This window comes from Arthrobacter alpinus (assembly GCF_001294625.1).
Taxonomy (GTDB): Bacteria; Actinomycetota; Actinomycetes; order Actinomycetales; family Micrococcaceae; genus Specibacter; species Specibacter alpinus_A.
The window spans coordinates 1842885-2765630 of record NZ_CP012677.1; the positions used below are offsets into that span (position 1 = coordinate 1842885).

832 protein-coding genes, 11 tRNA genes, 2 other RNA genes, 29 pseudogenes and 5 riboswitches (1 of these 879 cut by a window edge) are annotated in these 922746 nt (G+C 62.5%); of the genes and pseudogenes, 344 read left to right on the top strand and 530 right to left on the bottom strand.

Annotation, left to right across the window (positions count from 1 at the left end):
- Positions 1 to 77: 77 nt before the first annotated feature.
- The 6 genes from AOC05_RS20410 to AOC05_RS08210 form a co-directional block, all read right to left on the bottom strand.
- Positions 78 to 212 carry a hypothetical protein gene (locus AOC05_RS20410; RefSeq protein ID WP_257720358.1) on the bottom strand — a complete coding sequence of 45 codons (135 nt, stop codon included), beginning with the start codon at positions 210 to 212 and terminating at the stop codon, positions 78 to 80.
- Positions 213 to 403: 191 nt separating this feature from the next.
- Positions 404 to 3208 carry a plasma-membrane proton-efflux P-type ATPase gene (locus AOC05_RS08190; RefSeq protein ID WP_082357849.1) on the bottom strand — a complete coding sequence of 935 codons (2805 nt, stop codon included), beginning with the start codon at positions 3206 to 3208 and terminating at the stop codon, positions 404 to 406.
- A complete protein-coding gene (locus AOC05_RS08195) occupies positions 3198 to 4280 on the bottom strand; it encodes a class I fructose-bisphosphate aldolase (RefSeq protein WP_082357850.1) in 1083 nt (360 codons plus the stop codon). The genes AOC05_RS08190 and AOC05_RS08195 overlap by 11 nt, the downstream gene beginning before the upstream one ends.
- The gene (locus tag AOC05_RS08200; protein ID WP_197277913.1) at positions 4270 to 6714 is read right to left on the bottom strand and encodes a phosphoketolase; all 2445 of its coding nucleotides are present in this window, start codon (positions 6712 to 6714) and stop codon (positions 4270 to 4272) included. Before AOC05_RS08200 ends, AOC05_RS08195 begins: the two co-directional genes overlap by 11 nt.
- 2 nt (positions 6715 to 6716) lie before the next feature.
- Positions 6717 to 7649: a carbamate kinase gene (locus AOC05_RS08205; RefSeq protein WP_062006805.1), complete on the bottom strand. Its 933-nt coding sequence runs from the start codon at positions 7647 to 7649 to the stop codon at positions 6717 to 6719.
- 1 nt (position 7650) lies between these two features.
- The gene (locus AOC05_RS08210; RefSeq protein WP_062006806.1) at positions 7651 to 7923 is read right to left on the bottom strand and encodes a hypothetical protein; all 273 of its coding nucleotides are present in this window, start codon (positions 7921 to 7923) and stop codon (positions 7651 to 7653) included.
- Positions 7924 to 8234: 311 nt separating this feature from the next.
- Between AOC05_RS08210 and AOC05_RS08215 the strand changes: the two genes are divergently transcribed.
- From AOC05_RS08215 to AOC05_RS08235, 4 genes and pseudogenes are all read left to right on the top strand, one after another.
- Positions 8235 to 9698, top strand: coding sequence for a sugar porter family MFS transporter (locus AOC05_RS08215; RefSeq protein ID WP_082357852.1), 1464 nt, complete (start codon positions 8235 to 8237; stop codon positions 9696 to 9698).
- Positions 9699 to 9730: 32 nt separating this feature from the next.
- Positions 9731 to 10277, top strand: a pseudogene (locus tag AOC05_RS20755) (IS982 family transposase); the annotation flags it as partial.
- 228 nt (positions 10278 to 10505) lie between these two features.
- Positions 10506 to 11716: pseudogene (locus tag AOC05_RS08230) on the top strand (permease).
- A gap of 289 nt (positions 11717 to 12005) precedes the next feature.
- On the top strand, positions 12006 to 12518 hold the full coding sequence (locus tag AOC05_RS08235) for a tetratricopeptide repeat protein (RefSeq protein ID WP_062006809.1): 513 nt from the start codon (positions 12006 to 12008) through the stop codon (positions 12516 to 12518).
- A gap of 69 nt (positions 12519 to 12587) precedes the next feature.
- On the opposite strand, the gene AOC05_RS08240 is transcribed toward AOC05_RS08235, so the two are convergent.
- The 3 genes and pseudogenes from AOC05_RS08240 to AOC05_RS08250 form a co-directional block, all read right to left on the bottom strand.
- Positions 12588 to 13154, bottom strand: a complete 567-nt coding sequence (locus AOC05_RS08240; RefSeq protein WP_062006810.1) for a GNAT family N-acetyltransferase — start codon at positions 13152 to 13154, stop codon at positions 12588 to 12590.
- A gap of 284 nt (positions 13155 to 13438) precedes the next feature.
- A pseudogene (locus AOC05_RS08245) lies at positions 13439 to 14488 on the bottom strand (IS110 family transposase).
- A 306-nt stretch (positions 14489 to 14794) separates the two neighbouring features.
- Positions 14795 to 15313, bottom strand: coding sequence for a GNAT family N-acetyltransferase (locus tag AOC05_RS08250; RefSeq protein WP_082357853.1), 519 nt, complete (start codon positions 15311 to 15313; stop codon positions 14795 to 14797).
- Between the two features lie 136 nt (positions 15314 to 15449).
- On the opposite strand from AOC05_RS08250, the gene AOC05_RS18835 reads away from it, so the two are divergent.
- The 4 genes from AOC05_RS18835 to AOC05_RS08270 all read left to right on the top strand — a co-directional run bounded on the left by AOC05_RS18835 (position 15450) and on the right by AOC05_RS08270 (position 18243).
- Complete coding sequence (locus tag AOC05_RS18835) at positions 15450 to 15851, top strand: NUDIX domain-containing protein (protein WP_082357854.1); 402 nt, start codon at positions 15450 to 15452, stop codon at positions 15849 to 15851.
- A gap of 443 nt (positions 15852 to 16294) precedes the next feature.
- A complete protein-coding gene (locus AOC05_RS08260; RefSeq protein ID WP_062006812.1) occupies positions 16295 to 16810 on the top strand; it encodes a TY-Chap domain-containing protein in 516 nt (171 codons plus the stop codon).
- Between the two features lie 72 nt (positions 16811 to 16882).
- A complete protein-coding gene (locus tag AOC05_RS08265; RefSeq protein WP_157374938.1) occupies positions 16883 to 17521 on the top strand; it encodes a DUF6226 family protein in 639 nt (212 codons plus the stop codon).
- 122 nt (positions 17522 to 17643) lie between these two features.
- Positions 17644 to 18243, top strand: a complete 600-nt coding sequence (locus tag AOC05_RS08270; protein ID WP_062006814.1) for a class I SAM-dependent methyltransferase — start codon at positions 17644 to 17646, stop codon at positions 18241 to 18243.
- Positions 18244 to 18360: 117 nt separating this feature from the next.
- Here the strand turns inward: AOC05_RS08270 and AOC05_RS08275 are convergent, their stop codons facing one another.
- Together AOC05_RS08275 and AOC05_RS08280 are read right to left on the bottom strand one after the other, a co-directional pair.
- Positions 18361 to 18906 carry a class I SAM-dependent methyltransferase gene (locus tag AOC05_RS08275; protein WP_157374940.1) on the bottom strand — a complete coding sequence of 182 codons (546 nt, stop codon included), beginning with the start codon at positions 18904 to 18906 and terminating at the stop codon, positions 18361 to 18363.
- A gap of 191 nt (positions 18907 to 19097) precedes the next feature.
- Positions 19098 to 19652, bottom strand: a complete 555-nt coding sequence (locus tag AOC05_RS08280; protein WP_062006816.1) for a hypothetical protein — start codon at positions 19650 to 19652, stop codon at positions 19098 to 19100.
- A 247-nt stretch (positions 19653 to 19899) separates the two neighbouring features.
- Between AOC05_RS08280 and AOC05_RS08285 the strand changes: the two genes are divergently transcribed.
- Together AOC05_RS08285 and AOC05_RS18840 are read left to right on the top strand one after the other, a co-directional pair.
- Positions 19900 to 20202 carry a putative quinol monooxygenase gene (locus AOC05_RS08285; protein ID WP_062006817.1) on the top strand — a complete coding sequence of 101 codons (303 nt, stop codon included), beginning with the start codon at positions 19900 to 19902 and terminating at the stop codon, positions 20200 to 20202.
- Between the two features lie 208 nt (positions 20203 to 20410).
- Positions 20411 to 21106, top strand: coding sequence for an Abi family protein (locus AOC05_RS18840; protein ID WP_197277916.1), 696 nt, complete (start codon positions 20411 to 20413; stop codon positions 21104 to 21106).
- A 678-nt stretch (positions 21107 to 21784) separates the two neighbouring features.
- On the opposite strand, the pseudogene AOC05_RS08295 reads toward AOC05_RS18840, so the two are convergent.
- The 4 genes and pseudogenes from AOC05_RS08295 to AOC05_RS20095 all read right to left on the bottom strand — a co-directional run bounded on the left by AOC05_RS08295 (position 21785) and on the right by AOC05_RS20095 (position 25850).
- A pseudogene (locus AOC05_RS08295) lies at positions 21785 to 23086 on the bottom strand (ISL3 family transposase).
- A 416-nt stretch (positions 23087 to 23502) separates the two neighbouring features.
- Entirely contained in the window at positions 23503 to 24045 is a 543-nt protein-coding gene (locus tag AOC05_RS08300; RefSeq protein WP_197277917.1) for a Type 1 glutamine amidotransferase-like domain-containing protein, read from the bottom strand.
- A 531-nt stretch (positions 24046 to 24576) separates the two neighbouring features.
- Positions 24577 to 24963 carry a TipAS antibiotic-recognition domain-containing protein gene (locus tag AOC05_RS08305; protein ID WP_062006820.1) on the bottom strand — a complete coding sequence of 129 codons (387 nt, stop codon included), beginning with the start codon at positions 24961 to 24963 and terminating at the stop codon, positions 24577 to 24579.
- A 479-nt stretch (positions 24964 to 25442) separates the two neighbouring features.
- The gene (locus AOC05_RS20095) at positions 25443 to 25850 is read right to left on the bottom strand and encodes a class IV adenylate cyclase (RefSeq protein ID WP_231687204.1); all 408 of its coding nucleotides are present in this window, start codon (positions 25848 to 25850) and stop codon (positions 25443 to 25445) included.
- 151 nt (positions 25851 to 26001) lie between these two features.
- Here AOC05_RS20095 and AOC05_RS18845 point away from each other — a divergent pair.
- Both AOC05_RS18845 and heR read left to right on the top strand, forming a co-directional pair.
- Positions 26002 to 26328 (top strand): annotated as a pseudogene (locus AOC05_RS18845) (DUF4158 domain-containing protein); the annotation flags it as partial.
- 229 nt (positions 26329 to 26557) lie between these two features.
- Positions 26558 to 27361, top strand: coding sequence for a heliorhodopsin HeR (gene heR, locus AOC05_RS08325; protein WP_062006823.1), 804 nt, complete (start codon positions 26558 to 26560; stop codon positions 27359 to 27361).
- Between the two features lie 220 nt (positions 27362 to 27581).
- On the opposite strand, the pseudogene AOC05_RS20100 reads toward heR, so the two are convergent.
- From AOC05_RS20100 to AOC05_RS08355, 6 genes and pseudogenes are all read right to left on the bottom strand, one after another.
- A pseudogene (locus AOC05_RS20100) lies at positions 27582 to 27869 on the bottom strand (transposase); the annotation flags it as partial.
- A 239-nt stretch (positions 27870 to 28108) separates the two neighbouring features.
- Positions 28109 to 28704 (bottom strand): annotated as a pseudogene (locus AOC05_RS08335) (recombinase family protein).
- 131 nt (positions 28705 to 28835) lie between these two features.
- A complete protein-coding gene (locus AOC05_RS08340) occupies positions 28836 to 29060 on the bottom strand; it encodes a hypothetical protein (RefSeq protein WP_062006825.1) in 225 nt (74 codons plus the stop codon).
- A 75-nt stretch (positions 29061 to 29135) separates the two neighbouring features.
- A complete protein-coding gene (locus AOC05_RS08345) occupies positions 29136 to 29756 on the bottom strand; it encodes an NADPH-dependent F420 reductase (RefSeq protein WP_062006826.1) in 621 nt (206 codons plus the stop codon).
- Positions 29753 to 30973: an FAD-dependent monooxygenase gene (locus AOC05_RS08350; protein ID WP_062006827.1), complete on the bottom strand. Its 1221-nt coding sequence runs from the start codon at positions 30971 to 30973 to the stop codon at positions 29753 to 29755. The genes AOC05_RS08345 and AOC05_RS08350 overlap by 4 nt, the downstream gene beginning before the upstream one ends.
- Positions 30974 to 31012: 39 nt before the next feature.
- Positions 31013 to 32392: an MFS transporter gene (locus AOC05_RS08355; RefSeq protein ID WP_062009547.1), complete on the bottom strand. Its 1380-nt coding sequence runs from the start codon at positions 32390 to 32392 to the stop codon at positions 31013 to 31015.
- Between the two features lie 139 nt (positions 32393 to 32531).
- On the opposite strand from AOC05_RS08355, the gene AOC05_RS08360 reads away from it, so the two are divergent.
- A complete protein-coding gene (locus AOC05_RS08360; RefSeq protein ID WP_062006828.1) occupies positions 32532 to 33476 on the top strand; it encodes a LysR substrate-binding domain-containing protein in 945 nt (314 codons plus the stop codon).
- Between the two features lie 1430 nt (positions 33477 to 34906).
- Here the strand turns inward: AOC05_RS08360 and AOC05_RS08365 are convergent.
- Positions 34907 to 35890 carry an NAD-dependent epimerase/dehydratase family protein gene (locus tag AOC05_RS08365; protein ID WP_062006829.1) on the bottom strand — a complete coding sequence of 328 codons (984 nt, stop codon included), beginning with the start codon at positions 35888 to 35890 and terminating at the stop codon, positions 34907 to 34909.
- A gap of 2071 nt (positions 35891 to 37961) precedes the next feature.
- On the opposite strand from AOC05_RS08365, the pseudogene AOC05_RS08370 reads away from it, so the two are divergent.
- Positions 37962 to 39012: pseudogene (locus tag AOC05_RS08370) on the top strand (IS110 family transposase).
- 972 nt (positions 39013 to 39984) lie between these two features.
- On the opposite strand, the gene AOC05_RS08380 reads toward AOC05_RS08370, so the two are convergent.
- Both AOC05_RS08380 and AOC05_RS08385 read right to left on the bottom strand, forming a co-directional pair.
- Entirely contained in the window at positions 39985 to 41460 is a 1476-nt protein-coding gene (locus tag AOC05_RS08380; protein ID WP_062006831.1) for an SDR family oxidoreductase, read from the bottom strand.
- A complete protein-coding gene (locus AOC05_RS08385; RefSeq protein ID WP_082357859.1) occupies positions 41457 to 42269 on the bottom strand; it encodes a tryptophan-rich sensory protein in 813 nt (270 codons plus the stop codon). The genes AOC05_RS08380 and AOC05_RS08385 overlap by 4 nt, the downstream gene beginning before the upstream one ends.
- 764 nt (positions 42270 to 43033) lie before the next feature.
- Between AOC05_RS08385 and AOC05_RS08390 the strand changes: the two genes are divergently transcribed.
- The 3 genes and pseudogenes from AOC05_RS08390 to AOC05_RS20555 all read left to right on the top strand — a co-directional run bounded on the left by AOC05_RS08390 (position 43034) and on the right by AOC05_RS20555 (position 44037).
- A complete protein-coding gene (locus AOC05_RS08390) occupies positions 43034 to 43234 on the top strand; it encodes a hypothetical protein (RefSeq protein WP_062006832.1) in 201 nt (66 codons plus the stop codon).
- On the top strand, positions 43227 to 43661 hold the full coding sequence (locus AOC05_RS20760; RefSeq protein WP_420480382.1) for a hypothetical protein: 435 nt from the start codon (positions 43227 to 43229) through the stop codon (positions 43659 to 43661). Before AOC05_RS08390 ends, AOC05_RS20760 begins: the two co-directional genes overlap by 8 nt.
- A pseudogene (locus tag AOC05_RS20555) lies at positions 43658 to 44037 on the top strand (FAD-binding domain-containing protein). The gene AOC05_RS20760 and the pseudogene AOC05_RS20555 overlap by 4 nt, the downstream one beginning before the upstream one ends.
- A gap of 29 nt (positions 44038 to 44066) precedes the next feature.
- Here the strand turns inward: AOC05_RS20555 and AOC05_RS20765 are convergent.
- Positions 44067 to 46066: pseudogene (locus tag AOC05_RS20765) on the bottom strand (MMPL family transporter).
- A gap of 107 nt (positions 46067 to 46173) precedes the next feature.
- Here AOC05_RS20765 and AOC05_RS08410 point away from each other — a divergent pair.
- The 4 genes from AOC05_RS08410 to AOC05_RS08420 all read left to right on the top strand — a co-directional run bounded on the left by AOC05_RS08410 (position 46174) and on the right by AOC05_RS08420 (position 48569).
- Positions 46174 to 46758 (top strand): MarR family winged helix-turn-helix transcriptional regulator, encoded by a 585-nt coding sequence (locus AOC05_RS08410; protein WP_062006835.1) that lies wholly within the window; start codon positions 46174 to 46176, stop codon positions 46756 to 46758.
- A gap of 199 nt (positions 46759 to 46957) precedes the next feature.
- Positions 46958 to 47092, top strand: a complete 135-nt coding sequence (locus tag AOC05_RS20415) for a hypothetical protein (protein WP_257720359.1) — start codon at positions 46958 to 46960, stop codon at positions 47090 to 47092.
- A complete protein-coding gene (locus tag AOC05_RS20770; protein ID WP_420480383.1) occupies positions 47028 to 47423 on the top strand; it encodes an FAD-dependent oxidoreductase in 396 nt (131 codons plus the stop codon). Before AOC05_RS20415 ends, AOC05_RS20770 begins: the two co-directional genes overlap by 65 nt.
- Positions 47424 to 47927: 504 nt before the next feature.
- The gene (locus tag AOC05_RS08420) at positions 47928 to 48569 is read left to right on the top strand and encodes a hypothetical protein (RefSeq protein ID WP_062006837.1); all 642 of its coding nucleotides are present in this window, start codon (positions 47928 to 47930) and stop codon (positions 48567 to 48569) included.
- Positions 48570 to 49130: 561 nt separating this feature from the next.
- Here the strand turns inward: AOC05_RS08420 and AOC05_RS08425 are convergent.
- Positions 49131 to 50000 carry a DUF1295 domain-containing protein gene (locus AOC05_RS08425; RefSeq protein ID WP_062006838.1) on the bottom strand — a complete coding sequence of 290 codons (870 nt, stop codon included), beginning with the start codon at positions 49998 to 50000 and terminating at the stop codon, positions 49131 to 49133.
- Positions 50001 to 50142: 142 nt separating this feature from the next.
- Between AOC05_RS08425 and AOC05_RS08430 the strand changes: the two genes are divergently transcribed.
- The 5 genes from AOC05_RS08430 to AOC05_RS08450 all read left to right on the top strand — a co-directional run bounded on the left by AOC05_RS08430 (position 50143) and on the right by AOC05_RS08450 (position 54864).
- The gene (locus AOC05_RS08430; RefSeq protein ID WP_062006839.1) at positions 50143 to 50604 is read left to right on the top strand and encodes a MarR family winged helix-turn-helix transcriptional regulator; all 462 of its coding nucleotides are present in this window, start codon (positions 50143 to 50145) and stop codon (positions 50602 to 50604) included.
- Entirely contained in the window at positions 50601 to 52469 is a 1869-nt protein-coding gene (locus AOC05_RS08435) for an AMP-dependent synthetase/ligase (protein WP_062006840.1), read from the top strand. The genes AOC05_RS08430 and AOC05_RS08435 overlap by 4 nt, the downstream gene beginning before the upstream one ends.
- Positions 52466 to 52906, top strand: a complete 441-nt coding sequence (locus tag AOC05_RS08440; RefSeq protein WP_062006841.1) for a DUF2177 family protein — start codon at positions 52466 to 52468, stop codon at positions 52904 to 52906. The genes AOC05_RS08435 and AOC05_RS08440 overlap by 4 nt, the downstream gene beginning before the upstream one ends.
- 309 nt (positions 52907 to 53215) lie before the next feature.
- Positions 53216 to 54085: an aldo/keto reductase gene (locus tag AOC05_RS08445; protein WP_062006842.1), complete on the top strand. Its 870-nt coding sequence runs from the start codon at positions 53216 to 53218 to the stop codon at positions 54083 to 54085.
- A gap of 77 nt (positions 54086 to 54162) precedes the next feature.
- Positions 54163 to 54864: a type 1 glutamine amidotransferase domain-containing protein gene (locus AOC05_RS08450; protein ID WP_062006843.1), complete on the top strand. Its 702-nt coding sequence runs from the start codon at positions 54163 to 54165 to the stop codon at positions 54862 to 54864.
- 197 nt (positions 54865 to 55061) lie between these two features.
- Here the strand turns inward: AOC05_RS08450 and AOC05_RS08455 are convergent, their stop codons facing one another.
- Positions 55062 to 55679 (bottom strand): SOUL family heme-binding protein, encoded by a 618-nt coding sequence (locus tag AOC05_RS08455; protein WP_062006844.1) that lies wholly within the window; start codon positions 55677 to 55679, stop codon positions 55062 to 55064.
- A gap of 303 nt (positions 55680 to 55982) precedes the next feature.
- Here AOC05_RS08455 and AOC05_RS08460 point away from each other — a divergent pair, with 303 nt between their 5' ends.
- Both AOC05_RS08460 and AOC05_RS08465 read left to right on the top strand, forming a co-directional pair.
- Positions 55983 to 57614 (top strand): FAD-dependent oxidoreductase, encoded by a 1632-nt coding sequence (locus AOC05_RS08460; protein WP_062006845.1) that lies wholly within the window; start codon positions 55983 to 55985, stop codon positions 57612 to 57614.
- 775 nt (positions 57615 to 58389) lie between these two features.
- A complete protein-coding gene (locus AOC05_RS08465) occupies positions 58390 to 59079 on the top strand; it encodes a transposase (protein ID WP_082357860.1) in 690 nt (229 codons plus the stop codon).
- 127 nt (positions 59080 to 59206) lie between these two features.
- Here AOC05_RS08465 and AOC05_RS08470 read toward each other — a convergent pair.
- Positions 59207 to 60238: pseudogene (locus AOC05_RS08470) on the bottom strand (ISAs1 family transposase); the annotation flags it as partial.
- A 567-nt stretch (positions 60239 to 60805) separates the two neighbouring features.
- On the opposite strand from AOC05_RS08470, the gene AOC05_RS08475 reads away from it, so the two are divergent.
- On the top strand, positions 60806 to 61177 hold the full coding sequence (locus AOC05_RS08475; RefSeq protein ID WP_082357862.1) for a hypothetical protein: 372 nt from the start codon (positions 60806 to 60808) through the stop codon (positions 61175 to 61177).
- A 21-nt stretch (positions 61178 to 61198) separates the two neighbouring features.
- Here the strand turns inward: AOC05_RS08475 and AOC05_RS19390 are convergent, their stop codons facing one another.
- Genes AOC05_RS19390 through AOC05_RS08485 form a run of 3 tightly spaced genes read right to left on the bottom strand, consistent with a single transcriptional unit; the run spans position 61199 to position 62216 of the window.
- On the bottom strand, positions 61199 to 61366 hold the full coding sequence (locus AOC05_RS19390; RefSeq protein WP_154605549.1) for a hypothetical protein: 168 nt from the start codon (positions 61364 to 61366) through the stop codon (positions 61199 to 61201).
- A gap of 17 nt (positions 61367 to 61383) precedes the next feature.
- Positions 61384 to 61929: a hypothetical protein gene (locus AOC05_RS08480; protein WP_231687205.1), complete on the bottom strand. Its 546-nt coding sequence runs from the start codon at positions 61927 to 61929 to the stop codon at positions 61384 to 61386.
- A gap of 32 nt (positions 61930 to 61961) precedes the next feature.
- On the bottom strand, positions 61962 to 62216 hold the full coding sequence (locus tag AOC05_RS08485; protein ID WP_062006850.1) for an SHOCT domain-containing protein: 255 nt from the start codon (positions 62214 to 62216) through the stop codon (positions 61962 to 61964).
- A gap of 518 nt (positions 62217 to 62734) precedes the next feature.
- Between AOC05_RS08485 and AOC05_RS20775 the strand changes: the two genes are divergently transcribed.
- The 3 genes from AOC05_RS20775 to AOC05_RS20420 all read left to right on the top strand — a co-directional run bounded on the left by AOC05_RS20775 (position 62735) and on the right by AOC05_RS20420 (position 63858).
- On the top strand, positions 62735 to 62986 hold the full coding sequence (locus tag AOC05_RS20775) for a permease (RefSeq protein WP_197277918.1): 252 nt from the start codon (positions 62735 to 62737) through the stop codon (positions 62984 to 62986).
- Positions 62987 to 63232: 246 nt separating this feature from the next.
- Positions 63233 to 63739, top strand: a complete 507-nt coding sequence (locus AOC05_RS19750) for a permease (RefSeq protein ID WP_231687206.1) — start codon at positions 63233 to 63235, stop codon at positions 63737 to 63739.
- Complete coding sequence (locus AOC05_RS20420; protein ID WP_257720360.1) at positions 63736 to 63858, top strand: hypothetical protein; 123 nt, start codon at positions 63736 to 63738, stop codon at positions 63856 to 63858. Before AOC05_RS19750 ends, AOC05_RS20420 begins: the two co-directional genes overlap by 4 nt.
- 93 nt (positions 63859 to 63951) lie before the next feature.
- On the opposite strand, the gene AOC05_RS19395 is transcribed toward AOC05_RS20420, so the two are convergent.
- Positions 63952 to 64206: a hypothetical protein gene (locus AOC05_RS19395; protein WP_157374944.1), complete on the bottom strand. Its 255-nt coding sequence runs from the start codon at positions 64204 to 64206 to the stop codon at positions 63952 to 63954.
- Between the two features lie 336 nt (positions 64207 to 64542).
- Between AOC05_RS19395 and AOC05_RS18860 the strand changes: the two genes are divergently transcribed.
- The 6 genes from AOC05_RS18860 (at position 64543) to AOC05_RS08510 (ending at position 70152) form a co-directional block, all read left to right on the top strand.
- Complete coding sequence (locus AOC05_RS18860) at positions 64543 to 64872, top strand: heavy-metal-associated domain-containing protein (protein WP_082357863.1); 330 nt, start codon at positions 64543 to 64545, stop codon at positions 64870 to 64872.
- Between the two features lie 41 nt (positions 64873 to 64913).
- Positions 64914 to 67049: a copper-translocating P-type ATPase gene (locus AOC05_RS08495; RefSeq protein ID WP_062006851.1), complete on the top strand. Its 2136-nt coding sequence runs from the start codon at positions 64914 to 64916 to the stop codon at positions 67047 to 67049.
- 84 nt (positions 67050 to 67133) lie between these two features.
- Positions 67134 to 67631, top strand: coding sequence for a hypothetical protein (locus AOC05_RS19400; protein WP_154605551.1), 498 nt, complete (start codon positions 67134 to 67136; stop codon positions 67629 to 67631).
- Positions 67632 to 67736: 105 nt separating this feature from the next.
- Positions 67737 to 68339 (top strand): DUF305 domain-containing protein, encoded by a 603-nt coding sequence (locus tag AOC05_RS08500; RefSeq protein ID WP_062006852.1) that lies wholly within the window; start codon positions 67737 to 67739, stop codon positions 68337 to 68339.
- 51 nt (positions 68340 to 68390) lie between these two features.
- Complete coding sequence (locus AOC05_RS08505; RefSeq protein ID WP_062006853.1) at positions 68391 to 69284, top strand: F510_1955 family glycosylhydrolase; 894 nt, start codon at positions 68391 to 68393, stop codon at positions 69282 to 69284.
- 688 nt (positions 69285 to 69972) lie between these two features.
- Complete coding sequence (locus tag AOC05_RS08510; RefSeq protein ID WP_062006854.1) at positions 69973 to 70152, top strand: STAS/SEC14 domain-containing protein; 180 nt, start codon at positions 69973 to 69975, stop codon at positions 70150 to 70152.
- Positions 70153 to 71666: 1514 nt separating this feature from the next.
- Here the strand turns inward: AOC05_RS08510 and AOC05_RS08520 are convergent.
- The 4 genes from AOC05_RS08520 to AOC05_RS08540 form a co-directional block, all read right to left on the bottom strand.
- On the bottom strand, positions 71667 to 71882 hold the full coding sequence (locus AOC05_RS08520; protein ID WP_062006856.1) for a hypothetical protein: 216 nt from the start codon (positions 71880 to 71882) through the stop codon (positions 71667 to 71669).
- 452 nt (positions 71883 to 72334) lie between these two features.
- The gene (locus tag AOC05_RS08525) at positions 72335 to 72520 is read right to left on the bottom strand and encodes a CsbD family protein (RefSeq protein ID WP_062006857.1); all 186 of its coding nucleotides are present in this window, start codon (positions 72518 to 72520) and stop codon (positions 72335 to 72337) included.
- A 781-nt stretch (positions 72521 to 73301) separates the two neighbouring features.
- Positions 73302 to 73772, bottom strand: coding sequence for a cyanase (gene cynS, locus AOC05_RS08535; protein ID WP_062006859.1), 471 nt, complete (start codon positions 73770 to 73772; stop codon positions 73302 to 73304).
- A 31-nt stretch (positions 73773 to 73803) separates the two neighbouring features.
- Positions 73804 to 74409, bottom strand: coding sequence for a carbonic anhydrase (locus tag AOC05_RS08540; protein ID WP_062006860.1), 606 nt, complete (start codon positions 74407 to 74409; stop codon positions 73804 to 73806).
- Between the two features lie 108 nt (positions 74410 to 74517).
- Between AOC05_RS08540 and AOC05_RS08545 the strand changes: the two genes are divergently transcribed.
- From AOC05_RS08545 to AOC05_RS08560, 4 genes are all read left to right on the top strand, one after another.
- A complete protein-coding gene (locus AOC05_RS08545) occupies positions 74518 to 75552 on the top strand; it encodes an IS30 family transposase (RefSeq protein WP_062006861.1) in 1035 nt (344 codons plus the stop codon).
- A gap of 62 nt (positions 75553 to 75614) precedes the next feature.
- On the top strand, positions 75615 to 76106 hold the full coding sequence (gene cynR, locus AOC05_RS20325; protein WP_197277920.1) for a transcriptional regulator CynR: 492 nt from the start codon (positions 75615 to 75617) through the stop codon (positions 76104 to 76106).
- Positions 76045 to 76494: a LysR substrate-binding domain-containing protein gene (locus tag AOC05_RS20330; protein WP_250636041.1), complete on the top strand. Its 450-nt coding sequence runs from the start codon at positions 76045 to 76047 to the stop codon at positions 76492 to 76494. The genes cynR and AOC05_RS20330 overlap by 62 nt, the downstream gene beginning before the upstream one ends.
- 540 nt (positions 76495 to 77034) lie before the next feature.
- Positions 77035 to 77733, top strand: coding sequence for a hypothetical protein (locus AOC05_RS08560; protein WP_062006863.1), 699 nt, complete (start codon positions 77035 to 77037; stop codon positions 77731 to 77733).
- 349 nt (positions 77734 to 78082) lie between these two features.
- Here AOC05_RS08560 and AOC05_RS08565 read toward each other — a convergent pair whose 3' ends face one another.
- The 3 genes from AOC05_RS08565 to AOC05_RS08575 form a co-directional block, all read right to left on the bottom strand.
- A complete protein-coding gene (locus AOC05_RS08565) occupies positions 78083 to 78286 on the bottom strand; it encodes a hypothetical protein (RefSeq protein WP_186759505.1) in 204 nt (67 codons plus the stop codon).
- A 132-nt stretch (positions 78287 to 78418) separates the two neighbouring features.
- Positions 78419 to 78667 (bottom strand): hypothetical protein, encoded by a 249-nt coding sequence (locus AOC05_RS08570; protein WP_062006865.1) that lies wholly within the window; start codon positions 78665 to 78667, stop codon positions 78419 to 78421.
- Between the two features lie 9 nt (positions 78668 to 78676).
- Complete coding sequence (locus AOC05_RS08575) at positions 78677 to 79033, bottom strand: VTT domain-containing protein (protein WP_062006866.1); 357 nt, start codon at positions 79031 to 79033, stop codon at positions 78677 to 78679.
- A 477-nt stretch (positions 79034 to 79510) separates the two neighbouring features.
- On the opposite strand from AOC05_RS08575, the gene AOC05_RS08580 reads away from it, so the two are divergent.
- The 3 genes and pseudogenes from AOC05_RS08580 (at position 79511) to AOC05_RS08590 (ending at position 81711) form a co-directional block, all read left to right on the top strand.
- Positions 79511 to 79840: a DUF427 domain-containing protein gene (locus AOC05_RS08580; protein WP_062006867.1), complete on the top strand. Its 330-nt coding sequence runs from the start codon at positions 79511 to 79513 to the stop codon at positions 79838 to 79840.
- 701 nt (positions 79841 to 80541) lie between these two features.
- A pseudogene (locus AOC05_RS20780) lies at positions 80542 to 81119 on the top strand (DUF6226 family protein).
- A gap of 223 nt (positions 81120 to 81342) precedes the next feature.
- On the top strand, positions 81343 to 81711 hold the full coding sequence (locus AOC05_RS08590; protein ID WP_154605557.1) for a hypothetical protein: 369 nt from the start codon (positions 81343 to 81345) through the stop codon (positions 81709 to 81711).
- A gap of 367 nt (positions 81712 to 82078) precedes the next feature.
- Here AOC05_RS08590 and AOC05_RS08595 read toward each other — a convergent pair whose 3' ends face one another.
- Positions 82079 to 82471, bottom strand: coding sequence for a VOC family protein (locus tag AOC05_RS08595; RefSeq protein WP_062006869.1), 393 nt, complete (start codon positions 82469 to 82471; stop codon positions 82079 to 82081).
- Positions 82472 to 82832: 361 nt separating this feature from the next.
- Between AOC05_RS08595 and AOC05_RS08600 the strand changes: the two genes are divergently transcribed.
- Positions 82833 to 84419, top strand: coding sequence for a stealth family protein (locus AOC05_RS08600; protein ID WP_082357864.1), 1587 nt, complete (start codon positions 82833 to 82835; stop codon positions 84417 to 84419).
- A 48-nt stretch (positions 84420 to 84467) separates the two neighbouring features.
- On the opposite strand, the gene AOC05_RS08605 is transcribed toward AOC05_RS08600, so the two are convergent.
- Positions 84468 to 85379 (bottom strand): phosphodiesterase, encoded by a 912-nt coding sequence (locus AOC05_RS08605; RefSeq protein WP_062006870.1) that lies wholly within the window; start codon positions 85377 to 85379, stop codon positions 84468 to 84470.
- Positions 85380 to 85758: 379 nt separating this feature from the next.
- On the opposite strand from AOC05_RS08605, the gene AOC05_RS08610 reads away from it, so the two are divergent.
- Together AOC05_RS08610 and AOC05_RS18870 are read left to right on the top strand one after the other, a co-directional pair.
- Complete coding sequence (locus AOC05_RS08610) at positions 85759 to 86214, top strand: dihydrofolate reductase family protein (RefSeq protein ID WP_062006871.1); 456 nt, start codon at positions 85759 to 85761, stop codon at positions 86212 to 86214.
- Between the two features lie 292 nt (positions 86215 to 86506).
- Positions 86507 to 87680: pseudogene (locus tag AOC05_RS18870) on the top strand (IS110 family transposase); the annotation flags it as partial.
- A gap of 885 nt (positions 87681 to 88565) precedes the next feature.
- Here AOC05_RS18870 and AOC05_RS08625 read toward each other — a convergent pair.
- On the bottom strand, positions 88566 to 89210 hold the full coding sequence (locus AOC05_RS08625; protein WP_062006874.1) for a LuxR C-terminal-related transcriptional regulator: 645 nt from the start codon (positions 89208 to 89210) through the stop codon (positions 88566 to 88568).
- An 881-nt stretch (positions 89211 to 90091) separates the two neighbouring features.
- Between AOC05_RS08625 and AOC05_RS08640 the strand changes: the two genes are divergently transcribed.
- Positions 90092 to 90784, top strand: coding sequence for a sigma-70 family RNA polymerase sigma factor (locus AOC05_RS08640; protein ID WP_062006877.1), 693 nt, complete (start codon positions 90092 to 90094; stop codon positions 90782 to 90784).
- Between the two features lie 180 nt (positions 90785 to 90964).
- Here AOC05_RS08640 and AOC05_RS08645 read toward each other — a convergent pair whose 3' ends face one another.
- Positions 90965 to 91225, bottom strand: coding sequence for a GlsB/YeaQ/YmgE family stress response membrane protein (locus AOC05_RS08645; protein WP_062006878.1), 261 nt, complete (start codon positions 91223 to 91225; stop codon positions 90965 to 90967).
- Positions 91226 to 91306: 81 nt separating this feature from the next.
- Positions 91307 to 91492, bottom strand: a complete 186-nt coding sequence (locus AOC05_RS08650; protein ID WP_062006879.1) for a CsbD family protein — start codon at positions 91490 to 91492, stop codon at positions 91307 to 91309.
- A 302-nt stretch (positions 91493 to 91794) separates the two neighbouring features.
- Here AOC05_RS08650 and AOC05_RS20110 point away from each other — a divergent pair.
- A pseudogene (locus AOC05_RS20110) lies at positions 91795 to 92099 on the top strand (IS481 family transposase); the annotation flags it as partial.
- Positions 92100 to 92419: 320 nt separating this feature from the next.
- On the opposite strand, the gene AOC05_RS08655 reads toward AOC05_RS20110, so the two are convergent.
- The gene (locus AOC05_RS08655) at positions 92420 to 93271 is read right to left on the bottom strand and encodes an SDR family oxidoreductase (protein WP_062006880.1); all 852 of its coding nucleotides are present in this window, start codon (positions 93269 to 93271) and stop codon (positions 92420 to 92422) included.
- 207 nt (positions 93272 to 93478) lie between these two features.
- On the opposite strand from AOC05_RS08655, the gene AOC05_RS18880 reads away from it, so the two are divergent.
- The 3 genes from AOC05_RS18880 (at position 93479) to AOC05_RS18890 (ending at position 95877) form a co-directional block, all read left to right on the top strand.
- Positions 93479 to 94135: a pyridoxine/pyridoxamine 5'-phosphate oxidase gene (locus AOC05_RS18880; protein ID WP_082357866.1), complete on the top strand. Its 657-nt coding sequence runs from the start codon at positions 93479 to 93481 to the stop codon at positions 94133 to 94135.
- 530 nt (positions 94136 to 94665) lie between these two features.
- Entirely contained in the window at positions 94666 to 94824 is a 159-nt protein-coding gene (locus AOC05_RS20115) for a hypothetical protein (protein ID WP_230085270.1), read from the top strand.
- A 126-nt stretch (positions 94825 to 94950) separates the two neighbouring features.
- Positions 94951 to 95877 carry a serine hydrolase domain-containing protein gene (locus AOC05_RS18890; RefSeq protein WP_157374946.1) on the top strand — a complete coding sequence of 309 codons (927 nt, stop codon included), beginning with the start codon at positions 94951 to 94953 and terminating at the stop codon, positions 95875 to 95877.
- Between the two features lie 456 nt (positions 95878 to 96333).
- Here AOC05_RS18890 and AOC05_RS08670 read toward each other — a convergent pair whose 3' ends face one another.
- On the bottom strand, positions 96334 to 97893 hold the full coding sequence (locus AOC05_RS08670) for a serine hydrolase domain-containing protein (RefSeq protein ID WP_082357868.1): 1560 nt from the start codon (positions 97891 to 97893) through the stop codon (positions 96334 to 96336).
- A 431-nt stretch (positions 97894 to 98324) separates the two neighbouring features.
- The gene (locus AOC05_RS08675) at positions 98325 to 99533 is read right to left on the bottom strand and encodes an amidohydrolase family protein (RefSeq protein ID WP_062006884.1); all 1209 of its coding nucleotides are present in this window, start codon (positions 99531 to 99533) and stop codon (positions 98325 to 98327) included.
- 778 nt (positions 99534 to 100311) lie between these two features.
- Here AOC05_RS08675 and AOC05_RS08680 point away from each other — a divergent pair.
- Positions 100312 to 101365 (top strand): annotated as a pseudogene (locus AOC05_RS08680) (transposase).
- A 562-nt stretch (positions 101366 to 101927) separates the two neighbouring features.
- The gene (locus AOC05_RS08685) at positions 101928 to 103097 is read left to right on the top strand and encodes a CaiB/BaiF CoA transferase family protein (protein WP_062006885.1); all 1170 of its coding nucleotides are present in this window, start codon (positions 101928 to 101930) and stop codon (positions 103095 to 103097) included.
- Between the two features lie 59 nt (positions 103098 to 103156).
- On the opposite strand, the gene AOC05_RS08690 is transcribed toward AOC05_RS08685, so the two are convergent.
- Positions 103157 to 104644 carry a PucR family transcriptional regulator gene (locus AOC05_RS08690; protein WP_062006886.1) on the bottom strand — a complete coding sequence of 496 codons (1488 nt, stop codon included), beginning with the start codon at positions 104642 to 104644 and terminating at the stop codon, positions 103157 to 103159.
- Between the two features lie 116 nt (positions 104645 to 104760).
- Between AOC05_RS08690 and AOC05_RS08695 the strand changes: the two genes are divergently transcribed.
- Genes AOC05_RS08695 through AOC05_RS08715 form a run of 5 tightly spaced genes read left to right on the top strand, consistent with a single transcriptional unit; the run spans position 104761 to position 110815 of the window.
- A complete protein-coding gene (locus AOC05_RS08695; protein WP_062009554.1) occupies positions 104761 to 106146 on the top strand; it encodes an aminotransferase class III-fold pyridoxal phosphate-dependent enzyme in 1386 nt (461 codons plus the stop codon).
- 34 nt (positions 106147 to 106180) lie between these two features.
- Positions 106181 to 107341, top strand: coding sequence for an acyl-CoA dehydrogenase family protein (locus AOC05_RS08700; RefSeq protein ID WP_062006887.1), 1161 nt, complete (start codon positions 106181 to 106183; stop codon positions 107339 to 107341).
- A gap of 10 nt (positions 107342 to 107351) precedes the next feature.
- Entirely contained in the window at positions 107352 to 108845 is a 1494-nt protein-coding gene (locus tag AOC05_RS08705; RefSeq protein ID WP_062006888.1) for an aldehyde dehydrogenase family protein, read from the top strand.
- Between the two features lie 7 nt (positions 108846 to 108852).
- On the top strand, positions 108853 to 109914 hold the full coding sequence (locus AOC05_RS08710; protein ID WP_082357869.1) for an isocitrate/isopropylmalate family dehydrogenase: 1062 nt from the start codon (positions 108853 to 108855) through the stop codon (positions 109912 to 109914).
- A gap of 28 nt (positions 109915 to 109942) precedes the next feature.
- On the top strand, positions 109943 to 110815 hold the full coding sequence (locus AOC05_RS08715; RefSeq protein WP_062006889.1) for a 3-hydroxyacyl-CoA dehydrogenase family protein: 873 nt from the start codon (positions 109943 to 109945) through the stop codon (positions 110813 to 110815).
- A gap of 74 nt (positions 110816 to 110889) precedes the next feature.
- Here AOC05_RS08715 and AOC05_RS08720 read toward each other — a convergent pair whose 3' ends face one another.
- The 7 genes from AOC05_RS08720 to AOC05_RS08750 all read right to left on the bottom strand — a co-directional run bounded on the left by AOC05_RS08720 (position 110890) and on the right by AOC05_RS08750 (position 119466).
- Positions 110890 to 112260: a flavin monoamine oxidase family protein gene (locus AOC05_RS08720; RefSeq protein WP_062006890.1), complete on the bottom strand. Its 1371-nt coding sequence runs from the start codon at positions 112258 to 112260 to the stop codon at positions 110890 to 110892.
- Positions 112261 to 112323: 63 nt separating this feature from the next.
- Positions 112324 to 113760, bottom strand: a complete 1437-nt coding sequence (locus AOC05_RS08725; protein ID WP_062006891.1) for an APC family permease — start codon at positions 113758 to 113760, stop codon at positions 112324 to 112326.
- A gap of 54 nt (positions 113761 to 113814) precedes the next feature.
- Positions 113815 to 115374 carry an APC family permease gene (locus tag AOC05_RS08730; RefSeq protein WP_062006892.1) on the bottom strand — a complete coding sequence of 520 codons (1560 nt, stop codon included), beginning with the start codon at positions 115372 to 115374 and terminating at the stop codon, positions 113815 to 113817.
- 95 nt (positions 115375 to 115469) lie between these two features.
- Complete coding sequence (locus tag AOC05_RS08735) at positions 115470 to 116903, bottom strand: aminobutyraldehyde dehydrogenase (RefSeq protein WP_062006893.1); 1434 nt, start codon at positions 116901 to 116903, stop codon at positions 115470 to 115472.
- Positions 116904 to 117023: 120 nt separating this feature from the next.
- Positions 117024 to 117761: a cache domain-containing protein gene (locus tag AOC05_RS08740; protein ID WP_062006894.1), complete on the bottom strand. Its 738-nt coding sequence runs from the start codon at positions 117759 to 117761 to the stop codon at positions 117024 to 117026.
- The gene (locus AOC05_RS08745) at positions 117745 to 118548 is read right to left on the bottom strand and encodes a FadR/GntR family transcriptional regulator (RefSeq protein WP_062006895.1); all 804 of its coding nucleotides are present in this window, start codon (positions 118546 to 118548) and stop codon (positions 117745 to 117747) included. The genes AOC05_RS08740 and AOC05_RS08745 overlap by 17 nt, the downstream gene beginning before the upstream one ends.
- A 732-nt stretch (positions 118549 to 119280) precedes the next feature.
- Complete coding sequence (locus tag AOC05_RS08750) at positions 119281 to 119466, bottom strand: hypothetical protein (protein ID WP_154605568.1); 186 nt, start codon at positions 119464 to 119466, stop codon at positions 119281 to 119283.
- A 1-nt stretch (position 119467) separates the two neighbouring features.
- Between AOC05_RS08750 and AOC05_RS20785 the strand changes: the two genes are divergently transcribed.
- On the top strand, positions 119468 to 119650 hold the full coding sequence (locus AOC05_RS20785) for a DUF6855 family protein (RefSeq protein WP_420480384.1): 183 nt from the start codon (positions 119468 to 119470) through the stop codon (positions 119648 to 119650).
- A 14-nt stretch (positions 119651 to 119664) separates the two neighbouring features.
- On the opposite strand, the gene AOC05_RS08755 is transcribed toward AOC05_RS20785, so the two are convergent.
- The 4 genes from AOC05_RS08755 to AOC05_RS08770 all read right to left on the bottom strand — a co-directional run bounded on the left by AOC05_RS08755 (position 119665) and on the right by AOC05_RS08770 (position 121738).
- Complete coding sequence (locus tag AOC05_RS08755; RefSeq protein ID WP_062006897.1) at positions 119665 to 120024, bottom strand: hypothetical protein; 360 nt, start codon at positions 120022 to 120024, stop codon at positions 119665 to 119667.
- A gap of 347 nt (positions 120025 to 120371) precedes the next feature.
- Entirely contained in the window at positions 120372 to 120773 is a 402-nt protein-coding gene (locus AOC05_RS08760; protein WP_062006898.1) for a hypothetical protein, read from the bottom strand.
- Positions 120774 to 120824: 51 nt separating this feature from the next.
- The gene (locus AOC05_RS08765; protein WP_062006899.1) at positions 120825 to 121247 is read right to left on the bottom strand and encodes an organic hydroperoxide resistance protein; all 423 of its coding nucleotides are present in this window, start codon (positions 121245 to 121247) and stop codon (positions 120825 to 120827) included.
- Positions 121244 to 121738: a MarR family winged helix-turn-helix transcriptional regulator gene (locus AOC05_RS08770; protein ID WP_230085271.1), complete on the bottom strand. Its 495-nt coding sequence runs from the start codon at positions 121736 to 121738 to the stop codon at positions 121244 to 121246. The genes AOC05_RS08765 and AOC05_RS08770 overlap by 4 nt, the downstream gene beginning before the upstream one ends.
- 256 nt (positions 121739 to 121994) lie before the next feature.
- Here AOC05_RS08770 and AOC05_RS08775 point away from each other — a divergent pair, with 256 nt between their 5' ends.
- The 8 genes from AOC05_RS08775 to AOC05_RS08805 all read left to right on the top strand — a co-directional run bounded on the left by AOC05_RS08775 (position 121995) and on the right by AOC05_RS08805 (position 134093).
- Positions 121995 to 122900, top strand: a complete 906-nt coding sequence (locus AOC05_RS08775; RefSeq protein WP_062009558.1) for a helix-turn-helix domain-containing protein — start codon at positions 121995 to 121997, stop codon at positions 122898 to 122900.
- Between the two features lie 72 nt (positions 122901 to 122972).
- Positions 122973 to 124013, top strand: coding sequence for an NAD(P)-dependent alcohol dehydrogenase (locus AOC05_RS08780; RefSeq protein WP_062006900.1), 1041 nt, complete (start codon positions 122973 to 122975; stop codon positions 124011 to 124013).
- A 90-nt stretch (positions 124014 to 124103) separates the two neighbouring features.
- On the top strand, positions 124104 to 124805 hold the full coding sequence (locus AOC05_RS08785) for a type 1 glutamine amidotransferase domain-containing protein (protein ID WP_062006901.1): 702 nt from the start codon (positions 124104 to 124106) through the stop codon (positions 124803 to 124805).
- A gap of 641 nt (positions 124806 to 125446) precedes the next feature.
- Positions 125447 to 125791, top strand: a complete 345-nt coding sequence (locus AOC05_RS08790) for a hypothetical protein (RefSeq protein WP_062006902.1) — start codon at positions 125447 to 125449, stop codon at positions 125789 to 125791.
- Positions 125788 to 126159 (top strand): ice-binding family protein, encoded by a 372-nt coding sequence (locus tag AOC05_RS08795; RefSeq protein WP_062006903.1) that lies wholly within the window; start codon positions 125788 to 125790, stop codon positions 126157 to 126159. The genes AOC05_RS08790 and AOC05_RS08795 overlap by 4 nt, the downstream gene beginning before the upstream one ends.
- Positions 126150 to 126269: a hypothetical protein gene (locus tag AOC05_RS20790; protein ID WP_082357871.1), complete on the top strand. Its 120-nt coding sequence runs from the start codon at positions 126150 to 126152 to the stop codon at positions 126267 to 126269. Before AOC05_RS08795 ends, AOC05_RS20790 begins: the two co-directional genes overlap by 10 nt.
- A gap of 468 nt (positions 126270 to 126737) precedes the next feature.
- Entirely contained in the window at positions 126738 to 132314 is a 5577-nt protein-coding gene (locus tag AOC05_RS08800) for an Ig-like domain-containing protein (RefSeq protein WP_157374947.1), read from the top strand.
- A gap of 102 nt (positions 132315 to 132416) precedes the next feature.
- Positions 132417 to 134093: a copper resistance protein CopC gene (locus tag AOC05_RS08805; protein WP_197277922.1), complete on the top strand. Its 1677-nt coding sequence runs from the start codon at positions 132417 to 132419 to the stop codon at positions 134091 to 134093.
- Between the two features lie 68 nt (positions 134094 to 134161).
- Here AOC05_RS08805 and AOC05_RS08810 read toward each other — a convergent pair whose 3' ends face one another.
- Both AOC05_RS08810 and AOC05_RS08815 read right to left on the bottom strand, forming a co-directional pair.
- On the bottom strand, positions 134162 to 135268 hold the full coding sequence (locus AOC05_RS08810; RefSeq protein WP_082357873.1) for a sensor histidine kinase: 1107 nt from the start codon (positions 135266 to 135268) through the stop codon (positions 134162 to 134164).
- Positions 135243 to 135908, bottom strand: a complete 666-nt coding sequence (locus AOC05_RS08815; RefSeq protein ID WP_082357874.1) for a response regulator transcription factor — start codon at positions 135906 to 135908, stop codon at positions 135243 to 135245. The genes AOC05_RS08810 and AOC05_RS08815 overlap by 26 nt, the downstream gene beginning before the upstream one ends.
- Before the next feature lie 804 nt (positions 135909 to 136712).
- Between AOC05_RS08815 and AOC05_RS08820 the strand changes: the two genes are divergently transcribed.
- The gene (locus AOC05_RS08820; protein ID WP_062006907.1) at positions 136713 to 137012 is read left to right on the top strand and encodes a hypothetical protein; all 300 of its coding nucleotides are present in this window, start codon (positions 136713 to 136715) and stop codon (positions 137010 to 137012) included.
- 240 nt (positions 137013 to 137252) lie between these two features.
- Here the strand turns inward: AOC05_RS08820 and AOC05_RS08825 are convergent, their stop codons facing one another.
- A complete protein-coding gene (locus AOC05_RS08825) occupies positions 137253 to 137510 on the bottom strand; it encodes a metal-sensitive transcriptional regulator (protein WP_062006908.1) in 258 nt (85 codons plus the stop codon).
- A gap of 192 nt (positions 137511 to 137702) precedes the next feature.
- Here AOC05_RS08825 and AOC05_RS08830 point away from each other — a divergent pair, with 192 nt between their 5' ends.
- The gene (locus tag AOC05_RS08830) at positions 137703 to 139157 is read left to right on the top strand and encodes an MBL fold metallo-hydrolase (RefSeq protein ID WP_062006909.1); all 1455 of its coding nucleotides are present in this window, start codon (positions 137703 to 137705) and stop codon (positions 139155 to 139157) included.
- Positions 139158 to 139876: 719 nt separating this feature from the next.
- Here AOC05_RS08830 and AOC05_RS08835 read toward each other — a convergent pair.
- Both AOC05_RS08835 and AOC05_RS08840 read right to left on the bottom strand, forming a co-directional pair.
- Positions 139877 to 140527, bottom strand: coding sequence for a sulfite exporter TauE/SafE family protein (locus AOC05_RS08835; RefSeq protein WP_082357875.1), 651 nt, complete (start codon positions 140525 to 140527; stop codon positions 139877 to 139879).
- Positions 140524 to 140931 (bottom strand): rhodanese-like domain-containing protein, encoded by a 408-nt coding sequence (locus AOC05_RS08840; protein WP_062006910.1) that lies wholly within the window; start codon positions 140929 to 140931, stop codon positions 140524 to 140526. The genes AOC05_RS08835 and AOC05_RS08840 overlap by 4 nt, the downstream gene beginning before the upstream one ends.
- A 530-nt stretch (positions 140932 to 141461) precedes the next feature.
- Between AOC05_RS08840 and trxA the strand changes: the two genes are divergently transcribed.
- Both trxA and AOC05_RS08850 read left to right on the top strand, forming a co-directional pair.
- Positions 141462 to 141827: a thioredoxin gene (gene trxA / locus AOC05_RS08845; RefSeq protein ID WP_062006911.1), complete on the top strand. Its 366-nt coding sequence runs from the start codon at positions 141462 to 141464 to the stop codon at positions 141825 to 141827.
- Between the two features lie 196 nt (positions 141828 to 142023).
- Entirely contained in the window at positions 142024 to 142620 is a 597-nt protein-coding gene (locus AOC05_RS08850; protein WP_062006912.1) for a hypothetical protein, read from the top strand.
- A gap of 105 nt (positions 142621 to 142725) precedes the next feature.
- Here the strand turns inward: AOC05_RS08850 and AOC05_RS08855 are convergent, their stop codons facing one another.
- Positions 142726 to 144249: a SulP family inorganic anion transporter gene (locus tag AOC05_RS08855; protein WP_062006913.1), complete on the bottom strand. Its 1524-nt coding sequence runs from the start codon at positions 144247 to 144249 to the stop codon at positions 142726 to 142728.
- 207 nt (positions 144250 to 144456) lie between these two features.
- On the opposite strand from AOC05_RS08855, the gene AOC05_RS08860 reads away from it, so the two are divergent.
- Positions 144457 to 144813 carry a MerR family transcriptional regulator gene (locus AOC05_RS08860; RefSeq protein ID WP_231687208.1) on the top strand — a complete coding sequence of 119 codons (357 nt, stop codon included), beginning with the start codon at positions 144457 to 144459 and terminating at the stop codon, positions 144811 to 144813.
- A 526-nt stretch (positions 144814 to 145339) separates the two neighbouring features.
- Here the strand turns inward: AOC05_RS08860 and AOC05_RS18900 are convergent.
- A complete protein-coding gene (locus tag AOC05_RS18900) occupies positions 145340 to 145747 on the bottom strand; it encodes an amino acid permease (RefSeq protein WP_062006915.1) in 408 nt (135 codons plus the stop codon).
- A 377-nt stretch (positions 145748 to 146124) separates the two neighbouring features.
- Between AOC05_RS18900 and AOC05_RS08870 the strand changes: the two genes are divergently transcribed.
- The gene (locus AOC05_RS08870) at positions 146125 to 146589 is read left to right on the top strand and encodes a universal stress protein (RefSeq protein ID WP_062006916.1); all 465 of its coding nucleotides are present in this window, start codon (positions 146125 to 146127) and stop codon (positions 146587 to 146589) included.
- Between the two features lie 113 nt (positions 146590 to 146702).
- Here the strand turns inward: AOC05_RS08870 and AOC05_RS08875 are convergent, their stop codons facing one another.
- A complete protein-coding gene (locus AOC05_RS08875; RefSeq protein WP_062006917.1) occupies positions 146703 to 147137 on the bottom strand; it encodes a universal stress protein in 435 nt (144 codons plus the stop codon).
- A 443-nt stretch (positions 147138 to 147580) separates the two neighbouring features.
- Here AOC05_RS08875 and AOC05_RS08880 point away from each other — a divergent pair, with 443 nt between their 5' ends.
- From AOC05_RS08880 to AOC05_RS08895, 4 genes are read left to right on the top strand one after another with little or no spacing between them, the layout of a single operon-like run.
- Entirely contained in the window at positions 147581 to 147910 is a 330-nt protein-coding gene (locus tag AOC05_RS08880; RefSeq protein ID WP_062006918.1) for a PadR family transcriptional regulator, read from the top strand.
- Between the two features lie 2 nt (positions 147911 to 147912).
- Positions 147913 to 148284, top strand: coding sequence for a DUF1048 domain-containing protein (locus AOC05_RS08885; protein ID WP_062006919.1), 372 nt, complete (start codon positions 147913 to 147915; stop codon positions 148282 to 148284).
- A gap of 18 nt (positions 148285 to 148302) precedes the next feature.
- The gene (locus AOC05_RS08890) at positions 148303 to 149115 is read left to right on the top strand and encodes an ABC transporter ATP-binding protein (protein WP_062006920.1); all 813 of its coding nucleotides are present in this window, start codon (positions 148303 to 148305) and stop codon (positions 149113 to 149115) included.
- A 9-nt stretch (positions 149116 to 149124) separates the two neighbouring features.
- The gene (locus AOC05_RS08895) at positions 149125 to 149886 is read left to right on the top strand and encodes an ABC transporter permease (RefSeq protein WP_062006921.1); all 762 of its coding nucleotides are present in this window, start codon (positions 149125 to 149127) and stop codon (positions 149884 to 149886) included.
- Positions 149887 to 149889: 3 nt separating this feature from the next.
- On the opposite strand, the gene mtnN is transcribed toward AOC05_RS08895, so the two are convergent.
- The 4 genes from mtnN to AOC05_RS08915 all read right to left on the bottom strand — a co-directional run bounded on the left by mtnN (position 149890) and on the right by AOC05_RS08915 (position 153024).
- Complete coding sequence (gene mtnN, locus AOC05_RS08900) at positions 149890 to 150648, bottom strand: 5'-methylthioadenosine/S-adenosylhomocysteine nucleosidase (protein WP_062006922.1); 759 nt, start codon at positions 150646 to 150648, stop codon at positions 149890 to 149892.
- Positions 150645 to 151112 (bottom strand): S-ribosylhomocysteine lyase, encoded by a 468-nt coding sequence (locus AOC05_RS08905; protein WP_062006923.1) that lies wholly within the window; start codon positions 151110 to 151112, stop codon positions 150645 to 150647. Before AOC05_RS08905 ends, mtnN begins: the two co-directional genes overlap by 4 nt.
- Positions 151113 to 152193: 1081 nt before the next feature.
- Entirely contained in the window at positions 152194 to 152625 is a 432-nt protein-coding gene (locus tag AOC05_RS08910) for a hypothetical protein (protein ID WP_157374948.1), read from the bottom strand.
- 198 nt (positions 152626 to 152823) lie between these two features.
- Entirely contained in the window at positions 152824 to 153024 is a 201-nt protein-coding gene (locus tag AOC05_RS08915) for a hypothetical protein (protein WP_157374949.1), read from the bottom strand.
- 128 nt (positions 153025 to 153152) lie between these two features.
- Between AOC05_RS08915 and AOC05_RS08920 the strand changes: the two genes are divergently transcribed.
- The 3 genes from AOC05_RS08920 (at position 153153) to AOC05_RS08930 (ending at position 155093) form a co-directional block, all read left to right on the top strand.
- Complete coding sequence (locus AOC05_RS08920; RefSeq protein WP_062006926.1) at positions 153153 to 153638, top strand: hypothetical protein; 486 nt, start codon at positions 153153 to 153155, stop codon at positions 153636 to 153638.
- The gene (locus tag AOC05_RS08925; RefSeq protein WP_062006927.1) at positions 153601 to 154203 is read left to right on the top strand and encodes a helix-turn-helix transcriptional regulator; all 603 of its coding nucleotides are present in this window, start codon (positions 153601 to 153603) and stop codon (positions 154201 to 154203) included. The genes AOC05_RS08920 and AOC05_RS08925 overlap by 38 nt, the downstream gene beginning before the upstream one ends.
- 185 nt (positions 154204 to 154388) lie before the next feature.
- On the top strand, positions 154389 to 155093 hold the full coding sequence (locus tag AOC05_RS08930; protein ID WP_157374950.1) for a PASTA domain-containing protein: 705 nt from the start codon (positions 154389 to 154391) through the stop codon (positions 155091 to 155093).
- Here the strand turns inward: AOC05_RS08930 and AOC05_RS08935 are convergent.
- The 4 genes and pseudogenes from AOC05_RS08935 to arsB form a co-directional block, all read right to left on the bottom strand.
- Positions 155090 to 156361, bottom strand: a complete 1272-nt coding sequence (locus AOC05_RS08935; protein WP_062006929.1) for an APC family permease — start codon at positions 156359 to 156361, stop codon at positions 155090 to 155092. The genes AOC05_RS08930 and AOC05_RS08935 overlap by 4 nt on opposite strands.
- Before the next feature lie 83 nt (positions 156362 to 156444).
- A pseudogene (locus AOC05_RS18905) lies at positions 156445 to 157726 on the bottom strand (FAD-dependent oxidoreductase).
- 12 nt (positions 157727 to 157738) lie between these two features.
- The gene (locus AOC05_RS08950) at positions 157739 to 158152 is read right to left on the bottom strand and encodes an arsenate reductase ArsC (protein ID WP_062006932.1); all 414 of its coding nucleotides are present in this window, start codon (positions 158150 to 158152) and stop codon (positions 157739 to 157741) included.
- A 4-nt stretch (positions 158153 to 158156) separates the two neighbouring features.
- Positions 158157 to 159149 (bottom strand): ACR3 family arsenite efflux transporter, encoded by a 993-nt coding sequence (arsB, locus tag AOC05_RS08955; RefSeq protein ID WP_230085679.1) that lies wholly within the window; start codon positions 159147 to 159149, stop codon positions 158157 to 158159.
- Between the two features lie 200 nt (positions 159150 to 159349).
- On the opposite strand from arsB, the gene AOC05_RS08960 reads away from it, so the two are divergent.
- The 3 genes from AOC05_RS08960 (at position 159350) to AOC05_RS08970 (ending at position 162520) form a co-directional block, all read left to right on the top strand.
- On the top strand, positions 159350 to 159700 hold the full coding sequence (locus tag AOC05_RS08960; protein WP_062006934.1) for an ArsR/SmtB family transcription factor: 351 nt from the start codon (positions 159350 to 159352) through the stop codon (positions 159698 to 159700).
- Between the two features lie 197 nt (positions 159701 to 159897).
- Complete coding sequence (locus tag AOC05_RS08965; RefSeq protein WP_082357877.1) at positions 159898 to 161262, top strand: reverse transcriptase family protein; 1365 nt, start codon at positions 159898 to 159900, stop codon at positions 161260 to 161262.
- Between the two features lie 163 nt (positions 161263 to 161425).
- Positions 161426 to 162520 (top strand): SDR family oxidoreductase, encoded by a 1095-nt coding sequence (locus AOC05_RS08970; RefSeq protein WP_157374951.1) that lies wholly within the window; start codon positions 161426 to 161428, stop codon positions 162518 to 162520.
- Here AOC05_RS08970 and AOC05_RS08975 read toward each other — a convergent pair.
- The 6 genes from AOC05_RS08975 to map form a co-directional block, all read right to left on the bottom strand.
- Positions 162517 to 162978 (bottom strand): DUF3817 domain-containing protein, encoded by a 462-nt coding sequence (locus AOC05_RS08975; RefSeq protein WP_062006936.1) that lies wholly within the window; start codon positions 162976 to 162978, stop codon positions 162517 to 162519. The genes AOC05_RS08970 and AOC05_RS08975 overlap by 4 nt on opposite strands.
- 41 nt (positions 162979 to 163019) lie before the next feature.
- The gene (locus AOC05_RS08980) at positions 163020 to 163943 is read right to left on the bottom strand and encodes an oxygenase MpaB family protein (RefSeq protein ID WP_062006937.1); all 924 of its coding nucleotides are present in this window, start codon (positions 163941 to 163943) and stop codon (positions 163020 to 163022) included.
- Between the two features lie 17 nt (positions 163944 to 163960).
- Positions 163961 to 164851, bottom strand: coding sequence for an SGNH/GDSL hydrolase family protein (locus AOC05_RS08985; protein WP_062006938.1), 891 nt, complete (start codon positions 164849 to 164851; stop codon positions 163961 to 163963).
- Positions 164852 to 164959: 108 nt separating this feature from the next.
- The gene (locus AOC05_RS08990; RefSeq protein ID WP_062006939.1) at positions 164960 to 166327 is read right to left on the bottom strand and encodes a glutamate decarboxylase; all 1368 of its coding nucleotides are present in this window, start codon (positions 166325 to 166327) and stop codon (positions 164960 to 164962) included.
- Positions 166328 to 166369: 42 nt separating this feature from the next.
- Positions 166370 to 167227 carry a putative protein N(5)-glutamine methyltransferase gene (locus tag AOC05_RS08995; RefSeq protein WP_062009561.1) on the bottom strand — a complete coding sequence of 286 codons (858 nt, stop codon included), beginning with the start codon at positions 167225 to 167227 and terminating at the stop codon, positions 166370 to 166372.
- Between the two features lie 175 nt (positions 167228 to 167402).
- The gene (gene map / locus AOC05_RS09000; protein ID WP_062006940.1) at positions 167403 to 168170 is read right to left on the bottom strand and encodes a type I methionyl aminopeptidase; all 768 of its coding nucleotides are present in this window, start codon (positions 168168 to 168170) and stop codon (positions 167403 to 167405) included.
- A gap of 62 nt (positions 168171 to 168232) precedes the next feature.
- Here map and AOC05_RS09005 point away from each other — a divergent pair, with 62 nt between their 5' ends.
- Positions 168233 to 168934, top strand: coding sequence for a DNA alkylation repair protein (locus tag AOC05_RS09005; protein WP_062009563.1), 702 nt, complete (start codon positions 168233 to 168235; stop codon positions 168932 to 168934).
- Positions 168935 to 168956: 22 nt separating this feature from the next.
- Here AOC05_RS09005 and mptB (AOC05_RS09010) read toward each other — a convergent pair whose 3' ends face one another.
- Positions 168957 to 170507, bottom strand: coding sequence for a polyprenol phosphomannose-dependent alpha 1,6 mannosyltransferase MptB (gene mptB, locus AOC05_RS09010; protein ID WP_062006941.1), 1551 nt, complete (start codon positions 170505 to 170507; stop codon positions 168957 to 168959).
- Between the two features lie 208 nt (positions 170508 to 170715).
- Here mptB (AOC05_RS09010) and AOC05_RS09015 point away from each other — a divergent pair, with 208 nt between their 5' ends.
- The 4 genes from AOC05_RS09015 (at position 170716) to AOC05_RS09030 (ending at position 174449) form a co-directional block, all read left to right on the top strand.
- On the top strand, positions 170716 to 172089 hold the full coding sequence (locus AOC05_RS09015; protein WP_082358159.1) for a glycosyltransferase 87 family protein: 1374 nt from the start codon (positions 170716 to 170718) through the stop codon (positions 172087 to 172089).
- A 43-nt stretch (positions 172090 to 172132) separates the two neighbouring features.
- Entirely contained in the window at positions 172133 to 173410 is a 1278-nt protein-coding gene (locus AOC05_RS09020) for a glycosyltransferase 87 family protein (RefSeq protein ID WP_062006942.1), read from the top strand.
- Positions 173411 to 173553: 143 nt separating this feature from the next.
- Positions 173554 to 173919: a type IV toxin-antitoxin system AbiEi family antitoxin domain-containing protein gene (locus AOC05_RS09025; protein WP_062006943.1), complete on the top strand. Its 366-nt coding sequence runs from the start codon at positions 173554 to 173556 to the stop codon at positions 173917 to 173919.
- Between the two features lie 158 nt (positions 173920 to 174077).
- A complete protein-coding gene (locus AOC05_RS09030) occupies positions 174078 to 174449 on the top strand; it encodes a hypothetical protein (RefSeq protein ID WP_154605602.1) in 372 nt (123 codons plus the stop codon).
- 191 nt (positions 174450 to 174640) lie between these two features.
- Here the strand turns inward: AOC05_RS09030 and mptB (AOC05_RS09035) are convergent, their stop codons facing one another.
- Positions 174641 to 176194: a polyprenol phosphomannose-dependent alpha 1,6 mannosyltransferase MptB gene (gene mptB / locus AOC05_RS09035; RefSeq protein WP_197277924.1), complete on the bottom strand. Its 1554-nt coding sequence runs from the start codon at positions 176192 to 176194 to the stop codon at positions 174641 to 174643.
- A gap of 130 nt (positions 176195 to 176324) precedes the next feature.
- Here mptB (AOC05_RS09035) and orn point away from each other — a divergent pair, with 130 nt between their 5' ends.
- From orn to AOC05_RS09065, 6 genes are all read left to right on the top strand, one after another.
- Positions 176325 to 176885 (top strand): oligoribonuclease, encoded by a 561-nt coding sequence (gene orn, locus AOC05_RS09040; RefSeq protein WP_062006946.1) that lies wholly within the window; start codon positions 176325 to 176327, stop codon positions 176883 to 176885.
- A gap of 168 nt (positions 176886 to 177053) precedes the next feature.
- Positions 177054 to 177129, top strand: a tRNA-His gene (locus AOC05_RS09045).
- A 98-nt stretch (positions 177130 to 177227) separates the two neighbouring features.
- Entirely contained in the window at positions 177228 to 177800 is a 573-nt protein-coding gene (gene def, locus AOC05_RS09050; protein ID WP_062006947.1) for a peptide deformylase, read from the top strand.
- 106 nt (positions 177801 to 177906) lie between these two features.
- Positions 177907 to 179355 carry a sugar porter family MFS transporter gene (locus AOC05_RS09055; RefSeq protein WP_062006948.1) on the top strand — a complete coding sequence of 483 codons (1449 nt, stop codon included), beginning with the start codon at positions 177907 to 177909 and terminating at the stop codon, positions 179353 to 179355.
- A 27-nt stretch (positions 179356 to 179382) separates the two neighbouring features.
- Entirely contained in the window at positions 179383 to 180243 is an 861-nt protein-coding gene (locus tag AOC05_RS09060; protein WP_062006949.1) for an acyltransferase domain-containing protein, read from the top strand.
- A 147-nt stretch (positions 180244 to 180390) separates the two neighbouring features.
- Positions 180391 to 181998 carry a peptide chain release factor 3 gene (locus AOC05_RS09065; protein ID WP_062006950.1) on the top strand — a complete coding sequence of 536 codons (1608 nt, stop codon included), beginning with the start codon at positions 180391 to 180393 and terminating at the stop codon, positions 181996 to 181998.
- 1 nt (position 181999) lies between these two features.
- Here AOC05_RS09065 and AOC05_RS09070 read toward each other — a convergent pair whose 3' ends face one another.
- The 5 genes and pseudogenes from AOC05_RS09070 to AOC05_RS09085 all read right to left on the bottom strand — a co-directional run bounded on the left by AOC05_RS09070 (position 182000) and on the right by AOC05_RS09085 (position 185679).
- The gene (locus tag AOC05_RS09070) at positions 182000 to 182815 is read right to left on the bottom strand and encodes an HNH endonuclease family protein (RefSeq protein WP_062006951.1); all 816 of its coding nucleotides are present in this window, start codon (positions 182813 to 182815) and stop codon (positions 182000 to 182002) included.
- 152 nt (positions 182816 to 182967) lie between these two features.
- Complete coding sequence (locus tag AOC05_RS09075) at positions 182968 to 183510, bottom strand: GNAT family N-acetyltransferase (protein ID WP_062009565.1); 543 nt, start codon at positions 183508 to 183510, stop codon at positions 182968 to 182970.
- A gap of 29 nt (positions 183511 to 183539) precedes the next feature.
- On the bottom strand, positions 183540 to 183710 hold the full coding sequence (locus AOC05_RS19415; protein ID WP_154605606.1) for a hypothetical protein: 171 nt from the start codon (positions 183708 to 183710) through the stop codon (positions 183540 to 183542).
- Positions 183711 to 183730: 20 nt separating this feature from the next.
- An RNA gene (gene rnpB / locus AOC05_RS09080) (RNase P RNA component class A) lies at positions 183731 to 184113 on the bottom strand.
- A 128-nt stretch (positions 184114 to 184241) separates the two neighbouring features.
- A pseudogene (locus AOC05_RS09085) lies at positions 184242 to 185679 on the bottom strand (glyceraldehyde-3-phosphate dehydrogenase).
- Between the two features lie 223 nt (positions 185680 to 185902).
- Here AOC05_RS09085 and AOC05_RS09090 point away from each other — a divergent pair.
- Positions 185903 to 186668: pseudogene (locus tag AOC05_RS09090) on the top strand (YaaA family protein).
- 34 nt (positions 186669 to 186702) lie between these two features.
- Here the strand turns inward: AOC05_RS09090 and AOC05_RS09095 are convergent.
- The 9 genes from AOC05_RS09095 to AOC05_RS09135 all read right to left on the bottom strand — a co-directional run bounded on the left by AOC05_RS09095 (position 186703) and on the right by AOC05_RS09135 (position 197099).
- Positions 186703 to 187971 carry a serine hydrolase domain-containing protein gene (locus tag AOC05_RS09095; protein WP_082357879.1) on the bottom strand — a complete coding sequence of 423 codons (1269 nt, stop codon included), beginning with the start codon at positions 187969 to 187971 and terminating at the stop codon, positions 186703 to 186705.
- A 150-nt stretch (positions 187972 to 188121) separates the two neighbouring features.
- Positions 188122 to 188772 carry a response regulator transcription factor gene (locus tag AOC05_RS09100; RefSeq protein WP_062006952.1) on the bottom strand — a complete coding sequence of 217 codons (651 nt, stop codon included), beginning with the start codon at positions 188770 to 188772 and terminating at the stop codon, positions 188122 to 188124.
- A complete protein-coding gene (locus AOC05_RS09105; RefSeq protein ID WP_062006953.1) occupies positions 188763 to 190514 on the bottom strand; it encodes a sensor histidine kinase in 1752 nt (583 codons plus the stop codon). The genes AOC05_RS09100 and AOC05_RS09105 overlap by 10 nt, the downstream gene beginning before the upstream one ends.
- Before the next feature lie 72 nt (positions 190515 to 190586).
- Positions 190587 to 191894, bottom strand: coding sequence for a serine hydrolase domain-containing protein (locus AOC05_RS09110; protein ID WP_082357880.1), 1308 nt, complete (start codon positions 191892 to 191894; stop codon positions 190587 to 190589).
- Positions 191895 to 192053: 159 nt separating this feature from the next.
- Positions 192054 to 193646: a hypothetical protein gene (locus AOC05_RS19420; RefSeq protein WP_157374952.1), complete on the bottom strand. Its 1593-nt coding sequence runs from the start codon at positions 193644 to 193646 to the stop codon at positions 192054 to 192056.
- A gap of 527 nt (positions 193647 to 194173) precedes the next feature.
- On the bottom strand, positions 194174 to 194965 hold the full coding sequence (locus AOC05_RS09120; protein ID WP_062006955.1) for a hypothetical protein: 792 nt from the start codon (positions 194963 to 194965) through the stop codon (positions 194174 to 194176).
- Between the two features lie 116 nt (positions 194966 to 195081).
- A complete protein-coding gene (locus AOC05_RS09125) occupies positions 195082 to 195480 on the bottom strand; it encodes a VOC family protein (protein WP_062006956.1) in 399 nt (132 codons plus the stop codon).
- Positions 195471 to 196208 (bottom strand): zinc ribbon domain-containing protein, encoded by a 738-nt coding sequence (locus AOC05_RS09130; RefSeq protein WP_062006957.1) that lies wholly within the window; start codon positions 196206 to 196208, stop codon positions 195471 to 195473. Before AOC05_RS09130 ends, AOC05_RS09125 begins: the two co-directional genes overlap by 10 nt.
- Before the next feature lie 60 nt (positions 196209 to 196268).
- The gene (locus AOC05_RS09135) at positions 196269 to 197099 is read right to left on the bottom strand and encodes a Nif3-like dinuclear metal center hexameric protein (RefSeq protein WP_230085681.1); all 831 of its coding nucleotides are present in this window, start codon (positions 197097 to 197099) and stop codon (positions 196269 to 196271) included.
- Positions 197100 to 197438: 339 nt separating this feature from the next.
- On the opposite strand from AOC05_RS09135, the gene msrA reads away from it, so the two are divergent.
- From msrA to epsC, 3 genes are all read left to right on the top strand, one after another.
- Entirely contained in the window at positions 197439 to 197963 is a 525-nt protein-coding gene (gene msrA / locus AOC05_RS09140; protein ID WP_062006958.1) for a peptide-methionine (S)-S-oxide reductase MsrA, read from the top strand.
- A 98-nt stretch (positions 197964 to 198061) separates the two neighbouring features.
- Positions 198062 to 198997 (top strand): cysteine synthase A, encoded by a 936-nt coding sequence (gene cysK / locus AOC05_RS09145; RefSeq protein ID WP_062006959.1) that lies wholly within the window; start codon positions 198062 to 198064, stop codon positions 198995 to 198997.
- A 36-nt stretch (positions 198998 to 199033) separates the two neighbouring features.
- Positions 199034 to 199621 carry a serine O-acetyltransferase EpsC gene (gene epsC / locus AOC05_RS09150; RefSeq protein ID WP_062006960.1) on the top strand — a complete coding sequence of 196 codons (588 nt, stop codon included), beginning with the start codon at positions 199034 to 199036 and terminating at the stop codon, positions 199619 to 199621.
- Positions 199622 to 199682: 61 nt separating this feature from the next.
- On the opposite strand, the gene gndA is transcribed toward epsC, so the two are convergent.
- Positions 199683 to 201134 (bottom strand): NADP-dependent phosphogluconate dehydrogenase, encoded by a 1452-nt coding sequence (gndA, locus tag AOC05_RS09155; protein ID WP_062006961.1) that lies wholly within the window; start codon positions 201132 to 201134, stop codon positions 199683 to 199685.
- Positions 201135 to 201984: 850 nt separating this feature from the next.
- Between gndA and AOC05_RS09165 the strand changes: the two genes are divergently transcribed.
- On the top strand, positions 201985 to 203049 hold the full coding sequence (locus AOC05_RS09165) for a D-2-hydroxyacid dehydrogenase (protein ID WP_062006963.1): 1065 nt from the start codon (positions 201985 to 201987) through the stop codon (positions 203047 to 203049).
- A 253-nt stretch (positions 203050 to 203302) separates the two neighbouring features.
- On the opposite strand, the pseudogene AOC05_RS20125 reads toward AOC05_RS09165, so the two are convergent.
- The 8 genes and pseudogenes from AOC05_RS20125 to AOC05_RS09200 form a co-directional block, all read right to left on the bottom strand.
- A pseudogene (locus AOC05_RS20125) lies at positions 203303 to 203437 on the bottom strand (MFS transporter); the annotation flags it as partial.
- 82 nt (positions 203438 to 203519) lie between these two features.
- Positions 203520 to 204314, bottom strand: coding sequence for an IclR family transcriptional regulator (locus AOC05_RS09170; protein ID WP_062009573.1), 795 nt, complete (start codon positions 204312 to 204314; stop codon positions 203520 to 203522).
- A 398-nt stretch (positions 204315 to 204712) separates the two neighbouring features.
- Positions 204713 to 205045 carry a hypothetical protein gene (locus AOC05_RS09175; protein WP_230085276.1) on the bottom strand — a complete coding sequence of 111 codons (333 nt, stop codon included), beginning with the start codon at positions 205043 to 205045 and terminating at the stop codon, positions 204713 to 204715.
- A 130-nt stretch (positions 205046 to 205175) separates the two neighbouring features.
- The gene (locus AOC05_RS09180; protein ID WP_062006965.1) at positions 205176 to 206084 is read right to left on the bottom strand and encodes an exonuclease domain-containing protein; all 909 of its coding nucleotides are present in this window, start codon (positions 206082 to 206084) and stop codon (positions 205176 to 205178) included.
- A 159-nt stretch (positions 206085 to 206243) separates the two neighbouring features.
- A tRNA-Val gene (locus AOC05_RS09185) sits at positions 206244 to 206319 on the bottom strand.
- Positions 206320 to 206397: 78 nt separating this feature from the next.
- Positions 206398 to 207357 (bottom strand): Sir2 family NAD-dependent protein deacetylase, encoded by a 960-nt coding sequence (locus AOC05_RS09190; RefSeq protein ID WP_062006966.1) that lies wholly within the window; start codon positions 207355 to 207357, stop codon positions 206398 to 206400.
- A gap of 2 nt (positions 207358 to 207359) precedes the next feature.
- Positions 207360 to 207854 carry a peroxiredoxin gene (locus tag AOC05_RS09195; protein ID WP_082357882.1) on the bottom strand — a complete coding sequence of 165 codons (495 nt, stop codon included), beginning with the start codon at positions 207852 to 207854 and terminating at the stop codon, positions 207360 to 207362.
- Positions 207854 to 208273, bottom strand: a complete 420-nt coding sequence (locus tag AOC05_RS09200; RefSeq protein WP_062006968.1) for a DUF3052 domain-containing protein — start codon at positions 208271 to 208273, stop codon at positions 207854 to 207856. The genes AOC05_RS09195 and AOC05_RS09200 overlap by 1 nt, the downstream gene beginning before the upstream one ends.
- 437 nt (positions 208274 to 208710) lie before the next feature.
- Here AOC05_RS09200 and aceE point away from each other — a divergent pair, with 437 nt between their 5' ends.
- The 6 genes from aceE (at position 208711) to fabF (ending at position 216814) form a co-directional block, all read left to right on the top strand.
- On the top strand, positions 208711 to 211452 hold the full coding sequence (gene aceE, locus AOC05_RS09205) for a pyruvate dehydrogenase (acetyl-transferring), homodimeric type (RefSeq protein ID WP_062006969.1): 2742 nt from the start codon (positions 208711 to 208713) through the stop codon (positions 211450 to 211452).
- A gap of 207 nt (positions 211453 to 211659) precedes the next feature.
- The gene (locus tag AOC05_RS09210; RefSeq protein WP_082357883.1) at positions 211660 to 212925 is read left to right on the top strand and encodes a PucR family transcriptional regulator; all 1266 of its coding nucleotides are present in this window, start codon (positions 211660 to 211662) and stop codon (positions 212923 to 212925) included.
- A gap of 151 nt (positions 212926 to 213076) precedes the next feature.
- The gene (locus AOC05_RS09215) at positions 213077 to 214015 is read left to right on the top strand and encodes an ACP S-malonyltransferase (RefSeq protein WP_062006970.1); all 939 of its coding nucleotides are present in this window, start codon (positions 213077 to 213079) and stop codon (positions 214013 to 214015) included.
- Entirely contained in the window at positions 214016 to 215077 is a 1062-nt protein-coding gene (locus AOC05_RS09220; RefSeq protein ID WP_062006971.1) for a beta-ketoacyl-ACP synthase III, read from the top strand. It begins immediately after the preceding gene.
- A gap of 100 nt (positions 215078 to 215177) precedes the next feature.
- A complete protein-coding gene (locus tag AOC05_RS09225; protein ID WP_062006972.1) occupies positions 215178 to 215423 on the top strand; it encodes an acyl carrier protein in 246 nt (81 codons plus the stop codon).
- Between the two features lie 131 nt (positions 215424 to 215554).
- Positions 215555 to 216814, top strand: coding sequence for a beta-ketoacyl-ACP synthase II (gene fabF, locus AOC05_RS09230; RefSeq protein WP_062006973.1), 1260 nt, complete (start codon positions 215555 to 215557; stop codon positions 216812 to 216814).
- Positions 216815 to 216939: 125 nt separating this feature from the next.
- Here fabF and AOC05_RS09235 read toward each other — a convergent pair whose 3' ends face one another.
- Positions 216940 to 217443 carry a DUF3145 domain-containing protein gene (locus AOC05_RS09235; RefSeq protein WP_062006974.1) on the bottom strand — a complete coding sequence of 168 codons (504 nt, stop codon included), beginning with the start codon at positions 217441 to 217443 and terminating at the stop codon, positions 216940 to 216942.
- Positions 217444 to 217670: 227 nt separating this feature from the next.
- A complete protein-coding gene (locus AOC05_RS09240) occupies positions 217671 to 218606 on the bottom strand; it encodes a tyrosine recombinase XerC (RefSeq protein ID WP_062006975.1) in 936 nt (311 codons plus the stop codon).
- Between the two features lie 211 nt (positions 218607 to 218817).
- Here AOC05_RS09240 and AOC05_RS09245 point away from each other — a divergent pair, with 211 nt between their 5' ends.
- From AOC05_RS09245 to AOC05_RS09255, 3 genes are read left to right on the top strand one after another with little or no spacing between them, the layout of a single operon-like run.
- A complete protein-coding gene (locus AOC05_RS09245; protein ID WP_062006976.1) occupies positions 218818 to 219183 on the top strand; it encodes an ArsR/SmtB family transcription factor in 366 nt (121 codons plus the stop codon).
- Positions 219180 to 220829 carry a SulP family inorganic anion transporter gene (locus tag AOC05_RS09250; RefSeq protein ID WP_082357885.1) on the top strand — a complete coding sequence of 550 codons (1650 nt, stop codon included), beginning with the start codon at positions 219180 to 219182 and terminating at the stop codon, positions 220827 to 220829. Before AOC05_RS09245 ends, AOC05_RS09250 begins: the two co-directional genes overlap by 4 nt.
- Positions 220826 to 222358 (top strand): multicopper oxidase family protein, encoded by a 1533-nt coding sequence (locus AOC05_RS09255; RefSeq protein WP_082357886.1) that lies wholly within the window; start codon positions 220826 to 220828, stop codon positions 222356 to 222358. The genes AOC05_RS09250 and AOC05_RS09255 overlap by 4 nt, the downstream gene beginning before the upstream one ends.
- A gap of 81 nt (positions 222359 to 222439) precedes the next feature.
- Here the strand turns inward: AOC05_RS09255 and AOC05_RS09260 are convergent, their stop codons facing one another.
- From AOC05_RS09260 to ffh, 17 genes are all read right to left on the bottom strand, one after another.
- A complete protein-coding gene (locus tag AOC05_RS09260; protein ID WP_062006978.1) occupies positions 222440 to 223696 on the bottom strand; it encodes a DNA-processing protein DprA in 1257 nt (418 codons plus the stop codon).
- Positions 223693 to 225258 (bottom strand): YifB family Mg chelatase-like AAA ATPase, encoded by a 1566-nt coding sequence (locus AOC05_RS09265; RefSeq protein ID WP_062006979.1) that lies wholly within the window; start codon positions 225256 to 225258, stop codon positions 223693 to 223695. The genes AOC05_RS09260 and AOC05_RS09265 overlap by 4 nt, the downstream gene beginning before the upstream one ends.
- A complete protein-coding gene (locus AOC05_RS09270; RefSeq protein ID WP_062006980.1) occupies positions 225258 to 225614 on the bottom strand; it encodes a YraN family protein in 357 nt (118 codons plus the stop codon). The genes AOC05_RS09265 and AOC05_RS09270 overlap by 1 nt, the downstream gene beginning before the upstream one ends.
- Positions 225615 to 225798: 184 nt before the next feature.
- The gene (locus AOC05_RS09275) at positions 225799 to 226131 is read right to left on the bottom strand and encodes a DUF2469 domain-containing protein (protein WP_044571173.1); all 333 of its coding nucleotides are present in this window, start codon (positions 226129 to 226131) and stop codon (positions 225799 to 225801) included.
- Between the two features lie 69 nt (positions 226132 to 226200).
- A complete protein-coding gene (locus tag AOC05_RS09280; RefSeq protein WP_062006981.1) occupies positions 226201 to 226881 on the bottom strand; it encodes a ribonuclease HII in 681 nt (226 codons plus the stop codon).
- Positions 226881 to 227783, bottom strand: a complete 903-nt coding sequence (gene lepB / locus AOC05_RS09285) for a signal peptidase I (protein WP_082357887.1) — start codon at positions 227781 to 227783, stop codon at positions 226881 to 226883. The genes AOC05_RS09280 and lepB (AOC05_RS09285) overlap by 1 nt, the downstream gene beginning before the upstream one ends.
- A 68-nt stretch (positions 227784 to 227851) precedes the next feature.
- Complete coding sequence (gene lepB, locus AOC05_RS09290) at positions 227852 to 228511, bottom strand: signal peptidase I (RefSeq protein WP_062006982.1); 660 nt, start codon at positions 228509 to 228511, stop codon at positions 227852 to 227854.
- A 12-nt stretch (positions 228512 to 228523) separates the two neighbouring features.
- Entirely contained in the window at positions 228524 to 228883 is a 360-nt protein-coding gene (rplS, locus tag AOC05_RS09295) for a 50S ribosomal protein L19 (RefSeq protein WP_062006983.1), read from the bottom strand.
- Between the two features lie 213 nt (positions 228884 to 229096).
- A complete protein-coding gene (gene trmD, locus AOC05_RS09300; RefSeq protein ID WP_062006984.1) occupies positions 229097 to 229897 on the bottom strand; it encodes a tRNA (guanosine(37)-N1)-methyltransferase TrmD in 801 nt (266 codons plus the stop codon).
- Positions 229897 to 230445 carry a ribosome maturation factor RimM gene (gene rimM, locus AOC05_RS09305; RefSeq protein ID WP_062006985.1) on the bottom strand — a complete coding sequence of 183 codons (549 nt, stop codon included), beginning with the start codon at positions 230443 to 230445 and terminating at the stop codon, positions 229897 to 229899. The genes trmD and rimM overlap by 1 nt, the downstream gene beginning before the upstream one ends.
- Positions 230446 to 230595: 150 nt before the next feature.
- Positions 230596 to 230835 carry an RNA-binding protein gene (locus AOC05_RS09310; protein WP_062006986.1) on the bottom strand — a complete coding sequence of 80 codons (240 nt, stop codon included), beginning with the start codon at positions 230833 to 230835 and terminating at the stop codon, positions 230596 to 230598.
- A 1-nt stretch (position 230836) separates the two neighbouring features.
- Complete coding sequence (rpsP, locus tag AOC05_RS09315) at positions 230837 to 231244, bottom strand: 30S ribosomal protein S16 (protein ID WP_062006987.1); 408 nt, start codon at positions 231242 to 231244, stop codon at positions 230837 to 230839.
- A 213-nt stretch (positions 231245 to 231457) separates the two neighbouring features.
- Complete coding sequence (locus AOC05_RS09320) at positions 231458 to 231910, bottom strand: hypothetical protein (RefSeq protein ID WP_062006988.1); 453 nt, start codon at positions 231908 to 231910, stop codon at positions 231458 to 231460.
- A 65-nt stretch (positions 231911 to 231975) separates the two neighbouring features.
- A complete protein-coding gene (locus tag AOC05_RS09325) occupies positions 231976 to 232866 on the bottom strand; it encodes a VOC family protein (RefSeq protein WP_062006989.1) in 891 nt (296 codons plus the stop codon).
- A gap of 28 nt (positions 232867 to 232894) precedes the next feature.
- On the bottom strand, positions 232895 to 233407 hold the full coding sequence (locus tag AOC05_RS09330) for a GNAT family N-acetyltransferase (protein ID WP_062006990.1): 513 nt from the start codon (positions 233405 to 233407) through the stop codon (positions 232895 to 232897).
- 42 nt (positions 233408 to 233449) lie between these two features.
- A complete protein-coding gene (locus AOC05_RS09335) occupies positions 233450 to 234238 on the bottom strand; it encodes an alpha/beta fold hydrolase (protein ID WP_062006991.1) in 789 nt (262 codons plus the stop codon).
- A 57-nt stretch (positions 234239 to 234295) separates the two neighbouring features.
- Entirely contained in the window at positions 234296 to 235870 is a 1575-nt protein-coding gene (gene ffh, locus AOC05_RS09340) for a signal recognition particle protein (RefSeq protein ID WP_062006992.1), read from the bottom strand.
- Positions 235871 to 236272: 402 nt separating this feature from the next.
- Between ffh and AOC05_RS09345 the strand changes: the two genes are divergently transcribed.
- On the top strand, positions 236273 to 237667 hold the full coding sequence (locus AOC05_RS09345) for a glucose-6-phosphate dehydrogenase (RefSeq protein WP_062009580.1): 1395 nt from the start codon (positions 236273 to 236275) through the stop codon (positions 237665 to 237667).
- Positions 237668 to 237776: 109 nt separating this feature from the next.
- Here the strand turns inward: AOC05_RS09345 and AOC05_RS09350 are convergent, their stop codons facing one another.
- The 4 genes from AOC05_RS09350 to ftsY form a co-directional block, all read right to left on the bottom strand.
- A complete protein-coding gene (locus tag AOC05_RS09350) occupies positions 237777 to 238613 on the bottom strand; it encodes a hypothetical protein (RefSeq protein WP_157374953.1) in 837 nt (278 codons plus the stop codon).
- Between the two features lie 256 nt (positions 238614 to 238869).
- The gene (locus tag AOC05_RS09355; RefSeq protein WP_062006994.1) at positions 238870 to 239208 is read right to left on the bottom strand and encodes a P-II family nitrogen regulator; all 339 of its coding nucleotides are present in this window, start codon (positions 239206 to 239208) and stop codon (positions 238870 to 238872) included.
- Positions 239205 to 240566, bottom strand: coding sequence for an ammonium transporter (locus AOC05_RS09360; protein ID WP_082357889.1), 1362 nt, complete (start codon positions 240564 to 240566; stop codon positions 239205 to 239207). The genes AOC05_RS09355 and AOC05_RS09360 overlap by 4 nt, the downstream gene beginning before the upstream one ends.
- Positions 240567 to 240765: 199 nt before the next feature.
- A complete protein-coding gene (ftsY, locus tag AOC05_RS09365; protein WP_062006995.1) occupies positions 240766 to 241953 on the bottom strand; it encodes a signal recognition particle-docking protein FtsY in 1188 nt (395 codons plus the stop codon).
- A gap of 66 nt (positions 241954 to 242019) precedes the next feature.
- On the opposite strand from ftsY, the gene AOC05_RS09370 reads away from it, so the two are divergent.
- Positions 242020 to 243282 carry an MFS transporter gene (locus AOC05_RS09370; protein WP_230085277.1) on the top strand — a complete coding sequence of 421 codons (1263 nt, stop codon included), beginning with the start codon at positions 242020 to 242022 and terminating at the stop codon, positions 243280 to 243282.
- A 27-nt stretch (positions 243283 to 243309) separates the two neighbouring features.
- On the opposite strand, the gene smc is transcribed toward AOC05_RS09370, so the two are convergent.
- Entirely contained in the window at positions 243310 to 246927 is a 3618-nt protein-coding gene (gene smc, locus AOC05_RS09375) for a chromosome segregation protein SMC (protein WP_195849295.1), read from the bottom strand.
- Positions 246928 to 247180: 253 nt separating this feature from the next.
- On the opposite strand from smc, the gene AOC05_RS09380 reads away from it, so the two are divergent.
- From AOC05_RS09380 to AOC05_RS09410, 7 genes are all read left to right on the top strand, one after another.
- Positions 247181 to 248206: a 3-oxoacyl-ACP synthase III gene (locus AOC05_RS09380; protein ID WP_062006996.1), complete on the top strand. Its 1026-nt coding sequence runs from the start codon at positions 247181 to 247183 to the stop codon at positions 248204 to 248206.
- Entirely contained in the window at positions 248200 to 250878 is a 2679-nt protein-coding gene (locus AOC05_RS09385; protein WP_062006997.1) for an alpha/beta fold hydrolase, read from the top strand. Before AOC05_RS09380 ends, AOC05_RS09385 begins: the two co-directional genes overlap by 7 nt.
- Positions 250879 to 250997: 119 nt before the next feature.
- A complete protein-coding gene (locus AOC05_RS09390) occupies positions 250998 to 251948 on the top strand; it encodes an NAD-dependent epimerase/dehydratase family protein (protein WP_062009584.1) in 951 nt (316 codons plus the stop codon).
- Positions 251949 to 252040: 92 nt separating this feature from the next.
- Entirely contained in the window at positions 252041 to 254659 is a 2619-nt protein-coding gene (locus AOC05_RS20470) for a helix-turn-helix transcriptional regulator (RefSeq protein ID WP_082357892.1), read from the top strand.
- Between the two features lie 187 nt (positions 254660 to 254846).
- Entirely contained in the window at positions 254847 to 255698 is an 852-nt protein-coding gene (locus AOC05_RS09400; protein WP_062006999.1) for an Ig-like domain repeat protein, read from the top strand.
- Positions 255695 to 256213, top strand: a complete 519-nt coding sequence (locus AOC05_RS09405; protein WP_197277811.1) for an LPXTG cell wall anchor domain-containing protein — start codon at positions 255695 to 255697, stop codon at positions 256211 to 256213. Before AOC05_RS09400 ends, AOC05_RS09405 begins: the two co-directional genes overlap by 4 nt.
- A 93-nt stretch (positions 256214 to 256306) precedes the next feature.
- The gene (locus AOC05_RS09410; RefSeq protein ID WP_062007001.1) at positions 256307 to 257155 is read left to right on the top strand and encodes an oxygenase MpaB family protein; all 849 of its coding nucleotides are present in this window, start codon (positions 256307 to 256309) and stop codon (positions 257153 to 257155) included.
- 121 nt (positions 257156 to 257276) lie between these two features.
- Here AOC05_RS09410 and mutM read toward each other — a convergent pair whose 3' ends face one another.
- The 5 genes from mutM to AOC05_RS09435 all read right to left on the bottom strand — a co-directional run bounded on the left by mutM (position 257277) and on the right by AOC05_RS09435 (position 261438).
- Positions 257277 to 258221, bottom strand: a complete 945-nt coding sequence (gene mutM / locus AOC05_RS09415; protein ID WP_062007002.1) for a bifunctional DNA-formamidopyrimidine glycosylase/DNA-(apurinic or apyrimidinic site) lyase — start codon at positions 258219 to 258221, stop codon at positions 257277 to 257279.
- A 2-nt stretch (positions 258222 to 258223) separates the two neighbouring features.
- Complete coding sequence (gene rnc, locus AOC05_RS09420) at positions 258224 to 259021, bottom strand: ribonuclease III (protein WP_082357893.1); 798 nt, start codon at positions 259019 to 259021, stop codon at positions 258224 to 258226.
- Positions 259022 to 259082: 61 nt separating this feature from the next.
- Entirely contained in the window at positions 259083 to 259286 is a 204-nt protein-coding gene (rpmF, locus tag AOC05_RS09425) for a 50S ribosomal protein L32 (RefSeq protein WP_062007003.1), read from the bottom strand.
- Between the two features lie 58 nt (positions 259287 to 259344).
- Entirely contained in the window at positions 259345 to 259824 is a 480-nt protein-coding gene (locus AOC05_RS18920; RefSeq protein WP_082358163.1) for a YceD family protein, read from the bottom strand.
- Between the two features lie 348 nt (positions 259825 to 260172).
- Positions 260173 to 261438 (bottom strand): S1C family serine protease, encoded by a 1266-nt coding sequence (locus AOC05_RS09435; protein WP_082357894.1) that lies wholly within the window; start codon positions 261436 to 261438, stop codon positions 260173 to 260175.
- 256 nt (positions 261439 to 261694) lie between these two features.
- Here AOC05_RS09435 and AOC05_RS09440 point away from each other — a divergent pair, with 256 nt between their 5' ends.
- Positions 261695 to 262375 carry a hypothetical protein gene (locus AOC05_RS09440; RefSeq protein ID WP_157374954.1) on the top strand — a complete coding sequence of 227 codons (681 nt, stop codon included), beginning with the start codon at positions 261695 to 261697 and terminating at the stop codon, positions 262373 to 262375.
- A gap of 18 nt (positions 262376 to 262393) precedes the next feature.
- On the opposite strand, the gene coaD is transcribed toward AOC05_RS09440, so the two are convergent.
- Entirely contained in the window at positions 262394 to 262909 is a 516-nt protein-coding gene (gene coaD / locus AOC05_RS09445; RefSeq protein ID WP_062007006.1) for a pantetheine-phosphate adenylyltransferase, read from the bottom strand.
- 106 nt (positions 262910 to 263015) lie between these two features.
- Between coaD and AOC05_RS09450 the strand changes: the two genes are divergently transcribed.
- The 3 genes from AOC05_RS09450 to AOC05_RS09460 are packed head-to-tail and all read left to right on the top strand — an operon-like array spanning position 263016 to position 265872.
- Positions 263016 to 263900, top strand: a complete 885-nt coding sequence (locus tag AOC05_RS09450) for an SDR family NAD(P)-dependent oxidoreductase (RefSeq protein ID WP_062007007.1) — start codon at positions 263016 to 263018, stop codon at positions 263898 to 263900.
- Positions 263901 to 263902: 2 nt separating this feature from the next.
- A complete protein-coding gene (locus AOC05_RS09455) occupies positions 263903 to 265099 on the top strand; it encodes an aminotransferase class I/II-fold pyridoxal phosphate-dependent enzyme (protein WP_062007008.1) in 1197 nt (398 codons plus the stop codon).
- A complete protein-coding gene (locus AOC05_RS09460) occupies positions 265099 to 265872 on the top strand; it encodes a spermidine synthase (RefSeq protein ID WP_195849297.1) in 774 nt (257 codons plus the stop codon). Before AOC05_RS09455 ends, AOC05_RS09460 begins: the two co-directional genes overlap by 1 nt.
- Positions 265873 to 266093: 221 nt before the next feature.
- Here AOC05_RS09460 and AOC05_RS09465 read toward each other — a convergent pair whose 3' ends face one another.
- From AOC05_RS09465 to thiL, 6 genes are all read right to left on the bottom strand, one after another.
- Positions 266094 to 266252: a hypothetical protein gene (locus AOC05_RS09465; RefSeq protein WP_231687084.1), complete on the bottom strand. Its 159-nt coding sequence runs from the start codon at positions 266250 to 266252 to the stop codon at positions 266094 to 266096.
- Positions 266253 to 266328: 76 nt separating this feature from the next.
- Complete coding sequence (locus AOC05_RS09470) at positions 266329 to 267732, bottom strand: flotillin family protein (RefSeq protein WP_062007009.1); 1404 nt, start codon at positions 267730 to 267732, stop codon at positions 266329 to 266331.
- Positions 267733 to 268020: 288 nt separating this feature from the next.
- On the bottom strand, positions 268021 to 268599 hold the full coding sequence (rsmD, locus tag AOC05_RS09475; protein WP_082357895.1) for a 16S rRNA (guanine(966)-N(2))-methyltransferase RsmD: 579 nt from the start codon (positions 268597 to 268599) through the stop codon (positions 268021 to 268023).
- Positions 268600 to 268626: 27 nt separating this feature from the next.
- Positions 268627 to 270840 carry an ATP-dependent DNA helicase RecG gene (locus tag AOC05_RS09480; protein WP_062007010.1) on the bottom strand — a complete coding sequence of 738 codons (2214 nt, stop codon included), beginning with the start codon at positions 270838 to 270840 and terminating at the stop codon, positions 268627 to 268629.
- Entirely contained in the window at positions 270827 to 271783 is a 957-nt protein-coding gene (locus AOC05_RS09485) for a DAK2 domain-containing protein (protein WP_062009598.1), read from the bottom strand. The genes AOC05_RS09480 and AOC05_RS09485 overlap by 14 nt, the downstream gene beginning before the upstream one ends.
- A 22-nt stretch (positions 271784 to 271805) precedes the next feature.
- Complete coding sequence (gene thiL / locus AOC05_RS09490) at positions 271806 to 272822, bottom strand: thiamine-phosphate kinase (RefSeq protein WP_062007011.1); 1017 nt, start codon at positions 272820 to 272822, stop codon at positions 271806 to 271808.
- Positions 272823 to 272942: 120 nt separating this feature from the next.
- Between thiL and AOC05_RS09495 the strand changes: the two genes are divergently transcribed.
- Positions 272943 to 273185, top strand: a complete 243-nt coding sequence (locus AOC05_RS09495; protein WP_062007012.1) for a DUF2630 family protein — start codon at positions 272943 to 272945, stop codon at positions 273183 to 273185.
- A 59-nt stretch (positions 273186 to 273244) separates the two neighbouring features.
- Positions 273245 to 274033: a GNAT family N-acetyltransferase gene (locus AOC05_RS09500; protein WP_062007013.1), complete on the top strand. Its 789-nt coding sequence runs from the start codon at positions 273245 to 273247 to the stop codon at positions 274031 to 274033.
- A gap of 119 nt (positions 274034 to 274152) precedes the next feature.
- On the opposite strand, the gene hutU is transcribed toward AOC05_RS09500, so the two are convergent.
- Entirely contained in the window at positions 274153 to 275832 is a 1680-nt protein-coding gene (gene hutU / locus AOC05_RS09505) for a urocanate hydratase (RefSeq protein ID WP_062007014.1), read from the bottom strand.
- Between the two features lie 161 nt (positions 275833 to 275993).
- A complete protein-coding gene (locus AOC05_RS09510) occupies positions 275994 to 277028 on the bottom strand; it encodes an LCP family protein (RefSeq protein WP_062007015.1) in 1035 nt (344 codons plus the stop codon).
- A 150-nt stretch (positions 277029 to 277178) separates the two neighbouring features.
- Between AOC05_RS09510 and AOC05_RS09515 the strand changes: the two genes are divergently transcribed.
- Positions 277179 to 277667, top strand: a complete 489-nt coding sequence (locus tag AOC05_RS09515) for a DUF3515 family protein (protein WP_062007016.1) — start codon at positions 277179 to 277181, stop codon at positions 277665 to 277667.
- A gap of 16 nt (positions 277668 to 277683) precedes the next feature.
- Here the strand turns inward: AOC05_RS09515 and AOC05_RS09520 are convergent, their stop codons facing one another.
- The 5 genes from AOC05_RS09520 to murA form a co-directional block, all read right to left on the bottom strand.
- On the bottom strand, positions 277684 to 278820 hold the full coding sequence (locus AOC05_RS09520; protein ID WP_062007017.1) for a methyltransferase: 1137 nt from the start codon (positions 278818 to 278820) through the stop codon (positions 277684 to 277686).
- Positions 278821 to 279043: 223 nt separating this feature from the next.
- Complete coding sequence (locus AOC05_RS09525; RefSeq protein WP_062007018.1) at positions 279044 to 280180, bottom strand: D-alanine--D-alanine ligase family protein; 1137 nt, start codon at positions 280178 to 280180, stop codon at positions 279044 to 279046.
- Between the two features lie 3 nt (positions 280181 to 280183).
- On the bottom strand, positions 280184 to 281221 hold the full coding sequence (locus AOC05_RS09530; protein ID WP_062007019.1) for an NAD(P)H-dependent glycerol-3-phosphate dehydrogenase: 1038 nt from the start codon (positions 281219 to 281221) through the stop codon (positions 280184 to 280186).
- Positions 281218 to 282021 (bottom strand): lysophospholipid acyltransferase family protein, encoded by an 804-nt coding sequence (locus AOC05_RS09535; RefSeq protein ID WP_062009600.1) that lies wholly within the window; start codon positions 282019 to 282021, stop codon positions 281218 to 281220. The genes AOC05_RS09530 and AOC05_RS09535 overlap by 4 nt, the downstream gene beginning before the upstream one ends.
- An 82-nt stretch (positions 282022 to 282103) precedes the next feature.
- Positions 282104 to 283441 carry a UDP-N-acetylglucosamine 1-carboxyvinyltransferase gene (gene murA / locus AOC05_RS09540; protein ID WP_062007020.1) on the bottom strand — a complete coding sequence of 446 codons (1338 nt, stop codon included), beginning with the start codon at positions 283439 to 283441 and terminating at the stop codon, positions 282104 to 282106.
- A gap of 457 nt (positions 283442 to 283898) precedes the next feature.
- Between murA and AOC05_RS09545 the strand changes: the two genes are divergently transcribed.
- Positions 283899 to 284864 carry a type IV toxin-antitoxin system AbiEi family antitoxin domain-containing protein gene (locus AOC05_RS09545; RefSeq protein WP_062007021.1) on the top strand — a complete coding sequence of 322 codons (966 nt, stop codon included), beginning with the start codon at positions 283899 to 283901 and terminating at the stop codon, positions 284862 to 284864.
- 237 nt (positions 284865 to 285101) lie between these two features.
- On the opposite strand, the gene leuD is transcribed toward AOC05_RS09545, so the two are convergent.
- Both leuD and leuC read right to left on the bottom strand, forming a co-directional pair.
- Positions 285102 to 285701 carry a 3-isopropylmalate dehydratase small subunit gene (gene leuD / locus AOC05_RS09550; protein ID WP_062004918.1) on the bottom strand — a complete coding sequence of 200 codons (600 nt, stop codon included), beginning with the start codon at positions 285699 to 285701 and terminating at the stop codon, positions 285102 to 285104.
- A gap of 12 nt (positions 285702 to 285713) precedes the next feature.
- On the bottom strand, positions 285714 to 287207 hold the full coding sequence (gene leuC / locus AOC05_RS09555) for a 3-isopropylmalate dehydratase large subunit (protein WP_062009602.1): 1494 nt from the start codon (positions 287205 to 287207) through the stop codon (positions 285714 to 285716).
- A gap of 195 nt (positions 287208 to 287402) precedes the next feature.
- On the opposite strand from leuC, the gene AOC05_RS09560 reads away from it, so the two are divergent.
- Both AOC05_RS09560 and AOC05_RS09565 read left to right on the top strand, forming a co-directional pair.
- Positions 287403 to 288122 carry an IclR family transcriptional regulator gene (locus AOC05_RS09560; RefSeq protein WP_062007022.1) on the top strand — a complete coding sequence of 240 codons (720 nt, stop codon included), beginning with the start codon at positions 287403 to 287405 and terminating at the stop codon, positions 288120 to 288122.
- A 39-nt stretch (positions 288123 to 288161) separates the two neighbouring features.
- Positions 288162 to 288692, top strand: coding sequence for a DUF1697 domain-containing protein (locus AOC05_RS09565; RefSeq protein ID WP_062007023.1), 531 nt, complete (start codon positions 288162 to 288164; stop codon positions 288690 to 288692).
- Here AOC05_RS09565 and AOC05_RS09570 read toward each other — a convergent pair.
- The 6 genes from AOC05_RS09570 to gltX form a co-directional block, all read right to left on the bottom strand.
- Positions 288689 to 290296 (bottom strand): GTPase, encoded by a 1608-nt coding sequence (locus tag AOC05_RS09570; protein ID WP_062007024.1) that lies wholly within the window; start codon positions 290294 to 290296, stop codon positions 288689 to 288691. The genes AOC05_RS09565 and AOC05_RS09570 overlap by 4 nt on opposite strands.
- Positions 290293 to 292077 (bottom strand): dynamin family protein, encoded by a 1785-nt coding sequence (locus AOC05_RS09575; RefSeq protein WP_231687085.1) that lies wholly within the window; start codon positions 292075 to 292077, stop codon positions 290293 to 290295. The genes AOC05_RS09570 and AOC05_RS09575 overlap by 4 nt, the downstream gene beginning before the upstream one ends.
- 107 nt (positions 292078 to 292184) lie before the next feature.
- A tRNA-Glu gene (locus AOC05_RS09580) sits at positions 292185 to 292257 on the bottom strand.
- Positions 292258 to 292346: 89 nt separating this feature from the next.
- A tRNA-Gln gene (locus tag AOC05_RS09585) sits at positions 292347 to 292418 on the bottom strand.
- A 129-nt stretch (positions 292419 to 292547) separates the two neighbouring features.
- Entirely contained in the window at positions 292548 to 293345 is a 798-nt protein-coding gene (locus tag AOC05_RS09590) for an HAD family hydrolase (RefSeq protein WP_082357896.1), read from the bottom strand.
- 5 nt (positions 293346 to 293350) lie between these two features.
- On the bottom strand, positions 293351 to 294850 hold the full coding sequence (gene gltX, locus AOC05_RS09595; RefSeq protein ID WP_062007025.1) for a glutamate--tRNA ligase: 1500 nt from the start codon (positions 294848 to 294850) through the stop codon (positions 293351 to 293353).
- 283 nt (positions 294851 to 295133) lie between these two features.
- Between gltX and AOC05_RS09600 the strand changes: the two genes are divergently transcribed.
- Positions 295134 to 297305, top strand: a complete 2172-nt coding sequence (locus AOC05_RS09600) for a hypothetical protein (protein WP_062007026.1) — start codon at positions 295134 to 295136, stop codon at positions 297303 to 297305.
- Positions 297306 to 297623: 318 nt separating this feature from the next.
- Here the strand turns inward: AOC05_RS09600 and AOC05_RS09610 are convergent, their stop codons facing one another.
- Together AOC05_RS09610 and AOC05_RS09615 are read right to left on the bottom strand one after the other, a co-directional pair.
- Positions 297624 to 298400 (bottom strand): fumarylacetoacetate hydrolase family protein, encoded by a 777-nt coding sequence (locus AOC05_RS09610; protein ID WP_062007028.1) that lies wholly within the window; start codon positions 298398 to 298400, stop codon positions 297624 to 297626.
- Between the two features lie 38 nt (positions 298401 to 298438).
- The gene (locus tag AOC05_RS09615; RefSeq protein WP_062007029.1) at positions 298439 to 299272 is read right to left on the bottom strand and encodes a formate/nitrite transporter family protein; all 834 of its coding nucleotides are present in this window, start codon (positions 299270 to 299272) and stop codon (positions 298439 to 298441) included.
- 185 nt (positions 299273 to 299457) lie between these two features.
- Here AOC05_RS09615 and AOC05_RS09620 point away from each other — a divergent pair, with 185 nt between their 5' ends.
- Positions 299458 to 300549, top strand: coding sequence for a mechanosensitive ion channel family protein (locus tag AOC05_RS09620; RefSeq protein ID WP_082357897.1), 1092 nt, complete (start codon positions 299458 to 299460; stop codon positions 300547 to 300549).
- A gap of 134 nt (positions 300550 to 300683) precedes the next feature.
- Here AOC05_RS09620 and AOC05_RS09625 read toward each other — a convergent pair whose 3' ends face one another.
- The 11 genes from AOC05_RS09625 to AOC05_RS09675 form a co-directional block, all read right to left on the bottom strand.
- Positions 300684 to 301088 (bottom strand): DUF4282 domain-containing protein, encoded by a 405-nt coding sequence (locus tag AOC05_RS09625; RefSeq protein WP_186760614.1) that lies wholly within the window; start codon positions 301086 to 301088, stop codon positions 300684 to 300686.
- Positions 301089 to 301360: 272 nt separating this feature from the next.
- A complete protein-coding gene (locus AOC05_RS09630; protein WP_062007031.1) occupies positions 301361 to 302473 on the bottom strand; it encodes a branched-chain amino acid aminotransferase in 1113 nt (370 codons plus the stop codon).
- 176 nt (positions 302474 to 302649) lie between these two features.
- Positions 302650 to 303702 carry a 3-isopropylmalate dehydrogenase gene (locus tag AOC05_RS09635; RefSeq protein ID WP_062007032.1) on the bottom strand — a complete coding sequence of 351 codons (1053 nt, stop codon included), beginning with the start codon at positions 303700 to 303702 and terminating at the stop codon, positions 302650 to 302652.
- 46 nt (positions 303703 to 303748) lie between these two features.
- Positions 303749 to 305140: a cryptochrome/photolyase family protein gene (locus AOC05_RS09640; RefSeq protein ID WP_062007033.1), complete on the bottom strand. Its 1392-nt coding sequence runs from the start codon at positions 305138 to 305140 to the stop codon at positions 303749 to 303751.
- Between the two features lie 22 nt (positions 305141 to 305162).
- Positions 305163 to 306011, bottom strand: coding sequence for a prenyltransferase (locus AOC05_RS09645; RefSeq protein ID WP_062007034.1), 849 nt, complete (start codon positions 306009 to 306011; stop codon positions 305163 to 305165).
- A complete protein-coding gene (locus AOC05_RS09650; RefSeq protein ID WP_062007035.1) occupies positions 306008 to 306325 on the bottom strand; it encodes a lycopene cyclase domain-containing protein in 318 nt (105 codons plus the stop codon). The genes AOC05_RS09645 and AOC05_RS09650 overlap by 4 nt, the downstream gene beginning before the upstream one ends.
- On the bottom strand, positions 306322 to 306660 hold the full coding sequence (locus AOC05_RS09655; protein WP_082357899.1) for a lycopene cyclase domain-containing protein: 339 nt from the start codon (positions 306658 to 306660) through the stop codon (positions 306322 to 306324). The genes AOC05_RS09650 and AOC05_RS09655 overlap by 4 nt, the downstream gene beginning before the upstream one ends.
- A complete protein-coding gene (crtI, locus tag AOC05_RS09660) occupies positions 306657 to 308405 on the bottom strand; it encodes a phytoene desaturase family protein (RefSeq protein ID WP_231687086.1) in 1749 nt (582 codons plus the stop codon). Before crtI ends, AOC05_RS09655 begins: the two co-directional genes overlap by 4 nt.
- Positions 308402 to 309370, bottom strand: coding sequence for a phytoene/squalene synthase family protein (locus AOC05_RS09665; protein ID WP_082357900.1), 969 nt, complete (start codon positions 309368 to 309370; stop codon positions 308402 to 308404). Before AOC05_RS09665 ends, crtI begins: the two co-directional genes overlap by 4 nt.
- A gap of 2 nt (positions 309371 to 309372) precedes the next feature.
- Positions 309373 to 310539, bottom strand: a complete 1167-nt coding sequence (locus tag AOC05_RS09670) for a polyprenyl synthetase family protein (protein ID WP_082357901.1) — start codon at positions 310537 to 310539, stop codon at positions 309373 to 309375.
- A 5-nt stretch (positions 310540 to 310544) separates the two neighbouring features.
- Positions 310545 to 310976, bottom strand: coding sequence for a MarR family winged helix-turn-helix transcriptional regulator (locus tag AOC05_RS09675; RefSeq protein WP_062007037.1), 432 nt, complete (start codon positions 310974 to 310976; stop codon positions 310545 to 310547).
- Positions 310977 to 311158: 182 nt separating this feature from the next.
- Here AOC05_RS09675 and AOC05_RS20575 point away from each other — a divergent pair, with 182 nt between their 5' ends.
- The 5 genes from AOC05_RS20575 (at position 311159) to AOC05_RS09690 (ending at position 314740) form a co-directional block, all read left to right on the top strand.
- On the top strand, positions 311159 to 311422 hold the full coding sequence (locus AOC05_RS20575) for an NAD-dependent epimerase/dehydratase family protein (protein WP_335337580.1): 264 nt from the start codon (positions 311159 to 311161) through the stop codon (positions 311420 to 311422).
- Positions 311423 to 311743: 321 nt separating this feature from the next.
- Positions 311744 to 312103: a hypothetical protein gene (locus AOC05_RS20580; RefSeq protein WP_315899867.1), complete on the top strand. Its 360-nt coding sequence runs from the start codon at positions 311744 to 311746 to the stop codon at positions 312101 to 312103.
- 15 nt (positions 312104 to 312118) lie between these two features.
- On the top strand, positions 312119 to 312646 hold the full coding sequence (locus tag AOC05_RS20585; RefSeq protein ID WP_315899868.1) for a DUF2867 domain-containing protein: 528 nt from the start codon (positions 312119 to 312121) through the stop codon (positions 312644 to 312646).
- Positions 312647 to 312777: 131 nt separating this feature from the next.
- Positions 312778 to 314034 carry a sensor histidine kinase gene (locus tag AOC05_RS09685; protein ID WP_062009606.1) on the top strand — a complete coding sequence of 419 codons (1257 nt, stop codon included), beginning with the start codon at positions 312778 to 312780 and terminating at the stop codon, positions 314032 to 314034.
- Between the two features lies 1 nt (position 314035).
- Positions 314036 to 314740 (top strand): response regulator, encoded by a 705-nt coding sequence (locus AOC05_RS09690; RefSeq protein WP_062007038.1) that lies wholly within the window; start codon positions 314036 to 314038, stop codon positions 314738 to 314740.
- Positions 314741 to 314750: 10 nt separating this feature from the next.
- Here the strand turns inward: AOC05_RS09690 and AOC05_RS09695 are convergent, their stop codons facing one another.
- The 4 genes from AOC05_RS09695 to AOC05_RS09710 all read right to left on the bottom strand — a co-directional run bounded on the left by AOC05_RS09695 (position 314751) and on the right by AOC05_RS09710 (position 319147).
- Complete coding sequence (locus AOC05_RS09695) at positions 314751 to 315587, bottom strand: carbohydrate ABC transporter permease (protein WP_062007039.1); 837 nt, start codon at positions 315585 to 315587, stop codon at positions 314751 to 314753.
- On the bottom strand, positions 315584 to 316555 hold the full coding sequence (locus AOC05_RS09700; protein WP_231687087.1) for a carbohydrate ABC transporter permease: 972 nt from the start codon (positions 316553 to 316555) through the stop codon (positions 315584 to 315586). The genes AOC05_RS09695 and AOC05_RS09700 overlap by 4 nt, the downstream gene beginning before the upstream one ends.
- A 6-nt stretch (positions 316556 to 316561) precedes the next feature.
- Positions 316562 to 317863 carry an ABC transporter substrate-binding protein gene (locus AOC05_RS09705; RefSeq protein ID WP_062007040.1) on the bottom strand — a complete coding sequence of 434 codons (1302 nt, stop codon included), beginning with the start codon at positions 317861 to 317863 and terminating at the stop codon, positions 316562 to 316564.
- 69 nt (positions 317864 to 317932) lie between these two features.
- Positions 317933 to 319147, bottom strand: coding sequence for an aminotransferase class V-fold PLP-dependent enzyme (locus tag AOC05_RS09710; protein WP_230085289.1), 1215 nt, complete (start codon positions 319145 to 319147; stop codon positions 317933 to 317935).
- 226 nt (positions 319148 to 319373) lie between these two features.
- On the opposite strand from AOC05_RS09710, the gene AOC05_RS09715 reads away from it, so the two are divergent.
- Positions 319374 to 320105: a FadR/GntR family transcriptional regulator gene (locus AOC05_RS09715; protein ID WP_062007041.1), complete on the top strand. Its 732-nt coding sequence runs from the start codon at positions 319374 to 319376 to the stop codon at positions 320103 to 320105.
- On the opposite strand, the gene AOC05_RS09720 is transcribed toward AOC05_RS09715, so the two are convergent.
- The gene (locus AOC05_RS09720; RefSeq protein ID WP_154605665.1) at positions 320102 to 320485 is read right to left on the bottom strand and encodes a GNAT family N-acetyltransferase; all 384 of its coding nucleotides are present in this window, start codon (positions 320483 to 320485) and stop codon (positions 320102 to 320104) included. The genes AOC05_RS09715 and AOC05_RS09720 overlap by 4 nt on opposite strands.
- 45 nt (positions 320486 to 320530) lie before the next feature.
- Here AOC05_RS09720 and AOC05_RS09725 point away from each other — a divergent pair, with 45 nt between their 5' ends.
- Both AOC05_RS09725 and AOC05_RS09730 read left to right on the top strand, forming a co-directional pair.
- Positions 320531 to 321283, top strand: a complete 753-nt coding sequence (locus AOC05_RS09725; protein WP_062007043.1) for an ABC transporter ATP-binding protein — start codon at positions 320531 to 320533, stop codon at positions 321281 to 321283.
- 3 nt (positions 321284 to 321286) lie between these two features.
- Positions 321287 to 323767: an ABC transporter permease gene (locus tag AOC05_RS09730; protein WP_062007044.1), complete on the top strand. Its 2481-nt coding sequence runs from the start codon at positions 321287 to 321289 to the stop codon at positions 323765 to 323767.
- 1066 nt (positions 323768 to 324833) lie between these two features.
- On the opposite strand, the gene metG is transcribed toward AOC05_RS09730, so the two are convergent.
- From metG to ilvD, 6 genes are all read right to left on the bottom strand, one after another.
- Positions 324834 to 326414 carry a methionine--tRNA ligase gene (metG, locus tag AOC05_RS09740; protein ID WP_062007046.1) on the bottom strand — a complete coding sequence of 527 codons (1581 nt, stop codon included), beginning with the start codon at positions 326412 to 326414 and terminating at the stop codon, positions 324834 to 324836.
- A gap of 116 nt (positions 326415 to 326530) precedes the next feature.
- Entirely contained in the window at positions 326531 to 328126 is a 1596-nt protein-coding gene (gene serA / locus AOC05_RS09745; protein ID WP_062007047.1) for a phosphoglycerate dehydrogenase, read from the bottom strand.
- A gap of 240 nt (positions 328127 to 328366) precedes the next feature.
- A complete protein-coding gene (ilvC, locus tag AOC05_RS09750; protein WP_062007048.1) occupies positions 328367 to 329392 on the bottom strand; it encodes a ketol-acid reductoisomerase in 1026 nt (341 codons plus the stop codon).
- A gap of 79 nt (positions 329393 to 329471) precedes the next feature.
- Complete coding sequence (ilvN, locus tag AOC05_RS09755; protein ID WP_062007049.1) at positions 329472 to 329984, bottom strand: acetolactate synthase small subunit; 513 nt, start codon at positions 329982 to 329984, stop codon at positions 329472 to 329474.
- A gap of 2 nt (positions 329985 to 329986) precedes the next feature.
- Positions 329987 to 331876, bottom strand: a complete 1890-nt coding sequence (locus AOC05_RS09760) for an acetolactate synthase large subunit (RefSeq protein WP_062007050.1) — start codon at positions 331874 to 331876, stop codon at positions 329987 to 329989.
- A 347-nt stretch (positions 331877 to 332223) separates the two neighbouring features.
- Positions 332224 to 333963 carry a dihydroxy-acid dehydratase gene (ilvD, locus tag AOC05_RS09765; protein WP_062007051.1) on the bottom strand — a complete coding sequence of 580 codons (1740 nt, stop codon included), beginning with the start codon at positions 333961 to 333963 and terminating at the stop codon, positions 332224 to 332226.
- Between the two features lie 261 nt (positions 333964 to 334224).
- On the opposite strand from ilvD, the gene AOC05_RS09770 reads away from it, so the two are divergent.
- The 3 genes from AOC05_RS09770 (at position 334225) to bcp (ending at position 335096) form a co-directional block, all read left to right on the top strand.
- A tRNA-Lys gene (locus AOC05_RS09770) sits at positions 334225 to 334297 on the top strand.
- A 70-nt stretch (positions 334298 to 334367) separates the two neighbouring features.
- A tRNA-Lys gene (locus AOC05_RS09775) sits at positions 334368 to 334440 on the top strand.
- A 179-nt stretch (positions 334441 to 334619) separates the two neighbouring features.
- Positions 334620 to 335096: a thioredoxin-dependent thiol peroxidase gene (gene bcp / locus AOC05_RS09780; protein ID WP_062007052.1), complete on the top strand. Its 477-nt coding sequence runs from the start codon at positions 334620 to 334622 to the stop codon at positions 335094 to 335096.
- A gap of 50 nt (positions 335097 to 335146) precedes the next feature.
- Here the strand turns inward: bcp and AOC05_RS09785 are convergent.
- Positions 335147 to 335231, bottom strand: a tRNA-Leu gene (locus AOC05_RS09785).
- Between the two features lie 143 nt (positions 335232 to 335374).
- Between AOC05_RS09785 and AOC05_RS09790 the strand changes: the two genes are divergently transcribed.
- The 5 genes and pseudogenes from AOC05_RS09790 to AOC05_RS20795 form a co-directional block, all read left to right on the top strand.
- Entirely contained in the window at positions 335375 to 337063 is a 1689-nt protein-coding gene (locus AOC05_RS09790; RefSeq protein ID WP_230085290.1) for an ABC transporter substrate-binding protein, read from the top strand.
- Between the two features lie 143 nt (positions 337064 to 337206).
- The gene (locus AOC05_RS09795) at positions 337207 to 338700 is read left to right on the top strand and encodes a malate:quinone oxidoreductase (RefSeq protein WP_062007053.1); all 1494 of its coding nucleotides are present in this window, start codon (positions 337207 to 337209) and stop codon (positions 338698 to 338700) included.
- A 63-nt stretch (positions 338701 to 338763) separates the two neighbouring features.
- Complete coding sequence (locus AOC05_RS09800; protein WP_062007054.1) at positions 338764 to 342078, top strand: efflux RND transporter permease subunit; 3315 nt, start codon at positions 338764 to 338766, stop codon at positions 342076 to 342078.
- A gap of 409 nt (positions 342079 to 342487) precedes the next feature.
- Positions 342488 to 342646, top strand: coding sequence for a hypothetical protein (locus AOC05_RS19430; protein ID WP_154605673.1), 159 nt, complete (start codon positions 342488 to 342490; stop codon positions 342644 to 342646).
- A 48-nt stretch (positions 342647 to 342694) separates the two neighbouring features.
- Positions 342695 to 342796 (top strand): annotated as a pseudogene (locus AOC05_RS20795) (hypothetical protein); the annotation flags it as partial.
- A gap of 174 nt (positions 342797 to 342970) precedes the next feature.
- Here the strand turns inward: AOC05_RS20795 and AOC05_RS09810 are convergent.
- Positions 342971 to 344434 (bottom strand): MFS transporter, encoded by a 1464-nt coding sequence (locus AOC05_RS09810; RefSeq protein WP_186760631.1) that lies wholly within the window; start codon positions 344432 to 344434, stop codon positions 342971 to 342973.
- Positions 344435 to 344633: 199 nt separating this feature from the next.
- On the opposite strand from AOC05_RS09810, the gene AOC05_RS09815 reads away from it, so the two are divergent.
- The gene (locus AOC05_RS09815) at positions 344634 to 345740 is read left to right on the top strand and encodes an LLM class flavin-dependent oxidoreductase (protein WP_062007056.1); all 1107 of its coding nucleotides are present in this window, start codon (positions 344634 to 344636) and stop codon (positions 345738 to 345740) included.
- Entirely contained in the window at positions 345737 to 346219 is a 483-nt protein-coding gene (locus AOC05_RS09820; protein WP_062007057.1) for a MarR family winged helix-turn-helix transcriptional regulator, read from the top strand. Before AOC05_RS09815 ends, AOC05_RS09820 begins: the two co-directional genes overlap by 4 nt.
- Here the strand turns inward: AOC05_RS09820 and AOC05_RS09825 are convergent.
- On the bottom strand, positions 346194 to 347009 hold the full coding sequence (locus AOC05_RS09825) for a hypothetical protein (protein WP_157374955.1): 816 nt from the start codon (positions 347007 to 347009) through the stop codon (positions 346194 to 346196). The genes AOC05_RS09820 and AOC05_RS09825 overlap by 26 nt on opposite strands.
- A gap of 190 nt (positions 347010 to 347199) precedes the next feature.
- Here AOC05_RS09825 and AOC05_RS09835 point away from each other — a divergent pair, with 190 nt between their 5' ends.
- The gene (locus AOC05_RS09835; protein ID WP_062007060.1) at positions 347200 to 347895 is read left to right on the top strand and encodes a DUF6318 family protein; all 696 of its coding nucleotides are present in this window, start codon (positions 347200 to 347202) and stop codon (positions 347893 to 347895) included.
- 2 nt (positions 347896 to 347897) lie between these two features.
- A complete protein-coding gene (locus AOC05_RS20135) occupies positions 347898 to 348788 on the top strand; it encodes a PKD domain-containing protein (RefSeq protein ID WP_231687088.1) in 891 nt (296 codons plus the stop codon).
- A gap of 28 nt (positions 348789 to 348816) precedes the next feature.
- Here the strand turns inward: AOC05_RS20135 and AOC05_RS09845 are convergent, their stop codons facing one another.
- Positions 348817 to 350316, bottom strand: coding sequence for a M20/M25/M40 family metallo-hydrolase (locus AOC05_RS09845; RefSeq protein WP_082357905.1), 1500 nt, complete (start codon positions 350314 to 350316; stop codon positions 348817 to 348819).
- A gap of 143 nt (positions 350317 to 350459) precedes the next feature.
- On the opposite strand from AOC05_RS09845, the gene AOC05_RS09850 reads away from it, so the two are divergent.
- The 11 genes from AOC05_RS09850 to AOC05_RS09900 all read left to right on the top strand — a co-directional run bounded on the left by AOC05_RS09850 (position 350460) and on the right by AOC05_RS09900 (position 358643).
- Complete coding sequence (locus AOC05_RS09850; protein ID WP_062007062.1) at positions 350460 to 351224, top strand: HAD family hydrolase; 765 nt, start codon at positions 350460 to 350462, stop codon at positions 351222 to 351224.
- On the top strand, positions 351221 to 352246 hold the full coding sequence (locus tag AOC05_RS09855; RefSeq protein WP_062007063.1) for a phosphate/phosphite/phosphonate ABC transporter substrate-binding protein: 1026 nt from the start codon (positions 351221 to 351223) through the stop codon (positions 352244 to 352246). The genes AOC05_RS09850 and AOC05_RS09855 overlap by 4 nt, the downstream gene beginning before the upstream one ends.
- Positions 352247 to 352309: 63 nt before the next feature.
- Positions 352310 to 353119, top strand: coding sequence for a phosphonate ABC transporter ATP-binding protein (gene phnC / locus AOC05_RS09860; RefSeq protein ID WP_062007064.1), 810 nt, complete (start codon positions 352310 to 352312; stop codon positions 353117 to 353119).
- Positions 353116 to 353949 carry a phosphonate ABC transporter, permease protein PhnE gene (phnE, locus tag AOC05_RS09865; protein WP_231687089.1) on the top strand — a complete coding sequence of 278 codons (834 nt, stop codon included), beginning with the start codon at positions 353116 to 353118 and terminating at the stop codon, positions 353947 to 353949. The genes phnC and phnE (AOC05_RS09865) overlap by 4 nt, the downstream gene beginning before the upstream one ends.
- Before the next feature lies 1 nt (position 353950).
- Positions 353951 to 354787, top strand: a complete 837-nt coding sequence (gene phnE / locus AOC05_RS09870; RefSeq protein WP_062007066.1) for a phosphonate ABC transporter, permease protein PhnE — start codon at positions 353951 to 353953, stop codon at positions 354785 to 354787.
- Complete coding sequence (locus AOC05_RS09875; protein WP_062007067.1) at positions 354784 to 355779, top strand: metallophosphoesterase; 996 nt, start codon at positions 354784 to 354786, stop codon at positions 355777 to 355779. Before phnE (AOC05_RS09870) ends, AOC05_RS09875 begins: the two co-directional genes overlap by 4 nt.
- A 3-nt stretch (positions 355780 to 355782) precedes the next feature.
- The gene (locus AOC05_RS09880) at positions 355783 to 356637 is read left to right on the top strand and encodes a MurR/RpiR family transcriptional regulator (protein ID WP_062007068.1); all 855 of its coding nucleotides are present in this window, start codon (positions 355783 to 355785) and stop codon (positions 356635 to 356637) included.
- 27 nt (positions 356638 to 356664) lie between these two features.
- The gene (locus AOC05_RS09885; protein WP_062007069.1) at positions 356665 to 357498 is read left to right on the top strand and encodes a fumarylacetoacetate hydrolase family protein; all 834 of its coding nucleotides are present in this window, start codon (positions 356665 to 356667) and stop codon (positions 357496 to 357498) included.
- A gap of 78 nt (positions 357499 to 357576) precedes the next feature.
- Positions 357577 to 358122: a GtrA family protein gene (locus tag AOC05_RS09890; RefSeq protein WP_082357907.1), complete on the top strand. Its 546-nt coding sequence runs from the start codon at positions 357577 to 357579 to the stop codon at positions 358120 to 358122.
- Between the two features lie 72 nt (positions 358123 to 358194).
- Complete coding sequence (locus AOC05_RS09895; RefSeq protein WP_062007071.1) at positions 358195 to 358455, top strand: hypothetical protein; 261 nt, start codon at positions 358195 to 358197, stop codon at positions 358453 to 358455.
- Positions 358446 to 358643, top strand: coding sequence for a hypothetical protein (locus tag AOC05_RS09900; RefSeq protein ID WP_062007072.1), 198 nt, complete (start codon positions 358446 to 358448; stop codon positions 358641 to 358643). The genes AOC05_RS09895 and AOC05_RS09900 overlap by 10 nt, the downstream gene beginning before the upstream one ends.
- A gap of 60 nt (positions 358644 to 358703) precedes the next feature.
- On the opposite strand, the gene AOC05_RS09905 is transcribed toward AOC05_RS09900, so the two are convergent.
- The 5 genes from AOC05_RS09905 to AOC05_RS09925 all read right to left on the bottom strand — a co-directional run bounded on the left by AOC05_RS09905 (position 358704) and on the right by AOC05_RS09925 (position 364865).
- Positions 358704 to 359975, bottom strand: coding sequence for a cysteine desulfurase family protein (locus tag AOC05_RS09905; protein ID WP_062007073.1), 1272 nt, complete (start codon positions 359973 to 359975; stop codon positions 358704 to 358706).
- Complete coding sequence (gene nadC, locus AOC05_RS09910; protein WP_062007074.1) at positions 359962 to 360903, bottom strand: carboxylating nicotinate-nucleotide diphosphorylase; 942 nt, start codon at positions 360901 to 360903, stop codon at positions 359962 to 359964. The genes AOC05_RS09905 and nadC overlap by 14 nt, the downstream gene beginning before the upstream one ends.
- Positions 360900 to 362720 carry an L-aspartate oxidase gene (locus AOC05_RS09915; RefSeq protein ID WP_082357908.1) on the bottom strand — a complete coding sequence of 607 codons (1821 nt, stop codon included), beginning with the start codon at positions 362718 to 362720 and terminating at the stop codon, positions 360900 to 360902. The genes nadC and AOC05_RS09915 overlap by 4 nt, the downstream gene beginning before the upstream one ends.
- A complete protein-coding gene (gene nadA / locus AOC05_RS09920; RefSeq protein ID WP_062007075.1) occupies positions 362720 to 364072 on the bottom strand; it encodes a quinolinate synthase NadA in 1353 nt (450 codons plus the stop codon). Before nadA ends, AOC05_RS09915 begins: the two co-directional genes overlap by 1 nt.
- A gap of 64 nt (positions 364073 to 364136) precedes the next feature.
- Positions 364137 to 364865 (bottom strand): NUDIX hydrolase, encoded by a 729-nt coding sequence (locus AOC05_RS09925; protein WP_062007076.1) that lies wholly within the window; start codon positions 364863 to 364865, stop codon positions 364137 to 364139.
- A 381-nt stretch (positions 364866 to 365246) separates the two neighbouring features.
- Here AOC05_RS09925 and AOC05_RS09930 point away from each other — a divergent pair, with 381 nt between their 5' ends.
- The 4 genes from AOC05_RS09930 to AOC05_RS09945 all read left to right on the top strand — a co-directional run bounded on the left by AOC05_RS09930 (position 365247) and on the right by AOC05_RS09945 (position 369086).
- Positions 365247 to 366641: an amino acid permease gene (locus tag AOC05_RS09930; protein WP_062007077.1), complete on the top strand. Its 1395-nt coding sequence runs from the start codon at positions 365247 to 365249 to the stop codon at positions 366639 to 366641.
- 82 nt (positions 366642 to 366723) lie between these two features.
- Positions 366724 to 367542, top strand: a complete 819-nt coding sequence (locus tag AOC05_RS09935; RefSeq protein WP_062007078.1) for an alpha/beta fold hydrolase — start codon at positions 366724 to 366726, stop codon at positions 367540 to 367542.
- 63 nt (positions 367543 to 367605) lie between these two features.
- The gene (locus tag AOC05_RS09940) at positions 367606 to 368313 is read left to right on the top strand and encodes a fumarylacetoacetate hydrolase family protein (protein ID WP_062007079.1); all 708 of its coding nucleotides are present in this window, start codon (positions 367606 to 367608) and stop codon (positions 368311 to 368313) included.
- A 68-nt stretch (positions 368314 to 368381) separates the two neighbouring features.
- Complete coding sequence (locus AOC05_RS09945) at positions 368382 to 369086, top strand: phosphoribosyltransferase (protein WP_062007080.1); 705 nt, start codon at positions 368382 to 368384, stop codon at positions 369084 to 369086.
- Positions 369087 to 369303: 217 nt separating this feature from the next.
- Here the strand turns inward: AOC05_RS09945 and AOC05_RS09950 are convergent, their stop codons facing one another.
- Entirely contained in the window at positions 369304 to 369549 is a 246-nt protein-coding gene (locus AOC05_RS09950; protein ID WP_157374956.1) for a hypothetical protein, read from the bottom strand.
- 886 nt (positions 369550 to 370435) lie between these two features.
- Between AOC05_RS09950 and AOC05_RS09955 the strand changes: the two genes are divergently transcribed.
- Positions 370436 to 371176, top strand: coding sequence for an IclR family transcriptional regulator (locus AOC05_RS09955; RefSeq protein WP_062007082.1), 741 nt, complete (start codon positions 370436 to 370438; stop codon positions 371174 to 371176).
- A 9-nt stretch (positions 371177 to 371185) separates the two neighbouring features.
- Here the strand turns inward: AOC05_RS09955 and AOC05_RS09960 are convergent, their stop codons facing one another.
- The 6 genes from AOC05_RS09960 to AOC05_RS09985 form a co-directional block, all read right to left on the bottom strand.
- Complete coding sequence (locus AOC05_RS09960; protein WP_062009616.1) at positions 371186 to 372544, bottom strand: MFS transporter; 1359 nt, start codon at positions 372542 to 372544, stop codon at positions 371186 to 371188.
- A 115-nt stretch (positions 372545 to 372659) separates the two neighbouring features.
- The gene (locus AOC05_RS09965; protein ID WP_062007083.1) at positions 372660 to 375866 is read right to left on the bottom strand and encodes an AAA family ATPase; all 3207 of its coding nucleotides are present in this window, start codon (positions 375864 to 375866) and stop codon (positions 372660 to 372662) included.
- Positions 375863 to 377029, bottom strand: a complete 1167-nt coding sequence (locus AOC05_RS09970) for an exonuclease SbcCD subunit D (RefSeq protein ID WP_062007084.1) — start codon at positions 377027 to 377029, stop codon at positions 375863 to 375865. The genes AOC05_RS09965 and AOC05_RS09970 overlap by 4 nt, the downstream gene beginning before the upstream one ends.
- A 55-nt stretch (positions 377030 to 377084) precedes the next feature.
- On the bottom strand, positions 377085 to 378023 hold the full coding sequence (locus AOC05_RS09975; RefSeq protein WP_062007085.1) for an aquaporin: 939 nt from the start codon (positions 378021 to 378023) through the stop codon (positions 377085 to 377087).
- Positions 378024 to 378093: 70 nt separating this feature from the next.
- The gene (locus AOC05_RS09980; RefSeq protein WP_082357909.1) at positions 378094 to 378501 is read right to left on the bottom strand and encodes a DUF202 domain-containing protein; all 408 of its coding nucleotides are present in this window, start codon (positions 378499 to 378501) and stop codon (positions 378094 to 378096) included.
- Positions 378502 to 378504: 3 nt separating this feature from the next.
- Positions 378505 to 378861, bottom strand: coding sequence for a YidH family protein (locus AOC05_RS09985; RefSeq protein ID WP_062007087.1), 357 nt, complete (start codon positions 378859 to 378861; stop codon positions 378505 to 378507).
- A 145-nt stretch (positions 378862 to 379006) separates the two neighbouring features.
- Between AOC05_RS09985 and AOC05_RS09990 the strand changes: the two genes are divergently transcribed.
- Positions 379007 to 380089, top strand: a complete 1083-nt coding sequence (locus AOC05_RS09990) for an ADP-ribosylglycohydrolase family protein (RefSeq protein WP_395939517.1) — start codon at positions 379007 to 379009, stop codon at positions 380087 to 380089.
- Positions 380090 to 380096: 7 nt separating this feature from the next.
- Here the strand turns inward: AOC05_RS09990 and AOC05_RS09995 are convergent, their stop codons facing one another.
- The 4 genes and pseudogenes from AOC05_RS09995 to AOC05_RS18925 all read right to left on the bottom strand — a co-directional run.
- Positions 380097 to 380642: a DUF4395 domain-containing protein gene (locus tag AOC05_RS09995; protein WP_082357910.1), complete on the bottom strand. Its 546-nt coding sequence runs from the start codon at positions 380640 to 380642 to the stop codon at positions 380097 to 380099.
- Positions 380643 to 380715: 73 nt separating this feature from the next.
- On the bottom strand, positions 380716 to 381714 hold the full coding sequence (locus AOC05_RS10000) for an exonuclease domain-containing protein (protein ID WP_062007089.1): 999 nt from the start codon (positions 381712 to 381714) through the stop codon (positions 380716 to 380718).
- Positions 381715 to 381815: 101 nt separating this feature from the next.
- Positions 381816 to 382139, bottom strand: coding sequence for a hypothetical protein (locus AOC05_RS10005; RefSeq protein ID WP_157374957.1), 324 nt, complete (start codon positions 382137 to 382139; stop codon positions 381816 to 381818).
- An 80-nt stretch (positions 382140 to 382219) separates the two neighbouring features.
- Positions 382220 to 382934 (bottom strand): annotated as a pseudogene (locus AOC05_RS18925) (ABC transporter ATP-binding protein); the annotation flags it as partial.
- Between the two features lie 222 nt (positions 382935 to 383156).
- On the opposite strand from AOC05_RS18925, the gene AOC05_RS10020 reads away from it, so the two are divergent.
- Entirely contained in the window at positions 383157 to 383855 is a 699-nt protein-coding gene (locus AOC05_RS10020) for a VTT domain-containing protein (RefSeq protein WP_230085295.1), read from the top strand.
- Between the two features lie 71 nt (positions 383856 to 383926).
- On the opposite strand, the gene rdgB is transcribed toward AOC05_RS10020, so the two are convergent.
- The 7 genes from rdgB to clpS all read right to left on the bottom strand — a co-directional run bounded on the left by rdgB (position 383927) and on the right by clpS (position 388833).
- Positions 383927 to 384547, bottom strand: coding sequence for an RdgB/HAM1 family non-canonical purine NTP pyrophosphatase (gene rdgB, locus AOC05_RS10025; protein ID WP_062007094.1), 621 nt, complete (start codon positions 384545 to 384547; stop codon positions 383927 to 383929).
- Positions 384547 to 385287, bottom strand: coding sequence for a ribonuclease PH (gene rph / locus AOC05_RS10030; protein WP_062007095.1), 741 nt, complete (start codon positions 385285 to 385287; stop codon positions 384547 to 384549). Before rph ends, rdgB begins: the two co-directional genes overlap by 1 nt.
- Positions 385288 to 385372: 85 nt before the next feature.
- Positions 385373 to 385909, bottom strand: coding sequence for a hypothetical protein (locus AOC05_RS10035; RefSeq protein ID WP_062007096.1), 537 nt, complete (start codon positions 385907 to 385909; stop codon positions 385373 to 385375).
- A 143-nt stretch (positions 385910 to 386052) separates the two neighbouring features.
- Positions 386053 to 386850: an MBL fold metallo-hydrolase gene (locus AOC05_RS10040; RefSeq protein ID WP_062007097.1), complete on the bottom strand. Its 798-nt coding sequence runs from the start codon at positions 386848 to 386850 to the stop codon at positions 386053 to 386055.
- Positions 386847 to 387821 (bottom strand): glutamate racemase, encoded by a 975-nt coding sequence (gene murI, locus AOC05_RS10045; protein ID WP_062009621.1) that lies wholly within the window; start codon positions 387819 to 387821, stop codon positions 386847 to 386849. The genes AOC05_RS10040 and murI overlap by 4 nt, the downstream gene beginning before the upstream one ends.
- A gap of 147 nt (positions 387822 to 387968) precedes the next feature.
- Complete coding sequence (locus tag AOC05_RS10050) at positions 387969 to 388535, bottom strand: DUF2017 domain-containing protein (protein WP_062007098.1); 567 nt, start codon at positions 388533 to 388535, stop codon at positions 387969 to 387971.
- Positions 388528 to 388833: an ATP-dependent Clp protease adapter ClpS gene (gene clpS, locus AOC05_RS10055; protein WP_062007099.1), complete on the bottom strand. Its 306-nt coding sequence runs from the start codon at positions 388831 to 388833 to the stop codon at positions 388528 to 388530. The genes AOC05_RS10050 and clpS overlap by 8 nt, the downstream gene beginning before the upstream one ends.
- A 103-nt stretch (positions 388834 to 388936) precedes the next feature.
- Here clpS and AOC05_RS10060 point away from each other — a divergent pair, with 103 nt between their 5' ends.
- On the top strand, positions 388937 to 390211 hold the full coding sequence (locus AOC05_RS10060; protein WP_420480394.1) for a nicotinate phosphoribosyltransferase: 1275 nt from the start codon (positions 388937 to 388939) through the stop codon (positions 390209 to 390211).
- Between the two features lie 11 nt (positions 390212 to 390222).
- Positions 390223 to 390840 (top strand): isochorismatase family protein, encoded by a 618-nt coding sequence (locus AOC05_RS10065; protein WP_062007101.1) that lies wholly within the window; start codon positions 390223 to 390225, stop codon positions 390838 to 390840.
- A 90-nt stretch (positions 390841 to 390930) separates the two neighbouring features.
- Here the strand turns inward: AOC05_RS10065 and AOC05_RS10070 are convergent, their stop codons facing one another.
- From AOC05_RS10070 to AOC05_RS10100, 7 genes are all read right to left on the bottom strand, one after another.
- Positions 390931 to 392709: a DEAD/DEAH box helicase gene (locus AOC05_RS10070; protein WP_062007102.1), complete on the bottom strand. Its 1779-nt coding sequence runs from the start codon at positions 392707 to 392709 to the stop codon at positions 390931 to 390933.
- A gap of 93 nt (positions 392710 to 392802) precedes the next feature.
- Positions 392803 to 393126, bottom strand: a complete 324-nt coding sequence (locus tag AOC05_RS10075; RefSeq protein WP_062007103.1) for a DUF3039 domain-containing protein — start codon at positions 393124 to 393126, stop codon at positions 392803 to 392805.
- Positions 393127 to 393275: 149 nt separating this feature from the next.
- Positions 393276 to 394058, bottom strand: coding sequence for a glucosamine-6-phosphate deaminase (nagB, locus tag AOC05_RS10080; protein ID WP_062007104.1), 783 nt, complete (start codon positions 394056 to 394058; stop codon positions 393276 to 393278).
- 166 nt (positions 394059 to 394224) lie between these two features.
- Positions 394225 to 395808 (bottom strand): hypothetical protein, encoded by a 1584-nt coding sequence (locus AOC05_RS10085; protein WP_062007105.1) that lies wholly within the window; start codon positions 395806 to 395808, stop codon positions 394225 to 394227.
- Positions 395790 to 396593: an ABC transporter ATP-binding protein gene (locus AOC05_RS10090; protein ID WP_062007106.1), complete on the bottom strand. Its 804-nt coding sequence runs from the start codon at positions 396591 to 396593 to the stop codon at positions 395790 to 395792. Before AOC05_RS10090 ends, AOC05_RS10085 begins: the two co-directional genes overlap by 19 nt.
- 73 nt (positions 396594 to 396666) lie before the next feature.
- Positions 396667 to 397608, bottom strand: a complete 942-nt coding sequence (locus AOC05_RS10095; protein WP_062007107.1) for a tetratricopeptide repeat protein — start codon at positions 397606 to 397608, stop codon at positions 396667 to 396669.
- A 72-nt stretch (positions 397609 to 397680) separates the two neighbouring features.
- Complete coding sequence (locus tag AOC05_RS10100; protein WP_157374958.1) at positions 397681 to 399930, bottom strand: hypothetical protein; 2250 nt, start codon at positions 399928 to 399930, stop codon at positions 397681 to 397683.
- A gap of 427 nt (positions 399931 to 400357) precedes the next feature.
- Between AOC05_RS10100 and AOC05_RS10105 the strand changes: the two genes are divergently transcribed.
- Positions 400358 to 401521, top strand: coding sequence for an AI-2E family transporter (locus AOC05_RS10105; protein ID WP_062007109.1), 1164 nt, complete (start codon positions 400358 to 400360; stop codon positions 401519 to 401521).
- On the opposite strand, the gene AOC05_RS10110 is transcribed toward AOC05_RS10105, so the two are convergent.
- Positions 401518 to 402309 (bottom strand): alpha/beta hydrolase, encoded by a 792-nt coding sequence (locus AOC05_RS10110; protein ID WP_062007110.1) that lies wholly within the window; start codon positions 402307 to 402309, stop codon positions 401518 to 401520. The two genes, AOC05_RS10105 and AOC05_RS10110, sit on opposite strands and share 4 nt — an antisense overlap.
- Positions 402310 to 402319: 10 nt before the next feature.
- Positions 402320 to 402646 (bottom strand): hypothetical protein, encoded by a 327-nt coding sequence (locus AOC05_RS10115; RefSeq protein WP_062007111.1) that lies wholly within the window; start codon positions 402644 to 402646, stop codon positions 402320 to 402322.
- A 105-nt stretch (positions 402647 to 402751) separates the two neighbouring features.
- Between AOC05_RS10115 and nucS the strand changes: the two genes are divergently transcribed.
- The gene (gene nucS / locus AOC05_RS10120; protein ID WP_062007112.1) at positions 402752 to 403447 is read left to right on the top strand and encodes an endonuclease NucS; all 696 of its coding nucleotides are present in this window, start codon (positions 402752 to 402754) and stop codon (positions 403445 to 403447) included.
- Between the two features lie 55 nt (positions 403448 to 403502).
- Positions 403503 to 404753: an N-acetylglucosamine-6-phosphate deacetylase gene (locus tag AOC05_RS10125; RefSeq protein WP_062007113.1), complete on the top strand. Its 1251-nt coding sequence runs from the start codon at positions 403503 to 403505 to the stop codon at positions 404751 to 404753.
- A 41-nt stretch (positions 404754 to 404794) separates the two neighbouring features.
- On the opposite strand, the gene AOC05_RS10130 is transcribed toward AOC05_RS10125, so the two are convergent.
- The 16 genes from AOC05_RS10130 to AOC05_RS10205 form a co-directional block, all read right to left on the bottom strand.
- Positions 404795 to 406822: an HNH endonuclease signature motif containing protein gene (locus AOC05_RS10130; protein ID WP_062007114.1), complete on the bottom strand. Its 2028-nt coding sequence runs from the start codon at positions 406820 to 406822 to the stop codon at positions 404795 to 404797.
- A 108-nt stretch (positions 406823 to 406930) separates the two neighbouring features.
- Positions 406931 to 409561: a phosphatidylglycerol lysyltransferase domain-containing protein gene (locus AOC05_RS10135; RefSeq protein WP_062007115.1), complete on the bottom strand. Its 2631-nt coding sequence runs from the start codon at positions 409559 to 409561 to the stop codon at positions 406931 to 406933.
- The gene (locus AOC05_RS10140) at positions 409558 to 410889 is read right to left on the bottom strand and encodes an alpha/beta hydrolase (protein WP_062007116.1); all 1332 of its coding nucleotides are present in this window, start codon (positions 410887 to 410889) and stop codon (positions 409558 to 409560) included. Before AOC05_RS10140 ends, AOC05_RS10135 begins: the two co-directional genes overlap by 4 nt.
- A gap of 97 nt (positions 410890 to 410986) precedes the next feature.
- A complete protein-coding gene (locus tag AOC05_RS10145) occupies positions 410987 to 411418 on the bottom strand; it encodes a DUF2550 domain-containing protein (protein WP_062007117.1) in 432 nt (143 codons plus the stop codon).
- 10 nt (positions 411419 to 411428) lie between these two features.
- On the bottom strand, positions 411429 to 411719 hold the full coding sequence (locus AOC05_RS10150; protein ID WP_062007118.1) for a F0F1 ATP synthase subunit epsilon: 291 nt from the start codon (positions 411717 to 411719) through the stop codon (positions 411429 to 411431).
- A 2-nt stretch (positions 411720 to 411721) separates the two neighbouring features.
- A complete protein-coding gene (atpD, locus tag AOC05_RS10155) occupies positions 411722 to 413179 on the bottom strand; it encodes a F0F1 ATP synthase subunit beta (protein ID WP_062007119.1) in 1458 nt (485 codons plus the stop codon).
- Positions 413180 to 413230: 51 nt separating this feature from the next.
- Entirely contained in the window at positions 413231 to 414124 is an 894-nt protein-coding gene (locus AOC05_RS10160) for a F0F1 ATP synthase subunit gamma (RefSeq protein WP_062007120.1), read from the bottom strand.
- 71 nt (positions 414125 to 414195) lie between these two features.
- Positions 414196 to 415833, bottom strand: coding sequence for a F0F1 ATP synthase subunit alpha (gene atpA, locus AOC05_RS10165; RefSeq protein WP_062007121.1), 1638 nt, complete (start codon positions 415831 to 415833; stop codon positions 414196 to 414198).
- A 114-nt stretch (positions 415834 to 415947) separates the two neighbouring features.
- The gene (locus AOC05_RS10170) at positions 415948 to 416763 is read right to left on the bottom strand and encodes a F0F1 ATP synthase subunit delta (RefSeq protein ID WP_062007122.1); all 816 of its coding nucleotides are present in this window, start codon (positions 416761 to 416763) and stop codon (positions 415948 to 415950) included.
- On the bottom strand, positions 416763 to 417317 hold the full coding sequence (locus AOC05_RS10175) for a F0F1 ATP synthase subunit B (RefSeq protein WP_062007123.1): 555 nt from the start codon (positions 417315 to 417317) through the stop codon (positions 416763 to 416765). The genes AOC05_RS10170 and AOC05_RS10175 overlap by 1 nt, the downstream gene beginning before the upstream one ends.
- 73 nt (positions 417318 to 417390) lie before the next feature.
- On the bottom strand, positions 417391 to 417600 hold the full coding sequence (locus AOC05_RS10180) for an ATP synthase subunit C (RefSeq protein WP_062007124.1): 210 nt from the start codon (positions 417598 to 417600) through the stop codon (positions 417391 to 417393).
- A gap of 95 nt (positions 417601 to 417695) precedes the next feature.
- Positions 417696 to 418508, bottom strand: coding sequence for a F0F1 ATP synthase subunit A (gene atpB / locus AOC05_RS10185; RefSeq protein ID WP_062007125.1), 813 nt, complete (start codon positions 418506 to 418508; stop codon positions 417696 to 417698).
- 91 nt (positions 418509 to 418599) lie between these two features.
- Positions 418600 to 418854: a hypothetical protein gene (locus tag AOC05_RS10190; protein WP_062007126.1), complete on the bottom strand. Its 255-nt coding sequence runs from the start codon at positions 418852 to 418854 to the stop codon at positions 418600 to 418602.
- On the bottom strand, positions 418844 to 419353 hold the full coding sequence (locus AOC05_RS10195; RefSeq protein ID WP_062007127.1) for a hypothetical protein: 510 nt from the start codon (positions 419351 to 419353) through the stop codon (positions 418844 to 418846). Before AOC05_RS10195 ends, AOC05_RS10190 begins: the two co-directional genes overlap by 11 nt.
- 120 nt (positions 419354 to 419473) lie before the next feature.
- Entirely contained in the window at positions 419474 to 420523 is a 1050-nt protein-coding gene (locus tag AOC05_RS10200; protein WP_231687090.1) for an MraY family glycosyltransferase, read from the bottom strand.
- Positions 420520 to 422403, bottom strand: a complete 1884-nt coding sequence (locus AOC05_RS10205; protein ID WP_082357914.1) for a polysaccharide biosynthesis protein — start codon at positions 422401 to 422403, stop codon at positions 420520 to 420522. The genes AOC05_RS10200 and AOC05_RS10205 overlap by 4 nt, the downstream gene beginning before the upstream one ends.
- A 186-nt stretch (positions 422404 to 422589) precedes the next feature.
- Here AOC05_RS10205 and AOC05_RS10210 point away from each other — a divergent pair, with 186 nt between their 5' ends.
- The 3 genes from AOC05_RS10210 to AOC05_RS10220 all read left to right on the top strand — a co-directional run bounded on the left by AOC05_RS10210 (position 422590) and on the right by AOC05_RS10220 (position 425451).
- On the top strand, positions 422590 to 423489 hold the full coding sequence (locus AOC05_RS10210) for a glycosyltransferase family 2 protein (protein ID WP_062007129.1): 900 nt from the start codon (positions 422590 to 422592) through the stop codon (positions 423487 to 423489).
- Entirely contained in the window at positions 423486 to 424457 is a 972-nt protein-coding gene (locus tag AOC05_RS10215; RefSeq protein ID WP_062007130.1) for a glycosyltransferase, read from the top strand. Before AOC05_RS10210 ends, AOC05_RS10215 begins: the two co-directional genes overlap by 4 nt.
- 82 nt (positions 424458 to 424539) lie before the next feature.
- Positions 424540 to 425451, top strand: a complete 912-nt coding sequence (locus AOC05_RS10220; RefSeq protein ID WP_062009625.1) for an NAD-dependent epimerase/dehydratase family protein — start codon at positions 424540 to 424542, stop codon at positions 425449 to 425451.
- Between the two features lie 3 nt (positions 425452 to 425454).
- Here the strand turns inward: AOC05_RS10220 and AOC05_RS10225 are convergent, their stop codons facing one another.
- From AOC05_RS10225 to AOC05_RS10270, 10 genes are all read right to left on the bottom strand, one after another.
- The gene (locus tag AOC05_RS10225) at positions 425455 to 426288 is read right to left on the bottom strand and encodes an L-threonylcarbamoyladenylate synthase (RefSeq protein WP_082357916.1); all 834 of its coding nucleotides are present in this window, start codon (positions 426286 to 426288) and stop codon (positions 425455 to 425457) included.
- A 72-nt stretch (positions 426289 to 426360) separates the two neighbouring features.
- The gene (gene prmC, locus AOC05_RS10230) at positions 426361 to 427242 is read right to left on the bottom strand and encodes a peptide chain release factor N(5)-glutamine methyltransferase (protein WP_062007131.1); all 882 of its coding nucleotides are present in this window, start codon (positions 427240 to 427242) and stop codon (positions 426361 to 426363) included.
- On the bottom strand, positions 427226 to 428299 hold the full coding sequence (prfA, locus tag AOC05_RS10235) for a peptide chain release factor 1 (RefSeq protein WP_062007132.1): 1074 nt from the start codon (positions 428297 to 428299) through the stop codon (positions 427226 to 427228). The genes prmC and prfA overlap by 17 nt, the downstream gene beginning before the upstream one ends.
- Positions 428300 to 428402: 103 nt before the next feature.
- Positions 428403 to 430676, bottom strand: a complete 2274-nt coding sequence (rho, locus tag AOC05_RS10240; RefSeq protein WP_186760711.1) for a transcription termination factor Rho — start codon at positions 430674 to 430676, stop codon at positions 428403 to 428405.
- Positions 430677 to 430872: 196 nt separating this feature from the next.
- Entirely contained in the window at positions 430873 to 431910 is a 1038-nt protein-coding gene (gene thrB, locus AOC05_RS10245; RefSeq protein WP_420480351.1) for a homoserine kinase, read from the bottom strand.
- A 14-nt stretch (positions 431911 to 431924) separates the two neighbouring features.
- Positions 431925 to 433028: a threonine synthase gene (thrC, locus tag AOC05_RS10250; protein WP_062007135.1), complete on the bottom strand. Its 1104-nt coding sequence runs from the start codon at positions 433026 to 433028 to the stop codon at positions 431925 to 431927.
- Positions 433028 to 434395, bottom strand: a complete 1368-nt coding sequence (locus AOC05_RS10255; protein ID WP_231687091.1) for a homoserine dehydrogenase — start codon at positions 434393 to 434395, stop codon at positions 433028 to 433030. The genes thrC and AOC05_RS10255 overlap by 1 nt, the downstream gene beginning before the upstream one ends.
- A gap of 7 nt (positions 434396 to 434402) precedes the next feature.
- Positions 434403 to 435863, bottom strand: a complete 1461-nt coding sequence (lysA, locus tag AOC05_RS10260) for a diaminopimelate decarboxylase (RefSeq protein ID WP_062007136.1) — start codon at positions 435861 to 435863, stop codon at positions 434403 to 434405.
- A gap of 3 nt (positions 435864 to 435866) precedes the next feature.
- A complete protein-coding gene (gene argS, locus AOC05_RS10265; protein ID WP_062007137.1) occupies positions 435867 to 437519 on the bottom strand; it encodes an arginine--tRNA ligase in 1653 nt (550 codons plus the stop codon).
- A 329-nt stretch (positions 437520 to 437848) separates the two neighbouring features.
- A complete protein-coding gene (locus AOC05_RS10270) occupies positions 437849 to 439138 on the bottom strand; it encodes a CynX/NimT family MFS transporter (RefSeq protein WP_062007138.1) in 1290 nt (429 codons plus the stop codon).
- A 94-nt stretch (positions 439139 to 439232) separates the two neighbouring features.
- On the opposite strand from AOC05_RS10270, the gene AOC05_RS10275 reads away from it, so the two are divergent.
- A tRNA-Arg gene (locus AOC05_RS10275) sits at positions 439233 to 439305 on the top strand.
- Between the two features lie 277 nt (positions 439306 to 439582).
- On the opposite strand, the gene AOC05_RS19440 is transcribed toward AOC05_RS10275, so the two are convergent.
- Positions 439583 to 439744 (bottom strand): hypothetical protein, encoded by a 162-nt coding sequence (locus AOC05_RS19440; protein WP_154605714.1) that lies wholly within the window; start codon positions 439742 to 439744, stop codon positions 439583 to 439585.
- Between the two features lie 389 nt (positions 439745 to 440133).
- Between AOC05_RS19440 and AOC05_RS10280 the strand changes: the two genes are divergently transcribed.
- Positions 440134 to 441516 carry a GH1 family beta-glucosidase gene (locus tag AOC05_RS10280; protein ID WP_062007139.1) on the top strand — a complete coding sequence of 461 codons (1383 nt, stop codon included), beginning with the start codon at positions 440134 to 440136 and terminating at the stop codon, positions 441514 to 441516.
- Here the strand turns inward: AOC05_RS10280 and AOC05_RS18930 are convergent.
- From AOC05_RS18930 to AOC05_RS10290, 4 genes and pseudogenes are all read right to left on the bottom strand, one after another.
- Complete coding sequence (locus AOC05_RS18930; RefSeq protein ID WP_082357917.1) at positions 441513 to 441728, bottom strand: hypothetical protein; 216 nt, start codon at positions 441726 to 441728, stop codon at positions 441513 to 441515. The genes AOC05_RS10280 and AOC05_RS18930 overlap by 4 nt on opposite strands.
- Positions 441725 to 442657: a sulfatase-like hydrolase/transferase gene (locus tag AOC05_RS20335; protein ID WP_197277813.1), complete on the bottom strand. Its 933-nt coding sequence runs from the start codon at positions 442655 to 442657 to the stop codon at positions 441725 to 441727. The genes AOC05_RS18930 and AOC05_RS20335 overlap by 4 nt, the downstream gene beginning before the upstream one ends.
- Positions 442658 to 442730: 73 nt before the next feature.
- Positions 442731 to 443303 (bottom strand): annotated as a pseudogene (locus tag AOC05_RS20340) (sulfatase-like hydrolase/transferase); the annotation flags it as partial.
- 64 nt (positions 443304 to 443367) lie between these two features.
- A complete protein-coding gene (locus tag AOC05_RS10290; RefSeq protein ID WP_062007140.1) occupies positions 443368 to 444450 on the bottom strand; it encodes an MFS transporter in 1083 nt (360 codons plus the stop codon).
- Between the two features lie 169 nt (positions 444451 to 444619).
- Between AOC05_RS10290 and AOC05_RS19780 the strand changes: the two genes are divergently transcribed.
- The 3 genes from AOC05_RS19780 to AOC05_RS10300 all read left to right on the top strand — a co-directional run bounded on the left by AOC05_RS19780 (position 444620) and on the right by AOC05_RS10300 (position 446072).
- Positions 444620 to 444745 carry a carboxymuconolactone decarboxylase family protein gene (locus tag AOC05_RS19780; RefSeq protein ID WP_230085299.1) on the top strand — a complete coding sequence of 42 codons (126 nt, stop codon included), beginning with the start codon at positions 444620 to 444622 and terminating at the stop codon, positions 444743 to 444745.
- Positions 444746 to 444926: 181 nt separating this feature from the next.
- The gene (locus tag AOC05_RS10295; protein ID WP_157374960.1) at positions 444927 to 445412 is read left to right on the top strand and encodes a hypothetical protein; all 486 of its coding nucleotides are present in this window, start codon (positions 444927 to 444929) and stop codon (positions 445410 to 445412) included.
- A 33-nt stretch (positions 445413 to 445445) separates the two neighbouring features.
- Entirely contained in the window at positions 445446 to 446072 is a 627-nt protein-coding gene (locus AOC05_RS10300; protein WP_062007142.1) for a class I SAM-dependent methyltransferase, read from the top strand.
- Positions 446073 to 446102: 30 nt separating this feature from the next.
- On the opposite strand, the gene AOC05_RS10305 is transcribed toward AOC05_RS10300, so the two are convergent.
- Positions 446103 to 447965, bottom strand: a complete 1863-nt coding sequence (locus AOC05_RS10305) for an HNH endonuclease (protein WP_062007143.1) — start codon at positions 447963 to 447965, stop codon at positions 446103 to 446105.
- 199 nt (positions 447966 to 448164) lie between these two features.
- Positions 448165 to 448653 carry a GNAT family N-acetyltransferase gene (locus AOC05_RS10310; protein ID WP_062007144.1) on the bottom strand — a complete coding sequence of 163 codons (489 nt, stop codon included), beginning with the start codon at positions 448651 to 448653 and terminating at the stop codon, positions 448165 to 448167.
- Positions 448654 to 448717: 64 nt separating this feature from the next.
- Between AOC05_RS10310 and AOC05_RS10315 the strand changes: the two genes are divergently transcribed.
- The 3 genes from AOC05_RS10315 (at position 448718) to AOC05_RS10325 (ending at position 453788) form a co-directional block, all read left to right on the top strand.
- Complete coding sequence (locus tag AOC05_RS10315; protein ID WP_062007145.1) at positions 448718 to 449527, top strand: hypothetical protein; 810 nt, start codon at positions 448718 to 448720, stop codon at positions 449525 to 449527.
- Positions 449528 to 449540: 13 nt separating this feature from the next.
- Positions 449541 to 453476, top strand: a complete 3936-nt coding sequence (gene hrpA / locus AOC05_RS10320; protein WP_062007146.1) for an ATP-dependent RNA helicase HrpA — start codon at positions 449541 to 449543, stop codon at positions 453474 to 453476.
- Between the two features lie 90 nt (positions 453477 to 453566).
- Positions 453567 to 453788, top strand: a complete 222-nt coding sequence (locus tag AOC05_RS10325; protein ID WP_062007147.1) for a type II toxin-antitoxin system Phd/YefM family antitoxin — start codon at positions 453567 to 453569, stop codon at positions 453786 to 453788.
- A 39-nt stretch (positions 453789 to 453827) separates the two neighbouring features.
- Here the strand turns inward: AOC05_RS10325 and AOC05_RS10330 are convergent, their stop codons facing one another.
- The 5 genes from AOC05_RS10330 to AOC05_RS10350 all read right to left on the bottom strand — a co-directional run bounded on the left by AOC05_RS10330 (position 453828) and on the right by AOC05_RS10350 (position 459798).
- Positions 453828 to 455591: a BCCT family transporter gene (locus tag AOC05_RS10330; protein WP_082357919.1), complete on the bottom strand. Its 1764-nt coding sequence runs from the start codon at positions 455589 to 455591 to the stop codon at positions 453828 to 453830.
- A gap of 93 nt (positions 455592 to 455684) precedes the next feature.
- Positions 455685 to 457418 carry a long-chain-fatty-acid--CoA ligase gene (locus AOC05_RS10335; protein WP_082357920.1) on the bottom strand — a complete coding sequence of 578 codons (1734 nt, stop codon included), beginning with the start codon at positions 457416 to 457418 and terminating at the stop codon, positions 455685 to 455687.
- Between the two features lie 48 nt (positions 457419 to 457466).
- Positions 457467 to 457895 (bottom strand): HIT family protein, encoded by a 429-nt coding sequence (locus tag AOC05_RS10340; RefSeq protein ID WP_062007148.1) that lies wholly within the window; start codon positions 457893 to 457895, stop codon positions 457467 to 457469.
- A gap of 11 nt (positions 457896 to 457906) precedes the next feature.
- Entirely contained in the window at positions 457907 to 458956 is a 1050-nt protein-coding gene (locus AOC05_RS10345; protein ID WP_062007149.1) for an NAD(P)-dependent alcohol dehydrogenase, read from the bottom strand.
- Entirely contained in the window at positions 458953 to 459798 is an 846-nt protein-coding gene (locus AOC05_RS10350) for a sulfurtransferase (protein ID WP_062007150.1), read from the bottom strand. Before AOC05_RS10350 ends, AOC05_RS10345 begins: the two co-directional genes overlap by 4 nt.
- Positions 459799 to 459864: 66 nt before the next feature.
- Between AOC05_RS10350 and AOC05_RS10355 the strand changes: the two genes are divergently transcribed.
- Entirely contained in the window at positions 459865 to 460944 is a 1080-nt protein-coding gene (locus AOC05_RS10355; RefSeq protein ID WP_062007151.1) for a PLP-dependent cysteine synthase family protein, read from the top strand.
- Here the strand turns inward: AOC05_RS10355 and AOC05_RS10360 are convergent.
- The gene (locus tag AOC05_RS10360) at positions 460941 to 461597 is read right to left on the bottom strand and encodes an MBL fold metallo-hydrolase (protein ID WP_062007152.1); all 657 of its coding nucleotides are present in this window, start codon (positions 461595 to 461597) and stop codon (positions 460941 to 460943) included. The two genes, AOC05_RS10355 and AOC05_RS10360, sit on opposite strands and share 4 nt — an antisense overlap.
- Before the next feature lie 125 nt (positions 461598 to 461722).
- Here AOC05_RS10360 and AOC05_RS10365 point away from each other — a divergent pair, with 125 nt between their 5' ends.
- Positions 461723 to 462133 carry a Fur family transcriptional regulator gene (locus AOC05_RS10365; protein ID WP_186760203.1) on the top strand — a complete coding sequence of 137 codons (411 nt, stop codon included), beginning with the start codon at positions 461723 to 461725 and terminating at the stop codon, positions 462131 to 462133.
- Between the two features lie 100 nt (positions 462134 to 462233).
- Here the strand turns inward: AOC05_RS10365 and AOC05_RS10370 are convergent, their stop codons facing one another.
- The 19 genes from AOC05_RS10370 to AOC05_RS10460 all read right to left on the bottom strand — a co-directional run bounded on the left by AOC05_RS10370 (position 462234) and on the right by AOC05_RS10460 (position 482665).
- A complete protein-coding gene (locus AOC05_RS10370; RefSeq protein ID WP_062007154.1) occupies positions 462234 to 463631 on the bottom strand; it encodes a lipase maturation factor family protein in 1398 nt (465 codons plus the stop codon).
- 122 nt (positions 463632 to 463753) lie between these two features.
- On the bottom strand, positions 463754 to 464632 hold the full coding sequence (locus AOC05_RS10375) for a metal ABC transporter permease (RefSeq protein WP_062007155.1): 879 nt from the start codon (positions 464630 to 464632) through the stop codon (positions 463754 to 463756).
- Complete coding sequence (locus tag AOC05_RS10380) at positions 464629 to 465447, bottom strand: metal ABC transporter ATP-binding protein (RefSeq protein WP_062007156.1); 819 nt, start codon at positions 465445 to 465447, stop codon at positions 464629 to 464631. The genes AOC05_RS10375 and AOC05_RS10380 overlap by 4 nt, the downstream gene beginning before the upstream one ends.
- Positions 465444 to 466361 carry a metal ABC transporter solute-binding protein, Zn/Mn family gene (locus AOC05_RS10385; RefSeq protein ID WP_062007157.1) on the bottom strand — a complete coding sequence of 306 codons (918 nt, stop codon included), beginning with the start codon at positions 466359 to 466361 and terminating at the stop codon, positions 465444 to 465446. Before AOC05_RS10385 ends, AOC05_RS10380 begins: the two co-directional genes overlap by 4 nt.
- A 74-nt stretch (positions 466362 to 466435) precedes the next feature.
- A complete protein-coding gene (locus AOC05_RS10390) occupies positions 466436 to 467494 on the bottom strand; it encodes a hemolysin family protein (RefSeq protein ID WP_062007158.1) in 1059 nt (352 codons plus the stop codon).
- The gene (locus AOC05_RS10395) at positions 467491 to 468867 is read right to left on the bottom strand and encodes a hemolysin family protein (protein WP_082357921.1); all 1377 of its coding nucleotides are present in this window, start codon (positions 468865 to 468867) and stop codon (positions 467491 to 467493) included. The genes AOC05_RS10390 and AOC05_RS10395 overlap by 4 nt, the downstream gene beginning before the upstream one ends.
- Positions 468868 to 469109: 242 nt before the next feature.
- The gene (locus tag AOC05_RS10400) at positions 469110 to 469649 is read right to left on the bottom strand and encodes a flavin reductase family protein (protein ID WP_062007159.1); all 540 of its coding nucleotides are present in this window, start codon (positions 469647 to 469649) and stop codon (positions 469110 to 469112) included.
- A gap of 110 nt (positions 469650 to 469759) precedes the next feature.
- Positions 469760 to 470272 (bottom strand): redox-sensitive transcriptional activator SoxR, encoded by a 513-nt coding sequence (gene soxR / locus AOC05_RS10405; RefSeq protein ID WP_062007160.1) that lies wholly within the window; start codon positions 470270 to 470272, stop codon positions 469760 to 469762.
- A 12-nt stretch (positions 470273 to 470284) separates the two neighbouring features.
- On the bottom strand, positions 470285 to 470824 hold the full coding sequence (locus AOC05_RS10410) for a gluconokinase (RefSeq protein WP_231687092.1): 540 nt from the start codon (positions 470822 to 470824) through the stop codon (positions 470285 to 470287).
- 101 nt (positions 470825 to 470925) lie between these two features.
- Positions 470926 to 471465 (bottom strand): gluconokinase, encoded by a 540-nt coding sequence (locus tag AOC05_RS10415; RefSeq protein WP_231687093.1) that lies wholly within the window; start codon positions 471463 to 471465, stop codon positions 470926 to 470928.
- Positions 471462 to 472691 (bottom strand): D-mannonate dehydratase ManD, encoded by a 1230-nt coding sequence (gene manD, locus AOC05_RS10420; protein WP_062007162.1) that lies wholly within the window; start codon positions 472689 to 472691, stop codon positions 471462 to 471464. Before manD ends, AOC05_RS10415 begins: the two co-directional genes overlap by 4 nt.
- An 81-nt stretch (positions 472692 to 472772) precedes the next feature.
- On the bottom strand, positions 472773 to 474227 hold the full coding sequence (locus AOC05_RS10425) for a mannitol dehydrogenase family protein (protein ID WP_082357922.1): 1455 nt from the start codon (positions 474225 to 474227) through the stop codon (positions 472773 to 472775).
- Positions 474224 to 475681 (bottom strand): glucuronate isomerase, encoded by a 1458-nt coding sequence (uxaC, locus tag AOC05_RS10430; RefSeq protein ID WP_082357923.1) that lies wholly within the window; start codon positions 475679 to 475681, stop codon positions 474224 to 474226. Before uxaC ends, AOC05_RS10425 begins: the two co-directional genes overlap by 4 nt.
- A gap of 433 nt (positions 475682 to 476114) precedes the next feature.
- A complete protein-coding gene (locus AOC05_RS10435; RefSeq protein WP_062007163.1) occupies positions 476115 to 477164 on the bottom strand; it encodes a LacI family DNA-binding transcriptional regulator in 1050 nt (349 codons plus the stop codon).
- A 263-nt stretch (positions 477165 to 477427) separates the two neighbouring features.
- Positions 477428 to 478576, bottom strand: coding sequence for a Gfo/Idh/MocA family protein (locus AOC05_RS10440; protein WP_231687094.1), 1149 nt, complete (start codon positions 478574 to 478576; stop codon positions 477428 to 477430).
- A 78-nt stretch (positions 478577 to 478654) separates the two neighbouring features.
- The gene (locus AOC05_RS10445) at positions 478655 to 479515 is read right to left on the bottom strand and encodes a sugar phosphate isomerase/epimerase family protein (protein WP_231687095.1); all 861 of its coding nucleotides are present in this window, start codon (positions 479513 to 479515) and stop codon (positions 478655 to 478657) included.
- Between the two features lie 92 nt (positions 479516 to 479607).
- Positions 479608 to 480615 (bottom strand): Gfo/Idh/MocA family protein, encoded by a 1008-nt coding sequence (locus tag AOC05_RS10450; protein WP_062007165.1) that lies wholly within the window; start codon positions 480613 to 480615, stop codon positions 479608 to 479610.
- A gap of 36 nt (positions 480616 to 480651) precedes the next feature.
- Complete coding sequence (locus AOC05_RS10455) at positions 480652 to 481500, bottom strand: sugar phosphate isomerase/epimerase family protein (protein WP_062007166.1); 849 nt, start codon at positions 481498 to 481500, stop codon at positions 480652 to 480654.
- A 151-nt stretch (positions 481501 to 481651) separates the two neighbouring features.
- Positions 481652 to 482665 carry a LacI family DNA-binding transcriptional regulator gene (locus tag AOC05_RS10460; RefSeq protein WP_062007167.1) on the bottom strand — a complete coding sequence of 338 codons (1014 nt, stop codon included), beginning with the start codon at positions 482663 to 482665 and terminating at the stop codon, positions 481652 to 481654.
- A gap of 222 nt (positions 482666 to 482887) precedes the next feature.
- On the opposite strand from AOC05_RS10460, the gene AOC05_RS10465 reads away from it, so the two are divergent.
- The 3 genes from AOC05_RS10465 to AOC05_RS10475 are packed head-to-tail and all read left to right on the top strand — an operon-like array spanning position 482888 to position 486155.
- Positions 482888 to 484249: an ABC transporter substrate-binding protein gene (locus AOC05_RS10465; protein WP_062007168.1), complete on the top strand. Its 1362-nt coding sequence runs from the start codon at positions 482888 to 482890 to the stop codon at positions 484247 to 484249.
- A 23-nt stretch (positions 484250 to 484272) separates the two neighbouring features.
- Entirely contained in the window at positions 484273 to 485250 is a 978-nt protein-coding gene (locus AOC05_RS10470) for a carbohydrate ABC transporter permease (RefSeq protein ID WP_062007169.1), read from the top strand.
- Complete coding sequence (locus tag AOC05_RS10475; RefSeq protein WP_062007170.1) at positions 485247 to 486155, top strand: carbohydrate ABC transporter permease; 909 nt, start codon at positions 485247 to 485249, stop codon at positions 486153 to 486155. Before AOC05_RS10470 ends, AOC05_RS10475 begins: the two co-directional genes overlap by 4 nt.
- 79 nt (positions 486156 to 486234) lie before the next feature.
- Here AOC05_RS10475 and AOC05_RS10480 read toward each other — a convergent pair whose 3' ends face one another.
- A complete protein-coding gene (locus AOC05_RS10480; protein ID WP_062009634.1) occupies positions 486235 to 487734 on the bottom strand; it encodes a GuaB1 family IMP dehydrogenase-related protein in 1500 nt (499 codons plus the stop codon).
- 310 nt (positions 487735 to 488044) lie between these two features.
- Here AOC05_RS10480 and AOC05_RS10485 point away from each other — a divergent pair, with 310 nt between their 5' ends.
- The 9 genes from AOC05_RS10485 (at position 488045) to AOC05_RS10515 (ending at position 495772) form a co-directional block, all read left to right on the top strand.
- Positions 488045 to 491848 (top strand): multifunctional oxoglutarate decarboxylase/oxoglutarate dehydrogenase thiamine pyrophosphate-binding subunit/dihydrolipoyllysine-residue succinyltransferase subunit, encoded by a 3804-nt coding sequence (locus AOC05_RS10485; RefSeq protein WP_062007171.1) that lies wholly within the window; start codon positions 488045 to 488047, stop codon positions 491846 to 491848.
- Positions 491849 to 491922: 74 nt separating this feature from the next.
- Positions 491923 to 492522, top strand: a complete 600-nt coding sequence (locus AOC05_RS10490; RefSeq protein ID WP_186760221.1) for a GDSL-type esterase/lipase family protein — start codon at positions 491923 to 491925, stop codon at positions 492520 to 492522.
- A gap of 342 nt (positions 492523 to 492864) precedes the next feature.
- A complete protein-coding gene (locus AOC05_RS10495; RefSeq protein WP_062007173.1) occupies positions 492865 to 493428 on the top strand; it encodes a cutinase family protein in 564 nt (187 codons plus the stop codon).
- Positions 493361 to 494101: a hypothetical protein gene (locus tag AOC05_RS10500; RefSeq protein ID WP_157374961.1), complete on the top strand. Its 741-nt coding sequence runs from the start codon at positions 493361 to 493363 to the stop codon at positions 494099 to 494101. Before AOC05_RS10495 ends, AOC05_RS10500 begins: the two co-directional genes overlap by 68 nt.
- Entirely contained in the window at positions 494016 to 494402 is a 387-nt protein-coding gene (locus AOC05_RS20800; RefSeq protein ID WP_420480395.1) for a hypothetical protein, read from the top strand. The genes AOC05_RS10500 and AOC05_RS20800 overlap by 86 nt, the downstream gene beginning before the upstream one ends.
- Positions 494403 to 494406: 4 nt before the next feature.
- Positions 494407 to 494517, top strand: a complete 111-nt coding sequence (locus AOC05_RS19790) for an LPXTG cell wall anchor domain-containing protein (protein WP_186760195.1) — start codon at positions 494407 to 494409, stop codon at positions 494515 to 494517.
- 89 nt (positions 494518 to 494606) lie between these two features.
- Positions 494607 to 494681 carry a 50S ribosomal protein bL37 gene (locus tag AOC05_RS20805; protein ID WP_154606549.1) on the top strand — a complete coding sequence of 25 codons (75 nt, stop codon included), beginning with the start codon at positions 494607 to 494609 and terminating at the stop codon, positions 494679 to 494681.
- A 102-nt stretch (positions 494682 to 494783) separates the two neighbouring features.
- A complete protein-coding gene (locus tag AOC05_RS10510; RefSeq protein ID WP_082357926.1) occupies positions 494784 to 495251 on the top strand; it encodes a hypothetical protein in 468 nt (155 codons plus the stop codon).
- A gap of 5 nt (positions 495252 to 495256) precedes the next feature.
- The gene (locus AOC05_RS10515) at positions 495257 to 495772 is read left to right on the top strand and encodes a group III truncated hemoglobin (RefSeq protein ID WP_197277816.1); all 516 of its coding nucleotides are present in this window, start codon (positions 495257 to 495259) and stop codon (positions 495770 to 495772) included.
- Positions 495773 to 495788: 16 nt separating this feature from the next.
- Here AOC05_RS10515 and rsrA read toward each other — a convergent pair whose 3' ends face one another.
- Positions 495789 to 496049, bottom strand: coding sequence for a mycothiol system anti-sigma-R factor (gene rsrA / locus AOC05_RS10520; protein WP_062007176.1), 261 nt, complete (start codon positions 496047 to 496049; stop codon positions 495789 to 495791).
- A 2-nt stretch (positions 496050 to 496051) separates the two neighbouring features.
- Positions 496052 to 496765, bottom strand: a complete 714-nt coding sequence (locus AOC05_RS10525) for a sigma-70 family RNA polymerase sigma factor (protein WP_230085306.1) — start codon at positions 496763 to 496765, stop codon at positions 496052 to 496054.
- A gap of 218 nt (positions 496766 to 496983) precedes the next feature.
- Here AOC05_RS10525 and AOC05_RS10530 point away from each other — a divergent pair, with 218 nt between their 5' ends.
- From AOC05_RS10530 to AOC05_RS10565, 8 genes are all read left to right on the top strand, one after another.
- Positions 496984 to 497499, top strand: a complete 516-nt coding sequence (locus AOC05_RS10530; RefSeq protein ID WP_062007177.1) for a DoxX family protein — start codon at positions 496984 to 496986, stop codon at positions 497497 to 497499.
- A 7-nt stretch (positions 497500 to 497506) separates the two neighbouring features.
- Positions 497507 to 498811, top strand: coding sequence for a 3-phosphoshikimate 1-carboxyvinyltransferase (aroA, locus tag AOC05_RS10535; protein ID WP_062007178.1), 1305 nt, complete (start codon positions 497507 to 497509; stop codon positions 498809 to 498811).
- A 4-nt stretch (positions 498812 to 498815) separates the two neighbouring features.
- Positions 498816 to 499946 (top strand): ribosome small subunit-dependent GTPase A, encoded by a 1131-nt coding sequence (locus AOC05_RS10540; RefSeq protein WP_062007179.1) that lies wholly within the window; start codon positions 498816 to 498818, stop codon positions 499944 to 499946.
- Positions 499947 to 500080: 134 nt separating this feature from the next.
- Positions 500081 to 500893, top strand: coding sequence for a histidinol-phosphatase (gene hisN / locus AOC05_RS10545; RefSeq protein WP_062007180.1), 813 nt, complete (start codon positions 500081 to 500083; stop codon positions 500891 to 500893).
- Positions 500894 to 501037: 144 nt separating this feature from the next.
- Positions 501038 to 501151: riboswitch (SAM riboswitch) on the top strand.
- A 64-nt stretch (positions 501152 to 501215) separates the two neighbouring features.
- Positions 501216 to 502610 carry an aminotransferase class V-fold PLP-dependent enzyme gene (locus AOC05_RS10550; protein ID WP_062007181.1) on the top strand — a complete coding sequence of 465 codons (1395 nt, stop codon included), beginning with the start codon at positions 501216 to 501218 and terminating at the stop codon, positions 502608 to 502610.
- Between the two features lie 75 nt (positions 502611 to 502685).
- Positions 502686 to 503447 (top strand): class I SAM-dependent methyltransferase, encoded by a 762-nt coding sequence (locus AOC05_RS10555; RefSeq protein ID WP_062007182.1) that lies wholly within the window; start codon positions 502686 to 502688, stop codon positions 503445 to 503447.
- Positions 503448 to 503533: 86 nt separating this feature from the next.
- Positions 503534 to 504796 (top strand): Nramp family divalent metal transporter, encoded by a 1263-nt coding sequence (locus AOC05_RS10560; RefSeq protein ID WP_062007183.1) that lies wholly within the window; start codon positions 503534 to 503536, stop codon positions 504794 to 504796.
- A 17-nt stretch (positions 504797 to 504813) separates the two neighbouring features.
- Complete coding sequence (locus AOC05_RS10565) at positions 504814 to 505629, top strand: metal-dependent transcriptional regulator (protein ID WP_062007184.1); 816 nt, start codon at positions 504814 to 504816, stop codon at positions 505627 to 505629.
- On the opposite strand, the gene AOC05_RS10570 is transcribed toward AOC05_RS10565, so the two are convergent.
- Genes AOC05_RS10570 through AOC05_RS10580 form a run of 3 tightly spaced genes read right to left on the bottom strand, consistent with a single transcriptional unit; the run spans position 505626 to position 506903 of the window.
- Positions 505626 to 506006 carry a YrdB family protein gene (locus AOC05_RS10570; protein WP_062007185.1) on the bottom strand — a complete coding sequence of 127 codons (381 nt, stop codon included), beginning with the start codon at positions 506004 to 506006 and terminating at the stop codon, positions 505626 to 505628. The two genes, AOC05_RS10565 and AOC05_RS10570, sit on opposite strands and share 4 nt — an antisense overlap.
- 1 nt (position 506007) lies before the next feature.
- Entirely contained in the window at positions 506008 to 506559 is a 552-nt protein-coding gene (locus AOC05_RS10575) for an AMP-binding protein (protein WP_062007186.1), read from the bottom strand.
- A 44-nt stretch (positions 506560 to 506603) separates the two neighbouring features.
- The gene (locus AOC05_RS10580; RefSeq protein WP_062007187.1) at positions 506604 to 506903 is read right to left on the bottom strand and encodes a DUF4193 domain-containing protein; all 300 of its coding nucleotides are present in this window, start codon (positions 506901 to 506903) and stop codon (positions 506604 to 506606) included.
- Between the two features lie 327 nt (positions 506904 to 507230).
- Here AOC05_RS10580 and AOC05_RS10585 point away from each other — a divergent pair, with 327 nt between their 5' ends.
- From AOC05_RS10585 to AOC05_RS10600, 4 genes and pseudogenes are all read left to right on the top strand, one after another.
- Positions 507231 to 507635, top strand: a complete 405-nt coding sequence (locus AOC05_RS10585) for a DUF5997 family protein (RefSeq protein WP_062007188.1) — start codon at positions 507231 to 507233, stop codon at positions 507633 to 507635.
- A 61-nt stretch (positions 507636 to 507696) separates the two neighbouring features.
- Positions 507697 to 508431, top strand: a complete 735-nt coding sequence (locus AOC05_RS10590; RefSeq protein ID WP_062007189.1) for a hypothetical protein — start codon at positions 507697 to 507699, stop codon at positions 508429 to 508431.
- Positions 508428 to 509123: a hypothetical protein gene (locus AOC05_RS10595; protein WP_154605743.1), complete on the top strand. Its 696-nt coding sequence runs from the start codon at positions 508428 to 508430 to the stop codon at positions 509121 to 509123. The genes AOC05_RS10590 and AOC05_RS10595 overlap by 4 nt, the downstream gene beginning before the upstream one ends.
- A 368-nt stretch (positions 509124 to 509491) precedes the next feature.
- Positions 509492 to 510442 (top strand): annotated as a pseudogene (locus tag AOC05_RS10600) (serine dehydratase beta chain); the annotation flags it as partial.
- 137 nt (positions 510443 to 510579) lie between these two features.
- Here AOC05_RS10600 and ssrA read toward each other — a convergent pair.
- From ssrA to smpB, 4 genes are all read right to left on the bottom strand, one after another.
- Positions 510580 to 510946: a transfer-messenger RNA gene (ssrA, locus tag AOC05_RS10605) on the bottom strand.
- Between the two features lie 84 nt (positions 510947 to 511030).
- Positions 511031 to 512314: a glycoside hydrolase family 3 N-terminal domain-containing protein gene (locus tag AOC05_RS10610; RefSeq protein ID WP_082357929.1), complete on the bottom strand. Its 1284-nt coding sequence runs from the start codon at positions 512312 to 512314 to the stop codon at positions 511031 to 511033.
- Positions 512315 to 512322: 8 nt separating this feature from the next.
- On the bottom strand, positions 512323 to 513204 hold the full coding sequence (locus tag AOC05_RS10620; protein WP_082357930.1) for a cytochrome c oxidase assembly protein: 882 nt from the start codon (positions 513202 to 513204) through the stop codon (positions 512323 to 512325).
- Between the two features lie 6 nt (positions 513205 to 513210).
- Complete coding sequence (gene smpB, locus AOC05_RS10625; RefSeq protein WP_062007193.1) at positions 513211 to 513681, bottom strand: SsrA-binding protein SmpB; 471 nt, start codon at positions 513679 to 513681, stop codon at positions 513211 to 513213.
- A 261-nt stretch (positions 513682 to 513942) separates the two neighbouring features.
- Here smpB and AOC05_RS10630 point away from each other — a divergent pair, with 261 nt between their 5' ends.
- Entirely contained in the window at positions 513943 to 514974 is a 1032-nt protein-coding gene (locus tag AOC05_RS10630) for an acyltransferase family protein (RefSeq protein ID WP_062007194.1), read from the top strand.
- A gap of 13 nt (positions 514975 to 514987) precedes the next feature.
- On the opposite strand, the gene AOC05_RS10635 is transcribed toward AOC05_RS10630, so the two are convergent.
- The 12 genes from AOC05_RS10635 to AOC05_RS10690 all read right to left on the bottom strand — a co-directional run bounded on the left by AOC05_RS10635 (position 514988) and on the right by AOC05_RS10690 (position 525500).
- Positions 514988 to 516403, bottom strand: coding sequence for a M23 family metallopeptidase (locus AOC05_RS10635; protein WP_082357932.1), 1416 nt, complete (start codon positions 516401 to 516403; stop codon positions 514988 to 514990).
- A gap of 12 nt (positions 516404 to 516415) precedes the next feature.
- Complete coding sequence (gene ftsX, locus AOC05_RS10640) at positions 516416 to 517330, bottom strand: permease-like cell division protein FtsX (protein ID WP_062007196.1); 915 nt, start codon at positions 517328 to 517330, stop codon at positions 516416 to 516418.
- Positions 517327 to 518211 (bottom strand): cell division ATP-binding protein FtsE, encoded by an 885-nt coding sequence (ftsE, locus tag AOC05_RS10645; protein ID WP_082357933.1) that lies wholly within the window; start codon positions 518209 to 518211, stop codon positions 517327 to 517329. The genes ftsX and ftsE overlap by 4 nt, the downstream gene beginning before the upstream one ends.
- Before the next feature lie 142 nt (positions 518212 to 518353).
- On the bottom strand, positions 518354 to 519469 hold the full coding sequence (gene prfB / locus AOC05_RS10650; protein WP_062007197.1) for a peptide chain release factor 2: 1116 nt from the start codon (positions 519467 to 519469) through the stop codon (positions 518354 to 518356).
- A gap of 54 nt (positions 519470 to 519523) precedes the next feature.
- Positions 519524 to 519982, bottom strand: coding sequence for a pilus assembly protein TadG-related protein (locus AOC05_RS10655; RefSeq protein WP_230085307.1), 459 nt, complete (start codon positions 519980 to 519982; stop codon positions 519524 to 519526).
- Positions 519979 to 520473: a hypothetical protein gene (locus AOC05_RS10660; RefSeq protein WP_062007198.1), complete on the bottom strand. Its 495-nt coding sequence runs from the start codon at positions 520471 to 520473 to the stop codon at positions 519979 to 519981. The genes AOC05_RS10655 and AOC05_RS10660 overlap by 4 nt, the downstream gene beginning before the upstream one ends.
- Positions 520454 to 520801 (bottom strand): TadE/TadG family type IV pilus assembly protein, encoded by a 348-nt coding sequence (locus AOC05_RS10665; RefSeq protein WP_082357934.1) that lies wholly within the window; start codon positions 520799 to 520801, stop codon positions 520454 to 520456. Before AOC05_RS10665 ends, AOC05_RS10660 begins: the two co-directional genes overlap by 20 nt.
- Positions 520802 to 520854: 53 nt before the next feature.
- Positions 520855 to 521049: a hypothetical protein gene (locus AOC05_RS10670; RefSeq protein ID WP_062009650.1), complete on the bottom strand. Its 195-nt coding sequence runs from the start codon at positions 521047 to 521049 to the stop codon at positions 520855 to 520857.
- Positions 521050 to 521193: 144 nt separating this feature from the next.
- Positions 521194 to 522120 carry a type II secretion system F family protein gene (locus tag AOC05_RS10675; RefSeq protein ID WP_231687096.1) on the bottom strand — a complete coding sequence of 309 codons (927 nt, stop codon included), beginning with the start codon at positions 522118 to 522120 and terminating at the stop codon, positions 521194 to 521196.
- Between the two features lie 8 nt (positions 522121 to 522128).
- Complete coding sequence (locus AOC05_RS10680; RefSeq protein ID WP_062007200.1) at positions 522129 to 522983, bottom strand: type II secretion system F family protein; 855 nt, start codon at positions 522981 to 522983, stop codon at positions 522129 to 522131.
- Complete coding sequence (locus AOC05_RS10685; RefSeq protein ID WP_062007201.1) at positions 522983 to 524206, bottom strand: CpaF family protein; 1224 nt, start codon at positions 524204 to 524206, stop codon at positions 522983 to 522985. Before AOC05_RS10685 ends, AOC05_RS10680 begins: the two co-directional genes overlap by 1 nt.
- A 130-nt stretch (positions 524207 to 524336) precedes the next feature.
- A complete protein-coding gene (locus tag AOC05_RS10690) occupies positions 524337 to 525500 on the bottom strand; it encodes a glycosyltransferase (RefSeq protein WP_062007202.1) in 1164 nt (387 codons plus the stop codon).
- Positions 525501 to 525605: 105 nt separating this feature from the next.
- On the opposite strand from AOC05_RS10690, the gene AOC05_RS10695 reads away from it, so the two are divergent.
- The 4 genes from AOC05_RS10695 (at position 525606) to AOC05_RS10710 (ending at position 529543) form a co-directional block, all read left to right on the top strand.
- On the top strand, positions 525606 to 527222 hold the full coding sequence (locus tag AOC05_RS10695; RefSeq protein ID WP_062007203.1) for a hypothetical protein: 1617 nt from the start codon (positions 525606 to 525608) through the stop codon (positions 527220 to 527222).
- A gap of 75 nt (positions 527223 to 527297) precedes the next feature.
- Positions 527298 to 528380, top strand: a complete 1083-nt coding sequence (wecB, locus tag AOC05_RS10700) for a non-hydrolyzing UDP-N-acetylglucosamine 2-epimerase (RefSeq protein WP_062007204.1) — start codon at positions 527298 to 527300, stop codon at positions 528378 to 528380.
- Positions 528381 to 528426: 46 nt separating this feature from the next.
- Positions 528427 to 529092, top strand: coding sequence for a glycosyltransferase family 2 protein (locus AOC05_RS10705; RefSeq protein WP_231687097.1), 666 nt, complete (start codon positions 528427 to 528429; stop codon positions 529090 to 529092).
- Between the two features lie 4 nt (positions 529093 to 529096).
- Positions 529097 to 529543, top strand: a complete 447-nt coding sequence (locus AOC05_RS10710; RefSeq protein WP_062007206.1) for a DUF2304 domain-containing protein — start codon at positions 529097 to 529099, stop codon at positions 529541 to 529543.
- On the opposite strand, the gene AOC05_RS10715 is transcribed toward AOC05_RS10710, so the two are convergent.
- The 9 genes from AOC05_RS10715 to AOC05_RS10755 form a co-directional block, all read right to left on the bottom strand.
- Complete coding sequence (locus AOC05_RS10715) at positions 529487 to 531043, bottom strand: DUF2029 domain-containing protein (protein ID WP_062007207.1); 1557 nt, start codon at positions 531041 to 531043, stop codon at positions 529487 to 529489. The two genes, AOC05_RS10710 and AOC05_RS10715, sit on opposite strands and share 57 nt — an antisense overlap.
- A gap of 23 nt (positions 531044 to 531066) precedes the next feature.
- Positions 531067 to 532164 carry a glycosyltransferase gene (locus AOC05_RS10720; RefSeq protein ID WP_062007208.1) on the bottom strand — a complete coding sequence of 366 codons (1098 nt, stop codon included), beginning with the start codon at positions 532162 to 532164 and terminating at the stop codon, positions 531067 to 531069.
- Positions 532165 to 532236: 72 nt separating this feature from the next.
- Entirely contained in the window at positions 532237 to 533541 is a 1305-nt protein-coding gene (locus AOC05_RS10725; protein WP_197277817.1) for a lipopolysaccharide biosynthesis protein, read from the bottom strand.
- Positions 533538 to 534755, bottom strand: a complete 1218-nt coding sequence (locus tag AOC05_RS10730; RefSeq protein ID WP_062007209.1) for a glycosyltransferase family 4 protein — start codon at positions 534753 to 534755, stop codon at positions 533538 to 533540. The genes AOC05_RS10725 and AOC05_RS10730 overlap by 4 nt, the downstream gene beginning before the upstream one ends.
- Positions 534755 to 535747: a Gfo/Idh/MocA family protein gene (locus tag AOC05_RS10735; protein ID WP_062007210.1), complete on the bottom strand. Its 993-nt coding sequence runs from the start codon at positions 535745 to 535747 to the stop codon at positions 534755 to 534757. The genes AOC05_RS10730 and AOC05_RS10735 overlap by 1 nt, the downstream gene beginning before the upstream one ends.
- 2 nt (positions 535748 to 535749) lie before the next feature.
- The gene (locus AOC05_RS10740) at positions 535750 to 536841 is read right to left on the bottom strand and encodes a DegT/DnrJ/EryC1/StrS family aminotransferase (protein ID WP_062007211.1); all 1092 of its coding nucleotides are present in this window, start codon (positions 536839 to 536841) and stop codon (positions 535750 to 535752) included.
- The gene (locus AOC05_RS10745; RefSeq protein WP_062007212.1) at positions 536838 to 537434 is read right to left on the bottom strand and encodes an acyltransferase; all 597 of its coding nucleotides are present in this window, start codon (positions 537432 to 537434) and stop codon (positions 536838 to 536840) included. Before AOC05_RS10745 ends, AOC05_RS10740 begins: the two co-directional genes overlap by 4 nt.
- Before the next feature lie 89 nt (positions 537435 to 537523).
- Entirely contained in the window at positions 537524 to 538621 is a 1098-nt protein-coding gene (locus tag AOC05_RS10750) for a glycosyltransferase family 4 protein (RefSeq protein ID WP_062007213.1), read from the bottom strand.
- Positions 538622 to 538628: 7 nt separating this feature from the next.
- A complete protein-coding gene (locus AOC05_RS10755) occupies positions 538629 to 539918 on the bottom strand; it encodes a nucleotide sugar dehydrogenase (RefSeq protein ID WP_062007214.1) in 1290 nt (429 codons plus the stop codon).
- A gap of 1162 nt (positions 539919 to 541080) precedes the next feature.
- On the opposite strand from AOC05_RS10755, the gene AOC05_RS10760 reads away from it, so the two are divergent.
- Positions 541081 to 541467: a hypothetical protein gene (locus tag AOC05_RS10760; RefSeq protein WP_062007215.1), complete on the top strand. Its 387-nt coding sequence runs from the start codon at positions 541081 to 541083 to the stop codon at positions 541465 to 541467.
- Here AOC05_RS10760 and galE read toward each other — a convergent pair.
- Positions 541419 to 542435, bottom strand: coding sequence for a UDP-glucose 4-epimerase GalE (gene galE, locus AOC05_RS10765; RefSeq protein WP_062007216.1), 1017 nt, complete (start codon positions 542433 to 542435; stop codon positions 541419 to 541421). The genes AOC05_RS10760 and galE overlap by 49 nt on opposite strands.
- 767 nt (positions 542436 to 543202) lie before the next feature.
- On the opposite strand from galE, the gene AOC05_RS10770 reads away from it, so the two are divergent.
- From AOC05_RS10770 to AOC05_RS20350, 4 genes are all read left to right on the top strand, one after another.
- A complete protein-coding gene (locus AOC05_RS10770) occupies positions 543203 to 546097 on the top strand; it encodes a GH25 family lysozyme (RefSeq protein ID WP_231687098.1) in 2895 nt (964 codons plus the stop codon).
- A 934-nt stretch (positions 546098 to 547031) separates the two neighbouring features.
- A complete protein-coding gene (gene istA / locus AOC05_RS10775; protein ID WP_062007218.1) occupies positions 547032 to 548624 on the top strand; it encodes an IS21 family transposase in 1593 nt (530 codons plus the stop codon).
- A gap of 134 nt (positions 548625 to 548758) precedes the next feature.
- Positions 548759 to 549121 carry an ATP-binding protein gene (locus AOC05_RS20345; RefSeq protein WP_250636037.1) on the top strand — a complete coding sequence of 121 codons (363 nt, stop codon included), beginning with the start codon at positions 548759 to 548761 and terminating at the stop codon, positions 549119 to 549121.
- A complete protein-coding gene (locus AOC05_RS20350) occupies positions 549051 to 549398 on the top strand; it encodes an ATP-binding protein (protein WP_250636038.1) in 348 nt (115 codons plus the stop codon). Before AOC05_RS20345 ends, AOC05_RS20350 begins: the two co-directional genes overlap by 71 nt.
- A gap of 805 nt (positions 549399 to 550203) precedes the next feature.
- Here the strand turns inward: AOC05_RS20350 and AOC05_RS10785 are convergent.
- From AOC05_RS10785 to glf, 16 genes are all read right to left on the bottom strand, one after another.
- A complete protein-coding gene (locus AOC05_RS10785) occupies positions 550204 to 550611 on the bottom strand; it encodes an ISAs1 family transposase (RefSeq protein ID WP_062007219.1) in 408 nt (135 codons plus the stop codon).
- 295 nt (positions 550612 to 550906) lie between these two features.
- Positions 550907 to 552094 (bottom strand): L-2-hydroxyglutarate oxidase, encoded by a 1188-nt coding sequence (lhgO, locus tag AOC05_RS10790; protein WP_062007220.1) that lies wholly within the window; start codon positions 552092 to 552094, stop codon positions 550907 to 550909.
- A gap of 68 nt (positions 552095 to 552162) precedes the next feature.
- A complete protein-coding gene (locus AOC05_RS10795; protein WP_062007221.1) occupies positions 552163 to 553218 on the bottom strand; it encodes a lysylphosphatidylglycerol synthase transmembrane domain-containing protein in 1056 nt (351 codons plus the stop codon).
- Positions 553218 to 553661 carry an acyltransferase gene (locus AOC05_RS10800; RefSeq protein ID WP_062007222.1) on the bottom strand — a complete coding sequence of 148 codons (444 nt, stop codon included), beginning with the start codon at positions 553659 to 553661 and terminating at the stop codon, positions 553218 to 553220. The genes AOC05_RS10795 and AOC05_RS10800 overlap by 1 nt, the downstream gene beginning before the upstream one ends.
- Positions 553661 to 554593: an NAD-dependent epimerase/dehydratase family protein gene (locus tag AOC05_RS10805; protein ID WP_062007223.1), complete on the bottom strand. Its 933-nt coding sequence runs from the start codon at positions 554591 to 554593 to the stop codon at positions 553661 to 553663. The genes AOC05_RS10800 and AOC05_RS10805 overlap by 1 nt, the downstream gene beginning before the upstream one ends.
- A 40-nt stretch (positions 554594 to 554633) precedes the next feature.
- The gene (locus AOC05_RS10810) at positions 554634 to 555776 is read right to left on the bottom strand and encodes a DegT/DnrJ/EryC1/StrS family aminotransferase (RefSeq protein ID WP_062007224.1); all 1143 of its coding nucleotides are present in this window, start codon (positions 555774 to 555776) and stop codon (positions 554634 to 554636) included.
- Positions 555777 to 556040: 264 nt separating this feature from the next.
- Positions 556041 to 557645 (bottom strand): hypothetical protein, encoded by a 1605-nt coding sequence (locus tag AOC05_RS10815; RefSeq protein WP_197277819.1) that lies wholly within the window; start codon positions 557643 to 557645, stop codon positions 556041 to 556043.
- Positions 557646 to 558824: 1179 nt separating this feature from the next.
- A complete protein-coding gene (locus AOC05_RS10820; RefSeq protein WP_062007226.1) occupies positions 558825 to 559808 on the bottom strand; it encodes a glycosyltransferase in 984 nt (327 codons plus the stop codon).
- Entirely contained in the window at positions 559805 to 562108 is a 2304-nt protein-coding gene (locus AOC05_RS10825; protein ID WP_157374963.1) for a hypothetical protein, read from the bottom strand. Before AOC05_RS10825 ends, AOC05_RS10820 begins: the two co-directional genes overlap by 4 nt.
- A gap of 439 nt (positions 562109 to 562547) precedes the next feature.
- Positions 562548 to 563534: a Gfo/Idh/MocA family protein gene (locus AOC05_RS10830; RefSeq protein ID WP_062007228.1), complete on the bottom strand. Its 987-nt coding sequence runs from the start codon at positions 563532 to 563534 to the stop codon at positions 562548 to 562550.
- The gene (locus AOC05_RS10835; protein ID WP_062007229.1) at positions 563535 to 564626 is read right to left on the bottom strand and encodes a DegT/DnrJ/EryC1/StrS family aminotransferase; all 1092 of its coding nucleotides are present in this window, start codon (positions 564624 to 564626) and stop codon (positions 563535 to 563537) included. It abuts the gene before it with no gap.
- A complete protein-coding gene (locus AOC05_RS10840) occupies positions 564623 to 565213 on the bottom strand; it encodes an acyltransferase (protein ID WP_082357937.1) in 591 nt (196 codons plus the stop codon). Before AOC05_RS10840 ends, AOC05_RS10835 begins: the two co-directional genes overlap by 4 nt.
- Before the next feature lie 114 nt (positions 565214 to 565327).
- Positions 565328 to 566056, bottom strand: coding sequence for an ABC transporter ATP-binding protein (locus AOC05_RS10845; RefSeq protein ID WP_062007231.1), 729 nt, complete (start codon positions 566054 to 566056; stop codon positions 565328 to 565330).
- A gap of 1 nt (position 566057) precedes the next feature.
- On the bottom strand, positions 566058 to 566936 hold the full coding sequence (locus AOC05_RS10850; RefSeq protein WP_062007232.1) for an ABC transporter permease: 879 nt from the start codon (positions 566934 to 566936) through the stop codon (positions 566058 to 566060).
- 6 nt (positions 566937 to 566942) lie between these two features.
- Positions 566943 to 568961: a glycosyltransferase gene (locus tag AOC05_RS10855; RefSeq protein ID WP_062007233.1), complete on the bottom strand. Its 2019-nt coding sequence runs from the start codon at positions 568959 to 568961 to the stop codon at positions 566943 to 566945.
- Complete coding sequence (gene glf / locus AOC05_RS10860; RefSeq protein WP_062007234.1) at positions 568958 to 570142, bottom strand: UDP-galactopyranose mutase; 1185 nt, start codon at positions 570140 to 570142, stop codon at positions 568958 to 568960. The genes AOC05_RS10855 and glf overlap by 4 nt, the downstream gene beginning before the upstream one ends.
- Before the next feature lie 264 nt (positions 570143 to 570406).
- Here glf and AOC05_RS10865 point away from each other — a divergent pair, with 264 nt between their 5' ends.
- Positions 570407 to 574486, top strand: a complete 4080-nt coding sequence (locus AOC05_RS10865) for an FtsK/SpoIIIE domain-containing protein (RefSeq protein ID WP_062007235.1) — start codon at positions 570407 to 570409, stop codon at positions 574484 to 574486.
- 22 nt (positions 574487 to 574508) lie between these two features.
- On the opposite strand, the gene AOC05_RS10870 is transcribed toward AOC05_RS10865, so the two are convergent.
- The gene (locus AOC05_RS10870) at positions 574509 to 574988 is read right to left on the bottom strand and encodes a hypothetical protein (RefSeq protein ID WP_231687099.1); all 480 of its coding nucleotides are present in this window, start codon (positions 574986 to 574988) and stop codon (positions 574509 to 574511) included.
- A 232-nt stretch (positions 574989 to 575220) separates the two neighbouring features.
- Between AOC05_RS10870 and AOC05_RS10875 the strand changes: the two genes are divergently transcribed.
- Complete coding sequence (locus tag AOC05_RS10875) at positions 575221 to 575469, top strand: WhiB family transcriptional regulator (protein ID WP_038469266.1); 249 nt, start codon at positions 575221 to 575223, stop codon at positions 575467 to 575469.
- Between the two features lie 57 nt (positions 575470 to 575526).
- Here the strand turns inward: AOC05_RS10875 and AOC05_RS10880 are convergent, their stop codons facing one another.
- From AOC05_RS10880 to AOC05_RS10895, 4 genes are all read right to left on the bottom strand, one after another.
- Positions 575527 to 577002 carry a sensor histidine kinase gene (locus AOC05_RS10880; RefSeq protein ID WP_062007237.1) on the bottom strand — a complete coding sequence of 492 codons (1476 nt, stop codon included), beginning with the start codon at positions 577000 to 577002 and terminating at the stop codon, positions 575527 to 575529.
- Positions 577003 to 577067: 65 nt separating this feature from the next.
- A complete protein-coding gene (locus AOC05_RS10885; RefSeq protein WP_231687228.1) occupies positions 577068 to 581861 on the bottom strand; it encodes an NAD-glutamate dehydrogenase in 4794 nt (1597 codons plus the stop codon).
- Between the two features lie 177 nt (positions 581862 to 582038).
- Positions 582039 to 583619, bottom strand: a complete 1581-nt coding sequence (locus AOC05_RS10890) for an AAA family ATPase (RefSeq protein WP_062007238.1) — start codon at positions 583617 to 583619, stop codon at positions 582039 to 582041.
- The gene (locus AOC05_RS10895) at positions 583616 to 584257 is read right to left on the bottom strand and encodes a hypothetical protein (RefSeq protein ID WP_062007239.1); all 642 of its coding nucleotides are present in this window, start codon (positions 584255 to 584257) and stop codon (positions 583616 to 583618) included. The genes AOC05_RS10890 and AOC05_RS10895 overlap by 4 nt, the downstream gene beginning before the upstream one ends.
- Before the next feature lie 260 nt (positions 584258 to 584517).
- Here AOC05_RS10895 and AOC05_RS10900 point away from each other — a divergent pair, with 260 nt between their 5' ends.
- Positions 584518 to 584739, top strand: a complete 222-nt coding sequence (locus tag AOC05_RS10900) for a helix-turn-helix domain-containing protein (RefSeq protein ID WP_062009658.1) — start codon at positions 584518 to 584520, stop codon at positions 584737 to 584739.
- Here AOC05_RS10900 and AOC05_RS10905 read toward each other — a convergent pair.
- Complete coding sequence (locus AOC05_RS10905) at positions 584736 to 585296, bottom strand: hypothetical protein (RefSeq protein ID WP_062007240.1); 561 nt, start codon at positions 585294 to 585296, stop codon at positions 584736 to 584738. The two genes, AOC05_RS10900 and AOC05_RS10905, sit on opposite strands and share 4 nt — an antisense overlap.
- A gap of 187 nt (positions 585297 to 585483) precedes the next feature.
- Between AOC05_RS10905 and AOC05_RS10910 the strand changes: the two genes are divergently transcribed.
- Both AOC05_RS10910 and AOC05_RS10915 read left to right on the top strand, forming a co-directional pair.
- Positions 585484 to 586269, top strand: coding sequence for a LysM peptidoglycan-binding domain-containing protein (locus AOC05_RS10910; RefSeq protein ID WP_157374964.1), 786 nt, complete (start codon positions 585484 to 585486; stop codon positions 586267 to 586269).
- 52 nt (positions 586270 to 586321) lie between these two features.
- Positions 586322 to 586954 carry an Rv3235 family protein gene (locus AOC05_RS10915; RefSeq protein WP_062007242.1) on the top strand — a complete coding sequence of 211 codons (633 nt, stop codon included), beginning with the start codon at positions 586322 to 586324 and terminating at the stop codon, positions 586952 to 586954.
- 84 nt (positions 586955 to 587038) lie between these two features.
- On the opposite strand, the gene secA is transcribed toward AOC05_RS10915, so the two are convergent.
- The 7 genes from secA to mtrA form a co-directional block, all read right to left on the bottom strand.
- On the bottom strand, positions 587039 to 589816 hold the full coding sequence (gene secA / locus AOC05_RS10920; protein ID WP_062007243.1) for a preprotein translocase subunit SecA: 2778 nt from the start codon (positions 589814 to 589816) through the stop codon (positions 587039 to 587041).
- A gap of 25 nt (positions 589817 to 589841) precedes the next feature.
- Positions 589842 to 591080, bottom strand: a complete 1239-nt coding sequence (locus tag AOC05_RS10925; protein WP_062007244.1) for a winged helix-turn-helix domain-containing protein — start codon at positions 591078 to 591080, stop codon at positions 589842 to 589844.
- A gap of 59 nt (positions 591081 to 591139) precedes the next feature.
- Positions 591140 to 591844, bottom strand: coding sequence for a ribosome hibernation-promoting factor, HPF/YfiA family (hpf, locus tag AOC05_RS10930; protein WP_062007245.1), 705 nt, complete (start codon positions 591842 to 591844; stop codon positions 591140 to 591142).
- Between the two features lie 144 nt (positions 591845 to 591988).
- Positions 591989 to 592744 (bottom strand): ComF family protein, encoded by a 756-nt coding sequence (locus AOC05_RS10935; RefSeq protein WP_197277820.1) that lies wholly within the window; start codon positions 592742 to 592744, stop codon positions 591989 to 591991.
- Between the two features lie 308 nt (positions 592745 to 593052).
- Complete coding sequence (locus AOC05_RS10940; RefSeq protein ID WP_062007247.1) at positions 593053 to 594843, bottom strand: LpqB family beta-propeller domain-containing protein; 1791 nt, start codon at positions 594841 to 594843, stop codon at positions 593053 to 593055.
- The gene (mtrB, locus tag AOC05_RS10945) at positions 594840 to 596696 is read right to left on the bottom strand and encodes an MtrAB system histidine kinase MtrB (RefSeq protein WP_062007248.1); all 1857 of its coding nucleotides are present in this window, start codon (positions 596694 to 596696) and stop codon (positions 594840 to 594842) included. Before mtrB ends, AOC05_RS10940 begins: the two co-directional genes overlap by 4 nt.
- Before the next feature lie 78 nt (positions 596697 to 596774).
- A complete protein-coding gene (mtrA, locus tag AOC05_RS10950; RefSeq protein WP_062007249.1) occupies positions 596775 to 597449 on the bottom strand; it encodes an MtrAB system response regulator MtrA in 675 nt (224 codons plus the stop codon).
- A gap of 326 nt (positions 597450 to 597775) precedes the next feature.
- Here mtrA and AOC05_RS10955 point away from each other — a divergent pair, with 326 nt between their 5' ends.
- The 5 genes from AOC05_RS10955 to AOC05_RS10975 are packed head-to-tail and all read left to right on the top strand — an operon-like array spanning position 597776 to position 603277.
- Positions 597776 to 599059: a hypothetical protein gene (locus AOC05_RS10955; protein ID WP_062007250.1), complete on the top strand. Its 1284-nt coding sequence runs from the start codon at positions 597776 to 597778 to the stop codon at positions 599057 to 599059.
- Positions 599060 to 599073: 14 nt separating this feature from the next.
- Positions 599074 to 599742, top strand: coding sequence for a DUF4129 domain-containing protein (locus AOC05_RS10960; protein ID WP_062007251.1), 669 nt, complete (start codon positions 599074 to 599076; stop codon positions 599740 to 599742).
- A complete protein-coding gene (locus tag AOC05_RS10965; protein WP_062007252.1) occupies positions 599739 to 600998 on the top strand; it encodes a DUF4350 domain-containing protein in 1260 nt (419 codons plus the stop codon). The genes AOC05_RS10960 and AOC05_RS10965 overlap by 4 nt, the downstream gene beginning before the upstream one ends.
- Positions 600995 to 601978 carry an AAA family ATPase gene (locus AOC05_RS10970; protein ID WP_062007253.1) on the top strand — a complete coding sequence of 328 codons (984 nt, stop codon included), beginning with the start codon at positions 600995 to 600997 and terminating at the stop codon, positions 601976 to 601978. Before AOC05_RS10965 ends, AOC05_RS10970 begins: the two co-directional genes overlap by 4 nt.
- Positions 601979 to 601984: 6 nt before the next feature.
- Positions 601985 to 603277, top strand: a complete 1293-nt coding sequence (locus AOC05_RS10975; RefSeq protein WP_062007254.1) for a DUF58 domain-containing protein — start codon at positions 601985 to 601987, stop codon at positions 603275 to 603277.
- 66 nt (positions 603278 to 603343) lie between these two features.
- Here the strand turns inward: AOC05_RS10975 and AOC05_RS19450 are convergent, their stop codons facing one another.
- From AOC05_RS19450 to AOC05_RS11035, 11 genes are all read right to left on the bottom strand, one after another.
- On the bottom strand, positions 603344 to 604279 hold the full coding sequence (locus AOC05_RS19450) for an endonuclease domain-containing protein (RefSeq protein ID WP_157374966.1): 936 nt from the start codon (positions 604277 to 604279) through the stop codon (positions 603344 to 603346).
- 96 nt (positions 604280 to 604375) lie between these two features.
- Entirely contained in the window at positions 604376 to 605509 is a 1134-nt protein-coding gene (locus AOC05_RS10990; RefSeq protein WP_062007257.1) for a hypothetical protein, read from the bottom strand.
- The gene (locus AOC05_RS10995; protein WP_082358171.1) at positions 605506 to 606000 is read right to left on the bottom strand and encodes a chorismate mutase; all 495 of its coding nucleotides are present in this window, start codon (positions 605998 to 606000) and stop codon (positions 605506 to 605508) included. The genes AOC05_RS10990 and AOC05_RS10995 overlap by 4 nt, the downstream gene beginning before the upstream one ends.
- A 67-nt stretch (positions 606001 to 606067) precedes the next feature.
- Positions 606068 to 607777 (bottom strand): dipeptide ABC transporter ATP-binding protein, encoded by a 1710-nt coding sequence (locus AOC05_RS11000; protein WP_062007258.1) that lies wholly within the window; start codon positions 607775 to 607777, stop codon positions 606068 to 606070.
- Complete coding sequence (locus AOC05_RS11005; RefSeq protein WP_062007259.1) at positions 607774 to 608724, bottom strand: ABC transporter permease; 951 nt, start codon at positions 608722 to 608724, stop codon at positions 607774 to 607776. Before AOC05_RS11005 ends, AOC05_RS11000 begins: the two co-directional genes overlap by 4 nt.
- Before the next feature lie 2 nt (positions 608725 to 608726).
- Positions 608727 to 609815: an ABC transporter permease gene (locus AOC05_RS11010; RefSeq protein ID WP_062007260.1), complete on the bottom strand. Its 1089-nt coding sequence runs from the start codon at positions 609813 to 609815 to the stop codon at positions 608727 to 608729.
- A 108-nt stretch (positions 609816 to 609923) separates the two neighbouring features.
- Positions 609924 to 611558 (bottom strand): ABC transporter substrate-binding protein, encoded by a 1635-nt coding sequence (locus AOC05_RS11015; RefSeq protein WP_062007261.1) that lies wholly within the window; start codon positions 611556 to 611558, stop codon positions 609924 to 609926.
- 153 nt (positions 611559 to 611711) lie between these two features.
- Entirely contained in the window at positions 611712 to 612329 is a 618-nt protein-coding gene (locus AOC05_RS11020; protein WP_062007262.1) for a TIGR03086 family metal-binding protein, read from the bottom strand.
- A 144-nt stretch (positions 612330 to 612473) separates the two neighbouring features.
- Complete coding sequence (mnmA, locus tag AOC05_RS11025; RefSeq protein WP_082357942.1) at positions 612474 to 613613, bottom strand: tRNA 2-thiouridine(34) synthase MnmA; 1140 nt, start codon at positions 613611 to 613613, stop codon at positions 612474 to 612476.
- Positions 613614 to 613664: 51 nt separating this feature from the next.
- A complete protein-coding gene (locus AOC05_RS11030; protein WP_062007264.1) occupies positions 613665 to 614894 on the bottom strand; it encodes a cysteine desulfurase family protein in 1230 nt (409 codons plus the stop codon).
- Between the two features lie 135 nt (positions 614895 to 615029).
- On the bottom strand, positions 615030 to 615803 hold the full coding sequence (locus tag AOC05_RS11035; RefSeq protein ID WP_230085314.1) for a helix-turn-helix transcriptional regulator: 774 nt from the start codon (positions 615801 to 615803) through the stop codon (positions 615030 to 615032).
- Between the two features lie 133 nt (positions 615804 to 615936).
- Between AOC05_RS11035 and folE the strand changes: the two genes are divergently transcribed.
- The 4 genes from folE (at position 615937) to AOC05_RS11055 (ending at position 619693) form a co-directional block, all read left to right on the top strand.
- A complete protein-coding gene (gene folE / locus AOC05_RS11040; RefSeq protein WP_231687100.1) occupies positions 615937 to 616542 on the top strand; it encodes a GTP cyclohydrolase I in 606 nt (201 codons plus the stop codon).
- A gap of 100 nt (positions 616543 to 616642) precedes the next feature.
- Positions 616643 to 617893: an NAD(P)/FAD-dependent oxidoreductase gene (locus AOC05_RS11045; RefSeq protein ID WP_230085316.1), complete on the top strand. Its 1251-nt coding sequence runs from the start codon at positions 616643 to 616645 to the stop codon at positions 617891 to 617893.
- Between the two features lie 8 nt (positions 617894 to 617901).
- Complete coding sequence (folP, locus tag AOC05_RS11050) at positions 617902 to 618822, top strand: dihydropteroate synthase (protein ID WP_197277821.1); 921 nt, start codon at positions 617902 to 617904, stop codon at positions 618820 to 618822.
- 61 nt (positions 618823 to 618883) lie between these two features.
- Positions 618884 to 619693: a pyrimidine reductase family protein gene (locus AOC05_RS11055; RefSeq protein ID WP_062007267.1), complete on the top strand. Its 810-nt coding sequence runs from the start codon at positions 618884 to 618886 to the stop codon at positions 619691 to 619693.
- 7 nt (positions 619694 to 619700) lie between these two features.
- On the opposite strand, the gene AOC05_RS11060 is transcribed toward AOC05_RS11055, so the two are convergent.
- From AOC05_RS11060 to AOC05_RS19795, 3 genes are all read right to left on the bottom strand, one after another.
- Complete coding sequence (locus AOC05_RS11060) at positions 619701 to 620411, bottom strand: hypothetical protein (RefSeq protein WP_062007268.1); 711 nt, start codon at positions 620409 to 620411, stop codon at positions 619701 to 619703.
- Between the two features lie 109 nt (positions 620412 to 620520).
- The gene (locus AOC05_RS11065; RefSeq protein ID WP_062007269.1) at positions 620521 to 621153 is read right to left on the bottom strand and encodes a diacylglycerol/lipid kinase family protein; all 633 of its coding nucleotides are present in this window, start codon (positions 621151 to 621153) and stop codon (positions 620521 to 620523) included.
- Positions 621153 to 621359, bottom strand: a complete 207-nt coding sequence (locus AOC05_RS19795; protein ID WP_062007270.1) for a hypothetical protein — start codon at positions 621357 to 621359, stop codon at positions 621153 to 621155. The genes AOC05_RS11065 and AOC05_RS19795 overlap by 1 nt, the downstream gene beginning before the upstream one ends.
- A 107-nt stretch (positions 621360 to 621466) precedes the next feature.
- Here AOC05_RS19795 and AOC05_RS11075 point away from each other — a divergent pair, with 107 nt between their 5' ends.
- From AOC05_RS11075 to AOC05_RS11085, 3 genes are all read left to right on the top strand, one after another.
- Entirely contained in the window at positions 621467 to 622402 is a 936-nt protein-coding gene (locus AOC05_RS11075) for a J domain-containing protein (protein ID WP_062007271.1), read from the top strand.
- A gap of 38 nt (positions 622403 to 622440) precedes the next feature.
- Positions 622441 to 622914, top strand: coding sequence for a tRNA (cytidine(34)-2'-O)-methyltransferase (locus AOC05_RS11080; RefSeq protein ID WP_062007272.1), 474 nt, complete (start codon positions 622441 to 622443; stop codon positions 622912 to 622914).
- 66 nt (positions 622915 to 622980) lie between these two features.
- On the top strand, positions 622981 to 623784 hold the full coding sequence (locus tag AOC05_RS11085; protein ID WP_062007273.1) for a class I SAM-dependent methyltransferase: 804 nt from the start codon (positions 622981 to 622983) through the stop codon (positions 623782 to 623784).
- Between the two features lie 118 nt (positions 623785 to 623902).
- On the opposite strand, the gene AOC05_RS11090 is transcribed toward AOC05_RS11085, so the two are convergent.
- The 3 genes from AOC05_RS11090 to AOC05_RS11100 form a co-directional block, all read right to left on the bottom strand.
- On the bottom strand, positions 623903 to 624871 hold the full coding sequence (locus AOC05_RS11090) for an electron transfer flavoprotein subunit alpha/FixB family protein (RefSeq protein ID WP_062007274.1): 969 nt from the start codon (positions 624869 to 624871) through the stop codon (positions 623903 to 623905).
- A gap of 10 nt (positions 624872 to 624881) precedes the next feature.
- Positions 624882 to 625673 (bottom strand): electron transfer flavoprotein subunit beta/FixA family protein, encoded by a 792-nt coding sequence (locus AOC05_RS11095; protein ID WP_062009665.1) that lies wholly within the window; start codon positions 625671 to 625673, stop codon positions 624882 to 624884.
- Positions 625674 to 625964: 291 nt separating this feature from the next.
- Positions 625965 to 627578: a S1C family serine protease gene (locus AOC05_RS11100; protein WP_062007275.1), complete on the bottom strand. Its 1614-nt coding sequence runs from the start codon at positions 627576 to 627578 to the stop codon at positions 625965 to 625967.
- A 300-nt stretch (positions 627579 to 627878) separates the two neighbouring features.
- Between AOC05_RS11100 and AOC05_RS11105 the strand changes: the two genes are divergently transcribed.
- Together AOC05_RS11105 and AOC05_RS11110 are read left to right on the top strand one after the other, a co-directional pair.
- Positions 627879 to 629978 carry a TPM domain-containing protein gene (locus AOC05_RS11105; RefSeq protein ID WP_062007276.1) on the top strand — a complete coding sequence of 700 codons (2100 nt, stop codon included), beginning with the start codon at positions 627879 to 627881 and terminating at the stop codon, positions 629976 to 629978.
- Between the two features lie 212 nt (positions 629979 to 630190).
- A complete protein-coding gene (locus AOC05_RS11110) occupies positions 630191 to 630967 on the top strand; it encodes a PspA/IM30 family protein (protein WP_062007277.1) in 777 nt (258 codons plus the stop codon).
- 92 nt (positions 630968 to 631059) lie between these two features.
- Here AOC05_RS11110 and AOC05_RS11115 read toward each other — a convergent pair whose 3' ends face one another.
- A complete protein-coding gene (locus AOC05_RS11115; RefSeq protein ID WP_062007278.1) occupies positions 631060 to 631911 on the bottom strand; it encodes an aldo/keto reductase in 852 nt (283 codons plus the stop codon).
- A 163-nt stretch (positions 631912 to 632074) separates the two neighbouring features.
- Between AOC05_RS11115 and AOC05_RS11120 the strand changes: the two genes are divergently transcribed.
- From AOC05_RS11120 to AOC05_RS20815, 8 genes and pseudogenes are all read left to right on the top strand, one after another.
- Entirely contained in the window at positions 632075 to 632950 is an 876-nt protein-coding gene (locus AOC05_RS11120) for a helix-turn-helix transcriptional regulator (RefSeq protein ID WP_062007279.1), read from the top strand.
- 2 nt (positions 632951 to 632952) lie between these two features.
- On the top strand, positions 632953 to 633927 hold the full coding sequence (locus AOC05_RS11125) for an aldo/keto reductase (protein ID WP_062007280.1): 975 nt from the start codon (positions 632953 to 632955) through the stop codon (positions 633925 to 633927).
- Between the two features lie 113 nt (positions 633928 to 634040).
- Positions 634041 to 635051 (top strand): NAD-dependent epimerase/dehydratase family protein, encoded by a 1011-nt coding sequence (locus AOC05_RS11130; RefSeq protein ID WP_062009667.1) that lies wholly within the window; start codon positions 634041 to 634043, stop codon positions 635049 to 635051.
- A gap of 375 nt (positions 635052 to 635426) precedes the next feature.
- The gene (locus tag AOC05_RS11135; RefSeq protein ID WP_062007281.1) at positions 635427 to 635837 is read left to right on the top strand and encodes a TOBE domain-containing protein; all 411 of its coding nucleotides are present in this window, start codon (positions 635427 to 635429) and stop codon (positions 635835 to 635837) included.
- A complete protein-coding gene (gene modA / locus AOC05_RS11140; RefSeq protein WP_062007282.1) occupies positions 635834 to 636637 on the top strand; it encodes a molybdate ABC transporter substrate-binding protein in 804 nt (267 codons plus the stop codon). Before AOC05_RS11135 ends, modA begins: the two co-directional genes overlap by 4 nt.
- Positions 636615 to 637553, top strand: coding sequence for an ABC transporter permease (locus AOC05_RS11145; protein WP_082357943.1), 939 nt, complete (start codon positions 636615 to 636617; stop codon positions 637551 to 637553). Before modA ends, AOC05_RS11145 begins: the two co-directional genes overlap by 23 nt.
- An 80-nt stretch (positions 637554 to 637633) precedes the next feature.
- Positions 637634 to 638048: pseudogene (locus AOC05_RS20810) on the top strand (ATP-binding cassette domain-containing protein); the annotation flags it as partial.
- A gap of 92 nt (positions 638049 to 638140) precedes the next feature.
- A complete protein-coding gene (locus tag AOC05_RS20815) occupies positions 638141 to 638617 on the top strand; it encodes a TOBE domain-containing protein (protein WP_420480396.1) in 477 nt (158 codons plus the stop codon).
- Between the two features lie 57 nt (positions 638618 to 638674).
- Here AOC05_RS20815 and AOC05_RS11155 read toward each other — a convergent pair whose 3' ends face one another.
- The 5 genes from AOC05_RS11155 to AOC05_RS11175 are packed head-to-tail and all read right to left on the bottom strand — an operon-like array spanning position 638675 to position 645116.
- Positions 638675 to 641092, bottom strand: coding sequence for a bifunctional salicylyl-CoA 5-hydroxylase/oxidoreductase (locus tag AOC05_RS11155; protein WP_062007284.1), 2418 nt, complete (start codon positions 641090 to 641092; stop codon positions 638675 to 638677).
- A gap of 10 nt (positions 641093 to 641102) precedes the next feature.
- Complete coding sequence (locus tag AOC05_RS11160; RefSeq protein ID WP_062007285.1) at positions 641103 to 642788, bottom strand: AMP-binding protein; 1686 nt, start codon at positions 642786 to 642788, stop codon at positions 641103 to 641105.
- Positions 642789 to 642840: 52 nt separating this feature from the next.
- On the bottom strand, positions 642841 to 643728 hold the full coding sequence (locus AOC05_RS11165; RefSeq protein WP_062007286.1) for an acyl-CoA thioesterase: 888 nt from the start codon (positions 643726 to 643728) through the stop codon (positions 642841 to 642843).
- Between the two features lie 4 nt (positions 643729 to 643732).
- Complete coding sequence (locus tag AOC05_RS11170; protein WP_062007287.1) at positions 643733 to 644212, bottom strand: cupin domain-containing protein; 480 nt, start codon at positions 644210 to 644212, stop codon at positions 643733 to 643735.
- Between the two features lie 31 nt (positions 644213 to 644243).
- Positions 644244 to 645116, bottom strand: coding sequence for a fumarylacetoacetate hydrolase family protein (locus AOC05_RS11175; protein ID WP_062007288.1), 873 nt, complete (start codon positions 645114 to 645116; stop codon positions 644244 to 644246).
- Between the two features lie 133 nt (positions 645117 to 645249).
- Here AOC05_RS11175 and AOC05_RS11180 point away from each other — a divergent pair, with 133 nt between their 5' ends.
- Positions 645250 to 645642, top strand: a complete 393-nt coding sequence (locus AOC05_RS11180) for a RidA family protein (protein ID WP_062007289.1) — start codon at positions 645250 to 645252, stop codon at positions 645640 to 645642.
- On the opposite strand, the gene AOC05_RS11185 is transcribed toward AOC05_RS11180, so the two are convergent.
- From AOC05_RS11185 to AOC05_RS20155, 4 genes are all read right to left on the bottom strand, one after another.
- Positions 645632 to 646522 carry a PaaX family transcriptional regulator C-terminal domain-containing protein gene (locus tag AOC05_RS11185; protein WP_062007290.1) on the bottom strand — a complete coding sequence of 297 codons (891 nt, stop codon included), beginning with the start codon at positions 646520 to 646522 and terminating at the stop codon, positions 645632 to 645634. The two genes, AOC05_RS11180 and AOC05_RS11185, sit on opposite strands and share 11 nt — an antisense overlap.
- Positions 646519 to 646977 (bottom strand): acyl-CoA thioesterase, encoded by a 459-nt coding sequence (locus AOC05_RS11190; protein ID WP_062007291.1) that lies wholly within the window; start codon positions 646975 to 646977, stop codon positions 646519 to 646521. Before AOC05_RS11190 ends, AOC05_RS11185 begins: the two co-directional genes overlap by 4 nt.
- Before the next feature lie 345 nt (positions 646978 to 647322).
- Positions 647323 to 647568 carry an Lrp/AsnC ligand binding domain-containing protein gene (locus AOC05_RS20150; protein ID WP_230085320.1) on the bottom strand — a complete coding sequence of 82 codons (246 nt, stop codon included), beginning with the start codon at positions 647566 to 647568 and terminating at the stop codon, positions 647323 to 647325.
- Positions 647495 to 647788, bottom strand: a complete 294-nt coding sequence (locus AOC05_RS20155; protein WP_231687101.1) for an Lrp/AsnC family transcriptional regulator — start codon at positions 647786 to 647788, stop codon at positions 647495 to 647497. The genes AOC05_RS20150 and AOC05_RS20155 overlap by 74 nt, the downstream gene beginning before the upstream one ends.
- A 123-nt stretch (positions 647789 to 647911) precedes the next feature.
- Here AOC05_RS20155 and AOC05_RS18950 point away from each other — a divergent pair, with 123 nt between their 5' ends.
- Both AOC05_RS18950 and AOC05_RS11210 read left to right on the top strand, forming a co-directional pair.
- Positions 647912 to 648766: a hypothetical protein gene (locus AOC05_RS18950; protein WP_197277822.1), complete on the top strand. Its 855-nt coding sequence runs from the start codon at positions 647912 to 647914 to the stop codon at positions 648764 to 648766.
- Positions 648732 to 649160 carry a hypothetical protein gene (locus AOC05_RS11210; RefSeq protein WP_157374969.1) on the top strand — a complete coding sequence of 143 codons (429 nt, stop codon included), beginning with the start codon at positions 648732 to 648734 and terminating at the stop codon, positions 649158 to 649160. The genes AOC05_RS18950 and AOC05_RS11210 overlap by 35 nt, the downstream gene beginning before the upstream one ends.
- A 166-nt stretch (positions 649161 to 649326) precedes the next feature.
- On the opposite strand, the gene AOC05_RS11215 is transcribed toward AOC05_RS11210, so the two are convergent.
- Positions 649327 to 650346 (bottom strand): AraC family transcriptional regulator, encoded by a 1020-nt coding sequence (locus AOC05_RS11215; RefSeq protein ID WP_062007295.1) that lies wholly within the window; start codon positions 650344 to 650346, stop codon positions 649327 to 649329.
- 176 nt (positions 650347 to 650522) lie between these two features.
- Between AOC05_RS11215 and AOC05_RS11220 the strand changes: the two genes are divergently transcribed.
- From AOC05_RS11220 to AOC05_RS11245, 6 genes are all read left to right on the top strand, one after another.
- A complete protein-coding gene (locus AOC05_RS11220; protein ID WP_062007296.1) occupies positions 650523 to 651320 on the top strand; it encodes an SDR family oxidoreductase in 798 nt (265 codons plus the stop codon).
- Between the two features lie 51 nt (positions 651321 to 651371).
- Positions 651372 to 652607, top strand: a complete 1236-nt coding sequence (locus tag AOC05_RS11225) for a styrene monooxygenase/indole monooxygenase family protein (protein ID WP_062007297.1) — start codon at positions 651372 to 651374, stop codon at positions 652605 to 652607.
- A 47-nt stretch (positions 652608 to 652654) separates the two neighbouring features.
- On the top strand, positions 652655 to 654412 hold the full coding sequence (locus AOC05_RS11230) for a flavin reductase (RefSeq protein ID WP_062007298.1): 1758 nt from the start codon (positions 652655 to 652657) through the stop codon (positions 654410 to 654412).
- A gap of 52 nt (positions 654413 to 654464) precedes the next feature.
- Complete coding sequence (locus AOC05_RS11235; RefSeq protein WP_062007299.1) at positions 654465 to 656087, top strand: phytoene desaturase family protein; 1623 nt, start codon at positions 654465 to 654467, stop codon at positions 656085 to 656087.
- A gap of 64 nt (positions 656088 to 656151) precedes the next feature.
- Positions 656152 to 656925, top strand: coding sequence for a cyclase family protein (locus AOC05_RS11240; protein ID WP_062007300.1), 774 nt, complete (start codon positions 656152 to 656154; stop codon positions 656923 to 656925).
- A 96-nt stretch (positions 656926 to 657021) separates the two neighbouring features.
- The gene (locus AOC05_RS11245) at positions 657022 to 658680 is read left to right on the top strand and encodes a thiamine pyrophosphate-binding protein (protein ID WP_062009669.1); all 1659 of its coding nucleotides are present in this window, start codon (positions 657022 to 657024) and stop codon (positions 658678 to 658680) included.
- Positions 658681 to 658898: 218 nt separating this feature from the next.
- Here AOC05_RS11245 and AOC05_RS11250 read toward each other — a convergent pair whose 3' ends face one another.
- The 9 genes from AOC05_RS11250 to AOC05_RS11290 all read right to left on the bottom strand — a co-directional run bounded on the left by AOC05_RS11250 (position 658899) and on the right by AOC05_RS11290 (position 666935).
- Entirely contained in the window at positions 658899 to 659477 is a 579-nt protein-coding gene (locus AOC05_RS11250; protein ID WP_062007301.1) for an SAP domain-containing protein, read from the bottom strand.
- A 120-nt stretch (positions 659478 to 659597) separates the two neighbouring features.
- Positions 659598 to 659671, bottom strand: a tRNA-Met gene (locus tag AOC05_RS11255).
- A gap of 246 nt (positions 659672 to 659917) precedes the next feature.
- A complete protein-coding gene (locus AOC05_RS11260) occupies positions 659918 to 660694 on the bottom strand; it encodes an enoyl-CoA hydratase (RefSeq protein WP_062007302.1) in 777 nt (258 codons plus the stop codon).
- Positions 660695 to 660770: 76 nt separating this feature from the next.
- Positions 660771 to 661706, bottom strand: a complete 936-nt coding sequence (gene mmsB, locus AOC05_RS11265; RefSeq protein WP_062007303.1) for a 3-hydroxyisobutyrate dehydrogenase — start codon at positions 661704 to 661706, stop codon at positions 660771 to 660773.
- Between the two features lie 11 nt (positions 661707 to 661717).
- A complete protein-coding gene (locus AOC05_RS11270) occupies positions 661718 to 662770 on the bottom strand; it encodes an enoyl-CoA hydratase/isomerase family protein (protein ID WP_062007304.1) in 1053 nt (350 codons plus the stop codon).
- A gap of 78 nt (positions 662771 to 662848) precedes the next feature.
- Positions 662849 to 663985, bottom strand: a complete 1137-nt coding sequence (locus AOC05_RS11275; RefSeq protein ID WP_062007305.1) for an acyl-CoA dehydrogenase family protein — start codon at positions 663983 to 663985, stop codon at positions 662849 to 662851.
- 83 nt (positions 663986 to 664068) lie between these two features.
- Entirely contained in the window at positions 664069 to 665022 is a 954-nt protein-coding gene (locus AOC05_RS11280) for a cytochrome b/b6 domain-containing protein (RefSeq protein ID WP_062007306.1), read from the bottom strand.
- Positions 665023 to 665180: 158 nt separating this feature from the next.
- Positions 665181 to 666155, bottom strand: coding sequence for an electron transfer flavoprotein subunit alpha/FixB family protein (locus AOC05_RS11285; protein WP_062007307.1), 975 nt, complete (start codon positions 666153 to 666155; stop codon positions 665181 to 665183).
- A gap of 12 nt (positions 666156 to 666167) precedes the next feature.
- A complete protein-coding gene (locus AOC05_RS11290) occupies positions 666168 to 666935 on the bottom strand; it encodes an electron transfer flavoprotein subunit beta/FixA family protein (RefSeq protein WP_062007308.1) in 768 nt (255 codons plus the stop codon).
- Between the two features lie 135 nt (positions 666936 to 667070).
- Between AOC05_RS11290 and AOC05_RS11295 the strand changes: the two genes are divergently transcribed.
- Positions 667071 to 667607 (top strand): MarR family winged helix-turn-helix transcriptional regulator, encoded by a 537-nt coding sequence (locus AOC05_RS11295; protein WP_062007309.1) that lies wholly within the window; start codon positions 667071 to 667073, stop codon positions 667605 to 667607.
- Between the two features lie 30 nt (positions 667608 to 667637).
- Here the strand turns inward: AOC05_RS11295 and AOC05_RS11300 are convergent, their stop codons facing one another.
- From AOC05_RS11300 to AOC05_RS11330, 7 genes are all read right to left on the bottom strand, one after another.
- Positions 667638 to 668681, bottom strand: coding sequence for an MBL fold metallo-hydrolase (locus AOC05_RS11300; protein WP_157374970.1), 1044 nt, complete (start codon positions 668679 to 668681; stop codon positions 667638 to 667640).
- Positions 668678 to 669763: a CaiB/BaiF CoA transferase family protein gene (locus AOC05_RS11305; RefSeq protein WP_062007311.1), complete on the bottom strand. Its 1086-nt coding sequence runs from the start codon at positions 669761 to 669763 to the stop codon at positions 668678 to 668680. Before AOC05_RS11305 ends, AOC05_RS11300 begins: the two co-directional genes overlap by 4 nt.
- A 24-nt stretch (positions 669764 to 669787) precedes the next feature.
- Complete coding sequence (locus AOC05_RS11310; protein ID WP_062007312.1) at positions 669788 to 671320, bottom strand: acyl-CoA synthetase; 1533 nt, start codon at positions 671318 to 671320, stop codon at positions 669788 to 669790.
- 72 nt (positions 671321 to 671392) lie between these two features.
- Complete coding sequence (locus AOC05_RS11315) at positions 671393 to 672313, bottom strand: crotonase/enoyl-CoA hydratase family protein (protein ID WP_082357944.1); 921 nt, start codon at positions 672311 to 672313, stop codon at positions 671393 to 671395.
- Positions 672313 to 674478 carry a 3-hydroxyacyl-CoA dehydrogenase NAD-binding domain-containing protein gene (locus AOC05_RS11320; RefSeq protein WP_062007313.1) on the bottom strand — a complete coding sequence of 722 codons (2166 nt, stop codon included), beginning with the start codon at positions 674476 to 674478 and terminating at the stop codon, positions 672313 to 672315. The genes AOC05_RS11315 and AOC05_RS11320 overlap by 1 nt, the downstream gene beginning before the upstream one ends.
- Before the next feature lie 4 nt (positions 674479 to 674482).
- Complete coding sequence (locus AOC05_RS11325) at positions 674483 to 675700, bottom strand: acetyl-CoA C-acetyltransferase (RefSeq protein WP_062007314.1); 1218 nt, start codon at positions 675698 to 675700, stop codon at positions 674483 to 674485.
- Between the two features lie 102 nt (positions 675701 to 675802).
- Positions 675803 to 676960: an acyl-CoA dehydrogenase family protein gene (locus AOC05_RS11330; protein WP_062007315.1), complete on the bottom strand. Its 1158-nt coding sequence runs from the start codon at positions 676958 to 676960 to the stop codon at positions 675803 to 675805.
- Positions 676961 to 677040: 80 nt separating this feature from the next.
- On the opposite strand from AOC05_RS11330, the gene AOC05_RS11335 reads away from it, so the two are divergent.
- Positions 677041 to 677904: an enoyl-CoA hydratase-related protein gene (locus AOC05_RS11335; protein WP_062007316.1), complete on the top strand. Its 864-nt coding sequence runs from the start codon at positions 677041 to 677043 to the stop codon at positions 677902 to 677904.
- Complete coding sequence (locus AOC05_RS11340) at positions 677901 to 678509, top strand: TetR/AcrR family transcriptional regulator (protein ID WP_062007317.1); 609 nt, start codon at positions 677901 to 677903, stop codon at positions 678507 to 678509. Before AOC05_RS11335 ends, AOC05_RS11340 begins: the two co-directional genes overlap by 4 nt.
- Before the next feature lie 95 nt (positions 678510 to 678604).
- Here AOC05_RS11340 and AOC05_RS11345 read toward each other — a convergent pair whose 3' ends face one another.
- From AOC05_RS11345 to AOC05_RS11380, 8 genes are all read right to left on the bottom strand, one after another.
- The gene (locus AOC05_RS11345) at positions 678605 to 679432 is read right to left on the bottom strand and encodes an SDR family oxidoreductase (protein WP_062007318.1); all 828 of its coding nucleotides are present in this window, start codon (positions 679430 to 679432) and stop codon (positions 678605 to 678607) included.
- Positions 679433 to 679505: 73 nt separating this feature from the next.
- Positions 679506 to 681122, bottom strand: coding sequence for an AMP-binding protein (locus tag AOC05_RS11350; protein ID WP_062007319.1), 1617 nt, complete (start codon positions 681120 to 681122; stop codon positions 679506 to 679508).
- 120 nt (positions 681123 to 681242) lie between these two features.
- A complete protein-coding gene (locus AOC05_RS11355) occupies positions 681243 to 682019 on the bottom strand; it encodes an enoyl-CoA hydratase family protein (protein WP_062007320.1) in 777 nt (258 codons plus the stop codon).
- 3 nt (positions 682020 to 682022) lie between these two features.
- The gene (locus tag AOC05_RS11360; RefSeq protein ID WP_230085322.1) at positions 682023 to 683210 is read right to left on the bottom strand and encodes an acyl-CoA dehydrogenase family protein; all 1188 of its coding nucleotides are present in this window, start codon (positions 683208 to 683210) and stop codon (positions 682023 to 682025) included.
- 10 nt (positions 683211 to 683220) lie between these two features.
- Complete coding sequence (locus tag AOC05_RS11365; protein ID WP_062007321.1) at positions 683221 to 685254, bottom strand: acetyl/propionyl/methylcrotonyl-CoA carboxylase subunit alpha; 2034 nt, start codon at positions 685252 to 685254, stop codon at positions 683221 to 683223.
- Between the two features lie 6 nt (positions 685255 to 685260).
- Positions 685261 to 686862, bottom strand: a complete 1602-nt coding sequence (locus AOC05_RS11370) for an acyl-CoA carboxylase subunit beta (protein ID WP_420480397.1) — start codon at positions 686860 to 686862, stop codon at positions 685261 to 685263.
- Positions 686853 to 688559 carry an acyclic terpene utilization AtuA family protein gene (locus AOC05_RS11375; protein WP_062007323.1) on the bottom strand — a complete coding sequence of 569 codons (1707 nt, stop codon included), beginning with the start codon at positions 688557 to 688559 and terminating at the stop codon, positions 686853 to 686855. Before AOC05_RS11375 ends, AOC05_RS11370 begins: the two co-directional genes overlap by 10 nt.
- Positions 688556 to 689374, bottom strand: coding sequence for a TIGR03084 family metal-binding protein (locus AOC05_RS11380; protein WP_062007324.1), 819 nt, complete (start codon positions 689372 to 689374; stop codon positions 688556 to 688558). Before AOC05_RS11380 ends, AOC05_RS11375 begins: the two co-directional genes overlap by 4 nt.
- A 109-nt stretch (positions 689375 to 689483) precedes the next feature.
- Here AOC05_RS11380 and AOC05_RS11385 point away from each other — a divergent pair, with 109 nt between their 5' ends.
- Positions 689484 to 690101, top strand: coding sequence for a TetR/AcrR family transcriptional regulator (locus AOC05_RS11385; protein WP_230085324.1), 618 nt, complete (start codon positions 689484 to 689486; stop codon positions 690099 to 690101).
- A 206-nt stretch (positions 690102 to 690307) separates the two neighbouring features.
- Complete coding sequence (locus AOC05_RS11390) at positions 690308 to 690832, top strand: hypothetical protein (RefSeq protein WP_062007325.1); 525 nt, start codon at positions 690308 to 690310, stop codon at positions 690830 to 690832.
- A gap of 18 nt (positions 690833 to 690850) precedes the next feature.
- Here AOC05_RS11390 and AOC05_RS11395 read toward each other — a convergent pair whose 3' ends face one another.
- The 6 genes from AOC05_RS11395 to AOC05_RS11415 all read right to left on the bottom strand — a co-directional run bounded on the left by AOC05_RS11395 (position 690851) and on the right by AOC05_RS11415 (position 697854).
- Positions 690851 to 691894 (bottom strand): phospholipase D-like domain-containing protein, encoded by a 1044-nt coding sequence (locus AOC05_RS11395; RefSeq protein WP_230085686.1) that lies wholly within the window; start codon positions 691892 to 691894, stop codon positions 690851 to 690853.
- Complete coding sequence (locus AOC05_RS20160) at positions 691798 to 692322, bottom strand: PLDc N-terminal domain-containing protein (RefSeq protein WP_230085325.1); 525 nt, start codon at positions 692320 to 692322, stop codon at positions 691798 to 691800. Before AOC05_RS20160 ends, AOC05_RS11395 begins: the two co-directional genes overlap by 97 nt.
- A gap of 168 nt (positions 692323 to 692490) precedes the next feature.
- Complete coding sequence (locus AOC05_RS11400) at positions 692491 to 693312, bottom strand: leucyl aminopeptidase family protein (RefSeq protein WP_062007326.1); 822 nt, start codon at positions 693310 to 693312, stop codon at positions 692491 to 692493.
- A 103-nt stretch (positions 693313 to 693415) separates the two neighbouring features.
- Positions 693416 to 693492 (bottom strand) — tRNA-Met (locus AOC05_RS11405).
- A 198-nt stretch (positions 693493 to 693690) separates the two neighbouring features.
- On the bottom strand, positions 693691 to 696669 hold the full coding sequence (locus tag AOC05_RS11410) for a UPF0182 family protein (protein WP_082357946.1): 2979 nt from the start codon (positions 696667 to 696669) through the stop codon (positions 693691 to 693693).
- A 90-nt stretch (positions 696670 to 696759) separates the two neighbouring features.
- A complete protein-coding gene (locus tag AOC05_RS11415; RefSeq protein ID WP_062007327.1) occupies positions 696760 to 697854 on the bottom strand; it encodes a PDZ domain-containing protein in 1095 nt (364 codons plus the stop codon).
- A gap of 237 nt (positions 697855 to 698091) precedes the next feature.
- Between AOC05_RS11415 and AOC05_RS11420 the strand changes: the two genes are divergently transcribed.
- The gene (locus AOC05_RS11420; protein ID WP_062007328.1) at positions 698092 to 699504 is read left to right on the top strand and encodes a zinc-dependent metalloprotease; all 1413 of its coding nucleotides are present in this window, start codon (positions 698092 to 698094) and stop codon (positions 699502 to 699504) included.
- A gap of 18 nt (positions 699505 to 699522) precedes the next feature.
- Here AOC05_RS11420 and AOC05_RS11425 read toward each other — a convergent pair whose 3' ends face one another.
- On the bottom strand, positions 699523 to 700218 hold the full coding sequence (locus AOC05_RS11425) for a M48 family metallopeptidase (protein WP_231687102.1): 696 nt from the start codon (positions 700216 to 700218) through the stop codon (positions 699523 to 699525).
- A 165-nt stretch (positions 700219 to 700383) separates the two neighbouring features.
- Here AOC05_RS11425 and AOC05_RS11430 point away from each other — a divergent pair, with 165 nt between their 5' ends.
- Positions 700384 to 701478, top strand: coding sequence for a TOMM precursor leader peptide-binding protein (locus tag AOC05_RS11430; RefSeq protein WP_062007329.1), 1095 nt, complete (start codon positions 700384 to 700386; stop codon positions 701476 to 701478).
- Here AOC05_RS11430 and AOC05_RS11435 read toward each other — a convergent pair.
- Both AOC05_RS11435 and nudC read right to left on the bottom strand, forming a co-directional pair.
- Positions 701439 to 703550 (bottom strand): ATP-dependent DNA helicase UvrD2, encoded by a 2112-nt coding sequence (locus tag AOC05_RS11435; RefSeq protein WP_062009681.1) that lies wholly within the window; start codon positions 703548 to 703550, stop codon positions 701439 to 701441. The genes AOC05_RS11430 and AOC05_RS11435 overlap by 40 nt on opposite strands.
- Positions 703551 to 703582: 32 nt before the next feature.
- Positions 703583 to 704548: an NAD(+) diphosphatase gene (gene nudC / locus AOC05_RS11440; protein WP_231687103.1), complete on the bottom strand. Its 966-nt coding sequence runs from the start codon at positions 704546 to 704548 to the stop codon at positions 703583 to 703585.
- Positions 704549 to 704715: 167 nt separating this feature from the next.
- On the opposite strand from nudC, the gene AOC05_RS11445 reads away from it, so the two are divergent.
- The 3 genes and pseudogenes from AOC05_RS11445 to AOC05_RS11455 form a co-directional block, all read left to right on the top strand.
- Entirely contained in the window at positions 704716 to 705858 is a 1143-nt protein-coding gene (locus tag AOC05_RS11445; RefSeq protein WP_062007331.1) for a macrolide 2'-phosphotransferase, read from the top strand.
- A 65-nt stretch (positions 705859 to 705923) separates the two neighbouring features.
- Positions 705924 to 706241, top strand: coding sequence for a hypothetical protein (locus tag AOC05_RS11450; protein WP_062007332.1), 318 nt, complete (start codon positions 705924 to 705926; stop codon positions 706239 to 706241).
- Positions 706242 to 706296: 55 nt separating this feature from the next.
- Positions 706297 to 707505 (top strand): annotated as a pseudogene (locus AOC05_RS11455) (ISAzo13 family transposase); the annotation flags it as partial.
- 89 nt (positions 707506 to 707594) lie between these two features.
- Here AOC05_RS11455 and AOC05_RS11460 read toward each other — a convergent pair.
- Together AOC05_RS11460 and AOC05_RS11465 are read right to left on the bottom strand one after the other, a co-directional pair.
- A complete protein-coding gene (locus AOC05_RS11460; protein WP_062007334.1) occupies positions 707595 to 710408 on the bottom strand; it encodes a cation-translocating P-type ATPase in 2814 nt (937 codons plus the stop codon).
- Between the two features lie 203 nt (positions 710409 to 710611).
- Positions 710612 to 710818: a hypothetical protein gene (locus AOC05_RS11465; protein ID WP_062007335.1), complete on the bottom strand. Its 207-nt coding sequence runs from the start codon at positions 710816 to 710818 to the stop codon at positions 710612 to 710614.
- 393 nt (positions 710819 to 711211) lie between these two features.
- On the opposite strand from AOC05_RS11465, the gene AOC05_RS11475 reads away from it, so the two are divergent.
- Positions 711212 to 711571, top strand: coding sequence for a hypothetical protein (locus tag AOC05_RS11475; protein WP_062007337.1), 360 nt, complete (start codon positions 711212 to 711214; stop codon positions 711569 to 711571).
- Between the two features lie 265 nt (positions 711572 to 711836).
- Here the strand turns inward: AOC05_RS11475 and AOC05_RS11480 are convergent, their stop codons facing one another.
- On the bottom strand, positions 711837 to 713015 hold the full coding sequence (locus AOC05_RS11480) for a polymer-forming cytoskeletal protein (RefSeq protein ID WP_062007338.1): 1179 nt from the start codon (positions 713013 to 713015) through the stop codon (positions 711837 to 711839).
- 538 nt (positions 713016 to 713553) lie between these two features.
- Between AOC05_RS11480 and AOC05_RS11485 the strand changes: the two genes are divergently transcribed.
- Positions 713554 to 713904 (top strand): hypothetical protein, encoded by a 351-nt coding sequence (locus AOC05_RS11485; RefSeq protein WP_157374971.1) that lies wholly within the window; start codon positions 713554 to 713556, stop codon positions 713902 to 713904.
- Here AOC05_RS11485 and AOC05_RS11490 read toward each other — a convergent pair.
- From AOC05_RS11490 to AOC05_RS11510, 5 genes and pseudogenes are all read right to left on the bottom strand, one after another.
- On the bottom strand, positions 713845 to 714267 hold the full coding sequence (locus tag AOC05_RS11490) for a hypothetical protein (protein ID WP_197277823.1): 423 nt from the start codon (positions 714265 to 714267) through the stop codon (positions 713845 to 713847). The genes AOC05_RS11485 and AOC05_RS11490 overlap by 60 nt on opposite strands.
- A 130-nt stretch (positions 714268 to 714397) precedes the next feature.
- Positions 714398 to 715606, bottom strand: a pseudogene (locus tag AOC05_RS11495) (ISAzo13 family transposase); the annotation flags it as partial.
- Positions 715607 to 715770: 164 nt separating this feature from the next.
- Positions 715771 to 719286 (bottom strand): ATP-dependent helicase, encoded by a 3516-nt coding sequence (locus AOC05_RS11500; protein ID WP_082357948.1) that lies wholly within the window; start codon positions 719284 to 719286, stop codon positions 715771 to 715773.
- A complete protein-coding gene (locus tag AOC05_RS11505) occupies positions 719283 to 722594 on the bottom strand; it encodes an ATP-dependent helicase (RefSeq protein ID WP_062007341.1) in 3312 nt (1103 codons plus the stop codon). Before AOC05_RS11505 ends, AOC05_RS11500 begins: the two co-directional genes overlap by 4 nt.
- The gene (locus AOC05_RS11510; RefSeq protein ID WP_082357949.1) at positions 722591 to 723040 is read right to left on the bottom strand and encodes an MGMT family protein; all 450 of its coding nucleotides are present in this window, start codon (positions 723038 to 723040) and stop codon (positions 722591 to 722593) included. The genes AOC05_RS11505 and AOC05_RS11510 overlap by 4 nt, the downstream gene beginning before the upstream one ends.
- A gap of 84 nt (positions 723041 to 723124) precedes the next feature.
- On the opposite strand from AOC05_RS11510, the gene AOC05_RS11515 reads away from it, so the two are divergent.
- From AOC05_RS11515 to AOC05_RS20165, 6 genes are all read left to right on the top strand, one after another.
- Positions 723125 to 723811, top strand: coding sequence for a 3'-5' exonuclease (locus tag AOC05_RS11515; RefSeq protein ID WP_062007342.1), 687 nt, complete (start codon positions 723125 to 723127; stop codon positions 723809 to 723811).
- A 359-nt stretch (positions 723812 to 724170) separates the two neighbouring features.
- Entirely contained in the window at positions 724171 to 725103 is a 933-nt protein-coding gene (locus AOC05_RS11520) for an ABC transporter substrate-binding protein (protein ID WP_062007343.1), read from the top strand.
- 59 nt (positions 725104 to 725162) lie between these two features.
- Positions 725163 to 725873 (top strand): amino acid ABC transporter permease, encoded by a 711-nt coding sequence (locus AOC05_RS11525; protein ID WP_062009685.1) that lies wholly within the window; start codon positions 725163 to 725165, stop codon positions 725871 to 725873.
- A gap of 3 nt (positions 725874 to 725876) precedes the next feature.
- Positions 725877 to 726614: an amino acid ABC transporter ATP-binding protein gene (locus tag AOC05_RS11530; protein ID WP_062007344.1), complete on the top strand. Its 738-nt coding sequence runs from the start codon at positions 725877 to 725879 to the stop codon at positions 726612 to 726614.
- 68 nt (positions 726615 to 726682) lie between these two features.
- Positions 726683 to 727126 (top strand): alpha/beta hydrolase fold domain-containing protein, encoded by a 444-nt coding sequence (locus AOC05_RS19455; RefSeq protein ID WP_231687104.1) that lies wholly within the window; start codon positions 726683 to 726685, stop codon positions 727124 to 727126.
- A complete protein-coding gene (locus AOC05_RS20165) occupies positions 727039 to 727296 on the top strand; it encodes an alpha/beta hydrolase (RefSeq protein ID WP_062007346.1) in 258 nt (85 codons plus the stop codon). The genes AOC05_RS19455 and AOC05_RS20165 overlap by 88 nt, the downstream gene beginning before the upstream one ends.
- A 56-nt stretch (positions 727297 to 727352) precedes the next feature.
- Here the strand turns inward: AOC05_RS20165 and AOC05_RS11545 are convergent, their stop codons facing one another.
- The 9 genes from AOC05_RS11545 to hemE form a co-directional block, all read right to left on the bottom strand.
- Complete coding sequence (locus AOC05_RS11545) at positions 727353 to 727643, bottom strand: hypothetical protein (protein WP_062007347.1); 291 nt, start codon at positions 727641 to 727643, stop codon at positions 727353 to 727355.
- A 102-nt stretch (positions 727644 to 727745) separates the two neighbouring features.
- The gene (gene hemL, locus AOC05_RS11550) at positions 727746 to 729065 is read right to left on the bottom strand and encodes a glutamate-1-semialdehyde 2,1-aminomutase (RefSeq protein ID WP_062007348.1); all 1320 of its coding nucleotides are present in this window, start codon (positions 729063 to 729065) and stop codon (positions 727746 to 727748) included.
- 45 nt (positions 729066 to 729110) lie between these two features.
- Entirely contained in the window at positions 729111 to 730091 is a 981-nt protein-coding gene (gene hemB / locus AOC05_RS11555; protein ID WP_062007349.1) for a porphobilinogen synthase, read from the bottom strand.
- A 16-nt stretch (positions 730092 to 730107) separates the two neighbouring features.
- Positions 730108 to 731031, bottom strand: coding sequence for a uroporphyrinogen-III synthase (locus tag AOC05_RS11560; RefSeq protein WP_231687105.1), 924 nt, complete (start codon positions 731029 to 731031; stop codon positions 730108 to 730110).
- Positions 731028 to 732017, bottom strand: coding sequence for a hydroxymethylbilane synthase (gene hemC, locus AOC05_RS11565; protein ID WP_062007350.1), 990 nt, complete (start codon positions 732015 to 732017; stop codon positions 731028 to 731030). Before hemC ends, AOC05_RS11560 begins: the two co-directional genes overlap by 4 nt.
- Positions 732018 to 732022: 5 nt before the next feature.
- Positions 732023 to 733198, bottom strand: a complete 1176-nt coding sequence (locus tag AOC05_RS11570; protein WP_062007351.1) for a ferrochelatase — start codon at positions 733196 to 733198, stop codon at positions 732023 to 732025.
- Positions 733195 to 733905, bottom strand: coding sequence for a hydrogen peroxide-dependent heme synthase (hemQ, locus tag AOC05_RS11575; RefSeq protein WP_062007352.1), 711 nt, complete (start codon positions 733903 to 733905; stop codon positions 733195 to 733197). The genes AOC05_RS11570 and hemQ overlap by 4 nt, the downstream gene beginning before the upstream one ends.
- A 73-nt stretch (positions 733906 to 733978) precedes the next feature.
- Positions 733979 to 735505: a protoporphyrinogen oxidase gene (gene hemG / locus AOC05_RS11580; protein ID WP_231687106.1), complete on the bottom strand. Its 1527-nt coding sequence runs from the start codon at positions 735503 to 735505 to the stop codon at positions 733979 to 733981.
- Between the two features lie 33 nt (positions 735506 to 735538).
- Entirely contained in the window at positions 735539 to 736600 is a 1062-nt protein-coding gene (hemE, locus tag AOC05_RS11585; RefSeq protein ID WP_062007353.1) for a uroporphyrinogen decarboxylase, read from the bottom strand.
- A 163-nt stretch (positions 736601 to 736763) separates the two neighbouring features.
- Here hemE and AOC05_RS11590 point away from each other — a divergent pair, with 163 nt between their 5' ends.
- A complete protein-coding gene (locus AOC05_RS11590) occupies positions 736764 to 738137 on the top strand; it encodes a glutamyl-tRNA reductase (protein WP_082358177.1) in 1374 nt (457 codons plus the stop codon).
- Between the two features lie 14 nt (positions 738138 to 738151).
- Here the strand turns inward: AOC05_RS11590 and AOC05_RS11595 are convergent, their stop codons facing one another.
- Both AOC05_RS11595 and moeB read right to left on the bottom strand, forming a co-directional pair.
- A complete protein-coding gene (locus AOC05_RS11595) occupies positions 738152 to 739138 on the bottom strand; it encodes an SDR family NAD(P)-dependent oxidoreductase (protein WP_062007354.1) in 987 nt (328 codons plus the stop codon).
- 983 nt (positions 739139 to 740121) lie between these two features.
- Complete coding sequence (gene moeB, locus AOC05_RS11600; RefSeq protein WP_062007355.1) at positions 740122 to 741306, bottom strand: molybdopterin-synthase adenylyltransferase MoeB; 1185 nt, start codon at positions 741304 to 741306, stop codon at positions 740122 to 740124.
- A gap of 109 nt (positions 741307 to 741415) precedes the next feature.
- On the opposite strand from moeB, the gene AOC05_RS11605 reads away from it, so the two are divergent.
- The 3 genes from AOC05_RS11605 (at position 741416) to AOC05_RS11615 (ending at position 742694) form a co-directional block, all read left to right on the top strand.
- Positions 741416 to 742054: a TetR/AcrR family transcriptional regulator gene (locus AOC05_RS11605; RefSeq protein ID WP_062009691.1), complete on the top strand. Its 639-nt coding sequence runs from the start codon at positions 741416 to 741418 to the stop codon at positions 742052 to 742054.
- A 64-nt stretch (positions 742055 to 742118) separates the two neighbouring features.
- The gene (locus AOC05_RS11610) at positions 742119 to 742343 is read left to right on the top strand and encodes a DUF3107 domain-containing protein (protein ID WP_062007356.1); all 225 of its coding nucleotides are present in this window, start codon (positions 742119 to 742121) and stop codon (positions 742341 to 742343) included.
- 45 nt (positions 742344 to 742388) lie between these two features.
- Positions 742389 to 742694 carry a hypothetical protein gene (locus tag AOC05_RS11615; protein WP_062007357.1) on the top strand — a complete coding sequence of 102 codons (306 nt, stop codon included), beginning with the start codon at positions 742389 to 742391 and terminating at the stop codon, positions 742692 to 742694.
- Positions 742695 to 742782: 88 nt separating this feature from the next.
- On the opposite strand, the gene AOC05_RS11620 is transcribed toward AOC05_RS11615, so the two are convergent.
- From AOC05_RS11620 to thiO, 4 genes are all read right to left on the bottom strand, one after another.
- Positions 742783 to 743436: a 4a-hydroxytetrahydrobiopterin dehydratase gene (locus AOC05_RS11620; RefSeq protein WP_062007358.1), complete on the bottom strand. Its 654-nt coding sequence runs from the start codon at positions 743434 to 743436 to the stop codon at positions 742783 to 742785.
- Between the two features lie 19 nt (positions 743437 to 743455).
- Positions 743456 to 744265 (bottom strand): thiazole synthase, encoded by an 810-nt coding sequence (locus AOC05_RS11625; protein WP_062009693.1) that lies wholly within the window; start codon positions 744263 to 744265, stop codon positions 743456 to 743458.
- Between the two features lie 37 nt (positions 744266 to 744302).
- Positions 744303 to 744542, bottom strand: a complete 240-nt coding sequence (thiS, locus tag AOC05_RS11630; RefSeq protein WP_062007359.1) for a sulfur carrier protein ThiS — start codon at positions 744540 to 744542, stop codon at positions 744303 to 744305.
- Positions 744539 to 745780, bottom strand: coding sequence for a glycine oxidase ThiO (gene thiO, locus AOC05_RS11635; RefSeq protein ID WP_062007360.1), 1242 nt, complete (start codon positions 745778 to 745780; stop codon positions 744539 to 744541). The genes thiS and thiO overlap by 4 nt, the downstream gene beginning before the upstream one ends.
- Positions 745775 to 745898, bottom strand: a riboswitch (TPP riboswitch). It overlaps the preceding gene by 6 nt.
- A 14-nt stretch (positions 745899 to 745912) precedes the next feature.
- Here thiO and thiE point away from each other — a divergent pair.
- Positions 745913 to 746617 carry a thiamine phosphate synthase gene (gene thiE / locus AOC05_RS11640; RefSeq protein ID WP_082357951.1) on the top strand — a complete coding sequence of 235 codons (705 nt, stop codon included), beginning with the start codon at positions 745913 to 745915 and terminating at the stop codon, positions 746615 to 746617.
- Between the two features lie 23 nt (positions 746618 to 746640).
- On the opposite strand, the gene AOC05_RS11645 is transcribed toward thiE, so the two are convergent.
- The 3 genes from AOC05_RS11645 to AOC05_RS20820 form a co-directional block, all read right to left on the bottom strand.
- The gene (locus tag AOC05_RS11645; RefSeq protein ID WP_315899835.1) at positions 746641 to 747135 is read right to left on the bottom strand and encodes a DinB family protein; all 495 of its coding nucleotides are present in this window, start codon (positions 747133 to 747135) and stop codon (positions 746641 to 746643) included.
- A 72-nt stretch (positions 747136 to 747207) separates the two neighbouring features.
- Positions 747208 to 747426, bottom strand: a complete 219-nt coding sequence (locus AOC05_RS20355) for a TetR-like C-terminal domain-containing protein (RefSeq protein ID WP_062007361.1) — start codon at positions 747424 to 747426, stop codon at positions 747208 to 747210.
- Positions 747323 to 747625, bottom strand: a complete 303-nt coding sequence (locus tag AOC05_RS20820; RefSeq protein WP_197277944.1) for a WHG domain-containing protein — start codon at positions 747623 to 747625, stop codon at positions 747323 to 747325. Before AOC05_RS20820 ends, AOC05_RS20355 begins: the two co-directional genes overlap by 104 nt.
- Positions 747626 to 747681: 56 nt before the next feature.
- On the opposite strand from AOC05_RS20820, the gene AOC05_RS11655 reads away from it, so the two are divergent.
- On the top strand, positions 747682 to 748236 hold the full coding sequence (locus tag AOC05_RS11655; RefSeq protein WP_062007362.1) for an FUSC family protein: 555 nt from the start codon (positions 747682 to 747684) through the stop codon (positions 748234 to 748236).
- Between the two features lie 260 nt (positions 748237 to 748496).
- On the opposite strand, the gene AOC05_RS11660 is transcribed toward AOC05_RS11655, so the two are convergent.
- Positions 748497 to 748925 (bottom strand): alkaline phosphatase family protein, encoded by a 429-nt coding sequence (locus AOC05_RS11660; protein WP_062007363.1) that lies wholly within the window; start codon positions 748923 to 748925, stop codon positions 748497 to 748499.
- 138 nt (positions 748926 to 749063) lie between these two features.
- Complete coding sequence (locus AOC05_RS11665) at positions 749064 to 749918, bottom strand: ABC transporter ATP-binding protein (RefSeq protein ID WP_062007364.1); 855 nt, start codon at positions 749916 to 749918, stop codon at positions 749064 to 749066.
- A gap of 207 nt (positions 749919 to 750125) precedes the next feature.
- Between AOC05_RS11665 and AOC05_RS20425 the strand changes: the two genes are divergently transcribed.
- On the top strand, positions 750126 to 750251 hold the full coding sequence (locus AOC05_RS20425) for a hypothetical protein (protein ID WP_257720345.1): 126 nt from the start codon (positions 750126 to 750128) through the stop codon (positions 750249 to 750251).
- 1 nt (position 750252) lies between these two features.
- Here AOC05_RS20425 and AOC05_RS11675 read toward each other — a convergent pair whose 3' ends face one another.
- From AOC05_RS11675 to AOC05_RS20430, 6 genes are all read right to left on the bottom strand, one after another.
- Positions 750253 to 751239 carry an LLM class flavin-dependent oxidoreductase gene (locus AOC05_RS11675; RefSeq protein WP_062007366.1) on the bottom strand — a complete coding sequence of 329 codons (987 nt, stop codon included), beginning with the start codon at positions 751237 to 751239 and terminating at the stop codon, positions 750253 to 750255.
- 96 nt (positions 751240 to 751335) lie between these two features.
- A complete protein-coding gene (locus AOC05_RS11680) occupies positions 751336 to 752418 on the bottom strand; it encodes an FAD-dependent oxidoreductase (protein WP_062007367.1) in 1083 nt (360 codons plus the stop codon).
- Positions 752419 to 752466: 48 nt separating this feature from the next.
- Positions 752467 to 752883 (bottom strand): DUF2809 domain-containing protein, encoded by a 417-nt coding sequence (locus tag AOC05_RS11685; RefSeq protein WP_062007368.1) that lies wholly within the window; start codon positions 752881 to 752883, stop codon positions 752467 to 752469.
- 26 nt (positions 752884 to 752909) lie between these two features.
- On the bottom strand, positions 752910 to 754190 hold the full coding sequence (locus AOC05_RS11690; RefSeq protein WP_062007369.1) for a Y-family DNA polymerase: 1281 nt from the start codon (positions 754188 to 754190) through the stop codon (positions 752910 to 752912).
- A gap of 299 nt (positions 754191 to 754489) precedes the next feature.
- The gene (locus tag AOC05_RS11695) at positions 754490 to 754918 is read right to left on the bottom strand and encodes a HipA domain-containing protein (protein WP_186760312.1); all 429 of its coding nucleotides are present in this window, start codon (positions 754916 to 754918) and stop codon (positions 754490 to 754492) included.
- Between the two features lie 90 nt (positions 754919 to 755008).
- Entirely contained in the window at positions 755009 to 755134 is a 126-nt protein-coding gene (locus tag AOC05_RS20430; protein ID WP_257720346.1) for a hypothetical protein, read from the bottom strand.
- Between the two features lie 672 nt (positions 755135 to 755806).
- On the opposite strand from AOC05_RS20430, the gene AOC05_RS11700 reads away from it, so the two are divergent.
- Complete coding sequence (locus AOC05_RS11700) at positions 755807 to 756223, top strand: hypothetical protein (protein WP_157374973.1); 417 nt, start codon at positions 755807 to 755809, stop codon at positions 756221 to 756223.
- A 46-nt stretch (positions 756224 to 756269) separates the two neighbouring features.
- Here the strand turns inward: AOC05_RS11700 and AOC05_RS11705 are convergent, their stop codons facing one another.
- A complete protein-coding gene (locus AOC05_RS11705; protein ID WP_230085332.1) occupies positions 756270 to 756812 on the bottom strand; it encodes a GNAT family N-acetyltransferase in 543 nt (180 codons plus the stop codon).
- Positions 756813 to 756965: 153 nt separating this feature from the next.
- On the opposite strand from AOC05_RS11705, the gene AOC05_RS19460 reads away from it, so the two are divergent.
- Positions 756966 to 757205 (top strand): ATP-binding cassette domain-containing protein, encoded by a 240-nt coding sequence (locus AOC05_RS19460; RefSeq protein WP_062007372.1) that lies wholly within the window; start codon positions 756966 to 756968, stop codon positions 757203 to 757205.
- 122 nt (positions 757206 to 757327) lie between these two features.
- Here the strand turns inward: AOC05_RS19460 and AOC05_RS20825 are convergent, their stop codons facing one another.
- The 3 genes from AOC05_RS20825 to AOC05_RS11715 form a co-directional block, all read right to left on the bottom strand.
- Complete coding sequence (locus tag AOC05_RS20825; protein WP_420480398.1) at positions 757328 to 757624, bottom strand: hypothetical protein; 297 nt, start codon at positions 757622 to 757624, stop codon at positions 757328 to 757330.
- A 152-nt stretch (positions 757625 to 757776) separates the two neighbouring features.
- Positions 757777 to 757917: a hypothetical protein gene (locus AOC05_RS19470; protein ID WP_157374976.1), complete on the bottom strand. Its 141-nt coding sequence runs from the start codon at positions 757915 to 757917 to the stop codon at positions 757777 to 757779.
- 100 nt (positions 757918 to 758017) lie between these two features.
- Positions 758018 to 758416, bottom strand: coding sequence for a LexA family protein (locus tag AOC05_RS11715; protein WP_062009699.1), 399 nt, complete (start codon positions 758414 to 758416; stop codon positions 758018 to 758020).
- 102 nt (positions 758417 to 758518) lie between these two features.
- Here AOC05_RS11715 and AOC05_RS11720 point away from each other — a divergent pair, with 102 nt between their 5' ends.
- Complete coding sequence (locus AOC05_RS11720; RefSeq protein ID WP_062007373.1) at positions 758519 to 759010, top strand: AAA family ATPase; 492 nt, start codon at positions 758519 to 758521, stop codon at positions 759008 to 759010.
- A gap of 41 nt (positions 759011 to 759051) precedes the next feature.
- Here AOC05_RS11720 and AOC05_RS11725 read toward each other — a convergent pair whose 3' ends face one another.
- A complete protein-coding gene (locus AOC05_RS11725) occupies positions 759052 to 759756 on the bottom strand; it encodes a ferritin-like fold-containing protein (protein ID WP_062007374.1) in 705 nt (234 codons plus the stop codon).
- A 65-nt stretch (positions 759757 to 759821) separates the two neighbouring features.
- On the opposite strand from AOC05_RS11725, the gene AOC05_RS11730 reads away from it, so the two are divergent.
- From AOC05_RS11730 to AOC05_RS11740, 3 genes are all read left to right on the top strand, one after another.
- Positions 759822 to 761312: an RNB domain-containing ribonuclease gene (locus AOC05_RS11730; RefSeq protein WP_062009702.1), complete on the top strand. Its 1491-nt coding sequence runs from the start codon at positions 759822 to 759824 to the stop codon at positions 761310 to 761312.
- A gap of 268 nt (positions 761313 to 761580) precedes the next feature.
- Complete coding sequence (locus AOC05_RS11735; protein ID WP_062009704.1) at positions 761581 to 763296, top strand: DEAD/DEAH box helicase; 1716 nt, start codon at positions 761581 to 761583, stop codon at positions 763294 to 763296.
- Positions 763297 to 763319: 23 nt separating this feature from the next.
- Positions 763320 to 764189, top strand: a complete 870-nt coding sequence (locus AOC05_RS11740) for a DNA-methyltransferase (RefSeq protein ID WP_395939493.1) — start codon at positions 763320 to 763322, stop codon at positions 764187 to 764189.
- Positions 764190 to 764282: 93 nt separating this feature from the next.
- On the opposite strand, the gene AOC05_RS11745 is transcribed toward AOC05_RS11740, so the two are convergent.
- Both AOC05_RS11745 and AOC05_RS11750 read right to left on the bottom strand, forming a co-directional pair.
- Positions 764283 to 766577, bottom strand: coding sequence for an acyltransferase family protein (locus tag AOC05_RS11745; RefSeq protein WP_062007376.1), 2295 nt, complete (start codon positions 766575 to 766577; stop codon positions 764283 to 764285).
- Positions 766578 to 766686: 109 nt separating this feature from the next.
- Positions 766687 to 767535, bottom strand: a complete 849-nt coding sequence (locus AOC05_RS11750; RefSeq protein ID WP_062007377.1) for a PHP domain-containing protein — start codon at positions 767533 to 767535, stop codon at positions 766687 to 766689.
- 92 nt (positions 767536 to 767627) lie between these two features.
- Between AOC05_RS11750 and AOC05_RS11755 the strand changes: the two genes are divergently transcribed.
- Complete coding sequence (locus tag AOC05_RS11755; RefSeq protein WP_230085335.1) at positions 767628 to 769199, top strand: aminopeptidase P family protein; 1572 nt, start codon at positions 767628 to 767630, stop codon at positions 769197 to 769199.
- Positions 769200 to 769449: 250 nt separating this feature from the next.
- Here the strand turns inward: AOC05_RS11755 and AOC05_RS11760 are convergent, their stop codons facing one another.
- Positions 769450 to 770241: a general stress protein gene (locus AOC05_RS11760; RefSeq protein WP_062007378.1), complete on the bottom strand. Its 792-nt coding sequence runs from the start codon at positions 770239 to 770241 to the stop codon at positions 769450 to 769452.
- A 177-nt stretch (positions 770242 to 770418) separates the two neighbouring features.
- Between AOC05_RS11760 and AOC05_RS11765 the strand changes: the two genes are divergently transcribed.
- Genes AOC05_RS11765 through AOC05_RS11775 form a run of 3 tightly spaced genes read left to right on the top strand, consistent with a single transcriptional unit; the run spans position 770419 to position 773434 of the window.
- Positions 770419 to 771702 (top strand): magnesium transporter MgtE N-terminal domain-containing protein, encoded by a 1284-nt coding sequence (locus AOC05_RS11765; protein ID WP_062007379.1) that lies wholly within the window; start codon positions 770419 to 770421, stop codon positions 771700 to 771702.
- 37 nt (positions 771703 to 771739) lie between these two features.
- Positions 771740 to 772294, top strand: a complete 555-nt coding sequence (locus tag AOC05_RS11770) for a DUF1003 domain-containing protein (RefSeq protein ID WP_082358181.1) — start codon at positions 771740 to 771742, stop codon at positions 772292 to 772294.
- 12 nt (positions 772295 to 772306) lie between these two features.
- Positions 772307 to 773434, top strand: coding sequence for an Mrp/NBP35 family ATP-binding protein (locus tag AOC05_RS11775; protein WP_062007381.1), 1128 nt, complete (start codon positions 772307 to 772309; stop codon positions 773432 to 773434).
- Positions 773435 to 773538: 104 nt separating this feature from the next.
- On the opposite strand, the gene AOC05_RS11780 is transcribed toward AOC05_RS11775, so the two are convergent.
- On the bottom strand, positions 773539 to 773964 hold the full coding sequence (locus AOC05_RS11780) for a preprotein translocase subunit TatA (protein ID WP_062007382.1): 426 nt from the start codon (positions 773962 to 773964) through the stop codon (positions 773539 to 773541).
- Between the two features lie 111 nt (positions 773965 to 774075).
- Entirely contained in the window at positions 774076 to 774717 is a 642-nt protein-coding gene (sigE, locus tag AOC05_RS11785; RefSeq protein ID WP_062007383.1) for an RNA polymerase sigma factor SigE, read from the bottom strand.
- Between the two features lie 187 nt (positions 774718 to 774904).
- On the opposite strand from sigE, the gene AOC05_RS11790 reads away from it, so the two are divergent.
- Complete coding sequence (locus tag AOC05_RS11790) at positions 774905 to 775537, top strand: O-methyltransferase (RefSeq protein ID WP_062007384.1); 633 nt, start codon at positions 774905 to 774907, stop codon at positions 775535 to 775537.
- Positions 775538 to 775606: 69 nt separating this feature from the next.
- Here AOC05_RS11790 and AOC05_RS18960 read toward each other — a convergent pair whose 3' ends face one another.
- The 5 genes from AOC05_RS18960 to AOC05_RS11810 all read right to left on the bottom strand — a co-directional run bounded on the left by AOC05_RS18960 (position 775607) and on the right by AOC05_RS11810 (position 778966).
- Positions 775607 to 775774, bottom strand: a complete 168-nt coding sequence (locus tag AOC05_RS18960; protein WP_082357953.1) for a DUF3117 domain-containing protein — start codon at positions 775772 to 775774, stop codon at positions 775607 to 775609.
- Positions 775775 to 775929: 155 nt separating this feature from the next.
- Positions 775930 to 777168 (bottom strand): hypothetical protein, encoded by a 1239-nt coding sequence (locus tag AOC05_RS11795; RefSeq protein WP_230085336.1) that lies wholly within the window; start codon positions 777166 to 777168, stop codon positions 775930 to 775932.
- The gene (locus AOC05_RS11800; RefSeq protein ID WP_062009710.1) at positions 777165 to 777770 is read right to left on the bottom strand and encodes a DNA-3-methyladenine glycosylase I; all 606 of its coding nucleotides are present in this window, start codon (positions 777768 to 777770) and stop codon (positions 777165 to 777167) included. The genes AOC05_RS11795 and AOC05_RS11800 overlap by 4 nt, the downstream gene beginning before the upstream one ends.
- A gap of 2 nt (positions 777771 to 777772) precedes the next feature.
- Positions 777773 to 778144 (bottom strand): DivIVA domain-containing protein, encoded by a 372-nt coding sequence (locus tag AOC05_RS11805; RefSeq protein ID WP_062007385.1) that lies wholly within the window; start codon positions 778142 to 778144, stop codon positions 777773 to 777775.
- Between the two features lie 51 nt (positions 778145 to 778195).
- A complete protein-coding gene (locus AOC05_RS11810) occupies positions 778196 to 778966 on the bottom strand; it encodes a TIGR00730 family Rossman fold protein (protein WP_062007386.1) in 771 nt (256 codons plus the stop codon).
- Between the two features lie 120 nt (positions 778967 to 779086).
- Here AOC05_RS11810 and AOC05_RS11815 point away from each other — a divergent pair, with 120 nt between their 5' ends.
- From AOC05_RS11815 to AOC05_RS11830, 4 genes are all read left to right on the top strand, one after another.
- A complete protein-coding gene (locus AOC05_RS11815) occupies positions 779087 to 779842 on the top strand; it encodes an amino acid ABC transporter ATP-binding protein (protein ID WP_062007387.1) in 756 nt (251 codons plus the stop codon).
- Positions 779843 to 779917: 75 nt separating this feature from the next.
- Positions 779918 to 780817, top strand: a complete 900-nt coding sequence (locus tag AOC05_RS11820; protein ID WP_062007388.1) for a glutamate ABC transporter substrate-binding protein — start codon at positions 779918 to 779920, stop codon at positions 780815 to 780817.
- An 85-nt stretch (positions 780818 to 780902) separates the two neighbouring features.
- Positions 780903 to 781553 carry an amino acid ABC transporter permease gene (locus AOC05_RS11825; RefSeq protein WP_062007389.1) on the top strand — a complete coding sequence of 217 codons (651 nt, stop codon included), beginning with the start codon at positions 780903 to 780905 and terminating at the stop codon, positions 781551 to 781553.
- Positions 781550 to 782392, top strand: coding sequence for an amino acid ABC transporter permease (locus AOC05_RS11830; RefSeq protein WP_062007390.1), 843 nt, complete (start codon positions 781550 to 781552; stop codon positions 782390 to 782392). Before AOC05_RS11825 ends, AOC05_RS11830 begins: the two co-directional genes overlap by 4 nt.
- Before the next feature lie 79 nt (positions 782393 to 782471).
- On the opposite strand, the gene dapE is transcribed toward AOC05_RS11830, so the two are convergent.
- Positions 782472 to 783581, bottom strand: coding sequence for a succinyl-diaminopimelate desuccinylase (dapE, locus tag AOC05_RS11835; RefSeq protein WP_062009717.1), 1110 nt, complete (start codon positions 783579 to 783581; stop codon positions 782472 to 782474).
- Between the two features lie 196 nt (positions 783582 to 783777).
- On the opposite strand from dapE, the gene AOC05_RS11840 reads away from it, so the two are divergent.
- From AOC05_RS11840 to AOC05_RS11865, 6 genes are all read left to right on the top strand, one after another.
- Positions 783778 to 784452, top strand: a complete 675-nt coding sequence (locus AOC05_RS11840) for a fasciclin domain-containing protein (RefSeq protein ID WP_062007391.1) — start codon at positions 783778 to 783780, stop codon at positions 784450 to 784452.
- A gap of 83 nt (positions 784453 to 784535) precedes the next feature.
- Complete coding sequence (sigK, locus tag AOC05_RS11845; RefSeq protein WP_062009719.1) at positions 784536 to 785117, top strand: ECF RNA polymerase sigma factor SigK; 582 nt, start codon at positions 784536 to 784538, stop codon at positions 785115 to 785117.
- Positions 785117 to 785899 carry an anti-sigma factor gene (locus tag AOC05_RS11850; protein ID WP_062007392.1) on the top strand — a complete coding sequence of 261 codons (783 nt, stop codon included), beginning with the start codon at positions 785117 to 785119 and terminating at the stop codon, positions 785897 to 785899. The genes sigK and AOC05_RS11850 overlap by 1 nt, the downstream gene beginning before the upstream one ends.
- A 157-nt stretch (positions 785900 to 786056) precedes the next feature.
- Positions 786057 to 787631 carry a molybdopterin-dependent oxidoreductase gene (locus AOC05_RS11855; RefSeq protein ID WP_082357954.1) on the top strand — a complete coding sequence of 525 codons (1575 nt, stop codon included), beginning with the start codon at positions 786057 to 786059 and terminating at the stop codon, positions 787629 to 787631.
- 91 nt (positions 787632 to 787722) lie between these two features.
- Positions 787723 to 788730 carry a 2,3,4,5-tetrahydropyridine-2,6-dicarboxylate N-succinyltransferase gene (gene dapD / locus AOC05_RS11860; protein WP_062007393.1) on the top strand — a complete coding sequence of 336 codons (1008 nt, stop codon included), beginning with the start codon at positions 787723 to 787725 and terminating at the stop codon, positions 788728 to 788730.
- 35 nt (positions 788731 to 788765) lie between these two features.
- Positions 788766 to 789650: a hypothetical protein gene (locus AOC05_RS11865; RefSeq protein ID WP_062007394.1), complete on the top strand. Its 885-nt coding sequence runs from the start codon at positions 788766 to 788768 to the stop codon at positions 789648 to 789650.
- On the opposite strand, the gene AOC05_RS11870 is transcribed toward AOC05_RS11865, so the two are convergent.
- The 9 genes from AOC05_RS11870 to fdxA form a co-directional block, all read right to left on the bottom strand.
- Positions 789647 to 790258: a hypothetical protein gene (locus tag AOC05_RS11870; RefSeq protein WP_062007395.1), complete on the bottom strand. Its 612-nt coding sequence runs from the start codon at positions 790256 to 790258 to the stop codon at positions 789647 to 789649. The genes AOC05_RS11865 and AOC05_RS11870 overlap by 4 nt on opposite strands.
- A 132-nt stretch (positions 790259 to 790390) precedes the next feature.
- Positions 790391 to 791347 (bottom strand): HNH endonuclease signature motif containing protein, encoded by a 957-nt coding sequence (locus tag AOC05_RS11875; RefSeq protein WP_197277824.1) that lies wholly within the window; start codon positions 791345 to 791347, stop codon positions 790391 to 790393.
- Between the two features lie 8 nt (positions 791348 to 791355).
- Positions 791356 to 791781: a hypothetical protein gene (locus tag AOC05_RS11880; RefSeq protein WP_154605888.1), complete on the bottom strand. Its 426-nt coding sequence runs from the start codon at positions 791779 to 791781 to the stop codon at positions 791356 to 791358.
- A gap of 209 nt (positions 791782 to 791990) precedes the next feature.
- Positions 791991 to 792326 carry a hypothetical protein gene (locus AOC05_RS11885; RefSeq protein WP_154605890.1) on the bottom strand — a complete coding sequence of 112 codons (336 nt, stop codon included), beginning with the start codon at positions 792324 to 792326 and terminating at the stop codon, positions 791991 to 791993.
- A 128-nt stretch (positions 792327 to 792454) separates the two neighbouring features.
- Positions 792455 to 793075, bottom strand: coding sequence for a TetR/AcrR family transcriptional regulator (locus AOC05_RS11890; RefSeq protein ID WP_082357955.1), 621 nt, complete (start codon positions 793073 to 793075; stop codon positions 792455 to 792457).
- Positions 793076 to 793138: 63 nt separating this feature from the next.
- Positions 793139 to 793327, bottom strand: coding sequence for a hypothetical protein (locus tag AOC05_RS11895; RefSeq protein ID WP_062007399.1), 189 nt, complete (start codon positions 793325 to 793327; stop codon positions 793139 to 793141).
- A 137-nt stretch (positions 793328 to 793464) separates the two neighbouring features.
- The gene (locus AOC05_RS11900; protein WP_062007400.1) at positions 793465 to 794748 is read right to left on the bottom strand and encodes a citrate synthase; all 1284 of its coding nucleotides are present in this window, start codon (positions 794746 to 794748) and stop codon (positions 793465 to 793467) included.
- A 234-nt stretch (positions 794749 to 794982) separates the two neighbouring features.
- Positions 794983 to 796137 (bottom strand): succinyldiaminopimelate transaminase, encoded by a 1155-nt coding sequence (dapC, locus tag AOC05_RS11905; RefSeq protein ID WP_062007401.1) that lies wholly within the window; start codon positions 796135 to 796137, stop codon positions 794983 to 794985.
- Between the two features lie 9 nt (positions 796138 to 796146).
- On the bottom strand, positions 796147 to 796470 hold the full coding sequence (fdxA, locus tag AOC05_RS11910) for a ferredoxin (protein ID WP_062007402.1): 324 nt from the start codon (positions 796468 to 796470) through the stop codon (positions 796147 to 796149).
- 112 nt (positions 796471 to 796582) lie between these two features.
- Here fdxA and AOC05_RS11915 point away from each other — a divergent pair, with 112 nt between their 5' ends.
- Entirely contained in the window at positions 796583 to 796816 is a 234-nt protein-coding gene (locus tag AOC05_RS11915) for a hypothetical protein (protein ID WP_062007403.1), read from the top strand.
- Between the two features lie 253 nt (positions 796817 to 797069).
- Entirely contained in the window at positions 797070 to 799541 is a 2472-nt protein-coding gene (locus AOC05_RS11920; protein ID WP_062007404.1) for an immunoglobulin-like domain-containing protein, read from the top strand.
- An 87-nt stretch (positions 799542 to 799628) separates the two neighbouring features.
- On the opposite strand, the gene AOC05_RS11925 is transcribed toward AOC05_RS11920, so the two are convergent.
- The 8 genes from AOC05_RS11925 to AOC05_RS11960 form a co-directional block, all read right to left on the bottom strand.
- The gene (locus AOC05_RS11925) at positions 799629 to 800045 is read right to left on the bottom strand and encodes a hypothetical protein (protein WP_157374977.1); all 417 of its coding nucleotides are present in this window, start codon (positions 800043 to 800045) and stop codon (positions 799629 to 799631) included.
- The gene (locus tag AOC05_RS11930) at positions 800042 to 800923 is read right to left on the bottom strand and encodes a PIG-L family deacetylase (RefSeq protein WP_062007406.1); all 882 of its coding nucleotides are present in this window, start codon (positions 800921 to 800923) and stop codon (positions 800042 to 800044) included. Before AOC05_RS11930 ends, AOC05_RS11925 begins: the two co-directional genes overlap by 4 nt.
- Positions 800924 to 801055: 132 nt before the next feature.
- Entirely contained in the window at positions 801056 to 802768 is a 1713-nt protein-coding gene (locus AOC05_RS11935) for an ABC transporter ATP-binding protein (RefSeq protein WP_062007407.1), read from the bottom strand.
- Between the two features lie 31 nt (positions 802769 to 802799).
- The gene (locus AOC05_RS11940) at positions 802800 to 803813 is read right to left on the bottom strand and encodes an ABC transporter permease (RefSeq protein ID WP_082357959.1); all 1014 of its coding nucleotides are present in this window, start codon (positions 803811 to 803813) and stop codon (positions 802800 to 802802) included.
- Complete coding sequence (locus AOC05_RS11945; RefSeq protein ID WP_062007408.1) at positions 803806 to 804732, bottom strand: ABC transporter permease; 927 nt, start codon at positions 804730 to 804732, stop codon at positions 803806 to 803808. The genes AOC05_RS11940 and AOC05_RS11945 overlap by 8 nt, the downstream gene beginning before the upstream one ends.
- A gap of 216 nt (positions 804733 to 804948) precedes the next feature.
- Entirely contained in the window at positions 804949 to 806583 is a 1635-nt protein-coding gene (locus tag AOC05_RS11950; RefSeq protein ID WP_062007409.1) for a peptide ABC transporter substrate-binding protein, read from the bottom strand.
- A 238-nt stretch (positions 806584 to 806821) separates the two neighbouring features.
- Positions 806822 to 808738 carry a translational GTPase TypA gene (typA, locus tag AOC05_RS11955; protein WP_062007410.1) on the bottom strand — a complete coding sequence of 639 codons (1917 nt, stop codon included), beginning with the start codon at positions 808736 to 808738 and terminating at the stop codon, positions 806822 to 806824.
- 319 nt (positions 808739 to 809057) lie between these two features.
- Positions 809058 to 810842, bottom strand: a complete 1785-nt coding sequence (locus AOC05_RS11960; protein WP_062007411.1) for an ABC transporter family substrate-binding protein — start codon at positions 810840 to 810842, stop codon at positions 809058 to 809060.
- Positions 810843 to 811132: 290 nt separating this feature from the next.
- On the opposite strand from AOC05_RS11960, the gene AOC05_RS11965 reads away from it, so the two are divergent.
- Positions 811133 to 811615, top strand: coding sequence for a DUF1877 family protein (locus tag AOC05_RS11965; RefSeq protein ID WP_062007412.1), 483 nt, complete (start codon positions 811133 to 811135; stop codon positions 811613 to 811615).
- 18 nt (positions 811616 to 811633) lie between these two features.
- Here AOC05_RS11965 and AOC05_RS11970 read toward each other — a convergent pair whose 3' ends face one another.
- Positions 811634 to 812122, bottom strand: coding sequence for a hypothetical protein (locus AOC05_RS11970; RefSeq protein WP_154605898.1), 489 nt, complete (start codon positions 812120 to 812122; stop codon positions 811634 to 811636).
- 619 nt (positions 812123 to 812741) lie between these two features.
- On the opposite strand from AOC05_RS11970, the gene AOC05_RS11975 reads away from it, so the two are divergent.
- The gene (locus AOC05_RS11975; protein ID WP_062007414.1) at positions 812742 to 813098 is read left to right on the top strand and encodes a hypothetical protein; all 357 of its coding nucleotides are present in this window, start codon (positions 812742 to 812744) and stop codon (positions 813096 to 813098) included.
- A 524-nt stretch (positions 813099 to 813622) separates the two neighbouring features.
- On the opposite strand, the gene AOC05_RS11980 is transcribed toward AOC05_RS11975, so the two are convergent.
- The 3 genes from AOC05_RS11980 to AOC05_RS11990 all read right to left on the bottom strand — a co-directional run bounded on the left by AOC05_RS11980 (position 813623) and on the right by AOC05_RS11990 (position 820954).
- Positions 813623 to 815683, bottom strand: a complete 2061-nt coding sequence (locus tag AOC05_RS11980; RefSeq protein ID WP_197277825.1) for an FAD-dependent oxidoreductase — start codon at positions 815681 to 815683, stop codon at positions 813623 to 813625.
- 155 nt (positions 815684 to 815838) lie between these two features.
- Positions 815839 to 816438, bottom strand: a complete 600-nt coding sequence (locus AOC05_RS18970; RefSeq protein WP_082357960.1) for a transposase — start codon at positions 816436 to 816438, stop codon at positions 815839 to 815841.
- A 1984-nt stretch (positions 816439 to 818422) separates the two neighbouring features.
- Positions 818423 to 820954, bottom strand: coding sequence for an excinuclease ABC subunit UvrA (locus AOC05_RS11990; RefSeq protein WP_062007417.1), 2532 nt, complete (start codon positions 820952 to 820954; stop codon positions 818423 to 818425).
- Between the two features lie 445 nt (positions 820955 to 821399).
- On the opposite strand from AOC05_RS11990, the gene AOC05_RS11995 reads away from it, so the two are divergent.
- Genes AOC05_RS11995 through AOC05_RS12005 form a run of 3 tightly spaced genes read left to right on the top strand, consistent with a single transcriptional unit; the run spans position 821400 to position 823438 of the window.
- Positions 821400 to 822092: a histidine phosphatase family protein gene (locus AOC05_RS11995; RefSeq protein WP_062007418.1), complete on the top strand. Its 693-nt coding sequence runs from the start codon at positions 821400 to 821402 to the stop codon at positions 822090 to 822092.
- A 24-nt stretch (positions 822093 to 822116) separates the two neighbouring features.
- Positions 822117 to 822671, top strand: a complete 555-nt coding sequence (locus AOC05_RS12000) for a DUF3090 domain-containing protein (protein ID WP_062007419.1) — start codon at positions 822117 to 822119, stop codon at positions 822669 to 822671.
- A complete protein-coding gene (locus tag AOC05_RS12005) occupies positions 822671 to 823438 on the top strand; it encodes an SCO1664 family protein (protein ID WP_062007420.1) in 768 nt (255 codons plus the stop codon). The genes AOC05_RS12000 and AOC05_RS12005 overlap by 1 nt, the downstream gene beginning before the upstream one ends.
- Before the next feature lie 169 nt (positions 823439 to 823607).
- Here the strand turns inward: AOC05_RS12005 and AOC05_RS12010 are convergent, their stop codons facing one another.
- From AOC05_RS12010 to ychF, 8 genes and pseudogenes are all read right to left on the bottom strand, one after another.
- The gene (locus AOC05_RS12010; protein ID WP_062007421.1) at positions 823608 to 824261 is read right to left on the bottom strand and encodes an SDR family NAD(P)-dependent oxidoreductase; all 654 of its coding nucleotides are present in this window, start codon (positions 824259 to 824261) and stop codon (positions 823608 to 823610) included.
- Positions 824262 to 825172: 911 nt separating this feature from the next.
- Positions 825173 to 825425 (bottom strand): annotated as a pseudogene (locus tag AOC05_RS12020) (HigA family addiction module antitoxin).
- A 40-nt stretch (positions 825426 to 825465) separates the two neighbouring features.
- Entirely contained in the window at positions 825466 to 825765 is a 300-nt protein-coding gene (locus AOC05_RS12025) for a type II toxin-antitoxin system RelE/ParE family toxin (RefSeq protein WP_154605906.1), read from the bottom strand.
- A gap of 476 nt (positions 825766 to 826241) precedes the next feature.
- Positions 826242 to 826385 (bottom strand): hypothetical protein, encoded by a 144-nt coding sequence (locus tag AOC05_RS19810; protein WP_197277826.1) that lies wholly within the window; start codon positions 826383 to 826385, stop codon positions 826242 to 826244.
- Positions 826382 to 827005, bottom strand: a complete 624-nt coding sequence (locus tag AOC05_RS12035; RefSeq protein ID WP_062007423.1) for a nucleotidyltransferase domain-containing protein — start codon at positions 827003 to 827005, stop codon at positions 826382 to 826384. Before AOC05_RS12035 ends, AOC05_RS19810 begins: the two co-directional genes overlap by 4 nt.
- Before the next feature lie 178 nt (positions 827006 to 827183).
- Positions 827184 to 827695, bottom strand: a pseudogene (locus AOC05_RS12040) (recombinase family protein).
- A gap of 524 nt (positions 827696 to 828219) precedes the next feature.
- The gene (locus AOC05_RS12045) at positions 828220 to 829581 is read right to left on the bottom strand and encodes a TrkH family potassium uptake protein (protein WP_062009727.1); all 1362 of its coding nucleotides are present in this window, start codon (positions 829579 to 829581) and stop codon (positions 828220 to 828222) included.
- 589 nt (positions 829582 to 830170) lie between these two features.
- The gene (ychF, locus tag AOC05_RS12050) at positions 830171 to 831256 is read right to left on the bottom strand and encodes a redox-regulated ATPase YchF (protein ID WP_062007424.1); all 1086 of its coding nucleotides are present in this window, start codon (positions 831254 to 831256) and stop codon (positions 830171 to 830173) included.
- Between the two features lie 117 nt (positions 831257 to 831373).
- Here ychF and rmuC point away from each other — a divergent pair, with 117 nt between their 5' ends.
- Positions 831374 to 832573 carry a DNA recombination protein RmuC gene (gene rmuC, locus AOC05_RS12055; protein WP_062007425.1) on the top strand — a complete coding sequence of 400 codons (1200 nt, stop codon included), beginning with the start codon at positions 831374 to 831376 and terminating at the stop codon, positions 832571 to 832573.
- 20 nt (positions 832574 to 832593) lie between these two features.
- On the opposite strand, the gene AOC05_RS12060 is transcribed toward rmuC, so the two are convergent.
- Both AOC05_RS12060 and AOC05_RS12065 read right to left on the bottom strand, forming a co-directional pair.
- Entirely contained in the window at positions 832594 to 833673 is a 1080-nt protein-coding gene (locus tag AOC05_RS12060) for a 4-hydroxy-3-methylbut-2-enyl diphosphate reductase (RefSeq protein WP_062007426.1), read from the bottom strand.
- Positions 833674 to 833682: 9 nt separating this feature from the next.
- A complete protein-coding gene (locus AOC05_RS12065) occupies positions 833683 to 834516 on the bottom strand; it encodes a hypothetical protein (RefSeq protein ID WP_157374978.1) in 834 nt (277 codons plus the stop codon).
- Between the two features lie 186 nt (positions 834517 to 834702).
- Here AOC05_RS12065 and xseA point away from each other — a divergent pair, with 186 nt between their 5' ends.
- Both xseA and AOC05_RS12075 read left to right on the top strand, forming a co-directional pair.
- Positions 834703 to 835959, top strand: coding sequence for an exodeoxyribonuclease VII large subunit (gene xseA, locus AOC05_RS12070; RefSeq protein WP_062009729.1), 1257 nt, complete (start codon positions 834703 to 834705; stop codon positions 835957 to 835959).
- Positions 835960 to 835967: 8 nt separating this feature from the next.
- On the top strand, positions 835968 to 836189 hold the full coding sequence (locus AOC05_RS12075; protein ID WP_062007428.1) for an exodeoxyribonuclease VII small subunit: 222 nt from the start codon (positions 835968 to 835970) through the stop codon (positions 836187 to 836189).
- Between the two features lie 97 nt (positions 836190 to 836286).
- On the opposite strand, the gene AOC05_RS12080 is transcribed toward AOC05_RS12075, so the two are convergent.
- The 4 genes from AOC05_RS12080 to AOC05_RS12095 form a co-directional block, all read right to left on the bottom strand.
- Positions 836287 to 837141 carry a PPK2 family polyphosphate kinase gene (locus AOC05_RS12080; RefSeq protein ID WP_062007429.1) on the bottom strand — a complete coding sequence of 285 codons (855 nt, stop codon included), beginning with the start codon at positions 837139 to 837141 and terminating at the stop codon, positions 836287 to 836289.
- Between the two features lie 14 nt (positions 837142 to 837155).
- Positions 837156 to 838373 (bottom strand): pyridoxal phosphate-dependent aminotransferase, encoded by a 1218-nt coding sequence (locus tag AOC05_RS12085; protein WP_062007430.1) that lies wholly within the window; start codon positions 838371 to 838373, stop codon positions 837156 to 837158.
- Between the two features lie 66 nt (positions 838374 to 838439).
- Positions 838440 to 839453: a glycine betaine ABC transporter substrate-binding protein gene (locus tag AOC05_RS12090; RefSeq protein ID WP_062007431.1), complete on the bottom strand. Its 1014-nt coding sequence runs from the start codon at positions 839451 to 839453 to the stop codon at positions 838440 to 838442.
- A gap of 122 nt (positions 839454 to 839575) precedes the next feature.
- Positions 839576 to 841465 carry a glycoside hydrolase family 35 protein gene (locus AOC05_RS12095; RefSeq protein ID WP_231687107.1) on the bottom strand — a complete coding sequence of 630 codons (1890 nt, stop codon included), beginning with the start codon at positions 841463 to 841465 and terminating at the stop codon, positions 839576 to 839578.
- Between the two features lie 148 nt (positions 841466 to 841613).
- Here AOC05_RS12095 and AOC05_RS12100 point away from each other — a divergent pair, with 148 nt between their 5' ends.
- Positions 841614 to 842699 carry a LacI family DNA-binding transcriptional regulator gene (locus AOC05_RS12100; RefSeq protein ID WP_231687108.1) on the top strand — a complete coding sequence of 362 codons (1086 nt, stop codon included), beginning with the start codon at positions 841614 to 841616 and terminating at the stop codon, positions 842697 to 842699.
- 21 nt (positions 842700 to 842720) lie between these two features.
- Here AOC05_RS12100 and AOC05_RS12105 read toward each other — a convergent pair whose 3' ends face one another.
- Positions 842721 to 843653, bottom strand: a complete 933-nt coding sequence (locus tag AOC05_RS12105; protein WP_062007432.1) for an N-acetylglucosamine kinase — start codon at positions 843651 to 843653, stop codon at positions 842721 to 842723.
- Positions 843654 to 843670: 17 nt separating this feature from the next.
- On the opposite strand from AOC05_RS12105, the gene AOC05_RS12110 reads away from it, so the two are divergent.
- Complete coding sequence (locus AOC05_RS12110; RefSeq protein ID WP_062007433.1) at positions 843671 to 844702, top strand: nitronate monooxygenase; 1032 nt, start codon at positions 843671 to 843673, stop codon at positions 844700 to 844702.
- 49 nt (positions 844703 to 844751) lie between these two features.
- Positions 844752 to 845990, top strand: a complete 1239-nt coding sequence (locus AOC05_RS12115; protein ID WP_062007434.1) for an MFS transporter — start codon at positions 844752 to 844754, stop codon at positions 845988 to 845990.
- A 56-nt stretch (positions 845991 to 846046) separates the two neighbouring features.
- Here the strand turns inward: AOC05_RS12115 and AOC05_RS12120 are convergent, their stop codons facing one another.
- Complete coding sequence (locus AOC05_RS12120) at positions 846047 to 847210, bottom strand: trans-sulfuration enzyme family protein (protein WP_062007435.1); 1164 nt, start codon at positions 847208 to 847210, stop codon at positions 846047 to 846049.
- A gap of 151 nt (positions 847211 to 847361) precedes the next feature.
- On the opposite strand from AOC05_RS12120, the gene AOC05_RS12125 reads away from it, so the two are divergent.
- A complete protein-coding gene (locus AOC05_RS12125; protein ID WP_062007436.1) occupies positions 847362 to 847877 on the top strand; it encodes an Lrp/AsnC family transcriptional regulator in 516 nt (171 codons plus the stop codon).
- A 25-nt stretch (positions 847878 to 847902) separates the two neighbouring features.
- Here AOC05_RS12125 and AOC05_RS12130 read toward each other — a convergent pair whose 3' ends face one another.
- On the bottom strand, positions 847903 to 849153 hold the full coding sequence (locus AOC05_RS12130) for an MFS transporter (protein ID WP_062007437.1): 1251 nt from the start codon (positions 849151 to 849153) through the stop codon (positions 847903 to 847905).
- Between the two features lie 163 nt (positions 849154 to 849316).
- On the opposite strand from AOC05_RS12130, the gene AOC05_RS12135 reads away from it, so the two are divergent.
- The 3 genes from AOC05_RS12135 (at position 849317) to AOC05_RS12145 (ending at position 851821) form a co-directional block, all read left to right on the top strand.
- The gene (locus AOC05_RS12135) at positions 849317 to 849787 is read left to right on the top strand and encodes an Lrp/AsnC family transcriptional regulator (protein WP_186760336.1); all 471 of its coding nucleotides are present in this window, start codon (positions 849317 to 849319) and stop codon (positions 849785 to 849787) included.
- Positions 849788 to 849893: 106 nt separating this feature from the next.
- Positions 849894 to 850889, top strand: a complete 996-nt coding sequence (gene corA, locus AOC05_RS12140; RefSeq protein WP_062007439.1) for a magnesium/cobalt transporter CorA — start codon at positions 849894 to 849896, stop codon at positions 850887 to 850889.
- A gap of 86 nt (positions 850890 to 850975) precedes the next feature.
- Positions 850976 to 851821 (top strand): aldo/keto reductase, encoded by an 846-nt coding sequence (locus AOC05_RS12145; protein ID WP_062007440.1) that lies wholly within the window; start codon positions 850976 to 850978, stop codon positions 851819 to 851821.
- Between the two features lie 15 nt (positions 851822 to 851836).
- Here AOC05_RS12145 and bioD read toward each other — a convergent pair whose 3' ends face one another.
- Genes bioD through bioB form a run of 5 tightly spaced genes read right to left on the bottom strand, consistent with a single transcriptional unit; the run spans position 851837 to position 857243 of the window.
- The gene (gene bioD, locus AOC05_RS12150; protein ID WP_062007441.1) at positions 851837 to 852526 is read right to left on the bottom strand and encodes a dethiobiotin synthase; all 690 of its coding nucleotides are present in this window, start codon (positions 852524 to 852526) and stop codon (positions 851837 to 851839) included.
- Positions 852523 to 853641 (bottom strand): cytochrome P450, encoded by a 1119-nt coding sequence (locus AOC05_RS12155; protein ID WP_062007442.1) that lies wholly within the window; start codon positions 853639 to 853641, stop codon positions 852523 to 852525. The genes bioD and AOC05_RS12155 overlap by 4 nt, the downstream gene beginning before the upstream one ends.
- Entirely contained in the window at positions 853638 to 854762 is a 1125-nt protein-coding gene (locus AOC05_RS12160) for an 8-amino-7-oxononanoate synthase (protein ID WP_062009735.1), read from the bottom strand. Before AOC05_RS12160 ends, AOC05_RS12155 begins: the two co-directional genes overlap by 4 nt.
- 14 nt (positions 854763 to 854776) lie before the next feature.
- Entirely contained in the window at positions 854777 to 856141 is a 1365-nt protein-coding gene (locus AOC05_RS12165) for an adenosylmethionine--8-amino-7-oxononanoate transaminase (RefSeq protein ID WP_062009737.1), read from the bottom strand.
- Between the two features lie 19 nt (positions 856142 to 856160).
- Positions 856161 to 857243: a biotin synthase BioB gene (bioB, locus tag AOC05_RS12170; RefSeq protein ID WP_062007443.1), complete on the bottom strand. Its 1083-nt coding sequence runs from the start codon at positions 857241 to 857243 to the stop codon at positions 856161 to 856163.
- 111 nt (positions 857244 to 857354) lie between these two features.
- Here bioB and AOC05_RS12175 point away from each other — a divergent pair, with 111 nt between their 5' ends.
- Positions 857355 to 857903, top strand: a complete 549-nt coding sequence (locus tag AOC05_RS12175; RefSeq protein WP_062007444.1) for a TetR family transcriptional regulator — start codon at positions 857355 to 857357, stop codon at positions 857901 to 857903.
- A gap of 49 nt (positions 857904 to 857952) precedes the next feature.
- Here the strand turns inward: AOC05_RS12175 and AOC05_RS19475 are convergent, their stop codons facing one another.
- The 4 genes from AOC05_RS19475 to AOC05_RS12190 form a co-directional block, all read right to left on the bottom strand.
- Positions 857953 to 858114, bottom strand: coding sequence for a hypothetical protein (locus tag AOC05_RS19475; protein WP_154605920.1), 162 nt, complete (start codon positions 858112 to 858114; stop codon positions 857953 to 857955).
- A gap of 136 nt (positions 858115 to 858250) precedes the next feature.
- On the bottom strand, positions 858251 to 859015 hold the full coding sequence (locus AOC05_RS12180; RefSeq protein ID WP_062007445.1) for a 3-oxoacyl-ACP reductase: 765 nt from the start codon (positions 859013 to 859015) through the stop codon (positions 858251 to 858253).
- Positions 859016 to 859081: 66 nt separating this feature from the next.
- Positions 859082 to 859175, bottom strand: a riboswitch (TPP riboswitch).
- Between the two features lie 49 nt (positions 859176 to 859224).
- On the bottom strand, positions 859225 to 860520 hold the full coding sequence (locus AOC05_RS12185) for an ATP-binding protein (RefSeq protein ID WP_062007446.1): 1296 nt from the start codon (positions 860518 to 860520) through the stop codon (positions 859225 to 859227).
- A 216-nt stretch (positions 860521 to 860736) separates the two neighbouring features.
- Complete coding sequence (locus tag AOC05_RS12190) at positions 860737 to 862146, bottom strand: MFS transporter (RefSeq protein ID WP_062007447.1); 1410 nt, start codon at positions 862144 to 862146, stop codon at positions 860737 to 860739.
- A gap of 121 nt (positions 862147 to 862267) precedes the next feature.
- Here AOC05_RS12190 and AOC05_RS12195 point away from each other — a divergent pair, with 121 nt between their 5' ends.
- Entirely contained in the window at positions 862268 to 862897 is a 630-nt protein-coding gene (locus AOC05_RS12195) for a malonic semialdehyde reductase (protein ID WP_230085343.1), read from the top strand.
- 573 nt (positions 862898 to 863470) lie between these two features.
- Here the strand turns inward: AOC05_RS12195 and AOC05_RS12205 are convergent.
- Positions 863471 to 863677 carry a hypothetical protein gene (locus tag AOC05_RS12205; protein WP_062007449.1) on the bottom strand — a complete coding sequence of 69 codons (207 nt, stop codon included), beginning with the start codon at positions 863675 to 863677 and terminating at the stop codon, positions 863471 to 863473.
- Positions 863678 to 863817: 140 nt separating this feature from the next.
- On the opposite strand from AOC05_RS12205, the gene AOC05_RS12210 reads away from it, so the two are divergent.
- Entirely contained in the window at positions 863818 to 864813 is a 996-nt protein-coding gene (locus AOC05_RS12210; RefSeq protein WP_062007450.1) for a malate dehydrogenase, read from the top strand.
- Between the two features lie 33 nt (positions 864814 to 864846).
- Here AOC05_RS12210 and AOC05_RS12215 read toward each other — a convergent pair whose 3' ends face one another.
- Together AOC05_RS12215 and AOC05_RS12220 are read right to left on the bottom strand one after the other, a co-directional pair.
- On the bottom strand, positions 864847 to 865065 hold the full coding sequence (locus AOC05_RS12215; protein WP_062007451.1) for a PLD nuclease N-terminal domain-containing protein: 219 nt from the start codon (positions 865063 to 865065) through the stop codon (positions 864847 to 864849).
- Positions 865066 to 865104: 39 nt separating this feature from the next.
- Complete coding sequence (locus AOC05_RS12220; RefSeq protein WP_062007452.1) at positions 865105 to 865830, bottom strand: NUDIX hydrolase; 726 nt, start codon at positions 865828 to 865830, stop codon at positions 865105 to 865107.
- A gap of 343 nt (positions 865831 to 866173) precedes the next feature.
- Between AOC05_RS12220 and AOC05_RS12225 the strand changes: the two genes are divergently transcribed.
- The 5 genes from AOC05_RS12225 to AOC05_RS12245 all read left to right on the top strand — a co-directional run bounded on the left by AOC05_RS12225 (position 866174) and on the right by AOC05_RS12245 (position 870838).
- Positions 866174 to 866848, top strand: coding sequence for a TetR/AcrR family transcriptional regulator (locus AOC05_RS12225; RefSeq protein WP_062007453.1), 675 nt, complete (start codon positions 866174 to 866176; stop codon positions 866846 to 866848).
- A gap of 9 nt (positions 866849 to 866857) precedes the next feature.
- Positions 866858 to 867811, top strand: coding sequence for an ABC transporter ATP-binding protein (locus AOC05_RS12230; RefSeq protein WP_062007454.1), 954 nt, complete (start codon positions 866858 to 866860; stop codon positions 867809 to 867811).
- Positions 867808 to 869448: an ABC transporter permease gene (locus AOC05_RS12235; RefSeq protein WP_062007455.1), complete on the top strand. Its 1641-nt coding sequence runs from the start codon at positions 867808 to 867810 to the stop codon at positions 869446 to 869448. Before AOC05_RS12230 ends, AOC05_RS12235 begins: the two co-directional genes overlap by 4 nt.
- Before the next feature lie 100 nt (positions 869449 to 869548).
- Positions 869549 to 870016, top strand: a complete 468-nt coding sequence (locus tag AOC05_RS12240; RefSeq protein WP_062007456.1) for a hemerythrin domain-containing protein — start codon at positions 869549 to 869551, stop codon at positions 870014 to 870016.
- A gap of 81 nt (positions 870017 to 870097) precedes the next feature.
- Positions 870098 to 870838, top strand: coding sequence for a dienelactone hydrolase family protein (locus tag AOC05_RS12245; protein ID WP_231687109.1), 741 nt, complete (start codon positions 870098 to 870100; stop codon positions 870836 to 870838).
- A 317-nt stretch (positions 870839 to 871155) separates the two neighbouring features.
- Here the strand turns inward: AOC05_RS12245 and AOC05_RS12250 are convergent, their stop codons facing one another.
- From AOC05_RS12250 to AOC05_RS12260, 3 genes are all read right to left on the bottom strand, one after another.
- Positions 871156 to 873144 carry a penicillin-binding transpeptidase domain-containing protein gene (locus AOC05_RS12250; protein WP_197277827.1) on the bottom strand — a complete coding sequence of 663 codons (1989 nt, stop codon included), beginning with the start codon at positions 873142 to 873144 and terminating at the stop codon, positions 871156 to 871158.
- Between the two features lie 130 nt (positions 873145 to 873274).
- On the bottom strand, positions 873275 to 873601 hold the full coding sequence (locus AOC05_RS12255; protein ID WP_197277828.1) for a DUF4234 domain-containing protein: 327 nt from the start codon (positions 873599 to 873601) through the stop codon (positions 873275 to 873277).
- Positions 873602 to 873708: 107 nt separating this feature from the next.
- Entirely contained in the window at positions 873709 to 875295 is a 1587-nt protein-coding gene (locus tag AOC05_RS12260; RefSeq protein ID WP_062007459.1) for an ABC-F family ATP-binding cassette domain-containing protein, read from the bottom strand.
- 224 nt (positions 875296 to 875519) lie between these two features.
- Between AOC05_RS12260 and AOC05_RS12265 the strand changes: the two genes are divergently transcribed.
- The 4 genes from AOC05_RS12265 (at position 875520) to AOC05_RS12280 (ending at position 880538) form a co-directional block, all read left to right on the top strand.
- The gene (locus tag AOC05_RS12265) at positions 875520 to 876506 is read left to right on the top strand and encodes a diaminopimelate dehydrogenase (protein WP_062007460.1); all 987 of its coding nucleotides are present in this window, start codon (positions 875520 to 875522) and stop codon (positions 876504 to 876506) included.
- Between the two features lie 119 nt (positions 876507 to 876625).
- On the top strand, positions 876626 to 878350 hold the full coding sequence (locus AOC05_RS12270) for a DUF4041 domain-containing protein (RefSeq protein WP_082357963.1): 1725 nt from the start codon (positions 876626 to 876628) through the stop codon (positions 878348 to 878350).
- Entirely contained in the window at positions 878350 to 879696 is a 1347-nt protein-coding gene (locus AOC05_RS12275) for a DUF2510 domain-containing protein (RefSeq protein ID WP_062007462.1), read from the top strand. The genes AOC05_RS12270 and AOC05_RS12275 overlap by 1 nt, the downstream gene beginning before the upstream one ends.
- A 248-nt stretch (positions 879697 to 879944) precedes the next feature.
- On the top strand, positions 879945 to 880538 hold the full coding sequence (locus AOC05_RS12280) for a hypothetical protein (protein ID WP_062007463.1): 594 nt from the start codon (positions 879945 to 879947) through the stop codon (positions 880536 to 880538).
- Positions 880539 to 880575: 37 nt separating this feature from the next.
- Here the strand turns inward: AOC05_RS12280 and AOC05_RS12285 are convergent, their stop codons facing one another.
- The 10 genes from AOC05_RS12285 to gcvP all read right to left on the bottom strand — a co-directional run bounded on the left by AOC05_RS12285 (position 880576) and on the right by gcvP (position 895205).
- Positions 880576 to 883608 (bottom strand): DEAD/DEAH box helicase, encoded by a 3033-nt coding sequence (locus AOC05_RS12285; RefSeq protein WP_062007464.1) that lies wholly within the window; start codon positions 883606 to 883608, stop codon positions 880576 to 880578.
- Positions 883609 to 883856: 248 nt separating this feature from the next.
- Positions 883857 to 884084, bottom strand: a complete 228-nt coding sequence (locus tag AOC05_RS12290; protein ID WP_062007465.1) for a hypothetical protein — start codon at positions 884082 to 884084, stop codon at positions 883857 to 883859.
- Between the two features lie 225 nt (positions 884085 to 884309).
- Positions 884310 to 885782 carry an NAD-dependent epimerase/dehydratase family protein gene (locus tag AOC05_RS12295; protein ID WP_062007466.1) on the bottom strand — a complete coding sequence of 491 codons (1473 nt, stop codon included), beginning with the start codon at positions 885780 to 885782 and terminating at the stop codon, positions 884310 to 884312.
- 74 nt (positions 885783 to 885856) lie between these two features.
- On the bottom strand, positions 885857 to 886627 hold the full coding sequence (locus tag AOC05_RS12300) for a methylenetetrahydrofolate reductase (RefSeq protein ID WP_062007467.1): 771 nt from the start codon (positions 886625 to 886627) through the stop codon (positions 885857 to 885859).
- A 27-nt stretch (positions 886628 to 886654) separates the two neighbouring features.
- Entirely contained in the window at positions 886655 to 887671 is a 1017-nt protein-coding gene (lipA, locus tag AOC05_RS12305) for a lipoyl synthase (RefSeq protein ID WP_062007468.1), read from the bottom strand.
- Positions 887672 to 887823: 152 nt separating this feature from the next.
- Positions 887824 to 889221: an L-serine ammonia-lyase gene (locus AOC05_RS12310; RefSeq protein WP_062007469.1), complete on the bottom strand. Its 1398-nt coding sequence runs from the start codon at positions 889219 to 889221 to the stop codon at positions 887824 to 887826.
- Positions 889222 to 889352: 131 nt separating this feature from the next.
- Positions 889353 to 890669, bottom strand: a complete 1317-nt coding sequence (gene glyA / locus AOC05_RS12315) for a serine hydroxymethyltransferase (RefSeq protein WP_062007470.1) — start codon at positions 890667 to 890669, stop codon at positions 889353 to 889355.
- Positions 890666 to 891049, bottom strand: a complete 384-nt coding sequence (gcvH, locus tag AOC05_RS12320; RefSeq protein ID WP_062007471.1) for a glycine cleavage system protein GcvH — start codon at positions 891047 to 891049, stop codon at positions 890666 to 890668. Before gcvH ends, glyA begins: the two co-directional genes overlap by 4 nt.
- A gap of 110 nt (positions 891050 to 891159) precedes the next feature.
- Positions 891160 to 892293 carry a glycine cleavage system aminomethyltransferase GcvT gene (gene gcvT, locus AOC05_RS12325; protein ID WP_062007472.1) on the bottom strand — a complete coding sequence of 378 codons (1134 nt, stop codon included), beginning with the start codon at positions 892291 to 892293 and terminating at the stop codon, positions 891160 to 891162.
- A 17-nt stretch (positions 892294 to 892310) separates the two neighbouring features.
- Positions 892311 to 895205 carry an aminomethyl-transferring glycine dehydrogenase gene (gene gcvP / locus AOC05_RS12330; RefSeq protein WP_062007473.1) on the bottom strand — a complete coding sequence of 965 codons (2895 nt, stop codon included), beginning with the start codon at positions 895203 to 895205 and terminating at the stop codon, positions 892311 to 892313.
- A gap of 164 nt (positions 895206 to 895369) precedes the next feature.
- A riboswitch (glycine riboswitch) is annotated at positions 895370 to 895466 on the bottom strand.
- Between the two features lie 212 nt (positions 895467 to 895678).
- Positions 895679 to 895776, top strand: a riboswitch (glycine riboswitch).
- A gap of 140 nt (positions 895777 to 895916) precedes the next feature.
- Here gcvP and cycA point away from each other — a divergent pair.
- Both cycA and purU read left to right on the top strand, forming a co-directional pair.
- Positions 895917 to 897407: a D-serine/D-alanine/glycine transporter gene (gene cycA / locus AOC05_RS12335; protein WP_062007474.1), complete on the top strand. Its 1491-nt coding sequence runs from the start codon at positions 895917 to 895919 to the stop codon at positions 897405 to 897407.
- A complete protein-coding gene (gene purU / locus AOC05_RS12340) occupies positions 897404 to 898318 on the top strand; it encodes a formyltetrahydrofolate deformylase (RefSeq protein WP_062007475.1) in 915 nt (304 codons plus the stop codon). Before cycA ends, purU begins: the two co-directional genes overlap by 4 nt.
- A gap of 15 nt (positions 898319 to 898333) precedes the next feature.
- On the opposite strand, the gene AOC05_RS12345 is transcribed toward purU, so the two are convergent.
- Entirely contained in the window at positions 898334 to 898555 is a 222-nt protein-coding gene (locus AOC05_RS12345; protein WP_062007476.1) for a hypothetical protein, read from the bottom strand.
- A gap of 351 nt (positions 898556 to 898906) precedes the next feature.
- Here AOC05_RS12345 and AOC05_RS12350 point away from each other — a divergent pair, with 351 nt between their 5' ends.
- From AOC05_RS12350 to AOC05_RS20490, 5 genes and pseudogenes are all read left to right on the top strand, one after another.
- Positions 898907 to 899401, top strand: a complete 495-nt coding sequence (locus AOC05_RS12350) for a hypothetical protein (protein WP_062007477.1) — start codon at positions 898907 to 898909, stop codon at positions 899399 to 899401.
- Positions 899402 to 899643: 242 nt separating this feature from the next.
- Positions 899644 to 899912, top strand: a pseudogene (locus AOC05_RS20475) (FAD-dependent monooxygenase).
- 12 nt (positions 899913 to 899924) lie between these two features.
- The gene (locus AOC05_RS20480; RefSeq protein WP_230085349.1) at positions 899925 to 900137 is read left to right on the top strand and encodes a hypothetical protein; all 213 of its coding nucleotides are present in this window, start codon (positions 899925 to 899927) and stop codon (positions 900135 to 900137) included.
- A 60-nt stretch (positions 900138 to 900197) separates the two neighbouring features.
- The gene (locus AOC05_RS20485; RefSeq protein ID WP_230085690.1) at positions 900198 to 900305 is read left to right on the top strand and encodes an FAD-dependent monooxygenase; all 108 of its coding nucleotides are present in this window, start codon (positions 900198 to 900200) and stop codon (positions 900303 to 900305) included.
- Positions 900272 to 900550 carry a hypothetical protein gene (locus tag AOC05_RS20490; protein WP_230085350.1) on the top strand — a complete coding sequence of 93 codons (279 nt, stop codon included), beginning with the start codon at positions 900272 to 900274 and terminating at the stop codon, positions 900548 to 900550. Before AOC05_RS20485 ends, AOC05_RS20490 begins: the two co-directional genes overlap by 34 nt.
- 144 nt (positions 900551 to 900694) lie before the next feature.
- On the opposite strand, the gene AOC05_RS12360 is transcribed toward AOC05_RS20490, so the two are convergent.
- Both AOC05_RS12360 and AOC05_RS12365 read right to left on the bottom strand, forming a co-directional pair.
- On the bottom strand, positions 900695 to 902404 hold the full coding sequence (locus AOC05_RS12360) for an ABC1 kinase family protein (protein ID WP_062007478.1): 1710 nt from the start codon (positions 902402 to 902404) through the stop codon (positions 900695 to 900697).
- Between the two features lie 5 nt (positions 902405 to 902409).
- Positions 902410 to 902952 carry a PadR family transcriptional regulator gene (locus AOC05_RS12365; protein WP_062007479.1) on the bottom strand — a complete coding sequence of 181 codons (543 nt, stop codon included), beginning with the start codon at positions 902950 to 902952 and terminating at the stop codon, positions 902410 to 902412.
- 186 nt (positions 902953 to 903138) lie between these two features.
- Here AOC05_RS12365 and AOC05_RS12370 point away from each other — a divergent pair, with 186 nt between their 5' ends.
- A complete protein-coding gene (locus AOC05_RS12370) occupies positions 903139 to 903924 on the top strand; it encodes an isocitrate lyase/PEP mutase family protein (RefSeq protein WP_062007480.1) in 786 nt (261 codons plus the stop codon).
- Between the two features lie 126 nt (positions 903925 to 904050).
- On the opposite strand, the gene AOC05_RS12375 is transcribed toward AOC05_RS12370, so the two are convergent.
- The 8 genes from AOC05_RS12375 to AOC05_RS12405 form a co-directional block, all read right to left on the bottom strand.
- Positions 904051 to 904311: a hypothetical protein gene (locus AOC05_RS12375; protein ID WP_062007481.1), complete on the bottom strand. Its 261-nt coding sequence runs from the start codon at positions 904309 to 904311 to the stop codon at positions 904051 to 904053.
- Between the two features lie 128 nt (positions 904312 to 904439).
- The gene (locus AOC05_RS12380) at positions 904440 to 904883 is read right to left on the bottom strand and encodes a Fur family transcriptional regulator (protein ID WP_062007482.1); all 444 of its coding nucleotides are present in this window, start codon (positions 904881 to 904883) and stop codon (positions 904440 to 904442) included.
- A gap of 266 nt (positions 904884 to 905149) precedes the next feature.
- Entirely contained in the window at positions 905150 to 905632 is a 483-nt protein-coding gene (locus AOC05_RS12385; protein ID WP_157374982.1) for a putative PEP-binding protein, read from the bottom strand.
- A gap of 21 nt (positions 905633 to 905653) precedes the next feature.
- Positions 905654 to 905935 (bottom strand): putative PEP-binding protein, encoded by a 282-nt coding sequence (locus tag AOC05_RS20830; RefSeq protein ID WP_186760569.1) that lies wholly within the window; start codon positions 905933 to 905935, stop codon positions 905654 to 905656.
- Positions 905829 to 906266, bottom strand: coding sequence for a hypothetical protein (locus tag AOC05_RS19815; RefSeq protein ID WP_062007484.1), 438 nt, complete (start codon positions 906264 to 906266; stop codon positions 905829 to 905831). Before AOC05_RS19815 ends, AOC05_RS20830 begins: the two co-directional genes overlap by 107 nt.
- 63 nt (positions 906267 to 906329) lie before the next feature.
- A complete protein-coding gene (locus AOC05_RS12395; protein WP_062007485.1) occupies positions 906330 to 907226 on the bottom strand; it encodes a PRD domain-containing protein in 897 nt (298 codons plus the stop codon).
- Positions 907227 to 907283: 57 nt separating this feature from the next.
- On the bottom strand, positions 907284 to 907757 hold the full coding sequence (locus tag AOC05_RS12400) for a PTS sugar transporter subunit IIA (protein ID WP_154605964.1): 474 nt from the start codon (positions 907755 to 907757) through the stop codon (positions 907284 to 907286).
- Positions 907758 to 907795: 38 nt separating this feature from the next.
- Positions 907796 to 909346, bottom strand: a complete 1551-nt coding sequence (locus AOC05_RS12405; RefSeq protein WP_062007486.1) for a PTS transporter subunit EIIC — start codon at positions 909344 to 909346, stop codon at positions 907796 to 907798.
- Between the two features lie 1118 nt (positions 909347 to 910464).
- Between AOC05_RS12405 and AOC05_RS12410 the strand changes: the two genes are divergently transcribed.
- Entirely contained in the window at positions 910465 to 911106 is a 642-nt protein-coding gene (locus AOC05_RS12410; RefSeq protein WP_231687230.1) for a phosphoribosylanthranilate isomerase, read from the top strand.
- Positions 911107 to 911472: 366 nt separating this feature from the next.
- Here the strand turns inward: AOC05_RS12410 and AOC05_RS12415 are convergent.
- The 6 genes from AOC05_RS12415 to galU form a co-directional block, all read right to left on the bottom strand.
- Positions 911473 to 911548, bottom strand: a tRNA-Ala gene (locus tag AOC05_RS12415).
- Between the two features lie 106 nt (positions 911549 to 911654).
- Positions 911655 to 911891: a hexameric tyrosine-coordinated heme protein gene (locus AOC05_RS12420; RefSeq protein ID WP_082357969.1), complete on the bottom strand. Its 237-nt coding sequence runs from the start codon at positions 911889 to 911891 to the stop codon at positions 911655 to 911657.
- A 176-nt stretch (positions 911892 to 912067) separates the two neighbouring features.
- Positions 912068 to 912871, bottom strand: a complete 804-nt coding sequence (locus tag AOC05_RS12425) for an SDR family oxidoreductase (RefSeq protein ID WP_062007489.1) — start codon at positions 912869 to 912871, stop codon at positions 912068 to 912070.
- An 85-nt stretch (positions 912872 to 912956) separates the two neighbouring features.
- Positions 912957 to 913760, bottom strand: coding sequence for a hypothetical protein (locus AOC05_RS12430; protein ID WP_062007490.1), 804 nt, complete (start codon positions 913758 to 913760; stop codon positions 912957 to 912959).
- A gap of 231 nt (positions 913761 to 913991) precedes the next feature.
- Positions 913992 to 914606, bottom strand: a complete 615-nt coding sequence (locus AOC05_RS12435; protein WP_062007491.1) for a GNAT family N-acetyltransferase — start codon at positions 914604 to 914606, stop codon at positions 913992 to 913994.
- A gap of 5 nt (positions 914607 to 914611) precedes the next feature.
- A complete protein-coding gene (gene galU, locus AOC05_RS12440) occupies positions 914612 to 915514 on the bottom strand; it encodes a UTP--glucose-1-phosphate uridylyltransferase GalU (RefSeq protein ID WP_062007492.1) in 903 nt (300 codons plus the stop codon).
- Positions 915515 to 915601: 87 nt separating this feature from the next.
- Between galU and AOC05_RS12445 the strand changes: the two genes are divergently transcribed.
- The 3 genes from AOC05_RS12445 (at position 915602) to AOC05_RS12455 (ending at position 917497) form a co-directional block, all read left to right on the top strand.
- A complete protein-coding gene (locus AOC05_RS12445; protein WP_062007493.1) occupies positions 915602 to 916222 on the top strand; it encodes a 5-formyltetrahydrofolate cyclo-ligase in 621 nt (206 codons plus the stop codon).
- A gap of 104 nt (positions 916223 to 916326) precedes the next feature.
- On the top strand, positions 916327 to 916668 hold the full coding sequence (locus AOC05_RS12450) for an FmdB family zinc ribbon protein (protein WP_062007494.1): 342 nt from the start codon (positions 916327 to 916329) through the stop codon (positions 916666 to 916668).
- Between the two features lie 229 nt (positions 916669 to 916897).
- The gene (locus AOC05_RS12455; protein WP_062007495.1) at positions 916898 to 917497 is read left to right on the top strand and encodes an RcpC/CpaB family pilus assembly protein; all 600 of its coding nucleotides are present in this window, start codon (positions 916898 to 916900) and stop codon (positions 917495 to 917497) included.
- A gap of 34 nt (positions 917498 to 917531) precedes the next feature.
- Here the strand turns inward: AOC05_RS12455 and AOC05_RS12460 are convergent, their stop codons facing one another.
- The 3 genes from AOC05_RS12460 to guaA form a co-directional block, all read right to left on the bottom strand.
- Positions 917532 to 918053 (bottom strand): hypothetical protein, encoded by a 522-nt coding sequence (locus AOC05_RS12460; RefSeq protein WP_186760565.1) that lies wholly within the window; start codon positions 918051 to 918053, stop codon positions 917532 to 917534.
- 14 nt (positions 918054 to 918067) lie between these two features.
- A complete protein-coding gene (locus tag AOC05_RS12465) occupies positions 918068 to 922216 on the bottom strand; it encodes a DUF4011 domain-containing protein (RefSeq protein WP_062007497.1) in 4149 nt (1382 codons plus the stop codon).
- A gap of 110 nt (positions 922217 to 922326) precedes the next feature.
- Positions 922327 to 922746: the 3' end of a glutamine-hydrolyzing GMP synthase gene (guaA, locus tag AOC05_RS12470; protein ID WP_062007498.1), read on the bottom strand. Its footprint extends 1170 nt past the window's final position; the window shows 420 of its 1590 coding nt (coding positions 1171–1590); its start codon lies off the right edge, out of view; its stop codon occupies positions 922327 to 922329.

A 922746-nucleotide genomic window follows, 5' to 3' on the forward strand; every position in this document is an offset into this window, starting at 1 on the left:
GGCTCGTGTTGCGGGCCGCGGCGGTCGAGTTCATCCCATATCAGGACCGGAGATCTGCGCTGGGACACTGGTGCGGCTCAGACGCCGTCGATGACGATGACGAGCACCGCCAGGACTTCCCTCACGGTCGCTGATCGGATGAGCCGGCTTGGCAGGGGCAGATTCCTTTGCACCTCGTAGCGGCTGCTGCGACCGTCTTTCTCCTTCACCACGTAAACGTCCTTGGCAAAGTCGTTGACGATGCTCGGTGACGCCGAGCGCCGTTCGCTATTAATTTCCAGTCCGGCAGGCTTCCGTTGGGGGTCAAGCCCTCGTTGTGGGTGTTGGTGGAGCGGACGGATAGGACCAGGCGCGCCGCGTGTTGAATCTGCTCGATCGGTTCAAGGGGCTGTGGTCGTGCTTGTCATGGTGAGTCCGGTTCTGCGACGTGCCCCTGGCCACCGTCGGCGGGCAGGGGTGTTTGGTCCGTGTGCGCTGGCTGGGCGGGTCGGTCGTGTTCGGCGCACCAGGTGCAGCGGCGTCGATCGTCGGTGCCCGGGTGGTCGTTGTGGTGGTTCTTGATCTCCTGCCCGTAGGGGCAGTTGTTGTTATCGTGATAGACGGGCTCGCCAGGGTCAGTGTCGGTGTAAAAAGCGGCGGGACTCGCCGCGGATGGGCCGTTGGTGGAGTCGGGCTCCTGTGCTGGCGTGCCCTCGACCAGACTCTTGTCGTCCGGGCTGGTGGTCGCCTTGGCGGGGTCCAGGATGCGGTAGGCGAGGAGTTTGATGCGGTCGCTGACCAACGCCCAGATGATGGCGTAGCCCCAGACGAATGCTGCCCATCCCCAGCCCAACGGGGTCATGAACAGTCCGTAGACGGCGATCAGGGTCGCTATTGCTTGGGTTCCGAGAACTGCCATCCAGAGGATGCGGGCCGGGGGGATGGACCAGAACGGGCCGCGGGTGCGGGTGAGGAAGATGGTGAGGTGTCCGGCGACTGAGAGCATCAGGTACATCATGGTCTGCAGTTGGGGACGGGGCACACCGAAAACCCGGTCACCGAGGTAGAACAGGCCAAAGGCGGCGATCGGTCCGACAACGCCCAGGACGGTGGCGATGCCCAACACCAGGCGCATGTTCCAGGCTTCGGGCTTCATCTTGTAGTGGACGTTGTCGTAGGCGATGGAGAGAATCGCCCCGTCGTTGAGCAGCGCCAGCATCACGATCATGATCGCTGTGACGGGGAAGAAGTTGAAGAACAGGATCGCCCCGGTCACGAACAACAGCACCCGCAGTGTTTCCGCGATGCGGTACATGGCGTAGGAGTTCATCCGCTGAAAGATCTTGCGGCTTTCCTTGATCGCGTCAATGATCACGGCCAGTCCCGGGGTGAGTAAGATGATGGCCGCCGCTGCCCGGGCCGCGTCGGTGGCGCCGGAAACAGCGATGCCGCAGTCTGCTTTCTTCAGGGCGGGGGCGTCGTTGACGCCGTCACCGGTCATGCCAACGATGTGGCCGCCCTTCTGCAGGACGTCAATAATGTGGTATTTGTGCTCGGGGAAGACTTGGGCGAACCCGTCGGCCGTCTCGATGGAGCGCACCCTCGCAGGGCTCTCTTCCTTCTTCACGTCGCCGAGACCGGCGGCATCGAGGATGTTGGTGCCGAGCCCGACCTTGTCTGCGGTCTCTTTGGCGATCGCGATCGCGTCACCGGTCACCATTTTCACGCTCACGCCCATCGCTTCGGCGGTGGCGATCGTGGCCTTGGCGTCCTTTCTGGGCGGATCAAACAGCGGAAGCACCCCAAGGAATTTCCACTGGTTTTCACCCTCGGCCCGGGCCACACCGAGCGAGCGGTAGCCTCGTGCGGCAAACTCGTTGACGGCTGCCTCCACGACAGGGGTGATCTTGGCACTGTCCCCTGCCAGGGCGAGGATGACCTGCGGGGCGCCCTTGCTGACCTTGAACGCCTTCCCGTCCGCACCGGTGACGCTGGCCTCGGTGCGTTTGTCGACGGGGTTGAACGGTTCGAAGTGGCCGACCGTGTAGGGATCCAGCGCTTTTTTGTCGTCCAGGGCACCGAGGACGGCGAGGTCGATGGGGTCTTCGTTGTCGGCACGGGAAGCCAGGGCGCCTGCCAGGATGACCTCGGCGGCGGTGACCGTGTCAATGCTGAAAGTCTCGCCCAGCGTCAGCGAGTTCTGGGTGAGGGTGCCGGTCTTGTCCGCGCACAGCATGTCGACGCCGGCAAGTTCTTCAATGGCGACCAGCCGGCTGACGATGGCCTTCTTCTTGGCCAGCAGCCGGGCACCAACGGCCATGGTCACCGACAGCACGGTGGGCATCGCGACCGGGATCGCCGCGACGGTCAGTACAAGGGCGAACTGCAGCGTGGTCAGCGCCGCGTCACCTCGAAGCAGGGAGACAAGGATGATCACAGCGACGAACACGGCTGCGAGGATGATGAGGTAATTGCCGATCTTCAGGACAGCTTTTTGGAAGTGGCTGACGGTGTGGGCGTCGGCGACCAGCTCGGCAGTCTTGCCGAAGTAGGTGTGGGCGCCGGTGGCGTAGACCAGCGCACCAATCTCGCCGCGGCGAATGATCGAGCCGGAGAACACCGCCTCGCCCGGGGCACGAGTGGCTGGCAGGGACTCCCCGGTGAGGGCGGACTGGTCAACCTCGATCGGATCGCCCTCCAGCAGGCGGGCGTCGGCGGGGACGATGTCACCGAGCCGAAGCCGTATCACGTCACCGGGCACCAATTCCCGTGCCGCGGGGGTGACCCATTCCCCGTCGCGCCGGGCACGGGCCGTGATCGCAAGTTTCGCACGCAACGCCTCGATGGCGTTGCCGGCCTGGCGTTCCTCGCTCCAGCCGACCAGGGCGTTGGCCAGCAGCAGCACCAAGATGATGAAGAAGTCAGGCCAGTGCCCTACTACGGCCGAGAGGATGACCGCGACTTCGATCATCCATGGGATCGGTCCCCAGAAGTAGGAAAGGAACTTCAACAGTGGATTGGTCTTGTGCTCGGGGATCTCGTTCGGCCCATACGTGCCCAACCGTTTCGCTGCCTCGGCCTGGGTCAGCCCCTGCGCTGAGGTGTCGAGCTGTTTGAGGACCTCCGCCATCGGCTGCGACTTCAAGTCATGCGTCGGCTCAGTCGTCGACGCCGCCGAGCCGGTCGGTGTGGATTCGGTCGGTGTGGATTTGCTGTCCTCAGTGCTCATGGTGTGCATCCGCCTGTTCGAATTCGGTGCCGGTGCCGCGACGGGCATTCCGATTGGCGGCAACCCGTTGCTGGAGGGCCTGCTGGGCGCGGACCATATCCGCGTCGTTCCCGTCCCAGATCGTCAAGGCGGGCTGCTGGATCGCACGGCCGAAGGAAAACCCCACCGGCCACGGCAGCGGTGTGCCGGTGTTGATGGCAGCCAGCCGGGCAGTGGCGAGATCTCCGGACTGGCCACCGGAGAGAAAGGCGATCCCGGCTACCGCTGCCGGCACGGTGCGCCGCAGACACGTCCGGGTGGCCTCGGCCACCACCTCCACCGGGTCCTGGACCAGGCAATCCAGCCCGGGAAGGACCATGTTGGGTTTCAGGAGCACGCCCTCGAGCACGACTCCTTGTTCCACGAGTTCTCTGAACACGACACGAAGGACGTCTTCGGTGACGTGGGCACACCGCGCAAGGGAGTGGGCGCCATCCATCAGCACTTCCGGTTCGACCACCGACACCAGGCCCGCTTCCTGACACAGTGCAGCGTAGCGGGCCAGCGCGTGCGCGTTGGCCACCATGCACGCCCGGCTGGGTGTGTGCGCACCGATGGTGAACACGGCCCGCCATTTCGCGAAGCTCGCGCCGAGCCCGCTGTATTCGGCCAGGCGGGCGCGCAGGCCATCGAGTCCCTCGGTGACCTTCTCCCCGGGGTGGCCGGCCAGCGGCGTCGTGCCGAGGTCGACCTTGATGCCCGCCTCGATCCCGGCTTCGCGCAAGACGCGCAGGAACGGCATCCCGTCAGCGGTGTGTTGACGGATCGTCTCATCACACAGGATGGCCCCACTGATGCTCTCCCCGAGCCTGGAGGTGGTGATGATCAATTCCCGGTAGGCGCGGCGGGCGGGTTCGGTCTGGGGAATCCCGAGCGTGGCGAAGCGCCGGTTGCAGGTCGGGATCGATTCATCGATCGCCAACAAACCCTTGTTCTCCGCGAGCAATGCCTGGGCGGTGCGCTGCAACGCCGTATCCACCAATGTGCTCACCCCCGCGCCCGGGTTGGCGACCGCCGGTGTCTCAGTGGCCATGGCCTGCTCCGGTGGGGTTCCAGGTCCAGTTGCGGATCTCCGGCAGGTCCGCACCGTGTTGATTGATGTAGAGGTTGTGTTCGATGAGCTTGTTGGCCATCTCCTGCTTGAGGTAATCCCCGGTGGCACCGAGCTGGGGCAGCCTGTCGATGACGTCCTGGACGAGGTGGTAGCGGTCGAGCCGGTTTTGCACGCGCATGTCAAAGGGCGTGGTGATGGTGCCTTCCTCGTTGTAGCCGCGCACGTGCAGGTTGGGGTTGGTTCGCCGGTAGGTCAGGCGGTGGATCAGGGTTGGATAGCCGTGGAAGGCGAAAACGATGTGCTTGTCGCGGGTGAACAAGGAGTCATAGTCCGCATCGGAGAGCCCGTGCGGGTGCTCACTGGCTGATTGGAGCTTCATCAAGTCCACGACGTTGACAACCCGGACCTTCAGCTCGGGCAGGTGCTCACGCAGAATCGAGGCCGCGGCAATAACCTCCAGGGTGGGGGTGTCCCCGCAGCAGGCAAGGACGACGTCGGGCTCGGCGCCGCGGTCGTTGCCGGCCCACTCCCAGATCCCGATTCCCTTGGTGCAGTGGATCTCGGCGTCGTCCATGGAGAGCCATTGGGGCATGTCGCGTTTGCCGGCGACAATGACGTTGACGTAGTGGCGGCTTCGCAGGCAATGGTCGGCGACGGTCAGCAGGGAGTTCGCATCCGGTGGGAGGTACACCCGGATGATGTCCGCCTTCTTGTTCACCACATGGTCAAGGAAGCCGGGATCCTGGTGCGTGAAACCGTTGTGGTCCTGCTGCCACACGTGGGAGGTGAGCAGGTAGTTCAGCGAGGAGAAGTCGCGGCGCCACGGCAGCGCCTTCGTGATTTTCAGCCATTTGGCATGCTGGTTGAACATTGAGTCAACAATATGGATGAACGCCTCATAGCAGTTGAACAGACCGTGGCGGCCCGTCAGCAGGTAGCCCTCCAGCCATCCTTGGCACTGGTGCTCGGAGAGCATCGAGTCCAGGACCAATCCGGACGGGGCCAAAAACTCATCGCCCTCGATCGTGCGGGCGTCCCATTGGCGGTCGGTGACCTCGAACACCGCCCCCAGCTGGTTGGAGAGCGTCTCATCCGGACCGAAGAGACGAAAGTTGCGCCGTTCCGCATTCAGCGCGATCACATCACGCAGGAAATCCCCCAGCACCAGCGTGTCCTTCGCCTCGACGGCACCAGGGACTGTCACGGAGACTGCGTAGCTCCGGAAGTCGGGCATCCGCAGATCGCGCAGCAGCAGCCCACCGTTGGTGTGCGGATTGGAACCCATCCGCCGTTCCCCGGACGGGGCCAGCTCCTCCAGTTCGGGCAGCAGCCGCCCGTCCGCATCGAACAGCTCCTCCGGCTTGTAGCTGCGCATCCACGCCTCCAACTGGCTGACGTGGCCTGGATGGCCCTCGTCCACCAGCAGCGGAACTTGGTGCGAGCGGAACGTGCCCTCGACCTTCAGGCCGTCAACCACCTTGGGCCCTGTCCACCCCTTGGGGGAACGCAACACGATCATCGGCCAGCGCGGCCTGGTGGTGCTGCCTCCGACGCGGGCGCCAGCTTGAATGGTGCGGATGTCCTCAATGGCCGAATCCATTACACCGGCCAACAGCTGGTGCATCGCCTCCGGATCGCTGCCTTCAACATAGCGCGGGTCCCACCCGCATCCACGCAAAAACGCATCCAGTTCCCCGTGCTCGATGCGGGCCAGCACGGTGGGGTTGCTGATCTTGTACCCGTTCAGATGCAGGATCGGCAGCACTGCCCCGTCGCTGGCAGGGTTGAGGAACTTCGTGGACTGCCACGACGTGGCCAACGGCCCTGTCTCGGCCTCGCCGTCGCCCACCACGCACGCGACCACCAAACCCGGATTGTCGAACACCGCCCCGAACGCATGGCTGAGCGAGTAGCCCAGCTCACCTCCCTCATGGATCGAGCCCGGGGTGGTCGGTGCCACATGGCTGGAAATACCACCCGGAAAGGAGAACTGCTTAAACAGGTTCTTCATCCCGGCCTCGTCCTGGCTGACGTCCGGGTAGATTTCCGAATAGCTTCCTTCAAGGTAGGTGTTGGCCACCAGTGCCGGTCCGCCGTGGCCGGGCCCGGAAACGTAGAACATGTCCAACCCGTACTTCACGATCACCCGGTTCAAGTGCACGTAGATGAAGTTCTGTCCCGGTGTGGTGCCCCAATGCCCCACCACCAGCGGCTTCACATCCGAGAGCGCCAAAGGGCGCTTGAGCAGGGCATTGTCGTAGAGATAGAGCTGCCCGACCGACAGATAGTTCGCAGCCCTCCAATACGCATCCATACGATGCAGCAGTTCCTCACTCAGTACTGGGCTCTTTTCAGGTTGCGGGCTCTCAGGGCCCGCCATCGTGGTCGTGTCGGACTCGGTGTGCTCGTTCATGTTCATGCTCCCTTGTGATTGGACGGCTTGGGGCCGGTGATTGTCGTACCTGCGGTTCCGGCCAAGATGTCCGCCGCGTCAGCGAGGGCGCCGATCGCGGAAGGGTGGCCGGTGGCGGTGGTGAACCAGGCGCCCGCGGCGATCTTCGGGCCCATCGATCCGGCCGGCAGATGCAGTCCAGCCAGTTCCTCGGTGCTGATGCGGTCGATGGCGTGCTCGCGAGGGGTGCCGAAGTCGCGCATGACAGCTGCGACGTCGGTGAGCAGCAGCAGCCTGTCCGCACCGACATCCAAGGCAATGCGGGTAGAGGTGTAGTCCTTGTCAACCACTGCCTCGATGCCGCGTAGCTGACCTGAGAGGTCCCGGGTGACGGGCGCCCCGCCGCCACCACCGCACACGACCACTGCTCCGATGTGAAGAAGATGCTCGATACAGTCCAATTCGACGATCCCCAAAGGCTGCGGCGAGGCCACCACCCTGCGCCAGGCGGAGCCGTCGCCGCGGACCTGCCACCCATGTCGGGCGGCCAGGTCCGCGGCTTCCGCATGGGTGTAGGTGGGCCCGATGAATTTTGACGGGGACGCGAACCCCGGGTCTGCTTCAGCGACAACGGTCTGCGTAATCACCGCCACCACAGGATGGCTGACACCGGCGTTGCGCAGCTCCTGTGTCAGCCAGTACCCGATCATCCCCTGCGTCTGCGCTCCGAGAGCGTCCAAGGGATAGGGGGCGCGCAGTGACGGATCGGCTTGGCTTTCCATGGCCAGCAGTCCGACTTGGGGCCCATTGCCGTGGCACACGATCAGTTGGTGCTCGTCAGTGAGCGGTGCCAGGGCAGCGGCAGCTTCGCGGATATGGCCGCGTTCAACATCGGCGTCGGGCCGGTCCTTGCGCTCGAGCAGTGCATTGCCGCCGAGCGCCACCACGATGCGCATCTCAAATGCCCAGCGCGGGAAACAAGACCGCCGGCTCATCACGACGCAACCACACACCGTGGGTAATCCTGCCCAGGTATTTTCCCGCAGAGGCGATTCCGAACGCCTGGTACTGGGAGGACAGGCGCCCTGCCAGCAACAGGACCGCGATGAGATCCGCGGCCGACCAGGACGATGTGGGGTGTCCGGAGACTGCGCTTGTGCTGCAACGGATGGAATCCACCCGCAACTGCCCATTCAGCCTCCGGTTGAGCTCGAGCTGATCTGCGTTCATGGTGGTACTCCTGCCAAGGGGTTTCTCGTAGAAATCATCCGCGGGTGTTAAAGTCAGGGGGCTGCGGGTCCGGGCGGCACCTTTAATCACGCTACACCTGCGGACACCGACCGGCCAGAGCACGGCCAAACAACCGCCTTCCGTCAGTGAGGGGGCCGTGGGCGTGGCCCACGGCCCCCTCTATTGCCCTACTCGGCGCAGGGGTAGATTTCCACACAAGGTTGCCGAGCCGCACGACAACTGACGGCCACAGCTCAAGTAAGGCCCGGTGCGCTGGTGACCACCCAAGAGGGCCAGGATCGCGGTGCACCATGAGCTCAAGTCCAGCAGAGCAGCCGAACTCAAATCCCGGGGCGGAGAAAACGCCCCATCTGGGAAAGATCATTATCATCACCATGGCGGCCGCTTTGGGTGGACTCCTGTTCGGCTTTGACACCTCAGTGATCAACGGGGCCGTCAATTCGATCCAGTCCGACTTCAACCTGGGCTCGGCTGCCGTGGTCATCACTGTGGCCATCACCTTGATCGGATGCGCCATCGGTGCGTGGTTCGCCGGCCAACTGGCCGATGTCTGGGGTCGCAAGCCAGTCATGGTGTTGGCGGCTCTTCTCTTTGTGGCCAGCTCGATCGGCTCGGCCTACGCTTTCGCCATTTGGGACCTGATGTCATGGCGGGTCATTGGCGGGCTAGCCATTGGCATCGCCTCGGTCATCGCTCCTGCCTACATCGGTGAGATGGCCCCTGCACGGCTGCGTGGGGCACTCAGCTCACTCCAGCAGTTGGCCATCACGCTGGGTATCTTTCTGGCGCTGCTTTCCGACGCCGGTCTGGCAAGGGCCGCTGGAGGTGCCGGCAATGAACTCTGGTGGGGCATGCCCGCCTGGCGGTGGATGCTGCTGGTAGGTGTCATTCCTGCCGTCGTCTACGGCCTCCTGTCCCTGACAATTCCCGAGTCCCCCCATTTCCTGATCCGCAAGAGCCGGAACAAGGATGCCCTTGCTGTCATCCGGCGCTTCACCAGCCCGGTCAACCCGGAACAGCGTCTGAAGGAAATCGAGGAGAGCCTGGAAAACGAACGGCGCTCCACCTACCGTGAATTACGCGGCCCCGCGCTCGGGCTGCAACCCATCCTGTGGATCGGCATTGGCATGGCCGCCTTTCAACAGCTGGTCGGCATCAACGCGATCTTTTACTACTCGACCACGTTGTGGCAGTCGGTGGGCTTCAGCCAGGAAGACTCCTTCACGACGTCCGTCATCACTTCCATCATCAATGTGGCCCTGACGTTTGTCGCCATCTTCTTCGTTGACAAAGTTGGGCGTAAGTTGCTGCTGCTGGTAGGTTCGGCGGGCATGTTCGTGGGGCTTGTCGCCGCCGCAGTCTCCTTCTCCCAAGCAACGGGTTCAGGGGACTCGCTCACCCTCGCAGCTCCCTGGGGACCCATCGCCCTGGTCGGTGCCAACCTGTTCGTCATATTCTTTGCCGCAACATGGGGGCCCGTGATGTGGGTGGTCCTCGGGGAGGTCTTCCCGAACAAGATTCGCGGCCTGGCCCTGGGCATCGCGACCGCCTTCAACTGGATCTTCAATTTCATCGTCACACTGCTCTTCCCGATCATGAGCGCCGCCGTCGGCCTTGGCTTCGTCTATGCCGGGTTCGCGTTCTTTGCCGTCCTGTCCTTCTGGTTCGTCAAGGCTTTGCTGCCAGAGGTCAGCGGACTGGAACTTGAGGACAAAAGCAAGTTGGTTCGGCACAAGAAGCCAACGACTGCCTAGCGGCCGGGAAGTAATTGACGGTGGTGAATCGCGTGGATGTTCTTGTCCTTGCCACAGCATTCTATGTCGCAGCGGACGATTTGTTGAAGGCCGATCCGGAGCGGGTCCCGTGCCGGCCCCGGATCGGGATCAGCCCCAAAATCTCCGACACTGAAGTGATGACCTTGGCGTTGATGCAGGCCCTACTCGGGTTCACCTCCGACGCGAGATGACTGCGCCACGCGAAGGAACACTACCAGGGCATGTTCCCGTATCTGCCGGGCCAGTCAGGTTATAACAAGCGTTTGCGTCGGCTCGGTGGCTGCATGAAGTGGCTCATTTGCGCGTTGAACGAGCGCAGTGATATCTGCTGTGATGATGCGTGGGTGGTTGATTCCACCTCGGTCGAATACGCCAGATCCAGGGAAACCGTCCGCCGCTCGGAGATCGCCCAGTGGGCCGAGTACGGGTACTGCGCCTCCCACTCACGCTACTTCTGGGGGCTGCGCCTGCACCTGGTCTGTACCCTCCACGGCCTCCAGATCGGTTGGGCACTGGCCGGGGCGAAGGGGCGATGAACGCCAAACCTGCATGGACATCCGGACAAGGCCTTATCGCGCGAGCTGACCCTCCCGGGGCGTACCGCAGTTCCAATTGCCCCCGTCCGGATGTCCAAGGGCCTGTCCATGCCTGGTTGCCTTGACTGGCGTTTAAAGATGTGTGTAACCACAACTGCCCCAGCAGGTGGACACTTTACATAGAACGTGAAGGAGGACGTGCATGTTCATCCTGGAAGCAGTCGGCCATGCTCTAGCCATCGCGGGCTCGATGGCTTGGCAGATCCTCTGGCCACTCGTGCTCGGATTCACCCTGTCAGGCGTGATTCAAGCGATTGTCCGCAAGGAACGAATCGTTGCTCTCATGCACGATGACTCCCCCCGCTCCCTATCGATCGCAGCTGGACTTGGCGCTGCGTCCTCGTCGTGTTCCTACGCAGCTGTCGCCCTCGCGCGAGCCTTGATTCGCAAGGGGCAAACTTCACTGCCGCCATGGCATTCGAGATCGCCTCCACGAACCTGGTGCTCGAGCTCGGGCTTATACTGGCGTTCGTGATGGGCTGGCAGTTCACCCTGGCTGAGTTCGTCGGCGGCCCGTTTATCATCGTGTTTGTCGCTTTCGGATTCCGGATGTGGATGCGTGGCAAGATCGTCGATGCCGCTCGCAACCAAGCCGACAAGGGCTTGGCCGGCTCAATGGAGGGTCATGCAGCGATGGACATGTCCGTCGCTGCAGAAGGCAGCTTTTGGAAGAGGCTGTTCTGCCGGGAGGGCATCACGTCGGTGTCGCGGTACTTCGTCATGGATTGGGCGGCCGTTCTCCGGGACATCCTGCTCGGGTTGCTCATCGCAGGAGCGTTTGCAGCGTGGGTTCCCAAACCCTGGCTGCAAACGATCTTTTTCGTCAATGACCCAACTCTGGCGTTCATTCTCGGTCCCCTGATCGGACCGCTCATCGCGGTCGTCAGTTTTGTCTGCTCGGTTGGAAACGTGCCCCTGGCCGCAGTCCTGTGGAATGGAGGCATCAGCTTCGGCGGGGTCATCAGCTTCATTTTCGCTGACCTGATTATCATCCCGATCATCCTTATCTACCGGAAGTACTACGGCACGAAGGCGGCACTGCGCATCACCGCGATATTCTATGCGGCGATGGTGCTCGCCGGTTACGTCGTCGAGCTGATCTTCACGCCCCTGCACCTAGTCCCCAGCAACCGAAACCTCTCGATCATCGACGCTGGCATCAGCTGGAACTACACCACCTGGCTCAACATCACTTTCATCCTCATCGGGTTGGCATTGCTCGGGGTGTTCTTCCGCAGCGACTCCGGCAACATGCTCAAAATGATGGGTGGCTCACCCGACCCTGGACACGATCACACCGGCAACGACCATTCCGGTGGCGACCACCCATTGGACAATCACCCGGGGAGCCAAGACCACACCGCCAGAAACCCCGACCAGCCGGACCACGATCAACAGTAGTGGGCACCCTGGCCAGTGGGCTGGAAGATGCCCGATCGTCTCCCGCCCCGCACCATCAATGCTGCAGCCCACACTCTCTGCCTACCACCAGGATGCACCGGTTCGACGTAGGACAACTCTGGACTCAGCAAACTCAGCAGTTGTGCAAACCGCCAGTCGAAACGGAGCGTTCGCAAGCGGTTCCCCTGTGGAACGCGACTGCAATAGCCACCACGACGGTGCTGACTTGGTTTCGATGCCCCAGGTGGCGACCGGTTTACTGGATACAGCCTATGGAAGACTGAGCGTCATGACTTTAGACGATGAACTTGACCGGATCTTTACCGCCAGAGACCGGAACAACATGCAGCCGACCATAGATGCAATGCTCCTTCTCTACGCATCCAATCCCGATAATGCACGCGTGCTATACGAGGTGGGAGGAGCGTACGACACCAGCGGCCAGGAAGAAGTAGCGCGGGGATTCTATGAACGTGCTCTCGCTTCTGGGCTGGAAGGCGACCTGCTCCGCCGTTGCTATGTCCAGTACGGTTCAACGTTGAGGAACGTGGGCGAATACAAGAAGTCACTCGACGTCTTCGCAACCGCTCGCAACACATTTCCAGAATCACCGGCTCTGGGTGCTTTTGAAGCAATTACCCTCCACGCCGCAGGCCAACCGGACGCGGCCGTTGCAGAATTGCTAGACCTGCTGGTGGACTTCGTTCGCACACCAGACATCGACAGGTACAAACCAGCGATCAGCGGGAACGCAGCACATATCCGTTCACTGGAAAGAAACGGATCAGACGTCTCTGCCTAATCCCGCAGAGGGTTCCCGACTGGGACGGTCCGTTCTATTCAAAACTCTAGGTGACCTCGGAGCTCGTGGTCAGTCGCGTAAGGCAGCGTAGACCGCATCCGATATCCACTCGCCCTTTTGGTAACTGCAGTCTCGATGTACACCTTCGAGCTGCATACCGAGTCGTTCACAAATGGCTGCAGAGGCACTGTTCCGGAGATCTAGCCGTGCCTCCAATCGACGGAACCCTAGCTCAGCGAATGCCATATTGAGAACCATCCGGGCTGCCTCGGTGGCGAACCCGGCGCCCTGCGCTTTTGGCGCGAGGGACCAGCCCAGTTCACCAACCCGCTGAGGGCCAGATTCAGCCGTCTCTGGCTTACCGCCAGCCCCCCATTTAAGGGAAATCTTGCCAATGAGACCGGCCATATCGCGACGTTCAACAGCGAAGCTCGCCCAATCGCCCTCCTGCTGGAAGGTCGAATCGATGTATATTTGCACCCGCCCAAGGCACTCCTGATAACTGCGAGGTTCACCGAACAAGTACCTAGCCGTTTCAGGAAGCTGCTGATACGCGAAGTAATCATCAATGTCTCTCGTTTCAAACCGGCGAAGAACCAGCCGTTCTGAGACCAATGGATAGGGAACTTGCAACATGGGCTAAGGCTATAGAACTCCGCCAATTCTGCAAAAAAGCCAGCGCACATCATCCTCCTGGAACTCGGAGGTCTAGAGAGGCGGACCCCACCGTGCCGGGCAACAGGGACTTCTCAAAATCCAAATCCATCACACAAGGCGGAAACAAAAGACTAGGCAGGACGACTGTCACAGACGACTCGCAACGGACTTCAAACCTGACCCCACTGCCTCACAGAGGGTTCCCGCTACGGGCGCGGCTCTGACACTTGTGCAGCCGGCTTCTGACCCTTCTATGCTTCGAGTCAAGCCATAAGCGTTTGTAATTTCCTGAATAGTTCTCGGGCAATAGATCGCTTGAGGCACCGACGGATCTCTCTGAGGGTCTTACCTTCAGCGGTGCGCCTTTGAACGTATTCCTTCGTTGCGGCGTCGAACTGCATGCGCGTCCGGGCGATCGTGTGCAGTGCCTTGTTCAGTTGCCGATCGCCTTGGCGATTGAGGCGGTGCCGGATGGTGTTGCCCGAAGAGGCTGGGATGGGGTTGACTCCGGCGATGGCCGCGAAGGCTGCCTCGGAATGAATCCTTCCGTGGTGGGAGTAGGCGACGAGCACGACGGCTGAACTGACCGGGCCCAGCCCCGGCAGGTCCATCAAGCCCGGCGCCATGTCCTGGACGATGTCAGATATGTGGGTCCTGTTGGTTTCCAGCTCGGTGGTAAAGGCAAGGACTGCTCTGGCCAACCGGCGTGCTTCCTCCCGCGCGACCTTGTCGGCCCTTATCGTCCCGGGACCGTGTCCGCCATGCAGCGATGGCACGGATTTGGGCATCTGTTAGTGCCTGGCGGCCATCAACACCCAGCGCGGTAGTGCGGATAATCGCTGTCAGTGCTAGCCGGTCAGCTGTGCGTTGGCATCCATGAGCCGTCGGGCATCCAGCAGGATCCGCAGGGCGTTCCTCTCACCGTCGGCGCGGGGCTCGAGCAGGGAAGCGACCTCGATGCCAAGGACGGACTGCGCTGCTGCCACTGCATCAATGGCATCGGACTTTCCCCGCCCCCTCCGGGAGGTCCTGCGTGGGGGCCGCACATCACAGACGCTCATCCCGGCCCCACGGAGCGCCCGTGTCAGGCCGGCACCGTAGGAGCTCGCACCCTCCACGGAAACCAGGAGCTGCCCTTCCCCGGCACGTCTGTTCATCCAGTCGGCGGTACGGGCGATACCTGGCGGGCTGGTCGGAAACGTTGCGGTGTCTTGGACTTGTCCGGTCGCCGAGGAAAGAATGGCGTAGGTGTGGGTTTTGGCATGGGTGTCCACGCCTACGACATGGGTGAATTGGTTGGCCACGATGGTCATCTCTGGCTCTCCCTTCGAGAGGGTATTGTTCATAACGCCGATCCGGGAAGAGTCACGCCGAGGCAGTTCTCTAACGAGTCACGGCCCCAACCTTTTGAAAGGGGAGGACAACCTTCTATGAAGCCATCGAAGTGGGCCAGAAAGGTGCAGCCCCGACCAGGCGGACAAGTCAGAAGTAGGACACTGCCGTGGCAGGTCAGAAAATGAGCGAGTCACACCTGGCCGGAGTAGCACCAGTCTGCCAGCCAGCCCCGGGCCAGCCAATATCCATTAGAGAAAATGACACCGGGCCAAGACAGCATGAATTTAGTGCGTGTTGATCCAGTAGCGGCGCTTACCGTTACGGCTGTCTTCATAGAGTCCACTATTCTTTTCGATAGTGGCCCGGGAACCGGCATTGTCCTCATCGCAGGTGACGAGAACCCGGGAAATCCCCAGCTCGCGGGCAACAGGCAACGCGTCATTCAACGCCTTGGAGGCGTGACCGCGTCGGCGCGCGGATGGCCGCACACTATATCCAATGTGCCCGCCTTCATTCAGCCCGAAATCATTGAGTTCGTGGCGGATGGCAAGAGAACCAAGGACCACATCCCCCTCAACGATCCACAGATAGGTGCACTTCACATAACCAGGCTTCCGTGGGCTTTCCGGTAGCGCAGCAGCAACAAGTTCGTCAACAAACCGGCCAAAGTCCAGCGGATCCCGGAGGTCTTCCAATGACCAATCCTCCCCTCCGCCACCATCCCTGTGGGCTCCACCAAATTCAACGGCAGCTTCTAGCCAGGAGGATTGAAAAAATACATTGGGGGTCAAGAGGGTAGCCATCAAAAGATCCTAGCCTGCTACTTTGCTCTTTCTGACACCGCTCAGGAGCGTCCCGTTCGAGGGCCCGAAAGCCTTCGCCTTCCAGATGCCGTCCCTCTCGCTCGCCCACCGGTGGACTCGCCCGTAAAATCGACCCATGGATGAATCCTTGGTGCATCAGGTTTCGTGCGGAATGCTTATCTGCGCGGGGCGGGTGCTTCTTGTACACCGGTCGTCGTCGAAGGCACGATATCCGAATGTTTGGGACTTCCCGGGAGGTCACCTTGAACGGGGCGAAAATAGTCGTCAAGCGCTTGTGCGGGAGCTTCGAGAAGAGTTGGGCGTAGAAATCACTCCGCCGACTGGGCACCCGCTGCTGACCCGCCGGGACGCTGAGATATTCCAAGAAATATGGAAGGTTGAAGCATGGGAAGGTGCGATCATCAATGCTGCACCCGATGAACACGACGCCATCGGATGGTTCAGGTTGGACGAGGCAATGTCCTTAGACCTAGCCGATGACGGCTACCCAGCACTCTTCAATCAGGTGCTGCCCTGATTTCTGACCGGAACAGGTTCCCCTGGGGCACATTGTCAATACCACCGACGGCTGCGGACATGAATTCTGTTAATCGCATGGTTCATGCGTGAACGATAGAATTTGCGGCCCCTACTTGGTAGCGTGACCGTAGCCATCGCTACTAGGGGGATAATTGGGCAACTTCGAAACATCGGTTTTTGCGTCAGGATCGTGGAAGACCGAAGAAGGAACGGACTGGCGACTGCGAATTTCTGTTCACGATAGTGACTTTGCCACCTTGGACTACAGGCCCGTTCCCGGCTCATCCGGTCGATTCTATTTAGGATTCCAACCCCGCGACTACTTTTGAGGACCCGGCAGCGAGTGCCCCTGTCGATCTGCAGGCAGAATAGTCCGGCTTTTCCCAATGGGCGTCAGCCGTCCTCGGTACCGATATCGCTGCAACAGAGTTGCTTGCCCTCATGGCACCAGAGGGCGTTGAAGACCCCATAGACGTTGTTGTAGAGGACACTTTGATTCGACTGCTCAATCTACTCGGCATGCCTATGCCCACGTGGTTGGCACCCGAGGGTCCGTTCGTAGAGACAGCACTGGCTGCGCAGGAACCTGGACGGGACTGGGCGGAAATAGCTCGGGAAATAGCTGGCAGCCTCGAGGAAATGACTAGTCTCGAGTACTTACTGGTTATCTACGACATCGGGCTTAGTGAATACTCTGTCTACGGTCAGTTCGCCATCAACGAGGGCAACTTTCAATGCGAGGTCGTCTCCGAGCAGTTCGTGCCAGCCGACGTTTGGCCAATTAATGACGGCTGCCTTCGCCACAGCGGTTGGTCTGCGCCAGAAAATGGAAATCCCAACTGGTCTATGCGGCAAGACAAACCCGAGCAAGCTGCCGATTCTGTGCTGACCGCCATGCGATCCGGCCTCGGATGCACCGACCCACAATTGATCAGTCTTACCGTAGGCCGTTTCTAGTCCGTAGAAGGTTCCCACTACGGTCTGCGGGATTGCTCGGCGGCGATGACTCCGGCGGCTAGTGTGGGAATCATGAGCGAGTACCGGCGACCCACAGCCTCCATGGAGGTTTACCATGATCAAGAGGGCCTTTCGATCGAATACGGCAGTCGCTGGGAAGGGGCGTCTCCGCCTGAAGATAGTTACTCCCGGGTCAGCAATCCGACGCGCTTCGCACCTCTGCACACCGTCGCCAACGCATTGATCGAATGGTTGCACGAAACCTTCGACGTGGTTGTCGAGCCAGACCCGGGGGCGGCTGCTGACCTTCTACTCCTGCCAAATGAAGTTGTCCAGGCCGTGAGGATAACACCACGAAACCCAGCATCGGCCCCGCTGACTTTCGTCCTGACGCCGTTCCCGGGCGTGTACCTTCATGCCGGCTCACTCCACGACTTTCACTTCCCCGTATGCGGCTGCGATGCCTGTGATGACAATGTCGCGAATCTGGTCCAAGAGCTCGAATGGACCGTTCGAACTGTCGTATCGGGGGGATATTCCGAGCGCTTAGATGCATGGCCGGCCCGCTGTGTCGAATACCGACTTGAAGAGCCGGGCGTCGGCATGAGCTCCGGGCGCCGCGGCACCGAGGAACTGCCCGCCGAACGGGTGAAGTTGGCACGAACTGTACTACCCGCTGATGGCCAGTGGCTCCCCTGGCAAGAGCTTTAGCAGGTCAACAATGATGGCGACGGCAGAGCGCCGAAAGACGTCCCGCAAGAGGTTCCCCTTTCGGTATGCCGTTGCAGTTTGGTGCGCGTTGATTCGCCACTATGACCCCATACACTCGTTGCATGACCGATATGCAAGTTTCCCAGTCGTATTCCGCCCGAGCGGCGGAGTACACCTCCATCCTTGGGTCAATCGATGACATGCGTCCACTGGACAAGACCCGCATCGAGCGGTGGAGCGAACAAATTACCGGCAGCGCACTCGATGCCGGTTGTGGTCCTGGCCATTGGACGGACCATCTTCACAAACGAGGAATCGAAATTTCAGGGATCGACCTCGTTCCTGAATTCATAGAGAGTGCCCGAAACCGCTTCCCTGAGGTCCCTTTTCGTGTGGCTTCACTGCGCGCTCTCGATGTAGCGGACAGCAGCCTAGGCGGAGTCCTGGCGTGGTATTCGCTGATTCATCTGGCGCCTGCAGAGTTACCTCAAATTCTCGCCGAGCTCGCGCGCGCCCTCAAATCAAACGGTCACCTGCTGATCGGTTTTTTCGACGGCGCATCCGCTGAGCCACTCAACCATGTGGTCACCACGGCTTATCACTGGTCGGTAGACGAGATGAGCCGCTTGCTGCATGACGCAGGGTTCGATGTGCTGGAGATTGAGACCCGCCAGGATCCGGGCAGTCGACCGCACGCAGCAGTTTCCGCGATCGCCCGGTAGCCGTTCCTTCTACGGGGCACCTTCCCCCCGTTACCCGTACAGAATAAACATTCCGTCCGGAACCTCAGTAGATTCTCGCAACCGGTTTGCTGAGAATACACTCACGGACCACGGCGACTAGGCGTGGAAAGGGCTGAGGTGCCAGTCCGAGAATCGATGGGTCAGGGTCATTGCTGATCCAGCCACTGCTTTGTCCTGGTCTACGGGGCCGCCTTGGATGGCTGTGGTGGTTCCGACGATAAAAACACCCCCGGCCTCTAGGAGTTTTCCCACCTGGTTAATGGTTGTGTGCAGGTCATTCGCGAAAAGAAAGGCCGGATCGTTTCCAGACATGAGCACGACGTCGTAGCCCTGGGGAAGACCCTTCATTGCCAGTCGCTCTGGTGTGGCCTCGGTGGCGGCCATTTGGCGAAACCACGACGGTTCATAGAGGTCCCCGGCAACTTCAAGCACCTCAAGTGTGGGATCGACTCCGTAGGCCGCGTGGCCACGGGCCCGTAGTCCGTTGACAGCATTTCCAATGCCACGTCCAATATCGAGGACCTTGGCCCGACGCCTGAACATCATGTCAATGAAACGCACGTCCACTTCCATGTATGTTCCGGCGTGTGCGTGGTGGCGCATTTTCGCTGCATACTTATCGTAGCCTCGACCCGGGCTCATGACCCCAGTCTCCCATTACACACGATGGGACTTAAGAAACCGGCGCATGGCGTCGGGTGCTACCTAAAGTCGTCGTGATCTTCAAAGGTTCCTCAAACGGCGGGGCAGCCATACTTCCTGATCCCACTACTTGTCTGGGTTTTTTGGGGCAAACGGCTTCTGCTGCTCTGGAGGGGAATCAGTGTTGCCAATCATGGACCAGCGTGAGCGGTGGCAGTAGTAGGTTCCTGCCACATTTTGATGTAACGCGGCAGACTCTTTCCTTGCTCAGATTCGGAGGACAGTACAGTTACCGGTGATGGCGATTCCTTCCAGAACTGAACCAAGTGCCGTTCCACTGAAGATTCCACGACCAAGTCAAAGGCTGCGTCGCGGCCCGTAGCGTGGAGCCTGACTCGGTAGCTGCCCTTCTCACCAGCCATGATCGTGCCGACGTCCTTCATATCCCAGTCAGTGGGCGTGTTGAAGTACGCTCGGCCCTCCGGGAGCCTCAGGGACACCTCGTGGATGTCTTCCCAGTCTGGAGAGATGGACTCCGGTCTAGCTCGAAGGACCTCAACAGTGAGGTCAATGGGTCCTGAATAGATTCCGGTGGAGATCAACGGAACCGCCAACAGAGTCTCCTGCATCTCCCCGCGCACGGCCGCCTGGAGGGCAGCTAAAGGGTCTACCGAAGGAAAGGGCTCCACGACGAAGTCCACGACATGACCCCACGCTTTGATCACGAAAGCTGCCGATTCGAGCACGGACTCTGCCTTTCAAACAATTTGGAATGAGACACACCTGCTTTTATCACTCGTATTGAATGTACAAGACACCGGCCAGCACAGAGCGTATTGGCGTGTGAATCGGCGCCAGAGAGCCGGATGGAACGGGTGATAACTTACATTTTTTGTATCGCCTCAGGCCAAGAGGCACTGGCAGGCGGGTCGTCCCGCAAAGCGTTCCGCTTGCGGGCGGGGCTGAATTCTCCGCTCGGAGTAGGGTTGTGCCATGACATTTGCAAACGTGGGAACACTGGGCGCTGTCCCCGGGAAGCGTGATGAACTGGTTGCCTATCTGACCAAGCGCAGTGACACCCTCAAACAGATCGGCTGCCTAGCGTATGAGGTGGGCATCAGCGACGATGACCTCGAGACGGTGTTTGTGATAGAACTCTGGGAGAGCGCCGAAGCGCATCAATCCTCCCTCGCCTTGCCGGAAGTCCAGGCAGCCATAGCGGCAGCACGGCCATTGCTGTCCGGCGCCTTTGGTGGATTTCACTTCAAAGTTGTCGGATCACCACTTCGCGACTAAACCGGGGGCTCCAACAGCGCACTAAACGATCCGCTGCCGGTAATCGTTAGAGGTCCCGTGGATGGCTTCCCACACGGAAGAACGACAGGAAAAGGAAAACTCCGGGTCCGCCGAGGCGAAATACCGGAGTTTCCAATTCTTGGCCCAAGTAACATGAAACAGCGGTCATCAAGGGCTTGCGAATCAATACTACCCCGAAAGGTGACCCATGGCGACGACAACTGGCAACGACGCGTGGATCGAGAACTGGTTGAGTGCCGGACGGTTTTCCACCTACCTCGAAGCAGCCGGAGGCTCTCGCAAACGCGCTCTTGATTTATACGAGTGGAATGCCAAGCTCAGTGCCGCTTTCCTTCATGATCTCAGCCACCTCGAAGTCGGTCTGCGAAACGCGTGCGACCGGCAACTTGCCGCTGCTGTACTCCCCGGTGACGCACACTGGACCGATCCAGCCACGCTACTTACCTTGTTCCCGTCCGTGATGCGACGAAACAGGCAGACCGGCCGACTCCATGACGTGAACAAGATCCCCAGGAACAACGTAGAACGTGCCCGAACAAGTGCAGCCACCAAACCAGGTGCGCCGCCGCTGCCAGGAAAAACAGTCGCTGAAATCATGTTCGGCTTCTGGACCTATCTCCTCGCAGACTCGCACGAAAAAACGATCTGGGTCCCCTACCTCCACAAGGCATTCCCACATGGAACAGACCGGAACCGAGTCAACGACTCACTGGCCTCACTGCGTGGATTTCGAAACCGTGTAGCCCACCATGAAAACATTCTCAACGGCTCCGAGAGTGAACGCCGCCGAATCGTATACCTTGTCCGCCTACTATCGACCGAAGCACTGACGCATCTCCAAACTAACAGCGATGTCGCCTCCATTCTTCAGAATCGACCTTAGGAGCTTCGTACCCACGAACGCCACGCACTGTCCCATGGACCGATACCCTATCGTGTACCGACCCCAGGGATCCCTACTGTGAACCGTCGTCCAATTCGACATCGACATACAACAAACGAAAGCCAATTCCGACTTACACCACCAGTTCCTCGACGTCAGCGTCGCTGACCATCTCTCATGAAACAGGCGTAAAATGGCCACCATGGACAGCAACCTCAAGGCGATCGGCCACCACATACTTGGTCCACACTGCCTAGAAGTTGCACCCGAATAGGGACAGCGCCGTCGGCTCATCCAGCGGCACCCCCCTTTTACTCCCCCTTTTCAACCAAAAGCAACCGCAATCTACGGCATGCCATCATCTTTGCAATCGCCCAAAAGTCCCTAAAAATCAATGTTTTTAAGAGCCAGCAACACACCCCAGCATCCAGAAGGTGAGATTCTCTTGGCCGCCGGTTCGAGTCCGGCCCGGGGCACAAAAGGGCCTCTGACCTGCGGTTTTAGCCTTTTGGCCGGGTGCTCCGCGGTGCCAGACCACAGTCTATTCACGTTATTGAACAAAAAGTTGATCATGTTTTTGACATTTTCGGGGCCTATTTCGAATCCACTTGAGGTCACGTTTTTCAATCGGCGTCCATAAAAGTGGCGGAAATCCGGCTCTTGTGACTCTTCCGTGGGTCATTTCCGTCCGGGAAGTACCGGTTTGTGGCCGCCGAGGCTGAGCATGGCCAGACTGATCAGGGCTTGCGGGGATTTGAATCCGAAGGCTACCCGGGTGATGAGTCGGATTTTGGTGTTCATGGATTCGATGCGCCCGTTGGAGAGTCCGTGCTCGATCGATGCCAGGATGGATTGACGGTGTTTGACGATGCTTTTCTGCAGCTTCACGAACGAGGGAATCCTGCAGCGTCTGGCCCACGACACCCATCTATCCAGTGCTTCGGCGGCTTCTTTCAGTGGCAGTTTGAAGACGGTGCGCAGGCCTTCTTTGAGGTAGTAGGCCCGGCCCAGCCTTGGGTCTGTCAGCACGATCCAGTCCAGCTTCACCTGCTGCTTCTCGGTCAGGTCCTCGGGGTTTTTCCAGAGCGCGTAGCGGGAGTTCTTAAGCTTCATTGCGTTCTCGCTGTCGGGCCGGGCGGGGGCGTCCTTGGGCGGGCGGCCCCGGCCTCGGGACGGCTCGTTTTCCTTGGCTAGTTTCCGTGCCCGGTTCCAGGCCGTACGGCGTTCCTCATCCAGTGCGTCGGTGGCCCACATGACCACATGGAAGGGGTCCGCGACCCGGACGGCCTGGGAGCATCGTTCGGCCACGACAGTGTCGATCCAGGTGGCGGCATCGGCGGATACATGCGTGATCTGGGCGGAGCGTTCTTCCCCGAGGGCGTCAAAGAATTTTCGTAGTGTGGCCTTGTCTCGGCCCGGGGAAGCCCACACCAGCCGGCCGGAGTCATGGTCCACGACGACGGTCAAATACTTGTGTCCGCGCTTGTAGGAGATCTCGTCAATGCCGATCCGTGTCAGGTTCGCGAACGGGTCAAACGTGGCGGCGGTGTCGTTCCAGAATCGGTTGATGATTGCTCCCACGGTGCGCCAGGCGATGCGCATCAACGCGGTGACGGCGCTCTTGGAGCATTGGGTGGCCAGTCAGGCGACGTGTTGGTCAAAGATCCTGGTGTGCCCGGCTTGGTGGCGGGCCCAGGGAACCGCGGCGACGGTGACCGCATGCACCGGGCATTTCACGCGCGGGGCCTCGGCGACAAGATAGGTTTCGGTGGTTCCCAGATCCAGGGTCCGCCAGCGCCTGGGCCCTTCACCACTGTCGTACCGCGGGGATCTTCTGGAACAGATCCCGCACCGGTTGCGCATGGATTTATGGGGCCTAACCCGGGCCAGTAAAACATGCTCGTACTCATCGAAATCCACGCCGATGATCGAAGTTTTTTCCACTCCGAGCATGGCAGACCATATGCTTGTTTTCTGCACGCCGTTTTCCTACCCTGATTTTTGTTCCTTAGACAGTCAAAAATCCTAGGCAGGAAGCGGCGTGTGGGCGTTAAGGCGCGCGGAAAACACCCACGGAAGAGTCACAAGAGCCGGAAATCCGAGGTTTTCCCAGGCACGAACGATCTACGACTATGACCGAGAATAATTGGCCCTCCGAGCGTCCTACTCACGATGCTGAAGTCAGTAAGTTAGCCAATGGCTTCCCCGAGACTGTCAGCTTCCCTTGCGCGGCAACTCCAATCAAACTACCCTCGCAATTGGGCCATGTACCGGTGACACGCCATCCCAAGTATGGGCGGAGCGGGTCCGTTCCTACTCGGTCATCTTCCAGTCGGCGTGATTCCCTGCCCGTCCCGTAAGGGGAACCTTGACCGAACAGTCAATCCGATGTTCTCTCAAAGCAGCTCAACGCTGCTGCCATCAACCACCAACGCCTGTCCGTCTCGAAGCGCCCAGTACTGTTTGCCATCGTGAGCGTAAGCGGCACCCACCTGAGTCAGGATCTCGCGTTCCGGGTGATCCGAGGTTCCGAGATGCGGCGCAAAGGGGCGGTCGAGAATATTGAGGCCCTCGTACTTGACTGCTCCATATTGCAGCAAAGCATCGTTCGTTGAATCGCACTCTTCGAGACCCAACAGGCTCGGGGCGAGGACGCAACCCCCAGCACTGAAACCGGCGTAGACCAAGGCATCGGCCCTGAGGCGGTCCACAATGATCGCGTCGACTCCTGACCGGGCCATCGCAGCCCGGAGCGTGAAGACGTTGCCACCCCGGACCCAGACAAGGTCCGGTTGTTCAAACTTCACGGAAAGGCTCTCGGCATCATACAACCGCAGGTCGAGCTCATGTGCAGTGAGTCCAATGCTCGCCAGATTCGTGCACTGGCGTTCAGTTTCTATTCGCCGCGTCTCAGGGGCAGCACCATCAAACGCGTTCATGATGATCCATCCGTTCCTTTTACCCCGAACCAGGCTCGTGAAAGCTTCGGGACGGTCACTAAGCTCGTATGAAGATAGATAGTGGCGCATGGTGCCATTGTCCATACTTATACGCAGAGAGTCATTTTCCAATGAACTGTGTACGTTCGCATCTGCCTGATGGGCACGGTTTGCGGGACGCTATTCGTTGCTGAGGATTGGGAGAATAGCCGTTTAACTCAGGTCCATGTCGAACGACCCCATCTGCTCCCCAGCAAGGACTAGACATGGGTCGGATTTCTGGTCATCTTCTCCCGCAGCAAAGTCGCCTGCTGATCCTATTTTGGTATTAGTGCGGTCGCTTGTGAATTCGGAGAATATTTAGCGGTGCGGAAGCGAATTCCGCGGGATTGCGGGCCTGCAGGCTCGGCTTTTGTTTAGATCATTCTGCAGTCCGCGCATCCAGCCACCGAACGAACGATTCTCCAGGCAAGGGTACGGGTGCAGGAACGGTCAGCGGTTTTGTCGCTGACCGTTCCTGCACCTAGTGGGCTAACGCAAGGAGGTCTGCGCGTAGATACTCATCGCGTCGGCGAGGAACGGCACCATGTCTGAGTGGTAGGCGTTGTGGAAGGCTGCCATGTCGGCGTCCTCCTGATAGTGGAGCGCCATGCCCACGTAGGCGCGAGCTGTTGGGACGTAGAATCTGCAAGCAATCTCATAATGCACGGCGATGAGGGTTTGTATCTGTTTGCTGCCGGGGTCTGCGCTGGCAACGAGAGGGCTCATCCGCTTATATAGTGCATCCCAGTCGGCGTGGACTAGTGGTCGGTCCACGTTTTCCCAGTGGTTGTTGGCGGCAAGGCTTTGTGTCTGTTCCTCGTTGAGGGCCTGTCGGCATTCGTTGAGATACGAGGAGCTGAGTGAATCGATGGTCATGGTTGTTCCTTATCAGTGGTGTGCGGTGATGAGCCACGAAGTCCATGTAAAAAGGGCAGCTAAATTAGCGCTCCGCCTGAACGTGTCCAGCGATGTCTAACCACAGGAATCTGTGATCGACTTTCGTCGGCTCAGGCGGGTTTAGACAAGGCCACCATGGTTTGTACTGATAATCATCCACTAACCATATCCTGCAATCCCATCGCTACCTCTCAGTTCAATCGAACCTCTGCTCACAACCAAGGGACATGGTTACAGGCCATGGACTGATGACGGGGCCGCTAGGTCAGGCTTGCGCGGTAACGGAACCCCTACTGGGACTAATGTGCCTAGGTCGGGGGATTCTCTCAGGCACCTCTTATGAGGGCTGGGTGGTGCTACTTTGAGCAGGTCGAGGTACGCACCTATCACGAGCGCGCTTCCCTCAATTCCGAATGCGGCAACGAGGCGATGTGCTTCCGAAGTTGCTGCCTCGGGCCCTATTTTTTATCTCTCACGGCCACTTCCAGGTCCAAGAACTCGCCGAGTTCTTCAACGCGGTCGAGGTGCACCCTGGCCTGACCGATTTGGAACACCATGCGGTGCTTCCGAACCCTTCCGGCCTCGCCGTAGGCATGAGCCAAGACTGAGCGCAATCCCTCTGGGTCGGCGGTTTCCGAATGGATGTAGAAGGAGGTTTTCGGGCCGAGCTGATCTGTCCTGCGGTAGAAGATCAGTACACCGTGTTCATCGTCAAGGACCCGGAGCTTGAGCCGGCCATTGGGGCACTCGAAAAAGGTATCGTCCTGGGCGACATGCTCTGGCCCTGTATCTGCCAAAGACGCGACCACTGGAATCAGGGTCTCGAGGCAGGCCACGCGGGCTTTGATTTCGATATTCGCCGGCATGACTCCACTTAACCACGTCGCTATTGCCGAGTGCCCATTCGGGACTGCCGTAAGTGGAAGGGCTTCTAAGCGAGGGCTGGGGGGTGAGTAGTAATGGAACAGGATTGCGCGTTTAGCGCTCGGTTACGTGGCTGTCGGTAGTCTGTAGCTTGTGCCAGTTGAATTTTTGAGTGATGCGCAGACCGCCGCGTTCTGCCGGTTCGTGGGAGAACCTTCGCAGAACGATCTGGAGCAGTTCTTCTACCTTGACGATGCCGATCAGGAGTTGATCCGCAGGCACAGGGGTGATCACAGCCGGATTGGGTTTGCCGTTCAGGTCGGGACCGCCCGGTTCTTGCGGGCGCTTCTTGCCGACCCGCTCGATGTGCCATAGGCTGTGGGCGATTACGTTGCGGCGCAACTCGGGATCGCGGATCCCTCAGTGGTCAAGCGATACACCGAGCGCGTGGAGACAGCCAAAGTCACCGCACGTGCCGTGCCTCACGGAACATACCGGACCCTGCCGGACCAGACCCACGAGGCATCTGCCGATGCGCTCGCGCCGCTGCTGATCGATTTTCTGATCACGACTTCGGAGTACTGACTGTCAGCCGGGTCAAGCCGTGCGCGCCGCTTCGACTCCTCCGCAATCCCACGCATGCAGAAGGGTGTCATCACCTGTGAGTCGATGTTAGCGTTGAACCCACATCAGACAGAGGAGTACGGTCATGGCGAAGAAGAAATACTCTGGCGAGCAGCAGATCGATCGGCTTCGCATCTACAACTTCGTCGCGGGTAGCCTGCACCTGTTGCAGGCCATCGCCTTCACGATCATTCTCACCATGCTGAGCACCCAGGTTCTGTTCCCCGTCACGGCGGATTACCTGGCCGGCCCACCCGGTGCCCCCATACCGCCGGAACGCGTGACGGTGTTCGAGATCAACATCGGTGTCGGGGTCGTCGTTTTCCTCGCACTCAGTGCCGTCTTCCACTTCCTCGTCTCGAGCCCGTGGTTCTTCGGCCGCTACAAGAACGGACTCAAGCAGAACCACAACTATTTCCGCTGGACCGAGTACGCGCTCAGCTCATCGATCATGATCTGGCTGATCCTGGCCATCAACGGGGTCACCGATATCGCAGCCTTGTTCGCAGTCTTCACAGTGAATGCCGCGATGATCCTCCTCGGCGCCCTGCAGGAGAAATACGAAAAACCTGGCTCCGGGGGGATGCTGCCCTTCATCTTCGGCTCGATGGTCGGGAGCGTGCCCTGGATCATTGTTCTGATCTATTTCCTGCGTCCCGGAAGCGAAAGCGACGTTGCCGCGCCCAGCTTCGTCGTGGGCATTGTGATTTCATTGTTCATCTTCTTCAACACCTTCGCCGTCAATCAGTGGCTGCAGTACAAGCAGGTCGGCAAATGGAAGAGTTACCTGCAGGGCGAGCGCACCTATATCACCCTGAGCCTGGTAGCCAAGTCGGCCCTCGCGTGGCAGGTGTTCTCAGGAGCCATCGTTCCCGCACTCACTGGCTGACTCGTCGGCCTGAATCGCCGACACCCTGTGCCGCCTCGTCCTTGTCGAGGTTTGGTCGATTTCAGGGCAACTGTCTTGGAACACCGACCGGAGAATCGAATACCAGCATTCACTTGAAACGGCAGTTCGCAGCGTCACGAACAGTCTCAGTCGGGTCGCGGGGGTCACGTCCCGCTGAGTGGTGGAGTTTCGCAACATCGTGCGGGTCAGTTGTTCTAGTTTAGGCGGCGCCGAGTTCGGGGAGGATCACCGCCTCATCGATGGCCTCGATGGCCTCGAGAGGGTCGTTCATGGTGTCCAGTTCGAGCATTGAAGCTTCTGAGAAGTAGCGGCGTTCGGCCGCTTCCCACTCGTCGTGCTGCTCGATCAGGACCGACCCGGCCAGGCGCAGCAAGGCTGCCGCGTTCGGGAACACCCCGACGACGACGGTGCGGCGCTTGATCTCCTTGTTCACCCGTTCCAACGGGTCGGTCGACCAGATCTGTCGCCAATGGCACCGCGGGAATCCTGAGGTGTGTCAAGGGAGGCTGAAGGCAGTAAAGAACTCGGGGATATTAATTACCGCAGTGCATCGGTGAGTCTCATGTGTCCCGTAAGCCGGGTCGGCTATCGAAGGCCAGATTCTCCATGGACGGACGCTTGAGGTTCCGCGTATGACCGCGCCGCAAACCGAACCTTCTGCGGGGCATGACAAATTGGCCCTATTTTCGGTTGGCGTTGACAGGCCCGGCATTCCTGAATGTGTCGTCAGCCGCCAAGTTTCTTTTGCTCGCCGGTATTGCGGATGTATTGGTAGCCGGTTTCGCGGCTGATGCCGCACTCGCGGGCCAGAGCCGCTGTCGATTCCCCAGTAGGGGCTCGCACGGTCAGTTCTGCCGCCTACTCGGTGGAGAGTGCTTTTTTGTACCCCCGGTTGACGCCTCTTTTTTGGCTAGGGCGATACCTTCGCGCTCGAATTCCGCGAACGCTCCCATCACGGAGAGCATGAGGTTTGCCAGGGGAGAGTTTTCGCCGGTGAAGACGAGGTTTTCCTTCAAGACTTCGATCCGCACACGCTTCAAGGAGAGCTTTTGCACCACGGCGCGCAAGTCGTCGAGGTTGCGAGACAACCGGTCCATGCTGTGTACGACCAGGGTGTCCCCATTGAGGGCAACCCTCTGAAGTTCCTCCAGCTGAGTCCGCTTCGTGTCCTTTCCCGATAACATCTTGGCGGCTAGGGTGTTTTCTAGTTCCCGCTGCGTGTTTTGGTCTAGACTGCTGGCCCGGATGTAGCCCGGATGCTGGCCGCTCTCAGTATCTCCACGATTGAAACTGTCAGGATGGAATCTGAGACTCTCGGCAATGTATGTCAACAAATTGAAGAGATAACCGCAACCTGACAGGTGAAATGGCGTCGTACCTGACGTCCGTTTGGGGAATACCCCAGCTGGACGTGGGATTGTCCCTGGCGACGCGCTCAGGAGTACTTGGCCCGTTACTTCCAAGACCCCTGGATGCGTTCGAGCCGACGGTCAGCCTCAGCGGTGCCTGCGTTGGGGAATTCGACGTTCATGGAAGCAACCAGGCACGCCAGCTCTACGAAGCCGCGGACTACGATTCCGCGGGCCAAGACTGCAAATGCCTGCTCGTGGGCAAAGCCCTCCAAGAGTAAACCAGCGTGGACCCTGTACCGGCCGGCTGCGGGCAAGGCGGCGCCCATCGTGTTCGACGGGCGCCGACCCGCCCGCAGGGGGCCCCGGTGGTCACCGGCAGCTATCCACTTTCACTGCCCTGCTCACTGCAGCAGAGTGAATCCTGACTCATTGCGTGTCTTCCCGAGGGCTGACAACACGATCTGGAGGAAACCCATGGCCTCGAGTTCCCTCGCCCGCGACAGTGGCCCAACGTCAACCGCACGCATTCCCGATGCCTCGATAAGGTCCGCAACTGCGATTTTCGCCTCTGCGTAGTCTCCAGCGAACAGGACGGTCGTGGTCGTAGTGCCGTTCGTGCCTGCGGTAAGGGTGTCGCCAAGATTGACGTTAAAGGCTTTCACTACTTCCGCGCCTTCGGGGAGCTGCTTGGCGAGCTCGGCGGCTGTGGAGGAGTCAGCCGGTGACTTCAACTCATCGTAGGTGGTGAAATCGATGGGGTTGCTGATGTCAACGACGACCTTGTCCCTGAGCCTCTCCCGGTAGAACTCGAGAATGCTCGGATAGGCGTTGTACGGTACCGCGAGCACTACGAGGTCTCCGGTCAGCTCATCTCCCAAAGCTCCGTACGTGACATTCGGACGATCCCCGGACGAGCTCGAAGTACTTCGTCTGATGATCTGGATACTCGCCCCGGCCCGTGTTGCAACTTCCGCAATCGCCGAGCTCATCTTGCCGCTTCCGATAATACTGATTGATGTCATGCGAACTGGACCTTCCTGAATCGTGTGAGCGCCTTCTCGGCGACTTTCTGCGCGTCGTAGTCGAATACCGCGCTTCGGCGGAAATCCCGACCAACACGTAGGTCGGCGTCGCGCTTCTTGAGGTCCGCGAATTCATATTGCGCGTCGAACATGGCTCCGGCTCGCCGGGAACCGTGCTGCAGGATTGCGGTGCGCTGCATGCGAACCGAGGTGTAGCGCCTGAAGGCTTCGGGGATATCCGCTGGGCTGTCTGCCGCTTTCAGGAAAATGGCAAGGGCCATGCTGTCTTCGATCGCCTGGTTCACTCCCTGCCCCTGGTGCGGCAGCATCGTGTGCGCTGCATCGCCGAGGAGCGTGATCGACCCGTGCGACCAATTGGTGAGGGGCTCGTGGTCGAACAGGCCCCACCAGAAGGTTTTCTCGATGGCCGAGATGAACCGTTGGAGCTTCGGGTCCCAGTTCTCCCCCGCGAACTCTGCCGCGAGTTCACTCACCCCCGCTGGTCCAGACCAGGGCCCATTCAGAGGCCGGTCGCTGGGGACGCCAGCGACGAAGTTGAAGAGCTTGCGGTTCTGCAGCGGATAGCACATGAAGTGCCTCTGATTGCCCATCCATACCTGGCTGATCATGCGCCAGTCGTCGGGAAGGAGGGACGCATCAACGACTCCGCGGTAGACGATGTATCCGGAGTAGACGGGATCCGGATACTGCATCACAGATTTACGCACCACAGAGTGGATACCGTCCGCGCCGACCACGGCATCGAAGTCTTCGTATGCTCCGTTCTCAAATGCTAGACGAACGCCGGATTCTAGCGTCTGAACCGACGCGATTCGATGGTCAAGGCGAATTGATTCGGGGTCGACTTCCTGAGCCAGAACATTGATGAGGTCTGGCCGATACATTCCGATGTTTTGATATTGCCGCCCCGAGTCTTCCCAGGCCGCGTCGGTGACAAGGTTGCCCATGGCGTCCTGGTAGACACCGTGTCCATCCGGGATCGCTCCCACACGTTTGACCTGCTCAAGCACGCCAAGCTTGTCGAGCACTCGCTGGGCATTGGGTGCTACTGTGACGCCTGCGCCCACTTCACCGAGCTTACTGGCCTGTTCGAACACGGTGACCTGGACGCCTGCGATCCGCGTCAGAGCGATTGCGGCCGTGAGTCCGCCCATCCCGCCGCCGATGACCGCGATTCTGGTGGTGTGACTAACCATTTATTTCTCCCTATCTGAACTGCGCAACATATGTTTTTTCTATCGCTTTCCGGAGAACTCCTGGGCGACTGCACGCGAGGTGAACATCGTGGCTCCGCTCGCCTGCTCGGCCTCGTTGTCGGCTTCCAGCGCAATTCCGGAGCGATCCCGTAGACACAAAGTCGCAACGCCCCCGAGGAGGGAAGCGGTGAGGAGGTATGTGGAGATTGCCGTTGTCGAGCCCGTGGTCTCGAGCAGCATCTGCGCGATCATGGGCGCGAAAGCCCCGCCGAGGATCGCTCCGATTGCATAGGTGATCGAAACTCCCGAGAAGCGGATCGACGCCGGGAAGATCTCGGCGTACCACGCGGCCAAGGGGCCGTAGGTCAGGCCAAGGCTGGTCGAAATGAGGACGAGCGCGAAGTAGAGGCCTGGAAGTCCGCCGTTGCCGACGAGCCAGAAGATTGGGAAGACGATGGCCGCCTGCAACGCGAAGCCGATCAAGAAGGTGTTTCTCCGCCCGATCACATCGGCCATGTAGCCGGCTGCCAGGGTCGAGAAGAACCACACCACCGCTCCCACTGATGCCGCCACGAGCACCGACGTGGTGGCGAGGTTCTGCACTGTGATCGCGTACCTGTTGAGGAACCCGCCAGTGGTCATGTAGCCCAGTGTGCCGTTGCCCGCGAACACGAGCGCGGCGAGGATTACCAGGTACCAGTGGCGCCTGAACAGTGTCACGACCGGGACATTCTTTTGTTTGCCTCGCCTGGCGAGCTCAGTGAACACCGGGCTCTCCTCGACCGTTCGGCGGATCACAAAGCCCACAATAATGAGCACGAAGCTCAGGAGGAACGGCACACGCCAACCCCACTCGAGGTAGGCGTCGCCCGGAGAAATTACGCCGGTCATGAGAGCCGTTATGCCTGATGCGAGGAGGAAACCAAGGGGGACTCCGAGCTGCGGCCAGGAACCAGCGCGGCCGCGGCGATTGGCGGGAGCGTGCTCGACGGCCATGAGTACTGCTCCGCCCCACTCGCCACCGGCGGAAAGGCCCTGGAGGATGCGAAGGAGTAGCAGGAGGACCGGCGCGGCGATACCGATCTGGGCATAAGTGGGCAGCAAGCCGATGAGCATCGTCGCAACCCCCATGAGCACGAGCGTGATGACGAGCATCGCGCGCCGACCGATGCGATCACCATAGTGCCCGGCGAGGAATGCTCCAAGCGGGCGGAAGAGGAAGGAGATTCCGACCGTGGCGAAGGACAGCAGCACGCCGATCTCCTCGCCGGCCGGCTTGAAGAAGAGGTGTGCGAACACGAGCCCTGCGCTCGTCGCATAGATGAAGAAGTCGTACCACTCGATGGTGGTGCCGATGATCGTGGCGAATGCTATTCGCCGCTGGGAAGTGGGGTTTCTGGTGATAGCAGAAGCGGTCATTCTCGTCCTTAACGTCATTGTCACCCTCCAGCGAGAGGGAACGGGATGCTGTCTCAAATAATGTTCTGATACTCGTCACTGCTTGTAAATCACAGTAATGTGGGAATATAGTTCGACTCAATCGAAGAAAGTGGTGGTCATGGCGGATGTGAGCCTGAGACAGCTTGAACTGTTCGCGGCACTGCCGAACTTCTCCACCCTCAGCGCAGCTGCAGCCCATCTGCACATCTCGGAGTCAGCGCTGTCCCACGCTGTCACAAGTCTTGAGAAAGCTGTGGGGGAGCAACTGTGCGTGCGCCGTAAGGCGCGGGGACTCACCCTGACTCCAGCCGGCCAGCAGTTCGCGAAGCAGGCCCGCAAGATCATTTCCGACACGCAGGAGCTCGTACTGGGTGCCCGCCAAGAAGAGGAACTGCGAGGTCCCGTAAAGCTCGGCTGTTACTCGAGTTTCGCCACAAATGTGGTCCCAGAACTCCTCGAAGGCTTCCCGAGGAGGCATCCTGGGGTGCAGATGGAGATCATGGTGGGCACAAACGAAGAACTGCTCTCCGCGCTTCAGGCAGGGAACCTTGACGTGGCCCTCGTGTACAACGTGTCTCTACCTCTTGGGTACCGGCGCCGCAAAATCTACGCTACTCAACTCGAGGTCCATCTGCATCCGAGCCATCCGCTCGCGTCGGCCAGCGCCGTCAACCTCAGGGATCTCGCCAGCGAGCCCTACATCCAATATGAGGCGACCCCCGGCACCGTTAACGTCACCGATGCATTCACCGCGCTCGGTCTTGAACCCAGGATCAAAGCCCGTGTCAGCCAGACGAACCTCGTCGAGGCGCTCGTGGGCCGCGGCGTGGGCTATGGCCTACTTATGTCACGACCCAATCGGCTTCCGACAAGCACCGAGGGCCGGCCTGTAGTCAGGCGGCCCCTCGACCCGCCCGTCACGGACTCACACGTGGTCGGAATCTGGCCTGAGGACATGAACCTCACGCCGCGCGCCGCGGCACTTCTTAACTTCGCGGTGGAAAAACTCGGCGGCTATGGCCGCGAACGTTTGTCGGGAGGCGCCGAAGAGGTCCAAGTCTGATCGTCCGTCGTCGGGAGTCACCAGCGGATGCCAGCGAACAATCTCCGGGACAGGATTAGTGCTTATGACGCCGGAATCGGCTGAGAGAATGACCCCTCGTAGACGGAGAATAGATCTTCTTTGCTATCAGTTGATGTAGTGATCGACGTCAGCCCGATCTGCCTTGCGACGTTCGGGGATGCTTTGTTGCCGGGGTAGATAACCGCAATAAGCGAATGGTGGCCGGCATGGGTACCCTATTCTCAGCAGGCTTTGGCTACTTCGATTGCATACCCAAGGCCTCGTTGTTTATGGAAAACGTGATATCCCACTTCAAGTTTGTTTAGCCGTCGACAACCCGAACACAACACACCGAATATATAAGTCATGGGCTAAATCCAGCTTGATCTTCCGACAAAAAATGGACCCTGCAACCGAGTGAGCGATCGCAAATTATTCTGCGCACCAACGTTTTACCTGTTCGCAGTTTGGTGCACGAAATAGATCCATTTTGGGGCTGCCTAGAACAGCCAATAGAGGACCACACGGGAACTGCTCCCCTCAGCATCACAGATGTTCATGGTCGTTTCTCCCATGAAAACATCACCGCCATGCAGATTTAGGGCCACGATGGGAAGGTTTGCTGCACCGCACGAATCGACACTCTGGACAATAATGATTGTTGGCACACAACGGCACGTACTCGAGCACCAGTGACATGCCGTCCACCGTGTTGAGGAACCTGCAAACGGCCCTCCAACAGCAGCTCCGGCGCTGCGTTACAAGGCCTCGTCACGTTTTACTCACGTTTTTGAACGAAAATCAACCGCAAATCATGACATATCAAAGGAGGCCACTTGGCTCGTACTCCCCCGGAAAATAGCGGTTTTTGACGGTCAACAGAGGCTGTTGGCATGATTGCCCTGAGATTCTCTTGGTCGTGGGTTCAATTCCCGCCCGGGGCACCAAAAAGGGCCTCTGAACTGCGGTTTTAGCCTTTTGGCCGGGTGCGTCGGCAGAGCCAATTCACGTTCTACTCACGTTTTTGAACGAAAAGTTGATCACGTTTTGACCTACTCAGGTCCAAATAACGCAGGCTTTCGTCACGTTTTTCAACCGGTGGGGCAGAAAGAACCGCGGGAATCCAGAGTTCTTTCACATCAGCGTTACTTCTGCCGGCGTCGCCTAACTATTGGGCCTCCGATCGGAGTACTCGCGGCACCGTAGTCAGTCAGGTAGCCAATAGCCTCCCCTGAGACTGACAACCCCTCAAGCGCGGCATCGCCAATCATCCAGCTCTCGCAATTCGCCCATGCGGCGGTGACGCACCGTCCCGAGCTTGGGCAGCGGCAGGTCCGCTTCAACTCGGTCGCCCTCCGGCGGACAAGGTTCCCTGCCCGCCCCGCATGGGGAACGTGTTGTGGGACCGTGGAGCTCCCGGATTTTTTTGCCTAGGACCTGAGCTCTTTTTCCCACCAGGAAAGTGTTGCCTTCAGCGCAGTATCCCAACTTGTCGCCTGATCTCCGAATGCAGAGCGATAGTCCTTCCAATCCATCAAAAACGGGTTGTCGAATTGATATGCGACCTCTGGCAGCTCAGCGGCCAGTGGGAAGATGAGCCCTGCAGCGCGCAGGAGCAGTCGCGGGATCTTACGGATTGAGGGGGGCTTCACCGCGGCGATGTCTGCAGCCTTGTTAAGCGCTTGCCGCAAGGTCACATCGGGCGGGGACGGTACATGCCACGCCCGGCCCCAAGCGGAAGATTCAGCTCCGAGCCGGACCAGCGCACGGGAGAAGTCGGGGGCGTAAGTGAATGTGTGGGTCGCATCAGGATCCCCAAGCCACCAAACGGACTTGCCCGTGACCAGGTTCGGCCACACTTGGGCGCCCAACTGCGACCGACGGACGCCGGGGCCAAAGAAGTCAGAGGCTCGACCTGATACCGCCCGTATTTCACTTGCGCGGTGCGCCCCGAAGAGCCTCGCGCTCATCTGCGCCCTGATGCTTCCTTTCTGGGAGTTGGGCTGAAGGGGATGTGTCTCATGAAGTGTTCCGGCAGTGCCGTACCCATAAAGGTTCTCCGCCACTACCAGGACAGCACCGGTTTCTGCTGCTGCTTGAATGGCCCCTTCCTGCATCGCAGGGAGCTCATCGGCCCACCTGTGATAAGGCGGTGCAGCCGCGAAATAGATGACCGCTGCGCCTTGGCAGGCTTTGGCTAGGACACGTGGATCTGAGGCATCGGCCTTTGCGGTGCGGACCGAAGCAGGAAGACCCCGGGTCTCCCCTGAGAGGGTGATGACGCGCACGGTGTTCTCGGATGCGGTGAGATGCTTCGCGATACCTAGGCCAATCGGGCCAGCGCCCACCACGACATGCACCCCATCGGATCCGATCCCGCCACTGCCATGGTCTTCTGCTTGGTGGTCTGTCATATGCACACCGTATATCCGTTTCAAAAAAACCGGGATCGAGGGCTATCTCCGTGTTCCTCGAATCCATCTTCCTTGTGCTTCCATCCCTGCAAGGAAATGATTCCACTACACGGCGAAACGTGCGATTCCAACCACGCTAGCGTTCGTGGAGACAGGCAATTTACCGATCGCAGCTTATTGACCGAAGCTTGCAAATCACAGCCCGCAGACGAACGCGCTGCGGGATGGGAGGAAACCAGGCAAGCAACCCAGTTATTGGCCGAAGCCGCCAGGGAAGACCAGAGCCGTCAGTGTGCCTAGGCCGTAGAAAATGACCGACCCGAAGCACGGCGGGATGAGGCTGGCCTCAAATACGACTCGGCCGAGCGCCGGGACGGGCTGGCTGTCTCTCTCGACGGCGGGGCCGACAACGAGGATGTGCAGCGCCATTGAGTGCCGACCAAGACCAGGGACGCCCCCCAGCGCGGTGGCCAGGCCTCCGGAAAGACACCCACGGCACGCTAGACGCGAGGGGCAACCGCGCCGACAAAGAACCTGCAAAAGAACGCCTGAGCAGCTTGCGGCCCAGACACGAGGCACGAGGAAGGCGCCAGCACCTACCGCTAAGGCAGACGACGTCGATCACGTACCGCTGCACCATTGCGCGTCACAAGGTAGGTCCCGAGCCAACCTCAAAAGGCGACCAAACTCCGACCGTGCAAAGCCGACTTGACGAGATTTCAAAGAGTGGTTATATTTTTTCTCGTAAGAAAAAGAGAACGGAAGTTCCCCCGCTGGTACTAGTTGGATTTGATTGTCTAGGGGGAAGCACCGTTGCAGTATCACCTGGTCGTTGGACAGCTTGAGACGGCCAGAGCAATACCAGCAGTACCGGACCGTCAAGTAGTAGGAGACGGTCACAGCAGTACCGCAGTAACTGGTCGTTGGACAGCTTGAGACGGCCAGAGCAATACCAGCAGTACCGGACCGTCAAGTAGTAGGAGACGGACACAGTAGTACCGCAGTAACTGGTCGTCGGACAGCTTGAGACGGCCAGCGCAACACCAGTAGTACCGGACCGTCAAGCAGTAGGAGACGGACACAGTAGTACCGCAGTAACTGGTCGTCGGACAGCTTGAGACGGCCAGCGCAACACCAGTAGTACCGGACCGTCAAGCAGTAGGAGACGGACACAGTAGTACCGCAGTAACTGGTCGTCGGACAGCTTGAGACGGCCAGCGCAACATCAATAACACCTGGTCGTCGGACAGCTTGAGACGGCCAGCGCAACACCAGTAGTACCGGACCGTCAAGCAGTAGGAGACGGACACCGCAGTACCTGGTCGTCGGACAGCTTGAGACGACCAGCGCAACACCAGTAGTACCGGACCGTCAAGCAGTAGGAGACGGACACCGCAGTACCTGGTCGTCGGACAGCTTGAGACGACCAGCGCAACACCAGCAACACCTGGTCGTCGGACAGCTTGAGACGACCAGCGCAACACCAGCAACACCTGGTCGTCGGACAGCTTGAGACGACCAGCGCAACACCAGTAACGCGGGGCGGGCAAGTTGAGAGCATCTTTATGCATTCCTTGCCCGCCCCTAACGTTCGGGTCTGCTGGCCGGCACAGATGGGGTAGCCGCAGAAAACGGCATAAGTCGTGCGGCAGGTTCAAGCGGTCAACGCAACACATTGTCAACTAAAGCTTGGGCAGACCCTTCCCTCGTTCAAAGTAGTTGTAGTTGGCTGTCGAGGGGAAGCACCCTTGCAGCAATATCTGGTCATCGACAGCTTGAGACGAACACAGCAATTCTCTAATGGATATTGGCTGGCCCGGGGCTGGCTGGCAGACTGGTGCTACTCCGGCCAGGTGTGACTCGCTCATTTTCTGACCTGCCACGGCAGTGTCCTACTTCTGACATGTCCGCCTGGTCGGGGCTGCACCTTTCTGGCCCACTTCGATGGCTTCATAGAAGGTTGTCCTCCCCCTTCAAAAGGTTGGGGCCGTGACTCGTTAGAGAACTGCCTCGGCGTGACTCTTCCCGGATCGGCGTTATGAACAATACCCTCTCGAAGGGAGAGCCAGAGATGACCATCGTGGCCAACCAATTCACCCATGTCGTAGGCGTGGACACCCATGCCAAAACCCACACCTACGCCATTCTTTCCTCGGCGACCGGACAAGTCCAAGACACCGCAACGTTTCCGACCAGCCCGCCAGGTATCGCCCGTGCCGCCGACTGGATGAACAGACGTGCCGGGGAAGGGCAGCTCCTGGTTTGCGTGGAGGGTGCGAGCTCCTACGGTGCCGGCCTGACACGGGCGCTCCGTGGGGCCGGGATGAGCGTCTGTGATGTGCGGCCCCCACGCAGGACCTCCCGGAGGGGGCGGGGAAAGTCCGATGCCATTGATGCAGTGGCAGCAGCGCAGTCCGTCCTTGGCATCGAGGTCGCTACCCTGCTCGAGCCCCGCGCCGACGGTGAGAGGAACGCCCTGCGGATCCTGCTGGATGCCCGACGGCTCATGGATCGCCAACGCACAGCTGACCGGCTAGCACTGACAGCGATTATCCGCACTACCGCGCTGGGTGTTGATGGCCGCCAGGCACTAACAGATGCCCAAATCCGTGCCATCGCTGCATGGCGGACACGGTCCCGGGACGATAAGGGCCGACAATGTCGCGCGGGAGGAAGCACGCCGGTTGGCCAGAGCAGTCCTTGCCTTTACCACCGAGCTGGAAACCAACAGGACCCACATATCTGACATCGTCCAGGACATGGCGCCGGGCTTGATGGACCTGCCGGGGCTGGGCCCGGTCAGTTCAGCCGTCGTGCTCGTCGCCTACTCCCACCACGGAAGGATTCATTCCGAGGCAGCCTTCGCGGCCATCGCCGGAGTCAACCCCATCCCAGCCTCTTCGGGCAACACCATCCGGCACCGCCTCAATCGCCAAGGCGATCGGCAACTGAACAAGGCACTGCACACGATCGCCCGGACGCGCATGCAGTTCGACGCCGCAACGAAGGAATACGTTCAAAGGCGCACCGCTGAAGATAAGACCCTCAGAGAGATCCGTCGGTGCCTCAAGCGATCTATTGCCCGAGAACTATTCAGGAAATTACAAACGCTTATGGCTTGACTCGAAGAATAGAAGGGTCACGCTATGGGGAGGGGAAGGCAAGTGCATCTGTATGTAATCCCTTGCCCGTGCCGCACCATTTTGGCGAAGGCCTCCGTGCCACCACGGTAGGAATCGGAGCTGACCCTATTGCGGTCTTGTACTGGTAGCGACCGCAATTCAAGTATTCCGTATTCGTCGCGTTTTTACTATCTGGCTTTGGTGGGTTGGTCGAGGTTTCTTGGTGCGTAGCCACACCAGGGTGATCCGGCTACTACTGCGATCATTGGAGTGCTGTCGTGGCGGCAGGCCGAGTCTCGCGGCGGTACTGGCCTGCCTTCGATGGTGGAGAACGCCAGGGCCCTTACCAACTGCTGGTTGCACCAGCCGTCCACCATGGATGTGAAGATCCGCTCGTTCAGCAACGGCAGACCGTCGATGAGATGCAGGATTCCGACGCCGGAGCCCCTCTTTTTCTGACCATCAAAAGCCACCCCACCGCCGCTTGCATCTGATGAATATATCCTTCAACAAATGCAATCTGATCGTAAGCGCGCAGGTCAGGAGCGTTTCCACCGCCGCTTGGACCCTGGGTCGACAGCTTCACGCGAGGACAATCCACGACCGCGTTGAGGTGCTGAACTGCGCCGATGGTCCCAGATCCGAAAATATTCAAACCAACCGCAGTAGTACACCAGAAGAAATTGCGGTCAGAAGCAATACTGGAACAGGATTGAACGCTAAGCCCTCGAAGTTCGCTCACGTGAGGCCACCGGGTGTCAAGAGGTACGAACCCGCATCGCAGTATCAACGTCTCATTTCAGTAGTACACCTCAGGGTAGGCAAGAGAAGTCCGCCTCCCCCTCCTAGCCTGTCGGCGCTGGCTTGTAGAAAAGACACACTGTCCATCACGACACGTCCTAACACTGGGCCTCTGAAGGACGAGCGCGTAGACCCGCTGCCACACCGCGAACCTCGCGCAAACTTTTTGCTTTATTGGCTTTGGGGCTCGTGATCGAGGTCCTCGGCTGCGTTGGTGATGCGTTTGGACATGGAGGAGAAGATCCGGCCGTGAAATGGCAGGATCGCCAGCCAGTAGAGGCGGCCAGCAATGCCGTGGGGGAAGAAGACGGCGCGCTGGGTGTAGCGGCTTCCCGAATCGGTGGGGGCCACGGAAAACTCGAGCCAAGCACGGCCTGGGGCGCGCATTTCTGCTTGCAGCCGCAGCAGTTGGCCGGGCACTATTTCCTCAACCCTCCACCAGTCGACGGCGTCTCCTAGAGCCAAGTTTTCCCGGCTGCGCCGGCCACGGCGCAGCCCTACCCCGCCCACGAGCTTGTCCACGAGGCCACGAAGCGCCCAGGCACCCGGCAATGAGTAGTAGCCGGTCTCCCCACCAATTCCTTGAATGACCTTGAAGACACTCTCGGGGCGGGCTTTGGTGTCCCGTTCACGCACATCGGTGAAGACGGTGTGTCCAGCCCATTGGGGGTCCGAGGGCAGTGGATCTGCCGGTGATTCCAGCGCGTGTGCTGTCACCCAGGTGGTTTCCACCGTGTCGTCGCTCATCTTAGCCAGTGCCAGTTCCACCGCACGCAGGTATCCTGTTAGCCCCTTGGTCGGACGGGCTATCACTGTGTCTATGTCATGGTTGCGCATCACGCAATCGTGTTGGAGGGATTCGACCAGGGGTACCGCCAAGGACCGCGGAATGGGGGTGACCAGGTTAACCCACTGGGCGGCCAGCCAGGGCGTCAACACCGGAAGGGGCAGGATAGTTGGCCGGCGAATTCCTGCAGCATCGGCGTAGAGCCGCATCAGTTCTGCATAGCTGTGAGCCCGCGGGCCGCCAATGTCGAAGCGGCCGGAAACCTCCGGCGGCAGCCCTGCGGCCTCACTGAGGTAGTGGAGGGCATCGCGTATGGCGATGGGCTGCACTTGGTTTAAGACCCAACGGGGGGCCGGCATCACCGGCAAGACATCTGTAAGGTGGCGGACCATTTCAAAACTGGCCGAACCGGAGCCAATGATCAAGCCAGCCTGCAACGTCAGGGTGGGGACGGTGCTGGATTCAAGGATCTCACCGACCTTGACCCTGGAAGTAAGGTGCATGCTCAGCTCCCCGTCGGGATGCAGTCCCGACAAATAAATCAGGCGCTGCAGTCCCGCGGCCTTGGCAGCAGCCGCCAGCACTTGCGCACACCGCTCCTCGACCGGCCCGAAGTCTTTGGTGCCACCCATCGAATGCGCCAAATAGTAGAGAACTTCCGCACCTGAGCAAAGTTCCTTAGCAGCCTCTGGATCTGCCAGGTCTCCGACGACAATATGGACGTCCATGCTCCACGGCACATCACGCAAGGCCTTTTTTCGCCGGGTAAGAACCCGCACCTCGTGACCTTGTTCCAAGAGGACGGGGACAAGGCGTCCGCCGATGTATCCAGTTGCTCCGGTGACGGCGATGACACTCATGAGGCATGCTCCAATTTGCGGTCGAACTTCTTCCGGTACGTGACGGCTGCCACGAGCGCGTACAGAATCACCAGGGCGGCGGCGCAGAAGGCCGCTACCGACACTGGCACAGATTCCAGCCCGCCATCACGGCGGCCCACACCGATCCACGCAATGCCCCACGCCATGGCAAGCGCGGCCGCTATGCGTCCTCCGGAGAAGTGCACCGTAGCGGCGGCAATAAGTGCTGCAACGATTACCAGGACTACCGCCAGCGGGGTCACCCATGCTGCGCCCTCTCCCACCCCGAGAGAGGACAACCATGCGGAAATGTTTGCCACGGTGGCAACACTGACCCAGCCCAGGTAAGGACCGAAGGTAAGGCCAGTAATCCAGCGCTCGGGCGCAGAATCCGTGCCGGGGATCATGAGCAGGAATATCCTGATCAGGACCGCCACCAAGAGCAAAATTACCAGTACACTGAGCCCCAGCAACCCGAGCTGGACCACCCCGATCCACAGCGCGTTAATGACGGCTGAGGCGGCAGCCCAGGGGCGAATCTTTCGCTGAGATTGGCTTTTGCCGGCTGTGGAGGTCAGCTGCCATACCGCGTAAACCAGCAACGAGGTATAGATAAAGCTCCAGATGGAAAAGGCTCCGGTGCCCGGTGCCAGCAGTGTTGAGTCAGCGCCGAGACGCCCACCTGCGGCGTCAGCAATGGGGGTGCCGCCCAACACTCCGCTGCCGTAGAAAGCTCCCAGGGTTGCCAGCAAGACCGCCCCGGCACACAATATCCGGGCAGTCAGTGACGCTGAGTATGCAGTTCGCATCGCCAATACTCTTTTCATTTGAAGCCAAACTTACAGAACTCAACCTATTCGACAAGCGTAAGTCCTATAACCCATAGTGTCTCTAGATAGGCGAGCAATCAACACCTCGAGGTAAAAATGACAGAACGCGCTCTCGACCAGACCAAAGACGGGCGGTCAGCAGCCCGGTTGTTGCAGGAGGTTCTGCTCTTCAACGACGCCCTCCAATATTCAATTTGCGCGAACTGCAGATCAACGAAACAGATTTCAATGCCCTGCAGAATCTGACTTTTGGAATAGCGTTGACCCCTAGTGAATTCGAGGCAAAGCTGGGCATCACCTCTGCTGCGTCCACTGCACTTGTTAACAGGTTGAGCGCACGGGGCTCGTTATGCGCATGCCGAACCCTTCGGACCACCGCAGGGTGTTGGATCACGACAGCCCAGAGACTGTGGAGCTGGAGGTGATGGCGTTGCGTCCACTCTTTAGAGATTCAAATGAGCCACTGAATAACACAGCACCGGAGGACCAACAAGCGGTTATGGAATTGTTGGAAGATGTGCTGCAATCGATCCATGCCGGGATCGATCCCCTACCTGCGACCACTGCCGTGAAACGGAGAGCGAGATCATGAGTTTGTCGACTTGGACAACCGCCCACCCAGCAGCGTCACTCAGCACTGGCGCCGCTGCAAGATTTGACGCATCAGTCCGCCATGAAATCGCTCAGCTTGCAGATGGCTACAGGAAGGATGCCGCAGCTTATTCACAAGCCACGGCAGTCTTGTGGGAACGCATTTATACCTCTTTTGTGGGCGGGCGCTTACCCGGCCTCGGCTGGTCAAGCTGGAATTCGACGCCTTCACACTCCAGCGCGGGGAGGAACGGGCGCAGGAGCAGACCGCCGAGAAGCTGATAGTCATTTTGGGCTGCGGCTTGGACTTCCCGCTAAGCGGCAGCGCACAAGCACCTCGCAGTAGTGCTTGAGGAGGTGTCCACCGACTACCAGCTTGGGCAGGACCGCCCCGGGACCAACGGCACCTCACGGCTGTCCCCTGCACTGCGGTGGGGGCATGTGAGCCCGGTGCAGATATGGGAGGCCCTGGGGAGACTGGCGGCTGAAAATCAGGGCGCCGCCGACGGCGCCCGGGCCATCATGCGCCAACTGGCCTGGCGGAACTTTTGCTGGAACCTGCGCCACCACCACCCTGATATGGGCACGGTGAACCTGCGCCCTGAATTCAACAATTTTGACTGTGCGCGGCCCACCGTGCTGCTCCCCACGCCCAACAGCATCGCCGGCGCGGCAAAGCCCCAACCCGGATCGGCTGCTCCTGAGCAGGCCGAGGTCGATGCCTTCAACAGAGCCTGGTGCCGCGGTGAGACCGGTTTTCGCTGGTCGATGCCTGCATGAGAGAACTGTGGGAAACCGGCTTGCTGCACAACCGGGTGCACATGGTCACCGCCAGCTTGCTGGTCAAGAATCTTGGCATTCCCGGCACGCCGGTGAAGCGTGGTTTTGGGACACCATTGTGGGCGCGGATGCTACTTCGAACCCGGCGAACTGGCAGTGGGTGGCAGGGTGCGGCGCTGACGCCGCGACCTATTTCAGGGTTTTCAATCCTGTCCTGCAAGCCAAAAAATTTGATGCCCACGGCGGCTACCAGGCACGGTTCGGGCCAACACCGAGCCAGCAGCCTGTGGTGGCCTTGAAAGAATCACGGACCGCCGCGCTGGCCGCTTTCGATCGCACGAGGGAAATCGCTCGAACAAGCGATGCCCAATCCTGAATGGCACCGCCTGTTCGATCGAGGAATCGCTAACTGCGGTGGTGCGCTGATGGCGTCACGTCGTCGCTTTCGGTATCCGCTACCTTGGACAAGATTGATGGCAACCAGATTGCCTCTCCAATGTCGTAACTGAATGCTGGAACCAGCAAAGAGCGCACTTACGGTGTCCAGCAAGACTCCGAAGGCCACGATGAAGGCGATTTGAGCCCGGAACAGGATCGGAATCGCCCCCAGTGCGCAGAAAGTGACAGCCAAGACCAGCCCGGCGGAGGTGACGACCCCGCCTGTGATCACCACTCCGCGGATGATCCCTTCTCGTGTGCCAAGTTTGACGGATTCTTCACGCGCACGGGTCATCAGGACGATGGTCTAGTCAACACGCAGAGCCACCGGGAAGATGAACTCGAACAGTGGAACGGCCGTGTCGGCGCCGGGGAAGTCGAAGACATGGTTAAAGAAGAAGGCCGCCCCCCAGCGCCGTGCCGAAGGAGAGCACTGTGTTCAATATCAGCAGGACCGGGGCCAGGACAGAACCCAACAGCATCATCAGGATCAGCAGAATCACCACGAGCACTCCGGGGATGATCAGATTGCGGTCATGGATCGAGGCGTCGTTGGTGTCAGTGGCCGTTGCCACGCCTCCGCCCACCGTGGTTTCGGGAACGGCAGCGCCGGCGGCGCCCCTCGCCTCAGTCCGGCAGTTGTCACCGTGGCGGCTCCGCCGGGTGCCCAGGCAGAGAGCACGGAAACGGATTCAATGCCGTCCAGTGCCAGCATCACATCGGCAGCCTTATGAAGTCCAGAGTTCGGGACCACCACCAGCACGGGGCTGCCGGTGCCTCCAGGGAAGTGTTCGCCAAGAACGGCTTGGCCATCACGTGCATCGGAGGCGCCCAACACCAAATCCGATTGCGGTACGCCGCTGGCATTGAGCGTGGCGGCACCAAAAGCTCCCACCAGCAGGACAGTCGTGGTGTCCATCCAAATCAGCCGCGGGCGGCGCTTGATGATCCTGGCGAGCTTGGCCCAGACGCCGGTGGCTTGTACTCCGTGTTCTGCGGCCACCACCTCCGGCTCGAATTTTGGCCGTCGCGGCCAGAAGGCGTTCCGACCGAAGGCGCACAACGGTGCCGGCAATAGGCACAGTACCGAGCGCATGGCGAAGACAATGCCGATCGCGGCAACGGATCCCAGCGAACTATTGGATTTCAAATCGCCGAGCAACAAACACAACAGACCGGCGATCGCGGTTCCATCGGAAGCTGCAATGGGTTCGGCGGATTTGCGGATGGCCGCCATGCTGGCAGCCCATTTGCCCGTGCTGACCCGCAGCTCTTCCCGGTACCGGGCCACATAGAGCAGCGAGTAGTCGGTGGCCGCACCGATAACCAGAATGAACAAGATGCCCTGGGTTTGCTCGCTCAAGATCAGGATTCCGGCTTTTGCCAGCCACCACACACTCAGCAGCGCTACGCACAAGGCGAAGAGGCTGGTGGCGAGCACGGCCACGGGCAGCAGCCGCGAGCGGTAGACAAGGACCTGTCAGGGGCGCCGCCTGCAGGGGCGTGCCAAAGGTGGTGGCTGCCTCACCGATGTCTGCATCGGCTTGGATCGGCACAAATGACTGCACCGCCTTGCCATCCTTTGAAGGAATGCCCGGGAAAACCTCTGCAGCAACCCCAGGGATGGAGATCAGGGCTGCGATCTCCTTGGAAATTGAGGCGAGCTGGGTCTCGTTCAGGGTTCTGTTGCTGGAGAAGACCACAACTGCGGGGATTTCATCGGAGTTACGGAACTCGCCTTGCAACTTTTGCACTTGAGTTGCATCAGCAGAAGAGGGAAAGTATGCGGTGGGGTCATTGGATGAAGCCTCGCTGACCTTGCCAAAATATGGTCCACCAATTGACCCGCCGGCTAGCCAGATGATGATGATCAGCGCTGGTAGCAGGTTCCTCAGCCTTTTCCTGGTGCTTATGGGCGCTTTGTCTTGGCGGGCTCCACCGCTGCTCAACTCCACGGCTCTATTCATGGGCTGATCTCCGGTAGCCGCATAATTTTAAGCTAGCCTAGCAAGCTAATAACCTAGCTTGCAAGATGTTTGGTTCTTTATATTAGTGGGAGGATAGAATTATCAACATGGTAGGTATCCAGGGCAACCCTCCACCATTGCCGTCCAACGTCTATGACTTCAACGACGCCGACCCGAAGAGTCAACTAATAGACCGCTCGGCGATGTCCACCGAAGACGTGGTGCACATCGGTGCGCTCATGGCTGCGCTGGGCAGGCTGCGCACCGCGGAGAAGCAGCTCTCGGATGCGTCGCTGAAATACATGAAGTTGAACCAGTCGGACATGCGGGCCCTGCACTACTTGATCGTCACGGCCAACACCGACGCAATTGCCACACCCGGAGCCATTGCCCGCCACCTGAAAATTTCGACGGCGTCCACCACCAAGCTGCTGGATAGGCTCGAACACGCAGGTCATATCACTCGCTCTGCCCACCCCAGCGATCGTCGCGCCTTAGCCATTACTATCACGGCCAAGACCCGCCAGTCGGCCATGGATACCGTGGGTCGCCAGCAGGCCAAGCGTTTCCATGCAGCAGCCCGGCTCAGCGCCGCAGAGCGCGATGTGGTCATCCGCTTCCTGGACGACATGACACAAGAAATCACGCTTACGGATGAAGCCTGGGCCCAGCCCGCAGCCTCATCCGAATAGCCTGCCGTCTCTGAAAGGACACGGAAAGCGGTGGCCCAGTCCTCGGGCCCATGGTAACTCGTTGCCGAGATTCTGGGAGATCCGAACCAATGAGGTGAGAGCTACCGGTCGCCCACGGACTGTCATTCGTGGATCGAGGATATGCTCGGGTAACGGCACGAAATACTCTGAGAATTCCTTACCGAAGAAGGAAAATACCTTGAACGTAATTGTGATTGTCGCGGGGCTGGCCGGGTTGCGGGACGCAGGGCTGGCCGCCGAACAAGGGCATGACGTCACGATCCGGGAAGCCTCCGCAAAGGGTTGGTGGCCGCGTCGACACGGAGCAGATTGACGGCCTTCGGTGCGACCGGGGATTTCAGCTGATTAATCCCTGCTACCCGGACGCTCGGCGGGCACTTGATTTGAATAATCTTGATCTACATGCGTCGGGACGCGGTGTCGCGGTTCGGAATGAGCGTGGCGTTCAGGTATTGGCGGATCCTTTTCCGCCATCCCTCATACATCAGAGGGCTGTTCGGCGGTACCGTGAAAATCACCGGCGTTCCTGCACTGCTACGCTGGCACGGCGTTGCCCGCGCCGAGTCGCTGACACTGCACCAAATCATCGAGGGCGCTGGTTTCTAGGGTCCTCTGCGCAAAGTCATCAAGCAGTTCTCCTCTAGTGTGGTGGCAGACCGGGATCTCAGAACCGTAGCCTCCTCGGCTCGAACATTGGCTTGGTATATCGCCAAGGGAATCCCATCCTTGCCGTCGCAAGGAATGTCGGCAGTGGCACATGAGTTGGCCGGACCCGTCTGGGACCACATCCGATTCTCAACGACCGCAAAATCCCGCATCAGCCAGAACGCCCAAGTGACAGTAGTCTGCGCCTTGGGCGAAGAGCTGACAGCTGACAGCGGACAGCGTGGTAGTGGCCGCCGGCCCACAAGTTAGCGCCCGCCTCACTGGGCAGCCAGAGCCAGCCATGAATTCCTTGACCACGTGGTGGTTCGATGCTCCCCATCGTCCCAGCGCCTTGCCTTTTCTCTACCTTGATGCCGGGGAAGATTCCCGGTTGATCCATACGTTGGTGATCTCCAATGTGTGCCCGTCCTACGCCCCCCATCGGACACCATCTGGTGCAAGCAACTGCGGTAGGTGCGCACGGATTAGATGATGGCGAAGCCATGGCCCAAGCAGCCTACATTATGGGCATTCATGACCCCACCTGGAGATTGTTGGTGCGCCACGACATTCCCGCTGCACTACCCGCCGTCGTGCCTGGGGGACGTCCGCTGACCCGTGGGATCGCCGGAGTGACAATAGCCGGTGACACTGCGGAATCTTCAATCCAGGGCGCATTGGCCATTGGTGTTGCAGCAGCGCACGCACTTGGTGACGCACCAGGAACGGCCATTGCGCGTGGGCCCCTGAGCGACACGTTCACCGTACAGATTCGCTGTGCCGGCAACGCTACGGACGTACGGGACAAGCTGACCGATCTGGATGGCCACACCAGAGCCATCCTCCTCACCATAGTGACGCCGGCGCGAAGCCGGATGCGCGATGGCCTGGAATTTGTCGGGCTCACGTCCTTGGGACCCATCAGATTCCCAGACCGCATGCTGGTCAGCCGCGCCGAAGTCCCCAGTGCAGGCAATCCGGGACTTCTAAGAGTGTCGAAATTTGGCCCGGTGTCAGGCGAGGTCGAGGCCAAGGTCGAGCAGCATGGCTCCGAGGTTTTGGTCCTCTGGCTCCAGAGCCTCCGGACGGCGGGGCTGCCACGCTGGCTCAGGCCCCTGGGAGCTGTTGTGGCACGGGCAGCCTAGGCATTGGACTACGCAACCTGCTGACTTGAGACTCGCTTTGTCGGGATCTATCGCGAGGGTGCCGGCATTGGCGCGGTTGGCAGAACAACCCACTGCAACCAGCCATCACGCCTGGATCCGCCGGTCAGCGCGGAGAATCTCCACTTTGCGCTGACTGGGATGAGGTTCTTCTGAGGTTGCCGACCTCCGGATCGGCGGCGCCAGCTAAGGCTCCTTCAACCTCATGACTCCCGCGTCCAGTATCCGGCGCCCGGTGGACCAGCTATCGCGCTTCTGCATAGCCCATGTGGGTGCCGGACAGCGAAGGTCGCAGCCATGGTGGCGGTTGTGGCTATTTTGTCCAACACGTCCAGCGCCAGACCATTGGGTGAGCTGGCGAGTAGACCCAAGATCGAGCCTGCCCGTAAGATTCGCCGGCACCAACAGTGTCTGAGACGACGAATCCCGCTGAGGGGACGGTCAACAGGGTTTCCGGTGCCGCGAACGGCGATCCCTGCTTGGGGTGCAGTCTTAGTGCTTGGAATCCGCGGTGCCGATGAGGGGCACCGTATGCCGTTTGGTCTAGAAGAGCTTCGGGAGCAGCACTGGAGTGTTCGCCTTGTAGGTCTCGTAGTCGGCTTGTCCGCCCCACTTGGATTCTGCCTTCTTTTCCAGCAATGGCACGCCACTGACCTTGGTCAGTAACAAGATGACAAAGACCGGTGAGATGAGCGCAACGTTCTGCCAGCCTTCCAGCGCTGGGAAGGCAATGATGGCCACTCCAATCCACAAGAGGATCTCGCCAAAATAGTTGGGGTGGCGGGAGAAGGACCACAGGCCTGTGGAAATGAATTTGCCCCTATTTGCCGGGTCGGCGTTGAAGCGTGATTTTTGCTGGTCAGCGATGACTTCCATGCCGAATCCCACCACCCACAGGACCAATCCGAGGACTGCGAAGCCATCAAGCGGTACCGATTTTCCTGAAGTCATGGCAACCCATGCCGCCGCTGCGGTGAAGGTGACCCACAGTCCTTGAATAGTCCAGACATTCAAGAACCGGACAAAAGAGGGCTTGAGTGCATCAAAGCGATCATCCTTACCGGCCTTGCTGATACGCCGGAACAAGAAGATGCCTAGCCGTAAGGTCCACGCCAAAACCAGGGCACCCAAAAGCAGGGATCGCGCGTCGAGCTTGGGGATTACCAGCAGGATCATCACGGTGATGGAAACATAGGTCAATGTTCCGGTGATGTCGTAAAACTTTTCGGTTTGCTTCATGAAAGAGGGAATGAAGACTATCCACTGGATCGTGATGGCTGCTGCTACGGCGAGCGTGAACGTGGGGATGGCTCCGACGAAACTACCGCCACTGCTGCCAGCCACTGCAAGTAGTGCCCCGATCAACAAGACCAGGGGAAAGATAACTAGCGCCTTACGGTCGGACTGTTTCATGGGAGGGGACCTCTCTTGACTGCAGGTTGTAAGTGCAGAAGCCATGGGTGTCTTAGTTCTCACTACACTCTAGCTTGCTCAAATTTGTTTGATGGTCAAAGGTAATTGAGTATACTTGAAACCTGAGAAGGTGAGGAAAGTTGTGAGCGAATCATCGCGCGAGCCCGTTGCTGGAACCCTGCGGGCACTGGTTGCTCTGGTCCGGGAAAGTGAGCGGGAGATGGCACTGAGGTTAGGGCTGAATCTCACGGATTACCGGGCCTTGTGTGCCCTATCGGAATTGGGGCCGCTCACCTCCGGGCGGCTGGCCGAGGAATTAGGCTATACCGCCGCCACCACCACAGCCATCACCAAACGCTTGGAATTACGTCGCTATGTGACCCGTCAGCGCAGCGAAACTGATAGGCGCTTGGTGACCTTGACGGCAAGCCCGGAAGCGTCCCAGCGCATCATGGACCTGACCTTGCCTTTGGTATCTGTCCTCTCCGAACAACTCCAAGCCCTCCCTCCGGATCAAATCAGCACGGTTGTTGCTTTTCTTGATGTAACACAAGACCTCATGCGCACACATCTGCAGATACTTTCTACCAAGGACGCCACATGAAAGAGATCACCACACCAGCTTTGTCCGGCGCCTGCGATTATCCCAATGCAACTGAACTGCTCATGCGGCGGTTCCACAACGCGCCAGATCACATCGCCTTTGAGGTTCGTGCCAGCCGTAGTTCCATCACAGATCCGTGGCGGAAGGTAAGCACCCATGAATTTGTCACCGAGGTCCGGGCCTTGGCTAAGGGATTGATGGCCGCTGGGTTGGAGCCCGGGGAAACCTTAGCCATCATGTCCCCCACCCGGTATGAGTGGGCACTGATGGATATGGCCGCTTGGTTTGCTTCTGCCGTGGTGGTACCCATTTATGAGACATCAGCACTTAACCAGGTTTCGGCTATCCTTCAAGACGCCTCCGTGCGTTTTGCCGTTGCAGGCACTGCCGAACAAGCCCAATTATTGGAGGAAGGATTTACGCAGTCTGGCGTGTCCGACTGGCAACTCTGGTCCATGGACCCTGGTACGGGGCCAACCCTGACAGATCTGACCCATGGTGGCGCGCATATCACCTTAGAAGCCCTGGAAGCCCGGCGCCTGATGGCCAGCCTAGATTCTGTGGCCACCATTGTATACACCTCCGGAACCACCGCCGCCCCCAAGGGCGCACTCATCACACACGGAAATTTTGTGGGCCAGGTGCTCAGTGTTGCAGGCGCTTACACCGAGGTGGTCAAGGAATCCGGGAACACCATCATTTTTCTCCCCATGGCGCATGTGCTGGCCCGCGGCCTGCAACTCATTTGCCTGGCCAACGGAATGCGCATTGCCCATCTCAGCGACACCACAGAAATAGTGCCGGCACTGGGGGTTCTGAAGCCGACATTTTTAGTTGTGGTGCCACGCGTACTGCAAAAGATCCAAGGCTCCGCTGCCGCTGCCGCCTCGAAGAAAAACCTTGGGGGCGTGTGGGCTCTGGCGCAGGCAACCGCCGTGGACTGGGGGCTTCTGGCGCAGGAGCGCGAGAGCGATCCCGGCCGCAAAGCTGGGCTCTCTCTCCGGGTCCGGCATGCACTCTTTGACCTTTTGTTCTACGCCCGCATCCGCAAGCTCGTGGGCGGGCGCCTAGAGTACCTTCTCTCCGGAGCAGCCGCGTTGGATGCCGAACTTTCACTGTTCTTCCGGGGGCTGGGCTTGCCTGTCATCGAGGGTTACGGACTGACAGAGACCACAGCACCGTTGACGGGAAACCTGCCGCACTCCATCAAGGCCGGATCCGTTGGCGTGCCAATGCCGGGAACCACCATACGCATCTCTGAAAACGGCGAGGTGCTGGCCCGTGGCGTGGGCGTTTTTGCCGGATACAACAACCCCGCCGATAACACGCACGCGTTCCAGGATGGTTTCTTTTGCACCGGCGATACCGGCGTCCTCGATGAGCAAGGACGACTCACACTCACCGGCCGCATCAAGGACGTCATTATCACCGCCGGAGGAAAGACCATATCGCCCACTATCTGGGAAGGCTATGTGGAAAGTGACCCCCTGATAGCGCACGCGGTCATGGTAGGCGAGGGCAAACCTTTTCTGGGCGGACTAGTTCTCTTGGATTCCGGCTCTGTCTCGGAGTGGGCGCAAAGCAAGGGTTTCACTGATCTCCAAAGCCTCAGAACCCCCGACGACGGCGGGTGCGTGGAAATCGACGACGCTCGCCTTCGCAAAGTCATCAACAAAGTGGTGAGTGCGGCCAACTCCAAGATTGCTCGCTCGGAACAGGTGCGCAAGATCGTGTTGCTAGTCGCCGACCTCAGTGAAGCCAACGGGCTAGTGACCCCCACCATGAAGCTCAAACGAAACATCTTTACCGACCGGTCACTGATTTTCATTGACAAAATTTACGCAGAGACAAGGTCCCAAGGATGACGTCGCGCAGCAAATCCTGGCTCCTGCACTATGTTCTAGCGGCAGTGATCTTCGCACTCATCGATGTGGTGTGGATTCTTTCGGTTGCACTGCCGCAGTACCAGCGGAACATCCCGGACCTGATGGCAGCGAAGCCTCAACTGGCCGGAGCTGGATTCTTTTACTTGATCTTCGTGGCAGGAATAGTGCACTACGGCGTCCGTCCACTCGAGCTGAAAGCCCCCCTGCGCCAACGCGTGGGCGCAGGAGCGCTCTTTGGTTTCTTCAGCTACACCACCTGGGCCATGACAGCATTTTCAATCCTGAAAGACTTTCCACTCAGTGTTGCAATCACCGATATCCTCTGGGGCACCGGCGCCTCCGCCGTGGTGGTCTGGCTAACGCTCATAGTGTCTACGGCGCTGCGAAAAAACCGCAAGCAAGAACCCCTGCTGTAACGAGGACCCACTGGGTGCGGTCCCCGGCATCAACCCACCGGCTCATTCAGGGCCCAATTGCAACAATAAGTGGCACTAAAAGCTCGCTACTTCGCCGTGATGAGAATCAGTTTTGTAGGAGGTGGTGGAAACTCCCACCTAACTGCGTCCCTGGCTTGCAACGGTTGATTTTACGCACGACGACGCCGCTAGTAAAACGTAGAACCGCGGCTCGATTTTCCAGGACGCGCAAGGAGCGGTTTCCTGCGGCAACCGTGCTGGTCAAGACGTAAAAGGAATACGCGGCACGCTGAGGCGGTTATCGCTCCTATGAACCATGACAACTCACAGAATCTGGAAGTATCAACCACCATCGATCTGAAGGATCTGGGCAGGGTCCATCGTCTAGGGTTCGGTGCTATGCGCATTGTCGGAGACGGCGTCTGGGGTGAGCCTACGGATCGGGGAGCCGCGATCGCCGTCGTCCGCCGTGCAGTGGAACTCGGGGTCGACTTCATTGACACCGCTGATTCCTATGGACCAAATATTAGCGAGGAGATCCTGGCCGAGGCGTTGCACCCGTACAAGGATGGCCTGAAAATTGCTACCAAGGTAGGGTTTACCCGCACCGGACCGGACGTGTGGGTTCCGGTGGGCCGAGCCGAATACCTCCGCCAGCAGACCGAGCTGAGCCTGCGCAAGCTCAAAGTGGATTCCCTAGATCTGCTCCAGCTGCACAGGATCGATCCCAAGGTGGATCCAGAAGAGCAATTCACTCTCCTGCGTGACCTGCAAAAAGAGGGCAAGGTCAAGGCGCTGGGCCTCTCGCAGGTGAGCGTGGCCCAGCTCGAAGAAGCCGGAAAGTACTTCACCGTCTCCACCGTGCAAAACCGCTACAACCTCACGGACCGCAGCTCCGAGGACGTCCTGAACTATGCCGAGCAGAACGGTATCGGCTTTATCCCTTGGGCGCCGATCTCCGCCGGTGAGCTGGCACAGCCCGGCGGACCACTAGATGAGGCCGCTAAACGGCTCGGTGCCACAACATCTCAGGTCGCCCTGGCATGGCTGTTGCGCCGGTCTCCGGTCATGATGCCAATTCCCGGCACCGGATCCGTGAAACACCTCGAAGAAAATCTGGGCGCCGCCGCCGTCGTACTCGACGACGACACTTACGCCGAACTCGAAGCGGCTCGCTAACCGCTTTCCACCGCCGACAACAACAACGCGAGAACCCACGCTTGCCCGGAAGGGCTGGCCGAACAGGAGCAAAAACTATGGCAAACATACTGATGATCGTTTCCGCCGCCGATTCCCTCTCCATGCGGGACGGCAGCGAACACCCCACCGGATATTGGGCAGAGGAGCTGGTCGTTTCGCACAAGACCCTGCTCGACGCCGGCCACACGGTTCACATCGCAACTCCCGGGGGCGTGAAGCCCACCGTGGACCAAGTGAGCCTGATGGATGAACCTGCAGGGGGCAAGGATAGGGCAGACGGTTTCCGTGATTACATCGCTTCCATGGACGCCGAGCTGACCGCCCCGCTGGTGCTGGCCGAAGTGAGCTCCGAGACCTACGACGTCGTCGTTATGCCCGGCGGGCACGGACCCATGACCGATCTGTACAAAGATGCGGATTTGGGCCGGCTGCTGATCGCCGCCAACACGGCCGGCAAAATAATTGCCCCCTTCTGCCACGGCCCGGCGGCTCTGCTGAGCGCCGTCGAGGCCGATGGCACGTTCGCCTTCGACGGTCGCCGACTGACAGTATTCACCAACGAGGAAGAACTCAACGGCGGAACCGGGCCCAACACTCCCTGGTTCGTCGAGGACGCACTGCAGGAAAAGGGCGCCATCATCGAAAACGCTGCCCCTTGGAGCTCCAATGTGGTCCGCGACGGCAACCTCATCACCGGACAAAACCCACAGTCCAGCGAGGACGTCGCCAAGGAAGTCATCAAGGCCATGCAGAAATAGCAGCAGCTGAGACGGGTCCGGCCGCACCGGGCCCGTCTCAGGCAAGGCAAGCCGCGGGCTAAGGTGTGCCTAGGTTGCCAAGACGGCTAACGGGCACACCTAACACTGATCCTGTACGTATTGCGAACTCGATTTGAACCACCGGGTTATGTACGACGACGACACAAGTAAAACGGCGGCATGATTCCCGGGACGGCTCAGCTCTGGGTGGAGCTGTAGCCTGCGCCATCTTGGTCGGACTCTGGAAGGTCAAGGACTATCTCATTGTGACGCAGCCACCATGGCTTGAATGGCGGATCAAATCTTGCGAAACGCGGTGCGCCAATCGACGCGAGACCGGCTTCTCTCAAAGCAGTTCTCAGCGATTGGAGATGCTGCTGATAGCGCACGTTACTCCAGCGCCCGTTGAAGCGGATAACTGCAGCAAGGCTCTCTGGAACTGTCCTTAGGTGCACCCTGGGATTGGTGGGCCAAGGTGCGCTCTCGATGGTGAACCCTTCCGGTAAGACAAAGGCGATCCGGAACTTTGGCGTCCCGCAGTCATCCCCTTGACCCTCAACTGCTTGCTGCAGGACGGGGGCGGTCATCGAGATCTTTTCTGGAGCAGCGTCCTGCACCACCGGGGCGGTCATCGGAACTTTCTGGTTTGCCTGGTTCTCTCCGTTGATATAGGCAAAAAGGTACCGGAATGCGAGGTTGCCAGCATCTTCAAAGGCTCCCTCGACAAGAACCTCGGCAAGGAGATGTTCGGAATAGCGGCGTACCTCGAAACCATCGTAGCTGCGCACTATTTGGAAAGGCTGTTGCTCAGTCATGTCATCACGGTACTCCTACCCCGTTGTATATCGAGGTGGAACCGACTGTCAAAAACTCCTTACGTAAATCCGCGCCCCGAATCCAGGAGTTATCGGCGCCGGAACAGACGGCGAGAAACTTACATCCGCGAAGTGCCCTTTGCTCTCGGAAAATTGTTCTACGGTAAGATCAATTTTCCTCGGGAAGGGCCATTTCATGGTGAAAAATACCGTCCGTTCACGGACTTTCATTGGTGGATCGAGGCTAAGCTCTGGTATGGCACGAAATAATACGATAATTCCTGACCGAAGAAGGAAACTACCGTGAAAGTGATTGTTATTGGTGCGGGACTAGCGGGGCTGCGTGCCGCAGGGCTGGCCTCCGAACAAGGGCACGACGTCACGATCCTAGAAGCCTCAAAAAGAGTTGGTGGCCGCGTCGATACCGAGCTGGTTGACGGATTTCGGTGCGACCGTGGGTTCCAGCTTATTAATCCTGGCTACCCGGACGCTCGGCGGGCACTGAACCTCAAGGACCTAGATCTGCATGCGTTTGGACACGGTGTCGCGGTTCGAGATGAGCATGGTGTTCAGATATTGGCGGATCCTTTTCGGCATCCCTCATACCTGAGAGGACTGTTCGGCGGTACGGTTAAGCTAAGCGACGTTTCTGCGTTACTCCGTTGGACCCGCCTTGCGCGCAGCGAATCTCTGACGCTGCACCAGGTCATCGACCAAGCTGGTTTCTCTACACCCTTACGCAAGGTCATCGAAAGATTCTTTTCGGGTGTGGTGGCGGACCGGGATCTAAAAACCGTGGCGTCCTCAGCTCGAATACTGGCCTGGTATTTCGCCCAGGGAATCCCGGCGTTGCCGTCGCAAGGAATGTCTGCCGTGGCACATCAGGTGGCTGCGCCGATCTTAGAGCACATCCGATTCTCAACGATCGTAGAGTCCCTCATCAGCCACAAGGGCCAAGTGAAAGTAGTCTGCGCCTCCGGCGAAGAGATGATAGCGGACCGGGTGGTGGTGTCCACCGGCCCCCGGGTTAGTGCCCGGCTCACTGGACAGCCGGAGCCCACCATGAATTCCCTGACCACGTGGTGGTTCGATGCTCCCCAGCGACCCAGTACATTGCCCTTCCTTTACTTGGATGTACGCGGAGAGTCCCGACTGACCCATACTTCGGTGATCTCCAATTCCTGCCCGTCATACGCCCCTGCTGGACGTCATCTGGTGCAAGCGACCGTCGTCGGTGCGCACGATTTAGATGACAGCGAAGCCATGACCCAAGCAGCCAGCGTCATGGGGGTTCATAATCCCGACTGGAGATTACTGGTGCGCCACGACATTCCCGATGCCTTGCCCACCATCGAACCCGGGCAACGTCCCCTGGATAGCGGGATCGCCGGAGTGATAATAGCCGGAGACTCGGCGGAATTCTCCATTCAGGGTGCATTAGCAAGTGGGGCTGCCGCGGCACACGCGCTGGGAAATACAAGGGGAATGGTCAATGCGCGTGAGCCTCTGAGCGATACGTTCGCCCTGCGGATCCGGTGTATCGGCGACGCCAGGGACATATGGGAAAAGTTGACCGATCTAGATGGCCACACCAGAGCCATTCCGCTCACCGTAGTGACGCCAGCACACAGCAGGATGCGCGATGGCCTCGAATTTGTCGCACTCACGTCACTGGGGCCAGTGAAAATAGCAGACCGCATGCTGGTACGGCGGGCTGAAGCACCTAGTGAGGGAATGCCGGGACGTCTAGTAGTATCAAAATTTGGCCCGGTTGCAGGCGAAGTGGAGGCTAGCATCGAACAACATGGCTCCGAGGTCCTAGTAGTTTGGCGCCAGAGCCTCCGGCCGGCGTGGCTGCCACGCTGGCTCAGGCCACTTGGAACTGTTGTCGCACGAGCAGGCTACGGCATGGGACTGCGTAAACTGCTGACCTGAAATGCGCCTTGTCGAGATCGCCCAGGAGGTAGCCGCCGTCCATGTTGATGACCTTGGCGCAGTTAAACACTGATTTGATTGGAAATCCGGTGTGGATACGATGACCGCTCAGCGACACCACTAAAATCTCCCTGAGCCGCTTTAGATGTTTCTACCAGCGGACACCAAGTGCCAATTGCGAAGCCCATATGGCTGCTAACTGGCCTCCATCCGTAGGGCCATTGTTACGCGTCGCAGTGGATGGCTATAAGTAGCCGCGTTGCTTGACGATGAGTCTTGATTTCTCCGGGTTCCCGGTTTAGCTCTTGACCTTCTGAGGTGTACTAATGATGTGAGACGTTGATACTGGTATTGGGTGTTTCGTCGGGTATGACCCCATATGGGGCTGACGGCTCCAGGCGGGGTTTGTCTTGAATCGGATCTGTCTGCTCGGCGGGCGCCTTTTATTAGGTGGCGGTCAAGCGGGCATGACCTTATAGGAGCCTGAGCACGGCCAGTGATCTCGTCAACGTCTTGTCTGCCAGCCTGATCGCCACCTTTCAATTGTAGGCAGATTGGAAGGATGGGAAACAGGCCATGGCTCAGATTATCGCGGGTGTAGATACACATAAAGACACCCATTACGCGGCAGTGATCAGTTTGCAGTGCGAGCACCTCAGCGCGGTGCAGTTCCCGGCAACGAAAGCGGGATATCAGGCACTGACAGCATTTATCACCTGCCAAGGAGAACTCCTGCGGGGTAGGAATCGAGGGGACCAACTCCTACGGGGCTGGATTGACCCGTCATCTTCAGGCCCGAAATATTGAAGTCGTGGAAGTGATCCGCCCGGCCAAAGTGGTGCGCCGTATGAAGGGTAAATCCGATGCCATTGACGCCTACACTGCAGCGCACACTGCCTTGACCCACCAAGACGTCGTCACTGCGAAGACCAGTGTCGGCACGGTAGAAGCCATCCGGGTCATCCATGCTGGGCGCAGATCAGCATTGAAGGCGCACGCTGAGGTTATTACCCAGATCAAGAGTCTTCTCGTCACGGCTCCAGAGAAGGTTCGTGCCCAGTATCGGAGCCTTTCCACCAAGAAGCTCGTGGGCCAACTTGCCGCTTCCCATACTCATGTAAGGGTTGACTGTGTGGAAACGGCAACGCGTTCAGCGCTGAAACGATTGGCAAAACGCTATATCTACCTGGATGAGGAAATCACTATCTGCGAGGGTGAACTTCAGGCTCTCGTAGAGCAGGTAAACGAGGCCCTGACCGCCGTAAGGGGAGTTTCCACAATCATTGCCAGCCAGCTACTCATTAAAGCCGGCGACAATCCTGAGCGGTTACAAAGCGAAGATGCTTTTGCCGCTCTCTGCGGGGTATCACCGTTGCCAGCATCCTCTAGACAAACGAACAGGTTTCGCCTGAACCGTGGCGGTGACAGGGCCAGGGCTAATGCAAAGTCGCTGGTAGTGGTCTGATTCTGGCGAGTTTGAGGGCGCGGTGGGCGCTTCTGGCGGTGTGTCTGGTGGCTTTGGCGATGTTGGCTATTCTTGCGATTCTGTAGAGGCTGATGGCCAGGTTCCTGAGGGAGGCCATGAGCCTGGGCGCGTTGCCGGTCCTTACCATTGATTTGTCCTCCAGGAAGACCACGTCCCGAACCCAGTGGAGGCGATTTTCTATGGTCCAGTGCCCACGGACCATGGTGTTCAGATCCGCTGCACTGGTAGTTTCTGCTGGCAGGGACGTGATGATGTAGACCGTTTCTACGCTCCACTTCGTGCCGTTGGTCCGGCGGGAGCGGCGGGTGATCTGCGCGGCCTGGGACGCATGGGGGAACAGGATGCCGGCGTCAATGGTGACGACCTTGATGGAGCGGGATCCTTTGCGGCCGTGTTTTTTGTAGGGCTGTTTGTTGCCGACGGGTACGTCTTTCCATGGCAGTTCCTTGAGTTGGCGCTGCAAGCTGCGCTGGTTTCCTTTCACGGTCATGATGTAGTGGGCACCACGTTTGATCAGGTATTCCGCGTGGGAGCGCTGGGTATGGAGTGCATCCATGGTGATGATCATGCCGAGGAGGTTCTTGATGGTGTCCAGCAGGTCCTCAAAGCGGGTGATCTCGTTGGTCTTGATGCCGATACTGACCTGCCCAAGGATGGTGCCGGTGGCGTGGTCAACGGCAGCCATCAAGTGCACCCGGTCCCCGCCACCGTTCTTGGCTCCCCGGACTTCTTTCCCGTCGATGGCAATGACCTTGGGCTTGACCTGGGCGATGACCCAGGCACCGAAAGCGGTATCGAAGACGTCCCCGTCGACCCTGGCCAAGACCCGCTGGATCGTGGTGACGTGGGGGACCTTGATTCCGGCCTTCGCCAAGGGTCCACGTCCGGTGTCGGCGGCCCATTCAGAAATTTCGGCGAAGGATTTGGCCCCGGTCAGCACCGCGCAGACCGCCAAGGCCAGGATCTCGGTCAGCCCGTGCCTGATGCCCCGTCGTTTTCGGGGGTCTGGGATCGAGTCCAGGACATCCCGCATCGTCCCGGGCGTCAACGAGGCCTTGGCCTGCTCGGGGACGGCCTCCAGTTGGCGGACAAGGGTCGTGATAGTGGAAGATGGCATGCGGGAACTCCTGTTGCACATGATTGGTCTGAACAATCACCATGTTTAACAGGGGTTCTCAATACTTAAAAGCTCGGCCCGGATCGTCTCACATTTTAAGACGCCAACGCCCCACTAACGACTTTGCATCAGCCCTGGTGACAGGGCAGCGAACTCTGCCTTGTATCAAATCGCTTTGGTACGTATGGCCAGTGATCCAATGACGAAAATCTAGGTTGCCAAGCGCACTGCCGACGGTAAGACGAAGAAGGAAATCCTGCGGTGCCTCAAACGTGCCATTGCCAGGGAAGTCTTTCACCTGCTCACCAACCCGCAACCGGTCATCCATGGCAAAGACCTCCGAGCCTTCCGCCTCGAAATTGGGCTCACTCTCACTGCCGCGGCGCAGTTCCTAGACAGCGATCTCAACCGCCTATCCAGACTCGAACGAGGTATCACCAAAGACCAGAAACGAGCCCTTGAATACCAAAAGTGGCTCACTGATTATTAGCAGCTGCAAACACTGAAAACACTCGCTTGACACCTAATACCAGCATCAACGCCGCACATCATTAGTACACCTCAAATGACGACCTCGAAGCACTGAGGATGCCCGGCAACGTAAATATGGATACCGAGTCGCCCTTCGCCCTATTGCTGATCGGCCAACCCACCTTGCGGCGACGATTAAATCTAGCGGTCATGGCCGCTCTGGACAAACGCATCGGCACACGGTTCACCATCGGCGGCATGAACGCCGATGACACCGGTGCATACATCAAGGGACACGTCGGCTTCGCCAGCCGATCTGATCCCATATTTTCCGAGGACACGATCACCGTCATCCATCTAGAATCCCGCGGCTATCCCCGCACCATCAACGACCTTGCCCTCGCCGCGCTCATGGCTACCCGCTCAACGAAAAGCGCGATCGTGGACCAGTCCGCAGCACAATCAGCGGTCAGTGAATTCAGCGAGTAACCTCTCCGGCAACACTGACGATCATGCAGCCACCATGGCCAGGAGCACCCCGCCAGGAAAATCCTGGCGGGGTGCTTTCATACCCAACTCGTCGTCAAACCCGGTGGCGGCCCCATCGTAAAATAGTGCGACGGTCAACACGTCCATGGTCTGATGCAGTCGTCTTTCTGCTGAAAGTATTCGATTCATGTCTCAGTGGTTCCTTATCAGGTGACGGTGAGCTGGGTGTACATGCCGGCGGCGTAATAGCCGGCGAGATTGCAGAACAACTCGTACTGCCCCGGCGCAAGGATAATGCTCACCAAGTCTGAGCCTCCGGGCACGATACCCTGGCCAGCGCCTTCTGCGCAGGTATTGGAGGCCTCCCCAAGACTGCCCGTTTCATCGATCTTCGCATTACCGCCGATCGGGCGTGCGCCCACAACTTGAGACTCGAGAAGGGGAAGAACGACCATTTCGTGGGTGATGCTACCCAGGTTCGTGACGAGAAAGGACACAGCCCCGTGTGCAACGGTAACCTGGTCTGCGTGCAAGCCCATGGCGCCACCGGTCATCGGTCCACCACCACCGCCCATCATGGGCCCGCCCATGTTCGTCAGGGCGACGTTCACTGTCATTCCAAAACGAATCGGCACCGTGCATGCCCGCTCTGGTGATCCCTGCCCGCCCGCGGTGAACTCGCCTCCCAGCGCGCCTATCGTCACCAGGGACCACCCGGCAAGAAGCAACGTTGCCAGAATCCCAAGGATCACCCATGCTCGGGACGACCACGCACTAACGGACATCATTCCGGTCGTCGAAGAGCGGCATGGCGGGCGAGGTATTCGCTTTCATCGATCTCCCCGCGGGCGAAACGCTCGTGCAGGATACGCTCGGCCTCGTAGTGTGAGGGGCGCATGTCGGGCGTTCCCTGGCCGGGGTGCGGGCGTCGAAGAAGAACCACGATGACGATCACCACCCCGCTCCAGAACAAAACCATCAGCACTGCCATCGCAATCCAGCCAGTCATTCCCCAGCTGTCGCCACCATATCCGTACATGGTCAAACCTCCGTTTACTTGAAAAGCTAGCGCGCCTCCCGCTCGGGAAATAGAGCCATAGGTCCTTTTCAAGCGAGCTGCCCCTCCGGTACGTGCCGCACTTCCAATGGGGCCCGTTCAGGTGCGCACAGGTCTGTCCATACCCGATCACCGTGGTTGATCTTTCAAAACGTTCCTCGCCACAAATGCCCCAGCAGGTGGACACGTGACATAGAACGTGAAGGAGGACGTGCGCGTTCATCCTGGAAGCACTCGGACATGCACTAGCCATCGCGGGCTCCATGGCATGGCAGATCCTCCGGCCACTCATGCTCGGATTCACCCTGCCAGGGGTGATCCAAGCAATCGTTCTCAAGGAACGAATCGTTGCCCTCATGCATGATGACTCCCCCGCTCCCTGACCATCGCAGCTGGCCTCGGCGCTGCGTCCTCGTCGTGCTCCCACGCGGCCTTCGCCCTCGCAAGGGCGTTGATTCGCACTGGCGTTGATTAGTACGGGCGCCAACTTCACTGCCGCGATGGCGTTCGAGATCGCCTCCACGAACCTGTTGCTCGAGCTCGGGCTCATTTTGACGTTCGTGATGGGCTGGCAGTTCACGCTGGCGGAGTTCGTCGGCGGCCCGCTCATCATCGTGTTCGTCGCCCTCGGATTCCGAGTGTGGATGCGTGGCAAGAATTGTGGAGACCGCCCGGACCCAAGCCGAGAAGGGCGTGGCTGGCTCCATAGAGGGCCACGCAGCGATGGACATGTCCATCACTGCAGAAGGTAGCTTCTGGAAGAGGCTGTTCTCCCGCGCTGGCATCACGTCAGTCTCGCGGTACTTCGTGATGGGTTGGGCGGCCATGCTCCGGGACATCCTGATCGGTTTGCTCATTGCAGGAGCATTCGCCGCCTGGTTGCCCAAACCCTGGCTGCAAGCGATCTTCTTCGTCCATGACCCAGCCCTGGCGTTCATCCTCGGGCCCCGATCGAACCGCTCATCGCGGTGGCCAGCTTTCTCTGCTCGGCAGGAAACGTGCCCCTTGCCGCGGTCCTGTGGAATGTCGGGATCAGCTTCGGTGGCGTCATCAGCTTCATTTTTGCTGACCTGATCATCATCCCGATCATCCTCTTCTACCGGAAGTACTGCGGGACGAAAGCGGCACTACACCTCACCGCGATCTTCTACGCGGCCATAGTGCTCGCCGGTTACGTCGTCGAGCTGATCTTCACGCCCCTGCACCTGGTCCCCCGCAACCGGCACCTCTCGATCATCGACGCTGGCATCAGCTGGGACTACACCACCTGGCTGAACATCGCTTTCATCCTCATTGGGCTGGCGTTGCTCGTAGTGTTCTTCCGCAGCAACTCAGACAGCTTGCTCACAATGATGGGTGGCTCACCCGACTCTGGACACGATCACACCGGAGAGGACCACTCCAACGACGGCCACCCCATGGACCACCACACCAGCCACCAAAACCACGCACCTCGAACCACGGACCTGCGCTGCCCAGCCCGGCCCGGCCCGGATCAATCGTGATCGCCACACTTTCGGGCGTGGTGGCCAGCCTTTTCGATGTCTCCAAGCTCTACACCATGCTCCTTGAGATGGGACAGGTTCCGAGGTTGCTGGGCTGGGAGTCGTCTTCTTCCTGGTAAGGGGCATCGGGATCCACTGGGGAATAATCCGGTATGTGCTCAGCGAGGTCCACGCCAAAAGATGGATCCCTTGGGTTGCGATCGCGCTCGACGTCACCGCACTGGTTCCCTTCCTCGTACTCTCAGAGCATGCTCGGATTCGTTCACCGTGGTCATCACCGCCGCGGCGGACACGATCAGCGTCGTCACGCGGCGCCTGTTTATGCGCCCCGTGACCATGCCAGCACCGACACTCCCCAGACTGCGGATCAACGACACCGCCATGAGATGGACGAGTGCAACTCCACCACCTCCCGGGTCGGAGCCACAGCATTTGCCAGCGATGAGTACTGAGAGGTTATTGGCCATGACCTATCCAAGACCTCAGCAGAACGGTAGGCCGAAAATTCGCCATCGTGCCGCACCAGAAGTCCCCGTACCCCGGCTCCTTGTGCAAAGTTCGCAAAGACTCTCCACCGTCAAACCCACGGACCGGCTGCCCTACTCTCATCCCTCCCCATTCCTGTCTGCATATGCAGGGGAGTCACACAAAAAGGCCTCCTATCACCTTGACCAATATACCCCCATGGGGTATATTGAGTTTGTTGTTAGTGAAGTAGTTTGTCTCGGCTGAGGAGCATTCCGGCCGCCACTGCCGTTCAACCCCAACACATCATTCATCCTCGTTCGAAGGAATTGGCTGACATGTGTGGAACTAATATCCGTAACGACCTCAACCTGACCCCAGCCACTGATACCGGCTGTAAGTGCTGCTCCCCCGACCCAACAGCCGTGGTGTCAGCGCCCGCGGTTACTGTCGAAGCTGCCAGAACGAGGTATGCCCTGGAGGGTCTGACGTGCCGGCATTGCGTAGAAACTTTGGAAGCGGCTGTCTCAGCCGTGCCGGAAGTGGATTCGGCCATTGTTGAACTGGTGGCCGGCGGCATCTCTACACTGTCCGGCATCGGTGGCGCCAGCCGGGAATCGGTGCGAGCCGCCGTCGAAAGCGCCGGGTACTCCCTGACCCGAAGCTAACCAGCTGCCGGTTATTTCTGCACCGCCGAGCAAGGAGAGTCATGGAGAAGCACAGCAACCCCACCGGCCACCAATCAACCGGCACTGCACCGGAAGAGGGCGACCACCCCGGCGCAAGTCCCACCATGATGGGTCACTCCTCGATGGAACATGCCGGCATGGATCATGATGACCATGCAGTGCACAGTGAGGGTCAACACGCTGGGCACAGCACGGCCATGTTTAAGAACCGCTTCTGGCTGACCTTGATCCTGTCCATCCCTGTCGTGTTCTTCAGTCCCATGTTCGGGCACCTCCTGGGTTACACCGTCCCGGCCTTCCCCGGTTCGGCTTGGATCCCGCCACTGTTGGGTACCGTGATCTTCTTCTACGGAGGTCAGCCATTCCTCAAGGGTGGGTGGCAGGAAATCAAGTCCCGCCAGCCGGCCATGATGCTGCTGATCTCCATGGCCATCACGGTCGCCTTTATTGCGTCTTGGGTGACGAGCCTGGGCATTGGCGGATTCGATTTGGACTTTTGGTGGGAACTGGCCCTGCTGGTGGCCATCATGCTGCTGGGACACTGGATCGAAATGCGTGCGCTCGGCTCGGCCCGAGGTGCCCTTGACGCCCTCGCCGCTCTATTGCCTGATGAGGCCGAGCGCGTGATCGATGGCGGCACGGAAACCATCAGCATCGCAGAACTGAATCCCGGCGATATTGTTCTGGTCCGCCCCGGTGCCAGGTTGCCCGCTGACGGCGAAATCACGGACGGATCCGCTGAAGTAGACGAGTCTATGATCACCGGCGAATCCAAGACCATCCCCAGGACCGTTGGCGACCCCGTGGTGGCAGGCACCGTTGCCACCGATAATTCCCTGCGGGTGAAAGTGACCGCTGTCGGCGATGACACAGCGTTGGCGGGGATTCAGCGGCTGGTGGCCGAGGCCCAATCCTCCACGTCCCGGGCACAGGCCCTGGCCGACCGTGCCGCCGCGTTTTTGTTCTACTTCGCCGCCGGGTCCGGCGTCATCACCTTCATCGTTTGGTCACTGCTGGGCAGCATTCCTGATGCCGTCACCCGCACGGTGACAGTGCTCGTCATTGCCTGCCCCCACGCTCTGGGCCTTGCCATCCCCTTGGTCATTGCCATCTCCACCGAACGCGCAGCCAAGGCAGGGGTGTTGATCAAGGACAGGATGGCACTGGAGCGGATGCGCACCATCGATGTGGTCCTCTTCGACAAGACCGGAACCCTGACCAAGGGTGAGCCTGCACTGACCGACGTCACGGCCGTTGAAGGACTGAGCACAGATGAGCTGCTGGCCCTGGCCGCCGCCGTGGAATCCGATAGTGAACACCCCGTGGCGCGCGCCATCATCGCGGCCGCGAACAAGACCGGCACACCAGCCATCGCTGCCACAGGTTTCCAATCGATGACCGGCCGCGGCGTCCAGGCCACTATTGACGGTTCCCCTGTAGCCGTCGGCGGTCCGGCACTGCTGAAGGAACTCGGACTGGCCGTACCTGAGCGGATCAAGACCGCAACAACGCGGTGGATGGACCGAGGGGCCTCGATTCTGCACGTCATCAAAGACGGTGCCGTGATCGGCGCTGTCGCGCTGGAAGATGAAGTGCGTGAGGAATCCCGACAGGCCGTCCACGCCCTGCAATCCCGCGGCATCAAAGTCGCCATGATCACCGGTGATGCCCAGCAAGTCGCCGACACCGTGGCCACCGAACTCGGTATCGATGAGGTCTTTGCCGAAGTCTTGCCCCAAGACAAGGACCAGAAAGTGACCGAGCTCCAAGGCCGCGGGATGAAGGTGGCTATGGTCGGTGACGGCGTCAATGACGCACCAGCCCTGGCCAGAGCAGAAGTCGGCATCGCGATCGGCGCCGGAACGGACGTCGCCATGGAATCAGCCGGGGTGATCTTGGCTGGCAATGATCCACGAGCGGTACTCTCCGCCGTGGATCTCTCTAAAGCGAGCTACCGCAAGATGTGGCAAAACTTGATCTGGGCCACCGGCTACAACATCATCTCCGTCCCAATGGCTGCAGGAGTGCTCGCCGGCGTCGGCTTCGTGCTCTCACCAGCGGCCGGGGCAGTGCTTATGTCCTTGTCCACCATCGTCGTGGCACTAAACGCCCAACTACTGCGCCGACTCAAGCTCAACCCAGTCGACGCGAGCTAGCACAAGGCTCACCGGAACCGCCCAGGACGCTCCGTTACACTACATTACGACTGTCACCGCCAAGGCACGAGAAAGGATCCCGCCATGAAAGCCTCAAGCACGCTGCGACTACCGGGATCCTTGCTGCGCTGGGTAGGTTTAATCACGCTGGCGGTTGCTATCGTGAGCGGCATTCTGGGCATGCACATAGTCGGCAACGCACAAGCTACACCGATGGCGTCCGTGCACAACAGCAGTGCTGGCACCTCAGTAGCCGCCGACGGGACAGAAGCTCCTGCAGCCGCACACCGGGCAACGTCACTAACCATGTCAGCCGCCGACCATGCCGAGGTTGCGGCAGTGACCTCCCCCCACGGGAACATGAATGTGTGTGGATGTTCACCCTTGGGATGCGAGATGCCCATGGCAGGCCACGGAGCTTGCATCCCCTTCGCCGGGGCGTGGACGCCAGCGGCCCCGCAACCGGGCCTCGTGCCCGATCCTGCCGCTGGGCCCACCATCTCGGGCCATGAGGGATACAAATGCGCAGGGCACATCCCTGACCCTCCTTCCTTGACTCAACTCTGCATCAGCAGGACGTAAACCGTTCGACTCTGACCTGTCACACTGTGACGGGTCCTCGTTAACGCACCCCACCGAGGGTGACGTCCATCTGTAGTGAAAACTTTGAGTTGAGGACTGTTTACTATGAAGAAAATTCTGACGATTTCCGCCACCGCCCTGGCCGCCGTTACTGCTCTGTCCGGTTGTTCCACCAGCGCCGATGCAGGCTCCATGGAAGGCATGGACCACGGCAGCTCGGCCATATCCACCGCGCAATCCCCCGCTATCGGCGCTGATCACAATGCAGCAGATACGATGTTCGCCCAAATGATGCTGCCTCACCACTCCCAGGCAGTGGAGATGAGTGACATCATGCTCGCAAAGCCCGGCTTGGACGCAAAAATCATAGCTTTGGCCAAGGGTATTAAGGCCGCCCAGGCCCCGGAGATCAGCACTATGACAGACTACTTGAGCGCGTGGGGTGAACCCACCACCATGACGGGCGATCACGCCATGGCCGGCATGATGACCAGCGCCGACTTGGACAAGCTCAAGGCAGCTCAAGGCATCGAAGCGGCAAGAATGTTCCTGGTCCAGATGACCGCTCACCACGAAGGGGCCCTGGAAATGGCCAAGACAGAAGTCACCGGTGGTAAGAACGCCGACGCCGTCACCTTGGCCAAGTTAATTGTTTCCAGCCAAGAAGCTGAAATCAAGGACATGAAAAAGCTGCTGGCAGCTCTCTAGAAGACCGACCGCACCAACCACAGCCTTCCCCTCTTGCCTTGGAGACCCCTGATGACCCCTCGAACTCTCTTTTCGCGTCCCCGCCTTCCACTGCTCGGTGCGGCCCTGCTCCTGCCACTAGCTCTGTTTGGCTGCACACCAGCGACGACCTCTGCAGTTACTCCCGAACCGGTGCCAGCTTCTGCCGGGCATGTCCACGGAATCTCTGTGGATCCTGTATCCATGCAGATCCTGCTCGCCACCCACGACGGTCTCTACGACGCCACGGGCAAAACCCCCGTCAAAATTGGTACTGAGACCATTGACCTGATGGGATTCACCGCAACTGCAGACGCTAAGGCCTTCTATGCCTCCGGGCACCCCGGCCCCGGATCGACACTGCCTGAGCCCGTGGGTCTGATCCGTTCCTTGGATGCCGGCAAAACCTGGGAACCTCTCTCACGTGGAGGCCAGTCCGACTTCCATGCTCTCAGCAGCACTGATCACGGGCTCGTCGCCTTTGACGGGAAATTGCGTACCAGCGCCGACGGCCTCACATGGGCAACATCGACGGCGAGCTTTACCCCGGCAGTATTGGCCGGAAACCCGGCCACCTCAATAGTCTTGGCCACCACCCAAGAAGGCTTGCAACGCTCCACCGACAGCGGGAAAACCTGGAGCGCAGTCCCTGGTGCCCCGCTGATGCAGTTCGTGTCCTTCGCCGCCGAATCTGGTAAGGCGGGGCCGGCCCCCACGCATGTGGTAGGTATCGCACCGGACGGAAACGTCCACGTCTCCACCGATGCCGGGCTGACATGGACTCCCGCTGGGAAGGTTGAGGGGCAGGTACAAGCCGTGACAGCATTGGCCGGTACAGCCGGTATACCCGGGATCTGGGTGGCCACAGCTGAAGGCGTTCAAAGCTCCTCCGACGGCGGAGCCACCTTCGCCCCGGCAGTACCCTAGCGCCGTGGGTATCGGGGAATTCTTCGCCACCAACGTCACCGACAATCGTAGCTGCGATTCAGGCGCCAAACGGAGTCAACAATCACACGCTTCGGGATGCGACACTTACCACTGCAAAAAAGTGCGCCATTTAGCTTTGAAAAATCACAGCTGAGCTCGATTCGTTCCGGTTGAGGTTCTCCTGCGGGCAAACCCAATCGACCTCACAGTCACGGTTGCCTCAGACGAAGCGACCAACCTGTGGTAGACCGGCGATCTGGATGATGAGCTCCATTCCTCACGGCTATACGGCGTGCTGCTCCCCGCAGGGTCCTGCGAGACAAGCCTACATGGGGCTCGTTTTGCGGGCCACGGCGGTCGACTTTACCCCATATCAGGACCGGAGATCTGCGCTGGGCCACTGGTGCGGCTCAGACGCCGTCGATGACGAGCACCGCCAGGACACTGCTCAGGGTGGTAGCGCCGAAGCATCCGAGCCAACATTGCTCCACGGAAGGAACCTCTCGATGTTCACGCCGATCGCCGATCTTCCCGAGACCACCGTGGGCTTTACTGCGCACGGCAAGACCCAGGCCCGGACTACAACAACACGCTGGTCCCGGCCATCGAGGCTCTCATCGCCCGCACAGTCGCGGCGCGTGTGCTGTTGGTGCAGGGTCCTGATTGGGACGTATAAACGGCCGGGGCAATGTTCGACGACGTCAAGCTGGGGATTGAACGCCTCAAGGCCTGGGAACGCTTCGCCATTGTCTCCTATGCCGCATGGGTCCATCACGTGGCCAAGGTATTCGGTTTGCTGATGCCCGGCGGGGTGCGTGCAGTCACCATCTCAGACCTTGAGGTGGCCACGGCCTGGGTCGCCGGTTGAAGAATCATCGGTTATGGCTCCAGCCCGTTCATGCCGGGGACGACGGCATTCAAGGAGTCTCTTAGTATTCGGTCGTTGCCAACGCTATTCTCTGAGCAAGCCCCAGCGCCACCTAGTCATGGACGCCACACCACGATCACCTCTGAGCTGACCGCACAGCCGTCAGTATCTCGCGGTGACGCGCTGTCCACTGGTCGTGATCGAGGACGTCGAGCGGCTCGATCGGTCGGCAACCTCCGAGCAGAGGGGGAGGCAAGAGGACACACACGTCCGAGCATCGGACACCCAGCAGGACGCGCGGCCAGTCACCGGCCTGATGCTGGCCAGGCAAAGAAACACCGCCGGTGTCAGGACCCGGTGCGTATAGTCCAACCCCCGATGCGGATCGTGCGTGACCTCAGGTCGTGCACGTACTCTGCGATGAACCGACTGGCTGGCGCGTCCCCCAGCGGCAATGGCAGTTCTCCGTCAATGCGGGGCACCGAGGCGCACCCGCCCCATAGCCGAAGCTGCAAGGCCGCGAGGAGAACACGCTGACCAGGATTTACCAGCAAGCTCTTCAGCATGATCCGGGGAGCGCTCAGTCCGCTCTCGGCGCCTTCGCCCCGATGACATGCACGACGAACTCTCTGACTCTCCCACCCTCGGAGTCGAAGACGTGCTAAAAGATTCCGGCTAACTAGGGATCTGGCCCTCCGGTTCGACACCGCACCAAGGCACGTGAGCACTGCCACAAATGCCGCCTAAGCGCTTGCTCCCACTGCGCTGAGGTGCGCGCCGTTGAGACTGATCACTGCTGCGTAATGCGTATCTTTGTGTGTATCTACTCGCGGGATGATTTGTGCCATGGCCTGTTCCCCATCCTTCCAATCTGCCTACACTTGAAATTTGGCGATCGGGCTGGCAGACAAGACGTTGACGAGATCACTGGCTGCGCTCAAGTTCCCATAAGGGTCATACCTGCTTAACCACCACCCTCTTGGGGTACTCGGCGAGCAGACAGATCAGATTCAAGACAAACTCCACCAGGAGCCATCAGTCTCACATAGGGTCATGCCCGGCAAAACACCTGTTATCAGTATCGACATCTTAAGTTGTCGACTTGATCGTCGTCACCGTCAGGCCAACCGGACGTCCCTATCCGCCCGATCAACGCCACGACCAAATCCGGATTCGGTACAAGCATCCAATTAGTGGCTTCTTCTATGGAATCACTATATAGGCTGGACCAACTCGTGACTTAGCGAATGTTCCACAACGAAAGACGGTCCAACTCACGCTTCTCGTGGGACCACAGTCGCCATCCCAGTCAAGGTTCGGCTCTTGGGCGGCACCATCACCACAATTGCCCCGCCACTGGGCACCGTTCCTTCTCGCCGGTAAGAACTCACCCTCCGGTGGATGGGGACCGCACTCCACCTCTGCAAGGCAGCGGCGGAGGCGGCTTCGTCCAGATCAACAGTGGTGTTGAAGATTCGGCGAAATCGTCCCGTGGACCGGTGGTAGGAGTTCGTCTATTCTTTTTCTTCGAGTTTCAGCGCAACACCCAGGGCAAAGAACGTCGGCGCCCAATGTCCAATGAAAATTCCCCAGCGGTCCGATTGGGCCTTGGAATGGTCCTTCTTTGTACGGCTGATCAACCACGATCCCAAGGACAAGGCGATGGAAGCGAATCCACCGGCGTACGCGTATTCGCTCTTGATACCTGCGTTGTGCAACATCTCAATCATGGCAACTCCCTCACATGGTTAGTCTCGAACAATTTGACTCTGTCACAAGTCACCACGAATCTGAAGAGCTTGAACCTGCGGTATGACCCAGGTTTGTCTTCCAACCACGGCTCCCACCACCAACGCAGGCGCGGCACGGCACTTTGCTGCCCAGACGTGGACGGGGAATTCCGGCGCAGGAAGAATCATCCAGGGCCGTCTTCAGCGCCGATGGGAACTTGCTGGCTCATTCCCATCGAGACCAGTTATTGGTGGCTTCCGCGGTCGCCGCCCACGGCCCCTGCGAAGTGCATCAGCATCTGGCGTGGCTTTTAGGTACTGATGATGTTATTCATTCTTTCAGTGGCCCTCTTACCTTGGCCGTCGATGCCTGCGGGTTTTCGGACACAGAGGTGGCGCCGCACTGAAGGTGCGGCGCCACTGGAAAAGCCCGGCCAACGTTCCCCGGGGGCTTACTTGTCGAAGACGTCCTTAGCGGCATCTTTAAGATGCTCACCGGCTTGCTTGGTCTTCGCCGCGCCCTGATCCGCGGCGCCTTCGGCTTGAAGTTTCTCATTGTCCGTGGCATTTCCTACTGCTTCTTTGGCCTTGCCGGTGGCTTCTTGTGCTTTGTTGCCGATCTTATCTCCGAGACCCATGAGGTCCTCCTTAGCTAACCAGTCCAACAGTTACCCCACTAATTCTAGCCACGGTAACTGGGATTTACATAGAGATACCACCTCGCGCAATCACGGAATGATCCTCGCATTGTGAGGGTACTGCAGGTGCTGTCAGCAAGAACCATCCCACCCAAAGTGACCCCGCAGGACCGCGAAATGGTTCGTCTGAAACGGACAGCCCCACCTTCGGTGAGCATGGTCCTGCCTATATACGGGAGAAAGTGGGCATTTTTCTTTACATCCCAATGACAAAGCCCCTCCTGCGTGCGGGGGGTGCCCTTTTAGGCGTGGCTTCGGTGGCTGCATCCGGTGATCGCACCGTGGGCAACGGCCACAACTAGACCACCGGCTATGGCCAGAATCCACGAGCCCAGATTGGTTGTGTCCCATGAAGTGGTCTAGTTTCCTGTTTTGTTCACATTTTTCAACTGCCGGGCGGGATATCCACGGAAATGCGAAATTTTTCGGCTTTGGCTGCATTGAGAGATCCAACGATTAAGAATGGTCCGAACCTCTGGACTTGTTCGATGAAGGGCGGGATGCGGTGGGCCGTCTTGGCTACCTCCGAACCTAATTCACCTGGCAGTGCGTTCGGCGGGACTCACGATGCGTTTCCTGGTGGCCAAGTTCCCGGGGGCATTATTGCCTTGTCCCGTTCCATTTCCGAACCCAAGACTCACAACGACCAGGCGCGTGAAAACCTGGGCAGACTCCAAACATGACTGTGTCCTCAAGTTTAGAACACAGTCATGATGGGCGATTAGAACGGCTTGGTGGGCAGGTATTTACCGTCGAGGGTGATCACCGCGCGTGAACCGCCATCGGGGTCTTCGACCTTTTTAATGTCAAGTTTGAAGTTGATGGCACTGATGATGCCGTCAACGAACTGTTCATGGACCAAGGCCTTCAGAGTGGAGCCGTAAACCTGCAGCATTTCGTAGAATCGGTAAATAGTGGGGTCAGTCAGGATACCGCCGGGAATGCTGCCGCGCAGCGGAATGGTCTGCAGCAGCATGACGGCGTCTTCGCCCAGCCCGAGCCGTTCAGCGACGACTTCCGCAGCGGTCTCAGGCAAAGGATGCTGCCCAAGCAATGCGGCGGTGACGAAGGCAAGACTCAGCCCCGTGCCATCGGTCAGTTCCTGCCGGGAGAGGTTCTTGCGCATCTTAGCGTCGATGATGGCGGCGGTCAGTGCTTCGCGTGGAGCCTGGGTGTTCTGGAAATGAATCATGATGTTTTACCTTTTCGGTGTCATCAGATGGTTAGGCGGCGAGTATGGTTGCGGCTAGCGTGGCGCTGACCTGCGGGTTCTCCACCAAGGGAAGAAAACGGCCGGTAGCTCCCTCGAGGGTGTCGATGGAGCCCGTCTCGATGTCGTAGATCCAGCCGTGGAGGTTCATCCGGCCTTGGTTCAGCGCCAGGGCGACGGAGGGATGGGTCCTGATATTAGTCAACTGAGCAACGACGTTCCCGCGGACCATATCCTCCAAACGCCCTTGAGGCGATACATGGGTGCGGGCAGCGTTGACGAGCTTCGCGTCGGTCGAGATAGCGGTCATCGCTCCGCAGTCGGAGTGGCCGCAGATGATTATGTCTGTGACGCCCAGGACAGCTACCGCGTACTCGATGGTCGCGGAGAAACCCCCGGGCTCTGGACCATACGCCGGGACGATGTTGCCGGCATTGCGGATCACGAACAGGTCTCCGGGCTCCTGCTGGGTCAGCAACTCAGGCACTATTCGACTGTCCGAACAGCCAATGAACAGCGCCTTGGGGTTTTGCGCGGTGGCCAGTTTCTTGAAGAGTCCGGAGCACTCAGGGAAGCCCTCTTGCTGGAATTCCAGAAATCCGTCGATGATCTCTTTCATACGCGTCTCCTTTGAGGTTTTCGGGGAGATCTCAAGGATGACCGAGAAATACTATAGGGCGGTGTCATACCGTCGAAGCAACAAGTTGGTTGAGTAGAGGAGTTGCTGGTGGGGCGTAGGCGATTGTCGTTTTCGGATCGGGCGGACATCGCCGTAGGCATTCTGGCTGGCAAGTCTGATCGTCAGATCGGTGCGGATCTTGGCCGTGACCACACGATCATTTGGCGGGAACGCCACAGGAATTCGACGAAGACCCGCGGGTATCGTCCGGTGAGTGCGGACTGTGCTGCTGAGCGTCGGCGTAGCCGGCCGCAGGCACGGAAGATCGAGACGGATCCGGTCCTTGCCGCCCGGGTGAAGGCTGATCTGGCCAGGTCGAGGACGCCGCGGCAGATCGCCGGTCGTTTGCGTTTGGAAGCCACAGACGACAGCGTTGAGACCATGACGAAATCACCCGACGCCGAACGCCGCACCGTCTCCCACGAGGCGATCTACCGCTGGATCTACGCCCTGCCCAAGGGCGAGCTTGCCAAGTCCGGAATCCTGCTGCAATCCAAGCGCACCAAACGAAAATCAGTGAAGCCGCTGGGTGAACGCACAGGTGGACGGATCATTGGCATGGTCAGCATCGACGACCGTCCAGAGGAGGCAGCAGATCGCCGTGTTCCAGGTGCGTGGGAAGGGGACTTGGTGGTCGGCAAGGGCGGCAAGAGTGCTATCGCAACCCTGGTCGAGAGGCACAGCAGGTTCTTGATCATGCTGGGCCTGCCTGAAGGCAAGAAGGCCGACGGCCTCGCCGACGTGCTGATCAACCGGGTCAATGACCTGCCGGCCCTGATGCGTGGTTCCCTGACGTGGGATCAAGGCACCGAGATGGCCCGCCACGCACAACTGACACTGGCCACGGACCTTCCCGTCTATTTCGCACATCCCCACTCGCCGTGGGAGAGGCCATCGAACGAGAACACCAATGGGCTGATCAGGGAGTACCTGCCCAAGGGCATCGAGCTGACCAGTCATCAGCCCTACCTGGACTCCATCGCTGATGAGCTCAACGACCGGCCCCGCGCCGTCCTGGGATTCCTCACACCACGAGAAGTATTCACCAAGCTACTCAACGACGATGTTTCTAAGACGGCTTGACACCGCCTAGTGTCCAATGCTCATATACAATAAAATTGATAGCTAATGCCTATAGCCGGGGAATGACGATGCTACGCCACATTCGTTATCTGACCGCTGTCGCGGAACACCAAAACTTCACCCGTGCCGCCGAGGTACTGCACATCTCCCAGCCGACGCTGTCGCAACAGATCAAGCAACTTGAAAAATCGTTGGCCGTCCAACTCTTGGACAGATCGGGGAGAACCGTAAGGCTCACCGACGCCGGCGAAACCTACCTGAGTTATGCCCGCCGCGCCCTGCGAGAGCTCGACGCCGGAACGCGGGCGATTCACGACGTGCAGGATCTAAGCCGCGGATCACTGCGGCTGGCGATGACGCCTACCTTCACCGCCTACATAATCGGTCCACTGGTCGAACGATTCAGCACCCTCTATCCGGGTATCTTCTTGAGCGTGCAGGAGATGACCCAGGACCGCATGGAGGCGGCGCTGGCTGAGGACACCCTTGACCTTGGTATCGCTTTCGCGAAGGCTCGTTCTTCCGAAGTCCACACTTCAGGCCCTGTTCATTGAAACGCTGAGCCTGGTCGTTGGGAGCAACCACCCCAGCTCCGGGCCGCAGGCGCCCATGGACCTGCAGGAGTTGGAACAGCAGAGGCTTGTGCTTCTCAGCAGTGACTTTGCTACCCGGCGCCACATCAACCTGCATTTCCGTGACCACGGCATTGCCCCTCACGTCGCGATTGAAGCCGACTCCGTCAGCGCGATCGTGGAAATCATCCGCCGGGGCCATCTCGCCACCGTGCTGCCCGAAGCCATTGCCCGCGAACAACCAGGGCTCCACCCAGTCGGCCTATCACCGGCAATTCCACACCGCACCGCAGCCCTCCTGAAAAGAAGAGACTCCTACATGAGCGCCGCCAGCCAAGCGTTCACTGAACTGGTATCGACATGGAGTTAGCAATCCAACCCGGCCAAGGCCACCCAGCATAGCCTTGACCAACACCATCCATGCCTCGTGCAGGAAAATATCGGCGCAAGCGGTGGCTGGACTCCTCATTCCTATTGGCTTTCTCCGGGTCGTCAAAGACCATGGTTGTTTGTACCCGGGTTCGCTCGGTGGAGTTCAGAGCAGGAGCTTTGTTCCTGATCGGCATCAACGCTGGTGTCTCTTTCGGGGAGTTCATCGGCCAGGGTGAAGGCCAGGTTGTGCAGCTCGGCATTGCTGATGCAGGCCGATGCCCTAGAGGCAACGGGTCTGAACGCCAGCACGCTCAAGTTGGGGAACGCGAAGCTATAGTGACTCCGGGGTTCTTTGCTGCAGGATCACCGTGAAGTCGTTAGCTCCAAACTTCCTGGCCACTACTGCGTTGACACCCGGACCTGAAGCCACGATGGTTAAGCACTTCATCTTCATTTTTGTTGTTTTCGATTGGTGTGAGCACGGTAGCTTTGACCGCCGGAGTGGAAAGCGGGCGGCGTGGCACAGTAGCCTCGTCCCATGACCACTGACAGAGCCCACGGCACCATGAACGATACGATCTCCGAACCCAGCCCCCCAGGTGATCGCCCGCGCTTCTCCGCCGGCGATCTCGCGCCCGCGACCGCTGTGGGATTCGTATTCCTGATTCTGCGGATCTTTGCCGTGTCAGGGTATGACTGGAATACCGCATTTGCAGTGAGCACCACCTTGAGTTTGAGCGACGGCCTGGCCCTGGTTTTCGGATCCCTCATGGCCGGGCACGTTCTTGTGGAGATTCTGCTGGTGAGTGTCCTCCCCCTGCTCATCGCCACGTTCCTGTGGTCTTCAGGCGGGCACAGGGCCACAGTGCTGTTGGCCACCACGCTGGGCTCCGTCACACTGCTCGCGCTCACCGTCAGTTTCCGGATCTGGTGGTTGCCGGCGGCAACGGCGGCCGTCTTTTGTGTGTTTGCACTGATCCGAAGGCTGACTGTGAAGCATTGGCTGCGGCGCATGTTTGCAGTGGCCATGGCAAGTGTTGGCGGGGTGGCGGCCGTGGCTGTGCTGATCGTTGCCGCCTTTGTCCAAACACCGTGGGTTCCCCAGGAACAGATCAAAACCACGACCGGCACGGTCATCGGCTACGTCCTCAGCGTCGACGCTGGATACCTGAATGTGCTGACCGAAGATCACGAGTTCGTCATCCTCAACACCTCCGAGGTGATTTACCGCAAGTGAGTTGGCCAGGATGCACCAACGTTTTTGGTGGATGAGGGGGATGCTGTGATCGGTTCGGTTCAGCACGAGCCAATCTTCGCTGTCGCTCGGGTAGCGATCATAGATCCAGGTGCAGGTATTGGGCACGGGTGAGGCATACCGCTGAAGATTTTGACGGGACAGCATCGCTCAGATCCGCACGCGCTCCCAACTCACCGGCCGTAAAACCTTGGCTGTAGCGCATCCGGACGCGGCGGGGCCAATCCTTCCCATCGCAGCTCTACTCAGTGTGGGTATGGGCCTAGCCCGCAGCCTTATCCGCGTTGGCAACCACGGGAGTGACCGGCCTGATGTGGAGGATTTTGCGCAGTCAGATGTTTTCACCGGCATCCAAGACAGAATGTTGGACGTAGGCTGGCACCAACTTCCCGGTCTGTGGGTGACTCATGGTGTGCATGCACGCGCCGAGGCGTTCCTGGGTTGCCTTGAGTGTCAGGTCCTCACTTGCCACTCCCTGCTCCATCAGCACCCAAGCCGGGGCAACATCAGCAGCATCCATGAAGTTGTGCACCACGAAAGTCCTGAACTTCAGCCGTCGTTTCACAGCGGCCCAGGCGACGACCCGCAGCCCGCGCACCCGGCTCAGCACTCGCAAGGGGAAGGAGAGCAGGTGGGGCAGGCCCGCTGGATGTGTCAGCAGCGTTCGCTAGATTCTTGCGGCCACAATTCGTTTCTGAATGCCGCCAAAATTCATGGTCCCGAAGTGCGGCAGGGCCCTGTCTCGGACCTCAAGGTCCCGGGGATCTTCCGGGTCCAACAGCGCGGCGCTGCGCGTCCCGGCGTTGACGGTGATGGCGGCGCCGACGACGTAGTGCCACCAGCTCAGGGACGTCAGTCCGGCCGCATAATTGATGACCGTATACGGCAGCGCAGTCACCAGAAGGACACCAATCATGGCAGCCAGTCAGCGCTGGCTCAGCAGTTGATTGACTTTCTCCACCCGGGTCCCGGTGAATTTCTCCACCGCATCCTGGCCCAGCCAATGGACAAGCCAGAAGGCGGCCACGGCCCCGAGCATGGCGGCGGCATAGACAACAGCAAAGCCGCCGAGGAGCCCAAAGATCAGCCCCGCAGCGACGGAGAGAACGCTTTGGGCAATGGTGCCAGCGGCAGGACGGCGTCCGCCAAAATGAAGGCAGCCGGCCCCCCACCAGCCGAGCCTAGCGAAATAGGCGCGGATCTCCCCCACCTGCGGAAGATCAAAGTTCATCAACGCTGCGGTTCCGACAGCCACCAAGAACGCCAGGACGCCCAGCCGCACCAGCGCACGAAGCCTTTTTTGCCCTCACCGACTCGTCTTTATCTGAGCGCCCTCCGGCTGGTTCACTGCCCGCCGTACTTGAGTTAGGCAAGGCAGAACCGGCCATGAACAACTCCTTCTCGATCTTGCTGGGCACTTGTCGATGGTTCCGCACGCTGGCGTAGCCATTCCTGAAGGTGCTGGGCCAGGGCTTGGCCGGAACAGGCTCCTTATGCCCTCCGATCATATGCGTCGCTCCGGAGTATGCTTCTTAAAACCGCGCCGGTCCTCCCTATAACCCGACTCCGCCGTCATAATCATCATCAGGGGAACGCTGCCGCAGGAATTCTGCGAGCACTAACAAAGGACGGCAGTCAGCAAAGATTTGGATTGGACCCCTCATGAAGAAGAGTTGGCTATTGCGTGAGTTGCCTTGCTTGACTTCCCGCGGCAGCGCAGTACCGTAAGTCAAAACAATCGGAACGAAGTGGAGCCAAAATGTCTAACTATCAAGCACGCTGGAACGGTGTAGTCCTTGCCGAATCAGAGCACACTATCGAAGTTGAGGGCAATCAGTATTTCCCGCCCGCATCGCTCAATCGTGAGTACTTCAAGGAAAGTTCAACTACCTCACGCTGTCCGTGGAAGGGGGAGGCTAACTATTACACCCTTGAAGCCGGCGGGGCTTCAAACCAGGACGCTGCCTGGCACTACCCGCACCCCCTGCACGCAGCGGAGAACATCAAAGGACACGTGGCGTTTTGGCACGGGGTGGAGGTCGCCAAAGTGGTGGCCGGCGACGGCGATGCAGTGGCCGTCACCGCCTGATAGCTCCTGCACGCGGCCGCGCACCCATCACCACTGACCATTTTGAGCCGTTACTCGCGGTAATTGAACCGCTCACTGTCCTGCGGATTCGAGGGGCCCGCGGTGCGCGCTAATCGGCGAGCCGTCACTGATGGCGTCCTGACTGGACCGGACAGCCGTGCCGCAAGCAACAAGCTCCTGTCCTCGCTTCGGACGTCCCGCTATACGCCCTCTGCATGGTCACTCTTCCTGGACCGTGCAGCCCGGCGCTCCGTCAGGCAGGCCCTCGATCATCGGTGGACCCTGCTGGACGCTACCGTGATGCATGTGGGCCTCGCTGTTCTGGACGACCGGGTCGCCGCCCGTGGTTGGCGACCAGCTGGCTGTTGACCATCAGTCACTTGGGCATGTTGGAGAACCAACACCGGCTGGGGGTGTCCAACACTCTCACGCTGATTCGGGCAAACCTGCCAGCTTTCGAAAACCGACTGGAAACGCTGTCGCGCTCACCACGGATTGGCTCGACGGGAGAATTTTCCAAGCGAGCGGCACCGAGACACGGTTCGTCCAACAGGCGGATTTCTGGCGTATACCGCGCTGTGGACCTTGCTAGCCCTCCAGCCTGAATCCAACCCGTGGCTGCGTCCGGCCGCAGCCCTGCAGCTCATCATCGCTCTGAGAATTGTGCTGCGATGCATCACGCTTGACGCTACTGTGGTGGCATGAGCGACTACCGACGCCCCACGCTCTCGACTGAGGTCTATCGCGATGAACATGGCCACGTTATCGAGTACGGGAAACGTTGGAACGAGGATTCACCGTCAGACGACGTATATTCCCGTGTCAACAACCTGCACGTTTCACACCCCTGCACGCGGTAGCCGAGGCCCTCATCGAATGGCTGCACGGCAACTTCGAAGTGACCATTGAGCAGGACATGGCAGTAGCGCAGGATCTCCTGCACCTGCGAGATGATGTGATTCGGGCGGTACGCGTCGTTCCCCGTAACCCCGCAGCTGCCATGCTGACGTTTGTTCTCACGAGATTCCCTGGCGTGTACCTTCACGCAGGTTCGCTCCACGACTTTCATTTCCCCGAGTGCGGTTGCGATGCCTGCGATGACGAAGTCACCAACTTGGCCGCCGACCTCGAATGGACCGTGCGCACCGTTGCATCAAGGGCTATGTGGAGCGATTCGATCCTTGGCCGGGGCGTTGGATCGAGTTCCAGCTTGATGAGACGGGGGTCGGGAAACGATCTGGCCGCGGCCGGACGAAGGAACTCCCGGATGAACGTGTGAAGCTGGCACGCACGGTGCTGCCCACGGATGGGAACTGGCTGCCGTGGCAGGCTCTTTCACCAGAGACCGCCAACCCTTTCGAATGATCCATGTCCGGTTGCCCTGTGGCGCCCGACACTCGCAGAAACCTTGACATTCTCCTGCCGCCTGTTCGCAAACTCCCAAACCCACCATCCTCGAGATCCTCAGGGCGCACGCCTACGACGAAGCCTGGATTCCTTGAGTGCTTGCCGGCACATCGGTTGACGACGGGGATGAACTGCGCGACCGCGATCTACTAGGAGGTGATCCACCGGCTGCTTATGACAAGCTCAACGACGCCGTTACAGCCGCCGTCAGAGAAGGCGTCGATTCGGAGGCGGTGTCCCATTTTCAGTACGGCGATTATCCGGCCAGGGAAGGCTTCGCGCACCTGGCAATGTATCGCGGCTTTCAAGCATGGCTCATCGCTAAACACCTTTCAATCCCGTTCCACTTGTCAACCGAGATCATTGCCGGGATGAATGAGCACGTGGTGCCGAACGTCGAACAATGGCGTAGCTTCGGGCTTTTCCCGCCGCCGATTGAACCAGCCGCTGGAGCCGATGAGTAGACCCGGATCCTGTGCACAGTGGGGTTCTGGCTCCCCTGACACCAGTTGCGCCTTGCGGCACCCCCTCTCCAACTTCACTGATGCGAGATTGCAACCACAAACACCAGTAAAAGTAGGCCAATGGGCAGCAGCAGGACTCCTGCTGCTATCAGCCCTGGGGTCGCAGTCATCTTAGATCCTGGTGTCGGACGGCTGCACGTTAGTCCCCAGACATCAGTGGATGACCGTCGAGCGGGGGCAATCAGGGTGACAAGTGTTGAGGACCGGCTCGCCCTCAGAGAGTCGCCGACCAGACCCGGGAGTATCGGACCTTCGTGGACCGTCACCTTGCACAGCCCGTGGACCGGAAAGCGAGAGGCCGATCCCGCTAGTCTGCCGGTATGAAAAATTCCAGAGCAATTCCGTCGGGATCTTTCAAACTCAGGGCCGTTCCGTAAGCGGCCTCGATCAACCCGGTGTGTTCGACGCCAATTTCTCCAAGATGGTCCCGCCACTCCAGCAAGGTCTTTCGATCATGCACCTCGAATCCGATGTGGTCGAGGCCCGGATTTTTGCCATCGAAGGCCTTGGCGGAACCGATGTCGTGCTGAGTCAGCCCCAGCGTGAGTCCGTTAGCGAGCGGGAAGATTCGGCGTATAAACGGGCCGTCAGTCATATGCCCAGTGGGTTCGGTGTTCCACAGTCGAGAATAGAACGCAGTACTGACGCTTATGTCCGTAACAGTCAGCGCTAGATGGTCAATGTGCGGCAAAGCCGGCATGAATGTCCTCGGGGTAATTTTCGGTAGCAGACCTCAGCCAATGTACCGTATCTAAAAACTCAGATCATGATGCAGCTGACCCTCACTTCCGAACCCCCGATCAGCGCCACACAGCACCATCTACCGACTCTTATGGCGCTAAACTAGCGCCCTCAGCTTTTTGAATGTTTCACTCGACACTGAACGGGTGGTCTTTCCTGGGCGCAGCGCTCTCCTGCCCGAATGAACACCCGCTCTCCTGCCCGCGCGTTAGTATGACCAAAGCCGTCCACGGACTACTATTCAAGGAGACCCCACTTTTTCGTCACCGTATTCGTTGACATGGCCTTTTCAACACACAATTGGAGCCCCCATTACCGAGATGAACGCAGCGCATGATGTCTACTACGGCAATCCCGCAACAGATGACGACCTTGAACTCACCGAGGAAACACCGCCTTCCGCCGTCGTGCGCTTTAAAGACAGGCAGGACGTTGTCCGCCACGATGGCAGGTACGTCTTGGTCAACCGGAACCGCACCCCGCATGAAGCCATGGTTGATGACCTGCTGTTCATTCGCGGAGCCCTGGAAGCGGCAGGGCTAAGTTACCTGCTGGTGCGCGGCAATGACGAACGGCCCGTGATCTCCGTAGACTGGAAGGACCGTGCCGCGCTGCGCGAAGCCCTCGTTCAGGCATGCGCCGAGGAACCGTTCTATTCACTCACTGTGGACACCCGTAAGAAATCGGCGCGGCTGGTGGCTGAAGGGACATTGGCCAAGAACCGCCGGTCCAGGATTCTGCGCCTGTACCGCCCGCGGTGGGAGCCCGACGGCGGGCTGAGCTACGGTGCCTCGCTGGGGGTCCAAATTGAGCTGTGGAGCTTTGAAGGCGAAGAGTTGGTGCTGCCCATCGAAAACTCGCTGACCCGGCGCACACTGTTGGCCCAGGACGCCGTGCGCGGCACCGTGGAAAGGTATGGTCATACCTGGCCGACCATCGAGAACATGTTCGCCGATCACGCCTCCGACATAGGCTTCGATATTGACTTGGTCTTCTCCTGGGTGGACGGCAGCTCAGCAGAATACATTGCAGCCCGGCGCGCCCGGATGCAGGGTGTGGTGGTGGGCGAGGGCGATGACCACGCGGCCCGTTTTCGCCAGATCGACGAGCTCAAGTATGCGCTGCGCTCCATCTACACGTTTGCGCCGTGGATTCGACGGGTGTTCATAGCCACGGACTCCCCCACGCCGGCATGGCTGGCCGACCACCCTTTCGTGACGGTGGTCCGCAGTGAGGAGTTCTTCGCCGATCCTTCGGTGCTACCCACCCACAATTCACAGGCCGTGGAGTGCCAGCTGCACCACATCGACGGTTTGTCCGAACACTTCCTGTACTCCAATGACGACATGTTCTTCGGCCGTCCCGTCAGCCCGGACATGTTCTTCACGCCCGGCGGGATCACGAAGTTTATCGAAGCCGAGACAAGAATCGGTTTGGGCGAGAACGACGCCGAACGCAGCGGCTTCGAAAATGCAGCCCGAGTCAACCGCAAGTTGCTGTGGGACAGGTTCGGACGCATCACCACGCGGCACCTTGAGCACGCCGCCGCACCGCTGCGCCGCAGTGTCATGGCGGAGATGGAGCGCGAGTTCACAGCAGAATTCAAGGCCACCGCGGCAAGCACCTTCCGGGCGGCGGCAAATATTTCCGTGACCAACTCGCTGTACCACTACTACGGGCTGCTGACGGGCAGGGCAACGATCCAAACGGACGCCAAGGTCAAGTATGTGGACACGACGGCGCGGGCTGGCTTGAAGTACCTGGCAAAATTGCTCGCCAAGCGAAACATGGACTTCTTCTGTCTCAACGACGGCAGCTTCCCGGAGGTACCGGCCGCGGAACGCGCCGAGCTGGTGACCGACTTCTTGCAGAAGTACTTCCCGATTGCGGCCCCCTGGGAGAAGTAGTCCGCCAGGACCTGGACTTTAGCACGACGCGGGCCCGCGCTGTTGTGCCTACACCGCAATGCCGGTAGTGCGCAGCGCGTGGTCGGGGATGTGCACCCCGGCCGTAGCGAGGCGTTGCTGTGTCTGCTCGGCACTGACCTGCTCGCCAACGGTGGTCCCGGAGCCCAGCGGTACGGTGGAATGGACAATGGTGTGTTCGTAGACGTGGACCAGGTTGTAGGCTTGGCCGCCGTCGCGGCCGCGGCTGCCGCCTGCCGGCACGTTCAGATCCTGCGTATAACATGTGGCGGCTGCAACGGAGACTGGGATCCCGGCGAACATGGCGGTGGTTGAGTAGTGCAGGTGGCCGGCCAGGATGGTGCGCACATCCGAGCCGCGCAACACAGCCGCCAGTTCGGACTGTCGGCGCAGCTCTACCAGCACGGCAAGGTCCAGCACGCTGGGCACCGGCGGATGGTGAAGTGCCAGGATGGTGCCGTCAGGGGCGGGCGTGGCGAGTTCGGCAGCCAGCCACTCGAGCTGCTCGGAGCCGATCTCGCCGTGATGGAAGCCCGGCACCGAGGTATCCAAGGTGATGACCCGCAGCCCGTTCAGGAAGTGGCGGTGGGTCACGGGGTCACTGTTCGCAGGCTCTCCCAGCAGGCCTGCGCGGAAGTTTCCGCGATGGTCGTGGTTGCCCATGGCCCAGATCACCTGTGCACCCATGTCCTGGCAGGCGGGCTCCACGATCTGGCGCAACTTGGCGTACGCTTCGGGCTCGCCTTTGTCGGCGAGGTCGCCGGTAAAGATGATCGCCTCCGGCCGGGCCCCGGACGTTGCGATCTCAGTGAAGATTTGGCGCAACCGCTCCTCACTGTCCACCGCCCCATAGAGGGGACCCGGACCTGCCAGCAGGTGAGTGTCGCTCAGGTGAAGCAGGAAGTGTCGCGGTCGCGGGTGCTCGGCCTCGAAGTAGTTCATAGCTGCCTTAATGGTCAGGTGGATGCGGCGGCTGCCGTGTCCCTCTCATGTACCCCCATCCAACCACCGACCGCGTGAACTAAGCACTAACCCTGGCGGTAGTTTGCTAAAACGTTTGGGTTTCCCTGCGGGAGAATCCGGCATGCCCCCCTCATCGACCCTGCTCCGCGGGTATTGAGTTTTACCCCCGCCCTTGAACTGTGGACCTGCGGCTTCTACGCTAGGCAGTGCAGAGTTCTCAGTGAAGGGCAGTCACCACCATGGCATGGGTCGCGAGATCGTCGCACACCTGTTCAACCCCCTCAACGGCGTGGTTGAAAGTCCGAACTTATGGCTATACAACGCATTTGGTCCTGAGTAGGCCCAGCTGATCACCGAGGTGATCACCCCGGTCACCGACGTGATCACCCCGGTCACCGACGTCGTGATGGGCCGAAAACTCTGGCTGGAATGGTCCCATTACTGGCCGCGGTCCGATGATGACTTTAGCCGCTGGATCAATCCTGTGCGTAAGCATGTTCTCTCCTCCACAGTGGCGCAGCAGTTGCCGTGGGACAGCACCCGGATCACGGGCGACCCCGTGGAATATCTGAAGAGCCTTCGCGGGCACGGCGACGGCGGGATACTCGTGAGCGGCGGCGTTGAGAGGGTCCGCTCACTGTTCCTGCAGGGGCTGATCGATGAGCTGATCCTGACAACGCATCCGGTGGTCACCAACGACGGACGCCGGCTCTTTGACGACACCGTCCCACCCACCCTTCTGGAACTTCTCCATGCGTCCTCAACCAGCTCCGGCAACGTCATCATGCACTACGCGCTGCGCCAGCCTGATTGACGCAGCTGCCTGATGATTTGGCCCAAGACCCGTTACCTTTTAGTAGTCCCCAAATTGAGTAAGAATTGGGGTTGTTGGCCTGTCGGTCCCGGCAGGATTAAATCCCCCCGGTCATTGATGATCAGGGGGGTGTTGCCGCCGGGGCTCGATAGGCGCCAGTGGATCGCTAATGGGGGCCGGACCAGCACAGCGAACCACCGTGTAGGTCAGCCGTAACGAAAGATGTCGAGCCTTGCCGCCGCAGGACAAGCCAACGAAGGTTTCACAGGACACTATTTCAGGGAGGTTTGCGGTGATCAAAGGACATGAGGACGTCGATATCTTCATTGGTGTTGACGTGGGCAAAAGCAATCACCACGCGGTCGCTATCGACCGAAAAGGCAAGAAACTCCTCGACCGGGCCCTGCACCAGGACGAGGCCAAACTCCGTGCCATCATCAAGTCCGTAGGAGGCAAGGGCGCGGTGTTGCTGGTCGTGGATCAGCCTTTGACCATTGCTGCGCTGCGGGTCGCTGTGGCCCAGGCTGAGGGAATCTTGGTTGGCTATATTCCGGGTTTGGCGATGCGTCGCATCGCGGACCTGCATCCCTGAGAAGCCAAGACCGATGCCCAGGATGCGGCCATTATTGCTGAGGCAGCCCGGTCTCTGCCGCATACGCTAAGTACCATCGTTATCGCTGATGAACAAGCCGCTGAACTCTCGATGCTGTGCGGTTTCGATGACGATCTGGCGAAACATGCCACGGCGACCTCGAATCGGATCCGCGGCCTACTCACCCAGATCAACCCCGCCCAGGAACGAGTCATCGGGCGCACCTGGACCATCCAGCCATGGACGAGTTACTACTGACGTACCCGTCCGCGGACAAGCTCCGCAAAGCAGGCCAGGCCCGTTTCAGCACGCTGATGGCACGCCATGCACCACGGGCTGGGAACCGGTGGACCACAGATCTCTTCGCCGCTTTGGATGAGCAAACGGTGGTGGGCTCAGGGACCGGAGCTGCCAGCATCGTCCTGCGCCAGCTCGCGGGCATGCTCAAGCAGCTACCTACTGCCAGGGATGAGGACTTGACCCAGGTTGAAGAACTCGTTGAGGCCCACCCTCTTCACGTTGTCCTGACCTCCATGCCCGCGGGCGGGGCCAGGACAGAAGCACGCATCATCACCGAGGTTTCGGTCAAGGAATTCAAGAGCGCCGGTCACCTCGCCTCCTACGCCGGGCTGGCACCAGTGCCCTGGCGATCGGGCACCTCGATCCGTGGTGATCACCCTCCAAGGAAGGCAACAAGTCCCTGAAGCGGGCGTTCTTCCTCTCCGCGTTCGCCGCCTTGAAAGACCCGCTCTCCCGGGCCTATTATGACAAGAAACGAGCCCAAGGGAAACGCCACAACCAAGCCCTGATCGCCTTCGCACGCAGGCGCTGCGACGTGGTATTCGCGATGCTCCCCGACGGAGCCCTCTACACCCAACCAGACGCCAAAACCGCCAAGCCGGGGCAAGAACACACCCCTACGGGTATGCCTTGCTTGCAACTCATTCCTGACCGAAATCACGCATCAATAAACTGTGAAAAATCCTCGCAAACCCCTAGACGAAAAAAATCGGGACACCCCTCGATCGAGTGCCGGCTTTGCGCGCAGCGTTGCCCGACGTGCCAGTTTTTTCGGCAACAGACGCCAAAGGCTTGGAATGGGATGCAACGTTACTCATTGCCGCACCAAGTATTGTTGCCCAGCAGCGAGGCTGGAACGGACTCTATGTTGCCCTCACGCGCTGCACGCAAGAGCTCTGGCAGCTGCTGATGAGCAAGACGGCTAACTCACGGGACCGCAGCAGATCGCGGTTCCCGCCCTTGTCATGTCAGGCAGGCGAATATCAGAGTTGGGGACTAATTGTCCCAGCCACGGTTGCGGCGCATCAGCTCAAGTACCTTCAAGGCTGTGGCATCGCCACCCGCCTTTGAGCCCTGGACGGCCGTCTCCAGATTGCGCCGCACGATCGCTGCCAGCTGGAAAACTGGTTGGGTCAGCCTCGGGCATGGAGAACGAGAGTGCTTCCTCCTTCCCCATCCATTTCCCACGAGCTGAACCACTGGGGGGGGGCCGCACTCGCCGTGCCATTGGGTGCAGGTGACGCGAAGATCGCGGCATCCCCTGACCCTAGGCCAGGGTGGGACATGCCGTGTTGGAAGAGCGTCAGGAAGCGTTCCCGGGGTGTCCCGTCGGAGACGACACGCCGAAGGTAGGAGGAAACGCTTTACCACCACTAGCTTCACCCAGCAGGATCCGGGCAGACTGACCTAGAGAGCGCGCTCGTCAGGTTATACGATGCGGACCGCTTAAAGTACTTAATTACCGTCGCGGTCGGACGCGTTTGTGGTCCGGAAAGAATCCGTGCTCGAGTCCCCAGAGGATGGCGTTGGAGCGGTCAGTTACCTCGATCCGGCGGTAGCAGCTACGGATTATCGTCTTGACGGTGTTGATAGATAACCGGGTCCTTTCTGCTATCTCGGCATTGCCTAGACCCTGGGTGATAAGGGCAAGAACTTCTGCCTCGCGCTGGGTCAGGCCTTCTTGTCGACCGGGCCAATCACCAAGGCTCGATTTCGATTGGCCACTGTGCCCTGGGAAAACCTGACTTTCGCCCCGATGAATATCGTGAAGGGCACTAACTAAGCTGGCAGCGGGAAGACCTTTGGAGAGGTAACCGCTGGCTCCGTTAGCCAGTGCAGCCCTAATTCGAGTTTCATCGAGGTCCCACGAATAGACAACTACCTTGCCAGCCAGCGGATTGCTTGCCAGTTCGTGGACATCCGCACCGTCTCCCGGCGTCGCCGCGAACGTGTCGTAGAGCGTGAGGTCCACAGGTGCGGCCACATCTCGATTGAGGTCGAGTTCGACGACCTCGACGGTATCCCCGTAGGACCGAAGCATCATCTCCAGCCCTCTTAGGACGATTTCATAGTCATCCACCAGGGCGACGCGAAGGTTTGCCATACTTCCAGCCTACGTCAGCAGGGGGCGCGAGAGTTCACCCCTTGGGGTGAAGACGGTCACCCCCATTGATAATTATGCTTTTGGGATGAACTCAGCCCAAACCATCAACAGAATCACGTCTGAGGACGACGATCTCGGCCAGGCGAGTGTTCGAGAGCTTATTGTTCTATTAGCCCTGGCCGAGGATGAGCACCGGAACACCGCTAACCCCAGAAGGATCGCGGCGCTGATACGACGTGAGCAAGCAATAGTCATGGCGTTACACCGCAATGGACTCACCGCCACAGGGCCGGATAACCCACAACTCCCCGGGCAGTCAACACCCCCACCCGTTGAAAACCTGGTGGTCAAATAGTGTCAACAACGACCACGAAACGGGTAAATCTGCGTCAGGTACATCCTCTTCATACCCGATCGTCAGCTGACCTGCAGGCAACGGCTGCGAGGGTTGTGGTCAGGGATGCCAGCATCGAGATCCACGGATACGTGGTTGCCCTCGAGGGGAACAACGTCCGCGTCATGTGGGCTGTAGCGTCCGGCCGGCACCGCCAGCGCACGTTCTCAGCCGAGGCGGTTTTCCTGCCAAGCTACGAGCACCGCTGGGATGGGTACCTTATTCCTTTCGAAAAAATCGCTGTTATCCGTCTGGCATCCCGCTGACCGCCGCGGACGTGTGCGACCTGATGTACTCGCAAACTCAGCAGCCCGGACTTCAAGAGACAAGTATGCCCACCGTTTGTCGAAATACCAGGACTTCTCCGTTGTTCCGTGACTCCAATGCTGGCGATACGTTGAAGGAGTCAATCTCCCGAACTTTCGCACTCGTGCCTTCGTCTACTGGCGTTCCCCTCTCGCCCCAACCAACGAGGTTGGAGTCCGGGATGAGCGCTGATCAGTTGGTGTTTCAGTTCATGGGGCTCGCCGACGCTCTCTCGCGCCGCTATAGCGCCCCGGGATGTGAGGCCGAAGACTTGCAGCAGGTAGCCAGGCTCGGACTCGTGAAGGCTGCCAAGAGGTACCGCGACTTAGGAAATCATGGGTTCATGGCCTTTGCAGTGCCGACTATCAATGGTGAGCTCAAACGATATCTCAGGGATCATTCTTGGGTGGTGCGGCCACCGAGGCCCATTCAGGAAGCTAGGCTCAAGATCAGGCGGGTGCGCCCCGAGCTCACGCAGCACCTGGGAAGGTATCCCTCAACCGCCGATCTGAGTTCGGCCGCTGGCATTTCAGTGATGGAAACCACTCTGGCCTTGATAGCGGAGACAGCCATGGTCGCCCAACCAATCGAGCAAAATGACTCGCCAACGAGCTATGAGGACCCAGGGCACGACGTCCTTCTGGCTACGGAGGACCCCGGCTATGAACGCGTGGAGCAAAGGCTGACGCTTGAAACTGCCCTCAGCGACACGAGCGAGGAAGACCGGCTGCTACTTCATTTGCGCTTCGTCCTGGAGTTGTCGCAGGGGCAGATCGCCCAAGAATTGGGTGTCAGTCAAATGCAGATTTCACGACGCCTGAAACAGTTACTCGACCGTCTCGGGCGTCGCGTGACCCAGGTCGCGGAAAAGTAGTCGACAGCGCTGGAAACAACGCGAAGTGGTCCCGTCCGGCGTCATCCATGGAGGACGCCGGACGGGACCGCCCAAATTTCACGTTAGAGATGGTCCTTGGCGGAAGTGCTCGTCACAGGAATTCATGTCCAACTCTTCGATCTATCCAGATCTGAATTGGGCCCGTGTGCTCGGCTCGTGTCAGGCGCGGCGCCGCACAACGGCGCCATAGACGCCCAAGACGACCAGTGAGCCCACGATGGCGACCAGCCAGGTTTGGAGGCTCCAGAAATTCTCAAGCCCGACGCCGAAGATCGCCCCACCGATCCATCCACCGATCAAGGCCCCCACGACTCCCAGGAGCATGGTGATAAGGATGCCACCACGCTGACGGCCGGGCAAGATGGCTTTTGCTATCGCACCAACGATGAGTCCCAGTATCAGGAACGCGATAAAACTCATGAACTAACTCCTTTTGTTTCAACTTCTCAGATCGAGTGGGGACGTGCCCAATATGGGCCTGCCCAGGTGAGTCCGCGAGGGTTAGCGGCCAGTGACGTCCTTGGCTGCATCCTTGACATGCTCACCAGCCTGCTTAATACCGGCCTTGGCCTGGTCCCCTTCGCCTTCTGCTTCAAGTCCCCGATCGTTAGTGGCTGCACCGATGTGCTCCTTGGCCTTGCCCTTGAGCTCCTCGGCCTTATTTTCAAACTTGTCTGCGATACCCATGGTTGTCTCCTTCATGGAACGAAAAGCACGAGGGGCCGACCGGCCGCTGCTCTTCGGTCCGTTTCCGGGCTACGTGGCAATGGCGCCACCAGCCTCAACCATTACAATTCCCCCAACAATGCAATTCAAACATCTTCGATACCAGTTTCTTTAGCAAGGAGTTTCTTTTGGTATCGCAGGTGGCGGTGGCCACAATGAGATCTCTGAGGACATTGTTTACAACATCACTCAGGACATCGTCTACAAGTAGCCGGAGTGTTGTCCGGTTCCGGACTGGCCGCGAGATCTCTTGATAATAGGGGGTGTCAAATACCTCATCTGCGTCGATCCGCCTCAGATCATTGAGTTCAATCCGGACCTGCCAGTTGCTGTGAGCATCTCAGATTTATGCATGGAATGGGGCATCAGCAGGCCCTCCTGTTTCAAGGTGATGAAACGCTACATCGCTGAAGGCAAGAAGGCCCTCCACCCGCACTCCAGGGCCCCAAAGAAGCCTGCAAGGGTTCATGGGGACCGGACCAAGGCGGTGGTTCTGCGGCTCCGTAAACGCCTGGCTCAGTCCGTCTGGGACAGCGGTCCGCAGTCGATCTGGTTCGAGGGAGTGGATGCTGCGATTACCGGAACACGTTCTTGCTCAAATTCAGGGTATTCGCGGAGGCAACTTGCGACGAAATTTACGTCCTGCATCTCCTGTTCGGCAGGTGGCACTCGCCCTGGATAGGCGAGCCCGAACCCTCCTTGACAGGGAGTCGTTCGTCTCGGGCGACGGCGCGGGGCGCACAGTGTAGACATCGATCTGCGGGCGGTGCGTGAGCCGCCCAATACAGGCCACGAATTTCCCGTATGACAGGGATTTAGGGACTGATCCGGCCGCTGATCGGCGCCCACAACATTTCCGTGTTGTTCAAGCAAAGTCGGCTCAGGCGTCTAGGCGTGGCGGACTCCGCTACCTTCAAGAACGGCCGCATAACCTTCCCTATAGGTGGGGTAAGAAAACTCGAATCCAGTCTCCCGTAGCCGGTTGTTGTGGCATCGTTTGCCGCGGCTCCCCCGCTCCTGCGAGGAATCGTTGGCAATTTCTGGGGCCGGAAGGTCAAGGCTGCGTGCCAAAAATTCAACGACTTCACGACGATCGGTTGGGAGGTCGTCGGCGCCGATATATACGGCCTGAGGCCAAGTCTCCATGGTCATGAGGTGCACGATGGCTGCTGCGGCATCGTCACGATGGATCCGACTAGTGAATTCTGGCTCGGATGAGATCGTCGCGACCCCCTGACGTACACGATCAATTTCTCGAGTGCGTCCTGGCCCGTAGAGGCCTCCAAGGCGCAGGATCGTCGCCTCGGGAATCAGCTCGAGCAAGGTCGCCTCTGCTTCTAGCAGCACAACTGCAGTCGGCGAGGTGGGCTCGGTCGGAGACGTCTCGTCAACCCAAGATCCGTCATCAATACCGTAAACCGCTGTCGATGACACATAAAGCACTCTCGGTGGCGCAGCGCAATCTTTACTGATGGCAGCAGCGACACGCAGAACACTGTTGACGTATGCCGCTCGATAAGAATCCACGCTGCGCTCATCGGGGCTCATGGCAACCACCACGATGGCGGTGTCCGTCGGCAGCGTCGGAACCTCTACCGACAGATCAATCGACTGGCCTTCGATTTCGGATGGCAGTTTCTCCGCTGAGCGTCGAAGTCCCATCACCCGATGGCCCAGAGAAGCGAACCGCAGCCCGGCTTCAGTGCCAAGGTCACCGCAGCCGGCAATTACAACAGTCATTTCATACTCCTCAGACCACACTGTTCGTTCGGATAGTCTCGAGGCCCGATTGCCGAGCAGCGAGGCACAGTACTAGCTTATCGAAACCCCCCAGTTGGCATCAGCACGGCGCACCGCCGGCATATTCGGTATTGGACGGACGCAGGGAGTTTGGCTACCAGACACTTCAAGCTTTCAGAATGGTGTGCAGTTGTGGAGAATGGGACGATGCAGACACGTCGTGATGAGCATCAAGCGGTTCCGTCAATTGTCGGGCAGGAGCCGGATTTCGCGTGGGCTTCAGCGCCGGATGTACCGCAAGAGCTGTTCCTGCGCTGGCGTCGGGACGCTATAAATGCGGGTTTGCCTGAGGCGTACGCAGCGACGCTCTCGACTGTCGATGCTGACGGCATGCCCGATGCCCGGGTGGTAACCGTCAAGGACATTAGTAGCGACTGTGGATTTAAGATCGCCTCAGGTGACGATTCGGCCAAGGGCCGCCAATTATTGGCGAATCCAAACTGCGCCCTAACGTTTTACTGGAGTCCCCTCGCCCGAGCCGTGCGGGTCCGTGGAGCCGCGCAACGAGCTACCCCTGCAGAATCAGCGACCGACTTCCTCGCACGCCACCCACGGACCCGAGCCAACGCTCTTGCCGCTCGACAGAGTTCCACCTTTTCAACTGATGCCGGCCGGGATGAACTAATCACACAATCCCAGGCCGCCATGGAGGCCGACCCCGGGATTGTTTCTCCCCATTGGACCGTGTGGACCGTCGTACCTAAATCAGTTGAATTCTGGCAAGGCGATCCGAACCGCAACCACCAACGCCTCAGTTATATGCGAACAGCGACCGCATGGGACAAGCAACGCTTATGGCCGTGAGGCACCCCCACGATGCACCATCCGCAACGCAGAGGGATACCGTTGCGGGAGTCGCCTCATCTCGAAGCACGGGCTTCCATTTCGCTAGAGGAAGACGCTGCCGCTTAAAACTCACAATTTTCAATGAATTCAGTACTTCAGTCAACCTGACGGCTTCAAGCGTTCCCGCAAAGACGATCTGCCCTCGGTGATAGAGCCACCTGTCCAGTAATCGGTTTCACTCGGTTGGCCAGCGTCTCCAGGACAGGGTGCAGCTGAGTTCTGGTTCCTCCCCGGTGGACACCCCAGGGGTGCCACGGCACGATTGTGATAACGGGAGCGAACCGACGACCGGAGAAGCACATGCACGTCATCCATCTGACAATCGAGCTCGCTGTGCCCAATATTGATGAAGCGAAGGCCTCCTGTGCCGACTATCTCGGACTCGAGGGGCAGAACTTGGGCTTGGACTGGGTCACCCGCTTCATAGTGCCCGGCTCAGGGGACCACATCCAGCTCCTGACGCAGGATCCGACTGCCCCCAGGATCCCGTGCTCACCGTCAAGGTCGACCACGTCGACGCGGGGGCCCGTGAACGCGGTTATCAGATCATTCACCCCTTGACCACGGAGCTGTGGGGCATCAGATGGTGCTTCGTCCGCGCCCCCGACGGTACGGTGGTCAACTTCGCCGAACATCGCGAGCCTTGAAACCTCCCGAAACGTTGAACGGAACGCCACAATGATCGCTCAAGTGACAGGGATCGTTTTCGGGCTTCTGGGGCCGGGTACTTTCTCGTCCCTGCGGCCGGCTAGTTCCGGGCCGTCGCACACCGTGTGCAGCCAGCTTCCGGCGATGCACAGTTAGCGGCGGCACTCGCTCGCCTCTCCGGGCGGCGGACCCGGCGGCTCGCCGCGGGGGTGATCGATTCGGTGACCGGATCACGGATGGCGTTCGTCGTCGCGGATGAGGGCACCTACTTCGAGGTCGGTTCACTCGCGAAGGTGTTCACCGGGATGCTTCTGGCCGAGGCGGTGAGTCGCGGCGAGGTACAACTGGATGCCATGGTCGCCTCACTGCTGCCCGAGACAGCCGGCAGGGACCGCGGGACAGTGACCTTGCAGGAGTTGTGCACCCACACCTCCGGACTGCCCCGGCTCCCGTCAACACCTGCGATGACAGCCACGTCGATCTGTTCCGAGTTGTTCGGCACAGACCCGCACCGGTCCATCGCAACCACCTCAGTGCTGTCCCTCGCGAGCCGGCAGGAGCTGACCTACCGCGGCCAGTGCCGGTATTCAAATCTCGGTGCCGCCGTTCTCGGGGAGCTGCTGGCCCGCGTGGCCCGATGCGAATACTCAACCCTGCTCCCCAAGCGGATCTTCACTTCCACAGGAATGCTCTCCACCAGCCTCCCTGCCCGGCTAGTGCGGCCCCGCGAGGGTGGAAGGCGGCCGGGCGCCGCTCCCAGCCATGGTCGCAAATGGCTACGGCCCCGCCATCGGCGTGGTCAGTGCCTTGGCAAACATGACCCGGCTGGCCAACTCAGTACTGGACGGCTCCGCTCCGGGTGTCGCCTCGATTCGACCGATCGAGCACACCATCCCCAACATCCCCACCCGCCCCGGCCAGGTGTCGGGCATGCTCTGGGCTATCGACTCACAAGCAGGCACCGCGGGTACCATGGTCTGGCACAACGGGCTCAACAGAGACGAGTCGCCATCGCGCTGACAGGCTGGCTCACCCGCCCCAAGCAACACTGACTCGGCGGCACCTACCAGAGCAACACCCGACGCCCACTCGGCTGCCGGGTGCCCAATCGGGTCAGAAAGCCTTCTTGGACGCGCTCGCGACCGCTGAGAATTACTCCTGCTGACCGGCCCGCTGCGAGGCGGTGCCTTCCACACTTACGCGCTGTGGGATACGACGTCGTGGTAGTGGACCAAGACAAGGCCGGGTGGTCTATGGTCGCGTCAGAGCAGCCGATAGCTGAACGGCTTTATGAAACCGTGAAATGGAGGGTCAAGATCGAGGGTCCAGTCACTGCCAGAAGTAACGACGCGGCGTTCCCAGCCTCGAAGGATCATCCTGGATGCCGCATGGATCTATGGTTCGACTGAGGCCGCGTCACCGTTGTAGGCGATACCACCTCATGGTGGCCACTCCGGTAATTTGGCGAAGCGTCCGATGAGGTAGATCGATAGCCTCCGCTGGGTGACTTAGCTGCGCTTTTGCTCCGTCAAGTTGATCATCTTTCGGGTGAGGCAAACTGCGATCAGCGCTATCCAGCTCATGACTGCGAGAAGACTAATCCCAACTGACACTGCGAGGTCGGGAGTGCTATTCCACCAAGTCGGCTCGAAGATGGGTGTATGTGTTCGGCTTGGCACGACGACCAGAGCAAAAAAGACTGTTGCGCTTGTTATCAAGGTGCCGACAAGGATCGGAAGCCACCGCCCGGTGCGCGAGTGCCGCGGGCGTGCGGCTGCGAAGATGAGCCAGGCGACCATCATCAGCTGCAGAATGGGGAGCCCGATCATGATGAGCGGCGCCGCAGCAACGAGAGGGTCCACCACGGCCGGGCTGTCTCGGGTGCCGACGATCTTGTGCAACAGCGCTTCAGTGAATCGCGAGAATTTGTCTTGGTCGGTACCGAGGCTGTAGTTGCTCAGTACAACGACGCCCAGGCCAAGGGACGGCGCGAATGTAAGGTACGACACCGATCGTTCTGTGCTGCCGGAATGCTCCCACAGCGTTGGAAGGCTCGGGTCGGTGCTGTTCTCGTCGTTGTCGTGCAGCTCCCAGAACGGGCGAACAAACCACCCGCTGGCGTATTGGCTGTATTCGTTGACTCGAGTAAGGGGAGCCCGGGCGTTGGCAAGTGTTGCAGTACCGATTCCCGCCAGCTCACCCAGGTGCACCTGCAGGAGGTGGGTGAGGTCACTGGCAGTGGAGGTAATGAATGCGGACGGCGCGCCCATCGGCCACGTCGCCCCAGGCGTTACGACGTGAATGATCCCGAACCAGTTGTAGTAGCCGGCAGCCAATCCGTTCGAGCGAGCAAGTTCGAGGTCACTCGTGGTTGAGGTGAGCCCGAGAGGCGCGAGGACAAGGACTTGGAGCGCATCCTCAAACGACTTCCCAGTGACGTGTTCGATGATCGCGCCGAGCAGCGTGTAGTTGGCATTCGAGTAGTCGAAATGCCCGCCCGGTACCGCGGTTGGCGTGCCCTGCAAAACGCGCCGGCTCTCTTCCCGAATCGAAGTGACCGCTGGCCAAGGATTGAATTCCTCAAGACCCGCACGTTCGCTAATCCCGGAGGTGTGACTGAGCAGTTGAGCCAGTGTCACGGTCGAAAATGGGCTATTGGCGCCACCCAGTTCCGGCAGAAGAGCTCCGACAGGGTCGCTCAAAGCGAGACGTCGCTGCGAAATGAGCTGCTGAACTGCTAGGGCAGTGAATTGTTTGGATGTCGACCCGAGCAAGAACGGTGTTTTGAGGGTAATCCCAGGCCCGCCAGGATAAGCATCCCCATAGGTTCCCTCGAATTTGACTGAGCCATGGGAGAGCACGACAACGGCAAGTCCAGGTAGTCCGAGGTCAGCGCGTTGCTGCCGAACGAAGCTATCGAGACTGGAATCCGTTTCGCGATTCGCAGAGTTGGCAACGGCCGGAATCGATAAGAGCGATGCTGCGACTATCGCAACCAGCACGCCCGCTAGTAGCAGCCGACGTACAAGCTTTTCCATCCATAATCGCTGTCCGAACTTGGATCGCATGGGCAAATTTTAGTGATCACGCCCCTGGCGCGCAAGATGTCGACGAGACTCCTGATGGCGTTGAATTTGTGGACACGCAGACGCTTTCGGTGTGGGCTTGTGACCGTCAAATCCCGAGGTGGAGCATGCGGCGCCTCATTTTGTGTGCTGCTTAGGAGTTTTTGGACAGCGGGTTGATGTTCTCTCTAGGCTGCCGTGGCCAGCTACTTGTAACAGCAGTGGACGTCATCCGGTAGCCCGTAGGCGAGTGCAGAATGGCGTCTTTGGCTGTTGTGGAACCCCTCGATGTAGCGGATGATGCCCTTTTGGCCAGACTCGATAGGCAGCAGTGGAATCCCTTCAAGCACGGGCAATCAGCGTGACGATACGCGGGGCGCCGTTGCCGGGTCTCGCCAATTCACTGGGGTACAGGCAGCTGGGGCTGTGCTCGGTCAGAGGCTTACGGACTGGCCGCGTAGTAGCACCCATCGGGGCTGGTGCAACGCGGTTACATCAGTCTCAAGATCACCGGCGACACCAAGAAGATCGGCGTGGTAGCCGGGGGCGATCCGGCCTTTGCGGGCGCCGACCCCGCATGCCTGCGCTGCACCCGAAGTCGCCGTTGCCAGGGCCTCGGCGACGCTCAGGCCAGCGGTGACCAGCTCACACACGGCGTACGGGAGCACCCCGTGCCGTTTGGCCGGCGCGATACCGGAGTCGGCCCCGGACACCAGGCGCACTCCGCTGCGGTGCAGCCGGGCGACAAAGTCAGACCGGACCTGCAGCATCTCTTCAACTGTCATCCCCATCCTCGCCATCACCGCTCGTATCGCCGGCGGCGGGGCCTGCATCAGATGTGTGTCATATCCGAGGGTGGGACAGACCGCGATGCGGCTCCGCGCAAGAGCCGTGAGCGTTTCTTCGCTAACCTCCCCGAAGCCGCGGGCGGTGACACAGGAGCAATGCTCTATCCCATCGACCCCGGCTAAGAGCGCCTGCTCCACCGCAGGCGTTCCATGCGCATGCGCCGTCACCGGCACACCAGCCGCGTGAGCGCGGTCAACGATCAGCCGCATCTGATCGGCGGTGAACTGAGTAAGCATCGCATCGGTGCCCGGAGTGTTGACACCGCCCGAGGCCATCACCTTGATGATGTCCACGCCGCGTTCCACTCGCTCTGCTACCGCTCTGATGATCTCCTCGGTCCCGGCAACTTCACCCCCTAGGTAGTGACAGTGGCCGTTCGTACTTGTCAACGGTGGCCCGGAGGCGACGATCGTAGGCTCGATCGCAGGAGCCGACAGCTGCCGATCCCGGCGCTCGAGGACACAAAATCGCCGATCCCCCAGATCACGTACGGTCGTCACACCCGCCACGAGCTGATCGTGCAACGCGGCCGATACGACCCGGTCGATCTCCTCAGCGGAGAAGCCAGCAACCCGGTCCAAGGCCGAGACCCCACTGTCGGTAACGAGATGGGTATGGGCGTCGATCAGACCCGGCAGCAACGTCCCTTCGTGAACCGTCACCTGACAAACCCCGGGGACCGGAAACTCGTAGGACTCAACACCGACGATCGAACAGTCCTCCAAGAAGACCGTCGCACCGCCAGCCAAAAAAGACTCACCGTCGTAGACATGACGAACCCGAATGGCATGCATGTACCCATTTTCCCCCGACAACCAACAACCCGGCAAGACCCCGACGAAACTCAAGAATAGTGCTCACGTAATGGGATGCGTGCCTCATCTGGAAAATGCTCACAAAAGCTCTATCGTATGTTCAGACGCTTTGGTGTACCGGAGGGATTCCCTGCGAGGCATGGAAACCATCACTTCCAACTTTGAGCAAACCAGTATTCTGCTCTAAAAACTCACAGAATCCGAAATCCGGGCCTGACCCTCCACCCATCAACGCTGGTGTCTTCTCGCTCTCGAAACCACACCAGAACCCAGCCCCTGTCCCGAGCGTAACCTGGTCATCGCGGACGCTAGCCTGCCCTGCGCTGAAGTGGACCGCTGGTGAACCTGCTTTTGAAGATACTGGCAGCCAAATCCGCGATGACGTCGACAGTCGCCAAGGGACACTCATCTTTTACTCACCTATTTCAACCGGAAACTACGGCAATTATTGACATGTCGTAGGCACCAACAACGGCGAAATCTCCCGAAAATACACAAATAATGATAGGCAGCGGCACCCCTCAGCATCCAGATGGTGAGATTCTCTTGGCCGCCGGTTCGAGCCCGGCCCGGTGCACAACCTGCCTCTGAACTGCGGTCATATCTCCAAATCTTGGGCCGCTCAAGGCAAAAACGGTTACGTCCCGTGGAGTCGTATAGTTTCCGGTTGCTGAGCAGCGGATTTCTGATGTGAAGAGCCATCGTGCGATGGTCAGTGAGTACCGATCAAAGAACTCACGAAGAACGCAAACACACGATGGCTCTAGACCAGTCGGCCTTGCTTGACCTGCATGGCCAACTTAAACTCACCGATGTCTCCGACGGGATCCGCACTGCGACCGAGACACTGTATCAGTAGCTCATCGAGGCCGTGGCCACCGCGTTGATCGGTGCCGCCCCGTTCCAACGCTCCGAGGCCCGCACAATCCAGCGCAACGGGTCCCGTCCCAGGACGTTGACGACCACCGCCGGGGACCTGAACCTGAAGATCCCCGAGCTACGCAACGACTCATTCTTCCCTGCATTGCTGGAGCGCCGGCGCCGCGTGGATCAGGCACTCTACGCCGTGGTGATGGAGGCGTACCTGCACGGTGTCTCCACCCGCAAGGTCGATGATCTGGTCAAGGCGCTCGGGGCTGATACCGGGATTTGGCAAGTCCGAGGTGTCCCGGATCTGTGAGGACCTGGACCATGGGGTCGGGCACAGGGTCGTGTCCTAGGCGGTCGTGGTCGCCGTCGGCGTGGCTGCTGACGGGCGCAGGGAAGTCTTGGGCTTCGATGTCGGAGGCAGCGAGAACGAGGGGTTCTGGGCCGCGTTTCTGCGGTCGTTGAAGACCCGTGGACTTGTCGGGGTGAAGCTGGCTATCTCCGATGCCCACAATGGCTTAAAGAAGGCCATCTCCACGGTGTTCCAAGGTGCGGGTTGGCAGCGCTGCCGGGTGCATTTCATGCGTAACGTGCTCGCGTTCACCGGCTTCCCGGCCAGGCACTGGCGCCAGATCTGGTCCACGAACCCCATGGAACGGGTGAACAAGAAAATCAAAAGACGCACCGACGTCGTCCGGGTCTTCCCCAACCCCGCAGCGCTCCTACGGCTCGCCGGAGCTGTCCTCGTCGAGCAACATGACGAATGGGAAGCCGGGGACCGCCGCTACCTCTTGCGAAACCTCCATGGCCGAACTCAAGGCCATGAACACCACACCCACTGCCCACGTAGTGGAAGCGATTTTGCTCCCAGAACTCACTGCAACATAATCAAAAAACTGACCCGCACGGTGTCGAGGCAAACTCCACCACTCAGCGGGACGTAAACGCAAAAACGCCCCAACTCATCTTTTACTCATCTAATTCAACTGACTTTTCCTGATTTTCTGGTCATCATTTTCAGCACATGACGCCCATCATTTTCAACATTCAGTCGCAAAACGTAGCTAGATTCCGCGGTTCTCACTTTCCCGAACACGGCCCGGGAGTTGCGGGCAACAATAGGGTCTTCGATCGTCGTACTCTCGGCACAGTTGCCCGTCTGTTAGCCAAGAACTTCCCTCGAGACTGCAAGCAACCCGGCGCGGCAGATTCATTCGAACACGCCCCACTTCCAACCTGCCAGACTCCGCCACCATGGCCCACGCGGCTTTCGGAACCCTGCTCGACATCGAACCTGCCTTTGGCAGTGCTCATCGGGCTTCTGGTGCTTGAGCATTCAACTTCGGGGCTTGTCGCCCAATGGATGAGGTCAATCCGATCAGCACTGGGCGTAAATCCCCACGAAGCCTGTTCTGCACAACGCGCGGTCAAAACATCCAATGAAAGCCCCCCCGGCCGCTGCTAGTCTCGGCGTCAGGTACGAATAATTTCCATAGGAAGGCCCACATGCCAACGCATGAGACACCCACCGCCACGGGGCCCCTCACCGGGCTCGTTGTCGCCGATTTCTCACGGGTCCTGGCCGGGCCGCTAGCCACCATGGCGCTGGCTGACCTGGGCGCCCGGGTCATCAAGGTTGAACGGCCTGGCACCGGGGACGACACACGGAGCTGGGGCCCGCCCCACTCCCCCACGGGAACCACCTACTACGAGAGCGTCAACCGCAATAAGGAATCGGTGTGCCTTGACCTCACCGATCCCGCCGACCTGGAGCTCGCCCGGGAACTGACCCGGCGTGCCGACGTCCTCGTTGAGAATTTCAAGCCAGGCGGCATGGCCGGACTTGGCCTGGGCTATGAGGAACTCTCTTCCGCCAACCCCGCCCTCATCTACGCCTCCATCACAGGCTTTGGCAGTGCCGGCGGGGCCGGGCTCATGGGTTACGACTTCATTGTCCAGGCCCTGGGCGGCCTGATGAGCATTACCGGAGAGCAGGAGGGCGGTCCGCTCAAGGCAGGCGTTGCCCTGGTGGACGTCCTGACGGCCAAGGATGCCACCGTTGGCATCCTTGCGGCCCTGGCCGCCCGCGCATCTTCCGGGCGGGGCGCCCACCTTGAACTGAACCTGCTTTCCAGCCTGCAGGGTGCACTGGCCAACCAGGGGCAGGCTTTCCTGGGTGCCGGGGTCGTTCCTGCCAGGATGGGCAACGACCATCCCTCGATCGTTCCCTACCAGCTTCTTGAGTGCTCCGACGCGCCGCTGGCCGTGGCCTGTGGCAACGACGGGCAGTTCACGAAGCTGGCCCGGGTCCTAGCGATTCCCGACATTGCCGTGGATCCGCGCTTTGCCACGAATAATGCCCGCGTGGCACACCGCAAGGAACTGGTGACGATCCTGGAGGAGGCCCTGTCCGCAGGCTCCGCCATCCACTGGCAGGACCGACTGACGGATGCCGGCGTCCCGGCAGGCCACGTCTCGGGGATCGATGAGGGGATCGAATACGCCCAATCTCTGGGACTGGATCCCACCATCGAAGTCCACGACGCGGCCGGCGTGGCCGTGGGCCGCCAGATCCGCAACCCCATCACCTGGACGCCGGCCATCCCTGTCCGCACGCACGCGCCCCCACAGCTGGGCGAACACAACGCCGCCGTGCGTTCGTGGCTGGGGAGCTGACCCTGGCCGGCAGCTCGCCCCGTCCAGCGGTTGACCCCGACCGGCGTGCCGGTGCTGGACTACTCCGCGCGCAGGGCCAGCCACAGGTTGGCGGCCACGTCCGGATCGTCCGGATCAACCTGAAGTAACGTCGCGGCGATGCCCATGCGGTGCCGCAGGGAATTGCGGTGCACCCCCAATTCTCGGGCGGCGCCTTCCCACTGCCCCCGGTGCCGCAGGTATGAGCGCACCGTGGCCACCAAGTCTGCACGCCCATAACCGCGCAGAGCGGACACCCAGTCCTGGACGCGCGGATCCAGCGACCCCGGCATCACCTCCTGGATTCGGCCCACATCCAAGCCCCGGGCCAGTGCCGCCAACTGAGCCCCCTCATCCCGCACGCGCTCAAGGGCCATGGGCTGGCTCAACACAGCAGCAAACTCCGCGCCGGCGGGTTGCCTGCGACCGGCCGCGACTGTGCCGCCGCCAGCGTGGTCGGCATCCAGCAGCCAGTAACTCAAATCCCCGGCTGTGTGCCGCAGGCGGCTGTCCTTTAGGGCGGCACCTGCCGCAGACCATCCGGACTCCGCTGCCAGCTGTGATGCGAGAGTCTGGGCGAGCGCCGCGCCGTCGTCCGAGTTCCGGACCACCAGCATCCGCACTGCGCCGCGGGGCACCGCAATCCCTAGGTCCAGGGCCTGGGCCCGGCCGGCTTCAACGTGCCCGGCCAGAAACAGCTTGGTCACGGCGGAGCCCAGGGCTGCGGCCATGGCGTCCCTTTCCTGGGCCTGCGCAGCCTTGATCGACAGCAGCACGCACACCGTCAGGATGACCTGCCTGTCCGTGCGGTTCAGCTTGCGCCCTGCTCCAATCGCGAGGAACCCGGCCGCCCGCCGTCCCACTAGCACGGGGTATTCCACCACGTCCGCGCCATGGATTTGGAAGGTGGCTGCGGAGTGCGCCGCACCCATGTTCAGCCGGGACGCCTCGGCGCGCAGCGGCCCCAGAACGGCGCGGTTGGCTTCTGGCCACAACGTCTCCGTCCCGTGATCGGCAGGCAGGTACGCGGCCCAACCGCCCAGCGCCTGGGCCAGCGCCTTGATCACCGAGGCCAGCGCGTCGGGCTGCGCGGCAGCCCGGGCAAGGGCCGTCTGAGTGCCCAGGCTAGCCGCCAGATCCGCCTGGTCCTCCCGGCCCACTAGGTCCCAGTAGGCGCGCGAGACGTTCATGAAGGGTGTTCCGTCGGGTACCAGCACCAGTGCCAATCCGGCCGCCTTGCAGGCATCGATGAGGGCAGATGGGACTTCATCGACCCCGGCTCCCAGCCCCAGCCCCAGAGCGGCCACGTCGCGGTCCACGAGGCGCTGGACGTACGCCGGCACCTTGGCGGCCGGCCCGGCCAGGGGAATGCCCGTAGTGAGCAGCAATTCCCCGCCTTCGAGGTACGGAGTGGGGTCCTCCAGTTCCGAAATGTGTACCCCGGAAACCTTCCGCCGCGCCACCGTGTTTCCCGACGCCGGGCGTAGGTCCTTGCCGAGCAAGTGGTGCAATTGCGCCAGACTAATCACAAACGTGCCTTTCAATGAAGTGACTCCCATCATAGGGACATTTTGAACAAGAAAAGAATAATACTTGGATGGAATGTCCAATGCGCCCGGCGTGGGTAGGCAATAACTTGGAGGACATGACATTGATCCAGGACACACTCCCGCAGACCCGCCACCTCGCCACGGCCATCCCCGGCCCCGCGTCAACGGCCCTGCACCGGGAACGCGAAGCCCACGTCACCAGCGGATTCGGCGTCGCCCTGCCCGTCTTCATCAACCGCGCCGGGGGCGGCATCCTTGAAGATGTGGACGGCAACCGCATCATCGACCTGGCCGCCGGCATCGCCGTGACCAGCGTTGGTGCCAGCAATCCCCACGTCCAGACCCGGGTGGCCGCGCAGATGGGCAGGTTCACCCACACCTGCTTCATGGTCACCGAATACGACTCCTTCACGCAGGTCGCCGCCTGGCTCAACACCCACGTCCCCGGCGACTTCGACAAGCGCACCGCACTTTTCACCACCGGGGCCGAGGCTGTGGAAAACGCCGTCAAGATCGCCCGCGCCGCCACCGGCCGGGAGCGGGTGCTGGTGTTCGATGACGCCTACCACGGCCGATCCCTACTCACCTTGGCGATGACGGCCAAGGAGAACCCGTACAAGCTCACCTTCGGCCCGTTCCCGGGCGAGGTCTTCCGGGCCCCCACCGCCACCCGGCTGTGGGCCCGTGGGGCGGAAGCTACAGCCACCTCAGAGCTGAAGGCCGTGGAGGCCCTGCTGGACGAAAACGGCCCGGAGACCTTTGCCGCCATGGTCATCGAACCGATTCAAGGCGAGGGCGGCTTCCTCGTCCCCGCACCAGGGTTCCTGGCAGGCCTGCGCGAACTGGCCACCCGGCATGGCATAGTCCTGGTCATGGACGAAATTCAGACAGGCCTGGGCAGGACCGGAACGCTCTTCGCCAGCGAACACGACGGCGTGGCGGGTGACCTCACGCTCACGGCCAAGGCACTGGCCGGCGGACTGCCGCTGAGCGCCGTCACCGGCCGCGCCGACATCATGAACTCCGTCCACAAGGGCGGCCTGGGCGGCACCTACGCCGGAAACCCGGTGGCATGCGCCGCGGCCCTGGGCGTGTTCGAGGCCTTCGAGGACGGCACCCTGCTGGGGAACGCCAACACCATTGAATCCACGGCACGCGAAATCCTGGAACCCCTGGTAGCGGAGACGTCCGTCGTCGCCGAATTCCGCGGCCGGGGCGCCATGCTGGCCCTCGAATTCACCGACAAGGCCACCTTGGCGCCCCTGCCAGCCCTGGCCGCCGAGGTCGCCGCAGCCTGCCACGGCCAAGGAGTCCTGGTCCTGGTGTGCGGCACCGACGGAAATGTCATCCGACTACTGCCGCCGCTGGTCATCGGACAGGAACTGCTCCGCGACGGGCTCCAGGTCCTGCGCGGGGCCATCACAGCAGCCAACAATGCCCGGCCGGATGCGGCCAACACAGCCGCACTGGCCTCCGCCTAAAAGCCCCCCTTCCCGCAAACCCTTGGAGAACATCATGACCGAACCATCCGACTTGCTCGACATCGATTCCCTCCTCACGGCCGGGGAACTGACCATGCGCGAGAAAGTCCGCGGCTTCGTGGACGAACGCATCCGCCCCAACATCGCCAACTGGTTTGAAAACGCGGTGTTCCCGCAGGACATCGTGAGGGAAATGGCCGGGCTAGGCCTGCTGGGCATGCACCTGCAGGGCTACGGCTGCCCCGGACGGTCCGCCGTCGAATACGGCATCGCCGCCATGGAGCTGGAGGCCGGCGACTCCGGCTTGCGCACCTTCGTCAGCGTCCAAGGATCCTTGGCGATGAGCGCCATCCACAAGCACGGCTCCGAGGAGCAGAAGGACGAATGGCTCCCCCGGATGGCCGCCGGCGAGGTAATAGGCTGCTTTGGACTGACCGAACCCAGCGCCGGCTCGGACCCTGGCAGCATGAAAACTTTTGCCCGACGGGACGGCGGGGACTGGGTCATCAACGGCTCCAAGCGATGGATCGGCTTGGCCTCGATCGCACAGATCGCCATTATTTGGGCGCAGACGTCCGACGGCGTGCGCGGCTTCATCGTTCCCACCAACACCCCCGGATTCAAGGCCACGCCCATCGAAGCCAAGCTCTCCATGCGCGCCTCGATCCAATGCGACATCGAACTCACCGATGTCCGGCTGCCCGCCACCGCGCTGCTGCCCAACGCCAAGGGCCTGCGCGGCCCCTTTGAATGCCTCAACGAAGCCCGCTACGGCATCATCTGGGGGGTCATGGGAGCCGCAAGGGACAGCTACGAAACAGCGGTCAACTACTCCCAGGAACGCCTACAGTTCGACAAGCCCCTCGCCGGCTACCAGCTCACCCAGCAAAAGCTCGTCAACATGGCACTGGAAATCAACAAGGGCATGCTGCTCGCTCTGCAGATCGGACGCCTCAAGGAAGCCGGCCGTCTCAAGCCGCACCACATCTCTGCCGGCAAACTGAACAACTGCCGCGAGGCGATCACCATCTGCCGCGACGCCCGGGCCATGCTCGGCGGCAACGGCATCACACTGGAATACTCTCCGCTGCGCCACGCCAACAACCTGGAATCCGTGCGGACCTATGAAGGCACCGACGAAGTCCACACACTGATCCTCGGCAACCACATCACCGGCATCCCAGCCTTCCGCTAAGGAGCAGTTCATGACAACCACACTCTCAGCTCAGTCCCCGGCCGTTGAACTCCAGCACTTCATCGGTGGCACCTGGTTCCAGGGCAGCGGTGAAGCCTTCACCTCCGTCAACCCCGCCCGGCCGGGTGAAACGGTGGCGCACGGGCTGCACGCCGGAGCGGCCGACGTCGACCGCGCTATGGCAGGTGCCGTTGCCGCCAAGCACGGTTGGGCCCGCACCCCCGCCCACGAACGCGGTGCCGTGCTGCTGCGCGCCGCTGCCATCTTGGAGGAGAATGCCCCCGTCTGGGGGCGGGAACTGGCCCGGGAGGAGGGTAAGACGCTGGCGGAGGGGCAGGGTGAGGTGCTGCGCGCCGCGCAGATCTTCCGCTACTACGGCAACGACGGCGACCGCGAGGCCGGGAGTATCTACTCCTCCCCTCGCCGTGGCGAAAGAATCCTGGTCACCCGCAAGCCGCTGGGCGTGGTCGGTGTGGTGACCCCGTTCAACTTCCCCATCGCCATCCCGGCATGGAAGATCGCCCCGGCCCTCACCTACGGCAACGCCGTCGTCTGGAAGCCTGCCAGCACCGTCCCGCTGCTGGCCATGCGTCTGGCACAGGCGCTGGAGACGGCCGGTTTGCCAGCTGGAGTGCTGGGTCTGCTGATCGGCCCGGGCCCCGTGGGCACTGCACTGGTCGAACACCCCGCCTTAGACGGGCTCTCCTTCACCGGGTCCACAGGGGTGGGCCGCAGCCTTGCCGCTGCAGCAGCCAGCCGGGGCGTGCCGATCCAGGCCGAAATGGGCGGCAAGAACGCCGCGATCGTCCTAGCGGACGCCGACCTTGCTTTGGCAGCCGAACAGGTCATGCTGGGCGCGTTCCGGTCCTCGGGCCAAAAATGCACGGCCACCTCGCGGCTGATCGTGGCGGACGCCGTCGCCGATGAATTCCTGGACGACCTCCGGGCCAGAGCAGAGGCCCTGGTGGTGGGCGACCCGACCGAGCACGCGACCCAGATGGGTCCGGTCATCAACGACCGGGCACGGGCATCCATTCAACGCGGCATTGACGGGGCGCTGGACCAGGGCGCATCCCTGCTCACAGGCGGCGTGCCCTATGCTGACGGGCAGCTCAACAGCGGCTACTTCGTGGCCCCAACCATCCTGGAGCTGCCGGCGGCAGCACAAGCGGACGTGTGGCGCGAGGAACTCTTCGGCCCCGTACTCACCGTTCGGCGCGCCAGTTCCGTCCAGGCCGCCTTCGAGCTGGCCAATGACAGCGAGTTCGGGCTCTCCGCCGCGCTGTTCACCCAGGACTTGGGGCAGGCGCTGGAGGGCATGGACGAACTCGACGTGGGAATCCTGCACGTGAACTCCGAATCTGCCGGCGCCGACCCGCACGTCCCCTTTGGCGGAGCCAAAAAAAGTGGCTACGGACCCAAGGAACAGGGGCAGAGCGCCAAGGAGTTCTACACCCACACCACCACCGTGTACCTGCGCGGCGGCCACCTCCCGGCGTCGTAGCCGCGCCGTGAAAAGCTACCTGATCGGGCTCATCCCCGGGGACGGCATCGGCCCCGAGCTCATCGATTCCGCCGTCGCCGTCCTCAACGCTGCTGCTGCCGGCACCTTCACCTTGGATTTCCGGTGGGAGGATGGCGGCGCCGGAACTTACCTGCGCACCGGGAGCAATTTGGGCGCCGGGGCGCTGGAGCGCATCCGGAGCATGTACCACGCCACGCTCAAGGGCCCGGCGGGGCTGCCTGGTGTCCGCAGCCCGGACGGAACGGAGGCCGGGGTACTGGGCGGGGTCCTGCGACGGGGGCTTGACGCCTACGCCAACATCCGCCCGGTCCGGTCGCCGGGCGCGGGGATCGACTACGTCCTGGTGCGGGAGAACACCGAGGGCCTGTACGCCTCGCGCGGTTGCGGCGTCGGGAACGACTGGGCTCACTCGGACCAGTTGCTGGTCACGCGCCCGGGCACGGAGCGGATAGTCCGCAAGGCCTTCGAGTTGGCCACGGTGCGCACAGGTGCCCAGGCCGACGGCGTCCGCCGCGTCACGTGCGTGGACAAAAGCAACGTGCTGCGCAGCTATGCCCTCTTCCGCAAGATCTTCACCGAGATCGCCGCCGAGTATCCGTTCATTGAGGCCGACTACCTGTATGCCGACGCGGCCGCGTACCAGCTGATCATTTGCCCGGGCCGCTTTGACGTGCTGGTCACGGAAAACTTCATCGGCGATATCCTCTCCGACGTCGGGGCCGCCACCGCGGGCGGGCTGGGCATGTGCCCGGCAGCCAACATCGGAGCCTCCGCCGCGTATTTCGAACCGGCTCACGGCAGCGCCCCGGCCCTGGCCCGCACCGACTCCGCCAATCCCACGGCCCAGATCCTGGCCGCTGCGATGCTGCTCGAGTTTATTGGCGAGCACGCCGGCGCCCAGGCCATCCGCACAGCCGTTGACGCCGTCGTCCCTTCCGCTAACCCGGAAGCAGGAGGAGCCCTGTCCCTCACGGGCAGCCTGCAACACCTCACCGGGCAGCTCTGCCGGCATATTTCACGCCACCACGCATCCGCGGCACCCCGTTAGCGGACCCGACACGACAGAAGGAACCAGCATGGACGCAAACCCCGGCAGCACACACATCCTTGTCATCGGCGCTGGCGCGATGGGCGCACAGATTGCCATGACGGCAGCCCTCGCCGGCTACGCCACCAGCATCAACGACGTCTCACGCACCCAGCTCGATGCCGCCGCAGCACAGCTTCGCACGCGCACCGACAAGATGGTTCAATCCGGAAAACTGGGGTCCGGCGCCGCAGCGGCCGCCCATGTCCGGCTCCGGTTCAGCACCGAACTTGATGCCGTCGCGTCGTCCGCCGACTTCGTCATTGAGGCTGCCACGGAGCGGCTGGAGATCAAGCGGGAAATCTTTGCCGTCCTTGGCCGGCTCACGCCCGAACACGCCATCCTGGCCACCAACTCCTCCACTCTCGGCTCGTCCAAGGTCGCCGCGGCGAGCGGTCGGCCGGACCGGGTGTGCAATATGCACTTTTTCAACCCGGCCCTGGTCATGGAATGCGTCGAGGTGGTCCGGCATCCCGGCACCTCCCAGGCCACGGTGGACACCACCATGGCCCTAGCCCGCAGCCTGGGCAAGTCACCGGTTTTGATCAACAGGGAAGTCCCCGGTTTCATCGCCAACCGCCTCATGGGCGCGGTACAAAGGGAGGCCCTGGCCCTACTGGCCGGCGGCGTGGCCAGCAGGGAGGACATCGACACCACCGCCAAGGGCGCCCTCCGCCACCCCATGGGACCCTTTGAGCTCATGGATCTGGTGGGACTGGACGTCGTCACCGACATCGCCCGCGCCACCCATGCAGAAACCGGCGATCCCGCAGATGCCCCCAACGACGCCGTCATGTCTCTTGTCAGGGAAGGAAAGCTGGGCCGCAAGAGCGGCGCCGGCTGGTACACCTACGATCACTAGCGAGATGCTTCCCGGCGGTTCACGGCCGGCCCGGCACTGATAGGCCGGCCGACCGGTGGCCGGCCGGGCCCCGCTCAGACCGCCCGCGACTCCGCGTCCCGTGCCACGATCTTCGCCGCGGTGGCCCGCCCGATCCGCACCGCGCCGTCCACGTGCTGGTAACCTTCCGCCGCGAGGTCCGAGGACGCCCAGTAGATCGGGCCGACAGGCGTGAGCTGGTGGGCGCCGTACCGGTGCAGACCGCCCAGGTCGTAACTGGCGGCGTAGGCGCCCCTGGTCCATTCCTCGGAACCCCAGTCCGACTCGTAGTACACCGCCGGTTCCAGCGCCTTCGCACCAAGCGAGGTTGCGAAGTCCGCCAGGATCACCCTCCGGCGTTCCGCGGCGTCGAGCTCAAAGGCGGCGTCCGCCTTCTCATCCGGCACAAAGGCCACCAGGGTTCCGCGGGTGTCCCCGTGATTGGTGTTGTCATAGATCTCCTGCACCAGCAGGTTGGGGCTGAAGCAGGTGCCGGAGAGCCCCTCTTCACGCCAAAACGGGGTCTCGTACACGGCATGCACCTTGATGACCAGCCCCAGTGACTGGTGCTGGTGCATTTGGTGCTGGCGGCGCGGCAGCGGCGGGTTGAAGCTCACCCGCGAATACAGGTTAGGCGGGACCGCCATCACGGCGTACCGGGCGTTGACTCTCACACGGTCGGACACCGCGGACACACCATCACCGGACCAGTTCAGTGTGCGCACGGGCGAGTCAAGTACGACGTCGGCACCTAGTTGGGCGGCAATCGCCAAGGACACGCCCTGCATTCCCCCAACGACCCGCTTGTCCAGCAGCAGGTTCTCGTCGACCAGGTTGGAGAACGATCCGGCTGAGGCCGCCATCAAGACGGCCTGCAGCACGGAAAAGGCGTGTGAGGGCTTGGTCAACATACCACCGGCCAAAAAGTGCCCGATGTTGGCGCAGGCTTCCTCGTCGTCGCTGGTCTGGCTCATCCACTCGCGAAGGGAGATGGTGTCCAGCTCCCGGGCGCGCGGATGGGCCCACGGCTCGCTGGCACCAATGTCCGCCGCCAGGGAGTCGAGGATGCCGATCATGCGCTGCATTTCCGCGCCCGTCTGTGCAGAGACCGGGAACATGTCGCCGTCGTAGACGCTGCGCGTGCCGTCGGGGGCCACATAGACCGACTTTCCCTCGCGGTAGCGGCTGAACGTTTCCAGCCCCAGTTCCGTCACGAGTTCTTGCAGGGCTTCCTGGTCCGGCGAAATCCACTGCCCACCGATTTCCAGCATGGCGCCGTCGATGGTGTTGGTCCAGGTCCGCCCGCCCACACGGTCGCGGGCTTCCAGCACAGCCACGGAGAGTCCGGCCGCCCGCAGGTCCCTGGCTGCGTTCAGGCCTGCCGTGCCGGCTCCAACAATGACAACGTCGCGTTCAATGATTTCCATGGTTCTCTTCCTTTAGTGCCGCATTCGGCGGTGTAATGGGGATGGGTGTGAAAAATTGGTTTGTCAGTGAATCCGGTCCGGCTCCGCCGCGCCCTGGGCGAGCAGGGTGTCGGCCACGCTGCCGTCTCCGACGGCGCCGTCGTCGTCCCCGCCGTCGGGAGCCTCCTCCAGGGCAAAGTCGCCGATATTGCGGCGAAAGCCCTTGGTCAGGAATGCCAGATAGATGATGCCAAGGCCCAGCCACACACCGCCGGCGATCAGCGCGTCGGCGTGCAGGAAAGCCCAGAGCACGCTTGTCAGGCCTGCCCCCAGCAGCGGCAGGACGATGTAGGAGAAGATGTCCTTGCCCGTCTTGTACTTCTTTTGCCGGAACACGAAATAGGCGATGACGGACAGGTTGACGAAGGTGAAGGCAATTAGTGCGCCGAAGTTGATCATGGAGGAGACTAACTCCAGCGACGGCGTGATGGCCAGCAGGGAAACGGCACCCACCACCACCACGGCAAATGTGGGGGTGTGGAAGCGGGGGTGGACATAGGAGAACAGGCGCTGCGGGCGCATTACGCCATTGCGCCCCATGACCAGCAGCAGCCGCGAGACGCTGGCGTGAGATGCCAGCCCGGAGGCCACCGTGGCCGCAAACGCTGCGGCCACGAAGACCAGCTGAAAGACCTGCCCGCCCACATAGAGCGCCATTTCCGGCAGGGTGTCGTCGGTGACCTGGAAGTTATCCACATTGGGGAACACCGACTGGCCAAACCAGCCCGCAACGAAGAAGATGCCGCCGCCGATGACCAGTGTCAGCAGGATGGCCCGCGGCATGGTCTTTTGGTCCTTGGCCTCCTCGGTGTACATGGTGATCGCGTCGAAACCGATGAAGGAGAAACAGACCACCGTGGCCCCGGTCAACACGGCTACCGGTTCCACGCCCTGGTGGAAGAGCGGCTCCAGTGTGAAGATGGTGCCCTGCCCCACGCCCTCCGAAAGCCGCATGGTGGCCAGCACAACGAAGACCACAATCATGGTGATCTCAAAGACGACCAGGATCGAATTCAGCCTGGACGTCGATGCCATGCTCCACAGGTTCACGCCGGTGATGACAGCCACGTAGAGGACAACCCAGATCCACCCCGGAACGTCGGGGACCATGGCCTCCATGTAGATGCGGATGATCAGGGCGTTCACCATGGGCAGGAGCAGGTAGTCCAGCAGGGCGGACCACCCAACCAGGAAGCCCAGCCCCGGGTGCATGGTTTCGCGCGTGTAGGTGTAGGACGAGCCGGCGCTGGGAAAGACCCGCACCATTTTTCCGTAGCTGATGGCGGTGAAGGCCATGACAACCATGGCCACGAGGTAGGCCAGCGGGACCACGCCGTCGGTCTGGATGGAGACAATGCCGAACGTGTCAAAAACCACCGTGGGCGTCATGTAGCCGAGCCCCAGCCCGACGATGGCCCACAGGCCCAGGGAGCGTTTCAGTTTGCTTCGTTGTTGCGCCATTGCAGCTTCGCTTTCAGTGGGGTCACGATAGTCGGGGAGTTTGCTGGGCCTGGTTTAGCGGTGGGCGGCCGGGGTTTCTGCTGGGCCGTCGGCCTGGTTTGTGGCGGGCCTGCCGGCCTGCAGTCTCCGGGCGACTTCGATGGCGTCGCCCGACGGTGCGGTGGAGCGCCTGTCCGGTTTCGCCGTCAACAGGTACAGCAGACCGGAACCTGCCACGACGGCCAGCCCGATCAGGACCGTCCAGTCACTGGCCACCACACCGGAATTCCCTGGCCATGCCAGCAGCACCATGGCCAAAACCCCATAAGCCAGGGCTGCGACGTTGATGGCGAACCCCAACCGGCCCAGGCTGAACGGTCCTGCCGGACGCCACCCCTTCATCCGCTGTCGCAGGGAAGCCAGGACCACGGATTGGAAGGCCAGGTAAATGCCGAGCACGGCAAAGGAGGTGATCTGGGTCAGCAGGGTGTCCGGCCCCGAGTAGATGATTAGGCACAGTGTCAACGGGATGCTGCAGGCGAGAATCAACGCGTTCACCGGAACCTTGGCGGTGCCGGAGACCTTCGCCAACCAGCGGTGCCCCGGGACCATTCCGTCCCGCGCAAAGGAAAAAATGAGCCGGCTGGCTGCCGCTTGCAAACTCAGCACGCAGGACAAGAATGCGGTGATGGCGATGAGCAAGAACACCTTTGCGCCCACGACACCGAGCGAGGATTCCAGGATGGCCGGAATCGGGTCTGTGTCGCGCCCTGCAACAATGGCCGCCAAATCCGGTGCGGCCATGACATAGCCGGCAAAGGAGAAAAGGGCCGAGATGCCGCCCACAACAATGGTCATCACCATGGCCTTGGGAATCCGACGGGCGGGGTCGGCGACTTCCTCGGCGACGTCGCCACATGCCTCAAAACCGTAGAACAAGAACAGCCCGGCCAAGGCGGCGCCGAGAAACGCAGCACCATAGGACCCGCTTCCCTGGACACCCATGGAATCAAAGAAGATGCCAAAGCCCTGTTTCCGCTGGAAGATGATCAGGTACAGCCCCACCGCGATGACGCCTACCAGTTCGGCCGCCAGGCCGATCCGTGCCACTTTGGCCAGCGTCTTGGTGCCAGTGAAGTTCAAGAACAGCGCCACCAGCAGCAACGCGACGCTCAGGCCCAGGGTTGCCCCGCGCGTCAGTTCAATGTTGAACAGGCTGGCAAGGAATCCGCTGCCGAACTGCGCCACGGCCGTGATGGTGACGATCATGGCCCAGATGTAGACCCAGGCCGCCATCCAGGCATACCGCCTACCCCAAAGCCGCCGGGTCCATGGATAGATGCCGCCATGGATGGGGTATTGCGAGACCACCTCCCCAAAGACCAATGCCACCAGCATCTGTCCGGACCCGACGATGAAGATCCAAAAGATCGACGGGGGCCCCCCGGCCGCCATGGCCACCGCAAACAGCGAATAGACCCCGACCAGCGGTGAGAGGTAGGTGAAGCCCAAGGCGAAGTTCGCCCAGAGGGACATGGAACGGTCAAAGGAATCCTGGTAGCCCAGGACGGCCAGGTGCTCGCTGTCGCCCAGGCGCTCGGCGGGTGGAACGGAACGGTTTTTGGGGTTGCTCATGATGGCCTTCCGACGGCGTTGGCGGAACAGAAAAGTCGGTGATTGGGAACTGCTGTTGGGGAACTAGGTGCTCTGGCCCCGCAAACGGGCGCCTGCTAGCCGATGTAGCTCATGACGTGTTTGATGCGGGTGTAGTCCTCCAGCCCGTAAAGCGAGAGGTCCTTGCCGTAGCCGGAGTGCTTGAATCCGCCGTGGGGCATTTCCGCCACCAGCGGGATGTGGGTGTTGATCCACACGCAGCCAAAGTCCAGGCGCTTGGCGAACTGCATGGCCCGGGTATGGTCCCTGGTCCAGACGGAGGAAGCCAGTCCGTAGTCCACGTCGTTGGCCATGGCCAGTGCCTCGGCGTCCGTGGAGAACTTCTGCACCGTCACCACGGGGCCGAACACCTCGCTTTGAACCAGTTCATCGCCCTGATTCAGCCCGGAGACCACGGTGGCCTCGTGGAAGTATCCCGTGGTGCCCTGGCGTCTGCCGCCCACCTCGATGGTGGCGTGGGCGGGCAGCCGCTGCAGGAATCCGGTGACGCTGTCGAGATGGCCTTCGCTGCTCAACGCCCCGTAGAGGATTCCCTCCTCGTCCGGCCCGCCGGTCTTGGCCTGTGTGCGAACTTCCGCAGTGAGAGCTGCCACAAAAGCGTCGTGGATGCTTTCATGCACCAGCAGCCGTGTGGCGGCGGTACAGTCCTGTCCTGCGTTGTAGAACGCGGCCGGGACGATCCCTGCCACCGCACTGGCGACGTCCACGTCGTCGAACACAATGACCGGCGCCTTGCCTCCCAGCTCAAGGTGAACGCGCTTCAAGTCGGCCGCGGCGGATCCGGCCACCTCCATGCCGGCGCGGACGGATCCGGTGATGGACACCATGTCCGCGGCTAGGTCCGAAACCAGCGCACGCCCGGTTTCGCGGTCGCCGAGCACCACATTGAAGGCACCCGGCGGCAGGAATTCGGCGGCGATCTCAGCGAAGAGGAGGGTAGAGGATGGCGTGGAGTCGGAGGGCTTGAGCACCACCGTGTTGCCGGCAGCAAGCGCCGGCATGACCTTCCACGTCGCCATCATCAGCGGATAGTTCCATGGCGCCACCTGGCCAATCACACCGATCGGCTCCCGTCGGATCGAGGAGGTATGGTCGGCCAGGTATTCGGCCGTGGCCCGCCCCTCCAGTGTCCGTGCCGCGCCGGCGAAGAATCGGATCTGGTCCACCATGACCTCGATTTCGTCGGCAACAATTCCCGCCCTCGGCTTGCCCGTGTCAGCGCATTCCAGGTCGGCCAGTTCCTCCGCCCTAGCCTCCACAGCGTCGGCAATCTTCAGCAGGGCCCGCTGGCGCTCCGCGGGGGTAGTTTCACCCCAAACACTGAAAGCCGCGGAGGCTGCCGCATAGGCTGCGGCAACATCGACTGCAGAGGAGATGGGCGTGGTAGCGATCACGGTCCCGTCGGCCGGGTTGAGGATCTCCAGCCGTGCCGTGACCGTGGACTCGACGGATTCACTGTTGACGAAGTTGTGCAGTTCGCGCACGCTCATGGGTGTTCCCTTCAGGATGAATGCAGGGCACGCATGCACTGGATGCACGGTTCCCTGTGACGTATTTCACGTCCTCAGGGAACTGTACACCCGATTCATCCTAAACAGAATGTTTGAATCTTATTGGCGTGCTTCCACCACCACCGCCAGGGTGCTGCCGGGGCAGTCAAACCACGTCAGTGACGCCGCCCCGCCTGCGGCGGAGGCCAGCGATCCCACCTGCAGCGACGGCATTGTCGATATGACAACACGGCCGGATCTGCTGACCAAGGCAGCTGGTTCACCCACTTCGCGCAGCAAGGGCAATACCTCATGCTCCAGGCGCAACACCTGCACATCCGCCCCAACCACGCCGACCATGGCACCGCCGCTCACCACGGGTGCAGTGATGGTCAGCAGGTAGTCCAGGGTGCACAGGTGGTCCACGTAGGGGCCGGTGATGTGCCTAGCCCCTGTGGCCTCCGGCACGCGATACCACTCCAGCCCACGAAAATCACGCAGATAGTCTGCGTACTCCCTGGACGGCAGGTCCAGCCTGGTGGGCACGGACGTAGTTCCGAGCATGGGATTATCAGTCAGGGGTCCCAACCACCAGGCAAAATGCAGCCCGCTCTTTTCGCTCACCACGCCTTGGGCGGCGATGAAGCCCGCACCGATGAGGAGCGGGTGGCTTTGAGCCAGGACCGGCTCCACCAGGCCAAAGGCCAGCTGGTCAACATCGACTCCGGCCGCCAGTCCGTCTTCAACCGCCACCCTCCACAACTGCAAGGTGCCAAACACCCCGTCCAGGATTTTCCCGATGGCATCGGCACATTCTGCGCCGGGTGCCGGCTGGCCAAGTTCAGTTGGTCGCAACATGCATTCCTTCTTCCCGCTCGAGCTTTTCCTTGACAGCCAGCAGCCATGCAGTCAATTCACCTATTTGCCGGTTCACCGCGGCGCGTGCGGCAGGCGCGTCACGCCGGGCTATGGCATCGGCAATGTCCGTTCCCAAGTCAAATACCCCGGCCCGCACCGATGCGTCAGCCATGCCCAGCCACAGGAGCGGTCCAAATTCCGACTGCAGCCTGATTTGTTCTCTGACCAGACGCGGGGACTGGCTGATGACGGCCAGTTCCAGGTGGAAGCCTCCCATGGTGCGCGCGCCACTCAAGGCAGGCATCCCGGTGCCGCCACCGCTCGGGCTCCCTGCTTCCGACAGCCAGCTGCGCAACCGGGAGATTTCTTCCTCCGTCGCCACGTTCGCGGCACGCTCGGAGCAGGCCGCCGTCACCGCTGAGAAGTAAACACCAAAATCGGCAATCTCCACGCGGGCAAGGCCCCGGATCCGTGCGTGCAGCAGGGCGTCCGCGGTGCGGGCCGGAGCCAGCACGAAGCTGCCACCTTCCCGCCCCCGTCGTGTTTCCACCAACCCCTTGTCTCTGAGAACACCCAACCCGTCCCTGGCCGTCACCAAGGCCACGCCGAAGCGTTTGGCCAGCTCAGCCTCGCTGGGCAGCTTGTCCCCCGGCGCCAGGACTCCCAGAAGAATGGCGTCTATGAGCCGCCGGGCCACTTGTTCGACGCGCCCGGCGCCGGCGAGAGGCGCAAAGACTGCAGCCTTTGCACCACTGGCGCCAGGTTCCACCCGGATTTTAGCCGTCACTGCTCGGCATCCGGGGAACCGGGAACCGGATAGCATCTAGTCAATGTCATAGCGCTCATACGCCCACTTTATCCGCAGGCACCGGCGTGACGACGCCTGCAGCGGCCGCAACTCCCGCCCAACCAATCCTTCGATGCCCCCGTGGGCGAGATCGTCCGCTTCCAAAGCGGCGGAAAATTGGGTCTACCGAAGGTTTGGTTCACACTTGACGTGTGAGTCATTGCTCGCGGAAGGGTCTGACCCCGCTTTGATTAACATCTAATTTTTTGGATCCGCAGCACCGCAAGCGGTCGCGGATCGTTCTGCGAGGCAACCTGCTACTCGTTCGCAAGTCGGCTCATTTCCCGACGCAAAAATGCGCCACAAGCAAGATTCAAGACTGCTACCGGCAGTCCAAGAGACGGTTCGACGATATTTGGAAGCTCCACGTCACGTTTCACTCCCGTTTCTCAACCACAAGGAATGGCCATCCTTGACATGCCAAAGGAGCCCATCCACCCCGCATTCCCCCGGAAATACAAGGTTTTTAGCGGACAGTGGAGGCTTTTGGCATGAGGCTACTGAGTTTCTCTTGGACTCCGGTTCGAGTCCGGCCCGGGGCACGATTGATTGTCCTCCGTCAATCAGTCGGCGGTCGTTCCCGACCAGACTGTCGGTGTACCGCACCCGACAACCACCTAAGTCCTTGCCCGCAGCCCAGCGGTTGGACACCAAATCAGTGATCCGTTCGCGCTAGATGTCCAGCTCCATCTGGGCCCGCGCAGCCACGACGGTAGAGATCATCCCTCCCATGGGGGTGGCAGTGTCCACGGTCCCGCCACCGAGGTTCAGCACATTCAAGTTAAGGCCCCTCCCCCACAGCTCCGCGGCCAAGAAGAGCATGTTGGCCGCGGACCGGCCGGGAGGGACTGAGTACACGATGTATCGAGAGGAAAGCACCACTTCGCCGCGTATGGCCTGCACCGTTGGCACGGCCGTGTTGAAGTCGCAACTAAGGGTTGTTGCCGATCTGCATGCCGCGCTAGATGACCACGGTCAAGGGGTGGCACTCGGCAGCGCGGACGAACAGAACCAACGGAACAACCGGTTTCTTGCGCTCTAGGCCCGGGGCTCACCCTAGGAGCTTTCAGGGCCTTCCGGGCCCAAGGAGCCGCCTTGGACTTGAGGTGAATCCCGGGCCGGCTCCTTGAGCTCAACAAAGAACGCGTGGGTGTCCGTTTCCCCGATGTTTTCTCCGTAATGATTCTGGGAAGACAGCCAGCGTGCCTGGCCAGAACGCAATTCCACATCGACGCTTTTTTCGTTGGATGACAGACGGCGGCGGAACGTGCTGGCCGTAATCATCACACTGTCCGGGTGGTGGTGCTCGATGGTCACATGCCCTGGCGTGTCCGTGTACTCGAGCACACGAACCCTGTCGTTCTCAAATACGATCCGATAATTCTGCGGATTCGCCTCCACTGGATCCATCACCATGGACTGAGCTTAACCTGCAACCGGATCGAACAACAGAGGATTGAGGAGATTCCACGCATGATTATGGTAAGTGTGATGAACATGTTGGCAGGAAGAATTTCCACTGGACATGGTTCTGTCCCACGCCGCCACGGTACTGTGTGGGACTACGGCCATATCGTGGTCCAGGGTTCGTTGGTGGACTGCTGGCACGTTTAGCCCATTCCTTAGCGGTGCTGCGTTCAACCCAGCAGACTGGCCCTGCTCCGCTTGTGTGTATGACCGCTGGGGACGGATACCTGCAGCATTCGCCCACTTTTGGCAGGTACTCCTGTTATGGCAGGCGCCTTCGATGCAGGTGGAAGGCTTTACGCATTGTGGACGGTGCGTGTGGCCCATAGCGCCCAGACGACCAAAAGAGGCTGGAAGAGAAGGCGGATGGCACGCTTCCAGTCTGTGTCGAGCCCAAAGGCCGACGTTTTGGTGACGAGCTGGTTGATGTTGCCGGGAAAGATCAAGGCGAAGAACAACGCCGTGACCCGCCCGACCCGAGGTCTATGTCGGGTCGAGGTCAGAAGTGCCGTACCAAGTGCAATCTCGATCCCGCCGGAGGCGAGAACAACGGCGTCTTTCGACGTGGGCATCCAGTCCGGCACTTGCGCCTGGAATTCCTTCCGGTGTTTGCCGAGATGGCCGATCCCCGCACTGAGAAGGAAGCCGCCGAGGGCCAGCCGGCTGATCGTCCGGGGAATGGTGGTGAGGCTGTGCATGGGACTCCTTGCTTGGGCGGCCGGGGACCGCGTCCGATTCTACCTGGGGGATCAGTCGTCGGTGACGTTGACCGTGACTTCGATATTGCCGCGGGTGGCATTGGAATACGGGCAAACCAGATGAGCTGCATCTGCCAAGGCCTGCGCCTGATCGTGCTCCATCCCGGGGATAACTACCTCGAGGGTGACTGCCAGAACAAAGCCACCGGAGCCGTTGGGCAGCAGATGCACGCGGCTACCCACGGAGGTGTCCGAGATGGCTACTTTCTGGTTGCGCGCAACCATCTGCAATGCAGAGTGGAAGCATGCAGCATAACCGGCGGCGAATAGTTCTTCAGGGTTCGCGCCATTGCCCGATCCACCCATCTCCTTGGGAATCGCCAACTCCAAGTTGACCGTGCCCGAGGTGGTCGCGACGCGACCATTACGGCCAGCTCCGGTGGAGAGTGCCTCCGCTGTGTAAAGGGGTGTCATTTGTTGTGCCTTTCCTGAAAGTGGCCCACCTGCGCAGGTGCGCTGGAGAGGTTGAAAGCTACATCGTGAAGCAAAGAGAGCGCCGATTTTCCGTCTGCCAAGCTGAGCTGGGTTGCGGCTGCCACGCATCCTGGAATGTGCGCCAGTTCTTCCCGCAAAGCCGAACCGGCTTCGGTCAAGGAGACGATCACAGCGCGTTCATCATCCGTTGAACGCTCCCGTATGAGGAAACCCCTAGCCTCCAATCTTCGGATCAGCGGTGAGGTAGTACCCGAATCCAGTTTCAAGTGCCCGGCGACGTCTTTGACCGCCAAGGATCGGTGTGACCACAACAAGACCAAGACCAAATACTGTGGATACGTCAGTCCCCATGGCTTCAGAAGGGCAACGTAGTGACGGTTTGTCGCCCGCGCGGCAGCATACAGCGCGAAACAAACCATCTGATCTAGGGGATCAGAACCGTCCTTCGTGAAACTCTCGCTGTCATCCATAGTTGAATTCTTGCACACAAGTAACTTGTGCACAAATTATATGGACTGCAACCAAGCAGGCCGGCGTGGCGCCAGAGGCGGCGCCTCCGGCCGCTTCAACTCCAGCGCCGGTGGCAGTTCCCTGACGGTGTGCCGACTTCCGGCGGTATCGGACACCGGGAGAGTTTCCCGTGCCCCCCTGCACTGGTTGTGGCACCGCTCACAGGCCCTGTCAGGGCCTCCCACCGACCCGGGCGTTGGACGTAACGTGGTTGTTATGAACAACCGCAGCGAGATCCGTGAGTTCCTTTCATCCCGGCGGGCGAAGCTCACACCACAACAAGTAGGGTTGCCAACGTTTGGCGGAATCCGGCGAGTTCCCGGGCTACGTCGTGAAGAAGTGTCCATGTTGGCGGGCGTGAGCGTTGAGTACTATACCCGTATGGAGCGAGGCAGCCTGGCAGGAGTTTCCGATTCCGTCTTGGAGTCCATCTCCCGCGCTCTGCGGCTCAACGAGGCTGAACACCAGCACCTGTTCAACCTGGCCCGAGCCGCAGGCCCCGCACCCCGTACGCGGCGTCAGCCCGCCAAGGAAATCAATGCCAGCATCCAGCACATCCTCGACGGGATGGTGGGGATCCCCGCGTTCGTGCAAAACGGGTATCTGGATGTTGTCGCGGTCAACGACCTCGGACGAGCCCTGTACTCCGAGGCCTACAAAGACCAAACGCACCAGCTCAACTACGCCCGGTTCGTCTTCTTCAATCCCCGCTCGCAATCCCTGTATACGGACTGGGACCAGGCCGCCGACACGGTAGTGGCCATGCTGCACGCGGAAGCCGGGCGCGACCCCTTTGATCGGTGCCTGACCGATCTGGTGGGAGAGCTATCCACCCGAAGTGATGAATTCCGCAAGCGGTGGGCTCAACACGACGTCCGCCACCACCGCAGCGGGGCCAAGACCATCCATCACCCTGCGGTGGGCGACCTGGAGCTGCATTTCAACGCGCTGGAGCTCACAGCTACCCCCGGCCTGACGATGTTCGCCTACAGTGCCGAGCCGGGGTCTCCGTCAGCAGACGGCCTGCGACTGCTGGCCAGCTGGGCCGCAACCAACAAGGGCGCCCAAACAGACCCCGACGTCCAAGGGGACCGCAACACCAAGGATGCCCTGCGCCGCTGACCAGACACGCACTTTTTACCTAATCACCGACCCCTTAAAACCTTTCCTTCACATCAATAACAGGAGTTAATAATGCCTACAGTCAAGGCTTACGCAGCGCCCTCCGCCACCGGCGAGCTCATTTCCACCACCATCGAGCGCCGTGACGTCGGCCCCCACGACGTGTTGATCGACATCAAGTTCGCCGGCATCTGCCATTCCGACATCCATACCGTCCGCGGTGACTGGGGCCCGCAGCAGTACCCGCTGGCGCCGGGCCACGAGATCGCTGGCATCGTCAGCGAAGTCGGCTCGGACGTGACCCGTCACAAAGTCGGGGACCGGGTAGGGGTGGGCTGCATGGTCAACTCCTGCGGCGAATGCGCCAACTGCGACGCCGGCGAGGAGCAGTACTGCCTCAAAGGCAACACAGGCACCTACGGCGCCATGGACCGCGACGGCACCATCACACAAGGAGGCTACTCAAGCCACGTCGTCGTGACCGAAAACTTCGTCGTAAACATCCCGGACGCCCTGGAGCTCGACGTCGCCGCACCGCTGCTATGCGCCGGAATCACCACATTCTCCCCCCTGCACCACTGGGGCGCCGGCCCCGGCAAGAACGTCGCCGTCGTGGGCCTGGGCGGACTCGGCCACATGGCCGTGAAGATCGCCCACGCCATGGGTGCCACCGTCACCGTGCTCTCTCAGTCGCTGAAGAAGCAGGAAGACGGCCTGCGCTTGGGCGCCGACCACTACTACGCCACCAGCGATCAGAACACCTTCACCGACCTCGCCGGCAGTTTCGATCTGATCATCAACACCGTCAGCGCCGTCATCGACATCAACGCCTTCCTCCAGCTACTCAAGCTCGACGGCGCACTAGTCAGCGTAGGCGCCCCGGCCGAGCCACTGCCCGTACAAGCGTTTTCCTTGATCGGGGCACGGCGCACCTTCGCCGGCTCCTCGATCGGCGGCATCAAGGAAACCCAGGAAATGCTCGACTTCTGCGCCGAACACGGCATCGGCGCCGAGATCGAAGTTATCCCGGCCAGCAAAATCAACGACGCCTACGAACGCGTCCTGGCCTCCGACGTCCGCTACCGCTTCGTCATCGACACCGCAACGCTCTAGGCCGGGCTGAGGGCGCCGCAGAGCGGTTTCATCAAACATCCAACCCCACCACAACAGACCGCCGGAAGCGACGGCTGACAGGAGAATAACATGGCAAAGATCCTCATGGTCGTTTCGGCCGCCGATTCACTGACGATGCGCGACGGTAGCGAGCATCCTACCGGCTACTGGGCCGAAGAACTGGTGGCCTCCCACCAAACCCTGCTTGGCGCCGGGCATACCGTGGAAATCGCCACTCCAGGAGGAGTGAAGCCCACCGTGGACCAGGTCAGCCTCACCGCTGAGGCGGCTGGAAGTATCGAAAAGGCTGACGGCTTCCGCGCCTATATCGCAGCCATTGATACCGAACTATCCCAGCCACTGGTGTTGGCCGACGTCACAGTCACCGACTACGAAGCCATCGTTATGCCCGGCGGCCACGGACCCATGGCGGATCTCTTCACGGATGCGGACCTGGGTAAGATCCTGATCGAATCCGACCAAGCCGGTCGCATCATTGCACCGTTCTGCCACGCTCCCGCCGGTCTGCTCAGTGCCACCGATGAAAACGGCAAATTTGTTTTCGCTGGCCGTCGCCTTACGGTCTTTACCGACGAGGAGGAATTGAACGGCGGCACCGGCCCCAACACGCCGTGGTTCGTGGAAACGGTCTTGCGGGACAAGGGAGCCATCGTGGAATCTGGGCCAGCATGGAACAGCCACGTGGTCCGCGACCGCAACCTCATTACCGGCCAGAACCCGCAGTCCAGCGAAGATGTGGCTAAGGCTGTCATCGCAGCGCTGGCTGAGTGAGAACAAGAGGGCCTCTGGGTGAAGTGGTGCTTGCGAGAGCCATCACGAACACCCGGCGGCCTTCTTCGTGTCTGATGTTAATGCCGCTCTGGCTCCGAAGGGCGGGTTGATGCTATCCACTGCGACGGGCTGTAGGGCCACTCCAACCATCCGCACAGTTCAAGACCGAGTGCTCGAGAACTGTTGACGGCATCCGCTGCTCCACGGCAATCTCTGGGAATTCTGTTCTCGCCGTATTAGCCACCGAAGACCAAAAGAACTTTGGGGGCGAAAGGCTCCAAAACACGTGACTTTGGCAGGTTTCTATACTCATCAGATTCCACGCGGTGAGATTCAGTGGCTGTTCGGTTGCCATGGAGTGCACAATGGGACCATGTGGGTCCGATACACGATTGTGGGTGGGAACGAGCGTTACTTATGTTGGCACAACTTCGGGCGTACGGCGACGCCACACCGCCTCAATCCGCGGGAATTCGACTTTCACCACAACGCTCATGAGATTCCATCCTGCCGTCTTCGTTTTTTAGTGCGTCTATGTAACGTAGCCTGGAAGCTAATATTGTCAGCTCCGGATAGCTGCGGCTAATTGGTCCCGCCTCGCTGACCATTGTGTTGAGCAACTATAAACGGATAGCGGTAGCATGCCCAGCCGAAAATCCCAGGACTGCGACATCGCTCCACCTCGGCGGAGCTGGGTAACCACGCTGTTCCGCCAGCCAGGCTTCAAGACCGCAGCAGTGGCCTTTTCCTTGGTGGTCCTGCTAGGCGCCGGTGGCTTTGCCATGGCCCAATGGCAACATAGCGCCACAGCCATCACTGCTGGAACCGCAGGCTCGCCAGAGGTACCGCCGGTGGTGTTGGGGAGTGCAGGGTCGTATCTGGTCTTCGGTGGCGGGGGTGTCACCAACACTGGCTTGACCGTTGTCAGCGGGGATCTGGCAGTGAGCCAGGGGACCGCAATTGTGGGCTCCCGCCCGGAGTCGTGACCGGAGAAACGCACAGCAGCGATTTGAACGCCGCGCAGGCGAAATCCGATCTACTCTCCGCCTACAACGACGCGGCCGGTCGGGTTCCGACGGCTCCGGACTTCGCTGGCGACCAAAACGGGAAGACGTTTACGCCCGGGATTTATCACACAGCGGCGGCCTTCACACTGACCGGGACCCTTACCCTGGACGGTCAAGGTGATCCGAATGCCGTCTTCATCTTTCAAGTCGATGCCGCACTGAACACGGCTGCCGGCAGTACCATCACGCTAGTCAACGGCGCCCAAGCCCCCAATGTCTTCTGGCAGGTCCTCGGCGCTGCCGGACAGGTGCATCATCTTCCTTCTCCGGGACAATCATGTCCCTAGGAGCGGTGACAGTGGGCGCAGGCGCCAACGTCACCGGCCGTGCCCTGTCCCACGCAGGCCTAATAACTCTGTCCACCAACAAATTCACCTTCACCGGACGCATCCACTGATTTAAGGCGCTCACCTACACATATCTGGAACCACTAACCACCCCGACGAACCTCCATACGGCCATCACACAGCGGGGCCCGTGCCGTGTTACGGGGCTCTACTAGGGCTCTACGATCACCCAAATCCCGGATCAGTCTCCCAATTCAGCAAAATTTCTTCCGCTCTGAATGTATCCGTCGGAGCGGTAACCCCTGCGCCTGGCACCGTACCCGCTTAGATTCAGCGGACACGACGTCGCGCACCTAGGTTGAAGTAGAGCTGACTTGGAGCCGGCAAGCCTGATCCAAGCAAAGGTCCGTCTCCTGAACATCTGCAACCAGATGACATTCATGTCATAAATCGCCCCTTTTGAGCACAGCGGGATGACACTCATCACATGGAGTCCGAATTCCCGTGCTCCGCTTGATAGGGGAATCATCATGCAAACACCTGGCACCCACCCCTTCCACCGGGCCCCGAGACGCAGATTGAGCAGACCCGCCATCATTCTGACGTTCGCATTGCTCATCAGCAGCATCGGACCGCTGGGCGGGCTCAACAACTTCTCCGGATCCGATGCGGCCGTGGCCGCTGTCCCTTCTAGCAGCACCGACTCCACGAAGGTGCCCCATTACTTCGGCCCCTATCCCAACTGGGCAAACAGCCCACAGACATTGGCAGACGCGATGGTGACAATCGGCGTAGGGACCCCAACCCCGGTCTTCTACGGCAACCCGCTAACCGAACGCAAGTACGCCACCGACTTCGCTAAGCCGACTGGCGTCTTGGGCCCGGTACTGGTTGTCCTTGACCATACCAAGTTGCCAGGCGGCACACTCCACGACTTCCAAAGCTGGAACCAAGGCAATGCCGGAGGGAGCCCAACCCCATCGGAAGGCAACCTCTTCCACGCGCTGGTGCTGCGACCCACCGGGACAGCGGGCGAATACACGGTCGTCTTTGCCAGCGATGCCCTGACTGTGCCAAAGCCGACCGTGGTCACTGGAGTGGTCACAACCTACTCCGTACCTCCGCTAACAGTGCAAAAAGACGATGTGATCGGCTTTTACGGCCAAGGGATTCCAGTTGACACCGAAGTGATCGCCAACGGGGACACCTTGAGCACACCGGCCAGTGGTGACCCTGGGATGACCACCAACGTTGTCCCGGCCAAGGACTCCACGCTCAAGCTTGGGGCCTCAAACTACCCGGACTTCTCCCACGACCGCAGCTATTCCTTCGGGGCAGATGTAACTCCAACCATCACCGACCCGGGCACGGGTGCAGCGGCAACGGCCCAAGTCGACCCCAAGACCGGGGCCATCTCGGGTGTGACCGTGACCAGCCCAGGTTCGGGCTACGCCGTCCCGCCCTCGGTGGCAATCACCACTGCCGGAGTGACTCCCACCGCGGTGGCCAAGGCCACGGCCAAGATCGCCACCGGCGTCATCACCAGCATCGATGTCAATGAGACTGGTTTCGGATTCACAGCACCCACAGTGACCCTAACAGGCGGCGATCCTGCTGCAGGCTCGCCGGCACAGGCGCTGGCCAGCGGGACAGTTGATTACTTGAAACTGACCGATGGAGGCAAGGGCTACACGGCCCAGCCATTGGTGAGCATCTCCAAGCCTGACCTCGCCGACGGCGTGCAGGCAACGGCCAGCGCAACTATGGACGCCAATGGCGTGGTCACCGGCGTCGAAATTGCGATCGCCGGCAGTGGCTACACTTCCGCTCCGAAAGTGACCGTCACCGATGCCAGCAAGACCGATCCCACCGCGTGGGCGAACGTCGTGGCCACCATCGGCGTCACCCGGATCGACATGATCAGCGGTGGTGCAGGCTACCTTTCAGCACCGACAGTGACCATTGCAGACACCGTGGGCGTTGCCGACAAGGGTGCCAGCGGAACTGCCAAAGTGGCTGTCAAGGGCTCGGTTACCGAGATCGTGGTGACCACCCCCGGAGCCGGATACCTCACCCCCGGCATCAAGAAGTTCGTTGACACGCTGCCGGGCCAGGGTGAGGCGAATGCCAACGACCTGGGCCAGTACATCCCTGTAGCTGTGCCTGACACCACCACCTATCCCGGCACCGACTACTACGAAATCGCGGTTGTGCAATACCGGATGAAGTTCCACCGCGACCTGCCAGCCACGCTCCTTCGCGGTTACGTCCAGCTCTCAACCAGCGTCGTCCCGGGCAAGAAGGTCACGCTGGGCAACGCCAACGTTGACCCGGCCGTCCCCGACAGTCCCATCAGCTTCAACGGGGTCGACAACCCGCACTACCTCGGCCCGACCATTCTCGCCACGAAGAACAAGCCCGTCCGTGTCCTCTTCCGTAATCTCCTCCCCACCGGTGTGGATGGCGACCTGTTCCTGCCGGTCGACACCTCGGTGATGGGTGCAGGTGCAGGACCTGACATGATGACGCTCAATCCCGTAACGAAGGTTCCCCAAGATATGGCCGCGGACGAGGGAAGTGTCCTGGACGGTGTACGCAACCCGATGTGCGGGCAAACGCCGAAGCCCGACACATGCTATTCGGAGAACCGTGCCACCTTGCACCTGCACGGCGGCATTACCCCGTGGATCAGCGACGGCACACCGCACCAGTGGGTCACCCCCACGGGTGAGAACACTGCTTACCCGAAGGGCGTAAGCGTCAGCAACGTTCCAGACATGCCGGACCCCGGGCCCGGTGCCGAGACCTTCTTCTACACCAACCAGCAGAGCGCCCGAATGATGTTTTACCACGACCATTCGTGGGGCATCACACGGCTCAACGTATACGCTGGTGAAGAAGCAGGATACATGATCACTGACGAAACAGAGCAGAAGCTGATGGCCCCCGGCGGCGCCCTTGAAGGGCTCGGAATGGGGATCCCGCTGACCATCCAGGACAAGACCTTCGTGCCAAGCGCAACAAGGATGGCCCAGCTGGACCCGACCTGGGATGCCAAGAAGTGGGGCGGTGAAGGCAACCTCTGGCAGCCTCATGTTTACATGCCCGCACAGAACCCTGGTGACGCAAGCGGCATGAGCGCATTCGGCCGCTGGTTCTACGGCCCGTGGTTCTGGCCGCCGGCCAAGGACGCCAAGTACCCGCCCATAGCCAACCCATACTACAACCCCGCCTGCGACCCGAACGTGGCTGACTTCTGCGAGCCTGCCCTGATCCCGTCGACACCGAACAACTCGGTGGGCATGGAGGCCTTCCATGATACGCCTGTTGTGAACGGCACCGCCTACCCAACGACCACCATGGATCCCAAGTCCTACCGGTTCCGTATCCTTAATGGATCCGACGACCGCTTCTGGAACCTTTCGTGGTACGTCGCTGATCCTGCAACCGGCACCGAGGTTGCGCTGAAGGCCAGCGAGCTCTCCCTGGCACAGACCGACCCGGTCGTCATGCCGACCCCGGACACCGCAAAGAGCCCCAAGGGCCCTGACTGGATCCAGATTGGCAATGAGGGCGGTTTCCTGCCCACCCCGGCCGTGGTTCCCGCTCACGAGACAACCTGGATCACCGACGCGACCAGGTTCGATGTGGGCAACGTCGATCAGCACTCGCTGCTGCTCGCGCCCGCAGAACGGGCCGATGTGATCGTTGACTTCTCCGCCTACAGGGGGAAGACACTGATCCTTTACAACGATGCACCGGCGGCTTTCCCGGGCCGGATCCCAGGTTACGACTACTACACCGGCGGACCGGACATGTCACCGGCTGGCGCACCCACAACGCTGCCCGGCTACGGGCCCGACACCCGCTCAGTCATGCAGGTCAAGGTTTCCAACGCAGCGCCTGCACTGGCTTTTGACCGGCCGAACACCACGGCTGACCAGATGGGCAAGCTGATGGCAGCGTTTGATCACCACACTGATGCAGCCGGCAACCCCGCCGGAGTTTTTGAGTCCAGTCAGAACCCCATCGTGGTTGGTCAGGCCGCATACAATCAGGCCTACGGATCGAGCTTCGTTGGCAGCGGGTACTGCAACGCAGCTGTCAACGCCGCCACGAAGTGCGACGGCTTTGCCCGCATCGCCGAGCAAGGTGGGGAGCAGTTCAAGTTCGATACCTTGGCGGGGCCCCAACTCAGCGTTCCCATCCAGGGCAAGAGCGTCCACGATGAGATGAACGCGGCGAACTTTGACGAGTGGGGGCGTATGAGTGGCAACATCGGGTTGGAGGCACCAGGAGCAACACCGCTACTGCAAAACATCATCCTCTACCCGTTCGTGAACCCAGCCACGGAAATACTGGATGGAACCAAGGGGATCAACAGCCTCAAGGTGACACCCATATCCACCAACGCTGACGGCACACAGATTTGGAAGATCACCCACAACGGTGTGGACACCCACCCGCTGCACTTCCATCTCAATGACGTGCAGCTGGTGAACAGGGTCACCTGGGATAACATCATCATCCCGCCTGAATCTACTGAAATCGGTTGGAAGGACACGGTGCGTGTCAGTCCATTGGAGGACACCATCGTGGCGGTCCGGCCCATCCTGCCAAAACTCCCGTTTGCCATCCCGGACAGCAACCGGCCGTTGAACCCGATGATGCCATTGGGTGCCAAGGGCTCGATTACCGGCGTGAACGGGTACGAGGCCGGGTTCAACAACACCGACACCAACGGCAACCCGATCGATCCAATCAGCAACGACATGACCAACTTCGGCTGGGAATACGTGTGGCACTGCCACATCCTCAGCCATGAGGAGATGGACATGATGCGGCCCATCGCGGTCAGCACACCCCGCACCCTGGCCGACGCCTCTGTAGTGAGCTTCACCAGACCTGCGAATGACGTGCTGTTGAACTGGACTGATGGGACACCAGTGTCGATCGCGGATCCCACCACCTGGGGTAATGCGAAGAACGAGATCGGCTACAAGATTGAGCGTGCGCCACTTGCCAACGGCACGGCCGGCACGTACGCCCAGCTGGCCACCACACTGGCGAACGTCACCAGCTACTCCGACAAGACTGCCGGTACCGGAGAATATGCATACAGGGTGACAGCCTGGAACGCGGCCGGAAACACCGTGTCGGCGCCTGTGCTCACTGCCACCACTGTTGCCACCGTCCCGAAGGTGGCCAGCCAGAACCCCGCAGCCGGGGCCACAAGTGTGACGACCAACATCCGCCCGACAGCCACCTTCAACGAAGCCGTCACGGGCGTCAGCAGCACCACGTTCACGCTGAAGCAGGGCACCACGGCCGTTGCGGCCTTGGTGAGCTACAACACGGCGACGCGCACGGCAACCCTGACCCCGACGTCAACCTTAGCCACTGATAAGCCCTATACCCTCTCGTTGACCACGGCCATCAAGAGCGTGTCAGGCGGTTCATTGGCAGCAACGAGCTGGACCTTTATCACCGGTCCCGCCCCGACGGTCACCATGACCAACCCCGCCGCCGGGGCCACCGGCGTCGGACTGGGAACGGCCACCAACCCGATCCCGTTGAGTGCAACCTTCAGCGAAACCGTGACGGGGCTGCCCGCCATCGCTGCCAGCACCCCCAACTTCACCCTGAAGCTGGGAACGGCAACCATCGCCTCCAAGGTCAGCTACAACGCCACCACCAGGGTTGCCACGCTGACTCCGGACGCAGCACTGGTCAGTGACACGATTTACACCCTGTCCCTGAGCAACGCGGTCAAGGACGTGGCAGGCAACCCGCTCACAGCCAAGACGTGGACCTTCATCACCGGTCCCGCCCCGACGGTGACGAATCGGACCCCGGCGGTCAACGCCACTAGGGTCAGCCGGACGGCGAACATCACCGCAACCTTCAGCGAGGCAGTCTCAGGTCTGCCCGCCACGGCCACGGCGAACGGGAACTTCACCATCAAGCGGAGCTCCAACGGCGCCGTGTTCCCGTCAGCTGTCAGCTACTCCAGCACCACGAAGGTGGCAACACTGAACCCGAGCGGCACCCTGCGGGCCAACACCCAGTACACCATCACTCTGAGCAACGGGATCAAGGATGCTGCAGGCAACCCGCTGGCTCCCGTCACTTGGAGCTTCACAACGAGCAGATAGCACCATCCGCGATGTATACCGCCGTCCAAGCCCGCAAGTCGGGGTTGGACGGCGCTGCACGGTGCGGGCATGGACCCAGTCTTACAGGATGAGGAGGCGAGCGTGTTGAGAGAAATACCCCGGCGGACCTGCAGTCAGCAGTCACGAGCCCGGGGACCGCTGGTCCGCCGGTTCCTCGTGTTGCTGTTCGCCACGCTTTACTTGATGCTCGTGGCGGCGCCCACCCCAGTCCTGGCGCACGCCGCTCTGCTGTACTCAATGCCTGTCGATGGCGCGGCACTGTCCAAGGCGCCGAGCTCGGTGGAGCTTGTCTTCGGTGAGACCGTCGCCACTGTCCCCGACGGGTTCCAGTTCTACGATGTCAGCGGCGGTCATCACACTGTGCACGTCGAGCAGTTGGACGCGACTGTCACGGCCACCTTGCCCTCAAACCTTGCCGACGGCAGCTACAAGCTCAGCTGGCGGGTGATTTCCGATGACTCCCACCCTATTTCCGGCGTGTTGTCGTTCAGCGTGGGAAAGGCCGGCGCAGCAGTCCCGATCATCGTCAAAAACGACGCCGTACCGGTGGACGTCCTGTACGGAGCGCTCAACGCTTTCGGCTATCTGGGCTTGTTCGCTCTTGCCGGACTCACAGTTTTCGACCTGTTCGTCGCCCGGACCACCGTCACGGTTCGTCGGCCGTCCTGGGTAGCTGCGCTGGTCACCATCAGCGCCTACATCATGCTCGTGCCCCTCACTTCAGTTCGGGAGAGGGGTTTGGATCTGGGTGGATTGGCCGATCCAGCCGTCTTCACCACGGGATGGTCCGGAGGTGCAGCGGTGACGTTGTTCCTCGCCCTCCCCGGGGTGGTGTTGATGCTGCTGGCGGCTCGGATCCCGGGCCGGGGAGGCTTCTGGGCCGGGACGGTGGGGGCCGGGCTGGCGATGGTCTCGGTGCTGCCCATCGGCCACACCCGGACCTTTGGACCCAGCTGGGTGGTCATGGGTTCGGATCTGGTCCATGCCGCGACGGCCGCGGTTTGGCTGGGCGGTCTCGTTGGTCTGGTCCTGTACCTCCACCATGCCCGACGGCGGAAGGGTGACCCTGCCGAGGCTGCCGTGGTCCTAGGCCGGTTCTCCACGCTGGCAGGGAGTCTCGTTGTTCTACTGGGCATTACGGGCACCATCCTAGCCGTTGTGATGGTCGGCTCGGTGGCAACTCTTGTGGGCAGTTCTTACGGTCGGTTGCTGATGGTCAAGCTGGCGATCGTTGCGGTGGTCGGCGGATTTGCGGCGTGGAATCGATTCGGGCTCCTCCCCCGTCTGGAGAACGAGGGAATCAAGGGGAAGGCGTGGTCCCGACTGGCATTGGCTGTACGCCTGGAGGCTATTGGGGTGGTGCTTGTGTTGGGGCTCACCTCAGCACTGACGTTGCAGAATCCGCGGGCCACCGAGGTGCAAGCCCCGGTTGGGACCGAGGTAATTGCAGACCTGGGAACCGGTCACTTGTCCGGCCGGTTCAGCCCCGGCGACGCCGGGCTGGGCGTCCTTACCTTCGACCTTGCCGACGTTGGGGGCGCCCCTATCGTCCCAATAAGCGTTCCGCAGGTCAGCGTCGCAGAACCGAACCTGAACCTTGGACCCCTGGCTGCCAAAGTTGAGCCTGGGCCGACGCCGGGAAGCTACCGGGCCGAGGTGGTGCTGCCCATGGCGGGGACATGGAAGATCACCGTCGCCGTCCGCGTCAACGAGCTTGAGCAGCCAGCCGCCGTCGTCAATGTGGTCGTGGTGAGGTGAGCCCTGCCGGCCCCAACACGGTGGTCGACGCCTGCAGCTCAACGTTTGAACCCGGAGAGGTATCTAGGTCAGTTGCGGACCTGGACCGACTCATCAAGGGGATCACGCTCAGCCGAATTGGAGACGGGTTTTCCGAGTGGGGTCGGTAGCACCGGCAGTAGCGGCAACCGCAGAGTGAATGCGGCACCATGGCCGAGCGAGCTGGCCACCGAAACGGTGCCGCCACGGGCTTCCGTGACGGCCTTGACGATGGCCAGGCCCAGCCCACTCCCGGCTCGCTCGCCTGCGGTCGACCCGGTCCGGAAGACGTCGAAAACTGTGTCCAGATCTGCGGCCGGGATGCCCGCCCCGGTGTCCCGGACGATCAGCACCAGTTCGTCGCCCTGGGCGCCGGCCGTCACAGCGATGGTGTCTCCTGGCCCGGTGAACCTGACAGCATTCTCCAGTAGGCAGTCCAGTATTGCCTCGAGTCGCTCGTTGTCGCCATGAACGGTGCCGACCTCACTCCGTGAGCTCCAGCTTCGGTCTGCAGTGACCGACCATCGGTGCAGGATCGCGGCCAGCATCCGGTCGACGTCGACCGGCTCGGTGGTCGGCGGCTCCACGACCCGGACCAGGGTGAGCAAGTTGGTTGCCAAAGCGGACGCTTTAATGAGTTCGGCGACCACCAGCTCGGCGTCCTCACGCACCGTCGGCTCGGCCGACTGGTCGGCGATGAGTTGCGCGTATCCTCGGGCGATTGTCAACCGTGTGCGTACCTCGTGCGAACCGAACCGAGCGGCGTTCTCCCGCTGCTGACTGCGGTGACGGTCAGCTTGCTGCAATGCCTGCAGACGGGCCTGAGAGTTCCACTGCCGGTTCACGTGCCAGATCAACAGCATCATAATTCCGGCCATCAAAAAGATCTCTGTGCATTCTTCCCATTCGATAGTCCCCGCTATCGCGTGACCAACCAAGGCGGCACCGGTCACCGTTGTGACAACGACGAAGGCAACCAGGGTGGCACGCCGGGGCCACGGGCACAGTCCGTAGACCAGCGCGAAACTGGCCCATACGAGGTGAAAGGGGATGGTCTCCTTGCCCGGCAGCGCAAAGGTGAGGTAGCAGTTCACGCCCGCGAACACCACCCACGCGGCGCCGAGGACTGCCTTATGTCGCGATCCTATATCCAACATTGCGCACCGTTTCAATTTTATCGTTCGTGAGTTTGGATCGCAGCCGGCGCACACAGACGTCGACGACGTTCGTGCCGGTGTCGTATCTCGTTCCCCAGACCCGCTCAAGCAGCTCGGCCCGGGTACACGTCTCCGGAGCCCGCTGGAGGAGGTGGGTCAGGAGCACGAACTCCCGCTGGGTCAACGAGACGCGGCGTCCGTCAACCACGAGTTCGCGTTGCTGCACATCGATCTCGACACCAGCCCTTCGCAGGTACCGGGGGACGGCCAAGGACGGTGCTGGCGTTCGGATGCGGGCGTTGACCCGGGCCAGCAGTTCTGCGTTGTCAAACGGTTTGGCTAGGAAATCCACTGCACCGCCTTCCAGAACACCGACTCTGGTGGTCACCTGCGTCATGGATGACAACACCACGACCCGACTCGACGGACGGAATCGCATCAGTTCGGCCAGGACTTCCTCGCCGCGACCGTCAGGGAGTATGAGATCCAGGAGGATCAGTTCCGGGTCGACAGTGCGAATCGCTGCCAGAGCCCCAACCACAGTGCCAGCTAGGGTGACCGTGTGGCCGGCACCACTAAGGATCCGGTCTAGGAGTCGGGCGAGTACGGGTTCGTCCTCGACGACTACAATGCTGTTCACGTCGTCGCTTGTTCGCCGGTGCAGGCAATTGCGCTGGCGGGCACAGCCCCAGAACGTGCCTCCCCATCCACGGACCGGCAGCCCTCGGAGGGGTTGGCCACACCGAGTCCTCCCCCACACCGCTTCGGAGCCAACCTCCGAGCCGGTGTAAGTCCTGATGCAGTAGCACGGACTATCATGCGATGGTCCCCCATTCACTACGATTGGCTGATCGCAACAAGACGCTTGCTCATCACTAGCCTAGCCAGATGGGCTCATAGTAAGCTGCGCTACTCCGGCTGTCAACGAAGCGCGTTGACTCATCAAAGATGCCCGCATAGCTGTTATCGAAGAATCATTTGGTAATGCCCGCGTAGCGGCGCGTCTGCCGTGCTGGTTGTTGCTGGCGGGGCACTGTGAGCCATGGAGCAATTGAATCGTCAACGTCAGGCGCTCACGAAGGCCAGTGCCCTTCGGTATTCCCGTTCGAGCCGGGTTGCTAAGAAGACTATTTTGGATGAGTTGTGCGCGGTGACGGGTTGGCATCGGGACCATGCGCGTAAGGCGCTGCGGCAGGCCCTGGTGCTCAAGGTGGTGAAGGCGAGGCCTCCCCGGCCACCGCTGTACGGGGAGTCCGTGATTGAGGCATTGAGGTTCTGCTGGGCCGTTCAGGGCACTCCTTGTGGGGGGCCTAATGGCGGCGGAGTTGTTGTTGCGAATCGCCCCGGCCACGATCGCCCGCCGGCTCAGGTTCGACAGGGGCAAACTTAACCCGCGGGGAGGTTCACTGCCACGCCCGGGACCGTCCTGAAGGACTCCATTCCGATGCGAACGCGGGCAGAATGGGACGATGCAGTTCCTGGTTTTCTCGAGATCGATCTCGCCGGTCGTGAGGGCGGAAATTCCAAGCGGGAATTCTGTTTCACCCTTGATATCACAGACGGCGCAACGGGTTGGACCGAAACCCGGTCCGTGAAGAACAAGGCCCAGAAATGGGTGTTCGTGTCCATCAAAGAGGCCGCCGCGGCATTCTCGTTTCCGTTCCGGGAACAAAAAAGACGTCGCTCATGTGAAGAAAAAGACTTGGCACATCGTCCGCCAGACCGTGGGATATCACCGCTATGAAACGGCCGCGGAGTTGGAACTTTCGAACCAAATTTGGGCGCTTCAACGCCTGCTCACGAACCACTTCGGTCCCCAGCAAAAACTCGTCAAGAAGACCCGCAACGGCGCGAAGATCACCAAGACCTCCGACCTGCCGGCGCCCCCATGCCAACGAGTCAGGCCATCACCACGGCCAAAAAAGCCGAGCCGTCTAGAAGTGAACTTCAGCTGCTCACCGATGCCGGATCGGTGGATTCAGGCTTAGGCGAGGGACAGGAAGAGCTTTTCCATATCCTTCTTGTCCATGCCAGTGTCGTCGCTTCTGATGCACTGCTCCAGTCCGGTGGCGATAATCACGAAACCGGCCCGGTCCAGCGCCTTGGAGACGGCGGCGAGCTGTGTAACGACGTCCTTGCAGTCACGGCCCTCTTCGAGCATGCGCGTAACCGCCGCAAGTTGGCCTTGGGCGCGTTTGAGACGGTTGATGACGGGGGCGATTTCTGTCTTGTCAAGTTCCATGCCGTACTCCAAAGGTGAGGTTGTATTCTCCAAACCATATACCCCGTGGGGTGTAATGGCCAGCAGCTGAATCCGTTACGGACAACGATACGCTCAACTTGTACAATACCCCCTAGGGTATGGGAGTTTTGAGCAGACCAACGGAGAACCGCCCTGCAGGTGACTCCGGCCTTGCTGACATAAGGAGTGCCCGTGCTTATTGAGCGCATCTACGACGAAGACTTGGCCCAGGCCAGCTACCTCATCGGCTGCCAAGCCAAGGGCGAGGCCATTGTTGTCGATCCTCGCCGTAACATCGCTGTCTATCAGTCACTGGCCGCCTCGAACGGGATGCGGATCGTGGCCGTCACCGAGACGCACATCCATGCGGATTTTCTATCCGGGACCCGGGAACTGGCTGCCGCGACTGGTGCTACCGCCTACGTTTCCGGGGAAGGCGGCACGGACTGGCAGTACGGCTTCGAAGCTGAACGCCTGATGGACAATGATGAGATCACCTTGGGAAACATCACCATCAAGACTCTCCACACTCCGGGCCACACCCCCGAACTCCTCTCCTTTTTGATCACCGACGGTGCGTTCGCGGACACCCCGGGATACCTGCTCTCCGGAGATTTCGTGTTCTCCGGAGACCTGGGGAGGCCCGATCTGCTCGATGAGGCGGCCGGTGGCGTGGACACCCGCTTCGCCGGGGCCAAGGAGCTGTTCACCAGTTTGCAGGAAAAATTCCTAACCCTGCCCGATTACGTCCAGGTCCACCCTGGCCACGGCGCTGGTAGCGCCTGCGGCAAGGCCTTGGGCGCCGTCCCCTCCTCCACAGTTGGCTACGAGCGCCGCTACGCCTGGTGGGGACCGTATTTGTCTGCCAACGACGAGACCGGCTTCGTGACTAAGCTACTTGACGGCCAGCCCGACGCCCACGCCTACTTCGGGCGCATGAAGCGGCAAAACCGTGAAGGGCCAGCCGTCATGGGAACCCGCCCGCCCCTGCAGGAAGTCGCCACCAAGGATCTCATCCTTGATCTTGCGGCGGACACGATGACGTTTGTGGACAGCCGCTCCCATGCCGAGGTCCACCAGGTAACCGTTGCCGGGTCCCTGAACATCCCGGCGGGCAAATCCACGGCCAGCTTTGGCGCTTGGGTGGTCAACCCCGAAACCGACACGAATCCTCTCGTGCTGCTGGCTCCGGACCAGCTCTCAGCCCAGGAAATGTGGGACCACCTGGTCCGCGTCGGCATCGACACGGTTGCTGGCTACGTCACCAGCATCGACGGCTTGCCCACCAGCACCCCGAAACGCATCCAACCCGAAGAACTCGAGGATTTCGACGCCGCGATGGTCCTGGACGTTCGCGACCGCACCGAGCACTCCGCCGGCCACATTCCCGGTTCCCAGCAGCTCAGCGGCGGCCGCGTCATGTGGAACCTCGATCAGCTCCCGGCCAGTGGCACCATCGTCAGCTACTGCCAAAGTGGCGTCCGGAACTCCGTCGCGGCCAGCGCCCTGCGCCGCGCCGGCTACGACGTCGTCGAACTCGATGGCAGCTACGCTGGATGGGCCACCTTGCAGCAGGCGCTGGATACCGCCCTTGCCCTGCCCACAGCAACTGGAGTACTGCAAATGAAATCCGGCGCTTCCTCCTAGGTACCGTTTTCATCACCGCCTGGCTGGGGCTGTCGGTCTTGACGGTAGAAGGAACCCCTACGGAATCGAACAACCGCGACACCTTTATCCTGACAAGTCTCGCGGACAAGATCGGTGCAAGACTCGGATCGTCGGCGGCAGCTGATCCGGGCCAGGTCCGTCGAAGCCTACCGACTATGACGTGTTGTCGGCTTCGCCGTCGGGGGAGTGCTTTCCGGGATATTCACCGACGCCTACGGCATCCCTTCCAACATTTTCTCGGTCTCCGCACGCGGCAAAGCCCTACTTTGAGCAAAACAACCGCAAACCACGCCCACCTCACGAACCGGACAATGAACCAAATGGCCGTCTGCAGAATGCGCGGCCCGAGGACTCCTGACGCAGCACTGCATCGTGTTTGCGCACGGAGCCCACTCCGGCGCCAGCGCGGCACGTGTCCACCAACCTTCTAACGGTATTCGATACCCCATAGGGTATACTGACGGAGTAAACAACCCATCTAAGGAGGCAATATATGTGCCGTGCGGTGACATGCAAGAAATGCGGTAAAACGACGTGGGCGGGCTGCGGCCAGCACGTTGACCAGGTAATGCGCGGGGTTCCAAACTCCCAACGGTGCGCCGGGCACGAGCAAGAGAAGACTAGCGGCAACGGTTTCTTCGCAAAGCTGTTCGGCCGGTAGCTCGGGCATTGGCCGAGTCTGGGGCATACGGGGCCGCTCAGGAAAGAAGTGCCTTGATGCCCACGTAGGCTGCGATCATCAGGACTAGAATTCCAAAGCTACGCTTGAGGGTCTTCGCGGGGATACTCGCGCCGATCCTGCCAGCCGCGGGGCAGGCAACCATCGCCGCCCCCGCGAACGCGGCCGTGACTGACCTATCTATCTGAGGATCGGACAGGTAGGCGGTAAAGCCGGCAATGACGTTGAGGACGACAATGATCAGGGACCTACCCGCAGTCAACGCCATCGGCAATCCCAGAATCAGGGTGGGTGCGGGGACGCTGAGGAACCCGCCACCCACGCCCAGCAACCCTGTGAGGAAGCCCACGACAGCGCCGGTGGCAATGGCCCTGGGGAGGCAGCTGCGCCAATTGACCCCACCGCCGGGCAGTGCGCAGGCCCCTCCGGAAGCCCCAGTGGGCATGAGCATCCTAATGCCGGCGAAGACCATGATGGCGGCAAAGACGAGCAGCAACACTTTCGGGTCCAGCAGCCGGCTGTCCATTGCTCCCAGGTGGGCGGTTGGGGTGCCGGCCGCGCCGATGATCAGCGCCAGTCGCCAGTTCACCCCGCCCTTTAGGCGCGGCAGCACCGCGACCGCGGAGGAAGCTCCGACGAGCGAGGTCGGAATCGCCGCGGCGATGATCATGGCCGGCTGCCCAGCTTCTGCAGGGCATGGTGCCCGGTGGGCTCATCTACGGTACGGTTCCACGACATCTTCGAGAGCACCTGGCTCATGGCGCAGCGGTTGGTCGCAGCCGAATAGGTCAGTCCAGCGCCGACGACTGAGGCGATCAATCCCCACTTGGGAGAGATGAGTTTGGCGCCCAGGAACCCGCCGAAAAGGACGTTTGTACCAGTCCGGCCAACGGCGTCCAGCTGCTTGCGGGCATGCTCGGCCCGGTCCCCGGAATGGCAGACGAGTGCGAGCCGGGCGCACACTTTTTCTGCGAACTCTTCGGGACACTCACGGAACAGGGCCTGCGACACATGATAGGACCCAGAGATGTGCAGGGCATCGAATTCTGCCCTGCCGCCGGCATCGATGATCATGGCTATCGGCCCATGGCTTCAGAATCGAGGCGTCAATACCCTCGTGGACGGTTTCAACAATGCGGGTCGGGATAGTCATAGTCACTTTCGGTACCTTCCGGAGTGTTTGTGATTTACACCGTCTCCGGGTACGGGGCTGGGCGTGCTAAAGGCATGCGGCGATAGGGACCAGATGTGTCACCCAGGGCTATGGGGCGGTAGGAGCTTGTTTAACCTGGCTGCTGTGGACGAACCAGTTCATACGCACGAAGATTGCGTGGATGAGCTCACGGGTGGGCTTCTGACCCGGCTTTGTCCAAGATTGAGGGGCGTTGCTGGCCACGGTCAGCTGGCGATGACATCCCTGCAAACGGATTCGGGGGGCGAGGCCTGACGGAGGAACGTTCATGGCCTCGCGGGCACTAGTTCTGGACCGAGCTCTGCCAGGTCGTTCACCCAAATGCCGCCCGTGCCGCTCCCCCTCCACAGTGTCCGGGCCGTTTCGGGGCCATATTTAACTACCTATACCCCCTAGGGTATAGTATTGAATTATGACGACCCTTGATATTTCCGAAAAAGACTTCGATGCCACCATCACCAGCAACGACCTTGTGCTGATCGACTTTTGGGCCGCGTGGTGCGGACCTTGCCGAACGTTTGCGCCCGTCTTTGGCAAGGCCTCGCAGGCCCACCCGGACGTCGTGTTCGCAAAGGTCGACACCGAAGCCGAGCCGGGCCTCGCCACCGCAGCCGGGATCACCTCCATTCCCACCCTCATGGCATTCCGAGACGGGATCCTCGTCTTCTCCCAGCCTGGGGCCATGAACGAGAACGGACTCGAACAGCTCATTACCGGCATCAGGGAACTTGATATGCAGGAGGTTAGGGAAGCAATCGCAGCAGCACCGACCCAGTAATCCCCACCACTCGAATTTTCCTCATCGTCTGAGGCTGGCCGCTGGGGTTCATGCTGAGTCGACGGGGCCCTGAGCGCTGCGCAGTGACGGAGCGCCGGTCACTTGCCACCTAGAGATCCATCGTCAGGAATCGCGCGAACGGCCAGGGACGGCGTAGATGATTAACGGCAGCCATAGCAGCACTGAGGAGTAGAGCATGGACAAGGACACCCAGATAGGCGAAGAGGACTTCAGCTCCAGAGCAACGGCCCACACCTGGAAATGGTCTCTAGAGCAAAACTGGCGTCTGCTGCGGCGCTGGCGGTGGCCCAGAGTCAGCGTGGCAGGCGTGGCAGCAATCACCATCGCTGCCGCTGTCATCTCGATGAACGGCATGATGACAGCATCCGAAACGCCATGGTGGAATATCGCGGCAGTCGCCATTGGTTCGCTTCTCGCCGGACTGGTGGTTGGTAGCTACGTCGGTGCACCAATCGGAGCACAAGCCACGGTTTGCGATACCCGATGGCCTATTCTGGGCATCGCGGGCTTGGTGCTGGCAACGCCATCTGCACCGGCAAACCTTTCCACCCACCTACTTTTCGGAACATCACCGACAGTGCTGGCCGGGTCAGTCCAGGCCGTCATTGCGATCCTATCCCTGGCCTTGCTGATGTGGGCTGTTGGTGAGCGCTTCGAACTGGAGCGGAAGGCCGTATCGCCGTCTACCTCGATGGAGTCAGGAGAGTCGTGCGCGAGCTGTGGTCCACTTTTCCCGGGCAAGCTCGGCGCCCCACGCGGCCCTGGCCGCTGACCTCTTTAGCAACTCCCCAGAGGGCTGCAAAGTCAGACCTTGCTTGGTAAAAATTGTGGTGGTTCATCGCTACAATCCGTGGCTTCAGCCACTAGGCGTGAAGGTCTAGTGTCCGACGCCGAGTTTCCCGCCAAGGCGTTCGCGCATGAGGGCGCTGGCCTCGTTGAGGCCGACGATTTTAACCTCCGTGCCGTGACGGTGATATTTATCCGTGACCGCATCTAGGGCCGCGATAGTGGATGCATCCCAGAGGTGCGAGGCATGCATGTCAATGACGACGTGTGCGGGGTCCAGGGCATACTCGAATTGCATGTACAGGTCGTTGGAGGAGGCGAAGAACAACTCGCCGTCCACAACATAGGTGGCAGTCTCCTGCCCGTCACTGGTTGTCATTGTTCGTTCGACAGTAACCAGATGGGCCACACGCTGGGCGAAAAGAACCATGGCCACGAGCACGCCGACACCAACGCCGATGGCAAGGTTGTGGGTTGAAACGACAACGACCACGGTGGCGACCATGACGATGGTTTCGCTCTTCGGCATTCGTTTCAGGGTGCTGGGACGGATACTGTGCCAGTCGAAGGTGGCGATGGACACGAAGATCATTACCGCCACCAAGGCGGCCATCGGGATTGCCGAGACGACGTCTCCGAGCGCCACGACGAGGATGAGCAGGAACACTCCTGCCAGGAATGTGGAGATCCGGGTGCGGGCACCTGATACTTTGACGTTGATCATGGTCTGACCAATCATGGCGCACCCGCCCATGCCACCGAAGAATCCGGTGACGATATTGGCCACGCCCTGGCCCCAAGACTCGCGGGTCTTGTTAGAGCGGGTGTCGGTGACGTCATCGACGAGCTTGGCCGTCATTAGCGACTCCAGCAGGCCCACGAAGGCAACGGCAAGAGCGAAGGGGAAAATGACTTGCAATGTTTCTAGGCTGAACGGAACATTCGGGATGAACAGGGACGGGAGCGAGTCGGGCAACTCCCCTTTGTCCCCGACCGTCGGTACTTCGATGGAGGTCAGGACGACGATCAGTGTCAGCACAACGATGGCAACCAGAGGGGCCGGAACAGCCTTGGTCAACCTCGGGAGGCCGAAGATGATCAGCAAGCCGACGGCGGCCAACGGGTAAACCATCCATGGCACGCCCAGCAGCTCGGGGACTTGAGAAATGAAGATCAAGATGGCCAAGGCGTTGACGAAACCGACCATGACCGAGCGCGGAATGAAGCGCATCAGCTTCGCAACCCCCGAAACGCCCAGGATGACTTGGAAGATTCCGGCGAGGATGACAGCTGCGATGAAGTAGTCAATTCCGTGGGATTTCACCAATGGGGCGATGACCAACGCCACGGCCCCGGTAGCTGCCGAAATCATGGCGGGCCGGCCGCCGACAAAGGAAATCGTCACTGCCATCGTAAATGCCGCGAACAAACCGATCCGCGGATCAACCCCTGCAATGATGGAGAACGCTATGGCTTCCGGGATCAGGGCTAGAGCGACGACGAGGCCGGCGAGGACTTCGGTCTTGAGCCGGCGCGGGGATCTGAGGGTGCCGCGCACGGATTGGAGCTGTTCCGGGGTAAGCGAGGGGCTATCCTGGGCTGTTTTGACGGCCAATACTGGCTCCGTTCATAGTTATGTAGACAACAGAGCGGCGTCTTCGCTTATTCGAAGAATGAGGGGGCGCGGCACCGCGCCGGTGGGAGGGGAATCAGCCAATCAGGTTTCACCGCTCACCAGAAACTCTACCCTAACGTGATGGTAGGGTTTGAATCAGATACGGAATGGAGGCCCCTGATGTCGACAAGACCTAGCAACACCACTATGCACATCGGTGAACTGGCGGAACGGACGAGCCTGTCGCTACGGACCATCCGTCACTACGACGAAGTAGGCCTCCTCCCTGCCACAGCACGGACCGAAGGAGGATTCCGGGTGTATTCGGAAGATGACTTCGAACGCCTCACGGTCATTAAAGCAATGAAGCCCCTGGGTTTCTCGCTGGAAGAAATGGCCGAAATCCTCAGCATCCTGCGCTCACATGAAGGCGCGGTAGCGGGTACTGAAGCGGCGGGCAGACGTGACGATATTCTCGAGCGGGCCATCCATCAACGTGCGAAGATGGCTCGCAACCTAGCCCAGGCAGACGAGTTCATTCAAACACTCAGCCGCTCCACCTGAGGCACGTGCAACACGAACAAATTCTGAATTGGGTCCGCTGATCCTGCTATGTTACGGCACCCCAGTCGGCCTCCACAGAGCGCCCGGCTTCTTCTGTGTCTTTCTCAGTTCACCCGGGCGCCTTTCCCCCGCTGACAGCTTGGCCACAGTCGGTTTTAGTACAGTGGTCTTGACTGTGGCTGGCGCACCCTCGATACCTCTGCGACTCGGGCTCTGAGCTCCCCGAGCGGCTCCGCAGGCTGACCTTGGGTCTACGTGGGTCCGATTGCCGGAGCGCCTTTGTGGTGCCAAACAAAAGCAAGTCTCAGGATGGAAACCCAGTGCCGCTAACCAGTCGTGGCCAGAACCCCGGCAGCACCCGGGCGGCAAGCAGGTTTGTGGTGCCGAACACGGCCGGGAAACCTAGCGCGTTGACAGGGAGGACAGCCCGGCCTGTGCCAAGGCGATCTCGTGTATTTGGCGCGCGTTGAAGAACTAAAGTGGCCTTCATCGCGGAGGTCGCTGACCAACATTTGAGCGCCTATCGTCACGGTGACACACACGACCGTGACGATAGCCCCGACAGGTAGAGTGCCCTCGGCAGCGTCCAGCGCAGCCTCTCGAGGCCGACGTAGTCATAGGAAAGCAGCTCGAACCCTTCGTAGGCGACGAAAATCGAGGCCGAGGCAACAATGACTCCCGCTGTGCCTTTGTCGGCCAACGGAGCAAGCCGCTCCGGGGAGGAGTGTGCAAAACCGATGGCCGCAATCAGTGCCAAGATCGCTACCTTGATCGGGACAACGAGGTCCTCACTGACTGCCGAGGCTCCCACGTCTCGCAGGTTAATCCCCACAAACACAAGGAGGATCAGGATCGCGAATCCGTTTACGAATGCTTCTGGCAGACCAAACAAGTGTGCAGCGTAGCGGCCGAAGGTGTACCCATATGCTGCCAACGTAATCAGATAACCAAACGTGAGCAGCCATGCGATATAGGAACCTGTGCGGGGTAGCCGGCATTGTGCAGATTGCGGAAAAGGCCGCCTGAGCGTCCGGCGCGAGCGGAGAGAGCGGCGAAGGAGTGCACCGTGACCATGGCGATAGCGCCACCGGGTCACGCAGGCGGAGCATACCCATCCCCTTGTTCCGGCCCGCGGTTGTCCGCGGATGGAGCGGCGTTTTCGGGGTCGAGGATCCGCCAGTCATATGGGGCGTCCAATCATTCCGCCAGCGCCGACAGGCTTGCCTACGTACGCCATCCCTAGCACTAACACCGACGTATGCAAGGCCAGGGGTCTAGGATGTTTGTAAAAGCGGTTGAAAGGGAAAACCAATGACCAGTAGTAGCAGCACGTTCGTGATTGTAGTTGGATTTGATGGTTCCGAACACTCCCAGGTAGCCCTGAAATGGGCGGTGGAGGAGGCTCGCCAGCGCGAAGGGGAACTCCGTCTGGTTACGGCGTGGAGCAACCTTCCCTTGTCCTGGTATCCAGCGGTATTGGAAACGGCGATCGGTGGGATCGCTGTACCTGAAGATTCACCGGAGCAAATTGCGGGGGCGCTTCAGGCTGCGGCACTGAAGGTGGCGGCCGCTGAGGGACTTGCCGCCACCGGGCAGGTCGTTCACCATCATTCCCCAGCGTCAGCGATACTCGCTGCTGCCCAGGACGCGAATCTCATCGTCGTCGGCTCCCGCGGGCATGGCGGATTCTCTGATCTCCATCTCGGCTCAGTCTCCAGCCAGGTCATCCACCACGCACCATGTTCAGTCCTGGTGACCCGGCCTAAAACCCCCTAAGGAATCAACCCCGCCAACTACGGCAAGGATGGCAGTCCCGGAAGCCCGGCCCCGCGGTAACGACCGTGACACCGCCCAATCAGCCGGAGCGGGGCTGCCCTGGCGCCTCGGGATCAGAAGGCGCTTGGGTGGCGGACGATCAGTACCGGGCAGGAGGCATGGTGGGCGACTTGGGTGGACACCGATCCGAGCAACAGTCCGGCGAAGCCACCATGTCCACGGGATCCAACGATGAGGATATCCGCCTCTTTTGAGGCTTCGAGCAGAGCGGTTGCGGGGTAATCCCGAACGAGTGTCCCTGAGATGTCCACGCCGTCACTCGCTACGGCTTTCAGTGCCTCGGCCTGGAAACGTTCCGCGGTGTGAAAGGAGTCGTTGATTGGGCTGTCTTCTATCGACGACGGCACAGGAGGATAGTGCCAGGCTGTAATGACCCGCACCTTTCCGCGGCGCAGCCGCGCCTCATCAACCGCCCAGCGGAGTGCGGCCAGCGAGGGCTCTGAACCGTCAAAACCAACCACAATCAGGAAAGCACCGGTACTGCTCATACTTGGCTCCTTTCGTGGGCTTGGCACAGTGACAGTCTGCTCTTAGTACGGTCCGGCGGTCAAGGGCACGAAGAGACTCTGGCCGCTGGGAATCAAGCGTGCCTTGTATCCGGCTTGTCCGCCATGACAGATCGGCATCGCGTCACTGGTGCTGGTCTCCTTTGACGTTGTTGAAGATCCCGAGGGGTCAACAGCCGTCGCGGTCGCTAGGGTAAGCCATGGTTCCAGCTTCGATAGGATGGCCGAACGGACCCGTGACAGCCTCACCGCGTGCGACGGACCGGGCAATCCTTCCCGCAATTGCTCCTCCTGATCGAGATTGCAGGCGTGGATCGGTGTCACGGTCACCGGAACTTTGGTCCCCAAAAGGGCTTGTAGCCTCACTACTAAGTGCTACTATGTAGTGGTAGTTAGTACCACCGAGTAGCCGAGGGAGGTGTTCCATGGGCAGGCAAATGACGGAGATGCTCAAAGGCACGCTGGAAGGCATCGTGCTGGCGATCCTGTCCGCGCGGCCCGCCTACGGCTACGAAATCACCACGCAGTTACGTGAGCAGGGCTTCGCCGACATCGCAGAGGGCACCGTCTACGCGATTCTTGTACGGATCGAGCGCAACGGGCTCGTCGACGTGGAAAAAGTCCCGTCCGAGAAGGGTCCGCCACGCAAGGTGTACTCCCTCAACGGACAAGGCCATGAATATCTGGACGAGTTTTTCAGGACCTGGAGCTTCCTGAATGAACGGCTGGAACAGCTCCACCAAGGAGGCAGGTAGAAATGGTCGCAAAGTGGATCGGGCTGGTCACGGGATCGCTTGAACAAAAGAAGCAGTACAAGCAATATAACGTCCGCATGGACGCGCTGCCCGAGCCCTACGGCACCGCCGCCAAGGCGCTGCAGCGGTACTTCATGTATAACGGCGGCGTGGTTGACGGCCAGACCTTGCTGAAGATGATGAGCGACTTCGTGGAGCTTTGGGAGCGGGCCGCAGTCGACGGGACACCCGTGCGGGTCATCGTCGGGGCCGATCCGGTCGATTTCGCCGACACCTTCACCGCCGCCTATGCCGGCAAGCAGTGGATCGACAAGGAACGCGAGCGCCTGACCCGGGCCATCAACGAGCTCGCGGACAACGAACCGCAACCCTAGAAGATGTAGGAGAAGCACATGACACCCCAGCAAGTCCAGGAGCCTGCCATCCACGTGCAGGACCTGGCCAAGTCATACAAGCAGCTTCACGTGCTGCGCGGAGTCAGCTTTGACGTCGCAAAGGGCAGTATTTTTGCCCTACTGGGCTCCAACGGAGCCGGCAAAACCACCGTGGTGAACATCCTGGCCACGCTCTTGAGGTCCGACGCCGGCGCTGCCGCCGTCAACGGCTTTGATGTCACCACCGAGGCGGCGGCGGTACGCGCGTGCATCAGCCTCACCGGACAGTTCGCCGCCGTCGACGAAATTCTCAACGGCCGCGAAAACCTGGTGCTCGTGGCCCGGCTGCGGCACCAGAAAAGCCCGGGATCGATCGCCGACGGACTGCTGGAACGCTTCTCGCTCAGCGACACGGCCACCCGGAAAGTGGCCGAATACTCCGGTGGCATGCGCCGCCGCCTGGACATTGCGATGAGCCTGATCGGGTGCCCGGAGGTCATCTTCCTTGACGAGCCCACCACCGGGCTGGATCCCCAAGCACGCAACGAGCTGTGGGCGGCCGTGAAAGACCTCGCCGCGCATGGCACAACCGTGCTGCTGACCACCCAACATCTGGACGAGGCCGAACAACTCGCCGACAGGATCGGCATCCTTCATGAAGGCCGGATCATCGTCAACGGCACCCTGCCCGAGCTCAAGGAACTGCTGGCGCCGGCCAAGGTGGAATACGTTCAAAAGCAGCCCACCCTCGAGGACGTCTTCTTCGCCATCGTCGGTGACAACGGACTAGACAACGACGCAGCGGGGCTGCGTGACGCCACAAACGAGTAAGGAAGGGCCATGACCACGCACTTCTTTGGCGACACCACCGTCCTTACGGGCCGCTCACTGCGCCATATCCTGCGCAGCCCGGACACCATCATCACCACAACTGTCATGCCAATCGCGTTCTTGCTGCTGTTTGTCTATGTGTTCGGCGGCGCCATCAACACGGGCACCGACTACTATGTGAGCTATCTACTGCCGGGCATTTTGCTCATCACAATCGCCTCCGGCATCTCCTACACCGCCTACCGGCTCTTCCTGGATCTCAAGAGCGGCATCTTCGAACGGTTCCAGTCCATGCCAATCGCCCGGTCCTCAGTCCTCTGGGCGCACGTGCTGACCTCGCTGTTCGCCAACCTGGTCTCGTTGACCGTCGTCGTGCTCGTAGCCCTGCTCATGGGTTTCCGGACGGGCGCCGGGGTGATGCCCTGGCTCGCCGTGGCCGGCATCCTTGCCCTGTTCACGCTTGCCCTGACATGGCTGGCCGTGATTGCGGGGTTGTCTGCGAAGACGGTCGACGGCGCAAGCGCGTTCTCCTACCCGCTGATCTTCCTGCCGTTCATCAGTTCGGCGTTCGTGCCCACGGACACCATGCCGGGGCCGGTCCGTGCGTTCGCACAGAACCAGCCGGTCACCTCCATCGTGGACACGATCCGGAACCTGCTGACCCAACAGCCTGTTGGCAGCGAAATCTGGATTGCACTTGCCTGGTGCCTGGGCATCTTGGCGCTGGCCTATGCCCTTGCCATGACAGCGTACCGGCGCAAGATTTCCTAGCGTTTAGAACGCGTTGGCAGCACTTCGCAGGGAAGCGATCAAGGGCTTGAACAATACTGTTGCAATCTCAGCGGAGCGCTCGGCGGCGTCGTCGACATGGGTGAGGAAGTCCTCATCCGAGGCCGGGCCGCAGAGATCGGATACGCCGCGAACAGCGAGAAACGCGGCGTTGTGCACATAGCATGTCTGTGCGATTGCTGAAGATTCCATGTCTGTTGCCAAGACGTGGGCAAACTGGCTAGTAATGCGCTCGGCCCGGTCCCTGCCAACGAATGAGTAGCTGGAGACGATCAGGCCCTGGTGCACGGTTTGGCCTAGGCGATGGGCAGGCGGTGCCACCGCGCTCGCTTGCACCAGTGACGGTGCCACCGGGTAGCATGCGGGCATGCCCGGAACCTGTCCAAGGACGTAGCCGAAGGCACGGGCGTCAGCGTCGATATTGATGTGTTCGGTGCCAATCACCACGTCACCGACCCTTACCCCGGCCCCCAGTCCCCCCGCTGTGCCGGCGCTGATCACCAGGGGCGGGAGGGTGCGCTCCCGGTCACTTTTTGCCACCAGAATCGACGACGTGGCTGCGCCGGCGGCATTGACCAGTCCAATCCCGCCCTGGACCAGCAGTACGGAGAAACCGTTGATGACAGCGGTGCGGTGGGTGGCATTCCCGACGCCTTCCGGATCACCCACCAGGGATGCCCTGTCCAGAAACGGGGTCATCTCTTCGGCCATGGCAGTAATCACGACGATCTCGATGGCGCTCACGCGAAGATCTGCTCCCAAACGGCCCGCTGTGCAAGGAATCCGCGGGCGGCGTCCTGGGCGGCCTCAAGACTATGGTTTTGACCCCAACCGCATTGCACCTCGTTGGCTGCCGGGACCTGCGTAGCGCTCAGGATATCCTTCAGGGAAACCTCAATGAGCTGCAGGACCTCGGCGAAGTCCGGTTGGCCTTCAAGGATGAGGTAAAAACCTGTCTGGCATCCCATCGGCGAAAAATCGATGACCGCAGCCGAGTGGTTTCGCGAATATTCTGCGAAAAGATGCTCAAGGGAATGGACCGCCCTCATCTGAAGGTGCCCTGTGTTCGGTTGCGTGAATCTCACGTCATATTTGGTGATGACATCACCATGCGGGAGCGTCTTGCGGTCGGCGACGCGCACATACGGTGCCGCGACCAGGCGGTGGTCAAGGTTGAAGGACTCTACGTTCATGCGCGACGGGGTCATGGCTCTGGCTTTCTTGCGGCGGGGTTCGGGGCTAGGTTGCGTCGGGGCTGGTGCTGGCGTATTTCATCCTAGCGGGGGTGGCCCAGACCCAGAAGGCGTGCGTCACAATGCGGCCTGAGCCAACTAGGGGACACAACGGCCTCGGCCCGCCGTCTGCAAAGACTCGCGCAGGGTAACTACTAAAGTTCCGGTACCCAGAGCGGGGCAACCACCCCGGCGCCGGTGAGGCTGTCGCACCGAACCAGCTGCCGCTCAATCCGCCGCAGCGGACATTGCGGCCAGACGGCTTCTTGGGTGTTTTGGAGCGGCTCGCCGCCCACGTCCAGTCATGCCATGGCAGGGGTCGGGACAGCGACGGCCAGCAACAGGGCCGCACTGGCCGCGCCGACCCAGCGGCGCCCATGATGTGAAACGTTCATGATTCTGCTCTCCTTGATGTGTTGTTCTGATATCTTCACTGTGCTACTTGGACCCTCCGCCCGGCATCCGCAGGCAGCCCTGAGAAATACCGATTCCATCCGCAGATTCCCGGACACCGCAGAGCAAGAGCTCGTTGGGCGGTCAAGGGAACTGACTGCCCTCAGGTCTCTTCTGTAGGCAGCGGCCGCGGGATCTGCTGACTCTCTTGTCATCTCTGGCGCCGCCCTGCCCCTCGCGTCGATGACTGTTCCTTTCCTTTCGCTACGGGCCGCCTTCCGCAATGCGCCAGGAATCGACGGCGTGCACACCCCGCGAGTATCATCTCCGGCCATGCACACCCCGACGTCCCTGTCATCATTGACCTCTGGCTTGATGAATTGTGCTCAATCCGTCCTGTGGTGCTTGTCATCGACGATCTACAGTGGGCGGACCTGAGCACCTTGGACGTGCTGATGTACCTCATCGCTGGCCCACCTGACAGGCGACTGGATGGAACTGGGCCCCTGGACAGGATCAACATCGGGACCCAGCTGTTGGGCATATTAGGTGCCCCGCCACACCAAAGCTTGGTTCAAGACGTCTACACCCATACCGACGGGAACGCCCACCTCAACCGCTTGGTGGCCGAAGGGATCAGCGCAGATGCCCGGACCCTGCCAACTCATCTACCGGCTGACCTCAAGTCAGCCGTCCTGCGGTCGTGGCTTGCCTTGTCCCCCGGAGCACAGCTGCTCACCCAGCTCATATGGCCGTCGGCGTCGGCCCCATCAGCGCACAGGAGCTGGAGGCCCTGCTCCCTGCTGTGCAAACTGGGGCGCATCCGTCCCAGGAAGCCTTGGTGCTGTTGCACGAATGCGCAGCGGCCAACATCGTGGACTGTGGGCCCGACACGAAACAGTGGTGGTTCCACCATCCAATGATTGCCGAGGCCCTGCTGCAGGTTCAGGACGGTGACGAGCGCAGGCGCAGGCACGGCGCTTTTGCCCGGCACTATCAGGAGCAGTTGGCGGTAGCGCCGGAACCTGACTTCCAGCAGCTGGCGGCCCTTGCCGACCACCACCACGCGGCCGGCCATGCCGCGGAGGCGTTCCATTGGTCGTTGCGTGCCTCCACCGCATCCGGGAAGGTGGGTGGGTGTGCGGAAATGATCCGACTGCTGCGACGTGCACTCACACTGCGCAGCAGCGTACCCGGCGCCCAAGCGAGCCTTGGGGCGCTGTGGTCCCGGCGGAGGGCCGCCGCTGAGGAGACCGGTTCGTTGGAGGATGAACTTGAGGCCGTGGAGGCGCTTCTAGCCGGGCTCGACGGCGGTTCCCGGCCTTTGGACGAAGCCGAACTGTTGGTGCGGCGTATGCACCTGCGATTTTCTACCGGCAAAGCCTTTCTCAATGTCAAAGACGCCAGTCAGGCTGTCGTGCTGGCCGCCGTTGCGCCGGACAGCTGGCAGCGTGCCCTCGCGCTTACCGAACTCGCCCATACCGGACTCTGTCACGGGGCCGGCCTCTGGCAGGAGGTTCCCGCTGCCGCCGCCGGGCCGGGGCTCGCTGGGCCTTCGTCCACGCCACGATATGGCTGGCCAACGCCACAGATCCTTGGACGACTCTTGCCTATGCCGACCTCATGCGTGCGGGCAGGCAGCATCTGGTGGACCTTGGCGCCCCGCATACCTACATTGCCAAGCTCCCAGCTAATGAGGCCGGCAGTTTTTTGGCCACCGGCCGGTGGCGGGAGTGCGCACACGCTCTTCGCAGTGCCCTTGGCACGAACCCCGGGGTCATGGCCGACGTCGACACCCGCCTTGTGGCGGCCCGGCTCGCCGCCTGGCAGGGCCGGCAGGCCGAGGCAGAAGCCCACCTGGGGTGCGCCGAGGAGATGTTTGCCGTTGCTGAGGCATTTTTGAACCCCAGCTTTGACGCCGTCCGCGCCGAGGACCACCTTGCCGCGGGGAATCCGGAAGCCGCCTATGCGGCGGCCATGAACGGTGCGTGCACGGAAGGAGCGCCCCCGACCATGTGCGAGTGGTTGCTCCCTCTGGGCGGCCCGCTCCCTGGCGGACCGCATCCGACGGGTGGTCGACACGGGGAATCCCCCGGCCGAACTCCATGACTTGCTCGAAGATCTGCTCAACCGGTTCCCGCAGGTCATTTCGGATAGCGGCTACAATTCAGCGCTCTACCAAAATCTGGTGGCTGTCTTCAACCTCTTGTACGCTGCCGAACTTGGCCGCGCACGGGACGAGGGCAACAATGCCCGGCAGTGGATGGCAGCGGCCACCGCCCTCCAAACGGTCTCCTTCCTTTGGGAGGAGACCTACGCCTGCTGGCGAGGCGCGGAGTCTTTCCTCCTCCATGGGCACAGCCAAGGCACGCCGGCCGCGTCGTTGCTGCGTCGCGGGCTTAATCTTGCCCGTGACCTTCAAGCCACACCCCTGCAGGAGCAATTCCTCGATCTCGCCGCCCAGGCCCGGATCGACACCACTGATCCGGGTGCCGCAGCAGCACAGGAAGCCCATAAACAGTTGCCCGGGCTGACGTATGGGGAAATTGCTCAGGAACTGGTGATCAGTGAGAAAACAGTCAGCTCGCACATCTCGAACCTGCTGCGAAAGGCTGCGACCGCCAACCGCTTGGACCTTTCCCGGCTGGCAACCCGCAGGGCTTCCGGAAGCTAAGGCCCCGCCGGCCCCATCACGGGAACCTGCGCTACAGACAAAAGCCAATACATCTGGGGCTAAAAGGTATAAAATTCGCTGTGTGGCCGAAACCACCTTCGGCGAACCTAAAGCAACCAGTGACGTCCCGCTTCACAACGGATTGCCACCCCCAGGGGGCAACGATGCAGGTAGTTGACATAACCATGATCAGCCTTCCTTTGCCCGAGGTCCGGATCTTTGCCCCATCGCCAGCCGCCGATCCCCCCACCACGCCAGCGGCGGTGGTCCCCGATGCCCTGTCGGGGCCAACGCTCCTGTGGGCTCTGGTGATCGTCGCCGTCGTGGTGCTGATTGTCTCGATCTTTGTGCTCTGGGCCCGGCTGGGTGCCACCAAGGCTGCGCATGCTTCCAGCGACAGCATGATCCGCAGCTGGGTGGCCGCGATTTTGGTGGTGGGTCTGCTTCTTTTGACGGTGCTCTCTTTTGGACTACGGGACAGCACTCTTCGAAGCGCCCTGGTCGGCGGGATCACGGCGTCCGTCGGTGTAGCCATTGCCTTCTACTTCTCCGCCAAGTCCGCCGACGCAGCCCGACAGGACGTCTTGAAGGCCGCTGCGGGAACAGCATTGGTCCCGGATCTGGTCGGGTGCACCTGGGAGGAGGCCAACACCAAACTGGGCACAACGGTCTTTAAGCTCGCGGCGGCCACGCCCTCCCACACGTCCAGCGAATCCAGGCGAAAAGAACTCAAGGAAGCGAACCAGCGACCCGCAGGGACCGTCGCCTCCGCGGCCACGGCCGTGGGCACGGGCCCGAACGAGGCCCCTACCCAGAGGGTCGTCGCCCAGGACCCTACGCCGAACAGCAACGCCCTGAAGGGATCCAACGTGACCGTCTACTTCGACTAGCCCGCCACGCCGGACCGGGCATCGCGGCCCAGACGTGCCAGGCGGACCACGATGCCCACGGCAAAGACCGCGGCCCCCCAAGCTATCGACTCGCCGGGCAGCGTGGCCACCAGCACGGCACAGCCCAGCACCCCCAGCAGCTGCAGGGCCCTGGGGTACCGGCGGTCAGCGGGCGGCTGGGTCAGGGCTGACAGGTTAGCCACCAGGTAGTAGACCAGCACACCAAAGGAGGAGAAGCCAATCATGCCCCGCAGGTCCGCCACGGCAATCACGGCGCAAATGACCACGGCCACGGCAACCTCGGCCCGGTGCGGGACACGGTACCGCGGGTGAACCGCCGCCAAATACGACGGCAGGTCGCGTTCACGGGCCATGGCCAGGCTGGTCCGGCCAAGCCCCGCTATCAAGCCCAGCAACGCCCCCAAGGCGGCAATCGCCGCCCCCACTTGGACCACAGGAACGGCCCACAGCCACGGCCCGGACGCCACGGCGTCGGCCAGCGGCGTAGCTGACGCCGCAACGCCGTCGGCCCCCAGAACGGCCAGCAGTGTCACCGCCACCACGGCGTAGATGACCACAATCAAGGACAGCGCCACCACAATGGCCCGGGGTATGGTCCGCCGCGGATCCCGGACCTCCTCGCCCATCGTGGCAATCCGGGCATATCCGGCAAAGGCAAAGAACAGCAGGCCCGCCGATTGCAGGATCCCGTACCAGCCGTGAGCCAAGAGCCCGCTCCCGGTCACGGCGCCCAACCCCGCACCGCGGCCACCCCAGCTGGCCGCCACAGCCACGGCCAGCACCAGCAGGACCACGGTGACCAGGGTTCGGGTCAGGGCCGCCGTCTTGGTAACCCCGTGATAGTTGACGGCGACCAAAAAGATGACCGCTGCCATTGCCACGGGCCGCTGCCACCCGGCGGGAACGGCGTAGGCGGCAAAGGTCATGGCCATGGCCGCCGCACTGGCGGTCTTGCCCACCACGAATCCCCACCCGGCCACATACCCAGCCCACGGGCCCAGGCGCTCCCGGCCGTACAAGTAGGTGCCGCCGGAGGAGGGATAGGCGGCGGCAAGCTGTGCCGAGGACGTGGCGTTGCAAAAAGCCACCACCGCAGCCAGGGCGAGCCCGATGAGCAACCCGGCACCCGCAGCCGCCGCAGCCGGTGTGAACGCGACAAAGATGCCGGCCCCCAGCATGGAGCCCAGCCCGATCGTGACGGCGTCGAAGGTACCCAGGCGGCGGGCCAGCGGGGCCGGTGCGGTCATGAAAGGTACTCCTCGTTAGTGTGTGCACTCACCGCACCACATCATGGCGCGGTGCCGGTCCACTGACCATTATGGCTGTTGGATCAGCCGCAGGCGGCCACTTCACCGCTGCTGCCCACGTCTGCGGAGCACACGCCGGTCTCCGGTAGCTGCAGTTCGAGCTTTGCGGCGGTTTCGTGGTTGCCTGCGAGCGCGGCGGCGATGGAGCGCACCTGCTCATAGCCTGTGGCCATGAGGAAGGTGGGGGCGCGTCCATAGGATTTCATGCCCACCACGTAGAAGTCCTTCTCGGGGTGGGCCAGAACCGCGGCCCCGTGGGCAGGGACTGTGCCGCAGGAGTGAAATTCGGGGTCGATGAGCGGGCCCAGCGCCCGCGGTGCTTCCACTGCCGGGTCCAGGTCCAGACGGAGTTCAGCGAGCATGCCCATGTCGTGGCTCAAACCCGTGGCGGGAATGACGACGTCGGCCTGGATGGTCGCCTCCCCGGCAGGTGTGAGCCCGTGGATGCCCAGGACGGGGCCGGGGGTGAATCCGGTGATGGTGAAGGAGGTGTGCAGCGCCACGGTGCCCGATTCAACCAGTCTGCGCAGCCTGGTGCTGAGCATGCCGCGGGCAGGCAGCCCGTCCAGGTCCCCGCCCCCATAGAGACCGGCCATGGAGTCGCCGCGCACCAGCCAGGTGACACTGGTGTGTGGGTGTTGCCTAGCAAGGTCCCCCAGGGCCAGCAGGGTGTTGGCAGCGGAGTGCCCGGCCCCCACCACCACTACGTGCTTGCCGGCGAGGCGCTCGCGGTCCGTTCCCAGCACATCGGGCAGGGGCCGGTAATGGCGGCAGCGGCGTCGGACTCCCCCGGGGCTGGCAGCCCCGCCTGCCCCAACGGGTTGGTTGTGGCCCAGGTACCTGAGGCATCAATGACGGCCCGCGCCAGAAGGTCTTCACTGTCCCCGTTGCTGTGGCGGACCCGGACCAGGAAGGCAGCGTGTTCCCTGTTGGCTGAACGGGTCATATCCATCCCGAGGCGGCTGACGGCCGTCACGGAGTGGCCGAGCCGGAGGGTGGGTGCCAGCTGGGGTGTGCCGGCCAAGGGCATCAGGTAGTCCTGGACCAGTGAGCGGCCTGTGGGCAGGGAAGTCCCGCGCGGGGATTCCCACCCGGCGGCGGTGAGCAGGCGTGCCGAGGCGGGATCCACGTTGTACTGCCAGGGTGAGAACAACTTGATATGGCCCAGGCGGTGACGGCCGCCCCCACGGACTCCCCGGCCTCCAGGACCAGCGGGGTGAGGCCGTTTTCCAGCACATGGGCGGCGGCGGCCAGGCCCAGGGGTCCGGCGCCAATGACGATGACGGGCAGTTTGGGGGGGGTCATGGTGCGGGCTTTCTAGGGTAGGAGGCTGGCGATGAGTGCTTGGACGCGGGATTTGATGTCGTCTCGGATGGGGCGGAGGGCGTCGACGCCCTGGCCTGCGGGATCTTCAAGGTCCCAGTCCTCATACCGCTTGCCGGGGAAGATCGGGCAGGTATCCCCGCAGCCCATGGTGATGACGACGTCGGACCCCTGCACTGCCGCAGTGGTCAGGACCTTGGGGGTTTGCTCGGACATGTCGATGCCCTCCTCCGCCATGGCGGCCACGGCGGCCGGGTTGACCGAATCGGCGGGCGCGGAGCCGGCCGACCGCACCTCGATGGCGCCGCCTGCGAGCGCGGACAGGTAGGCGGCCGCCATCTGGGAACGTCCGGCGTTGTGGACGCAAACAAAGAGGACGGAGGGCAACTTGCCAGTTGTTTCAGGCATGGGATCAGGCTCCTTGTGCTGGGGTGGGAAAGTAGCGGTTCCTGGACCAGAGGGCTGCGTAGACCAGCGCCACCAGCACGGGCACCTCAATGAGGGGACCCACGACGCCGGCCAGGGCCTGTCCGCTTGTCACCCCGAAGGTGCCAATAGCCACGGCGATGGCCAGCTCAAAGTTGTTGCCGGCGGCGGTGAAAGCCAGGGTGACGGTTTTAGCGTAGCCCAGCCGCATTACCTTGCCGATCACCATTCCGGCGCCGAACACCAGGACAAAGTACACGAGCAGGGGCAGGGCGATCCGTGCCACGTCCTGCGGGCGGGAGGTGATGCTCTCACCCTGCAGGGAAAAGAGCAGCATGATGGTGAACAGCAGGCCGTAGAGGGCCCAAGGCCCCAGTTTGGGCAGGAACGTGCCCTCGTACCAGCTGCGACCCTTGGCCTTTTCAGCAACCGTGCGGGTCAGGAAGCCCGCTAGTAAGGGGAGGCCGAGGAAGACCAGCACGCTCAGGGTGATGGTCCAGAAGGAGAAGTCCGCACTCGCCACGGGCAGGCCCAGCCAGGCGGGCAGGATCTGGAGGTAGAACCAGCCCATGGCGCCGAAGGCGATGACCTGGAACACCGAGTTCAGCAGGACCAGCACCGTGGCGGCTTCCCTGTCACCGCAGGCCAGCTCATTCCAGATCATCACCATGGCGATGCAGCGGGCCAGGCCCACAATGATCAGCCCGCTGCGGTACTCGGGCAAGTCCGGAACAAAGAGCCAGGCCAGGGCAAACATGAGTGCCGGGGCCAGCAGCCAGTTCAGGACCAAGGAGGTCACGAGCAGTTTCCTGTCCGCCAGCACCGGGCCCGTCTCGTCGTACCTGACCTTGGCCAGCACCGGGAACATCATAACCAGCAGGCCGATGGCGATCGGCAACGAAATAGAGCCGAGCTTGACCGCCTCCAACGCCGTGTTGAGGCCGGGAACAAGACGCCCCAGCGCCAGGCCCAGGGCCATGGCGGCGATGATCCAGAGCGGTAGGAAGCGGTCCAGGGAGGAAAGCCGTCCCGCGGCAGCAGCCCGGGTGCCCTTCGGAGGGGATTCAATGCTGGTACTCACAGGACTTCTGGGCCTCTTCAAAGGAGATTGATGAATGTCGATATACGAAGTATTGAACGCTATATCGACAGTTGTCAATCTAAGGGCATAATGGTTACATGACCACCGCACCCGCCCTTGAGGACAGCACGGAGCAGGACTGCTGCACGCCCGCCGTCACGTCCGTGCTCGACGCGCAGACGGCACATCAGAGGGCCCGCACCTTCAAGGCGCTCGCGGACCCGAACCGCCTGCGCCTGCTCTCCATCGTGAAGGCCGGCAGCCTCAACGGAACGTGCGTGTGCGATCTGACGGAGCCCTTGGAACTGGGCCAGCCCACTGTCTCCCACCACCTGAAGATCCTGGTCGACGCCGGATTCCTGGCACGCGAAAAACGTGGCACCTGGGCTTTCTACTCGATGGTTCCCGGGGCACTTGATGCCGTCACAGAGACGTTGCTCGGCCTGTAAGAGCGACCCATCGGCTAGGGTGGCAGCATGCGACGGCCAATGGATGAGGCGGGAGAAACACTTTGTGTTCATCCCTCTCCGGGGTTACCCCGGGGTACGCAGTATTGCCTGGACCATGCACCGCTGGTGCCTCACTGCGCTGCGCGCAGCCGGGCACCAGCACAGACAGCCAAGTCATCCGTTAGCCGTCGCAGCCCATGATTGACAAGGGATCAGCCGTGCTGGCAAGGACACCGCACCCCTCGCCAGAGGCGGTGTCCACGGCCCTAGCTGATGCCTTCCTGGCAGCGGAGCAGTGGAACGCCGAGGCACTAGCGCGCGCCGGCAACCACACCTGTGGATCACCACGGCGCTGGATCACCACGCTTGCCGCGCACATCGTTGCCAGCTACCCCCGTCCACCCGTGGATGCACCTCGCGAGCTCGCCGCCGTGGTGCGCCAGAGCAAGCCCTTCACCCGGGCGCTGGCCCGGGCCTCCCGCACGGGCAAGCCGCTGCCATTGAAGCATTACACCCTGGATCCGGCCGTGGCGCGCCACTCACCCCTGGACGTCCCCGACATTGGCAACCTGAGTGAACTGGCCCGGCTCCTGGGCATCACCCCGGGCGAGCTGGAGTGGTTTGCGGACCCCAAACACCTCAACCGCAACGCCGCCCCCATCCTGGCGCACTACCGCTACGTATGGCACACACGCCCGGGCCGCGTGCCCCGGCTCCTGGAGGTTCCGGCTCCCCGCCTGCGCGCCCTGCAACGCGTGGTTCTTTCGCAGCTGCTCTGTCCCATCCCGCCGCACCCGGCCGCCCACGGCTTTGTGCCCGGCCGCAGTGCTGTAACTGGAGCCGGCGCACATACCGGAAAGCTGGTGGTGGTCAACCTTGACCTCGCCACCTTCTTTGCCAAGGTGACCGCCGGTAGGGTCTTTGGCGTGATGCGCCAGGCCGGCTATGCGGAGGCGGTGGCGCACAGGCTCACCGGGCTGTGCACACACCGGGTTCCGGCCCGGGTCCTCTCACAGATGCCGCCCGGCGGGGATCCTGCCGACCGTTTTGCCCTGCGGCAGGCCCTGGCGCTTCCACACCTGCCGCAGGGCGCCCCCACCTCGCCCATGCTGGCCAACCTGGCGGTGCGGCGGATGGATTCCCGGCTGGCTGGCTGGGCCCGGAGGTTCGACGCCGGATACACCCGCTACGCCGACGACCTCGCCTTCAGCGGCGGCAGGGACCTAGCCAGGGGCGCCGATGCCTTCATTGCCGGGGTGGGCCGGATTGTGGCGGACGAGGGCCACCGCCTCAACCACCGCAAAACCCGGGTGCGCGGGGCCAGCGCACGCCAAAGCGTCACAGGGGTGGTGGTCAACGCCCACCCCAACGTGCGCCGCACCGACATTGACCGGCTCAAGGCGATCCTGCACAACTGCGCAACCTACGGGCCGTCCTCGCAAAACCTGGAGGGCCACGCCGAATTCCAGGCCCAGCTGCTGGGGCGCATCGCCTGGGTTGCCGGCGTCAACCCGCACCGCGGGGCCCAGCTGCGCGCAGTTTATCGGCGAATCAGCTGGTAGCAGCCGGCCCAGGGGGCCACGGCGAAAACGTGGCCGACTACCTCCTGTAGTGCGCCACGCCCGACGCAACGGCGATGCACGAAAAGACAAGCCATGGTCTCCGGGTGATTCTGGGCGGAAGATGGTCTGTAGGCTCACAAAACCGGGACGGCAGGCGTTGAGCATGAGCGATGAACTAGTTCTTGTCACGGGAGGCTCCGGCTTTCTCGGCGCCCACTGCATCGCCGCACTGTTGTCCGGCGGCTACCGGGTGCGCGGCACGCTGCGCTCCCTGGACCGGGCTCAGGAAGTTATCACCCTACTGGCCCATGCCGGGGTGTCGGCAGAGGGCCGGCTCAGCTTCGCGCAGGCCAACCTGATGGACGACGTCGGCTGGCAGGACGCCGTCGACGGCGCCAGTTACGTCCTTCACACGGCCTCGCCCTTCCCACCCACCCAGCCCAAAGATCAGGACGAGCTGCTGGTCCCGGCACGCTACGGGACGCTGCGGGTCCTGCGGGCTGCTCGTCAGGTAGACGTGAAGCAGGTGGTGGTGACTTCCTCCTTTGCCGCCATCGGCTACGGCGGGCCTGTCCTAGAACGCCCTTACACCGAGGAAGACTGGACCGACCCGGAGGAGCATCTGAGCCCCTATGTGAGGTCCAAGACGCTGGCGGAAAAGGCGGCTTGGGATTTCATGGCAGGTCTGGGAGACGGACAAGAAGGGATGGGGCTGGCTGTGGTCAACCCCGTGGGGATCTTTGGCCCGATCCTGGGGCCCAGGTTGTCCACTTCGGTGCAAATTGTGCAGCGGCTCATGTCAGGGGTGCTGCCGGGCCTGCCCAAGGTTTCCTCGGGGGTGGTGGATGTCCGCGACGTTGCCGCCTTACACGTGCTGGCCATGACGCACCCCTCCGCACGGGGCCAGCGGTTCCTGGCTTCCGGCGGGGATGCAATGTCCTTGCCGGAGATCTCACGCGTGCTCCATGCAAGGCTGGGCGACGGGGCGTCCCGGGTGCCCACCCGCGTGTTGCCGGACCTCCTTGTCCGGCTGGCTGCACTCTTTGACAAGGACCTGGCCGGGGAGGTGGTGCCGCGCCTGGGCAAGGTCAAGCACCTTTCCAACGACAAGGCCCGCTCGGTCCTGGGTTGGGCGCCGCCGGGTAGGACCCTCCCCCGCGGCAGGGGCCCGTTTCCGGGGCGGCCTTGTCCGTTGCGGTATTGGCGAAACTGGCTGGCTTTCTTAGTCAGTGACCGCCAGCTTGGGGCTTTAGGCTAGGACCGGCCACCGGGAGGGCCAATAAACAACATGGTGGACATGATGGCGCCCAGCAGCACCACAAAGCCCACACCAAAGAGTACGGGACGGTTCAGCAGCCAGCGCATCACCACGTTGGTGAACCCGTGGTCCCCCGGGTGATCTGTGGCGGTGGTGCGCCATTCGCCGTCGAGCATGCCACGCTTCTCCAGACGCCTGTCGAAGGGAATGGTCAGGTATGGCACGAAAGCGGTGGCCATGGCGCCCACAATCTGCCGCGTGCGCCAGCGCTGGTTCACGCCCACCAAGACGGCGGTCATGGCGTAGCCAATGAACACCATTCCATGAGCGAAGCCGCCGATGGTGACGGGCCAGTCCCCCACCTTGAACACATATTTGAGGATCATGGCCGATATCAACAACGTCCAGGTCACGGTTTCGGCGATGGCGAAGGCACGGTAGAACAGACGAGGTGTCATGGGGCGGGCGGTCCTTGAGTGGGAAACGTCGAAAATCTAGCTTATCCGGCTTTCCTGAGCGAATCCTCCAACCCGAGCCGGCTTCTGCGTGCGCGGGCGGAGCGTTCGCTAGGCCCGATCTTTCCCAGCCCGAGATGGACGACGGCGAGCACCAGTTTTGCGCCCTGGCGTATCGGCAGCGAGAACGGGCCCCAGCGCGGCGTGTGCAGCCTGAGCAGTGCCCGGTATTCGGCTGGCAACGTGTCCACGGCCGCGGCAAAAAGGATCTTGTACCCCCCCTTCTGCGAGCGCGGCAGGGGCGGGTTGCGCAGGAATGCCACGGTGTCCACCACGCGCTGGTCGTAACGCAGCTCCGGGGTGAACGTGTCAAGTTGCTCATACAGCTGCGCCTCCGTCACAGGCGGGTTGTCCACGCCCATCAGCTCCCCCGCAACAGCCCAGTCGGCCACGTACGCGTTCGGGCCACCGGGGAAAGCGGCACCCAGGGACTTGTGGGAGGCCAGGAACGCTTCCGTGAAGGCAAGGTGAACCCATCGCAGGAGGTCCGGATCGTTGGCGGTGTAGGGAACCTCATCCCCGTTGTTCCTCTGGTATGTGCCTGTGATGAAGTTGTGGATGGAGCGCACCTTATTCGACGTCTCCCGGGCCGCCGAGGTGTCCCCATAAGTGACGGTGTAGATCCAGCGGATGGTCCCGGCAAGGCGGGCCAGCGGGTCGCTCTTATAGTCAGAGTGGTCGTGGACCCCTGCCATGGCTCCCGGGTGGAGTGCCTGCAGGAGGAGGGCGTGGATGCCGGCCACCAGTGTCGTCATGGACCCGTGCACGGCCCACGCTGCCGAGTCGGGCGCAAAGTACCCTCCGTCGTCGCCCTTTTCAAGGTCCAGTTCCCATTGCGGGACGGTGGCGGAATTGGCGCTGAAGGTGCCTCGTAGTTCACGGCGCCAGCGGGCAAGAATGTTCTCCATGCTCCCAGTCTGGACCCTTATTCCGGCGGATGCACACCCGCTGACGCGCTTCCTTCTGCCAGCGGCGGGACGGCGTTTCCGAAAGGGCTCCCGTCCACAGGGGTGGGAAAGGGACGTTTGGCATGGAAGCCTTCACTGCGGGAGCGATTCTTCACACCCCCCAACACCCAAGGCATGAAGTACTCGCGCGCCCAGCCGAGGTCGCCGGCGCGGGCCTGCCGCCAGCTTTGGGGCGGTGCTGGTCTAAGCTCCCAGGGGACCAATGTGTGTTCAACGTTCAAGGTGTCCAGGACCATGATGGCCACCGTCTGGTAGCCCACAGCCGAGGGGTGGAGCCGGTCCGGGCCCCACATTCGGGGGTCATGCAGCTCGCTCAGCCTCCAGAGGTCGGCGATGACCGCGTTCTGCCGGGCGGCAATGCTGCGCAAGTTTTCATTGAAGATGGCAATCTTGGTGCGGAACTGGCCCATGATGGTGGATTTACCCGAATCCGGGCCCACAAACAACAACACCGTGGCACCGATGGCCCGCAGTTCCAGCACGGAGCGTTCGATAACGCCCGCCAGCTTGTCCGGGTCCGCGCCCGTGTGTATGAGATCGTTGCCACCTGCCTGGATGGACACGAGATCGGGTCGTAGGTCGATGGCCGTGGCGAGCTGACTGTCGATGACCTCACGCAGCAGCTGGCCTCTGACCGCCAGGTTGGCGTAGGCGAAGTCGCCATGACCCCGGCTCAATTCCTCGGCCACCCTATCGGCCCAGCCTCGAAATTCACCCGGGCGCCGCGGTTCCGGGTCCCCCACCCCCTCGGTAAAGGAATCGCCCATGGCCACAAACCGGTGCCACGGGTGCGGCCCCGCATGGCCGGGCGGCCCTATGCCGCCGTTCACGCTCTGCTCGAAGCTCATGCCTCCATCCTCCTCCCGGCGCGGCTGTTTGCGACGGGTCCGGGCCTTATTTGTTGAAGGAAGCCATCCGAGACCAGGCGTGCCCCGGCCTTGCCGTGCAACACGTTCCTAGTGGTGGAAGGCCACCCGGGCCTGCTGCTGCCCGGACAGCCGGGCCACCGACTTGGCCAGATCCGCCAGGAACATTTCAGCTAGGTCAAAAGTGAAGCCGTTCCGCACCACCACACGTAGCACGTCGACGTCGGCCATGCCCTTGGGCATGGGGTAGGCGGGCACGATCCAGCCGAAGCTGCGCAGCTCGTGCGAGAGGTCGTACACGTCCCAACCATCCGGCGTCGTCAGCTTGAAGGCCAGGACAGGCAGTTCCTCCCCACGGCTCAGGAGGGTGAAGGGGCCCAGCTTTTCAACACCCTGGGCAATGGTTGTGGCAATGTCGCGCGCACGTTGCTGGATGCGCTGGTAGCCGTCGAAGCCGTAGCGGACCAGCGTGTAGTACTGGGCAATGACCTGGGAGGCGGGTCGGGAGAAGTTCAGGGCAAAGGTGGGCATGGAACCGCCCAGGTAATCGACGCTGAAGATCAGCTCCCGGGGTAAGTCATCCGAGCTGCGCCACACCACCCAACCAACCCCGGGGTACACCAATCCGTACTTGTGTCCGGAGGCGTTGATGGACTTCACCCGGTCGAGCCGGAAGTCCCACAGGAGCTCCTGGTCCAGGAAGGGGGCGATGAATCCGCCCGAGGCCGCATCCACGTGCAGGGGAATGTCAAGGCCCGTGCTGGCCTGCAGTGCGTCCAGGGCGGCAGCAATTTCCGCCACCGGTTCATAGGAGCCATCAAAGGTTGAGCCGAGCACCGCCACAACAGCGATGGTGTTCTCATCGCACGCGGCCGCGGCTTGGTCAGCTGTCAGGTGGGTGGCGCCGTCGAGCGGGACGAGCCTGGCCTCAACATCCCAATAGCGGGCAAATTTTTCCCAACAGACCTGCACGTTGGCGCCCATCACCAGGTTGGGTTTGCTGGCATTGGCGCCGGCTTCTTCCCGGCGTGCTCGCCACCGCCATTTCAGCGCCATCCCGGCCAACATAGCGGCCTCGGATGACCCCGTCGTGGAACACCCGATGGCGTCTTCTCCCCCGGCGGGAGTCGAAGCGTTCCACAGGTTCGCCAGGATGTTCACGCAACGACGTTCGATCTCTGCCGACCGCGGGTACTCATCCTTGTCGATGATGTTCTTTTCCAGCGACGCCTGGATCAGTGTTGCCGCCTGCGGTTCCATCCACGTGGTGACGAACGTTGCCAGGTTTTGGCGTGCGTTGCCGTCCAGCATCAGCTCGTCCTGAACAAAACGCAAAGCGGCGTCCGCGTCCTGGGTGTGCCGCGGCAAACGGTGCCGGGGGATGGACCCCACCCCGCCGTCGAAGGCTGAATCAGTGATCTTTTCCTCATGCTGGGGATGGTGCTTGTGCAGGCTCATGGGCTACTCCCTTGGATGCGCGTCGTACTCCGTAATAACAGGCTAGCCACTTTCGCGGGGTTTATGTACAGTCGCCGCGAGGGACGGTCCACACCCCGTGACCACTGTGCCGTCCAGGTCCTCGCTGTGGGCGATGGTGACGGAAAAACCGTGCGCCACCATGATCCCGGCGCTCGCAGCCGCCTGCCGTGTGCTGGTCTCCATGAGCAAGGAACCTCCGGGGCGCAACCAAGCGGGGGCCTGTGCGGCAATTCTGCCTTGAATCTCAAGCCCGTCGACTCCGCCGTTCAGCGCCGCATCGGGTTCATGCAGCCTGGCTTCCGCCGGCATGAAAGCGATTTCAGCTGTAGGCACGTAGGGCGCATTTGCCACGATGACATCCACTTTTCCCCTGAGTCTTGAAGGGATGGCGAGAAATAAGTCACCACAATGGGCGTGCCCCTTGAGTGCTTTGAGGTTGCGTGCAGCACACGCCACCGCAGCGGGGTCAATGTCGGCAGCGTGCAGTTCCAACGCGCCTCTCTCATGAACCAGGGCTGCGCCGACGGCGCCGCTGCCGCAGCACAGGTCCAAGACAATGGGCAGGCGTGGCGGCGAACTGCCAGGAGCGCGGTCCCCGGAGCGCAAGACGGCCACGGCCCGCTCCACCAGGAACTCGGTTCGGCGCCTGGGCACAAAAACGCCCGCAGCTACCGCGATCCGCAGCCCGCGGAACCCCGCCCAGCCCACGATGCATTCCAGTGGAAACCCGGCCACGCGGTGTGCCAGCATCCGGGCCAGTTCCTCCGAGGTCCCGGCCGCCTCACACAAGATGGCGGCTTCATCCTCCGGGTAGACGCAGCCAGCAGCACGCAAGGCGGCAACAACACTGTCCTCGGCCAAAAACCCAAGTAGCTCCATGGACATCAGATTCTAGCGCCCAGACCTGAGCAAGAACCCCGCCCGGGGGCCGTTGTGGACAAGAGCTCGCCGCCCGGGGGCCGTTGTGGTGATGCGAGGCTGGCCGGCCACCCCCGCATCACCACAACGGCCCCCCGGGTCTCGACAGGCTCGACCACCGGGGAGTGATCGCCAGCTAGGGCAGCGTCAGGATCACGGGCCCGTCGGCGGTGATAGCAATGGTGTGCTCGCTGTGGGCTGCCCGCCTGCCCTTGAGGGAGCGCAGGGTCCAGCCGTCGGCGTCGTGCTGGTAGTCGTCGTTACCGCCGGCAATCAGCATCGGCTCAATGGCGATGACCAGCCCCTCCACCAGCTTCATGCCCCTGCCGGGCCGCCCCTCGTTGGGGACGGGCGGCTCCTCGTGCATGGCCCGGCCTATGCCGTGGCCGCCGTGGTCGGCCAACAGTCCGTAGCCGGCGCTGCGGGCCTGCTTCTCAATGGCGTACCCGATGTGCCCCATCGTGTTGCCGATCCTGGCCGCGTCGATGCCCCGGGCCAGCGCGGCGTCGGTGGCGGCGATGAGTGCCAGGTCCGCGGCACTTCCCTCCCCGACGGTGAAGCTGATGGCGGAGTCCCCGCACCAGCCGTCCAGGAAGGCTCCGGCGTCAATGCTGACCAGGTCGCCGTCGGCCAACTTGTACCCGTTGGGGATGCCGTGGACGACGGCGTCGTTGACACTGGCGCAGATCACCCCCGGGAAGGGGAGGGGCGCCCAGCGCGGCTGGTAGTTCAAGAAGGCCGGGACAGCGCCGGCGTCGGCGAAGACGGTGGCGGCAACGGTGTCGAGCTCCCGCAAGCTCACACCGACCGCAGCATGGTTCCTGACGGCCGCCAGCGCCTGCGCCACTACCCGCCCGGCTTGGCGCATCACGGCGATTTCGCTTGCTGTCTTGATCTTGCCCATGGAGGTCCCTTGCTGCCTTGAAGTGTTCCCTCCACAGTACCCAAGGCCGCTACGCTGTGAAAATGAGGAACGACGCCGTTACCCCCAACCGCTTGTTCCTCGCCGCCCTGCGCCCAACCCTCTCCGAGGTGGCCCTTCCGCAGGAGGCTGCGGCAATGGCCGCGTACATGAAGTCGTCCATGCCCTTTCTTGGGGTGTCCTGCCCCACGGTGCGCAAAAGTGTCCGGGCCCTGGCCAAGGAGCACCCTTTTACCGGAGTAGAGCAGCTAGGTGCCACGGTGGTCCAGCTGTGGGCCGGCGCCGAATTTCGGGAAGAGCGCTATGCGGCCATCATGCTCACCGACTCCCGACTGGCACGGGGCCAGATGCGGCTTCTGCCCTTTTACGCCGGGGTGGTGGAGACCGGGCAATGGTGGGACTATGTGGATTCGGTGGCACCGCGGCTGTGCGAACTGTTGCAAGCCCACCGGGACGTCATGGACCCACTGCTGCGCGCGTGGAGCACCCACGCCAACTTTTGGTTCCGCCGGGCAGCGATCATCGCCCAATTGCCGGCGAAGGAATCAACCGACACCGGGCTGCTGCACCAGGTGATTGCGGCGAATCTGGGTGATACGGAGTTCTTCATTCGCAAGGCAATCGGCTGGGCGCTGCGCCAATACGCCAAGACGGACCCGGACTGGGTGCGTGATTTTGTGACCCGCCACGGCGGGCAGCTCAGTCCACTGTCACGGCGCGAGGCGCTCAAACACCTCGACGGATAGATGAGTTGACGCAGCCGTGCACCTATTGGGCCCTTTCGTGTGGGAGCTGCGCCAGCGCACGGCCAGGCATGAACAGCACCCGCGTTTTCTTGTCCCAGAACATGATGTAGAACGCACCGATCACCGCCACGCTGATGGCCACGGCACGCACCACACCCACGGGAATACCCTGAAAAATACTCAGCTGGTCCGTCAGGGCAATCAGTGTGAAGAACGCGCTCAAGTATAGAACGCACCGCAGTTGCAGGCCATCTTTGACCCCTGTCACGGCAAAGAAGGCCAGCAGCCAGAGCATATACCACGGCTGGATCATGGGGGCGAGCAGGACCACGACAGCGAAAGCCCAGGCCATCCGGCGCTGCACGGCCTGCCCGTATCTGTGTTCCACGGGCAGATCCGGGCCGAGCCCACCAAAGGGTGGCATCGACACCTTGAAGAACGCCAGCGCCATGACGAGCAGGATCGAGGCGACTTGGCCGATACTTTGGATGACGTCTGTGGTGGACGCTCCCGCACCGCCAAACAGGGTCACGGCAAAGCCGACAACGTGCGAGAACAAGCCCACAGGCGCATACCAGATCCAGACGGTGCCGGGTGTTTGCAGCGCAGCCAACCAGCCGAAGCCCAGCCCGTTGACAACGCCCATCGCCGCCATGACACCGGCGGAAATACCCAAGGTGGCGGCCCACATACCAAACTTTCGCACCCAGCCGGCCTGCGAGCCAGCCCACAGCAAGCCCACAAAAGGCAAGGCGATCAAGGTGATGGGCTTGATCGCGATCGATGCTGTCACCAAGAGGATCCCGGCTACGGGGTGCTTGATGGATGCGTAGTAGATTCCGGCCACCACCAGGCCCAGCATCAGGGAGTCATTGTGGACGCTGGCAATGAAGTTGATCAGCAGCACAGGGTTCAGCACCACCAGCCACAGGGCCCGGTTGGGGTTGAAGCCGTGCAGTTCGGCCAGCCTGGGGACGTAGACGGCCAGAAGCACCACACCGGCCAGGCTGGCAAGGCGGAACGGAACCAGCGCCAGTTCCGGGCTTCCATTGGCCATCCACACGGCGCCCTGCTCGATCCACAGCCACACGGGGCCATAAGGTGTGGGTGCCTCGGTCCAGAGCGTGTCCGGGCCCAACATGAAGTAGTTGCTCAACGCGGAGATGCCGTTGGTGTAAGGGTCCAGGCCCTGCTGCATGAGCCGGCCCTGGCCAATGTAGGCGTAGGAATCACGGCTAAAAAGTGGAAGGGCCACCATCATCGGCGCAGCCCAGAGCGTCAACGCCTTCAGGAGCAGGGGCCGGGAACTCCCGTCCCACTCCCGCAAGTGCTGGGATAGCCGCAACCAGGCACGCAACATCAGCAATGCGCCAACACACAGCAACACGGTGCACGTGATGACCGCTACTGGTGTGGTTCTGGCCACAATGAAAAGCTGCGTCCGGATCAACGAGGAACTGCTGGCCAGCCAGCCGACCCCAAAGGATCCGAGCAACAGCATCACGGAACCGGCAAAACCCTGCCAGAGGGCGGAAGTGGCGGTGCCCGCGTGCGCTGGATCCTTGGCTGGCACCTGACTCCTCAACGCTGGTTCAGCAATACTCCGGCGGCTCAAACACTCTCTCCTGAACTGTCACTGACCTGTACCATTCGCCGGCCTTTTCAGCACGGGGCGGGTCCACGGAACCGTGGATGAAATACCGGCTGCGCTAATATGTATCAAAGCGCGAAGGACACCGCCCTTCGCATTCTACCCAATCACGCTTGAGAAGGATCCAACCATCTCCACGGACACATTCTTTGCCGCGCTCGCCCGTTTCCGTGACCGGATCCTGCCGGCACCAGCCCAGGCCTGGTTGCGGACCCCGCGAGGACTATGGAGCGTCTTCGCCGTAGTCCACCTCTTCTTCGTCATCTTTGCAGCGGTTTTGTCGCTGCGCGGCGAGGCCTTTAGCGATACCTTTATCTACCGGGCATGGGCCGAGGCCGGCTTTGACCCCACCCAGGTCACGGGTCCCAGCCCCTGGGTGTACCCCATCCTGGCGCAGATTCCCATGGCAGTGGCGTACATGTTCGGAAGCGGTGCGTTCCTGTTCATCTGGGTTTTGATGATCACCATCCTGAACGGCCTGGCCGTGGCAAAGCTGACCAGCTGGGGCAGGAACACCCAGGCCATCCCGGCCGCACTGTGGTGGATTGGATTCACGGCACTTCTGGGCTGGCTGGGGTTTGCCCGGGTGGACGGTCTCACGGCCCCCATGGTGCTCATCGCACTCTCGATTGGCGTGGCACAGCCGTTCCTCACATCGGTGATTCTCAGTGTGGCGACCTGGGTCAAGGTCTGGCCCGCCGCCGTCGTGCTGGCGCTTTTGACGGTGGTGAAGCAACGGGTGCAGGTGATCCTGGCCGGCATGCTGGTCACGGCGTTTGTGGTGGCACTGGCCCTGAGCCTGAACGCGCTGCCCAAGTTGCTGACCTTCCTGCTGGAACAAGGCGATCGCGGCATGCAACTCGAGGCCACGTTCACCACCCCGTGGCTGTGGATGAGCGTGCTGAACATTGGCGGCGCACGAATGTTCATGAACCACGACATCAATTCCATGCAGGTCGACGGCCCCGGCACCGAAGTCATGAGCGTGCTGATGCAGCCGCTGCTCGTCCTTGCCGCGTTGGTGGTTGCCGCACTCATTTTCTGGGCACTGCACACCGGCAAGCGCAAGGGCGGCGCCGACCGTACCGAGCTGTTGCTACTGGGTTCCCTAGCCCTGGCCACCGCCTTTGTGGTGTTCAACAAGGTGGGTTCACCCCAGTTCATGGTGTGGCTCTCGCCCGCCGTCGCCGTGGGTATGGCATACAACATGAAGGCCTGGCGCGTCCCGGCGGCAATGCTGATTGGCATCGGGGCCCTCACTTTCCTGGTGTACCCGCTGTTCTACGACGCCCTCTCCCACAACAACCCCGTCATGGCCGCCGTTCTGACGCTGCGCAACCTGATGCTGGTGCTGCTGTTCATCTGGTCGGTGCGAGCCTTGTTCCTGGCCGGCCGCAAAACAGGCTCCGTTCCCGGGGTTGGGCCAGGAACGTCCGCTCAGTCCACGCACGACGGCGCATCCCCCTCCGCGCCCGCCGGCACGGCCACGGGCAAGGAGTCCTAAGATTTCAACGCCCCTCTTCGAGCGGATCCTCCAACGCGCCGTCATGGTCCGCAACCGCATCCTCTCCCCCAGTGTCCTGGTCTGGTTCCGTACGCCCGCCAGCGTGTGGTGGGGATTCGCCGCCGTCCACTTGTTCTTCCTGGCCTGGATGATGAGTTTCATTGTCCATGGCAACACTTTTAGCGACACCGAGCAGTACCGGCAATGGGCGCAGCTGGGCTACAACCCAGGGGATCTGGGCGACATCATCAGCCCCTGGGTCTATCCGGTGCTGGCCCAGATCCCGATCTTTGCCGCCAACGTCTTTGGCCCTGCGCTGTACCTGCTGGGCTGGACGTTGATCATCATTGTGCTGGACGCCGTCGGCCTCTTTTACCTGACCCGCGGCCCGCGCGCGCAGCGTGGCATTGCCCCCGCATGGTTTTGGCTGTTCTTCACCATCTTCATGGGGTATCTGAGCTTTGCCCGCGTGGAAGGCATCACCGCTCCCATAGTGCTCATCGCCCTGCTGTTTGCCGCCGACCGTCCCGTGGTCGCCGCTGTCCTGCTTTCGGTGGCGACCTGGATCAAGGTCTGGCCCGCCGCCGTCGTCGCGCCCCTGCTGATTGCCAGCGCCCAGCGCGTCCGCGTGTTGCTGGCCGGCGTGGCTGTCAGCGCCGTCGTGGCCGGGGCAACGGTGCTCACCGGGGCGGGGTCGCACCTGTTCGACTTTGCCATCAACCAGGGCGAGCGCGGCATGCAGCTCGAGGCGAGCTTCTCCACCCCGTGGGTGTGGCTAAGCGTGCTGAGTATTGGTGGCGCGCAGATAGCGGACAACGTGGCGATCAATTCCACCGAGGTGTACGGCCCCGGCGCGGATGTGGCAGCCATGCTGATGCAGCCGCTTCTGATCATCGCCACGGTGGCCGGGGCGCTGCTGATGATCTGGGCTCTGCGACGTGGCGCCGAGCGCGAGGAACTGCTCCTTGAAGGGTCACTGCTTATGGTCACGGCCTTCATCGTTTTCAACAAGGTGGGCTCACCCCAGTTCATCATCTGGCTGGCACCGGTAGTCGTTGCCGGCCTCACCCACAACTGGGACCGCTGGAAGGTTCCGGCCACACTTCTGATGGGGATCGCGTTCACCACCTTCGTGATCTACCCGCTCTTTTACACCCCGCTGATTCATGCGAACCCCATCATGGCCGCGGTGCTCACCATCCGCAACGTGCTGCTGGTGACGCTTCTGGTGTGGGCTGTGCGGCGAACCATCGAACTGGGCCGTAAGGCATCGCACGAGAAGGACACCCTAGCCCAGCCACAGACACCAACACCGAGGTAGCCGGACCACGCCGACACCGCACCAACGCGGGGCGAGTTTCGGCGCTGACCGGCTACCTCGCCGTCGCGGACCGGCCGCCAGAGTTATCCACAGATTATAAAATGTGTCTGGCACAGGAGTACAACTGCCCGCAGTCTTGAAGGATGAACACTTCAGCTGGGCCTAGCGAGGCCACGTTCCCATCCACCGTGACTGGCCTGGGTACCTCGTTGCGGCTGGTTTCCCGCACCAACCCCGGCCAACCCGAAGAACCCCCAGTCTCGTCTGCCGATTCCAGACTGCTTCGCCTGGCAACACACCTGCCGGAGAACGAGCACGCCTGGCGCACCCGCCAACTCAGGGATTTGGGGCTCAACGCGGATGCCATCAGCCTACTGGTGCACCAGCGCATCCTCATCAGGGCCCGCATGGGCTGCTATGTCCGGGCCGCCTACTGGGACAGGTTTGATGGGACGGGTCAGGACCGGTTGAGGATACTGCTGCACGCCCACGCAGCCGTCACCTCCTAGCCATCGTGGTCCATCTACAGCCATACTTCCGCGGCCAGGCTGCACGAACTGCCCCTGTGGCGTGCTGACCCGTTCATCCACCCCACCCGGTCTGCGAAGAATTCGACGGGCTGCCTGTAACGAACATATTGCGGACCACCGTGGACTGCGCCCTGACAATGAACTATCAACAAGTCCTGATTCTCATGGACTACGCCTTGCGCGTCGGTATATCCCGGGCGGCCTTGGAACAGGAGGCCGCCGCATTGAACGGGCACCGGGGTATTCGACTTTTCCGGGCTGCCCTTGACTTTGCCTGCGCCGATTCCGAGTCGGCAGGTGAGTCAATGACGCGTGAGCTCATCCACGTCTGTGCCATCGAAGCACCGCAGTTGCAGTACAAGCTGTCGACCCGGAACGGAAGCTACCGCGCCGATTTCGCCCGGCCCCGGTACAAAGTGATCCTGGAATTCGATGCGAGGGAAAGTACTTCAACTACCGGCCAACCCCACAAGTTCTCAGGGACGAGCGGAAACGCGAAAACGAGCTGATCGAGCAGGGCTGGACGGTGATCAGGATTGGCTGGACGGACCTGTTCCACGAACACCTCTTCAAGACGCGGCCGATGGCGGCGCTGCGCAAGGGTGGCATGAAGTGAGGGTTTTCCTGGCGAACCTTCTGCGAGTCAGCGGGTCCGCGCCCAGACCGTCCCGGCCGTGGGTAGGTAATCGGCGCGCACCGGCTACTTCAGCGGGAGGGCGTGCGCCAGTTCAAGGCCCTTGGTGAACAACAGCTTCCGGGTGTGGACGTCTATAAGCAGCAGGTAGCCAACAACGGCGATCGCCACCCAGGAGGAAAGCGCCTTCGTGGCCATGGGCAGGTCAACAAAGTTCCACACAAACAGCTGGTCTTGGGCTCCGAACACCACAAAGAACCCAATGACCACATAGCAAACCTTGATCTGCCAGTCGTTCTTGATCCCAGTGGCCGCCAGGAACGGCAGGAACCACAAGATGTACCAAGGCTGGATGATGGGTGCCAGCATGACGACGGCGGCAAACGCCAGCGCAAGCCGGCGTAACACCTTCTGGGGGTCACCAAAGAGGACCAGCCACCCTGCGATGCCCACGCTGCCCACTGTCAGCAGGGTGCGGAAGCCGTTTTCAAAGATGCCGCCATCAAGGCCCACCGCGTTGGCCAGCGAACCCACCAACTGCCCGACGAACCCGGAGGGCGAATACCCCGTGTAACCGGGAATTGAGTCCAGCAACGCCCAGGTCCAGCCAAACCCGAGGTTGTGCGGGATACCCGCAAGCCACAGCAAGAACAAGCTGATGGCGCCCGTTGCCCCACAGCCCGCGAACCGCCGGCCCCACCCGGCAGCAGTCCCCGCCCAGAGGAGACCGATGAAGGGAAGGAGCACGATGGTGATCGGTTTGACCGCGATCGAGGCGGTCACCAGGACGATGGCGAGGAACGGTTTCCTTGTCGCCGCAAGGTATACCCCGCACACGGCCAGGCCCACCATGAGGGCGTCATTGTGGGCGCTGGCAATGAAGGAGATCAGGAACAGCGGGTTGGCTACGGCAATCCAAAGGGCACGGGCCCCGTTAAAGCCCCCGAGTTCGGCCAGTTTTGGGAGAAAGATCACGCACAGGGCCACTCCAACGCACGCCAAGAGCCGAAAAAAGAGCACCGAGAGTTCAGGTTGGGCGCCGGTTATGGCCACGACGCCGCGCGACAGCCACAGGAAAAGCGGGCCGTATGGCGTCCGGTTTTCAGCCCACGACGGGTCGGTTCCCAACATGAACCAGTTGCTCAGCGCGGAGATGCCAGTGGTGTAGGGGTTCATGCCCTCGGCCATCAACCGGCCCTGGCCTGTATAGGCGAAAACGTCGCGGGAGAAGATCGGCACGGCCACAAACAGCGGCGCACCCCAGAGCACCACCGCCAGGACCACTTGCTTCAAGGAGCCCGGCCCCCACAGCGAGAGCCGCTGGCCCAGACGCAGCCAGGAACGCAGTAAAATCATGGCCCCTAGCGTCAAGGCAATGGTCGAAACCACCACCCCGGACCCGTCGGTGCGCAGCGCAATGACCAGCGAGTTGCGGATCATCGGGGAGCCATTGGCGATCCAGCCGACACCGAGAGAGCCGGCCAAGATCAGCATGGAACCGAGCATCCCCTGCAACAACGCGATCCAAGGCTGTTGCGCAGCGGTGCCCAGTTCACCCGATGCGTCACCCGATGCGCGGGGCGAGGCTTTCCTCACGTGTCTCCGGCCGTCAAAAGTCATTTCCCCACACCAAGGTGCTAACCGTGCAGGATCTGTCAAAGCAATTTTACCAGCGCGGCACCCCTACGGTTCGCGGTACATTGGAAGGGTGCCTATTACTAATGAACGCATTGTATGGATTGACTGTGAGATGACAGGCTTGGACGCCGTCAATGACGCATTGATCGAGGTGGCGGTGTTGGTGACCGACTCCGAGCTGAACATTCTTGGCGACGGGGTGGATGTTGTCATCAAACCCACGGATGAGGCGCTGGCCCAGATGGGCGATTTTGTCCGTGCCATGCACACCTCCTCGAAGCTCATTGATGAGCTCGCAGGCGGTATCACCATGGCCGAAGCCCAGGGGCAGGTTTTGGAGTACATCAAAAAATATGTCCCCCAGCCGAACAAGGCGCCCCTCGCCGGAAACTCCATCGGCACCGACAAGGTCTTTTTGTCCCGCGACATGCCCGAGCTGGTGGAGCACCTGCACTATCGCGTCATCGACGTCTCCACGATCAAGGAGCTCTCCCGTCGCTGGTTTGCTCGTGCGTACTTCCAGTCACCGCCCAAAACCGGTGGACACCGCGCGCTGGGCGACATCCGGGACAGCATCAACGAACTCAAGTACTATCGTGAAGCAGTGTTTGTGCCTGCACCGGGCCCGGATTCGGCAACAGCTAAAAAAATTGCGGCCAAGCTTTCCCATTAACCGGCGCACAAACTCACCACACCCCGGGTTTCGGAACGCGATCTAGCTCACTTTTTGGCTGAAATGGACCGTTGTGGTGATGACCTCGCCCGAATACGTGTAAAGTAGTCGTCGTTGCCTAATCCGCAGGGAGCACCTCACGGTGCGAATGCGGACCGGTAGCGCATGGTGGGATTAGCTCAGTTGGCAGAGCGCCTGGTTGTGGTCCAGGAGGTCGCGGGTTCAACCCCCGTATCTCACCCCAAGGTGTTTCCACAGGACACACAAAACACCCCGGTCAATTGATCGGGGTGTTTTTCATTCCCACCACTGTTTGGCAGTATGTTGACAAAGGATTTTGTGATGACCATCCACCCCGTAACTATTCTGGGCGAGCCGGTGCTCCACCGCCGTGCCGAGGAAGTCAAAGCCTTTGACGAACCACTGAAGTCCCTCGTCGCCGACATGTTTGAGACCATGGATGCCGCCCACGGCGTGGGTTTGGCCGCCCCCCAAATCGGTGTGGGCTTGCGCATCTTCACGTACCACATGGAGAACGTCGACGGCGTCCCGGACAAGGGCGTGCTGGTGAACCCCACGCTGACGGTGGGGAAGATTTCCGGCAACGCCCCGGATCCCGACGACGAGGTGGAAGGCTGCCTCTCCGTCCCCGGCATCGACTTCCCGCTCAAGCGCGCCGAGTGGGTGCGCGTGCGTGGCTTTGACGCCGACGGAAACCCGCTTGATTTTGAGGCCACCGGTTGGTTTGCCCGGTGCATGCAGCACGAATACGACCACCTGGACGGCAAGCTGTACGTCGACAGGCTGGACGCACGGTTCGCCAAGAAGGCCAAGCGGGCCGCCAAAAGCAACGGCTGGGGTGTGCCAGGCCTGACATGGATGCCCGGCGTGGATCCGGACCCGTTCGGCCACTGAGCCCGACGCCGTCCCTGCGAGGAGTATCGTGCATCTTAACCGGGATTCACATTTGAAGGACTGAAACAGGCGGCCCCACTTTTTGGGCCGTTGGCGAGGGGAAACCATGTCCAGTATCAACAAAGAGCCGGCAGTCGGCTCCGGGATTCCACGCAAAGTCGTTGGGCTGGCCGTGGCCGGCGCCGTGGGCGGTTTCCTTTTTGGGTTTGATTCATCCGTTGTCAACGGGGCCGTGGATGCCATCCAGGGCCAGTTCAAGCTTGGCGACGCCCTGACAGGTTTTGCCGTGGCTGTCGCCTTGCTTGGCTGCGCCCTGGGCGCCTATCTGGCGGGACGGATTGCCGATGCTTGGGGCCGCATCCCGGCCATGAAGATCGGTGCAGCCTTGTTCTTGATCAGTGCCATCGGCACCGGCCTGGCCTTCAACGTCGTGGACCTTATTTTCTGGCGCCTGGTTGGCGGGCTGGGCATTGGCCTGGCCTCGGTCATCGCCCCTGCGTACATCTCCGAAATTTCCCCGCGAAAGCACCGCGGACGGCTGGCGTCGTTGCAGCAGCTGGCCATCACCGTGGGTATCTTTGCCGCCCTGCTCTCCGACGCGCTTTTTGCCAATGCGGCAGGCAGCGCCCTCCAGGAACTTTGGTTCGGTCTGCCGGCGTGGCGTTGGATGTTCCTGGCCGGAACCGTCCCAGCACTCGTTTACGGAGCCATCGCGTTCGTACTGCCTGAGTCCCCGCGTTTCCTGGTGGTCAAAGGCAGGGACGAGGAAGCCGCCCGCGTCTTTGCCACGATCGCCCCGGATGACGACACCGCCCGCAGCATCCGCGACATCAAGACCGCCATCGCCGAAGATTCGCGCTCCGCCAAGAAGGGTTCGTTGCGTGGCAAGCGCTTTGGCCTGATGCCCGTGGTCTGGATCGGCATCATCCTTTCGGTGCTGCAACAGTTTGTCGGCATCAACGTCATCTTCTACTACTCCACGACGTTGTGGCAGGCAGTCGGCTTTCAGGAGAAGGACTCTCTGACCATCTCCGTGGTGACGGCCATCGTGAACATTTTGGTCACCTTGGTGGCCATCGCCCTGGTGGACAGGATCGGCCGGCGCCCCATCTTGCTCACCGGCTCCATCGGCATGGCTGTTTCCCTGGGCACCATGGCATTGGCGTTTTCCACTGCCAGTGGAACGGGGTCCGAGGTCTCCTTGTCCGGTGCGTGGGGACCCATAGCACTGGTCGCCGCAAACGTGTTCGTGGTCAGCTTCGGCGCGTCGTGGGGGCCGCTCGTCTGGGTTTTGCTGGGCGAGATCTTCCCCTCACGCATCCGCGCCCGCGCCCTCGGACTGGCCGCCGCCGCCCAGTGGATCGCCAACTTCTTGATCACGCTTACCTTCCCGGTCATGGCTGCGGCTTCCCTGCCGCTGACGTACGGCTTGTACGCGTTGTTCGCGACGGCGTCGTTCTTCTTCGTCATGTTCAAAATCCCGGAAACCAATGGCATGTCCCTTGAACAAGCCGAGACATTGTTTGTCAAGAAGCCCAAGCCCAGCAAGAAATAGGCGAAGAGAATTCGGTAAGCTGGCTAGATGATCCCGCACACAGCACTGCGTACAGACCTGGAACTTGACTACCTGGGCATTGCCGACGGGGACCTTCAGGAATGCCAGGCACTGCTTGAGGGGCCCATCAGCCCTGGCGCGGAGGTCGTCCAACAGTACCTGTCCGCCCGGTTGGGAAGCTCCGATGCGTCAGTTCCTGAGTTGGGCACTGCCGGAGTACCTGTCACAGAGCACGATTGGCTTGAAGCCATGGTCCGTTTTGTCCCGGCCATCCTGGCGTGGCACGCGGAAAAGGACATCCCTGACGCGATCAGCAAGGATACCTTGGCAGACTTTGGCCGTAACCTGGCCATCAATCGTCGGGTCCATGGCCGCTTTGGGATGGATACTTACAAGTGGCTGAGCCACGTGTTTGCCGGCCGGATCTTCCAGCTGGGGCGTCTGCAATATCTCATCCACCAGCCGAGCACACAGATCCCCGGCCTGGCCGACGGCGACTGGGTCCTGGGCGTGCATATCCCCGAAGACGGCGGCCTCAGCACCCACTCGGTCACTGAAAGCCTGGCGGCGGCGGGGACATTCTTTAGCACCCACTTTCCGGCACAACCGGTCACGATCGCCAATTGCGAGTCGTGGCTTCTTGACCCGTACCTGTGTGCCCACATGGACCGGTGGTCAAACATTTTCCGCTTTGCGGCCCTCTTCACCCCGTACGGAACCCCTCGGGATGAACCCACCGACGCCGTATATTTTACGTTCCGCACACGCAGCATGGAACACCTGGACCAGCTGCCCCGGACGACGGCGTTGCAACGGCTCGTCTTGGACCGCATCGCTGCCGGAGGTGTTTGGCAGGTGGGCTGGGGGTACCTGGTGCTCCCGCACTAGCAAGCATGTTGCTGCGTGTGCAGCTGCCGCGGATCAGCAACCCGGCGTCCGGCTGCGCTAAACTTGGGAGTTGGCGTTTTGCCGTGCACCATTTTCTCCTGCTCCGCCCACGCCACCGAAGTAACCAAAACCCCAGAAAGTAGTCTCGTGTCCTCTCCGGCCCAGTCCCCCGCCCGCGTCACGCCCATCACAGGCCAGGCGGCCCGGCGTCGTACTTTTGCCGTGATCTCCCACCCCGATGCCGGTAAGTCGACGCTGACCGAGGCACTGGCCCTGCACGCGAAGGTGATTGGCACCGCTGGCGCCACGAATGGCAAGTCCAACCGCAAGGACACCGTCTCCGACTGGCAGCAGATGGAGAAGGACCGCGGCATCTCCATCAGCTCCGCGGCCCTGCAGTTCTCCTACCGCGACACCGTCATCAACTTGCTGGACACCCCCGGCCACGCCGACTTCTCCGAGGACACCTACCGGGTGCTGGCCGCCGTCGACTGCGCCGTCATGCTGGTGGATGCGGGCAAGGGCCTGGAAACACAGACGATGAAACTCTTTGAGGTGTGCCGCCAGCGCAACCTTCCCATCATCACCGTCATCAACAAGTGGGACCGCCCGGGCCTGGACCCGCTGGAACTGATGGACGAGATCACCACGCGCACCGGGCTGACCCCCATGCCGCTGACCTGGGCCATCGGCATTGCCGGAGATTTCCGCGGCGTCTGGGACATCCAGCGCGACGAGTTTGCCAAGTTCGCGCGCAACAGCGCCGGGGCACACATCGCCTTGACCGACTATTTGACCCCGGAGGAGGCCGCCGAATCCGAAGGCCTCGCCTGGCAGGAGTCCATTGACGAAGCGTCCCTGGTGGTGGACCCGGGCGCCCCGCTAGACCTGGAGGCGTTCTACGCCGGAAAGGCCACACCCCTGCTGTTCTCCTCCGCCGCCTTGAACTTCGGGGTGAAACAGATCCTTGACACCCTGGTGGACTTCGCACCCCCGCCTGCCCCGCGCCCCGACGTCACCGGCACGCCCCGGCCCATCGAAGCCCCGTTCTCCGGTTTTGTCTTCAAGGTCCAGGCCGGCATGAACCAGGCCCACCGCGACCACGTGGCCTTCGTCCGCGTCTGCTCGGGCATGTTTGAGCGCGGCATGGTGGTTACCCAGACCCGCACCGGCAAGTCATTCGCCACCAAGTACGCGCAGCAGGTGTTCGGCCGTGAGCGCGAGGTGATCGACACCGCGTTCCCTGGCGACGTCGTCGGACTTGTCAACGCCTCGGCGCTGCGCGTTGGCGACAGCTTGTTCGTGGAGGAGCCGGTGGAATACCCTGCCATTCCGCTCTTTGCGCCCGAGCATTTCCAGGTGGCCCGTTCCAAGGACCCCAGCAAGTACAAGCAGTTCCGCCGCGGGATCGAACAGTTGGAGCACGAAGGTGTCATCCAGGTGCTGCGTTCGGACCTGCGCGGCGATCAGGCCCCGGTGCTGGCCGCAGTCGGTCCCATGCAGTTCGAGGTGGTCGAGGATCGCATGCACCACGATTTCAACGCCCCCATGCGGTTGGAGCGTCTGTCTTATTCCCTCGCCAGGCTGACGACGCCGGACGCGGCAGCCACGCTGGCCGCCGTCCATGGTGCCGAGGTGCTGGAACGCAGTGACGGCGAGTTCTTGGCATTGTTCAACGATATTTGGGCCATGCGCCGGGTCGAAAAGAACTACCCCGAGCTCACGCTGACCGAAATTGGCACCACGATGGCGTAGTTCAGTGCCGGTACCCTGACGGGAGGCTTGTGGTGCCCGGGCACTTCCCCAGCACCCTTTGCATGGCCGCCTTTTCCTGCGGGGTCACCCACAGCCGGTAGGCGGCCTTGACCGATATTTGCCTGGCCACATATTGGCAGCGAAACGGCTTGTTGGGCGGCAGCCAAGTGGCGGCGTCGGCGTCTGATTTTTCCTGGTTGGCGGGGCCGTCCACTGCCAGTAGGTTCAAGGGATCGTTGGCCAGGCTTTGGCGCTGCACCGGTGTCAGCTGTTGCGCCCCTGTCTGCCAGGCGTTGCCCAACGCCACCACGTGGTCGATCTGCACGGCGGTACTGGTGTCCGAACCTCGCCGGAACTCGATCCTGCGCCCCGTGTAGGGGTCCGCCAAGGTGCCGGCGGCCACCACGCACAGGGAACCGTCGCCCAGCGTCGCCGGGCCCAGATCCCGGCGCAGGATGTCGTTGCGGGTGTCGCAGCCGTTGGTGTCGGCGTCTAGCCACGCCTCACCAAAAATGCCCCGCTCATAGTTGTTCCTGGGTGCCCTGCCCTTGACCGGAAGTGTTTCCAACACGGCCAGGGCTGAGGCCACGCCCACGGAGAGCACCGGTTTCCCCACGCCGGGGACCGGTGTGCTGACTGCCGGCGTCGGGCCGGCGTCCGGCTCAAACGGCCACCGGCCGCTTGAGTGCAACCAGCCCGCCACCATGACAAGCAGCAACACCCCCAGTGCGGCTACTGCCGTGAGTAGGCCCCGCCCGGGGCTCCGGGGCTTCCGGGGGCTGTTGGGGCCTTGAGTCTGGACGGCTTGCCGGGACACGGGGCACCTCAGGCCGTGCCGGGGGTAGCCACACCCTGGGGACGATGTTCCATACCTTCGAGTCTAGGCACAGGCAACGGATCGTGTGGGGAGTTATCCACACCCGGAAAGCACCGGAGGCCTTTGCTGCTACCGGCAGGAGTCTGGCAGGGCTAAGCTGCCAGCGCCTTGTACATCAGGTGCAGGCCGACGGGGCCGTGAACCGGGTGCTCAAATGCTCCGGGGATGGTGGCCAGAATCTCAAAGCCCAGCGACTGCCACAAACGCACGGCAGCGGCATTTGATTCCACCACGGCGTTAAACACCATCGCCTTGTAGCCGTCGGCGAATGCGGCGTTGAGGACGTGGTGGGCCAACAGCCGCCCATACCCCTTGCCTCCATGGTTGGGGTGCACCATGAAGCTGGCGTTGGCGATGTGCGAGCCGGCGCCGGGGAAATTGGGGTGCAGCTGCGCGGTGGCCACGATCATGGGTGCGGACGTGCCCCCCGTTTCCTCCGTGAGAACATAGCTGCGGCACACGCGGGCGCAGGCGCCGCCGTCGTGCACCAAGGACTCGGCGGGAAGCCACTGCGACTGCATGAACTCCTCGGAGGAATCGGTGGCAAAGGTGTAGGTTTCACCGGCGCGGATGATGGGTTCCATGAGGGCCCATATGCCCGGCCAGTCGGTGGCGGTTGCCTGTCGTATCAGCATGCTGGCAAGTGTACGCACTGCACCGGCGGTTACTTGTCCACGGCTTTGCGTCGCACCCAGCCGATCGCCGCCGTGGCGACAAAGAGGATGATGGCGATGAATCGCAGCGAGAGGCTGAACTCGAGGCGGTGAAAAACGGTGAAAGTCAGGAACCACACCGGCTTTCTAACAGAAATGGCGTGCCCATCCCGCGTAAACACGGGGCAAACACGCCATTTGGTGGATAGGGCGTCCTGTACGCCGGGTTTTGTCGTCCGCCGCAGTTACCCCGCTGCGGAGAGGCAACCATCCATCTACGGACGCCGTTACCGACGCCCTCTAGCAGCCTACCCAGGCACTCGGGCGAACAGCCCTCAGTCATGCCCTGTCTGGCCTTGCTCCGGGTGGGGTTTACCAAGCTTCCCCAGTCACCTGGGGAACTGGTGGTCTCTTTACACCACCGTTTCACCCTTACCTGCGCGGCATTGCTGCCGTGCTGGCGGTCTCTTCTCTGTGGCACTTTCCTGCAGGTTACCCCGAGTGGGTGTTACCCACCACCCTGTTCTGTGGAGCCCGGACGTTCCTCGAGCCACTTGCGTGACGCGCGGTTGCCCAGACGCCCTATCCAGTGAACCAGTCTACCGTCTCGCAAGACACCAGAAAACACGGTAACTGGGCCTCAAAAACTAAGGTGCGGTTCCGGCGTCGAACGCTAATGTCCGACGCCGGAACCGCACCGTACGCGGCCGTCCCTAGACTGCGGCGGCGCTGGGCAGACCGGCGGGCACGCTGCCTTCGTCCAGCATGGGGAACGCGCGCGGGTGGACGCCGGCCCATTTCCTCCATGACACGGACCACCTGGCAGCTGTAACCAAATTCGTTGTCGTACCAGACGTACAGCACCAAATGCTTATCCGTGCTGATGGTGGCCAGGCCGTCCACGATGCCTGCACGGCGGGAGCCCACAAAGTCGCTGGAGACCACCTCGGGTGAGTCGATGAAGTCGATCTGCTTGCGCAGCCCCGAGTTCAGCGACATGTCCCGCAGGTAGCTGTTGACCTCATTTTTGGTGGTACCGTGCTCCAACGTCAGGTTCAGGATTGCCATGGACACGTTGGGTGTGGGGACCCGAATGGAATTGCCGCTGAGTTTGCCTTCAAGCTCGGGCAGCGCCTTGGCGACGGCCTTCGCGGCACCAGTTTCGGTCAGGACCATGTTCAGGGCCGCCGAACGGCCTCGACGGTCGCCCTTGTGGAAGTTGTCGGTCAGGTTCTGGTCATTGGTGAAGGAATGCACCGTCTCGACGTGGCCGTGCACGATTCCGTACTTGTCATTGAGCACCTTCAAGACCGGGGTGATGGCGTTGGTGGTGCAGGAGGCGGCCGTGACGATCAAGTCCTCGTCGGTGATGGTGCCATGGTTGATGCCGTGCACAATGTTCTTTAGCGCTCCCTTGCCCGGGGCGGTCAGCAACACCCGGGACGCGCCCTTGCTGCGCAGGTGGGCGGAGAGGCCTTCCTCGTCGCGCCAACGGCCAGTGTTGTCCACCACCAGCGCGTCCTGGATGCCGTACGCGGTGTAGTCGATCGTGGCGGGGTTCTCCGAGTAAATCACCTGGATGGCCGTGCCATTGGCCAAGATGACGTTGTTCTGCTCGTCAACAGTGATGGTGCCGTTGAAGGGGCCGTGGACGGAGTCGCGGCGCAACAGGCTTGCCCGCTTGGTAAGATCGGCGTCGCCGCCCTTGCGCACCACGATGGCGCGCAGACGCAGGCCGTGGCCGCCGCCGGAGTGTTCAATCAGGATGCGGGCCAGCAGGCGCCCAATGCGTCCGAAGCCGTAGAGGACGACGTCGGTGCTGGTGCGTTCGTCTGCGCCGCAACGGTTCACGATGCTTTCCAGTTCGGTGCGCAGGAACGCGTCCAGGTCTTCCTCACCGGAGGCCTTGAAGCTTGCGTTGAGGCGGGCCAGATCCAGTGAGGCGGCCCCCAGCTGCAAGGTGACCAGGGCCTGGAGCAGCGGCAGCGTCGCCTCGAGGGGGAGCTCCACATCGTCGATTTGCCGCGCAAAACGGTGAGCCTTCAAGAGGCTGATAACAGACTGGTTGATGAGCGAGCGTCCGTGAATGTTGGTGATCACGTTATTTTCGCGGTAGAGGCGGCCGATCAGCGGAATCATTGTCTCCGCCATGGTTTCGCGTTGGATCCATGTCTCCAGCGCGGCGTCACTGTTCAGTGTCACGTCAAGTACCTTTTCTAGCCCAAAACACCCTTGGTTGAGGCTAAGACCATTTTAGGCTGCGCGCCTCATCGACCAGCGAGTTCAGTGACCGTTTTCACTAGACCGGTCTACCTCCCGTCGCGGGTGCTCTCGCATGGACTTTGGCTGACCTGCGAAACGATAGGCTCGAACGGTGTTGATTCTGCTGCCGCCTTCTGAAGGCAAGACCCCCGCCGGCTCCGGCGCCCCCTGTGGACCTGAACGGGCTGCACTTTCCAGAGTTGACTGCGGCCCGGCAGTCGGTGGCCCAGGCCCTGGCCGCAGTGTCCGCACACGAGGACGCCCTAGCGCGACTAGGGGTGGGCGCGTCGCTGGCCAAGGAAGTCCACCGCAACACTCTGCTGGATTTGGAACCAGCAGCACCGGCGCACACCATTTACACCGGAGTCCTCTACGACGCGCTGGGTTACAACACACTGACCCCCACCCAAAAGCGCAAGGCCGACGACGCCGTCGTGGTGGTCTCGGGATTGTGGGGCGCCGTGGGATTCGCGGACAGGATCCCGGCATACAGGCTGTCCATGTCGGTGGGGCTGCCGGGCCTGGGTAAATTGGCCAGTTACTGGAAGCCCCGCCTGGCCGAGGCGCTGGCCGCCCACGCCGCCGGCCACCTGCTGGTGGACTGCCGCTCAAGCACCTACGCGGCCGCCTGGGTTCCGGATCCCGGGCGCACCGTGGCCGTCAACGTGTTCACCGAGCGCGACGGCACCCGCAAGGTAGTGTCGCACTTCGCCAAGCACACCCGCGGGGAGCTTGCCCGGCACCTGCTCACCCGCCGCGGCAACGCCCCCCAAACACCCGAGCAACTGGCCACGGCCGCCGGTGAAAAATGGGACGTGGAGCTGGTGGCCGGGACCGCCCGCAAGGCCCACGCCCTGAACATCATCCTGGCGGGCTGATCCGGCACACGCCGCGTGTTCACCGGCTCAGTGTTCACCAGCTCAGTGGCGGTGCGTCCGTAGGCGCCACCGCCGCACCAATGATCTTAAACAGTTCCAGGGCTTGGTTGGGGACATCGCCGGGACCGTCAAAGGCGGCTTCGGTGTAGGTCACGGCCACGGCTATGGCGAGCTTCTGCGACGGCAGCGAGGCCTCCACCGCCGAGTAGCCTGCAAACATGGGATTTTGCAGCACCCAGTTGCCGCTGAGAACCACGCCCAGCCCGTAGCTGAAGCCCACACCCATTTCCGTGCAGTTCGCACATCCGGGAACCTTCGTCGTCTTGCCCCGAAGCGTGGTGGCAATTTGGGCAGTATGGGATTGTGCAGTAAGGAGCGAGCCGGAACCAATCGCATCGGCCGACGTCGTCATGTCGGTGATGGTGGTGGTTTGCACGGCGCCACGGGCCAGAGTCCACGACGGGTTCCAAAAGCTACTATCCTCCATGAACCGCGCTGCAGCGGGCACCCCTAGTGCCGCTTTGCGCTCACCCGTGTACGCGTGCAGAACAGGCTCCGGAATCTGCGGTGTAGGCGAATTTCGGGTGCCTGTGAGGCCCAGCGGTGTCAGGATTTTTTGTTGTAGGAGCCCATCCAACGGCATCCCGGCAATCTTTTCCAGGGCCAGCCCCAGCAGGATGTAGTTGGTGTGGGCATAGTTCCAGTTGGTGCCTGGAGTGTAGATCAGCGGCTTGGATGTGCCAAAGGCCTGCAGCTCATCCGGGGTCCACGCCCGGAAAGGGTCCGCATAGAACTCCTTTTGAAACTGCTCATCCGGCACATAGTCCTCATAACCGGAGGTCATCTGGACCAGCTGTTCCAAGGTCACCTTGTCGCTGTTCGGCACGTCCGGCAGCCAGGAGGAGAGCTTGTCCGTCAGGGACACTTTCTTCTCGTCCACCAGTTGCAGCAGGGCAGTTGCCATGTAGGAGATCGCGACGGCGCCGTTGCGGAAATTCATGTCCGTGGTGGCCGGCACGCCCGGCATGGATTCTCCGAACGCTTCCGTCAGCACCGGCTCCCCGGCTTTCGTGACCCGTACAATCACCGACCGCAAATGCCTGGTGCCCATCTGCGCTGCGACGATGGCCCGCACCTGCTCGGCCAGTCCTGCATCCACCAACGTTGATGGTGACGGGGTTTCATCAGTCTTTTCTGCCGTGGGTGTCGAACATCCGGCCAGCGCCAGCACAGTAATAAGAGCGAATGCAACGCCGCACGTGGCCCGCCGCCCGGCCCCCTCGGCCCGTCTGAAATCTCGCATGCGTGTCCTGCCTTCATCGTGGGTTCGTCAGCCGGGGCCGCCCGGATCGGCCGTGCCGGCGAACTGCCCCCTCAACGATGCTAATGCGGCAGTGGCGGGCACGGAATGGACCTAGGTCGCCACTGGGCCGGCACGGGCGGGGCCGCGGTGTCAGCTTTCGCTGAGGTAGTGCATGACCGCCAGGACCCTGCGGTGCGAGTCACCGTCCAGAAACAGGTTCAGGGAATCATAAATGCGTGAGGTGTGCTGCACCACCGCCTTTTCGCTGAGGAACAGCTCGGCGGCGATCCGGGAATTGCTGTGGCCCTCGGCCATCAGGGCCAGCACTTCCTGCTGCCGCGGCGTCAGCTCGCGGATAGCCCCATTGGACTGTTTGGCGCGTGCCATCATGAGTGCCACGACATCCTGGTCAAGGGCCATGCCGCCGCCGGCGACTTCCCTCAGCTGGCCCAGAAACGTGTCAACGTCGGCGATGCGCTGCTTGAGCAGGTAGCCCACCTTGCCGTTGGAGGAGGACAAAAGTTCCTTGGCGTAGCGCCTTTGCATGTGTTGGGACAGCACCACAACGGCCGTCTCAGGGTATTTTTCCCTGATGCGCAGTGCCGCCAGCAGGCCCTCATCGCTGTGGCTCGGCGGCATGCGAATGTCGGTTATGACTAACTCCGGAAGGTGTAAACTCACTGCGAGTTCCAGTTCCACGGCGTCGCCGGCTGCGGCCACCACCTCAAAACCGCCCCCTTCCAGGACCAGTTGCAGGCCGTGGCGCAGCAGTGCCTCATCCTCACCAATGACTACGCGCATGGCAGCTCCACCTTGATCAGCGTGCCGTCGCCAGGCGTGCTGGCAAGCTCAAGGAAACCGCCCAGGACGTCCACCCGGTCCGCTATCCCACGCAGCCCCGTGCCTGCGTTGAAATCGGCCCCGCCTTGGCCGTCGTCGTGCACTTCCAGGCGCAGCCACCCGTCTTTGGCCACCAGCCGCACCTGGATCCGGGAGGCCTTCGCGTGCTTCAGGGCGTTGCTGAGGGCCTCGGCGAGAACAAAGTAGGCGGTGCGTTCGACGGCGGAGGTGAGAGGGCCGCCGTCGAGGTTGAGTTCCAGCATGGTGGGGATGGGCATCCTGTCGGTCAGGTCCTCTGCCGCCGCGGCCAGGCCCCGCTCGATGAGGGCCGCGGGCATCACGGCGTGCACCAGCGCCCGCAGCTCCGCCGCAGCGGAATCTATACCCTGCCTCAGGCGTGTGGCCCGCTGCGCAGCGTCGGCATCAGCACCTGACGACTTGGCCAGGTGCGCAGCTTCCAGGGCAAGCAGGACCAGTTGCATTTGCAGCCCGTCGTGAAGATCCCGGGCGATCCGCCGGCGCTCCCGGTCCGCGGCGTCCACGAGCCGTTCGCGGGAGCGCTGCAAGGCTCCATAGCTTTCCCGCAACTCCACTGTCAACCGTTCCCGGTCCACGGCGATGGCCACCACCTGCCCGGCGGCACGGACCAGTGCAGGTTCCTCAACAACAGTCGTATCGTACGCAATGGCCCCCACCTTCCTGCTGCCCAGGACAATGTCCTCCTGCCCCCGATTGGCCCCCGGGGACAGGAGCGGGGCCGGCGAACCGTCCTCGTTGACGAAGATTCCTTGCCTTGGGAGCCAAAAGGACAGGGTTGCTGTGGGGTCGCCAAGGGCACGCGCCAGGGCAGCGGCCAAGGCGGACCGGGCTCCCCCGGAGGCGCCCAGCCAGGACCCCAATTCCTCCAGCTCACCAGTCTTGGCAAATCCACCCCGGAGAATTCCGTGCCCGAAGGCAAGCGGGATTCCACCAATGACTATCAGCTGCAGCGCTGCCCTTACATCCATGCTCAGGCCCAGCAGGGGACTCAGCACTTGGGCGACCAGTGGAACAAAGATCACGGCAAAGGTGCCATAGGCGAACAAGGGCAGCAGGACCCGGCGTTGTCCAGCGTCTGCCTCAACCAGACGACTCATGAGGACCACGGCCGTGGCCAACATGACCACTGCCCCAGCCCATAGCTGCAGCCACCGCGCAAGACCCACTATGAGAGGGCTCTCGGCAAGGGCCAGGAAGGGCACATCGCTGTTGGTACGGAAGATATAGCTCGGAACCTGAAGCAGGAGCGAGTTTGTATAGGCGGCGAGCACGGTGACCTTTGACAGCCGGCCTTTAAGCCGGCCTGAAGGAAAGGCGTGCAGCATATGGACAATGACAGCCAGGATGAGGGTGGAACCGATCGTGGACGCGGCCACGAAGACCGGTATGTCGCTGTTGCTCATCCCGTTCAAGAAGACAGCAAATCCACCAAGCAGGATCAGGGCACCCAGCCGGTTTCCCGGGCGCCGGTGCCACGCCCGCAACCCGGCCAGCAGATAGACCACCGTAACAACAGGAAAGAGCACCATCACATGGCCCATCGGACCAGCTACGGGCAGCAGGAACCCTTCCATGGCAGCCAAGGAAAAACCGGCCACAAAGATGACGACGAGGGAACGGTCAAGGGACCTGGCAAGCTTTAATCGCGGTGCCTTCTGGGCCATGGAATCCAATCTACCGGCTCGTTGCCGGAGTCACAGGTGTTTGACGGCCGCATGACGCGGTGCGGGCGGGCATCATCGTTTGGGCGGCGGCGTGAACTCGTGACCCAAGGCGATGGACACCGCCTTGAAAATACGGGTGGCGGGGTCCATGCACGGAAGTGTCGGTGAGGTCTCAGGAAGCGTTTTTGAATCGGTGCACGAGCCGGAGGGGATGTCACTATTCGCCGCCACCACGACAGTGGTGTCGGTGTTTGTATCATAGAAAACGGAGGTGTTGTAGCCGGGCAGCTCACCGGTGTGTCCCACCCAGCCGTCAATGCAGCCCACAGCGAGTCCGTAACCGCCTGTTTCAGGGAAGGACATTAGACGCTGAATTTGACTCTCAGTGCCGAGTAGCCCCTGCCCGGTTCCCAGTGCTCGCCCGTAGTCCAGGAGGTCCTCCGCCGTGGACACCATCTGACCGGCGGTCCAGGCCCAGGTGGGGTTCCAGCTGGTGGTGTTCACCAGCGTTGTGACAGCGTCGGCTGTGCCTTGCAAGGTGAAGCCCTGGGCATGAGGGGCGGGGTAAGGATCGCTGCCGCCGGGCATGGAGGTGCCAGCCAGGCCCAGCGGCGTCAGGACCAGCTCATCCAAAACCCGTGCAAAAGGTTTGTGTGTCACTTTTTCCACGACTTTGCCCAGCAGGATGAAGTTCGTATTGGAATAGTTAAACTTCTCTCCCGGCGCGAACAGCGGTGGCAGGGCAAGGCCGGTAGTGAGCAACTGCTCCGGCGTCCAAGCCTTGGTTGGATCGCTGAACAGTTCCTGCATGAAGTTCTCATCCCGGGTGTAGCTGGCAAGGCCGCTGGTCATATTCAAGAGCATGCGCACGGTGATGGCCTCTCCGTTGGGCACCTCGGGGGCGTAGCTGGCAATCGGGTCATCGAGTTTCAGCTGACCGTCCTGCGCCAGCTGTTGAACCACGGTTCCCGTGAAAGTCTTGGTGACAGAGCCGATGCGCTGGTACGCGTCTTCGCTCATGGGTGTTTTAGCAGCGGGATCTCCGAGCCCGTACGCCTTTTGCCAGGTGCCCTCGGGGCTGCGCACCGCGACAACGGCCCCCTCGCTAGCGGCGTCGGCAAAGCTCTGGCGGGCGGCATCGTCAAGGGTCTGAACCAGCCCACCGGTGAGTGCCTGACGGGCCGATGGGTCGAGAAGACGCGCGACGACGGCACCCGGGTCGGCTACACAGGCTGCGGTTGCGCTACTGCTGGCCAACGTCGATTTGCCCCCGGCGGGGGAGGCCTCGCCGGGTGATATTGGGGTGCCACCGCAGCCAGCGAGCAGCGCAACAGTGGCCAGCAATGCTGCCGTGCGGGTTATGTGGGCGCGATTTTTCATGCTGTTCTGCCTTCCGGGCGCCTTGGTGCCCCAATAAGCCTCGCCTGTACGGCGTCACCGCACCATAGACCCAGGTCCATGCCACGCGCAGGAGCGGCTGCTTGGACCTGGGTCAATCGTGCTGTCATGGGGCCACTTGTGCTCATTGCTCCGTGGTGCCTAGTCCTCAAGTTCGGCGAGGTACTCCTGAAGGACCTGCCATTTCACCTTTCCCAACTTTCCCTTGAACGCAGATTCTTGGAGCTGGCTCCAACTGGCCGGCACGCTGCAGCCCTTGAGTTTCTCAACATAAGCGCTGATAGTGCGGTCCTCCACGTGAATTTGGTGGCCGGTGTTCCAGCCGGAGACGAGCTCACCGAATACGTTGTCGGCGGACTCCTCATTCCAGGTGCACTTGTAGCTGAGGCCGCCAGGAACGACGCCCGCCGCTGCTGGTGGCACGAGCGGTCCCAACGCGTCCCTTTTTTGGTCCGGCTGTTTCACCGGTACTTTGAACGCCCCGCCGGTGGCCCGGTACCAGCTGTTGCCCTCGCCCAGGAAATACACGTCAGCGGCGTACCGATCGTAGGCCTCTACGTAGTAGAAGGCGCCCGTCGACCACGGCGCAACCTTCGAACTGCCTTCTTGTTTCACTTCGAACCCGTTCGACATTTCGAAGCCGAACGTTGTTTCCGAACTGATCTCGATGCTGGTCTCTACCTCATTGCCCGCGAAGCCCCCGGTTGCCTTCGCTTTTGTCTTGACGCCGAACATTTGTTCAAAATTGTTGGTGACTTCTCTGGAAATGGTGAAGCCGTAGTCGAAGTCCATTTCATGGTCGCCGTTGTTAGTGAGCGACATGGATCCCCCGAGATCCGTCGCCGGGGCCTCGGTGATGCGCTCCACCTTGCCACGGGTGATGAGGCAGCTGCCGTCGGCGCGACCACAAGCCTCATTAATTCCGCGCGAATCTGCCTCGACCTGGCCATTCAGCGCATCCACCGAAGCCATCTGCACGACGAAAGTTGTATCGGAAGCCGCAGCGGAAGTTGGCTTGGTCATTCCGGTCGGCTCGCAGGTGAAAGGTGTGACACCGGCCATCTGCTTTCCTGCGTTGTTGGGGTCTCCGGCATAGATCTCACAGCTTGCGCTCGGATACCTCCGCGATGTCCACTTGTAGTTCTCGGCGAACCCTTTCAACCAGTAGCCGCTGGAAACGCCGTCGAGCATGATCTCATAGACAAAATAGGCTTGCCCGTGAGTGTTCGGCTCTGCTTGCTTGTACGGCGAGTTCAGCGTCGATGCGGACCAGGTCAGGGATTCCCCATTAGAAATGGTGGCGTATTTCGGGGCCTGCACCGGCACACCCTTGGCGTCGAAGGGGTACCATTCCCTGTTGTTCATGATGATCCGGTGGCTCTGGTTAGCCGTTCCGAAGATCCCGTTGGCCAGGGATATCCTCGGCGCACTGTCATCGGCATTGCTGACGCGGACGGTCCCGGTGATGTCCGCCCAGGAATTGGGGCCGGCTTCGTTGAGCACCACCGCCACCCCGGAGTAGGTCTGGATCGAGCCGCCCGAACAGCTGTAAGGCGACTCCGAATCGAGGTCAATCACGCCGCCCTTGTAGAGGACAGCGCAGTCGGTGCGCACGGCAATGGAACCGCCTGTGCGGTTCACCTTGGAGGTGTACTTCACCGAATAGTCAGTCAAGGTGCCGGTGTCGATGAGCGCGGCCGTGACGACCACAGTGTGGTTGCCGTCTTCCGTCATTTTGTAGTCCCACCGAAGGACGTGCACACCATTGCTAGACAGGTCCAGACCCTGTTTTCCGGGTTTCCCATCGTAGCTCAGCTGCGGGTTGGACGGTTGCATGCCCGTGTTGAACTCATAGTGCAGCACCAAGCTGGTTGACTGCGTCGCCACCGCATTGCGTGCGACTGTTTGCACCGTACGCGGCAGCACCTTCGGTGGGCTGGGCATCCCGTCAGCGGGGTCATCCGGGGCCGGGGCAGGAACCGGAGCCGGCTCGCTCGGAGCCGGAGCCGGGGTCGGCACTGGCTCGCTCGGGGCCGGGGCCGGCGCGACAATGGAGGGTGCCGGTGACGGTGTGGCCACAACATCCTCGGCAAGGGCCGCGGTGGGGCTGCCTACTAGCAGCACTACCGCGACGGCCAGGGCGCTAACGGCAGCGGCACACCGGCGGCTGCGGTATCGGAAAGTGTTCGTATCACTCATAGGGGGGCTTCCTAGCTGTCATCAGGGGAATGTGCAATTACCAGGCGGATGGGGCGGAAAGCCTACGGGGACAGGCTCAGCTGCCAGCTGCGGAAGGCAGCCAGCTCGCTGTGCAGCTTGGTCACTGCGGCCTCCGCATCGCTCGCGTGGCCATGCAGCACCGCATCATGGACGTCATCTATTGCGTGGAATGCGGGCAGCAGCCGTTCCAGCACTTCCGGTGCCGAGTCGGCAGATAGCTCGACCTGCGCCGTCAGCGCTACTTCGGCAAGGGCTGCGGCCGTGTCTGCCACAGCCTTGCGGGCGGCGCCGCGTTCCTGTGCGGCGATTGCCGCGTCAAGCTTTACCAGCGACGCCTCGGCGTCGGCGTAGGGGGCCACGGACAGCGTGGGATCGACAGCTGTGTCGGCATAGGGGCCCGGCTCCTCCGCGAGCAGCGGCTCAAGGGCGGCCTTCGCGGCCGCCTTGTCACCCTTGGCCACGGCATCTGCGAGTGAAACGACGCGTTCGAAACGTGGTGCCCAGACCGCATAGTCTGCGGGCTGGTCCGCCGCGGCATCGAGGGCGCGTGCGGCATGCTCCAACGTGCTTGAAACGACGATCCAAGAATTTTTGAAGTCCTCCTCGAGCCAAGACTCGAGCACGGGCAGTGAGAGCGCGTAGGCCTGTTCTGCGGTCGCCGATGGTCGCAGCTCCGCCAGCGATGCGCTCGAGCCGCCCTTGGCAGGCCAATCCACGGCATAGGCCAAGCCGGCGGCTGCACAAACCCCCAGCAGTGAGACCGTGGCAACCGCAGCGACAACTTTTCCGCGGTTCTTGCGTGGCCGATCAGTCGGCGCAATGTCTTCAATCATGGAATTGACACTACGGATTCGCCAGGCACCGAACCATAGACTCAGGTCCCCACCGTGGATCCATGTGAATGGGGTGGGTGTTCTAGGCCTTTTGAATACTGCCAGCCTTGTGCGGCTTAGACGGCGACGAGCTCAACCTCGAAGCCGTCGGCATTTTCCATATAGGCGCCGTAGTGCTCCGCGCCGCCAGCGTGGGGATGCTTGTCCACAAACATCAGCGTCCAGCCGTGATGTAGCGCCTCTGCCGCCAAAGCCTCCACGTTCGACGGCGGACCGGCCACCAGGGCCAGGTGGTTCAGGCCCGCCCGGCGACGTTCGTGCGACCCGGCAACGGCAGGGCCGGCTTCCAGCACGATGTACTCACCGGCACCCTGCCAGCTGCCGCCGTGTGCCCACTCAGATTCAAGGACATAGCCGCAACGCTCGAGCAGCCATCCAAGGCTCAGCTTCGCGCGGGAGTAGTCCTGTACCCAGAGTTCGAGGTGGTGCAGCCGGCCCGTCGGTACTAGCCCCACTCGGACGAGCGCACCAAGATGGCACCGGAGTCCGGGCAGAACACTACATCGTCCTCGGCGGCGTTTTTCAGGTCCGCCAGATCGCCCGGGCTCAATTGCATCCCCGATCCCTCGGAGGTCCCGTGGAACAGGCGGGCAGCTCCCACACCGTACTTGTTCAGCGTGCGGTCGTAGGCGGCCAGCAACGCCGGGTCGAAGGTGGCGGCCAGTTCGGCACGCTCTTGCGCCGTGGCGTCGCGCTCCATCCGCAGGGCCCCGAGCTTGCCACGAATCTCTGAAACAACCTCATCCAAAACCGTCTGCATCTGCGCCACTAATGCCTGTTGGGCGGCTTGGCGGGAGCTGGCCTCATCGGAACTTTCCATCAGCTCCAGTTCCACATCCTCCAGTTCGCCGCGGCGCTTGGTGAGGGATTCAATGTCGCTTTGCAATGCCATCAGGTCCTTGGACAGTCCCGTGCCACTGTTGAGCTTGGCCTCATCCTTGGCAATGCGTGCGGCAACCTGGGCGACGTCGTCCTCGGCCTTGGTGAGCTTGCGGGCGGCATCGCTGACCGCGGTGTCCAGCACCACCAGATCGCTCTTGGCGACCGTGACACCGGCATGAAGGTCCGGAAGCCTGGGATCGTCCTTGAGCCCCTTGGCCTGGACGTCCAAAGCACGCAGCTTGCTGTCAAGGACTTGAAGGTCCAGGAGACGCATTTGTTCGCTCGGTGCTGCCTTAGCCATGTGGTTTCTCCTGCTGGAATTCGATGATGGACGTGATGAACATGAGTCGCTGATGCCAGCCTAGTTGCCGGGCGTCAAAATGAAATCCCAGGGATCGGTGTTGGTTTGGCTGACAGCCAATTCCGCCACGAAGCCTTGGTCGGCCAAAACGTTACCCAACGCATGGGCGGCCTCCGGCAGCCACAACCATTCACTGGCAAAGTGAGATAAATCAATGAGGTACGGACGTCCGTCGAGGCTCGCTTCCCTGGCTTCCAGCGCGGGATGGTGGCGTAAGTCCGCTGTGACATAGACGTCGGCGTCGCTGGCCCGGACGGCGTCAAACAAGGAGTCGCCCGCGCCTCCACAGACCGCCACCTTGTGAACCAGAGCATCGCGGTCCCCGGCGACGCGCACTCCCCCGGCAACTGCCGGAAGCGTCAGGAAGATCCGTGCAGCCAGCTCACCCAGGGTGAGGGCGCCGGCCAGCAGACCCACCCGGCCGATACCTTCCTCGACGAGCCCGTGCGCGGCTGGCATAAGCGGCATCACCTCTTCCAGGCCTAGTGCGTCCGCCAGCACGTCGGATACGCCGCCCACGGCACTGTCGCCGTTGGTGTGTACCGTCAGCAAGGCGCAGCCGCCCTCGATCAGGCGGTGCACCGCCTGGCCCTTCCCACTAGTTGCGGCGACGGAGTTCACGCCCTTGAGTAGAAGCGGGTGGTGGGTGATCAGTAGCTTTGCCCCCCACTCCAGGGCTTCCTCGATAACCTCAAGGGTGGGATCCACGGCGAACATGATCCGCTCAACGTCAGCGTCCGGACGGCCCACCACCAGCCCTACCCTGTCCCAGTCCTCGGCGAGCGAGTCCGGCCACAATTCCTCGGCAGCGAGCAGGACCTCTGAAAGCATGGGTGTGTTCAAGTCCTGGCCTTGCTGCTCCTGCGTAGGCGGATCGGCCAGGCTGAGGGAAGGGGACGACGCCGGTGCAAAAGTTTCCCGAATTTCCTCCGGAGCGTTGGCCAGGTCACTATCCAAGGGCCCCTCCTCGGCTACGAGGAACTGCTCTCCCGGCAGTGGCTCATCGGGTGCATTTGCGCTCCCCGCAGCCTCGGGGCCGTGGGCACCTGCCAGGTGACCGCCGTCGTGCACGGGGTTCATGGGTTCCTTGCTCATATTTCTAGCTTAGCCGTCGGGCGGGCTGGAGAAGGTGCGGGAATCAACCAGCCCGTCAATGACTTAGATATAAGTATGAAGACTTTTGTACTGGGTGGCGGTTGTTTCTGGTGTTTGGATGCTGTGTATCAGATGACGAAGGGGGTGCACTCGGTGGTGTCCGGGTATACGGGCGGCAGGATAGCAAACCCCAGCTACGACGCCATTTGCTCCGGTACCACCGGTCACGCCGAGGTGGTGTCGGTGACATTTGACGAGGCCGTGATACCCGAAGACGTCATTTTGGACATGTTCTTCATCCAGCACGACCCCACCACCCTCAACCGGCAGGGCTACGACACCGGAACCCAATACAGGTCATCGATGTTCTACAGCAATGTGGACGAGGAGGCGGCGTTCAGGGCCGCGATTGTGCGCAACCAGCCGCTGTGGGCCGACCCCATTGTGACCGAAGTGGCGCCGCTGGGAGTGATTTATGAGGCAGAGTACTACCACCAAGACTTTTACGCGCAGCGGCCCGAGGTGGGGTATTGCCAGGTCATTATCAACCCCAAGATTGCCAAAGTGCGAAAACATTACGCTCGGTGGCTTACGGCGTAGAACCGTTCGGACAAGCTGGTTACGCTGGCGCATAAGTACATCACTGAGGCAAGGCGCTACGGGGTTCAACCCCACTTATCGTGAGAGCAGGATTATCCATGGGACATATATATGACAACGTCACGCAGCTGGTTGGCGGAACCCCGCTGGTGCGCCTCAACCGGTTAACGGAAGGCCTCAAAGCCACTGTTGCCGTGAAGCTCGAATTCTACAACCCGGCCAACAGCGTCAAGGACCGCATTGGTGTTGCCATCATTGATGCCGCTGAGAAGTCCGGCGAGCTCAAGCCGGGCGGGACCATTGTGGAGGGCACCTCCGGCAATACCGGCATCGCGCTGGCCATGGTGGGCGCTGCCCGTGGCTACAAGGTCATCTTGACCATGCCGGAAACCATGTCCACTGAACGCCGGGTCATGCTGCGCGCCTATGGGGCCGACATTGTCCTGACCCCCGGGTCCGAGGGGATGCGTGGCGCCGTGGAGAAGGCCAAGGAGATTGTGGCCACCACGGAGAACGCCATTTGGGCCCAGCAGTTCGCCAACCCGGCCAACTCGGCCATCCACTACGCAACCACGGGCCAGGAGATCTGGGACGACACCGACGGCGCCGTTGACATCCTGGTCGCCGGGGTGGGAACCGGCGGCACCATCACCGGCGCCGGCCAGCTTCTGAAGGCGCTCAAGCCCGGCGTGAAGGTTGTGGCTGTGGAGCCCATCGACTCGGCCATTCTCAATGGTGGCGCACCGGGCCCCCACAAGATCCAGGGCCTGGGAGCGAACTTCATTCCGGAAATTCTTGACCAGGGAATCTACGACGAAGTCCTTGACGCAACGCTGGAGGATTCGGTGGCGGTCGCCCGCGCCCTGGGCAACCAGGAAGGCATCCTCGGCGGTATTTCCGCCGGCGCAGCCGTGTGGGCGGCCCTTGAGCTGGCCAAACGTGTTGAGAACGCCGGTAAGCTGATCGTGGCCGTGGTCCCCGACTTCGGCGAACGCTACATTTCAACTGTCCTTTACGACGACATCCGCGGCTGACAGCAGCTGCTCGGTTACATTTATTGAAGGACGTTAGTGCGATTCTTTGCCAGGTTGCGTGAGGACCTTGAAGCCGCCCGGTCGCATGACCCGGCGGCTCGAGGTTCCTTCGAGAACTTTTTTGTATACTCCGGCCTGCACGCCATCTGGGTGCACCGGCTGACCCACCACCTGTGGGCCAATCCCGGGCTACGCTTCCCCGCCCGGGTACTGTCCCAACTGACCCGATTTGCCACCGGCATTGAGATCCACCCCGGAGCCACCATTGGTAGGCGTTTTTTCATTGACCATGGCATGGGTGTTGTTATCGGCGAGACCAGCGAGATTGGCGACGACGTCATGATCTACCACGGCGTCACCCTGGGCGGGCGTTCCCTCGCCAAGGTCAAGCGCCACCCCACCATCGGCAACCGGGTCACTATCGGGGCCGGAGCGAAGGTCCTGGGCCCTATCTACATTGGCGATGATTCCGCGGTGGGAGCCAACGCCGTGGTGGTCAAGGACGCCCCGGCCAAGTCCATCCTCACAGGCATCCCGGCCACGATCCGGCACCGGGACGCCCGCAAGGAGATGGCACCGGCAGTGGACCCCGCGGAGTACATCGACCCGGCCATGTGGATCTGAGCGGCTTCTAAAGAACTGTGACGCAGTAGATGCATCTACTGCGTCACAGTTTTAAGAACGGCTAGTGCGTGTCGACCGCGGAGATCTCGGTCTTGTCCCCGCTCCACTGCGTGTGGAAGGTGCCCTCAACGTCCACACGGTTGTACGTGTGGGCGCCGAAGAGGTCGCGAAGGCCCTGTGTCAGGGCGGCGGGCAGGCGCGGCCGGCGCAGTCCGTCGTAGTACGCCAGTGAGGAGGAGAACACCGGAACCGGGATGCCCAGCTGCACAGCAGTGGAGACCACGCGGCGCCATGCCGGCAGAACCTCGGCGATTTCCGCGGCGAAAGCCGGGGCGAACAGCAGGTTTGCGGGCTTCTCTGCGGCGGCGTAGGCCTTGGTGATGTCCTTGAGCAGCTCGGCGCGGATGATGCAGCCGCCGCGCCACAGCGAGGCGATCTCATCAAGCTTCAGGTCCCAGTTGTACTCGATAGCTGCGGACTGGAGCATGTCGATGCCCTGGGCGTAGCTGATGAGCTTGGACGCGTAAAGCGCCTGGCGGACATCTTCAACGAAGTCGGCGCCCAGTTCCACGGCGACCTCGTGGCCGGCCAGGACTCCCTGGGCGATGGCACGCTGGTCGCGCTGGCTGGAGAGGCCGCGGGCGAATACGGACTCGGCGATGGCTGAGATGGGCGAACCCAGGTCCAGGCCGGACTGGACCGTCCAACGGCCCGTGCCCTTCTGGCCGGCCGAGTCGACAATGACGTCAACGAGCGGCTTGCCGGTCTTGGCATCAACGTGGCCAAGAACTTCAGCGGTGATTTCGATCAGGAAGGAGGCCAGCTGGCCTTCGTTCCACTTCGCGAAGATCTCCGACTGCGCGGCCGGCTCGATGCCCGCGGCACTGCGCAGCAGGTCGTAAGCTTCACCAATAACCTGCATGTCGGCGTACTCGATGCCGTTGTGAACCATCTTGACGAAGTGCCCCGCACCGTCGGTGCCAATCCAGGCACAGCAGGGCGCACCGTCGACCTTGGCAGAAATCTTTTCCAGCAGGGGGCCCAGCGCGTCGTAGGACTCCTTGGAACCGCCGGGCATGATGGACGGGCCCAGCAGCGCACCTTCTTCGCCACCGGAGACTCCGACGCCGACGAAGTGGAGGTCCTTCTTGGCCAGGTCAGCTTCGCGGCGGCGGGTGTCCTGGAAGTTCGAGTTGCCGCCGTCGATGATGATGTCGCCGGGTTCCATGAGCGGAACCAGCGCATCGATCACGGAGTCGACCGGGCCGCCGGCCTTGACCATGATGAGCACGCGGCGCGGCTTCTCCAGAGACTCGACGAGCTCGGCGAGAGTTTCCGTGCGTACGAAGTCGCCTTCGGTGCCGTGGGCATCAAGAAGTGCATCAGTCTTGGCAACCGAGCGGTTGTGCAGGGCAACGGTGTATCCGTTGCGGGCCAGGTTGCGGGCCAGGTTGGCGCCCATGACGGCAAGGCCGGTGACACCTATCTGTGCAGAGCCAATTTGTGCAGACATACTACCTCCAGAGTGAAATGAACAGTTTCCTACAGCTTATCGGTGATGACGCTAGTTCCCCAGCCGCTTCCATGATTTGGATGCAGCGCCGAATACCACACAGTCACAATTCATGGCAACCGAATGCCAAAGGGTATCCTTGGACGTCGAAATAGGGTAGAACTTTCCCCGAATCGGCTGAGTTCCTGGCCTTCTCGAAGGCCACCAAGCCATCGTGGAGTGCATATTCGTGCGTTATGAAAGGGTCCACAAATAATGAGCCGTCAGCAAGTACCGCAATAACCTCGACTATTTCATCATTGAAGCGGTAAGAGCCCACCAGCTTAAGTTCCTACTTGACCGCCAAACAGATACAACCGGTTGCTTAATGGCTGGGAGTATCCCCCCCGTGACCACGCGGCCGCCATGAAGAGCACCGTTGATGACCGATGCCAGACCGAAGTGGTTCCCCGATGACTCAATGACACCATCGGCCCCCGCTGCGGCAACCGCCTGTTCATCCGGGACGCCCAGCAGCACATCAGCACCGCGCGGCGCATCGATCACCGCGGCGTTCCCTGGCTGCGGCGGGAGGGCACGTCATTGTTGGAGTATGGGCGCAACGGAGGCTGGCGTGAGACCCCAGGGCTCCCGCGGATCGGTTCCAGAGCGTCAATCGCCAGCTTCCCCACAGCAGATTGGCCGCCATGGGGCGCCCCTACGGCGCAGACCGGTGAATCTGACCGTTAGGCAGGCGCCTTGAGGCGATGATGCGGCTTGGATCCTTGCGTACCACTCCTCACAACTTTGTAGCTAGGTCTTGTGCGAGGCTTCTCATCGAGTTTGTTCAGTATTCTATCCACAATTCAGTATGATGAACATCATGACCCGAAATAATCTCACTGTCGCGATTGCCGTCCCGCTCGAGGCCGAGCTCGTTCAAGCCATCAGGGCCGCCAACCCGGCCGTCACCGTCCTGTACGAGTCCGAGCTTTTACCTCCCGAGCGCTTCCCGGCGGACCACGGCGGGGACCCCTCTTTTCAACGCACCCCGGAGAAGGAGGCCCGCTACTGGGAGATGCTGCGCAACGCGGATATCCTCTACGGGTTCCCGAATGAAAGCCCGGCTGGGCTGGCCAGCATTGCATCGAGTGGGAAGCTGCAGTGGATCCAGGCCATGACTGCGGGAGCAGGCGGTACCGTCAAGGCCGCCAATCTCTCAGCCGACGACCTTGCCCGTATCACGGTCACCAGTTCGGCCGGAATCCATGCCCTGCCGCTGGCTGAATTTGCCATGATGGGCGCACTGAACGGTCTCAAACGCACCCCCGAGCTGGCCGCCGATCAGGACGCCAGGAACTGGCCCGAGCTCCGCAAGCCCACCCGCCTTGCCAGCGGCTCCCGCGTTGTCATCACGGGCCTGGGCGAAATCGGCTTGGAAACCGCACGCCTGGCCCGAGCCCTGGGCATGAATGTCAGCGGCACCAAGCGAAAAGTGGAAGCCATCGAAGGCATCGACACAGTCACCGACACCGCCGGCCTACCGGGCCTTCTGGCAACGGCCGACGTCCTCATCAACACCCTGCCCGGCACCCCCAACACGGAAAAGATGATCAACGCGGTAGTCTTCAACGCCATGAAGCCCGGCACGATCCTGGTCAACGTGGGCCGTGGCACCGTGGTGGACGAGGACGCCCTGCTGGAAGCGTTAAACAACGGCCAGCTTTCCTACGCCTGCCTCGACGTCTTCGCAGTGGAGCCGCTGCCGGATACGAGCCCGCTGTGGCAGCACCCGCGGGTCATGGTCTCCCCTCACACTTCGGCGCTGAGTGCCACCGAGAACCGCCTCATCGCGGAGCGGTTTATAGAGAATCTCAAGCGGTTCCAGGCGCAGGAGCCCTTGCTACACACGGTGGATCCGGTCCACTTTTACTAAACAGACGGCCAGAAGGGGAGTCTCCGCGACGGGACTCCCCTTCTTCATGGGATGCACAGAGTACGACGACGGCTGGCAACTCCCACGCGCAAGGCGGCAGGCCGCCGTCGCCCCTCACCCCTTAAACACCAAGCGGTGCATGGAGCCGAAGGCGATGAGCAGACCTACGCGCCCGAGGAACTTGTCGCCCTCAAACACGCCACAACCAGCCGGTCAAGATCTCTGGATCGGCCAGCCCCAGCACCGCGAGGATGGTGGCGAAGGATGCGATCACGGCACCGGAGGTACCCAACGGTGCAAAAAAAAACGGCCTAAAGATGAGCGCACTTGCCAGGCCCTAGATGTAGAAATCGTACTATTCGAGCGCGGAGCCAACGGAGCTGGCCAGGGTGGCCCGGCGAAACTGTTCCGGATCAGCGGGTCCGGGGCCGGGGACAGGCTAAGCCAAAGGGAAAACATCTCCTACGTCACTACCCCATGGGATTTCCCAGCATTTTTGTCAGATCGGACAGCTCCTGCACCATGGCTTGGCGCTGCTCCTGGGAGAATGTCGCCTTCAATGCAGTCACGGATACGGCCAGGCGTGGGCCATGCGAGCCGCGCGTGGGGACGGCAACACCCAGGCTCACCACCCCCAGGGTTGACTCCTCATCCTCGAAGGCATAGCCCTTAGCGCGAATCTGCGCAAGTTCGGCCTTGAACTCACGGCCGGTCCTCAGCGACCTGGCAGTCATGACGGGCAGCACTGCCTCATCTGGAAAGAGCTGTTCAAGGTCATGATCGTGGAGCTGGGCAACCAGTGCCTTCCCTACCGCGCAGAGTGACACCGGCATCTTGTCACCAATATTGGAGGTCAGCGTTACCGCGGGATGCCCCTCGTAGCGGGCCAAGTAGATGACGTTGTCACCGTCGAGCATGGCAATGCGAACCGTTTCGCCCTTAAGTAAAGGAGCTCGTTCGCAGAAGCGGTGGAACTCCCGAACCTCATCCCTGCGGCTCAAATAAGCCGCACCCAATTCAACCAGTTTCACACCTAGCGCATAGTCGGAGCCGAGCCGGCTGATCAAGTCCGCATCCTCAAGTGCCTGCAAAAGGTTTGATGTCGAAGACTTGGGGATACCCAGCTCGCGGGCCAGGTCGCTGAGCGTGAGCCTCCCTGTGACGGACGCAGCGAGGGCGTCAAGCACGGCTGCGGCACGGGTCACCGCAGGAGCTGGCGTTGCATTCACCCTCGCGTCACCGCGCTTCTGGGTCTTGAGTTGGATCTCGCTCACGTACTTTCCTCGACACTGAAGGGCTGCGGCCACGGAATGCCATGAGCCTGGTGTTCCACCGCAAAAAAAACGAGTCCATTGCAGTGAACAGTCTCCATCCTACTGTTCAATCCGTTATGTAGAACGTCCCATGTTGCGGGCAACCTCTTTGGCCGTGTATGTTTAATAACAGATCCTCCGCTGTGACGTCCCCCAATAGTCACAGCGGAGGGTCGTTCACGTTAAGTTAGCTTTCAGGTCAAGACCACGCCTCGCATCAGGTCAAGACCACGCCTCGCATCATGAAATCGGGTGTGTCAGTTTGCATCTGGTGGCCGCAACGGATATATTTTTATCACTGGCTCCTCCCCACAGCGTCCCCCAATAGCTGTGGCGAGGAGCCTTCAACTTTATCTGGACCTTGCTGGGATCATGGGTCCGCCTCCTGAGGCACTCTCCACCCGCAGGCGCCAGCTTCCTTCGGTTGGATCGCGCTCCAGCTCCAAAGTGGCCAGGTCGCTACGCGAATTCCGCCCAAGCCGGGCCTGCACCCGCCACACCTCAACATCCACACGACCATGGCCCTTGGGCATCCGCGCCGCTTGCCCTTCCCACCAGTTGATGCGCTCAAACCAGCGCACCGGCTCTTCCGCAACCAACCACTCCCGCCCGGCCCGTTCCACCACAACTGGCTGGCCTGCCGGCGTCGTACGAACCACGACGCGTTCCACTAAAGTCTTCATGGCCGTTACCTTACGGACAGGCTCCGACATTCAAGCACTGGCATCGCTCAGGGAGTTCTTGAGCAGCACGCTTACACCGCGGATGTCTTGCGATGGCCATGATGGGGCACCTGGACCGGGCTGCCCGTGGCTATTTGAACGCCATCAACCTCAAGAACGCCGCCTCGCCAATGACTTGGATGTCCTGGCCCGCGGCAGCGAGCTCATGGGCCCGTTTGACCTTGGAGCTGAGCGGGCCGTTGACCAACCCCAGTTCTGCGCACACCACCATGGTGACTTTCTTGGTGGTGCTGTTGGCAATGACAGCGCCTTTGGCCGCGGCGGCGTCCTGGGCCTTTGCACGCGGCATGGCAGCCAGATCACCGCTAAAGACAATCGTCTGGCCAAAGAGCGGCCCGTAAGGGTTCGCCGCCGTGTTGGCCGCGGGGAGATCCGCCAGGCGACGGGTGTAGCCCGATGAGTAGTAATTGGGTTGCCCGGAGCTCACCTTACGGGCCGGCGCTGGCCACAGGGCTTCGAGGGTGGCCGCACCGCTTCGCCGTGCCAGCTCAATAGCTATCAGCGCGCTGGCACGGGCGTCATCACCGGCGTCGTGGTGGTTGAACGCCGGAAGTTGCAACGCGCCCACCACGTCGGAGAGCGTGTAGCGTGCAAGATCTAGGTGCTTGCGTGCCAGCGTCAAGGTGCAGTGGAAATCCAGATCGGGCATGGGGAGCCCGCACACCTCATTGGCCTTGGAGATGACGGAGCGTTCAAAGCTGACGTTGTGGCCTACCAGGACGTCGGCACCGATGAAGTCCATCATGGGCCCGTACATGCTGCGCCAGTCCGGCATGCCGCGAACCTGGGCTGCGGTGATGCCGTGAATGCCAACATTGACGGCGGAAAACTCGTCGTATCCGGGAAGCGGCTTCATCAGCCAGGCGGTCTGCTCCACCACCTTGCCGGCGCTGACCTTGGTCAGTCCCACAGCGCAGGCCGAGGCGCGGTAGTTGTTGGCCGTTTCAAAGTCGATGGCCGTGAAAGAAATCCCTGTCATGTCCGCCCCTCATCATGTCTTTGAACACAATCCCGTGGGTTCCCCGCACAACCGTTGTTGTACAACGGCAGGTGTGCGGGTAAATCACGGTCTTGTTCCTGAACGTGAAGAAACCCCGCGGATCCAAGGCTACTTTCCTTGATTCCACGGGGTTCTTAGTGGTGGGTCCTACCGGGATCGAACCGATGACATCCACGGTGTAAACGTGGCGCTCTACCAGCTGAGCTAAAGACCCATTTCATTATCCAGGCTTCCGCGTTGTACGCTTATTGGCCTGACCAACGAGAAACCACTGTACATGATGGTTTGGTGATTACGCCAATCGGCTCTCCAAGGCCCGTGACAGGAAGCTCAAAGACTCGCTCACACCGGCAACAAGCTTCACCGTTGCCAGCCCGTCACCGCGTGTGGCGCCCCTGTTGATGATGATGACAGGCTTGCCATCCTTGGCAGCCTTTCGCACAAAACGCAGCCCGCTCATCACCGTCAGCGAGGAACCTGCAACCACCAACGCCGCTGCGGCATCCACCATGGAAAAAGCGCGCACCACCCTGTCTTTGGGAACATTCTCACCGAAGAACACAAAGTCTGGTTTCAGCATCCCACCGCACAGTGGGCACAACGCCACCTTGAAAGTACCAATCAGTACCTCGTTCTCCAGGTCTGCATCGGCATCCGGTCCGGCACCAATGCGCCCGGTGGCGGCCACAGCCTCCAGGAAACCAGGGTTCAGCTCAGCCAGGATGGTCGCCACGAAAGCCCTTGAATAAGTGTTCCCGCACTGCAGACACGCAATTTGGTCAAAGCGCCCGTGCAGGTCCACCACGTCCATGGCGCCTGCGCTTTCGTGGAGCCTGTCAACATTTTGCGTGATGATCCCGGTCAAGGCGCCCTGGCGTTCAAGAGCGGTTGCGGCGAAGTGCCCCGCATTCGGGGAGGCGTGGTGCATGGTTGCCCAGCCTATGTGATTGCGGGCCCAGTACCGTTGCCGCAAGGCCGCATCCCGCACGAACTCTTGATAGGTGAGGGGCTTGCGGGGCGCTGCCCCTGGCCCGCGGTAGTCGGGAATGCCCGAGTCGGTGCTCAGCCCGGCGCCTGTCAGTAAGGCAAACTTGCCAGCGGCCAGCAACGGCACCACACCCTCCAAAACGGCACGGGCCGGTTCCTCCAGCGGCCCTACATGGCCAATAGCACCGGCGGGCAAGGAAACCTCGCGGCCCAGCCCGGTCAGGCCAATGCCGGGGCGCACGCCGTCAGATGCCCCCTGGCCCATGACTACAACCGCTCCAGAGCTCGCCGGTACCGTTCCAGCGGGCGGGCCTGGCCCGGCGGCGTCGCAAATGCGTCACGGATTACGCCGGTGGCGTCGATGATAAACGTGCTGCGCCCGGCCATGCCACGATCTGCATCAAAGACGCCATACAAACGGGACACCCCGCCGTGGGGCCAAAAGTCGGCCAACAGGTCGAAGGCGTAATCCTGCGCTTCAGCATAGGCGCGCAGCGTGTACTTACTGTCCACTGAGATGGCCAGCAGCCGCACACCGGCGTCCGCGAACTCCGCCAGGTTGTCCCGCAGCTCGCATAGTTCCCCCGTGCAGATGCCGGAGAACGCGAACGGGTAGAAAACGATGGCGACGGCGCTTCCGCGCAGTGACGCAAGCGAAATGGGCTCACCAAATTGGTTGGCCAGGACAAAGTCGGGGGCAAGGTCCCCTACTTTGACGCCCTGACGGGCTCCGCCGTCGTCCATGGCCGGTGTTGCGCTCATTACTGGCGCTTACGGGGAACCAGGCGGCTGGCAGCCCAATCCTTGGAAACCCCTGCTGTGGTGGTGACGTGCAGACCGGCTGTTGGTGCGGCCTCCAAAATCTCCGCAGGCCGAACATAGCCCTCGCGGCCCGATTTCGGTGTCAGGATCCACACGACCCCGCCCTCGTCAAGGCTGGTCAGTGAATCGACGAGCGCATCCACCAAATCCCCGTCATCCTTGCGCCACCAGAAAATGATGGCGTCAACTACGTCGTGGTCATCCTCGTCGAACAGCTGCGAACCAATAAGGTCCTCAAGGCTGTCCCGAAGGTCAAAATCGACGTCGTCGTCATATCCGAGTTCCTGGATGAGATCGCCATCCTTGAACCCCAAAATGCCTGCCACCTTGGCTACAGTGCCGGCGTCGGCCTCGCTCACGTGATATTCCTCCTGCGTTCAACGCTTCCGCGTCGGTTTACATTTACCAATCCCAGTCTAGGGGCTGTGCCCAAGATGGTCCTACACCGCGCCGCAAATGGAGCGCTGAGGCACCCTTGCCCCACCAGCTCCTTGAGCCACCATATGGACGTGATTTACGTTACCCCGACTTCCGCAATACCGGGCACCGCTAGGACCTGGCAGGGCAGCCTTTTTTCGCCGAACGGTATGAATCCGGGCGAATTTGCCAACGATCCCTTCCCTCTGATGACTCCTGCCGGCCTTCCTCAACACAGTGTTCGACGGCGGCATACCCGCCTGCTGGCTTCACGCAACAGTCCCAACTACGCACAACCGGTTAGCGCGGTCTACAGTGTTTGTACACGCCCACAGCCACAGCTCTGGGCTCCACACACTGCTTTTAAGAGAGGTTGGACGTGGCTGCAGGAGACCAGAACTCCCATATCCTCAGCGGGTTGACAAACCAGCTGCCTGATCGCGATCCGGAAGAGACTGCCGAGTGGCTTGAGTCCCTGGATTCGCTGATTTCCGAACGTGGCACCGAACGTGCCCAGTTCATTATGCGTAGTCTGCTGCAGCGGGCTGGCGCGCAAAGCGTAGGCGTGCCCATGGTCACGACCACCGATTACGTGAACACGATCCCGGCGGACCAGGAACCCGAGTTCCCGGGCGACGAAGAGGTTGAGCGCAAGTACCGCACCTGGCTGCGATGGAACGCCGCCATCATGGTCCACCGCGCCCAGCACCCGGACATTGGTGTGGGTGGACACATTTCCACCTACGCCGGTGCTGCGACCTTGTATGAAGTCGGTTTCAACCACTTCTTCCGCGGCAAGGACCACGCCGGCGGTGGCGACCAGGTCTTCTTCCAGGGCCACGCCTCCCCCGGCATGTACGCCCGCGCTTTCCTTGAAGGCCGGCTGAGCGAAGAGGACATGGACGGCTTCCGTCAGGAGAAGTCCAAGGAGGGCCACGCCCTTTCGTCGTACCCGCACCCCCGTTTGATGCCAGAGTTCTGGGAGTTCCCCACGGTCTCCATGGGCATTGGCCCCATGAACGCCATCTACCAGGCGCAATCCAACCGCTACCTGCACAACCGCGGCATCAAGGACACCTCCGACCAGCGTGTCTGGGCATTCTTGGGCGACGGCGAGATGGACGAGCCCGAGTCGCGCGGACTGCTTCAGCTGGCAGCCAACGACAAGCTGGACAACCTGACCTTTGTCGTCAACTGCAATCTGCAGCGCCTTGACGGCCCGGTCCGTGGCAACGGCAAGATCGTCCAGGAATTGGAAGCGTTTTTCCGCGGCGCCGGCTGGAACGTCATCAAGGTCCTTTGGGGCCGCGAATGGGATGACCTACTGGCCCGTGACACCGACCATTCACTGGTCAAGGTCATGAATGACACGGTCGACGGCGACTACCAGACGTACAAGGCCGAGTCCGGCGGGTTTGTGCGCGAGCACTTCTTCGGCCAGACCCCGCAGACGAAGGAACTCGCCGCGCACCTGAGCGACGACGAGGTCTGGAACCTCAAGCGCGGCGGGCACGATTACCACAAGGTATACGCCGCCTATAAGGCTGCCGCCGATTTCAAGGGCAAGCCCACCGTCATCCTGGCCCACACGGTCAAGGGCTATGGCTTGGGCACGCACTTCGAGGCGCGCAACTCCACGCACCAGATGAAAAAGCTGACCCTTCAGGACTTGAAGGACTTCCGTACCCACCTTCGCTTGCCCATCTCCGATGAGGTGCTTGAAGCGGATCCGTACCGTCCCCCGTACTACCACCCGGGGATGGACACACCGGAAATTGAGTACATGATGGAACGCCGCCGCACCCTGGGCGGATTTGTTCCCGAGCGCCGCACCAAGCACACCGAACTCACCCTGCCGGGCGACAAGACGTATGAAGTGGCAAACCGTGGTTCGGGCAAGCAACACGCTGCCACCACCATGGCCTTTGTGCGCCTGCTCAAGGACCTGATGCGGGACAAGGACTTCGGCCAACGCATTGTGCCGATCATCCCCGACGAGGCACGCACCTTTGGAATTGACGCGTTCTTCCCGACGGCGAAGATCTACAATCCGAACGGTCAAAACTATTTGTCCGTTGACCGCGACCTGGTGTTGGCCTACAAGGAATCGATCTCCGGGCAGATCGTACACGCAGGCATCAACGAGGCCGGCTCCGTGGCCGCGTTCACCGCTGCGGGCACCGCCTACGCAACGCACGGCGAGCCGTTGATCCCGGTCTACGTGTTCTACTCCATGTTTGGCTTCCAGCGCACCGGTGACTCCTTCTGGGCTGCCGGGGACCAGATGACCCGCGGGTTTATCATCGGCGCCACCGCCGGCCGGACCACCTTGACCGGTGAGGGGCTGCAGCACGCTGACGGCCACTCCCCTCTCCTGGCATCCACCAACCCCGCAGTGGTCACCTATGACCCGGCCTACGGTTACGAGATAGGCGCCATCATGCGTGCCGGTCTGGAGCGCATGTACGGCCCGGATTCCACCGATCCGAACGTCATGTACTACATCACCGTGTACAACGAGCCCATCATCCAGCCCAAGGCTCCGGAAGACATGGACGTTGAAGGCATCAATAAGGGCATCTACCTGCTCAAGAAGGGTCAGGGCCAGGGCCCGAAAACCCAGCTACTGGCCTCCGGCGTCGCTGTTCCTTGGGCCTTGGAAGCACAGCAGATCCTCGCAGAAGAATGGGGGGTCAGCGCCGATGTTTGGTCGGTAACGTCCTGGACTGAATTGCGCCGTGACGGCTTGGCTGCTGAGGAAGATTCCTTCCTGCATCCCGGAGCAGAACCCCGCGTGCCGTACATCACCGCCAAGATGGCTGACGCGCAGGGGCCCGTGGTGGCTGTGAGCGACTTCATGAAGGCCATCCCGGACCAGGTCCGCCAGTTCCTGCCCAACGACTTCGCCACCCTCGGTGCCGACGGCTTCGGTTTCTCCGACACCCGCCCCGCAGCCCGCCGCTTCTTCAAGATCGACTCCCACTCCGTGGTGGTTCGCACCTTGCAGATGCTGGCCAAGCGAGGCGACATTGATGCGAGTGCACCGCAGCAGGCTATTGAAAAATACGACTTGCTGAACGTGAACGCCGGTACCACCGGCAACGCCGGAGGCGAAGGCTAATCCCTACGCCCTCCCAATTGGTAGGTCCCTAGCGGCCTACCAATTGGGCCCCTCGGGTGCGCGGGCCCAACAGCTCAGCCACGAAAAAGGGTTGGCGTGACCATTCCGGTCACGCCAACCCTTTTTTGTTGCCTCCGGCCCGGGGTGGGCGCCTTGTCGTATTCACACAAATAACGGCCGCATGCACAAAAGACATATCCTCAATGAATGGCACCCACGAATTCACGGGCAACGCAGCCGCCGGCGCAGTCCATCCCTGTGACAGAGCCCGCTAAACGGACCACCGACATCAAGAGCACTTCAGAGACGCTGGCGCGGCTTCGAGCCAACATTGGCCCACTGTCAACGATGATGCTGCGTGAACTGGAAACAACGCTGCCGTGGTACCGGCGATTGAGCGCCGATGAACGTTCCTCACTGGGCCTGGTGGCACAAAACGGGATCACCGCTTTTGTTTCCTGGTACGAGCACCCGTCTTCCCCCAGCTGGGTCTTGTCCGACGTCTTTGGCACGGCACCTACCGAACTGACCCGCTCCATCAGCCTCCAACGCGCCCTTCAGCTCATCAGGACGGTAGTCCAGGTCGTGGAGGACAGGGTTCCGGAGCTGGCCAGTGCAGGGGAGCAGGTGGATCTGCGCGAGGCCGTCCTGCGCTACTCCCGGGAAGTGGCCTTTGCCGCGGCGGATGTTTACGCCCGTGCCGCCGAGAACCGCGGCGCCTGGGATACCCGCCTTGAAGCGCTGGCCGTCGACGGGATCCTGCGCGGGGAGAACCCTGACGCTTTGCGATCACGGATTTCCGCCCTCGGATGGACCTCCAGGAACCGTTTCACCGTTATGGTGGGCCCGGCCCCTGCAGAAGCCAATGCCACCTTTCTTGCGACGCTGCGCCGCGCAGCGGGCCGGTTTGCCGCCGATGTGATGGTGGGTATCCAAGGCGACAGGCTCATTTTAGTGCTTGGCGATGTGACCGATCCCGAGACAGCATATTTGCGTCTGAGCGACTTGTTCGCGCCCGGCCCAGTGGTCTACGGGCCCTTGGCGGCCTCGTTGACTGATGCCACCGCATCTGCCAAGGCGGCGTTTGCGGCCATGGCCTCCGTCAAGGGCTGGACGGCGGCGCCCCGGCCGGTTTCCTCGGAGGACCTGTGGCCCGAACGGGTGATTGGCGGTGATGACTCCGCCCGGAAATCGTTATTGAACAACATCTACGAACCGTTACTGGCGGCAGGCAACGGGCTTTTGGACACGCTCAGCAGCTACCTGCAGCTGGGCCACTCGTTGGAGGCGGCTGCCCGGGACTTGTTTGTCCACTCCAACACTGTCAGGTACCGGCTGCGCAGGGTTTGCGACGTCACCGGTTGGGATCCGCTCATACCGAGGGAGGCCTTTGTGCTTCAAACAGCCATGGTGGTGGGCAGGCTCAGTGCCGTTTCGACGCAGCCTGCAGAACGTCCACCTGCCAGATCGTGAGGGCCACGGAGAGGGCAAGACGGACCGTCCCGCAGGCTGCCAGGTGACTCCCACCCGTCGCGCTTATTGTAGACTTCCTACAAATCAACACTGTTAGCTTGGTGCACCCAAATGCCCTGCAAACACACTTAAGTTTGGAAAGCTGGTTAATGTGCTTGCAATAGTCTGCCCTGGACAGGGTTCACAAACTCCCGGTTTCCTTCTGCCGTGGCTGGAACGCCCCGGCGTCGAGGCAAAACTTGCCGCGCTCAGCGAAGCTGCCGGCATTGACCTGCTGACCCACGGCACCTCCTCGGATGCGGAAACCATCAAGGACACCGCCGTCGCACAGCCCCTGATTGTCGCTGCCGGGCTGATCGCCGCCGAAGCCCTTTTGGATGTCCCCTTGGAGACATTGTCGGTGGTTGTTGCCGGCCACTCAGTCGGAGAAATCACTGCCACTGCCCTCACCGGCACCCTCTCCAACACCGATGCCATGGCGTTTGTGCGTGAACGTGCCAACACGATGGCGGAGGCTGCCGCGGTGACCGCCACCGGCATGGCCGCTGTTGTGGGCGGAGACCCGGAGGAGGTGTTGGCAGCCATCGCTGCTGCCGGGCTGACCCCTGCCAACATGAACTCCAAGGGCCAGACGGTGGCCGCCGGCACCTTGGAACAGATTGCGGCACTGGTCGCCGCGCCGCCAGCCAAGGCGCGGATCATCCCGCTGCAGGTTGCCGGCGCGTTCCACACCCACCACATGGCGCCTGCCGTCTCGGCCTTGCAGGCCCTTGCGCCGTCCTTGACTGTGCACGCACCCAAGGTCCCCCTGCTCTCCAACTACGACGGCGCCGTCGTGCCTTCCGGGGAAGCGGCACTTGAGTCCTTGATCGCCCAGGTTTCACGTCCTGTCCGTTGGGATAAGTGCATGGAGACCATGTCCGCACTGGGCGTGACCGCACTGATTGAGCTGACGCCGGCAGGAACCTTGACCGGCCTTGCCAAGCGCGGCATGAGCGGGGTTGCTACCGTTGCAGTGAAAACGCCAGATGATTTAGATGCTGCCAAAGAACTACTGACCGAGCACGCCTCCGGGAAGAAGGATAAGTAAGTGAGCACTCCCACACTGAAGCAAAACACCCTGCGGAGCGGATCACGCATCTGGGGGATTGGCGCCTACCGTCCGGAGATCATCGTCAGCAATGACGATGTGTGCCAGTGGATTGACTCCTCCGACGAGTGGATCCAGCAGCGCACCGGCATCATCACCCGTCACCGCGCCCCCCGCGAGATCAGCGTGGTCGACATGGCAGTTGGCGCAGGCGCGGAGGCCATCAAGAGCGCCGGCATTGACGCCTCGCAAATCGGGGCTGTCCTGGTCTCCACTGTGACGCACATGTACGCCACGCCGTCGGCTGCGGCCCTGATCGCGGACAAGCTCGGCGCCAACCCGGCCCCCGCCTTCGATATTTCCGCTGCCTGCGCGGGCTACTGCTACGGCATTGCCCAGGCCGACGCCCTAGTGCGTGCCGGCACCGCCGAGTACGTTTTGGTCATCGGCGTGGAGAAGCTGTCCGACGTCATCGACAACCATGAGCGCACCATCTCCTTTCTGCTGGGCGACGGCGCTGGCGCGGTGGTCGTCGGCCCCTCCGACGAGCCCGGGATCGGGCCCACGGTGTGGGGAGCCGATGGCAGCAAGTGGGACACCATCGGCATGACCCACTCGCTGATGGACGTGCGGGACTTCAGCGAACAGGCCATGAAGGGCGACGGCGTCGCCCTGGCCGCCGCTGATGAGGCGCACTCCACGCTGTGGCCCACCTTGCGCCAGGACGGGCAAACCGTGTTCCGCTGGGCCGTGTGGGAGATGGCCAAGATGGCCAAGAAGGCCCTGGAAGTCGCCGGCATCACGGCAGCAGATCTGGGCGCCTTTGTGCCGCATCAGGCGAATATGCGGATCATCGACGAACTGGCCAAGCAGCTCAAACTGCCGGAGCACGTCGTTATTGCCCGCGACATTGCCGATGCCGGCAACACCTCTGCGGCGTCTATCCCCTTGGCGACACACCGCCTTTTGCAGGAGAACCCGGAGCTTTCAGGTAAACTCTCGCTGCAGATCGGCTTTGGTGCCGGGTTGGTGTTTGGTGCCCAAGTGGTGCGCCTCCCCTAGATTCAGATAGTGCATCTTGCCACAACCATGGTTTGATCCGCACTGCCTGGAAAGATCAAGCGTTTTGGTCGCAATGAAAATACAAGAAAAGGAGCCATCAATGGCTAGCAACGAAGAAATCCTGGCCGGTTTGGCCGAAATCGTCAACGAAGAGACCGGTCTCGCCCCCGAGGCTGTAGAACTGGACAAGTCCTTCACCGACGACTTGGACATCGACTCGATCTCCATGATGACCATTGTGGTCAACGCCGAAGAGAAGTTCGACGTGAAGATCCCGGACGAGGAAGTCAAGAACCTCAAGACGGTTGGCGACGCTGTCAGCTTCATCGCCGCAGCACAGGCGTAATTAGCTCCACTCCTGCCCGGCTTCGCTCACGCGAGGCAGTGCACGATGGATGGCCGGCACCCTGGGTGCCGGCCATCCACAGCATTTTTGGATTCCGTCCAGTACCCCTTATTTTTTGGAAGAGTTGAACCATGGCCCGCAAAGTAGTCATCACCGGACTCGGAGCTACCACGCCCATCGGCGGCGACGTCCCGACCATGTGGAAGAACGCCCTTAAGGGTGTTTCCGGCGCTCACACACTCAAAGACGAGTGGGTGGAAAAGTACGACATCCCCGTACATTTCGCCGCGCGGGTCACGAATCCCGCTTCCGAGGTCCTCAGCCGCGTGGAAGCCAAGCGCATGGATCCCTCAACACAGTTCGCCGTTGTGGCTGCCCGCGAAGCCTGGAAGGACTCCGGCCTTGAAGACATCGACCACGACCGCCTCGCTGTGGCTTTTGCCACTGGCATCGGCGGCGTGTGGACCTTGCTCGACGCCTGGGACACCCTGCGCGAGAAGGGTCCGCGCCGTGTCTTGCCGATGACTGTGCCCATGCTCATGCCCAACGGCCCCGCCGCAGCTGTCAGCCTGGACCTCGGTGCCCGCGCCGGCGCCCACACCCCGGTTTCCGCCTGCGCCTCCGGCACCGAAGCCATGCACATTGCCCTTGAGCTGATCCGCTCCGGCAAGGCCGACGTCGTGGTGGCCGGTGGCGCCGAGGCGGCCATCCACCCGCTGCCCATGGCAGCCTTTGCCGCCATGCAGGCGCTGTCCAAGCGTAATGACAACCCCGAAGGCGCCTCACGTCCCTACGACATCAGCCGCGACGGCTTTGTCATGGGTGAGGGCGCCGGAGCCATGGTCCTCGAGGCCGAGGAGCACGCCCTGGCCCGTGGCGCCCGCATCTACGGGGAGCTGGCCGGCACCTCCGTCACGGCGGACGCATACCACATCACGGCTCCCGACCCCGAAGGCTTGGGCGCAACCCGTGCCCTGAAAGCTGCCCTATTCGATGCCCGGGCCCTGCCCGAGGACGTGGTCCACGTCAACGCGCACGCCACATCAACCCCCGTAGGTGACCGCCCTGAGTACACGGCCCTGCGTGCGGCCCTCGGCGAGCATCTGGACAACGTGTGCGTCTCCGCCACGAAGTCGCAGACGGGCCACCTGTTGGGTGCCTCAGGGGCTGTGGAGTCGGTACTGACGGTTCTGGCCGTCTACCACCGCCTGGCACCTGTGACTATCAACCTGGAAAACCAAGACCCGGAGATTCCCCTGGACGTGGTGACCGGCACCCCCCGCGAATTGCCCGAAGGGCAGATCATGGCGCTGAACAACTCGTTTGGGTTCGGCGGCCACAACGCCGTTGTTGCCATCCGCAGCACCGGACCCAAGGTTGAGATGGTCTAGACCCTTAGCCACGACGACGGCGCCCACCATTTGGTGGGCGCCGTTCTCCGTTGAGGGGGCAGATCACCCCCTCCCACAGCGGCGGTCCGTCCCTGGGTAGTGGGGGTGATCTGCCCCCTCAACGGTCAGCCGACGTGGTGGAGCCAGCGGACGGGGGCACCGGCGGCCGCATGCCGGAAGGGCTCCAGTTCTTCATCCCAGGCCTCGCCCAGGGCCAGTGAGAGCTCTTGGTAGACGGCTGCGGGTTCGCCCTTGCCAGCCTCGTAGGCGTAGCGGATCCTGTCCTCGGAAACCATGATGTTGCCGTGGACGTCGGTCACGGCGTGGAAGATGCCAAGTTCGGGGGTGTGAGACCATCGGGATCCGTCGACCCCGGCGCTGGGCTCTTCGGTGACTTCGTAGCGGACATTGGCCCAGCCGCGTAGCGCCGAAGCGAGCCGGGCACCTGTTCCCGCTGGCCCATGCCAAAGGTATTCCGTGCGTAGCACATTAGGCGCCGCGGGCTGTGCAGTCCACTGCAAGCTCGTGCGCTGGTCCATCACACCTGCGATGGATGACTCGATATGTGGGCACATGACAGCCGGGGCTGAGTGCACGAACAAGACACCGCGCGTCAATACGACGTTCATTCCATCCTCCATTGCAGTAGGTGCGTCTTCCCCAACGACCTTCAAACGGATGGAAATTTGTGTTGCGCGGAGCCGGCGTGGACCGTCCCAGATTGTCTGGCCAAATTGTTAGACAGAGAGAGTCAACGGTGCTGATCTGCCTTCGCTGAGCGTTGGCTCTCTCCCATTGTGCCGTAGCTTGGGCAATTGCGCCACCACAACCGCGAACCGGCATGAAAGTGCACGCTTCAGGCTCTTGGGTGGGCCTGTTTATAGCTTTCGCGCAGCCTTTCAACGGAGACGTGCGTGTAGAGCTGCGTGGTGGCCAGGGAACTGTGGCCCAGTATTTCCTGGACGGCTCGGAGGTCGGCACCGCCGTCCAATAGGTGCGTGGCTGCTGAGTGCCGCAGCGTGTGGGGGCCTGTCGCGGAGGTGTCCCCCAGCTGCCCAAAGACGTGTTCGACGACGGTTCGCACGGCACGCTGGTCAATCCGGGCGCCGCGTTTGCCCAGGAATAGGGCCGGACCACTATCCGGTTTGGCCAAGGCCGGGCGTCCCAGCGAGAGCCACGTCTCCACGGCGCGTGCCGCGGGAACACCGTACGGGACAACGCGTTCCTTGTTGCCCTTGCCCAACACTGTCAGCGCCCGTCGCTCCCGATTGAGGGCATCGATATCCGCTCCCGCAAGTTCGCCGACCCGGATGCCTGTGGCATAAAGAAGTTCCACCATGGCGTGGTCCCGTATCGCCGTGGCTTCCCCCTCCCCGGCACGGACAGCCAGGGCGTCCATGAGTCGCTGAATCTGCTGTTGCTGCAGCACGGCCGGCAGGGTCTGGTCCCGCTTCGGGGCCCTCAACCGCAGGGCAGGGTCCACTTCCACCAGTTCTTCCCGGAGCGCCCAGGCGGTGAAACTGCGGACGGTTGCAGCGCGTCGTGCAAGGGTTGCGCGGGCCAGGCCGGCTGCGCTTTGCTCGCCCAACCAACGCCGCAACAAACTTAAGTCCAGCCCAGCCAAGGTGGTGACGCCCTCGGCGAGCGCATGGATGAGCAACGCGTCGACATCGCCGCGGTAGGCCCGTACTGTATGGGCCGACCGTCCGCGCTCGGCCACCAAGTAACGCTCAAAGCTGTTAGCCGCGTGCGCAAGTTCCTGCGGCAGCCTTGCACGTTCTTCATGATCCACACAACCACTGTGCGCTGTTCGCGGTGGCGCGGCAAGCTGACTCGCCGGTGATGGTGGTTGAGCGTGCTGAAATCCGGAGGTCTCGACGCGCTCGACCACCGGAGACCTCGACCACCGGGTGAAAGAGTTGGGGGTGTAGCGTTTGTTCGGATATGATGGATTCATCAAGTCATTATTTCGTGTATTCATACTGGCATCCTTGAGGAGAGCTGTGGTATTCGAGAACGACGAGAGACCCTTGTACGAGATCAAGGCAAACCTCTTCAAGGGCCTGGCCCATCCCTATCGCATCCGGGTACTGGAGATCCTTGCGGGTGTCCAGGAGGCGCCCGTCTCAGCCATGATCACTGAAACCGGGCTCGAGGCATCGCATCTCTCCCAGCACCTCTCGGTACTGCGCCGCTACGGTCTTGTGGTGTCCGAACGACGTGCGAGTGTGGTTTATTACCGTCTGGCTTTCCCCCAGGTCGCGGACTTGTTGCACGTGGCACGTTCGTTGCTTTCGGAGTTGCTACAGGATTCGCAGCGGCACCAGAGATCTGCCCTTAGCCTGCCCACGATCTCACTTTCTCGATGAGTGCTTCCCCACGGTCGCTGCGATCGCTGCTACCAAACCGTCAGGACTATCGAGGGCTTCGCCGGAGTTGGCGCGGGGACTTGCTGGCCGGTGTTACTGTCGGCATCGTGGCGCTCCCTCTGGCATTGGCGTTCGGAGTGAGCTCAGGAGCGGGCGCCGAGGCCGGCCTCATCACGGCAATCGTCGCCGGTTTGATTGCTGCGGTGTTCGGCGGCTCAAATGTTCAGGTGTCGGGGCCGACTGGTGCGATGGTGGTGGTGCTCGCCCCCATTGTGGCCAGCCACGGCGTCGCCTCCGTCATGGTCGTCAGCATCCTTGCCGGTGTCATTGTGCTGCTCGCGGGCGCACTGCGCCTCGGACGAACAGTGAGCTATATTCCCTGGCCAGTGATCGAGGGATTCACTGTTGGCATCGCAGTGATCATCTTTCTCCAGCAAGTTCCTGCCACAGTCGGTGTGGGCGGGGCAGGGCATAGCACCAACGCCCTAATTGCCGCCGTGGAGTCCGCTTTGGACGCGGACTGGCCGACGGCGCTGATCCCTCTCGCCATTGTTGCGGCTGTCGCTGTGCTCATGGTGCTCCTGGGTCGTGTCAGTGGCAGACTTCCGGCATCCTTCATTACGATCGTGATCGTAACGCTCGGCGCGTCCTTCCTGGACTTGCCACTGATGACTATCGGGGAGTTGCCTCACTCCCTCCCACTGCCAGCACTGCCACTCATCGATGCGGGAACCTTGCCGAGTCTGGTGGGTCCTGCCTTCGCGGTGGCCGCTTTGGCCGCGATCGAATCACTGCTGTCGGCTAGGGTCGCTGCGTCAATGGCCGACACGGGCCCGTATAACGCCGATCGTGAACTCGTCGGGCAAGGCCTCGCCTCGATCGCCTCGGGTTTCTTTGGTGGAATGCCCGCCACCGGTGCCATCGCCCGAACTGCAGTCAATGTGCGCTCCGGCGCACGAACACGGATGTCTGCGATCGTGCATTCGCTGGCGCTCCTCGCCGTCGTCTACGTGGCAGCGAATGTCGTCTCAGTGATCCCACTGGCTGCTCTCTCCGGTGTTCTCATGGTCACAGCGGCCAGGATGGTCTCCCCCACCATCATCAAACAGGTGCTGCGATCGACCCGAACAGATGCCATGGTATTTGTGATTACCGCGATCATCACGGTAAGTTTCGACCTGATCATCGCCGTCGGCATTGGCATCGCCGTTGCCGCGTTCTTCGCCCTGCGTGCCCTCAGCACGGCCAGTGGCGTTCACCGGGAGGAATTGGAGGGACCCCCCGTGGCCGGCGACGAACGGATCGCACTGTTCCGCGTTGATGGTTCATTGTTCTTTGGGGCCGCCGAACGAATCCTCGAGCGCATCAGTGATCACATCGGTATCGAAGTGGTGATTCTGCGCCTATCCCAACTCCAACTCATCGACGCCACCGGCGCCCATACCCTCACCGAACTCGTGACCAGTTTGGAACGACGGGGTGTCACGGTTCTCATCAAGGGCATCAGGGACGAACATCTCCAACTTCTCGAGCGGCTCGGTGTCATCGATTCGCTCCGCCACCCCAACCATCTCTTCGCCGAACTGGAGCCCGCCATCACCCATGCCCGATCCCACATCATCCGCACGGCCATCCCCGGCGCATGAGCACAGATGCGAATAACAGCCCAAAAGCACCGGTAGACGGGCCGCCTCCGATCCGGATCAACCGACGAACGCTGCTGTTGGGCCTGGGCGCACTCGGGGCCATCGGGGGGCTCGGATATTGGCTCACCGAGGGACTGCCGCAGAACCAAGGGTCCGCATTCGCCACCCCCCTGCGAATCCCGCCGCTGCTGGCCTCGGAGATCATCGACGGTGAACGTGTCTTCCACCTGAGCGCGCAGGCAGGTGAAAGCGAGCTCGTGCCCGGTGTCTGGTTCGCGACCATGGGGTTTAATGGCCCCCACCTTGGCCCGACGATACGAGCTGCTCGCGGGGAACATGTGCGCATCCACGTCAAAAATGAGCTCACCATGGCGACCACCGCACATTGGCACGGCATGAGCCTCCCCGCCAGCCAGGACGGCACCGCCCATCAAAGCATCAGCCCCGAAACAACGTGGACTGCGGCATGGCAGATCGGCCAACCAGCTGCGACGCTCTGGTACCATCCGCATCCGCACGGGCAAACGGAGTTGCAGGTCAGCCGAGGCATGGCCGGGCTGTTTCTCATCGACGACGACGCTCCGTCGGGCTTGCCGTCGCAATATGGCGTGGACGACATCCCGCTGATCATTCAGGACATCACGGTCCAGTCCGGAGGCCAACGGTCGGGGACCCCCACCACCGCGCCCATCGGGCGGATCGGCAACACCGTGATCGCCAACGGCACCCACGAAGCACACTTTGTTGCGTCCACCAGCCTGGTGCGTTTACGTATTCTCAACGGCTCGGCAGCGCGCTGCTACAACCTTGAGCTCTCCACCGGGGACACGTTCCACCTCGTGGGTACTGATGGTGGCCTTCTTCCGGCGCCGGTGCCGCTGACCAGTTTGCTGCTCTCCCCTGCCGAACGCGCCGAAGTCCTCGTAACCGTGTCGCGGGATGCAGATCTGGTCCTTCGCTCCGTTCCGCATGACCTGGGCATGAGCCAGGCGGATAACGCCATTTCTGGCGCAGGGGACACCCTGGGGATTCTACGCATCACCAGAGCCGGCGATGCCTCGACGGCTAAACTCCCCGCGTCGCTCGCTTCCGCGGCGCACCCTGGGCGGGCAGCCGCCGTCGACCGTCATTTTACGCTCGGCGACACGACGATCAATGGAAAGGCCATGGATATGAGTCGCATCGATACGGTGATCGCCGCCAACTCCACCGAGACGTGGATGATCGAGAATGCCTCTCAACGAGCCCACAACTTCCACATTCATGGGACTCAATTTGTGGTCAACGCAGTGAATGGCCAAAGCCCGGCACCCCAGAACCGAGGCTGGAAAGACACCATCTTCATCGCCCCGGGGAGTACCGCCGAGTTGACCGTCCCCTTCGGCTCCTTCGCCGACCCGTCAACCCCGTACATGTACCACTGCCACATGCTCTGGCACGAAGACCAAGGCATGATGGCCCAGTACGTTCTCACCGACGGGGAGCAAGCAGCTGCTACCATACACCACGACGACACTATGCATCACTGACGGTTCCCTCAGACTTTGCGGCCAGCCAGGCGCATCAAGGCCCCGGCGACAGGCTGAGTCCCGACAGGATCGAGCACCGGCCTAGCCGTTGCTGTTTCTTTTCCACCCGCTGTTCGCCCGTTGGGCCAAGCCCAGCAGTTCGAGCCGCCCTAGGCCTGCCAACACTGCAGCGGTACCCAAACCGGCAACCACGCTGAGCTTGTCCACAGTGGTGGTCGAACGCAACGGCAACGCGTCCAGGAGTAGCAGATCCGCCACACCCAGCCCGTCGTGCAGGGCCGGGGCCCCTTCTTGTTCCACGGCCAAGTTGGTGCCCACAGCATCTGCCAGCTCGGCAATGTCGGCGGCGTCCGTGACGCACACCGCTGACCCTTCCCGAAGCAATCTGTGGCAGCCCGCGGAATTAGCCGAGTAAACAGACCCGGGGACCGCGCCAACCGAACGGCTCAAGGTATCGGCATGGTGTGCGGTGTTCAGCGCCCCGGAGCGCCACCGTGCCTCCACCACCACTGTCACCTCGCAGAGTGCGGCAATGAGCCTGTTGCGCTGCAAGAACCTGTACCGGGTGGGGTTGGTGCCCGGGGGCACCTCGGCGACAATGGCCCCCTGTTCGGTGATGGCCCGCAGCAGCTCCTCGTTGCCGGAGGGATAGAACCTGTCCACTCCCCCGGCCATGACGGCCAAGGTGGGCGGAACGCCCTCCTCAGTGCCGCGACGTGGATCCCCGTTCTGCCCACCGGTCTGGGCAGCGGCGCTGATGGCGCCCCGATGCGCCTGGGCGTCAATCCCGTAGGCACCCCCGCTGACAACCGTGAATCCGCGCTGCACCAACGACGAGGCCATCTCGGCCGCCACATTGGCGCCGTAGCTGGTGCTGTCCCGGGATCCCACCAAGGCGATGCACCGCTTTTGTTCCGGAATGCGCCCCACCGCCCCGCGCACCCAAAGAGCGATGGGTGCACCCAACTCCAGGTCGGCCAACGCGGACGGCCACTGCGGATCCTCCGGAATCAACAGCCCTCCACCCAGGCGTTCCAGGACATAGAGGTCACGCTCCGGCGCCAAGTCAGCCAACCGGGGGCGCCAACGGCTCAGGGCGTCCGCGAGTCCGGGCCACCGCCCGGTCCCGGAGACGCTTAACACCGCCGTCATCTCTTGTTCAAGGACGGCGCTTGAGTGGGCTCGGCTGCGAATGAAGGCCACCGCGTCCTCGGGACCCGCCACGGCGATCAACGCCATCCCGGCTAGATCCGAAGGCTCCATGAGCCGGGTCAGAGCAGCCCGCGCAACCCTGATGCCGGCAGTGCCGATGGCGCTTCCCACTGCTGTACCGTTCATAGTCCTTCTCCTCGTTGTCTCAATGTCAGTGCCAGCCCGACGTCGTCGGCCCCGGGCGTGTCCCGGCCCTGGAGATCGGCAACAGTCCAGGCCAGGCGCAGCACCCGGTCATAGCCCCGTGCGCTCAGCGTGCCCGCGCCCATAGCCCGGTCCAGCAAAAGGGTGTCCTTGCCACTAAGCCTCAGCGGTCCGCGCAGGATCCTGCCCGTGAGGTCAGCGTTGTGAACCAGGCCGAACGGTCGCAGCCGTTGCGCCTGGATGGCTCGTGCCGTCTGCACCCGCGCAGCCACCTGTGCCGAGGTTTCGCGTTGCCCGGTATCTGATAGCTGCGAAAGCTGGACCCGGTTGACTTGGAGCTGGATGTCAACCCTGTCCAGCAAGGGGCCGGACAATTTGCCAAAATAGCGTCGGCGGGCCATGGCTGTGCACTCGCAGGCAATGCCCTTGCCCGTCGCCTTGCCGCACGGGCAAGGATTCGCTGCCAGAACCAATTGAAACCGGGCAGGGTAGGCTGCTGTTCCGGCGGCTCGATGCAGCACCAGCTCGCCGCTTTCCAGAGGTTGGCGCAAAGAATCGAGCACCCGCTTATCGAACTCCGGCGCCTCGTCCAGGAATAAGACGCCCCGATGTGCCCGCGACGCCGCCCCCGGCCGCGGAATGCCGCTACCGCCGCCAATGATGGCGGCAGTGCTGGCTGAATGGTGCGGGTGCTCGTAGGGTGGGCGCCGCACCAGCGCCGTGATCCCGTCCGCCAGGGTGTCCAAGGAGTGAATGGCCGTCACTTCCAAGGCCTCCTCGTTAGTAAGGTCCGGAAGCAATCCCGGCAGCCGTTCTGCCAGCATGGTCTTCCCCGACCCGGGTGGGCCCACCATCATCAGGTGGTGTCCACCGGCCGCAGCAATCTCCAACGCCAACCTGGCCTCGCCTTGGCCGGCCACCTCAGACAAATCTGCCAGGGGCGCCTTGCCGGCCTTCCCGTCCGCCGGAACCACCCGCTGCGCGCCCCCGCCCGCAGTGCCACAGGACTCCCACGGCACGAACACCAGTTGTGTAGGATCCGCGTCGAAGTCAGCCGCCACTTGGGCCAGAGACCCATAGCCGCGCACCTTGGCCCCAGCGACCAGCTCAGCCTCGGCCAGGTTGGCCTGCGCCACAACAAACTCCTGGCAACCGGCGGCGATGCCTGCCAGCACCGCCGGCAACACGCCCCTGACAGGGCGCAGCCGCCCATCCAAGCCCAGCTCGGCAAGGAACACCGTGCTGCCGGTACCCCGCACGTCACCGGCTGCATTGAGCGCTGCCATAACGATTGCCAGATCAAAGCCCGAACCTTTCTTGGGCAGCGACGCCGGCACCAGGTTGACGGTGATCTTGCGTCGGCTCAGAGGGACTCCCGAGTTTTGCGAGGCAGATCTAATCCGCTCCCGCGCCTCATTTAGGGCAGCGTCCGGCAGCCCCAGCAGCACAAAGGCCGGCAGCGTCTGACCAATGTCAGCTTCCACCTCAATCACATGCCCGTGGAGCCCCACCAGTGCCACGGCCAACGCCCGCCCCATACCCATCAGGTCACACCCTTGAGGTGGTCGATGCTGGGCGCCGACCGTCCGTCCATGACGATGCCCACGGCATCGATGCGCAGCACCCCCATCACATGCCGGTGTTCGCGTGCCCACAGGACCGCCAGCGTGCGCAACCGCTGTAGCTTAGCCGCCGTCACCGCTTCCAGCGGGTCGCCGTATCTTCGGGAACGCCGCGTCTTGACCTCCACAATCACCAGCGCGGCACCATCAAAGGCCACGAGGTCAATTTCCCCTGCCGAACACCGCCAATTACTGTCGATGACCCGCATCCCGTGGTCTTCTAGATAGTCCGCCGCCACTCGCTCACCGCTCTGGCCCAGCGCATCTTTCGCCTTCATCGCTTCCTCCCCCTCCAGCGTGACGGACTTTCACCTGCGGCGTCAGTACCCCGTCCTGGATTGTGGATTACAGGGCACCCTGGCCCGGCTGTGGAGGGGTGTTAAGGACAATTGGGCACAAAAAAGAGGACGACGGCGGAATAAATCTTCCGCCGTCGTCCTCCCGAAAAAGTTTACTCAGGCCCTAGCCGAGGGGGCCGAGTTGGCCGTCCTTGGGGATCTGGAGGTCATCGGATTTGATCAGCTCTTCAACGTTGACGTCCTTGAACGTGATAACCCGTACGTTCTTGACGAAACGGGCAGTGCGGTAGACGTCCCACACCCAGGCGTCCTGGAGGGTCAGGTCAAAGTACACTTCCCCGTCGGCTGAACGGGCCTGCAAATCCACGTGGTTGGCCAGGTAGAAACGCCGTTCCGTCTCCACCACGTAGCTAAAGAGATTCACCACGTCGCGGTATTCGCGGTAGAGCTGCAGCTCCATGTCGGTCTCGTAGTTCTCTAAGTCCTCAGCGCTCATGCTTCCATCATCCATCACAGGACGCCCAGTTACCCAACGTGGACGCCAGCCTGAGAAGAAACTTTGCGACTACGGCACAAGCCGCCACGTCTTTCGGTGAAAGTCAGTGGCGCCGTGGGCACCAATCGCCTCACGGTGGGCGGCCGTGCCGTAACCCTTGTTGCCCTCCCAACCGAACTGCGGGAAATCCTGGGCCAGTGCCACCATCATCGAATCCCGTTCCACCTTGGCCAGGACGCTGGCGGCGGCCACCGATAGGCACGTCATATCGGCCTTGATCCGGGTTTGGATGCGCCACGGGTCGGCTGCGAGCCGCTCGGCACAACCGTCACCAAAGAAGCCAAGATCGGCTTGCACGGGAGCCGACAGCCAGTCCTGGTTCCCGTCCAAAATAACAAAGTCGGGGATCAGTTCGGCGGCCACGGCGGCCAGTGCACGCGTCCCGGCCAGGCGTAAGGCAGAGACCAAGCCCACGGCGTCAATCTCTGCTGCAGTGGCATGGCCAACAGCATGCGCAGCCGCCCAATGGGCAATGGCCGGCACCAAGGCCTGGCGCACCGGCTCGCGCAGTAACTTGCTGTCCTTGACCCCTGCCAACTCGCTGGCGGTGGCGGCATTGATGACCACCACCCCCACGCTGACAGGTCCCGCCAAGGCGCCACGGCCCACCTCGTCACAGCCGGCCACCAGGGTGTACCCCTGCCCGGCAAGTTCGCGTTCCCACTCCAAAGTGGGAGGCGCCGCCGCCATTACTTCCCCGCCGGCGGGGCCGAGGGCGAACCCTGACTGGCGTTTTGCGGTGCGGGCACGTTCTTGAAGACGTCAGGGTAGTTGCCCAGGATGCCGGAGTGGTTCAGCGGCCAGGCGATGACAACCGCCCGCCCTTCAACGTCGGCGATGGGAACAAATCCCGTCCCGCTTCCCGCCTGGTGTGCCCGGGAGTCCTCGGAGTTGTTCCTGTGGTCACCCATGACCCACATTTGGCCCTCGGGGACGGTGACCTCAAAGGTGGTATCCGACGGCGCCGCCCCCGGGAACAGGTACGGTTCGGTGATGGGTTCGCCATTGACGCTCAGCTTGCCGTCCGAGGTGCAACATTTGACCTTGTCGCCAGGCAGGCCGATGACCCGCTTGACCAGGTGTTGTTCCGAGGAGTCTGGCGCGAGCCCGATGAACGTCGCAACGTCGCCGACCCAGCTAAAAGGGCCCTCGACCTTGGGCTTCTGGGTCAACCAACCCTGGGTGTCCTTGAACACCACCACATCGCCGCGTTTGAGCGCAAACGGTTCGGGAACCAGCAGGTTCACAAAGATCCGGTCATTGATTTGCAAGGTGTTCTCCATGGACCCGGAAGGGATGTAGAACGCCCGGAAAAGGAACGTCTTAATAAGGAAGGACAGCACCAGGGCGATCGCCAAGATCGTGACGATTTCCTTGCCCCACGCCCAGGCGCCACGGTTGAAACGCTCCATGGCTGTTGCCCCGTAGACCGGTTCGGGGCCGTCGCCGCTGTGCCGGGGAGCACGGAAATGGCGGGCACGGTGGTCGTGCGGGACTTTCGCCGGCGGTTTCCGCTGCGCCGATGCGTGGGGAACGTGACCGCCGTCGTCAGGTTCGGCCACACCGGAATCCCCGGGCACATTCTGCTGCATATGAGGCGCTTCCTTCAGTTCATCTAAAAAGTGGTACTCAATGACCCGCCCGGAAGGCGGGGAAAAACTCAAGGGGCGCGAACGGCGTCTCGCTCCAGAACATGAATCCTGCCCAGCGGCCACACTGTTGTCCACGGGCGGCCGATGACCCTGCTGGTGGAAATCAGGCCTCCGCCAGGCATGCCCAGCAATGACCGCGAGTCCAAGGACACCTCACGATGGTCACCCATAAGCCACAATTTACCCTCCGGAACTGTCACCTCGAACTTCAACGCGCTGGGCGCATCCCCGGGATGCAGGTAACTCTCGGTGATGGGAACCCCGTTGATCTCCAAAAGCCCGCTGATGGAACAGCATTTAACCGTATCCCCGGCCACGCCCAGCACCCGCTTGACGTAAATATTGTTGTTGGGCACCATCCCCAGCCATTGCCCGGTGCCGATCGCGGCGTCCATGAGCGGGCCGTGGCCACTGTTCAAGGGCGTGAAGGATCCCCTGCCGTCGAAAACCACCACATCCCCGCGCCGAATGGGTGCGCTGGCAAAGTCGGTGCGGGAGACCAATACGCGGTCGCCCGTGAGCAGTAACGGTTCCATGGATTCGGAAGGGATGTAGTAAACATCCACCCACACATTGCGAACCACTGCGGTGAAAAGAAAGACCGTCACCACGGCTAGAACAACAAAACGCCAGCCCAGTTTCCTGGACCGGCGTTTCACTTGATTCAAAGTGCGAAGACCTTACTTGACAGGAAGGTTGTCGCGCTTTTCCTTGATCTTGGCAGCCTTGCCGCGCAGGTTACGCATGTAGTACAGCTTGGCGCGACGAACGTCACCCTTGGTTACGACCTCGATCTTGTCCAGGACCGGGGAATGTACCGGGAAGGTACGCTCTACGCCGACGCCGAAGGAGACCTTGCGGACCGTGAAGGTCTCGCGGATGCCGTCGCCCTGGCGGCCAAGGACAAAGCCCTTGAATACCTGGACACGTGAGCGGGAACCTTCAATAATGTTCACGTGAACATTGAGGGTGTCCCCGGCACGGAAGGCGGGGATGTCGCTGCGCAGGCTGGCTGCGTCAACAGAATCGAGAATATGCATTTTCACAACTCCAGGCAAACGCCACAGGTCATTTACTTTGTGTCACGACTCCATGGACGGCCAAGCAGGCCAGTCATGGAAATCGAAAGATTGAGACCGGTGTACCTTGAGTGGATCACCGGCGTGCCGCTCTGTTGAAGAACGTTCCCCCTGTGGCAGGAACGCGCCCAGTCAAGCACATTTACTTATTTTGCCACAGCTTGCACCCAGTTGCTAATCGTTCTCGCGCCGCATTGCCTTACCGTCGACGACGACGTACCCCAGTTCCCAGAGCGTGTTCTTCTCTGCTTTGCTGAAGGTGGAAACATCCAACGCGTCAATCAAGTCGGGACGGCGGGCTGCTGTGCGACGCAGCTGATGTTCCTTGCGGAATTTGGCGATTTTGCCGTGGTTGCCGCTGAGCAGCACCTCCGGCACCTCCCGGTCCCGCCACACGGAGGGCTTGGTGTAGACGGGGTATTCCAGCAAACCGTCGGAATGGGATTCCTCAACCAGGGATTCGGGGTTCCCCACCACCCCAGGGATCAGCCGGCCGATGGCTTCAACCATGGCCAGCACGGCCACCTCGCCACCGTTGAGCACGTAGTCGCCCAGACTGATGGGACGTACCGTGTACTGATCCCCGGCCCACTCCAGCACACGTTCATCGATGCCTTCGTAGCGGCCACACGCGAACACCAGGTGTTCTTCCTCGGCCAGTTCATAGGCCAACGCCTGGGTGAAGACTTCGCCGGCTGGAGAAGGCACGATCAAGACAGGCTTGCGCCCGTCCGCGGTCGCCGGTGACTTTTCAGCAATATCGCCCAATGACTGGGCCCACGGCTCGGGCTTCATGACCATGCCAGCGCCGCCGCCGTACGGGGTGTCATCCACCGTGCGGTGGCGATCGGCCGTGTAGGCGCGCAAGTCGTGGACGTTCAGTTCCAGCAGGCCCTCGGTGCGGGCCTTGCCAATCAGGCTCAGCTCCAGCGGGGCCAGATACTCCGGGAAGATGCTGACAACATCAAAGCGCATTAGTCCTGCGCACCTTCCACACCGGTTTCATCATTCACGGACGTTTCCTTGTTGACGGTGAAAAGCCCAGCCGGAGGAGTCAGCAGCACATAGCCCTCCTCGATGTTGACCTCGGGGACGATCTCATCAACAAAGGGGACCAGCACTTCGTCTCCCTCGTTGTCCTCAACGATCAACAGGTCCTGGACCGCCTGGGTGCGCAAGCCGGTCACCTTGCCCACCTTTTTGTCGCCCACCCGCACCTCAAGGTTCAGCAATTCGTGTTCGTACCAGGCGTCGTCGTCCTCGTCGTCGTCGGATTCAAAGAACAAGGTGGCCCCGCGCAACAGCTCGGCATCATTGCGGGTGTTGGTGCCCTCGAAGCCCAAGAGCAAGATGTCCTTGTTCCAGCGTGAGCTGCGGACGGTGAGCGTGCCCAGCATGGCCGGCTCCACCACAAATTCGGTGCCCGGGGCAAACCGGGAATCGGGGGCGTCGGTGAGGACAAGGGCTGTCACTTCGCCGCGGATGCCGTGGGGCTTGCCAATTCGGGCAACCTGAACCTGCATGAGAACTCCTAGTACGTGCTTATTTTGTGTGGGTACCGCTGGAAAAAGATTTGGCCCCGACACCATTATGGTGCCGGGGCCAAACATTTGGCTTTACTGCTGAAAACTACGTTCCTGCGCAAGCAGGTCACGAGCTTCTGGGCGGTAGGTTTAGCGGCGGTCCGTGTCAACAACGTCAACACGGACAGGCTCGCCGTTCGCCAAGGCGGCAACCACCGTACGCAAGGCACGGGCGGTGCGACCCTGGCGGCCAATGACCCGACCCAGATCGTCTTGATGAACGCGCACCTCGAGGGATTCCCCGCGGCGGTTGTTCTTGACGCTCACCTTGACGTCCTCGGGAGAGTCAACTATCCCGCGAACAAGGTGCTCCAGCGCTTCAGCCAGCAACTTACTGAGCCTCAGTGGTCTCTACAGCAGCATCATCGTCAGCTTTTTTGGCCTTCTTGGTGATGGCTTCTTTGACAATGAGGTTCTTGGCTTCGGGGGCTACAAAAGCAACCTTCGGAGCCTTGGTCTTCAAGGTGCCTTCGGCGCCCTTGATGCCCTTGAACTTGTGCCAGTCACCGGTGATCTTCAGGATCTTGGCAACAGGCTCAGACGGCTGAGCGCCAACGCCGAGCCAGTACTGGGCACGGTCAGAGTCGACCTCAATGAATGAGGGCTGCTCGGTCGGGTGGTACTTGCCGATTTCCTCGATGGCACGGCCGTCACGCTTTGAGTGTGAGTCCATGACGACGATGCGGTAGTACGGTGCACGCATTTTACCAAAGCGCTTAAGGCGAATCTTTACGGCCACTTTTGTGGTTACTCCTGGTTCGAAAAAGGGGCGAATTCCGTGTCACGCTCCCGTGGGGCGGGCCGATCTGCGGACTTCTAAGGACAGGACCATCACGCGGAGAGAGGGGCCGCGCGGATCGAGTACCCACTCATTATGCCAGACGTTGCGCCATCCCCGCTACGCGGCGGCCCATACATGAGAGGTGTCGTGCGTCATATGAGTAAAAATGCGTCACTGCGCGGAGAAGAAGAACAATGACATCCGTGGGTTGCCTTCGGCTGCTTTCAAGGCGGCGGCGGCCATGGCGGTCAGGGCGCGCAACAGCGGCTCGGTGACCTCCGGCGTGGATTCCATCTCCTCGGCGGCGGCCCATTCGGCGGCCAGGTCAACAACGTCCTCAGGGTCCTCGGGGTCGTTGAGCTCGGCAAAAACCTCCAACAGTGCATCCGGCATGGCAAAGAGCGTGTCCAGTTCAATGTCGACCAGGCTCAGCTCTGCGCCAACACCGGTCGCATGCACTTTCCGGACCGCCAGTTCCCCAAGCACCTCAATCTCGAAGTCGCTCAGGCCGGGGGTGGGCAGCACCGGCACATCGATGGCGGGTGACTTTCCTCCCTCACGGGCCTTGGCGCGGGCAACAGCCTGGTGGTGGTCGGCGATGAAGAACTCGGAGTAGAGGGCCACGCGGAAGCCTTTCGGTGGAACGGTTGTGGAATTGTCCGGTCTGGCGTAACAGGCAGGCGACCCTGTCAGTTCGCGACGGCGCCGGGTAATACCTCAACACTAACGCGGATTTGGTTCCGCCACGGATCTTCAAAACGAATCTCGGACCCATCATCGGCGACGGCGTACCCGTGGTGGGCCAGACGCTCCGCCAGCGCCCCGACGTCGTCCTTCCCTGGCAGTGCGATCAAAACTTCGCCCAGGCCCAGGGTGTCTTTGCGGGGTCCGGCGCCGCGACTATTCCACACGTTCATCGCCATGTGGTGGTGGTAGCCGCCGGCGGAGACAAACAAGGCCTGCCCGTGGAAACCGGCCGTCTTCTGGAACCCGAGGGTGTCAACGTAGAACTTTTCCGCCGTCAGCACGTCACCAACTTGCAAGTGGACGTGCCCGACGGCGGCCAGTGCATTGGGCTGTCCTGCCACCGATTCCTCGGTCAGGTGCTGGGTGAGGAAGTGCTGCGGCGGCAGGGCCAGGGAGTCCATGACCACGGTGGAGCCGTCCCAGTTCCAGTCGCTGCGGGGGCGGTCCCAGTAGAGCTCGATCCCGTTACCCTCAGGGTCGGTGAAGTAGAACGCCTCGGAGACCAGGTGGTCGGCACTGCCGGCAAACAGCGCCGGGTTGTACTGGGCAGCACTGGCCACGGTGGCCGCCAGTGATGACTGATCAGTGAACAGCAGTGCCGTGTGGAACAGCCCGGCCTCGCCGCGGCCGGGCAGGTTCAGGCCCTTGGCCGGCTGAAGATGGACTAGGGGCGTGTCGCCGCGGCCCAGGTACGCTCCGCCGTCGGCCTCCGCCACGATGTTCAGACCAAGAGCCTTCTGGTAGTAGTTGCTCATGAGATTGACGTCCCCTACCTTCAGCATCACGGTGCCCATGCGGAGGCTTGCGGGGAGCAGATCTTTGGCGGTCGTCATACCTGCGCCAACTACTTGAAGTTTCAAGTTATTCCGGGGAAGGGAAGATGCTCTCCATTGTCACCCGGGGTCCCATGGAGTCCAGGCCCATTGCCGCTTCCCTTGTGCGCAACGCCTGCAGTTCCGGGCCCAGGGACTGCGGTGGCACGTCAACAAACCCGCAGCTGGCATAGAAGGGTGCGTTGAAGGGGACATCCGCGAAAGTACACAGGGTCATGGCATGGAAACCGGCTTCCTGCGCCCACGCCCTGGCTGCTGTGACCAGTGCCCGCCCCACGCCCCGCCTGCCATATTCGGGCATGACCGCCAGTTGTTCCATGTGGACATTGCCGTCAACTATTTCCAGGCGGACAAACCCCACCGGTGGACGCCCTGCCACCATGATGTGGAATGCCTGGGCATACTCCTGGGGCCGTGCCGGAGGCGGAAAATCCCCGAAGGGAATGGCCGGTTCCAGGCTGCCGTATACCTGATCCGCCGCGGCTTCCAGGGCAGGCAGCAGCGAAAACTCGCTCAATGCCGCCGGCCGGATGTCAAACATAGTTTCAGTCTAGTGGGCGGCACAGACACCGCCCGGGCGGCATCAGTGCGGGCCTGAATCCCCCGGCTGCCCGGAGAATTCTTCGAGGAAGTGCTCAATGAGCGCCGCACCCTCCGGTCCGTCCTGGGGCCGGTGCCCGCCACGCGTGATGATGTGGCGGGCACCGGTCGTCGCCAGGTAGTCGGCAATCTCCTCATACAGGGGCTCCCATCCCCCAGTGATGACCACGGTGGGGACACCGGGCACAATGTGCAGCGGGGCTTCCCAGGGCGGTACCTGCAACCGGGTGCGGGCTGCCCGCCGCCGCGCCGACTCGCCTTGCGTGCTGGGAAGGCCCGTGGCTGCGACTGTCCCACCCGGCATGGTGCCGGCCAAACCACCCGCAGCCGGGGCTGCCGCGGATGATGTGGAGGAGGTCAGTCGGTGGAACTCAACGGCAAACTCGGTGTCACGGAGTTCCTCGCGCCTGGCGTACAACGGTTCTAGGTGTTCCCGATACGCCAAGGTGGCGGGCAGTTCGGCAGTCAATGACAGCAGGGCAGGTTCCAGCAGCACCAGCGATTTCACCAAATCCGGCCGTTCAACGGCCGCCATCATGGCAGAAATCGCGCCCTGCGCATGTGCCACCAGATGCCCGCCGGTTCCCAACGCAGCAATGACGATGGCGGCGTCGGCGGCAAAATCGGTGGCCGCCGGGGGCTCCGCTGCGTCAAAACCGGTGCGCTTGAGAAACAGGGAGTCGTAGCGCCCGGCCAGGCGGTGCTGCGCAGGCCAGGCAGCGGCGCCGAAGCCGTCGAGTCCGTGCACAAACACAATCCGGGTTTTTGTCATTTCAGCAGGCTATCGGATGTGGCTGAGGGGACTCTCAACGCCGCGGTGTCAGACAGTTTATTTGCCCAGGAACTTCTCAAAACCTTTGGGAAGGTTCAAACTTGACGGGTCAAAGTCCTCGTTGCCGGCACCGAAAGCGGCACCCGTGGGCAGCGCCTTGGGCACGTTGGCCTTCTCCTGGGCAGCCTTGAGCTCGGCCGCCGCCTTGGCCGGGTTACCTGACTTCGCCTTCTTCTTCGGATTCTGCTTGCCCTTGCGGGCGCTGCCGAAACCGCCCGGGCCGGGCATGCCAGGCATCCCCGGGATGCCGCCGCCCTGCGCCATCTTCTTCATCATCTTTTGGGCTTGGCTGAAACGCTCCAACAGCCCGTTGACCTCGGAGACATGGACACCTGAACCCTTGGCGATGCGTGCCCGGCGTGAGCCGTTCATGATCTTCGGCGCCATCCGCTCGTGCGGGGTCATGGAGCGGACAATGGCCTCAACCCGGTCAATTTCGCGTTCGTCGAAGTTCTCTAGCTGTTGGCGGATGTTGGCCGCGCCGGGCATCATCATGAGCATTTTCTTCATGGAGCCCATTTTGCGGATCTGCTGCATCTGCGCCAGGAAGTCATCGAGGGTGAAGTCTTCCTGGTCGGCGAACTTCTTCGCCATCCGCTCGGCTTCGCCTTTGTCCCAGTTCTTTTCAGCCTGCTCGATGAGCGTCAGAACATCGCCCATGTCCAGGATGCGGCTGGCCATGCGGTCCGGGTGGAACAATTCAAAATCGTCCAGCGACTCGCCCGTGGATGCAAACATGACCGGCTTGCCGGTAATCGAGGCGACGGAGAGCGCCGCGCCTCCTCGGGCGTCGCCGTCGAGCTTGGTCAGGACAACGCCGGTGAAGTTCACGCCCTCGTTGAACGCCTGGGCCGTGTTGACGGCGTCCTGGCCGATCATGGCGTCGATGACGAACAGCACCTCGTCGGGGTCGATGGCGGCGCGGATATCCGAGGCCTGCTTCATCAGTTCGGCGTCGATGCCCAGGCGCCCGGCGGTGTCAACGATGACGACGTCGTACAGCTTGGACTTGGCCTCGGCCAGACCGGCCAGGGCAACGGCGACGGGATCGCCGGTGGCTGATTCTGATTCGCTGCTGACACCGGGGTGCGGTGCAAAAACTGGGACGCCTGCGCGCTCACCGTTGACTTGGAGCTGCTTGACGGCGTTGGGGCGCTGCAGGTCCGCTGCCACCAGCAGCGGGCTGTGGCCCTGACCCTTGAGCCACTTGGCCAGTTTGCCGGCCAGGGTGGTCTTGCCGGCACCTTGCAAACCGGCCAGCATGATCACGGTGGGCGGGTTCTTGGCCAGATTGATGCGGCGCGTCTGGCCACCGAGGATCGCGACGAGTTCCTCGTTGACGATCTTCACGATCTGCTGGGCCGGGTTCAGCGCCTCGTTGACCTCCGAACCCATGGCCCGTTCCCGGACCTTGGCGGTGAACTCTCGCACCACGGGCACGGCGACGTCGGCGTCGAGCAGGGCGCGACGGATCTCGCGCACTGTTGCATCGACGTCGGCCTCGCTGAGCCTGCCCTTGCCGCGAAGGTTCTTGAAAGTTGCTGTCAGCCGGTCAGATAGGGAGTTGAACACGCGCCGTGTACTTCTTTCGTCTGGGTACCGCCAACACCCGCGCGGCTTGGCCCCTGGTGGACCAAACCGCATGCTACGGGTGCGGCATCATAATTGCAGGATGAGAACGGCGGACAGCCAGCGATGGCGCATCCACTCCCTTTCCTGTGGGACTCAACTATCAAGGGTACCAACTGCCAGGCACCGCGAGGTGCACCTTTGCGGTCCAGTTTCGGAATAACTTTTCACCCCGCCCCGGACCAGGCCAACTTCGCTCCGTTGCGTGGTGGCCAAGATTTTTGCCCGCCAAAGTGGCATGCTGATTCTGTGACTAAAACCACACGAATTTCCAGCCACCACAAGACCACGGCCACACGCGACGCCGGGCCGCCAGCAAACTCGGGTGCGCGCCCCGGTGTGCGGATCAAGACCCTGGTCATATTGGGCGCGTCAGGTGACCTGACAGGAAGACTGTTGCTGCCCGGCGTCGGACGCCTCATTGCCTCAGGGCGGGCACCGGGGCTCGCTCTGGTGGGGGCGGGCAGCGACGACTGGACGCCGGCGCGGTGGCAGAAGCGGCTGACGGAAAGTTTTGCCGAGTCCCTGGGCGCCGGTGAGCAATCCAGCGGCATCCAGGAACTAGCCTCCGTGCAAAAGAACAGCCGCTACCAGCAGCTCGACGTCACGGCCAAGGGTGAGCTGGGCGCGTTCCTGGGCACGGTTGAGGGGCCCGTTGCCGTGTACTTCGCTCTGCCCCCTGCCATCAGCCAAAAAGCGTGCGAGGTGCTCAAAAAGTCTGAGCTGCCAGCCGGCACCCGGCTCGTGATGGAAAAACCGTTCGGCTCCAGCAGCGCCTCCGCCCATGAACTCAACGAGACACTGGCGAAACTGGTCGCCGAGGACCACATCCACCGGGTGGACCATTTCCTTGGCAAATCGACGGTCTTGAACATCATCGGTCTCCGCTTTGCCAACAGGCTCCTGGAACCACTATGGAACGGCGAACACATCACCAAGGTGGAGATCATCTTCGACGAGGACCTCGCCCTCGAGAACCGGGCCCGCTACTACGACCACGCTGGGGCCGGGCGCGACATGATCCAAAGCCACCTGCTGCAAATTATGGCCATCGTGGCCATGGAACCGCCGGCGACCCTGGGCGAGATGGACGTGCGCTCCAGCATTGCCGCCGTACTGCGTGCCAGCACAGTGGGCCGCACGGGCGACACAGACCCGGGCGCGTCTTCCCGCCGCGCCCGGTACACCAAGGGAACCCTCAAGGGCAAGCACGTCCCCGGCTACCTTTCCGAGGAAGGCGTGGACCCGGCCAATGACACCGAAACCCTGGCCGAGGTGGAGGTTTACGTGAACAACTGGCGGTGGGCGGGGGTGCCCTTCATCCTCAGATCCGGCAAGGCACTGGGCCGCAACCGCAAGGAAGCTGTCATCACCTACAAACCTGTCCCGCACCTGCCCCTCGGCTTCACGGGGACGGACTCTCCCACCCGGCTCCACATTGGCTTTGGCCCGGAAACTCTGACCCTGGACCTGGACGTGAACGGCCCCGGAGACCTGTTCACCCTCGACCGGGTACAACTGGAAACCGAACTGGGCAGCGACCCGTTGCTGCCCTACGGCGAAGTGCTCGAGGGCGTGCTCAACGGCGACCCGCTGCTCTCCGTGCGCGGGGACACCGCTGAGGATTGCTGGCGGATTGTGGAACCGGCGTTTGCCGCCTGGAAGTCCGGTGCCGTGCCCATGCAGGACTACGCCGCCGGCACTTCTGGCCCGGCGGGTTGGAGCACGAGCAACGACTGAGCGTCCGCAGCAGTTTTATTATGCGTAAAGCGGGGGTGCCGGCCCTGCGCCAGTTCTCCAGCTGCGCAGGACCGGCACGCTGGCGCCGCGCACAACGGAACGGCCGGCGTCATTTTGTTGTTGAATCTATCCGTTCGAGCGCTTGCCTGATCCAGAGCAGCATCAGCTCCGGGTTCCAGAGCACCACCTTCGCCGGAATCCGCAACTTCCAAACGCCCCCGATGACCAACAGATTGTCCCGTCGCAGGTCTTCAGCCCATCCTTGGGGCGTGTTGTGATATTTTTCGCCGTCGGTTTCCACACCCAGCACCCCCTCCACCAGAAGGTCAAGATGACCCACACCCCTGATGGCTACCTGGCCCTGGACGTTGTAGCCGGCCATTTTCAGGGTGTAGCGCGCCACCGTTTCGACGATGGACTGTGCCTGCGGGTCAATCATCCCAATGATGGCCCGTCCCGCTGCGCCAGCGCTCCCCTGGAAGGCCTGTCGTAACTGGCGAATAGTGCATTTCTTGAGCACGACCGCGGATTCCAGAACTACCAGGCCCTCCAACTCCGTCCCGCAGCCGACACACTGGCGCAAGATGTCCGTCAACATCTGCCGGCCCTTGACCCTGTGGACCAGGCATCCGGGCACCTGCCTCCCGTGTGCCACTGCCACGTGGGGCATCGGCATGGGCTGTAGAATCCACAGCCCCAATTCTTCCGCCTTCGTGAAGCAGGTCTTGCGGGCCTGGTGTTGGGCCAGGAGAACATCCAGCGGGTCAGCATCCGGTAGCGCAAAATAGCCCCGGGCAACACACCTGACGGTGCCCGCATTCAAGGCCTGCTTCAAGTTCCATGCGGTGTACCCGAGTTGCAGCAGGTCCTTGCGCCGGGCCACCTTGCCCATGGCTGCAATTGTGTCCTGCACGGGACGGGCCAGCAGGGTGCTGTGAATACTCATGCCATCCATTGTTTCGGGCTCGCGCGGCCCACGGCACCGGCACCGGCCACCCTGTGCAAGGAAGCGGGAGCGGGACGGCCTGTGGAGGAGCCATAGCGGTTCTCCTATGCGCAGGATGGGCAGCGGCGCGATGCGCAGCTGGGCCACTGGCGCAATGCCAAGGTCCAGCGGGTGCGCATAAGCAAACATGGACGACGCCGGCACCGGGTGAGTTTGCAAGCTCGCCCGGCTGCCGGCGTCGTCCAGGGCTGGAACCCTAGATCGCTGCTACCCCGCGTTCACCCGTCCTGACACGGACTGCGTCGTACACCTCCACCATCCAGACCTTGCCATCACCGGCATTGCCGGTGTTTGAGCTGGCCACGATGGTGTCCATGAGGTCGTAGGCTTGCTCATCCGTGGCCAGGACCTCGATCCTGACCTTAGCGTGGAGGTCCACCGTGTATTCGGCCCCGCGGTAGATCTCTGTGTGCCCGCGCTGGCGACCGTATCCGTGGGCGCTGCTGACGGTCAGGCCCTGGACTCCGTAACTCTCCAGATCGGCCCTGACGTCGTCGAGCTGTTCGGGGCGGATGATGGCGGTGATTAGTTTCATGCTTCAACCTTTTGATCGGAGTGGCTGACCTCGGCCAGGCTCGGTCCCGTGGGGAACGTTTCACTGTGGGGCGAGAAGCTGCCGGAGACGCGGCCACCAAAGTCGTAGGCGGACTCGGCGTGGATGGCCACATCAATCCCTGCGATCTCGTGTTCCTTGGAGATCCTAAAGCCCATGGTCTTGTTGATGATCCAACCGATAATGTAGGCCATGGTGAAGGAGTACAGCATCACGGCGAAGGCTCCGAGTGACTGCTTGCCCAGCAATTCTAGGCCGCCACCGTAGAACAGGCCGTTGCCGGCTGCCGGTGCGCTCGGGTCGGCGGCGAGGCCGATGAACAAGGTCCCGATGATGCCACCCACCAGGTGGACACCCACCACATCCAGGGAATCGTCAAAGCCGAGCCGGTATTTCAGGCCGACGGCGAGGGCGCAAACGGCGCCGGCGAGAAGGCCGAGTGCCAGGGACCACATGGGGGTGATGGCGGAGCAAGCCGGCGTGATGGCAACGAGTCCGGCCACCGCCCCGGAGGCCGCACCCAGCGAGGTGGCATGGCCGTCACGCAATTTCTCGACCAGGAGCCAGCCGAGGATCGCGGCACAGGGTGCTGCCAAGGTGTTGATCCAGGCGTAACCGGCCACGGCGTTGGCGCCCAATGCGGAGCCGGCGTTGAAACCAAACCAGCCAAACCAGAGCAGACCGGCTCCCAGCATGACGAACGGGAGGTTGTGCGGTCGGTGGCTGGGATCCTTGCCGAAGCCTTTACGCTTGCCCAGGATCAGTGCCAGCGCCAGGGCGGCGGCGCCTGCGTTGATGTGCACCGCGGTGCCGCCGGCGAAGTCGATAACGCCCAGGCCCTGACCAATCCAACCGCCGGTGGGGTTTCCGTTGGCGTCCTTGGTGAAGGAGAAGACCCAGTGGGCCACGGGGAAGTACACCACGGTGACCCAGACGGCCGCGAAAACCATCCACGCACCAAACTTGGCCCGGTCCGCAATGGCACCGGTGATCAGGGCCACCGTGATGATGGCGAAAACCGCCTGAAAGCCAACAAACGCAATCTCGGGGATGGTGCCCACCAGGGGCATGCCCTCGCCGGTGTCAAGGACCCCCTGGAGTCCGAACTTCTCAAACGGGTTCCCCAGCAGCCCGCCGCCAACATCGGTGCCAAAGGAGGCTGAGTAGCCAAAGAGCACCCACAGGACGCCGACGACCGCGATGGCGCCAAAGCTCATCATCATCATGTTCAGCACGCCCTTGGCCCGGGTCATGCCGCCGTAAAAGAATGCCAGGCCCGGGGTCATCAGCAGCACCATGGCTGCCGAGACGAGGACCCACGCTGTATCGCCAGTGTTCATGTGCTCTGGCCTTTCGTTGCAGGTGTTCTTACGCACCGCCCTACGGGGGCCGTGCAAACTGGACACTCACAACGATGGTGCAGCCGTGTTTCCACCGGCCACAGCAAAAATTTCGGTGACGTTACAAAAGGCGGCGACGGGTTAACTTCCGTCGCCGCCTTTGTTTCCGGCAGGTTACGCGCCCTCCGTCACGCTCGGTCTAGCTCAGCAGTGCATCCACGAAGTTCTCGGCGTCAAAGGGTGCCAGGTCGTCGGCGCCTTCGCCCAGGCCGATGAGCTTGACCGGAACACCCAGGGTTTTTTGGATCGCCACCACAATGCCACCCTTGGCGGTGCCGTCAAGCTTGGTCAACACAATGCCCGTGATGTTCACAACCTCCGCGAACACCTTGGCCTGGGTCAGGCCATTCTGGCCGGTGGTGGCATCCAACACCAGCAGCACCTCATCCACCGTGGCCTGCTTTTCAATGACGCGCTTGACCTTGCCCAACTCATCCATCAGGCCCACCTTGTTTTGCAGGCGGCCCGCGGTGTCAATCATGACCACGTCCACTTCCTGCTCAATGCCTGCCTTCACAGCCTCAAAGGCGACCGACGCCGGGTCCGCTCCATCGACGTCGGACCTCACGGTGGGCACACCAACCCGGGCACCCCACGTGGCCAATTGCTCGGCCGCCGCAGCACGGAAGGTGTCGGCCGCGCCCAGGAGCACGTCCTTGTCCTCGGCAACCAGCACACGGGCCAGTTTGCCAACCGTGGTGGTCTTGCCGACGCCGTTAACGCCCACCACCATCAGGACAGCCGGGCGGTCCTCGTGTCGTTCAATGTTCAGTGAGCGGTCCATGGTGGGATCGACCAGCTTGATCAGTTCCTCACGCAGCATGGCCTGGACGTGCTCGGGGCTGCGGACACCCAAAACCTTCACCCGCTCGCGCAAAACGTCCACAAGCTCCATGGTGGAGTCGGTGCCGATGTCGGCCAGCAGCAGTGTTTCCTCGACCTCTTCCCACACATCCTCATCGATGGTCTCACGCGCCAGCAGCGCCAACAGGCCCTTGCCCAGGGCGTTGTTTGACTTGGACAGGCGGGCACGCAGACGGACCAGGCGCCCCTCCACGGGTAGCGGCTTCTCCAGCGTGGGAGCAGCCTGCACTTCTTCAACTGCGGTCTCCGACGCCGGAGCAAGAGTTTCGGGCCGATCCTCCAGCAAGGTGCCGGTGGAGGAAGCGAAGGAGCCGTCCCCATCCAGCGAGGCGGGATCGTTGGCGTCGCGCGGTCCCGTGTAGTTTTGGCTGTTCCGCCGTGCCTTCAGGAGGACGGGGATGAAGCCGCCAATAACGGCGAGCCCAACAACAATGGTCAAGATGATGGCAAGAGATTCATTCACGCCCCCAGTCTCTCACGAGGGTTGACACCGGGCAGGTTTTGCCCAGCTGTGACAAACTCAATGCTGATGTCCGCAAAAATTGTTGCCCCAGAACCTGCCGTCCAGATACCTCGAGAAATCCAGGTCTTGATTGCCGCCGCATTCCTGATCGCCATCGGCTTCGGTATTGTGGCCCCCGTCCTGCCCCAATTCGCCGCGAGCTTTGACGTCAGTGTCAGTGCCGCAGCCGTCGTGGTCAGCGTCTTTGCCTTCACCCGTCTGGTCTTCGCCCCGCTCAGTGGCGTACTGGTGGAACGGTGGGGTGAACGCAGCACCTACGTGGTGGGCATTCTGATTGTGGGGGCTTCGTCGGCAGCTTGCGCTTTCGCCCAAAACTACTGGCAGTTGCTGCTCTTCCGCGGACTGGGCGGCATCGGCTCCACCATGTTCACGGTGGCCGCCATGGGTCTGCTGATCAGGCTGGCACCCCCGCAGGCCCGGGGAAAGGTCTCCAGCCTGTACGCGGGATCGTTCCTGTTGGGGAACATCGCCGGCCCCGTGGTGGGTGGCCTGTTGGCGGGTTTTGGCATGCAATTGCCGTTCCTGGTGTATGCGGTGGCACTGCTCCTGGTCGCCATCTTGGTCGCCACCCAGCTGCCCGCCAATAAGGCAGTTCCGGGCGTCACGAAGGCGGTCAAGGGCGCGGTTCTGCCGCTCCGCGACGCACTCGGGATGCCTGCGTACCGGGCGGTACTGACCTCGGGGTTCGCCAACGGCTGGTCCGCTTTCGGCATCCGGATGGCGCTGGTGCCTTTGTTCGCCACGGTCGCGCTGGGTGCCGGCCCCGAAGTGGCCGGCGTTTCGCTGGCGGTCTTTGCCGTGGGAACTGCGCTCGCGCTCACATTCTCGGGAAAGTTCGCAGACACCTGGGGGCGCAAGCCCATGATTCTGGCAGGGTTGGCAGTCAACGGGGTAGCCATGGGCGTTCTTGGATTCACCGGCAACGAGTTTTGGTTCTTCCTGGTGTCGGCCATCGCCGGCATCGGCAGCGGCCTGATGGGGCCGGCACAGCAAGCAACCATCGCTGATGTGATCGGCAACAACCGCTCCGGCGGCAAGGTGCTGGCCACGTTCCAAATGAGCTCAGACCTGGGCGCAATCATTGGCCCCATCGCCGCCGGTGTCCTGGTCGACATGTTCTCCTACGGACTGGCCTTCGCCATGGCCACGGTGGTCTCCTTGATCAGCATGGCCTTCTGGCTGGCCGCCAAGGACACGTTGCACAGGGATGTGAAATTGCTGCCGACAACGGAGCACGGTCCGAGCCTGGGCGCTGAGCAACTGGACTAGAGAATCGGTTCCCGGTGGCAGCCCCCGTTACGCCTGGGCGTCAGCCCGGTCCATGCGTTGGCTGATGACCTGGGAGACGCCGTCGCCCCTCATGGAGACGCCGTAGAGGGCGTCGGCCACTTCCATGGTCCGCTTTTGGTGGGTGATGATGATGAGCTGGCTGGACTCCCGCAGTTCCTCAAAGAGGGTGATGAGCCGACCCAGGTTGGTGTCATCCAGCGCCGCCTCAACCTCATCCATGACGTAGAAGGGCGAGGGCCGGGCCTTGAAGATGGCGACCAGCAGCGCCACGGCCGTCAATGACCGCTCGCCGCCGGAGAGCAGGGAAAGCCGTTTGATCCTCTTCCCTGCCGGGCGCGCCTCCACCTCGATTCCGGTGGTGAGCATGTCGGAGGGGTCGGTGAGCACCAGCCGGCCCTCCCCTCCCGGGAAAAGCCTGCCAAAGACGCCCTCAAACTGCGCGGCCGTGTCGGCGTAGGCAGAGGTGAACACTTCCTCTACCCGCGCATCCACTTCCTTAATAATGTCCATCAGGTCCCTGCGGCTGGATTTTAGGTCCTCCAGCTGGGTGGACAGGAACTGGTGGCGTTCCTCCAGCGCGGCAAACTCCTCCAGGGCCAGCGGGTTCACTTTCCCCAACGCCGCCAGGTCCCGCTCGGCTCGTTTGAGCCGCTTCTCCTGCTCTTCACGGACATAGGGGATGCCCTCGGGGATTTCGGCGCCGGAATCATCGACGGACACCCGCAGGGAAGCCCACTTGTCGGCGGCTTCCCCGGGGCCCGGGGGTACCAGCGTGGCGGGCCCGTACTCGTTGATGAGGTGGTCCACCGTGAGGCCCAGTTCCTCGATGGCCTTGTTTTCCAGCGTCTCGATGCGCAGGCGCTGGGCGGCCCGGACCAGCTCGTCCTTGTGCACGGAATCGACCAGTGTGGCCAGTTCCTTCTCCAGTTCCACGGTGGCTGAGCGCACCGCCATCAGCTCAACCTCACGCTGGGCGCGCAGTTCCTCGGCGGTGTCGCGTTCACGTTCGGCCAGCCCAATGGACGCTTCAATAAAATCCAGGATGGTGGTCACAGCCGCGGCCACGGCGGCGGCCTTGCGCCCTTGAGCACGACGCCGCTTGGCACGCACCGCTGCCTGCTCACGTGCTGCACGCTCGCTGGCCGCGGCCCGTTCCAAGGCGGCCGCCCGGTTCCGGACGGCGTTGAGCTGCTCCTCGGTGCTGCGCAGCGATAGGCGGGATTCCATCTCAACAGCGCGCGCCGCCGTCGCCTGGGCCGCCAAGGCATCCCGCTCGTCCATGGACGGGTCGCTCTCCGCCGGTGCCTGCTGTGCCAGGGCCAGCCGTTGGGCAATCTCTGCCAGCGCCTGGGATTCCCTTTCCAAGTTAGCCGTTGCCACGGCCAAGGCCAGCTCATGGCGTTCGGATTCCCCAGCAGCGGAGCGCAGGGTTGCCCCCAACGACCCCAACCGTTCCGAGACGGCGGCGAGCCGGGCGTCGGAGTCGTGCAAGGCCGCCAAGGCCGCGCTCTCGGCTGCCGCGGCGCCAACGCGCTGTGCGGTCGCCGCTGCCAAGGCGAAGCGGGCCCGCTCCCCCTCTGCCGTGACCGCCTGCAACTTTGCCCAGGTCTCATCCACGGCCGCCTGCAGTTCCAGCAGCGACGGGGCACTCGCCGAACCTCCCCGCACCGAAAATACGCTCAAGACATCACCCTCGGCGGTGACGGCTGTCAGGGCCGGAAAACGCTTGAGTACCTCCGACGCCGCGGCCAGGCCGGGAACCAGCACCACGCCGTTGAGCAGGGCGTCAAGGGCCGGCGAAAACTCGACGGGTCCGCCAATCTGGGCCCGTGCGACGGCGGCGCCGGGCACGGCGGCGACGGCGGCGCGCACCTCCTGGGACAACTCCGGGCGCGCCGGTTCCGGCACGGAACCGCCGGCCACCACCAGGGTGACTCGTCCGCCGTCGTCGGCTTTGATCCGCTCCAACGCCGCCACGGCCGCGGCAGAATCGGCCACAGCCACACCCTCAGCGGCGGCACCCAGGGCTGCGGCGATGGCGCTCTCGTGGCCGGCTTCCACCGTCAACAGCTCGGCCATGGCGCTGAGCACTCCGGGCTGACCCGAGGCGATCAGCTCCGCCGAGCCGTCCTTGCGCAGCAATCCCACGGCCAGGGCATCCTTGCGGGCGGCCAGGGAATCGCGTTCCCGTTCGGCAGCCAGTTGCGCAGCCGTCAGCTCGTCAATGACGGAGTCTATCTCGGCGAGGGCTGCGGCAGCCTGCTCATAGTCGGCGTCAAGGCGTTCCTCACCCTGCTCCACGCCGGCAACCTGCGCCTCCAATGCGGCAAATTCGGCGGCGGCCGCACTGTGCCTTTGGGACCCTGCGGCCCGGCCCTGGTGCAGGCGCCCAATCTCGGCCTCAGAGGACTCAACCTTGGAGCGCGCGGATGCCACGGCCCCGGCGAGCTTCGCCAGCCCCTCCCGGCGGTCGGCGGTGGCCCGGAGCAGCTCCCGGACGCGCTGCTCTTCGGCACGAACCGCGGCCTCAACGTCGTCCTTGATTTCCAGGGCCGTCTCCAGCCCGTAGCGGCGCTCCTCCAACGCCAAGTCAAGATCGGCTTCCTCGGTCCGCAGACGCAGGGCCTGCTCAGCCAGCTTGTCGGGATCCCGGCTGGGATCCGCGGCAACGTCCGTGGTCCCCAGATGCCGGTGCCGCTCAGCGGCGAGCACGCCCAGGGACCGGAACTTTTCCCGGGTGGCCGACAACTGATACCAGGTGTCCCTGGCTGCGGCCAGCAACGGCGCGGCAGACGCGGCGTCCTGCTCCAGCCCGGCCTGATGCGTCCGGGCCGTCAGCAGGTCCGCCTCCACCTGCCCGCGCCTGGCCTTAAGCGCCAGTTCGTCGGCTTCGTCCTGTACGACGGCGTTGGTCAAGGTCACGATGTCGTCGGCTAGCAGGCGCGCCTTGGCGTCGCGAACGTCGAATTGGACTGCCTGGGCCCGCCTGGCCACGGCTGCCTGTTTGCCCAGCGGGGTGAGTTGGCGACGGATTTCACCGGTCAGATCGTTCAGGCGGGCCAGGTTGGCGGACATGGCCTCGAGCTTGCGCAACGTTTTTTCCTTGCGGCGGCGGTGCTTGAGTATGCCGGCGGCTTCCTCGATGAAGCCCCGGCGGTCCTCCGCGCTGGCGTGCAGCACCTTGTCCAGCTGGCCCTGGCCCACAATGACGTGCATCTCTTTGCCCAAGCCCGAATCCGAGAGTAGCTCCTGAATGTCCAGGAGCCGGCAGGCGGTGCCGTTGATGGCGTACTCGGAGCCGCCGGTCCTGAACAAGGTTCGGGAGATGGTGACCTCGGAGTATTCGATCGGCAGGGCGCCGTCGGCGTTGTCGATGGTCAAGGCAACATGGGCACGGCCCAGGGGCGGCCGCCCGGAGGTGCCGGCAAAAATGACGTCCTCCATTTTGCCGCCACGCAGAGTTTTTGCCCCTTGTTCGCCCATGACCCAGGCCAGGGCGTCAACCACATTGGATTTACCCGAGCCGTTGGGGCCAACGACGGCCGTCACCCCGGGTTCAAAGTCGAAGGTGGTGGCCGAGGCGAATGACTTGAATCCACGCACGGTCAGACTTTTTAGATACAAACTGTTTTATACTCCTGCGAGCGAAAAGGTTTTCACTGCTTAATCTACCGTGGAATCATTCCCTGACGGGGTCTCACCGTACATGTATGCGCGATGGGGTATGTGCATGAACCCCCGTTGAAGGTGCATAGTTAAGGCTGAGACTAGATATCGGGCCGGGGACGCCGCCGCTGTGCGTCCACGGGTGGCTGGTTGGGCAGGCTAGCAATCCGCTCTTGGGCGCCCCCGGAACACAGAAGAAAAAGGCTGGAATTTGATCGGCAACGCAACGTTTCGTCACCACAACACCTCCTTACTCGCCGTCACCAGTGTGGAAGCCCCGGTCGTTGTCACCTCCGCCGATTTTGACGAGCGTTTGGCCCCTAGCCTGAAGCGTTTGCGGCTTTCAAAGCGCATGCTTGAGCGGGTTGCCGGGGTGCAGGAGCGCCGCTGGTGGGCGCCGGGAACAGACTTTGACGACGCCGCCATCGAGGCAGGCGCCAAGGCCTTGGCAGAGTCCGGAATTGAGGCCGACCAAATTGGCCTTCTCATCAATACCTCCGTCACCCGGCGCAACCTGGAACCGTCCGTTGCCGTGAAGATCCACAACGGGCTGGGCCTGCCATCATCCGCCCTGAACTTTGATCTGGCCAACGCCTGCCTGGGATTCGTCAACGGAATCACGCTTGCCGCGAACATGATCGACTCCGGCCAAATCAAATATGCCCTCATTGTGGCCGGCGAGGACGCCCAGGCCACCCAGGAAACCACGTTCCGGCGCCTGAACCAGGAATCCTCCACGCGTGCCGATTATCTGCGCGAGTTTGCCACCTTGACGCTGGGCTCCGGTGCCGCTGCCGCTGTCATTGGACCGGCGGACCTGCACCCCGGCGGCCACCGCATCCTAGGCGGGGTGTCCCGGGCCGGGACCTCGCATCATGAACTGTGTGTGGGCGGCCCTGACGGCATGTTCACCGACACCAAGGGCCTGTTGGACAACGGTTTGGAATTGGTCACCGACGCTTGGCACGAGGCCCACAGCAACGGCTGGGACTGGCGCAAAATGGACCGGTACGTCACCCACCAGGTGTCCAACTCGTACACGAACGCCATCATCAAGGCCGTTGACCTGGTGCGCAGCAAGGTGCCCATCACGTTCCCCAAGTGGGGCAATGTGGGTCCTGCCTCGTTGCCCATGACACTGGCCCAGGAAGCACAGACGCTCACCCCCGGGGACCGGGTACTCTGCATGGGTGTGGGCTCGGGATTGAACACCGCGATGATGGAAATTGCGTGGTAGCTGCCACCGCCCCTGGCCCGCTTTTTCCGGACCCCTGGCCGGGTGTGCGGGCCAGCTGGCGCCGCACCCTTTCGGTGCCCTCTACCGCAGCGGTTGACTCCCCCGGGACCCGCCACCAATGGCACTTTCTTGACAACGACGCCGACGTTGCCGCCACCGGTCTGGAACCGGTGGGAACCCTGCTGTGCGTGCACGGCAACCCCACCTGGTCCTACCTGTGGCGTTGCCTGCTTGCCGGGGCGACGTCCCCGCAGACGCTTGCCGCGGCCGGCCCGTGGCGGGTTATCGCCGTCGACCAGCTGGATATGGGCTTCTCCGAACGCACCGGCACGTTCCGGCGTCTGGAGGACCGGATCACCGATCTGGGGGACCTAACCTCTGCCCTGGCACTGTCAGGGCCGGTGGTGACCGTGGGCCATGACTGGGGCGGGCTCATCTCCCTGGGCTGGGCCACCCGCCACCGCGATCAGCTGGCCGCTGTGGTGTTGACCAACACGGCCGTCCACCCGGCAGGCTATTCGCTGCCCCGTGCCCTGAAACTCGCTCTGCACCCGGCCGTCCACAAGTGGGGCACGACGACGTCCTCCGCCTTCTTGCGTGTGACTCACAGACTCGCGCAGCCCGCCCTGGCCCCGGAGGTGCGTGACGCCTTCATGGCACCCTACACAACAACACTGCGCCGCGCCGGCGTGGGCAATTTTGTGGCAGACATCCCCGCCACCCCGGCCCACCCGTCGTGGGCGGCGCTGGATGCCGTCTCCTCCGGCATCCGTACCCTGGGCGTGCCGGCCTTCATGATGTGGGGCCCCCGGGACCCCGTGTTCTCCGACCGCTACCTGCAGGATCTACTCACCCGGCTTCCCCAGGCCAACGTCCACCGCTTCGAGGGCGCCAGCCACCTGGTCCAGGAAGATCAGGACATCGCCACCCCCACTTTTGCCTGGCTCGCCAAGAACGTCCCGGGCGCTGCCGTTGGTCAAGCCGTCCCCGTTGGTCAAGCTCCGTCGAGACCCGGGTACCGCCCCATGCTGGCCGAGCTGGATGCCCGTCGCGATGACGGCTCCACCGCCATCGTGGACATGCTCGGCTCCGGGAGCACAAGGGCCCTGAGTTGGGCCGAACTGGCCCGTGATGTCGACGATCTGGCCGTGGGTCTTGCCGATCTGGGCGTCAAAGCCGGTGACCGCGTCAGCTTGCTGGTCCCACCAGGAATTAACCTAACAACGCTAATTTATGCCTGCCTGCGACTTGGTGCGGTCATAGTTGTGGCCGATGCAGGCCTGGGCACGAAGGGCATGAGCCGTGCCATCAAGGGAGCCGGACCGGCATACTTGATTGGTATTGAGCGGGCCTTGGCTGGTGCCAGGCTCTACAACTGGCCGGGTGTGAAGATCGCCGCCGACGACTTCTCCGGTACCGGGGCGGCCCTGAAGGCGAACCTGCTTTCCGTGGCGGCAACAGTGCCCCAGCTGTTGGCCGACGGCCGGGCATTGCGTCTGGCCGGCATGGCACCGGCCCTTGGCACAGCCAATCCGGACGATGATGCCGCCGTGCTGTTCACCTCCGGCTCCACCGGTCCGGCCAAGGGCGTTGTGTACACGCACCGCCGTTTGGCGGCCATGCGCGACGCCCTCAAGGACACGTACAAGCTGGCGGCCGGCACCGCCCTGGTGGCGGGTTTTGCCCCGTTCGCCCTTTTGGGGCCGGCCCTGGGTGCTACCACCGTCACCCCCGACATGGACGTGACGGCGCCTCGCACCCTGACGGCGCTGGCCCTCGGGGAGGCCGCAGCGGCCATCCACGCAACAGTGGTTTTTGCCTCCCCTGCGGCACTTGTCAACGTGGTGGCCACCCAGGATGCACTGACGGCCAACGCGCATGCCGCACTGTCCGGCGTCGAACTGGTCCTTTCAGCAGGAGCCCCCTTAGCCGAGCCGTTGCTGGCCCAGGTGCAGCTGCTCGCCCCCAACGCCGTGCTGCATACCCCGTACGGCATGACCGAGGCCCTGCCTGTGACGGACATTGACCTGGCCGGTATTCGCGGCGCCGGGGCAGGGAACGGAGTGTGCGTGGGGCGTGCCGTCAGCGGTGCCACCGTGGCAATTGCCCCGCTGAATCCCGACGGAACAGTGGTCTGTGAACCGACCACTGACGCCAACGTCACGGGCGAGATCCTGGTCTGTGCCCCGCACGTCAAGGCACGCTACGACAGGCTGTGGATCACGCAGGAACTCAGCACATCCATTCCAGGCTGGCACCGCACAGGCGATGTGGGCCATCTGGACACCGAGGGCCGGCTCTGGGTGGAAGGCCGGCTGGCCCACGTGCTGACCACCGCCGGCGGGGCGTTGACCCCCGTGGCCGGCGAACAGGCCCTGGAATTGCTGCCCGTAGTGACGCGCGCCGCGGTGGTGGGGGTGGGGCCAGCAGGCACCCAGGTGACTGTCGCCATCATTGAAACCCAGCCTCCTGCAAAGCAGTCTGGTCTGGCGGATGCCGCAGTGGCCGCTGCCGTCCGTGCCGCTGCGCTGGGAGCGGGCATGGAGCTGGCGGCGGTGCTTGTCATCGACGCCATGCCCACCGACATCCGGCACAATTCAAAGATTGACCGCACGGCACTTTCCGCGTGGGCCTCGCGCATGCTGACGGGGCAGAAAGCGGGCCGGCCGTGAGCAGGCGTGCGACGGCGGCCGCCGGCCCCCCGGATTCCTCACCGCAGGGGCGGGGCAAGGCTCAAGGCGGCGGTGCCGGCGGGGCATCCCGGCAGGTCTTGGTGACAGGTTCCAGCGGCATGTTGGGGCGGGCCGTTGCACAGCTCCTGCACAACCGGGGCTACACGGTGCGGACACTGCAGCGCAGCGCCGTAACGGATCCTTGGGAGTCTATCCAGGGTTCCGTGGCGGATCCCGACGTGGCTGCCCGCGCCGTGGCAGGCGTTGACGCCGTCATCCACTTGGCTGCGAAGGTCTCCTTCACCGGCGAGTGGAACGACTTTGTTGTCACGAACGTCGTTGGCACCCGTCAACTGATCACCGCGGCGCAGCGTGCCGGGGTGCGGGATTTCGTGTTTGTTTCCTCCCCGTCGGTGGCCCACTTCGGCTCCTCGATTGTGGGGGCCGGGGCCGGCACTGCCGATCAGTCGCGGGCCCACGGACACTATGCCCGGTCCAAGGCCGCTGCAGAAGAACTGGCCCTGGCACAGGACTGCCCCGAATTCCAGGTCACAGCCATCCGGCCGCATATCGTCTGGGGCCCCGGTGACACCCAATTGGTGGAACGCGTTATTGAACGGGCAAGGACCGGACGGCTTCCCCTGCTCGATGGCGGCCGCGCCCTGATTGACACCACCTACGTGGACAATGCCGCCGACGCCATTGTGCGCGGCCTCGAACGCATGAACTACGCCCACGGTCAGGCCCTGGTGGTCACCAACGGCGAGCCTCGTCCGGTCGGTGAACTCATCGCCGGGATCTGTGCGGCGGCGGGCGTCCCGGCACCCGGATATTCGGTGCCGGGCTGGCTGGCCAGGGGTGCCGGATCGGTCATTGAAAAGGCCTGGACGGCTGCCGGAACCCGCGGCTGGGTTCACGATGAGCCTCCCATGACCCGGTTCTTGGCCGAACAGCTCTCCACCGCCCATTGGTTTGACCAGCGGCACACCCAGGCAGTCCTGGACTGGGCCCCTTCGGTCTCCATTGACGAGGGTCTGGCGCGGCTCGCCGCACATTACCACACGAGCTAATTTTCTAGGCGCCTGTGCCCCGTCTGTCAACTACTTGATACTGCGGCTAGGGATACCTCATTGCGCAAACAGTGGGCACTACAATAAGGTTCATGAGTCCACCAGTGCCTTCCATTCCCGTGATGCTGCCCTCGCGAAAGCATCTCGAGCATGAAGCGCTTCGTGCCGCTGAATCCGGTTCCCCGCTCATCGTTCTTGGAAGGAGCGGCAGCGGGCGTACCGCGTTTGCGGGCCGGATTCTCCTAGCACGGGCGCAGCGCGGCAACCCGGTGTACCGGCTCACTGGCGCCCACGCCCTTCGGTGCGTTCCCTTTGCCGCCCTCGCCGCCGTCGTTGCTCAATTGCCAGGGGTCACGCTGCGTGCCGGCACGCCCGCCCATCTCCTTGCAACGTTGGCCCATATCGCCGCCACGCAACGGCCCACCATTCTCCTTGACAACGCCGAAGAGATCGATGTTCAAAGTGCGGCGGTGTTTGCCCAACTGGCTGACAGCGGGGTCCTGTCACTGGTCTGCATTGCCCGTTCCGTGGCCGCCCTCCCCGCGCCGGTTCGCCAGCTCGCCGTGTCGTCCGGGGCCCACCGGGTGGGGCTGGAGGAAATTGGCTTTGACGACGCCGTCGTGCTGCTTGAGGGATTCCTTGGTGGGCGTGTGAACGTCAGCGCGGTCAGCTTCCTGCTTGGCTACTCAGGCGGGAACCCGCTGCACCTGCGTGAGCTTGCCTTCGATGCGCAGGCCCATGAATCCCTCGCAGTGCGCAGGGGCTATTGGACGCTGAACCCTGGCTGGCGGCCCCGCGGGGAGCGCATAGCAGAGCTTGTCGCGACCCGCTTGTCGGAGCAGCCCGCCGAGGTTCGTGAGGCGGTGGAGATTCTGGCCCTGACAGGTGAGTTGTCCCTTGACTTTGCCTCGATGCTTCTTGCTCCTGAGGTTTTGGACCGAGCTCACGATGCCGGGCTCGTTGACATTGAGGGTACCTTGGGCCCCGTGCCACGGGTGTCTCTGGGCTCTGCGCTGACACCCCACACAGTGTTGGCGACCTTGGGGCGTCGCACCCTTCGGGCCCATTCCACCCTCATTCGCGCAACTCTGCCGCGTGCAGACATGCACCCGCACACCCGGCTTGCACTGGCCCTGCACAGCCAGGACCTGGATGTTGTTGCCAGCCCGGAGGAGCTCTTGCTGGATGCGGTAGTGGCGTGCCGTGCCCGCCAGTTTGAGTCGGTCATTGTCTTGACGCGCATGGTGGAGGACGCGAGCTTTGCCCAGTGGTCCGATGAGAGGGCACGGACCGAACTGGCCCTCCTCCGTACGCAGGCACTTCATGAGGCCGGTCGCGTCGATGATGCCATGAAGGTCCTTGCCGCGGTTCCAGCCCGGGGCGATGAGCGTGTCCGCATGAGTGCGGCTTGGGTTGAGTTCAGCGGCCGCGGCAACTTGCCCGGTGCGCTCACCCATCTGGCCGCCCACGAGGATGACTCGGCGCAGGTACAGGTGTTTGCCCGTCTGCTGCTGCTGGTTGGAAACCAGCCCTGCGATATCCAGGCACTGGTCCTTGATGCAGCGAATCCCGCCTTGCCCGCCGACCTGCGTCTACGCATCCACAGCCAGCTCCTGGCCGAGTCAATCTATCGTGGCGCCCCTTCCGATACCCTGGCGGGGATTGGGCAGGTGCTCGACGGTGAACTCTGGCAGGCTGCCTCGCCCAGCGCCCGCGGGGAACTACTTCATGCCCTGCATCTGGCCGGAATCCATGACAGCATCCATCAGCCGGCGCTCACCGCCATCAAGGCCAGGTTGGATTGGGACACCCTCGCCGTTGACCACGCTACGTTTGTCATCGCGCAAGCGTGTGCCGTCCTGGAACAAGGCGACGCCGCACTCGCGATGGATCTTACCGGGCAGGCCCAGGCCATGGTCGACGCAGCCGACCCGCACCGGCTCCGTGGCCTCATTGCCGCCTACCAAGCCGTCGCCGCAGTCATGCTCGGCGATCGGGACCAGGCGGTGGAGTCATACGCCCTGTTCCAGGCCTCCGCCGTGACCAGCGGCCATGCCCTCCGGGCAGATGCCGAGCGTTCCCTGCTCAGCGTGGAGCTCTTCCTGCACGGCCGTGACGCCGCCACCATGTACTGCGACCGCCTGGTGGAAGACGCCCGGGCGCGGGGGCGGCAGCTGCTGGTGATGCGGCTTCTCCACGATGCGTGGCGCCTTGGCCTGCACGACTCCGCCTCCTCCATCACCGAGGCTGCCGTCGGCATGCAAGGCGCCTTGGCACGAAGCCTGCTGCGGTATGCACAGGTGCTGGAACCTGTGGAGGAGGGTGCAGAGGCTGCCTGCGTCGAGGAGGTGGTGGCCGAGCATGTTGGTACTGGCAGGGCTCTCTATGCCGCCGAATTGGCCAACCGGGCCGCGACCCTGGCCCGGGACGCCGGCAATCGTGCACGTGCCTCGGCCTTGCTTGGGCTGTCCGCTGAGCTGGCACGCCCCCTGGTGGGTGTCAACACCCCGTCGCTGGGGCGCATTCGCATCCAGCCCGCAGTGCTCACCGAGCGCGAGCGAGAGGTGTGCGCCCGCGCTGCCCGCGGTGACAGCAATGTCTCGATCGCCGAGGAACTGTACTTGTCGCCGCGTACGGTGGAGGGTCACCTTCAGCGGGCCTACGCAAAACTAGGTGTAAGCGACCGCCGGCAGCTTCTTCCCGTCACATAGAGCAAAGGCAAATCAGTCTTCCCTTAATGGCGCTACCCGATGTTACGCGGAAGACTACCCAGACCCGGATTTCTGCCTTTTTCTACTGACATGCTGGGTTGATACCGGCAATTTCCTGTGCACTTCCTGTGCGCTCCGGGGCATTTTCGCCCATTGCCGGCCCTTCTGCTCAGAGAAAGGATTGACCATGCAGGCAACAAAGCCCCACCCCTCCAAGGTCTCACCATCACGCCCGCGCACACGTACCATGGCCGTGGCCGTCACCCTCGCGGTGGCCGCGTTTGGATTTGCCGGAGCCATGCCCGCCCTCGCTAACGACGGCGGTTCCCTCGCCGAGGCTTCGGCCAACCCCGCGAACGTTGGCAACGCCGCCGCTGCCGACCTGCTGGTACCGGTCATCACATCCTCCGGCCTGCCAGGCCCCGTCGTCTCGGGGGAGACGGCAGCCATCGGCGTCAGTGTTGGCAGCAGCCAGCTCGGCTCACCGGCGGCGTCCGGCTTCGTTTTCTTGATGGTAAACGGCGAAGCGTTGCAGGCCAGCGCGGTCACCGACGGGCTGGCCAGCTTCGTCATCCGTCCCCTGGCTGGCGGGAATGACTCCCAGGTGAGCATTCTCTACTCGGGCCATGACGCGTATTCTGACGGAACCCTGGAACTCGGCGCTTTGGTAGTGGGTCCCGCCACGGCAAACCTGTCCCTCTCCGTGCCAAAGCTCCCGGCCTACGCCGGAGGTCTGATGGGCGTGGATGTGACGGTGGCCTCGGAGGACTCTGCACAGTACGGATCCCCCGACGGAACCGTTGTTCTCACCCTGGACGGCGTGGAGGTTGGCACTGCACAGTTGCTCGGAAGCAATCACATTGGCCGCGGTTTTGCCGGCCTCGATGAGGACCTCAGTGCACCGGACGCGCAGGGTACGGCCCGATTCATGGTGACGAACCCAGTATTTTGCTTGGCTCCCCCGACAGCTTTGACCTCCGGGCACACTTCCACCCGCGCAGTGGGTTCACGGAAGCCACCCACATGCCGTATTCGGTGACCACGCAAGCTGCACGGACCTCGCTGCAGATTCATGTCGGGGGAACAGTTGATTCGGCCACCACCGTGACCGGCACCACCATCTTGCACGCCGGGATCGAATTCCTCGACGCCGCCGCCGGTAGCGCCGCCCCCCTGTCGGGAACCGTCCGTTTCTACGCAGACGGTGTCCGCATCGGCGAAGTAGTCGCTGAGCCGCTGGGCATGGCGGCCCTTCCGTGGACGCCCAAGGCTTCGGGTGAAGTCATGCTGAGCGCCGAATTCCTTCCCGATACGCTCAACCATGCGGGTTCGATCCAAGAAGCTGCCATCACGGTGGCCCTGCCGGTAGTCCCGGACGAGATTGTCCCGGAGAAGGTGGTCCCTGCCAGCAGCACCACACAGAAGACTGACCTGGCCGCGACCGGCGCCAACGGCTCAGCTCTAATGCTTGGCGGGTCCGCATCGATCCTCGGCGCCGGACTGTTGGCTTTGCTCTTCTCCCGCCGCCGCAGGAACTCCACCAAGCGGCGCTAGGAACACACGCATTGACCACCACATCCCACAGCACAAAACCGCAGTCACACTACTGCTTGTGCGGATGTCCCTAAGAAGAATTTGGCGAGGATTATGACAGAGAGAACAAGCACCGAAGCAACGGTTGCCAATGACGGGTATTTCGGTCCGGGCAGCGTGAGCTGGATACTATTTTCGGACCCATCCGCAAAGCTGGGCGGCGTTGTCGCCATTCTTTTGCAGGCCCTGAACCCCATGATGATGCGCCTGTTCGCTCAGACCAGCGGCTATGCCACCGACGTGGACGGGCGGGCCGAGCGGACCGGCAGGTACATCGACACCACCATTTTTGGTGACCGGGCCCACGCGGATGCCGCCGGGGCCTCCGTACGCCGCATGCACCAGCATGCCAACTGGACTGACCCGCAAACCGGTGTCCAGTTGCGCGCTAACACCCATGACTGGCTCGTCTGGACCCATAACACGCTGGTGTGGGGTATTCTTCGGGCCGCTGACGCCTTCGGTCCCGAACTGAGCGTGCACCAGCAAGATGACTTCGTGAGCGAACAGCACAAGGCAGCCAGCCTTGTCGGCATCGAACCCACCGTGCTCGCCTGCACCCGTGCCGAACTTGACGCCTACATGGAGGCGCAAAAAACCTGGATGGCGCTGAGCCTGCCTGCCGCCGAGATCTCTCGCGGACTTCGCAAGCCCAACCTCAGGGGGAACCCGGCGAAAATCTGGGCGGGCGTCGTCGTCCAGGACGGTGTGCTGTCCCTGCTCCCGGAGTGGGCACGCCTGCTCTACGGCATTGAAGGTCGCCCCATGAACCTTCTCAGTGCAGCCCGCGTAACACGGGGTTTCATTGCCGGTGCCCGCAAGAATGTCTCCCGAGCGGAGCTAATTTCCGAGGTTACCGAACGCGTGCGCACCCACCCGTACCGCAAGGTGCGCCAGCGCTAGCCGTTGTCTAAGGCACGACGACGGCGGCCCACCTTCCCAGGGTGGGCCGCCGTCGGTGGGTGGGCCGCCGTCGGTGGGTGGGCGTGCAGAGATCACCGTCCCGACAAGTCCGATCACGCCGTTACAGGCGGGCGTTGCGAGGTTTCGGCTGGCACACCGGACAACTGTAAGAAGACCGATTCATGAACGTGTCGCGGCGGATCACGGTGGCCAGGCCCAGTGCGGAACAGCGCAGGCAGGGTTCGCCTTCACGTCCGTAGGCATTCAAGGAGCGGGAAAAATAGCCGGAGGCGCCGTTGACGTTCACGTATAGGGAATCGAAGCTGGTGCCGCCGGCGTCCAGGGCCCTGGACATGACGTCGTGCGCGGCGTGGATTATCCGCTGCGTCTGCGGCAGGCGCAAGGTCTCGGTAGGGCGGGCATAGTGCATTTTGGCCGCCCACAGGGCCTCGTCGGCGTAGATGTTGCCAATGCCTGAGACCATCCCCTGGTCGAGTAGGGCACGTTTGAGGCCCGTTTTACGGGCCCGGAGCTTCTTGTGCAGGGCCTCGAGGGAGAAGTGGGGATCCAGGGGGTCGCGGCCAATGTGTGCGGCTTCCGCTGGGATCAGGGCCAGCGCGGATCCGCAGCCACCGGGCAGGCCGTCTTCCGTGGGCACCAGCGAGGTGACAAACAAGCCGCCAAAGATCCGTTGGTCAACAAAGCGCAGTTCCTGCGGCGCATCAGAACGCGGCGAAAAGGACAGGCGAACCTTGAGGTGCTTTTCGTGTGGCTGATCCGGGGATTCCACCAGCAGTTGCCCGCTCATTCCCAGGTGGGCCACCAGCGCGGTGTGCGGCGGCCCCGTGGACGCCGGCGCATCGGTCAGGGGCATCCACAAGAACTTGCCCCGCCGGACCACGTCCAGGACGGTTGCTCCCAAAAGATTGCCACGGAAATCCTCGACGCCCAGGGGATGCCGGCGAATGGACCGGGGGTCCGGCACCGACACTTCGGTGATGCTCCGCCCAGCGATCCAGCGCTCCAGTCCGCGCCGAACCACTTCTACCTCGGGAAGTTCAGGCATGGTTACGCGGGAATCCCGCCTGAAGTCGCGGAAGGGGCGGCGGGCGACTGAACATCGCGGGAGGCTCCGGCGTCGTGCTTGGAAGAATTGAAACGATCATCAACCACCAACCAGCCGGCAGCGGCAGCGGCACGCTCGGCTTCCTTCTTTGACGGGCCGGTGCCGGTGCCAAAGTGGTGGCCACCAATCATCAGTCGTGCCGTGAAGGAGCGGTCGTGATCTGGGCCGGTTCCGGTGATGTCGTAGACGATGGCACCGAGGCGGCGGGCTGCGGCAATTTCCTGGATGTTGGTTTTCCAGTCGGTCCCGGCGCCGAGGGCGTCGGCGTCGGCCAGCAGCGGACCCACCAGGCGCATAACAAGTTCGCGGGCCGTTTCGATGCCGTGGGTGATGTAGGTGGCGCCGATGAGCGCTTCCATGGTGTCGGCCAAGATGGAGGACTTATTGCGGCCCTTGGTCAGGCGCTCCCCTTGGCCGAGGTAAATGAACTCGCCAACACCGAGCTCTCGGGCGATCTGCGCCAGTGCCCGGGTGGAGACCACTGCGGAGCGGCGCTTGGCCAGATCCCCCTCGGGAAGGCTGGGGTGGTCCCGGTACAAGGCGTCGGTGACGGAGAAACCCAGGATCGAGTCGCCCAGGAACTCCAGGCGCTCGTTGGTGGGGATGCCACCGTTTTCATACGCGTAGGAGCGATGCGTCAGGGCAAGACGAAGCGTCCCGGCATCAATATTGACACCGAGACGCTTCAACAGCTGGCGATGCCCGTCCTCGAGCTTCGAAGTTTGAAGATCAGAGGACATGAGCAGCTCCTGCAAAAATATTAACCACTAAACGAACGGACCTGTTGGCCGAACGGACGTCTTAGACGTCAGCAACCTTACGGCCCTTGTATTCCAAGAACAGTGCGGTACCGGCGGAGTCGGTGACAACCCGGGCCTGGTGCGGCAGGCTGTAAACAACCTCGCCGTTTTCGATGGTCTTGACCAGAGCAGGCGCGGTGGCCTTCCACTGGGAACGGCGTGCGCGCGTATTGGCGCGGGACATCTTCCGCTTCGGAACAGCCACGGCAAACTCTTTTCTCTCGATAACTCACAGGCACATGCCCGCAAGTAAAACTTATTTGCTAGTCTTCTTCGCCGGTAAAGCCCTGTAGGGCAGCCCACCGAGGATCTGCAACCTCGTGATGGTGCCCCGGCTCATCTGCAAGGTGTATTCCACATTCGGAACACAGGCCCTCACAGTCTTCCCGGCACACCGGCTGGAACGGCAGGGCGGTTACCACTGCGTCCCGCAACACCGGTTCAAGATCGATAGAATCGTGCTCGACCCAACGTTGCTGATCTTCTTCTTGTTCGAGGAAGTCCGCAGGCGGTTCCTCGTAGAAGAAAAGTTCTTGCACATCAACTTCAAGATCATCCTCGAAGGTTTCCAGGCATCGGGAGCATTCGCCAGTCACTTCGACCAGCACACTGCCCGACACCAAAATTCCCTCATGAACAGACTCAAAACGCAGTTCCAGATCCAAATCAGTTCCGGGCGTCACGCTGATGAGCGGGGTACCAAATTGCTCTGGCACAGGTATATGTTCAACAAAGGAGTGCATATTGCCGGGGCTTCGCCCAAGCTCCCTGATACCAATGGTAAGGGGCGTGCCATGGTTGGACTTGTTGCCCAACGTGCTTGCGCTAATGAGAACTCCTGTAAAAACATATGACCGACGCACTATCTTAGCCCGAATAGTCACGGGCTTCAAAACGAGCGGTACCAAAGCCAATTCGGCCTTGTTCAGTCTACGACAGTTCGTGGCTTAACGGCGAACCCATCCATCCGCGCCGCCCGTGATGTAACTCTCTTAACGCGCGACGCCGGCTGGCCAGCTTTCGCTGGCACCGTTGCCTGCCGCTGTGCTCGCTGGTCGCGGGTGCGCAGAACCGGGGCCGGGTTCTGGACGCTACGAAGGACGCACGCAAGCACGTGGCGCTTCAAACCCCGAAGGCGATTTCGCTGACTCTATGAGCCACCTGCCTCCAGAGTAGACGAGCGTGTAATTCACACTGAAGTCAGAACACGTCTGCCCGCTGTAGCCGTACGCGGCGTCTTGGTATGTCCTGAACGACACACCTGCGAGCATTGTGGTGTCAAAACCGCTCAGAGTTTCCAAAGTAATTGATTGCCATGCAGAACTCTGTTGGCCTGCACGCCATACCTGCAGCCCACCCATCTGAGCTTGTTCCTGGGTAGTGAAGTCAGCGAACGCTGCCTCATAGTCTTGCCTATTGATAGACAGTGCATGCCAGAGCAGGAAGTTTGCGATCTCTTGGGAGCTGGGACTAGTTGTCTTGACAACTATAGGAAGGCTAGTTTGTGACGTCGGTGCCGGCGTGGATTTCGGGGAGGCGCAGCTAGTCAGTGGAATGACTGTTGCCGAATTCCGCCACACTTCGACCTGCGGTGCCGCAACGGTGGCATCAACTGCATAGCCAAAACCGTCCACCTTGTGTCCCACATATTCCTCGCTGAGTGTTGCGACAACGATCCCTGCAACGACACCATCGAGGTAAACGAGGGGACCTCCACTATTCCCTCCGTTGATGCTCGCATCCGTTTGAATTTTGCTTTTCTCCAGGCTGGCAATGGAACTTCCCTTCTCACCAAATCCAGTGATGCCGCCCCTTGTCATCTTGTAGCCATACCCGAGTGGGAACCCTAGCGCGGCAACTTCCTGCCCGATATTGGGTGCCTGCTGCGAAAGGGTGAAAACGTGCCCGCTAAATGGCACAGATGATCTAACCAGGGCAAGGTCCAGTTCACTGTCTATGCCAAGCACTTCTGCGGGTGAAGATTGCAATCTAGTGGAATCAGTAAGCACCAGATCTATAGAGGATTGATCCTCCACCACGTGGGCCGCAGTGACAATGAGATTCGGGCTGATGAGAAATCCGCTCCCTATCCAGCTGCGGCCTTGGCAATCGGCCGTTTCAAACTTTACAACTCCGTTTGCAGCAAGGGCATTGGTTTCTTGCCAGGTGCTTGGCACGGTCGCAGTAGCAGTGGGCGGTGACGGCTCGGATATCACCACGGCATCTGGTGTCGTCGGTGGCTGAGTGCCCCCGGGAGGAGGGCCGATGGTTACCGGAATGCACCCGGTCAAAGATATCGCCACGGCGACGACCATCGATGAACGAACAAATATCCTGACAACTGGGCTGCTCATCATCGCGCGTCCTCACTGTAGGACCCGGGCCGATGCGACCAGAATTCCAGTCAGAGCCGACCGGGTTCTCCAAAATTAGACCCAATATGACCGTTCCGCCATAGAATTTGTCATTTCAGTTCGCATCTTGAACCTCACGATTCGAAAAAAGGGCCCCGCGAGATAGTTCGTTAGGTTCGCGCGTGTGCACTGGAATGATCTGAGCCACAACAAGCGGGAAAGCCTATCGACCATGGGCGGTTCCGTGCATAGTGGGTTCATGAGGCTTTCCGCGTTCATCCCCGAGTGGCAAATCGGCTCCCGAGACATTGCCGTCCCCGTGGTGGGTGAACCGTTCCACCGTGTGCTGGTCTTTTCCAGTGACGACGGCAATCCGGCCATGCACTACGGCTCCTTTGGGCAGGAGGTTGCCGTGGCAGCTACGGCAACGCCGCTGACCGAGCACCCGGGAGGCGTCCGGGGCGCCTTTCCAACCGAGCTGCGGTGCGCAGGCTTCTCCCTGTACTGGGATGCCCCACATCGAGTCAGTGGTAAGGGAAGATTTACCGGGATCGTCAGCACCAGCGGTGACGGGGCGGCCCCCACCAGCTTCCCCCAAGTCCGCGGGAGCGTGGACTCCCTGGCGATCGTGTCCTTGGCTTTTTGCGAGTGCGTATCCCGGGAGGCGGGCGTGGGCTCCAGTCCCGGGAAACCAGCAACAATTCCGCCTCGTGGACAGTTATCCCCCGTGGCAGCCGACCGAGGATTCGCTGGTGTCACCGCAGCGGAAGGTGACAGGTGTCCTGGTCATCGTGGACACAGGCGCCAGACCCGCTGCGAACCAGTCGTCCGCCAGCAAATCCCGGGCCGCCTGACGCGCGTCCTATTCTGCGCCACCCTCGCCACGAGCGTGGCGCAGAACAGTGTCATGCGCCGTGCCGGGCATGAGCGTGGCGCATAACAGAGCAGCGAAGGTCCGCTAAAGCCTCGGCGGGACGACGGTCACGGGGCGCGTGTCCGGACCCACGTCACCTTGCAGCCGGCGCAGCGCCGCACGCGGCACAAAGTCCGAGACATCCCCGCCCAGTGCGTGAACTTCCTTGATCAAGGTAGAAGACAGGTGCAGGTAGCGGCTGTCCCCCGGAAGGAACACGGTCTCCACACCGGAGAGCTGGCGGTTCATGGTTGCCATGGGCAGCTCGTAGTCAAAATCGGAGGAGGACCGTAGCCCCTTTACAATGGCGCAGACCCCTCGAGCATGGCAGTATTCGGTGAGCAGACCCTCCCCCATGGCTTCCACAGTTATCCCCGACAGTGCCGAGAAGGTGGTCCTGGCCATTTCCAGGCGCTCAGATAATGTGAACCTGTATTTCTTGGTGTAATTGGTGGAAATAGCCACAATAACCTCGTCAAACAGTCCTGAGGCACGGGTGATCACTTCAATGTGGCCCTTGTGGATGGGGTCAAAAGATCCGGGGCATACCGCGCGTCGCATACACAAGAATCTAGCCGATCAATCGCGCCGCGCATGGTTGATTGCCGCCATGTCACGGCAGTTCCGTGATGTACTGACCAGTAACCCCGCCGTTGAGAGGAATCCCATGAAAACTGCACCCCCCTTCACACTGAAAGGCAAGACCATCTTGATCACGGGCGCCGGCATGGGCATGGGCCGCCTCTACGCCTTGCGAGCAGCCAGGGAGGGCGCTTCCACGGTGGTGCTGTGGGATCTGAACCAGAAGGCCGCGGACGACGTCGGCGCACAAGTCCGTGCCCTTGGCGCCAGGGCTGTGGTCCAGACGGTGGATCTGGCCACCCTGGATTCGATCACGGCGACAGCCCAAACACTGCGTGAAGAGCACGGCATCGACGCCCCGGACGTGCTGGTCAACAACGCGGGCATTGTCAAGGGCGGCCCGTTCTGGGAGCACGACTCCGAACGACACACCCAGGCCATCATGGCCATCAACGCCATGGCCCCCATGTTTGTCACGGCAGAGTTCCTGCCCGCCATGATGAAGTCGGGGAGGGCGGCTCGGATCTTGAACATTGCCTCGGCCGCCGGAACGTTGGCCAACCCGAACATGAGCGTGTATGCGGCCTCCAAGTGGGCTGTGATCGGTTGGAGCGATTCTCTGCGGCTCGAACTGGAACGCTCAGGATCACCGGTTTTGGTCAGTACCTTCTGCCCCAGCTACATCAGCACCGGCATGTTCGCCGGTGTCAAGGGACCGCTGCTCACCCCCCTGATGACCCCGGATGTCGCCGTCGACCGCGCCTGGCGGGCGATGCTCAACGGCACGCCGCTAAAGCTCACCCCGTGGACGGCAAAACTGGCCATGGGCCTGCGTGGCGTGTTGCCCACTAGGGTCTGGGACGTGGTGGCCGGTAACGTATTCAAGGTCTACAACAGCATGGATCACTTCACCGGCCGCCCGGCCGCGCAAGTAGTGGCACCACCACAAGCCGGTTCCGCAAAGGAGTAGTAATGTCCCACCCATGGCAACGCACCGCCAAAGGTGCCAATTTGCTGGGGCCGGACGGCTCCTTGGCCGTCACCATCTTTGAAGAGATCACCACCTTGGCCAACCAGCACAACGCCATCAATCTCGGTCAGGGCTTCCCCGACGAGGATGGCCCTGCAGAGCTGAGCCGCCTTGCCCAGCAGGCCATAGCCCAGGGCAATAACCAGTATGCCCCCGGCAAGGGAATCCTGGATCTGCGCCAGGCCGTGGCCGAGCACCAGGAACGGTTCTACGGGCTCACCGCCGACCCCGAGACCGAGGTCATCATCACCACAGGAGCCACGGAGGCCATCGCGTCAGCGATCCTGGCGCTGACCGGCCCCGGCGATGAAGTCCTCACCTTTGAGCCGTTCTACGATTCCTACGGGGCCATGATCGGCCTCAGCGGGGCTGCCCACACCACAGCCGCCCTGCTGGCCCCGGACTTCATGCCGGATCTGGCCACGCTGGAGCGCAGCTTCAGCCCGCGCACCAAAATGGTCGTCATCAACAACCCGCACAACCCCACGGGCGCTGTTTTCCCTAGGGAGGTGTTGAGTGAAGTGGTGCGCCTGGCCATCAAGTACGACGCCGTCATCCTCACCGACGAGGTCTACGAACACCTCACCTTTGGTGTGCGGCACATCCCGATTGCCACCTTGCCAGGGGCGGCCGAACGCACCCTGACCATTTCCTCGGCAGGCAAGACGTTCTCCTTCACCGGCTGGAAAATCGGCTGGCTCTCGGGACCGGCGGAGCTTGTGGCCGCGGCGCGGACGGTCAAACAGTTCCTGTCCTATTCCTCCGGTACACCGTTCCAGAGCGCCATCGCGGCCGGACTGCGCATGGAAGAGGGCTTCTTCACGGATACCGCCAAGACGCTGGAGCGCAAACGCGACATCCTTAGCGAGGGCCTGCGCGCGGCCGGGCTGGACGTGCTGACCCCCCAAGGCACCTACTTCGTCAACGTGGACACCGCTGCGCTGGGCATCACCGACGCCACTGCCCTGGCCCGGAGGCTGCCACAGCTGATCGGTGTGGCAGCCATCCCGGTCCCGGTGTTCTGCCACCCGGAGGGTGCTCACCGAACCAGGTCCTTGCTGCGCTTCGCGTTTTGCAAGAAGGTCCCGCTCCTAGAGGAAGCCGCCGAACGCCTGGCAACCCTGGCGGGCAAACTCTGATGGTGCTGGCCAGCAGGTTCCTGCGGACAAGCGGCGTCCACGCCACCCTGGACAAGGATCCGTGGCATGAGCACGCGTTTGTCCTGAGCATCGACAACGCCGAGCAGTCCCAGGTCAACCTCGCCCACCCGGAAGAGGTCTTCTACGAGTATCTGCGGCGCATCGCCAATGCCGTGGACCTGGTGAAGCCGGCCGGTGAGCCCATCACGGCCCTGCACCTGGGCGCCGGAGCCCTGACCTTGGCCCGGTACATCCAGGCCACCCGGCCGGGATCAATCCAGCACGCCGTGGAGCTGGAGCGCGAGCTTCTTGACTTCGTGTTGGAACACCTGCCCCTGCCGGCCGGCACCAACTTGAGCAGCCATGTGGGCGATGCCCGCGAGGAGTTAGGCGCGCTGCCGGCGCAGCTAACGTTCGACGTCGTCATCCTGGACATTTTCAGCGGACCCGACGCGCCGGCCCACCTTGCCTGCGCGGACTTCTACCGCGAGGCCGCGGCGGTGCTGGCACCGGGCGGGATCCTGGCCGTCAACGTGGGTGACGAGCCCGGGTTCACGCTGGTGACTAGCCAGACCAAGGCGCTGCAGGAGGCCATGTCCCATGTGGCCGCTTATGGCACAAGCATGCTATTCACCCGCCGCTACCCGGGCAACATTATCCTGCTCGGCAGCAACAGCCCCTGGCCGGCGGACTGGGGGCAGGCCCTGCTCGCTGCGGGCCCGCACCCGGGCACCGTCATGGCCGGCGTGGAACTGGACGAGCTGACCGGCTAATCCCTACGCTCTCGCAGCTTGGGCGGATTTTTCCCGAACGCTATCGCACTTTTGCTGGGTGGGTAGTGGTGAACCCTGAGCCACGCCCCTGGCGGTAGCGGCTACCGTTGCAACATGCCACCACTGCGGCCGCGGCGCATCGGCACCCGGCGATGTGCACTGCGGCAATGCTGCTCACACCAATAAGCGCGCCCCTCAAGCAGCGTCAGTCGCGGCGCCGCTCATTCATCGTGTTTGAGAAACTCGGGCATAGCTTCCACATAGACCGTCTGCGGCGGTTCGAAATACATCACGAGGACCCTCTCGCCGACAGGATAATAACTTGTGCCGTCGTAGGGGCAGGCCATGAACGCGTTGGTGCCGCCCTGGAAAGCCAGCATGACCTCGCCTAGAGTATCCGGACCGATCATCCCCGTGACACGGCCAATCTTCCCCGTCAGGCTCCGGTCAAGATCCCTACGCACGGGGCGTCTCCGGCGGCTGTGGTGCTGGCGTTTTCCCGTTCTTGAGCGCGTGCGTCAGCGCCGGAAGGTAGTTGCCCACTTGGGAGAGGATGCCGCCCACCATGGTGTTTAGGCCGTCACCGCCGTTGAGCACCGTCAGCTGCCCCACATGGGCAAATGGTTCGGCGGCGGCTGCCACAATGGCCGGCATGTTTTCGGCCAGTTGCTGGCTGATGACGGCTTCCTGGTTGGTTCCCAAGGCCTCCGCACGAGCTTTGATGCCCTCGGCCTCGGCCAGTGCCCTGGCCTTGATAGCCGACGCCGCTGCGTCCCCACGCGCCTTGGTTGCGGCTGCTTCTGCCTCACCGGTGACTCTGGTGGCTCCGGCGGTGGCCGCGGCCGCCGTCGCATTGGCCTGCGCCTCAAGCTCGGTCTTCCGTGCCCGGGCCTCGGCTGCACTGATATCAGCGGCTTTCTGGGCCTCCGCCTCGGTGCGTTGCGCGTACGCCTTGGCATCGGCCGGTTTGCGCACGGAGGTCTGCAGCTTTTGCTCCTCACGATCAGCTTCCAGCTTGGCCACCTGTGTTTCCTGCACCACCACCTGCTGACGTGCGCTTGCCTCAGCCAGCGGCCCTGCCTGAGCGGCGTTAGCCTTGGCCGTTTCCGCGTTGGCAAGCGCCGCCGATTGTCTGATCGCCGAGATGCTTTGCGCGTCGGCTATCAACGAGGCCGCCTCCGCTTCCTTTTCGGCCGCTTCACGGTTCCGTGTGGCCTCGGCGATGCGCGCCTCCATGACCACCTGGGCAATGTGCGGTTTTGCCAGGTTTTGGATATAGCCGGTGGGGTCTTCCAAATCTTTGATCTGCAGCGAATCCACCACCAGTCCCAGCTTCTCCATTTCAATGCCGCTGGCGCTGCGCACCTGGGAGGCGAGCTTGTCGCGTTCCCTGATGATTTCCTCCACCGTCATGCTGCCAATGATGGAACGCAGATGACCCTCAAAGACGTTGTACACCTGGCTTTCCATCTTGGGCTGCTGCCCTAGGAAACGCCGGGCGGCATTGGCGATGAACGGCGTCGAATCCCCTATTTTGAAGATGACCACGCCTTGGACCACCACCGGGATGCCCTGAGAGGTGACGCAGTTGACCTGCAGTTCGGTCTCATTAAGTGTCAGGGACAGCGTCCGCACGGTTTGCAGGCCCGGGATCACGAAGGCCCCCTTGCCGGTGACGATCTTAAAGTCCATGCCGTCGGTGGTGCCCACATTGCCACGGGTGAAACCGGAGATGATCAAGGCCTCATTGGGTTCGGCCACCTGCCACATCATTTTCACACCAGCCCGGATCAGCAGGAGGATTATCACCACAGCAACAATCACAACGACTGCGGGTATGAACGGGGTTATGTATTGCATGACCAGGTCCTTTCAACGAAGAGGAACGGTCGCGGCGGTGAACCCTGGCCCGAAGCCAGGACGAATCCCAACGGCCTGAATATGAAGTTATGGGCCAGCCCTGACCAGAGCGCCTGGCCGGTGAAGTCCGCTAGGACCAAAAATACTCGCTATTTCTTGGCGTAGGCCGAGTACAGCCGAGGAATTTTGGCGTCCCCGTCTGGCGGCCACCGCGGCGATGTGACCCCTCAACGGCTCGTAAGCACCGCGGCGATGTGACCCCTCAACGGAGCAGTATGAGCCAGCTGGCTACTCCCCCGCCGGCTCGGCAAACCAGAGCCGTGTCTCCCCGTATTTCTTCCCCGACAACAGCTCCAACGACACCGGCCAGCTCGGCTGGGGCGTGCGGGCAGAGCGCTCCACCACAACCACCGCATAGCTGCTCAGCCGGGGCCCCAATAACTCCAGCACCAAGGTGAGTTCCTCCTCGGTCAGCGGGTAGGGCGGGTCCAAGAAGACCAGATCCCACTGGTCCACGCCCGCGTCGGCTACGCGTGCCATAAACGATTCAACCTTGGAACGCTGAACCTTCACCACCTTGGACCCCAAGACCTTGTTGACAAGTTCGGCGTTAAGCTGGCAGACGGCGGCGGCCTTGTCGTTGAACTCCACCAACTCCACCGATTTGGCTCCACGGCTGGCGCTTTCCACCCCCAGGGAGCCGGACCCGGCGTAGAGGTCCAGCACCCGGGCGTCGGCGAGCATGTTCAATGACTCGAGCCGGGAAAACAACGCCTCCTTGACCCTGTCCGTGGTGGGTCTGGTGCCTTCCCCGGGCACCGACACCAGCGGCATGCCGCCAGCTGCCCCGGCAACAATGCGGCTCACTGCACTGCCTCGCACGTCTTTGGTTCACTAGCCACGTTCAAGGAATGCCTCATTCTTCTCCGTCACATACGTTTCAATTTCAAGTTTTAGCGCCGGGTGGAACTCAAGGCCCGGATCGGCCGCCACAATCTCTGTGGCATCCGCCCGGGCGCGTTCGATCAGTTCCCCATCTCGCAACACGCTGAGCATGCGCAGGCCGGTCCGCCCGCCTGACTGCCTGGCCCCCAGGATGTCACCCTCGCGCCGCAACTCCAGGTCCTCCCGCGCCAGGACAAACCCGTCAATTGTAGCCTCCACAGCGGCCAGGCGCTTCCGGCTCGGATGCCCCGGTTCCAGACTCGTCACCAGCAGGCACGTCCCCGGATGACCGCCGCGCCCAACCCGCCCACGCAGCTGGTGAAGCTGTGACATCCCAAACCTGTCGGCATCCAGGATCACCATCAAGGTGGCGTTGTGGACATCCACACCCACCTCGATCACCGTGGTGGAGACCAAAACGTCAATGTTACCGGCGGTAAACTCCGCCATGGTCTCCTGCTTGTCCCCTGTGTCCAGCCGGCCGTGAAGTGCCTGGATGCGGGTGCCTGTTAGGGCCGGGACCGTGCGCAAATACTCGACGACGTCAAGCACCCCGGCCATGGGGCGCGCCTCACCGCCCCTGATCTCGGCCGGCTCGATCACCGAATCTGGGTCGTCACCGATCTTCGGGCAAACAACATAGACCTGGTGCCCGGCGTCGACCTCTTCCCGGGTGCGCGCCCACACCCGCTTCTCCCAGCCCGGGTGCTCGGCCAACGGGGCCACATGGGTGGTGATGGGTGCGCGCCCGGCCGGCAACTCCGTCAGCTCGGAGACTTCCAGATCACCAAAAACGGTCATGGCCACTGTGCGCGGGATGGGGGTGGCCGTCATGACCAAAAGGTGCGCAGGCTTGTGCGCCTTGGAGCGCAGGGCATCGCGCTGTTCAACACCAAAACGGTGCTGCTCATCAACAACAATCAGGCCCAGATCGGCAAATTGCACATTCTCGGACAGCAGCGCGTGGGTGCCGATTACGATTCCGGCCTCCCCGGAGGCGGCGGCCAGCATAGCCTTCTTGCGGGCGACTGCCGTCAATGATCCCGCCAGCAGGGTCAGCGTTGTGGCGTGGGGGCCGCCCAGGAGGGGCCCGGAGCCCAGCCCGCCCAGCAGAGCGGCGATGGAGCGCAGATGCTGGGCGGCGAGAACCTCGGTGGGGGCCAGGAACGCCGCCTGGCCTCCGGCGTCGACCACTTGAAGCATGGCGCGCAAAGCGATCACGGTCTTGCCCGAACCCACCTCCCCCTGCAACAGCCTGTGCATGGGGTGGCCCGCCGCAATCTCCGCGGCGATCACCTCGCCAATCTCGCGCTGCCCCGTTGTGAGCGTGTAGGGCAGTTGCGCGTCGAACGCGTCCAACAGACCGCCCGGGCGCAACGGCCGACCCGTGGCGTCCTGGTGCACAGCCTCGAACCGTTTCTGGGCCAGAGAGGTCTGCAGGGCCAGCGCTTCCTGGTAGCGGAACCGCTTCCTGGCGCGGGGGAAGTCCTCCATGCTGGTGGGCCGGTGGATCAGCTCATAGGCCTCCCACAGCGGGATCAGTCTTTCCCGTGCGGCAAACTTCGGCGGCACCGGATCCGGCACGCGCGCCAAGTCAAGGGCTGGCAGCAGGGCCTCGATGACATCCTCGGTTTTCCAGCTGGGGAATTTGGCCGTTGCCGGGTAGATGGGCACGGGTTTGGCGGCCTGGACCTCCACCTCGTGCTCGGCCAGTTCGTCGTCGGGCAACAGAACATAGCCGGGGTTGGTGAGTGACTTGTTCCCGCCGTAGAGGGTGACCTTGCCTGAAAACATGGCCAGCACACCGGGCTGGAGCTCCTTTTTCGCCTTGAAACCATTGAAGAAGCTGATCTTCAGCGCCGATGGCCGGCCCGAGTTGTCGGTGATGACAACGTCGCTGATGGTGCCCTTGCGGGTTTGCATGTACCGGGTGGACAGGCCCACGACGCGGGCGAGGATGGTGACTTCCTCATCCAAGGGCAGCTGGTTCAGATCGGTCAGGTCCCCGCGGGCCAGGTAGCGGCGCGGGAATTGGTGCAGCATCTCCCCGACGGTGGTGATTTCCAGCGCCTTGGCCACCGATTTGGCCGTGGCGACACCCACCAGCCGTGACAGCTCCAGGCCCAGATCCGTATAGGCGGCGCTGGGGTCAGAGGAGGTCATGGGCGTCGTTGGCGGCAGTGGGGCTGAGCGCGGAGATGCTCACATTGCTTGGATCACCCACGGCCTGGATGGCGTCAAGGGCTATGGTGGGCGACGGAACATGGACGTGGACCCGCCACGGGTACGCGCCTGTGTCATCGGCTGTTTCGGTCACGGCGCTCATGATGACAGAGTCACCCAGCTCGTCCAGTTGCATTCGCAGCCCTGCCGCCGCCAAGGGGGTCAAGTTGATGGTGCACATGACTTCCACACCGTCTTGCTCCGGCATGGTCAGGGCAATGTTGGGGTCCTGGACTTTGTAGCCGGAGAGCCCGTCCAGCAGTTGCTCCTGCAGCGGTTCGCCCAAAACCACGGAGCGCAGGCAGTCAAGGATCAGCAGCAGCCCCACGCCTCCGGCATCCACCACATGCGCGTCGGCCAGGACGCCCAGCTGGGATTCGGTGAGCACCACTGCGTCGTAGGCGGCCTGCACTGCTGCGTCAAGGGTTTGAGCCAGCGCCTGGTTGGAGTCATCCCCGTTCAGGGACCCCTCCATGATCGATGCCCCGCGCGCCGCAGCCTCCAACACCGAGAGCATGGTGCCGGGCACGGGTTCACTCAGAGCGCTCCAGGCCCGCAGTTGGGCGCGTTGCAAGGATGCCGCCAGCAAGGGTGCGCTGAGCCGGGACTGGCCGGCCAGAGGTTCGGCCATGGCGCTAAGGAACACCGAAAACAAGGTGCCCGAATTTCCGCGGGCTTGTTCCATGGCGGCACGGGCGGCGGCGGCGAGTGTGGCACCGACGTCGCACGGCTCCATGTCGGCCAACGCCTGAGACGCCGACCTGACGGTGAGGTAGAGGTTTGTGCCCGTATCGGCATCCGCGACCGGGTAGATGTTGATGGCGTTGAGCCGGTCGCTGTGATTGGCAAGGGTTTGTTCCGCCATGGCCAGCCATCGGCGAATTACGGGGGCAGTGGCGGCAATCTTAGACTGCAAAATGGTCCCATCCCACAGCGCCTGTTATGACGCTTCGTAAGTTCTGTCCGCTGATGGTGACAGCCGGTTGATTGGCTTCCGCAGACACTACCGAGCCTATCCTAATGAACCCGGCTGGAAGTGTCGTGGCAGCAGGGAATGTGGATAAAATACCGTGATCCTCCCCGCCTGTGAGGACCCACTCCAGCGAGTCTGCCCCCAGTGCGGCAGCGGTGTCCTCCAGAGCGGTGGCGAGTTCTCTAAGAACGCCGGCGTCCAGGTCCAATCCGGTGCCGCTGGCCGCGGCTAGGCGCCCGGCGTCGCGCAGTAGGCCGTCGGAAATATCCATCATGGCGGTGGCTCCGGCACGCGCACCGGCGGGCCCGGCAACCAGCGGAGGCCACGGCCTGTTGAACAGCTCAGCGGCATGCGCGGCGGCCGGTGTGTACCGGTCCGGGACGATCGTGCTTTCCTGCAGTGCCCAGCCTGCCGCGGACACTCCGAGGTTGCCGCACACAGCTATCTGGTCACCGGGGCGGGCCCCGCTGCGCAGCACGGGATCGCGTCCCTCCAGGGAGCCGGTGACGGCCACTGTGACAACGAGTTCCGAACCAGCGGAGAGGTCCCCACCGGCCACCGAACACGCGCCGGCACCCAGTGCAACGATGGCCGCGCTCAAACCGTCGGCCAGGTCCTCAACCCAGCTGACCGGCGTCGTGCCCGGAAGGGTGAGGCTGACCACCATGGCGGTGGCCTCGGCGCCCATGGCGTTGATGTCGGAGAGGTTTTGGGCGGCGGCCTTCCATCCCACATCAAAGCCGGTGGTGGCGTAGCCATTGGGCCAACGCAGGCGGAAGTCCTGATCCTGTACCTGGGTGTCGATGGAGATGACGGTGCGGCCGTCGGGGGCGGCGATGATGGCGGCGTCGTCTCCGGGGCCCAGAATCGTGGAGGTGCCGGCGTGCAGGCGCGGGAAGATGCGCGCCAGAAGCTCGGATTCGGAGAGTTGGGCCACGGTGAGTCTCATGCTTTAACCGTAGCGGGTGGGACTGACATCGCTTGGCCCTCGCCGTCGCCAGAAAACCGAACTACCCTGAATTTGGATAGTGACGTAGGTCAGCGCAACCAACAACCAAGGAGATGCGGGATGGACAACAGCCAAGTGCACCACATGATCGAGGAGCTGGTCCGGGCTGAACAAGAGTTGCGGGAAGCCACAGCCGATCAGTCCCAACTGCCCGCGCGCGCTGCAGAGCTGCGCGCCATCGAGGTCCAGCTGGACCGGTGCTGGGACCTGTTGCGCCAGCGCGGGGCGAGAATCCGTGCAGGCGCAAATCCCGACGACGCGCAACTGCGCTCGGAAAGCGAGGTTGAGGGCTACCGCCAGTAGCGGCCCACATAGCGCCCAACCCATTGCACCGGGCGTCCAATCCTGCAAAACTGCTGCCAATGGACATTAAAGAGCGCTACCTTCTTACTTACGACGAACAACTGCGCACCGACGCCGAAACGCCCAGCGCATTGCGCGTGAGCCGCTGGGGTCCGCTGCGACTGGCCACCTTTGCGGGAGGTCTTGGCTTCATCACGTATAGGGATTTGGGCGGAGCCGTGGCTGCGGACATGCCGGGGCTGGTGTCCGCCGCCCTGGCCCACTACCGCACAGATCCCGAGATCTACAAGGTTGAGTGGAAGGCGCGCCTGCACGATGCCTCTCCGGGGCTGCCCGAGGCCCTTGTGGCGCTAGGGTTCGTCGCCGAAGAGGCCGAATCCATCATGATGGGCCCGCTCGAGGGCTTATGCACCAACGCTCCTGTGCCCCCTGGCGTCACATTGCGGACAGTCACCACCGAGGACGACGTGCGTGCCATGTCCGCCATGGCCGACGAGGCCTTCGGCGAAGCAGTCGACACACGCCAGGCTGATGCCCTGCTGGCCCGCCTGGACCGCAACGACGGCATGGAACTCTGGGTTGCGGAAATTGAGCGACGCATGGTTAGTTGCGGCCGGCTCGAGCCGGTGCACGGCACGGAATTCGTTGGTATTTGGGGTGGGGCCACCCTCGAGGCCTACCGCGGCCGTGGCATCTACCGGGCCCTGACCGCAGCACGGGCCCGCTCCGCGATGGCGCAGGGCAAGACCTTGGTCCACAGCGACTCGTCCGAGTTTTCGCGCCCCATCTTGGAACGCTCGGGCCTGCTGAAGGTCTCCACCACCATTCCGTACTACTGGAGGAAGTGATGCACGACGCCGGGCACCCACCACCCACTCCCGGCCCGCCACGGCGCGGGCCAGCAAAAGTGAAAACCCCGCTGCGGAAATGAATCCGCGGCGGGGTCTTCGCCGTCAAACTGGGGCGCCTACTGCTCCTGCATGGGGATTCGGACCCCACGTTCGGCGGCGACCTCGATGGCACGCTCGTAGCCGGCGTCGGCGTGGCGGATGACGCCCATGCCGGGATCATTCGTCAGCAGCCGGGCCAGCTTCTCCGCGGCCAGCGGCGTGCCATCTGCCACGGAGACCTGGCCGGCGTGAATGGAACGGCCGATTCCCACGCCGCCGCCGTGGTGGATGGAGACCCAGGTGGCGCCGGATGCGGTGTTCAGCATGGCGTTCAGCAGCGGCCAGTCAGCGATGGCGTCGGAGCCGTCCTTCATGGACTCGGTCTCGCGGTAAGGTGAGGCCACGGAACCGGAGTCGAGGTGGTCGCGGCCGATCACAATCGGCGCGGAAACGCGGCCGTCGGCTACAAGCTGGTTGAACAGCACGCCGGCCTTGGCCCGGTCGCCATAGCCCAGCCAGGCGATGCGGGCCGGCAGGCCCTCAAACTCCACGTGCTCCTGGGCTGCGTTGATCCAGCGGTGTAGGTGGGCGTTGTCCGGGAACAGTTCCTTCAAGGCTTCGTCAGTGACCAGGATGTCCTCGGGATCGCCGGAGAGCGCAACCCAGCGAAACGGGCCCATGCCCTCGCAGAACAGTGGGCGGATGTAAGCCGGGACGAAGCCGGGGAAGTCAAAGGCGCGGCTGTAGCCACCCTTACGAGCCTCGTCCCGGATGGAGTTGCCGTAGTCAAAGACCTCGGCGCCGGCATCCTGGAATTCCACCATGGCCTGCACATGGCGGGCCATCGAGTTCTGCGCCTTCTTTGTGAAGCCCTCCTGGTCCGCTTCAGCCTCACTGGCCCACTGCTCCACAGAGAACTCAGTGGGCAGGTAGGACAGCGGGTCATGGGCGCTGGTCTGGTCTGTGACGATGTCCACCGTGAACTCACCTGCCCGGTGGCGGGCCAAGATGGCGGGAAAGAGCTCCGCAGCGTTGCCGACGACACCCACGGACACTGGCCGCTTTGACGCCTTGGCCTCAAGCACCCGGGCCAGGGCTGAGTCCAGGTCGGGGGCAACCTCGTCGAGGTAGCGCTTGCCTACCCGGCGCTGCAGGCGCTCCGCCGACACGTCGACGATCAGGCATGCGCCGCCGTTGAGCGTCACGGCTAGGGGCTGCGCCCCGCCCATGCCGCCGCAGCCGCCGGTCAGCGTGAATGTCCCGGCCAGCGTGCCGCCAAAGCGCTTCTCACCAATGGCGGCGAAGGTTTCAAAGGTGCCCTGCAGGATGCCCTGAGTGCCAATGTAAATCCAGGAACCGGCCGTCATCTGCCCGTACATCATTAGGCCCTCGGCCTCGAGCTTGCGGAACTCCGGCCACGTAGCCCAGTCCCCCACCAGGTTCGAGTTGGCCAGCAGCACCCGGGGCGCCCACACATTGGTGCGGAACACACCAACAGGCTTGCCGGACTGTACTAAGAGGGTCTCGTCGTCGTCCAAGGTCTTCAACGTGGCCACGATCGCGTCATACGCTTCCCAGGAACGGGCTGCCCGTCCGGTCCCGCCGTACACCACCAGGTCCTCTGGGCGCTCGGCAACCTCCGGGTCGAGGTTGTTCATGAGCATCCGCAACGGCGCCTCCGTCTGCCACGATTTGGCAGACAACGTGGTTCCGCGGTCTGCGCGAATGGAACGGGAAGGATCGTGCATCGTCGCCATGGTGTTTTCCTTTGTGTTCGTCGGTGTGGGGCCCGCAGGAAGGGTATCCGCAACGTGTCTGGCCGACCACAAAATCTCTTATCCCTTATCTAAGCCCAAGGAGCAGGTAATGTGCATGGGCGCACCCACAAACTTGTCTGTGATTCCAGACAGATGGACTTCTAGTGCAGCCCGGCGCCGGCCATGTATGACCCCATGGAATCATTGGCGAGGGCAGCAGCGATGGCCGAGATGGCGGCGTCGTCGCGCAAAACGATCGACTGGCCATCGGCACTGGTCCCGGTGCCCAGGGTTGGCAGGGTGAACGACTTCACATCCGAGCCGCGCACCCCACGCAGACTCAAGGCCAGTGCGGCCAGTGTTGGGGCCGTGAGATCCTGGTCAACCTTGACATAGGGTGAAACATCTTTGACCAGATTGGTGACCGTGATGGGGTTACCCAGGGTGGACGGGGTCAAAATGGTGTTCAAGACCGCTTTGAGGAAGATCTGCTGATCCTTGACCCGCTGGTAATCGCCGTCCACAAAGGCGTAGCGTTCGCGCACAAAACCCAGGGCCTGATCACCAGTCATCTTCTGCGGCCCCGCCGGGAAGGTGTAATTTCCATGGGTGGAGGTGAAGGGAATCGGGACGTTCACAGTGACCCCGCCCAGAACATCGGTGACGGCCTTGAAACCCTCAAAATCAACCACAGCCACATGATCGATCCTGCTATTGAACATGCCTTCCACCGTTTGCACCACCAAAGGCACTCCCCCGTACGCCATGGCTGCGTTGATCTTCGCCTCGCCATGTCCGGGGATGGTGACCCAGGTATCCCGCATGATCGAGATCATGTAGATGTTTTTGCGGTCCGCTGGAATATGGACCCACATCATGGTGTCCGAGCGCTGGTTTGAGGGCAGGCCCTGCTCGGCCAGATCCACGTCGTCGCTTCGACTGTCGCTGCCCAATAGCAAGATGTTCTCCGCGTTCGACGCCGGACCCTGCGTTGGCTTCACGGGCCGGGACACGTCGTTGGGGAAGGTCGTGGGGAGACGTTGCACATTGGCGTCGAAGTTGTGAGCCAGATTTGCCACAAACAGTCCGCTGACCACTGCCGCAATGACAAAAACGGCCAGCACGCTCCATAGCACGCCGCGGCCTATATTGCGTCTACGTCGTGCCGAACCAGGGGCACCATCACCTTCGCTCATAGTCGCAATAGTGCCACCACTTGTGCCCAATTTGCCCCGCCAGACTGGCGGATTGCAGCATTGTTGCAGCTCTGAGACCTAACTCATCGGCAACTCCCAGACTTGGGCAACGCGGCACCCTCTGCCCTGTTCAGCGGATAGGCTGGAAACATGCGTTTGAAATCTCTGTCCGGGCGGATTGCCGCTCCCTTGGCTGTTTGTGCCCTTGTGCTCTTGACCGGTTGCGCCCCGTCCGTGGAGGTGTCTGCGGCCGAGGACTCCAATAATCCTGCGTGCGCGCCGATGATGGTGGCGTTGCCCGACAGCCTCGCCGACGCACCCAAGCGGACCACCTCGAGCCAGGCCACGGCCGCCTGGGGAGATCCATCCCTGCTCATCTTGCGGTGCGGTGTGCCGGTTCCGGGGCCCACCACTGACAGCTGCGTGAGTGTCAACGGTGTCGACTGGGTCATGAAAGAGGGCGACCCGGCGTGGACACTAACCACCTATGGCCGCAATCCCGCGACGGAAATCATCTTTGACCCGAAGAAAATTGCCTCAAGTTCGGTCCTGCCCGAACTTGCCAATGCCGCCGCCAAGATCCCGGCGACCCGGGCCTGTGTCGGGACCGAGGACCTGGAGCTACCGGCTGGCAAATAGCCCATGGCGGGCCGGGCTAGCTTTTGAGCCCGAGCGTCCAGAGTGAGGTGACCTCCCGTGAGCGGGCGTCAAAGAACGGGTCGCTGCGGTCCATGGAGCGCGGGTGCCTGGCCGGCGTGTCCCGCTTGTCCAGCACCACCAACCCGGCCGCCTCAATCCAGTCCAACAGTTCCTCGCGGCTGCGCAGGCCCAGGTGTTCGGCCAGGTCTGAGATGATCAGCCAGCCCTCTCCCCCGGGTTCCAGGTGACCGGGCAGCCCGGCCAGGAACGCCTTGAGCATGCGGCTCTTGGGGTCGTAGACGGCATTGTCCAACAAGGTGTGCGGGGTGCCCGGCAACCAGGGCGGATTGCACACCACGATGGGCGCCCGACCGTCCGGGAACATGTCGGTCAGCGCCGGTTCAATCTGGCCCGCAAGGCCTAGGGAGGCGATGTTCTCTTGGGCGCAGGCGATGGCCCGGGGCTCACTGTCGGTCGCGATGACTTTTTGCACGCCACGTTTGGCCAGGATCGCCGCCAGCACGCCGGTGCCGGTGCCAATGTCAAAGGCCAGGTCCGTGGAGGGTAGGGGCGCCTGGGCCACCAGTTCCAGGTACTCGCTGCGGATGGGGGCAAAGGTTCCATAGTGCGGATGGATCTTAGCATCGAGGACGTCAACAAAGAGGCCGTTCCTGCGCCATTCATAGGCGCCGATGGCCCCGAGGACATCCTGCAGCGGGGTCACCTCCGGCCCATGAACTTCCCCTGCAGCACCAAGCCAAGCCTGTGAGATGTCCGGTGCACGGCGCAGGGCAACGCCGGGGCCCGGCTCCAGCGGGACGAGCAGCAGTCCCAGGATCCTGGCGCGCTGGGAGCGGGCCTGCCGGTAGCGGTAGAAAGCGTCCGCAACGTCCTCGCCGTCGCGCTTCTTGCCCGCCGGCGTACGCCGCGCCATGGCGGAAAGAAGCTGGCGGGCATTGTGATAGTCACCGTGCCACAGCATGGCCTTACCCTGGGCAGCGAGCCGGTAGGCGTCGTCGGCCGTCAGGGAGTCATCCACCAACACCACATTTTTCGGTGCCGGAGATCCGTTGATCGAACGCCACCTTGCACTGCGCTCTTCGCCGTCGTGTATCCACGAAATGGTGGGGGCAGCGCCTGAATCGGTGGCCATAGGGATGTGCTCCTGGTTTTTCATAAGTTGCTTGGCGCCAACTGGCCAAGAGCGAGTGTCCCGCTGTGAGATTGTGTAGTGGGAGTTTTTCGAAGATCAGCCACCCTCTAAGTTTAGCGGTGACGAACTCCGGCTTGCCCGCAGGTCAAATCCAATGGCGCAGTGAGGTGAGCTAGCTGTATTGCCCACGGGCATTGGGTACTGACTGGCTCGACCGCCGGCGTTAGCGCAGGCCAACCTTACGGGTCAGTGCCAGTTGCACAAGCTCGTCGATGAGGTCCCGGTAGGACAGCCCGGACGCGGCCCACATCTGCGGGTACATGGAGCTGGGCGTGAAACCGGGCATCGTATTGATTTCATTGATGATCAGGTCCCCGGCCGCGGTGTAGAAGAAGTCCACCCGGGACAGGCCCTCGGCCCCGACGGCGTCAAACGCGAGTGCTGCCTGTTCCCGGATTCGGGCGAGGTCTACTTCGGGCATGTCCGCCGGGCAGCTCAGCGTCACTGCGTCGCCGTGGACGTACTTGGCCTCAAAATCGTAAAACGCGTGATGGGTCCCATCCATCATGGTGACTTCGCCCGGCAGCGAGACGCGAGGGGCAGCGCTCCCCCGGCCCTCCAGGACGGCAATTTCAATTTCGCGGCCCACAATGCCAGCCTCAATGACCAGCTTGAGATCGTGCTCACGTGCCGCGGCAATCGCGGCATCCAGCCCGTCGACCGAATCAACCTTGGAGATGCCCATGGAGGATCCGGCGCGGGCAGGCTTCACAAACACGGGGAAGCCAAGAGCGGAAACCCGATCGCGCACACGCCCGGGATTGACGGTCCACTCTCGGTCGGTCACCGCAATGAACGGCCCCACAGCCAGTCCGGCCGCTTCAAAAACCACCTTCATGAAATGCTTGTCCATACCAATGGCCGACGCCAAAACACCCGCACCCACGTACCGGGTATCGCTTAGTTCCAGCATGCCCTGGATGGTGCCATCCTCGCCCCACGGTCCGTGCAACAGCGGGAAAACCACATCCACGACCCCCAATTCCTGCGGAACCTGGGCTGCTTCCTGCACCACCAGCTGGTGTCCACCACCAAGGTGTGCCAGCGAAACGCTCTGCCCCCCCGCCTTGACCTCCGGCAGTGCTCCGCCCGCCAACGACCACCCAGAAACCTCGTCCCCAGCCAAAACCCACTGGCCATTTTTCGCGATACCGATGGCGACGACGTCGTACTTTCCACGGTCGATGGCGCCCAACACGCCGGCGGCAGTGACACAACTGACGGCGTGCTCGCTGGAGCGCCCGCCAAACAAGATGGCGACACGAATGCGCGGTGTTGGGGCGGGGGAATCAGTAGTCACGCGTTAGTCGCCTTCGGATTTCAGTTGGCGGGCCAGTAGCAGCGGGCCCAGTTCATCGACAGTCAGTTTACCTTCAAGCACGCCCACAACCGCGTTGGTGATGGGCATATCGACGCCCATTTTCGCTGCCAGGTCCGAGACGGCACGGCCGGACTTGATGCCCTCTGCCGTCTGCGTCATGCGGTTGTTGACCTCATCTAGGGTGAGGCCTTCGCCCAGCATGCGACCGGCCGTGTGGTTGCGGCTCAGCGAGGAGGAACAAGTTGCCACTAGATCGCCCAGCCCGGCCAGCCCGGCCATGGTCTCGGCCTTGCCGCCCAGCGCCAGTGCCAGCCGTGTTGTCTCCGCCAGGCCACGCGTGATCACCGAGGCCTTGGTGTTGTCGCCCACCATTTGTCCCTCGCAAATGCCCACGCATAGCGCGATGACGTTCTTCACGATCCCGCCAATCTCCACGCCCACCACGTCATCGACGGTGTAGGGGCGGAAGTATGGCGGCGTGGACACGCTCGCCACCCATTTTGCGGTGTTCTCATCGGCACATGCCACCACGGAGGCGGTGGGCTCCTGGCGGGCAATTTCCATGGCCAAATTGGGGCCAGAAATCACCACTACCCGGTCCGGGGTGAGCCCCAGCTCTTCCTCGATGACCTGGGACATGCGTTGGTCGGTGCCCAGTTCCAGGCCCTTCATCAAGCTGACGACGACGACGTCCTTAGCCAGGTGACCGGCCCACCCGCGCAGCTGCTCACGCAACGTTTGGGCGGGAACGGCAAGCACCACCAGCTCAGCGTCTCTGAGTACCTCCACGGCGTCCGTGGAGGCGCCGATGTTGGCGGGCAGCTCGGTGGTGGAGAGGTAGCGCGGGTTGCGGTGGTGGATGTTGATCTGGTCCACCACCTCCTGGCGCCGGCCCCACACCACGATCTTGCGATCCGTGCCTGCCGCGGCGTCGCCGAGGATCTTCGCGAACGTGGTTCCCCAGCTGCCGGCACCCAAGACCGCGATCTTGACCGGCGCAATGCCATCCACGTAGCTCACTGGGGATCACCTGTTTCTGTTGGTCCGACGTCGTTCTTCTGATGATCCTGCTTGTGACCTTGGGAGCCGCGCTCCTCAAATCTGCCATGGGTTGACTGGTGGTGGGCCGCGGGGTCCCAGCGCTGGGCCGGGGCCTTCTCGCCGCGCAGCTCCTCCAGCATGGCCGTAATGGCCACCATAATGACATCGGTCATGGCCTCCAGGGTGGCTTTGTCGGCCGCATGCCCGGCGAAGGCGCTCAGGTCCACAGGGTCACCGACCACGACCTTCACCTTCTTGCGCGGGAAAATCTTGAAGCCCTTGGCATAGCGGGGGAACACTTCCTGCGCCCCCCAATGCACCACGGGGATGACCTTGACACCTGTACCCAGGGCCAGCCTGGCCGCCCCCGTGCGCCCTTTCATGGGCCACAGATCCGGATCACGGGTAAGGGTGCCCTCGGGATAGACCACCACCGCGCCGCCGCCGTCGAGCACCTTCTGGGCAAAGGACAGCGACGTGCCGGCCCCTGCTCCGCTGCGCTCAACAGGAATCTGCTGTGCGCCGCGCAGGATGGGTCCCAAGATCGGGGTCTTGAATAAACCGTCCTTGGCCAGGAAGTGCGGCATGACGTTTTGGTTGTAGAGCAGGTGACCGACCACGATCGGGTCGATTTCGGTGCAGTGGTTGGGCACCACAATGAAGCCCTCGTCGACCGGCAGTCGGTCAAGGCCATACCATTCCTTGCCCATGAGCAGGGTGATCGCGGTCCGGGCGACGCCGGCCACAAACGCAAACACCATCCAGGTCCGCAGACTCATACCAACGGGCTTGAAGGGGCGCTTGCGTGCTGGCTTGCGCCGGCCGGGCAGGTCCTGTCCGGAAACGTCAGCGGCCACGACCCTACCTCAAGACTTTACTGGACTCGTGCACGTCAAAATCGGCGCCCAACCCGTCAAGTTTGGCCGTGAACTTCTCATAGCCTCGGCTGATGATGTCAATGCCCGTCACGGTGGAGGTGCCTTGGGCGGCCAAGGCGGCGATCATGTGACTGAAACCGCCGCGCAGGTCGGGGACGTCGATGGTGGTTCCCGTCAGAGGGGTGGAGCCGGAGATGACTGCCGAGTGGATGAAGTTCCGTTGGCCGAAGCGGCAGGGGACGCTGCCCAGACACTCGCGGTGGAGCTGGATGTTGGCACCCATCCTGGTCAGCGCGTTGGTGAAGCCAAACCGGTTCTCGTAGACGGTCTCGTGCACGATCGAGACACCCTCGGCCTGGGTCAGGGCCACCACGAGCGGCTGCTGCCAGTCCGTCATGAACCCCGGGTGGACATCGGTCTCCAGCACTAGCGGCTTCAGGTCCCCGCCCTTGTGGTAGAAACGGATGCCGTCGTCGTGGATGTCCATGCCGCCACCAATCTTGCGGAAGGTGTTCACGAACGTCATCATGTCCCGCTGGCTGGCGCCTTCGACGTATATGTCACCGCCAGTGACAAGCGCGGCAGACGCCCAGGATGCGGACTCGTTGCGGTCGGGCAGGGCGGTGTGCACGTAGCCGCTGAGTTCGTTCACGCCTTCAATGCGGATGGTCCTGTCGGTCTGCACCGAGATGATGGCGCCCATTTTTTGCAAGATCGCAATGAGGTCAATGATCTCCGGCTCCGTGGCCGCACCGCTGAGCTCGGTGATGCCTTCGGCCCGGGTGGCGGAGAGCAGCACTTGTTCGGTGGCGCCAACACTGGGGTAGGGCAGACTGATCTTGGTGCCCTTGAGCCCGTGAGGGGCGGAAATGAGGATGCCTCCGCCGGTCTTGTCCACCACAGCACCAAATTTGCGCAGCACCTCGAGGTGGTAGTCGATGGGTCGGTCACCGATCTTGCAGCCGCCCAGGTCCGGGATGAACGCGTGACCAATGGAATGAATGAGAGGTCCGCACAGCAGGATGGGGATGCGGGAGTCACCGGCGTGGGTGTTGATCTCCGAGCTGGAGGCAGTCTTGGCGTTGGCCGGGTCCAGTGTCAGGTCCCCCGTGACGGGGTCCTTCACCACCGTGACGCCGTGAAGTTGCAGCAACGAGGTCACAACCTCCACATCCTTGATCTCCGGGACATTGCGCAACGTGGAGGGCGCATTGCCCAACAATGCGGCCACCATGGCCTTGGGGACTAAGTTCTTAGCACCACGTACCTGGATGCGTCCCTTGAGCGGGACACCGCCACGGACCGTCAGAATCCTGCTCATCTTCACCTAATCCTTCGTTCCACCACCACCCGCCGAACCTTCGCCGGGCCTCAGTCAAGCATAGTTTCTCCCCACTAGATGCTGAAATGGCTGTCCCTGCTGGAGGCTGGCGGGCAGCGAACGCGCGGTTTCCGCGGGAGCAGGATCCGGCGTCGTCCCTTGGCCCAGGCGTATCCGGGCGCCCTGGCCGGAACCAAATGCGTCCCACCGCGGGGGCCGTTGTGGTGATTCGCCACCGCTATGAATCGGTTCCGCAACAGAGGGGGCCGTTGTGGTGATTCGACGCTGGCCGGCCAGGGGCGAGTCACCACAACGGCCCCCTCTGAATGCCCTGTCGTACCCGGAACAGGTGGCGACCCGCACCCTTGCCTCCTCCACAGGCCCGGGGTGCCCGGTACTTTCCACAATCGCCACGATTCAAGATGCCAGGCCCGTTCCCCGGATGGATCATCGAAGCATGACAGTTTTCCAGGTGCCGCCGTTTATCACCGCGGACAGCAAATATGAGGACGAATACTCGGCCCGAAGGCTTTCTCGCCAGACTGCCTCCGGCAAACTTGTCAGGGTACGCCGGGGACTTTATCTGCCAGCTTCGGTGTGGGAAAGCATGAAGCCGTGGGAGCAGGAACGGATGCGGATCCAGGCAGTTGATGTGCTGGCAAGCCGTCATCCGATTTTTGCCCGCGAGTCCGCAGCTCTGGTCATGGGACTGCCACTGATTCATACGCCGCGCCAGGTTCAAACGGTCGTGGCCCCGGGCCTGCGCGGGGGCCAAAGCAGCAAGGGGGTGCGCCGCACCGGCTCGGTGGAGGGCGATCCCGTACCGTGGACCATGTTTGGGCTCAAGGTCACCCCGCCGGCGGAGACCGCACGCGATCTGGCGCTGCAGCTGCCACTGTCCCAGTCGCTGCCCGCCATGGACAAGTTGATGCAGCGCGAGATCCTGCCGGGCTCTCCTCACAATGTAAATCTGATCTTCACTGCTGACCATGTGCGTGCCTCAGCTGCATTGCTTCCCAATGGCACGCAGCGGCGCAGGGTGGAAAGAGTTCTGGAGGTGGCGGACGGGCTCTCGCAGTCGGCGGGTGAGTCATGGAGCCGTGCCATCATGATCCAACACGGCTTCCCACGACCGGTTTTGCAAAATTCGTACTACGACGACCGGGGTCTCATCGGCTATCCGGACTTTGAATGGAAGGAATTGAAGATTCTTGGCGAATTCGATGGCTTCGAGAAATACTCAGCGCAGCGCTTCCTCAAGGGTAAGACCCCGTCCCAGGTGGTGGTTGAGGAGAAAAAGCGGGAGGACCGGCTACGAGCGCTCGGCTACAAAGTGGTTCGATGGGTGTGGGCAGACCTCCAGGACCCACAGCGGCTCATTGGCCTGTTGCACGCGGCCGGCCTGCCGTCGCGAAATCTGTAGCGTCAACGAGGTCCGGGGGGCCGTTGTGGTGATTCGCCGCTGGCCGGCCAGGAGCGGATCACCACAACGGCCCCCCGGGTGTGCTCCGGCTGTAATCGGGGCAGCAAAAAGCCGGCCCTTCCCGGGAGGGATGGACCGGCTTTCCTGTGTGCTGAGGCCACGCACCCCTGGGGCCACACACCCAGTGGTCCACAGCAGAAGCCGCACGAACGGCTGAAGTTGGGGAGGGCTCGGGGACTAGCTTTTCGCCGGCAGCGTGGTGGGCTTGTAGGTCGGACGCGTGGCCTCGAACGCGGTGATGGCCGGTTCGTCGCGCAGCGTCAGGCCAATGTCATCCAGGCCTTCCAGGATGCGCCAGCGGGTGTAGTCGTCAATCTGGAACGGGGCCACAACAGTGCCCGCCGTGACCATTTTGGCCACCAGGTCCACAGTGACCTCCGTCCCCGGAGCGTTCTCCAGGACTTTCCAGATCAGCTCAATGTCGTCCTGGGCCACCTCGGCGGCCACCAAGCCTTGTTTGCCCGAGTTGCCGCGGAAAATGTCGGCAAAGCGTGAGGAGAGCACGGCCTTGAAGCCGTAGTCTTTCAGCGCCCAAACAGCATGCTCGCGGGAGGAACCGGTTCCGAAGTCGGCGCCTGCCACCAGCACGGAGCCAGCGCTGTACGGCTCCTGGTTGAGGATGAATTCGGGGTTTTTGCGCCAGCTGGAGAACAGGGCGTCCTCGAAGCCGGTACGGGTGATCCGCTTGAGGTACACGGCCGGGATGATCTGGTCGGTATCAACGTTGCTTTGGCGCAGCGGGACACCAATACCGGTGTGGGTGGAGAACTTGTCCATGGTGTGAGCTCCTTACGCTACGGTCTGGGCGGATGTGGTCTCGACAGGCTCGACCACCGGCAAGAGGTCCGACGGCGAGCTGAGGGTGCCGCGAACAGCCGTGGCGGCTGCGACGACGGGTGAGACCAGGTGGGTGCGCCCGCCCTTGCCCTGGCGGCCTTCAAAGTTGCGGTTGGACGTCGAGGCGCAACGCTCCCCCGGTTCCAGTTGGTCAGGGTTCATACCCAGGCACATGGAGCAACCGGCAAAACGCCACTCGGCACCAAAGTCGACGAACACCTTGTCCAGGCCCTCGGCTTCGGCTTCCAGGCGGACGCGGGCGGATCCGGGCACCACCAGCATGCGGATGTTGGGGTCCTTTTCGCGGCCGCGGATGATGTCCGCGGCGGCGCGCAGGTCCTCGATGCGGGAGTTGGTGCAAGAGCCCAGGAAAACCGTGTCGACACGGATGTCCTTCATGGGGGTGCCTGCTTCGAGGTCCATGTAGGCCAGTGCCCGTTCGGCGGCGGCCTTGGCGTTTTCGTCGCCGAAGTCCTCCGGGAACGGAACGGCGTCGTTCAGGGAGACGCCCTGCCCCGGGTTGGTGCCCCAGGTGACGAAGGGCTCCAGGGTGTTTGCGTCTAGGAACACCTCGGCGTCGAATTCGGCGTCGTCCTCTGTTGTCAGGGACTTCCAGTACTCAACGGCATCATCCCAGTCCGCACCCACCGGTGCATGAGCGCGGCCCTTGAGGTAAGCAAAGGTGATCTCGTCCGGGGCGATCATCCCAGCACGGGCGCCCGCCTCGATGGACATGTTGCACACGGTCATGCGGGCGTCCATGGACAGTGCACGGATGGCCGATCCACGGTATTCGAGCACGTAGCCCTGGCCACCACCGGTGCCGATCTGGGCGATGATGGCCAAGATGACGTCCTTGGAGGTCACGCCGGGGCGCAGCGTGCCCTCGACGTTGATGGCCATGGTTTTGAACGGCTTCAGCGGCAGTGTCTGGGTGGCCATGACGTGCTCCACCTCGGAGGTGCCAATACCAAAAGCGAGGGCGCCCACTGCACCGTGCGTTGAAGTGTGCGAGTCTCCACAAACCACCGTCATACCCGGCTGGGTCAGGCCCAGCTGCGGGCCCACCACATGCACGATGCCCTGTTCGGCGTCGCCCAGCGAGTGCAGGCGCACACCGAATTCGGCACAATTGTTGCGCAGCGTCTGGATCTGGGTGCGGGAGGTAAGGTCCGCGATCGGCTTGAAGATGTCCAGCGTGGGGGTGTTGTGATCCTCCGTGGCAATGGTCAGATCCGGGCGGCGCAATGGCCGACCGGCCAGCCGCAAACCCTCGAAGGCCTGGGGCGAGGTGACCTCATGGATCAGGTGAAGGTCGATGTAGAGAAGGTCCGGCTGTGCGGCATCGCCGTCACCCTCGCCCTGCTTGACAACGTGGTCGCGCCATACTTTTTCAGCGAGCGTCTTCGCGGTCCTTCGCGCAGTCGTCGTCGAAACGGTCGGCAGCTTTGCTGAGTCGTGCGCTTCGGGTGTGGTTGCCTCGGTCACGGCCAGCTCCCTTCATCTGTTGAGATGCGTGCCTCCAGTAGAATGACTGGAACGCGCACCTGTGGTTTGTATAGTCCTACTGTTCCAGCCCCGTTGGCACAGAAGCTAGCCCGTCGATTTGCATCTCACATAATGAGACGTCAATATCATTACATGGACAATTCTAGTGGCGTTGGCGTTATCGATAAAGCGGCTCTCGTGCTTGATGCACTGGAGGCAGGACCTACCACCTTGGCCCAGCTTGTTGCGGCCACCGGTTTGGCCCGCCCAACAGTGCACCGGCTGGCGCTTGCCTTGGTATATCACCGGCTGGTCAGCCGCGACATGCAGGGCCGTTTTGTGCTGGGCAGCCGCCTCGTGGAACTGGCCTCCGCCGCCGGTGAGGACCGCCTGATTGCCGCCGCCGGCCCCGTACTTCTGCAACTGCGTGATTCCACCGGTGAAAGCGCCCAGATCTTCCGTCGCCAGGGCGATTCCCGCGTGTGTGTGGCGTCTGCTGAGCGGCCTATCGGCCTGCGCGACACCATTCCCGTAGGCACCCAGCTGACCATGAAGGCCGGCTCCGCCGCCCAGGTGTTGCTGGCCTGGGAAGATCACGAGCGTTTGCTCGAGGGCCTGCACAACGCCCGTTTCACACCCACCGTTTTGGCCGGTGTACGACGGCGTGGATGGGGTCAGTCCCTGGGCGAACGTGAGCCCGGGGTGGCCTCGGTGTCGGCGCCCGTCCGCGGCCCCTCCGGCCGCGTCATTGCGGCGGTGTCTATCTCCGGCCCCATTGAGCGCCTGACCCGCCAGCCCGGCCGCCTGCACGCCGAGATCGTATGCAACGCTTCCCGCATCCTGACCGAGGCCCTTCGCAAAAGCAACGACTAGAACTCACGGGTAGAACTCACAGGCGCGTAGTGTTTCCCCATGACTAATTGCGCCGTTTTCCTGCGTGGCATCAACGTCGGGGGCATTAACATCAAGATGGCCGAGCTTCGCTTGGCCCTGGCGGCGTTGCCGCTTGAAAACGTGAAGACGCTGCTGGCCTCCGGGAACGTGGTGTGCTCAAGCGATGCGCCAGTCGCAGAAGTTAAGGCGCTGGTGGAAGACTGCCTGCGGGAAAAATTTGGCTACGACGCGTGGGTGGTGGTCCTTGACCAGCCTCGGCTGAAGTCCATCATCGAGACCTGCCCCTACCCTGCCGACGACAAGGCCACCCACAGCTATGTGACGCTTTCCTCGCAGCCGGACATGCTGGACGAGCTTGAGGCGCTGGGCCGCGACCTGCCCGCCACCGAACTGCGCCGTCTAAGCCCTGAGGCCTTGGCCTGGCTGGCCCCAGCCGGAGGCACGCTGGAGAGCCCGTTCAGCAAGCTTTCCGCCAGGGCCCGTTACAAGAGCACGACGACGACCCGCAACTTGCGCACGCTCCTGAAGTGCCGCGACGCGATGGCCTAAGATGCTGCGGCGAGGGCGTCCTGAAACGCGCGATGGCGGGCAATCTCGGCCTCGACGGGTTCCACCACCAGTGTTTGGCACACGGCACCGATACTCTCGCGCAGCCGCCGTCGTGCCTGGGACGCACGACGTGCCGCACCTGCCGCGGCGATGAATTTGCTGGTGAGCGCCAGGAAGACTCCCAACACCACACCGCCGATCACGAGCAGCGTGGGCACGGGCCAGCCTTCGACTTTCGGCGCTTCAGGGACCGGCATCTGAAAGTATCCCAGGCCGGCCAGCACGCCAAGCCACAGCAAGCCGGCAACGGCCGCTAGCAGGGCCAGCCATTGGATGGCGGAGAACACCGGCCACCACCAGGACCGCGCATTGGCCTTCACATCGGTGGAAGCCACCGCCTGATCCAACGCGTCAGTGAGGCCCTGGCGGTTGCTGCGCGCAGCCGCCCGGATGGAGGCACGCCACGGACCGCAGGCCCCGGCACTGGCGGCGTCAGCAAAGTCGCGTACGGCTGAATCGAGCTGCGCCTGCTCGGCGACGCCAGCCTGCGGTAGCGAGGTTCGGTTAACAGCGCAGTCACCTTCTCTGCGCAAACTCAACTGGCGCAGGGGGTCCTTGCGGAACTTCGAGATCCACCGCGTGGGCGGCCAACCAGTCCGCTTCGTGGCCTCCAAGCGGTAGGAGGCACGCACGGCAGCCACTACTGGCTCCACATGTGCGGCCTGCGCCAACCCGGCGGCCAAGGCCCTCCGCTCCTGCTGGTGAACCCCCGCAGCCTCACCCGTTCCCGAGGCCTCTGCCAACCTGCGCGCTGCCACGGCAACATCGGCGGCGAGCCGTGCCGACTGGGCTGCCTTAGCCTTCACGACGGCGGACAGCCGCGTACGCAGATCGGACACACCGGTTCCCGCCAGTGCCGAAACAGCCAGCACCGGAACGTGGGTCAAACCGTCACGGTCGAGGATACCGGCCAGTGAGGCAAGCACGGGCTTGACCTCGTGGGGGGCCAGCGTGTCCACCTGGTTCAACACCACTATGGTCACGGCCCCGTGGGCCGAAAAGGGCCGGATGAAGTCATGGTGGATGGCGGCGTCAGCATACTTTTGCGGGTCAACCACCCACACCAGGACATCCACCTGCCCGGCCAGTCGCTGTGCCGTTTCCCGATGCGAAAACTGCACGGAGTCAAAGTCCGGCAGGTCCAGAAGGATCAGCCCGCAGCCGTCCCCCAGGCCCGGCACCGCCTTGCCCTCACGGCGGTCGGCAACCTTCAACCAGTCAAGCAACGGCCCGCTCCCTGCTAGCTCCCACACCATGGCCAACGGCTCACTCGTGGTCGGCCGCCGCACGGCAACCGTGGCCACCCCGGCCCCCACCACGGCGTTAAATAGCGTGGACTTCCCGCTGCCCGTGGCGCCAAAGAATCCCACCACGGTGTGCCCGGCGCTGAGCGAGCGCCGCGAGGTGGCCCGTTCCAGAACGTCGTACGCCTCCTGTAAGGCGGCGTCGTCCAGGCGTCCCTCACCGAGTTCGCGGGCCTTGTTCAGCGCGGCCAACTTTTGCGCCAGCGAGGACTCGGTACGCGCCTCCCGGTGCCGGCTCATGCGCCCTCCCCCAGCGTCGCCAACCGCTTCGCCAACGCCTCAAGCCGTTCCACGGCAGGGGAGGAACCAGAGCTTAACGGGCCGATCCGCTCCAGGAAGCGTTGCTGCTGCCCCGCCAAAAGGGCCGCGCACCGCTTTTCTAGGGACTGCCGGGCCTCATGGGTCAGGCGCCGCACCGCATCCTCGCCGAAGACCGCTTCCAGGAGTTTTTGGCCCACGACGGCGGTACCTCCGGCGATTCCCACCTCGGCCCCCGTCAATCCCCCTGTCAGCGAAAACACCACGATCATCAACACCACGCCCAAGCCGTTGACCCCGAAGGATAGCCAGCGCGCCTGCGACCGCCTGGCCGCACCCTCGGAGCGGATTAAGGCCATCACATCCGACTGCCAGGCCCTAATTTCCGCCGCAACCGTAGCGGGGAAATCTGCTGTAACTCCGGAAAGGTCCTGCGCACTTAGCAGCGCCCTGCCGGCGGGATCGGCCCGCCACCGCTGGTCGGCGTCCTCGGCGGCCCGGGCGGCCTGGGCCACGATGACGGCCTGCAGCCCGGTTTCGATGGCAGCCTCCACCTGCACGGCCGGAGGCGGTTGCCCCCTGAAAAACGCGCCCACACGGTCCCTGACCCTGCCAATGCCGCTTTCCAGGGCCCGGAAGAAATCACCTGTTCCCACAAAGTCCTGCCACCTGGCCAGGACTTCCCCGCGCAGCAGCGAGCCGTCACTGGTGGCGTGGGAAATTTTGGTGGCGGCATCCTCAAAGGCGGCTACGACGTCGTCGGTCAACTGCAAGCTTGACTCAAGCTGGTCCAAGGCGGCCAAGGCCAGCAGTTCCACCTTGCCTGAGAGCGCCCGCACGGTGCCATTGAGGGTGCGACGGGCAATGTCCGCCCTGCCGGAAACGTCGGCTGCCATGCCCTCCAACCAGGCCCTGATAGGTGCCGTGGCCTCCGACGGCAGCATGCCGAGTTCGTCAAGGGCGGTCTCCGGCACCACAAAAAGCTGCGCGCCCGTCAATCCTTGGCGCCCCAGCATGGAGCGCAGATCGGCACTGACTTCCGTCTGGGCGCCTTGGGGTACTCGGTCAAGGATCACGGCCACGAGAATGTCCCGCGAGGCGGCATCGAGCAGCAGCCGCCACGGGACGGCATCAGCATAGCGGTTTGCGGTGGTGACGAAAAGCCACAAGTCCGCTGCCGCCAGGAGCTGGCCTGCAAGTTCGCGGTTGTCATCGGAGACTGAGTCGACGTCGGGCGCGTCAAGCAGTGCCACTCCTTTTGGCACTGCCGGATCGGCCACGAGAGCCAGTGAGTTCATGGCGGCCGGGTCGGGGGTGGGGCCCGCCTCGGTGGCGGCGGTGCCCGCAGGCGCGCGTTCCCCGCGGATCCTGGCCAAGGAGGGTAGGACCCGCGTGGAACTGAACCAGTCGGTGTCTTGCGGGTGGTGGAGCAGGATGGGTTGGCGGGTGGTGGGGCGGATGGCTCCGGCCCGGGTCACGGGGTGCCCCACCAGCGCGTTGACGAGCGTTGATTTTCCGGCGCCTGTGGAGCCGCCCACCACGGCCAGCAGCGGGGCCTCCAGGCTGCGGTAGCGCGGCAGAATGTAGTCCTCGAGCTGCCTCAGCGACGCCTTCGCCGTGTTGCGTGCTTCCTGCGTTCCGGGCAGTTCTAGGGGAAGCTGCAACCGTTCGAGTTCGGCACGCACCGCTTCCAGCAGCGCCAGCGCGGCGAGGCTCGCCTTGGCTGTGCCGCCGTCATCGGAGGGAAGAATGATTGGACTCACAACATCATCATGCCAGTTCAATGCCAGCTACAAACCCTTTGGTGTGACAATTGGCGGGTTTGTTAAAGCAAAATGGCCGGAAACCCGTAGGTTTCCGGCCTTGCTTGTGACCCCAGCGGGATTCGAACCCGCGTTACCGCCGTGAGAGGGCAGCGTACTAGGCCGCTATACGATGGGGCCCTAATACATTCGGTTTTTGCTCAACAATCTTCAGAAACATTACCCGAATTTTGCTGCTCACGCCAACCGAAGGGCGGCTTTTACAAGCGCTGGGATACCAGGACTCGAACCTAGAATGTCGGTACCAGAAACCGATGTGTTGCCAATTACACCATATCCCAATGGCCACGTTCTGCCGTGAAATCCTCGGGTTTCCCCGGGCTTTCAGCGGCCCTCGCGCCGGGATAAGACTCTACCCGATAGTTTCCCAGACACCAAAACGAGAAGACAGAAATGGGCTGAGCGGTACGTCACAGCCGCGTATTGAGCGGTTCCAGTGCCAAAAGGAGGGCCAGTTCGAATAAGTTTGCGATTTCTTGGACCCCGCCCAGGGCGTCCACAGCTTCGCCCTCGCACGACGGCGCCTGCACGTTCTCCCTGTTCAGCCAGACCCCGCGCAGCCCGGCTTGGGAGGAGCCGACGGCGTCGAGCATGTAGTTGTCCCCCACGTACAGCGTTTGCGCCGGGTGGGTACCCAGTTGGCGGCAACCTTCCAGGAACACCTGCGGTGCCGGCTTCGCCGCGTCGAGGGTGTCGATGCCCACCAGTACCTCGATGCGCTGCAGGCCGGCTGTATCCAGCTTGGCGCGCTGGTAGTCGTGGACGTTGTTGCTCACACAGCCGTATGGGATTCCTGCCTCATCAAGCGTGTCAAGGATGGGCACCACGTCCTCAAAAGCCTTGATGGACAGCGGCTGGGCGGCTTCAAAATCGGCAATCCAACGTTGCTCGGCAACGTCGTCGAAACCACTGAACCCCAGATGGTCGAAGACGACGCGGGCCCGCAGGCCTCGCTGCTGGGCAAAGCTGAACTCCCCAGCCACATAGCGGTCGTAATAGTTGTGCGTGTCGGCCATATAGATGGCGGCGAAGGTGTCCCAGTCCTGAGCCGTGTTGGCCGGCAGCAGCTCCCTGCCCGCCACCTCCATGGCAGCCTGCATGGCGGCGTACAGGTCCACCAAGGTCTCGTCGATGTCAAACAAGACACCCCCGACCCGCCCCAAGGAAAAGGGCGAGTCAGGGGCTGCTTGCAAAGCGCTGGACGTCAACTTGATCAGCCGCGGAACGTCTTGAGGCGGGTCAGTGAGGATTCCTTGCCCAGAATCACCATGGACTCAAACAGCGGTGGGGAAATGCGCCGCCCCGACAGTGCCGTACGGACGGGGCCGAAGGCCAGGCGCGGCTTCACACCAAGGCCCTCCACCAGGGCCGTCTTCAGGGCTGCCTGAATGCTCTGCGCGGTCCACTCTTCCAGGGGCTCCAGGGCCGCCAAGGCGGCATCGAGCACCTCGGTCAGGTTTTCTGGCAGCCCCTTGCGCGCATCGTCGGCGACGTCGACGCCGTCGTCCCTCTTGAACAGGAACGCCAGCATCTGTGGAGCCTCACCCAACAAGGTGATCCGCTCCTGCACCAGCGGGGCGGACTCGGTGAGGATTTCCTCCTCACGGGCGCTGAGGGTCTCCCCCACGACGCCTTCAGCCTGCAGGTATGGCACCAGGCGGTTGCGGAAGTCGCAGGCCCCAAGCATGCGCACGTGGGTGCCGTTGATGGCCTCGGCCTTCTTGACGTCAAAGCGTGCCGGGTTGCCTAGGACGTCGTGAATGTCGAAGTGCTCCACAAGCTGTTCCACGGTGAAGATGTCCTCGTCTGCGGAAAGCGACCAGCCCAGCAGGGACAGGTAGTTCAGCAGGCCCTCGGGGATGAAGCCGCGGTCACGGTGCAGGAACAGGTTTGACTCGGGATCACGCTTGGAAAGCTTCTTGTTGCCGGCGCCCATGACGTAGGGCAGGTGCCCAAACAAGGGCATGTACTGGGCAACCCCCACGGCGTACAGGGCCTGGTAGAGAGCCACTTGGCGTGGCGTGGAGGAAAGCAGGTCCTCGCCGCGCAGCACGTGGGTGACACCCATCAAGGCGTCGTCCACCGGGTTCACCAGCGTGTACAGCGGTGCACCGTTGGGGCGGACCAGCGCGTAGTCCGGAACTGATCCTGCCTTGAAGGTGATCTCGCCCCTGACCAAATCCGTGAAGGTGATATCCGCATCCGGCATCCGCAGACGCAGGGCAGGCTGGCGGCCTTCGGCCTTGAATGCGGCAATCTGATCTGCCGAGAGGTCGCGGTCGAAGTTGTCGTAACCAAGCTTGACGTCCCGGCCGGCCGTCTTGTGACGTGCCTCAACCTCTTCAGGGGAGGAGAACGACTCGTATACGTGGCCACCGGCAACCAGTTTGGCAATGACGTCCTGGTAGATGTCGTTGCGCTGCGACTGACGGTATGGCTCGTGAGGGCCACCAACCTCAACACCCTCGTCCCAGTCAATGCCCAACCACTTCATCGCATCGAGCAGCTGGAGATAGCTTTCCTCACTGTCGCGCTTGGTATCGGTGTCCTCGATGCGGAAAATCATCTTTCCGTTCGTGTGCCGGGCGTACGCCCAGTTGAACAAGGCCGTGCGGATGAGCCCCACGTGGGGCGTGCCGGTCGGTGAGGGGCAGAACCTTACCCGGACAGGGGTTTCGGCGGTAACAGTGGGGATCTGGGCTGCAATAGTCATGATGTTTCCAGTTTAGACGCCTTGACCAGATTGCCGGTATCCCGCTGGGGCTCCGCTTGGATGGCGGCTCCCAGCGGTGGCGCGTGCAAGCGGTGGCGCGTGCAAACTGGCAAGGGGGTCTGAGCCAACAAACGCCACCTTCAACCAGAGCTGCCCCTTTTTCGAGTTTTAGTCACGTTTACATAACGGCTGACTTAACTGCCAATGCCTCATGTATGTTACTCGTCAGTAGCTTAAGTTGTTAGCTACATCACACGCACCCAACTTTCGTGAGGAACTGCCCATGTCCCGCAGAACCGTAGGCGCACCGTTGCGCAGCTCCACCAAAAACCATTACATCGCACATGCCCTTCTGAGCCTCCTTGTGTTGGGTTTGATCATGTTCTTCGCCCTGACCACCACCAAAATTGCCAGCGGCGCCTCACAACTCCATGATGGCTCCAAGTTAACCTCCGCCGGTGCCGACAAACTCAAGCAGGGCGCCGCGGACCTCGACGCGGGTGCGGCGGCATTGTCGAAGGGTGCGGCCTCAGCGGCCGTAGGCGCCACTGCCGCCGAGAGCGGTGCCGGAAAACTTTCCACCGGTGCCACCGCCCTGAGCCAAGGCATCCAAGATAAGCTGGCGCCCGGGCTCTTCAGCGCCAACGACGGAGCGCAGGCGCTGACCGAGGGTGCCGCCAAGACGGCGAACGACGTCCGGAACAAGCTCGCCCCGGGCGTTTACGCAGCGGCAGACGGTGCCAATCAGTTGGCTGCCGGTGGCACGGAACTGAATGCAGGCGCAGCAACCATCGCTGACGGAGTGAAGAACCAGCTAGCACCGGGCGTCTTCGCCGCCAACGCTGGGGCCCAGGAACTGTTCGCCGGATCCAAAGCACTCGAGTCTGGTACTGCCACCGTGGCCGAAGGTGTTGCCACCCAGCTAGCCCCCGGCATCGTGGCCGTGGACAAGGGCGCAGGGGATGCCGCTGCCGGTGCCAACAGACTTAATGCCGGTGCGCAGCAACTGAAGGCAGGTGCCTCAGCTGCCTCAGCCGGTGCCGCTGCACTGGGTGCCGGGGCCTCGGCGGCAAACGCAGGAGCCCAGCAAGTTAATGCGGGCTCTCAGGGCTTGGCCGCAGGTGTTGGCCAGCTCTCAGCCGGACTTACTCCGTCTGCAAACGGCGCGGATCCACAGAACTTGGCCGACGGTGTAAACCAGTTGGCTGCCGGAGCAGCACAACTGGCCGGACACGGTTCCACTCCCGGCGTGGATGCCACCGGCGTCGCGGCCCTGCGTGAGGGACTGTCCAGCCTGCGGGCCGCCGCACTAGCCACCCCAGGGATCCCTTTGGGTGCCCTGCTAGACCAACTGACAGCGCTGGAGGCAGGCGCCCAGCAGGCCTCACAAGGTAGCACCCAACTTGTGGCTGGCAGCCAGCAGCTGCAGGGTGGCTTTGGCGTGCTGGGGAAAAAGCTCAATAGCACCGATCCAGCCAATCCGGGACTGGTGGCCGGCGCCAACCAGCTCTGGGCCGGAGCCCAGCAGCTTGCCGGTGGCACAATGCAACTATCCGCAGGGCTCAACGGAGTGCCCAACGACCCTGCCAACCCGGGACTTGTCGCTGGCAACATGAAGCTTGCCGAGGGCGCCACTGAGGTATCCACCGGAACCAAGCAACTCGCGGAGGGCACCACGGCATTGTATGCAGGGACCAGGCAGTTGGTGGTGGGCGTCCACGGCCAGCCAAATGATGTTTCCCAGCCCGGTCTGCTCAGCGCTTTGAAGTCCATAGCAGCCGGATCCAGCGCGCTCTCGGCTGGAACGGGCAAGCTCAGCGGCGGCACCTCAGAAATCGCGACCGGCTTGAGGGGCACGGCAGGCAAGCCCGGGCTCATTGACGGCGCTGCCTCCCTCGCCACCGGCAGCTCAACGCTTTCAGCGGGCACGAAAAAACTCTCCACGGGCACCCAACAGCTAGTCTTTGGCATGGATGGCACCCCCGGAGATCCCGAGCGCCCCGGTCTGCTCTATGCCACACGGAACCTGGAATCGGGAACGGCGAAGCTTTCTGCCGGTACGCAGGCACTCAACGAGGGCGTGGCGGGGACTCCCGCGATCGCCGGGTCCGGCCTGCTGGAAGGCAGCAAGACACTTGCCGAAGGTGCCGGGAAGCTCGCTGAAGGCAGCACCACCCTGGCAGCCGGAAACGCCAAGCTCGCTGCCGGAGCGTCAGGTCTTTCCACCGGGGCCAGCCGTATGGCGGACGGAGCACAAACACTGGCGGTGGGCAACAGCCAGGTAGCCGATGGCACCTCGGAGCTGCTCACCGGCGTTTCCGCCGTCACCCCCGCCGGGGCTGTCGCGGCACCGGTGCCCATCCTGGCAATCATCGGGGCATTGCTGGTGGCCATTGCCATGACGATCATGCTCCGTCGCCGCGCGGCAACGCGACGAGCAGAAAGCGCCAGCTAACGGTAGTCAAGGAAAAACAGCCGCCGCACTTGCTGGCCCGCACCGCCCCACCAGGGGTACGGGCCCGCAGGGGCGGCGGTTGTCTTCACCGGCCACCGCCAGCCCAACCAGGGCGCCACCGCACAGATCGCCGCCGGCACACTCGGGAAGAAGTATTGGCAGTACATGCCGATCGCCCTGCACGTGGGGATCATGCTCACGTGCCGCCGTCGTTCCCCACCCACTCCCCCATCAGGTACGTCAGTCTGGGAACCCTGCGGGCGTGGGTGGATTCTTCAAGGACGACGGCGGCACAAAGGTGAGAGAAAAAATCGGACGCTAGCGCCGAACCACCGGGTTGGAAAGGCGGCCGATGCCCTCGATTTCGATGTCGTAGCGGTCCCCGGCATTGAGCAGGTCCACTCCGGCCGGGGTGCCGGTCATGATGACATCTCCGGGCAACAAGGTGAAGGCGTGGGAGATGATCGAGACGAGCTCGCGGACGCTGCGCACCATCTGGTTGGAGCTGCCGTCCTGACGGAGATCGCCGTTGAGCCAGCCCTTGATGGTGACGTCGTCGGGGTCCAGCTCGGTTTCGATCCACGGACCCAGTGGCGCGGAGGTGTCAAATCCCTTGGCGCGGGCCCACTGGCCATCACCCTTTTGGACGTCGCGGGCGGTGAGGTCGTTGCCGCAGGTGTAACCGAAGATGACCTCGTCCACGCGCGACTCCGGGACGTCCTTGCAGATGCGGCCGATGACCACGCACAGTTCGGCCTCGTAGGAGACCTCCTCGGAGAAATCGGGCAGCACGATGGGCTCGTTCGGGCCGATGACGGAGGTGTTGGGTTTCAGGAACAGCAGCGGGCTTTCGGGGACCTCGTTGCCCAGTTCACGGGCGTGTTCGGCAAAGTTGCGCCCCACACCGATGACCTTGGAGCGCGGGATGATCGGGGCCACAAGGCGCACATCCTCCAGCGGGTACTTGATGGTGGTGGGCTCCACGCCGTTGAAGAACGGGTCGCCCTTAATGACAGTGACAACTTCACTGCCGGTCTCCCCTTCCACAATGCCGTACATCGGGTCATTATCTACAACAAAACGGGCTATACGCATGGGACCGAGTCTAGCCGGAATATCGCTCGGTCCAGCAGTTACCCGGCAGGCCTGCCCTTGGCAGCAGCCTCTTTTCGCTTCTCCTTGACGAGGTCCTTGGTGCGCACCAGGCGCAGCGCCGTGACCAGCAGCACTCCCCCGGCAACATTGAACAGTACCGTGTACCAAAACCAGTTCAGCCAGTTCAAGTAGCCGAAGGGCGCCCCTGCCTGGATCGCACCAAAAATCAGTAGCGAATCCAGCACCGAGTGAAACAGCGGCAGGCCGGCCAGCAGGAACGCCCCGCCTATGGCCGCGACAATCTTGGCCGGCATGGACTCCGTGCCGTGCTGCATGCGTGTCATGAGCGTGATGGTGCTGCCACCGAGGATGCCCAACACTGCCGTCTGCAAGGACAACGGCGCCAAGGCAAAGTGGGCTGCGGATTCGACCACGGTGTCGCGCCATTCGGGGAACGCCTGCATGACCAGCCACATGATGACCCAGCCACCGGCAAGGTTGGCCGCCAGCGTTCCGCCCCACAATTTCAGCAGTTGCCCCACCCGGGCCTCCTTGGCAGCGACGGCGGCGAGGGGAACCAGAAAGCCTTCCGTGAACAATTCGCTCTTGGCCAACAGCAGGGCTATGAAACCAATGCTGAAGGCCAGCCCCGCCAATAGCTGATTTCCCGTGGCATATTCCACGGCGAGGTAGGCCATGACCCCCAAGCCCACCTCCATCCCACCAAACACGCCGGTGACAAGCACCGAAGGCCAGGAACGGTGTAACCGCTGCGCCCCCTCGTCCACAATGAGGTCGAAGGATGTTTCCAGCTCTTCTTCCACGGGGGCGTCGTTCGCACCGAGCTCTCGCCTACGTTGGTCATCGTCCATAGTCTTTCCTCCCAGCGCCTGTGCGGTGATCGGTGGGTCAGCTGCCGTCATCGCTTTTCACTGCATAATATGCCAGGTGAGACTGCTTACGTGCACTGTGAAAAATCTCTGCGATGCGCCGCCGGCCGGCATCCTGCCCTTATCTGATTGGACAAACCCCCAGGGTTCTCTGACACGATCAAGGGATGGAACAACTCGAACTAGCGATCAGACCAGTTTTAGCGATTCTGGCCGCCATCGCCTTTGCCCTGCTGGCGACATACGTGCTGCGCCTGGTCACCAATCACGCCTTCCGTAAGATTACGGACTTCAAACGCCGCTCCGCGCCAGCCAAGGCTCCGGTTTTCGTGGTCCTTCTCACGGTGGGATTGCGGATCGCGCTCGCCTCCACCGTGTCCGGACAACCATGGTTCGCTGCCGTTGATTTCATTTTGGTGGCGGCCTTCATCGCGGCCTTGTGCTGGCTGTTCCTGGCGGCCCTGTCAGTGGCCGAACGCATTCTCCTGCGCCAATTCAGCGGGCGCGTCACCGACAGCAGGCGCCGCCGCCGGCTCACCACGCAAGTCACCCTCGGACGGCGGGTCATTAGCGCGCTGGTGATCACCTTGGCCGTGGCCGGTCTGCTGCTGACTATTCCTGAAGTCAGGGCACTAGGAACAGGGATTCTGGCCTCGGCCGGACTAATCTCCATCGTCGCCGGTCTCGCCGTTCAGAGCTCCCTGGCCAATGTTTTTGCCGGCGTACAGCTGGCGTTCACTGATGCACTCCGAATTGATGACGTGGTGGTCGTGGAAGGCCTGTGGGGACAGGTGGATGAGATCACCATGACCTATGTGGTGGTGCGGGTGTGGGACGAACGGATGCTGATCCTGCCTTCCACGTACTTCACCACCACCCCCTTTGAAAACTGGACCCGCAACAACCCTAAAATCAAGGGCAGCGTGGAGCTCGACCTTGACTGGAACACACCGGTATCCGATCTGCGCACTCACCTGGAAAGGCTCCTGGCTTCCACACCCTTATGGGATGGACGCACCGGAAACTTGGCAGTGACCGACGCCGTTGGCAGCCTGGTCCGGATCAGGGTTGTTGTCAGTGCCGCCGACAGTGACGATCTCTGGGACTTGCGCTGCTTGGTCAGGGAATCCATGGTGGGATTCATCCAACGGACCCACCCGTCCTCGCTGCCGCGCCAGCGCTGGGAAATGATACCCGAGGTCGAGGATCGGACTACGGAGCCAGCCGATCCCAACGGCGCAGGAGCCAATCCACGCTGACAAGGCCTGGGCACCTAGGCATGGGCACGAGCCCAGCCTTATCCACGTCCTTGTGAACTATCTCCGCAAGCCAGCCAGCTCCACGCTGCGCAGGTATTGCGCACGTGTGGATCTGCTTCCCGGGCAGGTCTGGGCTAATCACACCCAGCATGACCCGCACCTGCGCTGGCACTGACTTGCGGATGCTCCCGGCCGTGATGAGAAAAGGGCGGAACCGGCGGGTAGTTAGCCGGAGGGCCGAATTGAGCGTTGGGCTGGGCACCGCCTTGTAGGCGGACCAGTTCGGCCGTGTTCTTGGCCGTGCGGATTGTGGCAATCAACGATTCAACTCCCACCCGCGCCAACACTAGGTAAAACAGGCCAACGGGCGGGCCCACAATGACCATGATGAACAGGCCAAACCCGGTACTGCTATAGAAGGCGACAATGACGGAGATCAGGTAGAAAATCCCGATGGCCACCATGAGCAGAATATAGACAATCCAGGCGATGCTAGGAGCCACAAACGTCGTGAACGATAGATCAAAGAGTGCTTTCAATTTTCCCCCGACAGTCAATGCAAATAATGAACGCTTGAAGCCCCACCACAGTTAGGCAGCTGTTCCTCATGCAATGACGGAACAATAGGAAATGTCAGCTCCGCTGCTCTTTGGTAGCCAGCCGCAAAGGCGGGCGGCGCACCTAGGCGGCCACCCACCATCGTGCTTAAGCACAAATGCGCCCGTCCCCCATCAATGAGCTCGGTGTACGGGGCGCATTAATGGGGAACGGGCGCAAACATGGCTGGTCGCCGCGGTAGCACCGGCAGGGGCTAGACCAGGCGGGTCAGCCAGCCGTGAAGGTCTTCCACCACGCCGGTCTGGATGCCGAGCAACTGTTCGCGGATGGCTGCAGTTACCTCGCCGATACCCTCTCCCGGGGATGCGATGACGCCGTCGGCCATCTTCAGCTCGCCGATCGGGGTGATCACGGCCGCGGTGCCACAGGCGAACGCCTCGGTGATTTCCCCGGCAGCCACGCCGTCGCGCCATTCATCGATGGTGATCTTGCGTTCCTGGACCTGCAGGCCGCGGTCGGCGGCGAGTTGCATGACTGAGGAGCGGGTGATGCCGTGCAGGATGTGCCCATTCAGCGCAGGGGTAACCAGGCGTCCGTCCTTGAAGACGAAGAAGATGTTCATGCCGCCAAGTTCTTCAATGGCGTTGTCATTGAAGGGGTCAAGGAAGAGGACCTGCTTGCAGCCCTGCGCCTCGGCCTCCATCTGCGCGGCGAGGGATGCGGCGTAGTTTCCGCCGCATTTGGCCTCACCCGTGCCACCTTCGCCGGCGCGGGCGTAGGTGGTAGTCAGCCAGATCGAGACGGGCTTCAATTCGCCACCAAAGTAGTTGCCGGCGGGCGATGCAATGACGCGGTAGGAAACCTCCCGGGCCGGGCGGACACCCAGGAATGCCTCGGTGGCGATCATGAACGGGCGCAGGTATAGGGCTTCGCCGTCTCCGGTGGGGATCCATTCTTGGTCCGCAGCCACCAGCTCGCGCAGCGATTCCAGAAACACCTCAGGTGGCAGTTCGGGCAGGGCCAGACGGCGGGCGGAGGCATTCAGGCGGGCAGCGTTGGCTTCGGCACGGAAGGTCCACACGGAGCCGTCGGCGTGCCGGTAGGCCTTCATGCCCTCAAAGATCTCTTGCCCGTAGTGCAGCACGGCGGCGGCCGGGTCCATGGCGATGGGGCCGTACGGCTCAATGCGGGCGTTGGACCAGCCACCCTCGCCGTTCGCGTCAACCTTGAAGTCGACCACAGCCGTGTGATCCGTGAAGTAGTCACCGAAGCCGGGGTTCGCCAAAATAGCCTCGCGCTCGGCACTGCTCTTCGGGTTCTCGTTGCGCTGCCGGGAAAAGGTCGGCTCGCTGGCTGTCTGGGTCATGCTTCCTCCACATGGTTGTGCCCGTCATTGGTAGTACCAGTTTGAGGCGGAGTTGAGTGCTGAGAATTCTGCGCAGTACTTGTGGTGGTGCGCCGAACCCTTCAGTTACGGTGCACTCACTCTATAAGTTAAGCGTACTCCTGCCCACCGATTCTCCCGCGCGTCGGCTTTGTTGCTCAGAGGACCGCCGCGATGGCGTCACCGATGGCGCTGGTTGTGCGCGCCGCCGCGGGGTTCCGGGTTGCGATATCCGCAGCCACCGCTTCTTCGACTTTGGTGGCCGCGCCCGGGTAGCCGACGTGGTTCAGCAGCAGGGCCGCGGACAAGATGGCCGCCGTCGGATCCGCTTTTTGCTGGCCCGCAATGTCGGGTGCGGAGCCGTGGACCGGCTCGAACATGGACGGCGCCGTGCGGTCCATGTTGATGTTGCCGGAGGCTGCCAGGCCGATCCCGCCGGTGACGGCCGCGGCCAGGTCGGTGATGATGTCACCAAAGAGGTTGTCGGTGACGATCACGTCAAAGCGGGCCGGGTCGGTGACCAGGAAGATCATGGCCGCATCGACGTGCAGGTAGTCCACGCTGACCTCGGGGAAATCATTGGCTACGGCCTCCACGGTGCGCTTCCACAGGTGCCCTGCGTAGACCAGCACGTTGTGCTTGTGCACATAAGTCAACTTCTTGCGGGGGCGTTCGCTGGCTCGGCGGAAGCCGTCGCGTACCAACCGCTCCACACCGAAGGCGGTGTTGACGGAGACCTCCGTGGCAACCTCGTGCATGGTGCCCTTGCGCAGCACGCCACCGTTGCCCACATAGGGACCCTCGGTACCCTCACGGACCACCACGAAGTCGATGGTGCCGGGGGCCGCCAGGGGTGAGGCGACGCCGTCGTACAAGAAGGAGGGGCGCAAGTTCACATAGTGGTCCAGACTGAAGCGAAGTTTGAGCAGCATCTCGCGTTCGATTAGGCCGGACGGGATGCGCGTGTCGCCTGGGGCTGCACCGACAGCACCAAAGAGGATGGCGTCGTGGCCGCGGAGGGCCTGGATGGTCTCCTCGGGCAGGGTCTGCCCCGTGGCCAGCCAGTGCTCGGCTCCCAGGGCGTAGTCAGTGAGTGTCAGCTCGACACCCTCCGCTGCGGTGACCTTTTTCAAGACCTTCACAGCCTCCGCGGTGACCTCGGGGCCGATGCCGTCGCCGGCGATAACTGCAATGTCAATCGATGCGCTCATGATTTCAGCCTAACGAAACTATCCACATGATGAGCAAGCCATCTCACTAAGTGAGACTTGACTTGGTAGCGGCAAGGGCGTCCAGGGCCGCCCGCCGGCTGTCGGCGAGGTCGACGACGGGTTGCGGGTAGTCGGAGGTCAGGAGCTCCGGTACCCAGCGGTTGACGTATTTCCCTTCCGGATCGAACTTCTTTGCCTGCGTGAGCGGGTTGAAGATCCTAAAGAACGGGGCGGCATCGGCCCCCGATCCTGCCACCCACTGCCAGTTGGCTGGGTTCGACGCGGCATCGGCATCAACCAAGGTGTCCCAGAACCACGCCTCCCCCACGCACCAGTGAATCCCCAGGTTCTTGACCAGGAAGCTGGCCGCGACCATCCGGACACGGTTGTGCATGAACCCGGTGCGCCACAGCTCGCGTTGCCCGGCATCCACGAGCGGAATCCCGGTGGCGCCCTGCTGCCAGGCACGCAGATGCTCGACGGCGGACCCTGAGTAGGCTGCATCCGTTGCGTCCGGCAGTTGCCACGGGAAAGCATCAAAGTGCCGGCGAAGGTTGGTGGTGGCCAGGTCGGGGTGGTGGAAGAGCTGGTGCCAGCAAAACTCCCGCCACCCCAGCTCCGAAGCGAACACTGCGGGGCCGGAGGTTCCCTCGCTGCGGAGGTCTGCGAGCGCGGCCCACACTTGGAAGGGGCTGAGCTGGCCCCATCGCAGATACGGGGACAGGCGACTGGTGCCCGGCTGGTCCGGCCGGTCGCGGGCGTCCGAGTAGTCCCGCACCCGGCTGGCGAGGAAATCCGCCAATGCTTCCTGCCCGGCCGCGGCGCTGGGCTGCCACGTTGCGGCCAGCCCGCCGGACCAATCCGGGGCGGTTGGCACCAGGGCCCACTGCGCCAGCCGGTCGCTCACCGGGAGGTCCCCGCCAAACCCGTGACCGGCGTCGGGCCTGCCCAGCGGCGCCCGGAAGTCCCGTTCCGAGAGCGCCCGCCAGAAGGGGGTGAACACCTGGTAGGGATTGCCGGCCCCGGTGCGGACCGTCCAGGGTTCATGCAGCAAGGAGGCCTGGAAACTTTCGGTGTGGAGCCCCCGCCCGGCGGCCCACTCTTTCACGGCTGTGTCCACGGCCCGTTCCGGACCGCCGTAGCGCCGGTTCCAGTAAAGGGCGCCAGCCCCCAGCTCGGAGGCCACTGTCTGGATAACCTGCGCCCCGGGGCCGCGACGCAGCATCAGCGGGACGCCCAGTTCAGCCAATTCGCTGCTGAGATCCGCCAGTGCGTGGTGCAGCCACCACTTGGCGGCCCCGCCCAGCGGCCGGATACCAGCGGACTCTTCATCCAGGACGTACAGGGCCACGGCCCCACCGTCGGCGACGGCAGCAAGCAGGGCAGGGTTGTCCGCCACGCGCAGATCATCACGGAACCAGACCAGGGAAATGGTCATCTCATACACCTTTCGTTCCGCCTTAGCGGTTCAAGACCAGCCAGATCAAAGTCATGGTCACCAGGAAACCAGTGAGGTAGTTCAGCCACAAGAAGCGCTTCCAGGCCACATTGGCGGATGTGGAGGTAGCATCGGTGACCCGCAGATAGGAGGCAACGTTGACCAGGTACGGCACCGCCAGCAGGCCGGCAAACGGCACCGCCGTCCAGAGCATCAGCACCCCGGCACCGACATAGGCAAGCACGGAGAAGGCAACAGTGGCGCGTGCCCCCATGACTGTGCCGATGGAGGCCAACCCACCCTCGCGGTCAGGAATAATATCCTGCACGGCACCAAAGGCGTGGCTGCCAATGCCCCAGAGAAAGAATGCCCCAAGAAAGGCCCAGATGCCGGGGGTGAAGGGCGCATCGACCAACACTAGGGCGTAAACGGCCGGGGAAACAAAGTGGGTGCTGGAGGTGATGGAGTCAAGGAACGGCCGCTCCTTGAAACGCAGCCCGGGCGCACTGTAAGCGACCACGGCAAAAAGGGATATCAGCAGCACCGACTTGGCCAGCACCCCGCCTTGAGTTAGCAGCGCAGCCACGAAAGGAATCACAGCCACGGCTGCAGACACGAGGATGAGGCGGTGGTGGGTGCGCTCCAGCACGGTACCTTCAATACCGCCCTTGCGGGCATTGAGAAGGTCGGATTCGTAGTCGAACACGTCGTTGATGCCGTACATCGCCAGGTTATAGGGGATCAGGAAGAACACGGTCCCCACCACAAATATCCAGTCGATTCTCCCGGTGGCCAGGAAATATGCAGCCGCGAAGGGATAGGCGGTGTTCACCCAGGAAACCGGGCGGGACGAGAGGAATAGTGTCTTCATGCCTTCCGCCCCCGTGTGAACAACAGCCACAGGCCCGGCAGTAGCAATCCGGCGGCAATCGGGTAGGCAAAATCCTCAATGGGTGCCAGGCCGACGTGAATGCCGTTCAAGGTGTGCCCGGCGTAGTCGAAGAGTCCCGAGGCAATCATGAGGTTGTCAAAAATGGCCGTCAGAACAATCAGGACTGCAATGGTTCCGACGACGACGGCAATCACCGCACGCCGACCGGTTTCCCCTCGATGCTGCGCCAGCGCCGTCACCATGACCAGCACGGCCACGGCCACAAAGATGACGTTAAGCTGGGAAAAGTTCATGATTGCTCCCCTTTCCGGCGCAGGGTCCCTCGGTGGTGCCACAAACGCACGGCTCCGGTGAACAAGATCATGGTTTGGTAGCACAGAAACAAGAGGAAAAATGCTTCCTCTAAGGGCAGCTGTGGACCAATCATGATACCCGTCATGAGAGGAGATTCCCTGTGCAAGAAGATGCCGGCCGCTATCGCTGCTACATCCCACACCAAGAAATAGGCGGTGCCCAGGGCCAAGACGGCCGCCGCTGCCCACGGGCGGGCAAACAAGAACAGCTTCCATCGCGCATCCAGCAGGGCCATGCAGCACAGCAGGAGCATCAAGATGATGAGGTAGATCAAGGCACGACCACCCGCACAGCATGATCAGTGTCCGGTGCCCTCATGCCTTCGGCCACAGTTGTGCCAGAAACTGATGCCGGCACATCGGGTTCAGGCTCAGCCAAGGGTCCGCCGGTCTTGTCTCCGCGCACCGATTTGAGCACCAGCTCGGCGCTGATCATGCACAGCGGCACCCCAATGCCGGGGCGCACAGAACTGCCGGCGTAGTAGAGCCCGCTGACCTTGTGGTTCACATTGCCGGGGCGCAGGAAGGCGCTCTGGCGAAGCGTGTGCGCCAATCCCAAGGCACTTCCCTGCCAAGCGTTCACGTCGTCTTGAAAATCCGCCGGGCCGTAGCTGCGCCGCACCATGATCCGCTCGGCCAAGTCCGGCGTGTTTGTCCAGATCGCCAGTTGGGCGATTGCCGCGTCAGCAACCTTTTCCACGTGCGACGAGCCTCCGCCGTCGAACCCTCCCCTGCCCCACTGCGGCAGGGCCGGTGCCGGGATGAGTAGGAATAGATTCTCGGTACCGGCAGGCGCCACGGAGGAATCGGTGGCGCTCGGACGGCAAACGTAGATGGAGGTGGTGTCCGCCAGTGCCTGTCCGTCAACGATCCGGGCGAAGTTGTCCTGCCAGTCGTCAGTGAACAGGAGGTTATGGTGGGCCAACTGTGGTAGGCCGCCCCTGACGCCCAAGCACACCAGTACCGCACTGATGCCGGGATCAGTCTTGGCCCACTTTTTGGCAGATCGCGTGCGCAGCGTCTCCGGCAACAGTGCCGACTCAATGTGGTGCAGATCCGCGGCACCAACCACTAGCTTGGCACCGCTGCGATGTTCCACGCCGTCCCGGTCCCGCCAGGCGACTGCCTCGCACCGCGCCCCGCCGTCCGCCGGGCCAGTGACAATTTGCGTGACCGTGGCCCCGGCGACGATCTGGACACCGGCCCTGCGGATGACCCGTTCCATGGCGTCAACCACCGCGGCAAAGCCACCCTGCGGGTACAGTACGCCGTCCTGGAGATCCAGGTGGCTCATGAGGTGGTAAATCGAGGGCGCTTTGTAGGGGCTGGTTCCCAAAAATACGGCAGGGTACCCAAGGATCTTTTGTTGTAGAGGATGAGTGAACCGGCCCGCCACGAAACCGTGCAGGGAACGGGTTAAAAGTTGGGCCAGCCGTGGGGCATGACGCAACACCGCCGGCGTGACCAAGCCCCGCAGCGTGCCAAAGGGGTCGTAGAGGAAATGTTTCTTGGCCAGGGTGTAGGCCAGTTCGGCGGAATCCAAGTACTTCTCCAATTGCGCCCCGGAGCGTGGTTGCTGAGACTCGAACAAGTCCACAGCGGCGGCACGTCCGGTGCGGACCACCGTGGAATCAGCCCCCTGCTGACCGCCTGCGGCGCTCCATAACTTATAGGCAGGATCCAGCCGGGTCAATGTCAGCTCCGCGGCCGCACTGGTGCCCATCATCTTGAACCAATGGTCAATGACCTCCGGCATGAGGTACCAACTGGGGCCGGTGTCAAAGGTGAAACCATCGCGTTCCCAGCGGCCGGCCCGACCCCCGAGCTGCTCCTGCTGTTCCAGCACCGTCACAGCGTGCCCGTCTTTGGCCAGAAGACCCGCCGTGGCCAGGCCGGAAATACCACCGCCGATCACCACGCATGGCCCGGAGGCATTATCCGCAGGCCTGCCGCTTCCTTTCCTGGCCAAGGCAGGAATCAGCCTTTTCATGAGCAAGTCTGGTCGGCGCGTGCCATTCATGAGGAAACCTCCACGGTTGAATCGTGCACTTTAGAGTCCGAAGCCTGCGGTTCTGGAATCGGAAAGCGGGGCCGATCTGGAACACTTTCGCTGGTGCCTGGGCGATTTCCGCCTAGGCACACCGTCACGGCGATCATCACCTTGTGCCAGCCAGGAACCCTGGCCCTTTCCTGGGCGAGTCGGGCCGCCGGGATGCGGGCCAGTTTGGCGACTAGGGCGGCAAAGAGATCGTGGGCTAACCGCACGGCCCGCCGGGCCGGCGGGGGAAGGAAAGGCATACCGGCCCGGGCAACTGCCAAATCGTGGCGAATCTCGGCAAGCAGCGCATCCTTGTGATGATCGTTGAACGCCGCAGGGTCCAGTCCCGGGAAGTACAGTCGCCCCAACTCTGCACTGTCGGCCCCCAGATCGCGCAGGAAGTTCACCTTTTGGAATGCGGCGCCCAGGCTGCGGGCCGCATCCAGCAGCTGCTGTTCGTGACCGGCCTGCGCACCGTCCATGGTCTGGAAGACTTTCAAGCACATCAGGCCCACCACCTCAGCTGAGCCATAAATGTACTCGGCTAAGGTGTCCGGTGAATGCGTGTTCTGCGAAACGTCCGTGCGCATGGAGGCGAAAAACGGCTTGGTCAGCGAGGAGTCAATACCTGCCCGCCGCGCGGTGCCGGCAAAAGCGTGAACTACCAGGTTGGTGCTGTAGCCGCTAGACAGGGCTTGCTCGGTTTCCCGTTCCAGGGTGTCAAGCTGGGCGCGCACTGCTTCCTGGCCCAGGCCTGCCGCCGCGGCTGCGCCGTCTACCACCTCGTCGGCCACCCGTACCAGTGCATAAATGTTCTCTATTTCCCGGCGAGCCTTGGTCCCTAGTAACCAGCAGGCCATGCCGAACGACGTCGAATAGCTTTTGATAACCACTGCCGCGCTTCGCGTGGCGGTCTCGGAATAGTGCCTCAGGGGTTCGGTTCCCATGGCTAACTCCTCCGGCTCAGGACGTAGTCGCAGATTTGCGTAAGTTCCATGAACAAGGACTCGGGCAAGTCCAGCTCCGTGGCCTTATCAATGGCGTCTACCACCAGGCTCTTGGCCAGCGCCAGGGCATGCTCCCGAGCGCCGAGCTGGCGCAGCACGGCCCGCACAGCCTCGGCGTCGCCCTCACCTGCACGAAAAGCCGCCATGGCTGCAACAAACTCTCCGGAACCCTCGGCGAATGATGTCAGGGTGGTGTGCTTACCTTCCCGCAGGTCCGAATCAACAGGTTTGCCGGTGAGGGACTGCTGGCCGAAGGTTCCCAGAACGTCATCGACCACTTGGTAGGCCACTCCGATGTCTCGGCCCACGGCAGCGAGCGCGTCGGCGGTGGCCACTGATTCACCCGCCAACAGGGCTCCTGCACGCAACGGCATTTCAAAGGAATAAACGGCAGTTTTCAGCCGCTCCATGTTCAGAACTTCACGCAGATCAGGATCGCTGCTCCCCAGTGAGAACAACAGGTCATCAAGCTCGCCCGCCGCGGAGGCAAAGATCGCTTCATGTATGGTGGCGAGAATCGCTGAGCCCTGCCCGTGCCCTGTGGCTGCAGAGGTTGCCAGCTTCAGGGAACCCGTCAGGAGCAGATCCCCGGCAATGATGGCGGCGGAGAATCCGGCGTGGTCTGCGTCGATGCTACTGTGGCCGGCACGGGTGGCCACGTCCCGGTAGCTACCGCCGAGTGTTTGCACACCGCGGCGAACAAAGTCCCTGTCAATCACGTCATCGTGCACCAGCAATGCTGCGTGGAGCACCTCAAAGGCGGCAGCGAGTTCGCTGCACGCCCGCCAGTCATCCCCCCCGAAAGCTTCAAAGGTCAGGTAGACCAGTTTGGGACGCATCCATTTCCCCCCGCTCGTTGTGGCCGCCATGCGATCCCACAACTCACCAAATGCTGGCGAGTACCCCTCGGCACGTTGACGTTGAGCAGCAAAGTAGTGCTCCAGCACCTCTTTGACCCTGATCTGAAAGTCCGCCCAGCCCAAAGGTATTGCCGGGTTTTGGGCGGTCGAGGCGCAGCAATTTCCCCGCTCGACCAAAAGTGTTTCACCTTGTGTCCCGGGTTTCCGGGCGATTGGCTGGGCTAGTTGGCTTTCGTTCTTCGCTGGCATGATCGTTACACCTTCCGGCTATCATTTTGCTCGGTTGCGGGACTCGGGGCGTGGCCATTTTTCAAGTCCTCCACGCGGCTACTCATGGAGGCCACCACGCTACCCAAGAAGTCGACAATGACGGCTTGTTCGCCATCGTCGTAGCTGCGCACCTTGTTGTCAACGTCCATGATCATCGGCATGAGCTTTTCCATGGCTGCTCTCTCGGATTGTTCACTTGGGCTAATGAGCAATCGCCGCCTGTCAGTGGGGTGGGGGGTCCTGGTGATGTGCCCCTTACGCGCCAGTCTGTCGATGACCGTGGTTGTGGCTGCCGCCGTAAGGTGCAGCAACTTTGCCAACTCGCCAGGGGACATGGATCGCTGCTTCATCAGATGCTGCATGGCCTGGAAGTCGGTTTCGTTCAGGTCCATTTCCCGGCGCATGATGAACTCCATTACCTCATTCAAAACAAGGATGTGACGAACCAGCACCGACGCCGGATGCATCCGTCCTGGGGCAGGACCACCGTGTGAGTTTTGCAAGGAACACCTCCAACCATTGATTATCAGAAAATCTAATTACATAATGGTCGAATGAAGTCTGTTTGTAAAGTTTCACTCAACAAGGAGTTTGCACCATGAGCGTGATAACCGTTGCCGGAGCCACCGGATACATTGGCGGGCGCCTGGTGCCCCTGCTATTGGAAGCCCACCATGAGGTGCGGGTTTTTGACTCGCACTCCACAAAAGCTCCGGGATGTGCCCTGTCGCGACCAGGTGGAGATCACGGTGGGCTCCATAGAGGATCCGCAGAGGGCACAGAATCTGGGTCACTGAGCCGACATTGTGTACTACCTGGTGCACTCCATGTCCGGGGACAAACACGCGTCCGCCAATTTTGAACGTGTGGAAAGGCTGTGCGTGCGGAACCTCAGCAATGCTGCCAGAGATGCCGGAGTCGGCCGGCTCATTTATCTTTCTGGCCTACGTCCGCAGGGAAAGCTAAGCCGCTATCTGGTCCTCCCGCACGGAAGTAGGCGAGATTGGTTTGTCCTCGGGTATCCCTACGGCTGTTCTGCAAGCGGGGTTGGTCATAGGCTCCGGTTCTGCCAGTTTCGAGATGGTCCGGCACCTAACAGAGGTCTTGCCGGTCATGCCCGCCCCCCAAGTGGGTCCTGAACAAGATCCAACCCATCGCCGTCAGGGATGCGCTGCACTATCTGGTGGGCGCCTGCCAACTGTTGGCAGGGGTAAACAGGGCCTTCGATATTGGCGGACCGGAGGTTCTCAGCTACGCACAGATGATGCGCAGCTACGCAGCGGCAGCCAATTTTCGCCAGCTTGTAGTTCTGCCCCTTCCCGTTCTGACGCCATGGCTTGCCGCCCAGTGGGTCAATCTAGTCACCCCTGTCCACCGCAGCCTGGACATCCCCCTGGCGGAGTCACTGCAGCATGACTGCGTGGCCAGCGAGACCGACATTGCCAACTACCTTCCCGAGGCCGACTGCGGGCTAACACCCTATACGCGCACCGTGGAACTGGCGCTGCACAAGATCGAGGCGGATACCGTGGAAACCAGCTAGGCCACAGCCCACGCCGTGAGCGCTCCGGCAGAACCGCTACCCAGCGATCCCGACTGGGCGGGGCTGACGGTGTTCACCGATGAACGCAGAAAAACCACCACGGCCCCCGCCAGCGATGTCTGGAAGGTCATCGAGGGCATAAGTGGCCAGAACGGCTACTACTCATTACCGTTCGCCTGGACGGTGCGCGGCTGGATGGACAAGCTCGCCGGCGGGGTGGGCCTGAGCCGCGGACGGCGCAGCAGCAACAGCCTGCAGCTCAACGACACCGTGGATTGGTGGCGGGTGGAAACCCTGGAGCGGTGGAAGCTGCTGCGCTTGCGGGCAGAAATGATCGTCCAGGGACGTGCCTGGCTCGAATTTGAGGTTACCCCGCTGCTTGCGGGCGGGGTGGAGACGGGCAGCGTGTTCCGCCAGCGGGCCATCTTCTTCCCCTGCGGCCTGTCCGGGCGCTTGTACTGGTTGGCCGTGCTTCCCTTCCACGGCATCATCTTCAAGAACATGGCCACCAGGATCACCGCCGCCGCGGCTCAACAATCCTAAGACCCGCCAGCCCCCGGCAGGTCCCGGATGGACCCGCCAGGCCCGGCCGGTCACGAGCAAGTTGCCAGTCAAGCTCCTACCAGGGCAGGATGCCACCGCACGCCGCGCACCCTAGAGTGGATTGGGTGATCATGCATCCCCTCTACGAATGGTTCCGCCGGCACCGTTTCGCCGTCGACTTCGTCCTCATGGCCGTACTGTGGCTGACAGTCATGCCGTTCAGCCTGATGACCACCGGCGCCACCGCAGATTCCGTCCCCCACATAGCCGGCGGCATGGTGTTCACCACGGCCCTGGTAGTGCCGCTTGCATGGAGGCGCACACGAACTGTTATGGCAGGCATCATCATTGCCGTTGTGGCCATTGCGCAATGGGCCCTGGCCGTGCAGCCCATGCCCTCCAACATTGCCGTTCCTCTCATTGTGTATCCGCTGGCCGCCTTCGGCCCCCGTTGGGCCAGCCTGGGCGGGCTCGGGCTGGCACTCATGGGCGCCGTCATGCTCGTGACCCGCTACTTTTACAACCTCACCTCCGCCTCGCTGGTTGACTTGCCCTACGGCGCCGTGTTGATTCTGGTGGTTTGGGTGCTGGTGCTCTTCAGCTGGACGGCCGGGGACCTGACCCGGACCAAGCGCCTGCGCGAACAGGCCCTGGCGGACCGCGCGTACCGGCTGGAAATTGAGGCCCAGCACGAACGCGAGCTGGCCTCCAGCGACGAACGCGCCCACATCGCCCGCGAAATGCACGACATCGTGGCCCATTCCCTCTCCGTGATCATCACTCAGGCCGACGGCGCCCGCTACGCCGCCGTGGCCAACCCCGAGATCGCCCCGGCCACCCTGGCCACCATCGCCGAGACCGGCCGGTCCTCTCTGCAGGAAATGCGCCGGCTGCTGGGCGTGCTGCGCGGCGACGAGGACGCGTCCATGCGGCCCCTGCCTGGCCTGGCCGACCTGGATGAGCTGCTGCTGGGTATCCGCGCTGCCGGGCTCCCTGTTTCCTTCGATGTCAGGGGCGAGCCGCGCCGGATGCTGCCGGCCGGCGCCGAGCTGACTGCGTACCGTGTGGTCCAGGAGGGCCTGACCAATGTCATCAAACACGCCGGCCCCAAAGTCGTGGCCACCGTGAGGTTGAACTGGACCGCCCGGGGGCTGGAAGTGTCGGTGACGGACGACGGCAGGGGGGCCTCGGCGTCGTTCGTTGACACCGGCCCCCTCCCCACGTACGACGGCGGCACCCCCACAGCGCCCAAGCCCACCACTGCTGGCGGGAACGGCTTGTGTGGCATGGCCGAAAGAGTCAAGCTGTACGACGGAACCCTGAACGCCGGGCCGCTGCCCGGCGGCGGCTTCGGCATCACCGTTCTCATCCCCTACACGGAGACTTAACATGACTTCCAACCCCATCCGCGTCGCCTTGGTCGACGACCAGCAACTGGTCCGTTCCGGATTGGGCATGCTCATCAATTCCCAGCCCGACCTCACGGTTGTGCTCGAAGCCGGGAACGGGATCGAAGCCCTGGCAGGGCTCTCCGCCATCGCCGCCGACGTGGTTCTCATGGACGTGCGTATGCCCGGCATGGACGGCATTGAAACGACCCGCCGGCTCGTGGAACGCACCAAGGCAGCCTCTGCCGGGTCGTGGCTGGCGGAGCTGAAGATCGTGGTGCTGACCACCTTTGACCTGGACGAATACGCGCTGGCCGCCATCCAGGCCGGCGCCAGCGGCTTCCTGCTCAAGGATGCCCCGCCCGAGGAACTGTTGGGCGCCATCAGGACTGTTTTTGCCGGGGACGCCGTGATCGCCCCCTCCACCACGCGGCGGCTGCTGGATCATGTGGCGCCGATGCTCTCGGCACCGAGCCCCGCCAACAAGGCCCACACGGCGGCCGTCGAATCGTTGACGGCCCGCGAACACGAGGTGTTTGAGCTGATTGCCAACGGGCTCTCCAACCCGGAGATAGCCACCCGGTTCTTTGTGTCGGAGGCGACCGTCAAAACCCATGTGGGCCACATCCTGGCCAAGCTCCACGCCCGCGACCGGGTGCAGGTGGTGGTCATCGCCTATGAGACCGGGATCGTCACCCCGCGCTGACCCGAAGGGGTTAACCCTTGACCGCTCCCGCGGTGAGGCCTTGGACGATGAACTTGCTGGCGAAGGCGAAGATCACCAGCGTCGGGACAACCGTCAGCACGGCTGCGGCGGACATTGAACCCCAGTCGATGTTGAAGCTGGAGATGAAACCGGCCAGCGCGGTCGGGATGGTCTTGTTTTCGTCGGAGTTCATCAGGGTCACGGACAGGAACAACTCGTTCCAGCAGTTGACGAAGTTGAAGATGAAGCTGGCGGCGATGCCAGGCATCATGACGGGGACAAGGACCCTGAACAGCGCGCTGAGCCGGGAGCAGCCGTCAATCATGGCCGCCTCCTCCAACGCATCGGGCACGTTTTCGAAGAAGCCGCGCAGCATGATGGTGCAGAACGGTATGCAAATGGCGATGTACACCAGGATCAGACCGGTCTTGGAATCGACAAGGTCGAAGTTTGTCATCATCATGTATAGCGGGCCAAGGGCGATAAATCCTGGGATCATCTGGGTCAGCAGGAACGCGGCCATGACGGCGCCCCTGCCGGCGAAATGAAAGCGGGCCAGGACGTAGGCGGAGAGCAACGAGATCAGCGTCGCCACGGTAGACGCCACGGTCGCCACGACGAGGCTGTTGATCATGTACCGGCCGAAGTCGCTCTTGGTGAACAAGCCGATGTAGTTCTCGAAAGAGAGTTCCTTGGGCCAGTAATCCAGGGGTAGCGAATAGATGGTACCCGGGGCCTTGAGGGAGGTGACGACGATCCAGTACAGCGGGAATATCGTGACGATCAGGCAGATGCCAAGGAAAACTAATTTGCTGACCCGGCCAAAGGCGGTTTGTTTGTCAATCATCGGTTTGCCTTTCGGGGGCGCATGGCCATCAGGTAGAAGACTGCGAACAGCATCAAAGTGAAGATCACGATGAGTCCCAGTGCCGATGCCTGGCCGTAATCGCCTTCCTGCGTAATTTTGATCATGTAGGTGGTGATGATGTGCGTCTGGTCCGCCGGACCGCCGCCCGTCATGGCCCAGATGATGTCAGGGAAGTTGAAGATCCAGATGATGCGCAGCAGGATCGTCAAGCCAAGCGTCACGGCAATGGCTGGCAGCGTGATGCTGAACAGCGTGCGAATCTTGCCTGCGCCGTCGATCGCCGCGGCCTCATACATTTCATCCGATACCGATTGCAGTGCCGCCAGGATCATGATTGCGAAGAACGTCACGCCGTACCAAATGTTGGCAATGATGATTGCCGTCATGGCAAAGCCGGGCTCCGCCAGCCATGGGATGTGCGTTTGGATGATGCCCGCCTTCATCAGCAGGTCGTTGACCACGCCGAACTCGGCATTGAACATCCAGCGGAAAAGCATGCCGATGAGGAAACCTGACACGGCCCAAGGGAAGAAGATCAACGCCTGGTAGCCGCTGCGGAACCTGAACTTGCGCTTCAGGAACAGGGCCAGGGCGAAACCGATGACAACCTGTGGCACAAGTGAGCCAACAACCCACACCACGGTGTTGCGGACGATCGTGCCAAATTCCGGATTCTCAAACAACGTGATGAAGTTGCCCCAGCCAACCCAGGACGTGTCGGAAAGGTCATTGAGGTTCCAGTTCCTGAACGCCATCTGGCTTCCGGAAATCATGGGGTAATAGGTGAAGATTGCAACGAAAATGGCTGCTGGCGCCATAAAGGCTGCCATGGTCCAGGCAGTTCGGGAGTTGTAACGCCTCTTCCTGCGGTACTCCGGGGACGGCCCGGGTGGTGCGCTGACCGTTTCCGGTCTGCGCACCACCGTCCGCTGTGCATTGAAAGCCACGGTGAATTATCCCGCCATCTTTTCGGTCCAGTATGAATCCCAGCTGGCCAGCAGTTCCTTGGTGGACATCTTGTCCGTGAGGACCCGCTGCAGTTCACCGTCGGACTTCTTGATCCATTCGGTCCACCAGGCAACACCGCGCGGCTGGACGGCCGATATGTAGGTGTCGGGATTTTCTGTCATTGTCACGTAGGCGGCCCACGGGCCCGTGCTGTAGAACGGGTCCTTTGCAGCCGATTTCAGGATAGGGACAAGGCTGTTGTCTTTGCTGAAGGTGGTCGCCGGTTCGCCCTGCGCCAGGTACTTGATCAGCTTGACGGCCTCGGGCTTGTGGGCGCTACTTTCGGCAATGCCCCAACCCGCGGACGCCACCGGCTGGATGGCCTTGCCCGTGGGGCCGACCAGCAGCGGTGCAACATTCCACTGGTCTTCCTTGACGGAGGTGGATTCCTTGATTGTTGCAATCACTTCGGGGTCCTGTAGCAGGAACGCTGTGGAGCCGTTGCTGAAGCCCTGCACCATTTCCGGGTAGCCCCAGGCAACTGACGACGGTGGCGAGCCCTTCTTGAACAGTTTCATGTAGTCGTCCATGGCCGTCTGCGCCTCAGGGGCGGAGAAGATGGTCTTGCCGTTGTTCAGCAGGAACGCGTTTTCCTTGTTGACCTGGTCCGCTGTGTAGGCCTCGATGACTGCCACTGCGTTTGAGTTGGCGTTGGGGCCGCCGCGGAATGCGTATCCGAACTTGTTGGCCGAGGGGTCGTTGAGCTTCTCGGCCTGGTTGATCAGGTCCTTCCAGCTCGACGGCGGGCCGCTGAACCCTGCGGCCTTGACAAGGTCCGTCCGGTAGAACAGGGACAGTCCGTAGAAGCCGTAGGGGATGTAGTAGGTCTTGTCGTCCTGTTTTGAGTAGTTCACAGCGTTGTCGGTCAGGTCGGCCCAGCCATTCCAACCCTTCAGGTCGGCGCTCATGTCGTAGAGCCACTTGTTGGCGCCGAAGGAACCGACGGTGATGTCGCGGGCCTCCACAACGTCTATGCCCTTGCCCGACTGCAGCATCTGCTGGATCTTCTGGTCGGCAGAGTCGGTGGGAGGCGAAATCAGGTCAACCTTGATGGTGGGGTTGTCCTTTTCGAAGCCCGCGAGAAGCTTCTTGATGGTGTCGGTGCGTGTGGGGTTTGTCAGACTTTCAACCATTTTCAGGGTGACCTGGCCATTGGCGGCGTCCTTGCCGCCAGCGCCGCCGCATCCGGAGAGTGCCAGGACGGCTGCCACACCCAGTGCGGCTATGGTCGTGAGTTTGGATTTCATGGATGACCTTTCATAGGGGTGTGAAGCAGAGATTGTTTTTTGTTCAGGAAAGTTCGGCCAATTCCCTTGTCAGCGGGCCTGGGCGAGCTTGGCAAGGGCGGGGACGGCACGCTCGGCGAATGCTTCGTAGTCGGCTGGGGTGTTGTATAGGTGGGTGGACAGCCGGAGGTAGCCTGCTCCGCCAAAGGTGGTGATGGCCGTTTCAAAGTCGAGCACGTCGGAAATGAGTGCCCGCACCGCGTGTGAGTCCTCATGGGTTTCGGCAAGGCCACGCGGCAGCCTGATCAGCCGGAGCGGATCAACAGGCATCCCCACGCCCACCGACGCGTCCTCCCCCGTCAGGGCCGAGAAGGCATGCTGCACAATGTGCTGGCCGTAGTCGCCGAGGGAGGCGGCGTAGCTGCGGAACCCATCCCATCCATATCTGGCTTCCACCGTGTCAAACGCCGTCCTTGCCGACATCCATGACGTGATGTCCTGGGTACCAACGTGGTCGAAGCTCTCGGGGAAGACATGGGGGAAGCCCCACGAATCTATCAAGGGCTCCAGGTAGCGGCGGAACGCCCCGCGCGCCACCAGCGCCGCCGTGCCACGCGGGGCGCAGGCAAACTTGTGCAGGTTTCCGACCCAGAACCCGTCAAAGTCGGGAACGGGTTCGGCAAGCACACCTGGTGCGTGGGCGCCGTCGACAAGTACGGGAACCCCAAGCTTCCCCGCTGCCGCGGCAATCTCCACGACGGGGAAGCGGCGAGCGGTGGCGGAAGTTATTTGGTCGATGACAATCAGGGCTGTGCGGTCGTTGACCTGCGCCATCACTAGTTCCAGGACAAGTGCCGCGTCGGCGTCGAGCGGCACGGACGCCACCTGCACCTTCCCGTTGTGCTTGCGGGCAATGCGCTTTGCGCCTTCAAGAACCGCGCCGTAGGCGTGGTCGGTGGTGACGATTTCGGCGCCGTCGGCAAAGGGCAGCGAGTTGTAGACGGCGCTGACGCCGGCACTGGCATTAATGACAAGAGCCATGTCCTCGTGGGGGACGCGCAGGAATTCCGCAATGCCGACGCGGGTTCCGGCCAGGGTGGCAGCCTGTCCCATGAACCAGGTGCAGGGATTTTGGTCCATCTCAACCTTGAGCCGCAGCTGTTGCTGTTGTGCAGCGAGGGGAACTGCCCCGTAGGAGCCGTGGTTCAGGTGGACCTTGCCCGGCGTAATGGACCAATCGGAAATGGCCGGGGCGCCCTCGGGGGTGAGCAGCGGGGACGGTGCGGTCAGTGCGGGGATTGACACGTTGGACTTTCTGTCAGGCGGATCGAAGTACCTGTAAGCTATCTCACAAAAAAACCTAAGACAAGACGTCACTTCCAATATTCATCAGATGACTTTCTAAAGTTTTGCGAATCAGATGCTTCCGTAGCCTCTTCGCGGCGCAAGATGTCCGATGACTTTGAAAACACATATGATGAGTTCAATGATTGGCGGCGGTGCCCGCCGCCCCGACCCAAGGAGCCCTACCGTGAGTGCAGTGGAAACGGCCATGCAGGGGCTGCGGTCCAAGATTGCATCCGGGGAACTGGCCCCCGGCCAAAAATGTCCGCCGGAAGGTGAACTTTCAGCGCAGCTTGGCGTGTCCAGAAGTTCCCTTCGCGAGGCTATCCGGGCCATGTCGGCACTGGGCGTCATGGAGGCGCGGCATGGATCCGGCACCTATGTGTCATCCCTGGAACCAGCCGAAATCCTCAAGGGGTTTGCACTGCTGGTTGACCTCTTCCCCTTCGACAGCGTCCTTGAGCTATTTGAAATCCGACGGGCTCTTGAGTCGCACGCCGCGGCCGGCGCTGCGGCAAAATGCACGCCGGAACTCCTGGCCGAACTCGACGACCTCACCGCTAAGATGGAGGCCACGGAGGATTCCGCGGACATTTCAGATTTGGATGCTCGCTTCCACGAGGCCATCTGCACAGCAGGGGGAAATTCGACGTTGACGGGCCTCATGGGCCTGTTCCGTTCCCGCGGACGGCATTTCAACATCTTCGACAGTGTTGAGGGGGCAACCGTGCGCCAGGTAAGCAACAAGGGCCACCGCGACATTCTCGAAGCCATCCGGAACCGAGATCCGGCCTCGGCAGCCACGGCCACCGCCGCACACATCGCCCAGAGCGAGTATTGGCTCAAGAAATTCCGCCCGGCGCCCCAGGTCCTGCCGCAGGTACACCCTCAAAACCAACCGCAGGAGGACGTGGACTAGACCTGTGGCTCCGGTCCGACATGCCCGGCCACCATCCGGGCGGCCATAGTCTCCGTCATAACCCTGCTAGCCGCGGGGTTCAGGAAGGCGCGGTCGATCAGCGCATGGCTCCCCTCCGTGGCCAGTCCTCGTCCCCAGGCCGTTTTGCACAGACGGTAACCACGCTCCGGCTCGCCGGCAGGGCGTCCGGGTTTGGACCGCAGGTAGGAATTTGTTGTCGGTGCGGCCTCGGTGAACTCACACAACACCATGCGTTGGGTTTTCAGCACTATGCTCATGCCCCATTGTGGCCGGCACACTCCGACTGGCGTCCACCCCCGCGGGCGGCGGCTCCACCCCTGGTAGGAGGAACCGGCGTCGAACTTTTCAGTGATCTCCACCCCGGCTCCGATCCCCCGGCTTCGCGTGGAAATTAGGCTGGGACCATGACGATCATTACTGAGAATTCCCAACGCACCATAGCGGTTCAGGCCCGCGGTTTGCGCAAGACCTACGGCAGGGGCGAGACCGAGGTGACCGCGCTTAAGGGTGTGGACCTGAACTTCCCGGCAGGGCAGTTCACCGCCATCATGGGCCCCTCCGGGTCCGGAAAATCGACCCTGATGCATTGCCTGGCCGGGCTTGACTCGGTGACTGCCGGAACTATCCACCTCGGCGACACCGAGCTGACCGCCCTGAACGACAAGGCTCTAACACACCTGCGCCGCGACCGGATCGGCTTCGTTTTTCAGGCGTTCAATCTGGTCCCCACACTCAGCGCCGAAGCCAACATCACCTTGCCCGTGGCACTAGCCGGGGGCACCGTGGACCGGGAGTGGTTCACGTTCATCACCAAGACCCTGGGCCTGGTCGACCGGCTGGCGCACAAGCCGCACGAACTCTCCGGCGGCCAGCAGCAGCGCGTCGCCGTGGCCCGGGCCCTGCTCACCCGCCCCGACGTCATCTTTGGCGATGAGCCCACCGGCAACCTGGATTCGCGTTCCGGCGCCGAGGTGCTGGGTATGTTGCGGCGATCCTCCCGCGAAATGGGCCAGAGCATCATCATGGTCACGCACGATCCCGTCGCCGCCTCCTACGCCGACCGCGTGGTGTTGATGAACGACGGCGAACTCGTGGGCCAGCTGGAGAATCCCACGGCCGAATCGGTGCTGGCGTCACTGGCGCAGCTGGGGGCGTAAGCCATGTTGCAAGTCGCCCTGAGTCAACTTCGCACGCATTCCCGGCGCTTCATCGCCATCACGCTCGCGGTGCTGCTGGCCGTCGCCTTCCTCTCCGCCACCCTCATGGTCAACGCCTCCACCAAGGCGTCGCTGAAGGCCTCCCTCGGCCAGTCCTACTCCTCCGCCGAGCTCGTCATCTCCCCCACCCAGGAGCAACCACTAACGACGACGGACGCTGCCTCCGTGGCCGCCTCACCTCTCGTCGCGGAGTCCTATGCGCAACGGACCCCGTACCTTCAAGCAGAGCTGGGCACAACCACCGTTGGCGCCACGTTCCGCAATATGCCGGCCAAACTTTCACTGGAACCGGTTGCTTTGACCTCGGGCGCGTGGCCGACCAATGACCAAGAAGTCACGATCGATACGACTGCGGCAGAACGAAATTCGCTGACCGTGGGCAGCAAGGTCACCTTGACCGGTGCGGCCACATCCACTGAAAGCACCCCGCTCTTGACCGCCACGGTCTCGGGCATCACGGCCGCATCAGCTAACCCCATTACCTCAGGGCTGGCCCAATTTGTGGGCACTGCTGCAGCCGTCGACAGGCTCACCTCACCGGATACCGTCTTCAACACCATCTCCGTGAACCTCAAGGATGGGGTCTCACTTGCCGACGCGAAGTTGGCACTTGCAACCGCAGTTGAGCAGCCCGTTGAAAATATCCTGACCGCTGATGAGAAGACCACCCAAACGGTCTCCACCATGACCGGCGGCCAGGACCAGCTGACCATTGTTTTGCTGGCCTTTGCCGGAGTTGCCCTGCTGGTTTCAGCCTTGGTTGTCTCCAACACCTTCTCCGTCCTGGTGGCACAGCGGACCCGTGAATTGGCGCTGCTGCGCTGCGTTGGTGCGAGCCGTGCACAAGTGCGCAATTCCGTGGTTCTTGAGGCGCTGATTGTAGGATTGATAGCCTCCGCGCTGGGCGTGCTCGCCGCAACCGGAGTCATGGCACTGGTTTTATCCCTGCTGAGCCATAACCCCGACTTTGCCTTCGCCACGTTGGCGGTGCCGCCGTCGGCCGTTATCGCCGGAATCCTGGTGGGCACCGTGCTCACTGTGTTGGCTGCGCTGGTGCCTGCCCGTGCGGCAACCAAGGTAGCGCCGCTGGCTGCACTGCGCCCGGCCGACGACGTCTCCGTCCACAATCCCGGTGGAAGGGTGCGCCTCACTGTTGGAGTGCTGCTGCTTCTGGCCGGCGGGGCGGGCCTGGCATACGGCGGAGTATCGGCGAATCTGATGCTGGCATTGCCCTCCGGCGCGGCGTCCTTTGTCGGTTTCCTCATGGCTGCAACGCTGTTCGTGCCGAAGCTGGTCTCCCTGGCCGGAACCCTGGCCGCACCCGCCGGAGTCCCCGGGAGGATGGCCGCGGCCAACGCCGTGCGCAATCCGCGCCGGACCACCGCGACGGCGTCCGCGCTGCTCATCGGCGTCACACTGGTGACCATGATGATGACCGGTGCCGCGACGGCCCGGCAGGCCTTCGACACCCAACTCGACAGCAGCTACCCCGTGGACATCACGGCGCAGACCTATCCTGGCGAGCCTGCCATTTCCTCTGCCCGTATTGCCGCGGCGGCCGCCCTGCCCGGGGTGGCACACATTGCCACGCTTGACTTGGTGGGCACCGTGACGGCCGGGGGTACGCAGCTTCCCGCGTACGGAATTTCCGACGCCGACGCTGCCGCGCTACTGGCGAACCGAGCCAACAGGCCCACGCGCACCTCGGCAATTCTTCCCAAAGGTTCCACAGCCACCTCGGCTACCCTGGAAGCAGGCACACAGACAACCAACCTCACGGCCACCAACGCCACGAACTACGGCATGACCGCCCTGGTCTCGCTGGATGCCTTCCCGCCGCTGGCTGCTGATGACCCGCTCCGGGAGCGGACAGTGGCGCCGTTGTGGATCTCCGTGGACCCTTCCTTGGACGCGAATGCGCTGATGGACCTGCGCACGTCGCTGGCCAGCACCTTGGGTGTTGATGAGTACCTCGTCTCCGGATCAGTCTTGGAGAAGGCAATGTTCAACCAGGTCATCGACATGCTGCTGCTGGTTGTCACCGGGCTGTTGGCAGTGGCCGTTTTCATTGCGTTGATCGGGGTGGCCAACACCTTGTCCTTGTCTGTGCTGGAGCGCACGCGCGAGAACTCGCTGCTGCGGGCCCTGGGCCTGACGCGTGGACAGCTGCGCGGCATGCTGGCCCTAGAGGCCCTGTTGATCGCCGGCGTTGCCGCTATCATCGGCTCCGTGCTGGGTACGCTCTACGGCTGGGCCGGGGCGCAATCGGCGCTGGGTACCTTTGCGGAGGTAACGGCCGTGATTCCTTGGGGCCAGATCATTGCCGTGGTGGCTGTCGCCGCCGTCGCCGGGCTGCTCGCCTCCGTGGTGCCGGCACGCCGGGCCGCCAGGCTCTCCCCCGTTGAAGGGCTCGCGATGGACTGACTTTTCGCGTTCTACCGGGATGGAGGCCGGCACCTGTTAGCAAAAATGATCCCGATCCCGCTTTCTGATCCCGGAATTTCTGGATCAGAAAGCGGGATCGGGATCATTTCCCATGAGGGCTCCCACGCGATTGCCCGTGGAGGACCCGACTGAGGGCGTTCCCGGACGCAACTGTCCGCCATAGCTTCCTCCACACCCCTCCGGCGGCGCTCCGTTCTCCACAGTTGCTGCCGGGCCACTTTCGGAGCCTCCCTTCCAGTGCCACGCTGATGCACATGGACAATCCACGCCTCATCCTCAGTTCCGATCTGGGCATCGCCGGCCAAGATCCTCGGACTCTGACCAAGCTCAGCCCGAAGGCACAATATGGACTGCATGCGGAGGCATTCCGCAGCCTTACGCCATCCGAGCTGGTATTCTCCTATGCCACGGCTGCGTTGTTATGGGGACAATGGATTGTGGGAACGCCCTCTGATTTGCATGTCAGGACGGAAGTAACAACGGGCGGACAGAGTCGCAACGGCGTACGGCGATGAATCGGGGCCAGCAGTGATGGCATTCTTCGATGCGGTTGGGGACACCGACTGCCCTCAAGGAAAACCACTGAGGAAAGAGGAACTCGTTGCCGCTGCACAACGGCTGCCCAGCCACGCCGCCAGGGCCCGAACACTTGCAGTCATCAAGTTTTCTTCTGCTAGGTCCGGTTCGGCTGGCGAGTAGCTCAGTCGGGCCAAGATGCACCAGCTTGGATTTCCCGCTCCCGTCCTTCAGAAGAAATTCACGCTGCGAAATGGCAGCGAAGCCTTCGTGGACTTCTGGTTTAAGGAACTCAACCTGGCCGGTGCATTCGATGGCAACGGCAAATATCTGCCTGCTGACTTCGGCGGCGGCCTGTCCATGACGGATCGGCTGTGGCGGGAGAAGCAACGCGAGGACTCCATCTGGCCCCAAGGCGTTCGATTTGTTCGATGGACCTGTCAGGAAGTCAACAACCGGACCCTTCTCGAACGGCTGCTTCGGCAAGCTGGACTGCGCCAGATCACCACTTGGCGGCAAAGCAGCGCGGCTACGCCTCTACGGGGGCCGGCTCCTCATACTTGGGGAAGATCGGCGCCGGGGCGGGTAGCACAGTACCGGGAACCAAAGGAGCCGCAATGGCAGCGAACTGGCGAACAGCGTCGTCCGGTGCAGTACCCTGGCCCAGAACAAAAAGCAGTTTCGCTGCGGCGTCGGGCATAACGGGCTGGATCAGGATCGAGACGATGCGCAGCACCTCCATGGTCACGTACAGCACGGTTTCCATGCGGGGCACGTCGGTCTTGCGCAGCACCCAGGGGGCCTGGTCGGCAAAGTAGGCATTGGTGTCACCAAGGACGTGCCAGATCTTCTCCAGCGAGCCGTGGAAGTCCTGCCCCTGGTAGGCGTGGCGCGAGTGCTCCAGCAAGGCGCGGGCCGCGGCCAGAATCTGCTCATCCGCGGAGGTGAACGCTCCCGGCGTCGGCACAACGCCGGAGCAGTTCTTGGCCACCATGGACAGCGAACGCTGGGCCAGGTTGCCCAGGTTGTTGGCCAAATCGGAGTTCATCCGGCTCACGACCGCGTCGTGGTTGTAGGAGCCGTCGGCGCCAAAGGGGACCTCGCGCAGCAAGAAGAAGCGGACCTGATCCAGACCGTACTGGGCCACCCAGTCGGCCGGGGCCACCACATTGCCCAGGGACTTGGACATCTTGACGCCGTTGTTGTGCAGGAAGCCGTGGATCATGACGCGCTTGGGCAGTTCCAGCCCGGCGGACATGAGGAACGCGGGCCAGTAGACGGCGTGGAAGCGGGAGATGTCCTTGCCGATGATGTGCACGTCGGCCGGCCAATACTTTTGGAACGCCTCGGATTCGGTGTCCGGGTAGCCCACAGCGGTCAGGTAGTTGGTCAGCGCGTCAACCCACACGTACATGACGTGTTTCTCGTTGCCGGGCACAGGAACGCCCCAGTCGAAGGTGGTGCGGCTGACCGAAAGGTCCTCCAGGCCGCCCTTGACGAAGCTGATGACCTCGTTGAAGCGGGTGCGCGGGGCCCCGAATTCGGGCTGATCGGCGTAGAGCGCCAGCAGTTTGTCCTGGTAGTTGGAGAGCCGGAAGAAGTAGCTTTCCTCCTCCGTCCAGGTCAGTAAAGTGTCGGTGACCTTGGAGTAGCGCTTGCCGTCCTCGCGCAGTTCGGTCTCATCCTCACCATAGTAGGCCTCGTCGCGGACCGAGTACCAGCCCTCGTACTTGCCCAGGTAAATATCCCCTGCCTCTTCCATCTTCTTCCAGAGGGCCGCAGAGGCGGCGTAGTGGTCGGCGTCCGTAGTGCGGATGAACCGGTCATAAGTGATGCCCAGAGCGGCGTGCGTCTCCTTGAAGATCGTGACGTTGCGGTCCACGAGCTCCTTGGGCGTGAGGCCTTCCTTTTCGGCCGTCTGCGCGATCTTCATGCCGTGCTCATCCGTGCCCGTCAGGAACATGACATCGAAGCCGTCCAGGCGCTTGAAGCGTGCCATGGCGTCGGTGGCAATGTACTCATAGGCGTGCCCAATGTGCGGGTCACCGTTGGGGTACGTGATGGCGGTGGTCAGGTAGTAAGGCGTCTTGGCCGATTCAGAAGATGTCACCCTACGAATTTACCGTGAACCGGGGCAAAACACCGCTTCGTAACAAGAACGACGACGACGGCCCCCACATTGAGCGGGCGAAGGGGCCGTCGTCGTCGTTCTTAGCTGGGAGGGTGTTAGTCCTCTAGGTCCACCTCGCGGGCCATGGTGGCACCGATTTCGGTCTTGATAGCATCGAGCACGTTCTGCGGCACGGAGCTGTCGACCGTAATAAGGGACAGCGCTTGGCCGCCTTCGGTGTTACGGGCAACCTGCATGCCGGCAATGTTGACGCCGTTCTCACCCAGAAGGCGACCCAAGGTGCCGACGACGCCGGGGCGGTCGGCGTAGGAGATCACCAGGAGGTGGTCGCTCATGGGAATTTCCAGTTCGTAGCCGTTGAGGGCAACGATCTTCTGGATCTGCTTCGGGCCCGTCAGTGTGCCGGAGACGGAGATCTGTGAATCATCCGAGAGTGCGCCGCGGATCGTGAGCACGTTGCGGTAGTCAGTGGACTCGAGCGTGGTGATCAAGTTGGTCTTGATGCCGCGCTGTTCGGCCAGAACCGGCGCGTTGACGTAGGAGACCTGCTCGGAGACGACGTCCTTGAAGACACCCTTCAGGGCGGAGAGTTCCAGCGCCTTGACGTCCAGTGCGGCGATTTCGCCGGCAACCTCAACATCGATCTGGGTGACGGAGGCGTGAGTCAGTGCGGTAAAGATGCGACCCAGCTTCTCAATTAGCGGGATGCCCGGGCGGACGTCGGCAGCGATGACGCCACCGGCCACGTTGACAGCATCGGGCACAAGCTCGCCGGCCAGGGCCAGGCGGACCGACTTGGCCACGGAGACGCCGGCCTTTTCCTGGGCCTCGTCCGTGGAGGCACCCAGGTGCGGGGTGGCAATGACGTTCTCCAGGGACAGGAAGTCCACATCAGTGGCGGGTTCTTTGACGAACACGTCGATGCCGGCACCAGCAATTTCGCCCTCGCGCAGGGCAATGTTCAGGGCTGCTTCATCGATCAAGCCGCCGCGGGCAACGTTGATAACGTAAGCGCTCTTCTTCATCTTTGCGAACGCTTTCGTGCCGATCATGCCCAGGGTTTCGGGCGTGCGCGGCATGTGGATCGTGATGAAGTCCGACTGTTCCAGCAGCTCATCGAGGGTGAGCAGCTGGACACCGAGGCTGGCGGCGCGGGCCGAGGTGACATAGGGGTCGTACGCGACGATCTCCATGCCGAAGGCCTTGGCGCGTTCGGTGATCAGGGCGCCAATGCGGCCCAGACCGATGATGCCGAGTTTCTTTTCCAGCAGTTCAGTGCCGGTGTACTTGGAGCGCTTCCACTCACCGTTCTTCAGCGCGGTGCTAGCGGCCGGGATGTGCCGGGCCAGGGACAGGATGTGCCCAATGGTGAGTTCGGCGGCGGAGACAATGTTCGACGTCGGCGCGTTGACCACCATGACCCCGGCCTGTGTTGCAGCCTTGATGTCCACGTTGTCCAGCCCCACACCGGCACGTGCAATGACCTTCAGTTTCTTGGCAGCAGCGATGGCTTCCGCGTCAACCAATGTTGCGGAGCGAACCAGGATCGCATCAACGTCCACAATAGCGGAAAGCAGCTGGGCACGGTCGGCACCGTCGGTGTGACGGATTTCAAAATCGGGGCCAAGAGCCTCGATCGTGGCGGGCGAAAGTTCCTCAGCGAGGAGTACTACGGGCTTGGTGGCGCTCACCTGGTGACCTCTTTAGCTTTCATTTATGTTCTGGTGGGGATTTTGGTGAATGGTTCTTGCGGCGCCCTTGCGACGACAAAAGCCGGTCTCCAGTTTATGGGAGACCGGCTTCGGTGCCGTAACAATCCGAGACGACGGCGACGCAAGCGACGCACGTCACACAACGGAGAAACGTTGGTCCCACGCTTGCCAGCGTCCCGAAAAAACCGCGTCGACGATTTCCCGGGACGGCAAGTACTGCTAGCGGGAGACGGAGCCCTCGGTGTAGTCGTCGCTGCTGCTGACCCAGGAGAAGAGCTTACGCAGCTCGCGGCCGGTCGCCTCGATCGGGTGCTCTTCACCCTTCTTGCGCAGCGCCAGGAACTCCGGAGCGCCGGCATCCTGGTCCTCAATGAAGCGCTTGGCGAAGGCACCGCTTTGGATGTCGGCGAGAACGGCCTTCATGTTCTCCTTCACCTCGGGGGTGATCACGCGCGGGCCGGAGACGTAGTCGCCGTACTCTGCGGTGTCGGAGACGCTCCAGCGCTGCTTGGCGATGCCGCCTTCCCACATGAGGTCCACAATGAGCTTGAGCTCGTGCAGCACCTCGAAGTAGGCGATTTCCGGCTTGTAGCCGGCTTCCGTCAGAACCTCGAAGCCGTACTGGACCAACTGTGAGGCGCCGCCGCAAAGGACAGCCTGCTCCCCGAACAGATCGGTTTCGGTCTCTTCGGTGAACGTGGTCTCGATGACGCCGGCGCGGGTGCCGCCGATGGCCTTCGCGTAGGACAGGGCCAGGGCCCTGGCGCCGCCGGTGAAGTCCTGCTCGACGGCGATCAGGTCCGGAATGCCGCGACCTGCCTCGAACTCGCGGCGCACGGTGTGTCCCGGCGCCTTCGGGGCGACCAGGGCAACGTCAACGTTGTCCGGCGCGGCGACGTAGCCGAAGCGGATGTTGAAGCCGTGGCCGAAGAACAGGGCGTCGCCGGACTTCAAGTTCGGTGCAATGTCGTCGGCGAAGACGAAGCGCTGGACCTGGTCCGGGGTCAGGATCATGATCAGGTCGGCTTCTGCCGTGGCCTCGGCAACGCTAAGGACGCGAAGGCCCTCAGCTTCTGCCTTGGCAATGGACTTGGATCCTGCCTTCAGGCCGACGCGGACGTCAACACCGGAATCGCGCAGGTTAAGTGCGTGTGCGTGGCCCTGGCTGCCGTAGCCGATAACGGCGACCTTGCGGCCCTGGATGATTGACAGGTCTGCATCGTCGTCGTAAAACATTTCGGTCACTGTGTAACTCCTTGTATGAATGGTGTAACTGCTAGTTTTTCAAATCAGTTTCTATGGGGCTTCAACGGCCCCGCAGTCGCTAGGAAGCGCGCAGTGCCCGGTCGCTCATGGAACGGGATCCCCGACCAATAGCCAAGGTGCCGGATTGCACGATCTCACGAATGCCGAAAGGCTCCAGCACATTAAGCAGTGCCGCGAGCTTGTCCGGGTGGCCGGTCGCTTCAATAATCAACGAGTCGGTGGACACGTCAACCACTGATGCACGGAAGAGATCTGCAGCTTGGGTGACTTGCAGTCTCGTGGCGGCATCCGCACGTACCTTGACCAGGATGTGGTCCCGTTGCACGGAATTCTCTGAAACAAGTTCAACAATCTTTATGACATTGACTAGTTTATTCAGCTGCTTGGTGACTTGTTCAATCAAGTCGCCCTTGGCGTCGACCACCACCGTCATCCGGGACACCCCGGGGACTTCGGTGGGGCCAACGGCCAAGGAGTTGATGTTGAAGGCGCGCCGGGCAAACATGCTCGCCACGCGGGTCAGGACACCTGGCTTGTCTTCAACCAGGACGGAAAGAGTATGTCGAGTCATTTCTAGTCCTCTTCTTCCCACACCGGGGTCATGTTCCTGGCAACTTGAATTTGGTCATTGCTGACTCCGGAGGGCACCATCGGCCACACCATGGAGTCCGGACTGACCACAAAGTCAATGACGACCGGCCGGTCGTTAATGGCCAGTGCGGCTTCGATGGTGGCGTCGATGTCCTCCACACGCTCACAGCGCAAGCCGACGCAACCGTAGGCGTCGGCGAGCTTGACGAAGTCAGGGATGTGAATGGTGTCGTGGCCGGTGTTCAAGTCCGTGTTGGAGTAGCGGCTTTCATAGAACAACGTCTGCCACTGGCGCACCATCCCCAGGGAAGAGTTGTTGATGATGGCAACCTTGATCGGAATGTTGTTGATCCGACAGGTGGCCAGTTCCTGGTTCGTCATTTGGAAGCAGCCGTCGCCGTCGATCGCCCAGACCACACGGTCCGGGTCGCCCACCTTGGCACCCATTGCCGCGGGCACCGAGTACCCCATGGTGCCGGCGCCGCCGGAGTTCACCCAGGAGTGGGGGCGCTCATACTTGATGAACTGTGCCGCCCACATCTGGTGCTGGCCAACGCCAGAGACATAAACACCCTCGGGGCCGGTCAGCTCGCCGATGCGGGAGATGACACGTTGCGGGGACATCAGACCGTCCTCGGGCTCGGTCCAGCCCAGCGGGTAGGTGTCGCGCAAGTTGCCCAAGAAGGTCCACCAGTCGCCCAAGTCGGGGTTGCCATTGGCCTCAAATTCGGCCTTGACTGCGGCCGCCAGGTCCGGGATGATCTCCTTCACGGAGCCCACGATCGGTACATCTGCGGTGCGGTTCTTAGAGATCTCCGCAGGGTCGATGTCGGCGTGGATGACCTTGGCGTACGGGGCAAAGCTGCTCAACACGCCGGTGACGCGGTCGTCAAAGCGGGCCCCCAAGGTGATGAGCAGGTCGGACTGCTGCAGTGCCGTCACGGCGGACACGGTGCCGTGCATTCCCGGCATACCCACGTGCAGGGGATGCGAATCAGGGAAGGCGCCGCGGGCCATCAACGTGGTGACAACCGGTGCGCCGGTCAGCTCGGCGAGCACCAACAGTTCCTTGGAGGCATGGGCCTTGATGACGCCGCCGCCAACATACAAAACCGGCTTTTTCGCTTCGCGGATCAGCCGTGCTGCCTCACGCAACTGCTTGGAGTGGCCGCGGAACACGGGACGGTAACCGGGCAGGTCAATGACCGGTGGCCAGGAGAACGTCATCTGGCTCTGCTGGGCGTCCTTGGCAATGTCGACCAGGACGGGACCGGGGCGGCCAGTTGAGGCCAGATGGAAGGCCTCTGCCAGGATGCGCGGGATGTCCTCGGGGTTTGTCACCAGATACGAATGTTTGGTGATGGGCATGGTGATGCCCACAATGTCAGCTTCCTGGAACGCATCTGTGCCAATGACATGGCTCGAGACCTGGCCGGTGATGGCCACCAGCGGAACGGAGTCCATATGAGCGTCCATGATGGGCGTGACAAGGTTCGTTGCGCCGGGGCCGGAGGTTGCGATGCAGACACCCACCTGGCCGGTGACCATCGCATAGCCTTCGGCCGCATGGCCTGCGCCTTGTTCGTGCCGAACCAAGACGTGATTCAACGAAGAAGCCATGAGCGGATCATAAGTGGGCAAGATGGTGCCGCCTGGGAGACCGAAGATGTCCTTGACACCAAGTTCTTCAAGGGAGCGGACAATGGCCTCGGAGCCGAGCATCCGGATGGGTGCCACAACATTGTTGGGACCTACGACGGCGGAGGCTGGGTTGGTGGTGCTGAGCGTGCCACTGCTGCCACCTGGGTTACCACCATGTCCGTGGGGCTTGCTTGCCATCAGCGCTGGGCTGGCGGGCGATCCTTTACTCATCGGTTCTTCCTTTGGGGAACTCATGCTCTTAGGTGTTTCTTTTGTTTGCGTTCTTGGGTGAGTTACGCAGTAAATAGGAGTTGCCGGTGGTGTGGAAACAAAAAAACCCCTCAGCCGAGAAGGCTCTCATGGAGGGGTTTGCGCGTGATGCGACGTTCTCTTCCTCTGGGATGTCAGAGAGTCGTGACCGTTAGGGTGTGGCCACTTTGCGTCACACGCTAGATAATGACGACTACGAGCTTCAATTGCATACTTGTAATCTCCCATTTTCAGCTCCGGAGTGCAAACAGCCCCGCTGCTCGTCTCACAATGTGGACCCGGTGTCCACCCTGTGGGCATGCGAAAAATCAGCTGCAGTAGGCGCCCGTGGAGGCGCTGTTGACCAGCTTGGCATACTTGGCCAAGACTCCCGTGGTGAACTTGGCCGGAATCGGCGCCCAGCCATCTTTGCGGGATTCAAGCACGGAGTCCTCAACCAGGAGGTCAAAGGAGCGGGCGGCGATGTCGACACGGATCTTATCCCCGTCATGGACGAAGGCGATGGGGCCGCCGTCGACCGCTTCCGGGGCGACGTGGCCGATGCAAAGGCCGGTGGTGCCACCGGAGAACCGGCCGTCGGTGAGCAGTAAGACGTCCTTGCCAAGGCCAGCGCCCTTGATGGCGCCGGTGATGGCAAGCATCTCGCGCATGCCCGGGCCACCTTTAGGTCCCTCGTAACGGATGACGACGACGTCGCCGGCGTGGATCTGGCCCTGATCCAGCGCGTCCAGCGCCGCCTGCTCGCGCTCAAAAACGCGGGCGGTGCCCTCAAAAACGTCCAGATCGAAGCCGGCGCTCTTGACGACGGCGCCTTCCGGGGCCATGGAGCCGTGCAAGATGGTGATGCCGCCGGTCTTGTGGATGGGGTTATCCATGGCGCGCAGGACCTTCCCATCCGGATCCGGCGGGTTGATCTCGGCGAGGTTCTGCGCAACCGTCTTGCCCGTAACGGTGAGGCAATCGCCATGAATGAGACCGGCGTCGAGCAGCGCCTTCATGATGACAGGCACGCCGCCAATCTTGTCGACGTCGAACATGACGTAGCGACCAAAGGGCTTCAGGTCACCCAGGTGCGGGACTTTGTCGCCGATGCGGTTGAAGTCGGCAAGGGTGAGATCCACTTGTGCTTCGCGCGCGATCGCCAGCAGGTGCAACACGGCGTTGGTGGAGCCGCCGAAGGCCATGGTGACGGCGATGGCGTTTTCGAAGGCCTTCTTCGTCATGATGTCGCGGGCGCGGATGCCCTGGCGCAGCAAGTTCACGACGGCCTCGCCGGACTTGCGCGCATACATGTCCCGGCGGCGGTCTGCGCTGGGAGGGGCGGCCGAGCCCGGCAGGGACATGCCCAGTGCCTCGCCGATGCAGGCCATCGTATTGGCCGTGTACATCCCACCACAGGCGCCTTCGCCCGGGCAGATCGCACGCTCGATCGAGTCGAGGTCCTTCATACTCATTTTGCCGGCCGCGCACGCGCCTACGGCCTCGAAGGCGTCAATCAACGTGACTTCCTTCTCCGAGCCGTCCTCCATCTTCGCAAAGCCGGGCATGATGGATCCGGCATACAAGAACACGCTGGCCAGGTTCAGGCGGGCGGCTGCCATCAGCATGCCGGGCAGGGACTTGTCGCAGCCAGCCAGCAGTACCGATCCGTCGAGGCGCTCGGCCATCATGACGGTTTCCACGGAGTCGGCGATCACCTCACGCGAGACCAGAGAGAAGTGCATCCCCTCATGACCCATGGAGATGCCATCCGAGACGGAGATGGTGCCGAACTGCATGGGGAAGCCATCAGCGGCAAACACGCCTTCTTTGGCACCCTGCGCTAAACGGTTCAGGGAAAGGTTGCAGGGCGTAATTTCATTCCACGAACTGGCCACCCCTATTTGCGGTTTCCTAAAGTCATCGTCCCCCATGCCCACTGCGCGGAACATTCCACGGGCCGGGGCGGCATGGATGCCATCGGTGACAACCCGACTGCGGGGTTTGATGTCAGGCTTGCCATCTGCTGTACGTACCACGTCGTCCGCTGAATTAGTTTCCGCGCTCATGAGCGCCAGTCTATTACCCGGGGCGTGAGCTAGGCCACCTTCAGGCCCGTTCGGGCTGGTGGCGAGAAATTCTTCCCCAAAATCCCCGTGTCAGAACCCCTAGATTCCGCGGAATCTACCGGGTTGAACTGTGATTCATGCCGCAAAACTGACAGAACGTGGCTTTTCGATTTCACACTCCACAAAAAAACCCGTATAGTTTCATGTCGTTGCGAGGAACACTAGGGATTCATTCCTTTGGGCTTCTAAGCAGTGAACGATGCACCCCTAGCTCAATTGGCAGAGCAATTGACTCTTAATCAATGGGTTTCCGGTTCAAGTCCGGAGGGGTGCACGGGTAAAACCGTTCCAACACTGGTAACATGCGGTGTTGGAACGGTTTTTTACGCAAATGAATGAAAGAGGCACCCCTAGCTCAATTGGCAGAGCAATTGACTCTTAATCAATGGGTTTCCGGTTCAAGTCCGGAGGGGTGCACGGTTAAGAATAACCCCCGATTCGCGCAGGCGAGTCGGGGGTTGTTTCGTTTTCCCCAACAATCCTGACACCCCTCACCGGTCCGGGCGTCAACTGGCCTACGCTGGAATCAACACCCCCGCCCCACAGGACCCAAGCCCCCTAGGACGCTGCCGCGCAGTGGCCAGAAGGAGATCTCCATGACCGAACGCCTCGTCCCCGGTGTCACCGCCCCCGCATTCGCCCTCCCGAACGCAAGTGGTGGAACCACTGCCCTGGCGGACTTTGCCGGCCACAATGTGGTGGTCTACTTTTATCCGGCGGCCTCAACGCCTGGCTGCACCAAGCAGGCCTGCGACTTTCGCGACAATCTAGCTTCGCTGCAGTCAGCCGGCTACCAAGTGGTGGGCATCTCCCCCGACCCTGTCGCCAAGCTCGCGAAATTCGCAGCCATAGAGGAACTTCCATTCCCGCTGCTCTCCGATGAGGACCACAGCGTCGCGGAAGCTTATGCGTCCTGGGGTGAGAAGAAAAACTACGGCAAGACCTATCAGGGCCTCATCCGTTCCACCCTCGTGATTGACGGAGCCGGCAAGGTGTCCTTGGCCCAGTACAACGTTCGAGCTACCGGTCACGTGGCGAAGTTGCGCCGTGATTTGAATATCGACCCCTCATAACCCACACATGAAAAAGCCCCGTAACCATAGCCGGTTGCGGGGCTTTCATTTGGTGCGCAAGAGGGGACTTGAACCCCTACGCCCGAAGGCACAGGTACCTAAAACCTGCGTGTCTACCAATTCCACCACTCGCGCGTGATGTCTATAAGACGTGACAATACTACCGTGCATTTGAACCACCCGAAGACAGTAAGGTGTGCGCCCGCGGCCAATGCCAAGAATCAGCCACTAAGATAAGTGGCTGATGGGATTCCACCACGCATAAGGAGACACAACTCGTGCCAACCGACGCCGGCCACCTGCTCAAGGCAGGGCGACGTGCAGTGGCGATTGCCGCCGTCGTACTTCTGGCGGCCACCGGCTGCACGAATCCTCTGGTTCCTGATCCCACTGACACGACGGCGTCCACGCCCGCAGTCGCCCCTGTCACCTTCACTCTGGGCACGGCCGCGGACCCGAGAGGATTCGACCCCGCCCTGGTCTCTGACAGCGAGTCCTACCGGGTGACCCGGCAGGTGCTGGAGGGCCTGGTGACGGTGGACCCCGTCACCGGCGCCCCGGCACCGAGCCTGGCCACCGAGTGGAAAGAGCTCGACGACGGCTTGGGCTACTCCTTCAAGCTGCGCCCGGGCGTCACCTTTCACGACGGCACCGCCTTTGACGCAGCGGCCGTGTGCACGAACTTCAACCGCTGGTACACCATGCCCGTGGCGACGCGCGGGGACGGCTCATCGGCCATGTTCAAGCAGGTCTTCAGGGGCTTCTCGGACAGCCCCGCAGATTCCTTGTACAACAGCTGCACGGTGACAGGCCCGTTGGGCGTGACCCTCAGCCTGAAAATGCGGCTGACAGGGTTCTTGCAGGCACTGACCATGCCGGCCTTCGCCATCTCCTCCCCGGCGTCCCTTGCGCAGGGTAGCGCCAATGTCTTGGATCAGACAATGGGCGCCAACAAGGTCTCAAAGTATGCCCTGCACCCTGTGGGGACGGGGCCCTTTACCTTCACCTCGGCCGCCAATGAGGTCACCACCATGATCGCCTACCCCAAATACTGGGGTGAGAAGGGCCAGATCACGTCGTTGAAATTTATCACCTACAGCCAGCCTGAGGCCCGGCTGGCCGCCCTGGAAGACGGCACCCTGGACGGTTTTGACCCCGTAACCCCGAGTAATTTCGACAAGCTCATCAAAAGCGGCAAGCAGGTACTGCAGCGGGACCCGTTCTCCGTCATGTATGTGGGCATCAACCAGACGGTGCCGGTCATGGCGGACTTGAAGGTGCGTGAAGCCATTGCGGCTGCCATTGACAAGACCACCTTGGTGAATGATTTTTTCATCGCCGGAACCGCCACCACAGCCCAGTTCATCCCACCGAAGTTGAGCGGCTTCAACAATGCCGTGCAGGGCATAGCCTTCGATCCGGCCAAGGCCAAGGCGCTGCTGGCCGAGTCAAGCTACAAGGGTGAGGAGCTGAAGTTCTACTACCCCACCAACGCCGCCAGGACCTACCTGCCCACGCCTGAAAAGGTTTACGCAGAGATCGCCCGGCAGCTGACGGCCGTGGGCTTGAATATCAAGCCGGTTCCCATCGCCTGGAACGACGGCTACGTTGCTGCCGTAACCAGCCCGGGCGACCACGCGCTGAGCCTGATGGGTTGGAATGGCAGTTACTCGGATCCGGACAACTTCGTGGGGCCTCTCTTCGGCTCCCCCAACGGCGAGTTGGGTCTAGTTGACCCGCAACTGGTCTCCAAAATCACCCGCGCCCGCAGCCTGCCCAATGGTGCCGAGCGGGCCGCGGCCTACGAATCCGTCAGCAAGCAGATCGCCGCCACGGTCCCGGCAGTGCCCATCGCCTTCCCCATCTCGGCGATCGCGCTTTCTGACCGCGTAGCCAATTACCCGCTCAGCCCGGTGCTCAACGAAGTCTTCAACCACGTCACATTCAACAAGCCCTCGGCTGGTTAGCCCCCGCATTTGGGCCCCGGACGACGCCGGGCACCTCCCCCCACGGACCCGTCCCGTGTGACGTGGCTCCCCTGATTTACTCATAGGCTCACTCCCGCGATACGCTTCTATCGCTAGGAAGAGCCTCTATTCGGAGTTGGACTGTGACTTTCATCTCGACCACCAAAGACGCTGACGTTGTCCTCATCGGAGGCGGCATCATGAGCGCCACGCTGGGCACCATGCTCAAGCAACTCGAACCAAGCTGGAAGATCGTGCTGTTTGAACAGCTTGATGAACCCGGTTTGGAATCCTCCAGTCCTTGGAATAACGCCGGTACCGGCCATTCCGCGCTCTGCGAGCTTAACTATTCTCCGGCCGCCAAGGACGGCTCCGTCAATCCGGCAAAGGCCATTGACATCAACGAACAGTTCCAGTTGTCACGCCAGTTCTGGTCCCACATGGTGGCCAATAAGATGATCGGCTCCCCCAAGGGCTTCATCAACACCGTCCCGCACATGAGCTTCGTCATTGGCGAGGACCACCGCAAGTTCCTCAAGGCCCGCCACCAGGCGCTCGCGCCCAATCCGTTGTTCTCCTCCATGGAGTACACCGAAGACCCTGCCCAGATCGCCAAGTGGGCCCCCCTGGTCATGAAGGGCCGGGACGCCACACAAAAGGTGAGTGCCACCCGCGCCGCCGAGGGAACCGACGTCGACTTTGGCGCCCTGACCCGTGAACTCATGGGCTACATGGACAACAACGACGTCGAGATCAACTACGGCACGAGCGTCTCGAATGTTTCGCGCACCACGGACGGCCAGTGGGATGTTGCGCTCAAGTACCCCAAGTCCGGTGAGCACGGCAAGATCAAGGCCAAGTTTGTGTTCATTGGCAGTGGCGGCGGGGCCTTGCACCTGTTGCAGCTCTCCGGCATTGCAGAAGGCAAGGGCTTTGGCGGGTTCCCCGTCTCCGGCCAGTTCTTCCGCTGCACCGATGAGACGCTTGCCAAGCAGCACAGCGCCAAGGTGTACGGCCAGGCGTCGGTGGGTGCCCCGCCCATGTCGGTCCCGCACCTAGATACCCGCTACGTCGGCGGCAAGCGTTCACTGTTGTTTGGACCGTATGGCGGTTTCTCCACCAAGTACTTAAAGACCGGCAGCTACCTGGACCTTCCCGGGTCCATCCGCCCGAACAACATCATCCCGATGCTGGCTGTGGGCAAGGACAACCTGGACTTGGTGAAGTACCTGGTCAGCGAGGTCACCAAGACCCATGCAGGCAAGGTGGAGGCGCTCCATGAGTACTTCCCCGAAGCCGACGGCAAGGACTGGGAGCTGATCACGGCCGGGCAGCGTGTGCAGATCATCAAGAAGGATGCCAAGAAGGGCGGCGTGCTGCAGTTCGGTACCGAAGTCATCACAGCAGCCGACGGCACCTTGTCGGCCCTGCTTGGCGCTTCGCCGGGAGCATCCACCGCGGTTCCTATTATGCTGGAGTTGTTGCAGCGCTGCTTCCCGCGCAAGTTCAAGCTGGAATGGCAGGATTCCCTGCGCGAGATGATGCCTACCTATGGCACCAAACTCAACGAGAATGCAGATTTGTTTGAGCAAACTTTAGCTTCAACTGCTGCCACCTTGCAGTTGAAGACGGACTAAAGTTGATCGTTTTTTGAGTCACCCGGCTAAGCGGAACCGGCATAACACAGTGGGAGTGTCCTTATGTTTCGTTTAGCGCAGATGTCCTTGGGGAATCGGGCGTTGATTGCGCTGATCACCATCTTTGCGGTGGTGTTCGGGGTGATCACGCTCGGTTCGCTCAAGCAGGAGCTCATCCCCTCCATCGAGTTCCCACAAATCACTGTGGTCTCGGCCATGCCGGGCGCGTCCCCGGACGTCGTTGACAAACAAGTCAGCGAACCCCTGGAAGCGGCCCTGAACGCCGTCGAGGGTCTGGAATCAAGCACCGCCACCTCGCGCAGCGGCATCTCCACCATCAACCTGGCGTTCACCTACGGCACCGATCTGGACCGTGCCCGGAACCAGATTGACCGCGCCATCTCCAACGTCAGCGCCAGGCTGCCCTCCGGCGTGCAACCCCAGCCGATTGCCGGCAGCATTGCCGATTTCCCCATCGTCTTTTTGGCTGTTTCCTCCGACCAGGACCTGGCCGCGCTGAACACCGATCTGGCCCGGGTGGCCGTTCCGAAACTCATGAAGATCGACGGCGTGCGCAGCGCCGATGTGACTGGCGCGAATTCCCAGCACATCGCCATCCTGCCGGACCCAGCCAAGATGGCCGCTGCCGGCGTCAACGTCGCCGCCATCACCAGCGCGTTGAAGGACAACGGCACCTTGGTGCCCATTGGCTCCTTGAGTACCGACGGCAAGACGCTGTCCATCCAGGCGGGCAGCCCCGTCGATTCCCTCGACGCCATCAAGGCCCTGCCCCTGGCGGCCAGCGGCCCGGCCAAGCCGAACGCCGCGATCCCCACCCTCGGGTCGGTCGCGAGTGTCGCCCTGGCCGACGACACCACCACCTCCATCACCCGCACCAACGGCAAGGCCACCCTGGCACTGTCCGTCACCAAGATACCCGCCGCGGACACCGTCTCGCTCTCCCGCGAGATCAATGCCGAACTGCCCGGTCTGGAAGCGTCGCTGGGGCACAATACCAAGTTCACCACCATCTTGGACCAGGCTCCGTTCATTGAAAAATCCATCCATGACCTCACCGTGGAGGGCCTGCTGGGACTGGGGTTCGCCGTCGTGGTGATCTTGATCTTCCTGCTCTCGGTGCGCTCCACTTTGGTCACCGCGATCTCCATCCCGCTCTCGTTGCTGGTGACGTTCATCGGGCTGTGGGCCACCGGGTATTCGTTGAACATTCTCACGCTCGGTGCGCTGACCATTGCCATTGGGCGGGTGGTCGATGACTCCATTGTGGTCATTGAAAACATCAAACGTCATTTGAGTTATGGCGAAGACAAGAAGACTGCCATCCTGTCCGCGATCCGCGAGGTTGCCGGGGCTGTGACCGCGTCCACCCTGACCACGGTGGCGGTGTTCTTGCCCATCGCCTTTGTTGGCAGCCTGGCCGGGGAACTTTTCCGCCCGTTCGCGCTCACCGTCACGTTCGCGCTGATCGCCTCGCTCCTGGTCTCTCTGACCATCGTGCCGGTGCTTGCCTACTGGTTCCTGAAGGCCACGCCCCACATCTCCGACGCCGGCGCCCCCCTCACGGGCAAAGCACTCCTGAGCGCTGTTGAGGCGAAGGAGCGCACGTCGTGGTTACAGCGCGGCTACCTCCCCATCCTGGCCAAGACACAAAAGCACCCCGTTTACACCTTGATTGCCGGTGGCGTTATCTTGGTTGCCACCTTCGCCATGACCCCGTTGCTGCCCACCAACCTACTCGGGGACACCGGCCAGAACAGCATGAGCATCTCCCAGGATATGCCCCCGGGCACCAGCCTTGAGGTGACCAGCGCGGCGGCACAGAAGGTCGAGTCCGCGGTGAGAAAGATCAACGGTGTCCAGGACGTCCAGGTCACCATTGGCAACAGCTCCAGCGGGTTCTCCGCACTGCTGTCCTCGGGCGCCTCCACCGCCTCCTTCCAGGTCATCACCACTGCGGATGAGGACCAGGTCAAGTTGCAGGACACCGTGCGCAGTGCCATCGCCGGGATCAAGGATGCGGGGAAGATTTCACTCGGCGCCTCCGGCGGTGGCTTTGGCACCTCCAGCACGGTGGACATCACGGTGAAGGCCACCACCGGGGCCGATCTGCAGACGGCCGCCGATTCGCTGGTCAAGGAGATGAACGGTCTGCCCGGCGCCCAGTCGGTGGCCAGCAACCTCTCCGCCGCCCAGCCCGTGGTCCAGGTGAGTGTAGACCGGGCCAAGGCCGTTGCAGCCGGACTGGACGAATCACAGATCACCGGCCTGCTGGCCGCCACCGTCAGCCCCATCCCGGGCGGCACCGTGCGGATCGACACCACTGATTACAAGGTTCAGGTGGGAACAGGCACCAAGTTTGATTCCGTGGCCGCCCTGGCCGCCGCACAGATACCCACGCCGTCGGGGCCCGTTCCGTTAACCTCGGTGGCCACCGTGGCACAGGTCGACACCCCGCTGACCATCACCTCCTCTAACGGACAGCGCACAGCGACCGTTTCGGTCACACCGGATGCGAATTCGCTGGGCTCGCTCAGTGCCGAGGTGCAAAAACGCCTCGACTCCGCTGTCCTGCCGGCGGGGGTCATTGCCACGATTGGCGGGGCGGCAACCCAGCAGGCAGAGTCCTTTAGCCAGCTGGGCCTGGCCATGCTTGCAGCCATCGCCATTGTCTACGTGATCATGGTGGCCACCTTCAAATCGTTGATTCAACCCTTGATCCTGTTGGTTTCCATCCCGTTCGCGGCCACGGGCGCCATCGCCTTGCTGCTGATCACGGGCATCCCCCTTGGGCTGCCGTCCCTTATTGGCATGCTGATGCTGGTCGGCATTGTGGTGACTAACGCCATCGTGCTCATTGACCTGATCAACCAGTACAGGCACCCTTCAGGGGACCGCCCGGCCATGAATGTTGCCGACGCCATTGAACACGGTGCCCGCCAACGCCTGCGCCCCATCCTCATGACGGCTCTGGCCACCATCTTTGCGCTGACACCCATGGCCTTGGGCGTGACAGGTGGCGGGGGTTTCATCTCCCAGCCGCTGGCCATCGTGGTGGTGGGAGGTCTGGTGTCCTCCACGGTGCTGACATTGATTCTGGTGCCGGTTTTGTACCGTTTGGTTGAGGGCCGCAAGGAACGCCGGGAGCTCATCAAAGCTCTGCAGGTGGTCCATGTGCCAACGCCGGGTGATTCGAATGCCGGCAATGCCGCCGCTGAGGAGGCACCTGAGACGGGTGTTGCACCGCCACAGGCCGGCTCATCGCCTGTTGCTGTGCCGGAGCCCCACCCGGCACAGTTCCAGGACTGGACCACCGGGGCCATCCCCAAGGTCCGCGGCCGGCGGGCCGCAGCAGACTAGCCCCACCCCAACCGTGACGCACATAATGTACCAGTTTGGCCCGTTTTGACGCTTATTCGTACAACGTCTGCGTCAAAGAATCGGGTGGTCTGGCGAAGTGTGGATAACTCAAACGGGGTGACCGGGAAATTGCCATGCTGAGGGCATGACACCTTTAGGCTGCCACTCAGCTGATGCGCACAACGCGCCCTTCACCGTGGCATCAAGGCGCTCAAGAACGACAGCGACCTTTCCTTGGCGCTGTTGACCCGCCCCTTCACGCCGGTCACCGGCTATTCCGCGGCATCCCACGCCACGCCGGATCGGTGTCTGCGGCCACCGGACCAAGTTCTTCAACAAAGAGGTCCTCTTATTCAAGGGCCTGTGGATCACCACGAGGGTCCGCACGTGGCTGGACTGCTCCCGCAAGATGAGCATCGATGAACTCGTGGTCGTCGCCGACCACTTCATACGCATCCCGCGCCCGGAATTTGAGGGGCGCACTGAGCCCTACGCAACGTTGGAGGAATTGGCGGTCATGCTGGGCTGCCGGAACCTCAGCTCAACGTCAAGGTACCGCTTGGTTTAGGTGTGGGGCGGACTTGCGGACCAGTCCTATCCAGAACAAAAGGTCGCCGTGGAATACGACGTCGGAACACATGCACACCCCGATCAGGTCCCTCGGGACGTCCGGCGCGCGGAAGACTGTGCCCGCGCCGGCTGGAAGGAGGTTCGCATCATGAAGGATCACATGGCCAACGACGCCACTGAAGCCGTCCGAAAGATCCGCAATGCACTCAATGACCGTGGCTGGCGCCCGTCCCTACGACGGCCCGCCGATCTTTGACGCAGCACCTACAGCGGAAGCGGCACATTTAGGTGCACCAAGTGCGCCACAGTTGGGCAGGTATGGTCAGGACGGGAGGGTGGCGCCGAAGGCCAATTTGGGCACAAAGAACAGGGCCACCGCCGCCACGAGGGCTGTGACCCCGCAAATGGTCCAGACCAGCATGTATCCGGACAGTGGTGCTGCAGTGTTTTGTGCTCCCGCCGTGATGGAACCGAGCGCCTGCCCTGCCAATGCAATGCCGAACACGCAGGAAGCGAAGGCGCCACCTACTGTCTTGGTGGCGTTGGTCAGGCCTGTCGCCATGCCGGTTTGAGTCAGTGGGGCGGCCGCGGCGGCGGCGGATGGGAGGGCGGCCACGAGCGCACCACTTCCGATGCCGGCGATGGCCATGTTCACCAGCACCTCGGTCATGGACCCATGGAAGGGCAGGAACAACAGATAACCCATGGCAACCAGGAGCGCCGCGCCCATCAAGGTGACTCTCGGCGTCGTCCATCTAGTGATCACCGGATAGAGCAGCGCGCCCACCAACAAACCCAGTACGTAGACGCCGATGAGGATGGAGACCAGCCCGGAACTGGCACCCAGGCCGTAGCCCACCTCGTCGGGGTTGGTGCGGGCGAAGGTGGATAGAGGGGCCTGCGCGCCCAGGACGGAGACGCCGAACAAGAACGCCGTCAACTGCACCGGCCACATGCTGGGCTGGCGAAGCAGGCGGATGTCGATAAGCGGGTCCTTGTGGCCGAGTTCGTGGCGGGTGAACGGGACGAGGGCGGCGATGCCCACGACGACGGCGGCCCAGGCCCACCAGGTGCCTGGGCCGTTGATGCGCATGAATGTCAGCCCGGCGGTGATGAACAGCAAGCCGGTGGAGAGTAGTGTCAGACCCATCATGTCGATCCGCCCGCCGGTGCGATTTTCAGATTCCGGCACGCCGAATAGGATCACAAAGAAGCACAGGGTTACGGCAATGGCCGGGATCATGAGGGTCAGCCACAGTTTGCCGGGCAGGGCGCCGCCAATGAAGCCGCCGGCGAGGGCGCCGGCGATCACGCCGAATTCCAGCCCGGCGACGAGGATGCCCGCGGACTTACGGGTCAATGCGGCACCGTCGGGGCGGTGGTGGGAACGGCTGTAGATAAGGGCGATCTCCAGCGGCAGCCAGACCACATAAAAACCCTGCAGGGCCCAGGCGATGATGAAGATCCAGAAGTTTGGCGCGAACGCCACACCCCAGGATGCGGCCGCGGTCAGGGCTGTGGAGATGAGTAGGATCTTGCGGTGACCGATCATGTCGCCCAGCTTGGCCAGCACCGGGACCACCAGTGCACTGACCATGAGCTGGGCGGCCTCCAACCAGTTCACGTCGGCGTCGTGGATGCCCAAAAAGCGCGCAATGTCGGTGAGCAGCGGGGTGTAATAACCCTGCAGGATTCCGCTGGTCAGTTCCACCAGCACCAAGAAGCCGACCACTGCTGCGGCCGTGGGGCCCACCTGCAACCCCGGACCCACTGTCCTGCTCTTTATTGAAGCCACAAAGTCCCCCTCCGCCAATACTTTGACCTAGCCGACATACTGCCTGAGAGCATCCTAATACCAGCCGGTAATGTACGTCCGGGATGCGGCTTTGTTGCGCGGGAACATTTTGGCAACAATGCCGGTTGGAGACTATATTAGATGCATACGCATATATATTCCGCAGTGTCTGCGGACCAAGGAGCACATCATGCAGTTCGGAATTTTCAGTGTTGGCGACATCACAGTCGATCCCACCAACGGCCACCGCCCAACCGAACACGAACGCCTGAAGGCCATCACCACCATTGCCAAGCATGCCGAAGAGGTCGGCATGGACGTCTTCGCAACCGGTGAGCACCACAACCCGCCGTTCTACCCCAGCTCCCCCACCACCATCTTGGGCTACATTGCGGCACAGACGGAAAAGCTCATCCTCTCCACCAGCACCACGCTCATCACCACAAACGATCCCGTGAAGATAGCCGAGGACTTTGCCACGCTGCAGCATCTTTCCGACGGTCGCACGGACATTGTGCTGGGCCGTGGCAACATGGGAGCCGTCTACCCCTGGTTCGGTAAGAACAACCAGGATTCCGTGGAACTGACGGTGGAAAACTACGCCCTACTGCGCCGGCTCTGGGATGAGGAGGTGGTGAACTGGGAAGGCAAATTCCGCACACCGCTGCGGGGCTTCACCTCCACACCCCGCCCGCTCGACGGCGTTGCCCCCTTTGTCTGGCACGGCGCCATCCGAACCCCGCAGGTTGCCGAAATTGCCGCCTACTACGGCGACGGATTCTTCGCCAACAACATCTTCTGGCCCAAGGAACACTACATCAAGCTGATCAACCTCTACCGGGAGCGCTACGCACACTACGGCCACGGCACCCCGGAACAGGCGATCGTGGGATTGGGCGGACAGTTCTTCATCCGGCCGAACTCCCAGGACGCCATCAACGAATTCCGCCCGTACTTCGACAACGCCCCCGTCTACGGCCACGGCCCGTCCATGGAGGACTTCACCTCGCAAACCCCGCTGACAGTGGGCAGCCCGGCGCAAATGATCGAAAAGACACTCGCTTTCCGCGACTACTTCGGCGACTACCAGCGCCAGCTGTTCCTCGTTGACCACGCGGGCCTGCCGCTGAAGACTGTGCTGGAGCAGCTGGACCTGTTCGGCTCGGAGGTACTGCCCACCCTGCGGGCAGAATTCGCCGCCAATCGTCCGGCGAACATCCCGGACGCACCCACGTTCGAGGCACGCAAGGCCGCAAAGCTGGCAGCCGAGGCCGGAACCGCTAAGGATCCGTCATGACCTCGGCCGCGGCCCACCGCCGCCTTGCAACCGACGCGTGGGAATCCCTCCTGCGGTCCCAGGTGTCGGTCATGCGCGAACTACACAAGGAACCCATCTTCAAGAAGGTGGGCAGCCGCGAATATGACGTGCTGTACAACCTTTCCCGCTGCCCCACCGGGTGGTTGCGACTCAACGAGCTCAACGACAACGTCCTACTCACACAACCGAGCATTTCCCGGTTGGTGGACAGGCTTCAGGCGCGCGGTCTGATCCAGCGAAGGACGCCCGACGACGACAAACGGGGCGTCTTGATTGGACTTACCGAGGCGGGCGCTGCCTTGCAAAAGGAAGTGGGCCGGGCACATGTCCAGAACATCATGCACCTCATGGAGGACGCGCTCACCGATGAGGAGATGACCATTTTATTGGAGCTCACCACTAAGTTGCGGACGACGGTGGCGGAGCGTGCCGCTAGCTCAGCAGTTTCACAGAAGTGATCATCCGCTGGATGTTTTGGTACTCGGCGGTTTGCATGTAGGCCTGCGCATCCGCAATGCTGGCAAAGGCCCGCGTACCTGGCGTTCCCTCGGGATCACTCCTGAGCTGGACTACGTCGCCAAAGGAGACCAGGCCCAGTTTCGCCGTCGTCACCGTGTTATAGAACAAACACGCCATGCCGTCGGCGCCTGCCGGGTGGTCGGCGATCCCATACGAGGCAAAGAAACTGTTGGCCCCTTGGATCAAGCGATACACAAAACGGGGGTCAACGGCCGCCGGGTCTTTCGAAAAAGTCGGGATGCCCAAGGGAACGCTGGCCAGCACTGTGTAGGGGCGTTGGGTATCCGGCCCGCAGGCACCACCGAGGCCGCCGCCACCTGTCGTCAGCGTCGCCATCTTAGTACCTGCCGCGTCCCTGACTTCCACGACCTGCAAGGACCCTGACGTTCCAGCAACCAGCGCGGTAGTCCAGTCAGAGGGCAACTCAAAGCTGACAGACTTGCCCTGATCCACATAGGTTTTCCATTGCGCCGCCATACGTTGCGGAGCAGGAGTGCCCGTTGGCGTCATACCGCTGGGCGGGATGGCGCTTGGCGATGCGCTAGCGGACGACGACGCCGCGCCGGCTCCGGCGGACTGGCTCACCTTGGTTGTTGGTCCGGAGGCGACGATGGATACCCCACACCCCGACAGCGTGGCCGACAGCGACACTGTGGCGACGAGGACCAGGGCAGCCGCCATCCGCGGCTTTCCGACCGGCATGCGGCTTAGTCCGGGCCAACGTGGCATGTTATCTCCCCTAGGGTTCTTCATTTCCGAAGTGCCTCATTGCTGCCCATCATAGCGACGAGTAGGTGCCCGGCAGTGTTTAGTTGTGGATAACTCGTGGCGTGTTTCCTGCTTTGGGTCTAGGTTGGGAACTATCGCAAATTAGGTCCCGGCCAGGCGGGGACAGCACCGAGACCCGCGGGGGCTTGAGATGACCGATGAAGCAGCACGTCCGCCAGCACCTTCACGCCAGCGAACGGCATGCCAGCGCGGGGCCTGGCAGGTCGCGGCGATCGCGGCACTGCTTGTGCTGAGCGGTTGCACCACGAGCCCCACCCCACCCACCGCCAGCAGCACTGTTGCGGGGCAATCACCGGCAGCCACCCAGGTTGACACACCGCCGCTCTCTCCGGGCCCGGCACCCGTACCGGCCTACATGCCGGCAACTGCCAACGCGCCCGCACAAAACGTCCCCACCCCCGTCCTTCCAGAGAAGGCCAAGGAATTCAGCAAAGAGGGCCTCGAAGCCTTTGCCCGCCACTGGTACAGCACTCTCGGCTACGCCTACGAAACAGGCGACGTGGCACCCATGACGGCCATCAAAGACCCAGGATGCAAACCATGTTCAAACGTCGGCGGTCCGGTCAACGAGTGGTTTGCCGCTGGCAATTGGATAGTCGGCGGACTCATGACAATACATTCGGCAAGCAGCTCGTTCGAGAAAGCTCCGAACGGAACATACCAAGCGATCCTTATGGCCCAGCAGTCGCCTGTCAGCTACATCAACGCCGATGGGACTTTGGATACCGCCTATCCGCCGACGATTGCTCGAGCCGACATCGTCGTCGCAATTTATTCCTACGGGTCGTGGACAGCACGGACAGTTGAACACTTGGCGAAGGACTAAGAATGCGAAAACTCCCAAAGAAATTTCTGTTCATGGTCTTCTTGGGCGGTCTCATCGTTCCACCGGCTACAGTTGCCAATGCTGCGAACGGGCCGAAACCAAAATGGGATGATGACACCATCGGGACTGAGGTGTGGGAGAGAATTCCCGAAACCAACCTCTACGGGCAGACTCCATCCTCTGGGCCAAACGACCCCTATGTCTACAAACTCGAAATTGCCTGCCAAGGCACCGATGGGACCCTTCTACCAGAATGCACGCAGAATCTGCCAAGCTGCAACCAAGCAGCCGATGGCGTTGCCATGTACTGGTACAGGTCTCTGGCCGGAGGCTCCCCACCGTCGTGGACATTTTTCAGTGGTCCAGTCTGCATCTACTCCGAGAAACCCCGGGACATCCTCGCCGAAATCGCCGCACAAATCAGCCACGAATTCCAACAAACACCCATCGCCCCCGCCACCCTCGGCAGCCAACCCGGACCCCACACCCTCCGCGGCCAAGAAACCAACCTCCACGCCCACGCCACCGAACAAACCTTCAACCTCACCATGCTCGGCCAACACATCACCATCACCGCCACCCCCGCCGCCTACACCTTCAACTACGGCGACGGCACCACCCGCGGACCCACCACCAGCCCCGGCGCACCCCTACCCGAAAACAGAATCGGCGAACAAACCCAAACCAGCCACGCCTACACCACCACCGGCCACCACACCATCACCCTCACCACCCACTTCAACGGCCACTACACCGTCAACAACGGACCCACACTCCCCATCCCCGACCAAGGCCACATCACCTCAGCACCCCTAAACCTCACCGTCTGGCGCGCCATCACCCGCAACTACGCCGAGAACTGCATCACCAACCCCCAAGGCACCGGCTGCTAACCACCAATGAGCCGGACTCACCCACCATTCAGCGAAGTCCCTGAATCAGCTCCCGGTAGAAGACCACACCTGCACCCAGCGAGGAGATCCGCACTTTCTCGTTGACGGCATGCAAACTGGCGCGGTCGCCGTCGTCCATCAGAAGGGGCGAGAACCGGTATACCGCCGGACAAATTCCAGTGAAGTTCCGTGCGTCGGTTGCTCCAGTCTGTACGTAGGGCGTCACCATCGCCTGCGGATATGACGCGGCAACACAGCGGGTAAGAAGCGCAAATTGTTCGTTGTCGAACAAGGATAACGGTGAAGGATCGTGCCCGGAGCGCACCGTCAATTCAACGCCGGGATCGTCGATGATCTCCCGCACCTTCTCCACCACACCATCCACCGTCTCCCCCACGGCGATACGGATATTGGCGTTGGCCCGGGCCGTGGATGCCAAGACATTGGAGGCCTTGCTGCCCTCAAGTTGAGTGATGGCCACAGTGGTCCTGGTCAGTGCCCTGGTTTCATCACCCACCAGCGCGAAAGCCTGCTTTACGAGCGGCTTAAACGCCCACATGTTGGCTGTCACCAGCCGCAGTGCGAAGCTACTGTGATTTCCAATCCTGCGCAACATTTCCACGATGGGAGCAGGCATTGACGACGGAAAAGGGTTTTCCTCCAGCGCCATGATGGCTTGGGCCAGGCGTGCAGTGGCCCCCATTCTCGGCGGCGTCGAGGCGTGTCCGCCGGGACTGCGCGTGAGCAACTCCAGCTCCAGGATCCCCTTCTCGGCGACGCCAATGACCGCCGCCGGAACGTTCAAGCCGGGGAACGCCTTCTCCGCCACGGCTCCGCCCTCATCCAGCACCAGCCAGGGACGCACGCCACGTTCGTTCAGCAGCGCAGCCGCCACCACCGCACTGTCGCCGGCCGTTTCCTCATTGTTGCCAAAGGAAAGGTAGATGTCATAGCCCGGGGCAAATCCCTGGTTCAGCAGGGATTCAATCGCCCCTAAAATAGCGACAACGGCGCCCTTGTCATCGAGGGCACCGCGCCCCCACACGTACTCACCATCCTGATGCCCGGAGAAACCTGGGTGTGTCCAGTCATCGCGGGTATCAACGGGGACCACGTCGTAGTGGGCCATTAACACTGTGGGCTTGGAACCGGCGTCTGGCCGCGTGCCTGCCCATTTGAAGAGCAGTGCATGGCCGTTGACATGCTCCCGCGTCAACCCCGCATGCACCGCGGGGTATAGCCTCTCGAGAGCGTCAATGAATCCAGTGAATTGTTCCAGCTCAATCTGGTCGCGAAGACTTGAGTAGACGGTGCGGAACGTAATGAGTTCGCTGAGCTGATCCGCGGCAAGCTGGGCATACTCAACACCAATTCTCTCCAGGCTCGGCCCGGCACCAAAGTCACCCACGGGAGTGCCAGACCCGGAGAGATAGGCCCGCGCCCCCATGACGGCGGCGGTGCCGGCAGCACCGGCTGCCAGCGCGGCGGCCACGGCACGATTCAACGATGCTGCTGATCCTTTAGGCATGACACGGATTCTATGCCACCGGACCGGCGATTGGCTGAACTTCGGCGGACACCGGCAAATCCCACGTTAACACCAAATGAACAGATGTTTCAAGGTTCGTATTTTCGTGGACATTGTGTTCATCGCCACGTACGCTATTTTTTGTGAGCATACCTACGCCAGCCAGCCTGGCAGCACAGCAACCCCTCCCCCTGCTGGTCCTGGATTTTGACGGCACCCTCTGTCTAGGCGACGGACCCGTCCAGGCTTATGCCGACGCAGTGGCCGAACAAATCCCCGAACCGGTTGGAAAAGCATTACAGGAGGGATTGGCAGCCTTCCTAGCTCATTCCCCTTCCGCCGCCGCGTACAAGGACGGTTACGCTGCAGTCGCATCCCTTGCGGAAGGTTTGCTCGATTCCGCAGGACTCAACTGGGCGTACTCGGAAAGCCGCCGTCGACTTGCCGCCGGCCTTGTTGAAATCAGTGCGGCCCCCGGCTTGGCCGATTTTCTGGACAACCTGTCCGGCGTGGCCTTCCGTATCCTGCTCACCAACGCACCATTGACCGGAGTGCCGGAAACACTCGCAGCTTTGGGCTTGAGCGACTCGGTGGATCTGATCATTCACGACGCCGGCAAACCCGCAGGATTCAACGATCTTCTCCCCGCCCTCCTCCAGAACAAGGCGCCGGCACAGCTTTTGAGTGTGGGCGATGTCTGGAGTAATGACATCGACCTGCCGGGCCGCTTGGGGTGTGCCACAGCCTTCATCGACCGTTTTGACCACCGTACCGGGGCGGCGAATCTGCGTGCTCCCCAATTTGAACTGCTGTTTGACGCAATCACCGCATGGGCGCAGAACCCAGCAGGCTTTGCCGCAAAATTTCCCAGCACTTACACTCCCTCATCAGAAAAGGCACCACTGTGAAAAAGAATGTCTCCACACTCGCAGCTTGGAGCGCACTGGCATTGGCTGGCGCCCTCGCACTTTCCTCCTGTGGCGTCAGCCAAGAGTCAGCGGACTCGGCGTCCGGCGGTGCCAACCCCGCCGTGGCCTGCACGGGAACCAGCGACGCATCGGCCGCCTCCCCCACAAAATTGACCCTTGCCCTGGTTCCCTCAGGTGATGCCAAGAAGTTGGTTGACACTGTCAAGCCGCTCGAAGAGGCGCTGACCAGCCGCCTCGGCATCCCTGTCAAGGGTGTCATCACCGCCGACTACCAGGCCGCCGTGGAAGCAATCGGCGCCAACCAGGCCCAAATCGGTATGCTGCCCTCGCTGCAAATGAGCCAGGCCTGCGACAAGTACGGCGCCGTTCCAGCCTTGCAGACGCTCCGCAAGGGCAAGTCCAGTTACGCCGCCCAGATGTTCACCAACAACCCTGACAAGTACTGCACCGACAAGCCGGCTGCGGGCCCCAACGGCATGCTGTACTGCAACGGCACCTCGTCGGGCAATGGCCCTGCCGGGCTGGATTCCGTGGCCAAGATCAAGGGCGCCACGGTGTCCATGCTCTCCCCCGCATCCCCGGCCGGCTACATCTTCCCCGTGGCCGCCATGAAGGCCGCCGGAGTCGCCGTCGAAGATGTCTCCCCCATCAAGGTCACTGCCAATGACGCCTCAGTGCTGGCCGTCTACAAGGGCGACGCCGAGGTCGGTTTCAGCTACTGGGACGCCCGCGAGGTGGTCGCCAAGGACAACCCCGACGTCGGCAGCAAGGTGGTTGTCTTCGCCTTGACCAACGAAGTTCCCAATGACGGGATGTCCATCTCGAGCAAGCTCAGCCCGGACTGGCAGAAAAAGATCAGCGACGCCATGCTGGACTTCGCTGGCACCCCCGACGGCGTAGCAGCCCTGACTGCCATCTACCAGATCACCGGCATGAAGCCGGCGGACCCGCAAAGCCTGCAGAAGACCCAGGAAGCAGCACGGTCCATCGGCCTTGGCTGATCACGGCTCCGCAATAGTGCGCAACAACGACAACGCAGGGCACAGTAAAAGAAAGTAGACCCAATGGAGCGCACCGGGGCGGACATCCGCTTTCACGATGTGTCAGTGACCTATCCCAACGGTTTCACCGGCCTCAAAGGCATCAACTTGAGTATCCCGGCCGGTGAAATGGTGGGAATAGTGGGGCTCTCCGGGGCCGGAAAGTCCACCCTGGTCCGCACCATCAACGGCTTGGTGCCCATCACCAACGGCCACATCACGGTGGGCGACCACCGGCTCAGCGGGCGCGGTGCGGCCCAGTTGCGCGGCAAGGACTTGAGGGAACTGCGCTCCACTGTGGGCATGGTCTTCCAAAGCTTCAACCTGGCCAAGCGCACCACCGTCATCAACAACGTGCTCATGGGCAGGCTGTATCACTCCCCCGCCTGGCGCACCTTGCTGGGTGCCTGGCGCAACGACGACGTCGAGCTGGCCATGTCGGCCCTGGAACGAGTGGAAATTGTACCCAAGGCGTATGAGAAAGCCTCCAGCCTGTCCGGCGGGCAGCAACAGCGGGTCGCCATCGCGCGCACCTTGGCCCAGCGGCCCATGGTCATCCTGGCCGACGAGCCCGTGGCCTCCCTTGACCCGCCCACCTCCCACGTGGTGATGCGGGACCTGCAGCGCATCAACGCGGAACTGGGCATCACCGTGGTGGTGAACTTGCACTTCCTGGATCTGGCGCGGCGCTACAGCGAGAGGCTGATTGGCTTGCGCTCCGGCGAGGTGGTCTTTGACGGTGCCGGCGCCGACGCCGACGAATCGGTCTTTGAGAACATTTACGGCAGATCCCTGACAGCCGAGGATGTTCTCAGTCCCAAGGGTTCCCTGTGAACCGCTCCGCCGCGCCCGGGGCCGGCACCCCAGCCTTCGCACCAGACCCAGGAACAGCCCGCCCCACCAAGCCGCGCCATGGCGCAATGTCCGGTGCCGTCGTCGTACTCCTGATGGCTATCACCCTTTGGGCGGGGATCGGCATACAGGTTGACCTCCCGGCGATCGTGGCTAATTGGCGCAACGCCACAGCCAATATTATCCAGCTGCTCCAGCCGGACTATGGCTTCTTTTTCAAGACCGTACCGGCCCTGCTGGAGACCCTGCAGATGGCCGTCATCGCCACGGCCGTGGGTGCCACGATTTCGCTTCCACTGGCGTTCTTGGCGTCCCGGGCCACAAATCCCAAGCCCCGCCTGCTCCTGGGCGTGCGTTTTATCATGAACATGGTCCGCAGCGTCCCAGACATCTTGTACGCGGCCATCCTGGTGGCTGTGGTGGGTGTGGGCGCACTGTCGGGCATCATGGCCCTGGTCCTGTTCAACATCGGCATCATCGTCAAGCTCGTCTCCGAGTCCCTGGACGGCGAGGATCTGGGCGCCCAGGAGGCCGCCCTGGCAACCGGTGGAAGCTGGCCCAAGGCCAACCGTGCGGCCATGCTGCCGCAAATTCTGCCCAGCTTCGCCTCTCAGGTGCTGTACACCTTTGAGCTGAACATCCGCGCCTCCACCGTCATCGGGCTGGTGGGCGCCGGAGGCCTGGGCATCCTGATCGACAATGTGCGCAGCTTCTTCAGGTACCACGAGCTGTCCCTGATCATTTTGGAGATTCTGGTGCTCGTGCTCGTCCTGGAATCGGCGTCCTCCTGGCTTCGCAAGAAGTTGGTGTAGCGTGGCAATCTCAACCACCGAGCGCCCCCGCGCCTCCCGCCCCGTCAAGCCCACGTCCCGGCTGCGCACCACGCTCTGGTTGCTTGTCTCCTTAATCGTCGTGGCCGCTTTCTGGTCGGTGAAGATCAAGTGGTCCACGCTGGCCGATTTCCCCGCCCAACTGATCAAATACATCGCCCTGATGCTGATCCCGCCGGACTGGAGCCAGTTTGGCGAGGCGCTCAACGCCACCATCCTCTCGGTCCAGATGGCCTGGATCGGCACCGTCCTGGGCATCATCATCTCCTTCCCCCTTAGTTTTCTGGCCTCGAAGGGGCTGGCACCGCGGGTGGTCAACGCCCCGCTGCGGTTCATCTTTGCCGTGATCCGTGCGGTCCCCGAAGTTGTCATTGCCATCCTGATCCTCTCCGTCACGGGCCTAACCCCGTTCACGGGTGCGCTGGCCCTGGCCGTTGGCTCGGTTGGCACCCTGGGCAAATGGGGGTACGAGGCCTTCGAGGGGGTGGATCCCGGCCCCAAGGAGGCCGTCCGTTCCACCGGCGGGGGCACCCTGGCCCTCATCCGTTGGGGAGTGTGGCCCTCCGCGGCCCCCGACGTGTTCTCTTTCTGGCTGTACCGCTTTGAAATCAATGTGCGGGCCTCCGCCATCCTTGGCTTGATTGGTGCCGGCGGTATTGGCAAAATGCTCCAGGACAATGTGCAGTTCAGGAATTGGGACGCCGTGGGCATGCTGCTGCTGGTGGTCATCGCCGTCACCATGGTGATCGATCAGATCTCCGGGGCCGTGCGCAACAAATTGATCCACGGTACGTGGCGGGCGCCTAGGCTGGCATCATGACCGCCCTGCGCATCCTGCACCTCAGTGACACCCATCTCATCGGCTCGGAAACCCTCCACTCCGGCGCCGTGGACACCGTGGCCGCCTACACGTTCATCCTTGAAGCGTTTGAGAACGCCGGCCCGCTTGACGTGGTGGTGGTTTCCGGTGACGCCTCCGACGACGGGTCCCCGGCTTCCTATGGCACCTTGCGTTCGCTGACCGGCGACTTTGCCGCCCGGCACGGGGCCGTGGCCATTTATGCCATGGGCAACCACGACGAGCGCGCCGGGTTCCGGGAGGTCCTGGGCAACGGGCACCCGGGAGGGGTGTCTGCCTCGCCTTCCGGCTATCCGGGCATGGACGCACCGGTTGTGGGCGTCAGCGAGGTGGCCGGGTATAGGATCCTCACACTCGACAGCTCCGTGCCCGGCCGCACGCACGGCTTCCTGGACGCCGCCCAGTTGGACTGGCTACGCTCAGTGCTGGCCAAGGACTCACCCCGCGGGACGGTGCTGGTCATCCACCATCCGCCCGTACCGCCTCTGACGGCCTTGCACCAGGGCATCGAGCTGATCAACGCCCCCGCGTTGGCGCAGGCGCTCGAGGGAACCGATGTTCTGGCCATCCTCAGCGGCCACTACCACCACCACTTGATGGACATGTTCAACACCGACTCGGGGGTCATCCCCGTGGTGGTGACCGACGGCGTGGTCAATACCAACGACGTCCTGGCCCCACCCGGCCACGAGCGTGCCCTTGCCGGAAGCGGCGGGACCCTGGTTACACTGACATCCGTGCCCGCAACTGAGCACGGCACCGGGGGCCGGACCCTGCTCCGGTCCGTGCCCATCCACCGGGCGCTGCCACCGGCGATCACCCCTGCTGTTGTCTTCGACCTTGGTCCGGACGCGGTGGCAGGGATTTCTGCCACGATCGCCGCCACCGACGCCGAACTGCTCGCCGGCGGCCCCGTCTCCCAAAAAACCGCCAGCCCTACCAGGAAAGATTAGCCAGTGATTGTGCATGCCCCCGGCCAGGTCGTGGCCCACATCCGTTCTTCCCAACCGTCTTTGCTGCCCGCAGAACAAGCAGTGGCCGCGGTCTTTTTGCAACACACCCACCAGATTGTGGAACTCTCCTCACAGCAGGTCGCGGACCTCGCCGGGGCTTCCCGGGCAACCGTGGTGCGGACCTGTCAAAGCCTGGGCTATTCCGGCTACCAACAGCTCCGGGTCTTGCTGGCGCGCGACGCCGGATACGCCGCCGAGGCCCCCCGCCCCCGGGGCGTGGGCGCCGCCGGGATGGTGGCGGACGCCTTTGTCCAGGTGGGAGCTGCCGTAGCTTCGATGGCGGCGCTGCTGGAACCTGCGGCGGTGGCCGGCGCCGTCAGGACGATGGCCGCCGCGGGGCGGATGTTGGTGGTGGGCAACGGGCTCTCTGCCCCGCTGGCTCAGGACATGGCGGCACGCTTGAGCGCCATCGGACGGCCCGCGGAGTCGCCGGTGGATGTCATTGGCCAGCAAATTGCCGCACGGCTGCTTTCCCCCTCCGATGCCCTATTGATTATCAGCGGCAGCGGAGCCAACAGCTCAACCCTTCGCGTGGCCAAGGCGGCCACCAACGCCGGGGCCACGCTGGTGGTCATCACCGCTTTCGCCAGGTCTCCGCTGGCTGGCATGGCCAAGTTCTCCTTAGTGGTGGGCATGGGTGAGCTGAGCTTTCGCGAGGAGGTCACCGTCACGAGCAGGATTCCGCAGACCATCTTGATGGAGGGCCTCATTGCCGCGCTCACTGAGGAACTGGGTGAAAGAGCAACCGCCGCCAAGGCGCTGGCGTTGGAGATCGTCAGTGAAAACCTGGACGAATAGCCCCCACCCTAGAGGTAGGATGTCCTCATGACTGTTGCCCCGTACCGCCTTGCCCGTGTCCGCCCCCTCGACGCCGTGGCGGCGCCCCTGTCTGAGCAGTTCTTTGTGCGCAACGACGCCGCGGACTTTGAGAGCCCCGAGGGTCGGATGTGGCAGCTGGTCCCCACGCCGTTCCCGGCCTCGGCCGCCAACCAGAACAGCGCCCCCCGCGAAGGCTGGACGCCCGGAGCCAGCGTCACCGAGGACCGGTTCACCTTCTTGGCCCCCTGCGCCCCCGTCAATGTGTTCGGCATGGCTCACAACACCGGCGCCCCCGGCCGGTCACTGCCTCCCCAGGCTTTCCACAAGGCCGCGAGCTCGGTGGTTGGCCCGGGCGACGCGATCAAGCTCAGCCCCAACGTGGGGTACGTTGACCCGGAGGCGGAATTGACCGTCGTCGTAGGCCAACAAGCACGGAACCTGACACTGGAGAACGCTCGTACGGCGATCCTCGGGTTCACGATCGGCAATGACGTCTCCGCCCGTGATGCGCAAAAGTCGGACGAACTGTGGATCAGCGCCAAGAGCCCGGACACCTTTACCCCGCTGGGTCCGTGGATTGTGGTAGGCCTGGCGGACAAGGGCACGCCCATCAGCATTGTGCACAACGGCACCGAGCTGACCGCCGCCTCAAGCGACGATTTGGGCTGGGGGGTGGAGGAGATCCTGGTGTACCTGAGCTCGTTCATGACGCTACAGCCCGGTGATGTGATCCTGACCGGTTTCCCGGCCGAATGCCGCCAAATCAACCCTGGCGATGAGGTCATTTGCCGCGTGGGCGGTATTGGTGAGCTGCGCAACCTGGTGGTCGCCGGCGAGTAGCCGGCCCAAGCAACTCATAGACAATACCCAGGCTTTGTTTTGGGCCGTTTCAACAGTTGGTGGCAGAATCGGTTTCCTATGGCAACTAAACTTCCTGCCGAACCGGCAGCCCTGAATCCAATGCCCGGCATTGGCGCCACCAGGGCCACACTGATGACAAAGTCACCGGTGTGGCGCCGCTACCCCGTCCTGGCCGCACAACTGCGTGGCTTTGGCGTGGTTGCGGTCATTTGCACGGTAACGTCCATGGCCATCTATGCCGGCCTACGCCCAACGTTGGGCACCCAGTGGGCCAACGCCATCTCCTTGATCCTGTGCTCGGTCCTGAACACGGACTTGAACCGACGCTTCAGCTTTGGTGTAACAGGCAAGGAACTTTGGTGGCGGGACCAGCGCCGCGGCCTGTGGATCATGTTCCTAGCGTTGGGCATCACCAGCGGCAGTCTGTGGCTGCTGTGGGCCATCGCGCCGCACGCCTCCATCACGGTGGAACTGGGCGTGATCGTGGCGGGCAACATCGCCTCTGCCATCACCCGATTCCTGTTGTTGCGGTACTGGATCTTTCGCCGGCTGCGCCCGACCCTACCCGAGACAGATGGCGCCGGGCGGACGGCCACCGCCTAAACTGCGGGGCAGATAAGAGAATTCTCATCCGGGCCTCATCCGCTCCGGGCGCCAATGAGGGAGGATCGGAGCATGCACACTCCGCGGCTGGCCCGGATTGTCGGGGCGATGGTGAGGCTCATCGCCGTCGCCTTTTCCTCAGCCCTCACCTTCTCTGCCCAGATTCTCACGGCCCGCACCAATGCCATGCTCAATGAGCGGCTGACGCACGCCGCCACCAGTTTCCGCACCTTTTGCCCTGTCCCCGACCACGGACGGTACACGTCCTCCGCCGGCTTCGACACCGCCGGACTGGAACAGTTCCGGGCGCACCGGCGCAGCGCATGCAGCTGAACCGTGAAGCCACCAGCTTCCTGGCGACGCTGCTGGATGATCACTACGGCATGCCGCTAACCGCATTGGTCCCGGTCATGACCACCGAGTACCGCCGCGGAACCCTGGTGAACCCGCATAGCTCAGAACGCGTCACCGCCGACGTGGCGCTGGTGTGCCGGGATGCCAGCAGCGAGGTGGCCGGTTAGCCGGCATGGGGATCCGTGATGTGGGCATGAGCAAGTGCGGTGCCGGCACCGCCAGCGCCGCTACCTGCCTAGCCGCAAAATCCTGCTGACGGCGTCGACCAGTTCCTCGGCCGCCGTGGCAAGGGCTGCGGCCGTGACGTCAGCCCCGAAGCTGAACCGCAACGCCGTCTGCGCCACGCCGCGTTCAATCCCCATGGCACGCAGCACTGCCGAGGGCTCGTCTGATCCGGCCGCGCACGCCGAGCCGGAAGAGCAGATGATCGATTTCCGCTCCAGTTCCAGCAGCACGGACTCCCCGCTGGTGCCCGGGAAACAAAACGACGCCACCGACGGCAGCCTTTGACTCCTGTGGCCCGTCAGCAAGGCCGTGGGAATGCGGGCCAGAACTGTTGCGATGAAGTCATCGCGCAACACCGTGGCACGGACGACGGCGGCCTCCCGCCCCGCTTCGGTGAACCGCAGCGCCGTGGCCAGGGCCACCGCAAAGGCCACGTTCTGTGTGCCCGAACGGTTGCCGCGCTCCTGCCCGCCGCCGTGCAGCAACGGTTCAAGGGGCACGTCCCCGCGCACGTACAGAAGCCCCACTCCCTTCGGGGCGCCAAGCTTATGCCCGGATATACTCAGGGCTGCCACCCCCAGGTTCGCCACATCCAATTCCAGCCAGCCGGCCCCCTGCACCGCGTCCGAATGCAAGGGCACCCCGTGTTTGCGGGCGACGGCAGCCAGCGCTGGGATGTCCTGGATGGTCCCCACCTCGTTGTTGGCATACATGATGGAGGCCACCGCCACGTCACTGGCGGCCGGGTCGCTGAGGGCGGGGCTGGCGGCCGGGTCGCTGAGGGCGGGGCTGGCGCCAGACCCAGCTGCGTGAGCCGCGCCTGCGGCAGCTACGCCGCTATCCGCCGTCGAACTTCCCAGCATGCGGGCAAAATCAGCGCTTACCACCAACCCGTCGGAGTCAACGGGGACTACCTCGACCACGAAGCCGTGGATGCGGCGCAGATAGTCTGCGGATTCGGCGATGGCGGGGTGCTCAATGGCGCTGATCAGCACCCTGTTGAGCCGGGGGTCGGCGGCCCGCCGGGCCAGGGCGATGCCCTTCAGCGCCAGGTTGTCGGCCTCGGTGCCGCTGGCCGTGAAAGTGATTTCCTCCGGATGGCAGCCAAGCACGGTGGCGCACTTCTCCCTGGCTGACTCCAGCGCGTTGGCAGCCTGCTCACCCAGCTCGTGATGGCTGGAGGGGTTGCCGAACTGGTTGGTCAGGAACGGGAACATGGCCTCGATCACTTCCCGGCGGACAGGGGTGGTGGCTGCTGCGTCAAGGAAGATCATGGCTAGGCCCAGAGGGTGATGTCTCGATGACGACGTCCAGGCCAAGGTCCAATGCCCGGACGCTGTGGGTCAGTGCGCCGACGGAGATGATGTCCACTCCTGTCCGGGCGATCGCTGCAATGGTGGCCAGATTGACGTTGCCGCTGGCCTCCACCAGGGCACGGCCGTTGACAAGTGCCACGCCTGCCACGAGGTCGGCATTGCTGAAGTTGTCCAGCATGATGGTGTCGACGCCTGTGGCCAGGACGGGCTCAATCTGTTCCAGGCTGTCCACTTCCACCTCAAAGTGAACTGTGTGCGGCAGCTGGGCGCGGACTCCTGCGAGCGCCGCCGTCAGCTTGGCTGGGTCGCCGCCGGTGAGGACCGCCAGGTGGTTGTCCTTGGCGAGGACCGCGTCTGAGAGCGAGAAACGGTGGTTGTGCCCGCCGCCGCAGCGCACGGCGTACCGTTCCAGGACGCGCAGCCCGGGAGTTGTCTTGCGGGTATCGGTGACACGCGCCTTGGTGCTTTCGATGAGCGTGGCGTACTCGGCGGTCTGGGTGGCGATGGCGCTCATGCGCTGGGTCAGGTTCAACGCTATGCGCTCGGCTGTCAGCACACCCCGGGCCAGCCCCGTGACACGCATGATCTTTGCCCCCGCAGCGAAGGGCTGGCCGTCAGCAACCAGTTGCTCCACTTGCGCGTCCGGGTCCTGCATGACCATGGCTGCCCGGAACACCTCACCGCCGGAGAAGATGCCGGGTTCGCGTGCCACGAGCCATGCGGTGGCCTTCGCTTGGGCTGGCAGGAGCGTGGCGGAGGTGATGTCCCCATACGGTGCGTCCTCCACAAAAGCGCTGCGCAGGATGTTCTCCACAGATGTGGCCGGCAGGGTTGGCAGCGTGGCCCCGGCGGTGTGGACTGGAGGGACGAGGGCACTAGTGTTCATGCGGTTTCACTTTCAAGGACAGGAAGAGTGGTGGGAACGTGCTGGTGGTGATGAGGCGCCAAGGCGACCCAGAAGGTCGAGGTCCGCCCTGAAGCGGCGGCCGGGGCATCCGGGAAGTCACTGCGGAAGTGGGCGCCGATGGAACTCGTGCGGTGCAGGGCAGCCTGAACCAACAGTTGGGCCGCGGTGAGCAGGTTCGACTCTTCAGCGGCTTGCCGGCCTGTGGCCTTCACCCCTGCGGGGCGACCCTCCAGCTGCGAGCGCCAGCCTGCCAGGACGGTTGCCGCGTGGTGCAGGCCAGCCTCGTCACGGACCACGCCGGCGTGGGCGCTCATGAGCTGGCCCAAGGCCTCCTTGCTGAAGGCGGGCGCGTTGGCCAGTTTGACGGACAGCTCAGCGGCTGGTTCGGCACTGTCTGGTTCGGCAGCATCTGGTTCGGCAGCATCTGGTTCGGCAGGATCTGGGGCCAGGTCGGTGGGCAGGCTCCGCAATGTTGCAGGCTCGATCTCGGGCCGGCTCCACGGTATTTGGGTGTTCGGAGCATGGGTGTAACTTTCAGCAGTCAGTGCCTGATCCATGAAGGCTCCCACGGCACGCCGGCCAAACACCAACCCTTCAAGGAGGGAGTTCGAGGCCAGCCGGTTGGCTCCGTGCACACCAGTACAGGCCACCTCGCCAGCTGCGTAGAGGCCATTGAGGGAGGTTTGCCCGTTGAGATTGGTGGCGATACCGCCCATCCAGTAGTGGGCGGCCGGGGTGACGGGCAGCAACTCCCGGGTCCAATCAAAGCCCAGCTCCGTGGTGGTGGCAGCGATAGTGGGGAACCTGCGGGCCAGGTAGCCTTCCCCGTGTGCGGCTTCGACACCCGTGGCATCCAGGAACACTGTTTGCCCGGCCCGGCCCTTGCTCAGGTGGGCGGCAATGCTGCGGGAGATGACATCCCGTGGGGCCAGATCGCCGTCGGGGTGGTACTGGGGCATGAACGCTGCACCGTCAGCGTCGCGGATTACGGCTCCTGCCCCACGTACAGCCTCGGAGATCAGGAAGTTCTCGCCCACAGCCAGGGCGGTGGGATGGAACTGGAAATATTCCAGGTCGGCCACAACGGCCCCGGCCCGCCAAGCGAGGGCAACGCCGTCGGCCGTGGCCACGGCGGGGTTAGTGGTGAAGTCAAACAGCTGGCCGGCTCCCCCGGTCGCGAGCAGCACGCCGTCGGCCCTCAGTTCCATGATGCTGGAGACCCCAGGGGGCCCGCCTTCAGGGAAGTGCCGTTGGTAGGCCACCCCCGAGACATGGCCGTGCCCCACCAGCAGCTCATGCACATACGCGTGCTCAATGACCGTCAGGGTCCCCCGGGTGGCGGCACCGCGGACGGCCCGGATCAGCCCGTCAGCAATGGCCGCACCGGTTGCGTCACCGCCCGCGTGCAGGATGCGTGCCGCGGAATGGGCCCCTTCCAGGCCCAGCGCCCGCCGCCCCGTGGCACCGTCGGTATCAAAAACCACACCGAAGCGTTCCATGGCGGCGATGTCGGAGCTGGCTTCCCCGCACAGGATGTGCACGGCTGCGGGGTTACACTGTCCTGCACCGGCCTTGAGGGTGTCGGCAATGTGGGCCTGAACAGTGTCCCCGGGCTCCGCATCGTCCGGGCTCAGCACGGCGCAGATCCCGCCCTGGGCGACGTGGGTGTTGCTGTGTGCCAGTGCACCCTTGCTCAGCAGGGTCACACGCGCCCCAGCCTCTGTGGCCAGCAATGCGGCGTACAGGCCCGCCACCCCGCTGCCCACCACCACCAAGTGTGCGTCGAGTTCCCTCATCACTGAGGCGCCACGGCCCGGGCCTGACGCGGCTTGGCGGCAAGCATGCGTTCCAGCGCCACCCGGGAGTTGACCGCGTTGGCTTCCGGCACTGTGATCTGATTCAGCACTTCACCCCTGAGTAGGCCCTCCAGCACCCAGGCCAAGTAGCCGGGGTGGATGCGGTACATGGTGGAGCACGGGCAGATCACCGGGTCCAGACAGAAGATGGTGTGCTGCGGGTACTGGGCGGCCAGCCGGTTGACCATGTTGATCTCGGTACCGATGGCAAAGGTGCTCCCGTCCGGCGCCCCTTGAATGGCTTTGAGGATGTAGTCAGTGGAGCCAGCCTCGTCCGCAGCGTCCACCACCTCCATGGGGCATTCCGGGTGCACCACCACCCGCACGCCGGGGAAATCAATCCGGGCCTGCTCGATCTGGGCCACCGTGAAGCGCTTGTGGACAGAGCAGAATCCCTGCCACAGGATCACCTGTGCCTCGTCCATGGCGTGGGCGCTATTGCCTCCCAAGGGCAGGCGGGGATTCCATAGTGGCATGTGCTCCACGGGGATTCCCATGGCCTTGGCGGTATTGCGGCCCAGGTGCTGGTCGGGGAAGAACAGTACCCGCTGGCCGCGTTCGTAAGCCCACTCAAGAACGGTAGCCGCATTGGAGGAGGTGCACACGATCCCGCCGTGCTCCCCACAGAACGCCTTCAGTGCCGCAGAGGAATTCATGTAGGTGACCGGGATGACCGGAACCCGGCCGTCGTCGTCGGGCTCGGTGCCATACAACGCCGCCAGCTCAGCCCAGCACGCCTCCACCGAGGGGAGGTCGGCCATGTCGGCCATGGAGCAGCCCGCCGCCAAGTTGGGAAGGATCACCGATTGGTGGGCCCCGGAGAGCATGTCGGCTGTTTCCGCCATGAAGTGCACGCCGCAAAACACGATGGCCTCGGCCTCGGAGCGGTTCTTGGCAGCGTTGGCCAGTTGGAAGGAGTCCCCCACGAAGTCGGCGAACTCCAGCACCTCGTCGCGCTGGTAGAAATGCCCCAGCACGACGACGCGTTCGCCCAGTTCCGCCTTGGCGGCGACGATCCGAGACTTGAGGTCGGCATCGGAGGCGTCCTTGTACTCCTGCGGCAGCTGGCCCTGCACCGGGGTGGCCGGCGGTGCAGTGTCCTCGTTGGAGGCTCCGGGCCCGTAGCCGGGGGTGCCGGCGAGCGCCTCTGCCAGGTCAAACTCCCAAGGACCCTTGGCGAGATCCTCGTCGCAGCTCTCCTGCGCCCGGCCCGGTGTGCCCACAAGCTGCGCAGCCTGTTTTTCGGCCTGGCTGCGGGTGATGAGTTGGATGGTGGTGTTCACGGATGACATGGCTTGCTCCAGGATGTGAGGCAGTGACGTTGGGATTGCGATAAGGGTTTGGCTGAGGCGGTGGCTAGGAGATGGACGGGGGCGAGCCGGAATTCTCGGCGTTCGGCTCCCCCGTGTAGCGGTAGAGGCGGGGAGGGCGGTGCTTGCCGCCCTGCAGAAATTCGTCGGTCGCCTCGATGTGGGCGGTTTGCTTGAGTTGGCGGCGGAAGTTGGCCGGGTCCACCGTGCGGTTCAACACGGCTTCATACACCTCGCGCACCTGTGCCAGGGTGAACGTCTCCCCCAACAGGTGGTAGGCGATGGACCCGTAAGTCATCTTGTTGCGCAACCGCCACAAGGCGTAGTCAACGATCTGGTTGTGGTCAAAAGCCAGCTCTGCCAAGCCGTCGGCTCTAAACCACCGGACGTTGTCCGATTCCTGGGCCAGCGCCGCCTCGGTGGGCTGCACCATGGCCCAGTAGACGATCGAAATCACCCGTTGGCTCGGTGAGCGGTGCAGGCCACCAAAGGCGTACAGCTGTTCGAGGTAGTTCGGTGCCAGCCCCGTGGTGTCCGCCAGGTTGGTGGCGGCAGCGTCCTGCAGCGACTGGGACTGCATCAACGGACCCCCAGGCAGCGCCCACAGACCCTTGAAGGGCTCACGAATGCGCCGTACCAGCGGCAGCCAGAGCGTGGGGCGCCCACTTGATTCGCTGGGTCGCAGCGCGAAGATGACAGTGGAGATGGCCAACGCCGGGGGCTGTTCCAGCCGCTCACTAACATTGGCCGCACTGGCAAATATGCTTCGTTCCATGGCGCCTACCCGGCTTCCACCTAGTTAAGGTCAAGATGACTACAACTAAGTTTACGACGATTCGTCCGCTGAAACAAATTAATCCACCACGGAAGCCGGGCCCTGCCACCGCGTGGGGGCTTGGCCCGCCGGGTCCATGAGTGCGCCAGGAAAGGCAGAGGACGGCACAGGCCACAGGGGGTCCACTGACAAGTCGGCCTGCATCTGCTGAGCTCCGGCATCCCCGTACGCCCCCGAGAGGGAATCTGCCCGCCAATGCCGACCGGCTTGGGGATGGCATGCCCGTGGGAGATAATTTCACTGGTGAGCGCATCAATTCGCCCCGGCGGGCCGGGCCCGGCCCGCAACAAAAAGCCACGGCAAAAGTAAGGCACTGTCCCCATGAAGACCCAGCCACTGGCTGCCGCAACATCCACACCGCCCACGGTCGGTTTGGGCCATTCCCTGAAACAACGTCAACTGACCATGATGGGCTTGGGCAGTGCCATCGGCGCCGGCCTCTTCCTAGGCTCGGGCAAGGGGGTCATGGAAGCGGGCCCGGCCGTCCTGATCTCCTACGTGGTGGCCGGAACGCTGATCATCTTGGTCATGTGGGCGCTGGGTGAGATGGCAGCCGCCAACCCCAACTCGGGCGCCTTCTCCGTCTACGCCCAAAAAGCGATGGGCGTGGTTGCCGGGTCCACCGTGGGCTGGTTGTGGTGGTTGCAAATGGTGATTGTAATCGCGGCAGAGGCCCTCGGTGCCGCCGCCCTCCTGGTGTCCATCTGGCCGGTGCTGCCCGTCTGGGTGCTGACCATGATCTTCATGGCGGTCTTTACGGCCGTGAACCTGACGTCGGTGAAGAACTACGGCGAGTTTGAGTTCTGGTTTGCCATGCTGAAGGTGGGCACCATCGTGTTGTTCCTCGCCTTTGGCGCGGCGCTGCTGCTGGGCTGGATCCCCGGCACTGCTTCCCCTGGCCTGAGCAACTTCACCGGCCACGGCGGTTTTGCCCCGCAAGGCCTGGCCGGCATTGCCACGGCACTGTTCGTGGTGATTTTCGCCTTCGGCGGCACCGAGATCGTGGCGGTGGCCGCCGCCGAAACCGCAAATCCGGCACGCAGCGTAGCCATCGCGGTACGCACCGTGGTGTGGCGCATCCTGGTGTTCTACATTGGCTCGATCTTTGTGATCGTCGCCGTGCTGCCCTGGGATTCACCCGAGCTGGCCTCCCCCTTCGCCGGCGTACTCAATTCCGCCGGCGCCGCATGGGCGGGCAAGGCCATCACCCTGGTCGCCGTCGCCGCACTCCTGTCGGCCCTAAACGCCAACCTGTACGGCGCTTCCCGCATGGTTTACTCGCTCTCCGAGCGCGGCGAGGCCCCCCGCATTTTCTCCCTCATCACCGCCGCCCAAGTCCCCTTGGCCGCTGTTGGGGTATCGGTGGCGTTTGGTTTCGGGGCGGCGGTCCTAGAGCTTGTCTTCCCCGGCAAGGTCCTGGACGCGCTGTTGAATCTGGTAGGCTCCACCTGCCTGATCGTGTGGGGCTCGGCACTGGTCTCCCAACTGATCCTGCGCCGCCGGGCTGACCGCGACGGCACCGCACTCCCCCTGCGCATGCGGGGCTTTCCCGTCCTGACAATTCTCGGCCTGGTGCTGCTGGCGGCCATTTTCACCGTCGGATTCATCGGGGAGGGAAGCCGCGGGCAATTGTTCGGCACCTTCGCGCTCGTGGCGGGCATCGCCGTCGTCTGCTGGATGACGGAAAGGCGCAAGCGCAGGCGTGCCACGGGCTGAATTCCCAGCGGTAGCGTGCGGTCCTGCTTTGCTACTGTTGACGTACGACGGCGGCACGCGCCACCGAGGGAAAGGTCACCTTATGTCTCCGCACGGCAAGCACGCCTCCGCTGTTCCCACCCACATGATCGAAGGCGCCCTTCCCGGCCTTAACGTCGCCGCCTTTGACCCGGACACCGCCGCCGCCCTCCCGCCCGTCTTTCTCATCCACGGCTTCGCCTCCTCGATTGAGCTCAATTGGGTCAAGAGCGGCTGGGTTAGTGCCCTTAACCGGGCGGGGCGCCGGGTGCTCTCGGTCGACCTTCCCGGCCACGGCAAAAGCACCTCCCCTTACGATATTGACTCCTACACGCCTGGAAAGATCAGGGCCGATCTGTTGCAGATCCTCATTGATCAGGGCGTGCGCCCGCTGCGTGCGGACGATCCCACTTCCGGCGTGGACCTGGTCGGTTATTCTTTAGGGTCCCGGCTCGCCTGGGAGTTCGGCGCCACCCAAGCTGAACTGGTGCGCAAGATGGTGCTGGGAGGGCCCAACCCCGAAGATCCGCTGGCTGATTTTGATCTCGAAGCCGCACAGAACTTCCTCAATGACGGCACCCCCATCGCGGACGCCTCCACTGTCTGGCTTTTGGAGATGGCACAGCAGATCCCCTCCAACGACATCTTCGCTTTGCTGGCCCTGGTCCAGGCCATCAAGATGGAACCGTTCGACCCCACTGACGCAGTGCCCAAGATGCCGATCTTGCTGGTGGCCGGCGAGCTGGATGAACGGGCCAAGAGCATGGCCCTGCTGGCCGAGCTCAGCGGCCAGGCACAACAGCACATCATCCCCGGGCGCACCCATAACAACGCCGTGACCAGCAGGGACTTCAAGGAAGCAGCCATCGCTTTTTTGGGCTGAGGCTTGACGCACCTGCCCGACCGTCACACACTGGAAACACAAGTTCCACCGTCAGGAGATGGCGTGTCAACAGTTACCCAGGAAACCCTATCCGGCGCAGGAAAAGTGATCGCCGTCGAAGAGAACTACCGCGGCCTGGCCGAACAGCGGGGGCGGTTTCCGGAAATGCCGTCATACTTTCTGAAGCCGCCGTCCTCGCTGAGCCTCAGCGGCGGCACGGTGGAGCGGCCGGCGGGCCTGGAAAAGCTGAGCTTGGCAGGTGAAGTTGCGCTGATCATCGGCACTGTGGCCCGGCATGTCAGCATGGCTGACGCGTGGGGGCACATTGCCTTTGTCACGGCCGCAAACCACCTCTGTCTCGACGAGCTGGCGAGCGCACAAAAGGGCTCCACACTGCTTGCAACGGGTGGGGATGGGTTCACCCCGCTAGGGCATTTCCTGCTGGACGCCAGCCGTGTGGACCCGGAACAACTGGAACTGCGCACCTGGGTCAACGGGACACTGGTCCAAGATGACACCACCGCCGGGCTCTTGTTCCCCATCAACGGGCTCATCGCCGAGCTGTCGCAGGTGATGACGCTGATGCCCGGGGACGTGATCTTGACGGGAACCCCTGCCGGCTCGGGTTTGGTTGTGCCCGGGGACACCATGGAGGTCTCCGTGGTGGACCCCGCCTCGGGGGAAAGCACCGGGCGCCTGCACACCACCGTCACCGCCGGAACGGTCCCCTTGCCCACTTTCGGGGCACGGGGCACGGTCCACGGGCGCTGATGGCGAATCCTGGACGGGGCATGTTCGCCCCCCTTGGCCGGAGACGGGCCGGCAGCCATACTGAAGCCATGGGACATTCCACCGAGCCTAAGCCGTGGCTCCCCTTCAATGACAGGCACGACGCCGGGAGGCGCCTTGCGCTCAAGCTCCACCACCTGCGCGCGCAGCAACAGCATGCCGGGGTGGCCCGGCCGGTGGTGCTGGGGCTGAGCCGGGGCGGAGTGCCGATCGCGGCCGAGGTGGCAGCCTCCCTGGACCTTCCCCTAGGCGTTTTGGTGGCGCGTAAACTGGGCGTGCCCGGCTCTGAAGAGGTAGCCTTTGGCGCCGTCGCGACGTACGGGGGTTTCACTCACCTCTCCCACCTGCCGTTCGTCATGGACCACCTACGCCGGGACGGCTACACCATTGCCGAACTTGATGCCGTGGAGGCTGGCGAACGTGCCGAGCTGGCCAGGCAGCAAACGCTTTTCGGGAACGGGAGGCAGCCTCTGATCTCCGGGCGCACGGTCCTGCTGTGCGACGACGGACTGGCCACCGGAGCCACCATGCGCACAGCTGTCAGCCTCATGCGGGAGGCCGGGGCCGGGGCCATCCACGTCTGCCTTCCGGCGGGGCCGGCAGGCGCCTGCCGGGAACTTGAGGCCGTATGTGACGCGCTGACCTGCCTGCAGCCGTGGCCTGCCATGCACGCGGTCAGCGAGGCCTATCTGCTCTTCGATCAGGTCAGTGACGCGCAGGTGCTGGCAGCCATCGACAAGTATCCCCGGCCATAGGTCCTGGCCCTGGCGGGGCGCAGAAGCAGATCAGCCAGTCCAGGTCACGGCCAGCGCGGTGGACCTGGCCAGACGCCGAATCGATTACCAGATCTGCCGGCGTCACCCGATCGGCGACCAGCACGTACGCTTGGTCTGTGTTGCAGCGTCGGCTCATCCAGACGGCACCCTCGAAACCGGCTTTGTGCGCGGCCTGAGCCTAGGCCACCGTGCGGTCTTAGGTGATAGGCGGCGTGTCGATGAGCTGAGTCTGTTCGACCTTCAACGGTTTCAGGCCGAGCCTCAGGAAGGACGCCAGACTGAGGTCGCGGCCCACCGAGAGCCTGGTGCCGGTCTTGTCCCGATAACTTTTGGGCGGCAGGAAGCCGCCGGGATTGAAGATATTGGCATGTCGGTCGGTGCTGGCCACACTGTGCACGCCCGATCCCGCAGGAAGTGTGAACTCAAGAGGATGAGAGGGCACTTTCGCTCTCGGCACCTTCGCTACCACGAGATCGACTCGCCAGCCACGAACTTCTCAACTATCCGCGGATCATCCAAGAGATGCTCGACGGCGAGGTCATCGTCAAAGTACCGGGACGGCGAGCATAGCCAAAAGACAAGGTCCTCGTCGTCCATCTCTTGGGCGCGCGCCGCGCCGATCAACGTCGGGACGACGTCGTGGACCGTGCCCGATGTTCGGTCGAACTGAAACCCTGGGTAGAGGTACGCAGTGGTGGACTCGTCTCAACGTCCAGTGCCGCGATGGCAGGACCCAGGGCGGAGACGCTGTGCCGCATGTTGACGACGTCGGCAAAGAGGCGCGAAAAGGCTCCTCCAGCGGCGTAACGTGAGTACACGTCTTCAAGGACATTCGGCGCATGGGAGCCACCCTTCCGCAGACGGCAACTAGTCCGCCGGACCCTTCGATGGGGACTGCACCGCAACCTTCGAAAGTACCGCTCAGTGCGGCGAGCTCATCAGAGAGTGGCTGTTTCAGATCAGGTTTTCCCGCCCCTTTTTACGAATACCCATCATCCTTTTCCGAACGTTTCTTACTCTCTACGCTTGCGTTGTTTTCGTATCAGTGGATTCTTATGATCAGGTGATTTTCTGCGGATCGTCAGCCGCGGAAAACAGGCAGGACACGGACACCAATCTGGAGGATTCATGGAAACTATAACCACAGGTCAGCGGCACATTCCGGGTAGGCTGGGTCCCTGTCGGATGGTGAGCCGACAACCGCCCGCTCACAAGTTGTGGTCCCGCCCGGCCACCCGCCGGTTTTTCCAGCTGGCCGGGCAATTCACTGCCACAAGGTGCGGGATGTACTTTTCTGCACCAGCTGGGCCAACGCCTAAGATAAGGCCATGACCTGGACCCCCACCGAATCCGGAACTGCCGCCCCAACCGACAGGCAGCCGCCACATTCCCAGACACTCTCGCGCGGCATCCGGGCCTTGGAGCTTCTTGCCGAGGCGCCGGGCCCGCTGACCATTGCAGAATTGGCCACAGCGCTGGGCGTCCACCGGTCAATCGCCTATAGGATCTTACGCACACTCGAGGACCACTCGCTGGTGGTGCGCGACTCCGCCGGACGGTTGACGCCCGGCCCGGGCTTGGCCGTCCTGGCGCGCAGCGTATCCACCGATTTGCAAGGCGCGGCGTTGCCGGAGCTGACGCGCCTGTGTGAGGAGGTGGGCATGACCGCGTTTGTGGTGGTCTGGGATCACCAGGAGTGCGTAACGCTAGTAGCCGTGGAACCCCGGAACGCGGACGCAACCTTGGCCCAGCATCCCGGGACCCGGCATCCCTTGGCAGTCGGCGCCCCAGGAATTGCCCTGCAATCCTTGTACACCCCGGCGCAATGGCGCAATCTGGTGCCCACCCAGGACTACCGTCCCGAGGCTGCTGCGGCCGCGATCCATGGTTACGCTACAAGCCATGACGAAGTCATTCGAGGACTCTCCTCTGTGGCCGCACCCGTGAGAATTCCGGGGAAGCGGCCGGCCGCCGTCGCCGTTGTCTATGTTCAGACGGGGCAACAGGACGCGCGCATAGGTGAAGCCGTCCGCGCCACAGCCACCCGCATCGAAGCCGCACTGGCTTAGCGCACCGGCTTAGCGCACAGTCACCTGGCGGCGCAGGACCATGGCGCTGGCCAGTCCCAGCAGGAACAAGGACCCGGCGGCCGCGATCGGCACAACAAACGCACTCTGGTAGCCGGAAGATTGGGCCAGGGCCCCGGCGATGGAGGAGCCCAAAGCGGTGCCGGCCACCACACCGCTGGCCAGCGCCGTCATGACGGTGCCCATCCACTGCGGAGGGGCAATGACCGAGCCCACGCTGAAGATGGCGACCATGGTGGGGCCCACGGGAAGCCCCACCAGCAACAGCACCACGATCATGGTGTCCAGCGAGTCGGGGAGCAAGAACATCACGGCGCCGGCAGCCATCAGCCCGGCTGTCAGCGTCCACCGCCACGCATGCTTGAAACTCACCGGCCAATACGCCACCGACAAGGCGGTGACCGCCGAGCTGGCACCCATCACTGCATACATCAGCCCTGCCTGGTCCACCGAACCAAACACGCCAGTAAAGGCTGTCAAGGCTGTTTGGGAGGAGCCAAAGAAGGCGCCCATGCACACCATGCCCGCCACGGGAACCGCCACCTTGAACCAGTTGACCGATTCCGCGGGCAGGTATCCAGCGTTGTCGGCGATCCCGGAATGGCGCCCGGTGACCGCAAGTTGCGTGGGGTGGACGGCGAACATGGTCACCAGTGTCAGGGTCATGGCGGCGGCCAGGACCAGCGGCAGCCACGGCGCCACCATGAACGCCAGCAGGCCCACCAGAGCGGGTCCAAGCACGAAGGTGACCTCATCCGCGGTTCCTTCCAGCGACAAGGCCGTGTCCACCAGCGGGCCCTGCTGTTCCGTGGGCATCTTCTTGATCAGCGCCATCCACCGCACCCGGGACAGGGGGCCCACCTGGGGCGAGGATGCCCCGGCCAGGAACGTCGTGCCGAGCACGGCGGCAGTGGCAGCGGTGGTGAACTCGGCCGTCGCGTACACAAGAACGACGACGGCACCGACCGCGATGGCGTTGAGCACAGCAGCGACCAGTAAGACGTGTTTTTGGCCAAGCCTGTCGGCCAGATAGCCGATAAGAGGGGCGCCGATCGCGGCGCCCACCCCTACGGCGCCGGCAGCGAACCCGCCAATGGCATAGGACTGGCTCACGGCCGTGACCAAGGTCAGCACGCCAATGGTGAGCATCGCCAGAGGCACGCGTGCAAACAGGCCGAGCGGAATATAGCTTTTGCCGGCGATGCGCGGCAGCATCGAATAGCGGCCCACTTTTTTAGCGGGTGCAACAACATCCGGTGCGGGCGTGGCGTCCCTGGCCGTGTCCGTGCCAGGGCCGGGAGCCGCGTCGGAGGTGGGCGAATCGGGAACAGGGAATTTAGGGGAAGTCATCAGCATCCGGTCAGCGTAAAAAGAGTGTGCACCGTCCCCCCACCCGGTGCACCGAACCCAAATACCCTTCTAGTCTACCGCCCGGCGCGGAAACAGCCCAGAATCCGCGGCCGGCTCAGAGTTCGCCGATGGACAGGGTTGAACCGTTGCGCCCCTTCGTCACCTGGAGGTGGACGGGGATGCGGGTCTTCATCTCCGCCACGTGGCTGACCAGGCCCACCACCCGGCCGCCGTCGCGCAGTCCCTCCAGCGCATCCATGACCTGGTCCAACGATTCCTCGTCGAGGCTGCCAAAGCCCTCGTCGACGAAGAGCGTCTCGATGTCCAGTCCCCCGGATTCCTGCTGCACCACATCCGCCAGTCCCAGGGCCAGGGCCAGGGACGCCATGAACGATTCACCCCCCGACAAGGTGGAGGTGTCTCGGCTGCGCTGGGTCCACTCATCCACCACCTCCAGGCCGAGCCCCGATTTCCTGTTGCCGCCGGCCTTCGCATCGGTGTGGCTGAGCGTGTACCGGCCCCCACTCATGGTGGACAGCCGTGAGGAGGCGGCGCTGGCCACCTGTTCCAGCCTGGCGGCGAGCACATAGCTGGTCAGTGTCATCTTCAGCTGGTTCTCGCCCCCGCCGCGGACGGCCTCGGCCAGCCCGGCCAGCAGTGCCGACCGCTCCCGCAGTGGCACCACCTGCTCTTCGCACTGCGCAAAGGCTGCGTGCGTCGCTCGCAATTGCGCCGCGGCCTTCCTGGCCAGCCCCAGGTCCACGGCCGCCGCTGCTGCTTCGGTGCGCAGTTGCAGCGCATCCTCGCCCAGTTGCGCCAGCTCCGTCGCTCCGGGCGCGCCGAGCCCGGCCCCGGCTTCCAGCGCCGCCTCCGCAACCTCAGCCCGTTCCAACTGGGCCGTGTTCAATGTCCCGGATCGCTCAAACGCCGCCACCTGGTGCTGCAATTTTTCCACGATCGGCTGCGCCGCCAACGCGGCACGAACCTGCCCTACGTCCTCAAAACTGCTCCGGCCCAGCGCCTCGAGCAGCGCCTGGGCCGCAGCCACACTGGCCAGGGCCGTGGATTCTTCCCTGCGCAGCGCGGCCATCAGCGCACCCGTGGCCTGCTGGGCGGAGGCGATGGCCGCCTTTCGCTGCGCCAGCGAAGCAAAGCCGGCCCGGGCCACGGCCAGCCCCGCCTCCAGACCTTCAATTTCCCTTACCAGCCCTGCATTCCCTGCCGTCAGCGAGGCAACGACTCCCGTGGCCGCCAGCAGGGCGGTTTGGGCTGCGGACACGGCAGCCTCGGCGACCTCGACGGCTGCGGCCAGGGCCACCAAGCGCGCCGCTGCGGCGACGGCAGTATCGCGTTGCTCTTTGGCGAGCACGACCGCGGCCCGCGCCTGGGCCAGCTCGCCGTCGCCGCCGCGTTCGGCGAGGACCGCGAGTTTCTGCCTGGCCTGGGCAAGCACACCCTGGGCGTCGGCGGCCTGTTTCTCGGCGGCCTCACTGGCTGTTTTGGCCTTCTTTTCCACCTGGACGGCGTCCGCCCCCGACCCGGCCTGTTCCGATGGCGCCGGGTGCGCTGTGCTGCCGCATACCTGGCACGGCTCACCATCCACCAAGGTGGCCGCCAACTCCCCGGCCGCCAGTGACAGCCGGCGCTCCACCGCGTCAAGCCAGTTCGCCCTCGCCCTCACGGCGAGTTCCCGGGCCGCCAGCTCGGCCCGGGTCAGTTCCTCCGTGGCGGCCTTCTGCGCGGTGTGTGCCATGATGCTGGTGACCAGCTCGGTTGCTCCGGTATGCCGTTCCCGTGCCTGCTGGACGGGAACGGCGTCCTCGCGCAGCACTGCCACCTCCGACGTGGCCGCCAGCAGCCGTTCCCTGCCCGTTGTTTCGGCAAGCTGTTGCGCCGCTACCTCGGCGGTGGCCGCCGCGAGCTTTTCCTCCTCTGCGACCAGCTGGGTTCGGGCCTGCGCTACGCGCTGCTCGCCGGGCATCGCGGCGGTAACCGCGGCCACCTGGGCGGCCAGCTCCTTTTCCACCAGCTCCAGCAAGGGCAGCTCCGGTTCGGCCAACACCAGCAAGGAATGGGTGGCAGTCTCTGACGCGGTCGCGTCGTTGGCCTGAGCGGCACCCACCCGGGTTGCCAGGGCATCCCCGGCGAAGGCGTCGCGGGCCCGAGCCACGGCGAGTTCTGCGCCGCTTTGCTCTGCGGCCGTCTGATCCGCCGCGTCCACGACGGCGGCCAATACCCGGGCGCCATGGTGCCGGCGCAGAGTCTGCTGCCATTGTTCGGCGTCTGCAGCCAGCAGTTTGAGGCGTTCTTGTTCCGCCAGGGCGGCGTCCCTGATGGCGTGCCTGCTGGCGCGTTGTTCCGCGGCCGCCACCGCCTCGGCTCCGAGGGCGGCGCGGCGTTCGGTGTCAGCAAGGTCGGTGGCGGCCCGGTGCACAGCCTGGGCCACCGATTCGGCCAGCCAGGCAAAAAGCTCGGCGCCGTTGGAATGCAGGCCCGGTTGATCGGGCACCTCTACTGGCGCGGCGGCAGCAGCCACAGTACCGGCACCGGCAGCATCGGCCCCCTGTGCGGCGGCAGCATCGTCCTCCTGTGCGGCGACGTCCTCTCCCCCAGGCACGTCGCCGTCGACCAGGCCAGCCCCTTCTAGTACCGCTGCCGCCTGGCTGCGTGCCAACTGTTCGTGGGCCGTCAGCTGTGCCATGCCGGTACCCAACTGGGCTGCCGCTTCCTTGGCGTCCGTGCCAAGGCGCAGCTCCAGGTCCTGGTAGACCTCGGTTCCGAAGAGCTTCTCCAACAGTTCTTCACGGTCCTTGGCGCTGGCGCGAAGGAACGCCGCAAATTCGCCCTGCGCCAGCAGGATCACCTTCGTGAATTGTTCCATCGACATGCCCAACAGCCGCTGGATTTCGCTGGCCGCCTCGTCATTACGCTGCGAGAGGGCCACCCAGGCGCCGTCGATCTTTTCACGCAGTTGCGTGCTGGCCTGCTCCTTGGTGACGCCGGTGCCGCGTTTCGCTGGCCGCATCCACTCGGGGCTGCGCCGTACCTCAAGCCGCCGACCGCCGGCGCTGAACTCGCACACCACCTCCGGCCCCGTGCCTTCGGCGGCGTGGTCACTGCGCAAGCGTTTGAGCGAGCTCTTGCGGGCGCCTGGCAGCTGCCCGTACAAGGCGTAGGCCACGGCGTCGAGCACGCTGGTCTTGCCAGCCCCGGTGGAGCCGTTGAGCAGAAACAGCCCCTGTGCCCCAAGTGCGTCAAAGTCCACTGATTCCTGCCCGGCAAAGGGGCCAAAGGCTTGGATGTCCAAACGGTGGATTCTCACAGGGCCGCCTCCTGGGCGTGCACGGCGGCCAAGGCCTCGCGCAGGACCACTTGTTCGTCGTCGTCGGCGGGCCGGTGCCGCACATGGTCAAGGAAGCCGCAGCACAAGTCGAGCTCGTCGACCGCGTTTGCCACTCTTTCGCTGTACGACTTCTGTGCCAGATCCCGGGCGTTCTCGGGTTCAAACATGAGCACCAGAGTGTGCGGGAAGCGTGTGCGCAACCGTTCCATCGCGTTGGCCGGGCGGTTGTTATCTGTCAGCGTGACCTGGCAAAAGTGGGTTTCGGCCGCCGCCCACTGCGGATCCGCCAGCAGCTCCTCAAGCTTTCCGCGCAGCAGGGAAAGTCCCCGCTGCACCGGCCAGTCGACCTTGCGGACCTCTCCGCGTCCGCTGGCGGTGACCTCTACGAGCCAGGCGCCCTTGGTGTGGGCGGCTTCGGAGAAGGAATACGGCAGCGGGGACCCCGAGTACCGCACGGTTTCGCTGAGCTTCTGCCGCCCGTGCAGGTGCCCCAGGGCGGTATAGCTGAAACCGTCGAACAGGTCCAGGGGAACAGCCCCCACTCCACCGATCGACAAGTCACGCTCACTGGCTGAGGTGATTCCACCGCTGGCAAAGGTGTGGGCCAGCACCACGGCGGCGCTCCCCGGCGCCCGCGTTTCTAGGTCCGCGGCGATCTTTTGCACGGCGGCCTCCGTGACGGCGAAGTGGGTGGGGGCCTCCGCTCCCAGTTCATCAGCCACAAGCCGCGGTTCCAGATACGGGATGCCGTAGATGGCAAGCTGCGCCCCCCCTTCCCCGGAGGTGAGGGGCAACAGCAGTGGTATGGCAAGGTCGGCCACGCGCGTACGCAAGTGGACGCCTCCGCGTTCCATGATGCGCCCGCCAAAGCCCAGCCTGGTGGCCGAGTCATGGTTGCCGCTGGTGATCATGATCGGCACACCAGCCTTGTTCAACCGGGCCAAGATGTCATCAAAGAGGTTCACGACATCCACGTTGGGCATGGCCCGGTCGTACACGTCCCCGGCTAGCAGGACCACGTCCACGCCTTCGTCCACCACCGTGGCCAGCAGCTGGTCCGCAAAGCGGCGCTGGGCCTCCAGCGTGCCCACGCCGTGAAACGACCTGCCCAAATGCCAGTCCGAGGTATGCAGTAACTTCATGGTTCAAAGCTATCCGACGCCACCGACATTCTGGGCCGGATTCCAGCTGGGCGAGTTATTTGCCCTTGGAGTCGAAGAAGTCCTGGGCGTCGTTCTTCTTCGCTGCAGCCTCTGAGGCGGCCGGTGATTCTTTGGCAGCGGGGACGGCAGGGACCGGTTTGGGCAGAGCTGACTCGTCGTCGTCCTCGGCCGGAGCAGTGGCTGGCTCAGGGGTGTCGGAGGACACAAGGCCGTCCACCGGCTCCTGCACCGGGGCCGGCGCACTGGCCGGGGCAAAAGAGCGGTATATGGCGGCGGCCAGGGCTGCCCCGAAGAGCGGTGCCAGCCAGAACAGCCACAACTGGCCCATGGCCCAGGAGTCGGCAAGGAATACCACGGACGTGGCACGGGCCGGGTTCAGCGAACCGTTGCTCAGCGGCATGGTGATGACGATCGCCACGGCGAATGCCAGGCCGACGGCGATGGGGCCCATCGTTGACTTGTTGCGTGAGGAGGTGGCACCGAGCAGCACGGCAACCAGCACGGCCATCAGGACGATCTCCACGATCAACACACCCACCATGGGTACCTGTGAGGGGGAATGCGAGTCAAAGCCGTTGGCGAGCGCCCCGAAGAGCTTCGGGGTCTCCGGGGTTGCCCCCGCCGGCATGACCTTCAGCAGCGCCAGAAGAACCACAGACGCCAGTAGGGCACCGATGGTCTGGGCCACAACGTACAGCACCATGGAGAGCCACTTGATCCGCCCTGCCACGGCCATGGCCAGTGAAAACGCGGGGTTGAAGTAGCCGTTGGTGACGTGTCCGAAGGCAATCAAGCACACCAACAGTGCCAGACCATAGGCGAATCCGATGGTCGCCGCCGAGCCTGTGGGGCTGAACAACGCAGTCGCCAGTCCGGCAAAGACGATGAAGAAGCTACCCAAAGCCTCAAGAGCCACTCGGGTACTGAGCGGGTAGGCCTGCACCGTGGCCGGCGTCGTTCCAGATGTTCTCATGGAAAAGTCCTTGCGTAGAAACTTGCGTAGAAAGAAGAAAAGTTCGTGGCGTCGATGGACGAAAGTTGCCTCACATGCCCAAGGCAATGGCGCAGATCGCGGCAACAGCCAGAGCTACTATAGCGGCCGATCCTGTACGTAAGGTAAGCGCCGAAACGGCGATGTCACCTTCGTGCTCCAGATCTGCGACGCCGGCGCGCAGCAACCGTATTCGGTGCACCGCACAGACCACCAACGTCAGGGTGGTCAGGCAGGCCACCATGGCGCAGATGCCCAGGCCGATCACGTGGGCCGAGTATCCCTGGCTGAACAGGCCCTCGGTGCTCCCACCGGAATTTTCGTGCGTCAGGGCGGTCAACCAGCCGCGCCAGATGAGGATGGCGGCAATGATGGCACTCATGATGGTGCGTCGCCAGGACAGGGCGGTGCGTTCAGGTTGCAGCCCGGGGTCCCGCACTATTGCTGGGGAGTCTTCCACCGTCTAGGGCCGGGCCAGGATCAAGATGGCAAAGACCACTGCGGCGGCCGACACCACTACTGTCATCCCCATCAGCAGCCAGGAGTGCGGCAGTTCCTGATCGTTGCGCATGGCTTGCTCCTGATGGGCCCAACGCCGGTAGCTGACAACGGCCAGCGCAGCGCCAATCAAGGCCAGCACCATGCACAAGATGACCCGGACGGCAGTCGGTGCAATTTCCGGGGCCAGCTGGTCAATGGCCACCGCCCCTGCCAGCAGTGCCAACGCGGTGCGGACCCAGGCCAGGAAAGTCCTTTCATTGGCCAGGGAAAACCTGTAGTCAGGTGTTTTCCCTGTACGGCGCCAAGCGGGGTCGCGCATGCTTCTCCTTCAAGTTGGTGGTTTAGCCTCGATTCTACGGCCCACTGTTATCGAAATCATGTCCGCACCGCCAGTGCCAGCGCACCGGCAGCGCACCGGGTGTGGGCGGGCACGGCCCCCTGCCGGTAAATTGGGTCTCATGACTATTGCATCCGAGCCCGTCAACGCTCCCCCGGCCGATTTTGCCACCCGAGTGCATGGAACGCTCATGGGCGGGGCGTTGGGTGACACGTTGGGATATTTGGTGGAGTTCGATTCGCTGTCCGAGATCAAGACCACGTTTGGGCCCTCCGGCCTGCTGGACTTGTCCCAGGCCTCCGGTCAGCTGCACTTTTCCGATGATACGCAAATGACCCTGTACACCCTCGATGGCCTGTTGGAGGTTCTGGAGTGGGCAAACGGCGGGGTGGGGGCAGATGCCAACGCCTGCCAGTGGCTGGCGTACCTGCGCTGGCTGAAAACCCAGGGCATCCGGGCCGCCGGCCACGCCCCGGAGCAGCCGTCGCGCTGGATTGACCGCCAAAGCGTGCTCCACCACCAGCGGCACCCGGGAAATGCCTGCGTCACCGGGCTTGCCACGGGGGAAATGGGCACCACTTTCCGCCCTGTGAACCCCGATTCCAAGGGCTGCGGCACGGTCATGCGGTCGGCCCCGTACGGCCTGCTGCCGAACGTTCCCGCCGAGACTATCTACAAAATCAGCTTCGATGCCGCCTCCTTGACCCACGGCCACCCGTCCGCGCGCCAGTCGTCGGGGGCGTTCAGTTGGCTCATCCACGCCCTTGCCATCCGTGGGCTCTCCCTGCGCGGGGCGGCCGAATCTGCCAAGGCCAGGGCCGAGGAGGAAGCCGGGGCGGACCCGGACTTGTTGGCGCGTCTTGACGCCGCCCTCACCCTCTCCGCCAAGGACGGCGCCCCCCTCTCGGGTGGTTCGCTGACGGATGCGCTGGGGCTGGGTTGGGTGGCCGAAGAAGCCCTCGCCGTGGGTATCTACGCCGTTCTTGCCACCGCGTACGACTCGGCTTCGCCTGTGGAGCATTTTCTAGCGGCCATGCGCCTGGCCGTCAACCACGACGGCGACAGTGACTCCACCGCCTCTATCGCCGGGAACATCCTCGGCGCCTTCTACGGGGAGTCAGCGTTTCCCTTGGCCTGGCTAAAACTCGCCGAGGCTCCGGCGCTGATCCGTCACCTTGGCGCCGAGTTCATCAAGCTCACCGCCGGCTAGGGACGCCTCAGGCCTGGCCGGGCGTGAGGTTGGTGCATTCCTGGCAGAGGCCGGCCGGGATCAAACCTCGCCGCGCCAACGCCCCGAACATGATGCAGCCAAGGCACAGGCCCATGCAGGACTCCAGCGAGGCCGCCACCATCAAGAGCGCCATCAAGGCCCAGCCGGCCATTGGCACCCCGAGCAGCAAAAGCACCAAGGCGCTGATCGAGAGGACGGCGCCAATGCCTTGGGCGAATCGCTTGGGCGGGCCGGGGACGAGTTTGGGCTCGCCAAGCAGCGGAGCCAGAACTCTGACCGAGAAGATGGCTGCCGGTGAGATGCGGGGGCCAAAAGCCACCCGCAAGAGGAAGCCTGCCGCGATTGCCGCCACCAACCAGATCTGTGCCGACAGGACCGCGGCCAGTGCCAACACCAGCACAAGACCCGCGGTGAACCGGGCGGCGTGCTCGTTCACGGGGTTGGGAAAGGCAAAGAGCTCCTTGATCCGGCTGCGCTGGGGCACCTGGATGAACTCGGTGGCGGTGGAGCGGCGATCGCTGAGCTCGGTCATTTCCCCAGAGTAGGACCAAGCAGCGCAGGCGCCCAAGCATTGTTGCCTTGCATGACGTTGGGCAGGGGCTGCGCTAAGCCACCATCTGCATGAACTCGCCCTCGGAGAGCACCTCGATGCCTTGGCCGCGGCGCTGGAGTTCGAGCACGCGTTGTGCCTTGGAGGTGAGCCGGCCGCTGCGCAGGTCCGTGGCAGTGAAGCCGCTGCCAACCACCAGCACCGTGGTTTTGAGCGTCACATTGCTGGCACATTGGGCACCGTAGCTGGCGGCCCGGCGCTTCGCCTCCGGGCGCCCCACACCCAGGTCTCCGGTGAAGACGAGCGTCTGCCCGTACAGGGGGTGCGATCGTTCCGCCGCCGGGTTGGGGACCGGGTTGGGTCCCTCGGTGGCCCAACCCGAACTCCCGCCCCGGCCGGAGGCAGGCCCGCCGCCGGCTTTCAACTCGGCCATTTTCTCCAGGGCTGTGCGCGTGGCCTTGGACATTTCATCCGTGGTCGGATCGTAGGAGTCGATGTGGGGCATGGCCAGCTTCATCGATGCAAAGACCTCGCGCACGCTGGAAGCGTTGTGCTTGCCCGCAATGTCAACCATGATGCCGGCGCACGCCCGGGCGTCCTCCACGGCGTCGTGGTGGTTGAGCAGCGGTACGCCGGCGGCCTCGGCCACAAAGGGCAACGAATAGGAAGGAAGGGAATAGTTTTTGCGCGACAGCACCACCGTGCACGCGTAGTCAAATCCCGGGGCAGCCATCCCAGAAACCTCGGAGGCGGAGCGGATCACGCCAATGTCGAAGGCGGCATTGTGGGCCACCAGCGCGTCGGCGCCAATGAATGCCTGCACCTCGGGGAAGACGTCCCGGAAACGCGGCGCCGTCACCACCGCGTCGGGGGTGATCCCGTGGATGGTGATGTTGCGTGAATCGAAGTGGTCGTGGCCCTCCGGCGGACGCATCAGCCAGTAGCCTTCCTCGACCACCACTCCGCTGCGGACCCTCGTCAGGCCCACGGAACAAGGGGAACCCCTAAATCCGTTGGCGGTTTCAAAATCAATAGCAGTAAAGTCCACAGGCACCCTTCAAGGCTACCTCCCCGCCCCGACACCGAACGACGGCGGTGGGCGGGATCCGCGTCCAACCCCGCCCACCGCCGTCGTCCTCCAGCTAGGTATGTCAGCTAGGGAGTGGCGCGGCGCAGCGTCAGGTACGCGGCGACGGCGGCCACGGCAAGGGAGAGCCCCATGACCAGGGTCCGGTCGCTTGCCACCGCTTGTAGCCGGTGGCTCCCCATTGGAGGGCAAACATGCGCCCGTTCAGGCCCCCACCCCTGCGAGGTGGTTTCCACGGCGCCGAGGGCCACGTAGAGCCCCGAAACGGCGGCCGCCACCACGGCAAACAAGTCGACGGTGCCAATGAAGAAGCTGCGCCGGCTCACGCCCAGGCCTTGGGAGAGGGGGAAGGTCAGCGTCAGGGACTGGATTCCCCGAGCGAAGGAGGCCACCAGGGTCACTGGCGGTATGCCCAGGAACGTCCATTTATTGATGAGTTGCGCCCTGGCTTCGCGTCCGCAGCCCCGGAGTCGAGGGTCAAGGAGACAAGCGCCCCAATGTTCTGAGGGTGCAGGATCTTTCGTCCGGCCGCAAGGACTCCGCCCGGGCACTGTGACCGGCGACGTTGACGGCGGATCCGCGGATGTTCTCGGCGTCGTCGTCCACGATGATCCTGCCTTGATCGATCACGATGACGTGGTCAAGCAAGTTCGGCACCTCATCAATCAGGTGGGAGGAGAGCACGATGGTGCGCGGGGACTGTGCGTAGTCTGGCAGCAGGCGGTCGTAGAAGAGCTGTCGGGCCACGGCGTCCAGGCCCAGATAGGGTTCGTCGAAGAAAGTGAGCTCGGCCCGGGAGGCAAGTCCGATGATCACACCGACGGCCGACAACTGGCCGCGGGAGAGCTTGTTGATACAACGCTTGAGCGGAAGCGCGCAGTCGTCGGGGTACTTTTGGGATTCCCGGATTAAACAGATCCGGCTCAGTACCTTGTCGTTTTCATAGGGGGCTGTCCGAACACTGACTCGGTGCCGGTACTGGCAAAGCCCTGGGCGGTGAGAATGGACATGAGGGTTGTCTTGACGGCGCCGGGTTCGCGCGCCAGCATTTGTGCCAGCTGGTCACCGTCGATGCCAGGCTTTCTTGCTTCGCGGGCCAGCGGGCTGACGTATTGGTCATAAAAATCATCGCAGCGCCTGCCCACCAATACGGTCAACACGTGATCCACGATGTCGCTTTCAATCATTTGCGCAATCTGCAAGAAGCTCGGCTTGCTGTCGTCGATCACCGACGGACCCCGGACATCGGCGATCCAGGCCCTTGCCGAAAGGCCCATCGCTTAGCTGGTTCACTACTCATGAAACTAAGTGCGAGGTCGATGGGACCGGTGTCAAGGATCGGTTTCCACCCGCGGTCGGAGGTTTCCCCCAGCTATGTACCGTAATCTTGGACGGTGATACTTTCTGCCTTGAGCGACTTCGCCCTGCCCGCACTCATGGGTCACGGCCCTGCCCCAACTCTGAGCATCCTCCCTGACTGGCTGGACCCCCAGGTGATCCTCGGCAACGAGGCCATCGGCTTCTGGGTTGTCATCATCGCCTGCGCCATCATTTTCGCCGAGACCGGCCTGCTGGTGGGTTTCTTCCTGCCCGGCGATTCGCTCCTGTTCACCGCTGGCCTGCTGGTGAGCACCGGCCACATGCCCATCAACATCTGGGCCCTGATGTCCATGTTGATCCTCTGCGCCTTTGTGGGCAACCAGGTGGGCTACCTGATCGGAGCCAAGGCCGGCCCTGCCATCTTCAACAAGCCCGATTCCAAGCTGTTCAGGAAAGAACATGTGGAGCATGCCCACACCTTCTTTGAAAAGCACGGTGGCAAGGCCCTGATCCTGGCCCGTTTCGTGCCGATCGTGCGCACCTTTGTCCCCGTGATCGTGGGCGTGGCCCGGATGAACATGCGCCACTTTGTCATCTTCAACGCCATTGGCGCCGTCCTGTGGGCCGGTGGTGTGACCCTGCTCGGCTACGCCTTGGGCAACCGTTTCCCGTGGGTCCAGAAGAATCTGGACATCATCTTCATCCTGATCGTGCTGGTCTCGGTGCTGCCGATCATCTTTGAGTTCACCAAGGCTTTCCTTTCCAGCCGCAAGGCCAAGAAGTCCTAACCCTTACCCTTAACCAACGACGGCGACCCACGGCTTGAGAGCCGGGGGTCGCCTTCTGTTTGTGGGCCGGATTAAGAGAGGGCCTTCACAATGTGCGGCAGGAGCGCCCTGAAGGCGTTGCCCCGGTGGCTGATGGCGTTCTTCTCCGCGGAGCTCAGCTCGGCGCAGGAGACCTCAAGGCCCATGGGCGCCAGGATGGGGTCGTAGCCGAAGCCGCCCTCTCCCCGAGGCGCCGCCAGCAGGGTTCCCTCCAAGGTTCCTTCTTCCACCACGTCCAGCGTTCCGTCGGGGCTGGCCAGGGCGGCCGCACACACGAAGCGGGCGCCACGGTATTCGGGGGCAATATCTGAAAGCTGGGCGAGCAACAGTTTCAGGTTCGCCGCGTCGTCGCCGTGGGTTCCTGCCCAGCGGGCCGAGAAGATGCCCGGCGCCCCACCCAGGACATCAACGGCCAGTCCGGAATCGTCGGCAATCGCCAGAACCCCAGTGAACCGTGCCACGGCCTGGGCCTTCAGGCGAGAGTTTCCGGCAAAGGTGACAGCCGTTTCGGCGACGTCGGGCGCATGCAGGGCTCCAGCATCGACCACGTCGGTGTCCACGTCCAAACCGGGTACCTGGCCGCGCAACAGTTCGCGCAGTTCGCGCAGCTTGCCCTGGTTGTGGGTGGCCAGGACCAGTTTGGGTGCAGGCATCAGAGGCCGAGGGTTTCGCGCTGGATCTGGGTCAGTTGCGTGGTGCCGATTAGGGCCAGATCAAGCAGCGCGTTGAGCTCGTCGCGGTCGAACGGCGCGCCCTCGGCGGTGCCCTGAACCTCGACAAACTTGCCGGATCCGGTGACGACCACGTTCATGTCCGTCTCGGCGCGCACGTCTTCAACATAGGGCAGATCCAACATAGGGATACCGTCGATGATCCCGACCGAGATGGCCGAAACCGTGTCGACAAGCGGCTGGGCGTTTTTGGCGATCAGCTTGTTTTCCTTGGCGTAGGCGATGGCGTCGGCCAGGGCCACGTAGGCGCCGGTGATCGCCGCGGTGCGGGTGCCGCCGTCGGCCTGCAGGACGTCGCAGTCCAGGACGATGGTGTTCTCGCCCAGCGCCTTGGTGTCAATGATGGCGCGCAGCGAGCGGCCGATCAGGCGGGAGATCTCGTGCGTGCGGCCACCGATTTTCCCCTTGACGGACTCGCGGGAGTTGCGGGTGTTCGTGGCGCGCGGCAACATGGCGTACTCCGCCGTAACCCAGCCGGTGCCTTCGCCCTTGAGCCAGCGCGGCACGCCCGGCGTCAGGGAGGCTGTGCACAGTACACGGGTGTTGCCGAACTCGATCAGGGCCGAGCCTTCGGCCTGCTTGGACCAGCCGCGGGTGATGGTGATGTCGCGGAGCTGGTCGGGGGTGCGGCCGTCGGCGCGCAAGGTTTCGCTAGTTGTCATGAACCAAGCTTAACGGGCGTAGGGGCCCCGGCCGAGCGCGGCGAGGTTGCGGAGCCCGGTAACCGTCAACGGCCGCCGTGGTGGCTTATTTGCCACCCTTGTTTGCGAGGCGGACGTTCTTCATGTCTGAAAAATACTTCGAGCCCGGGGCGATGAAGCAAAAGATGAGCGCCACAATCCCGGCCAGGACCTGCAAAATGGTGAAGATACCGTCGGGCATCGTCAGGTTCAACAGATGTGTCAGCGAGATGGCTGCCAGCACGGCGCCCACGATGCGCGCCCAGCCTCGTCCGGCCTTGATCAAGAAGGCGATGGCAACGTATAAAATGACGGCCAGCACTGCGGTGACGATGACGGTGCCAATGGAGAAGGACACCGTGATCCCCACGACGTCTTGGTTTGTTGCCGGCACATCCTGCTTGGCGATCTCCGCCGCAATGCTATCCCTGAAGGCGGCCGTGGACATGAACAGAACACCGAAAATTGCGGAGATGACCTGCATGACCGCCGCCGCCATGATGAGCCAGAAGGCCCAGCGGATCTGTTGCGGGCGTTCCGGCAGGGCAACTACGGACTGTCCCGACCATTCGGGGTTGTAGCTTGGCATCGGCATGTTGCTCATATGTAGTGAGTCCTTTTCGTGTCTTCTTCGACGGCACAGTCCCCGTCTGCTTCCTTCGAGCCTAACCGTCTGTCGGCACAACACCAGTAATCCTTTTGGACGGGATTCACTCGCGGCCCTGCCTGCCAACCAGTGGTATGGGTCTAGATCATGTAGTGCACGCCGGCTACGGCAGCTGCAACGTCCCCGGAATAGACGCCTCGAGCCTCGGCCACCACGGTGTTGGCATCCGTCCAAACAGGAATATGGGTCAGCAACAGCCTGCGGACATTGGCCCGGGTGGCGGCCTCACCAGCCCGCTTGCCCGTCAGATGCACATCCTTGATGGCGTCGTCGCGGCCTTCCTCGAAGGCCGCCTCGCAGAGGAAGAAGTCCGCATTCTCGGCGGCGTCCTCAAGTGCTTGGCAGGAATCCGTGTCGCCGGAGTAGGTCAAAACCACAGTCCGGTCAACACCGGTGCCATCATATTCGGTGGATTCCACCCGCAGTGCGTAGGCCTCTGCGGTGGGATGGTTGACGCTGAACGGGGTGACCTTGAACGGGCCAACTGTGACGGGAACACGTTCGGCCCACAGCTGGAAATCAAACTCTTCACGCATGCCCGGGTCCAGATCCAGGCCGTATGCGGTGGCGAGCCTGTCCGCGGTTGCGGCAGGGCCCCACACGGGGATGCGTCCGCGATTCCAGCCATGGGGGCTCCATCGCACTGCCACATGCAGGCCGCACAGGTCCATGCAGTGGTCCGGGTGCAGGTGGCTGAGGAAGATCGCGTCGATGTCTTCTAAATCCATATAGTTTTGCACCGCACCCAGGGCCCCGCTGCCCAAGTCGATCAGGATGCGCCACGGCCTCACACCGTCGTGCGCGGTCAGCAGGTAGCAGGACGCCGGTGACGCCGGCCCGGGAAAGGAACCACTGCATCCCACTATCGTCAATTTCACGTACGCTCCCCCATTGCAATGCCCGGAATAGCCAGTTTGCCGACCGAGTCGTGCAAAACAAAATTGGACATCCGAGATGACGTGCCGCCGGAGGAGGAGGCGTTGGCCGCGCCGATCATCTCGGGGGTGATCTTGGCCATTGATCCGGTGGGGTAGTGCGCCGAGACGTGGCTGACGTGTTCCACACTGCGCACCTCCGGGCCCAGGAAACGCCGGGCCAGCACACCGAACTGCCCGGCGTCACCGGTGGCAAGGAAATTGTGCGTGGGCGGCGCCGTGGAGACCCGCTCCAGATCGTGGTTGACAAGGGCCTTGTAGACGTCCTTGGCGGTTTCCTCCGCACTGGAGACCAGTGTCACAGAATCCCCCATGACGTAGGAAATCACCCCGGTTAGCAGCGGGTAGTGGGTGCAGCCGAGCACCAGCGTGTCAACAGCTGCCGCTTTCAGCGGGGCAAGGTAGGCCTCTGCGGCGGAAAGCACTTCCGGCCCCGCCGTGATGCCCGATTCCACGAACCGGACAAATTCCGGGCACGCCACGGAGGTAATCCGCAGCTCTGGCGCCGCGGCAAAAGTGTCCTCGTACGCTTTGGAGCCCACCGTGGCAACGGTGCCAATGACGCCCACATTACCGCTGCGTGTTGCCGCCACCGCCCGGCGCACTGCGGGCTGGATGACCTCGATCACAGGGATTCCGTACCTAGCCGTGTAGCGTTCGCGCGCGTCACGGAGCACGGCCGCGGAGGCGGAGTTGCAGGCGATGACAAGCAGTTTCACACCGGCGTCGACCAGCTCGTCCATGACACCCAAGGCGTTGGCCCGGACCTCGGCAATGGGCAGGGGGCCATACGGGCCGTTGGCGGTGTCCCCCACGTACAGGATGGACTCGTTGGGCAGCTGGTCGATGACCGCCCTGGCCACGGTCAGCCCGCCCACGCCGGAGTCAAAAATGCCGATGGCTCGCTCGGCCATCGCTTGCGGGCCTGCTGCGGCAACCGGCTGAGTTGTGGATTGAATGTCCCAGGGTGTTGTGCTCATGATCGTCTCAGGATAGATGCAAGCCCGCCCACGTGGGGGGATTTCGCCTCGTCTGCTTTGTCACAGACACCCGCACCGGCACTACTTTCCGCTCTTCAGGCCCGCCAGCATCGCCTGGACCAGGCTTTCCTGCAACCAGGAAACAAAGTTGTAGACCAGCGAAAGGTAGCTTTCGACGTCGTCCGCGTCGCCCCAGTCCTGGACCTGGTGGACCCGCTCCGCGTCGTTTTCATCACGGATTTCCAGCCGCTCGCCCAGGACCAGACGGACGTCGTTCAAGGCCATTGACCACAGTTTGGCGGCCCCGGCGTCCAGGACAAGCTTCTCGCTCTCAAGGCCCAAGGAGGCGGCGCGCAGGGCGCCGATCTTTGTTTCCCGCAGTGAGCGTTCGGTGAGCTGGCGAAACTCAAGGGCGGCGTCGCCGTCGTCCTTCACAGCGTCCGGCAGCAGCCGCAGCAGCGCCGGATCGGTGGGTACGGCAACGTCCATGTCCAGACCGATCAGGGCCGCCAGCGGGTCCTGATGGGCGGGTGAGGACGGTTCCAACATGACGATGATGTCGGCGAAGAGCTTGCGCAGCAGGTCTCGCTCCGCAGGTTCAAGGTAGCCGGTGATCCCGCGCCGGCCGGAGGTGAATGCTTTAGCCACGTCCGTCACCTTTCTGAACCGTGGCCCACAGGCCAAAACCGTGCATGGCCACCGCATGGGCTTCCATTTTTTCCTTCGAGCCATGGGCGACGGCGGATTTGCCTTCCGTGTGCACCTGAAGCATCAATTGGGCCGCTTTCGCCTCCGAATAGCCAAAGTAGCTTTGAAAGACATAGCTGACGTAGCTCATCAAATTCACTGGATCGTTCCACACGAGCAAATCCCAGGGGATGTCCGGTGCGGAGAATGTTTGGGTGGATAGATCCCGATCAGTTTCCGGGGCTGTGCTGACACTCATGTGTCCATTCTAGTGTCGCGGCACTAGAGTAATTTCCGTGACTACCGCATCAAGATGGGGCCAACCCCGCACCTCCTTGTTTACCGACAACTACGAGCTGACCATGCTCCAGGCGGCATTGCATTCCGGGACCGCCCACCGCCGCGGGGTTTTTGAGGCGTTCGCCCGACGCCTGCCTGACGGCCGCCGGTACGGGGTTGTCGGTGGAACCGGACGTATTTTGGAAGGCTTGGAGAACTTCCGCTTCGGGACTGACGAGCTGGATTTTTTGGCCAATAACAAGGTGGTCAATGACGAAACCTTGGCCTGGCTTGCCAACTTTAAGTTCTCCGGCGACATCTACGGTTACGCAGAGGGCGAACTCTATTTCCCCAATTCGCCCATCTTGACCATCGAATCCACCTTTGCCGAAGCCTGCATCCTGGAAACGTACGTGCTCTCGGTGTTGAACCACGACTCCGCAATCGCCTCGGCCGCCTCCCGGATGATCGGCGCTGCAGGCTCACGCCCGTGCATTGAGATGGGCTCACGCCGCACGCATGAGGAGTCTGCCGTGGCCGCCTCACGTGCCGCCGTGATCGCCGGTTTCCACAGCACCTCCAACCTTGCATGCGGCCTACGCTACGGCGTGCTGACCCAGGGTACTGCCGCCCACTCCTTCACCTTGTTGCACGACACCGAAGAGGATGCCTTCCGCGCCCAACTGGCCTCCCTGGGCACAGGTACCACCTTGCTCGTTGACACGTACGACGTCGAAACCGCCGTCCGCCTGGCCGTGGACCTTGCCGGGCCCGCCTTAGGTGGCGTGCGGCTGGACTCCGGGGACCTGGTGGCCCAGGCACACGAGGTGCGGTCCTTGCTGGATTCGCTCGGCAACACCAGCACACGCATCACCGTCACCTCGGACCTAGACGAGTTCGCCATTGCGGCGTTGGCGGCAGCCCCGGTGGACTCCTATGGTGTGGGCACCTCATTGGTGACGGGCTCCGGCGCCCCCACGGCCTCCATGGTTTACAAGCTGGTCTCCCGCGAGGACGACCACGGCGAATTCGTCTCCGTGGCCAAGGCGGCCAAGAACAAGGCAAGCGTAGGCGGCAAAAAGTACGCCTTGCGCCGGCTCAACGAACGCGGAACGGCTACCAGTGAGGTGGTGGGAATCGGGTCCATGCCTGCCAATGACGGCAACGACCGACCCCTGATCCAGCAATTCATCGCCGACGGCGTGCTCACGCCCGGTTGGACGGGAGCCGAAGGGGTGCGCCGGGCTGCTGCCCGCCACACCGCTTCCATGGCGGAGATGCCGGGCGCCGCACGCAGGCTCCAACGCGGCGACCCCGTCATTCCCACAGAATACGAACAATTAGCAACCGCGACTTGAAGGACACCCCCATGGCCAAGGCACTCATTATTGTGGACCTGCAAAACGATTTTTGCGAAGGCGGTTCCCTCGCTGTGAAGGGCGGGGCCGCTCTCGCCACCGAGATCACCGAGTTCATCTCCGAGGCTTCCGACTTTGATTTCATCGTGGCAACCCAGGACTGGCATATTGACCCGGGCAGCCACTTCTCCGAGACCCCCGACTTCCGCACGAGCTGGCCCGTGCATTGTGTGGCCCGGTCCAAGGGCGCGGCGCTGCACCGCAACCTGGACACCGAGGACATCGACGCGTACTTCCGCAAGGGCAGGTTCGACGCCGCCTACTCAGGTTTTGACGGCCTGCTGGCCCCCGAGGACGAGGTTGCCGTGGGCGAACGCGAGGCGCACGAGTCCGCCGAGGACGGCGCTGAAACGCCTGTCAGCCTTGACGACTGGCTGCGGGAGAACGACGTCCAGGACGTGGTGATCGTGGGCTTGGCCACCGACCACTGCGTCCGCGCCACGGCACTTGACGCCGTCACAGCCGGCTACAACACCACCGTGTTGCGCGACTACGTTGCCGGCGTGGATGACGATGCCAGCGAGGAAGCCCTCGAAGAGCTCGAGGACGCCGGGGTCGAGATTAAATAGGCCGTTGTCCCGGGGGGCGTTGTGGTGATTCGAGGCGGGCCGGCCACCCTCGAATCACCACAACGGCCCCCGGGTCTGGACAAACTGGACCTACTTCTTCCCGAGGAACCAGTCCTGGAGCTTCTTCATGCGCTGCTGCAGCTGGGGCTCGTTGGCTTGGGCCACTGCCGGTCCGCCACAGATGCGCCGCAGTTCGCTGTGCACCATGCCGTGTGGCATCCCCGAGCGTGCACTCCACGCGGAGACGTTTTTGGCCAGCTCGTTACGCAAATCCATGAGCATGCGGTGATCCATCACCACAGGTTCCGGCGCTTGCGCATCGCCTGTTGCCGCGCTCTTGCGACGGCGGCGTGACTGCTGGTCGGCCTGACGTTGGCGCAGCAGCACGCCCATCTGTTCGGCGTCGAGCAGACCCGGGATGCCAAGGAAGTCCAGCTCGTCGTCGCTGCCGATTTCCCCGCCGGTGCCGAATTCGCCACCGTCGAACAGCACACGGTCAAAGGAGGCCTGGGACCCTAACGCCTCGAACTTGAATTTCTCCATGGTGTCGGATGCCTTTTCCTCGCGGTTGGCTTCCTCCATCTCGGCGTCTTCCTCCATGAACCCGTCGGGGTCCTTGTCGGGGCGGTCCAGGGCGTGGTCTCGTTCCAACTCAAGCTGGTTGGCCAATTCCATCAGGTTCGGCACCGAAGGCAGGAACACCGACGCTGTTTCGCCGCGCTTTCGGGAACGCACAAAACGCCCGATCGCCTGGGCAAAGAACAGCGGCGTTGCCGTGGAGGTGGCGTACACGCCAACCGCCAGGCGCGGCACGTCGACACCTTCGGTCACCATGCGAACGGCCACCATCCAGCGGGATTCCCCAGCAGAAAACTCGTCGATCTTATCCGAGGCCTTGGCATCGTCGGACAAGATAACGGTCGGTGATTCGCCCGTAATCTTTTTTAGCTGTCCGGCGTAGGCCCGTGCGTCCTCGTGGTCGGTGGCGATGACCAGTCCGCCCGCGTCGGGCACGGCCCGGCGCACTTGCAGGAGACGTTTGTCGGCGGCAGCCAAAACAGCCGGTATCCACTCCCCAGCAGGGTTCAACGCCGTGCGCCACGCCTGCGAGGTGACGTCCTTGGTGACGGGGGCACCCAGGGTGGCCGCCATTTCCTCGCCGGCGCTGGTGCGCCAGCGCATCTCCCCGGAGTAGGCCATGAACATGACGGGTCGGACCACGTGGTCCTTCAACGCCTCGCCATAGCCGTAGGTGTAGTCGGCCTTGGAGCGGCGGATGCCGTCCCGGTCTTCGGCGTACTCCACAAACGGGATGGCGGCAGTGTCTGAACGGAAAGGGGTTCCTGTCAGCGCCAGCCTGCGTACGGCGGGGTCAAACGCCTCACGGATCCCGTCACCCCAGCTCAGCGCGTCGCCGCCGTGGTGGATCTCATCGAGAATGATCAGTGTCCGTGCGGCCTCGGTCTTGGCCCGGTGCAGCAACGGTTTACTCGCGACCTGCGCATAGGTGACTGCCACGCCAATGAAGCCCTTGCCATGCCGGCCGTCGGCGTTCTTAAAGTTCGGGTCAATGGAGATGCCAACTTTCGCGGCGGCATCAGCCCACTGGCGCTTCAGGTGGTCGGTGGGCGTAACGATCGTAATCCGGTTGATGGTGCCGCGAGCTATCAGCTCAGTGGCAACGTGCAGCGCAAAGGTGGTCTTTCCGGCGCCGGGCGTCGCCACGGCCAGAAAGTCCCGCGGGCTCTGCGCAAAGTACTTCGCCATGGCCTCCGTCTGCCAGGCACGCAACTTTTGCGCCGTACCCCAGGCGGCACGATCAGGGTAGGCGGGAGGCAGCGACGGGCCACCAAACAATGTTTCCGTCACGAATTCCCCGCCATCAAATCACTTCTTCCATATGCGCGCCCTCTTGCTGGGCGCGCCAAAATAAGGGCCCGTACAGCGCCCTTGAAACTGCTGTTACTTCTTGGGATTCTTAGGTCCCTTGCCCTTGCCGCCCTCGGGGTTCAAACCCTCGTAAATGGCTTTGCAATCGGGGCACACAGGGAACTTTTTGGGATCGCGGCCCGGCGTCCAGACCTTGCCGCACAGGGCAATCACGGGATCGCCGGTCATGGCTGATTCCATGATCTTTTCCTTGCGCACATAGTGCGAGAAGCGTTCGCTGTCGCCCGGCTCCACCACGGGGCTCAGCTCCGTGCGCTCAATGACAGCAGTGGATCCGCCGGTTTGGCCAGGTCCGTAAAGGGGATCGTTTTCAAAGGGGTCCGGTGGCAAGCTCATGAGAACATTCTAGCCTCTTCGGCGCAACGACTCACCAAGGAACCTGCCGCTGGCAAAAAAGTTCGACGGCGGGGTGCGGGGTTCATCACAACCCCACCCCCGCCGTCGTTCCCTAGAGTCCCTGCCGGACTTCCTTGAGTGCTTGGACTTTAGAGTCCCTGCCAGGCCGGCTTGTTCTCAAACGCGTGGCGGTACGCGGGCGCTCCGCCCAGCTTGGCCGCGGCGGCCTCGTCAATGACGATCGTGGCGCGCGGGTGGAACTGCAGCACGGACGCGGGGCACGATGCCGAGACGGGGCCCTCCACGAAGTCGCGAACGGCGTCGGCCTTCCCGGCACCAAAGGCCACCAGGACCACATGACGGGCATCCATGATGGTGCCCAGGCCCTGGGTCACCACGTGGTGTGGAACCTGTCTTACATTGTCAAAGAAGCGCGCATTGTCCTGGCGAGTCTGCTCGGCCAAGGTCTTGATGCGTGTGCGCGAGGCCAGGGATGAACCCGGCTCGTTGAAACCGATGTGCCCGTTGGTGCCGACACCGAGGATCTGCAAGTCAATTCCGCCGGCTGCCTTGATGGCCGCTTCATAGCTTTCGCAAGCGCCTTGAATATCTTCGGCTGAGCCGTCGGGTCCGTGCACGTTCGCGGCACCGACGTCGACACGGTTGGTGAACTCGCGGCGGATCACCTCCCGGTAGGACTCATAGTGGCCAACAGGCAGGCCCACGTACTCGTCCAGGGCGAAACCGCTGACCTCTTCGAAGCTCAAGCCATCCTGGTCGTGGCGGCGTGCCAGCTCGTCGTAGATGGGCAGCGGGGAGGACCCGGTGGCCAGGCCAAGGACGGCGTTGGGCTTGTTACGCACCAAGGCTTCGATGGCGTCGGCGGCAAGCGCCCCAATTTCCTTGCTGCTCGGGAGGATGATGACCTCCATATAACACGCTTCCTTTCACGGCACCCGGTACGGGTACGTTTGCGACTTCTCGCAGCTAGACTCACACAATGCAACAACGCCCCGTCAACACCCTGCCGGAGACCGGCGGCTGGACAGGGCGCTATTGCCGTGACTTGTTGTTTTCTAGCCCTAACCTTATCCAGTGTCAGCGGTCAACTGAAACGGCGAGCAACAGTTCCGGCCCGCGCTGGTTATATTCCCGCGCACCCCACCGGATTCCCAATGCCACATAGCCGGCGCCGAACACCACTCCGGCCACGAGTGCCAGCCAGCCGAACATCGGCTGCCCGGAGACTGCCGCGATGACGACCAGGACCGCGACAGGCACGCACAGCAGCCCGGCGCCACCAAATCCGGCCAGCTGGACCAGGACTGAGGAAAAGTTGTTGCCGGGTTTGGACTTCATGGGGCTCTCCCCCGGAAGCGGCACATTCATGATGAAGCGTGCGGAAAAGATACTAGCCAGGCCCAGACCTGCACCAGTGGCAACAAACACCAGCCCCAGCGTTGCCGGGAATGCCGCCCAATTGCCTGAGACAACAGCGCCTACCATCGAGAACAGCAGGCCCAGTGGCAGGGCAAGGACAGCGGCCGCCACAACTCGCCCAGACCTGTCAGCCCGGCCGGAAATGCCCGTGGCAAGGTGTAGCGCGAACGCCGTGTTGTCGTAGGAGATGTCAGAGGAGATGCTCCAGGCAATCATGAATGCAGCAAACGCGCCGCCGTAGCCCAGAACCGTACCCATCGAGCCCAGCCCGCCCGCCTGGCTACCGGCAAACACCAGCACCAGCGGCAACAAGGGTGCGATGATCAGCCCGGCACTGTACCGGGGGTCGCGGATCCAGTAGGTCAGGCACCGGGCGGCCACAGCTCCCGTAGGGGTTTGAGGGAACCAAGTAAAGAAGCCCATTTTGCCGGCACCCCGCTGGCTGCCGCCGGCAAACGCGGGCGTGACGAGGGCCTTGGCCAGGCACACTTTCCAGATCCAGGCCAGCGCGGCAATGGTTGCAAGGGCAATGAGGAACTTCAGCCCCGCCGCGCCGTAGGCGCCTTGGGCCACCTCGGCGGGGACGGCCCAGACGGCTCCCAGCGGCGTCCAGGAGAGGGTGTTGGCCAGGGACGGCAGGTATGCCGAGAGGTCGCTGATGCCTGCAGAGACACTGCCAATGATGGGCCCCAATAGCATCAACGGCACCAGCAGGACAATGCCGCTGACATCCTTGAACCTCCTTGAGGACGCCAGGCTGGTGCTGGCTGCGGTGATGGCCCGCGAGGCCACAATGCAGGTCAGCGCCGCCAACGCGCCGCACATCAGGGCCACCACACCCGCTACGGGGTGGCGCCACCAGGAGGCCGCGGTGCCCATCGCGGCCAAGAGTGTCACAGCCCCGGGAATACCGATGAACCCGGACAGTGCCAAACCCACCAGAAGACTTTTCATGGGTATCGCGTAGGTGGTGAAACGGGTAGGGTCCAGGGTCATGTCCAGGCCAGAGGCAACCACGGGGATCACCAGCCAGCCTAGAATCACCGCGGATCCGGCCAGGACCGCCACTGTGCCGATGGTCTGCGCATCGGCGGCGCCCAGGGCGGCGAGCCCCACCAACACCAAGCCCAGCATGCCCAATCCGTATATTCCGGCAATGATGAGCCCCACGATTTGCATGGTGCTGCGCTTGAGCGAGTTGCGCAGGAGCGTGAGTTTGAGTCTTAGGAGCTGCGCAACCATTTCAACCCCGCAGTCTGGTTCCGTCCGCCTACGAGTTCCACGAATTTATCTTCCAGGCTCTGCCCGCCGCGCACAGCCTCCACCGTGCCAGCTGCCAGGACGTGACCGCCGGCAATGACTGCCACATGGTCGCACATGCGCTGGACCAGGTCCATGACGTGGCTGGAAACAATGACGGTGCCGCCGGAGCTGACATAGTCGGTGAGGATGTCACGGATATTTGCCGCGGACACTGGATCCACCGACTCAAAGGGCTCATCCAACACCAGCAGCTTGGGTGCATGGATCATGGCCGCGGCCAGGGCAATCTTCTTGGTCATGCCGGCTGAATAGTCAACCACCAAGGTGCCGGCGTCCTTGGCCAGGTCGAGCACGGCCAGCAGGTCGTGGACACGTTCTGCCACAGTGTCCTTGTCCATGCCGCGCAGCAGCCCGGCATAGCTGACCAGTTGTTCGCCCGTCAGCCGGTCAAACAGGCGCACCCCGTCGGGCAGCAACCCCATCAGCCGTTTAGCTTCCAAGGGGCTGGCCCACACGTCCACCCCGTGCACCCACACCGCCCCGGCATCCGGACGCAACAGTCCCGTGGCCATGGACAAGGAGGTGGTCTTGCCGGCGCCATTGGGCCCGACGAGGGCGTAAAAGGAGCCTGCGGGGACATCCAGGTCGATGCCGTCAACGGCAACTTTGGCGCCAAAATGTTTCCGCAAACCACGGATGGACAGCGCCGGGGGTTTGGTGGAACCGGCCGGGGCATCGAATCTAAGCGGGAAATTCTCGGTCATACTGCCACACTAACAACTGTGACAGCAGCCACCGCCATCCCTAAGGATGACTTTGCCTCGGGGAGCCAAGGGACTAGAACAACGCGCGGGCCAATGCCTGGCGTGCGGTGGAAACCCGCGGGTCACCGACCCCGATGACCTCGAACAGTTCAAGCAGGCGCACCCGGGCCGTTTCACGTTCGGGACCAAAATGCACCGAAATGAACTTCACGATCCGGGCAAAGGCGTCCTCTACATGGCCGCCAGTGACATCCAAATCAGCCACTGCCAGCTGTGCTTCCAGATCGTGCGGATCCCCGGCGGCGCGCGCCCTGCATTCCTGCGCCTGCGCCACATCCAGCTCAGCCGTGCGGCGCATGAGGTGAACCTGTGCCAGCCCAACCTTCGCGTCGGCGTCGTTCGGCTTCTCCGCCAAGGCTTTCTCATACGCTTCCTGTGCGCCAGCCAAATCCCCTGCTTCGATGGCGTCAAAAGCCGCTTGGTGCAGGGGCGGCAGCGGCGGGGCCAGGGCAGCCTCCGGATCCGGGGCACCCCCAAGGTTTCCTGTGACGCCATTGCTGGCGGCCACCTTCAACAGCTCATCCAGCAACGCTTTAACCTGCTCCTCGGGCATGTCGCCCTCGAACAAGGGAACGGGCTGGCCCTTGACCAAGGCCACCACGGTGGGAAGTGAGACGACGCCAAAAGCCGCGGTGATCTGCGGGCTAGCGTCCGCATCAACCCGGCCCAAGGCGATCTTGCCGCCAAAGTCATTCATGAGCCGTTCCAACAGTGCGTTCAGTGATACCGACTGCTGTGAGCGCGCCGATCCCAGCGAGACAACGACAGGCACCTTTTGGGACAGGCCCACAAATTCCTGGAAACTTTGCTCGTTGACGTCAACGGCATATGGTGAACCACCATTCTCGCCCGGCGCCGGTGCCGTGGCACGGTTTTTCAAGGCAGAAAGGTCGACGGCGCCGCGAAGGTTGATCCCGGACGTCGGGCTGGCAGGGACGGAACTGTTTGGACTCATGAACCCACTCTAACTGTGCAGCGCCCGCGAGGATCTACTTCACGCCGCGGGCGAAACTTCATTTGCGGACTGCTACTTGAACGCTGCGCTAATCAAGTCACGCGTCGCGGAGACGATCGTGACCTGGCCGTCGGCGGTCGGCGGGATGTACATCACGACCGGTTCCGCAAAGCCAACCACCACGCCAGTGGCGGACTCCTGCCCACCAGCCAAGGCAGCTGCTGCAGGGCTGGGCACGTTGACTTTGGCATCCTGCTTGGGTGTGGAATCCACGGAGAAGGTGTACCCCACCACCACCATGGCGCCGCCGTCGGCAGTGCGCATGGCAAATGTCAACTTGTCGTCGGCCTTGTGGGTGAACACCACGGTGGCGTCCTTGGAATCCTCCAAAGTCTTGGCCTGATATGCAGCCACATCGGTGGTGTAGACGCTCTCCTTGAAGCTCGCCTTCCACTTGCTGTCGGCCGTGATCAGGCTGTCACTCAATCCGGCCACAGCATCCTTGGGGCTCATCAACAAGCCGGTGGCTGAATCCAAGGGCACGCTGGCGGAGCCTTCCTTGTCCACGGCAGGGAAAGTCTGTCCGGGCAACAACGGGGACGCCGTCACGAGTTTGTATTGTTCGCGCGGACTGTTCTGCACCAGTGTGAGCAACTGCGGCAGGGGGTTGTTCTCGCCCTGGGTCACAAACATCGCCGTCCGCGGCCATGTCAAAGTCGTTGGCACGACCCTGGCCAGCAATCTAGAGCTATTGACAGGCTGCGGCGCAGCTTCGGTGTCCACGGTGGAGCGGATCTTGTAGTTGGCCGCACGGGATGCCAGTGCCAAGCCTGCAACGCGGGAGTCAAGCTCCGTGGCGTTCTTGGCGTTATCTCCCGTGGCCACCGCTGTGGCCACGGAGGTGGCAATACGCTGCACCTGGCTTTCCAACAGCGTCGGAAAACCAGCCTTCTGTGCTTTCGCGGGCGCTGATGCTGTGGCCGACGGCGTGGCGCTGGCTGCCGTTTCGGGAGCCGTGCTGGGGGTGGCGTCCTCGGCTACTGCCGGGCCCATACTGCCTGCCAGCAGGATGGCTGTCAGTGCCGCACCCCACCGTGCCTTCACCGACATGGCCTTCACCGACATGCCCATCATTTTTCCTGGTGTCCTTGCAGGTGGCCCGTCCGTGGCGGGCGGAAGAGAAAATTCAGCCTTCCCGGGGTTCCTAGGCTTCCGCGGCTTCCTGCCGGCGCCTTTCCCCTTGGCGGGGCTGGTGTCGGCGCCTTCGGCCGGTTTGCCCTCCTGGCCGCCACTGGAATCATTGTCAAGGCCAGTGCCGTTCCCGGAGGGGCCGTCGGGCGTGTTGTCGGGGTCATTTTTTGAATCATCTTCCGGGGCATCCGTGCCCTCGGCAGGGGACTCTTCGGCTCCCGCGACCTCGCCGACAACCTCGCCGCTGGCCACCTCCGCAGTTACGGCATCAAAAACACCTGTGGGCAAGGACGCCGCAGCGCCGGGGTGCACCGGCGTATCGTCGCGGTCCGCCCCGGTACTCTCGGGGTCGCTGTGACCGGCAATCGCTTCCCGCTCGGCGCTGTGCAACGCGGAGATGGTGGAGTGCTGGGTCGGTGCGCCGTCGTTGCCAGCATTTTCCTTCGCCGCAACTATCTTTGCCACTGCCATGGCGCCTGTTGCGGGATCCGAGGGAGCCTTGCCTGCCGTACGACGTCCGGCTGTGGCCACCTGTGGCTTGCGCGGGGCAACCCACAGCATCAGGGCCGCCAGCGCGAGCAGCACCGAGCCGATGATCATCAACGGCACCGCCCACGGGGTCGCTGTGTCATTGGTCTTCGTCAGTGAAATATCTGTGGGAGCAGGTGCTGTTCCATCGGAGGAGAGCAAAAGCGCCCAGTCCCCGTGCCCCGGGCTCTCCCACGTGTAGCTGAGTTCACCGGTGGCCTTTTCCTCGCTGACCCACATGTCAGATCCAGCGGGATTGGGAACAGTTTCTGCGCCTGTCTTGCTCTCTGTGGTCAGCGCCGAAAAATCGCCGTTGGCACCGGTCACCGTGGTGTGTGCGGCATCGCCAACCCAGCCGGAAATATCGGCTTGCTGCCCAACGGCCAGCTGGATGGGCCCGGCCGACTTGATGGTCAAGGTGAACTTTCCATCAGCGGTGGCCAGCACTTCCGGAGAGATAACTGTCAGCGGCGCTGCCGCAACAGTGTCACCCACCGTTGCCGTGACAGTGGCAGGGGGTAGCCAAACAGTGCGCTGTCCTATCCCTAATCCCAGAACAAGCAGGCCCAATATAGCCAACACAATTGCAATCTTTGAACGCAAGTACATACCTAACATCGGCGGAAAACTACTTTCATCGTCTCCTCAAGGGTAACCGAATCGTTATCTTTGAGGGTGTTTGAGAGTCAAATCTCACTCTTAGCGATACTTTGTGCTCCTGCCATTTTGTCGGAACCCACGGAAACCCACCCGCCCAAAATGGCTCTTGGTGAGCAAACGCGCTGGTAATGTCAAGTCACCAAGAACGAGCGGGGTCAGATTTTCCGCTCGTGCCACCCGGACACGAAGGCAGCCTTCCTTGAGCTCCCCCCACGAATCAGAAGTACCTGAGCCCGGTACCCCCGTTGTTCCCCCAGACGTGGACTCCGCTACCGACCATGGTGCTGAAGCTGAACGCCCTGCCCTTCCCGTAGTCCCGCAGGAAGCCCCGGAAAGCCCCCCACGCCACGGGCGCTTGCAGTCATGGATCATGGACAAGATCAGGCAACCAGTGCCCGGCGCCCAACCCCGTGTCCGGTTCGACCTCCCCGTTGAAGCCGCAGGTACAACAAGCGGAGCCCCGGAACCCACCGACCATGAACCCGCGGCAGCCGGGAGCATGTTCCGGCACCCTATTTACTTTGGCTTTATGGGTACGGTCGGTGTTGGCATTGCCTTGTTCCTGAGTTACATACTGGCGAACACAGAGTCGCTGCTGCTGTGGATAGTCACTGCGTTGTTCATAGCATTGGGTCTGGATCCAGTGGTGCGCTGGCTGGAACGGCGCAAGGTCCCGCGCCCCCTCGGCATCGTACTGGTCCTGGGTGCACTTCTGGGCCTGGTGGCCATCTTCTTTGCCACGCTGATTCCCACCATCGTTGAGCAGACCACCCAGCTTGTCACCAAAGCTCCGGGATGGATCAACGATTTTCTGAACTCCAACTTCTTCCGGCAGCTGGACGTCGAGTACCACGTGCTGGACACCATCAACGAACAGGTTGCAAAGTTCTTCCAGAACGCCCAGGCAGTGGGTGGCATCTTTGGCGGCGTGTTGGGTGTTGGCACCACCATCGCCAATGCCCTCTTCGGGACCTTGATCGTCCTGGTCCTGAGCCTGTATTTCCTGGCTTCGATGCCCGGCATCAAAAAGTGGGGATACCGCTTGGCGCCGCGCTCACGCCGGGCACGCGTGGAAGAGCTGAGTGAGGAAATCACCCGTGGCGTCGGCAACTACGTGATCGGCCAAGTGTGTGTGGCAGCGCTCAATGCGTCGTTCGCTTTCATCCTCATGACCATTTTGAATGTTCCCTACAGCGTCTTGCTGGCGTTCATTGTCGCCCTGCTGGCGTTCATCCCGTTGGTGGGCGGCATGTTGGCGGCCGTGGTGGTCATTGCGGTGAGCCTGACAGGTGGCTGGCAGACAGCCCTTATCTACGCCATTTGCTACATCGCCTACCTGCAGTTTGAGGCTTACTTTGTGTCGCCGCGTGTCATGCAAAAAGCAGTCGCCGTCCCGGGCGCCGTGGCCGTCATTTCGGTGATTGCCGGTGGCAGTTTGCTCGGTGTCCTGGGCGCCTTGATCGCTATCCCCACCGCCGCAGCAGTGATGTTGTTGGTGCGGGAAGTCTTCATCGCCAGGCAAGACAAGAACTAGGCGGGTAGCACCGCTACCGGGCCCTGCCATTGCACGGGAAGGTCCATGGCGGCCCCCAGCACCGTCGAGGCGATCTCATTTAAGGCACGTGCCGCGTACTTCTCACCCACCCAGAGGTGTTTAGCACCGGCCACAGCCACCAGGTGTGCCTGCGGGATAGCGGCAAAGCGTTCCGCGGCGGCTGCCGGTTGCAGGTAGTCGTCAAATTCGGGCACCAGGACCGTCAGGGGTTTGCCAAGCTCTGCCCACAAGGCCAGGTCGCTGTCACCAGCCCTGTGAAGCGGCGGCGAGAGCAGAACGGCGCCTTCTACTGCCTGCGCCACGGGTGCCAGCGCCCCGTACTTCAAGACCAGCTCGGTACCAAAGGACCAGCCCACCAGCCACCTGTTCGGCAGCCCCCGGTCCACAGCAAATTGCACGGCAGCGGCAACATCCAAACGCTCGGCATCGCCCTCACCGAAGACCCCATCGCTGGTCCCCCTCGGGGAGGTTGTGCCGCGGGTGTTGAAACGCAGTACGGCAATCCCTGCCAGGGCCGGCAACCTGTAGGAGGCCTTCTTGAACACATGCGAGTCCATGAAGCCGCCGTGGGTGGGCAGCGGGTGGAGGGTGATCAACGTGGCCCGCACAACGCCGTCGGCCGGAAGTGCCAGCTCACCGACCAAGGTGAGCCCGTCGGCGGTCCTCAATTCAATGTTCTCCCGATGTGCGGGCAAGATGGTGGATGCCCGGATGGCACTGGGTGTTCCGGGATCGACAAAGTCAAGGGATGCAGGGTCAAAAGCCATGCCTTCAACCCTATCTGTACCGGTAGCTGCGCGTGCGCCAGCAGTTACTGTGCCAGTGCCTGCGCTCCCGCAATCCGGCTTCGGCCCCAAACATGGCATCTTCTTGCCACACCACTACGTGGGCCACGCCCGGGACCACGGAGCGGTGGCACCCCGGGCAGGTGTAGACCTTTTGCGCATTCTGGGCTGTGATGGTCCGTACCGCCCACTCCCCGTCGGGTGCGGATTCGCGCTGGGGAATGCCAAGCCGAGCCCGCTCCAGCTCAGGCTCCGGCTCGGCAGCGTTCCCTCCTGAAAAGGAGGTACGACGGCGGCGCGGATGGTTTGAGCGGGGCATCGTTCCATTGTGCCGCACCGGTCAGCCCGCGGCGAACCTGGGTAACTATCCCCGCGATGACCAGTGGCGAACCAAGCGCTCCGCCCAGCGGCTAAAGTGGGAGGCGTGCGTTTAGTGATTGCCAAGTGCTCCGTCGACTACGTCGGACGCCTCAAAGCCCATCTTCCCCTGGCCGTTCGCCTCTTAGTTCTTAAGGCCGACGGTTCTGTTCTTGTCCACTCCGACGGCGGCTCCTACAAGCCGTTGAACTGGATGAGCCCACCGGCCAACATGCGGACCCTCAGCCCCGACGACGTCGATCTTGAGACCGGCGTCGTCGAGCAGTGGATAGTGCAATCTGCCAAGACCGACGACCGACTGATCATCAACATCTACGAACACATCAGCGACTCCAGCCATGACCTTGGCGTGGATCCGGGCCTGATCAAGGACGGTGTGGAGGCCGATCTGCAACGCCTGCTGGCCGCCCAGATTGACCTGTTGGGCGATGGCTACACCTTAATCCGCCGTGAGTACTTCACGGCGATCGGCCCCGTGGACATTCTGGCCAGGGACGCCAAGGGCGCCACGGTAGCCATCGAGCTAAAGCGCCGCGGCGACATCGACGGCGTGGAGCAGCTCACCCGGTACCTGGAGCTGCTCAACCGGGACCCGCTACTGGCACCGGTGCGCGGCATCTTTGCCGCCCAACAGATCAAACCGCAGGCACGGGTTTTGGCCACCGACAGGGGAATTGAGTGCAAAACCCTTGATTACGACGCCATGCGCGGCGTCGATGACAGCGAGACACGCCTGTTCTAGCGGCTGCGCACCCTGGTCAAGCCCCGCAGGGCAGGATTTGGCTAGACTTACTGCCATGACGCAATCCCATGACACCGCCGCGCACCTGCCTATCAAACAACTGATTCACGGTTCCATCGTCACTGATCATGGGGTGATTGAAGGCGGCTTGCTGGCCATTGCCGGCGACCGCATTGTCTATGCCGGCCGCGCCGACCATTTTGACGACCCGGACTTTGAGGCGGCCGACGTCGATGCCGCCAACGTTTTCGCCGTCCCAGCCGGACATAGGATCATTCCCGGACTCGTTGACGTACACAATCACGGCGGAAACGGCGGGGACTTCCCCAGCGGCAACGAGTCGTCGGCCCGCACCGCCGTGGAGTTCTTGCACCGTGCTGGAACCACCACCCTGCTGGCAAGTATGGTTACGGCCTCGCCCGAAGACCTCCTCAACGGCATCCGCCTCTACGCCCGGTTGACCGAGGAAGGTTTGCTGGCCGGCATCCATTTGGAAGGACCTTTCCTCTCCCACACTCGTTGCGGCGCCCAGAACCCGGCTTTCCTCCTGGAACCCGACCTTGAACTGGCAGCAGCCCTCATCGAGGCGGGCCAAGGGCACATCTGCACCATGACGTACGCCCCGGAACTGCCCGGTGCTGCCGATCTCGTGGATCTGCTCACCGCCCACGGGATAACCCCGTCAGTTGGCCACACCGATTGCGACACCATCACGGCGTCAGAGTCCCTTGACCAGGCCCGTGAAGGTTTGGATTCCACCGGGTTCGATGGAATCTCCGGACGGCCGACTGTCACCCACCTGTTCAACGGCATGCCTCCCATGCACCACCGCTCCCCCGGCCCGGTGGCCGCCTGTTTGCGGGCAGCCAAGGCCGGTCACGCCGCCGTCGAACTCGTCGCCGACAACACCCACCTTGACCCGGAAACCGTCAAGACCGTATTCGCGCTGGTGGGTGCCGAGAACATCCTGCTGGTCACGGACTCCATGGCCGCTGCCGGGCTGGCCGACGGCCAATACATGCTGGGGCCCTCCCCCGTCACCGTCAAGGACGGCGTGGCGACGCTGGACGCCACCGGCTCGATTGCTGGCGGGACGGCCACATTGCTGGATGTGGTGCGGCGCACAGTGGGTGCCGGAGTCAAGTTCACCGACGCCCTGCACTCGGCAACTGTTGTCCCGGCAGGGGTGCTGGGGCTGACCGACGAGGTTGGTTCGTTGCGCCGTGGGCTGCGCGCTGACGCCTTGATAGTGGACGGCGATTTGGTGCTCAAGCGTGTCATGCGCGCCGGGGAGTGGCTTAGCTAGTCCCCTCCCGTGGTGAGTGAGCCTGGCGGGTTCTGGTGGTCTTAGTTGGTGGGGTTTTGTGTGCGGGGGATGCCGTGGTTGAGGCGGACGGTCCAGGCGCCTTGGTGTGTGAGGGTGTGGTGGGGGCCGCAGAGTGGTGCGGCGTTGTTGATGTTGCTTTCCCCGCCTTCGTACCAGGGCAGGATGTGGTGGGCTTCGGTCCAGGTTCCGGGTTTGGTGCAGTCGGGGAAGGTGCAGCCGAGGTCGCGGGCGAGCAGGATTTTGCGTTGTGGGGTGGTGAAGAGGCGTTGGGTGCGGCCGACGTTGAGGATCTCGCTGCCGTCGCCGAGGATGGTGCCGGTGATGTCGGCGTCGCAGAGGGTTTCGGCGAAGGCTGCTAGGGGTTGTGGGCCGCTGTAGGGGGCTAGTGCGATGCCCAGGGGTTCCCCGGCGGTGTTCTTGCGTTCGAGTTCGGTTTGGGTGGTGCTGATGAATACTTGGGGTCTGAGGCCGCCGGTGATCGGGAGTAGGCCGGTGCGGGCGGCGAGTTTGAGGCAGTCGATGAGCCCGTCGAGGAGTTTTTGTCCGTGGGTGCGTCGGTCGGTTACGGCTGGGTCGGTGGAGTGTGGATCGATGGGGTCTAGGCCGGGTAGGTCTTCTTCGCTGCCGGGTTCGGGCACGCTGGTGCCATTGAGTAGGTGTGGCCACGGACGGGCACCACGGTCCTGGGTGGTGTCAGGTCCGCCAGGGTTGTCAGGGCCGCCGCCGTTGTCAGGTCCGCCAGGGTTGTTGGGTGGGTGGTGGGGTGCGTGGATCGTGGACCAGTCCTTGTTGTCATTGATGGTGGGTTCCCACCCGGTGGTGAAGGGCTCCTGACTGCCGGGGCATGCCCATGCCGGGGCCGGGCCCTGCGAGGGTGGCGGCCAGCTCTCCGGGCCCATGCCGCCAACACCACCACCAGCACCACCAGAGTTGCCGGTGCCAGCATCAGCACCAGCGCCGTTGTCTGCGTCTGTGCCCGTGTTTGTGTTGAGGTTGGTGCGGATGAAGTCCGTGATGTCTATTTGTCCCGGTAGTGGCGGTTCCGGGGCGGGTGTGTGGCTGCCTGTGCCACCGCTGGTTCCTGCGGCACCATTGTCGGTTTCTGTGACGTCGTTGGTTCCGTCGGGGTTGATGTTGTTGATGGGTGTGTGTTGGTTGGGGTTGGTGGCGGAGTCGATGCTGGCCAGCATGGTTTCGTATTGCAGGATGGTGAGATGGCCGTCGAAGCCGACCAGTCCGCGGCGGGGGCGGCGGAAGAAGATGCCTTGCTTGGCTAATAGTTCACCCTCGGTGGGGCGTTGCCCGTCGGGGTTTAGCAGGTTCACCGCTTGTAGGCCCAGGGGGCGTAGGAAGTCTGGGGGCTCTACCAGGGCGTAGCTGGTGAGGGTTTCCTCCAGTTCCCGGTCTGTGCCTTCCGGGATCTGGCCGGCTTGGGCTAGGTGGGTGGCTTCGTCGGTGAAGGAAGAGATGATCAGTGCCTGCTCGAGTGAGACGTCTCCGGCAAAGAATGCTGCTGCGAGCACCGGCTGTGTCGGGGCTGTGATGGTGCCGGTCAAACCATCGGTGGCGGGCAGGAGGTGCTCGGCTAGGCGGAGCCGGCGGTGGGCTTCGCCCCGGCCCAGTTTCAAGGAGCTGGTCAGTAGCTCTGCCGGGGTCCGGAAGCCGTCTTTGTCGTACCGGCCGGCCCGGACCCGGTCCGCGAGGTCCGCGGCGGCCTGCACCCCCAGCCCGGCCAGGAGCCGGGAGAGATGTTCGAGGGTTTGTGCCCAATCCATGGACTCGGTATCGCTGAGCGCACCCAACTCCAACCCGAACGGGGCCCGCCCGACCCCCGAGGACCCCTCAGCCATGCTGGCAGGAGCGGTGGCAGGCGCAGTGGCAGGGCCAGTGCTTGCAGGAGCCGTGGCAGGGCCAGTGCCTGCAAAGCTCGGGGTGGCCGTTCGGGCTAGGGCCGTGGCAAGGGCCAGTAATTGGTGGATGTGCCCACCAATACCAGTGCCGCTACCTGTGGATCCGGGATAACCCGGCCTCCCTGCCGTTGCTTCCATACCCCTAGCTTTACCGGCACCCACCGACACTATTAGAAGATTAATACCAGAAAGTGGACAACTACCCACAATTACTAGCATGTGGAGGAACCACTAAGGAAAACCGGCTCAGGACTTGCGCAGCAGCCTGGCCAGTTGACGGACTGAAACGTTGGGCATGTAGGCCTCCCCCACAGCTCGCCCGATGGCAGGCAGCGACAAGGCGTCCTGATACATCATGTACAACGTGCGGTGCCGGGGCTGGAAACGGCTCTTGAAGTGGGCCAGTGAGGCAAAGCCGTACACTGGTTCAAGCGTCCGTGCCAGCAGCCCCAGTATCCGCTCCATGGATGAATCCTCCAATGTGGCAAAAGGGTGCAGCGGCTCCTGTTCCCGAGGGCCACCCGCCTCCCGGGCCGCGCCCCAGGCCGCGCCGTCGGCGTCGGCGTCGGCGTCGGCTGCGGCTTCGGTGTCAGGGTTTGTCGACAGCGGTGATCCCGACAGTGAAATCGTGGAGACCTGATCCTTGAAGTGAAGCACTGCCTCGGCGATCAGGAATTCCATCACACCGTTGAAGGCGTCTGTGTTGCGCCGCATGAAATCAAGGGTCCAGCTGACTATGTCGCCATTGGAATACACCGGCAGCCAGCTGGTGACCCCGTGGATGCGCCCGCCTTCATCCACCGCCAGACAGAGCACGACGGCGTCGTCCTTGAGTTCGTTCACCCCACCCAAAGTGAAGCCCATCTCCGGCAGGGCCCGTCCCGACACCCACTCCTCAGAAATCTCATGAATTTGGGTGCGCATCCCGGTGGGAAGTTCCGAGTATCGCGACCATTGTGCCGTGATGTGCAACTTGGCCGCCTTGTTCAAGGCTGTGCGCACGTTTTGCCAGTCCTTGCCCTTGAATTCCATGCTCTGGATGTCAAGCAGCGTCTCAGAGGCAACAGCCACCCGCCGGAAACCCCGCTCTCGCAAAGGCGTCCACAGCTCATCCGTCAACGAATACAAGCATGGCGTCAAGGACTCCTGCCCACAGTGGTCCAGGAATTCATCCAGGGCGCTCTCAAAGTGGTCCCTCTCACCGATGGGGCCTCCCACTGTCACGGCCACGCCATAGTGTTCCTGGTAGGCGATGGCGACACTACCTGTGGCATTGAACCAGTAGTCGTTGTTGGGCCACTGGGTCATCCACGACAGCGAATCCCCACCGCGCCTCACCAGCCTCGCAGCCTTGGCCTTGTCACTGCCAGGCGAACCGTCCATGACCCGCCGGCTCAGAACCAGGGCCAGGACGCTCAACAGGCTTGCCAACCACAAAACCGCCCCTCCCACACTGAAGAGCAGCATGGAAAAGAAGCCGTGCGGATACACGGCCGCACCATAGCTAAACGGGAACGGGTAGGGCAGCAGGATCCTGGGCAAACTCGCAACAAGAGCTATCAGACCGTACTGGCCGTTGGCGTTGCCTTCAGCCACCCACGCCGCGGCGTACAGCGCCACGAAGACGCCCAGCAAAAGTGGTAGCAAGAGAAAAGCGCGACGGCGCAGCGCCGGGTCGGGGTCAATGTGAAAGTGTCGCCGAAACACCACCAGCAGCGCAGCTATCAAAAACGGCACCAACACCACCGGCAGCACCTCCCACAGGGAAGCGTCGAAGCTGATCACCCGGTGGCCGTGCTGCACGGGCAAGCCAAACCCAGCAAAGACCTGCAGGTAAATGCCGCTGACCACACCTATGACCAGGTGCAGGTACACGGCCGTCCAGAGCGCGAATCGGTTTCCCCGACGCAGCCCCTCGGCGCACACCAACAACAGCAGCACCGGCATCAGGGCCAGCAGGTGCCCACCCGGCCCCAGCAGGCCGGAACCGTGAGCCAAGGCCTGGCAGCCGCGTTCCGCGGCCGTGCAACTGCCTTGGATCTGGGTCAGGGTGGGAACCGGATGCAGTATCAGGTTCCGCAGGACGGCCAGCGGTCCTACCGGCGCGTGGACAAGTGCCGCAATGAGCGGACCCATGGCAAATACCGCCACCACAATGGCAAGGTTGGTGCGCACTTCGCGACTGGTGGACCGGGCAATGATGGACCGCCCTGGTGCGGGCACAACGGCCATGCCCAGGACCAGCCCCACCACTGCCCCCAGCAAGATCACCAGGTTTTGGGCGTGTCCCACATAGAGCGAAAGCATCACCGCCGCTGCCATGGTCAGCGCACGGACCCGCCGGCGCCACATCACGCTGATCATCCGGCTGGCAGCCATCAGCGTCCCCACAGCCGCGGCGAAGGGGCCCAACAGGCTGGCATGGCTCATTCCCGTGAGCCATTCCATGTCTGCTGCCACACCCACCTCGACCGTCAAGGCAAAAAGTACGACGGCGACCAGCTGGGTTGAGAAGAAAAGTACGGCCGTGCGCCACGTGCGCATGGTGGTTTCCGCAAGTCCGAGCACGCCGGCCAAAACCACAATCGCGGCCAGCAAAGCTCCCGGGTTGGCGCTCAGGAACATAGTGGTGACAATGGACCACCACTGCCCGTCCAACAAGTCCCGGCTTTGAAAGCCCCAAGGTTCGCTAACGGAGGTATGCAAATTCCCCAACGGCGATCCGAAACCGAACCGTACCACCAGGGTGAGGACGATGACGGCCAGGGTGAAAGGTACCCGACGCACCCACGTACCGGCCGCCCGGGCAAGGCCTCCCCTGCGTCTGAGCTCCCCGTGCAGGGTGCCGACAGGAGGCGTCTTGTTTCCGGAGCTCATTTAAAGCCCAGCCTGCCCTCTAGAAAACTCAAAGCGGACGGCAGGGCCGCGTTGGCCACAGCCCATGAATGTCCTCCGGGGAAAGACTCCCTGGTACTTACAATGCCTGCCTTGCGGGCAGCCTCCTCTAGGACCGTAATATTTTCGCTGTACAGCGCATCCGAATGCCCGGAGGCAAAAAGTCCCTGAACGTCCGGGTACTTGTTGATGCCAAGCAACGTCAGCGGGAGGATCGCATCGAAGGCTGCGGCATTGCCGTTGAACGCCTTATCGATGGTCACCTGGCGGTTGACCGCCAGGGCAGGTTCGCGTTCCGGCGAAATCGCCACAAATGACCGGAAGATATCGGGGTGCCGGGTCACCATCTGGAGCGCACACGTGCCGCCATAAGAGAATCCGCCCACGGCCCAATGGGCCGGGTTGGAATCAACCTCTAGATGGGAATTGATCCATTCCGGAACATCCTTGGCCATATAGCTGTCGGATTGGCCCAGATCCGAATTCATGCACATCGTGTTGGCCTCATCGCTTCCATTGGGATCAGGAATGACGACGACGGGCGCGAGCCCGTCATGCGTGGCGGCAAACAGGTCAAGATCGTACTTTAGATTTGTGGCGGACAGCCACGACTCCGGAGATCCGGGTTGACCGCTGACAAGGATCAGGACCGGCAGAAGGGGACGTTGTGGCGAAAAATATGCCGGTGGCAGGTACACCACGGCATTGCGTGCGTGAAAGCCGGAAAATTTGCCGGCAATGCCCACGGACCGGACCTCTCCCTGGGCGTTCGGCGCATCTGCCCCCGTCCATCGGGACCTGACAGGGGTTTTCATGAAACGTTGGGAGTTTTCGGCAGGGGCGGAATCAGGCACGCCCTGCGTCAAGACGGGGGCGCTCTGGATCAAACTCCCGATGGTCGGGTATTGACCGAAGTAAGCATTGATTTGCACGGCACAGACCGTCACGACCAGGGCCATGGCAACCACTGCGGCGGTAGAACGCAGCACCGAGGTGTGCAGGGTGCCCGCACCCAAGCGGCGGTGGCGCATCAGACCGTCCACCGCCGTCGCACACCCCAAGATCACTGCCCACAGGGTGATCCCCACGTACAGCAAAACAGTGTTGGGGAGCTCTTCTGGCCACCAATACCAAAGGTGGATGACGGCCCAGCCACCGGCAAAACTCAGCACGGCCGCAAAGGCTGCACAAGCCAGCGCAAAAAACCACCACTTGACGCTGCGGCGAACCACCAGAAACGCCAGGGCCACGGTACCTAGAACGAGGGCAATGGTGGGAAACGGTCCGGTGAGCAGGCTCAGGCCGTACACAAAATTCAAAATCCCACCGCTAATCTTGGTTCCAAGGCACCGAATCTCGGGGCACCGACTATGACACTAGCTCAGAATTTGCACAACCAGCTGGGAACTAGCGCCACGTACCAATGCCCACGACGGGGCCGGCCTCCAGCCAAGAGGAAAGCCCGGTGTAGGCCCCAAACTTCATGGCCAGCAGGACGTCGGCCCCATTGTATTCCAACATGACAATCACGACGTCGGGCGGAACCCTGGTGAGTTCGGCCTCCGCAGGTGCGCGGCGGCCCACCATGACAATGGAACTACGCACCATTCTCAGGCGCGGCACTGGGCTTAACGAAAGGAGCCGGAACCATTCAAGGTCCGACTCCTGATAACGACAAACCCCCATCGCCCAGCGATTGTCCGCGAGGCAGATGGAGGCGTCAAACGTGCCGAGGGCGCGCCGCAATTGTATGCGGCGCACCCCAAACAGGCACAGTGCAATAACCACTGACAGGAATAGACCGGCCAGGACGATGAACGGGGTGCTGAGTTCGTTCATCAATTGATTGCTAGCGAATCCTTGCGTTTGCTGATGCACCCTCTTGGAGGCGGGCACCATCAGCAACGATCACGACCCGGTTGCTGTCAACGGAGAAGAAGCCACCGTCGACGTCAACCGTGAAACGGTCGCCGTCCACGGGTGCGATCTCCAGCAAGCCCGGCGCCAAAACCGCGAGCAGCGGGGTGTGACCGGGCAGAATGCCGATCTCGCCCTCGCTGGTAAACCCCTTCACAAGGGTCGCTGTGCCAGACCACACAGCGTGGTCTGCCGCTACGATTTCAACTTCGAGATTAGCCATGATTACTTAGTCGATTCCTGGATTGCAGCCCACTGACGCTCAACATCATCCATGCCGCCGATGTTGAAGAACGCCTGCTCGGCAATGTGGTCGACGTCACCGTCGCAGATCGCCGTGAAGCCTTCAATGGTGTCCGCAATGGAAACCGTTGAGCCTTCGACGCCGGTGAACTGCTTGGCCGTGTACGTGTTCTGCGAGAGGAACTGCTGGATACGGCGAGCACGCGATACAACGATCTTGTCCTCTTCACCGAGCTCGTCAATGCCGAGGATCGCGATGATGTCTTGCAGTTCCTTGTTCTTCTGCAGAATCTGCTTGACACGCACCGCTGTGTTGTAGTGGGCGTGTCCGACGTACTGCGGGTCAAGGATTCGCGACGTGGACGTCAACGGATCGATGGCCGGGTACAGTCCGCGGGAAGCGATTTCACGGGAAAGCTCCGTGGTCGCATCCAAGTGGGCGAAGGTCGCGGCCGGGGCCGGGTCGGTGTAGTCATCAGCGGGCACGTAAACGGCCTGCATGGACGTGATCGAGTGACCCTTGGTCGAGGTGATGCGCTCCTGAAGGAGGCCCATCTCATCGGCCAGGTTGGGCTGGTAACCCACGGCTGAAGGCATGCGCCCCAGCAGTGTGGAAACCTCGGAACCGGCCTGCGTGAAACGGAAGATGTTGTCAATGAAGAGCAACACGTCCTGGTTCTGCACGTCACGGAAGTACTCAGCCATGGTCAATGCGGACAGGGCGACGCGCAAACGCGTTCCCGGCGGCTCATCCATCTGGCCGAAGACTAGCGCGGTGTCCTTGAGAACACCGGCTTCTTCCATTTCAACCCAAAGGTCGTTACCTTCACGGGTGCGCTCACCAACACCGGCAAATACCGAAGTACCACCGAAGTTGCGGGCCACACGGGTGATCATTTCCTGGATCAAAACGGTCTTGCCGACACCGGCACCACCGAACAGTCCAATCTTTCCACCCTTGATGTACGGGGTGAGCAAGTCAATGGACTTGATACCGGTCTCGAGCATCTCCGTGGAGCCCTCGAGACTGGCGAAGGCCGGGGGCTTGCGGTGGATGGGCCAGCGCTCGGAAATGTTCAGTTCCGATTCCTTCACGTCCAGGGGTTCGCCCAAGACGTTGAAGATGTGGCCCTTGACGCCGTCGCCTACGGGGACGGTGATCGGAGCACCCTTATCCTGCACGCTGGTCCCGCGGACGAGACCGTCGGTGGCCTGCAAGGAGATGGCACGGATGAGGCCGTCGCCGAGGTGCTGGCTGGTTTCGAAGGTGATGGTCTTTGTCTCACCATTGAGAGTGATCTCGGTGGTGAGTGCGTTGTAAATGGCGGGAATGCCGTCAGCCGGGAATTCGACGTCGACAACCGGGCCGATAACGCGCGCAATGCGGCCTGTGGCACCGGCCTTCGCAGCGGTTCCCTGCTCGTTGAGTTGGGCAGTCATCTCTCTCACTTCACTTGTGTGGATGGCATTGAATAAGTATGAATGGGGCAGCTACGAGGCGTTGAGCGCATCAGCGCCAGCAACAATCTCGGAGAGCTCCTGCGTAATCTCAGCCTGCCGGGCGTTGTTACGAAGTCGCGTGTACTTCTTGATCAGATCGCTGGCATTATCGCCCGCGGACTTCATAGCCCGCTGGCGTGCGGCAAGCTCGGAAGCTGCCGCCTGCAACAATGCTGCGAAGATGCGTGATTCGATGTACCGCGGCAACAAGGCGTCCAAGACGTCTTCCGGCTCCGGTTCAAACTCGTACAGCGGCAACAGGTCGGAGGAGGATTCAACTTCTTCCTCCACGACTTCTAGTGGCAGCAGACGAATTACTGTCGGCTCCTGAACAACCATTGACTTGAACTGGGTGAAAACGACATGGATCTCATCCACGCCCCCCTCTTCAAAGTCTGTTGCGAAGTCCTGCAGTAGGGCCTCGCGCAGTTCACGTGCAGTTTCAAATTCCGGGGAGTCAGTTCCACCGGTCCATACCTTGGCGTAATCGCGGCCGCGGAAGTCAAAGTATGCCTGTGCCTTGCGGCCGACCAGGTAGGTCGTGACGTCTTTGCCATCTTCATGCAGCAATTCGATGAGGTGCTCCGCCTGCTTCAAAACGCTGGCGGAGTAGGAACCGGCAAGACCACGGTCTGAAGTCATCACCAATACCGCGGCCCGGCGGATCTGTGCGGGCTCGGTAGTTAGCGGGTGGTCGACCTCGGACTGGGACGCAACGGCAGAAACGGCACGGGTGATCGCATTGGAATACGGCAACGAAGCCGTGACACGTACCCGTGCCTTCCCAATACGGGACGCTGCGATAAGTTCCATCGCCTTGAAAATCTTCTGCATCGACGTGGTCGACGCGATCTTCTGGCGGTAAACCCGTATCTGGGCTCCCATGTTTGTCCTTTCCTTTTCCTATACTTAGCTTGCCGGTCATCACGGACCGACAAGCTAAGTGGGAGATGGTGTCAGCGTTTCTGCTTGACGATCTTTTCCTGGTCGACGTCCTCGGCGGCAAGTGCACCGAACTCTTCGTGGCCGGCGCCAACCAATTGGTCGTCGCCCTCCGCAAAGAAGCCCTTCTTGAAGTCGTCAATGTTGGACTTGAGCGCGTCAACAGTCGAGGGCTCGAGCAGGTTGGTTTCAGCCAACGTGGTCAAGATCGAAGTGCGGTGACGCAGGTGGTCAAGGAACTCGGTCTCAAAGCGGAGCACATCTTCCACCGGAACGTTGTCCAGGTATCCGTTGGTGCCCATCCAGATTGAAACAACCTGGTTCTCGATCGGGAACGGAGCATACTGACCCTGCTTGAGCAGTTCCATCAAGCGCGCACCGCGTGTCAGTTGCTGCTTGGTCGCAGCATCCAGGTCCGAGGCGAACATGGCGAATGCCTGCATGTCGCGGTACTGAGCCAGTTCCAGCTTCAAGGTACCGGCAACCTTCTTCATGGCCTTGACCTGTGCTGCACCACCGACGCGGGAAACAGAAACACCCACATCCACTGCGGGGCGCTGGTTGGCGTTGAAGAGGTCAGACTGCAAGAAGATCTGGCCATCGGTAATGGAGATGACGTTGGTCGGGATGTACGCCGATACGTCGTTTGCCTTGGTTTCGATGATCGGCAAACCGGTCATCGAGCCTGCTCCGAGGGCATCGGAGAGCTTGGCACAACGTTCCAGCAGACGGGAGTGCAGGTAGAACACGTCACCCGGGTATGCCTCGCGGCCCGGCGGGCGTCGCAGCAACAGTGATACGGCACGGTAGGCTTCAGCCTGCTTGGACAGGTCGTCAAAGACGATCAAGACGTGCTTGCCCGCGTACATCCAGTGCTGGCCAATGGCCGAACCGGCGTAGGGAGCCAAGTACTTGAAACCGGCCGGGTCGGATGCCGGGGACGCCACAATGGTGGTGTATTCTAGGGCACCGTTGTCAGCCAGGGTCTGGCGAACAGCAGCAATAGTCGATGCCTTCTGGCCGATTGCCACGTAAACGCAACGAACCTGCTTTTTGACATCGTTGGAGGCCCAGTTGGCCTTCTGGTTGATGATGGCGTCAACGGCCAAAGCCGTTTTGCCTGTCTGACGGTCACCGATGATTAGCTGACGCTGACCTCGACCGATCGGGATCATGGCGTCAATAGCCTTCATACCGGTCTGCAGCGGCTCGTGAACCGACTTGCGCTCGGTGACACCAGGGGCCTGGAGCTCGAGGGCGCGACGGCCCTCGGACTCAATTTCACCCAGGTCATCGATCGGCTGGCCCAAGGGGTCAACGACGCGGCCAAGGAATTTATCTCCCACCGGCACGGAGAGGATCTCCCCGGTGCGGTGAACCTGCTGGCCCTCGGCGATGCCGGCGAAGTCGCCAAGGACGACCACACCGATCTCGCGAGTGTCCAGGTTCTGGGCCAGGCCCAGTGTGCCGTCTTCGAAACGAAGCAGCTCGTTGGCCATGACAGAGGGAAGTCCCTCTACCTTGGCAATGCCGTCACTTGCGGTGGTGACGCGGCCAACCTCGACGCGCTCTGCGTTGCCCGGTTCATAGGACGCTGCGAACTCATTCAAGGCATTGCGGACGTCGTCGGCATTGATGGTCAAGTCGGCCATCTGCAGTCCCTGCTCTCCTAAGTTGTGGCTGCCACCTCAAAAGGTGTGGGCAGCAGCCTAAATGTTTGATTCAGTCTGTTGTGGACTGGCTGCTAGGAAACGAAAAACGTTTTCCTAGACTGCCAACCGGCGGCGAAGCTCGGCCAGCCGGGTGGCTGCGGTTGCGTCAACAACCTCATCCCCCACGGTAACCTTTATTCCGCCGACTAATGTCGGGTCGATATTGACATTGATCTTCAAATCGCGACCATAAAGATTGTTCAAGCCGGCCTGCAGACGACTCAATTGCTCTGCGCTCAGGTCACGGGTGACACTGACGAAGGCAATCCAACGCTGCTGGCGTTTGGCAACCAATTCCACGAACCGTTGCACCAGTGCCGTGGGCTTCAGTCCCCGGGGGGACACGACGGCCTGGCGGATCAACAGCGCCGACACTGCGCTGGCTTGGGGAAGCACCTTCAATGCCAGGGCACTCTTAGCTTCATCTGTTGCCTGCGCATCATCAAGTGCACGCTGCAAATCATGACTGGACCCAACAACACGGATAAACGCGAAGAGTTCCTCTTCAAGCTTGTCCAGGTTGGCAGAGCCGTCAGCCTGACCTTCAGCAACCGCTATCGCTGCTGTTGCTGCCAAGACTTCCAATGCATCGCCAATGTCACGTGCCGAGCTCCAGCGTGAGGCAACCAGTGAAGCAAAAGTGGATTCTGCTTCCGTGCTGACCTTGCCACCGATGAGGGTAGAGACCAGGGCAGCCTTTTCGCCGCTCTCACGAGCCGGATCAGTCAGGGCGCGGCGCAGGCCGGCGTTGCTGTCCAGGAGTCCCAATATTCCAAAGAGCTCCTGGGCCAATGCGATTGACGCCGTGGCAAGCTTGGGCTCCAAAGACTGAAGTGCCGCTGCCAATGACGTGCTCGATACACCTGCCATTAGTTCGATACACCCGCGTTCTGCTGGTTTTCCAGATCGGACAGGAAACGCTCGACCACACGGTTGGAGCGTGCATCATCGTCAAGGGCTTCGCCGACAATTTTGCCCGCCAGCGACGTGGCCAAAGTTCCAACCTCGATGCGGAGGGAGTTCACTGCGGCAACGCGCTCAGATTCAATCTGCACCTGGGCCTGCGCGGTGATGCGTGCAGATTCCTCTGCAGCCTTCGCCTTTAGGTCCGCCAAAATTTGTGCACCTTCTTCGCGTGCTGTCTCGCGGATGCTGTTGGCCTCGGTACGAGCCTCCGACAACTGCGCCTTGTACTGCTCCAAGAGGGCGTTGGCTTCAGCCTGGGCTTCTTCCGCCTTCTCAATCCCTCCCTCGATAGCTTCTACACGATCCGTGTAGGACTTCTCAAAGGCGGGTGCGATGAATTTCTTCACCACGTAGAGCAGGACAGCGAAAGCCACACCGGTGACCAGAATTTCCCACCAGTTAGGAATGAGCGGGTTGGCGCCCTCACTAGCAGCGAGGATTACTTCTGCGGTAATCATTTCTCACTTATCCTTTTCTGTACTTTGTCCATAAACGCCAGCTCCCGAAGAGGGGAACCAAGTCGTTCTGGGACTAAGCACCAATGACGAAGGCGAAGACCAAGGCCAAGATGGCGAGAGCTTCTGCAAGGGCGAAGCCAAGCAGGGCGATCGGCTGGAGGATGCGCTGTGCTTCCGGCTGGCGTGCAACACCGTTGATGTAAGCGGCGAAGATCATACCCACGCCAATTGCCGAACCGATGGTGGCCAGGCCGTAGCCGATCATATTAAGGGAGCCGTGCATTATTTCGTTCCTTTCAAGATACCGGCGTTGTGCCGGCAGGTTGTGAGGTGATTCTTTTTATTCGAGGAAAACTAGTAGGTGTTACTGGTGAAAATTTAGTGGGCGTCAGCTTCCAGGCTGCCCTGGATGTAGATCGCTGTCAGCAGGGTGAACACAAATGCCTGCAGAACCATGATTAGCAGCTCCAGGAAGTACATGGCCACGGAACCGGCAACCACTGCCACGCCGGTGGCGTTGAGCAAGATGTTGTCCTGTTGGGTGATCAAGTACGCGGCGCCACTGCCGGCCAGAACTACAATCATGTGCCCGGCCAGCATCGTCGCCATCAAACGCAAGGAGTGCGTCATCGGGCGAACGATGAAGTTCGAGATGATTTCCAACGGCACCAGCAGCGGCAGAATCCAGCCGGGGACACCGGTGGGAACTACTGCCAGCTTGAAGTAGCGGATGCCGTGTTTTTGTACGCCAACGCCGATCCAGACGAAGTAAATGATCAATGCCATGGCGTACGCGCTGCCAGCGTGTGAGAACGATGGCAACTGCAGGAACGGAATGGCACCGAAAATATTGTTCAGGAAGACAAACATGAACGTCGCGAACAGCAGCGGAACCCAGGGGCGGAAGTTCTTCTCACCCATGATGTCCCGGCCAACGGTGTTGCGGGCGAAGCTGTAGAAGCCTTCGGCTAAGAACTGGACCCGACCCGGCACCAATTTCGGCTTTCGGATCGCGGCCATAAAGAACCAAGAGATCAAAACCACCGAAAAGATGATCATCAACATCTGCTTGCCAAACCCAGTGCCGTATTCGGCCATCCAGGGAAGGAGGTCTGGGAGGTGGGTGTCACTGATCGTCGGTGGGATGAACTTATCGGTATACGAGGCCATCGGAAGCGCAAACGCGGTCAACGCGCTGTCCTCTCTGCAGTTTCGGTCAAAGGGCAAATGTGGTGGCCCATCAGGAGATGGTCAGCACCGTGAAAAAGTCTGGTGTCGGCTTTCATTGCTTCCGACCATCGTCGCGGCTGCCGTGCCGTTGATGATGCCGGGCCAGAAAAAAGCCGCACACCGCCCCGATCGGAGCAGCAGCAAACACAATCCAGCTAGTGTGCAATAGAAAGTTCAGTCCCCACCCTATCAAACACCAGAGCAGAATTCCGCCAACAATGTAGGTGTAGTCCAGCTTCCCGGCATTCGAATTCAGCGGCATGACGACGTGGTCAGGCTGCGAATCGGATTCATCCTCATTGGTCATTGGAACTGTCCTTTGAGTTGCTTGTCTGCGTGCCGGTCCCCGGAGCGTCTTCATTGAACAAGAGGAACCGTTGCTTGCTAAAAACAACCACCTCGGTGGCCTGCCACAACAAAACGCTCACGACGGCCGACCCAGCAAACCAGGGCTTGTTCAGCCAGGTGGGGACTCCTAGTGATAGGAGCACCCCCGCGAATCCGAAGACCTTCACAATGTAGCTCAAGAAGAATGCGTTCATCACCGCCTGCGGCTTCCTCTTAGCAACGAGGTGACCCACGAGAAGGCTCAAGCCAAAGAAGGCCATAACCAACAAGGAAGCGAATAGCACGCTGAGCATGCCATGCACATCCGTGAAGAAGAACGCCAAAATGGCCATGACGGCCAAGCCCAGCAATCCCACCCCTAAACATTTCTTGAGGATGTTCCAACTGGGACCAGCTGAAGGACCCGAGGCAAAATTCTGGCCCCGCGCAGCACCGTTTATGGCACTTTTGTCCGTCATGGAAGCTCCATCACTGGGGAGGTCGAGCCCGCGAACCCGGGAGACAGTGACTGGAGAACGTCACCACCACAAATTCTACAACAGATAGAAGTCGACTCCGACTTGACCGGCGTCACATGGCTAGCCAGCGACATTGTTGCCCGCCTTGCGGCGCAGGTACCGCTGAAACAAGGTGGGGGTGCGCAGGTATGCCAGCACCACCAGCACGCACAAGGCGGTGGCAACAATTTGCACGGTGGGCTCGCCTTGTGCCGCAATTATTCCAAGAATGCTCACTAGCGCCGTTGCAGCACAGACAACTCCCGTTGCCTGCATATGGCTGAGCCCCACAATGTTCAAGCGCTGATAGACATGTTGTCGGTGCGAGGCGTACCAGCGTTCCCCAGCGAGCAGGCGACGCAGGAACGTCACGAAGGTGTCCACCAGATAGATCAGTACGGGAGAGAAAATATACTCCACGGGAACCTTGGCCAAGAACGCAGCCATCGCCGTGACAGCTATGGCGGCACCCAGCAAGTAGCTGCCCACATCTCCTAAGAAGACCTTGTTTCTGGCCAGGTTCCACGGCAGGAAGCCTGCAAACGCGCCGGCAATGGCCACCCCTGCGTAAACCAGCCACTGCGTGTCGCTCATGACACCGGCAAACGCGTAGAAACCGCCCACGAGCAGTCCGTGCGTTCCGGAAATCCCGTTGATGCCGTCCATGAAGTTTGTGACATTGATGTAGGCGGCAACGGCAACTGCCCCGGCGGGAATCCACCACAATTGTTGGGCGCCCGGATCGATGATGGCCACGGCCGCTGTGGCCAGTGCGCCCACACCCAGTTGCAAGGATGCCCGCACCTTGATGCCCAGGCCCCTGATGTCTTCAACCCAGCCTATGGCGGCTGCACTCACAGCGACCAGCAATATCACCGTCAGGGTGGCTTGGGCGCGTGCGCCGTCAACGTCGCCCTGGGGAAGTAGAATAGCGGCCAAAAGGGCCAGGGACAACGCGACCGCCGTCGTAATTCCCATGCCACGAATGGTGGGGGTTTGGTGTGAGGACCTGGCGTTGGGCACATCCAGCATTCCCGCCTTGGAAAGCAGGGGACGCACCACCAACGGCAGCAGCAGTGCCAGCACCAAGGCGATGGCGCCGACCACGATCTGGGCTCCGATGTTCATCATGCCCCCGCCGCGACGTCGCCGTCGGACTCGTCAATACTCGGAGCCTGCCCGCCCGCTTCATCCCTGCAACGCTCCAGCCACAACTCCAGGCTGAGCTCGGAGGGTGCCAGTGGGCGTGCGTGGGTGTGGGATATCTTCACGTGGCCGTCGGGATCCTTGATCTCGTCGTCCCCCGTCAATTGTTCGTGCAACTTTTCCGACGGGCGCAGGCCGGTGATCTCGATCTTGATGTCCCGACCGGACATGGCGATCATGCGCTCGGCCACGTCCATGATGCGCACCGGCTCACCCATGTCCAGGATCAGCACGTCACCGCCGTGGCCGATGGCTCCGGCTTGGATGACGAGCTGGCACGCCTCGGGAATGGTCATGAAGAATCGGGTGACATCTGGGTGTGTGACGGTGACGGGCCCGCCGTTGTTGATCTGTTCGGTGAACAGCGGCAGCATGGAGCCGCGGCTGCCAATGACATTGCCGAACCGGACCGAAACATAGCGTTTGCCTGTTTCGCCGGACATCCAAGAGGTGAGTTTCTCGGCGGCCCGCTTGGAGTGGCCCAGCGCCGTGGTGGGGCTGGCGGCTTTGTCGGTTGAGACGTTCACAAAGGTCTCCACGTCCACACTGCGGGCGGCACTCAAAACGTTCAAGGTGCCCAGGACATTGGTCTTCCATCCCTCTTTGGGGTACATCTGCAGCAGCGGAGCATGTTTGAGCGCGGCCGCATGGAATACCACCTCGGGGCGACGCTGGGCGAAGATCTCATTCAAGGAATCCGCGTCACGGATGTCTGCCAGCACCGTGGAGTTGTCGTTGAGCAGTCCATGGCCAAAGATCGAAAGCTGCGTGTGTTGCAGGCCCGATTCGTCCCGGTCCAGCATGATCAGCTCTGCCGGGCCGAAGCCGTTCAACTGCCGGCACAGCTCCGAGCCGATGGAACCGCCGGCACCGGTGACCAGCACCCGCTTACCGCGGATGTAGCCGGCAATCTGCTCCACCTCAATGTCTACGGGGCTGCGGCCAATCAAATCCTGGACGTCGATCTCGCGAAAATCGGTCAAACCGCCCTTGTTGTCCCGGTTGTTGTCCGCCGTGAGCATCTCCTGCAGGGGCGGCAGCACCAGCACCTTCACGCCCAGCCCGGAGACGGTGTCTGAGATTTCCCTGATCCTCTTGGCGTCCAGGTGCGCCATGGCCAGCACCAACACCGTGGATTTGGTGCGCTTGATGAGCTCGGGCAGTTCTCCACCCTGGCCCAAGACGCCCACGGAGCTTAGGCGCAGGTGCTTCTTGGCCGGATTGTCATCAACCAGGCCCACAGGCACGTACGGCGATTCCGGGTCCTGCACCATCCGTGTGACCAGTGAGTTGCCCAGGAAACCGGCACCATAGATGAGGGTCCGTTGGGCTTCCTCGCCAAAGGTGGGCTTACCTTCCACGTAAAGACGCTTGGCATAGCGCACGGCCGCCATCAGCAGGGCGGCAAACGGGAAGGCGATGACCCCGACGGACCGCGCCATTTGTGTTTCGTTGATCGTGAGGAAGAGAAACACGCTGGTCACTGCGGCGACAATCAAGGTTGCCGCCATCAACACCCGAGCTTCGTGGATGCTGCCAAAGGTGTAGCGCCCGCGGTACAGTGCCAACGACCAGCCGGCAATGAGTTGGGTCACCACGGCGACGGCAATGAGCGCCACCATACCGGGGACGTTGATGAGGTTGACATCCAGTTCGTACCGCAGCAACACGGCCAAAACCAAGGCGACGGCCCAGGCCAGCGAGTCCAAAATGGCCTGCGACCACAGCCAGAGGCGGGGTTTGTTGTCGCCATCCGCGGAGGGGGTGGCAGGTAGCCTAGATACTTGGTTGCTCGACTTGTTCAACGTGATTCGTATTTCCGTTTTCTGCCCGGTTTTGTGGCTCGCGCTTTGCGGTCATCTGTTTCGACAGCCTGCGAGGAAGCGGGCTGTACTAAAGTGGAAGCTATTAATGAATAGTAATCGCTTCCAAGATTACTCACTGTATTAGCCGTGCCGTGCGCGTTGAGCTCCGGCCGAGAGGATCCTCACTTGCAAGATACCGTGGCCGTGGCCGCCGTCACCTTTGACCGGCCTGAGGACGTAAGCACCTTGCTGGGTGCCCTTTCACAGCAAACCCACACCCCGCATGCCATTGCGCTGGTGGACTCCGGCACGGAATCTGTGGCGGGCATCGCCGCGCAGGCCCCCTCCCCCGTTACATATGTGCGCTCCTTGGCGAACCTGGGCGGGGCGGGCGGTTTTTCCCTGGCCATCCTGAACGCCATCGCCTCAGGTGCCGAATGGGTGTGGATCATGGACGACGACGCCCACCCGGAAGATCCGCACTGCCTGGCCACGCTGTTGGCCACCGCCAAGGAACGCGGCCTGGACGTGGTGGTGCCCTTGATTGTGGCCCCAGGACAACCGGAGAAGCTGTCCTTCCCCTTCCGTCTTGACGGGCACCTCACGCATGATCGCTCCGTGGTTGAACCGCTGGGCTTCATTGAAAATGTGGGCCAGTTCTTCAATGGGGCACTGGTGCGCTCTGACGTGTTCTTCAAGGTGGGCCTGCCGGATATGCGCCTGTTCATCCGCGGTGACGAGGTCGATTTCATGCTGCGGCTTCGTGCGGCCAAGGTCAAGTTCGGCACCGTCACCACGGTGGCACTAACCCACCCGGTTGGTTGGGGCGAGGTGCACGAGCTCATTGGCGACCGGCTCCACGTCCTGGTTCCCGAAACACCATTCAAGCGGTTTTACTACTACCGCAATCGCGGCTATCTCACCCGCAAGCACCGTCGCGTCCGCTCCTTTGTGGCCGACGTTGTGGGGTACCCGCTGTACTTCCTCAAAAAGGGCGACGTGAGGGGCCTCCTCAAGTGGGCTGGCACCTATGGGGCAGGGCTACGAGGGACCAAATTTGGTCCCATCAAGGGCCAAAAATTTTGAGGCCAGGCCGTCGGGAACGGTTTTTCATCGTCATCACCACCTTCAATCGTTGCGACTACCTCGACGATTTGCTTGCTTCTATCGCTTCGTTGTCCCCGCCCCCGGACGGGGTGATCGTGGTGGACAATGCCAGCACCGACGGTACGGCTGCCGTGGTGGAAGGGGCGCAGCGTAAATTGGCTGCCCTGCCGGTGCCGGTTCCGGTAATCCACCATGAGCTGCGCGAAAATGTCGGTGGTGCAGGCGGTTTCAGTGCGGGGGTGGATCGCGCCTTGGCTGAGGGCGCCCAGTGGATGTGGTTGATGGACGACGACGTCACCACCGTTCCCGGCGCGATCGGTGCGTTGGGTCAGTGGATGGACAAATACGACGCCATCGTGGGGCGCCGCTACGACGCCGTTGGCAAGCCTTTCTTCTGGCAGCACAGGTTCAATGATTTTCTAGGCATCCACCTTCCCGTGGCAGGGGATGTATTCAAGGGAAGCAACGAATTTTCAACCAATGTCGGCTGTTTTGAAGGGATGCTGGTGCATGCCGACGCCGTGGCCGGTGCGGGGCTGCCCGACCCCCGGTTCTTCATCACCGGGGACGACGTCATCTACGGCTGGCTCATCTCGCAAGAACGCCCCGTCATGTACGTCAACGCCTTTGTACTGCACAAGGCCAGGGCGCAACGAAGCATCGATCTGGGCATTCGGCACCTCAATGACTCCTCGGATCTGAGCCGCTTTTATATGATGCGCAACCGCGGTCTGGTGGCCGGGTACTTACGCACCCATGGCAAGTACAACCCTGTTGGTTTCGCCGTCGGCACAGCACTGACGGCCGCCAAGGAAGTTTTCCGTTTGCTCGCCGTCGAGAAGACACTGCACGGTAGTGCCAAGCTCTGGCGCGGCTGGCGGGAATCCCGGCGTATCCTTAGCGACTCCTCCTGGGCCCCGATGCCGCCATTGAAGCGTGGTGCGTAGCGTGGTGCGCAGCGAGGCCGAGAATTCGAGGCCTTCGCGCTGGGTGGTGGTGGGTGCCTCCGGTTTTGTAGGTTCGGCACTCATGGCAGAACTCCAGGGACGCGCCTTGCCGGTGACGGCGGTGTCTGCTCCCCGGCTGCGCTGCGAGGCAAGCACGGCACAGGAAATTGCCGCTGAGGCCGTTGCCGTGGCCAGCTCCCCCCAGGAACCCTCTTTTGCGACCCTGCGCCGCGTCTTTGACGGCGCGGATGTGGTGATCAACGCCGCTGGCCTGGCCACCCCCGGGGACGGTGAATCGCCAGAACTGACCGGGGCGAACGCCTTGTTGCCGGCCATGGTAGTCCTTGCCGCACGCGCTGCCGGTGTGCGCCGCGTTGTTCATCTGAGCAGCGCCTCTGTCCAGGGCCACACCGCCAGCATTGACGAAAGCCCTACACGGGCACCCTTTTCGGCGTATTCCCGTTCCAAGGCACGTGGTGAGGAAGTTTTGGAAATTCTCGCGGGAGACACAGTGGGAGGCGCCGTGGTGACCGTCAGGGCGACGTCGGTACAGGGGCCCACCCGACCCACCACGCGGTCGTTGGTCAGGATAGCAGCCTCCCCCCTTGCGTCCGTGGCATCACCGGGGACGGCACAGACACCTGTCAGCTCCATCAACGCCTTGGCGTGGTTTGTTGTGGAGACCGGTCTGCACGGCACCGCGGTACCTGCCCTTGTCCTGCAACCATGGGAGGGGCTGAACGTCACTGAGGTCCTCTCCGCAGCCGGCGGACGGAACCCGTTGCGGCTGCCAGCGTGGCTGTGCCGGAGCATCCTGGCGGCAGGATATGGCATTTCAAAGCTGGCAGGTGAACGCTTGCAGGGGCCCCTGCGCAGGGTGGAGCTCATGTGGTTTGGCCAGGCCCAGAGCCCTGGTTGGGCCGAACGAGCCGGGCTGGTCCCGGAACCGGCGCTCCGCGACGTCTTGCGGCAGGCACGTGGCGATGAAGACTAGGAGCTAGTGCTCTTCCGGAGAGGACCTGTCCTGCCCCAGTTGATCGTTGGCTGTCTCTGGCGACACCTCTGTCTCAAGATCCGGGGTGTCAATCTTTTCCAGGCTCGGCGGGGACCAGATTTGAGGTTCCGGCGCAGTCTTTTCCAGGCTCGGCGGGGACCAGACTTCCGGTTCCGGTACGTTGCCGAGGGCGCTGGGGATCATGCGCTGGATCTCGGCGAGGGAGATGGCACCTTCGCGGACAACACGCAGGCGCAGTCCGGTGGCATCGACAATGGTCGAGGGCACCGCCTCGGTGCCCTCAAGGGGCCTGAACCCGGATTCCAGGTACACCTCGACGGACTCGGCTAACTGCTCCCGTGCCTGCGACGCGGTTTGCCCGGCAGGCTGCCCGGTGCGGTTGGCGCTGGAGACAGCCAACGGCCCGGTCAGGGTGAGCAGATCCAGCGCAAGCTGGTCATCTGGCACGCGCAGTGCCACGGTGCCCACGGTTTCACCCAGGTCCCAAGTCAGTGACGGCTGGGCGTGGAAGATCAAGGTCAGGGGGCCCGGCCAGTACTTCTCCGCCAACTTGCGGGCGTCGTCGGGAATATCAGTGGCCAGCCCCTCCATGGTGCCAATGCGCGGAATCAGAACGGGCGGGGGCATGTTGCGGCCGCGGCCCTTAGCGGCCAGCAACGTGGCAACCGCCTGCGGGGAAAATGCGTCGGCGGCAATGCCGTAGACGGTGTCCGTCGGCATGACAACTAGCTGTTTGGCCGCGATGGCCTTCTGGGCGTGCGCCAATCCTTCGGCGCGCTGGGGTTCATTGGTGCAGTTATACGAAGTGGTACTCACTGGCTCATTCTTTCACTACTGCGCCCAAGACGATGAACGCGTTACCCGTCCCCAGCGCTTTGCGACGTGGAGTTAGCGGCGGTAGCCGCTGGTGGCCCGGTCCCGTCCCGTGAGGTCTACGTGGGTCCGGATGTTCTCAAACTTGCCGCTGCCTTCGAACAGCGCCACCATCTGTGCTGCCTGCACCTCTGCGTGCTCCATAACGAAGTACCCGCCTGGACGCAGCAGGCGTGCAGCGGTGGCGGCCGCGGCCGTGGGCATTTCCATGCCGTCCGCTCCCCCGCCGTACAGCGCCATGTGGGGATCGTGCAGGCGCACTTCCAGGTCTCGGGGAATGGCGTTGGCGGGAATGTAGGGAGGGTTGGAAACCACCACGTCCACCGTGCCGTCCAGCTCCGCAAACGCCTCCCGCATGTCCCCGTGCACCAACGTCACCCCCGTGCCGGCCAGGTTCCTGTCGGCCCACGGATAGGCGTCTTCGCTGAGTTCGACGGCGAACACCGCGCAACCGGGGACCTCGGTTGCCAGGGCGCCGGCAATGGCACCCGAGCCGGTGCCGAGGTCGGCGGCAAGGGTGGAGGCACCGGCACCACGTTCTTGGTTCAGCTGTGTTAATACGTCGATGGCCAGCTGGACCACAGACTCCGTCTCCGGCCGGGGCACAAAGACCCCCTTGCCCACGGCCAGCTCCAAATGCCTGAAGTAGGCCGTCCCGGTGATGTGCTGCAGGGGTTCCCGAGCGGCCCGGCGCGCCACCAAGGCGTCGTAGCCGGACGGTGCCACAGCTGTGCCAAATAACATGGCCACCAGTTCACCCCGGCCCACGCCCAGCAGATGGGCTGCCAACAGCTGCGCATCCACCGCAGGAGAGGGCACTCCGGCGGCCGCAAGGACCGCCGTGGCACGTTTCACCACATCGGCCAGGGAATCGGAGGTGTCAGTCACCCAACGCATCCAATCGAGCCTGCTCGTCCATCTCGATGGCCGACTGCACCACAGGTTCCAGATCGCCGTTCATGACGGCGTCCAGGTTGTAAGCTTTGTAACCGGTACGGTGGTCGGCAATCCGGTTTTCCGGGTAGTTGTAGGTGCGGATGCGCTCGGAGCGGTCCATGGTGCGGATCTGGGACTTACGCACGGCGGAGTTTTCGGCATCGATGATGGCCTGTTGGTGAGCCAAGATGCGGGCGCGGAGCACGCGCATGCCCGCTTCACGGTTCTGCAGCTGGGACTTCTCGTTCTGCATGGCCACCACGATACCTGTGGGCAAGTGGGTGATGCGCACGGCGGAGTCGGTGGTGTTAACAGACTGTCCGCCGGGGCCCGAGGACCGGTAGACGTCGATCTTGAGGTCGTTCTGGCTAATGTCAACCTCTTCAGGCTCATCAACCTCAGGTAAAACAAGCACCCCGGCAGCCGAGGTGTGGATGCGTCCCTGAGATTCCGTGGCAGGCACACGCTGTACGCGGTGCACGCCGCCTTCAAACTTCAGGCGCGCAAAGACACCCTCAGCCGGATCGTTTGAACGGCCCTTGACGGCGATTGAAATGTCTTTGTAACCGCCCAGATCCGACTCCGTGGCCGAGATGATCTCCGTCTTCCACCCCCGGGTTTCGGCGTAGCGGGTGTACATGCGCACCAGATCCGCCGCGAATAGGGCCGCCTCGTCTCCGCCTTCGCCAGCCTTGACCTCAAGGATCACGTCCCGTGCGTCGTCGGGGTCGCGCGGGATCAACAGACGGCGCAGCTTCTCTTGGGCGGTGGCAAGCTGCTCCTGAAGCACGGGTACTTCGGCGGCAAACTCGGGATCCTCCGACGCCATTTCCTTGGCGGCCTGAAGATCGTCGGTGAGCCGCTCAACCTGGTGGTAGCCCTCCACCACGCCGCTCAATTCCGCATACCGGCGGCCCAGCTTTTTGGCCAACGACTGATCGGCGTGCACAGCGGGGTCGCTGAGGCGCATCTGCAACTCGGCGTGCTCATCAAGCAACCCGTGGATGGATTCAAACATTTCAAAACCTCTCTCGACGTGTGTCAAGTCTAATAACGATGGCAGTACCAACGCGAAGAGGCGGGCCCGCACAGTGATGTACGGCCCCGCCTCTTGTGCTTAGCTACTTGTCTTGTTCGGCCTTGGAACCCAGGGTGGTCTTCTGGATCTGCATGAGGAACTCGACGTTGGACTGCGTCTCACGGATCTTGGAGGTGAGCAATTCAAGGGACTGCTGCATTTCCAGGCCGGAGAGGACGCGGCGCAGGCGCCACATGATCTTGACCTCTTCCGGGGAGAGCAGGTTCTCTTCGCGACGGGTGCCGGAGGCGTTGACGTCAACGGCCGGGAAGATGCGCTTGTCTGCCAGCTGGCGGGACAGGCGGAGCTCCATGTTGCCGGTGCCCTTGAACTCCTCGAAGATGACCTCATCAGCCTTGGAACCGGTTTCCACCAATGCCGTGGCCAGGATGGTCAGCGAGCCGCCGTTTTCAATGTTGCGGGCTGCACCGAAGAAGCGCTTCGGCGGGTACAGCGCTGCGGAGTCGACACCACCGGAGAGGATACGGCCCGAGGACGGAGCGGAGTTGTTGTACGCACGGCCCAGACGGGTCATGGAGTCCAGGAGAACAACAACGTCCATGCCCATTTCCACCAGGCGCTTGGCGCGCTCAATGGAGAGCTCGGCAACCTGGGTGTGGTCATCGGCGGGACGGTCGAAGGTGGAGGCAATGACCTCACCCTTGACGGTGCGCTGCATGTCTGTGACCTCTTCGGGACGTTCGTCAACCAGAACCATCATGAGGTGAACCTCAGGATTGTTAATAGTGATGGCGTTCGCGATGGACTGCAGGATCAACGTCTTGCCAGCCTTAGGCGGGGACACGATCAAGCCGCGCTGGCCTTTGCCGATGGGGGCAACCAGGTCGATGACGCGGGGACCGATCTTCTTGGGGTCGGTCTCCAGGCGCAGGCGCTCGGAGGGGTACAACGGAACCAGCTTGGAGAACTCAACACGGTCCTTGAGCTCATCCGGGTTCTTGCCGTTAACGCTCGTAACACGCACCAGGGCGTTGAATTTCTGCCGGGCGCTGGTCGCCTGGCTGCGGTCTTCACCTTCACGCGGCGCACGAATGGCACCGACCACGGCGTCACCCTTGCGCAGGTTGTACTTCTTGACCTGGGAAAGCGAGACATAAACGTCGTTGGCACCGGGCAGGTAGCCGGAGGTACGGACAAACGCGTAGTTGTCCAGCAGGTCCAAGATACCAGCCACGGGCAGCAGAACGTCGTCCTCGGTGACCTCGGAGTCATCGAAGTCCGGTCCCTGGGTGCGGCCGCGGCGGCGGTCGTTGCGGTCCCGGAAACGATCGTTACGATCGTTGCGGCCGTTGTTGTTGCCGCGATCGTTGTTGTTGCCGCGATCGTTGCGGTCGTTGGTCTCGGCTGCGGGGCGGTCCCGGCGATTGCGGCGGTTGCGGTTGTTCCGTGAGCCGTCTTCGTCGTCGTTGCGCTCGTTGGAGTTGCGCTCGTTGGAGTTACGCTCGCCCGCGGGACGCTCGACGGCGGTGCGCTCGTTGGAGCCGCGTTCCCCGGCTGTGCGCTCGGTGTTTGTGCGCTCAGTGCTGCTGCGCTCTGCACGGTCGTTGTTGCGCTGGTTGCGGTTACCGCGACCATTGCGGGAATTACGCTCGGAGTGCTCGGTGTGTTCACCGGTCTCCTCCGACGCATTCTCGGCCGGGAGGCTCTCACCGTTGCCGGCCGGAGTCTGCGCCGGAGCAACAACTGCGGCCTCGTCGGTGTCGGCCGTGCGGCCGCCGCCTTGTGCCCTGCGGTTGCGGGTGCGCGGCTGACGGCGCACCTCGACATCGGTGTCGGCGCTGGCGTCGGCGCTGGTACCGGTGGCTGCGACGCTCTCAACAGCTGCAGGTGCCGCCACCTCAGTGGAAACAACCATGCTCTGCACACCCGCGTCGGTGGTGATGATTCCGTCGCTGCTTGCAGCACGGCGGCTGCGGCCGCGCCCTCGGACGCCTCGCTCAGCTACTTCACTGGCGACGGGTGCAACGGCAGGCTCGGAAGACTCTGCTGCAACGGGTTCTGACTTGGACCGGGTGGTGCGCTTAGCCGGGGCCTCTGCCTTGGCTGCAACAGCTGGCTCGGCCTTTGCTGCAACAGCGGGGCGGTCTGCCACGGAAGAGCCACGTTGGTGGGCCGAAATGGCATCCACCAAATCGCCCTTGCGCAAGCGTGAACCGCCCGTAATACCCAACTGGCCGGCTAGTGCCTGCAGCTGGGCCAATTTCAAACCAGCCAAACCAGCCGACTTGGCGGTTCCAGCCGATTTTGCGGTGTCGTTCAACTCAGCCGCCTTGGTACCTGCGGCTGTAGTTACGATTTCTGTCACGAAGGATCCTTCCCCCTCGATGGCGAACCCCTAAGGCGGGGCCGCGATGATTGAAGTCAACTGCGAAGCCGCAACCGCACTGGTTGGGGCAGGGAAATCAGCTGAGGTTCCATCCCGCACGTCCAAGAGACTGGCGTAGTGGAGATGGTGGCATCAAAACTGGGCTACAAACTATGGGCAAACAGCCCTAGAGCGCTTGTGAACCCGGATGCACTTCTACTTTAGCACCCTCAAGGTCCACTGCCAGCCGCAGAACACGCCAAGACACGCCGAACTTGGATGTCTTTTTCTCCTCGCCGCCCAAACCAGCGATGAAAGCCACCATGGCGTCGGCCTCCAAGGCGCCGTTGGCCAGGGCCATCACCGTGGGGCCGGCACCGGAGATGAACGCAGCATGACCATCCTCGCGCAGCTTCGCCACAAGCGCAGCACTCTCCGGCATGGCCGCGGCACGGTAGTCCTGATGCAGAAAGTCCCGCGTCCCGGCACCCAACAGTTCGGGTGCGTCTTTGAGTGCGTGGATCAACAGGGCCGCCCGGCCCGAGTTGGCGGCGGCGTCGGCATGGGGCACGGTCGCCGGCAGCAGGCCGCGCGCCAGCTCGGTCTTGACCTCAAAGTTCGGGATGGCCACCACCGGGATCACGGCCCCCGACGGCGTCACCTTGGCACTAGCGTACCTCTGCCCCTCACGCCATGAAATGGCGGCGGCGCCAAAGATGGCCGGTGCCACATTATCCGGATGGCCTTCCATTTCTGAGGCGAGCTGGAGGATCCACTGTGAATCCTGCTGGTCGGCACTGTCGACCAGGGCATTAGCCGCCATGATGCCAGCCACGATAGCCGAGGCGGAGGAACCCAGCCCCCGCCCGTGCGGCAGCACGTTCTCGGCGGCAATTCGCAAACCCCCGCGCCGGTACCCCAGACGGGCAAAGGCCAGGTCCATGGCCTTGACCACCAGGTGGGTGGCGTCCAGGGGCAGCTGCGCCACCCCTTCCCCCCGCAGATCAAATTCCAGGACGGCATCCATGCTCCCGCCACCCTGGCCCGAAGACGGCAGGGTCGACACGCTCAGCGTGTCATACAGCGAAACGGCCAGCCCCAGGGAGTCAAAGCCGGGACCCAGGTTGGCACTGGTTCCGGGTACCTGCACCGTGGCGGTGAAACCCGGAGCAGGAACTTTCAGAACGGCGGCGTGAAGCGGGGACGTCATAGTGGGACCTGTCATGGAAGGGTGCGCTACTAGTCCGTTAGGCCCAGTGCTGTGGCCACGGTGACGACGTCGAACTCTACCTTAGTGGGCTCCACGGCACTGCCGTCGGTGTTTTTCAACGCCCAGTCAGGATCCTTCAGTCCGTGCCCAGTGACCGTGACCACGAAGGTCTTGCCGTTGGGAACCTCTCCGGCAGCGTACTTCTTCAAAATGCCGGCAACGCCTGCAGCCGAGGCCGGCTCAACGAACACGCCTTCCTTGGCCGAAAGCCAACGGTGCGCGGCAAGGATTTCCTCATCGGTGACCGAGTCGATCAGGCCCCCGGATTCGTCGCGGGCGGCAATGGCCATGTCCCAGGATGCCGGGTTGCCGATGCGGATGGCAGTGGCAATCGTGTCCGGCTCGGTGATGGGGTGGCCTGCGACGAACGGTGCGGCACCGGCCGCCTGGAAGCCCCACATGATGGGGGTGTGCGTGGAGACGGCCTCCAGCGTGCCGGCGGTGGCGGACTCGTAGGGGGCGCAGTATTCCTTGTAGCCCCTCCAGTACGCGCTGATGTTGCCGGCGTTGCCAACGGGCAGCACATGGTAGTCCGGAGCGTCGCCCAAGGCATCAACCACCTCGAACGCGCCTGTCTTCTGGCCTTCGATGCGGGCCGGGTTGACGGAGTTCACCAGGAACACCGGGTAGGACTCGGCTAGTTTGCGGGCCACATCGAGGCAGTTGTCAAAGTTGCCGTTGACCTGCAGGATGGTGGCCCCGTGTGCCACGGCCTGGCTCAACTTGCCCATGGAGATCTTGCCCTCGGGCACCAGGACGGCACACGTCAGACCGGCCTGTTTGGCGTATGCGGCCGCCGAGGCAGAGGTGTTGCCCGTGGAGGCACACACCACTGCCTTGGCACCGGCGGCGACTGCCGCCGTCATGGCCATGGTCATTCCGCGGTCCTTGAAGGAACCTGTCGGGTTCATGCCCTCAACCTTCAGGTACACCTTGGAACCCGTCAGCGCCGAAAGGTGCTGGGCGAACACCAAAGGTGTGCCACCCTCCCCCAGCGTGATGATGCGGGTATCCGCAGTTACCGGCAAACGCTCTGCATATTCACGGACTACTCCGCGCCACTGGTGAGCCATCAGACTCCCTCCACCCTCAACACACTCGTTACGGAATTTATGATGTCCAGGCCCTTGATGGCCTCGACAGTTGCTGCCAGAGCAGCCTCGCTGGCACGGTGCGTGACGATGCGCAGCTCGGCGGAACCGTTCCCGCCGTCGTCGCTCTCACGGTGCACGGTTTGGCGCATGGTTTCTATGGAGACGCCGTTTTCGGCAAAGAGCGCCGAAATCTTGGCCAGCACGCCCGGCTGGTCAGCCGCGTCCAGGCCAATGTAGTACTGCGTGGTGACGGCCTCGATGCCCAGGACAGGCAAAACGCCCGTGGTGGTTTCCGTCCGTCCCGGGCCGCCCAAAACCATGCGGCGGGCGGCCGAAACGACGTCGCCCAGGATGGCCGACGCCGTGGGAGTGCCGCCGGCGCCGCGGCCGTAGAACATGAGCTCCCCGGCGGACTCGGCCTCGATGAACACTGCGTTGAACGCGCCGTGCACGGCGGCCAGCGGGTGCTCGCGGGGAATCAAGGTGGGGTGCACGCGCACGCTCACGCCCGTGGTGCCAACACCTGTGGCACCGGTGGTTTCCAGTTTTTCGGCGATCGCCAGCAGCTTGATGACGAACCCGGCATCCTTGGCCGCTGCGATGTCATCGGCAGTGACGGCGGTGATGCCCTGGCAGTGCACGTCCTCCAACGCAAAACGCGTGTGGAAGGACAGCGAGGCCAAGATGGCACCCTTGGCGGCGGCGTCGTGTCCCTCGATGTCGGCGGTCGGATCGGCCTCCGCATAGCCCAGACGGGTGGCCTCGGCCAGGGCGTCGGGAAATTCGGCGCCCGTGGTGTCCATCGCGTCAAGGATGAAGTTGGTGGTGCCGTTGACGATGCCCATGACACGGGTGATCTTGTCCCCGGCCAGTGAGTCCCGAATGGGGCGCAGGATGGGGATCGCCCCGGCGACGGCGGCCTCGTAGGAAAGCTGCACGCCGGCGGCGTCGGCCTTCTCATACAGGCTGGGGCCATCCACTGCCAGCAGCGCCTTGTTGCCGGTGATAACCGACGCGCCGTGTTCGATGGCTTCCAGGATCAGCGTGCGGGCCGGTTCCAGCCCACCCATCAGTTCAATGACGACGTCGGCGTCCCGCACCAGGGCGGAGGCATCGGTGGTGAATAGCTCACGGGGCAGCTCCACCTCGCGGGGGGCGTCGATGGTGCGCACTGCTATGCCCACCAGTTCCAGGCGTGCGCCGGTGCGCGCGGCCAGGGATTCGGCGTCGTCGAGCAAAATGCGGGCCACCTGCGCGCCAACATTGCCTGCGCCCAAAAGGGCGACCCGCAGGGTCTTCGGGCGGGGGGTGTCCGTGTCAACCACGGCGGTGTTGCGCTCTGTCAAAGTCTCTCTAGATCCCTAAATCGCGTGCCAGTAAATCGTCTTCTGTTTCGCCCCGCACTATCAAGCGTGCGATGCCGTTTTTGACGGCGACCACGGGCGGCCTGGGCACATAGTTGTAGTTGCTGGCCAGTGCCCAGCAGTACGCGCCCGTTCCGGGAACTGCAAGCAGGTCACCGGCCGCCACGTCATTGGGCAGATATACATCTCTAACAACAATGTCACCACTCTCGCAATGTTTGCCCACCACTCGGGACAAAGCCGGTGCCTGCGCGGAGGCGCGGTTGGCCACAACGGCCGAATAATCCGCCTCGTACAGCACCGGACGGGCGTTATCGCTCATGCCGCCATCCACCGACACATAACGGCGCGGGGCCGTCACATCTTCTTGGCCGTCCACCTGAACCTGCACCGTTTTTAGTGTGCCGGTCTCATACAAGGTGAAGGTGGTGCTGCCCACGATGGCCCGTCCGGGCTCGATCGAGATGCGCGGCGGAACCATGCCCAGTTCCGCGCAGGTCTCGTGGACGACGGCGGCCATCGCCTGGGCGACCTCGGCCGCCGGGCGCGGGGTGTCCACAGCGGTGTAGGCGATGCCGTAGCCGCCGCCCAAGTCCAGCTCGGGCAGTGTGATGGAGTACTTGTCCTGGATTTCGTGGGTGAAGTGCAGCAGCTTGCGGGCGGCAATTTCAAAGCCCTCGGCCTCAAAGATCTGCGAGCCGATGTGGGCGTGGAAACCCAGAAAGTTGATGCTTTCGGCTTCCACGGCCAGCTTCGCGGCGGCCTCGGCGGCGCTCATGCCCGGAGCTTCCGGATCCTCGGCGACAAAACTGAGGCCAAACTTCTGATCCTCGTGCGCGGTGGCAATGGATTCATGCGTGTGTGCGTGCACCCCGGGGGTCAGACGCAACATGACATTGGCCTTCTCGCCCCGGGCCGCGGCGATGTCCGCCACCCGCTGCAGCTCGTGCAGGCTGTCCACCACGATCCGGCCCAACCCCATGTCTAGGGCGCGGTTGATCTCGGCGTCAGACTTGTTGTTGCCGTGCAGGCCCAGGTTCGCGCCTTTGAGCCCGGCACGGGCCGCCACGGCCAGTTCACCGCCTGAGCAGGTGTCAAGGCGCAGCCCCTCGGAGTCGACCCAGCGGGCCACCTCAACGGACAGGAACGCCTTGCCGGCGTAGTAGACGTCCACGCCGCCGCAGATATCGCCAAAGGCCTCATCGAAAGCGTCCTTGAAGGTGCGCGCGCGCAGGCGGAAGTCATCCTCGCTCATGACAAACAATGGCGTGCCAAACTGTGCCTTGAGCTCGCTGACCGGGATGCCGCTAATGGTGAGTTCACCGTGTCCGACGCGTTCGACGTCGTGCGCCCACAGGGCCGGAACCAGTGCGTTGACATCTCCTGCAGGAGGCAGCCAAGCGGGGGCCAGCTCGGCGCCGGTAACCGGCCGCGTTGTGGAGTCAGTCATGTCCTACATCCGTTCCGGGGCAGAGACGCCCAGCAGGGACAGCCCGTTGGCCAGGACCTGGCCCACGGCGTTGTTGAGCCACAGGCGGGTGCGGTTCACGTCGGTGATTGCCTCCTCGCCCATGGGGGTCACGCGGCAGGCGTCGTACCAGCGGTGGTAGGCGCCGGCGATGACTTCCAGGTGGCGGGCCACGCGGTGCGGTTCACGGAACGCAGCAGCATGAACCAGCACGCCCGGGTACTGGCCCAGCACGGCCAGCAGCTCGGACTCGGTGGCGTGGTTCAACGCGCCGGCGTCGAAGGCGCTGCGGTCCACGCCGGCGGCCTCGGCGTTGCGGCCCACCGCGCAGGTGCGGGCGTGGGCGTACTGGACGTAGAACACGGGGTTCTCGTTGGACTTCTTGGTCAGCACGTCCAGGTCGATGTCGATGTTGGAGTCGGAGGAGAAGCGGGCCAGGGAGTAGCGGGCGGCGTCGGTGCCAACAATCTCGACCAGGTCTTCCATGGTGACAACCGTGCCTGCGCGTTTGGACATGCGTACGGGCTTGCCGTCCTGGACCAGGTTGACCATCTGGCCGATCAACACCTCGACGCGGTTGGCGTCATCGCCCATGGCTGCCGCGGCGGCTTTTAGGCGGGCCACATAGCCGTGGTGGTCAGCGCCGAGCATGTAGATGCACAGGTCAAAACCGCGGTCTCGCTTGTTCTTGAAGTACGCGATGTCCCCGGCGATGTAGGCAGCGTTGCCGTCGGACTTGATGACCACCCGATCCTTATCGTCGCCGTAGTCGGTGGAGTTCAGCCACCAGGCGCCGTCCTTGAGGTACATGTTGCCGGAGCCCTTGAGTTGCTCAAGGAGCTTCTCCACGGCGCCGTCCTCAAAGAGGGAGTTCTCGTGGAAGTACACGTCAAAGTCCACACCAAACTCGTGCAGCGAGGCGCGGATGGCGGCAAACATGAGTTCCACGCCCTGGGCGCGGAATTCTTCCTGCGGGTCCTCGCTGGAGAGGATGTCCGGGTTGTTCGCCATGACTTCGCCGGCGATGTCCTGGATGTACGCACCGCCGTAGCCGTCTTCCGGTGCGGGCTCGCCCTTGGCGCTGGCCAGCAGGGAACGGGCAAACTTGTCGATCTGGTTCCCGTGGTCGTTGAAATAGTACTCCCGGGTGACGTCTGCACCCTGGGACAAGAAGATCCGGGCCAAGGAATCGCCCACGGCGGCCCAGCGGGTGCCGCCGAGGTGGATGGGACCGGTGGGGTTGGCGGAGACGAATTCCAGGTTGATTTTGGTGCCGACCATCGCCGTGGTGGTGCCGTAGCTTTTGCCCGCCTCCACGATGGCCTTGGCCAGTTCGCCGGCGGCGGCGGCATCAAGGATGATGTTCAGGAAGCCGGGGCCGGCAATGTCGACCTTGGATACGCCGGGGATCTGTGCCAGGCGCGTGCTGAGTAATTCGGCGATTTTGCGCGGCGGAACACCTGCCGGCTTGGCCAGCTGGAGGGCGATGTTGGTGGCCCAGTCGCCGTGCTCGCGGCTCTTGGGCCGCTCCACACGGACTTCCGTGGGCAGGGCCTGGGCGGGAACATTGAGTTCACCGGCGTCGAAGGCTTCTTTGAGGCAGGTGGCAATGGCGGCAGAAAGTTCTTCAGGAGTCACGTCTCCAAGTGTACGGTTTCACCGCTTGGCTCCTGCAATCCGCCCAAAATATGGTCCTACCTCGTTGAGGGGGCAGATCATCCCCGCCGCGAAGATGAACAGGGCCGCGCTGAGATTCAGGCAGCTCCTGCCTGATCCCGTCTGTTTTGCACCTTCTGCGCGTGCTGACTCCCAACACCCGCAGGAGCTGCAGAACCAATGACGGAGGCGACGCCGGGGCGGGCTCTTGGGGCTTTAGACGTTGAGGGGGCGGATCACCGGCGCGAAGATCTGTCCCCTCAACGAGGGGTGATGTGTCCCCTCAACGAGGTTTCTCAGCGGCGGGCGACTCAAGCCGGGATGGGGCGCGCTTCTGCGAAGTCGTCCTCAAGCATCTTCGGGCGGCAAATGATCCACGCTCCGGCGCCCAGCAGCACTAACGTGGCGAACAAGAACACAAACGGCACCGTCCACGATCCCGTCGACTGCCGCAGCAGGCCAAAGAACAGCGGACCGGCACAGGCCAACGTGTAGCCCATGCCCTGACTGAACCCGGAGAGTGCTCCGGCACCAAGCTGGGTGCGCGTGCGGTGGTTGATCAGCAGCAAGGACAGCGGGAACGTGCCCGGCCCCAGACCGGCTAGCGCCACCCAGAGCCAGGTGCCGTTTGCGGGCGCGAGCAGCAGGCCCAGATAGCCGGCAACAAAGCAGCCCAGCATCACCACCACCGCCGGGAAGGGGTTGCGCATCTTGGCGGCGATGAGTGGGATGCACAGGCTCAACGGCAGACCCAATGCGGCAAAGAGCGCCAGCATGGAGCCGGCCTGGCCCCTGTCAAGACCGGCCTGGGTGAGGATCTCCGGCAGCCACGCAAACATTGCATAAGTATTCAGTGAGGTGCAGCCAAACATGAAGGTGAGCCCCCATGCCGTGGGCGACTTCCACAGGTTCATCTTCTCCGGCACAGCCACGTGCACCGGGGACGAATGCACTCTCAGCTCCTGCGCAAGTACGACGGCGGAAGGCCCGGTGCCAGCGGAGGCGGCGGACGCCGTCGTGCCTGGGGAAGGTGTGCGTTGGGAAAAGAGCGCAACAAGCCACGGGATCAGCGCAATGGTGCTGATCCCGGCCCAGGAGGCGAGGGAGAATTGCCAGTTCGTGGCGTCGGCGACGGGGACCGAGAGTTGCGCGGGCAGGGCGGTGCCCACGGAGATGGCTGTGACATAAAGTGCCGTCATGAGGCCGATTTTGGTGGGGAAATGTTTCTTCACCAGCGGCGGCAGCAGGACGTTTCCGGCGCCGAGTCCACCGAATGCCACAACCGAGAAAACCAGAAACAGCATGGTGTTCGGCGCCATGACACGCGCAAGCTGGCCCACCATGCCCACCAGGACGGCGATGACGATGAGCCGTTCAAGCGAGGCCCAGCGGATCACATAGGGAGTCAGGAAGCCGAACAAGCCAAAAGCAGCGGTGGGGAGCATACCCAAGAAGCCGATGGTGGCGGGGGTCAGCGGGAGATCGTTGTTGATGGTTGAGATCAACGGCGGAACTACAGTCACGGCCGCGCGCAGGGTCAGCGCGGTCAAGATGATGGCCGCCGCGAATAGCCAAGCCCGCTGTTTCACTCTTGCGCCCATGTGTTCACCATTGCCCCAACGTTACCGGTTTTCCATCAAGCGCCCCTCACCTGCTAAACTCTTTCTCGTTCCCTTTGGCAACCACGGTTGCCGCGCCTTCGTAGCTCAGGGGATAGAGCGTCCGCCTCCGGAGCGGAAGGTCGTAGGTTCGAATCCTATCGAGGGCACCGTTAGTCCGAAGTTCCAACTGTTTCAGGTTGGAGCTTCGGACTTTTTTCTTTTGCGCTCCGGTCCCTCACTCTCACACATCGTTGTCGCACTAGTTCGCTCGTGGTGGGCGGGTCAGGGGAGGTTCGATGCGATGATGGCGAGCGTTTTGTCAGCAGTCTTGGAATTTTTCCACTTGTCCAGCAGCGCCTTGGGGGCATTGTCCACACCCCCGCAGACCAACTCCAGGATGGTCCCCTTGGGCTCGGGCCGCACAGTGGCGATGTACAGATTGCCTCACGATAACGCTGTCTTGCCACTGGAGAATGTGGCACTGAGTGTTGCCGGATCAGCGGCGGCCATTTCAAATTTGCCGCCCTCCACAGTCTTCACCACTGCGGCGAACACTTCCTCTGCTGCATGGGCCAAGGTCACTGACTTCATAGCGGGTGCGTGCATCTGCTTCACTTCCTTGTCATCTGTTTCCCGGCCTGTCCGGATAGGGTTCCGCCCTCATCGTAGTGAGAACGTGCGCCCCAACGCGATGGGCATCACTGCCCATCGGAAGCCACCGTTGCCGAACCATCCCATGTAGCGCTGATAGATCGCCTGAACGTTGTGGCTGGCGGAGAGGAGCCAGACCATATTCTCCTTAGTCTCCATATGGACCAGTGGTGCGGGGAGACGTCGCTGGACCGGGGCTGGTGATCGATTCCGGGCCTTGCAGCCATCGCGGTCCGGCTGGAGCACATACTGCAGCGGTCCAGGCCGACACATTGCCTCGATCCCTTGACTTCCCATCCAACCTCCGAAAAGCTCAGGCCACGGACAGTCGATGAAAGGTCTCCATGAACAAGCCCGAGTTACCTTTATTTCCCGCCGATTTTGTGTGGGGGGTTTCCACCGCCGCCTACCAGATTGAGGGGGCGGTCACCGAAGGTGGCCGGGGGCCCTCAAGTTGGGATGACTTTGTGTCCCAGCCCGGACGCATCGTCAATGGCGACACGGGCGAGGTGGCCTGCGACCACTACCACCGGTATCCGGAGGACACCGCGCTCATGAAGGAGCTGGGTGTTGACGCGTACCGCTTCAGTTTCTCCTGGTCCCGCATCCAGCCGGGTGGAAGAGGTGCGGTGAACGCCGTCGGACTGGGCTTTTACGACAAACTCGTTGACGGCCTGCTCGAGGCCGGCATCACCCCCAGCCCCACCTTGTTCCACTGGGACACCCCGCTGGAACTGGAACAGGCTGGCGGCTGGCTCAACCGGGACACCGCCGAACGCTTTGCCGACTACGCGCAGATCGTTGGCGAACACTTCGCCGACAGGATCCCGCGCTGGATCACCATCAACGAGCCCGTGGTCCTGACCATGCTCGGTTACGGGGCCGGCATCCAGGCGCCGGGGCTCTCACTGGGCTTTGACGCGCTGCCCGCCGCGCACCACCTGCTGCTCGCGCACGGCCTCGGCGTCCAAGCGCTGCGTGCCGCGGGGGCATCCAACATTGGCATCGCGAACAACCATGCGCTCACCTGGCCGGCCAGCCAGAATGAGGAAGATCTGCAGGCGGCCGGGCTGTACGACAACATCGCCAACTGGATCTTTGCCGACCCCGTCCTCACCGGTGCTTACCCCGAGGAACTGGCCCCGTTCCTGCCGCCCATCCCCGACGGAGACTTGGCCACCATCTCCACCCCCATCGACTGGTACGGCATCAACTCCTACAACCCCACGCTTGTGGGCGCCCCCACCACCGATGACGCCGCGCTTGTCGACGGCTACGAGCTTGATGCGTCGCTGCCGTTCTCCCTTCGCGAGCTGGAAGGCTACCCGCGCACCGATTTCGACTGGCCCGTGGTCCCCGAGGCGTTCACCGAGCTGCTGGTGGGCTTCAAGGAGCGCTACGGCGAGAAGCTGCCGCCCATCTACATCACGGAGAACGGTGCCGCCATCAACGATGGCCCGGACGACGCCGGCCGGGTGCGGGATGTGCGCAGGATTCAGTACACGGATGCCCACCTCCGCGCCCTGAAATCCGCCATGGATGCCGGTGTGGACGTGCGCGGCTACTTTCACTGGTCGCTCATGGACAACTTCGAATGGACTGTTGGCTTCTCCCAGCGCTTCGGCCTGGTCCACATTGACTACGAAACCCAGAAGCGCACGCCCAAGGACTCCTACTACTGGTATCAGGAGCTGATCCGGAACAGCAAGGGCGGGGCCGCCGTCTAGCCAGGCTGCCTGTTGGAGAGAGCAGCGAAGTCGCCGTCGATCGCCCGCAGCGCGTCGTGCGTGATGATGCCGAAGGCCAGGTTGGTGATTTCCACCAGGGTCATGCCCATGGCTTCCTCAGGCAGCGGGCTGTCCACCAGGGCACCGAGCCGCATCCGCAGCACGGCGAGCGCGGCCGGGTCGGCCAGCAGCTCCCGCAGTGGCTGGTTCACGCTGATCCGGCCGCCGGAAAACTCTGCGCGGCAACGGGGCCGCTGCGCGAGGAGAGCACCTGGTCCCATTGCGCCCGCAACAGCAGGTGCTCAGCAGTCACGGGCCCGGTTTTGGGCAGTCCCAGGCGTTCAAACTGCTCCGGCGGCGCCGCGTTATGGCGCATACGTTCCACCAATAACGAGGCCATGCGCAGCTCCAACTCATCATCTTGCAGCGGCGTCTGCTGTTCGGGGTCGCTCTGCAGGTCAAAGAGCAGCGTACCGAAACTGTGCGGGTCCGTGTAACTGTAGGCGGGCGCGCGCAGCACCGGCATGCTCTTGGTGAAAGGCAGCGGCTGCACGAGCTCGGCCCGGCTGAGGATCTCGGCGGGAAAGCGTCCGCGCATGTTGGTGGGCATCAAGGTGTAGTCCACCAGTGGCGAGTTGCCGGGGCGGGCGCAGGCCCGCATGTACACATGGCGGCCGTCGGTCACACTGACGTGCCCGCCGTGGATGCCAAATAGCCCGGCCTCGCGCACGGGGGTATCGCGGGGAACCGTGTCCTGCAGCGAATGTCCTTGCATGTCCGCCGTAGCAGGCACCCCAAAGACATCCAGCAGCGTGGGCCCCAGGTCGATGGTCTGCACCAGCGCGTCTCGGCGCTCCCCCCGGACACCCGAGCGCGGGTCCCAGATGAACAGCGACGTGTGGATGGTCTCGTCGTAAAACGGCGGCGCATTCTTGCCCAGCCACTCGTGTTCGCCCAGCAGCAGCCCGTGGTCGGTGCACACGATCAGCAAGGTGTCCTCCCACAGTGCATGCTCGTCCATTGTGTCGAGCACCCGGCCCAGCGAGTTGTCGCACATGGACAGCAGTGCCGCGTACTCGTACCGCAGGTGCTCCATATCCGCGGCAGACTCGGTGGTCTGCTTGTAATCGGGGCCAGTCAAATTCCGGTCCGTCGTAGTCGTGCGGGTACAGGGCCTTGTACTGCTCATTGCTGAAAAAGGGTTCGTGCGGGTCAAACGTCTCGATCTGCTCCATCCAGTTATCTTGGCCATGGTTCGTCTCGATGAAGTGCAGTCCGGCGTCAAAGGTTCCGGTTTGCGGGTGGTCGCCTTCATCCTGGAGGTAGCCGCGGTTGATGCGGTCCCGCCGGCGCAGCATCTGGTTGCTGGAAAACTCCAGGATGCCCGACAGATCCGGATCGGCCACGTGCCCCTTCCACTCATCACCCTCCTGCCCGCGCACCAGTTCGAAGGTGTTGAAGCGCGGATGGTAGGTGGCGCCGCCGTCGAGCCAGTAATGCTGGTGGTCGGTGGCCAGGTGGGTGTAGACGCCTGCCTGCTTGAGTATTTCGGGCACCGAATCATCGAAGGGCTCCAAAGGCCCCCCAGCCCCGGTGTAAAAGTTGTAGCGTCCGGTGTGTAATTCCCGCCGCGCGGGCATGCACGGCATGGACCCGCCGTAACAGTTCTCAAACGTGGCGGTGCGCGCGGCGAGCCGGTCAAAGTTCGGCGCCTGCACCCAGTCGTTGCCATAGGGCGGCAGGAAACGGCGGTTGAGCGTGTCGAACAGGACAACTATGGCTTTCATGGGACGGTGCTCTCCTTAAAGTACGACGGCGTTCGGGTGCGGTCAGCGGGCGGGCCGGTTGGGGTCAGCGCACGTTCTTGATCCGGTACACGGCGAGTCCGCCGGCAAGCATGATCACTGCCGCCACCAGGTACAGGCTGCGATAGCCGGCCACGCTGAGCACCAGCCAGCCGACGATGGGCGCTATGGGAATGTGCTGGGCGGTGTTGACCAGGCCCAGGTCGCGGCCGCGGGTTTCAGGATTGGGCAGCAGATCTGTCACCAGCGCCTGGTCAACGGACAAGAACATGCCAAAACCAAGCCCCAGCAGCACGGCCGCCACCATGGACGCGTCCCAGGTGGGCATTGCGGCCAGCAGCAGCGCGGCGGCGCCCTGCAGGCCGGCAGCCAGGGCGATGAAGATCCGCCGCCGGCGCCACCTGTCCGAAAGCACCCCGCCGAGCCAGCTGGTGAACCCGCAAGCTACCAGGTAGATCAAGATCAGGATGAGCAGGGAATCGTCGGGGTTCTTGACACCCAGGACGTCGGAGAGGAAAAAGAACAGGTACGTGGTGCCGACCAGGTTACCGGCGTGGATCAGCACTCGCGAGGCCATGGCCCAGTAGTAGCCGGGGTAGCCGCTGGGCCGGGGCAGCGTGATGGCATGGCGCAAGCTGGCCCGGTTCACGGGGACCTGGTCGGCGATCATGGCGGAGAGTGCCACCAAAACGGCCGCCTCGCCCAAGGCGACCACGGCCACCAGCAGCGCGATGATGACCCAGTTCGTTTGCAGGCCTACCAGCGCGAAGGGGACGGCCGCCGTCGCAAATCCCGCTAGTACCCAGCTGCGGCGTCGGGCGAATCTGCTGCTGGTGCGGTCGCACAGCACGCCGATGACGGGCACCGACAGCAGGATTACGATGGCCGTTTCAGCGATGAGGAACGACGCCACGCCCACCTTGTTCTCGGGGGACACAGTTGCGCTGATTTTGGCGACCATGAACTGGCCCGGCAGCATCACCAGCAGCCAGAAACCGAACCAGGCGAGCGCAAAATGCCATAGCCACGCACGACTGACAGGTGCCGGCTGGGAACTCTGGGGCAATGCGGCCTTGGGAAGCGATTCGGCCATCCCCCTGCTGGCATTGGCCGGATCTAATGTGGCCATGACTTGAAGTATGCGTGACTCAGCTCACTTGGCAACGGTTCGCGGACCCACCCTTGCCGAAACCAGCATGTGGCGGGAAGCTTAAAGAAGCCATTGGAACACGTTCACTAGGAAGAAGCATCGCCAATGTCACCGCAGCGGCTCCCTCGGCGAGGACCTGCTGGCTCTGGTGAAGATCCGGGCCTCACAAATTAACGGCTGCGCCTATTGCCTGGACATGCACGCCAAGGAAGCACGGGCAGCCATTGCCGTCACCTTGATCAGTTCCAGGGCAAGGAACTGCCGATGCTGTTGATGGCCATTTCGGCCATCAATGTTTGGAACCGGCTCGCTGCTGCCACGCATCAGGCCCTGCCGGACATGATGGAAGGGTAATTCGTGAACTTAAGCTTGCAATAGGATTGGTGATTCGTGCCAAATTTGGTACGTAGCGTTCACTAGTTCTTTTAGCCATCGTGCTCGGCTTGCTGATACCTATGACCTATCAAATAATGCCAGAGGCCTCTGTAACCCTGAAGAATTTTCAAGAACTCCGGGCCGGTGCTGGCTCGGAAGCCACAGCAAAAGCCGTAGATATCGTGGAAGACAAACGGACCACAGACGGCAAGCGGCACACCACCACAGTTTGGTACTGCCTCGTGTATGAATTTACCAACGCCTACGGGGATACAAATCAACTGATGCAACGCATCAAATGCAGCAAAAAGGAGCCCGCGCTCAGTTCCTTTCCAGAAGTCCCCGTCGTATCTGCCACCCAGCCCGGCAACTATGATTCCTATTGGAATTCAGATGAGTCCCAAAAGGAACTCAGTGCGACATCCGGGAACTACGTTATCTGGTTCTACGCCAGCATCGCCGCCTTTGTACTGACAATTGCGGGAATTATTTGGATCCTTCGCGTCCGGAGCAAGCAAAAGCGTGCGGCCCGTACCGCCTCACCAGTCGAGGTAAATTTGCCCTGACGCGGAGCGTGTGCTGGCGTATACGCTGGCACCATGACTGCAATATTTGATGAGAATTATTGGAATGATCGCTATGGCCAGCACGGTACGCTTTGGAGCGGGCACCCCAACCCCCAGCTAGTGGCCGAGGCCTCGGATCTGGCCCCGGGAACTGCCTTGGACGTCGGCTGCGGTGAGGGCGCGGATACCGTATGGCTGGCTGAGCGCGGCTGGCAGGTCACCGCCGTCGACATTTCCAGCGTGGCTTTGGAAAAGGGCACCCTCCATGCCGCCGACCGCGAGCTAACCGGGTCGGTCATCTGGGAGCACCACGACCTTCTGGTCTGGACTCCCCCGGCATGGTCCTTTGATCTGGTGTCAGCGCAGTTCATGCACCTGCCCCGCCCGGATCGGGAACCTCTCTTTGCTCGCTTGGCAGACGCTGTTGCCCCTGGCGGGACGCTGTTGCTGGTGGGGCATTCGCCGCAGGATGTTCAGGCTGGCGTCCACGCGCATTTCGGCGCGGACCGGTTCTTCACCGCGGAGCAGATGGCTGCGGCCCTGGACCCAGCCGCATGGCAGCTCCTGGTGTCCCAAGCCCGGTCCCGAACATCGTTGGGGCCCGACGGCCAGACCATCACCATCCACGACGAGGTCCTCCGAGCGGTGCGCCTGGCCTGAGGGGTCCTGCCTGCGAAGCGAGGTGAGCCGTCAGCATCGCCTGTTTGCCCTGCGGCTTGGCTTCCCGCGCGACGGCCCGGGAAGCGGCGGGGCCGTGGAGATGTAGCGGTGACCCGTGGGTGTGATGGTTCCAGTGCTGACCAGGCCGCCCCCGGGCACGGTGTTGCGCTCAAACGCCCAGCCCGGCGCTTCCTTGGCTTGGTTGCACGCAGTGCACAGACCCTGTCCGTTGTCGATGCTGGTGAGCCCTCCGGCGGCGTATGCCTTGACATGGTCGTATTCACGGATGGGCGCGTCGCAGTACGGTGTTTGGCAGCGCTGGTCCTGCAGGCGCAGGAATTCCTTCATCCCCTCGGGAAAGAGCCTTCCCTTTGAGTCCATGGAAATAAGCGCATTGCTGTCAGGATGGGTGAAGAGGCGTTTGAGCCAGACCCTGGGTGAGAATCCAGCCCCGTCACCGCCGAGCACCATGCTGCGTGCCAGAGGTGCGGGAATGGGATCGTATCCGGCCAGAACGGCTGGATCATTGGCGCTCCCAAAGAGCACACGGTCCGTCATGACCAGTTCAAGTGAAATGTTAGCTTCATCCACCGTGGTGCACAACGTCCCGGTGGCGGCCCCACCCAGCGGTGATGCCGCCTGCAGGCCAGTTGCTTCCATTGTGCCAGTCCCACCGGCCGAGACTCCCCTGTGGTCGCCCACCCCGCCAGCTCCGGCATCGCATGGCGCGTGTTCTGTGAGCCGGTGTATCAGGGCGTCGGCCATGAGCTGGCCCTTACCCCGTTCATCACCGGAGGCCTTGGCGCTTTCGGCCACCTTGGTCAGTGTTGCCAAGATTCGCACGCCCTGCCGAAGCGGAATCAGTGCGGTCAAGAAGGTCATGCCGTCTGCAGCCGGGCGAAGGGAAAGATGGCGCTCCCCCACCGCCATCTCGTGGCGTTTCACAAACACCTGCGGGTCCAGTGCGTACGCGGCACTTCTCGTGGCCGCCGTCAACTCACGCGTCCCCATCCGCGCCAGGGCATCGCCGTCCGCGGCGATGAGTTGGTCGACCCGGAGACGGTCCTCCAACTGCAGGAAAACCGTTTCCCTGGCAATGATCCCGGCCCGGTACTCGCTGAGTTTTCCTTCCACAAACGCATTCATGGTGTGTGGAAGTTCCCGCACCAGCACGTGCGCGAGTTCGCACAGTTGCCGGCCCCTGTGCGGGGACTCGTGCCGGGACAGGCCCACCTGCGCCGCGATGCCCCGGCCGATGGCATTGCGGGGCATCCCGGCCTTCGCCTGGGCCAGCCGCTGCTGGCCCACAAACAAGGCTTGCGCCTGGGCCTGCACGGCGGCGACGGCGTTCTTCGTCTCCTCCAGACGCCCGATGATCTCGATCAGGGCCGCCCCGGAGACGTCCGCACCGCAGACCTCCGCACCTGCCCCGCCCGGGCCTTTTACCGGGCCGTTTACCGGGCCGCTACCGCGCAGGGCAAGCAACACACTCGCCGCCTGGTCCGACAGGGAACCGGCCTTGCGGGCCGCGGCCCCGACACCGGAGCTGTACTGGGCAAATTCGGCCAACGATTCGGCACTGCGGCCTTCCCTGACACCCCGGTCAAGCTCGGCCACTGCATCCTCGGCTGTGCTCCGGGCCTGGGCCGCCAGCTCGTAGGCCAGGGCGGCGTCCAACTGCGCCAGTACCACCGGGTCAAAGAACCGCGAACACGCCTCCACGAGCACACCCGCCGCCACTAGGACCGTGCCGCAACGAACATCGAGCCCCTGATCAGCGGTTCCCGGGGTCGGAGCGGCCTCGGCAGGACTGACGCCAACGGGTGCAGCACCGGCGGCCGCACGGGCACCCCATGGGGAGGACTCCAACCACTCCCGTACCACCATGCCCATCACCCGCCCGTTGAACCCGAACCACTGAATTAGACTATGCGTTTGAGTACCACTTTTTTCTTTGCTACTCATATTCTAAATTTGGGTACTGACATTCACCGCCCACAATGGGCCCTTTTCGAAAATCTGTGGACAACTATTTCCATCCCCGAAAGTTGTCCCCCCGCCACCGCCGTCGAACATGAAGCGGGCACACCTGCTAAAGCTGCAGCTTGAACCCTGCATGGGAAGGAGTAAAGCCCAAGCGTTCGTAGAAGCGGTGCGCCTCCACTCGGGACTTGTCGCTGGTCAGCTGCACCAGTGCGGCGCCGCGCTGGCGCCCCTCCCCAACAGCCCAGGAGATCATGGCAGAACCCAATCCGTTCCCGCGCAGTCCCTCATCGACCCGCACAGCCTCAATCTGCAGCCGCAGGGCACCCCCTCGGGCCAACCCGGGAATGAACGTCAACTGCATGGTCGCCACCATTGCCCCGTCGGCGGAGTCCACCACGCACAGCAGCTGGGCCGGGTCAGCATCGATGACATGAAACGCGGCAAGATAAGGTGCTCGGTGTTCGGGGGCACCCGATTCCACTGCGGCTCGCAGCTGGTCCCGGGCTATTAACTCCACAATGGGTCCGACGTCGGATCCAAGCGCCCGTCTGAGCGTGAAGTTCTGGTCGGCGAGCGCGAAGGTAGTCAGAGTCATAAGTTATATCTTCCCCGCACGGTGACGATGAAGTATCTTCAGCTATCCATGACAGAGTTTGCCCATGACCAAATTGATTGTCGTCCTTGCCGTGCTCGCGGCTCTGGCATGGGGAGTTACGGCTCTCGCGTCGTGGATCACCAAGAAGAAGGCACCGCTGGCCATCACTGCCGGGCCCGGACCGCGCCAGGTGAGCGCCGCTGAGCGGAAGAAGGCCATGGTGCGCGCTCAACTGCCCACAGCGGTTGCGATCATTTTTTCGATCATCATGTTTGTCGCATTGTTCCGGGTATCCATCGCTCTGGCCGGTCAGGTGGGCCAGGCTGGCATGGCTGTGGTGCTCACAGCAGTGTTGAGCACCAGTGGTGGGCTGCTGATGTTCTCGGCACTGCCGTCCCGTGAAAAATTGCCCGGGACACCTCAGCGCCTTGTTGCCGGGACCGCTTTCATTGTGCCCGTTGCGGCATTCCTGGCGTTCCTTGCCTGCCTGGTGGCCGCCGCATTAAGCACGCAGGTCAAGTTCGGCTGGGCCGAGAGCGTCCCACTGATCGTGGGCACCATAGTCTTGGCCGGCGCCGCATACCTGGCCTTGCGCCGTATTTCAACCACGGTGTCGTTGCCGGACCCCCGCATGGCGGCGCTGGATCGGCAATGGCGGGAAGTTTCAGCGTGCCTGCTGCTGCGCTTTACTGGCGGTGCGCTGCTGGCCTGTTTCGGCGCCACGGCCATCGTTGCCGGGCTGTCAATCATCATCACCGTTGCCGGGGCGGCACTGGCTTTAGCTGGCGCTGCGCAACTCTTTCTGGCGGCCCAAGGAGCTTTGAAAATCCGCACCACGGTCGGGGAAGGAACACCTAGCCCAATCACCGCATAAACTGGTTGGTACCATGACTTTCACTATCACCTACCCTCCCGCGCTGCCGGTCTCCGAGCGTCGCGAGGACATCATGGCCGCGATCGCCGCCAACCAGGTCACCATTATCGCCGGCGAGACCGGTTCGGGAAAGACCACCCAGATCCCCAAGATGTGCGTGGAGCTGGGCCTGGCCGAGAAGGGCCTGATCGGCCACACGCAGCCGCGCCGCCTGGCCGCCCGCACCGTCGCCGAGCGTATCGCCAGCGAGCTCGACGTCGAGATCGGCGAGGAGGTGGGCTTCCAGGTCCGCTTCACCGGCCAGGTGGGTCCGAAAACCAAGATCAAGCTCATGACCGACGGCATCCTGCTAGCGGAAATCCAGCGCGATAGGCTACTGCGCAAATACTCCGCCATCATCATCGACGAGGCCCACGAACGCTCCCTGAACATCGACTTCATCCTCGGCTACCTGCGCCAAATCCTGCCCCAGCGCCCGGATCTGAAGATCATCATCACCTCGGCCACGATCGACCCCGAACGCTTCGCCGCCCACTTCGCCTCCCCCGACGGCCCAGCCCCCATCATCGAAGTCTCCGGGCGCACCTTCCCCGTGGACATCCGCTACCGTCCCTTGAGCGGTCCTGCCACAGGGGAGGACGACGACGAACTGGGCTCGGGCGCGGACCGTCGCCAGTTCGTAGGAGACAGGGAAGACGGGGGTAACAGTGAGGAGGACCGGGACCCGTTGGATGCGGTGTGCGACGCCGTGGACGAACTCTCCAAGGAAGCCCCCGGGGACATCTTGATCTTCTTCTCCGGTGAACGTGAAATCCGGGATGCCGCAGATGCTCTGGCCGGCCGGGTGAAAACCAACCCGCGGCTGCGCGACGTCCAGATCCTGCCGCTATTCGCCCGTCTGTCGCTGGCCGAACAACACGCAGTGTTCACCACGGGCAGCCGCAAGCGAATCGTGCTGGCGACCAACGTGGCCGAAACCTCGCTGACGGTGCCGGGCATCAAGTACGTGATCGACACCGGCACCGCCCGCATCTCCCGCTACTCACACCGGACCAAGGTCCAGCGACTGCCCATCGAGCGGGTCTCCCAGGCATCGGCGAACCAGCGCTCGGGCCGTTGCGGGCGCGTCTCCGACGGTATTTGCATCCGGCTGTACTCCGAGGAGGACTACAACGCCCGCAGCGAGTTCACCGACCCGGAAATCCTGCGCACCAACCTGGCCGCCGTCATCCTCCAAATGACAGCCATGGGCGTTGCAAAGGGACCCAAGGACGTGGAAAAGTTCCCGTTCGTTCAGCCGCCGGACTCCCGCGCCATCACCGACGGCGTAACCTTGCTGCGCGAGCTGGGCGCCGTGACCGCCCAAGGCGGGATCACCGACGTCGGACGCCAGCTCTCCCAACTACCGGTGGACCCGCGACTGGGCCGGATGATCGTGGAAGCAGCCAAGCGCGGCGTGGCCGCCGAGGTTATGGTGCTCGCCGCCGCCCTCACGATTCAGGACCCGCGCGAAAGGCCCACGGACAAACAGCAGCTCGCCGCCGAAAAGCACAAACGCTTCCAGGACGAAAACTCCGACTTCACCGGGTTCCTGAATTTGTGGCGGTATATCAAGGACAAGCAGAGGGAGCTGTCCTCCAGTGCATTTAGGCGCCTGTGCAAGGCCGAATTCATCAATTACCTGCGCGTGCGCGAATGGCAGGATTTGTTCACCCAGCTCAAGCAGATGGCGAAGCCGCTAGACATCAAGGTCGCAGGCTCCAACATCGACCCGGTGGGCAACCACGACGCCATCCACAAGTCCCTGCTGACCGGCCTGCTCAGCCATATTGGCCTCTACGATGCGCGAAAGCGTGAGTACGCCGGCGCGCGCGGCACCAGGTTCATGGTGTTTCCAGGCTCGGCCCTGTTCAAAAAGTCGCCGGACTGGGTGATGGCCGCCGAACTGGTGGAAACGTCCCGGCTGTGGGCCAGGGTGGCGGCGAAGTTCGACCCGCTGTGGGCCGAGGAGGTGGCCCCCGGACTGGTCAAACGTACCTACAGCGAGCCGCACTGGTCCAAGAAAATGGGCTCGGTCATGGCGCACGAAAAAGTCACGCTCTACGGGGTTCCGATCGTGCCCGACAGGCGCATCCAGTACAGCCGGATCGACCCGGAGCTGTGCCGTGAGATGTTCATCCAGCACGCCCTGGTGGAGGGCGACTGGCACACGAACCACAAGTTTTTCCACCGCAACCAGGCCGTACTGGCCGAGGTGGAGGAGCTGGAAACCCGCATGCGCCGCCGCGACCTGCGTGTGGACGACGAGGCGCTCTTTGAGTTCTACGACGGGCGCGTGGGCGCCGAGGTGGTCTCCGAACGGCACTTCGACAAGTGGTGGAAGGAGGCCCGGCACGAAAACCCAGCGCTACTGGACTTTGACACGCACGTGGTCATGGCCGAGGAGCCCGCGCTCGACGAAACCGCCTTCCCCAAAATCTGGACGGAGGGCGAGTTTGTGCTGCCCCTGTCCTACGAATTCCATCCCACGGCGCCGGGCGCTGCCCCGAACCCGTCCGACGGCGTGAGTGTGCAGGTGCCGCTGTTGTTCCTGAACCAACTTCACCAGGCCCCGTTCCGTTGGCAGATTCCGGGCTTGCGCGCCGAACTGGTCACGGCGTTGATCAAGTCGCTGCCCAAGGCGGTTCGGAAGAACTTCATCCCGGCCCCTGATGTGGGCCGGCAGGCGGCCGCCGCGCTGGCGTCCGATTTCGATCCGTCAGTTGACGTGCTGGAACCTTCCCTGGAACTGGCGCTGCGCCGGATCAAGGGCCATGTCATCCCACCCGGATCCTGGAACTGGGATGCCGTGCCCACACACCTGCGCATGACATTCTCCGTGGTGGATAAAAACGGCAAGATCCTGGAGGAGGGCCAGGACCTTTCCGCACTGCAGGCCGAGCTCGCCGGTGCCACCCGCCGGGCCATCGCCGAGTCGCTGGGCGCTACGCCGAAGACGGTCTCGCTCCCCAGCCGCTCCCCCCAAACGCAAGCTCCCGGCGGGTCCCTCGCGGCCGTGGGCCCAAGCGCGGGCACCGCCGGCATTCAGGAGCGTTCCGGCATCACCGAATGGGACATCGCTTCCCTGCCCCGGGAGGTCAAACGATTGGTGGCCGGGCACACCGTGACCGGTTACCCGGCTCTCGTCGACGAAGGCGCCACTGCGGGCATCCGTATCTTCCAGCGCCAGGACGTTCAAGAATCCGCCATGCGCGGCGGCGTGATCCGCCTGCTGGCGCTGAAGGTCCCCTCTCCCGACAGGTACGTCCTGGACCACCTGAGCAACACCGAAAAGCTCACATTCAGCCAGAACCCGCACGGTTCCGTCACGGACCTGATCGCCGATTGCACCCTCGCCACGATCGACAAGCTCACTCCTGCGCAGCTGCCATGGACGGAGAAGGACTTCCAGGCGCTGTATGAAGTCGTCAGGGCGGAACTTATTGACACGGTGTTCTCGGTGACCGCCGTCGTCGAACGCGTCCTAGCCTCGAAACTGCGCATCGACAAGGCGCTGCGGGCCAGCAACAGCTTGCCGCTCATCAGCGCGCTGAACGACATCAAGGCGCAGCTGGAATTGCTGGTCTATCCGGGCTTTGTGGCCAAGACCGGCTTTGCCCAGCTCAGCCAGCTGCCACGTTATTTGTCGGCGATTGAGAAGCGGCTGGAGAAGCTGCCCTCCAATGTGCCTCGCGACGCGGCCTCGATGGCGGCCGTGCAGCGCCTGGAAGATGAGTACGACGACGCCGTGGCGGCCTTGGTGCCCGGGCAGCGCTCTACTGCGGCGCTGGAGCACGTGCGTTGGATGCTGGAGGAACTACGCGTGAGCTTGTTTGCCGTGGAGCTGGGGACGGCGCATTCGGTGTCGGAGAAGCGGATTAGGGTGGCGATGACCAAGGCCATGGCCTAACCCGTCCCCGAAACCATCTACCGACGCCATCTCACCGATGTGCAGCCACACGCACCTCACGCACAATTACGTGTACGTGAGGAGCGTGGTATGCAAACCATGAGTTATTCGCAATCCCGGTCCAACCATGCGGCAGCCCGTGATGCTGTGCAGAATGACGGTGAAGAAGTTGTTATCACCCGCTCCGGGAAAGAACCTCTCGTGATGGCTTCCCCTGCCAATGCACGGCGCCTGCGCGGTGCCATTGACCGCCTGGAGGACAGGTCCGGCGTCGAGCATGAACTCCTGCCATGCCGCTACCACTTCGAATAGGGCGCGGCGCGGCCGGCGGCGGCCTGTACGGTTTTCTAACTATGGTTCGGTCTCGCTTGTCGCTGCGGGGGCAACGCCGCCCGGGGCCTGGCCGCCGTCGGGCCCGGGGTCCTGCCGGTGGTGGCCAAACGGATCGATGCGCGTGCGCTGCTCGGCCGGGAGCCGACGACGCAGCATGGCCGTGAGCGCACGCAGGTTTAGCAGCGGGGAGTCCTGGTTGGGGTCTTCGACCTCCAGCCCGTAGAAGTCTCCAATATGGTCCACGAACGCCACGCGCTTAGCCTTCTCGTAAGCCCGGGTTTCACGGGAGAACGCCCGGTAGGTGGACCAGCAGATCAGGATCAGCACCACACTGAAAGGCAGGGCGATGATGATCGCCGCGGTTTTCAGGGCCTCCAGTCCGCCGGAGAGCAGCAGCGCGCTGGCCAGCAAGGAGGTGGCCAAGGTGAAGAAGATGCGGATCCAATTCTTGGGTTCCACGTCTCCGCCGCTGGCGATCATGCCCATGACCAAGGCGCCGGAGTCGGCGGAGGTCACGAAGAAGATCACGATCATCAAGATCGCACCGATGGTGAGCACGGCACCGCCGGGAACTTGGGCCAGCATCGCAAACAGGGCACCGGCGGTATCCACCGTTCCGTCCGGACCCACCAGCCCGCCCTTGCCGGAAAGCTCAGAGTACAGTGCGGTGCCGCCCAGTACGCTGAACCACAAAATGGTGACCACTGTGGGTACCAGGATGACCCCGGCCACGAATTGGCGCACGGTGCGGCCCTTGGAAATTCGAGCGATGAAGATGCCCACGAACGGGGCCCAGGAGATCCACCAGCCCCAGTAGAACGTGGTCCACGTTGACTGCCAGGCTTCGCCCTCCGCACCGGTAAAGGCGCTGACGTTGAAGGCCATGCCCAGAAAATTCTGCAGGTAGTTGCCGGTGGACTGCACAAAGTTGCGCAACAGGAACTGAGTGGGGCCGACCACCAACAAGAAGAGCACGAAGATCCCGGCGAGGATGAGGTTGGTGTTTGAGAGCCATTTCATGCCCTTGCCCACGCCTGAAAGGACCGAGAGCAACACGAGGCAGGTGACCACCGCAATGATCACCATGTCGATGAACAGCGAGGAGGTGATCAGCCCGGCGCTTTCCAGACCGGCACTGATCTGCAGCACGCCCAGTCCCAGTGAGGTGGCGACACCGAAGATCGTGCCGACGAGGGCCACGACGTCAATGAGGTTGCCCAATCCGCCGCGGACCCTCTTTCCCAGCAGGGGTTCAAGCGTCCAGCGAATAGATACTGGGCGGCCGCGGCGGTGGATGGCGTAGGCCAAGGCCAACCCGATGACCACGTAGATCGACCATGCATGGACTCCCCAGTGCAGAAAAGTCTGCGAGAGGGCGTGCTGGGCGATCTCAGCGGGGGACCCGGTGGTGCCGGGCTTGGGGGAGGCAAAATGGCTCAGGGGTTCGCTGACCCCGTAGAACACCAGGCCAATGCCCATGCCGGCGGCGAAGAGCAGGGCGAACCAAGAACCAAGCGAGAACTCGGGTTTATCGTCGTCCCGACCCAGCTTGATATCGCCAAATTTCCCAAAGCCGACCCAGAGACAGAAAATCACGATGGCGGTTGCCAGCAACACGTAGTACCAGTTGAAGTAGCCCACGATGGTGCCTTGAATCCCGGAAAACAAGCTCTCGGCGCTGCTCGGAGCAATCATGGCAAATGACGCGAAGACGACGACGATCGTGGCTGCCGGCCAGAAGACCCAGCGGTGGATCGGTGGTTTGTTCTTGGTTTCTGACATTTCTCCAGCATAGGCGCATATTCGCAGGCGCGACCGGGATTTTTAGATGGGGAAGGCTACGCCCGCCCGCTTGGGTGCTCACTCGGCCCGCCATCACAGTGACGGCAGCGCCTCTTCCTTGACCTTTTTACGCAGAATCTTCCCCAACATGGACCGTGGCATATCCGCAATTTCCACCACCCGGACCGGAACCTTGTAGCCAGCCAGCAAGGTCTTGCAGTGGGTACGCAGGGCGGCCTGGTCCAGTTCGGTGCCGGGCTCCAACTGCACGGCCGCAACCACCATCTCGCCTCCCCGCTCCAGGGCCTTGCCAAAGACAGCGGCGTCCACCACGTCGGGGTGCTGGCGCAGCACCGCCTCCACCTCGGACGGGGAGACGTTGAACCCGCCGGTGATGATCAGTTCCTTGACCCGGTCCACGATGGTGGTGAAGCCGTTGGCCCCGACGGTGACAACGTCCCCGGTGCGCAGCCAGCCGTCGGGCGTGAGTGACTTGGCGGTTTCCTCCGGGTTGTTCCAGTATCCCTGAAAGACCTGGGGTCCTTTGATCAGCAATTCCCCGGGTTCCCCTGGTGCAACCTCGACGGCGGGATCCGTCACCTCCACAACCTTCATCAGGGTCGAGGGGAACGGCACGCCAATGGTCCCGTTCTCCCGGGTGGGGTAAAACGGGTTGCCGAAAGCTACCGGGGAGGACTCGGTCATGCCATAGCCTTCCACCAACAGGCCGCCGGAGACCGACTCCCACAGCTCCACCACATGGGTAGGGAGGTTCATGGCGCCGGAGATGCAGTATTTGCACGAGCGCAGGGAGACCCCTTTCTCCTTAGCGGCCATGGCGGTACGTTCGTAGATGGGTGGGACGGCGCAGTAGACCGTGGCCGGGGTCTTTTTCATGGCCGCCAGTACTAGGTCGGTGTCGAACTTGGGAAAAAGCACCAGCAGGCCCTGCTTGCGGATGCCGAAGGTGAGGTACAGCGTCATGCCGAAGGCGTGGAACATGGGCAAGATGGCGTAAAGGACCTCCTTGCGCAACTGGGCGCCGTGCATCCAGGCCTCACCCTGCAACGCATTGGAATAGAGATTCAAATGCGTGAGCATGGCGCCCTTGGGGTGGCCCGTGGTGCCGGAGGTGTAACCGATCACGGCCAGGTCCCCCACGCCGGGACGTGTATGCGAGGGATCGATGCCGCCGTTGGCCAGCAACGCCTTCCACGGCATGGCTCCGGGAGCCGGCCCGCCCAGTGCCGCCCGGGTGGCCCGCAGCTTCTTCACGGGCAGGCGCAGTGCCATTCGTTTCACCGCGGGAAACTCGGACAACAGATCCACCGCAACCACGTGCTCGATGGCGACGTCGGCGGGGAATTCCCGGATGGCGGCCACGGCCTTGTCCCAAGCGATGACCACGCGGGCCTGGTGGTCCTCAAACTGGTGGCGGAGTTCGCGTGAGGTGTACAGCGGGTTGTGTTCAACCACGACAGCGCCCAGTCGCAGTACCGCGTAAAAGGCCACCACGTGCTGGGGGCAGTTGGGCAGCACCAACGCCACCCGGTCTCCGGCGCGCACGCCGAGCCGGCGCAGCCCCTCCGCGGCCCGGTTCACCTGCTCCCCGAGCTCGCGGTAGGAGGTGCGGCGGCCGAAGAACTCCATGGCTGGGGAGTCCCCGGCCTCCGCCACCGACCGTTCCAGCATTGCCACGAGCGACTCCGTGGGCAGCTCGATCTCGGCCGGGACACCCGGTTGGTAGTTCTTCACCCACGGGTGGGGTTCAGTGGCGGGTCGGCTGGTGTCCGGGTGGTCAGTGTTCGGGTGCTCGGTGTTCGGCATGGTTCCATCTTGCCGCCAGCGCCGCCTAGGTGTCGAATATCGCAGGTGTCAGGCCTCCGGGACGAACGCCCCGTGACCGGCGTTACGCAGGGCAACCCGGATCTTCTTCGCGTTGGCGTCCATCACGGAAGGGTCCGGGTTGTTGTCCACGGCGGCAAAGCTGAAGTTCTCCAACCCGTAGGCCGGAAAAACGTGGATGTGCAGGTGCTCCACCTCAAAGCCGGCGATGATGACGCCCGCGCGGGGGGCACCGAACACCGAAACTTGAGCCTGGCCGATGGTCTGCGCCACCGCCATCAGCTTCGTCATGAGCTCCGGGGCGGCGTCGGTCCACTTGTCCACTTCAAGGCGCGGTACCACCAACGCATGCCCGTCAGTAATCGGGCCGATGGTCAAGAAGGCGACAGCGTCCTCGTCTTTCCATAGGAACCGACCCGGGATGTCGCCGTTGATGATCTTGCTGAACAATGTGCTCACGAAAAGGCTCCTTAGAGGGTTGAGGTGTCCAACACGAATCGGTACTTGACGTCCCCGGCAACCATGCGGTCGTAGGCCTCATCGAGCTGGTCGGCGGCGACCAGCTCAATGTCGCAGACAATGCCGTGTTCGGCGCAGAAGTCCAACATTTCCTGGGTCTCGGCAATGCCGCCGATCAGGGAGCCACCATAGGCCAGACGCCTACGGATCAGCAGCCCCGGGTCCACGGCAGGCATCTTTTCGGAGGGCAGGCCCAGCTGGATGAGGGCGCCGTCGCGGTCCAGGGTGCGCAGGTACGGGTTGAGGTCGTGCACGGCGGCCACGGTATCCAAGATGGCGTTAAGCGAGCCCTTGGCGGCGGCCATCTGCGCGGGATCGGAGGAGATGACCACGTGGTCGGCACCCAGCTCGCGGGCGGCGTCGGACTTCGCCGGTGAGGTGGTGAACACGGTGACAGTGGCACCAAGTGCCTTGGCGATCTTCACGGCCATGTGGCCCAGCCCGCCCAGGCCGATCACGCCCACGCGGTCGCCGTCCTGGACATCGAGGTAGCGCAGGGGCGAGTAGGTGGTGACGCCGGCGCACAGCAGTGGCGCCACGGCGGCTGGATCCAGGCCGGCAGGCACCTTCAGCACGTAGTTCTCATCAACCACGATCGAGGAGGCGTACCCGCCCTGGGTGATGGTGCCGCCGTTGCGCTTATCCACCGCGCCATAGGTGCCGATGTTGCCGTTTTCGCAGTACTGCTCAAAACCTTCCAGGCAAGAGTCGCACTCGCGGCAGGAGTCCACCATGCAGCCCACACCCACGGGGTCGCCCACGGCAAAACCCACCACGTCATATCCCACACGGCTCACGGTGCCCACGATTTCGTGTCCCGGGACCAGGGGGTACTTGGCCGGTCCCCACTCGGAGCGGATGGTGTGCACGTCGGAGTGGCACAGCCCGCAGAAGTCGATGGCGATCTCCACGTCATGGGCGCCGGGTTCGCGGCGGTCAATGGTGCTGGCGGCAAATCCGGACGTGGCAGAGGTGGCTGCGTATGCTTTTGCGTGCGTCATGGTTCAACCCTATCGCCACCGGGGCCGGTCTCCACCGGCAATTCGGCCCGATTGGACCACGCGGACCATGAGCCTGGGAACAAAGATGCGCGGAAACCGGCAATTTCCAGGGCCGCAATCTGGTGCGCTGCACTCACTCCCGAGCCGCAATAAACCCCAATTTCCACTCCCGGTGCAACCCCCAGGGCGGCAAAGTGCGCCCGTAGCGCCTCCGCCGAAAGGAACGTTTTGTCCGCCGCTAGGTTCTCCAGGGTGGGTGCGCTCACAGCCCCCGGAATGTGCCCCGCTCGCGGGTCAATCGGCTCGGTCTCGCCCCGGTACCGCCCCCCCGCACGCGCATCCAGCAGGACGCCGGGCCACTGCCCAGCCTCCTTTTCATCAAGGGTTCCCTTTGCCCCGAACCGTACGACGGCGTCACCCGCCTGTGCCTGCACCTCCCCAGTGCGCTGCGGAAGGCCGGCGGCGCGCCAGGCCGCCAGGCCGCCGTCGAGCAGGAAGACATTGCCGATGCCTGAGTACCCCAGTAACCACCAGGCGCGGGCGGCGGCGGCCGATCCGGCGTCGTCGTACACCACCACGGTGTCTGCCGTATTGATGCCCCAGCGGTGCACTGTCGCCTGAAAGTCGGCTTCGGCGGGCAAGGGGTGGCGGCCGTCGCGGGGTTCGCCGTGGCTGGCCAGCTCGGTATTCATGTCCACAAAAACCGCCCCCGGGAGGTGTCCTGCCAGGTAGTGGTCGTGTCCGTGCGGGTCGCCCAACACCCAGCGCACATCCAGCAGCACGGTCCGCTGCCCGGCGGCCAGCCGCTGCTGCAACTGCGCAACGGTGATCAGAACGCTCATCTCAGGCTCCAACTCGTAAGGTGTTTAGCTCAAATCTATCGCCACCGCGCAGGTTACGCTGGTTTTATGAACAATCAGCAAGAGGCGTGGGCGTGGACTCACCAAGCCATGCAAAAAGTCCAGGCCGAGAACAACCGCAGCGCCGACACCCACCTGTACAAGGTTGAGCTGCCCGCGCACTGGGGCGTTGACCTTTACATCAAGGACGAATCCTGCCACCGTACGGGCAGCCTGAAACACCGTCTCGCCCGCTCCTTGTTCCTGTTTGCGCTGGTCAACGGTTGGATCCACGAGGGCACCACCGTGGTGGAGGCCAGCTCAGGCAGCACCGCCGTGTCCGAGGCATACTTCGCCCAGCTGCTGGGCCTGGACTTTGTGGCCGTCATGACCCGCTCCACGAGCCCGGAAAAGGTGGCCCTGATCGAGAGTTTCGGCGGGCGCTGCCACTTCGTGGACGCAGCGGATGAGGTGTATTCGGCGGCGGCCGCCATTGCTGCGGAAACGAACGGGCACTACATGGACCAGTTCACCTACGCCGAACGTGCCACCGACTGGCGCGGCAATAACAACATTGCAGAGTCCATCTTCAGCCAGATTTCCCACGAGCGCTTCCCCGAACCCGCCTGGGTGGTGGTGGGCGCCGGCACCGGCGGCACCTCCGCCACGATTGGCCGCTACATCCGCTACCACGGGCACTCCACGCAGCTGGCCGTGGCGGACCCTGAGGGGTCGGCGTTTTACCCGGCGTGGAAGAACTCCGACATGTCGGTGGTGACGGGGCGCTCCTCCCGCATCGAGGGGATCGGGCGCCCACGCGTGGAGCCCAGCTTCGTGCCCGGGGTGATCGATACCATGATCGAGATCCCCGACGCCGCCTCGGTGGCCGCCATGATCCACTTCCGCGAGCTCGCTGGAATGTCTGCGGGCCCCTCCACGGGCACCAACCTGTGGGGTGTGTGGCAGCTGGTGGCGGCGATGGTAGCCACAGGTGAGCGCGGTAGCATCGTCACGCTGATGTGCGACGGCGGCGAACGGTACGCGGGCAGCTACAACAACCCCGTGTGGTTGGCGGAAAAGGGCCTGGACCCGGCCCCGCACCTTGCCACCATTGCGGACTTCTTCGCGACGGGCCGCTGGGACGGCTAAAGTTCCACGGACTCCCCCGCGGCCAGGTGGCGGAAGTCCGTGCCATGCTCGGCGCCGACCCGGGCAATGTGCGATTCGGTGAAGGACAGCCCGTTCTCATTTAGCAGGCCGTCGTGGATCTGGAACGCCCGCGGCGCCCGCACCGACACCACGAAGTCCACCACCTCAGCCACCTTGGACCAAGGCGCGTGCACGGGCACCAGCAGCGTCTGGACCTGAAGCCCCGCCGGGACAATCAAGGAGTCGCCCGGGTGGTAGAGCGCGCCGTCCACCAGGTAGCCCACATTGGCGACCACCGGGATGGTGGGGTGGATCAACGCGTGCTGGCCGCCGAAGCAGGCGACGCGGAAGCCCGCCGTGGTGAAGGTGTCCCCGGCGGCGGTGTTGTGGACCTGCCCCGCCGTGGCCGGGGCGCCCGCGCGAAGCGCATCCGCCACGACGGCGGGGGCATGGACGGGAAGTCCGGGGTTGGCCGCCAGTGCCCCAAGAACCACGTCCTGATCAAAGTGGTCGGCGTGTTCGTGCGTGATCAAGATGGCCTGGACCCCTGCCAGTGCCGCCGCCGTTTCCGAGAAAATTCCCGGATCTACGACCAGCACGCGGCCCTCCTTCTCGAGGCGGACACAGGCGTGGGTGAATTTGGTCAGCAACATGGTGCCAGCATATGCCTGCGGTTGGGCAGTGCCAAGGACCGGGCCACCCCAAGCAGCCGGTAGATCTTGGGCTAAATGCGATAGGCTGGATGATTGGAGCAAAAGCGGGGAAAGAGGTTGGACAGATGTCGCAAGTGCCGGTGAAGGAACAGCGCGTCACCAAGCAGCGGCTGGCCATCAGCGCGGCTTTGGATACTTTGGTCGATTTTGTCAGCACGCAGGAATTGCACCGCATGCTCCAGGATGAGGACGTTCGGGTGTCCTTGGCCACGACGTACAGGATTCTGGCGTCCATGGCGGAGGACGGCCTGGTGGACACCCTGCGTAACGGCGACGGCGAGGCCGTATACCGCCGCTGCTCGGCCACCTCTCACCACCACCACCTGCTGTGCCGTAACTGTGGCAAGACAGTGGAGATCCAGGCCCCGGCCGTGGAGAGCTGGGCCGCCACCATTGCGAAGGAAAACGGTTTCACGCAGGTTCAGCACACCGTGGAGATCTATGGTCTGTGCCCGGAGTGCACCGCCGCCTTATAGTCCCGGCCTTCCCTCATGCGCAACTGCACACCATTGGCAGTGCGCCACACGTCAACTGGCGCAACGCCAGGCATTGCCGGCTGCGCACTAAGAAACTGGCTCAACAACTCAGTGGCGGCACCAGCTCACCCAGCGGCTCGCGCACCCACCAGTCGCCGCTCGCCCGCCATTCGTGCCAACTGGTGAACCTGTAGCTGAACACCCGTGCCCGGACCCATTCCGGGCGCCTGCCAGCAAACGGGTCGTGGCGCAACAGCTTCAAGGTGGCCGGATCGGCGTCCAGCAGCTTGTGCAACAACGGCACAAACCACGTCAGCCCGGGCGAGCCCAGTGCCAGGAACCACATGAGCCAGTCCAGCCGCAGGTGGTAGGGCGCAAACTGCCGCGGCATCCGTCCCGGTTTCCCAGGTTTACCGCGAAAGCCGTATTCAAGCCAGACGCCTGTCTCGGGGTTGCCGCAGGTCCCCTCCACCACCACCTCGTAGCGCTCGCGCGTTATGGAACCAAAGGCGCCGTACGCGTTGGCCAGCCGCCACCTGTTGAAGCTGCCGTTCATGACCTGGTTCCGGGAGAACAAGTTGCGCAGCGGCCACCAGCTCAGCACCAGCATCAGCGCCGCCACCGCCAGGACGACGGCGCGGAACCACGCCGGGCTTCCCGGTCCCCCGGGCGCCTGGCCGGCCAGGGCGGGTACATCCACCGCCGAGAAGGCGAGCACTATGGTGATGGCGTTCAGCCAGGCAAAGTTGCCGGAGAGGACCAGCCAGCACTGGGTCACAATGACCACGCCGGCCGCCGCGGTGGCCCATGGCTGCGGCGCGAACAAGAAGAACGGCACCACCAGCTGCGCCGCGTGGTTGCCAAGGACCTCCACCCGGTGCAGGGGTTTGGGCAGGTGGTGGAACCACCAGCTCAGCGGGTTCGGCATGGGCTGGGTTTCGTGGTGGTAGTACAAGGCTGTGAGGTCCCGCCAGGCGGGGTCGCCGCGCAACTTGATCAGGCCCGCCCCAAACTCCAGACGGAACACCAGCCAGCGAAAGGCGAAAAGGGTGAGGACCGGCGTCGTGGTTTGATCCGAGCCCAGGAACGCGGCCAGGAAGCCTGCCTCCAGTAGCAGGATTTCCCAGCCAAAGCCGTAAAAGACCTGCCCCACGTTCACGATGGACATGTACAGCAGCCAGAGGGCCAAGAACACCAGCATCGGCACCCAAGCAGGCCCGCGCTGTGGCAGGCCCAGCACTACGGCCGATGCCAGCACTGCCCCGGTCCATGCCACCCAACGCAGAAGCGTGTCGCTGTAACGCCAGCGAAAGAGTGTGGGACCTGGCGGGCGGTTGATCCGGGCCAGGTACCGTGGAACGGGGAGCAGGCCGTGCTCGCCCAGCAGTGCCGGAAACTGCAGCACGCTGGAAACAAACGCGATCACGTAAATGACCGCGATCCCGCGCTGGAGCACCGTGCGCGCCAGCTCCGCGTTCGCCGCTCCGAACCAGTCCATGCCTCAACGCTAGATCCCCCGGCGCCGGAATACACTGTTATGCGCCATACTCGTCGCGAGCAGGGCGCATAACACTGTTGTGCGCAACACCCGATACGAACAGGGCGCGGAACAGGACCGGTCTAAGCCGCAGCCGTCTCGGACCGCACGGACCAGCCGCGTTTGCGCCGCCACGTGCCCACCACCTTGCAAACCACGTAGATCAGGAAGGACAGGGTGGTCACGTACGGGGAGATGGGGATCCGCCCGCCCAGGGCCAACATGATGCCGCCCACGGTGGACACCATGGCGAAGGCAACGCTAAGCAGCACCACCATGCGCGGGGCCACCGTCACTTGCAAGGCTGCGGCGGCCGGAGTGATCAGCAGGGCAAGGACCAGCAGTGCGCCCACCACCTGGATGGACAGGGCCACGGCAATGCCCAGCAAGAACATGAATACAAGCGACAGGGTGCGTACGGGCACCCCTCGCGCCGTGGCGATGTCCGGGTCCACGCTGGCAAAGGTCAGGGGACGCCAAATCAACACCAGCCCGGCGATGACCACGAGGGCGGTGCCCGCCAAGACGGAGAGCTGTGTGGTGTCAACCGAGACGATCTGCCCCGTCAACAGACCAAATTTATTGGCCGAGCGGCCCTCATACAGGGATAGGAACAAAATGCCCAGCCCCAGCCCAAAAGGCATGATCACGCCAATGACGGAGTTCTTTTCCCGTGCGCGCACACCCATCACCCCCAGCAGCAGGGCAGCCAATACCGAGCCCACCAGGGACCCGAAAATCACGTCTGCGCCGATCAGCAAGGCGAAGGCTGCCCCGGCAAAGGAAAGTTCGGCAATGCCGTGGACGGCAAACGCAAGGTCGCGCATCATCACAAACGTGCCGATCAGCCCACCCACCAGGCCAAGTATGGCCCCCGCCAGCAAGGTGTCACGGAACAGCGGCAGCAGTTGTGCATAGTTGGAGAAGTTCAAGACGGCGTCGCTGAAGTCGGTCCAGCTCAAGAGGGAACCACCTCCTGTGCGGCGTGGCCGTCCACCCTGGCGGCGCCCACCACCACGATCCGTCCGTTACTGTGCAGCACCTCAACCCGGGTGCCGTACAGTTCCGAGAGCACCTCGGTTCTCATGACCTGCGCCGGCGTCCCAATGGTGAATCGCCCGTCCGCCAGGTACAGCACCCTGTCCACATGCTCCAGAATCGGGTTGATCTCATGCGTGACGAAAACGACGGCGGTCCCGTTCGCCTTCGCTTGTTCGCCCACCAGTGCGCTGACTGCTTTTTGGTGGTGCAGGTCAAGGGAGAGCAGCGGTTCGTCACACAACAGCACCCGAGGGTTGGATGCCAGCGCCTGGGCAATGCGCAAGCGCTGCTGCTCACCCCCGGAGAGCATCCCCACCGGAATCTTGGCGTACGGTGTGGCGCCCACCTGGGCCAGGAGCCCATCCACCCGCTGGTTGTAGGCCCGGCCGCGGATCCGTACCCCCCACTTGTGGCCGTCAACACCCAGGCCCACCAGGTCGCGGGCCCGCAGCGCAGTGTCCGGGGCAAAGTTCTTGTGTTGGGGGACGTAGCCAATGCTGCGGTGGCCGCGTTGGGCTGGCGCGCCGTCGATCATCACAGTTCCTGCGCTCAACGGGGCAAGCCCGAGCAGGACCTTCAAAAAGCTTGTCTTGCCGCTGCCGTTGGCGCCCAGGACGGCCAGGAATTCCCCCGCGGCGATATCAAGGCTCAAGCCATCCCACAGGGTGCGCGGCCCGTAGCTCAGCTGGGCTCCGTGCAAGCTGATGACAGTGGGCCGGGACGTGTTCGGGCTCAACGGCCCAGCGCGTTTTCAAGTTGTGCCACGTTTGCATCCATCCACTGAATGTAGTCCATGGAGGCTGGCAGGGTTTCGCTGAAGTCCAGCACGGGGACGCCGGCCTTCTGCGCAGTGGCCTTTACGGCTTTGGTCTGGGGACCTTCGGTTTGGTTGTTGTAGGCCAGCAGGGCGATGGTTCCCGATCCCATCAAGTCCACGGTGTCAACCATGGCTGTGGCGGGCACGTCCGACCCGTTTTCTACGGCCAGGCTGAATTCGGTAGGGGTCTTGTTCATCAGCCCCGCCTGCTCCAAGAGGTACAGCGGCACGGGCTCGGTGATGGCCACGCCCTTCCCGCCGTGGGATGCCTGCAACGCGCCTAGGCGTGTTTCCAGTGCGGAGAGGTGGTCCTTGAAGGCGGCTGCGTTGGCCGTGAACGCGGCGGACTGCGCTGGTTTCGCCGCGGTGAAGCGTGCGGCTAGGTTGTCGGCCACCAGAGCCATGGTGGGTAGCGAGTACCAGAGGTGTTCGTTGAAGTCGGCGCCCGTGTCCAGGCCGGAGAGGTCGCTGACGTTCAGGATCTGCTCCGGCGTCAGCGTTCCCTTGGCAAGCTGCACGAAGAAGTCGTCGTAGCCTCCGCCGTTTTCAATGCCCACGGCAGCTTTGGAGAGGGCCAGCTTGTCCTGGGCATTGGCCTCGTAGGAGTGCGGGTCCGCCCCGGGCTTGTTGATGATCGAGTGCACGGACACCAACTCCCCGCCCACGGCCTCGGCAATGCTACCGTACACGTTGGTGGAGGCGACAACGGAAATCTTGCCATCCGGCGTTCCCGTCGGCGGCGTGGCACCACTCCCGCAGGCCCCCAGCAGCAAGGTGACTGCCAAGGCAAGGCCGATGACCAGGGCTGGGGGGCGGGGGTGGCTTAAACGCATGCGATTCCTAACGTAGTGCTAATGAGAATTGTTACCAATAGATACAGCTTAGCCTATATTGGGAACCGTTCGCATCAAGCCTTTCTGCGCTCCTGAATCTGCGTCTGCGTGGCGTCGCGAATCTCCCCCACCAATTGCTCAATGACGTCCTCAAGGAACAAGATGCCCTGGGTGCGCCCCTCGGGGGAAATGACGCGGGCCACGTGCGATCCCGTGCGCTGCATGATGGCCAGCGCATCTTCGATCTCCTCGTCCATGGTCAGGTTAACCATGGAACGGATCCTGGCCTCGCCAATGGGCAGCTCGTACCGCTCAACCGGGATGGGCAGCACGTCTTTCAGGTGCAGGTACCCCAGCATGGTCCCGGCGTCGTCGGTCATGACGAAGCGGGAGAACCCGGTCTTGCCCACCATGTGTTCAAAGTTCACGGGAGTGGCCGACGCCGGCAGGGTCACCACCTGCTCCAACGGCACCATGATCCCCTGTGCTGTTTGGGTCGAAAACTCCAGCGCGCCATTGATCAACCCAGTTTGGTCATCGACCAGGCCGCTTCGTGTGGACTCAGCCACAATGGACTGCACCTCTTCCAGAGTGAACGATGAGGCCACCTCATCCTGGGGCTCGATCCGGAACCAGCGCACAATGTGGTTCGCCGACCAGTTCAGGACAACAATGACCGGGCGCACGGCCTTACCGATGAACACCAGCGGCGGTGCCAGCAGCAGCGCAGCCTTATCAGCGGCGGAAACGCTCATGTTCTTGGGCACCATCTCGCCGAAGGTCACGTGCAAGAACGTCACGATCAGCAGCGCCACCACAAAGGCCACCGGGCTGGAAATAGAGTCGGCAACACCGAGGGCATGCAGCGGATCGGAGATCAGGTGGTGAATGGCAGGTTCGGCCACATTCAAGATCAACAGCGAACACACCGTGATGCCCAGCTGGGCACAGGCCAGCATGAGCGAAACATTTTCCATTGCGTCAAGAGTGATTTTTGCGCGCTTGGAGCCCGCGTCGGCCAGGGGCTCTATCTGGCTGCGACGGGCGGACATGATGGCAAATTCCGCCGCCACAAAAAACGCGTTGCCCAACAAAAGAACTACCAGCCACGCAATTCCTGCCCAGGGGCTCACAGGAAATCACCAACGTCGGGCACGGTATTTCCGGGCACGGACTTTTCGGGCACGGCGGGTATCTCGCCCGTGTCCGGGTCAGGTGCCGGAATGAAGCGGATCCGATCGATGCGGCGCCGCTCCAAGCGGTCCACCACCAACGTCCCGCCTTCCACGGCGACGGTGTCGCCGGCCACCGCGATGCGGCCCAACTCGGCCATCATGAACCCGGCCACTGTCTCGTAGCTGGCTTCGTCAGGCACGTTCAGCGCACCAATGCGTTCGGAGACTTCGTCAGGGCGCATGAGCCCCGGGAAGTACCAGTCGCCGTCGGCGGTTTGCAGGAGTCCGGGCTTGGTCCGGTCGTGTTCATCGGAGACCTCGCCAACGATCTCCTCCACGAGGTCCTCCAAGGTGGTGACACCCGCGGTGCCACCGTACTCGTCTTGGACCACGGCCATTTGGAGGTTCCCCTCACGGAGTTCAATGATCAATGCATCCAGGTGGACTGTTTCGGGAACGCGCAGGACATCGGTCATGATGGCACCGGCCTGGATGTCGGCGCGCTTGCGGAATGGGATGGAGACGGCTTTCTTCAGGTGGACAACGCCGAGGATGTTATCGGGCGAATCCCCGATGACGGGGAAACGTGAATAGCCGGTGCGCCGGGCGGCATCGATAATGTCGGCCACCGATTGCTCGGATTCAATGGTTTCCACGCGCATGCGCGGGGTCATGACGTCGGCGGCCGTGCGTTCACCAAAGCTGAGGGTGCGGGCCACAAAGCGGGCGGTCCCTTCATCTAGGGTGCCCATGGCTGCCGAGCGGCGCACCAGGGAGGCCAGCTCAGCCGGGGACCGGGCACCGGAAATCTCTTCCTTGGCCTCCATGCCGAATAAGTTCAGCACCTTGTTGGAAAAGCCGTTGAGGACCACGATGGCGGGCCTGAAGATGGCTGTAAAAACCAGCTGCGGGCGGGCCACGGCCCTGCCGATCTGGAAGGAGCGGGCAATGGCCATGTTCTTGGGCACCAACTCGCCAATCAGCATGGAGAGCAGGGTCGCCACCACCATGGCGGTGGCGAGGGCGATCGTGGACGACGCCGCCGCGGGCACACCCAGGGAATCGAGCGGCACGGCAAGGAGCGCCCCCAGGGAGGGTTCAATGAGAAAGCCGGTCAGCAGCGTTGTTAAGGTGATGCCGAGCTGGCAGCTGGAAAGCTGGGTAGAAAGGGATTTCAGGCAGCGTAGCAGTGGTTCGGCGCCCTTGTCGCCGCCGTCAACGGCGCGTTGGACAGTCGATTGGTCCAGGGCGACCAGGGAGAATTCCACGGCCACGAAGAAACCTGTGCCAAGGATGAGCAGCAAACCAGCTGCCAAGAGGAGCCATTCCATCAGCAAGCCCCCGTCTGCGTGTCAATGCTGCCGGGGTTGGTCGCCGGCGGGGGGCGGTCGGCGCTGAGGCCAACCGGTGCGGAGGTGGATGTACGGTTCTGACGTGTGCGGGGTTTGCCGGCTTGTGCAACGTTCGCGGGCGAGCGGCTGGCGCCACCCTGCGAACCGTTGTGCCGGCCCCTAGATTTACTCTCCATAGGATTTTTAGTCTACATGAGCGCCAGGTGCACCGCTGGTTGAATCTACGCTTTTTGATCCGTGGGAAGCACGGTGTGTTGGCCCAGCCCATGAAAGGCGCGGCGGTGGTACACCATGGCGTCGCCCTGCACTTCCGGGGCGATGACCTCAACCACTGCTGCTGCCACCAGAAGCGAACTGCCCGCCTGGGTGCGGCTTAGGACCTGACAACGCAGGGCGTAGCCGGCGTGCATGAGCAACGGCTCTCCCGTTTCCAGGCGTGTCCACACCATGGAACCGGTGAAACGCTCCGCGTTGGAGGTGGCAAACGTTCGGGCCAGCTCAAGGTCATCGGAGGTGAGCAAGTGCACCACAAAGGAATCCGCAACGGCTATGGCCGCCGCCGAGCCCGTTGCAGCCGCGAGCGAAAACGCCAGGATGGGAGGTTCGGCGGACACTGAGGCAACCGATGACGCGGTGATGCCAACCGGGCCGGTGCCGATGTCCGCGGTGATAATACAAACCCCTGCCGGATGGCCGCCAAACGCAGACTTAAAGTCGCGGGTGACTTTTGATTCCGTGCCGGAAACCGGATGCGCCGTCATGAAACGGTTCCTCTCATCAAGGCCACGGCAGAATGCCGCACCACCAACGACTCTAGAACCTCAACTATAGTTCAGGTCAAATCCCGGCGCAGTGACGGCCACCACTGCCACTACCGGGCCTGTTCTGTCCCGTCACGTTTGATCCCATCAAAGGCACGGGCGCCGGGCCCCTTGCGGGAATGCAGGTCACCGGGATTGACGAAGCCGCACTCGGCGAGCGAGAGGCAGCCGCAGCCGATGCAACCACCTAGACTTCCGCGCAGTTTTTGCAGGGCACTGATGCGGGCATCCAATTCCACTTGCCAGTGCTCGGAGAGCCTTTGCCAGTCGGCTTGGGTGGGAACGCCGTCGCGGGGCAGCTCGGCGAAAACGGTGGACACCAAGGACAGCGGGATGCCAGCCCGTTGGGCTGCCCGGATCACGGCCACCCGGCGCAGCACCGAACGGGTGTAGCGGCGCTGATTGCCTGCCGTGCGGGTGCTGAAGATCAGGCCTTGCCGCTCATAAAAATGCAGGGCCGACACACTGACCCCGCCGCGTTCGGCAACCTGTCCCACGCTCATCGATTCGGCACCGCGCAAGGTGGCGCCGCCGTCGTCCTTCCCTGCCTGCGATTCACTCATAATACGGCCAGTTTACGGTGTAACTGCCCGGTTAATCCCAGCCACGGCCTCGTCCAGGATCGAGGTGATGCCCGCCGAAATGTCGATGATTACGGCACGTTCGTCGCTGCCCAACGGCTCAAGGGCTGCCAGCTGGGAGGCCAGCAGCGCCGGCGGCATGAAGTGCCCGGAGCGACCTTCCAGCCGCGAGCTAAGCACGCCAAGGGAGCCGTCAAGGTGCAAGAAGATGGTGTCGGGGGCCTTGGACCGGATGGCGTCGCGGTAGCTGCGCTTCAGGGCCGAGCAGGCGATGACAACGCCTCTGGCGGTGGTGTGGGCTAGCTCGTTGCCCACGATCTCCAGCCATGGCCAGCGGTCCTCGTCGGTGAGCGGGGTGCCGGCTGCCATCTTGTGGATGTTCACCATGGGGTGCAGGGAATCTCCGTCCAAAAACGGCAGGTCCATGGCGTCTGCCACCAAGGCGCCAATGGTGCTTTTTCCGGAACCCGACACACCCATGACAACGACACGGATGGTAGGGGGTGTGTGGGAAGAACCAAAAGGTGTGTGCACGGGCGTATCCATACTCTCTTGTATACCAAAGCTTGGCGCGGGCGTCCGCATCGGCCCCCCGCGCCAGGCCTTGCAACTCAATTATGGGCGTTATGTGTCTTCTAGCGCCGGGCGCCGGACCTTCGCTGGCCTGCTCGCTGGTCTTCAAGGCGTACGACGGCGGCACCCACCAGGATCTTTGGCGGCGCCGAAATATCCAGCACCACTCCCAGCTCATCGGCACCCAACTTTTCTAGGGTGGCCAACTGTGAGTCGAGCAGCCCGGCGGGCATGAAGTGCCCTGTTCGCCCCTCCATGCGGGCGGCCAGGACCTCGCGGCTGCCCGCCAGATGCACAAAGAAGACCTCCGGGGCCTGGGCGCGGATGGCGTCACGGTAGTGGCGTTTGAGCGCGGAGCAAGCGATGACGAGGCCACCGGGCGATCCCGCCAGCTCCCGGCCTACCGCGGCCAGCCAGGGTGCGCGGTCGGCGTCGTTCAGGGGTGTGCCCGCCGTCATCTTGGCAACATTCTCCGCCGGGTGCAGCGAGTCACCGTCAATGAACGCCAGTCCCAGTTCCTGGCCCAGGCGTTCACCAACCGTGGTCTTGCCGCACCCGGAAACACCCATGACCACGATCTTGGCGGTGTGAGTTTCGCTCACCAGTCGTGGACTGTTCCGTCGACCAGGCGGTTGTAGGGCAGGTAGGCCTGCTGATACGGGTAGGCCGCGGCGGCTTCCTCGTTGAATTCCACCCCGATGCCGGGGGCGTCGCCAGGGTGCAGGTAGCCGTCCTTGAACGTCATGGACTGCTCGAAGACCTCGTTCGTGGCATCCGAGTGCTGCATGTACTCCTGAATTCCGTAGTTGTGGATGGCCAAACCCACATGCAACTGCGCGGCGAAGCCGATCGGTGAAATATCGGTGGGCCCGTGGAAACCGGACTTGATCTGGTACTGGGCCGCATAGTCCATGACCTTCTTTAGCGCCGAGATGCCACCGAAGTGGGTCGAGGCGGCCCGAACATAGTCGATGAGTTGTTCCTTGATCAGGGTCTGGAAATCAAAGACCGTGTTGAACACCTCACCAATCGCCAACGGGGTGGTGGTGTGCTGGCGGACCAGACGCAGTCCCTCCTGGTTTTCCGCCGGGGTGCAGTCTTCAAGCCAGTACAGGTCATAGGGCTCCAAAGACTTGCCCAGTTTGGCGGCTTGGATCGGGGTCATGCGGTGGTGGCCATCGTGCAGCAGTGGAATTTCCGGGCCGAACTCGTTCCGGACCGCCTCGAAGACTGTGGGCAGGTGGCGCAGATACGCGCGGGTGTCCCAATCCTCTTCCTGCGGGTAGTTCCCGCGGCCGGCGGGCTCGTAGTCGTAACGTTCCCCCGAGGCCTGAGCCTGGGCGGCCACCCCATAGACCGCCTTGATACCGGGGATCGCGGTCTGGATGCGGATGGACTTATAACCAAGCTCCAAGTGTTCGCGGACCGAGTCAAAGAGCTGGGGGATGTCGGCACCGGAGGCATGGCCATAAGCGCGCAGGCCGTTACGCGAGGCGCCACCGAGCAGCTGGTAGACGGGCAGGCCCGCGATCTTGCCCTTGATGTCCCACAATGCCATGTCCACGGCGGCGATGGCGGCCATGGTGACCGGGCCGCGGCGCCAGTACGAGCTGCGGTAAATGAACTGCCACGTGTCCTCGATGCGGTGCGGGTCCCGGCCGATGAGCAGCTGGGCCACGTGTTCCTTCAAATACGCGGCAACGGCCAGCTCGCGGCCATTCAGGGTGGCATCGCCAATACCGACAACACCTTCATCGGTAGTGACCTTCAACGTCACGAAGTTACGGCTCGGGCTGGTCACAAATACTTCAGCAGAAATGATTTTCACTTCGAGTGGTTCCTTCCAAAGAGTTCAAACAGGGCATAAGTTAGGCAACTTACGCTTTGAGTGAGCTGTGTTACAGACCAGTCAACCATTGTTCAGAACAGAATGGCAACCGTTTGCCAATATTGGCAAACGGGACGCCTCTTTTATGCGGACAAATTCCGTAAGTTGCGCGGCGATGACCGCCATGGCCGCCGCGTCCCGGGCCAGCTGACCATCCAGAATCCCCACTAAAGCACGCAACTCTTCGGTTTCAGGCAAGGCAAGTGCCGTGTGTAGCTCGGTGGCAGCCGCATCGGAAATCGCCGTGCCTTTGGCCGCCGAAGTGCGCAGGAACGCCACCCATGCCGCAATCATGCGCGCAGCACCGGCGCCGCTTCGACCAGCAGCCAATTCTGCCCGCAAAATCGGCACGGCCCGCATGCGCAATTTGCTTGAGCCATCCATAGCGATTTGGGCCAAGTGGTGGGCTATGCGGGCATTGCTAAAACGTTCCAGGAGGGTTTGCCGGTACGCGGGGATGTTCAAGCCCTCCATGGGAAGGTTGCGTTCGGCTTCATCCCAGAGTTCAGCGATCCACGCCGCACACACAGGGTCGGCAAGTGCCTGCGCCACAGTGGCATGTCCACGGAGTTGGCCGGCGTAGGCCATGAGTGAGTGGGCGCCGTTGAGCAGCCACAGCTTACGGTTTTCAAAGTCTTCAATGTCTTCCACAAATACAGCGCCCGCGCTGGCCCAGTCCGGTCGCCCAGCCGGGAAGCCGCCGGAAAGGACCCAATCGCTGAACGGTTCACAAACGACGGGCGAGGAGTCTGCGTAGCCGCATTCGGCTGCTACGAGGGCAATCTCCGCGTCAGTGGTTCGGGGCGTAATCCGGTCGATGGACGTACTCACAAAGCTGACGTTTGCCGTGATCCACTCACTCAAAACAGGGTCAACTGCACGGGCCAGCCCAACAATGGCAGCACGCGCGGCACCGCCATTGTTGGCCAAATTATCGCAAGAGACCACGGCGATGGGTCCAGCACCCGCGTCTCGTCGGGCAGCTAGACCACTCAACAAACGTCCGGGAGCCGTAACAGCGACGTCGCTATTCCCCGTACGAAGGGCCGCAATGTCACCTTGCACGGCGGGATTGTTCAGCTCTAGTGTGCCTTCGGCGTTGAGGTTGTAGGCAACTTCGGTGATGGTCAGGGTCACGACCGCGGTCGAGGGTGCGGCAACGAAGTGCCGAAGTGCTACGAGGTCCGCACCGTCATGAGCCTGGGAAATACTCGTCATCAGCTCAAAATTGTCACCGTTTTCGCCACGTTCTATTAGCGTGTACAGCCCGTCCTGGGCCGCCAGGGCGACGGCGGCATCCGGGCGTCGGCCCGTAAAGGAGGCAATCCCCCACTGGGCTCCGTCACTTGCGTGCTGGGTATACCAGGCTTGGTGCGCCCGATGAAAGGCACCAAGGCCTAGGTGGACAATGCGTACGGGGGCGGCCGCAGGGGCATTGGCTGTGCTGCGGTTCAGGGTCGGGTTGGGTGTGTTCACAGTTTGAAGGCCCTTCGGGGAGCGGCATCGACAATGTCGATGATAATTTCGTGGGCGCGGGCTTCACTGACTCGGCGCTCAGCCACGAGGCGCGCCAGGAAACTCGCCTCGATGCGACGTGAGGTGTTGTGCCGGGCCGGGATGGAGCAGAAGGCGCGGGTGTCGTCGATGAATCCCGAGGAACGGGAGAAGCCGGCCGTTTCGGTGACGGCCGAACGGAAGCGCAGCATGGCATCGGGGGCGTCCAGAAACCACCAGGGGGCGCCAATGAACACTGACGGGTAGAAACCGGCCAGCGGGGCAATTTCCCTTGAAAAGACTGTCTCGTCAATAGTGAAAGGAATGAAATGGAAGCCTGGCGCCGTGCCAAAGTCCTCCAGCATGGGGCGCAACGCTTCCGTGTAGCTGACAGGGAACGGGATGTCGTGACCGGTATCCACACCGAACTTGTTGAAGGACGCCGTGTGGTGATTGCGGAATACGCCAGGATGGAGCGTCATGACGAGACCGTCGGCCACGGCCATACGGGCCATTTGGTACATCATGTGGGCCTCGAAGATATCTGCATCAGCGTCACTGGCCTTACCGTGGCGGGCCTTCTCGAACAGTTCCGCAGCGGTCGTCTCGCCCAGACGCAGCGTCATGGCTGTGCGGGAGCCATGATCTGAGGAGACGGCACCGTGTTCTACGAAGTACTGGCGGCGGTTCTCCATCGCCCGGATATAACCCGCGTAACCGGCTAGCCCATCACCGGCTGAATCGACAAGCTGCTGAACCCGCTCGGTCCAACCCGCCGCTGCAAACTTAATGTAGGCATCCGGGCGGAAGGTGGGCACTACGCGGCCGGTGAAATTCGGGTCCTTGGCAATGGCGGCGTGCGCGGCCAAGTCATCCAATGGATCGTCAGTCGTGGCGAGAACCTCGATGTTGAAATCCTCGAACAACTGGCGGGGACGGAACGCGGGGCTCTTTAGTTTGGCGTCCAGCTCATCAAAGAGGGCGTCGGAGTTCTCTGCTGACGGCTCGGCGCTCAAGGCAAAGACGTGTTCAAAAGAGTCACGCATCCAGTAGCCCGAGGCAGTGCCGTCAAAGAGCGGCCAGGCCTTGGCGAATTCACGCCATGCCTCACGGGGCTCCACGGCAGTTCCGCCGCCTACCCGCAACCGCTCCAAGGGCACCCCGCTGGCATGGATCAAGCGGGTGACGTAATGGTCAGGGCTTACCAGTAGAGTCGCCGGATCCGGGAACGGGGTATCAAGTTCGAGCATGCTCGCCTCGACGTGCCCATGGGGAGAAATGATGGGGAGGTCTTCAACCCGGGCCAGCAGATCTCGGGCAATGCTCCGGGTTCCAGGGTCCGCGGGCAGCAGCCGGTCCGGATCCCCAGCTAAGGGAGGAGCGGTCTCAACGGTGGACGGGTTGCGGGCCGGGAGGGCGCTAAGGGATTGTGACATAGCTCAATAGTCAGCCAAAATGAAATACTTTGTCAACCGGTTGCCATAATGATTATTCGCTTCGAGGAACCTTGACTAAATGGGCCCGGGCGCTTAATTCACCAGAACAGCAGCGCTCACACGCGCTTGGGACCGCTCAGCTCAAAGTAGCTACTTCCGGTACATCCGCTCGTTGTGGTTAGGTCCTCGAAAATACCCTCGAGGGTGATCCTGCCAATTCGGTCGACATAGCGGCGAATCCTGGATTTCGGGCAGTCGATCAGGCCCTTGATTGCACATTTCGCACCATATTTCACTCCTCACCAAGCAATTTAGGCTTCTCTTGAGAATTATTCTCCGGGGAAATTGGCCCACTTAGAGAACACTCTTAGTAAAAGGATGCGAAAATATGGCGCAAAATGCGCCCCGAAAAACCACTGGAAGGGCGAAGAGCCTAGCCTATCTTCGCCCCTGTAGAGCCGCGCAAAACCAGTTCGGTGCGCAACGTCGGATCTGGCCGAACGGGTGCCTCGGCATCGAGTTGGTCAAGAATTCTTAGCAGTGCAGCTGCCCCGGACTCATGCAGCGGTGACTTGATGGTAGATAGCGGCGGGGTGGTGAAATCTGAACCGAAAATGTTGTCAAACCCAAGAATGCTCAACTCAGCAGGCACCTTAATGCCAGCCGCCTGAAGCTCACGCAGGAGCCCAATGGCCATGAGGTCGTTATAGCAAAATATTGCTGTAGCCGAACCTGCCCTGACCGCCACGGCCGCACGCCGGCCGCCGTCGACCGTGGGATCCTCGGAATCCAGCAACGTGGCCTTGATGCCAGACCATTCACAGCGTGCGTTGATGCACTCCCAACGGTTTTGGGACATCCAGGATCGTTCGGGGCCGGCGACATAAGCAATCTCGGTGTGCCCCAACGCAACCAGGTGCCGCACCGCATCGCTCACCCCGGCATTCATCTGCGCTACTACCGAGGCAACACCAGCCACGTTTCGGTTAATGATGGCCACAGGCTTCTTCAAGGCAAGGTCCTGGATTTCCGCATCAGAAAGCCTTGGGCTGGCCAGTATCAGTCCGTCCACACTCGCCAGCATGCGTCGGGCCGCCGTCAATTCCAGCTGCGCTGACTCGGTGGAATCAGCCAGCATCAAAGTGTAATCGCGGGCGGCCGCGGCGGTCTCGGCTCCGCGGATGATGTCGAAATAGGCAGGGTTGGTAATATCGGCAACGATAAGCCCGATGGTTTGTGTGCGTCCGGTGGGCAGTGCACGGGCGAACATGTTCACTTGGTAATGCAACTCCTTGGCCGCCTCCTCGATGACCTTTTGAGTCTTGGCGCTTACCCGGCCTGGCTTACTGAGAGCGCGGGACACCGTGGAGGGATTGACACCGGCCATTTCCGCAATGTCATATATTGTCGGCGCCTGGTTCTTGCCAGAAGTGCGCTTCGTCGAACGCGCCCGCGTTTCCTTGGGGCCGGTGGTCTCGCTCATAGGGTCCTTCGTTTTGGTCGGTATGCCACTACCGTATCTCGGAAATTGCTGTCGCGGTCCTATTCTTCCGGTTCGCCAACGAGCTGCATTGCCGCCCGACAACGGTGGAGCGTTGCAGTGCAGGGTTGCTGTCATCAGCAATCCAACATGAACGCAGGCGCACGAGCCGCGATTCTGCCAGGTCGATCCGACGGCCACTTCAGGGCAGTAGAAGAACCGGCTGACACCCATCAAAACGGCGGGTGACAGCCGGTTCTTGGCCCCTAGGAACGCTCGGGGTACTTGCCCTCGGCACGGATGCGATCGTTCAACAGTGCAAGGTATTCGTCTTCGTCGAAGTCCAGGGGAACTTCCACGCCCTTCCAACTGGAGAGGTGGATGGCGTTGGCGAGGCGGACACCGTTGATGCCGTCGGAGCCGGGTGCGAGCAGTGGTGTGCCATCGAGGATGTTCGCGGCAAAATTCTGCAGAACTCCGGCGTGCTGTTCGCCCCATACGGAATCAAACTCGATGACCTCGGTGCTGAGGAACTGATCCAAATTGCCTTCGCCGGAGAAGAGGACCTTGACGTCTTCCATGTCCATTGAGGCGCTGATTTCTCGTTCCTTCTTTGACAGCCGGGTCACCGTGGCGGCTTTGCTCCCTTCCACCACTATCTTGCCGGCATCGCCGAGGATTTCGAAGCGGTCGGTGCCGATCATGTCGTGGGTGGCCGTGACGAAAACGCCGGTAACTCCATTGCCGAAGTCAGCGAAGGCACTCACCTCGTCTTCAACGGCAATGTCGCGCCGGAAACCATAGGACACCTTGGCGAAGACTGACTTCGGGACACCGCAAATCCACTGCCACAGATCCAGTTGGTGGGGGGCCTGGTTAACCAGGACGCCGCCACCCTCGCCACCCCAGGTGGCACGCCAGGCGCTGGAGTCGTAGTAGCCCTGGGGGCGCCACCAGGTGGTGATGATCCAGTTGCTGCGCAGGATTTCACCGATCTCGCCGTTGTCGATGATTTCCTTCACCCGCTTGTACAGCGGGTTGTTGCGTTGGTTGAACATGATGGCGAAGGAGAGTTCCGGCCGGGCTGCGGCGAAAGCGTTCAGTTCCTTGACCTGCTTGGTGTAAACACCTGCCGGCTTTTCCACGAGGGCGTGCAGATTCCGCGACAGCGCCGCCATTCCAATTTCGGGGTGCAGGTAGTGCGGGACGCAGGTGACGACGGCGTCAACGCTGCCGCTGTCCATCATGCTCAGGTGGTCAGCAAACATCAGAACACCCGGGTATAGTGCAACAAATTCCTCACGCTTGGCCGGATCCTCGTCGACCAGGGCGCCAATCTCCATGTTCGGAACCTGGCCGTTAGCGATGAACTTTGCGTAGGCGCTGCCTTGTTGACCCAGGCCAATAATGCCCAAGCGTACTTTCTTACCCACAGTTGTGACTCCGTTTCTTGACAGAAATTTAGTTCTTGGACCCGGACGGGTCCGAAAGGATTAAAAGAGGTGCGCGAAGCCCATGGACGTCAGGTTGCGCTGAGACGTTTCCAGTGCCTCCCATACGGTGCGCCCGTAGAGCTCGTCCTGCTCAACGAGCATGTATTGCGCACCTGCTGCGAGCGAATGTTCAATGATGGAGGGGAAATCAAGGTTGCCCTCCCCCACCTCTGCGAACTCGACAATGTTCTTGTAAGCAGCCATAAATCCTTCGTTGTCACCCTGTGTAAGAAGCTCGAACGCGGACTGTGGCACCTGACCGATCCGGTAGTCCTTCAAGTGGACCATCGCGGTCTTCGCGGCATACTTCTCAATCGTCCGTACGGGGTCCAAGCCACCTCGCTGGACCCAGTGGACGTCCAGCTCAAGTCCCATGGCCGGTGAATTTTCGATGATGACATCAAGCATGTACTTTCCGTCATACTTCATGAACTCCACGTGGTGGTTGTGGTAATACAGGCCAATCCCGTGCTCTCGGAGTCGTTCAGCATAGCCGTTGGCCTCCTTGGCGAAGTCGATCACTGACTCGAGTGACTTCATGGCAGGATGCGGCAGCATGCCGATGCGCAGCAGCTTGGTGTCCAGTCGCTGGGCATCGTCAATGATCTTCGAAAAGTCCTCACGGAGGGAATCGCCCGGCCGTCCCACAGGTTTTTCAAGCATGACCGAGAGCGATGCTATGTCCATGCCCAGTTCCGACTGTGCGCGCGACAGCTCATTGACGTGGGCCGCGTCCATGGGTATTTGGGATACCTCGACGGCGTTATAGCCCAGTTCGCTGACTTTCCTAAGCGTGTCGAACGCACCAAGTTGAGCAAAGCTGCCCTTGAGCATCATTGCCTGAACACCGATTTTTGACATGGTATTTCCTTCCATTGGCCGGCAACCGGAACAGCCCCGGCGCTTCTTCCTCGTCTTCAGCTACCCCACTGGGGCTGCTTGTGCAAAACTGCTCAGGCGATGATCGCCAATTTTTCGGGGTAACTTTGCGCATAAACAGCTTTGATGATGCGCAGTGATTTGGCTGCCTCAGCCGGGTCGAGCCAAAAGGGACCATCCTGACCCAACTGCGCGTAAAAATCGGCAATAAGGAGCTCGTGCGAGACACCCCAATAGTCGCGTCCGCCGGATGCGGCCCGGCGTTCCTGAATAGTTTCCACGCGTCCATCGGAATGCGTGATCGTCAGGTCCCCGCGCAACTCCAGTTGAGCCTTTTCCATCTCTACGCTGACGGTGATAGGTGCGTTGAGTGAATTTGCCAAGGTGGCGTACAAAACACTGCGCGCACCATTTTCATGGGTCAACACTAGTTCCGCAGTGTCCTCTACCTCGATGAAATCGGCCAGCGAATGGGTGGCAGCATGCCCGGACACGCCCGTGACCTCACCCAGCATCCACTGCAACAGGTCAAGGGTATGGATGGCCTGATTCATCAAAAGACCGCCGCCACCACCGGCCCAGGTGCCACGCCACGGGCGGTTTTGATAATATTCAGGCGTGCGATGCCACATGACAGTCGCTGCCCCGCCCACCACGGAACCGAATTCACCGCTGGAAATCCGATCCGCCATAACGCGAACGGCGACGTTGTAGCGGTTTTGAAAGCACACGCCCATCCTGGCCGAACTAGCGGCCGCTGCGGCAACTAACCTGTCGCCGTCCTCCAAAGTGCTGGCCAGGGGCTTCTCCCCAACGACATTGATACCGCGTTCCAGGGCGGCAATGGCAGGATCCACATGCTCGGCGTGAGGGGTGCAAATGTGGACCACATCAGGGCGGACCGAGTCAAACATCTCAGAGTAGTCTGTATAGCCTGGAGCATCGTAGGCGTCCATAGCGGCGGCAAGCCTCCCGGGGTCTGTGTCACACACAGCCACCAGTTCAGCCTCCGCAATCCCCACTATCGCCGCAAAGTGGATCGCTGAAACGTCTCCGCATCCAATAACGGCAACTCTGGGCATGGCAAGCTCCTTGGCAGTGGTGCGGTTTCGGTTGGCTCAGGCGAGGGTGATACCGATGGCGTCAGCGGTGCTCCGGAAGGCACGCGCCGCCTGCCCAAATGCTGTTGCACCGGAGAAGCCACCCAAGTCATGCTGCTCCGATAAATGTGGTTCCAGTGAGGCGAACCCCGTGTAACCGTCTTCTTTCAGTGCCGTGATTGTCTCCACCAGTTCGCCATCTCCGTGGCCAGTCGGAACCACAACGCCGGTGGCGGCAATGGCGTCCTTGACCTGGAGGTATTCCAGATAGGGGCGCAGCTTGGCATAGCCGTCGGTGTAGGGCTTGACGCCGACCTGAACAAAGTTGGCGTTGTCCCAGGCAGCGCGCAAAGCCGGCGAGTTGACGGTTTCCAGGATATCCAAAACACGTTCAGGCGTGTCGCCGTAAATGTCTTTTTCGTTTTCGTGGATCAAGATGATGTTGGCTTCCTCGGCCACAGCTGCCATCTGTGAAAGCCGTTCCATGACAGCGTCGCGGATCTCCTCCGGCTCCTGCCCCGCAGCGCGGTAGAAGGAGAACATGCGCACGTAGCGGGTATCAAGGACCTTCGCTACTTCAATGATGCGGCGCAAGCGGATCACTTCATGCTCTATGGGAAGGCTGACGTCCACTTTGCCCAAGGGGCTGGCGACTGCTGAAACCTTCATGCCGGCTTCATCCAGGATGCTCTTAAGATCGGACACTTGGGTATCATCAAGCTCCACCACATTGGTTCCCCACGCACTGCGAACCTCGATGTGTTTGGCTCCCAGTGCCAGCAGTACCGCTGCCTGGATCCGGGGATCCGGGTCGATTTCATCGCCAAAGCCAGACAGAGTCCAGGTGGGATTGGGGGTGTTAGACATCAGAGGCCTCCAAGGTGCGGATTACGGACTGTAGACGAGCTGCGCCAGCTAGGCTCCAGTGACTCATTTCACAAATTTCTGCATAAAAACAGCCTATAGCCCTAGCAGTCTTTTGACAACCGATTGCCAATAGTTCCGGGCGGGACACGTGCTACCGCGCCGCAACCATACCTGTGGATTCACGTACCGTGAGATAAGTAGGAAGCCGCACCATCTTACGAGCGTCAGAGGAGCCAGGGTCGAGCCGATTCAAGAGCATGCTGGTGGCTACCCGAGCCGCCCGCTCGATGGGAGCCGTAATGGTAGTCAGTGGGGGCTGACAAAAATCGGCCCCGAAAATGTCATCGAAACCAATGATGCTCACATCGGCCGGAACCCTGACCCCGCGAACACGAAAACGCCGCAGCATGCCAATTGCCAAAAGGTCGTTAAAGGCAATGCAGGCCGTGGCCCTACTCGTGAGCATGGCATCAGCGGCAGCTGCGCCGGAGGTTTGCTTGGGAGCGTAGGGGCCAAGTCGGATTGCTTCAACACCGTGCTCTCTCGCGGCATCAACAAAAGCCTGCCACCTCCACTGACTGGAAAGCGATTTTTCCGGTCCAGAAATAAAGGCAATTCTCCTATGATCCAGCGACACCAAATGTTGAAATGCCTGATGTATGCCGATGGTCGCGTCAATAAGGACGGCGGGCGCGCCGCCATCATTGCGATTCAACGCCACCAAGGGAATTCGTTCAGCGGCCCGCTTGAGAGCATTAGTGGAAAGTCTTGACGCGGCCAGAATGACGCCCTGGGACGTGGACATCATGCTCTCCAGTGTCGATTCCTCCACTTCTGCGGATTCCTCAGTGTCCACCAAGACCTGAATGTAGCCAGCGGCCTTGAGCTGTTCCTGCATGCCGTGGATGATGTCGAAATAGAACGGGTTGCCAATATCCGGGACCAGCAGTGCCACCGACCGGGACTGTCCCGCGGTAAGCACTTCCCTCCGCCGGGCGGAATCATAACCAAGATCCCGTGCGGCCTTCAAAACAGCCTCACTTGTTCGGGGGCTGATCCGGCCAGGGTTGGACAGGACTCGGGACACGGTAGAGGTTGCCACGCCGGCAACTTTGGCAACGTCGCGTAGCGTCACGCGCTCGCCATTTACTCTCTGAGCATCCACTTACCATTCCTCTCCAAAGCACCCAGATAGGGCGCAAGCCGTCAGCTACGTAACGATTTTTGGTTACGGCCGGATGACCAATCTCCTATCAATCAAACATGTTTGGCAAAAATTTGGCAACTGATTGCATATATATTGCCCGGACTATAGAGTCTGACATTAGCGCTGATCCTATGAGGTGGATCACACCCTGATTCTTGGTATCTTTTGAAGGAGTGAATAATGGAAATTACCCGCAAGAATTTTCTTGTTAGCGTCGGCGGGCTCGGTGCACTTTCGCTCGCACTTGCCGCCTGCGGAGGGAAGTCTGAAACATCCGGCTCCGGTGGCACCCCGGGCAAGGTTGACGGCACCGGAAAGACTCTTACAGTCCTCTTCAATACCAAGCCGCAGTACCCCGATGAGCAAAAAGCCTGGTTCGCACAGACTGCTGCTGATTTCAAAACCTTGACTGGCGCCACTGTTCAGTGGGAAACATTCGCCACAGCGAACGACGAAATGACTCGAATTCAGACTTCCGTTGTCGCTGGAACCGGCCCTGATGTTTACGGTCTAGGTACCACCTTCACCCCGACTGCCTACGCCACTGGCGCATTCGTCAAGCTCGGGGACACCGAATGGGCGCAACTCGGGGGCAAGGACAAATTTGTTCCTGCAACGCTGGGGATTTCTGGACCAGACAAAGACAACTTGATTGGTGTCCCCTTCGTCAGCCGACCATTTGTCATGGCCTATAACACCGAACTGTTGCAGGCTGCCGGTATCGACAAGCCGGCAACGACGTGGGACGAATTTGCCGCACACGGCAAGAAGCTGACAAGTGGAGACCAATACGGACTTGCCATCGCCTATAAAGACAATTTCGATCCGTGGAAATTCGTGTGGGGCATGTCAATCCAGGCTGGCAACCCCATCATCGACGGCAAGAAGGTCCGTATCGATGACCCAACAGTGATCAAAGCCTATGAGTCCTACTTTGGCTGGCTGACGAAGGATAAGTCTGTGGATCCCGCGTCTGTGGGTTGGGGAAATGCTCAAGCAGTCGCCGCGTTCGCCGCCGGCAAGGCTGCATACTTGCCCATGACCTCACCGTTGAGCATTCCCACGTTGGATAAGTCTGTCGTCAAGGGAAAATACCAGTACGCCCTCTTGCCCATGATTCCGCCAGGAGCAACTGCACGTCCGTCTGGCGGTGTGGAAGCGGCCAGCATCCTCTCGGGTGACAACTTGGTCGTTGCCGATTACTCCGCAAACAAGGACTTGGCCTTTGCGTTCATCAAAATGATCACTGACGCCCCTGCCCAAGCGAATTATTACAAGATCTTTGGTGAAATTCCCACCAACGCCGAAGCCGCCAAGGCCCTCTCCTCCGATCCCCTCGTCGCGCCAGCACTCGCTGCGGCAGCAAAGTCAGTGGCAACCCCCTTCAGCGGAGCCTGGGGAGATGTGCAGCTGGCCTTGACCAACACTGCCGTCCAGACCATCCCTGATCTGGCCGCCGGGTCCGTCAGCGAATCGGCGCTGAAGCCGCGCATCACAGATGCCCAATCCAAGGCCCAAGCCGCCCTAGACCGGGCTAAGTAGCCAGTCACTGAAAGAGCAATCCCATGTCTAGCGAGACTCCAACGGTCCCCCTGCAAGAACAGTCCACTGATCTTGCAGGGGGAGCTCCCCTCCCCCAAAAAAAGATGAGCAAGGGTGTCACTGAACGGGACCGCCCTCTGTGGCTGCTGGCTCCTGGCGGCCTCCTCATCACCGTCATCATCCTCATCCCACTCGCCTTGGCCGTGTACATGTCACTCATCGACCTGGACCAGTACACGTTGCGAAAATGGTTAGCCACACCGTTCATCGGCCTGGAAAATTTTGTTGAAGCCATCACCAAAACTGACTTACTGCGTTCAATCTGGATCAGCGTATCTTTCGCCGTGATTTCAACCGCCGTGACCGTCCCCCTTGGCGTGGCAGCCGCCGTCGTGACCCAAAACGCCTTCCGTGGACGGTCAGTGGTACGAGCAATCTTCTTGGTGCCTTATATTCTGCCCTCGTTCGTGGTCGCCACGGTGTGGCGCACGATGCTCCAGCCAGACGGAATCGTTAACGGCATCCTGAACAACATCGGTATGGACTCCACCTTGTGGCTCAACGGCCCCATGTCCTATTGGACGCTGGTTTTCGTTGAAATCTGGGCTGCGTGGCCATTCATTTATCTACTAGCGCTTGCCGGGCTCCAATCCGTGGACCATGAAGTCCATGAGGCAGCCGCGATCGACGGCGCGCTCTGGTGGCGCAAGCTTCGGGAAGTCATCTTTCCCTACCTGAAGGGCCCAGTCTCCCTGGCCTTCTTGCTGGGCACCCTAAACCACATCAACAACTTCACCCTTCCGTTCGTCCTGTTCGGGGCACCCGCCCCGGCCGATGTGAATGTCCTGCCCATCCTGGTCTATGTGACAAGCTTCCAGAGTTTTCGTTTCGGTCTCAGCGCTGCAATGGCAGTGGTTTCTCTGATCCTGATTGCCATTCCGCTATTCATCTACCTACGCGCAGTCAAGCTTGACGTTTCAGAGGATGGAGGGAAGAAATGAGTACCCTAACCAAATCAGCTCGCTCAACCAAGGACCCCCGTAAAGGTAGAAGTGCCCAAGTCACCCGGCTCATGCCTACGTGGTTGATCGGTATTCTGACCACACTTTTGTGTGTCTTCGTCCTTGTGCCCGTGAGCTACATTTTCCTGGCGTCATTAAACACCGACACCGGTGTTGCCAGTGGCGAGTTTTGGCCCAGCGAGTTTTCCCTTGATAGTTACACGAAAATCTGGAGCAGTGTCGGTTTGGGCAAGGGCATCATCAACAGCCTGATCGTCTCCGGCTCCGTGGCAGTCGTCTCAGCCATCATTGCCATCGGCACCGCCTACGTTCTGGTGCGGTTTTCCTTCTTCGGCCGGCTCACAATGTTGCGCGGATTATTGGGACTCCAGAGCATTCCCGGCACGTTGATGCTGCTGCCAGTCTTCGTGCTCTTCGCGTCCATTGGCTCGTGGATAGGCATCACGATCATAGGGACGCTATGGGGACTCTTTATCGCCTATTTGACGTTCGCGCTGCCCTTTTCAACGTGGGTCATGGTGACCTACCTGCGTGGACTCCCCCGCGAACTCGAAGAGGCGGCCAGGATTGACGGCGCCTCCAATTTGGGGATTCTCTTTAGAATCATCGTGCCCTTGAGCTGGCCAGGAATTGTCGTCTCCGCAATTTTCGCATTTCTCCTGGGTTGGAACGATGTGTTGTTTGCATCAATCTTCACCAAGCCCGACACTGCTACCGCGGCCATCGTTTTGCAGGTCTTCGCCGCGAGTCAGGAAGGTGGCGCCATTCCGGTGTACAGCCAGATGATGGCGGCTGCGCTTGTCTGCGCAGTCCCTGTTGTTGTCCTCTACCTTTCCTTCCAGCGTTACCTTGTGGGCGGTCTGACCGCCGGCAGCGTGAAGTAGCCATAACAAGCAACTGCGTTAAGTAATGGCCGGTTCGCCTTGGGAAACCAAAGAGAACCGGCCATTACTTATTCTCCCGTCACCAGCTTTGTGGCAGCGGCCGTCCTTCTTCATAGCCTGCGGCGGACTGGACGCCTACAATGGCATGCTCCCGGAACGTGGCCAGGGATGAGGCCCCCGCGTAAGTGAAGGAGCTGCGAAGCCCGGCGGTGATCATATCCAACAGGTCCTCAACGCCGGGACGGGCGGGATCAAGGTACATCTTGGAGGTGGAGATGCCTTCCTCGAACAACCCTTTCCGGGCACGCTCAAACGCCTGATCGCCGGCCGAGCGGTTTTGCACTGCCCGGGCGGAGGCCATGCCAAAGCTCTCCTTGTACCGCCGTCCGCCGGCATCCACCTGCAGGTCCCCCGGGCTTTCGTAGGTGCCGGCAAACCAGGACCCGATCATCACCTGGCTGGCTCCGGCGGCCAGGGCGAGGGCCACATCGCGCGGGTACCGCACTCCCCCGTCGGCCCACACGTGCGCACCCAGCGCAGCAGCCGCGCCCGAACACTCCAGCACGGCGGAGAACTGGGGCCGGCCCACAGCGGTCATCATGCGGGTGGTGCACATGGCGCCCGGGCCCACCCCCACCTTGACGATGTCGGCACCTGCCTCCACCAGGTCCCGCACACCGTCGGCGCTGACCACATTGCCGGCTGCCACAGGCACTGCAGGCGCAAGCGAACGTACGGCCCGCAGGGCTTCCAGCATCTTCTCCTGGTGCCCGTGTGCGGTGTCCACCACCAGCGTGTCCACGCCGTACTCCAGCAGCGCAGCGGCCTTCTGGGCGACGTCGCCGTTGATGCCCACGGCCACGCCAATCCGCAGGCGTCCGGAAGCGTCAACGGCCGGCTGGTAGATGGTGGATCGCAACGCCCCCGTCCGGGTCAGGGCACCCACCACAACGCCCGAGCGCAACACTGGCGCGAAGTCGGTACCTGCCGAGTCGAGGATGGCAAAGGCCGCCCGCAGTGCGGTGTCGGTGGCCGCCTTGGCATCCGCTGCCGTGAGGGTTCCGCCGTCGGCCCGGGTCCGGATAACGTCGAAGGGTGTGGCGTCAAGAGTCAGTACAGCGGAGCGCATCACGGAGGCAAGGGAAGAAAACCTGTCAACGCCCTCGCAGTCGGCGCCGCGCACCACCCCGGCAAAAACGCCGTCGTCCACAACCACCACGGCGTTGTGCGCCCGCTTGCTCATCAGGTGCACGGCGTCAATGACGATGTCGGCCCCGGTCATCACCAACGGCGTTTCGTAGAGCGAGTTCCTGCACTTTACCCAGTCGGTGACCGAGCGCAGCACCTCCAGGGGAACATCCTGCGGCAAAATGGCCATCCCGCCACGCCGGGCCACGGTTTCCGCCATCCGCTTGCCGGACACCGCCGTCATGTTCGAAACCACCAGCGGAATGGTGGTCCCGGTGCCATCCCCACTGGAGAGGTCAACATCGAGCCGGGAGGTGATCTTTGAACGCGAAGGGACAAGAAAAACGTCCGAGTATGTCAGATCAGTGGCCGGTGGGGTAAGAAAACGCATGAGCACTCCAAAAAGCGAGAAAACAAGGCGGTCGAGGCGGCCAGGAGTGCCGCCAAGGGAAGTCAACCACGAAAGCCGCCCGTTCACCGCAAAAGGTTGCCATTTGAACAATCTAGATCGGACGCGCCACAAGCCAGATTGGCATGCTAACCAAAATGCTCACTAGACTTACAGGCGGTAGGGGTTTGTTGGACCCAGACCATCGATCAAAAAAGCTTGCATTGCGTAAATGCGTCCGTCACCGGGGCATGCGCGGGGTGCAAAACATGCACAGCGGGCAACAAAAACTCATGGAAGAGGCGTAACACACGTGCCAGAGCAATCCATCCACCGTCTACCCGAAGAATTTGGCGGCAACGAGTGGCTCGTCGATGAACTGTACGAGCGCTACCAAAGCGACAAAAACTCTGTGGACACAAAGTGGTGGTCACTGTTTGAGTCCTTTGACGCCGACGATGCAGCCGGCAATGGACGCCACACCGCAGCAACTTCAACGCCCATCACGGCACAGATTCCGGCAGTCCCCCCGGCCGTTTCCTCCCCGGTCCGGCCTGAGGCCCCTGTTGCCAGTTCGACGGCGGCCCCGGCCCCTAGTGCACCGGCGGCTCCCGTTGTGGCGCCGAAGTCACCGGCGGCTCCGCGACCACCAGCACCCGCCAAGGATGCTGCCCGCACCGGCGCCACGCCCATCCCCGCCCAGCTGCCCAAAACAGCCAAGGACACCTCTGTCCCGGACGAAGCCGTCACCTCTATTTTGCGCGGACCGGCCAAGGCCATTGCCGCGAACATGATCAGCAGTCTGGAAGTGCCCACGGCCACCAGCGTGCGCGCCATTCCGGCCAAACTGCTCATCGACAACCGTGTTGTCATCAACTCCAACCTGGCCCGCGCCCGCGGCGGCAAGGTCTCCTTCACCCACTTGATCGGCTACGCCGTCATCAAGGCACTTGGCCAATTCCCCTCCATGAACGTCTACTACGACGTCATCGACGGCAAGGCCGTCGCAGTCCAGCCGCCGCATGTGAACTTTGGCATCGCCATTGACATGCCCAAGCCCGATGGAACGCGCCTGCTCATAGTGCCGAACATCAAAAAGGCGGAGACGCTGAACTTTGCCGAGTTCTGGCACACCTATGAGGACCTGATCAAGCGCGCCCGCGCCGGCAAGCTCACTGCAGATGACCATTCGGGCACCACGGTGTCACTGACCAACCCCGGCGGCATCGGCACCGTTCACTCCGTGCCGCGCCTGTCCAAGGGCCAGGCTGCCATCATCGGCGTCGGCGCATTGGACTACCCCGCCGAATTCCAAGGTGCCAGCGAGAAAATCGTCGCCCAGAGCGCCATCTCCAAGATCCTGACGCTGACCTCCACCTACGACCACCGCGTCATCCAGGGAGCCGGTTCGGGCGAGTTCCTCAAGAAGGTCCATGCGCTCCTGCTCGGTGCTGAGAACTTCTACGACGAAATCTTTGAGTCCTTGCGTATCCCCTACGAGCCCGTTCGTTGGCGCGTGGACCAGCAAGTAGACCCCGCAGATGAGATCAACAAGGTTGCCCGCATCCAGCAGTTAATCCACTCCTACCGTGTGCGCGGCCATTTGATGGCCGACACAGACCCGTTGGAATACGTTCAGCGCACGCACCCGGACCTGGACATCTTCACCTACGGCCTGACCCTGTGGGACCTGGACCGCGAATGGCCCACAGGCGGTTTCGGCGGCAAGCCCATGCTGAAATTCCGCGACATCCTTGGCGTGCTGCGTGACGCCTACTGCCGCACTACAGGTGTCGAGTACATGCACATCCAGGAGCCCTCCCAGCGCGAATGGTTCCAGAACGAGTTGGAGCATCCGTACTCCAAGCCCAGCCGTGAGGAGCAACTGCGTATTGTCTCCAAGCTGAATGCTGCCGAGGCGTTTGAGACGTTCCTGCAGACCAAGTTTGTTGGCCAGAAGCGGTTCTCTCTGGAGGGCGGGGAATCCTTGATTCCGCTGCTTGACTCCATCATTTCCGACGCCGCCGACGACGGCCTAGACGAGGTGGCCATCGGCATGGCCCACCGTGGTCGCCTGAACGTGCTCACCAACATCGCCGGCAAGACCTACGCCCAAGTCTTCCGTGAATTTGAGGGTACCCAGGATTCCCGCAGCGTGCAGGGCTCCGGAGATGTGAAGTACCACCTCGGCACCGAGGGCACGTTCACCTCCGACGCCGGCAACGAGACCAAGGTTTACCTGGCGGCCAACCCCTCACACTTGGAAGCCGTTGACGCTGTCCTCGAGGGCATTGTTCGCGCCAAGCAGGACCGCCTTGATCAGGGGGAGAACTTCCCCGTGCTGCCCATCATGATCCACGGCGATGCTGCGTTTGCTGGCCAGGGCGTGGTGGCTGAAACGCTGAACCTCTCCCAGCTGCGTGGATACCGCACCGGCGGAACCATCCACGTTGTGGTGAATAACCAGGTTGGCTTTACGACGGCGCCCTCCTCCTCCCGTTCCTCGGTGTACTCCACCGATGTGGCCAAGATGATCCAGGCGCCCGTGTTCCATGTGAACGGCGACGATCCCGAAGCCGTGGTCCGTGTAGCCCAGCTGGCATACCAGTTCCAGCAGCGCTTCCGCAAGGACGTTGTCATCGACATGGTCTGCTACCGCCGCCGCGGGCACAACGAGGGTGACGACCCCTCAATGACCCAGCCGCTGATGTACAACCTCATCGAAGCCAAGCGCTCGGTACGCCGCCTCTACACGGAGGCCCTGATCGGCCGCGGCGACATCACCGAGGACGAGGCGTCGCAATTGCTGCGCGACTACCAGGAACGCCTAGAACGCGTCTTTGCCGAAACGCATGCAGCCCAGACCTCACCAATTCCGATCGTGACCAAGGATGCCCAGGCCGTCTTCGATCTGGAGCGCCCCATAGCCCAACAGACCGATACCGGTGTGAACGATCCCCAGACCACCGCCATCTCTGCTGCCACACTGGCCCGAATTGGCACCGTGCATACCGAAGTTCCTGAAGGCTTCACGGTTCACCAAAAGCTGAAGTCATTGCTTGAAAAGCGTGAGACCATGTCCCGCGAAGGCAGCATCGACTGGGGCTTCGGGGAGCTTGCAGCCTTTGGCTCCTTGCTGTTGGAGGGCGTCCCGATCCGCATGGCCGGCCAGGACTCGCGCCGCGGTACTTTTGTGCAGCGCCACGCAGTGTTCCACGACCGTGCCAACGGCAACGTCTGGACACCCATCACGGGTCTGGGCGAAGACCAGGCGAAGCTGTGGATCTACGATTCACTGCTCAGCGAATACGCAGCCATGGGCTTTGAATACGGATATTCGGTGGAACGCCCCGACGCCTTGGTTATTTGGGAAGCCCAGTTCGGCGACTTCGTCAACGGTGCACAAACCATCATCGATGAGTTCATTTCCTCCGCCGAGCAAAAGTGGGGTCAGCGCTCATCACTGGTGCTGATGCTGCCGCACGGCTACGAAGGCCAGGGCCCCGACCACTCCTCGGCCCGCATCGAGCGCTTCCTGCAGATGTGTGCAGAGGAGAACATGATAGTCGCCAATCCGACCACCCCGGCGTCGCACTTCCACTTGCTCCGCCGCCAGGCTTACAGCCGCCCCCGTAAGCCGCTGATCATCTTCACCCCCAAGCAGTTGCTGCGCCTGAAGGCTGCCGGTTCTTCCGTGGAGGATTTCACCACCGGCGGTTTCCGCCCCGTGATCGGCGACCATGTCACGTTGGATAACAACACCGTGGACCGCGTCATACTGGTTTCCGGACGCCTCTACTACGATCTGCTCGCAGAACGAGAGAAAAGTGCGGACACCAAGGTCGCGATCGTCCGCGTGGAGCAGCTCTACCCGCTGCCGCTGGCGGAGATCAAGGCTGAGCTGGCCAAGTACCCGAACGCCGAGGTTGTTTGGGCTCAGGACGAGCCCGCCAACCAGGGCCCGTGGCCGTTCATGGGCCTGAATCTGGCTCCCGAGCTGGATACGAAGCTTGGACGGGTTTCCCGTCGGGCGTCAGCTGCCACGGCCACAGGATCTGCAAAGATCCATGCTGTGGAGCAGGCATTGCTCGTCAAGCAAGCGTTCGAGCGCAACTAAGAAGTTGGTCGATGCCCGGTCTGCAACACAGGCCGGGCATCTTTCATTGAATGTATGTGATGAGAAGGGGAACCGTGGAAAAGCGGGAGCTGCGAATTGTGGCCGTTGGAGACGAGCTGGTTGCCGGAGTGGGCGATCCCCGCGCACTTGGCTGGCTTGGCAGGGTACTTGCGCGGACGCCGCAGGAGAGCGTCACGGTTGAACCATATGTGCTGGCGAGCCCTAAGGAAGGCACAGAGGCGCTGGCTGGACGTTGGCTGCATGAGGCCGGCAAGCGTTTTGACGACTTCCACGAAAACCGCCTCGTCATTGGCCTCTCGGGCCGGGACATCGAATACGGTCTCTCGACCGCCCGCAGCCGGTTGAACCTGGCCAACATCCTGGATGGCGCCACCCAGCTGAACATCCCGGTGTTCGTGGTGGGCCCGCCACCGTCGCTTGACGCGGCGTTGAACCGCAAGCTGGCGGAGCTGAACACGGCATTTGCCGACGTCACCACACGCCGCAAGCACCACTATGTCGACACCTTTTCGCCGTTGCAGAACCACGAGCAATGGCGCAACGATGTGGCGGCCAACAACGGCTCCCCCGGCCAGGCCGGCTACGGCCTGATGGCGTGGCTGGTTTTGCACCGGGGCTGGTACCAGTGGCTGGATCTCCCCGACGTCCTCTAACCCGGTGTCCCGGTGCTTGAGCCTGCCGAAATCCGAAAGCCTCGCGTCTTATGACTAGATTTCCAGTGTATTTCTAGGAAAGACCCAGAGACGGGGTTAGTGTGAAAAAGCTCCCTGGCTTCCCATGGCGGCCAGGGCACTTTTTGCATACCCGCATCTTCTCCAGACAGAGAGGCAGCTTTGACGAGCCACAGACCATTTGCATCCACCCTGGCCGCCGCCACGGCATGGAGCGTTGTTGCCGGCCTTATTTTCCTCCCGGCAGCCCGGACGGCTACGGGTGTTATTGCCGCCCCCTGTGCCAACATCGAGTCTGTTTTTGCCCGGTGATCCGGCCAGGCCGTGGGGGCTGCCGGGGAAGAGGTAGCCGTCTTCGAGGCAAGCCTCAAGGCCCGTATCACCGTACCTGGCGCCGTCCACAGTTATGAGCTGGGCAGTGAAGCCATCGACGGCCACCTGTACCCGGCCGTTGCAACGGCAGATTTGACCGCCCAGCCCGCCCTTGACTACGCGGCCAGCGTTGCCGCCGGCGTGGCTGAACTCGGCGCCTACGTCAATGCCAGGTCGCAGGCCTGCCCCGACGCCGCATTTGTGATTGGCGGCTATTCGCAGGGCGCCCAGGTTGCCGAGACCACCTACAACGACGTGTTGACCGATCTTCGACGCAGCAAAGTTGTCTTTAACGCACCCTTTGGCGATCCCAACCTGCAGCTGCCTGAGGAGCCCCTATGTCCCGGCGGCGTTCACACTGAATACCGGCACCTGGTGCAACACCAGCGACTTCGTTTGCGGCTCCAGCAAGAACTTGCTCCAAACCGCCGGGCATTGACTTTACGGCGTGCCCAGCAGCACCCAGCAAAGCCCCATCGACGCCGCGACGCAGGAAGTGGCCGCCCGGATTGCTAGGGCCAAGCCTTTTCTGGCGCAGTTCCTGGACACCACCGCTCACAACCCGGCACCCACTTCCGGGCCCAATGTCCACGCGTCCGGCATTGACATTGCCCTGGTGTTGGACACCAGCTTGTCCATGGCGCCCAACGTGACCCTGGCCAGGAACTTGGCACCATTTCAGGGAGGCCAGCTCGCCGCCATGAATGGCAGCATTGCACCGGTCGGCTACACGGATAGCGCCACTAACTCCGCCACCGCGCTCTCGGACTTCTCCACCACCATCGCCGACGTTCAGGCCAAACTGGATGCCATTATTCCTTCAGGGACCGACACAGCACCTCAGGGCGTGGTGGGGGACCTTGCCACGCCACTGTCCGGTCTCACTTGGCGCCCTGACGCCACGAAGGCCGTGATCGTGCTCACTGATGCCCAGCTGAGCCCGGCCGTCCTGCCCAGCCTTCCCGCTCTGCTGGCGAAGGTGAATGCCCTCGGTGCGCTCGGTGACTACGCGAAGGTCAGGTTTTACCCTGTAGTGCCGTCCGCTGTGCCTCCTGTGGCCATTTTGGCACACCCGTCGTATTCGCCTCCCGGTCGGCGAAGCCATCACCTTCAAAGCCTCGCAGTCCTACTCACCCAACAGCACCCTTGCAAGTTTTGCCTGGAACTTCAACGGCGACGGCATCATTGATCAGACCACCCCCGGCCCCACGGCAACGCACACCTACACCGCAGCCTTCGTGGGCAAGGCCACGGTGTCCGCCGTAGATGCCAATAGCGTCCAAACAACAACCGAGGCGGCGGTTTCCATTGATACCAGCCTCCAGCCGGCCCTTCCCAGTGCGGCCACCAAGCTGGCAGCAGTGCACAGTGCCACCAGCTCCACCGGCGCATCCGTGAGCTGGGAACCGACAGACGACACCGCCGCAGGCTTTGTGGGTGCCACCATCACCACAGTGCTCAAGGCAGTTCCCCCAAGGTTCAACGGATGAGAAGTTGGCTGCCACCGGCGCCAACAACACCGCCGCATGGCTGGGCGGCGGGATTCTCCTGCTGGTACTTGGTTCAGGGGCCTTGGTGTTCTTGCGCCGCTGGAACCAGCTGTAGAAATCCGCCCCGGTTAGGTGCGCAACCTTCAGTTATGGGATACTTGGGGGCAGATCTTATTCGGATCTTTTCAATGATTGGAGGCAGCCATGTCAAAGCGTTCACGCAAGCGTCGGGACCGTAAGGGTAGCGGCGCAAACCACGGTAAGCGCCCCAACGCATAAGTCTTGACTTACGCGCAAAGGCCCGTTCCGCCATGATGGTGGGACGGGCCTTTGCGTTGTGGATAGAGTGGAAGTGAAATTCCTCCACAGAAAGCCGTAGACATGTTTGCCCTGGTACTGCTGACCATGCTGCCGTTCGTCTGGTTTGGCATGATCGTGGCCATTTCCTTCATTGAGACGCCGTTGAAGTTCCGTGCACCGGGAATGACGCACGCGCTGGGCGTGGGTATTGGCCGGCTAGTCTTCACGGCGCTGAACTATGTGGAGGCCTTACTGGCCGCAGCAATTGTGGCGGCCTGGCTCTTCGCTGGTGAGCTGGTCAGCGCGATGGCTGGCGCGTTGCTGATTCTGTCCATCGCGGCCTTGGGGCTGCAAATGCTGGTCTTGCGCCCGGCCATGGGCCAGCGGACCAAGGCCCTGGCCCAGACTGCGGTGACGCACGACGGCGCCGCTCCCGTGAAAGCCAAGATCGGCACCGCCATGCACATCGCCTACATCGCGTCCGAGGGGCTGAAAGTTCTTGCCCTGCCCATAGCCGGCATCCTCATCGTGCTGGCTGTGGCAGCCTAGCTCCCATGGGCATCTCGGCACAGGCCAGCCAGCACCTAAAATCCGGTAGAACGGCGTCGCACTTGAACGCCTACCAGCCTACGCACCAGGACAGCGCCGCGACCCGTCCTGATATTGCCACCCGGGAAGACATCCTCACGCTCGTGGAAACTTTTTACACGCGAGCGTTTGCCGACCCGCTCATCGGCCCCATCTTCACGGAGGTGGTGCACATGGACCTGGTCAGGCATATGCCCATCATGGCCGACTTTTGGCAGACAGTGCTGTTCAAGGCGGGCCTTTACAGCAGGAATGCGCTGAAGATCCACGTCGACATCCATGTCAAGGAGCCCCTGACACTGGCTCATTTCAACCGTTGGTTGCAGTTGTGGAGCACCACTGTTGATGAACTCTTTAGCGGCGAAAAGGCGGAGATGGCTAAGGTCCAGGCACACCTGATCGCCGGATCCTTGCATCGCCGGGTGACGGGCCGGGCTGCAAGCCAGCACCGCACCATTTCGATGCGGCTGCCCGAGGGCTAGAGGGCCCACCAGAAGGCTAAACTCCCGCGGGCCTACCCGCATGCAGGCGGGCCAAAATTGCCGCCTTGAGCGTCTCGGGGGCCGCTTCTTTACACGAACGCTTCACCACTGTCCGGATCACGCACTCGAGGTCGTATTCCTGGGAGCAGTCGGCGCATCCGTCCAGGTGCGTCTTGATCTCCGTAAGGTCCGCACGGGACAGCGCCCCGTCGAGGTATTCATAAATTCGGGCGATGCGTTCGTCGTCGCAATCACCCAGGCTCTGGCAGTCGCCCATCGTTATTTCTCCGTTTCCTTAAGTTCGTTCGCGGTGCCATTGGCATATCCGCGTTCCACAGCATATTCGCCCAGCATGTCCCGCAAAAGCTTCCGCCCTCGGTGCAACCGTGACATCACGGTCCCGATAGGGGTGTTCATGATCTCTGAAATTTCCTTGTACGCATAACCTTCGACGTCGGCAAAATACACTGCCAGCCGGAACTCCTCCGGGATGGCCTGCAACGCGCTCTTCACATCGGAGTCCGGCAGGTGATCCAGGGCCTCAGTCTCGGCGGACCGCAGGCCCCTGGAGGTGTGCGACTCGGCACGTGCCAGCTGCCAATCCTCAACGGAATCAGCATTGGACTGCAGTGGCTCACGCTGACGTTTGCGGTACAAGTTGATGTACGTGTTGGTCAAAATCCTGTACAGCCACGCCTTGAGATTGGTGCCGGGCTTGTATTGGTGAAAAGCCGAAAAGGCTTTAGTGTAGGCCTCTTGCACCAGGTCCTCGGCGTCGCTGGGATTGCGTGCCATGCGCATGGCTGCCGAATATAACTGGTCAACGTATTGCATGGCGTCACGTTCAAAACGGATACGGCGGGCCTCCACCGTCTCGGTGGCAACATCTACGGTATCCACATCGGTATTCACCGTTGCCGCAACCTCGCGGGAAAGGCCGCTGCGTCGTTGCGCGTCGGACTCAATGACTTGCTCAGGCTCGGAAATGTTCATTACAGAGAAGTCTACTGTCAGTGTCTGCATTGCCACCTTTCCTCATAGGTTCATACCCTCCCAAGTCGGGCTATGCGCCGCTGTTTGTACACATGCAAACCCGGCAACGCCGTCGAATATTCCGCAAACCACGTCTCAAAGTGCGAGACTTGGAACAAGGTTCAAACGTTCGCCCGTAGCACCAGAGGTTTCACAGCACTTAAACGAAAGGCCGTACCTTGTCACTAGTTCGCGCACTTGCCCGCCCCATGCTTGCCTCGTCCTTCATCCTTTCCGGTTTGGAACGGCTGCGTCATGCAGACCAGACGGCGGAGCAGCTCTCCCCCGTCCTGAGCCGCATTTCTGCCGCACTGCCGGTACAAACCAGCGAGAAGTCCCTAGCCAAGATCCTGGCTGGAGTTCAGGTGGGTGCTGGCGTGCTGGTGGCCACCGGAAAGTTCTCCCGTCCCGCCGCCGTCGTTCTGGCCATGACGGCCGGGCTGGGCACCGTTGTGGAGTATCGCAGCGCCGCCACGGACACCAAGGAGGGAAAATCACACCGCCGCAGCCAGCTAGCCAAGAACATCGGGCTGCTGGGCGGGGCCCTGCTGGCCAGCGTTGACACGGCAGGCCGCCCGGGCCTTGCCTGGCGTGCCGAACGGCTCATCGAGTCCGGCAAGAAGACCGCCACCAAGAAGATCCACACCGCAGACAAGAACGTTCGTGCGCTCGCCCACGACGTGACAGGACAGTAACCACCCCATGACATCCGCCCCTTGGCCCGCACCGTTTGCCGCAACACCCTTGGACGCCACCGTCACCATTCCGGCATCCAAATCGCTGACCAACAGGTACCTGGTTCTGGCTGCCGTGGCCGACGGCGTGTGCCGGCTGCGCGCGCCCCTGGCCTCTAGGGACTCCGATCTGATGATCCAGGCCCTGCGCGCCCTGGGCGCGGGGATCCAGGAAGTACCCGGGAGCGGACCCGTGCCGGATCTGGTGGTCACCCCCATCCCCGCTGGCCATTGCGTGGATGCGTCCGTCGACTGCGGGCTAGCCGGGACTGTCATGCGTTTTGTCCCCCCGCTGGCCGCGCTGCTGTCAGGGGAGGTGAGCTTCGACGGCGACCCCGCCGCCAGGGTGCGCCCCATGGCCCCCATTGTGGCCGCCCTGGCGGGTCTGGGTGTCAAGGTCAGTGACGGTGCCGACGGGCTGATGCCGTTCACGGTCCACGGCACCGGCACTGTTCGTGGCGGCCATGTGGCCATCGATGCCGCCGGCTCCTCACAGTTCATCTCGGCCATCTTGTTGGTGGCCGCCCGGTTCACGCAGGGCCTGCACCTGGAGCACACCGGAGAATCGGTGCCCAGTGTTGACCATATTTCCATGACGGTTCAGGTGCTGCGGTCCCTGGGTGTCACGGTGGATGACTCCACCCCTAAGCACTGGATAGTTGCCCCGGGTCCCATTGCGGCCTTTGACGTGGTCCTGGAGCAGGACCTCTCCAACGCGGGCCCGTTCCTGGCCGCCGCTCTGGCCTCGCGCGGCACCGTGCGGATCCCGAACTGGCCGCTGAATACCACCCAAGTCGGAGATAAGTGGCGTGAGATCCTGCCACAGTTCGGTGCCACCGTCAGCCTGGACGACGGCGTCTTGACGGTGACGGGAGGGCCCGAAATTCTCGGTGTCGACATTGCCGACACCAGCGAACTTGCCCCCTCCGCGGCCGCCCTCTGCGCCCTAGCCACGGGCCCGTCTCGGCTGCGGGGCATCGCCCATCTGCGCGGACACGAGACGGACCGGCTCGCGGCGCTGGTTGCCGAGATCAACGCCCTGGGCGGGAACGCCGTCGAAACTCCGGACGGGCTGATCATCAACCCCGCCCCGCTGCACGGCGGGGTGTTCCACAGCTACGAGGACCACCGCATGGCCACGGCCGGTGCCATCATCGGGCTCGCCGTGCCCGGCGTCACGGTGGAAGATATCGCCACCACCGCCAAAACCATGCCTGCCTTCCCGCAGATGTGGGCCGACATGGTGGCCCAGACCACTGTGACCGAAGCGTAGGCCGATGGCAAACGATTACAGCACCTGGGACGAATCAGATGTCAGGGTCAGGCCCAACAAAAAGGGCAGCAGGCCACGCACCAAGGACCGACCGGCACATGATGACGCCGTCATTGGACGCATCATCACGGTGGACCGTGGCCGTTACACCGGCATCGTGGACGAGGACCTGCCCACCGAGCGCCTACTCATCGCCGCGAGGGCCCGCGAACTGCGCCGCTCCCCCGTGGTGGCCGGCGACTTCGTAGCCCTGGTGGGTGACACCTCAGGCAAGCCGGACACCCTGGCACGCCTGGTGCGCGTGGAGGAACGCCGCACACTGTTGCGCCGCAGCGCCGATGACACGGACCCGATTGAGCGCGTAGTGGTGGCCAACGCTGACCAGCTGGTCATCGTGGTGGCCGCGGCCAACCCCGAGCCGCGCACGGGTTTCATCGACAGGGCCCTGGTGGCCGCCTACGATTCGGGCATCGCCCCGATTCTGCTGATCACCAAGGCAGACATCAAGGACCCTGCCGAACTGCTGGCCAACTACGAGCACCTGGAGATGACAGTCATCATCAGCCGCACTGCTTCCGCAGGCGCCGCAGACGCCGCCTCCGCCATTGACGCGCGCAGCGACGACGGTGACTCCGCCCTTTTGGCTGGCGGCGCCGTCGAACAGCTGCGGGAATTCCTTGACGGCAAGGTCAGCGTCATGGTCGGGCACTCGGGTGTGGGCAAGTCCACTATGGTCAACGCGCTCACCGGCTCCCAGCGTGCCACGGGCGGCGTGAATGCCGTGACGGGTCGCGGCCGGCACACCTCATCCTCGGCGCTGGCCCTGCGATTGAAGGACGGCGAGCCCCGCTCCTGGATCATTGACACCCCGGGCATCCGCTCCTTCGGGCTGGCCCATGTGAACCCCGACAGGATCTTGGCGGCCTTCCCCGACCTGCAACCAGGTACCGACGACTGCGAACGCGGTTGCAAGCATGACAGCGTCGCCGTCAACTGTGGCCTGGACCCGTATGTTGCCGCCGGTCATGCCGGCGACGCCGGGCCGGCACGGCTGGCGTCGCTGCGGCGCCTGCTGGGCACCAGCGACCGCACCGAAGGGCGCGCCGAGGCCAAGGAACTTGGCCAGATCGACTGACCGGCGGTCGAGACCTGGCCAACTCGCCACCGCAGGCGATCCGGCATTTTTCCGGCGACTATCCGACGCGTCGGCCTGTTCCCCGCCCGCGTGCCAGCCAGCCTAGTCCCCCAACTACCGATAACGTGGTGAGTATGACGCCCCCACAGACGTACAACGATGACCTCCGCCTGGCCCATGTCCTGGCCGACACCGTCGATTCCCTGACCATGTCCCGTTTCAAGGCCCTGGATCTGCAGGTTGAGACCAAGCCGGATCTGACGCCTGTGACCGATGCAGACAAGGCGGCCGAGGAGTCCATCCGTAGCCAGCTGTCCCGGGTCCGTCCCCGCGATGCCGTGCTCGGTGAGGAGTTTGGCAGCAGCGGCCACGGCTCGCGGCGTTGGATCATCGACCCGATCGATGGCACCAAGAATTTTGTGCGCGGCGTTCCGGTCTGGGCCACATTGATCGCCTTGGTCGACGAGGGCCGGCCGGTGGTGGGCCTTGTCAGCGCGCCGGCTTTAGGCAAGCGGTGGTGGGCTGCCGAGGGCACCGGAGCGTACATGGGCAAATCCCTGGCCGCCGCAACCCGCATCCGAGTCTCTAACGTCACCGAGCTCTCCGACGCTTCCCTTTCCTACTCCTCGCTGACCGGATGGGCCGAACGCGGCAACCGGGAGGAATTTCTGGGGCTCACCGACGACGTGTGGCGCACCCGCGCGTACGGCGACTTTTGGTCGTACTGCATGGTTGCCGAAGGCGCCGTTGACATTGCCTGCGAGCCCGAGCTGAACTTGTATGACATGGCCGCCCTGGTACCGATCATCACCGAGGCCGGCGGACGCTTCACCTCGCTCGAGGGCGTGGATGGACCCTTCGGCGGCAACGCCTTGGCCACTAATTCCATTTTGCACGCAGAGGTCTTGCGCCGCTTGAACCCGGGCTGGGATGACCTCCTCGCCTAATCCTTTCATCAAGCACAGGTGAGTTAAGTACGACGGCGGTCACCGCCGTCGTACTTTTTTTGCCTTTGCTCGGTAGTCACCACCGCCCGTTACCCGGCGTAACAAATGCGTCGGGCCCGCCGTTGGGCTACTATTTTTTGCATAGGTCACGAGTGCCAGCGCTAAACCCCGGTTTGCTGGCCGGCAACCCTCCTTTCGCGGCGGGGTGCCCCGGGTGACGACCTGGCCTGGCCGGAGCGGTCATGGCAAGCGCGGATTTTTTGGCTCTGTCTGCTTTTTTGACGGCGGGGTCAGATAAGAATCCTTCCTTTAAGGAAGCCTCATGAGTTCTGCCATCTTGGAAAACATTTCCCTCGCCAGTTCACCGTTGCTGCCCGTGGTGGGCAACGACCTCAAAGCCCCGTTGATCCACGGCGCTAGTGTCCGGTACGCCAACCTGGACTACGCCGCGTCGGCCCCGGCTGTGGAGGATGTGGCCGCGCACTTGGCGCAGATTCTGCCCTACTACGCCAGTGTGCACCGCGGCGCAGGATTCGCCTCACAGGTGAGTACCTCGGTGTATGAAAATGCACGGCACATTGTGGCTAATTTTCTCGGTGCCCGGCCCGATGACACCGTCATCTTCACCCGCAACACCACCGATTCCCTGAACCTCCTGGCTGGCTGCGTGCAGACCCTGCTGGAAAGCAACTCCAACGCCAACGGTGAGGTCCTGTACCTGGACATTGAGCACCACGCGAACCTGCTGCCGTGGCAGGCGCTGCCCCACCGTTCGGTCGTCGCAGGTGACACCATCGCCGCCACATTGTCCCGTGTGGAGACGCAGCTGCGGGCAGGAAATGTGGTGCTCCTGGCTATCACGGGCGCCTCAAATGTGACAGGCGAAGTGCTCCCTGTGGCGGAATTTTCCGCCCTGGCCCACAAGTACGGGGCCCGGATTGTGGTGGATGCGGCCCAGCTGGCACCCCACCGGCGCATCGACATCGCAGCCAGCGGCATCGACTACGTGGCGTTCTCCGGGCACAAGCTCTATGCACCCTTTGGTGCGGGGGTGCTGGTTGGCCGCTCCGATTGGCTGGACACAGGCAAACCGCATCTGGCCGGCGGCGGCGCCGTCAAGGACGTCCGGATGGAATCGGTGCTGTGGACGCAGGGCCCGGCCCGGCATGAGGCCGGCTCCCCCAACGTACTCGGCGCCGCCACCTTGGCCAGGGCCGCCCAGGTACTCGGCGCGTTGGACGCGAATCAATGGCACGACCACGAGCAGCAGCTGCGCTCCCACCTGGTATCCGGGCTTCAGGAGCTCGACGGCGTCACGGTCCACCAGCTCTTCACCGACTCGGACGCCTACGCCGAGTGCGGTTCCATCGGCGTAGTGAACTTCTCCATCGCCGGGTACGACGCCGGACTGGTCGCCGCCTACTTGTCCGCCGAGCATGGCGTGGGCGTGCGTGACGGCAAGTTCTGCGCCCACCCGGCGCTGCGCCGCCTGGGCCTGGCCTCGGGGTCGCTGCGTGCCAGCTTTGGTCTAGGCTCCCGGCTGGAGGACGCGCAGCGTCTGATCGACGGCGTGGGCGCCCTCCTGCGCAACGGGTTGGGCTGGGACTATGTAGTGGACGCCGGACGCTGGGTGCCCGCCAACGATTCGCGCACCTTTCCATCGTGGGCGCCGAACACGCCCGGAACCGCCGGCGCAGCCCCCTGCGCCACCGACTGAGGTGCTCCGGAGCTCGAGCTTGTCCGGACCCCGGTAGAGTGGACGGCGGAAACGGCACAACTATTCAGGAGTGGCATGGCGGGGACGGGCGGACCGGTCTTTGACAGCACGCGGCGCACAGAGATGGCCAACGCTTTTCAGGCGGGCGGCAAACACTATGACGATGTCCGCCCAAGCTATCCGCTGGCGTCATTGGAGTGGCTTAGCGCCGGCGCCGATATCCGCGATGCACTGGACGTCGGCGCCGGAACCGGCAAGTACACCCAACTGTTGACAGGGCGCGGGTGGGCGGTGACCGCCGTCGACCCTTCAACGGACATGCTCGAGCAACTGCGGCACAAGCTGCCACAGGTTCAGGCCCTGGTGGGACGGGCCGAGGACCTTAACCTGCCGGCGGATTCTGTTGACGTGGCCGTGGTGGCGCAGGCCTGGCACTGGTGCGATCCATTGCTGGCCAGCACGGAGCTTGCCCGCGTGCTGCGCCCTGGCGGAATTCTTGGGCTCATCTGGAACCAGCTCGATGTCAGCGTGCCGTGGGTGCACCGGCTGGCCCGGATCATGCATGCAGGGGACGTCCACAAGCCAGGCTTTCGCCCCGACGTGGGGCCCGAATTTCATGACCTTCAAAGCCATGCAACTCTCTGGATGCAGGTAGCCACGCCCGAGGACCTGCTGGAGCTAGTCAAATCCCGTAGCTACTATTTGAAAGCCAACGACACCATCCGGGCCAAGGTCCAGGGCAATCTTCGCTGGTACTTATTCGAGCATCTGGGCCATGCTCCGGGCGAAGAACTCGAGCTGCCCTATTTCACCCAGACGTGGCGGGCCAGGGTGTGAACACCCGCTCTCGCCTCGACAGGAAAGCCCCGCCACGGCTATAATTTCGGTATGCCTAAATTAACTATTTAGGATTCTGGAAGGGAATGGCATTGCTGGAGACCACGGACGTCACCTCCGCACCGGCACGACGAGGCAAGGGTGGACTGTTCTTCCTCTTGGGGCCTGCATTCGTCGCCGCCATCGCCTACGTGGACCCTGGCAACGTGGCCGCAAACCTCACTTCCGGCGCCACCTACGGGTATCTTCTGGTGTGGGTGCTGGTTGCCGCGAATTTCATGGCCATGCTGATCCAGTACCAGTCGGCAAAACTGGGCCTTGTCACCGGAAAATCCCTTCCGGAGCTTCTTGGCGAACGACTCTCCACCTCCGGACGGCGACTATTCTGGGTTCAAGCCGAGCTCGTCGCGATGGCCACCGATCTGGCCGAGGTGGTGGGTGGCGCCATCGCGCTGAACCTGCTGTTCGGCGTGCCGCTGCCGCTGGGCGGGCTGATCGTGGGCATTGCCTCCATGGCCCTGTTGACGGTGCAAAACCGCCGTGGCCAACGCCATTTTGAATCCATCATCATCTTCTTGCTCGTCATCATCACCGTGGGTTTCCTGGCGGGGTTGGTCCTGAGCCCGCCAGACCCGGCCGGAGTGTTGGCTGGCATGGTGCCGCGGTTCCAGGGCGCCGACAGCATCTTGCTGGCCGCCGGCATGCTTGGCGCCACCGTCATGCCGCACGCCATTTATTTGCATTCACAGTTAGCCAAGGACCGGCACACGGATGCCCGCGGCACCCCGGAACGTCTAGCCCACATCCTCAAGGCCACCCGTTGGGACGTTATCATTGCGCTTCTGCTGGCCGGTGCCGTGAACATTGGCATGCTGTTGCTGGCCGCCTCCACTTTGGAGGGAGTGGCCGGCACGGAGACCATCGAGGGCGCCCACGCCGCGATTGTGGAGAGCCTGGGCCCGGTGATCGGCGTCGTGTTCGCTGTGGGGCTGCTCGCCTCCGGACTGGCGTCCACCTCAGTAGGGGCGTATGCCGGTGCCACCATCATGAACGGCCTCCTGAAAGTCCGCATCCCGCTGCTGACCAGGCGCGTCATCAGCCTGATTCCGGCCATCGGCCTGCTGTGGCTGGGAGTGAACCCCACATGGGCCTTGATCATCAGCCAAATCGTCTTGAGCTTCGGCATCCCGTTTGCCCTGGTCCCGCTGCTGCGCCTGACCTCCAGTAAAGAGCTCATGGGCATTCACCGCGACCGGCTGCCCTTGCGCTTGGCCTCCCTGGTGAGCGTGGTGTTAATTGTGGCCCTCAATGGTGTGCTGCTGTGGCTAACGTTCACCGGCAAGGCGTAACCGGTAGGCTAGAACACGTGAAAGCGCCCCTTACCTCCTCCAGCATCGAAGACTACGTCAAGGTCATCTACGCGTTCACCGAGTGGCAGGACAAGCCGATCACGTCCACGCAGCTTGCCGTGCGGCTCGGCGTGGCGAATTCCTCGGTGTCGGAAATGGTCCGCAAGCTCAAGGATCAGGGCCTGGTGGACCACAAACCCTACAGTCCCATCCACCTCACGGAGCCTGGCCTGAAGCTTGCCCTAGCCATGGTCCGCCGCCACCGCTTGCTGGAGACCTACCTGGTCCGTGAGCTTGGCTATTCCTGGGACGAGGTCCACGATGAGGCCGAGCAGTTGGAGCACGCCGTCTCCGAGACATTCATTGAGCGCATGTCCGCCAAGCTGGGCCACCCCACCCGGGATCCGCACGGCGACCCCATCCCCGACCCGCATGGGGGCATCAGCATGCCACCATCGCACCGTCTCGACGAGCTGGATCCCGGGCACCGGGGTTGCGTCAGCCGCATCAGCGACCACGATCCGGAGCTGCTGCGCTACCTGGGCCAGCACGGCATCGGCCTAGACACCGAGCTGGAAATTGTTGGCAGGCGCCCCTTTGGCGGCACCTTGGAGGTCCGCAGGATCACCTCCCCCGGCGTGCCGGACACAGGCCCACAGGGCACTGCTGTGGCTGACACGGACGACGCCGGCCACCTGAACTTGGGCGACGAGGCTGCGGCGTCGCTCTGGGTCACGACACAGGGATACCACCCAGGCTGCACCGTGCAAGAACTCACGGGCGGATCGCTCATGACACCCCACTCCGACGCGCTGGACCACCCGGGGTCCTAGTTGCGGGCGAGTGCTCTTTCGGCAACGAAATACCCGCCGGTGGCCACCAACATGACCACTCCGGGCACCAAGGTGCCAGCGGCCAGCAGCGTCACCCCGGCCACAAGGAAGACTCCCAGTGCGGCCCATCTGACGGTGTTCTCTGGAAGCCGTCGTTCGCTGTGCGGGGCCATGAAGATACCCCAGAGCACCACTACCGCTACCGGGATGCCGATGCCCAGCACCAGGTTCCACGGACTGCTTTGCCGCAAGCCCCAGAACAGGAATGCGGCGATCATCGCCACTTCCAAGGCGAAGCCCACACCAGCCACCAGCATTGTTGCTAGGTCCGTATTGAGCCAGCTGGTTTTCACCGCAGTAGCCTTCCGCCGGCCCATGCTAGAGCTCCTGTTCCGAGGCAGCGCCGTCCTGAGCAAAGGCCCCGGTACCGGCGGCCATCTCAGAAAAGGCCACGTCGTAGCCAAAGGCCTCACCACGGGCCACAACCACTAGGGGTGAAGCGTCGTTGGGAATCCCGCCTTGCGGGAGGAGCTTTCGGCGGTACTCGGCGTCGCAAATCACCAGGCGCGCACCGCTGGAGTGCAGGTGAAGGGCCATTTGGTCATGGGTGGAACCTGTCGGCAGGGGGACGTTGCTGACCTCTAGGCGCCACATGCCCAGCAACGCAATGAGCAGTTCCACCGACTTTTCCATCAGCGTGGCCACCTGGTCGCCGCGGCACACGCCAAGGCTGCGTAGGGCAGCAGCGAACCGCGCGGATTTCTCGCGCAGTTCACTGTACGTTAGATCTATAGTGCCCAGATTGGCGTCAGTCACCGTGAATGCGATGTTGTCACCCGGGTGCCGGTCGCACAACAATTGCGCTGCCGATACCCCGGGCACCCCGAAGGTGTCCAAAAGCCCGTCACCACCATCGTGCGCGTGAATCATCGTTTTCCTTGGTGCCGGACGCCAAAGCTAGGCGTGCGCCGGTTTTAGCCTTCGCAGTCCTTGCAGAACAGCATGCCGTTCTTTTCGCGGGCTACCTGGCTGCGGTGACGGACAAGGAAGCAGGAGGAACAGGTGAATTCATCGTCCTGTGCCGGTATGACCTGGACAACGAGTTCCTCGTTGGAGAGGTCGGCGCCGGGAAGGTCCATGCCTTCGGCTGTGTCAGAATCTTCGACGTCAATGTGAGCCGTCTGGGCACCGCCGCGCTGAACCTGGAGCGCTTGGAGCGACTCTGTCTCGTGGTCTTCGTCTTTGTTGCGGGGTGCGTCGTAATCCGTTGCCATGCGGTTTTCAAACTCCTGAAGTGCTCGTGGTTTGGGCGGGGTGTTTCAGCGCCCCATCATAGCTCCTCAAAGCCGGATTTACGCCCTTAAATTCCCGCTGTTTTCCCACAGCATAGGGTACGGTCCCGACTTTTCCTTCAACTTGCTCTAGAAGACGGGAAGTTTCTACAAAGACACTCCCGTATTGTGGCGTTTATCACGTCACAATTGCCGGGGCCCGCACCGCATGGTGTACTGGTGCATGGCCGTGAATTCTCTACGCCGGGCCCTCGCCTTTTGGCCTCTAAATTCCCTCTTGCGCGCAGTACGCCATATCCTTATGGGAACATGGCAAACAACTCCTCGACTTCAAACCCTTCACTGAACCGCCGGCAGATCGCCCAGGCGCTTAACATTCCGCCGGAAATGGCCGCACGGAATGGCATCCCCTCACGGATGAAGACCTCCGAGGTCAACGAGCTCGACGCGAACCCTCCGGCTTGGCTTGCCCAGTCGCGAGCCAACTCCACCGGAAAACGCCCCATCTGGGTGGAGCTGCGTTGCTACCTGTGCGATTTCCATGAAATTGCCCGGCCCAAGAAGTGGTGGCCCGAGTTCACCTTTGTGCTGTGCGACTTCCACTACAACGACGAGCTCCCCTCCCCCGCCCCAGGTTGGCGCCGCAGCGAATTTGACGGTGTCGGCAGCCGCTTCCGTGGCATAGTCGACTCCCAAGACCTGCAAGACCCCTAGGGAAAAGTTCCACCATGACACCCACGCCAACTCGCCCAGGCATTCTCAGAGGACCCCTGTCGTGACTGTTTCGGCGAAGGCCTTTCAGCAGTGGCTCGACGGCGTGGCCGGCACCACCAGCCGGGCAGCAGTGTGCCGCGCAGCGGGCATCAAGCGCTCCACCCTGGCCCAGCAACTCGTCAGGGGCCGGGTCTCGGTGGCAACAGTTGCCGCCGTCAGCCGCTCGCTGCACCGCCCGGTTGTCGAGTCCTTATCTGCATTCGAAAAGTTTGAGGACCTTTCCATTGGCTTGCGAGAGCCGTCCGAGGCCGAGTTGCTTAGTCAAATCTCCGACACGGATCTCTTGACTGAAATTCTCAACAGGAGCAAGGCCGCGGATACCGGCGCTAAAACCGCATTGCTAGAACTTTCCCCGGTGCCGCACCGGACCTCGGTGCGGACCTGGCTGGACGCCGTCGGCCCGGCCGATCTGCGCCAGCAACTGGCCAGGGAGGTCGGGATTGCCCCGCAGAACCTGTCAGCACAAATCAGCGCCAACAGGCTGACGGCGGAACTGGCTATTTCCAGCGCCAGGATCGCCGGTGTTGGGCTTGCCAACGGGCTGGTAGCCACAGGTTTCCTCGCCCCGGATGAGGCTGGCTGGCTGCCCGGAGCCCGCTCAATTACCTTGCGTCAGACACCTGACAGCACACTTGTCTCACTCGCAGCTGAACGGCTTGATTCGCTGGGCCGGACCTTGAAACGCATCGAAGCTGACACTGCTGCAGCTCAACAGCTTTGGGAGAATCTAGGATGACTGCGATTCTGCAATGGATGGCACTAGCGGTGTGTGTAGCTTGCACACTCTGGCGCCTCCCCGCCATGTTTCAGGGTCGCAATCGCGGCTTGTTTTGGGCGTTCGCCTTGGTTTCTCTCAGCGTGGCGCTGAGTATTCCCGCCATCTACCTGAGCGTGGACGGAGCCCTTGGCGGCGTAAATTTCGTCAACGTCTTTTTGCGCCTGAGCCTTTTTGTCGTCTTCTTTCTGCTGGCCTCTAAAGTTGCCACCGCCTACGATTCACCGCTTGCGCGGCGTCTTATCCGCGGACCCGTCGGCCTGACCCTGTTGCTTGTCTCCTCAGCCGGCATCTGTATCACCTACCTCATCTCCGATCTGGACGGCTCAAGTGCGGGCCTGCGGGGGTTCTTCAACCAACCGTCGGTGCAAGCGTATGCGTGGTTTGGGAGGCTGTACCCGGCCTTTGCTGCACTGTGCGCGGTTCTACCCACGTGGCGTGCAGCCTTTTCTCGCCGCCCGCCTCTGTACCGGGCAGCGGCCATGTCCATGTCCATCGGCTTCCTTATGGCGTGTGCTGCGTCCTTGATCCAAATGTCGGCGTGGCATAATTCTTTGTTATTGGACCTCTTGTCCTTCTCCTCGATCCTGTTCGTGGCCACGGGGCTGGCGCTTGTCTGGCTTTCCTTCCTACGACGGCCCGTGACAGTTTAAGAACACCGTGTTCACTTTTCCATTAGAATCTGTCATACTAATGATTGTGTGAACGGTCAATGTCTCGGCCGGACACTCAGAACTTTGGGGGTAAGTGGTGGCCGGATTAATTTCGGGTCACCACTTATGCGTTTAAGCCCTCCGAATGGACAATTGCGACTCCCCGGCTGGCGTGATTCCCCTCCTAGCCCGGCATCGCCCACCCACCGGAAACCGACCTTTCCAGAGCACCGGGCGCCTAGAATGCAAGCGTCTGTTCACGGCTGGCAGAAAACTTCCGCGCCATGATCCGGTGATGCCCGATCAGTAGCACCGTGAGAGGCGAGACGTCGGAGCCGATCCGGGCGCGGCGAGAGAGGCTTGCTGCCATGTCTGTTGGTGTTTTTGATTTGTTTTCGGTGGGGATTGGTCCGTCGAGTTCGCATACTGTGGGGCCGATGTGGGCTGCTGCGGCGTTTGCTGCGGAGTTGGTGGGGGGCGGGTTGCTGGGTAGGGTCGGCTCGGTGCGGGTGGATTTGTATGGTTCCCTAGCGGCGACCGGGCGCGGGTATGGGACCATGACGGCGGTGTTGCTGGGTTTGGAGGGCCGGGAGCCGGAGTTGATTCTGCCGGCCGAGGTCCAGTCCCGTCTGGCGGCGTTTGCTGCCGGTGCGCCCTTGCTGCTCGGGGGCAGTGTGGCTCTTGAGTACGGTACCGAAGATATTATTTTGCACCCGTTGACGATCCTGCCCCGCCACACCAACGGTATGAAGCTGGCTGTCAGTGATAGTGCCGGGGTGCTGGTGCACGAGGCCACGTACTTCTCCGTCGGTGGTGGCTTCATCATCCGTGAGGGGGAAGTGGAGGCTGCGGTGGCGGAGCTGGAACACTCCAAGGAACTTTTGCCATACCCGTTCCGGACTGCTGAGACCTTGTTGGAACACTGTGCCAGTGTGGGCGGGAACTTCAGTGACGTGATGCTTGCCAATGAGCTCGTGACCCGTTCCGAGGAGGAGATCCGGGCCGGGCTGTTGCATATCCGTGACGTCATGGAGGAATGTAAGAACGCCTCCTTGGAACGCACCGGGCTGCTGCCGGGTGGGTTGAAGGTCCGCCGCCGCGCCCCTGACTGGCATGCCCGGCTGCTGGCTGAGGACCCGGACCGGGATCCGAAGTTCTGGCAGGAATGGGTGAATCTGGTGGCGTTGGCCGTGAATGAGGAAAACGCCTCCGGCGGGCGGGTCGTGACGGCCCCGACGAACGGGGCTGCCGGGATCATCCCGGCCGTGATGTTCTACGCCACCCACTACACCGAGGGTATGTCCGGCGCCTCGCAGGAGCGTGAGCTTATGCGCACAACCCGAACCGGGCCCCGCGCATAAACGACCATGCGCATAACCGCGCCCGAATCCACCGCATAAGTTAAACAAAAAAGACCCGTCCCCCGCCGCGAGGCGTGGAACGGGTCCCAATAGGGATGTGGAGATGGGGAGAATTGAACTCCCGTCCGATGTTGCGTCATCAGGGCTTCTCCGGGTGCAGTTCGCGTCGGTTTTTCTCGGCCCCAGCTATCTCGCAAACAAGTAGCTGCCAGGCCCAGTTGTATAAGAGTCCCCTAAGTGCCTACAACAAGAACTTAGAGCAGTGGCCCTCTAAATGACGCCAGGATCCGGGACGAGAGCATTCCCGGGCTGACGGACTGTCTTACTGCTTAGGCAGCAAGAGCGAAGTCAGTGCGATTTGATTCAGCACTTATTGTTTTACAGAGATCGTTTACGAGATAACCCTGTATCCTCGACCCGCTTCACCTGTCTCAACAAACACCGTCGAAACCGATCATCCCCTATTGTTTTTTCAAACCACGTCCAGTTCCCAAAGGAACTCTCCGTGACTATCCATGCTAGCGCATCCGGTGGGGGATTTATTCCCTAGCTCAACAGCCCCGCGGCGGCCTTGGACTCCAGCACCAACAACGCGGCGGAATCAACCTGGCCGGCAAAGCCTGGATCGTCCTGCGCCGCGGCCACCAGCCCCTGGTACATCTGCGGCAGCAGCGCCTGATTGGTGCACAGGGCCATGGTGCCCCCGGCGGCGATGAAGTCAACGCCCCGCCTGTCCACGGGCACGCCGGAAACCTGCACGGCGTCGCAGATGTCGTCGCTGACAATGACGCCGGTGAAGCCCAGGTCGCCCCGGACCATGTCCTGGACAATCACCGAGGAGAAAGGCGCAAGGTTACTCGGGTCAATCTTTGGGTAGAGGGCATTGGAGATCATCAGCCACGGCACACCGGCGTTTACGGCGTCGCGAAACGGTTGGATGTACGCGTCCTCACGCACAGTGATGTCATCGGTGACCCCGGCGGAGACGTCGGTGTTCAAGGTGACCCTCCCCAGTCCGGGAAAGTGTTTGGCCGTGGGTGCGACGCCGGCGGCCAGCATGCCGCGGGCGAAGGCCAGGCCATGGCTGGAGACGCCGGCGGGCGTGTATCCGTACTCGCGGCCAAAGGTGCCGATCGGCGCGTTCTGGGGCGCAAATGCGGCGCCGGGCACGGTGTCCATCACCGGGGCCAGGTTCACGTTGACGCCCACGGAGGCCAGCTGCTGGCCCCAGCGGGTGGCATCGGCCGCCAGCGCATCCGGTGCCAGTTGGCCTTGTTCGACGGCCTGGGGCATGTCCTCAAAGCCGGGTCCGCGCATGATCTGCACAAAGCCGCCCTCCTGGTCCGTGGCCACAAAGGGGCGCACCCCGTGTGTGCGGTCCCCGGAAACGTGCGCAACAAGGGCGCTCACCTGCGCCGCGATCCCTTCCACGCCGGCCGTGCTGCGCCCCTTGATGAACACATTACCCACGTACAGCGTGTCGAGTGCGTACAGTGAGTTGGCGTCAGCGCCCGTCACCGGGGAGGAGACCATCAGGATTTGCCCTACCCGTTGCTCCAGTGTCATGGCGGCCAGCCTTTGGGCCGCTAAATCCTTGCCAGGACTGGATGGGACAGGCGTGCCCGACGCCGGAGCTGATGTTGCGATGCTGGGCGGCGGTGACGCTGTGCTTGGGGTGGCAGGAGGTGCTGAGGAACTTGCCGTGGACCCCGAACCGGCGGCCGTCGTCGAACGCAGTGAGAAAGAAGCGGTGACTGCCACGGCGATCACGGCCAAAAGCACCGCTGTGACCACGCCAATGATCCACCAATGCCTGCGGGTCAGTGCCATGGGCCCACCTATCCGCGCTGGTGCAGGTGGGCGGCGTTGAGTTCGTCCATCTGTTCATCAGTAAGTTCGTCCAAGACCTTGCGTTCTCCCTTGTCAGATTTGGCCATGCGAACAAAGAGCAGGATCAAGATGGGCAGGTCCATGACTTCTGCAATGAACCACAGCCAGTCTCCGGCGAGTTGCTGGTCAGCCAGAGCGGTGGGAAACCAGGCAGGCCGTGCGCTGCCCAAGGCGGCTGCGCCGTCGAAAATGGTGGGAGTCAGCCTCATCAACAGGCCCGGGATGGCGTCCGCCAGCAGCTCAATGAAGGCAAACACAAATTGGACCATGATCAACGCGGTGCTGATTCGGGTTTTCTCCTCCACCATGGGCAGCACCATCAACAACCCCAACAGCGGAATTGTTATGCCGAGCAAGCCCTCCCACACCGGGCTCATGCGGGTGATGCCAGCCAGCGGCGTCAACATCATTGACAGCACCAGCAACCCGAGAACGGGCGCCACGGCGCTGTTGGAGAAGATCCGGACAGGTTGGCGTGCTGCTGCCGCCAAAACCGAACGCAAGCGTCCGGGGCGAACAGCCACCCTGGCAAGGCCGAGGGGAAGGCCCAGGGCCATCCCGGCGGGGACCACAAATAGCAGCAACGCAATCCGTATGGAGAACGCCCATCGCAAGTCAGGTGAATATGTGCCCAGGAAACCGAAGCTGAGCGCCGCGTAGCTGCCCAAGCCCAGCAGGTAGAAAGCTGCTACACGCCAGGGCTGCCAGTGGATGCCGGCCCGGGATGCCCTGAGCAGGCCCCAGGCATAAAGCCCACCTGACACCAGCAGAAAACCCAGCGCCCATCTGTCAAGGCTCCAGGTTCCAAGAAAATCGCTGAGTGCCGGCATCAGGGCCTATCCGCGGTTTTTCTCTCGCATAACGCGCAACGCTTCACGGTTGTCTTGCTTTTCGCGCAGCGTCTGGCGTTTGTCGTAATCCTTCTTGCCCTTGGCTATGGCGATTTCCACCTTGGCCCGGCTATCCAAAAAGTACAGCTGTAGCGGCACGATGGTGAACCCGGACTCGCGGGTCTTGTGCGCAATCTTTTCCAGTTCTTCCCGGTGCAGCAGCAGCTTGCGGCGGCGGCGGGCCGTGTGGTTGGTCCAGCTGCCGTTCAGGTACTCGGGAATGTAAACCGACTCAAGCCAGAGTTCGTCGTTGTAGAACGTGGCAAAGCCATCCACCAGTGAGGCCCTGCCTTCGCGTAGGGACTTCACCTCAGTGCCCATCAGCACCAGGCCGGCCTCGTAGGTGTCCATGATGTGGTAGTCATGCCGGGCCTTGCGATTGGTGGCCACCACTTTAAGGCCACTTTCCTTAGGCACTGCGGACTCCTTCGTGGATGAGGTGATGCCAGCTTAGGGCTGGAAGGACTAGTCTAGCAACCGCACGCAGCGGCGGGGTTACACATGGGGCTCAGCTCCCGCTTCGGCACCGGTTCGGCTTTGCCTTCTGGCCACGGCCCCCCTTGGGCTGGTGCAGCCGTCGGACGTATTATTGGAAGACGTGCACCTGACAGTTGGTGCTTCTAGTTCCGACGGGGTCCTGTGCTATTGCAATCCGTGTTTAATCCACGCAGGAATTCATTGAACGCGCTGCGCTTGGCATTGGCGTTGTTGGTCATTATTTCCCACAGTGCGGCCCTGGGGGGTTACAGTCCCGAGATTTTGGTTAGTGGGGAAACCCTGGGCCGGTGGGCCGTTTTCGGATTCTTCGGGCTCTCAGGTTTCCTGATAACAAGGAGCAGGCTCTCCGGTCGTCCAGTCAGTGACTACTACGCAGCGAGGGTTCTGCGGATCTTCCCTGCGTTTGTCGTCTCGCTGCTGCTGGTGGCTTTCGTGATGGCTCCGTTGTCCCACTTCTTTGGCTCCAGCGGCACGTACAGCCCGGTGGACGCCATCACGTTCTTCTTCCGCAATCTGGCACTCTATCCCCCTGTTGCGGGCCAATCCTCCATCGCAGACACGCTTTCCTCCGGCGTCGCTGTCCCTGACACATGGAACGGTTCCCTCTGGACCATCTGGTACGAAGCGGCATGCTATATGGCTATAGGGGTCTTGGTCAGCCTTGTGGCTAGGAAATATGTGGGGATGGTGCTGCTGGCAGCATTTGTGGCGCTAACCGGCGTTCGGCTGCTGTCTGCATGGGAGGTTGTGACTCTTGGCCATCTGACTTCCGGCGTGCTGCCTCTCGCCATTGCGTTCCTGGCCGGGGCACTGCTTCACATCTATGCCAACCGGATACGTGTCAACCCAATGGCCGTTTCAGCGGCGGTGGCTCTCGTGGCGGTTTCCATCTCGATGAATCTGGCGAGTGCGCTCGTTCACCTGCCATTCACTTTTTTGCTCATCCTGCTGGGACAGGTTCTACCCTTACAACGCATTGGTGCAAAATACGACATTTCCTACGGGGTTTACATTTATGCCTGGCCGGTCCAACAATGTCTGGCGCTTGCCTTCCCGCACCAATCCATCCCCTACTGGGCATTCATTTCGGCTACTGTCGGCATCGTCGCCGTCCTCGCCTGGCTAAGCTGCAAGTTCATTGAACAACCCGCACTACGCCTTAAACGGCGAACACCGGAACAGCATGCTGTTCCGGTGTTCGCCATAACCTGAGCCCGTCCGTTCCCTAGAGCAGACCCATGGGGTCCACGGCGCGTCCGTTGAGCCAGGTTTCAAAGTGGGCGTGGCAGCCTGTGGAGTTGCCGGTGTTCCCGGAGTAGGCAATGAGCTGGCCCTGGCTGACACGTTGTCCGGGCGAGACCAGTGCAGCACTATTGTGATAATAAATGGTGGTCAGTGCGTTGCCCTGAATCACGCCGTGCGAAATTTGCACGGTATACCCGCCACCACCGTTCGTCCAGCCACCGATCACCACGTTTCCTGCCGCAGCAGCATAGACAGGGGTGCCGCAGGTAGCACCGAAATCAACGCCAGTGTGCATGTACCCGCCGGTGCCTTCAAAGTCGATGGTGCCGGTCGGGGTGGGCCGCCAGCCAAACCCTGAGGTGATGGGGATGTTCCCGGAAAACGGGTGCTGCAAGCCAAAAGCCGAGGGGTTGCCAGGAGCTGGGGGAACGTAGGTGCCGCCACCGCCACCACCGCCGCCACTGGCCGCTTGTTCGCGGGCGATACGCTCTGCTTCAGCCGCGGCGGCTGCAAGTTCCTGGCGTTGTTGTTCGGCAATTTGTGCGGCAACGTCATTTTGTTGCTGCTGCACAACTTTCAACTTTGCCTGGATCTGCGGTTTCTGGGCTTCAAGCTGGGCGTTGATGACTGCGGAGTCACTGATTAGCTTGTCCACCGTGGCCTTTTGCGCGGCCGCCTGGTCCCGCGCGCTTTGCTCGGCAACCAGGGCGGCATCGGCCTGGGTCTTCAAATCCTTGATTTCAGCCTCAACGGCGGCCAATCGTGCCTGCGCATTTTGATTGGTCGCCTTTTGTGAGGTGAGCTGCTCCAGGGCAGCGTTCTGGCTGCGCATAGCCTGTTCGGCCATGTCGATCGAATTTGCAAGGTCGTTCGGGGAACCAATACCCAAAATCAAGGCAAGGTTAGGCGAGATGCCACCGCCCTTGTACGACTGGGCTGCGATCTGGCCGATCATGCTCTTGGTTTCGGCAGCCTTTTTGGTGTCAATAGCGATCTGGCTGGTGATCTTGTCCTTGCTTTCCTGGGCAAGATCGATCCTTGCCGCCAGCGAACTCACTTGTGCCGTAGCTGCCCCAACCCGAGTCTGGGCATCCGTCAACGCGACTTGGGCGCCGGGGAGCTGTCCTTGGAAGAGGACAAGGTCGGAGGCTGATTTGGCAATGCCAGCGTCCACAAACTCCAGGGCACCCGCCGCGTCATGAGCCTGTTGCTCCAAAGCCGAGGCTTTGTCGTGGAGCTCGTCTGCCTGCGCAGGAACCACCAGGCCCAGCATCCCCAGCATGGTCAGGGCCGTCAGTCCGGCGGCAACCCCGGAACGCCAGCGGCGTTTCGCGTGGCCGGTCTTCACGGTGCTGCTTCCTCCGTGTGGTGTCGCATCCTGTGATGTCCGGTACATGGCGCCTAGCTCCTAAACTTTCAAATTCTTGCGAAGTGAGACTGCCGAGGAAATGCCGGCCAATACTATCCCGATCAAGATCAGTACCGGATAGATCTTCAGTGCATGGTTGGGAGAGATCATCGGCATGCCGGAATTTCCGTTGGCCAGGTAGCCGTTCATGAAGAAGGTGACCATGGCCCACACAGCACCGGAAGCCAGCACGGCACCGATGGTGGCTGCGATGACCCCTTCCAGAACGAAAGGCAATTGAATCACCGTCTTGGAGGCACCCACCAAGCGCATGATACCGATCTCCTTGTCCCTGGATTGGGCCGAAAGTCTGATGGTGGTGGCGATCAGGAGAGCCGCGCAAAGAATCATCAATCCTGCGACGAACACCGCAACCCAGGTGGCGATGTTCATCATGGAGAACAGCGGTTCCAGCACCTTGCGTTGGTCCACCACTGAATCCACTCCTGGCGTTGCCGCGAAGGTTTCATTGATGATCTGGTATTTTTCCGGGTCCGTGAGCTTGATGCGGAACGACGACGGCAAATTCCCTGCCTCTACCGAGTCGGCCATGGGAGAGCTGGCGAACTGCTCCTTGAAGTGGGTCAGCGCCTCTTCCTGGGTCTCGAACGTCCATTTCTCAACGTACGGCTTCACGGCAGCGGAACCGAGTAGTTCCTGGATGTGGTTCTTTTGTTCGTCGGTGACGGGTCCGGCCACGCAGTTGGTGTTGCTGGGGACGTCGGTGCACAGGTAGACGGTCACTTGGACCTTGTCGTACCAGAATCCTTTGAGCTGGCCGATCTGCAGTTGCAGGACGCCGGCGGCGCCAACAAATGTCAGCGACACAAACGTCACCAAGATCACCGAGATGACCATGGTCAGGTTGCGGCGCAGGCCGCTTCCCAACTCGCTCATGATGAAGGCAAGTCTCACAGTTGGTCCTCATTCATGGTTGCTGCCGTGGGATCGGGGTACACGCGGTCGCGGTTGCGTTCAAGTCGCGGCGGCATGACATCTTCCCGCAGGGCTCCTGCGTTGGCGGCACTGACGGTGCGCTGACGGCGGGTCTGGGGCTCGTCCGGGGAATCCTTCACGGCAGGCACTACACCGGCGGCGGGGACTATGGGAATCGCTGAAGTGTATTGGGCGCGGGCCTCATCGCGGATGACCTCGCCGTGGCGCAACTCAATGACTCGCTTGCGCATGGAGTTCACAATGTCGTCATCGTGGGTGGCCATGACCACGGTGGTGCCATTTTGGTTGATCTTGTCCAGGATATCCATGATTCCGGCACTGGTGATCGGGTCAAGGTTTCCTGTGGGCTCGTCTGCCAGCAGGATGTCCGGCTGGTTGACGATGGCGCGGGCAATGGCCACACGCTGCTGCTCGCCACCGGAAAGTTCGGTGGGCAGCCGGCGTTCTTTGCCTTCAAGACCCACCAGTTCCAACACCCGCGGCACCTCCAGACGGATGGCTGCGCGGCTCTTGCCGAGGACCTGCATGGCGTAGGCGACGTTGGCGAACACAGTTTTGGAGTTGATCAGGCGGAAATCCTGGAAGACCACGCCAATGCCGCGGCGGAATTTGGGCACTCGCCAGCTGGGCACATTGGCCACGTTTTGCCCGGCCACATGGACTTGGCCGTGTTCGGTCTTGATCTCTCGCAATACCAGGCGCAGGAACGTTGACTTGCCGGAGCCTGAGGAACCCACCAGGAACACGAACTCGCCACGGTCAACTTCCAGCGAGACGTCGTTCAGGGCCGGTTTTCTCATACGGTCGTAAGCTATGCTCACATTTTCAAAACGAATCATGACTTTTCGTTGCCCTTCCAGCGAACGTAACTGGCATGCCGGTGACTGGGCTTTGGTTTGGGGAAAGAAACCACCAGCCCTACGACTATAGGCACCAACTAGCGGCTTTTCGTGACCCTTGCCGGTGTGTCGAGGCCTTCGATTATTTCGCGGCGTTGCGGTTGTCTGCCCGCCAGCGGATGCCCGCGTCGATGAAGTCATCAATCTCCCCATCCAACACAGCAGAGGTGTTGCCCACCTCGTACTCGGTGCGCAGGTCCTTGACCATTTGGTAGGGGTTGAGCACGTAGGAGCGCATCTGATCCCCCCAAGATGCCTTGACGTCCCCGGCCATGGCCTTCTTGGTGGCGTCTTCTTCGGCCTTTTTCAGTAGGAGCAGACGTGACTGGAGCACCCGCAGTGCCGCGGCACGGTTCTGGATCTGTGATTTCTCGTTCTGCATTGACACCACGGTGCCGGTGGGGATGTGGGTCAGGCGCACGGCCGAGTCGGTGGTGTTCACCGACTGCCCGCCAGGGCCGGAGGAGCGGAACACGTCCACGCGAATGTCGTTGTCCGGGATTTCAATGCTGTCCGTGGACTCGATCAGCGGGATGACCTCGACGGCGGCGAAGGAGGTTTGGCGCCTGCCCTGATTGTCGAAGGGGCTGATGCGGACCAGGCGGTGGGTGCCGGCCTCGACGCTGAGGGTGCCAAAGGCGTAGGGGGCTTTGACCTCGAAAGTGGCCGATTTCAGCCCTGCTTCTTCAGCGTAGGAGGTGTCAAGGACGGTGGTGGGGTAGCCGTGGCGTTCGGCCCAGCGCAGGTACATGCGCAACAGCATTTCGGCGAAGTCTGCAGCATCCACGCCTCCTGCGCCGGAGCGGATGGTGACTACGGCCTCCCTTTCGTCGTATTCGCCAGCCAGCAGCGTCACGATTTCCAAATCCTTCAGGGACTTTTGCAAGCCGGCGAGTTCCTTGTGGGCATCAGCTAGCGAATCGGCGTCGCCTTCGTCCTGGGCCAGCTCAACAAGGACCTCCAGATCGTCAATGCGTGACTGGAGGCTACGCAGCTTTTCCAGCTTCGATTGGGCATAGCTGAGCCTTGACGTCACTTTTTGTGCCGCTGCAGGGTCGTCCCACAGGTTGGGGGAACCAGCCTGGTCGGACAAATCTTCAATGTCCTCAAGGAGCTTGTCCACCTCGGACACCTGCTCAATGGACTTGTAGGTGGCGCGCAGCGCCCGGATCTCTGCGGGAAAGTCGGTCTCAGCCATGATATTCAAGCGTACGGCATGTGCGGGCGTGCTCCGGAAGTCCACTCCTTAGCGTCAACGCACCAGTTGGGCGCGGGCTGTACCTGTTGCGGTGATGGGGATGCCCTCAGGCACCAGAAAGTTGATAAAGATCGGATGCACGACGCCGGTCAGGCTCACCTGTGCGGTGCGGCCGTCGGCGGCTCCCGTCCCGGCTGCGAGCGTGATGCCGGCCAGCGACTGCGGGGTGGGACTGTCTGCCAGGTAGGCTGCCGCCGCGGCGCTGACACCTTGGTCGGTGAGCAGGGTGCCGGGGTCTGTGCTGGCGGTGCCCCCGTTGAGCACGAACGTGTCCGCGGCTGCGAGCGCCGCACCATCTGCCATGGACAGCAGCTTTTTGTGGCCAAGGTACAAGCTGGAGGCAGCGGCCACAACGGTGGTCAGCAACAGCGCCAGCAAGACGAAGCCGATGAGCAAGACCATGATGTGCCCGTCGTCGTGCTTTCCGTTGCCCTGCGGCTGGTGCGTGCTCATTTGAAGCGGCCAACCTTTTGTGTGGCCACCGATTCCACGGTTGCTGCCTGCAGGTCCACCCCGGGGATACCGGTGACAAGGGGCAGGTCCACGCGCAGGCGCACCTGCGCGGTGACGGTGGCACCGGGTGTGAGGCAGCCGCCGTCGCAGGTGATGGTGAGTGTGGACTTGGCCGGGTCAAAGCCCATGTCGGTGACGGCGATGTCCGCGGCCTGCCTGGCTGCCTGGAGGGCTGTGCCCTCATCACCTTGGAGCACGTAGACCCTGGCTGCCTGATCGGCGGCGCCCACAACGGCGTAGGCACCGCCTTGCAGGGCACCCACGGTGAGGATCAGGTACGCCACGGGCACCATGAGCAGCACCGCCAGGAAGACGAACTCCACCACGGCGCTCCCCCGCTCGGGCGTGGGCGCCCGGTCTGGGGTGGGCCATTTTGTGGCGGGGCAGTCCTTGACACGGCGCCGCCCGTACTCACCGTTGAATGAGCGCATGTCCACTCATCTGCAGGCTCTCCCCTGGTCCGAGCATTCCTACTATGGGCCACGGCGCTGTGACGGAGACAGTCAAGATGGCAATGCCGTTGACCTCAGAAACCGTTGCCGTGACATCGCCAGCGTATGCTGCGCCCAAGGCAGCCTCAATCAGTTGTTCAGCCCGCACTTGTGCGTCTTGGGCTGTCCTGTCCGCCAGCGCCCCATACCTGGCAGCGGAGGACGCCGCGTCGGCCACGGTGTTGCGCACATGCAACACGAGTGCCAGCTGGATCAGGGCCAGAAACATGATCGTCAGCAGAGCCGACACGAGCACAAAGTCCACCACGGCGGCACCGCTTTCGGGGTGTCGAGGTGTTGTTCCCCTGTCCCTGCCGACTCTCAGGCTCCGGGTTTGACCTGGTCCATGGCCTCGGTGAATAATTTCTCCAGCGCCGGACCGGCTATCGCCAACAGTCCTGCCACCAGGATGGCACTCATCAAGGTGATCAGGACCCAGCCTGGCACGTCGGCCCGGCTGCGTTCGGTGGCCGGGCGCACGCGTAACCTTTGCAGCCAGTGCATCCCGCGCCGCATCCACAGCGCCAGGAGCTGCGTTCCTGCGATTATCAGCGTTGTTGTCAGGTCCAGAATCTTCCTCGTCGACTCCATGGTGTGTCCCTTCTCGGTGATGGTGCGGTACTTGACATGCTGGCGATGGTGAATGGTTGGCGGCACGCATCACAGACCGAACTCCAGCAGTGCCAGGCCGGGAAAGACAGCGAAGACGACGGTGAGTGGAAGCACTCCGAACACCAGCGGAACCATCATGGCAATCTCCTTGCGCCCTGCCATCTCCATCAGGTCCCGTTTGGCAACATCGCGTACGTCCTGGGCTTGGGCTCGCAGAACGTCGGCCAGCGGGGTTCCCCTGTTCACGGCCACACTGATGCCGTCAACAAAACGGCTCAGGGCAGGCACGTTGAGCCGTTCGGAGAAGCTGGAGAGCGCTTCCACCAGCGGGATCCCTGTTCGGGTTTGCGCCAAAACTGACGTGAATTCCCGTGATAGTTCGCCTCGGGAGGCCCGGGCAACCCGGTCCAGGGCGCTGCCGGCGCTTTCCCCGGCACCAACGGCCAAGGCCATGAGTTCGGCCAAGGCAGGAAACTCGGCGAGGATCCTGGCCTGCCTGTGTTTGATGCGGACACCCAGAAGATAGTCGTAGAGCAGGTACGCGCCCAGAACCGCCCCAAGGGTCAGTGCCAGCCCGCCCATGATGTTCGCCCGTCCCGACCAGATCAAGACCAGGGATACCGCCAAACCCAGTACCATGCCCACCCCCGCCCACAGCACTTGCACTGCCCGGAACTCCAGCGCTGACTCCTTGCGCCCAGCTCGTTCCAGGCGGGCGGTGAGCCCCTTGACACTGATATTGAAGCGCCCCAGCCAGCCGACGGCGTCGGAGAGCAACAAGGCAAAGATTCGCTCTAACGGTCCAAACAAGGCGCGGCTCTCCTCCGCTGCCAACAGCCTGGACCGGCCAGCATTGCTGCGCAGCTGGGGCTCCACCCGTTGCGCAAAGCTGGGCTTGCGCATAACCGGCAGACGGGCAAAGACCAACCACAGGCCAAGCCCCAAGCCGAGCCCCGAAGCTACAACGGCAGCCATATGCGTGTTCATCGCAGTACGCGCTGTTCCTGCGGCAGCGCCCCCAGGCGCAGCATGAGCCTGTAACACACCACCGAAACCAGTAGGCCCCCGCCCAGCACCAGCCAGCCGGCGGCGGAGTTGTACGCCTGGACTGCTTCCGGGCGGGTGGACATCAGCATCAGCACGATCCATGGCGCCGCCACAGCCAGCCGGGCGGCGTTAACTGTCCACGACTGCCGGGCTTCAAGCTCACTGCGTGTTCTGGCGTGATCGCGGAGAAACTCCGAAAGCGTCCCCAAAAGGCGGCCCAGATCGCTGCCACCCACGTCACGGGTCAGGCGCAGCACCTCAATGATCCTGTCGGCCACAGGGTCCGCCAACCGTGCCTTGAGATCCTCCAAAGCCCCTTCAAAACGCCCCGTGGCCCTGTAGTCCGCCGCGAAAATGAGGAACGCCCCGCGGAGTTCGGCAGGGCCCTTGGCTCCGAGCTGGATGAGGGCCTCGGGCAGGGACAGCCCGGCCCGAATCGCCGAGCGCAAGTGGTCCACCACGTCAGGCCAGAGCTCGCGCAAAACGGCGGCCCGGCGTCGTGCCCGCCACCGCAACAGGGCAAACGGCAGGTAGCCACTAAATAGTCCAAAGCACAGGGCAATGGCTGCGGCGCCGGTCAGCAGCCACACCACCAAAGCAACCATCACGGCCAGGCACGCCGTGCTGAACGCCAACGACGCGGGACTCACCTGTGTCACCCCGGATTGGACCAGCAAGTCCGCCAGCCTGCTGTGTCTGGCAAGACGCGGCGGCACCTCCGCCCTGGCCCAGAAGGCAGTCCAGATCAGGAATAGGCCCAGCCCGCCCAGAAGACCCACAAGGGCTGTCATCAGGGGTCACCCATGAGCTTGGCAAGGTTGTAGCCGGCGGCGGCAAACTTTTCCGGCGACGGCATGGCAGTTTCGGAGACGGTGAGGTGGCCGTCAACGGTGTCAAAAACCATGCCCGATTCGATGATGCCATTTTCCACGCGGCGTCCCAGTGCCAGGATTTGCCCCACCCGGCGCTGGCCGTTGGGCAGCCGGATGCAGTGCACCACCAGGTCTATGCAGGCGGCGACGGTTGGCACCACAAAGGCTGCCGAGATGTTCTCCCCGGCAAGGAGCGGGAGAGTGCAAATCTTTACGACGGCGTCGTGCGCTGAGTTTGCATGCACCGAAGCCATGCCCGGCAGACCACTGTTGAGCGCTATCAGCATGTCCAGGCTTTCGGCTTCACGCACCTCCCCCACGATCAGCCTGTCGGGGCGCATCCGCAAGGCCTCCTTGACAAGGCGCCGCAACGGGATTTCCCCCGCCCCTTCAAGATTGGGTTGGCGGCATTGCAACCCCACCACGTCACGCAGCGGGAGCTGGAGTTCAAAAATTTCCTCCACCGTCACCACCCGCTCGCGGGAGCCGATACCTGCGGCCAGGCAATTCAACAAGGTGGTCTTGCCGGCCTGGGTTGCCCCGGAGACCAGAATGTTCAGCCCGCTGCTGACGGCTGCGCCCAGGAACCTGGCCGCCTGCGGGGTTAATGACCCCAACTCCACCAGATGGTCCAGCCGGCTGGCCCTTGCCGTGAATTTGCGAATGTTCACGGCCCAATGGGCTTTGGTGATGTCCGGGATGACAACATGAAGCCGGGAACCGTCGGGGAGGGCAGCATCCACAAACGGATTGCTCAGATCAAGGCGGCGCCCGGAATTCTTGAGCATGCGCTCCACCAGGTCCTGTACCTGCTGTTGGCTAAAGACTAGGGAGGTCAGTTCTGACTCGCCGTTGCGGGCAACAAAAACCTGGTCCGGGGCGTTGAGCCAGATCTCCTCAATGCTGGGGTCATCCAGAAACGGTTGGAGTTCACCAAAGCCGGCAACGGCGTCGAACACGTATTGTTTGGCCTCACCTGCGTGGATGAGAGGCGGAACAGTCCCCACCAGGGACCGTTCGTCATAGTCGTTGACTGCCGCATCCACCAGATGACGCACCTCATGGCTTTGGCGCATCGGGTCCAAGCCCCTGCGCCGGATGAGCTCACGAACCTCATCCTCCACCAATGCGAGTGCGTCCATCGTATATCCGCCCCATCGCGGTTCTTGCCTTGTCCCTTTCCTGTGGAGCTTAGACCGCCGTCACCGGACGCGCCAGAGGCAAAAAACAATCTGTGGATAACACCGGCCGGGGTGTGCTCGGTGGAGGAAGCTACCCGGCGATGGCCTTGGCGTACAACACCTCATACTGGGAAACAAAGGCCTCACGCCCGCAGTGGTCAAGACAGATGGCTCGAATGGCCTCCGGATCGTAGCGCTCGAAGTTCTCCTTGATTTTCACCATCGCCTCGCCCAGTTCAGCGCGGTTGTCGATGCCCGCCAACAAGCCGTTCTCGGCTGTGACGGCGTTCCTTCCGGCCCAGGTCTTGCTCGCAACCAAGGGCAGTCCGCACGCCATCGCCTCCCACAGGACGGTTCCAAACGCTTCGGCGGCGCTGGGCAGGACAAAGACGTGGGAGACGCTGAACTCTTCAACAATCCTGGTCCGCGGCACGGCACCCATGAAGTCAACCTTGTCACCAACACCGTACCGGGCAGCCAGTGCCACGAGTTCGTCCTTGTGGACACCGCCACCGGCGATCCGCAATCGCACGTCCGGGGAGTCAGCAAATTTATCGGCAAAAGCGCCAATCAGCAGGTCTACGCGTTTACCGGGGTCCAGATGGGAGACATGGCCAAAGATGAAAGGGCCGGCAGGCGCCGGGCGGGTCGCAATGTCCTGAAATTGTGGGCTCAACAGGCCCGGAACGTACTGCCACTTTTCCTCGCCAACGCCGTAAGCCTGGTTCAGTTCCGTGGCGAACCCGCGCGCGACGGCGACCAGGGAAGATGCGGCCACCGCGGACCTGCGCCCGTGAACCCCATTCCACCGTTCGGCAAGCCGTTCCATGGAGGAGGGCCGGTGTTCTGTGACGATGAACGGAATCTCGAACTCGTCGGATAAGGCGTGCGTTATCACCCCACCGGGGAACATTGCGTGTGCGTGGAGCACATCCGGGCGGCCGTGCTCGGAAATGTAGCGGGTGAGCAGTGTTCGCCAGGCAGAGAGCATGACGCGTTGATTGCCTCCGGGCACCTTGGGAAACGGCAGAACACTGTCCAGACGGTAAGTTTCGATGCCCGATTCAACGGTGTGGCGAATTCCATGTTCGCGGGCCCGCCGCTCAGCGCGCGCATACACAGGGATACCGTTGACGGCGACAACACCCACCTGGTGCCCTGCCTGAACGATGGCAGCAGCCTGTTCAATAAAGAAACTGCCGGAGAAGTCGGTCTCGTCGCCGGGATACCAGGAGGGTACAAAAAGAATATGCATGTCAAAAGTGCCCTTAGTTGTCGGCGCAGGTCACTGACATTCTACGGCTGTGCCCGTGGTCCCGGTACGGAACTCCCGTCCGGACTGGAATGAGAGAATACAGGTATGCCTTTCGCCTCCCCCCGCCTTACCCGCAGCCAGTGGCGCGCCCATACCGTCAACGATGCGCAGACTCTCTGGGTTGTCGGCGGCAAACACTGTGACGAACAACTTTTGGGTGCCCTGCACGACGGCGCCCTTGACATGGACGCCTTGCGAGCGGTCACCGGCCATTTCGCCGCCATCCTCATGGGACCGGCCGAAACGGTCCTGGTGGAGGACCCCATCCGCAGTTTCCCGTTGTTTTATTCGGTGGCAGGCGGTGACGTGGCAGTGTCCGACGACGCCCTTGTCCTGACCGGCGTTGCCCAGGACTACGTGGCGGACTTCGACTCCCGCATAGAATTCCGTCACTCCGCCTATGTGGCTGGCAGCAACACCCTCTATGCCGGGGTCAAACAGGTCCAGGCAGGGGAACTCGTCACCCTTACCCCCGACGGCGGCGTCACCTCCACGGTGTACCGCAGAAACCGCTACACGGGCCTGGACATTTCAGAAACTGAAGCTGTGGATGCGCATTTCACCGACGCCCTCCACACATCCATGTCCCGCTTTCTCAAACACGCCAATGGTCGCCAAATCGTTGTCCCACTCAGCGGCGGCCTGGATTCACGTCTGCTCAGCGTGTACCTGAAAGAGGTCGGCTACCAGAATGTGGTGAACTTCACGTACGGGGTGGGCAGGACCCGGGAGGTGTTGATCAGTGAATCAGTTGCCGCCGCACTGGGGCAGAAGTGGCTTTTCTGCGCCTATGAGGAAGAGACCATCAAAGAAGCCTGGGACGCTCCGGAGACCGCGGAGTTCATCAAATATACGCATGCGAGCGCATCTCTGCCCCATATCCAGGACTGGTATGCGGTTCGATGGCTTAAACAGGAGGGTCTGGTTGAGGACGACGCGATCTTCCTGCCCGGCCACACGATCGTGGGCAACATGCATGACGAGCAGATTCTGGACGCGGAGAGCGTGTCCGCGGATCAGATCAAGGAGTTGATCCTGCAACACCACTACACCCTGCAACCAGATAACAGCCATGCCACCACCAACTCCAGGCTCCACGCAACGATCGAGCGCTTCCTGGGCGATATCGGCTACGACGGCTCCGTGGTGTCCCGTCTGACGGCGCTGGAATACTGGAATGTTCGCGAACGCCAGACCAAATACATCAATAACTCATTGCGCAACTACGAGTTCTTCGGCTATGACTGGGCGCTGCCCATGCTCGACCGCGAGGTGTATCTTGCCTGGGGTGATCTGCACCACAGTGTCACCCGAAACCGCGATTGGTACGAGGGCTACGTCAACCGCCGGTACGCTGTCGCCACCGGGCAGGAGATCGGCACCTTCGCCGCCACCAAGATTTCCCAGGGCAAGCGCGATGCCGTGAAGAACGTGCTGCGCCGTGCGGGCTTGTTGGGACTGGCCGAACGCACCATCACGGCCCGGGCAGTCCAAAACCATCCCATGGGGTTTAACTGGTTCGCTACCGGCCTGGATTCAAAAGAGCTTTTCAGGTATACCCGCAGCGGCGGCAACCTGCTCGGTGCCTACGCAGATCATTTCCTCACCGATACGTGGAACAGCCATTGCCGGCTGTTCACCGCGCCGCTGTCCGACGATTAAGCAGCTACAGCTGTTCATTGACCGCGACGGATGCCAGATCCACGGCCGTGCGGCGTCAGCAACTAAGCTTGAAACATGCGAATTCTCAGTGTTGTCGGCGCCCGCCCCCAGTTTGTGAAACTTGCCCCCATCGCACAGGCCATGCGGGGCCGGGCAGAACACCTGATAGCCCACACAGGCCAGCACTACGACGAACTCATGAGCGATGTCTTTTTCCGGGACTTGGATATTCCTGCCCCCGATTTCAATCTTGGCGTGGGTTCCGGCAAACACGGGGCGCAGACTGCGGCCATGCTTGCCGGGCTGGAGGGGATCATTGAAGGGTCCGAACCGGATTGTGTCCTGGTGTATGGGGACACGAATTCCACCTTGGCTGCCGCCCTTGCCGCAACCAAGCTGCATGTCCCGGTGGCACATTTGGAAGCCGGCCTGCGCTCCTTCAACCGCCGCATGCCGGAGGAGCACAACCGGGTCCTGACAGACCACAGCGCGGACCTGCTGCTGGCCCCCACCCACGTTGCCATGGGGCATCTGGCCACCGAGGGCCTAGCCTCCCGCTCCATCCTGGTGGGAGACGTCATGACCGACGTCCTTTACAAGGTGCGGGCGTCCCTCGAGCGCACCAGGGCGCAGGCGCCTGAGGGGCTGATTCCCGGGGGCTACTACGTTGCCACCATCCATCGCCCGGACAACACCGATTCACCCGCCCGCCTCGGCGCCATCGTCGGGGAGCTGGCGCGCCTGGACAAGCCGGTGCTGTTGCTGGCCCATCCACGCCTGCGCAGCCTTGCCCAACAGCATGGGATCAAGCTGGACCAGGGAAACATCGTGCTGAGCCCACCGCTCGCCTACCCGCAGCTGATCAATGCCGCAAGGAACTCCGCCGGCGTGGTTACCGACTCGGGAGGCCTACAAAAAGAGGCGTTCTTGCTGCGGGTCCCTTGTACCACTCTCCGCCCGGAAACCGAGTGGGTTGAAACCGTTGAGCTGGGGTGGAATGTTCTTGTCAGCGAGGATCTGAGCCTGCTGGCTTCCACCGTTCACCGGGCCACCCCGATCCTTACCGACGCCACGCCCTACGGTGACGGCCACGCCGCCGAACGCACCGTCTCGGCCCTGCTCGCCACTTTTGGGCCGACGGCATCACCGGAGCACTAAACGGCTACACGTGTGCCGGTGAATTTATCCATGGGATACTTGAACCGTGAGTCGAACCTGGGTTGTTGTCCCAATGTACAACGAGGGATCCGTTGTCGGCGACGTTGTCAAAGGACTCCTTTCCGAATTCAGCCACGTCGTGTGCATCGACGACGGCAGCACCGACGGCTCCTCCCAGATAGCCCGTACAGCCGGGGCCACAGTGGTGGATCACCCCGTTAATCTGGGTCAGGGTGCCGCCTTGCAGACAGGCCTCTCCTTCGCCCTTCGCGACCCGGCCACCACTGAGATTCTCACCTTCGACGCCGACGGGCAGCATCGGGTGACAGACGCCAGAGCCATGGTGGCCCGTATCCAATCCGGTGAAGCCGAGGTGGTTCTGGGCTCACGATTCCTAGATCGCCGCACAAAGGTCTCGTCCCTGAAGCGTCTTGTGCTCCGGGTGGCCGCCATCCAGTCACGCTGGGCCACGGGGATGGCACTCACCGACGCCCACAACGGCCTGCGCGCCTTCAACGCCGAAACGGCTGCACAAATTTTCCTCACCCAAAACCGGATGGCGCATGCTTCCGAGTTGGTCCACCAGCTCTCCGAGCTCAAGCCACGCTGGGTGGAGCACCCCGTGGAAATCATCTATACCGACTACTCCAAGGCCAAGGGACAGTCTCTGCTCAACTCCGTCAACATCCTCACGGACCTCCTTTTTAGGTAAGACCATGCAGATCATTGTTCAGATAGCACTCGTCCTCGCCGTGATAGTTGTTTCGGTGGCGCTCATGCGCGGCGGCTCCAACGCCCGGCATCTGGCCATTCGCCGCCTGCTGCTGGCCTTGTTTGCCTGCGTTGCCGCTTTCTCGGTCTTCTTCCCTTTTACGCTGACCCGCCTGGCCAGGTTTCTAGGGGTTGGGCGTGGAACGGACCTGGTCCTCTACGCTCTCATTGTGGGCTTCCTTGTCACGGTGGCCACCACCAACCATCGCTTCCGGCAACTTGAGAAGTCAATTACCACCCTGTCCCGCCACATAGCCTTGGAAGAAGCAGGCAAGCCGTGGGAATCCGAAAGGGAGGGTGCCAACAAGGCAGCCGGCCCGGAAGCGTCTGATCCGTCAGCGTCTAGCCCAGACCTGGAAGGTCCCGGAACTGGCGGTCAGCACAAAGTCTGAACGGAGTTCTTCTATTGCACCGGCTGACATCCCGTAGTAGAGAAACGGCGAAAGGACCACCGCCGCTTGGGCGACCTTAAGCTGGCTCACCTGCAACTCCTGAGCAGACATCCCTCTCGTCAGGGGTGTCCCCGGTCCACCGCTTTGCAGACCGTCCACCATGCGTGTGCCGCCAACATCCACCACCGAAGCGCAGCCATGCTGCATTGACCGCGACAGTGAATCGCTCACCACACCCATATATGCGTAGGTGAAAAAGATGCAGTCGTAAGGCCGCGCCGCGGCAATCAACAACGCACTGTTGACGTTTGGCAGCGGCGCCGGCTCCAGGACAAACCCCCTCACGCCGGTGGGCGCCAGTAGAACCACACTGACGACGGCGGCCAAGGGTACCGTGAGATTCCTCCGGGGCCCGCTGAGCTGGCCCCGGATCTTGCGTGAGAGGGCCCCGGCGCCAGCACCGGCAGCCACACCGAGGCAAAGCGCCAAGTAAGGTGCCACGAAGTTGGGATAGTGGTCAAAGAAACTGTCGGAGGTCAGCAACACGGCGGAGATCACAACAGCCAGCAACGCCCACCACACCTCATCCCCCCACGCACGCAGGCGGCGGCGCCCGGCCAGTCCGGTGTAGGCCGTGGCCACGATGCACAGCACTCCCAGTGCCGCCACGGCGAGGATGAGGACCTCCGGCGCGTCAACCCCGGCAAATTCCCGGAGCCGGTACATCAAGGCCTTGCCCGCACCGTCGGTGCGCACCAGCTGTGCCATGACCACGTCGGTGAACATGGCCCCGGGTGCCAGCACAAAGAACAGTCCCATGACTGCCGTGCACACCGCCGCACCAACCAGCGCAAAGCGCAGCAGGAGCCACCGGCCAAACCGCACGGCCACCAGGACGCCGATGACCAGAATAGGCAGCACAGCCCACAGCTTGAAACAAAGGGCCAGCCCTAGAAATACTGCCGCCAGCGTGACCGCCCGGCGGGGTGGGCGCCGCCCGCTCCTGAGGGCAAGCAAGGCCGCCAAGACACACACATTCAGGATGGGTGAGAGCATGACGGAGCGTTCGGCTATGGTGGCCACGGACCAGAGCGCATACAGGCCAGCCCCTACAATAACCGCCAGGTATCCCCACTTTTTGAGCAAAACCCCTATGAGCACCGTGTTCAGTGTTCCGATCAACACAAACAACACCCTGGCCGCCCCCATGCCGGCAGTATCTGAGATCAGATGGCCCAGGAGCGCAAACGGCGCCATGAGCAAGGCGATCCCGGGCGGGTGAACCAGGACATAGTCTCGGTATGGCAGGGACCCGGCTATCAGGTGCACACCGGCGGCATAGTGGACGCCGTCGTCGTATCCCCTAAAGCCACCCAGCGTGCCGGTGAGTAAAAGCGGCAGCAGTCTGGTGAGGAACGCCACCGCCGCGATGACAGCAATCAGCAGTCCCGGCATGAGCGGCGGCTGGAACCTTGAGGCGACGCTGCGCACCTTGTTCACGGATCCTTCTAAATACTGTCGTTTCAAGCGGAGGTTGCCGGAGAAAGGTCGCTGGCCACCTGGCGGGCACGGGCCGTCCACGTATTATCTTCTTGCAGCTGGAGCACTTTGGTGGTGACGGCGGCAATCTTTTCAGGATGCCCGGCCAGATCGTCAAGCAAGGCGGTGAGCCCGGCCGGTTCGAACGGCACCGCCCATCCGTTGCCATGGGCACCAACAAACTGTGCAACATTGGTTCCGTCGTTGACGATCACCGGCTTGCCAAATCCAATGTATTCGGCAAATTTTATGGGCGCCGCGAAGGAACGGTAGATGCTGGGCTCGATGAAGAGCATGCAAATATCGGCCTGCTCATAGTAAGGCACCAGCTCGCTGCCGCTCTTGTGCACCACCTGGATCCGATCATTCATCAGGCCCCGGTATTCGTGTGCGTTTTGCTCCCATTCATCCTCGCGGGTGCAAATGGTCAGCCACGCATTTTTGGACGCCGCAACGGCCTGAACACAGCCGTGCATGTTGTAGTAGCCACCCAACCCGCCCACATACAGCAGGTGAACGCCGTCCTTCTCGGTCGACGGTGCGTCGACAATGTCACCGCCAGGGGGCAGTGCCTTGTGGCGGCTCGCGGGAACGTGCGGGACAAACTTCCCCATGTCCAACGATGGCAGGTACAACGTATCCACGGCGGCATTGTAAGCCACCAGGTCCAGGTGGTACAGCGCCCTGGTGGCCGTGTGGACCACCGGGTTCAGGCGCTGCTTGTACTCGGGGAAGCGCCAGTACACATCCCGGTAGAACAGCCCCACTTTGATTCCATTCCTGCGGGCAAAGCGCAAGAACATCACGTCCATGAACGGATGGCGGGGCAGGTGGTCGGCGTCGGTGAGGGCAGTGGGCATGGTGTGGCTCTCCGAATACAGGAAATCAAAGCTCTCACCGGCCGCAATGCGCTTCTTCAGCGCCTTGATCAGCACACGGCGTTCCCTTGATTCCCCGGAGACCAGCTCCACGTCGTACCCAATGTCCCTGAAGGCTTCAAGCATGCGCATGGGGCGCAGGCCGCTGCCGGTCTTGGCGTGGGGGTTCAATGGATAGGGTACGTGGTAGATCATGCGGGCCATGGCTGAAACTTTCTTGAAACGGTGCCGCGCTGGCGCACCGGACGGTGGGGACGGGGTGGGAATCGCGAGTGTCTAGCCTTCAAGGACAGCAGCCTTCAGATCAAGTCCCCGGTCAAAGCGGCGCCCCACCCACAGCGCCATGACAGTGAAGGCCACAAGGATCGCGGCCATGGCCCAGGACACCGCCGTCAGGTTGGCCACAATATCGCCCTTGAGGAAGAACAGCAGCGACAGTGGCACGGCCGTGTACACCAGGGCGTGGGCAAGCATCAGGTGTTGGGTTTCGGTGACGACAAAGATCGTGGAGATGGGTGAGGTGATCAGGCTCATGAACAGCCACGGCACCAGTGCGCGGGCGATGAGACCCGCGTCGGCCCATTGCGCACCCAGGACCACGGGGAACGCCCACGGCGACAGCCAGTAGATGAGCACAAAGGGGATGATTCCCAAAACCGCCGAGCGGTACACGGTGGTCTTGGCGAAGGCAAACATGGTACCGCGCTCCATGACGGCCAGCCGTTGGAAGAAGACCTGCGCCAGTGCGCCGTTGATCAATCCCAGCGGCACCTCCAACAGTTTCCAAGCCATGTAGAACTGCCCCAACATCGATTGTGAATACACGATGCCAATGATCAGGTTGATGCCGTTGGTGCGGACGGCGTCAACCAGCGCGTTGGGGCCGTTGAGCAGCGGCATACGGCGATACCTCTTGAACAGCCCGGGGATGCTCTCCTGGGATTCGTCCAGCCCCTGGCGCACATCACGGCCCTTGCGCCGGAGGATCAAAAGCGCCGCGGTCTGCCCCACCAGGGTGCCGCCGATCAGGCCCCCCACTCCCCCGAACTTTCCCAGGGCCAGGGCAAGCTGGGCTAGGGCGGTGCCGCCGCTTTGCAGCACCCTGTTGATGCCGATGGCCTTGTAGTCGCTGCGGCGGTTGAGCCAATACGTCAGGGCCGAAATTTCGGCAAGGGTGAAGATGCTCAAACCCACAAACCACAGCCACGGGGCCAGGTCCGGCTTGCCCATGGCGTTGGCGATTATCGGCGAACTCAGACCACACACCACGGTGGCCACCACGCTCACGGCCACGATCAGCCAGGTGACGCCCCGTTTGAGAACCTTGGCATCTGCGTCGTGCTTGGGCAGCATGATGGCCATGTCGTACCGCAGGGCTGCCACCACCGTCACGGTGGCAACCAGGGAGGAATAGAGGGAGAACAGCCCGTAGGCTTCCGGGGAATACAACCGTGACAACACCGGTGTCAACGCCAGCATCAACAACTGGGCCGCCACGGTCCCTGTCAGGAGCGTGAGAATGTGGCGCAGAAACTCGCTTTTGCGCCATCTGGAGATCCGCCCCTCCCCCACACCACTCACGGTGAGGACGTCGTCGTACCAGCGAGCAGGACTTCGCCGGCTGCCAACCGCCCGGAGGCCTGCAAGGAGGCGTTGTCCAGGGCCCACTGGATCCTGTGCGCCCGCCCCTGGTCAGGCGTCGCCGCCAGACCGGGTTCAGACTGGCCGGGCCCCGACAGGCCTGGTTCCGCCAGGAGCGTCCGCATGGCGCTGGCAACAGCTGCCGTGGTGTACCCGGCAGCAATCCCCAGCTCGTTCTCGGTCACCAGTGTGGCGCCGTCGCCACGGCCGGCAAAGACCACGGGGGTGCCACAGGCAGCCGCGGCATAGATCTTGGTGGGTTTGGCAAAGTCGTAGCCTTGGCCGGGCTTGATGCTGACGAGTGCCCCGGCGGCGCCGCGAATCCACGCGGCTGCCTCCTCCGGCGGGACCACCCCGCCAAAGTGGACGGCGCCGGGGACGATCGTGGCTGCGAGATCCTTGAGATGGGCTTCATCGGTGCCCTGCCCAAGGAACCGAATCTCGGCGTCGGGAAACTCTTCCCTCACGGTGCCCAACGCCTCGATAAAGATTCCGGCACCCTGCCACTCGCTCATGGTGCCGGTGTAGACAAAGTACCGCTTGGCTGCGTTGGCGCTTGGCGCGTCGGGCCTGAACACCGTGGTGTCCACGCCGTTGCCCACCACCTTGATGCGGGCACCGGGCACGCCAAAGGCGGCGACCTTCCCGGCAACCGGCTCCGACACCGCCAGGACCAGGGCCGCCCTGCGCAGCACAAACCCCTCCACGGCACGCATGGCTGCCTTGACCGCGCCGGGCACACTCATTGCGGACAGGGCCTCGGTCCAGATGTCGGCCGCATAGTAGACGTAGGGCCGGCGCCGGAGCAGTGAGGACAGTGCCACCACGATTCCCGTGGTGGGCGGCGGTTCCGACACCACCACGTCGGCCCGCGTGGCAAGGAGCCGGAAAAATGCCGGAATGTCAAAGCTCAGGTACTGGATGTAGCCGCGCACATAGCCGCCGGAGTCACGCAACACCGGCCAACGGCGCAGGGTGTAGGACACCTGAAGGTCCGGGGAACCGGCAGGGAGCTTAGTGGTGATCACGGTGACATCGGCACCCTGTTCCACCAAGCCGTCAACCAGTGCCTTCAGCCGGAAGGCCGCCGCACCCACTTCCGGGGCGAACAACCTGGTGGTGACAACCACGCGAAGGGGTTTCTGCTGTGCCACTAGGACTGGATCCTCACGGCTTGCCCCGTGCGGGAGGATTCAAGCACGGCCTCGGCCACCAACAGCGTGTCCTGCCCTTCAGCCATGGTGACCACATCACTGCCCAGGCCCAGGACGGCGTCACGGAAGGCCTCAAGTTCGGTGCGCAGCGGCTCCGGCTTGGCGATGGCAAGCCGGGTGACATTGCCTTCGGAGACGCCACGGAAGGCTCCAATGGAATCCCATTCGGTGGCCACGGTCCCGTTTTCGTAAAAGGTGAGGTCTGCGGTCACGGTGTTGACGACAAATGCTCCCTTGGCACCTGTCACAACTGTCAGCCGTTCCTTCATCGGGGACAGCCAGTTGACCAGGTGGTTGGTGATCACGCCGTTGGCCAGTTTGCCGGTGGCGGAGACCATGTCCTCAAACTGGCGCCCGCTGCGTGTGGTGGTTTGGGCAAAGACTGATTCGTAGCGGCTCTGGGCCAGCCACGCCGTCAGGTCGAAGTCGTGGGTGCCAAGGTCCTTGACCACGCCGACGTCGGCAATGCGGGAGGGGAAGGGGCCCTGACGTCGGGTGGCAATTTGGTACACCTCACCCAACTCCCCGTTGGCAAGGCGCCGGCGCAGCGACTGCAACGCGGGGTTAAACCGTTCAATGTGACCGACCGCACCGACCAGCCCCTTGCCCGCAAACGCGTCCACCAGGCGCTGCCCGGCGGGCACGCTGGCAGCGATGGGTTTCTCCACGAGCGCGTGGATGCCGGCGGCGGCCAGGGCCAGGCCCACTTCCTCGTGCATGCCTGTGGGGACGGCGACCACGGCCATGTCGATCCCGGCGGCGATGAGTTCCTGGACGCTGCCAAGGACGGGCAGGTCCCTGGCAACACCGTGGGGGTCACCAACGGCGTCGGCCGCGGCCACAAGGTCCAGGCCCTCCACCTCGCGGATGACCCGGGCATGGTGGCGGCCCATCATGCCCAACCCGATGAGTCCTACACGTAAGTTAGCCATGTTTAGGCACCTGCCTTTGCAATGGTGTTCACGGCGGTCACGATGCGTTCCAGGTCATTGGGTGTCAGCGACGGGTGCACCGGCAGGGAGAGGACTTCCTGGGCCGCAATCTCGGTGTTGGGCAGTTCCTGCTTGCGGTTGAAGGAGGGCAGCCGGTGGTTCGGAACAGGGTAGTACACGCCGGAGCCGATGTTGAATTCCGATCGCAGCCGGGCGTGCATCTGGTCCCGGCCCTGGGGCACCCTGATGGTGTATTGGTGGTAGACGTGGCGGGCACCGTCAGCCACCTTGGGCGTTTGCACACCGTCAAGGTTGGCGTTCAGGAACGCGGCGTTGTCTTGGCGCTGCCGCGTCCAGTCCATGATCTTGGTGAGCTGGACCCGGCCAATGGCGGCGTGCAGGTCGGTCATGCGATTGTTGAAGCCCACGATTTCATTTTCATACTGTTTGTCCATGCCCTGGTTGCGCAGTAGGCGAAGGTTGCGCTCTACCGTAGCGTCCGACGTCGAGACCATGCCTCCCTCTCCGGAGGTCATGTTCTTCGTGGGGTACAGACTGAACATGCCGAACTTGCCGAAGGTGCCGACCATCTGGCCGTTGAGTGCGGCGCCGTGGGCCTGGGCCGCGTCCTCGTAGAGGTCGATCCCGTGCTTGGCGGCCAGCGCTGCGAAGGCGTCGGCGGCAAAGGGGTGGCCGTACAGGTGCACGGGCATGATGCCCTTGGTCTTCTCGGTGATCATCGATTCCACGTGGGCCAGATCCAGCGCGTAGTAGTCCAGCTCGATGTCGGCGAACACGGGGGTTGCCCCGGTCAGCGCCACCGCGTTTCCCGTGGCGGCAAAGGTGAACGACGGGACAATGACCTCATCCCCGGCTCCCACGCCACAGGCCAGCAGGCCCAGGTGCAATCCTGAGGTGCCGGAATTCACGGCAACACTGGGTCGTCCATCCAGCAGAACCTGGGAGAACTCGCGTTCGAAGGCGGCCACCTCGGCACCCTGTGCGAGCATGCCGGAGGCCATGACGGCGTCGACCGCTGCCCGTTCCTGCGCACCGATGATCGGTTTTGCCGCGGGAATGAAGTCCTGGCTCACGCTGCGCCCTCCGCTTCGCTCAGTGAACCGCCGTCTTCGATGAAGGTGGCGCCGGTGACCGGGCAAACCCAGACACCGTCCTTGGCCGTGAGCGGGACGCCGGCTTTGCCCACCCAGCCCAGCCGGCGGGCCGGAACACCCGCCATCAAGGCGAAGGCTGGAACATCCTTGGTTACCACTGCGCCGGCCGCAACGGTGGCCCACCGGCCAATGACCAGGGGCGCGATGCACACGGCGCGGGCACCAATGGACGCCCCATCCTCGATGGTGACACCCACCGGGGTCCAGTCGTGGGCGGTTTTAGGCGTCCCGTCCGGGGCGACGGCACGGGGATAGCTGTCATTGGTCAGGACAGCGGCGGGACCGATGAAGACACCCCTGCCCAGCACGGCAGGCTCGTACACGAGCGCATAGTTTTGGATCTTGGTGTTCTCACCAATCCTCACGCCGGGGCCCACATACGCCCCACGGCCAACAATGCAGTTGGCGCCAAGGACGGCTTCCTCACGCACCTGGGCCAGGTGCCAGATCTTGGTGCCACTGCCCAGAACAGCCTGCTCTGATACGTCCGCGCTGGCAGCGATGCTCGTCATCCCCGGCCTCTCTGTTTTTAAGTGCTCTGTGTTTATTGGGTCTGCGTATAAGTGCTCTGTGGGCAAAAGTTCTATGCCCATTGTTCCAGTCATTGGCGCGGACGCCGGACCCGGGCGTACACGGCAGTGAATTGTTCGGCAATCAGCTGGGGGGAAAAGCGTCCGGCGATGGTTCCGGCGATGGCTGCCGCTGGGACCTGGGCAAACTTTTCCAGTGCGGTGCGCACCGCTGCGGCATAGCCGGCCGCCGTGGCGTCACTGACAAGGACGCTGTTTTCCTCCGTCAAGAAGTCCCTGACGGCAGGAAGGTCTGTGACAACGGCGGGAACGCCGGTGGCAACGGCTTCGGCGGCGGCCATGCAGAACGTCTCATGGGCTGTGGGCAGCAAGAACACATCAGCCTCGCTCAGTTCGGCACGAACCTGGTCCGGGGTTACTTTGCCGGTCATCCTTAGATGCCCCCGCAGGTCTTCGTTTTGAGTAGCAAGCGCCTCCCGCAAGGGTCCGTCGCCCACCCAAGTCAACGACGCGTCGAGTCCCCCGGCGCGCAAGATCCGCAGGGCCGCCACGGCAAGCCCGGGACGTTTTCGCTCAATCAGCCCTCCAACGCCCACCAGTTTCACGGCTCCCGGGCCAGTGCCCCGGCGTTGCGCCAACGTCCCGTTGACAGAAACAACATTGGGCACCACTGAGACCGCGCCACGCCGTGAAAACCGGCGCAACTGTTCGGCTTGCGGACCACTGACGGCGGTGACGGCGTCGGGCAGTTTGAGCACATACCGCAGCCACGAAAACGCTTTCCAGGCCCTGGAGACAGTGGCCGGTTCGGCCATGCCGCTCCAGTGCTCGGTGTGCACCCAAGGGGTGCGCGCGAAGGCCTGGATGGGGGCGGCCACGGCCGCAGAGGTGAACGCCATGGTGTGCAGAATATCTGCGTGCCGCAGTGCCGCAACGGTGTGCCGGATCAGCTCAAAGTATCCCCAGGGGCGCCGGGGTGAGAGCGGAATCCGGGTCACCGGCACACCGCCAAACTCTTCCGAGAGTATGGCCCCCGCCCCGCCCAGCCTGACATGGATGACCCGGACGTCGTGCCCGGTGGCAATGGCCTGGGCGTGGCTCAAGTTAAAGGGCGCGGTTGAGGGCGCCCCGGCATCCGGATACCAGGTGGTGAAGACGACGACGCGCACGCTGGGTCTACGCTTTGCCGATGACGCGGTAGGTGACGCCGGGCCACTGTTCGGCGGAGCTGATGCGCCGGCCGTCGATGAAGACCTTGACGCCGGGCAGCTCCGCCTGTGTTAAGGTGCGGTACTCGGCGTGGTCTGCCTGGATCACAGCTGCATCGACCGCCTCGCCCACGTGGTAGGGGAGGAAGCCCAGCGCGGCCAGTTCGTCATCCGAGTACAGGGGGTCGTGGACCAGCGCTGTGCCGCCCCGCCGGTTGATGGCATCGACGGCGTCGAACACGCCGGAGAACGCCGCCTCTTTCACTCCTCCCCGGTAGGCGGCCCCCAGCACGACGACGCGTGCCCCGGCCAGGTCCCCATAGGCCCCTTCCAAAAGTCCAATGGTGTAGTCAGGCATCTCTGCGTTGGCAGCACGGGCGGCACGGACCACTGTGGCGTCGGGGTCGTTCCAGAGGTACAGGCGCGGGTAGACGGGAATGCAGTGTCCGCCCACGGCGATGCCGGGCTGGTGGATGTGGCTGTACGGCTGCGAGTTGGAGGCGGCGATGACCTGGTAAATGTCAATGCCGGTCTTGGCAGCATAGCGTGCAAACTGGTTGGCCAGACCAATGTTGACGTCACGGTAGGTGGTCTCGGCCAGCTTCGCCAGCTCTGCGGCCTCCGCGGAACCCAGGTCCCACACGCCGTTGCGGCGGGCCAGGTCCGGACGGTCGTCGAAGTCCAGCACGGACTCGTAAAATTCCACGGCCTTTACCGCGCCGGCCGCGGAAAGGCCACCCACCAGCTTGGGGTACTTGCGCAGGTCCGCAAAGACCCGGCCGGTCAGCACCCGCTCCGGGGAAAAGACAAGGTGGAAGTCCGTGCCCTCGACCAGTCCGGAGCCTTCCTCCAATGCCGGTTTCCACCGGGTGCGGGTGGTCCCCACGGGCAGCGTGGTCTCATAGGCCACCAGTGTGCCCGGCGTCAGGTGGCGTGCCAGTTCGGCTGTCGCGACGTCCATCCAGCCAAAGTCAGGGTTTGCATCGGAATCAACAAAAAGTGGTACAACAACTACAATTGCGTCCGCACCGGGGACCGCCCGGGCATAGTCCGTCGTCGCACGCAATTTACCGGAAGGAACCAGGACAGAGAGCATCTCCTGCAAATGTGCCTCACCCGGGAGCGGCTCTTTCCCTGCGTTAACCAAATCCACCACGGTCTGGTTGGCGTCGACACCCACCACATCGTGGCCCTTGGAGGCGAACTGAACAGCTAGCGGCAGTCCGATCTTACCGAGTGCGATGACAGCAATCTTCACGTCTGGGGGCCTAATCTCTCTAATTTGCTGGACGGCCTACGGAACACTCCGGGCCAATGTCTTTACGACAAGAATATAGAGCTTTACCGCTTCCCCACTTCAGATGAGGGCAAATCTCCGTTCTGCGAGCCCCAAATGCAGCTCTGACGTGTGGGCTGCTGTCGTCCAGATACCCATAAGCTACGTTTTTCTGCGAGAACCTGGCTTGGCTTATGTCGTCTGTCATAGCTCACTTCCAATGGCGTGAATGTCTTAATCGGGAGCAATCCCTTTCGAATTAACTCGATATTTCCTGCCAAGACCACTGGCAAAGCACTTGCTGTAATTTTGATTGGAGAGCGGGAGACGTCGATGCCAGCGTTTGTTTGTCAACACCGAAACAACTCATCCCAGCAGCCAGAAAAAGGTCCCTCTCGCATACCTCTGAGCCGTCGAAAGTGCCGTTGGTATGACCCCTCAAAGCCACCTACGACCACCTGTTGGTACGTGGTGCCTCAAGATGCTCGCGAAATGATCTCAGCGCGCCTCATCTAGAGTGCTCGCGCAAGTCTCATGTTGCGTTGGTTTTTTGGGAATAAGTCCTCACCGCGGCTCCGCTGATGAGTTGCTGAGTTGCTGATGAATCGTATTGGTCAGGAGGGTTAGGGCAGCGCGGTCAGTGCTGGCATAGAGGTCCGGTAGGTGTTGGCGTTGGGGTGGGAGCATGTTGCCGCTGCACTTGACCCGGTCAGCTGGGGGTACGGGGTTCGTCGTAGCTGCGTAAGGACTTACCTTTCCGGAATGGCTGGCATACGGGACTCCTTTGATGGACCGGAATGGTCTCGTGCATGTTTATCGACGGCCATAGCTCGTTGAGCTGTGCAGATGGAGTACGTTAACCTGTCCACGGAGTCCAAAGTTCTGGATCTGCGTTGCGGTTTCGGTGCCGACACGCTGGCCCACGCAGCTGCGGGGCACAGTATCCTAGCCTGCGATTGCCAAAGCATGTTCGATCGCTGACGAATTGTCGGGAAACGTCAGAACACCAACCCAGTTCGTGGCTGCGAACGTCAATTCCTTGTAAACCATCTCGCACCTGCTTTCTCGTGGCGGACCTGCCTTTCTACATAGGCGCAACCCCTAGTCGCACCCCAGAGCCCGTGGTGCCCGCGAGTCGGTGAGAGTGGAGATCTTTGATCCGCAGGATTTCGGCAGCAGGCTGGCGTTTTATGGTCTTGAAATTTTGCCGTCAAACTTTCTCAACGAACCGGGCACTCCCGTGGCATCATTTAGCTACATTATCGGAAAGGTTTCCAAGAAAGAAGGGTCTGACATGTCCAAGCGGGCGGCCATGAAAGTACTCACCGCGGTCAGTCCAACAGTTACTGAAGGTGTTCGCGGGCTGTCCCTCCAACCGCTGGAAAACGAAGCCCTACGTCAGCGGTTAAACAAAGTTGAGCACGAGCTAGGCGAGCTGCCTGCACTGCTACTACTGACATCCATCTTCCGCACAGACAGCCCCTACGGCGCCGCGTACCCGTCCGGGTTGTTTTCCTGCCAGCGCCAGTGATCGGCACACATCTGGGCAAGGTTGCGGTGCGCAGACCAGCCCAAGTCAGCCAAGGCTGCAGAGGGGTCCGCGTAGCTGACGGCAGCGTCGCCCGGGCGGCGGGGTGCAAACTCGAACGGTACGGGCTTTCCTGCGGCGTCACCGAAGGCCTGGATGACTTCCAACACGGAGGAACCGTTTCCGGTGCCCAGGTTCCAGGTGAACACGCCCTGGTGTGCTGGCAGGTAGTCCAGTGCGGCCAGGTGGCCTGCGGCGAGGTCCATGACATGGATGTAATCGCGCACGCCTGTCCCGTCCGGCGTCGGGTAGTCGTTGCCGAACACCATGACCTTTTCCCTGCGCCCCACAGCGACCTGGGCTACAAAGGGCAGCAGGTTGTTGGGGATTCCGGTTGGGTCCTCGCCAATACGGCCCGATTCGTGGGCGCCCACGGGGTTGAAGTAACGCAACAGCGCAACACGCCAGGTGGGATCGGAGGCACCCAGGTCGGTGAGGATGTCCTCGATCTGTTCCTTGGTGCGCCCGTACGGGTTGGTCGCATCCAACGGCATCTTTTCGATGAGCGGCACTTCTTCGCTGGCGCCATACACCGTGGCAGAAGAGCTGAACACCATTGTGCGCACCCCGTGCTTGTCCATGGAGGCCAGCAGGTTAAGCGTGCCCACAATGTTGTTTTGGTAGTAGCGCAGCGGCTGGGCCACGGACTCCCCCACAGCCTTCAGGCCGGCAAAGTGGATGACCGCATCAAAGTTGCCCCCTGCGAACAAGGCGTCAACGCCGGCGGCATCCAGCAAATCCAGCTCGACAAACTGCGGGTGCTTGCCGGTGAGCTCTTCCACCCTGTTCAGGGATTCCGCAGATGAGTTCACCAGGTTATCCAGTACGACGACGTGGTGCCCGGCTTCCAACAAACACAGCACTGTATGAGAACCTATATATCCGGCACCGCCGGTAACCAAAACCTTCATTTTTTCCCTCAAATTTGGGTCCGCCTGACATGAATGTCGATCAGGATTTGTACGCTCGGGCATCGCCGCAAAAGTGGATTGATGAGTTGTTGAACAACCGATCGTCCGTGTTGACAAAGCCTTCTACTACTTTACTCAACCGTCTGACATGTGGCGCTCCTCCGGACACCACCTCCCTATTGAGTCACATTCGTATCTTCAGCACCTTCTGCAACGCCGGTGATAGACTGCCACAGTCGATTCTCGGTGCACCAGCTTGCCCAAGATCTTCTGGGGCTGGGGGAGAGTCTCAGCTATCCATCAGCAGGACGGCTGAGACCCCGTTCCGAGCAGAAAGCACCTAATAGGTACCTAAGATGCGCCAGCCCAGAAATACGTTCTCAGTGACAATCGCCAAAATTGCCGTATCAGGGTGTTTGTCCGTCCTTCTCGTAGCCAGTGGCGGCCTTGCCACAGTAGCCATGGCCGCAGATGATGCTGCACCAACGATGTCCAGTCCGGCGACCCCGCCGACTGCAACGCCTGGCCCTGCCACCTCTGCCGTCCCCCAGCCAGACGCCCCTCCCCCGACTACTCAAACGCCCTCGCCGTACCCGACTGTGATTCAAGATCCCGGCCTTGCCAAGCCAAGTGGAGCAGGCAACGTCATGGGAAACGCTGGGAAACCGGCACCAACCAGTCTGTCAAACCCATTCGCCGCAAACGGCTTGGCTCAGGCGCCCGCACAACCATTCTATGTCTCCACCAAACCTATAGGCACCGAGAGTATGCCCGCAGGCATAGACGTGAGCGGTTGGCAGCAAAACGTGGATTGGCAGACAGCCTGGAATCAAGGTGCTAGATTCGCTTACGTCAAAGCCTCCGAAGGCCCCTGGCCCATGAATGACTACTTTTCTCAGCAATATAATGGCGCGGCTTCCATCGGTATGATACGCGGAGCGTACAGCTTCGCCCGACCAAACCTTTCTAGCGGAGCCAATCAAGCGGCAGTGTTGGTGCAAAGCGGCGGTGGATGGACCAATGACGGGATCACATTGCCCGGTGTTCTCGATCTTGAGGCCAATGCCAGCGACAATTCCGGAACATGTTTTGGCATGTCGCCAGCGCAGCTAACTGCCTGGGTCCACGACTTTAGCGCTACCTACAAGTCAATGACGGGGCGCGACGCCGTCATCTACACCGCCTACTACTTTTGGAACCAATGCCTGGGCACCTCCGATTTTGCTCAAAACAATCCACTCTGGATCGCGGCATATGGCGCCTCTGCTTCGAATGTTTGGATGCCGGGCAGCTGGGGGAACTATACGTTTTGGCAGTTCAGCTCCACGGGACCATTTGTTGGCGACTCCAATGTCTTCAACGGATCCTACGAACAGCTTAAAAGCCTGGCTACCGGCGGGGCTACTCCTGCCAAGCCGTCGATTAAAAGCAGCAACGATGTACTGGCCATCGACGGGAGTGGAAATCTCTGGAACTATCCAGCCAACGGTCTCGGTATTGGTTCTAGAAACTTGGTGATGACGGGTTGGAACGGCTACAAGGCATTTTACCCTGTGGATTGGAACCAAGACGGCGTCATTGACCTCATTGCGCAATGGAATGACGGCACTATCAGCTACTACAAGGGCCTTCGGACCGGCGGCTTCACCCCGGGTGTGACAATTGGTTCGGGCACCTGGCAAGACCTGCAACTTACGCTGGGCAAGTGGCGGGCTTCTGACCAATATCCTGGAATAATGGCCAAGGACGGTTCGGGTATTTTGTACTATTACGCCAATCCCACCGGGACCTCCTTGGCCCCAGGCGGTATTTTGCTTGGTACAGGCTGGAACAATTTGGATGTCTCCATGGCGACGTGGGATTCAACTGGTAATCCAGCGGTTTTGGCTCGCGATCGCGCCGGCAAAATGTTGCTCTACCGCAGTGACGGTGCCGGCAGAATTATTAACGGCACTCCGTCGCAAATAGGCGATGGTTGGCAGAGCATGACGAGCATTAGCGTCCTTACCGCCGCCAACGGCTCCCAGTCATTGGCGGCAAGGTGGAACACAGGGGAGATGACGAATTATTCCTTAAGCGGCCAAGGAAGTTGGGGCACCGTCACCAGTTTCGGTGTTGGATGGAACCCGCTAACCATCGGGTCGTCTCCCAGACTGGCGTCTCCTTCGATCTTCTCTGCCGATGACAGCCTCGCCGTCGATCAGGGGGGTACATTGTGGAATTTTCCCGCCAAAAACGTTGGTATGGGGACCCCTTTCCCGATAAGTAATGGCTGGTCCGGCTTGACCACCTTCAATGTTACTGACTGGAATAGCGACGGCACCTTTGACATCGTTGGGCAAGTGGGCAACGGCGATGTCTACCTCTACGTGGGGCTCCCGGCCGGAGACTTCACAGCACCAGTGGTCATTGCGCGTCTCCAACCAGGCGCAACGGCAGTTCCGGCCAAGTGGATGGCCACAGATACATACCCTGGCCTGATTGTTTCAGTCCCCTACGGTGCAGTGACGTACCTCAGGAATGGTTCAGGAAGAGCATCTCTCGACGCGGCGATCACCGTGACAAGTGCTTCCGTGGGGAGTCAAGTCGTCGTTGCTGACTGGAACGGCGACGGGATTCCTGATCTTTTGAGTCGAACTGCCGGCGGTGACTTACGTGCCTCGCTCGGCGACGGCACAGGAAAAATCAGCAACGACATACCAACGACGGTCGGGACAGGGTGGGGAAACATACGGAGCATTCGCGCCACCACGCGGCTTGTTCCAGGAGGGAAACTCGGGCTGATGGCAGCCTGGGGTACGGGTGAAATGAAGTATTATGCGACCTCTGGAACGGGCAGCTGGGGAACGGTGACGTCCTTGGGCAACCAATGGGCCGGGTATGACTTGGTCGGATCCATGGCCAATTCCAGCCCTGGGATCCTGGATCCCTCGGACCAATTGGCGGTGGATACAAACGGAGTCCTCTGGGACTACCCAGCCAACAGCGATGGCTCTTTGGGTACTCGCTTTGCCGTGATGGCCGGTTGGAGCGGCTACAAATCGATCTTCCCCGTCGACTGGAATGGCGACGGAACCGTCGACATTGTTGCTCAATGGAATTCAGGTTTACTCACCTACTATCGCGGATTGCCGGGAGGCGGTTTCACCGCTGGAGCTGCTGTAAGCAGCGGCGATTGGCAGTCCAAACAGCTCGCTGTTGGCAAGTGGAACCGTGGCGAGACTCTTCCGGGCATCTTCGCAAAGGATGCTGCGGGGAACCTGAACTACTACCCGCAGAAAAACGGACAAGTGGCTGACACTGGAACGTCGTTGGGTAGCGGTTGGAACGGCCTCGACATACTTTCGGCAAGCTGGAGCGCTTCTGCAACCACAGAAATTCTGGCCCGCAACGCGTCCGGTCATATGGTACTCTACCGCAATGACGGCGCAAACGGACTCATCCAGGGGCCTGCCCCTATCATTGGCACCGGGTGGCAGCCAGTGACCAACCTACAGGTCAGAACCAGCCGCACCGGAAGGCAAAGCATAGCTGCCATCTGGAATTCGGGCGCGCTTGTCTCCTATCAGCTCCCGGCCACTGGGGCATGGGGAAGTGTCTCCACTCAAGGATATGGCTGGGATTCTGTGCATCCCGCAGGTATCAGTGTCACCGCCAAGTGACCCGTTGGTGTAGGGATATTGACCGTCGCGTTAATTGATGGTGACGGCCCGCCGGGTTCGACGATGAATCGGGTAGAAACCGTCCCCCCCGGTTAAAGATAAACCGAAACACCATGTCCGACTACTGACCCACACACCTAGAGAAAAAATAGAAATACCGAAATATCAACATACAACCCACCCCCAACCAGACACACCTGGATTCTAATTCGGTAGGACCTTATCCAGGCTCAGTCTCCGGGCGACGAGCGCGGCGTGTCAGCAATTTCGTAGACTCCATGCTTGTATCCGCAGTCTTCTTGGACACGATGGGGTGCAGCAGTCCAGAGAATCATCCGGATTCTCAATCCTTGGAGCTTTGAGAAAACGTCTTGGCTGGCGTGAGTGCTCTCGATAGGCACTATGAGGTGAGGGTGGTTGGGTTTCCAGCCCGGCTGCAGTTGATGAGGACCGGGGCTTCTTATGTCATAGTGCCCGTGGATTGCCAGTGAACAACCTCTTGGCTTTCGGCCCTTATGAGCGTTGAATTGGTAGCGCCACATATGAACTTTTTGGAGGTCCCGATAGGGTCAGCCACGGCGCGCCCATTGTCCCGTTGCCGGGCTGGGTTTCGCCGTGACTGCCCTCCGAACCGGACGTGCGACTCTCACCTCATCCGGTTCTCCATGCATCTGAACCGCCCCGGTTTTGATGTCATCTAACTTTGTTTCGACACGTCAGCAGCGCTTCGCTTACGCTCGTCTTCCTAATCCCCACCTGACACCTCTTACGATACCTTTTCCTCGGTTCGCAAGTACGGCTTTAGGGTACGGCCAGTCCGGGTAGGTGGTACTGCACATTTCGGCTAGGCGGTACCGCTGGGGTCTGGGTTGTGGTCTTCTTGTGAAACCTGCGGCGCATTCGGTGCCGCTGCGCTGAACTGGAGGGCCTTTGGATGGCGGATTACAGTGCGATCATGGCGTTGGTGTTGGAACGCCGTAGCTACAGCGAGATTGTTCAGATGTTGGGTTGTTCACGCCGGGAGATTTCCTTGGTGAGTAAGACCGTCAAGGCACGGGGAATCACGGCAGGACTGGCGGCGTCGTTGAGTCGGGACGAGCTGGCGGAGTTGTTCCCTGACGGACGAAAGAACGTCTCTGCCGGGTTCGTGCAGCCGGACTTCGCCGGCATTGTGAAGTCGATGAAATTCAATCGGCATTACACCTTGCAGCAGGCTTGGCACCGGTACGTGCAGGCTCCGGCGGGACAGGACAAGAACAAGTACGGGTACACGCAGTTCTGCCAGTTGTTCAATGACTACGCGGCCGTTCATGAGGTCGTGGCTACATTGCACCACGAACCAGCGCGGACGATGTTGGTGGATTGGGCCGGGGACACGCTGCCGCTCGTTGACGCCGTGAGCGGTGAGGTGGCCAAGGCGTACCTGTTCGTGGCGGTGTTGCCGTATTCGGGCATGGTCTTTTGTAAGGCGTTTACCGATATGAAGCAGGAGGCGTGGAACAGCGCCCACGTTCAGGCTTTTGAGACCTATTGCGGTGTCACCCCGATCGTGGTGCCCGACAACGCTGCGACCGCAACCAACCTGCATAGCAAGGGTGACAGCACCCGGGTCATCAATGCCAAGTATCAGCAACTGGCCGATCATTACGGCACGGCGATCGTGCCGGCCGGGGCAAATCGTCCCCGTCACAAGGCCGCCGCGGAATCTGCGGTCAACGTCGTCAACAAGCGGGTCATCGGGTATCTGAGCGAGGAAGTTTGGATGACCCTGGCGAAGTTGAAGACGGACATTGATGAACGGGTCGATGCGATCAACGAACAGATCAAACGCGTGGATGGCACAACCATGGCCGGGCAGTTCACCACAGAGGAAGCGCAGCTGCTTAAGCCTTTGCTGGCGGATCGCTTTGAGTCCGTGGAGTGGAAGCAGCTCAAAGCCGGACGGAATTACCATGTTACTGCCGATTACCAGCATTACTCGGAGCCCTACAAACTGACCGGACAGATTCTAAAGGTCCGGCTGACAGGGGTGAGAGTCACGGTTTTTGACGGCGAGTCCGTGGCCTGTGAGCATCCGCGCAAGCATGGTCGCAAGGGCCAGTACTCGACTCTGGCCGAGCATGTGCCCAAGCAGCACCAGAACATCGATGGGTTGTGGTCCCCGAAATGGTTCCTTGACCCCGCCCGCCCGTTCGGGCCGGCGACCGTCGCGGTCATCACGGCGATCCTTGAACGAGCGAAAATTCCGGCCCAGGCCTTCCTGAACTGCCAAAATATCCTCAGCGGCCTGGGCAAGAACAACAGGCAGCGCTTGGAAGAAACATGCCAGCAAATCCTGAACCAAAACGGGTATCCGACCTACACCACGCTGAAGCGGTTGATGGCCTCGATGAACAGCGACAGCAAACAAGCAGCAGCACCAGTGCCGGCACCCCCGAACATGAAGAAGCCAGCCGCCAGCTCAGATCTTGATGAACACATTGATGTGTATGTTCGCGGCGCTGATTACTTCCAGGAAGGCTGGTAACAAGGAATGTTCACCAGTGTTGACTATGAGAAATTCCGGGCGTTGCGCATCACTCAGGTCGCCTCCAACTGGAGGAACTCCTCAAGGACGATGGCAATGACCTCAAAAGACCCGAGGAGCTCTTCCTGACCGCTGTGGATGAGGCGTTGGAGGTCCGGCGCTCAACCCGGAACGACAAGCTCATTAGCAAGGCGAGATTCCCCATCCCGGACGCGTCGATCGAAGAGATACGGTACCTGCCAGAACGCGGAGTCTCCTTGGTGCGGATGCAACGCTACGCAGCCCACGACTGGCGGGCTAACCCGACGAACCTACTGTTGATTTATCCCCCCGGCGCCGGGAAAACCTACATCGCCTGCGCCATAGGAATCGCTGCGTGTCACGGGGAACAATCAGTCCACTACACCCGCATGGACCAGCTGGCACTTGAACTGGCAATCTCCCGCGGCGTTAGGATCCCCCCACCAAAACCTGCTGAACAAACTCAGCAGCGTTGACCTGCTCATCGTCGATGATTTCCTTACCATCGGCATCGATGAGACCGCCGCGAACGACCTTTTCACGATCCTAGTCAACAGGGACCAACGCCTGCCCACCATGATCGCCAGCCACTCCGGGCCGAGATACTGGATAGAGAGCCTGCCGGAGAGGGCAGCCGCTGACTCCATCGTGAACCGGCTCGCCAGCCGGGCCCGCACGATCAGCCTCGGCGTCATCGACATGCGCCGGCTGCATGCCGAAGAAGCCCGCGGCGCGACCAACCACTGGGAATAACTGCCACACCCTGCCAACGGAGTGAACCGCTCCCGCCGGCGGTCAACCCGGGTATTGGCTAGAAATCAAGAACACCGGTTTCTGGCCAATACCCGGTCCCCGAAATCAGCGGTACCACCTACCCGGACTGACCGTACCTTCTTGCCGAATTTGCCATCGATCGCTCACCACGACGGTCTTCAACCAACGCAGCACGAGGCGGTTTGAAACCACCCAGCGCAGGGCGGCTCCGAAGGGCCATACCTTCATCTCTTGAAGAGCATTATCAACAACGAATCCCGCCTACTTCATGGGACTCCCTTCGATATTCGTGACACACGCGGCTGCAAAGTCGTTTAGCTGATATTTAGGCCGGCGAGTTTGAGTGCGCGGTGCGGGTAGTTGTGGGCGGCTCGGGTGGCTTTGGCGTGGTTGGGTTCGCCTGCCAGAGACATAATCGTGATAGCGATATTCCTGAGAGAGGCCATGACTCAGGGGGCGTTGTCTTTTCGGATCTGGCTGGAGTCTTCCCGCCAGGTCACGTCCCGGCGGAAGTGCAAACCGTTTTCAAATTCCCCAGTGGCCACGGATCAAGTTGCCGATGAGCTCGGGCTTCCCTTGGGCTGGAGTCAGTGAAGTGACGATATCGACGGTCTCAGTTGACCACTTCCTGGTCCCGAGGGGCCGCGACTCGCGGGTGCTCTGGGCGCCTTGGGGCGGCGTGTGGGAAATTGATCCCGGCTGCCACGGTCACGCATTTGACGGTCCGCTGGACTTCACGCCCGTTGGCGGTTGTGTGGTTCTTGTGCCCGGCACGGACCTGCTTTCATGGCAGGGCGCACAATTGCTCGTGAAGTTTGGGTTGGTTCCGTTTCACGGTCAGCACATAGTGGGCTCCGCGGGAAAGGAGGTACTGGGCGTGCTCACGCTGGGTATGCAACGCATCGGCAGTGATGACCACACCGTCAAGGTTCGTGACCTCTTCCAGCAACGGCTTGAAATAGGTGATCTCATTATGCCACTCCGACACGTTCTGTTGCACGAGCACGGCCCCGGTAGCTTGGTCGATGCCGGCCAGGAGCTGGATTCTGGTGCCTCCGGCGATCTTGGCGCCACGGACTTCCTTACCGTCAATGGCGATGACAGCCACCTCTGTCCTGGATTGGGCCCATGCCCCGGCCAGCTGGTCCAGGCTGGCAGACAAGACGTTGACGAGATCACTGGCCGTGCTCAAGCTCCTATAAGGTCATGCCCGCTTGTATATGGTCATGCCCGCTTGACCGCCACCTAATAAAAGGCGTCCGCCGAGCAGGCAGATCAGATTCAAGACAAAACCCCGCCTGGAGCCGTCAGTCTCACATAGGGTCATGCCCGGCAAAACACCCAATACCAGTATCAACGTCTCATATTTTGAGACGCGGAATTCTCACAAACGACTTTGCAATCACCCTGGACGCGCCTGGCACTCCACTTGGCCGCGAATGGGCATAATTCAGTGTCCGCGAGCACACAAAGAAGACCTCTTGAAACTAGTCCCGGTTCTTGGCCAGCTCACTGACAATACTATTTGCGATCTCAAATGCAGCAGTCGCTGCCGGCGAAGGCGCATTGAGAACATGGATTTGCCTTGGTGCGTATTGGAAGAGGAAATCATCCACCATGGCCCCATTGCGCAACATAGCTTGGGCCCGCACGCCAGAATGCGTGGGCACTAAGTCAGCATTCCGAATAGCCGGGACAAGGCGGCGAAGACTCGCTGCAAACTTGGGTCGCGAGATCGAGCGCCACGTTTCACTCAAGGCGGGGCCGATGAACTTTGCACCCAACACCCAAAGCCCGGGCCAAGTAGCACTCAAAAGCAACTCACGGACGTTGATCTTGGTCCAGCCGTAGCCCTCACGCGCGAAGGCAAAAACGGCGTTGGGTCCGGCGTGCACTCCTCCCTCGATCATTTTTGTCAGGTGCACACCTAGGAACGGGAACCGTGCATCCGGAACCGGATAGATCAGGCCCTTGACCAAGTGCTGAGCCTCCGGGCGAAGTTCAAAGTACTCACCCCGGAAGGGGATGATCCGAGCCTCCGGCCTAAGTCCGGCAGCTACAGCGATCCGGTCACTGTACAGTCCAGCGCAGTTCACCAGGTAGTCGCCAGTTACGTCACCGGTGGTGGTTGTCACGGTGACGCCCGCGGCGGTTGTCGCGATGGCAGTGACCTCCGCGTCAAACCGGATTTCGCCCCCTGAATCACGGATGAGATCAACTAGAGTGGAACAGATCCCCTTATAGTCAACAATTCCCGTGCTCTCGACTCGCAAGGCGGCCACGCATGAAACATGAGGCTCGTATTCGCGAGCCTCCTCAGCAGTAATCATCCGGCACGGCACACCGTTTGCTTGGCCCCGCTCGTAGAGTTTTTGCAGGGCAGGGACTTCATCGTCGGTGACGGCGACCACCAACTTACCGCAGATATCGTGTTCAACTCCATGCTTGGCGGCAAATTCCACCATGGACCTGGCTCCTGCCACAGCCATGGTGGCCTTCAGGCTCCCCGGGACGTAGTACAGACCGGAATGAATCACACCTGAATTGCGCCCAGTCTGGTGCCTAGCTTCGGAAGATTCCTTTTCGAGGACAACAGCGGTGTCTCCCCGATCCTGCAAAGCGTTGGCCACGGCCAGTCCAACGATTCCTGCACCAACAACGATGACCCTGGACATGTTCTACCTACTTTTCTTTCTGCCGGACACCGCTGGTGCGAGCCCAGTAGTTTCGCTCGATTGAGTCTTTAGTCTGATTCAGGCTTTTCAAGCACATGCAACGGTTGGGAATGCCGATTTTGCCTAACGGCCGTCAAGGCGGCGCATCCGGCCATGGCCAGGTCCGCGATAGTGAACATTACCCTCGAAAGCAACGCAAACGCCGTCGCGGTTCCCACACCCAAGGACGGGCCAAGGACCAACACGATGACTGCCTCACGTGCACCCAATCCTGACGGGAGGAAAAAGGCCAGCAGACCGGCAATCATCCCGATACCCATGGCCCCAACGGCGGATGCCAGCTCACCGGGGCCGGAGAACCCAATACTGGATGCCAAAATGTACAGGTGCAGTCCGTAGAGGCAGTAGGCAGCCAGTGCCCACCCCAATGAGGATGCCACAACCTTGTATCCGAGACCGTGATCAGGCCGTGGCTTACGCAGGATCTTGAATCCTAGCCTCGCCAGCCGGGTCAACACGCGCGGATGCAACATGATCAGGCCAATGGGCAGTAAAGCGTAGAGCCAAAGGAAGACAGGCTGGTTCTTCGCCAACATGGGGACAATCAGCCCACCCGCAAGCAAGGATCCAACGGCTGCCACAGCCACCGAGAACAGTGTTGCTGCAAAAACGCGGGCACGGGCAACCCCGTAGCGGCTTCCTAACTCAATTTGAAGGATGTATGCCCAAACGGAGCCAGGCACATATTTGCCAATGGAACCCACGAGGAAAATCTGGGCCCCACGAAGAACGCCAACATTTGGGCCCAAATGCTCCAACAGTACCTGCCAGCTCATCAAGCCGCACAGAATTCCTGCCATGACAGCCAGGAAGGACAGCAAGACCATTGGAAAGGACAATTTGACCAAGGCACTTGTGACTTCTGCCCATTGACTTTGGATAAAGACCACAGCAAAAATGATCGCCGAGGCAATAAGGAGAATTCTGACAAGCAATGAAAGGCGAGATTTGAGAGTCGGTCTCGACTTGTGTTCGCCATGGGTAGGCACTTTTTCCTGCGCCTCGGTGTTGACACTCAAGGGGGGCAGCTCCTCGGCTGCCCGCCCATTGTTCAAAACCACCATTACCCTACCTTCGCGAATATCGGGATTCCATCATCGGAAAAACTGACAGTGGCAGTCACTTTGGCGGGTACGCCCGCAACAACAGTCCGAGCTGGAACATCCGAGGTCACAACTGCTCCCGCTCCAATCACTGCCTCATCACCAATCGTGACACCCTTCATCACCACAGCATTGGCGCCAATAAAGACGCGGTCGCCAATACTCACTGGTTCCCGTTCCACTGTCTCAAAACGCCTGCCAGAGACACACCGCTTGGCCGAAGAGTGCGTGTAAATATGCACTCCAGAACTGATGTCGCAGTCGGCACCAATGACTAGCCCGCCAGAACCATCAATCACCGTAAACGCACCGATCCAGGTACCATCGCCTATCGCCGGCTCGCCCACAAACCAGGAGGCCTCGTGGTAGTCGTTGTCAGGTAGCTTTCCGGCTGTCCGAGTCATTAGTTACCGTTGAGGATGAGCTCGGTCATGCCGTCAGCAACCTTAATGGTAGGTTCCCAACCCAAAACTTCCTTTGCACGGGTGATGTCTGCCGCACGGCGGCTAACAATCACGTCGCGGGGGTTGAAGATGGGCTCGACATCGGCGCCAACTGCCTTGATCAAGATGTGTGCAAGATCGGCCACTGATGTGTCGATGCCCGTGCCCAAGTTGATTGCCATTTTGTCCTGTTCGGACTCGAGCGCTGCAACGATACCTCGGGCGATGTCGTGGACATGGATGAAGTCCATGGACTGCTCGCCCTTGCCGTCAATTACAGGCGGCTCACCATTCTTGATGCGAGCGACAAAGTGGTTGATCACCGAAGTGTAGTAAGCAGTCAACTTCTGGCCAGGGCCGTAAACATTGAAGAATCGAAGTGCATTCCAGGACAGGCCCGACCGGCGTCCATAGTACGCCAAGATATCTTCACTGGCCCGCTTGGTGATGCAGTACGGCGTAATGGGACGCAGCATGTCGTCCTCGTGCATGGGAAGCTTTTCCGGGTCTCCATAAACGGAAGCGCTGGAGCAGAACACGACGCGCTCAATGCCAAGGTCAGCTGCGGCAGCAAACACGTTGTGGCTACCGACAACATTGATGTCCATGGACTCGTACGGAGCCGCCTGGCTGCGGTTCACCGAGTCGGCTGCCGCGTGAATGACATGGGTGCATCCCTTCATGGCGGCATACACTGCGCCACCATAGCGGACATCCTCGTCGACGATCTCCACCATACCGGTTTCGACCAACTTGTTCGCGGCGTCGCGGTCGCCTCGGAACATGTTGTCAAAGATACGAACCTTGTATCCCTTTTCGAGCAACATCGGAATGGTCTTGAGACCAATCCAGCCAGCACCACCGGTGAAGAAGACTATCTTATCTTCGGCCATGAAAAATTACTCCTTGATTGTTTATTCGCTAAAGTGTGGTTTATGCATTCCGGACGGCCGCGGTGGCCATCACTGTGCGCAGGGTTTCGGCCACGTAGCTCACGTCATCTTCGCTGAGCTCCGCGTGCATAGGAATTGCCAACTGTCGTCCAAACAAGCTCGCAGAAACTTCACACACGGCGTTGGATTTATACAGCGGCTGCAAATGCGAGGCGTAGGTGCCGAAGTTGCAACCAACCCCGTTTTCACGCAGGGCCATAGCCACAGCACCACGATCGATGGACGGGTCGAAAGTCAAAACGTAGGACTGATAGGGGTGTGTTCTATCGGCAAGGGCCGCCGGTATGGTCAAGCCCTCTATGTCGGAGATCAGCTCATGGTACTGATCAGCTGCCCGGTTGCGGGCAGCCATCAATGCCGGCATCCGCTTTAGCTGCACGCGCATGATTCCCGCTGCGATATCTGACATTCTGTAGTTGTAGCCGAGCTCATCAAAGGAGGGGACAGGCAGATCCATTGAACCCTCACGCGTCAGTGCCGGGGCAATCCCGTAGGTGTGTAGCTTGCGTGCGTGTTCAATCAGCTCAGGATTGGAACTTGTCAGTGCCCCGCCCTCGCCAGCGGTGATTCCCTTGCGTCCGTGGAAGCTGAAGGCAGCAATATCAGCGAGGTTTCCGGCGGGCTTACCCTTGTATGTGGCACCGGCCGCGCAAGCTGCATCTTCCATGACCCAAAGCCCATGTTTCGTGGCAATGGCGTTGAGCTCGTCGTAGTCTGCCGGCTGACCAAAAGCGTCGACGGCAATAATTCCGACGGTCTTGTCAGTAATGGATGCCTCGGCAGCCGCGGGATCGATCGTCCAAATATCTTCACGGACGTCGGCAAAAACGGGCGTCGCTCCCGCCCATTTTACAGAGTGACCGGTAGCTGGGAACGTATAGTCGGCAACAATGACTTCATCGCCGGGCTTGACGCCTGAAACCATCAATCCGAGGTGCAAGGCAGAGCCGCAATTGGACGTCGAAAGCGCCTTGGGAACACCGATGGCCGCCGCAAATTCTTCCTCAAAAGCTTTGCAAGACGGACCCGCACCAGACAACCAGCCTGAGTCAAATACTGCCTTTACAGCATCCAGTTCTTCTTGTCCTACCGTTGGTTGTCCCAAGGGAATCTGCCGTACCATCGTGCTCCAATGTTTAGTACCCTGACTTCGTCGTAGTGCGTCAGAGCCGTCTATGAATTTCCTGCGGTCTTCTCGTGCCGCCAGATGACTAGGCAGTGGCCTGCACCGTTTCAAATACTAGCAGTAAATGCCCCATGCCAACGGGACATCGCCCTACTGCCCTATGCTCCACGGTAGGGGATTTCGCAGCGACTGGGTAGGCATAAGCCCAAGGATACCCGCGTAGAGTAAAAATACCGACGCCCCCTTCAGCACTCATTTCCTTTAGTCTGAAGCGTCTGTCTGAGATTTCCGATTTCGGCGTTTACCGAACCCGGAGGTCGTGCCAGTTCCGCCAAGAACCATACCGCGTTGGAAGAGGATCTGGCCCACCACCACCGCGATTGATGCCAGGGCCACAGCAGCAAGTCCTGGTCGGAGCCCAGGTGTACGGTAGTCAATGACTACCGTGTGCTCTCCTAAAGGAACATCCAACATCAGCAAACCCGCCGGTCCTTGACTGACAGGAACGCTTTGCCCGTCAATTGTGGCCCGGTACCCTGGCCACGCCAGTCTCGCAAAGAGCAACGATCCAGCCTCTTGGGCATCCACACGCAGTTCTTCATGATGGGGGGAAGAGTCTGCGTTCAAGATGGCAATGTCGCTGGTGGCCAACGAGACTGTTCCACCAGGGTTGAAGGATGCCTTGCGGTGCAGTACGTACCGATACTGGTCATCCGAGGTAACTTCCCACGTGTCCGGGATGATGGAGAGAAAATTGTCATTGTGGAACCCTTTCTGCACCACAACCGAGTCCACGCGCAACGAATCTGCCAAGGTTCCGTTGAATCCACCTCCTGCGGGAAGGAAAAGGGCCGTCACAGCAAACGGGTAAACCGGGGCGCCCCGGTAGTCCAGATACAAGGCGTCCGAGAAGGCCGAAAAACCGATCCCGGTGTACCGTCCCAGCGTGTCGATGCCTGCGGCTGCGCTGACGTTCCCGGAAATGATGTCGCCAGAGAGAATAGCTGCCTGGCTATCGGGTTTGCTGAGGCTCGACTGGATCAGCACATTTCCGGTCAATGACTTGTTCCTGTCAGTCACGACATTCAGATCTTGAACCTGCCTGATGTCGGCATCGTACCCAAACTCATGCTGGGTCCAAAAATAATGTGGCGTTATAATCGCGGTCACCACGACGGTGCCGGAGACCATCACAACAACCAGCCCCTTGATGCCGACTTTCCAATTAAACAGCAGTGCCGTCGCTGTCGCTGCGACTAAGACAGCAAAAATCAGAAAGTGGAACCCCGCATTCTGGGGAGTCTCCGCCCAAGCATAATAGTAGCCAAACAGGAGAATGGCGGACGTTGCGCCGAGTCGGATCTTTCTATGGTTCGATGCCAAACCGCCACTGATAGCAACACTAAAGAGCACGGCAACAGCTACATAGAAGTACTCAATGGTGCGAAGCGGCCAGCGAAACAGCCAAAGCTCCGAGGGTGCGAGAACCAACAGGAGGTAGAGTCCAGCAAAAAGGAACAGGCTGATAAGCGAACGCCAGCGCTCCTTGAAGAATCCGATGTTGATCCACGGGAGCAGTGGAGCCACAAACCAGGCTAGATAGGTGGATGGGACAACGTCACGAATCTGGTACCAAGCCGAGAAGTGTGGTTGGAAGCCGGGCAGGCTAAGCGCAAACAAGTCACCAAGTTGGGGTCGCAAATACCCCGAATTCATGGCCTCTGTCACTGGTTGGCGCATAAGAACCGAACTTGATTCCATCAATGGCAAGAACACCAACAAGACCACCGCGCCGATGGCCAGCCCCAGAAAGACCATATTCACGAAGCGGAGCCACTGCCGGTACAGGAGCAGTTCAATGCCCAAGGCAATCAAAACTGCAAGGATCCCAAAGATTGCATAGGGGTTGCCCGTAGTCACTGCCAAGGCACCGAAGACGAATGCCAACAGCGGGCCTCGAATGCCCAAGCTCGTATTGTGCGCGGACCACCAAAAAAGGACCACCCAAGTCAACGCCATGAGGCCAGAGGCCCAGTTGTTGGCGCCATAGAAAAAGGTGAACCCTCCGAAGGGCACGGCCGTGGCAACCGCGATCGCCGGCCAGCGTGCGGACCCGTAGCTCACGGACAAGCAGTAAACGCCAACACCTAAAAGGGCAAGGAACTCGACCATGATGAGGGTCGCACCCCAGCCTAGATTCGGCAGAAACGAGATCAGCACCCCATTGAACAGCGTCACAGGATTAAAGATCCCATAGGCTGCCTCGGCCGCATAGTTCCCACCGCCCCACCCTGAAGGATCCATCGTCAGCCATTGTCCTTGCCGAAGATCTTGGCCAAATCGATGCCACAACGGAATGAAGGAATCGGCGTTGTCGCCCCAGTAGTAAAGTCCTGGGACGAACAGGCGGAGGATGACACCCGTAAGCGCAGCCACTGTGAAAACGATCAAGACGTCCCTAGTCCTGGGCCTGCGAGAACGTGCCCGCCGGCCGCCGGCAAATTGGTGCACGGGAGCCTCCGTGACAGCCACGGAATCAGTTGGTGATACTGGCAGACTCACGAGGTGCTCACGGCCGATTCATTGCTTAGAACGCTCAAGCCTTGGAGTTCTCCTGGGTTGCCACCGCCGCACTCGAACATCGCGAGGAAGTGCACGGCACGTGGCTTTAGGACTATGGGGAACAAATGAAGACCTACCAGTGATTTCAAGACCATCGAGGATTTCCCCTCCGTGGAGCAGACCGCACCTATATGGACCTCAGAGGCAGGAAAGGATGGAGAGACAAAGCGGCTACCGCTATCCAGCCATCTCGTTTTTGGCACAGTCATGTTGCTAATCATTCGCTTTACTTTCTGCATCTTCACGGGCTGAGCCTGTATGGAACGGGTCAAGGAATTCCGAACAGCGGAGCCATTGATTTCCTGTACACCGCAGGTGCCGACTGTTGGAAGCTTACTAACCCCCATGGGTCCGGAATTGCCGGTGCCACGTACTGGAGGTCTCCAGACAGGTGACAGTCTTGGCACCTCCTCGTTGCACGTCCTAACTTTCCTTTGCTTCAGCACCCAAGTCTGCCGAGTACCTGCGACTCGAGAGGATGTAAACAGGACGACGGCGGGAGTCGTCACCAGCTCGCCACACGTATTCTCCAACGGTTTGTAACCCGATCAGAAGAGCTCCGCCGACCAATCCAATCAGGCCGCCCAAGAGAGTAAGTCCACCAGGTATGCCCTTGCCAAAAATCATGAGCACGATTGCGGCGAGCAGTGCCAGACCACCCAAGGAAGCCAAGATTACTCCGCCCAGGCCCAACCACTGCAAGGGGGCGCTGGAGAACTCCACGAAGGAATCCATGACCAGTTTGATCTTCTTCTTACGGGTCCACTTACTGGCTCCGTGAGGGCGGGGCATCTGCTCGAAGAAGATGTGCGTCTGGCTAAAACCCGTCCAGGCGATCATACCGAGGACGTTGCGGTTGGCCTCCGGCATCGCCCGAATAACCTCGATGACCTGGCGGCTGACCAGAATCTGAGATGGCCCCTCCTTTGGGTAAGTGGGGATGACAGAGTTTGTATTCAGTACGTGGGAGAACGTAGTGGACAGCAGGTCGTTGGCGCCCTTTTTGGCAGCGCGCACCGAACGGAGTCCCCATACAATTTCATTGCCTTCCCGCCACTTCGCCAAGAAATCTGCAATCGCACTCAGCGGCTCCTGGAGATCCGCGCTGAGTGTGATGGCAGCATCACCTGAGCAGTGTTCGAGCCCAGCGGTGATCCCGGCGTGTGACCCCCAATTGCGCGAAAGGGTCAGGACGGAAACCGATTCTCCCGGCACCGTCCCCGCCAGAATTGCCTCGCCAGTTCCATCTGAAGAGCCATCGTCAACAACCAGCATTTCGAAGTCTAAGTCCCGAAAGGTGGACTTGATCTCACGATAGAACTCGAGCATGCCCTCAACATGCTCAATCTCGTCGTAGGCCGGAAAAATTAAACTGACAAGTTTGGTTTCACGTACGGTATCGGTCATGATCGGTTCCTGATTTCCTTGGAATTCCCATTTGAAAGGACGTCCGCTGCCTTTCGGCGCCGTCGAACATCCCAGACTTCAAGGCCAATGGTTCCCAGCAACGCCAGCGCCAAGGCACCAATCCCTGCTGTGAATCCTGGTGGGGTAAAGCTGAGTACCAAATCCTTCTTCTGCGTTCCGGCGGGCACCTCTACCTGCAGGAGCCCAGCGGGCCCCGTCATGACGGGGATGCTGTTGTCGTCAAGAGTTGCTGTGTACCCCGGCCAGTTGAGCCGTGCAAACGAAACAATTCTGTCATTGCCATCAGTAGCCGAGACGTTAGCCGTTTCCCGGGTATCACTGAGTGAGACATTACTGTTGACTTGCACGTCAGCCCCATGGGTGCTGACCCGGCCCTCCTCGAATTCAAAAGGTGCATCCCGGGTGTAGACACTGACCTGATTATCTTCAGAGACCTTTGTCCATCCTTCAGGCGCAGGCGGTGATGTCACATCCGTTCCATGAGGACTGCCAGGACTCTCTGGAACCGGATCATTCCAGCGAACCACTGTTTGTACTCGCATCATGTCCGCCAACACGAAACTCGATCCAGCTGGTTTCTGCCACAAGGAAGCCCAGGCATCAACACAGCTTCCGCCGTAGTAACTCGCACACAGAGCATTGTCCAGCTTGGTAAAGCCGATGCCAGAATAGGAAGTGGTTGATTCCACGCCGACCGCGGCAAACATGTTGCCGAAAAGAATGTCTTTCCACGCACGATCAGGCGCAAGTGCGCCGGCCGGGAGCGTGTCACGGTTGGCAACGACCACAGTGAGACCCTTGTACTTTGCATCAAAATTGCTCTTCATGGCACTGCGGGACTGCGGGAAGTTGTAGTTTGCTACATTGTCGTTGGTCTTCATAAAGGATGTCTGCATGAACAGCACTAACAAAGTAGTAATGCCAAGGAACATGAAAAGCTGCCGGCCGGTGGGGCGGCGCCAGACAAAGAGGGCAACTAAAATAAGCGTCACAAGGGCAAACAGCGCATGCCATTTCCATGGCCCCGGCCGGTCAGACCAAGCCAGCCAGACACCAAATATGACAATACCAAAGCTCAACGAAGCGCGTAGCTTGAATTTATCCTTGCCCCATCCCTTGTCCAACGCCAGTGTAAAAATCAGCAACAACGCGAGGTAGAAGAAGGGGATGAGCCTCAAGGGCCATCTGAACATCCCCAGATTTGATGGACCAAGAACCAGAAACAGGTAGAAAATTCCGAAGGCGATGGCCGAGGACCAGATTTTCCAGCCCTTGGCCAGCGATTTGTACTTGATCCACGGAAGGAGCGGCATGACAAACCACGCCAAATAAGCCACCGGAACAGTGAAATACGGCAACCCGAATGCGCGAACGTAAATCTGGAAGCTTCCTGTACTCAATCCCATGATGTCGGAGAGGTTGGGAGAGAAGAATTCGTCGTTGAAGGTGGTGCTGTCGGCGCGAACACCAACTGAGGATGTGAGTACGAACGGCAGATAGATCAGAACGCAGGCCAGGGCGCCCAAAGCGCCAGCCAAAACTATCGTTCGAAAAGCCTTCCAGTTCTTTTGTATCCCCGCCTCAATGCAGCACGCGGCGATCACTGCGGCTGCGGCAAGTAGGCCATAGGGATTTCCGGTTGATCCCAGCAGATAGACCATCAATACGACGACGAATATAGGGGTCCGGCCTTCCACGTAGCGCTTGACCGACCACCACAGCCATGGTGTAAAAGCCATAATCGCTGTCCCGTTGATCCAGGCAGTGCCATCCATAAACAGGTTGTAACCGCTAATCGGCAAAACTGCACCCATGATGGCGCTGGCCCAAGGCCTGGCACCATAGGCGCGCGCCAGGAAATACGCACCAATGGCCATGATGAAGAAAAGTGCAAACTTCGCGACAGATATGGCCAGAGCCAAGTTATCGATGGGATATGTCCCAAGCATGAGTCCGACCATGACGGGGTTGAAAAGTCCTGTGGCCGACTCTGCTGCAAAATTGCCGCCACGCCACATGTCAATCTGCAGCAGAGGCAAATGTCCTGCCAGGATCTGCTCGGCAATACGCTGCCAGACACCCACTGCTGCACCTGCGGTGTCGTCCCAGTAATAAAAGTTGAAGGAGTTGCGCAGTGGCATGATCACGCCAACAGCGACGACAACCAACATGGAGAATATGGGCATGGCCCGGCGAACACTGCTCGTTTCAGCACCACGATTTCTGGGGCCGCGGTCGCTCGATTCATTCGGGCGATCGTCTTGCATAAGGGCAGACATCAGCTACGCCTCTCCTCTCATCCGGGTAACCACGTCTTTGACGGGCTCGTCCATTGTCACTGTGCCGTGGTCCAGAAGGACACTGCATTCACATAGCCGGGAATCTAGTTCAATTCAGTGACCGATAACTACCAGGGCCTTCCCAGTGTCGGCCAGTGCCTAGGTTCGCTCAATGCATTTCTTTTGGAACGACTCGCCCCCACCGACAAAGTGTCCTCACATAAAAACAAATCAGGGTCTATGTGGCGCTCATGGAAAAATCGCGTCAAAGATGCATTCCGGAGGAGCAGAACCTCACCCACTGTATCAATGAACTCACCATTCCCGGAAAATCAAGTGTTGAGCCAATTCGTTTCTGGATGCTCACCAACCGTCCCCCGACGCAAAAACGCGAACCCCGGCCGAGTGGCGGACTCCGCGAATTGCTCTTGGGACAAAGCTACAAGGTGACGACAGTTCCGTTGGTCCCCGCTTCCAAAACGGCTTCGGCAACGCGCAGCGTCTCCAGCCCCTCTTTCATGGTCACAACGTTCATTGATCGACCCAGAATGGCGTCACGGAAGGCCTCGTGCTCCATCTTGAGCGGCTCACGCTTGGCGAGGGCATACCTGATGGATGAACCTTCTGAGACACCACGGAAAGCAGCCACGGAATCCCATTCCGTCTCAAAAGTTCCATTTTCAATGAAGGTCAGATCCGCTGTGACAGTGTCAGCTACAAAGGCCCCGCCTTCGCCCGACACGACTGTCAGACGTTCCTTGAACGGGGAAACCCAGTTGACAACATGGTTGGTGATGATGCCGCCCTCTAGATGGCCGACGGCGGACACCAAGTCCTCATGGGGCCGTCCACTGCGTCTCGAGATTGCTGCAGAAACGGAGGTAAAGCGACTTTGAGCCAGCCAAGCGGTGAGGTCGAAGTCATGTGTTGCCAGATCCTTGACCACGCCGACATCGGCGATCCGCGCCGGGAACGGACCCTGACGGCGTGTTTGAATTTGGTAAACTTCACCCAAATCACCAGCCTCAAGGCGTTGGCGCAGGCGTTGCAGCGCAGGGTTGAACCGTTCGATGTGTCCCACTGCGCCCACCAAAGAGTTCTTGTCAAAAGCATCAGAGATCCGTCGCCCGGATGCCGAATCAATGGCGATTGGCTTTTCGACCAGAGCATGGATACCAGCTTCGGCCAACGCCGTCGCAACTTCCTCATGCAGCATGGTGGGAACAGCGACGACAGCCATGTCCACACCCTCGGCGATGAGTTCCTCAACGCTGGAGCACAGCTTCAGACCGTCGGCCACACCGTGGGGGTCGCCAAATGCATCAGCGACCGCCACCAGTTCAACGCCTTCAAGTTCGCGCAGGACCCGCCCATGGTGACGGCCCATCATACCGAGGCCGATAAGGCCCGCTCGCAACTTTGCCATTTAGCTTCCTGCCTTCGCCAGTGTGTTTACGGCTTCAACGATACGTTCCAAGTCGGACTTGCTCAGTGATGGATGAACCGGCAAGGACAAGACACTTTGAGCGGCCTCTTCCGTGTTCGGCAAATCATCCGATGTCGCGAATGGAACCAGTCTATGGTTCGGGATTGGGTAGTAAACACCGCAACCGATGTTGAATTCTTCCTTGAGTGCTTTGGCAAAACCGTCACGATCCACGGGCACCTTGATGGTGTACTGATGGTAGACGTGTTCGTATCCTTGGGCCACCTTGGGAGTGGTGATACCTTCCAGATTGGCGTCGAAAAACGCGGCATTTGCCTGGCGTGTTCTGGTCCACGCTCCAACCTTGGTGAGTTGGACACGGCCAATTGCCGCGTGGATGTTTGTCATACGGGCGTTAAAGCCAACCAGCTCGTTCTCGTACTGCCGCTCCATGCCCTGGTTACGCAACAAACGCAGCCGGCGCTCCACCTCAGGAAGGTTGGTGCTGACCATGCCACCCTCGCCTGATGTCATATTCTTCGTGGGATAAAGACTGAACATGGCAAAATCGCCAAAGGTCCCGACCTTCTTGCCATTGACCGCAGCACCGTGCGCTTGGGCGGCGTCCTCAAACAACTTAACATTATGCTTGTTAGCTATGGCATCAAAGGCCTCAGTTTCGAACGGGTGCCCGTAAAGGTGCACAGGCATGATCGCAGCCGTGCGATCGGTAATTTTCGTTTCCACGTCTGCAGCGTCAAGGCAGTAGTGCTCCAGCTCAATGTCGGCGAAAACCGGGGTTGCCCCGGTAAGCGCCACAGAGTTGGCCGTCGCGGCAAAAGTAAACGACGGGACGATGACTTCATCGCCAGGCCCAATGCCGGCGGCCAGCAAGCCAAGGTGTAGCCCTGACGTTCCTGAGTTAACAGCGACTGCGGCACGGCCGTCCAACAGCACCGAAGAGAATTCTTTCTCAAACTCGGCTACTTCGCTGCCTTGCGCAAGCTGGCCGCTTGCCAGCACAGCGTCGACTGCGCGACGCTCGTCGTCGCCAATGATTGGCTTAGCGGGGGGAATGAAATCCGGGCTCATGCCTCGACCTCTCGAAGGGTTTCGTTTTCTTCAACATACTTGTTTCCCGTTTCTGGGCAAATCCAAAAGTCTCCGTTTTTGGTCAACGGAAATCCAGCCTTCCCAACCCAGCGGATACGCCTAGCAGGAACCCCGGCCACCAAGGCAAAGTCGGGAACATCCTTGGTAACCACGGCACCCGCTGCGACGGTCGCCCAGTTGCCAATAGATACCGGGGCGACGCATACTGCTCGGGCGCCGATCGAAGCGCCGTCACCGATAGTAACTCCGGCAGGCTCCCAATCCTGTGCGCTCTTTAACGTGCCATCGGGGCTAACAGACCGCGGGTAGGTGTCATTCGTAAGCACCACGGCTGGACCGATGAAGACGCCGTTGCCCAGTAGAGCGGGCTCATAAACAAGTGCATAGTTCTGCAGCTTACAGTTGTCACCCATAGTGACGCCGGAACCGACATATGCACCACGTCCAACGATACAGTTCTTACCTAGCTTTGCACCTTCGCGAACCTGGGCAAGGTGCCAAATTTTGGTACCTTCGCCAATATCTGCCGCTTCGGAGACATCGGCACTTGGGGCAATCGTGGTCAAAGTTTTCGGTCCTTTCTGGAGCACCTCAGATGAATCAACCTTGCCATCCTATCGGAGAAAGTACCCTGAACAGGATATTCCCGGCTGCCGGACTGGCCACCAGGAAGTCAACGGCTACTGACCACGGAGTTTTGCCACCGCCTCCTGAATCGGCCCGTCGAACGTTACATTTCCGTGATCCAGAACAACACCCCGATCACAAATGCGTGCGACCAAATCCAAATCATGGCTGACAACTACCAAAGTCCTGCCATCAGCTGCCAGTTCTTGTATTTTGGCTATGCACTTCCGCTGGAACGGCTCGTCACCAACCGCAAGAATCTCATCAACTAAAAAGACTTCTGGATTGGTGTGAACAGCAACTGAAAAAGCCAGTCGTAGGTACATGCCGGAGGAATAAAACTTAACTTCCGTGTCAATGAAGTGACCGATTTCTGCAAATTCAACAATCGAGTCAAAGCGATCGTTGATCTGTTCTTCGGTCATGCCCAGGATTGCGCCATTGAGGTAGACGTTCTCCCTGCCTGAGAGGTCGTGGTGAAACCCTGCACCGACCTCGATCAGCCCGGCAACTCTTCCTCTCGTTCGCACTGTTCCAGTATCCGGAATCATGACGCCAGAAATGTGTTTCAATAAAGTCGACTTGCCCGATCCGTTGAATCCAAGCAGCGCAACAGTTTCTCCTTGCCGGACCTCAAGGTTCACATCTTTGAGAGCATGGAACTTTTCAGATAGGTCACCTTTTCTGCCCGAGACGACCCAGACAAAGGCTTCCTTGATCGAACGGGAATGCCGCAGCACGAACTGCTTGCTGATGCCTTTAACTTCAATTGCTACGGTCATTCTAGAGCTCCTGCGCAAAGCGGCCTTCAAGCCGCCGGAAAGTCAGCTGACCCCAAATGAGGACCCCCGCTGAAACGATGAGGGCTACGGGCACCCAGATACTCAATAGGTTTGGTGGAATGCCTGCGCTTTCATCGGTTGTGGGCAACCAAAATGCGTAGTGGAACGTCTCCACAGCAACCGTGATCGGGTTCAACTGGTAGAGGGTAAACCAAGATTCACCCAATTTGTTATGCACCATGGTCCAGGAATACATGACAGGTGACGCCCACGTAGCCACCATGAGAAGCATGTCCACAAAGTTTTCGGAGTCCCGGAAGTACACATTTGCGGCACCAAAAAGCAATCCCAAACCAGTGGCCAGCAGAGTGACAATGATGAAGCCAATTGCAGCCGCGGCCAACTGCAGTAGCGACGGATGCCAACCGCTGAAAAAGCAGGCTGCCAACAGGATGAGCAGCTGTGGAAAGAAGTGGACCGCTGAGACCCAAACTGAGGCCACCGGGAACAGTTGGCGGGGTAAATAGATTTTTTTGATCAATCCACCATTGCCCACAATGGACCGTGAGGCATTTCCCAGAGCTTCGGTGAAGAAGTTGATCAACACAATGCCGGAAAACAAGTAGATGGCGTAGTTGGGCAAACCCGACTTATTCGTCGGACTTTGCTCCAAACCCATAAACACACCGAGCGCCACGTAGAACACCAAGAATTGGACACCGGGTTTAATGTAAGACCACATGAGACCCAGCACTGATCCGCGATAGCGAACCTTGAGCTCCTTGCGAACCAAGAGCTTCAGCAGAAAACGTGCCCGGACTATATCCGCCAGTCCGCCGCTTACTCCCGGGCGGACCAGCTCATCATTGGTTTGGGTCATGGTTTGCTATTTCTCACTTTTTTCGCTGTGCGCGGCAAAAGTCTTTCCCCACTGCTCCATGGAGGTAATCCGCGGCAGCGCTTCCCGGTACTCGGCGCTTAGCTTGTTCCAGTTGCGCAACAGATCTGAGTAGACAAGGCCACTGGAGGTAATCGCCTGGCGAACTTTCCGGGGGTCTCGTTTATACCAGGAGACACTTGTCCCGTCAGCTTTGGAAACCAAGGCACTGTCAAACTGGGAAATTCGCCACCACTTGTTGTCTTGATGAGCCAAAAAGGCCTCGGGGTGTTCCTGGTTTACATCGTTGACCGGTTTGACTAGCTGTCGCAACACATTACGGGCAGCCCAGGGTGCCAAGGTTACGTAGCTTGGCGGCCGAAGACTCTTGCCGCGGCGCGGCATTTTGTGAGATTTCAGGGCCGGGAAGTCCTCGAGTTCAGAATGGAATTGCGTCTCAGTGAACTCTGTACCCAGCTGGCGAATTTCTCCCAACTTCGTGGCAAGGATTTCGTGAAGAACGTCCGGGCCACGCAGCAGATCCTGCATGGCCCGCATTCGTGCCTGCACCGTAAAGTACTGCATGGACATCAGATGCTTCACGTCGGTCTTGAAAGCATGCTCAAAGAGACCGCCAGCCCGCCGATAGGGGCTGTGGAGCAAGGCATAGATGTATCTGTTTCGTGCATGGAAGTATGCTTGCCAATCAACAGAATCATCTTTGTCAATCCAAGAAATGTGCCACACCGCTGACCCTGGCAAGGATACGGTCGGGAAGCCGGCGGCCTTGGCGCGTACCCCATACTCCTGATCGTCCCACTTGATAAAGACAGGCAAGGACAAGCCGATCTCACGAATGACTTCAGTGGGAATCAGGCACATCCACCAGCCGTTGTAATCAACATCCACTCGTCGGTGCATCCACGATGTTTGACGCAGGTTGCTCTGGCTAAAATCGTGACGCATCCGCTGGCCCGGGTTTGGCTCCGCGGGCTTTATCGAATAGGCATCAATGGTTTCACCGAAGGTGTGCAAGATGTTGCGGTCATGCAAATCAAACATGTGACCGCCCACAATTGTGGGTTTCTTGCAGAAGTCGGCAAAGGTGATCATTCGTTCGATGCTCTCTGTTTCCAGTACCACATCGTCGTCAAGGAGCAGCACGTAGTCGCTGCCATTCTGGACGGCTTCGTACATGCCGCGGGCAAAGCCGCCAGATCCGCCAAGATTGTCCTGGTTGATGATTCGCAGCTTACCTGCGAGTGCTTCTGCCACCTCGACGAACCCGTCTGCGTCAGTAACCTTCAGTGAACCCTGGTCGACAACAATCAGTTCTCGAACATTTTTCAGGCAGTCAGGATCGGCTGCCAGAAGCTCCAGGTTGTTGATGCAGTACGACTGCTTGTTCATCGTGGTGATTTCCACGGTCAACGAACCTTCAATCCTGCGCTCGGCTTCCGTTTGCCATTCAGCACCCTGGAATTGGAAATCTCCAGCTCCGCCGGCAACATCAAACCAGTACCAACCGCCATCGCCAAAAGGATTCAAACTGAGGTCAAAATTGGTAAGTGCGTCTTTGTCGGAAACTTTGGTGGTCGCGACGTGTTGCAATGAACCACGGGCGTTGGACTTATAAACACTAACGTGTCCTTGTCCGGAGGTTCTGACGGACAGCCGAATATCGCGGACTGTCGTCCATCGCCGCCAGTAGCTGGCAGCAAAAGCGTTGAAGTAGGTGCCAAACGAAACTCGCTCGCCAGGCCTGACGATGAGTGACTCTCGGGAAAGAACGTCGTCCGCGTGGGCTGGGGTCTGAGCAGCCAAAACCTTCGCGGACGACATGACGGCTTCTCGTCGAGAAACTAAGCCATCCTCACTCTCGACTGCCGCGCTGACTGCAAGCCCTGCGTCGACGTAGAGGGGAAGGGTTTCCATCTGTCCGCTATGGGGCAGAATAACCCGCTGGATGGTGCTCCACTGCTGGGACTGCGCCGCCACCGCATTTTCTGTCTTTTCGGCTACGCTCATGCGTCAACTCCTCCGCTTCGCAGCTTTGCTCCGCCAGTGAAGTGCGGCTTGATCTTGTTGTCAAACATGTTCAGGGCGGAGCCGATGGCCATGTGCATGTCCAGGTACTTGTAGGTGCCCAGGCGACCACCGAACAGTACATCAGACTCGCCGTTGGCGAGGTCGCGGTAGGCCAACAGCTTCTTACGGTCATCGCTGGTGTTGACCGGGTAGTATGGCTCGTCGCCCTTTTCGGCAAAGCGGCTGAACTCACGCATGATGACCGTGGCGTCCTTGGTGTAGTCGCGTTCCGGGTGGAAGTGGCGGAACTCGTGGATGCGCGTGAACTTCTGCTCTTCATCCGGGTAGTTCATGACCGAGCAGCCCTGGAAGTCCTCGATCGGGAGCACTTCCTGCTCCAGGTCGATGGTGCGCCAGGACAGATCGCCTTCGGCGTAGTCAAAGTATTTATCAACCGGGCCCGTGTAGATGACCGGGACCTGGCCGGTGACAGCCTTGCGCGAGTATTCGCCGTCGTCGAAGAAGTCCGTGTTCAGCACCACCTCGATGTTCGGGTGGTCCGCCATGCGCTCAATCCACGCCGTGTAGCCGTCCACGGGAAGACCCTCATGGGTGTCGTTGAAGTAGCGGTTGTCGTAGTTGTAGCGCACCGGCAGGCGGGAAATGATCGACGCCGGCAGGTCCTTGGGGTCCGTCTGCCACTGCTTGCCCGTGTAGTGCTTGATGAACGCCTCGTACAGCGGGCGGCCAATGAGCTGGATGCCTTTGTCATTCAGGTTGGTCGGATCCGTGCCGGCCAACTCGCCAGCCTGCTCCTGGATCAGCGCACGCGCTTCACCCGGGCCCATGGCTGAGCGGAAGAATTGGTTGATGGTGCCCAGGTTGATGGGCATCTGGTAGACCTCACCCTTATGGGCGGTGTAGACCTTGTGCTGGTAGTTGGTGAACGCGGTGAAACGGTTCACGTACTCCCACACACGTTCGTTGGAGGTGTGGAACAGGTGCGCGCCGTAGCGGTGCACCTCGATGCCCGTCTGCGCCTCGTTCTCGCTGTAGGCGTTCCCGCCAATGTGGTGGCGGCGGTCGATGACGGCCACCTTGAGTCCCAGCTCGGTGGCGGCACGTTCTGCAATGGTTAGGCCAAAGAAACCCGAACCGACGACGACTAGGTCAGCGTTCACAAACTCTCCTGATGTTCATTGCGTAGCGGTTTACGGGCACAGCGGTGCCGCGACTACCTTTCAAGGTTACCCGACGGTTATCTAATTTTCACTTTCACCCACTATGAGCCAAGGCACCTTGCACCACGCCCACGGCGGCAATATTGCTGTTGGTCCCTCCACAAGCATCCCTGTCACGGCACTTTCTAACAAGGTACGACGACGGTGCTTGCGGACTCTTTTTCCTCGCCTAGGCTCGGGCGTAGGGGCTGGGAAAGGTGAAACATGCGACTGGAAATCACTGCCGTTGCAGGGCCGGGCACTGTCCCGTTTCAGCCTGTTGAGCTGAGCATTTCAATCCCTGTCTCCTCGCCGCCTCCCGAGGATGCGTCCAGTCCTGGAAGCAACATTCACCCCGCGCTTGCGCTCCGCTGGCCGGAAAGCACCTTCACGGTGGCCGGCCGCTGCGTGCAGGAGCTGATTCCGGGGCGGCGGCCGTTGACTGACGGGGCTGTTGTGGTGGTTCACCCGGCGGGTGCTGGTTCGGGCGCTGGCAGCACATCGGCGCCACGGGATCCGGCACAGCGGCCAACGGTCCCCGCACACGCCTTGTTAACTGTGCACTCCGGGCCCGGCGCGGGAGCAGTTTTTCCACTGCGCCGGGGCAGCTACACGCTGGGCCGGGGACAATGTGAGATTGTGATCGCCGATCCCACGCTTTCCCGGCATCACGGCACCCTGGAAGTGGGCGAGCAGTCCATGACCCTGACCGCGGGGCCGGGATCTGTTGGTTTCTCCGTGCTGCGCAGCTGGCGAGACGCCCCGGCGGCGAGCGCCATACCAGTGAAGGGGCCGGTGCGGGTTCAGGCAGGCGATCTGATCCGTTGCGGCAGCTCGAGCTGTTCCATCGTATTGGACACCCCGGCAGGTGGTGGCGGCCCTGCCTCAGGGGCTGGCTCGAATAACCCCGCTGCTTGTTGGAATGTCGCGGCACTAACACCGTTGGTGGTGCCCCACACCGCCGAATCGGGGCGGGGCCGGTGGGCGATGCTCGCGGCGGCTTTGCTACCCCTGGTGATAGGCGTCCTCATCGCGTTGCTCACGGGGTCCTGGGTGTTTCTGGCGTTTGCCGGAATGGGTGCCCTGGCTGCGCTCATCCCTTTGGTTGGTGGTCCCAAAAGGCGGCGGCTCTTTGCCGTCGCCATTGCGGACGCCACGGTCCGGGACACGGACCGGCGCCTTGCCGCGTTCCCCGGCGCGGATGAACTGGTCATGCTTGCCCATGCCGCTGGCGCGCCGGGCACGGACACCGACGCGTTCCCGGGCCGGGGTCCGCCGGCGGGGCAACTTGCTCTGCGCGTGGGCACTGCCGAGCAGGCTGCGTTGCTGGCCCTGTCCCCCGCCAGGCCCGGCTTCACGCCTCCGCTGGTCCGTGAACTACCGGTGACAGTGCCGCTGGAGGCCGGGGTACTGGAGATTGACGGCACCGCCGCGTCCACCGCGCTGCTGCTGAATTTTTTGCTGATGCAATTGGATGCCGCCGCAGTTCCGGTGGTCCTGATGGGTCCTCTTGCCGATCTACCGCTCTCGGCCCGGTTCCTGGCCCAGACGGTGCTGGCTGCTTCCCCCGCTGCAGCTGTGATGGCTGTCGCTGCCGCGGTGCGGGACGCCGCTACCCCCTGCGTGCTTGTTTCCATCCATGAGCCGCCGGAGCCAGTCACGGCGGCATTTCCGGAATTGCGCGTGGTTCACTTCCGGTCCCCAGCCGCTTACTCGGTGGTAGCTGCTGCGGGCCAGCAGGCAAACCGCTGGCGGTCTCTGAACGCTAACAATGCCGGAGGCACCTTCAACGGGCTGGCTTTCGTTCCTGACGGCGTCCCTGCAGCGGTCTTCAGCAAGTACGCCAGGGACAGGGGTTCGGGGCTGCACAGACCCTCACCGCCCACAGACTTGCGGCCCCTGCACCTTCCACGGCAGGCTGCGAGCACCCCTGAGGCAGTGTCACGGGTGTGGCGTGGCGCTGCGAATACTCCCCTTGGCCCGGTCACGATTGGGGAGTCGGTGCACGGCGAGGAGCTCTTTGACTTCACCCACGACGGTCCGCACCTTCTGGTGGGTGGCACCACGGGGTCGGGAAAATCCGAATTCCTGCGAACACTGGCCGGAAGTTTGGCTGCTGCGCACTCCCCCGCAGACCTGCAATTTGTCCTCCTGGACTTCAAGGGCGGCGCGGGCCTGGGCCCCCTGGTGCAGTTTCCCCACACCACATCTCTGATCACTGACCTTGATGGCCACGGGATGGAACGCACGCTAGCTTCCTTGCGGGCGGAAATTCACCGCCGCGAGAGGACCTTGGGTCTGGCCGGTGCCGCCGACTCCGATGTTTACAGGAGCATGCTTTCGACGCCGGGCGGTCGAACCGCCGCCCGGGACACTCGTTCGGGCATGGCCCACCTGGTGATTGTGGTTGATGAATTCAGGGTTCTGGTGGACCAGTTCCCGTTGGCCATGACGGAGCTCATGCGGATTGCAGCGGTCGGGCGATCGCTGGGCATTCATCTGGTCATGGCCACGCAACGGCCCCAGGGCGCCCTCAACGCCGACATCCGGGCCAACGTCACCAGCTCCGTGTGCCTGCGCGTCCAGACCACCTTTGACTCGCAGGATGTGATTGGCACCGCACTTGCCGCAGCCATCGGCGTCGACACCCCTGGACGGGCCTACATTCGCCGGGCTGGCACTCCACCCATCGAATTTCAGTGCGCCACCTTGCGGTTGCCAGATTCAGGACACAACGAGCGAGTCGCCGCGGAACTGGCCACCGTCGTACTCGCTGCCAGAGCCAACAACGCCGCGCCGCCCAGTTCGTTAGTTGAGGCCAGCGACGTGGCACCCGTTGCAGCCCTGCTCAGTGACGCCTGGCAGTTGCTCACCAGCCAGGACGCCACCATCCTGGCAGCACCCCACGTTGTCGCACCCGGGCTGCCCCCTGATGTGGAGACCAGGGCGGCGGAGTTTCCCTTGCCTAGGACAGATCCAGAATCACTTCTCATGGGGCTGGTGGATGTGCCTGAACGTCAGTCGTTGGAGCCACTGCTATGGTCCCCCGAACAGCATTCGCATCTGGCCTGCATCGGCAGACCCGGCACCGCCTCGGCCGTGGTGGGCCTCATTGCCGAACGAATGCTCGCAGCCAACACCGTCCGGCACAAGGATCGGCAACGGTTCCTGTACCTGCTCGACGGCGACGGGTCACTGGCACCATGGGCTGGCAATCCGCAGGTGGGCGCGCATGCCACACCGCTCCGCCTAAGAACAGCGGCGCGACTATTGACCAGGCTCACTGAGATGGGCAGTGCCACCAAGGAGCCGCTGGCGCTATGCGTCAGCGATTGGGGACGTTGGGTGGGAGCCCTGCGATCCAGCCCCTGGCCCGGGGCCGAGGACGCCATGGCCGAGCTGGTTCGCCAAGGCCAGGTGACGGTAGTTCTCGGGGGCGAAAGGGAGCTGCTCACGGCGCCCTTTATGGCAGCCATCCCGAACCGCGTCTTCCTGCCGTTTGGGGCGAGCTGGGAATCACGGCTGTTCTGGCCCAAGACGCCACAGTTCCCCGACAACCCTGGGAGGGCAACCATCTTTGGTCCGTTCAATGCGGCGGCAGCTCAGGGGCCCGCAGACTGCGCCCACGTGGCACAGCTTGCCCGTCCCGAGCCAGCTCCGCAGGGTGCCCCTGGTGACAAGCGGACACGGCACGGACCGGTGGTCCAGAATCATTTCGGAGCGCTCCCGCCCCTTGTCGTCAGGGACCTGCCGGAGAACCTCACCGTGGCACAAGCCCGTGCCAGCGTAACCACGGCCGCCGGTGTCCCGCCGGTGCAAACACCAACCATTGTTGTGGGTCTCGGAGGTGACTGCTCCATACCGATTTCCGTGTCGCTCACTGCCGGGATGGCGCTCCCTGTCATGGGCGGTCCAGAATCGGGAAGGTCCACTTTTATCAACGCTGTCAAGGCACTCAATGGCTACTTGCAAGGAGGCCAGCCGGGACGTGCCGGTCACCAGGACGCCATCATGTGGGTAGACGATCCAGCAACCTTGTCCGCTGAACAGCAGGCTGCCCTCACGCAAGGGCTGGCGGAAGGGAAGTCAATGGTGCTCACCATGTCCAATCACCTAAACGCCGCAGCACGTCTGCCTCTGGAGTGGGGACTGCGCACTGCCGAGCTGGGGATTGTGCTTCGCCCGCGCAGGTCTCAAGATGGGGAAATCTTCGGAGTTCGGCTTGACACGGAAGGGTCCGAGCCGCCGGGACGAGCTGTCCTTATAGACCGGGGCCGCTGCGAATGGTTCCAGTTCCCCTATTAGCGACCCGGGCTAGGAACATGGACTAGATAACCGGGTGCTCGCCGCCGGCTCGCAGCGAAAATGACACCACTGTGGGCGTGAACAAGTAATAAATGGCTGCCAATGCCGGGAGCAAGAGCGCCAAACCGGTGAACGTGGCGCCGCTCAACAGGGCTGGCATTGCTATCGCCACCATCAGCAGTTGCCAAACAAACGCCGCGGAGCGGGTCCACCGGAACCCCTTAAACGCGTTGACCGTCACGGCGGCAAGTGCCGCAGCCAAGGCAAAGATCAGCACGATCAAGAAGACGGCACTGGCCATGGAATGCGGGGTCTGCGTAAATACACCAATAGTTAACCAGACGCCAGCCGCGGCAAGCCCCAACGCCTCCAGTCCGAGCACCACAGTGATGACATAGACCCCCAAGGGGCGGGCGAGGTGCTGCTCAGGTACGTGGGGCTCCTGCCCATCCTGTGGTTGCGGATCCGGCTGCTCTGATGGGCTCTGCGAAGGTCTTGACACAAGTGAACCTTATCCGAGAAAGTCAGGGAACCACCACGGGCACGGCTGTCATTGTGACCTATCGCTCACGGCATGAGACGAACTAATACACGAAAACCCCTTGTTTACAAAGAGTTAACATGACAGGCTTAACTCGATGACCTAAAGGGGCCTACGTGGCCCTTTTCTTATGTGGCCGAACGTGAAATATTTCACAAGCAGGCTCCCGTTATAAAAGGAATGAGTGATCAGCATGGACTGGCGTAGTCGCGCAGCCTGCCTCGACAAAGACCCGGAATTGTTTTTCCCCGTGGGAAACACCGGACCGGCTTTGTTGCAGATCGAGGAAGCAAAAAGCGTGTGCCGTCGTTGCCCAGTCATCGATACCTGCTTGAAGTGGGCCATCGAGTCTGGCCAGGACGCTGGAGTGTGGGGCGGACTCAGTGAGGACGAGCGCCGTGCCATGAAGCGCCGGGCAGCTCGCGCACGCCGGGCCAGCTAGCCTCACGCAATACTTCTTATACAACTGACCCGGGGCGCGAGACCCGGGTCAGTTGTTTTAATGCCTGCTGATCAGCGCCATATCCAGCTTCACCACGGTGCCACCACCGGCCCGCGGGGTCCACTCAATGGTCCCGCCAAGTTCGCTGGTGACCAGGGTGCGCACAATCTGCAGCCCCAACCCTTCCGCAATATGCCCAGACGGCAACCCAACCCCATCGTCGGCGATGGTCACCGCCAAAGCGTCGTCGCCGGCGTCGTTCTTATAGCGGTTTGCGGTCAGCGAAACTGTTCCTTCACGGTCCTGCAGCCCATGCTCGACGGCGTTGGTCACCAGTTCATTGATCACCAGGGCCAAGGGGGTGGCAAAATCGCTGGGCAATTCCCCAAAGATGCCTTCCCGTTCGGTGCTGACCTTCTGCGCGGGTGAGGCGACCTCTGCCGAGAGCCTGAACTGCCTTTCGATCAGCTCGTCAAAGTCAACGCTCTGGGCCAGACCCTGGGACAGTGTTTCGTGGACCAGGGCAATGGTGGAGACCCGGCGCATGGCCTGTTCCAGGCCTTGTTTGCCCTCTTCGCTGTGCATGCGCCGGGACTGCATGCGCAATAGCGCAGCCACCGTTTGCAGGTTGTTCTTGACCCGGTGGTGAATCTCCCGGATCGTGGCGTCCTTGGTAACAAGTTCTTGTTCGCGGCGGCGCAGCTCGGAGACGTCACGGCACAGCACCAGAGCCCCAAAACGTTCGGTGGCGTCCCGTAGGGGAATGGCCCTTAGCGAGAGGCTCACGCCGCGGGATTCTATCTCGGTCCGCCACGGCATGCGCCCCGTGACCACCAGCGGCAGCGTCTCATCCACCATCCGCCGGTCCTTCAACAGCTCCGTGGTGACCTCGGCCAGGGACCGCCCTTCCAAGGCCTCCCCGTCACCGAGGCGGCGGAATGCGGAGACGCCGTTGGGGCTGGCGTACTGGACAATGCCGTCCACGTCCAGGCGCAGCACACCATCACCGACGCGGGGGGCACCTCGCCGGGACCCCGTGGGCGAGGCGAAGTCGGGCCACAAGCCCAAGGTTCCCATCTTCAACAGGTCATAGGCGCACTGGCGGTACGTCAGTTCAAGCCGGGACGGCATGCGTGAACTGGACAAATCCATGTGGGTGCTAATGACGGCCAGGGTGCGGCCATTGCGGACCATGGGGATGGCTTCAACCCGCATTGCCATGTCCGGGCTCCAAATACTTGTCTCATTGGAGCGTTCGATGTTCTGGCTGCGCCAGGCGGTGCTGACCAACGGTTCAAGCTCGGCCTGGATGGTTTCACCAACAAAGTCGGTGTGGAACATGGTGTGGCTCGTGGAGGGTCGCACATGTGCCAAGGCCACGTAGCCTTTTTCGGGATGCGGAAACCACAACACCAGGTCGGCGAAGGAAAGATCGGCAATCAGCTGCCAGTCCCCCACCAAGAGGTGCAGCCATTCGGCGTCGCCTGGCCCAAAATCAGCGCCGTCCCTGATCATGTCGGCAAAGATGGCCACCTATGGCTCCTTCTGTAATCAGGCGGTGCCCGGCTGCATGCAGCCGGGCACCGCCACGGTTGGTCCTAGCGCCGAACGATCGAACGCAAGAGCCTCAATGCTACCGACAACGACGCCATATCGTCTTGTTCGAGCTCGTTGACCTCGGCAAACATCTTGTTGGCCCGGGTGAGCTGCTCCTTGTTCGCCGCTTCCCAGCCCTCAATGCGTTCCATGGTGCCGGCACCGTCTTGCGTGCTGGCTATCACGTTGCGTGTCATATCTGCCGTGGTGGCATAGAGGTCATCTCGGAGGGCCGCACGGGCCAGGGCCTGCCAGCGGTCATTGCGTGGCAGTGCCGTAATCCGCTCCAATAGGGCATCCACGCCGTAGCGGTTGTACAACGCGTAGTACAGGCTTGCCACATCCTCGACGGGTTCATCGACTTGTTCGCTGACCTTGGCAACGGCAAGCAACGGGAATGTTTCAAACAGTTCCGCCCACTGCCGCCCCAGAGCATCCGGCATCTCAAACGCCCTGGCACGCTTGTACAGTGACGCCACACGGGCCGCATCATCGCCCTGGAAGAAGGAATCCATCGTGGTCCCGAGGGATGCGACCACCGGCTTGAACTGGCCAATGACCTCCTCAACGCTGTGCTGGCCCATTCCTTCATTGATCAGCCACCGCACGGCGCGGTCAAGGAGCCGGCGCATGTCCAGTTGGACCATGCACCACTGCTCCGTGGGGAACGACGGCGGCAGCTCGCGCAGGGACCGCGTCATCTGATCGAAATCAAAGACCTCGTGTAGCGCCACGAAGGCCTTGGCGATCACCACTTCATCCGCGGAGGACTCCTCCATGGCACGGAAGGCAAAGGTGATGCCACCCAGGTTCACCATGTCATTGGCCACCACGGTGGCGATGATCTCCTTGCGCAGGGGGTGCGTGTCCAGCTCCGCGTCGAAGCGTTCGGCCACGCGTGCCGGGAAGTAACGGCGCAGGGTTTTCTTAAACCACGGGTCATCAGCCAAATTGCTGTCCGTCAGGGCCGTGGCCAGTTCCATCTTGGCGTAGGCGGCCAGCACGGCCAGCTCCGGGGACGTCAGCCCCTGCCCGCCTTGCAGGCGCTCCTTCAGTTCCGCGTTGCTGGGCAAGGCCTCGATTTCCCTGTCGAGGTCGCCGTGGACCTCCAGCCAGTCCATGAACCTCTCGTAGCTGGGGCTCCACTCCACCACTCGCTGGCGGTCGTTGAGCAACAGCACGTTCTGGTCAATGTTGTCCTCCAGCACCAGGTGCCCGATCTCATCAGTCATGGACATCAAAAATTCGGTGCGTTCTGCGGGGTCAAGTTTGCCCGCAGCCACCATACGGTCAACAAAGATCTTAATGTTCACCTCATGGTCCGAACAGTCCACACCAGCGGAGTTGTCAATGGCGTCGGTGTTCAAGATGACCCCGTGCAGAGCCGCTTCGACACGTCCGCGCTGGGTCATGCCCAAGTTCCCGCCCTCGCCAATGACCTTCACACGCAGGTCCTTGCCATCTACGCGGATACTGTCGTTGGCCTTGTCCCCGGCCGCTGCGTGGGCTTCGGTGCTTGCCTTGATATACGTTCCAATGCCGCCGTTGTACAGCAGGTCGGTGGGCGCCAGCAGCACCGCCCGGAGCAGTTCTGGCGGGCTCAGCTTCACTGTTCCTGCAGGCAGGCCCAGCACCACCCTGACCTGTTCGGAGATGGGGATCGACTTGAGCGTGCGTGAATACACGCCACCACCGGCGCTGATCAGCTCCGTGTTGTAGTCCTGCCACGACGAACGCGGCAGATCGTACAACCGTTGGCGTTCGTCAAAGGCGATGCCCGTCTGCGGGCTGGGGTCCAGGAAAATGTCGCGGTGGTCGAAGGCCGCCACCAGCTGGACATGGCGTGTACGCAACAGCCCGTTGCCGAAGACGTCTCCGGACATGTCGCCAATGCCAACTGCCGTGAACTCCTCAGTCTGGGTGTCGACGTCGAACTCGCTAAAGTGCCGCTTGACGGACTCCCAAGCACCGCGGGCCGTGATGCCCATGGCCTTGTGGTCGTAGCCCACCGAGCCTCCCGAGGCGAAGGCGTCACCGAGCCAGAAACCGTAATCGGCCGAGATGGCGTTGGCCGTGTCGGAGAAAGAGGCCGTGCCCTTGTCCGCGGCCACCACCAGGTAGGTGTCATCGGTGTCGTGGCGGACCACGTTCTCTGGCGGCACCACCACCTGGCCGGCGTCGGTGGTCACCAAGTTGTCGGTGACATCGAGCAGGCCGCGAATGAACGTTTTGTAGCTTTCCTTGCCCTCAGTCATCCACGCGCCGCGGTCCAGGGCCGGGTTGGGCAGTTGTTTGGCGAAGAAGCCGCCCTTGGCACCGGTGGGCACGATGACCGCGTTCTTGACGGTTTGCGCCTTCACCAGACCCAGGACTTCGGTGCGGAAGTCCTCACGACGGTCGGACCATCGCAGGCCACCACGGGCAACCTTGCCAAAGCGCAGGTGCACGCCCTCAACACGCGGGGAGTAGACCCAGATCTCGTACATGGGGCGTGGGAACGGCAGTCCGTCGATCAGGGCTGGATCCAGTTTCAGGCTCAGGTAGTCCCGGCCCCGGTAGTAGTTGGTGCGCAAGGTGGCCTCGACCAGGTTCGCGATGGTGCGCAAAACCCTGTCGGCATCCAGTGTGGGGACACCCTCAAGTGCTGTGTTCAGGCGGGCCCGAACCTCCTCCACCCGGGCGGTGCGTGTGGCGTCCTCGCCCCGCGGATCGAACCGTGCAACGAACAATTCAACCAAGGCGCGGGTGACCGTGACGTTGTGCAGGAGCGTGTCGGCGATGAAGCCAAAGGAGTTGGTGTTGCCCATTTGGCGCAGGTATTTGGCGTAGGCGCGCAGGATGACGACTTGCCGCCAGTCCATACCCTCGGTGAGCACCAGGCGATCAAAGAGGTCAGATTCGCTGGCACCGGTGTTCGCGGCGCCAAAGGCATCGCTGAGTAGCGTGGCAGTAGCCAGGGGGTCCACGCCTGCAGGGTATTTCAGGCCGAGGTCGTACAAGAAGAAATCGCGCTTGTCCGCGGTGCCAATCTCAAACGGGCGTTCGTCAATGACTTCGATGCCCAAGTTGTGGAAGAACGGCAGAATCTTGCTCAGGCTCTGCGGATGCGCCATGTACAGCTTGACGCGGGCGTCCTCCTGCAATAGGTCTGCCGCAACGGTAGGCAGGTAGACGTGCATGCCCGGCGCGCACTTGTCCGGGCTGATTCCGGCGGCCACCACCTGCTTGTAGTTCGTGTCGAAGGCTTCAAAGCGTTTGATGTCCTCCAGCGCGTCTTCCACTTCGAAGTCCACCCGGTAGCTGTTGGGGAAGGCGTCGGACCACTTCTCGCCCAGGCGTTCAGCAATTTCCAGGGGAAGCGATTCGCGCAGTACCTGGGCGATACCTTCGGGCCAGGAGCGGGCGGCCAAGACCAGGCGCTGTTCCAGCTCGGCGGTTTTCAGGTCTGCCGGTACAAAATATTCTTTGGGCAGGCGGATGCGGAAGAACAGGCGGGCTAGAACCGACTCGCTCATTCGTGCCTCAAAGTCGATGGAGACGGCGTTGAACGTCCGCGTGAGCTCCTCTTCAATGCGGCGGCGTACCGCCGTGGTGTAACGGTCACGGGGAATATAGACCATGGCCGACATGAAGCGCCCGTAAATGTCCGGGCGCAGGAAGAGCCGTGTCCTACGGCGTTCGGCCAGCCGGAGGATGCCGTCGGCGGTCTCAATCAAGTCATCGATCTCAATTTGGAACAATTCGTCGCGAGGGTAGGTCTCCAGAACAGCGAACAAGTCCTTGCCCGAGTGCGAGTTGGGCGGGAAGCCAAAGTGGCGCAGCACGGCGTCGACCTTCTCTCGCACCACGGGGATGTTGCGCACCGACCCGGTGTACACGGCGGAGGAGAACAAGCCGATGAAGCGTTGCTCGCCATTGACGTTGCCCTGCGAGTCAAAGGACTTAATGCCGATGTAGTCAAGGTACGCGGCACGGTGCACGGTGGACCGGGAGTTGGCCTTGGTGATGACCAGGACGCGCTTCTCGCGGGCCTTGCGCTGGCCGGTGGTGGTCAGGTGCTGGACCGTGGGGTGGCTGGAGCCGTCACGCAGCAGGCCAAGGCCGCTGCCTTCCCGGTTGACCAACACATCTTCACCATCCCTCTTGACCAGGTCGTATTCCCGGTATCCGAGGAAGGTGAAGTTGTCGGCATCCATCCAATGCAGCAAGTCCTCAGCCTCACGGATGTCCGTCAGGGATTCCCCGGCGAGCTGGGTGGCCAGCACCTCGGCACGGCTCAGCGCCTTCTCGCGCATCGCCGGCCAGTCCTCCACCGCGGCACGAACATTGGTCAGGATCTTGGTCAAGCCCTCCACCACGGCAATCTTGGCGGCGTCGTCGGCCTTGGAAATTTCGACGGCGATCCACGACTCAAGGTGCGAGGAGTTGTCGCCGGCGGCGATCAAGTGCGCGATGCTGGGCATGGTGGAGGTGTCCCCGCTCGCCACACCGGCATGGGAGGGAACCTTGTTGATACCTGTCAGCGCGTGGGATTTGCGATCCCGCGAGACAACGAACATGGGGTGGGTGACTAGGCGGATGGCCATATTTTGGTGGACCAGCTCTGCGCTGACCGAATCCACCAGAAACGGCATGTCGTCGGTGACGATGTAGACCACACTGGCGTCGCGTTCATCAAGGACCTGGACCTTGATGGAGCCCGGCTCCCTCTCGGAGGCGACCCTCTTGTGTGCCATCACCCGGGAATTCAGGACGGCCGGCTCGTAGGCTGCGGCATCTTCCTGCGCCAAATGCATGTAGTAGTCGGAAATAAGTGCCAGATCACCGGCGCTCAACTGTTCGGGAACGTGCACAGAATCGGTCGTAGGTGAGCTAGACGACATAAAACAAACGCCTCCGTCAAAGAGTAAAAGACCGCTTCTTTGCAGTCCCATAACGAGCCTAGCCCGTATTCTCAGGCCTCGCTGTGGCGATTACGACAGCAGTTTTTGGTTTTGCTGGACAGGTGCACAACAGATCTTCAGGATTGCCCGCCGCAAGGCCGAATCGGGTGCAACTTCGGATAAGAGCCTTCCCTCCAGCAAGGCCCTGTCCAGCACGTCGGCATCCCAGGGCAAAAAATGGGTGATGGGAATTCCTGGCCCAAACCGTTCCCAGGCCTGCTCGAGGGCCTTCTGGGGTGCGGTTCCGGCAGCCTTCTTGCGTACCTTGTTCAACACCACTTCAATGGTTGCCCCGGCACACACCTCAGGCAATTCCGCCAACGCACGGATCAGCCTCGGGATCCCGATGGCGTCGCTGTTGCCAATGGCGAAGATGACATCTGCTTGAGCCAGTGCGCTCAATGTTGCGCCATTGCGGCGTGGGGCCACGCTGTCATAGCTGAGCTCTTCATCGCTTTCCAGACAAAACCCACAATCGATGACCACTACATCAACCATCTTCTGAGCCGTTTGCAGCACTCTCTCAACAGCGGCGGCACGAAGTTCGGGCCAACGTTCGGATCTGGTCAATCCGGTCAAGAGCGCAAAGGTGCCGCCGGCAAAGACCACAACCGAGGAGATCCGTTCCAATTCTGCGGTGGTGAGCAGTCCTTGATCGGCAACCCTGCACGCTTGGGCAAAAGAGGCGGACTCGTCGAGTAAGCCAAGGGTCGCCGCGACGCTCGCGCCATAACTGTCTGCATCCACCACCAGGACCTTGAGCCCCTGGGCCGCCCATTCGGCGGCCAGGTTGATGGCAAGGGTGGTGCGTCCAGGCGATCCGGCAGGGCCCCAGACGGCGACAGTTTGGTGCTGCGTGCGCCCGTCAGGGGCAGAAAACGGATTCACGGTGGTTCCCGCCGTCACCGCTACTGCGCGCGCCCTACCTTCGGAGCCGGCGGCCTTGCGGGCTGGGAAAATTGAGAAGGCAGCGCGGACCTTGGCCAAGCCACGTGGCGGGCTGCCAGTCCGGGCGCCCACCTGCTGGCCGGTTTGCCGGCTGCTGCCGTGCCCCCGCGACGGGACCTGTTGCGCCGATGCCGCACCGCCTGCCTCCGCACCGGCTGCCGCTGCCCTACTTGCCTCCGAGCCAAGCGCCCGTGGCGGGGGGTTGACGGCACCGCCCTGGCCGGCGTCGAACCTCACCCCGTCGTCCCCATCGCCGGGCTTTGGGATGGGAAGCCGGGCGGTGGGAACGCCAAAGCCAGCCGATTGCGGGTACCGGCGTGCGTTGAGGGCCCCGAGCACCGCCTCAGTGATTGCTTCCGGTGTGGGATTCGCCGGCACGGCGACCGCACCAATTCCACGCAGCCGGGTGGCCTCTGCCGGATCCGCGGCAATGGCGACCAGGCTAACCCCCACCGCAGTCAGCCTGTCCACCAACGTGGCCTTGAGCTGGTCAGCGGATTCGGCAACCACGGCCACACTGGCAAGTCCGCTCTGGCAGGCAGCGAGCAAGTCAAGCAGCTCCGGACAACGCCTGATCACCTTGATGGTGCCGCGCAGTTCCTCCAACGCATCAATGACGTGGTTCCCCGTGTCGCCCACTGTGACAACGTTGACCGTATTCATCGCGTGGCTCCGGGATTCCAGACCACGGAAACTTTTGCCTTGTTGGCGACCGCCCCCAGAATCTTGGGCATTTGCTGGTCGGTGACAAGGACCATCAACTGTGTGGATTTTCCAGAACCCAAGCCGGTCGATGCGGCGGTCAAGGCAGCAACCTCGGCCCCTGGCAACATGAGCACCGGTTCGTTGTAGCCGTTGCGTTCATCAGGCAGGGCAACCCAGACATCCACGGACGTTCCAACCACCACTTCCTTGGGCAGCGGCTCGCCCACTGTCACCGGGGCCGGTTTCCGGTCCAACGCGTCGGTGCTGCCGATACTAGAGCGGGACACCAATTCACCCGCGGGGACCATCCTGACTGCCACCGCATTTGGTTGCAGGGATATACCGGGGTGCAAATATTTGGTATCCACCTCCCCCAGGCGCACCTGGACAACCTCGAATGACTGCTCGGTGATGGGCTGACCCACCGTCAGGGCGTCTTTGGCGACATACATGGGGATGCTCTTATCCGCACCGCCAACCAAGGCCACGACCGATGCGACGGAGGCCAGAACCAGCAAAATTCCAACGAAGAGCCGGGGATCTTTCCATGAAGGTGTTCCGAGGCGTGGCGCCCCCGACCGCTCCTGCCCGCTCATGGTTCCTCCCAAGGGGCCCGTTCACCGGCTCCTTGGACAAGGAACTGGGTGCGGAAGTGAGGGAGTTCACGTCCCCCCTTTGCACGGATTGCACGGACCGTAGTGACCTTATTTCTACCGCCGAAACCGCACGGTTGGAAGTCTTTGGCGAACAAAGACAAAAATCTGTGGAAAACACCGCGAGGGCCTTCTCCCGCCCGCTGGTGAACAAACAGTGGATAAGACGAGCCAAATGTGGCAACGAGGAGGATAATGGGTTCATGCCTAGATTCTTGACCTTGGCCGACGTGGCCGAACAACTTCAAATCTCAGCCGCCGCCTGCTACGCCCTTGTGCACAGCGGCGAGCTTCCCGCCTTCCAGATCGGCGGGCGGGGGCAGTGGCGCATTGACGAGGCAAAGTTTGAACAGTTCATTGATGAGCGCCACGCTGCCGCTCGGCGCATGCTCGCTACCGATAAACCCCAACCCAAGAAGACCTAAAACTCGTTTTCCGCTGAAGACATGATGGCTGTCACTGCATCCAAGGGGACAACGACGCTTCCTTGCTGATTCGCCTGGCCTCGGCCCACGCCGTCGGCCAATTGTGTCAGGACCACAAAATCCGCACCCACCTGCTCCACCACGCCCCGAACAGTGGTGGTATGGGGCGAGTCGAGCTCCAACACCACAGATGCCCGGTTGCGTGCCAGAATGCGTAGTGCCGACGCCAATGTATAGCGGATTCGTGCCAGCTGTTGGGTGCGCGCTGATCCCAGACCCCGCACCCTGACCACCTTTGCCAGTGGCAGGATCAGCGAGCGATTTCCCTCCCGCAGCAGGATCCACTGGCTCTCCACCCGGGCCACCGTGCCATGATGGACCACGCCGTTGCGCATGAGCACGGAGATCCTCTGACCCAGCGCACCCCTGAGGACATCAGCCAGCGTGACCAAGGCGGCTTCCACCCTGGCCCGTTCATTGATTTCGCGTTCCAAATCTTCCTGCGAGGCAGCATGCCATTGGGCATCCAGGTCCCCAAAAAGCCCGTCCCATCGCATGTCGTCACGCTAGGGGGTTCCACGGGCCACGTCAACAAGTCGCCCATTTCGCATGGCAGGATCCCGATCCAGCCTGAAGTATTTTCCGCACACCCCTAGACAGCTCACCCCAAGGAGATCAAAATGATTTATACGTCACGTAAACGTGGCTAACAGTATCAAAGTAGATCAAAAGTGGGTGAAGACGATGAAACGCCAAACCGGCGCCGACCTCGCTATGACGGCGGCCATCCTTTGCTTGGGGGGATCGCTCATCTTTGCCGGCAGGTCCATGCTGCAGCGTCGACTCTCCGGAATCAGGGCCAACGGCCCTCTGGAACTTGATGAAGTGCTGGGGGCTGTGGCTGCCGGAACAGGCATCGCTGTGGCACTTTGGTGGGCTCTGGCCCTTGGCGGCGCCGTGGTTGCAGCGCTGGCCGAACACCGCGGGGCGCCGACATTGGCAGCACGCACAGCCGCCTTGTCCCCCGTCTTCATGCGGCGTTTGGTAGCTGCCGTGGTGGGCTTGAACTTGTTGGGGGCTCCCATGGCACTTGCCACCGTCCCCGGTGCCGCACCAGATACCCAACAGCGGCTTGGCGCCACGGTGTCCAGCACGCTGTTGCCCAGCACGGCGGTACCCGGCACCGCGCCCGGCACGCTGTTGCCCAGCACGGCGGCCGGCGATGATGCCATCAATCCCGCGTGGACCCCCAGCAGCCCCGGCGTCGATCCAGGACCTGTGGTTCCCGCTCCTACGCGGTCCCCACCGGGGACGCCCGGGCAGGAGCGGAACGGAACCCCCGGTAAGGAGGTGGTGGTCCAGAAGGGTGACAGCCTGTGGTCCATTGTGGCCACCACCTTGGGCCCTTATGCCACAGATGTTGAGGTGGCCTTGACCTGGCCACAATGGTACCGGGCGAACAGGGCAGTCATCGGGGAGGATCCCAACCACATTCTGCCGGGCCAGATTCTTCATGCGCCCACCGGCTGACGCGCGACTGCCACCCCGCACCACCCATTCGCCTAGCCCAAAGGACACCATCATGAACAGCATGGCCATTCCAGAAACGGCCTCATCAGTGACTCACGTGGTCTCGCGCCCCGCTCCCACCCCCCGGACAGCGGATGGTGCCGTGCCCGGCGGCAGCCTCGATGCGGCTGCCACGGTGGTGCGGTTTCGCAGCCGGGCGGTCAAAGAGGGTGCCGCGGGCAAACCGGCGTCGGAGGTTCCCGGCACAAGTCAGGTTCCCGGCACAAGGCAGGTCCTGGACACACGCCAAGTCCTGGATCTGCAAAGCAGCGAAAAGGACTTACTGGCCGAGATGTCCCGTCGGATCTCCCAAGCAGCCCTAGAGATTCTCAGCGGCTCACGGTCGGTCCAGCAACTGGCCCGGTGGTTGGATCCCATGTGCCTAAACGCACTGACCACCCGGGCACGGTTGCACGCCGCGGCATGCCTTAATGAAAACCGACATCCGCGCCCCGGCGGTGAGAACGGCAAGGTGCAGATCCTGCGCCACCAGCCCATTGTGCATTCCACTCATGTCTGCGCCGTCTCCCCCGGCATCTACGAAACGAGCGTGGTCATTGCCGACAAGACACGCTTCCGCGCCATCGCCATGCGCTTCGAGGAGACCGGCGGCGTGTGGAAGGTGACGGCACTTCAAATTGGTTAAAACAACATGCCAGTGGTTTTCCCGCATACCTGCTGTTGTTCAACAGCAGGTATGCGGGAAAACCACTGGCATGCGGTGAAGCGGCTAGCGCTTTTTCTTCTTCTTCGTGCTCTTGTTCGCGGGGCGCTTGGCCGAGGGCGGCAACCCACCACTGTTGGAGCGGCGTTCCACATGGGTTTCGGCGTCGCCCTGGGCATCCGGTGACGTGAACTGCAGCTGTGCCGGCTTGGCCGGAGCCTGCAGACCCGGGGCGATAATGCGCGGGGCATGGTGTACTTGTGCCGGTTCCTCTGCCCCTGCCACCCTATCCATCAGGGCGGACGGCGCATCGGCGAGCACACCAACCATTGTTTCCGGGGCGTTTTCCACCTGGACCTCCAGGTTGAACAAGAAGCCCACGCTTTCCTCGCGAATGGCTGCCATCATGGCCTGGAACATCGCAAAGCCTTCACGCTGGTATTCCACCAACGGGTCACGCTGGGCCATGGCGCGCAGGCCAATACCTTCCTTGAGGTAGTCCATCTCGTAAAGGTGCTCTTGCCATTTACGTCCGACGACGGAGAGCACCACACGGCGTTCGAGCTCACGCATGGTTTCCGAGCCCAACGCTGCCTCGCGCTCCTGGTAGGCCACCTTGGCATCGGAGAGCAGCTCGGCCTTGAGCATTTCTGCTGTGACGCGCCCGGCCCCGCCCGCTTCCTCGGCCAGGTCCTCGGGGGTGATGCTCACCGGGTAGATGGTGCGCAGGCTGGTCCACAGCAGGTCAAGGTCCCAATCGCCGGCGTGCCCATTGGCCAAGGTGGCGTCGATGATCTCGTTGACAGTGTCCTCAAGGAAGAACTGCACCTTCTCGTGGAGGTCGTCGCCTTCGAGAATCCGGCGACGGTCCCCATAGATGGCCTCACGCTGGCGGTTCAGGACGTCGTCGTACTTCAAGACGTTCTTGCGCTGCTCGGCGTTGCGGCCCTCAACCTGACCCTGTGCGGAGGCGATGGCCTTGGAAACGAGCTTCGATTCCAGGGCCACATCGTCGGGCATCGAGGAACGTGACATGAGCCGTTCAGCAGCACCGGAGTTGAACAAGCGCATCAGGTCATCGGTGAGCGAGAGGTAGAAGCGGGATTCGCCAGGGTCACCCTGACGGCCGGAACGGCCGCGCAGCTGGTTATCGATGCGGCGGGATTCGTGACGCTCCGTGCCCAGCACATACAGGCCGCCAGCTTTCAGGACAGCCTCATGCTCGCCCTTGACAGCTTCCTTGGCAGCCTCAAAGGCGTCCTGCCAGGCGGCCTCGTACTCTTCGGGGTTCGCCTCGGGGTCAAGGCCCCGGGCAGCCAACGCGGCCACGGCGTTGAACTCGGCGTTGCCACCGAGCATGATGTCAGTTCCACGGCCGGCCATGTTGGTTGCCACCGTGACGGAGCCGCGACGGCCCGCCTGGGCGACGATGGCGGCTTCACGGGCGTGGTTCTTGGCGTTCAGGACCTCGTGCTTGATCCCCTTCTCCGCCAGTTTCTTGGAAAGGTACTCGCTCTTTTCCACGCTGGTGGTACCCACCAGAACTGGCTGCCCGGTTTCGTGACGGACGGCAATATCTTGGACTACGGCGTCGAACTTCACGATTTCGTTCTTGTAGACCAGATCGGCCTGGTCCGCGCGCATCATCGGCTTGTTCGTAGGGATCGGCACAACACCTAGCGAGTAGGTGCCCATGAACTCCGAGGCCTCAGTCTCGGCGGTACCTGTCATGCCGGACAGCTTGCCGTAGAGGCGGAAGTAGTTCTGCAAGGTCACGGTGGCCAGGGTCTGGTTCTCCGCCTTGATCTCCACCCCTTCCTTGGCCTCAATGGCCTGGTGCATGCCTTCGTTGTAGCGGCGCCCGGCCAGGATACGGCCGGTGTGCTCGTCAACAATGAGGACTTCACCGTCCATGATGACGTAGTCCTTGTCACGCTTGAACAGTTCCTTGGCCTTGATGGCATTGTTCAAGAAACCGATCAGCGGGGTGTTGGCCGACTCGTACAGGTTGGAAATACCCAGGTAGTCCTCGACCTTTTCAATACCGTTTTCCAGGACGCCAACAGTGCGCTTCTTCTCGTCCACCTCGTAGTCCTCGTCAATGCTCAGGCGCAGCACCACCTTGGCAAACTCGCCGTACCAGCGGTTCGCATCCCCGGACGCCGGGCCGGAAATAATCAGCGGGGTACGGGCTTCGTCAATGAGGATCGAGTCAACTTCATCGACAATGGCAAAGTTGTGGCCGCGCTGGACCAGCTCGTCTTGACTCCACGCCATGTTGTCGCGCAGGTAGTCAAAACCAAATTCGTTGTTCGTGCCATAGGTGATGTCAGCGGCGTATTGGGCGCGGCGCACGGCCGGGTCCTGGTTGGAGACGATGCAGCCGCTGCTCTGACCCAAGAAACGGAACACGCGCCCCATGAGATCGGATTGGTACTCGGCGAGGTAGTCGTTCACTGTCACGATGTGAACACCCTTGCCCGTCAACGAGTTCAGGTAGGCGGGGGCCGTAGCCACCAGGGTCTTGCCCTCACCGGTCTTCATTTCAGCGATGTTGCCCAAGTGCAAGGCCGCACCACCCATGAGCTGGACCCGGAAGTGACGCAGGCCCAAGGTGCGCGAGGATGCCTCACGCACGGCCGCAAATGCCTCCGGCAGCAGGTCATCGAGCGTCTCGCCGTCTTCGTGCCGGAGCTTGAGTTTGTCCGTTTCCTCACGCAGTTCCGCGTCGGTGAATGTCTGGAAGGGCTCCTCCAGCGAATCAATGGCGTCGGCAAGCACGGTGAGTCGTTTGAGCGTCTTGCGATCGCCTGTTCGAAGGACTCGCTCAAAAAGTGATGACACGAAATTGCTCCCAATCTATTGCTACCTAAAAGTGGCGTTTCCAGTCTACGTGAGAGGAGGCACACTCCCGCGCCAGTGCGCAGGCAAGGTCCCCGTTTTCCAGTACGACGACGTCATCCAGTCCCAGCCACCGTGCCATGAGTGCCAACTCGTCAGCGAGCTCGACGGCGGTTTCAGGGGGCGCGCCCGGCTCAGCGAAGGCGCCCCTGACCAGAAGTTGGCCGCCCGCCCTGTCAGCTTTGAGGTCCACCCGGGCCACAATGTCCTCGCCCAGCAGAAACGGCAACACGTAGTATCCGTATTTTCGCTTTGCCGCGGGCGTGTAAATTTCCAGCCGGAAGTGAAAGTCAAAGAGGTTCTGGAGCCTGCGCCGTTCAAAAACCAGGGAGTCGAAGGGGCTCAACAGCGCACGGCCCTGTGCCTTGCGGGGAATCTTGGCCGCCGTGTGGAGGTAGGTGGGGGCCGCCCACCCGAAAACGCTCACCGGGGCCAGTGTGCCTTGCTCAACGAGGTGGGCCACAGAGCGTGCCGCTTCCTTGACAGGGAGGCGAAAGTAGTCCGCAAAACAACGGACCGTGCCGATGCCGTGTGCCGTGGCGGCAGCCTCAATAAGCCGGTCCATGGCGTCCTGCCGGTCCTCACCGGACGGTGTGCTGCGGAAGGCCGGTGGCAGGACCTTCTCCACCAGGGAATAACGCCGCTCAAATTGTTCGTTGCGGGACGCCGCACCCACCACGCCGCGTTCAAACAGGCCCTCAAGGGCGCGTTTGACGGCACTCCAGTTCCACCCCCATTCGTCACGGTTCTTTTCTTCCTCGTGGCCAATGGCGTCTTTGACCTCACGGGCTGTCAGCGCCCGGCTGTGGGCTAGGAGCGCCAGGATCTTTGTCTCCAGCGATTCCCGCAACTGGGGGTCGAGTCCGCCAGAGCCCACCCATTGGCGGTTTTGCCAGGCCTTGAGATCGTGGAAGTGCTCGGGGCGGATGAAACTGGCCTCATGGGCCCAATACTCCATCATGGCCCGCGGTGCGGTGCCCGCCAAAGTAGCCAAAATGTTGCGATCGTAGTTCCCGAGCCGGGAAAAGAACGGCAGGAAGTGGCTGCGGGAGATGACGTTGACGGAATCGATTTGGACCAGTTGCAATTGTGCAAAAGTCCGGCCCACCACCCTTGCGTTGACGGGTTCGGTGGGCCGGACTCTTGCCAGTCCTTGGGCGTTAAGGGCAATGCGCCGGGCCTGTGACAGGCTCAGGCTTGCACTCATACGTACGGGCTCCTTGGACTTTCCTTGTTCTGTAAATGACGTGCGGATGTGGCGTGGACTCAGACGCGGGCCGGCTCATCCGCTGACCGGTAGGCACTGACTTCCTCGACGGCCTGTGCCTCCTGCGCTTCGGGGTCCAAGGAGATAACCCCGTACGTCCACCCACGACGGCGGTAGACAACTGACGGGATGCCGGTGGCCGAATCGATGAACAAGTAGAAATCGTGTCCCACGAGTTCCATGTTGTCCACCGCATCATCGAGCGAGAGCGCCGTTGCGGGGAACACTTTGCGGCGGATCAATACCGGTGAATCCCCAGCCGGGATGTCGTTCTCGATCTCATATGGCGAGACCTCTGCAACAGTTTCCGGCGCGCTCTGTGCGTAGATCGGTTCGGAACTACTCACGGGCGTCAGCGAACCTGTGGCCTCATTAACGGCGACGGGGGCGTGACGACCATGGTGGACTTTCCGCTTGTCCTTGACCCTGCGCAAGCGCTCCAGCAGCTTCCCGTAGGCCGAGTCGAACGCTGCGAACTTATCCGGGGCTGCTGCCTCGGCGCGGATCACTGGACCGCGTCCAACCACGGTCAGCTCGACCGTGAGGGGAGCCTCCGATGCACGAGAGTTGGTCTCCTTGGACACCTTGACATCGACCCGCTGAACTTTGTCGCCCAGTTGCTCAATTTTTGTGAGCTTTTCGCCGGCGTATTCGCGGAAACGGTCTGAAACACTCAGGTTGAGACCTCTGATCATGAACTCCATGGTGCCCTCCAAATAGCTTCGGTGACACGGCGGCCGGCTAGCAATCCAAGCTACACTCCTGGCCGCCGACGGGTGGTTCCCTCTTGGAAGAGGTACCCGTTTACTTACGTTAGTTCACGTGCTCCTTTTATTCATCTTTTGCGCTTAAATATTTTCTTCGCGTCTCTGCAAGGACCCCTGGCGGCTACCCTGATCCGGGGTCCGGGCTGCTGCCAGGACTATCGCGGCGCACACTGTGGCCCCTGACTTTTCCAGTGTTTTGGCAGCTTCGGCAACCGTGGAGCCGGTGGTCAGAACATCGTCAACCACAACCACCAGGGCCCCGGACAGGTTCGCTGAGGGCCTAAATCTGCTGCCAAGATTTCGCTTGAGGCGCATAGTGTTACGCACGTTGCGTCGCCTGGCAGCCCGGCCCAGACCTTTCTGGTTGAGTCTGCGCCACGGAACCCGGATTTTGATGGCCAGGGCTGGGCAAATATTCATCCCGGCAGGGAGCCGGCCCTCCCTCTCAAGCGAACGCAGCACCAGCACCACGGGGTCGTATCCGCGGCGGCGCCACCCGGTTCCGGTGCTGGGCACAGGCACCAGCGTCAGCTCCGCGCTGGCAAGCTCCGGCACCAGCTGTGGCAGGGCGGCCAGGCCGCCAGCCAGGCAGCGTCCCAAGCTGCCGCCCAACTGGGTGCGGCCATGATTTTTGAACGCCAGGACCACAGCGGACAAAGCATCCCTGTATTCTCCTGCCGCCACCACCGGGAGCAAAACCTGTTCCTCCGCTGTCATCAGCGCGTCTGCCGAAGTCTCGGCACGGTAAGGCGTGGCACATTCCCGGCGCAGCAACCGGGCACAGTCACGGCACAGTGCCGCGTCGTCGCGACCGCACAGCACACACTCACTGGGCATGAGGAGGTACAAAAATTCCGCCCAGGCAAGCTCCCACCACAACCAGCCGCGTACCCACCACGCTCTGGCCGCACCACGGTGCCGCCCGCCCTGCTGTACTCCGTATGGCAACCCCCGCGACAAACCCTCCCGTCCACCGGCGGGCCGCTTGTTTATCTCGCCCTCCGCGAATCTCACACCTTCAGAATCACCCCTGCCAGCCGGCGTCGCTAGTGCCCCCATGGCCGAAAGTGGATAAGCGGGCTGCGCCGAGTGCCTGTGGAGGGTCCTTGGGGACATTCGCGGTGTCGCGACGCCGTCGGCTCGGCTCAGCCGGCGAAGGAAGCCTGTGCCAGATCATTGGCTGTGGGTTGCCAATTGTTGCCCACCAGTGAGAAGAGTTCGTTGTTGGTTTGGGCATGTACATTGCGCACCCCGGAGCCGGCACTGAGCCATTGGACCCCGCTGAGTTCGCTCAATTGGACTGGAGCCCTGGCCAGGTCCAGTATTTCGATGACTACCGGCGTGCTGGTGGAGGGCTCCATGACGGCCACGCTGCTCTCCCCCACCCATACCCCCAGGACGGGGCTACCCGAATGCACCAGGCTGTTGGGCGCCGTCAGTTCTTTGGGCACATCCGAGGACTTCACGATGCCCGTGATCGCCACACGGCTCACACCGTTGGCCTCGGAGATGACCAGGGCCCGCGTCCCGTCCCGGGAAACGCGCAGGGTACTCACATGCTGGCCGACCAGCCACGGAACAGTCAACACCACGGAAGCAGCGTCTTTGACACCGGGATTGGCGTTGACGGCCATGACGGTTCCGGAACCATCCCCCGACGCCGTCCACAACCAACCGTTGGGCGCAAACGACGGCGGGGTCAGGTCAGACCCTGACGCCGCAATGGCGGCCTGCTGACCCGGCGTCACGCCATAGACCTGATTGCCCGAGGCGGACAGGAACGCAAAATTCCTGCCGGAATAGGACATTGCCGGAGCTGTGGGCGCCAAATGGGCCACCGCATCCAGGCCGGCAATGGGCGTTGTTTTACTGCCGTCAAAGCTGACGAGCTCATTTTTGGCCAGCGCCACCTGCACGTTGGGCGGCGGGTTGTCGATCACCATGGGTGCCACCGAGTCGGCAGTCCCTCCCATGTCCACTTCGCGTTCGTCCGCCAGGAATTGCACGTCGGTGACGGTACCCAAGCTCTTTTGCAACGTCACCAACAGCTGGGCCTGCATCTGTTGGCGTTGGCGGACGCTGGTTTCCAACAACGGACGCGCCGTCAGTCCGACTTTGGCCAGGCCGTTGTTGACGGGCACCGAATCTCTTTCCAACGCAATGCCATTGGGGAACGCACTGACCACCGCCCCCTTCAGGTATGGTGCGGGCCCGCCGAGCATGGCCCGGACAATGGCCGTGGCCGTCCGTGATGTTCGCCCGGCCAGCCACCTGACATCGGGCACCCCGTAGGCGAAGCTCGGGTCATAAAAGTACAGGGCCACGGGGGTGAAAAGCGTCTGGAACGTGGGCTCGGTGAGCACCACACCGTCCGGGGCCTTGGAAATCCGCCATTGCCCCTCCACCTGGGCCAGCGTCATTTCCACCGTCTCCGTGGCGTTCGCTGCGGCAGGGGTCAACACCCCTGTAGCGTCCACGGAGGAGACCACGTCAAAGGTCGCCTCAAAGGTGTCCTTGCCTGGGCCCGGGGCCACCCTGAAAGCATTCTTGTACACCAGCGTGCGCTTGTCCGCCGCCCACGACTGCGCCAACCCTGCCGTCAAGTACTGCCGGGCAACCTGGAAATCGTCAGACAGGCCTGTTCCCGACTCGATAAAGCCGCGAATAATGTTCTCCGGAGAGGCCCCCTCCACGGGTGCGAACTGCTGAAAACTGATGTTTACCGAGTTGTTGCGCGGACCCAACGGATCGCTTTTACCGACCGAGCCGTGCGTGGGGATGGTGGCACATCCGGCGGCGCCGAGAAGTACGACGACGGCTATTACCCACGCCGTCACCACTTGGTGGCGTCGTGCCTGGGTGTGGCGGGTCAGGCGTGGGCCTACCCGCGCACCCGTGCCAGAATCGATGTGAGCTGTTTCTTTCGCCGTCGTCATGATGATTCAACCCTTGAGGTACCGTCCTCGGGAAGGCTGTGCACGGGCGTGGCCGGCTTGTGCCTGCTTTCAGCTTTCCCTATGTCAATGGCCGTGGCCGGGTTCCTGCTGCCCAATGCACCCACCACCCCAAATGATCCCGTATTGGTGGTGATGGGGCCAGTGTTCAGATTTGTGGACATCGATGCGGCTCCCCCGTCGGGTGGGAGCGGCACCGGGGAATGCGTGAGCACGCCATCTTGGTGACGAGGCAGCGTTAGCCGGAAGCATGAGCCTGCCCCCGGCGCACCCCACGCCTCGAGCCAGCCATTGTGCAAGCGGGTGTCTTCCATCGCGATGGAGAGCCCCAGACCGCTGCCGCCCGTGGTGCGGGCCCGGGCCGGATCAGCGCGCCAGAAGCGGTCAAAAACGTGTCCCAACGAGTCCGGGGACATCCCTACGCCGTAGTCGCGCACGGCGACGGCGACGGCGTCGTCGTCGGCTGAGACGAAGATCTTCACCGGCCTGCCTTCACTGTGCTCCAGAGCGTTGAGCACCAGATTGCGTAGGATCCGGTCGATGCGGCGCGCGTCCATTTCCACGATGCATTTGTGGTTGCGCAAACGGGTCACCACCACCAGCTCACTGTGGTTGGCGTGCGCAACCGGTGTTGCGCCGTCGATCACTGAATGGATGACAGAGAAAACATCCAGTGACTCCGCATCCAAATCGGCAACGCCGGCGTCGAACCGGGAGATCTCCAGCAAGTCGGCCAGCAGCATCTCGAACCGCTCCACCTGGTGGAACAGCAGCTCGGAGGAGCGTTTGTTGATCGGATCAAAATCGTCCCGAGCGTCAAAGAGGACCTCCGCGGCCATGCGCACGGTGGTCAGGGGGGTACGCAATTCGTGCGAAACATCCGAGACAAAGCGCTGTTGCATCTCCGACAATGTGGCCAGCGCGGTGATCTGGTCCTGCAGGGAGGTGGCCATTTTGTTGAAAGATGTGGCAAGCCGAGCCATCTCGTCCTCCCCCACCACCTGCATACGTTCTTCCAACTCGCCGGCCGCCAACTTCTCCGAGACGGCTGCCGCCTGACTGACTGGTTTGACCACCGTTCGCGTCACATACCAGGCGATGGCCCCGATCAGCAGCAGCAGGATGCCACCGGCCAGCCACAGCACCGACTGGATGTAGTTCAGTGTCAGTTGGGCGCTGTTAAGGTCATAGATCATGTACAGCTCGTAGTTGGTTTTCAGCAGTTCCACCTGGCTGCCCACCACTACGGCGGGGTGGATGTCGGAACTGCCCGTGGGCAACCCGATCGACTGCCAAAACTGGCCCTCCGCGTCGCCGCGCACGGCAGCCCTGAGGGCGTCGGGAATGATGGCGGTGGTCACTCCCCCGGAGTCGGAGGAGCTCACGGCAAGTTTGCTGGTTTGGCCAGGGATCTTGACCATCAAGTACCTGCGGTTGTCGTCCGCGGCGCCAACTTCCAGCAATTTCAGGGTGTCCACCACGTAGGTGGACACACGGGGCTGGTCGCTGAGGCTGGCGTTGGAGAAACTCTCCTGGACCTGGGTGACGCCGCGGGCGGACTCCTGCTGCGCCTGGGCCAGCCGTTCCTTGAACAGCCCGTTGGAGATCTGCCCCGCCAGGTAGCCGCCCACGCCCACTACGGCGATGGAGGCGATGACCAGCGTGGTGAGAATTGTTCGGAACTGCAAGGAGGTGCGCCACCGCCGCAGCAGCGAGTTCCGGATGCCTTTGACGGTGCGCCAAAGCACTTTCCCGGCGATACGGAAAAATCCGCCGAGCCGTGCCCACGGCGTAGGGCGCGCGCCGGCGCCGGGCTCGTCCTGGCCGTTATTCACGCAGATTCGCCATCGATTTCCACACTGTCCCTGCCTTCTACCCGTGTACAACCTGCACGTCCTGCACGGATGCCCAGCCTATTGCCCAGCCTTGTAGCCCACGCCGCGGACGGTGAGGACAACTTCGGGCGCCTCGGGATCGCGCTCAATTTTGGAGCGCAGACGCTGCACGTGGACGTTGACGAGCCGGGTGTCGGCCGCGTGCCGGTATCCCCAGACCTGTTCCAACAGCAGCTCCCGGGTGAACACCTGCCACGGCTTGCGGGCCAGCGCCACTAAAAGGTCAAACTCCAGCGGTGTGAGCAGTATTTTCTCGCCGGCACGGCGCACCGAATGGCCGGCCACGTCAATACTGATCTCGCCGATGACAAGCGTCTCCGGCGCCTTGACGTCACCCGGACGGAGCCGGGCACGCACACGTGCCACCAATTCTGCCGGTTTGAACGGCTTGGCGACGTAGTCATCGGCACCGGATTCTAGGCCACGCACCACGTCTGAGGTATCCGACTTGGCCGTCAGCATCACGATGGGAACATCCGACTCAGCGCGGATCAGCCGGCACACTTCAATGCCGTCAAGGCCCGGCAACATCAGATCCAGTAGGATCAAGTCCGGTTTGCTGGTGCGAAACACCTCCAACGCCTTGGCCCCGTTAGCGCAGAAAACAGGGTCGAACCCATCATTGCGCAGCACAATTCCGATCATCTCTGCCAATGCTTCGTCGTCGTCAACAACCAAAATGCGTGCCTTCATAACTCTATATTTGCCTATCCGGGGCACAATGTCCCCATCGGCGCACCACAGTGCCCCCGCCAGAAGTCCGATTCCTCCCAATTGGCCTCCGCGCAACGGCTACTTCTTTCGTCATTGGGGAGCTGTTGGCCGCAGTCCCACGCCGTCACATCGTCATTCCCAGCGGGTTTGTGGATCTTCCCGATAGAGTTTGTCAGAAGGAAGGCGCACCATTGGGGGTGTGCTGTCCCGGTGGCCAGCTCGATACCGCCGCGCGAAGCGCCACCTCAAAGCGGCTGACGTATTCCGGGGCAATTTATTCCGGGCAATTTACAGGGAGCATCACGATGTCGGAACCGCAGCAACCACCACCCGAGCCGCAGCCGCCGTCGCAAACACCCCCGCCCCAGCCGCCGTCGCAAACACCCCCGTGGGGCCAATATGCCCAGCCCCAGGTACCCCTTCCCCCGCAACCTCAGTGGGGCCAATACGCCCAGCCCCAGCAGAACCAGCAACAGGGGGTCAACCAGCCCGGCTACAACTACTACGTTGCCCCGCCCAAGCCCGGCGTCATCCCCTTGCGACCGCTGGGCCTGGGCGAGGTCCTCGATGGCGCTTTTCAGGCTGCCCGGCACAACGGCCAGGCCATGTTTGGTTCGGCGTTGATCTTCCAGTTCATCACCTCGGCCCTGACCTTGCTGGTGGTGCTGGTGGGCTTTGGCCAGCTCGGGCTCAGCATTTTGGGCGGCACCTTCCTTGAATCGCAGCCCACGGAAGCCGAACTCACCACCCTATTCACCACCGCCCTGCAGGTGTTTGGCGCGTTGGCGGTTGTCTCCTTCCTCTCCGCCCTGGCCCAGATGGTCCTACAGGGTGCGCTGGTAATCCCCGTCCTGCGCGCTGTCCTCAACCGCAAAACGAGCTTCGCCGACATGTGGCGCCTGGTCAGGCCCCGCGTAGGCACGCTGATTCTGTTGTCCCTGCTCTACGCCGCGGCAGCGCTGGTTGCGGCAGCCCTCTTCTTCGGCATCCTGATAGGCATGCTTTTCGCCGTCGGGGGCCGCAACGGCCCCGGAGGCAACTTGGCCTCCGCGGGGTTGGCGCTGCTACTGACCCTGCCGTTCCTTGCCGCAGGCATCTGGATCGGCACCAAGGTCCGGGTGGCCCCTGCGGCGATCGTGGTCGAGAACATCGGTGTCATGGCCGCCATCAAGCGTTCCTGGCTGCTGACCACCGCAAACTGGTGGCGTACTTTCGGCATCACGGCACTGGCCGCCATCATCGCCTCGGTCATCGGCGGCATCATTTCCACCCCCGTGAGCTTGTTTCTGGGCTTTCTGCTGCCCGTCATGAACCCCAACCCCACGCCGGAGCAACTGCTCACCCAAACAGTCATTGCCCAAGTCATCTCCGCGTTCATCGGCGCCATGGTCGGTGCCATCACCTTGGCGTTCCAAAGCGGTGTCATGTCCTTGATCTACGTGGACCTGCGCATGCGACGGGACGGCTTTGATGTCCTCCTGCTCAAGGAATTCGAAGAGGGGAAGGACGACGGCGGGATCCCCGGCCGAAGCGCACCTCTCACCTACCCGCCGGGCCAGTACCCGCCCGCCCCCTTCAACGGGCACTAAGGCCACCACGGTTGATGACCCTTTCCGGAACACTCTTGGCCGCCCTGGGCGCGGAGATCCCCGTGGTCCCGGGGGCCGATGAGGCTCGCCGCTGGGCTGCCGAAGAACTGGCCAAGAAGGCGTACCAGGACGCCAAGCCGGGACTGTCCCAGACCATCCTGAACTGGCTGGGCCAAGCCCTGCAGGAGCTTCTCGCCGGGGTGGGGTCCCTGCCCGGCAGCACCGGTCTTCTGGTGGTCCTTGGCCTGGCCCTGCTGGCTGTTGTTGCCGCCGTCGTGATCATCCGGCCCCGACTCAACCGCAAGAAAGCCAGGGACGCCTTCATCTTTGAGGGCAGCACCACACAAACCGCGGCCGAACACCGGGAACTTGCCCGGTCCGCCGTCGAACGGGGGGATCTTGGAACAGCCCTGAGCGAGCAGTTCCGGGCCATTGTTCGCGCCGCCGAGGAACGGCGCATCAGCACACCGTCGCCGGGTCGGACAGCAGCCGAGGTGGCTGCAGACCTCCGGCTGGCGTTCCCGGCCCACGGTCAGGACTTGTTGCGGGCTGCGGAGATTTTCAACTCCGTGCGGTACGGTCGCGCGCAGCCGGCGCTGGCCCAATATCAAGAGCTGGTGACCACCGACAAGGCCTTGACCGCAGCCAAACCGGCCCACGCAACCGAAGCAGTGGCACCGTGAGCGCGCCCGTGAAAACCCTTCCCACCACGTTCCGGGCCGACGGCGGAACCAAGGCGCAGCGCCTGCGCGATGCCTGGCGCAGGCACAGGTTTTGGCTGATTGTGGGGACCGTCTTTGTGGTGGTCACCGGCGGAGGCCTCATCCTGGGCACATCCGGCCAGCGCAGTGCCGGGGAACTGTCCATCACGAACCCGGCGCCCGAAGGTGCCCAAGCGGCGGCCACGGTGCTGGCCGGGCAGGGCGTGGACGTCACCGCCACAGACTCCATGGCGGCCACCACCGCTGCCTTGGGAGCCAACGGCCAGGGTTCCAGCACCGTGCTGGTTTTTGACCCGCAACAGTTGTTGAGCCCCGAACAGGGTGCCGAGCTTGCGGCATCCGCAGCGGAGCACGGCAGCAAGATTGTGGCCATCACACCCGGACCGCTCCTGGTCGGAAAGTTCAGCGGTGAGCTCGCCAGCGCCGGCTCCTTAAACACCGGCAGAGAAGGGATCGCTGCCAATTGTGCCCAGCCAGATGCCCTCGCCGCTGGCTCGATCGTCGCCCCCGGCAGCGCGGGCGGCGCGCCCGAGGCACCCGGCGGCACAGTCGTCAAGGTGTATCTGGGACCCGAAAGCTGCTTTGCCCCGTCCGGGACCGCCGGTGCCGCCGGCCTGCTGGCGACCACCGCCGATGGCGCGGTGAGCGCGTTAGGCAGTGCCGCCGTCGTCAGTAACGACGGACTGGCCAGGGCAGGCAACGCGGCGCTGACTTTCCGGCTGCTGGGGAGCCGGGAAAACCTGGTCTGGTACACGGCGTCGGCCAAGGACATTCCCGTGTCGGCCCAGCCGCCGAGCCTTGCCGAATTGACGCCCCAGTGGGTTTTTCCGGCCTCCGCCTGGCTGCTCTTGGTGGGCGTGATCGGCATGCTGTGGCGGGGCCGGCGTGACGGGCCCCTGGTGGTTGAGCCGATGCCGGTGGTGGTGAAGGCGTCGGAAACGGTTGCTGGCAGGGCACGGCTGTACCAGGATGCCAAGGCCGTGGACACCGCTGCCCGAACATTGCAGGACGCCACGCTGAACCGGCTGTCCCACACCTTGCGTTTGGGTGGCGTGGCACCCCCGGAAGCAGTGGCGGAGGCCGTGTCCGTGCACCTTGGCCGCGACCACCAGGCACTGTTTGCCTTGTTGATCCACGATGTTCCCCGCACTGAAAAAGACATGTTGACCATGGCCACACAGCTGGCTGCCTTAGAGGAAGAAGTAGCCCGACGATGAGCGCACCACACCCGGAACCCCTCCCGCCCCAGGACAACCCGGCATCGGCCCTGTTGCAGGTCCGCACCGAGGTAGCCAAGGCCGTGGTGGGCCAGGACGCCACCGTCACGGGGCTGCTCATTGCCCTGCTGGCCGGCGGGCACGTGCTGCTGGAAGGTGTTCCCGGCGTGGCGAAAACCCTGCTGGTGCGGGCCCTGTCCACGGCACTGAGCCTGGACACCAAACGCGTACAGTTCACCCCCGACCTGATGCCCGGGGATGTGACAGGATCGCTGGTTTACGACACGCACACCTCCGATTTCACGTTCCGGGAGGGGCCCGTCTTCACCAACATCCTGCTGGCCGATGAGATCAACAGGACCCCGCCCAAGACGCAGGCCTCGTTGCTGGAAGCCATGGAGGAACACCAGGTTTCGGTGGACGGCATGTCCCGTAAGCTGCCGGCGCCGTTCATGGTGGCGGCCACGCAGAACCCCGTGGAGTACGAGGGCACCTACCCGCTTCCCGAGGCCCAGCTGGATCGGTTCCTGCTCAAACTGACCATGGACCTGCCCGCTAGGGACGAGGAAATTGAGGTCATCCGCCGGCACAGTCTGGGCTTCGACCCGCAAGACTTGCACGCCGCAGGGGTCCGCCCCGTGGCCGGTGCGCACCATCTTGCCCAGGCCAGGGAGGCCGTGGGGCAGGTCGGTGTCACCGCCGAAGTCTTGGCCTACGTGGTTGACATTGCGCGCGCCACCCGAGATGCGCCGTCGTTCCAGCTCGGTGTTTCCCCGCGCGGCGCCACCGCCCTGCTCAAGTGCGCCCGCGCCTACGCGTGGCTGTGCGGGCGCAGTTTTGTGACCCCCGACGACGTCAAGGCCCTGGCCCTGCCCACCCTGCGCCATCGCGTTGCCCTTCGCCCCGAGGCCGAGATGGATGGTGTGGCGGTGGACCATATTTTGCTCTCCATCCTGGCCACAGTCCCGGTTCCGCGCTAGGCACCCGTGGCGATTTCGGGGCGGTTCTTCCTTCTGGCACTGCTGGCCGTGGTGCCTGTCATTGCCGTGCCCGGGCCCACGTCCTGGCTGCTCGCCTTGGGCGTGTTGCTGCTGGTGTTGGTCGTCGATTTGTCACTGGCACCGTCCCCGCGCAGGGTCTCGCTACGCCGTGATCTTCTGGCCAGCGTCCGCCTCGGTGAAAGCACGACGGCGCAGCTGCTGTTGGTTAACGATTCCTCCCGCCCGCTGCGGGCCCAGGTCAAGGACGGGTGGCAACCGTCGGCCGGCGCGGTCAACCCGCTGCAGCGGCTGCGAGTCCCCGCCCAGGAGCGGGCGGCGATGCGTGTTTCCCTGGTGCCGGTCCGCCGCGGCGATTTGGGCAGCGCCCACGTCACCATCCGCTCCTACGGGCCGCTGGGCATGGCCGCGTGGCATAAGACGGTCACGGCGCCGGGGACCCTGCGGGTGTTGCCGCCATTCCACGCCAAACGCCATCTGCCTTCCAGGCTGCGCAAACTGCGCGAACTCGACGGCAGGGCTGCCGTGCAGATCCGCGGTGCAGGCACCGAGTTCGATTCGCTGCGCGATTACGTGCGCGGGGACGACGTCCGCTCCATCGACTGGCGTGCCACCGCGCGGCGCCGTGAGGTGGTGGTGCGCACCTGGCGGCCCGAACGTGACCGGCGCGTGGTCATCATCCTTGACACCTCCCGCACCTCCGCTGCCCGGATCGATGACGAACCGGCGCTGGACACCGGCATAGAGGCAGCATTGCTGCTGGCTGTCCTGGCCGAGCGCGGGGGCGACAGGGTCAGCCTGATCGCCTACGACCGCCGCGTGCGCACCCGTGTCTCCTCGACCGGAAAGGGCAATATGCTCAACGCCATGGTGGAGGGGCTGGCCCCGCTGGAACCGGAGTTGATAGAGCTCGACGCCCAGGCGATTCCCGGCCAGGTCAGGGCCGTCACCGCGCACCGCGCCCTGGTGGTCCTGGTGACTTCTCTGGATGCCGGGGCCGCCGAGGAGGGCCTGCTTCCGTTGGTGGCGCAGCTGGCCCGAAAGCACGTGGTGGTCATCGCCTCGGTGCGCGACCCCGCGCTGGATGCGGCCCGGCTGGAGCGCTCGAGCACCACCTTGGCATACCGTGCCGCCGCCGCCGAACATGCGTTGAACCGGCGGGCCGCCATCACCGCCGTCGTCAAGTCTTACGGCGCGGAAGTGGTGGACGCCCCACCGCACCAGCTCCCGCCCGAACTCGCGGACACGTACATCCGGCTCAAGGCCGCCGGCCGCCTCTAACCGTTGAGGGGACACATCACCCCCCCCTCCTGTGGGTGGTGATGTGTCCCCTCAACGGGGGGTTTGCTACCTTGTCCAGCCATGGGCATGGAGTGCGGCCAGAACAAGTGCGACGGCGGTCCGGTCGCCGTCGTTATCCAACATGTCCTTGGTAATTCTCACCTGCCGCCAACCAAGCACGGCCATGAGCTTGTCACGGGCGGCATCGATGGCCTGCTGTTTGGCACCAAGGTGATGCTCGCCGTCGTACTCAATGGCCACTTTCCACTTCGGCACCGCAAGATCGGGCCAGGAGGCTTCGTCGCCATTGGCATCCAAAACGACGTAGTTCAGAGTCAGTTCGGTGATTCCGGCCCGTTCCAAGCTGAGTCGAAGGAAAGTTTCCGGAGGAGAATCAGCACCCACCCGGATCAACTCGAGCGCTTCCCGCGCCGTCAGAATCCCACGCCGGCGAAATTCCCTGTGAACGGCCTCCTTGAGTACATCTAGCTTGACCATGGCGGTGCGTTTGGGCCCAAAGCTGCGCTCGTGTTCGCAGACCAGGTAGTCCCCTGCCGCGACCCACTCCTCGACGGTAAGCATGGGAGATAAATCCAACAAGGTCCTCAGCGGCGAGGTACCGGCGAGCCCGTGGATCCACATGACATCGCCGGGTTTGAAACGGGGGTGATGCCCTGAAACGCCGATTCGTCGGGCCGCCCGGCGCGAGGATTCCCGAGACAAATGAACCTCGAAGCTTCCATGGAGCCGCGGTGGCAGGGGAATGCCCCAAAGCAACGCAGCGGTGGTGTGGCTGGCGACCGCGTCGGGTGTCAGCTCCAAAATGGGGCGGATCCGATCGGCAAGTTCTTGTTCAATACCCCACGGAACCCGGATACCCCGGCTTGGCGCGACGAGGCCGGACTTCTCGATTTGGCGCCGGCTAACACCGCACGCATCCGATTCGTCTAAGGTAAACGATCGCCCCTGCAAGTTTTCCGGGAGAGACTGGGAACTTTCCATCCCCTAAGTCTGACACAAAATTCGAGCCATTTAGAAGTTATCCACAGGTTGAGGGGGCACATCTCCCCGGGGTGATGTGCCCCCTCAACGGAGGCGTTAGGCGTGGCGGAGCTCGGTCAACGCCCCCGCAACTTCCAGGGTGCGGTTCAAGATGGCACGCGCTTCCTGCGGTGAAACAGCCGCCAGACCGGTCTCCGGGGTGATGCGCAGCCGGTTCAGCAACGCTGCCTGCAGCCCAAGTCCCTGCCAGGGGCGCATGATCCGCTCCACCAGGGCGGAGTACGACGGCGGCAGCTCGCCTGTGCGCACAGGAACAGTCCCGGCCCACACGCCAACACCGGATTCCAGGGCACCGGCGAGCTGCTCCCAGTGGCCAGTGTCCAAATTGTTCAGGGGCAAGGCGACGGCGTCAATGCCCGACTCTAGGGCAAGTTCGAGGGCCGTGCGCCAGGACCGTGTCTCCGCAACCTCAGATTCGAGTGACGAAGTCGCGGAGATCTGCCCCCTCAACGGGTTGGAGAGGTTGATCGCGACCCGGGCGAACCCGGCGTTTCGGGCGGCGGAGACGAACTCCGTCCAGCTGTGGCGCAGCTCGGACGCTGGAATGGAGCGCAGGGTCCGGTAGCCAGAAACCGTGGGAATGGTTCCGGCTAATGCCCTGGCCACCTCGGGTTCATCGATCTGCAATGTTAGCTCCGCCCCGGGAACCGCTGCTTTGACCTTCTGAACGTGGGCTACCAGGCCCGCAGCCAGTGACTGGGCAACATCCCTGCGGGCGCCATAGTCACGTAACGCCCTCTCGCCATAGTGCAGGTGGATGGCGGCGGCCAGGGTCAGTGGACCGGTGAGGTGCAGCTTCAAGGCTGCTGGCTGCAGGTCTTCCGCGCCGGCAACATCGGCCAGCACATTGATGTCCGTGGACAGGGCCGACACGGCCCGGCGATGGTCGTTGCCGGGCCGGTCAACAAAACGCCAACCATAAGGCTGGACGTCGACGGGCAGCTCCACCAGTATCCCGGCCGTCCTCCCGATGGCGTCCGAGCCGATGCCACGAGCTGGAAGGTCCGCAAGCGAGGGCAAGTGGGGCGCCGTGAACAATCCCAGCGAAACCTTCGCCGCCTCCACCGGGTCGGTGCCGGGCCAGGGGCCAAGTGCGGTGGCGCTCACTTCCTGAGTTTCGCGGGTCTCGACGTGGGGCCCCGGGCGCGAGGGGCTTGGTGAGGTGCTCACTGAGGGTGCGTGCCGCCGTCGGCCGGCCCCGCGGAAATTCCCGTGGAGGCCTGCGGGGACGCTATGAAGCCCTGGCCGTCGTGGCTGGGCACCGGGACGACGCCGGTTGCGGCCACGGCAGAGTGGCTTTGGGAAATGGCTTGGTGGTGGTGGATGACTTCGCTGATGATGAAGTTCAGGAACTTTTCCGCGAACGCCGGGTCCAGGTGGGCCGACTCGGCCAGGGCACGCAGGCGCTGGATCTGGGCCAGTTCGCGGTTGGGATCCCCGGCGGGCAACTGGTGGGTCGCCTTCAAAATGCCTACCCGCTGGGTGGCCTTGAAACGCTCGGCCAAGAGGTACACCAAAGTGGCGTCAAAGTTGTCAATGCTGGAGCGGATGGACAACAGCTCCGCCATGACGGCCGGATCGACGCTCCCGGTCAAGGAACTGGCGGCCGGGTCAAAGTCTTCAACGGACAGGTGCTCTGAGGCGTGGCTCGGTTCGGTCATAAACACAGTTTAGGTGGTGTGCGTGGGGGACAAAACCGCTGTCCACCACGCACACCACCTCATGCGGCTACCGTGAGGCGAGCAGCGCCTGGTGGACGGCTCGGCGCTGCGCCTGCTCGGTGGGATTTGGCACCGGCAATGAGGCCAGGAGCCGCTTGGTGTAGTCCTCCTTGGGGTTACCCATGACCTGGTGCCCGATCCCCTGTTCCACCATCTTGCCCTTGTAGAGCACACCAACCCACTCGGCGAGGATGTCCACCACGGCAAGGTCGTGGCTGATGAACAGGGCCGCAAAGCCCAGCTCGGACTGGATCTCCCGGAACAGTTCCAGCACCTTCGCTTGGACGGAGACGTCCAGAGCTGAGGTTGGCTCGTCGGCGATCAGCAGCTTCGGCGACAACGCCAACCCGCGGGCCAACGAGGCACGCTGGCGTTGGCCTCCGGAGAGCTCATGCGGGAACCGCTTGGCGTAGGCGCCCGGCAACTGCACCGACTCCAGAAGCTCCTGAACCTTCTGGGTGACAGCTGGCCCGGAAAGGTCCGTGTGGATGATCAGCGGTTCCGCCACGCACTCGCCAATGGACAGGTGCGGGTTGAAGGAGGCGGCCGGGTCCTGGAATACAAAGCCGACGTCCTTGCGGTAGCGGCGGAAGGAGCGTTCCTTGTAGTCGCGCATCTCGTAGCCGAGCACCTTCAAGGAGCCACCCGTGGTGCGGTTGAGCCCGGCGATGGCACGCCCGATGGTGGTTTTGCCGGATCCGGACTCCCCCACCAGGCCAAACACCTCGCCGGCACTGATGGTGAAGGACACCTTGTCCACGGCACGGAACGCCGGGCTGCCCAGCCGTCCCGGATACTCGATCTCTAGCTCCCGCGCCTCCACCACCACTTCCTTGTCCTGAAACGCGCGCTCGCTAAAGCCCGCAGAGGCGGAGTTGCGGCCCAGGTGCGGCACGGCGGCAAGCAGCTTTTGGGTGTATTCCTGCTTGGGCGCGGCAAAAAGAACCTCGGCGGTGGCCTCCTCCACCACGTCGCCCTGGTACATGACCACCACCCTGTCAGCCAGGTCCGCCACCACACCCATATTGTGGGTGATCAGGACAATGGAGGTGCCGAACTTGTCACGCAGGTCCCGCAAAAGCTCCAGGATTTCCGCCTGCACCGTCACATCCAGGGCAGTCGTGGGCTCATCGGCCACGATCAGTCCCGGGTTCAAGGCCAGCGCTGCGGCAATGACCACGCGCTGCTTCTGCCCGCCGGAAAACTGGTGCGGGTAGTAGTCGACACGTTTTTCCGGCTCCGGAATACCCACCTTGCGCAGGGCCTCGATGGCTAGTTTGCGGGCTTCCTTCCTGCCCACACGCTTGCCTTCGGGGCGGTGTGCGCGCAGGCCCTCGGCGATCTGCCAGCCCACGGTGTACACGGGGTTCAAGGCCGTGGAGGGCTCCTGAAAGACCATGGCGACGTCGCGCCCGCGGATTTGCCGCAACTGGTGCGGGCTGACCGTGATGACGTCATTGCCGCTGATGATCACCGCCCCGCTGCTTTGCGCGGTTTCCGGCAGCAGCCCCAAGATGGCCTTGGCTGTCACGGTCTTGCCGGAACCAGACTCACCCACAATGGCCACGATCTCGCCCGGGGCAACCGTAAAGGAGACGTCCTTGACGGCAAAGACGTCTCCGGCGTCAGTGGCAAACGTGACCTTAAGGTCCTCGACGTCGAGTACCGGTCGCAACGCCGCCTCCGGTGTGAGGTCATTTTCACTGTGCCGGCTCATGCTTTCACCAATTCCTCGTCCTTGCGTGCCTTCTTCTTGTCGGAACGCTTGCGCCCGCGCAGCCGCGGGTCATTGAGATCGTTCATGGACTCGCCCAGCAGCGTCAGCCCCAGTACGGTCAGCACGATCGCCAGGCCCGGGAACAGGCCCGTCCACCAGATGCCTGAGGTGGCGTCGGACTGGGCATGGTTGAGGTCGTAGCCCCACTCGGCCGCGGACGACGGCTCGATTCCGAACCCGAGGAAGCCCAGCCCGGCCAACGTCAAGATGGCTTCGGAGGCGTTGAGGGTGAAGATCAGCGGCAGGGTCCGGGTGGCGTTCTTGTAAATGTGCCGTGCCATGATGCGCACGCTGGAGGCACCGACCACGATGGCCGATTCCACAAACGGTTCGGCCTTCAACCTGATGGTTTCAGCACGGATCACCCTGAAGTATTGCGGGATGAACACCACGGTGATGGAGATGGCTGCCGAGAAGATGCCCGACCACAGGTCTGAGCGGCCCTGGCTGATGGCAATGGACATGACCATGGCCAGCAACAGGGTGGGGAAGGCATAGATCGCGTCGGCAACAACAACCAAGATGCGGTCCAGCCAGCCGCCCAGATAGCCGGACACCAGGCCAAGAATCACCCCGATGAAGATGGACAGCACCACGGCCACCACAATCACCAAGAACGCTGTCTGTGCCCCCCAAATGGTGCGTGAAAGTACATCGTAACCTCCCGCCGTCGTGCCCCACAGATGGGTGGAGGACGGTGGCGCCTGGGTTTCGTTGAAGCGTTGACTGAAGCCGTATGGGGCCAGCCAGGGGGCAAACGCGGCCGTCAACAGGAAGCAGATGGTCATGACGAGGCCGGTGATGAGCATGCCCCGTTGCAGGCCCATGCTCTTGTTGAGCTGGGAAATCAGGGGCAGGCGGCTAAAGAGTGATCTTTTCCTCTCCATGGCTAGTACCTCACCCTCGGGTCGATGAGCGCGGCAATGACGTCGACGATGAAGTTGGTCAGCGCCACAATCACCGCCAGCAGGGCCACAATTCCTTGCACGGCCACGAAGTCGCGTGCCGTGAGGTAGTGGGCCAGTTGGAAGCCCAGACCCTTCCATTCAAAAGTGGTCTCGGTCAGTACGGCACCACCAAGAAGCAGCGCGATCTGCAGGCCCATGACGGTGATGATGGGGATCAGCGCCGGTTTGAACGCGTGCTTGGTGAGCAGGCGGTACTCGCTGACGCCTCGGGAGCGCCCCGCCTCAACATAGTCCTTACTCAGCGTGCCGATCACGTTGGTGCGCACCAGCCGCAGGAAGATCCCGGCCGTCAGGAAACCAAGGGCGACGGCGGGCAGCACCGAATGCTGGACCACGTCCCAAAAAGCGTCCATATTTCCGCTGCGTAAGGCATCCAGCCAATAGATGCCGGTGGGGCCGGCTAATTGGGTCATGAAAATCTCGGTTTGGACGGTGGCCCGACCCGCCACGGGAAGCCACCCGAGCCAGATGGAAAAGATGAGCTTCAGCAGCAACCCGGCGAAAAAGACCGGGGTGGCGTAAAAGAGGATGGCCAGCACGCGCAGTGCGGCATCCTGGAATTTGTCGCGCTTTGATGCGGCCATCATGCCAAAGGGGATGCCGATCAGCAGTGCCACCACCAGGGAGTTCACGGCCAACTCCAGCGTGGCCGTGCCATAAGTGGCCAACATGCCGGCGATGGGCAGGTTGTCTGAAATGGTGCGGCCAAAGTTGCCCGTCACCATCTGACCCAGGTACTCAAAATACTGGATAAAAATGGGGCGGTCGTAGCCGGCCTGGTGGATGCGGATAGCCAGCTGGTCAGGTGGCAACCGCCCTCCCAGCGCCGCTGTGATGGGATCCCCGGTCAGGCGCATCAGGAAAAACACCATGGTGACCAGGATCAAGATCGTGGGGAAGATCAAGGCGAAGCGGATGAGCAGATATTTGCCCAGGCTGCCGCCAGCCTTGTTTTTGCGTTGGGGTAACTGCGCTGCGGGTTCCGCGGGCAGGTCAATCAGTGCGGTCATGTGTGCCTGTTTCTTCGGTGCAATATACCTTGGGGGCGGTGCAAGAAGGCGGGGCGTCCTAGTGGAGGCCCCGCCTTCTTTGCATCATCAGGTGTCAATATCCAAGGGCTACTTGGACAAGACTCCCAGACGGAACTTGAACGAGGCGTCAAGGGTGTCTTTGGTGCCGTTGACCTTCACATTGGAAACGGCCACCTGGGCGCCCTGCAGTAGCGGAAGCGTGGACAGGTCCTTGGCTTCAGCGGTCTGGATGTCCTCGATCATCTTGGTGCGCTTGGCCGTGTCGTTCATGGTCAGCTGTTCGGTAATCATGCTCTGCACCGCCGGGTTGCTGTAGTGGTTCTTCAGGAAGTTATCGGTGCTGAAGAACGGCGTCAGGTAGTTGTCGGCATCGGAGTAGTCCGGGAACCAGCCCAACTGGTACATCGGGTAGGCGTCAGCCGTGCGCTGCTTGGAGTAGGAAACCCACTCCGTGGACTGCAGGTTCACCTTGAACAGGTTGGTAGCTTCCAACTGTGCCTTGATGGCCGCGTACTCATCGCCTGAGGAGGAGCCGTAGTGGTCCGGGTTGTATTGCAGGTCCAAGGTCACCGGGGTGGTGACACCGGCGTCGGCAAGTGCCTTGGTTGCCTTGGCAACATCCGGTCCGCCCTTGCCGTCGCCATAGTCGGCCTTCAGCGGCTCAATGGCACCCGTGAAGCCGGCCGGAACGTAGGAGTACAGCGGCAGGTAGGTGCCCTTGTAGACCTGGTCCGCGATGGCGGCACGGTCAACGGAGTCAGCCATGGCGGTACGGACTGCCAGCGACTTTGCGGCATCCGGTGTGGTCGTCTTGGCACCGAACGGCATGGTGTCAAAGTTGAACACGATGTACCGGATTTCCCCGCCCGGTCCGATGTCGACCTTGACGCTCTTGTCCGCTTTCAAGCTTTCGATGTCGGTGGCGGTCAGGCTGCGCCAGGCGACGTCGATGCCGCCCTTTTGCACGTCGAGCTTCAAGTTGTTGGAGTCGGCGTAGTACTTCATGGTGACCATGTCAGATTTTGCCGGACCCAGAAGGCCGGCGTAGGCCGGGTTCTTCTTGAAGGAGATGAGCTCGTTCTTCTTGTACGAGTCAATGGTGAACTGGCCACCGAAGGACTTGCCGGCAATGATTGCCTCATCATCGGTGACCTTGTCGGCGCTGAACACCGTGTCATCGACGATGGGGGCCGCCGGGCTCGTCAGCACCTGCGGGAAGGTCTGGTCGTTGCCCAACTTCAGTGTGAACACCACCGTGGTGGCGTCCGGGGCGCTGACGCTTTCCAAGTTGCCCAGCAGTGTTGCAGGGCCGTTGGTGTCGTTGATCTTCAACTGTCGGTCGAAGGAGAACTTCACGTCCTTGGAGTCAAGGTCGGAGCCGTTGGCCCACTTCATCCCGGGCTTGAGCTTGACGGTGTACTCGGTGGGCGAGGTGAACGACGCCGACACGGCCATGTCTGGCTTGGGGTCGGCGCTGCCTGGCATGGAGTTCAGCACGAACGGATAGATCTGGTTCATGACCATGAACGAGCCGTTGTCGTAGGAACCAGCCGGGTCCAGGAATGTTGTCTTGTCGGTGGTGCCGACAATGACTGGCGCCCCTGACGCGCCACCCTCGGTGGAGCCGCCGCCGGCACTGGGCCCCGTGCAAGCCGTCATGGCCAACACGGAAACACCTGCAACGGCGATCACCGAGCTTAGTCCAAACTTGTTCTTAGCCATCAGCAAACTTTCTCTCGTACGTCGACGCGAAACAGGCCACACTACGTTGTGTGACCTGCCCCACTTATCTAATAACCAATTTGTATCAGACTTGGGGGTTGCGCTACGCATTGGGCAAGAAGTTGCAACCAGATGGTTATCTAAGGCTTAGCGCTACCTCAGCGAGATGCTGCGGTTCCCGGGCACAAACTGAGGGTCCCGTCCAAACCAGCCAGCCAGGCGGCCATAGGAATCGGCCGTGATGGACACCCGCACCTCCGGTCCCAGGCCCCTGTCCGCGCCGCGGTATTCGGGTTTCATGACCCGCTGAGACCATGCAAGCGACTGGTCCGCCAGGATAGGGTCCAGGACCACTGGCACGCCGGTGGCCCTCGCAAGATCCCATGAGTGCACCGTGAATTCGGCGATTTGCAGCCCTATCCGACCACGCAGCGGCGCCTCGCCACCACCGGGGAGTGCCACTTGTCGACTGAGGTCCGCCGAGCTCCAGGCCCGCATCAGCATGGCTGCACCGTCACCAAAACGGGTTGACCAGTCGGCGCCCACGGTGGCGTGAGCAGCCTGCGGATCCACGGTGGTCCCCCGCGCCATAACCGTGAAATTGTGGAGGTCTTGGACCACCAGGTGATGAAGAAGGTCCTGCACACTCCACTCACTGCAGGGCGTGGGCCAATGCGCTTGATTTGAGGAAATAGCGGCAATCACCTCGAAGCTCTGTTCAAGGGCTCGTTCGAGTAGTTGCAATGGGTTGGGAATCAAGTGCGGGGGCATAAGAGGTACCTTCCGTGATAGAAATCACCCTGTCAGGGAAGTTTACGCCAGCCGCACAAGCCTTGTCGGTCGCGCCCCCGAAACCTCTCGCAGCAAGGGCCGGTTTTCACCCATTGCTGCGAGAGCGCCTGTGGGGCTGGAAGGCTAGGGCAGCTCGGGGCGGGCCAGTGAGCGTGCGGTGTCTATGGTTGCCTGCCCCAGCACGCGCGAGCCCTGGTACAACACGACCGTCTGCCCGGGGGCTACGCCGCGCAGCGGCTCGACCAAAGTGACGTGCAGCTGCTGGCGGGTGACGCCGTCGTCCGTCTCCTCGGTGACAAATGCTCGGGCCGGGACGGGGTCGCCATGGGCGCGGACCTGCGCGTAACAATCGAACTCGGCGCCGGTGGCGACCTCGGCGATGGGCAGCCCGGCCCAGGAGACCTTGATGCCCTGGATGGAGTCGATGGCCAGCAGCGCGTGCGGGCCGACAATGACCTTGTTTTCCTTGGGTCGGATTTCCAAGACGAAGCGGGGCTTGCCGTCGGCGGCGGGGGTGCCCAGTTTCAGGCCGCGGCGCTGGCCCACGGTGAACTGGTTGGAGCCGGTGTGCCCGCCAACCTTCGCACCGGTTTCATCGACGACGTCGCCGTCGGTCATCTGAATCTTCTCGGCGAGCCAGCTGGCGGTGTCACCGTCCGGGATGAAGCAAATGTCGTGGGAGTCGGGCTTCTTGGCGACGGAGAGCCCGCGAGCCTCGGCCTCGGCGCGGACCTCGGCCTTGGACGGGGTGTCGGCCAGCGGGAACATGGAGTGCCTAAGCTGCTCGTGGGTCAGCACGCCCAGCACGTAGCTCTGGTCCTTGGCCCAGTCTGCGGCGCGGTGCAGCTCGGGGTTGCCGTCGGCGTCGGTGATGACCTTGGCGTAGTGGCCGGTGCAGACTGCGTCGAAGCCCAATGCGATGGCCTTTTCCAGCAGGGCGGCGAACTTGATCCGCTCGTTGCAGCGCATGCACGGGTTGGGGGTGCGCCCGGCGGCATATTCGTCGATGAAGTCCTGGACCACATCCTCCTTGAACCGTTCTGAGAAGTCCCAGACGTAGTACGGGATGCCGAGTTTGTCGCAGGCCCGCCACGCGTCGTTGGAGTCCTCCACGGTGCAGCAGCCGCGGCTGCCGGTGCGCAGGGTTCCGGGCATGCGGGAGAGCGCAAGGTGGACGCCGACGACGTCGTGCCCGGCATCCACTGCCCGTGCTGCGGCGACGGCGGAGTCAACTCCGCCGCTCATGGCGGCCAATACTCGCATTACGTACCTTTCAATTCATTGCTTGTGGTGCAGGTGCCAGTTTGCGGCCGGTCAACCGGCGGCCCGGGTGCTGGCCGTTTCAATGCTGGATTTATGCCCGGCCATGCCGGCCTGTTTTGCGCGTGCATGAGCATCAGGCAGGGCGGCCACAAAGGCGTCAACGTCCGCTTGGCTCGATGTATGCCCGAGGCTGAAGCGTTGTGCGCCACGTGCTGTGTCCTCATCCAGTCCCATGGCCAGGAGCACATGGGAGGGCCGCGGAACCCCGGCGGTGCACGCCGACCCTGTGGAGGACTCAACACCGGCCATGTCCAGCAGGAACAGCAGCGAGTCGCCCTCGCAGCCGGGGAAGGTGAAGTGGGCGTTGCCCGGCAGGCGGGCGCGCGGGTCTCCGGCAGGGTCGGCACCTCGCAGCACAGCCTCCGGGACCGCTTCATGGACGGCGGCGATGATGGCATCCCGCAGGCCGGCGATGCGTACGCCCTCGGCGGCCAGATTCGCGGTGACGTCCTGGGCGGCTGCGGCGAAGGCGGCGACGCCGGCCGTGTCCAGCGTGCCGGAGCGGACGCTGCGCTCCTGGCCGCCGCCGTGCTGCACGGGGGTCAGTTTTACGGCCCGCCCCAGCAGCAATGCGCCCACGCCAACCGGCCCGCCGATCTTGTGCCCGCTAATGGACATGGCGGCCAGGCCTGAATCCTTGAAGTTCACGGGGATGGAGCCAAACGCCTGCACGGCGTCCGAATGCACGGGGATGCCGTATTTGGCTGCGAGCGCCACAATCTGCGCGATGGGCTGAACCGTGCCGACCTCGTTGTTGGCCCACATGCAACTGAGCAGCGCAACCGAGGAGGCGCCGCCGTCGGCCAGTTCCTTGTCCAGGGCGGCAACGTCCAGCACGCCGGCAGCGTCGACAGGGAGCCAGAGCGCTTCGGCGCCCTCGTGCTTCTCGAGCCATTCGACGGTGTCCGCCACGGCTGCGTGCTCCACACTGGAGACCAGGATGCGGTTGCGGACGGGGTCGGCGGCGCGGCGGGACCAGAACAGGCCCTTCACGGCGAGGTTGTCCGCCTCGGTGCCACCGGAGGTGAAAATGACTTCGGTGGGGTGTGCGCCAGCGGCTGCGGCGATGGTTTCGCGGGCGGCTTCCACGGTGGCGCGGGCGCGGCGGCCCGATCCGTGCAGCGAGGACGGATTGCCGCTACGGGTAATAACGGAGGTGAGTGCGGCGAGGGCAGGGGCCGAAATAGGCGTGGTCGCCGCGTGATCTAGATACACGGGCACGGCTCAATTCTACGGCACAGCACGACGGCGGCATACTCGGCGCTTCCGTGCCGTGCACGGCCCTCCCCTTCGCCGAGGTAGACGGTACGCCTCCGAGCCGTCAGCTGCGCAGCGTTTGCCTCGGCACGGCTCCGTCTACCTCGGCGGGCCTGACCGCGGCAGCAGCCGGGCGCAGCAGTGGGAGATGTTCGCGTCGGGCGCCAGATCGTGGCGCTGATCCCCGCACCCTTCCAAGGCGCCGCTGAGCAGGGAACCATTAAGCGAGCACACCACACCCGTATGGTCTTGGGACAGCCGGTGGAAGGGGCAGTTGGCCATGATGGTTCCGCCTTCGCCGTCTGGCTCGGGACTATATCCGGCACTGTGCAGCAACTGGTGGATGTCCCCGGCCGCGGCCCCCCTGCGCTGTCCCTCCCGGTACGCCACCTGCGCCAGTGACTTTTCAATGTCCGTCCCGGTGTCGATCGAGTGCTGCACGGCAGCGGCCAACAATGAAGCGGCAAGATCGTAGTGCCGCGGCGGAACTGAGGCGCTGACTTCGCTGTGCGCGGCGGTGTAGAGCTTGGTGGGGCGCCCGGATCCGGGCCCGGTCCTCTCCCCCATCTTGCGAAACTCAACCAGCAACAACCGTTCCTCAACAAGCCTGTCCAGGTGCGCCCGGATGGTGCTCCTGGGCAGGCCGAGCCCCGCTGCACAGTCATCACGGCTCAACGCGTGGCCGGAATCGCGCACCAGTTCAAACAGTTTCTTTCGCAACGGGTCCCCCAGTGAGGCAACTGCTGCAAGCCGCTGGCCGTCGTCAAGCCCTGAACGCAGTGCCACCATCGTGTCAGCGTTCGCCCTTGTGCTGATCTGCACAATCTGCTTGTCTGGATGGTGTGTGGACGGGTGCCGCACCGGTTGATTCATCACCGTTGGCCTTGTGCTCTCTTGCCGCCGCGCATTCCGCGCCGGTGGCATGTTGTGGATTGTTTCGCGCCTACTTGACGCTTTGAGTCTGCGCTTCTAAAGTCAATAATACAAGCTTTAGAAAGGGTTGGATATGTCCATCACCAGCGCGCCACTCCCGGACATGCTCACTTTCGAAGATCCACAATCATCGCTGGCCGCGCCGGAGATTGACCTGCCACGGGCGCAGGCGGCCATTGCCGAGTTCCTGCGCGCCCTGGGCCGTGACGAAACGGACCCGCATCTGGTGGACACACCCCGCCGGGTGGCTGCCGCTTACGCACAAATGCTCACTCCGCGCGAAACCTCATGGACCACGTTCCCCAACGACGACGGCTACCAAGGCCTGGTCCTGGTCAAGGACATCCCCTTCCATTCACTGTGCCAGCACCACCTGCTGCCGTTCCGGGGCGTGGCACATGTGGGCTACCTACCGGGCACCCGCCTGTTCGGGTTCTCTAAACTGGCCCGCGGCGTGGAACTCTTCTCCCGCGATCTGCAGGTCCAGGAACGCCTCACCCAGCAAATCGCCGACTGGCTCGAGAACACCCTAGCCCCACGCGGCGTCGGCGTGGTCATGGAAGCCGAACACATGTGCATGTCCCTGCGCGGCGTGCAGACCTCCGGCACCCTGACCCGGACCTCTGTTTTTACCGGTCTATTATCCGACGCCGGACCCTTGCGTGAGCAGTTCCCGTAACCGAGGATCTCCCCCACCTAAGAGAACGCCCGAGAGAACGCCCACGCGAACAGTCCTTCATACCAGAAACACCAAATTTCCACCGGAAAGAGTTTCGATCATGAGCCAGACACCGAACACAACGTCCCCGACCACCGGCATGGTGATCATCGGCGGCGGCCTCACAGCAGCCACTGCCGCGGAAACCCTGCGCAAGGAAGGCTACGACGGTGCCATCACCATCGTCGCGCAAGAACCTCAAATCCCGTACCAACGTCCCCCGCTGTCCAAGGGATTTTTGGCCGGCAAGGAGGGCGAGGATGCCTTGTATCCTCTGCCTGCCAGCTGGTACCCCGAGAACAACGTGAGCGTCCTGACCGCCACGGCCGCCACAAGCCTTGACCCGAGCGCACACACCGTGACGCTGGCAGATGGCACTGTACTGACGTATGCCAAGGCACTTATAGCAACAGGTGCCGATCCGCGCCAGATCCCTTTTCCCGGCGTCGACCTTGCCGGCGTTTACACCTTCCGGACCAAGGCCGACAGCGTCGCCATGAAAGAGCTCCTAACCGGCGGCGGCAAGAACGTGGTCATGATCGGATCGGGCTGGATCGGGATGGAAATTGCGGCCACGGCCACCGAGCTGGGCAACCAGGTGGCGCTCATGGGCTTGGAGGAGGTGCCGCTGTCCGTGGCGATCGGCGCGCAGCTGGGCACCGTGTTCACGGACCGGCACAAGGAGGCTGGCGTGCGTTTTGAGCTGCCTGCCAGCGCCGCCGAGATTCAGGGCACGGATGGGCGGGTCACCTCCGTGCTGACCACCACCGGCGTCACCTTGCCAGCCGACATTGTGATTGTGGCCGTGGGCGTGGTGCCGAACATTGCGCTGGCGAAGGACGCCGGCCTCACCATCAACAACGGGATCCAGGTGGACGCGTCGCTGGCAACCTCGGCGCCGGACGTGTTTGCGGCCGGCGACGTGGCCAATGCCATGCATCCTGTGACCGGCGCCTACGCCCGCTCGGAACACTGGGCCAATGCAATAGCCAGCGGCAAGGTGGCCGCCAAATCGATGCTGGGCCAGGAGGCTGTGCTGGATGACATCCCGTACTTCTACACCGACCAGTTCGACCTCGGCATGGAATATTCCGGCTTTGGTGCGTTGACCAAGGACGCCCAAGTGGTGGTGCGTGGCAGCCTGGAAAAGCGCGAATTCATTGCGTTCTGGGTGTTGGAGGGACGGGTGGTGGCGGGCATGAACGTGAACATTTGGGACGTGCAGGAGGCCATCAAGGCACTCATCTCCTCCGGCCGCACCATCGACACGGCCAAGCTGGCTGACCCGCAAACCCCGCTCGAGGCTATTTGATGGAGGGTATGAACTCGCCGTTTTATACCCCGCCGCTGCGCCACCCTGTGCGCCAGTTCGGCGCCAGGACCTTGGATTTCAGCCACCAGGTGGCCCTGATGGCCATCGTCAACCGGACACCTGATTCCTTTTACGACCGCGGGGCCACCTTTGCCCTGGACGCCGCGGTGGCCGCTTCCCTGGCTGCCGTGGACGACGGCGCCGACTGGGTTGACATTGGCGGGGTACCTTTTGCCCCGGGGCCGGCCCTGGGCGCCGCGGAGGAAGCCGACCGCGTGATCCCGGTGATCGAGGCTGTGTCGGCGGCCAGCAACGTCATCATCTCGGTGGACACCTTCTTGCCGGAGGTGGCACTGCGGAGCATCGCCGCCGGCGCGCACGTCATCAACGACACCACCGGTCTGGCCAACCCCGAGATCGCGTCCGTGGTGGCCCAGTCGGGCGCCCACCTGATCATCACGCATTCACTGGCCAAACCGCGCACCGTGTTCCCACAACCCCGCTACAGCGACGTTGTGGCGGAGGTGGCGGCGTTCCTGAACGACAAGGTGGAGCTGGCCATGTCCTTGGGCGTCCCCCCGGAGAAGATCATCGTCGATCCAGGACACGACCTGAACAAAAACACCTTACACACCCTGGAGATCACGCGCCGTTTCAACGAGATCGCCGCACTGGGGTTCCCGTCGCTGGCTGCCGTGTCCAACAAGGACTTCATTGGCGAGACGCTCAACCAGGACAAGGCAGCCAGGTTGGAAGGCTCGCTCGCCGCCGGAGTGATCTGCATTTTAGGTGGCGCCCGGATTCTGCGCATGCACAACGTGGCCTCCGCCAGCTCCGCCATCCACATGACCGAGGCGGTGCTGGGGTGGCGCGAACCTGCCTATCTCAAGCACAACATGGGCGACGTGAACGACGCTGCCCGCAGCTAGACCCAGCGCCCGTCCGCCACACCCCGCCCTGCGGGGACCTGCCAAACTTCAGGAGCACGCCATGATTGAGCGAATCTTCCCGGCAACCCCGGATGCCTCCGGCCCGGCCAGCGATCAAGACCTGCTGCGGTGGTATGGTTCCGGCCTGCCCGAAGATCCCGCCGCGCCGTGGGTCAGCTTCAACTTTGTCGCCAGCATCGATGGGGCTGCGACCTTAAATGGCCGCTCCGGAGGACTCGGCAACGCCCAGGACCAACGCGTATTCCAGTTGCTGCGCCGACACGCCGACGTGATCGTGGTGGGTGCTGCAACCATCCGGGCCGAAGGCTATGGCGGGGCGCTGCTCAGCGAGGAGGCACAGCGGTGGCGCACCAGCCGGGGCCTGGCCGGGCACCCGCCGCTGGCCATCGTCTCGGGCACCCTGAACCTGAATCCGGCCCATGAGGTATTCGCCCGGGCACCCGTGCGCCCCCTGATCTTCACGGTTGCCAGCGCCCCGGCGGAGCGAAGGGAGGCGCTGTCCGGGGTGGCCGACGTCGTACTGGTGGGCGGTGAATCCCTGGACGTTGGGTTGCTGGTCGGCGAACTGGCATCCCGCGGCCTGTTCCGGATCCATTCCGAAGGCGGGCCGACCCTGCTGGGCACCTTCCAGGCCGCCGACCGCGTCGACGAGCTGTGCCTGACCATCTCGCCACTGCTAGCCGGCGGCTCCGGACCGCGCATCTCGACGGTAGCCGGGCCGGGCACAGCCGGGTCGGGAACCGGCCAGGCCGCCCACACCATGGCGCTGGCCCAGATCCTCAAGGCAGACTCGATGCTGTTCCTGCGCTACCTGCGCCCGGGCAGCCAAATACCCGAAGCAGCACGATAACGGTTAGTTAGTTGCTGGGCGGAGCCACGGATAACTTGGTGAAAACGCGCGGGGTAGTCGTGGCCAGCAGCTCATCGGTGGGGCAGGCCAGGCTCACCAACAACCCCGTTCCGGCAGTTCCCAGCATCCTCCCCCACACGGAACTGGCGTCGACGCCCGCGGCGGACCGTGTGCCATAGCCCAAGAACGTGATGACCGGTCCGGGCTTGCCCGCCTCGGCCACCCACGGCAGGGAGGTCTCCTTGAGGGAATCGGGCACCAGCGAGGGGATCAAGTATTTCATCAGGTCCGCGGAGGAGGCCCTGTCATCGCCGGAGGTTATCAGCGGTCCCTGGTTTGCACTCACCCAGTAGGCCACCTTGCAGCCCGCCGCGTTGGCGTACTGGGTCTGTCCTGCCACGTTGTTTTTCACCAGCGTCCATTCCGCCGGAACGGGCGCCACGTCGTAGGCGTTGTCGGCCTGGCCCAAAATGTCGCTGAACCCCACCGCAATATTGGGTGAGAGTGTTGTACCCGCCTCAAAGCCCATATTCTGGGCGGCCACCGCCGCGGCGTCATGGCCGGCCTGGACGGTGGGGGCCGCATAGCTGGGAGGTGCGGCGGCACGGGTGCTCTCACTGGGAGGAGCCACGGGCACCGCGATGGTGCAGCCACCCAGCACCCCGGCACCTAGGGCAACAATCGCCACGGTAGCCGCCACCTTGCCCGCCTGTCCCACACATCGATTCACACCCACCACTCTACGCAACTCCCTACACCCACACACGCAAGGCGGCAGGGTCCACGCGGATCGTCAGGGGCAGCACACCAATCCGCTTCCCATCTGCCTAGCCCACCAGGCCGGGGCTGGCCAGGGACACCTCGGTGACCCGCTCAATCAGGAGCACCGGGTGCTCTGTGTGCCTGCCGGAATACACCGAGGGGAAGATCCGCACAAACGTGCGCCGCGGCACGGGTGAGATAACAAATAAGTCCAGCTGGCCGTCGTCGTACCGGGCCTCGGGTGTGATCAACATGCCCCCGCCAATGGAGGTCCCGTTGGCGACGGAGATGAGCGTGGCGGCGAGTTCGCGGGGCACACCGTCCACCACCAGGGAATAGTCCAGCGCCTTGAGCGTGATGAGTTCTCGCAGGATCGCCAGGTTGTAGCGCAGCCGTCCACGCGGCCAGCGCCAACCGTTCGCACGCTCGTTGACCAGCGCGTCGAAACCAGCGGACAGGGCGCCTAGGAACCAGCGCGGCTCCTGGCCGGGGCGCTCAATCCTGCCCAGATCGAGAATGCGCGGCACGCCCTGGCAGGCTTTCAAGAAATGTTCGACGGCGGTGCCCGGGTCTCTGGGGTCAAGGTTCAGTCCGCGGGCGGCGTCGTTGCCGGTGCCCGCCGGGATAATGCCCAGGGGGACCTGTGTGCCGGCCAAGGCGTTCACGCCCAGGTGGACCATGCCGTCGCCGCCAACCACTACCAGGGCCTGGGCACCGTCGGCGAGGGCCGCAGGACGGCGACCTGGTGCCCGGCGGCCCGCAGCCGTTCCACCACCATTTTGCCACTGTGGCCGGTGGTGTTGTTGCGGCGTCCACCAAAAGCGGCGCGCGGATTCACTGCCACGGCAATGGCCAGAACCTTGGGGTGAGTGGCGCCGTCCTCGGCGGAGGTGGAAATTCTCATGGGGAGTCAAGTATCGCAGGGGGCGGCGCCTGCACTCAATTGAGGTTTTCCACAGGGTGCCCCGGTACACTGGCACGCATCCACATGGCTTAAATGAAAGGTCACCGGTGAGCGATAAGTACCTCACGCACTATCAAGTCTTGGGCGTCCCGCGCACCGCTTCCGAGCGCGACATCAAGATCGCCTACCGCAAGGCCGCCAGGATCACCCACCCTGACCACGGCGGCGATCCCGCCGTTTTTCGCAAAGTCACCGAGGCCTACGAGGTCTTGATCGACCCGGCGAAAAAGCTCAAGTACGACAAGTCGTACAACACCCCGGCCGGTTCCTATGGCGCAGCGCGCAGTTCCAGTGCCGGATCCACCAGCTCCTTCACCACCCGGCGCACCCGGGAAACACGTAATGTGGCTGGCGAGCCCGCCGTGTACGTGCCCGCTTTCAACGAGCAACGCCCCGGCGAGACACCCCTGCTGCCCCGCACCGTGGCGGCCCAACCCGTCCACGGCGCCCCACGCAAGCGCGGCGTCTTCGGCGCGTCATCCCGGCTGGCCCGCGAGGCGCGGACAGCCCAGCTGATCATGCAACAGGTGCTCCCTGCGATCCCGGCCGCCCGGCTCATCAACGGACTGTCAGCCCCCAACGGCAGCGGCTATCTTGACCACGTGTTGGTCTCTGGCTACCGCATTGGAATCGTCGGCTCCATGCTGGTACCCGACGGCGCCTTCCGGTGGGACGGCTCAACTTTGATCCACGGCAACAAAGTGGTGACTCCCCCGCAGCTCATCCCCGCAACACGGGCACTTTCGGACCTGTTCCCCGAATGCAATGTGACCGCCTGGGTCTGTGTGCACAGCAGCACCGGAAACCTGTTTGAACCGGTCATCGACTATGCCCGGGGATGCGAACCGGACGGTTCCAACGTTGTGAACGTGGCCAACGCGGCCCGCTTCGCGCGCGAGGTTAAGCATTTCCTGGCCTCAGGCCCGGCACCCAACGTGGTTGACCTGCACGTGCTGGGCAGGCTGTTGGGAGGGATGTACTGACGCTTTATCCGCCCGCCTCAGCGGGTAGGATGAAAAGCGTGTTTCGCATCTTATTCCTGACTCCCGAGATTCCCGGTAATACCGGCAACGCCATCCGCTTGGCCGCCATTACCGGGGCGGAGCTGCACCTAGTGGAACCCTTGGGTTTTGACTTCTCCGACGCCAAGCTGCGCCGGGCCGGACTTGACTATCACGACCTCGCCGTCGTGACGGTTCACAAAACCTTGGAAGCAGCATGGGCCGCACTGGCTCCCGAGCGCGTCTACGCCTTCACGTCCGACGGTGAGGCAGGCTACACGGACATCGCCTACCAGCCCGGTGATGTGCTGATGTTCGGCCGCGAATCCGAAGGCCTGCCGGAAGAGGTCAAGACCGATCCGCACATCACCTCACGGGTCAGGCTGCCCATGCTCCCGTCACTGCGGTCGTTGAACTTGGCCAACGCGGCCTCGATCGCCGTGTACGAGGCCTGGCGACAAAACAACTTCGCCGGGGCCCAAATTAAGGCCTGACTTTTTACGTCCTTGGCGCCCGCTGAGCTCATTTCATCAACTGGTTTCACCACCTTGGAGGTATGCATGTCCGCTCGCGATCCTGGCCTGGCTTTCACCGACGGGGCCCTGCAATTTGAGGCGTGGTCGGACAAACTCTGGGACCCGATGGGCCGCGACGTGGTCCAGGCCGCCGTTATCCGCCCGGGGGAAAAGGTCCTGGACGCCTGCTGCGGCACCGGCGCAGCCACCATCCCGGCCGCGTTAGCGGTGGGAGCCGACGGGAGTGTCGACGGCGTGGACCTCTCCACCGGCTTGCTGCGCATGGCTGCGGCAAACCTGTCCGAGCGCAGCATCCTGAACACCACTTTGACCGAAGCGGACGTCACCGAATGGCGCGGCCACCGCACCTTTGACGCCGTCCTGTGTTCCTACAGCATGTTTTTCTTCGCCGACATGGAGGCTGGTGTTGAACACCTGGCGTCCATGCTGCGCCCGGGCGGGCGGCTCGTCACCAGCACGTGGGTGGAAGGCGCTCTGGAGCCGTTCGCAGGGTTGATCCTGGCAGCGGCCATCAAGGAACGCCCCCGCCTGGCCGGAGTGGTCCCGCTTCCGAACCAGAACATGGCCCGGGTGAATTCCGCCGAGAAGCTTTCCTCCTGGCTCACCGACCGGGGCCTTGAACACGTCTCGGTCTCCACACATCCGCTCACCCTGTCGGTGGACGCCGACATGGCCTGGGCCCTTGTTGTGGGCAGCGGCTGGCGCACCCTGCTCCCCCGCGACCCCGAGGCAATCGCCCGGGTCCGGCGCGACTTCATGGCCTCCGTGGGGCCGCAGGTGCAGATGAACTCCGATGCGCTGATAGGCATCGGCTCCATCCCCGCCTAACCTAGCGGACAACGGCGCCAGCCAGACATTTTTTCGTCGACTGCGCAGATAAGGCGATCAAACACGTTGTTTGATCGCCTTATCTGCGCAGTCGACCGGCTACAGCCGTGCGCGCCGGTTACGCGCGGCGGCGCTTGATTTCCTCCACGGCTTGCGGCAGCACCTTGAACAGGTCCCCCACAATCCCGAAGTCGGCGATCTCAAAGATGGGCGAATCCAAGTCCTTGTTCACAGCCACAATCAGCTTCGAGGTCTGCATGCCAGCCTTTTGCTGGATGGCCCCGGAGATACCCACCGAGATGTACAGCTGCGGGGAGACCTTCTTACCGGTCTGGCCGACCTGGGCTGCGTGCGAGATCCAGCCAGCGTCGGCTGCCGCGCGGGATGCCCCCACTGCGGCACCCAGGACGTCGGCCAGCTCCTCCACAGGCCCAAAATCGCCGTCGACGCCGCGGCCGCCGGCCACCACAATGCGGGCGTCCTCAAGCTCGGGACGGCCCGACACAGCGCGCGGTGTGCGCTGTGTGACGCGTGCGCCCAGGCTGCCCGGGGCGAAGGCGACGGTAACAGCCTCGACGACGGGCACGCTGGCCTCCGCGGCCGGCGAGGCTTCCACGCTGTGCGATTTCACACTGATCACGGCGACGGCCGTGGTGGCCCGGGCCTGCACGGTGTAGGACCCGGCGAGGACGGATTTGTGCGCCACCAAGGCGCCTCCGTCGGACGTCAATGCCACGGCATCAGTGATGACCCCGGCATCCAGGGCGACACCCACGCGGGCGGCAATTTCCTTGCCCTGCGCTCCGTTGTCCACCAGGACGGCGGCTGCGGACACGGCGGCGGCGGCCTGCGCCACGAGATCGGCCTTGGGTGCAACCAGGAACTCGCCCAGCTCGGCCTGCTCCGAGGAAAGTACGCGGGATACCCCGTAGCTGCCCAGTTCGGCGGCCAGTCCGGCGCTGACCGGACCTGCCACAACGGCCACCGGTTCCCCGGCACCACGGGCCAGCGTCAGGAGCTGGTGGTGGATGGCGTGCAGCTTTCCGGGTGCGGCCACCTGGTCAATAAAAACAACAATTGCACTCATGAAGTGGTCCTTAGAAAAGTTTCTGCGCGGCCAAGAAATCAACAAGTTGGATGCCGGCGTCGCCTGAGTCGGTGATGATGACACCGGCGGTACGGGCGGGGCGTTCGGCAGCGTCGGTGACGGTGGTCTTGGAGCCGACCAGCCCGACGGCGTCCACCGGGACCCCGAGCTCCGCCAGGGACAGCGTGGTCACCTTCTTCTTCTTGGCGGCCAGAATCCCCTTGAAGTTGGGGTAGCGCGGCTCGTTGGCCTGGTCGGTCACCGACACCAGGACCGGGAGGGTGGCCTGGATTTCCTCGGAGAAGTCGTCGCCGTCGCGGCGGACAGTCACGGTGGCGCCCTCCAGCTCCAGCGAGGAGGCAAAGGTGAGCTGGGGCAGGCCCAGGCGTGCGGCAAGCTGGGCGGGGATGATAGAGGTTTCCCCGTCGGTGGAGGCCATTCCGGTGATGACAAGGTCCACCGGGCCAAGGGTCCTGATGGCTGCCGCAAGCACCAGCGAGGTTGCCGAGGCATCCGATCCGGCAAGGGCTTCGTCGCTGATGTGCAGGCCGGCGGTGGCCCCGATCTGCAACGATTTCTTCACGGCTGCGGCCGCGGCGGCGGGGCCCAGTGTCAGGGCGGTGACGTTGTTGCCGGCTTTTGCACCACCGCGCTCATCAGTCAGTGCCAACGCAGCTTCCAGTGCGTACTCATCCAATTCGGAGAGGATGCTCTCGTTGCGGTCAAGGAGGTGGTTTTCACCTGTGAGGTGACGGTCAAATTGCGTGTCTGGCACGTATTTGACCAAAACCACAATGTTCAGTGCTGAGTTTTCCACTACTGTCCTTTGTGTCATGGACGGTTTGTCTGCGTACGTGGCCCACGCAGTTTTGCGCGGTGTTCGCCGGACTCGCCCTTGGCCTACGTACTGAGCTTAGTTCGTGCCGGGCCCAGCTGGAATTTCTTGGGTCTAAAATTTACTCCCACTTTGAAAGCGGCGCCGGGTTCACATCAAACGCTGCGCCAGGTTCATGGGCGGATACGACGCATAAGAACGGGTCCCGGTTGAGCATACAACCGGGACCCACCGCGTACTTATTTGTTCCTGGTTGGATCAGCCAGCTGGCATGGTGTCAAGCGTGACATCCTTTTCCATGGTGGTTCCGTTACGGGTGAGGGTGACCTTCACCGTGGCGCCACCTGCCTGCTCACGAACTGCGGCAGTGAGGGAGGAGGCGTCGGAGATGGTGCGTCCGGCCAGTTCCGTGATGACGTCACCCTTTTGCAGACCGGCCTTTGCTGCTGCACTTCCAGCTGTCACATCTGCCACCGTGGCACCGGCGGAGAACTGGCTGTTGCTGCCCAATGCCGAGGCGCCGCTGACCGAGACACCCAGCTGGCCGTGCGTGGCCTTGCCGGTCGCGATGATTTCGTCCGCAATCCGCTTGGCGTGGTCGATCGGGATGGAGAAGCCTACGCCGATGTTACCGCCCTGGCTGGTGGAGCTGGAGGAACTACCTGTGGAGGCAATTGCCACGTTGACGCCAATGATCTGGCCTTGCGCATCCACCAGTGCGCCACCGGAGTTGCCGGGGTTGATGGCCGCATCGGTCTGGATCACGTTCAAGTTCACAGTCCCGGTGGCCTTGTTGCTGCTCTGGCCGCCGCCCGGAGGGGAGAACTGGTAGCCGTTGCCGCCGTTACCCTGGTCCGGGGAGGTGTCGCTAGGTGTTGAGGGCACTGCGGAGGAAGCCACCTGGATGGTCCTGTTCAAGGTGGAGATGATGCCCTCGGTGACGGTGGCGTTCAGGCCCAGCGGGGAGCCGATGGCAATGACGGTGTCGCCGACATTGATCTTGTTGGAGTCACCGAGCGTGGCCGGAACCAGGTTGGGTGCGTCAATCTTCACAATGGCCAAGTCCGACAGCGGGTCGGTGCCCACCACGGATCCGGCGAAAACCTTACCGTCACTGGTCTGCACCTGGATGGTGGCGTGCGCGGCTTCTCCATCCAAGGTCACCACGTGGGTGTTGGTCAGGATGTGCCCTGCCGTGTCCAAGATGATGCCGGAGCCGGTGCCGCCGGACGTGCCACTGGTGGCGGAGATGGTCACCACTGAGGGCATGGCCTTGGCCGCCGCTGCGGAAACCTGGTTGACCGAGCTGGTGTTGTTGATGACCAGGGGTGCAACCTGCTGGCTGTTGGATGAGGCTTTGTTGGCGTTATCTTGCCCCACCACCAGCGCGGTCCCACCTGCGGCCAAGCCTCCCACGAGCGCTGCGGCGAGGACGCTGGCGGCGAACAAGCCCATCCCCACTTTTTTGCGTTCCTTGGGGCGGGCTGTCACCGCGGGTGCCAGCGTGTGCGGATACGCGTTCGACGCCGGGTACCCGGCACCCGTGTGGTGGCCTCCTTGGGTGGCATTCGGGGCGGGGTTCTGCAGGTTCTGGGCGGCCGCATACGGCGTCTGCCATGCCGGGGCAGGCTGAGCGATGGGCAGCGTCTGGTTCGGCGGTTCGGGAGTTGCCGTTTCGGGAGCGGTCGGCGAGGTGATGCGCTCTGTCAGGTTGGTTTCCGGGGCGTTCCACACAGTGGCGGGAATTGCGGGGGTCGCTGTGTCAGTTGCATCAGGGGAAGCGTACTGGGCAGTTTCGGGTGTGCTCTCCTGCGGTGCTTGATCCGGGAGGCCCTGGGAGTTGTTCGTTTCCCCGCCAGTGTTTTCGCTCATGAGCTTTACCCTTCATTTGAAAATCTTATGGACGAACCATTGCTTGATATCCATCATGACCTGTACTGCTGATGCATTTACGAACGTTCGCTGGAAGGTTGCTGTGAAGGATATCTGTCCCTTCCATTATTCCCCCGACCCCGATCCAAGTCACCAATGCGCCATACTCTTTAGTGCTCCCAGCCGGAAAACCTGACGCCGGGGGCGAAATCGTGGGCGTGGGCCAAGGAAATGGCTCTAGAATCAATCGTGAAAGCACGGGTGGTCCCGCCACCCGGCCGGCATACACAAGGGTGAGCAATGTTCTCCAGGTCCACGGCGTTTTCTCGACTACTTGCAGTGCCGGTTTTTGCCGCGCTCATGGTCTTCCCGGCAGGGATGGCACAGGCAGCCACCACAGCAGTGGCCACGGTTGTGGCTGGCACGACCCAGGCTGGCACGGTTCTGGCGGAGCCACCCGTGACGATCCCCGCTGGCAGCTACATTGTGGACAACGCCAACGTCCTGGGTAACCAGAAGGCTGATGTTCAGGCTGCCATCACGAAATTGAGCAAGGACCACGGCGTCACGCTCTTCGTGGTCTACGTCGACTCCTTCGACGGGCAGAGCCAAAAGGCGTGGGCCCAAACGGTCGCCACCCAGAAAAACATGGGCCAGTACGACGTCCTGCTGGCCATTGCCGTTCAGGCCAAGCAATACGCGTTCATTGGCGGCACCAACACGTTCCTCACAGCCGCCCAAGGCTCCACGATCGAATCGAGCGCCATCAAACCCCAGCTTTCCGCCGGGAACTGGGCCCAGGCAGCCATTGACGCCGCCGTCGCGACCGGCGATGCCGCCGGCGGCGGCAAGGGCACCGTCCCTGATCCCACGGGAGGGTTCGTGGCGCTGGGAATTGGCATCGTCGTCGTTGGTGGTGGAGCTGGCACGGCCCTGTACCTTCGCAACAAGCGCAAGAAGTCGGCGGAGGAGGCGACCGCGAAGGGTTTCGGCCTGGACGGGGAACCCCTGGACCCCAACGCCGGCATGACCATTGCCGAGCTGCGCTCCAAGGCCGGAACCTTGCTGATCGCCGCCGACGACGCCATTAAGACCAGCGAACATGAGGTTGGTTTTGCGCAGGCATCTTACGGTAACGAGGCGGTAAAACCGTTCCAGGCCGCCTTGGAGGCGGCCAAGGCCCACTTGTCAGAGTCGTTTAAGTTGCAGCAGCAACTGGATGACGAAATCCCCGACACCATCGAGGAGCAGCGGAAGTGGCTGGGCGAAATCATCAAGCGCAGCGAGGACGCCAATGCGGCCCTGGACGCTCAAAAGGCTGCCTTTGACGAGCTGCGCGAGCTGGAGCGCACGGCCCCGGCAGTGCTGGGCAGCATTCGTGCCCAGGCACTCGAGGCCCGGAATGCGGTGGCCGCGGCGGAGCAAACGCTGTTGGGGCTCACGGCCAAGTATTCGGATTCGGCGCTGGCCACGGTACGTGACAATGAGAGGCAGGCGCGTGAGCGGCTGGACTTTGTGGAGTCCGCCGCGGCCGACGCCGACACCAGGCTGGCAGCCGCTGACACCGCCAACGCCGCCATGTCCGTCAAGGCCGCCGAGGAGAGCTTGCTGCAATGCCAGGTCCTCCTTGATGCCATTGTCAAGACCGAGGCGTCCATCAACGACGCGGCGTCGTCCCTGAACACCGCACTGCCGGCGGCGCTGGCCGACCTTGACCAGGCGAAGTCCATGGTGAACTCGAGCGAATTTGCCAGGTACGCCCCCACGGTCCAAGCCGCCGAGTCGACCCTCAAGGACGTGCAGGCGCAGGCCGCCGCCAGCAAGAGGGACCCGCTGGGCATGCTGGCCTCCGTGCAATCGGCCCATGGCCAGCTCGATGAGTTGCTGACGGGGATCCGCGACCAGCAACAGCAGTCACTGCGGGCGCAGGCGTCCCTGCAGCAAACCCTGGCGGGTGCCCAGGCACACATCTCCGCGGCGCAGGACTTCATTGCTGCCCGCCGTGGCGGAGTCGGCACCGAAGCCCGCACCCGGCTCTCCGAAGCCCAACGCAACCTCGAGTACGCCTTGAGCATTGCCGAATCGGACCCCTCCAACGCGCTCATCTACGCCCAACAAGCCCAGCAGCTGGCCCAACAAGCCATCAACTATGCCCAGCAGGACGTTGACAGGTTCAACGGCGGCGGGCATGGTGGCGGCTACGGCGGAGGAGGCGGCGCCAACGGGATAGGCGGTGCCATCCTGGGCGGGATCATAGGCGGGCTCCTCTCCGGAGGAGGCCGCGGCGGGTTCGGCGGCGGAGGGTTCGGCGGCGGAGGGTTCGGCGGCGGAGGCGGTTTCGGCGGAGGCGGCGGCGGCGGCGGAGGAGGCGGCTTTGGTGGCGGCGGCGGCAACTTCTAGCGGCGCGTAGCCCTCCCCGCAGGGAGTCGAGGGTTGGCTCCCACGGCAGGAAACGGCGTCGTGCCTCTATTTTAAGATGCCAAGTCCCGTTCAGGAGGAGCCATCCATTAATTTTTGAGCAACGTCATTTAGACTCAAACAAAGCTCTTTAAAAGAAGCACAGGAATGATCAAGTACCGATGATATTCAAGCGAAACACTAAGGGGAAAACTATGGCAAAGCAGTCAATCTTCGGCCGGGTCGCACAGTTGGCTAAGGCCAATATCAACGCGTTGCTGGACTCAGCCGAGGATCCGCAGAAGATGCTCGATCAGATGGTGCGCGATTACAAGGCGAACATCACCGAGGCTGAAAGTGCCGTGGCCCAGACCATCGGCAACCTTCGCATGCTTGAAGACGACTACAACGAAGACGTGAAGGCGTCACAGGACTGGGGTTCCAAGGCCCTTGCCGCCAGCCGACGGGCCGACGAGTTCCGTGCCGCGGGCAACGCCGCCGACGCCCAGAAGTTCGACAACTTGGCCAAGGTTGCGCTGCAGCGCCAAATCACGGCCGAGAACGAGGCGAAGTCGGCGGAACCGAGCATCGCCGCGCAGAACGACGTAGTGGACAAGCTCAAGACCGGCCTGCAACAGATGCAGGGCAAGCTGACGGAACTGGCCAACAAACGCAACGAACTGGTGGCCCGTTCCAAAACCGCCGAGGCCCAGACTCAGGTCAACGACGCGCTCAAGAGCATCGACATCATGGATCCCACGAGCGAGGTCAGCCGCTTCGAGGATAAGATCCGCCGCGAAGAGGCCAAGGTACGTGGTGCGAACGAGCTCGCCGCCTCCAGCCTGGACTCACAGTTCAACAGCCTGGAGGACTTGGGCGAGCAGACCGAAATCGAGGCCCGCCTGGCCGCCCTGAAGGCTGGCGGCTCACCGGCTCCGGCCGCTCTTGAGCAGGCCGACTCGCATGACGAGGCGGAATTCGACAAGCTGTAGGCTCGGGCAACGCAGCGCCACACGGCGCAGTGACTGGACAGATCGGGCGGTTCCCGCCGTGGGAACCGCCCGATCTGCCCAGTCATTGCTTTTTATAGCTGCGTGAACGCGGCCACGGCCGGGTCGGCACCGATGCGCGTGCCGGTTTCCAGGGCGGAGATCCGTGCCAGGTCGGCATTGCTGAGCTTGATTGTGGACGCCGCCAGGTTCTCTCGCATGCGCTCCGGCGACACCGTCTTGGGGATGACGATGTTGCCCAGACCCAGGTGCCAGGCGAGCACCACCTGCGCGGGGGTGGCCCCGTACGCTGCCGCCAACTCTGCAACCACCTCATTCTCAAGGTCCCTGCCCTGACCTAGCGGACTGTACGCTTCCACGGCAATGCCATGGCGCCGGCTCTTCTCGGCCAACCCCGCCTGTGCGAAGGTCGGGTGCGCCTCGATCTGATTCACGGCCGGGACCACGGTGGAGGTGGCCAGTAACTCATCGAGATGCTCTGGAAGGAAGTTGGAGACCCCGATGGCCCGGATGCGGCCCTGCGCGTAGAGGGACTCAAGTTCCTTCCACGCCTGGGTGAACAGTCCCTGTGACGGCACCGGCCAATGGATCAGATACAGGTCAATCCAGTCCACGCCCAGCGCGGTGCGGCTGGCCTCGAAGGCTTCGCGGGGGCTGCCCTGGTCGCCGTTACGCAACTTGGTGGTGATGAAAATGTCTTCGCGGGTCATTCCGGATTCGGCGATGGCCGCCCCGACGCCGGATTCGTTGCGGTACGCGGCCGCTGTGTCGATGTGGCGGTAGCCGGCGGCCAGAGCCTGGGCAACGGCCACTCGAGTTTCTTCCGGCGGGATCTGGAAGACACCGAACCCGAGTTGTGGGATGGTGACCCCGTTGTTCAACGTAAGTTCCGGAACAGCGCCCGTGGCGGTTGTTTGCTCAGTCATGAAAACCCATTCCTTTCATTACATCCGCCGTGAGGGCGGTGTCATATCCAGCCTAGGCCCGCAACGCGCCCGCGGATACCCACGGAGAGTGCGCAACGATCCTAGGACCAGCAGTCCTACGCTGGTACTGGCCGCCACCGCCGTACAGGGGCAGAATGGGGGCATGGGTCAAAGCATTGAATTCGGCAGGTTCCTCTCGGCCATGCGGTCTCGGCTGCAGCCCGATCCGGACGTTGCGCTACGCGGCAACCGGCGGGTGCCGGGCCTGCGCCGGGAGGAAGTGGCCCGGCTGGCCGACGTCTCCATCGACTACTACACACGGCTGGAGCAGGGCCGTAACATCCACCCCTCCCGCTCCGTGCTGACCTCGGTGGCCCGCGCCCTGCAATTGAGCGACGCCGAATCAGCCCACATGTTGGACCTCCTGGAAAACTGTGGCGGTCAGGCCACCAACCCGCCGGAAGTCCAGCGGGTGCGCCCCGCCATGTACCAGTTGCTGGAGGCCGTGGGCGAGGTGCCCGCCGTCGTCCTGGGCAGAAGGACGGACGTTCTGGCCAGCAACCGCATGGCCCGGCTGCTCTTTGCCGACTTCCCCACGCTAGCCCGTGAACAACGCAACTACACGCGCTGGATCATGCTGGACCCGGCCGCCCGCGCCTTGTTTCGGGACTGGCACGGGGCCGCCGCCGACGCGGTGGCCACCCTGCGCGCGGACATCGGCAGGCATCCGGGCGACCCCGCCGCAACGGCCCTGGTGGGCGAGCTCGCCGTCAACAGCGAGGAATTCCGCCAGTGGTGGGCGCGGCACACCGTGGCCCGAAAATCCTCCGGCACACTGTTCTTGCACCATGGGGTGGTGGGGGACGTGGAAGTCGATTTTGAGCACCTGCTGCTCCCGGATGACCCCGAGCAAAGCCTACGAATATACACGGCCAAGAATGGTTCACCGTCCCTGGATGCCCTGACCCTGCTTTCCTCCTGGGCCGGGCATGTCCCCGCCTCACACCACGTTTCCAACTCATCCGAAGGAACCAACTGAGAATGTTGTACACACATTTGGGCCGCAGCGGCCTGTCCGTGTCCAAGCTGTGCCTGGGCACCATGAACTTTGGGCCCCACACCGAGGAAGACGACGCACACACGATCATGGACCAGGCGCACGACGCCGGGCTGAACTTCTTTGACACAGCCAACGTTTACGGCGGTCCCGAACACCGCGGCTGGACCGAGGAGATAGTGGGGCGCTGGATTGCTCAGGGAGGCGGGCGGCGCGAGCGGACAGTGCTGGCCACCAAGGTCTACGGCAATATGAGCGACTGGCCCAACGATTCAAAGCTCTCGGCCCTGAACATCCGCAAGGCCCTGGATGCGAGCCTGAAGCGCCTGCAAACGGACCACATCGACCTGTACCAATTCCACCATGTGGACCGGAACACTCCGTGGGATGAGATCTGGCAGGCCATGGACGTTGCCATCGCGCAGGGCAAGATCCTGTATGCGGGCAGCTCCAACTTCGCAGGCTGGCACATCGCCGCCGCGCAGGAGGCCGCGGCCCGCCGCCCGGTCACCGGACTGGTCAGTGAGCAGTCCATCTACAACCTCATGCAACGCAGCGTGGAGCGCGAGGTTATCCCGGCCGCGCAGCACTACGGGCTGGGGCTGCTCCCCTGGTCGCCACTGCACGGTGGCCTGTTGGGCGGGGTGTTGAAAAAGCAGGACGACGGCGGCGTGCGCCGGCTCGAGGGGCGCGCAGCCGCCGCGCTGGCCGGGCACCATGACGCGATCGCCGCGTTTGAGGCCTTTGCCGCCGAGCTTGGCCACGCATCCGGGGATGTGGCACTGGCGTGGCTGTTGCACCAGCCGGCCGTCACCGCACCCATCATCGGCCCGCGCACCAGCGCCCAGCTGGAGGCCGGACTGCGCGCCCTGGAGGTTTCGCTCGACGCGGCCGCCCTGGCCCGGCTCGATCAGATCTTCCCCGGCCCCAAGACTGCTCCGGAGGACTACGCCTGGTGAGCGGCAACAGTGACGACGTCGAACTTGGCCTGCACATGCGGCCCGGCTCCGCGGGCATGCCGGAACGGGGCAAGCAGTCTCATTGGGGACCAGCCCTCTATGGGCCTACCGGTTTGCTGTCAGCGCCGGGAGCCTCCCCGTTGCCGGGGCCACGGGTGTTGTTCATTGGCGGCACAGGCATCATCAGCGCCGCCTCCGTGGCCCGGGCAGTGGCGCTGGGCTACGCCGTTACCGTGCTCAACCGGGCTGCGAGCTCGGTGCGTCCGGTTCCGGCCGGTGTCGAAACACTGGTGGCCGACATCAGGGACGGTGCCGCCGTCGACGCCGTGCTGGGCGCCCGGACCTTTGACGTGGTGGCCGACTTTGTGACCTTCCTGCCGGAGCACGCACGCGCGGCAGTGAAGACCTTCCGGGGCCGGTGTGGGCAGTACCTTTTCATCAGCTCCGCCTCGGCCTATCAGAAACCGCCAGTGCGGCTGCCCATCACCGAATCAACGCCGCTGCGAAACCCGTTCTGGCACTACTCGCGCGAGAAGATCGCCTGCGAGGAGGTCTTCTTCGCCGCCTACCGGGATGCCGGGTTCCCTGTCACGGTGGTGCGGCCCTCACACACCTATGACCACACCCGGCTGCCGCTGCTTTTTGGCTGGACCGACGTGCACCGCATGCGTGCCGGGCTGCCGGTGGTGGTGCACGGGGACGGAACTTCCCTGTGGACGCTGACGCACACAGCCGACTTCGCGGTGGGGTTCGTGGGGTTGTTCGGGCTCCCCGTTGCCGGCGAGGCCTTCACCATCACCTCCGAGGACGTCCTGCCGTGGGACGCCGTGTACCGCAGCGTCGCGGCAGCCGCCGGCGTTCCCGAGCCGCTTCTGGTGCACGTGGCCAGCGACACCATCGCCGCCCACGTCCCCGAGTTCGGCCCGGGGCTGCTGGGCGACAAAGCCCACTCCGTCATCTTCGACAACACCAGGATCAAGTCCCTGGTGCCTGAATTTGGCACCCGCATCCGCTTCGCAGCGGGCGCCCGGGCCATCATGACCTGGCATATTGGGCATCCGGAGGCGCGCGTGGTGAACCCGGAATACATGGCGCTCTCGGATCGGCTGGCCGCCCTCCGTTGAGGGGGCAGATCACCCCCGGCTCCCCCGTCGAGACCCGTTGAGGGGGCAGATCACCCCCGCGGTTCGGGGTGGCGATCTGCCCCCTCAACGGTCCATCCCAACAGGCCACCCGGCATTGGAGCACCATCGCATCCAATGCGCAGGTAAGGGGAGCTGGCACGCTGGGAAGTCACGTGAACTGTACAACTGAGGTACGCTCCGTTGCCAGCTTGAACTCTAGGGTGGTGATGTGTGCTCCGGTGGTGAACCCGGAATACATGGCGCTCTCGGATCGGCTGGCCGCACTTTAGCCGGCTGTCCCGACCCTGGCGACGGACATGCATTTGCGGATCAAAGATCACTCATATTACGTACATGAGGATATAGACTCCCTTTATGACACTTATTCGCGTTTCCGAGGCGGCCCGGTTCCTGGGCGTCAGTGACGATACCGTGCGGCGTTGGCTGGATAACGGCACGCTCAACGGCCAGAAGGACCAGCAGGGGAAGCTGGTCATCGACGGGATTGAACTTGCGGCGCTGTCCAAGGCGCAGTCCGCGCTGCCGCAGGATCCCGCGGGTGTGGAGAGTTCCGCCCGTAACCGCTTTGTGGGGCTCGTTACCAACGTCATCATGGACAAGGTCATGGCGCAGGTGGAACTGCAGTGCGGCCCGTTCCGGGTGGTTTCCTTGATGAGCAGTGAAGCGGTGCGAGAGCTGAAGTTGGAGCCCGGTTCCGTGGCCACCGCCGTCGTCAAGTCAACGAACGTCATCATCGAAATCCCGAACGGCGGAAAAGGCGCATGAGCATCTCCTTCACAAGAGCCGGCGCCCTGGCAGCAGCCCTCTTGCTCGCCGCAACCCTGGCCTCTTGCTCCAGCACCGCGCCCGCAGCAGCACCCAGCCAGTCGGCGTCACAGGCCCCCGAACTCTCCGGGACGCTGACCGTGTTTGCCGCGGCGTCCCTGAAGCAAACGTTCACCACCCTCGCATCCCAGTTCGAGGCCGCGCACCCCAAGGTCAAAGTCTCGCTGAACTTTGACGGCTCCTCGACGTTAGTCACCCAAATCACCCAGGGGGCGCCCGCCGACGTGTTCGCCTCAGCCGACACCAACAACATGAAAAAGCTCAGCGACGCCAAGCTGGTGGCCGGGACCCCCACGAACTTTGCCACGAACATCCTGACCCTGGTGGTGCCGGCCAAAAACCCCGCCAGCATCACCTCCTTTGCCGACGCCGCCAAGCCGGGCATCAAGTTGGTGGTGTGCGCCGCCCAAGTCCCCTGCGGAGCGGCAGCCAAGGCCGACGCCGCCACTGCGGGCCTGAACCTCACCCCCGTCAGCGAGGAGCTCTCCGTCACCAGCGTGCTCGGGAAAGTCACTTCCGGGGAGGCCGACGCCGGTCTCGTCTACGTCACGGACGCCAAGTCTGCAGGGGCGAAGGTCAAAGCGATCCCCCTTGAGCTGACCAAGCCCACCATCAACGAGTACCCGATCGCCACCGTCGGCAGTTCCAGTCAGCAGGAGACGGCCCGGGCGTTTATCGCGCTGGTGACCTCCAAGGAGGGCCAGAAGGTGCTTGTGGATGCCGGATTTGGCGCCCCTTAAATTGAGCGGGCGCGCCGGGCTACGCTCCAGGGTGGCCGAACCGTGGCAGTTCCAGGCTGTCCCGCGCTGGGTCTTCGCAGTCGCCGCGGTGGGTGCCCTGTTCATCTTGCTGCCGCTGTGCGGAATGGTGGCCAAGGTCAACTGGGGGCAGTTCAGCGCACTGATTACCTCCGAGTCGTCCTTGGATGCCCTGCTCCTAAGCCTAAAAACTGCCACTGCCAGCACGGCGCTGTGCATCCTGGTGGGCGTGCCGCTGGCGTTGGTGCTGGCGCGGGCGCAATTTGCCGGGCAACGCATTCTGCGGGCGCTAATCCTGCTGCCCCTGGTGGTGCCGCCCGTGGTGGGCGGGCTGGCTCTGCTCTACACTTTTGGCCGTGAGGGTCTGATCGGGCGCCAGCTGAACCTGTTGGGCATCGACATCGCCTTTTCCACCACGGCCGTTGTCATGGCGCAGGCGTTCGTGGCCCTGCCATTTATGGTGCTCAGCCTGGAGGGTTCGCTGCGCACCGCCGGGCAAAAGTATGAGGCCGTGGCGGCAACCCTCGGCGCCCGGCCCTCGACGGTGCTGCGGCGGATCACGCTGCCGCTGGTACTGCCGGGCCTAGTCTCCGGTGCCGTACTGGCGTTTGCCCGGAGCCTGGGCGAGTTTGGTGCCACCTTGACCTTTGCCGGGAGCCTGCAGGGCGTCACGCGCACCTTGCCACTGGAGATCTACCTGCAGCGCGAGACCGATCCCGACGCCGCCGTCGCACTGTCCTTCCTGCTGATCGCCATCGCCCTGGTAGTGGTGGCATTGGCCTATAGGAGCCCGCGGTCGCCGCTGCGCACAAGTCTGGACAAGCTCGAGCCACGCAAGCTGGAGCCACGCAGGCCCGATCCACGCAGGCCCGAGCCGCAGCAGGCGGGCACATCATGACCTTGGAGCTCAGTGCCGCCATCACCGCCCGCGACCTTGACGTGGCCCTGAGCGTGGGCGCCGCCGAAACCGTAGCCCTCATGGGGCCCAACGGCGCCGGCAAGTCCTCCGTGCTCCAGTCCCTCTCCGGGTTGGTGAGGCCCGACGCCGGCCACGCTCTCTTGGGCGGGCGGGCCCTGTTCCGCTCGGGTGCCGGCGGGGTGTGGCTGCCACCGCACGAACGCGGGGTTGGGACCCTGGCGCAGGAACCGCTGCTGTTCCCGCACCTGAGCGTGCTGGACAACGTGGCGTTCGGACCACGCAGCCGCGGCGCCACCAAGGCGGCGGCCGCCGAGACGTCCCGACACTGGCTACGCGAGGTTGATGCGCTTGAACTCGCTGGCCGCAAGCCTGCCCAGCTGTCCGGCGGGCAGGCCCAACGGGTCGCCCTGGCCCGCGCGCTCGCCACGGACCCGGAATTGCTCCTGCTCGATGAGCCCATGGCCGCCCTGGACGTGAACACCGCCCCGTTCCTGCGCAGCCTGCTCAAACGTGTCCTGGCCGGCCGCAGCGCCATCATCGTCACCCACGACGTCCTGGACGCGCTCATGCTCGCGGACCGGATCGTGGTCGTGGAGCATGGCCGGATCGTGGAGTCCGGTCCCACGGCGTCTGTGCTCAGCCACCCCCGCAGCACCTTTGCTGCCTCGCTGGCCGGGTTGAACGTGCTGACGGGAACCTTGCGCGGAGCCTCGGTCCTGACGGACGACGCCGGTCCTGTCGCCGGGCGCTTGGCTGTCGCCTCGGCTGAGCTTCCCCCCGGCGCGGCTGGGCCGGACGGGCTGGCCGCGTTCCCGCCGTCGGCCGTGTCAGTGTTCCTGGCGCCACCCCAGGGCAGCCCGCGCAACTGCTTCGCCGTGACCGTGACCGAGTTGGAGCCGCACGGGGACCACATCCGTGTGCGGGCCGGACGCCTGGCCGCCGACATCTCCCCCGCAGCCACCGCGGATTTGAAGCTGCTGCCGGGTTCGCACGCGTTCTTCGTGGTGAAGGCCGCGGAAGTGGTGATCTACCCGGCCAGCTGAGCTCCCACCCCCAGACGCTGCATCACCAAACACCGTGTTTTCGCCAACGCTTCTGCACTATCCAAACACCGATGACTCTGCACTGACTTCCACCATGGCCGGCACGGAAACCGGTACTGGCTTCCAACGAAGGTGCGCATCCACCCCTTCGGATTCCGGTTCCTTCAGCAATGACAACCGCGGACGCACTGCGTCAGTACGGGCACTTGGTGGCCTGCGGTTGCCAGCTTGGAAGGGCTGTACCCACGCCGCTGAGTCGCCCCTGAATTCCTGTTCGGCAGCGGCATGGAGTGTCCACTGGGGGTCGTAGAGGTGCGCCCTGCCCAGGGCAACGAGGTCAGCGCGCCCTGCCAGCAGGATCGAGTTGACGTCGTCGTAGGAGGAAATGGCACCGACCGCGATCACTGCTGCACCGGCGGGGACGCCGACTTCCTGGCGGATCCTGTCCGCGAAAGGAGTTTGGTAGCTGCGCCCGTACGCTGGCTTTTCTTCCTTGCTGACCTGACCGGTGGAGACGTCGATTCCGGCGGCCCCGCGGCTCACGAACGCGCGGGCTATCTCAACGGCGTCGTCAATCATGTTCCCGCCCTCGCACCAATCTGTGGCGGAGATCCGCACGGTCAGGGGCTTGTGCGCGGGCCAGGCTGCGCGGACGGCGGCGAACACCTCCAAGGGGTAGCGGAGGCGGTTCTCCAAGCTGCCGCCGAATTCGTCCGAGCGCTTGTTGGCCAGCGGCGAAAGGAACGCGGAGAGCAGGTAGCCATGGGCGGCATGCACTTCGAGGAGATCGAATCCGGCCGCGTCGGCTCGGTGTGCGGCGGCAACGAACTCTTCACGCACCTCGTCCATTTCGGCACGGCTAATTTCCCGTGGAAGCTGATTGCCCGGGCCGTAGGCGACGGCGGACGGGCCGGCGACTTCCCAGTTTCCGTCGGCCAGCGGCTCGTCGATGCCTTCCCACATGAGCTTGGTGGAACCCTTGCGGCCGGAGTGGCCAATCTGGGCGCCGATCTTGGCAGTTGATTGGGTGTGGACAAAGTCCACAATCTCCGACCAACTTTCGCGCTGGGCTTCGGTGTACAGGCCGCTACATCCGGGGGTGATGCGGCCCTCGGCGGAGACGCACACCATTTCCGTCATGACCAGTCCCGCCCCGCCCATGGCCTTGCTCCCTAGATGGACCAGGTGGAAGCTGCCGGGTATGCCGTCGACCGCCGAATACATGTCCATCGGTGAGACAACAATGCGGTTCTTCAGCTCCAGTGCCCCGATCCGGAATGGCTGGAACATGGCCGGGGCCACCTGGGCCAGCCCCTGGGAGGAGGCGAAGCCCGCGTCCACGTGGTGGGCAAAATCGGGGTCACGCAGTTTCAGGTTGTCATAGGTGATGCGGCGGCTGCGGGTGAGCAGATTGAAGCAGAACTGGGTCGGGTCCTGGTCCTTGTACTGGCCGATGTTCTCAAACCATTCCAAGGAAGCCTGGGCAGCGCGCTGGGTCGATTCAACGACGGGACGGCGCTCGGCCTCGTACGCTGCCAGGGCCTGCCCTAGGTCACCGTATTCGTGGAGGCAGGCGGCCAGGGACAGGGCGTCCTCCATGGCCAGCTTGGTGCCGGAACCGATCGAGAAGTGGGCGGTGTGGGCCGCGTCGCCCAGCAGCACCACATTGCCGCGCCGCCAGTTTTCGTTGCGGACAGTGGTGAAATTCAGCCACTTTGAATTGTTGGTCAGGACCTGATGCCCCCCAAGCTCGTCGGCGAAGATGGCTCGGATTTTTGCCACCGCCTTTTCATCGGAAACACCGGGGGCGAAGACGTCGTTGGCAGTCTCGTCAAAGCCGGCCGCCTGCCAGACCTCCGGGGACATTTCGACAATGAAGGTGGACCCTTCATCAGAATAGGGGTAGCCGTGGATCTGCATCACGCCCCATTCGGTTTCCTTGACGAAGAACTTGAACGCCTCAAACACCTGGTCGGTGCCCAGCCACATGAATTTGTTGGATCGCGGGTCCAGGTTCGGGTGGAAAGTCTCCGCGTACTTGGCGCGGATCTGGGAGTTGATGCCGTCGGAGGCAAGCACCAGGTCGTAGTTGGCTTCCAGTACCTCCACAGGCGGTGCCATGGTGCTGAACCGGACGTCCACGCCCAGTTCGGCGCAGCGGCGCTGGAGCAGTTCCAGCAATTCCTTGCGACTCATGGCGGCAAAGCCCTGCCCACCAATGGTGTTCACCTGGTCTTTGAAGTGGATGTCGATGTCGGACCAGCGGGCGAACCGGCGGCTCATATAGTCGGCCACCACGGGGTCGGCGTTGCCGATCCCGCCGAGTGTTTCATCGGAGAAGACGACGCCGAAACCGAAGGTGTCGGAGGCGGCATTGCGTTCCCACAGGGTGATCTGGTGGGAGGGGTCCAGCTGCTTCATCAGTGCCGCGAAGTACAGGCCTCCGGGGCCCCCGCCAACAATTGCGATCTTCATGGTGTGGTTCCTATCGGGAGGTAGTGGTGGCGGGCGTCAGGGCTGGTGTTGCGGAATCAGGCGCGGGGGTGCCGTATTCTTGGGCGATCGCCTCTCGAAGGCGGAAGTGCTGGAGTTTGCCGCTGGGGTTGTGGGGCAGCTCGGTCACGAATCGTACCTCGCGGGGATATTTGTAAGGCGCGATGCTTGCCTTGACGAAGTCCTGAAGTTCCTTGCGCTTGGCGGCATCGCCAGCAACCCCGTCACGCAGGACGACGAAGGCGCACACGACGGAGCCGCGTTCCTCGTCCGGGCGGGCGACCACGGCGTTCTCCACCACGTCGGGGTGTTCGTTGATGGCCGCTTCGACCTCTGGGGCGCCAATGTTGTAGCCGGAGGAGACGATCATGTTATCGGAGCGGGCCTGATACACGAAGTAGCCGTCGTCGTCCCTCAAGAAGGTGTCGCCGGTGACGTTCCAGCCGTCGTGGACATAGTTGGCCTGCCTCGGGTCATCGAGGTAGCGGCAGCCGGTGGGGCCGATCACGGCCAGCCGGCCGGGCTCGTTCGGCCCCGCCTCCATGCCGTTTTCATCCAGGATGGTGGCCCGGTAGCCGGGCACGGCCACCCCGGTGGCGCCCGGGCGGATATCCTCCCCGGCTGCGGAAATGAACACGTGCAGCATTTCAGTGGCGCCGATCCCGTTGACCAGTTTCAGCCCCGTCTGCTCAAAGATGTGCTGCCAGGTTTCTTTGGGCAGGTGTTCCCCGGCGGAGACGGCGATGCGCAGCCTGCTCAGCAGCTCCCCCCTCCCCTCCTTCAGGATGGCCCGGTAGGCGGTGGGCGCCGTGAACAGGATGGAGGCGTTCGCGGCAGCGGCCGCCTCGGCCAGCTCCAGCGGCGTGGCCCGTTCGGTCAGCAGCGCCGAGGCACCGAAACGCAGCGGGAACACCACCAGCCCGCCGAGCCCAAACGTGAACGCCAGCGGGGGCGAGCCGGCAAAGACGTCCCCGGGCGTGGGCTTGAGCAGATGCCGGGCGAAGGTGTCCGCATTCGCAAGGATGTCGCGGTGGAAGTGCATCGTCACCTTTGGGGCACCAGTGGTCCCCGAGGTTGGCCCCAACAGGGCCACATCGTCGGCAGCCGTTGCGACGTTGGCAAACGTGCCACTCTTGCCGGCACAGCGGGCGATGAGGTCGCCGTCGTCGTCCGCGCCGTACGTCATGAACGGCAGTGCCTCCCCGGCAGCGACGCGCAGGTCCTCAACAAAGCGGTGGTCGGTGATGGCGACGGACGGCTTGGTGAGCTCGATCAGCGTGGTGATTTCGGCCGAACGCAGCATCGGCATGGTGGTGAGCACCACGGCGCCAGCCTTGAGCACACCCAACCATGCCGCGACGATCCACGGGTTGTTCGGGCCGCGCAACAACACCCGGTTCCCGGGCACCACACCGAAATCCTCGGTAAGCACCTGAGCCACCTGGTTGGCGTGCGTGAGCAACTGGCCGTAGCTCCAGGTAGCGCCGTCTGGGGTGTGCAATGCAGGACGGTCGGCACCAAAGGTGGCGACGGCGTCGTCGATCAGCACGGTGGCGGCGTTCAGCCGGTCCGGGTATTGCAGTTCCGGCAACGTGAATTCAAAGATGGGCCAGGACTCCGCCGACGGAAGATGGTCGCGAGTAAAAGTGTCAATATGGGCCGATGTCGACAAGGTCATGGCCTGTCCTTTCGCTTGCAATGCAATGGAGGGGGAAGGCTGGTGCGCCGGCTCAGGCACCGCCGCGGACCATGCCCTCTTGCGCGACGGTGGCCAGCAAGAGGCCTTCACGTGAGAAGAACCGGCCCATGGCCAGGCCCCGGTTGTGCTGGCCGGAGACTGCTTCTTGGGTGTAGAGCACCCAGTCGTCGGCCCGGCCGTCGCGGTGGAACCAGATGGAATGATCCAGGCTGGCCGTGGTGAGCCCGGGGGCGGACCAGTTGAGACCGTTGACGCGCAGCAGCGGCTCGAGAATGGTGTAATCACAGACATAGGCCAGGGCGGTCCGGTGCAGATTGGGGCCGTCCGGCAGACGGTCGAAGGCCTTCACCCAAATCGCCTGCGTCGGTGCAGCTTCACCCTCCACCTGGATGTACACCGGGCCGGGAATGTGGCGCATGTCGAAGCTGCGTCCGTGGGCCCAGTATTCGGCGGCAGGGCCGGGGACGCCGTCGAGCACCTGCGCCGCGCTGCGCAGAGACTCCGGATCCACCGTGGCCGGCATGGCCGATTGGAATTCTGGACCGCTTTCGGGGACATGGAAGGAGCCCATGGCCGCAAATACAGTTTTCCCGTTCTGGTGGCCGCGAACACTACGGGTGGAGTAGCCGCGCCCGTCGCGCAGGATCTCCACTTCGTAGCGCACGACGGCGCCGATGTCGACAGGGCGCATGAAGTAGCTGTGCATGGAGTGCAGCGCGCGGTCCGCACCCACCGATTGCATCATGGCGGCCGCGGCCTGGGCCACCATGTCGCCGCCGTAGGACTTGGGCCACGGCACATATTGGGTGACGGCTTCGAACGCCAGGTCATGGATTTGTGGGTCCACCGGGGTAAGCTCGATGGCCTTCAGGAACGTTTCCGAGGTGCCGGCCTCGATGATCGTGGATTCGCGGTGCATGGGCTCATGCCCTCCGGTAGTCGGCGAGGGTTTCGTCCGGGACGTCCTCGAGGTTGATGACCAGGTTTTCCGGTGTGCGGGCGGTGAGCCAGACCAGGTCCTCGGTGACGGACATGTTCGCCTCAACGTGCGGCATGAACGGCGGGACGAACACCCAGTCGCCGGTTTTCATGTCCAGGAAATCACAGTAGTTCTCGCCAAAGTAGATGCGGCCGTGGCCCCGCAGCACGTAACCGCCGGTCTCTGCCTCGCCGTGGTGGTGCGGCAGCGAGCGGTAGCCGGGGGTGTTGGATACCTGCCCGAACCAGATCTTCGTGGCTGGTGTGTGCTGGATGGAGACGCCGGAGACACGGACGCAGTCGCCGGACTGGGCCGTGTTGGTGTCCTCTTCGCCGGCGCGGGTCACGACGGGCACCACGGCGCCTTCGGCGTTCGCGTAAATGGAGTTGTCGCCCTCGGTGCGGTACGTAATGGTTTCGCTCATGATTTTCACTCCTATTGGGTTTGTCGTGTGCTTAGCGGGCGGCGTTGGCGCCCTGGTGGATCCGGACCCTGTTTTCCAACCGGCCGATCCCGTCTATTTCGGTACTTAGTACGTCGCCATCTTTGAGGAAGCGCGGCGGGTTCATACCCATGCCCACTCCCCCGGGCGTGCCAGTCAAGACCACATCGCCCGGGCGCAGGGTGGTGAACTGGGAGATGTAGGACAACAGCTTGGCCGGGCCAAAGACCAGCGTGGCGGTGTTACCGTACTGGACAAGCTCGCCGTTGACGCGGCCACTGACCGCGAAGCCGTGGCCCGCCGGGAACTCGTCCGCTGTGACCATGACCGGGCCCAGTGGAGTGGTCTCGTCGAAGGCCTTGCCCTGGAACCACTGCAGGGTGCGGTTTTGCCAGTCCCGCATGGAGACGTCGTTGGCCACGGCGTAACCGGCAATGCCCGCTTCGGCCTCGTCCTCCCCGGCCCGGGTTAGCCGTGCCCCGACCACGACAGCGAGCTCGGCTTCCCAGTCGACCCGTTCGCTGCCGTGCACCTTGATGGTGTCCGACGCGCCAATGAGCGTGTCGGCATATTTGGCGAACAACGTGGGGTATTCGGGCAGTTCGCGGCCCATCTCTTGGATGTGGTCCGCGTAGTTAAGGCCGCAGCAAATCACCTTGCCGGCTGTGGGCAGCAGCGGCGCCAGATTCGCCTGGTGGGCGGGGACGACGCCGGCCCCCTCGCCTGCCGTCGCTTGGGCGAGTGCCGTTGCCACGAGCTCTTTCCAGCCACTTCGGGCCAGTAACTCCCCAACGTTGCGTGCCGGCAGGGGCAGGTAACCTTCCAAGCCCCGAGCAAGTGCCGCCGTCGTACCCTGTTCCCTGGTTCGCAAGGTGGCAAGTTTCATGGAGGCTGTCCTTTCAAAAAGAGTATGTCGACTTTTTTACGACCGTCGCATAAGCTCAATGTAGCATCGTTTGAGAGTTGTGTCACAGGATTTTTTGACGAATTTCTTTCCGCACCGAACAGAAGGAACCACCATGCCAAACATGACGATCAACCCGTCCAGCCTGCCCAAGCCCAAGGGATACGCCCACGGGATCCTGGCGGGGAGCACCGTCTATCTGGGAGGGCAAACGGCACTGGATGCGGACATGCAGATTGTCCCGGGGGGCATTGTGGCCCAGTTCAAGCAGGCCTTTGGCAACGTCCTAGCAACTCTGGCCGAGGCCGGCGGCCGCCCAAATGACTTGGTCAGCGTGACCATCTACCTAACGGATGTGGACGACTACCTGGCCAACGGGAGTGAAATTGGCCGACTCTGGCGTGAAATGGCCGGGTCGGAGTATCCGGCGATGGCGGGAATCGGCGTGAGCCGGTTGTGGCAAAAGGAGGCCCTGATCGAAATTCAGGGGGTTGCCGTCATCCAATAAAACCGGACGGGAGGGCCCGGGCTTTGGTCATCAGCGCCCGGGCGTGGGCCGCGGCAAGGGGCGCGAGCAACCGGTGGGCTTCCAGGAAGGTGGCCCGGGCCGCCTGCCCTTTCCAGTCTTTGGGCAGATATTCTGGGGCGAGGCCGGGATCCTTGTAGGGAAACCGGCGCCAATTGGTCAGCATTGGGATGTAGCAGCGGAACGCGTCCCGCCTCAGCTCAGCCGTTGACTCGGCAAGTACACGTTCCGGATCGGCGCCAACCTTGGCCGTCCATTTCACCACGTCGTCTGCATACAAGGCCAGGAACTCGGCAAATTGCTCATCCAGTGAGGCCAGGTGCCACCATTGGGCAACTTTGGCGGGCAAGTCGCCGTTGGCCACGTGCTCACCTTCAAAGAAGTCGACGAACTGGTCAAGTTCCAGGGCCCGGAGCCGCTCTTTTGTCCGCTCCAGCGCGGACGCCGGCGCCACCCACACTCCCGAGGTTATCGACCCAAAACCGAACCCGGACAAGACAGTACGCAGTTGATGGCGGCGATTGCGCAGTGCTTCGGGAACGGAAAAGATGGCCAGTACCCAGCCGCGGGCGGCGTTCGTTGGTTCAGCGGAGAAGATCCGTTCGTCGCCTTCCAGGAATAGCTCGGCCACCATCGAGGACAATTCATACTTGGCGACGTTGCCGTCCTTCACACTCCTTAACACCCCTTTGGCCTTCAAGCGTGACACTGCAGAGCGCACCCCCGAGTGGTCATAGCCCAAATCCCCGAGCATGTCGATGAGCACTGAAACCGGCATTGCCTGCCCGGCTCCCCGGCAATAGAGGCCGTAGATGGTGATGATCAGTTGATGGTGCCGGATCGCCGACTCCTTCGCGCTCAACGAGGATTCGCCGCCGTGATTGCGGAACGGAAGCGCTCGGGCCAGGGCACCGAAACGTCCCCACCGGCGGGGACATGTGCTGCGACCACCTTGCCATCGGCGGCGATCCCGCCGGGCCGCTGACCTATGGGCCGGGCATGGACTTCGAAGCCGAAGGTCACGGATGTGGAGCCAAGCGCCTGCACCCAGATCGTCGTGATGACGCCTTGGCCAAACCACAGCTTGGCCCGGAAGTTGACGGATTGGTGCACGCGCGGCGCGGACGGAAAGTAGTCAGGAAGGGCCAGCTGACGAAACAGTTCCGCTTCCGCCGATTCAACCCAGCGGATGATCGTGGAATTGTGTTGATGCCCCGATGCATCGGTGTCGACCCATTCGACCGTGTGCTCCACAACGGCCGCGGAAGCCCCCGCCCATGGCGTAGCCGGGCCCGCTTCAGAGTGGTGTTCGCGCATACAGTCAAGTCTATGTCGGCTTGATGCCGTTCGTCGGCAAAGCGGGAGGACAGCCGCGTGGCGAGTGTGCCGGCGTGCACGTGGATGGACACTGCAGCTGTAAGGGATGTGTAGCTTTGGTGAAGTGTTGGCTCATCATCATGGCCGTCCCTGATCCTCCGTACTGTCAGCAAGCCTCCCGACAGTTGCCAAACCGACCGCGTCGTTGTTGTTGGCCAGGATAAAGACGCCACCCCATCGCTCCTGAAACGATGCATGACATGTGCTGATGGGCTGGCCCGGGCAGGGTTCACCACGGATTGGATTAAGTCCGGACCCATCCGGCGCCGCGTGGGCGAATCTCGTTCATCGGGCGCCATCGGGCCTTCCCGACATCGTCTGCAGGCGGGAGACGGGTTGCATGTGCTCAAAGATGAGTGTTGTCTGGGTGCTGACGAACGCCTTATTACTGCCTAGATTGGCTGCGACGAAATCCCGCAGCTCGGCGTTGTTGGCGCACGCGACGTGGAGGAGCGTCTCATGCTCTCCGCCCAGGACAAACACATTGAGCGTTTGCGGCAGATCCCGCAACTCCCGGGCCAGCTCGAGCATGTTCTGGCGGGCCTACCCATGGACGTCGATGGAAATCAACGCGAAGATGTACAAAGCCCAGGCTGCCTAGGTCAATATCTGCATGGAAACCGCGAATGATGCCAGCTTCGCGCAATGCGCGAACCCGGTTCAGGCACGTGGAGGGTGCCAGCCCGGTTCGGCGGGCCAACAAATTGTTGGGGGTGCGCGCATCCTGCGAGAGCTCTCGCAGGATTACCATATCCGCCTCATCCAAGTGAATTGGATTCGATGACGGCGGGCTGATGCATATTCTAGTCCGTGAGCTGAGACACGGCTTGTCAGCCAAGTTAGCGCGCAGCTTTCAGTAATTCAGAAGACCTTAGTGACCACCACCGCCCATCCCTTGGACCTCATCACCCGTGACGCATGCACTGGGGTCGACGCCGCGGATTCGCTGGCACCGTTTCGGAACCGTTTCATCTTGCCCGAAGGGGTTATCTACCTTGACGGCAACTCTCTCGGAGCGCGCCCGGTGGGCGCCGTGGAACGTGCACAGCAGCTCATCGCCGAAGAGTGGGGCGAAGGACTGATCCGCAGTTGGAACACGGCAGGCTGGTTTGAGTTGCCGAGACGTCTTGGCGACAAGTTGGCCAAGCTCATTGGCGGGCGCGACGGTGAGACGGTAGTCATCGTCACCGAGCGCGATATCTTCCCGACTGACATTTACCTCGCAGAGGGCGTCACCGATTTCCTCAACTCGGTTGCAGCGGAAACGGGTGTCCGGTACGAGGTGCCTCTGATCGATGAAGAATTGCCACTGGATGCTGCTCTGGACAGCTCGACAGCAGTTCTGGCGCTCTCGCATGTCAACTATCGCACCGGCGCCATGTGGGACATGTCCGCGGTCACGGCTCACCGGCATTCATCTGGGTCAATGCCCGCCACCAGGAACGGTTTTGGCAGTCTCTTGCCGGCTGGTGGTCGCACGCCAAGCCGTTCGACATGGCTGACGCCTATGCCCCGGCCAACAACATCAACCGCTTCCTGTGCGGAACCCAGCCCATCACCTCCCTCGCAATGGTTGAAGCCGGCCTGGATGTCACCCTGGACGCCGACTTTACCGCCGTACGCGCAAAGTCCCTGGCGCTCACCGACCTTTTCATCCGCCTTGTCGAGCAGCGCTGTGGCAACCATCCGCAAGAATGGCTCACTCGTCAAACGCTCTCCTGCTGTGTAGCGCCGGCATAGCCGTAGCCACCTGCGTCTACGTGCTGAACCTGGAATCAGGCTTCACCTTCATGATGGCCCTTTCCATGTTCGGCGCCATGGCCACCTGGTTCATGATCTTCTTGACCCACTTGGCGTTCCGCAAGGCTACGAAGCGCGACGGCACGGCATTGAGCTACAAACTGCGGTTCTACCCGATGGCATCCGTCATCGGGGCCGTCATGATGATTGCCCTGCTCGTTACCACACTCTTCATCGACGCGTTTCAAATGACCTTGATCTTTGGTGTCCCGTTTGTGGCTGTGGTTGTTGTCATCTACTACATCTTGAAACGAAGTTGCACCACCACTCCCCCTGTCGAGGCCGCCGTATCATCGGAAGAAGTTCCAGCGAAACAGGTTTAGGCATTTCGAGCCTGAACGTGAGCTGGCTGCTGGTCGCCGGAATCTGGATCGCTATTGGACACGAAGCCAACGTCAACGTGACCCCAGTCTTCCCTATAACCGTGGGTCAGAAAATCGTCCCCAACAACCGGCCTTTCGTGAACAGATGCCACCAAACGGTTCAGCATTAGACCGGCCCCGGACCGCGCAGGGTCTGTGAGGGCGAGAACCCGAATTGCTGCCGATAGGCCTGGGCAAACCGCCCCAAATGTCCAAAACCGCAGCGTTGGGCAATATCAGTCACGCTGTCAATCCGGGAGTCCCCCGCGCTCAACATTTGATGGGCCCTGCGCACCCGTGCCTCACGGAGCATATGGGAGGGAGTGCTGCCGAGTTCCCTGGCAAGCGCTGCCTGAAGCGTACGCACCGAAACACCCAAGGCCTCAGCCAGGTCTCCCACGCTGAGATCCTCTCCACAGTGGGTAAGGAGGAGATCCTGAAAATCGGCAACCAAGGCCGAGGGGTGCGGTCCCTGCGGTGCAGTGCACTCCTGTCCCAGTGCGGTGGTGAAATTGGATTTCACTGCCAAAAGCCACCGGGCAAGGACCATCTCTTCATGGAGCCGACGTACATAAGGCGTCGGTGCATTCTCCGGTACGTTGAGTAGATCGTGATAGTCGAAGACTGAGCGGATGAATAGTTTCCCCTCTGGCGCAGCCACATTCATACTGTCGGCCAACTGCAACGGCGCATCAAGCGTCGCCCCGAACAGCGCAGTGGCCGCGTTGCCCAAGGCTTCCCTGGGCACAGTAACGATCAATTGGGGAGTTCCCGCCTCCCACACCATGGAGAAATCCTGGTCGATGGGCGGGATGGAGGCAAGGGCCGGGGTCGAGTCAACAGTAGAATTCGGGCTGCACAGCCGGGCCCTGCCCGAAAGTGGCACCTGAACCATAAAGAACGTTTTCAATGCATCTGGTTCTATGCGGACCGCGGCCCCGTAATCCAGCAGATGCACACCGAAACCCTCGCCGGTTGAGCGCAGATTCAACTTCACCGAGCCCCGGGCCGAAAGCGGCCGCAATTCGTGCCGACAGAAAAGCTCACTCACCCGCTCCTGTGCCTCACCCGGATCCCGCGTTCTGAGCGTCGGCAACCCGTCAAGGACGCTGCTGGCATCAGGAGCAGCTAGCTGCTGGATCAGCATGTGAACGCTCCTTGGTAGTTACCGGGGATGGGGCTTGCCGACGGGCGCCGTCGGCCTGCGCGAATTGGATGAGACCTGCGCGAAGCGGATAGTTACGGGCCGGTGGTGCAGATAGATTTCTCTTCAGGTCATTCATTATGACATGGATCACACCTTATTGTGTCGGAAGGAATCTCATGAAACCACTCCAGGACCGCGTTGTCCTGCTCACAGGAGGCGCAACCAAAGTGGGCGCCGGTGTTGCCCAGTCACTCCTGGCGTCCGGGGCCAAGGTTATCGTCGCGGACATCGATACTGAGGGCGGCGCGGAGCTGGCGGCCCAGCACCCCGGCGTTGAATTCCATGCGCTGGACATCACCGACGACGCAGGGCTGGAATCCCTCATCGCCCACATCGGCGACACACACGGGCGGCTGGACGGCCTGGTGAACCTGGCTTGCAGCTACCTTGACGAGGGGATCGGATCCGGCAGGGCAGACTGGCTGACAGCACTAAACATCAACGTGGTCAGTGCCGTCATGCTGACCCGCTTGGCCCGCCCCCTCCTGGCCGCCTCCGGTCACGGTGCGGTGGTCAACTTCACCTCAATTTCAAGCAGCGTTTCCCAAACCGGACGCTGGCTCTACCCCGCCAGCAAGGCAACCCTGGTACAGGTGACCCGTTCCATGGCCGCAGACCTGGCCGGTGACGGCATCCGAGTGAACTCGGTCAGCCCCGGATGGACCTGGTCCAAGATCATGGACACGCTCAGCGGTGGGGACCTGGCCAAGACCGACGCCGTGGCCGCACCTTTCCATTTGCTGGGCCGTGTGGGGCGTCCCGAGGAAGTGGGCAATGTGGTGGCTTTCCTGCTCTCGGACCAGGCCTCCTTTGTGACCGGCGCCGATTGGGCGGTCGACGGCGGCTACTCGGCTCTTGGCCCCGAACGCAACGAACCCGCAATTGAACTGCTGGCGGCTCCGGCAACGCACTAGTTTTTCCTCCCTTCTCACAAGCACACGCATTAGGACTAAGGAACAAAAACCATGAATTCACGAACCATCACCATCGTCGGTGCCGGGCAGTCCGGCCTCCAGCTCGGAATCGGCCTGCTCGACGCCGGATACAGCGTCACGCTTATTTCGAACCGAACCCCGGATCAAATCCGCGACGGTTCCATCGCCTCCAGCCAGTGCATGTTTGACCAAGCCCTGGGCCACGAACGCGCGCTCGGCATCGACCTGTGGCCCGATGCACCGCCGGTGGAAGGTATCTCCTTTACGGTCGCCCCACCAGAGGCGCCGTGCGTCAAAGCAATGAGCTGGTCGCACAGGCTCGACGCCCCGGCACAGTCCATAGACCAGCGAGTAAAGTTCCCGGCATTGATGGAGGTGTTCGAGGCCCGCGGGGGCAAGCTGGTCATTGAGGAGGCCGGCGTCGAGGACCTTGAACGGTATGCGAGTGCCAGCGACTTGGTCATTGTGGCCGCCGGCAAGGGAGAGATCGCGGGCCTCTTTGAACGCGACGCCGAACGCAGCCACTATGCGGCACCGCAGCGTGCCCTGGCCCTGAGCTATGTGAACGGAATGAAGCCGCGCCCGGAATATTCGGCAGTGAACTTCAACCTGATCCCCGGAGTCGGTGAGTACTTTGTTTTCCCGGCGCTAACCGTGACCGGTCCCTGCGAAATCATGGTTTTTGAAGGGCTGCCAGGCTCCGACATGGACTCGTGGAAGGGTTTGAGCCCGCAGGAGCACCTGGAAAATTCGCAACGTATCCTGCGCACCTACCTACCATGGGAGGCCGACCGCTGCACAGAAGTTGAACTCACCGACCCCAACGGCATCCTGCAGGGACGCTTCCCACCAACCGTCCGGCACCCGCTGGCCACCCTGCCCTCCGGCAAGACGGTGCTGGGCATGGCCGACGTCGTAGTCCTCAACGATCCGATCACCGGGCAAGGTTCCAACAACGCCGCAAAGTGCGCGGCCGCCTACCTCTCAGGCATCCTGGAACACGGCGACGGCGCCTTTGACGACACTTTCAAGCAAGGCTTGTTTGAAAGCTACTGGCAGTACGCCCGGCACGTTGCGGATTGGACCAATGCGATGCTGGCTCCGCCGCCCCCGCACGCACTGCAAGTCCTGGGTGCCGCACAGGAAAACACGCAGATCGCTAAGCGTTTCGCCAACGGATTCAACTACCCGCCGGACTTTACGCAGTGGTTCATGAGCCCGGAGGCCGCAACCGGTTATCTTGACTCTTTCCAAGCAGCGCGCTAATTCCGTCAAACGCTTGCCTCCCCCTTCACACCCATCTGGAGCATTCAATGCGTACCATCGCCATCGTCGGGGCCGGAGAATCTGGCGCCCAGCTTGCCCTCGCACTGCAACGTTCAGGGCACAACGTCACCTTGTTCTCCGACCGTTCCGCCCAGCAGATTCGCAGCGGATCGATCACCTCCAGCCAATGCGTCTTTTCCTCTGCGCTTCGAGTCCAGCAGCCGCTGGACATCCCTGAGGCAAACACCCAGGAGCTGGGCATCGTCGGATTGCACCTGAACATCTCCGGGGGCAACATCTCCGGGAACGCAGGGGATTCCGGCCGCGAAGCCATCGACTGGCAGGGAACCCTGGACCGCCCCGCCCTCTCGGTGGACCAACGCGTCAAGTCAGCTCATTGGGTTGAAACCTTCATCACCCGCGGAGGCGACTTCCGTATTGAAAAGCTCTCGGTGCGCCGTCTTGAGGAAGTCGCCGCACTCTTTGACCTGGTGGTAGTGGGGACCGGGAAAGGCGAACTGGGGCAGATCTTTGCCACAGACCGCGCAAAGTCCCCGTTCGACCGGCCTCAGCGGGCAGTGGCAGTCACCTATGTGGTGCCAGCCCACGGCACCAGCGAGGAGACAGACTCTCGGCACATTCGCATGAACATGGTGCCGGGGGTAGGCGAGTTCTTCACCTTCCCCGGACTCAGCACCCAAGGCCCCTGCCAGATGATGGTCTTCGAAGGGCTTCCCGGTGGACCCATGGACTGCTGGGATAGCGTCAACACCCCGGACGAGCACCTTGAAACCTCGTTGGGTATACTGCGCGAACACTTCCCCCACGAATACCCACGCTTCGCCGGCTCCGTACTGAATGATCCAGGCGCAGCGTTACGCGGACGCATCAACCCGGTGGTCCGCTCGGCCGTGGGGACCCTGCCAGGAGGCCGGATCATCATGGGGCTGGGGGACGCGATCATGCTCAACGACTCGCTCACGGGACAGGGATCTAATAACGCAACCCTGGCCGCCGACCACTACGCCCGCGCCATCGATGCCCATGGCGAGGAGGTCTTCGACGAGCAGTGGATGCTGCGGACCTTCGACGAATTCTGGCGTGGCTGGGGCCAGTTCTCCACGGTATGGACCAACTCCATGCTGCGCGAACGCAAAGACTGGCAGCTGAAAGTGCTGGCCAAGGCCCAACACCACGACGCGCTCGCAACAGCGTTGACCAACGGTTTTGACGATCCGCGCACCTTGTTCCCCTGGTGGTTTGAACCGGAGGAAGCTCAAGCATTCATGGAGCGCGCCGTTGCGGAGGAAAGCGCAATCTTTGACCTCCGTGACTTCCGTTCCACACTGGGCCAATTCGCCACGGGCGTTACGGTGGTAACGACCCGCACCCCGCAGGGACACAAGGTTGGCATGACCGCCAACTCTTTTACCTCAGTGTCCATGGATCCGCCGCTGGTGCTCTGGTGCCCCAGCAAGTTTGCCCCGTCACTGGATGATTTCGAAGCCTCCACGCACTTTGCCATCAATGTGCTCGAATCCTCCCAGCACGTACTCTCACGTCAATTCGCCACCCCGGCGGAAGACAAGTTCGCCGGGGTGGATACTGTGGAGGGGGTCGCCGGGGTACCTTTGCTGACCGGTGCCGTTGCCACCTTCCAGTGCCGCACTGTGGCCAGGCACCAGGCAGGCGATCATGTGATCTACGTGGGCGAGGTGGAAAAATACACGCGGACAGAGGGCGACCCCCTGGTATTCCACGCTGGCGCCTACCACCGCACAGCTTTACACCCCGATTTCAGCTAAGTGCCTAGCCAACCCAGAAAAGCCCCTGATATGCCCCTGACGAGGAGAGAACATGGAAAGCGATTACGTGGTGATTGGATCGGGAATCAATTCCCTCGTGGCAGCCGCCGAGTTGGCACGATCGGGGGCAACCGTAACCCTTTTGGAGGAAAAGGACAGGCTTGGCGGGTTTATCGATTCGGGCAAGCTGACGGTACCTGGGTTCATCCATGACACGTTTTCCTCCTGGCACCCGCTGTTCATGGCCGGTGCGGCCTACGCCGAACTCGGGCCAGAGCTGCACCGCCACGGTTTGCGCTATCTAAATACCGACGATGCGGGCACACCATGGGTGTGCGGCAGCGTGGGATCAGATACCAAGGGAAAAACCAGTGTGGTATTGGCCCTACGCGACCCTGTGGAAACTGCCCAAGCCTTTGAACACGCGGCAGACCGGGAAGCTTATGCGGTGATGCTCCAGGAATTTGGCGCGCAAGCACCTGTCATTTTTGGGTTCATGGGCAGCGAGATGGACCTGCCGAACGCGGCAAAACTTGGATTCAAGGCCCTCCGCATGGGATTAACCAAGGTTCAGGCGCTGGTGCGTCAGGGAATGATGAGCGGGCGGAACTTGACCCGCAGCCGCTTTGTTGGCACCGAGGTGGACCAGCTGTGGGCGCCTTGGCTCTTGCATGCCGGGCTGGGCCCCGACCAGGTCAGCGGCGCGGTGATGCTCCCGGTGATGGCGGCAAGCATGCACCAATTCGGTTTGCCCATTGTTAAGGGCGGGGCAAGCGGGTTCATCGCTGCCTTTGAATCTCTGCTGCGAGAAAATGGGGTGAGAATCCACACGGGCGCCAAGGCTGATTCGATCCTCGTCAGGGACGGCCGGGCGGCGGCGGTAAAAACGGCGTCCGGAACGTTTGAGGCCAGCCACGGTATTCTGGCCTCAGTGTCGGTGCCGCAGCTCTACAATGAATTGCTGGATGCGGCCGCAGTCCCGCCCCGGAGCAGAGACCAAGCCCGTGAATACCAGCCGGGCCGCGCCGCCATGCAAATCCACGTGGCGCTCGATGCGCCGGTCCCCTGGATTGATGAACGGCTCGCCCAAACACCGTTGATTCATCTTTCCACTGGCTCCAATTCGACGGCGATCGCCTGCGCCCAAGCTGAAGCGGGCCTGCTTCCGGCCAACCCCACCATTGTCATCGGCCAGCAATGCGTGTTGGATCCTTCGCGTGCACCGGCCGGCAAGGCAACACTGTGGCTGCAACTTCAGGAACTTCCCTTCGAACCCGTCGGGGATGCAGCTGGCGCATTGGATATCAGTGACGGCTGGGATGAAAAACTTGTCACCGCATTCACCCAACGGGTGCTGGGGCAGATCGAGCAGTACGCCCCGGGCCTGGGGCAGTTGGTGCTAGGAATCAAGGCGATCAGCCCCCGCGAATTGAGTCAATCGAACCGCAATGCAGTGGGAGGAGACCCGTACGGCGGCTCGGCTGAGCTGTACCAAAACCTGTTGTGGCGTCCGCTGCCGCAGCTGGGCAAAGGCCGTTCGCCAATAAAAGGGCTGTGGCATATTGGCGCAGCCACGCATCCAGGCCCCGGGCTCGGCGGCGGATCCGGACATTTAGCGGCCCAACAACTCATCCGCCGAAGCAAAAAACGGCGCCACCAAAAATCCAGCACGTGAGCAGGTATCTTTTGGGTAAGGAGATACTGCCTAGTTTGTCACACATCACAAATAAGGAGATTCAATGAGTCCTGTCCATGCAGCCCTCGCAGCCCTGGCATCCGGAACGGTGGAGGTCGTTGACTTGACAGCACCCCTGTCAGCGCAAACCCCCACGCTGGTGTTGCCGGAACCCTTCTCCAACCTGATTGATTTCAGCCTGGAGGAAGTCTCCGCGTACAACGAGCCGGGCCCGTATTGGAAGCACCACAACATCCATACCGGCGAACATATCGGCACGCACATTGATGCACCCATCCATTGGATCTCCGGTCGGGAGGGCAAGGACGTCGCCCAGCTGGACCCTGCCCGATTGGTGGGGCCCGCCGTCGTACTGGATTTCACCAAGGAAACAGAAGCGGACCCGGACTTTCTGGTGGATGTGGCCCACCTGGTTGCCTGGCAGGAGGAACACGGCGCATTCCCGGCCAACGCCTGGCTGCTCTTCCGCACCGGATGGGACCAATACGGACACGACCAGCACGCCTTCCTGAATCTGGACGAGAATGGATCGCACACCCCGGGCTTTACCGCAGAATGTGCACAGTGGATGGCGCAGGAACTGGAAATCTCCGGTATCGGCGTGGAAACCGTGGGGATCGACGCCGGCAATGCCGCAGCACTGAACCCACCGTTCCCGGTTCACTATTTCCTGCTCGGCGCCGACAAATACGGCATCACCTCGCTGAAGAACCTGGCCAAGCTGCCCACCCACGGCGCCATGATCGTGGTGGCCCCCTTGCCGATCGTCGGCGGCACGGGTGCCCCTGCCCGCGTCATGGCACTGATCCAAAAGTAGCGGCCGACCCTCCATGGCGGGCAGGCAGAAATGCCCGGCTCATCCCTGGAGAACCTCAACCCAGTCCTGGCCAACCCAGCATCGAAGGAAGTTTTCATGAACGTCGCTCAACTTGTCGGCAAGACCCTAGCCCAGCTTGGCGTAGGACATTGCTTTGGGGTGGTCGGCTCGGGGAACTTCACCATCACGAACACCTTGATGGAGCATGGGGTCCCGTTTACGGCGGCCCGCCATGAGGGCGGGGCTGCGACAATGGCTGACGCCTTTGCTCGAACCAGCGGGCAGGTGGCGCTACTTTCGGTGCACCAGGGGTGTGGGCTCACCAACGCGGCTACAGGAATCGGGGAGGCCGCCAAGTCTCGTACCCCGATGATCGTGCTGGCCGCTGAGGCTGCGCCAAGCGCCGTGTATTCGAACTTCGCTATGGACCAAGAAGGTTTCGCCGCCTCTGTCTACGCTGTCTCCGAGCGTGTGCACAGCGCTCAAACGGCGGTCGCAGACACCATCCGGGCTTATCGCCGGGCAGTGAATGACCGCCGCACGGTGGTGCTGAACTTGCCGCTGAACGTCCAGGCCCAGGAAGTGCCAGACGGCGCCGGTCAGCCCCCGGCGGAAATCTCCCTAGCCGAAACAATCCGCCCCTCGCGGGCCGCCGTTGCTGCACTGACCGAGTTGATCCAAAATGCCCAACGCCCGATCTTTGTGGCTGGGCGCGGTGGTCGCGGAGCCAAGACGGAGATCCTTGAACTGGCCAGGCAGACAGGGGCCCTTGTCGCAACTTCCGCCGTCGCCAAGGGCCTTTTTAACGAAGATCACTTCAACCTTGGTATTTCCGGCGGTTTCTCATCGCCGCTGGCCGCCGAGCTGATCACCGGCGCCGACTTGATCGTGGGTTTCGGCTGTGCCCTGAACATGTGGACAATGCGCCACGGTCATTTGATAAGTGCGGACACCAAGGTGGTCCAGATCGACCTCGAGGATCAGGCGCTGGGCGCCAACAGGCCCATCAATCTGGGTGTGCTGGGTGATTCGGGCGAATGCGCCACCGATGTCCTCGCTGAAATTAGACGCCAGGGGTACCCGCCGCGTGAGGGTTACCGTAGCGCCGAGGTTGCCGCCCGCATCAGGGGTTCGGTTCAATGGCAGCAAGTTCCGTTCGAGGATCTTTGCGATCCACAGCGGATCGATCCTCGCACGTTGACCAAACGGCTGGATGAGCTGCTGCCAACCGAGCGTATTGTCAGCGTGGATTCTGGGAACTTTATGGGCTACCCGAGCCAATACCTTTCTGTACCGGACGAGTTCGGCTTCTGTTTCACCCAGGCCTTTCAATCCATTGGGTTGGGGTTGTACACGGCTATTGGTGCGGCCCTCGCCCAGCCGCAGCGCCTGCCTGTCCTGGGGACAGGGGACGGCGGATTCCACATGGCCATAGCGGAACTGGACACGGCCGTGCGCCTGAACATGCCCTTGGTGTGCATCGTCTACAACGACGCCGCCTATGGTGCTGAAGTGCACCACTTCGCGATCGATAATCCAGATGCGGACATGAGCTCAGTACAATTCCCGGACACCGATTTCGCCGCCATTGGACGTGGTTTCGGCGCCGATGGCATCACAGTCCGCAGCCTCGCGGACCTCGATGCTGTCAGTGACTGGTTGGATTCAAATCCCAGCCGTCCCCTGGTCATCGATGCAAAGATCGCCTCGGATTCCGGTGCGTGGTGGCTCGCCGAGGCATTCAAGGGGCACTAAGGCTTGATCTGTCGAAGTCGGCGCCAAAGCCGTGCCTCCTTTGCCGCCTCACTGGCCGGGTTGAACGTGCTGACGGGAACCTTACGCGGGGCCTCGGTCCTGTCGGACGACGCCGGTCCTGACGTCGGGCGCTTGGCTGTCGCCTCGGCTGACCTCCCCCCAGACGCTGCATCACCAAACGCAGTGTTTTCGCCAACGCTTCTGCACTATCCGCTCACCTAATTGCCCGTGCCGGACGTCGAGGGCCTGAAGTCTTTGGGCAAAGCCCGGTGCCGCTGCCAGCCCGCGTGCATTTCTTCGCGGGTACTGTTGGGATTTTCCGAGCACCATTTGTGGGTGAATTGGTTGAGCTCGAATTGTTGGCCGAGCACCGTCGGCTCAGCACTTCTTGTGGAGTGCCAGTGGGCCAAAGCGTCGTGCAGTGTGGACGTCCCGTCCGCATCCGCAAAGAAGCCACGCATATGTGCGTCGAAGTGGAAAGCACCGCCTAGTTGCACTTCAAACCATCCCCGGAGGGGCTGGTTGCAGCGCTGCCCGCGCGGCACAAGCGTGGTGGCATCCAGCGGCCCCAAGAGTTGCTTCCCCGGCGGGGCCTTGCGGGGAAGTGCCGGTTGCGGCAGCCCGTCCAGGTGGGCGCGGATCCTGGCGGCGAGGTCTTCCTTTCCGCCTGTGGCAGGGAGTCCGCTGGCCCGGGCAAAGGCGGCCAGTTCGGTTTTCAGCCAGTACCAGCGGTAAAACTCGTGCGCAGAAATGTTTGCAGAAAGTGCCGGACGTTGCGGCTGCTCAGTGCCAGTCACCCTTGAAGTTTCGCATGCGGCCGGCTGTGCCGGGGAGCGCTGGCGCCACCGCGCTGGCGGGAAACGGCCACGAAAACGGAAAACCCCCGGCCTAATGGCCGAGGGTTTTCCTCATCATAGTTGCGGGGACAGGATTTGAACCTGTGACCTCCGGGTTATGAGCCCGGCGAGCTACCGAACTGCTCCACCCCGCGTTGCGTCCTCAACAGTACATGCGTTTGGGCCAAACACCAACTCGGCAGATTTCTAGCAGGTTTCGATAGTGTCAACCACCGCCAACCCAGCCCCGGCGCTGAGCGGAATGGGGGGCTGAGACGGCCGCGGACTGGTCTTTTTTCGTAGGCGATGTCAAGGAGTTCGTAGGCGACCTCAAGGAGACCGAGGCCGCCCGCGGCCGATGGTCGGGGAGTCGCCGAGGAAATACCGGCCCGCCGCCGCGACTACCGGTGCTTGAACTCCGCGGGGCGCTTGTCCATGAACGCCGCCATGCCTTCCTTCTGGTCGTCGGTGGCGAAACAGGCGAAAATGGAGCGTCGTTCTATCCGGACCCCTTCGGCCAGTGTGGTCTCAAAGGCTGCATTGACGGCTTCCTTGGCGATCATGGTGACCGGCTTGGACATGCCGGCAATCACTGCCGCCGTGGCCAGCGCGTCCTCCAACAAGGACTCCACGGGCACCACGCGGGCCACCAAGCCTGTCTGCTCCGCCTCCACGGCCCCCATGATGCGCCCGGTCAACACCATCTCCATGGCCTTGGCCTTGCCGATGGCCCGGGTCAGCCGCTGCGAACCGCCCATGCCGGGTATGACGCCGAGCTTAATTTCGGGCTGGCCAAACTTGGCGTTCTCCCCCGCAATGATGAAATCGGCGATCATGGCCAGCTCGCAACCCCCACCCAAGGCATGGCCGGCGACGGCGGCAACCATGGGCGTGCGTACCCTGGCCAGGGCGTCCCACACGGAGAACCAGTCGGAGATGTACATCTGTACCGAGGACTTCGCCGCCATCTCCTTGATGTCAGCCCCGGCAGCAAAAGCCTTGGCGGACCCGGTGATGACAATCGCCCCGATCCCCGGGTCCTTGTCAAAGGCCTGGGCCGCGGCCAGGATCTGCTGTCCCATCGCGTCACTGAGGGCGTTGAGGGCCTCGGGGCGGTTGAGCGTGATCAGCCCCACCCGGCCGTGCTGTTCGGTCAGGATCAAGGAGTTCTCTGTCATGGTTTTGCGGTTCCGTTCGGGTAGCTGCGGTCAATTCTCAAGGGCGTCAGGAAAGTCACGTGGCTGAGTCGGGCGTCTAGTCCGAAGCTGCCCTGATGGTGTTGATAATGGCGGAGAAATCGGTGCCGGCCCCACCTTCCTGAGCAAAGTTCCGGTAAATTTCCTCGGCCGCACGCCCCATCGAGGCCTGGACCCCGGTGGCATTCAGGGCTTCCACGGCTAGGCCCAGGTCCTTGGCCATGAGGGCGCCGGCAAAGCCGGGCTGGTAGTCGCGGTTGGCCGGGCTGGCCGGTACCGGTCCCGGCACGGGGCAGTTGGCGGTCAGCGACCAGCATTGCCCGGAGGCGTTGGCTGCCACGTCAAACAGCGCCTGGTGGGTCAGTCCCAACTTTTCACCCAGCACAAAGGCCTCGCTGACGGCGATCATGGACACGCCCAGGATCATGTTGTTGCACACCTTGGCCGCCTGCCCGGCGCCGGGGCCCCCGCAATGCACAATGCGCTTGCCCATCACCTCAAAAATTTCGGCGGCGTCGGCAAAGTCATCGGCGGAGCCGCCCACCATGAACGTCAGTGATCCCGCCTCGGCGCCCACCACCCCGCCGGAAACAGGAGCGTCCAGTCCGCGGTGCCCGGTGGCCAGCACCATCTCATGCGCGATGCGGGCATCCTCCACGGCAATGGTGGAGCATTCAAGGAACAACGAACCCGGCTTGGCCGCGGCCAGCAACCCACCCCCGGGGCCGTCCCCGTCATACGCGGCAAACACGTGCTTTCCAGCGGGCAGCATGGTGATGACAACATCGGCGCCCGTGGCGGCCTCCCCCGCGGAGGCAGCCACCACGACCCCCGCCGCATGCGCCGCTTCCAGGGCTGCAGGCACCACGTCGAACCCTGTGACCGTGTATCCGGCCGCCACGAGGTTGGCAGCCATGGGTCCGCCCATGTGCCCCAATCCGATGAAGCCGATGCTGCGCCGCGTCGCCGCAGTGACCTCGCTTGTTGTGTTCATTGCCTTGCCACCTATCCGTTGTTCTCGGGAACTAGGCCCAGTTCCTGCCGGCCCAGGTCTGCAAATGCCTGTGCCACCACATCCGCTGGCACCTCCTCGATCGTTGCCGGGGTCCAGGACGGGTTGCGGTCCTTGTCCACCAGTTGCGCCCTGATTCCCTCAGCAAAATCGGGCCAGCGCAGCGCCCGCAAGGACACCCGCAGCTCCTGGTTGAGCACGTCCTCCAGCGTCGGAAGTTCCCGTGCCCGCCGCAGGGCCGCCAACGTCACGGTGATTGCCGTGGGCGACTTCGCCGCAATCGTGGCCGCCGCCTTCACAGCCCCGGGGTCGCCCACGCGGGCCAACCGCCCAAGGATGGTCCCGGCGTCGTCCGTGGCATAAGCCTCATCGATCCACCAGCGCGCCTCCATCAGGGCGGAGTCCGGGGGGACCTCCCCATAACGGGCGACGGCGGCGCTTGCGGCCCGCCCGGCGAGCTCTGCCACCAGCGTGGCCAGGTGGGAGGAGCTAACGTAGTGGTCCGCCAGGCCCATGGCGATGGCATCCGCGCCACTGACCATGGCCCCCGTCAGTCCCGCATGGGTGCCCGTTTCGCCGGGGGCGCGGGAGAGCAGGAAGGTGCCGCCCACGTCGGGGACGAAGCCGATGCCGGTCTCGGGCATCCCGATGCGGGACCGTTCGGTGACGACCCGGTGGGAGGCGTGCGCGGAAATCCCCACCCCGCCGCCCAGAACTACCCCGTCCATCAACACCACAATGGGTTTGCGGTAGCGGCTGATCCGGGCGTTGAGGTGGTACTCGTCGCGCCAGAACTGCTCGCTTCCATTTCCGCCGGTGCGGGCGTCATGGTAGATCGAGACGATGTCCCCGCCCGCGCACAAGCCCCGCTCACCGGCACCGGAGATCAGGACTGTAGAGACGGCGTCGTCGAATTCCCACGCGTCAAGGGCCGCTGCGACACTCAGGACCATGCCATGGTTCAGCGCGTTCATGGCGGCTGGCCGGTTCAGGACCAGGTGCCCCAGATGTCCGTCACGCTGGACCAAAACGTCGGGGTTCTGCATATGCCAATCCTTCACTGCCTGGTCTGGAACTGCCTGGTCTGGAACTGCCTGGTCTGGAACTGCCTGGTTGCTCAAAGCCTAGTCCTCAACGGCAAGGCGGCCCACTATCAGGCGCATGATCTCGTTGCTGCCTTCAAGGATTTGATGGACGCGCAAGTCACGGACAATCTTCTCTAGCCCGTACTCGGAAAGATAGCCGTAGCCGCCGTGAAGTTGCAGCGCCTGGTTGGCCACGTGGAAGCCGGCATCGGTGGCCACCCGCTTGGCCATGGCACACAGCTTCACGGTGTCCGGGGCCCCACGTTCCAGGGCGTCGGCGGCGCGCAGCAACAAGGTCCTGGCCGTTTCCAGTTCGGTGTCCATGTCCGCAATTTCAAAGAGCAGATGCTGCTGCTTGATCAGTGGCCCGCCAAAGGCCTGGCGTTCCTTCAGGTAGGCGATGGACTTTTCCAGCGCCGTCCTGCCCCCGCCCAGCGAGCACGCGCCGATGTTCACTCGCCCACCGTTCAGGCCCTTCATGGCGATCATGAACCCGTCACCCTCGGCCCCCAGCCGGTTGGTCACGGGGACGCGGACGTTCTCAAAGACGACTTGCCGGGTGGGTTGGGCGCGCCAGCCCATCTTCTTCTCGTTGGCACCAAAGGACAGTCCAGGGGTGCCCGCAGGCACCACGATGGCCGAGATGCCGCGGCTGCCAGTGTCCGCCGTCCTGGCCATGACCACATACCATGCCGAGGACCCGGCCCCGGAGATGAACTGTTTGGTCCCGTTGATGAGGTAATCATCGCCGTCGAGCACTGCCCTGGTGGTGAGAGCGCCAGCATCCGAGCCCACCCCCGGCTCGGTCAAGCAGTAGCTGCCCAACTCGGTCATGGCGGTCAGACCGGGCAGCCAGGCGGCGCGCTGCGCCTGATCGCCGTGGGCGTCAATCATCCATGCCACCATATTGTGGATGGAGATGTAAGCGGCGATGGAGGGATCCGCCGCGGCCAGTTCCTCAAAGATCAGCACCGCATCGGTGCGGCTCAGCCCGGACCCGCCAAACTCTTCCCGCACGTAGATGCCGCCCATGCCCAGCTCACCGGCCTGTGCCAAGACCTCCAAAGGGAAGTGCTTTTCCTCGTCCCACTCGGCGGCATGCGGGGCAAGGGCCGTGGTGGCGAAGTCGCGCACCATTTCCACTACCGCCTGTTGGTCATCGCTGAGCTCGTACATGGATGCTGCCTCCTTTGGCAACGGGAGTTGATGGTTCAACTCGTCTCTGGGTTCCTCCCGCGCCTTGTGGGCCGGGCAGGAATTTACTTGCTGACCTTCCCGGTCAAGGAGGCGATCGGCCTCAGGAAAAGTGGCTGGGCCAGGAACCAGGCGCCGGCCATGACCACCAGGGACGCGGCGAAGATGCCGAAGCCCCACCAGTTCACCTCGTTGGAGGAGGCGTACATGTGGTTGAGGTTGCGCAACGCTCCGGTGGCCAGGACCAGGGTCACGTGGACCACGATGAAGCCCACGAAGTAGAGCATGACCGGGAAGTGCAGGGCGCGGGCCGCGGTGATGGGGTAGATCTTGTTCAACGTGGTGGCGTTCTTGGGCCAGGCGCCGGACATGCGCAGGCCGGTGGCGATGGCGAGCGGGGCGGCGATGAAGACGGTGATGAAGTATGTCAGCAGCTGCAGGCCGTTGTAGTTGACCCAGCCGTCGTCAGTGGGCCAGTCGAGGGAGAGGTATTGCAGGCCGGCCGAGATGGCGTTGGGGAACACGTCCCAGCTGGTGGGCACGATGCGCAGCCATTGGCCGGTGGCGAACAGGACGACGATGAAGATCGCGCCGTTGAGCACCCAGAGGGCGTCCAGGCTCAGGTGGAACCAGAGGTCCAGGCTGATCTTGGTGGGGTTGCCCTTCGTCTTGACCAGGCCCTTGTTGTTGCGGATCCAGTGGGCGGCCGGGCGTTTGGTGGTGCGCACCTGCCAGCCGGAGCGGATGATCAGCAGGATGAAGAACATGTTCAAAAAGTGCTGCCACCCCAGCCAGGCGGGCAGGCCCACGGGTGCGCCCGCCGGGAGTTCGGACTGTCCCGGGTAGGTGGTCATGAAGTCCTGGACGGCGCCCAAGCTGGTCAGCCAGCGGGCCACGAGGACGGCGATGGCGAGGAGGATGACCAGGGCGCCGGCGGAGACACCGATTTTGGCCCACAGGCCCAGGCCGTTCCAGCGTTCGGCAAGGCCGGGCGACTGCTTGGTCTTGGGGGTCGACATGGTCTAAAACCTCTTTCGCGAACTTCCGTGGGAAGCGGGCTGGTGGTGGTGCCGCTTGGCAACAGTCTCTATTTGTAACAGCTTTGGAGTCTTTTGCCTCCATTGTCCGTCATGGACGGCCACCCGGGGGCGCCCCCCGGGTGGCGGCGCCTGCTTTACTAGTTGTTTCTGGCCGCAAGCGCCTCGATGAGCTGCGGAACCACTTTGAACACGTCGCCGACAATGCCGAAGTCGGCCACGTCAAAGATGGGCGAGTCCCCGTCCTTGTTGATGGCCACGATGGTCTTGGCGGTCTGCATGCCGGCCCTGTGCTGGATGGCGCCGGAGATGCCCAGAGCAATATAGAGCTGCGGTGAAACACTGACACCTGTTTGGCCCACCTGTGCGTGCTGGTCAACGTAGCCTGCGTCGACGGCGGCACGGGAGGCACCAATGGCTGCCCCAAGTGCGTCGGCGAGCTGCTCCACGAGGACAAAGTTCTCCTTGGAGCCCAGGCCGCGGCCGCCGGAGACCACGGTCTTGGCCGTTCGCAGTTCTGGGCGGCTGCTGGTAGCAGGGGCGTCGTTGACGGCCGCGACCTGGGCTCCGGGAACCGTGCCGCGCAGGGCCGCCGTGACCAGTTCGACGGCGCCGCCACCTTCGTTGGCGACACCGTCGATGGCGCCCTGCCGGACGGTGATGATGGGCAGGCCGCCCTCAACGGCTGATTCCACGTCATAGGCGCCACCGAAGATGGAGTGCCCGGACACGATGCGCCCGCCGTCCAACCGAACTGAGACGGCGTCGTTGAGCGTGGCCCCGCCCACTCGGACGGACAGCCTCGCGGCGACCTCGCGGCCGTCCACCGAGTTCGCCACCAGCACGGCCGCCGGATCGTAAGCGGCAACGGCTGCCTCCAGGGCCTCCACTGCTGGGCCGGTGAGCACGGATCCGGCCTGGGCGCCGATCCCCTGATAAATCACAGCGGCACCGGCCAGGCCCAATTGGCCCGCCACTTCCGGGCTCAGCTCGTTTTCGCTGGCGACAACAGCAATCGGCGTTCCGAGCGTGGCGGCCGCAGCCAGCAGGCCCTTCGCTGAGGCGGCAACTGCACCGGCGTGGGTCAATTCAATGAGTGTCAGAATATTTGCCATGTTGTTGCCTTCCTAGACCAAGCGGTTTTCGATGAGGTAGCCGGCCAGCTGGGTCGCGGCCGTGCCGTCGTCTTCAATTTTGCGGCCGGCCTCGCGGGCGGGCTTCTCGCTGTGCGTCAGGATCACCGAGTGTGCCGGCGTCGCCGCCACGTTAAGATCGCTGAGGGAGAGCGTGGTGACGGGCTTGCGCTTGGCTGTCAGGATGCCCTTGAAGTTGGGGAAGCGGGCCTCGGCGCTCCGCTCGGTCATGGTGATCACCGCAGGCAGCTGTGCGGTGACCTGCAGGGAACCGCTGTCCCCCGAGCGTTCGCCGCTGACTTTTCCGTTGCCAAGTTCGACGGCGTTCAGCCCGCCCACAAGCGGCAGGCCCAGGTGCTCGGCGATCATGGCCGGAACCACGCCGCCGCGGCCGTCGGTTGATTCGTTGCCGGCCACGATCACGTCGGCATTGGTGCTGCGCAGGGCTGCGGCGAGCACCGCTGCGGTGCGTGCCGCATCGGAGCCGGCCAGTCCGCCGTCGAGCACGTGAATTCCGGAATCGGCACCCATGGAGAGGGCCTTGCGGATGCCCTTGGTGACTTCCTCGGGGCCCATGGACAGCACCACAATTTCGGTGGACTTGTCCGCATCCTTCACGCGCAGGGCGACTTCAAGCGCCCGCTCATTGATCTCGTCGACAAGGTTGTCCGCCGCCTCACGGTCCAGCCAGCCGGTGGCGGAGACGAGCGTGCGCTCCTCCGCCGTGTCAGGCACTTGTTTGATAAGTACGACGATCTTCATTGATTGCCCTCCAGTGTCATGGTGTTGCGTGTATCTCAGCAGAATACTAGGTAGTACTAGTATTTACTAGGGATCCCGAGTAAATTGTTGTGTCAGCTTGTTGTTGTTGATTTCACCGCCTTGAAAGGACGTCCCATGGCAACCCCCGCCCCGCTGCCCATGGATCCCATTGCCGAAGCAAAGCGCCAATGGGTTGCCCACGGCTGGGCCGACGCAGCCGACGCCATGGCCGCCTACTCCTCCGTCATGCGGGCCCACCAGCTCATGTACAGCAGGGTCGATGCGGTGTTGAAGCCGCTGGGCTTGTCCTATGCCCGGCTGGAACTGCTGCGCCTGCTGTCCTTCACTCGCGACGGCGCCCTGCCGATGGCCAGCGCCAGCGCCCGCCTGCAGGTGCACCCCACCTCCGTGACGAGCGTCGTCGACCGGCTGGAAAAGGACGGCATGGTCCGGCGCGAGGCGCACCCCACCGACGGGCGCGCAACCCTGGTCGTGTTGATGCCCGCCGGCCGGGAATTGGTGGAGGGGGCTACCACGGTGCTGAACTCCGAGGTGTTTGCCCAACCCGGGATTCCTGCCGGGGACCTTCGTACCATGACGGCCATCTTGGCCCGCTTCCGCCGCGAATCCGGTGACTTCACCGATCCGGTCCAATACCCGGACCCCCTCTAATTTCCCGTTGACATGTGGGGCGTGCTGATCTCACATCTCAACGGGGGTTGGGGCGCCTCGGGAGACCTGGATGCCCATATCCCTGCCCTGCTCCGCCAGGTACACCAGGTGGCTAGCGGTTTCTGCGAGCGCCAGCCGCAGTGTGAAGCCGCGCAGGGAGCCGAAGCCGCGCGACCACGTCAGCTCCTTCGACACCTCCCACACGCTGCCCGCCTGCCCCGCATCCAGCACCGCGATGACCTCCCGCGACCGTTCCAGCGTGTGTTCCTTCAGCTCTGCAGCACGTTCCTGCAACCCACGAAACCGGTATTCGTGCCCCGGCAGCACCTCCATGTTGGCGCCGGCACCGAGGATCTCGAGGGAATCAAAGTAGTCGCCCAGAGGGTTCTTGTGGTTCGCCGCTTCCAGGGAGACGTGCGGGGTGATCTTGGGCAGCACGTGGTCGCCCGTCAGGATCAGCTGGTTGACCTCGTCGATGAGGCAGATGCTGCCCGGCGTGTGCCCGGGAGTGGACAGCACGCGCACCGCCAACCCGGCGATGGGTAGCAGTTCACCATCAGCCAGGCGCCGCTGCGGGGCGGCAATGCCTGTCATCTGCGCCCAGGTCTGCTCCTGGAAGCTGACCTCGTCCAGGTACTCATCCGGCACACCCCAGTCGCCAAACTGGGCCCTGTCCTGGGCAACAAACTGCGACGGGTCCCCGCGCCAGTGCTCCGGCAGCGGCTCGTGCTCCCCCAGTGCCACCCACGCCCCCGACGCCTCCCGGAGCCGCGCCGCCATGCCAAGGTGGTCGGGATGGAAGTGTGTCACCACAATTCCCGTGATGTTCGACGGCGCGAGGCCGGCGGTTGCCAGGCCCTCCGTGATCGCCTCCCAGCCTTCATCAGAGTCCCAGCCGGGGTCGACCAGGGCGGCTTCCCCATCCCCCACCAGCACATAGCACAGCGTGTACCGCATGGGATTGTTGACGAAGGGCACCGGGATTGACCACACCCCGGGCCGGACCTGTTCCACGGCAGGCATGACCTTTGCCTTCCACGCCTGGAACTGTTCCTGTGCCGTTACCGTAATCAAGATGCCCTCCAAGAGCTCAATATGGATTCAAAATCTGTCTCACCCTGCGGTTCCCGCGCCACCGGTGCGGTGCGGGAAAAGCGCGGTGCCGGGGCGGCCACCACATGCCTGCCGCTTCCGGAGAGCGCGCCACGGGCGGCAATGTGCGTGTTTTCCGCGGCCTCGGCATACGTCAGCACGGGCGTGACGCACGCATCGGTGCCGTCGAATACATCCGCCCAATCGTCCCGGTTCCTGGCGGCAAAGGCTGCGGTGAGAATCTCCTCAAGGGCCGGCCACTGGCGCGGGTCCTCCCGGTCCGGCAGCTCCGTAAGAGAAAGCCCCAGCCCGTCGATGAGCAGCGCATAGAACTGGGGCTCGATGGCACCCACGGCGACGTGTCCGCCGTCGGAGGTTTCATACGTCCGGTAGAAGGGGGCGGCGCCATCCAACAGATTCGCGGCCCGGGTGTCGTTCCACATGTTCACGGAGCGTAGTTCGAGGATGATCTGGGACAGTACGCTGATGCCGTCCACCATGGCGGCATCCACCACCTGGCCCAGTCCGGAGCGTTCCCGTTCCCACAGCGCTGCGAGGATCCCGGTGAGGACAAACATGGAGCCGCCGCCGAAATCGCCCACGAGATTCATGGGCGGCACGGGCCTGCCGGCCGGGCCGATTGCGTGCAGGGCACCCGTGAGCGCCATGTAGTTGATGTCGTGCCCGGCGTGCCGGGCCAGCGGGCCATCCTGCCCCCAGCCGGTCATCCGCCCATACACAAGGCGCGGGTTCAAAGCCAGGCACTCCACCGGCCCCAGACCCAGCCGCTCCGTGGTGCCGGGCCGGTACCCCTCAAGGAAAACATCGGCCGACGCCACCAACCCAAGCACTCCCGCAAGGTCGTCGGGGTCTTTCAGATTCGCCCGGACTGTGGTGCGGCCGCGCTGCAGGTGGGTGCCGACGTCGTACCCGCCAACCGGTGGGGCGGGACCAACCACCCGGACCACCTGCGCCCCCATGTCCGCCAACATCATGGCGGCATGCGGGGCCGGCCCCATGGCGGAAAGCTCCACCACCTTCAATCCCTGCAACGGACCACCCACAAATTGCTCCTTTTCAGCGGACGGCTAGTTTTGCGCCGCGGCGTAGCTGTCGCGCAGGTTACGCTTGAGGATCTTGCCGGCACCGGACATCGGCAGCGCCTCCAGGAACTCAAAGCTGCGCGGCACTTTGTACCCGGCAATGTGCTCCTTGCAATGGGCCGCCAGTTCCTCCGCCGTTGCGCTATGGTCCGGGGAAAGGACCACGACGGCGTGCACGCGCTCGCCATACTTCTCATCCGGGACGCCAATGACGGCCGAGGAGGCCACGGCGGGGTGCTTGCTCAGTGCGTTTTCCACCTCGGCGGAGAACACGTTCTCGCCGCCGGTGACGATCATATCCTTGAGCCGGTCCACAACGAAGACAAAACCGCCGGCGTCCATGTAGCCCAGGTCGCCGGTGTGCAACCAACCGCCGCGCAACGCCTCGGCGCTTGCCTCGGGGTTGTTCCAGTAGCCCTGCATGACGTGGGCTCCCTTGGCGCAGATCTCACCGACGTCACCGGGACGCGCCTCCGTGCCGTCCAGATCCAGGATGGCCACCTGGCAGTGCGGGGCCGGGCGTCCGCCGGAGCGCATGCGATCGCCTACGTGGTCATCGGGCAGCAGCAGTGTGATGACCGGCGCAGCCTCCGTCTGACCATACGCCTGGGTCAGGCGCACACCAGGGAAGCGTTCCTTGGTGCGGTTGAGCACGCCCTCGGAGATGGAGGAGCCGCCGTAGAGCATGCGCTCCATGGAGGAGAGGTCATAATTTCCGGCGTCGGGATGGTCCACCAGAACCTGGATCATGGTGGGCACCAGCAGCACGTCAGTGGGTTTGTGTTCCTCAATGGCCTTGAACACGCTGGTGGGTTCGAAGAACGGCACCATGACGTGTGTGCCGCCCAGGATGGTCAGCCCACACCAGGCCGCGAGGTCTGCCAGGTGGAACATGGGCGCCGCGTGCAGCAGCGTGGAGCCGGCCTTCAGCAGCTCACCCGAGGCAACGGTACCCAGGCCGGAGGTGACGAAGTTGGTGTGGCTGAGCATGACGCCTTTGGGGAATCCGGTGGTGCCACCCGTGTAATAGACCCCGGCGAGATCGTCGCCGCTGCGGTACGCATCCGGCACGGGCCCGGAGCCGGCCACCATGTCCTCGTAGGAGAGCAGACCCTCCGGGGTGGGTCCGTCACCGCAGTGGATCAACGTGGTCAGCCCGGGCGCTTTGTCCCGCAGAAGTGGCACCATGGGCAGGAAGGCATCGTCAATGAGCAGAACATGCGTCTCCGAGTCCGTCATGGAGTAGGCAATCTCTGCCGGGCTCCAGCGGATGTTGACAGGGTTCACGGCGGCCCCGGCCCACGGCACGGCCAGCAGGTATTCGGCGAACCTGTCCGTGTTCATGGACAGCATGGCGACCCTGTCCCCCGCCTGCACACCAATCTTTTGCAGTGCCCCGGCAAACCTGGCAATCCGGTCGGCGTGCTCCCTATAACTCCGCACCCGGTCCTTGTAAATAGTGGCGATGCCATCCGGGTCCGCCTGAAGTGAACGGTGCAATCCTTGGGTTAGGTACATGGTGACTCCTCGTTATAAAAAATCGACGTTGACTTTCAAACAGGACATTCCAAGCTGGTGCCTCTTGCCTTGCTATTTTCCCGTGAACACTCCCGGACGGTTCTCCGCCATGGCCTGCACGGCCTCGAGCAAGTCCTCGCTGTGCAAAAACGATGAATTCCACAGCGCCACATGCCGCAGCCCGCGGGCAATGTCCTCCTCGCGGCCCTCATTCAGCACGGCCTTGGTGCCGGCCACGGCCAGCGGCGAGTTTGCCGCACTTTCCGCGGCCATGGCCAAAGCCGCAGCCATCAGTTCCGCAGGCTCCGCGTAGACGTCATTGACCAGGCCGATTTTCTCCGCCCGGCTTGCCGGGATGTCCTTGGCCGTGATTGCCAGCTCGCGCAGGTGCCCCTCGCCGATGATGCCGCGCAGGCGCTGGAGACTTCCGACGTCGGCCACGATCGCCAGCCGCGCCTCCCGGATGCTGAACTTGGCGTCAGCACTGGCCAGGCGGACATCGGCGGCGCTGATCAAGTCGACACCGCCGCCAATACACCAGCCGTGCACGGCTGCAATGACAGGCTTCCGGCAGGCGGCCACGGAGGTGATGGCGTCCTGCAGGCCCCGGATGAGACCCCGCAATTCGGTCCGTGCGGCGGCCTGCGCCGGGGCGCCGGGACCCAGCCTTCCCAGCCACGAGCCCAGCACCTCCTGCACGTCCAGGCCGGTGCTGAAGTGGTTTCCGGCACCGGCCAGCACCACGGCCCGCACCGTGTCATCGGCATCAAGGGCCCCAAAAACCCGGGGCAGTTCTTCCCAGAACGCGAGCCCCATCATGTTGCCGCGGCCCGGACCGGTCAGACGCACGACGGCGACTCCCGGGTTGGGTGCCTCTGCCACAGTGAATGCGGTCCAGGCCTGGGTGAAGGCGGGCCCTTTGGCGGCGGGTCCTGTTGTGGCCCCGGCCTGGCTTCCTGCCTGGTTGGGCCCGGCCGCGGCCGCAGTGTTCATCAGTACCTCTCCCCCGCTTCAGCCTTGGCAACCAGGGAAGCCGGCGGCAGGAAGTGCTCGCCATACTGGGCCGCCAGCTCGCGGGACCTGTCCACAAAACCTGCCAGTCCGCCGTCGTACCCGTTCATGTATTGGAGCACGCCACCGGTCCAGGCGGGGAAGCCGATGCCTAGGATGGAGCCGATGTTGGCGTCCTCCACGCTGCGCAGCACCCCCTCATCCACGCACTTGACGGTTTCCAGGGATTCGGCGAAGAGCATGCGCTCCTTCATGTCCTGGAAGGGGATCTCCACGGTGCCGCCGTAGGTCTCCTTGAGGCCTTCCCAGAGGCCGGTGCGGTGGCCGTCGGCGTAGTTGTAGAAGCCGGCGCCGGCGAGCTTGCCTTTGCGGTCAAACTTCTCCAGCATGGTGTCGATGACGTCGTAGCCGGCGTGGTGGCGGTATTTCTGCACACCGTTATCGGCTTCCAGCCCTGACTTGGTCTCCTTCTGGATCTTGGACATGAGGGTCAGATTCAGCTCGTCGGCGAGCTGCAGCGGCGGGGCCGGGTAGCCGGCCTGCAGGCCTGCCTGTTCAATGGATGGCGCGGCAATGCCCTCTCCCAGCATGGCGATGGCCTCATTCATGAAGGTGCCGATCACGCGGGAGGTGAAGAAGCCGCGGGAATCATTGACCACGATGGGGGTCTTCTTGATCTGCTGGGCGATGTCGAAGGCCTTGGCAAGTGTTTCGTCGGAGGTGTTCGCGCCGGCGATGATTTCCAGCAGCGGCATCTTGTCCACGGGCGAGAAGAAGTGCAGGCCGATGAAATTCTCCTGTGCCTTCACACCCTCTGCAAGTGTGGTGATGGGCAGCGTTGAAGTGTTTGAGCCCAGCACCGCGTTCTCCCCCAGGAGGTCCTGGATTTCGGCGAACGCCTTCTGCTTCACCGCCACGCTTTCAAAGACTGCCTCTATGACAAGATCGGCCCCGGCCAGGTCCGCCGCTTCGGCGGTCGGGGTAATCTTGGCGAGAAGCGCATCAGCCTGCTCCTGGGTTTGCTGGCCCCTCTGGACGGCCTTGTCAGTCAGTGTCTTTGAGTAGGCCTTCCCGCGTTCCGCCGCCTCCAAGGACACGTCCTTGAGCACAACGTCCATGCCGCCGCGGGCACACACATAGGCGATGCCGGCGCCCATCATGCCGGCGCCGAGCACCGCAACCTTCTTGGCCGTGTACTTCTCGTATCCTGCCGGGCGGCTGCCGCCGGCGCTGATGTGGCCCATGTCGAAGAAGAACGCCTTGATCATATTCGTGGAGACCTGACCGGTCACGACTTCCACGAAGTAGCGCGACTCAATTTCCAGTGCCGTGTCGAAATCCACCTGGGTGCTTTCCACTGCGGCGGCGAGGATGGCGCGCGGGGCCGGATAGTTGGCGCCCTTGAGTTGCTTGCGCAGGTTCGCAGGGAACGCTGGCAAGTTCGCGGCAAACGCCGGGGTGCTGGGGGTGCCGCCGGGGATCCGGTACTTGGGCACATCCCAGGGCTGCACGGCCTCCGGGTTCGCCTTGATCCACGCCTTGGCTGCGGGTATCAGTTCCTCCACGCTGTCCACGACCTCGTGGACCAGCCCGATTTCCAGGGCCTTGCGGGGTTTGTACTTTTGGCCCTGCAACAGCACTTTCATGGTGGCGTCGGCAATGCCCATCAGGCGCACCGTGCGCACAATCCCGCCGCCGCCGGGCAGCAGACCCAAGGTGACCTCGGGCAAGCCGATGACCGAGCCGCGCGTGTCCGCGGCGACCCGGTGGTGGGCGGCAAGCGCGATTTCCAGCCCGCCGCCCAGTGCCGCACCGTTGATCGCGGCCACCACGGGCTTGCCGAGGGTTTCCAGGATGCGCAGCTGGGCCTTGACCTGCTGGCCCAGGTCAAAGATCTTTTGGGCGTCCTCCGGGGTGGAGGTGACCAAGTCCTTCAGCTCGCCTCCGGCAAAGAAGGTCTTCTTGGCGGAGACAAGCACGACGCCGGTGATGCCCGCCTTCTCTGCCGCGAGACGCTCCACGGCAGCCTGCATGGAGGCAATATAGTCGCCGTTCATGGTGTTGGCAGACTGGTTCGGGTCATCCAGTGTCAGGATGACAACGCCGTCTCCGTCTTGTTCCCAGCGAATGGTGTTTGTGTAGCTCATAGTCTTAGACCCTCTCAATCAAAGTTGCCACGCCCATACCGCCGCCAATGCACAACGTCACCACGGCCCGGCGCTTGTCGGTGCGCTCCAGCTCGTCCAGCACGGTGCCCAAAATCATGGCGCCTGTTGCCCCGAGCGGGTGGCCCATAGCGATGGCGCCGCCGTTGACGTTCAGCTTCTCGTCCGGAATGCCCAAGTCCCTCTGGTACTTCAGCACCACGGACGCGAAGGCCTCGTTGATCTCGAAGAGATCAATATCCGCCACGGTGAGCCCCGCAGTCCTCAGCAGTTTCTCTGTGGCCGGGGTGGGGCCGGTAAGCATGATGGTGGGGTCCGCGCCCGACGTTGCCGTGGCCACAATCCTGGCCCGCGGTTTCAGTCCCAGATGCTCCCCCACCGCGGCGCTGCCCACCAAAACCAGGGCGGCGCCGTCGACAATCCCCGAAGAGTTGGCGGCGGTGTGGACGTGGTCAATCTTCTCCACGGCATGGAACTTTTGCAGTGCGACGGCGTCGAAACCGCCGGCCTCGCCCATGGTTGCGAAGGCCGGGCGCAGGCCGGCCTGGGATTCCGGGGTGGACTCGGGGCGCATGTGCTCGTCGTGGTCCAGGACCACCAGCCCGTTCTGGTCCTTGACGGGGATGACCGAGTTGGCGAAGCGGCCCTCCTTCCAGGCACGGGCGGCGAGGCGCTGGGAGCGCACCGCGTACGCGTCAACGTCAACGCGGCTGAAGCCCTCCATGGTGGCGATGAGGTCGGCACCCACGCCCTGCGGGACAAAGTAGGAGTCGTAGTTGGTGGCGGGGTCCATGGCCCAGGCGCCGCCGTCGGAGCCGATGGGCACGCGGGACATGGACTCCACGCCTCCGGCGATGATGAGCTGATCCCAGCCCGAGCGCACCTTCTGCGCGGCGACGTTGACGGCCTCCAAGCCGGAGGCGCAGAAGCGGTTGAGTTGTACGCCGCCCACAGTGTCCGGCAGGCCGGCGGCAATCACGGCCGTGCGGGCAATCACAGCCCCCTGGTCACCGATCGGGGAGACGACGCCGAGGATCAGGTCGTCGATCAGGTTTTCGTCCAGGTCCGGGTGGCGTTCGCGCAGGGCGTCGATCAGGCCCACCACGAGGTCGATCGGCTTGGTCCCGTGCAGCGACCCCTTCTTGCCGCGGCCGCGCGGGGTGCGGATGGCGTCGTAGACAAATGCTTCGGCTTGTTCGCTCACGTGAGCTTTCCTTCCATTGTCATCCCTGCCGCTGCGGTGCGGCGGGACGGTTGGTAAAATAGTTCATAACGCAGGTGAGGGAGCGTCTGCGTGGAGCTGCCATTAAAGCGAGCGGGCAATGAGTTCCTTCATGACCTCATTGGCCCCGGCAAGCACCCGCAGCACGCGGTTGTCTGCGTACATGCCGGCGATGGGGTATTCCATCATGTAGCCGTAGCCGCCAAAGAGCTGCTGGCAGCGGTCCACCACTTCGGCGGTTCTGTCGGTGATCCAGTACTTGGCCATGGACGCCGTTGCAGCGTCCAACCCGCCGTTGACGTGCCGTGTGATGCAGTCGTCGAGGAACACGCGGTTGACCCTGGTGATCGTGGCGCATTCGGCCAGCTCAAAGCGGGTGTTTTGCAGTTCAAAAAGCGGCTTGCCGAATGCCTCGCGGGTCTTGGTGTACTCGAGCGTGGCCTCTACGGCGGCCTCGCTCATAGCCTGTGCCATGATGGCGGTGATGAGCCTTTCCTGCGGCAGCTGGTTCATGAGCTGGTAGAAGCCCTTGCCCTCTTCCCCGCCCAGGATGTTGGCGGCCGGGATGCGCAGATTCTCGAAGAACAGCTCCGAGGTGTCCTGGCCCTTGAGTCCGAGCTTGTCCAGCTTGCGGCCGCGGGAGAAACCCGGGGTGTCATCATTGACCTCGGCGACCAGCAGCGAGATGCCCTTGGCCCCCAGGCTGGTGTCCGTCTTGGCGGCGATGACCACCAGGTCGCACAGCTGGCCGTTGGAGATGAAGGTTTTCGAGCCGCTCACCAGGTAGTCATCGCCGTCGCGGACGGCCCGGGTGGTGATGGCCTGCAGGTCGGATCCGGTGCCGGGTTCTGTCATGGCAATGGCACCCACCCATTCGCCGCTGCACATCTTGGCCAGCCAGCGGACCTTTTGCTCCTCATTGGCGTAGGCCAGCAGGTAATGGGCCACGATGCCCTCGCTGACTGCGAAGCCCAGGCTGCCCGCACCTGCCTTCGTCTGTTCCTGTAGCAGCAGTGCCAGGTTGGCGAAGGTGCCACCGCCGCCGCCGTATTCCTCAGGGATGGACATGCCGGAGAGACCAAGTTCCCCGGCGCGGGCATACAGCGCCTTGTCAGGGGCGCCCTGGGCCTGGAACTTCTCCTCAAGCGGGGCAACCTCCTTAGTAAAAAAGTCTTGCAGAAGGGACTGTACGTCGAGCAGATCCTCGTCGATCCATGTCGATGTTGACTGAGTTGTTGACATACCGCCAATAGTGCAGGACTATTGACACCGTGTCAATAGATTGCGCAAGTCTTTACTTTCCATTCATGAAAGCGACGGCCATGACTGCTGAAACCACCACTGCTTACACGGCCATTGTCTACGCCGTTGCCGACCGCATCGCGACGGTTTCCCTGAACCGTCCCGAGGCGCGAAACGGTTACACACTGACCATGGCGCACGAGCTCGAGCACGCCTTTCTGGCTGCCGACGCCGACCCCACCGTTCAGGTTGTGGTGTTCACGTGCGTAGGCAAAGATTTTTCGGTGGGTGCGGATCTCAGCGGCGGAGGCTTTGACGTCTCCGGCACCGATCCCGACGCAGATTGGCAGGAACCGGCGGGACGCTGCTCCAAGACCATCTATGGCATGAACAAGCCGGTCATCGCGGCCCTGCGCGGGGTTTCCGTGGGCGGCGGAATGACCATCACGCTCTCCTGCGACTTCCGCCTCGCCTCCACCGACTCCCGTTTTTCCTTCCCGTTCAGCCGCCGCGGCATTTTCCCCGAGGGAGCCTCGGTCTGGTATCTGCCGCGCCTGGTGGGCATTTCCAAGGCCACTGACTGGATGCTCACCGGCCGCCTCTTTGGCGCCAGTGAAGCGCTCGACGCCGGATTGGTCACCTCGGTGCACGAGCCGGAAGCCGTGCTGGGCGCCGCTTATGAACTGGCCCGGGACATCATTGCCAACACCTCGGAGGTGTCCACGGCCGTGATCAAGCAAATGTTGAACCGGCTCAGCGGGCTTGACTCCCCCATCCCCGTGCATGCTATCGACTCCCGGCTCATTGCAGGGCTGAGCCGGCACAGCGACGCGGTTGAGGGCGTAAAGTCCTTCCTGGAGAAACGGCCGCCGGCCTTCCCCATGACGGTGCCGGGCGACCTGCCGCAGTTGCTTCCCTGGATAGAGACAGACCAAACACCGTGACACTTCCCAGCCCTGCCCCGATCCGGCAGCGACTCAACCCCGACGAACGCCGCCAACAGATTCTTGTGTGCGCGCAGAAGCTGTTTAGCGAGCGGGCCTACGAGGATGTTTCCGCGACGGACATTGCAGCGTCGGCGGGGGTGGCCCGCGGGCTGATCAACCACTATTTCGGCAACAAGCGCGAGCTGTACCTGGAGGTCATCAAGGTCAGTTCCACGGTGTCGAAGGTGGCTGTGGCCACGTTACCTATGGGTTCCCTGGAGGAACGGATCGACTTGGCGGTGGCCTGGTTCCTCGATTCTCTGGAGAAGTCCGGCGGCATGTGGCTGTCCTTCGGCGGCGGATTGGGGCGCGATCCGGACCTGGAGAAGATCCTGATCGCGGCTGAGAACGAGTCCATTGAGCTGCTGATTGAGGCCTGCGGACTGTCCGGGCGGACCGCAGGGCTCGAACAGATCCGGGCAATGTTCCGAGTTTATGCGCAACTGGCCCGCAGCGGTGCCCGTGAATGGCTGTTGCGCAAGACGCTGACCCGCCCACAGGTTCATGCGCTGTTGGCCAGCACTCTGAGGGTCATAGCCGAAGAAGCAGTCGCCGCCATCTAACCCCTCGCCCTCCCTTTGACTCGGTTTCACCTTTGGTCGGTTATTCGCAATCGGACCAAAGCTGATACCTCGTCGGAAGTGGTGGGATGGAGAGGCTACTGGTCCACGTAGAGGTCGATCATCAGCTCCACCGACGGGTCCACGGCGTAGCCGGAGAAGTCCTCCATGCCGCGGGCACGCAGTAGCTCCTCGTCGATGATGGCCTGGCCCGTCAGTTCCCGGCTGTTGGTGGTGAGGATCGCGTGCGCGGCGTCGGCCATGATGGCGGCCGTGCGCGATCGCCGGATCATCTCGTCCCCGCCCAGGATGTTCGCCACGGCGGCAGTTGCAATCGTGGTGCGCGGCCACAGCGCATTCGAAGCAACCCCCTGGGCCGCAAACTCGGCCGCAAAGCCCAGCGCCGTCAGCGTCATGCCGTACTTCGCCAGGGTGTAGGCCGGATTCATGCCGAGCCACTTCTGTGACAAGTTCAGCGGCGGGCATAGCGAAAGGATGTGCGGATTCTCCGCCTCCAATAGAAAAGGCAGCGCCGCCTTGGACAGCATGAAGGTGCCTCGCACGTTCACATCCTGCATGAGATCGTATCGCTTGGGTGAAACCTTCAGCGTGCCGTCCAGGGAGATCACGGAGGCGTTGTTCACCACGATGTCGATCCCGCCGAACGTCGCCACAGCCTGCACCACGGCGGAGGCGATCGTCTCGTCGTCGCGGACATCGCCGACCACGGCCAGCACCTTCCCGCCAGCGGCCTCAATCGCTGCAGCTGAGGTGTGGATGGTGCCTTCCAGCCGGGGGTCCGGGGTGTCCGTCTTGGCGATCAGGACCACATTGGCCCCGTCGCGGGCGGCGCGCACGGCGATGGCCAGCCCGATCCCGCGCGAGCCGCCCGACATCAGCAGGGTTTTTCCGCCCAGGTTCCCCATCCCAGACGGGGCACAGGCACCCAAGCCGCCATCCGGCGTCGTGCTTCCCCCACTGCCAGTGCTGCCCAAATCCCTAGATGTTCCGGTCATGACCCCTCCAATATGGTTCGCGCAGATCGCGCTTCAAAATTTTCCCCGTCGCATTGCGCGGCAGTTCCTCCACAAAATCCACCGAGGTGGGGCACTGGTAGTGGGCCAGTCGCTCACGGCAGAAGGCGATGAGGTCCGCTTCGCCCACTGTACTGCCCTCGTTGCGAACCACTACAGCCTTGACGGTCTCGACCCATTTGGGGTGCGGGACGCCCATAACAATCCCCTCGTTGACATCCGGGTGGGCCATGAGCACGTTCTCCACCTCGGGGCAGTAGACGTTCTCGCCGCCAGAGATGATCATGTCCTTGAGACGGTCCACCATGTACAGGTAGCCGTCCTCATCCATGTGCCCGATGTCCCCGGAGCACAGGAATCCGTCAGCTGTGAACGCGTTGGCGGTGTCCTCGGGGCGGTTCAGGTAGCCTCTCATGGTCAGCCGGCCGCGGACCTGAATCTCGCCGTTGACGCCGGCGGGCAGGACCTCGTGCGTGAAGGGCTCCGCGATCCGGATCTCCAGCCCCGGCAGCGCACGCCCCACCGATTGCAGCACCTCCGGCCGCGGCGGATTCCGGTGGTCCGTGTCTTGGAGCATGGAGGCGATGCCGGAGAGCTCGGTCATGCCGAACACGTGCGCCAGTTCCGTGTCCGGCCAGGTTTTGAGGGTCTTGGCCAGAAGCGGCAACGGCATGGGCGAGGAGCCGTACGCGATCTTCTTCAGCGAGGAAAAAGCGGCCGCAGCCTGCTCCCCCGCACCGAGGACGGCGTGGATGACGGCCGGAACCAGGAACGCGAACCGGGCCCCCTGGGCAATCGCCTTCATGAGCGAGGGCCCGGAGGGGTCACGCAGGTAAATGGTGCTCGCACCCGCGTAAATCCCCACCTGGAGATAGCAGGAACCACCCACGTGGAACATCGGCATGCCAACCATGTTCACGTCGCCCGGCACCATGCGGAAGCCCTCATTGGCCATGACGGAGTGTGCGTTGACCGACGTGTGCGTCAGCTCCACGCCCTTGGGCCGGCCCGTGCTGCCCGAGGTGTAGACGACCAGGACCGTGTCGTTCGGGTCAATCTCTTCACGTACGACGCCGTTGCCTCCTTCCGAATTTTCGGCGGCTTCCATGCCTTCCGGGGCTTGGGCGCCGCCGGCAAGGAACGGCTCATATTCGTCGTTTTCTCCTCCGATGGCGACGGTGCGGGGCGGCTTAGTTTCACTCTCGGCTGCGGCTGCCTGCAGCACGCCCTGGAACTCGGCGCCGTAAAACACTATTTTCGGGGTCGAGTCTTCAAGGATGTAGGCCAGCTGGCCGGGGGCCAGGCGGAAGTTGCCCACCACCGTGCCGGCGCCGAGTGCTGCTGCGGCAAAGGTCAGTTCAACGATGGCCATGTGGTTCATGTCGAAGGTGAGGATGCGGTCCCCCCGCCTGATGGCGGCCCTCCGCAGGGCCTCTGTCAGCGCGAGGATCCGGGGCCGCCACTGGGCCCAGGTGTAATTGACGTCGCCGCAGATGACGGCGTTTTCATCGGGCCTTTCCTTGGCCCAGTGGTCCAGCCGGTCCTGCAGAAACACCGGCGTCGCAAGGGTGTCAAGCGTCATGTCTAACCTTTCTGTTGCGCCGGCGTCATTGCCGGGGGTTGGTACACGAGGGTTGGAGAGGGCTGAGGTGATGCAGGGTTCATGAAAAACCTGCCAAAGGTGATGCAGCGTTGGGGCGGGTCAGGGGGCGGGGAGGCTCCAGGACGGCTTGCGGCGTTCCAGGAACGCGGCCATGCCCTCCTTTGCCTCCGGTGTGGTGAAGAGCCGGGACGACAGTTCAACCATCTGCCCGGCACCTTCATTGAGGGCGGCGAGCATGGTGGCGGCGGCCATCTTCTTGCTCACTGCCAGGCCCTGGGGGGAACCCTGCCGGATGCCGGCCAGGATGGGTTCCAGGGCGGCATCCACGTCGTCCACCGCGAGTGTGATGAGTCCGCAGTCCTGCGCCTTTGCGGCGTCGAACGACTCCCCGGTCAGGTAGTAGCGGGACACGGCCCGGCTGCTCATCCGCGGCAGCGTGGTCAGCGAGATGATGGCCGGGCCCAGCCCGATCCGCACCTCGGAAAAGGCGAAGGTGGCGGAAGAGGCCGCCACGACTATGTCGCACGCACCCAGCATGCCCAGCCCGCCTGCCCGGGCCACGCCGCGAACCAGGGCAATGACGGGCACGGACACCGTGAGGATGGTGCGCAGGATCGTGACCAGATCCTGCGCGCCGGCCTCGACGCCGTGGGCGCCGGCCTCCTTGAGGTCCGCCCCTGCGCAGAACACGCTGCCGGTGTGTGTGAGCAGAATCCCGCGGACCTGTCCGGCGCCGGCTGCGAGCGCGGCCCGTTCCAGCCCGGCAACGAGCTCGCCCACCAGCTGGCGGGACAGCGCGTTGCGGTTGCCGGGCGAGTCCAGGGTGATCGTGGCGATGCCACCCGAAACGGCGTAGCGGACCAGTTCAGCAGTCACGGGTCAGTAGCTCTTCGGCAGGCCGAGCGAGTGCTGGGCAATGAAGTTCAGCACCATCTCACGGCTGACCGGCGCCACCCGGCCAATACGGGCCAAGCCCAGCATTTGTGCCAGGCCGTATTCCTTGCTCAGGCCGTTGCCGCCCATGGACTGGATGGCCACATCCAGGGCGTTGATGCTGGCCTCGGCACCGGAGTACTTGGCCATGTTGGCTGCCTCGCCGGCGGCCTTGTCTTCCCCTGCGTCGTAGAGCGCTGCGGCCCGGAGCATCATGAGCCGGCTCAGTTCCACCTCGATGTGTGCCTTGGCCAGTGGGTGGGCGATTCCCTGGTGTGCACCGATGGGCTGGCCCCAGACCTCGCGTTCCTTCACGTAGTCCACGGCCTTGTTGATGGCGTAGCGGCCCGTGCCCACCGCGATGGCGGAGGCCATGATGCGTTCCGGGTTCAGCCCGGCAAACAGGGCTTCCAGGGGTGCGTCGGCGCCGCCCACCAAAGCAGAAGACGGGAGGCGGACGTCGTCCAGGAACAGCAGGTACTGCTTCTCCGATTCGATAATGTCCATCTCCACCTCCCGGTATTCAAAGCCGGGGGTTTCCCGTGGCAGCACGAACATGGCCGGGCGCAGGCGGCCATTGCGCTCATCCACGGTGCGCGCCACGATCAGCACGTAGTCGGCGTTGTTGACGCCGGTGACATAGATCTTGCGGCCGTTGAGCACCCAGTCGTCGCCGTCGCGGCGGGCCACGGTGGAGATGTTGTGCGAGTTGGAGCCGGCGTCGGGCTCGGTGATGCCGAAGGCCATGACGATGGAGCCGTCGGCAAATCCTGGCAGCCACTCCTGCTTCTGTTCGTCCGTGCCGTATCTGGCGATGATCGTGCCGCAGATGGCCGGGGACACTACCATCATGATCATCGATGCACCCAAGGCGGAGGACTCCTCCAGCACGGCGGCGAGTTCGTAGATGCCCGCCCCGCCGCCGCCGTATTCCTCCGGCACCGAGACGCCCAGGAAGCCGGCTTCGCCGAGCTCCTGCCACATTTCCGTCATAGATTCCCCGGCGCGCGCGTGCTTGGTGGCGTATTCGTGACCGTAGCGGCCCACGATGTCCCGCACCGCCGCTCGCAGGGCCTGCTGTTCTTCAGTTTCAACAATGCTCATCTGCTTCTCCTCGTTGAGTTTCCAAGTCATTGAATTCTTCTTATTTGACGGCGGAGTCGGCGGCGTTGACCACGGCCAGCACCATGCCCACGTCCACGTTCTGCCCCACCGTGACCGGCAGCTCGGCCACCACCCCGTCCACCGGGGCACCGATGGTGTGCAACATCTTCATGGCCTCCAACACCAGCAGCGGCTGGCCCGCGGTGACCGCATCACCCGCCTGCACGTGCACGCTGACCACGGCGCCGGGCATGGGGGCGGTGAGTGAGCCCTCCGCCACGGCCAGGGACGGGTCGGGGAAGCGCTCCACCTCGGTGAAGGTGACGGAGCCGCCGTCGCCATCCACCTCAATCACCGTCGCGGCATTCGTTGCGTAGTGGGCCAGGTGCCACGTGCGCACCAGCCCGTCCACGTCCAAGCTCACCTGCTCGGCGCTCAGATGCACGACGCCGGTCCCCCCGAATCCCTCCGCCTTCAGTCCGCGGCGGGTCAGGGCATACCGGATGGGGTGCTCCCCTGCCGGACCGGCAAAGGTGGTGGTGTGCTGCATGGAGGGAAGGTTCCGCCAGCCGCTGGGCAGCCCGCCCAGCACCCCATTGCTGCGGGCCTGGTCCCTGCGCAGTGCGGCACCGGCCAGGGCTGCTGCGAGCGCGGCCAACTTTTCCTCCGCAGGTCCGGCCACCGGTGCCGCCAGGGTTTCCAGCCCGTGGGTGGACAGGAACGCGGTGTCTGTCTCCCCCGCCAGGAACGCTTTGTGGCGCAGGATGTGCACGAGCAAATCCCGGTTGGTGCGCACACCGTGGATGCGGGCTGTGGCCAGGGCCTTGGCCAGGGTGCGTGCGGCCTCGGTGCGGGTGGGGGCCCAGGCGATGAGTTTGGCCAGCATGGGGTCGTAGTGGATGGAGACGGTGGAACCGGCCTCCACGGAGGAGTCCAGGCGCAGCCCGCGCTCGCGGGCCGGGAGCGCAAAATCCGCAGCCAGCCCGTCGACCTCGAAGCGCTGGATGGTCCCGGTCTGTGGCGCCCAGCCCGCAGCCGGGTCCTCGGCATAAAGACGCACCTCAATGGCTGCCCCACCCACCATGCCGGCACGTGGGGACGGCTGCCTCTCAGGCAGCTTCCCGCCCGCGGCCACCTCCAGCTGCAGCGCCACCAGGTCCAGGCCCGTGGTGCATTCGGTGACGGGGTGTTCCACCTGCAGGCGGGTGTTCATCTCCAGGAAGTAGAAGCGCCCGGCCTCGTCTGCCAGGAACTCCACGGTTCCGGCGCCCACATAGTCAACGGCCCTCGCCGCGGCCACGGCCGCCGCAAAGAGCTTCTCGCGCATGCCAGGAGTGCGTTCCACCAGGGGCGACGGCGCCTCCTCCACCACTTTTTGGTGGCGTCGCTGGATGGAGCATTCGCGCTCCCCCACGGCCCACACCGTCCCGTGGGCATCTGCCATGATCTGGACTTCCACGTGATGGCCCGTTTCCAGGTACGGCTCGCAAAATACGGTCCCATCGCCGAAGGCGCTCGCAGCCTCCGTGCTGGCGGCCTCCAATTCAGCGGGAAGGTCGGCCACGGCCCGGACGATGCGCATGCCGCGCCCACCGCCACCAGCGGACGCCTTGATCAGCACGGGCAGCTGGCTCTCCGTGACAGTGGCCGGGTCCAGTTCGGTCAGGACCGGCACGCCGCCGGCGGCCACCAGCAGCTTTGACTCAATCTTTGAGCCCATGGAATCGATCGCCGCCGGTGAGGGGCCGATCCAGGTCAAGCCCGCCGCCTCCACGGCCCGGGCAAAACCGGCGTTCTCGGATAGGAAGCCGTAACCGGGGTGGATGGCATCGGCCCCGGCCCTCAACGCTGCAGCAATGATCACCTCCGCGCGCAGGTACGTATCGGAGGCGGCCGTCCCGGGCAGGTGCACCGCGGTGTCCGCGTCCAGGACAAAGGGGGCTCCGGCGTCGGGCGTGGAAAAGACAGCCACGGTGGAGATGCCGCGCTCCCGGCAGGAGTGGAAGACTCGGCGGGCGATCTCGCCGCGGTTGGCGACGAGAACGCAGGTGATGGGTTGGTTCATGGTGGTCATTTTGGCTCACATCCGGAAGACGCCGAAGCCCTCGGCGCCCTTGATTTCGGTGGTGGCGATGGCCGAGAGTGCCATTCCCAGCACGGTGCGGGTGTCGCGGGGGTCGATGATGCCGTCGTCGTAGAGCTTTCCGGAGAGGAAGGTGGGCAGCGATTCGGCCTCGATCTGGGCCTCGACGACGGCGCGCATCATGGCGTCTGCGTCCTCGTCGAAGTCGCGCCCCGTGGAGGCTGCTGCGGCGCGGCCCACGATCGACATGACGCCTGCCAGCTGCGCTGCCCCCATGACTGAGGAGCGGGCGGAGGGCCAGGAGAACAGGAAGCGGGGGTCAAAGGCGCGCCCGCACATGCCGTAGTGGCCCGCACCAAAGGAGGCCCCCAGAAGCACGGAGAGGTGCGGGACGGTGGAGTTGGAGACGGCGTTGATCATCATGGAGCCGTGTTTGATGATGCCGGCCTGCTCGTATTCCTTGCCCACCATGTATCCGGTCGTGTTGTGCAGGAACAGCAGGGGTGTGTTGGAGGCGTTGGCGAGCTGGATGAACTGGGCCGCCTTTTGCGCCTCGGCGGAGAACAGCACGCCGCGGGCGTTGGCCAGGATGCCCACTGGGTGGCCGTGGATGCGGGCCCAGCCGGTGACCAGGGAGGTGCCGTAGAGGGCCTTGAACTCGTCAAAGTCGCTGCCGTCCACCACGCGGGCGATGACCTCGCGGGGGTCGAAGGGTACCTTGAGGTCGGAGGGGACGATGCCCAGGAGCTCCTGCTCATCCATCAGCGGCTCCACGGCGGGCGCCGGGGCCGGACCTTTTTTAACCCAGTTGAGCCGGGCCACGATTCGGCGACCGATCCGAAGCGCGTCCATCTCATCGAGCGCGTAGTAGTCGGCGAGGCCGGAGACGCGGGCATGCATGTCGGCACCGCCCAGGGACTCGTCGTCGGACTCCTCCCCCGTGGCCATCTTTACCAGCGGCGGGCCAGCCAAAAACACCTTGGAGCGTTCCTTGATCATGACGATGTGATCGCTCATACCGGGGACATATGCGCCGCCGGCCGTGGAGTTGCCAAACACGAGCGCAATGGTGGGGATGCCTGCAGCGGAGAGCCGCGTGAGGTCGCGGAACAGCTTACCGCCGGGGATGAAGATTTCGCTTTGGGTGGGCAGGTCGGCACCGCCGGATTCCACCAGGGAAATGACGGGCAGCCGGTTTTCCCGGGCGATGTCCATGGCACGGAAGATCTTTTTGATCGTGTAGGGGTTGGACGTGCCGCCCTTGACGGTGGGTTCATGGGCCACGATCAGGCACTCAACGCCTTCCACGACGCCGATGCCGGTGACGGCGCTGGCGCCCACATGGAATGTGGTGCCCCATGCGGCCAGCGGTGAGAGTTCCAGGAACGGGGAGTCCCTGTCCAGGAGCATTTCCACCCGCTCTCGCGCCAGCAGCTTGCCGCGTTTGCGGTGCCGTTCCACGGCCTTGTCCCCGCCGGCCGCCAGGACCTTGGCGTATTCGCCGTCCAGCTCGGCCAGCTTTTCCTCCATGGCGCCTTTGTTGGCCATGAACTCCGCGCTGTGCGGGTCAATCAGGGTGCGTATAGCTGTCACAGGAATTCCTCCGGGATCTCGAGGTGGCGGGCACGGAGCCATTCGCCCAAAGCCTTGGCCTGCGCGTCGAAGCGGGCGTTGGACGCCACGCCTTCCCCGAGCAGGCCGCGGATGACAAAGTTCACGGCGTGCAGTTTCGGGAACACATGCCGCTCCACCTCCATCGTTTTGGTATCGGGCAGCAGCTCCTTTAGCGCCTCCACCGTGAGGGTGTGCACCAGCCAGGGCCAGGCGTCGTCGCGCTCCACCCACACGCCGACGTTTGCGTCCCCGCCCTTGTCACCGCTGCGGGCCGCCGCGACCCGCCCGAGCGGGGCACGCGCCGTCGTGCTAGGGCTGGGTAGGGGTGGGAGAGTTGGTTCCTCCACAGGGGCAAGGGCGACGGCGGATGGGACCGTCCCGGGGTGGGGCGGGACCTCCTCCGTGGTGCCGTCGGGCAACGTGACCAGGTGACGGACCTGGGTGGCGCGGACCCAGCCGGGCGTGTAGACGCCGTAGGGGGCGGCGTCGCCGGGCGGGGCGGTCAGATGGAAGCCGGGGTAGCTGGCCAGGCCGATCTGCACGGCGGCATTGGAGAAGGCACGGCCCACGAGCTTTTGGTCCTGTCCGCGGGCCACGCAGTGCAGCATGGCGCTGGCTTGCTCTTCCGTGGCGGCGTCGTCGTGGTCGGTGCGGGCCAGAGTCCAGGTGGTGCCCTCCGGGACTTGCTGCCCGATCTGGCTTTGGATCAGGGCCGCCTTTTTCTCGATGTCCAGGCCGGTGAGGACGAATGTGACCTCGTTGCGGAAGCCGCCGAGGGCGTTGATGGAGACCTTCAGCGTGTCCGGCGGGGCCTCACCCTGGATGCCGGAGAGGCGGACGCGGTCGGGGCCGGTTTCCTCGAGGTTGATGGAGTCCAGGCGCAGGATGGCGTCCGGGCCGGCGTAGCGGGCGCCGGTGATTTCGTAGACGAGCTGGGCTGTGACGGTGCCTGCTGTGACGGCGCCGCCGGTGCCGGGGTGCTTGGTGATGGTACTGGAGCCGTCCACTTCGATTTCCGCGATGGGGAAGCCCGGGCGGTGCATGTCCTCGAACGAGTCGAAAAAGGCGTAGTTGCCGCCGGTGGCCTGAGTGCCGCATTCAATGACGTGGCCGGCCGCCATGGCGCCGGCGATTTCGTTGTAGTCTGTCTCTTTCCAGCCGAAGTGGTGTGCGGCGGCGCCCACCACGAGCGAGGCGTCGGTGACGCGGCCGGTGACCACAATGTCTGCTCCGGCCCTGAGTGCTGCGGCGATGCCCCAGCCGCCCAGGTAGGCGTTGGCCGAGAGCGGTGTGCCGTTGCTGGTTGTCAGGCCGAGTTCTTCTGCGCGGTCGATGAGGTCGTCGCCGTGGACGTGGGCGATTTTTGTCTTGACGTTGAAGGTTTCAGCCAGTTGCGTGAGCTTGTCCGCCAGGCCTTTGGGGTTCAGTCCGCCGGCGTTGACCACGATCTTCACACCCCTGTCCATGGCCAAGGCCAGGCTCTGCTGCATTTCGGCCAGGAAGGTTTTCGCGTAGCCGGTGGAGGGGTCCTTGGACCTGTCCCGGGCCAGGATCAACATGGTCAGCTCGGCTAGGTAGTCGCCGGTGATGACGTCAACGGGGCCGCCCTCCAGCATTTCCTGGAAGGCGCCGGCGCGGTCGCCGTAGAAGCCGGAGGCGTTCGCGATGCGAAGCACGCTCATGCGGGGGTTCCTATCTCCCCGGCAGCAACCGGTTTGCGCCCTTCACCGGGCGGGCCGGCGAAGGCCTGCACAATGTCCAGCCACTTGTCCGCGTTGGGGCCGCTGGCGCTCAGGGCCAGATCGTCGCGGTGCCGGCGGCGGGTGGCCAGCAGGCAAAAGTCCTCGGCCGATCCGCTGACTTTTTCGGCGGCGTCTTCGGGGCCCCAGGCCCAGTTCTCCCCCGCGGCTCCGGACAGTTCCACGCGGAACTCTTCCTCCGGCGGGGTCAGCTTGTTTGCTTTGAAGGCAAAGTTACGGGTGCGCACGGCCAGGTGGGCAATGTGGCGCAGCCTGTTGGTGGGTTCGCGGGTGGCGCCGAGGGCGTCGGCAATGTCCTGCCCGTGCGCCCACGTTTCCATGATGCGCGCCGTCGCCATGGAGGTGGGACTCATGGGCGGGCCAAACCAAGGCAGGCGGGCACCCTCGGCGACCTCTCGCAGGGAAGCCGCCATCCGGCGTCGTCCCTCCCTCCACTGCACCAACAGCTGGGCAGGAGGCAGTGCGGCCAACTCGGCTGCGGCGCCGTCAATCGTGATGGCGCCGGACTGGAAAGCGATCCGCAGAGCGGCGAAGGCGTCCGTGTCACCATTGGCTGCGGCTGCGGCATCGATGACGACGGCGTCCGTCCAAGCCAGGTGGCCAATCTGGTGGGCGATGGACCAACCGGGCGACGCCGTGGCCTGCGCCCAGCCGCTATCGGGAAGCCGCGCCACCAGGGCGTCAAGAACCTCCGACTCGGCCTCAAAATCTGCCAGGACAGTTGCCACGTCCACCATGCTTGAACTCCTTCATTACTGCTCAGTAGGTATGCACCTAAGTATGTGATGCACTTCATAAAAAAGCAAGCATGATTGATTGTTTCCCTTTTGTGCTAGCGTCCTGTTGGTGAGTAGAACAGCCATTGAACCCAGACAGGACCGCAGCCGCGCCACGCGGGAACGGCTGCTGGAGAGCGCCGTGACGTTGCTGTCCGAGACCGGCTGGACCAACACCACTGTCACCACGGTGGCGGCCCACGCAGGCGTGTCCCGCGGTGCCACGCAACACCACTTCCCCACCAGGGACGACCTCTTCACGGCCGCCATTGAGTACATGACCGTGGCGCGTGTGGACGAACTCAAAACCACACTCGCCGCCCATTCCGACGGCCCGGCGCCCGTGCGCGATGTCCTGGAATCCATCGTGGGACTGTACACCGGCCCCCTGTTCAAGGCGGCCCTGCAGGTGTGGACGGCGGCCGCCGTCGACCCCGTTGTGCGTGAACACATCATCCCGCTGGAGCAGACGGTGGCGCGCGAGGCGTTCCGGCTGGCGTCCACCCTGCTGAACATCAACCGGGAGAACCCACGGCTGCGCGCCATCGTGGCCGCCACCTTGGACCTGGGCCGCGGCCTGGGCCTGGCCAACATCCTGACGGACGACGCCGGCCGCCGCACCTGGGTGCTCGACGCCTGGTCCGCGGAACTGGAAGCGATCATCGCCGCCGAATCCCCCACCCCCTAGCGACGCTCCCTCACTTTCTGGGGTTCTCCCTAGCGACGCGCTATCACCTCTGCACAGCGCGACGGATAAGATCAGTCCAGTGCCATTGGGGCATTTGGGTGGCATCAGTGAAACGTTAGATTCATGGGACCAGCAGGCGCAAACACAAATTCTCAAAAGAGCGCCAGCGGCTCCTGGCCTCCGGCATCCCGCCGCTGCTGGCAGGAATGACCACCACCTTGTCCGTCTACGCCATGATTGGCGCACTGGTGGCCTCGCTGTTGGTGTCAGCCGTCCAGTTGACCAGGCTGCTGCCGCAGTTTGCCCCACAGATCGCTGAACTGCGCGCCGACCTGCGGGTCCTGTTCGACACCGCCTTCAACCTGCTCGGCAGTGCCATGAATGTGGGCTCGGGCCTGGTGTTCGTGCTCCAGTTGGTGATGCTCATGAGCATTGACGCCGCCTACTTCCCCACGATCCTGGCCGCGGTCAAGCAAAAGTGGGCCCTCGCGGTGGAAGCGCTGGGCAACTCCGCCAAGTTGAACCGATCCTTCATGATCATGACCGCCATCTTTGGCACCATCGTCGCGACGCTGAATCTGGCCCGCTTGTTGATCCTGGGCGTTCCGGGCGCGGGATTGTGGGCGCTGCTGTCTTTCGTCAGCGGATTCATCGCGTTCATCGGCGACATCAGTGAATCCAAGGCAATGCTTGCGACCCAGTGCGCGAAAGCAAGGCAGGGCCACAACTGAGGGAAGTTTTTCGAAGAGCTATTGCAGGTTGGAGGTCAGGCGCGCCGCACTGTCCCAGAACTTCTCCCCGGCAGGGCGCTTGACCCAGTCGGCCAGTTCCAGTTCCCGGCTATTGGCCCGGTAGCCGTCCTCCACTGCACGCATCTGCGTCACGAAGTCGGCGCTGTGGACCAGGACGGAGATCTCCATGTTCAGCGAGAAGGACCGGATGTCCATGTTGGAGGAACCAATGACAGCAACGTCGGAATCTATGCTGAAGTGCTTGGAGTGCAGCACCTCCGGGGACTTATAGAGATAGATCCTGACCCCGGCCCGCAGCAACGCCTCGTAGTAGGAACGCTGGGCGTGGTAGACCATCGCCTGGTCGCCAACCTCGGAAACGAACAGCTCAACGGAGAGCCCGCGCCCTGCGGCGGTGATGATGGCCAGCAGCACCGAGTCCTCGGGCACAAAGTACGGGCTGGTGATGCTGACCCGTTCGGTGGCCTGGTGAATCATGGACACAAAGAGCTTGAGGCTGTTGTCATTTTCAAAGCTCGGCCCGCTGGGCACCACCTGCATGTCCACCAAGTGCGTGGCCGGGTCCAGGACCACCGGGGAGGTGTCCAATTCCAACAGCACATCACTTTCGCTGAACCAGTCGGTGACAAAGACGGCGTCGAGTTCGCGCACCACGGGTCCGTGGACACGCATCATCAGCTCGTGCCAGCGCAGCCCGCGTGCAATGTTCTTCTTCTTGTTGTAGCTCTCATGGACCAGGTTTTGGGATCCGGCGAAGCCCACCTTCCCGTCCACCACCACCAGTTTGCGGTGGTTTCGCAGGTCGATCCGCTGCCACTGCCAGCGCCACGGCCGCAGCGGCAGCATGGCGTGGTATTCGGCGCCCATGGCCTTCAGCGCGGCAAGTGTTTCCTTACGCCCGGGGTTAATCACAGACGCCAGGTGGTCGCTGAGGACGCGCACTTTCACCCCGCGCTGGCGGGCCCGTTCCAGCGCGTCAAAGAACGGTTGCGTGGCCGAATCGAGCACCAGGATGTAAAACTCCACGTGGACATAGTGCACGGCGTCGTCAATTTCCTTGGCCATGGCGGCAATGGAGCCGTGGTAATCGGGGAGAAGTTCGACCCCGTTGCCCCCACCATGGGCAGCGCGCCCAAGTTGTTGTTGAGGGTGACAAGAGTGGCCAGCCCGTGCGGCCAGTGATCCCGGTGACTGAGCTGGCCCAGCCCCTCGGTGCGCTCCAAGATCAACTCGTTGACATGCTTTTGCTTGTCGCGGCGGGCCTTGGGCAGGCGGTTGTAGCCCACCAGGAAGAAAGCGATGATGCCGATGTAGGGGATGAAGATGATGGTCAGCATCCAGGCGATGGCTGTTGCGGGCCGGCGTCGTGCGGAAATGTAGGCAACCGCCACGGCGCCCAGGAATACATGCAGGCCCAGCAGCACCCAGGCCAGATGGCCCGCGTCAATGAACCAGTTGAAGATGCTCACTAAAAGTTCTCTCCCTTGTGAAAAACAGGCGACGGCGGACTCATCCGAGTCCGCCGTCGCGTCGCCTGACCATTGCCAGTCTAGGGCCGAAGACTCAGGAAACTTTGGTGAAGTTCACAATCAGGTCACTGAGCAGGCGTGTGCCGTACCCGGTGGCACGTTGGGGCGTCAGGAGTCCTCGGTGTCGCTCTTCATGGTCCCGGCTGTGGTCCCGCCCACGTCGGAGATGTCCGCAATATCCGAATCGAGCTGCTTGAGGTAGCGGTTCTCCAGCGGCAGCTGCCAGGCAGACTCACCTGTCGCGGCCGCCGCAGCCGTGACCTGGTCCACCAGTTCCTGGTTGTTGCCGATGGTGGCCCCCACCAGGGTGACGGGTGCGGCCATGGCCGCACCCGTCAGGGTGGCGATGTCCACGATGGCATCCCGGGATTCCTCCATGGCCAGGCACAGGGCGTCCATCATGACCAGCCGTCCCCCGGCGTCGGTGTTCTCACCCTCAACGGTCTTGCCGTTACGGGCCCGCAGCACATCGCCGAGTTTCGTGGCGGTGCCGGAGGGCATGTTGTCGGTGCACATCAGCCAGGCGCTGACCTCGGCGTTGGCGCCGAGGTCGCGTAGCCTCGTCATGGCGGCCAACACTGCCGCGGAGCCTGCCATATCCATCTTCATGGCCAGGTGCATGAGGTCCCAGGGTTTCAAGCTGATACCGCCGGAGTCGTACATGATGCCCTTGCCCACCAATGCCAGGTGCGCCGTGGGAACACCCTCCGGCTTGTAACGCAGCACGATCATGCGCGGTTCTTCGTAGCTGCCGGCATTCACGCCCAGCAGGCCACCGCAACCAAGCTCGATCAGTGCCGCCAGGCCGTACGTTGCCACCGTGAGCCCAAACGACGGTCCCTGTTCGGTGGCAAAGTCGCCATATTCGGTGGCTATCAGGTGCCCGAGAGGGTTGTTGGCCAGGTCGCGGGCCAGCAGGGCGCCCTCCACAGCAACTTGAGCGGCCAGGCCCCAGCTGTGGCGCAGTAGTTGCTCAAGTGCTGGTGGGGATACGAAAAACCCCCAGCATAATGGCTGGGGGTTTTCCTCAACATGGTTGCGGGGACAGGATTTGAACCTGTGACCTCCGGGTTATGAGCCCGGCGAGCTACCGAACTGCTCCACCCCGCGATGTGATCTTTACTTTACGCGGAGGCGGGGCCGGAGGGCAAACTGGAGGCGGGTGACCTTCGTCTCCTCCGGCTCAGCCCAGGCCAGTACCCCTGAACACCACACGTGATCGCCCCCGGCGTCAGGCGTTAAATGCCGGGAGCTTGCGCAGACGTTGCCGTCTGCGCAAGCTCCCGTCATGCGTGGGACGACCTAACGCTAAGGCGCAGGGGTGGGTGTTGGGCTAGGTGTTGCCGCGGCCGCGGCGGCACCTTCGGCCGCAATGGCCGCCGTGATGGCATCCTGGAGTGCTTTCTGCGCCACACCGTAGGCGGCAAAATCGCCCTTGGCCAGCGCTGACTGCCCGTCCTTCAATGCCTGGTTGGCGTCGTTAAGCGCCTTGGCCAGGGCCGGGTTGGTGCTTGCCGGAGCGCCGGGTTCGGTGGAACTGCCACTTGCGCCGGGGTCCTTTTGGACACCCGCATCCCCGGCCTGGGCTCCGGAGTCCCCGCCGAAGAGCTGGTCAAGGGCGTCATTGAGGGTCGCAGCATATCCAATCTTGTTACCGAACGCGACCAGCACGCGCTGCAACGTCGGGTACGAGGTGGAACCCGTGGACTTCACATACACGGGCTGGACGTACAGCACGCCGCCACCCATGGGGAGCGTGAGCAAGTTGCCGTTGATGACATCCGACTGGCCCAATTTCAACACGTTCAGCTGTTCGGAAACTGAAGGGTCGGACTGGAACGTGTTTTGCACCTGACCGGGGCCGGGCACCTGTGTGGCGTCGGGTAGCTCCAGCAACTGCAGCTTGCCGTAGTTGGGGCTCTTCACGCCCTTCACATTGCCGGCGTCGCCATTGGCGGCCATGAAGCCGTAGAGGATGTTGCGTGAATCGGTGTTCTTCACCTGCTGCGGAATGAAGTCGGTGGTCAGCGAGAACGCCGTCTTGTCCTTACCGGGCATCTTCAGGGACTGGTAGTACGGCGGCTGCTTGTCAACGGCCTTGGTGGTGGGATCGTCTGGAACGCTCCAAGCCAGGGTGTTGTTGTAGAACTTTCCTGGGTCGGTCACGTGGTACTGGCCCATCAACTCCCGCTGGACCTTGAACAGGTCCTCTGGGTAGCGCACATGGGACATCACGTCGGCAGACATGTCCGTGAAGGGCTTGATGCTGGTGGGGAAGATCTTTTCCCAGGCCTTCAGGATGGGATCCTGCGTGTCCCACGCGTAAAGGTCAACGGAGCCGTCATAGGCGTCCACCGTGGCCTTGACCGAGTTGCGGATGTAGTTCACCGACGCCGCGGGAAGCGCACCGGCGCCGCTGGCTGCTGTCAACGAGTCGGTGGTGGCCTCCTGCAACTGCTGCTGCTGGGAGTAAGGGTAGTAGGAGCTGGTGGTGTAACCGTCCACGATCCACTTAACCTTGCCATCGACGATGGCGGGGTACGGGTTGCCGTCGATGGTCAGGTACGGGGCAACCTTGGCAACGCGCTCCTCCGGGGTGCGGTCATAGAGGATCTGGGACTTTTCATTCACTCCGTTGGTCAGCAACAGGTCCGAGGACTGGAACTTCATGGCGTACATGATCCTGTTGAACCAGTTACCCAGGGACGGGCCGCCGTTACCGGTGAAGGTTGTCAACGATTCACCCGAAGCGTCGGTGCTGGCGGTTGTACCCTGAGGTCGGTCAAGCTCAACGTTGGGGGTTCCCTCCGGGGCTCCGACAATCGAGTACTCCGACGTCGACTGGCCGAAGTAGATGCGCGGCTGGTAGCTGGTGTCGGTACCCAACAATCCCGTGGACGGGACGCCAGACTGGATGAAGTCGGGCTTACCGTCTGAGGTGACAGTGTTTGCCTTGGCGGCGACGACGCCGTATCCGTGGGTGTAGACCAGGTGCTGGTTGTACCAACTTTGCTGGTCCGGGTTGATGCCCTGCGGGTTCAGTTCGCGCACGGCAATCACGGTGTCCTGGACCTTGCCGTCAACAGTGTAACGGTCCACGTTCAGTGTCTTGGGGAACTCGTAGTAGGGCCGGAACTGCTCCAGCTGGGCAAAGGTGGAGGACACCAAGTTTGGATCTAGCAGGCGGATGTTGGCCGTGGTGTCGGCGTCCGCACGCAGGGCCCCGGGGGTCGCCGTCGTGGTGGCGTTGTAAGGGGTGACCTCCATGCCGCTGAGCCCGTAGGCGTCCCGGGTCATGTCGATGTTGCGGCCAATGAACTGCGATTCCAGGCTCTGCTGGGACGGCACAACCTGCAATTGCTGGATGGCCCACGGGTAGATACCGCCGGCCACAATGGCCGTAATGACCAGCATGCCGGTGCCGATCAGCGGCAGCTTCCACTTGCCAATGAACGCGGCCACGATGAACAAGATGGCAACGATGATGGCGGCCACGGCCAGGATGGCCTTGGTGGGGATCACAGCGTTCACGTCGGTAAACATGGCGCCGGCGCGGTAACCGCCGTTGTTCTGCAAGGTGGCGTAGCGGTCAAGCCAGAAATTGACGCCGAGCAGGATCAGGAACACAGCAGCCAGTACGGCCAAGTGGATTTGTGCCTGGCGTGAGGTGAAGATGCCCCGTTCGGTGAGCCGGATGGCGCCGTACAGGTAGTGGGTCATTAGCCCGACGATGAACGCGATGACGGTGACACTGATCAGCAGGCCCATCACGAAACCCAGGAACGGCAGGGTATTGGTGTAGAAACTGATGTCTAGGCCAAATTGCGGATCCGCCTGCCCAAAGGGCACCCGGTAGATGAACAACAGCACCTTTTCCCACTGCGCCATCGCGGCCGTGCCGGCAAACAAGCCAAAGACCACAGGGATGCCCAGCATCACTAAGCGCCGGACAGGCTCCAGCTGTACTTGGTAGCGGTTGAGGTTGTCATCGTGCTGGTTGTCCGGCGCATAAACGGGACGGGCACGGTAGGCGACACGGATGGAGAAGTACACGCTGGCCGCCATCACCGCGAAGGCGGAGGCGAAGATCAGCAGTTTGGCAAGCTTCTCACGCAGAAAAACTTCGGAGTAGCCCAGCTGGTTGAACCAGAGGAAGTCTGTGTAAATTCCGGAGAAAATAACCAGGGCAATCACGAGCACGGCCACCACGATGATGGTCGGCAGTAAGGCGCCGCGGCGCCTGGTTGGGGCGGGATTATTGGGCGAAGGGGCTGGGCGCGATGTCACTCTTACCTCTGTTTGCTGGTGCTGTTGTCTTCAGTGTCCTACTGGAGCCACGAATGGCGGCAGGGCTAAGTTCCTGATGATGCTCAATTGTTACTTACACGTAGGAAGTGCTGAGCTGTCTTTGCCGGCGCCAATATCGGACACCGCCTCATAGGCTTCTTTCAGAGTAGCCACTTTTATCACCTGAAGCCCATTGGGGACATGCCCGACGACGTCTGAACAGTTGGCCGCCGGTGCCAGGAAATACTGTGCACCGTTCTGCCGCGCCCCGACCATCTTTTGGGCGATGCCGCCGATGGCGCCCACATTGCCTTGGGGATCGATGGTTCCTGTCCCGGCAAAGTGCTTGCCACCGCTCAGATCCCCTTCCGTCAAGGTGTCCATGATGCCCAGTGCAAAGATCATCCCGGCGCTGGGCCCTCCGATGTTGCTCAGCGAAATTTTCACATCGAAGGGAAAGGTGAACCGGTCCTGCAACGTGATACCCAGGAAAAATTTACCGTCGGCACCCTTGCGGGGTGTGATCGAAACGCTCGTGTTGACGCCGTCGCGCAGCAATTGAACACTCACAGGGGCGCCTGGCTCCTTTGCAAGTACACCCTGAATCACAGAAATCCCGGTGACGTCCTGGCCGTCGATGGTGAGCACAACGTCGTCGGGCTTGATGATTCCGGAGGAGGCCCCGTCGGTGACAACCGAGGCGACTGCCACCACGGTTTTGAAGTCAATGCTCAGGGCAGTCAACGCCGCGGCCGTCGCATTTTCCTGCGAGGAGGTCATGGCGGCCGAATTTTCGCTGTTCACCGCTTGCTGGCTGATCCCGGGGGCGTAGATGAGCTCGGAGGGGTAAAGCGAATCTGAAGGAGTGAGCCAGGCACGCATGGCGTCAAAAAAATTGATCTGGCTGTCCGGCAAACCGCCGCGCATGTGCACCGTGGTCAAATCCAGACTGCCGGTCTTGGCAGGGAAGCTCTGGGTGCCCGACACGGCGATCACGGGCTGGTTGTTGATCTGGCCAATGGTGTTAATGGCAGGGCCCGGAGATTCCACAACATAAGGTACCGGGATACTCACGGCGGCGACAGCGAGGACTAGCGCCACGACGCCAGAGACCATCATGAAAGAAACTCGACGCTCACGGGCAACGGTGGGCGGCACTGCCACGTCCTGGTTCTCCTGGCTCAATACTCTATTTACCTTTCCAAGAATTCCAAAGACGGGGGGCGGGGCGCATGAATCGCAAAAGCCTCCCCCTACACTACTGTGTTGACCCGAGTGCAAGCTGAGAGGAGGCAGGGAACTATCCGGGGCGTAAGGAGCACATTTGCCGGTAGCGAACAGGGGGCGCCCATGGGGCGACAAGCAGGCGAGACGGCGGTAACGTGAAGCTACGTTTTGATCCCCTGCAACGATTGGCCCACCATGTCTTCCACACCAGCCAACAACGACGACGACGCCCCCCAGGATCCTCTCTCGGAGATGCTGGCCAACCTCATGGGTGGCCAGGGAATGGAAGGCTTTGATGCTGCCGCGCTGGCCAAGGCTGCTGGGCTGCCGTCCGATCCGAACGCACTGTCCCAAATGTTCGCCCAGGTTCAGGCCATGATGAGCGGCTCCTCGGACACCCCTGTCAACTGGGACCTTGCCCACGATGCTGCCCGGAAGGCTGCGGCCGGGGATGACCCCTCCGTCACCCCCGCCCAGTCAAAGGCCGTCGACGATGCCCTGCGTTTAGCCGAGATGTGGCTTGACCCGTTCACCGATCTGGCGGCCACGGCGATCGTGGGCAGCGCCTGGTCACGGGCCGAATGGGTTGAGGAAACCCTGGGGACGTGGCGTCGGCTCACGGAGCCGGTGGCCAACAGCATTGCGTTCGCCATCTCCACCGCCATGAACGAGCAGTTGCCGGAGGAAATGAAGTCAGTGATGGGCGGGGCGGCTTCCATGATGCAAAACATGGGCGGGGCCCTATTCGGGCTCCAGCTCGGGGCAGCCGTCGGGGCGTTGTCAAAGGAAGTGCTGGGCTCCACCGACATCGGGATCCCGTTGGCCGACCTCCAAATGGCCTTGTTGCCGGCGAACATCAAGGCGTTTGGTGAGGGGTTGGAGGTTCCCGAGCAAGAGATCCTGTTGTTCCTTGCCCTGCGTGAGGCTGCGCATGCGCGCCTGTTTGTCCAGGTGCCGTGGCTTCGCGGTCATCTGCTGGGCGCCATCGAGTCCTACGCACGCGGCATCCACATCGACATGTCCCGGATCGAGGATCTGGCGGCGAACCTTGACCCCAGCAACCCTGAAGCCATGCAGGCGGTCCTCTCCGAGGGCGTGTTCATGCCTGCGCGCACCCCCGAGCAGGAGGTGGCGCTAGCAAAGCTTGAGACGGCGCTGGCCCTGGTTGAGGGCTGGGTTGACGAGGTCACCTTCGCCGCGGCGGCGAACCTGCCTGCAGCAGGAGCCATCCGCGAAACCATCCGACGCCGCCGTGCCACCGGAGGCCCGGCAGAGCACGCGTTTGGTTCCCTTGTCGGTTTGGAACTGCGCCCCCGCCGGCTCCGCGAAGCATCTGCGTTGTGGTCCTCCCTGAAGGAACAGCGCGGCGTTGCCGGGCGTGACGCCATTTGGGCGCACCCGGATCTCCTGCCGACCTCCGCCGACCTGGACGACGCAGCAGGCTTTGGGGCACGCCGCTCGGCAGCAGACGCCTCCGAGTCCGACGTCGACGCGGCCCTGACCAAGCTCCTCGAGGGCGGGTTCGACGACCTTCCCCCGACGGGCGAGGACACTGGCCCTGGGACCACCGAGGGTGAGTCCGACGGAGGGCCGTCGACCGACAAATAGCCGGTTACCGGGGCCGTATCAAAACAACTGCCCCGGCGGGCCCCCGTCTGGTGTGTCGCCGTCGACGTCGGTGCCCATGCCCTGGATATTGCGGGCCGAGGCAAAGGAGGCACCCTCCAGGAACGCCTCGGCACGTTTTAGGTGCGGATAGCAGGCAAGCTCGGCCCAGAACGCTGCGCTGTGGTTTGGGTGGATCAGGTGGGCCAGCTCGTGGAGCAGCACATAGTCAACCACCCATTCCGGCATGCCCTGGACATGGTGGGAGATCCTGATCGACTTGTGCGCGTTGGTGGCCGAACCCCACCGCCCGGTCTGGTTGCTCACCCAGCGCACAGACTCCGGCACCGCCCGTGAACCCAGGTAGCTTGCGGAGAGAAACTCACACCGTTGCAGCAACGCCGCGTCACTGGGCGGAACCCGGCGACGGCGGCCACCGGCTTTGGCCCGACTGTCCGCTTCCAGCCGTGACACCATGTGCGGCACCCAGTACTGCTCATCCTCAACGCTCATACGGGCGGGAACGGCAATGACGGCGCGTCCTTCTTCCCAAAACGCCGCCACACCGGTCTTTCGCCTCCGGGTGCGCCGCACCACCACCTGAGCGCCGTTGCCTGCCACATGCGCGGAAAGGGAATCGCCGATGGGGCCCGGGGTTCCCCTCCCAATGGGGTTGCGCCGGGGGTCAACCGGGGCCGGATCTTTCATTGTTGCCATGATTCGACGGTACATCGATGGCCCGGCAGAAATCGAGCCGGGAGCAGTACATAGTGGACAACTTCTCCCTGTGGATAACTTTAAGCGGGGTTCAGCGAGCTGTGCCATGATCGCAAGTGAGGCCCACCAGGAGTTGGTGGCCACTGCTGCGAACGGAGTTCTGCGATGACCGCTATCAACCCCGGGCTTCGCATGGTCCAGCGCGATGCGAACAGCATCCAAATCGGGGTGGGACCCGGTGGCCTGATCATCGAGGGACTCCAAAGAGCTGATCTTGCGTTTGTTCGGGCGCTCCGGGCCGGAATCCCCGATGCCCAGGTGGCAAAGACCGCCCTTTCCCTGGGTGTGAGCCAGGCCCGAACCCAGGAAATCTGTGCCAGCCTCGACCACCTGCTGTTTGGCGATGAGGAACTGCTGGCGCGGGGGTTTCGCGCGGAGCGGCTCCTGCCCGAACAAGCATCCCTGCAGGGAGTTCATCAGGCACCGTGCCGGGAGTACATGGCCCGCCGGGAGCATGGGGTCGTCCACATCATGGGGCTGGGACGGACGGGCGCAGCGCTGGCGCTTGTCCTTGTCAGTGCGGGAGTTGGGACCCTCTTCCTAGAAGATGACAGGGCCGTCACAGCCGTTGACGTGGCGGCCGGATCATACAAGCTCGCCGATATTGGGTTGATGCGCTCCATTGCCGTGCGCAGACAGGCATTGGCGCTTGACCCGGGAACCCATGCCCACGTGCTCCATGCCAACGGCGTCGGCGCCCCCGATACCCGATGCCTGGATCTGGCCATTGTGGTCGCCCATGACGCGCTCAGCGCCGAGACTGCCGGTAGGTTAATGGGTTCGGATCGGCCACACCTGTTGGTGCTGGTGCGTGAGCAGGACGGCGCCGTAGGGCCGCTGGTCATGCCAGGGGAAACCGCGTGCGCCGAATGTGTGGAACGGCACCGCGGGGTGCACGACCCTGCGTGGCTGTTACTCTGCGAACAACTGGCGGCCGCGCAAACTAAGGAGGCTCCTCCCGGGCGCCCTCCTGAGCGCTTGGAGAACGCGTCCCTCGCCATGGCGTTGGCCGGGACTGCCGCGGCGCAGGCCTTGTTGTTTCTTGACGCCGTCAACCAGCCCAGTTCCTGGTCATCGGTGTTGACCTTCCACGCCAACAACGGCCGCTGGAGCAGTCAGGAGTTTGCCGTCCACCCCGACTGTGGCTGCCAATTGCAGCGTCAGGCGCTGGCCACGATCTCCAACACAGCCTCACCGTAGCGCTCCAGCTTGGCGGGCCCCACACCGGGCAGTGCCGCAAGTTCGTCGAGATCTTGGGGGGCTGCCTCCGCGATCGCTATCAGGGTCGCATCGGTGAAGACCACAAAGGCGGGAACGTCGGCGGCGGTGGCCTCCTGCAACCGCCACTGGCGCAGATCTTCAAAAACAGCCTCGTCGTATCCGGCCGGGCATGTTGCACAGCGCCCGATCTTGCGCTCGGCACCGGTGGTCAGGACCTGGCCGCAGACCCGGCACACCGAGGGCGCCGCTGTTTTGCGGGCTTTCCTGCCAGCGACTGGTTTGCCAGCGGTGGGTGCCCCACCCACACCGGCGGGCCGAAGCCCGTCAAGGAAGCGTGAGGGCCGGCGGTTGGCCCGGCCGCCCGGTGTGCGTGCGGTGGACCAGGAGAAGTTCAGGAACTCCCGTGCACGGGTGATGCCCACGTAGAGCAGCCGCCGCTCCTCATCCACAGTTTCGGGGGTGTCGGCAAAGGAAATCGGCATCAGGCCCTCGCTGAGACCCACCAAGAACACAGCGTCCCATTCCAGGCCCTTGGCCGAGTGCAGGGAAGCCAACGTCACACCCTGCACTGTCGGGGCGTGCTGGGCCGTGGCCCGTTCCTGTAATTCCGCCACCAAATCCACCACGGAGAAGGTGTGCTCGGGGGTGCTCCGCGACACCACCAGGTCGTCGGCAAGTGCCACTAGGGCTGCCAGGGACTCCCATTTTTCGCGGACGGCACCCCCGGTTTTCGGTGCCTCGTCCTGGTATCCCAGGTTGCCCAGGATGTCCCGTACCAGCTGCCCCAGCGGCTCCTCTTCCGCTGCGCGGGAGGCCGCACGCAGCTGCAAAATCGCGTCGCGGACTTCCTTCCGGGCAAAGAACCGCTCGCCGCCACGCAACTGGTACCCGACGCCGGCACCCGTGAGTGCTTGTTCGTACGCCTCGGATTGCCCGTTGGTTCTAAACAGCACGGCAATCTCACTGGCCTGGGTGCCGTTGTCAATCAAGATCTTGATGCGGGCGGCCACAGCTGCGGCCTCGGCCTCGTCATCGCTGCACTCAAGGAACTCCGGGGAGGGCCCCGCCGGGCGTTGGGCCACCAGGTGCAGCGGCGTCGACCAGAGAGCGTCGGCCGTGAGCCCGCCGCTGCGCCGACTGTTCAACAGCGTGTTGGCCAGACCCACCACCTGCGGGGTGGAACGGTAGTCGCGGATCAGTTTCACCACGTTCGCCGTGGGGTAACGCTTAGGGAAATCTAGCAGGTGCCGTGGTGTGGCACCGGTAAAGGAGTAGATCGTCTGGCTGGCGTCGCCCACCACGCACAATTCATCACGCCCACCCAGCCACAGGTCAAGCATTTTTTGCTGGAGCGGGGAAACATCCTGGTATTCGTCCACCACAAAGTGCCGGTACTGGTCACGGACGGTGGCTGCCACGCGCGGGTCCTCCTGCAAAATTCCCACGGTGATCAGCAGGACATCCTCAAAGTCGATGAGGTTTCTGTCCCCCTTGACGTCCTCGTACGCTTGAAAAAGGCGGCCGACGGCGAGCTTGTCCAGACCTCCCGGCTCACCCCTGTCAAGTGCCTTGGTGAGGTATGTTTCCGGGGTCAGCATGGAAACCTTGGCCCACTCGATTTCAGCCGCGAGGTCACGGATGGCCGCCCTATCGGTGGGCAGGCGCAGGCGCCGTGCCGCCTCTGCAATGATTTGGGCCTTGTGGTCTAGCAGGCCCGGGAGCTGACCGCCGACGGCGTGCGGCCAGAAATACTGCAGCTGCCGCAACGCTGCAGCGTGGAAAGTTCGGGCCTGGACGATACCCACCCCCAAGTCACGCAGACGCGTCCGCATTTCAGCCGCGGCCCGGGCCGTGAACGTCACGGCGAGCAGGCGGTTGGGGTTGTATACGCCCGTATGCACGCCATAGGCGATCCTGTGCGTGATGGCGCGGGTTTTGCCGGTTCCGGCCCCTGCCAAGACACACAAGGGGCCGCTCAAGGTGGTGGCAACAGCGCGTTGTTCCTCATCGAGGCCGGCCAGAATGCGCTCCTCGGCAGTGCGTTCATCCATCACCGGCAGCCCAACCTGGCGGGGGTCGTAGCTCACGACTTCTCCCCCACACTGGTGGCGCCTTCAGCGGCCTCGCCGTAGTCACGGATTCGCCCGCCATACCAATGTTCGATCATGGCCCGGGCAATGGACAGCCTCTGGGAGATGACGGCCTCGCCGCTGAGCACAGCGGCTTGCAGTTCGGAGCGACTAAACCACCGGGCTTCACGGACTTCCACGTTGTCAGGGACCGCCGTGACATCCGCCGTGTGGGCGAGGAATCCGAGCATCAACGAGCGCGGGAACGGCCAGGCCTGCGATCCCACGTAGTGGGTGGCATGCAAGTGCACCCCCACTTCCTCTAAGATCTCGCGCACTGCGGCTTGTTCCGCGCTTTCGCCCGCCTCAACAAACCCTGCCACGGTGGAGTACCTGTTCGGCTCCCATGCAAAATTGCTGGCCAACAAGATCCTGTCATCACCACCGACGATGGCAACTATCACCGCCGGGTCCGTTCGCGGAAAATGCTCGGAAGCGTCCAGGGGGCAGCGGCGCTTCCAGCCAGCCCACAACAGCTCGGTGGCCGAGCCGCACCTGGGACAGAACTGGTGCGTCTGGTGCCAATTGGCCACGGCCTGGGCCTGGAGGAAAATGGCTGCGTCCGCCCCTGACAGCCACGCAGCAGCCTCCCGGTACCCCGCCAGGGAGGTGCCCTGAGAAATCCAAGCCGAGGAATCGGCGTCGTCCTCCAACACCTTCAGGACCAGGTCGGTGCCGTCGGGCAGATGGGGATGGTGGCCGGGCAGCGTCTTGCCCAGGTAAACGGTCAGCACGTCGGCAGGCAGCTGCCCGGCAACTTTTGTGGGGTCAAAAAAGAGGATCGCGTTGCCGCGCACCAGCGTCTTTCCCCGCTGGAAAATCATGATGCGGTGCGACGGGCGGGCCTGCACAGCGTCCAAATAGCCGCTTGCTGTGCGTCGGTCACAGTCGCGATCGAGCACGGCTTCGGGAGATGGCAAGGCTTGGATCATTCCTCTACCGTACGCAGTCCGCAACACTTTTTACACTTCTGTGGCGGTGCCTGCGCGCTTGTGTGAAGTGAGCGGCGTACAGGAGTTCTCGCGACTCGCCGCCGCATGGGCGCTGCGTTGCGGCTTTCGCGCTCTACGGTGGAGGTGTGAGACGAATGACTGCAATCGAATTAGCCGCTATTGCCAGCGCGGCCGTGCCCGGACTCAACGTCACAGCATTCGGGCCGGAGCCTGACGACGCAGCAGATTTTAACGCGGCCTTGCTGGTTGATTCGGAAAACCGGCGGTGGCGGGTACGCGCACCCAAGCACGCCGAAGCTAGCACGCGGCTGGAGACGGAGCGCGAGGTTTTGCGTGCCTTCTCCCCTGCGATCAGGGCTGAATTGCCGTTCCTGCTGCCCACAGTGGCTGGCACCGTAAGGCAGGGTGAACTCATCACTTTTGTGTATTCCCACATTGCCGGGAAAGCCGAATCCGTGGAGGACTTGGCTGCCGGCGGGCCCGCCTTGGCACTGGAAGTTGGAGCCGCGATCGCCGCCATCCACGACCTGCCCCAGGAATTGGTCACCAACGCAGATCTACCGAGCTACACTGCCAACGAATTCCGCCAGCGCAAGCTCAACGAGCTGGACCAGGCTGCTACCACGGGCAAGATTCCGCCGTCGTTGCTGCTGCGCTGGGAACACGCCATGGAAGACGTGGCACTCTGGCGCTTCAACGCCTCGGTGGTCCATGGGGACCTGCACGAGGACAATATCCTCCTTGATGGCACCTCCGTCACGGCCGTGATGGGCTGGACCGACCTGCGCATCGGGGACCCCGCCGACGACTTTGCGTGGCTGGTGGCCATCAATGACCCGGCCTTCGTTGACACCGTCATGCAGGCTTACGCCGCAGCCCGCAACGAATCCCCTGACCCGCACCTGTTGCGCCGTGCAGCCCTAAGCGCGGAATTTGCGCTGGCGCAGTGGCTGGTCAAGGGCTTCGCCGCCGACTCCGCCCGCATGGTGGCCGACGCCGAGAGCATGCTTCTAACACTTAAGGCAGACATCGACGCGCACGGCGGCCAGCCCATCAGTACCGAGCCCGCCCCGGCGGTCGAGTCTGCCCCGCCTGCCGTGCCCCCCGCAGTCGAGCCTGCCCCGCCTGCCGCGACCCCCACTGTCGAGCCTGCCCCGGTGGTCGAGCCTGAGCCCGACGCTGTTGCCACTGCCACTTCCACGAAGGCCGCGCCCGTGGCAGGTTCCGGTGAAGACGTGGACACCACGGCCATGAAAGTCATCCCCTTGCAGAATTAGCTGCCAGCCCGAGGTTCCGGCCCAACTGCGCATTCCGTGAGGATGCCTGCGCTAGATTCTCGTGCATGGTGGCTGACCGGCGATCGCGTGCCATCATCAGCTCAGCGCCAGCACTTGCAGACTCGGCGATCATCTTCGCGGTTCAAAAAACCCAGATTCAGGACTTTGAAGGTATCCCCGGCACCGTTCTGAAGCAGTACAGCGAAACAGGACCGGCCACGCTACATATCGATCCGCTTCCCACCGGCCAGAAAACGCTGGGAGCGACCGTCATTTGCAGTGGCTCCGAAGCTTGGAAACTCAATATCGAGCAGCTGGAGCCAGGATGGGCCGGCAGCAGTTGTTCCTTGCAGGGCGGATCGACCATGACGGTGGTGCCCTAAGGGTTTGCCAGTAAATTAGCCGGTGTTTCGTGTTGTTGGGCCGTATCGTTGTGTTATGGCGATTGGCGTGGAGGTTGAGGGTAGTTTGCGGGCGAAGTTTGATTCGTTGTTGCCGCATTTGGATGAGCGTCAGCGCCGCCTGTTGCTGGGGGCTGAAGCCCGGGTGTTGGGTCATGGCGGGATCAAGCTGGTGGCCCGGGCGGCCGGTGCCAGCCCGACCACGGTCTCCCGTGGTGTGGCCGAATTGGAGTCTGGAGTTGATCCCTCGGTGCGGGTCCGCCAGCCCGGTGCCGGTCGGAAGCTGCAAACGGACGTTGACCCCGGGTTGGGGGATGCCCTGCTGGCCTTGGTCGAGCCCGAAGAGCGCGGGGATCCGATGTCGGCGTTGCGGTGGACGACGAAATCCACGCGCACCCTGGCCCGGGTGCTGAGCGATTCCGGGCACCAGGTCTCGGCGTGGACGGTGGCAAACCTGCTCCATGAGCTGGGGTTCTCCCTGCAGGGCAATGCGAAACAGGTGGAGGGTGCCACTCATGAGGACCGCGCTGCCCAGTTCGCCTACCTCAACGACCAAAGTGCACAGCACATGGCCGCCGGGCAGCCAGTGATCAGCGTGGACACCAAGAAGAAGGAACTCGTTGGCCTCTACAAGAACGGCGGGGCGCAATGGCGGCCTTCCGGGGACCCTGTCAGGGTGAATGTGCACGACTTCCCCGACCCCAAGCTGGGCAAGGCCAACCCGTACGGGGTGTACGACGTCACCGCCAATGACGGTTGGGTCTCGGTCGGCACGGACCACGACACTGCGGCGTTCACGGTCGAGACCATCCGCCGCTGGTATACCCAGATCGGCAATAATGCCTACCCCGGTGCGAAGAGACTGCTGGTCTGCGCCGACGGCGGCGGCTCCAACGGATACCGCCTGCGCGCTTGGAAAGCCGAATTGGCCACCCTCGCAGCTGAAACCGGTTTGACGATCACCGTCTGCCACCTCCCGCCCGGAACCAGCAAGTGGAACAAGATCGAGCACAGGCTCTTCAGCCATATCTCCATGAATTGGCGCGGGCGCCCCCTGACCAGCCACCAGGTCATCATCGACCTCATCGGTGCCACAACCACCAAAACCGGGCTGAAAGTCCATGCCGAACTCGACGACAACAGCTACCCGACCGGGATTAGAATCGCCGACACCGCCATGGCAGCCCTGCCCATCACCCGACACGAATTCCACGGCGAATGGAACTACACCCTCAACCCCAACAAAGCACCATAACCCCGTGTTAAAAACTGGCAGTCCCTAAGTGTGGTCCCGCGATCATCCGGCGGGAGTCGTCTGTTCAGGCCTACCGTGATTCACCGTATGGCCCGCCTTGGTCTTGCACGCATCAGGATTTTGCGGATCTCGTCGTACCAGAGCACAGCCGATCCGAGTGCCACGCAAGCGGCCCAGTGAGTGAGATCCATGGGTGCAGTTCCGAAAGCCACTTGAAGGATCGGGACTTGGACGACGAGGATTTGAAGCGCCACGCTGAGTGCTATGGCACCCCAGAGCCACTTATTCGCGAACAGCATCCGGAACGCGCTGGTCGTCTCCGAACGGGCATTCAACGCGTTGAACAGTTGGGCGAATACTAGGGTGGTAAAACCGGCCGTGCGTGCAACGGTGAGCGTGTCATTGCCGTCGACGAGACCTCCTGGCAGGAAAAGATCGATGGTAAACAGTGTTGCCAGTGCCATTACCAAACCGACGGAGAGGATCCCGCCCCACATGCGCGCGTCGATCGTCCGGTCGGTCAGCTTGCGCGGTTTCCGCGCCATCACGTCGTCAACCTCCGGGTCGAGTCCCATCGCCAAGGCGGGAGTTGAGTCGGTGATCAGATTGATCCACAGGATCTGAGTTGCGAGCAGCGGGAGGACGAGCGCATCGCCGCTGGCGTCGGTAAGGCCGATCACACCGGCGAAAATAACGCCCAAAAATACTGTAAGCACCTCGCCGAGATTCGATGACAGCAGGTAGCGGAGAAATTTCTTGATGTTCTCGAAGATCACCCGTCCTTGACGAACCGCCGCGACGATGGTGGCAAAGTTGTCGTCGGCGAGGATCATGCGCGCGGCCCCTTTGGTGACTTCGGTTCCGGTGATGCCCATCGCGACGCCAATGTCCGCGGACTTGATTGCGGGGGCGTCGTTAACACCGTCACCGGTCATCGACACGATTTGCTGGTCGGCCTGCAGCGCGTCGACGAGGCGAAGCTTGTGCTGGGGCGACACCCGGGCATAGACAGATACTTCGCGTGTGAGATTGCGTAGTTCGCGGTCGTTGAGAGTGTCGAGTTCGGCTCCGGTCACCGCCCGTGCCGCCGTCTCGATAATTCCGAGTTCGGCTGCAATCCTTGCCGCAGTCGTTGGATGGTCGCCGGTGATCATGATGACGCGAATGCCCGCGCGGTGCGCTTCGGAGATCGCCTTGGCGGCTTCAGGTCTGGGCGGATCGACGATTCCGACTAAACCAGCGTAGACGAGGTCCTGTTCGAACGACGGGTCAACCGCGTTTGCTAAGGCTGCGGTGTCGAGCACCCGGTAGGCAACGCCAAGGGTGCGGAACGCCTGCGCCGACAGTGCCTCAACGTCCTCGAGCGCTTCCTGCCGGAGAGTTTCGGTCAGAGGGACTGTTGTACCACCCACGTGAAGCTGGGTGCAGCTGCCCAGGAGCACATCGGGGGCGCCCTTGCTAAACAGCAGAAGAGCCCCGTCGGCCTTGTCCTGATGCACTGTCGACATCAGCTTCCGCTCCGAGGTGAATGGAATCTCTGCCCGCCGTTCGAAACGGATCATCCGCTCCATGGTGCCCTCAAGTTTGCGGGCCGCCACAAGGAACGCGGCCTCGGTTGGATCGCCCTGAATGTGCCATTCGCCGTTGTCTTCGGAGAGCTGGGCATTGTTTGCAAGGGATCCTGCGCCGAGCACCAGCTGCACCTCGGCGCGCAGGTCGCCGGATAGCTCCTCACCAAGGCTGAGCACCGAACCACGGGGCCTGTATCCGGCACCGGTGAGGCAAGCCCGCCCGGACGCGGTGACCACGCGTTGAATTGTCATCTCATTGCGCGTCAATGTCCCTGTCTTGTCGGTGCAGATCACCGACGCCGAGCCGAGCGCCTCAACGGAGCTGAGCTTTTTCACCACCGCGTTGCGCTTTGCCATGCGCTGAACACCAATCGCGAGTATTACCGACAGTAGTGCGGGGAGCCCCTCTGGCACTGCAGCCACAGCGAGGGAGACTCCGAGCAGCAATACGCCAACGAAATCGCTCGGAGCCGTGATGCCCTCCACCAGAACGACGGTGATCATAACCACCAGAGCGATTATCACGACGATGATGCCGAGCAACTTGCCGATGCGATTGATCTCGACTTGCAGTGGCGTTGGTTCTTCAGCGGTTGAATCAACCATTCCGGCGATCGCCCCGACCTCCGTCGACATCCCGACCGCCGTAACAGCCGCCCGTCCAACGCCCTGGGCGACGGAAGTGCCCTTGTAGACCATGTTCACCCGATCACCGAGCGATGGCGACCCAGCCAGGGTTGCCGGGTCCTTGGATACCGCTTCACTTTCTCCCGTCAGGGAGGCCTCTTGGATATGCAAAGAACTCGCCGTCAGTATCCGGGCATCGGCGCCGACGGCGTCTCCTTCCCCGAGGACAAGCACATCGCCTCGCACCAGATCTGCGGACGGAACGGTCCTGAGCTCACCGTCCCGCCAAACCGTTGATGTTGCGGCAGTCATCCTACTCAGCGCGGCCACGGCATCTTCGGCCTTCGCTTCCTGTGTGTAACCAAGGATTGCGTTGAGAACGATGATCGTGGCGATCACGACGGCGTCGACGGGCACACCCTGGGCACCTTCCACGACCCACACGACCAGCGAGATCGCGACTGCTGCGAGCAGCAAATAAATCAACGCGTCTTGAAACTGTGCTATGACTTTCCGCCAGGCTGGCACCGGGGCCTTGCCGCGCAAGTCGTTGGGACCGTCCGCTAGGAGCCTCCGGGCAGCTTCTTCCTCCGAAAGTCCTGTCCCCGGGTCCACACCCACCCGCGCCGCCACCGCATCAGCGTCTAGAAGGAACGCATCATCCGGTGGCATGGGCACCGCGACCACGTCTGGCATTCCATCTCCTTGCATCCTGAAGCGTTGTCTTTGCCTATCGGCGAGGCAACAAGAATTCGAGCGTATGCCCCGCCCGCAGCACCACAGTATCCGCTTCCCCCACCGGCAGCGTTGTGTTCTCTTTCGGAGCCGGTCAGCGCAGTAACGTGGTGGCTTGTTTGGCTGTGCGGAAAAGTTTCGGATTGCGCACGCGCCGACTTGAATCAGGACCTCTGATACCAGAGCCTTGCAAGGGATCCGGCCACCAGGCCCAGGCCCGCGCCCAAGGCGATGCCGACAGCTATGCCCGGTGCGCCAGCGGCGACAACACCGACGGCGATTCCAGCCCCAGCCCCAAAGCTGAGACCAATGCCAGGCAGTGTATCAATGAATTGCCGGTCAACTTGATGCCTATCCCCGTGATTCGTCATGAGCCGATCCTATCCCGCGGCCATTGCTTGAAGCAGAGCCACAGGTCCTGCTGTATCCGAAGCCACTCAAGACGGCGGATGCCTCGATGCCCTGCCAATCGATTGGAGAACCGATACCGGCTACCGCTTTGACATGCTCTACCAGATGCCCTGCAAGGCTGACATCTGGGGCGCCGCCAACAACGGCAGCATCGAAAGAGCGTCCGACGGCGAGCAGTTAGCATTTCTGCAACTCGCCACACACGAAGGATCGGTGCGTGTCGCCAAAAAGTTCCGGTGGTCGTGCTGTCCGGTATTTCAAGCAATGGCGGGCTGAGCGCGATAGTTCTGGTTCGAAGATCGCCGCCACCCTGCCGGCCATTACGGAGCAGGCCCTGCTTCTGGCGGGGGACGGTGTGGGAAGAAGCCGCCCGCACCGCAGCGGTCGAGCACACGGTCCTCCAACACGTGTGGAGGGAAGAGAAGGCGCACAAGGACCGTGAAATCATTGAGCTCGCCACCGACCTCGACGATGCCGCAGGAATTCATGCGGAAGTGATGCTGGAGCTGCAGGTGCACATTGATGAGGCTAACCAGGGTGCCCGTGGCAACGCAGCAGAAGCTGCTGAGGCTCGCGAACAAGTCGTCCTCGATACGCGCCAACACGCCGAGTCGACGGTCGAGTTGAAAAGCCTGCTCGCTGAGGCCCGCGCCACGATCACGACCTTGCAGCGAACCCAGGACGCGCTCTTCGCCTGCCTCCCATTCCAGTAGAAGCCGTGCCGGAACCGAAGAGAGCGGGGTCGCGGAGGCCCCGAATATGGTTGGCAGTTTGGTTAGCTACGTCTGGAAAGACATTGGTTCGCCAGCGCACGCCTCATCAGGTGAAGGGCACTGATCGAGTGCCTTGATGAGAACTTGGGTGGAAGGGACCCATCGGACCAGTGATTCTAAATGGTCTAGCCCAGTTGCGCCGCGATTTCTTTTAGCTGCTGAATTTATGGTGCAGGACACTGGACTGCCGTCGTGTCCTGCTGTTTCACAGCTCGCGTGGAGTGGTTTCGCTCTCAGCTGTGTCGGGGAGCGGTGCCAGTGCGATGCTGGGATCGACTTCGGGTTTGGTCCTCCAGGGTCGTTGGCTGTGGAACTCTAGAAGCTGGGCGCCCAGACCAAAGAAAACCATCGCAAGCCACACCACAATGTTCAGCCACGGGATATGCAGGGCAGTGATCAGGATCAGACCACCCACGAACGACTTCACTACCGGGTGCTGATCACCACGGAACAGGAGCCGCCCAATATAGAACGCTCCGTAGACGAACGTCGCGAGCGTCAGCGCAATCCAGACGAGGAAGCCAGCCAGTGCCAGGGGGGCGCCGATGATCGTTACCAGAAGGACTAACAGTGCCACAGGGACGGCGATGGATGCCAGGAACCCGACTAGTAGCGCTTTCCAGGGTGAGGGCATGAGGTGATAAGTGACCTGCCGTAGCCAACGTGGGAAGAGGAGGCCGGCAAAGAGGGTCACCAGGCTTAGTGCGACGAGAGCGTAGAGCAACCCGAGTAACCAGGCGATGAACGCGGCGCCAGGTGAACGGTCTTCGCTTGTTGATTGCGGTGGGTCGACGCGTTTCACTGCACCGTCGACCGCGCCCTGCGCGATTTGCCCTTCGGTGTCGCTGTAGTAGGTGAGGTTCCCGCCGACCGATCCGTCGATGCTGAGGCGATCGACGCTGACCAGCAGATCTCGGCCGACGTCGCCGGCGATCTTGAGATCACTGGCAGCCCCAACCAAGTCGTTGCCGAGCTTTCCGGTTTCGGTGATGATGATGCTGCCAGCGAAGATGGTTGCACTGCGCGAGACGTCGCCGCTGATCGTGACGTTCTGGCCGGCAAGCCGGATGTTGCCGCCAACAGTACCTGTGATTTTGATCGTTTGTGCCGCCGCGATCACGTCGCCGGTGACGTTGCCGCTGATCGTGACGTCCTGCCCGGAGGCATACACATCCCCGTTGACCACACCCGAGACGTCGACGAGTAGATCGCTGTAGAACTGAGGGCCTTCGCTATCGCTGGTCACGGCAGGGGCAGGTGCCGGTGCCGGGGAAGGGGTAGGTGTCGGGGCGGCGACAGCAGTGTCCATCCCGGCGAAGAAGGCCAGGAAGCCGAGCAATAAGACGGCGCCGATAGACTGATAAGTGGGGGAGAGAACTCTCATGTCGGTATCCTTCCAAGCCTGGATGACACATCTTCGAGGTGGCGTCCACACTAAATCCACGCGGTGGAAATGTATGTCACTAAGTAATGACGGCCTGTCGGGACGAACTCAGGCTCAGCCTATCCAGAGGCATTGACATCAGGCAAGAGGGCGGGCGTTGATCGTGTTGCCCCAACGAGCGGCTCGTTGCTCGGACGGGTGATCTAGGCCGCGGGCACTCGTCGGCGAAAGAGTGTCCAGAGGGGCCTCTCTGGATGGGGTGTATGACGGATCCATCGGTATCACAGCGGTGTCGGGGGCCGAGGCCGCTGAACAGTGCATGGCGGTTGAGGGATATCACATCTGTGATGTCCCCAAGTGGAACCCTTTGCGAACGACCCAACCTGTGCGTCATGGTGCCGGGGCGATATCGGCCACGACCCGCCCTGTCGTGTGGGAAAGGATTCGTTCGTGTTGCGCCTCCTGACGACACGTCCAGGGCAGTACTCTGCGCTAAAGCGAGCACGGCATGCAACGAAACATTCGGACGAGAATCGCGATGAGAGCCCTGATTGTCGTGGTCCTTTTTAACGCCGTTTCGGCCGTGGGAGGAAGCATCGCCATGTTGTTCACGAACGGACTTGGCATGCCGACGTCGTCCCTCACGAACAGCCCGTTCACGTCCTTCTTTCTCCCAGCGCTGATCCTGCTTGTCGTCGTCGGCGGCACGCAGGCTCTCGCGGCCGGGCTGCTTCTGGGGTACCGAGAATCTTCCCTGCTCTGGACTGCTTTCGCAGGGTTTGCAATGATTATTTGGATCCTGAAAGAGACCGTGATTATTCGTTTCTGCTCAGGTGACGGTGAGCTGGGTGTACATTCCAGCGCCGTAGTGGCCAGGGAGATTGCATAGCAACTCGTACCGGCGCGGCGCAAGGGTGATGCTCACCCAGCCTGAGCCTCCGGGCAGAATTCCCTGGCCTGCGCCTTCTGCGCAGGTGTTGGAGGCCTCCCCGAGGCTGCCCGTTTCGTCGAGCTTCCCGTCGCCGCCGATCGGGCGTGTGCCCACAATTTGAGGTTCGGGAAGGGGAAGAACGACCATTTCGTGGGTGATGCTTCCTCGGCTCGTGACGAGGAAGGACACACTCCCGTGTGGAACAGTTGCTTGGTCTGCTTGCAAGCGCATGACGCCGCCTGACATCGGTCCGCCACCGGTCATTGGTCCACCGCCGCCGCCCATCATGGGTCCGTCCATGTTCGTCAGGTTGATGTTCACTACCGTTCCAGAAAGAGTTGGCACCGTGCATGTCCCTACTGGTGGTCCTGGACCGCCCGCGGTGAACCCGCCTCGCAGCACACCTATCGTCACTAGGGGACTGCCAGTTTTTAACACGGGGTTATGGTGCTTTGTTGGGGTTGAGGGTGTAGTTCCATTCGCCGTGGAATTCGTGTCGGGTGATGGGCAGGGCTGCCATGGCGGTGTCGGCGATTCTAATCCCGGTCGGGTAGCTGTTGTCGTCGAGTTCGGCATGGACTTTCAGCCCGGTTTTGGTGGTTGTGGCACCGATGAGGTCGATGATGACCTGGTGGCTGGTCAGGGGGCGCCCGCGCCAATTCATGGAGATATGGCTGAAGAGCCTGTGCTCGATCTTGTTCCACTTGCTGGTTCCGGGCGGGAGGTGGCAGACGGTGATCGTCAAACCGGTTTCAGCTGCGAGGGTGGCCAATTCGGCTTTCCAAGCGCGCAGGCGGTATCCGTTGGAGCCGCCGCCGTCGGCGCAGACCAGCAGTCTCTTCGCACCGGGGTAGGCATTATTGCCGATCTGGGTATACCAGCGGCGGATGGTCTCGACCGTGAACGCCGCAGTGTCGTGGTCCGTGCCGACCGAGACCCAACCGTCATTGGCGGTGACGTCGTACACCCCGTACGGGTTGGCCTTGCCCAGCTTGGGGTCGGGGAAGTCGTGCACATTCACCCTGACAGGGTCCCCGGCAGGCCGCCATTGCGCCCCGCCGTTCTTGTAGAGGCCAACGAGTTCCTTCTTCTTGGTGTCCACGCTGATCACTGGCTGCCCGGCGGCCATGTGCTGTGCACTTTGGTCGTTGAGGTAGGCGAACTGGGCAGCGCGGTCCTCATGAGTGGCACCCTCCACCTGTTTCGCATTGCCCTGCAGGGAGAACCCCAGCTCATGGAGCAGGTTTGCCACCGTCCACGCCGAGACCTGGTGCCCGGAATCGCTCAGCACCCGGGCCAGGGTGCGCGTGGATTTCGTCGTCCACCGCAACGCCGACATCGGATCCCCGCGCTCTTCGGGCTCGACCAAGGCCAGCAGGGCATCCCCCAACCCGGGGTCAACGTCCGTTTGCAGCTTCCGACCGGCACCGGGCTAGCGGACCCGCACCGAGGGATCAACTCCAGACTCCAATTCGGCCACACCACGGGAGACCGTGGTCGGGCTGGCACCGGCCGCCCGGGCCACCAGCTTGATCCCGCCATGACCCAACACCCGGGCTTCAGCCCCCAGCAACAGGCGGCGCTGACGCTCATCCAAATGCGGCAACAACGAATCAAACTTCGCCCGCAAACTACCCTCAACCTCCACGCCAATCGCCATAACACAACGATACGGCCCAACAACACGAAACACCGGCTAATTTACTGGCAAACCCTTAGGGCACCACCGTCATGGTCGATGTTGCCCCCGATGTCAATGTTTGGGTAACCGTCTTCTCCACGGAGTGAGCCCGGGCCTGGACGAGCTCGAGCACCGCTGCGCCGTCACTGCGTGTACGCTCTGGTGACGATCGCTTCCAACTCCTTCTGGCCGGCCAGGTCCACCGGCCTGATCAACTTGTCCTGCCCCACGTAGTAAAACGCCGCCCTGACGTGTTCCAACGGCACCTCCTTCAGGCGCGACCAAGCCAACCGGTACACGGCAAGTTGCACGCCGCGAACCGCCAGCTCGGCCTTGGAGGGAACCTTGCCCGTCTTCCAGTCGATCAGGTCCCAGCCGCCGTCGGCATCCCTGAAGACAGCGTCAATGCGGCCGCGGACCACGACGTCGGCCACCCGGGTTTCAATGGGCACTTCCAGTTCCGCCGGTGTCCTGCTAGCCCAGGCCGAGTTCTTGAACGTTTCCTGCATATCGGCCAGGCCGTACGCCTCATCAACGTAGGCGTCGGCCCCCGGGGCTTCGTCGAAGTCCAGCTGGCCGGTGCTGCCAAAGAAGTCCTCAATCCAGGCGTGGAACGCGGTTCCCTTGCGGGCCGCCATGCCCGGTTTGGTGGGCACGGGCCGGCGCATGGCCCGGGTGACCTTCTCAGGATCTTCCCCCAGCGAAACGAGCCGGGAGGCGGAAATGTGTGGCGGCAATTCCACGCGCAACTGCTCAGATTCCACTAGTTCCTGGGCCAGCAGCACCGAAGTTTCCTTGCCCCAGCGCGGATTCTCCGCCAGGAAGGAAGCCGTGCCCGCCGCTGCGGCCGTGTCCGCCGCCCGGGACTCCAAGGCGGCACCTGCGGCGAGAACGGCAGCGGCCGACGCCTCCGACGCCGCACGCCGGCCAACCCGAGCGGCTACGCCGGCACGACCTTCAATCACGGGCCCGTTCAGGGGGTCGTAGGGCCAGGGGGCAGTTTCTTCCCCAGCGCTGACAGGGTTTTCTTCCCCCTCCTCGGGGTCCTCGAGCCATTGCCCGATCCTGGCGCTCTGCCGGGCACCCTCCGCCAGCGGCACCATCTCCCGCAGAAAGAGCGACGGTTCCAGCGGGGTCTTTGTGCTCCCCCACACGGTGGAGGAGCACATCAGGAAGTCCCGGGCCCGGGTGAACGCCACATAAGCTAGGCGTCGTTCCTCCTGTTCACCGTGCAGCTTCACGTCATCGGCAAACAACTTTTCATGCTCCAGCAGGGTCTTCAGATCGGCCACGTTTGTGTCCCACACGGGAAGATCGGCCCTGTCCCCGCGCAACGGCCACGGCAGCGACTTGGCCCCGGTTGTCCACCTGTCGGCGCGGGTGCTGGGGAACGCCCCGGTGTTCATGCCGGGCACGAACACCACATCCCATTCCAGCCCCTTGGAGGCATGGACTGTGAGCAGCTGGACGGCGTCGGGGTTGGTCTCCACGGCTGTCATCTCCAGCCCACCCTCCTCCGATTCGGCCGTTTCCAGCCAGGCCAGGAACGCGGCGAGATCCACGCGCTCGGCGGCCTGCATAAACGTGGCGGCCGCGTCGGAAAACGCGTCCAGATTGCGCCGGGCATGGTGGATGCTGGAGCCGGGCTTGGCGGCCAGCTCAATGTCCAGCAGCATGGTCCGCTCCACGACGCCCAGCAGGTTGGTCAGCTCATCCCCCACAAAGGTGCGCAGCACCCGCAGTTCGTCGCGCAGGGCCAGCAGCCGGGTCCTTGCGGTATCACTTAGGGGCCGGGCCGCCTCGGGCCAGTAGTCGGGACTCAGGTAGTCAAGGGCCTCCACTAGGGACGCGGCGTCGACGACGTCGGAGGTCACCACACGTTCCTCACCCACCTCCCCGACGGATTCCCCGGCGCCATCGGCGTCAACGGCCGCGGACGGGTCAAAGGGGAGATGGTTCGTCGCCGCATATGCCCGGCGCCGGGCCAGATACCGCGACCAGTCGGCGAAGGCCATCAGATCCGCCGGACCAATCCGCCAACGAGCCCCGGTCAGCAGCCGCATGAGCGCGTCCGAGCGTCCGGGGTCGGCGATGACCCGCAAGGTGGCCACCAGGTCCACGATCTCCGGCGTGGACAGCAGCCCGCCCAGGCCCACGATCTCGTAAGGGATCCCGTGCGCCTCAAACACCGACTGGAACCTGGCAAACTGTGCCCGGCGGCGGCACAGCACCGCCACCGTCATGGCCCCCTGGGCGCCCCTGTGGGAGCTGAAATCACCTTTCCGGGACAGGATCTCGGCGGCGATGGCCTCAGCCTGGTCCAGTTCGGTGCAGTAGCGGGCCAGCACCACTTCCCCATCCGGGGCTGCGGGCTTTTCTCGCAGCGGGGAAACCACCACCTGCGGCCCGGCCGCCGCACGTTCGGCAACCGTGAGCCCTGCCGCCAGTTTCGCGTTCGCCTTCCGAGTCTGCGCCGCCGTCAATTCAGCGGACATCACATTGGCCGCGTGCAGGATGTGCGCGGAGTTCCGCCACGCAATGGTGAGCTCGGCTGTTGGGGCGTAGCCGCCGTCGTGCTTGCGGAAAATCTCCGGGAAGCGGAACAGCTGGCCTGCCGACGCCCCACGGAAACCATAAATGGACTGGTGCGGGTCCCCCACAGCGGTGACAGGGTGGCCGCCGCCAAAGAGTTCGGCAAAGAGCTGCAACTGGGCGTGTGAGGTGTCCTGGAATTCATCCAACAGCACCACCTTGAACCGTTGGCGCTCCATCTGCGCTGCGTGCGGGACGTCATGGGCGATCTTGGCGGCGAGCGCCACCAAGTCCCCGTAGTCCAGGGCGTTACGCCGCCGCTTGGCCTCCGCATACCGCTGGACGAGGTCCACCACGGTGCCCCGCGTGCGCAGCACGTCAAGGAGTCTGCTGGCCGCTAGGGTGCGCGGCTTGGTGGTCTCGGCAATGTAGGGCAGAGCGTCGAACCCGGCCAGGTAGGCCTCAAGCTCGGCACGGACATCCGCAGGGTCCTGAAGGTGCTCGGCGCATTCGCCGGCCAGGTCCATGACCGACTGGATGAGGGTGGACTTGGCTGCGGTGAAGTGTTGGTGCTCGCCGTCGTGCGCTTCGACAACGTCGCTGGCCAGCTGCCAGGCCTCGGCGGCACCCAGGACCACGGCGTCACGTTCGATGCCCAGGCGCAGGCCGTAGTCGGTGACGATCCCGCTGGCATAGGAGTGGTAGGTGGAGACCTTCGGTTCCAGGGCGTCCTTGGCCGCGGCGGCCGGGGCCAGCTCCACCTGCCCAGACCGGGCCAGGGTGCCCAATTTGGCCAGTTGCCCCCGGATGCGGGCCGCCAGCTCACCGGCCGCCTTCCGGGTGAAGGTCACGCCGAGGATTTCCTCAGGCAAAACCAGCCCGTTGGCCACCAGCCACACCACACGGTCGGCCATGGTGGTGGTCTTGCCGGAGCCTGCGCCGGCAATGACCAGCAGCGGCTCCAGCGGGGAGCAGATGATGGCGGCCTGCTCCTCCGTGGGTGGGCGTTGTTCCAGGAGTTCGGCCAGTTTGAAGGGGCTCAGCAGCGGCTCCGGCAGGCTTGCTCCCTGGCCCGGGTCACTGGGCACGGCGCCGGCCCGTTCAGCATGATTGATGACGTTGCTCATTCGGTAATCTGTTTCCCCTCGCGGCACAACGGGCAAATAATAGGTAGGGGGCAGCCGCTGCGTTCGGTCCAGTCCGCACCGTGGCGGGCCGGGAACATGGCCTGGGCCATGAGCTGGGCGGCCTTGAGGACTTCCGGGGTGGCCCAGTCATCTTCCCCTGGATGCAGCGCGGCCTGGTCTTGGGTCGTCACCGACTTGGTGCTGTCTCCCAGAGGCAACAGTGCTGCCCCTCCCGGACCGGCCTGCGGAAATCCTGCCGCCGCGGCCGCAGCGGTGAACGCCCCGGCAAGCACCGCGGCCTGGTAGGCGCCAAGCTGGAGGTGCTTGGCCAGCTCGGCCTTGCTGGGTTTGTTGCGCCCTGTTTTCAGGTCGACGATGACCAGGTTGCCGTTGGCGTCGGCTTCGAGCCGGTCCACCTGGCCGCGCAGCCGGGCCACGCTAGGGCCCTCATCACCCTCACCGAGGGGCAGGTCCACCTCGAAGTCCAGTTCGACCCCAATGAGGGTCCTGCCCTGTTGCCTGGCATCCACCACGTACTGGGCCAGCTTGCGCAGCATTTCTTGGGCGCGTTCGTAGTCCTTTTGGCCTTCCCACGAATCGCCCATGCCCAGCGAGGGCCAGCGTTTTTTCAGTTCCGCCAGGTATTCGTGCCCTGCACCGTTGGGGATGTCCTGGGCGATGGCATGGATGAGCGTGCCCAGGCTGCGGGCAAAGTCCGTGGTGGCTTCACCTCCTGCAGCCTTCACAAACCAGTTCAGCGGCGACTTCAGCACCGCCTCAACTTTCGACGGTGAGACGGTGACAACGTCCCCTGCCGGCACGATAGGGGCGTCGGTGCTCAACGGCAAAAGCCCCCACCACTGCTCCGGCGCGGCGCCGGGCACCTCATTGAAGGCCAGCAAAGCCAGCATCCGGGCGGCCTCAAGCTCGGCATGCATCTCCGATTCCTGGCGCAGCTCGGCCACGAGGGAGCGCAGCGTCATGGGCCGGGGCACCTGCTCCACGGGCCGCACCGGGTATTGGGATTCGCCGCCGGAATCGGTCACCGGGATGTAGGGGGCGGCTAAGTCGATGAACTGTGAAGGCTGCAAATCGTGCCCCGATGCCGCGGTCAGAATCAGCTGGCGACTGGCCCTGGACATGGCGGCAGCGAAGCTACGCAACTCGTCGTAGCGGATGTCCCGCATCCGGGTGGCCGGGTCGATCTGCCGGGCGGCCAGTGTGCCACGTTCGAGCACATCCACCAGGAACTGGCTGCCCAACAGCTCGCCGCGCAACCGGGTATTGGGCCACACGCCTTCCTGCAGGCCAGCCACGATCACGACGGGCCATTCCCGTCCGGCGGCACTGGCCGGGGTCAGAATCTCCACGGCGTCGGACCGCTGGGCACGGGCGGCCAGGGTGTCCATAGGCAGTTCCTGACTCAGCAGGTAGTCAAGGAATTGTTGCGGGCTGGACCCTGGCAGCTGGTCGACGTACCGTTCGGCCGTCTGGAACAAGGCCATGACGGCGTCCAGATCCCTGTCTGCCCTAATTCCCGTGGGCCCGCCGCGCAGCGCCTGTGACTCCCAGGTGCCCGAGCACTCCGATGCCTCCCACAAGGCCCACAACACTGTTTCGGCATTGGCACCGGGCTCGGCCACGGCGGTTTTCCCGGCGGCCAGCATGGAAGCGATCCGCAGCGCGTTCCGCGCCTCCCAGCCGAGCGGGGCCAGTTTGCTGGAGTCGCCCAGCGCCTCAACAAGCAGTTCGTCGCTGGCGCGGCCGCCGCCGCTGTTCAGTTCTTGCTGCCGCAGCGCCTGCCGCAAACGGCGCAGGTGCAGCGCGGTGGACCGTCCCAGCCGTGAGGTCAACAGCGACACCACCAGTTCCGCGTCCAGCGCGCCCGGGTCCAATGCCACCCGGAACGCCTCCAGCAGGGGACGCGCCGCAGGTTCGTCGCGTACCGGGTTCTCGGCCACGGGCACCTTGACGGGAATCCCCTGTCCACTCAAATACCGTTGCAACTCGGCCAGCGCCGAACCGGTCCGCACAATCACGGCGATCTCGCTCAGGCTGTGACCGGCCAGGTGTTGCAGGTGCAGGATGCGTTCGGCCACCAGGCGCAACTCATGGACCTCGGAGGCGACCACGTGCGCACTGACGTACGACGCCGGACCCCCCATCTGTGCTCTCTCCCCTGTGTGGGGCGCCGGGCTGGGCGCAGCCTGGCGCACGCTGCCGGCTGGCCAGTGCAGCACCCGCGCCTTGTGCCCCCCGCGGGTTTGGGAGATCCTCTCGGCCACGGCCGTCCACGCCTTCGCCACCTCCGGGGTCATACGGTGCGAGGTGGAAAGGGAGAATTCCTGCACGGCAGCGTGCTCGGTGGCAAGAGATTCGCGCAGGGTGCCCACCAGGTCCGGCCGGGCGCCACGGAAACCCTGGACCACGGTGTCCGGGGACGCCGTGACGAGGATGTCCTTTCCCCCTCCCACCAACACCAACAGCTCGTGCACCGAACGGTTCGCTTCCTGGATATCATCGACCAGGATCAGCGAAAGCCTGGACCGCTCCTGCTCCAGGAATTCCTCGTCGTTGCGCAGCATGGTCGCGGCCGCGGTGATGATGCCGGCGGGGTCGAAGGAACCGGACTTTCCCCAGTCCACCACGTCCCTGTATTCCTGGTAGAGCGAGGCGGCCGCAACCCAGTCGGGCCGGTGGTTCTCCCGTCCCAGGGCAGCCAGGCCCTCTGGTGCGAGGTCGTATTCGATGACCCTGTCAAAGAGTTGGCGCAGCTCCTGCCGAAAACCCCTGGTTTCCAAGGCGTCTACCAGATCGGCAGGCCAGGGCGGCGGGGTGCCCAGGCCGAGCTTGTGCCCTGCCAACAAGTCCTTGATGGTCAAGTCCTGTTCGGGGCCGCTCATGAGCCGCGGAGGCCCCTCGATGTAAGGCATCCTGCCCTCCACCTTGGCCCGTCGCAGCAGGTCGAAGGCGTAGGAGGACCAGGTCCTGGCCGGGGACGTGCTCAGACTTCGGGTGAGCCGGGCACTGAAACCGTTGCGCAACCTCGCGGCTGCCAAGCGCGACGGGGCCAGCAGCAGGGCACCTGCTGGATCAACGCCGTCGTGCTCTATTCTCTTGACGGCTGCCTCAACCAGCACCGTGGACTTGCCGGTGCCGGGCGCACCCCAGATGAGTGCGGGACCCGTGCCCGGGGTCAGCTCCACCACTGCCTGCTGGTCAGGGCTCAGGGCGGGCGCGGCCGTGAGGGAGGCCAAGGGCGCCACCAGGGTCAGGCGGGGCAGGGAAATCTTGGCGGAGTTGCTCATGTGCTTAGTCCACCACGGGGCTCCGACATTTGCGCCTGAGTGTCCGACGGCGGGACCTCCGTGGCATGCAACAGCGGGACCTCCGTGGCATGCAACAGTGCAGCGATCGCATCAATACGCTCAAAGTCGGGCTCGGCCGGATTCCAGCGGGCGGCCGCCATGTCCACACGCCATGAAGGGTGCTCGCCGTCGGGATCCCCGCGCAGGGCGGTTGCTTCGGCACGGTAGTGCACCAGCGCGGTGGCGTCATGGCACAGGGGAGGCTGCCCGCCGGCCCGGATCACCCGCCACCACGGCACGGCGGAGCCATGGTGGGACATCACGGACCCCACCTGGCGGGGCCCCCCGCGCTCCAACAACGCGGCGATGTCACCATAGGAGAGAACCTTCCCGGCGGGAATCAGCTCCGTCACATCAAGGACCGCTTCAACATACTCAGCACTCATGATTCCAGCGTAGTTCCCCCACGGCGGAGCACGCCGCACCGGTGGCGCGGGCAAAGTGTCGGTGGTACCCGGTAGCGTTAGGACATGACTAGCTGGAGCATGCACCCCCGGGCCGCGTTTGACTTGGAAACCACCGGCAAGGACCCCCGCACGGCCCGGATCGTGACGGCGTCCATTGTGATGGTCGACGAAACTGGAACGGTGGCGGACACCTATGAATGGCTGGCCGACCCCGGTGTGGAAATCCCTGAGGAAGCCGCCGCCATCCACGGCATCAGCACGGCCCACGCCCGCGAAAACGGGCGCCCGGCCGACGAGGTGGCCGCGGAGGTGGGTGCCGTCCTAGCCACCTTGTTCGCCAACAACATCCCCGTCATCGCCTTCAACGCCAGCTATGACTTCACAGTGCTGGCCAATGAGGCCCGCCGGCATGAGCTGCCCCAAATCACGCCCGCGCCGGTCATTGACCCGTTCATCTGCAACAAGCATGTTGACAGGTTCCGCAAGGGCAGCCGCACCTTGGTGGCCCTGTGCGAGGAATACGGCATCAACCTCGACGACGCCCACACCTCTGCCGCCGACGCTTTGGCCACGCTACGGCTCGCGGACGCCCTGGCCGCCAAATACAGCTCCTTGAGAATTGACCTGGGCGATCTACACAACGCACAGGTGGATTGGGCGCGGGAGCAGGCCGCGGACTTCCAGCAGTACCTGCGCCGGGTCAAGGACCCGGTGGCCGTGGTCGAGGGCGACTGGCCGGTCCTGCCCTAACAACCACGCATACCGTGGGTGCACGCCAACGGTGAAACTCTTTCACCCCATGATCTAAATCACACCCAAAAAAATGGGCAGCTGGCGCCAAGGGACGCGTCAATACTGCAGTGCGACATGCCCCCAGACAGGGCCGCCACACCCAGGGGCGGGCATTATGCGTGGATTCTTTGGCTAAAATCAATTTTGTGACGCACTAGTTCGCACCCGCCACATTTTCGACGCGGATGACATAATTTAGTTCCGTGGGTTGAGTTCTGCTATGAATCTCCTGTGAGTTTGCCAAGAGCTCCCCACCACTCGCGAGACCCCGCCGTCGTGTTACCGGCGTGGGCACCTGAAATGAAAGTGAATGCTCCATGAAGAACTCATCCCTGAAGTGGCTCACCGCTGTGCCGGTCGCCGTCGCCCTGGCATTTTCCCTGGCGGCCTGCGGCGGCGCAGCCGACACCGGTTCCTCGGCCACACCCACCGACGCCCTCGCAGGCAGCGACCAGGTGTCGCTGGATAAGTACACCACCGCCGATGTCACGCCCCTGGACAAGATCGACACGTCCAAGCTGGGCCTGATCACCCCCGGGACCATCACCGTCGGTACGCTCTCCGATGCCCCGCCGAACATCTTCATCGACAAGGATGGCAAGTTCACCGGCTACGACAATGAGCTGCTGCGCGCCATGGCAGACAAACTCAATCTCAAGGTTGAGTTCAAGTCCACAGACTTCTCCGCACTCCTCTCGCAGGTGGCCAACAAGCAGTTCGACGTCGGATCCTCCTCGATCTCAACCACTGACTTGCGTCGCAAGAGCGTTGGCTTCACCAACGGTTACGACTTCGGTTATATGGCCGTGGTGGCCAAGACCAATTCAGCCGTCAAGGGCTTTGCGGACCTGAGCGCCAAGACCCGCATCGCCGTCGTCCAGGGCACCGTCCAGGACGACTATGTCACCAACACGCTCAAGCTGGAACCGGTCCGTTTCTCCGACTACAACACCGCCTACGCAAACTTGAAGAATGGCCAGGTTGACGGCTGGGTCGCCCCGTCCCAGCAGGCTACCGGCCAGGTCAAGGACGGCGACGGCACTGCCATTGTTGAGTCCGTCGTCAACACACAGAACTTCACTGCCTACGCAGTGACCCCCACGAACCAGCCGCTCACCGACGCCCTGAACTCGGCGCTGGATACAGTGATCACCGACGGCACCTGGTCCAAGCTGACCAAGGAGTGGTACCCCACCCGCCCCATGCCCGCTGACTGGACCCCCGGTTCCAAGGCAGCCAAGATCTCCTAAGGACTCTGCACGTGGACGCATACCAGCAGTTCCTTAAGACATTTTTTGATTGGAAGGCCATGGGGGACGTTATCCCCCAGATGCTGACCGTCGGATTGCCCAATACCCTGCTCCTGGCAGCGGTATCGGCAGTGCTTGGCTCCCTCCTAGGCCTGGTGCTGGCCGTCATGGGCATCTCCCGAAACCCGGTTCCCCGGTGGATCGCGCGCATCTACACAGACATTTTCCGCGGACTTCCGGCCATCTTGGTCATTGTGGTCATCGGCATTGGACTTGGTCCGATCATCCGGCAGACAACCGGCATCACCAGCCCTTTTCCGCTGGCGATCTTTGCCCTGACCTTGATGGCGGCCGCGTACATCGGTGAGATTTTCCGTTCGGGCATTCAAAGTGTTGACAAGGGACAGCTGGAGGCGTCACGGGCCCTGGGGTTCAGCTACGGATCCGCCATGATCCTGGTGGTGATACCCCAGGGCATCCGGCGTGTCCTGCCGGCCCTGGTGAACCAGCTGATCTCCCTCATCAAGGACTCGTCCCTGGTCTATCTGCTGGGCGTCACGGCGAGCCAGCGTGAAATCTACCGGGTGGCCAATGACTACGCGGCCAACTCCGGAAACATGTCGCCGTTGATTGCCGCCGGCCTGCTTTACCTGTGCCTGACTATCCCGCTCACCCACCTGGTGAACTTCATGGACAAGCGCATGCGTGAGGGCAAGAAGGCCAAGCCCGAACCCGACGATATTGCCGCACTTGTTGGAAAGGGCGCCTAAGCCATGAGCGAGTTCAAGTCAGGCTCCCTGACAGCTACAAACATCCACCTGGCGTTCGGCTCCAACAAGGTGCTGCGCGGCATTGACCTGCACGTTCCGCAGGGCACCACGGCGTCCGTAATCGGCCCCTCGGGCTCGGGCAAGTCAACGCTGCTGCGCGTCATGAACCGGCTGATCGAACCTGATCAGGGCGACATCCTGCTCGACGGCCGCTCGGTCTTGGCCGACAATCCAGACGAGCTGCGCCGTCGTATTGGTATGGTCTTCCAACAATTCAACTTGTTCCCGCACAAGACTGTGGTGCAGAACGTGTCCTTGGCGCTGAGCAAGATCCGCAAGATGCCCAAGGATCAGGCCCATTCCAAGGCCATGGAGCAGCTGGAGCTGGTGGGCCTGAAGAGCAAGGCCGACGCGCGGCCGGGGAACCTCTCAGGTGGCCAGCAGCAGCGTGTGGCGATTGCCCGCGCCCTGGCCATGGAACCAGAGGTGATGTTCTTTGACGAGGCCACCAGCGCCTTGGACCCGGAGCTGGTCAAGGGCGTTCTGGCACTCATGACGGACTTGTCCAAGGGTGGCATGACCATGGTTGTTGTCACGCACGAGATGGGCTTCTCCCGCAATGTCTCCGACACCGTGACGTTCATGGATGGTGGCGTGGTCGTGGAGACCGGTCCACCGGCAGAACTGTTCACCGAGCCCAAGACCGATCGCCTGAAGGGCTTCCTCTCCGACGTCCTCTAGTCCCCACCCCCTCCCACCACTCGCTGCGCTCGTGGCGGGTCCCTCGGGCGCGTGGGCCCAACACGGCGATGGACTGGGTGTCGGTGCACATCGGCGAATTTAGCGGGGACAGCAAGAGGATCGTGCTGGGCGGCGATTCCGCCGGAGGCCAGATATCTGCGCTCATGGCTGCCGCCACCTTCCGCCTGGAGCTGGCCCAGCACTATGCCCCGAAGTCCGCCCTGCGGCCGGGCCAGCTGCGCGCCCTGGTGCAGCATTGCAGCACCGTTGATTTCTCGGTGTTCTTTGACAAGGGCTTTGTCATGAGCCTGAACTTCATTCGGATGCTGCTGCCCCGTGAACACGCCGCCGCCCACCGGCAAGGGAGGTCCGCTCCCGACACGGCCCGGCCCGGCACCACACGCTGCGTGAGGCAGCCCACTACATGTCGCCGATCGAATGGCTGGATTCACGCTGCCCGCCGGTCTTCATCACCACCTCCGAACGGGACTTCTTTTACAACTCCAACATGAACGTCATTAGGCTTCTGGTCGAGCACGGCGTCAGCGTTGATTCCTTGGTCTATGACTGGCGTAGCACCAACACCGAGCACACCTGGCAGCAGAACTTCCGCTACCCGGAATCGCAGGAGGTTTACCGGCGCCTGGGATCGTTCATCACCAAGGTCACGGTGCCGGCCTAGCTTTAGACCCGTTCCAGCGTCTCAAACGGTCCCTCGGGAAGTTCGACGGCGATCCCCTACCCCGGGCGGACGGTGCCGCTCTGGCGGACAAAGCCCATGATGCCAGCCCTGCGGACTAGGGCGCGGTCGTCGTCGTAGCCCACCAACTCCTTGAGCAGCCCCGGCTGGAAGTTCTCTATCTGGGCGCACGGGTTCCGCAACCCGGTCACCTCCACCACCGTGCTCTCACCCAGGTTCAGCCGGGTTCCGCGGGGCAGCCCTAGCAGGTCGATCCCGGGCAACGGCTGCTTGCTGAAGCGGTGTGTGGAATCGGCGTGGGCGGCCAGGATGCGCGCGTTGTCATTCACGCGGCCAGTTTAGGCCACGCCCCCAACGCGAGAACGGGGCCAACCCGCGAGAACGGTGTAGCTTGTCGGTGCGTTCGCGGCTTGGCCCCGTTCTGGGCGCAGCTAGGCGGTGGCCGTGGCCGTGGCGGCTGCGGCAGCCTTGGCCGCGGCGGGGAGGGCGGCGAAGATCCGGTTCATGGCCGCATCGTCGTGGGCGGCGGAGAGGAACCATGCCTCGAACACGCTCGGGGGCAGGTACACGCCCGAATCCAGCATGGAGTGGAAGAACGGCGCGTAGCGGAACACTTCCTGGGCCTGCGCATCGGCGTAGTTGTGGACACCATTGGCCGAGGTGCCAAACGCGACGGAGAACAAGTTCCCGGCGCGTTGGATGGAGTGGTCCACTCCCTCGGCGGCCAAAGCAGAAGACAAAGCGGTGGACAGTTCCAGGGAGCGGGCATCAACAATTTCGTAAACGGAAGCGGTCGCCGCCGTCAGGGTTGCCACACCTGCCGCCATGGCCACCGGGTTCCCGGACAGTGTGCCTGCCTGGTAGACCGGGCCCAGGGGGGCCAGATGGTCCATGACGTCCGCACGGCCGCCCAGGGCCGCCGTCGGAAGCCCGCCGCCGATGACCTTCCCGAAGGTGAACAGGTCCGGCGTCCATCCCTCCGCAGCACCGGTCAGGCCCCAGTAACCAGCAGCACCCACCCGGAAGCCGGTCAGGACTTCGTCAAGGATCAGTAGGGCGCCGTGAGCGGAGGTGATGCGGGACAGCCCCGCATTGAAGCCCTCCCCCGGGGTCACCACACCCATGTTGGCCGGTGCGGCCTCGGTGATGACGGCGGCAATCTTGTCCCCATGGAGGGCAAAGGCGGCTTCGACGGCGGCGAGGTCGTTGTAGGGAAGCACCAAGGTTTCGGCGGCTGTCGCTGCGGTGACACCGGCGGATCCGGGCAGGGCCAGGGTGGCCAGGCCGGATCCAGCGGCGGCCAGCAGGGAATCGAGGTGGCCGTGGTAGCAACCGGCGAACTTGATGATCAGGTCCCGGCCGGTGAAGCCGCGGGCCAGGCGCACCGCGGTCATGGTGGCCTCGGTGCCGGTCGAAACCATGCGCAGGCGTTCGACGCCGGACACCCGCCCCTGCACCAGGGCGGCCAGTTCGCTTTCGGCGGGGGTGGAGGCGCCGAAGCTCAGGCCGTTGTCTACGGCGGCGTGAACCGCTGCCAGCACGTCGGGGTGGGCGTGGCCCAGAAGTGCCGGGCCCCAGGAGCAGACCAGGTCGACGTAGTCGCGCCCGTCAGCATCGCTGAGGTAGGCGCCCTTGGCGCTGACCATGAAGCGCGGGGTACCGCCCACGGAGCCGAAGGCGCGCACGGGCGAGTTCACCCCACCTGGCATGAGGGTCTTGGCGCGGTCAAAAAGTTCCTGTGAGCTGGTCATGAAGAAGTCCTTTGGGTCGGGGCGGGGCTGGGGAAGCCGGAGGGTTTAGTTTTCGCGCATCCAGCCGGCCAGCTCGGCCGCCCAGTAGCTGAGGATCATGGTGGCTCCGGCGCGCTTGATGCACAGCACCGATTCCTCGATCGCGCGTCGCCGGTCGATCCAGCCATTGGCCGCGGCGGCTTCGATCATGGCGTATTCGCCGGAGATTTGGTACGCGGCCACCGGGACCGGGCTCATGGCGGCGACGTCGGCTAGGATGTCCAGGTAACTCATGGCCGGCTTGACCATGATGATGTCGGCGCCTTCGGCCAGGTCCAGTTCCACCTCGTGTAGGGCTTCGCGGCGGTTGCCCGGATCCATCTGGTAGCTGCGGCGGTCGCCGTCGAGCTGGGAGTCCACGGCTTCGCGGAAGGGCCCGTAAAACGCCGAGGCGTACTTGGCCGCGTAGGCCAGAACGGACACGTCGGTGAATCCGGCGGCGTCAAGGGCCTCTCGGATCACCGCCACCTGGCCGTCCATCATGCCCGACGGCGCCACCACGTGGGCGCCTGCGGCCGCCTGGGACACGGCCATCTTGGCGTAAATGGCCAAAGTGGCGTCGTTGTCCACCTCGCCGTGCGCGTCCAGCACGCCGCAGTGGCCGTGGTCGGTGAACTCGTCCAGGCAGAGATCGCTCATGACAACCAGGTCATCACCTACGACGGCGCGCACGTCCCGGATGGCGGCATTGAGCACACCGAACGGGTCAATCCCGGCGGATCCCACGGCGTCGCGGGTGGCGGGGATGCCGAAGAGCATGATGCCGCCCAGCCCCAGCGCCACGGCCTCCCGCGCCGCGGACAAAAGTGACGACGTCGTATGTTGGACCACGCCCGGCATGGAAGTGATGGGTGCGGGCTCGCTAAGGCCCTCGCGGATGAAAACGGGCAGGATCAGGTTCGCCGGATCCAGCCGGTGTTCGGTGGCGAGGCGGCGGATGGCGGCGGTGGTGCGCAGCCTGCGGGGGCGGTGCTGGGGGAAGCTCACTGGCGTATCTCCTGGATTACTTGGTGTGAAAATTGTTGTGCGCGGCGTACAGGGCTTCCACGATCCCGCCGGGCGTGGGGTGCACGGCCGTGGCGGCGACGTTCATGCCCAGGCGCTGTGCCGCGGCCCGGGTTGGCGGCCCGATCGCTATGACCCAACACGTCTGCGGCAGCGGCGCCATAGTGGCGGCGACCCTTCGCGCGGCACTTCCGGAGGCCAGCACGACGGCGTGGATCAGTCCGGCGCTGATCTCTCGTGCCGCCTGGTCCGGGGTCAGCTGCGTGTAGCCGCCCCGGCGAGCCAGATCCCGGGTGGAGTGGGCCAAGACGGCCGTGAGCCGCCGGTCCGGAACCGCCGGAAAGTCGACCGTGCGGTAGGCCGTAACACCATCTACGGCCCAACCCCGGGCTCGGATCCCGTCCCCGAGGGTGGCTTCGGCCAAGTCCGACTGCGGCAGCAGGGCCCGCCCGCCGTCGGCAGTCTCCGGCCACAGCGTGAGCAGGCCGGCAGCGGACTGCAGATCCGTGGGTGCCAAGGTAGCTGCGACACCCTCCGCGGCCAGGACGGCCACGGAGGTGGGCCCGATCGTGGCCACCCGGGTGGTCTCCGGGATGAGGTCGGCCAGCGTGGTGCCTGCAGTCTCACACCATTGCTTCAACGCACGCACGGTCGTAATGGAACTGATGACGAGCCAGCGATACTTCCCGGCGGTTAGGCGGGCCATGGCCGCGCCCAGCAACTGCTGATCTGCCACCTCAAAGTCGATCAGCGGCACCAGGACCGGTTCCGCGCCGGCGGCGGCCAAGGCGTCGGCGAGTGCCCCAGCCCGGTCGGCGCTGCGTGTAATGGCAACCCGCAAGCCGGTGATTGAGCCCGCCGAAATCTCCCGGCCCTGGCTCTCCGGAAGAACACCCGGCCCGCCGTCGGACGAAACGCTCACTTCGCCGAGCCGGCCAGATCTGCCAGGTCCCCTGCGCCGCCGTCGAGCAGCTCCTCGGCGAGTTCAATGCCGAGCAGGGTTGCCCCCACAGTGGTCAGGCCGTCGGTGGCCTTCTTCACCCGCATGGTGCGGGTGCCGTCGAGGGAGTTGACCACGGCTTCCAGGAACAGCATGGAGCCCTTGCGGTAAGCGAAGGCGCCAACGGGTGCGCTGCAGCCGGCTTCCAAACGGGCCAGCAGCCCGCGTTCGGCCGTGACGGCCAGGCGTGTGTCGTGGTGGTCGACGGCGGCCAGCGCTTGGCCCAAAACTCCGCCCAGTTCGACGTCGGCCGTGCGGCATTCCAAGGCGAGCGCGCCCTGCCCGGGTGCCGGAAGCATGACGTCGGCTTCCAGGAACTCGGTGACGGTGTCCAGCCTTTCAATACGTGTCAGACCCGCCGCAGCCAGCACGACGGCGTCCAGATCCCCCACCTTGCCCGGCACCGGATCGCTCGCGGCATTACCGGGAAGGCCGGGCACCCGGGCCAACCGGGTGTCGACGTTGCCGCGAATGTCCACTATTCTCAGGTCCGGACGGGCAGCAAGCAGCTGCGCAGCCCGCCGCGGTGACCCGGTTCCCACGGAGGCGCCCTGCGGCAACTCCGTCAGGGTCAGTCCGTCCCGTGAGCACAACGCATCGCGGGCGTCTGCGCGCACCGGGACAGCAGCTAGCGTCAGGCCCGGAACTGCCACGGTGGGCAGATCTTTGAGCGAGTGCACTGCCACATCCACGCGGCCATCAAGAACCGCTGCACGCAGTTCTGCGGCAAAAACGCCGGTGCCGCCCATTTGCGACAGGGGTCCGGTAAGGATATCCCCGTCGGTCTTGATGGGGACGATTGGAGCGTCAAAACCTCCGACCGCCCTGAGCCTTTCAGTGATTTGCCCGGTCTGACTCAGGGCTAGCCTGCTTCCACGGGTTCCAATTTTCACAGTTTTTTCAGCCATGGAAGTTACAAACCACCTGCGGCCGCGGCGCCGGGCGCCACAAGGCCCACGGTGCTGCCCACTTCGGAGATGGCCGGCTTCTCCCCGCGGAAGTTCGCGCAGCAGCCGGGGTTGCAGACATCGAACCACGGGCCCAGTGCGGTCATGGCCGCGCGTTCTTCGATGTGGTTCTCGATGGTGCGCTCACAGATCAGGTCCACGAGCCCCGCAACAAATTTCTGGTGCGTACTCGGGGTCGGTGCCCGGTCAAAAACCAGACCCAATTCCGCGCAGCTTTCCTTCGCCTCGGTGTCCAAGTCCCAGAGGACCTCCATGTGATCGCTGATGAACCCCAGCGGAACAACCACCACACCGGCCACACCGGCGGCCGCCCGCTCAGCCAGTGCGTCGTTGATATCCGGCTCCAGCCACGGCACATGGGGTGCGCCCGAGCGGGACTGGTAGACCAGCGACCACTCCTGATCCGGGTCAACCCGTGCCATGATGGCCTCGGCGTTGGCAAGGTGCTGGGCGACATAGGCCGAGTCCTGCTCAAACACCAGCGGCTGCAGTTCCGAACGGCCTGCGGCTTGGGCATCTCGGGTCGGAATGGAGTGGGTGGCGAACATGACGTGCACAGGCGCACCGGCCTTGCCGGCGGCGGCCAGCTCCGCCCGGACGCGGACCAGTGAGGCCGCAGTGCCCTCAATGAAGGGCTCCACGAATCCGGGATGGTCAAAGTACTGGCGGACCTTGTCCACGGCGAGCTTGCCGTCCAACCCGGTCTCCGTCAGTGCAATACCAATGTCCTCACGGTACTGGCGGCAGCTGGAATAACTGGAGTACACGCTGGTGGTGAGCATCAGGAGTCGGCGGTGACCGGCGTCGTACGCCTCCTGGAGCACGGCAGGGATGTAGGGATCCCAGTTGCGGTTACCCCACAGCACGGGCAGGTCAATGCCACGGGCAGCCAGCTCGGCCTCCAGTGCGGCCTTGAGCGCGCGGTTCTGGGAGTTAATGGGGCTGATGCCACCATTGGCGCGGTAGTGGTGGCTGACCTCTTCGAGGCGCTCATCAGGGATGCCCCGACCACGGGTGACATTGCGCAGGAACGGGATAACGTCCTCCTGCCCCTCGGGCCCACCGAAGGAGGCCAGCAAGATGGCGTCATACTGGGCTGGCTCAACTACTCGATTTTTCATTTCAGCACCTCGGCTACTTCAGCGGCATCAATGCGACGGCCCGTATAAAATGGAATTTCATCGCGCACATGCAGGCGGGCGTCGGTGCCACGCAGGCTGCGCATCATGTCCACCAAGTCGGTCAGCTCATCGGCTTCCAGACCCAGCAGCCATTCCCAGTCGCCGAGCGCAAAGGCGGAAACTGTGTTGGCCAGGACCTGCGGGTATTCGCGGCCCAGCATGCCATGGTCGCGCAACATGCGGGAGCGGTCTTCGGCCGGCAGAATGTACCAGTCGTAGGAGCGCACAAACGGGTAGACGCAGACCCAGCTCTTGGGCTCGTTGGGGCCCATATAGCTGGGTGCGTGGCTCTTGGCGAACTCGGCCTCGCGGTGCACGCCCATGGCAGACCAAGCGATCTCGGCGTTGGCGAAAAGTTCGGTGCGTCGGATGCTGCGCACCGCCTGCTGCAGGCCCTCGGGCTTCGGGCCTACGAGCCAGATCATGACATCGGCGTCGCTGCGCATGGCGGAGACGTCGTAGGCGCCACGTAAGGTGATGTGCTCCTGGGCGAGGGAGGCCACCAGTGCCTCAAAGGCGGCGACCGCGCCCTTGCCTGCTGTGGAGGGGCCGGTACGCTTAAATACCGTCCATAGGGTGAACGGTGTGACCAGGGCTGTGGCGGGCTCGGAGGTTTTGGTGACAGATTCAGCGAATGTGTGGCTCATGCGTTCCAGTGTGCACCCATCTGTCTTAAATCTAAAACCCAACTTCTCTACAGAGTGTAGAAAGTGAGGGAGATCACTTGATTCTGGTACCGTCAATGACGGCCCTCACCTGTCTGCGCGTGCCCGAAACCACGGCTGCCAACCCGTTGCCGGACATCCAAGCACCCGTCAAGCCCAACCCCGGCTGCTGGTTCGCCAGGGCATGAATCTGGGCTATTTTTTCCTGATGCCCGACGGCGGCGAACGGCAGCGAACCCGTCCACCGGACGACGTCCGCACCCAACACGTCGGCGTCGGTGACGGACACGCCGAGCAGTTTTGTGGCATCCACCAGCGCCGTCGCGATCAGATCCGCGTCATTTTCCGGGCGTGCCACAAGCCGAACTGCGTCGGCGGCCGCTACACCTGCCCGCCCGTAGGAGAGCCGCAGCACGTGCGTGCCCGGGCCGGTGGAATCGGCCAGCCAGTCCCACTTGGCTGTGGCGTGGGTGAGCGCCTTGGCGGTGATCCCCAAAGTTTGCGGGGCCACCAGGACGCCCGTGCCGCGGGGCTTGGAGTCAAGCTCTGGAACGTCAACCACCAGCGTGACAAGACGGATGTCGGGCCCCGGAACCGGGGCAAAGTCCAAGAGTTCTGGCACGTTTGGGCCCAGCAGTTTCACCGCTGTGGGCCCGTCCGTGGCGACGACCAACACGGCGGCGGCTTCCACACCGCGATCTTTTCCACACTCCCACTCGACACTCCAGTGGGCGGGTGCTCCGCCGTCGTCCTTGGCCTTGCCAGCGCCCATGGCGGGGCCAACGTTGTGGTGGATGGCAGTGATGGCGTGGCCCGAATGCAGCGCCACCCCGGCTTCGCGCAAGTGCGCCACCAATGCGTCCACCAGCGTGTGCATACCACCGGCAAGCCCGGCCACGGCCGATCCGGGCTTGGCATCTGCGGACCCACCAACGCGCAGGGCTGCCACGGCAGCCGCGAGGGAGCCATGTTGGCGAATCCCGGCCCGCAGCCCCGGTGCCACCATGTCAATATCCAATACTTCGGCGTCGGCCGAGTGCACCCCCGCCACAACTGGCGCCACCAGCCGTTCCAGCACGCGGCGGCCCATGCGCGCCCGCACCAGGTCCGCCACGCTGGACGCCGCCTCGGAGGTGCCCACGCTGGTCGGCATGGTGGCGTCCAGGGACGCCCGCAAAATACCGGCCTTGCCCAAGGCGGCCCGGACCTCGGGGGCGTGAAGGTCCGACGGGATGCCCAGGATCCCGGTGCGGGGCAACGGGACGGGACCCTCCGGCAGCCACACCCAGGCACCTGAGGGGTCAGGGCTGACAATGTGGGCTGAAAGGCCCAGCTCCGCCACCAAATCGGCCACGGCTGTGCTGCGGGTGGCAAAGGATTCCGCCCCACTGTCCAGCACCACCCCGGCCACCTCGTGAACGCCCACGCAGCCGCCCCAGGTGGGTGCGGCGTCGTACAGGCTCACCTGGTAGCCGGCATCCTGCAGGTCCTTCGCGGCGAGCAGCCCGGAGATGCCACCCCCCACCACTAAGGCCCGATTCAGCGCAGGCGTGTGCGTTCGAGGGTGCTTGTTCATCTCCATGGGTTCTCCTTGCGCTGGGCGGGCTTGGGTAGGTTACGGTTCGATCGAGTGGATCAGTTCAACCAGACGGGTCAGCACGGCCGGATCGGTCTCCGGGGGGACGCCGTGGCCCAGGTTCAGCACGTGTCCGGGCGCCGCCGAGCCTGCCGCGATGACGTCGCGGACGTGCGCCTCGAGCACCTCCCACGGAGCGCTGAGCAGTGCGGGGTCGATGTTGCCCTGCAGCGGCACCTTGCCACCGAGGCGGCGGTTGGCCTCATCCAGCGGCAGTCGGTAGTCCACTCCCATGACGTCCACGCCCACGCCGTACATGGCGCCCAGCAGCTCCGCGGTGCCCGTGCCGAAGTGAATCAGGGGTACGCCAAGATCGCGTACATGGTCCAGCGCCCGGGACGACGCCGGGGCCACATGGCGGGTGTAATCGGCGAGTCCTAGCGAGCCCGCCCAGGAGTCGAAGAGCTGGCCGGCGCTGGCACCCGCCTCGATTTGGGCGCGCAGGAATTTTCCGGAGGCGTCGGCTGCCCAGTTCAGCAGGGCGCCCCACGTTTCCGGTTCGGCGTGCATCATGGTGCGCGGGCCCAGATGATCGCGGGTGGGGCGGCCCTCCACCATGTAGGCGGCGACCGTGAACGGGGCCCCGGCGAAGCCGACGAGCGGGGTACTGCCTAGCTCGGCCACGGTCAGCGCCACGGCCTCCCTGATCGGATCCAGTGCCGCGTCGGTGAGCTCGGGCAGCATAGCCACGTCCTCGGCTGTGCGGATCGGCTTGTCCAGGACAGGCCCCACGCCGGGGACGATGTCCACGCCCACGCCGGCCAGCTTGAGCGGGATCACGATGTCGGAGAAGAAGATGGCGGCGTCCACGCCGTGGCGGCGCACCGGCTGGAGTGTGATTTCCGCGGCCATGGCGGGCTTGAGGCACGATTCCAGCATGGTGGTACCCACCCGCAACTCACGGTATTCGGGCAGGGAGCGGCCGGCCTGGCGCATGAACCAGACAGGGCGACGGCTGGGCTTTCCACCACGGTAAGCGGTGATCAGCGGTGAGTTGGCGGTGCGTCCATCCATCAACGGATGAGTTGGGATCAGTGTCATGGCACCACCCTACAGAGCAAACCTTGCAAGTTTTTGTGCACAAGCTGTCGCCAATACAAGGTCACGCATCCGAGGCTGAGTAACGAGGCTCACATCGATTTACTGACGAATTCAGTCATCTTGTCCATAAACACCCATGTTAAGGGTCTACGATATTGGCATTGTGGTTCTTTTCTCTCTTGTTGCCTCGCACTCCACCATTGACTTGGAAACCGTTGCCCGCCTAAGCGCCGGGGCCGCGGCGGTCAGTTCTGAGGTGGTGGCCGCCGACAACGCCGTTGCCGGGCTGGTCACCCTGGCCACCTGCAACCGTTTCGAGTTGTATGCCCAAGCCCGCAGCGCCGACGACGTTCAGGCTGCCCGCAGCGCTCTCGTTGCCGCCGTCAGCACCCACTCCGGGCTGGCCGAACACCAGGTCTCCAACGCCCTGGCCACCCAGCAGGGAACAGCGGTCCCCCGGCACCTTTTTGCCGTCAGCACCGGGCTGGATTCGGCAGTGGTGGGGGAACGCGAAATTGCCGGGCAGGTGCGCAGGGCTCTGGGGTCCGCCCAAGACCAGGGCACCAGCACGCCGGCCCTGGTGCGGCTTTTTCAGGCGGCTTCCAAGACGGCCAAGGAGGTGGGCGCTCAGACGGCTTTGGGCCGGCGCGGCATGTCCATAGTGTCGGTGGCCCTGGACCTCGCCGCCGAACTCCAAGACGCCGCATCACCTTTGGCTGGCGCGTCCCCCCACGCCATCTCACCCTTGGCCGGAAAGACGGCCATCCTTTTTGGCACCGGCGCCTATGCCGGGGCGGCCATGGCCCAACTGGCCCAACGTGGTTGTTCGGATATCAGGGTCTATTCCGGGTCCGGACGGGCGGAAACGTTTGTTGGCTCACGCGGTGGAACGGCCCTCACTGACGCCACCTTGCCCGGCGCCCTGGCCGACGCCCACCTTCTTCTGGGGTGCAGCGGCTCGGACCGGCAGGTCGCGGCCGGTGATTTGGCACAAGTGCGCCACAACCTTTCCCCGCAGTTGACGGTGATTGACCTGGCCCTGACCCACGACTTCACCGCGGACGTCGCCGACCTCCCGAATGTGGATCTGCTGACCCTAGAAACCGTACGGCAGGCAGCGCCCGCGGAACAGGAATCCACCCTGGCCGACGCTGCCGCCCTCGTTGCCAATGCTGCAGAGAACTTTGAACAAGCCCAGAACGCCCGATCCCTGGATCACGCCATCGTAGCCCTGCGCCGGCACACCATGAGCGTGCTGGATGATGAAATCGCCAAGGTCCGCGCCCAGCATGGCTGCACGGCAGCCACCGCCGAGGTGGAATTTGCCATGCGCCGCATGGTCAAGCAGTTACTTCACGTGCCCACGGTGCGTGCCAAGGAGCTCGCCGCGGCAGGCGACGCAAGCAGCTACATGGCAGCACTGGATGCCCTCTATGGGATCAAGGTGGAACCGGCGGCCGTCATCAGAGACGCCGCCACGGTCAGGGACGGCATTACAGTCCTGGATGGCACACCTCCGGATGCCGCCTCCGCCTGAGCAATCGCAGGGGGCTAGCCGAAGGCGTTGACCTTCGTCAGCGCCGCTGACAGCTCCCACAGCCGTGCGGCGCTTTCCGGATCGATGGCGTGGGCGTCCACCCCTTCAATACGGGCCATGGGTGATTGAGGATCGGTGGGCAGGGCAATGTCGCAGTCCTCGCAGTACACCCCGCCCATGCCGTCCAGCCGTGGCGAGGTGGCCGCCCACACCGACGTCGCGGCCCCTTGATCGGGCGTCTTGAAGCCTTCCCGCACGTTACCGGCGTCGTCCATCCACCCCGCGGCCACCATCTCTTCCCGCGGCAGGTGCCGTTGCAGATCCGTCATGATGCCGCCGTGATGCACGGCGAAGGCCCGCACCCCGTGGTCGGCACCGCGTTTGTCCAACTCGATGGCGAACAGGCTGTTCGCCGTCTTCGCCTGGCCGTAGGCGTGCCATTTGTCGTACCCCTTGGTGAATTGCGGGTCGTCAAAGTGGATGCCGGAGATCTTGTGTCCCGTCGAGGATAGCGAGACCACGCGGGCGCCACCGTCTGAGAGCACCGGCCACAGCGCATTGGTCAAGGTGAAATGTCCCAGGTGATTGGTGGCGAATTGCGCCTCCCAGCCAGGGCCCACGCGCGTCTCCGGGCAGGCCATGATGGCGGCGTTGTTGATCAGGATGTCCAGCCCCCGCCCGGCGTCAAGGTATCCCTTCGCGAATGCCTTCACACTGGCCTGGTCGCCCAGGTCCATGGCCCGGACGTCCACCGATTCCAGCCCAGCAACCGCCAGCACCTGGCGGGCGTGGCCTGGCCTGCGGGCCGGAACCGTGACGTCCACCCCTGCTGCCGCAAGCGCCCTGACCGTTTCCAGGCCCAGGCCGGAGTACCCGCCTGTCACGATGGCCGTGCAGCCGCCTAAATCGACCCCGGCCAAGACGTCCGTGGCTGTGCTGCCGTGTCCAAAGCCGGTGCCCAGGGGGTGTTGCGGCGTCTGTTTCCAGGCCTGACGCGTCATGATATGTACCTTTTCCGCTCGATGCTGATGCTCCTGCTGGGAAACTTACTCCTGTCCAGCGCGTTTGTCGTGTGGGCTCTGAAAGTGGCAGGCACTATTGGATCGCCCAGACCTGCGACGATGCACAGCCCTCGAACGCTGGAACTCTCAGTTTCGTGGCACTTTCCCTTCAATGCACATCACTGTTGATGGAAATCACGGAGCTGGTTGCACCAAGACTCAATGTACCCATGACCACTATCCTGACCGACAGGTGGTTGGGCAGATTTTGACGGTGGCGCATCTCGGCCTTCGGGTGCGAGAAGAACGGTTCGGCGACCGTGTTAGTGCCATTGCGGTGTCAAAGTTCTTGGCGTGAGGATTTTTGAGTCGTCTGTTAGCGGTCCCCTGCGGAACAGTTTCTGCACCTCCAAGGGCAACAAGCGTTCGTTCAGTTAGCGGCCAGGGCGATGAACGCGCACTCTGGCCAGATGGGACCCGACGTGTGTAGGTTGTTGATCAGTGTCCCATTCACGCCGGACTCAAGCAGTTGGCGACTGTGAAAGAACTTCGGATCATGCCCCTATGGGCGACCATATTATCGCTTTGCGTGGCCGCAGCGGCAGCTACTTTTCTCGTCATCGGGCTATTCCACACGCTAACTGGTGCCGGGGCGACGCAAGTGTTCTTTGACGCTGTGATTGCCGGCGCGCTGGCGCTCGGCGCCTGGTCAGTCGCAGTCAGAGGAAACCCCGCGCTTTCGCGGCATCGGGACGCTCCGCCCAACCGTCTCAGTCCCCTTGGCTGGTGGTGACTTCGGCATGGCTCGGCTGCGTGGATGGGAACCAACTCAGGAGGGCTCACCGTCGGCCCAAGACCCCTTCTTCCGGCAATGACTTAAGAGTCACGCTGACCTCCGGCAAGCAAACCACGGTCCGACCCTCGATGGTGTCCATTCACCGCCCGTGTCACGAAATTGGGACGAGTGTCAAACAATTTGGATCCTACATGTCGCTAGCCAGCCAGGCGTCGATCCCACCCTCAAGATGGACGACGTCGGCGTACCCTGCCGTGCGCAGGCTCGCCAACGCCTGCGCCGAGCGGGCACCGGACTTGCAATGCAGGATCAGGGGCACGCCGTGCGGAACATGCGCCAACGCCGTACCGTCCTTGATACCAGCCACGGGGATCAGGACGGAACCGGGGATGCGGGAGACCTCGAATTCCACCTGCTCCCGCACATCTATCAACAGGAATTCCGCGGCACCATGTTCCCGGTTCGCCAAGCGTGCGGCAAGCTCGGGCACGGTGATCAGATCGCCGTCGGTCTTCTCCACCGGAAGGATTCCGCAAAAGTAGTCGTAGTCGATGAGTTCGGTGATGGGTGCCGCGTCGGGGTCCTTGGCGATCCGGATTTCCCGCCAACGCGAGGACAGGGCGTCGAAGATCAGCAGCCGACCCAACAGCGTTTGGCCGATGCCGGTGATGAGCTTGACGGCCTCGGTGACCATCATGGCCCCAATGGAGGCGCACAGCATGCCGAACACGCCGCCCTCGGCGCAGGATGGGACGGTCCCGGGGGCCGGGGGTTCAGGATACAAGTCGCGGTAGTTGGGGCCGAACTTGTCCCAAAACACACTGACCTGCCCGTCAAAGCGCAAGATCGAACCCCACACATAGGGCTTGCCCAGTAGCGCGGCGGCGTCGTTGACGAGGTACCGCGTGGCGAAATTGTCCGCACCATCTAAAATGACGTCGTAGCCGGCGAACAGTTCCAGCGCGTTGGAGGAATCAAGGCGGATCTGGTGGAGCACCACGTTCACGCCGGGGTTGATGGCGGCAATGGACTCTCTGGCTGATTCCAGCTTGGTCCGGCCTATGTCCGACACCCCGTGGATGATCTGGCGTTGAAGGTTGCTCAGTTCAACGGTGTCATCGTCAACGATCCCCAGGGTGCCGACACCGGCCGCGGCCAGGTACAGCAGTGCGGGCGAGCCGAGCCCGCCGGCACCAATGACCAACACGCGGGCATTGCACAGGCGCCGCTGACCGTCCAGGCCGATCTCGGGGATGAGGGCGTGGCGGGAGTAGCGCTGAAGTTCCTCCGGCGCCAGCGGCGGTCCCGGCTCCACCAAGGCAGGCAAGGTGTGGGAAGGATTGGTGGACAGTGGCGCGAGCAAGGAAACCATACCTCTTAATCTAGTCCTGCCTGCGGGCTTTGGCTTATTACCACTGGGTAGAATGGCAGGGATCCTGACCGTAGGCTCAATGACGGCGGACAAAGTGAAAGGCACGCACATGATATTGGAAACCCATCCCGGGGAGCAACCAGCGCGCCGTACCCCGCTAACCCGGTTGCCACGCGACGAACGCCGCGCACAGCTTCTGGCTTCGGCACTGCAAGTGTTTGCGAACAACGGTTACCACGGGGCCGCCATGGATGAGATCGCCGAGACCGCAAAGGTCAGCAAACCGGTTTTGTACCAGCACTTCCCCAGCAAACGGGACCTGTATTTGGCGTTACTGGACAACCATCTTGCCTCGTTGACCGCGCTTCTGCTCTCGGCATTGAACTCCACCACCGATAACAAGCTGCGCGTCCAGGCCACCATCAGGGCATACTTTCAGTTCATGGCAAATGACGACCAGGCCCACCGCCTCGTTTTTGAATCCGATCTTGTCAACGACCCCGAGGTGGCAGCCCGGCTGGAGAAGTTCAACTCCCAATACGGCGATGCCATCGGTGCGGTGATCGCCGAGGACACCAAGCTGGCCGCCCTGGAATCGGCCCTGTTGGGCCGCGCGTTGGCAGGCATGGCACAGGTCAGTGCCCGCTATTGGCTTGAGGCGAACGGCGACCTTGACATCGACGTTGCCAGCGAGCTTGTGTACCGTTTAGCTTGGCGCGGAATTAGCCGGTTCCCGAAGGAATCCTAGGCCCGCTGGGCATACAGTTACTTGTACTTATATTTTGTTGCACGTTTGCACCGAGGAGACATCTGTGGAAATCAAGATTGGCATTCAGAACGTTGCCCGCGAAATCATCCTGGAATCGGAGCAAGAGGCCGACGAGGTGGCGGCGGCCGTTTCGGAGGCTTTGGCCAAGGGCACGGAGCTGCGCCTCAAAGACGAGAAGGGGCGCATCATCATTGTTCCCGGCAATTCCCTCGGGTACGTTGAACTCGGTGGCGAAAAGGCCCGCAGCGTAGGCTTCGGCGCGCTTTAAGCACCCGTGAGCGCATCTTTTTAGAAACCAAGGAATAGGGAACTCATGGTTGCAGTGGTCATTATTGCGTTGACGGCTGGTGCCTTCGGCGCCATCGCCTGGGCCGTTGATAAATATCGCACGACCTTCGGGGCACTGCTTCCTGCAGGTGCCGCCGTGGCCGCTGCATTGCTGGTGTGGATCATCACCATGACCATCGGCCTGGACAACTCATCTGCGACGGCGTGGATCCCGTGGATTCTCTCCATGGCTGTTGGCGGGGTTGCAGCCTGGGCAACGGCAGGCTTTGTGGGGCGCACCCGCCATGCCCACCAAGTCAAGCGGAGCAACGAGATTCTGGCACTTCACTAACCTCGCGGTTTTCCTATGCGCAGGACCCACCTCGGGTCCTGCGCATAGTCGTTTGTGCGCCAAATCCGCAGCGGATTTGGCGCACAAACTAGGACCGGCCCTCCTCCGTGCAGATACACAGCCGGTTGCCCTGGGCGTCAGTGGCAACCACCCACATCGGCGACTGCTCATGATCCAGGGCCGCCCCGGTAGCGGCCAATGCGTCCAGCACTGGCCCGCTTTCACTAAACGGCACCGTCACATCCACGTGGAAACGGTTCGCTTTGGGTGTGTCAGTCTTTTGAAACCAGAGAGAGGGGCCCCGACCCATAGGATCGGCGAGGCTGCCATCCTCCTGGCGCTTGTACCCCAATGCGGTACGCCACGTCGCCGAAATCGCGTCGATGTCGTCGGTGTCAATAGCGATCTCGAGCGTGCGCAGCAGTTCCGGCCGCGCCAAGGCATCCACGGCATGCGCAGCCGCGGAAATTGTCGTGGCCAGGGCGGTGTCCCGCGCTGTCACTACGGATCCGGCGTCGTGCGAGGTCAGCGTCACGAACAAGGTCTCGTAGCGCCAGTCCACATCGGGGTGGTGGTTGGCGCCCTGGGCCAGTTCCCCGATAGCGGCAAACAGCTCAAGGGCAGCGGCCGCCGTCGGGCACTTCAGTGAGGTGCGCAGGGCACCCAAGCCCCAAGTCCAGTCGGGCAACGCCGCCAGTGCTGTGTCGATCTGGGTCCTGGTCAAAACATCGGATGCGGCCATTGCGAGCTCCTTGGGCGTGTTACAGGTCCGGGCGGCCATCCATGGCCGAGGACGCCAACGCGTGGCGGCGCTTGGGAATGCGGCCTGCCTGTGCTGCCAGTCTGCCACCGATGACGGCATGTTTGAAGGCCTGCGCCATACGGATCGGGTCCTGGGCCCGTGTGACGGCAGTGGCCAGCAGCACCGCGTCGCAGCCCAGTTCCATGGCCAAGGCGGCGTCGGAGGCAGTACCGATCCCGGCGTCGAGCACCACGGGCACGGACGCGCGGGAGACGATCAGCTCAATGTTGTGCGGGTTCAAGATGCCCAGGCCCGTGCCGATCGGGGCGCCCAGCGGCATGACGGCCACGGCCCCGAGCCGCTCCAGGCGCAGCGCTAAAACCGGGTCGTCATTGGTGTAGGCGAACACCTTGAAGCCCTTGTTGACGAGCTGTTCGGTGGCGTCCACCAGTTCCACGGCGTCCGGCAGCAGGGTGTGCTCATCGGCGATGACTTCCAGCTTCACCCAGTGTGTTTCCAACGCCTCCCGGGCCAGCTCCGCCGTCATGACCGCCTCGCGGGCCGTGAAGCAGCCGGCTGTGTTGGGCAGCACGCGGATATTGTTCTGAAGCAGCAGCTCAAAGAGGTTGCTCCCTGCGGAGCCGCCGGCGCCCTGGCCCGGTGTACTGTAGCGGCGCATCGCCACCGTGGTCAGCTCGGTCCCGGAAGCGAGCAGGGCGGCGCCGAGTCCGGCCAGGCTTGGTGCCCCGCCGGTGCCCATGATGAGCCTCGATCCCAGTGTCACGCCGTCGATGACCAGCGTGTCAGTCCCGGTCAGCAGTTCAGTCATGTGGTTCTCCTTCGTGGAAGCAAATGTGAGCATGTGCCTAGCCGCCTTGGACCGCTGTGACGATCTCAATGTCGTCGTTTTCCTCGACGCGGTTGTGCGCCCATTGGCTGCGCGGCACAATACCGGCGTTGCGCGCCACGGCGACGCCAAGACGGCCGCCGTCGGCGGCCTGGCCCGTACCCAAAAGCGCACGTCCCGTGACCGCTGTGACCAGATCGGCCACTGTAGTCCCGGGGCTGAAGGGGTGCGTGGCACCGTTGAGTTTAAGCATGGTCATGGTTTCTCCTGGGCGGACATGAGGGCGGGCATGAGGGTGGGCGAGAACCTGTCCGGGCGGAAGCGTTCCCACGCGAGGTCGGTGATGTTGCCCAGCAGCTGGCGGGCGATGAGGGCGGCGATCGGGGTCAGGAGCACGCCGTGGCGGAAGAATCCGGTGGCGATGACGAGCCCGGGGATGTCCCGGCCGTCGGCGCCAGCCACCCGGCCCAGCAGCGGTGCGTTGTCGGGGGTACCCGGGCGGGCGCGGGCGGTGGTTTCCAGCAGTTCCAGTTCGGCGACTGCGGGCACCAGCACCTGGGCGTCGCGTAGCAGCTGGTGCACTCCCCCGGCACTGACACCGGCGGCGCCGTCCTCCCGGTTGCTGGCGCCAATGACCACGGTCCCGTCTGGTCGCGGGACAATGTAAACCGGCAGCCCCCGGACAAGTCCGCGCAGCGTGGCGGTGGTCAGCGGGCGCAGGTGCTCCGGGACGCGCAGCCTCAGGATGTCGCCGTAGACGGGGCGCAGCGGCAACACCAGCCCCGCCGGCAGCCCTCCCAGTGCAGGCGCCCCCAAACCGTTGGCGACGATGACTTCCCGCGCGTGGACTTGTGTTCCGTCCGCCAGTACGACGCCGGTCACCCGCGAGTGCGTGTTGCCCGCGTTTTCGTGGAGCAGGCCCACGGCTGCCTGGCCAATGGCGGCACCTGCGCTGTCACCGCGTGAACGGGCCACGGCAGCGAGCCGGGCGCGGATGGCTGCCGCCACGGCGCGCGGATCGACCTGGTGGTCCTGGGCAACACGGTACGCGCAAGAAAGGTGCGGGCCCAGCATCGGCTCCTGCGCGCGGGCTTCCTTGATGCTCAGCTGCTCCACGGCGAGCCCGTGCTTGTGCTGGACGTCGCGGAGGTCCGCCAAGGCGTCGCGGTCCGCAGCGTCCGCGCCCAGGACGAGGGTCGGCGTCGTACTGAATCCTGTCTCCGGCAGGCCCTGTGCTAGGAGCGGGGCGATGAAATCGTCCCAGCGCGCATTGGAGGCCAGTGTCAGCTCCAGGAGGTCCTCTTCCTGGTAGTGCAATTCGCTGACCGGGGCCAGCATCCCGGCGGCTGCGAAGGTGGCACCACTGGCCGGCGCCGGGTCGATGACGGTGACGTTGCGACCGGCCTGCTGGACTTCCCAGGCGATGCCCAGGCCGACGATGCCGCCGCCGATGACGGCCACGTCGGTGGCAATAATTTCCGGCACTGTGTGTGCCATTTGTGTCTCCTTCCCTACGCCGGTACGAGCCGGATCAGGTTCCACGCCCACTGGGCGTATTTCGGTCGGCGCATCAGGCGCCCTCTCAGCCAGCATGCCTGGCTCCCGCGGTACTGAACTAGTCTATGAGATATGAGCCGTTCCTTCCTCACCCATGACGCCACGCCCACCTTTTCTGCCCTGCCCGCCGCGTCGCCTGTGGCGTCCGCCGTGGCCGATGCCCGCCTATACCTGTGCACTGATGCCCGCGCGGGACGGGGCGACTTTGCCGATTTCCTCCGGGCCGCCTACGCCGGCGGCGTGGACATCATCCAGCTGCGGGACAAGTCGCTGGAGGCGGCACAGGAGCTTGAGCTGTTGGCCGTGTTGCGCTCCGTGGCGTCCGAATGTGGCAAACTCTGGGCCGTCAACGACAGGGCGGACCTTGCCGTTTTGTCAGGTGCCCCGGTGTTTCATGTGGGCCAGCAGGACCTGCCGCTGCCTGCCGCGCGGTCACTTGTAGGGCCCTCGGTGTCGCTGGGGCTTTCCTGCCACGACCCCGCCCAGGCGGCCGCGGCTGCTGCCGATCCGGACGCCGATTACTTCTGTGTAGGGCCGCTGTGGGCCACCCCTACCAAGCCGGGCCGGGCCGCCGTGGGGCTGTCCCTGGTGGAACACGCCGCCTCCTTGGACACGGCCAAGCCGTGGTTTGCCATTGGCGGGGTGGACCTTTCCAACGTTGATGCGGTGGTTGCCGCGGGCGCCTCGCGCATTGTGGTGGTGCGGGCCATCACCGAGGCTGCGGATCCGACGGCGGCTGCCGCGGCATTGCGCTCACGCCTGCCTGCGCTGGGGTAGTTTCCAGCACTGCCCGTTCGATCTCAGGAACCCGTGCGGGTCGCCGCCTCAAGTTCGGCACGGTACGCGGCCCACTCTTGTTGTGTGCGGCGGGAGACATTGGGGTCCAGCGGGCCGTTGCCGACGGCACCGTCGATCAATTCGCCAATGATGTCCGCGTGGCCTGCGTGACCGGCCGTTTCCACGCACATGTGCACCAGAATCTGGTGCACGGTCACCTGACGCCGTTCGGCCGGCCACCACGGCACCTGGCCGACGGCGTCGAGGGGAAGCAGCTCGATGGTCTCATCACTGTGCCGAGCGGAAAACTCGGCAAACTCAAGGGTCTGTGCCCGCGTCTGTGCCGCGGTGGCCCACATGTCGGCATCCCGGGGCGCGTCGTCGGCCATCCAGGGCGCCTCCATGCCACTTGGCCGCCCGAAGACCTCGCCAAAGTATCCGAGCTGGACGCTGCTGACGTGTTTGAGAAGGCCCAGCAGGCTGGTGCCCGTGGGGTCATGGGGCGGCGGACGTCGCAGTCCCCCAGTCCGTCAAGCTTGGCGAGTAAATCCTCGCGGCGGGCTCGTAAATACCCGAGAAGAGTGGCTTTTTCATCCATGCTGCCACTGTCCCGCAAAGCCGGCTATTTGTGCCAGTATGTCCAGCTGCGCGTCGAAAAGTGCCGCCGGGTTGCCGAACGTTTCCTCCCCATATTGACCAAAGACCTCAAAGTTGACGGCCCCGAACAGGGCCGCCCACACCAGCACACCGCGGGTCAGCGCGGCATCGTCGAGAGTCAGCGACAGTTCCCCCCCCCCGAATGGCTGCAAAGTCCCCTGACGGGACAGCCCTGGAGGGCTCAGCAAGGCCCTTTTGGGGGGAGAGTTTTCCCGCCTGGTGGGCGCATTGGAAGATGCGCACCAGCTGGCCAATCACCCGTGTTCCAGGACCCGTGGTTTGCTCGGCCGGGGCCTGGTAGCCCGGAACAGGTGAGCCAAAAAGCAGGCCGTAGCAGGCCGGCTCCGCCAGGGCCCTGGCCCGGCACGAGGCTCAGCTGCGCCAAGATCCGCCGCACCAGCGCAACCATGGCTGCTGCAGGGGCCGGCAGCACGGCACTCGAACCGGTGGAAACTTTCCTTGGTGTGGGCCGCTCGGGGTTCGCCTCCCGGAGCAGCCTGCACCAGGCGCTGCGCATGGCGACGGCATCGGCCCTGTCGGGAGGGGTTGCGGTGACACTTGGGCTGGGGCATCCACTATGGGCGACCATGGGTTCCGTGGCAGTACTGCAAGGACTGAACTACAGCATGAGCGTCCAGCGCGGCATCCAAAGGCTGCTCGGCAATGTGATCGGCGCCTTGGTGGCGGTGGGGCTGCTGTCCCTGTCCTTGGGGTTCTGGCCGTCAGTGGCCCTGGTGATCGGTTTCCAAGTCTTGGCCGAACTCCTGGTGCTCAAGAACTACACGTTGACAACCATTGCCGTGACACCCGTGGCGTTGATCATGACGGGGCTGGGCAGCCACCTGGGCCCTGCAGCTGCCATGACGCGGGTGGCGGACACTTTGCTGGGCGTGGTGATAGGGGTCCTGGTGGCGGCGGTCAGCATCTCACGCACCGACCATCACCACCTGCCAACCCGCTGAAGTTGCAGCCGGGCAACTTTTCAGCAGGTTCCAGACCGCCTCCAACCACAACCCTTCCCTCACTTCTGCACGGCCTGGCCTGGCCGGCATGCCAGCAGCAGGGGGCAAGCTGGGTAGGTGCGAGCTCCGCTGGCCAGCGGTCCAGTGAACGGCCAAAGCGGGCAGCCGCCACGAAGGACCTGCGTTCCACGGGGCGTTGGACGGCGCTCTAGATGCGTCCCGGGTGGGCTTCCACCCGCCCCATGGCGGCCACATATTCATCAGCGTGTGGGCCGTAGACATGGCCTTCGTCGGCGTCGCAAAAGTAGACGAACGCCATGTCCGGCCCGTTGCTTTTCGCGCCGCTCCCAAACCACGGGCCCGGTCTCTGTGGGATCCGCCAGGGGCGGCCAGCCGGCCGCGACCATGGTGGTGGTTGACTGGTCCGCAAAGTAGGCCCGGCTCAGGAAGTCGGGGCAGTGCAGAAGCTGGTGGCCCACGAAGTGGTTGTCCTTGACCCCGTGTACGGCGTGGGATGCCCCGGTCAGCAGCGTGGACCAGCCCGGCCCCGACAGTGTGGGGACTTCCATGGTGAGTTCGTTGAACACACCTTCACCAATCACGGCGTCAAGGGTCGGCATCTTGTGCGTGCCGCGGGAAAGGTTCAGGCGCAGTCCGTCAATGCCAATCAGGCAGACCTTGGGTTTCATACGGCGACCTCCTCTTTGGCCAAGGCTCCGGAGCTTGCTGCATTGCTTGACAGGGCGTCCGCCCGTGCAACATCGACCAGAACGGAGCTTCCGCGCGGTGCCACGTCCACGCGCTGGCTCAGGGCAAACGTTGCACCCTCATGCTGGGGGCATATCCACCCGCATGCTGGCATCACAGAGTGAGACGCTGACACTTGTCGCTACGCCACGTAGCACCATGGCGGTGACCAGTGCGCCGCCATTCTCACCCGCCTGCAGTTGCAGGTCCTCGGGCCTGATCAGAGCCTCCAGCGCGGCGGAGCCCAGCGCGGCCCTGTCCATGTTGGATATCGCCACGCGCCGTCCCAGCACGGCTACCTCTCCGCCGTCGCACACGGCCTGAATCCTGTTGACGGCGCCAACGAACTCCGAGATGAACGCGGTTCGGGGGCGCTGGTTCACGTCTTCCGGGGAGTCAAGCTGTTCTATGCGCCCGTTGAGCATGACACCCACCCTGTCCGCCACTCTCAGGGCCTCCTCCTGGTCGTGGGTGACCAGCAAGCGTGGTGGTTCCGGACTGGTCTGGATCCGGCGAATTTCCTCCGGCAGCTGCACCCGGACCTGCGCATCCAGGGCTGACAGGGGCTCGTCGAGGAGCAGCGTCCGGGGTTCGAGTGCCAGGGCCCGGGCCACACGCTGTTGCCGGCCGCCGGAGAGTTGGAGCGGGAACTTGTCCCGGTGATCCGCCAGCCCCACAGTTTCCAGGAGCTCCTTGGCCCGTGTGGTGCGCTTGCCCACGCTTGCGCCGCCAATGCGCAGGCCGTAGGCCACGTTTTCCATGGCTGTCATGTGCGGGAACAAGCTGTAGGCCTGGAACACGATGCCAATGCCGCGGTCGCGGACCCGGCGGCGGGTGACGTCTTCGCCGCCGACCCGCACGGTCCCGGCGTCGGGGGTCTCCAGCCCGCCCAGTACGCGCCGGATAGTTGTCTTGCCGCATCCGGAGGGACCCAACAGGGCAAGGATCTAGCCGCCGTTGAGGGGCAGCTCCAGGTTGTCCAGCACGGTCCGGCCACCAAAGGACTTGGCGCTGCCGGCCAGGGAAACTTCTGCGGAGTCCAGTGTCATCGGGATCCCCTTTCGCAATGGTTGTTTTCTTTTAACGGCCACGGCCCGCGGCTGGTTCATGCCCACCTGCACCATGAAGACGGGAAAGGTTGAATGCAGCAACAGGCTGCCCAGGGCACCCACCCGCGGGCGGTGCTCGAACACCATGCCACCATCTTCATCCCGGTCATCACCCCTGCATGCCTGAACCTTGAGCTGGGCCGGGCCGCCGCGAGCTGAACTAGGAAGCCTGCATTTCCATGGCCTGTGCCAACAGTTCAAAGCTGCGGATCCAGGCCGTCTTGTCGGTGACCTGCGAGGCCACTATCAGCTCGTCGGCGTCGGCTTTCACGGCAAACTCGTCCAAGTAGGCGCGAGCTACGGACGGGGTACCGATAGCTGCGTAGCGGAACATGTTCACCACCTGCTGGCCTGCCGGAGACTCCAGTAGCATGTCCGCCTCCGGATCGGTGAAGGTCCGCCCGCCGCTCACCAGGGCGCCCACCATGCGGCGCCGGGCCTTCAGCGCCAGGGCGTCGGCTTCTTCCTGGGTGTCGGCCACAATGGCGTTGACCCCGGCGATCACGTACGGCTCGGCCAGCGCATCCGAGGGTTTGAATTCGCGGCGGTAGATCCGCACCGCATCCTCCAGTGCCTGCGGTGCAAAGTGCGAGGCAAAGGAGTACGGCAGCCCGAGCGCAGCCGCGAGCCGGGCGCCAAACAGGGACGATCCCAGGATGTACAGCGGCACGTGGGTGTCCTTGCCCGGGTAGGCGTTCACGCCGGAGATGCGTGTCTGACCCTGAAAATAGGCCTGCAATTCCTGCACGTCGGCCGGGAAGGTGTCCGCAGCCATGGGGTCCCGGCGCAGCGCCCGCATCGTGTTTTGGTCGCTGCCCGGCGCCCGGCCAAGCCCCAAGTCGATCCGGCCCGGGTGCAGGGTCTCCAGCGTGCCGAACTGCTCGGCAATCTGCAGCGGGGAATGGTTGGGCAGCATGATCCCGCCGGCACCGAGCCTGATACTGGTGGTGTTCGCGGCCACGTGCGCAATCAGCACGCTCGTGGCGGAGGATGCGATCGAAGGCATGTTGTGGTGCTCGGCATACCAAATCCGCTTGTATCCCCACCCCTCGGCTTTTTGCGCCAGCTCCACGGAGGCGCTAAACGTGGCAGCAATGCCGTCCTGGCCAATGTGGGCCAAGTCAAGGATGGAAATGGGAAGCGTCATGGGTGCAGCCTTTCAAAGGGCTCTCAAAGGGAGTCTCACTAGCGCCAACCACCCAACGGCCTGGGTTATTTCCTGCTGGAAGGAATGCGCAGAGGATCACACGTCGGAGGGAACGCTGAGCCGTTCAATGGCTGCGAGCGCGGCAGCACGGCCGGCCCTGCTGGCACCGAGCGTGGACGCCGATGCCCCATAGCCCACCAGCAGCAGCCGGGGCTCGCGCAACACCCTGACCCCGTCCATGGTGATGCCACCGCCGGGTTCTCGCAGTTTCAGTGGGGCCAGGTGGTCCATGGCAGCCCGGAACCCCGTGGCCCAAAGGAGCACGTCGGCGTCAAAGGAGCTGCCGTCGGCAAAGACGGCCCCTCCGGGGGTCAGTCGCTGCAATGGACCCCGGGATACAAGCGTCCCGGCGGAAATTCCATCTTGGTACTGCTGTGTTAACGGCAGTCCAGTCACGCCCACCACGCTCAGCGGCGGCAGCCCGGATGCTGTGCGTTCATTGACGCGGCGCTCAACCTCACGACCCCAGTCGGGGGTGAAGTCAACGGTGGTGAACTCCGGCGGGCGGCGGGTGGCCCAGGCGGTGACCACGCCGGCCTCGGCCAATTGCAGCAGGAACTGCACGGCGGAGGTTCCCCCTCCCACCACCAGCACCCGTTGGCCGGAAAATTCGGCCACCGACTCGAAGTCGTGGGTGTGCAGCTGCCGGCCGCGGAAGGTTTCCACTCCGGGGTAGTGCGGCCAGTGGGGTTTATCCCAGGTGCCGGTGGCGTTGATGACCATGCGGGTCGTGAACACGCCGCGGTCGCTCTCCACCACAAGGGGCGGGCCGGGGGTGTCGGTGGGGGCGCCGTCGTGCATTCTGCGCACGGCGTGCACCTTCACCGGCCGGTGCACGGGCAGCTCAAAGGTCTCTTCATAGCTGCCGTAGTACCGGGCTACGACGGCGGAGGCTGGCTCGGCCAGGTCCCCCGCATCAAGCTTCATGCCGGGGAGGTCGTGGATGGCGTGCGCGGAGCCGAGGGTCAGCGACGGCCAGCGGTGCAGCCAGGCACCGCCCGGACCGGGATTTGCGTCCAGGACCACAAAGTCAGTTTCCGGAACCAGCCCGTGCCGGGCCAGGTAGTAGGCCGCCGACAGACCCGCCTGGCCTGCCCCGATGATCACCACATCAAGCATTAGCTTTCCTCCGTTATCTTGTGGGTGGAACGCAGGGGTCGCGTGCTGCTATTCCTGCCGTGAGGCAAGCCATGTCCGGCCACGCTGCGAGAGGGCCACGTCCGCGTAGTAGACGGCTGCCGCACCCACCGCGTAGGCTACCAGGTCCAGTGCGGAGAACGTGGTTCCCAGGACTAGGCGCGACGGGGGGAAGCTCACGGCCAGCTGGGCGGGGACCCCTGTCAGCTGTGCCAGCTCGATGACGGCGCTGATGGTGAAGGCCCCCAGGGCCAGCTTGTGGCGGGCTGCCGTGGGAGCGATGAGCGCCATGAGCAGGTACACCAGCACCGTGAACAGAACGTCGGTGATCAGCCCGGCAACGTCCCCGGGGACCAGGAAGTGCAGCACCAGTCCCAGGATGGCGACGTCGGTCGCTGCAATGAACAGCGCAATGCGCCGGGAAGGGGAGGTTTTCGCAGAAGGCATGGGTTTGAGTCTACAAAGACTGGCCCTTATGCGCGCACCACTGGCAAGTCAGACCATTCCGTGGTGTACTTCGGCGAGGACAGTTCACGCTTCATGGACCACGACGGCGGTTCAGCCAGCCCGCCGAATCCCAGACCTATCGCTTGGCTCCCGAACTTGGTGCGAACATCCCCCAGGACGCCGCCCACGCACGGCTGCCCGCCCGGCTTGGCAAAAACATCAAGCATTTCCGGTCCGGACAGCGGCTCCAGTCCGCTGAACATCACCCCTGCCCGCAGGTAGGAGGCACCTGGCACGGCACTTTGACCGATGGCGGCCACGGCGGCGCGGGTCAACACAATGGGGTCCTGGGTGGGGGTGGCGAACCTGATAGTGGCTGCCGGGAAGCTTCCCTCGCCGGCGGCAAAGCGGCTGGTGCCCGCTGTCACGGTCATGATTGAGGCACGCAAGCCTGAGTCATTGAGCCGGGCGGCGCCGCGCTGGGCATACACGGCCATGACCTGTTCCATGCCTTCAATGGTGGTGACGGGCGTGGAGAAGCTGCGCGAGAACATGATTTGCTGCTTATCGACGCGTTCCTCGGTGTGCGGGATGCATTCGGTGCCGTTGAGTTCCATGACTGTGCGCTGCAGGACTACGGAGAACTTCTTGCGGATCAGGGCCGGATCGGCGGCCTTGAGATCGGCGATTGTCTGTATCTCCAGCATTTTCAACCGCTTGGCGGTCCGTTCCCCAACTCCCCACAGCCCGGATGCCGGCACCCGCTCCTGGATGGCTTGCACGTGCCCGGCGGGCATGGAGTCCAGCGAACAGACGCCCTCCAGCGCCGGGTTTTGCTTGGCGATCCGGTTGGCGAACTTGGCCAGCGTCTTGGTCTGGGCAATGCCCACGCAGACGGGGAGGCCCACGTGCCGCATTACCGCCGCCCGGATCTCCCGCCCGCAGGTTTCAAGCTGAGCCGGATCCCCCAGGAGTCCCACAAATGATTCGTCGATGGAGTAAACCTCCTGCCAGGTGCCAAACCTACCCACCACTTCCATGACCCGGGCACTCATGTCCCCGTACAGCTCGTAGTTGCTGGAGCGTGCCACCAGCCCCCACGCCTTGGCCTGCGCCTGTATCTGGAACCAGGGCGCGCCCGTGGCTATCCCCAGCGCCTTGGCCTCGGCGGATCGGGCCACCACGCAGCCGTCGTTGTTGGAGAGCACGACGACGGGGCGGCCTTCCAGCCTCGGGTCAAAGACCCGCTCGCAGGAGACATAGAAGTTGTTGACATCAACCAGGGCGATGGCCTGCCTTCCCACCATGTCAGAGGCTCCTTAAAGGCGGTGATGGCGAGCAACGGAGGCGGAGCGGGCTGCGGGTGCCCAGCCGGGCTGTGTCACCCGCAGAGAATATATTTGATAGACAGGACATGTAACACGAACTACTAGAAATAGAATTCTATCTGTCATTGTATGTGCTCGTCCTGACATCCGCTATGGCACCGAGCGCGGGCCTGAGAGCAAGAATGACCGCCCACCGACTGGGTACGGGCCAAGCGTCGCCGCCTCCGGAAGTGACCCTCAACAAGCTTGCCGCGATGAGTGTGCGGGTGTCGCGCATATCACCGCCGGCGGCGCCGGTGCCGTTGACTGTGTCGGCGGTGTCGATGATGGTGGTTGCCGTTGGGGCATCGCAGCGGCACGGGCACGGCTTTACCCTCAAATGCATTGTGCATGTACTCGATTCCGTCGGAATCGTCGGCAGCTTCCACGAGCAAGCGAATGTCCCGGCTGCCAGAGTCATCGCGTGGTGTGGGCGCAGTGTTTGACCTGCCCGTGCGGGATGGGTTCGCGTCAAAGGAAGGCGACAGGCGCCATTCAGCGTTGTCCTGCAATAACCCATGATTTCTCATGTGGTCTTCAATATTGTTGACCATCGCCAGCATTGCAGCACGAGAGAACAGCTCTGCCGCATCCTGATCCGGGCTGGCGGAAATAATCGTGACTGGCTTTGCGAGAGTCGCGTAGTCTGGGCTCTCAAACTCGGGCATCGCGAAAGCGTTCTGGAAGCTCATCTAGGGGATGAGGGCTGTGCCCGAATTCCCGCACGGGCTTGAATCTTCATGGCTGCGAGTAGCCTGTCAATCTCCGTCGGCCAGCCACTCATCCAGGTAGGTGAACGTCAGCGAGGGTTTCTGGACGCCTGGCCGTACCTCCACCACCATGTTACCAACGTGCCTTTTGTCGACCCAAACCTCAGCACTCATCTAGACGGTCCTTTGCGCTCGTTTGCGCCCCAGTGTGTGGGCTCTCAGACGGCCCAGATCGGTGCTCAACGGGTCGGTCGCCTCAGTGCTGGGTTCGGCCAGAGGGAGATGTTCGCCCGCCTTGCGGTCAGCTCCTGGCCGATACCCAGCCTCATTCTCCACTGGCGGAGGTGTTCACCCATGAGGGCCGCAGAGTTATCCGCTGTTGGCGTTGTGACGTGCGTGAACGTAACAATAATCCTACGTTGTATTACCTGAGCAATAGCATCGAATGAGTTCTTTTATAGGCATTTGATACGTGCTTGGAAGCGAACAGTCCCGGGAGACCGTTTACGTGCCATCCCTGACAGTGCAGTCGGCCGACCGCCCCAGTAATGTCCGGCATTCCAATCGGTCAGGAACAGCAATGCGCCCGCCGGCCCTGCCATTTCCCCCCAATCGGTAGAGTCGGATTTCGACTTGCCCAGAGCCCTGAGACCGGTTCTGGAGTGCAAGTTGGACGGAGGCTAGGTCTGCGTTCGCTGCCCCCCCAGAGGCTCAGGCCTAGCCTTCACTTTGGACACCTCGCTGTCGGTCATCCCGCTTCCCAGACGCTCCAGCACGTACCGCATAAGGTTCCCCTATAGGGAGGCGCGGGTGCCGGGGTATTGCTTGACGGGCTAGGCTCGCACCATGAAGTCTCGGGTGATATTGCTGCTTACTCTTGGTGTGGGTGCCGCCGCGCTGGCACTCGTCCTCGTGGCCGGCCGCACGCCTTGGGCATGCCCGGCCATTGGGTACGCGTACGTGGGTGAGGTGGAGTTATTGTTTTCCGCGGAGCCGGTGTCGGTGGCGGCCTGCTTTGGGGATGGGTGCGCTCCTGAGGCCGTTACGGAGGACTCAGACGGAAAATGGTGGGTGCCGCAGTCGCCGCCCTACCTGACGACGCCCGTAAGCGTCACGTCCATTTATGTGGAAGCTGTGTCCGCTTCCGATTCCCGCATAGCTCGCGTCCTGCAAATCGAAACGGAATCAACCGGCAACCACCCCTTCGCGCTCAATTGCGGCGGACCCTTCAGGTTCAAGCCCGTGCATGTGCCTCTCGGCTGAGCACCCCAGCCGGCGCATGCCGGGACAGGCCAGGCGCATGGTCATCCTAGCCGTGGAGCAGGATTTGGTAGAGGTTGTGGTCCTGCCAGCTCCCGGCAATCTGCAGGTATTGCGGGGCCATCCCAAACTGTTCGAAGCCGGACTTCAGCAGCACCCGCTGCGAGCCAACATTGTGCAGCAGCGTACCCGCTTCGATCCGGTGCAGGCCGAGTTCGTCACGGGCCATGTCCACGAGCGCCCGGACCGCAGCTGAAGCCAGCCCGCGGCCGGCGTACTGGCCGTCCACCCAATAGCCCAGTGCGGCGTTCTGGAACGGGCCGCGCACGATTCCTGCCAGGTTGAACCGGCCCACGAGGCTGCCACCGGCAAACAAGCCAAAGGGATGTCCCGTGCCGATTTCATGGGTGGCAAGGCGGCCGACAATGTCGGCACTCTGCCAGTCCTCGGTGTAGTACTCCTCGGGGCGTACCGGTTCCCAAGGCGCCAAATGGTCACGGTTGCGCACATATGCGGCGGCGAGCGCCGCCGCATCGCTGGGGCGCAGAATGCGCAGGCTGACATCTTCACTAATCTTGCGGGGTTCTAACACGTGCCAACACTACTCGTGGGAAGTCTTTGCCAGCACCATTGGGTACCCAGCCCGGCCGAGGCCCGGTTTCACGCCGTCGACTGTTGCACCAGAGCCGGGGCATACCCCAGAGCGGAGGCTAGTGATCAGCAGCTGGCCTATGGCGCGCGAACCGTGGTCGACGGCGTGAATCTCCCGGTTGAGCGCGGCAAGATTTTCGGACGCCTCGGCTCGAACGGTGCGGGGAAAACAACCACGCTGAAGGACATTGAGGGTGTTCTCAAGCTGAAGTCCAGCATCCTCCTGCCCCCCCATTCCATGGAGGACAATCCGCAGGTCGTGGCGCTCGCCCACGGTGCGCTCACCCTGGAAGGCGCCTTCACCGGCCTGACGGAAAGTGAAATCCGTGACTAAAACCGACGCCACATGCGTCCGCGCCTCACAGAGCCTGGCCATGCAGTCGCTGCTGCGGCCAGGCCCAATCACGGCTTGGCGTCGCGGGCTGGACCCCCTTCCGCAGAAATCGTCGTGTTCGCCTATATCGGGATCCGCTGGTTCCGTTGGGAATCCCGGTGACTACCTGCCTCCTTAGTTGCCGTCCAGCTGTTCCTCAATACTGAACGACGGCGTCGGGGGGCTAAACGGCGTAACGCCGTATTCCGCCGGCCTGGAGCTGCCCCGGCCGGCCAGCAGCCCGCACGGCGGGAACACGCCCACCCGTCGAGATGGCAAGCCTCGCGATCTCCTCGATGGCGTCGTGCCGCGTCGGCAGCGTCACTGGGCACCCCTGGAACGTCAACCTCATGGGCGGTGGCATCTGGCGCCACCTCCACAGGGCGAAACCCGTTCTGGGAGATCGCAAGGACCAAGGCCGCCTGCGGAAAAGTAGTTGCACGGAGCAATTGTGTGATCGAAAACCGATCACCAACACTGATGTGCTCTTTGAGCTCATTTGGAAGCCGGTATCGTCCAGCAATTCGGCCAGTTACTCTTCTACTGCCGTCTCTGTGCCTGCATCGTTTTGACCACGGAATTGCGCAATCACTCTGTCAAAGAGTGACTTTGCCAGCAAAAGGTTGCGCTCGCCATCCACCGGATCGGGGCTAGCCGGCAGGTAAATACTCATACTGAGCGGCTCCCGCGAAGAGGCAAGTCGTTGAATATCAACAGTGTGGAGCCTTCTCACCCCTAGCGGTCCACCCGCTTCCTGCCGGACGAAAAGGCACCTAAACGTGGTGCAGGCAGCGGGTGACAACACCCCACACGGTGAGCTCCGCCGCACCTGGGCCACCGCCAGGGACAGGTAACGGCTGGTTGGCGGGCTCTGCGAGCAGGGAGGTTCCGGCGTCGCGCATCACCAAGCGGCGGATCAACAGCTCGCCATCCATCACAGCAACCACCACGGAACCATCCTTGGGCGCAAGGGACCTGTCGACGATGACCTCGTCACCGTCGCTGATACCGGCGCCCGCCATGGAGTCCCCCGCAACGCGCATGATGAACGTGCATGTGCGGTCCCTAATTAGGTGCCTGTTGAGGTCGATGCCGCCGTTGAAATAATCGCGCGCCGGGGAAGGAAACCCTCGGGGGTCGGTGTCCGGGGCAAGCGGCACTGCCAGGTCCATACCAAACACCACACCACCGCCTAGAACAAGTATTCGAGTAATTAGTGTAGCACCGGCAGGCCCCCTCTGTTCCCGAATCGGGGTGCATGCTTAGATGGAACCATGCCCATCCTCATTGTTCTGCGCGGCAATTCCGGCTCCGGGAAGAGCACTGTGGCCAGGGCGTTGCAGCGCGAACTCGGTGCGGCTTGGATCGAGCAGGACTATTTCCGCAGGGTGGTCCTGGGCGAGAGGGGCAACTACTCCCCTCTCACCGTGGAGCTGATTGAACGCTCCAGCGCACTGGCCCTGCGCCACGGGCGCACGGTCATCATGGACGGCATATTCAACGCTTCGAAGTACGGTGAGGCGTTCCGGCGGCTCCGCGACGGACACCCCGGCCCCAGCTGGTTCTACGCCTATGACCTGACGCTGGAAGAGACTGTCCACCGCCACCAAAGCCGCCCGCGCAAGGCTGCCCACTTCGGCGAAAAACAGATGGGCGGATGGTATCGCGGCTGGGACCCGCTGCCCGGGATCCACGAACAGCGCATCCTGGCCGCGGATTCCCTGGAGGCGACTGTGGCGCGAATCCTCACCGATCTCGGGGTTTGAGAATGCGCGACGGGGCGCTGGATGGAGCCCAGCGGGACGAGTTAGGCTGTCAGCCCCAGCTGGCTCATACGCCGGGAATGGCTGCGCGTCAGGGACGTCAGGATTGCGGAAATCTCGGCGGCGGCCTCTTCCTGGGTCCCGTCGGGGCTCAAGCCCACCAGAAAACTGTGCTGCGCTCCAATCCTTTGCGTCTGAGCCAGGGCCTCGCCCACCAGGCGCCGTCCCCACAAAGCCAGCCGTGAGGAAAGCCGCGGGTCCTCCCCCAACATGGTCTGCAACCGTTCCTCCAACAGTGCCCGCTGCTGCTCGCTGGTGCGCACCTGCGCAACCACCTCGCTGGTGTCCGCGTCAAGGTGCGCGCAGATGGCAGCGTAAAAGTCCTCGGTGATGGCATCCACCACATACGCCTTCATCAACGACTCATGCCAGTCGGCGGGCCGGGTCCGCTCATGGAAGGCCTCCACGATCCGCTGGAACGGCAACATGGCTAGCTCCGGGTCCATCCCCATCACTTCCAGACGGGCACACACAATCTCAAAGTGGCCAAACTCGGCCACCGCCATTTTCCCCACGACGGCGCGGTCGCGCAGGGTGGGCGAATAGCGGGCATCGGAGGACAGTCGCTCAAAAGCGGACAACTTCCCGTAGGCAATACTGCCCAGCAGGTCAACGACAAATTTGTCGTAGCGGGCGCTGAGCTCGCCGGCCGAAACTGAATCGTCGGCGTCGGAAGAGGGAATACTCATACGCTCAAGGGTAATGCGTGCCGCGCCGCCCTTGCTCCCTGCGCGGAATCGTTTACGCTAAAACCGTGCCGTACTCATATATTGACGTCAAGGGCAGCGCCGCCCAAAAAGAACTCGCCCGCGCCCTCGAGGCCTTGAGTACCGAGTTCAAACTCCCGGCCGACTTTGACCCGCCGGTCCTGGCAGAGGTGGATGCCGTGATCGCCCACCACCAGCTCCCGTCCCCCGACCTGACCGCGCTACCGTTTGTCACCATCGACCCGCCCACCTCCCAGGACTTGGACCAGGCCATGTTCCTGGAACGTGAGGGCACCGGTTATGTGGTTCACTACGCCATTGCCGACGTCCCCTCCTTTGTCCGCGCTGGCGGGGCCCTGGACGCCGAAACCCGCCGCCGCGGCCAGACCATCTACACCCCCGGGAACCGTGTCCCCTTACATCCGGAGTCCCTAAGCGAGGGTGCCGCCAGCCTGTTCGCCAACGATCCTCGCTCAGCCTTCGTCTGGGAAATCCACCTGGACGCCGACGGCGCACAGCGCTCTGCCTTTGTCCGCCGGGCCACCGTCCAAAGCGTGGCGAAGCTTGGGTATGAGCAAGCCCAGCAGATGTACGACGACGGGAACGCGCCATCCGCGTTTGCCGAAACGTTATCCCTGCTGGCTGAGATAGGGTCCAAGCGGATCGTCTTGGAACGGGCCCGGGGCGGTGCGAGCTTGAAGGTGCCCCAGCAGGAGGTGGGGTTCCTCAACGGCCACTACGTCCTCGAATTCCGTCCCGAACTTCCCATCGAGGACTGGAATGCACAGATCTCCCTACTCACGGGCATGGCCGCCGCCCAGGTCATGATCGATGGCAGGGTCGGCATCCTGCGCACCATGCCGGCCCCGGACGCCGATGCCGTGGAGGCCTACCGCCTGCGCACCGTGGCGCTGGGTAAGCCCTGGATGCCCGGGGTGGAATACGGCGAATACCTGCGCAGCCTTGACACGGCCAACCCCAAGCAGCTGGCCCTGATGCATGCCGCCACAACTTTGTTTCGCGGGGCCGGGTACACCCCCTTCCACGGCACAGTCCCAGACGGCGTAATACAGGCCGCCGTCGCCGCCCCCTACGCCCATGCCACCGCCCCGCTGCGCCGGCTTGTGGACAGGTTTGTGCTGACCATTTGCTCCGCCTTATGCGCCGGGACGGACGTACCGGCCTGGGCCGTGTCGGCCCTGGCCGAGCTCCCGGAGATCATGGCCGCCTCCAACCAGTTGGCCAGCAGGGTGGAGGCGGCCGCCATCGACACCGTGGAAGCAGCGCTGCTGCACCATCACGTCGGCTCGGAATTCGACGCCGTCGTTCTAGCCGGGCCCAAGCAGAACGCGCACAACTCAAAGTCTGCCGCAGCCCGCAGCACCATCCAGATCGCCGAACCGGCCGTAAGTGGCTATTGCGAGGGCGACCTGGAACCGGGAACCATCGTCCGGGTGAAGCTACTAGCGGCGGACATCGCCACCCGGACCGTGAAGTTTGTCCCGGTGGCCGCGCTTGTCGAGGAAATAGCCCGGTGAGAGGCTAGACTGTGAGGGTAGACATGGATGCCCGGTCGTTGATAGATGATTTGAATTCAACAAACCCGCCCCTACGCGCGTCTTTATGCTCTTCCCGTACATTGCCTTTGTTCTTGGCGGCGGGAGGGTAAGTTTTTGTTAGCCCGCGATCGGCTTCCCCAAGAACGTGCTGTCCATCATGGCTCCGTTTGGCCTTCTCAAAGTGCCCGCGTTGAGCCTGAGAAAACTCAGCACCTGTATAGACGAATTGAATGGTAAGCACTTGAGCATTGAAACAGATTCCCTCCTGCACGCAGAAGATAGCAGCGAGGCCATTGAAGTTGACGGAACACTTGTTAGCACGCAGGCTCCGCACCACGAAGAGAAGGAAACGTTTGCCAGCTTCGGCGTGCACCCGGACATTGTGTCCTCATTGCACGAGGCTGGCATCACCCACCCCTTCCCGATCCAGGCCATGACACTGCCCATCGCGCTGGCCGGCCACGATATCATCGGCCAGGCCAAGACCGGAACGGGCAAGACCCTCGGTTTCGGCATCCCGGCCCTCCAGCGCGTGGTGGGACCCAAAGATGAGGGCTTCGACAAGCTGGCCGCCCCCGGCGCCCCGCAGGCCATGGTCATTGTGCCCACCCGCGAACTGGCTGTTCAGGTTGCCGGCGACCTCATCGTCGCCTCCAAGCACCGCGGCGTGCGCATAGCCACCATTTACGGTGGCCGTGCCTACGAGCCCCAGGTGGAGGCCCTGCAAAAGGGTGTGGAACTGATTGTCGGCACACCGGGCCGCCTAATCGACCTGTTCAAGCAAAAGCACCTGAACCTGAAGAACGTACGCATCGTCATCCTCGACGAGGCTGACGAAATGCTGGACCTGGGCTTCCTGCCCGACGTCGAGACCCTGATCGCCGGCACCCCCGCCGTCCGCCAGACGCTGTTGTTCTCCGCGACCATGCCCGGCCCGGTGGTGGCAATGGCGCGACGCTACATGACCCAGCCCACCCATATCCGTGCGGCCGACCCCGACGACGAGGGCCTGACCAAGCGCGACATCCGCCAATTGATCTACCGCGCCCACAACCTGGACAAGATCGAGGTCCTGGCCCGGATCCTGCAGGCCAAGGGCCGTGGCCGTTCCATCATTTTCACCAAGACTAAGCGCACCGCCGCTAAGGTTGCCGAGGAACTGGTGGACCGCGGCTTCGCAGCCGCCGCCATCCACGGCGACCTCGGCCAGGGTGCCCGCGAGCAGGCGCTGCGTGCTTTCCGCAACAACAAGGTTGACGTGCTGGTCGCCACCGACGTTGCCGCCCGCGGCATCGACGTGGACGATGTCACCCACGTAGTCAACTACCAGTGCGTGGAAGATGAAAAGATTTATCTGCACCGCGTGGGGCGCACGGGCCGGGCGGGCAACAAGGGCACGGCCGTGACCTTTGTCGACTGGGACGACATGCCTCGCTGGGCCCTGATCAACAAGGCCTTGGGTCTGAGCACCCCCGAGCCGATCGAAACCTACTCCTCCTCCCCGCACCTGTACACGGACCTTGACATCCCCGAGGGCACCAAGGGCCGCCTGCCCCGCAACATGCGCACGCACGCCGGCATTGACGCCGAGGCCATGGAGGACCTGGGCGAGACAGGCAAGCGCAATTCCCCCAAGTCCGGCGGCCGCGAAGGCGAGCGTGGAGGTAACCGTGGTGGCAACCGCTCAGGTGCCCACCACGGCGAGAAGCGTCGTGAAGGCGCCAGCACGGGCACCAGCAGCACCGGCTCCACCAGCACAGGCGAGAAGCGCGACGGCGGCCGGTCCCGCCGTCGTCCCTCCTCCGCTGTTCCTTTCACACCGGCCGACGGCTCGGCACTAGGCGAGGGCAACGCCCCCGCAGCGAGCACCGGCGAGGCGGCACCCCGCCAGCGCAGCCGCAGCCGGACCCGCCGCCGCAACGGCGAGGTCGTGGGCAAGTCGGAAGCCACGGCCGGCGAATAGCACCGCCAACTCCCATGACGACGATGCCTTGGCAGCCGGAGGAGGCCGGGCCGAACCTGGTGGTCCACGCGGACAACTCCACGTTTTTGCCCACACTCCCCGACGGCTCCTTCACCATGATCTACGTGGACCCGCCCTTTAATACAGGGCGGGTGCAAAGCCGTCAGCAAACCACCATGGTGCACAACGCAGACGGGGACGGGGACAGGACCGGCTTTGGCGGGCGCAGTTATGATACCATCAAGGGTGCGCTGCACAGCTACGACGACGCCTTCACCGACTATTGGTCGTTCCTGGAACCGCGGCTGCTTCAGGCCTGGCGCCTCCTGGCCGAGGACGGCACACTGTATCTGCACCTGGACTATCGCGAGGTGCACTATGCCAAGGTCATGCTCGATTCGATCTTTGGCCGGGAGTGCTTCCTGAACGAGATCATCTGGGCCTACGACTACGGTGCACGCGCCAAGAACCGCTGGCCCACCAAGCACGACAACATTTTGGTGTACGTCAAGAACCCAAAAAAGTACCACTTCGACAATGCCGAGGTGGACAGGGAACCGTATATGGCACCGGGGCTGGTGACAGCCGAAAAACGTGAGCGGGGCAAGCTGCCCACAGACGTTTGGTGGCACACCATCGTCTCCCCTACGGGCAAGGAAAAAACCGGCTACCCCACGCAAAAGCCCGAAGGCTTATTGCGCCGGGCCGTGTCAGCGTCCTCCCGCGAAGGCGATTGGGTGCTTGACTTCTTTGCCGGCTCCGGAACCTTGGGGGCCGTGGCCGCCAAACTGGGCCGCCGTTTTATCTGCGTGGACCAGAACTCGCAGGCGATCCAGGTCATGACCTCACGGTTGGGCCATGTCGCTACGGTGGTTGCACTCGAGACTGCCTGAGCAGTTCCGTTCTGCGCCACCGTCCGTGCGGGCCCGGCGCACAACAGTGTTGTGAGCCGGGCCCGAGTCCACGGTGGCGCAGAACGGGACGGATTAGCCGCTTGTGGCGGCCATAGCTCGGCCCATGGCCTGTGCCAGCAGAGGGGCAAGCTGGCGTGCGCCGGCGTCGGTCAGGTGGTACTGGTCCGCGTGCATCGGTGCAGAATCAATGAATGCCGGGCAAACGTTGTCCTTACAGAACCACTGCGCCGTGTCAACGTAGCTGGCCTGAGGACCGAGTCTGGCCATGGCCGCACCCTCAAGGGCAACGGTGCGTTCAAATTGTGGTGTGGGAGAGGCCAGACAATTGGCTGGGGAGCTCATCCGCGTGGCACAGCTGGCCAGCAGCTGCCCTTCGGGCGGCGCAGACAGAAGCAGCAGTTTCGATGGCACCGCAGCAAGCTTGCCCAAGGTGGCCTCATAACCTGCCGCACGTTCGACGTCGGCCGCAGCACCGGTGGCGTGACTGATCAGAACGGGGTCGTACCTGTACTCACTCATCACCACCAAGTCCGGCTTCACCTTGGCAATCTCCTCGACCGCCCAGCTCCGGAACGCGTCGCACTCCGGGAACGCTGCGCCACCGATCATAGTTTGGGCGACGCCGGATACCGGGCAGCCAGCCACAGTGAGGACGTGGATCTTCCACCCTTGCCCATCCAATGCGGCACGGATCCCTGGCAGGTAACTGATGGCCACGGAGTCGCCATACACAACCAGCGAGTGTTTGGCGTTGGCGTCGCCGTAGACGCAGTGCGCGGTGTTTTTCACCAGGTCCTCGGACTTGGCGGTTGCCTGCGAACCCAGGCACCCGTCCTTAACCCATTCGGCGGCCTTGACTCCCTCTCCGGCATTGCCAAACTGGTCCAGGTCAGGCGTCAACGCCGGCCACTTCGGTGCGGCGATGGCAGCCGCAATGGCGGCCTGCTGGGCGATCAGGGCGTCGGGCTGCTCGGGCGCAGGGTGTTGGTCCGGCGCTGACCCGTCCGGCGGGACAGTGGTGGGGGGTGCCACCACTTGCACTGGCGCCTTGAGCTCGGGGCCGGCCGCAACCGGCCCGATCTGTTGGGCATTGACCAGAAAAGCTGCCGAGGTCAGGAGCGTAACGCCCATGGCAGCAGCCATGGCGATGGTCCGGTTGCGTGCAACCCTGCGTGAAGGACGCACCCGCCGGGCATCAAGATGGAGCCGCGGTTCCAGCCACTGCGACCGCCGGATAGGGTCTTCCACCAGGTGGTAGGAGGCGACGGAGAGCAGCATCATCAACACCACTGCCACCACATAGTAGAACCGGCTGCCGGCCGGGAACATCGGTTGCAGCAAGATGATGACAGGGAAATGCCACAGGTACAGTGAGAAGGAAATTTTACCAAAGTACCGGCTCAGCGGATTGGTCAGGGCCACCATGCCGCGGGAGTATGCCGGGTCCGCGCTCCCCAATCCTGCGATGATCACTAGCATGGAACCGGCCACCGGCAACAGAGCCCACGGGCCAGGGAAGGTGCTGCCGGGGCCGAGTTGGAGCATGGCAACCAGAATCAGGGCCAATCCGCTCCAGCCAACAATCACCCGGGTGCGGGTAGCCAAGCGGTAAAACAAGGGGGCTGCCACGGCAAGAAGGGCGCCGAGTCCTAGTTCCCAGCCGCGGCTGAAAGTGGAGAAGTAGGCAACTGTGGGGTGTGTCGAGGTTTCCCAGAGCGAAAAGATGAAGGACACCAACACCACCACGCCAAGCCCGCCACCTATGAGCAGCATGCGGCCGCGTTCCACCAGCCGGAGCTTGGCATCAGCCCAGACCAGGGCCAGGATTAAAAGTGGCCACACCACGTAGAACTGTTCCTCCACGCCAAGCGACCAATAGTGCTGCAGCGGCGACTTGGCGCCGCCGGCGTTCATGTAGTCGGTGCCATTGAATGCTTGTTGCCAGTTCCCGGCAAACAAGGCAGCCCACACGGCATCACCGAAAATGCCCGCGGCCCGGCTGATACGGAACACCAGGTAGGAAACCACCACGGTTGCCACAAGCACCAGTGTTGCCGCCGGCAAGATGCGCCTGATGCGGCGGCGGTAAAAATCGGCGAAGGATATCTGGCCGGTCTTGTCGATCTCACGCAGCAACAGTCCTGTGATCAGGTAACCGGAGAGGACAAAGAAAACATCCACACCGACGAAGCCGCCGGAGGGGAAGTGGATCAGGTGGTCCGCCACCACTGCAAGGACGGCCACGGCCCGCAGGCCCTCAAGATCCCCGCGAAAGGAATGCTTGACGGGGGCGACGCCACCCTTGCCCAGGGAACGGGTGGAACGGCTGCGCGGGCGTCCTTGATCAGTCTCGGACACAACAGCCATGCAGGTTCCCCCTTCAGTGAGTTTTTGGCCCCCTAAGACACGGAACGACCGCGTCTACCCTACCAGAGCACCCCTAAATCAGGCATTTTTTTCAGGCGATTCGGGCAAGCTATGGCAGGTACGCTTCCGAGCCGCTCGCGGCCGCCACCAGAAGGTCAAGCACCTCAGGGGCTGTGACGTTTTCACCCAGCAGGTTCGGTTTTCCCGCCCCGTGGTAGTCGGAGGAACCGGTCGTTAACAGCCCGTTGTCCCGGGCCAGCGTCCTCAACCACTCCCGGCCCTGGGCAGGATTGTCCCGGTGGTCGACCTCCAGACCCAGGAGGCCGGCGTCGATCATGTCATGGAAGGTTCCCGGGGACGCGACACGCCCCCGCGCCGAGGCCACGGGGTGGGCAAAAACCGGCACCCCCCCGGCCGCGCGCACCAATTCGACGGCGAGTACCGGGTCTGGGGCGTAGTGGCTGACAAAGTAGCGTGAATGAGAGGTGAGGATGTTGGCAAAGGCCTCGTTGCGGTCCGAGACAATCCCGGCCGCCACCAAGGCATCGGCAATGTGCGGGCGCCCAATAGTTGCCCCGGGTGCCACGTGGGCGCTGACGTCGTCCCAGTTCAACGGGTAGTCCTCGGACAGTCGTTCCACCATGCGTTCGGCCCGGCTCAGCCGGGCGTCCTTGGCCTTAGTAATTTCCTCCAGTAGCGCCGCATTAAGGGGATCGTGCAAGTAGCAAAGCAAGTGGACACTGACGCCCCGGGCGGTCTTGCAGGAGATCTCCATGCCAGGCACCAGCCCCACGCCGTGCGTCTTCGCCGCACTTAGAGCCTCCGCCCAGCCCGCCGTTGAATCGTGATCGGTCAGGGCCATGACGTCCAGCCGCGCAGCAGCGGCCGCGGCCACCAGCGTCGCAGGGGTTTGGGTGCCGTCGGAGACGTTGGAATGTGTATGTAGATCGATCCTCACACTCCCAGCCTACGTCCGTTGAACCCGAACAACTGCCGCCGTGCCCGTCCCCGCACTTTGTCCCCCCGCGGCACCGGTGAGAGACTTAAGGGGTGAACCAGACTGAGCAATCCTCCGTGCACCCCGATCCCGCCAACCAGCAACCGCTCGAGGAGCGCGTGAACAACCGTTCGCACCGCCCCGACTCGGATGCCTTCCGCGCCTTCATGGCCTCCAGCTGGGCCCCTGCCTCCAACGAGTTGCCCGCCCGAGCCGAGGTAGCCGACCACGCAGCGCGCCGCCGTCGTGCTATCTCCGAACAGTTCAAGAGCGAACGACTGGTGATCCCCGCCGGCGCCCTGAAAGTACGCTCGAACGACTGTGACTACCGCTTCCGCCCGCACTCCGCCTTCGCCCACCTGACTGGTTTGGGTGTTGACCACGAGCCCGACGCTGTGCTGATCCTTGAGCCCACCGATGAAGGAAAGGGCGACGACGGCGGACACCACCGCGCGTCCTTGTATTTCCGTCCGCTGGCCGGCCGGGACACCAAGGAGTTCTACGCCGACTCCCGCAGCGGCGAGTTTTGGATCGGCCCGCGCCCCACCCTGGCCGAGTTCAAGGCCCTTCTCGGTCTGAACACCGCAGACATTTCCCAACTGGAAGTCGCCATCACCAAGAATGTGGGCGAGCCAGCCGTGGGCGGCATTTCCATCCGCCTTGTCCGCAAGGTCGATGAGAACATTGACGCCCTGGTGGACACTGCCCGCTACAACACGGCCAAGAACCCCGACGCCATGGACTTTGAGGTCCTGGATGACCTGGACGCCAAGCTGGCCGAGGCCCTCTCGGAGCTGCGCCTGGTCAAGGACGCCTGGGAGGTGGGGCAGATGAAGATCGCCGTAGCAGCCACCGCCGCAGGATTCGAGCAGATCATCAAGTCCCTGCCCCGCGCCGTGGCTCACCAGCGTGGCGAGCGGGTTGTGGAGGGCGCTTTCTTTGCCCGCGCCCGCGAGGAAGGCAACGAGCTCGGTTACGACACCATCGCAGCAGCCGGCAACAACGCCACCATCTTGCACTGGACCCGTAACACGGGCAGTGTCAATGAGGGTGAGCTGCTGCTGGTGGACGCCGGTGTTGAGGCCGACTCGCTGTACACCGCCGACATCACCCGCACCATCCCCGTCAACGGCAGCTACTCGCCGGTGCAGCGCAAGATCTACCAGGCCGTTCTGGACGCCGCCGACGCCGCGTTCGCCGTTGCCGTTCCGGGCCGCAAGTTCCGTGACGTGCACAACGCTGCCATGGAAGTGCTCGCGGACCGCCTACAGGAGTGGGGCATGCTGCCCGTCGCCGCCGCCGTCGCACTCTCCCCCGAGGGTCAGCAGCACCGCCGTTGGATGCCGCACGGCACCAGCCACCATCTGGGGCTCGACGTGCACGACTGCGCCCAGGCCCGTGCCGAACTGTACCTGGACGGCGTCATCACCGAAGGCATGGTCTTCACCATTGAGCCCGGCCTGTACTTCAAGAACGAGGACCTGGCCATCCCGGCCGAGTACCGCGGCAACGGTGTGCGCATCGAGGACGACATCCTGATCACGGCAAACGGCCCGGTCAACCTGAGTGCGGCATTGCCCCGCACACCGGAGGACGTCGAGGCCTGGATGGCACGCCTCTCCTAACCGGCGGAGGTCGAGTTTGTCGAAAACAACTGTGGCGCACCTGTTGCACCGATTTCCCCGATTTTGGGGGTTTTGGCGGCAACAACTGCGCCACAGTTCTTTAACGACGACGACGGTAGCGGCCACCCACACGCGATTGTAGCCGTTTGACCCATCGCGGGGGCCGTTGTGGTGATCTGCCGCCGGCCGGCCACACTCGGATCACCACAACGGCCCCCGCGGGCACATCGGCGGCGCGTACGTGCCTGGGCTAGTTTCCTGCGGGGGAATCGTCCTCGGCCGGGGCAGGAGGGGTGTCGATGCGGATGCCATACTGCGGGCGACCATCCGGCAGGTCCGGGAACTCGCCGCGGCGGGGGCCGCTCAACGGAGCCTGCCCGGGCCGGGCGGTCTCGCTGCCGTCAGTCTCAGGTGCCGGCTCAACCGTCGGCTGCTGGCTACCATAGGGATCGTGCCAGCCCTCGGGCCGCGGCGGTGTCTGGACCGGCGGCTGGTGGCTGTGGTTCTGTCCCTGCCCCTGGAAAGGCCGGGGGGCCGTCGAACTCATGGGCAGCTGGGCTAAAAGGCGGCGGGCGTCCATGGCGACGTCGGGGGTGACGATGACGTCGTAACTACTGGCCAAAACCTGGTTGGTGGAGGTGAAGTCGCGCTTGCCGCGTTGGGCCGCATAGCCAATGATGGCAAACAGCATCCAGAACGCTGCTCCCATCAAGACGGCAGTGAGCACGTTAAGGTAAGGTCCACCGGCCTGACCGCCACCGTCAAAGAATGAGAGCATCACGCCAATGAACAAACCAAACCAGGCACCTGTCATGGCGCCGGACAGGGCAACCCGGGGGTAGCTGAGTTTGCCTGTGACACGTTCAACCATTTTCAGGTCGTTGCCGACAATGGAGACGTGCTGGACGGGAAACTTCTCATCCGCTAGGTAGTCAACCGCCTTTTGGGCATCCAAGTAAGAGGTGTAGGAACCAATCGTCTCACCCGTGGGGACAACACGCGCCTGGTCTATGGGTCGGGTACGTCCAAAAAGGTTTGACATAGTATCTATTGTTCACCATATTTCTGTAAGTTGGCTGGAGTATCGCTGGCAGTGAAATGCTAAGTCCGTGACGGCTTGGTGACAATCCGGTGGGGGCACGGCTGCATGGGGCCCGGAACGGCGTGCGGCGGACCATGAGGTTACGCTAATGTCCGGCGGGGGAAGTAGCCTGTACGTGTGAGTACTCAAGCTACACGGATCTTTGTCGCGCGACTTCTAGGCCTTGACGTCTTTGACCCTTTGGGTGATCGTCTGGGCAAGTTGCGTGATGTCGTAGTGCTGGGCAGCGGACAAAAAACCGCCCCCCACGCCGTCGGCATCGTGGTTGAAGTGCCCGGCAAGAAACGCGTCTTTGTGCCCATGACGCGCCTGACCTCCATGGACCAGTCACAGATCATCTGCACGGGGCTGGTGAACCTGCGCCGCTTCGAACAGCGTGGGGCGGAGCAATTAGTGGTCGGCGGGCTCTTTGACCGCAAGGTGACACTAGTGGACGGCTCGGGATTCGCCGTCATCGAAGACATCGCCATGGACCAGCAACGCAATGGCGACTGGCTGATCACCAAGCTCTTTGTCCGCCGCGGAACCTCCACTTCGCGCCTACGCGGACTGCGGCGCGGACACACCCTGCTGATCGACTGGGCGGAGGCCCACCCGGACGACGATGCAGACCCACAGGGCGCCACCCACTTCGTGGCCGCTCACGAGGACCTCAAGCCGGCCGACTTTGCCGATGCCCTGCAGGAGATGAGCGACAAACGCCGCGTGGAAGTGGCAAGCGAACTTCAGGATGAGCGCCTCGCAGACATCATGTCCGAGCTCCCCGAGGAGGACCAGGTACACCTGCTCTCCGCCCTGGACAATGAGCGTGCCGCCGACGTTCTGGAGGAGATGGACCCCGACGACGCCGCCGACCTCCTGGCCGATCTGCCCCAGGCCAAGGCCGAGGAACTGCTGCTGCTCATGGAGCCGGATGAGGCCAAGGACGTCCGACGCCTGCTCCAATACGCTGAAGGCACCGCCGGGGCCCTCATGACACCCGTGCCGGTAATCCTGCCCCCGGAGGCGACCGTGGCGGAGGCCCTGGCGCATGTGCGCAGCGAGGACCTCTCCCCCGCCTTGGCGTCTGCCATCTTCATCTGCCGCCCACCCCTGGAGACCCCCACCGGCCGTTTCCTGGGCGTAGTGCACATCCAGCAACTGCTGCGCAGCGCCCCTCCCGAAAAGTTGGGCACCTTGGTGGATAAGAACCTGGAACCGGTCTCCGATCAGGACGATCTGAGCGTCATCAGCCACATCATGGCCTCCTACAACCTCAATTCCCTGCCCGTGGTGAGCAAGGAGGGCCGGCTGGTGGGTGCGGTGACAGTTGATGACCTCTTGGACCATCTACTCCCCGAAGACTGGCGCAACCACGAAGACGGCGCCCCCCGGCGCAGGCTAGGAGGCCGCATTGGCTGAACGACACCATGTCAAGGGCGGCGGCCTGGACACACCTATGGAACTGCGTTCCCGGCTGCTGCCCAACCTGACCAGCGACCCGGACTTCTTTGGCCGCTTCGCCGAGCGTTTCGCCCGCTACATGGGCACGGCTAACTTCCTGCTGTACATGACAGTGTTCGTCATTGTCTGGATCGCCATCAACGTGGTGGGCCTGTTTGGCCTACATTGGGACCCCTACCCGTTCATCCTGCTCAACCTGTTCTTCTCCACTCAGGCCTCCTACGCGGCCCCGCTGATCTTGTTGGCCCAGAACCGCCAGGATGACAGGGACAGGGTCCAAATTGAGCAGGACCGCTCCCGCAATGAGCGCAACCTGGCCGACACCGAGTACCTGACCCGCGAAGTGGCCGCGCTGCGCATCACCTTGCGCGAAGTGGCCACCAGGGACTTTGTCCGTTCCGAGCTGCGCGGCCTCCTCGAGGACCTGTTGGCCCTTCAGGACAACGACGCCGAGACCCACTCCCGCGACTCCCGCGACTCCCGCACCTCACGCTCACCCGCCACCAGCTCCATTAGGGCTGTTTCGGCAAAACGCACCACCAACCCCTAAGGCAGTGTCCCCATGAACGCCCCCACGCCAGCCGCCTTGCACGCCGCCCTCGCTACGGTCATCGACCCTGAGCTGCGCCGGCCCATCACGGAACTGGGCATGGTGGAGGCTGTGGAGGCGGACGACGACGGCCGGGTACGCGCCGTCGTCCGCCTCACCATTGCCGGGTGCCCCCTGCGCGGCACCATCACCAGGGGCGTCACCCACGCCTTGATGAAGCTCGACGGCGTCACCGCCGTCGACGTGGAGCTCACTGTCATGACCGCCCAGCAGCGCTCGGAGCTCCGGGACCAGCTCAAGGCAAGCGCGCCCGAGCGCGGTATCCCGTTCAACGCCGAATCATCCCTGACCCGCATTTATGCCGTGGCCAGTGGCAAGGGCGGCGTGGGCAAATCCAGTGTCACAGTGAATTTGGCGTGCGCCCTGGCCGCCAAGGGATTGCGTGTGGGCATCGTCGACGCGGACATTTACGGCTTTTCCGTGCCGGGGCTCATGGGTATCACCCAGACGCCCACCCGCGTGGATGAGATGATCCTGCCGCCAGTAGCCCACGATGTGAAGGTCATCTCGATCGGCATGTTCGTCACAGGCAACCAACCCGTGGCTTGGCGCGGCCCCATGCTGCACCGCGCCCTGGAGCAGTTTTTGACGGACGTGTACTTTGGCGACCTTGACGTGTTGTTCCTGGATCTGCCCCCCGGCACCGGGGATGTGGCGATCTCCGTGGCCCAACTGCTACCCAAGGCCGAGATTCTAGTGGTGACCACCCCGCAGGCGGCGGCCGCCGACGTTGCCGAGCGGGCAGGGGCCATCGCCGTGCAGACCGGGCAGAAAGTGGCCGGCGTGATCGAGAACATGTCGTTCCTGACACTGCCCGACGGCAGCACCATGGAACTGTTTGGCTCCGGTGGCGGTGCGGTACTCACCAAACGGCTGAGCCAAACAGTCAACGCAACTGTGGAGTTGCTGGGGCAGATTCCGCTGGATGTGGCACTGCGCGAGGGCGGGGACATTGGCGCACCCATCGTGCTGGCCAACCCCGAATCCCCTGCGGCGGCGGCGCTGCTGGGTATTGCGGAGAAGTTGGCCGTGCGCCCGCGCGGCCTGGCCGGAATGAGCCTGGGCGTCTCCCCCCGCTAACAAACGCTGCACCACCATTACCGCTTTAAACCGAAACGCTGCATCACACAGTGATGCAGCGTTCGTAAAATACCTGTCATTGGTGGTGCAGCGTTTGCCGGTGGCTACGTGGCCTCGACGTCGAACGGGGCCAACTGGCCCTCTGCGAGACGTTCAATCTCTTGTGCTGCGGGCACAGCCGGGGCCGATTCAATAGCCTTGTCCTCGTTCTTACCCATCATCGAGGCAATGGCGTCGCCGGGAGCCGTCTTCAGCGACTTCAGCTTGTCAAAGTCCTCGTCGTCAATGAGAGCCTCGCGGATGATGCGGCGGGGATCGTACTGGCGCGGGTCCAGCTTCTTCCAGTCGATATCATCAATGTCCAGCCCCGCCTCTTCCTTAATGGTTTCGCGCGCGCCGGAGGCCATCCGCCGTACTTCACGGATGAGGTTCTTCAGCTTGTCCACGTAACCGGGAAGCCGCTTGGGACCGATCAACATGACAGCCAAAATGACAATCACGATCAGCTCAGGGGTATTGATACCAAACACGTTAGGAAGATTACCCTCTCAACACTCAAAGCAACGATTCCACTGCCGTCTTGGGCCAGTAATTGGTCGTTGATTTGCTCTTACATTACGGACAAGGTGATAGCAGCATCGCTAGTGTGCACCAACAATCCGCGGCAGGGACAGCAACGGCTTCTTCGCCGGAGTCTTGGCCCTGATGGGTGACCTGTCCGCCAACGACTCCCGCAACATGGCCCGCCCGCGGTGGATGCGCGAGCGCACCGTCCCCAGCTTGATGTTCAAGGTGTGGGCCACCTCGTCGTAAGAGTACCCCTCCATGTCGCAAAGGACGACGGCGGCGCGAAAGTCGGGCGGCAAGGCCTCCAACGCCGCGGCAATGTCGGCGTCGAGGTTGTTGAACTCAAAGACGCGCTCGGGTCCGGGATCGGCACCGGCCAGCCGGGACTCGGCGTCCTCAGCCAGAGGGTCAAAGCGAATCCGCTGCTTGCGACGCGCCTGGTCTAGGAACAAGTTGGTGGTGATGCGGTGCAGCCAGCCGTCCAGGGTCCCGGGCTTGAACTTATCCAGAGAACGGAAAGCCCTGACAAAAACTTCCTGAGTGAGGTCCTCGGCGTCGTACCTGTTGGCTGTCAGGCGGTAGGCCAAGCGGAAGACTTTCGCGGAGTGGTTAGTCACCACCTCGTCCCATGATGGCACGCGCCAGTGCGGATCAGGCTGCTGAGCCCCGGGGTCTGAAGCTGGGGGGAGAGCTGCGGAGCTAGTGGTAATACTCATGGCTACACCTCATTTCTTCGCCGTGCAGGGCTCTACTTTTGCAGAAAAACCCACTCAGTGAACCTTCTCTGGTCTGACAAGTGTGCCAAACAAAGCTGACATTTTGCTGGGCGAAAAAGAAATTCAGCCCACGGCGCAGGCAGTAGGCTAGAGGAAATCACCGCGACAGTTTAGGAAAACACCACGCATGAGCGCCGACAAATCCACCAGCTGGTCCTATACAGAGGGCCTTCCAGTGGAAGATGACGTCCTGCGTCGCGCACGCGAACGCTCCCACGAGCTGGGATTGTTCCCCGTCAGCCACGGGGTTGCCGCAGCATTGAGCGTTCTGGCGGCCTCATCGAAAGCACAGACGGTGGTGGAAGTTGGAACCGGTGCGGGCGTCTCCGGGGTAGCCCTGCTGCGGGGGCTGGGGCCACGGGCCGTGTTGACCACCATTGACCCTGACGTGGACCACCTCAAAGCGGCCCGGGAGGCGTTTATTGAGTCGGGTTCGGCCGCCAACCGTATCCGCACCATCTCCGGCCGCGGCCAGGACGTGTTGCCGCGCCTGACAGATGCCGCCTACGACCTGGTGTTCATCGATGCCGACAAGCCCAGCTTCCCCGAATACGTGGAACAGGGCATCAGGCTGTTGAAATCGGGTGGACTGCTGATTGTCAATGACGCCCTGGACAAGGACAGGGTCTCGGATCCTGCCATCCGTGAGGCCAGCACCGTGGTGCTGCGCCGTGTTGGCAAGGCCATCCGGGACAATGAGAACCTTATTTCAGCCATGCTGCCCACCGGCGACGGCTTGCTGCTCGCGGTCAAGCGCTAGACCCAAGCGGTTAAATGCCGAACGGGGCAGCCACGGCTGTCCCGTTCGGTATAGCAACGTGGCTGCGAGCTACTCGGTCGCGCCCACGAGGCACTCTTTAAGGCTGATTGCCTCGGCGGCGTTCATTTCCACCACAAGCCGTCCGCCGCCTTCTAGTGGCAGACGCAAGATCAGGCTTCGCCCTTCCTTGGTCACTTCCATTGGACCGTCACCGGTTCTGGGTTTCATGGCCGCCATAAGGACTTCCCCTTTTCATAGTACAAACCAGCGTCTTCGATGAGCCTTACTCACCGGCTGGTCCGTGTTGTATCCCTCACAGTTCATTATTCCGCACTTCGGGCGCCGGGCGCTAATCGAGGCGCTCTCCCGTCACACAGGCGGTGCCGGGGGTTTTACGGTGGCCAATCTCCACCGCCGGGCAATTGCGTCCATTGCCACAGCCAGGTGACCCACACAAGCTGCAAGAGGGTGAACATGACAAGCACGCTCCACCGGTAAGCGCGGGAGGTGGAGATGAAGGCCGCTGCCAGTGCGAGCGGGAAGAACGGGAGCAGCATCCGGAAGGTGCTGGTCTGCGGATGCAGCACCGCCAGCAGGTACAGCAGGTACATGGCGCACCAGAGGCGCAGGTCCACGCCGATCCTGCGCACGGAGTGGGAGTTCAGGTAAAGAGCGGCAAGGGCCACCAGCAGGACCGGTAGCAACGGCCCCCACAATGGCCCCACCAACGCCACACCGGCGTCGAACCACGGCTCAAAAAGCACCAGGGGACCGCCACGCCAGGCCGTTTCCGTGTCGGTGTAGGAGCTCATCTCCCCCGTCACCGCCCAGGCAATCAGCATCCAGGCGAACGCCATGACGCCGCTGACAAGCAGCAGCACCGCCCCGCTGAGCATCTCCTGCATAGGGAAAGGATCCTGGCGCCTGTGCCACCACCGCAGGAGCAGGTGGAGGCCGACGACGGCGGCAAACGGCACTCCCGCCGGCCGCGAAAGGCAAAGAAAAATCACCGTGGGCACCGCCCACCAGTATTGGCGCTTGATGAGGAAATACAGTGCGGCCGCCAGCAGCAAGGTACTCAGCGACTCGGCATAAGGGATCTGTAAAATCGCCGAAATCGGGAACGTGGCGAAGAACGCCACACCCCACAGCGCTGTTCCCGGCGCGGCAAAGCGCACGAAGATTTTGTAGATCACCAAGGTGGCGCCGAGGCCGGCGGCCACAGCCACCGCGGGAGCAAGGACCACCCAGCCAAATCCCGTCAGCGCATGCAGCCCCTTGACGATGAGGGGGAACAGCGGGTAGAAAGCCCACGCATTGGTCTCGGCCGTGCCGTTCGCGCTTCTGGGGATGGTGGAAGGATAGCCTTCCGTGAAGATCCGCTGGTACCACTCGCTATCCCAGATATTGATGAAGCTCAGGTAGTCCGGCTGGGCTGCACCCCACGGGCTGGCGCCCTGATGCCAGGCAACACCAAGGAGGATCACCGCGGAGATCAGGCGGGCGGCCACATAGATCGAAGTGACCTGCAGCCACCACGGCGCCGTTTTAAAGGGGGCAAGGGCGCGTTCCAGCAATCCAAAAAGGCGGTCGTTGATGGTGGGCTGCTCCGCCGCGGGAGTGCCGCTCACGCGGTCCCGCCCGCCGCTGGGCCAGCCAGTGACTTCGCCACCCAACATTCGGGGACGTGGTCATTGACCAGGCCGATGGCCTGCATCATGGCATAGGCGGTGGTTGGCCCCACGAAGGCGAAGCCGTGCTTCTTCAGTTCCTTGGCCAGCGCCGCGGACTCCGCCGTCGTGGACGGGATCGGCGCAGCAAGGGGCCGTGGGGTGGCGGGCGCATGGGCGTAAATCACGGAGCTCAGCGTCGTCCCCTCAGGAAGCGCCAGCAGCGCCCTGGCGTTGCCGATGGTCGCCTTGATCTTCATCAAGTTACGGACAATCCCGGCATCGGCCATGAGCCGCTCGATGTCTGCCTGCTGGTAGTCCGCAACAATTGCGGGTTCAAAGTTGGCAAAAGCAGCACGGAAGGCCTCGCGTTTACGCAAAATGGTGATCCAGCTCAGCCCCGACTGGAAGGCTTCCAAGCTCAGACGTTCGAAGAGGTCCCGTTCGCCGCTGACGGGACAGCCCCACTCCTGGTCGTGATAGCGCTGGTACTGTTCGTCGGCGCCCAGGCCTGCCCACGGGCAGCGGGCCTTCCCGTCGGCTCCGACGATCACCTCGACCACGCTCACGCAGTTGCTCCGGGGGCGCTGCCGGGAGTTGCCTGCCGTGAGTGGTCGGCGTCAGCGAAGGCCCCGCCGTCGTGCGCCTCAAGATCGGCAATCCGGGCGTCCTTGGCGGCGAGCTGATCACGCAGCCTGTCCAGCGCCTCATCTACCTGGTCCATGCGGTAGCCGCGCAGGCCCAGGGAAAAACGCAGGCGGTCGACGTCGGCCGGTGCCGGATGCGCTGGCAAAAGTACAGGCGGGAGCCCGGTGACGGGTTCATTCAGCCCGTCGTGATAGATGGCAGCGTCTGTCTCCGGCTTTTTGAGGCCGACGACGTAGACGGCTACCGCGGCAGCAAGCATGACTGCAAGGAAGATCAGGAAGTAGCTCACAGTACTATGGTGCCAGATCCACCCGCCGGGCCACGGCGAGACGCTCAGCGCTCAGCCCTCGGCCACCCTCAGGCCGGCTTTCCCGGACATGACCAGGGCCACCGCTTCTTCAGGTGTGTCGACGATCTGCACAATGTCCAGGTCTCCCGGGGACACCAGGCCCTCGGCCACCATGGTGTCCTTGATCCAGGCCAACAGTGGGGACCAGAACGCGCTGTCCACCAGCACAATCGGGAATTGCGTCACTTTGCTGGTTTGCACCAGCACCATGGCTTCAAATAGTTCATCCAAGGTGCCCAGCCCGCCGGGCAGCACCACAAACCCTTGCGCGTATTTGACAAACATGGTCTTGCGGGCAAAGAAGTATCGGAAGTCAACGCCCAGTCCCACCCACTGGTTCATGCCCTGTTCAAAGGGGAGCTCAATACCCAGCCCAATGGAGAGCCCGCCAGCTTCACTGGCGCCCCGGTTGGCGGCCTCCATGGAACCAGGGCCACCCCCTGTGATGACGGCAACCCCGGCTTCCGCCAGCAGCCGGCCAACATCAACACCGCTTTGGTAGTGGGGATTCTCCGGCTTGGTACGTGCGGAGCCAAAGACGCTGATGGCCGGACCAATGTCGGAGAGCGCGTCGAAGCCCTGAACGAATTCGCTCTGGATGCGCATGACACGCCACGGGTCGGTGTGGGTGAAGTCGCTGCTGCGCTGCGTGTCCAAGAGCCTGGCGTCAGCAGTGGACCCGGCGGGCGTGTCCTTCTTCCACCCGCCGTAGGGCTGCTTTTTGAAACGGCGGGGAATGTTGGAACCTGTCGGTGCGCTCATGCCCTAAGGCTACGTGAAGACCTCACGTGATCGAGGCCGCTTTGTCTCGTTCACGTTACGATCCCCACCGAAGAGCACCAATCAGTAACTGCGATCACATTTGTTCGATAGATTCATTACATGACTAATCCCGTACAGGCACCTGTCCTTGTGGAGCTTAAAGCTGTCAACAAGCACTATGGCACGCTTCATGTTTTGCAAGATATCAATTTGCAGGTCACCAGGGGCGAGGTGGTGGTGGTGATTGGGCCTTCTGGCTCAGGGAAATCAACCCTCTGCCGGGCCATCAATCGGCTTGAAACCATCGACGACGGTTCCATCACCATTGAGGGCAAGGAACTGCCGAAGGAGGGCAAGGAACTTGCAAAGCTCCGTGCCGACGTCGGCATGGTCTTTCAGTCGTTCAACTTGTTTGCGCACAAGACCATCTTGGAGAACGTGACGCTTGGCCCCATCAAGGTCAAGGGCATGTCCAAGTCCGACGCCGACAAGTTGGCTTTGTCCTTACTCGAACGTGTTGGGGTGGGTCACCAGGCAGCCAAGCTGCCCGCCCAGCTCTCGGGCGGCCAGCAACAGCGTGTTGCGATTGCGCGCGCCTTGGCCATGAAACCAAAGGTGATGCTCTTTGACGAGCCCACCAGCGCTCTCGACCCGGAAATGATCAATGAAGTCTTGGACGTCATGGTTGAACTTGCCAAAGACGGCATGACCATGGTGGTTGTCACCCACGAGATGGGCTTTGCCCGCAAGGCAGCCGACCGGGTGGTCTTCATGGCAGACGGGCAGATCGTGGAGGAAGCAACTCCGAACGAGTTCTTCACCAATCCGCAAAGCGCCCGCGCCAAAGACTTCCTCTCCAAAATCCTCACGAACTAACACCAAGCCCTATTTTTTTGCCTTTTGCATGACCTCACACGCGGCCCGCTATGGGCCGCACATGAAAGGAACTCCATGAAAAATTTGTTCAGCCGAAAGAGCCTCAGCGTTGCGGCAATTGTGACTGCAGCAGCCCTGGCCATGACAGGTTGCGGCAGCGCAGCTGAGAACAGTGCCGACCCGGGCGCCGGCTCGCCGGCCTTTGAAGTCGCCAAAGATTTTTCCCTGACGGGCAGCCCCACCTTCGATAAGATCAAGTCCGCCGGCACCATCCGCATCGGGGTCAAGCCAGATCAGCCCGGTTTGGGCTTCCTCGACGCAGCCACCGGCAAATACAGCGGCTTTGACATTGAAATTGCCACTTGGATGGCTGCCTCGCTGGGTGTTGCCGCAGACAAGATCGAATTCAAGTCAATCCCCTCCGCGACCCGCGAAACAGCCCTGGCCAAGGGCGACGTGGACCTCTATGTAGGCACCTACTCCATCACGGACAAGCGTAAGAAGCTCGTCGACTTTGCCGGCCCGTACTTCATCACCGGCCAGGGCCTGCTGGTGGCGAAGAAGAACGACACCATCAAGAGCGAGAAGGACCTGGCCGGCAAGAAGGTTTGCTCCGCCACCGGATCTACCCCCATCCAGAACATTCGGGAGAACTTCCCGGAGGCCACTCCGGTGGAATTTGACCTGTACTCAAAGTGCGTTGAGGCACTGAAGAACGGCGATGTCGACGCGGTAACCACCGACCAGGCCATTCTGCTCGGCTTTGCTTCACAGGAACCGGACCTCCTGAAGGTTGTGGGGGAGCCGTTCACCGTTGAAAAGTACGGCATCGGCTTGCCGCTCGGCGACACGGTTTTGCGCACACATCTGAATAAGACGCTGACCGACGGCGGCGCGACCTGGACGAAGATCTTCGACTCCACCTTGGGCAAGTCCGGAACCAAGGTTGAACAGCCTAAGGTTGACCAGTACTAAATTCCCCTTGAACTGTGGTGGTGCGGATGTGTCCGCACCACCACAGCTTCTGTCCTCTCGAGTTCACTGAAAGCGACGCTGCACTGTGAATGTACTCATTGATAACAGTGACTTGTTTGTCACTGGTTTCAAGAACACGGGGATCTTGTTTGTCATCTCTGCGTTCTTTGCCTTGATCCTGGGCACCATTGTTGCCGGGATGAGGGTCTCCCCCGCACCGGCAATGCGTGCCGCGGGAACCCTCTACGTCAACGCTGTCCGCAACACCCCCCTGACACTGATCCTGGCTTTCTTTGCTCTCGGCTACCCGAAACTGGGGCTGCCATCCATCGACTTCATGACTGCTGCTATCATCGGCCTCTCGCTGTACACGGCAACGTATGTTTCCGAGGCGATCCGTTCCGGCATCAACACGGTTTCCGTCGGACAGTCCGAGGCCGCGCGTGCCATTGGCCTGCCGTTCCTGCAAACCCTGACCTTGATTGTGCTGCCGCAGGCTTTCCGATCGGTGGTTCCGCCGCTCTTTAGCGTCTTTATCGCCCTGCTGAAGAACACGACGGTTGCGGCCGGTTTCTCCGTATTCGAGTCCGGCGCCATCCGCGCCTACCTCAGTGAACGTGGCGAACCCCTGCTGCCTGGCCTGTTGTGGGTTGCCTTGATCTTCGTGGTGCTGGTGCTGGGCATCCTGACGCCGCTGCAACGCTACCTCGAGAAGAAGTGGAGGGTGGCGCGATGAGTGCAGTGCTTTTTGACGTTCCCGGCCCCAAAGCCCGTGTACGCAACGTTTATCTCAATATCATCACCGTCATTGTGGTTGTTGGCATTGTGGGCTTCATCCTGTTCCGGTTCTACGAATCCGGACAGTTCACGGCCAAGAAGTGGGAAATTTTCACCTTCCCCCTCGTCCAGCAAAAGTTCCTCGAGGCCATCGGCGCCACACTGAGCGCCTTCGGCGTCGCGGCCGTCGGCAGCTTGATCCTTGGCATCGTGCTCGCCTTTGGCCGCCTGTCGGACACCAAATGGGTGCGGGTGCCTTGCTACTGGTTCACGGAGCTTTTCCGCGCCGTACCCCTGCTGATCCTGATGATGATCATGTACTACGGCCTGTCCTCCGCCGGGATCAAGGGCATCACGCCCTTCATGGCAGTGGTGGTTGGCCTGATCCTGTACAACGGCTCAGTCTTGGCTGAAGTGTTCCGTGCCGGCATCGAGTCGCTGCCCAAGGGACAGCGCGAGGCGGGCTTCGCCATCGGCCTGACAAAGGGCCAGGTGCTGCGCACCATCTTGCTGCCGCAGGCCGTCCGCGCCATGCTGCCTGTGATCATTTCCCAGCTGGTGGTCATCATGAAGGACACCGCCTTGGGCTTCCTCATCCTTTACCAGGAGATCTTGTTCTACGCGAACTTCCTTGGATCCCAGATCCAGTACGGTTCCCCGGTGGTCCCAGGCCTCATGGTGGCAGCAGCCACTTATGTGGGCCTGTGCCTGGTCCTCTCCGGTGTGGCAAAGCTGGTGGAATCCAAGATGTCCTCCCGCGTCAAGGTCGTCAAGGCCAAGGTTGGCGTGGCTGGCTAACACCAGTACCGTCCCCAAACCGTTGAGGGGGCACATCACCCCCGGGGTGATGTGCCCCCTCAACGATTAAAGCGGGGTGCTACTTCAGCCAACGGGTGAGCACGTCCAAGCAAGCCCTGATGTCGGCTGCCAGGACGTGCTCGTTGTCGCTGTGCGCCAGCAGCGGGTCACCTGGGCCAAAGTTCACCGCAGGGATGCCCATCTCGGACAACCGGGCCACGTCCGTCCAGCCGTACTTCGGCAACGGTTCCTTGCCCACGGTTGCCACGAAGGACGCCGCAGCGGGTACGTTCAACCCCGGGCGGGCCCCTGCGGAGGAGTCGGTGCGCACCATTTCGAAGCCGGCCAGCAACTCGCGCACGCGTTCCTCTGCCTGCGCCGGGGTCTTATCCGGTGCAAAGCGATAGTTGACCTCTACCACGCACGCGTCCGGAATCACGTTCCCAGCTGTGCCTCCGTGGATCTTGACGGCGTTCAGGGATTCCCTGTAGTCCAGGCCATCGACGTTCACGGTGGACGGCGCGTACGCCGCCAGCCGTGCCAGGATAGGCGCAGCCGCGTGAATGGCATTCTCCCCCATCCAGGCACGCGCTGAGTGTGCAGCCAGTCCACGTGTTGTGACCTCGAAACGGATAGTGCCGTTACAGCCGCCCTCCACCGTGCCGTTGGTCGGTTCCAGCAGGATGCCGAAGTCGGCGTCCAGGAGCTCACGGTTCTCCCGCTCCAGCCTGCCCAACCCGCTCTTGGCCGCGGCCACTTCCTCGTGGTCGTAGAAAATGAAGGTGATGTCCTTGTTCGGCTCCGGGACGGTGGCTGCAATGGCCAGCTGGACGGCCACCCCACCCTTCATATCGGTGGCACCACGCCCATACAGCATCCCCCCGTCCCAGGAACACGGCACGGTGCCCCGTGAACCGGCAACGGTTGGCAACGGCACTGTGTCCAGATGCCCGGCCAAAATGATCCGCTCCGCCCGTCCCAGGGACGTCCGGGCCACAATCGAATCCCCGTTGCGGGTGACCTCCAGGTGCGGCAAGGCTCGTAGTGCGTCCTCGACGGCATCGGCGAGCGCCGCTTCGTGACCGGAGAGACTTTCAATGTCTATGACTGCGGCCGTCAATAACGCCACATCCTGGGTGAGGTCCAGACGGCTGTGCCCTGCCCCTCTCGCGGAGCTGGTGCGGGAAATAGCGGCGGGGGTGTCGTCGTTGTAAGTCACCGGCCTAGTTTACCGGGGCACGGACCAGAGAAAAAAGTTCTTCCAATCTGATCCAATCCGGAATCCGGGTCGCTCCGAAGTACTACCTGACAGCCCGCACCGCAGCGAATGAAAGCGGTATGGGAAGCAAATGGAAGTATCCGCTCTCAAGTTATGGAGAATCATCATGAACACCACCAAGAAGCTTGGAACCCGCAAGAACCTCAGCCTTAGCTTTGGCATCCTCGCCATCGCAGCCATGAGCATGACGGCCTGCAGTGGCGGTACCACGGCATCACCTGAGACCTCCTCAGCTCCCATGAGTTCTTCGGCAGCAACATCCATGGCCCCCATGGCCGGAGCCAGCGACCTGGTCGGCTCCGGTTGCGCCGCCTACGCCGCAGCGGTTCCCAGCGGCGCCGGTTCCGTGGCAGGTATGGCGGCTGACCCGGTAGCCACAGCAGCTTCCAACAACCCGCTGCTGAAGACTCTGACAGCCGCGGTCTCCGGCCAGCTGAACCCGGGCGTCAACCTCGTTGACACCCTGAACTCCGGACAATTCACTGTCTTTGCGCCGGTGGATGACGCATTCGCCAAGATCCCCGCAGCCACCATTGACGGATTGAAGACCGATTCGGCCACGCTGACCTCGATCCTGACCTACCATGTGGTTCCCGGCCAGCTTTCCCCGAGCGAGATCGACGGTACCCACGCCACCGCTGAAGGCTCCACCCTTGATGTCACCGGCAGCGGGGACAACTTGATGGTCAACGGCGCTAAGGTCATCTGTGGCGGGGTCAAGACGGCCAACGCAACCGTCTACCTCATCGACACGGTCCTGATGCCCCCGGCCAAGCAGTAATTCCCACCCGCTACAAATTTTCACCAGCAACACGAAGTGTAAGGACATGCATCATGAGCGGTGATCGTGACAAGGTAGACACCATGCGTTTACCTTGGTTGCGGTCAGTGAAGCCGCTGGAACCACTAACTCATGAGGACCTTATCCGCCTCGTCGCCCTCGGCGACGAGGCGGCCTTCGAGGAACTCTATGACGCGGTGGCACCCAGAGTGTTCGGGTTGGTGCGGCGGGTGGTGCGGGATCCGTCGCAAAGCCAGGAAGTTGCACAAGAAGTATTTGTTGACATCTGGCAGCAGGCGGCACGCTTTGACGCTGACAGGGGCCGGGCAATGTCCTGGATTTTGGTCATCGCGCACCGCCGGGCCGTTGACCGGGTGCGGGCCAGCCAGGCCAGTGCGGACCGGGACCTGCGCCAGGGAATCAAGGAGTACAAGGAAAGCTACGACGACGTTGCGGACACCGTGGAAACTGCCATGGAATCCGAAAGGGTCCATAAGGCATTGAAAACCTTGACGGATCCGCAACGGGAAGCCATCAGCTTGGCCTACTACGGTGGATATACACACCAAGAAGTGGCAGAGCTACTGAAAATCCCGGTGGGAACCGTCAAAACCAGAATACGTGATGGCATGATCCGGCTCAGAGACAAGTTAGGGGTGGCGTGATGGAAAAACAATTGCATTTGCTCACCGGGGCTTACGCCCTGAACGCCCTCTCCGAAGCCGATCGTGCCGAGTTTGAACGGTATGCACTGGGCAACCTCGAGGCGTTAGAAGAAGTCCGTGGACTCAGCGAGACCGCGGCATTGCTGGCCTACGCCTCCCCGGCGGAAGTTCCGCCACCGGAAATGAAGGCCAACGTCATGGACGCCATCCGCAACACCCGACAACTGCCAGCATCCTCAGTTGTTCGGGACATCTCTTCGGCTCGAAAGTACAACGCGCGCTCACGCGCCTCCAGCCAGGAGCGTAGCCGCTGGGTGCCACTAGTCAGTGCTGCGGCAGCCTTGGCGCTCTTTGCCGGAGTGGGTGGCTGGGTAGTTGGCCAAAATGCCTCAGAAAGTGAGTTGCACAGGCAACTCTCCGCAGCAGAATCGCAGCAGGAGTCCATCCTCGCCATCATGGGCGCACCTGACGCCAAAATCGCCACCACTGAGGTCGCGTCCGGAGCGACGGTCACCGTTGCATCCTCGGTAACGGCCAATGAGGCAGCGGTGATGGTCAAGGGGCTGCCAGCGCCTCCTCCGGGGAAGACCTATGAAATGTGGTTCATCTCCGCCGCCGGGGCCGTACCGGCCGGACTCATGAGCAACCATGATCCGGCCACCCCCAGCATGCAAGTGCTCACGGGCTCCATGGGCGGGGCCACCCATGTGGGCATCACGGTGGAACCTGAGGGCGGTTCGCCCGCCCCGACCACCACACCCATCGTGGTGCAGGCCGTGTAGGCTGCGCCAACAACACTAACCAACAGTTCGCACAATGGTGGATCCCTTTCCAGGGATCCACCATTTCCAATCCGCCAGGCATTCGGCTCCGAAGTACAGACAAGCATTGCTGCCGGCCCCATTCATGGCAGCCACCTACTGTTCAAAGGATTCCGTCATGGCAAACATCAAGATAAGCCCTTTAGGGACAAAGTGGCTCAGGCTTTTGGGCGGTGCCGCCACCGGCGTCATCGCCGCCGGCATCCTGTTCGCCGTGGCCGAGTTGCTCGCCGCCTTTTTTGCCACCGTGGCCTCCCCACTGACCTCCGTTGGTTCCACATTCATTGACTTCACCCCCGCCTGGATGAAGAACTTCGCCATCGCCACCTTCGGCACGAATGACAAGACCGTTCTGCTGCTCTCCCTAGCCCTGGGCGCCATCCTCCTGGCCGCCGTGGCTGGAATTGTTGCTTGGCGGAAGTTTGCGGTCGGGGCAACACTGGTTGTGGCCTTTGCCGTCGTCATGGGCGCCTGCATCATCACCAGATCCGGCGCCAGCCTGGCGGACCTGGTTCCCCTGTTGGTGGGCACGGCGGCCGGACTGTGGGCTTTACGGTTCCTGACCCCGAAGGTGCAGGCGGCGGCAACGCTGGCCCCTGACGCCGCCGGGTCCCCCACTTCTCACAGCCGCCGCGCCTTCCTGGTGAGGTCGGCGGTACTGGCAGGGGCCGCCGTCGTGGTGGGGGCGGGCGGCACCCTTCTTTCCACGGCTCGTAACACTGCCCGGGCGGTCCGTGACGCGCTCAAACTCCCCACCCCCAAGACCATGGCGGCGCCGCTGCCGGCAGGCGTGCAGGCACCCGTAGACGGGCTCACCCCGTTTGTCACACCCAATGCTGACTTTTACCGTATTGATACGGCCCTGATTGTGCCGCAGATCGACCCCAGTCAGTGGCAGCTTCGCGTGCATGGCATGGTGGAGCAGGAATTCACCATGTCCTTTGACGAGCTGCTGGCCTCCGAGCTGGTGGAAACGTACGTGACCCTGACGTGCGTCTCCAACGTGGTGGGTGGAAACTTGGCCGGCAACGCAAAATGGCTGGGCTATCCGTTGCGCGAAGTGTTGGCGCGGGCCAAGCCGAAGCCGGGGGCAGATATGGTGCTTTCCACCAGCTCAGACGGCTTTAGCGCCTCCACGCCACTGCCCGTGCTCCAAGACGATCGCAACGCTTTGCTGGCGGTCGGCATGAACGGTGAACCGCTGCCGCTAGAACACGGCTTCCCCGTGCGCATGGTGGTTCCGGGCTTGTACGGCTTTGTCTCGGCTACCAAATGGGTCGTGGACCTGGAAGTGACCACCTTTGAGCAGAAGGCAGGCTATTGGACCTCGCGCGGCTGGTCCTCGCACGGCCCCATCAAGACTTCTTCGCGGGTGGAGGTGCCCCGGGCCCTGGGCCGGGTACCGGCGGGCACGGTGGCCATCGGCGGCAGCGCATGGGCGCAGCAGCGCGGCATTTCCAAGGTGGAGGTCCAGCTCGACAACGGCCCCTGGCAGCCGGCAACCCTGGCCGCCGAAGCCTCCTTGGACACCTGGCGCCAGTGGTCGTTCATCTGGAACGGCGCGCCAGCGGGCAGCCACAACGTCAAGGTGCGCGCCTACGACACGGACGGCACCTTGCAAGTGCAGCAGCAGGCACCGCCGGAGCCCGACGGGTCCACCGGCTGGCACTCCATCACGTTCACGGTCACCTGAGCTGCCCCCGGGCTGGCACTGAGCCAGCCGGGGCACCTTCCCCCGTGCAGGAGCGTTTCAGCGGGCATGCCGGTGTCGATAGACTTGACGCATGACGCAACCCCCCGCAACTGACGCCTCCACCACCCCCACCGAACGCACGGCACACGGTTTTGGCCTGGCCACAATCGCTGACGGCGGCGCGGTGCTGGACGTTTGGTTCCCGGCCCCGGCCTTGGGCACTGCTGTGGACTCCTTGGGTGCCGCCCCCGAGGCGGACCCAGAGCTCACCGCCTTGGCTGCTGCCGGCACCGACACGGACCGTGGTGTGAGCCAGCGAGTAGTTTTCGCCCAGATCAACCTCGATGAGGCACCTGCCGATACCGTGGATTCATACCTGCGCCTGCACCTGCTTTCACACCGCCTGGCCGCCCCGAATTCCCTAAATCTAGTCGGCATCTTCGGGCTGCTCAACAATGTGGTCTGGACCAACTTTGGCCCGGCCCCGGTGGCCGGTTTCGAGCTCACCCGTGCCAAGCTGCGCCGCCGCGGCCCAGTCACCGTGTTCGCTGTCGACAAGTTCCCGCGCATGGTGGACTACGTGCTGCCCGCCGGTGTGCGCATTGGCGACGCCGACCGCGTCCGGCTCGGCGCCCACCTGGCCGAGGGCACCACTGTCATGCATGAAGGGTTCGTCAACTTCAACGCCGGTACCCTGGGCACCTCCATGGTGGAGGGGCGCATCTCCGCCGGCGTGGTGGTGGGCAACGGCACCGATGTGGGCGGCGGCGCCTCCATCATGGGCACCCTGTCCGGTGGGGGCACCCAGCGCATCACCGTGGGGGAGCGAGTCCTGCTGGGAGCCAACTCCGGCGTGGGTATCAGCGTTGGCGACGATTCCGTCGTCGAGGCTGGCCTGTACGTCACCGCCGGCACCCGTGTACGCGTTGTGGGCCCTAGGAACGACGACGGCGAAGACACCACGGTCATCGTCAAGGCCAGCGAACTCTCCGGGGTTCCCAACCTGCTCTTCCGCCGCAACTCCAGCACCGGCGAGGTTGAAGTGCTCCCACGCAAGGGAACCACGGTAGCCCTCAACCACACCCTGCACAGCAACTAGGGCCAGTTGCTGAACACCATTTGTGGCGGGTGCTGATGAGTGCCCGCAGAGGTCCAGCCTTCATTGCATGGGTGACTGTGACGGTGCTGGCAGCGTCACTGCTGGTCGGTGGCGGTATGTGGGTGGCCAGCTTCTTCAAAGATGCCCTGGCACCCCGGCTCAGTGTTGGCTGCCATGCGAGCGTGGGAGGGGGCAGCTACCGGTTGGCGGTGGACCAGACGCAAAACGCTGCCCTCATCTCAGCCATCTCGCTCCAGCGCGGCATGCCTGCGCGTGCAGCATCCATCGCCTTGGCAACAGCATTGCAGGAGTCCAAGCTGCGAAACATCGACTACGGCGACATGGATTCCGTGGGCTTGTTCCAGCAACGCCCCTCTCAGGACTGGGGTTCGGTGGAGCAAATCATGGATCCGGTATATTCCACCAACGCGTTCTTCAATGGGTTGGAGAAGGTGCCCGGCTATGTGGACATGCCCCTGAACGACGCCGCCCAAATCGTCCAGCGTTCGGCGTACCCCCATGCGTATGCCCAGCATGAGGCCACCGCCAAGACCTTTGCCTCGGCTCTGACGGGGCAATCGCCTGCGGCCCTGGAATGTACGCTGCCCCCTGCCACGCCCGTGAGCACTCCTGCAGAGTTGGAGAGCGCCGCGCATACGGCGTTTGGTCTGCTCCCGTTCACTAGCACCTCGGCCAACTCGTCGGCAACGGTGCGCGTCCAAGTTCCGGAGGCCAAGGGCTGGGCCGTGGCGCAGTGGGCGGTTGCCAACGCCTCGGCGTTCGGCGTCACCTCCGTCAGCTACGATTCCAAGACTTGGGAGCGGGACGCGAACGACGCCGGGACCAACCGTGGGTGGCAGGACTCACCGACTGCCGGCCAGGCCGGGATCCTCACCCTTGCCATGGCGACCGGAGGCTAGACCAACAGCTCCACCACGGGCTGGACGTAGCTGAGAAAATTCGCCTGATCGTCGAGCAAGTGCTCGCTCATGATCAGCCTGTTAGGTTCGATGAACCAGGCCCGTGGTTCAGCCAGCGGCATTTCCACAATTGTCAGCGTGAAGTCACGGGCGCTGCGCCCCAGTTCCATCTCCCTGTTTTGTACAAGGTCGGCAAGGATTTTGTGTCCGCCGAGGGTTTCCCGTTCGGTAGCCATCAGGGCATAAGTGCGGCTTTGCTCCCGCGCCCACGCCAGCGCCGCGCCAAAGTGGGCCTGCACAACCCGTTGCAGGGCTGGCATTCCGGCGAGTTCAGGAAACTCCGGTGGGGTTAGGGACGGTTCCGCTCCCGGGCATTGCGCCACCAGGCTGCTCCACCAAAATTCCCACTGGTACCGCAACGCGTCATCACCACCCACCCCTGCCGTCAGGCGTGAATGGTCTGCGGCCCGCACAGGAGGCGCAACTGGTGCAAGAGCGGGGCTGCCGGCCCCCACCAAACCAGCCACATCGCGAATGTAAAGTGCCATGAGCATGGGCCCGTACGTGTCCATGGTGATACGCCAACCAGGCCCGCCGGTGTGATGCATGTTCTCCGCCTCCAGTGGCCGCTAACAAGGCGCGGCACTCCCTAATGACAGATTACTCTTGTCCGGGAGTTCTTGGGTGGCCGGACTTTAGACCCTACCGCGCCGCGTTGCCGCCCAAGGCAATGCAGATAGTCACTGACTTGCCGAACGCCCGCAGGATCCGGCTCGGTCAGGAATTTTTGGTGCTTTCCTCCGAGAGGGAACTGCCGAGGCGGGTGCCTGTGCCGAACTGTGCTGCCGTGCAGGGTGGTATTTGCCAGCGGGTGAGGTCCAAGCGATTCCGCCGTCAGGGGTTGCTAGGGGTTTCCAGCCCCTGAGTTTGATGCTGGCCCGGCGGGGGTCAAGATCTTGCCGATAACGTCCGCGTTGGTCCTTGTCGTTGCGGAAGTGTTTCAGTGCGTGGTGCCGTTTGCAAAGTGGATAGACGTTCCCCAAGGTGGTGTCCCCGCCTTGGGAGTATGGCCTGATGTGGTCTGTTTCGCTGTCAATGGCCGGGTTGGTGCAGTTCGGGAATGAACAAGTCTCGTTGAGGGCGCGCAGCAGGGTCTTTTCAGCGTCACGGAGCCGATACCGTTCCGGGGGCGCCCCCTTCAGCGGGGTTCCGGAGATGGGGTCCGTCAGAACACGCAGAAAGGATCCTGCATCGCAGAGGAGTTTGCGGGCAATTTCTTCAAGGATCGGCCCATGCCCACCGAGTTGGGCCGATTCATTGGTGAGGCCTAGCAGGCCCAGAACCGGCACGGTGACAATCATCTGGGCCTCGGGTTCGGGCGGGTCGGTGACGGCGGAACCGTTCCGGGTTGCATCGAGTTGCTCACGGTATTCCTGGACAGGATCTTCCGGGATTCCGTCCACAATGCCTTCCACCAGGCCCGATCCATCAGGCCACAGTCCACCGCTGGCAGCAGAGCCCGCGGCGGTGTTCCAGTCACCTTTGTGACCAAGCCCTCCCTCGGCAGCGCCGCCACGATTTTCGGTAACCTCGTCCTCCATTTGCGTCGGGATGTCGGGGCACACGGTACCGCTGAGGCAAATGTTCTCCGGTGCCGATACCCACGCATCCGCGCGGGCGTCCGCGGCCTCCGTCACGGGCCCGATCATGGGCACTCGTGGCCCATGCACCCAGTCCGGTAAGACATCAACGAGCCTGAAGCCGCTATAGCTGCCGCCGGGCTGGCTATCATCTTCACCACTCCCCTGGCCACTCTTGCTGTGCGCCAAGCCCCCACCTGGGGTCGAAGTGTCCTGCCCTCGGGATTGCCGGAGCCAGGGAAAGGGTGCTGGCCGAGGAGGAGGGCCGTTGCGGTGTCGGCGCGCAGTTGGCCCAAGGTGCGGTGTTCATTGGGTCCTTGCTGAGCGCGGGCGGTGCGGGTGCTGATGGCTTGACGGACCCGCGTGATCAGGGTCTCCGGGTGGGTACCCTCACGCAGGCACCGGGCTTTGGAAGCAAATCCGGTCGCCGTGGTGCCGGGCGCGGCGGCCAGCAGGCGTGTCTCGAACTCGGCAAAATCTGCCGGGTGCATGTTCGGGGTCTCGGCAAGGGTTTGGGTTTTGTTAACGATGGTGCACGCGTGCCGCCACGAAAGTGCCCCTGCACCGAGGTTCACGAGGGTTTGGGGGTGGAGGGTGAGAAGCTCCGTGGAGTAATGTACGAGAGCTTTCGCCGTGCCTTCGCACGATACAAAGGGTGGTGGCGATTTCGGCGAGCCGTGGTGCCGGCTATCCCTGACTGTTAAGGATCCAGTGTCAGTGCCGTGGCTTTCACAGTCGTGGCCGGCATCAGCCGATCGACGACGGCGGCCTTGCACGCAGCCGTTCGGTCTTCCAGAGTGTTCAGTGCCGCCAGCGCTTGAAGTGCACAATCGCGCACTGACCGGGCGACTGAGACCCGCGAGGAGGGTTCCGGCACTGGGGACGGGTACACGGTGTAATCCGGCAGCCCGTCAAGGGAGGGATCCTCCGGACCAAAAGAACCAATGGCCGGAAGGTGAAAGGCCGTGATGAGTTCCGCAACATCCTGTGCTGCGGAATCACCCCCGTTGCCGGGGTCAAACACCGGCTTGCTCATGCTTGAAGTTTACAGAACAAAGTTACCTAAACACAATAAATACCCAAAACTTTATTCGATTTTTGTAAATACAATCACTCCCGTTGCCGCCCGGCTCTCTGTCATTGCGACCGGCCAACAAGGTAGTACTAGGCCAGAAGCGCCAGTAGGTGGCGGCGCAGCGTGGCCCGGCCCTGTTCCGGCGCCGACCAGGCCGGCTGCAACACCATCCGCAGGCTTAGCCCGTCAAGAACTGCTATGAGGCGTTCGGCTTCATCTACCGGCTCCGGGGAACCAGCCACCAAGCCGCTTTCCAGCAATTGCATCACCACTCGGCCCACCACGGCCCCCGTTGCCCGGTAGTCGTCCTGGGCCGCACCGTGCAGGCCTTCATCCGTGCGAGCCGCCAGCATGAATTCCATGTGAACTACTGCCTCGCCGCGGCTCGCGGGCGTCAACGGCAGCAGCTCTTCCAATACGGCTGCACATTTGTCCACCAACTGGGCCCCGGTCTTCGGAAGCTCTGATTGCTCCAGGTCTTCGAGTCTGTCCAGTGCGCGAAGATGGCACCGCTCGGAATTGACCCGGAACGCAAACACCATCAGCTCTGCCTGGTTGTCAAAATAGTGCCGCACCGAGCCCAGCGCCAGGCCGGCTTGCTGGGCTACGTTGCGAAGCGACGCCTGAGCAAGCCCCCGTCCGGCAACCACTTCAAACACTGCATCGGCAACCAGCTCGCGGCGGTCATTGGCATCAACAATTTTGGGCACATCTCTTTTTTAGCACAGATGTTTCACAAATACTCAATGCCCATCACTGGACGGCTGTGCCCGCTACTTGCCAGCGGCTGCGGCGTCCTTCTTTTTGTCAAGGTACAACAGCACCAGCAACACAATCATGATGACTAGCGACCCGATGAAAAACGGCAGGAAGACCGTTTTTCCCACCAGCACCAAAATGCCCAGCACCACCACGACGATGGGGAACGCCATGGAAAAGGTGTGCAGCAACAGTTTCAACATCGTAAAGACTCTCCTGGAAAGTGTGTACATGAGAACGGCGCCGGGACACTCTCAAAGGAGAGTCTCGGCGCCGCCGTCGAAGTTCAATGGGCGTCTCGCCAAGCTCGACCACCGTTGATCGAGCCTGTCAAGATCAGTTACCGCGACGGGTACATGCGCTCCGGTTCGCCCGTGTACAACTGGCGGGGACGGCCGATCTTGGTGGCCGGGTCCTTCATCATTTCGCGCCACTGGGCAATCCAGCCCGGCAGACGGCCGATGGCGAACAAGACCGTGAACATCTTTTCGGGGAAGCCCATGGCTTTGTAGATCAGGCCGGTGTAGAAGTCCACGTTCGGGTAGAGCTTGCGGGAGATGAAGTATTCATCGGTCAACGCAACTTCTTCCAGCCGCATGGCGATGGCAAGGAGCTCGTCGTTGCCGCCCAGCTTTTCCAGGATCTCGTGGGCCGTGGCCTTGACGATCTTGGCGCGGGGATCGTAGTTCTTGTAGACGCGGTGCCCGAAGCCCATGAGCTTCACGCCGGCTTCCTTGTTCTTCACGCGCTCAACAAACTTCTCAACCGGCTCCCCGCTGGCCTGGATCTCGCGGAGCATGTTCAGCACGGCCTCGTTGGCGCCGCCGTGCAGCGGGCCGAAGAGTGCGTTGATGCCGGCGGAGACGGAGGCGAACATGTTCGCGTTCGCGGAACCGACCAGGCGGACAGTGGAGGTGGAGCAGTTCTGCTCGTGGTCTGCGTGCAGAATCAGCAGAAGGTCAAGAGCCTTAACCACCACCGGGTCCATTTCGTAGGGCTCGGCCGGCAGACCGAAGCTCAGGCGCAGGAAGTTCTCCACCAGGCCCATGGAGTTGTCCGGGTACAGCATGGGCTGCCCGATCGACTTCTTGTGCGCGTAGGCGGCGATGACGGGCATCTTGGCCATCAGACGAATGGTGGCCATCTCAACTTGTTCGTCGTCGAACGGGTCCAAGGAGTCCTGGTAGAACGTGGACAGGGCCGAAACAGCCGAGGAGAGCACCGGCATGGGGTGCGCGTCGCGCGGGAAGCCGCCAAAGAACCCCTTGAGGTCCTCGTGCAACATGGTGTGGCGGCGGATGCGCTGGTCGAACTTGTCCAGTTCGGCCGGGGTGGGCAAGTTGCCGTAGATCAACAGGAAAGACACTTCCAGGAAGCTGGAGTGTTCTGCAAGTTCCTCGATGGGGTATCCGCGGTAGCGCAGGATGCCCTCGTCACCGTCAATGTAAGTGATGGCCGAGGAGGTGGCGGCCGTGTTGACGAAGCCGGGGTCGTAGGTGACCGCGCCGGTGGTGCTCAACAGCTTTGACACATCGTAGCCAGCGTTGCCTTCTACGGCTTCGATGCGCGGAAGTTCAAGTTCTCCGCCGTCGTAGCGCAGTGTTGCGCTCGTGGAATCAGTCATGGAGTCCCCTTCATGAGGTAGCCCTGATATGGGCTTTGGTTAGATCGGTGCAACACTTACGCCCGCGGGATTGCCGCGCATCGCAAGTGATATTGTCCGGCTCAGTAATTTTTTGAGTCAGCGTTAAAAGCGCACGATGGCATAGACGTCTATGTAAGAAACTACCGCTTCACAGCGGTTCAACACTAATCCTGACACCAATTTGGTGCCAATGTGCTTGATACTGCGTTCGTTTTAGCGGCTCAGGCGGGCCACGGCTGCTGCTATGCGTTCATCGGTCCCTGTCAAGGCCACCCGGATGAATCCCTTGCCCGCTTCCCCATAGAACACCCCGGGCCCGGCCACAATGCCCAGCTCCGCGAGCCGACCAATGGTGATCCAAGTGTCCTCCCCTGCGGTGCACCACAGGTAGAGCCCGGCCTCGGAGTGGTGGATGGTGAGACCAAAGGATTCCAAGGCTCTAACAAGAAGGGCCCGACGGCGGCGGTACAGGGTCTTCTGTGCGCTGACGTGGGCGTCGTCCCCCAGCGCCACCTGCATGGCTTCCTGGACCGGGCGGGGCACGATCATGCCCGCATGCTTGCGGCTGTTGACCAGGTTCGCCATGATGGCGCTGTCCCCCGCCACAAACGCTGCCCGGTAGCCGGCCATGTTTGACTGCTTACTCAGGGAGTAGATGGCCAGCAGATTCTCTGTGCTGCCACCGTTCACACGGGGGTCCAGGACGCTGGGCACCGGCTCGCCGCCGTTTTCCGGGTCCCACGGCCCCCAGCCCAGCTCGCCGTAGCATTCATCGGAAGCAACCACAGCGCCCACTTCTCGGGCCTGCGCCACCAATGCTGAAAGCTGCTCTACCCCACGGACAATGCCCGTGGGGTTGCCCGGAGAGTTGACCCACACGAGCCGCACCCGCGCTCGGGTTTGGGCGTCAAGTTCGTCGAGGTTATCGGCCGCCACGGCCGTGGCACCGGCGAAGACCGCACCCATGTCATAGGTGGGGTAGGCCACCGTTGGCCGGACCACCACATCGCCTGCGCCCAACCCCAACAGCAGCGGCAACCAGGCCACCAACTCCTTGGAGCCCACGGTGGGCATGACGTCTTGGGCAGATAGTCCCGGCACGTTCCGGCGGCGGGCAAACCAGTCCACAATGGCCTGGCGCAACGCCAACGTCCCATGCGTGGTGGGATACCCTGGCGCATCGGCTGCGGCCACCAAGGCGTTGCGAATCAGGGGCGGCGTCGGGTCCACCGGCGTGCCGATGGACAGATTCACCACCCCGTCCGGGTGCTTGGCCGCTGTGGCCAGATACGGCGCCATGGCATCCCAAGGGTACTCGGGAAGCTGCAAACCAAACTGGCGGGACGCGTTCTGCGGGGCCTGGTTCATGTGTTGCTTTTAGTCCTGGTTCTGCGGCGGGAGGGCGGCGATGATGGGGTGGTCGGTGTGCGTGTTGCCGACCTTGGCGGCACCTCCCGGGGAGCCCAGCACGTCGAAGAACTCAACGTTGGCCTTGTAGTATTCGGCCCACTCCTCCGGGGTGTCATCCTCATAATAAATGGCCTCGACCGGGCAAACAGGTTCACAGGCGCCGCAGTCAACGCATTCGTCAGGGTGGATGTAGAGCGAGCGTTCACCTTCGTAGATACAGTCAACAGGGCATTCCTCAACACATGCCTTGTCCTTCACATCCACGCATGGCTGCGCAATTACATACGTCACGACCCCAACCTTCCTTACATTTGGTTCAATTGCCGGCCTTAGGAGGCCGGGTACGTTCATTATCCCCCACAGCGGACGCCCATGCATCCCGTATGAGACTTAGTATGAAGAGGTGAGCCACGCACTTGAGTTAATTTCCGCCCTCCCCCTGGGCACCAGGGTTGTCATCCGCTACCAGATCGACGGCGGAACCACTGACGCCCTGGGCGATTTGACGGGCCGGGATTCGCTGCATTGCACGGTCGCCACCCGCTCCGGGGACGTGGTGGTCAAGTACGACGACGTCCACCTCGCCAAAGTGGTCCCCCCGCCTCCGCCTCGGCGTGAGCGGCGCACCCAGGCGTAACCGCCGCAGCGCAGCTGTCGCAGGCGGAGCGGCTCTCACGGGCGGCCGCCGTTTTTCGTCTTGAACAGCACCCAGGCAAGTGTTCCTCAGCGTTAACCCCCGCTTGCCTGTTAGTTCATGTGCGTTCCTTAGGGTTCCTGAAGAGAACCCTGGCAAGCACCTGATGCTTTCCTTGAAATCAGTACGTGTTGTGTGTTGCGCTTTGCAACGTCAAGGGTTCCACCATCATCTCGTGCCCTTGAAAGGTCTCATCTTGAATCCCTCATCCATCGCGAACCACAGCATCTCCCGCCGTCAGTCCCTGAAGCTGCTTGGCTCCGCCGCGGCTGTCGGTGCCATCATCATGACCGACCCTTTCGGCGCCGCACCAGCCCAGGCCGCAACCGTGGAGTTGCCTCTGCTGGCCACAGCATCCACGGTGTGGCGCTACTTGGACAACAACATCGACCCGGCCACGGGCACCGCCACACCCTTGGTGTGGACCACGGCAGGCTACGACGACAGCAGCTGGAAGACCGGCAAGGGCAGCTTCGGTGCCAAGAACGGGGCAGCCACCGGCATGGGTGGAGGGTTGGGGGTCACCACCACCTTGCTCAACCACTACACGGCAGGGACCGGCAGCGATACGGTACCCACCTACTTCTTCCGCACCAGCTTCGAGCTCACTGCCGAGCAACTCGCCGTGCTCGGTGTCATCAATGGTTCGGCAACCTACGACGACGCGTTCATCTTGTACGTCAATGGGCAACGGGCCACCGGCTTCGAAGATGCCGGCATTGACCCCTCCACGAACTTGCAGTACGGCGGCGGCAACGGCGCAGACCCGCGCAGCGTGGCTTTCACCGTGCCCAACAACCTGCTCAAGGCAGGCACCAACACGGTGTCCGTGGCCCTGTACCAAAGCAGAGCTTCAAGCTCGGATATCTACTTCGACCTGGTCTCCTTGCTCGCTACCACCAGCACATCAACGGCTGCCACGTTATCCGACGTCGTCTTGAACATTGGTGCGCAGGCCGGCGAGCTGGGGCTCGCCTGGTACACCTCCTCCACCGGCGAGGAACTGGCCCAGCTTGTCACGGCGGGGGGCGATTTTGCCTCAGCCACCAGTTTCCCTTCCGCCGGTGGCACCGCAACCGATGGCCAGCAGTACCGGCACGCGACGTTACGCGGCCTGCAAGCAAACACCTCCTACAGTTACCGGGTGGGCAGCGAGGCGACAGGCTGGTCTGAAGTTTTTACTTTCACCACAAAAACACAGTCGGGTGACTTCAATTTTCTGGTGGTCGGTGACTCGCAAATCGGCGCCTCCGGCAACGCCACCTCCGATGCGCAGGGGTGGGCCACCACCTTGTCGAAGGCTGAATCGCTCCTACCGGATGAGCACTTCATCCTTTCAGTCGGCGACCAGGTCAACACGGCCGGCAACGAGGGCCAGTACGAAGGCTTCCTGGCACCTGCCCAGCTGCGGCGCTACCCGCTGGTGACCAACATCGGCAACCACGACGTCGCCAGCCTGGCGTACCGGCAGCATTTCAACATGCCCAACATCGATGAAACCTTTGGTGAGGGCAACCCCGGACAATCAGGTGGCAACTACTGGTTCACCTACAACGAGGTCTTGTTCATTTCCTTCAACTCCAACAATCAAAACAATGACCGTCATCTTGAGTACGTGGCAAAGATCATCGCAGAGCAGGGGGCGGGCAAGAAGTGGGTGATCGTGCACTTCCACCACTCAGTTTTCTCCGTTGCAAGCCATGCCACGGACAAGGACATCATTGAGCGGCGCCGGGTGCTGCCGGCAGGGTTCAGCAAGCTCGGTGTGGACCTGGTCCTCATGGGCCACGACCACGTGTACACGCGCTCGTACCTGATGAACGCGCTCACACCGACGAACCCGGCCGGGGCCACGGGCACACCGGCACACGCACCTGCACAGCTGGCCCGCAGCGTCGCCCAGCTCGCCAGCGGCACGGTGGTACCGCAGACCGGCGATGTGCTGTATTTGACCGCCAATTCTTCCAGCGGCAGCAAGTACTACGAGATCCAGACGGGCAAGGACTTCTACTGGTCCGATGTCCAAAACCAGGAACATGTGCCCAATATGACAGATGTTCGCATCACCGATGAGACCATCACGTTGACCACGTACCGCGTCACCGACCTGAGCGTGGTGGATGTGGTTCGGCTGGAACGCCCGGATATCACAGCACCGGTTCTGACGGTCTCGGCGTCGACGACGTTGACCGTGGGCGCCGTCTTCGACCCCCGGGCCGGTGTGAGCGCCGTCGATAACCGCGACGGCGATCTGAGCGATGCGATTCTGATCACCGGGGCTGTGGATACCGCCACAACGGGGACGTACCGGCTCGAATACAGCGTCACTGATGCGGCTGGCAACACGGTCACCGCCGTCCGCACCGTTACCGTCACCCCTGTGTCCGCCCCCAGCGTCTCCCCAGACATCCCCGCACCGTCCTTGGCAGGACCCACAGGGACCATCGGGGCACCGTGGGCCAGCGCCTCCGGGGTACAAGGTAGTGGACCGGCGCTGGCCGCAACCGGTCTTTCCGCCGGCGGATTCCTGGCCACGGCCGTTGCCGCTTTGGCTACCGGCGCCATCCTCCTGAACCGGAAAGGCAAGCGGACACCGGCTGCCGCCACCATGAACGGTGACCTAGAGGGACCTGAGACGACGTTCGGCCCCTCCCACACAGTGGACTAGGCTCCGGATGAGCCGCCGGTGCCCGGCACCGGCGGCTTTGCGGTCACGAAATGAGTGCGGGAGCTTTCCCCGAAACGCTCCCGCAGCTCACTTCTTGGCCCTCACCAAGACGGACGTCCACCAGGCCACCAACGGTGTCACCACGGCGATCCCGTACAACCACACATTGCCTTGGACATTGGCGGAGATCATGCCAAACCCGCCCCGCGGAATCGAGAGCAGGCCAGCACACAAGTACGTGGCCCCGCCACACATGACCACCACCCAGGCGTTTCGGCTCCACAAGCCGACAAAAAGCTGCACAGCGCCCAACAGCACCAACGCCGCAATGGCACCCACGGGGATGAGTGCACCAGAGACGGACCAGAGATGGCCGTGCAGGGAGGTGCCTAGTAGGCCGGCGCCCATGCCCGCTCCAACGCCCGCCGTAACCACCGCCCAACGCCGCGGAACTGGCAGGTGGGAGCCATGCCGGGCCTGCGGCGAGCCCGAAGGACCGGTCATGCCAGGGGTCCTCCGTAGACTGTTGATTGCTCTAGCTCCAAGAATTCCTCAACCCCCGTCACGTCCTTCCAGACACCGTCGGAGAGTGCATAACGGGCACCCTCCACGGTGATCTGTGTCCTGTGCGCGCGCATGGCGGCAGTCTTGGCGTTGACATCCCCGGCAACAGAAATTCGCTGCACCCCGGCCTCCAACGGGCGTTCAGGGCGGTCACTGACAATGGTGAACACCCGGGGCACCCGCCACCCCGGAACCGGGCCTTCATCGTCGGCGGCAAGTTTTAGCGCAGCCATGCTCAGCTGGTGGGTGCGGACGTGGTCTGGGTGGCCATAGCCGCCGTCGCCCGCATAGGTGATGAGCGCTTCGGGGCGGATTTCGCGGATGACCTGGGCCACCAGCGGCGCCAGCTCCGGCAACGGGGTCAGGGAGAGCGACCCGGCCAGGACGGTCTCAGCCGCCGTCGCCCGCCCGCCTGGACCCCACTGCATGCCCGAGTCACGGAATAGCACCGGCCCGCTGGGGGGTGCGGCGACCCCCTGCCCCAGCCACACATGGTGGCGCACGCCCAAGGCGTCCAGGGCAGCCGCCAACTCGCGTTCCCGCTCGGCAGCCAGCCCGCTGCCGTCAGCAGTCCCACCCCCGGTGAGCTCGCCGTCGGGCACGGCGCCCACCTCAAGGTGCGCCAATTCCGGGGGGATCACCTCACCCAGCTCACCCCGCGTGCATGTCAGGAGCACCACGCGCGCGCCGGCAGCGGCATAGGCGGCCATGGTGGCCCCTGTGACGATGGTTTCGTCATCCGGGTGGGCGTGGACAAAAAGGAGGGTACTGCCCGGGCCCACCCCGGGCAGCAAAGAAGAAGCGGTGCTAGTGTCCATGCCCATCAATCTACTCGCTGGTCCCTGCCCGCCGGGAATCGCACACCACCGTCTGAAATAAAAAAGTGTGGGCCGGCCGGCCCCACGCCGAAGCGTCAAGCAGGCCAGCCCACACTTTCCGGGCACCGAACCCTAGACCAGCAACGTGGCTCCAGGGATGGCGTTGAGCAGATCCTGCGTGTACTTCTGGCGCGGGTTGCTGAACACCTCCTCCGTGGTGGCCGTCTCAACAATCCGGCCATTTTGCATGACACACACGTTGTCTGCAATCTGGCGGACCACTGCGAGGTCGTGGGTGATGAACAGGTACGTCAAGCCCAGCTCCGTCTGAAGGTCGTTGAGCAGGTGCAGCACCTGACCCTGGACTAGGACATCCAGCGCCGAGACAGCCTCATCGCAAATGATCACGTCCGGGTTCAGGGCCAAGGCTCGCGCAATGGCAATACGCTGGCGCTGGCCGCCGGAGAGCTCGTTCGGGAAGCGGTGCATGGTGGCCGCAGGCATGGAGACCTGGTCCAACAACTCCCGAACCCGCTTCTCCCGTGACTTGGCATCACCGATCTTGTGGATCTTCAGCGGCTCTTCAATGGTCCGGTAAATGTTGAACATGGGGTCCAACGATCCGTACGGGTCCTGGAAGATGGGCTGCACGCGGCGACGGAAGTCAAAGAGATTCTTCCCCTTGAGCGTGTTGACCTCGACGCCGTCGAACAAGATGCTGCCCTCGGTGGGGGCCAGCAGGCTCAGCGCCATCTGGGCCACCGTGGACTTGCCCGAGCCGGACTCCCCCACAATGGCCATGGTGCTGCCGCGCTTGACGTCAAAGGAAACGTCGTCAACAGCCTTAAATTCGCTTCCCTTGCCCAAGGCCCCGCGAAGCTTGAACACCTTGGTCAGGTTACGGATTTCGATGAGGTTCTCACCCTGACCTGCCGGCTTCCTACCAGTCACGGGGGTGGACGACGGCGCAGCCTCAGTAACGCCGACTGCCTGCGCCGGCGCTTCCGCAACCTTGCTTGACTGCAGGCGGCGCGATGACAGTGACGGTGCGGAGTTCACCAAGCGCTGCGTGTACGGGTGCTTCGGGTTGCGCAGGATCTCAAGGGCGGGGCCGGATTCAACCACTTGACCCTTGTACATGACCACCACTTTTTCGGCACGCTCGGCGGCAAGGCCAAGGTCGTGGGTAATCAGCAGTACTGCCGTACCCAATTCGGTGGTCATCCGATCCAGATGGTCCAGGATCTGGCGCTGCACGGTGACATCCAGGGCCGACGTCGGCTCATCGGCGATCAGCAAGCGCGGCCGGCACGCCAGGCCAATGGCGATCAACGCACGCTGGCGCATGCCGCCGGAGAACTCGTGCGGGTACTGCTTGGCCCTGGCGGCTGCGTCAGGCAGGCCGGCTTCGGCAAGAACCTCAGCCACCCGTTCCTTGGAGTTGGCGCCGGCGAGCCCATTGGCTTTGAGCGTCTCCTTAACCTGGAATCCGATCTTCCAGACCGGGTTCAGGTTGGACATGGGGTCCTGGGGAACCATGCCGATGGAGTTTCCACGCAGTTCAACGATGCGCTTCGCACTTGCGTTGGTGATGTCCTCACCGTCGAAAATGATCTGCCCGCCACTGACACGCCCATTGCTGGGTAGCAGGCCGATCGCGGCCAGGGCCGTAGTGGACTTGCCCGAACCGGACTCGCCCACAATGGCCACGGTCTCGCCAGGCATGATGGTCAGGTGCGCGTTGCGTACAGCGTTGACAGGCCCGTTCTGGGTGTCAAAGGTGATGGCCAAATTCCGGATTTCAAGAAGTGGCGCATCGAGGCCGCGGGAGCCAGCGGATGTCATAGGCGTTCCTTTTTCATGGTTTGACATGCCGTCACCGCTTCCTTGCTTTGGGATCCAGGGCATCGCGGAGTGCATCACCGAGCATGATGAAGCTCAAGACAGTGATGGACAGTGCCACGGCAGGCCACAGCAGCACGCCGGGGTTGTTTCGCACCTGCGGCTGGGCCGCCGAGATGTCATTGCCCCACGACATGACCGACGGCGGCAGGCCAAGGCCCAGGAAGGACAGCGTCGCCTCGGCCACGATGAACGTGCCGAGCGAGATGCTGACAACAACAATGATGGGTGCCAGGGAGTTGGGCATCACATGGCGGACCAGTGCCTTGAAGCGGGAAAGCCCCAGGGCCTTGGCCGCCGTGACAAAGTCAGCGTTGCGGTTTTCCAAAACGGCACCGCGCGTGATTCGGGCAATTTGCGGCCAGCCAAATAGCACCAGCGCCACAACTACTGTCCAAACACTTCGGTTGTCACGGAAAGCCGGCAGCTGGTTGATCACGATGGCGCCAAGGATCAGCGGCAAGGCGAAGAACACATCTCCGAGGCGGGCCAGGATAGCGTCAAGCCAACCACCGTAGTAGCCGGCAAGGGCGCCCATGACGCCGCCAATGATCAAAACGCCAATGGTGGTCAGTACGCCCACCGTGAGCGAGGCGCGGGTGCCGTAAATCATGCGTGCATAGACATCGCAGCCTTGCAAGGTGAACCCGAGGGGGTGCCCGGATCGGGCCCCCTCGGCCGAATTGTCCAAGGTGCAGCTTGTGGGGTCGACACTGGCGAACCACTGCGGGAAAACCGCCACAATCACCACCAGAACGATCAAAAGCGCGGAAACAATGAACAGCGGCTGTTTACGCAGATTCCGCCAAGCATCCGCCCACAAACTTAGGGGAGCTGCGGATTCATCGACCTTGTCAATGGCTGCCAGTGGGGTTTCCTCCAGCGGCGCCACAAAGTGTTCAATGACCCGGCTGGACGTTTTTCCTTGACGAGTTGCCGGGGTTGCCGGTCTTGTCGGTTCTTTTTCAGGTGTCAGGTTCTCAGACATAGCGAATCCTTGGGTCGAGCCAGGCGTACAGAAGGTCCACAACGAGGTTGGCTACCACAAACACAATAACCAAGACGCTGACGACGGCCACGACTGTTGCACTTTCGCCCTTCAAGATGGCCTGGTATAGCAGGTTACCAACACCGGGGACGTTGAAGATGCCTTCGGTGACAATGGCGCCACCCATGAGGGCACCCAAGTCGGCACCGAGGAACGTCACCACGGGGATCAACGAGTTACGCAAAATATGGACCACCACCACGCGGCGGCGGCTCAGGCCCTTGGCCGTTGCCGTACGGACGTAGTCAGCATTCATGTTTTCGCTGATGGATGCCCTCGTCAGACGGATCACGTAGGCCAAGGACACAAGTCCCAGGACTAGTGCCGGGAGGATGAGTTCGTTCCACGGTGCGGTGCCGCTGACGGTGGGACGTGCCCAGCCTAGCTGCACACCAACCACCAACTGCAGAACAAAGCCTAGGACGAAGGTGGGGACGGCGATGACGATCAAGGAAGCAACCAGGACGGTGCTGTCGAACAGCTTGCCCTTACGCAGTCCGGCAATAACACCGAAAAAGACACCAAAGACGGCTTCAAAGGCAAGGGCCATAATGGCAAGGCGTGCCGTGACAGGGTAGGCGCGGGCGATAACCGCTGACACTTCCTGGCCGGAGAACGTCTGGCCAAGGTTGAGAGTCACAAGATTCTTCAAGTACAAGCCGTACTGGACCCAGAAGGGTTGGTCAAGGTTGTACTGGGCCCGGAGGGCGGCCTCAACAGCCGGTGCCATGGGCTTGCCACCGGAAAGGGCGGCGATGGGGTCACCGGGTGTGGCAAAGACGAGGAAGTACACCAGCAGCGTGGCCCCGAAAAAAACGGGAATCAGTTGCAGGAAGCGGCGAAGGGTGAACATGACCATTAGGGCACCACCACTCCCCAGGTTCCTAATCGGAAAACGTTCATGAAATTACCTGTTCTAGTTGACGGTACAGGGCAGCTTTCGGCGGATCGCGCCAAAGCTGCTGTACGGAAAGTAACACATATGTGTGTAGGACGTGCAACAAATGGGGACCCGGCAATAAGGCCGGATCCCCATTTCATGCCACGCTTTAAGAACCTTAGCTAAGTAAGGGCGTTACTTGCCGGTAATTTCGTAGTACAGGGGAACACCGTTCCAGCCGAACTCAACGGTGTTGACATTGTTGCTCCACACACCCTGGACTGCCTGGTACCACAGAGGTACAACCGGCAGGTCCTTGAGTAGGATCTCCTGGGATTCGTTGAACAGCTTGTTGCCAGCTTCGACGCTTGTTGCTGCCAAGCCTTCCTTCAGCTTGGCGTCGAAGACCGGGTTGGAGTAATTGCCGTCGTTGGAACCTGCACCGGTGCCGTACAGCGGGCCGAGGAAGTTGTAAAGCGACGGGTAGTCAGCCTGCCAGCCAGCACGTGAGGCGCCGGTCAGCGCCTTCTTGTTGACCAGGGCACGCATTTCCTTGAAGGAGGATACCGGGTTCAGCTCTGCCTTGATGCCCAGGTTCGTGGCAATCTGGTTGGCCATGGCCGTAATGTATTCCTTGTTGCCGGCACCATCGATGTTGGAGGTGATGGTGAAGACCTTGTCGGCCGGCCAAGGGCTGATGGCGTCAGCCTTGGTCCAGAGAGCCTTCGCCTTGGCGGCGTCGAACTTGAGGACGTCGTTGCCCGGGATGGAGTCGCTGAAGCCGTCCAGGACGGGTGAGGTGAACTCGTTGACGATCTTCTTGTTGCCGTAGAAGATCTTGTCGATGATCTGCTGGCGGTCGATCGCCATGGAGATGGCCTGACGGCGCATCATGCCGGCCTCGCCCTGGAATTCAGGCAGGTAGCTCGGGATGGTCATGGTGGCGTTGCCAGCGTAAGGCTGGTTAACAAAGCGGTCCTTGAAGTCCGTCTTGAAGTTCTGCAGGCCACTCGGGGGAACCTGGTCCAGAACATCCAAGGTGTCGGACTGAACGCTGGTGTAAGCGGCGTCCGGGCTGGTGAAGATGGTGAACGTCACGCCACCATTCTTAGCCTTCCGAGGTCCGTTGTACTTCTCGTTGGGGACCAGGGCGATGGAAACGTCGTGCTTCCAGCCGTCTGCAGCCAACTTGTAGGGGCCGTTGCCAACAGGGTTCTGGCCGAATGCGGCAGGATCCTTGTAAGCAGACGCGGGCAACGGGTAGAAAGCGGTGTAGCCAAGACGCAGCTGGAAATCGGATTCTGGCTGGGCCAGTTCTACGGTGAAGGTGGTGTCGTCGACAACCTTCAAACCGTCCATCTTATCCAAGGTGGAGCCTTCGGCGCTGACAGCGTCGTAACCCTTGATGGACTCGAAGAAGTAGGAGTTCAGCTGCGTGTTCTTTGCCGCTGCACCAAAGTTCCAGGCGTCAACAAAGCTATTGGCAGTGACGGGGGTTCCGTCGCTGAAGGTCTCCCCGGACTTGATTTTGATCGTGTAGTTCTGGGAATCCTTGGTTTCAATGGAATCCGCGAGCTCGTTGACGATCTTGCCCTTGACGTCATAGCTGACCAAGCCGGTGAAGATCAGGTCCATGACCTTTCCACCGCCAACCTCGTTGGTGTTGGCCGGCAACAGACCGTTTTGCGGTTCCGTGTTGTTTGCCGTGATGACCTTGGTGGTGTCTCCGGTCGAGGTGTTGTCTCCACCTGTCGAGCCACCACATGCGGTGAGGGACATGGCAAGAACAGCTGCCAGGCCCAGTGCTTTGGAAGTGCGCGAGTAACGCATTCCGCCTCCTTGGTTTCATTAAATGGTTGCGAGGTCAAACACCAGTGGTGCATTGGATGCCGGGCTCCTCATTGAGCCTGGGCGTGTCTGAACTCATACCCGTCTAGGCTACCGGCAAAAAGTTACCTCCTAGTAATCCAGACCACATTGTGCCCAGATCTTTACCGAGATGAAACCTTAAAGAGCAGCAGCCCGCCCCGGTGGATACCGGAACGGGCTGCTGTTCAGAAGCTAAATGCTAGGCCTTGGCGCGGCTGCGGTAAGCCTTGGCACGGTCGCCGGCGTTCAGGATCAGCTTGCGGATACGGATGGATTCCGGCGTGACCTCAACGCACTCGTCTTCGCGCGCGAATTCCAGTGACTCTTCCAAAGTGAGGTTGCGCGGCGGGGTCATGTTCTCGAAGGTGTCAGAGGAGGCTGCACGCATGTTGGTGAGCTGCTTTTCCTTGGTGATGTTCACGTCCATGTCATCGGAGCGTGAGTTTTCGCCAACGATCATGCCCTCGTAAACCTCGGAAGTGGGCTGCACGAAGAAGTTCATGCGCTCCTGGAGCTTGATCATCGCGAACGGGGTGACCACGCCAGAGCGGTCAGCCACGATCGAGCCGTTGGTGCGGTACTCGATGGGGCCGGCCCAAGGCTCGTAGCCTTCGGAGATGGAGGCTGCAATGCCGGCACCGCGGGTGTCGGTCATGAAGCGGGTGCGGAAACCGATCAGGCCACGGGCCGGAACGATGAATTCCATGCGGCACCAGCCGGTGCCGTGGTTGGCCATGTTGACCATGCGGCCCTTGCGGGCTGCCAGCAGCTGGGTCACGCCGCCCAGGTACTCTTCAGGCACGTCGATGGTCATGTGTTCCATCGGCTCGTGCGTCTTGCCGTCAACCTGCTTGGTGACAACCTGCGGCTTGCCAACAGTGAGCTCGAAGCCTTCGCGGCGCATCTGCTCAACCAGGATGGACAATGCCAGCTCGCCACGGCCCTGGACTTCCCAGGCGTCGGGACGCTCGGTGGGCAGAACCTTCAAGGACACGTTGCCGACAAGCTCCTTGTCAAGGCGGTCCTTGACCTGGCGCGCGGTGACCTTGTGGCCCTTGACACGGCCGGCGATCGGGGAGGTGTTGATACCGATCGTCATGGAGATCGCCGGCGGGTCAACCGTGATCAGCGGCAGCGGCTGCGGGTTGTCGATGTCGGTCAACGTCTCACCAATGGTGATGTCCTCGATGCCGGCAACAGCAACGATCTCGCCCGGGCCGGCAGATTCCGCAGGTACACGGGTCAGCGCCTGAGTGGCCAGCAGTTCGGTGATCTTAACAGGCTTGACGGTTCCGTCCTGACGGCACCAGGCAACAGTCTGGCCCTTGTGCAGTGTGCCGTTGAAGATGCGCAGCAGGGCCAGGCGACCCAGGAACGGGGAAGCGTCCAAGTTGGTGACGTGCGCCTGCAGGACACCGTCCGGGTTGTAGGTGGGGGCCGGGATGTGCTCGATGATGGTCTTGAACAACGGCTCAAGGTCCTCGTTGTCCGGGGCGGCACCGTTTTCGGGCTGCGCCAAGGACGCGCGGCCCAGCTTGCCGGAGGCGTAAACAACCGGAACGTTCAAGACGGCGTCGAGGTCCAGGTCGGGAACTTCGTCAGCCATGTCCGATGCCAGGCCCAGGAGCAGGTCCATGGACTCGGCAACAACCTCGTCGATGCGGGCATCGGGACGGTCAGTCTTGTTGACCAACAAGATCACGGGGAGCTTGGCGGCGAGTGCCTTACGCAGCACAAACCGGGTCTGTGGCAGCGGGCCTTCGGATGCGTCAACAAGCAGCACAACACCGTCAACCATGGACAGCCCGCGCTCCACCTCTCCTCCGAAGTCGGCGTGACCGGGGGTGTCGATGACGTTGATGGTCATGACTTGGCCGTTGGCAGACGGGCCGTCGTAGGCCACTGTGGTGTTCTTGGCCAAGATGGTGATGCCCTTTTCGCGCTCCAGGTCACCCGAGTCCATGACACGCTCAGCAACATTGCCGTGCTCGGCAAATGAGTGCGTCTGCTTGAGCATGGCATCAACCAGTGTGGTCTTGCCGTGGTCAACGTGTGCCACGATGGCGACATTGCGCAGGTCATTGCGCGAAGCAGTGTTCAGAGAAGTGTCGTTCATGCGTGAAGACTCGTTTCAGTTGGGCCCGGCTGCAGGCCCGGAAGGGCAAAGCAGAAAGTCACATTGTTGATCAGTACATAAATGGATGGCCGTGATAATCGGCAGATAACACCATTCTAGACGTAGTGCCAAATACGGCCTAGTCACTTTATCGCATGAGTGGCGTGTTTTTCTCCACGGCCTTCCCGGACCGGGACAAAAACGCCCCGCCAGTGCCGGAACTTCGCCAAATATCTACGACGACGGCAGGCTCAGCACGTGATGAACCTCACGTGGCGCCGTCATACTTCAACAGCGTGGGAGCACGATTCAAGCAGCGTTACTTAACGTGTTTCCAGTCAGCCACGTTCCACCAAGCCCCCACGTTGACAGGGGAGAACTTGACCCCGCTGACGTGCGGGCCCGTGGCGCTCAAGGCCACATGGGTGAACAGCGGCAGGCCGTAACCGGCTTGGATGACGAGTTGGTCGATCTGCATTTTCAGGGCATTTTGCTTGGCGTCATCGGAGCTGACGGCCAGTTGTTCGGCCAACTGGTCAACCACGGTGTTGGAAAAGTGATTCAGGTTCGACACTGCGCCGGTTTTGAAGATCTGCGGCACCTGGACCGATCCTGTGGGGTTGGCCGTCCAGCCGAACAAGGCCACGTCGAAGGATCCGGCCTTGAGCGCCAGCTGCCACAGGTCAACGCTTTGTCCGACGTCGATGACATCGAATCCTGCCAACGTCGCAGAAGCCGCCACCAAGGTGAATTCCTGTGTGCGGGCGGGATCGTCTTTGTTGTACAAGATACGGATGCTCGGCTTGGCACCGCCCAGCAATTCCTTGGCTTTGTCTATGTCCACGGCGGCATAATCGGTGCTGCCGTTGCTCCGGGCCGATTCCTTGTAGGGGGTTTGCACTTCCCGGAAAACAAGCGAGTCAAGGACCGCCGCCTTCGGCTCCAGCGGCTTCACCAGTGCGTCGAGAATTTCCTGGCGGGGCAGGGTCGACAGGAACGCCCGGCGGTAGTCCGGGTTGGTGAAGACGCCGTCAAAATTCAGCACTGCCTGGTCAAATCCCAGGCTTTGTCCTTGGAGGACTTTGACATCTTTGGCTGCCGCAAGCGCTTTGAGCGTGTCGACGGTTGCCGGCGGGGAGATGACGTCGGCAGTCTTGGCAGCAAGTGCCGCGATTTGCGACTCCGGGTTCGCGTCGTAGTGGACGGTCACGGTGTCCAGCATCGGGATTGTTCCCCAGGTGTAGTCAGCGTTGCGGGTTAGCACGAGTTCTTTGTCAGCGGTGATGCTTTTGACCAGGAACGGACCATTCGACAGGGCAAGGGAAGGGTCCGGCATCGACTTGGTGTCAAAGCCTGTGTTCCAAAAATCGGACACCTTTTTCAAGTCCGGGTTTACGGGCAGCGGCGCACTGGGGTCTCCCTTCGGCGCCTTTTGCAGGAGTGCCGTGAGTGCGTCTGTGTCTTTCAGCCCTGTTCGAACCGAGACGATGTGGGCGGGCACGTTCACGCTCGACCCCAATGCGGTTTCCCAGTCGGAGTACGGTGTGGTGTATTTCAGTGTCAGGGAGGTGCCCTCGTCACCGATGACGGGCATCTCGGTTTGGGAGAGCCCGGTGGTCTCACCGGCAAAGTGGAAGTAGCTGTTGCCCTTGCTCACTTTGAAGTTTGCATCCAGAGTGGCGTCGTTGAAATATCCTGAGGCCGCGGCCCACTGAAGCATCAGGTCGGCAGCCGTGACGGGGGCGCCGTCGGACCATTGAACACCACTGTTGATGGTGTATTTGATGGTCAGGGGGTTGTCTGAAACCTTCTGGTACTTCCCAAATTGTTCATTCTTGACGATCTTGAGGTTGCTTTCAACATAGTTGAACCCTGAGTGGGTGGCATAGTCAATTTTTGTGTTGATGTCTGTTTGCCCTGTGACGCTGCTGGTGTTAAAGGAGCTGAAGGGATTCGTCTCGAGCACAGTGACATTGCCCCCGACGGCTGGCGTGGCCGACGATGTCGGCCCGTCAGGATTCGGTGGCGTTGCCGTGCAAGCACCCAGTGCCAATACAGCCGCCAGGGCCACGGCACATGCTTTGGAAATGCGTCCGGCGCGCATCCCACCTCCAGTTTCTTACGCTTCGTTGTGGGCCGCTTCCGGGGCGTCAGGATCTTCCCGGGCCAGCGGTTACCCGCCCCGTTAGACTACCGCAGGGTGGCCTTCAGGGGTGTCTGGGACGGCGTGAGCGTGGGCGTTCTCATACATCTAGTGTCCGTCTAGTACCCGTTTGCGCCGTCGATGCATTCGCGCAGTGGCGCGTATCCACCTGCGCCCCGGCCGCCAGCCCAAGCAGAGGGGTGTGGATAACTTTCAGCGAAGAATCGTGATCGCTGCAAAGATTACGTGGCATGGGAATCAGATACTTCGCACTTCCGGTGCCAGCTCAATTAGTGACCATCGCCCGCATCAATCCTCGGGCCTTCTTGTCCGACCAGCACTTTTGGGAGACGTGGTCCGACCCACCGGACCGGCCTGAGGGGCTCGACCTGGACAAGGCGTGGCGGGACCTCCAGCAACTCTTGGGTGGGATGGATTCTGAGCCAATGAGGGATGCCTACGAGCTGGTCAGGGGCGAGGTGACGCACTATGGCTATGGGTGGATCCCCTATGACCGTGTCCTGTCCGCCGAAGAAGTTCTCAAGGTGGCCAGCGACCTTGCCGTTGCGGACCTCGCCCGGCTCTACCAGGAGTACACGCCGCAGGTTTCCCCCGACTGGGCCGCGATCATGGACGGGCGCCGCGACTACGTGGAGTCCTATCTTGAGGCAGCCAGGAAGTTCACGACCGAACTGGCCGGCATGGGCCTTGGCTTGATCTACTCGATTGGTTGAGGGGCGACCCGAACCGCATCAGGATGGAATGTTGAGATTGACGGGCCCTGCCTCACCTGGGCCACCACATTGTTCGCTCCCGCCGACACGCCGCCACTGAAGGGCGACGTCCTGTTCGGCGAGCACTTGTCCTGTTGAGTTCAACGCACGAAGCGTGAGTGTTTCCGGTGACATCATCGCCACCTTGGCTTTCCAATTCCGTTCATCGACACGTGAAATGGAAAAGGGCGAGGGTATGGTGTGGCTGGTCGGTGCGGGAGAAGCCAGTTCTTCTGGTGTCAAGACCCGCAGTGACTCATCCGGTTCCTGGACCAGTGGATCCGATGTGGCGCACACGCCGTCTGCGCACAATTCGACAATGGCAACCTCGTCCACGTTTCCGTTGAGGTGAATGGTTGCCGTGTTGGTCCACCCGATGGCAGGGCAGGCTGTAGTGATGGAACAGCCCGTCACCGCGAGGGCCACGAGCAGCACCGCGGCAAGGCCTGAGCGCCTAATTATCCCCACGCCAGCCACCATAGCAGCTGCCCTGGACACTCTATTTTTCCGGACATGGCTTAAGTTCCGGGACCAGATGACCTTTTGACGGCGCTGAACGTCACCGCAGATTTCAACGGACGCGACCACTCCCCCGATGAGATCCGGTCCCTGTAGAGCGGATTGACCGGGCGAGATCCCCCAATCCTTCCGACTCTTCCCACGATTCAGCGCTGACTTCGGCGAAAACGTGTTTGTCAACAGCGACTGCAGGTTTCAGGACAAGTGAGGTATCGAAATTGGCGATGGGGCGTGGTCGTCACCCAGGACGTAACTGCAGGGGCAGTGGGCGTCGGGGTGCCAGCGAGACAAGTCGGCAAGGCGCCGCAGGGGTGATTCCTTGCAGAGTGCCGGACCCAACCAATTCAGTAGATTCAACCGCTTCCAATTCTCATTCCCGGACTAGTGCCGCCGCGGACATCGCCCGCGGCAAGGCCGGCCAGCTTGTCCCGGAAGGATCAAGCAGAGCATCTCTGAAAATCATTCGAGCAGGATTCACGAAGGGTGCAGCGTTCGGTGGCAGGAGTGTAATTCTGAACAAGAAATAGTTGCCGCATTTGAACTGCGCATTTGAACTGCGGAGAACCACATGGCCGCGAAGAACGCTGGACTGTGCAAGGAAGAACGCGAACCCGTCAAGCGGCGTGCCGCCGAGCTACGCTCGCAGGAGAAAGCCGGGAAAACCCGCGCTGCAGGCGGGCGGGCCGTGAGCGAGTCGATCGGGGCGTTGCCGGATGGGAACCGGATTCTCGCCGAATGCATCGACAGGATAGTTTCCCAAGTGGCTCCGCGTCTTGTTCCGAAGACCTGGTACGGATTCCCTTCGCATGCCAACGAGGAGGGAAAGGTAGTCGTGTTCTTCAAAGCCGCCTCGAAGTTTACCTCTCGCTACGCCACGCTCGGCTTCGAAGAGTCTGCGAAGCCGATGACGGCGACCTGTAGGTAAGCTCATTCACCGTGCTGGCCTTGCTGCCCGAGGCTGAACAGAAGATCGGCGGGCACCTCCGCAGGGCTGCGAGCTAACCCATTTGCTCATGATCGCTGGTGATCTAACTGCGTGGTCGCGCACCGTGATTGAAGATGGCCAGCGACCATGGAAACAAACGGCCCAAATCCCGCCCACAGCACGCTGAGATTCAGGGCATTCAGACTCCTTGCACGCAACAAGCGGAGGGCGCATGTTAGACACTGGAGTAGGAGTCCAGAATGTTCACGCACCGAGCAACATTTCGCTGATTAGGCTTCCTGACCGTGGCCTGCAAGTGGTCACAAGGGGCGAGACCTCGTGCATGGAAGGCACTACGACGGTGTCGAGTTCCATGTGCTGATCGCTCCACAACGACTGCAGGCTCCGCACCCTAAACATTGGCAGCATTGCGCCTCAGTGGTGGGCCCCAGTTTGCCAGTAACACGACCATGCCGCCCCATCGGATGGACGGGGCGGCATGGTCGTGACGGGTCAGGAGCTGTTTACAGCTCGGTTACCACGTTCCACGCGGAATGGATGGCGCCGTGAATGTAGTTAACCGCACTGGCATCGCCTATGACGTCAACGCTCATACCGGCGTCACGCAACTCGCTGGCCAACGGCGCGGCGGCGGTGGTGCCATCTGCGTAGACCACCATGGCCGCCGGGGCGCTGAAGGATTCCTCGCCTTCAGTCCACTCGACCGTCTTGGGCGTGATGCGCGTGATGGCAACATTGCGGTGAATCTTCACCCCGTGGTCAAGGGAATCCTTCACCGCGGTCCAGCGGCGCGGCATGGCCAACGGCAGGCCTAGCTGCTGCTGCTCATGCAGAAGAGTAACGTTGCGTCCACGCTCGGCAAGGAATTCGGCGAGCTCCAGACCAACCAGCGAGCCGCCAATAACCACCACGTTCTTACCCATGGGCAGCCAGTACTTGGTGAACTGACGCACGAACTCGGGGCTCTTTGTCAGGCCGGAGAGGCGCCCCATTTTGCCCAAGTTGCTGAGTACGAACCCAGCCTCCTGCGCTGTCGCCGTCCCGAGCATCATGGCGCGCAAAGTGTCGCCGGTCTGAACGTTCGGCAAGTCTCCGCCGGGGAAGTCTGGCTTGGGACGGACAGCGCCGGTTGCCACGATGACGTGGTCGGCGTTCAACGCACGGATCGTCTCAATGGTGGCCACCGTGTTCAGCTTGACCGCGATGCGTAGGCGCTTGATCTCAGCCTTGAACCAGTGCAGCAGGCGCTCGTTATCAGGTGTGGTCATGGTTGAGAACCACATCGTGCCACCTAGACGGTCTGACTTATCGATCACTGTGACGCGGTGGCCGCGCTCGGTCAGGACCCGCGCGCTCTCCAGACCTGCCGGTCCTGAACCGACGATAACCACGTGCTTGGAGGAGGATATCGGCTTCAGCGGGAGCAGCTTCTCGTTGCCCAGTGCCGGATTCACTGCACAGAACGGAGTGTCGTCGAAGAAGTTCTCGGCGACGCAGAGGTAGCAGTTGATACAGGGGCGGACCTGTTCAGGCGTGCCCGCGCGCAGCTTGTTCGGCAAGTCCGGGTCAGCCAGCAGTTGGCGGCCCATGGCGGCGAAGTCGACTCGTCCCTCGGCGATTGCCTTTTCTGAGACATCCGGCAGCATGCGTCCCACGGCGATGACCGGGATACTGACGTGCTTCTTGATCTCGGCTGCGTTGTCCAAGTAGGCGCCGACAGTGTTCGGAAGCGGGCCCTCGGTAAAATTCTCGAAGGGGTTGCGGCCCCAACCGGTCACGTGAATGGCATCCGCGCCGGCCTTCTCGAACAAGCTGGCCGCCTCGGTAGCTTCCTCGAGGGTCAAGCCCCCCTGCTGGCCGTATTCCTGGCCGGCGACTCGCACGATGACGGCCAGATTCTCTCCCACACGGGCCTTTACTGCTGCGGTAACCTCGCAGGCCAGGCGTGCACGGTTGGCCAGCGTTCCGCCGTATTTGTCAGTGCGCTTGTTATCGCGCTGGTTCAGGAACACTCCTAGGATGTAGCCGTGGGCGGCGTGGATCTCAATGGCATCTGCACCCGACTTGGCGATGCGTTCTGCTGCATCGGCCCAGGTCTCGATCAGCCAGGAAATGTCGTCGCTAGTCATGTCTTTGTAAGCAGCCTGTTTGCCGGCGGTTGCCTCGCCCATTTTGCGCAGTTCATCGGGAGTGCAGTCCGCGAGGGCGCCCATGTTGTATCTGTAGTCAGGTTGGTTTGGGGCCAGCACCGCACGGTCGTTGGCTATGTCAACGCGGGCCACTTTGCCGTGATGCGTGGACTGGATACACAGCTTGCTTCCTGCCGCGTGTATTGCGTCTGCGAGCGCAGTCAATCCCGGGATGAACTTGTCGTCGGACAGACCGGGTTCTTTCATGGAAGCCGCGCCATAAGGGAAGGCAATGGCGCATGCCCCGGTGATAATAAGGCCTGCACCGCCCTTCGCTCGCGCCTCGTAGTGGGCGATTTCCGCGGGTTCAATCTCACCGTGCTCGGAGACGTTCATGTCCATCGCTGGAAGGATGATCCGGTTCGCGGTTTTCATGGGTCCGATCCGCCCCGGAGCCATCAAATGGGGGAATGATTTTTTACTCATAGATCCAGAATACTGGCCTCAGGACAGCTTTTTTGCCATTCGTCGGAAAATACGCATGTAATCCTTCGAACTGGCTACCCATGTGACTGCCGCGAATATTCGCTCTATGGGGTTGGCCAGGGACGTTTGAGCGGTGTTCCGGCGAGTGTGCGCGGCAAGGTATGGGGTGTCCATGGCGGGACGGGACGTCCTTTGGCATGCGGTGGATGACGGCCAGGCTTGTAAGGGGCGGGTGCACCTGCAACGGCTGACTCGAGCAGCCGGAAGAACAGCAAGCCCCTCGTTTGTGAGTTACGTCGGTTGAAGCGGAACACTAACTCGTCCAAGTACCCCCGGAGACGCTCGGGCAGCACGCTGCCTTGGTAGGTGCCTTCAAGGATCCGCTTGGACAGGGAAAACAAGAGGTGCACCCCCGGCAGAGACAGGTGCGCGGGCTGGCTCGAGGCTTTGACATTGTGCACCTCAATGGCGGCCGCTGCTCGTGGGTAAGGGGGGCCACCCATCCCTGGTGAGTGTCGCCCCGGGGACACGTGGGCTCGGATGAAATCGGACAGGCTTGCCGATGAAGCATCGGCGATGACCTGCAGCCTTGCCCGGCCAAATCCTTCGCCCCGGCGCTCAATCGCGCCCGCCACGAGCGTCTTTCCGGCGGCGCCGCGTCCGAAAATGCCGGGCCTGTTTCCGTCAACGAAGGTCTCGTCCAATTCGACCCGCCCGCTGAGCCGGTCAGGCCGGACTGTGCATCACCGGTCGCAGTGTGTGTGCGTCATCGTCCATGCAGTTTGGTAGCTGCCAATCTCCGGCACCCGTTGCAGGGTCAATGCCGATATCCCTTGCCTCGACGCCATCACCAGCCACGCCGCCTCGAACCGGACAGTCAATGGGGTGAAAGTGCGATCGAACACCGTTCCGGCACCAACGCTAACCCAGCGTCCACAGCCAGCGCACCGATGCATGCCCGTCACGGTGGACCAGTCATCGACGTCCGCGCACTACGGGCAAACGAACCTATCAGGACAACGCAGCCAATCCAGATTGTCAAGACAGCCCGCGTCCGATCGGAAACATGCGCACAGTTCCGGCAGCGATCCCGGAACATCTCGGCGTTCCACTGGAGAATCCATCATGAGCGACACGATATGTGTAGCCCCCGACATCGCGGCAGTCACATGCATAACCAATTCCTTCGTTTTCCCGGCACGCTCCTGCGCGCGGGCCGGGCGGTGGGATGCCCGCTGAGAACAGGCGTGTCACACCCGCGCCCCTTATGAAATGGCCGGAAGCTGGGATGAGTTCGGCGGTCGTGGAGCTGAACCACATGTAGTTGCCCGGAACCGTGGCCAGCTCTGCGCTCCGTGCGCCGCTGACGAACGATGCGCGTTTCGCACGAACGATGCGCGTGTCGCAAAACGGACAAGTACCAAAGAATCCATAGTGGGGGACGGCGACGCAACACCGTTGGCTCGCTCAGGAGCGCCGCACCACCGCGGAGCGAGCGAACCGGTTCAGCGAGTTTAGGTCCCCAGCCGCGCTGTAGTCGGACACTCACAGCTCGCATCTGTCATCACTTTTCAGCATGCAGGAGCTCAGCCTGATTGCTCCGACATGCGCTCTGCCAACGCGGCATGGCTCCGGGCCAGGATGAGAGGCCACCTTGGCAGCATAGCGAGTGGGCACGGTGCCCGAAGACTCGTTCCATGCACCGTTCCAATGGTCGCGGTGGTGATGGCCGTGGCTTTCATGGTTACGAGCTGTGGTGGATTCCGATGAGCCGCAGCGATGGGTATAGCAGCAGTGGTGCTCGTCCTTGCCGGGACCAGGCCCAATGAGCTAACAATCCGCCCTACCCGCGGCATCATTTCACGGACACAAAACACTGCAGCCCGGCCGATATCCATCGATCGAGCCGCTTTATTTTAGGGCCAAAGCGAAACGTCAGACCCTGAAGTCAAGCACCACGTCATTGCGGTACTTGGCAACCTCTTGTTGGCGACCCGATGTCTTTACACACGGAGGTTCCTGTTCCACAGCTGACGCGTAGCTCGTTGGATGTGCTGATGGATTCGACGCTGACCGTGTCTCCTAAGCCAGCAATGTGATCCTCACTCCGGACACCGGCGCCGAGCACTATCACAACGATCACCACCTGCAGCTTCCTGGCCATGGCGAAGCCATTTCTTTGGCCGCCCATGAACGCCGTGGATGACTCGACCATCAAACCTACCGAAAAGTGCTGCCGCCTCACCGATCGTACTGCCGAGCGTCTCGTGGTCACCAGCGACCTACCCAGCCGAAGAAAGGAACAGTCGGTCCACTCACGCCCGAACCATGAGATTGCCCTGTGTTATTGAAATCTGGACACAATTGAACCTTAGCGCAGGGTGATTTCTAACGGCAATCGTTTTGGAGGCCAGGTGGAGGAAGTGACTGGTGTAATCGCTACCAGGTCTTTGCAGCCGTGGTTCGGAAGGGGCTGATGAACCTGGCCCCCGGATTGCCGGCCACGCCAGTAAACCGATCGTTCATCATAGCCAGCAGCGCAGCCAAGGATTGCCGGTCACCCAGGTCTGCCGAGGCCAGTGCGGCCGTCGCGGCGTGTATACCAGCCCGAGCTAGACGGGCCGACTTTCGCTCTGGAATTACATGCCGGGTGCGGGCTCGCACGACTCCGTCCATGGCACTTCCTGTTTACGAGGCCGGCAGCGGTTCCAATCCCAGCCGTCGCGCAAGGTAGTGCGACGTCCGGGAATCCGGTTCCACAGCGATCTGCGCCGGCGTCCCGGTGGCAACGATCCTGCCCCCGGCATCCCCTCCCGCCGGTCCCAGGTCGATGACCCAGTCTGCAGCGGCCACCACGTCCATGTGGTGCTCCACCACGATCACCGTGTTCCCGGCATCGACCAGCCGGTTCAACTGCCCCAACAGCAACTGCACATCGGCCGGGTGCAGCCCGGTGGTCGGCTCATCAAGCAGGTAGAGCGTGTGTCCGCGCCTCGCGCGCTGCAATTCGGTGGCCAGCTTGATGCGTTGGGCCTCGCCACCGGAGAGCTCGGGTGCAGGCTGGCCCAGTGTCAGGTATCCCAGTCCAACCTCGCGCAAAGTGGTCAATGACCGTGCCGCAGCAGGGATCCCTGCCAGGAAATCGGCCGCCTCATCCACGCTCAGTTCCAGCACCTCGGCAATGTTCTTGCCCTCGTAGGTGACTTCGAGCGTCTCGGGGTTGTAGCGCGAACCATGGCAGACCGGGCAGGGACCATAGCTGCCAGGAAGGAAGAGCAACTCGATTTCCAGGTGGCCCTCTCCTAGGCAGTTCTCGCACCGTCCGCCGGCGACGTTGAAGGAGAAGCGGCCCGCTCCGTAGCCGCGTTCCTTGGCCAGCTCGGTCTCCGCGAAGGTCTTGCGCACTGCGTCGAAGAGTCCAGTGTAAGTCGCCAGGTTCGAGCGCGGGGTCCTGCCGATCGGTTTTTGGTCCATCGCCACGACGCGATCGATACCCTCGGCGCCTCGCACAGCACCGATCACCGCATGGTTGACCTCGGTGTCCGTTTCCTGGCCGTTGGTTCCCTCGGACGCGGCCAATAGCCCCGGCATCTCACCGTGCAAAGTCTGGGCCATACCTTGTGCCAGCGCCTGGCTAACCAGGGTGGACTTTCCGGAGCCGGAGACCCCGGTGACAGCACTGAGTACACCCAGCGGGAACCTCGCATCCAGTCCCACAAGGTTATGCAGGTGTACGCCCTCCAATTCCAGCCATCGGACCCCTTCACGCGGTTCCCGGATACCCTCGTTGCTGCTGGGATGGCCCAGGAACTTGCGGGTCACCGACTCCGGAACTTCCTCCAAACCGGCAACCGGTCCGCTGTAGAGCACCAGGCCGCCCCCGGCGCCGGCCCGCGGACCCACATCGACGATCCAGTCGGCACTGGCCACCACATCCATGTTGTGTTCCACCACGAACACAGAGTTGCCGGCCGCCTTGAGTGCCTCGAGTACCTCAAGCAGCGGTTGGGCGTCGGCGGGGTGTAACCCGGCCGAGGGTTCGTCCAGAACGTAGATCACTCCGAAGAGTCCCGAACGCAGCTGGGTGGCGATGCGCAGGCGTTGCATTTCCCCAGGGGAAAGCGTCGTAGTCCCGCGCTTCAGGCTCAGGTAACCCAGGCCCAGCCTAGTAAGCACCTCGATACGCTCAAGCAGGTCCGCGGAGATCGAGGCGGACACGTCGCTGGCCGGTTGTCCGTCGCGTTCAAGGACCGAGAGCTGACGCAGCACCCCGGCCAGTGAATCCAGTGGCGTTTCGTTGAACTGTGCGATGTTCAGCCCCGCAACGGTGACCCCGAGCGCCTCCGGGCGGAACCCGGTTCCGGCGCACGTCGGGCATGGTCCGGAGTGCATGAATTGAAGTGCTTTGGCACGCATCATCTCGGACTTCGATTCGGCCACGGTGTGCAATACCGAGCGCCTCGCGCTCCAGAAGCGTCCCTTGTACGGCTTGGCGACGCGGTCGCGCTCCGGAGTCACCTCGACCACCGGTTGCTCGTCGGTGAACAGCAGCCACTCGCGCGCCTCCTTCGGCAACTTCTTGAAGGGCACATCCACGTCGTACCCGAGCTGCGTGGTGATGTCGCGCAGGCTCTTGCCCTGCCAGGCGCCGGGCCATGCGGCGATAGCACCCTCGCGGATGCTCAGCGATGGATCAGGCACCAGGGAATCCTCGGTGACGGTGTGGAGAATGCCGAGCCCGTGGCACGCCGGACAGGCACCTACCACGGTGTTCGGCGAGAACGAATCCGAATCCAGCCGAGTGGCCCCCTGCGGGTAGTGCCCTGCACGCGAATAGAGCATTCGCACCGAGTTGGACAGGGTGGTCAGGGTGCCGACTGTCGAGCGTGAAGAGGCGGTGCCGCGGCGCTGTTGCAGGGCCACCGCCGGTGGCAGCCCCGAGATGAACTCGACGTTCGGGGTGTGGCCTTGGGCGATGAGCCGCCGGGCATAGGGCGCAACCGATTCCAGAAAGCGGCGCTGCGCCTCGGCAAAGATCGTGCCGAAGGCCAGGGAAGATTTCCCTGAACCCGAAACCCCGGTGAAGGCGACGATGGCATCACGCGGGATGCGCACCTCGACGTTTTTCAGGTTGTTTTCGTTCGCACCGCGCACATGCACGAACCCGTCATGAATTCCGGGCGCGGCAAGGATCTGGCCGTCCTGTCCAATGCTGTTCATCTTCCCTAGCCTAGACGCACCTAGCGGTCATTAACCGGCGATAACCACCCGTTCCCCCAGAGCGCACCGAGCTGGGTCGATTGCCGCGCTCTCGGCATGGTACCCAGGCTGAATCCGCGAGGGTGGACTTCCAGGGCTTGCGCAGTGGTGCCTTGGGGATCCAGGGATCGGAGGCCAACAAGTTGATCCCGACGCTGGCAGAGTCATAGCTGGTGGCCTGGATCGCCTGCACGGTGGTACCGGCGCGGCCGCGGCCGCGGCTGAGGAGGGTTTTCTTGGAGTTTTAGACGTTGAAGCCGAACTCCACCACGTTCCGGCACAGACCAGCCTTTGAATGCCCCGTGTGCTTGAAGGGTTCCGTCGTTGCTTTACCTGCCCGCTCGACGCACTACGCAGTACGCAGTGCGGTTCGCGCCCCCATCGGGCGGGTCGTTATGCTGGTTGGATGGCGACAGTTATTCTCGTGCGGCACGGCCGCACCACAGCGAATGCCACTGGGCTGCTGGCCGGCCGGGCGGAGGGGGTCGACCTGGACCAGATCGGGCGCGACCAGGCGGCTCTGACAGGAGACCGGCTCGCGGCAGTTCCCCTAGCCGGGGTGGTGTCGAGCCCTCTTGAGCGTTGTCAGCAGAGCGCCCAGCTCATCCTCGACCGCCAGGCTGGTACGCCGAACATGCTGGCCGATCCTGCTCTCATCGAGTGCGACTACGGCCAATGGCAGGGCCGCACACTGCGTGATCTCGCGACAGAGGATCTGTGGCCGGTGGTGCAGTCGCAACCGTCCGCCGTCGTATTTCCTGGTGGTGAATCAATGGCCGGGATGCAGGCTCGGTCTGTGGCAGCCATTCGACGCCACGACGCAGCCTTTGAAGCCGAGTACGGGCCGGAGGCCGTATGGGTTGCGGTCAGCCATGGTGACATCATCAAGGCAATCCTTGCCGACGCGTTCGGAATGCACCTTGACCTGTTCCAGCGCATTAACATTGGCCCTGCCTCTGTATCGATCGTGCACTACGGCGTTAGCCGGCCGACTGTCTACGCGACCAACACCAACGCGGGCGATCTATCGTGGCTTTCCAAAGACATCCTCTCCGGCGATGCGCCGGTGGGCGGCGGTGCAGGGCAAAAAGCGCCGTGAACCAAACATGCCTAGAATACTGATATGCCTACACATATTCACGAGTTTAACTGGCCTGATCGGGCCGTCGTTGGCACCATTGGCGTTCCGGGGGCGCGAACGTTCTACCTGCAAGTGCGCGCAGGAACACGAGTCGTCAGTATCGCCCTCGAGAAGCAACAATCGGCTCTGCTCGCGGAGAAGATCGACGAAATTCTCGACGAGCTCATCACCGTCGAGGGCAACCCCTTCAGCGTTCCCACCAGTACTCCCATTGAACTTGTCGACAATGACCAACTCGAGGCCGTCCAGGAACAGTTTCGCGCCGGGGCCATGAGCTTAGGGTGGGACCCAACCATGGCCCAGGTCGTCATTGAGGCCCACCCCATCACCACTGTCGATGCTGATGACAACGACGAATGGCTTGGAGAAGACGGCGCTGACGAGTCCGAAATGCTGTTGGTGCGAATGCCTGTCGGTACCGCCCGCGCGTTCGCCAGGCGTACCCGCGAGATCGTAGGCGCTGGGCGTCCGGCGTGCCCACTCTGCGGCTACCCCATAGACGCCGACGGGCACATCTGTCCCCCTCCCGAGGTCTGATGGCAGCGCCGAACCTAGCGACCGCTGAGCTGACTCTCACCGGCCGCATCACGACGGCTTCAAACGCTACGTTTCTGGGCAGCATCGGCGACGTGGCGGTCGTCTATAAGCCGATAGCAGGCGAAAGTCCGTTGTGGGATTTTCCCCAAGGATGTCTGGCTCATCGAGAGGTGGCCGCGTATCTTCTCTCGCAGGTCTTCGGCGGGGACGTGGTGCCACACACGTGGCTGCGCGATGGTCCGATGGGCCTAGGAATGGTGCAGCTCTGGCAGGAGCAAGACCCCACCCAAAACGCCGTGGACCTAGTCGCCTCGGACCTTGTGCCTGAGACAGGCTGGAAATATGTTCTCCAGGGACGCGGTGAGAACGGCCGGATGGTTGCGCTCGTTCACGAAGACTCGCCAGCGCTGCGACGTATGGCGGTGTTGGACATCATCATCAACAACGCCGACCGCAAAGGTGACCACGTACTTTCGATGGCTGACGGACACCGGTACGGTGTGGACCACGGGCTCACCTTCCACAGTGAACACAAGCTGCGTACGGTGCTGTGGGGATGGGTGGGAGAGGATCTAACCGCCGAGGAACGCGACGGCCTAGATCGTGTCAGCGAAGGACTTCGCGGTGAGCTGGGGCGAAATTTGACGGACTTGCTCAGCGCCGAAGAAATCGCATCGCTCGCCGCGCGTTGCGCCCGATTGAGCTTGACAGGACGCTTTCCGGCTCCAAGTGGTGAGATGTCGGCTGTGCCCTGGCCGTTGTTCTAGGGGAACTGCGGTTGCCGCCCCTGCGACGGGGAAGGACCATCTGATGCTTCAGCTAAGTTCGGGGCCAGCACAATGTGGATTCGATGCCCAGACGGTCAAGAATGAACTCAGTTGCAAACCCATCCGACTCTTTCGCATGCAGCGATCAGTTTCATCCTCTTGGCCGCGCCTAAAAAGCGGTACTGGGCAGGTCCTTCTCGCCGTCGACGATTGCGGTGATGATACGCGCTGCCACGAGGTCAGGATCCAGCGCGGCTGCGAATCGCGGAGCTGACCCTGCGATCGGGTGCTCGGACAGGGCGGTGCCGGTATGGCCAGGGCGAGCATCCACGATCCGAATGCCCGCGCGACGATACTCGCGTGCCCCTGCGAGAACGAACGAGGCGAGCGCTGCTTTGGACGCCGAGTACGCTGCCAAACCAACGACGGGAGCCTCCGCGACAACGCCGCTGAGAGTTATCACGAATGGCTCTCGGCCCTCACGTGCAGAGGCCGCGAGGTAGGGATGGCTTTGGGTAATGAGCTGGATTGCACTGGTGGTGTTCACTGCAAATAGTTCCTCCACCGTGGATGGTGCGAGCTCCGATGCGGCGCCGAAGGCAACGACCCCCGACGCAACGACCAGCCCGTCGAGACGCCCGTGCAGCGCATGCGTGGCATCAAGCACCTCACGAACAACAGCGGATGAGCGTAGATCGTGCCCGGCAGACTTTGAGGAGCGGACGACGACGGCGCCGTTACTCTCCAGCTCGGTGGCGATCCGCGAACCGAGACCGCCGCTCGCGCCGACTACCAAAACAACCGCACCCTGAAGATTCGTCATGGGTAGATCCTAAATCATGCGCGTCAAAGCAGCGCGGTAGTTTGCGTACAGGCTTCGAGCTGTCGGGCGCGATCGAGGACCTGCACGTGCTGCTCACATCCCCTCGGCCCCCGACTTCCTGGGACGGCGAGACCAACGGCGATTATGGCCAAAGTGGGCCTTCCAACGGGCGAAATTTTGCTTCATCGCATGCCAATCCCTGCGTTTGAACTCTCCAACAGTGAGGGAGCTATGCGGTGCTTCACGCCTCTGGACGCCGCGGTGGTAACACCTACGGGTACCTGAATCCCGATAAGTGGGCGGGGCTCGATCAGGGCCAAAGGTGGCGTCTAGCCGGTATCGCTGCGGAGATTTGATCGGGAAAGGTTCCCGGTCCGCGGACAGAAATGCCCGGAATGTAATAGCATTCCGGGCATTTCCTGCGGTCTAGACCGAAGCGGCTCTAGACATTGAATCTAAATTCCACCGCATTCGGTAGTCAAATAACCTTTGACGAGATTCGGGGCACTCTGCGGTTCACGAACGCGTATTCTCTGGCAATCGGTTCAGCTCGAGTCCTTCCCGCGTATAGATGCGCCGCCCGCCGTCAGTCGCCATCAGTTTGGCCCTGTCGACACCTGCCCTACGCGCCCAAGCCATGACGGCGGCGAACGCGGCACTTCCATGTCCCGATCCTCGGTGCTCGGTGCTCGGGCAAAGTGCACACGTTACTGATCAATACATCTCGACCGGCGGGGCACATGGGTGATGGAGCGGAATCTCGAATAGTTCCGACCGCTGCTGCCACTGCAGAGAGGCCACATCTCCCGCGCCCATCGCGCGAAACATCTGTGCTCGCAGGGCAAACAGAGCGGAAACGTCCTCGATGGTCGGCGGACGGACCGACAATGCACCAGTATCGTCCCGCACTCTCATGCGACCTTCAGCGGGGTGATCGCCGCAACCTTGTCCCTCAACACGCGCTGCTCGAGTCGCAGCTGGTAATTCGACTGCAGGTTCATCCAGAACTCCTCGGAGGTCCCGAAGTACCGCCAGACAAATCGCCGTATCAGCCGTAATTCCCCGCTTGCCCTGCACGATCTCGTTGATGCGACGCGGCGGAACGCCGATCGACACGGCGAGTTTGTTCTGCGTGATCCCGAACCCCCCGATGAAGTCCTCCATCAGGATCTCTCCCGGAAGGATCGGCTCAATCAGGTTGGCCTCAGTGGTAGTCGACGAGTTCAACGTGGTCCGCGCCTCCCTCTCTCCAGACGAAGCAAAGACACCACTGCGCATTCACCCGAATGCTGTGCCGCCCACTACAGTCGCCGACCAGCCGATCCAACAGGTTCCCCGGTGGGATCCGGAGATCCTCAACATCCTTCGCCGCATCGATTAGTTCGAGCTTCCGCAAGGTCGCTCGCTGCACCGTCCGGTCGACGCGTTTGACGGACTGCTCATGCCAGATGTGCTCGGTGTCCTTGCTTATCTCCCGAACGATCTGATCATGCGGCCAGCGCATAACGCTCTGCGTCAATAGCGCTAGACGTTAACCCGAACTCCACCACGTTCCGGCACGGAGCAACCTCCACTGGCGGCGCAGGCTCAATTGGAGCCCGCAATCTTCTGGTCTACGAGCAGGGCAGTGCGCGACTGCGAGGTGCCGGAGGATGGACCATCTGGGAGAGATCAAGCCCGATCAGCGGGCTTTTCGGGTCCCTACGATGGGTGTTGGAGCCCCTACAGTGACGCTCTATCAACCAGCGATCGTGCCGCCCGCTCGGCGCTAGTGAGCTTGGCCCCGCTGATGGGGTCATGTCCGTAACCGGCGCGGGTCTTCAATCCAAGCACGACACCAAGTGAGTTGGAAGCTGGTTTGTCTACCGAGGCGAGCAAGGCGATCGCATGCTGGTGGTCTTGGCCCTTGGAATGTTTCCCTAGCGCGCCAGCGCAGATTGCATCTGCGGCCGCGATTCCGGCATGAACGTACAGGGTCACTCAAGCGTCCGCGACGTCCTCACTGTCGGAGAGTTCACGGGCATCGTCTGCTACGTGCAGGAACTGCTTGGCTTTGGCAAGTCGGCCTTGTTGGACCACCTTGTCGGCTGCGACGGTTCTGGTGTTGGCATCCTTCGGAGTCATGTACGGGCCTTGTCTCTTCGGAGTTGTTTGCGAAGCCATGACGGGTCTCCCGCGATGGCGATTCCCTCCTCGAGGATAGAGTTAAAGATGCTCGCTGGCCGCACTTCTGAACTCCGGTAAACAAGTGGACGCACGTCGTTGCCGGTCCACAATGTCGCTTGGGCGGCAAGTCGACGCATGGAGTCTTCTACAGCGTCTTCTGTCGCCGAGTCTGGCATGACTACCAGTAGGTCAATGTCGCTATCTGCTCGCATTTCGTTACGGGCAGCTGAACCGAAGATCTTTACGGTGAGGGGTTGGATCTGCCACTCGGAAATAATCTGACTCATCCTGGCAAGTAGCTCGCTCTTTGCATTGGCGATTTTCTGGCTGGCCTCCGCCAGTAAGTGGTCCAAGTTCAGCGTGTAGGCATGACTTCGGCCCGTGGCACGTTCCAGAACTACACCTTGTTCCACAAGGCGTGCCACGGATTTGCGTACACCTTGAGACGATCCTTCCTCGGGCAACAACTGGTGGATCTGGTGAACTGAAAGGTACTGTTCGGTTCGCGCTAACACCGTAAGTATTTGAGAATCGAGGCCAGTTGTACTGACGACTGCGAACGGACTTTGCAGGCGCATTCTCGCTCCTCTCTACGCTCCGGGACAGAGAAAGTCTTCCACAGAAACAGACCCGAGTTCACGAAAGTAGACGAGTAGGTCACCTTAGATGCGCTGCCAAGCTGGCCGCAGAAACTAGCTGCTAAGGATCGCTGGAGTCAATGGAGGGGTCGCTGCAGAAAAGGGATGAAATCGTACGTTAGCGGTCGTGTGCGGGGATCCATCTATAGAGGGCGTGGATCGAGACTCGGAGGTTTCTGGCCACCTCGGGGGGGTGGGGTGCCGTTGGCGAGGAGCTGTCGTGCTGAGGCGATCTTGCTGTCGGTCATTTTTCTTTTGCGGTCGGGGAGGCGTCCCTGCTCTCGGGCGGCCGCCAGTCCGGCGTGGGTGCGTTCGATGGTGAGTTCTGGTTCCATTTGGGCCAGTGAGGCCATGATGTGGAAGTAGAACCTGCCGGCAGGTGTGGTGGTATCGATCTGATCAGTGAGGGGTCCGAAGCCGATGCCACCTTCGTGGAGCGTCTCGGTGAAGGCGATAAGGTTCTTCACCGTGCGGCCGAGGCGGTCGAGTTTCCAGACAACCAGAACATCGCCATCACGTAAATGTTCCAAGGCCTGCTCCAGTGCCGGTCGGTTGGTGCTCGTCCCGGCCTTGTCGGCGTAGATCTTGGCGCATCCGGCATTGGTGAGTGCTTATTTCTTGCAGGGTCAGGTTTTGGTCTTGGGCGGATACCTTGGCTTAGCCCATGAGCATGGCGGCATGGTTCTTGTTGTTGTGAGAACCTCACCGGCAACTACACCTGGCGCAACACCACCAAACCCGGGAAACTCAGGATACTGCGCACCCGAAACGGCTGACCATACGATCTCACCACCATGCCGCAGAAGCACCGAACTCCTCTTCCTTACGACGCAATAAAATCCGTTTTCTGCAGCGACCCCATGATTACCGACAAGCCCGCTATTGTCCAGGAAGCCCGGGCCACCCTGCACCGACATCAACAGACGCTCACGGACACCGAGTAACTCGGACAAAACCCCTTATCTGTCACTTCAGGACAGCTCTAGCAGGACCTGGTTAGCCAACTGGCCCTGTATGACACCTTCAGGAGTACCGGGCCCTAGAGAAGAACGCGTCCTACGTTCTGAGGGTCACGGGCCGAATAGCCGCCGAATATTTCACGAGTCACACGCCACTTAGATTGTTTCTAAGGTGGCGGTGTCCCGTTCTCGGAGTTAGCCGATGATGGGTCTTTCCTGGGGCAGTTTGAAGAGTTTGGGTTTCGAGGAGAGTGCTAGAGCTGAGGCTACTGTGATTGTCCCTATTCGGCCGGTGAACATGAGCGCCATCAGCACCCATTGGGCATTGACTGGCAGTTTACCGGTGATTCCGGTGCTCACCCCCACGGTGGCGAAGGCGGACGTTGATTCAAAAAGTACTTGTTCGAGACTGAAGTTGGTGAACATGAGGAGCAGAACCGTTCCGGTGGTTACTGCCGCGACTCCGAGCAAGGCGACGGTGAGTGCTTGGCGTTGCACGGAGGAGCTGATGGCGCGGTGGGCGATCGTGACTTCGTCACGGCCCCTGATCTCATTCCAGATCGCGAATGCCAGGACGAGGAAGGTGGTGATCTTGATGCCGCCGGCTGTACCGGCGCTGCCTCCTCCGATGAACATGAGAATGTTGGTGATCATCAGCGTCTCGGGCGTCGCCGCACCGTAGTCGATGCTGTTGAATCCGACTGTGCGCGGGAAAACACTACCCGCCAGGGAAGCCAGGAACTTTCCGCCGACGCTCAATGGCCCCAGAGTTTGCTCCCGGTCCCATTCAAAGGCGGCGAAAAGCACGAACCCCAGGACCAGTAGCAGGAGGGTTCCGTAGACCGTCATGCGTAGATGGATGTTCCAGGTCCTGACTTTGACTCCGTCCTTGAGGAGGGTAATGAGAACGGGGAAGCCGAGCCCGCCAGCGATCACGGCTACGCAGAGGGGGATGATGATCCAGGGATCCTGGGCGAATCCGATAAGGCTGTCGCTGTAGAGGGCGAAGCCGGCATTGTTGAATGCCGAGACCGCGTGGAAGACTCCATGCCAGAGGGCAGTTCCCAGGGTGTCGTCGTAGGCGATTCGGAAACGGATGGTCAGCACGGTTGCGGTGAGAGCTTCGAAGATGGCCATGATCTTGGCTACCCGAAACAGCACGGAGCGGACGTCGCCGAAGTTCAGAGTGTGGGTTTCGGACTGGGCTACGAGCTGGCCTCGCAGACCAATGCTCCTGCGTACCAGTAGCGCGAGCAGGGTTGCCAGGGACATGATGCCGAAGCCACCGACTTGGATGAGTCCCAGAATCACTGCTTGGCCCATGGGTGTCCAATACGAGGCGGTGTCGACCGTGGCCAGACCGGTGACACAGACCGCTGAAACCGCGGTGAAGAGCGCCGGCATCATGCCCTCGACGCCACCGCCATTGCGGGAGGCCGGAAGCATCAGCACAGCAGCCCCAACGATGACGACCGCCAGAAATGCCAGTGGCACCGAGCGGACGGGGTGCAACAACGCGCGGCTGATACGGCCACCCTTGGTCCGGAGCGTGGCCATCGTCCCTGCCAGCGTGTTCGAGAGCAGTTCACTGGGGCGTTCGAAATGGTTATGTCCGCCGTCATCGGGCTTCACTGTGGTTCCCTGCCCGTCATCGTCCTCGCAACCGAAGTTCTTCAAGAATGCCACGACCAGACGGCTAAGAACGAACCAAAGCATACGCCAGAAATCAACGAAGAATCGTCACTAACATACGATCTGATCCGTTTTCTGTAGCCACCCAAATGGAGTGCGGGACCCAAGGCGTACCCCGATCGCGTCCCAAATTGTGCGTTGCAGCGGATCTCCGCCACGTCGCGAGGCGGACGAAAATACCGCCATGACCGTCCACGGCCCACAAGCGCCTGCGGCGCGAGAGTCGACGCGACAAAGGAGCCGTCCACGCCCAACTCGACCACTACAACGTCGGCAACATCGAAGGCATGGCCCTGCCACCCCTGCGATGGAGCCCCCTACTCTCGAACGCTCGTTGACTACTCACTGAGCGCTCAGCATTGTTGACTGGGCCTGATCAAGGAATAACACAGACGCCTATAGCACAGTTGAAACGTGTGATTTTGATCCTCAGAAAGCGCGAGAAATCAACGATTTAAACGTTGAAACGGAACTCCACCACATCGCCGTCGTGCATAACGTATTCCTTGCCTTCAATGCGAACCTTGCCCTTGGCCTTCGCCTCGTGCATGGAACCGGCCTCCATGAGGTCCTCAAAGTGGACTACCTCGGCCTTGATGAAGCCGCGCTGGAAGTCCGAGTGGATGACGCCGGCAGCCTGGGGTGCGGTGTCGCCCTGGCGGATAGTCCAGGCGCGTGTTTCCTTAGGGCCAGCGGTCAGGTACGTCTGCAGGCCCAGGGTGTGGAAGCCGACGCGGGCCAGCTGGTCCAAACCGGATTCATCCTGCCCGTTCATTTCCAGCATTTCGCGGGCTTCTTCCTCGTCAAGCTCGGCCAGGTCTGCTTCGAGCTTGGCGTCCAGGAAGATGGCGTCGGCGGGGGCCACGAGTTCACGCAGCTCGGCCTGACGCTCAGGGCTGTTCAGCACGGCGTCGTCCACGTTGAACACGTAGATGAAGGGCTTGGCGGTCAGTAGACTCAGTTCCTTGAGGTACTCCACCTCCAGCTTGTCGCTCTTGACGGAGGAGAAGATGGTATCGCCGCGCTCCAGTACCTTTTGGGCGGACAGGATGGCGTTGAGCTCGGCAGCGTCCTTCTGCTTGAGCTTGACGGCCTTTTCAATGCGCGGAATGGCCTTTTCAACCGTCTGCATATCGGCCAGGATCAGCTCGGTATTGATGGTGTCCATGTCCGAGCGCGGGTCAACCTTGCCGTCAACATGAATCACATCGGGGTCATCAAAGACGCGGATGACCTGGGCGATGGCCTCGGCCTCGCGTATGGTGGCCAGGAACTTGTTCCCCAGGCCTTCACCTTCCGAGGCGCCCTTGACGATGCCTGCAATGTCCACGAAAGTCACGGTGGCCGGCAACAGGCGGGCCGAGCCGAAGACCTCGGCGAGCTTTGCCAGACGAGGATCGGGCAGGCTGACCATGCCAACATTGGGCTCGATCGTGGCGAACGGGTAGTTCGCTGCGAGCACGTTGTTGCGGGTCAGTGCGTTGAAAAGGGTTGATTTGCCGACGTTGGGCAGTCCGACGATGCCAATAGTTAGAGCCACGAGACAAGCTTACCGGCAGGGTACCAATTTCGCCGCTTGCGGTGAAACTGGGCCGCGGTGGCGACCCCGTCCGCCGCAGAATCGAACTTTGTCAGAGCCTGATGGCAAGGTGGTGTCATGACTGGAATTGGATGGCTTGTGGCGGTATTGATGTTGTTGGTGGGGCTGCTGGTGGGCGCAGCAGTAGTGGCATGGTTCCTGCGGGGACGCCTGAGGGGGGCCGAGGCGGAGGCGAGCGAAGCCCGCCAGCGCTTGGGTGAGTTAAACGCCAGTTTTGCCGCGGCCGACGCCGAACGCAGACTCTTGTTCAATCAGAACCGTGCGCTCTCGGCACAGCAGGGCTCGGATTCCACCGTGTTGCAGGCTTTGGGGCCGGTCTCGGAGAAGCTCAATGCCGTCCAGCGCCAGGTGACCCTCCTAGAGCGGGACCGGGTGGAGCAGTACGGACAGCTGGCCGAGCAATTGCGTGTCGCGAAGGATGCCGACGCAAAGCTGCTGGCCACCACCACGTCCCTCGCCTCCGCGCTGCGCTCGAATAGCGTTCGGGGCAAGTGGGGCGAGGTGCAGTTGCGCCGGGTGGTGGAAGCTGCGGGCATGCTCGCCCACGTGGACTTTGACGAGCAGGTACACATTGCCACCGTTGACGGGGCACACCGCCCCGACATGGTGGTCCGGCTGCCCGGTGGCAAGGAACTAGTGCTGGACGCGAAGGTCCCGCTGGCCTCATACCTGCAAGCCCACGACGCCGATAGTTCATCGGGCGCGGAGGCCAGTGAACATCTGGCCCGCCACGCCAAGGCGGTCCGGGCGCACGTCGATGCACTCGCAGCCAAGAAGTACTGGACGTCGGCGCACAATTCACCCGAGCTGGTGATCTGCTTCGTCCCCGTGGAGTCGATCCTGTCCGCGGCATTGACCTCCGACCCCGGATTGCTGGACTATTCCATGACGAAGAATGTGGTGCTTGCCTCCCCCATTTCACTGCTGGCCATTTTGAAGTCGGTAGCGTTCAGCTGGCGGCAAGACGTGCTGACGGAAAGCGCCAAAGAGCTCTTTGACCTTTCGGCCCAGCTCTACACAAGGCTCGGCGTCATGGGCGAGGCCGTCTCCAATGTTGGTGCGTCGTTGAAGTCCTCAGTTGACCGGTACAACAAACTCGTGGGAACACTGGAAGGACGTGTCCTGCCAACGGCGCGCAAGCTGAACGCCTTTGACCCGAAGACACTTGACTCCCCCGCCCAAGTGGAATCCACGCCCCGCATACTCACGGCCCCGGAATTCAACAACCCTTCCAGCGAATTCGGCGCCGCAAGCTGACCGCACCACCCGTACAGGCTTTAGCGCAGGTTGGAGCTCTTGACACCCTTGTAATCGGGGTCGCCGGCGGCCTTCATGGTGGCGCGGAGTTCCTTGGGCAGGGAGAACAGGATGTCTTCCTTGGCCGTGACCACTTCTTCAACACTGCCGTAGCCGTAATCGGCCAGCAGGTGCAGCACGTCCTGGACCAAGATCTCCGGCACCGAGGCGCCACTGGTCACCCCAACACTGGCCACGCCCTCAAACCAGGTCTCGTCAATTTCATTGGCGAAGTCCACACGATAGGAGGCCTTGGCACCGTACTCCAGGGCCACCTCGACCAGGCGCACGGAGTTGGAGGAGTTGGAGGAGCCCACCACAATGACAAGTTCCGCCTGCGGGGCGATCTCCTTGATGGCCGTCTGGCGGTTGGTGGTGGCGTAGCAGATGTCGTCGCTGGGCGGATCCTGCAGCTTGGGGAAGCGCTCGCGCAGGATTTCAACGATCTCCATGGTCTCATCGACCGACAAGGTGGTCTGGGATAGCCAGATCAGGCGGTCGGGATCGGAGACCTTGACGGTGCGTGCTTCGTCCGGGTTGTTGACGATCGTGATGCTCTCGGGCGCCTCCCCATAGGTGCCTTCAACTTCTTCATGGCCTACGTGGCCGATGAGCAGGATCTCGAAGTCGTCATTGGCGAACCGGACGGCTTCCTTGTGGACCTTGGTCACCAGCGGGCAGGTGGCGTCAATAGTGCGCAGGCCGCGGTCGTGCGCGGATTGGATAACAGCCGGTGAAACGCCGTGCGCTGAGAAAACCACCAAGGCGCCCGACGGGACTTCCTCATTCTCCTCCACAAAAATGGCACCCTTGGCTTCAAGGGAGGAAACGACGTGAACGTTATGCACAATTTGCTTGCGCACGTAGACCGGGGCTCCATGGTGCTCCAAAGCCTTTTCTACGGCAATGACAGCCCTGTCAACACCGGCGCAGTACCCGCGCGGGGCAGCCAGCAAGACCCTCTTCGGGCCGGCTACCGAGGCGGCCGCAGCCACCTCTTCGGGCGACCGGCGTCGTCGGGGAATGGCTGGCATGGGAAAGGAAATGGCAGTGGTGCTCATGCCCCCATCCTACGCGGTGGGCGTGCGCCGAACCATGCGAGCTAGGACACCTACAACCACCAGGCACCCGGCAACGATGAAGCCCGCGGCGATTCCCCACTGCCAGCTCTCCTTGACCAGTTCACCCAATTGGCTACCAAATTGAGCTGCGACGTCGTTGGCGGGACTGATGTCCACGAACCGGCCGGCCACCCAGTTGGAACCGAGCAGCCAGGCAAGAACCACCAGTGCCAGTCCGAGTCCAGCCAGCACGACAGTCCGGGCCTTGTACCGGGCCACCACAACCGCCAGCGCGAAAAGGGCGACGGCGAAGACCATGAACCAGACTCCCGCGCCGGCCACCGCGCTCACCAGCGGCAGGGTCTTGGCCACGGCAGGCTGGTCCACGCTGATCAGCACCTCGGAGGGAACGGGCAGCTTCACGCCGACGTCTGCCGAGACGTTATTCGCCACGAGCCCCACCAAAGGGGCAATGTCCAGGTTCAGTTCACCCGCGATGTTTTGATCCGCAGTTGGCGCGAACGTCAGGGCGTGGCTGCGGCGCAGGGTTTCGGCCCACGCATCCGCGTAGCCATGTTGGGATGACAGCGACCGGGCCACGGTGGCGATCAGCTCGGCAGCCAGGTTTTGCAGTTGTGGCGGCAGCGCCAGCTGGGCGGCGGACTGTGTCGCCACAACGTTTGCAAGGCCGTCTTGAAATTCCTTGTTCGCGCCCAGCGGTCCCGCCAACTGCACGAAACCGGCCTCGTCAACGACGTTCCGTTGCATCCAAATGGACGGCCCGGCAACAGCAGCTAGCAATAACGCAACTATGACGAGTACCGCTGAGCCCGCTGAGCGCACGTGCATTTCCTTTGCTTGGTGCCAAGTTACGAAAGCAAGATGGCGTAAGTGGTGAAGTTCCACTTTAGGGCATGAGACCCCGAGCCCGGCGAGTGCGCCTGTGGATGACTGGACGTGATTGTCGGTTCGCAAAGTTAGAGTAGTTCCAAGTAGTTATTCAGCAAACAAGGACGGTGAGAAGTGCCCATGCAGGATGCTCCCGAGCAGAAGATCATTCCCGTCACGGCAGCCGAGACCAGTCCGGAGAACCCATGGCCGTTGCAATTGCTGAGCCAAAAGCTCAAGGCCCATATTGAAAAGGCACCGCCGGCATGGGTTGAGGGCCAGATCATCGAGCTCAATACCCGGGCCAATGTCAGCTACCTGACCATCCGTGACATGGATGCCGAGGTGTCCCTCAGCGTGACCGTGTGGGGTTCGGTGCTGGGCCAACTTGCCACTCCGCTGGAACGGGGCGCACGCGTGGTTGCCCAGCTCAAGCCTGATTTTTGGATGAAGACCGGCCGCCTGTCGATGCAGGGCAAGGACATCCGCCCCGTCGGATTGGGTGATTTGCTGGCCCGGATAGAGGCCCTGCGACGCGCCCTGGCCGCCGAAGGCCTCTTTGACCCTGCCCGCAAGAAGAAATTGCCGCTGCTGCCGCACAGGATCGGGCTCATCACGGGCCGCAACTCGGACGCCATGAAAGACGTGCTACGCAACGCGGCGCTGCGCTGGCCTGCTGTGGAATTTGAGGTCCGCGAGGTGGCCGTCCAAGGAGTCAACGCCGTGTCGGCCGTTATTGGCGCCTTGCAGGAACTTGACGCGGACCCGCGCATCGACGTCATCGTCATCGCCCGCGGCGGCGGTTCCTTGGAAGACCTGTTGCCGTTCAGCCACGAGTCTTTGATTCGTGCCGTCTCAGCTGCCAACACTCCGGTCGTCAGCGCTATTGGCCACGAGGCGGACCGGCCACTGCTCGATGAGGTGGCAGATCTCCGCGCCTCCACACCAACCGACGCCGCCAAGCGCATTGTGCCCGATGTGAGTGAGGAGCTGCGCCGCGTGGATCAGGCACGCATTCAGCTCAACCGGCGTATCGACCAGCTGCTGGAGCGCGAAGGAGACCGTCTTGCCCAGCTGCGTTCCCGGCCTGCCCTGGCAAATCCGGAGGCCGGGCTCACGGCAAGGTACGACGACGTAGTGAGGCTCCGTGGGCGGGCCCAGACGGCCGTCCGTACCCAAGTCAGCCGCCACATCGACCAACTGGGCCACCTGCGTGCCCAGGTGCGAGCATTGTCGCCGCAGAAAACGCTCGATCGAGGCTACGCCGTCGTGCAGCTTGAAGACCGCAGCATTGTGCGCCAGCCGGCCCAGGCAACTGGCGGTACGCGCTTGAAAATCCGGGTTGCCGGTGGCGATTTCACCGCCGTGGCAAACGCCTCACCATCCACCTCCAAGTAAGGATTCCCGTGACCACCGCCACACCCAATGAAGATGTTGCAACGCTGAGCTACGAGCAGGCCCGCGAACAGCTGGTGGCCGTCGTCAACCAGCTCGAGGCCGGCTCCTCCAGCCTTGAGGACTCCCTAGCCCTGTGGGAGCGCGGCGAAGCCCTGGCCAAGAAGTGTGAGGAATGGCTTGAAGGCGCCAAAGCCCGTCTTGCCGCAGCCCGCGCTACCACGGAGGACTAAGAGCGGCGTCAGTGAACCAGCCTGTGAAGACGTGCTCGGTCTCGACAAGCTCGACCACCGATAAACTAGGCGTCGACAGGCTCGACCCCGGGGGGCGTCAGGCGTCCGTGAGCCTGGTCCGCTCGTGCGTAAGGTCGTAGTCGCCCGTGGGCCATTGCAGGTTCAGCCCGCCAAGGGCGTCAATGAGGATCTCCTGGACGGCCATCCGGGCGTACCACTTCTTGTCGGCCGGGACCACGTGCCAGGGCGCCGCCGGCGTGCTGGTGCGCTCAAACACCTTCTGGTAGGCGTCCATGTAGGCGGACCAAAACACCCGCTCGTCAAGGTCGGTGGGACTGTACTTCCAGTACTTGGTGGGATCGTGCAGCCGTGCCGACAGCCGCTGGAGCTGCTCGTCCTTGCCTAGGTTCAGCATCACCTTCACCACGGTGGTCCCCGCCGCTGCCAACTCAGCCTCAAAGTCGTTGATGGCTGCGTACCGGCGTTCCAGTTCCGCTTCATCGGCCCAGCCGTGGACGCGGTGGATCAGCACATCCTCGTAATGGGACCGGTCAAAGACACCCAACATGCCAGGGTCCGGTGCGGCCGGGCGCACACGCCACAAAAAGTCGTGGGCCTTTTCCTCATCCGTGGGCGCCTTGAACGTTTTGAGCTTCACACCTTGCGGATCCACGGCCCCCGCCACCCGGGCCACTATCCCGCCCTTGCCTGCCGTGTCCATGGCCTGCAGAACCAGCAGGACTGACTTTTTCCCACCAAACCGGCTCTCCGCGAAGAGTTGCTCCTGAAGCCGCGCCAAAACCGGCGCCCGCGCTGCCAGTGCCGCCACGCCGTCGTCCTTCTTGCCGTCAAAACCCGGAGCAGCGTTGGTGGGCGCACTGGCAAGGTTAAACCCTGCTCGGGCCTTGAGTAGTCGTGAGGGGTATTCGCTAAAACCGAGAGGCAATGACACGGTGGAGCCTTTCCTTAGGGTTTGTACGTGCTCAGAAACTCCGCAATCCGCCCGACGGCCTCTTCCAGATCCTTGACATTGGGCAAAGTGACCAAACGGAAATGGTCCGGGCGAACCCAGTTGAAGGCTGTGCCGTGCGAGATCAGGATCTTTTGCTGCTCCAACAGGTCCAGAGCAAATTGTTCATCGCTCTTGATCGGGTACACCTCCGGATCCAGCTTCGGGAACAGGTACAGCGCTCCCCTAGCCTGATTGACCGAGACACCTGGGATCTCATTGAGCAGGCGGTAGGCGGTATCGCGTTGCTCGCGCAGCCGCCCACCGGGCAGGATCAGGTCCTCAATGCTCTGGTGCCCGCCTAGCGCCGTCTGGATGGCGTGCTGGCCTGGGGCGTTGGCGCACAGGCGCATGTTGGCCAGCAGGTTGATGCCCTCAAGATAGTCGGCGGCCCGAGCCTTGGGACCGGAAATCGCCAGCCAGCCGGACCTGTAACCACAAATCCGGTAAGCCTTGGACAGCCCGCTAAACGTCATGCACAACACGTCTTCACCGGCGATGATGGCGGTGTTGATGTGCTCGGCGTCGTCGTACAGGATTTTCTCATAAATCTCATCCGAGAACACCACCAGATCGTGTTTGCGAGCCAGATCCACCATGGCCTGCACCATGTGGCGCGGATAGACAGCGCCCGTGGGGTTGTTCGGGTTGATGATGACCAGGCCCTTGGTCCGCGGGGTGATCTTCGCCTCCAGGTCCTCCAGGTCCGGCCACCACTCGTTGTCCTCATCGCAGAGGTAGTGCACGGGGCGCCCGCCGGCCAGGCTGACGGAGGCCGTCCACAGCGGGTAGTCGGGCGTGGGCACCAACACCTCATCGCCGGTGTTCAGCAGCGCCATGAGCGAGAGCGTGATGAGCTCGCTGACGCCGTTGCCCAGGTAGACGTCGTCGACGTGGATGTTGTGGATGCCGCGCGTCTGGTAGTACTGCACGACGGCGGTCCTCGCCGAAAAGATGCCCCGCGAGTCCGTGTAGCCCTGCGCATGTGGCAGATGGCGAATCATGTCCACCAAGATCGCGTCTGGTGCTTCAAACCCGAATGGAGCCGGATTGCCAATGTTTAATTTCATGATCCGGTGGCCTTCGGATTCCATTTGCTGCGCCCTTTGCAGTAAGGGTCCGCGAATGTCGTAGAGAACATTGTGAAGCTTGGTTGACTGCTTGAAATCTGCCATTTACCAAATATCGCACACCGATGCCCGTGCATGCCGGATCGACGCCGGCGGGCGCCGTGCCAATGGCTAAGAAGTGGCCTTGACCAGGCCGACTTCCACCAGCCATGCGGTGGCTACCTCGGACATGGAACCGAAGTGGCTGTCCATGGACAAGCGGTTCAGGTTGGTCAGTGCGTCATTGTTCAATGCAGCACTGACCTTGTTGATGACCCCCGTCACGTCATCGGAGACTTTCTTGCTCGACAGCACGGGCACCACGGTCTGCGGCCTGAAAACCTGCTTGGTGTCCGCCAGGACCACCAGCGCGTTGTCGGTAATGGCGGGTGAGGAACTGTGGATGTCAGCCACCTGAACATCCGCGCGGAGCAGGGCGAGCAGCAGCTCGGACTTGGTGCTCGCCAACTCCTCATAACTTTGCGGGACGCAGTTGTAGTCGCTGGCCAGTACTGACAGCCCCCGGTCTTTGGTGCGGAACTCCGCAGACCCGCCGAACACGAGCTTGTCACAGACCTTCGCGAGGTCTGCGATGGTTTTCAGCTGGTATTTTTCCGCCGTGACGGTGGTGACAACAATGCTGTCATCATCCTCCGCGCTGGTGGCATTGGCCATCGAAACATAGGGCGGGAGTGCTTTCTTCAAGGCGTCCAAGACCTGGGAGCCGCTGACGGGCTCCTTCGCAGCCGACGACATGGTGGTTGACGACGTGGCCGACGTGGTGGAGGACGCCGCGGGGGAGGCCGGCGTCAGCCCCTCCAAGAACGTGCTGGAGTAGCCGGGCATGATGTCCACCGCGCCGCTCTCCAGCTGGCTGAGCAGGGTGGGATCTGCGGCGTCCTCAGGTGTCACCACCGCGCTAAGGCCCGCCGCGTTCAAGGCTGCGGCATAAACGTTCGCCAGCAGTTCCCCCTCCAAGGGGACCCCGCCGTCGGGAACAGCCGGGGTTCCCACCCTCAGCGGGGTGTCTCCGGCGGTCTGCGAGACACTGGGAATGGCGACAATTGGCGTGCGGGTACACGCGGTGGCGCCGGAGAGAAGCACGGCAGCCACACCGAAAACGGCGGCAATTCGCTGCAGGCGCATGCTCGAACTCCAGGGGTTTGTCGACAAAAGGTAATTGGCAGGGAGCACCGTTCAAGCGCCGGCCCTTTCGCCTAGTTTAGCCATGCGTGTTGCGCACGGCGACTCGGTGGGAGGGTGCGGGCCTAGCCGAGGTCCTCCACATGAGTCACGCCAATGGCCCCCAGTGACGGGGCCTCCAAGAGTTCTGCGTGGTTCCCGGCGTGTTCCAGTTCCAGGACGGTGACAGTGTTGGCGCCTGCCCTGAGCAGCGGGCCCGGGACATACAACGTTATTTGCGGGCCCACTTCCCAGTACCTGCCCAGGAGGAAACCATTGACCCACACCATTCCCTTGCCAAAGCCGGGCAGGGTCAGGTGGGTGTCCGCCGGTTCGGCGATGACCAGCTCACCGTGGAAATATCCGGGGCCACGCAACCCTTCGTCCGGGCCTTCAGAGGCTGCGCCCACCGTCAGCAGCCGTGCCAGCGGCAGCTCCAGGTTGATGGCGCGCTGCTCCCAATGGAAAATGTAGCGCTGGTTGATCAGGACGCCGTCGAGGATTCCCTTGCCCTGGCCAAAGAGCGGGCCGTAGTTGATGCGCCCCTGGTTCTCCACCAAGATTTCCAAGACTGCTTTGACCCCCGCGCCGGAAACCTTCAGACCATTATGGCCGTCACCGTCATGGAGGACCCCGGCATAGCTGCCGTCGACCCACACGTAGGCCCTGTCGTGCAGGCCGCGGATTTTGACGTCACTTTCGCCAACGGGCAGCATGGTCGTTGCCGTGTAGTGCACCAGACCGCGGTCAAGCCCCAACGTTTCAAAGGACAGTGGCTTGATGCTGCGTACCGGCTCCCCCGCCCGAGCAAAATCCAGCAGGGTTGTGCCTGGCTTCAGTGCAAAGGTGCAGGCGGGGACGACGGCGCTCGCGCTTGTCAGGTGGGCCGGGACAGGCGTGAGTTCGCGGCCAGCAGCGGCGAAGAACTCCTTCCGCATGGCATAAAACTTTTCGGTCAGTTTCCCGTCTTCGGCGATCGGCGCATCGGAGTCGTAGCTGGTCACCGTAGGCTGGATGGCGCCGTCGTGGTTGGCTCCTGCGGCCAGGCCAAAGTTTGTTCCGCCGTGGGCCATGTACAGGCAGATGGAGCCGTCAAGGTCCAGGATCTTTTTGACCTCGGCCGTGGCCTCCTGCGCACTTCGGGTGTGGTGGTTCTCGCCCCAGTGGTCGAACCAGCCGTTCCAAAACTCAACGTTGAAGAACGGTTCCCCCGGCCGCCGTCGTTCCCAGACAGCGTATGCTTCCTCCCCCCGTGAGCCAAGCGTCGCCGTCGCCCAGGTGTCCGGCAGGGAGCCGCCGTCAAGGAAATAGTCTGTGCCGCCGTCGGCCGTGAACAACAGCTCGGTTATCCCACGGTCTTTCAGAGCCTTGCGGTTCCAGCGCAGGTACTCCGCGTCATCACCATAGCTGCCGTACTCATTTTCAATCTGCACGGCGATCACGGGCCCACCCTGGGCGGCTTGCAACGGCGCCAGGACAGGCAGGAGTTCGTCAAACCAGGCCCCCACGGCGCTGGTGAACAGCGGGTCGCAGGAGCGCAGCACCATCTCCGGGTCGGAGATGGCCCAGGACGGGAATCCGCCGTTGTCCCATTCGGCGCAGATGTAGGGCCCGGGGCGGACGATCACATCCAGCCCGGCGCTGCCAGCCAGAGTGATGAACCGGGCCACATCTCGCCAACCAGTAAAATCGGCCGGTTCACCCTTGGATGGCTGGTGGAAGTTCCAGGCAATGTAGGTGTCCAGCGTGTTCACGCCCATGGCCACGAGCCGGTCAATGCGGTCCTGCCACTGCCCGGGATGGATACGGAAGTAGTGGACGGCCCCGGCGATGATGCGGTGCGGTCGGCCATGCCGGAAGAGCTTCCGGTCCGCGTAGCTCAGCGCTTGGGCCGGGGCACCGCCGGATGCGCGGCCCCCCGTGGACGCGGCCGCGCCCGTCGCTTGCACCGCGGACAGTGTGGGGTTCGTTGGCAACTAAACTCCTTGTATTAGCTCCGCCGCGTGGGCGAAAGACAGACTGTTATCGATAACATTGGTTCAGTCACTTTACTCCAAGCTGATCCGAACCGGTCGACGCTCCACCATTTCTAACGGGATGTTACAAGAAACAATTAGACTTGCCATGACAACTTCGGCCCGGGCCTCCACCACCGCCTGTGTGCGGCAGTTCCCTGACCAAAGGATGTACTCCATGGAGCGTAAGTTTGCCCGAGGTCCCGCGATGCGGGATGTGGCACTGGCCGCGGGGGTCTCGGCCCAGACCGTTTCCAGGGTCCTAAGCGAGCATCCCAACGTTCAAGACAGCACCCGACGGCGTGTGTTGGCTGCCGTGAACCAGCTAGGCTATCGGCGCAACAATACGGCGCGGGCGTTGGTGACGGGACAGTCCAAAACCATTGGTGTCCTGACACTTGCCACCAACAACTATTCACGGTCCTCACTGGCGCTGGGTGTGGAGCTCGGAGCCCGCGAGGCCGGATATGCGGTCAATTCCGTCACTTCTGCGTTGAGCACCAAGGCCCTCACGGACGCAGTGAGCCGGCTTGTCCACCAAGGCGTGGATGGCATCGTGATCGCGGCACCCTTGCTTGGAGCCGCAGATCAAATCCGCCAACTCACAGCACGCATCCCCACGGTGAGCACCGACGGCTCCTCGGGGGTCTTCAAAGACCTGGTGGGTGTTGACCAGGAACTGGCGGCAGCCATTGCCACCACGCATCTGATTGATCTGGGGCACAAGACGGTGTGGCATGTTGCGGGCCCCCGCGACTGGTCCGACGCGATGGCCCGGCTGGAGAGTTGGCGACGCACCTTGCGCGACGCCGGCAAGGACGTGCCGCCGGTACTCCATGGCGATTGGAGCCCCGAATCCGGTTATCGCAGCGGTCTGATCCTGGCCCGCATGCCGGAAGTGACGGCCATTTTGGTCGCCAGCGACGAAATGGCATTTGGTGTGATCCGCGCCCTCAGCGAGCTAGGCCGGCGCATCCCGGAGGACGTTTCTGTGGTGGGTATCGACGACATCGACCTGGCCGCTTACGCGAACCCGCCGCTGACCACCATCCGTCAATCTTTTGAGGACACCGGGCGTCGAGCCGTCATGCACTTGGTAGCCCAAATCGCCAACCCGGACGCGGAAAGCCCACCCGACCTGGTGGCCCCAACACTGATAGTGCGCGGCAGCACTGCTGGGCCACCGCGTTCCTAGTCCGGCCCGGGCCCGCCGCCTCTACGACTGCTGTGTCTTGACCAGCAACGGCACACCGGCAATGGGGTCTTGCCTCAAGATTCGCACATCGGTGACTCCCTTTGCCGCGAGATGCTTGATGAAGGCTTGTTGGAGCGCCGGGACATTGCTGCCCAATCCGCTGCCCAACACGATGGGGCCTGTAATCCCGAGCTGGTTCGCCACCTGGTACGCCATCTGCGCCAGATCTGCGCCGGCCTGCTCCACCAACGCAAGGGCATGGGCATGCCCTTTGACCGCTGCGGCAAAGATCACCGGGGATGCCGCCGCCCAGTAGCGCCGGGTGGTGCCTTGGTGAAAGTGGCCAATAAGTTCGCCGGGTTCCTCGAGCTGGCAATACTTCAGGAGCCCTTGCGTCAGTTCGTCGGGTGGGGCCCCCAGGTCCATTCGGTGCAGACTGTACCGGACGGCCTCGCGTCCTAACCAATAACCGCTGCCTTCATCACCGAGCAGGTATCCCCACCCACCGGCCCGCGCCTGGGCGCCGTCGGCATTGGCCCCCCACGCCGCCGACCCGGTTCCTGCGATGACGGCCACACCCGTGGTCGAGCCGCCAGCTGCCAACAGCAAACGGGTGTCATGAACCACCGTGATCCGGGCGCCGGGCACGAAGGGTGCGATGAGCCCGCGCAAGGCGGCGGCGTCGTCGTCCGTGTCCACCCCGCCGGCACCAGCGAAAACCACCTGAACGTCGCCCACGTCCAACCGGGCAAAAAGCTCGGCCATGTTTTGGCGGGCCGTCTCCACACTGACGTTTTGGACATTGGCGCTGCCCACGCTGGCGTCGGCAGCGATGGCGCCGTTGACCCAAAGGATGCCACGGGTTTTGGAACCGCCGATATCAAGGCCCACGAAGGAGCCGGGCCCCGCGAAAGAGTCGGGCGGGGTCACGGAATTGAAAGTGTCATTGCTCACCAACCTAGACTAGTGGCATGTTCGCATCCCCTCTCATTGCAGCACCCATGGCAGGCGGAACCACCACGTCGGCCTTTGCCCTGGCCGCCCGGGGCGCCGGGGCCCTGGACTTCGCCGCTGGTGGCTATAAGACCGCCGAGGCACTGGCCGAGCATCTGGCACCGCTTCGCTCCGAGGGCACCGATTTTGGCGTCAACTTGTTCGTGCCGCGGCAGGGTCCGCTGGCTCCCGCAGATGCCGCCGCCCTGCTGCGCTACCGGCGCGAGCTGATGCCGCTCGCGGCGCGTTTGGGCGCGAGTGTTCCGGGGCTTCCGTTCTCGCCCTCCGATCCCCGGACGCAAGATTTTTGGGCCGAAAAGCTTCAGCTGCTGCTCACAGATCCGGTACCGCTGGTCAGTTTTACTTTTGGTTTGGCCCCTGCGGCAGTTGTAGCTTCCCTGCACAGGGCCGGCAGCAGGGTGTTGGCCTCCGTGACAAGCGTGGCCGAGGCCCTGGCCGCCGCGGAAACCGGTGTTGACGCCTTGGTGGTGCAACACGCCAACGCGGGTGGCCATTCCGCTGCGTTCTTGCCACCGGGGCACGGCGCTGGTGAGTCAAGTGTCGTCCAGCTGGTCGCGGCGGTGCGTGCCGCCGTCGCGCTTCCCCTCGTGGCGGCTGGCGGCATTGGCGACCCCACCACGGCAAAAGCTGCCCTCGCCGCGGGCGCGGTTGCCGTACAACTGGGGACGGCCCTGCTGCGTACCGACGAGAGCGGGGCCAAAGCGCTCCACAAGGACGCCCTCGCCGATCCCCGATACAGCGCCACGGCCATCACGCGTGCATTTACCGGGAAGAGGGCCCGGGCGCTGGTCAACGATTTTGTCCGCGACCATGGCGCCACCGCCCCCGACATCTACCCCGAAGTACACTTCCTCACTGGCCCATTGCGGGCGGCAGCCGCAGCCGCCGGGGACGCCGAAGCTCTCAACCTCTGGGCCGGCACCGCTTGGCAAAAGTCGCAGGCCGGGCCCGTGGGCGCCGTGATCGAGGGCTTCCTGCGCGAACTGTGACGCCCGCGTCCACCCCTTCCGCGACAGCACGGGCCCTCCATGATCTACTGTGGTGACGGTGAGAGATGAGGCGCCATTCCCCGGCTATGGACGTGGTACCAACGGCTACCGGCGAATTTTGGCAGCACTCGCTTGCGCCGGTGTGGCGACGTTTGCGCAGTTGTATTCCCTGCAGGGCTTACTGCCGCTGATCTCCCGTGATCTGGGTGTCAGTGCATCACAGGCGTCCCTGATGATTTCCGTTGCCACGCTTGGACTTGCCGCGGCAGTGCTGCCGTGGTCGTTCGTCGCTGACCGCTGGGGCAGGGTCCGCACCATGGGGTTGGCCGTTGCCCTGGCCACAACGTTCGGGCTGTTGGTGCCGGCCGCGCCGAACTTTGAAATACTGCTGCTTCTGCGCACCCTTGAGGGCGCCGCGCTCGGCGGCATACCGGCACTGGCCATGGCTTACCTCAATGAGGAAATCAATCCCTTACATGCCGGGGCTGCGGCCGGTGCCTATGTTGCCGGGACGAGCCTGGGCGGGTTGTCGGGCCGTCTGCTGGCCGGGCCCGTTGCGGATCTTTCCGACTGGCGGCTGGCCACCTTGACCGTTTCATTAACTGGCGCCGCGGCGGCCGCAGCATTCTTGTGGTTGGCACCGCGCCCGCAGGGTTTCAGCCCGGTGTCTGGCGGTGGGTTTACCGATATGCTGGCGCGCCTGCTCCCGCCGCTGCGCAGCAAACCGTTACTGGCACTGTATGCACAGGCATTTTTGCTGATGGGATCATTTGTCAGCGTCTACAACTACCTTGGTTTCCGCCTGGAGGCGCCCCCCTATCTGTTACCGGCAACGGCTGTGGCGCTGATCTTTCTGGCCTATCTTGCCGGGACAGTGTCGTCGCGGGCCGTGGCCGATCTGGCGGCGCGGTTTGGCCGGCGGACAGTGCTGCTGGCCTCCATCACGCTCATGGTTTCTGGACTGCTCGTCACCATGGCCGCGGCGCTGCCGGTGATTCTTCTGGGCCTGGTGGTGTTCACAGCCGGGTTCTTTGGCGCCCACAGCATCGCGTCGGGCTGGACGGGTTCCATGACGGCCACCGGACGGGCGCAAGCTTCTTCCCTGTACAACCTCAGCTACTATGCCGGGTCCAGTGTGGTGGGTTGGAGTGCCGGGCTCATTTTCCAATCACTGGGGTGGCCCGCCCTGGTGGGGGCCCTCACCGTCCTGGCAGCGATCGCCGCCGCCCTAGCCGCCGCGATGCTCCCCTCCGGGCGTGTCCAACCGCCAGGTTCTGCGTTCCGTTGACCGCGAACCATGCGCCACTTTGAAAGTGGCGCATGGTTCGGCACCAATGGTGCGCCCTAGCAAACAGCCTCGACGGCCTGGACCAGGTCCGCCAAGATGTCCTCGGGGTCCTCCAAGCCGATGGAGACCCGCAGCATGGTGGCATGGGGCTTGGCCGCTGCCGCCACCGGGCGGTGCGTCAGCCCTGCCGGATGCTGGATCAGTGTGTCGATGCCGCCTAGGGACACGGCATGGGTGAGCAGTGAAACGTGGCTGGGAATGGCTTCGGCATGCTCGGCCGTGTCGACCTCAAAGGACAGCAGCGATCCGGGTCCGGACATCTGGGTTCCCACCAGGCCCTGCGGATCGCACTCTGCCAGGCCGGGGTACAAAACACGCGTGATCGCCTCGTGGTTGGCGAGTGCCACGGCCACCTTGTGCGCTGAGGCCTGCTGGGCCCGCACCCGCACGGGCAGGGTAGCCAGTCCCCTGTGCAGGAGGTAGGCCGGCCACGGCGTCAGCAAGCCTCCGGTCACGGCCCGGACCTGGCGCAGGCGCGAGGCCCACCCGCTGTCCGTGGCAACCACGCCTCCCATTGCGTCGCCGTGGCCGCCGAGAAACTTGGTGGCACTGTGAAGCACCAGCGACGCCCCGGATTCCAGCGGGCGTTGCAGCACGGGCGTGGCAAAGGTGTTGTCGATCATGACCGGGACACCGTCCGCGTCGGCCACCAGCTTCCGGATGTCCAGCAGACTCAGGTCGGGGTTGGCAGGGGTTTCGGCGATGACCAGGCCAGTGTCCGGGCGCAGCGCCGCATGGACCTCGTCCGGGTGGACAAAGGTCACGGTGGTGCCCAGCAAACCGGTGGCCAGCACGTGGTCGGAGCCGCCATACAGGGGGCGGACCGCCACCACATGCGGCTTTCCACCGGCGACGGCGGCAAGCAGTACCGCGGTCAGGGCAGCCATGCCGGTGGCAAACGCCACCGACTCTGCAGCCCCCTCCAAGGTGGAGACGCCTGCCTCAAAGCGGGCTACCGTGGGGTTCCACAAGCGTTGGTACACGGTGGACTGCCCGGGGCCCGGGACTCCTCCGGTGGCCATGAGCTCGTACGCTTCGCCACCGGACTCCACACTGGTCAGCGGCGCCGTGGTGGACATGTCCAGGGGAATGGCGTGCACCCCCAATGCCACCAAGTCCTCACGTCCGGCATGAACGGCCCTTGAATCCCAACCCAGCATCGCAAACCCACCTTCCCCAGCACCTTTGCCGCATAGTCTATTGAAGAATAGAGCCAAGTATCACCCAAAAGTCAGGATATTTGGTAGCATGGCGAACTATTAGCTACATCAATCGATATACCCGCATTTTTAGAGCAATCCGGAGGATTGTATGGCGTCATTAGCGAAGAACATTCGGCGCGAACCCGCACACGGGAGTCAGGCAGGCGAGCCTCTGGACGCCGTCGACCGCCAGATCATTGACGCTCTCGTCGCCGATGCACGCGTCACCAACCGCGATCTTGCAGACGCCGTGGGCATTGCTCCTTCCACAGCCCTCATGCGCACTCGCGCCCTGATGGAACGCGGCGCCATCGAAGGCTTCGAGGCGAAACTGAACCTCGCCGTCATTGGCCGCGCGGTGCAGGCGTTGATCGCCGTCCGGCTGCGTGCCCACGACCGCGACCAGATCGATACCTTCACTTCCCGGGTGCCCCAGCTGCCCGAGGTGCTCTCCACCTTCCACACCTCGGGTTCGGTGGACTACCTGCTGCACATTGCCGTGCGCGACACCGACGCCCTGCGCGACTGGGTGCTGGATAACCTCACTACCGATCCCGTGGTGGGCCACACCGAAACAACCTTGGTGTTCAAGCACATGCCTGGGCACACGGGCCCGCTGGACTAGCCATTCCACCAAGCCGGATCTGGGCTCAGGGACGGTCGACGGCGGCGCCCCGGATGCGCTGGCCGGCCACGGCTGCCAGCACTGCGCAGGCCACAGCGATGGGGATGGCGAACCCGGTCACCGACGCCTGCAGACCCCAAACCTGAACAGCGACGCCCAGTCCCAGCACAGGTAGGGCGCTGCCAAGGTACGTCACGATGTACACGGCGGAGATAACCTGTGCGTGCCGGGCAGGCTCCACCGCGGCGGCAACGTCGTTGAACACGACCCGGAAAGCGGCACCCTGGCCCAGCCCGGCGCCCATGCTGGCCAGCACCAGCAGCGCCGGCGATTCCACGGTGCCCGCGGCGGCTATCAGCAGCACCGAAACGCCCAGGAGTACCAGCCCGGCCGGGACCAGCCACCGCCCGCGCAGGGACAGCAGCTGAGAAAGCGCCGAGCAGGCCAGGGTCACTGCGGCGAGCACCCCGATCAGCGGGCGTGAATCGGCGTGCATGATGTTCGCAAAATAGCCGGGCGCCAGGGACAGGCAAAAACCAAAGACGGCGAAACTGACAAAGCCGGTAGAGGCCGCCAGCCAAAAGGTGCCCCGCGCCGACCGAGCCAGGGCGGGGACCCGGGGCCGCAGGTAGTTGCGGCCTTGCCCTGCAGGGGCCGGGTTGATGGCGGGGCGCGCGTCGAGCAGCAGCAACGGCACCAGCAGTATCAGCAGGATCACCGAGTGGATGGCAAACGGGGTCTGGGTGTGCCGTGGCAGCAGGGAGAGGAGCCCGCCAATGACGGGTCCGGCCGCCACTCCGCCCGAGGAGGACAGGAGCGTGAACCGCGACGCCCACCCAGGCTTGCTGGGCATCAGGTCCCGCAGGGCCGCTGCACTGGCGCCGGTGCCGATCGCGACGGCCAGCCCCTGCATGCCCCGCCCCACCACGAGCTGCAGCAGGGATTCCGCCGTGCCGAAGACCAGCCCACCGGCCAGGCCGACGACGACGGCCAGGACCAGCGCCGCCCTCCTGCCGATGTGATCGGACCAGTGGCCAAAGAGCACCAGGCCACCCACCAGCGCCAGGACATATGCAGAGAACGTGACGGTGACTCCCACCGCGTCGAAGCCGATCCGGGCCTGCAGCAGCGGGTAGAGCGGGGTAGCCAGGTTGGCACCCACCAGCAGGATGAAAATCACCGTTCCGGCCAGCACCAGCCGCACCGTCACGGACGGGTTCCACCGTCCCCGGGCAACAGGGGACGGTCGCATTGCCAGCTCATGCAGAACGGCCACCAGACACTTCCTTTCAGGCACTTGTCTTCAGGAGGATCCCGCGCCATTTGACGCAAATCCGTCTACTAGGATGATCTAGACAACGTACTTTGATTTGATTTTTGCTTTCCTTTGCATCAAATTGATCAATAGTTCAAAGCAATGTGATCCCGGAGTGACCCAGATGAGCATTTTAGACCCGCTCGATGTGCGCCTGGTGCTGGCGCTCATCGCCGATCCACGAGCCCAGATTGGCGAGCTCGCGGAGTCCCTGGGTGTGGCCCGCAACACGGTCCAAGCCCACCTGCGCCACCTGTCCCGGACGGGCGCTCTGCGCCAGGGTGGCCGGGAAGTGGACCTCGCGGCGATCGGCTACGACGTGGTCGCTTTCATCACCATCGAGGTCGTCCACCGCGATCTAGACGGCGTGATCGCGGCCATGCGGGCCGTACCTCAGGTCCTAGAGGTTTACGAGATCTCCGGCCGCGGCGACGTGTGGTGCCGGCTGGCGGCCCGGGACGTCCACCACCTGCAAAGCTCGCTGCGGCAATTGCTGCGGATCAAGGGAGTGATCCGCACGGAAACCTCCCTGGCGCTCCACGAGCACATCCCGTTCCGACTCAAGCCTCTGCTGGAGGGCATGAGCCACGGCTGAGCCTTCCGGTCCACGGCACCACCCCCAAACGATGCACCCCACATCGCACCGCGCACACCGAAGCGTCAAGTACGGGCCCGGACACGGCGTCGTCCATAATGGGCAAGTGACCATTATTGACAACGGGGTGTACGTGGACGGGATCCGCGTGGCCTCCCCCACCAGCCTTGACCAGACCTATGAAGCCATCGCCGAGTACGGGGGCATGGCCTGGATTGGCCTGTTCCGGCCCGACGCCGCCGAGATGGCCTCACTGGCGGACGAGTTCTCGCTGCACGAGCTGGCGGTGGAGGACGCCATCAAGGCTCACCAGCGGCCCAAACTGGAGAGGTACAACGACGTCCTTTTCACGGTGCTGCGCCCGGCACGCTATCTCGATGAGGAGGAGGCCGTGCAGTTTGGCGAGCTGCACATCTTTACGGGCAAGAACTTTGTCATCACCATCCGGCATGCTGAAACACCGGGCCTGGCCTCGACCCGAAGCCGGTTGGAGGCCGATCCACAGCTGCTGGCGCAGGGTCCGGAGGCGGTACTGTATGCCATCATGGACCAGGTGGTGGATGACTACTTGCCGGTGGCCAGCGGCCTGCAGGTGGACATCGACGAGATCGAGGACCAGCTTTTTGCTGGTGACCCGAACGTCTCCCGACGCATCTACCAGCTCTCCCGCGAGGTCATCCACTTCCAGCGCGCCATCCACCCGCTGTTGGACACGCTTTCCAAGCTCAAGGCCGGCTTCGAGAAATACAACGTCAACGTGGAGCTGCAACGCTACCTGCGCGATGTTCAAGACCACGTGGAATCTCTGACCGCCAAGGCGGACTCGTTCCGCCAGCTGCTGCAAAACGCCCTCACCGTGGACGGGACATTGACGGCGAACCGTCAAAACGAGGCCAGCGCCCTCCAAAACGAGCAAGTGAAGAAGATCTCCTCCTGGGCGGCGATCTTGTTTGCGCCATCGTTTGTTGCAGGCGTTTACGGCATGAACTTCCGCAACATGCCCGAACTTGACTGGCCGTGGGGCTACCCGTTCGCCATCGGCCTAATGCTGATGGTGGGTGCCGTGATGTACACGATTTTTAAGAAGAAAACCTGGCTTTAGGGGGCCATCAGACACCCTCCGGGATCACTTGTGCGTGGAATCGCTGGCAGAATGGTGCAAAATTCCCCTATCCCAAGGAGCCTGCAATGGGCAGACATGCAAAAACCAATACGGTGACACTGAACAACGGTGTGATCATGCCACAGCTGGGCTTTGGCGTGTGGCAGGTCCCCAACGCCGAATCCGCCACCGCCGCCACCGCGGCACTTAACGCCGGGTACCGCAGCATTGATACCGCAGCCGTCTACGGTAATGAGGAGGGCGTGGGCCAGGCTGTGGCCGGGTTCTTGGCCGCTACCGGCACCCCGCGCGCGGAACTGTTCATCACCACCAAGCTGTGGAACACCGAGCAGGGCTACGAGAGGACATTTGCCGCCTTCCAGGAGAGCCTGGACAAGCTGGGCCTGGACTACGTTGACCTGTACCTGATCCACTGGTCCACCCCGGAAAAGGACACCTATCTGGATACCTGGCGGGCCTTTGAGGAGATCTACGCCTCGGGTAAGGCCAAGGCGATCGGCGTGTCCAACTTCGAACCCGAGCATCTGGCACGGATCATCGAGTTGGGCGGCACCGTCCCGGCCGTCAACCAGGTGGAACTGCATCCGCGACTGCAGCAGGCGGTACTGCGTGAATTCAACACCGCCCACGGCATCCACACGGAGGCGTGGAGCCCTCTGGCCCAAGGCCAGCTACTCACCGACCCCGCGGTGACCGGCATTGCCGACGTCCATGGCAAGTCAGCCGCCCAGGTCATCATCCGCTGGCACCTGCAGCTGGGCAACATCGTGATCCCCAAGTCGGTCACCCCCGAGCGCATCGCCGCCAACTTTGACGTCTTCGACTTCGAGCTCTCGGATGCTCAGATGGAAGCCATCGGCGCCCTGGAGAACAACGGGCGCGTGGGACCCCACCCGAACGAGTTCAACTAACCCCTTCGGCCCCACTCACGCCCAGCCGGGCAGGGCCAGCCAGTGCGGCGCTAGCCGGCGGAAGTCGTGCGGGTCCAGCTTCGAGGCCCCCTCCGGCAAGCTTCCAAGGAACGCGGCGTCCAAGGCGTGCAGGTGGTCCCGGTTGCTGAGTTCAATCTCCGACGGCGCCGACGGCCAGGAGCCGATCACCAGTGCCGGTACCGGCAGTCCCCGTGATTGCAGTGCCTCCACGGTCAGCTCGGTGTGGTTCAGCGTACCCAGGCCGCTGCGGCACACTACCACCACCGCAGTCCGGGCCACCTCCCGTGTTGCCCCGGCAAGGTCTGCCACGGTGTGCCACTGCCCATCCAGCTCCACTAGCAGGCCACCTGCCCCCTCAATCAGTACGTGGCTGTGCACTGCGGCCAATTCACTAATGTGGTCCACGTGCTCCGCCAGTGATGGCAGGCGGCGGTGCTCGCGCAGCGCGGCGGCCACCGGCGCCATGGGATGCCTCAGCCGGACACCCTCACGGACCACGGCCACGCCGGCAAGCCGCGCCACCTCGTCCATGTCGCCGTGCCCGCCCGGCGGCACACCGGTCTGCGTGGGCTTGTACACGGCCACGGAAGCCCCTCTGGCCGCCAGTGTGGCGGCCAGCGCCGCCGTCGCCATGGTCTTGCCAACGTCGGTGTCGGTGCCGGTGATATAGATGATTTCTCTCATGGGGCTCCCCTGGTTTGTTTGGCGACCGTCACCGTGAGTGGCGCCTGAAAGGACAGTAGACGCAGCCATTGCGGCTGCTCGCCGACTAATGTCAGCGCTGGCAGTGCACGGGCGGTCTCCTCCACCACCAGCGCCGTCTCCAGCTCGGCCAACTTGGCTCCCAGACACCGGTGCAGGCCGTGGCCAAAGGCCAGTGAGTAGGCCGTTGGGCCTGCCTCGTCCGGGTGCCGTCCGGTGAGTTCGAGCAAGATTTCAGCCCCTGCCGGGAAGGCGGTGCCCGCCACACACGTATCGCGCAAGGCCGCACGCCGCCAGGTGTGGACGGAGGACTCGGTGGCCAGCACCCTGCGGACGTGGGCGCGGGCCGCTTCCGGATTCGCCAGCGCAGCCCAACGACCGGCTGACTCCGAGGCGACGGACTCCGAGGCGGCTGGTCCCGCACAGGAGAATTCGATGCCACGGAACAAGGCTGTGTTGATTAGCTGAGAGGTGGTTTCCTGTCCGGCAATCACCAGGAAATACCCCAGCGAGCACACTTCCGCCGGGGCCAGGCCCGCGGCGTCCAGCACCCCAAAGAGCGATCCTGTGCCACGGGCGGCGGCAGCCTCCCGCCGGAGCCACACATAAAATTCCGCGGCGCTGCTAGCCAGGACCAGCTGCCTGTCCGGGTCTGGCCAGCCCCAAAACAGCTCCAGGGAATCCTGGCTCCACCGTTTCAGGACGTCCAGCTCCGGGGTGGGCTGCCCCGTCAGCTCGGCCATGACGATTGGGGGGATGTGCCGGGCCACGGTTTCCGCCAAGTCCACCGGGCCCCGCTCCAGGGCCGTGCCGGCAGCGGCGAGCCGGACCCGGGCCAGCTCCCGCACCCGGGGCCCAACGCCGGCCACGGTGGCGGGGGTGAAGAAGCGGCCCACCATCGAACGGACGGCACGGTGCTGTTCTCCCGTGGCGGAGGCCAGGACCGGCGGCAGGGCAAAGCGCACCCTGCTGAGGACGCGCAGCGTCGCGGGGGCCAGCGAAACCACCGAGGTCAGTGCGTTGGTGGGCGCAAAGTCGTCGGTGCGGCGCATGATCTCCCGCACCTGGGAGGGTTCGCCAATAACCGTGTGGCTCACGCCTGTCCGCCCTGGAGTCCGAGCCCCAGTGCCGCAGCCACGGTGCCGGCCGCCGCTTCCAGTTCCGCCGCCGTGAGGTTGGCGCGGGCCGTGAGCCGCAGCCGGGACACGCCGTCAGGCACGCTGGGCGGGCGGAAACAGCCCACGGCCACGCCTTGGGACCGCAGCCTCGCCGCGAGGCCAGCGGCCCGGCTGGCCGATCCCACTGGAATGGATTGCACGGCTCCGGGGGCAAGCGGCACACCGCAGCGACCGGCTAGTATGGCCGCGTTGGCCAGCACACGTAGGGCCAGCCCCGGCTCCTGGCGCACGATCATGGCCGCACGGGCCGCCGCAGCCGCCGCGGCCGGGGCCAGTGCCGTGTCAAAGATGAAGGTGCGGGCCGTGTTGACCAGGTGCTCGCGGAGCAGCGCCGAGCCGAGCACGGCCCCGCCCTGGGAGCCAAGCGCCTTGGACAGGGTGGCGGTGACGGACACGTGTGGCACTCCAGCGAGGCCGGCTGCGTGGACGGCGCCCCGTCCCTCGCCAGCCACGCCGATCCCGTGGGCCTCATCCACCAGTAGGAGGGCGTCAAAGCGGGCGCACAGCCCGGCCATGGCTGCCAGATCGGCGGCGTCACCGAGCACCGAGTAGATGGATTCCACCACGACGACGGCCCGCGGCTGGGTGCGTGAGGCCAGCGCCGCCGCGACGGCGGCCACGTCGTGGTGGGCCACCTCGAGAGTGCTGGAGCGGGAAAGCCGGATACCGTCCAGCAGCGACGCATGGACGTGCGCGTCGTGGATGACCAGGGTACCGGGGCCGCCCAAGGCCGTCAGCACGCCCAGATTCGCGGTGTAGCCGCTGGAAAACACGAGCGCCGCCTCCTGACCAGCGAGCAGGCACAGCTGATTTTCCAAGTCCTGGTGCGCTTCCGTGGTGCCGCACACCACCCGTGACCCGCGGGCCCCGGCGCCGTGCCGGAGCAGGGCGGCCGTGGCGGCGTCGATGACCCGGGGATCCGCGGCCAGCCCCAGGTAATCGTTGGAGGCCAGATCGAGCAGACCCGGCCTCGCCTCGGCCGTGCGCTCCAGGCCGCGGCGGATGCGCACTTCCGCCCTCGAGGCCAGCCAAGTGTCCATGGCAGTGCCGGCCATCAGCCGTGCACCCGGGCGACGGCGGCACAGATGCCAGCGCCGATGTCCGCCACGTCCGCCGCGGTGCTGACGAACGGCGGCATGGTGTAGATCAGGTTCCGAAACGGGCGGATCCAAACGCCACATTCCAGGGCCGCCAAGGTCACGGCGGGCACATCGACCGCCCCGAACAGTTCCACGACCCCCACAGCGCCCAGCACCCGCACTTCCCTCACGGCTTCCAGCTCCCGTGCCGGGGCCAGGCCAACTGCCAGGCCCCATTCGATCCCGTCAACCTGCCCCTGCCAGCCCGAGGCGCACAGCAGGTCCAGCGACGCCGACGCCACGGCACATGCCAGGGGGTTGGCCATGAATGTGGGCCCGTGTAGCAGGGCCCGCAGCGGGGAGTTAGTGACCACCGTGGCCACGCGTGCCGAGCACAGCATGGCGGCCAGGGTCAGGTAGCCGCCGGTGAGGGCCTTTCCCACACACATGATGTCCGGGACAATCCCGGCCCAGTGGGAGGCGAACAGTTTCCCGGTCCGGCCAAAGCCGGTCGCGATTTCATCGACAATAAGTAACAGCCCGAAGTCATCGGCCACGCGCCGGGCGGCGGCCAAACATTCGGGGGCATAGATGTGCATGCCGCCGGCGCCCTGCAGCACGGGCTCCACAATGATGGCCGCCAGCTCGTCGCCGTATTGGGCCACCATCGTTTCCAGGGCACCAATCCACGCCTCGACTGCCTCCGGATCGGATACCAGCTGGCCACCTGCCAGCCGTGCGGCGGGCGGGCGGGGCAGGAAGAGTTGCTCGGCGATCAGGGAAGGGAACGCCGCATGCATACCATCCACGGGATCGCAGACGCCCATGGCGGCGAAAGTATCCCCATGGTAGCCACCGCGCAGGGCCAGGAACCTGGTGCGCCGGGGCCGGCCGAGTCCTAGCTGGTACTGGACGGCCAGCTTGAGCGCCACCTCCACGGCCACCGAGCCGGAATCCGCAAAGAAGACGTGGTCAAGCCCGTCCGGGGTCAGTGCCACGAGCTGTTCGGCCAGATGTACCGCTGGCTCATGCGTCAGGCCACCAAACATGACATGGCTGAACCGTCCGGCCTGCTCCAACAGAGCCCGGTCCAGGGCCGGATGCCGGTAGCCGTGAATGGCGGACCACCACGAACTCATGGCGTCCACGGCCTCAAAGGTGGTGCCATCCTGGGCGGCCAGGTGCAGGCTGGTGCCGTGGGCGCCGTGCACCGCGTAGGGCGCGTCACCGTCCAACGGGGCGTAGGGGTGCCACAGTAGTCCCCGGTCGCGAGCAACCAGCGGATCCGGCCCCGAAGGCAAGACCGGCACTGCGGGCGTGTCCGCTCCAGCGTGCGTCATCAGCGCCGCACTGGCGCCATCACGCATTGGGAGCCATGGCCGTTCCGGCTCCGCGGCGACGGATGGCTAGGGGCCCACCCGGGGAGGTTCCGGCGTCGTCGGCCCCAAGTTCATCAGGCTGCGTGCGGCCCAAGACCACAAAACCGTTCTCAGCGATCATGTCCAGGTCCGCCACCGCCTCCTGGCCCTCGCTGGTCAAGTAGTCGCCCAGAAACAGCGAGTTGGCCACATGTAAAGCCAGCGGCTGGAGCGTGCGCAGGTGCATCTCGCGCCCGCCGGCCATGCGCAGCTCTGTGTCAGGGCAGGCAAAGCGGACCAGGGCCAGGATGCGCAGGCAGTGAGCGGGGGTGAGCAGCCAGGTGCCCTCCAGCGGCGTCCCGTCAAACGGCATGAGAAAGTTCACGGGGATGGATTCACTGCTCAGCGCGCGAAGGGCGAAGACGGCGTCAATGAGTTGTTCGTCGCTTTCGCCCATGCCCACGATCAGCCCGGAACACGGGGAGAGTCCGACCTCCTTGGCCTGCTCCACTGTGCGCACCCTGTCGGAGTATTCATGGGTGGAGCAGATCTGGGAGTACATGGCTTCGCTGGTGTTCAGGTTGTGGTTGTAGGCGTCTGCTCCAGCATCCTTCAGGCGCCCGGCCTGGCCGTCCTTGAGGATACCCAGGCAAGCGCAGACCTCGACGTCCGGGTGCTCGGACTTGAGCTCGCTGACCAGACCGGCCACGCGGTCCACGTCGCGGTCGCTGGGGCTTTTGCCGCTGGCCACCAGGCAGACCCGGGAGGCTCCGGCACGGATGCCTGTGGCGGCTTGCGCCACGGCTTCCTCGGGCTTGAGCCAGGTGTATTTGAGGATTTGCGCGGCGGAGCCCAGGCGCTGGGAACAGTAGGTGCAATCCTCCGGGCACAGCCCCGATTTGAGGTTGACTAGGTAGTTCACCTTCACGGAGTTGCCGAAGTGGGCCCGCCGCAGGCGTGCGGCGGCAGCCACCACCTCCAGCAGTTGCTCATCGGTGGAGGTGAGGACGGCAAGTGCCTCGTCACGGGTCAAGGTGGCACCGGACAGCTGCCGGCGGGCGAGGTCATCAAAGTAATTGAACACTGTTCAAGTGTGGGAGTTGGCGGTGCTGCTGTCAATTGGAAGGCCCGCGCATGGGGGAAGATGTAAGGGTGCCACTGGGGCACGTCGACCAAGCCGAAGGGACCGGAAACCATGGCGTTGACACGCGGGCACATCGTGGACGCCGCTATGGGGATCTTGCGCGAATACGGCCTGGCCGACCTGTCCATGCGACGGCTGGCCCGGGACTTGGAGGTCCAGCCCGGGGCCTTATACTGGCACATCAAGAACAAGCAGGACCTGTTGACGGTGCTGGCCGGGCTGATCCTGGAACCGGTGGGCGAATCGGTTTCCCCGCGCGGATTGGCCTTGGACATCCGCGGCGCGCTGCTCTCGGTCCGCGACGGCGCCGAGGTGGTTGCCCTGGCATGGGCGCTGGATCCGGAGGCCCCGTCACCGCTACTGCGCCTGCGCACCCTGCTGATGGGGCAGGGGTTGGCCATCGGGGAGGCGCGCTGGGGCGCCGACGCCCTGGCACACTACATCCTGGGCGCCGTCACACAGGAGCAGACCCGTGCCGGCCTACTCCGTGCGGGCCTGTTGGATGGCTCCGGCACCGGCACCGACGCCTCCTTTGAATTCGGTCTGGGGCTCTTCCTCTCCGGGCTGGCGGCCACGGCTGCAGGGGCGGCATCAGGTTGAAACCGTCCGCCCCGCCCTGTTCAGACCAGCGCTGCATTTCATCGGCCACCTACTCCGGGGTGGCCACCACCGTGGGCTGCTCGACGCCGGCAGCGAGCCTGCCCAGAAGCTGGCACAGCGTGGGCTGCTCGGTCTCGATGATGCGCAGGGTCGTGAAATAACTGCCCTGTGAAGTCCGACGCCGGCGCCAGGGCTGGCACGGGTCCCTCAAGGTCCCAGCTGCTCGTAGTAGCCGATGTCGCCAAGCTCCGCGATCGGGGAGCCAGGCATCCGCCAGGCGGCGCAGTGGTGGCCTCAGCCGTGCAGGAGCACGTTCAGGTGTAGTTGCCGCAAAGCGAAGTCCGGTATCAGTTCATCACCAGCCCGCCGTCGACCATGATGTTCTGCCCCGTCACCGACCGGGCCCACGGCGAGGCGAAGAACAGCACGGTGTCGGCGAGTTCGGCCGGCGTGGTGACCCGGCGAAGCGGCGTTGCCGCGGCGATGTAGTCAAAGACCTCCTCGGGCGTGGCTGCGCTGGCGTCGGTGGTGCGCAGCAGGCCGCCGGAGACCATGTTCACGCTGATGTTCGCAGGCCCCAGGTCCACGGCGAGTGTGCGGGTCAGGGACAGCAGTGCCGCCTTTGCCGCCGTGTAGTCGTGGTACGGCACTACGGGGTTTTGGAACAGGTTGGTGCCAATGTTCACGATTCGGCCAAAGCCGTGGGCCTTCATGCCTGGCAGGGCCGCCTGAGTGGTGTTCAGCGCACCGCGCACGCTTCCGGAGAACTGGGCGTCAAAGTCGGCCCAGGCGATGGTGCCGGCGGTGGAGCGGGCGTCACCGTTGAAGGAAAAGTCGGCCAAGGCGTTGTTCACCACAGTGGTGATGGCAGCACCAAAGTGCCGTTCCGCGGCCGCGAACAGGGCTGCGACGTCCTCCGGGTTGGTGACGTCGGCCTGTACGGCCAGGGCCCGCCCGGGGCCGGCATTGGCGGCCAGCGCCTCGGCGGCGTCTGCACTGCTGCGGTAGTTGACCACCACGCGGGCTCCGGTGCCCAGGAACGCCTGGGCGATGTGGGCGCCCAGTCCGCGGCCGGCACCGGTGACGAGGACTACTTGTTCTGGAAACTGCATGGTTCTCCACCTTGGATTAGGCGAAAAGATGGGCACGGCAAAGCGCCATTAACATGGGTGGCGCGCAAGAAACCGGCAGGACATCCCTTCGCTAGTGCTAACTAGATCAGGTTCAACGGGTGTCTTTCTCAGCCCGCCAAGGGCACCCCGTGTCACTGCCAGCGAGTCTAGCCGACCCCATTTATCCAGAAGCACCCAGTGCCCGTTTGTTACGTCCGCGCGAGGGCGTCGATATCCTCCAAGAAGTCCGCTGCCACGGCATCGCTGACGGTGGCTCGGGTGTCGGCAATGGTCTCCAGGTAGTCCGCTGTCACCGGGCCGCGGGGGCCGGCGGCGGGAGCGTGGCTGACGTCGTCGTACACGGCCTTTTCCAGGGCCCGCTGCGAGGCGCTGCGGGCGGCAAATTCGATATCCGCCGGGGAGAACCCGGAGCTGGCCGCGACCAACCCGGCCACATCCACCTCCTCCACCACCGTCTCCGGAATAAACCGGCGCCACATGGCGGTGCGGGCGTCGTCGTCCGGCAGGCCGATGGGAATGACGTAGTCAAAACGGCCGTGGCGCAGGAAGGCCGAATCCAGGGAGCGGATGAAGTTCGTGGCGCATACCAACAGTCGGCCGGGCTGGTCCCGGAATGCCGGAATGATCTTCAGAAGCTCGTTAGTTACTCCCTGCATGGGCGAGGGCGGCTCCCCCGAACGCTGCGAGGCGATCTCCTCAACCTCGTCAATGAACACCACGGCATGTTCGAGTTCGGCGATGTCCAGAAAGGTTTGGCGCAGGGCCCCGGCCAGGCCGCCGGGCTCCCCCGCCAACCGGGAGGGGAAGACTTCCACGAACGGCCATTCCAGGCGGGACGCCATGGCTTTGGCAAAGGTGGTCTTGCCGGTGCCGGGCGGGCCAAACAGCACGACAGCGCGTGGGGGCACCACACCGAATTCGTCGGCCAGGTCCGGCTCTGCCAGGGGCAGCACCAGACGCCGTTCCAGCAATTCCTTCTCGGCGGTCATACCTGCCACCCGGTCCCAGAGGTCGCGCGGAAGCAACCGTCCGCCCAGTTCGTCCAAGGCGCCCAGCTCGGCGCGCTGGACGGGGATGCGGCGTTCAAAATAGCGCAGGTTCTTTTTCACCACGAAGCCCCGGTTAGTGAACGCCTCCACGCGGGTCTCCGTTTCCGGCATGAGTGCAGAGAGCTTGTTCAACCCGTGGGCCGCCATGCGGTTCTCGACGGCGGCCAGCAGCGAGGTGCCAATCCCGCGTCCGCGAAATTCCGGCAGGGTGGACAAAAACACGATCCAGCCCTGGTCGTGGGCGGCGCGCCCCACCGCAGCGCCAATCACTTGTTCGCCCTGGACAGCCACCACGGCATGGTCCTTCTCGCACGAGGCCAGCACCTCGGACAGGTCATAGACCGGTTCCACTTTGGTGGCGCGCAGGGACTGCCAAAGTTGCAAGATCCCCTCCACATCCTGGGAATGAAAGTCCCGAATCTTCCATGACGTCATTGTTTAGCGCTCCTCTGCGTTGCCGTGCTTCGCATCATGGCATGGCTGGGGCTCCACGTCGACAGCTGTCCACGCAGTGTTAGCCCGCACAGTGGCCGTTCGCTCAGTCTCATAGATTCTTTATGCGCACTGCCCGGGGTCGCACCCTGCGCAGCTTGGCCAGTGGCGCAAGAACCTCACCCGGACACTGCGCATAAACGCCGGATCCGCCGAGAGTTACCGGACCCGTACCGCTTCGCCGGCGTCGCGCGTCAACAGGGCCGCCTCGACCACCGGGTACAGCATGAGCAAACCCAGCACGGCGAACGTCCACTGGTAGGCGGTCACCGGCGGCGCACCGCCCAGCAGCGACTCGGACGCGCGCAGGATCAACGCGCCCACGGCCACGCCCAGGCAGGTGGCGATTTGGGCAATGGTGGAGGAGAGCGTGTTGGCCCCGGCCATGCGCGCCTGCGGCACATCGGCAAACTGCAGCGTGTTGTAGGCGCTGAACCCGATGGAACGCAGCACACCGCTGGCAAACAGCACGGCGGCAATGACCGGCAGCGGTGTGGCCGGCCCCAGCAACGCACAGGCGCCCAGGACCAGGGCGCCGCCGGCATTGCTGAGCAGCAGCACCTTCTGGAACCCAAAGCGGCGGATGAGCGCAGACGTGGCCGGCTTGATCAGCACGTTCCCGGCAAACATGGCCATGGTCATCAGCCCGGCCCCAAACGCGTTCCAGCCAAAACCGAGCATGAACATCAGCGGCAGCAGGAACGGCACGGCGTTGATCACCAGGCGGTACAGGGCGCCGCCGCCGTTTCCTACGCGAAAGGTGCGGATGCCCAGGGCACGCAGGTCCAGCAGCGGGTGGCGGGAGCGCTTGAACCACCACAATGCGCCCGCACCGGCGCCCAGAGCCAGCAGCAGCCACAGCACGACGCCGGCCCAGGGCGCGGGTACCGAGCCCACCAGTTCCAGCACAATCACCAAAGCGGCCAAGGAAACGCCGCAGAGGATAAATCCTGTCCAGTCCGGCGGGGGAAGCTTGTGCGCCCTGATGTTCGGCACCACACGCAGGGCCACCATAAAGGCGATGATGCCCAGGGGGACGTTGATGAGAAAGATCCAGTGCCAGCTGGCGTAAGTGGTGAGCAGCCCGCCCAGTGCCGGGGCAATCACCGGTGCGATCAAGGCCGGCCAGGTCAGGTAGGCGATGGCTTCCAGGAATTCCTTTCGGTCCGCATCCCGGAGCACCACCAGCCGGCCCACCGGCACCATTAATGCCCCGCCCAGGCCCTGGAGCATGCGGGCGCCACACAGAAAGGCGAGGTTGGGGCTCAGTGCGCACAAAAGGGAAGCCACGGTGAAGATGGCGATGGCTGCGGTAAACACCCGACGGGCCCCGTAGCGTTCTGCCAGCCAGCCGCTGATGGGGATGCCCACGGCCAGCGTGATCAGATAACTGGTCATGGCCAGGTTGATGTCCACGGGCCGGACGCCGAGATCGTCGGCAATGCCTGCCGCCGCGGTGGCGATGATGGTCCCGTCGAGGATTTCCATGAAGTACGTCCCGGCAACCAACAGCGCAAGGACGCGGCTGAAGGACGGGGCCACGGCCGGCGTCGTACGGGTTCTGCTCACCGGCCAAGCGTAGCCACCCAGACGACAAGTGACACAACTCATACAGCCATGTGGAAACAATTCACACCATTTCCACGCTATCCATCCACGAACACCTTCTTCGAAACAGAAAGCCGGACCCGTGAGCATTGACATCGCGCAGGAAATCAACGTGCAGGATGAATTGATCCTGGATGCACAGGCAACCGACGTGTTGTTCCTTGAGGCGCGCACCGCCAATAGCTGGGCAGACGGCGAGATCAGCGAGCAGACGCTGCAAGCCATCTACGCCCTGACCCGGATGGCCCCGACGGCCATGAACACCCAGCCGCTGCGCATTTCCTGGATCCGCTCCGCCGAAGCCCGCGCACGTCTGGTGGCGCACATGTCCGAGGGCAACCAGGCCAAGACGCTCACGGCCCCCCTGGTTGCCGTGCTCAGCTACGACACCGACTGGCACGAACTGATGCCCACCACGGCACCGCACGCCGCCGGCATGATTCCCACTTTTGCCGCCAACCATGCCCTGCGCCAGGGCATGGCGGCCAACAACGCACACATCCAGGCCGGATTCTTTATCATGGCAGCCCGTGCCGCAGGCCTGGCAGCCGGACCCATGGGCGGCTTTGACGCCTCAGGGATCGACGCCGAATTCAACTCCGGCACGCAGCGCAAAGCGTTCCTGGTGGTCAACCTGGGCCGGCCCAACGGTATTGTGGACCGCGATCGCCTGCACCGCCTCGAGTTCGACGCGGCTACGCAGACGCTCTAAGCGGCTGAGCCGGTGCAGCTCACGGCGAGGTGGAACAGATCGAAGCCGCAGGCGCGCCAGCCAGCCTGTCCTTGGTCCATGCGATCAGATCCCCGCCCGCGCAGGTCCTGTGCCACCTCGAGCGGGTACGGGATGGGCTAACTCGGCGTGTTCTTGCGCAATCTCTGGCCAAGGGTCCCGTGGCTGGGTGCTTGGCAACGGTGGTTTTGTCCTTCTCGATGGCTATGTTGGGCATATTTTCCGCCGGTCCAGAGCGCGCCTTGCCCGCCCTCGCGGCATCCGGCACATTGGCTGGCTTGATGAAGGTCTTTACGACGGCGTTGGCCAGCGCCGCTGAGGATGAGTGCCGCTGCCATGAAGACAGGAAGCACGGTAATGGTTCCACCCACCCAGAGCGTGACTCACCAAGGCGCCGGGGCCAGTAGGCCGGAGAGGGCGCGGGTTCCGGAGATGATTTTTGCGGCAAGCATGGGCTGCCCAGCATTCCCTAGATCTACTTGCCCAGCAGCATTCCCTGCCTCGTCTGAAATGGCCGGTCACCTCGGTCAATTTCGCCTTATTTGGTAGCGCGGTTCAGTGGCGCTTCGGTGCGCTTGTATGCTCGGAGTCTTGGAGTTCGGCAGAATCCGCCCCAACGGCGGCAACCTGCAAGCCATGACTCAGTTCTTCGGTGCGTTCCAAGGCGCGGCTACGTGCCGCGCCCATCATGAACATGATGATCGCCAGCATGGCTACGAGCCAAAACACCACGATGATGGTGATGAGCAGCCAAAACGGCATTCGAATATCTCCTTGAACAACAACAAATGTATGAACCCCAGTTACCACAACTATACAGTTGCCGGTTGTGAGCCCCCTCAGCGCGCACTGTGAACATGCAGGGAGATCCGCATCACGCGCTCCTGGCCTAGACTGGCCAGATGAACGCTCAAGCGCCCGCCCCCGTCACTGTCACGGTCACCGGGGCCGCCGGTCAAATTGGTTATGCACTCCTGTTCCGCATCGCCTCCGGGGCCATGCTGGGCCCGGACGTGCGTGTCAAACTAAATCTGCTGGAAATTCCGCAGGCCGCCCAAGCTGCCGAGGGGACACTGCTGGAACTCCAGGACTGCGCCTTTCCCCTGCTCGCCGGGATGGAGGTCTTTGAGGATCCCGTCAAGGCGTTCGACGGCGCCAATATCGCCATGCTGGTCGGTGCCAGGCCGCGCGGACCGGGAATGGAACGCGCCGATCTACTCAAGGCCAATGGCGGGATTTTCTCCGTGCAGGGCCAGGCGATCAACGCCGGCGCTGCGGCGGATTTCAAGGCAGTGGTGGTGGGCAACCCGGCCAATACCAACGCGCTCATTGCCGCCGCTCACGCCCGGGACGTGCCGGCGTCGAGGTTCACCGCCATGACCCGGCTGGACCATGACAGGGCGGTGGCCCAGCTGGCGGCCAAGACCGGGGCGCCGGTCTCCGCCATCAGCAACCTGGCCATTTGGGGCAACCACTCGGCCAGTCAATACCCTGACATCACCCACGCCACAGTTTCCGGACAGCCCGCCACCGAGTTGGTGGACCAGGGCTGGATTGCCGACGAGTTCATCCCCCGTGTGGCCAAGCGCGGCGCCGAGATCATCGCGGTGCGCGGCGGCTCCTCGGCGGCGTCGGCCGCCAACGCAGCCATCGAACACATGCGTTTGTGGGTGCAGGGAACCCCGGCGGGCGACTGGACGTCCATGGCGGTCCCCTCCGACGGCTCCTACGGCGTACCGGCCGGCATTGTCAGTTCCTTCCCCGTCACTACCAGCGGCGGGGACTACACCATTGTGCCGGACCTGGCCATCAGCGAGTTCTCCCGGGCACGGATTGACGCGTCGGTTGCGGAGCTGTTGGCCGAACGCGACGCCGTTGCGGAACTGGGGCTGTTCTAGGGTCCGCCACTACCTGAAGGACTCTTGCGGCTGCTACTTCTTCCGGCCCCAGATAAAGTAGGCGATGGGCCCGGCAAAATTGATGAACGACGCCGCTACCCACGCAGGCTTGGGACCGTTGACTTCCTGCGGCTTGCGTTGGGACAGGTCCCGCAGCGCAGCAAACTGAAGTGCGATCTGCGCGCACCCCGCAACGACAATCCTGGTCTTGGCTCGCTTGCTCAGCTCGTTCCAGTGTTTCTTGGCTGCCATGACTGCTCCTTGAAGGTTGGCTGTGCGAACGGCCTCAGTCTAATGCTCCACAGTGGATTCAAACACCCACGGCAGTGACGTGATCGTGAGTCGGTGGCGGGCACCGCGGCGTGCGGGCTGCGGGTAGTCCGCGTCGCCGCGCCACATGACACCGGTGGGCGGCTCGGGGGTGGAGGGGATGGCGTCGTTCTTCACCTCTTGCGGCAAAAAGTGGCTTTCGTAGGAGAACGGCGTCGCCATCGCGGTCCGGGCCAGCGCGTCCCTGACTGTGGCGAATTTACCCAGGTGGTGCAGGGTGACCCAGGTGGGCGGCGCCAAGACCATGGCCCCGGCGGCGTGCCGGGCAAGGGCCTCTGCGGGAGTCAACCAGGCGTAGTGTTCATGTTCGCCGGGGTTCAACACCACCTCCGAAGTGGGGGCTTGCGCGATGGAGAACCAGGTGCGAAAACGGCGCGGAAGCCGTTGCATGGGTGTCCACAAGGAAAGCTGGACAAGGTCCTGGGCCTGGAGCTGCTGGCCCGTTTCCTCGGCCAACTCCCGCAGCCCGGCCACCTGCGCCGCAGCGATGATATCCAGTTGCTGGCCGTCTGGACCGAGGCGGTCCATCGGATCCACCTTGCCACCGGGAAACACCCACGCTCCGGCGAAGGCACTGCTGGCGCCCGGCCGCTCAAGCATCAACACCTCAAGACCGGCATTGCCGTCGCGCAGCAAAACCACCGTGCACGCATCTTCCAGCGGAGCCAGTGGCACGTCATTTCCCATGGGCCAACCATAGTCCCCACTGGCCCCCTCACCTCGTACCTCGGCCAAGGAACCCTGCCAGCGTGGCCCCACCCACCGACACCCTCACCTCGTACCTCGGCCAAGGAACCCTGCCAGCGTGGCCCCACCCACCGACACCCTCACCTCGTACCTCGGCCAAGGAACCCTGCCAGCGTGGCCCCACCCACCGACACCCTCACCTCGTACCTCGGCCAAGGAACCCTGCCAGCGTGGCCCCACCCACCGACACCCTCACCTCGTACCTCGGCCAAGGAACCCTGCCAGCGTGGCCCTGGAGAAATAGTCATTGCCCCTGGCTATACACGCGAGTAGTCTACAATCCATGAGTACAGCACCAGAGGATCTGACGGGCCGGGCACGGCTGCGGGACGCCGCCATCGAGTGCTTCGCAGCGGGCGGTTTTGGCGAGTCGCTGCGGGCCATTGCCGCACGGGCAGGCGTCAGCGCGGGCTTGGTACGCCATCATTTCGGGTCCAAGGAAATGTTGCGCGCCGAATGCGACGCCACCGTCCTGGCCCGCTACACCAAGCTGAAGACGGAGAGTCTGAACTCGGACCCCAAGCAGCTGTTCGCGCAGTTCCCGGCCTCCAACGAGGCTGGGATCCTGCTGGTGTACATTTTGCGCAGCGTCCGTGAGGGCGGAGCGGCAGGGCGGGAGTTCATCGAGCAAATGGTTGCCGAAGCCCTTGGATTTACCCGAGACGCCGTGGCGCGGGGGCTGGTTGTCCCCAGTCGCGATGAGGAAGCCCGCGTCCGTTACCTCACCTATCAAGGGATCGGTGCGCTCGTGGTCAGGCTCGCCATGAACCCGGATACGCCACTGGATGATTTCCAGGCAGTCATGGGGCAGTTCTACACCGATTCCATGCTGCCCACCCTTGAACTGTATACGGAGGGCCTGTTCACCGACAGGACCTACCTCGAGCAGTACCTCGAATACGTTGCAGCCACCAACAACCCGCCCGCGGGCCTCGCGGGAGAACCGTTGTCACTGTAAGGAAGAACCATGTCACCCACTACTGCGGCCATCGAGGTCGCCGGTCTGCGCAAACGATTCGGGCGGACCACCGCACTGGACGGCTTGGACCTGATCGTGGACCAGGGAACCGTTGCAGGATTCCTCGGGCCCAACGGATCGGGCAAGTCAACCACCATCCGCATCCTGCTGGGACTGCTCAGGAACGACGGCGGCACCGCACGCCTGCTTGGAGGAGACCCCTGGGGTGACGCCGTGGACCTCCACCGGCGGATTGCCTACGTGCCTGGTGAGGTCAGTCTCTGGCCCAACCTGACGGGCGGGCAGGCCATCGACATCCTCTCCCGGCTGCGCGGTGGCGTGAACAACGCCAAGCGGGACGCCCTGCTGGAAAGCTTCAACCTGGACCCTAGCAAGAGGGCCCGCAGCTACTCCAAGGGAAACCGGCAAAAGGTGGCCCTCGTGGCTGCTCTGGCCTCCGACGCGGAGCTCTTGATTCTTGACGAGCCGACGTCGGGCCTAGACCCGCTGATGGAGGAAGTCTTCACCGACTGCATTCGCGAGGTCAAGGCAGCTGGGCGCAGCGTCCTGCTCTCCAGCCACATCTTTGCCGAGGTTGAGAAGCTGTGCGACACCGTAACGATCATCCGGGACGGACAGACCGTTGAGGCGGGCCAGCTGGAGGAGCTTCGCCATCTGCACCGGACCGTGGTTTCGGTGGTGCTGGACCGTGACGCCAAAGTGCTTTCCGTCGTCGCGGGTGTGAACGACCTCGTCACGGACGGAAGCAGAGCCACCTTCACCGTGGGTGAGGCAGAGCTTGGCGGGGTGCTGACGGCCGTCTCTGCCTATGCTCCCCATTCCCTGGTTGCCAGCCCACCATCCTTGGAGGATTTGTTCCTGCGCCACTATGGCGGGGTGGGCAAGCGCGACACGACCTCGGCCCAGCAGGCTGCGACAGCGCAGAAGGCGGGTGCGCTATGAGCGTCGCAGCTGCCCCGGCCCGTGCCGCCTCACGGAGCACGTCGCGGTCGGGGATCATGACGGGCTTTTGGATCAGCGTGCGGTTCATCCTGCGCCGCAATTGGCTACGGCTGGTCATTTGGGCGGCCGTGCTGGCCGTCATGATTCCCGTGGTCTACGATTCCCAGCAGCAGGCCTTCCCCACCCAGGCTGCCCGCAACGCCTATGCCCAGGTGGCGAACACCCCGGCCGTCGCGGCCATGACGGGCCTGCCCTACGCGGCAGGTTCATTGGGCGGAATCCTGGTCATCAAGATCTGGATGACGCTGGCTGTGGCCCTGGGCTTTGCCTCGATCTTCTTAGTGACCCGCAACGGCCGGGCGGACGAGGAGTCCGGGCGGACCGAGCTGCTACGCTCCTCGGCGATGGGCCGTCACGCCTACAGCATGGCCAACTATGCGGTGGTGGGAGGCCTGAGCGTTGTGAGCGGTGCGCTGATTTCACTGCTGTGTCTGGCCGAAACGCTGCCCACGGCCGGCTCGCTGGTCATGGGTGCCTCAATCGCCGGAACAGGGTTGGCGTTCGTGGGCATTGCCGTGATCTGCGGGCAGCTCAGTTCAACCAGCCGCGGGGCCAACTCGCTGGCCGTCGCCATCCTGGCCGTATTCTATTTCATCCGGGCCGCAGCTGACCTTCAGGCGAATGGCGGCAACGTGAACGTCATCAGCTGGTTCTCACCGATCGGCTGGGCACAGAACATGCGCCCCTTCGGCCAGAACACCTGGTGGCCGCTACTGGCACTCCTCGGGCTAGCCGTGGCAGGCTGCGCCCTGGCCCTCCGCATTGAAACACGCCGGGACCTAGGCATGGGCATACTGCCCGAACGCCGGGGCAAGGCCCGGGCGAGCGAGTTCCTGATGCACCCTGTGGGGCTGGTCCTTCGCCTGCAGCGGGCGCCACTGATTGGCTGGATGGTCGGAGCCGTGGTGGCCGGGTTGTTCTTCGGCACCGTGGCAAAGGCCATGACCACGGTCCTGGAACCGTCGAACGCCTTCGCCAAAGCGTTCGTGGGCGAATCCTCCAACATGCTCGACGGCATTCTGGGGGTCTTCGTGTTGTTTACCGCCATGCTGGCCGGGGCCTTCGCCGTCCAATGCATCACCGGCGCCCGCACAGAGGAGGCCGAAGGCAGGCTAGAGTCACAGCTGGCCGGGGCCTTGTCCCGGTCCACCTGGCTGTGGGCCAATGTGCTGGTTTCCGCCGTGGGGTCCGCGCTGATGCTGTTGCTGGGCGGCTACCTCACGGGAGTCTCCTCCAACGGGGCAGCCACGGGTTCCCAACTGGCCGGGGCGGCGTTCGCCTACTGGCCGGCCGTCTTGCTCATGATGGGCGTGCCGTTGTTCCTCCAGGGCTTCGCGCCCCGCCTCAGCGCCAGCCTGGGCTGGGCCGTATACGGGATTTCCGTGGTGGTAGCCATGTTTGGCGGACTATTCTCGCTGTCCGAATCGGTCATTGCGGCCACCCCGTACGGTGCGGTCCCCCGGCTGATGACGGAGAACTTCACGGCCCTACCCATCCTGGTGCTGTCCGCCATCGCGCTGGCCCTCGGCGTACTTGGGTTCTGGCGGTTCAGCAACCGTGACATCATCCCGGAGTAGGCTGCCGGGCACCTTGCACGGGCAGTCGGGCGGAGCGCAGGAAACGGGCATAGCCAATAAAGTACATCCACCATTGAAGCGCAGCAATGAAGGAGGAACCATGGAACAGGCAACGTTGGGAAAGGCACTGGAATTGGAGCACCGGCAGATCGACGGCGGTATTGAGTCGTATCTGGCCGCCGCGGACGGCGAAGCTGCCGATCCGGCACCGCTGCGGACCGCACTCGCCGGATTGCGCCGCCACATTTACCTCGAAGAGCAATTCCTGTTCCCACCTTTACAGGCTGCAGGGCTCATGGGACCCATTTTCGTCATGCTGCGCGAACACGGCGCACTTTGGCGCGCCATGGACGCCGTTGAGGCGTTGCCGTCCAGCCCCTTAGGCACTACCGCCATCCGTGACGCCTGCACCGCCTTGCTGGCACTTCTTGACGCCCACAATTCCAAGGAAGAGCCCATCATCTACACCCAGGCCGACAAGGTATTGGATGCCGCGGCAAGCGCCGAACTGCTGGACTTTCTGGCCCAGGGTACGGTACCGGATGGCTGGGTCTGCGCCGCGGTTTGACCCCGATTCCCGTCGCCAAGAAAACATAAATGTTCAGCATCTTCCCCACCAAACACCAGTCAGCGGTGTCAAAATGAGACCATGGGAAACACGATGGATTTCACCGCTGCGGGCCAGCCGTTTCAGGCGTACCAGGCAGAACCCCCCGGGTTGGTCCGCGGCGCGGTGGTGGTGATCCATGAAATTTGGGGGCTCACCGACCATGTCAAGGACATCGCCGACAGATTCGCCGCTGCCGGATACCTCGCCGTGGCACCAGACCTCATGGGCTTGGCCGGGCTGGATGCAACCTTGCTGGCTGAATTGGGAGCCGACCGCTCCGACCCGGCGAAACTCGCCTCCGTCCAGCCCAAAATCAGGGCTGCCACCGAACCCCTACGTTCCCCGAAGGCGGCTTTGGCGATCGAGGCGGGCACGGCTGCCGTGTTCAACTACCTGCAGTCAAGCGCCGAGGGGGCCGGAAGAACCGCCGTCGTCGGCTATTGTTTTGGCGGCACTTATTCTTTTGCCCTGGCGGTCTCGGAACCCCTGCTCGCGGCGGCTGTACCGTATTATGGCCAAGCCAACTACTCGGTCCCTGAATTGGCGGACATCACCTGCCCAGTCCTTGCCTTCTACGGCGAGGAGGACCATGCGTTGACAGACGGCCTGCCGGATTTGATCGCCCGCATGCAAGAAGCGAAGGTGGACTTTAGATACACGGTCTTCGCCGGCGCGGGGCACGCCTTTTTCAATGACACCAACCCCATGACGTACCGGGCGGAACCGGCCAGAATCGCATGGGAGGAGACGCTGGAATTCCTCGGCAAGGTATTGGCCTAGGACCCCCGATGGGCGGAAGTTTCAGGGACGCTGGCGTGCCTGAAAGCAGTTCAAGGTTGCCGCGATCTGAACAAGGAAATCATCCACCGCGTCGTGAGTTTGGCGAGCAAATCCCGCGGGACTGCCCACGTGCAAGACATTGGCCACGCCACCGCCGTGGAGTTTGCAGCCTCAGTTGTGTGCCCGCTCAAGAGCTGAAAGGGGCTCGGTGCGTTACTGCACCGGCAGGCAACGCACCGCGCTAGGTGAAAGCACACCCGGACGACGCCGTGCGCCGCTTTCGCCCGCAGCTGCGCGCTAACGCCTAGCTGCGGAACCTAGCCGCCGGCGGCCGCTGCGAGCATGGCCCGTGCCAGGGGACCGCCGGTTACGGCACCCAGGTCCCCGTCCTCAACAAATACCGCAACGGCAATGTCACCTTGGGCGGCGATCACCCAGGAGTGTGTACGCGGCGGGGTATCGGTGCCGTACTCGGCGGTGCCAGTCTTGCCGATCGCGGCAGTGCCTGACAGGTCGGCGAGGATTCCCAGGTAGCCGTCGGTCACCACTGCGCGCATCATGGTGCGAAGATCGCCGGCTTCCTTCTCCGTCAGCGGGGCACCCCCGGCAGGTGTGGCCTTGCCGTCGCGACCGTCCACCAGTTGCGGAACCACCGTGGTGCCCTTGACCACCGAGGCCATCAGGGTCGCCATGGCCAAGGGTGAAACCTGCACCTTACCCTGCCCGATCATGGAGGCTGCGTGCTCGGTTCCGGCGGAGTCCCGAGGCACGGCTCCGGTGAACGCGTCAAGGCCCAAGTCATTGGTCAAGCCGATTCCGAGGGCACCGGCCGCGTCCGCTAGCTTGTCCTGCGCCAATTTATCGAACTGCGAAACAAAGGCCGTGTTGCACGAGTGCGCCACGGCCGTGGTCAGCGTGATCTCACCCGTGGCCGACGCCGCATAGCCCGGGGCGTTGAAGAACTTCTTGCCGTCGGCGGTGAACTCCGGGGTGCAGCTGACGGTTGAGGTGGGGTTCATGCCCAGCCGGAACAGGCCCAGCGATGTGGCGATCTTGAACGTGGATCCGGGCGCATACTGGCCCAGGAACGCAGTGTTGTAGCCGTTGCTGTCGGGCCCGTTGGCCGAGGCCAGGATGGCGCCGGTGGATGGGCGCAACACCACGATCGAACTCGGCGTCTTGACCCCGGCCAAGGAGTCCTCGGCGGCCGTCTGCAAGGTCGGCACCAATGTGGTCTTCAGATCCTGGCCGTTGACGGGCGCCTCTGAGAACAGGATGCGCGGCGGTGCGGGATTAGCAACAGGTGACGTCCCGGCGTCGGCCGTGCCAGCGCTGGGGCTGGCACTGGGGGAAGCGGTGGATGCGGCGGGGGCCGCCGTGGCCACGACGGTGACCCCGGGAGTGCCGGCGAGCTGGGCGTCGAAGGCGGCCTGCAGCCCACTGGCGCCCACGGTTTGCCCGGCAACCACCTGTCCCTTGGACTTTTCAATGTCTTCGGCGCTGGCCTCACGGACGGTGCCGAGAATGGCCTGGGCGAAGGACCTCGACGGCGCCAGCGGCAGGGTTCCGGGGGTCGCAAGGAAGCCCTTGATGCCCGTCAACGCGGCCTGATCCAGCGCGTCAAAAGCCTCCACACGCAAGGTGATGGCATCGACGAACGCTACCGGCCCATACGCCTTGACCTTGGCAAGGTACCCGGCCGTGTCAATGCCGACCACGGCGGCTAGGGCGTTCGCTGACGCCTCCGCTTCGGCGTCGCTGAGGCCAGCCTTGTTGATTCCCACGGTCTTGACGGGTCGGTCCTTGACGATCGCTTCACCGTCCGCGGCCAGGATGCTGGCCCGTTGCCCGTACATGGTCTCGATCGCCAGACGCTCACCGGCCTTCAGGCTTGGCTCAAGCATTTCGGGGGTCCACGTGACGGTCCAGGCATCGCCGTCGCGCTTCATGTCGGCCCCGGTTTTGTAGGTCCACGGCTTGGCCAGTTTGGGAATGTTCCACGCGTAGTTCAGGGAAACCCTTACAGTGTCACCATCACCGGGCACCACACTGTCAACACTCACCTGGGGCCACACCGGGTCGATGCCCTTGGAAAGCTCGCTCAGTTCCTTTTGAACCTCAGCCCCCGGCTTGTCGAAGACGATTTCGCCGACGGTGTGGGAGGCAAGGGCTGCTGCGAGCGCCTTAGCCGTTGTACTCCCGTCATCCTTGACAGGCGAACACGCGGTGCCCGTAAAGACGAGGGCAAGGACAACGAGCAAAGCTGAGGTGCGGCGAATCATGGGCTCCCTGACGTAGATATGCAACCCAGCCTACCTATGCCGAACCCCTATCACCGCGCATCGCACAGGCACGGCACCCAACCAACCAAAAGTGCCGCCGTCGCCCGTTCCTGCGGGACTGCGGCGGCACTCGTGAAAACACGGCGCAGGCCGGTTATGAAACGCCCTGCAACTCGGCCTTCACGGCGACGGTGGTATTGAAGGTGTTCTGTACGATGGCCCCACCAATGGAACCCAGGAGCAGGACCAGCAGGAATGAGCTGACTTTGCTCAGACCGTTCTTTGTCACACGCTCCACACCGCTGGAGTTCTCCCACAACCACCAAATGTTGACGATGGGGACAATGACGAGCCACGCCGTGGGGATCTGGGCACCCAGCTGGTTCATCTCATTCTTGGTCTTGACGTACCAAACGATCTGGTAGATACCGAACGTGATCAGGGGCAAAAGCAGGACTGCTAAGGGACTGCGCTTCTTCAAGTAAATCTCCTCAATTGCGAATAATGACCCCTTATGATCCTGGTCCCGGAGCATCTAAATCCTGTACTTTCATATGTTACGGCGGACCGTAGCTAGTGGGACGGGGGCTACCCGCCGCGAACCTCCACGATGCCGGGCTTCTCTGCATTGAACACGAGGCGGCGGTTGGCGATCTTGTCGGTAAAGAAACGGTCATGGCTGACCACCAGGACTGCGCCGGGGAAGTGCAGCAGGGCCCGTTCCATGACCTGGGTGCTAGACATGTCCAGGTGGTTGGTGGGCTCATCGAGCACCAGCACGGAGGCCCCGGACAGCAGACACTGGGCCATGGCAACGCGGGCGCGCTGGCCTCCGGAGAGGTTGCCGATCCGCTGCTTCAGGTCTGCCTCGGAGAATTGGAACATGGCCAGGAAGCGGTTCACCGATTTCTTGGTGGCGGTCAGGGCCAGGCTGTCGGGCATGGCGTTGACGGCGTGCGTAACGGTGTCCTCCGGATCGAGTTCGTCCAGAACCTGGTTGTAGGAGACCAGCCCGCCGCCTTTGGCCCAGGTGACATAGCCGGAATCGGCGGGCTCCTCCCCCGTTAGTGCGCGCAGCAACGTCGACTTTCCCGAGCCGTTGGAGCCCAGGACCACAATCCTGTTGCCGCGGCGAATCTCAAAGCTGAGGTCGCTGAACAGTGTCCGGTCCCCATAGGATTTGGTGAGCGACTCCACCCGGCACAACACGTCCTTCACGTGCAGGCCGCCGTAGATCTCGGTGATGATCTTATCTACGGGACGCGGTGCACGGGACTTTTTGATCTTGGACAGCTTGGAGTCCAGGCCCTTCGTTGCCGCCTTGGCAGCCTCGCGCCGGTCGGAGATGCCTTCGGCCTCGAACGCCAACAGCTCGGATTCGTGCATGAACTGGCTTTCTAGGGTCTTGAGCCGGAACTGCTTGGCCACCACAAAGTCGGCAAAGTTGCCCGGGTATTCGTGCAGGTGGAAGTTCTCCAGTTCGATGATGCGTGTGACTACGGCGTCCAGGAACTTCCGATCGTGCGAGACGATGATCGCCGCGCCCTTGAAGTTCTTGAACCAGCCCTCCAACCACTCCACACCGGCCACGTCGAGGTAGTTGGTGGGTTCATCGAGCAGCAGCACGTCGGGGGCTTCGAGCAGGATCTTGGCCAGGGCGGCACGGTTGCGCCAGCCACCTGAGAGTTCGTCGATGGCGCAGACGCGATGGGCGTCGTTGAAGCCCAGCGTGGTCAGGACCTTGTCGATGTTGCGCTGGTAGTCCCAGCCGTCCAGCCTGTCCATGTCGGCAAAGAGCTCTGACTGCCGGTGGATGAGGCGGTCCAGTTCGGCCTCGGGCTGCTCGACGGCGAGCGCGGCGTCGATCCCGGCCAGCTCCGCCTCAAGCTCCAAGACGTGGGCAAACACCTCTTCGAGCACCTCAAGGATGGTGGAGGCGCCGTTCAGCTCGGAGAACTGGGAGAAGTAGCCAATCTTGGTGCCAAGTTCCACACTGACGGTGCCGGTGTCCGGCTCCACCTGGTCCAGCACCAGCTTCAGCAGGGTCGACTTTCCGGAGCCATTCTTGCCAATCATGCCCACCCGGTCGCCGGCTTCCAGCTTGAAGAACGCCTCGCGCAGCACCTGGACCTTGTCGAAGCGCACGCTGACATCGTTCAAACGGATCAAGCTCATGGGTGTGGTCCTCTAATTGCAAACGGTGGGGGGCGGAAAACACCCCTCTCCACTTTACCGTCCAGACCGTCCAGGTGCACCGACACTCCCACGACGTCGGTACTCACCGGTCTTGTCCGGTGCACGGGAGCGCTGTGCGCCGGCACGACGGCAGACTGTACGGTTGTGGGAAGTGAATGCAGCCGCGGACGAGGTGGCCGCCCGTTGAATGGATAGATGAATACATGAGTGCGCAAATTCGCATGGGCATTGCCGGTTACGGAAACCTGGGGCGCGGGGTGGAGGCGGCGATTGCCAAGAACGCGGACATGGAACTGGTGGGCATCTATTCACGCCGCGACCCCTCTTCCGTGGTGCCGCTGGGCCAGGACACACCCGTTTACTCCATGGATGCCTTGGCGGCCCACACGAATGACATAGACGTGCTGATCCTGTGTGGCGGATCCAAGTCGGACCTGCCCGATCAGGGCCCGGCGCTGGCTGCCATGTTCAACACGGTGGACAGCTTTGACACGCACGCGCGGATCCCGGAGTACTTTGCCGCCGTGGATGCCCCCGCCCTCGCCTCCGGGAAGACGGCGCTGATCTCCGCGGGCTGGGACCCGGGCATGTTCTCCATAAACCGCGTGTTCGGCGAGGCGCTGCTGCCCGACGGCGACACCTACACGTTTTGGGGCCGCGGCCTGAGCCAGGGCCACTCGGATGCGATCCGCCGCGTGGCCGGGGTAGCTGGCGGCGTCCAGTACACCATCCCTTCAGAGACGGCTATTGACGAGGTCCGCAGCGGCTCCCGCCCGGAGTTGACCACCCGCCAAAAGCACATCCGCGAGTGTTTCGTGGTGCTGAAGGAAGGCGCACGCGAGGATGCCGTGCGTGCCGAGATCGTTTCGATGCCGCACTACTTTGACCAATACGACACCACGGTGGTTTTCATTACCGCCGCCGAGCTGGCCCGCGACCACAGCGCCATGCCCCACGGCGGCTTTGTCATCCGCAGCGGCAACACCACCGACGGGCACGCCCAAGTCATTGAGTATTCTCTGGCGCTGGGGAGCAACCCCGAGTTCACCTCCAGTGTATTGGTGGCCTACGCCCGCGCCGTGCACCGCATGAATGCAGCAGGCCAGTTCGGCGCCAAGACCGTGTTCGACGTCGCCCCGGGCCTGCTCTCGCCAAAGTCGGCTGCGGAGTTGCGGGCCGAGCTGCTCTAAACACCCACCCCTAGAATTCAAGAGGCCGGTGGAATAAGTGCGTCACATAATTTCGGTGGGCGGGCCGAGCTGACCGATGCTTCATTCGGTTTGTCTGCCGTAGGTTGTATGGTCATTTCATGTCTCACGTATCGTTGCCCAAAGGGGCAAATACTGTAATATCGGCGCCGCTTGACGCTGCACTTCAGCTGACACTTCGCTGGAGTGCACCGTCTTCAACAGAAGAGCTTGACCTGTTCATGTTGCTGCTCGATGCCAGCGGCCAGGTCTCAGCAAACTCGGACATCGTCTTCTACAACCAGCCCAACTACTCTGCAGGTGCTGCAAGGTACCTTGGCCGGGACGACTCCGGGTTCGGCCACGCCCACAGGGTGGAGCTAACCTTGGGGCGCCTTCCGGATTCCGTGCACACCGTTGCCATCGCTGCATCTTTGGATTCCGCCGACTCCCGGCTAGGGGCACTGTCGTCCCTCGATTTGGTCATGACGAGTGACTTCGGCACTTTGTGCGCCATCAGCAGCGAGGGACTCACCAATGAGCGCGTCGCCGTGGTTGCAGAACTCTACCGCCGCAACGACGACTGGAAAATCCGTTCGGTATCCCAAGGATGGAACGGAGGCCTCCCTGAGCTACTCACCCACTATGGGGCGGTTCTCGACGAACCCCAGAACCTGCAAAACCCCGGACCGGCTGACTCCGGCAAAACCACGCCGGGTGCAACTCCAGGACCTGACGCGGCAAAGTTGTTCCGCCTCCAGGACCTGGAACACCGCATCCGCGAACGTGAAGCAGTTCTCGCTGAGCTGGAATCCCGCATCATCGAAACGCGTGAGATCAACCTCTTGCAGGACCTTGGCATCTACGATTTTTCACACCCGCTTGAGGACGCCGTCCAGTACAAGGAGCACCTGTCACAGCTCAGGACTTCGCTGAAGGTACTGGTCAAAGAACGTGCCGTTACGGGCGCCACCAATTGGGCTGTTAACGGGAACCTCGCCAAAGGCGCCCAAATGGTGAAGGAACAATGCCAGCTGATGCTCAGGGCCTACAACGCAGAGGCTGACAACTGTGTACGAACCGTACGGGCGTATTCGTTCGATGCCAACGTGGCCCGCCTCGAACGGTCCAAGAGCGCCATCGAGAAGCTCGGCAAAAGCATGGCCATTCAAATTACCGACGAATACCACCAGCTGCGCTTGGACGAGTTAAAACTCACGGCTGATTACCATGTGAAAGTGGCAAACGAACGCGAGACGCAGCGTGCTTTGCGGGAAGAAGCGCGCGAACAAGAAAAGGTCGAAAAGGAACTGCAAAAGGCCCGCCAGAAGATTGAACTTGAGCGCAGCAAATACCAGGCGGCGCTGGCCATCGCCATTGAGAACGGCGACCCCGAGGCCATCGCCAACATGCAAAAATTTGTTGAGGGAGCGGAAGCCAAGCTGCAGGACATCGAAAACCGCCAAGCCAACGTCCGCACCGGTTACGTCTATGTCATCTCCAATCTCGGTGCGTTCGGGGACCGCATCGTGAAAATCGGCATGACCCGAAGGTTGGAGCCCACGGAACGCATACGCGAACTGAGCGGTGCAGGAGTTCCCTTTCTGTATGACATCCATGTGCTCTTCTTCAGCGAAGACGCTGCTGCCCTCGAAGCGCAGTTGCACCGCGAATTCGATGCCCGTCGGGTAAATAAGGTAAACCTGCGGCGTGAGTTCTTCTTTGCCACACCGGCTGAGGTCAAAGAAGCCGTGACCCGTCTCGTGGGTGTCACGACGTTGGAATTCAAGGAAGAATCAGAAGCAAGCGAATTCAGGCTGAGTCTGTCACTGTCGAAAGGCAAATAATGGGATTCAAGAAAAGCACGTCGTTCAAGGTAATGCCCGGTGTCCGCGTGCGCGTGTCAACCAAGGGTGTTTCCGCCTACGCCGGCCGTACCAAGATTATTGGCACGTCCACGCCGTCAAGCGCTAGTAAAAGCCCTGCTCGCCGTGCACCTGCACGCAACACAGCACCAGCTCCGGCGCCGCGGCCCGCACCCGCGGTGAAGCCGGGACTACTCGCCGCCAAGGAAGAAAAAGCCCTGTACGCCTACGCCGTGACCCGGCAGGCACCAGTGCTTGACCCGATCGTTCTGAAACACCCGGTCTTTGGACGCGCAGCCGCAGCCATTGTCGGGTTGCAGGACCTGGAGGCGGACCACCTGGAATCAAGCGTCCAGGCATTGCAGAGTGTCATCCACGGGTTGCCACCTATTGAAAGCAATCCTTTCCTCTTGAAGTATCTGCCCAACTTTTCCTTCGAACTCGAAATAGCGGGCGGAGTCACGGCCCAGTTGCCCCTGACAATGGCGGCCTTGACCCTGGCCTTGGCCGAAGCGCTTCAGACACTCGGCCGGATTCCCGAGGCAATTCAGTACGTGGAGCAACTCGATCCGACGTACCCTGCATTGCTTAGCCTCACAGAGCTTTATTCAAGCTTAGGTGACTGGGAAGAAGTCCTTAGGCTGACAGACCAACTTCCGGTGAATTCCGAGCTGACGGCCGCATTGGCCATACTGCGGGCTCAGGCTCATTTTGGGCTGGACCAACTCGTGGCGGCCAAGGAATGCCTTAAATCGCTGATATTGGGAAGGAAGTTCCCGGAAAACCTCCGCTTCCAGGCGCTGGCCCTGCGTTCAAACATCAGTCTGGCCGACGGAGCGTACTCGCAGGCGGCCAGCGACCTGGAAAAGATCCTGGCTGAGAACTCCCGCATTTCCGGAATTCGCGAGGCACTTGTTGAAGTGCAAGATGCACAGCGAGTCGCGCTCCAGCAAAAAATCGACATAGCTGCCCGGAAAGCTGCTGAAACGGTGCGCATCCGTGAAGCGAAGGTCACCGAAGCAGTGCGCGTCAGGGAGGAAAAGACTGCCGAGGCGGTTCGGGTTCGTGAAGAAAAGATCGCAGTACAACTTGCCCTGAAGAATGTTCCCGTCATGCAAACCGGAGTCATCAATCTCAGTGACGATGCGGGCGTTCCTGAAGCAGCCCCTGTCGTAGAACCCCGCCCCGGCACGGCGGCCAACATAGCTGCAGTGCTGAGCCCGTCAACAGCCAGGGCGCCTGGTTTCTACCTGGATCCCCAAGAGCTTGCCCCCTATCGTTTTTGGGACGGATCGACCTGGACCTCACGTGTTCGCATGACGCCGTAGATGAGCTGGACCCAGCTTTTCCAAGCCATTCCCAACCGTGCTGTCTCGGCACCGAGACAGCCGAAACATTTGCGCATTGGCCGACCAGCAAGGAGCCGTCATGAATGAGGTCATCGGCAGCATCCTGCCCCTAGGCATGGGGTGGCGCTGAGCCCGCTCCCCATCATCATGATTGTGCTGCTGCTGGGCTCGGCCCGCCCCGTGCCAATGGTCTGGCTTTCCTGGTCGGTTGGATCGTCGGGCTCGCGGTGATCGTCGCGGTCCTCACCTTCGCACTGGACGCACTGGACGCGGTGGACGATTCCGGCGACGATCCGGGGCCGGTCGCCGGCCTTCTGCGCATCGCCTTCGGCTCGTTCCTGCTGTTCCTGGCTGCGCGTAAGTTTGCGAAGCGTTTTGGGAAGTCCGACGCCGGCCCCCTCCCCACGTGGATGGCCTCCGCACTGGGTATCAACGACGCCCCCGCCATCGCAACAGCAGATGTCGGCCTGGCCATGGGCGCCGGCACTGACGTGTCCATCCAGACTGCCGATGTGATCTTGATGGGGAACCGCTTTGACCAGCTGGTCCACGCCTATTCGCTGGCGAAGGCTACCGTACGGAATATGAAGCAAAACACCGTTATTGCCCTGGGTACGGTGGTGCTGCTGCTGACCGCAGTGCTGTTCCAAAAGGTATTTATGGCCACCGGCATGCTGGTGCATGAGGTCAGCGTGCTGGTGGTCATTGTCAACGCCGTCCGTCTGGTCCGGTTCAAGGACAAGCGTGCCGCCCCACCCGCGTCGGCCGCCAGGTTGCAGGTGAATGAGGGAAGGGACGTCGCTTTGGAGGGGGCAAGTTAGCCATCCAAGCGACACCCCCGGCTGCGCCACGGCCACCTCAGACGTCGAACAAGCCCCTGACGTCGTCGGCGGTGATGGCGGAAGAGAACATGGCGTCGTCGTCCATGACGGAGGTGAACAGTTTCGCCTTCTTTTCCTTCAGCGCCATGACTCTCTCCTCGATCGTGTTCTTCGCGACGAGCCGGGACACCATGACGTTCTTGGTTTGCCCGATCCTGTGGGTGCGGTCCACGGCCTGGTTCTCCGTGGCCGGATTCCACCACGGATCCAGCAGGAAGCAGTAGTCCGCCTCGGTCAGATTCAGGCCGAACCCGCCGGATTTCAGGCTGATCAGGAACACGGGGGCTTTTCCAGACTTGAACTTCTCGATGACTTCTCCGCGCTTGCGAGTCTTGCCGTCCAGGTACGCGTACTCGATCCCGGCCGCGTCCAGCCGCTCCCTTGCCTTGCCCAGGAAGCTCGTGAACTGGCTGAAAATCAGTGCCCGGTGCCCCTCCGCCACCACGTCCTCCAAATGCTCAAACAGGACGTCGAGCTTGCTGGAGGGGGCACTGGCGTACTTCGGATCCACCAGGGAGGCGTCCAGGCTGAGCATCCGCAGCGTGGTCAGGGACTTGAAAATGGCGAAGCGGTTCTTGTCCATGTCACCCAGCAAACCGAGCACCTTCTGGCGTTCGTGCTGCAGGTGCCGCTGGTAGATGGTGCGGTGCCGTGGCGCGAGCTCCAACTCCAGTACCTGCTCCTGTTTCGGCGGCAGCTCCTTGGCCACGGCGTCCTTGGTGCGGCGCATGATCAGCGGACGGATCCGCCGTCGTAATTGTTTGAGCCGCTCCGAGTTCGCCTCCTTCTCCACGGGCTTGCGGTAGTAGTCCCCAAAGTGTGACGGTGACGGGAATAGCCCCGGGGAGGTTATGGCAAACAGCGACCACAGTTCCATCAGGTTGTTCTCCATGGGTGTGCCGGTGATCGCCAGCTTGAACGGCACCGGGAACGCGCGCGCCAATTGGCTGGCCTTGGTCAGGTGGTTCTTCACGAACTGCGCCTCGTCCAGGATCAGCCCGGCCCATTCCTGGCTTGCATAGGCTTCATGGTCTAGCCGGAACAGAGTGTAGGAGGTGACCACGACGTCGGCCCCGTTCACCAATGCGGCTGCGTCACTTCCGCTCTTGCGCAGGGTGTCGGTGACGGCGGTGGTGTTTAGCGTGGGGGCAAAGCGGCGGGCTTCGGCCTCCCAGTTGGACACCACCGAGGTCGGTGCCACCACGAGGAACGGCTTCGTAGTGGTGCCTGGGGCCGCCGACACCTTGGCATGGGTGATCAGGGCCAGGGTCTGCAGGGTCTTGCCCAGCCCCATGTCGTCGGCCAGGACCCCGCCGAGCCCGTTCTTGAACAGGAACGCCAGCCAGTTGAAGCCTTCCTGCTGGTAGGGGCGCAGCGATGCGTGCAGTGTTTCCGGGACCGGGACGGCGGCGACCTCCTGCAACTCCAGGAGGCCGGTGACGGATTTTTCCCACGCGGAGGCCTGCTCGGCCGTCGTCGAGAGTTCCTCAAGTTCCTGCCACAGGCCTGCCTGGTAGCGGCTGATCTTCAATGATTCGTCGGGCTCCTGCAGGCTCCGGGCCTCTTCGATGAGCTTGCGCAGCTGCACAAATTCCGGTTGGTCAAGCGCAAAGTAGTGGCAGTTGGGCAGCATCAGGTGCTCCTCGTCCGTGGCCAGGGCCAGGAACAGCTCACTGAAGGGGATCTGTGCCCCGTCCAAGGTGACCGAGACGCCCAAGTCAAACCAGTCGCCGTCGTTGGTTCCCTTGGTGCTGATGCCGATCTGTGGGGTGCCCTTCAGCTCGGTATAGTCCGGCACCGAGCCGGAAGTGTCAACGCGCAGGTGTTCGACGGCGGCGAGCGCGGGCAGGGCCTCGGTACTGAAACGGGCAGCGGCAACGTCCAACAGGTGCACGTGTTCGTTACTGCCAGGATGCAGGCTGGGAGCATGCGGGAAGGACTCGCCGGTGGCGGCCGGAAAGTCGACGAGCGTCTCCGACACGGTCTTGAGCAGCCGTGTCTCATAGGCGTCGTCGCGGTGTCCGGTCCGGTCGTTAACCATGGGGTACCTGGTGCTGGCCTCGCCGACCGTGTACTCCCAGTGCCAGTGCAGTTCCAGTGCGGGGCCGGTGGCTTTGATGGACTGACTTCCAGCTTTGCGGCGCCGGTCCGGTTTTGTGGCGGGAACAGCAGGTACGTGTACCACTCTCAAAACCAGTTCCGGGTCCTGAATTTCCGGAAGATCGGCCGTGCCACTGCTTGGCCGCAGGTCCATGGTGCGGCGCAGCTTCGGGTAGTAGGCGCCCAGGAACTGCTCCCGTGCGGAAGCTGGAATGTCCACCGGCGTCCGTGCGTTGATCAGCTGTCTGAGCGCATCTCCCATGGCCTCCGTGATGGGTGCAAAGTGGATGTTCTTCTGCGTCAAGGCCGTGTTGTCCTTGCCGCCATCCCACCAGAACAGCCCGTGAACCGGGGCGCCCATGGTACCGATGGCCGCAGGATCCAGCGCCACGTCGTTGGCCAGCGCCCGCGGTACGAGCCGGATCCCGCCGTCGTCCATTGATGCCACCTCGGTGGTGACGCGGGCTTGGTGCTGCCGGTTGACACTCGTGTTCTTTCGGGAGGTCACCAATTCCAAGCCGATGTCACCGGCCTGATCGAGCAGGTTCCACAGCAAAGGAGAATTGAAATCGTCAAGATAGATCCATTTGCCGGTTGCGTAGGCCGTTCGCGTGGCCATGTACAAGGAACGGAAGACCTGCAGCCAATCCATGTGTTCGACGTTGAGACTGGAAAAGTTGTAGGCCCTGGACAGGACGTCCCAGGCGAGATTGCCGACAACCCACTTGCCGGTGTCGCCGCGCATGACCGGGCGCACACCCAGCCGAATACGACGGGGCGCGGTCACTGCGCTGGCGCTCGTGCCGGGCTTGTGCCTTTTTGCATACGGGTCTGCGGGTTCCGCAACCAGCTCGAATTGCAGCGCCATCGGCACCGACACGGCGGCCGTGGCCGGGTCGGGCGCTTGCATCCCCCCCCCCCCCCCCCCCCCCCACCGAGTCGGTACCATCTTGACCGGCGGGCGCAGCATTGCTTCGAGCTGTTTCTCCCACGGTTCCGCCGTGACAGGAACAGGTTTTTGGGTTTTTGGTTTGCCCGTTTTTGCCTTGGCCTGTGCCGAAACAGGAGCATTGACACCGGATTCAACAAGAGGTTGGTAGTGAACACCAGCGCAGCCACGTGCTTGCACTCCCACCCGACAGGGCAACTACATTCACTTTAAATAATAACGGCGCCCTTGGGTTCATCCTCAAAAAAGGCGCTCGTTGTGTAAACTTCGCCTCGACTGCCGGACACCCGACCCTGCAAGTGGAGCTCGCCCTCGTCCCATTTGATGTTGCGGACGTGGCCATTGTCTGCGTAGTCGAGCCCGCGGCGCACCGCCGCCGGGCCGACAAAGTTTTCCAGGGCCACGTATTCCACATAGGGGATAAGGGAAAGATCCATGGAGTTAACAGTAGCTTTTGGCACAGAAAACCTTGACCACAGATTCAGCCTAGACCGCCTGCGTCGCGACGAAAAAACAACACAAGCTTCACCGCGCGGGTGTGTGTTCATGGGCGGCCGCGCCGGGCCAAGGTGGGGCTGATGGAGGCCGTCGTCAATATCAATGAAGTAGGCCGAGCCCGGCCCAGGGGCCCCTCTTTACGCAGTGAAGCCGTGTCCCACACCCTAGATGTTCGCAGCGGGCACGGGAATCACCTGTGCCAGAAAGGGGTTTCCTGCCGCGCGAGCCGCATCACTTAGCTGTGTCTGGCAGTCCCGACACCAGTGCCCGGCCCGCAGCACAAGGTACGGTGTCGCATCGAACTCGTGGCCGGCGAAGCAGCGCCACCGCAGCGGGGTGTAGAGGTTCCCGGGCTGCATGTCTTCAGCCAGGCATTCACCACCGCGGAAGAGGGCCGCCGATCGCGCGTCGGCCAGGCCGATCCTGGCATCCGGCAGCGAGTCGTCGTAGCCGTGGTCCAAGGGTCGTGCGGGTCCGGGCGCCGGGATCGCTTCCTCCCACCCAGGGATGTTCTCCCATTGCTCCCTCGACCCGAAAAATGCCTCGATCCGGGCCTGGTCACCGGATTCGATCCAATGCAGCGGCCCTTCCGGTCTTTGCGCCAACCGCTTCATCATCAGATTTTTGATCACGGAACGTGGGATCAGCCGCCCCAGTCCGATGCGGAGCAACCACGGCGTGGATGCCTTTACCTGGGCCGCATACTGATCCATGCCGTCCTTGCGGAAGTGCAGGTAGCCCTCCAGCACATCGGAATCCAGGTACCACTGGCAGTGGAAGTTCTTCAGGGCGAACCAGCGCCGCTCGGCGAGCTGCATGAGCGTGCCAAGCCCAAGAGTCCCGAAAATGCGGTTCAGGTACTGCACGTACCCGACCCGGCAGTTTTCCCCTCCGCCAATGTTGTAGGCCCGCCGCCAGAAATCGTTAGGGACCGTTTCTTCACAGGCGTTGGCCATCAACCGGCCAGAGTCCCGGGCCGTCACAAACTCGAACAGCGTCGTCACCGGCTGGTGGAACATTATCGGATCCATCAGGCTCAGCAACCGCGGAATACAGATGAAGGTCTGCCGCAGGGACACCCAATGTTCAAGGCCGGATTCCACCACAAGGCACTCGGCCTCGATCTTGCTGACCGCATAGTGGTCACCAACCGCAGGTGTGATCGGGTCACCCACCCTCCCCCAGTGGAGGGGCGGGAGTCGGCTACCCGTCGTCGCCACCGATCCGACCGACACCAGCCGCACCCTGTCCGGGTCTGGCTGCGCCGCAATCGCGCGCAGGATGTTGCGGATCGAACCAACGTTGATCTGCTCGGTCAGCACCGGGTCACGGTCTGCGGCCGGCGAGATGAGCGCCGCCGTATGCAGTACGACGTCGGCACCGCTCACGCACTCGAGAACGCTCGCATAGTCGCGCAGATCGCCCCAGACGATCCGGACCCCTGGCTCGTTCAGGAAAGGGCGCAGTGCTCGTCGGCCGTGCTTGGTGCCGTGGGCAAGCAAAACAATGTCAAAGCGGTCGCGCCGTTGAAGCAGCTCACACAGCGTGGCCGAGCCCATCGATCCGCTGGCGCCGGTGAGGAGCACTGTCCGCTTTGATTTCGCCACCTCAGTGCGACTTGTGGGGTACGGCGACATTGACCCATCCTCCCATAGCAGCTACCTGATCCTGAGACCGATGGCCGGTGAAGGCACCGGGTTTGTGTGTCTGCTCAGGGCCGTGAGTCCACGGCGTCAAGGGCGTTGAAAGTGTAGAGGTGGATGCCGTCCGGAGGTTTTGGCAGGGACGTCAAATCCCTGATCAGAGCCCCCGGCTGGTAGCGGCTGCCGCTCAACAGCTGCCGGCCCAACGCCCCCTTGCCGGTGATGAACCGCAGGGAACTGCCAACGCCGATCTTTGTGGCCAGAAAGACCAGCTTGGTTCGCGGCGCGGACCCGGCCACGCCGGCCCACACCGGAAGCAACACGCCTTCGCTGCGCAACCCCGCTATGTACTCGGCGATCGTGGGCACTGAAAAGCACATCTGTGTCACAACGTGGTCCGCCAGTTCGGCCTTGGCCTGCAAGGATTCCATGAGCTGCAGGCGGCTGATGGACGGGTGGCCTTCCGGGTATCCGGCCACACCGAGTTTTATGGTGCGCCCGCTCAGCTCGACGATCTCGCGCATGAGACTCTCGCTCGACGAATAGGGCCCGGCTGGGACCGCGGTGTCCCCGCCAATGGCAAAGATCTCCGCAATCCCAGCGCCCGCAGCACTGCGAATCAGCCGGGCCAGCTGCTCACGGGAGCCAATGGCCCGGGCGGCAAGGTGCGGGACCACGGTGAAGCCATGCCCGGCCAGTGCCACGGCCGTTTCCATGGTGCGTTCGACGCCGTGGTGAGGCAGGCACGTCACTGTGAGGGTCGTGCTGGTGGGGACCTTCGCAAGCACCGCGGGAATGACACCCTGGGTGGGGATGATTTCCAGTCTGGTGGGGAGCATCGTGGATCCTTGCCGTGTTGGATGGAATTAGTGTGCTGCGATGAGGGAGGCGGCTTCCTGGCGGGTATGGCCGGCGTCCTCGATGCCTTCGGCGATGTGGGCGAGGTGTTCGGGGATGTCGCGGCCTTTTTTGCGCATGGCTGTTGCCCAGAGCCGCCCGGCCCGGTAGGAGGAACGCACCAGCGGCCCGGACATGACCCCCAGAAAACCGATCTCGTCGGCTTCCTGGTTCAGTTCCAAAAATTCCGCAGGCTTGACCCAACGGTCCACGGGCAGGTGCCGTTCGGAGGGGCGCAGGTACTGGGTGATGGTGATCAGGTCCGTGCCGGCGTCGTGCAAATCCTGCAGTGCCTGGCTGATTTCTTCCCGGGTCTCACCCATCCCCAGGATCAGGTTCGACTTGGTCACCATGCCGTGATCGCGGCCCTGGCTGATGACGTCCAGGGAGCGCTCGTAACGGAACGCGGGACGGATGCGCTTGAAAATCCGCGGCACCGTCTCCACATTGTGGGCGAACACCTCCGGGTTGGACTCACAGATCGCGGCAATGTTATCGGGCTTGCCGGAGAAGTCCGGGATCAGCAGCTCGACGCCGGTGTTCGGGTTCAGCTCGTGAATCTTGCGCACCGTCTCGGCATAGAGCCACACACCCTCATCCTCGAGGTCGTCGCGGGCCACACCGGTGACGGTGGCGTAGCGCAAGTTCATCTTCACCACGGAGCGGGCCACCTTGGTGGGCTCAAACCTGTCAATCGGGGACGGCTTACCGGTATCGATCTGGCAGAAATCACAGCGCCGGGTACATTCCGAACCGCCGATCAAGAACGTGGCCTCCCGGTCTTCCCAGCACTCGAAGATGTTCGGGCAGCCCGCCTCCTCACACACGGTATGCAGGCCCTGACCCTTGACCAGGTTCTTCATGGCAATGTACTCCGGGCCCATGGCCACCTTGGCCTTCATCCACTCCGGCTTACGCTCCACCGGAACAGCAGCATTACGCTGCTCAATCCGCAACAACTTACGTCCTTCAGGTGCCAACGTCACAGCTGTACTCCTTCGTTCGGCTCAGCTTTGCTGCCGTGGCCGGGTTACTTTGTGCTCTTATGCGGTGGATTCGGGCTCGGTTATGCGCATGGTCGTTTATGCGCGGGGCCCGGTTCGGGTTGTGCGCATAAGCTCACGCTCCGGGGCCTTTTTTAGCATTCGACGACGTTGACGGCGAGGCCGCCCATGGCCGTTTCCTTGTATTTAGAGGACATGTCGCGGCCGGTCTCGCGCATGGTGATGATGACCTCGTCCAGGGAGACCCGGTGGGTGCCATCGCCCCACAACGCCATTTTCGCGGCGTTGATGGCTTTCGCGGCCGCAATCGCGTTACGTTCAATGCAGGGGATCTGCACGAGCCCGCCGATCGGGTCACACGTGAGGCCCAGGTTGTGTTCCATGGCGATCTCCGCGGCGTTCTCGACCTGTTCCGGGGTCCCGCCCATGACCTCGGCCAGCCCGGCCGCGGCCATCGAGGACGCGGAACCAACCTCGCCCTGACAGCCGACCTCGGCCCCGGAGATCGAAGCCTGCTCCTTGTACAACACCCCCACCGCGGCGGAAGCGAGCAAGAACGTCACCACCACATCATCCACACGCTCCTGCGAGGCGCCGGACATACCCTCGGTGTAGTGGGTGGCGTAGAACATCACGGCCGGGATGATCCCGGCAGCCCCGTTCGTCGGGGCCGTCACGACCCGCCCGCCGGAGGCGTTTTCCTCATTCACGGCCAACGCCACCAGATTCACCCATTCCTGCCAGAACTTCGGATCCCGGTCCGGGTCCTCAGCCAGCAGCCGGGCATGCCAGTCAGGGGCGCGGCGGCGGACCTTCAACCCACCCGGCAGCAGCCCGGCGCGTTCCAAGGAGGCGTTCTTACATTCCTCCATGACGTCACGGATATGCAACAGCCCGGCCCGGATCTCCTCCTCGGAACGGGTCACGAGCTCATTGGCAAGCATCACGTCACTGAAGTTCCCGCCCACATTGGCACAGTGTTCCAACAAGGTCTCAGCAGTCCGGAACGGGTATGGCAAAAGTTCCTTGGAGTGTTCCAGCTCCGCCACCGCAGCCTCCACTTCCCCCTCACGGATGATGAAGCCACCACCGACGGAGAAGTACGTGGCCTCGTGCACCAGCACCCCGGCACTATCACTGACAGCCAGCTTCATACCGTTGGTGTGGCGGGGCAGGATCGTCAACGGGTGCAAAATAATATCTTCGGCACCGTACTCAAGAGCCACACTGCCCCCGAGCAGCAAGGGCGCACCGGCAGCAAACGCCGCCAGACGGGACTGGACCTCGGCCGGCAGAATCAACTCCGGCTCCCGGCCCTCCAAACCCAGCAACACCGCCGTCATGGTCCCATGCCCGCGCCCGGTCGCCGCCAGGGAACCATACAAATCCACCCGCACCGAGCCGACCCTACCCAGCAACCCGCCCCCCACCAACTCCGCAGCAAACGCCGCAGCAGCCCGCATCGGCCCCACAGTATGCGAACTCGACGGACCAATCCCCACCGAAAACAAATCAAAAACACCAACAGACATGGCAGTACCTCACTAAAAACTAAGTTCCTCCCGCCAGTGAAACCTGGCGGAGGGCCGGGCCCCTTGCGGGTGCCAGGCCGGTCCCCTGCGGCAGCCGTCAAAGCAGCCACCGCAGGGAGCAACAGTACCGTCTAGGACAAGTCTGCCACTGACGGGTAGAGCGGGTGGGCTGTTGCGAGAGCTGCAACCCGGGTGCGCAACCCGGACAGGTCCGCGTCAGCGTCGGCCAAAAGGGCCTCGGCGATGATATCCGCCACTTCGGCAAAGGCTGCCTCGCCGAAACCGCGCGTGGCCAATGCCGGGGTGCCGATGCGCAGGCCCGAGGTGACCATGGGCGGGCGCGGGTCAAACGGCACGGCGTTGCGGTTGACGGTGATGTCAATGGCGGCGAGCCGATCCTCCGCCTCCTGGCCGTTGAGCTCACAGTTGCGCAAGTCCACCAGCACCAGGTGCACGTCGGTGCCCCCGGAGATCACGGAGATGCCGCGTGCTGCCACATCGGGCTTGATGAGCCGGTCGGCAAGGAGGCGGGCACCGAGTAGCACCCGTTCCTGACGTTCGGCAAATTCCGGCGACGCCGCAATCTTGAACGCCACGGCCTTGCCGGCAATGACGTGCTCCAGCGGTCCGCCCTGCTGGCCCGGGAACACGGCCGAGTTGATCTTCTTGGCGATGTCGGCGTCGTTACTCAAGATGATGCCACCGCGCGGGCCGGCCAGGGTCTTGTGCGTGGTGGACGTGGTGACATGGGCGTGCGGCACCGGTGAGGGATGCAAACCAGCGGCCACCAGACCAGCGAAGTGGGCCATGTCCACCATCAAGTAAGCACCCACGAGGTCCGCGATGCGCCGGAATTCGGCGAAGTCCAGCTGGCGGGCGTAAGCCGACCAGCCGGCAACGATGAGGGCCGGCTTGTGTTCGAGCGCCAGACGCTCCACCTCAGCCATGTCCACCTGGTGCGTGTCCTCCCGGACCTGGTACGGAACCACGTTGTACAGGCGGCCGGAGAAATTGATCTTCATGCCGTGTGTCAGGTGCCCGCCGTGGGCCAGGTTCAGCCCCATGATGGTGTCGCCGGGCTTGATCAGCGCGTGCATCACGGAGGCGTTGGCCTGGGCGCCAGAGTGCGGCTGGACGTTGGCGAACCCGGCACCAAAAAGGGCCGTGACCCGGTCGATTGCCAGCTGCTCGACAACGTCCACGTATTCGCAGCCGCCGTAGTAGCGTCGGCCCGGGTAGCCTTCGGCGTACTTGTTGGTCAGCACCGATCCCTGCGCCGCCATCACCGCGGCGGCCGTGTGGTTCTCCGAGGCGATCATTTCCAGACCAGTGCGCTGGCGGGACAGCTCGGCGTCGATCGCCACGGCAATTTCCGGGTCCAGCTCGGCCAGGGTCGCGTCAAGGCTCTGCGCAACCACCTGCTGGTAGCTCACGTCAGCGCGGTTCACAGCTCTCCCCCGTTGGCTGCAGCGTACTCTGCCGCGGTCAGCAGCGGGCCCTCGGATTCCACGGCCACCTTAAACAGCCAGCCGGCACCATAGGGGTCCGAGTTGATCAGCGCCGGGTCGTCGACGGCGGCGGTGTTCACTTCGGTAACCTCGCCGGTGACCGGGGAGTAAAGATCGGAGACGGACTTGGTCGACTCGATCTCACCACAAGTTTCGCCGGCGGTGACGGTACTTCCGACATCGGGCAGGTCTACGTAGACGATGTCGCCGAGGGCGTCGGCCGCAACTGCGGAGACGCCGATGGTGGAGGGGCCAGCGCCATCGGCGGCGATCCACTCATGTTCGACGGAGTACTTAAGTTCGGCAGCTACTTTGCTCATGATGTAAGCCTTTCAAGGGAAGTGAACACTAAGGGGGCGTGAGTCCGTCACGTAGCGATGGTGGGGGCTGGTGGCGCCCACCACGCGAAAGCGACGGACTCGGTGTGGGACTACTTTTGGCGCTTGTAGAACGGCAGGGCGACGACCTCGAACGGTTCGGCCTTGCCACGGAGGTCAACGTCCAGGAGTGTACCGGGGGTGGCATGTTCCACGTTGACGTACGCCAGGGCAACCGGGTAGCCGAGGGTGGGGCTGGGTTGGCCGGAGGTTACCTCACCAATCACGGCGCCAGCCAACAGGACCGGGTAGTGTCCGCGGGCGGAACGCCGGCCCAGGCCCTTGAGCCCGACCAGTTTGCGGCCAGTGGTGGAGCCTTCGCCGGATTCCTTGATGGCGGCCAGTGCAGCCTTGCCGATGAAGTCACTTTCCTTGGCTAGCGACACCACCGGTCCCAGTCCGGCGGAGTAGGCGTGGCCCGAAACGGAAAGCTCGTTGCCGTACAAGGGCATGCCGGCTTCCAGACGGAGGGAGTCGCGGGCGGCCAAGCCGGCCGGGATCAGGCCCTTCGCCCCACCGTTTTCCAGCAGCGCCTGCCACAGCGCCGCGGCGTCGGCGTTGGGCAGGTAGATCTCAAAGCCGTCCTCGCCGGTGTAGCCGGTGCGGGCCAACAGCAGGTCCTGGACGGCGCCATTGACGGTGATGCCCACCTCGACGGCGGCGTAGTACTTCAGCTCGGTGACGCGGGCATGCTGGTCCTCGGGTACCAGTGTCAGCAGGATGGTTTCGGCGTTGGGTCCCTGGACCGCGATGAGCGACGTGGCACTGGAGGCATCCTCCACCACCACGTCGAAGCCGGCGGCACGTTCGGCCAGCAGTGCGGCCACGGTGGCTGCGTTGCCGGCGTTGGGGACCACCAAGAACTTCTCCTCACCCAAACGGTAGGAGATCAGGTCGTCGATGATGCCGCCGTCGGCGTTGCAGATCAGCGAGTACTTGGCCCTGCCAAGGCCCACGGCGGAGAGCTTGCCGGCCAGGGCGTAGTCCAGGAATGCGGCGGCACCGGGTCCGTTCACCCAGACCTCGCCCATATGGGAGAGGTCAAAGAGGCCGGCCGCGTTGCGGACCGCGTGGTGCTCGGCCAGCTCGGAGGAGTACTTCAGCGGCATCTGCCAGCCACCGAAGTCGGTGAAGGAGGCCCCGGCTTTTTCGTGTTCGCCGTAAAGGGCTGTGTGATTTTGCGTCATGGAAATTCCTTTGCGGGTTAGTTTGAGAAGTCGTCGGCGAAATCTTCGATGGGCGGGCAGGAGCAGACCAGATTCCGGTCCCCCGCAGCCCCGTCGATGCGGCCCACGGGCGGGAAGTACTTGTCCTGGCGCAGGGCGGCAACCGGAAAGGCCGCCTGTTCGCGGGTGTAGCCGCGCTCCCAGGCGGAATTCACGACGGCGGCAGCCGTGTGGGGTGCATTGCGCAGCGGGCTGTCCTCCAGGGTGAAGACTCCCTCAGCGACCTGGTCGATTTCGGCCCGGATGGAGACCATGGCGGTGATGAAGCGGTTGATCTCGGTGAGGTCTTCGGATTCGGTGGGCTCCACCATGAGCGTGCCCGACACGGGGAAGGAGAGGGTGGGTGCGTGGAAGCCGTAGTCGATGAGGCGCTTGGCCACATCTTCGGCAGTCACCCCGGTCTTGGCGGTCAACTCACGCAGGTCCAGGATGCACTCGTGGGCCACCAAGTCACCAGCCCCCGTGTACAAGACAGGGAAGTGCTCGTTGAGCCGGGCGGCGATGTAGTTCGCTGCCAGCAACGCGGACTTGGTGGCCTCGGTCAGCCCGTTCCCGCCCATCAGTTTCACATAGGCCCAGGAGATCGGCAGGACCCCTGCGGAGCCAAAGCGGGAACCGGAGATCGGTACCCCGGACGACGGCGTTCCCTGGCTTGCATCGTTGGCTGCCGCGTTGGCGTCGCCGGGCATGAAGGGTGCCAGGTGCGCCTTGGCTGCGACAGGTCCCACGCCGGGGCCGCCACCGCCGTGCGGGATGCAGAAGGTCTTGTGCAGGTTCAGGTGGGAGACGTCGCCGCCGAACTTGCCGGGCTGGGCCAGTCCCACCAGGGCGTTGAGGTTGGCCCCGTCAACGTACACCTGGCCGCCAGCGGCATGGACAGCGTCGCACACCTCACGCACATCGGCGTCGTACACGCCATGGGTGGAGGGGTAGGTGATCATGATGGCCGAGAGCTGGTCTTTGTGCGTGTCGATCTTGGTCAGCAGGTCGGCGTGGTCGATGGAACCGTCGGTGGCGGTGGCAACCACCACCACCTTCATGCCCGCCAGGACGGCTGAGGCGGCGTTGGTGCCGTGGGCGGAGCCCGGGATCAGGCAGACGGTGCGCTGCGCGTCGCCACGGGAGATGTGGTAGCCGCGGATGGCCAGCAGGCCGGCCAGTTCGCCCTGGGATCCGGCGTTGGGCTGGATGGAGACCTGGTCGTAGCCGGTGATCTCGCACAGGTCCGCCTCCAGGCCTTCGATCAGTTCGCGCCACCCAATGGTCTGGGAATCGGGGGCGAAGGGGTGGATGGAGGCGAACTCCGGCCAGGAGATGGCTTCCATCTCCGCGGTGGCGTTGAGCTTCATGGTGCACGAGCCCAGCGGGATCATGGTGCGGTCCAGGGCCAAGTCGCGGTCACTGAGGCGGCGGATGTAGCGCAGGAGCTGGGTTTCGGAGCGGTGGGTGTTGAAGACGGGGTGGGTCAGGAAGTCCGAGGTGCGCTCCGTGTCCGCGGCCAAGGCAAAGGCGGCCCCGGCCTGGTCGGCGCCATCTCCTGCCGGTGCGGCACCAAACACGGCGGCTACGCGGGCCACGATGTCCGCCGTCGTGGTTTCGTCAATGGATATTCCCACCGTGTTGGCGTCGATGGGGCGCAGGTTGATGCCGGCCCGCTCGGCCGCGGCCACCAGGGTGCCGGCCCGTCCCGGGACGTGCACCGTAAGCGTGTCGAAGAAGGAGGTGTGCAGGAGTTCGACGCCGGATGCGGCAAGGGCTGCGGCGAGGGTGCGGGCGTGGCCGTGGACGGTCTCGGCGATCGCCTTCAAACCCTCGGGGCCGTGGTAGACGGCGTACATGGAGGCGACGATGGCCAGCAGCGCCTGGGCGGTGCAGATGTTGGAGGTGGCCTTCTCGCGGCGGATGTGCTGCTCGCGGGTCTGCAGGGCCAGGCGGTAGGCGGGCAGTCCGGTGTCGTCTTTGGAGACGCCCACGATCCTGCCCGGCAGCGAGCGTTCCATCCCGTTGCGGACGGCCATGTAAGCGGCGTGCGGGCCGCCGAAGAACAGCGGCACACCGAAGCGCTGTGCGGTTCCGACGGCGATGTCGGCGTCTTGTTCCCCGGGAGGGGTGATCAGGGTCAGGGCCAGCAGGTCAGCGGCCACCGTGACGAGCGCGCCGCGTTCCTTGGCTGCGGTGATAACCGGTGCGTGGTTGAAGACGCGCCCAGACACGCCAGGCTGCTGGAGGACGACGCCGTTGATGTCGCCGTCGGGCAGGCCCAGGGAAAGATCAGCTACCTCAACCTCGAAGCCCAGGGCCTCGGCACGGCCCTTGACCAAGGCGATGGTCTGCGGCAGGAGATCCGCGTCCAGAACCGTCTTGCCGTTGGCAGCGGTCTTGGACTTGTTGGCTCGGCGCATGAGCAGCACGGCCTCGGCCACGGCGGTGGCTTCATCGAGCAGGGAGGCGTTAGCCACCGGCAGTGCGGTCAGGTCGCTGACCATGGTCTGGAAGTTCAGCAGCGCCTCAAGGCGGCCCTGGGAGATCTCGGGCTGGTACGGGGTGTAGGCGGTGTACCAGGCCGGGCCCTCGAGGATGTTGCGGCGGATGACCGCGGGGGTGACGGTGTCATAGTAGCCCTGGCCGATCATCTGGATGGCGCGCTTGTTCTTTGCGGCCAGTGCGCGGAGCTCGGCCAGGACCTCAACTTCGCTTAGTGCGCCTTGAAGTTTCAGTGGGGTGCCCTGGCGGATGGAGTCCGGAACCGCTGTGTCCACCAACGAGTCAACACTGTCGTAGCCGATTGCCTTGAGCATGTGCGCGATGTCCAACTGGCGGCGGGCGCCGATATGCCGGTCGGCAAAGACAGTCGGAATGGATTGAATCGTCATGAGGAACTCCAAGGTACGGCCGCCCCTTGAGGGGTGTGGCATGGGTGGGGTTCCTCCCCGCTCTGTCTTGGACCTGAGAGATTCCGCGTTTCCCTCATTTCACAAGGGTGGCGCTTGCACCGTCGGTGAGTGCGGCTTTTGGGCCCACTACTTTCCAGAGTTGCCTCGCCGTGGCGGTACATGGGCCTGAGAGATTCCTGGGGAGGATTTGCTCCTACGGCGCCGCCAAAATTGCTGGGAGGACTCTCCCGCCACGGTTCGAAAGGCGTGTTAAATTGTGGGTGACTCGGCTCACAGAATACACGAGGAAGCCGTCTCGGGCCAAATTGGCCCGGTAGATACCTCCGCGAAGGCGCCTGCACCCAGCCCTTAAATACCCATTCCCGCCGCCTGCGCGTTTTACTTTTTTTGCATCGCCAGCACTTTAAGGTCTACCATGTGACTCGCGTCACCCAAGAAACATGTAGTGCCATCGATCCGTGGCGGGAGAGTCCCGCCGGAACAGTGTGCGGGCGCCGAAGGAGCAAACCCTCCCCGGGAATCTCTCAGGCCCATGTACCGCCGCGGATAGGCAACTCTGGAAAGCGGCCGGGAAACCGGCCCACCGAAGGTGCAAGCGGCGTCCTTGAACACAGGGACCCGCGGAAACTCTCAGGTCCCAGACAGAGTGGGGAGGAACCCGAATCATCGTGGCACCCTGCCACCGAAACGATGGAGTTCCTTTTGACGACACACCAATCCACGGCTCCCCACGACGCGCCACCGCAGCTTGAGCGGCAGTTGAGCAACCGGCATATCCAGCTCATCGCCATCGGCGGCGCCATTGGAACGGGCCTGTTCATGGGCTCCGGAAAAACCATCTCCGCGGCAGGACCGTCGGTGATCTTCGTCTACATGATCATCGGCTTCATGCTGTTCTTTGTCATGCGCGCTATGGGTGAGTTGCTGCTGAGCAACCTCCACTACAAATCGTTCAGCGATTTCGCCGCTGATCTGTTGGGCCCGTGGGCGGGTTTCTTCACGGGCTGGACGTACTGGTTCTGCTGGGTGATCACCGGAATCGCCGACGTCATTGCCATCGCCGCCTACACACGGGTACTTTGGCCGGGCCTGCCCCTGTGGATCCCGGGGCTGATCACCATCGGCATCCTGCTGGTGTTGAACCTGACCACGGTGAAGGCGTTTGGGGAAACGGAATTCTGGTTTGCCCTGATCAAGATTATCGCCATTGTCGCCCTGATCATCGTGGGCCTGTTCATGATCTTTGGCGGCTTCCGCTCGGACGCTGGGCCGGCAACGTTCACCAACCTGTGGAGCCACGGAGGGTTCTTCCCCAACGAATTCATGGGCTTCGTGGCCGGCTTCCAGATTGCGGTGTTTGCGTTCGTGGGCATCGAATTGGTTGGCACGACGGCGGCCGAGGCGAAGGATCCGGAGAAGAACCTCCCCAAGGCCATCAACTCCATCCCCATCCGTGTGTTGCTTTTCTACGTGGGCGCCTTGATCATCTTGATGTCCGTCATCCCCTGGACCCAGTTTGCTGCCGGGCACAGCCCGTTTATCGCCATGTTTTCACTGGCCGGGCTTGGTGCGGCCGCCACAATCGTGAACCTGGTGGTGCTGACTTCGGCCATGTCCTCCGCCAACTCGGGTATCTACTCCACCTCCCGGATGGTGTACGGTCTGGCGCAGGAAGGCGACGCCCCCCAGCGCTTCTCCAAGCTCTCCAGCCGCAAGGTTCCTAGCAACGCCTTGTTCCTGTCCTGCATCCTGCTCCTGTCCGGCGTGGCGTTGATGTATGTCGGCGAGGACATTGGCAAGGCTTTTGAGATGGTCACCACCGTTGCCGCCGTCTGCTTTGTGTTTGTTTGGTCGATGATTCTGGCCAGCTACCTCGCGTTCCGCCGTCGCCGCCCGCATTTGCACAACTCCTCGAAATTCAAGATGCCCGGCGGCATCCCCATGGTGTGGGTGGTGTTTGCGTTCTTCGCCTTTGTGCTGTGGGCGCTGACTACCCAGCCCGACACCCTGAAGGCATTGCTGGTGACACCGCTCTGGTTCCTCATCCTCGGTGTCGTGTGGTCCTTGATTCGAAAGCGCCCCAGCCACCTGGCCCGCTACGCCGCGTTCCAGGACGATCTCGAGTCGGAACGTGCTAAGTCAGCGGAGCTCCTGGGCAAGCAAACGGCGGCCGGAAAATGACGGCGCACCCCGCTCCCACGCCGTCGCGCATTCAGGCGGCAGAGCCGTCGGAGAGCGGGAAGGGCGGTTTCATCCTGACCATTGACTGCGCGGAATCGCCGGGGATTGTGCACGCAGTGTCCGAGTTCCTGCTGCGGCGCGGCTGCTACATCGTGGATATCAAGCAATTTGGCGACCAGCTGGTGCGGCATTTCTTCATGCGGGTGCATTTCATGGCGATCGAGGGCATGCCAACGCAGGAGGAATTGCGGGCAGGCTTCGCCCCGGTGGCAGAACAGTGGAGCATGAACTGGCGGCTGGAGCCTCACAGCCGCAAGGAACGCATTTTGGTGATGGTCTCCAAATTTGGCCACTGCCTGAACGATCTGCTTTTCCGTTCCCGGAATGGCGAACTGCCGGTGGAGATTGTTGGCGTGGTCTCCAACCATCAAACGCACCAGGACCTGGTGGATTGGTATGGGATCCCATTCCACCACATCCCCGTGACGCCGGAGACCAAGCCGGACGCCGAAGCACAGCTGCTGGATCTGGTGGAGCGCTACAACGTCGAACTGGTGGTGTTGGCCCGTTACATGCAGGTTCTCAGCGATAACCTCACCTCGGTGCTGTCGGGTAGGGCCATCAATATCCACCACTCGTTCCTGCCCAGTTTCAAGGGTGCCAAGCCGTACCATCAGGCCTATGAACGCGGGGTCAAGACCGTCGGCGCCACAGCCCACTACGTCAATTCCGAGCTCGACGAGGGGCCAATCATCGCCCAGCAGGTCATCGAGGTGGACCACAGCTACGGGCCGGCGGACCTTGTGGCTGCCGGCCGGGATGCCGAATGCAAGGCGCTGACCAATGCCGTTCGCTGGCATGCGGAGGGCCGGATCATCTTGTCGGGGAACCGGACGGTGGTGCTGCGCTGACCTTAGCCTTTGCGGTTAAGTGGCGAGACGTTCGGGCACGGTCAGTGGTTTGCGGATCAGGAAGAACGACGGCGGCGCAAGGTACAGCCAGTTTTTGGCCACCGCGTGCCGCCGTTCCGTCGTGGTCCTGGCCACGACGCACAGGAGCAGCGGCAAGGTGACGGCAAGCAGGGGAACCGTTGGCGCGATGCCCCTGACTGTTACCGAAAATGAGCCCGCCAGAGTGGAGAGCACCATTCGAGCGACGCGTGAATGAGCGAGTACCAGGCAACAGTTCCGGCAGGCTCCCCTCCCCTGCGTCCAAGGATTCCAGGTTGCCGGTGTCGCGGACCCTGTCGGTGAAGGCCGCGATCATGGCGCGATCATAGAATTTCTCGGCCATGAGGTCACCCCAAAAGTTCCTCATAGCTGGTGGTGACGTCGTCACACAACGCCCGGGTTGCGCTCACATCAACGGGTTCGGCCATGTCAGTGATCGTAACCGGGAAGCCGGACGTGAATTCCAGTCGACTTCGCCCGCGCAGCACCAAAACTGAAGCATTTAATTGAATCCCTTGACTCCCCACCCAACGTCGCTAGTGTCAGATCATGTCGGCCATCGACGTTTCCGGCCAGCGTCAGCGGACCGTCCGTCGCCAAAGAGCTTCAATTTTTTGGCTGCTTGCCACGGTCGTCTTGTTTCTGGCCTCAGCTGTTCTGGCGTTCATTGCCGCGTTCCAGCGATGGTTCGTGTTCAGCGGCTCGCAGTCACCCGGGGATCTCTCGGTCGAAGACCACCTCTTCGACTACTCCTTCCCCTATGGCGAGTGGCAGAACGTTGAAACGGCGGCGCAGCTCTTTGGAGCGGGGACCCTCGTTCAGGCGCTCGGCGTCCTGACTATGGCGGTCGGGGTCCTGACTGTCCCGGGTACTGCAACGGGCCGCAACGTCATCGGTGCTGCAGCCCTCGCTACCGCCGAAGGTTTACTTGCCATCGCCGTCGCCGCGTTCTTCGTGCTCAACGGCGCACATGCACTGATTTCAGGGGCTGCCGGCACACCTTCCGAGCTGCAAAACGCCATTGCGCTGGGTGGGTCCGGGTAGTCGGATTGGCGGCCCTTGCCAGGTTGTGGTGGCACAAGCTGACGGCAGCCGCGACCGCGTGCTTGTGCCTGCTCGGTTCAACGTTTGCGGGCTACTTCTTGGCAACATTCCTGGTAGCACCCGTGTTTTTCGGGAGCTCACACGACACCGCCAAGTGGACGGAGGCTGTTGTCGCGGCATCGAAGGCTGCGGCGGTAATAGCGATGGTCTTCGCCGTCAGCGGCGGCGGCCCAACGGGGATGATGCTGGTCGGCGAGTTGCGCCTGCAAGGCTTTGACGTGCTCGTGCTGGAGAAGGACGCGGAGCCCCGCAAGGCCGTCCGCTCGCTCGGTCTGCACCCGCGCCAGCGGATCTGGACACAGCTCACGGCTACATTCTTGGTATCCCCCGCCCGGTCACCGACAGTCTGCTGGAGGAGCACACCGTCGAGCTCGGCGCGCAGATCCGGCGCAGCGCCGAGATTACTGGTGCGGAGCAGGACGACGCCGGTGTAACCGTCGAGCTTGGCTAGGTTGAGGTGGCCATGGCACCGAACAAACTGGCAGACGTGCAGGATCGGGTGCGCAAGATCCACGAGGGGCTCGGCATCAGACCGGCCGGGAACGGCCTGTTCCGCGCCGTCGTCCTTGCCGCGGACGTGGCCGGGGACCGCTCGGGCGTGCCATCCTTCGAGGAGTTCAGGACGCAGCTTCGGGCGTACGCCGGGACGGACTTCGGAGCCCACTCTCCGCGTTGACTGTCCCGCTTCGGCGACCCCGCCCACGTCCACCCGCTATTGGGTGGGCAGGGCTTGTATTTGGGCATCCAGGACGCTTTCAACCTTGTCTGGAAGCTTGCCGCCGAGGTCAACGGCTGGCGCCGACGGGGCAGTTGGACAGCTATTTTGTGGAGCGCCACGCGGTAGCCCACGCCGTGCTGACCCTGCCCCGCGACCAGAGCGAGCTGATTTTCCCTGAGCCCGGCCCGCAGGCCGTGCGCCAGTTACTGACCGAGCCGATGGGCTTTGCGGGCGTCAACCGTTTCTTGGCTGAGAAAACCACTTCGATTGGTATCCGCTACGATTTTGTCGAAGGCCCGGAACTGCTCGGGCGGCGCCTGCGCGACATTACCTTGTCGCGGGGACATCTTTACGGGCTCACCCGTCGCTGACGTCAGCACTGAGCTGGACGAGCCCGCCGTCCTGCTTCGCCCTGACGTCCTCGTCGCATAAATCGGCACAGACCAGGGCGAACCGCTACGCTACCTGCCAACCTGGTTCGGAGCCGCATCACGGCGCCTCTGACACCTGCGCCGTCAGCCCCGGCGGCCAGCCCGCACAGCCAAGAGCAGCGGAACCACCGACGCTATCATCAGCACGCTGCCGAGCACCGTGTCATCCGCCCGGACCACGGCACCAGCGATGAGGACGGCAGTAAATATCAGCGCCGCAACCGAGCGCTGAACGTGGCGGTTGAGCCGCGCCAGTTGCCTTTCCAGGCGCGGGTTGGACACCGGCAGGGAACCGTCCTCGATCCGGGCGAGAAGCCCATCCAAACGCTTGGGCAGACGCAGAGCCGTCCCAGCGACGTCGAACGCCTGCTGCGCAACATCCTGCACTAAGTTGCCCCGCTCGTCTCGCAACAGCTGTGCCGCATAGGGTTCCACCGAGTCCCACAGATTGAATTGCGCGTCCAGGGAACTGCACACACCCGAGGTCAGCGACATGGCGCGGATGATCAGCAGGAAGTGCTCCGGCAACTGCACCGGTAATGAGCGGACCACGTCTCCGAACTCCGCCGCGAAATCACGGAACTCCCGCGGGTCCACCTCGCGAAGCTCGGCAAAACCCATTCCCCCAAACCGGGAAAAGAGGTGCGTCATGGCCCGTTCCAACTCGGCCGTGTCAGCCGAGGGCACCAGCACACCCAACTCGCTGATCGCGGCCACCAGCCCCTTGCCGTCACGCGAGGCGGCAGCGATCAGTAGCTTGCGAAGGCCCCTGCGCGTGCTGGGCGCAACCTCGCCCATCATGCCGAAGTCGATGAACGTCAGCTTCCACGGGCGCTCCTGGGTGGCGCCGGCTATCGCAGTGAGAAACATGTTGCCTGGGTGCGGATCGGCGTGGAAAAAGCCGTTAGTGAACAGTTGGTCAAACATGACGGACGCGAATACGGGGGCAACATGTGCCGGGTCGATGCCCGCGGCAAGGAGCGCCGCCGTGTCCGTAACCTTGATGGCCGTGACGTCTTCGAGGGTGAGCACACGGCGGGTGCTCCGCTCCCAGACGACGTCGGGCCCGTTCACCCTGTCGTCGTCGGCAAAATCGGCCGCAAAGCGCGCTGCATTCGCGGCCTCCTGAAGGTAGTCGATCTCCTCGAGACTGGTCTTCGCAAACTCCTCGACCAGCGCCGGGGCGTTGGCGCGATCGGACACGAATCGGACATGGCTGAGCCAGCCACCTACTTTGCGTAGCGCGGCCAGGTCGACGTCGACAATCGCCTCGATGCCCGGCCGCTGCACCTTCACCACCACAATATCGAGCCCGGTGTCGGCGGCATCTCTGGGAAGAAGTTGTGCCCGGTGCGCCTGCCCGAGTGACGCTGCGGCGATTGGCGTCTGTTCAACCCACGCGAACACCGCTTCCAGCGGCGCACCCAGCTCCGCCTCGGCCAGGGCGCGGATTGCGGGGAACGCGACCGGCGGAACCTCGTCCTGCAGCCCTTCCAATTCGGCTGTGATTTCCGGTGGGAGCACGTCGAGCCGGGAGGACATGAACTGGCCGACCTTGATCATCAGACCGCCGAGTTCCACCGCAAGCCCATGGAAACTTTGCGCAAAACGCCGCATCCGCTTTGTCCGGGTGCGCTCGGCTATACCGCCCATCCGCAGTCGGGGCAGAACCAGCTCATACCACCAGGTCACGGCCAGATACCAGGCGGCGAAACGCAAGATGCGCCGGTACCTGGCACGGGTATTACCTGCGCCAGGTACCGGTTCGGCCCGGCCCCGATGAATCGACGCCATCCGTGTCAGTCTTGGGCGAGGATGGAGTACAGCCGGCGGCGAGCTTCCTCGAGCACCTTAACCGCCTCCTGCACCTGCGCCTTCGAACCTGTTCGCCCCACTTGGGCTGCGGCCTGCGCCAATTCCATACCGGCCTTGGGCAGTGCCGCGAAGCCCATTCCCTGCGCTGGACCGCTGGAGTCCCAAGGTGTTTTTGCATCGGCGTCCGCCACGGCCTCACGGCCGGCGTCGGTCAGGGAATAGACCTTGCGCCCATTGGATTCCTCTGCGTTAATGAGGCCCTCGTCTGCCAGTAGCTGCAGTGTTGGGTAGACGGAACCGGCGCTGGGCTTCCAGCTGCCACCACTGCGCTCCTCAATTTCATGGATGATCTGGTAGCCATGCATGGGCTGTTCGGCGAGCAGCGCCAGCACTGCCGAGCGCACTTCTCCGCGGCCAACGCGCGTTCCCGAGGGCTTATCAAACCTCGACCGCAGCTCCTCCACAGCCTGCCACATGCCATCCATGTTGTTACCGAAAAACCCTCCGGACTGGAATGAATTGTGCATCATTATCTCCTCAACGATTTGTTAGCGATACTCAACGATATACCCGCATGGCATCACAAACAAGGGTTTTGCGTGGATTTGATCGAGGCTGTCTTGCCGGCTGTCTTGGGCCTCCTTGCGCTCACCACCCAAGCTTGTAGTCTTGAAGGAAGCCACCTTGATGCTTGCCTCAGGAGGGGAACGAACATGGCCACGTTTAAGGAACTCCACCACGCCAACGTGCCGCTCCTGCTGCCGAATGCCTGGGATGTTGGCTCGGCGCTTGCATTTGCGGCGGCCGGGTACACCGCTATTGGAACCACCAGCTTTGGTATTGCGGGAAGCGCGGGCCTGCCCGACGCTGCGCGGACGGGCGAGGCGGCAACCATGGCATTGGCGGCCCAACTGTGCCGCCTTCCTGTCCACATCACGGTGGACTGTGAGGACGGCTACTCAGATGATCCCTTGGCTGTAGCAGGCCTGGTGGCCCAACTGGCGTCTCTGGGTGTGGCCGGGGTCAACCTTGAGGACAGCTTCGACGGACGCCTGGTAGATCCGTCAGCTTTTGCTGCGAAGGTAACGGCCGTGAAGCAGTGCAGCCCCGAGGTTTTCATCAATGCCAGGGTGGACAACTTTTGGTTTGGCCAGGACGCCACCGTTGGGGCGGTCCTGCAGCGTGCCCGCACCTATGCTGATGCGGGTGCTGACGGCATCTTTGTCCCGGGCGTCGTGAAAGCAGAGCACATCAGCAGCATCACCTCCGGGACCGCAGTGCCGGTGAACCTGCTGGCGCACCCGTCACTGACAGTGGCCGAGTTGGGCAAGCTGGGTGTCCGGCGTGTGAGCTCCGGTTCTCTCCCCTACCGGGCGTCAGTGGATGCGGCAGTAAACGTTGCCAATGCCTTGCGCGAGGGCTCGCCGACACCGGCCGCCACCTCCTACTGGGAGATCCAAGCGCGGCTGGTGGCATTCAATCAGGGCCTAGAGGGCTGAGCGGCAGTTTCAAAGTTAAAGTCAGTCAATCCGATTCCCCCCGCATAGGCCGCGCACGGACCTCACTAGTCAAAGAATCGACTCGGCCCCTATTTTGGGCCTTAATTTGAGCCAACTCCCACGCCACTACTTCCCGGAGTGCACGTAGGATCCCATTGTCCCTGACGGCCCGGATGTGGTGGTCACATAGCTTCCGGCCCACCTTGGCTGGGGCGCGCCGGTGGTCACATAGGTGCCAATTTCGGCGGAACCGGCCGCATCGGTAGTCACATACCGTCCGCCGAGTTCCGAATGTACGGCCGGGGACGTTGCCGCGGGTGACCCCGTGCCGTCTGAGAGGAATAAGCGGATGTGGGGGTTTCGCGGTGAAATGAAAGTGGTAGTCAAGGTGTTTCCTTAATGGGTTTGCTTGATGTGGGTGCAACAAATTGCGCCACGAAAAGGTGGTTGTCGGCGGGCACGATAAGCCACTGCCCGCACAGAGTTGTTGAAAAAGAGTTGCCGCCAGCGGCGGGTTATGGTGCTGCTGTGACCAGTTGGCACTGGGAGCACAGGCCCCAGAAGGTGATTTCGGCCCTTTGGATGGCGAATCCAAGCATGTTCGACGGCGTGAGGCAGGGGCTTTCGCCAATGACGCAGTCCACATCCTCGACACGTTTGCAGTTCAGGCACACCAGGTGATGGTGGTTGTCCCCCACCCGAGCCTCGTAAAGTGCAGAAGATCCTGCCGGTTCGATCTTTCGGACCAAGCCAGCTGCCACCAATGCCGCCAGCACGCCATAGACCGCTTGGAGAGAGGTTTTTGGCAGGGACGTGGCCACAGCGGAAAAGACCCTTTCTGCGTCCTGATGTCCGTTGCTGGAGAGGACACCGAGAACCGCCAGGCGCGGAGCTGTGACTTTCAGTTGGGCTGACCGAAGCCTGCCCTCCAAAATCTCCTGCTGCTGGTCTTTGTCCATGACGCAATTCTAACAGTTGTTTTGAATCGATCAAAACAACTGAGTAGTGATACTCCGCACCGTGTGCACCTGGCTTCGGCATCAACCAGCAAGGCGAACAGCACCCCGATCCGAGGATCGGGGTGCTGTTTGCCTGTCCTGGGAACTGCTAAGCGTCCAGGTCCGTGGCGATCAGGGCCGCGGGCTGGGCGTGCAAGCCAACCGGGGATCCAACTGCAACTTTTTGCCTGGTTATTCTTCTACTCCTTGGAACATCTTTTGGTGAATTATGAAAGCAAATTGCGGGCTGTGGCCTTGGCTGCGGCCGCCGTGGTGCAGTGACGGACGGCCACAGCTGCCTGTTGGTACTGCTCCAGCTTCACGGATTCGAGCTGGAGGCCCACGGCGGCCACGGCGTTCGGTGCCATGGACAAGCTGCTCAGACCCAGGCCCACCAGGATGCATGCAAGGAGCGGATCTGCCGCTGCCTCGCCGCACACGCCCACCGGCTTCTGGCCGCTGGTGCCCGCCATCGCCGCGAGGCGGATCAGGTACAGCACCGACAGCTGCCAGCTGTCCGTCAGCGTGACAACGGTGGGAGCCATGCGGTCCGCGGCCATGGTGTAGTGCGTGAGGTCGTTGGTGCCGATGGACATGAAGTCCACCTCGGCCAGGAACCCGCCAGCAAGCAGCACGACGGACGGCACCTCGGCCAGGAACCCCGCTCTGCTGTTGTGCCGCGAGCGCAATGCCATCGAGCTGGAGCTCAAGCAGGCCTGGATCGACTTGGCCTAGCCGGATGCCACGAACGCCCAGTGCCGGATTCTGCTCATCAGCGTGCACCACAAGGGCACGGGCTTCTCAGATCCGGCGTCGAGGGTTCGAATGAGGACTTTTCTCCCGGGGAAGGCGGCGAAAACTTCGCCATGGATGCTGGCTTGTTCGGCGGCGGATGGCTCGTGCAGGTCAGAAAGGAAGCATAGTTCGGGGCGGATGAGCCCCGCGCACTGGGTTGGGAATTGTGCTGCGGCGCGCGCCCCAGTACCGTCCTGAACATTGGCCAAAATTTCCACGGCAGTTCCACCCCTGGGCGCGTCCGGGACCCTTCCAGGACTGCACGGCCTCGCTGCGGGCCGCATCCGCCTGGACTTTTGCCGCGGCTACCGCGTGATCAGCACCAACTTCCACGGTTCCTGCTGCCCCGTCAGTGAGTACCAGGGCACCTTCGGCAATGTCTGCCAATTCCAGTGCCGGGTCAAGAGTAGCTGTGCCTGCCGGGGCGAGGTCCTCGGCCAGCAGGATGATGAGGGTAACCGGAGTGGGGAAGTCGGGTTCCTGCAGGCCAAGCAACTCGGAGAAGACGCGGTTGCGGATGTCACCAAGATCGGCGACGCTCTCAGCCATCAGGCCCCTAGTTTTCAAACTTTGCGATGAACTGCGCAATGGCGGCCACTGTTCCGGTGGTGGTCATAGCGTTGTCAATCTATTTGACTCCTCAGTCGTAAGCATCTCGACATAGAGCCGACTTGTGTGCAGTGCCAGGTAGGAGACCTCGTCCGCTCCGAGTTCCCGGTGGAGCGCGGCGTCAATGAGTTTGGCCACCTTCACGGCTGCATCTGCCGCCTCCGGGTAGGCCTGACGCACGGATGCCAGAACATCCACACGGATCGTGGCGGAGCCAGCTGCTTCTGCCGAGCGCGCAAAGAGATAGCGCAAATGCGTCACGAACCGTGACGCACTCAGCGTATTCTCGTCAACGTTTTTGCCCCACCGCACCGACAGTAGCGAGAATACCCGTGCGATGGTCTCGGTCATGGAGACGGTTTTAGAAAAATCAGACTTCGCCCATTGCTGGTTGACGAAGTGGAGGGCAAAAGCCACCCATTCATCCTCTTGCAACTGCACGCCGAGCCGCTCCATGATGAGGGCAACAACCCACCGTCCCAGGTTTCCCTCGGCCGGGTAAAGCTGGGCCACTTCCCACCGCAGCGGGAAGTCGACCTTGACGCCGTCCTGGGCACGTTGCACGGCAAAGCCCAAATGATCCAAAATGGGGACCAGCAGAGACTGCCGGGGCTCTAATTTCAGTTCCGTCTGGGCCATCGCCATGATCTCCTGAACCAGCTCAATCTGCTCCAATGGAGCATCGCTGAGGATTCCGGCAACATGGCTGGCTGCATAGCTGCCGTCGGGAACGAACCTTTGATCCGCTGCATCCAGGTCGACAATTTCACCGGGTTTATGGTTGAAACCGATTCCCTTGCCCACAAGAACCATCTCGCTGCCGTCGGCGAGCTCGGCAAGGAGAACGTTGTTGTTGTAGACCCTCTTGATGGTTGCGGCGGGTCCCCGAGTCAGGTCCATGATGACCCGGTCCTGACAGCTACTTGGGCGCAGGCAGCGCCCAAGACGGGCGCCATGTTATTTCTTCCGAACGGTGATGACGGCCGCACCACTGACAGCGCCGATTTCAGTCTCGGCAATGGCAAAGCCCTTGCCGTTGGTCAGCAGAACAGGGGTGACCATGGACGGCACCAAGGGAGCCATCTGGGCCAGATCACAGGAGATGATGACATCGCCGCGCTGGACTCGGTCGCCCTTCTCTCGGTGGGCTGTGAATCCTTCGCCCTTGAGCTTGACGGTGTCCATGCCAATGTGGACAAGTATTTCCGCACCGGCGTCGGTGCGGACCGCGAAGGCGTGCAACGTCTTAGCGAGAAGTATCAGTTCCCCGTCCACAGGACTCACAAAGGTACCTTCCGTGGGCTCGACGGCGAATCCCTCACCTACGGCGCCGCTGGCGAACACCTGGTCAGGAACATCGGCCAGGGCCATCACCGTACCGGCGGCCGGGGCGAAGATCTGCTCGCCCTTCTTCTTGAACATTTTCAACATCTGTTGACTCCTAAAATGGTTAAGCGTTTGGTGGTGAGTTAGTCGTCAATGCCAAGGCTTTCATTGATGGCATTTTTGTAAAGAACAGCTTTTCCGCCATAAACAGCTTGAACACCGCCGCTGACCTCAAAAACGCCTGTGGCGCCGAGTTTGCGGAGTTTTTCCTTGTCCACTTGGGTGGGGTCCTTGACGGAAACACGCAGCCGGGTGATGCAGGCGTCAACATCGTCAACGTTTTCCGGGCCACCCAGCGCGGTCAGTATCTGTGCGGCCTCATGCTGGAGCGGCGTGCCCTCTTCGGGCCCGCCAGACATGGCCGGGACCAGCTCAGCTTCGCTGTCAGCGGAGGGGGCCTTGTCGTCGTTCCCCAAGGTGTCTTCAAGGTGTCCGGGGGTGCCGAACTTGAACTTCTTGATGAAGAACTTAAACGTGAAGTAGTAGAGGAAGAACCATACAACTCCCACGGGGATCACCAGCAGCCAATTAGTCCGGTCGTTGCCCTGGAATACGCCAAAGAGCAGGAAGTCGATCAGTCCGCCGGAGAAGGTGTTGCCGATACTGATATTGAGCAGGTCCGCGATCAAGAAGGAGAGCCCGTCGAAGACCGCGTGAATCACGTAAAGGATGGGGGCCACAAAGAGGAACATGAACTCGATCGGCTCGGTGATTCCCGTGATGAATGAGGTCAGGGCAACGGAGGCAAAAAGGCCCGTGTACTTGGCGCGGCGACCCTTGGGGATGACATGCCACATGGCCAGGCAGGCGCCCGGCAAGCCGAACATCATGGTGTCAAAGCGGCCCGCAAAGAAGCGGGTTCCTTCGGTGAATAGACCCACATGGTTCGGGTCGGCCAACTGGGCGAAGAAGATCTTCTGTGCACCGACGATTTGGACACCGTTGACAATTTCGGTGCCGCCCAGCGGTGTGTACCAGAACATGGGGTAGATCATGTGGTGCAGACCTGCTGCGCCGCTAAGCCGTAGCAAAGAGCCGTAGAGGAAGGTGCCAAAGGCGCCCATTCCGGCGATACCGGTGCCGGCACTGACAAGCGCCATCTGGACTGGCGGCCACACCAGGAAGAAGAGGGCTCCCACAAAGATGGCTGCGAACGCCGTGACGATTGGTACGAAGCGGGAGCCACCAAAGAAGCCAAGAACGGCTGGCAATTGGATGTTGTGGAATCTGTTGTGCAGCATGACGGCCACACCACCTACTACCAGGGCCCCCACCACGCCGGTGTCAATGGCCACCGAATCGGGGCTGAAGACCTCCAAGAGAGACTTGATGGTTGCCACCATCACCAGGTATCCAACAACACCCGCGAGCGCGGCAGTTCCCTTATCCCGTTTGGCCAGACCGATGCACAGGCCGACGGCGAGCAGGATGGCTAGGTTGTCAAAGACAGTTGCGCCAGCTGCTGACATGACAGAGAAAATTCCCTGCAAGACATGGTTGTCCAGCACCGGGTAGGCGGCAACGGTGGTGGGGTTGGAGAGGGCCCCGCCAATGCCCAGCAGCAGGCCGGCTGCTGGCAGGATGGCGACCGGCAGCATGAAAGCCTTGCCGATCTTTGAAAGTTCCTTGAACACTACAATTCCTTATCGCTCGTAGCTCGACGACGTCGTCGAAGCTAGAATCTGAGCCGATGGGGAGCCTTTAATTCCATAAGGAGCGCATCTGGGATGTGGCGGGCGGCGATGCTGGCGGCCCACGCAAAATGCGAAGTCATGGTTGGATCCTCGGACAAAGACAGACGGATCGCCTAACGCAAATTGCTGCGCGAGGCGTGGCGTCTCAGGTTATTGCCGAAAGTTACAATCCCGATGACAACCGCTAAAAGTAGCGGCTGAACAACACTACACGTGTGACGGGCATCAACGCCAAATTCGCTCCGAAACGATGATTTCCAGCGCGAAAGTGATACCCCCACGGCGGCCCCCGGAACTGTCCGGCGCCTGCCCGTTACCTCAGTCACTTCGGCAATGCGGTCATAACGGTACAACGAGGCAAGTCCCCCATAGCTTGTCCCCGACACGATATTCTCTGCTGCCTTGGCGGTCCGGTTCCTGCGGCGATGGCCGAATCCAAGCCTCTTGCGATCTACCAGCGCGTTTGCCGAAAGGACGGCGACTGTGGATTCAGCATCCTTGTGGAAGAAAGCGTAGGCAGTGTAGCGGCTGTCATCTGAGGGATTCGGGTCAATCACATGAGAGTTTTTGCTGATTCTCCAAGGAGTCAAGGAAACTCAGGCGTTCCAGGCTGCGGGCCCATTGGTACGGGAAAGATTGTGGGGCTAGTGTCCGTGATTGAACCTCTCGAATTCCTGCCCCTTAAGTTCGACGACGAGCGCACCTTTGGCTCGGTCGTGGTCGCATTCGATGGCATAGGAGGCGCTGTCTCATCCCCGGCCAGCAAGACCCAATCTGCGGTCTCGGCGGCCAGAACTCATCCACCCAATGCGCCGCGGGCGGGAAAGTCCAACTCGATATTGGGGATGCAAGGCCCGGCGGCCTTGCAGACGCGCACCGATTCACCGGTTCACTGGCGAGGTGGACCCGGCGCATGCTCCGCACTTGACCCGCCCTTGGCGGCCACCCGTGTCACCTTGCGCGGTTCAAAGGCAGGCTTCAAACGACCCAGGTCCAACGTTTCAGACTGTTAAAATGGCGAGGATGCTCCCCGAGGAGTTCACTTTGTCGTGGGTGAGATGGAAGAGTCAGGACTGATGTCAAGAATGTACTTAAAGATCTGTGGTTTGCAGACAGCCGAAACAGTTGCTGCAGCCGTCACGGCAGGAGCCAACGCCATCGGCTTCGTCTTTGCGACCGGAAGCCCGCGGACCATCACGGCGGAGCTCGCGGCCGAGCTTGGACGCGAAGTTCCCATGGGTGTTGAAACGGTGGGCGTGTTCCGCAACCAGCCTATCGGGACTGTCGTGGACACCGCGCTGCGGGCGGCACTGACTACCGTCCAGTTGCATGGCAACGAACCTGTGGCAGATATGGTGCGCCTGCGTGAGGAAGGCTTCCGCACGCTCAGGGCCTTCTCTGCTGCCTCCTACAGCGCCCTGGACCCGGCCCAGAAGCTGGCCTGGGCATCCGAGCGGATCCTGCTGGACGCCGTCGACCCCGGCGCCGGCGTGGCCTTTGACTCCACGCTCTTAGAAGGTGCCACGCCGTCGGGCTTCTGGCTGCTGGCTGGCGGGCTCACCCCGAACAATGTTGCCCAGTTGGCCACGGCGCTGCGCCCGAACGGGGTGGATGTTTCCAGTGGTGTGGAATCGCTCCGCGGCGTCAAGGATCCCCAGCTCATCAGGGATTTCATCGGGGCGGCCCGGACAGTCCCGTAGAAAAACCACCGGCACGGAATGAGGAGTGTCAACGTCCCACATCAGTAGTACACCTCAGAAGAGCATTCCACCCCGAAACCTTATTGACTACCTTTGCAGGGCCTGGCGGCAGTAGATCCAATTGCGCAGCAAGCTGCTGCGCAATTGGATCTACTGCCGCCAGGCCACAATTCGATGACCAAACGAGCTGAAAATCCCATCCTGTTTTTAGCTCAAGGCGTGTCGTTTCCGTGTCATGGCTGTCTCCTTCAAACGATCAAGAAAGAACCGGATGGCTCACAACCAGCTTGACGGAGAGGGGTTGGCCCTATTTTGGCCAAACAAAAGCCCCCCAACCCAACGTTTCCGCAGGTCAGAGGGCCTTCTTGGTGGAGCTAAGGAGATTCGAACTCCTGACCTCCTCGATGCGAACGAGGCGCGCTACCAACTGCGCCATAGCCCCGTGACGGCTGTTACACCGTCTGCTTTTCAAGGTTAAACCCACAGCCAGCAGAATCCAAATTGGCCAGCCCCATAGAGCCAGCGACCCCAAGGCGTCCGCGCCCCAGCTAGGAGTTCTTACGCCAGTACTTGTTGGCTGCGGCAATCGTGGCAAATTCAAGCGCCACCACCTGTGCCGCCGCGGTCAAGGAGTCGGGACTGTTGGCGTACTTGGGAGGCAGTGCCTTGCGCACCTCGGCCTCGGGCTGGATGGCGCCGATGCTCTTGCGGGCCATCGTCATTGCCAGTTGTCGCCCTTCTTCGGGCGTCGCGGTTATCAAGGTTCCGCCAGGGATCATTTCCATAGTCTTCCTCCAAATGAGCAGTCTCGGCCTAAAATGTCAGCCTACTGTATTGGTTCGGATAAAACCGTGAAAAATGGACTGCGACCTGACCACACGCCGCTAGCGGTGGAACGCTGCAACCCTGACGACTTCCCCCTGGGATCCCGTAGCCAACCCTTCCGTGGCCACCTCGGCAATTAGCCCGGCAACGACTGCCTCGCCTGCAACCAGTCATTGAACTCAACGGCCCCAACGGCCGCATCCGGCGCCAGGTTCTTCCCCGCCCGCAGGAACGTGCCAAACGCCCCCGGCAACGGCACAGATGTCACCATGCCGCGGCGGTGCGTCGCGGCTTTCCACTGCTCGGCGAGCTCGTTCATGGTCCAGACCGACGGCCCACCAGCTCTTCGAGAATGATGGGCCGCCGCGTCCGGGAGGAGTCCAGCAACGGCCTCGTCTAGCAAAATCCGGGCCACATCCGCCGTCGCAATCGGCTGGAAAGAGACCCCGGTAAACGCCGGGATCAAGCCCACCTTGGATCCGGCGGAAAACAGCCGGGCCACCAGATCGTGGAATTGCGTTGCGTAGATAACGGAGGCGGGAATGCCCACCGCCTCGTAGCTGCGGGCCCGCGCCGCCTGAACCTGGTAGTAGCCCATGGAGCACTCGGCGGCATTGAGGATGGTTAGCAGCACGCATCGCGTAATCCCGGCGCGGGTGGCGGCAGCCAGCACAGCAACAGTTGTCGCGGGCAAGGCCTTGAGGGAGGAACCAGTCCGGGCATCGAGTGTCTCAATGAGGGCATCGACGCCGGTCAACGCAGTCACCACATCCATTCCGGTCCGAAAATCCGCTGCCGTGTACTCCACTCCGGCAAGCCGCCGCTCATCAGAGGGAATACGCCGGCTGATTGAGCGCACCACGAACCCTCTACCCACGGCCTCGGCCACTACAGCCCGGCCCGCGGTGCCTGTTCCTCCAGCCACAGCAACAACTACCATTTTTCGAGACTACTCCGTGGCAGCGAAGAAGAGAATGACCGGGCCCCAGGGCCCGGTCATTGCAAAAACCATTCAGGGAAGACGATTACGCCCTGCGGCGCTGCAGCACGTCGTCGAGGTTGTTCAGGGCGTGGTTTGACTTGGCGGCCTTCACTGCCAGAACATGCTCCGACGATGAGACGTTCTTGCCGCCGGCCACAACAGCTGGAGCCGAGGTGGGGGCACCAATGCCGGCCTGGTCAGCCTTGATGGATGTTCCCGCCGACTTCGGCACTTCCGGAACAATCAATGCGGTGTCGCGGGAGGCCGCACGCGCTGCCGTCACGTACCCGGGGACTGGAACCTCCACCGGTTCCCAAGTTTCAGTCACCAGCTCGCCCTCGGCAAGTGTCTGTGTATGCGCCAACTTTGCGTCGGCGGTTCCCTTGGCCGCCACACGCAGCGCCGCGTTGCGCAGCTCCTCAGCTGTCAGGGGCTTTTGCGGGGAAGCAACAACGTCGGCTGACCCGCCGGCGGCACCGTCAAACAGCGCCGTCTCACGCTGTTCCCCAGCGAAACCGTCGGCGTTCGCAAAGTCCGAGTCCGACGTCGTACGCGCGGCATGGAAGGAAGCGGCCCGGCGGAGGTTTTTCTCACGCACAGCCAACGAACGCAGCCCCGCCAACACGGCGAAAAATACTATCAATCCTGTCCAGGCTAACGGCACCGACCCCACCTTGAACACGTTCAAGACCCCGGAGATGCCCGCGGTCAAGAGTGCCAGAAGGCCCACGACAGCCAGTGACGTCCGGCCCCAGCGGATATTCAGCGGGGCAGGGACGGTCGGGGGCATAACGGAGGACGGTTCCGGCTCCACATGAGTGTGGGCGTCGGAATTGATGCTTTCCATTGACGTCTCCTGCAACTGCTGAGTCTGGCGTGCCGGCTGCGGCGTGGCAGTGGTTAAAACTACCCAATAATGGTGGCGCCTCAGTGAGTGCCTCCACATTTCAACCTTAAACGTCAAACATGTCCGGAGCGGCATTACTGGCGGTGTGTCGCGAGGAGAGTGAAGATTTCGGCCAGGTTGCACGCCAAACCGGGCGCACCGGGGCTCCCCTAGACAAACCAGACGTATTGGCTAGCTCCGGGACAACCACCGGTGCAAGATCCCCTCCGGCACCTCTTCAGCAGTCAACGCGAAACTGCGGTGATCTGCCCACTCGCCGTTGATGTGCAGAAACCGGGGACGCATCCCCTCATCGCGGAATCCCAACTTTTCAACCACGCGAAGGCTGGGTCCGTTTTCCGGGCGGATGTTGATCTCCATCCGGTGCAGCCCCAACTGGTGGAAGCAGTGGTCAGTCGCCATGGCCACAGCAGTTGGCGCAATGCCCCGCCCCGCACGGTCCTTATCCACCCAGTAGCCCAGAGTAGCCATCATGGCTGACCCCCACACGATCGAGGAGACCGTCAGCTGCCCCACCATCACCGGCTTGGACTTCCCCGGAACTCGCTCCGTGATGACAAAGGGCAGAGCACTGGACGCGCGTGCCTGCTCATTCAGCGCCCGCACCATGGCGCCGAAAGTTGGCAGCTCACCCTGGTTGGCCGGGTTGCTTGCCTCCCACGGTTGCAGCCAGGCAGCATTGCGGGACCGCACCGCCGTCCACTCCGCTTTGTCACGATACTTCAGCGGGCGCAGGATCAAATCCCCGGATTCCAGGGTAACTGGCCAGATGGCCTGGCCCCACATGGAGGCTACTTCTGCATCCCGGCTGTGAACTCGCCCAGCCACTCGCGCAGATCGGTGCCCAACTCATCGTTGTCGCAGGCCAAGGTGACAACCGCTTTGAGATAGCTGAGCTTGTCACCGGTGTCATAACGGCGGCCTTTGAACACCACACCGTACACGCCACCGCCCTCGCCCTCGCGGGTCGCAAGAGTCTGCAGAGCATCGGTGAGTTGAATTTCCTCGCCTCGTCCCGGAGGGGTGTTTTCCAACACATCAAACACCGCCGGGTGCAGCACATAGCGGCCGATCACGGCCAGATTGGAGGGGGCCTCTTCCACGGCCGGCTTCTCTACCAGGTGGTTGACGCGAACATAGTCCTCGCCGTCAATGACCGTCATGTCGGCACACCCATAGGCTGAAATCTTGTCTCGAGGCACCTCGATCAACGCCACAACGGAGCCACCGGTACGGGCCTGGACGTCGATCATGGTGGTCAGTAGTTCGTCGCGTTCGTCAATTAAGTCATCACCGAGGAGCACCGCAAACGGCTCGTTGCCGACATGGATCTTGGCACGCAACACCGCATGCCCAAGACCCTTGGGATCGCCCTGGCGGACGTAGTGGATATCACCCAATTCGGTGGCATGCTGAACGGCAGCCAACCGTTCGGTGTCGCCCTTGGCCTCCAGCAGCTGCTCCGTGACGGGAACGCGGTCGAAGTGGTCTTCAAGGGCGCGCTTGTTCCGCCCGGTGATCATAAGGACGTCGGTCAGCCCCGCACTGACGGCCTCCTGCACCACATACTGGATGGCGGGCTTGTCCACCACGGGCAGCATTTCCTTGGGCATGGCCTTGGTTGCCGGCAGGAATCGGGTCCCCAACCCTGCCGCGGGGATTACAGCCTTGCGTACTCGCGAAACATCAGTCATGCTCCTAGACTAACTGAGCACGAAGCACTTTCGTCAGACACTGCTTCGGCGATGCGCAGATCACCCCTTGGATGGCAGGACTTGACTGTGGAACCCCTTTCCAAAATTCAGTGGCGTGCGCACCTTCGCGCCCAGCGCCTGTCAATGGACGACGGCGCCCGTCACCGTGCTGCTGAGGGCCTAGCCAGCGCTGGGCTTGAGTGGGTCTCGCTCGTGAGGTCCGGTCCGGCCCCGCTGACCATCTGCGCCTATGTTTCCGTCGGTCCTGAACCGTCAACCGCCTTGTTGCTGACTACGCTGTCGCAAGCCGGCGACCACGTTTTCGTCCCCGTGTGCCGGCCCGGCCACCAATTGTCCTGGGTGTCGTGGCATCCTGGCGTCCCGATGCAACGAAGCACACTGGCCCCCGTCATGGAACCGGTAGGTCGCCGCCACGCGTTCGCGGCTCTTGGGCCGGTTGCTGCGCTATTGCTGCCCGCCCTCGCCGTGGACACCTCGGGGGTGCGTCTCGGCCAGGGTGGCGGCTACTACGACCGGTTTTTAGCCTCCTTGCAAACCACTAAAAACGCTGGACTGCCCGGGGTCCCGGCGGCCGCCGTCGTCTACGACCACGAGGTTCTCGCCCCACACCAGCTCCCCCACGATGCCCTTGACCAGCCCGTCGACTACCTGCTGACACCGGACAACGTCAGGCCGGCCGCGAAATAAACCTGGCCCCGCCGTCGTTGTGCAGGGCAGTGATAGAATGAGCACTCGGGACCTTGGACTGCTAAGCAGTACGGTCCCGACGCATGTATCCAGGAGGAAACCCAGTGCCCACATACGCTTACGCCTGCAAAGATTGCGGCCACGCATTCGACATCCAGCAGTCGTTCAGTGACGATTCCCTGACCATCTGCCCGGAGTGCCGCGGCGCATTGCGCAAGAAGTTCAACTCCGTAGGCGTCGTCTTCAAGGGTTCCGGGTTCTACCGCACCGATTCACGCGCCGGAAGTAGCTCGGTCCCGGCCACGGGGACGGGCGAGTCCTCCAACAACGCCACCTCCAGCGAGAAGAGTGCGGCACCGGCAAGCGCTGGTGCTCCTGCCAGCAGCGCTCCGAACAAGGCTCCCGGCAAGACTCCGGAGAAGACACCCGCAAACGTCGGAAGCTAAATACATCCGCCCTCCACAGGGCATGCGCGCCACTGGGCTGTCCACATTCGGGGCTTTGCACCGTCACAAGGACGGCCCGCCGTTCTAGCGTTGGCCTATGAGGTTCTCTGGAAGTTCAGCAAACGCTCCGCCCACCACCCGCCCCATATGGCGGGGCTCGTCGTGGTCCCCGCGGCCCCTCACACCGTTTGAGAAACTTTCCCGCTGGGTAATCCGGAGGCGCCGCCTCATGGCTGCGATCCTGCTGTGTGCGGCATTTGCAATCGCCGTGCAGCAGCTGACCCCGGCCAGTCCCCTCACAAGCAAAGTCCTCGTGGCTACCCATGACCTTCCGGCTGGCCATACTTTGGCAGTGGCTGACCTGGTTGCGGCAGGTGTTAGCCCGGAAATGGTTCCCGACGGGAGCCTGGCCAACGTTGAGGCACCCCAAGCGTGGGCGGGACGGCAGGTCTCTGGTCCTGTTCGACGCGGAGAAGTCATGACGGATGCGGCGCTCGTCGGAGAGGAACTGCTGATCGGCGCTCCACCCGGTAGCCAGGCAGTGCCTTTGCGACTCACAGACCCCGCCACAGTTCAGCTGCTGCGCCAGGGCCAGCTGGTCAACGTCGTATTGAGCACCAGCACCGGACTGGACGAGCCAGCCAGCAACGAGGTGCTGGCCCGCTCAGTCCCAGTCCTCTGGACCCCGGCCCTTGCCACCTCCGGCAACGGCCTAAAGCCTGGCCCTGAGGCTGACGGACTGGTGGTGGTCGCGGCAACACCGGATCAAGCTGTACACCTAGCCGGTGCGTCAGCCAGAGGGAAGATCTTTCTGGTGATAGTTAAGTGACGCCCGTACGCCAAGGAGGGCAATGCCAGATCCACTATTTATTCCGGGATTCCTTGACTGCCGCAAAGTAAGCATTTGGCCCCGGAAGATAACACAGGAGCATGGCCAGTGCGCCAAACACCGTCTGCGCCAAGGTCGGGTACCCGGTGGGGTATTGCAGCCCCACGAGTTGGACAAGGGTCAGCAGAGCTAGGGCAGCGCCCAGCGTCCGCGCCCACGAACGCCCCTGCCCCACAAAATGGGCGATCACCAGATACGCACCGACAGTGACGATGCACGCCACAACCACTGTCACCACACTCGTGGAAACCATCATTTCCAGTTTGCTGGCCGGTTTACCGCTGGCGGCCAGTTGGGCCAACAAGCTCTCTCTGCGTGCATCGGAGGTTGCATAAACGGTGGCTATCACTGACGCCAGGGTCTGCATGAGCGCGGTGGCCCACAACAACACCACGGCGATACTGACCAGGCGTGGATGCGGCGGGCTTTCCGGTCCGTTTCGGAAGGAACTTCGCACCGAATTGCTGCTGCCAGGGAGATTCGGCTGCTTGGTCACGACGCCCTGCTCCCCTAGCCCCAATGTGGCGGCTTGTTCTCTTGCAACCATTCGTCATGGTCCTGGTTGCTGCCCTCATCCCCCCACGTGTGCGCCGCATCGTTCGGGGCCACCTTGGGCAGAACGTCCCCAGTGTCCGGCTTTGTTGCGGGCGTTTCCATAGGGTCGTCGTCGGAACTGGTCTTCGCTGGTTCGTTGCTTGTGGTCTTGCTCGGCTCGTTCACCGTGGTCACACTTTCTTCGCTTTCGGACTCAGCGCTTGCAGGCACAGCATTTGCCGGTTCTGAATCGTTTTTCCCGCCCGGGGCCGGCGTGCGGCGCCGGGAACGCGGAGAGTCAATAACAGCTGTCATGGAGGTGTCCAGGGACGCGCCAATCAAGGAAGTCAGTTCGGCATCGACCGAGGTGGAGGACAATCCCAAATAGCGGCCAATCTGGTCGGCGCAACTGGATGGGTCGGTAAAGACTTCAATGGTCCATAAGGGCACATAACGCCACCCGAGCCGCTCAAGCATCTCCGGGCGCAGACGGCTGCGTTCACGCACACTCATGCTTTGGTATTTCGCGGTGCCATCGGACTCAACGGCCACCGGGACGGGGATTTCATGTTCCTCCCGGCCCAATAAGGACACGGGATCAGGTGCGGCCACAATGTCCAGTGCGCCATCATAGTGATGCCAAACCCGGGCACCCCTGGCACGCAGCCGGTCGGCAAGGTCAGCCACCAACGGGTCCTCGCCGGCACGCTTTTCGCTGTCCTGGGCTCTCGAGGCAGGGGTGCCCAGAAGCGAGTTGCCAGCCAGTTCACGGTCCAGTAGTTCAAAGAAGTCAACGGCGCCATGACTGAGTCGTTGCTCATCCAGGTCCTCCGGCCGGAAACAGGTGATGATGTGAATGTGATTGCGGGCCCGGGTCATGGCCAGGGCGAACTTGGCCCGGCCGTCCGGCTCTGACAGCGGGCCAAAGCCGTGAAGCGCCCGCCCGTGGGGTGTCCGGCCATAGCCGAGCGAGAAGATGACCCTGTCCCTGACCAAGCCAGCCGCCCGGTCAATGGTGACAACCCGGAACGACTCCGGCCCCGACTCGAAGAAGCTGGCCAGCAGCGGGTGGTTGGCCATCTGCAGGCGAATGGCCTGGGCCACGCGGACAGCGTGCCGTTCGCTGGCCGAGATCACGGCCAACGATTCGCGCGGACGCACCCTGGCGTGCTCAAACACCATGTCCACCACTCGGTTGACCTCGGCCACCACGGATTCCACTCCGCCACTGCCCGCTCCGGGAAGGCCCTTGCCATCCGGGAGGTAGTCAACGGAGAGCGCCCGTTCCAAGCCTGTCACGGCCCGCCCGTCGGGCAGGCGCTGCAACTGTGAGTCATAGAATCCGCTGCTCAATTGCAGGACCAGGTCCTCGTCCACCGCACGGTAGGAAACAGTCAGGCGGTGGCGGGGCAGCACCCGGGACAGTGCGCCCAAGACGCTTTCCAGGGGGTGCTGTTGCGCTGACGGCTCCGGCCCATCCCCCACCGAAACATTGAAACTGCGGGGGCAGGCTGTTTGCTCGTCACCGAACGCGATGACCTGATCTGCCCTGGCCAGGGCAGGCAGCGCTGATTGTAGCGACGTGGATTCGGCGTCTAAGATGATGACGGCGTCGAATCGGAAGTTCGCCGGGATGACGGATGGCACCACCAAGGGGCTGGCGGTGAAGACCGGAACCAGGTTCTTGAGCAGGTCAGGTGCCTGGACGCCCAACGCATCCAAGGAGACCCTGCCGTCCTTGAGGACGTTGCGCAGCATTTCACCCTGCCGGTTGCGCCCGGACACCACCTCGCGCCACTCTTGGGCAAGTTTCCAGCGGATTCGTGCCGGGCCGGCGGCAACATGGGTCTGGTCAGCCAAACGGAATTCAGCCTCCAGACGGCGCAAGTTCTCACCATCTGACATTGCCAAATAGTCATCGCCACTGATCATCGCTTCAAGGGCCGACTGCCACCAAGCAAGTTCAAGCTCCGCGTTGGTCTCCCTGTGGCCAACCTCGCGCAGTGACAGGTCGTCCAAGAGCTCGCCGAGGCCTTGTTCACGCATGCTTTCAAGCAACAGGGTTCGCTCAGGCAGCGTCTCCAGCGACTCCTTGTCTTGGACCAATGCGTCCAGACGGCCCACGAGCTCGCCGTCGTTGAAGTTCACCAGGTCCCCACCGTCGACGGTGCGTTCCAGAATGGCGCCGAGGGCGGTAAGTTTCTCGTCCAAATCCTTGTAGCTGCGGTTCAGCTCGGCCAGGCCGGCAGGCACCGTGGGGTGCCGTTTGCTGGTGGCCGCCTGTGCCCACAGGGAGCTTTGTTCGTTGACCAGCACCAAGGACTCATGCAGGTCGGCGATGTGGACACCTGGGCGCACAAAGTCCTTGGCATTGCGGCGATACCGGGCACGCTGCAGGGCGGGCATGTCGATGCCATGTTCGCGGCGCCACGCGGTGGTGGCTGTGGCGGCAATCATCTCATCGATGGGCCAGTCAAAAACATCGGACTTGAACTTGTCCAGGCTTTCCCTGATAGCCACCAGCATGCTCAGCTGGCGTCCCCACTGGGCAAAAGTGTTGCCGTGGCGGATCTGCCCAAAATCGGCAACCTCGCGCATCTTCGCGGCAAAGACGGGAACCTGTTCAAACAGGGTCTGTGCCAGACCGTAGGCCGCTTCAGTTTCCTTGCGGGTGACCATGCGAGCCCCGTGCCAGGCACTGCTGACGGCAACTTGGCTGAACGCGCCAAGCTCTGCGGCGCGGCGCAGGCGGCCGCTGAGGTCCCCACGGTCCCGGACGTTGTCCAGGACGCTGCGTTTGAGCCTGACGGTGGTGGCAGGTGCCGGGTGGATGGAGGTCAGCTCCGCCAAAGACTGCATGGCCTGGTAGGGCGAGCAACCCCAGCGTTCACGCACGTTGTGCAGGCTGGCAACATGGTCCACGAGCTGGTGACGGTGGTCCACCAGTGTTGAAAACAAGCTGCCGAGCTGCGGTTCCGTGGCCTTTTCATTGCGGGTGATCGACCTGATCAGTTGGGACTTGATCTGCTGCGGACCGGTCTGGGCGCTCAGTTGGAGCAGCAAGGAATCCAGATCCATCTCACCGAGTTTTTGGGCCAGCTCGTTCAACGTACTGCGGCGTTCCCCCACCACCAGCACACTCTTGCCGTCGTGGACCAGCTCGGCAATGGCGTTGATGGCCGTCTGCGTCTGGCCCGTTCCGGGAGGTGTTGAGACCAGCACGGACTTGCCCGTGCGGATCAGGTCCAGCACATATTGCTGTTGCGGATCGGCGTCACGCACAAGGATTTCGTCCTCGGGGAGGCGGTCATCGAGTGCCGTGAACTTGGAATAGTCAGATTCGAGCTCCACCGGGAGGACGTCGTCGCCGCTGTGCCGTTGCAGATTCTCCAACAGCTCCGACCCCGCCAGCAGGGCGGGGTCGCGAAGGTTCTCCGCCAGGAAGGCGAACGATGAGACCAAGAGTTCGTGCTCCACCGTGGCACCCTCCAGGGGGGCCAAAAGTGTGCGGAGCTTGTCCAGGACCGGCACCGGGTCAAAGCGCGCGGTGCTGTACGCAAGCCGGCCCAGGGCCGCGGCGTCGACCCGGATATTGGCGTGCACTTTCAGGTGCTCTACGAGCGCCGGGTTCACCTGCGCCTGCTCCATGAGCTGGAGTTCATAGTCGTCTTGCCCCGCCCGCACGGTCAGTGCGACGCCGGCCAGCAGCACGGGTGCACAGACCTCGCCACGCTCTTGCGCCCCGGTCCTGGACCACCGGGCGAGACCGGCGGCCAGGTAGCCGACGTCGATCCCGCGATCCGTGCTCAACTCAAAAATCTTGGCACGCAGCGAGGCAGCCGCACGCTTGGCGGAGGTGTAGTGCTCGGGTTCCCGGATGAGCGTGGACAAGCGGGTTTTCCGGCCGGCCAGCAACTGCGCCAGCCCGGAAGGGTGCGCATGCGTGAGGTCGATGCAGCCTGCATCGTTCTTCACGAAGGCCAGGGCAGTGTCCACTCCAGCATAGGTATCCAAGCCTGCAAGCCATGTTTGGAGCTCGGCGGAGCTCTCAGCGGGACTCACAACTTCGGACACGGTTGCCTTCTTCTCTGCATTTGAGCGGAACGGTCTTGACCATACTGACATGCATTTTAGGCTATCTCGCTCAGCCCGAAAATGCCCGAACGGCACACTGGGGAGCACCAAAAAAGCCAGAAATCAGGCTAGTTCGGTACTCCCCAGTGTGTTGGTGGCTGTTACTCCCACTCAATGGTTCCCGGCGGCTTGGAGGTGACGTCCAAAACAACCCGGTTGACACCTTCAACCTCGTTGGTGATCCGGTTGGAGATCTTCGCCAGCAGATCGTACGGCAGGCGCGACCAGTCGGCGGTCATGGCGTCCTCCGAGGACACCGGACGCAGCACGATCGGGTGGCCGTAGGTGCGGCCGTCGCCCATGACGCCAACGCTGCGCACATCCGCAAGCAGCACCACCGGCATCTGCCACACCTCGTTGTCCAGGCCGGCTGCGGTCAGCTCGGCACGGGCAATGGCGTCCGCCTTGCGCAAGAGCTCAAGACGTTCGCCGGTGATTTCACCAACGATCCGGATTCCCAAGCCGGGGCCGGGGAACGGCTGGCGTCCGACGATCTCGGGAGGCAGGCCCAACTCGGCACC

Excerpts from the sequence above, each read along its gene's own strand:
- AOC05_RS10135 (WP_062007115.1), bottom strand. The coding sequence starts at position 409,561 with ATGAGCTCCGGAAACAAGACGCCTCCTGTCGGCACCCTGCACGGGGAG.
- AOC05_RS09060 (WP_062006949.1), top strand. The coding sequence starts at position 179,383 with ATGATCCCGCACACAGCACTGCGTACAGACCTGGAACTTGACTACCTG.
- AOC05_RS12120 (WP_062007435.1), bottom strand. The coding sequence starts at position 847,210 with ATGCTGGGTTGGGATTCAAGGGCCGTTCATGCCGGACGTGAGGACTTG.
- AOC05_RS11125 (WP_062007280.1), top strand. The coding sequence starts at position 632,953 with ATGTTGTACACACATTTGGGCCGCAGCGGCCTGTCCGTGTCCAAGCTG.
- lhgO (WP_062007220.1), bottom strand. The coding sequence starts at position 552,094 with ATGTCCAGGGTCATCGTTGTTGGTGCAGGAATCGTTGGACTGGCCGTG.
- AOC05_RS10910 (WP_157374964.1), top strand. The coding sequence starts at position 585,484 with ATGAAACGCCAAACCGGCGCCGACCTCGCTATGACGGCGGCCATCCTT.
- AOC05_RS12360 (WP_062007478.1), bottom strand. The coding sequence starts at position 902,404 with ATGGCGTCGATTCATCGGGGCCGGGCCGAACCGGTACCTGGCGCAGGT.
- AOC05_RS11015 (WP_062007261.1), bottom strand. The coding sequence starts at position 611,558 with ATGGCTAAGAACAAGTTTGGACTAAGCTCGGTGATCGCCGTTGCAGGT.
- AOC05_RS10470 (WP_062007169.1), top strand. The coding sequence starts at position 484,273 with ATGTCTAGCGAGACTCCAACGGTCCCCCTGCAAGAACAGTCCACTGAT.
- AOC05_RS09005 (WP_062009563.1), top strand. The coding sequence starts at position 168,233 with ATGAGGAACGACGCCGTTACCCCCAACCGCTTGTTCCTCGCCGCCCTG.
- rimM (WP_062006985.1), bottom strand. The coding sequence starts at position 230,445 with ATGCAGGTTCAGGTTGCCCGAATTGGCAAGCCCCACGGCATCCGCGGC.
- AOC05_RS10330 (WP_082357919.1), bottom strand. The coding sequence starts at position 455,591 with ATGTCAGAAACCAAGAACAAACCACCGATCCACCGCTGGGTCTTCTGG.
- AOC05_RS12370 (WP_062007480.1), top strand. The coding sequence starts at position 903,139 with ATGGCCACGTTTAAGGAACTCCACCACGCCAACGTGCCGCTCCTGCTG.
- AOC05_RS08775 (WP_062009558.1), top strand. The coding sequence starts at position 121,995 with ATGAACAACCGCAGCGAGATCCGTGAGTTCCTTTCATCCCGGCGGGCG.
- AOC05_RS11000 (WP_062007258.1), bottom strand. The coding sequence starts at position 607,777 with ATGAGCCGGCACAGTGAAAATGACCTCACACCGGAGGCGGCGTTGCGA.
- AOC05_RS11690 (WP_062007369.1), bottom strand. The coding sequence starts at position 754,190 with ATGGTGGGAAGGCAGGCCATCGCCCTGGTTGATGTCAACAACTTCTAT.
- AOC05_RS09495 (WP_062007012.1), top strand. The coding sequence starts at position 272,943 with ATGGACAACAGCCAAGTGCACCACATGATCGAGGAGCTGGTCCGGGCT.
- AOC05_RS10865 (WP_062007235.1), top strand. The coding sequence starts at position 570,407 with ATGCGACTGGAAATCACTGCCGTTGCAGGGCCGGGCACTGTCCCGTTT.
- AOC05_RS08825 (WP_062006908.1), bottom strand. The coding sequence starts at position 137,510 with ATGGAACTTGACAAGACAGAAATCGCCCCCGTCATCAACCGTCTCAAA.
- AOC05_RS12260 (WP_062007459.1), bottom strand. The coding sequence starts at position 875,295 with ATGAGCTTGATCCGTTTGAACGATGTCAGCGTGCGCTTCGACAAGGTC.
- hemE (WP_062007353.1), bottom strand. The coding sequence starts at position 736,600 with ATGACACTGATCCCAACTCATCCGTTGATGGATGGACGCACCGCCAAC.
- AOC05_RS11940 (WP_082357959.1), bottom strand. The coding sequence starts at position 803,813 with ATGTCTGAGAACCTGACACCTGAAAAAGAACCGACAAGACCGGCAACC.
- AOC05_RS11020 (WP_062007262.1), bottom strand. The coding sequence starts at position 612,329 with ATGCCCCCGCACTTGATTCCCAACCCATTGCAACTACTCGAACGAGCC.
- AOC05_RS08810 (WP_082357873.1), bottom strand. The coding sequence starts at position 135,268 with ATGTTGGATATAGGATCGCGACATAAGGCAGTCCTCGGCGCCGCGTGG.
- AOC05_RS11625 (WP_062009693.1), bottom strand. The coding sequence starts at position 744,265 with ATGACTGAACTGCTGACCGGGACTGACACGCTGGTCATCGACGGCGTG.
- AOC05_RS18960 (WP_082357953.1), bottom strand. The coding sequence starts at position 775,774 with ATGGCGGCCATGAAACCCAGAACCGGTGACGGTCCAATGGAAGTGACC.
- AOC05_RS10670 (WP_062009650.1), bottom strand. The coding sequence starts at position 521,049 with ATGCGGCGCGGGATGCACTGGCTGCAAAGGTTACGCGTGCGCCCGGCC.
- AOC05_RS19390 (WP_154605549.1), bottom strand. The coding sequence starts at position 61,366 with ATGAATCGAATACTTTCAGCAGAAAGACGACTGCATCAGACCATGGAC.
- AOC05_RS10115 (WP_062007111.1), bottom strand. The coding sequence starts at position 402,646 with ATGCCCCGCTCAAACCATCCGCGCCGCCGTCGTACCTCCTTTTCAGGA.
- AOC05_RS10855 (WP_062007233.1), bottom strand. The coding sequence starts at position 568,961 with ATGAGCGTAGCCGAAAAGACAGAAAATGCGGTGGCGGCGCAGTCCCAG.
- AOC05_RS10685 (WP_062007201.1), bottom strand. The coding sequence starts at position 524,206 with ATGGACGCACTCGCATTGGTGGAGGATGAGGTTCGTGAGCTCATCCGG.
- AOC05_RS09560 (WP_062007022.1), top strand. The coding sequence starts at position 287,403 with ATGGACAATTCTAGTGGCGTTGGCGTTATCGATAAAGCGGCTCTCGTG.
- AOC05_RS10110 (WP_062007110.1), bottom strand. The coding sequence starts at position 402,309 with ATGGCTTTTGACCCTGCATCCCTTGACTTTGTCGATCCCGGAACACCC.
- AOC05_RS11295 (WP_062007309.1), top strand. The coding sequence starts at position 667,071 with ATGGCAACCCCCGCCCCGCTGCCCATGGATCCCATTGCCGAAGCAAAG.
- AOC05_RS09820 (WP_062007057.1), top strand. The coding sequence starts at position 345,737 with ATGACCTCGGCCGCGGCCCACCGCCGCCTTGCAACCGACGCGTGGGAA.
- AOC05_RS11155 (WP_062007284.1), bottom strand. The coding sequence starts at position 641,092 with ATGAAGATCGCAATTGTTGGCGGGGGCCCCGGAGGCCTGTACTTCGCG.
- murI (WP_062009621.1), bottom strand. The coding sequence starts at position 387,821 with ATGGCCGAGCGAGCCATCGGCATTTTTGACTCCGGCGTGGGCGGGCTG.
- AOC05_RS08920 (WP_062006926.1), top strand. The coding sequence starts at position 153,153 with ATGCGTGCGGGCAGGCAGCATCTGGTGGACCTTGGCGCCCCGCATACC.
- AOC05_RS10695 (WP_062007203.1), top strand. The coding sequence starts at position 525,606 with ATGCCTTTCGCCTCCCCCCGCCTTACCCGCAGCCAGTGGCGCGCCCAT.
- AOC05_RS08990 (WP_062006939.1), bottom strand. The coding sequence starts at position 166,327 with ATGAGCCTGCACAAGCACCATCCCCAGCATGAGGAAAAGATCACTGAT.
- AOC05_RS09130 (WP_062006957.1), bottom strand. The coding sequence starts at position 196,208 with ATGGCTAAGGCAGCACCGAGCGAACAAATGCGTCTCCTGGACCTTCAA.
- AOC05_RS10620 (WP_082357930.1), bottom strand. The coding sequence starts at position 513,204 with ATGCCGGCACTCAGCGATTTTCTTGGAACCTGGAGCCTTGACAGATGG.
- AOC05_RS10385 (WP_062007157.1), bottom strand. The coding sequence starts at position 466,361 with ATGCGTTTAAGCCACCCCCGCCCCCCAGCCCTGGTCATCGGCCTTGCC.
- AOC05_RS11375 (WP_062007323.1), bottom strand. The coding sequence starts at position 688,559 with ATGAGCGTGCTTCGCATCGCGAACGCCTCCGGCTTCTACGGCGACCGC.
- atpA (WP_062007121.1), bottom strand. The coding sequence starts at position 415,833 with ATGGCCGACTTGACCATCAATGCCGACGACGTCCGCAATGCCTTGAAT.
- AOC05_RS09190 (WP_062006966.1), bottom strand. The coding sequence starts at position 207,357 with ATGGGCCAGGGGGCATCTGACGGCGTGCGCCCCGGCATTGGCCTGACC.
- AOC05_RS12185 (WP_062007446.1), bottom strand. The coding sequence starts at position 860,520 with ATGACGTCATGGAAGATTCGGGACTTTCATTCCCAGGATGTGGAGGGG.
- AOC05_RS11900 (WP_062007400.1), bottom strand. The coding sequence starts at position 794,748 with ATGACTGATTCCACGAGCGCAACACTGCGCTACGACGGCGGAGAACTT.
- AOC05_RS09225 (WP_062006972.1), top strand. The coding sequence starts at position 215,178 with ATGGCTAGCAACGAAGAAATCCTGGCCGGTTTGGCCGAAATCGTCAAC.
- atpD (WP_062007119.1), bottom strand. The coding sequence starts at position 413,179 with ATGACTGCCCAACTCAACGAGCAGGGAACCGCTGCGAAGGCCGGTGCC.
- AOC05_RS10745 (WP_062007212.1), bottom strand. The coding sequence starts at position 537,434 with ATGACGAGCATCGCTGCCAGCGCGGACGTATCAGAGCAGGCTGTTCTG.
- AOC05_RS09650 (WP_062007035.1), bottom strand. The coding sequence starts at position 306,325 with ATGAACTTTTCCCAGCTTAACGTCATCTTTGTGGCCGTGGCCGTGCTG.
- AOC05_RS11925 (WP_157374977.1), bottom strand. The coding sequence starts at position 800,045 with ATGACCGGTCCTTCGGGCTCGCCGCAGGCCCGGCATGGCTCCCACCTG.
- AOC05_RS08195 (WP_082357850.1), bottom strand. The coding sequence starts at position 4,280 with ATGGCCACTGAGACACCGGCGGTCGCCAACCCGGGCGCGGGGGTGAGC.
- AOC05_RS12310 (WP_062007469.1), bottom strand. The coding sequence starts at position 889,221 with ATGTCTGTTGGTGTTTTTGATTTGTTTTCGGTGGGGATTGGTCCGTCG.
- AOC05_RS11680 (WP_062007367.1), bottom strand. The coding sequence starts at position 752,418 with ATGCTTGATGTGGTGATCATCGGGGCAGGCCAGGCGGGTCTGTCGGCG.
- AOC05_RS08655 (WP_062006880.1), bottom strand. The coding sequence starts at position 93,271 with ATGACTGTTGTAATTGCCGGCTGCGGTGACCTTGGCACTGAAGCCGGG.
- AOC05_RS09825 (WP_157374955.1), bottom strand. The coding sequence starts at position 347,009 with ATGCCACGTTGGCCCGGACTAAGCCGCATGCCGGTCGGAAAGCCGCGG.
- heR (WP_062006823.1), top strand. The coding sequence starts at position 26,558 with ATGGCGAAGAAGAAATACTCTGGCGAGCAGCAGATCGATCGGCTTCGC.
- AOC05_RS11505 (WP_062007341.1), bottom strand. The coding sequence starts at position 722,594 with ATGAGCAACTCCGCCAAGATTTCCCTGCCCCGCCTGACCCTGGTGGCG.
- AOC05_RS08275 (WP_157374940.1), bottom strand. The coding sequence starts at position 18,906 with ATGAGCCCGGGTCGAGGCTACGATAAGTATGCAGCGAAAATGCGCCAC.
- AOC05_RS12345 (WP_062007476.1), bottom strand. The coding sequence starts at position 898,555 with ATGGTGCTCTCCACTCTGGCGGGCTCATTTTCGGTAACAGTCAGGGGC.
- cynS (WP_062006859.1), bottom strand. The coding sequence starts at position 73,772 with ATGATTCATTTCCAGAACACCCAGGCTCCACGCGAAGCACTGACCGCC.
- AOC05_RS08950 (WP_062006932.1), bottom strand. The coding sequence starts at position 158,152 with ATGCCTGAAACAACTGGCAAGTTGCCCTCCGTCCTCTTTGTTTGCGTC.
- AOC05_RS10310 (WP_062007144.1), bottom strand. The coding sequence starts at position 448,653 with ATGACTCTGACTACCTTCGCGCTCGCCGACCAGAACTTCACGCTCAGA.
- AOC05_RS12275 (WP_062007462.1), top strand. The coding sequence starts at position 878,350 with ATGGGATTCAAGAAAAGCACGTCGTTCAAGGTAATGCCCGGTGTCCGC.
- AOC05_RS11175 (WP_062007288.1), bottom strand. The coding sequence starts at position 645,116 with ATGAAACTTGCCACCTTGCGAACCAGGGAACAGGGTACGACGGCGGCA.
- AOC05_RS09800 (WP_062007054.1), top strand. The coding sequence starts at position 338,764 with ATGTTTCGTTTAGCGCAGATGTCCTTGGGGAATCGGGCGTTGATTGCG.
- AOC05_RS10160 (WP_062007120.1), bottom strand. The coding sequence starts at position 414,124 with ATGGGAGCCCAGATACGGGTTTACCGCCAGAAGATCGCGTCGACCACG.
- AOC05_RS09390 (WP_062009584.1), top strand. The coding sequence starts at position 250,998 with ATGTTGGGGCGGGCCGTTGCACAGCTCCTGCACAACCGGGGCTACACG.
- AOC05_RS08985 (WP_062006938.1), bottom strand. The coding sequence starts at position 164,851 with ATGAGCTTCGAGCAGAGCGTGAACGGCGGCATAGGGCCGCCCGGCCAT.
- AOC05_RS09270 (WP_062006980.1), bottom strand. The coding sequence starts at position 225,614 with ATGAAGGCGAAAGATGCGCTGGGCCAGAGCGGTGAGCGAGTGGCGGCG.
- AOC05_RS09480 (WP_062007010.1), bottom strand. The coding sequence starts at position 270,840 with ATGACCTCCTCTGACCCCAGCGCCGCCTATACGGATCTGGGCCTGGAG.
- AOC05_RS10130 (WP_062007114.1), bottom strand. The coding sequence starts at position 406,822 with ATGGAAGCAACGGCAGGGAGGCCGGGTTATCCCGGATCCACAGGTAGC.
- mtrA (WP_062007249.1), bottom strand. The coding sequence starts at position 597,449 with ATGAAGGCACGCATTTTGGTTGTTGACGACGACGAAGCATTGGCAGAG.
- AOC05_RS12240 (WP_062007456.1), top strand. The coding sequence starts at position 869,549 with ATGGAACAGGCAACGTTGGGAAAGGCACTGGAATTGGAGCACCGGCAG.
- AOC05_RS09440 (WP_157374954.1), top strand. The coding sequence starts at position 261,695 with ATGAGGCTTTCCGCGTTCATCCCCGAGTGGCAAATCGGCTCCCGAGAC.
- AOC05_RS10445 (WP_231687095.1), bottom strand. The coding sequence starts at position 479,515 with ATGTCAAAAATCGGTGTTCAGGCAATGATGCTCAAGGGCAGCTTTGCT.
- AOC05_RS19455 (WP_231687104.1), top strand. The coding sequence starts at position 726,683 with ATGGACTGGGTGTCGGTGCACATCGGCGAATTTAGCGGGGACAGCAAG.
- AOC05_RS12465 (WP_062007497.1), bottom strand. The coding sequence starts at position 922,216 with ATGTCAGTATGGTCAAGACCGTTCCGCTCAAATGCAGAGAAGAAGGCA.
- AOC05_RS09175 (WP_230085276.1), bottom strand. The coding sequence starts at position 205,045 with ATGAAGACTTTAGTGGAACGCGTCGTGGTTCGTACGACGCCGGCAGGC.
- xseA (WP_062009729.1), top strand. The coding sequence starts at position 834,703 with ATGCAGGATGCTCCCGAGCAGAAGATCATTCCCGTCACGGCAGCCGAG.
- AOC05_RS11520 (WP_062007343.1), top strand. The coding sequence starts at position 724,171 with ATGAAGAACTCATCCCTGAAGTGGCTCACCGCTGTGCCGGTCGCCGTC.
- AOC05_RS20150 (WP_230085320.1), bottom strand. The coding sequence starts at position 647,568 with ATGCTCGAGCTGGCCCGGGAGTTGCGGGATCTGCCGCAAACGCTCAAT.
- AOC05_RS12175 (WP_062007444.1), top strand. The coding sequence starts at position 857,355 with ATGGCGTTGACACGCGGGCACATCGTGGACGCCGCTATGGGGATCTTG.
- crtI (WP_231687086.1), bottom strand. The coding sequence starts at position 308,405 with ATGAATGGCACGCGCCGACCAGACTTGCTCATGAAAAGGCTGATTCCT.
- AOC05_RS08905 (WP_062006923.1), bottom strand. The coding sequence starts at position 151,112 with ATGACCCCGTCGCGCATGAACGTAGAGTCCTTCAACCTTGACCACCGC.
- AOC05_RS09905 (WP_062007073.1), bottom strand. The coding sequence starts at position 359,975 with ATGATCTTCCTTGACGCAGCAGCCACCACCCCTGTCCGCCGGGAAGTG.
- AOC05_RS12435 (WP_062007491.1), bottom strand. The coding sequence starts at position 914,606 with ATGTGGGGCCAGGCCATCTGGCCAGTTACCCTGGAATCCGGGGATTTG.
- map (WP_062006940.1), bottom strand. The coding sequence starts at position 168,170 with ATGGGCAAGATCAAGACAGCAAGCGAAATCGCCGTGATGCGCCAAGCC.
- AOC05_RS19395 (WP_157374944.1), bottom strand. The coding sequence starts at position 64,206 with ATGGCCAATAACCTCTCAGTACTCATCGCTGGCAAATGCTGTGGCTCC.
- hpf (WP_062007245.1), bottom strand. The coding sequence starts at position 591,844 with ATGGAGTTCATGATCAGAGGTCTCAACCTGAGTGTTTCAGACCGTTTC.
- AOC05_RS11210 (WP_157374969.1), top strand. The coding sequence starts at position 648,732 with ATGGCTCACTCGTCAAACGCTCTCCTGCTGTGTAGCGCCGGCATAGCC.
- AOC05_RS08970 (WP_157374951.1), top strand. The coding sequence starts at position 161,426 with ATGAGCGATGAACTAGTTCTTGTCACGGGAGGCTCCGGCTTTCTCGGC.
- AOC05_RS11460 (WP_062007334.1), bottom strand. The coding sequence starts at position 710,408 with ATGCCAGACGTGGTCGCGGTGCCCATGCCACCGGATGATGCGTTCCTT.
- AOC05_RS08445 (WP_062006842.1), top strand. The coding sequence starts at position 53,216 with ATGAACCATGACAACTCACAGAATCTGGAAGTATCAACCACCATCGAT.
- AOC05_RS08870 (WP_062006916.1), top strand. The coding sequence starts at position 146,125 with ATGACCAGTAGTAGCAGCACGTTCGTGATTGTAGTTGGATTTGATGGT.
- AOC05_RS08285 (WP_062006817.1), top strand. The coding sequence starts at position 19,900 with ATGACATTTGCAAACGTGGGAACACTGGGCGCTGTCCCCGGGAAGCGT.
- AOC05_RS09690 (WP_062007038.1), top strand. The coding sequence starts at position 314,036 with ATGACTTCCAACCCCATCCGCGTCGCCTTGGTCGACGACCAGCAACTG.
- AOC05_RS10940 (WP_062007247.1), bottom strand. The coding sequence starts at position 594,843 with ATGACGACGGCGAAAGAAACAGCTCACATCGATTCTGGCACGGGTGCG.
- prfB (WP_062007197.1), bottom strand. The coding sequence starts at position 519,469 with ATGGCTGAGACCGACTTTCCCGCAGAGATCCGGGCGCTGCGCGCCACC.
- AOC05_RS11315 (WP_082357944.1), bottom strand. The coding sequence starts at position 672,313 with ATGAACACTGCGGCCGCGGCCGGGCCCAACCAGGCAGGAAGCCAGGCC.
- msrA (WP_062006958.1), top strand. The coding sequence starts at position 197,439 with ATGAAGACTTTTGTACTGGGTGGCGGTTGTTTCTGGTGTTTGGATGCT.
- AOC05_RS10325 (WP_062007147.1), top strand. The coding sequence starts at position 453,567 with ATGCAAACCATGAGTTATTCGCAATCCCGGTCCAACCATGCGGCAGCC.
- AOC05_RS09400 (WP_062006999.1), top strand. The coding sequence starts at position 254,847 with ATGCAGGCAACAAAGCCCCACCCCTCCAAGGTCTCACCATCACGCCCG.
- AOC05_RS08930 (WP_157374950.1), top strand. The coding sequence starts at position 154,389 with ATGATCAGCCTTCCTTTGCCCGAGGTCCGGATCTTTGCCCCATCGCCA.
- AOC05_RS10995 (WP_082358171.1), bottom strand. The coding sequence starts at position 606,000 with ATGACCGAACCGAGCCACGCCTCAGAGCACCTGTCCGTTGAAGACTTT.
- AOC05_RS10970 (WP_062007253.1), top strand. The coding sequence starts at position 600,995 with ATGAGCGCACCACACCCGGAACCCCTCCCGCCCCAGGACAACCCGGCA.
- AOC05_RS09075 (WP_062009565.1), bottom strand. The coding sequence starts at position 183,510 with ATGCTGATACGACAGGCAACCGCCACCGACTGGCCGGGCATATGGGCC.
- gcvH (WP_062007471.1), bottom strand. The coding sequence starts at position 891,049 with ATGAGCAAAGTAGCTGCCGAACTTAAGTACTCCGTCGAACATGAGTGG.
- AOC05_RS10875 (WP_038469266.1), top strand. The coding sequence starts at position 575,221 with ATGGACTGGCGTAGTCGCGCAGCCTGCCTCGACAAAGACCCGGAATTG.
- bcp (WP_062007052.1), top strand. The coding sequence starts at position 334,620 with ATGACCGAACGCCTCGTCCCCGGTGTCACCGCCCCCGCATTCGCCCTC.
- AOC05_RS09960 (WP_062009616.1), bottom strand. The coding sequence starts at position 372,544 with ATGACTTCCCCTAAATTCCCTGTTCCCGATTCGCCCACCTCCGACGCG.
- AOC05_RS08520 (WP_062006856.1), bottom strand. The coding sequence starts at position 71,882 with ATGATTGAGATGTTGCACAACGCAGGTATCAAGAGCGAATACGCGTAC.
- AOC05_RS09325 (WP_062006989.1), bottom strand. The coding sequence starts at position 232,866 with ATGACGACCGCCAAAGATCTGCTCCCCGCAAGCCTCCGCATGGGCACC.
- AOC05_RS08570 (WP_062006865.1), bottom strand. The coding sequence starts at position 78,667 with ATGATTGGTGTCCTTCTGGTGACTGCGCTGCCGTATACGGTCATCAAT.
- AOC05_RS09705 (WP_062007040.1), bottom strand. The coding sequence starts at position 317,863 with ATGAAATCCAAACTCACGACCATAGCCGCACTGGGTGTGGCAGCCGTC.
- AOC05_RS11275 (WP_062007305.1), bottom strand. The coding sequence starts at position 663,985 with ATGTACGAGCTCAGCGATGACCAACAGGCGGTAGTGGAAATGGTGCGC.
- AOC05_RS08410 (WP_062006835.1), top strand. The coding sequence starts at position 46,174 with ATGGTAGGTATCCAGGGCAACCCTCCACCATTGCCGTCCAACGTCTAT.
- AOC05_RS10610 (WP_082357929.1), bottom strand. The coding sequence starts at position 512,314 with ATGGCACTGACCCGCAGGCATTGGTGGATCATTGGCGTGGTCACAGCG.
- AOC05_RS11425 (WP_231687102.1), bottom strand. The coding sequence starts at position 700,218 with ATGGCAACAATGAAAGATCCGGCCCCGGTTGACCCCCGGCGCAACCCC.
- AOC05_RS09930 (WP_062007077.1), top strand. The coding sequence starts at position 365,247 with ATGAAGACCCAGCCACTGGCTGCCGCAACATCCACACCGCCCACGGTC.
- AOC05_RS09815 (WP_062007056.1), top strand. The coding sequence starts at position 344,634 with ATGCAGTTCGGAATTTTCAGTGTTGGCGACATCACAGTCGATCCCACC.
- galU (WP_062007492.1), bottom strand. The coding sequence starts at position 915,514 with ATGACTGATGTTTCGCGAGTACGCAAGGCTGTAATCCCCGCGGCAGGG.
- AOC05_RS12210 (WP_062007450.1), top strand. The coding sequence starts at position 863,818 with ATGAACGCTCAAGCGCCCGCCCCCGTCACTGTCACGGTCACCGGGGCC.
- AOC05_RS10190 (WP_062007126.1), bottom strand. The coding sequence starts at position 418,854 with ATGACCAATGAGGATGAATCCGATTCGCAGCCTGACCACGTCGTCATG.
- AOC05_RS11180 (WP_062007289.1), top strand. The coding sequence starts at position 645,250 with ATGCCAAACATGACGATCAACCCGTCCAGCCTGCCCAAGCCCAAGGGA.
- AOC05_RS10720 (WP_062007208.1), bottom strand. The coding sequence starts at position 532,164 with ATGGCCCGCATGATCTACCACGTACCCTATCCATTGAACCCCCACGCC.
- AOC05_RS11245 (WP_062009669.1), top strand. The coding sequence starts at position 657,022 with ATGAACGTCGCTCAACTTGTCGGCAAGACCCTAGCCCAGCTTGGCGTA.
- AOC05_RS08835 (WP_082357875.1), bottom strand. The coding sequence starts at position 140,527 with ATGATCATCGCCGCGGCGATTCCGACCTCGCTCGTCGGAGCTTCCTCC.
- AOC05_RS09935 (WP_062007078.1), top strand. The coding sequence starts at position 366,724 with ATGTCTCCGCACGGCAAGCACGCCTCCGCTGTTCCCACCCACATGATC.
- AOC05_RS12350 (WP_062007477.1), top strand. The coding sequence starts at position 898,907 with ATGTCGGCCATCGACGTTTCCGGCCAGCGTCAGCGGACCGTCCGTCGC.
- AOC05_RS08505 (WP_062006853.1), top strand. The coding sequence starts at position 68,391 with ATGACCCCTCGAACTCTCTTTTCGCGTCCCCGCCTTCCACTGCTCGGT.
- AOC05_RS12215 (WP_062007451.1), bottom strand. The coding sequence starts at position 865,065 with ATGGCAGCCAAGAAACACTGGAACGAGCTGAGCAAGCGAGCCAAGACC.
- folE (WP_231687100.1), top strand. The coding sequence starts at position 615,937 with ATGTCCATCACCAGCGCGCCACTCCCGGACATGCTCACTTTCGAAGAT.
- AOC05_RS10635 (WP_082357932.1), bottom strand. The coding sequence starts at position 516,403 with ATGTACCGGACATCACAGGATGCGACACCACACGGAGGAAGCAGCACC.
- AOC05_RS08605 (WP_062006870.1), bottom strand. The coding sequence starts at position 85,379 with ATGAACTACTTCGAGGCCGAGCACCCGCGACCGCGACACTTCCTGCTT.
- AOC05_RS08675 (WP_062006884.1), bottom strand. The coding sequence starts at position 99,533 with ATGCATGCCATTCGGGTTCGTCATGTCTACGACGGTGAGTCTTTTTTG.
- AOC05_RS10655 (WP_230085307.1), bottom strand. The coding sequence starts at position 519,982 with ATGAGCACGCACCAGCCGCAGGGCAACGGAAAGCACGACGACGGGCAC.
- AOC05_RS11830 (WP_062007390.1), top strand. The coding sequence starts at position 781,550 with ATGAGTGCAGTGCTTTTTGACGTTCCCGGCCCCAAAGCCCGTGTACGC.
- AOC05_RS10660 (WP_062007198.1), bottom strand. The coding sequence starts at position 520,473 with ATGCGCTCATTCAACGGTGAGTACGGGCGGCGCCGTGTCAAGGACTGC.
- AOC05_RS08790 (WP_062006902.1), top strand. The coding sequence starts at position 125,447 with ATGCCCAGCCGAAAATCCCAGGACTGCGACATCGCTCCACCTCGGCGG.
- AOC05_RS12160 (WP_062009735.1), bottom strand. The coding sequence starts at position 854,762 with ATGGACACTTGGCTGGCCTCGAGGGCGGAAGTGCGCATCCGCCGCGGC.
- AOC05_RS11365 (WP_062007321.1), bottom strand. The coding sequence starts at position 685,254 with ATGACCACCATGAACCAACCCATCACCTGCGTTCTCGTCGCCAACCGC.
- AOC05_RS11010 (WP_062007260.1), bottom strand. The coding sequence starts at position 609,815 with ATGACCGCACTGATTGACCTGCCCGCGGAACCCGCAGCGCAGTTACCC.
- AOC05_RS10905 (WP_062007240.1), bottom strand. The coding sequence starts at position 585,296 with ATGCGATGGGACGGGCTTTTTGGGGACCTGGATGCCCAATGGCATGCT.
- AOC05_RS18835 (WP_082357854.1), top strand. The coding sequence starts at position 15,450 with ATGGATGAATCCTTGGTGCATCAGGTTTCGTGCGGAATGCTTATCTGC.
- AOC05_RS11685 (WP_062007368.1), bottom strand. The coding sequence starts at position 752,883 with ATGCCTTCTGCGAAAACCTCCCCTTCCCGGCGCATTGCGCTGTTCATT.
- AOC05_RS10095 (WP_062007107.1), bottom strand. The coding sequence starts at position 397,608 with ATGAGTCCAAACAGTTCCGTCCCTGCCAGCCCGACGTCCGGGATCAAC.
- AOC05_RS10145 (WP_062007117.1), bottom strand. The coding sequence starts at position 411,418 with ATGAACGAACTCAGCACCCCGTTCATCGTCCTGGCCGGTCTATTCCTG.
- AOC05_RS09895 (WP_062007071.1), top strand. The coding sequence starts at position 358,195 with ATGCACACTCCGCGGCTGGCCCGGATTGTCGGGGCGATGGTGAGGCTC.
- AOC05_RS12265 (WP_062007460.1), top strand. The coding sequence starts at position 875,520 with ATGAGTGCGCAAATTCGCATGGGCATTGCCGGTTACGGAAACCTGGGG.
- AOC05_RS09280 (WP_062006981.1), bottom strand. The coding sequence starts at position 226,881 with ATGGCGGCGGCGCCTCCCACTTTGGAGTGGGAACGCGAACTTGCCGGG.
- AOC05_RS12180 (WP_062007445.1), bottom strand. The coding sequence starts at position 859,015 with ATGCAGTTTCCAGAACAAGTAGTCCTCGTCACCGGTGCCGGCCGCGGA.
- AOC05_RS11500 (WP_082357948.1), bottom strand. The coding sequence starts at position 719,286 with ATGAGCAACGTCATCAATCATGCTGAACGGGCCGGCGCCGTGCCCAGT.
- AOC05_RS10890 (WP_062007238.1), bottom strand. The coding sequence starts at position 583,619 with ATGAATACGGTCAACGTTGTCACAGTGGGCGACACGGGGAACCACGTC.
- AOC05_RS09970 (WP_062007084.1), bottom strand. The coding sequence starts at position 377,029 with ATGAAGTTACTGCATACCTCGGACTGGCATTTGGGCAGGTCGTTTCAC.
- AOC05_RS10845 (WP_062007231.1), bottom strand. The coding sequence starts at position 566,056 with ATGACCGTAGCAATTGAAGTTAAAGGCATCAGCAAGCAGTTCGTGCTG.
- AOC05_RS10270 (WP_062007138.1), bottom strand. The coding sequence starts at position 439,138 with ATGGGCGCAAGAGTGAAACAGCGGGCTTGGCTATTCGCGGCGGCCATC.
- AOC05_RS09975 (WP_062007085.1), bottom strand. The coding sequence starts at position 378,023 with ATGAGAACATCTGGAACGACGCCGGCCACGGTGCAGGCCTACCCGCTC.
- AOC05_RS08560 (WP_062006863.1), top strand. The coding sequence starts at position 77,035 with ATGACCACTGACAGAGCCCACGGCACCATGAACGATACGATCTCCGAA.
- AOC05_RS10475 (WP_062007170.1), top strand. The coding sequence starts at position 485,247 with ATGAGTACCCTAACCAAATCAGCTCGCTCAACCAAGGACCCCCGTAAA.
- AOC05_RS08440 (WP_062006841.1), top strand. The coding sequence starts at position 52,466 with ATGACGTCGCGCAGCAAATCCTGGCTCCTGCACTATGTTCTAGCGGCA.
- AOC05_RS12125 (WP_062007436.1), top strand. The coding sequence starts at position 847,362 with ATGGCGTCATTAGCGAAGAACATTCGGCGCGAACCCGCACACGGGAGT.
- AOC05_RS11870 (WP_062007395.1), bottom strand. The coding sequence starts at position 790,258 with ATGCATCACACCGGCGGGCCTGGTTGGCGTATCACCATGGACACGTAC.
- AOC05_RS10935 (WP_197277820.1), bottom strand. The coding sequence starts at position 592,744 with ATGCCCAGTGAGTGTGTGCTGTGCGGTCGCGACGACGCGGCACTGTGC.
- AOC05_RS08965 (WP_082357877.1), top strand. The coding sequence starts at position 159,898 with ATGATTGACAAGGGATCAGCCGTGCTGGCAAGGACACCGCACCCCTCG.
- AOC05_RS11110 (WP_062007277.1), top strand. The coding sequence starts at position 630,191 with ATGGCAAAGCAGTCAATCTTCGGCCGGGTCGCACAGTTGGCTAAGGCC.
- AOC05_RS11675 (WP_062007366.1), bottom strand. The coding sequence starts at position 751,239 with ATGACGCTTCCCATTTCCATCCTTGACTTGGCCCACATTGGCCAGGAC.
- AOC05_RS12100 (WP_231687108.1), top strand. The coding sequence starts at position 841,614 with ATGACAACTTCGGCCCGGGCCTCCACCACCGCCTGTGTGCGGCAGTTC.
- AOC05_RS08960 (WP_062006934.1), top strand. The coding sequence starts at position 159,350 with ATGACCACCGCACCCGCCCTTGAGGACAGCACGGAGCAGGACTGCTGC.
- AOC05_RS20480 (WP_230085349.1), top strand. The coding sequence starts at position 899,925 with ATGGCACCGAACAAACTGGCAGACGTGCAGGATCGGGTGCGCAAGATC.
- AOC05_RS12090 (WP_062007431.1), bottom strand. The coding sequence starts at position 839,453 with ATGCGCCTGCAGCGAATTGCCGCCGTTTTCGGTGTGGCTGCCGTGCTT.
- AOC05_RS08890 (WP_062006920.1), top strand. The coding sequence starts at position 148,303 with ATGACACCCCAGCAAGTCCAGGAGCCTGCCATCCACGTGCAGGACCTG.
- AOC05_RS12145 (WP_062007440.1), top strand. The coding sequence starts at position 850,976 with ATGGGCAGACATGCAAAAACCAATACGGTGACACTGAACAACGGTGTG.
- AOC05_RS10065 (WP_062007101.1), top strand. The coding sequence starts at position 390,223 with ATGGCCAAGGCACTCATTATTGTGGACCTGCAAAACGATTTTTGCGAA.
- ftsE (WP_082357933.1), bottom strand. The coding sequence starts at position 518,211 with ATGATTCGTTTTGAAAATGTGAGCATAGCTTACGACCGTATGAGAAAA.
- AOC05_RS20095 (WP_231687204.1), bottom strand. The coding sequence starts at position 25,850 with ATGCCGGCGAATATCGAAATCAAAGCCCGCGTGGCCTGCCTCGAGACC.
- AOC05_RS11270 (WP_062007304.1), bottom strand. The coding sequence starts at position 662,770 with ATGCAGAACCCCGACGTTTTGGTCCAGCGTGACGGACATCTGGGGCAC.
- AOC05_RS11090 (WP_062007274.1), bottom strand. The coding sequence starts at position 624,871 with ATGAGTGCAATTGTTGTTTTTATTGACCAGGTGGCCGCACCCGGAAAG.
- AOC05_RS09615 (WP_062007029.1), bottom strand. The coding sequence starts at position 299,272 with ATGGACGATGACCAACGTAGGCGAGAGCTCGGTGCGAACGACGCCCCC.
- AOC05_RS11320 (WP_062007313.1), bottom strand. The coding sequence starts at position 674,478 with ATGAGCTACACAAACACCATTCGCTGGGAACAAGACGGAGACGGCGTT.
- AOC05_RS08735 (WP_062006893.1), bottom strand. The coding sequence starts at position 116,903 with ATGAGCGTGCGCGAACTGCACAACTTCGTCAACAGTGAATCCGTCGAG.
- AOC05_RS11430 (WP_062007329.1), top strand. The coding sequence starts at position 700,384 with ATGACCGCTATCAACCCCGGGCTTCGCATGGTCCAGCGCGATGCGAAC.
- AOC05_RS09135 (WP_230085681.1), bottom strand. The coding sequence starts at position 197,099 with ATGCTTTCAGAGGTCCTGCTCGCTGCCGAGGAATTGTGGCCGGACTCG.
- AOC05_RS10515 (WP_197277816.1), top strand. The coding sequence starts at position 495,257 with ATGGGCATCTCGGCACAGGCCAGCCAGCACCTAAAATCCGGTAGAACG.
- AOC05_RS18860 (WP_082357863.1), top strand. The coding sequence starts at position 64,543 with ATGTGTGGAACTAATATCCGTAACGACCTCAACCTGACCCCAGCCACT.
- AOC05_RS10525 (WP_230085306.1), bottom strand. The coding sequence starts at position 496,765 with ATGAACATTTCCGAGCCTGAGCAAGTCATTGAGTCCGACGCGCAACGA.
- AOC05_RS11100 (WP_062007275.1), bottom strand. The coding sequence starts at position 627,578 with ATGAGCGAAAACACTGGCGGGGAAACGAACAACTCCCAGGGCCTCCCG.
- AOC05_RS08895 (WP_062006921.1), top strand. The coding sequence starts at position 149,125 with ATGACCACGCACTTCTTTGGCGACACCACCGTCCTTACGGGCCGCTCA.
- AOC05_RS11510 (WP_082357949.1), bottom strand. The coding sequence starts at position 723,040 with ATGAGTGCTGAGTATGTTGAAGCGGTCCTTGATGTGACGGAGCTGATT.
- AOC05_RS08350 (WP_062006827.1), bottom strand. The coding sequence starts at position 30,973 with ATGGTTAGTCACACCACCAGAATCGCGGTCATCGGCGGCGGGATGGGC.
- AOC05_RS10305 (WP_062007143.1), bottom strand. The coding sequence starts at position 447,965 with ATGGGCATGGTGGTACGGGAGTGGTTGGAGTCCTCCCCATGGGGTGCC.
- AOC05_RS10280 (WP_062007139.1), top strand. The coding sequence starts at position 440,134 with ATGAACAAGCCCGAGTTACCTTTATTTCCCGCCGATTTTGTGTGGGGG.
- AOC05_RS20785 (WP_420480384.1), top strand. The coding sequence starts at position 119,468 with ATGTATCGAGAGGAAAGCACCACTTCGCCGCGTATGGCCTGCACCGTT.
- AOC05_RS11215 (WP_062007295.1), bottom strand. The coding sequence starts at position 650,346 with ATGCTGATCCAGCAGCTAGCTGCTCCTGATGCCAGCAGCGTCCTTGAC.
- AOC05_RS20815 (WP_420480396.1), top strand. The coding sequence starts at position 638,141 with ATGCTCGCGGACCGGATCGTGGTCGTGGAGCATGGCCGGATCGTGGAG.
- AOC05_RS09110 (WP_082357880.1), bottom strand. The coding sequence starts at position 191,894 with ATGAAAAATCGCGCCCACATAACCCGCACGGCAGCATTGCTGGCCACT.
- AOC05_RS11775 (WP_062007381.1), top strand. The coding sequence starts at position 772,307 with ATGAACGCCCCCACGCCAGCCGCCTTGCACGCCGCCCTCGCTACGGTC.
- AOC05_RS09610 (WP_062007028.1), bottom strand. The coding sequence starts at position 298,400 with ATGCGTATAGCCCGTTTTGTTGTAGATAATGACCCGATGTACGGCATT.
- sigE (WP_062007383.1), bottom strand. The coding sequence starts at position 774,717 with ATGAGTATTACCACTAGCTCCGCAGCTCTCCCCCCAGCTTCAGACCCC.
- AOC05_RS20770 (WP_420480383.1), top strand. The coding sequence starts at position 47,028 with ATGACGTCACGATCCGGGAAGCCTCCGCAAAGGGTTGGTGGCCGCGTC.
- AOC05_RS08910 (WP_157374948.1), bottom strand. The coding sequence starts at position 152,625 with ATGGAACGCCTCCGCGGCATGGCCGGCCGCGTGGTGGTGGTCGGCAAG.
- gltX (WP_062007025.1), bottom strand. The coding sequence starts at position 294,850 with ATGACTATTGCAGCCCAGATCCCCACTGTTACCGCCGAAACCCCTGTC.
- AOC05_RS11390 (WP_062007325.1), top strand. The coding sequence starts at position 690,308 with ATGACCACCACCTTGTCCGTCTACGCCATGATTGGCGCACTGGTGGCC.
- AOC05_RS08235 (WP_062006809.1), top strand. The coding sequence starts at position 12,006 with ATGACTTTAGACGATGAACTTGACCGGATCTTTACCGCCAGAGACCGG.
- AOC05_RS09640 (WP_062007033.1), bottom strand. The coding sequence starts at position 305,140 with ATGACCATTTCCCTGGTCTGGTTCCGTGATGATCTGCGCGTGGCGGAC.
- AOC05_RS20425 (WP_257720345.1), top strand. The coding sequence starts at position 750,126 with ATGCAGCAACAGGCTGCCCAGGGCACCCACCCGCGGGCGGTGCTCGAA.
- AOC05_RS08860 (WP_231687208.1), top strand. The coding sequence starts at position 144,457 with ATGCACATCGGTGAACTGGCGGAACGGACGAGCCTGTCGCTACGGACC.
- AOC05_RS11310 (WP_062007312.1), bottom strand. The coding sequence starts at position 671,320 with ATGTACCTAACCCAAGGATTGCACCGTTCACTTCAGGCGGACCCGGAT.
- AOC05_RS08975 (WP_062006936.1), bottom strand. The coding sequence starts at position 162,978 with ATGACACCTCGTCTGTTCTACCGTGCCTTCGCCATCGCCGAAACCGTG.
- trxA (WP_062006911.1), top strand. The coding sequence starts at position 141,462 with ATGACGACCCTTGATATTTCCGAAAAAGACTTCGATGCCACCATCACC.
- AOC05_RS10465 (WP_062007168.1), top strand. The coding sequence starts at position 482,888 with ATGGAAATTACCCGCAAGAATTTTCTTGTTAGCGTCGGCGGGCTCGGT.
- AOC05_RS11485 (WP_157374971.1), top strand. The coding sequence starts at position 713,554 with ATGAGAGCCCTGATTGTCGTGGTCCTTTTTAACGCCGTTTCGGCCGTG.
- AOC05_RS10580 (WP_062007187.1), bottom strand. The coding sequence starts at position 506,903 with ATGGCAACGGATTACGACGCACCCCGCAACAAAGACGAAGACCACGAG.
- AOC05_RS10900 (WP_062009658.1), top strand. The coding sequence starts at position 584,518 with ATGCCTAGATTCTTGACCTTGGCCGACGTGGCCGAACAACTTCAAATC.
- AOC05_RS10335 (WP_082357920.1), bottom strand. The coding sequence starts at position 457,418 with ATGCCGAACACCGAGCACCCGAACACTGACCACCCGGACACCAGCCGA.
- AOC05_RS12395 (WP_062007485.1), bottom strand. The coding sequence starts at position 907,226 with ATGGACCTGACTCGGGGACCCGCCGCAACCATCAAGAGGGTCTACAAC.
- AOC05_RS12005 (WP_062007420.1), top strand. The coding sequence starts at position 822,671 with ATGGCAGCGCCGAACCTAGCGACCGCTGAGCTGACTCTCACCGGCCGC.
- AOC05_RS11120 (WP_062007279.1), top strand. The coding sequence starts at position 632,075 with ATGGGTCAAAGCATTGAATTCGGCAGGTTCCTCTCGGCCATGCGGTCT.
- AOC05_RS10365 (WP_186760203.1), top strand. The coding sequence starts at position 461,723 with ATGTCGCAAGTGCCGGTGAAGGAACAGCGCGTCACCAAGCAGCGGCTG.
- AOC05_RS11820 (WP_062007388.1), top strand. The coding sequence starts at position 779,918 with ATGAAAAATTTGTTCAGCCGAAAGAGCCTCAGCGTTGCGGCAATTGTG.
- AOC05_RS10315 (WP_062007145.1), top strand. The coding sequence starts at position 448,718 with ATGACCAAATTGATTGTCGTCCTTGCCGTGCTCGCGGCTCTGGCATGG.
- AOC05_RS08995 (WP_062009561.1), bottom strand. The coding sequence starts at position 167,227 with ATGGAGCTACTTGGGTTTTTGGCCGAGGACAGTGTTGTTGCCGCCTTG.
- AOC05_RS11945 (WP_062007408.1), bottom strand. The coding sequence starts at position 804,732 with ATGGTCATGTTCACCCTTCGCCGCTTCCTGCAACTGATTCCCGTTTTT.
- AOC05_RS08485 (WP_062006850.1), bottom strand. The coding sequence starts at position 62,216 with ATGTACGGATATGGTGGCGACAGCTGGGGAATGACTGGCTGGATTGCG.
- AOC05_RS10450 (WP_062007165.1), bottom strand. The coding sequence starts at position 480,615 with ATGCCCAGAGTTGCCGTTATTGGATGCGGAGACGTTTCAGCGATCCAC.
- AOC05_RS19450 (WP_157374966.1), bottom strand. The coding sequence starts at position 604,279 with ATGGAAAGTTCCCAGTCTCTCCCGGAAAACTTGCAGGGGCGATCGTTT.
- AOC05_RS11290 (WP_062007308.1), bottom strand. The coding sequence starts at position 666,935 with ATGAAGATCGTCGTACTTATCAAACAAGTGCCTGACACGGCGGAGGAG.
- AOC05_RS10200 (WP_231687090.1), bottom strand. The coding sequence starts at position 420,523 with ATGATGAACATCGGAGCCCAGATCGTGGTCGGCGCCATCGCCTTGGTG.
- AOC05_RS09355 (WP_062006994.1), bottom strand. The coding sequence starts at position 239,208 with ATGAAACTAATCACCGCCATCATCCGCCCCGAACAGCTCGACGACGTC.
- AOC05_RS11615 (WP_062007357.1), top strand. The coding sequence starts at position 742,389 with ATGGTTGCAGTGGTCATTATTGCGTTGACGGCTGGTGCCTTCGGCGCC.
- AOC05_RS09500 (WP_062007013.1), top strand. The coding sequence starts at position 273,245 with ATGGACATTAAAGAGCGCTACCTTCTTACTTACGACGAACAACTGCGC.
- AOC05_RS08380 (WP_062006831.1), bottom strand. The coding sequence starts at position 41,460 with ATGAGTGTCATCGCCGTCACCGGAGCAACTGGATACATCGGCGGACGC.
- AOC05_RS09455 (WP_062007008.1), top strand. The coding sequence starts at position 263,903 with ATGTCCCACCCATGGCAACGCACCGCCAAAGGTGCCAATTTGCTGGGG.
- AOC05_RS09600 (WP_062007026.1), top strand. The coding sequence starts at position 295,134 with ATGTCCCGCAGAACCGTAGGCGCACCGTTGCGCAGCTCCACCAAAAAC.
- trmD (WP_062006984.1), bottom strand. The coding sequence starts at position 229,897 with ATGCGCTTTGATGTTGTCAGCATCTTCCCGGAGTATCTGGCCCCGCTG.
- istA (WP_062007218.1), top strand. The coding sequence starts at position 547,032 with ATGGCGGATTACAGTGCGATCATGGCGTTGGTGTTGGAACGCCGTAGC.
- AOC05_RS08540 (WP_062006860.1), bottom strand. The coding sequence starts at position 74,409 with ATGAAAGAGATCATCGACGGATTTCTGGAATTCCAGCAAGAGGGCTTC.
- AOC05_RS08820 (WP_062006907.1), top strand. The coding sequence starts at position 136,713 with ATGCGAACGCGGGCAGAATGGGACGATGCAGTTCCTGGTTTTCTCGAG.
- AOC05_RS10925 (WP_062007244.1), bottom strand. The coding sequence starts at position 591,080 with ATGAGTGCAAGCCTGAGCCTGTCACAGGCCCGGCGCATTGCCCTTAAC.
- AOC05_RS12230 (WP_062007454.1), top strand. The coding sequence starts at position 866,858 with ATGTCACCCACTACTGCGGCCATCGAGGTCGCCGGTCTGCGCAAACGA.
- AOC05_RS18840 (WP_197277916.1), top strand. The coding sequence starts at position 20,411 with ATGGCGACGACAACTGGCAACGACGCGTGGATCGAGAACTGGTTGAGT.
- AOC05_RS10035 (WP_062007096.1), bottom strand. The coding sequence starts at position 385,909 with ATGAGCAACATGCCGATGCCAAGCTACAACCCCGAATGGTCGGGACAG.
- AOC05_RS09055 (WP_062006948.1), top strand. The coding sequence starts at position 177,907 with ATGTCCAGTATCAACAAAGAGCCGGCAGTCGGCTCCGGGATTCCACGC.
- AOC05_RS08740 (WP_062006894.1), bottom strand. The coding sequence starts at position 117,761 with ATGTTGCGACCAACTGAACTTGGCCAGCCGGCACCCGGCGCAGAATGT.
- AOC05_RS09695 (WP_062007039.1), bottom strand. The coding sequence starts at position 315,587 with ATGATTGACAAACAAACCGCCTTTGGCCGGGTCAGCAAATTAGTTTTC.
- AOC05_RS08210 (WP_062006806.1), bottom strand. The coding sequence starts at position 7,923 with ATGAACGCAGATCAGCTCGAGCTCAACCGGAGGCTGAATGGGCAGTTG.
- AOC05_RS09275 (WP_044571173.1), bottom strand. The coding sequence starts at position 226,131 with ATGAGCGCTGAGGACTTAGAGAACTACGAGACCGACATGGAGCTGCAG.
- AOC05_RS09845 (WP_082357905.1), bottom strand. The coding sequence starts at position 350,316 with ATGCCTAAAGGATCAGCAGCATCGTTGAATCGTGCCGTGGCCGCCGCG.
- AOC05_RS09835 (WP_062007060.1), top strand. The coding sequence starts at position 347,200 with ATGACCGATGAAGCAGCACGTCCGCCAGCACCTTCACGCCAGCGAACG.
- AOC05_RS09370 (WP_230085277.1), top strand. The coding sequence starts at position 242,020 with ATGTCCGCAAAAATTGTTGCCCCAGAACCTGCCGTCCAGATACCTCGA.
- AOC05_RS09260 (WP_062006978.1), bottom strand. The coding sequence starts at position 223,696 with ATGAACGGTACAGCAGTGGGAAGCGCCATCGGCACTGCCGGCATCAGG.
- AOC05_RS20165 (WP_062007346.1), top strand. The coding sequence starts at position 727,039 with ATGTCGCCGATCGAATGGCTGGATTCACGCTGCCCGCCGGTCTTCATC.
- AOC05_RS11280 (WP_062007306.1), bottom strand. The coding sequence starts at position 665,022 with ATGTCGACCCCCAAGACCAAGCAGTCGCCCGGCCTTGCCGAACGCTGG.
- AOC05_RS20135 (WP_231687088.1), top strand. The coding sequence starts at position 347,898 with ATGCGAAAACTCCCAAAGAAATTTCTGTTCATGGTCTTCTTGGGCGGT.
- AOC05_RS09360 (WP_082357889.1), bottom strand. The coding sequence starts at position 240,566 with ATGAACACTGGCGATACAGCGTGGGTCCTCGTCTCGGCAGCCATGGTG.
- uxaC (WP_082357923.1), bottom strand. The coding sequence starts at position 475,681 with ATGTCACAATCCCTTAGCGCCCTCCCGGCCCGCAACCCGTCCACCGTT.
- AOC05_RS10825 (WP_157374963.1), bottom strand. The coding sequence starts at position 562,108 with ATGTCTGCCCTTATGCAAGACGATCGCCCGAATGAATCGAGCGACCGC.
- AOC05_RS09460 (WP_195849297.1), top strand. The coding sequence starts at position 265,099 with ATGGTGCTGGCCAGCAGGTTCCTGCGGACAAGCGGCGTCCACGCCACC.
- thiL (WP_062007011.1), bottom strand. The coding sequence starts at position 272,822 with ATGAGACTCACCGTGGCCCAACTCTCCGAATCCGAGCTTCTGGCGCGC.
- AOC05_RS10675 (WP_231687096.1), bottom strand. The coding sequence starts at position 522,120 with ATGGCTGCCGTTGTAGCTTCGGGGCTCGGCTTGGGGCTTGGCCTGTGG.
- AOC05_RS10355 (WP_062007151.1), top strand. The coding sequence starts at position 459,865 with ATGAACAATCAGCAAGAGGCGTGGGCGTGGACTCACCAAGCCATGCAA.
- galE (WP_062007216.1), bottom strand. The coding sequence starts at position 542,435 with ATGAAGGTTTTGGTTACCGGCGGTGCCGGATATATAGGTTCTCATACA.
- AOC05_RS09945 (WP_062007080.1), top strand. The coding sequence starts at position 368,382 with ATGGGACATTCCACCGAGCCTAAGCCGTGGCTCCCCTTCAATGACAGG.
- rmuC (WP_062007425.1), top strand. The coding sequence starts at position 831,374 with ATGACTGGAATTGGATGGCTTGTGGCGGTATTGATGTTGTTGGTGGGG.
- AOC05_RS09635 (WP_062007032.1), bottom strand. The coding sequence starts at position 303,702 with ATGAGCGCATCGATTGACATTGCAGTTATCGCCGGCGACGGCATCGGC.
- thrC (WP_062007135.1), bottom strand. The coding sequence starts at position 433,028 with ATGGCTCACCAGTGGCGCGGAGTAGTCCGTGAATATGCAGAGCGTTTG.
- AOC05_RS08260 (WP_062006812.1), top strand. The coding sequence starts at position 16,295 with ATGGCACCAGAGGGCGTTGAAGACCCCATAGACGTTGTTGTAGAGGAC.
- AOC05_RS11165 (WP_062007286.1), bottom strand. The coding sequence starts at position 643,728 with ATGCACCGCGAATCCACGATCATCGAGGCCGGCACCTCGGAAACGTTC.
- AOC05_RS11225 (WP_062007297.1), top strand. The coding sequence starts at position 651,372 with ATGAATTCACGAACCATCACCATCGTCGGTGCCGGGCAGTCCGGCCTC.
- AOC05_RS19430 (WP_154605673.1), top strand. The coding sequence starts at position 342,488 with ATGAGCATCGATGAACTCGTGGTCGTCGCCGACCACTTCATACGCATC.
- AOC05_RS08300 (WP_197277917.1), bottom strand. The coding sequence starts at position 24,045 with ATGAACGCGTTTGATGGTGCTGCCCCTGAGACGCGGCGAATAGAAACT.
- orn (WP_062006946.1), top strand. The coding sequence starts at position 176,325 with ATGACAGGCTTGGACGCCGTCAATGACGCATTGATCGAGGTGGCGGTG.
- AOC05_RS19470 (WP_157374976.1), bottom strand. The coding sequence starts at position 757,917 with ATGAGTATTTACCTGCCGGCTAGCCCCGATCCGGTGGATGGCGAGCGC.
- AOC05_RS08270 (WP_062006814.1), top strand. The coding sequence starts at position 17,644 with ATGACCGATATGCAAGTTTCCCAGTCGTATTCCGCCCGAGCGGCGGAG.
- coaD (WP_062007006.1), bottom strand. The coding sequence starts at position 262,909 with ATGCGACGCGCGGTATGCCCCGGATCTTTTGACCCCATCCACAAGGGC.
- AOC05_RS09330 (WP_062006990.1), bottom strand. The coding sequence starts at position 233,407 with ATGTTTGACATCCGGCCGGCGGCATTGAGCGAGTTTTCGCTGCTGCCT.
- def (WP_062006947.1), top strand. The coding sequence starts at position 177,228 with ATGACCATCCACCCCGTAACTATTCTGGGCGAGCCGGTGCTCCACCGC.
- AOC05_RS11045 (WP_230085316.1), top strand. The coding sequence starts at position 616,643 with ATGAGCCAGACACCGAACACAACGTCCCCGACCACCGGCATGGTGATC.
- AOC05_RS09995 (WP_082357910.1), bottom strand. The coding sequence starts at position 380,642 with ATGACCGAGCTCAGCGATCGCCGCTCCACCGCCACCGAGTTCATCCAG.
- AOC05_RS09875 (WP_062007067.1), top strand. The coding sequence starts at position 354,784 with ATGACCGCCCTGCGCATCCTGCACCTCAGTGACACCCATCTCATCGGC.
- AOC05_RS11515 (WP_062007342.1), top strand. The coding sequence starts at position 723,125 with ATGACTAGCTGGAGCATGCACCCCCGGGCCGCGTTTGACTTGGAAACC.
- soxR (WP_062007160.1), bottom strand. The coding sequence starts at position 470,272 with ATGAGTGAATCGCAGGCAGGGAAGGACGACGGCGGCGCCACCTTGCGC.
- AOC05_RS10835 (WP_062007229.1), bottom strand. The coding sequence starts at position 564,626 with ATGAGCCCGGATTTCATTCCCCCCGCTAAGCCAATCATTGGCGACGAC.
- AOC05_RS08650 (WP_062006879.1), bottom strand. The coding sequence starts at position 91,492 with ATGGGTATCGCAGACAAGTTTGAAAATAAGGCCGAGGAGCTCAAGGGC.
- hemL (WP_062007348.1), bottom strand. The coding sequence starts at position 729,065 with ATGACCAGCTCACAGGAACTTTTTGACCGCGCCAAGACCCTCATGCCA.
- AOC05_RS10295 (WP_157374960.1), top strand. The coding sequence starts at position 444,927 with ATGACCTATCAAATAATGCCAGAGGCCTCTGTAACCCTGAAGAATTTT.
- AOC05_RS11810 (WP_062007386.1), bottom strand. The coding sequence starts at position 778,966 with ATGAGCGCACCGACAGGTTCCAACATTCCCCGCCGTTTCAAAAAGCAG.
- AOC05_RS11660 (WP_062007363.1), bottom strand. The coding sequence starts at position 748,925 with ATGAAACCCAAGGTCTGCCTGATTGGCATTGACGGACTGCGCCTGAAC.
- AOC05_RS10680 (WP_062007200.1), bottom strand. The coding sequence starts at position 522,983 with ATGACAGCCCTTGTGGGTCTTCTGGGCGGGCTGGGCCTATTCCTGATC.
- AOC05_RS10125 (WP_062007113.1), top strand. The coding sequence starts at position 403,503 with ATGACGCAATCCCATGACACCGCCGCGCACCTGCCTATCAAACAACTG.
- AOC05_RS11715 (WP_062009699.1), bottom strand. The coding sequence starts at position 758,416 with ATGGACCTGGCAGTGCCGCTTGCCCCGGACACCGACCCCCGAGGGTTT.
- AOC05_RS08725 (WP_062006891.1), bottom strand. The coding sequence starts at position 113,760 with ATGGCGCAACAACGAAGCAAACTGAAACGCTCCCTGGGCCTGTGGGCC.
- AOC05_RS08760 (WP_062006898.1), bottom strand. The coding sequence starts at position 120,773 with ATGCACAGCCTCACCACCATTCCCCGGACGATCAGCCGGCTGGCCCTC.
- AOC05_RS12245 (WP_231687109.1), top strand. The coding sequence starts at position 870,098 with ATGGGAAACACGATGGATTTCACCGCTGCGGGCCAGCCGTTTCAGGCG.
- AOC05_RS09025 (WP_062006943.1), top strand. The coding sequence starts at position 173,554 with ATGAACACTTCAGCTGGGCCTAGCGAGGCCACGTTCCCATCCACCGTG.
- AOC05_RS08875 (WP_062006917.1), bottom strand. The coding sequence starts at position 147,137 with ATGAGCAGTACCGGTGCTTTCCTGATTGTGGTTGGTTTTGACGGTTCA.
- AOC05_RS10960 (WP_062007251.1), top strand. The coding sequence starts at position 599,074 with ATGACCCTTTCCGGAACACTCTTGGCCGCCCTGGGCGCGGAGATCCCC.
- AOC05_RS12220 (WP_062007452.1), bottom strand. The coding sequence starts at position 865,830 with ATGGGAAATGACGTGCCACTGGCTCCGCTGGAAGATGCGTGCACGGTG.
- hemC (WP_062007350.1), bottom strand. The coding sequence starts at position 732,017 with ATGGCTGAAAAAACTGTGAAAATTGGAACCCGTGGAAGCAGGCTAGCC.
- AOC05_RS12285 (WP_062007464.1), bottom strand. The coding sequence starts at position 883,608 with ATGCAAGCGCCCGACCCGGCCACGGCCGCCGTGTCGGTGCCGATGGCG.
- AOC05_RS12425 (WP_062007489.1), bottom strand. The coding sequence starts at position 912,871 with ATGGTAGTTGTTGCTGTGGCTGGAGGAACAGGCACCGCGGGCCGGGCT.
- AOC05_RS08755 (WP_062006897.1), bottom strand. The coding sequence starts at position 120,024 with ATGGTGATGGATCCAGTGGAGGCGAATCCGCAGAATTATCGGATCGTA.
- AOC05_RS10585 (WP_062007188.1), top strand. The coding sequence starts at position 507,231 with ATGGCAAACAACTCCTCGACTTCAAACCCTTCACTGAACCGCCGGCAG.
- AOC05_RS10290 (WP_062007140.1), bottom strand. The coding sequence starts at position 444,450 with ATGGCCACATTAGATCCGGCCAATGCCAGCAGGGGGATGGCCGAATCG.
- AOC05_RS10550 (WP_062007181.1), top strand. The coding sequence starts at position 501,216 with ATGAGTTCTGCCATCTTGGAAAACATTTCCCTCGCCAGTTCACCGTTG.
- clpS (WP_062007099.1), bottom strand. The coding sequence starts at position 388,833 with ATGAGTGTCAGCACAGCCCCGGAAACTGATCGGGATCTATCCACCCAA.
- AOC05_RS09435 (WP_082357894.1), bottom strand. The coding sequence starts at position 261,438 with ATGATGAGCAGCCCAGTTGTCAGGATATTTGTTCGTTCATCGATGGTC.
- AOC05_RS11525 (WP_062009685.1), top strand. The coding sequence starts at position 725,163 with ATGGGGGACGTTATCCCCCAGATGCTGACCGTCGGATTGCCCAATACC.
- AOC05_RS11105 (WP_062007276.1), top strand. The coding sequence starts at position 627,879 with ATGTTCTCCAGGTCCACGGCGTTTTCTCGACTACTTGCAGTGCCGGTT.
- AOC05_RS08700 (WP_062006887.1), top strand. The coding sequence starts at position 106,181 with ATGACCGAACCATCCGACTTGCTCGACATCGATTCCCTCCTCACGGCC.
- AOC05_RS08695 (WP_062009554.1), top strand. The coding sequence starts at position 104,761 with ATGACATTGATCCAGGACACACTCCCGCAGACCCGCCACCTCGCCACG.
- AOC05_RS11930 (WP_062007406.1), bottom strand. The coding sequence starts at position 800,923 with ATGGACACTAGCACCGCTTCTTCTTTGCTGCCCGGGGTGGGCCCGGGC.
- AOC05_RS08455 (WP_062006844.1), bottom strand. The coding sequence starts at position 55,679 with ATGACTGAGCAACAGCCTTTCCAAATAGTGCGCAGCTACGATGGTTTC.
- AOC05_RS08770 (WP_230085271.1), bottom strand. The coding sequence starts at position 121,738 with ATGGATGACAGCGAGAGTTTCACGAAGGACGGTTCTGATCCCCTAGAT.
- AOC05_RS11115 (WP_062007278.1), bottom strand. The coding sequence starts at position 631,911 with ATGACTGAGCAAACAACCGCCACGGGCGCTGTTCCGGAACTTACGTTG.
- AOC05_RS08640 (WP_062006877.1), top strand. The coding sequence starts at position 90,092 with ATGAGCGCTGATCAGTTGGTGTTTCAGTTCATGGGGCTCGCCGACGCT.
- AOC05_RS09675 (WP_062007037.1), bottom strand. The coding sequence starts at position 310,976 with ATGGAGTTCATCATGCGCCGGGAAATGGACCTGAACGAAACCGACTTC.
- AOC05_RS12060 (WP_062007426.1), bottom strand. The coding sequence starts at position 833,673 with ATGAGCACCACTGCCATTTCCTTTCCCATGCCAGCCATTCCCCGACGA.
- AOC05_RS08715 (WP_062006889.1), top strand. The coding sequence starts at position 109,943 with ATGGACGCAAACCCCGGCAGCACACACATCCTTGTCATCGGCGCTGGC.
- dapC (WP_062007401.1), bottom strand. The coding sequence starts at position 796,137 with ATGAACCAGGCCCCGCAGAACGCGTCCCGCCAGTTTGGTTTGCAGCTT.
- cycA (WP_062007474.1), top strand. The coding sequence starts at position 895,917 with ATGGAGTTCCTTTTGACGACACACCAATCCACGGCTCCCCACGACGCG.
- AOC05_RS10805 (WP_062007223.1), bottom strand. The coding sequence starts at position 554,593 with ATGGCCGAAGATAAGATAGTCTTCTTCACCGGTGGTGCTGGCTGGATT.
- AOC05_RS09235 (WP_062006974.1), bottom strand. The coding sequence starts at position 217,443 with ATGAACGTCGTATTGACGCGCGGTGTCTTGTTCGTGCACTCAGCCCCG.
- folP (WP_197277821.1), top strand. The coding sequence starts at position 617,902 with ATGAACTCGCCGTTTTATACCCCGCCGCTGCGCCACCCTGTGCGCCAG.
- leuD (WP_062004918.1), bottom strand. The coding sequence starts at position 285,701 with ATGGACAAGTTCTCCACCCACACCGGTATTGGTGTCCCGCTGCGCCAA.
- AOC05_RS08580 (WP_062006867.1), top strand. The coding sequence starts at position 79,511 with ATGTCTAACTATCAAGCACGCTGGAACGGTGTAGTCCTTGCCGAATCA.
- AOC05_RS08435 (WP_062006840.1), top strand. The coding sequence starts at position 50,601 with ATGAAAGAGATCACCACACCAGCTTTGTCCGGCGCCTGCGATTATCCC.
- AOC05_RS09760 (WP_062007050.1), bottom strand. The coding sequence starts at position 331,876 with ATGAGTAAAGGATCGCCCGCCAGCCCAGCGCTGATGGCAAGCAAGCCC.
- sigK (WP_062009719.1), top strand. The coding sequence starts at position 784,536 with ATGCGTTTACCTTGGTTGCGGTCAGTGAAGCCGCTGGAACCACTAACT.
- rph (WP_062007095.1), bottom strand. The coding sequence starts at position 385,287 with ATGACAACTAGCGAAACCTTGCGCGCCGACGGCCGCACCCCCGACCAG.
- AOC05_RS10090 (WP_062007106.1), bottom strand. The coding sequence starts at position 396,593 with ATGACCGAGAATTTCCCGCTTAGATTCGATGCCCCGGCCGGTTCCACC.
- AOC05_RS08365 (WP_062006829.1), bottom strand. The coding sequence starts at position 35,890 with ATGACAGACCACCAAGCAGAAGACCATGGCAGTGGCGGGATCGGATCC.
- gndA (WP_062006961.1), bottom strand. The coding sequence starts at position 201,134 with ATGTCTGCACAAATTGGCTCTGCACAGATAGGTGTCACCGGCCTTGCC.
- AOC05_RS11220 (WP_062007296.1), top strand. The coding sequence starts at position 650,523 with ATGAAACCACTCCAGGACCGCGTTGTCCTGCTCACAGGAGGCGCAACC.
- AOC05_RS11855 (WP_082357954.1), top strand. The coding sequence starts at position 786,057 with ATGGCAAACATCAAGATAAGCCCTTTAGGGACAAAGTGGCTCAGGCTT.
- typA (WP_062007410.1), bottom strand. The coding sequence starts at position 808,738 with ATGAACGACACTTCTCTGAACACTGCTTCGCGCAATGACCTGCGCAAT.
- AOC05_RS08935 (WP_062006929.1), bottom strand. The coding sequence starts at position 156,361 with ATGACCGCACCGGCCCCGCTGGCCCGCCGCCTGGGTACCTTCGACGCC.
- AOC05_RS11995 (WP_062007418.1), top strand. The coding sequence starts at position 821,400 with ATGGCGACAGTTATTCTCGTGCGGCACGGCCGCACCACAGCGAATGCC.
- AOC05_RS09195 (WP_082357882.1), bottom strand. The coding sequence starts at position 207,854 with ATGAGCGCAACACCGGCCATGGACGACGGCGGAGCCCGTCAGGGCGTC.
- AOC05_RS10480 (WP_062009634.1), bottom strand. The coding sequence starts at position 487,734 with ATGCGTTTTCTTACCCCACCGGCCACTGATCTGACATACTCGGACGTT.
- AOC05_RS11720 (WP_062007373.1), top strand. The coding sequence starts at position 758,519 with ATGCCCATCCTCATTGTTCTGCGCGGCAATTCCGGCTCCGGGAAGAGC.
- AOC05_RS10150 (WP_062007118.1), bottom strand. The coding sequence starts at position 411,719 with ATGGCTAATCTCGAAGTTGAAATCGTAGCGGCAGACCACGCTGTGTGG.
- AOC05_RS10560 (WP_062007183.1), top strand. The coding sequence starts at position 503,534 with ATGGCATTGCTGGAGACCACGGACGTCACCTCCGCACCGGCACGACGA.
- thiS (WP_062007359.1), bottom strand. The coding sequence starts at position 744,542 with ATGACCATGCTTAAACTCAACGGTGCCACGCACCCCTTCAGCCCCGGG.
- AOC05_RS09180 (WP_062006965.1), bottom strand. The coding sequence starts at position 206,084 with ATGACAGGGATTTCTTTCACGGCCATCGACTTTGAAACGGCCAACAAC.
- AOC05_RS09470 (WP_062007009.1), bottom strand. The coding sequence starts at position 267,732 with ATGCAATACATAACCCCGTTCATACCCGCAGTCGTTGTGATTGTTGCT.
- AOC05_RS09620 (WP_082357897.1), top strand. The coding sequence starts at position 299,458 with ATGGAACAACTCGAACTAGCGATCAGACCAGTTTTAGCGATTCTGGCC.
- AOC05_RS08720 (WP_062006890.1), bottom strand. The coding sequence starts at position 112,260 with ATGGAAATCATTGAACGCGACGTTGTCATTGTTGGAGCCGGCACGGCA.
- AOC05_RS11965 (WP_062007412.1), top strand. The coding sequence starts at position 811,133 with ATGGGAATCAGATACTTCGCACTTCCGGTGCCAGCTCAATTAGTGACC.
- AOC05_RS09545 (WP_062007021.1), top strand. The coding sequence starts at position 283,899 with ATGACAGTTTTCCAGGTGCCGCCGTTTATCACCGCGGACAGCAAATAT.
- AOC05_RS09020 (WP_062006942.1), top strand. The coding sequence starts at position 172,133 with ATGGTCCGCAACCGCATCCTCTCCCCCAGTGTCCTGGTCTGGTTCCGT.
- AOC05_RS10435 (WP_062007163.1), bottom strand. The coding sequence starts at position 477,164 with ATGAGCGAGACCACCGGCCCCAAGGAAACGCGGGCGCGTTCGACGAAG.
- AOC05_RS10810 (WP_062007224.1), bottom strand. The coding sequence starts at position 555,776 with ATGGTACGGCAGATTCCCTTGGGACAACCAACGGTAGGACAAGAAGAA.
- hemG (WP_231687106.1), bottom strand. The coding sequence starts at position 735,505 with ATGGAGATGAACAAGCACCCTCGAACGCACACGCCTGCGCTGAATCGG.
- AOC05_RS08850 (WP_062006912.1), top strand. The coding sequence starts at position 142,024 with ATGGACAAGGACACCCAGATAGGCGAAGAGGACTTCAGCTCCAGAGCA.
- AOC05_RS08385 (WP_082357859.1), bottom strand. The coding sequence starts at position 42,269 with ATGCGAACTGCATACTCAGCGTCACTGACTGCCCGGATATTGTGTGCC.
- AOC05_RS18920 (WP_082358163.1), bottom strand. The coding sequence starts at position 259,824 with ATGCACTCCTTTGTTGAACATATACCTGTGCCAGAGCAATTTGGTACC.
- AOC05_RS10060 (WP_420480394.1), top strand. The coding sequence starts at position 388,937 with ATGCTCCAGGCGGCATTGCATTCCGGGACCGCCCACCGCCGCGGGGTT.
- AOC05_RS09265 (WP_062006979.1), bottom strand. The coding sequence starts at position 225,258 with ATGGGTATGGGGCGGGCGTTGGCCGTGGCACTGGTGGGGCTCCACGGG.
- AOC05_RS10575 (WP_062007186.1), bottom strand. The coding sequence starts at position 506,559 with ATGATTCACGCGCACGATGGTGGTGACGGGCTTTTGGACACCTTCGGG.
- AOC05_RS09510 (WP_062007015.1), bottom strand. The coding sequence starts at position 277,028 with ATGAGCGAAGGTGATGGTGCCCCTGGTTCGGCACGACGTAGACGCAAT.
- AOC05_RS19795 (WP_062007270.1), bottom strand. The coding sequence starts at position 621,359 with ATGAGAATTTCCACCTCCGCCGAGGACGGCGCCACTCACCCCAAGGTT.
- thiO (WP_062007360.1), bottom strand. The coding sequence starts at position 745,780 with ATGGCACACACAGTGCCGGAAATTATTGCCACCGACGTGGCCGTCATC.
- dapD (WP_062007393.1), top strand. The coding sequence starts at position 787,723 with ATGACGCAACCCCCCGCAACTGACGCCTCCACCACCCCCACCGAACGC.
- AOC05_RS09350 (WP_157374953.1), bottom strand. The coding sequence starts at position 238,613 with ATGAGTATTCACAGCACCCTGCTGGCCCGTCCCGTGCAGGACACAATT.
- AOC05_RS10170 (WP_062007122.1), bottom strand. The coding sequence starts at position 416,763 with ATGGCAGGTGTATCGAGCACGTCATTGGCAGCGGCACTTCAGTCTTTG.
- AOC05_RS12165 (WP_062009737.1), bottom strand. The coding sequence starts at position 856,141 with ATGACGCACGCTGGAGCGGACACGCCCGCAGTGCCGGTCTTGCCTTCG.
- AOC05_RS11760 (WP_062007378.1), bottom strand. The coding sequence starts at position 770,241 with ATGTCAAACCTTTTTGGACGTACCCGACCCATAGACCAGGCGCGTGTT.
- AOC05_RS11950 (WP_062007409.1), bottom strand. The coding sequence starts at position 806,583 with ATGCGTTACTCGCGCACTTCCAAAGCACTGGGCCTGGCAGCTGTTCTT.
- AOC05_RS10690 (WP_062007202.1), bottom strand. The coding sequence starts at position 525,500 with ATGCATATTCTTTTTGTACCCTCCTGGTATCCCGGCGACGAGACCGAC.
- AOC05_RS08525 (WP_062006857.1), bottom strand. The coding sequence starts at position 72,520 with ATGGGTCTCGGAGATAAGATCGGCAACAAAGCACAAGAAGCCACCGGC.
- AOC05_RS12000 (WP_062007419.1), top strand. The coding sequence starts at position 822,117 with ATGCCTACACATATTCACGAGTTTAACTGGCCTGATCGGGCCGTCGTT.
- AOC05_RS11360 (WP_230085322.1), bottom strand. The coding sequence starts at position 683,210 with ATGACTTGGAAACTCAACGAGGAGAAGCAGATGAGCATTGTTGAAACT.
- AOC05_RS11990 (WP_062007417.1), bottom strand. The coding sequence starts at position 820,954 with ATGAACAGCATTGGACAGGACGGCCAGATCCTTGCCGCGCCCGGAATT.
- AOC05_RS08730 (WP_062006892.1), bottom strand. The coding sequence starts at position 115,374 with ATGAGCAACCCCAAAAACCGTTCCGTTCCACCCGCCGAGCGCCTGGGC.
- AOC05_RS08240 (WP_062006810.1), bottom strand. The coding sequence starts at position 13,154 with ATGTTGCAAGTTCCCTATCCATTGGTCTCAGAACGGCTGGTTCTTCGC.
- AOC05_RS11055 (WP_062007267.1), top strand. The coding sequence starts at position 618,884 with ATGATTGAGCGAATCTTCCCGGCAACCCCGGATGCCTCCGGCCCGGCC.
- hisN (WP_062007180.1), top strand. The coding sequence starts at position 500,081 with ATGACGCCCCCACAGACGTACAACGATGACCTCCGCCTGGCCCATGTC.
- AOC05_RS09030 (WP_154605602.1), top strand. The coding sequence starts at position 174,078 with ATGAACTATCAACAAGTCCTGATTCTCATGGACTACGCCTTGCGCGTC.
- AOC05_RS12365 (WP_062007479.1), bottom strand. The coding sequence starts at position 902,952 with ATGCACAATTCATTCCAGTCCGGAGGGTTTTTCGGTAACAACATGGAT.
- AOC05_RS19420 (WP_157374952.1), bottom strand. The coding sequence starts at position 193,646 with ATGACGGAAGACGGCAACCACACTGTGGTCGTCACGGCCGCGCTCATC.
- AOC05_RS12010 (WP_062007421.1), bottom strand. The coding sequence starts at position 824,261 with ATGACGAATCTTCAGGGTGCGGTTGTTTTGGTAGTCGGCGCGAGCGGC.
- AOC05_RS10075 (WP_062007103.1), bottom strand. The coding sequence starts at position 393,126 with ATGAGCTTGCCACCGGACCCCTTTGAAAACGATCCCCTTTACGGACCT.
- nadA (WP_062007075.1), bottom strand. The coding sequence starts at position 364,072 with ATGTCATCCGTGAACACCACCATCCAACTCATCACCCGCAGCCAGGCC.
- AOC05_RS11745 (WP_062007376.1), bottom strand. The coding sequence starts at position 766,577 with ATGGCTGTTGTGTCCGAGACTGATCAAGGACGCCCGCGCAGCCGTTCC.
- AOC05_RS09685 (WP_062009606.1), top strand. The coding sequence starts at position 312,778 with ATGCATCCCCTCTACGAATGGTTCCGCCGGCACCGTTTCGCCGTCGAC.
- AOC05_RS10915 (WP_062007242.1), top strand. The coding sequence starts at position 586,322 with ATGAACAGCATGGCCATTCCAGAAACGGCCTCATCAGTGACTCACGTG.
- AOC05_RS08645 (WP_062006878.1), bottom strand. The coding sequence starts at position 91,225 with ATGAGTTTTATCGCGTTCCTGATACTGGGACTCATCGTTGGTGCGATA.
- AOC05_RS09105 (WP_062006953.1), bottom strand. The coding sequence starts at position 190,514 with ATGGCCCAGAAGGCACCGCGATTAAAGCTTGCCAGGTCCCTTGACCGT.
- AOC05_RS12270 (WP_082357963.1), top strand. The coding sequence starts at position 876,626 with ATGTCTCACGTATCGTTGCCCAAAGGGGCAAATACTGTAATATCGGCG.
- AOC05_RS12430 (WP_062007490.1), bottom strand. The coding sequence starts at position 913,760 with ATGGAAAGCATCAATTCCGACGCCCACACTCATGTGGAGCCGGAACCG.
- AOC05_RS10820 (WP_062007226.1), bottom strand. The coding sequence starts at position 559,808 with ATGACCGATACCGTACGTGAAACCAAACTTGTCAGTTTAATTTTTCCG.
- AOC05_RS20430 (WP_257720346.1), bottom strand. The coding sequence starts at position 755,134 with ATGAGTGCTGAGGTTTGGGTCGACAAAAGGCACGTTGGTAACATGGTG.
- AOC05_RS12045 (WP_062009727.1), bottom strand. The coding sequence starts at position 829,581 with ATGGCCACGCTCCGGACCAAGGGTGGCCGTATCAGCCGCGCGTTGTTG.
- AOC05_RS11725 (WP_062007374.1), bottom strand. The coding sequence starts at position 759,756 with ATGAGTATTCCCTCTTCCGACGCCGACGATTCAGTTTCGGCCGGCGAG.
- AOC05_RS11230 (WP_062007298.1), top strand. The coding sequence starts at position 652,655 with ATGCGTACCATCGCCATCGTCGGGGCCGGAGAATCTGGCGCCCAGCTT.
- AOC05_RS08340 (WP_062006825.1), bottom strand. The coding sequence starts at position 29,060 with ATGGGCGCCGCCTTGCCCGCAGCCGGCCGGTACAGGGTCCACGCTGGT.
- AOC05_RS09725 (WP_062007043.1), top strand. The coding sequence starts at position 320,531 with ATGACGATCATTACTGAGAATTCCCAACGCACCATAGCGGTTCAGGCC.
- AOC05_RS20470 (WP_082357892.1), top strand. The coding sequence starts at position 252,041 with ATGAGTCCACCAGTGCCTTCCATTCCCGTGATGCTGCCCTCGCGAAAG.
- AOC05_RS08670 (WP_082357868.1), bottom strand. The coding sequence starts at position 97,893 with ATGCGATCCAAGTTCGGACAGCGATTATGGATGGAAAAGCTTGTACGT.
- AOC05_RS11465 (WP_062007335.1), bottom strand. The coding sequence starts at position 710,818 with ATGACGAATCACGGGGATAGGCATCAAGTTGACCGGCAATTCATTGAT.
- purU (WP_062007475.1), top strand. The coding sequence starts at position 897,404 with ATGACGGCGCACCCCGCTCCCACGCCGTCGCGCATTCAGGCGGCAGAG.
- AOC05_RS11345 (WP_062007318.1), bottom strand. The coding sequence starts at position 679,432 with ATGGGGAACCTGGGCGGAAAAACCCTGCTGATGTCGGGCGGCTCGCGC.
- AOC05_RS12135 (WP_186760336.1), top strand. The coding sequence starts at position 849,317 with ATGAGCATTTTAGACCCGCTCGATGTGCGCCTGGTGCTGGCGCTCATC.
- AOC05_RS11335 (WP_062007316.1), top strand. The coding sequence starts at position 677,041 with ATGACTGCTGAAACCACCACTGCTTACACGGCCATTGTCTACGCCGTT.
- lysA (WP_062007136.1), bottom strand. The coding sequence starts at position 435,863 with ATGACTGACTCCACAACGCGGCCGGTTACCGGCGCCGAGCTGGCCCCC.
- AOC05_RS12420 (WP_082357969.1), bottom strand. The coding sequence starts at position 911,891 with ATGGAAATGATCCCTGGCGGAACCTTGATAACCGCGACGCCCGAAGAA.
- AOC05_RS10830 (WP_062007228.1), bottom strand. The coding sequence starts at position 563,534 with ATGGCAAAGTTGCGAGCGGGCCTTATCGGCCTCGGTATGATGGGCCGT.
- AOC05_RS08475 (WP_082357862.1), top strand. The coding sequence starts at position 60,806 with ATGCCCGGCAACGTAAATATGGATACCGAGTCGCCCTTCGCCCTATTG.
- ilvN (WP_062007049.1), bottom strand. The coding sequence starts at position 329,984 with ATGACTCGACATACTCTTTCCGTCCTGGTTGAAGACAAGCCAGGTGTC.
- AOC05_RS12085 (WP_062007430.1), bottom strand. The coding sequence starts at position 838,373 with ATGGCAGATTTCAAGCAGTCAACCAAGCTTCACAATGTTCTCTACGAC.
- AOC05_RS10895 (WP_062007239.1), bottom strand. The coding sequence starts at position 584,257 with ATGAGCGGGCAGGAGCGGTCGGGGGCGCCACGCCTCGGAACACCTTCA.
- AOC05_RS09570 (WP_062007024.1), bottom strand. The coding sequence starts at position 290,296 with ATGAGCCGGCACCGGGAGGCGCGTACCGAGTCCTCGCTGGCGCAAAAG.
- AOC05_RS11960 (WP_062007411.1), bottom strand. The coding sequence starts at position 810,842 with ATGCGCGCCGGACGCATTTCCAAAGCATGTGCCGTGGCCCTGGCGGCT.
- AOC05_RS19400 (WP_154605551.1), top strand. The coding sequence starts at position 67,134 with ATGAAAGCCTCAAGCACGCTGCGACTACCGGGATCCTTGCTGCGCTGG.
- AOC05_RS10510 (WP_082357926.1), top strand. The coding sequence starts at position 494,784 with ATGTTTGCCCTGGTACTGCTGACCATGCTGCCGTTCGTCTGGTTTGGC.
- AOC05_RS11655 (WP_062007362.1), top strand. The coding sequence starts at position 747,682 with ATGGCTGCTGCAGGGGCCGGCAGCACGGCACTCGAACCGGTGGAAACT.
- AOC05_RS10085 (WP_062007105.1), bottom strand. The coding sequence starts at position 395,808 with ATGGTTGCGCAGCTCCTAAGACTCAAACTCACGCTCCTGCGCAACTCG.
- AOC05_RS10540 (WP_062007179.1), top strand. The coding sequence starts at position 498,816 with ATGGCAAACGATTACAGCACCTGGGACGAATCAGATGTCAGGGTCAGG.
- AOC05_RS09120 (WP_062006955.1), bottom strand. The coding sequence starts at position 194,965 with ATGATTGAAGACATTGCGCCGACTGATCGGCCACGCAAGAACCGCGGA.
- AOC05_RS10105 (WP_062007109.1), top strand. The coding sequence starts at position 400,358 with ATGGACAAGATCAGGCAACCAGTGCCCGGCGCCCAACCCCGTGTCCGG.
- AOC05_RS09645 (WP_062007034.1), bottom strand. The coding sequence starts at position 306,011 with ATGAAGACACTATTCCTCTCGTCCCGCCCGGTTTCCTGGGTGAACACC.
- AOC05_RS11190 (WP_062007291.1), bottom strand. The coding sequence starts at position 646,977 with ATGCGCGAACACCACTCTGAAGCGGGCCCGGCTACGCCATGGGCGGGG.
- cysK (WP_062006959.1), top strand. The coding sequence starts at position 198,062 with ATGGGACATATATATGACAACGTCACGCAGCTGGTTGGCGGAACCCCG.
- AOC05_RS09890 (WP_082357907.1), top strand. The coding sequence starts at position 357,577 with ATGGCAACTAAACTTCCTGCCGAACCGGCAGCCCTGAATCCAATGCCC.
- AOC05_RS11145 (WP_082357943.1), top strand. The coding sequence starts at position 636,615 with ATGCCGGATTTGGCGCCCCTTAAATTGAGCGGGCGCGCCGGGCTACGC.
- AOC05_RS11160 (WP_062007285.1), bottom strand. The coding sequence starts at position 642,788 with ATGACCTTGTCGACATCGGCCCATATTGACACTTTTACTCGCGACCAT.
- AOC05_RS08765 (WP_062006899.1), bottom strand. The coding sequence starts at position 121,247 with ATGACACCCCTTTACACAGCGGAGGCACTCTCCACCGGAGCTGGCCGT.
- AOC05_RS09250 (WP_082357885.1), top strand. The coding sequence starts at position 219,180 with ATGAGTGCTTCCCCACGGTCGCTGCGATCGCTGCTACCAAACCGTCAG.
- AOC05_RS12455 (WP_062007495.1), top strand. The coding sequence starts at position 916,898 with ATGGCTGCGATCCTGCTGTGTGCGGCATTTGCAATCGCCGTGCAGCAG.
- AOC05_RS11480 (WP_062007338.1), bottom strand. The coding sequence starts at position 713,015 with ATGAGAGTTCTCTCCCCCACTTATCAGTCTATCGGCGCCGTCTTATTG.
- AOC05_RS12235 (WP_062007455.1), top strand. The coding sequence starts at position 867,808 with ATGAGCGTCGCAGCTGCCCCGGCCCGTGCCGCCTCACGGAGCACGTCG.
- AOC05_RS10555 (WP_062007182.1), top strand. The coding sequence starts at position 502,686 with ATGGCGGGGACGGGCGGACCGGTCTTTGACAGCACGCGGCGCACAGAG.
- AOC05_RS11840 (WP_062007391.1), top strand. The coding sequence starts at position 783,778 with ATGAACACCACCAAGAAGCTTGGAACCCGCAAGAACCTCAGCCTTAGC.
- AOC05_RS12225 (WP_062007453.1), top strand. The coding sequence starts at position 866,174 with ATGAGTACAGCACCAGAGGATCTGACGGGCCGGGCACGGCTGCGGGAC.
- AOC05_RS11975 (WP_062007414.1), top strand. The coding sequence starts at position 812,742 with ATGGCCGCGAAGAACGCTGGACTGTGCAAGGAAGAACGCGAACCCGTC.
- AOC05_RS08885 (WP_062006919.1), top strand. The coding sequence starts at position 147,913 with ATGGTCGCAAAGTGGATCGGGCTGGTCACGGGATCGCTTGAACAAAAG.
- AOC05_RS09925 (WP_062007076.1), bottom strand. The coding sequence starts at position 364,865 with ATGGAACGAAGCATATTTGCCAGTGCGGCCAATGTTAGTGAGCGGCTG.
- AOC05_RS09095 (WP_082357879.1), bottom strand. The coding sequence starts at position 187,971 with ATGCGAGATTTCAGACGGGCCGAGGGGGCCGGGCGGCGGGCCACGTGC.
- AOC05_RS08360 (WP_062006828.1), top strand. The coding sequence starts at position 32,532 with ATGGCGGATGTGAGCCTGAGACAGCTTGAACTGTTCGCGGCACTGCCG.
- AOC05_RS11595 (WP_062007354.1), bottom strand. The coding sequence starts at position 739,138 with ATGACGCGTCAGGCCTGGAAACAGACGCCGCAACACCCCCTGGGCACC.
- AOC05_RS08840 (WP_062006910.1), bottom strand. The coding sequence starts at position 140,931 with ATGATCATCGATGCCGGCGGCAGGGCAGAATTCGATGCCCTGCACATC.
- AOC05_RS10195 (WP_062007127.1), bottom strand. The coding sequence starts at position 419,353 with ATGACGGACAAAAGTGCCATAAACGGTGCTGCGCGGGGCCAGAATTTT.
- prfA (WP_062007132.1), bottom strand. The coding sequence starts at position 428,299 with ATGTTTGAATCCATCCACGGGTTGCTTGATGAGCACGCCGAGTTGCAG.
- thrB (WP_420480351.1), bottom strand. The coding sequence starts at position 431,910 with ATGACAGGTCCCACTATGACGTCCCCGCTTCACGCCGCCGTTCTGAAA.
- AOC05_RS10710 (WP_062007206.1), top strand. The coding sequence starts at position 529,097 with ATGCAGATCATTGTTCAGATAGCACTCGTCCTCGCCGTGATAGTTGTT.
- AOC05_RS08495 (WP_062006851.1), top strand. The coding sequence starts at position 64,914 with ATGGAGAAGCACAGCAACCCCACCGGCCACCAATCAACCGGCACTGCA.
- AOC05_RS09535 (WP_062009600.1), bottom strand. The coding sequence starts at position 282,021 with ATGAGTCTGCGGACCTGGATGGTGTTTGCGTTTGTGGCCGGCGTCGCC.
- AOC05_RS09955 (WP_062007082.1), top strand. The coding sequence starts at position 370,436 with ATGACCTGGACCCCCACCGAATCCGGAACTGCCGCCCCAACCGACAGG.
- AOC05_RS09515 (WP_062007016.1), top strand. The coding sequence starts at position 277,179 with ATGCGTTTGAAATCTCTGTCCGGGCGGATTGCCGCTCCCTTGGCTGTT.
- AOC05_RS10220 (WP_062009625.1), top strand. The coding sequence starts at position 424,540 with ATGGCAGAACTCCAGGGACGCGCCTTGCCGGTGACGGCGGTGTCTGCT.
- AOC05_RS10300 (WP_062007142.1), top strand. The coding sequence starts at position 445,446 with ATGACTGCAATATTTGATGAGAATTATTGGAATGATCGCTATGGCCAG.
- arsB (WP_230085679.1), bottom strand. The coding sequence starts at position 159,149 with ATGGCCCTGGGCCTGGCGCTGGGGCGTCTTGTTCCCGGCCTCAACACG.
- AOC05_RS09210 (WP_082357883.1), top strand. The coding sequence starts at position 211,660 with ATGGCACCCACGAATTCACGGGCAACGCAGCCGCCGGCGCAGTCCATC.
- AOC05_RS10350 (WP_062007150.1), bottom strand. The coding sequence starts at position 459,798 with ATGAGCGTTCTGATCACCGTTGCGCAGTTGCAGCAGCGGCTGGCCGCC.
- AOC05_RS08980 (WP_062006937.1), bottom strand. The coding sequence starts at position 163,943 with ATGGAGAACATTCTTGCCCGCTGGCGCCGTGAACTACGAGGCACCTTC.
- moeB (WP_062007355.1), bottom strand. The coding sequence starts at position 741,306 with ATGGTTTCCTTGCTCGCGCCACTGTCCACCAATCCTTCCCACACCTTG.
- AOC05_RS10455 (WP_062007166.1), bottom strand. The coding sequence starts at position 481,500 with ATGTCTAACACCCCCAATCCCACCTGGACTCTGTCTGGCTTTGGCGAT.
- mutM (WP_062007002.1), bottom strand. The coding sequence starts at position 258,221 with ATGCCTGAACTTCCCGAGGTAGAAGTGGTTCGGCGCGGACTGGAGCGC.
- AOC05_RS08500 (WP_062006852.1), top strand. The coding sequence starts at position 67,737 with ATGAAGAAAATTCTGACGATTTCCGCCACCGCCCTGGCCGCCGTTACT.
- AOC05_RS08200 (WP_197277913.1), bottom strand. The coding sequence starts at position 6,714 with ATGAACGAGCACACCGAGTCCGACACGACCACGATGGCGGGCCCTGAG.
- AOC05_RS10735 (WP_062007210.1), bottom strand. The coding sequence starts at position 535,747 with ATGGCTAACTTACGTGTAGGACTCATCGGGTTGGGCATGATGGGCCGC.
- AOC05_RS12295 (WP_062007466.1), bottom strand. The coding sequence starts at position 885,782 with ATGTCGCCGTACCCCACAAGTCGCACTGAGGTGGCGAAATCAAAGCGG.
- hemQ (WP_062007352.1), bottom strand. The coding sequence starts at position 733,905 with ATGAGCCACACATTCGCTGAATCTGTCACCAAAACCTCCGAGCCCGCC.
- fabF (WP_062006973.1), top strand. The coding sequence starts at position 215,555 with ATGGCCCGCAAAGTAGTCATCACCGGACTCGGAGCTACCACGCCCATC.
- AOC05_RS11435 (WP_062009681.1), bottom strand. The coding sequence starts at position 703,550 with ATGGATGAACGCACTGCCGAGGAGCGCATTCTGGCCGGCCTCGATGAG.
- AOC05_RS11850 (WP_062007392.1), top strand. The coding sequence starts at position 785,117 with ATGGAAAAACAATTGCATTTGCTCACCGGGGCTTACGCCCTGAACGCC.
- AOC05_RS08705 (WP_062006888.1), top strand. The coding sequence starts at position 107,352 with ATGACAACCACACTCTCAGCTCAGTCCCCGGCCGTTGAACTCCAGCAC.
- AOC05_RS11740 (WP_395939493.1), top strand. The coding sequence starts at position 763,320 with ATGCCTTGGCAGCCGGAGGAGGCCGGGCCGAACCTGGTGGTCCACGCG.
- AOC05_RS18880 (WP_082357866.1), top strand. The coding sequence starts at position 93,479 with ATGCAGACACGTCGTGATGAGCATCAAGCGGTTCCGTCAATTGTCGGG.
- AOC05_RS09730 (WP_062007044.1), top strand. The coding sequence starts at position 321,287 with ATGTTGCAAGTCGCCCTGAGTCAACTTCGCACGCATTCCCGGCGCTTC.
- AOC05_RS10175 (WP_062007123.1), bottom strand. The coding sequence starts at position 417,317 with ATGATTACCGCAGAAGTAATCCTCGCTGCTAGTGAGGGCGCCAACCCG.
- cynR (WP_197277920.1), top strand. The coding sequence starts at position 75,615 with ATGACGATGCTACGCCACATTCGTTATCTGACCGCTGTCGCGGAACAC.
- AOC05_RS20575 (WP_335337580.1), top strand. The coding sequence starts at position 311,159 with ATGAGCGTGATAACCGTTGCCGGAGCCACCGGATACATTGGCGGGCGC.
- AOC05_RS08305 (WP_062006820.1), bottom strand. The coding sequence starts at position 24,963 with ATGACCATCGATTCACTCAGCTCCTCGTATCTCAACGAATGCCGACAG.
- AOC05_RS09885 (WP_062007069.1), top strand. The coding sequence starts at position 356,665 with ATGACTGTTGCCCCGTACCGCCTTGCCCGTGTCCGCCCCCTCGACGCC.
- AOC05_RS11620 (WP_062007358.1), bottom strand. The coding sequence starts at position 743,436 with ATGGCCGCATCCGATGTTTTGACCAGGACCCAGATCGACACAGCACTG.
- AOC05_RS10180 (WP_062007124.1), bottom strand. The coding sequence starts at position 417,600 with ATGCACGGCTCCCTTAATATGATCGGCTACGGCCTGGCCACCATCGGT.
- AOC05_RS20790 (WP_082357871.1), top strand. The coding sequence starts at position 126,150 with ATGTCCCTAGGAGCGGTGACAGTGGGCGCAGGCGCCAACGTCACCGGC.
- AOC05_RS19815 (WP_062007484.1), bottom strand. The coding sequence starts at position 906,266 with ATGGCTGAGAGCGTCGCCGATCTTGGTGACATCCGCAACCGCGTCTTC.
- AOC05_RS10370 (WP_062007154.1), bottom strand. The coding sequence starts at position 463,631 with ATGGACTGGTTCGGAGCGGCGAACGCGGAGCTGGCGCGCACGGTGCTC.
- AOC05_RS08190 (WP_082357849.1), bottom strand. The coding sequence starts at position 3,208 with ATGAGCACTGAGGACAGCAAATCCACACCGACCGAATCCACACCGACC.
- AOC05_RS11570 (WP_062007351.1), bottom strand. The coding sequence starts at position 733,198 with ATGAAAAATCGAGTAGTTGAGCCAGCCCAGTATGACGCCATCTTGCTG.
- lepB (WP_082357887.1), bottom strand. The coding sequence starts at position 227,783 with ATGCAGCAGAATGTGCCCGGGGATTCCGGTGTGGCCGAACCTGACGAC.
- AOC05_RS11980 (WP_197277825.1), bottom strand. The coding sequence starts at position 815,683 with ATGAAAACCGCGAACCGGATCATCCTTCCAGCGATGGACATGAACGTC.
- ilvD (WP_062007051.1), bottom strand. The coding sequence starts at position 333,963 with ATGAGCGCGGAAACTAATTCAGCGGACGACGTGGTACGTACAGCAGAT.
- AOC05_RS12205 (WP_062007449.1), bottom strand. The coding sequence starts at position 863,677 with ATGCCGTTTTGGCTGCTCATCACCATCATCGTGGTGTTTTGGCTCGTA.
- AOC05_RS09100 (WP_062006952.1), bottom strand. The coding sequence starts at position 188,772 with ATGCGCGTAGTCATTGGTGAGGATGAGGCACTGCTGCGCCACGGCCTG.
- wecB (WP_062007204.1), top strand. The coding sequence starts at position 527,298 with ATGCGAATTCTCAGTGTTGTCGGCGCCCGCCCCCAGTTTGTGAAACTT.
- rdgB (WP_062007094.1), bottom strand. The coding sequence starts at position 384,547 with ATGCCTGCACCCAAACTGGTCCTGGCCACCCACAACCAGGGCAAGCTG.
- AOC05_RS11450 (WP_062007332.1), top strand. The coding sequence starts at position 705,924 with ATGGTGGCTGACCGGCGATCGCGTGCCATCATCAGCTCAGCGCCAGCA.
- AOC05_RS09900 (WP_062007072.1), top strand. The coding sequence starts at position 358,446 with ATGCAGCTGAACCGTGAAGCCACCAGCTTCCTGGCGACGCTGCTGGAT.
- AOC05_RS11170 (WP_062007287.1), bottom strand. The coding sequence starts at position 644,212 with ATGAGCGAAACCATTACGTACCGCACCGAGGGCGACAACTCCATTTAC.
- AOC05_RS19810 (WP_197277826.1), bottom strand. The coding sequence starts at position 826,385 with ATGACTCCGAAGGATGCCAACACCAGAACCGTCGCAGCCGACAAGGTG.
- hrpA (WP_062007146.1), top strand. The coding sequence starts at position 449,541 with ATGACTTTCACTATCACCTACCCTCCCGCGCTGCCGGTCTCCGAGCGT.
- AOC05_RS10395 (WP_082357921.1), bottom strand. The coding sequence starts at position 468,867 with ATGGAATGGCTCCTCTTGGCAGCTGGTTTGCTGCTCATCCTTGGCACA.
- AOC05_RS11235 (WP_062007299.1), top strand. The coding sequence starts at position 654,465 with ATGGAAAGCGATTACGTGGTGATTGGATCGGGAATCAATTCCCTCGTG.
- AOC05_RS10955 (WP_062007250.1), top strand. The coding sequence starts at position 597,776 with ATGTCGGAACCGCAGCAACCACCACCCGAGCCGCAGCCGCCGTCGCAA.
- AOC05_RS08600 (WP_082357864.1), top strand. The coding sequence starts at position 82,833 with ATGAACGCAGCGCATGATGTCTACTACGGCAATCCCGCAACAGATGAC.
- phnC (WP_062007064.1), top strand. The coding sequence starts at position 352,310 with ATGGAGCGCACCGGGGCGGACATCCGCTTTCACGATGTGTCAGTGACC.
- AOC05_RS11445 (WP_062007331.1), top strand. The coding sequence starts at position 704,716 with ATGACTGCAATCGAATTAGCCGCTATTGCCAGCGCGGCCGTGCCCGGA.
- AOC05_RS11865 (WP_062007394.1), top strand. The coding sequence starts at position 788,766 with ATGAGTGCCCGCAGAGGTCCAGCCTTCATTGCATGGGTGACTGTGACG.
- hutU (WP_062007014.1), bottom strand. The coding sequence starts at position 275,832 with ATGGCGACGATGCACGATCCTTCCCGTTCCATTCGCGCAGACCGCGGA.
- AOC05_RS11605 (WP_062009691.1), top strand. The coding sequence starts at position 741,416 with ATGATATTGGAAACCCATCCCGGGGAGCAACCAGCGCGCCGTACCCCG.
- AOC05_RS09410 (WP_062007001.1), top strand. The coding sequence starts at position 256,307 with ATGACAGAGAGAACAAGCACCGAAGCAACGGTTGCCAATGACGGGTAT.
- AOC05_RS11935 (WP_062007407.1), bottom strand. The coding sequence starts at position 802,768 with ATGACATCCGCTGGCTCCCGCGGCCTCGATGCGCCACTTCTTGAAATC.
- AOC05_RS19440 (WP_154605714.1), bottom strand. The coding sequence starts at position 439,744 with ATGCACGCACCCGCTATGAAGTCAGTGACCTTGGCCCATGCAGCAGAG.
- AOC05_RS09985 (WP_062007087.1), bottom strand. The coding sequence starts at position 378,861 with ATGCGCGACCCCGCTTGGCGCCGTACAGGGAAAACACCTGACTACAGG.
- AOC05_RS08265 (WP_157374938.1), top strand. The coding sequence starts at position 16,883 with ATGAGCGAGTACCGGCGACCCACAGCCTCCATGGAGGTTTACCATGAT.
- AOC05_RS10400 (WP_062007159.1), bottom strand. The coding sequence starts at position 469,649 with ATGACGGCGCATCCGGTTTCCGGCACGGAATCAAAAGTCACCCGCGAC.
- AOC05_RS09465 (WP_231687084.1), bottom strand. The coding sequence starts at position 266,252 with ATGCTGGCTTTCCAGGGCGGCACCAACGCGTTCATGGCCTGCCCCTAC.
- AOC05_RS11700 (WP_157374973.1), top strand. The coding sequence starts at position 755,807 with ATGAAGTCTCGGGTGATATTGCTGCTTACTCTTGGTGTGGGTGCCGCC.
- AOC05_RS10850 (WP_062007232.1), bottom strand. The coding sequence starts at position 566,936 with ATGACCCAAACCAATGATGAGCTGGTCCGCCCGGGAGTAAGCGGCGGA.
- thiE (WP_082357951.1), top strand. The coding sequence starts at position 745,913 with ATGAGCCGTTCCTTCCTCACCCATGACGCCACGCCCACCTTTTCTGCC.
- AOC05_RS11420 (WP_062007328.1), top strand. The coding sequence starts at position 698,092 with ATGTCTTCCACACCAGCCAACAACGACGACGACGCCCCCCAGGATCCT.
- AOC05_RS08625 (WP_062006874.1), bottom strand. The coding sequence starts at position 89,210 with ATGGCAAACCTTCGCGTCGCCCTGGTGGATGACTATGAAATCGTCCTA.
- AOC05_RS11260 (WP_062007302.1), bottom strand. The coding sequence starts at position 660,694 with ATGACAGAGAACTCCTTGATCCTGACCGAACAGCACGGCCGGGTGGGG.
- AOC05_RS08355 (WP_062009547.1), bottom strand. The coding sequence starts at position 32,392 with ATGACCGCTTCTGCTATCACCAGAAACCCCACTTCCCAGCGGCGAATA.
- AOC05_RS10595 (WP_154605743.1), top strand. The coding sequence starts at position 508,428 with ATGACTGCGATTCTGCAATGGATGGCACTAGCGGTGTGTGTAGCTTGC.
- AOC05_RS11895 (WP_062007399.1), bottom strand. The coding sequence starts at position 793,327 with ATGTTGAAACTGTTGCTGCACACCTTTTCCATGGCGTTCCCCATCGTC.
- AOC05_RS08785 (WP_062006901.1), top strand. The coding sequence starts at position 124,104 with ATGGCAAAGATCCTCATGGTCGTTTCGGCCGCCGATTCACTGACGATG.
- AOC05_RS08215 (WP_082357852.1), top strand. The coding sequence starts at position 8,235 with ATGAGCTCAAGTCCAGCAGAGCAGCCGAACTCAAATCCCGGGGCGGAG.
- prmC (WP_062007131.1), bottom strand. The coding sequence starts at position 427,242 with ATGCGTTGGGTGACTGACACCTCCGATTCCCTGGCCGATGTGGTGAAA.
- AOC05_RS08425 (WP_062006838.1), bottom strand. The coding sequence starts at position 50,000 with ATGAAACAGTCCGACCGTAAGGCGCTAGTTATCTTTCCCCTGGTCTTG.
- AOC05_RS08205 (WP_062006805.1), bottom strand. The coding sequence starts at position 7,649 with ATGCGCATCGTGGTGGCGCTCGGCGGCAATGCACTGCTCGAGCGCAAG.
- AOC05_RS09630 (WP_062007031.1), bottom strand. The coding sequence starts at position 302,473 with ATGACCCAGACAGCCAGCGAGCCGACCTTTTCCCGGCAGCGCAACGAG.
- AOC05_RS08345 (WP_062006826.1), bottom strand. The coding sequence starts at position 29,756 with ATGACATCAATCAGTATTATCGGAAGCGGCAAGATGAGCTCGGCGATT.
- AOC05_RS09335 (WP_062006991.1), bottom strand. The coding sequence starts at position 234,238 with ATGACAAAAACCCGGATTGTGTTTGTGCACGGACTCGACGGCTTCGGC.
- AOC05_RS08685 (WP_062006885.1), top strand. The coding sequence starts at position 101,928 with ATGCCAACGCATGAGACACCCACCGCCACGGGGCCCCTCACCGGGCTC.
- AOC05_RS08780 (WP_062006900.1), top strand. The coding sequence starts at position 122,973 with ATGCCTACAGTCAAGGCTTACGCAGCGCCCTCCGCCACCGGCGAGCTC.
- AOC05_RS11005 (WP_062007259.1), bottom strand. The coding sequence starts at position 608,724 with ATGGAGAGGAAAAGATCACTCTTTAGCCGCCTGCCCCTGATTTCCCAG.
- AOC05_RS20155 (WP_231687101.1), bottom strand. The coding sequence starts at position 647,788 with ATGGTAATCCTGCGAGAGCTCTCGCAGGATGCGCGCACCCCCAACAAT.
- AOC05_RS10345 (WP_062007149.1), bottom strand. The coding sequence starts at position 458,956 with ATGACGCACGCAAAAGCATACGCAGCCACCTCTGCCACGTCCGGATTT.
- AOC05_RS09915 (WP_082357908.1), bottom strand. The coding sequence starts at position 362,720 with ATGAGGGAACTCGACGCACACTTGGTGGTGGTGGGCAGCGGGGTGGCG.
- mptB (WP_197277924.1), bottom strand. The coding sequence starts at position 176,194 with ATGACTTTTGACGGCCGGAGACACGTGAGGAAAGCCTCGCCCCGCGCA.
- AOC05_RS10360 (WP_062007152.1), bottom strand. The coding sequence starts at position 461,597 with ATGTTGCTGACCAAATTCACCCACGCCTGTGTCCGCCTCGAGAAGGAG.
- AOC05_RS08595 (WP_062006869.1), bottom strand. The coding sequence starts at position 82,471 with ATGCCGGCTTTGCCGCACATTGACCATCTAGCGCTGACTGTTACGGAC.
- AOC05_RS09520 (WP_062007017.1), bottom strand. The coding sequence starts at position 278,820 with ATGGCCACCGATTCAGGCGCTGCCCCCACCATTTCGTGGATACACGAC.
- AOC05_RS10885 (WP_231687228.1), bottom strand. The coding sequence starts at position 581,861 with ATGCATTTGGCGCAGGAAGATGCCGCAGCCTACGAGCCGGCCGTCCTG.
- AOC05_RS12380 (WP_062007482.1), bottom strand. The coding sequence starts at position 904,883 with ATGGACAAAGACCAGCAGCAGGAGATTTTGGAGGGCAGGCTTCGGTCA.
- rsrA (WP_062007176.1), bottom strand. The coding sequence starts at position 496,049 with ATGGGCGACTGCCAGAGCCTGGGTGATTGCGACGACGAACGCATCGCC.
- mnmA (WP_082357942.1), bottom strand. The coding sequence starts at position 613,613 with ATGCGAGTATTGGCCGCCATGAGCGGCGGAGTTGACTCCGCCGTCGCC.
- AOC05_RS11380 (WP_062007324.1), bottom strand. The coding sequence starts at position 689,374 with ATGGTGGACGTGGCAACTGTCCTGGCAGATTTTGAGGCCGAGTCGGAG.
- AOC05_RS11285 (WP_062007307.1), bottom strand. The coding sequence starts at position 666,155 with ATGGCAAATATTCTGACACTCATTGAATTGACCCACGCCGGTGCAGTT.
- AOC05_RS09670 (WP_082357901.1), bottom strand. The coding sequence starts at position 310,539 with ATGCCAGCGAAGAACGAAAGCCAACTAGCCCAGCCAATCGCCCGGAAA.
- AOC05_RS09665 (WP_082357900.1), bottom strand. The coding sequence starts at position 309,370 with ATGGGAACCGAACCCCTGAGGCACTATTCCGAGACCGCCACGCGAAGC.
- AOC05_RS12035 (WP_062007423.1), bottom strand. The coding sequence starts at position 827,005 with ATGCGCCTGCAAAGTCCGTTCGCAGTCGTCAGTACAACTGGCCTCGAT.
- AOC05_RS11240 (WP_062007300.1), top strand. The coding sequence starts at position 656,152 with ATGAGTCCTGTCCATGCAGCCCTCGCAGCCCTGGCATCCGGAACGGTG.
- AOC05_RS11770 (WP_082358181.1), top strand. The coding sequence starts at position 771,740 with ATGGAACTGCGTTCCCGGCTGCTGCCCAACCTGACCAGCGACCCGGAC.
- AOC05_RS09450 (WP_062007007.1), top strand. The coding sequence starts at position 263,016 with ATGAAAACTGCACCCCCCTTCACACTGAAAGGCAAGACCATCTTGATC.
- AOC05_RS12410 (WP_231687230.1), top strand. The coding sequence starts at position 910,465 with ATGGAAGAGTCAGGACTGATGTCAAGAATGTACTTAAAGATCTGTGGT.
- AOC05_RS08510 (WP_062006854.1), top strand. The coding sequence starts at position 69,973 with ATGTTCGACGACGTCAAGCTGGGGATTGAACGCCTCAAGGCCTGGGAA.
- AOC05_RS11135 (WP_062007281.1), top strand. The coding sequence starts at position 635,427 with ATGACACTTATTCGCGTTTCCGAGGCGGCCCGGTTCCTGGGCGTCAGT.
- AOC05_RS09255 (WP_082357886.1), top strand. The coding sequence starts at position 220,826 with ATGAGCACAGATGCGAATAACAGCCCAAAAGCACCGGTAGACGGGCCG.
- AOC05_RS09565 (WP_062007023.1), top strand. The coding sequence starts at position 288,162 with ATGACTAATTGCGCCGTTTTCCTGCGTGGCATCAACGTCGGGGGCATT.
- AOC05_RS10770 (WP_231687098.1), top strand. The coding sequence starts at position 543,203 with ATGCCCGCAGGCATAGACGTGAGCGGTTGGCAGCAAAACGTGGATTGG.
- mmsB (WP_062007303.1), bottom strand. The coding sequence starts at position 661,706 with ATGAACACAACAAGCGAGGTCACTGCGGCGACGCGGCGCAGCATCGGC.
- AOC05_RS12400 (WP_154605964.1), bottom strand. The coding sequence starts at position 907,757 with ATGTTGAAAATGTTCAAGAAGAAGGGCGAGCAGATCTTCGCCCCGGCC.
- nadC (WP_062007074.1), bottom strand. The coding sequence starts at position 360,903 with ATGAACACTAGTGCCCTCGTCCCTCCAGTCCACACCGCCGGGGCCACG.
- bioD (WP_062007441.1), bottom strand. The coding sequence starts at position 852,526 with ATGAGAGAAATCATCTATATCACCGGCACCGACACCGACGTTGGCAAG.
- AOC05_RS11880 (WP_154605888.1), bottom strand. The coding sequence starts at position 791,781 with ATGCACCCGGCAGATTTTGCCGAGTTCGAGACACGCCTGCTGGCCGCC.
- AOC05_RS10795 (WP_062007221.1), bottom strand. The coding sequence starts at position 553,218 with ATGGTGGTTTTGAACAATGGGCGGGCAGCCGAGGAGCTGCCCCCCTTG.
- AOC05_RS10570 (WP_062007185.1), bottom strand. The coding sequence starts at position 506,006 with ATGGGCCGGCGGAAGGCTACTGCGGTGAAAACCAGCTGGCTCAATACG.
- AOC05_RS11695 (WP_186760312.1), bottom strand. The coding sequence starts at position 754,918 with ATGCCCGAGTTTGAGAGCCCAGACTACGCGACTCTCGCAAAGCCAGTC.
- modA (WP_062007282.1), top strand. The coding sequence starts at position 635,834 with ATGAGCATCTCCTTCACAAGAGCCGGCGCCCTGGCAGCAGCCCTCTTG.
- AOC05_RS20775 (WP_197277918.1), top strand. The coding sequence starts at position 62,735 with ATGGCGTTCGAGATCGCCTCCACGAACCTGTTGCTCGAGCTCGGGCTC.
- AOC05_RS11885 (WP_154605890.1), bottom strand. The coding sequence starts at position 792,326 with ATGAGCAAGCCGGTGTTTGACCCCGGCAACGGGGGTGATTCCGCAGCA.
- aroA (WP_062007178.1), top strand. The coding sequence starts at position 497,507 with ATGACATCCGCCCCTTGGCCCGCACCGTTTGCCGCAACACCCTTGGAC.
- AOC05_RS12110 (WP_062007433.1), top strand. The coding sequence starts at position 843,671 with ATGTTCGCATCCCCTCTCATTGCAGCACCCATGGCAGGCGGAACCACC.
- AOC05_RS12290 (WP_062007465.1), bottom strand. The coding sequence starts at position 884,084 with ATGGATCTTTCCCTTATCCCCTATGTGGAATACGTGGCCCTGGAAAAC.
- nagB (WP_062007104.1), bottom strand. The coding sequence starts at position 394,058 with ATGGAGGTCATCATCCTCCCGAGCAGCAAGGAAATTGGGGCGCTTGCC.
- rnc (WP_082357893.1), bottom strand. The coding sequence starts at position 259,021 with ATGTCCTCTGATCTTCAAACTTCGAAGCTCGAGGACGGGCATCGCCAG.
- rplS (WP_062006983.1), bottom strand. The coding sequence starts at position 228,883 with ATGCATATTCTCGATTCTGTTGACGCAGCCAGCCTGCGCAGCGACATC.
- AOC05_RS08880 (WP_062006918.1), top strand. The coding sequence starts at position 147,581 with ATGGGCAGGCAAATGACGGAGATGCTCAAAGGCACGCTGGAAGGCATC.
- AOC05_RS11815 (WP_062007387.1), top strand. The coding sequence starts at position 779,087 with ATGACTAATCCCGTACAGGCACCTGTCCTTGTGGAGCTTAAAGCTGTC.
- AOC05_RS11085 (WP_062007273.1), top strand. The coding sequence starts at position 622,981 with ATGTCCGCTCGCGATCCTGGCCTGGCTTTCACCGACGGGGCCCTGCAA.
- AOC05_RS11350 (WP_062007319.1), bottom strand. The coding sequence starts at position 681,122 with ATGACGCTTGACACCCTTGCGACGCCGGTGTTTCTGCAGGACCGGCTG.
- gcvT (WP_062007472.1), bottom strand. The coding sequence starts at position 892,293 with ATGACGCAAAATCACACAGCCCTTTACGGCGAACACGAAAAAGCCGGG.
- AOC05_RS12025 (WP_154605906.1), bottom strand. The coding sequence starts at position 825,765 with ATGCGCTGGCCGCATGATCAGATCGTTCGGGAGATAAGCAAGGACACC.
- AOC05_RS09165 (WP_062006963.1), top strand. The coding sequence starts at position 201,985 with ATGATGAACATCATGACCCGAAATAATCTCACTGTCGCGATTGCCGTC.
- AOC05_RS08450 (WP_062006843.1), top strand. The coding sequence starts at position 54,163 with ATGGCAAACATACTGATGATCGTTTCCGCCGCCGATTCCCTCTCCATG.
- AOC05_RS08420 (WP_062006837.1), top strand. The coding sequence starts at position 47,928 with ATGGCCCAAGCAGCCTACATTATGGGCATTCATGACCCCACCTGGAGA.
- gcvP (WP_062007473.1), bottom strand. The coding sequence starts at position 895,205 with ATGACGATTCAATCCATTCCGACTGTCTTTGCCGACCGGCATATCGGC.
- AOC05_RS11330 (WP_062007315.1), bottom strand. The coding sequence starts at position 676,960 with ATGTCAACAACTCAGTCAACATCGACATGGATCGACGAGGATCTGCTC.
- AOC05_RS12300 (WP_062007467.1), bottom strand. The coding sequence starts at position 886,627 with ATGCTCCCCACCAGACTGGAAATCATCCCCACCCAGGGTGTCATTCCC.
- AOC05_RS11035 (WP_230085314.1), bottom strand. The coding sequence starts at position 615,803 with ATGAATCAACCGGTGCGGCACCCGTCCACACACCATCCAGACAAGCAG.
- AOC05_RS08250 (WP_082357853.1), bottom strand. The coding sequence starts at position 15,313 with ATGGCTACCCTCTTGACCCCCAATGTATTTTTTCAATCCTCCTGGCTA.
- AOC05_RS10800 (WP_062007222.1), bottom strand. The coding sequence starts at position 553,661 with ATGACTCGGACAGCCGGAAAGCTACCTGACAACGACTACCACGAGGCC.
- AOC05_RS11790 (WP_062007384.1), top strand. The coding sequence starts at position 774,905 with ATGAGCGCCGACAAATCCACCAGCTGGTCCTATACAGAGGGCCTTCCA.
- AOC05_RS11530 (WP_062007344.1), top strand. The coding sequence starts at position 725,877 with ATGAGCGAGTTCAAGTCAGGCTCCCTGACAGCTACAAACATCCACCTG.
- murA (WP_062007020.1), bottom strand. The coding sequence starts at position 283,441 with ATGAGCAGGATTCTGACGGTCCGTGGCGGTGTCCCGCTCAAGGGACGC.